The following is a 922,746-nucleotide window of genomic DNA, read 5'->3' as shown; positions in this document are numbered from 1 at the left end:
ATTTTCGGACCCTTTTACGCGTCCGGGAATGGAGCCAAAGTTCAAAGTCAATAGTGGCTTGCAAAGTGTTTTGGACTCTGTCGGAAAGACCGATTACCTCGTTGAAAGAATTGAGGCTATGAAGGGGATAAGCCGACAGAGCATGCCTAAGCAATTCGGCGACTTAGATAATTACTTGCAGTCTTGTGAGAGGGAGGTTGCAGACTTCTTAGATAGGCAAAATATTGATTACAAGAAACTGAGTCCAACTCCACCTCCACCAAAGTATGAATTTACGCCACTTGCCAAGGGATCGGAACCAAATGTGGAGGAACCCATCACTTTCGAGTCGCAAACTGAAACAGGGAATATCGGAACCCCACAGTGGTTCAAAGATGTTGAGGTAAGCCAATCAGTTGATGCATGGGTCAAGAGACTTTTAGGTGTTCGTCGTCTGGTCGAGGATCAAAAAAGAAAGTCGCGTGTAGAATGGTATACGCCGGACGGCTTATTGACAAAGCTATTTGCAGCTAACGATTTGTGCGCGAAGGCTTTTCGACTGAGCAATTTTAAGAATACTGATGTTATAGCTGGGGCACTTGTCAAGTCAATCGGAGAATACATCACGCTTCTCGTTCAGGTACGCATTCTCTATGATCAATATCAGAGAGCTCGCCAATTGCTGAACAACGAAATGGCTCGGCTTGATGCAGTTAGAAAATATGCTGATCACGAACTGGGAAAATATAGTAGTGCAAATACGGACGGCGCACCCATAGTTGTGGCCAATTTAGATGACATATTGGACAGAGTGCGTACTGTGAGTTGGCTTGAACTCGCGTATGAGCAATTTGAGGCAAAAGATACACGGGGATTTAAGAACGTCATACTCGATGGCGTTGTTGGATTGACGGAAAAAGGATTGCAGGCAGTTTTGGGATTGGGAGCACGAGCAACAACCAACCTCATCCAAACTGAGCTCATGCAGTGTGGGAATATGAGGGATCCAAATGGTAATCCCTTGCAGGCACTCTATTTCAGTGGCCGAGATCCGATTAATGAAGCCAAAGCAGCTCTTTTCTATCGGTTGTTACCAAAACTTGAATTAGGATATAAATTGGATGAGCCGTCGGGTAGCATTATCAGTTATAAGTTCCCTCCGGTCGGGGTCCTTGGTTTACGGATTCTAGCATTGGAGGGGGTCGCGATTGCTAAGCCGCGCGATTTGATCACCACCCATGCCTGGCTGATAAAACCATTTGCGGCCATCGTAAAGGAAAAGCTCAAAGATGCCTCATGGAAAAATCCCGCAAGAGGCGATGACAGTTCGCGCTTGGAGATAGCAACGCTTGCCGTGATTGGCGATCCACTTTCATCGGAGGTCTTGAAGGCTGCCGGATTGAACACCGACGAAATCAAGGAGTTAAGTGAGTTGCTTTACGTTCGCACATTTTCAAAAGATATTATGAAGCAAGCCGCGGCTGTCACTCCCCCTAGAACAAAAAGCCGCCCTTGAGAAACTACACCTGCCAAATAGCCACCAATCAGTAATGCTTCGAAGGATTTCCAAATGAACTTACTCGACAGGCTACCTCATTTTTCGCGCCGCACATCGATGCGCGTCGTTAACACCGCTACAATCCTTTTGGCTTGTGTTCTTCTTGTATGGAAGGGGCTTGATTATTTTCCCAATAATGCGGATCCTGCCTTGTATAAAGCTATTCTCTACACTCTTACAGCCGCAAGTGGGATTTTAGCATTATGGGTAACGTACAAATCGGGAGCAAATAATCTTCTCACCGCGGTCTTCAAGATGCTGGCTGTAGGCGTCATTGTTATGGGTGGAACTTGGGTTGCTGGCGCAGTGCTGACTGTGGTGAAGCCAGTTGAGACGGGTCAATGCCCACAATTATTTGAGCTAGCTGACAGTCTTCAGAAAGAGGGAAACCTAGCCGGAGCCGAATCCTTATTGAACGATTGTATTATGTCTCCCGACACTCCTCCTCGATATATCGAGGAAGGCAATATTCGGCTAGCACAGATATACATTGCTCAGACCAATGAGTATTTAGATCAAAATGTTTGCCAAGAAGAGTTTTTTCAGGAACGATTGAGCCGTGCTCTCAACATTGCTCAAAAATACAACCAAGCTTTCCTTGAACAATTGATTGAAGAAAAACGGGAAGAGGCTTCACTTGTTTGTAACAGACCACTTCCCATCTCGACCCCATTACCAGATACATATGCAGTAGATGTGCTTCGCGCTCAACAACGTGGTAATGCCGCTGTAATTGACTTGCAGGTAATCAGGAACCACACAGACAAGGTAAGCGACTTGGGGGAAGCAAACTTTCAACTGTTAATCAACAATAGCCCGGTGCCGATTACGAACTTCTCCGCCCGAAATACGGATGATCCGGTCTGTCTGATAGCGGTTGTAGATAATTCGGGTTCCATTAACTCAGTCAACCCGAACGGTGTCGATCGAATTCGTAATGCTCTTCGCACTCTCAATCAACTCCAGAAACCAAATGACGAAATTGGGCTTGTAATCTTCGGCGAACCGGATCATGTACGTACAATCCGGCAACCCGCAAATGGAAATCTTTCCGAGTCCGATATAAACCTTGTTGATGCATCAGATGAACTTACAGCTCTTTGGGCTGGCGTAGAACAGGGGTTGAACGCAGTGCGCCAATGCATATCACAAAATAGATACATGATTGTTCTAACGGATGGCGGAAACAATGTGTCCTATCCCTATGCGGGCAATGATGCTGCTCGCTATCTCGCGAACCAAGCGAAAGCCGATAACATCAACATATGTACAGTTGGGATTAAGTCAAAGGACTTGGAAGAAACACCGCTTGTATACTTGGCGCAGGCTGGTTGCGACTATTTCTCTGCAGAGGCTCTGGACAAAAAAGGTGGGGAGGATAACCTGGCATCTCTATTACGCAGCATCATCGGTTACGTGAGAGAATTCTACCGAATCGAATTACCAGCCAGCCAAATTCTGGGAGGCCAGCCTTTACTCCTGAAAGTAACGATCAACGGGCAATTTGCGTCTCAGGCGCAGATAACATTCGGAAAATAAGAACAATCAGGTGATCTATGGATGATACTAAGGGTCAGGTATATGTCAAACCGAGTGTAGTGCTCTTTCTTGGTCAACTTGATCTCAGCCTGACCACAATACTGGAAGCAGGCGTCGAGAGACGCATCCGGGCTACTTTGGAACTACCTGTACCGGTAACAGCTTGGGGGCATATTTCGGACTTTGACCCAAATAGCCAGCCGACTGGGAACAGCCAGGACCAGATTCGATTGTTGTTGTCATCGTATCTTTCGATTTCCTACTGGGATAAATTGGAAAGCCTAAGCCACATTGAGATGGACGGCAAGCCAGGCGCTAAGAATCAATTGCCAGAACTACAACTAGTCATTATTGCACAAGCCTCCGACCACCCACTTTGTCTCGGTCTTGCAGATTGGTTTCGGCAAGAATACAAAGACAAAGCCGTTATCAAGTTAATTTTGGTGATTTTGGGTATAGGTGCTGGTGTACGTCCGGAATTCGATTGGCCACACGGTCCGCGGTTTTGGGTCAGCCAGATTGCGCTGGGAAACCTCCAAGTGGAGGACGCCGATCTTTTCGAGGTCTCACAGACTCTTGTCATCCTCCTGGTTACGAGTCAGTTGCTTGATAATTTGGCGAAGTCGGTGGCACCAGAACTCACATCCTTGTCAGGACGATGGATCGTGATTGGTAACTCAACCGTTCTCGCTGATCTAACATCCATGGAAGAATATTTTGTGAGCAGATTTAAGAAGGATTGTCTTGAACCACTCATGGGCACAACGCTTAATGCGGCTCAGGCCTCCGAAGTGGATCGCATCGTGCAAAATCTCGCTGAGAGCTACTATGTCAAAATGCTTCAACATGCAGCTACGGCCGTCAAGTCAGCATGGAAGATAGAGGCACACGATATCACAGTGGATCGCGTCGCACTGGAGAAGAATACATCTGTGTGGAAAGCCATAAGAAAGACTGACTTGGAGCAATCTGATCAACTTTCCGGTGATTTTCTCCAACATCTTGGGGAGATGGAAAACAGGATCAAAACTGAATTGACGATTGAAGCCAATGGGCACCTGAAACGAATACTGCGAATGTTGGGATATATGTTGAATCGCAGCACGAGCAAGGAAACCACATCTGATTTGCCCATTACCTTAGAGCCAACTTGGCCCAAGGGAATCCCACCGGTTGACTACGCTTTGCAAAGACTGGTTGATATATTTAGATCCCCCGATCTTTTCACAAGTGGCAACCGCATAAAGCCCAATGTGCTTTTCGGTAAAGACCACAATCAACATGTCGCTCACCAGATAATGAGGGAGCAGGTACGCGGCTATCAATCTATCTATCGCACGCGCCGAATGCTGGCAAATTTAGGAGGATTTTTGATCTACCTAACCCCAGCCTGGCCTTTGTTGTATGCTCTGTTTCTCCGATTCTTCAATATTGAAAAGATACTTGCACTCTTGATTTCGACGGTGATCATTGTCGGTGCAGGTCTTATCGAGTTTTTCCGTTGGCGCAGTATTTTGCAGGCGAAAATCCATGCTCATCAAGATTCTATCGAATTGCGACTTCGAGAGACCCTGCTAGGTATTATCAGCCGATTGTTGCGAGATCACCGCATCCTCCTTCGCGAAGGTCTCCGCCTTCGAAGCATTGCAATGAGTCGGGTAAGGCATGATGTGGAAAGTGAATTTTCACAGGCTGATCTGGAGCTTCTTGAGATCGAATTGAATCCGGGCAGCGACAATACCAATGCTCGGACTATCAATGAGTTGGCGGATTTCAAGCAGGCGCATAGCTTTGCGCAAAGTGCGGCTCAGGAGATCGATGCCGACGCACTCGCCAATGAGATTGTCCATGATGGCGTCCTCCCGCTCATCTTTGATCCCGGTCGCCATGTCGACGTGACTGGGCAGTTTACATCTCAGTTGGACGTGTTGGTCAAAAAATATTTCAAGCCTCAGGACTTGTTGGTCAATGAGTTAGCCTCAAAACAGGCACATCTACAAAAAGGCAAGATCTGGCGGTGGTTGTTTGATAGGGCGCACCCGCTCGGGATCGCCAGTCCACATGACAAGCCGGTTGAGAAGACTTTCATTGTATTGGGAAAACGAGCCATACTACGAGGCGGATTTGGGGAAGGTACTAACAACTGGCCCACTGGAGCACTTGTTGTCGACTCGATGTTGGGCAATGAAATCGTCTGCCTTCGGGCAATCGTTATGATGGATAAGGGTGCAGTATGACACGTCTGAGTTTTGCTATTGTCGTCTTGATCTTCTTTAACCCGGTAATAGAGGTCTGGCGGCGGCTGATCGAAGAGCCGCCTGCTTTGCAAGCCTTCGGCTTTGCGATCCGGGTGGAATCCCCATATGTGGGCACGTTATACCTCATTGTGCTTGCCTTCGTGACCTGGGTCCTAATTACACTCTTGCTTATAGGCTTGGAGGCCTACTTTAAACGCGATGTGGGAGGTGCCAATAGTGCTACTCGTCGAGAAAGCATGGAATTAATCTGGCGCCGTCAAGGTTTTAGAGATGGTGTCATTTTAATTTCAGCACCATCCCTGATTTACTATCCCGAAGTTTTGGCCAAATGGGTATTTTGGATTGTGCTCATCAAGTTGCTCATCGTGTCGTTGGTTGATTTTCTTCTGAAGATACCAACGATTGTGGGTTTATTCAGTCCTGAGCTGCTCGGCAAAGTGACAACTGTGTTAAATGCCTTGCGGGGAACTTTGAATGGACAAGTACTTGAGCTAATGATGCTGGCGCTCTGTTTTCTCATTTTAATCTTGATGCGTTACTTCTACCTTGAAAAGGATTATGTATTTTTTAATGCCCTGAAGGAAATGCAACGAAATCTTTTTGAGCGAGAAAAGTTTGATCCAGGTGCTCGACATATAATGTGAGGAGAAAAAAATGACTCAACCACAAGCTACTACTGGAGGTTATTCAGGCGCCGATACGGATGGGGTACTACGAATTGAGTGTGAACTTTTTTTCCTTGACAAATTTTTAGCTCTTGACCCCCCGGGTAAGCTTCGAAAGAAACGCCCAGTACTCCCATCATGGCCCGTCCGTCTGCAGATAGATATAGGGAATTGGGGCTTAGTCACGTTAGGCAGATCGCTCCTTGATAGGGATAGTTTACTGGAGGTGTACCATGAGGGTGACATGGTTATTGTGGACGAATATGACCTGACAAGCGGCCTCGAAATTTCCCAATTACGCGTATATCCTGGCATTGTTCGCGCCTTTTACAATCTCCACTTACCAGGCCTGACATGCAACACAATTGAAGAAACTGCGTCTGTTGAGATGGGTTTTGATGTCAAGCTCGCTAAACCAAAAATGTTTTACTCCCAGATACGTTCCTTTGTTGCTGACCCGCATGATGAAAATACCAACGATATTCTCAAACAGAAGTTTTGCGAAATGATAAGTGCCAAGTTGAATGAGACAATTGATTCAAATATTGATCTTTGGTCTCATCCAGATCCACGAGAGCGCTCTGGAAATATTAGAGCGGGACTTGAAAGTCTGTTGAGCAAATACGGTTTGGATGTATCAGTGATATTCACCTCGAGGAAACTCCCGCCCTCACTTCCCGATTTAGTAATCGAATACAGGATTGCTGAGCAAGAGCTTTTGGATCAGATCCAGAAAAGCCCAACCGCACCAAATCCAATCGGCCTCAACGCGGCTCAGATCACCGACATTCGTACTACTTCGACACGGCTTGGAGACGGTGCAGGTCTATTCGAGTTATCCAAAGATATCAACATTGTCGATGCTTGCTTGGCTTGGTTTGAGGATCTGCAACCCCTTCCGGCGGCTGGCATCTGTTTTCTTAAGTTGCTCAAGGATGGTAAGATCTCGCCACGCCAACTTGAATTGACTTCAAAAATTGTCCTTTCGTCGTTTAGAAATCCCATGCTGGGCCTCGGCGAGTGGGCAAATCCGGAAAAAGATGTGGAGAGTGCCGAGATTTTCCAAATCAGCAGTCAAATGATGGCGTCTGGCGTGGCAGGACAAGGTGGGGGATTCTCCACGGGAGGCGCGCCGTGAGAAAAAGCCAACTTTCAAGAAAATACCTCATTTTCCTGCTATCCCTTTGCTTTGCCACTTCAGGCTGTAGTGGTGGTAAATTGAGTGCCATGTTTCCTGGCACACCGGAATACACTGTAAATCGGTTTGCGAATACCATGAAAGATGGCAATTCGGACAAGGCCATTGATTATATTTGCAGAACAGGCACTTTTCTCACCGTTCTGCCAACATTGAAGTACAGTTGGTCAAGGGACAAGTACACACTTATCGAAAATGACGATAGCTTGGCAACAGTCCAAATGATCGGTGACTCCAAGATAACAGAAAGGGACTGGAAATCGTGGAGCGAAGATCTACAAATACAAATTCCCCAACTATTTAGTGCTAGGATAACCATTGATTATACTTGGATACTTGCCAGAGAAGAAAATTCCTGGTGCATTCCAAGGGATGAAATTGACAGGTTTGTAAAATATTTCATTGACGAGATTTTGATTGAAATTAACTAAGTTTAAAATGCTTCCTTTAGAGAAGTTTGTTAGATTATTGTTAATTAATTGGAAGGAAGATATGAATAATCCCTAAACAGGCCTGGACCGGATTAATTCGATAGGTAGTCCCAAGAAGATTGTATTAAGGTGCATAATCTGACTTAGAATGTCGCACAACATTTATTTTGCGACGTACCTTCCAGAGGAAAATCGATTGGGGTCTTCAATAACTCTTCCTCACCAGGCTAGATCACCTGCACGAGCGTCCCATAGCGCTAACATGACGGCTCGAATTTTTACATTGTAAAAACTTGAAAATTACCTGCGTTTGCGTCAAAATGCAAATGTGGCAAACCACTGCCTACCTATGGCATCTGCGGATATAGAACAATATTACTTCGATTTCGACACCATCGTTGAGGATGCGAAGAAAAAGGTGGTCCAGGAGGGACAACATCCTCCCAGGGCTTTCGTTGAAGGCAACAAGGGGCCATTTGAAACCGAATTACCAGAATTTCCTGAGACTCATGAAGATAAACTGGAGTACATGGCTGCTCTCGGTCAATTGGCGGCGGAGAGTGGTCGTATTGGAGAATTACTCCAGATATTCATTGTTTCAAGCGGTTTGCTCTGGGAGGTGGAGGACGCAATTCATCTAGAGTTCTCACAACCTTATCACCCCGAGGCAAAGCCAGTTTTGATTATCAGTGGAGTTCAACTTGAAGAAAAAAGGAAGTCCCTTGTCATCTTTGAGGTTTTACGCGGGCAAGAACACCAAGTTGTTGGTTTTCTTGACCTACTGATCGAGACAGATATTGGAATTCCGCTTGAAACACCATTGGAGGACGCATTCATTGCCGGGTTTCGAGGACTTGATACTTAAAAATTCCTTTTACTCTGCTTACTGGGGCGATTTACAAAATAACTCAGTCCCACAAAGAACGCTAATGCGGCCAGCACGGATAAACCAATTGGAATTAATCTTTCGTCTGCGATCATACTCTCATCACCCCCTTCATAAGCTGATTTGCCACAATGTAGGCTCCAGCAAAGCCACAAATACCTAAAAGAAACATTCCCCATCGGATCGGGGAAGTTCCCGGCACGATCTGTCCAATGACAAACCCAACGAATACCAAATTACCCCAATCCATGATTTTACCGGCGAGCAATTCAGCCCGCTTTCCTTGGACACGTCTTGCCATATAGGGATGATAGCATCCGGGACTCCTAAAGGCAATTTTCAGGCTATTTCGAGATATAATCTGAGCGGCAGCGTTTGGGTGCCCCCCTCACCCAAGCGTTGCCATTTTTTTGTGGATCGCCTGTATAATTCCTTATAGAAAGTAATGCACCTAAACAATTCCAATATTGTTGCACTCTGATGCTCCATGTCTGGCAGTAAACAAGGGATCAGTTACCAGCCACGTCTGGATGAATTGATCTCCCTTAACGAAGCTGCCAAAATCAGCGGGCTGTCCCCAGACCATCTTAGGAGGATTGTAAGAGATGGGGAGTTGTGGGGAATACGTATTGGCCGGAACTGGGCCACTACAGTTGAGGCAGTCAGAGAATATTTAGCCCGCGACCGGAAACCAGGGCCGAAACCGAAGAAAGCCCCAGGCAAGAAAAGTTAAATCCTAATTATGCCCGTTATCGGGTATAATTACCCTTGCTTTCAACCATTCCCGCCACACTTAGCGCTCCCCTTTCCCGAACTTATTCCCAGCGGCCGCACATCACTTGCGAAAGGAGAATATGCCATGGGCGGCGGATCCGGTTAGAGCGACGAAGCGACAGGAACCGCGAGCCTGTCGCTTTAGGTTTTTAGGGTAAAATGGTCAAACTCGTTTGGGGATAGATTCCCCCAGAGACCCAACAATCAGAATGTTTCAGCCCAATTTTTCATAGGAGGCAAAGATGATTTCCGGTGTTCAGGTAGATGCCTGGGGTGCATTTGTGCCTAGTCAGGGCAAGTTAATTGAAAAGCTTCGCGATGGCGTGATCGCCGAAGTTGAGAAAAGAGGATTGGCCAATCTCCAAATCAGTAGTGGTGAGATGGCAATTTCCGACAGCATGTTTGGGGGTCTGATTGGTGAAAAGCGGGAATATATATTCTTCCAACAAAAGCTCGGATCGTCCGCAAATACAACATTAGCACTTCGGATTGCTCCTCGCGGAACAGAGGATTTGGAAATATCTTGGCGTCTTCTGGAAAGTAACCCAGCCAAAAGCATTGCATTGGGTCTTTCCCAAACAACTCTTGTTTACTTGGGTGGGACACTGGCAGTTACTGGCCTCTTCTTAATTCCGTTTGGCATGGGGCTATGTGTATTGCCATTTGGTGTTTGGATGATGGGGATGGGGCTTGGCTGGTGGAAAGCTTCATCTAACAAAAGCCGTTTGACGGCCGATCAAATGCTTGATGCCCGCGTACTGGCGCAAACAGTAGATTATTGTTTAATGAAACAGATGGAAAAACTTGGTGTTTCTGCAACCGAACTCAAGATCCTTCAAGCGGCACAGATGGAAGGAATTGGCAGGCTCGGCACGGAATAGTTACCAATCCCACCGCAGGATGTAGTGCTCATATAACCGGGGTCTGTCCGTCAACCAGGCAACTTGCCAACTACCATTCGGCAATTGTTTTATCGAGTCGTGCCCCAAGATGGTCGCTTTCTGGATATTACTCTCGACAAGGCGGATATTGTGAGGCGGACGATCTTTGGGGAAAATGACGTTGACACTTATCGATTTCGTGCGACTGCTTACATCTGTTTCCCAAAAACCGTCCGTTTTCAAAAAACCGTTCCTGATCTTCCACTGGATGTGGAATTCATCCACGTCTCCCCTGTTCTTAACCTCCCGTAACGAGAGCAGGATGTAGGTTTTGTACCCGATTTTGTAACGATCAACCGGGACGCCGGGCTTGGCTTGGTAATCTCGAAAATGCTCCCCATCCCCCCAACCATAGTCCTGGTAGGCAATGATGTTATCTTGCAGGTAGCGCACTTTTTTGCGCTTTTTGAAGATCGCCCGCTTGCCCTCCACATCCAGAATTTCCAGCGTAGACTCATACTCCAATACCTCGTACATACCTTCATCTGACAGCCCTCGGAAGACTTTCTTTCCGATTTTCCAAACCTCCGCAATGACCTCGATCCAGGGAATGCCTAACAAGAGGGCGGCGATTTTACTAATCGTGCCAGTCGGGACGTTATCTATATCATTCTTCATGGTTTTGCCAGACGACGGTTTGACCTCCGGGGGAGCGAATAATAATTCCATTGGGCAGAAAAACTTGTTCGCCGATCTCAAAACCCAGGTCGAAGGGGTGTAGTATTTTCAATCGCTCGTCGAGGGCTTCGACCTCCAACCGGGTCAATAGGTTTGCAATCCAAAAAAAGCCCGCCGAGTCGTTCAATGGCTCGGGGTCGAAACAGCAGATCAAATCGAATTTAGTTCCCTCTTGTTTTGAATCTGGGAATGCTACGATTTTCTCGATCCGCTTGTCCCACCTTGCCAAATAAACTGCTAACTCTTTGAGTTTCTCAAGTTTCTCGCTTTGTATAATTTCCCCGCCCATGCTCCTAGCATAGCATTTGGTCGCAACACCTACCACCAATCAGGTTGGCTACATCTCATCCGGCAGAATTGTGTCGCTATCATCTAGTTCGATGATTTCTTGAATTGGCACACCCGGAAAAATATGATACCGGGCGAGAATTTCCGGCGGAATGTTCATCATTACATTGGCATAATCCACACCTCTCTCCACCAGCTTTTCTTGTTTCAAATACGCCTTCCCGCCATCTGTTTGCAACCATTCCTTTGCCGCGGCATCGATATTATCGTCGATCTCTTCGGCTGGGACATCAGTCAGAACACACCACCCCATCAACGCACCGTGATAGGTTTTGAATAGCAGAAAATGAGTTTCCAGATTGTTGAGAATTAATTCCTCCGGCGCTTCCAAAGACATATTATCTTTCCCTCCTGTGTAAATCTGCTAATTCTTCAAGGGGTTTAGGCTCGAAATGCAAATCTCGCTCGACCGGCAAACCCAGCGGACCTCGTATGTCCTCAAGTTCAGAAAGCGCAAAATAGCCAAACTCGACTTCCAACCCTGAGACCAACCCAAAGAAAATGTCTTCACCGTCGAATTCACTGGCGTACCACGTCCAATTCGCATCTGGTGTAAAGAACTTGACCAAGGCTAAGGCTGCCAATCCTATCTCTTCATTGGCATACAGACGTGGAAGACGCTCCCGTGTTGCTTGGTCTAATAATTGATGACCTCTGAGTCTATCCCCTTCGGACAATGCCATAACGCTATGATAGCAAATTGGTCAACTATGTTCCAGAGCCAGCCACAACCGGGCGGGGGCAGACAGCCCTGCGACCAACCCAGCCGCCTCTAGTGGGGCAAGTCACTAAAGGCAACACTTCCCATATGCCAGCAGGATCGCGCCTGACTGGCCCTGGTTGCGATTGCCTCAGATTGCTTATAATCCGAAGCACAACTTATTGTATAGAAAAATTGGGATCGCACACGCCAGATAGCATATGCCAAGAGACCGGTAGTTTCGTCTCTTGCTAGATTCTTGAAGATTTGACAAATGTAGGGCTCTTTATCAATTCCCTGATTCATTATTGTTGCTTGTGATAGGCAATCCTCAATACAGTTGATTGGCAGTTTAGGTTTATTTTTCACTCCCCTCCCCTTTCCTCGTCTTTTCGTAAAGTTCGAGCGCGTCGCTGATGATCTTCCACTTGGGTAAGGGATGTCCTGTATCGAGACGGTAACGGCTTTGCCATTCTTGAATGATGGATAATGATTTCAGCGTAATCTCAAGCGTCATGCGCACACGCCGCTCTCCAGTCGAGGTGGGAGGCGGGATTTCCAGTCGGCTCTTCTGTTCTTTGGAAGTCGCTTTCTCAGGCGGTAAGAACAGAGACTTCTTCCCGATCACTTCCGGCTTACCTAACCCGACTGCCTTGATTGTGTTCATAGCCTTAACTCCGCCTGTAATTGCTGGTATGCCAAGGCCCCTTTACTGGCAGGAGCAACTTCAAAGACACTCCGAGCCCGCCCAATCGCCTTTTGGAGGTCGTTATTCTTGGGAACGGTGGTATAGAGCAGGAGCCCCGGATATTTGGATTGGATACGGTCTTGCGTGTCTTTGGTGATGGAATATGGGTCAGCCAGGGTCAGCAAGATACCCGTCACGTTCGGCTCTTTGGCTTTTAGAAGGACTTCATCCCGCACAAGGTCAACATTTTCAAACATCCTGTCGATGGCGTCCAACTCCAGTTTTCCGGGCGCAACCATGACGATGACCTCATGAGCAGCCGCGAGCGCATTGATTGCAAGTGGATCGAGACCTTTGCCTGTATCAATCAGAATGACGTCAAAGGTATTTTCCGGCAATTCGTCGAGAATACTGCGTAAACGTGTTGGGCGTTGGGATAGTTTTAGAGCGGCGTCCGCAAGGTCTGAATTGGACGGGATGACGAATAGATTTTCGTAACGTGGAGCCGGGAGCATGACCTGCTCCAGAGTATAGTGACCAGTTAACAAGGCGTGGATCGCGGGTGGAATGTACCCCTGCCCTGCTTCAGGAGCGCGTTGCGCAAGAAGCGCATAGGTCACATCTGCTTGGGGATCCATGTCAATGACCAGGGTTTTCTTCCCCTGCCTTGCAAGACCCACAGCTAGATTCGCTACCGTGGTCGTCTTCCCGACTCCCCCTTTGTCATTTGTAAATACGATCCTTCTCATATCTCCTTTTATGTTTTTGTGAGTTTATGACTTTATGTTTGTATGTGTTTATGCTTTACCGCTTTTGTGTATTTATGGTTTTGCACAATCGCAACATTATGGCTTTATGGTTTTATGCGTTTATGTTATTGTGCAATGATGCTTTTGCAGTATTGTGATTTTATGATCTCATGAATAGAGAAGGATTGTCAAGAAACTTCTGTCTCAGTCTAAAAACACCAGTGGGACAGATTCTTTTCGGTCAATGCGTCGCCAGATAGGGGAGTGAAGCAAGGTTTTAGGGTTGACCTTGTCAAAGGTCGTAAAGTAGAACAAGCCGTTGACCTTTGCAAGGCTGGCTTGACTGAGCATATTTGATAGCCTGCGCTCTCCGGTAGTGACCACGAGCCAGCGACCGCTTCGATGCCCAAAACGTTTTTCGTATGACTCACTTTTTTGATATGCCAGACCTGGCAAAATTTTCTCCCTGAGGAAACGCGGATTGTCCTCTGTACTGCGGTCAATTTCCAGTAAGTAGCGGATGCGATGATCGCCGGTATTGAGCATGAAGAATCCGTCCGGGCGGAGGTGTCGTTTGACGGACTTGCCTTGGAAGTTGTAAGTTATTTCGTCTGGGTATGCCCAGAACTCACTTTCGGGAATCCAGGATTCGATCCGAATCGAGGCGTCCGTCTGGCAGGCTTGAAGCAGGTCAAGGCGAAAGTCGGTTACTTTGAGATCATGTTCGAGTTGAAACCAGCGCGGTTCTTTGCGCCAATAGAACTCGGGGAGGGGAGTGCCATTCAGGTTGGCAACGATCTCTGCGCCTTTTTTATCCAGCCAGTAGATCATTTCAGGCGTTTGCCTGCGTTGATCTTCGTTTGGGCGGGCCAGGTAGCCGTTTTGGTAGAGGAGCCTGAGGCGTAGTTCGGTCTGGCTTTTGCCGGTGAAAAAAAGGCGTTGGAGTTGGGAAAAGCTCAAAACCCCATCGTAGGTGTGAAGGGCTTCCAAAATGCACCTGTCGCGCTCTGTGAGCCGCATGGAGGGCGGATTTGGGGCTCTGCCGTACCGAGGTAGCCTTTGCTTCTTTTCTGCCATAGGGACAGTATAGGGAAGCTTGAAGGGATTGTCAGTAGGGGAGTTAGGTTGGAGTTAGCATGTATCTATAAGTACATTGTTTTTTATCAGGATAAGATATTTTCGGGTAAAATTGATTTCGGCAACATTGATTGTATTAGCAATATCACTAAAGTCAATTTTGTATATAAAAGTGGGCTGATAACCAACGCCATTTCCTGACCAGTGTCAAGTTTACTTCACCCAACTAATCGAGTCCTCTAGCTACATAAAGTAAATATCCTAAAATGAAAAGTAAAAACGATTGGTCTTTTGCCAACTTGAAAAGGTTCGATACGCTTTGGGGTCCTCATGGATATCATAGGTATCCGGCAAAGTTCATTCCCCAATTAGTTCGTCGCATTATTGAGACTTATTCAAACGCAAATGACTCCGTTGCTGATCCATTTTTGGGATCTGCAACTACTGGCATAGAAGCATTACGTGCTGGGCGCCGTTTTTGGGGATCCGATGTAAGTCCTGTTGCTTTGTTGATTAGTCAAGCAAAATGTGCTCCAATAGCCCCGACCAAGCTTGAAAAGACATGGAATAATTTAGATAAACAAATAGGGAAACTTACTTTTATTGGCCGCCGCTCATTAACAACGAACGAAAAAAGAATTATCAAAGATATTGATAATGTACATGCAAGTAATGAAGAACGGCTATCATATTGGTTTCCAGCATCCCATATAGCAGTATTAGATAGTATTATTCATGAAGTTTTGAATATACCAGAAAAACAAATAAGGACTTTCTTTTTATGTTCATTCTCGAATATTCTAAAGCGGACTTCGATTTGGCTAAGTGGTAGCACAAAATCACAAAAAGATCTTGAGAAAGTTTTAAGTGACCCTAGAGAAGCTTTTCGATTACAAGCAAAAGACATGATACGTCGAAACTCATTATATTGGGCGGATTTGAAAGGATCCGGAATACCGCCTGAGCATTTATCACGTAAATACAAACTTGCTCTTGAGGATGCTCGCCACTTATCTATAGAATCTAGTTCTATAGACCTTCTTGTAAGTAGCCCACCATATGCGACATGCTACGAATATTCAGAAATACACCAACTTACTCAACTCTGGTTAGAAAAATATCAGGTTATTTCAAACAAGCAATGGCGGCAAATTTGCATTGGCTCCAAAAATATTTCCACCCGTCAAAGCAAAACTATCAAAAAAGCCAACGAGACTGGCTCTTTAATCGCAGATAAATCATTAACTAAATTAGAAAATCTTGGTTCCCTTTATGGCCACTCAACAAGACGGGAAACATCTGCATTGCGTTATTATTTTCAGGATATGCGACTTGTTTTAGAAGAATTCGCACGAATTGTTAAACCAGGGAAAAATATGGTATTAGTAGTTGGAGATTCGCGGAAGCGTGGTATTGATATCCCAACTTCAGCCGCCTTACGTGAGTTAGCAAACTTAGTTGGTTTTGAACTACAAAAAAGAATCGTCAGAAAAATTCCAGGCAGGGTACTTGTTATCAATCGTAACAAAACTACGGGGCGTTTCTCCTCAAGTGTCGAAAGCGATGGCAAAGCTTATCCGGAAGAAGATATTCTCGTTTTCAAGAGGAATTTCTAAACCCTGCGGGTGGTGTGACAATGGATAACAGTGTTTTTAATCAACCAACTCCAGAACAACTGAATGCGTTTGTGGTGGGTGATCCTATTGCAATCAATGAGGTTGTAGAATTGCTATTGCCTCAAATTGTTCGTTGGTCCATTAAGCAATATCGCAATTTGCCTCAAGATGAGGTTGAGAGCATGACACATCAAGTATTTGCGGAAGTATGCATTAATCATGCTCGTTACGAACCACATAAGGCAAAACTTACTACCTTTGTGATAAGGTTACTAAAGCTTCGTCTTGCAGACCTCTATCAAGATGTAACAGAGATTTCGAGGGCTGAGGATTCCTCCCTAGATATTTCCGAAAAGCTGCTAAAAAAACCGTATAACACTACAGACACTTTAGACTCTGAAACTCACCTAGTACGTGAGGCTTTTTTCCGAGAAGCGGTACTTTTTCTCGACCCGCACGAACAGGATTTTCTTGAGATGATGCTAAAAGGAGAAAAACGCCAAGAGATTTTTGTCGATATATTGACGCGCCATGGATATCAGATGCCCGATCCTGATCGTGTTGTTAAAAATGTAAAAGAACGTTTAATCCGAAGACTTAGGTCTCTTGCAGATGATGCAGGATATAGCCTACAAGACTTATTAGGCTAAACAGGAAATAAATGATATGAAAAATGATTTGACCGATGATTTGCTCCTGAATAAGTGGTATCAATATGCTGCAAAACAAAAAGGATTCGTAGGAATTTGGCTTAGAAGGCTGCGCGAACAGCAGAAAATTACACTTGGTCAACAACGAAATGACTTTGGAGCCAATGAAGACGACTTTGCCAAGCTTCAAGGAATGCCTTTGCCGCGGCCGAATCAATTCACAAAAGATGCAAGGCGAATTGCTGAGAGTTGTCACCTTGCCAATCCATCTGCCTTTGTTAAAGCCATGCTTCTTGCACGAAGTGTTGAGCGTAATTCATCATCTGAAACTAATACGTCACCGTTACTTATGAATGGTTCATATCAAGCAGCTTATGATGCTGATGATGATTTAGATAAACCGCTAGACGAGGATGACGAATGAGAAATGCACAATACTTCGTTATTTCAAAATGTTAAATTAGTTACCAAAGCTATCTATGACTTGGTTCTTACCAACATTAAGGAGGCTAGTCTCCTAGAACAATTTCCTCGCGATATTGAAATGTTCATATTATATGGGTTGGAGATTCCAATTGTTCGCCTACCAGTTCTCTCTCTGCAAACCACAGCGCATTATTTATGTACTTTAGCTAAAAATGAAGCTCTCTCCGGGGAAGAAGAAGTAGATAATCGTCCCTTATATGGATTGCTTCATGTGGGTCCTCCTTCGAACGTTATTTTTGTACAAGATGGTCTGTCAACACCTATTGTCAACTATGTCCTAGCACACGAAATTGGACATTTTATAGCAGATATTTTTTTGGTGCGCCAATTATGGATGGCAACCATGCCGGAAAAAATGGCATCAATTCAAAGAGCGTTTGCTTGGGAGAACCTTGATGGCGAATTGGAATTGGCAGCAGCCGTAAAAGGGCTACCAGGTCGTCCAAAAACTATCACTGGAAGAGGCAAGGCGATTGTCCAGGGTACCTCCCAAAGAGAAATTCGAGCAGACTTGATTGCAAGAGAGATATTAGCACCTTGGGATATAGTTTCAAAGCTTTTCGATTCCAATAAGCAGGTAATGAGTTCGTTATTGAAACAACGGTTTGGATTGCCTAAGAAAATCGCAGGTCAATATGCTGACGACCTAAGCCAATGTTTGACAAAGCACCCTGATACCATAGATCGACTTTTTGGCACTCTTTTCCGAGGGACAAACCAGAATTTGCCCGAAAATTGATGGGTTCCTCATACGAAAACTCCTCCGCAATACCGTATAACTCCACATGACACAAAAGGACAAATTTCGAAGCAACTTTTGATGAGAATCGTTGGAAGGAAGTTAGGATGACAATTAATGAGGATGAGTACTCAAGCAATGCGCATATTGACGAGGCATTCGAAAACGAATTGGATTTTGATAGCCTAATTGACTCGACAAGTTGGCAACCTCCGGGCAAGTATTATCAAGTCATGCCCAAATCAATACGTTCAGCTGTAGAAACTACGGTTGGGTCAAATGAGCGATTACGTCAGGAATTACGAGAGGAATATTTGCCAGCATTGTTGAAAGGTGGCACTCTCAAATGCTGGTCAAAAGCAAACCCTCGTTACATTGAACTGTTACAACAAAAACAGCTTTATGCGGGTCATGTCGCCGCTGCAGATGGGACCTTGGCAAAATATGAAACTCTTGGATTGGTTGGGGCCCAAATTGCCATCACTCGTGTCACATATCAAGGGAATACTGGGCAACTAGCTACAAACATTATGTACTGGGGAAAAGAAATACCTCGCAAAACAACAGCTGCTGACATCGCTGAAGCAATACGATCACGTGGTAAAGAATTAACGGACAAACTTCCAAACCTGTTCTTGTATGCTTTGATGCTTTACAAAGAGCGCCAAATGCTTTTGGATGCCCCAGCTAATACTTTCAAAATATTACATGGCCCAATTTTCCCGCATGAAATGCTCAGTGGCTCTGGCAAGCATTACACTATGAAGAGATGTCTAGAGTTGATTCAGAATATTATTGATGATGGTATGTATGTCTCTATTGTAAGCAAAGAAAGACAATACCCCGAACTTCTTACTCTAGGGATGGCGTTAGATGCGGGTGAATATATTATTGTGAATTCTGGGATAGAAATCTTAGATGATTTTTATGGGGACGGAGAAAGGGCCCATTATACAGACACCCGGATTCCTGAATATGGGAATAAGTCTCAAAAGGAATTATTTTCTGATTTCCAAAAAGGCTATGGTCCCAAAGTGGTTCAAGGTGTTTTCCGTGCTCACCCAATGAGCCCTCCTTATGTCTTTTACTGCAACGCTGAGAACCTAGATATAGCGGTTCATATGTTATTGGCGGATGCAGCCAACACCGGGGCTCGTGGCTTTCCCTTACTGGTCGATTTAGCAGATCAATATAGTTCAGGGACATTCAAGGCAGGAGAATATACCGAGCATATGAATGCAGAGTTTGTTCGTGCATCGCATGGAAGTGGTATGTACCAATCAGAGCGATCAACTCGCGACTGACAAAGGAGAAATATTATGGATAATTCGAATGACATTCGCGGAAATGGAAAAATCAAAGCTGGGCCCACACAGGCCAATGTTGAATCAGAAATCCCCAAACTAGAGGCAATAGAAGACAACCCCGAGATTTTACGTCGTGCGGCACAATCAGCAGGTGCAGTAGCATTTGTTCATTTTGACCCAAATGCAGCTAAAAGTAATATGGTGGAAGGCCTCGTGCATAACGACGATTTGACAAAAATTCACCGTGGCCTCTATGTGCATATACTTAGCTTGAAAGATGGCCGTCACTATACGGGTAGAGTCGTAGAAGGACCATTCTACGATCCTGATGCTCTCAAACGCGACTCAACACCAGTGAAATTTATCATCTTGAATCAGGGAGAGGGTAAAGCACTTGCTTTGCCAGAGTATCATGCAAGAGTTCAAATAGAAATTCTTGGTGAAGAGCGAAGCAATGTGTTACACGGTGCAACGAGACGTCCGCACCCCGCGTCTCCAATCTTTCCGTACGATTCGACTCTCATGAGTGACATGTTACATATGCAGGGCAACTTAATTTTGGGGCTGTTAGATAATTACGATGACGTTTTAGTACGAGTGGACGAGAATGATAAAGGGGTAGTGCCTCGCAATTGGTTAACTGTAGGAACGATTGGGAGCGGCAAGTCTAATACTAATCAAGTATTTATTGAAGAAACCTTGGCAGCTAATTATGCACAAATAGTTGTGGATCCTGAGGGCGAGTATATTTTTATGGATCAGCAGTCCGAAATGCCAGGTATCGAGGCAGATCTAAAGCCATATCACCGTGAACCAGCAGGAGTAAAAGGTATTACTGTCTATCATCCACCTTTATCGAAGTCAAAGAGGGATGGTGCGATTGAATTTTCTGTTCCATTTGATTCGCTCAGTCCTGACATCGTTGTTGAATTAGCAGAGATGAACGCTGCCCAACAAACTCGGTTTACTTTCCTATATGAGCAAGCGATCAAGTGTATTCAGAAGGAGAAAGAGCAGCAAGGTAAGAAAAACAGCAAGCCTGAAGAAGACCTAGATATATCGAGGGGGTACCCTGGCATTACTTTAAAAAGGCTTATTGATATGCTTTGGGAGGAACTCCGATATTACGATTGGAAACGGGCTCACAAATCAGATAAGAAAGAAGGCAAAAAAAAGTCAGGTAAGAAAGGAGAGGAGGAGGAAGCTCTCTCCACAGAAGAGGTCAACTTACGTCAAATGGAAATTTATTGTCATCGCTATAACTTGGAGCCTCTGATTCAAGAACAGTATGATGCAAGTTCTTATGGTGCATTATCCAAGAAACTTCGCGAACTGGATATGGCCCGTATATTTGACCGGCAAAATACCCCACCGCTCGATATAAAGAAACTTTGTAAACCAGGACATCTCTCGGTTATTGATATGTCAGATGCCGACAGCCAACAGGTCATAAATATTGTAATTGCCGATCTGCTGGCTAGAACTTACCATTACAAAATGAGTTTGAGTGAAGAGGAGAATGTGGAAAACAAAGTTTTTCTCACGATCGAAGAGGCGCATGGTTTCGTATCTCGTGAAAAGCAAGATAAGATGGAGCAAACTCTTGACCAACTCCGTCGCATTGCACGTCGAGGTCGTAAACGCTGGCTGGCATTGCATTTTGTTACCCAATCTCCCCAACATTTACCATCTGAACTTTTCGAGCTAGCAAACAACAAGATTATTCATCAGACCACAGGCTCAGAGAATCTTCGCGTATTGAAAGCTGCTGCAGGCAACGTAAATCAAGCTATATGGGAAGACGTTCCAAGTTTAGGACGTGGGCGAGCAATTGTGGTTTCTAGCCAATACCCACATCCGATTATTACTCGGATTAGGCCCGCCTCATCTCGGCGTAATTTCACATCCTAAACCCCATACGTGATTTGTAATCACACTGAGATGCTTGCACATGAATAAAAATTAGATCACCCATCACTGTGCGGAGTGGTGTAATTGAATACTGTCAATAACAGTAAATCAAAATCCTGGTGAAAAGAAGGGAATTCAGAGAATGCCGAAGAAATCACCGTGGCACTCGATTAAGCAACCCGTGCATCACAACAACACCAATTGCAACACGGGTAACAATATCGAGAAAGAAAACTTGCGGGAAGGCACTGGCGGAAAACCGCTGTGTGCCGAGTGTGAAAAACTCAACCAGCAAGGAAAGTAGTTAGGACTCACGAAGGGTGTGAAATCTTCGTCAATAACGCGCCAAATTCATTTCCGTCCGCAAACTGGAAAGTTGTTATGGAATGCTATTGATAAAGACCGCCGTCACGCTCTCCGTGAAATCACATTGAAGGCTCTGGGCATGCACACCAGAGCCTTCTTCATTCGATTCGGACGTCCCTGCTCGTGTTTCATTCAATACCAGAGCCACACGGTATATGCCAGTATTAAGGGGAGGGTCATAATCCTTCCCCGTTATTACAATATTTAACAAGGGCTTGCATTAGATTATTTCACTAATCTAGTGAAAAGGCCTAATAGTTTTTAATATCTGTTTTCCGTCGAGTGAAATTTATACATCAAGTATGCAAATACAATATTATTTCAGCCTTTCACTAGTACCTATCGAGCTTTGATCAAAAATTTCCCCAAACGACCTTCTAGCAATATCCTGTTCGACTTCCTTCTTGGTCTTGGCAAGGCTTCTTGAATTCTCCCGAATTTGCTTTGCAATTTTTGTATCTCTGTCCTTATCGCCAAGATTTTCCGTCAGGATATGCCTTTCAACAAGTTGCGGACGTCCCTTTTTCGGAACGTGGATCAACCTACACCATGCCTCATAATTTGGGGAGATGGATAGCTTATTCGCCCGTTCCCCCTCCATGTCAGAGTATGTCCGTCGAATCCGCTCTACCTCGTGATAGAGACTTCCCACGCCTGTTGTAGATTTTGGTTGGATGTATAAAGTTTCCCCGTCGCTGGCATTGTCATATTTGCGATACACCGGTTCCATCGTTTTCTCAGGCGGTGGCGGGGTGTTATCGAATTAGGAGGCAAGTTCATAACTGTCCCGCCCCGTGGCGCGAAATACCACCATATTCCCAACATTCAAGGTCGAGCCGCGGCTAAGGTCATCCAGAAGTTGGTCACGGTATTGGTGCGCCACAACAACATCCACCGCATATTTTCTAGCTTCGCTTTGTAAGATAGCAAAACTCTCTGTCGCCATATTCTGAAATTCGTCTACAACCAAATGGAAAGGGCGGCGAATATGTGCAGGGGTGGAGCGTCTCTGCAAGGACGAGATCAACACAAGATTGACGATCACAGAACCAAGCAGGGCAGAGCTTTCCTCGCCCAAATCGCCTTTAGAGAGGTTCACAAACAAGATTTTGCCCTCATCCATCACTTTGCGAAGGTCAACCGTATTTTGGGGCTGCCCAATGATGTTGCGCATACTTTGGTCAGTGATAAAGGGACTGATCTTGTTCAAGGTAGAGCTTATCAGGTCGTAGCGCTCCCGCTCACTTCGAGGGAATGAGTTCCAAAACTCTTTGATGATCGGGTCTTTGACCTGCTCCACGATCCGCTTACGGTAATTTTCGTTGGAGAGGAGAAGGGTAAGTTCAATGAACGTTGAATCGGGTAACAACATCGCTGTCAAAAGGGAATGCCGCAACACATGCTCAAGCCGCGGACCCCATGAGTAGGAATACAGCCTCCGCAGTGTCCCCATGATGGTTGATACCACCCAGCGGACTTGATGCGGATCGTTCCGGTCACAAGCCAGGAGATTTAACCCGAATGGTCTCTCCAAATCCGTCGGGTCATAAAGGATCACATCTTTTACTCGGTTCTTGGGGACTAACTCAAGGAGTTCGTCGATCAAGTCACCGTGCGGGTCAAGCACACAAATCCCATGCTCGGTGTCGTCGCGCATGTCCTGGTAGATGATGTTTTTAAGCAGGGTGGATTTGCCGGTTCCGGTTGTCCCAATGATATAGGTTCCCTGGCGTCGCTCGTCGAGGGACAATTCAACCGGCTCATTACCGTCAACTGTCTTTCCAAGTCTCAGCATGGCGCTTCTCCCTTGCGGGCAATTATAGCGGTATATCGGCAAAATTAATATGTTTCCAGGCGGGGATTTGGAGTAAACTAATCGTAAGCAGGTTCCCAACCGTTGCTTGCACCTTAACATTACAGAAACATTTATGCCGGAAGGGGGGTGATAGTTATGTTGAATTTGCTAAGTTACTCTTTATTACTAGCCAATCCTTTGGGTTTGGCTGTAGCGGAGTTTCTCGTCTGGGAAGTTTTCTCAGATGGTCGTTGGAAACAACGACAGGAGCAACCCAATCCTGCCAACTACTGGCAGGGTCAAGCTCTCGCGGCAACACGTGAGCTTCGTGAGTTAGAAATAACGTCACGGCGTCAAATGGACGATATGGAGTCTAGGTTCCGTAAGGAACTAAACAAAAGGAGCGCGAGATAGTTCTATCTCAACGCTCCTGAGCTTCAAGGTGTAGTGCGGTTTGGGAACTTGCTACACCTTTTTTATTTTAACAAACTCGTCAAACTGTTGGTAGAGAAAGGGAGGGGAACGATTAACCGGTGGGCTTCAATAACGTACCCGCCAACTCTTTCACCGCTTGCCTAAAATCCACGTCCTGCCATTTCATCCAGAAGTCAATAATGCTGCCACCACCACAGCCCGCGAAACAGTGCCAGTAATTCTTTTCCGCATTCACCGAAAAGCTAAAGTGATGGTCGTCGTGAAAAGGGCATAGACCGCGCCCAGCCGGGGAGAGTTCAACGTACCGCCCGACAAAATCCAAGACGGTCACACTGCGCTTGATCTGCACGGACAGCGGTTCTCCATCCGCCTCCCCCTTGGTTTGGGTCGGTTTGGGAATGATAGCCTTGTACTGGCTGATGAATTCATCAAGCGCAGTCTTATCGACCGTCCTTGGATTTGCCAACATGCGGATTTGCTCCGCAAAGGTCTTGGCAAGTGGTTCGCCTCGCGGTGTCACGAACCCATATCGTTGACCGTCTTTTCGGTGAATGCCAAAAGGCAAGCGGATCAATGAGCCTGGACCCTCCCAAAGCTTGTCCTGCTTTGGAAATAATTCAATTTTATCCAAACCATTCGAGGCGAGAATCTTCTTCCCAAATGCCCGCGCCACTTGACCGGAGATAGTCTGGTGAAAGAAAATCCACAAGTGCCCACCTCTTCGACTCGCCTCGAGGTAGGAGGGCGTCCCAACTTTTTCCAGGCTCATTGATATATTCGCCAGGCGCGCCAACTGGAGGTCGTCATCGGCATCGATGACGGCAAACCGCGCCTTGTTGTCTTCTCCAAGCACGTACGTACCCAGGGTCAAATCGCCGTTTAAATGAGCAATGATATGTTTCTCCTCAAGCGGTTTGCGGACGCAACAATAGCGTCCATCCTCCAGTTGGCGCGCATACAAATCTTTGCGCCGAATGAATGTGCCGGATAACATCCCAGCCAGGACATGAATTTCGGGGCTTCGTTCGAATTCTTTTTTCATCTTGCACCTCCACGCTCAACTTAACATGGAGGGGAGAAAAAGTCTCCGGCTGAGTTAGCGGCAAATAAGCCAAGACCAAAACTGAGGTGCAAGATGAAAGATAAAGCGCCGCAGGCGCAACCGCTTCCGAGGCCGCCGGAGAGGTCCAGGAGAATCCGGCGGCCGCACGTGTCGGCGTCGAGGACGCCGACTGCCAACGCGCTAGCGAGCGCAAGAGTCTCACGAAGTGAGTCTCTTGCCGAGCGTGGCACCGAGGTGTGGACGAGCGAAGCGAGATCACACAACGAGGGCACCCCGGCCGACCAGAGGGAGAGCCGGGGTGCAGCGTTGGCAGTCGGGGTACGACCGCAACGCGGCGACCCCGACACGTTGACCCGACGAGTGGGGGTCTGGCCAAACAGTCTGTTTTCCGGCGGCACCAGCCTGCGTAGTGCCAGAGGAAAATCAGTCTGTTGGACACGGCCTCCACGAGGAGGGGCAAATCTCCTGGCTCAATCCGAGCGGCTCGATGCCCGAAGGATTGAGGAAAAACCCCGTGTGGGCTACACGGGGGTATGCACGGGGGTCTGCCTTGGGTCTTTATGTTCTGAGTAAAATGGTTGTTCATTTATACAATCCATCCCAATTGGATTGATACAGCGGCGAAAGCCGACAGATGTCCCCTCCAAAAAGGATTTATACTTAAACTGTATCTTAGTTTCCTGATTGATAATCACTGCATAGTATTAGTGTCAAATATTTGGACTTCAAGAAGTGTAAAGATTTGACATCAAGATGTAAAAAATTTTGACATCAGCCAGGCGTTCAGCGAGATCTTTTCCAGAAGGAAGCTTTGATGTGAATGGTGTAGAGGTTGGGTCGACCTTGCCCGCGGCGTTGAACGGTGATCAGCCCTACGTCGCTCAACTCCTTGATGTAGGTGTTGACACTCTGCCGGGAAGTGCCCATGTCAGCGGCAAGGCGGTCCTGGCCGGGAAAGCATTCGTCGAGTTCACGGGCGTATTTGAGTAGCATGGCGTAGGTGAGTTTGGCACCAATGGAAATCTTTTCACTCTCGAGGATGAAATTTGGAACGCCGGTCCAACCGCGCTGGGTAGCAATATCTGCACCTCTCAAGCGAAGGTTCCGATCTTTGAATGCGGCGATTTCTCCTAAACGTTGCATGATGTCCCCATTTATGGCTATCACATCAAATCTCGAATAGATTGTCAAATCAACCTATAACGATATGCCCCACGCCTTAACTCCCCGCCAACGTGAATACCTGGATTTTCTGCGAGAATACATTCGGGTTAACGAAGCCTCTCCGCGTTTGGATGAGGTGGCAGATCATTTCGCTGTAAAGCCGCCTACGGCTCATAAAACCTTGGAAGCGCTCCACAACAAGGGTTACATCTATTTCGCCCGCGATAGCGTCTCAGGCTTCTTTATACGGCTTCTTGAACGCGGTGGCACTGCGGAAGCCATTGTTGAAGTGGTAATCGCGGGAAAAGTCAATCGTTACGGGGAATTGCTGGAATTTCCCGAAAAACACGGGCATTTTTCCAGTGTTTTGCTGGGCGCAAACCCGGAAGATGTGTTTGCATTGGTTGTATCTGAAAATATTCCTGAGGCATCCATAGTAGCAGGGGACTTATTGATCTGTGACCGCGGCAAACGCCCTCAGCCAGGCGATATTGCCATCTTACCTTTTGGAAAGAGCGGCAAGCGATTTTTGCTTTGCCGTATCAGTAGCCTAACTGCTGATAGGGACTTGGAAAGCCTGGAAGTATCCAACCCGTACCCGATTCCGGAAAAACTCATTGATGCCTCACTTGGGCAACGGTTGAATTGGCTTCCTTTGGCGTTTGGAAAAGAAACTGAGGATTTCTTTACACAAGAAGCGGAAAAAGAAAACGTACCCATGCGGGCTATTCCGCCTGAGCTTATTTTAGGGACCGTGCTCCGCCTCACCAGACACCTTGCGTTCTAATGCAAATTCTTTAGGGGGTGAACTTAAGGCTAATTTACCCAATTACATTCCAACCTGCATATCTTAGGATAGGGGACAGACAGGTGATCGCAACCAACTGCAAAGGTCATACTTGGCTCAGTAGTCAATCACCGCTAAGACAAGAAAATGGTCCAAGTTAATCTTCCTCCTCTTGATCTAGAAGCCGAAAAGCGCAAGGCGCTGGCGAAGGTGTACAGCCTTTTAATCAAGCTGGCGGAAGAAAAAGAAATCACCTCTGCGGAAATTGATTCAGTCGAAGAAGTCCTCGAACCTTTAAAAACGAATAACCCAACACAGGGCAGAGTATAATTTGCTATAGAGAATGATCTATGGCAACGAATGGTGACTGGTTGAGTGTTAGTGAAGCCGCTGAACTAAGTGGTTATCATCCCGAATACATTAGGCGCTTGATCCGGGACGGGGAAATAGAAGCGAGAAAATTCAGCATAGTTTGGCAAGTCAAACGCATATCCCTCCTGGACTACATCAAGAATGCCAAATCCAAAACCGACAAAAGATACTCCCCAAAATCGAAAAAGGGAGTATAATTAGTTTGTAGGTTACAACCTATTTTCCCTTGAGACGGGCGTGAGAAGTGCAGCAACACTTGACACGCCCTGACCCAACCCACCGATGACGCGGCGGATGGGCTATATGTAATTATAGCCGCCCTGGTGGGATTCACCGGGGCGTTTTGCTTTCTTGCCGGGGGAGAGCAAAATGCTCCAAAGGAGCTAAGAATGACCCTGCAACCCCCGTTAGATGGTCTGATGGACTACCAACCAAGCGAAAGAACTCGTTTGATACTCGCGCTTGCCGAGCTTCGTGAAGAATGGCAAGTGATGGCACAAGGAGCTACGCTCCTCGATGTCGAGATTCCTGTGGGCTTGCTTTTGAACGACATTGCCACCAGGCTTCAATTATCCCCCCAAGAACGCTATGTGCTTCTGGGCGGTGAATTGATCAACGACGTTAACAACTTCTTGGACACTCGCATAGCGAAGAAGTTGCCAAATTAACGATGCGAACTGCTCCCGGCGCAGTTCCCGCCCAAGAGGCAAAATGAAATTAGCAGCCATATACTCACGTGTAAGCACCGACGAGCAATCAAAAGGGTACAGTTTACAAACCCAAATAGATGCTTGCCATACTTACGCTTTAGAACGCGGATACACGGTCGTCGAAGTATTCACAGATGACTACACGGGAGCCGCAATAGATCGTCCTGCATTAAATAATTTACGCGACTATATGGCGCGTAATCCTCTAGATGTGGTTATTGTGTACGATATTGATCGCCTTGCCAGGAAGAGCGCATATCAAGTTCTGATCGAGGAAGAATTTAATAGGGCAGGGGTTGCCATTGAATTTGTGATGGCACAATATGAGGATAATGACGAAGGTCGGCTTCAAAAACAAATTAGAGGTGTAATTGCCGAATACGAAAAAGCCAAAATCATGGAGCGCAGTAAGAGGGGTAAGCGAGGCAAAGCCAAAAGCGGCTTCGTCGTAGCTGGCTCGCGTCCTCCTTATGGGTACAGGGTCCTGTCAGAACCACACAAAGCGTGGTTTGAAATTGACGAGGACGAAGCCGCGGTTGTGCGGATGATCTTTGACTGGTATATAAACGGAGACGAAAGGGGAGTTCGGCTTTCCGCTAATGGTATTGCCAAGAAGCTTACCCGAATGAGAGTTCCCACTAGAGGCGACAGGGAAGAGCATGTCGCAAAGAAACACGGTAGAGGGGTTTGGCAAAGGGCTATGGTTATACATGTCCTCACAAACGAGACCTACACAGGTACCTGGTATTTCGGTAAAACAAAGATGATTGACGATGGTAAAAAGAGAAAGCCAAGGACTAAGTGTGGCTTCGGAAAGCAGGTTCCTCGGTCACGTGACGAATGGATACCTGTGGATGTTCCACAAATAATCGACCCAGATACATTTGCAAGGGCAACTAAACGCAAAGAGGAGTTGCATGTTCAGCGGGGTGGACATGCTGTTAAAGAATATCTCATGAAAAGCCGACTGACTTGTTCTAAATGCGGCTATGCTATGCGTGGGCAGTTTGTACGCCAAAAGCACCAATACTACCTTTGTAATGGCAGAAGACAGGTTGTAAGCCTATGTGACATGCCTAGTATACGCGGAGATTGGGTTGATGCCGTGGTTTGGGAATGGGCGAAAATGATAATCGAAAGCCCCGAGAACTTGCGGGTAGGACTGGATGACGTTCAAAAGGAGTTAGAACAGGAAAATCAGTCTCTATTTAATCGCCTTGGCATTCTCGAAGAGCAAATGTCGCAATATCAAAGTCAGTTAGATAAGCTTCTCGATCTATATCTCGACGGGAATTTTCCTAAAGAAGTATTGACGGAAAGAAAATCCCGACTTGAAGAACTGCTTTTTAACTTAGGCAAAGAAAAGAATGACCTAATGTCTCATGTACGGCACGTTACAATGACGGATGACCAGTTGAACTACATTGAAGCATTTTGCGCTAAAATCAGGAAAGGCTTAGATCGTGTTGACTTCAATACGAAAAGGCAAATCATTGAACTTCTTGATATACGTGGAAAGGTCGCCTTTGAAAATGGGCAGAAGGTTTTATATCTAAAATGTCTGATCGATCCGATAGATTCAGAGGAACAACAACAGCGATTGCCAATGCAAATATCGCCTTCATTAAATACTGGGGAAATCGTGACAACGAACTCCGTCTTCCCGTCAACGGATCCATTTCCATGAACCTGGATGGATTGTTCTCGCGCACCACGGTCAGTTTTCAGCCGTCTCTGCCGTTCGATGAATTGATCATCAACGGACGCGAAGTGGTGGGGAAAGGCTTGGAGCGTGTTTCGTACATTCTCGATCTCGTGCGGGAAAAAGCCGGGATAAAGATGAACGCGGAGGTGATGAGCGAGAATAATTTTCCCTCAGGCGCGGGAATTGCCTCTTCCGCCGCGGCGTTTGCGGCGTTGGCATTGGCGGGAAGCAAGGCGGCGGGACTGGACTTGAGCGAACGCGAACTCTCCGTCCTTGCCCGGCGCGGATCGGGCTCGGCTTCACGCTCCATCCCCGGCGGATTTGTCGAATGGCAGATGGGTGAGGGAGATGAAAATTCTTTTGCTTATTCCATTGCCCCGCCAGATCATTGGAACCTGGTCGATTGTGTTGCCATCGTGAGCTCGGTGCATAAAAAGACGGGCTCGACCGAAGGTCATGCCATTGCAGGGACGAGTCCTCTGCAGAATGCGCGGGTGGCAGACGCGCCGCGTCGGTTGGAAATTTGCCGAAACGCTATTTTGAAAAGTGACTTTGAAGCCTTTGCGAACATTATCGAACACGACTCGGATATGATGCATTCGGTGATGATGACTTCGAACCCGCCGTTGATGTACTGGCAATCCGCTACAGTGGAAATTTTCCATCAAGTGCGTGAATGGCGCGCGGGCGGACTCCCGGTGGGCTACACGGTGGATGCGGGAGCGAATGTTCACGTTCTGTGTTTGGGGGAATACAAAACCGAGGTGGAGAAACGTCTGCGGGAAATTCCGGGCGTGAAGGATGTTTTGGTTGCAGGCGTTGGCGGAGCGGCGAAGATAGTGTAGTCTGCTTTCACGAAGAAAAGCCTGCAGAAAACCGAATCAAGCCCGGGCGGGGAAAGAGGCGGGGGAATCCGTCTTAGAAAAGATTAACGCATGCAAGATATAATCGAATTACCGCGTCTTATCGCGTGAAAGGAATCACAAAAAATGGAATTTGGAATTTTGACGCTGGTCATCTTTTTTCTGGCGCTCGGCGGGATGATCTTCGTTCACGAACTGGGGCATTTCATCGCCGCACGCTGGGCAAAGATCGAAGTGGAGGAGTTTGGCTTCGGCCTGCCGTCTTATAAACTTGCCACTCTTTTCAGGTGGCAGGGGACGGAATTTACGGTTCATGCCCTGCCCCTGGGCGGATTTGTGCGCCCAAAAGGCGAAAACGACCCGAATGTTCCGGGCGGTTACGGCGCCGCGAGCCCATGGAAACGTTTGATGGTGCTTATCGCAGGTCCTCTGATGAATTTGATAACGGCGGTGATCGTCTTTACCATCTTGATCGCTTCCGAGGGCATTCCTATGCCGGGAAGCGTGAAGATCGACACGGTGGCGGAGAATTCTCCCGCCCAACAGGCGGATATTCAGCCGGGCGATATCCTCGTTTCGATCAACGGTGTGGATGTGACCGACATCCAACCCGCGATCGAAATCATTCGCGAAAATCTCGATCAACCGGTGGAACTGGTGATAAACCGCGGCGGCGAACTGATCACAATGACTGCAACGCCGCTATCGAGCCGGACGGCTCAGGAGGGCGCGCTGGGAATCGGATTGACTTATCCCACCCGGCCCGCAACTTTGATCGAAAGCCTTGCAGGCGGTGCGACGATTACCGGCTTGCAAGCCGCGACCATTATCTATCTACCGATCGCGCTGATTCAAGGCGTCATCGCTCCTGACCAGGCGCGGTTGATCGGTTTCAAAGGCATTTATGACCTCTTCAATTATTCCGTGCAGGAGGATGTGACCAGCAGGCAGGAAGTGGCTGTGCAGCCCACCGGCGGAGGAAGCGCGCCCAAACCCACGAACTTCACGCTCAACCTGGTCGGGTTGCTGAGCGTTTCGCTGGGCGTGTTCAATCTCTTTCCCATCCCCGCGCTCGACGGCGGACGAATCCTTTTCACGCTGCCCGAGATCCTTTTCAAGAAACGCATCCCCACCGAATGGGAAAACATGGTCAACGGGATCGCCATGCTTCTGCTCATCGGCTTGATGTTGTTCGTAAACATCATGGACTTTGTGAATCCCGCGCAACTTATCCCATAACACATGGCTGAGACCACTTTCCAATCCGTGCTCGCCGCCCTGCTCGATTCCAAGAAGGATATCCCGCAGGCCCATCTTTCCTATTATTCCGACCTCGACCCGAAATCCCTGCGTCTCTTTCTGGATGCGTGGAAGAACGTGCCCATAAAACGCAAAACCCTTTTGCTGGACGGCCTGACTTCCTATTTGGATGAAGACACCATCGTTTCCTTCGAGGAGATCGGGAAAGCGCTTCTGGACGACCCGGACTCTGAAGTCCGCGCCCGGGCTTTGGGACTCCTCGCCGAATCAGACGACCCCAGGCTTGTGGATGCGTTATTGAACATTTTCCAGGGTGATCCCGATCTCGCTCCGCGTTTGAAGGCGGCGATGTTGCTGGGCGAATTCGTCCTGCTGGGCGAGTTGGAAGAACTCGATGAAAAACGTCTCCACAAAATCGAAGATGCGTTGATCTCGGTCATCCGCAGCGACGAGAATCCGGCGTTGCGCAGACAGGCTTTGGAAGCCTTCGGTTATTCGGGCAGGGAGGATGCGGTTGGGATTCTCGAATCTGCGTACGAGCGGGAAGATCCGCTCTGGGTGGCAAGCGCCCTGCGCGCGATGGGACGTTCTCACGATAACCGTTGGAGCGACAGCGTGGTCTCCAAACTGTTGGACTCCGACCCGCGGGTCCGGTATGTGGCGGCGGAAGCGGCGGGGGAACTCGCCATCGAAGAAGCCGGACCGATCATGTTGAAGATGCTCGAAGACGAGGAAGAGGACGATAACGTCACCATGGCGGCGATCTGGGCGTTGAGCCAGATTGGCGGGGAAGATGCGCGGACCTACATCCTTAATATGCTCGATAATTCAGACGATGAGGATGTAACAGAATTCCTCGAAGACGCGCTCGAGAACCTGGATTTCAACGAACAGTTGGACCGGTTCGATATGATGTCGCTGGATGAAGACGAAGACTTGAGCGAGTTCGATGAAGATGAAGAAGAACGCTAGCTAGAAGGAGAGCAAGAAGGAGTCCAAAGTCTCCAGACTTTGGACTCGGAAGTTATTCGAAAGTCTCGAGACTTTCGAGTCCGGTCATTCCCCAAACACAAACAAATCGCCGATGGATTCACGGTTGAAGTTATGACCGATGGAATCGGCGAAGATATTAGCCACAGATAATACCGTCAATTTGGGATGGCGTTTCCTTTTGGGGATGTGAACCGTATCGGTGGTTACGATCTCTTTGATTTGGGGGATGGCGGCGAGTTTTTCCAATCCGCCGCGGGTGAAGACCCCGTGCGTACACATCACCAAAATTTCCCTCACGCCTTCCTTGATGAGCACGCGGGTCAATTCCGTGATGGAGCCGCCTGTGGCGATCTCGTCGTCGTAGATCAACGCGCGTTTGTGTCCCTTCACTTGATTTCCCACCAATCCGCTGATGATGACCTTCGTATCCGAGACGCGTTCCTTGTTTCCGGCGGCGACCGGCAGGCTCAGGCTTTTTGCAAACCGCGCCGCAGATTTTGCCTGACCCATATCCGGCGCGACGATGATCGTGCCGTTCATGTCGCGGTCCTCGAGATATTTTTGAAAGACGGGACGGCTGCTCAACGGGTCGGTGGGGATGTGGAAGAACCCATGCACCTGCGGTGAGTGGAACATCATGCTCATGACGTGGGTCGCGCCTGCAGTCTTCAACAGGTCTGCCACGAGACGGGCAGTAATCGAAATGCGCGGCGCATCCTTTTTATCCGACCGCCCGAAGGAGTAATACGGGATGATGGCGTGGACTTCGGAAGCGGCAGCGTCGCGGGCGATGTCGATCATCATCAGCAGTTCCATCAAATTATCGTTGACCGGCGGCGTCAACGATTGCACGATGTAAACCCGGCGATACCGCACGCTCGCGCCGAGTTGAATGTACATGTTGTCGTTGCTGAATTTTTTATGGTGCGTCTTTTCGAGCGGGACTCCCAGTTCGGCGGCGATGCTTTGGGCGAGGGGTTTGTTCGACCTGCCGCTGAACACGCGGACTTCGTCGGCGGGGATCGGGCGTTGGGTCATGCTTTCCTCCATTCACGGAATGCGCTTCGATTATCGCACAGAGCGGGGATTTATGCGCTAGCGGACGCAGGGGAACGCCCGTTCCGCGTTAATGCTATACTGCCCGCATGATGTCGAATCAAGTAATTCTGAATTGGGATCCGGTGGACTTCTTTACGGTTCGGGATGCATCCGGGCATCGAATCAACGTAAACATGGGGCGCGGATTCGGTTCGTCGGACCTATTGTCTGCGGCGTTGATCGGATGTTCCGCCTATGATGTCGTTGAAATCCTGAGGAAACAGCGTCAGGAACTGAAGCAGCTCCAGGTCCGCGCTGAGGCGGTGCAGGATGAGACTCCGCCCTGGAGGTTTCGAAAAATCCACATCCATTATCAGGTCATCGGCAGGGGACTCGATCCAAAGAAGGTAAGAAGGGCTGTTCAATTGAGCGAAGAAAAGTATTGCTCGGTGTACGCCACCCTAAGGGATGTCATTGAGATCACGCATGATATCGAAGTGATTGACGAATAGAACGACCCGTCCACGCACGGGATAATTGTCGGTTCCTACCGCGCATTCCAGATTGCGTCCGCCACGATCATGCCGATGAACATGGATATAAATTGAAGGATCCCGCCTGCGATCAAGCCTGCAAGCACGGAGACCGCCACGGCGATGACGGTATTCCAGTCGAATTTGTTAACAAGCCAGCGCGGCAGCCTCCATGCCAATATCGCGGCAAGGATGATGCTGATGATGTTGCAGACCAAACTTGCGAGCAGGGCGGGACCGCCCGAACTGTCGTTGAATCCGTTCAGCATGATCAGCAGTCCGAACATGACGACCGATCCGCCAAGCAATAGTAGAACAATGGTAATGATAAGGGACACGATGGCTGGTGTTTTAGTGGGCATGGTAAATATCTCCTCGAAGATTATACCTTTTGGGATGTCAGACTTTCATTAACCTCTCCCTTTGTCCAGTTGACCAAACTCATCTGCGAAGGCAAAATAGAAGACATGTAAATTGTAGGGACACGATACCCAGCACCTGCGGTCTGGGCAGGTGTATCGTGTCCCTACGATCAAGGAGACAACTTTATGCACGGATACGGCTGGTTCATGGCAATGCGCCAGGGCGACGAAAAGCCCAAGGTCACCCGCGAGCTTTTATTGCGCGTTCTCAATTATGCCAAACCTTATTGGGGACATATCGCGGGCATGCTTGTCACGATTTTGCTCAGCACGGGCATTTCCCTGCTGACCCCGCTCATCTTCCGTAACATGATCGACGTGGTGTTGCCCGCCAAGGATACACAGCGGCTCATCTGGCTCGGACTGGCGCTGCTCTTCATCCCCGCGCTCAACGGCGCGATCAGCGTCGTTCAGCGGCGGCTCAATTCCACCGTTGGTGAAGGCGTGATCTTCGATCTGCGTTCCGCGCTCTTCTCGCGCCTGCAACGGATGTCATTACGTTTCTTCACGAACACCAAAACCGGCGAACTCATGTCGCGCCTCAACAGCGACGTGGTCGGCGCGCAGAACGCCATCAGTAACACCATCGTCAACATCGTGACCAATCTTATCGAAGCCATCGCTTTGCTTGCGGTGATGCTTACCTTGGAATGGCGGCTCACGCTGGTCAGTGTGCTCATCCTGCCGCTGTTCATCGTCGTCGCTCAAAGGCTTGGAACCGTTTTACGCGACATCGCCCGTCAAGCCATGGACACGAACGCGCAGATGAACGCGCACATGAACGAGACCCTCAACATCGGCGGCGCGCTGCTCGTCAAACTTTTCGGGCGCACCCGCGAAGAGGAGAAACGCTTCCGCGAACGCGCGGCGAATGTCCGCGATATCGGAATCAGACGGGCGGTGATCGGTTCGACATTCTTTGTCATATTCGGTCTGGTCACGGCAGTGGGCACGGCGCTCGTGTACGGGCTGGGCGGATACTTCGTCATCACCGACGTGTTCACTGTCGGTACCATCGTCGCATTCGGTTCGTATCTCGGTCAACTGTATGGAACCTTGCAAGGTCTCGCCAGCGCGCCTGTGGATTTCTCCACATCGATGGTAAGTTTCGAGCGCGTCTTCGAGATCGTGGATTTACCTCAAGACATTGCCGAAAAAGAGAATGCCATCGAACTCAAAGAAGTCAAAGGTGAATTGCAATTCGATAACGTCACTTTCAATTACAAGGTCGACGAATCGATCCTTTTGAAAGATGTAAAACGCTACGGGAGGATGGAGGATGTAAAAGCCGTTTTCAGCGGAGGGAATGGAAATGACCGCGGACCGAAGACTGCAGATGGTCCGTCGTCCATTGTCCGTCGTCGGGATGGAAGCGCCTCAGACCCCCCCGAGCCTGATTCAATCTCTCAAGCCAGAGACGTCGCCCTGGAAGGAATCTCCTTTACCGCCCGGCCCGGACAGTTGATCGCTTTGGTTGGTCCCTCCGGCGCAGGCAAAACCACTGTGACCTATCTCATCCCGCGCCTTTACGACCCAAGCGATGGCTTGATCCGCATTGACGGGCATAACCTCAAAGATGTCACGCTTGAATCGTTATCCCATTCCATCGGCATGGTCACGCAGGAGACCTATCTCTTCCACGACACCATCCGCACCAACCTGACCTACGCCAAACCGGATGCGACACAAGAAGAGATCGAGTCCGCCGCAAAAGCCGCCAATATCCACAACTTCATCATGGATTTGCCCGAAGGGTACGACACCATCGTCGGCGAGCGGGGATATCGACTGAGCGGCGGCGAAAAGCAACGCATTGCCTTGGCGCGCGTGATCTTGAAAAATCCGCGCATTCTTGTTTTGGATGAAGCGACCAGTTCGCTCGACAGCGAATCCGAAGCGTTGATTCAAGAGGCGTTGAAGCGGGTAATGGCTGGGCGCACGAGCATCGTAATTGCCCACCGCCTTTCTACGATCCTTGCCGCCGATTTGATTCTGGTCATGGATCGGGGAAGAATCGTCGAGAGAGGCACGCATGCAGAACTGCTTTCCCTCAACGGTTTATATTCCCAGTTGTACGAGACGCAGTTCCGTGCCGAGAAAGTTTGAACGATGATAAATGGGCGATTGGAAAGATCATCCATTTATCGGCGCTGATCCCAAAGTTGACGCGTGATCTGCAAATGACCAAGATGCAGGTGGGAATGTTCGAGCGCGTGCAACAGGGACCAGCCGATGGTGAACGTCCCGCGCGATGACGTGCGGAGCGTTTCGAGGTCTTGCAGGGTGAGTTGTTCCAGTTTGGCTGTTGCATATGCAAAACTGTCAACGAGCCGCCTGCGCAGGAATTCATCGCCCAGATTTTTTACTCTGAACTCCGCATCGCGGTCGCGGTTCGACGGTTCCTGGGCGGCGACATCCCCGATCCAGAACCGTTCCGCGCCGGTGATGTGATAGACCAGCACGCAGATCGAATTCATGTTCGCGCCGGGGGTCCAGTCGAGCGCTTCGGGCGGGAGTCCGTCCATGGTCTTGCGTATGTCATCGTGACATTTTCTGAGCAGGTTCAGATAATCAGCAAAAAAGGATTGCATCGTTTCCGTCACTTTCCAGTCAATTTGTAATTCGGGTTCATGAGTTTAAGTGAAGCCACATATCCCGCATTACCTGGATATGACCCAGATGGGTTGCGGTGTGCTTCAGGGAATGACCGATCACCCAGCCGACGGTCACTTCGCGCGTGCGGAACATGCATTTGCGGTCAAGGTCGGCGGGAGTCAATCCTTCCATCACGCTTTTGATAAATTCGAGGCTCCCGGTAAGGCGTTGGGTCAACTGGCTGGAAGTCAGTCCCTTCGCGCGGAATTCTGCGTCGCGGTCGCGATGCACGTCCTGTCCTTGAATGACCTCCCCAAACAGGAACTTTTGAGAACCTGTCAGGTGGACGACCAGGACCGAGATCGGGTTCACGCCGGGCTTTGGCGACCAATCCAGCGCTTCAAGCGAGAGTCCCTCGAGCGCATTTCCGATGTCGCTGTGCAGTTCTTGCATATTGTTCAGGCAGTCGGCGAAAAACGTTTCCATCGTCATTCCTTTCTATGTCCTTCGATTGCTTAAACACAACCGATAAAATTGAGATGCGATACCAATTCCTATCCACAACCGGGCAGAGGACGAGATCCATGCGAAATATCGTTTTTGTCCATTCTGCCTCTGACCGATTTCGATATCAAAGGCGGTTCTCCCGTCTGGCAGCCGTAAGTGGCAGATCCATCCCAAATGGCCGTTGATTGTATTTCATCGAATAACGGTTTATACTGCCGTGTACCATTCCATCTCGACGGACAAACCCCATGCAACCTCTCAACGGCATTCGCATTCTCGATATCACCCGCGCGCTGGCGGGACCATACTGCACGATGATGCTTGGAGACCTTGGCGCGGACGTGATCAAAGTGGAACGTCCCGGGGTCGGCGATGAGACGCGCGGCTGGGGACCGCCGTTCGTGGGCGAGCCGTATGGGAATTATCCCGGCGAGTCGGCGTATTTCATTGCCGCGAACCGGAACAAACGCAGTATCACCGTCAACATTCAAAGCAGGGAAGGGCAGGATATCCTTCGCAAACTCGCGGGCGTGTGCGATGTGCTCGTCGAAAATTATCGTACAGGCGATCTGGATAAACTCGGTTTGGGCTACGCGGAGATGCATGCTTTAAATCCCAGGCTGATCTACTGCTCGGTGAGCGGATACGGCCGCACGGGTCCGTATGCAGACCGCCCGGGGTACGATGCGGTTCTTCAAGCCGAGGGAGGAATGATGAGCATTACGGGTTCCGTTGAAGGTCCGCAATCCCGTGTGGGGATTCCGATCATTGATATAACTTCCGGAATGTTCGCCTCCACGGCAATTCTGGCTGCGCTGCGCGCAAGGGATGTAACGGGCGAAGGCCAATTGGTGGATATTTCCCTTTTTGATTCGCATCTTGCCCTGCTCACGAACGTCGCTTCGAATTATCTGGTTGGCGGCAAACCGCCCAAACGCCTGGGCAATGCCCATCCCAACCTTGTTCCGTATGATTCGTTCCAGGCGCGCGACAGTTGGTTTGTGTTGGGCGTCGCCAACGAAAAACAGTGGGGCATTTTGTGCGATGTGTTGAACCGGCCGGAATGGAAGACCGATTCGCGTTTCGAGACCAACCGCAGGCGCGTCGAGAATCGTTCCATCCTCGCTGAAGAATTAAATAAGATCTTTTCCCGGCAAAACGCCGACCATTGGCTGGAACAATTGGTGAAAGCGGGTTTGCCATGCGGACGAATCAATACCGTGCCGGAGGTGTTCGACCTGCCGCATGCCCGCGCGCGTGACATGATCCTTGAATCCGAACACGCCTCAGCCGGGACCTTGAAACTGCCCGGTTTTCCCTATAAATTTTCCTCCACCCCGGCAGCGATCCAAAAACCGCCCCCGATGCTGGGTGAGCACACGGAGGAAGTTCTCAAAGGTCTGTTGAATTTTTCCGCAGAGGACGTGGCTGCATTGAAGGATAAGGGAGCGATATAACGCCCACGCCGAATGCAGCCCTGATGGATTTGTCGTTTTATTTTCCGATTCGACCGGCAAAAGATTCGAGTGATCTCGGCTCGCGCTTCAGGAGCCACTTCAACACATTTGGATTCCCCGCCAGTCCCCATTGATCGTAATACTCGAACATCCGCACGAGATTCTCCCGCGCATATTCGTTCAATCCCTTCGCGCGCAATCTCCAGTCTCGAATCTCTTCTTTCTCGGCTCGAACAGGGCGATTCAATACGCGGCTGAAAATCTCCGCCACCTCCGCATGGGACGTGGGACTCGTCCCTGCCAACTCATAGATCGCATTGATGTGACCCGGCTCGGTCAGCACGATCCGTGCGGCTTCGGCAAGGTCTTCCAAATCGAGAAAACTGAACTTCGCTTCGACCGAATACGGAACGCGCAGCGCTCCCTCCTCGACGATGTTCTTCCAGCCCGTCAGCAGATTCTGCATGTACGGTGCAGGCTGAAGAACGGTGAACGGAATCCCAGACTCTAAGAGCATTTCCTCCACACGCATCTTTTGCCAGTGATGATTCATCACTTCAATTTGCGGGTGCAATACCGAGTGATAGACAAAATGCTCCACGCCCGCCTTCTTTGCTTCCCCAACTACCAACCTGCCAATTACATCTTCCTCCGGGCTCATGTTGGGACAAATGTGATAGACCGCCCTCACCGCTTCCATCGCCGAGCGGATGGCGGACTCATCGCGCAAATCCCCGACGATGATTTTCTCCGCGCCGGACAATTTTATCTCTGCGACCTGATCCTGGCGATGCACGAACGCGTAGATGTCCTCCTGGTTGTTCGAGAGCGACTTGATGATGGCTTTGCCCGTCTTACCACCCGCGCCTGTTACGAGTATCATAAGGAACATTATCCCACGAACGGAGCGGGCATGACCTCTATTCGAAGAATTCCAATTCCAGCGTATTCAATGATGGACACATATACGACAATGACCGGTGCATACACCGATTGCTATGTGACCGAGATTCAGTTCGCAATTTCCATCCCCGAATTCGTTTATGCCTTCTACACAACGCCGCTCTTCAAACTGGAAAGGCTGATTCTACAGTTCACGGTTTCGAAACCCTCGACGGATTTACAGGCGAGACAGGCGGCGGAGGGAAAAATCGGTGAATTCGCCGCATGGACGGTGGAAGCGCGCGGAGGAAACGAACTGTTGATGTGCGACTTTCTCAGCCGCACACGCTCGTGGTTCATGACGATTCCCGTGGGGAAATCACGAACGCGGTTGTATTTCGGCACAGCGGTTGTTCCGAAAACAGGAAGAACAGAGCTTGGGTTTGGGTTTCGTGCCATGCTGGGGTTTCACCAAATCTATTCGGTGTCCCTGTTGTACTCGGCGAAAAGAAAATTGGAGCGCGGGGGCTGACCGCCTTGTCAAATCGATCTTCACACCCTACAATCGGTCTCAACGTTTCCCTCCCACTTTAGAAAGGATATGCACCCATGTTGAACCTTAATTCAGTGATGATCGGCACGAAACAGCCCAAAGATATGGTCGCTTTTTATGAAAAGTGCTGGGCAAGCCCGCGGATATGGTCGACCCCGAAAATGGATTTTGGGGCTGGCAGCTCGGCGGATCGTTCCTCGGAATCCTCAATCATTCCGAAATGGGCGGCAAGACCAAGGACCCGGGGCGGATCATGTTCAATTTTGAGACCGGGCAGGTCAAGGAGGAATTCGAGCGCATCAAATCCCTTGGCGGGATGAGCATCCACGAACCGTACGAGATGGGACAGGGCTGGATCGCCACGCTCGCCGACCCCGACGGCAATTACTTCCAATTGATGAATCCCATGAGTTAAAAATGAGCGAAAATATTCTCGCAAGATTATTCGAGCACAACAACTGGGCGAATCAAAAGATCCTCGAGGTTTGTTCCGCTCTGAGTGACGGGCAGCTCGACGCCCCGCCTCAATCCGCCACGGAGGGAACGATTCGCAGCACATTGCTTCATCTCGCGGATGCCCAACTCGGATACCTGCGGATTTTGACCCTGCCGCTCGAACGGAGACAGGAACCCGTCAGCGTGGAATTTGCCCAGGCGGGGGAATCGATCAAACAGACGGGAGAGGCGCTGTTGAATCTCGTCAGGGAGGAAAAATATCCAAGGGAAAGGCTTGTCACAAGAGACGGCCATTACGTCGAGCCGTGGGTGATTTTGGTCCAGATCATCAACCACGCCACCGAACACCGCGAGCAGGTCAAAAGCATGCTCACCGCGATGGGAATCGAACCGCCTTCGATCGACGGCTGGGATTACGGCGACATGATGAAGGCGCTTGTGCCGATATCAAAATGAACCAGCGTCGCGGAGAGGATAATGAAAGCGGTCATCCATAAAAAATACGGACCACCCGATGTTCTTCAATTCACAGAGGTCGTAAAGCCGGTCCCGACCGATGACCAAATACTGATCAAGATCCACGCGGTGTCCATCAACGGCTCTGACCGCGAAGGAATGATCGGCAAGCCGTTGTATGCCCGCATCGGAAGATTGCCCCACAACAACATCCTCGGTTCGGACATCGCGGGAGTGGTGGAGGCAGTGGGCGGCAACAACACCGAATTTAAAGTCGGCGATGAAGTCTTCGGCGAAATACCGGGCTACCATGGAGGCTTTGCCGAATATGTCTGCACGCACGGAAGAACCATGATGCTGAAACCGAAGGCGATGACGTTCGAAGAGGCGTCCGCCATTCCTCAGGGCGGGATCATCGCGCTGAACGGGATCGCCAAAAAAGGACGGGTCCGAGCCGGGCAAAATGTGCTCATCAACGGGGCGGGCGGAAGCGCAGGGATATTCGCGTTACAGCTTGCCAAACTCCACGGCGCGGAAGTGACATGCGTGGACAATCCGTACAAACTGGATTTCCTCCGCTCGCTTGGCGCGGACCATGTGATCGATCACACACGCGAAGACTTTACCAGGAGTGGAAAACGGTTCGACCTCATCCTTGACCTGATCGCCCATCGTTCCATCTTTGACTACGCCCGGACCTTAAAACCCAACGGAAGAAGTCTGTTTGTCGGCGGTTCGGTCTCGACGTTGTTTCAGATATTGTTCCTGGGACCAGCGATCAGAAAAATGACGGGCAAGGATGTGGGCATGCTGATGGTTCCACAGAACCGTGAAGACCTGGTTGTCATCACAGAACTTATCGAGGCTGGCAGGATCCGCACCGTGATCGATAAAACCTATCCGTTCGATGAGATTCGCGAAGCGATGCGCCACGTCAGCGAAGGACGCGCCAAAGGGAAGGTCGTCATAAAGGTTGCCTGAAACGTTATGTCCAAAAGACCGACGGACATCACCTATGAGGAAGCCGCTGCCGTCCCATTTGGCGGACTCGAAGCCTTACATTCCCTCGATAGGGCAAACATCCAACGCGGACAAAAGGTCTTGATCGTCGGCGCGGGCGGGAGCATCGGCACGTATTCTGTCCAACTAGCCAAACATTACGGCGCGGAAGTGACCGGTGTGGACAGCGGCGGAAAGCTCGAAATGCTGCGCTCCATCGGCGCAGACCACGTGATCGATTACACGCGGGAGGATTACACAAAGAACGGACAAAATTACGATGTGATCATAGATACGATCGGCGGGAGCCCGTTTGCAGGGAGTGTCAGGTCGCTAACCGAGAATGGAACTTATCTAAACGTGAATCCCAGGTGGCATCACAGACTTCAAATGGGATGGAGTAAAGGGAAAAGCGATAAGAAGTTACTCTTCTGGGAGGGAAGTTATACGACCAGGAATCTGCTCAGGCTGAAGGAATTGGTCGAGGCAGGAGCAATAAAACCTGTCATCGATAGAGTCTATCCCCTGGAGCAGATCGCCGAAGCGCACCGATATGTCGAAACCGATCAGAAAAAGGGAAATGTGGTGATAACGATGAGGAGTGAAGGCTAGTGATTGGAGACTGGAGACGGCTGAGAATTGGAGGAGTGGAGAATTGGTGTTGATTTCAAGAGGGCAAACAGACACCCCGATTGCTCAAGCCAATCAGGCGCCGCGCTGAATGGCGCAGCCGTGCCGAAGTGGTGAGGTTCGATTTCATTTATTCATAACGCTTCTTCAGTGGGAATTTGTCCCTTGCGCCTGTGTACACTTGTGCATATAATGGAGCCGTATGAGCTACGAATGGGATCCCGATAAAGAATAGCTAAATTACAAGAAGAATCGCATCAAATTTGCGGATGCTGTCGGCGTCTTCGAAGATGAAAAAGCCATCACGATTCAAGACGAGCATAAAGGCGAAGACCGTTTTATAACAATCGGTAGAGACTTCCTTAGTCGCATCCTGGTAGTAGTGTACACGTTTCGAGATATTGTTATTCGGATCATTTCCGCGCGGAAAGCCACTGCGCGTGAGAAAAAGATGTATGAGGAACAAGATGAAGAAAGAATATAACTTCAGCAAAGGCAAGCGTGGAGCGGTTCGCCCTGCGCCGAAGGGCAAAACGCGGATCACCATTCGCATCGACGACGATATTTTGGATTGGTTTCGCGGTGAAGTGGACGCCGCAGGTGGCGGTAATTATCAGACATTGATTAATAATGCTTTGCGCGAATATATTACCCACCAGCAGGAGCCCATCGAGGTAATTCTTCGGCGGGTTGTGCGCGAGGAACTGCACAACGTTTCGCACTGAGCGGACTCCCCTCTCCCGTGGGACGTGTGCCCCGAAGGGGTAGAGGGGGATAGGTGCCGCGCTGAGCGTGCCGAAGCGTCCCAACCCACACCCCGATTGCTCAAGCCGATCAGACGCCGTGCTGACGACAAGTCAAATCAATCGTCACAATCGGGGAGTTTCTGAGCAATTTGGCTTGAATTCAATTCAAACCCCTCTCCTGTCTACCACTCCGCTTCGCTTCGGGTATGCTTCGCGATCCCCCAAGGGGGAGAAGCCTTTGCTCATCAAACCAATCACTGACTTGGAAACCCAACTCCCCGCTTGTATAGAAAAGAAGTCAACTCCATACCCTCTCCCTTGGGAGCCCCACAGGGGTGCTACGCAAAGGGGCAAACGGACATGCCGATCACTCAAGCTCATCAGGGTGAGGTCCAACCCACACGCCGATTGCTCAAGCCAATCAAGGTGAGGTCCGATTTCATTTATTCATCAGTGCGAGTTAATAGAACATTGCCTTTTGAAATTTCTCGAGCCCAGCCAACTCTGCCCGACTCAGTTTTTACTTTCCACCAAGTTCCATCATGCGAGCATGTCGGCCCATCGATAACTTGTACTTTATCTCCTTTCCGAAGTACAAGAATCACATTTGCATCGCTAACTTGCGGAACTATTGGTTGCTCGCGAAGATTGACATCTAATTTTACTATTTCAGCAAAAGCACCTACTTGCAAATTTATCCTATTTCTATCGGGACATTTATAGTCTGCTGGAATAGGTTGGAGGTTAATTTGTGTTGAGATGGGTTTAGTTGTCGGGAGTGATGTAGGCCTAGTGGTAGCAGTAGAAAATTTCCGTAGAGTAGGTGTAGATATGGTTGTATTTTTGGTAGGAATTTGCTGAGCAGGAGTTATTGGCTTGATGTTGCTTAAGACCATAGCACACATACCAAATGCAAAAATAAAACAAATGATTAATGCCAATCGAACGCGTGGCTGTTTTAGCACTTGGCTAATTTTGAGTTGTATTATGCTCGATTGTGTACTATTTACCGCCGTTCCGCAGACGGGACAAAAACTTACATCGGATGGAAGATTTGCTCCGCAATTTGCACAGACATCGGGCTGTTTTAGTGTCTTGCCAGTCTTGGGGCAAAAACTTGCTTGATCAGGATGTTGATCGCCACAATGAGGACATTTCATGAAAACCTCCTTGTCAGAGTACAAGGCTCATTAGGGTAAAATCACAGATTAATACAAGGGTTTGTTGAGGCTTATGCCTCAGAGTACCCGAAAAGTGCCGCTCAACTCTTATCGTACTTTTTGAAATGAAAAAGAAAAGGTTCTTGAGAAGGTAGTCCAATTATTGCTTTTCCAATTGACAGGCTGTTTATATCCCAATCTTCCACAACATTAGCCTCCCGAACTTGTTCTACTAATCCGCGTGAAGCAACTGTAGCCATGTAGGTCTCTCGCTTACGGTTCTTTCCAAATAGTTGCTGCACAAATGTGCGGGTTGCTGAATCATTTACACGAAAAGCAACAGTTGTCATAAACCCTGATAACATGCTGCGGGCCAGTGCTTCTCCGTAGGCATGAAATACCTGTTCAACGCTTTGGACTCCTATGATGAACTTAGCTCCAAGGCTTCTCCCAAAATTAACACCATCATCAACATGTTGTAAATTTGGCACTAATCTAAACTCATCAATAATGAACCAAACATTACCTTCACTTTTTTTTCGGCAAAGTGCTTCCTTAATAGCAAGGTCTAGTATAAGACGATAGATTGGTGTCAGTATATTTCCCAGACCTAAATCGTACTCAACGAAAATAACCCGCCCTCCTTTATTGCGAATTGCCTCTCGGATGGAAAGATTTCCTGCTTTTCGGAAATTTCCTATTAATATTTCACGCGCTAATTGTTGAAGCTCAGAGATAACGCCTTGCGTCTGAGGGGAACGATCATCGGATATATAGCTGATCATGGCGCGTAAATCCAAATGAGACTCTAGCATCGCCCGAATTTCCGATGAAGGAGATTGATCCAAGAAAGTGCGTATCTGTGCATTATTTGTTTTCGACGGCCCATTTGAACGGAAGAAGTGCAATAAGATTGCCGAGAAAATATCTTTTGCAGCATTGGGAAAGAAAGGCTGTGTAGAATGCTCAATTTTCTCGTAAAATAAGGCGCGTGTAATCTCGAAGATGCTCTCTTCAATAGATTCTTCCAAGCCGACCTCTTTGAAGATATTCCAGTAATCTTCACCGCCTGCGCCTGTTGCTTTCTCATCGTTGCTGAAAACTATATCCCCTTTTCGATAGAATTCGTTGTAATAATCTCCTTTGGTATCAAAAACGAGCATGACATCATTTTGTGTCATATTTTTGCGTAGCTGTTCCATTATTTGGAAGATGGCATTTGTCTTTCCAGTTCCTATTCCCCCAAGAAAAAGAATATGCTTACTAAACAACTCATCGTTTAACGATATTTTAGTTTCTTGATTATTAGCCCCATTCCCAATTAATAAACAACGAGGATACTCACTAGAGAACTCTGGTGGATTGTCTCTTAATTCATGCCCCTCGAAAACTTCAATATTCTTCTTCGCCATAGCTAATGACCATACCCATAATATTGCTCATCACCCTCCGTAGCATCATTAGCTGGGGACTCTTTAGCAATTTCCTTACTTGCTTTTATTGGCTCTTCTGTTGATTGTCCCGCTTGTTCGTCCATCTCAGTTTTTGCTTCATTTGCTACTTCGCCTGCCACCTTGCCTGCCTCTGCGCCCGCTGGCCCGCCAGCCGCATCTCCAATGACCTCGCCTGTCGCGATAGTTGCTTCTTCAGCAAGTTTTTCATCTGCTAATTGATCTTCTGAGTCATTGCCTTGCATATTGGTGGCTACTTTCCCATGACTGGTTTCATAGATATTTTCCGCTATTTTGCCAATATCGTGTGAGTTATATTGACCATCAGTTATAGGTTGGACATGATCATTGACAAGGTTTTTTGCTCGGGTTTCAAGGTCCGCGTTAGCGGTATCATTATTTATCCCATAATCAGTTGGCGAGTTCAAAACTCTGTTGTAGAGATCGTCCCTGACAGGATTTACTTGATCATATGGTATCTGTAAAATAGAATTATCTGCCATGGCGCGAGACATTTCTTCTAGAGTTTTAGCATTTGCAAGTTGATACGGTAACTGCTCCGTTAATTTAGTATTGTCTTTTCCAGCATTCAACATATCCTGAGCGGCTCGTTGATTTGCCTTTGAATCTGGGTTGACGACATCTCGAAAATATTTGTTGTAATCTGCAAACCTTGGTTCACCTTGTTCTGTTAATCCCTTGACTTTGACAGATGATATACAATCTTTTGAAACTAAGTCGTAGTTCGCAAAATTAGACTTGCCTGTTAGGTCATTTAGATTAGCACCATTGATGCTTTCTTGAGATAACTCTTCTCCAATACGCCCTCGCAATTTATAAAGTTCAACTTCCCTGCCATCATGAGTTGGCTGATGAAATGCAACGTGTTCTCTTGCTCGTTGGGCCGCAAGCTCTACGATATCAACATTTCGCATTTGGTTTTTGACGGCTGTAGCCATTATTTCTCGCCTCGCAATTCTCTGGCTAATTTGTTAACCGCTGTTTGCCCATTTTTTGATACCTAAATCTCCGAGTTGTCGAATATCGATTAAGAGGGCTCCTAGTTCTCGGGTTACCTGTTCTGCGTCTTTTGCAGGACTGGCGCCAAGAGTATCTGGGGCTGTTGTGTCACGAGTAAGTATAGTCAGAAATGATGTTCCAGGGATAAATATTCCTGAACCCTTCATCGTCTTTGAACCAATGGTCAAACTAAAGGTACGTTGTTGCCCAAACAAATAAAGATAAATACCCAAATAGATAGCCAATAGGACAAGATAATTGAGGGGAGAGAATCGTTGAAAGAGTTCTGAGAATGCAATATTCCAGCCTAAGATTGCGCACCCAACGATGAAAGGGGCCCTCATTAAAGGTGCGAGAACGGGTAGTATTTCAGATGTTCTAACTTTATTCTGTAGCGCTTCGTCAACGGAGTTGAAAATTTGGTTTTTGGTCTTTTCATTGAGAATGTTAGTGGTAAATACCCAAATCGTTGAAAATGGCAGCATTAAGAGTATGGCAAAAATAGGATGAATTAGGAAAGGTACTCGAAAGGATAGAAAAGTCATTATAGCGAACACAATCGCAAATAAAATCGCAAAGTAAAGCCAGTTGATGGTTACTTCCAAATATGCCCTCACCCCCGCAGTATCTTCGAGCGGCATTTCATTAATCAGGAGACTTTTTCCTATTAGAGATCTTCCGCTGCTATGAAAAATTACCCGTTTATTGGTAATGGTAAGAAACCCAGTCGTGACAGGTGCCAGAAACCTGCGCAATCGAGTGCATTCGTAGGTGCGTACCACCTTCTCGTCTGCTTCGCCTAATTGAAAAATTGAGTCTTCCTGCTTCATGGCTTAATCTCCTCGTTTATCATTGGAAAGATTCGATTCGATTATTTTGCGCGCCATTGGTTAACGCCTAAATCGCCAAGCGTTTGAATATCCATGACCATAGCGCCTAACTCCTTTACCAAGGCTTCTGCATCTTCAGCAGGTTCTGCCGATAATGCTTTGGATGCCGCTGTGTTGTAAATGCCAAAACTGGAGATACCAGATATAGCGATAGGAGTACTTGAACCACCTTTGGAACCAACAGCTAACGACATGGTCGGGCGTCTAGAATACCAAAAGAAACAAACCAGCGCATAGATGACCACAAACATCGCAAGAACAAGAACGAAACCAGAACCTCCCGTACTTTGTTCGCTGTTGAGATAGTCCTGAATTTCATTTGAAATGTAACTTAAGCTGCCCAACACAGTTAGGGTAAAAGCCGCCAATGTTGCAAATGCAGAACGGAATATACTCTGTTTTGAGAGAAAGAAAGAAATTACTAGTGAAGCGAAAGCAAGAATCCACAGCAAAACTTGCAACGCTAAATACAAAACTTTCGCGGTAGTTTCCAACGACTCAACATCAAGATTGATGAGAGATTGATCTTGAAGGAAGAAGCGTGCCAAAGCTAATATTATGCTGGCTAATATAGTGATTACAACGTTGCCAAAAAAGATGGACAAGAAGAAAGCCCCCAAAAGATGTGTCAAGCTAAAATATGATCCTTTATATATACTGATACCCGATACGTCTTCAATGGGAACCTCGCTTTGAAGAATACTTTTACCTGCAAATGAAGTACCGAATGCATGAAAAACGACACGCTTGTTGGTAACTACAAGATAACCCTCAGCATTTAGGCTGAGAAGTAACGATTTGAAACTTGTACAATGATAGGTTCGAACTTCTAGTTCACTATCGGCAGGTGCAAGATTTTCTTCTAGAAGTTTGAATCTGGCACCTCCCTGATTTTTGATTGGCTGACTATCGCTTGGTTGTGAGGGAAGTGTTGTTTGAGCAGATGATATTGAACGTAAATCTGCGCCACATTTAATGCAAAAATCATACCCATCTGCATTTTCGTGTCCACAATTTTGACATTTTTTCATTTTGCGCTCCCTTTATGACTCAGCGGACTAAAAAGGTGTTTTGACCTTACTTGAAAATATTTTAGCACACTTCTGCTCGTAGTATTACATCAATCTATCATCAGCGTCTTGGGCAACCTCTCAGGAAATCCCCGTAATTTCAATCTTTCATGATTTTGGTTTCCACTTCTTCAATTCCCAACGGCGACAAATAAACTATCTCATTTGCTTTGTCGTACTCAATTAATCGTTCCCCATGAAGTTTTACTAACACATCGCTTTTGAATTCCCTTATGCGTGGATGTTCGACCCACTCGCATAGATCTTCTGTAAGCACACCTGTATCAGGCTCTGTGTAAAGGAGAACCAATGCTTGTTGTTTATAAGAAAGCCCTAATTTCAAAACTCGTTTTTTACCCGCAATGTGCCAGATAAATGGCAATTCCCTTTGAGAAAGAGCATCTACAATTGCTTGGGCTTCTTCAAGAGATAGTTTATGATAAATGCGAATCAGTTCACAGATAATCCAATCGCAAGCACGAACAATTGTCGCCATATCGATTTGATTAGCTTCAACATCACCGCCCACATGCCCTATCCCTCGCTTGCCACGCAAGGTATATAAATAAATAAGCGCGCGGGGAATAATTATCCTCGTCGATTCGTTCCCGCTTGTTATAGGAAGTTTAGTTAGTTTCCCACACTCATCAGCAAAATTTGGAATGTGCTTGCCGAAGGGGATAAAAGTTCCTGTAAGTTCATTTTGTAAAAACCGCAATACGCCTTCACAGAACTTTCCCGCGCTTAATCCTGCCGCATCCCATGACGAATCGCGGCTTGCGCCAGAATATCGCTTTTTCAGTTCCAAATATGCAGTTATTATTTTTTGTTTGAATTTATTTGGAACATTAGAAAGTGCGGTTTCTAAATCAATGTTACTAAGTGAAGTACTCGAATTGCCCATCTGCGTTCTTTTCCCTTTTTAGCCGTCCGTCACGAACAAACCTGGCAAGAGGACCAGATATTTGGTTGGGCTTCAAAATGGTTGCTTTCTTGTTTCTTGCTTGTTCAATAATGCTATTAAGAGTTTGGCGTTTGGAAAAGAAACTCTCATCAATCAACAATGATAAAACCGTTGCGGGTCCAGTCGTTTTTGATTTGGATTTCTTATTTTCAGTCTTGGATGTACTATCAGATTTCGATTTCCTCTTTGTTGACGACTTCTTCCTATCCCTAGAATCTGTTGTTGGGTCTTCTTGGCGATGGGTAGAGCTAACACCAAGAAACTCACTCAGAACAATCTCCACAACTCTCAATTGCACCGCTTCAGAATTAAAAGCGTTTACAACTTTTGCTAATTCAGTAAGTTGTGTTTTGAGTTCATCAAAATCACGAATAGTTGCCATATCTGCTCTCCCTGTCAACAAATTTGGACGAAACACGTTGGATGTTATTATAACATTTTCCTGAATTATCTCGGTCTTATTTTGTTCAACCCATTGTCAGCGTCTTGAGGTGAAAGAAAAAGCCGATGGTCAGTATCAACTATCGGCTGAGAGTGAGGCGGTTCTTCATCCACCACCAAATTCTCCCATCCACTAATTCTCAGGTCTCGATACGCCCCTCTTAAAGCGTTCGGGGCTACTCGACCATCAGTCTCTAATCTCCAATTACTACTTACCACTTACTAATTCCCAAAGTCGATTCGAATTCAACGGAATCTCCAGCACCTCAAAATCCACATCATACAACGCATCCTCCAACGCCTGCGCAAACAGCGGACCGACAGGTATCGCACCTGCTTCGCCCGCGCCTTTCACGCCCATCGGGTTGAGCGGCGAGAGCGTTTCGCCGTGTCCCGTTTCGATGCGCGGCACATCCAGGCTGGTGGGCAGGTGATAATCCATGAACGTGCCGTTGAGCAGCTGCCCGTTCTCGTCGTACGCCAGCCGCTCGTAAAACGCATTGCCGATGCCCTGCGCCACGCCGCCGTGAATCTGTCCATCGAGAATCAGCGGATTGATGACCTTGCCGCAATCATGCACGACGAGATATTTTTGGATTTGGATCTGCATCGTCTCGGGATTCACTTCCACGATCATGGCGTGGATGCCGCTGGCAGTGGCGCCTCGTTCTGGACCGAAATAGTTGGTCGCCTCCAACCCAGGCTCTGTCCCAGGCTTGACCGCGCCGCGCGTCGGGTTGGCTTTGTTCGCCAACTCACCCAGCGAAATGGATTGGCGCGGCATATCTGCCACGCGCACTTCACCGTCGGCGAGTTCGAGTTCATCCTCGGGCGCGTTGAAGTGTTCGGAAGCGAGTTTGAGAATTTTCTTGCGCACCACTTTCGCGGCTTCGTTGATGGCATTGCCCGCCACCACCGCGCCGCGGCTGGCGAACGTGCCTGCGCCCCAATAGAACTGGTCGGTGTCGCCTGTCACCACGTCGATCTTGTCCACGCTCACGCCGATCTGCTCGGCGACGATCTGCGCGTAACTCGTGAAGTGACCCTGTCCCTGCGTGCCCACGCCCGTGACGACCGACACGCGCCCGCTTCCCATCACCTGTACTTTTGCCCCCTCGTAGGGACCGATGCCCGTCCCTTCGACATATGCCACAATGCCGATGCCAACGTGTTTGCCTTCGGCGCGTAACTTCGGTTGAATTTCGTTGACGAACTTGTGATAGTCCATGCGTTTGAGCGTCTCGTCGAGCAGTGGTTCGTAATTGCCGCTGTCGTACACCAGCGGCGCAAAATCCTGATAGATGATCTCGTTGTTATACGGGAACTGATTCGGCTGGATGAAATTGCGCCTGCGAATTTCAGCGCGGTCGATCTTCAACTCTTTTGCGGCAATGTCCAACGCGCGTTCGATCACAAACACGCCATGCTGCCTGCCCGCGCCGCGATACGGCGTGACGATGGTCTTGTTGGTGAACACCGCCGTGAATTCGCTGTAATAATTCTTGATGTCGTACAACCCCAGCACGTTGGCTTGTGAGTTGAGCGCCACGGTCAGACCATACGGCGCATACGCGCCCGTGTCGTGCAGAAAGACATCATGCACGCCGAGAATGTGACCGTCCTTATCGAATGCGATCTCCGCATCGTGTATCTGTCCGCGCTCGTGGGTGGTGGCGACAAAATTTTCGGCGCGGTCTTCGATCCATTTGACGGGGCGGTTCAACTTCATCGCCGCCCACGGGACGAGCACTTCCTCCTGGTAGAACATCATGATCTTCGGACCGAATCCGCCGCCGATGAACGGCGCGATGACTCGGACTTGCCGCTCCGACAACCCCAGCATCCCAGCCAATCCGTTTCGAATCACGACGGGAGCCTGAGTCGTATCCCAGACAGTTAGCCTACCCGCGCGCTTATCCCACTCCGCGACGATGCCGCGATTCTCCATCGCAGCGGCACAGCCATGCTCGTAACTGAATCGCCGCTTGATGACCAGCGCCGCCTCTTTCTTCGCCGATTCATAATCCCCCTTCGTCTGCACAACATGTGCGGCAATGTTTGAGCCGATCACTTCGTGGATCATGGGACTGTCCGCTTGCAGGGCTTTCTCCAAATCCACGACCGCCTCGAGTGGTTCGTAGTTCACTTGAATATCAGCCAGTGCATCTTCAGCGATGTAACGACTCTCCGCCAGCACCATCACGATCGGCTCGCCCGCAAACTTGACCTTATCCTTCGCAAGCGGAACCTGCGTCTTCTCATTGAAGACGATGTCCTTGACAGGCGGCGGCGAAACCAACAACGGACCAGGCTTCCAGTAATCGCCCAGGTCGTTCGCGGTGTAAACGGCAATCACGCCCTTGCGCTGTAAGGCTTGCGAAACATCAATGTTGTTGATCCGCGCATGCGCATACGGACTCCGCACGAAAGCCGCGTGGAGCATGTTCGGTAAATCCACGTCGTCCACGTACAATCCCTGCCCCGTAAGCAGACGCGGGTCTTCGTTGCGTTTGATCCGTTCGCCGAAGTATCGTGTTGCCATAATTCTCCAGTTCTCCGTCATTGCGAGGGCGGTGCCTTTCCGCCCGAAGCAATCTCCAACCGCGTGACGGGGATTGCTTCGTCGGGCTATCGCCCTCCTCGCAATGACGATGTCATTGTTATGCCCACGCCACCGCCCTACAAAACGCTGCCTCTCCACCTTTGAACTTCCACGGGAAGACGCCGAGGGTGATGCGCTTGTTGTGCAGTTCCTTCAAACCGATGTCGCCGCCGAGATTCTCCACGTGGATGCAATCGTGCGGGAAGAGGGCGTTGTGGGTCAATTGATATGCCGAATCGGGGAACAGCTCATCCATCTTGTCCGCGCCGTAGATCGCTTCGGTCTTCGCGCGGACCTTCTGCCAATGTTCCAATCCGCCTTTGCCGAGGAAGCGACCGATGGGCAGGTTCATCGGGTGATCGGTGGAGATCATGTCCACGCCCCAGATGTGGATCTTTTTCTTCAACAGCCAGTCGCAGATGCTGTAATGCGGACCCGGGTGTCTTTGAATATATCGTTCTTCATCACCCGTTGGGCTGAAGAATGAATATTTGTGCCAGCCGGTGTGAATGAAGAGGATATCGCCGTCTTTGACTTCAACACGTTTTTCAATGTCTTCGGGTGTAAACAAGCCCAGGTCATCGAGCATGTCGCTCAAATCCACGATCACTCCCGGACCGTAGCACCACTCGATCGGGATCTGGTCAATCGTCTTGCCGTGAGTCACGAAATGTTTGGGCGCATCCAAATGCGTGCCCATGTGATTCGACGTCATAATGTACTGGGCATTCACTCCCTGCTCCGCTTTGCGTTTGATGTATTTCACTTCAAACGGCGGGTAGAAGGGCCAGAACGAAGCGTCGGCGTTCAGGTCTTGGGAAAGGTCGTAGATTTTCATGAGGTTCTCCTTTAGTTTGGTTGGTTGATTAAGAGAATTGGAGGATTAGAGAATTGAGAGTGTGGGCGGTGATTCCAGCCAGGCGATGTCGGTTTCGTCAAAAAGGATGTCTGGAAAATCGTCTGGCGAGCGTGATTTAAGATATTCGACGGGACTTTCTTTTACGGTTTTAGCAACGGTAATTTCACCAGAGCGTTGACCTTTGAGGCTGGAGATGTACAAATTGAGTTGACGGGCTATGTCGGTTAGACGGGTGACGTAATTTTGAGAATCAGCAGAAGACATCAGTTCACGAGCAGAGGCTCGATTGAGCCAGTACTTGGTCTCGAATACACTTCCACGAGCATAATACAGAAACTGGATTTTCTCCCCAAAATGATACCGCCCAAATGACTCGGCGATATTCGCTCCAACAGAATCAGCGGCGCGAGCAATTTGCTTGCCCACAACATCTTTGGCGAAATCGTTCCATCCATGAGCAACTTTGTAGATCGCGTCAGCCACTTGCTCAGCGCTCTTCAAGACTCTGACATCCTCTAAAGAAGTCGGCATACGAAATTCTCCAATTCACTAATTCTCAGATTTTGTATTTCTCTGCAAACGCCACCAACGCCTCCTCAAAAATAGCCAGCGGCGGTCTCACCAACCCCGCTCCCACCTGACCCACACCTGCATTCTTGTGCGCAATGCCTGTGTTGATGCGCGGTGTGATTCCAAGCTCAACAACTTTGCGAATATCAATGCCCGTCGGTGTGCCGCGGAAATCAAGTGATGGCATCGTAAAGTATTTGCTTTCGGCAAATGTGATCTCATACATTTCAAGCGTCGCATTCATCGCATCTTTCGGCGTGCCACCGACGAACGTGACAATCGCGGGCGCAGTCGCCATGGCGAATCCACCGATGCCTGCGGTTTCAGTGATGGCGCTGTCGCCGATGTCGGGATTGGCGTCCGCTTGGGAAAAGCCCGAGAAGAACAGACCCACTGGAATTTCGGCGGGAGCCGTGAACCATTGCTTCTCGCCGAGTCCGCTGACTCTGATTCCAAAGTCCGTGCCGTTGCGCGCCATTGTGGTGACAATCGTCGAGCCCTCCACGCCATGTGCCGCGTCGGTCATCGCTTTGCACGCCGCCATCACGGGGTTCAACACGCTCAACGCGTTGTCGCCGATGAACTGCAACACCTCAGACATCGCCGCGCTATCCTTCATCGTCTTTGCGATCAACGGTGAGATCAACTTCAAATACAACAGCGACCCCGCCTTGTTGCGGTTATGTCCTTCGTCGCCCATGTGCAGAGCCTCACTCATCAGCGCGCGCATATCAACGCCATTCGACGCCGCCAGCGCATCCGCCAGCGCGACGCCCAGCACATCGTTCATCCAATACAGTTTCTTCAACACCTCATCGCTGTACGCGCCGTAGCGCAAAACTTTTCCGTAGCCTTCATTCAAATTCGAAAACGACTTGTTGCCATGCTCGGCATTTTCCACCACGTAGACTTTCATCGAAGCGGAGGTGACCCCCGCCATCGGACCGACCGCGCCATGATGATGACACGAATCAAATTCGACTTCGCCTCTTTCCACCATTGCAGTTGCCTCTGCTTCGGACGCCGCTACGCCCTCGAACAGCATCGCGCCGATGATCGCGCCTTTCAACGGACCCGACATCCGCGCCCACTCAATCGGCGGACCCGCATGCAGGAACAGGTTATCCTTCATCCCAGGGATGACATCGCGCGCGGTTGCGACTGCTTTGAGAATTGGTCGCGCTTCCATGAGGCGATTTACTGCGGTGGTATTGGCTTGGTCTATGTCCATGTTTATCTCCATTGATTTGAGAATTAGAGGATTGGAGAAATCTCTATTCCTCTAATTCCCTTTCTTGCCCTTCATCTTCGCCAGCAACGCCGCCATTTTTTCATTGCCACTGGCAGGCGGTTTCCACTCCACATGCACGGCTTGCGCACCTTGTGAGATCAGGCTGTCGTAAAACGACTCAAGCCCAACGTTGATCGCGGCGAGGGGTTGTTTGAGTTGATCCAAATTTACAGGCGTGAAATCATCCTTCTTGCTGGTACTGAGTCTAAGACTGATGTGTTCAACGGCTTCGGCAGCGGTGCGAAAGACCGTAACGCCTGCAGCCTGTAATTGCGAGACTTGAGACTGGAGGTTTTGTGGGTCATCATCCGTGCCAATGACCATCGCTACAAACTCCAATTCTCCAATTCTTGTCTTTCGAATCTCATTAATTACAGGAACTAATTCTCCCGCCGGATCCATATGTGAACCTTCACCTAAAACCACGTCAAAAAGAATCATCCCCACTTCGGCATCAGCCGCTTCCTGCTTCATGCGTCGGATGCGCAGGTCGTTGTCGATCATCGGGTGCAGACGACCAACCATGAAGAACTCATCGCCGAGGTCTATGATTGTGTGGGCTTTGCTGCGGAGCGGGTCGGAGAGTATCTGAGAATTAGTAATTGGAGAATTGGAGTAGATGGGAGATAAAAACGATTGCAAACCCAGGAGAGTCTCGTAGGCGAGCGTTCCGCCTGAGAACAAACCACGAACAAAACGAGAATTTGAGGAGTGGAGAATTTCTGCATCTTCAATTCTCAAAGTCTCCAATTTTCTAACAGCGATTTCCGCCGCTTCACTCAAACTGATCGCAAACTGCAAATTGCCGATCTTTCTTGCAGGCGGGGGGTAGCCAATGAAAAAGACGACAACTGGTTTGCCAGTTCCCTGCGCGGCGGAGATGATGCTTGTGGCAACATCGGGCGATGGCGGTTTGGAGATCAACACAATGACTTTCGTTTCGTCATCCCGCGCCAAGGCATCAAGTGCCAAGTGTGCAGTTATCGCGCCGACTTCGGATTTCAAATCCCGCCCGCCCGTGCCGATGGCGTGCGAAATCCCCGCGCCGAGATTGTGGATTTGCGCCGTCACGGCTTGTGTGCCTGTCCCCGATGCGCCGACGACACCGATAGAACCGCGCCGGACGCGATTTGCGAATCCCAGCCCGATGCCGTTGATGATGGCGGTGCCACAATCGGGTCCCATCACGAGCAGTCCCTTTTCACCTGCGGATCCTTTTAACGCGATCTCATCTTCAAGCGAGACGTTGTCGCTGTAGAGAAAAACGTGCTTCCCAAGATCAAGCGCTTCTCGCGCAACACCAGCCGCAAAGCGACCGGGGACCGAGATCAGCACCCAATTTGCCTCAGGCAATTGCTTGACCGCGCCGCTCAAACTACGCGGGCGGAAGTCGAGAGAATTTGGAGAATTGGAGGATTTGCGACGTAGGAGCAGTTCATCAACCTGACCGATTGCATCGTTCGCAGCTTGATCGTTTTCGGCTTTGACGACGATGAGCAAATCGTCGGGGTTGGCGGTGATGGATTCTGGCAGGAGATTATTTGCCGCGAGCAATTCACGGTTGGCGGGGGTTGCCATCACCACACCCGCATCCACGACGCCGCTCAAGCCGAGCAAGCCGCGTTGCAGTTGCATCAACACGACCGAGTCGTAATACGCTCCCGCGCGGACGTTCCACTTGACGACGGTCATATCGCCCTCACTGCTTCCTCGATCTCTTTCGCCCATGAGAACAAAGACTCGTCCGCATTCCACTTGCCGACCAGTTGCAAGCCCATCGGCAGATTGTCTTCACTCTTCGTGGTTGGGATGTTGATCGCAGGGAAGCCGACCTGTGTCCACGGGAGGCACATGACGGGGTCGCCAGTGGAGTCGAGTCCTTTCGGAGCGGGTCCGATGGCGGGAGGGCAGATCCAGAGGTCGATGTTGTTTTCGGTCATGGTTTGGGTGATTTGGTTGCGGAAGGCGTCACGGGCAGAGATTAGAGATTGGAGATTGGAGATTTTTTGTCCGCGTTTGATGAGGTCGGAGAATTTGGAGGAGTAGAGGATTTCATGTTTGGCGAACCAGTCTTTGTGGACTTGGGATGCGTCAAATGACATGATGGCGTCGTGGCGATCACGGATGTCTTGGAAGTTGTCCATGATTTGCACACGGCGGATGTTATAGCCTGCTTGGGCTAGGATATTACATAGGTCGTTGAAGCAGGCTAAAGCGTAGTCTGAAGCGCAGGAGAGGTAGGGACCTTCGGGGATACCAAGAGTCGGCTTACGAGTCGTAGTCTCCAATTCTCCAATTCTCCAATTCTCTACCAACACGCTTGCAACCTGTTTTACAGTATCAACATTTGAGGCAAAGAGTCCAATATGATCAAATGTTGGCGATAGCGGAATGACGCCTGCGCGAGAAATTCTTTCGTAGGTCGGTTTGAAACCGACCGCGCCACAAAACGCGGCGGGACGAATGACCGAACCGATTGTTTGGGTGCCGAGCGTGAGGTTGCACATGCCCGCACCGATGGCGGCCGCGGAACCACTGCTCGACCCGCCTGGCGTATGACCTGGATTATGCGGGTTGCGCGTGGGACCGGGAGTGAAGTAGGCGAACTCGGTGGTGACGGTCTTGCCCATGACGAGCGCTCCAGCATTTTTGATTTGCGTCACACTGGTTGCTTCTTTACCTTGGATATCTTCAGCGGGTAATTTACTTCCTGCCTGCGTGACGAAACCATCCACATGAAAAATATCCTTCACGCCCAAGGTCATTCCAAAAAGCGCAGGGCGACTGTTTACATCGGGATATTTTTTTATGAGTTCTTCGGCGTCATTGAGCAATCGTTCGAAGCGATTCGGTTCGGGAATAAATGCCAAAACTTCAGGCTCACGGGAATCATAAAGCGACTGGAGACTGGAGATCAAATCTCGCGGAGAGAGATCGTTATTTCGAAAGGAAACTGTGAGGATGTCTGCATTCATAGTCTCAAATCTCTAATCTCAATTCTCCGATCCACTAATTCTCCGCTTCTCGCATCTTATCTGCCGCCAACTTCACCGCATCCACGATATGCTGATAACCTGTACAACGACAAAGATTGCCCGAAATCGCGTGACGTATCTCGTCTTCGGTGGGATTCGGATTTTGTTTGAGGAAGGGAACCAGCGTCATCAAAATACCGGGGGTGCAATATCCGCATTGCAGACCGTGCGCTTCCCAAAACGATTGTTGCAACGGATGCAGGTTGTCTTTGTCAGGCGCGAGTCCTTCGACGGTTGTGACGGAATGGCCATCTGCCTGTACGGCGAAGATCAGGCACGAGCGCATCGATTCGCCGTCGAAAAGGATCGTGCAGGCGCCGCACACGCCGTGTTCACAGCCAACGTGCGTACCTGTCAGCCCGAGTTCATGGCGCAGGAAATCGCTGAGCAAGAGGCGCGGCTCCACATCGCGAGTGTATTGTGTTTCGTTGACTGTCAAAGTAACCTGGGTCATTGCGATTCTCCCGCGCGCTGCGCAGCCTGCTTCAATGCTTTTTGTGTCAGCACTTTTGCCAGATGACGTTGAAAATCTGTTGAGGCATGGATGTTTCCGAACGGATTGATCTCATTTTCACTGGCATGAACTGCAGCAGACTCGATCGATTTGTCGCTGAGACTCTCCCCCGCCAACATCTGTGCGGACGCAACTGCATCCACGGGTCCATCGCCAGCGTTGAGATACACGAGTGTTGCAGACTTGCACTTTCCATCTTTGTCCAGCGTCACCAGCGCGGCGACGCCCATCATCGCATAATCGCCCGAACGCGGCGCAACCTCCATGAACGACCAGCCCGTGCGCGGCGGCATGAACGGAATTTCGATCTCCGCCAGGATCTCATCGGGTTCGAGCGCGGTCGTGAACATCCCCGCAAAAAAACCTTTGGCGTCGATCCAGCGCTCGGCGGATTTATTTTTCCCCTTCAACCTTGCATTCAAAGCGACCATCAACATCGGCAATTCGGCGGCGGGGTCGGCATGGACAATACTCCCGCCGATCGTGCCGCGGTTGCGGATCTGCGGATGCGCAATGTTCGGTACGGCTTCATGCAAAAGCGGAATCCGCTTTTCGATGGATGCATCGAATTCAAGGTGGCGTTCACGCGCCATCGCGCCGACGCGAATCGCGTTTCCCTCTTCGCGGATAAAACTCAACTCCACCACGCGGTTCAAATCGATCAACAGGCTGGGTTGTACCACGCGGAAATTCATCGCAGGCACAAGGCTTTGGCCGCCTGCCAGGATCTTTGCCTCTCCCGCATGCTGGCTCATCAAATCCAATGCTTGCTCGAGCGATGTCGGGGCATGATATTCAAATGGAGCAGGTTTCATAAGACTTCATGTCATTGCGAGGACGTTAGTCCGAAGCAATCTCCTTTTAATGAGAATTGGAGAAGTAGTGACTAGAGACTGGAGACTGGCTCCGCTTCGTTCTTAACCGATACTTGATTCTCTTTCCTATAACTTTTCACCACCTCAGACATAATGGCAAGCGCGATCTCCTCTGGCGTGGAGGCTCCAATATCGAGCCCAATGGGAGCGTGCAACCGCGCAAGTTGATCCTCGGTCATGCCGTAGTTCATCAAACGAACGCGGCGTTTTTCATTTGTGGTCTTGCTCCCCAATGCGCCGATGTAAAACGCAGGGCTGGTCAATGCGATCTTCAACACGGGATCGTCCAGTTTCGGGTCGTGCGTGAGCGATGCGACCGCGGTGGAGCCTGTGACCTTGATCTGCCTGAACGCGTCATCGATCCATGATTGGATCAAAACATCCACGTTCGGGAATCGCTCTGCATTCCCCCACGCCTTGCGCGGGTCGATGAGAACAGTTCGGTAGCCGAGCGTCTTCGCCAACGACACCAACGCGACCGCGATATGCACTCCGCCCATCACTATGATGGTTGGCGAGGGAAGAAACACATCGAGAAAAACTTCCAATGTGTCACTCAACTGCACACGGCATGATGTGCCCTGGTAAAGTGCATCTATGCCAATCTTTAACACCGCATCGTTCCATTCGTTGCCGAGCGAGCCGGCGATGAGTCCGCTTTCGGATATCAACAACTCATGTCCGACCAAATCATCCGCGCCGCGGATGACCGTGATATGAACAACAGGCATTTCATCTATTAATGATGATCGTAGAGTTTGGAATAATTCAAGATCAAGGGGTTGAACAAAGATATCTATGCTTCCCCCGCAGGCGAGTCCCACCTCCCAGGCAGTCTCGTCCGCGACGCCAAAGTGAAGCAATCGGGGTCGCTTGGATTTGAGGGATTCAAGTCCCGCTTCGATGACCGCATTTTCCACGCATCCGCCGCTGACCGAGCCGACGATCTTTCCGCTGGCAGTGAGCGCCATGCACGAACCCGCCTTGCGCGGCGAGGAACCCCAGGTTTGGATCACGGTGGCAAGCGCGATGGTTTCCCCTGAGGCTAACCATTTTTCGACATCCGTTAAAATATCGCGCATCCTAAGGTTGCTTTCGGCGCCGTCTTCGCCGCCGGGGACGGCGGCTTGCGCGCGTTGTTATTCCTTCTCTATCCTCTTCTTCACTTCATCGTAAAACACCCCTGCCAGTTTCTGTGAGACGGGAACCATCAACCGTGAAACGAGGCTCGCCAGTTGACCGGACACATTGACATCCGCCGTCCAGTTGACGAGGGTTGAGTTTTCCGGTCCATCGCTGAGGGTCATTTCACAGACCGCGTCTGCCGCGCTGCCTGTTGCCGTGCCATGCGCCTTGAGTTTGGCGCGGTTGGGTTCGTCTAATTCGAGAATATCCACATCGCCGGAGAAACGCGCTTTCACGGAGCCCAGTCCCACCGAGATCACGCCGCGGTATTTTTTGAGATGTTCGATGGTTTCGATCTTTTCCACACCGGGCGCACATTGCCCGAGTTGATTCGGGTCGGTGAGGAAATCCCAGACCCTTTTGCGCGGGGCTTTGACGGTCACGTTACCTTTGAGTTGCATGATGCATTCTCCTCAAAACGGACGTAGGCGAACATCCGCTGCACGTCTGTGTGTAGTCCTGCCAGGCAGGCTTGGAGTGTAGCACAATGAGGAGACGAGAGTCAACGGGGTGGAAACGCGCGGGAAACAGGGGCAGCCCAAGGGGTGGGGTGAAGCGGATTTTCATCTGGAAATGGCTTGAATCCGCGTATCCCGGTCCGAATTCGAGGGTTATGTACAATTAAGATGAGACCAATCAGAGTGCAGGGATTTGATTCTGCGTTGAACATGCTCATTGCCCGTGAGCCTGTCTGCCATTTATTCTGTCGCCGTGCGTAAGATGCTGGCGACTTTTTATTTGGAGGTGCGAACACAACTTGATACATACACTCGCAACCGTCGGAAAGGAGAATGGACCAGATGGCAACAAAGAAGAAAACCAGTAAGGCAAAACCCGGCAAGGCAAAGGCAAGCCTGGCAAGACCAACCCAAATCGTCAAAGGAGAGAATGCAATGGCTAAGAACAACATAATGGGGTATATGCCCAACGATACCCCTCCAATGGGACAGACCATCCTGTTGGGCTTCCAACACGTGCTGACGATGTTTCCTGCAACCGTGTTCGTTGCGGCTTTCTGCGGTTTCCACGTGGGAACCGTGCTGCTGGCTTCAGGCGTTTCAACGATCGTTGCGCTCATTCTTTCACGCCGGAGCATCGGGACCTTCATCCCGTTGTTCTACGGCTCGAGCTTCAGTTACATTGCGGCATATCAAGGCATTTCAGCGGCGGCAACCGGCTCGCCGTATGTGCCGTTTAGCGGACCTCTACCCAACGATGTGATCAGCCTGATGCAGGCAGGGATCGTCGTCACCGGTTTGATCAACATCGCCGTTGGATTCCTCATTCGGGCAATGGGGAAAGCCAGTGTGGATCGGTTCCTCCCGCCGGTCGTGACGGGTTCCGTTGCTGCGATCATCGGCTTCGGTCTGGCAAAAGCCGCCGTGGTGGACCTCGCCAGCAACAATTTTCTGGTTGCGTTTATTACGTTGATTCTCACCATCCTGTTCTCGGTCTATTTGCAGAACAGGGGTTTCATCGGGATGCTGCCCGTGCTATTGGGCGGCATTGCAGGCTATATCGCTTCCATGCTGTTCGCTCCGGGTTCGGTGAACTTCCAGCCGGTTTTGGAGGCGAATCTCATTCAAATGCCCAACATCACCCTGCCCTCATTTGGAGGAGAGCTGCTCATCACCGCGATCGTCAGCATCTCGATCATGGCAATTGCCACAATCCCTGAATCGACCGCTCATCTGTATCAAATGAGTCTTTACATCGATCGATTCGCCGGGGAAACCGGACGCGAAAAACTGAACCTCGATAAAAACGTGGGTTACAACCTTGTGTTCGACGGTATCGGTGATTTTCTCAACGGCTTGCTTGGCGCAACTGCGGGGACGAACTACGGTGAGAACAATTCATTGATGGCGATCACCCGGAACTATTCGGGTCCCGCATTGATCTCTGCCGGTGTGATTTCCATTATCCTGGCTTTCAACGGGAACCTGGCGGCGTTGGTAAATTCGATCCCGCTGGCAGTGAGCGGCGGTCTTGCAATCTACCTCTTCGGCGTGATCGGCATGCAGGGCATTGCTTTGATGCAGGAGCATAATGTCAGCATGTTCAATCCGCGGAATCTTGCGATCGGTGCCGTGATCATGGTCGTGGGCATCGGCGGGAATATCGCTTATCCGAATGGATTACTCCCGCTCGTTATTCCGGGAATTTTCCCCAGCGGCTTGCCTGCCATTGCCACCGCGGCCGTGTTGGGAATCTTGCTCAATGCGGTTTTCCTGATCTTCAAACCGCCCATGGTCGAGACCGAGGCGCTCGACAAAGCGATGTCGGCTGCCGATTAAATTTACCGGAAAGAACAAGTAAGATTACGGGACAACCATTCGGTTGTCCCGTTTTGTTTGATCGTTCTCATCCGGCAGAGACTGGGTCATTGCCAGTCCGATTCCATTATTTGCGCCGGTGAAAATGATCGTCCGTTTCATGCGGATGATTTTGCCTCGCTTCCCATCAAACCCGCGGCGACAACTCCGGTGAGGAAATTCTGAAGGAAGATTTCCACCGCGCTGGCAGCGAGCAGGAGCAACGGCAGGGAGCCGATTTGCAGGACGAGCGGGACGATTCCGCCGATGGCGAATAACAGCCAGCCGGTTTTGAGCGTCAACTGGCGTTTTGTCCCGCGCGCGGAGAGGAGATAGAACAGAACCGAAAGCACGATCAACGGCGCACGGATGCTTTCAGCCATGAGCACAACCATCGGCGCGGGCACGTTCAAGCCACCCGCGTGAGCTTCGTAATAAGGCGCAGTTACAAGCGAGTAATTTAACGCGCCGAAGAAAAAATAGAACAACAGATAACTTATCGAACTGACGACGAACCGCCACAACCACGAATACCATGGGCGCGCGCGAAGCGCATCTGCCCAGGAGACGGCGGGCTTGCCAATGGATGAAAACAACAATACGATGGCCAGCGCCGCGCCTGCCGAAGCCAGCAATTGCTGCGCAAACAACACAGGCAATGGAATTGTCACCAACTCTGGCGCAAAGTATGCACCTTCAATGGCGACCGAACCGAGGTTGAAGAAGATCAGGCTGCCCCACAGAATGAAATGTTGAAGGCGGGTCAGCGTTAGGTGTGAAGCAAGCGGTCCCAGGATTACGCCGAGAAGAATGCTGGCGATGAGCAGCCAGGCGAATGTGGAGCTATTGCGGGTGCTTGATGCCATCTGCGCGCCCAACATTGCGCCAATCATTCCCGCCAGAATCAGACCTGTGACATATCCGATCGCAACCAACAGGCTGCGCCAGAAAACTTTCCAGACCGCTTTCATTAAGTCCATCTCGACCTCCGTTCTATCTTCCAATCGATCCTTCGGCGCGTGCCTTGATGCCCAGCATCATGCCGCGCACCATGATGAATTCACCGGGGCGGATCACGTCCCACATCCAGCCTACTTTTGCATCCCGTGAGCGCAGGATAAAGCGTGTCGAGCCGTCGCTTTGAGGTGCAAGGATGAACTGCCAGACATCGCTCCAGACGCCATCTGTCTGATGTCCCATCACGATCACGCGGTTCGGTTCTATGACCGCCACTTCGTAACCGGGCGGCATGTTGTTTTTACACATCAAGACCTTGTCGCCCACTTTCAATCCCTGCCATTCCTCGTGAATTCGGTTTGCGTTGACCTGGGAGCATTGCAGGAGCGCTTCGATCCACGTGTAACTGTACATGCCGCCTTTATCCGCGCCAAGTTGGACGATCCACGGATAGATATCTTCAGGGGGCGCGTGGATGGTAATGGCTCGGGTGTAGGCGATGCGCGGAGATGGGACCAACTCATCCCCTGCGAATGAAGCGGCAATCTCTTCGTCAGTCGCGCCCCACCTGTCCATCCATGGCAGGAGGGCAAACATCACGATCAAGGCAAGGAGTCCGATTCCAGCCGGAATTCCAATGATTTTGAGAAATTTTTTCATGGTAATCTCCATGCTGCGATAATAGCCAGCCGGGAAATAAAACTCCCCAGCCGATGGAGGAGTTTTCATACTGGTCGGGTGGATAGGTCATGTTTGAAATTACATTGTGTCTGCATCGCCTCTGGGCTAAAGATTAGGACTCACTGACTGCCCGTCGTATTGCATCCGCGCTGTCCATTTCAAGCGCGCGGCGAGCCAATTCCTGCGCATCTGTCAGCGACCAGTTTCTCACGACCTGTTTCACCAAGGGAACCTGGCGCGGCGACATGCTGAGTTCGTCCATGCCCGCCGAGTCTTTTGTCGCGTTGCGGACTGTAAGTTTGCACTTGAACTGCGCCGCCCTGACAAACTCCGCCGCGGGGCGGGCGTGCAAGCCGGCTTCATTGATGACTTTCAATCAGATATTCTGCATTTCGCGCCTTTCAAGCCAGCGTTTTGTGAATGAGCGCGAGCGCTTCGGCGGAATCTTTTGCCTGTGCCAGGTCTTCGAGCAGGCTGCCTGTTTGAATCAATTTGACCAATTGCCCGATCATCTCCACCTGTTTTTCGCGTTCCTTGACCGCGAGCAGAAAGATCAAACGCGCATCGAGCGACGTCGAACCGTCCGTGCCCATTTGCGCGAAAAGAACCGGCGCGTTCAACACGCCAATGCAAACCGCCGATTTGTTAACGTGGTCCGGGTCGGCGTGAGGGATGGCAACTGCCAGCGGCTGGGTGGGCAAACCCGTCGGGAACGTCTGCTCGCGCTTCCAAACATCTTCCGCAAAACCGGGCGAGACGTGCCCCGTCTCCACCAGCGCCGCCGTCAACGTCTGGATCGCCTCCTGCGCGTTCTTCACATTCATATTGACTAAAATATGATCCGTCCTGAGCAAATCCGTCAAAGTATTTTGCATTCCATTTCCGATCAAGCCGCCGCGCGCAGGGCAGCCATATTTTCAGTGATCTTGCCTTCCTTGAAAACCGTCCGACCCACGACGATAGTATCCGCACCGGCTTTCTGGATTTGGGATAAGTTCTCCGCCGAGACGCCGCCATCCACAACCCATTCGCATCTTCTCTGACCCGCAGCCTGTTTGCCCTCCCGGACCTTTTCCAACACTTCAGGCAGGAACGGGCAATCGGGCATCTCAGGTTCGGTCGTCAGCACAACAATGAAGGAAAGATACGGCACAAGGTAACTCAAATCCGGGATGGGCGTGGCGGGGTTGAACGCCAGGCCAGCCTGCGCGCCCAGCGAGACAATTTGCCGCAGCACACGGCGCGGGTAGGGACAGGCTTCGTAATGTACTGAAATGCGGTTCGCCCCGTACGCCGCCAGGTCGGGCAGAATCCATTCCGGGTTGACCATCATCAGATGAACGTCGAACGGCAGGCGCGTGAGCGGGCGCAAATCTGCAATGATCTTTGTCCCCAAGGTCATGACGGGCGTGAACGACCCGTCTTCCACGTCGAAGTGAATATAGTCCGCGCCGGCAGACTCGAGGTCCGCGATGACCCGGCTGAGATGAAGCATGGGAGCAGAGGCAAGCGAAGGGGCGATGCGAAGCGGCATGACTATTTCTTCCGTTCCAAGCGAAGACCCATCTCCCCAAGGCGGCGGGCACAGCGCTGGATCAATTCTCGTTCTGTGATCAGTGTGCGGATGTTTTCTGGGCTGGCGCGATGAATTAGTATATCGGTTTGTTTTGCTACAAAGGGAAACCTGCTGACGGAAATGGCTTCCTCCCACGACAAGTCGAAGTCACTGAGGCGAATACTCTTTGGTTTTTTGGTCTTAGAGCTGGCTTTGATTTTTCTGCCCGCCTGCTCCAGGATTTGCCCAGCCAGTGCATCACCAATCCGGGCGAGGTTTTGCCAGGAAAGCAGCAGCAACAATCCATACGCCACCAGCAAGGTGTTCACCCATCCTGCGTTGCGGAAGTAAATATCCAATAAAGCCGGTCCCCACACTCCGGTCTGACTCTTTACCCATTCAAAAATACCCATTAAACCTCAGCGCATCCTGATCATATGGGGGAGCCTTGAGCGCAAGGCTCCCCACAAGAACATTAAACTACTCGCCCATGCCGAAAATATTTTCGAGCTTGACGCGGCGTTTTAGGAAGTACAAGCCGACCACCGCCAACAGACTGACGACGATTGCCAATCCGGCCGGGGTTTGGAAAAGGAAATACAATCCGTAAGAGGTGGGAATGGCGGCGTCGCTCATGACGGTATAGGTGGCGTATCCTGCCGGGATGTCCAAACCAAGCGAACTTGTATTCACCAATTCGGTCACGCCCGGCGCGAGCAGTGTGGTAAAGATCAAACCGATCCCCATCACAATCGCGCCCAGCAGGGTGGTGAGAATGACATCTCCTGCCACCAAAGGAGCGAGCATGGCTGCTACAAACACGCCATCTGCCAAATCAATGAAGGGCAGGGTGCGGTTACCCAGCGGGGAAAGCGCCAGAGCCAGCAGGATTTCGATGGGTACGAGGAGCAATCCTGTGGCAATGACCGTCGAGTTTCCAGCCAGAACCGCAGAGTCGAGCCCAATGTAGAATTCCCGTCCCTTGAAACGGTTGGTCATGAAATTATTCGCCGCCTCGGCGACAGGGGTCAATGCTTCCACAAGAATGGAAACCATGCGCGGGATGAGCAGCATGACTGCGGCAGTGTTCACAGCAGTGAGGATCGAATCCTTAAACGATTGCCCGCCCAGGAGTCCCAGCAGGAAGCCGATAATGAAACCCAGGACCATCGGTTCGCCGAGCAGGCCGAGTCGTTTGCGGATCGCATCGGGATTGGCTTTGAGATTCTTTAGAAACGCCAATCGGTTGAACAACCACGCAAAGGGAACTGCCAACAGCATATATCCAGCCGATTGCAGGTGAGGGATGGACACGCCCGGCATCTTGAAGTGCTTTTGAATCAACGGCGCGGACCAGTCCGCCAGGAATAAGGCAATAACCAGCGTCAGGAGCGCGGCGAACAAGCCAAGTGCAAAACTGCCTGTCACAAACTGCACCAGCGCGCCGACGAACGCCATGTGCCAGAAATTCCAGATATCCACATCCAGGGTCTGCGTCAAGCCGAAGATGAGCAGGAGGACGTTGAGCAGAATCCCCAGCGGAATGATCAGGTTACCGACCGGCGTGGCAAATGCCAGGGCAGATGCGGCGGGCCAGCCGATGTCAATGATATCCAGATTGGTGCCGGTATTCTGGGCAAAATTTTGTCCGATGGTGCTGACGGTGTTTCCCAGCAATCCGACCGTCAGAAAGATGCCGACAAACGCGACAGCGGTCATCAAGCCACTTCGGATGGCACTGTCCCACTTCTGACCAAGGAAGATGCCCAAAAGGGCAATTACAACCGGCAGCGCGATCAATGGACCAAGCCCATTAAGGAACTCTCCAATTGAGGCAAGAATACTTTCCATCATCATTCTCCTTTAGGTCTTTGCAAAGCGTGCGCGAGACTTTGGAGGGTCTCGCCTTGACCGATGCCGGTGATGAGCGAAATTCCATTTATGACGGCGGCAACCTCTTCAAATTCCGGGGGGATTTCGGTTGTCGCAAGAATGACGTCCGCTTCACAGCGATCAGGGGAAATTTCAGTAACCCGGTATTGCAAAACCCGGGCTTCGATGCCCTGCTCTTCAAGGTATTTTTCCACCTTCAAACGAAGCATGGTGGAAGTGGCAATCCCCGTTGCGCAAACGACATATACTGTTTTCATCGCATTTCTCCGGTCTGGTCAATATCACAACAAGCAGCATGTTGTTTTTGTTCAATAACAACCTCCTTGCCCGGCAGGATTATCGAAATTCCTAATTCGATGCCGGCACTCCTGCTCTTAACTGGCGGACTCGGTCCATGAGCGCTTTAACGCGCTGGCCGTCCACCGGATTCCATGTATTGCCATTCTGTTTGAAAGTGGTGCCGATCACGGCTCCATCCGCCGCCTTCAATTGTTCCTCGACGTTATCCAGCCTGACACCCGTGTTGGCAAAAACAGGCGTATCCGGCACAACATCCTTGACCAGTTTCAAGGTCTGGGCGGATGTTTCTGCGCCCGCTGTCAGCCCCGAGACGCATAACGCATCCGGTCGGTTGTTGAATACGGTCGAGCGCGCGATGTCTGTGACCGGGCGATCCCCGAGGTACGTAGCCGCTTCCGGCACAATATTGAAGAACAACCGGACGTGCTGCGCGCCAATGGCGTATTGGTGGCGAATCACTTCACCGGCATTCGTATTCCACAAACCGAAGTCGCTTGCGTACACGCCGGTGAAAATCTCGCGTACGAAGCGGGCGCCTGTCGCCATCGCCAGATCAATGGACGCGCGCGGGTCCCACAAAACGTTCACCCCATAGGGGATTTTGACCTCCCGTTTGAGTTCGCCGATCACCGAACCCATGCACGCGACTGTGATGGTCTCCACTTTTGTCAGGTACGGCAGGCTGAATTCATTCGAAAAGAGGATGGCGTCCACGCCCCCTTCCTGCAGGGCGAGCATGTCGGCGCGCGCCTGCTCGTACACCCAATCCATGCCTTTGACTGCATCGTACTGCGGATCGCCCGGCATGGCTCGCATGTGGCACATGCCGATGACGGGTTTTTCGACTCCAAAAAGATCTTTTACCCAGGTTTGCATAGAACCTCTTTTATGATGTTTACCCCCGACTCAAGTCCAATTCGGGAGTGAAGGATCGGGCTGCGGCTTCCACAAGTTGGATCATCTGAAGAATGTCCGTCTCGTGGCACATTTGAATGGATGCGTGGCTGTATCGGTGCGGAATGGACAGCCCGGCGATCACATAACCTTTGTCGTCCAGATACAACTGGAATGCCGGGTCGGTGATCACGCCCACGATGACTTCGCGCTGCAGGGGGAGGTTTTCCTGTCTGGCAATCCTTTCGATAAACCGGCGCAGTTTCGGCGAAGAGAACAACCCGCCCAGCGTGCCGCGCCCGTGAAAGTCCATCATTTTGATCGCCGGTCCCTTGCGCATGGCCACCGGATGCAGGGGTTTGTCGATCGGGGTGTCAGCGGCGATCGTAATATCCAGCGAGAGAATCGCATGAGGTTTGGTGGCAGTTACCGTCGGCAGCGAGCCGCGGATGCTGAATTCCTCCAAGACCGTGAACGAGAAGACAATCGTGGAGGGCGGCCTTTGCACGGCGAAGGATTTCAGAACCTCCAAAAGGATGAAAACGCTGACGCGGTTATCCAGCGCCTTGGAGCAGATCATCCCATCGCCGAAGCGGTGATAGTTTGGGTGATACGTCACCGGGTCGCCCACCTGGACCCCCGCCTGTTCCACCGCTTCCCGACTGGTCAGCCCAATGTCAATGAACATGTCATGCACAGTGGGGACCTTGAACTTCTCGTCGGACGACGTGATATGGTGCGATTTCGTCCCCACATAACCGGGAACCAGCCGATTGTCGTCCGTCAGCACGTCCACTCGCTGGCCTAACAGGGATTTCTCCGGTACGCCGCCCACACGTTCGATACGCAAAAAGCCATCGTCGGTAATGTATCTGACGATCAATCCCAGTTCATCCATGTGCGCCTGCAGCATCAGGCGATGATCGGGATGTTTCGTGCCTTTCAAAATCCCCACCACGTTGCCGAGGTTATCGACGCTGACTTCATCCACCAGCGGACGAATCGTATCCCGGACCAACGCCGTCATTGCGTCTTCGCGCCCGGAGACGGCATGGACGGCGCACAACCGTTCGAGCATACCCCAGTCATGTTGGTTCATGAGAACTCTCGAATCTTTCTAAAAAGCGATCGAATAATGCCGAATGGAGAAGGGAATTGGATCCCTTCTCCATTTAGACGAGCGGTTACGACTAGCCTCCAAACAATCCGCTTATGGTTGTAAGGATCCAGGCGATCCAGTTCCCGCCAGAGAGGCCGGTAATCTGAACCGCGCCTTCCGGAATGGCATAGCCAATATCCGAGGCGATCTGGGTCAGCAGTGGAGCAAACGCGCTGGAGATGTACAGCACCATGACCATGATGATGGTGCCGTACAGGATCGAGCGGAAGAAGTTCCCTCTGGTCAGGGGCGGAACCATACAAATGAAGAAGGCGGTCGCAGCCAGGTCAGCGGCGGGCAGGGTGTTGTTCCCCGGCAGGATGGCGGCGAGAAGCAGCGTGATCGGGATGAGCAGGATACCGGCGGCGATGGTGATCGGATGCCCGATTAGGATGGCGGAATCCAGGCCGATGTAGAATTCGCGCCCTGCAAAGCGCTTCTGCATAAACTCACGCGCGGCTTCCGAGAGCGGGGTCAAGCCTTCCATGAAGATGGCGATGATGCGCGGGATCAACAACATGACGGCTGCCATCTGCACCGCAACGGTCAGGACCTTGGTCGAGAACCCATAGGCGATCAACCCGAACAGCAAACCCAGGGTCGCGCCCATGATGATCGGCTGTCCGAATACGCCGAGTTTCTTCTGCATCCCTTCCGAGTCCCAGTAGATGTCGCGCAGACCGGGGATCTTTTCCACGATCCAATTCAGTCCCTTGATGATCGGCACACTGGTGACCGCCCAGCCCTGCGGAATGGACACGCCCGGAATCTTGAAGAATTCCTGCACGTCTTTCGCGGTCCAGTCGGCGATGAGCAGCGACACGATCGCATGGATCGCCGCGGCGATCAAACCCAGCACCAGGTTGCCTCCCGTGACCAAATAGACCAATGAGCCTGTAAAGGCATAATGCCAATAGTTCCACATATCGACATTGAGGGTTTTGGTCCAGCGGAAGACGAGCATGATCAGATTAACGCCGAGGGCAACAATGAATACGAGCGAACCGACGACTGTGCCGAAAGCGATGGCAGCCGCCACACCCCAGCCGACATCCAACGCGTTAAGTTGAATCCCGGTCGCTTCGACCAATGCGGCAGTGGCTGGTCCAAGCGCGTCGAACAACAGCGTGATGACCAGTCCAAGACCGATGAAGCCAACGCCGACTGTAATGGCGGAAATGAAGGCGCGGCTGATTTTTTGTCCCAGGATGAGCCCCAGGATAAAGATGATGATCGGCAACATGACCGGCGAACCAAGCCCGGTCAGGAAGTCGAAGATCGACTTGATGGTTTCCATATGCATTCTCCTTTTGTGATTGGGTACACGTCATTCCTTCTTCAAAAGCATCTCTATCTTTTCGATGACCTCCTTTATGCCGATTCCGGTCAGGAATGGAATCCCATCCACGACAGGAACGTCAATATCATAGGGCACTTGCGCGGTGGCGACCACCAGGTCGGCATCGGGCGCAAGCGAAGGCACCTCTGGGACACGACATTGAATGGTGTGGATCCTCAAACCGCGCTCTTCCAGCAGTTCCTTGATCTTGATGGCGACATGCGTGGAAGTCGCGATGGCTGTGCCGCATGCAACAACGATCTTGTAAACCTTTCCGGCGGAACCATTGCCCGGCATAAGTCAGTTCCCTTCGAACAGGTTTCTAAACGTGGTTTCGAACATCCAGATATCGTATTCGTAAACGTCGTCGAACGGCGGCGGCACGACAGCCAGGAGGTGGAATTTCTTCGAGGCAAGTTGAACTTTGAATTTGTCCATCACGTTCCCCGGCTTGCCGTACTGCGAATGGACGACAACCGCGTCCACCCCTTCGACATCCTTCAAGAGGTCCAGGATATCCTCCGTTTCGGGCGTGACTGATTCCGGCTCGCAAATGGACAGCGTGTATTTGCCCGCCGACCCCGCCGCCACATCCACGCGGACGGTTTTTCCCGCCACATTCAATTGCGGCAGCACGTAAATATCCTGCTCGCCGCGCTTTTGCATGGCACGCGTCATGTAAAAACGGAGTATGTGCCGGAGATGGGCTTCTTCGTTCGAGGGTTTTGGAATCGCGCTTCGAAACGCCATGTACGTTTCGGTTTGTCCGGGGTTTACTTTGGCTTGGGCATCGAACTTAAGGTCCATCGGCATTCTCCTTTTCAGAAATCAATCCGCCAGGATGACTTCAACTCCCCGCTCGCGCACCTTATCGAGGACTTCGGGCGGGGCGGATCCATCCGTGACGATCTTGTCCACGGCGGTCAACGGCGCGACCGATGTAAAAGTCGTCACGCCGAACTTCGCGCCGTCTGCAACCACGATTTTTTCCTGTGCGCTGCGTATCAGCATTCGTTTGATCTGGGTGTCTTCGATGTTATATTCCGTCAAGCCGTCTTCGAGGCTGACTCCCCCGATACCGATAAATGCCTTGTCCACATGCAGGTCTTGATAGACCTGCTCCGGGATGTGACCCACCATGGATAACTCCCGCGGGCGCACGATCCCGCCTGTGATGATCAGCCGGGCATCCACCTCGAGAGAAATTTGATCGACGATCTTCGCCGCGATTTGCAGACAGGAGGTGACGATTGTAAGGTTACGTTTCCCCTTTAGCCCCTGTACGATTTCAAGGGTCGTGGTGCCCACATCCAGGGCGATGCTGTCCCCGTCGTAAATCAATTCCGCCGCCTTCCGCCCGATGGCGGCTTTTGCTTCCTTATTCTTGACCGCCCGCGTCTGGAAGGAAGGTTCATAACTGCGCCCCAGGTTGGCAATTGCCCCGCCATGAACACGGCGAAGCAATCCCTGGCGGTCCAATTCATTGAGATCGCGGCGGGCGGTCATATCTGAGATATTGAACCGCGAGCATATATCGGCAATGGAAATATTTCCCCGCCCCATCACCATCTCCACGATTTGGCTCTTGCGATCAATCGATTTCAACGCATCTCATCCGATGGGCAAATCAATGTTTGATTTTGTTTACATGCTATAAAAATAATGTTTGAATGTCATGTGACATTAAGCATTTTTACGCATGAAGAAAGTCACATCCGAAGAGACCTCTTCATCTATTCCCCTTTGAGCCGGGGGAATCTGAAGCGCAGTGAAATGCAAACAATATGACGGGGACTTGGCATCTTGCACGTTGGGAAAAGGTAGTGTAGTGTTCCCTGCATCTCCCGCCTGTGTTTGAATAGAACTCTTGCATAAGTGCTCCCGCCACAGTCCTCGGCGGTAGGGACGCCGCCTTAAGCAAGGTAAAAATTTGACTTTTGCAAGAAGTCTAATGGTAACCCCACTAAACAAAGCCGTAACTGTTTTACCTCATCACATTGTGGTGTGCATCAACTTCGGGCGGTATTGCAGCGCCTCTGCCAGATGCGGTGACTGGATCGCTTCACTCCCTGCCAGGTCCGCGATGGTGCGGGATAATTTGAGGATGCGGTGATAAGCGCGCGCCGACAAATTGAGTTGACTCATCGCCGCTCGCATCAAACTCTGACCTTCGGGCTGCAACTTGCAAAACTGCCGCACCTCTCCGATGCGCATGTCCGCGTTGCAAAGAACATCGGTACTTGAGGAACCGGAATTCGTAAATCGGGTGTGTTGAACATCCCTCGCGGTTTGAACGCGCTTGCGGATCGACTCGCTTGATTCACCGAGACGGCCTCTGCTGAGTTTCTCGTAATCCACACGCGGGACTTCGATGTGGATGTCGATGCGGTCGAGCAAGGGACCGGAGATGCGCTTCTGGTATTTGGTCACGACGGCGGGAGCGCAGGTACAAGCTTTTTGAGTATCGCCCCAATAGCCGCATGGACAGGGATTCATGGCGGCGATCAATTGAAAATTGGCTGAGAAGGTCAACGAGCCCTTGGCGCGGCTGATGGTGACAACTTTGTCTTCCATCGGCTGGCGCATCACTTCGAGGACGCGCGTCCCGAATTCGGGGAATTCATCGAGAAATAAAACGCCGCGATGCGCCAACGAGATTTCGCCGGGTTTGGGAATGTTCCCGCCACCGACCAGTCCGGCATGTGAGATGGTATGATGCGGCGCGCGGAAGGGACGTTGTTTGATGAGCGGCGTGCCCGGCGGGAGTTGGTCTGCGACTGAAAAGATGCGCGTGACATCCAATGATTCTTCGATGGACATTTCGGGCAATATTCCAGGCATGGCTCTTGCAAGCAATGTCTTCCCTGCGCCCGGAGATCCGACCATCAATACGTTATGCCCGCCTGCCGCAGCGACTTCGAGCGCGCGCTTGACGTGTTCCTGTCCCTTGATCTCGGCGAAATCGGTGGGGGTGAAGAGCGGGTCGGGGGAATCCGCTTCGGAGGGTTGATAAGGCTGGATGGGTTCGCGATTGGTCAAATGTCCGTAGAGATGCGCAAGCGATTTGACCGGGTACACTTCCAGGTCGGGGATCAAAGCTGCTTCGCCAGCATCCGCTTCGGGGACGAACATCCGCTTGAATCCATTGGCTCTTGCAGCGGCAGCCATCGGCAAAACTCCGCGCGTGTGACGGACGACTCCATCGAGCGAAAGTTCGCCGACGACCATCGCACCTTCGATGGTCTCTTGTGGAAGAAACCCGGCGAGGATGACGACGCCCAACGCGATGGGAAGATCGTATGCAGGACCTTCCTTGCGAATGGCGGCGGGGGATAGATTGACGACGATACGATGACGGGGGAAATGCAAGCCCGCGTTCTTGACAGCGGTTTGCACGCGCTCTCGGCTCTCCTGCACAGCGGCATCGGGCAGACCGACGATGACGACGGCGGGCAGGCCGTTGGTGTAATCCACTTCCACTTCGACGATCACACCTTCCAGCCCCACTACGGCGCAGGAGTACACTCGCGAGAGCATAACGCATTTTATCAGACTTATTTGTCCGTCGTTTGCTCCATTGGGTCTTTGAGTGCAAATAAAAAGAGCCGGGTGTTGTCCCGACTCTTTCCTTTTTTCTTATTTCTTCTGCTAGTCCAGCAAATTTTGCGGGATGTTTCCGCCGTTGGCGGCGATGCGGCGCAGGACTTCCTTGTGGAGCCAGGTGTTCATGCGCGCAGAGTCGCTCATCTGATCGGCGGGGCAGTTGAGTTCCTTGGCGAGTTCCTCGCGGGCTTCGCGGCTCGAGTCGAGGTCGAGCAGTTTCAACAGGTCGACGATGGAGACCTTCCAGTTGAGGTCCTTGCCCTTGGCTTTGGTTTCGAGTTGGGCAACCACATCCACAACTTCGATGGCTTTCGGTGCGGACTCGACGGAGGAACTTGCCTTGCTCGGCATCGAGCGCATCCCCGCTCCGGCGACCGAGGCTTTCGGTGCAGATTTTCCGGAAGCGGCTGGTTTTGCGCCTGATGCAGCGGCAGCCGGTTTTGTCTCCTCTTCCTCTTTCTTTTTAATTCCGAGCTTTTCGAGTATCTTACTGAATAGTCCCATGACAGAATTCCTTTCAATAATTTGGATTTGAAGGCATTCGACTGCCTCGTGAATTTATTATATCAACTTCCATTGTTCATCGTATTAATGTTTCGTTATATTTTCGCGCATTAGAATTTGTTTCATGATAACTTGGATATTTACAATCCGATATAATTCGCGCATGGAAAAAAAGAACCATCCATTTTGGACTCGCGATTCATCCATCCTGCTCGGTGGATTCTTCGTCACCATCATCCTGATCGTTTACATCTGGTGGCCCCTTGCCGAAGAAGTGCTTGCGCTCATCGATTGGGATGGCGCCTGGTGGCTGTATATGGATTGGCTGCTGCTCGGCATCTTCCTTTTCATGTCGGTCACCATCGTGGCGCGCGCGAATCTCAAGACCGATGTACTGATCGTCTTCGTCGGCGTGTGCGGCGGGCTCGCAATCGAAAGCTGGGGTACGCAAACAAATCTCTGGCATTATTACACGGCAGAACGCCCGCCTTTGTGGATCATTCCCGCCTGGCCGATTGCAAGCCTCTCCATCGACCGAATCACCCGGTTTATGGATTGGTTCATCAAACGGATGGAAAATCTTGCAGGCGAACCCATTCATCATTCCCTTTTCCGTGCCCTTTATTGGATCATCTTCGCCTCTTTCCTGATCCTGATGCTGGTCTTTGTTTCCCCGACCTTCGGCAAATCCTACACCTTGCTCTCTATCCTGTTGTGCGCTCTTCTCATCCTCACGCCAACCGATCATCGCTTTGCCTTGTTGACCTTCATCGCCGGTTCGGGGTTGGGATATTATCTCGAGTTGTGGGGCACGACCCGTCAGTGTTGGACGTATTACACGCTGGAGACTCCGCCTTTGTTCGCTGTGCTGGCTCACGGCATGGCGGCGGTCGCTTTTTGGCGGGCGGGATTGTTGGTGAAGATGGTGTTAGAGAAGGCGGGGTGGGATCGAAAGCTTATTGTGAATAGCGAATAGTGAGATGTCCGCAGGGCGATGGTTCCTGCGGACTTTTTGTTCACTCAAAGGGAGCAAAACGCCGGGGGAAGCCGCCTCAGGCAAAGGTCAAGAAAGAGGCGAAAGTGACATCCGATCCCTTGACAGGCGGGGAAATTACCCTATAATGTGACCGGTCGGTCATATGACCAGGTAGTCACATGACCTGGAGGTCACTCCTTGCCCAAACAGACATTCCTCAACCTTCCCGAAGAAAAGCGAAACGCCATTGTGAATGCCGCCATCGATGAGTTTGCGGAGTACGGCTTTGAATCCGCTTCCATCAACCGGATTGTTGCAAACAGCGGCATTTCGAAGGGCAGTTTTTATCAATACTTCGAGGACAAGCGCGATGTATTCATGTACCTGCTCACGCTGCTCGAACAGGAGAAAATTTCCTACTTCAAGGATAAGCGCCCGCCGGGCAATAACATGGATACCTTCCAGTATTTCCGCTGGATGATCAAGACGGGCATGGAGTTCAACTCGGCGTATCCGCGCATCACACAGGCGATCAGCCGCGTGCTGTTGGTGGAAGGATTGTATTACGGAAAACTATTCGGCGACTACCATCAGAAAGCCCTTGACGCGCTGCGGATGATGATCAAGGGAGCCATGGCGCGCGGCGAAGTGGATCCCAGTGTGGACGTGGACCTGGCGGTGATGGTCATGGATACCTGGAGCAACGCCATCAGCACCTACATCCTGAACGAAGGCATGAAACACAAGGACATGATGAAATGGGTGCGCTCGTCCAGGACACAGGAGAAGATCGACAAATTGCTTTATGTGATGGAATACGGCTTGCGGAAGACCGAATCGGAATTCGAAGCGAGCCGGTAGAAAGGAATCAATCATGTCACTTTATCTGCGCATTGCATGGCGCAATGTGTGGCGGCATCGCCGCCGGACTTTTTTGATCGCGATCGGTATGGGCGTCACGATGGCGATGCTTGTGTTATACGACGGGCTGATCGGCGGCTTTGAGCAGGCGATCTACGGCAACGCCATCCAATTGCTTGGCGGAAATATCCAGGTCCATGCGCCGGGATACAGCGAAAAAGCCGGGCGCAAACCGCTTTTGCCTTTGGACGATCCCGAGGCGCTCGTGCGTGCGGCGGAATCGCAGCCCAATGTGGTTGTCGCATCGAAGCGCATCGTCACGGGCGGCCTTGTCACCAACCGCGAAGGCGCTTTTGCGATCACCATCGTCGGTGTGGAGACGGATAAGGAAGGCAGGATCACGCCGGTCTCGGAAAACATATCGAGCGGGCGTTATCTCCTGCCGGATGACGGCGATGTGATCGTCATCGGTCAGGGATTGGCAACGGCGATGGAGATCGAAGTGGGCGACCGCATCACAATGGTCGGCAACACAACTCACGAGCAGACCCGCCAGCGGACCATGACCGTGATCGGGATCTATGATGTCGGCGTGCCTTCGGTGGAAAAGGGAACGATCTATATCTCGCTTGCCGAGGCGCAAAGCCTCTTTGGCTTGGAAGGTCAGGTGACCGAGATCGTAATTTCGTTGAAGCAGATCGGGCAGGAGCCGGGTGTCATGGACGCCCTCAACACTTCCGTGCCGGGTTATGAGGTGGAGAGTTGGGTGACGAGCATCCCCGACCTGAAAAAGACAATGGACATGAAGACCGGCGTGATGAGCGTGTTCGGTGTGTTCATGCTCGGCATCGCAGCCATCGGCATATTGAATCTCCTGATGATGGCGGTCTTCGAACGCACGCGCGAGATCGGCATTGTCGGCGCATTGGGACTCAAACCGCGCGAGATCACCTTCCTGTTTTTGCTCGAAGGGATTCTCATCGGCTTGATGGGTGCGGCGATCGGCGCGATTCTGGGTACCGCGATCAACGGCATCCTCGGCATCTACGGCTTGGATTATTCGCAATTCGCAAACCTGACCGAGTACACCGCCCTGATCAGCGGAAGCATCTATCCCCAGCTCGTGCCGTTGAAGGTGTTGAAACATGCCTTTACTGTTGCGATCATTGCTGCGCTGGCGGCTTTGTATCCCGCCATCGAAGCGTCACGCCGCGAACCGGCGGAAGCGCTGCATTACGTGTAATTGGGAGGCTGCGTAACAGGCATTCTCAAACGCCGTCATCGCGCGTTGGAGAACGCGCTTCTGCGCAAATCTTCCAACAAGAGGAAATCCTATGAACTACTTCAAAATGGCATATCGCAACCTGGGCAGGCATCGCAGGCGTTCGCTCCTTTCGGGGTTGGCGCTCGCTCTCGGCACAGCCCTGTTGATGTTCATCGCCGCATTCTTTCAGGGTGAGATGCGCAGTTCGATGGAAACCACGCTGAAACTCAACACCGGTCATCTGCAAGTGCGGGATGAAGACTACGACCCGGACAAGCTCTCCGTCGCTTGGGAATACCTGATCGAGAATCCGGATCAAGCCGCGGCGCAGATCGAAGCGCTGGACCCTGTCCGGGTGGCCACGCCGAGACTGGTCGCAAGCGGAATCGTCTCCGTCCGCGATGAGTCGGCCGGGGTGCAGATCATGGGCATCGTCCCGGAGTCTGAGGCGAATGCGCCCTATCGCGATGGAATCATTTCCGGTGAATTCATCACCGCCGACGACCGCGAAGGAATCTTGATCGGGCTTCCGCTTGCCGAAAGCCTGGGTTTGAAGGCAGGCGATCAAATCAGCCTGCTGGTGAATACCTCCGACGGCGATGTTGACGAACAGCAGTTCACCATTCGTGGAATCTTCACCACCGGCACAAGCGCGTGGGATAAGGGTATTGTTTTCCTTCCGCTTGCCAAGGCGCAGGCGTTCTCCCGCGCAGAGAACCACGCCAGCATGATCTTCATATTGCTGAAAGACCGTGAAAAAGCGGAAGAAGTTGCCGGAGCGATCCAGGGTGAAGGGATTGTGGTGAAGACCTGGACGCAGATGAACGAACTGCTGGTGTTGGTGGAGGATTTTTCGAACGCGTATCTTGCCATCATCAACCTGATCGTGCTGGGTGTGACGGCGACGGTTATCGTTAATACCTTGTTGATGTCTGTTTTCGAACGCACGCGCGAGATTGGAGTTTTATCCGCCATCGGCATGAAGGGCAGGCAGGTCATCGCCCTGTTCCTTTCCGAAGCAACCCTGCTGGCGTTCGGCGGAATCGGAGTCGGCGCATTGGCGGGCTGGGCGCTCTCGGCATACTTTGGCAAGGTCGGCGTGTACTTCGGCGACCTGGGCATTAGCGGTGATATGTTGTTGGAAGACCGCATCTACACCTACCTCACGCTCGATTCCGCCGTCAATCTCATCATCACCGCATTTTTGATCACCATCCTCGCTTCGCTCTACCCGGCGCGCATGGCATCCCGCATGGAGCCTGTCGAAGCCCTGCGCGGCGCACAATAAAAAATTGCGTAGCGGATGTTCACTGACATCCGTCTCAAGGAGAAAAAATGGAAGTCGCAAAATTAACGAACGTAACTCGCATCTATAAGATCGGCGAAGTGGAGACACGCGCGTTGAACGGCGTCAGCATGACGATCGGAGATGGAGAATTTACGTCGCTGGTCGGTCCCTCTGGCTCCGGCAAGACGACGCTTCTGCAATTGATCGGCTGTCTCGATAAACCCACTTCAGGCAGCGTGGTCATCAACGGGCATGAAACTACCAACCTCAACCGCAACCAGCGCGCGGACCTGAGAAAAGGCACGATCGGATTCGTGTTCCAGTTCTTCGCGCTCATCCCGACCCTGACAGCCTACGAAAACGTGGAAATGCCGCTTCTTCTCAATGGCAAGTCTCCCGCGCAGCGCAAACAGCGCGTGATGGAACTGCTCGAAGCCGTGGACTTGAAAGACCGCGCGCATCACCGCCCCGATCAACTCAGCGGCGGCCAACAGCAGCGGGTTGCTGTCGCTCGGGCACTATCGACGAATCCCACGATGATCCTTGCCGATGAACCCACCGCCAACCTTGACACGACCAACGGCGAGCAGGTGATGGAGATCATGAAGAAACTCAACAAGGAAACCGGCGTGACCTTCGTCTTCGCCACGCACGACCCGCGCGTGATTAAACATGCCGCGCGCGTCGTCACCCTGCGGGACGGCGTCATCGAGAGCGATAACAACCCGCCGAAAAAATAACATTGGAGTATTTGAATGAAAAAAGCTTATTGGATCATCCTCGTCGCCGCGTTTGCGGTATCTGCCTGCGGTGGGACGAATACACCGGAAGCCATCCCAACTGTAATGGTGGAATCAGGGGATGCGTCTCCTTCCCAACCGCAGTCCTCGAGCGGTGATACTGTCACCGCCTCTGCAGTCGTCGTGCCAGCGCAGTCCGCGCGTTTATCTTTCACGAACATCGCGCGTGTAACGAAAGTCAATGCACAGGCCGGGGACAAGGTCAACGCCGGGGATGTGCTGGTGGAGGTCGACACCTCCATATTGGATGCGAAGGTCCGCGAGGCGGAGGCGAATCTTGCCTTTGCGGAGGTTCAACTCAGTTACCTGGTCCGCAATGTCGGATGCCGGGGTGAAGGCTGCGCGCCATCCTGGAAACATGTGGAAGTGGCGCAGATCGATGTCGCCCGCGCCCAGGCTTTGTTGGATTCTGCCAAAGCGACTCTCGCTTCCCAGTCGGCTCTGACCGCGCCTTTTGCCAGTACCGTTATATCGGTCGATATCTCCCCGTATGAGACCGTCGCTCCGGGCCAGGTTGTGATGGTCGTCGGCGATCTATCGAAGTATCGCATCGAAACCACAGACCTGAGCGAACGCGACGTGCCTGATGTGAAAGTGGGGCAATCTGCCAGCGTTTTCATCGAAGCGTTGGGCGGTGAATATGCCGGGAAGGTCGTGGACATTGCCCGCATCTCCTCCGAGTTGGGCGGCGATGTGGTCTTCAAGGTGACCATCGAACTCGACGAACAACCTGCCGGTTTACTGTGGGGCATGAGCGCGGATGTCGAGATCGGTGTCGGCGAGTGAGGCGGGAATGAATAGAATCTTTTTTATCGGCTTGCTGGTGTTGACCGCCTGCGCAAGCCCTGCGCCCGTCCTACCTGAAGCGACGAACGCCCCCATCGAAAACGTCTCTCCAGAATCGCCCGATTCTGTCGTTGCATCGGCGAGGGTGGAACCTGCGCAAGTCTCGCAGTTGAGCTTCACCACGTCCGCGCTCGTGAAGGAAATTCCGGTAAACGAAGGCGACGCGGTGAAGGCAGGTGATGTGCTGATGGTTCTTAATACACCCGGACTTGAATATGACGTTATCGCGGCGGAAGCAGATTACAAGGCAAAGAGTCAAGCCGCCGAACTTCAAAAAGCGGAAAAAGTTCTTTATGTGGACCCGGATACCGGCAGAAAAGAATGGTATTCATTGCCGCGCGAGGTTTATCTCAAAGCCGTCGCAGAAGCGGACGTGGCAAAAGCTCAATGGGATTCCGCGTTAGCGAATCTCGCCCAAGCCGCTTTGACCGCGCCTTTCGATGGAACGATCGTTGATGTTAACGTCGTCACCGGCGAGCTGGTTCAGGTGAATCAAGTTGTAATGACGATCGCGGATTTGAACCGTCTTGAGATCGTCACCACCGACTTGAGCGAGCGAGACATCACCCGCGTGAAGATCGGTCAGAACGTGAAGGTGACCATCGAAGCAATGGATGTGACGATTTCGGGAAAGGTGATTCGAATCTCCCCTCGGGCAGTCACCCTGGGAGGCGACGTGGTCTTTCCCGTCACGATCGATTTGGATGAACAACCAAAAGGATTGTTGTGGGGCATGAGCGCGGAAGTCGAGATCGCAACGGGCGAAGACTAGGGATCGTGCAGGCGCGTGTTTCGGTACAATTGGGGTCTTATGATCAGTAAAATATTTTCCGTTCTGTTGATTGCGGTCTTCCTCACCTCTTGCATCAGTGTGGAAGTAAACAGGCAGGAAACGCCCGCCCCGTCAAATTTTGTCACCGCGACTCTTGTCCCTACGAAACAGGCGTACGTGCCGCCCACGCTGACTGCCACGCCTGCAATAACATCCACGCCGACATTTGCCGTCACCATCGACCCAAACTGCAAAGACAGCGCGATTCTCCTCCGGGATGTGACCATCCCCGATGGGACTCAAATGAAGCCGGGTGAAAAATTCACAAAGACCTGGGAATTCATCAATAACGGGACCTGCCCCTGGTATGGATACACCCTCAAATTCGCCGCGGGCGACCAAATGAACGCGCCTCTTTCCGCTCCCGTTCCTGAAACGTTGTTAAAGGAAACGGTCCAGGTCTCGGTGGACTTGACCGCGCCCACCTTGAACGGTTCGTATACCGGCTACTTCACGTTGAATGACCCGAACGGAAAAGATGTGCCCATCGGTACGGAAAAGACATTTTGGGTGAAGATCAATGTAGGGAGCGGCGGCACATCTTCGCAGGCGACGGTGCCTGCGGCCACGCAAGCATCTTCCCCTACTGGCGGGAATTGTAATTACACTCAAAGTGCCGCCTATGTGAATCAGATCGCTTCGATGATCAATCAGGAACGTACGAATGCCGGATTAGGAACGCTGACGATTAACTCCATCTTAAGCAGCGCCGCCCAAGCCCATGCCGCGGATATGGCATGCAGCGGGCGCATCAGCCACACCGGGTCAGACGGTTCATCCGCCTATGCGCGGATTCTCTCCTTTGGTTATTCACCGTCCTATTCGGAAGAGATCATTTACGGCGGAGGCGGTCCGCAGGCGGCTATGACTTGGTGGATGAGCGACCAAGTCCATCGCGATGCGATTCTTAATCCAAGATCCACAGAGATGGGCGTCGGGTATGCCTATCTGGCTAGCGGTTCGTATGGAGATTATTTTGTTGTGGAGTTGGGGAGTCCGTAAAAAATTTAATTTACATTGTAGGGGCGGGATTACCCCGCTCCTACAATGTTATTTCATAATATTTCTTATTACAGGCCGATATTCGGGGAAAACATCGCTCGTAGCTTGATTATTCAATCGCTTAACTAAAACTTCGGAAAGCACATCACGGTAATCTGTCGTGACGGCCAAATCACCGGGACCGATGAGTTGACCATCTTCCAACCCGGGCCATTGCCCGTGGACCTTGCCGCCATCTACATTGCCGCCCAAGACCATCATCATGCTGCCGTGTCCGTGATCGGTGCCGAGGCTGCCGTTCTCATAAGCCCGTCGCCCAAACTCAGACATGGTGACGGTGGTCAGTTTGCTCATGTGGTCTGCCATATCGGCATGGAAGGCGGCAAGCCCTTCGCCGAGGTCTTTCATCAGGTTCGGCATGATGCCGTTGAGCGAGCCTTGGGTGAAGTGCGTGTCCCAGCCGCCAAGGTCAATGGCAGAGACTTCGAGCCCCACTTCCGCTTTGATGAGCATGGCGGTTTGTTTGAGAGCAAGACCGAATTCGGTGTCAGGGTAATTGGTAATTGGTGACTGGTAATTGAGCGGGTCGAGTTTTTGGAGGGTATCCATAATAGACAAGGTATCTTGACCGAGTTCATCATTTTGATAAACGTAACTTAGCGCGGCTCGCATTTGTTGCAGGGCGCGTACATCGCCGCCAAGGTGGAAGTCTGCGATGGAACGCAGGGCAGAGACGGGGACACTTCCGCTCAGGCTGCGCTGCGGACGAGTGCCCATACCCACGGCTCGCAAAGGCGATGAGTTGCCTGTGTTCAACGTGGCGAGGTGACGTCCGATCCAACCTGAGGCGGGACCACGCTCATCATCCACGCCGCGTTCCATCAGTTCCATCGCTTTGAAGTGACTGCGCGATTCATCTGGCGCACCGCAAGCATGGATGATGGCGAGTTGTCCGCTTTGCCAGGCTTCGAGTAAAGAACTCATGTTTGGATGAAATCCGAAGAAACCATCCAGATTTACAACTCTTTCATCTTTCATCTTTCTTCCATTATCAGGTCTTGCAATTCCCAATGTTGGGCGTAACGCATAATAAGCGTCTTCGCCATGCGGCACGACCATGTTCAACACATCTGCGGCGCCGCGCAGGAAGACGACGACGAGAGTATCTCCGCGTGGGGCGGTGTTCTTGGGCGCAAAGGATAGACGCGGCATCCAGGTCTTGGTTGGGATTTGTTGAAGCATGGGTAAGGTTTCTAACATAACTACTCCTAAATATTTTCGTCATTGCGAGGGCGGTGTTCGTCCGCCCGAAGCAATCTAATGAGACGATGCGCGAGATTGCTTCGGGCATAGAACAAGAGCGCCCTCGCAATGACGGAGGGCTAACGCCACTGAAAGGCAGGCGACGCAATCAAACTCGCGGCGATGATTTGCAGAGTCTCTTCCTCGGTGGCACCAGCCGAATGGACGGTATCAATCATCCCGTCGCGGGTGAGGCGATCTAACGGCGTGCCTAAAAGCAATGAGGTGAGGGAATCTACATCGGTGTGTAAACTGCCCGTAGAGGCGACATCCAATAAAGCATTGAGGTTGTGTTTCGTCTTGGGAAGTTCGTTGCGAATTAATTCAAACGCAAATTGCCAGCGCGGCATGAGGTTGCCTTGCCATGCGTCGCTCGTGTCGGGGTAGCCGTCGGGCGTCGTCCAGTTGAAATACATTTGCCCCATTTGCATGAGCGGGTCGTGCATGGCAACGCCATCGGTTTCAACGTTGAGCATGCGCAACGCAGAAAGCACAAAGTTGAGCGGACGTTTGTATTTGGGTTGCACGAAGGCGAGACCTTCAAGCAGGATAACGCGCAGAACCGATTTGATATCGCCTTTGGTGGCGAGAAATGTTTGCGCGGCTTTCTCGATAATTTCCTGTGGCGGCTCATCGGCGATGAAGCGACGCGCGAGTTTTGTTGAAATAAATTTTGCAGTGGATGGATGAAGCGCGAGATGTTCGATGACTTGCTCCGCCTCACTCTGACCCGCTTCCTGAATCGCGAGACCCAAAACATTTTTCTCACCGGGTTCGTGCTGGTCTTGCTTGAAGACGAAATCGCCAAGCCAAAAATGTTCTTTGACCGACCAACCCGTGAGACAACGCGCCAGTTGCATGACGTCGTTTTGAGAGTAGCCGCCTTCCACGCCGAGGGTGTGAAGTTCCATCAGTTCGCGGGCGTAGTTCTCGTTGGGCGTGCCTTTGACATTGGCTTGGTTATCGAGATAGGTGAGCATGGCAGGCGAATGCGCGGACGCCCACACCAGATCACGGAAGTTGCCGAGGGCGTGTTTGCGAATCACATCGCGGTCGTCAACGGTCTTGAGATAGAAGCATGGTTCTTTCTCGATGAAGATGTTGAAGTGGTCACTCCAGAAATCGACCATCACTTCGTAGAGTTGACGTTTGCTATAAAGTTGACGCAGAAATGTAGCTTGACGCAGTTCATTGATGGGACGCTCGCGATCATAGCCATCGAAGAGTTGATTGGTGACGGCTTCGATCTCGTTGGCTGACATGGTTAAAGTGTTGAAGGTTGAAAGTTGCAGGTCTAACGTCAGGTCGTTGATGGCTTCGTAATCGAGTTGTTCTTCGATGTAATTCGCCAAGCCGATCTCTGCCAGGCGGGCGCGTTCTTCCACTCTCGCGCCGAAGGTGATGCGGTTGAGCGCGGTGAAGTCTGCCATGCTGAGCGGACTCCACGGGACGGCGGGTAGGTCGTCTGTCAGTCGTCGCAGGGCGGGGGCGCAGGCATTGAGTGCGGCAGATGCAGAGAGGAGGGTGGCGAGTTTGAGGAAGTCTCTTCGAGATAGGGTCATGGTGAATAGTGAATAGGTGAACCGCTAAGCACGCGAGGATCGCAAAGAAAATCTTTTTATCTTGGCGTCCTTAGCGCTCTTCGTGGTTAACTTAAGCCTGAGTTGGTAATGGGCTTGCGGAAGGTTGGGTCTTCTCGCGGGGTGACCAGTTGAGCAGGGCAAAGCCTGTGGCACCGAAGGAGATCAGGATGATGGGAATCCACACGAAGAGCCAGCCGATGAGGGGGAAGAAGGCGGCGAGTTCGAGGATGACGGCGCCGCGAATGAATCCGTTGAGCGGAGTCATGTTGCTGTGTTTGGAGAGTCTCGCGCCGAGATGGGAGGCGATGCCAGCCGAGCCGATGGTGGAGATGGCGAACGCTGCGCCGAGGGTAATCCAGCCGATGAATTTGGCGGGTCCGAAGGGAAGCGCAAGCAGGATGACGATGGGAATGGTCACGGCAATGACGAGGATGAGTCCCAGCCAGAAGGTGCCCCAGGGAGTTTTTTCCACACGTGAATGAGCGCGTGCAATAAGAGATGGGAATAATAGCCACCATGCGGTGAGCATGGCAGGGAAGGCGATTCCGATAATGAGCAGGATGAAAAAGAAGGCAGAAATGTCAGCCATGGATGAAGTCCTTTCGTTTTTGGTTGATGTAAGGGATACAGGGATGGGGTGGGGAAAGTTGCAGGGATTTCAAACCACGAAGGGTCACAAAGGAGCACAAAGGTTTAAACCAAAAAGACGCGGGGTGAGCGCGTCCTTTGATGGAGTATTCGGTGGTTGAGTAGCCTCGCATGTTCTTTGCGAGGCGTATCGAAACCACTAGTAATTGAAGGTTGCTTTGTTAACGGGTGGTTTCGATACGCCACTCGCTGTCGCTCGTGGCTACTCAACCACCGAAGTGGACTTTAACTTTTTTGGAAGAATCCTAAGATCGTTGCACCGATGCCAGTGAAGGTGACATAGGGCAATAGCAGGAACCAGCCGACAAAGGGCAAGGCGCAGGCGATGCAGAGGATGATGGAACCCCAGAGATTGCGCTTCCATGCGGATATGTCGGGGAAGAGGCGTTCGGCGAGGTGTTGGACGGTGGCGGTGAGTCCTATGCTCAAAAGAACGGAAAGAAATGCGAGGATGAGCAAGGCGGGAATGGTGAGAATCCCTTTGACGAAGGAACCTGCGTTCTCGGCAAGCGAGAGCATGACGAAGGCGATCAAACCGAAGAAGAAAAAGTTGACCATGCCCAAGCCGAAGGATCGCCCGGGTGTGAGGTTGAGACTGGTTTGGGTCTTGGCAACGCGGGCGGTGAAGAGTGCGCCGATGACGAGGAAGTAGGCGCTGAGGGTGATGGTCAGCAAGAGGATGATGAGGGTAAGGCGAAGGATGTCGGTCATGAAAGGCTCCTAAGGTTGTCACCCTGAGCGAAAGCGAAGGGTCTCTGGTACGGGGTAGAGATTTTTCGCTTCGCTCAGAATGGCACGGTTAACGATTCTGATTTCTCAATAACAGCCCATTCCCAAAGATCCAAAAGATGGAGACGATGGCGAGGGCGATGAAGAGGGTGGAGAGTTCAGTTACAGGCAAAGGTAATGGTTCGATTTGTGGAAAGTGGAAAGTGGAAAGCATATCCAGAAATGTAATCCATTTAGATTGAACTTCAATGAATAATGATGTAAAGGATGGCATTTCCACTTGGGGCAACATGATGGAGAAGAATGGGATGGCGACGATGAGCGCAACCAGTGCGGCAGCGGCTTGCAGAGATGCTGTCAGCGTGAGCCAGCGTGGGAGTGACGGAGTCAGGCTGGGGCGGGGTGCGAAGCGGGCGGCGATGTCCGTAGATAATTCCACTTCGGGCAGAGAGTCTAAATCTGCGAATAAAGCTTGGAGGGCAGAGAGTCGCGCCGCGCATTCGTCACATGAGTCGAGATGCGTTTCGATCTCTGCGCGGTTGGCAGATTCGTTGTCCAAATATTCGTTGAGTTCTTGGTCAGTCAGGTGCATGGAGTTTCTCCGCGAGAAGTTTGCGGGCGCGGAAGAGATGGCTCTTCACGTCGCTGAGGGGGATGTCCAGTTCGCTTGCGATCTCGTCGTAGGATAGGTCTTGATAATGCCGCAACTCGACAACGACGCGATAATGCAGCGGCAGGGACGCGAGCGCGCTGCGGATCTGCTCGCTTCTCTCTTTGACCTCAACCTGCCTGGCCGGACCTTGAGTTTTATCTTCGTCCCGTTCCTCGTCGAGCGGAGCGGACGGTTTCTGCGCCTCGAGATGGTTCAGGCACAGGTTGGCTGCCACACGGCGAATCCACGGGCTGAATTCGCGTTCGAGGTCAAAGGTGTGCAGACGGTCGAGGGCGCGGATGAAGGTCTCCTGGGCGAGGTCTTCGGCGTCGGCGCGGTTGTGCAGAATGCGGTAGCAGACGTTGAACACGCTCGTTTGGTGGCGCGAGACGAGATCGCCGAAGGCTTCAGCGTCGCCGCGACGAGCTCGCAGGATCAGGTCGCGGTCGGTGGGCGCATTCATGGCTAGAGTTTAATACAGGCGGGAAGGGGAAATAGTTGCAAGGGAAGATCGGTAAATTGGTGATTGGTTGGTGGAAAGTGGTTTACCTCCCGTTTTCTGCTTTCGGCAGGAATTCCGCAAACTCGGCGGGGATTTCGATCCCGAACTTCTCGCACAGTAATTTCACATCGTAGTAATCGTTCTCATCGAGTTTATATCCAGTGTGGAATTTGACCATCCATTCAGGCGTGATGCACTTGACGGGATAACCTGCTATGGAGCCGGTTCCCTTGAGCGAGTCGAAGGGATACTCGACGCCAAAGATCACTTTGCCTTCTTCATCGAACGTGTATGAGTGGATATCGATCAGCCGTCCTTTATCATCCCCCATGACGAAATTGCACTCACGCGTATCGTCGCGCAGAACTTCCTTGTAACCCCGCCCTTCCAGCAAGGCGCGGATATTCGGCACGTCCGCACGTTCCACAGCGATATCGAGGTCGCTGTGCGTGCGGGTCTGTTTTCCCAGCAAGGCGTCCACGCCCCAGCCGCCGTCGATGACCACGCCGATGCCGTGTGCATCGAGCAGATTTACGAGTTCGATCACATCCGCGGCGGTGGTTTGGGAAGTGGGATCATTCATGGACGATCATGGGAATCCGATTTTGTTTCTGCCCGGCACACCAATGAGGAATGGTAGACGAAGAATTTCGTCGCCAGGCGCGGGAAAATCTTCAATAAAAGTTCCTTGATGTAATAATTGACCGTCCCTTTCCAGCCGTACCTGTATCGATGCACGGCGTTTGAGGGATTCGTCACCGTCTGTTTCAAGACCTCCAGGCTGCAGGTCTGGACCAGCCTTCTGAACGTGACGGGCGAATAAAAATTGATATGACCCACCTTATCGAAAACGAAATTGGGTTTCAGACGCAGGGTATCCTCGAGCGGCACTTCCACAAAAACATGCCGGGCGACCCTGGCGGCTTCGTAAAGGAGTTTCCGCGGATATTCGACATGCTCGATGACATGGCTGAGAACCGCAAGGTCGAACTTGAAATCGTTGTAGGGGAGTTCATACCCGTCGAAGAGCAGGCATTCAACCAGGTTGGGTATCCCTTTGTTCTTTATCGCCTCCACGCCGGAGGGTGAGATTTCGAGCGCATGTAGTTTTTCGCCAAATCCCAATTCGGATAATCGCTTTAATATCGCTCCATCGCCAGCGCCGATCTCGAGAATGGTTTCGTGAGGCAGATCACGGCAAAGGGAGACGATGTTGGCGCACTTGTCCACCGCGCCTAATCTCCGCCATTCCGGGTCTCCACTCTCGTAATAATCCTCGTAGTTGGTCTTCAAGCGACTGCTTGTGGCAATGTTCTTCATGATGATTTACCTTGTACAGAAACAATACGCTTTAGTGAGCCTTGCATTTTAACTGTGTCTTGGTCACCAGGGCGGGCAGGGCTGTCTCTCGATTGGAAGAAGGAAAGGATCGATTCTGCGCAGATTTGGTAATAAACTCTTCCCTAGCTAGCCATCGCCGCTTCTCTCGGCTCTGATTTCATAATGCTGGGATCGTTCATCGAAGCGCGCAAGTACCGCTCTCGCCTTCTGCGGGACCACAGCAACTTCATAATCTTCGCCAGCAAACTGGCGGACAGCATCCAGGGAATCGAACTTCATGATCGTGATGAATTCCACCTCTTCTTTGAGTTCGCGGCGAAGCAATTGAATGCCCTTAAAGCCGGGGATGTGGCGGTTTTGAATGCCGACGAAGATCTCTTCCTTGAGTAAATTCTCATAGATGTCTGCGTTGGACGGCGATGTCCAGCCATGCCAGATACGGATGATCATGATTCGTGCCTCTCTCCTGTGGGTGTTGATTTTATTTCCATTTGAATTGGAACGGAGCATTTATAACATGCTTATTCGCCTCACAACAGGCATATCCTGAGGCTGATATATTTGATTAACGCTGAGATGCAGATATAGCTTTGGTTCTCTGCGCTGAAAAAAATATCCACCTATTGTTGACAGGCGCAGATTCGCCGCCTGCCGGGTGTCACATATGTCGCATCCGCTGTGGTTGGCTGCTCGTCCCAATATCCATAAAAATTCCCGCTGGTGGTTTGGATCGCAAAACATCCGAGCCCGCCTTGAGCCGTTTCAAAGAAATCGTCTTGCGCAATGTTCAAGGCTGTTATGATATTTTTGCAATTGCCCGGGGAACCATCCGAGCCTGCATACGTTCTGGTCGCTTCGTTATACCCTCCGTGGGAGGAGCATACATCGCTGCATGAAAGATTTTCACTGCCAAAATACCAACAATACCCTCCCGCTTCCGTGCCGCTGCAGGTGGATGCCGGTGCATCCGTTACATCCTCAGGCGGATTCTCGGCGGGCGGAGCATAGGTGGGTGGAGGAGGAAATAGCTTGTCCCAATTATTTATGATTGCCGCTCCTAAAACCCCGCAAAGACTAATTAATGCGACAATAATAGCGATGCCGGACTCTTTTTTCATATCAGCCTCCTTGCAGCAAATTCGCGAAATTACATCTCCACCTGCTTGTTTTCATTCTACAACTCCCGCGTGCCAAAATCAACTCCCCACTTTCCAATTTCCAATCTATAATCCGCCCCATGGCAAGCATCACCCTCCCCGCGCGGAGCGACACGCAGGCACACCCCAACATCCGCCCCCTCAGCGTCCTGCGGGATCTGCCCCCCGTCGCGGACCTGATCGAGTCCTGCTTCTCGTCCACCATGGATGGCGACGGCAAACGCTACGTGCAGGACATGCGCCGCGCCGGGAGCGACAACTCCTTTTTGCAATGGGCAAAACGCGCCGCCGATTCCACCTCCCTGCCGCTCACCGGCTATGTGTGGGAGGAAGACCGTCGCATCGTCGGCAACGTCAGCCTCGTGCCCTTCCGACGGGACAAACACCGCCTCTACCTCATCGCCAATGTTGCCGTCCACCCTGAATACCGCCGCCGTGGAATCGCCCGCGCCCTCACCTTGCGCGCCATGCAGCACGCCCGCGAACGTAAGATTCACGACATCTGGCTCAACGTCCGCGCCGACAACCCCGAAGCCGTGCATCTTTATGAATCCCTCGGTTTTCTGGAACGCGCGCGACGCACAACCTGGCAAGCCGTCACTGATTCGCGAGTGGAGGGGAACCGAACGGACATTGCCGTCACGAACCGTCATCCGCGCTTTTGGATTCAGCAGCTCGAGTGGCTCTCGCGCCTCTATCCCTCCGACCTTGCCTGGCACAGCAAATGGAACTTTTCTTTGCTCAAGCCCGGATTCCTCAACTGGCTCTACCTGTTCTTCATCGACATCAACGTCCGTCAATGGGCGGCGGTGCGCGGAGAGTCCCTGCTCGCCACGCTTGCGTGGATTCCCACCGGGCGGGGTGAAAGCCTCTTTGCCGCGGCAGGCGAGAGGTCCGACCCCGAGGCATTGACCGTCCTCCTTCAACAGGCGCGGCATGACCTGTATCGTTATTATTCCAACGTCTCGCTCGAATTCCCCGTCAGCCGCTTCGACGACGCCATTCAAGCCGCGGGCTTCAAACCCCAGCGCACCCTGATCTGGATGCAGGCGCCAACTCCCTGAGCGCGCCGGAAAATTATTGCAACCTACTCAAATGCCTCAGCGTACATATTAACAAAAGGAGTCCAAATGACCAAATTCATCATCCGCTGGGCGATCAACGCCGTCGGTTTGTATGCGGCGGTGTGGCTCGTGCCCGGCATCGAATATCTCGGTGATTGGACGGGCATCCTCTGGCTCGCCCTTATCATCGGCTTGTTGAACGCGCTTGTGCGCCCGCTGCTCAAGTTCCTTACCTGCCCGCTTATCATCCTCACCCTGGGCTTGTTCACCATCGTCATCAACACCGTCATGCTTTTGCTCACCCGCACCATCGGGCAATCGTTCGGCATCGGCCTTTCGGTGGACGGGTTCTGGTCCGCGCTGCTGGGCAGCCTTGTGATGAGCGCGGTCAGCATCATCATGAGCCTCATCTTCCGCGACGAGTTGAAAGGCAGGAAGGGTTAATCGTCCAGTGTGATCGCACAGCCGCCTTGCAAGGCGGCTGTTTTTATTTATCGAGCAGGACGTGCTCTCTTGCGCATGTGTGTTCGAATGAACAAAGGATATAATCGCGCGAAAGGAGTCGCTACAGAAAATAAATGACAACACAGCATCATCGATCACGCGGGTTCATCATCGCACTTGTCGCCACGGTCCTTTGGTCCACCACCGGACCGTTCATCAGTCATCTTGTCAAAACCTATTCGCTGCCATCCCTCGTCCTCGCCTTCTGGCGGGACCTTTTTGTCGCGTTTGGGATGCTGGTCGGTTTGACGATATTCAGCCACAAATTATTTGCCCTGGAACGAAAACATTGGGTCTTCATGCTCGTGTATGGATTGACCCTTGCCGTATTCAATTCGTTATGGACCTTTTCGGTTCAATACAACGGGGCGGCGGTCGCCACCGTTCTGGCTTTTTCCTCTCCGGCAATGACGGCGCTCCTGAGCCGCATCATTTTCAAGGAGACCTTCAACTGGGTCAAAGTCGTTTCGATCGCTTTGAGCTTTCTCGGTACGATACTTGTCTCAGGCGCCGCCGATCCCGCCGCGTGGAAGTTGAATCCGCTCGGTATCGTATTTGGATTGCTGACCGGTTTGATGTTCGCCTTTTACAACCTGTACGGCAAGGCCGCCGGTGACCGTCATATCGATTCGTGGACGGCTTTGCTTTATAGTTTTGCCTCGGCCACGTTCTTTCTCTTCTTCTTCAACATCGCCAGCGACCTGTTCATCACAAGACAGCCCGCGCTCTCGAACATGCTCTGGCTCGGTGATTCTCTTCCGGGTTGGGGCATATTGTTCTTTCTTGGGGTTGTTCCCACCCTCGGCGGGTTTGGTTTATACACACTGAGCATCCGCTATCTTTCACCGACGATCTCCAATCTCGTGGCCACGCTCGAACCGGTTTTTACCGCAGTATGGTCTTATCTTTTCCTAAGCGAGATTCTGACCGGTATTCAATTGGGCGGAAGTTTTCTGCTGTTACTCGGGTTAATTCTTTTGAGGGCAGGAGATCACAGTTAAACAAGGTGACGATCTCTTTCGAAGCGACTGTCACCTTGTTTGCGTCCGTTGGATTATGGCCGTCCACCTGCGGGCACGCAAGCCAATTGAGTTGAGTTGGGTGGTATCTGACAAGTCCCGGTCGTCGGACCGACCGAGCAGCTTGCGCCTTGGGATAACCCCATGCAAGCGTTGATGGCTTCCTGCGGAGGTTGACTTCCCTGCCCCTGACCGCCTCCAGTTGGACCTGTAGGCTGATTCTCACCAGAGGGTTGATCCTGTCCCTGTGGACCGCCACCCTGGCCTTCACCTGACGAGACCGCGCGCACCGACGGAGTCCCGTGGAAACACCCGACCGTATAGGGGAATTCATGAGTGGCGTGATAGTGATACATCTCCACCATCTGGCCGTCCCATTCGATCACATGCGTGTGGCCGTGACAATCATCGAGGTCTTCATTGGTCACTTCGCCGCCGTCCTCGCTGTAGTAACCGTAGATGCCGTACCCGTCGAAGGCGTAACCGACAAGTGAGGAATGTCCGCTTGTGGATATATCCTCGATGCAATCGCTCAGGCTGTGATAATGATAGAAGCCGGATTGCTGCGGATGCCCATCACAGCCATCCTGCACTTCATGAGCCACAGCATCGCGTCCTTCTGCGTCGAAGGCGTTGAAGATGACGACACCCGAGAGCATGATACCTACTTCGCCACCGACGCAATTCGGTTGGGCCGCCGCGCTGGGGTTCGCAGGCACGCTGAAGCTGACTGTTTGCTCACGGATCGAATTCGGGTTTCGGTCCACCGCATAGGCGTCATCGCTCGGCGAGACGGGGAAGTTCCCGGTGGGATGATCGGGCAGGTCGTTGCCGGTGAAGATGCGTTGATCGCCCTGCAGTGTGATGGTGAACGAATGCGGCCAGGTGACAGAGCCATTCACAACCGCTTTCCTGGTCGCATCCCAGGTTCCGTCCCCGTTCATCCACGAGCCGGTGCCGGTTGCTCCACCGCCGTTGAATTGCGTCTGACAGGTAAACACGTACCCAGCTTGCGGGCTTGTGGAGTACTTGCCGTCGCCCAATTCAAGACGGGTCAAGTCCACGTCGGAATGATGGAGATGGTCCGCATCCGCTCCGCCTTCGGGAGCGGGATCTTCTGTCAGGACAGGTTCGGACGAATCCGCTTCAGGCTGGGAATCGCCCGATGCGCCGAGTCCGCCCGAGGTCGGGGCGGGAGGCGCGCACGCCGTAATGGCGATACAAACGCTCACAAATACAACCAATAATTTATTTCGGTTCATCTCATTCTCCTTTGGTGAGTTGATTTTCGATATTATATGGATGTGAACCGTAGGTGAAGAGTGTGTAAAATCATCTTCCGCTGGGTTATCCCGTGAAAAAAAGAAAAAGACCCATGACGCCTGTCATGGGTCGCAGAAATTAGACGAGGATGTTTACTGGTTTAAATCCCAGATCAAGCGCAATCCTTCGAGGGTCAGCCAGGGGGCGATGATATCGATAACCTGCGTCTCTTTTGCAACCACTTCTGCAAGTCCTCCTGTTGCGACAACTTTCATATCCTTCCCCAACTCCGCGCGGAAGCGGGCGACCATTCCCTCGACCATGCTGACGTAACCGAACAACAGACCCGACTGCATGGCATGGACGGTGTTTCTTCCGATGACCGAAGGCGGCAGTTGCAGGTCGATGCGCGGAAGTTTGGCGGCGCGGGTGTAGAGCGCTTCGGCGGCGAGGTTGATTCCTGCTGTGATCGCCCCTCCGAGGTATTCTCCATCTTTTGTGATGGCGTTGAAAGTGGTCGCAGTGCCGAAATCGACCACACAAGCCGGACCGCCGTAAAGTTTCATCACCGCCACAGCGTCGCAGATGCGATCCGCGCCAACGGCTTTCGGGTCTTCATAGCGGACCTTGATGCCGGTCTTGACTCCCGCATCCACCACGAGCGGTTCCTGTTTGAGATATTCGCGGCAGGCCTGAATCACGCGTCCGGTGAGCGGCGGGACGACGGAAGCCAGCGATATGCCTTCGATATCTTTGATAGTCTTACCCGCGTTTTGAAGCAAGCCCAAAAACTGCAGGCCGTATTCATCGGGCATGCGGTTATGGTCGGTGGCGAGGCGCCAGTGCGCGCCGAGCTTTCCGCCTTCGTACAAGCCAAGTGTCAGGTTGGTATTGCCGATGTCTATCGTGAGGAGCATAGGTTAATCCATAAGGCGGGAGAGAATTTCCTGCGGGACTTTGGATCGCAAGTTTGGATAAGATTCCAGAATGCGTGCGATATCCGCGAGGTCCTTTTGTCGTTTGCTCCCACGGCGCTCGGTATCCGAAACCGCCCAGACTTTTCCCTGCAAAATATCCTCCACGTTTGCGACGGGCAATTCCATCCCCAACACCGTGCGTGTCGAAGCACGTTCAAGAAACGATGCATAACGCGCATCGGTATGGACCTGCACGCGTACATCCGAGCCTGGCATGGAGATGTTCAAACTGTGAGGGAAACGTTTTACTGTAAATTGTTTTTCGAGCAGGGATTCCACTCTCTCGATCTGGTGAACTGCCACCACCAAATCAAGGTCGAGACTGACCAGCGGTTCGACGTATGCGTTGACAGCCTGCCCGCCGATGACGCAAAACTGAATATCCCGATCTCGTAATAACGCGATCAGGTTCTCAAGCAGATTTGAATGGTCCATGGTGACTGTTTTCCAGAATTGCAAAACTTGCATGGGCGCTCACTTAAAATCATTCTACCATCAGGAAAGCTCCTCGGGCGATTCCAACCAGAGGAAAAACCATAGAAGCGCCAGTGGAAAAAGGTGGAGATAAAGCCTGTCCAGCGAAGTGCTCAAATGCCAGGAAAGGTCATGCGGCGTGAGAAGATAGGTTCCGAAGTAGACTGCAAGTTGTATACCGATAATGGCGGGAATACTCCACAAACTGGAGACCTGCTGATTTGACCTGCCGATGAGGATCGCCGTCAAAATTATAATTCCGAACAGAGGGAGGGGCGCGTCGCCGAGGTTCCATAAAGTAGTGAGCGCCTGTTTGATGATGATCGCGTATCGTTCCGGGTCAAAAAGTTTGTCGATCAGGTTCCCCCGCGCGGAAAGCAAATCATTCGATGGGGCAAGGAAGAGTTTGAAAAGGATGACCACGACAAGCGGAAAAGCCAAGCCAGGCATGTATTCCTTGAACGCCTGCCGATTCGTTTTCCAGATGACCAGCACCCAAATGATTGTGAATCCAAATATTGCCGCGAGCCCTTCGTTCTTTGCCCAGCCAGCCAGCCCGATGAAGAGCCCCGAGAGCAGGGCGAGGTGTTTTTCTTTCGTTTGAAGATACAACAGAGTCAGTCCTCCCGCCGCAAGGATGAGATGTGCTAGGAGCATGTCCGCGTACTGGCGCATCCCCTGCCCGATTGTGAACGGAAGCGAGATAAAGATGACTGTTGCCAGCACCGCTTGTTTGAAACCCCGGAAACGGTTTATGAAAGAAAATAAAAGCCCCGCCGTGAAAAAGGTGTTGACGAAGTGAAAGGCAATAGGTCCCCAGGTGGACGGTTCGCCGATGAGCGACCATGTAATGGCGATTGTCATCGCCAGAAACAACGGATAATCGGGATGATCCAGTTGACGCAGGAAGGTATTTTGCCAGTCCGTGCCGCCGAGGTAAATGAAGCGGGCGACCACGTTCCAATTGATCCACGCATCGGAGAGTCCGTGCGGATGTTGGCGGGAAAGCATGAAGAGATTAAGCGCGAAGAGCAAAACGCAAAACGCGAGGAGCAAAGCCCAGATGGCGTTTGATTTGTCAGAAGTATTTTTAATAGTGAAAAGTGGGCGGTTGTAGAAAAACACCATCACTGCGAGAGCGATGGCAATGAGGCTTTCAAGAATTGCATAAATCGACAGAGGCAAACCAGCCCAGATCCATAAGAAGGCGAAGAGGGAGGAGAGCCCGAAACCGAGTCCCGCTGAAAGGAAAATCTTGATGAAAAAAGAATTTCCATCGTTCTTTTTCCAGAGAAAATGGGCGACGCAAAATCCCAATGCGATGCGAGGGAGAAGCGCGGAGAAGGAGAACAGCAACGTCATCTATTCGTCCAGGTCGTGGATGAGGTACAAGCCAAAACCGAAGCTTTGGGTTTCATGCGCTCCGAATGTTTCATCCAGCCATGCTTCGATGTTTTCGTTGTCGTTGAAATTCCCGATGACCCACTCTTGGTCGACGCCGATCTGCAAGGCGGCGGGAGCAAGCGAGTATTGCATCAAAAAAAATTCGTTTAGGTCGAACAACGCTTGATCTCCGCTGACCGTTGAATCGTCGACATATCCAAACTGATCCACGCCGGAAGGCAGAGCCTCGCGTAAAGCCCGGGCATGTTCCTCCCATTTGGTGACCATCTCGTCTGACGGATTCCTCCACTCGCCTGAAGAATATGTCTTGGAAAATTGGTAGACCGCAAGGACAAGGGATAGGACTGCCAAAAGGAATGGAGTCGATTTCCGTACGAATCTCATGCGCATATTTTATCGCCTTTGGGAAGGGGAATGAAAGAGGAAAGATGAAGAGAAGAGCAAAATGTAGAAAGTGGGAAGCGGGTAATTTAGGGAGAGGCGGAATAGAAGGGGGCAAGGGCACGGAAGATGGAAGAGACAAAGAAAAAATTGTTAACCATGACCAGCAACACGAAGACGCTTAGTCCCCATTGCATCCACGCTTTTTCAGCCAAATCGGAGTATGCCAGAGCGGCGAACAAAACCAGGGCGTACACCCAGTACGAAGTGTAAAGAAACAGTTCCGTGCCGTAGAACAGGTGCATGAGGAAGTTGAATCCCAGCGCGCCGAGGAGACCGAGCATCAGCGGTGTGTGTTTCGATGTGTGGACATTTTTTATGAACATCATAAATGCGCAGAGAAGCAGGACCAGCCAAATCGCAAGCGGCAGGTTGGAGAATCCCTTGTAGGAGGCGAGAGTCCTTTCACGGACGTCGAAGGTCTTGAGGTCGATGGTGGGGAAGGGCGGCTTTTCCGAAACAGATTCGATGACATCCGGCGCGACGATGCCGTATAGCAGTATGGAACGCGAGACGACGTTGAACTTTCGGATAACGGATGAAGGTTCGGATAAACGGATGGGGTCGGATAGGACGCCTTCGCTTTCGGGGCTGACAAAACTGAACTCGAAAGCAATATCTTCAGGGACAAAAAAGAAGGTAATGTGTTTGGGATAAATGATGTTCGTGATCAATGTGAGCAAAACGCCAAGAGCCAATATGCAAAATATATATTGGATAAGGCGTTTGAGATCGAATTTATTGAAGAAGAGGGCGATGATTCCCTGCGCAATGTTGGTGATGGTGATGCCGAAGAGGAGCAGTCCGGCTGGGATGAGAAGGGAGAAACGAGTCTCTTTGGCTTGCAAAAGGAGAAAAAAGAAGATCAACGATGCCGCGCCGAAGATGTAGTTTTCTACCAATGAACCAAAGAGCAGGTGAGTTGCGGTCGAGCCAAGAAGGATGGCGAAAAGGAAGGCGTGGGTTTTGGAATCCGTGGCGCGTTTGACGAAGAACCAGGTCATGAAGACGCAGGCGGCGGCAACCGCAGAGACGACGAGCATCCCGCCGAGGGCGTAGTGTTCGCCCATCATGCCGGAAACGAAACGCACCAGCGGGCGGATGAGGATGAGACTCAACGGATGGACGGAGCGATTGATCGTCGTGCTTTCAGGGCTGGCGAGGATGGTCATCCAAGGACCGGCGTCGGATTCGAAGAGGACAGTGTTGTGGTCAAGCGCGGGATGATTGAGGGATCGGGAGATGACAAGCTCGATTAGGAAGACCATTCCTGCGGCGTAGAGTCCGGGGAGGTGCTGGATGAAAGAAGGAAGTGAAAAGTGGCTGGTGATGAGTGACGAGTGACGAGTGATGATAATGAAAGACGGGAGGGCGGAAGCGAGGACGGTGAGGAGGAAGAGCGGCATCCATTCGCGGTAGATGCGGAAGTAGTCCACTACGGACATGGAGGGGAATTGGGAGGTAGAGATGATGAGAGCGATCCAAAGAACGGGAAGGGATAAGGCAAGGATGAAGTTGAGCGGCTTGCCGAGGAATCCGTCGCGAAATGATCGTGTGGCGTGTTGAATGAGGAAATAGCCGATGGTCGTTCCGATGGTCATGCACACAGCGGTAAAGAGAAACATCCCAAACGGGGTGCGCAGGACATCACGCATGAAGCCGACAGCGCCGTAGGTCAGGTTGAGAGTGAGGAGAAATGAGAGCAGGTAATAGGGAATAGTGAATTGGATTTGGGGATTTCGCGTCCACGCAGATAGGTGGGGAAAGGCTTGGTGGAAGAAGATTCCAATGGCGAGAGTCGGGACGAGGATGAGAAAGAGGCGGTCTATAGGCGAGGAAAAACTCGAATAATGGAAGAAGGTCACAGCCAGGAAAATACTGGTGAGGAGACCTGTCAAAAAACTGAAGAGGATGCGGAGGAATTTCATGGGATGAAATACCCGTCGCCGAGGACGGCGACGGGAGCAACATTTATTCCTTCACCGCCACGATGATCTCGGATGCCTGGTCGTAACGATGGAATTGGGGCATCATGTAAATGCCGCCCGCCCAGGGTTTGATCTTTTGAATCAACTCGACGGCCAGTTCCGCGCCGACCTTCGCCGAGTTGTCTTTTGCCGACTCGATGCGCGCGCGCGATTCGTCAGGGATGAAAATGCCGGGGACTTCGTTATGCAGGAAGTTGGCATGCTTTGCGCTGACAAGCGGCAGGATGCCTGCGAGGATGGGCTGATGAAGTTTTCCATGCTTCGCCTCATAGGCTTCGAGAAGTTTGGGTCCGTCGTTCGGGTCGTAGATGGGTTGCGTCAGGAAGAAATCGGTTCCGGCTTTGACTTTGCGGTGGAGATTCTTGACCTCGGTGTCGACATCCTGAGGGCAGAGGTTAAGCGCGGCGCCAACGAAAAAGTTCGTGGGTTGACCGATGCTCGTGCCGGAATGATCGACGCCCATGTTGAATCCCTGCTTGATGAGTTTGATAAGACCGGATGGGACGAGGTCGTAATTATCCATCGCCTCGGGATAATCGCCAATGGAAGTTGGGTCACCCATGACGACGAAAACATTCCGCAGACCAATAGCATGAGCCGCAAGCAGGTCGCCTTGCACGCGCAGAAGATTCCGACCGCGTGTGGGGAAGTGCAGGGTTGTTTCAACGCCCAACGTTCTTTGCACAACATCACACACCGCCCAGGCAGACATGCGCATTCGCGCCAAAGGGCTGTCGGCAACATTGATAATATCTGCGCCGGAGTCGTGAAGCAATGACGCGCCTGCCAAAAGTTTATGGGTGGAAAGCCCGCGCGGCGGGTCCATTTCCACGCAGATGGTGAATTTGTTTTCCGAAAGCCGTTGCGCGAGATGGGTCGGTTGTTCGGCGGGTTCGGCGAAGATCTCGTCTTCGGGTTGTGTGGAAATTTCCGTCAGGATAATCGAAGGCGAAGCATCGAGTGATTTCTTCATCGCGGCAATATGCTGGGGAGTCGTGCCGCAGCAACCGCCCACGATGTTTGCACCGGCTTCGCGAAACAACAAAGCGTAATCGCCGAAATATTCCGCATCGGCTGGATACATGATCCGCCCGCTGACCTGTTCGGGCCAGCCTGCGTTCGGCTTGACCCAAAACTTCGCATTCGGTTCCGCCTGCCGCATTTGTTTGAGAATGCGCAGTAATTGCGAAGGTCCGCCCGAGCAATTGACACCGATCACGTCCGCGCCAGCCGCAACGAGACGATGCGCGACCTTTGCCGGGTCATCGCCCAATAAGGTTCGGTCGTCGCGGGTGAACGTCACAGACGCAATGATGGGCAGGGTTGAATTTTCCTTCGCGGCAGTGATCGCTTCCTTGATCTCGTACAAGTCGGACATGGTTTCGATGATGATCAAGTCCGCGCCGGATTCCGCCAAGGCTTTGACCTGTTCTGCGAACGCCTCACGCGCCTCCTCGAGCTTGACTCGTCCATACGGGGCGATCCTCACCCCAAGCGGACCGATGTCCCCTGCAATCAACACATCCTTGAACGATGCGGCGACGACTCGCTTCGCCAGTTCCACTCCTGCGCGGTTGATCCCGGCGACATCCTCCTGCAATCCGTGCTTGGTCAACTTATATCGGTTCGCGCCAAAGGTGTTTGTGATAATGAGTTCCGCGCCAGCCTCGATATATTCGCGGTGAATCTCGGCGACTGCGGCAGGATTGGTCAGATTCAACTCGTCGAAGCATTTGTCGAATCCGATACCGCGCGCGTGGAGCATGGTCCCCATCGCGCCATCGGCAAGAATTGTTTTTTTTGTAAGAGTTTCAAGCAGGTTCATGGTTTTCTCTTTCAATAAATGTAAATCACAATTCTATTCAAGGTTTTCTGATCACAGCCAGTACGGCATCGCCGCGCATTATTCTATGAACGATTACTGCGCCCGGTTGAGCGGTTTCATTGTCCATAAAGCGCGAGGATGCTACCACATATTCGTATCCGCTCACCGGTTGATAGGAACTCCACGAATTGACGTTGAGGTCCGGGCGCGAGAAGGGGAAGAACACATTTCCAGGTCCCTCGACCCAGACTCCGGCGGAGGGAGAGGCGTTCTCGTTGATGTATTCCGCCGCCTCACGATAGGACGTCAGCCAGTAGTCCGTCTCGAAGCGCCCGCTTGCGCCGTGGACACCTCCAATGAATTGGTTGTAATACGAATACTCATAAGGATACAGCGAGACAACGCCGAAAAGACTCGGAAGAAGGCAGACAGCGATTACAACGGTCCGCCATATAGGTTTGGTAATTCTCTCGAAAAGAACTCCAACCATGAGAAAGACTGGAGGAAAGATGAAAAGAATCTGCCTGAAGTTATCATATAAAGAAGCGCCGCGAAGCATGAGGATCGCCACGGGAAACAGGAACCATAAAAGAAACAATATCGGCAGGCCCGTTTTTTTTGCCGAACCAAACAAGGATAGGTACAAACCTGCAAGTGCCAGGATCCAAACAGGCTCGGTGAGTTGGATGGAAAATAATAGTGGTAGATAAGAAAGAGGCAATGCCGTCGAGGGAAATTTCGCGCCGTTGAAAAGCACATCTCCCTGCCAGGGATAGGATGACATGGTGGTGAAACTTTCCCAAAAATGACCGACGGGATCTAGCCACAGGTAGGGCCATGTCAGGTAGGCGGCGGTGATGGCAATGAAAGCATACATGATGAGGGCGGGGATCGAGGACTTTCCCGAAGTGCGTAATAGGTAATATGCAACGATCAAACCGGCGAAGGGGCCGAGAACGCGGGTGGAAGTAGTGAGTCCTAACAAGATTGCTGGAATGAGAATAATCACAAGGAGTTTCAACAATACAGGTTGATGACGCCGCCAGTAATAAAGGAGGGCGGTTGTTGAAACCAGAAAATAAAAGGCACGCGCCTGCATAAATAACGTGAAGTACCGCCGGATATAAGCTCCCGCCGGGGCCTCGTTTAGTTTGGTGGCGATGAACGAGATGATATTTGTTTCACCCGCTTTCGCGGACATAACCAAAGCAATGATGATGTTGTGAATGACCTCAGTGGAAGCGAAAAGCAAAATGATGGATAACAACCAGAAAAGTGAGATAATAATCGTTTTCCTTCCAATCGATTGATGAAATTCTTCTAGCGAAAGTCGTTGAATCACATCGACCATTTTGAATCCGGCGGCGACGCTCAACAAAAAGAGGGAGAGGAAAGGAGTGTCCTTTGGATTAATGAAGGCATGACCCCAGAACAATGGCTGTGTTGCAAAGAATAAAGTTGTACCGGCAGCGGAAAGCGGATCCAGCCAGCGACGGGCGAGCGAATGAAAGGCTATGAGACCCGCAAAATAGGTAAGGAAATAAACAAGATGCCGCAAGTCCGTGGCGGGAAGATTTAGTAATTGATCGAGAAATCCGGTTGAGACATACACGAATATCACATAGGCTGGACCGTAATGACGGAGATTTTCGTGTTCGAACTCCACTTCGCCTTTTTCCATCCATGTGGAATGGGATTTGATGGATTGCTCCGCATAAATCTGGAGCAGGTTCTCGTCCCAACTTTCGCCGTAATTTTCGAAGGTCAATAATCCGAACAGGAGGATCAAGGCAAAGATTATCAAAACCGGGAGGTTTTGCTGAAAGAATGTTGAACGTTTTGTGATTACAGATTCCACTGTCAAGGTTTCTTTATCACAGCCAGATCCGCGCCGCCGCGTGAAATGGTGTGGATGGTCTCGGCTTGGGGATAAACGGTTTTATCAAAGTCATATCGTGTGGTGACGACGATGTAGTCTATCGGTTCGGACGGTTCGAGGCGGCTCCAGGAATAGACGTTCTCTTCCTCTTTTGCAAAGATCGAATATAGATGACCCGGACCTTCGACCCAGATTATGGAATCGGGCGGGGCGTTCTCGTTGAGATATTCCGCAGCCTCGCGGTAGGACGTGAGCCAGTAGTCAGTCTCGAAACGTCCTTGCACGCTACCGACTCCGCCTACAAAGGAGTTGTAATAGATGTATTGATAGGGATGAAGGTTGATGAGAGCGGTCAGACCGGGAATCAGGGTAAGCCCGATTGTAACGATCTGCCATTGAATCCCTTTGATCCGATCGAAAGACAATCCGGCAAGAAGGAATATTGGAGGCAATACGAACAGTATTTGGCGGAAGTTGTCGTAAAGGGAGATATGCAGGAAAATGAACAATAGGGTTGGAAGTAAAAACCAAAGGAAGAAGAGGATCAATAGATCTTTTTTTTGAGCAAACTCTTTAACGATAAAAATGAAACCAATGGCAGCAAGGATCCAGGCAGGTTCAGTCAATTGAATGCTAAAGAGGATGGGCAAGTAGGAAAAAGGTAGGTCATCTGCCAGGTATTTCCCACCGTTGAATAACACCTCTCCATACCAGGGATAGGATGCCATTTCTCTGAAACTGCCGAAAAAATGCCCAATGGGATTCATCCACAGGTAGGGCCAGGTGAGGTAGGTCGCGATCATGGCGACGATGGCGTACATGGTGAGTGGAGTCAGCGCGGATTTGCCGCGAAAACGCAAAGCGTAAAGCATAACGAGCAAACCGGCGTAAGGTCCGAGAATGCGGGTGGAGGCGGTGAGTCCCAAAATGGTTGCCGAGGGGAGGATTGTGATTAAAGTAGTTGGTAATTGGTAATTGAGTTTGCGCCAGGCGAGCAGAAGGGCGAGTGTGGAAAGAAGAAAGTAAAAAGTTCGGAGTTGGAGAAAGAGGACAAAGTAACGCTGGGTGTACGTCTCTGCAGAGATGCCGGTGATGTTCTTCGCGATGAGGGAGAGAATATTCGTGTTACCAGATTGGGCGGAGAGGACGAGGGTCTGGACGTAGGTATGAATGTTTTCGGTGAAGATGAAAAGCGAGAAGACAGAGACCAGCCATACCATGTTCAGAAGCGCGAGGATTCGTTTGGAGCGAGGGGAAAGGTCGATGGGTGGATTCGGTTCTAGCTTGTCGAAGGCATTCATCCCCAATGACAAAGAAAGAAGAAAGAGAGAAAGGAAGGGCGTGTCTTTGGGATTGATGAAGGCGTGACCCCAGATCAGGGGTTGGGTTGCGAAAAGCAGAGTTGCGCCGAGTGCCGGGATGCGACTCGCAAACCGTTTGGCGATTGAATAAAATGCGGCGATGCCTGCAAACCACGTGAGGAAGTAAATGAGATGTCGAAGGTTTGCGATGTGAATTGGGAGAAATGCACTTAGGAAGTTGGAGGTTACGGCGGTGAAAGAAATGAAGAAAGGACCATAGAACGCGAGGTTCTGCGGGTCAGCTTCCACGAAGCCCTGCCGAGGCCAGGTGGCGTAGGCTTGCATCGAAAGCTCGGCATATTTTTGAAGGGAGCGGTCGTCCCAGCTTTCGCCATATTGATCGAAGGTAAAAAGACCTGCGAGCAGGATGAGGGCAAATACGATTGTTGACAGGTGTTTCATCATGAAATCAGCCCGCAAGTTTTGCAAGCCACTGGTTTGCGGATGTGATGAAGGGAGACGGCTCGTTTTCCTTGCGCGTGGCAAACACCAGCCAGAGGACGATCATCGGCGCGAGCAGGCGCCCGTATGACCATGGGAAGAAATCAAAGGACGGCTGGATGAATTCAAAGAAGTAGGCGCCGAATAACCAAATCCATTGCGCGGGGGAATGGATGCGTTTAAGCAGGAGCAGGAAGGGAAGCGTGACGAATAATCCGTGATGATCCCAGACGATGGGCGAGCCAAGGGTCATGAAGATGAACAATGCCGGCGCGGCATTGAGGAGACGATTCTCTTGGGAGAAGGATCGTTCGCGGATGTTCCGTGCCATGGAGTAAAGCGTGGCAATCAGCAGGATGATTTTTGCCACGAGCGCCATGATGCGGGTGGTTTCAATCTGAATCCCGAAGAAAGGATTGAGAAAACGCAGGAAGGAATCGAAGGATGTGTCGTGGAAGTTCGTGTCTGGAATCTGTGTGAGGAGGACGGCATTATTGACGTATTGGAAGTATGGGTCAAAACCGTTAATCGCTGCAGGGATTAGACCGATGACAAGAAAACTGAGCATGAACCAAGCCAGCCAGCGCCAGTTGAATTCGAGCAGGAATGCCAGCACAATGACCGCAGGGGAGGTCTTGAGATGAATCGCAAGCGCGAGCGTAAGCGCGGAGAGGAGGGTGTTTTTGGGGTAAGCAAGAAGGCTAAGAAAAATCAAATCCATCGTCAATAGGTTCACTTGAATGAAGCCGAGCGTCCGCATGAGCGGGGTGTTGACGAGGATGAAGATGACGGTGATGAAGATGGAGAGGTGTTGGGAGAAGTTGTAGTGTTGGAGGATTTTGATGAGTAGAAAGTAAAAAGCGGAAAGTGCGATGATATTGACGACCCAGAGGACGATCATGAATCCCTGATCACCTATGGGGACGAGAAATCGAAGCAGGGTTGCCCAAAGGGGAAGGTAAAGATATGTATCGGGCAGGGGCTGTCCGTTCGCGAGGGCGTTTGCAGCTTCGAGGTAGTAGTGGTAGTCGCCGTAGCGGAAACGTTCGCGCAGGATTCCCAGATAAACGAACATCACAAGAAAGAATCCAGCAGTCAGCCAGAGGTTGGATTTGTTAATCTTCTCATTTGCGAGCAAATATACCAATGCGCCGATCAGCAGCCACGAGGCGGCCGTGGATGCCAATGTCACCGCGAGGTTCGAAAGCGGCCATTCCTGAATGAAGAGATCCAGCCCCATCATGCCATTGCGAAGGTAGATGACGGCGAGGCTGGCGGCAACAAGGAAGGTAACAGCATACCAGGCATTCATCGCGGTTTTGAAATATTTGCTCATGCGTTTATCTTACCAGCAGTTTTATTTACAGCGCCCTTCCGGACCCAGTTTTTTGATGAACGTGAATACCGCTTCGCCTCGACCGACCGTATGAACGGTTTCCGATTTTTTGCAGCGCCCTTCGTTGACGTTTTTCCGCGTCAGGATCAAGACGTAGTCATAAAGTTTCTCCTCCGAGTAATCCGTCTCTTCGGTGACAACTTCCATATCTGGGCGGGCGTAACTGCTGGCAATGTCATTGGGACCGGCAAGGATGAGGATGCGCGCTCCCTCCGGTGCGACCGAGTTGACGTATCCCATCGCCTCTTTAAAAGATATTCCCCAATAATCCGTCTCGAAGCGGCGGACCGCGCCGTCCACGCCGCCGATCAGGGAGTTGTAATATACGTATTCATAAGGATGGAGCCTAACGAAGGCGATCAGTCCCGGCAGGACGGTAAACAACAGGAAAATACTTCGATGTATGGGACGGGTAACGCGGTTGAATACCCAATCGATTGCGAATCCAGCCGCGAGAAACATGGGAGGGAAGAGAAAATACAACTGTCGGGCGTTGTCGTATAGATTACTTCTCAATAAAACGATCGCGGATGCAGGCAGAAGAAACCACCCGGCGAAGATCGTTATCGGTTCGAGGACTTCCTTTTTCCGAAAAGACAAAACCAAAAGCGTAAAACCAAACCCAAAGAGCAGAAGCAGGGATTCGGTCAGTTGAAGCGCGAACATCACAGGGAAATAAAATCGCGGGGTGCGGTCCGGGGGTAGGAGCGTCCCGTTGAATAGAACCATCGCATCGAAAGGGAATTTCGACATCAAGCTGAGACTCTCGAGATAATTCGGGATGGGCGCTCCCCATAGAAAGGGCCAGGTGAGATACGCAGTCGTGCCCGCGATCAACAGATAGGGAACGCAAATCGTAAGCGCGTTTTTCCAATCCTTGATCGCCGCGTTTGTCAGCGCGATAATTCCAGCAAGCGGACCCAGCACCCGAAATGAAATCGTCATTCCCAGAAGAATCCCGGCAAGAATGAGCCAGATCAGTTTACCCGAAGAACGAGGCGTGGCATCCGTCATACGTAATCCGAGGTATATGCTTGCCATGAAGAAAACCATGAAAGGCGTATCCTTCGGGTTGATGAAGGCGTGTCCCCATAGCAATGGCTGGGTCAAAAACAAAATCGCGACCCCGAACGATGCCCATTCGCTCATCCAGCGTTTTGCCAAAAGGTAGAGGGTGTAAACACCAATGAGGAAGGTTGCAAAGTAAACGAGATGCCAGGCGTCAACATCCGACCATGAAGGGATCAGAGCCGTGAGCCCGCGCGATAAGATTGCTGCGATCATAAAAAAGGCTGGACCATAAAAATCGAGATTCGTGTCGAAGTTCGGCATGTCTTTCGGATGCCAGAAATATCGATAGACCTCGAGTGTGTAATCGCCGTAGCGGTAAATATCCGGCTCGTCCCAGCTCTGGCCGTATCCTCGGAGGATGAAAATCCCTGAGAGCAAACTGATCGTTAGAAGAACGAAAATGGGGCGCTTGAAAAAGGTCATTGCTTCGTATTATCCCGCAGAAACGCAAATTGCAAAACCAAGGCGAGCACGATCAACGCAGGCGGAAGGAAAGACCAACTGTAGCGCGGGAAATATCCGATGGGTTTCAAGACCGCATAGACCGGCAGCATGCTCAACAAAAAGAGACTCAGGCGCAGGTCCAACTTTTCAAGAATCCCCTTGCGATAGACCAGCGAAACCAGCGCAGTCGACAATCCAAACAAAATCGGGAATGCGATCAAGACCAGATCGAGCGGATGAGTACGGATCTGGAAGGCAAAATACTCCCGGTCGCTGCCAGCGATGACACTTGCAATGCTTTCCGCTATGGAGGCAAGGGACGATTGGTCGTTCATTTCATGCGTCAAAGTATAGCCTGGATGAAATTGGGTATAGATGTAGGCGATCAACAGGGATGGAAAGGGGATCGCGATAAGATAGACAAAAACACGCCTCCAACTTAACCGAAGCCAGTGGACGAAAGAATCCCAGGCTTGCGCCAACCCGCCAGTGAAGGAAGGCGCAAGGAGGGTGATCGATGTGAAGATGGCTCCTGCATAGTTCAGGCGCAGCATCCCTGTGATCAGTCCGAGAACAAACATCGCGCCAAATTTGTGTTCTTTAGCATAATACACGGTCAACAGCAAGGTGAGGATGGCAACCGGTTCGATCAACCCGAAACGAAAAAAATAAGTGAAACTCAACGGCAGGAGCAGCAGGATAAAGAAGACACTTGAAGCAATAAAGGAAGCAGGTTTGGCCAGGCCAAAGAACAACCCCATCTTGTTCATGAAAGCGGCGCTCAAGAGCGCGCACCATGCATTCAGGAAGAATTGCGCCGACAGGGACTGCCCGAAGAGGATGTGCAGAAACCCGACGACGTAGGGAAACAGCACTTTGTAAGCCCAGGGCGGTGATTGGATCAGGAACGTATCCCCGCCGACATAAATGTTCCGTGCCAGAATCTGGTATTCCATCGCATCCTGATATTGGGGGATGGGGATCACAGCGGCAATGTTGTGCATGTCCAGCGGCAGAAACATAAGGAGCACGGGAAATCCGATCGCGAACATATACCCCGTTCCTGAATAGGCTTGGAATCCCCAGAAGTATTCGTATGCCTTTGCCAAGGTAAAGGCAAGAACGATGATCAGAAAAAAGAAGTCGATGCCGGGCTTGTCCGCAACATCCACTACGTAATAAAGGACGAATCCGGTGAGCGCAAGATAAAAGTCGGGAAGGGAGATAGCTCCCGTTCTGTATGAAAAATGGATTCCATCCAATAAAGCGAACGCGATAACCCCAAAAAACACCAGCGCGATCAGGTTTTGGACGAGCTGAAAACCGCGCATTGGGAAGCTGGGATTGGAAGGATGAAGTGAGATTTTTGTTAATGCAGAGGCGACCGAACCGTCCGACCTTAGGATGACAGGTTCGAACCGCCCATTTCCGTAGTTCGGGAAGACCAAAAGGCCTTTGATTACTGCATTACCGATATAAGGCAAATCGGTGAAAAAATCTACATCCAGGTCTTGCACGGATTTGGTGGTCTCGACGGGAATATATTCACCGGTCGAGAGGTCCACGAGTTCGATCTCGCGTTCCACCGCACCTTGAAGAAGAATGACCAGTCGTTCGTCTTCATTCATGGAAATCACACCGTTGATTTCCACTGTCATCCGGAAGCTTTCCTTGTCGAAACCGTGACGGTTGATGGATTCAATAGGAAATTCGAAGAACGTCCGGTATGGTTTCTGCATCACCTGGCTGTAGGAGGGATCGAGAGATGATTCGTACGTCCTCTCGAAAAAGCCGGAGGCGCGATCTTGCTCTGAAAGGTATATCCGTATACCCAACCCGGATTGGGGAAGGAAAAAACTCAGGGATATTTTGGCCGCAAGTAACAGGGCGAGAAGAAGCGTTACTATTTTTTTCGAGAGGAATCTTTTCCCAAAGAAAAAGGCATAAGGCAACAACATTGTCGCAGTGATGAATTCCCACGATGTATTCCATGGTACGCCATCGAAAATCGAAGGAACGCGCGAGGGGATGACAAGGATTCCATACCCCAATGCCAGGGCAAAAAACAAATAACGATTTGACGCGACGTTTTCCCGGCTTGATTTGCCCGGGATAGGAGAGAAGTAAAGGACTTCGATTCCGATCAGCCAGACGCAAACGGGAATCGCGGCGATTATTTTCAGGGAATCGATATTCGGCATGCGGAGAAAAAGGAAGGCCGAAAGCAGAATGGGAATCGCAAGCGCGCCAAGACGCGTGAGTCTGTTTTCCAAAACTGAAATGATAACGGGCGCCCTGTTCTTCAAGATGGCTGGCGCAATTAGGCAAGCCATGCCAGCTATCATCGTCGCAAGTGCAAGCAGAGTTGTGGTGCGCAGAGTTTGAGAAAGCGCAATGGCAAGCGTCCAGATCCCTGCAAGTGTCAGTTCAAAACCGGCAAGTTGGAAGAAGCGCATAAAGCGGCGTGGATCGGTCTTGCTTGAATTGCTCATATCATTTCATCAACTGCTCGACTCTTGATTCACCGACCGAGTAATATTTCGCGACCTTGTGATGGACAATAATCGCCGCGGTGGATTGTTCGGGGATCAGCTGATATGACGGGCTGAGGGTCATGCCCAATTCCTGTGTGACCGCGGGCAGCAGTTCGAAGATCTTCTGATGATCCTCCAACTCAGGGATGGCGGGGTAGCCCCACGAGTAGCGTTTGCCTTGATTCTCAGGGATGCCCATCTCGCGGCGCAGATGCTCGTGCAGGTAATTCGCGGTCGCTTCGGCAGTCTGGACGCCCAGTCCATGCGTGAAGTAGGCTTCGGTGTAGTTGTTGGCAGATTGCAGTCGTTCGAAGCGTTCGGTTGCCTCCTGCCCGACAGTGACTACCTGGAAGGCGACCACGTCCATTTGACCGGATTCGACGGAGGCATAGTAATCCGCAAGGCAGAGATGTTCGTCATACGGCTGGCGCGGAAAGGAGAGTCGCGTCAACACCTGGTCGAGATTTTCTGGGTTGTAGACGATCAGATCGTCGCCCTCCGACTGGGCGGGAAAGAGTCCGTACACGCCCTGGGGATTGAGCCACTTCTCGCGCAACGCCTCTTTCTTCATCCGGAGCAGGCGCGCGTCGAATTCAGTCTTTAGCTTGTCCCACTCCGCACCGTGGGTGTTCTTGGCGCCCCACGAGAGGCGATACAGTTCGTTGATATTAAGATGCGTGAAGACGATCTCCAGCGGCATGTTCTTGACCACGCGCATGCCGAATTTGGAGGGAGGCAGGGTGAGAGGAGCGGGCTGAATGTTTGAACGTTGTAAGGTTGGCACGTTGGCAGGTTTGGCGTTAGCGCGCCCGAGTTCCATCTCAGCTTCCTTGACCGTTTTGGCGAGAAGTTCGGGACGTTTCTCGTCGTTGATGAGGATGTCCATCGTTTCAAGACCTTCGAAGGCGTCCTTGCAGTAGAAGACGCCGGGCTCGTAGAAATCTCCGCTTTCGGTTTGGAGGATGCGACGCCCAAAGCGACGGTTGATCGCCGCGCCGCCGATGAGTACGGGGACTTTGTGTCCACGGCGGTGCAGTTCGTTGACAATGAGCGGCATTTGTTTTGATGTAGAAACCAATAATGCCGAGAGCCCGATAGCGGTAGCATTGACTTCCACAGCTTTGGTAATGATCGTCTCTGCTGGGACTTGCTTGCCGAGGTCAATGACGGTGTAGCCGTTGTTGGCGAGAATCGTTTTGACGAGGTTCTTGCCGATGTCGTGCACATCACCGTAGACCGTGGCGATGACGACTGTGCCTTTGGTGACGCCTTCCATCTTCTCCAAATAATTTTCAAGATGGGCGACGGTCTTCTTCATCACTTCCGCGGATTGCAGAACGAACGGCAGGATCAACTCGCCCGCACCGAATTTGTCGCCGACTTCTTTCATGGCGGGGAGCAGGACGTTGTTGAGGGTGTGGACGGCTACTTCGTGTTTCGTTCGTAAGACCTCCGAGGTCTTGGAGACCTCGGAGATCTCTCTGGTAATGATCTCATCAATATCCGCTTCGACGCCGTCTTTCTTGCGATGGACGATCTTCCAGTGCAGGCGCTGTTCAGGGGTCATGCCTTCGGTGGGATCGGTGAGAGTCGCTTCGGATGTGGGCGTGACCTTTTCGTAGTATTCGATGTATCGTTGCAGGGCATCCTTGCGGCGGTTGAAGAGCAGGTCTTCGCAAAGTTCCTTTTCTTCGGCAGGGATGTCGGCGTAGGCGGTGACGTGGGCGGGATTGATGATCGCCATGTCCATGCCAGCCTGGACGCAGTGATAGAGCATGACCGAGTTCAAAGGCGGACGAGCATGCGGCGCGAAACCAAACGAGAGATTGCTCACGCCGAGCGATGCCATTACACCAGGCAATTCTTGTTTGATGAGACGAATGCCTTCGATGGTTTCGATGGCGGAGTTGACGAATTCTTCGTCGCCAGTGGCGAGGGTGAAGGTGAGAGCATCGTAGACCAAATCTGCGGGCTTGAGTCCATGGTCGTTGACGGCGATGTCGTAGATGCGTTTGGCGACTTCCAGTTTTTTCTCACGGGTCTTTGCCATGCCGTTCTCGTCAATGGTCAACACGATGACTGCAGCGTTGTGGTCTTTGGCGAGTTTGAAGATCTTATCGGCTTTATCGCGACCTGACTCGAGATGTGTTGAGTTAATTAAACATCGTCCAGGCGCGGTCTTGAGTGCGATTTCGAGAACGTCGAGTTCGGTTGAGTCGATCACCAACGGAACGTCCACGCCCATCTCGAGTTTCTTGACAACCTTGCGCATGAGTTCGGCTTCGTCGGGGCGTTCGGTGACGGCACAAGAGATGTCGAGGGCGTGCGCGCCGAAGTCCACTTGTTCGCGGGCAATTTCGAGGATCGAGTCATAATCCTCCTCGAGCAGGAGCCGCTTGAACTTGCGCGAACCCTGGGCGTTGAGTCGCTCGCCGAGCAGGGTGGGAGGTGGGTCCTGTCGCATGGCGATGGCTGACATGGCAGAGGCAAGCTGAGGCGTAGATTGATCCGGTCGCTTGGGATGTGGATGCGCATCCAGTTTTTGAATCAGCTGTTTAAGGTGTTCAGGCGTCGTGCCACAACATCCACCAACAATTGAAATATTATGTTTGGTCACAAATTCGTAGAGGTCGTTCGCAAATGGTTCGGGCTCGAGCGGATATACGGCTTGACCGTCGACGTTGAGAGGAAGTCCTGCATTTGGAATACAGGACACAGGCAGTGTGGAATTTTCGCCGAGGATGCGGATGGGCTCGCGCATGTGTTCGGGTCCGGTGGAACAATTGAGACCGATGGCATCGATGCCCATGCCTTCGAGGATGGCGAGCGAGGCGTTGATGTCGGTGCCAAGCAACATGCGACCTGTCGTATCAAGCGTGACCTGAGCCTGGATCGGCAAATAGACCTGAGTCTCGTCCATGGCTTTGTGCAGACCGATGATGGTGGCTTTGACTTCGAGAATGTCCTGCGAGGTTTCGATGAGGAGGACATCTACGCCGCCTCGAATCAGACCGACAGCCTGCTCGCGGAACGTATCCACGAGTTCATCGAAGCTGACGTTGGATAGCTCGGGGTCGTTGGTGGAGGGAAGTTTGCCTGAGGGTCCGATGGAACCCGCGACGAATCTCGGTTGGGTCGTGCGTACTGCGTATTCATCGGCTAATCGTCTTGCCAGAGATGCCGCTGTTTCATTGAGTTCGATAACTCGATCCTGCAATCCGTATTCCTGCATCGTGATGCGATTGGAACGGAAGGTGTCCGTTTCGAGGACATCCACGCCGACCTCAAGGAACGAGCGATGGACTTTTTCCACGGCTTCGGGATACGAGATGACGAGGTAGTCGTTGCAGCCGTTGTATTGCTCGCCGCCGAAGTGTTCGGCAGTGAGGTTTTGCAGTTGCAGACTCGTTCCCATTGCGCCATCGAAGACAAGGACTTTCTTTTCGAGGGCGTCGAGGTAACGGCGGTTAGTGTATTTGCGTTGGGTCATTAATTAAGCACCTATTCTTCCCAAAATGGGCGTAAAAATTTGGCGGGGTTTGCAATAAATGCAAAAAAAGCGAGGACACCAAGTAAAGAAATGTCATCAGAAATGTTGCCGCTATTGGTAATAAGATATTTATTCGTGGAGTATCCATGTGCAGAATTTCTTATTTGGCGGACTACCTCACGAACATACTCATCAAATGAAATATTTTCCCCAGTAGGCAAGTTGACTGTTTCGGTCTTGTAATTCTTAAGGTCACTTAACACAACCGAGTCGATCACCTTGATTTTCAAGTCTTGTCTAACCCTCTCAAGCTCACTGATAAGATATTTACTAAAAATTCCATGATAGCTTTGAAGTCCATCTTTGATAATATCAGTTTTTGTTTTAGGAATTATGAAATCTTTGAACACTTCTACTTGTTCGCGATTTGTTTTTTCTTTTAATGAAGCAAGTTGATCCAAGATTCGAAACAACGACATTTTTCGCAGAAACTGATTTTCTTCTGTAATCAAGAACACAACCTCGTCGCATATTCTTTCAAAATTCAACCAAACGAAATATTGTGTCAAATTTGACCAATATCCATCACCTCTCAAGAAATTTACGGGGTCTGTAATATAAAACAAAAAATTATTTAAACGATTAACATATTGATTGAAGAAATTCCACCACTCTTGTTGCGAAAATTCTTTATTTATCATTGAAAAATGATCAACTTTTGCCCCTACAAGAATTTCAGAAGCGGATAGTCCTTCTCTGCTTTCATGTAAAAGCAAGGATGCTTCCGATTGAAAATATTCAATTCCACTTCTCGGAAATACTCCCCTGACATTTTCAATCCTTTCTCCAAACATGAAAATAAATGTATCAACAAGCCTCGGAGACAAAAAGCCAATAGGCATAGGAAGCGACAGAGCAATAGGAATTGATAGATATTTTGATGGTCGTACAATATGTGATGGTTGTGCATCTGCAAGACCAATATATTTTAAATATTTTTCTTTATCCTTAACATCTCGGTTCCCAATCTTTTCAATTGCACCTAATAGGCGCAAAACAGATAGTTTGGAGTTTAGCGTTACATCCATAGAAGAAATATATACAGAGCCATTTGGGTGCCATTTGAAAAAGTTTGGAGCCAGATGATCACAAAAGACATTAAATAATTGATTTTTAGACGAGTAGAATATGTATTGTGATAACAGCTTGAATCTGTGAAAATCTTTTTCGTTTTCTAAATCCTTATCAATACTTGGTAAAACATCATCCGCCAGAGAAAACGGCGTCACATCTTTGTAAAATGGAGACGTGTAGTTTAGTAAACGAAAGTTTGCTTGGTCTTTGTAGTTCTTTTTGTTTATTCTCTTCGAAAGCTGAATTAATTTTGTAGTTGTCCTTACATCGTAACTTGTCTTAAAGTATATATTTCCGTTTTTCGCGGCAACTTGATATGGGCTCATCTTGAGCATGTGTTTAGCAAACTCAGAAAAACCATCACCTTGTTTCCCTATCAGCGCCCATCTAGCTTTCATAAATATTCTCCAATAAATCCTTGCATATCTTCAAGATGGGCTAAAGCCCTTCCCTAGTTCGTGGAAGCACTTCGGGGCTAGGCAATTCTTTTCCTCAACACCAGATCATACTCTTCATAGCCAAGTTTTTTATATAGCGCCAGAGCAGACAGATTATCGTCACCGGTTTGCACGAGAATACTCCGTGCGCCTTTTTGGACTGCGATTTGCTCGGCGAAGGCAATAAGTCCGCTTGCAATGCCGCGCTGACGATATTCTTCCATTACGTATAACTCGGTCAACTCAGCGTGGGGAGTGGAATATAAAACACTTGGCACCACATGCACAAGGGCGAAACCAACAACTTTATTCGCTATTTTTGCAAGGATGGCCGTCTCCACACAGTTTGGGTCGCTTATGCGGGCGGCGATGGCTTCGGGAGATTCGTCCACTTCATTAAAGAGCAGATTCAATTTTGCGACGGCGGGAGCATCGTTCGCAGAAGCAAGAAGGATGTTTACTTCTGTTTTCATGTCATTTCGCGCCGGAATGAATGGATGATTTGCCGTCATTCCAATAAACTTTTTGCGTGATGCCGCTGATCTTCCACTCACCATTCTGTTGCAGAAGCTGGAAGATATAGAAGCAATGCGAAGCGAATTCTTCCGTCTCAGACCTGCGCCACACCATCATGGATGCGCGGCAGGTCGCGTCGCCGGAATTGGGGAAGTCAATTTCGTAGTTGCTGACCAAGTGATGCAGTTTCAAATGATCGAGCGACTCGCGGCGCGATTTGACATAATCCGCAGCGGAAACGGTTTGCGATGGCATTCCGCGCAGGTCGGAATAATCCGTATAAATGGATTCGGTGAAGCAGGATTGCAATCCAGACCAATCTTTCAGGTCGAAGCTGTTCGCGAATTTGGCTATCAATTCTTGAATTAACACTCTATTATTGACCGACATACATCTCCTTATACAACAAAAAAACCTCTCATGAAGAGAGGCGCTTTATAAGGCATATTTCCTCTCTCATCTCCCAGACAGTTGTCTGCCGAAATTGGCACCGCTTGAACGGTTGCCGAGGCTTCATCGGGTCGGTCCCTCAGCCTCTCTGGATGAGTCTATCCGTTTCTTGTCTGCGTTTTATAACACGGAGGGAAGATAAATGTCAAATAAAAATCATGCTTGACTCACATTCCTTTAACCGGTAGACTCACGACTAAGATTTCCCTTACCTGTATAGATGAAGACCGTCAGCCCCATCAAATCGTTCGACATGATAAAGCTGCTTGCGGATTCGCGCCGCATGGATATTCTGCGCCTGTTGATGGCGGCTCCCGCCACGCTCACGCTTCTTGCACGGACCTTGAAACAGTCGCCCGCCTGGGTGCGTCATCACATCCTTGCGCTTGAGTCTGCCGGGCTGATCGAGATCAGCGAGATCCGTAAGACAGGCAAGGTAACGGAAAAGTTCTACCGGGCAAAAGCAGATGCATTGCTACTACAAGAGATCGTTCTGCCCAAGAGCCGAAAACCCTCGCTCATCTTTTCCGGCAGCCATGATATTGCGCTTGAGAATGTAACCGACCATCTCACCAGACATTTCAACCTGCTGAGCCTGCCCGTCGGCTCGCTGGATGGGTTGGTTAATTTGCGCCAAGGGCTATGCCAGATCAGCGGCTCGCATTTGCTGGATGAAAGCGGCGAATACAACACGCCTTTTGTAAAACACCTCTTCCCAGACCGCGACGTGGAAGTCATCACGCTTGCGTACCGCATGCAAGGATTGATGCTGGCAGGCGGAAATCCCAAAGGCATCAAAAAGGTAGCGGATATCGCCAAACCGAATGTCCGGTTTGTGAATCGCAATCGCGGATCGGGGACACGCCTGTGGCTGGATGCTGAATTGCGCAGGCTAAGAATCCCAGTGGAGAAAATATCCGGGTACGAGAACCAGGTCAAAACACATAGTGAGGCGGCAATTTTAATTTCCCAAAACAAGGCGGATGTATCTCTCGGTTTGCAGGCGGCGGCCCATCAGAAAGGATTGGACTTTATCCCGCTCTTTGAGGAACGTTACGATCTTGTCCTGCCGCGTGAACAGGAAAGGAATCTCAATCCGCTATTCGATTACATCCAGACCGCCGACTTTCGCGCGTTGCTGTCGTCATTGACAGGCTATGACACCCGCCACAGCGGGGAAGTGGTGCCGATCTAGTTTTTTTATTTTGCATTTACGATTAGGTTTTTCCTTAATCGTTCAATGATCGCTCTCAAACCGAAAGGAAGAAAAGAATGAAACACACCCACCGCAACACCCTTTTATCCCTCTTGCTGCTGCCTGCCGTTTTCCTTGCGGCTTGCGCGCCCCCCGCTCCTGCCAACCCGAATCTCATCCTCGCCACCACCACATCCACACAAGACTCAGGTTTGCTGGATGAACTTATCCCGTTGTTCGAAGAACAGACCGGCTATACCGTACAGACTGTGGCGGTCGGTTCGGGCGAAGCGATGAAGATGGGCGAAGAAGGCAACGCCGATGTCCTGCTCGTTCATGCGCCGTCCTCCGAAGTGGCCTTCATGGAAGGCGGTTTCGGCAAGGACCGTTTCCTCGTCATGCATAACGATTTCATCATCGTTGGTCCGTCGTCCGACCCGGCGGGAATCAAAGGCATGGCGACTGCCGCCGAAGCCTTCACAACGATCTTCAATGCGGGCGCATCGTTCATCACCCGCGGTGATGATTCAGGCACACACAAGAAGGAACTGGCCTTGTGGAAAGCCGCAGGTCTCGATCCGGCCGGACAAACCTGGTACATCGAAACCGGCCAGGGCATGGGTGCGTCCATGACCGTGGCTTCTGAAAAACAAGCCTACATTCTCACCGACCGGGCGACGTATCTTGCCAACAAGGACAACTATCAGCTTGAAGTTCTTGTCGAAGGCGAGCCTGGTCTGTTGAATGTATATCATGTCATCACAGTCAACCCGGAAAAATGGACGGAGATGAATTACGAAGGCGCGCTTGCCTTTGCCAATTTCATGGTGGCTTCCGAAACCCAGGCTGTCATCAGTGAATTCGGCAAGGACAAATTCGGTCAGCCGCTTTTCTTCCCGGATGCCGGACGCGACCCAGCCGAACTCGGTCTCGATAATTAGGTTTCACGGGGGCGGTTCATGTGAGTCGCCCCCATTTCTGTATAATCAACCCCGTGAAAAAGATTTCTTTGTCGTTTCTCTTGCTTGCCTTGTTGTCTGGCGCCTGCCAATCTGCATCCCAACCTCAAACGCTGACCGTTTATGCCGCCGCCTCTTTGTCCGACGCCTTCACGGAAATGGGAGCAGCCTTTGAAGCCGCCCACCCGAATGTCATTCTCAGATTTAATTTCGGCGGCTCGCAAAACCTGCGAACCCAGATCGAACAAGGCGCACCGGCCGATATTTTCGCCTCTGCCAATCGCAAAGAGATGGATGCGTTGATCTTGCAGTCGTTGATCGCTGATGGTGTTTCGCAAATCTTTCTTACCAATCAACTGGCTGTCATCCTGCCGCAGAACAACCCGGGAAACATCGTGTCGCTTGAAGACCTTGGCAAACCTGGCATTAAACTGGTTCTTGCCGCAGAAGAAGTCCCTGCCGGGAAGTATGCGCGTCAAGTTTTGGAGAATCTCAATGCGCAGTTCGGAGGTGATTTCAGCGCGCGGGCCCTCGCGAACCTCGTTTCCAATGAAGACAATATCAGGCAGGCATTGGCCAAGGTTCAGTTGGGCGAAGCGGATGCGAGCATCGTCTATGTCTCGGACGCCATGATCGCGCCTGAATTAAAGGTCATCGAAATCCCTGCCGGTTTCAACATAACTGCGGAATATCCCATCGCGCCTCTGGCGAACTCGACCAATGCAGAATCCGCGCAGGCGTTCATTGACTTTGTGCTATCACACGAAGGACAGGCCATTCTCGAAAGATGGGGCTTTACACCGGTGAATCCATGATATAAAACCACTCACTTCATGTGAGTGTCATGGCATCTCCGCGTAAAACGACCCTCTTTTTCAAGTACGCTGAATGGCTGTTCCTGGCGCCAAGTCTTCTTTTGATCGTACTGCTCGCATTGCCGGTTTTTTCCCTGCTCTGGCGCGCCGGCATGGACGGCATGTTCCATTTTGTGACCGAACCCAGGGCGCTCTCTGCACTACGGTTGAGTTTGTTGACCAGCTCGATCAGCACCTTGACCGCTGTAATTACTGGAACTCCGCTGGCTTTCGTTCTGGCGCGCGGAAAATTCAAAAACAAAACCCTCCTGGAACTCGCGATCGATTTGCCCGTCGTCCTTCCGCCTTCGGTGGCGGGCATTGCACTGTTGATCGCTTTTGGCAGGCAGGGATTGTTCGGAGAATGGTTCGGGATGTTTGGGATCACCATTCCATTTACGACCACGGCGGTCATTCTTGCGCAAACTTTCGTCTCTGCGCCATTATTCGTCCGCTCTGCGCGAATCGGGTTTGCCGAGGTGGACCCGCAGATCCTCGAAGCCGCATATGTGGAGGGAAGTAACAACTGGCAGGTCTTTCGCCATATCATGATCCCGCTCTCCGGGAGAGCGATATTAAGTGGATCCATCCTTACATGGACGCGCGCCATCGGCGAATTCGGAGCGACGATCCTCTTTGCAGGAAATCTGGAAGGCGTCACTCAAACCATGCCTCTCGCCATCTACCTCGGCCTGGAACGCAGTTTGGGAATTGCCATTGCGCTCTCGTCTCTTCTAGTCATTGTCTCGATCCTGCTTCTGCTCCTCACACGCAGATTGGAAAGCCATAAGGAAGAAACGCGTGACTATTGATCATGTCCTTCAATCCTGAAATCTTTGAAATCACAACCCTGTCTTTACAGGTTTCACTGCTTGCCACAACGATCAGTCTTATCATAGGCCTCCCGTTTGGAACCTGGCTCGCTCTGGGAAGATTCCCAGGCCGTTCAGTGTTGCTAAGCATTGTGAACACAGGCATGGCGCTTCCGCCTGTCGTGGTCGGACTCGTCGTGGCAATGACTCTCTGGCGCAGCGGTCCGCTCGGGGATTTGCGCCTCATTTACACACCCTGGGCGATCGTCATTGCGCAAACGGTCATCTCTGCGCCTGTGGTGATGGGGCTCACAGCCGCCGCGCTCGAAGCGCTCGACCCGCGTCTGCAGCAACAACTATTGGGACTCGGCGCCTCGCGTCCGCAAATGATCTTACACTTATGGCGGGAAGCGCGGCTTCCATTATTGGCGGCGCTCATGGCAGGCTTCGGCTCGGTCATCTCTGAAGTGGGCGCGTCCATGATGGTGGGTGGAAACATCCGCGGGCAGACGCGCGTGCTGACCACTGCCATTGTGCTCGAAACCTCCAAGGGCGAGTTCGATCAGGCGCTCGCGCTCAGTGCGTTGTTGCTGATCATCACCTATCTCATCAATCTCGCATTGACGTGGATCCAGCAAAAAGGGGCGCGCAAATGATTGCGATAAAAAATCTGCTCGTCCAACGCAATGGGCGCGATGCGCTCAAGATCGAATCGCTCGACATCCGCAAAGGCGAGACGCTTGCCGTGGTGGGTCCGAACGGGGCGGGGAAAAGCACGTTTCTGCTGGTGCTGGCCCGCTTGCTCAAATCATCCAGGGGAGATATTTCCATGCATGGTAAACCGCAAAGGGAATGGAAAGACCTCGACTACCGCAGGCGAATCGCTTTCGTTTTTCAAGATCCGTTGCTGATGGATATGTCGGTCTGTGAGAATATTGCGCTGGGGTTGAAATTCCGCAGCGTGGATAAAAAGGAAAGGCACGAGCGAGTCCATAGGTGGGCAAAAGCCATGGGCGTGGAAAAACTTTTGGAGCGCAGAGCCGGTCAACTCTCCGGGGGTGAGGCTCAGCGCGTCAGCCTGGCGCGGGCGTTCGTTCTCGATCCCGAATTACTTTTGATGGATGAGCCATTCTCCGCGGTCGATCCGCAGACGCGCGAAAAACTGCTCGAAGATCTTTCGCGCGTCCTGGGCGATGATCACCGCACGACCATTTTTGTAACCCACAACCTGAAAGAAGCGTCCCAATTCGGCGACCGGGTTGCTGTCATCATCAATCATGAATTGAAGCAGGTTGGAAAGCCGAAAGAGATAAAAAACGGTCCCGCTGATGCAAGCGTGCGGGACTTTGTGCGCGGACTTTAACGGCATACGCCGCGCAGTGCGCGGCGCAGCCTTTAGACCAACTCAGAGGGAGGAGAGAGAGTTTGGATGAACAGCGTTTTGCTGCTGTTCTATTCAACAGGGTCAATGTCAGGGTTCGTTCCGCTCAATGAACAGGCGGGATGTTCGACACAATTGCACTCCAATGCTTTCGAACAGCGCCTTGCACGGATGCGCGGGGCTTGCTCAGGCAGATGCTCAGCCGGGTAGACAACCTCGACTTCGATGGCAATGACTTCCTGCACGTGCTCGCAGTATTTGGTTTTTTCAACCTGCCAAACCTTCTTTGCCATACTGCCTCCTGACTCTGCACTGTTAGTTTAAATGGAAAACGCCTGCCTTACCAGTGACAGGCGTCATAAACTCGAATGACAAACCGCTTATTTTGGATATGATAAGTCTTTATTTTCTTGCAAGGATGTAAACACTTCCGTTATCGCTGGAGAAATACAACTCGCCGGATTCATCCTCGCCGAAGGAGGTGATTGTCGCCACCGCCTCGAACATGACTTGTGACTGCCACTGCCCATCGACTGGAATCAGCCCCCAGATCGTTCCCGAGCAATAATCGCCGTAGACATAGACACCGTACCACTCAGGCATCGAGCCGCGATAGACATATCCGCCTGTAACGGAACAACCAAAGTCGTGGCTGTATTCCGCGGCGGGGAGAAGCAAGCCGGGTTGAGGGACGATCGTGTCGTAGCCATGGTTGCCTTCCATCAGGCTCCAGCCGAAATTCGCGCCTCCAGGCGAACCAGCCGGGAGATAATCTATCTCCTCATATTGGTTCTGTCCCACATCGCCGATCCACAGGTCGCCCGTGACTCTGTCGAAAGATAGGCGCCAGGGGTTGCGAAGCCCATACGCCCAGACCTCATTGCCGAAAGGGTTATCAGCCGGGATGGAATACGTGTCGCCGTTATTCACATCGATGCGAAGGATTTTTCCCAATAGAGAACCCTTGTTCTGCCCGTTTTTCATCGGGTCGCCACCCGATCCGCCGTCGCCAAGTCCTATGTAGAGGAAGCCGTCGGGTCCGAAGGCGAGCGCACCGCCGTTATGATTCCGGTAGGGCTGTTCCACTACCATCATTACCAGTTCACTGGCCGGGTCGGCGGTATCGCCGCTGGCTTGAAAGCGCGAGATGCGCGTATGCCCGCCAGCGCCGGTGTAGTTGACGTAGAAATACCCGTTTTTTTCGTACTGTGGATGAAACGCCAGCCCCAGCAAGCCCATCTCGTTACCTTCGTCATTGACGCGATCGTCGATGTTCAAGAAGGGCTGGGGATTGAGTTGACCGTCTTTATAGATGCGGATGGCGCCGTATTTCTCGATGACGAACAATCGTCCTGAACCGTCGAATGCGGATTGCACATCCACGGGGCGGTCCAACCCGCTGAGGATGGGGATCCAGCTAAATCCACTCGGGTCGGGGAAGCTGTTTGCCTGCGTGATCGGCGTTTCGCTGGCTTGGGGTGTGTTGGTAACCGGCTGAGGCAGGGTTTCGGTTTGTGGAATCGAATCACCGGTACTTACAGGGAAGGGAGTACTGGTTGGCGCAACAAAGAGTGCATTCCATCTGCAGGCGAGCAACGGGAGGATTAATAGAATTATTATTCTTTTCATTCGTCTTTATTCTTTTACTTCAGTCGTCTCGCCGTCCACAACGTCGTCGTTGACGTCGTTCGGTTTCATGTTTCCAGCCAGCGCCTTCATATGTTCATCGACAACCTCCGGTGGGCAGAGTTCGGTGAAAATGTAAGAACTAAGCCAGAGGATTGCCGCATCATCCACCATGCCGATCACTGGCAGGACGACGTTTGGCGCCAGGTCAGCCGGGAGGAGCAGGTATGCAAACGCTCCCAGTGGAACGAGTTTTGCGAAGAAGCTGACCCGCCGGTCGCCGATGAGGCGGAAGATCAGTTTGAGCTGGTTCATCAGGTTGCGAATCACACCGCCCTGCTGGGGGACGATGATGTCGGAGGATTTTTTCTCTGTCATTTTTTCTCCTTTGAGTTGTGAGTTCATTATATTCGGATTTTGGGTTCGGGATGTTCGTCATGGGTTAATCTACGAATTCGGACTGAAACCGATGCATTTGCCGGATGATGACAAACGTCACATCAAATCCACGATGAATGTTCGTAACAGGTAAACGGGTTATGCGTCAAAAATATGCAAATCAAAATTGGAGAATTCCAGATGGACATGATCATTGATTTCCCCGGCGGGCAAAAAGTGGACGCGCACTTCCGCGGACATACGATAAAAACCGACCAGCCGAACGACGACACCGCGCCGATGCCGTTCGAGTTATTCCTGGCTTCCATCGGCACTTGCGCCGGCATCTATGTGCTGGGGTTTTGCCGCCAGCGAAACCTGCCCACCGAGGGCATCCGTATCATTCAGCATCATCACCCGAACCCGGCGACCGGTCTGATGGATCACATCGAATTGGAGATCCAGGTCCCGCCCACATTCCCCGAACAGTATCATGCGGCGCTGATCCGTTCGGCGGAGTTGTGCAAGGTCAAGAAAACGCTCGAGCACCCGCCGACCTTCGATGTGATGACCAAAGTGGTGGAAACAACATAATCCACATGTGACTGTCACCCCGCAGGTGACAGTCACTTTTTAAAGTACAATGCCTTGATGCCCTACTTGATTGACGGTCATAACCTGATTCCCAAACTCGGATTGCGCCTCGATGAGCCGGACGATGAACTGGAACTTGTACGCCTCTTGCAGGACTTTGCGCGGATCACGCGCCATCCGGTTGAAGTCTACTTTGACGGCGCTCCCGCGGGCCAGGCGGGGATGCGGAAGATCGGTATGATCAAGGCTCACTTTGTAAGGCTCGGTCAGACGGCAGATACTGCAATTCGTAAACGATTGGAGTCCATGGGGAAATCCGCAAGGAACTGGTCTGTGGTCTCCTCCGACCGCGAAGTGCAGGCGATTGTAAAGGCGAACAAAGCAGTGACGATTCGATCTGAAGAGTTTGTCGATCAATTAAGAGCCTCCCTGTCAGCCGGACAAAAATCAAGCCAGGAGGAAACGCAATTATCCAAACAGGAAGTGGAGGAGTGGCTGAGAATCTTCAAGCAGGGGAGATAGCGTACACGATAGTACCTTTTTCTCATATTTTTCTATTGCAATACGGATAAAAAAGGTGTATATTATCTTCATCGACACCTGCCCTCCCTTTTACTGGTATTCTGGTGTCATCCGCCGCTCTGCCCAGCATGTCCCCCCCATGCTGGCAGGCGGCGGTATCTTTTGAAGAATTAAAGATCGATTCGTATTGGGGTTATTCGGCAATAGCAATATGGGGGCTATAATTTGTCCATGACCACGATGTATACATTCGTCCCTTCGCGGGAGCACGAATTCCCGGATCATCCCGAACAGCCGGCGAGGCTGGAGATCTTGGAGTCTTTACTCCCGACTTTTGGCGCGGAAAAGATCGAAGCCGTTTCGGCAAATGAAGAAGACTTGACACTGGTTCATCCACCGCGGATGATCGAAGCGATAAAAGAAGTCTGCAAGGAGGGACCGGGCATCATCGATTATGCTCCGACCTTTGTAACTCGAACTTCTTATGAAGACGCCATGCTCGCCGCGGGCGGAGTGTTAACCTGCTCCCGCGCTGTGATGAACGGCGACGCGAACAACGCATTTGCCATTGTCCGCCCGCCGGGGCATCACGCCGAACCGGATCGTGCGATGGGTTTTTGCATTTTCAGCAATATCGCCATTGCCGCAAAAGACCTGCTGGCGAAAGGGATGAAACGCGTGATGGTCATCGACTATGACGCGCATCACGGCAATGGAACTCAAGCCTCTTTGCTGAACGAAGACCGCGCGGGATTTATCTCCACGCATCAATGGGGAATCTACCCCGGCACCGGCTGGCTGGACGATGCGCCTGACGCCAGGAATCGACTCGTCAACATACCTCTCCCGCCTCATGCGGGGGATGAAACCTTTTCCCAAATCGCAGACTTAATTTTTAAGCCGATGGTTAAGTCGTTCAAGCCGCAAATGCTGCTTGTATCTGCGGGCTTTGATTCGCATTGGAACGACCCGATTACTTCATTGGGGCTTTCGACGCGCGGGTTTTATGAGGTCTCGAGGAAGCTTGTTCAAATGGCGGATGAAGTCTGCAGCGGGAAGATCATCTTTGTGCTGGAGGGAGGATACGACCCGCATAATGTCGCCAACGGGGCAGCGGCAGTCTTCGACGCGCTGATCAAACGTCCCTTAAGGGATGAAGCGAATGACAGGTCTCCGTACAAGGAACCGGACTTCGAGCCGCGTTTGAATGAGATCAGGAAACGACACGGGATTTGAAATTTTCGCGGAGTCATTTTCATAATAGACTCCGTGTCATATCAACAGGAGTTCGCGATGCAAAGAAGAACAAAAGGTGTTGTGCAACTTGAATGGGTCTGCCCGAACTGTGATGGGCGCAATCCGGGTCCGGTGAAGACGTGCGAGAATTGTGGCGCGCCGCAGCCTGAGAACGTTCAATTCCAGCGTGCTGTGGATGAGAAGCTCATCACAGATGAAAAAGTGGTCCAAGCCGCGAAAGCCGGGGCAGATATCCATTGCGGATTCTGCGGCACGCGCAACCCGGCAACCGCATTGACCTGCTCGCAATGCGGCGCGGATTTAAAGGAAGGCAAGTCGCGTCAGGCGGGACAGGTGATGCAGGCGGCTCCATCCGCGCCGAAGGTGATCATCTGCTCGAATTGCGGGAGCGAGAACCCGGGAGCGGCGAAGAAGTGTGTCAACTGCGGTGCGCCGATAAAGGCCACCCAGCCTGCTCCGGCAAAACCTGCGCAGCCCAAGGCTGGTGCGATGCCGGTTCCACAGCAAAAGCCGAAAAAATTCAACTGGATGATCGTGGCGGGAATCGGCGCCTTTCTGTTGTTATGCTGCGGCGCAATTCTGTTTCTATTCGTTTTACCGAGCCGCACCGTGGAAGGGACGGTAACCAGCGTGTATTGGAAGACATCGGTCCCCGTTCAGGAAGTCCGTGCGGTTGACCATAACAACGAGCGCGGCAGTCCGCCTTCGGACGCGTACAACGTCTCATGCCGAACAGAGAGCCAGGAGATCTGCGAGGACAAAACGATCGACAGGGGCAACGGATACGCCGAGGTTGTCACCGAATGCCGCACCGAAACCGAACAGTATTGCAGTTATACCGTGGATGAATGGACGACCATCCAGACTTATGAGTTGGATGGGGACGACCTTTACCCGGTGTATGCGGAGCCGTCCGTTTTCAGCGGACAACGCATCGGTGAGAGCACCGAATCCTTCCAGGTTACCTTCAGCTCGAGCGACGGACAGATCGGCTATTCCCCCGGTTCGGTTACAGAGTTTCAACAATTTCAACCCGGCAGTACGTGGACTCTCCGTTTGAATGCTGTGGGTGGGATTGTGAACGTGGAGAGATAGTTTTATTTACCAAGTGGTCGGTCGAAATAAATTTTACAAAAATACGTTCCCGGCGACAGGGACGCGGGGAACTGCCTCTCAGGGTAACAATTTGTAAGGTGAATTGTTTTACTCTGGACAGACAAAAAGGACACAGCGAAGCAAAACGCTGCGTCCTTTTTGGCATATAGGCTATCGTGAAGGAAATGTTTCTTCCGTGCCATCGAAGATGACCAAGCCATCCCTGACCTGCGTCAGGCCGTTGGTGCCTTTGTCGAGCACATTGCCGCCTTGCAGGACTTCGTAATCGTAGACGACCGTCCCGTCAGTGTTGCGGAAGTTGCTCAGGTTGAAGGTGATGCCGTCTTTGACCAAGCCTTCGAGCGATTCGCGGATCGCATCCGCGCCTTCGTAGGTGCCTGTGGGATTGATGAAGACCGCATCGCTGGCGACGAACCCCATTGCTGAGTCAATGTTCCCGGCGTTGAGCGCTTCGTAATATTCCTGCACGACCCAGATCTGCTCGGCGTTTTCCAGCCCGTCATAGACGATCTTTCCATCCACTACATGAGTCACGTTGCCGCACCCCTTGTCTATTGAAGTGCCGTTCTCGAAGACTTCGTAGCACGAGGTCACGCGACCGTTGCCGGTGTGGACGAAGTTGGTCTGGTTGAAGGTCAAACCCGCATCGAAGACAGCCTGCCACTGAATTTCGGCATCTGCGCGGTTGTATGTGCCGAAGGGATCGTTCATTACATAGTCCTCGGCGGTCAGGCTCATCGCCTTTTCAATATCGCCTTCATTGAATGCGTCGTAAAAGGCTTTGACAATGAGGGTGGGGTCGTCGCCTTGGGCGGCGGGGGAGCAAGCGCCGAGAATGAGGGCGGCAAAGGTGACGACGGAAAACAAAACGGAGAGATTTTTTATGTTCATGAGATTTTCCTTTCGAGAAATGAGTTTTGGATTGGGGATTTACGGATAAAGTCAATTCGTCTTTTCTGGCGGATCAGCCTCCTTTGGAATTGCATCGGGTGGAGCGGTTTCAGGCGAAGATTCGACTGGAAACGCCGGGTCCGCTTCGGGCGGCGCGGGCGGCGGATCTTCCTGCCAGGAGATTGTCCAGGTGGTGGTGGTCACAACGGTCACTTTGCGTTCGATGATCCTGCGCATATAACTCCTTGTTCGATGTTGCCAGTGTAGCAAGAACCGGGTTTCCATTTATGACATTTCTTGTCAACTTGGAGGTACACTTGAAAACAATATGTCAGGTGAATCTGCCATCCCCCTTGATTCATTTGTCACCTTTGGCGACCTGTTGAAGTATCTGCGCCGCCGCGCGCGGCTGACTCAGCGCGAAATTGCCATCGCGGTGAATTACAGCGAGGCGCATATCAGCCGCCTAGAACAAAACCAGCGTCCGCCGGACCTTGCCGCCCTGACCGCGTTGTTCATTCCCGCTTTGTATCTTGAGGATGAACCGGAGATTGTGGCGCGGCTCCTCGAGCTTGCGGCACAAGCGCGCGGCGAGGAAGCGCCACGGGGGGGCATCCTCACTTTTTCAGGCTCCGCTCGAAAGGAGGTCATTGAATCGCTGCAAACGGAAGAGGGTGTGAAAACCAACCTTCCGCTTCATCTCACCAGTTTCATCGGACGCGAGCGTGAGATTACAGAGATCAAAAAACTTCTTGACCCTGCCCACGGAAAAGCCAGGCTGGTCACTCTGACAGGCAGCGGAGGCTGCGGTAAGACGCGGCTGGCGCTCGAGACGGCAGGGCGTCTGACGCAAGCCTATGAAGATGGAATTTGGTTGATCGAGTTGGCTCCCATTCTCGATCCCGTTCTTGTACTGCAAGTTGCAGCCACGACTCTTCACATCCCTGAGTCGCAGGACAGCGCGCTGCCCGGCGCGATCATTAAATACCTGCGGACAAAACATGTTTTGTTGATTCTCGATAACTGCGAACAAGTCGTTTCGGCCGCGGCGCAGCTCGCGGAGGACATCCTGCGCGCCTGCCCGCACGCGCAAATTCTCGCGACGAGCCGCGAGATCCTCAACATCCCCGGCGAAATACGCTTCCGCGTTCCTTCCCTTTCGCTGCCGCAGGATGAAACTTTGCTGCCAGACAACTTCTCAAGTATTGAGTCGGTGCGTTTATTCGTCGAACGCGCCCAGGCGGCTTTTCCGCCTTTTGAATTCACCAAGGATAACGCTCCTTCCGTCGCGCAGATATGCCGCCGACTTGACGGAATCCCGCTTGCAATCGAACTTGCCGCGGCACGGATGACGGCGTTATCGATTCAACAGATCGCGGCGCGCCTGGAAGACAGTTTTCAAATATTGAGCGGGGGAAGCGTCACCGTGGCGCGCCATCAAACCTTGCGAGCGACCATCGAATGGAGTTATGGGTTACTCTCGGAACCTGAGCGGACATTATTTGAAAGGCTTTCTGTATTTTCAGGCGGATGGACACTGGCTGCGGCGGAATCAGTGGTCGGCGATGCATCTGGATTGGCCAAGGGTAGCCTGCTCGATCTACTAGCCCAATTGGTGAACAAATCCCTCGTGACCGTGGAATGGCAGTCAAAAGTGGAAACGCGTTACAAAATGCTCCAAACGATCCATGATTTTGCGCGCGAAAGACTCGATGCCACAGGCGAGACGGAGAAATTACGCGCCTCCCACTTTGCTTATTTCCTGAAATCGGCAGAACTGGCGGAGCCGAGGTTATTTGCGGTCGAGAGTTCGCTGGACTGGGCGGAGGCGGAAATTGACAATCTGCGCGCGGCGCTCACATGGGCGCTCGATGAAGGAAACGCCGACTTTCCCTCCGAAGAGCGCACGCGGCAGGGATTGGAATTGATGGCATACGTGTGGCCGCTGTGGTTGTACCGCGGGTATCTTACCGAGGGCCGTGAATGGATGAAACAGCTTCTGGCGGCGCACCCTTTCCCGACCCTGGCGCGGGCAAGGGCATTGTTAATCAGGGGAGATTTTGCGCGCGCAGACGGCGATTATACGGGACAGATGACGTTCATCCAGGAGTCGTTGACGCTAGCCAAAAAACACGGCGACAAGAAGCGGATTGCCTGGGCGTTGATGGAACTGGCGGCAATCGATCTCGATCACCATCGTTATTCCGAAGCGGTTCCATTGCAGCTCGAAAGCCTGCAACTGTTTCAAGAGTTGCAAGAGGAACTATGGGTTTGCAGGCTTTGCTTTTTCCTGGCTGAGACTTATGTGGCGAACGGGGATCCGGAATCAGCCAGGCCTTACTTGATGCAGGGATTGGAAATTTCTCGCGCCTTGAACGACAACTGGCACACCGCCATTGGGCTGGAAGGATTGGGCAATTTGGAACGCCTGGAAGGGCGCTTTCGTCAAGCCCGCGAATTCTATCTGGAGAGCTTGAATCTCAGGCGGGGGGTCATGGACCGGGTGGGTATCACCTATTTGTTGAAAGCCATCGCGCAACTTGCTGCAAGTCAGGGACAATTCGACCGCGCGGCAATGTTGTGGGGCGCCGCGGAGAAGTTGCATCAGAGCCTGGGTTTCCTGCCCACCCCCTTGCGGGAACGGTTTTACACCACTTTGATCCCAACGGCGCGCGAACGACTGGGAAAGAAATTCGCAGAAGCATGGGATACGGGGAGAGCCATGAAATTGGACGAGGCAATACAGTATGCATTGACACCGCCTGATGAAAAAGATTCCGTTCTGTTTAACTGATCGGGGATCTGATTGAATTCGGGGAATTCGTTGTGACGCTAAATGCGGGCAGGAACCGGATCACAAGCATTGCGAATGCCTATTGTGAAAGAAAGCGCTCACATCGGCTTGGATGTTAGGGAATTGTAATGACAGTGAAAGCGCGGGGGGGTTATATTTATGATGCTTTCCTTTTATCCCCGGGGGGAAATTTACCGAAATGTTGCGAGGCATCAATGAACGCGAGATCGAAGATCAAGACCAGCGTAAAACCGGCGAGAAGCTTTAAAAAGGATTTGGCATCTCACGGAGACCATTCAACTTTTATTGTTAATATGGCACACCACATCCCCGATGCGATGATCGCCTTGAACAACCGTTTTACCATCATTGGCTGGAATGCGGCGGCTGAGCATACCTTTGGCTGGAAGGCGGAAGAGGCGGTTGGGAAGAACTTCAACAGACTCCTTAAGACCAAACCAACCGTAAATGGAAAAAGCAATCCATTGACCATAGCGCGGCGGATGGGAAAATGGTCGGGCGAAGTGACAAGGGTCCGCAAAGACGGGGTGCGCATCTGGGTCTGGTCTTCGGTTTCGGTGGTCCGAAACGAGGAGGGGAACCCCATCGGGTTCATCTGCATCAGCCGCGATGTCACTGAACGCAAGCGGATGGATGAAAAACTGCGTGAGAGTCAGGCAAAACTTGCCAGTGTGGTGAACTCAGCGATGGACGCCATGATTTCGCTGGATGAAGACCAGCGCATCATCCTCTTCAACCCGGCTGCTGAGTCGATGTTCGGCTGCCCGGCGGCTGAGGCGATGGGTCAGCCGCTGGACCGGTTCATTCCGGAAAGATTCCGCGAGGCGCATCGCAGGCATATCCATGCCTTTGGGCGAACCAATCAGACCCGGCGTGCGATGGGGAAGCTTGGACAGCTTACCTGCATGCGATCCGACGGCGTGGAATTTCCTGCGGAAATATCCATCTCTCAGGCGGAGGTTGGCGGCAGGAAAATCTACACCGCCATATTGCGCGATATCACCGAGCGGTTGGAAGTGAATAAATCCCTGCGGACGAGCGAGACGCGTTTCCGTGCCCTGTTCGAGGATGTCCCGATCGCCATTTGGGAGGAGGATTTTTCGGAGGTGAAGGAGTATCTGGATTCTTTGATGGAACAAGGCGTCGCCGACCTGCGCGCGTATTTTGCCTCCCACCCCGAGGAATTACTACGCTGCGAAAATATGATCCGCGTAATGGACTTGAACAACACCGCTGTAAAAATGTTTGAAGCAAACAGCAAGGAGGAATTGCTCGCCGTTACGCGGCAGACCAACAGCAAGGGGGAATTGGACAACAGCCTGGAAGACATTATCGCCATTGCAGAGGGCAGGACCAACCGCAGCTGGGAAGGCGGCGATGAGACCCTGACCGGCAGACCGATAGAGATCAGCCTAACCTGGTCAGTCGTGCCCGGTCATGAAGCGGATTATTCCAAGGTCATCGTGACGACCAGGGATATCACCGAACAGTTGAGAGTGAATGAATCTCTGCGCGAAAGCGAGGAACGCTTCCGTTTGCTCTTCGAAAATTCGCCGGTCGCGATCTGGGATGAGGATTTTTCGCGGGTGAAAGCCCGCCTTGAAGAGCTCAAAGAACAAGGCGCGGTAGACCTGGACGCATATCTCGATGCGCATAAGGAGGTTGTCGAAGAGTGCTTGCGGCTGGTCGAAGTTCGCGACGTCAACCGCGCCGCGCTGGGCTTGTACGAAACCGACAGGAAATCCGAACTGCTGGGTGGATTGCAGAAAACCTTCCCAGAGGAATCGCTCAGGAATTTCAAGAACGAACTGCTGACGATCGCCAGCGGCGGGCTTGTTTATCGATCCGAGAGCAGGGTACAAACATTCCAGGACCGGGAGCGGAACGTCCTGATCGATTGGGTGGTCGCTCCGGGGCACGAACGCGATTATTCGAAAGTGCTGGTTTCCCTGACCGACATCACCGAACGCAAACTTGCGGAGGAGGCGCTGCGTACAAGCGAGAAAACCTTCCGAGGACTCTTCAACAGCGTGGCAGAGGCGATTTATATCCAGGATGCCGATGGGCGGTTCCTTGATGTCAATGAAGGCGCAACGAAGATGTACGGCCACCCAAGGGAATTTTTTATCGGCAACACGCCCGAGCCATTGAGCGCGCCGGGCAGGAACGATCTGAATGAGGTCGCCAAAGCAGTGGAAGCCGCATTCAAGGGGCAGCCTCAGCAGTTCGAGTTCTGGGGCATACGCAGCAACGGAGAGGTCTTTCCCAAGGATGTCAGACTCTACAAGGGTACTTACTTTGGGCAGGATGTGGTGGTTGCTCTAGCGCAGGACATCACCGAACGCAAACAGGCGGAGGAGGAGATACGGACGTTGGCGCGTTTCCCGTCCGAGAATCCCAATCCTGTAATGCGCTTCGACTCAGGCGGGCAACTGCTCTACGCTAACCCTGCCAGCGACCCGCTCCTTTCATTCTGGAACTGCGAAGTCGGCGGGTATCCGCCCCCGGAATGGAGGGAACGCATCGAAAATCGGCAGGCGGGAAATCTCGATATGGATTGCGGCGAACAAATCTTTTCGGTGATTGTTGCGCCGGTCGAAGGCGAGAATTACGTAAACCTTTACGCCAGGGATATCACTGAGCGCAAAAAGGCGGAGATGGCGCGCGAACGTCTCTTGAACGTGCTGGAAGCCAGCCTGAACGAAATTTACATCTTCGACCCCGACAGTCTCAAGTTCGAATATGCCAACCGCGGAGCGCTCCGCAACCTGGGATATTCGCTGGAGGAATTGAAGACGATGTCCCCGGTCGACCTGAAGCCGGAGTTCACCGAGGAGTCTTTCCGCGAGTCGATCGCGCCGCTGCTTCAGGGCGTGAAGCCGATCCTCAACTTTGAGACCGTCCATCGCCGCGCCGACGGCAGTTTATATCCCGTGGACGTCCATTTGCAATTGGTCGAAACCGGGAACGAACGCGCCTTCCTCGCGGTGATCAACGACATCACCCAACGCAAACAAGCCGAGGAGCAACTGCGCGATTCGGAGGAACGCTTCCGCCTGTTTGCGGAAAACGTCGAAGAGGGATTCTGGATCACCAACGCGGACGACGAGAGGGAAGTCTACCTCAGCCCCGCCATCGAACGGATCTGGGGACGCCCCCTTGAAGAACTAATACAGCCAAGCGCTTTCCTCGAAAACATCCTGCCCGAAGATCATCCCATCGTATTGTACAGCCTGGAAAGACAGAAGGAAGGCAAACAAACCGACATGGAATACCGCATCCGCCGCCCGGACGGTTCGACGCGCTGGATCTGGGACCGCGCCTTCCCCATTCTGAGCGAGGATGGGAAGGTCAGGCTCGTGACAGGGCTGGTGACCGACATCACCGAACGCAAGGAAGCGGAGAGGAAGATTCGGGTTCACCTTCAGCGCATCACAGCCTTGAACGAGATCGACCGCGCCATCGGCTCGGGCTTCGACATGCGCCTCTCGCTGGAGGTCTTGTTGAAGGAAGCCGTCTCGCAATTGGGCGTGGACGCCGCCGACGTGCTCTTGATGAATCCGGTCGACCTCTCCCTGGAATATGTCGCGGGGAAGGGCTTCCGTTCGACAAAAATCCGTCAATCGCGCCTGCCGTTGGGGCAGGGGCTTGCCTGGAAAGCCGGCTTGGATCAAAAAGTTTTGCATATCCCCGACCTGCAGGCGGCGGGCGGCGATTTTACCCGATCGTCCTCTCTTGAAGGGGAAGATTTCGTGGAATATTTCGGCGTGCCCCTGCTTGCCAAGGGAGCGTTGAAAGGCGTGCTGGAGATTTTCAACCGCGCGCCTCTGAACCCCGACCCGGACTGGATGAGCTATCTGGCAACCCTCGGCGGGCAGGCCGCCATCGCCGTGGACAACGCGCAGTTATTCGAAAGTATGCAGCGTTCGAACCAGGAACTTGCCATGGCGTACGACGCCACCATTTCCGGTTGGTCGCGCGCCATGGATTTGCGCGACAAGGAAACCGAGGGTCACACCCTGCGCGTGACCGAATTGACCGAAAAGCTGGCAAGGCGGATGCGCATCGGTCAACAGGAATTGCTCCACATCCACCGCGGCGCGTTGTTGCACGACATCGGCAAGCTGGGCGTCCCCGACAGCATCCTTCTCAAACCCGGCAAGTTAACCGACGAGGAATGGGAGCTCATGCGCCAGCATCCGCGATACGCCTTCGAGATGCTGCTGCCCATCAAGTATCTGCATCCGGCGCTGGATATTCCCTACGCTCATCACGAAAAATGGGATGGAAGCGGATACCCGCGCGGGTTGAAGGGCGAACAGATTCCGCTTGCCGCCCGCGTCTTCGCCGTGGTGGACGTCTGGGACGCCCTCCGTTCGGATCGTCCCTACCGGGACAAATGGTCGGCGGAACGCGCGCGCGAATACATCCTTGAACAATCGGGCAAGCACTTCGACCCGCAGGTGGTGGAGGAATTCATGCGCATGTTGGATGAGGTGCCGGAACCAAGTCTGTGATCAGCCTTCAGAAAACAAACGCGGAAAATAAGGCGGTTTGAAGCGGGACTTGTTTTATTCATCCCAGCCTGCCCACCGTCTTTTCCACTTCACTTAGAATTTCCCCTCGTTTTACCAATTCTTTCATCGCGTTGTGGTCGTTATACAGCGGACGATCTACTTCGAGATGTTCTACATATTTACGAATCACTTCGCGCGCTTTGATCGAACCTTTGCCCGGCGTGAACTCTCTAAAATCCAGCGCTTGCGCGGCTGCCATGAATTCGATGCCGAGGACGCCGTAAGCGTTATCTAATATCTGTCCGTTCTTGATGGCGGTGTTCATGCCCATCGAGACGAAGTCCTCTTGATCGGCGGCGGCAGGGATGGATTGAATGCTCGCAGGCGTGGATAAAATCCGTTGTTCGACGATCAAGTGGTCGGCAGTGTATTGGCTGAGCATCATCCCAGAGTAGAAACCAGGCTCATGGGCGAGGAAATCAGGCAGTCCCTGAGAGAGAGCCGGGTTCGTCAGTCGGTTCATGCGTCGCTCCGACATTACACACACCATCGTGATGGCGGCGCCCGCCATATCCATCGGCAATGAAACGGGAGTACCCTGAAAGTTTGCACCCGTAAGAGTCAACTTATCTTCGGGGATAAAGATCGGGTTATCGCCAACGCCGTTGAGTTCGATCTCGACCTGTGTGCGTGCATACGCAATTGCATCCCGTGCCGCACCGATGACCTGCGGCGTGGAGCGCATCGAATAGGCGTCCTGCACTTTGGTTTTCATTTTGCCCGTGGTGAGGTCGGAGCCTTCGATGACCTTCATGATGTTCTTCGCAGACGTGACCGCACCGCCAAAGCCACGTAGTTCATGCAACTTTGTGTTGTACGGTTTCATGTTGCCGAGCAATGCCTCAATGGACATCGCCGCCGCAATCTCTGCCTGCCTGAGCAGGCGTTCCATATCATAGATGTGGAGGGCGGACATGGCTGTGAGGAGGTTGGAGCCGTTGATGGCGGCAAGACCATCACGTGCCTGCAAACCTGGGGCTTCGATACCAGCCCGCCGCATCGCTTCTTGACCTGGGAGTCGGTCGCCGTTAAAGAAGGCTTCACCTTCGCCCATGAGCAGTAAAGCCGCTTGCGCCATCGGAGCGAGGTCGCCGCTCGCGCCCACCGACCCCTTCTGACAAACAACAGGCGTGACGCCTTTGTTCAGCATCTCCACCAGTGTCAGGGTGATCTCGGGTCTGCAACCGGAATTCCCATGCGCATGGACGTTGATGCGCCCCGCCAGCGCCGCACGGACATACTCGATGGGCGCAGGTTCGCCGATGCCAGCGGCATGATTGTAGATAAGATACTTCTGAAATTCCTTCACCTGCTCATCGTTGAGCATCGTCTCTGAAAACTCACCGATGCCCGTGTTCGTGCCATACATGACTTCTTTTTTGGCAAGTTTCTCCTCCAGCATGGCGCGGCAGACTTTGATCCGCTCCAGGGCTTCGGGGGCAAGTTCTACTTTCTCGTTATCTCGTGCAATCGCAACAAGTTTTTCTATCGTGAGGGAGGTTCCGTTCAGGGTGATGGTCATGGGCTACTCCTGGAATCTTTCTCGGTATGATTTCAAATCCTCAAGAGACAAATCCTTCGACTTAACCAATTTATAGTGTTTTTCAGAAACAATCTTGATTTCATCTTCCCCATATTCAAATTCAAAAAGAGCAATCAAATCATCAGTCAACGACTGAGCAGCAATTGGGCGGCAAATCAAGTTTTGGAATTTAGATTCACATACTCGAATGTCTTGTTCTATTTGCACAATACCAATTTTGTCTTTTCTACCTTTGGCTTGGATTGGCAACACATAGTGAATACCGCGCTTATCGATGCCTATGTAAATTTCATCAGTTTCCACTTGTCCCATTTCGGACACGGCAGTTCGCAAATGATTTTGGAGGGAATAACAAGTTAAACCAGTGAATATATCAATGAGTCTGTTGTATCGAATTTTTGCCAGTACAGCCTGCTCATCATTCAAGGCGTATCGGGAAATAATTCCTGGGGTTGCGTCAGGTATTTTCGTCTCTGCCATCATGTTGGATGGCACAACAATGGACTGCTGAACAAGAGCCAGTTTGTATTTCGAACGTCCCGCAGGGCGAATTATCCATTCAAAGCCATCGGGAGCAGTTGATGTAATACTCTCGGGCAACGATGACCTATACCTAAAAGTATAGAGGACATCACCAAGATTCTTGGGTAAAACAATTTTGAGTTCTTTTGCCGCCTGCTCAATTTCATCACGCGCAAAAGTAATTTCGTTCATTCCCTCTTGAAAATATTTAGAAAAGATAGATTCTATCAAGCGAGAATAACGATTTGGTTCTTTGTTCTTAGCCATGGCTACTCCTTTTTATTCCACCGCAAAATGACTACTTCTTCGCGAAGTTGTTCCTTCGTGGCAGTTGCAAGTCTTGTTCGAAAAAGATCAGTTCGAACATGTTCATACCCCAAAGCCACTGCAATTTTCGCAAGAAGTTCCCCTGTTCGTATCATAACCCGCAAATAAGATGCTTGATCACCAACAACATAAGCCAGTTGAGCGCCTGGACGAAGCAATTGCCGTAAATCTGCCAAATGACGAGCCATGCCGCCAAAATAAAGTTTTGTTACCCGAGCATATAGTCTCTCAAAACCGGAGTCTTTTTCAAGGGCAATCCTGCGTTCTTCGATTTCGTCAGCAATTTTCTGGATTTCAGGATAATCTTGAATCCATTTGTCGTCATCATCCGCTTTATAGACTCCACGAGTATTGGAACGGACAAGAGTTTTCTTCAACGCCCTTAATTCTTCTTTTGAATTAACAAATCCAAGCAAAACTGATTCCAAGCGGGTTGTACGCGTGTAGTCCTTTTCGTTTGGATATGGAGGAGAAGTGATAACTGCATCGATCGACTCGGGAGAGATAAAACTGGCAATCTCTCGTGAATCACCTAGATAAATTTGAGATTGCGGAAACTCCTTGCCTTCAACTGTTTTGAGATCTGAAGCGATCTTTTCAACTTCCTCAAGCCAACACCCTATAACATACACATCAGCCTTAGGGTTACGGACACCAACTTCTGGTCCAAAATGCAAATTGCTGATTTTATAAACTAAAGCATTTCCTAATGCCAAAAGCGCGTGATTATAAATTTTTTCTTTTTCAATTTCTTTCAGACAATCAAGCAATACAAGTATTTTATGAAGAGGCAATGGGCTGATTGAATTCGAAAGTATAAGCTTTTCCGTATCATCATCCAAGGTACGAAGTTTGAGCTTCTTTGGTTTTTCTCCAAAAGGCTTAGCATCATCAAGCCCTTGAAGCTTCAACATTTCAAGGGCAGTGTGGGCAATATCTCTGGATTTTGCGAGCAATTGATCTGCATCAACATCCCAATCCAATTTTGTAGAAGCGGCAAAATGAGCAAATGAATTAGCTTCCAGACCAACAGATTTGAGTCCTAAAAGCCTTGCCTCAACAAGAGTTGTTCCAGTACCGCAAAATGGATCAAGCACAACACTATTCTTGGTAAGCCCAAAATCCTTGATGTAATCTCTTGCCAAATGCGGCGGAAAGGAAAGGACAAATCTATACCAATCATGAAATGCACGGTCTTCGGACGCCAATTTATTAGCATTTCCGTTCTTTCTAGTTTTGGCGGATGTATTCAAATTCAAGGCAACTGCGGATTCACTCAACTTCATAAAGTTATTTTATCATCCCCTAAAATTCTTTGTCGGTGACTTCTTTGATACAATCCGCCTAACACAAACATTCAAACACAGGAAAGCATCCATGATCTCCACAGCCACCGAAGCGGACGAAGCACAAATCACCGACATCACTGCCTGGGCTGGCATCTCTTTGAAATTCTTTGCCAGCCTTTCCACCCCGGCATAGACGGCTTCGGAAGCGGTCACGCCATCATTGTATCCGCTTCACCGGACGGTTATCGCCTCATTCCGTCGAATTCCTTTGACAATTCAAACGACCTGATATAGAATCGCGCTCATGCAGGGAGGATACGGATGTCCTCCCGCGAAACGTTTGCCGGTCAAAGGAGGTATCCATGGCAAAGTTACTTCAAGCGATCACACAATATGGACCGCGCGTGGAACTCAAGCCCACCGCCCAGCTGGAGAAGGTGGCGGAGTGGATGTCCATGCGCACCGGGCTGAACAAGTCCGAGATCATGATGGTCCTGCAGGAGCAGAGCGAAGCCATCCTGTACTTCAACAAGGACGGCACGCCCGTGAAACTGCCCGGCGTCGGCACGTTCACGCCCAGCGTGGACGGGGCAGGCGCGTTCAACATCGGCTTCCGCGCCGATTCCGCCTTGAAGAGCGGGATTAACACCCCCAACGCCTACCAGGGCGCAATCCGCAACCGCGAGCGCATCGGCTGGACCCAACAGCAGTATAAGGAGTTGTGGGACAGCGAGCACCCCGACGACCCCTTGGAAGTCAGCGATTGACCGTAAAACCGAGCCGCTTGGAATCGAATCCGGGCGGCTCGGATGCTTAATCGGAGCGGCTCGAATCCAGATCCGAGCGGCTCGGATTCCAAAGACCTGACAGGTTGCCCAAAACCTGTCAGGCTTTACCAGTCGTTTTTAGGGCGCAATGTTCCTGCATCCTCCTTTGCAACCCCCCTATGCTATACTTTTCTTCCAGGAAAGCCTTCATCGCTGTTTTTCCGATTTAATACAGGAAGCGACCCATGGCACAAGGAAACAAATCCAAATCCAGGACGGAGCGGGGGAAAGCCAAACCCGCCAAGATCGGCGCGGATAAGACGAAACGAAAAGGCGCAAAACAAATCGAACCGCCCATCCGGAAGGAAACCGACCTGCTCGAGCGGGTCAGCGACGGGTTCATCGCCTGCGACGCGGAGATGAACTACGTCTACGTCAACCGGCGGGGCGCGGAATTACTTGGGCGGAAACCCGAAGACATGATTGGCAGGAATTTCTTCACGGAATTTCCGGAAGCGAAAGGCTCGCCCTTCGCAAATGCTTATGCAGAGGCATTGAAGACACAGAAGCCCATCGTCTTCGAGGACTATTACGCCCCCTGGGGACGCTGGTTCGAGAACCGCATCTATCCGTCGAAAGAAGGGCTTTCGATCTTCTTCACGGAAGTGACCGAACGAAAGCGCGCCGAGCATGTGCTAAGGGAGAGTGAGGAAAAGTTCAGAGATGTCTTCGAGGCCGCCAATGTCGGCAAATCCATCACACTTCCCACTGGGGAAATCTCGGTCAACAGAGCGTTTGCCGACCTGCTGGGATACAGCCGTGACGAGCTGGCAGGCAAAACCTGGCAAGAGTTGACGCCTCCCGATGACGTCGAGTCGACAAGTAAGATCATCGCTACGCTCTTGAACGGCGAGAAGGATTCAGTGCGATTCAACAAGAGATACATCCACAAGGACGGTTCGATCATCTGGGCGGATGTCAGCACGGTAATGCGCCGCGGCGAGGACGGCAAGCCGCTGTATTTCATCTCGACCATCGTTGATGTCACCGCGCGCAAACAGGCGGAGAACGACCTCATCGAAAGAGAGGCCCAGTTAAAGTTCTCACAGCGCATAGCGCATGTGGGCCATTGGACATGGGACATCAGGGAAAACCGCGTCATGTGGTCCGACGAAATGAAACGCATCTTTGGGCTCGACCCAGACATGGTCGAAGGAGACCTCAATGAGGTCATTGCCCGATCCATCCACCCCGATGACCAGGAAAAAGTGAACGCGGCCAATATCTCTGTCATCGCAGATGGCAAACCGACGCCTTTGGAATATCGCGTCATTCGTTCTGATGGGTCTGTCCGAATGGTTTGGGCGGAGGCGGGGGAAGCGATCACCGATAACGATGGAAAGGTGGTCAAGCTAAGCGGAATCGTGCAAGATATCACCGACCGCAAGCGGGTAGAGGAAGAATTGCGCGAAAGCGAAGCCAAGTTACGCAGACTGATCGAACAGTCAGCAGATGGAATCATGTTGACGGATGAACAAGGTCGGCTCGTAGAATGGAATCGAGGTCAGGAAGAGATGACCGGACTGGGACGCTCTACCATCCAGGGCAAGCCTCTGTGGGAGGTTCAATACGAAAACATGCCGGAAGAGCGGAGGACTCAACAGTCGGTTGAGCAACTGCGCACTATCCAGCTTAAATTCTTCGAGAATGGACACCTCCCGGAGGAGTTCAGGATACAAGAGCAGGTCATTAATCGTCCGGATGGAACCCAACGCATCGTACAGACCCATGTATTCCCGATTCGTACTGATAAAGGCTTCAAGATTGGTGCTATCACACGCGATATCACCGAGCGCAAGCAGGTGGAGGACAAGGTTCAAAGGCAGCTCGCACACTTGAGCGCGCTCCGGGAAATAGATCAAGCCATCGCTTCGACCGGCGATATGCATGTGAGCCTGAATATTTTGTTATCGCAAACCATGAAACTTCTGAAAGTGGATGCCGCCGCAGTCCTGCTTGTCAATGAATCGATGTTCACGCTGGAATACGAGGCGGGAACCGGTTTTCGGACGAAGGCCTTACGAACCGCCTCCCTGAAACTGGGCGAGAGTTATGCCGGGAAAGCCGCGTTGAAACGGCAACTCATGCAAATTCCCAACCTCGCATATGAGCCGGATAACATCTTCCTCACCGGATTCTTGAAAGGAGAGGATTTCGTCAGTTATTACGGCGCGCCATTGATCGTGAAAGGAAAAGTGGTCGGCGTGTTCGAGATCTTCAACCGTTCCATCGTGGAGCGCGATGCAGAATGGCTGGATTTCTTCGTTACATTGGCGGAACAAGCTGCCCTTGCGATAGACAATGCCAGGGCATTCGAAAACATGCAGCGTTCCAATATGGAGCTCATGATGGCTTACGACGCGACCATTGCCGGATGGTCTCACGCCATGGACCTGCGCGACAAGGAAACCGAGGGTCATACCCAGCGCGTGACCGACCTGACCCTGAGGCTTGCGGAACGCATCGGAATTAGTCAATCGGAGAGGTTGCACATGCGCCGTGGCGCTCTCCTGCACGACATCGGCAAATTGGGGGTGCCCGATTCGATCCTGGTCAAACCGGGCAAACTAACGGATGAGGAATGGGTCATCATGAAACACCATCCAACTTATGCCTTCGAGATGCTGATGCCCATTTCGTATTTACGTCCCGCCATCGATATTCCTTATTCCCATCACGAGAAGTGGGATGGGACGGGATATCCACGCGGATTGAAGGGTGAGGATATTCCTTTATCTGCGCGTATTTTTGCGGTTGTCGATGTTTGGGATGCCGTCACCAACGACCGACCGTACCGTCCGGCGTGGACGCGCGAGAAAACCATCGAATACATCAAGGAACAATCGGGCAGGCACTTCGACCCGAAGGTTGTGGAGGAGTTTTTGAAGATGATTGAACAGGAGTGATCTATGAACCTTATAAGGCAAATTCGATCTGAGCGTTCGCATCGATTCGTGAAAAATCCTCCCGTCTAAGACTGTAAGCGGTCTGTTAGGTCGCCTGGCGCGAAACTGGCGTAGAATAGGTTTGCACGCAAATTTGGGGAACGGCTAATTCAATAACATTATCAAGACATCGATAATGGCAAACCCGCCGAAAGGCGGGGACGCAAAGCTATGGGTCTAAAGGCAGGCAAATGCCTACGATCGCCAAGCCGCCGAACGTCACCGAATCTCCCGGGCAGGTGCATCCTGTCGCATGATTCGAACCGTCTCTCAACGGAGAACTTAAGGCTTGGCATAGTGTCCAAGCCTTTTATTGTTAACCGCACCTTACAAAGAGACACACGATAACGGCAAACCTGCTGAAAGGCAGGGACGCAAAGCCATGGGTCTAAAGGCATGAAACATGCCAATGATTGCCAGGTTACCGAAAGTCAAATGAACGGATTGCGCAAACCACGATTCTCTTCGCGCATCTGGCATTCCGAACAGAAGTACCTGGCGACCCGCCGTCAAACGCTTTTGTTGCTGAAAGAGGAATGCCATGAAAATTCTATCAATTTTGGCTGTTTTACTGGGCCTGCTCCTGGGATCGTTCGATCTAGTTACGACCCGGACGAGTAACTCCACCTTAACGGATGAAGCCGTTTTAGCCGACAGGCAGGGGATCCGTACGGTTTCGGAAACACCCATTTCCAATCCTGTGGAGGAAAATTCTTTCGCCTCGTTCCCTGAAGACGAAGCCGAATTACCCGCCCATGCTTTCGGAAACCCGGCAGGATGTTCCCTTTCTGCGCCCAACCCGACCCCTGAAGAAATGCTAACAAATGTCCAGGTAGACCTTGGCAATGAGATCACCCTGAAAGACCTTCGTGAAAACTATATCTGGAACGGTCCGCTTGGCACAATGTTGAACGTAACAGACGACCCGTTCGTTTACGAATTCAGGATCGAAATGTACCAGTATCCGCTCACTTACCGGGCGGACCGGCTTGTCACCACATTCCTGACAAACGGCTTTGCGGTCTGGCTCAGAAAGAATGGAAACGGTTTGCGCCTGCTTGCGGTCCCCATGGTGCCGGGAGCGCTCGAGTCTTCATGGGCTGAGTATGTAACCGCCTACTGGCAAAAAGACGGCGCCCCTGAGGATGAAACGATCGTTCCCATTCTCAAAAAACTACCCTGTCATTGGATGATCGAACAGGGATATGTCAGCAATGAAACCCTTCAGGAGATGTTCGACTTTGACTGGCGTTTCCCCGATTACCTCTCCGCCGGGCGGCAATATCTCGCCTCCAATTGCCGGGAAGCGAATCGGATCTCTCAGGAAAAGATCGGATTCTGGGATGCCTCTTCCATGTGTGGACCTCTCGCATGGACGATCATGAAGGATGCGAACGGCTTCCCGTACCGCATCGGGGACTGGTACGCAGACGCCTCGATCTTTACCGCCGCGAACCCAAAGTGGAACGGACGCCCCTGGCTTGGCTTTGACCCTGAAACCTACGACGTCTTCCACACCGATACGCCCATGCCCGGCTATGATTTCGCCAGCAATGGAAACCTGTACACGGGAGATATCATTTATTCGTATTCATCACTCTACCAGAGCGGAGATGAACGCTTCGACCACATCTTCCTGGTGGCAGGCGTGGATGAGAACAATGCCCGGATCAGCATAAGCAATATGATCCAGAACCTGCCCACTTACGATTGTTTTATCAGCGAAATCAACCTGTATACTCCCGGCGATCTCGTCAATGGTGTGATCAACAAGGAATGGAATAGTTACGAAAACGGGCGCACGGGCGTGATGGGCTTTGACATCTTCCGGTGGAAATGGCAAACCTATCATCTTGAAGGGCAAGCCCGTGAATATATGGTGCGGGCGGGCGAAACCATCGAAACCGTCGCATTCGACTGGAAAATATCCCCCGAGAGTCTCGCGGCAGCAAATCATTTGATTTTGACCGACCAACTCGCGCCGGGACAGATCATCCTCCTGCCTGCGGCCGATCCATCGTCATTGGATTATTTGGGAGGCTGAATTTCTGGTGAACGGATGAGCCCGGCAAAATAGTCCGATCGAAAAGTGGTTATGCAGTTCTCGCCACTCGTCACAAAAGAGAAAGGAAAAGGCTATCATAAAACTCAACGGCGGCAGATGTGACATCGCCGCCGTTTCCGTTTACCGAACGTCTTCTACCGCGCCAGTACCTTCACCATATGGTAGTACTCCATATTCACGTTCCGTTTGTTGCTGATCACATCCTCCAGCGGGATGAAATCGATGCCTTTGCCTTTAAGCCCGGTCATCACGCCGTGCGTGCCTTCGACCAGCGCCTCCACGGCTTTGACTCCCATGCGCGAAGCGAGCAGCCGGTCATATGCCGACGGCGAGCCGCCGCGCTGGATGTGACCTAAAATGGTCATGCGGGTCTTGAAACCGAGGTCCATGTCGTCGATCATCTGCGCCAGGTCCATGGTGCGGATGCCCGATCCCTCGGCGTTGATAATGATGGCATGCGTCTTACCGCGTTTGTAGGCTTCCTCCACAGTCACCGCGACCTCATCCCGCAAGACCGGCGTTTCGGGAATCAGGACGATCTCCGCGCCGCAGATGATGCCCGCCATCACAGCGAGATAACCGCTGTTGCGTCCCATCGTCTCGATGAGGAACGCGCGCTGATGCGACGAAGCCGTGTCGCGCAGTTTGTCCACCGCATCCATGATGGTGTTCATGGCGGTATCCGTGCCGATGGCGATGTTCGTTCCCCAAATATCGTTGTCGATGCTGGCGGGGATGCCGATCACCTTTATGCCTTGTTTCGTGAGAGCGTTCGCTCCGTTCATCGACCCTTCGCCACCGATGACGATGAGCGCATCCATGCCCGCTTCGTTCATCTTGCGGATCGCGTCGCGTTGACCGGTGGGTTCCTGAAAGCGTTTGCTGCGGCTTGTCAGCAATACCGTCCCGCCGCGCTGAAGAATCCCGCCGACGTCGCGCACACCCAGCGGACGATACTCACCATTGACCAGACCTTCATAGCCGTGCATCACACCGAGCACGTTCATATTGTTCGCTTGCGCTGTCCGCACCACAGCGCGGATCGTCGCGTTCATACCGGGGGCATCGCCTCCGGAAGTGAGCACCCCTATCGTAGATATATCAGACATTCTAAATTTCTTTCTTTATCACATAAGTATCGAAATCGCGCGCCACCGCGGTGTTTTGGAAGATCGTCTGCGCTTCAGCGAGTACGTCTTTCCCGCGATACCGCCGTGAAATATGCGTAAGGATTAGCCTCTTAACCCCTGCGTTTTTGGCGAGTTCCGCGCCCATTTTGGCGGTGAGATGCGAGAACTGCTCCGCCATCTCTTCCTCTTCATCAAGATAGGTCGATTCGATCACCACCATGTCTGCGTCTTTGCAGATTTCGATCAGGTTATCGATGCGTCCCGTATCCCCTACGATGACGAGTTTCGCTCCCTTTTCCAAATCCCCAAGCACATCGTCCGGTGTGACGCGTTTGCCGTCAGGCAATTGGATCGTTTCGCCTGTGACCAATGCCTTCCGTTCGGGACCGAACGGCACACCCAGCGCATCCGCCTTTTCGGCAAGGAAGGGGCGCCTTGCTTTTTCTTCGAAAACATAACCAAGACTGTCTGCGCCGCGGTGAGTGACCGGGAAAGCTGTCACCGTGAAGTCCTCCGCTTCGAAGATGACCCCGGGCTGAATCTCCACCAGACGGAGCGGCATCGGCGTTTTCTTTCCGCGCAGGACGACATCATATAGAAGAGTTCGCACGCGCTCCAATGTGCCGCGGCTGGCATAGATCTCGAATTCTTCGATGGCTTCCCAGCGCATGAAGGTGGAAAGAAGCCCGCCCAAGCCGAGGATGTGATCGAGATGCCCGTGCGTGATGAGCGCGCGCGTCAGCCGTTTGAAGCCCTTGCCCGATTGCAGGATTTGTCTCTGCGTCCCTTCGCCGCAATCCACCAAAAAACGGTATTCGTTATGAGAGACGATATGAGAGGAAAGCCCGCGATTCGCCGACGGCGCGGAGGCCGATGTGCCGAGAAATAATATTTCGAACAAATTGAAGTCCTATCCAACTGCGGAGATTTTGCCTGCCCCGCGACTCAATCGTAAGTTAAGCCTTGCAATTTTACCTTAACTTATGCTATGTCACCCTGAACGATAGAGAAGGGCTTCTAAGATGGCATTCGAGATTTTTCGCTTCGCTCACCTGTGCCTGCGGCAATGGCGCAGGCACAGGTGACAATGAAGAGGATGAACAAAAAAGATAAACAGACCATTTGTGCTATAATGACTCAGACGATACTTTATTACCAATTTCGTATACGCTTTACATCTTACCCAACTCACTGGATCTCCGATCTCCAATCGAAATGCCCCTGCTAAAACCAACCGCGCCGCAGAAGAAAAGCGGAAAACCTTTGGGCAAAACCCTCTCGCAAAAAAAGGGAGGCGCGATTCCGCACACCAGGGGTGGAGTGAAACACAAAGCGCCGCCTCCGCCGCCGCAGCGCGAGCCATCATGGTGGGAAAAACTTTCCCCCGAGCGCAAACTGGATGTCGTCGGCATCATTCTCGCGTTTCTCGGCCTTATCATTCTATTGGGATTGATCTCGGCGAATCGTTCCATCATCATTGGCGGCGCAATCCTTTTTCTTGCGCAGTTATTCGGCTGGGGCGTGTACGTCCTTCCCGTCGGCCTGTTGGTCTTTGGCTTGTGGCTGGTCTTTCGCAAGATCGAGCGCATCCCGCCGCTCACTCTCGAGCGCGCCATCGGGAGCGCCATCCTTTTCCTCTGGCTTCTCACCGTTTTGCATTCCATCATCACCGATGTTGAGAACGCGGAAGCAGTTGCGTTGACGGGACAGGGCGGCGGAGCGTTGGGCGGTCTCTTTCAACGAATGCTTTGGGCTGGATTCGGCGGAGGCGGCTCGGTCATCGCCCTGATCGCGTGGCTGATCATCGGCATCGCTGTCACGCTGGACAAACCCGTCACCGAACTCTTCTTCTGGCTCAGACCGTTGAATCAAAAGATAAGGGAAATCCTTCACCGTCCCGTTGCGCCTCCAACCCCGCTCAACCCTGATTCATCCCCTTCGAACGGACTCACCCCGATCGATTCATCCGCCATGCCCGCCGTGGAAACGGTGCCTGTGCCGGCACAGCCCATCCAAACCCGCAGCGGTCAGCGAGTCATCGAATGGAAACTTCCCGACCTGGCCGATATTCTCGATGAGGGCGGCGAAACGACGGTCAACGATGAATTCATCCAGCAGCGCGCAAGACTCATCGAAGACACGCTTGCCTCCTTCGGCGCGCCAGCGCAGGTGGTGGCGATCAGCCGCGGACCGACGATCACGCAATTTGGGGTCGAGCCGCTTTTTCTTGAGTCCCGAGGCGGGGTGCGGACGAGGGTCAGAGTCAGCAAGATCGCATCCCTCGCAGACGACCTTGCGCTCGCATTGGCTGCGCCGCGCATCCGTATCCAGGCTCCGGTGCCGGGGCATAGTTATGTCGGCATCGAAGTGCCGAACGACGAGATGGCGCGCGTTGCCCTGCGCGATATTTTGGAAGGTGAAGTCTTCAAGAATTTTAAAAAGCCGCTTGCCTTTGCGCTTGGGCGCGATGTGGCGGGACTGCCCTCGATCGCCAGCATCGAGAACATGCCGCATTTGTTGATCGCAGGGACGACCGGCTCCGGCAAGTCGGTTTGTGTCAATTCCATTCTGACCTGCATGCTGTTGTATCACACGCCCGACGACCTGCGCGTGGTGCTTGTCGATCCGAAGCGCGTGGAGTTGACCGGCTACAACGGCGTTCCGCATCTGCTCGGTCCCGTCGTCGTCGAAATGGAGCGGGTCATCGGCGCGCTGCAATGGATCACGCGCGAGATGGACAAGCGCTATCATCTCTTCGCGCAGGCCGGGTCGCGCAACATCGTGGACTACAACGCCAAGATGAAGCTGCAGGGACAGAAAAAACTGCCCTTCCTGATGGTTGTGATCGACGAACTGGCGGATTTGATGATGATCGCGCCGGACGAAACTGAACGAACGATCACGCGCCTTGCGCAACTCGCGCGTGCGACGGGCATCCACATGATCCTTGCCACCCAGCGCCCGTCGGTGGATGTGGTGACCGGTTTGATCAAAGCCAATTTCCCAGCGCGCATCGCCTTCGCTGTTGCTTCGAACACGGACAGCCGCGTCATCCTCGACCAGCCCGGCGCGGAGAGATTGCTCGGGCGCGGCGACATGCTCTATCAAGCGCCCGATGCGCCTGCGCCCGTCCGCTTGCAGGGTGTCTTTGTTTCAGACGGTGAGATTCACAAACTGGTGGATTACTGGCGCGACCAGGCGGGGAATACCAATCCGTATGTCGCTGCGGGAGGCGCACCGCACGAGACCATCCCCGATAATGTGCCGCTCAAACAAGCGCCTTTATGGGAAGAGACAAAAAAAATCAACGGCGATCCGCTTTTCGATGAAGCTGTTGCGATTGTCCGCAAAGAAGGCAAAGGTTCCGTTTCGATGCTTCAACGCCGATTGAGAATCGGTTACACCCGCGCCTCGCGCTTGATGGATACGATGGAAGATAAGAAGATCGTCGGTCCGCCCGAAGGAGCGACTCAGATGCGGCAAGTGTTGGATTATGGAAACGTCCCGCCGCCGCAAAGTGAGGCGGAAAAGTAATTTGTTTGATAAAAAAATCCGCCGAATTGTCCGGCGGATTTTCATTTCTACGGATTCTTCTTGAACTTCACCAGCGCAAGATTCTTGCCGCAATCAGCATAGGTGTTGATCGGAATATTGTCCGAAAGCGGCAGCCCCGCCTGGTCGAGGATTTGAATGGAGAGCTGACCGTTCGAAGAAACGGGCACAGTGCCCAGGACAAACTCAAAGCCGGATTTTCCATAAGAAGGCGCGATGCCGCTCACAGTTAATTCATTTTTGGTCTTGCCGTTGTAGAAGCCTGTCAATCGCACCGCAATGCCGAGCATATCCGCATTGTTCGCGTCGATGATCGTCCCCGCAACACCCTGCCAGTTGCAGGCCGCCTCCGGGTGGATGATCGTGCTGTCGATGTAGGTAATGGTGGCGGTGAACGGCGCTTTGGGCGTGCGGGTCGGTGTGGGGGTAACGGAGGGCGTGATCAACGAGACCAATGTCGGCGTGGCGGGAAGCGTGATCGTCGGAAGCAGGGTGAGGGTCGGCGTTTCAGAGGGACCGGGAAGGGTCGGCGTCCATGTGGAGGGCGGCTGGATCTGGGTGATGGTTGGCGTGGGTGGGTCGTTGCGACCGGGTTTCAATAAATTGAACGCTGCACTTGGGTTTGCGAACACTGCAACGAAGTACGCCCCAATGCACAACGTCAGCAGAAGGGTGAGAATGCTCAGCATGTCCCAGAGGTCGATCCGCGCAGGTTCGCGCTCCGGCGGGGCATCGTCGTAATCGAATTTGCTTTTGCTCATGAATTCACTCCAACATCACTCGAAGAAGATTACGGCGCGATCACGATCTCGCTTTTTTCGCGCTGCACTGAGATCCATTCCTTCAACGCAAGTTCCTGCACGGCAAGCAGGGCATCGGGGGAGAGTTGGTGTTCGCCGCGTTCGATGGCTTTGAAAATATGAAACCCGGCTTCAGTGGCGATGATGCCGCTCACTTCCCCGGCTTGCAAGGCAAAGACGGCTTCGTCCGCAGTCGCATCCAACAGGTAGCCTTTCGGCACCCAGCCGAGTTCACCGTTCGTCACCGGGTCGTATTGGCTTGCCAGTTCGTCGAAATCGGCACCCGCGTTCAACTCCTGCAAAGCCGATTGAGCGTCCGCCTCATTATAGGTCAGAATCTGGCGCAGGTGGATTTGCTCCATGGATGCCGGTACAGCCGCAATGATATTGTCACGCATCCAGGCCGCTTCGATGGAACGCTTCAACGCGATTCGGAAGGATGCATCGTCATACCCTTGCGCGGACTGCCATTGACTCAACGCATCAGCGCCCCCAAGTTGACTTGCCAGCGCATCGATCCTGGACTGGAGGTCTGAGTCGCTGACTTCGAAGTTTTCCTCCCTTGCGGCTTGACTCAACAAGAACTGGGCGATCATGTCTTCCAGGACGATCTTGCTCGCATCGTCTTCGGTGAATGAAATTCCCAGCGCGGTTTGCGCGGCTTTAAATCGCGCGAGCTCCGCTTCGAACTCGGCGATTGTAATGTATTCTCCATTGACAGACGCCGCCGAAGGCGGCGGGGTGGGGGTGGGCGGCGCGGGAGTTTGAGTCGGTTCGGAAGGGGTGGGCGTGCCTCGAACCCCGAAGGAAGCGCAGGCGGTTATCCCCAACGTGAGGAGCATTGTCAGGACGATCCGTTTGAAAACCATCCCCAAAATTATACCGAAAAAGCAAAACAGCCTGCCCCACTTTCGGAGCAGGCTTGAAAGATTTGCCTATCTCTTTTGTAAGAATAGGAGGATTAGAACAGTGATATTGGTTGCCGTGCCGATGGGCAGATACCACAACCCAAAGAAAGCGGCGGTCATTAGCGCGCCTCGCCCCCAGGGCTGATTTGTCAGATATGCGCCGAGTGCGATCGATGCAGCCAGGCCGTATACGACAAAGATGGATTTTATGAATGCGGAACGCGGGTCGAAACCAAGGTAGGAAACCAGCCCCGCCCACGGTCCCAATTGACCGGCATACTCTCCGCTCCCTGGTGTGATGTAATCACCGACCGTCAATGCGCGCATGCCGTCGAAAAGCATGTACCCGGCGGTAAGAATGACAAGGATGGCTACGATCCACTTCATATGATTATCCTGACTTTCGCCATTCTTCTGTAATTACCCTGGGGTTAAAGGAGATCATAAGGTCGCCTCAACTTTACAAGATGCATAACGCCTGGCGGATCTCGCCGAGATGATACGCGCTATGCACCACAATGGACAGTGCTCCGCCGATGCTGTCTTCGCTCCAGGCGGGATTTTCGCTGAAGAGTTTCATCATGCGTTCGTAAGCGCCACGCAGTTTTGATCTGTACTCTTCCCATTCCTGCGGTGTGACCTTTTCCACAGTGCGCCAGATCAAATCCCAATCGCGCGGGCTGTCGTCGCCCTGCAGGGCAAATCGCTCGAAGGATTCGATGAAAAAAGTCACATGCGCAACCTGGGCTGCGAGCGAGGCGCACTTCCCGCCTACGGGAATCGATGCTTCTTCGGCGGAAACAGTATCGAGCGTTTGGAAAAGCGACGTCTTCGGATCGAGATAGATTCCCATCGGCGTCTCGAAGGTCTCGGTCATTACTTGAAGAAGGTTATTTTTAAAAGCCTGTTCAACCGACATGAAAGCCTCTGAAGATGATTCGGTTTATAGTTGTTGCAAGCCGATGATGTTGCCATCCGGCGCGTTGATGAAGGCGAATGCGCCGCTGCCCATCATGGTTTTTGTCACTGCCACACGCCCGCCGAGTTCCTGCGCCTTGACGAGGACGGCGTCGATATTCTCGACGCGGATGGACACGTTCGGCGAACCGCCGGGGCTCATCTGCGTGGATGCGTTGATTCCCACACTCACGCCTCCGCCTTCGGGCAGGTACATCAGATACCCCGGGGCAAAGGCCTGGAATTTCCATCCGAACAATTGCGAGAGGAATCTCTCAAGCACGGCGGGGTCGGACGAGCCCCACTCTACATGACAAACAAACGGCTGCGACATTTGATCTCCTTTGATAAAAGAATTTATCCAGCTTCCTCATACGCGGATTTGATCCAAGCGACCAGTTCCGCATCGACTTCCTCTGCGGCTGCCAGCGCCACGATGTAATTGCACATACTCCCTTTGGGCTGCGCCATAAGCCGCGGATTCTTATTCAGTCCCTTCGAATTGATGCCCACCTCGAAACGCGTATTCGTTTTCGGTCCGATCATGGCAAATTGCCTCTTGCGTCTCAGGCTGACGTATCCCTTTTTCGGCGCGATCTCGAATTCGCCGAACTTGTTGATTTGCTTCATCAACGCCTCATGGATGGGACGCTGGGCGGCTTTGGCTCCGGAATAGATTTCATCCAATACCGCGTCCATCGCCTTGCCTGCCGCGGCGCTTGTGCCATCGGACCTGAGCACATGGTGGACGAGGGTATTTGCATCGCCATGACCCAGCCCGAATTTTTCCTTGAACATGTCGCGCAATTCGCCGTGTTTGGTCAATCCGCTCTTTTTTGCGATCACGGCCAACTCCGCCAGCGATTTGCCGGTCTTTTTCTGGATGTTTTCCAGTTGGGTTTGGGTGGCTTTATCGAGAGTGCTCATTTTATTTCTCCTCTATCGCCAGATACCGAGGATGAAACCGATCAGGGTAAAGTATACGGTGATGAATCCGCCGTTGATGAAGATATATCTCCACGAGCGTTGTTCGAAGAGGGCAATCATGGTTATCGACAATGCCGCCCAGCCGAACCCGGCCAGGAAGCCCGCAGTTGCGCCCCACGCCGGTGTTGTGGCGGAACCTCCCAAAAAGAATGCGAGATTGTAGGACATGACCCACGAGAAAAGGAAGGCCAGCCCGTAGGTCTTGGCGGGATTCTGTTTAGCAAGCTGTTCGTCCGTCAGACCGGCTTCTTTTTGCCATGCCTTGCCGAAAAGTACGGGCGAATACCACAATGCGCCTATCGCGAGGTTGGCAATTGCGCAAACGAATACAGCCAGATGGTTGATAAGTAGGTTTTCCATGGTTTTATCTCCTTTGGATGTGAAATGGCGTGAATATAATCTTATCGGAGACGACACTGCGCGTATTGGAAAATATTTACCTACAGGACCGGCACGTAATTCAGGGTGTCCGCTTTCGAGCGCAGATACTCGGCGGGTGTAAATCCGGAGAAGTTCCGGAAGTCGTTGATAAAATGCGCCTGGTCATAGAATCCGGTTCGGAGGGCGAACCCGGTCCAATCGGGGGGCGAGGCGTGAACTTCCAATTTCTGAATCGCGTGCTGAAAACGGAGAATCCGCAGGTAGCGTTTGGGAGTCATGCCTACCTGCTTCTTGAAAAGATCGATGAAATGTTTTTGCGAATAACCGATCTGGTCTGAAAGGCTCAGCAGGCGGATTTCGTGCGGCTCGCTGACGAGATTCTTTACGGCGAACTCCACACAACGCGAAGGGGATTCGAGATGGATACGATCCCCGGCTTGTTCGAGCAGGAATTTTTCGACCAGATGGAACATGACCTCGACGGATTTTGAGGCGAGCAATTGCTCCCGCAGGGAAAGGATGTTGTTGCCAAAGACAAGGTCGGCGTTCACAACCGTATCCATGATCTCATGCATGGGGAAGGGATAGAAGGGATAAGCCGCGCCTTTGCGGAATGCCACCACCAGCATGCGGCTGTTCCTGCCGGAAGGAATGGTGATGGGTTGTGTGCGCACTCCGCTGACCCATGACCGATGGCAGGATTGAACGACTTTCAAAGTAACATTATCATGGATGTGCTGGGGCTCTCCCGAAAGGCTGAAGATCAATTCCGTGTTGCCGTCCGGCAGGAAACGTTCCAGCGAATGGGCAGGGTCGAGCCCCTCGAAATACACCAGGGATTCGACAAATCTTCCCAAAGGAAATGAAGGCTGATGAAACCGGAGCATGGCAGGAGATAAGATATAATAGTATAGAACATATTTTCTATTTCCGCAATACCGATTTTCCGAGGACTTGTCGTCTGTAGTAATATGGATATTTGAAAAAGGAGGAAAAATGAATCGCCTTGCCCTGCTTGCGGGATTTTCAATCGTGCTGGTGGGATGCGTGAACCGGGTCGCACCGCCTCCCTCCACGCCGACAGTTGTTCCCGCACTCCAAACTGATCCCACTCAGCCGCCCGTCACACCCACACCCATGCCTGTTGAAATTGCTGTGCAGGTGATCGTGGAACTCGCCAATTGCAGGTTTGGTCCCGGAACGGTTTATTTAAGCCTGAACGAGATTCGCCAGGGTCGAACGCTTGTGGCTGTGGGACGGAACGACGATTCAACCTGGTGGCAGGTCGAAGATCCCATCAACCCAGGCGGAGTTTGCTGGGTCTCTTCCGAAGTAACGGAAGAAAGCGGCGATGCTTCTCTCCTGCCTGTTGTTCCCGCTCCCTTCGTAAGCGTGACGAAAGTGGATCTGCGGGTCGAGCCGAACCGAATCGTTGTCGGTTGCGATCAGTTCCCGCAGACAGTCTTCTTCGAGGCGGAGATCACCACGAATGGTCCCACCCTGCTCACATGGCAGTGGGAGGCGAGCACGGGCGTCGTCTCGGATGTGGGCACTTTGATCTATGAACAATCGGGCATGCAGGTCATCAACGAGTTCTACCGCATCAACGCGCCGAACGAATACTGGGTGAAACTGAAGATTCTGTCGCCGAATGAAATAACGGAACAGGTCTCTTTCCCTGTAAGTTGTACGCCATAGAAAAAAGACCTGACAGGTTTCGAAAACCTGTCAGGTCTCATTAATTGGAATCAGAATCAATCCTGAGGGAAGATGACCGTGTCATACCCAAGCGCGCTGAAGAATCTCAACAAGTATGCTTCGGCATTCTGTTCCGCCTGTAGGAGGATCCCATCATCCAGCGCAACGCTCAGGATCTTGTCCTGCCCGCCCTGAATGGTCTGCAAAACCAGAGTCGGGTCCACATCTGCCAGCAGTCCTTCCTGAAGCGTGTACACTTCGACCTTCTCCGTATCCAACGTGACAGCAAGGATTTCAGCCGGTGGAAGGTTCACATACAAAATCCCATTCTCGAGACGCATATCTCCTGGCTGGATCTTCTCCATATCGATTCCAGCGATCACGGAGCCATGCACGACAACAAGGATCTTTGTACCAAAGGCAAAGCCGAGAGTCCCCTGCCGATCCTCGCCCGTCATCACCTGAGAAACGCTGTACTGGATCGTTTCCAACCGGGCGAGCGCGCGAATCTCATTGATATACGTCACGGGGTCCGGGATGATCGTGGGCGTGGGATTCATCAATTGCGCCATCTGAGTCTGCAGGGCATAATTGGCTTGATTCACCTGCTCGATCGGTTGCGATGCCGCCGCGGCGGTCTCGCGCACGGTCTCTACGATAAAATAGACACCGGCGGCAAGCACCACCAAAATCAGGATGGACATGATCGTGTTAAACGTGTTTTTCATTTTCGTCCTTTCGAAACCTGCATTATTATAGCAAGGTCATGATGCTCGAAACAAAAAAAGTCCTGCTTACGATAACACTATTCTTTACGCTTGGATGTTCATTTCCGTTGCAGGTGACGTTGGGGACTCCCACAGCGATTCCTACCAGCACGCTGACTCCCGGTCCCACACAGGCGCCTCAGACTCCGCCCGAGCCTGGCACTGAAAACAATCCCTTGATCCTCGCCCTCGCTCCAAACCCGCGTCCGACCGATCCTGTCATTTCTGCGGGCGACAGGCTTGCCGCTTATCTCGAAGAACGAACCGGGTACCGCATCGTGACAGTGATTCCCGCCTCGGAAGATGAATTGGTCGAGTCGCTTGCAAATGGGAATGCCCACATCGCTTCGCTTTCGCCGTATGCATTCGTGCTTGCGCGCGAGAATAATTCGGTCACGGCATTGCTGGCGCGAGTCCGCAACGGGGGGATGTTCTATGGGGCGCAGATCATCATCAACCGAGACGGCGAATTCACCGCCTACTTCGATGAGACTCGCGGAGAGAATATCACAGACGCCGTCACCGCCCTGAAACAATTCGCCGATAAAAAACCCTGCTGGAGCGACGAGACTTCGCCATCGGGGTATGTGGTGCCGCTCGGGCTGCTGAGTCAGTCCCAGGTCCAGACGAGAGCCGGGGCATTTCTCGCAGGTCAGCCCAATGTGGTGCGCGGAGTCTACGCTGATGACATCTGTGATTTCGGCGCGACCTTTGTCGATGCCCGCGAATCGCCCGTCCTCGAAGCGGATTATCCCGACGTGATGGATAGAATCCTTGTGGCGTGGCGCATCCCGGATATCATTCCGTATGAAAATATTTCCATGTCTGCAGCGCTGCCTTTTGAAATGCGGCGCGGCATCCAACGCGGGCTCATCGATTTCATGACGACACCCGAAGGCAAAGCCGCCATGCAGACGATCTATGGCTTTGATGAAATGTCGCCGGTGGATGATGCCGCATACGCGGAGTTCATTGTCTATGTGACCGCATCGGGGCTGGACCTGCTGGATTTGATAGAATAGCGCGATGTTCGGTAAGTTCTTGAAATTTTTTTGGCGGGCTTTGCTCGCGGCCGCCGTTGGTTTGTTGTTGCCAAGAATTGTCATGGGGCTGTACGCGATCCCAAGAACGTTTACAGCGGACGACGTGCCCAAAACACGAATCGCGATCGTTTTCGGCGCTGGCTTGCTGCGCGACGGCTCGGCTGGACCGGTGCTGAGCGACCGCATGTTGACCGCCGTCAATCTTTATCAATCCGGAAAGATCGAAAAAATTCTGATCAGCGGCGATAACCGCTTTATCGAATACAATGAGCCGGAAGCCGGGCGGCAGTTCGCGCTCGAACACGGGGTGCCCGATGAAGACGTCGTACTCGACTACGCGGGCAGGCGCACGTACGATACCTGTTACCGCGCAAAGGACATCTTCGGCGTGGACGAGGCGATCTTGATCACGCAGGAGTTTCACATGCCGAGGGCGCTGGCGCTTTGCAACTGGTTCGGCATCGAATCGACGGGAGTCGAGGCGGCGAACCGTTATTTCCTCAAACGCGCGCGCCTGTGGTGGAACCTCCGCGAGACATTTGCCGCCTTCCAAGCCGCATGGGACATGCTGGTCGCGAAGCCCCTGCCTGTTTTGGGCGAGCCAGAGCCGATACAATAGTGCCACTGCGAGCGCCGCTGGTCGAGCAGGGCGAAGCCCATATCGAGACCCGGCACGAAGCAGTCTCATTGTTCTATGGTTAGATTGCTTCGGACTATCGTCTTCGCATTGACATTCAAACTGGAGAATCGAAATGACTCGTGAAGAAGCCCTTGCCCTTGTCCGCGAATACGTCAAGAACGAAGGATTGGTGCGGCACATGCTGTCTGTCGAAGCCGCGATGCGTTTCTACGCCGAAAAATTCGGCGAGGATGCGGAAGCCTGGGGCTTGATCGGTCTTCTGCACGATTTTGATTGGGAGATCCACCCATCCCTGGAACATCATCCGCAGGACGGCGCACCCATCCTGCGCGAACGCGGCGTGCCAGAAGATATTGTTCAGGATATCCTGAGTCACGCCGACCATCTCAACCTGCCTCGCGACACGATACGACGCAAAGCCATCTGCGCCTGCGACGAAGTGACCGGACTCATCACCGCTGTTGCGCTTGTGCGCCCGTCGCGCTCGTTGTACGATCTCGAGGCGAGTTCGGTCAAAAAGAAGTGGAGGGATAAAGCCTTCGCCGCCGGGACGGACCGCGGGGAGATGGAACGCGCCGCAAAGGAATTCGGCGTGGACTTGTGGGAACACGTCGGCAATGTAATTCAAGCCATGCGAAGGATCGCGCCGGAGTTGGACCTGGTTGGGAATTTGGGATGAAACGAATCCTGCTCGTTGCATGTGCACTCCTGCTTTCCGCCTGCGTCACAGAAGAACTGCCCCCGCCATACAACCCTCCCACGCCCGTCATCGATCATGCGCCTACGATCTTCGATATCGACATCCCATCTCCCGCCTCGCCGGAGAGATTTAACGACCCGCGCCCGAACATCATTCTCATCGTCACCGACGACCAGCCCTATCACACCGTCGATTACATGCCTTTCGTCAAAACCGAATTGATGGAGAACGGCGTCGTCTTCGAGAACGGTTTTGCCACCACGCCATTGTGCTGCCCGAGCCGCGCGAGCATTTTATCCGGCCAGTATGCGCACAACCATCAGGTGTTGACGAACAACCTGCCCATGGGCGGCGCGCCAAAGTTCGATGCGGAAACCAGCTTCTCGATCCAATTGAAGGAGTGCGGTTACCAAACGGCTTATCTCGGCAAATACATGAACGGTTACGATGACCTGGCGCCTCTCGGTGTCGTACAGCCAGGCTGGGATGTGTGGAATGTTTTTCTCGGCAGGAACATCGTGGAAAGGGAAGAGGCGGGCAACCTTCAGTATTATTACAACTTCAGCCTTTCACAGAATGGCGAGATCGTCGAATACAAACGCAACGATTTCAACTTCAGCGCCGACGTTATTACGAATCTGGCATTGGCTTTCATTCGCGATTCGAAAGACACGCCGTTCTTCATGACGGTCAATTACTACAACCCGCATTCCCCCTACATCCGCGCGCCCCGCCACAAGGATTCCTTCCGCGCCAGCACCGGCTGGGACTGGGTGCAATACCGCCCGCCCAGTTTCAACGAGGAGAACATCCGCGACAAGCCGGATTACATCGGGGACCTCTCGCCTCTTTCCGAGTCCGAGTTGGATACCATCCATTTGCAGATTCTGCGCTCGCTCCTCTCCGTGGATGACGGCGTCGCTTCCATTGCCGCCGCTTTGAAGAAAGCCGGGCTGGATGAGAACACCATCATCATCTTTACCTCAGACAACGGCCTGACCATCGGCGATCACCGCTTCGGCGCGACGAAGAACTGTCCCTACGAAGCCTGCGTCAAAGTCCCGTTCATCGTGTATGGACCGGGCTACTTCGAACCGCGAATCGATCCCAGTCTTGTCGCCAACATCGACCTCTATGCCACAATTGCAGAATGGGCAGGGTTCCACGTTCCCGCTACTGTGGACGGCTTGAGCATGAGTCCTTTGCTTGAAGACCCAAATGCGCCGTGGAGGGACGCCCTTTTACTCGAACACTGGCCCACCGAAGAGGGAGTTGGCTCGATGATTCCCGAGTTCCATTCCATTCGCACGCCTGAATGGAAATATACCGAATACTCCACGGGGGAAACGGAATTGTACGATCTGGTCAACGACCCGCATGAGATGCTGAACGTGGCGGGGAAGTCAGCCTACCGCGAGATACAAACGGAATTGGCGGAACGATTGCAATCCTTGAAGAAGGAATGATCTACAGCCATCCTTCGTCATTGCTCAGAGCAGCGGTTTGTAATCACAATTCCAAAAGTGGTTTTCACGACGCGGAGAACAGCCGAACGGGAAGGATTATGGATTGGTCAGCCAGATAAATGCCTCGTCCATGTCGCTGAAGATGCGATAGGGAAGCCCGCGATTTTGAGCGGTGTTCTCGAAAAACTGCATCTCCTTCTTGAACTCCTGGTCGTCCAGCGTTAAGACCGCCGCCACCTTCCATACGGTCTGTTTGGCGCTTTGATGTTCATCCCATAATTCCTTGACCCGTTCGTATATCTGAATGATGGACGCGCGGATTTCCACCTTCCGCATATCCACCAGGACAAGCCGTAAATGGGTCGCATCCACCGTCTCGGCGATCTCGCGGCTCATGGCGCGACCGAATTCCAGGTCCCATTTGCCTGTTGCCCTTACTTTTATGATCTTGTCCTTATCGTCGGGCTGGATGACATATTCCATGGCTGTAAAATTGGCTTTTTACTGGCGACCCAGCAGCGATAAAGCCGCAGGGATTGCCGGATCGGTTTCAAAGATGAACTCATCCCAATCGGCGGTCACTGCGAGGTCCGGGATGATGCCTGTCTTTTCCCAATCCGTATCCGAGAACGCGGAGTCGAAGGTCTCTGCCGCGATCCATAGGCGGGACCCGTCGTCGAAATCATAGCCGTGGAGAATCTCCACGTTCCCCAAACTGGTCTGACCGACGATCTGCGCGCGCCCTGAATCCCTCAATACGCCGGAGAAGATCTCGCCGAAACTGACGGTTTCCTCGCTGACCAGAATTACGAGTGGAACGTCCTGAGAATTTTCGATGGGATTCGCCGTGATCGTCAGCGGTCGTTTTCCGTCGCGGCTCACGAATTCACCCATCGTGCCGGAGGCGAAAAAAGCAAGGATGGGCTCGACGACTTCACTGCTCCCGCCGCCGTTCAAACGATTGTCGATGATCAACCCGTCGAGCGGACCGAAACTCCGCAGCGCTTCCTCCACCTGACCGGGAATGGTCTGGTCGAAAAACGTCGGGAGGAACATGTATCCGACGCGCGACCCGTCCGAGGTCGGGATGAGGCGCGAGTCGATCAGCAGCGGGCTTTGAATCCGCTGTCGGACGATCATCACATCGCGCGGTTCCCCGCCCGGCGAGCGCACCGTCAATACGATGCTGGAACATTCCGGTCCGCGCGCGAGAAACAGAAAACTTTCTCCATTCGCAACGATAGGCAGGCCGTCCACGGCGAGGATGGTGTCGTGTGGTTTTAATCCGCTCAACTCGGCGGGCGAACCGGGAAAGACAAAGATGACCGCCGCCTGATCCTTTTCCAACTGCGGCAGGATGTAAATGCCCACGCCGACGTAATCGTTGTTCCCGGAAAGGTCCGCCTCGGACTGCGCCACGTCGGCTGGCGACTCGAAACCGGAATGTTCGTCGCCCAGTTCCACGATCATGGCTTGCATCGCGTCATAAAACTGTTCGGTGGAAAGACCCGCCTCGATCCGGGCGCGATAATTCGCGGCGATGGCGTTCCAATCCTTCCCGTTGAAATCGGGATAGACATAGACATCGCCGATGATCGGGACCATTTCATCGAAAATTTCGAGCTGGGTGTCCTTCGAGATTTCGGGATTGATTTGCAGTTCAGGCGTGGGCTGAGCCAGCGCCGTGGCGGGAGGAACCGTTGCCAGCGGAATATTTTGGCAGTTCGGCGGGATGTAGGCAGGCGCAAGCGGTGTCGTTGTGGAGGTGGGAACGGGCGTCGCGATTGGGGGCGTGATAATGTCGGCGATAAAATTGCACGCCAGCATGGATGAGATCAGGAGGATGTAAGCAATACGTTTGGAGTTCATGGGAATACCTGTAAATTGATTTTTGAATTTTCAGCCGGTTCAAATCAGTATACAGCAATTTTTGGGGATAAAATAAGGATAGCAGGAGGATTCCCCATGCCTGACGCCTCGAAAACCTATATCGTCAACGACCAACCCACTGACAAGGATGCGCTCGATTTCACGCCCTACGTCGAAACGCTGGCGAATCATCAAATCATAATGAACAAAGGTTATTTGAGTAGCTGCAATAAAGTCTTATATCGTCGCTAAAGAGGTATAGTTCATTAAACTCACCAGGTCGAACCTTCCCCACCCTCTAATTCTTACAGTTTGAATACTGCCCGCTCTAATTGCCGTGACAAGATCATCAATGTTTGCCTTATTTTGGATGCCAAGAATTCTTTTTAATTTATCAAAATATTCTTTTTGTTGAGCTCTTGCAAATACTTCGAAAGGCCTACTTCTGTATTCAGCATAAACAAGTGTCATAGGCCACCACTCGCTAAAATCCTTATCGTTTTCTTTTTGATTTAATCTTCCTAATAAATCGCAAACATAAATAATAAAGTCAGCTTGCATAATGTCAGCGAAGTTTATTCCCAAAACCCCATACGCACGGTCCTTGATAACATCAGCATGCAGCGACAATCTATTTAACTTCAACCTGTTGTTTCGATACTCAAGCGATTTTATGTAGGGACTAAAAATTGTCATTCGCCTCATTCGGTTATCATCACGACTGAGATCGTCGAAGAAATACCTCTGGTTAAGCATATATCTAGCCCCGTTCACATAGTCCTTTTTTATAAAAGCAGCAATGCAATATAAAAACAATTCATGGACAATTATTCTAAAATTATCGAAATCCCAATCGTTCCACTTTGTTACATGCTCGCGTTTAGTCAAGTACGGAATAAGTTTTTCAAAAAAACTGTGCGTTTGATTAATAGCACCTTCCATAGAGTTATATTGAGCTATTGTCAGAAAAACTTCTACTACTTGATCTCTATATGGCAAAAAGCTTTTTATGTTCTCTAAAACAAGTTCATCATACTCCCCTTCGACCTTGTCAATCCGGAAATTTTCCAGGTTGGCGGCAAATAAATCATAAAACTCGTCAAGGGCGCCCCTTGCATGTTCTTCACCATTCTTAATGGCATTAATTAATCTTCTAAATGCTGTTGTGGTATTTAATGACGGTGATTTCGTTTCATCTAAGAACGATGGTGTCTTTCCTACATCAGGCTTTTGGTAAAGCGGCTTATCAAAAACCCATCGTAGTAGCTGGTCAAAATTTTTTGTATACAAGTTACGATCACTCAAATCAATGTAAATTCTAGAACGGTAATAAGTAGGTAAATAAGCCTTATCATTATCGTCTTTTTCGGCAACAACCGCAACAAATTTGTTTTGATCTGTACGTTCGTAAATTTTACGAGAGATTATTTGGGCTTCTGTACCAACACCGCCTTCTCTTTTATCTGCTTTTGTCGCATACGTCTTGTCACATATCATTGCCACCTTCTTTACACCTTCATCGGTAACCATTTTTTCCATAAACGCATCTGAATCTTGCCCCTCTTTCAAATCCCACTTGTCAAGAATGACATCAACACCATTTTCCCGCAACTCGGTTGCCAGATTTAGAACCCATTGTTCATGTTCTGGGGATGACCAGCTATAAGAAATAAAAAGTTTGGGGTTTTCCATTCTTGCCTCCTACATCAAAAAGAACCTATGACAACATACTTCGTCATCCCAGAGTCCGCCTCATTTCCTTTTCTTCTTCATCGAATTCGCTGACTTCTTTGCCGCTTTCGCCCTCGATTTCATAAGCATCTTTTCAACGCCGCATTTCTGAAAGAATTTCCACCGCGCTTTTCTTGTTCTTAGATCCCTTGCCCATTTTTCTACCAATTTCAATCAGTCGTTCCCAAGCCACTTCACTCCGATAAGCCAGAACAGCCTCCACCGCTTCCCTGCTCAACTGGGGATATGCGGAGAGAATTTCGTCAACGGTCATGCCGTCTTCTCTACTTTGAATGATCGTCGAAACAGGGATGCGCGTACCAGCCATGCACGGCTCTCCATGATGGATTTCAGGGTCAACCATGATAAATTTATGCCAGTCTATTCTCATAAGAAACTCCTTGAGCCAACTCGATTATACTGCCGAGTCATTACTTCCTTTTCTTCTTTGGCGCAGGTTTTTTCTTCGCCTTCACTGGCTTGGACGCCTTCTTCGCTGGTTTCGCCTTGGTCTTCTTAGCGGGTTTAGCGGTCCTTTTTGCAGGAGACTTTACAGCCTTCTGCTTCCTTTCTTTCTTCTTCGGCTCTTCCACCTTGACATAACTCTCCAGCATCCACCCAACCGCCAGCGCAGTAACCGTCTCGCCCGGCTTGACCTCGACCACCACATCTCCCTTTGAGGAGGCGCGTTTTCTCAAACCAGCCGCATCCAATCTTGTGGATTTCGGCGCGCCCTTGCTCATGTGAATCGTCGCGACGTGGTTTGGTTTACCAGAGGCAACCGCCGCCAATGTGGATTTACCCGGCAAGTCCCATGCGACCACACCTTTGCCGTAGCGACCTTGAACAGGGAAGTCTTTTTGGTCCACGCGCTTGGCTTTGCCGTCGTTGGTGAGCAGGAAGATATCGCCTTCCGCGGGCAGGATTTCCGCGCCGACGACTTCGTCCTTATCTTCGAGTTTCATTCCGTTCACGCCAGCCGCGACGAGTCCCATCGGGCGCACGTCGTCCTCCTTGAAACGGATCGCCATGCCCATCGCGGTCACGAGCAGGATTTCCTTTTTCCCATCCGTGATGGCAACCGTGTTGAGTTTGTCGCCTTCGTTGACCTTCACCAGCGCAAAGGTCTGCGATGATGGACCAGGCAACTCAGTGACGAGGCTCTTCTTGATCATGCCGAAGCGCGTGGCAGTGAGAACGCAGATCTCTTCGCCTAACGTAGATTTATTCGCTGGCAAAGCAAAGACTGCTGATAATGTATCTGTGTCACTCAAGGGCGAGACACGATGCCATGGCACACCCTGTCCCAGTTTGCTTGCTTCGGGGATCAAATGCGCGGCGACCGCGGCGGCTTTGCCGAGTTTGCTTACGAAGTAGATCGTATCTGTTGTTGAAGCCTTCACCAGGAATCGCGGCGCATCGTTGCCGGAGTGACGCGGCTGTTTTTCGTCCGCGGTGCGTGAGACGAGTCCATCATCGGTTACGCCGATCCACACGGATGCGTGCGGCAGTTGACTGGCTGTGATCGCAGAACCCGCCTTCGCGCCTTCTTTCACGCTGACAACCTGCGTGCGCCGCCGGTCACCGTAAGCCGTTTTCACTTTCAAGAGTTCTTCGGCAACCATATCGCGCATCAACCTGGGCGTCTTCAAAAGTTTGGTCAACTGCGCAATGGTCGCTGTCACTTCCTTGTATTCGGTTTCGATCTTCTTACGCTCGAGCGCGGCGAGACGGCGCAACTGCATATCGAGAATCGCGTTCGCCTGAATCTCCGTCAGCTTGTAACGCTTCATCAGTTTGGCGCGAGCCGTCTCCACGTCCGATGCGGAGCGAATCAGTTCGATGATCTCGTTCAGATTCTTCAACGCGACCAGATACCCCTCCAGGACGTGCTGCCTCGCCTTTGCCTTTTCCAGATCGAATTGCGCCCGCCTCTTTATGACCGTGAGCCTGTGCTCCAAATAGACGCGGAGTGCCTGTTTGAGAGTTAAGGTGCGCGGTTCACCGTCCACCAATGCCAGCAGGTTGATGCTGAAAGTGGTCTGCATCGGAGTGCGTTTGTAGAGATCGCGCAGGACAAAATTGGGGTCGGCGTTCTTGGTCAGTTCGAGAACGATGCGCATGCCCTGACGGTCGGATTCATCGCGCAAGTCCGAAAGCCCTTCGAGATGACCATCACGCGCCAGTTCGGCGATGCGCTCGATCAGGCTGGATTTGTTGACCATGTACGGTAACTCAGAGACGATGATGCGGCTCTTGCCGCGCTCCATCTCCTCGATGTGCGCCTTCGCCTGCACGGTGATGCGTCCACGCCCCGAGCCATACGCGGATTCGATTCCTTCGTCGCCTTTTTCTTCGATGATGAGACCGCCAGTGGGGAAGTCCGGCCCCTTGACGAACTTCATCAACTGCTCCACGTCAATGTCGTCGAGCTTCTCCCAGCGTTCGAGCATGAACACGAGGGCATCCACAACTTCACTCAGGTTATGAGGCGGGATCGACGTCGCCATGCCCACGGCGATACCCGTCGCGCCGTTCACAAGCAGATTCGGAATCGCGGAAGGAAGTACGCTCGGTTCTTCGAGGGTATCGTCGAAGTTCGGGGTGAAGTCAACCGTATTTTTATTGAGATCGTTCAAAATATCGAGCGCGGCGGAAGTGAGTCGCGCCTCGGTGTAACGCATCGCAGCGGGCGGGTCGCCATCCACCGAACCGAAGTTTCCCTGACCATCCACCAGCATGGTGCGCATGGAAAAATCCTGCGCGAGGCGAGCCATCGCCTCATACACCGACGAGTCACCGTGCGGGTGATATTTGCCCAGCACCTCACCCACGATCCTCGCGGACTTCTTATACGGCGAGTCGCTACGGATGCCCATGTCGTACATCGCATACAAGATGCGTCTCTGCACTGGCTTCATGCCGTCGCGGGCATCGGGCAGCGCGCGAGACACGATGACGGACATGGCGTAGTCGAGATACGCCTGCTGCATTTCGCTGTCGATGTCTATTTTTCGTACGATACCAAGTTCCATAAGGAAATCCTTTTTGAACCGCAAAGAGCGCTAAGGTCGCAAAGAAAAAAATGTACTTCTTCGCGCGCTTGGCATGCTTCGCGGTAAAAATTTTGTGGTGAATTAATGTTCTATTGCGGGGTTTATCTTACGGGCAAACAAACGATGCGTCAAGTCCCGCACTTTTGGGTGATACTCTGGTTGTAAAGTGTCTGTATAATTTGTTCAATAGAGGTGAACCATGAAACTTAATACATCAAAAGAAGTTTGGATCGGACGCATCATCGCCTGGGTCTTGCTCTGTCTCGTATCCAGCGGCATTCTCTTCGTCACCACCTTCATGCTGGGACCCACCCTGTTCGTCATCCCCAATTTTAGCGAGCGCATCGCCGTTGCCATGTACTGCCCCGGCGCAGAAAGCACGTCACTGCAAGAGGGCGCGTCCACACCCACCACATCGAGTCCATCCGGCACACGCGGTCACACCGTTGAGATCACCTGTTATTTTTCAGATGGAAGTACGGACACGATCGATAATGCCGAGTATGCCGTCGCATCCATTGGCGGCGTGTTCGGCATCGGCGGTTTGACCGGCTTGCTGATTTCCATTCCGCTTCTGCTCCTGCCCTTCTTCTTGATTCGACGAAAAAGAGAATAGTCTGCTTACGGTGTCAGCGGGATTTCCTTCGTTGTGCAGGCACCCTGCTGACCGTCTTTGGTGCAGACCGTGACACTGGCGCGCATCAAATTTCCCTTGAAGTTGTAATTGAACTTCGCGCTGCTGATGAGAACGGCAGTGTCGTTCGGGATCTTATCGTTGACGCTCAACCCGTCACAGCCGATGGCGGCGACAAAATTGTCCGTGGCGAGTGTACGGGTGATATTCCTATCCGTATCCAGCAGGCTGACAAGCACGGATTCGAACACGTACTGGCTCTCACTGGTGATCTCGAGGTTCATCCAGAATGCGCCACTGCACGATTGGAATCCGCTTCCCTTCAATTTGAAGTTCAGCGTCGGGGGAAGGGTCGCTGTGGAGGTTGGCGTGGGGGGCGGCGTAAAAGCGGGAAGCAGTATGGGATCACCCTCGAACTCCGCATACTCTCCCCATACCCAGCAATAATCTGTGAAAACGTAGGGATTGTCGATGTAGAAATACTGGCTTGTCGGGTCACGCGCAATCACGGGGGCTTTCATGCCGACCAGCAGCGAGCCGACGATCTCGAACGATCTTCCCGGTCCGGTGCGGCAGTGCGTGGGGCGCGTCACACTGATCGTGACAGTGCCAGGCGTCAACGTGCTCGTGAGCTCATTTGTGGGCTGAAAGGATGGCGTTCCGGTTTGTGGTGTGAAGGTAATGGTGGGGGTTTCGCTGGGAAAACGAGCGGTCGGGTATATCAGTGTCGGCGTGAAGGTGCGGGTGAGGGTCGGAGCGGACGTGGGCGTAAGGGTGTCGGTCACATTCTGGGTCAGCCCCGCAATGACGGTTTCCGCCGCCGAAGTGCTGACTGCATCAGAATTTGACAGTTCAATGCCGGGCAATGCACATGCGAACATCGCAAGCACGATGACGGGATAAAACGGCTTCCAGGATCGGGGCATAATGGTTTCCTTGCGCTTATTATATAGGCTATGGGGTAAATTTTAAATTTCGCTTCACGCAATCTCCCTTCTGGCTTGGCTGACTGCATAAAGTCAAATGAACGGCCATTTCGTTACCAGTTGGATCATAGGGAAATACTGGTGAACTGATGACAAACTCATCGCCGGGAACGAGGACATCCTTTGTGGTTATTGCCGAACAGCCGTCGACATTGGCGAAACCGTCGCTGAGGGCGATTAACTTTTGACCTGCGACCAAATCACGGATATCGAACTTCATAGATCGAAAGGTTACCGAACTTGAATTCCTTACACGTACCTCCATCCACCAACCTGAACAGGAATCGCTGCCCTGATAGGCGAGGGTGAAATTCGGTTGAAGCGTGGGTGTAATAGTGGCAGTGGGCGTGAAGGTGGGAGTTGGCGTGGGCGGTGGTGTGAAAACCGGTAAGTAAAGATAAGCCCCGGTCAATATGGCATATTCACCCCAGACCCAGCAATATCCGCCGGCCTGGTCGGGATTGCGAATATACCAATACCTGCCTGTCGGGTCTCGCCCGTACACTTCAGCGATCTCACCCACCAACAAGGCTCCCACTCGTGGATACACCCGCCCGGGTCCTATCCGGCAATTTGTATCAACAGAAACGGTGATCTGGGGAATGAGCGCTGTAGGAGTGAAAACAGGGGTGGCGGTCAGTGTGATGGTAGGGGTGAGAGATGGTGTCCACGTGGGAGAGACCACCTCAGCAGTTGAGGTTGAGGCAGGTTGGGCGGAAACCTCCGGTTCGGAAATGGCTTGAGTAAGCTCCGCGATAACAGTTTGCGCGGCGGCGGTCCGAATCGGGTCGGTCCCCGGCATCATCACGTCTGGGATGATACAGGCAAAACCCCCTAACAAAAAGAGTAAAAACACATAGCGACGGTCGTAAAGCAGGCGCATACAATTCCTTTCGCTTTGCCAAAGACGCTCTTTTTCAAATGAATGTTCCCTATCGATACCAGATCAAATACCCCTTGCTGAGCCATTTTTTATGAAGGTCGAGTTCGAATCCTTTTTGCGCCAATGCCTCAGCTGAGGCTGTGAACCATTGTTTCAATCCAAACGTCCTTGCGGATGCCGCCTCCAATGCGGAGCGTTTCCATGCTTCGAAGAAATCATAAATCGGCTCGCCTCTCACCACGCGATGGATGTAATTCTTCGGTAGGATGGTTTGGAACTCTTCGACGTCGAATCCGGAGTGGAAATTCGTGGAGAAGATCAACGCCTCGAAGGTCCATTCATTTGTCACCCTGAGGGCTCCAACAAATGGCCGAAGGGTCTTTTTCAACTGGGACGGAGATTCTTCGTGGCGCAAGACGCCACTCAGAATAACATCCCTACGGCGAGCCAGGTTGGCGGACCAAACATTTCCAAACGGCGTGGATGTCCCTTCGATCATCAAGCCGTCGGGGAGGACATGTTCCGCGAGACGTTCATAAGCCGGGACGAAATCTTTCTCTTCGTATTGTCTCAACACGTTGAACGCGCGGATGAGCCGCACCGTCTCGCCAGATAGCAAAGGCAGATTGAAGCCGCCAAGTCGAAAGAATGTTTTTTCATCTGCAAAGGGATGCGCCGCTTCCACCCGTTCCTTGTCTATTTCCACGCCGAGGATTCTTAGATTTGGATTCGATCTTCTGAAACGCAATGCGCTTTCGAGCGTGGTTCGCGGATCAAAGCCATAACCGAGGTCCACGAACAGGGACTCGGCAAACAGGCCATCGTTCCGTGAGAGAAGCGAAGGTTCATAAAGAAGGATAAAGTTGTCGACTCGCCGAAGCCGGTTATCGGCGGTCTTTCCACGAGTGGGCTGTCCTTCCGGTTTTTTACTGACTCGTTTCATAAATATTCGAATTGTTCTACGACGCCGGTGACGAAAAACGCCTCGGATGAAATTCCGAGGCGTTTTTTTTGATTTAGTCTGCCGCTGTGGTGGGCGGAATTTCTTCGGCCGAGTCTGAAGCGGGTTGTTCCTCGCCGGGCTGAGTGAAACGCCCGTGGATGAAGCCCGTCCCTGCCGGGATGAGTTTGCCGATGATGACGTTCTCCTTCAAGCCGAAGAGCGGGTCGGTGGTGGAACCGATGGCGGCGCCAGCCAGCACTTTGATGGTGTGCTGGAAGGAAGAAGCCGAGAGGAAGGAGTCGGTGGAGAGGGAGGCCTTGGTCACGCCGAGCAGGACTTCGCTGAAGCGAGCCGCCTGTTTTCCTTCCGCGATCAACGCTTCATTCTGTTTGCGGATCTCGAGGCGGTCGACCACATCGCCGGGCAGGTACTTGGTGTCGCCAGGGCGGGTGACCTGCACCTTGCTCAACATCTTGCGGATGATGACCTCGAAATGTTTGTCGTGGATGTTTTGACCCTGCGAGCGATACACTTTCTGCACTTCGGTCATGAGATACATCTGGCAGGCATCGCGTCCCTGGATCTTGAGGATGCGGTGCGGATTGAGCGAGCCTTCGGTCAGCGGCTGCCCGGCTTCGACGTGCGCGCCGTCGCGGACGAGGATACGCGAGGTGTTGGGGATGTCCATGACAACTTCTTCGCGCTGCTCATAGGATACGATCACCTTGCGGTCTTTCTTCTCCACGGCAACACGACCGCCGTGCTGGGAGACGATGGTTGCTTTATCCTTCGTTGCGAGAATGTCGCCAGCCTGAACCTCCGATTCGTCCTTTGCCATGATCTTCCAGTCTTCGGGGATGGCGTATTCGTCATGCACCATTTCGGCATGTTCGATGTGGACTTCGCGCATGTCTGCGTATTTCTCGGACTGTTGGACTCGCACCACGCCGTTGATCTCGGCGACCGCGGCTTCGCCCTTCGGCTGCTTGCGCGCTTCGAAGATTTCCTCGACGCGTGGGAGACCGGTCGTGATGTCTGCGGCGCCCGTAGACGCCACACCGCCGGTGTGGAAGGTGCGGAGCGTAAGTTGTGTGCCCGGTTCGCCAATGGACTGGGCGGCGACGATGCCGACTGCCGAGCCGAGTTCAACCATCACACCACGACCGAGGTCGATGCCGTAACATTTGGCGCAAATGCCGTGATCCAGCTCGCAGGTCAGCGGCGAGCGGACCTTGACTTCCGTCACGCCGGCAAATGTAATGACGCGGGCCATTTCATGGGTGATCACATCGTCCGGTTCTGCCAGTACTTCGCCGGTCTTCGGGTCGAGGATGCGGTCGACGGCGAGGCGGCTGTACATACGTACCTGCATCGATTGGCCCGCAACATCGTCCGCCTTGCGGATCCATACGCCATCGCGTGTGCCGCAATCGTGCTCATTGATGATAATGTCCTGCGCAATGTCCACGAGACGGCGCGTGAGGTAACCGGCGTCCGCGGTGCGGAGCGCGGTGTCGGCGAGACCCTTGCGCGCGCCGTGAGTTGAGATGAAGTATTCCTGCGCGGTAAGCCCTTCGCGGAAGTTCGAGCGGATCGGCATGGGGATGATGCGCCCGGAGGGGTCAGCCATCAAACCGCGCATGCCCGCCAACTGCGAAATGGTGGAGAAACCACCCTTTGTCGCGCCGGAGGTCGCCATGGTGGATAGATTCCCGTCGGGATCCATGTGCTTCTTTACGGCGTCGCCGACCTTGTCGGTCGTTTCCTGCCAGATCTGGATCTCGCGTTCGTTCTTTTCCTGTTCGGTCAACAGACCGCGGCGGAAGTCGCGCTGGACCACTTCGACCTGTTTAAGCGCTTCGTCAATGATCGGCTTGCGTTCCGGCGGGATGGAAATATCGGCGACTGCCAGTGTGGTGCCTGATTTCATGGCAAATTCGAAACCGATGCTCTTGACCTGGTCAGCCACATTGGTGGTGACTTCCTGCCCGCACAGTTCGTAGACTTCAGCGATCAAGTCCTTCACGCCGCCCTTGTCCAGTTTCTTGTTAACGAACTGGACTTCCTCGGGCAGGATGCGGTTCAATAATACGCGACCGACGGTTGTGTCGATGACGCGGGTCTGCGGCTCCGCCATGCGTTTGCCTTTTTCGTCGTACCAGGTATTGGCGCGCAGTTTGATCTCGGAATGCACTTCGACCTGGTCGAGCGCGTAGGCGAGTTCCACTTCGTCCATATCGGCAAAGGCGCGCCCATCCCCGCGGTGCTTGGCTTTCTGTTCCATCGAGAGATAGTACACACCCAACACCATGTCCTTGGACGGCGAGATGATCGGCTCACCGTCTGCCGGTTTGAGCAGGTTCTTGGAAGCGAGCATCAAGTCGCGCGCTTCCTGAACCGCCTTCTGGGAAAGCGGAACGTGAACCGCCATCTGGTCGCCGTCGAAGTCTGCGTTGAAGGCGGTGGTGACGAGCGGGTGAAGTTGAATGGCGGAGCCTTCGATGAGAATCGGCTCGAATGCCTGAATACCGAGACGGTGAAGCGTAGGAGCGCGGTTCAACAATACGGGACGATCGCCGATCACGCCTTCGAGCGCTTCCCACACTTCGGGGCGGTTGCGTTCGATCAGGCGGCGGGCGCCTTTCACGTTGGCGGCATATCCATTCTGCACGAGTCGCGCGATCACGAACGGACGATAAAGTTCGAGCGCCATGCTCTTGGGAAGACCGCATTGATTCAATTTGAGCTGCGGACCCACCACGATCACGGAGCGCCCGGAGTAGTCCACGCGCTTGCCGAGCAGATTGCGGCGGAAGCGGCCCTTCTTGCCTTTGAGCATATCGCTCAGAGACTTGAGTTCGCGGCGTCCGCGGCGGGAGAGCGCCTTACCGCGCTGGCTGTTATCGATCAGGGAGTCGACCGCTTCCTGCAACATGCGCTTCTCGTTGCGGATGATGACATCCGGCGCGCCGAGTTCGAGCAACCTCTTCAAGCGGTTGTTGCGATTGATCACGCGGCGATACAGGTCGTTTAAGTCGGACGTGGCAAAGCGACCGCCATCGAGCTGAACCATCGGGCGCAGGTCGGGCGGGATGACAGGAAGCACGGTCAGGATCATCCACTCGGGGCGGTTGCCGGAACGTTTGAAAGCTTCTACAACCTTGAGGCGGGTGGTGGCTTTCTTGCGCTTCTGCTTGCTCTTGGTGGTTTTCACTTCGTGCCAGAGTTCTTCAGAAAGTTTGTCAAGGTCGAGGCGGTCGAGCACATCGTAGAAGGCTTCGGCACCCATGTCGGCGCGGAAGACCTGACCCCAGCGCTGTTTCAACTCGCGGTAGCGAATCTCGCTCAGGAAGGTGAAGGGACGCAGTTCGAGCAATTCATCGCGCAGGCGCGAAGACTGGTTCGAGGAAACCGTGGTCTGCGAATCCAATTGATTGCGCAGGGCCTCCATTTCGGTGTCGGCTTGCGCTTTGATCGTGGCGGCTTTGGCCTTCAGTTCTTCGATCTCAGCCTGGCGCTTGTCCTTCAACTCGTTTTCGAGAGACTCGAGCTGTTTCTGCACGGTCTTCTGGATCAGGGTGATGTGCTTGCTGGCGATCTTGTCGCCGGCATCCACGATCTTTTCGCCGGTCTTATCGAAGACAATGGCTTTCTTGGCAAACTCGCCCATCTGATCCTGGAGCATGCGTTCCAGTTTCTGACCTTCTTTGATGATCGGGTCGAGCTGTTCGGCAATGCCTTCATCGTAGCCCTGCTCGAGCGTGGCCTGCTTCTGCTTCAACTCGGCGATGCTGGCGTCGCGTTTGGTCTTGATCTCGACGATGTTGTTATTGATCTCCGAAGCCTGCTCGCGTTCGGATACGGTGATCTCATCTTCTAGTCGCTGGAGGGCTTTCTTGCGGGCCTCTTCGTCCACGTAGGTGACGATATATTGGGCGAAGTAAAGTACCCGGTCCAGGTTGCGGCGGGAAATATCCAGCAGCATGCCCATCTGCGACGGGATACGGCGGGTGTACCAGATGTGCGCCACAGGGGAGGCAAGTGCGATGTGACCCATGCGCTCGCGGCGCACGGAGGAGCGGGTCACTTCGACGCCGCATTTTTCGCAGGTGATGCCTTTGTATCGGGGGTTCTTATATTTGCCGCAGTAGCACTGCCAGTCGCGGGTGGGTCCAAAAATCGCTTCACAGAACAGGCCGTCTTTTTCGGGGCGCAGGCGGCGGTAGTTAATGGTTTCGGGTTTCAGCACCTCACCGTACGACCAGGACATGATCGTTTGGGGGGAGGCAAGGCTGATACGGAGTGCAGTCAATCCCTTGGTTTCCACTGGATCCTCTCCTAAGAAGATAAACTCGTTCGCGCGAAAGAGCGTGTAGGTGACACGCTCCAGAGACAAACAAATGCAAGCGCTTTGAGTATTTTTCTCAAGCGCTTGCTGGTGTTATCTCGTTTTTTACATCCAACAGTACTATTATATGGATTCAGGGAGTTTGAGTCAAGGTCTTGATCAATGAAGAATCTGCGCCTCGTCCCGGACCTGGATCTGGTTCTGCCGCCCAAACATTTTCTTCATCCAATTCTCATGCTATGGCGTCGGTGTTTCAGTTGGGGTATCGGTCGGAAATGGCGTCAGTGTTGGCGTGTCGGTGGGCGGAATGATGACCTGCGTCGGGGTTTCTGTGGGAGTCATTGTCGGTGTGGAAGTAGGCAAGGTGGGAACCGGCAGGCTGAGGTTGAGTCGGACGCGCCTGTCCACCTCGGCGTGTTCACCGATGAGGGTCAAATGCAGAACGATGATCCCGTTTGGTGTGCCGGTCAGATTCCAAACGGTGAAGACTCCATCCTCCACGGGTTTATCGCTTTCGGCAAGCAGGTTCCAGTTACCGGGATTCTCACCGATGCCAAATTCCAACCTCCAGCCTTTGAAGCCTTCATCAGAGCTCGCAGTGCCTTTCACTTCCAAAACCGGATTGGAGATGACCTGCCCGTCGTTGAAAACCAGTTCGATCTCTGGCTGGGGGTCGCCTTCCTGACATTCACGTTCGGGCGCGTAATAGGGGTCTTCGGGAAGATCGTTGCTTGCGAGCCACCTCTTCCCATCTCCGGTTTCGAACCATTTGCGCGCCCAGGGATCTTTTACATTCAGGACCACTTGTTCGTCCGAAGGACCATCGCACGCCTCGGACGCTTCAAAACCGGTCCATAGATCGATGCGGACGCGGCGGGCAAGGTCCTGCCCGTGTGGAAGCGGCAATTGATTAGAAGCGAAGATTTCCGTGTATTCGGATTGACATAAATTGGAAGGCTCTGTCCCGCCGAGGCGGCAGACAACTTTATCGACGATGCCGGCAGGGCGGCTGAACGGGGTTGGGGAGCCGTTGGTGAGATAGGGCACGGCAAATTCCATGAACTGGGACCAGATGGGCGCCGCGCCGCTTAAGCCGGATGAACTGACCATTGGAGTGTAATCCGCATTGCCGATCCACACGCCAGTGACGAGGTCGGGGGTGTAGCCTAGAGTCCAGTTATCGCGGATGTCGTTGGTTGTGCCGGTTTTGGCGGCGACCTGGAAGGAAAGGTTCAATGCAGAGTTCGGCCCGAACATGAGCGAACGCGCCTGATTATCGGAAAGGATGGATGAAATCAGATAGGCGTGTTCGGCGCTGATGACCTGCTCACCTTCCGGCGTTTTATGTTCATAAACAACTTCGCCGTCGAAAGTCGTGATCTTGAGGATCGCAACAGGGGAAATCTTTTTGCCGCTGTTCGCAAAAACGGAATACGCGCTTGTCATGTCGATCAAGCTGACATCGCCCCCGCCCAGCGTAAGCGACAATCCGTAATCATCCCGCGTGAAGGAAGTGATGCCGAGGCGTTCGGCCATGGCGATCATGCCGTCCTTTTCGGGCGTGTTGGGATCGTCGTAAATGCCGACGAACTCAAGCGTCTTGACCGCAGGGATATTGAAGGAATTCGCAAGCGCGATCCTTACTGTCATACCGCCGTGAAATTTTCCATCGTAGTTCCGCGGTTCATAGGGTGGATTGGCTCCATCGGGAAATTGAGAGGGAACATCCCAGATCCAGGTGGAGGGCGTCCAGCCCTTTTCGAACGCGGCAACGTACGTGATCGGTTTGATGGAAGACCCCGGCTGGCGTGTGGGGCTGATTGCCATGTTGATCTGGCCGGAGATGGCGGCGTTGGTGAAATCGGGCGAACCGACCATGGCGAAGATCTGGCCGGTCGAAGGCTGCATGGAGACCAGTGCGCCGTTCTTTGCGTTACTCTCCACCATCTTTGCGACTTGACCCGTCACCAATTGCTGAGCTTGATCTTGAAGCACGGGATCGAGCGTGGTGTAAACAACGAAACCGGAGCGATAAATGGTCTGCGCGTCGTATAGTTTCTCCAGCTCGGCGCGGACGAAATTGACCCAATGAGGATACTTCGCATCACCAAAGACCGGCGGAATGAACGGGTAGTTCTTTATTTGATTGGCGGCTTCGGTCGCAGCGATCGGGTCCACGCACACGCGCTCTTCGCTGTTGCTGACCTCGATGCAGCCTTGTACCTGACTCAATTCGAACATCAGGACGAGGACCTGCTGCTGGCGAGTCAGCGTCGTTTCGGGATCGGTGTAAATGTCGTAAACGGCGGGGGATTGCGGTAAACCGGCGAGGAAGGCGGATTCGCCGAGAGTCAAGTCCTTGGCGGATTTGTTAAAGTAGGTGTTTGCCGCGGCTTCGATTCCGTAGGCGAGGTTGCCGTAATAGATTTCGTTCAGATACAGTTCGAGGATTTCATCCTTGGAATAACGGCGGGTGATTTCCGCGGCGAGAATGATCTCACGCGTCTTGCGTTCGACGGTGCGCTGGGCGCGTTCTTCGGGAGAGAGCAGGAGCGCGCGCGCCAATTGTTGCGTGATCGTGGAAGCGCCGCCGCCCTCGCCCTGGGTGACGTAGTTCACCCACAAGGCGCGGGTGATCGCGATGGGATCGAAACCGGGATTGTCGTAGAAGTCCTTGTCTTCTGTGGCGATGGTCGCCGCGACCAGGTTCGGGGAAATTTCACTGAGCGGGATGTAATTGCGCCGCCCGGCATTCGGGTCGAGAAGCTCGAACAGCACCTGTCCATTGCGGTCGAGGATGCGCGTGGTCTGGAATTGCGATGTGCGGTTCTTCAGATCGCTGACGTCGGGTAAAGTGCTGGCGATCCGGGCGTATTGGTAGACCAGGATCGAGCCGGCACATAGGCCGAGAATCACAATTGCGAAGAAGGAAACGACCAATACACGGACCAGACATCCCTTGTTGCCGCGCAGGGAAGAGCCGATCGAGCCGAAGAATAGCGCCATACGGTCGGCAAATGTGGGACTCAGCGGAGCCCTTTGATATTGATTTTGATGCGCGCGGGGCGGGCTTTGATTTTCCGGCAGTCGATAGGCAGGGCGTTGATTCTGGACCTGTGCCTTCCTGGGCGGTTTTGTTTCTTTTGCAGATTCGTAGGCGGCATTCGTGACGCGCGTGCCTTCCACATCCACTTCATCCACCCGCTTTGGGAGCGGCATGTTGTTTTCGTCGAGATCGGGAAGATTCAGAATCGGTGTGGTATTCCCCGTCTTTTTGCGTGAAGCGGTCGTCCCGCCGGGGGGAGGCGCGGGATCCAAATCCTTCCGGGTTTCATCTTCCGAACGCAGTAATCGTTTAAGTTTGTCGTTATCGTCTTCAGTCATATCAGGTTTATTTTGTCATTGCGAAGGCTGTTGGTTGATTTACGGCTCGTGATTGATGCACCGCGTATCGAAACCCGGCCCGAAGCGGATTCGCAATCACATTCCTATTTCGGTTTGCTCAGCATCAATAAATTCAACGTACCTTTTTGGAGCACTTCTTCACTTTGATTGCGGACTTCCACATTCGCGATCAACGCGCCGCCGCCGATGCGTGGCAGGGCTTTGGTCTCGTTGACGGTCAACACGGCGTGGATGGTATCTCCGATGAATATCGGTTTGACGAACTTCCATTCCTGAATTTCGCGGAAGGCGAGCACGGTCCCTTCGAGCAGGCCGGTTCGCATGATCAGGCCGGTCGCGATGGACAAGCCCAAAAGTCCGTGCGCGACGCGCTGACCGAAGGGCGATGTCCTGGCAAATTCGGCGTCGGTGTGAATCTGATTGTAGTCGCCTGTCAGACCGGCAAAATTAAAAATGGCATCTTCACTCACAGTGCGTGAAGCGGTCTTCACCGTCTGCCCGACCGAAAATTCCTCGAAATAAAGTCCAGACATGTTCGTCTCCTGGTTGGTTGGTCTGTTAGTCTAATAGTCTTTGACCATTCGACGACAAGGCCACGCGACTATAAGACTAAATTATACCTGTTTGACCACCCGCCCATCTGCCCGTACAATTGGCGACATGCGCGACTGGTCCCTCCGCCTCGGCGACCCGCTTTACCTCACCCTTGCGGCGGATGCCCGACTATGCAAACCGGATTACGCCAATGACCACATCTGGGAGGTGGAAATCGGCAGCAACGACCCCGAACGGTCGGCGGTCGGCATCGTCACCACCTACGGCTCACGGGCGCGTTCGATGCGCCTCTTTTTACGCTTTACCGAAGGCGCCAACACGGTTACAGACCCTAACACTTTTGCCGCGAAACCGTCGCTGCGGCGCTTCTATCCAAACTTCCTAACCCTCGATTTTGTTCCCTTCGAAAACCTTCAAACCAACGCGGATTTCTGGGTCCCCGAATCTCACGCCGTTGCCGGGCGCGTGACCATCGCCAATAAAACAACGGCGGTGCGCAATATACAACTCGAAGTTTGCGCCGTGCTTGCGCCGCTCAATGGGCAATCCATCATCCCCACCCAACAACAATTAGTAAACATCTTAGCTGGACAAACCAGCGGAATCGCCCCCGTGATCTTCATGACGGGCGGACCCAAACACGGACCCGGTCCGCACGCCTCGCTCATTCTGGACCTGGAGCTGGGTCCCGGCGCCGCCCGGACCATATCCTTCGCGGTAGCCGCGCTCGATACGATCCCTGAAGGCTTCGACCTCGCGCGCAAGACCGCCGCCCGCCCATGGCAGGCTGAACTTGCCCGCATCGAAATGTTGGATGAAAACCAGATCCTCGACATCCGCACCGGGGATGTGGAATGGGATGCCGCTCTTGCCTTCAGTCAAAAAGCCGCTCATGCCCTGTTCATGCAAAGCGACCATTTGCCGCATCCATCCTTCGTGCAAGCCCGCCACCCCGATCATGGACATTCCAACAAAGGCGATGGCACGGATTATCCACCCGCATGGAGCGGTCAATTCGCGCTCGATGCATATTACCTTTCCAGCATCCTGAACGTCACGCCACAGGTGGGGAGAAATCTCCTGCTCAATTTTTTTTCGACCCAAAACGAAGATGGCGAAGTGGATGGGAAACCCGGCATCGCCGGTCAACGCGGGCGATTCCTTGCCATGCCCATCCTCGCCAGCATGGCTTGGAAATATTATCAGGCAACAAACGACGAAGAATTTCTTGCGGATGTATTCCCCAAGTTGATCAAATTCTTCTGGTCCTGGTTCTCCGGCGCGCATGACCGCAACCGTGACGGATCGCCCGAATGGGATCATATTCTCCAAACAGGCTTGGAGGATAACCCCTTATTCGACGTTTGGAATCCCTGGTCGCAGGGGCTGGATGTTTCCTTCGTCCACAGCCCGTCGCTCGAAGCCATGCTCCATCGCGAAGCGCAAACGCTGTTGAAAATGGGGAGGAAACTCGGCAAGCCGGATGAAGAAGTATCTTTGATCCTTGCTCAAGCGGAAAAACTCAAAGATTCACTCGATGCAGGCTGGAATCCGCGCGTCAGTTTCTATTCCTACCGTGACCGCGGAACCGGGGTCATGACCGAGAGCAAGGTCATCGCCAAACGCAAAGGCGACGGTTCGATGCGTCCCAGGTTTGATTCCGAGTCGCCGGTCAGGTTGCTGGTTGAGATCCAAACCAAAAGTCCGGCTGCGAAGCGACCGGAAGTGGAGATCAGCGAATACTTCACCAAATCCAAAGGCGAGAGCGAAATCATCGCCGGGCATCAATTCCAATGGCGCACGGGCGGGCTTGTCGCCACCACACAAACGACGTTTTCGAAGATCGGACGAATCAACGTAACGGGATTGGAAGAAGACGATAAACTAATCATTAAAGTGGTTGATACGACCGGTGAAGATATCACTCTTGGACTGCCGTTGTGGGCGGGCGCGCTTGAAAAGCAACGCGCGTACGCGATGATCGGTCGCAACCTCATGACCGCGGATCGGTTCGACCGCCCGTTCGGAATGCCCTCCCTGCCGAATGTGCCGGATAAAGAGGCGGAGACCGTTTCGTTGAGTGTGAGCCTGCCGTGGAATCTCTTGCTCGGCGAAGGCTTGCTGCATTACGGCTTCCGCGCCGAAGCGACTCGCCTGACTGCGCATGTGATGAATGCTGTCATTCTGAACTTAAAACAAAACCGCGCTTTTTATCAACGTTATCACGCTGAAAAAGGCACAGGCATAGGCGAACGCAATTCGTTGACCGGTTTCGCGCCGGTCGGTTTGTTCATGCAAGCCCTGGGCGTTACGGTTCTATCCGGCACGCGGATTAGACTGGAAGGGCGGAATCTCTTCCCGTTCGCAGTGACCATCAAATACAAAGGCATGTCCATTGTGCGAGGGCAGGAACAAACGACGGTCACATTCGCGAACGGCGAAAGTGTGATCGTCAAAGATGAAGCGCCTTGTATTGTCGAGATGTAATCACCATCAAATCGAGCGGCAGTCACTTTTATGGTGACTGCCGCTTTTTTTTAAAAGGGAATTAATCCAAAAGCCTCAATTCATGGTATAAAAATTTCGGCATACCTCATGCAAATTCATATTTCTCACGAGGCAGATGACTGAAAAGCTCTTGGACCTGCTCAAATTTCTTTACGGGGGAAGCATCTCTGCGCGTCTGCTTGAACGAACCCGGCAATTATTGGAAGAATATCGACCGCGCATCAAGCCGCAATTCAGTCGTTTGACCGAACGCGATGCGATTCTTATCACGTATGGCGATCAGGTACAGGCACAAAATGAAAGACCGTTGCAATCGCTCAAGAAGTTTTGCGACCTGCATTTAACTGGTGTTTTAAACGGGATCCACATCCTGCCGTTCTACCCGTGGACATCCGATGACGGTTTTTCGGTGGTGGATTATCGAAGGGTCGATCCCGCCCTCGGCGATTGGGACGACGTTTCTGCGATGCAAAATTTCCGTCTGATGTTCGATGGCGTCATCAATCACATCTCGTCGCAGAGCGGATGGTTTCAAAATTTCCTGCACGACGATCTGCGTTACAGGGATTACTTCATCACCATTGAAGGCGAACCCGACCTTTCACAAGTTGTCCGTCCGCGGACATTGCCGTTGCTGACTTCCTATCAAACTCCATCGGGCGAGAAAAAAGTGTGGACGACCTTCAGCGCAGATCAGATCGACCTCAATTTCAAAAACCCTGATGTCTTGTTGGAGATTCTCGACACCCTGCTTTTTTATGCCGAACGCGGAGCGACCTTCATCCGTCTTGACGCGATTGCCTATCTTTGGAAAGAGATCGGCACCACGTGCATCCACCTTCCGCAAACGCACGCGGTTATTCAATTTCTGCGCGCCGCGTTGAATGAAGCCGCGCCGCATGTGCAGCTCATCACCGAAACCAACGTCCCGCACAGCGATAACATTTCCTATTTCGGCGACGGCACGAATGAAGCGCAACTCGTTTATAACTTCGCCCTGCCGCCGCTCACGCTTCACGCCTTTCATACTGGTGATGCTCGTGTTTTATCGGATTGGGCAAAGACTCTGATGTTACCATCCGATAAAACCACCTTCTTCAACTTCCTCGCCTCACACGACGGGATCGGGCTGAATCCTGCCCGGGGAATCTTATCCAACGCGGACATCGACTCGCTGGTCAATAAAGTCATCGAGCATAGCGGCTTGATCTCCTACAAACAGGACGCGGACGGGGCGCAAAGTCCCTACGAGCTAAATATCAACTATTTCGACGCGCTATCAAGCCCGAGCGGGAATGAGCCGATAGAGTTGCAAGTCCAGCGCTTTATCGCCGCACAAGCCATCATGCTATCCATCATTGGCGTGCCAGGCATTTACTTCCACAGTCTCTTCGGTTCACGCGGCTGGATCGAAGGCGTGAAGCAGACCGGGCGCAACCGCACTATCAACCGACAGAAATTGCAGTTCGATGAATTGCAACTTCAACTTGAAGATGAAAATTCTTTGCGACACAAAGTTTTCGCAAAATATAGTGAGTTACTGAAAACACGCAGCAGTTCATCCGCATTCGATCCGCATGGAACACAGATCATCCACAACCTTCACCCCGCTGTCTTCGCAGTGGAACGTATTTCAACCGATGGTAAAGAGCGCATCTTTTGTTTGCACAACGTCAGCCAAAAATCCGTTTCGTTTTCTGTGAATGAAAAGCTGATTAAGTTGGAGCCGTATCAGGTGCTCTGGATAAAAGATACTCCGGTGGTCGAGTAGGCGTGCTCGTCCGCCGTATCGAGACCACACATTTACAAAGCAACTCTCCATTAACTGGTGGTCTCGATACGTGGCACAAAAACCACGCGCCACTACTCGACCACCGGATAAACAATTTAGAGGCAACCCATGAATCCTTCTTCTCACAATATTGGTTTTATCTCCACCCGTTTCGCAGGCACAGACGGGGTCTCGCTTGAAACCCAAAAATGGGTGACGGTGCTGGAGCGGCTTGGACATAAGTGTTTTTACTTCGCAGGCGAATGCGACCGCAGCGCGGACCGATCCTACGTCGTGCCCGAGGCGTATTATCGACATTCTGAGATCGATGAGATCAACCGCATGGCCTATTCCGGCAGTTGGACAGTCACGAAAGAAGCGCGGGCGTCGCATCCTGAAATGGAGGACCTGCACAAGGACTTTTTCTCCATCTACGTCCGTCCATCTAAGATGACAAAGCGCATCAACGAATTGAAGGAACATTTCAAAGGGGAGTTGTACCAATTCGCGCGCCGCTTCGACCTCGAGATTCTTGTCGTTGAGAACGCGCTTACCATCCCGCTTAACATTCCGTTGGGGCTGGCCATCACTGAATTCATCGCGGAGACGGGTTATCCCGCCATCGCGCATCACCACGACTTTCATTGGGAACGGCAACGCTTTCAGGTCAATTGTGTGGGCGATTATCTTGCCGCGGCGTTCCCGCCCAACCTGCCTTCCATCCGGCATGTTGTCATCAACTCGATTCAGTCCCAGCAAATTGCGTCGCGATATGGAGTTTCCGCGCGTGTGATACCCAACGTGATGGACTTTGACTCTCCTCCGCCGCCACCCGATGAATATACCCAGTCGGTTCGCGCGGACTTTGGGATTGGTCCCGGTGAATATTTTTTCCTTCAGCCGACACGAGTCATCCAACGCAAAGGCATCGAACATGCCATTGAGTTGATGCGCCGCCTCGAGCTGCCAGCAAAACTTATCATCTCGCACGCCAGCGGCGACGAAGGCTCGGACTATGAACATCGCGTCCAAGAATATGCCCATTTGCTGGATGTTACCGTCCGTTTTGAGTCGGATCAGGTGCAAGACCGGCGCGGAACCACGAAAGACGGGCAAAAAATCTATACGCTGGGCGACGTATATCCGCATGCAGACCTGGTTACTTATCCATCGAATATCGAAGGCTTTGGCAACGCCTTCCTGGAAGCGGTGTATTACAAACGGCTGATCCTGGTCAACAACTATTCGATCTATGAAGTGGATATCAAACCGAAGGGCTTTCACACGCTCTGGTTCGACGGTTTCATCAGCACCAGCACCCTGACCGCAACCCGGCATGCATTGAAACATCCCGGACAATCACAGGAATGGGCGGAGACGAATTACCAGCTCGCCAAACGTTATTTTTCCTACACGGTTCTGGAACGAAGACTCGAATCCATCGTTGCGGATTGTCTGGGGTATCAGGTATGAAGATCGCGATCCTGCATTATTCCGTTCCACCCATCGTCGGCGGCGTCGAAAGCGTCATCGCCCATCATGCGCGGCTGATGTCCGCGGATGGACATTCCGTCCGCTTGATCGCAGCGCGGGGCGATTCCATGAACGATGACATCCCGCTGGTTCGCATTCCGTTGGCGGATTCGCGCCATGAACGCGTGGTCCGAATGAAAGAGGAACTGGATCGCGGCGAAGTGACGGAAAAATTCGAGACCTTGCGCGACGAATTGATGACTGCTTTACAAGCCGCCTTCGCAAGCGCGGAAATATTGATCGCACACAACGTCTGCTCGTTGAACAAGAACCTTGCTCTCACCGCCGCGCTTCATCAATTGCATGCAGCGGAAAAAATGCCGCGCCTCATCCTTTGGCATCACGACCTTGCATGGACCACCCCGCGCTATTTGACGGAATTACACGAAGGCTATCCGTGGAATTTGCTAAAGATGGATTGGGGCAAAACCACTCATGTCGTTGTTTCTGATCTGCGGCGCGATGAACTCTCAGGCTTGATGAAACTCCAACCAGGCGCCATTCATGTCATCTCAAACGGCGTGGATATGGAGCGCTTCTATAAGCTGGAGGCATGGACGCGCACCCTGCTCGAAAAAACCCATTTGCTCGATTCGTTGCCCATTCTGCTTTTGCCCGTCCGTGTAACGCCGCGCAAGAATATCGAACTTGCCTTATGGGCGCTGGTTGGCTTGAAAAAAGATTTTCCTCACGCCGCGCTGGTCGTGACGGGACCGTTGGGACCACACAACGCGAACAATATCAAATATTTCGAGATGCTCGTCGATCTCCGCAAACGTTTGGGTTTGGAAGGTTCGGTTCATTTTCTCGCCGAATTGAGCGATGGCTTCCTGCCCGATGAAGTCATTGCGGATTTTTACCGCATTGCCGATGCGCTTTTCCTTCCGAGCCGCGAAGAGGGTTTTGGCATCCCGCTGATCGAAGCGGCGTTCAGTCACCTGCCTGTATTTTGTGCTGATATTCCGCCGCTTAGAAAACTGGGGTCGGGCGATGCCCAATTTTTCACTCCCGATGAAGACCCCGCCCGCGTTGCAAAAATGATCGCAGACCATTTTCAAACATCCATGCCTGCGCGGCTCGCCATGCGGGCGAGGGTTTCGTTCCGCTGGGAAACGATCTATCGTGAAAAGATCGCGCCGCTGCTCGCCGAAAAAGGATAAACCAAAATGATACAGCTCCGTTCAAAATTCGCACCCATTCACACCATCCTTGTGCCGTTCGTCCACAACGGTCCCGGCTTGCACGCCCTCGATGCCGCGCGTCAATTCGATGGGGAGATCGTCCTCGTCGGCGTGGTGGTGGTTTCAGAGGAACACTCCCTTAGCACAGGCGCTGCCGCGGCACGCGCATTGCGGCGTACTTTGCGCATCTTCGGCAAGGATAAACGGATCACGAGCAGGAACCGGGTGATCGTCTCGCACCAGCCCTGGGAGGAGCTTTCGAACCTGATACAGGATGAAAACCCGGATCTGCTCTGTCTTGAGTTTGATTCACACCTCAAAGCTTTGAGCGTCACCGCAAGCGACGTGTTGACTCGTCCGCCCTGTGATGTGGCTCTGGTGCGCGGAAAAATCACCGGCAAACCGAAGCAGGTCCTCGTTCCCATGAGAGGCGGTCCGCATGCCGAGTTGGCTTTCAAGGTTGGGCTGGGATTGCAGCCCAAGGGCGTGACTGCGCTTCACATCCGCAAGCCGAATGATCCCGAAGTCAGGGCGGATGCGGCTTTTATCGGGTTGGAGCGGGTGTTGAATCAAATGCCTGAAGTGCAGAAAAAGTTCGAGGTCACGGATTATGCGGCGCAGGTCATTTTGGACAACGCAAAAAGATCGGATGTCATCATTTTGGGTACGACGGCTCAACCCATCACCAGTTCTGCATCGCTCGGAGCAGTCGCGGATCGAATCCTGCACGAAGCGCCGTGTGCGGTGATCGCCGTCAAAAATGGCAGACCGATACCGCAGATCAAATTCGATGAAAGCGCGGGGTTCGAGGCGATCTCGATCCTTGTGGATAAATGGTTTGCGGAAAACACGTTTCATGCCGATGAGTTCAATAACCTGCGCGAGCTTGTAAAACTGAAGGAACAACAGGGCGTGAGCATCAGCCTTGCTTTGCCTGCATTGAACGAAGAAGAAACGGTGGGAAAAGTCATCCGCACGATGAAGAAAGAATTGATGCAGCGAAACCCGCTTTTGGATGAGATCGTGTTGATCGATTCGAATTCGACGGACCGTACGCGCGAGATCGCCATCAAGGAGGGCATACCCGTTTATATTCATCAGGAACTATTGCCGGATTTGGAACCCCGCCGCGGAAAGGGCGAAGCCCTGTGGAAAAGCTTGCTGGTGACCAAAGGCGATATCATCGTTTGGATCGATACCGACATCGTCAACATCCACCCGCGCTTTGTATACGGCATCATCGGTCCGTTGCTGATAAACCCGCAAGTGCAGTTGGTAAAGGGTTTTTACCGCAGGCCGTTGAAGGTCGGGCAGAGATTGCAGGCGGGCGGGGGAGGGCGCGTGACCGAGTTGACGGCGCGCCCGTTGTTGAATCTGTTTTACCCTGAACTTTCCGGGGTCATCCAGCCGCTTTCAGGCGAGTATGCTGGCAGGCGCAGCGCCTTGGAACAGACCGCTTTTTATTCGGGTTACGGCGTGGAGACGGGTTTGCTGATCGGCATCTATGAAAAGTTCCATTTGGAATCCATCGCCCAGGTGGACCTGCTTGAGCGCATCCATCACAACCAGCATTTGGAGGCGCTGGGCAAGATGTCCTTCGCCATCATCCAGACCGTCATCCGCAAGCTGGAGAAACGCTTCGGACGCGCCGTGCTGGAGGATGTGAACCGCTCGATGAAATTGATCCGCCACGACGGCAAGGGCTACCTGCTGGACGTGGAGCAGATCGCCGAATACGAACGCCCGCCGATGATCGAAGTGCCGGAGTATTTAAATAGGAAAAGATAAACGATATACGATGAGGGACGGTCACTTTCGAAAGTGACCGTCCCTGTATGGTTTAAGGGGAATTAATCTTAAATCCAAAAGTTCATGGTAAAAAATTTTGCAGGTTGCCCATCTCCACTGTGGAAAAACAATATCGAAAGGACCATCCATGAAATTAACCAAACTCTTCAAAGAGTTCTTTGATAGTGAGCAGGCTTCGGGGATTGTTCTGATTTTATGCACAGCCGCCTCCATTGCGGCTGCCAATTCGTTTTTTGGGAGCGGTTATTACGATTTCTGGCATACCAAGCTGGGTTTCGACGCGGGCGGGTTTGTCCTGAAACAAAGTTTGGAGCATTGGATCAACGATGGTTTGATGGCGATATTTTTCCTTTTGATCGGGCTTGAAATAGAAAGAGAGCTGTATGCGGGAGAACTGTCCAGTCTCAAAAATGCATCCCTGCCCCTATTTGCGGCGGCTGGCGGAATGGCCTTCCCTGCGCTGATCCATTTTCTCTTCAATCGCGGGACGATTTTTCAGGATGGCATCGGCATTCCGATGGCAACCGATATCGCATTTGCGCTCGGCGTCCTGGCATTGCTGGGCAGGCGGATTCCCTCTTCGCTGAAAGTATTCCTTGCGGCGCTGGCGATCGTGGATGATCTCGGCGCGATTGCCGTCATCGCCCTGTTCTACACAAACGATCTCTCGATCTTATATCTCTCGCTGGCGCTGGGTGTATTTGCAGGATTGCTTCTACTGAATCGTCTAAAGGTGCATAACCTGTGGGTGTATTTGATTCCCGGGTTGTTCATGTGGTATTTCATGCTGAAATCGGGAGTCCATGCCACGGTGGCGGGAGTCCTGCTTGCGTTTGCGCTTCCGTTCGGCGATGGCGGCGAGAAATCCCCGTCTTATAAACTTCAACATGTGTTACATAAACCCGTCGCTTTCGTCATTGTGCCGTTGTTTGCCCTGGCGAACACGAGCATTGTTCTCAACGAAGGATGGGTCGCCGGGCTGGCTTCGTCCAATAGTGTCGGTATTTTCCTGGGTTTGTTCCTTGGCAAACCGTTGGGCATTGTCCTTTTCAGTCTGATGGCGGTCTGGCTGGGGATATCACGGTTACCGGCATTTATCTCCTGGGTTCATGTGCTTGGCGCTGGTTTTTTGGGCGGCATCGGATTTACCATGTCAATCTTTATCACGCTACTGGCGTTCAACGACCCTGAAATCGTTCAAAGTTCCAAGATTGCCATCTTGCTCACCTCTCTCCTTGCAGGAATCACGGGTTTTGTCATCCTGCACAGAAGGGGACAAGCCAGGCAGACTACTTCGGTAAAATAACAAAATTGTATTAATAGACCTCTTTCATAAGTGCCACGCCGTAGTCGCTTGCAAAGCATCCCAGTGGGACGACAGTGGGGAAGCCTTGAGGAGGGTAATGATTTGATTTTTGCAAGAAATCTGATAAATGGTGATGGGATACAAAATGGCTTCAACCTTCATTTCTTTCCTTGCCGGATTATTGATTCTTATCCTCGGCGCAGACCTGCTGGTACGCGGCGCATCGCGTCTCGCCGCGGCGTTCGGCGTCTCGCCGCTTGCCATCGGGTTGACGGTTGTCGCGATTGGAACAGCATCGCCTGAGATCGCTGTTTCACTGCATGCCGCCGCCAGCGGACAAGGCGATCTGATGCTGGGCAATGTGCTCGGCTCGAACATTTTCAACATCCTGTTCATTCTCGGCATTACTGCATTGGTCGCGCCGATCGTGATCGCCGAACAACTCATCCGCCAGGACGCGCCCATCATGCTGGGAATCTCCCTGCTGGTTTTTGCGTTCGCCCTCGATGGCCGCTTTGGGCATTTGGATGGCGCGGTCCTGATAATTGGGTTGATCGTTTATACGATCTTCGCCCTTCGTCAAAGCAGGAGGGAAAGCCGGGCCGTGCAGAGGGAATATGCCCAGGAGTTCGCAGCAAAGGAACCGCGTACAGCACGCAACATCATCGTCAACCTCCTTTTCATTTCGGTTGGTTTGGGATTGCTCATCCAGGGCTCGGTCTGGCTGGTGAACTCCGCCACCCAGATCGCGAGCGCTCTGGGCGTAAGCGAGCTCATCATCGGTTTGACCATCGTCGCAGCCGGAACCTCCCTGCCCGAAGTGGCGACCTCGGTCATCGCCGCGTTCAAAGGGGAAAGTGACATCGCTGTCGGGAACGCGGTGGGAAGTAATATCTTCAACCTGCTCGGGGTTCTGGGAATTGGATCGATCGTCGCCCCGGATGGAATTGCGGTTACAGGACGTGCGCTTGCGTTCGATTTTCCTGCCATGGTCTTTGTGGCAATGGTCACACTTCCCGTCTTCTATATTGACAACCACATCTCGCGTCTCGAGGGCGGACTGTTATTTGCTTATTTCCTTCTATATATGACTTACATCGTCACGGATGCGATGAACAGCCCGGTGTTTCCGGGTGTTGCGTTGTTTGCGGCATTATTTATTCCACTGACGTTTATCGTACTGGTTGCGTTCGCGGTCAGGTCCGCCCGTTCCAAACGGGCATAGCGCAAAGACGCCAGGTCGCCAGAAATTAAATGAACCTTTGCGCCTTTGCGTTTGCGCGCAGCATCCAACACGGAAAATTTTTACCGATGCTTTCGCGCTAAATCCGTTCTGACTGGAAGGCGATCTCGGAAAGGATATTTCCGTTATAATCGAAAAGATGGCGATGGAGTCCGCCTTTAACCGCCGAGCGCTGATGACTCCTGCCAAATATTCTTTGGTCAGGAGAAGGAATGAACAAATTCATCATCATTGGGTTCGGCGGATTTATCGGCTCCATCCTGCGGTATGTCCTCAGCGGATATGTGCAGGGGATGTCGAATAGCATTGCTTTTCCTTACGGCACGCTCGCAGTCAACCTTGCGGGTTGTTTGATCATAGGCTTTCTTTCGCAGATCGCCGAATCTCAAGGGGCGTTTACGCCTGAAATGCGCGGCTTTTTGTTCGTTGGACTGCTGGGCGGATTCACCACCTTTTCAACGTTTGGGAATGAAACTTTTAATCTGATGCGCGACAGTGAATATATGTCGGCGCTTTTCAACCTGGCTGTGCATATCATGCTCGGCTTGGGGGCGGTCTGGCTGGGCCACGCACTCGCTTATTCGATCTGGAGGTAACCGATGACTTTACCTGAAGAGGGTTTTTTGCTTCGCATTTTCATAGGCGAGAGCGACAGAATCGATGGAAAGCCGCTTTATGAGTGGCTGGTTGCGGAAGCGAAATCGCAGGGTCTCGCAGGGGCGACTGTTCTGCGAGGGATGATGGGATTTGGCGCGCACTCCAGGGTGATTCACACATTTAAGATCGAACGCCTCTCGGAAGACCTTCCCATGGTGGTCGAAATCGTAGACAGCAGCGAAAATATCGAAAGGTTTTTATCCTTTGCCGAGAGACGGATCAAACGCGGGATGCTTGCCACTGTTGAAAAGGTGCAAATACGCGTCTATCGAAGCGGGGAGACTGGCAGTTGATCCGTACCCGGCGCCACAGGATATAAATAGGGTAATATCGTCTTCATCCATCTGACTCCCGGAGTGTCCCATGAACGTGTCCTCTTGTATGAAGCGCAATGTGATATCCGTTTCCGCGTCCACGACTGTGCGTGAAGCCGCGGCGATTTTCGTCAAGAAACATATCGGTTTGCTGCCCGTCGTGGATAAAAACCATAAACCCATCGGCGTGATCGGCATCCGTGACCTGCTCAAGCTGGAAATGCCCGACTTCGTCAACTTCGTGATGGACGTGGATTTCGTCCACGACTTTGGCGCGGTGGAGGATACCCGTCCGCCCGCTGCGACATTGAAAAAAACGGTCAGGTCGATGATGCGTCCGGTCATTACTGTGGATGAAGACTCCGGGCTTCTGCGCGCCTACGCATTGATGCTCCAGCAGAACCTGCACGATATTCCCGTCGTTGCCAGGGATGGAAAATTGATCGGCATCGCCTCGCGCGTGGATATCGGTGTGACGATCCTCAAAACATGGGAAAAGGTGGAATGATGGAAGTCTTTTCCGTCATTCTCACCTTTACGATCTTCTTCGGGAGCCTGGTTCTTATTTTTTGGGAGAAGATCAATCGTTCCATCGTCGCCATCGCGGGGTCGGTGTTGATGATCGGCGCGGGCAAGATCATCGGCTTTTACAATGAAGACCTTGCCATCGAAGCCATCGACTTCAATACGCTGGGACTGCTATTGGGAATGATGATTCTCGTCGCCCTGCTCGAGCCGACCGGATTCTTCGAATACCTCGCTGTGCTCGCCGCGCGCGCCTCGCAGGGCAATCCCATCCGTTTGTTCGTGCTGCTCGGAATTATTACCACGATCCTTTCGATGTTCCTCGATAACGTGACGACCGTCGTGTTGATCGCGCCCGTCACCATCCTTATCAGCGAAATCCTTGGCATCAGTCCGCTGCCGTACCTGATGACCGAAGCCCTGCTTTCGAACGTGGGGGGTGTGGCAACGCTCGTGGGTGATCCGCCCAATGTGCTGATCGGCTCGGCGGCGGGATTGTCTTTCAACGATTTCCTGCTGTATTCCATGCCCATCGTGCTGGTTTCGTGGGCGGGCGCGCTCTATTTGCTGCAGATTCTTTTCAGGAAGGAACTATCCAAACGCCCGCGCAGGAGCAAGGCAGTGATGAAACTCGATCCTTCCGAGACGCTGAACCACCCGCAAACGGCGCGACGCATCCTGATCGTGCTTGGCGCAGCGATCCTCTTGTTCTTTTTCCATCACGTCTTGCATGTCGAACCATCGCTGGTCGCGCTCGGCGCGGCGGCGGTTTCCCTGCTCTGGGTTCAGCCTGACCTTCAGGAAGTATTGAAAAAAGTGGAATGGAGCGTCCTATTGTTCTTTGGAGCTCTCTTTGTGATGGTCGGCGGACTGGAACACTCGGGTGCCCTGGAGTTGATCGTGAAAGTGTTCGAAGACGCAGCGGGCATGGACCCGGTTCTATTTGGCATCATTCTTATCTGGATCGTCGCCGGGCTCTCCGCCGTCGTGGATAACGTACCGATCACGATCGCATTGATTCCGGTCATCCAGGGGCTTGGTGAATTGGGCATGGATATCGCTCCGCTTTGGTGGGCACTGGCGTTCGGAGCAGGATTTGGCGGCACCGGCACGATCATCGGTTCCAGCGCGAACATCATCGTTGCCACGCTATCCGAGAAAACGCGCACGCCCATCACCTCGGCGATATGGATCAAGCGCGGTCTGCCGGTCATGATCGCCACCTGCGCGATCGCGAGCATCCTTTATGCCCTGGCATTCCCTTTATTTTGAAACGGCACTTCAAGGTTGAATCATCGCGGGAGTGATGATAATATCGAAGCGGGAAACGCCTGCTGAAATAGAATCAAACCCAGGCGCGGAAAGAGGCGCTGCCTGGGTGTTGGGTCCAACCCGGAAGGCGAATCGTCCCAGGAGAAGAGCATGGATCATCCAAAGTTCTTATTGTTAATGGCGGTGGTGCAGGAACAGGACCTTGATTCCGCAACCAACGCCCTGCAAAAGATCGGCGCGTCATCGACGTATCTCGCAAGCGCGGGGGGATTTCTGGGCAGGCGCAACGCCACCATTTTGGTTGGCCTGCCTGCAGACCGTTTACAGGATTCGTTGAAAATTCTGCATGAAGCCTGCCGTCAGCGCATCGAATATATGACTCTGCCGTTGGAAGGCTCGCCCATGCCGATGCCCGCGCCGGTGCCTGTCACCGTTGGCGGCGCGACGGTGTTTGCTTTACCGGTGGAACGATTCGAACAGATCTAACAGTAAGACCTGACAGGTGTTAAAAACCTGTCAGGTCGCCTTGAGGAGAAACCGCCATGAAACTGATCATTGTCATCGTAAAGGGCGATGACGCCGAAACCCTGACACAGGCATTCACCGCCGCAAATTTCCGCGTGACGCGCGTCGCATCCACGGGCGGCTTTTTGCGCCGCGGCGTGGCGACCATGCTATTGGGCGTGGATGAATCGCAAGTCGATAAGGTCATTCAAACCGTGCGTGATGCGCTCCCTCCCAGGGGCGATGAAAAACGCGCCACACTTTTCGTCCTGCCCATCAGCCATTACGAACAAGTATGATTTTTTTGTATTCACTCGAACAAAGACGTCTTCGCGCGTCTTTGTTTGCTTAATGAAGAGGTGATAATGAAGAACAAAAACTGGATGATCGGGTTTTCTGCGTTGATCCTTTTTGCTTTGGCATGCGCCAACCCGTTGGGGACTCCCGCGCCCCAGGAAGGACCCGCCAATGTGGAAACGGTCGTCGCTGCGACGTTTGCCGCGATGACAGCCCCGGCTCCCTCCGCGCCCGCGCCTGTCGACTCAGCCCCAAGCCTTTTACCCCGCTCGATGTATTACCTCGCCAACGACGCCGCACAGATATTGCAGGTCTTCCGGCTCGAGAAGGACGGCAGGACGGTGACTCAATTGACCTTCGAGCCTTCCAAAGTAACGGATTTTGACGTGTCCATTGCTGATGGCAGTGTCGTCTTTACCTCCAATAATCAGATGTTCCTGATCGACGCCGACGGCTCGGACCGCCGCATGATCTTCGACGGCGGCGCGGTGGACGAAAACAACCCGTTCCTGACGCGCATCAACAGCCCGGTCTTTTCGCCGAACGGGGGGACGATCGCCTTCGGTCACAAGGGGTTGAATTTTTACTCTGTTGCAAGCGGACAAACCAACCGCGTGCTGGATGATTCCCTCGACGACGTCGGCGGCGGGCTCGTCATCCCCCGCGAGTTGTACTGGCCCGAGATGTACTCCTCCGATGGGAGCCGCCTCATCGTTACGCTTGGCTATTATGAAGGAGCATCCTCGGCGATCTATTACCCCAACGGCGGCGGACTTGTGCGTTTGGTCAACGAACAACGTGGAATCATCTGCTGCGGCGATTATTCCATGAGCAGCGACGGTTCTGCTTTATTTGCCGCCAGTCCCACTTTCGGTATGTTTGCCGCCGGGTTGTGGCGCGTGGATACGAACTCCGGGAATGTGACGACCCTTCTGCTCGGAGATTTCGATACAAATCCCGCCGAGGTGGCGGACAATCCCTTCGCTGCGCCGGATGGACATTTGTATTATTTTTTTGGCAGCATCCCAAATCCGAACGACATCCCCAATCGTACGCCATTGCAACTCGTACGATCCGCGGCGGATGGCGTGACCGGAAGAACGGCTTTGCGCCCCGAAACCTTCACCACCATGAACGAAGCGCTCTGGGCTCCCGATGCTAGTTTCGTCATCGTTGCCAACGCGCAGAACGAGCAGATCTATTTCGGCGGCGCGGCGCAGTTGTTTTACACCGACGGTCAAAAGGCGATGATTCCCCTTGTGCCTTACGCCGAATCCATGAAGTGGGGACCGTAGTTCGCGGACCTTACCATGCATTAAATGTCTTCACCTAAAATCAAACATGACTCACCCCGAAATAAAGGTTTCGCGGGTGAGTTTGTTTATAAGAACAAATGGGACGCTGATAAACGCTGAAAACGCGGATTTCTAATACCTTTTCCGCGTAAATCTGCGCTCGTCCGCGTCCCAAATTATATTCGGGGTTAATTATGTTTTCATTCTTTAGACCGTAAAATTACGGCGCATCTTTTCTGATCGCCACCAGGACACTGCATGTCAGCATGATCAAAGCGACCGGCGCCCAAATGGCTCGTTCGCTTGCGCTCGGGGTGATGGCATTAAGAACGAGGCTGATCGCTGAAAATGCGACGACGACCCAGATCAACCAGCGCGATGTTCGCGACCATTTCTGCAGTGTGATGCCTGCGCGCGCCAGTACAACCAAAGCCAGCAAAGCCAGAATTATGGCTTGAATGACTGCTGCGACGCGCAATTCAGGCGGGAACTGGCCGGGGTATGCGCCGCCCATGGCGAATTCCCCCCATGGCGCGCCAGCGGCGAGCGCGAACTGAAACAGAATGACAACGATGGAAACAATGACGTAGACGGACGCGGCAATACGATGAATTTTCATTATTCAAGACTCTCTATTTATCATGGGTTCATTTTGATAGCCCGAAAAAAATTTGCGGTTAAACGCCATTGAATGCTGGGTGGTATCGTACCACTCCCGTTTTGCCGCCTAGCGCGCCGTCTTTTAACTCCGCGACCATGAAAACGTCTTCAGGCACGCTGATCTCCCATTGAATCCCAAGCGGTTTGGAAGGTTTAAAGCCAAAACGGGGATAGTACTCCGGATGACCGAGGACGATAACAACGAAATGCCCGGCTCTGATCAATTCCGCGAACGCCGCCCGTATCAACTGTGACCCTACGCCTTGCTTCTGATAAGACGGTAGAACCGCCATGGGACCAAGCGCAACCGCACTCCATTGCGAACCCTCCGAATCGATCGTTACGGGTGAGATCAGGATATGTCCCACAACCTGACCGTCATCCATCGCAACAAGGGAAAGAGTGATCGCATGATCGAGGCGAAGTTTATCCACAAGTTCGGCTTCGTTGACCCGCCCAAAGGCTGAGCAATTGACTTCGAATATTCCAGGTATGTCTTCGTCTGTTTCACGACGGATTACGATTTGCATTTGAGAAACCAATTTACGTCTCTCTTGAATAGAGGTTATTATTGAAATTGCTTTGCTGACATAATAATGCATCAATCATCGGAATTATTCTAACTCTTCATCCTTATTACATTGAATCCCGGTTTCAATCATTTGCCAATGCTCGGATGATCTCTTCAGCATGTTTCTTGAATAAAGACAAATGTCCTTCGGCTGGATGGAACTTCGCCTCGCACTTCGGGATGACTGTCGCGGCAAAACGAGCCATCTCCACAGGGATGTTCTGATCCGCCTCCCCATGCCAGAGCAGGACCGGAGCGTTGATATCCTGCAATCGGAATCCCCAATCGGTGACCGTTAACAATGATTCATGAAATGCGCCTCCAATTCCCTGCCTTGTCGCCTCGCGCACCATCTTGATAAATCCCTTCTGGAAATCCGGATCATCAATGACGATGGGCCGGTCCGGCGCGGGCAATAAGGTATTCGCTTGCGCGACGAACCGCTTAGGAGCGATGCGCGGCATGACGCTCAACGCCGTCCACATGAATAACCGAGCGAGCCAGGGCTTTTCACGCGGCAAGGTCAGGAACTTGCGCGTCCCTTCGTTGACATTCTTTACCAGATCGGGCTCGGTGAACAGCGCCGCGCCGCTAAGGATTCCCACTTTCGTCAGCCGCTGCGGAATCTCAAAAGCGCAAGCCAATCCATAAGGACCGCCGAGCGAATAAGCCAGAATGGCAAATCGTTCGATCTGCAAATGATCCGCCAGCACAACGACATCCTGCGCCCAATCTGTCATGCGGAGATTCGGCTGGGGATCGGACAACCCCATTCCTGGGCGGTCCGCGGCGATCAAACGGACATTAAGTCTTTGCAGGAGTTCTTCATTTACATATAATGCGCATTCGAGACGCGAACTGGGCGAGCCGTGAAAATAAAATATCGGCTTCCCATTTGGAACGCCGTATTCATCGTATCCGAGTTTGCGCCCATCGGGCAGTTGGAATTGTTGATTCAGTTTTGGCATGCGATATCAGCGCTCGACAGGATTTATGCGGGGTTGCCGGCAGACTGGGTGGATTATACGATACCAACCCCTTTTTATCGTCGTTTAAATTCCGGCACTTCCATGTCGTCCAGGATAACAAGCGTGCTTTCATCCAACTCGCATCCATCCAAATTAATCTTTCGGTAACGCATCCCAGGCGGCAATGCCAGCCACGCTTCGGTGACAGTAACCAACGGCAAAATCAGCACAGAGTTCGCGCGTCCCCTCTCGCGGTTCAAAGCGCGCCTACCAAGCTCCGTTGACTTGCAGCAAGCAAATTCCTGCAAAACTCCGCATCGAGAAGATTCACCCGGTATGTGCGGTGAACCCGCATCGTGGAAAATCCTCGGGCGTACCGGTTTTCTGTCCGCACAGGATTATCCTCAACGACAAAACCCATTGGCTCCACCGCATAATGACTCCGCTTTAATTCTGTACCCATCGTTTCTTCGAACTCTTCCGCTAATTCGCGATCAGGCGCGGATTCCAGCTCAGAGTCGTTTGGATTCCACCCACTTAACAAAATCCTGTTCGTCTCTGTGAAGATGGTCTTGAGTTGGCTTTGTCGTTCTTCTCCTGCGCCAGTTGAATGACTTGCTGATATTCAGGCGGCAGGGATGTGAAATCAGCGGTCAGTTCGGGCATTGGCGAATTATACGCGCTACATCCAAAATTGAATCAAAAACGGGACCATGATTTAACCGTAGTCCCGTTTTTCTATAGACCTCTTGCATAAGTGCTCCCGCTGCAGTCCCCGGCGGCGGGGACGCCGCCTTGAGCAAGATAAAATTGTGACTTTTGCAAGAAGTCTAATAAAGGATTCGTCATCCGCCAGTGACTTGATAAATCTGTATCAGATTCCCGCACGTATCATTGAGTATTGCGGCGGTCGTCGTTCCCATATTTGTTGGTTCCATGGTGAATTCCACGCCGAGATTCCTCATCCGCTCATATTCTTTCTGAATGTCGTTGACCTCGAACGCTGTGAACGGAATACCATCCTTTACGAGCGATTCTTTGAGCGCTTTCATTGCGGGGTAACTCGCATTGGGTTCGAGAAGTAATTCAGTACCGTTGGGTTCCTCCTGCGAGACGACAGTGATCCAGCGGGCGCCTCCTCCCAAAGGAATATCCCGTTTGAGTTGGAAGCCCATCATCTCGGTGTAAAACTTCAGAGCCTTATCGTAATCGTCTATCGAAACACTTGACAGTTTGATCTTCATTTTTCGATTCCTCTCGTTAAAAGTTGTGTGGCTAGGCTGCAGCTCAACCGGCGGAATTCACTGGGACTTAGACCGAACTGTGCCTTGAACGCCTTACCGAATGCCGCATGTGACTCGTATCCCGCCGCCCGCGCAACCTCGGTGATGTTCACTGCTCCCATGCGGAGTTTGCGTCCGGCGCGTTCGAGCCGCATCCGTCGTAAATAACCGACCGCGCTCTCGCCTGTAGTGGCGGTGAAAACACGATGAAAGTGCGGCACAGAAAAACCTGCCACTTCTGCCAGGGTTTCGCGGCTCAGCGGTTCGTTGATATGCTCACGGATATATTGGGTGACGTTTCGGATCTGTTGGGAATGGTCCAGCATTCTCTGAATGTAGACAGCCATGCGGCTGAATATATTTTACACGAGGGCTTGCCCGCTACTCCAAAAGTATCAACTAGAAGATGTCACCTTGGGAGTATTTGCTGAGATCAAAGAGCCCTTTAATCTGGCAGATGACAACCAAAGGCTGTCACTTCCAAATATGCCCATACCCATATTCCCCTTCCAGCAACTTCCCTTCCACGAAGCGACTGAATCGAAATGGCGTGATATCCACCGTCTGCGGTGTTCCATCCAGGATCAACTCCGCCATGCTCGCGCCCGCCGCCGGTGACGTTTTGAATCCGGTCCCGCTCAAACCGCAGGCAAGGTAGAAACCATTCAAGTCTGTGCCGCTGTAGATGGCGCGCTGGTCGGGCGTAATGCCGTCGCGCCCGACGTGGATGGAGTGCAAGCCGCTCTCTTCGATCTTCGGGATGCGCTTCACCATCTGGTCGATCAATTTTTCGAGGAAGGTGGGCGTAGGGGTCTGGTCTTCCTCATCGGGCGCTTCGCCGCGCAGAGACTCATCTTCTCCCGCGGCAAGGATGAGCGCACTGCCCTCGGGGCGATAATAGCAATTGATCACGTCATCGATGCAGGCAGGGATTCTTCCAAGTGCGGGCGGACGATGCAGGAAGGCGACATCGTGAGTCCATGTCACCAAAGGGACATCGATATTTGCCAGTGCAGCGACATGCTTCGCCCACGGTCCCGCCGCGTTGACGACGATCGGGCTTGAGAAGTCGCCTTTGGTCGTGCTTACGCCGGTCACTTTTCCGCCACTTGCATGGATGGCGGTCACTTCACAATTTTGAATCAACACAGCGCCGTTGCGCTTCGCGGCTTCGATGAACGAGTTGGTCGTGAGCGTTGCATCGGCATAGCCTGAATCCGGTTCATAGGCGGCGTAATCGAAATATTCGGTGACGAGGTCGGGGAAGAGTTTCCGCACTTCGTCCACGCTGATGACCGATGTGTTGATGCCGATCTTCTGCTGGTTCGCGACGTTGCCGCGCAGTTTGTCCTCATGCTCGCGTTTGGCGATCTGCAAGAAGCCGGTGTTCTGGAAACCGCACTCACCACCGACCCTTTCTTTCCAATTACTGAAATAAATTTGATAACTCTTGAACGTCAATTCGGATTCGGCGGCGAGGTCGTAGTGCATGCGGACGAGTCCGCTCGAGTGACCGGTCGCGCCGGAGGCGGTCACCCTGCGTTCGAGGATGGCAACTTTCAATCCGCGCTCAGCGAGGTGAAATGAAATACTGGCGCCCATCACGCCTGCGCCGATCACAATGGCATCGTAAGTTTGGGTCATGTTGAATTCCTTCTTGACCACGAAGGGTCACAAAGTAAAACAAGGAAAAAATCCATACAATTCCTGCATTTTTCGGCTGACAGTTTCGTCCTTGGAATTGTAGCAGGTCGGGCTGGGTTTGTGTCGAATAATTATCGTGGGGTCACACCGGGGCAGCCGCCCTGCCGCAGCGGATCGACAGGCAAGCCGAAGGCTTCATAGACAGGCACACCGTCCCAATCTGCTTGGATGGGCAAACCAAGAGCAAATGCGACGGTGGGGGCGGTGTCATAGATATAAACCTGGGTTTGCAATTCACCGGGGACGATCTGCGGTCCGCTGACGACCCAGGGAATGGTCATATCTTCGGGGATGTTCAATCCATGATCGGAGTTGTGCCCGCCGTGGTCGGAGGTGACGATGATGAGCGTGCCGTCGTAGAAGCCGCTGTCTTTCATTACTCTTAGAAATAGCCCAAGCGATTCGTCTTTTTTGTGAAAGGCGCTGAGCTGTTGTTTCGACATCCAGTCGTATTGATGCCCGGCAACGTCGCCGTCTGGGAAGTGGACCATCAAAAGCCCGAAACCCGCGCGGATCTGCTCGATGGTCATGGATTCGATTGTGGTTTCGTCAAATTCCTCGTCGGTGTTATCCACAAAGCCGAAGAAGTCGGTGCTGCCCGGCTCGGTGATGTGACGGAGTTTTTCTTTTCCCACCACGAGTGCGGTGCGCAAGCCGACGGCGTGGGTCAGATCGAAGATGTCGGTGCCGAGGGCGTATCCGTTTTGCGGGACGTATTCGTTCCAGCGCGCGATGTGTTTGGCGGGGCATGTGCCTGTCACCAGCGATGCATGCGCCGGTAATGTGATGCTTGGTATGATGGTCTGCGCTTTCATCGTATAAGCGCCGGTCTGCATCAATGCTTTGACGTTGTCCATCTCCGCGGCTTCGATGGCGTCGGGGCGGAGGCCGTCGAAGGTGACGATGAAGACTCGCGAAATGGGCTGGGGCGGAATCAGCACAGGCGTGGCTGTCGCTTCATCAGGGACGGAGGGTTGAATCGGTGTGAGGGTTGCTGTAGGAATGGGAGGAACAGGGGATGCTGTCGGCGTGAGGGAAGAGGCGGAAGCAGAAACACAGCCTTGTATAAAGATCGAGAGCAGGACCAGGTATCGGAGTTTATAAAGCATGGAGGGGGATGTATTCGTCAGGTCTTGCAGGGATATTTCTCGTGGAATCGAATTTGGTCTTCGCCGAAGATTTTATAGACGGGGATGCCGTCCCAATCGGGCTGGATGGGCAACCCAAGCGCGTATGCCACGGTGGCGGCTGTATCGAAGGTGTAAATCTGTAAATCGAGAATTTGCGGAACGACGCCTGGACCGTAGGTGATCCAGGGAATGCGGTAATCTTCGATGATGAGGCCGATGTGATTCGAGCCGTGCCCGCCGTGGTCGGATGTGATGAGGAAGAAGGTTGTGTCGAACAGATTCTTTTCTTTCAAGGTCTTGATCATCTCGCCCAGCACCGCGTCTCCTTCGCGCAGGACTTTCATATATTCGCCGGACATCCAATCGTATTTATGGCCGCGGTTATCCGCGCCCGCAAAGTGGACGAACATCAAGCCGAAGTCCTGTTCGATCTGCGGCAGGACAGCTTTCTGGATGGCGGGTTCGCCGTAGGCAACTTCGAACACATCGGTGGTTTCGGGTTCCGCCATCTGGCGCATCTTGTCTTTACTGACGATCATGACGGTGCGCATGCCCGCTTCGTGCGCGAGTTGGAAGACATCTGTTCCCTTGGCATAGCCCATGTACATGAAAAATTTATTGTAGATGACGCCGTGGTCTTCCATGCAATAACCGGTGAGCATGGAGGCGTGGCTGGGCGACGTGGCGGGATAGTCGATGGTGCGCGCGGTGAGCGGGGCGTAAGCGCCGCCGTTCATTAACTCCATCAGGTTGGGCATGGGCGCCTGATCGATGGCGTCGGGGCGCAAGCCGTCGAAGCTGATGATGATGGCGCGTTCGATATTCGCTTTGGACGGTAAAGGCGTGATGCTGGGCGTGAGAGTTGCCGCCGGCGTTAAAGTCGCCGTAAATGTCGGCGTGATCGTCGGAGTGGAGGTTGCCGGGGATGTTGGCGTGATGGTGGGCGTATCGGTGGGAATGCCGGTGGGCGATGGGATGGGCGGCAGGGAACTGCCCCAAATGTTGGGAATGCCCGTGCAGGCGACGAGAAGGAAAGCAAGAGCTAAAACTATAGGGCGTTTCAGAGAAAGTTCTCCAAAGTATGCTGTGACTGGAAAGTACTTTTAACGCAAAGGCGCAAGGTCGCAACGAAAAATCCTTGGAAGCTTTGCGTCATGGCGTCTTTGTGTTAAGAATCCTGCTCAATCATTTTCAGAAACAAAAAAGGTGCTTGTTCCGTTTATCAAAGAAGCTATTTCAGCATCGGCATTTTGATGCCATGACGTTTTGCGGCTGCGATGGCGATGTCATACCCGGCATCCGCGTGTCGGACCACGCCCATGCCTGGGTCGGTCGTCAGGACCCGTTCCAACCGTTTGGCGGCTTCGGGAGTCCCATCCGCGACGATGACCTGCCCCGCGTGCTGACTATACCCCATTCCGACCCCGCCTCCATGATGGAAGGATACCCAGGTCGCGCCGCCGACCGCGTTGATGAGCGCGTTGAGCACCGCCCAGTCGCTGACGGCGTCCGAGCCGTCTTTCATGGATTCCGTTTCACGGTTCGGCGAGGCGACCGACCCTGAATCAAGATGGTCGCGTCCGATGACGATGGGCGCTTTGACCTTACCGCTCGCGACGAGTTCATTGAATTTCAAACCGGCTTTGACACGCTCGCCGTAACCGAGCCAGCAGATGCGCGCGGGCAACCCTTGAAACGGAACTTTCTCCTTTGCCATCTTCAACCAGCGATGCAGGTGTTCGTCTTCTGGGAAGAGTTCCATGATGGCTTCATCGGTGACGTAAATATCTTCCTTGTCGCCGGATAACGCCACCCAGCGAAACGGTCCCTTGCCCTCGCAAAACAGCGGACGAATATAAGCGGGCACGAAACCCGGAAATTCAAATGCATCGGTCACACCGTTGTTGTATGCCTGCTGGCGCAAGTTGTTGCCGTAGTCGAACACTTCCGCGCCCGCGCGTTGGAAGGCAAGCATGGCGCGCACGTGAGTGGACATCGAATCCATCGCCATCTTTTTATATTTTTCAGGATCACTGACTCGCAGTTGATTTGCGGCGGTGATGCTCAAGCCTGATGGAACATAAAACAACGCCTCATGCGCCGACGTTTGGTCTGTCACCACATCCGGAACGATCCCTCGCTTTGATAGTTCGTCGTAAACATCTGCCGCGTTTCCGATCAGCCCGATGGACTTCGGCGTTTTGGATTTGACGTTATCCTCCACCAGAGTCATCGCCTCTTCGAGATTATCCACCACCATATCCACATAACCAATGGCGCGGCGGCGTTCGGCGCGTTCGGGATCCACTTCGACGATCAGACCGACACCTTCGTTCATTGTAATGGAGAGCGGCTGCGCGCCGCCCATCCCGCCGAGACCTGCCGTGAGGACAAATTTCCCTTTGAGCGAACCCCAGCCTTTGAGTTTGGCTAATGCGCCGAAGGTCTCGTACGTTCCCTGGAGAATCCCCTGCGTGCCGATGTAGATCCACGAACCGGCGGTCATCTGCCCGTACATGATGAGTCCCTTTTTGGCTAACTCATCGAAGTATTCCCACGTCGCCCAATGCGGCACGATGTTGGAGTTGGCGATCAAAACTTTTGGCGCGTCTTGGTGCGACTTGAAAACAACCACCGGTTTACCGGATTGCACAAGTAAGGTCTCATCTTCTTCTAGATTCTTCAGCGATTCCAGAATCGCATCGAAGGCTTCCCACGAACGCGCGGCTTTGCCTCGTCCGCCATAGACGACGAGATCTTCGGGTTTCTCCGCCACTTCGGGGTCGAGGTTGTTCTGGATCATGCGGTAGGCGGCTTCGCTCAGCCAATTCTTGCAGGTCAGTTCGGTTCCGCGCGGCGCGCGGATCACGCGGGGATCAGGCATGAAAGACGGCTCCTATTTCAACAGGATGAAAGATTCGATGATCTCGTCGAACGAAGGCTCGACGGTGGTCTGCCATTTTTCAGTAGTCGAGAGCGTAATGGACAATGTTCCAATGGGCAGGTCGAGGAAGACCAGTTTCTGAATCACCACGATCTGGACCCCCTCCTGCGTAAGCGCGGGGGTTTTAGCCATGATCACGCCGTAAGGGATTTCGTTCTTTGTGGCTTTGAGCTCAGTGCCGGTGACTTCCGCGTCTTTTAGCGAACCGGGCAGGGTTTCGGCAAGCGCCTTCAAATCTGTATCCGTAATAAGGGAGATTTCCATCTGCCGGTCCCATACTAGGTTTATGTTAGTGACAAAACCGCTGTCCAGGTGTTCTTCAGCGATATCGAGCATAAACAAACGGAATACGTTCGGATCCTGGTTCTTAATGGTAGAGAGGGAACGTTGAATGGCGGGGATCGAGGCTTCAGGCAGTAGACCAGCCTGATCATATTCCGGCGCGTTGATCCGCAAGGCAAGCCACTGCATGGGAATGGTGATCTGATATTTTCCGTTCAAGTCGATGAATGAACTTGTGCCGTCAGTGTTTTTATCCAGCACGCTTTCAGCGGATTGAGTTGGAACGGCAGGAATCGGCGTATTGGTCGCTGTCGGAGCGGGCGTGGCAGATGGAACTTCAGTGGCGAAGGGAACAGCTTGTTGGGTCAATAACAACGCTGCGGACACAGTCTCAGCGACCATGCGCTCCAATCGTGTATCAGGCGTCGGGGAGGAGGAAGCGATGGGAAGTCCCGGCATGGCGCATGCCAGGATTGCAATCCCCAGGAGGACAAGAGTCGAATATCCGCGATTTTGTTTCATGGTCCAATCCTTGCAGTTGAAAATAAAAAAGCCTCCCGGCTATTATAGCCGAGAGGCTTTGATTTCCAGCATCAAGCAGGTACGCGACCCTTTGCAAGCATATCAGCAAAGTTCGTTCCTTTGAGGCGGCCCACCAGTTCCTCCTGTGCCTCGCACCACACCGGGCGCAGGGGACAGTTTGCATCGAAGGTGCATACCCCGGTTTCGCCCACACATTCGTTGAGTTGGATGGGACCGTCGATGGCTTCGATCACTTCGAGCAGGGTGATCTCCCTCGGATCTCGCGCCAACGTTACGCCGCCACGCGCGCCGCGAGAGGTGTGCAGCAATCCCGCAATGGATAACTGGGAGATGATCTTGGCAAGGAAGGATGGGGGAATCTTCTGTTCTTCGGCGATGACGCTGGTGGCAGTGCGCGTCTCCCCGTTGCGCGCCAGATGGAGCACCGCGCGAACGGCATAGTCGGCTTGGCGAGTAATTTGCATAATGACCTCACATTGTAGGCAAAAATTACCTACAATCACGATTTTATTGTGATTGCTGTTACAAGGCAAGTGATAGAGGTCATGGATGAATTATGACCTTTCGCGCTGAATCAAAAAGACCTGACAGGTTTTCGAACCCTGTCAGGTTTCGATTTATCTCGCGAGCGTAAGGTTTCCCGCACCCATTTCGATGACGAAGGTCAGAGTGGGACCTTCTCCTTTTTGGACGTAGTCATCCCCGCTTCTTTCCCAGCCGGTGGTTGCGTTCACATTCGACAACCCTCCCTGCACTGAGACCACCGCGTCCACCCCTTCGGGGACGATGATGATGAGGTTGCTGAACCCGGTCTCGATCTTGATCGAAGCGTCGCGCCGCAGGTCGCCGGAGAAGTCGAGGGTGTAATCGCCCGCGCCGGATGAGAAATCGAACAGAGTGAAATTCGCGTTTCCCAATCCAAGGATCTTCACATCCGAAGCGCCGGTGTTGTAGGTGAAGGTGCTCATCTCCACAGGGTTCGGTTCGGAGAAGGAGAGTTCCACGTTCGAAGCGCCATCTTTAATATCAAGGCGCGTGAGCGAGAGACCGCCAAATTCGAAGATGCCGTCATATGCGCCGGAATCAATGGACAGGTTCATCGGCTGGTCGCCGAGCTTCAGATCCCATTCGTTCTTGAGGTTGTTGAGGTTCGGAAAGATGTTGAAATCCCCATCCCCAACGCGGACCTCGACATCTCCGCCATTGGTGATGACCTCGGGCTTGAGTTCATCATAATTGTAGGTGGCGGTGCCGTCTACGAGCGCATCTGCGCCGGGATTAAGCGTCAGGTTGCCAGCGCCAAATTTAAGCGCCAGGTCGATCTCTTCCGAATCGGGATATTCGACATTGATCTCTTCCGTCACCTCGGGGCTGGGAGTCGGCGCTTCGGGAACGCTGATCCCACACGCCATTGCCGCCAGCGCAAGGACTGCGATAAAGATGATAAGTTTATGGTTCATAAAGAAAAACCTCCTCAGGTTAATGCCTGAAGAGGTATACGGTTGAGAATGGAAAATGGTTGCGAGGTTAGCGAGTCCACCCGCCGGGAAGGCGCATGACGCCGATGTAGACCAATAGAAGAGCTCCGAGGATGCAGAAAAGCGCATTGCGGAAGCGGATATTATCTGCGGCGTTCTTCCAGCGTGACGGCAGGTGGCCGAGAACCGCGGCCAGGATCATGGTAACAGCGTGCTCGATTCGGTAGGCTGGAAATCCGCCGCCGGAGTCGGAAAAACCAAGCCAGAGAATCAGGATGACTCCCAGCGTGGCTTGCAGGTCCATCAGGCCGCTGAACCCGGCAGCGAGGCCGCGGTCCATGCCTTTGAAGGCGCCGCCTCTCAGCCAGCCGACGGCAAATTTGACCACGGCAATGACGGCGATCAGAAGCACGAGCCACCTGAGGTGCGAATGGGCGATCAGAAGAAGGGTCATTTCGAAATCTCCGTGTTTGGATATGGGTTGCTTTACAGGATAAATGGAAAGATCGCTTTGCGTTCTATCGGAAAATCCTTGAATCGTTCGCGATACCAGGCCAGCGTGCGAATGGCGCGCGCGGAAAGATAGTCGAAGACGAAGAGCAGGATCAACCACGCCGCAAGATGACGGGAAAGCAGAGCGATGCCCAGCCAGGTAATTATCTCGAACAGGTAGTGCGGACAGATGACATGTTTGAACAATCCGCCTCTTGGTATGAAATAATCGAGCGAATCCATTCGCAAATCTGCCAGCAGTTTGTGATGATAAAAATTCCCGGCAATGCCGACGAGAAAAACAAGGATCCCAAGCACAAACCATGCATCGACGACGGGGATTGGGTTTTGATTCAGCCAGCCGATCAGATATGCGGCAAAGGAGTAGAATGATCCGACCAGAAGGGCGGTCAGGATGCCGGCCGTGCCGGAATATTTATGCAGAAAAAGGGATTCCAACACCCGTTTGAGGAAGTGTATGAATACCGCACCTCCCACGATCCATTGAACAAGATTCGCATTCGGCAGATAACCCCGCACGGAAAAGAACAATGCCACGATGGGCGCAGAGTAAATGAAAAACATGTAAAGACGTGAGGGTATGCCCCCCACCCGGCGAAACTTGCTGTAGTACATCATGGTCTGCCCGTAATATTCACCGGGGGCAACGCCTACCCCCAGAACGGCGAGAGCGATGTAAAGGATAGTATTGCCGGTTGTCCATTCGGGGAATATCATTGCGGGCTCCTTGGTGCGCGAATTATACAACAAGGGGTTCATCCTTTATAATTTCGATGATCTCTACGACAATTGGTTTCGATATGGAGGAACCCATGACCTACGACACGATTCTGACGGAAACCCGCGGACGGGTGGGTATCGTAACATTGAACCGCCCGAAAGCGATGAATGCCTTCAACCTCGTCATGCTCGGTGAGGTTTTTGATGCGCTGGAATCCCTCGACAAAGATGAAAACATCAACGCGATCATCGTCACAGGCAACGAAAAAGCCTTTGCCGCCGGGGCAGATATCAAAGAAATGGCGGAGGCGTCGTACGTGCAAATGCTGACCGAAGAACGCGTCCAGGTCTGGGACCGCATCCGCGGGATTCGCAAACCGGTTATCGCCGCAGTCTCAGGTTGGGCATTGGGTGGTGGATGCGAGTTTGCACTTTCCTGCGACATGATCATCGCGAGCGAATCCGCCAAGTTTGGACAACCTGAAATCACCATCGGCGTCATCCCCGGCGCGGGCGGCACGCAGCGTTTGGCTCGTCTTGTTGGCAAACATCTCGCCATGGAAATGGTCATCAATAACCGCACACTCACCGCACAGGAGGCGCTTCAATTCGGTATCGCAAATCGGCTTGTGCCTGTCGAAGGATATCTCGATGCCGCCGTCGCCTTTGCGGATGAGATCGCCTCGCGCGCGCCGCTCGCGGTCCGCATGGCAAAAGATTCGGTCAACGCCGCATTCGAGACCACGCTCACCGAAGGGCTTGCCGTCGAGAAACGAAATTTCTATCCGCTGTTCGCCACCGAAGATCAAAAAGAAGGCATGCGCGCCTTCGTCGAAAAACGCAAAGCGGATTGGAGGGGGAAGTAGTTTTGCAGTTCGTTGGACGAGTGGTCACATAATCGCATGGCTGATTTGGATTACTCGACCATTCGACCATTTGACCATAATGCCCGCCTCTCCTTCTGCGCTCAAATCTGCCTTCTCCGACCTTGGCTTGGGAAAACGCCTTGTCCTTGTCCACGCCTCCGACACCGTGGACGCGGACGAGTTGCTTGCGACTCTGCTCGAGACCACCCGCGGATTTATCACCCCGGCCTTTACGCCCAAAGCCTTGCTGCCTCTCGATTTTCATCCATCCAATTACAAAGCGGATATGAGATCAGCGGCTGAATCATTTCATCACTCCATGCCTGCGGATGATGTCTTCGGCCCTTTCCCGGAAATCGTCCGAAAGCATTCTCTTTCAAAACGTTCCTTGCATCCGGTGCTCTCTTTTACCGGCCTCCACGCAGATATGCTCATCCAATCTCAAACCCTACAAGATGCATACGCCCCCATCGCCGCACTTGCAGAAAAAGATGGCGTCATCCTTCTCGTCGGCGCCGACCAGCGTTTGAATTTCAGCATTCATTACGGAGAAAAACTTGCCGGACGCATGCAGTTTATCCGTTGGGCGCTGACGGCATATGGTGTGGTCGAATGTCCGCATTTTCCCGGCGACTCGGAAGGCTTCAACGCGATTTCCCAATCCATCAAATCGTTCACTCGTCATATCGAATTGGATGGGCTGGCTATCCAAGCCATGCCCGTCAAGGATCTATTGCGAACAGTGGTGAACACCATCCACGAAGACCCCTATTCGCTTCTGTGCGGCAGACCCGACTGCGAACGATGCGAAGCTGTTCGTTGGGGGTAAATGAACAAAAAACTCCTCGAAAGAGGAGTTTGTGAGCGCGGAGGGGATCGAACCCTCAACAAACGGCTTAAAAGGCCGCTGCTCTACCATTGAGCTACGCGCCCAGCTTGAAAGCGGATTGCATTCTATCACGGGCATATAGAGGCGTCAACGAATTATTACTTCTCTTCGTCAGTATCGATATGACCGGGCTTCTCCTTGCCCAACTCCAATGACCTCTGATACGCCGCCCACACCGCGCGTGAAATCGCCGTGCGGAAGCCAGCCTTTTCCAAATAATACAACGCCTCTGCAGATGTTCCGCCCGGCGAAGTGACCTGATTCCGCAGCGTGGCAGGATGTCTCGCCGCGCCTTGATAATACGACGCCGAGCCTTTGATGGTTTGCAGTACAAGTTGTTCCGCAATGCGGCGCGGAAAACCCATGTGGACTCCAGCATCGATCAGTGCTTCGGTAAAAAGAAAGACATAAGAGGGACCCGAACCGGAGAGCGCGGTCGCCATGTCGAGATAGCTTTCATCCTCAACGAAAACTTCTTCTCCCAAAGCGCCAAGAATGGCGCGGGTCATTTCCTGTTGTTCCTCGGTCACTTCTTTTGATGCTGTCCAGACCGTGATTCCCTCACCGATCTGGCCGGGCGTATTCGGCATCGAACGGACGACGGCTTTGTGCTTCAAGCCTGTGCTGATCTTCTTGATCGTCGCGCCCGCAATTATGGATAAGGCCAGCGCATCGCTTCGAACACCTTTGAGCCCCTTCATCACTTCGGTCAGCCGCTGCGGTTTGACGGAAAGAACCACCACGTCCGCTTCGTGACTGGCGGTGGAGTTATCCATGGTGAACTTCATCCCGTATTTTTTTTGCAATTCTTCCCCGCGCGCCTCCCGCGGCCCGGAAACAATGATATTCCTGGCGTCCGCCAGTTTTTTACGAAGCAAGCCCGCGATCATTGCCTCTGCCATCACACCAGGACCGATGAATGCGATTTTCTTTTTTAACATGAAAGGATCTCCATAAATTTTCATGTATTTTACCCCAGCGGACTTTGCAAACACGACTCGCAGAAAAAAGAAAGGGATGCGTTCGCATCCCTTTCATAATAAACTTGCTTTCTCCTACTCTTTCACTTCACCGTCCACCACATTACCGTCATGCGGGGAAGATGGACCGCCTTCGGGTTGAGGCTGCCCGCCCTGTCCCTGGGCGTACATCTGCTGGCTGAGAGCGTGGAAGGTGTGCTGCAGGTCCTCGGTCAATTTCTTGATGCGCTCCACATCCTCGCCTTGCGCGGCTTGCTTCAACTCGTTGACCTTGGTCTCGATGGAAGCCTTCTCAGCGGATGGGACCTTGTCGCCAAGTTCGCGCAACGCTTTCTCGATCTGATACGTGAGATTGTCCGCATCGTTCTTGACCTGGATCACTTCCCGGCGCTTCTTATCGGCGGCTTCGTTTTGGCGTGCCTCCTGAACCATGCGGTCGATGTCGTTCTTGTTCAGGTTGGTCGAAGCGGTGATGGTCACCTTTTGTTCCTTGCCTGTGGCTTTATCTTTCGCGGTCACATGCAGGATTCCGTTCGCGTCGATGTCAAATGTCACTTCGATCTGCGGAACACCGCGCGGTGCCGGTGGGATTCCGTCGAGGCGGAAGCGTCCGAGGCTCATATTGTCCTGCGCCATCGGACGTTCACCCTGCAGCACGTGGATGTCTACAGCAGTTTGATTATCCGCGGCGGTGGAATACACTTCGGTCTTGCGGACCGGGATGGTCGTGTTGCGTTCGATCATCACCGTCATCACGCTGCCCATTGTTTCGACGCCGAGCGAGAGCGGAGTCACATCCAGCAGGAGGATGTCTTTTACCTCGCCGCCTAACACACCGCCTTGAATTGCCGCCCCTACTGCAACGACTTCATCAGGATTGACGCCTTTATTCGGATCTTTTTGAGTTAACTTACGGACAAGGTCCGCGACCATCGGCATGCGGGTCGAGCCGCCGACCAAGACCACCTCATCGAGTTTATCGGGAGACAATCCGGCGTCTTTCAACGCTGCTTCGAACGGATGGCGGCAGCGCTGAAGCAGGTCTTCCGTCATTTGCTCGAACTTGGATCGGGATAGTTTCAACTGCAGGTGCTTCGGTCCGGTGGCATCGGCGGTGATGTACGGCAGGTTGATCTCCGTTTCCATCACGGTCGAGAGTTCGATCTTTGCCTTTTCCGCCGCTTCGCGCAAACGCTGTAACGCCTGGCGGTCGTTACGCAGGTCGATGCCCTGATCCTTCTTGAATTCATCCGCCGCCCAGTTGGTGATACGCTGGTCCCAGTCGTCGCCGCCTAGATGAGTGTCACCGTTGGTGGCTTTAACTTCGATCACACCTTCGCCTACTTCAAGGATCGAGACGTCGAACGTGCCGCCGCCGAGGTCGAAGACGAGAATCGTTTCATTTTTCTTTTTATCGAGTCCATACGCAAGGGCGGATGCTGTCGGCTCGTTGATGATGCGCAGGACTTCCAAGCCTGCGATCTTGCCTGCATCTTTGGTGGCTTGACGTTGGCTATCGTTGAAGTATGCAGGGACGGTGATGACCGCCTGTGTGACAGGTTCGCCCAGATACGCCTCAGCATCCGCCTTGAGCTTGCCCAACACCATCGCGCTTATTTCCTGCGGGGAATATTCCCTGCCATTGACGGGGACCTTCACACGCACATCGTCCGACGATCCCTTGATGACTTGAAATGGAACCATGCTGCGTTCATTAGCGGTCTCTTCGTAATGCCGTCCGATAAAACGCTTGATGGAATAGATAGTATTATCCGGGTTGACGACCGCCTGGCGTTTGGCGGTCTGCCCGACCATGCGCTCGCCGTTCTTATTGAACGCCACAACCGACGGGCATAGTCGTCCGCCCTCAGCAGTGGTGATGACAGTGGGGGAGCCGCCTTCCATGACAGCCACAACACTGTTGGTCGTGCCGAGATCGATGCCTATGATTTTACCCATGTGAAATCTCCTTACATTCCTTTATTGATGTGAAAATATTAAGCGATTTTTGCAAGAATTCTGTTAACACTCCATTGGTTTTGAATAAAAAGAGCCGCCTGAAAAAGACGGCTCTTACCTTCACGGGTCGGACCTGATCAGGGCTGTGCAATGTCGAAGGATTTTACATTGACCGTGATTGGCAGAACATTAAGGGAGGAAATATTGAAACCCACCTTGCCGTCCTTAAAGTTGTACACTCGATCGGGGAAGGATTTTAACTTGTCACCGTTGACATACATGGTAATTGTATTTCCGCTGCATTCCAACCCGTATTCATTGATTGCATTTCCCTGTTTCAGACCAGCAGCTCCGCCGTAATCGAGGGTATGGTATCCATCGTCGAACGCGTAGAGATACCAAACTCCGCCGCTTTCGACGCTGAATTCATACCATTTCCCGTTATTGTAGTCCAGGCGGCAGACCATGCTGACGTTGTTGTTATTGCGTCCAAGGTTCTCAGCAACCATTGTAATTTTCACATCGCCATATGTCTTTTTGTCATAGATGAAGTAAAAATACATATCAAGCTCACCGAGGTCGATCGTCAGTCCATCGCCTTTTTGCTCCATCGAGAGCTTGTCTTCCTCTTCAGAATTGGGACCGGTGAGAAAATGAACCCATTCGTCGAAGAACCGCTCATCCTCGAATTCTTCTGTGAAAAATTCTTTGTCGGCAAGGGTAGGCGTTGCAGTGGGCAGGGGTACCTCGGTGGCTGTTGCGGCAGGAGCGTCGGTGGCGGTGCTGGCTTTTATCGGAGCCGGAGGAATTGTGGCAGCCAGTGTAGGTTCGCCTCCAATGCCCAAAGCGGCGCAGGCCATACTCCAAACGATCATAAACGCGACCATGATCACGACCGGTGAATTTGATTGTTTCATTATCCGCTCTCCTTTTGTCACCCAAATTTGCTTAAATCAGTGTAGCAAATTTCCGATTCGAATACAAGCCGTTTTATAAGAAGATCTAAAATGGTGTGAAGACAGGATTACTTATCTTTGATTGAAATCCACTCGAGGGTTGCCGTCATGGGAATTTCTGTGAAGGAAGCGGCGGCAAAGCCGACATTGCCGCTGGTCAGTCCGTAATTTGTCGCGTCGAAGTGACGGATGGCGGAACCGTCCAGGTACAAATGAAGAAATCCATCTTCGCAGAACAACCCGAGTTCGATGCCGGGATCTAGGATCGAAAATTTATGTCCATCTCTTACAAGGGGGATATATTTAACGACCCCCGGCGATAGCCATTGCCCGAGAAGGAGGCTGTATGTTCCGTCGCTGGCAACGTTGAATTCATACCATCCGCTGCTTTCGTTGTATCGGCAGATCAAACCTACCGAGCCACCCGGCTTGACCGATGCCTTTGCGCGGATGAATACATTTGAATAGGAATGAACGACTTGAATTCCTATCATCCAGGCGTCAGGAGAAGATTGGTCGATGCGGAGCGATCCGTTGCCCGTGGAAATGGACGGCGCTTGCCCGCCCGCGGCTTGGAGAAATTTCCAGTATGGGGATGGTATGTCGAACTCTTCGGTGAAGTACGGTGGAGGCGGTACAGGTGTGGAGGGAGCGGATTCAGTGGAAAAAAAAGCCGGGGTTGACGATTCAAGTTCGGGGGGCGCGAGAGGCGTACCTGTCTGGGCAGATTCGTTCCCAGGCGTGGGGACGCCAAGATTGCAGGCAACGGTCAGGGTAAGACATCCAGTAAGAGCAAGGAAGAGTATTTTCATAGTTGTCGATCGCGGTTAATGATAATTGTCCAGCATCATGCTGGACAATTATAAGGTGGAGATGGCGGGAATTGAACCCGCGTCCGAAAGATTCGACCCTCGGAACTCTACGAGCGTAGCCTGCCGTTATTCGTCATCGCATGCATCCCGGCCGGCTGGTAAGCCTGCGACCATCCGCTGGTCTTTCGCGTGTTTAGCGGAGTCACACGCGGCACCCTACCTTTGTCTCGCCCGGTCCGTCACCGGGTGGGGAACGGGGACGGTGGACGTGACGCCCTTAGGCGCCAACCGTTACGATCTCGTCGCACTAGGCGGCGAGGGGCATAGCGGCGTAAGTGCGGTTGTTGGCACTTAAAGTTTGCGCTGATTTTACGAGGTCGGCGCGCGCTCGGCTCGCATTCCGGAACCAGCCTCTCCCGTCGAAGCCTGTCATCCCCGTGGAACGGCTTTCCGGTGTTTGGAAATTCCGGGCTGTTATTATTATAGCATTATATTCGGACGAAAGTTGCGCACTTGTCCGTTATAATTGGTATATCAGGTCGGCACTTGTTTGCAGGAGTGCGGGACCTGTGTATGAGGCTTTCAATGTCTGAAAAAATCCTGGTGATAGATGATGACGTAGATACCCTGCGGCTGGTGGGGCTGATGCTCCAGCGACAGCAGTATCAGGTCAGCGCTGCTTCGAACGGTACGCAGGGGCTGGAGAAAGCGCTTGATGAAAGGCCGGATTTAATTCTCCTTGATGTGATGATGCCGGATATGGACGGATTCGAAGTCACCCGCCGCTTGCGAAAAAATCCCGCCACTGCTTCCATCCCGATTCTCATGTTCACTGCGAAGACCCAGTTGGACGATAAAGTAACAGGATTCGAGGTTGGCGCGGACGACTACCTGACCAAACCCACGCACCCCACTGAACTCCTCTCCCATGTGAAAGCCCTGCTGTCGCGCGCCACGCCGAAGGGTGCCGATGAGGTTGAACCTCCCACCAGGGAAAAGGATGGATACCTGATCGGTGTCATTTCTGCCCGCGCTGGGTTGGGAGTTTCCACTGTTGCGATCAACATCGCTGCAGGTCTTCAGAGGCATTCCAAGTCGGAAGTAATCGTTGCTGAATTGACGCCGGGGCAGGGAACGCTGGGCATGGATTTGGGGCTTCCGCCTCAAAACGGATTGTCGGAGATTCTGCGGGGTACGGCAGCGGAGGTGACCCGCGAGAAAGTGAAAAGCTCACTAGTGGAGCACAGTTCGGGCGTGAAGTTACTTGTCGCTTCTGAAAATCCGCGCGAAGTGGACCTGGTTGCAAAGGTCGAAAACCTCAATACGCTTGCCCTGCGTTTGTCGACGCTTGCCCGCTTCGTTGTTTTGGATTTGGGCTCGGGATTGCCGTCATCCGCTCAGAAGCTGCTGACATTGTGCGCGGAACGGATTATCGTCATGGAGGGAACCCCCAATTCCATCCGTCACACAAAACTGCTGCTGGATGAATTCAGCGTCATAAATGTGAATCCAAAAACCGTGTCGGTCATTTTGAACAATCGTCAACGATCGGAGGCGCAAATTCCTTTAAAACGGTCCCAGGAGCAATTGGGTCATCCCATCCTGGCGGGACTCACTCCAATGCCGGAACTATTTCTTCAGTCCTTGCGCACCCAAACGCCGGCCGTGATCGCGCAACCGACGAACATGGTCTCACAGGAATTCATCAAGATCGCGGACGGGATTCTCCAGCGCGAAAAGGCGCGATGACCCCGCTTTCTCCCCAGACCCGGACGAACATCGATTATGCCGCGGATCTTATTCGCCAATCCAAACACGCTGTCATCCTGACCGGAGCGGGGATATCCACACCGTCGGGGATTCCCGATTTTCGCTCCACGGGGACAGGTTTATGGTCGCGCGATGAACCGCTGGAAGTGGCATCCCTCAGCGCGTTTCGCACAAAGCCGGGTCAGTTCTTTGAATGGTTCCGTCCGCTGGCACGTCAAATGTTCGATGCCAAACCGAATTCAGCGCACACAGCCCTGGCAGAACTTGAGACGCGCGGATATATCAAAGCCATCATCACCCAAAATATCGACACCCTTCATCAAAAATCCGGTTCGAAAATTGTCATTGAAATGCACGGCACCATGGAAACACTGACATGCACACAGTGTTATCATCGAGTGCAGGCAGAATCATACATCGGGCGTTTCGTGGAATGTGGCGAGATTCCCCGCTGCCCGAAATGCGCGCAAGTGCTCAAACCGGACGTGATCCTGTTCGGTGAACAGCTGCCGCAGGCTGCGTGGTTCATGGCGCAGCGCGAGGCGCGTGCCTGCGACCTGATGCTGGTGGCGGGCTCCTCACTCGAGGTGCTCCCGGTGGCGGGTTTGCCCATGCAGGCGCTCGACCGCGGAGCCCATTTGATCGTCATCAATAACATGTCCACGTATATCAACGTCCGCGCGGATGTTGTCATCCTCGATGATGTCGCCACGATCCTGCCAGCGATCGCAGAAAGAGTCTTGAATGGCTGAAATCAAAACGGAAAGATTGGATAGTTACCGCCGCCTGATCGACATCTCGCGCGATCTCGCTTCGACCCTCGACCTGGACATCCTGCTCAGCCGGATCGTTCATGCCGCAGCTGAGATCAGCGGCGCGGAGGCGGCTTCGATCCTGTTGTACGATGATGCTTCGCGGCAACTGTATTTCCAGGTTTCCACCAACATGGATGAATCCACGCGGCGCGGAATCACCGTCCCGCTCGATGGGAGCATTGCCGGGTGGATCGTGACCAACCGCAAACCGGTGCGCATCACCGACGCTCACGAAGACAAACGTTTTTATTCGAATGTGGAAGCGATCACGGGGTTGTCCACGCAGTCCCTGCTTGGCATTCCGCTGATCACCAAGAACAAGATCGTCGGCGTGCTGGAGGCATTGAACAAGCACCGGGGGAAGTTCACCGAGACGGATGAGTCCCTGCTTTTGGTGTTGGGTGCGCAGGCGGCCGTGGCGATAGAAAACACGCGCCTCTTCCAGCAATCCGACTTGATCTCCGAGTTCGTGCATGAACTACGCACGCCGCTTTCTTCTCTCAGCACCGCCACATATTTATTGCTGCGCCCGGAGATGTCGCAAGACCAGCGCGATCAGATCATCCAGAACATCCATAACGAGACCATGCGGCTAAACGCGCTGGCTTCTTCCTTCCTCGACCTGGCGCGCTTGGAGTCGGGTCGCGTGCAATACCGCAAAACCGTATTCAGCCTGGCGGACCTGATGTACGAGTGCAAGGACATCATGGCGACCAAGGCAGTGGAAGACAACATCCACCTGCGGGTCGAATCGCCGGAGGGTTTGCCGCTTGTGGATGCCGACCGCGACAAGATTAAACAGGTCTTCCTGAATCTGTTGAGCAATTCCATCAAGTACAACCGCCCCAACGGGAGCGTCCTTTTGCGCGCCGAGATGCGTGAGAACGAGATCATGATCGTGATCCAGGATACCGGTATCGGCATCCCGGACGAAGCGCTCCCGCATCTTTTCCAAAAGTTCTACCGCGTGCGTGAACACGAAACCCGCGCCTCGGGTACAGGCCTGGGGTTATCCATCTGTAAACAGATCGTGCAGGGACATGGCGGACGGATCGAGGTCAAAAGCAAAATGGGAGTCGGAACCGTTTTTATGCTCTATCTACCCCGCTCGACCAAAACCATTCCACGCGATCTCGTCGCAGAGTCGTCGCTCAGGAAAGTGAAGAAATAGGGAGCGCCGTTCGTGTGGGAAATAAGTACGGTTTGACTTTTTTGATTGAAGGGAATAAACTAGGCACGAGCAATTGATATTATTTTCGGAGGAAGAAGATGGCACAATTTCAATTCGTCATGCGTTCGGGACCCACGCCGGGAGTCACCTTTCCGCTGGATGGAGACCAGCTCACCATTGGGCGCGATTCGACCAACGGTGTCGCGATCAACGATGCGGAAATTTCCCGCAAACATGCGCGCCTCATGTTCCAGGGCGGTAAATATGTGCTGGAAGATCTCGGCTCGACCAACGGCACGTTCGTCAATGGGCAGCGCCTTGCGGGCCCGGTCGTGCTCAAGCCAGGTGATGTTGTTTCACTCGGTGAACAGATCGTCCTGATGTATGATGCCATCGCCGGTGATGCTGGAGCGACGGTGGCCGTCTCTCGCAAAGCAGTCCAACCTTCGCCCCCGGCATATTCCGCTCCCCAGCAATCATACTCAGCACCTCCTCCTGCCTATTCTGCGCCCCCCGCAGCCAAGAAGACCAACATGATGCCGATTTTCATTGGCGTCGGCGTGTTGTTGTTCCTCTGTGTATGCGGCGGCTTTTTCTGGTGGGTGGACGCAACCTACCGTTGGTGCACCTTCTTCCCCTTCATTTCGGGTTGTTAGTAACGAAATTTACGCCCCGCGAGTAATTACTCGCGGGGCGTTTTATTTTATGGACAGCCGGTTGTAAAATGCAACATCTTTGATAGAATCGAAGAAAAGATCGTCGATATCCGATCATTTCACCGGGATCACCGCCTATGGAACCGACCTCCAAACCGACTTCGCCTGTCTGGGGCACAAACACCAAACTCGTCATCGCGCTGACCATCGTGGTCGTAATCGGCGCGTTACTGGTCAAATTCCAGTTCATCATCACACCACTGGTGATGGCATTCCTTCTTTCCTATCTTTTCCACCCCGTTGCGGACCTTTTACAGCGCAAACTGCGCTTTTCGTGGAACGCCTCGGTGGGCGTAATCTTCCTGTTTATCATCATCCTTTTGCTGGGTCTGCTCACGCTGGGCGGTGTGGGATTGGTGCAACAAATCCAAAGTCTTGTAGTCATCGTGCAGGATGCGCTGCGTACCCTGCCGCAATTGATCGAAAAAATCTCTGGCCAGGTGTATCAATTCGGTCCCTTCAGATTTGATTTCAGCGCCCTGGACTTGAGCGACCTGAGCCAGCAGGTTTTCGGCATGATACAGCCCCTGCTCAGCCGTACGGGCACCTTGCTTGGCACAGTGGCGGGAAGCGCCGCAAATTTTCTCGGCTGGACGTTATTCGTCCTGCTTGTTTCCTACTTTACACTCATCGAAAGCCGCGGTTTGCGCGACCAGATCATTACGGTTGAAATCCCCGGATACAACCAGGATTTTGCCCGCCTCAGCCGCGAACTGGGCCGCATTTGGAACGCCTTCCTTCGCGGGCAGATCATCATCTTCTTTATGGCGGTGGCCATTTATTCGATCGTCCTTAGCGTGCTTGGTGTAAGCTATGCCATTGGTCTTGCATTCCTTGCCGGGCTGGCGCGCTTCGTTCCTTATGTAGGCCCGGCGGTCAACTGGACATTACTTGTCATCGTCGCTTATTTTCAACAATATTCCCTCTTTCATCTTCCGGACCTGACATATACCTTCATCGTCCTTATCGTCGCGCTGATCATAGATCAGATATTCGATAACATCGTCAATCCGCGCATCATGTCGAGCGCATTGAAGGTGCATCCCGCTGCCGTGCTCGTGGCCGCCATCATTGCCGCGAACCTTTTCGGCATCCTTGGGGTCGTCGTTGCCGCGCCCATTCTTGCCACGGCTGCGCTGCTTTGGAATTATGTCATGCGCAAGATGTTCGACCTGGATCCATTCCCGGAAAAAGAAGCAACTCAACCGGCGCCGCCTCCCGGCTCGCGGATCATGGTCGCAATCCGCCGCTTCTTCCGGGACCGGAAATTTGGCGCAAAAAAATAAGCCGATCGCTCCGCGTAATGTGCGTTCACTATCGCGCTTTTGGCGCAAGAGGGCGCCGCCTACACATTGTTATGTTTTTAGGAGACATCATGAATAATACCCAGGATCTTAATACCGAAACCATCGCCGAAACCGAAAACTTCAGCGCACTGCGGGCGGACGAACCCGACGGCGAGACGGTGTACTATCTGCAATTGGGACGCGCCACTTTGAACTTCTTCACCGAGGAATGGGAGGAACTGATGGCGGCGATCCCTGAATTGATTCAAACCCGACCCGACGATGACGGGATGTATGCCGTCTCATTCGATAATGTCGACATCTGGCTGGATAAAGAAGACTGGGCGGAGTTCGTAAACCTGATGCGCGGTTTGGAAAAATAAGACGGTATGCGCAGGGCGTGTTATAAAACGCGCCGATCGATCTCAATCGATGAAAAAACTCCGCAATTCAATCACAGACGTGCCCGGCATCGAAGTGGGACATGCGCAGAATAAAAGGGCGCTGACCGGCTGCACCGTGATCCTGTGCCGCAAGGGGGCTGTCGCCGGTGTGGATGTGCGCGGCGGCGCGCCCGGTACACGTGAAACGGATTTGTTGAGTCCGGGCAATCTGGTTCAACAGGTTCATGCTGTATTATTGTCAGGCGGTTCCGCGTTTGGGCTGGATGCGGCATCGGGGGTGATGCGCTATCTCGAGGAGAATCAGATCGGGTTCCAGACTCGCGAGGCGTTCGTTCCCATCGTGCCATCCGCGATTTTGTACGATCTTGATCTGGGCGATTCCAAAATCCGCCCGGATGCGAAGATGGGATATCAGGCGTGCCTGAATGCGTCGCGGGATGAAACGACCGAGGGTGTGGCGGGGGCGGGAACGGGTGCGAGCGTTGGCAAAATGCTTGGAAAGAGTCAAGCGATGAAGTCGGGGATTGGAGGCGCGAGCGTTCACATCGGCAGGGGGGTTGTTGTGGGCGCGCTTGCCGCGGTCAATGCGTTGGGAGATGTGTACGATCCGAAGACGGGTGAAATTGCAGCCGGAATACGCGGTGAAAAAAAGACGATGGAGTTGATGAGGCTGCTTTCATTCAATCGTGCGCCGAAACAAAACACCGTGATCGGCGTCGTTGCGGTGAACGCAGGTTTTACAAAGGCTGATATGACGCGCATTGCGCAAATGGCGCATGATGGAATGGCGCGGGCGATCCGACCCGTGCATACGCAATATGACGGCGATACGATCTTTGCGCTTGCCACAGGCGGTAAAAAAGCCGATCTTTCCGTCGTTGGCGCATTTGCCGCGGAGGTTTTTGCGGAGGCGATCGTCCGCGCAGTGCGGGCATCGGTTTCGACAGGGGGCTTGCCAGGGCTGGCTGGCAAAGAGAAAAATCAATGACGGACCGGAAACTGGTGATTTTTTTGCGTGTGCTTGTCAGCGCCGTGACTGGCATGGTGATCTCATTTGCGGCGGCGCAGTCCTTTTTTGACCTCGACTCGCGCGCTTTTCTTGACCAATTATTTTTGGTTTTGATCCCGGCCCTTGCAATATTTGCATGTTGTTTGTATCTGTTTCCCATTCTTGAAAAATCTCTCGAGCGCACGTTCTTCCCCGCCCGCTTCTTTATCATCCTTTGGGCGATTCTCTCCACCCTTCTCCTGCTGTTTGTTTCCAGCCTTTCGCCGCTTTCGTTCCTCTCTCTTTTTATAATTTTTTTTCTCCTCTCCCTTCCTGCCGCGCCTTCCATCCAGAATCTGATCGAAGCAGGCGGACGCCGCCGGGTATTTGGCGCGTGGTTGTTCGCGTTCTTTGCAAGTTCGCTGCTCGTCGGTTTTTTGGATGATTTCTATTCCAGCCCGGTCGAGATCGTTCTGCTGACATTGATGTCGCAGGCGGTTTTCGGCGTTGGCGGTTATTTCATGATGGGCAGGGTGCGGCGTGTTGCGGGCGAACGCTGGTTCGATGCCCTCATTCACAGTTCTTTGTTCCTGCTGCTGATCGGCTTCATCATCTGGCTGTTCCAATCCAGCCGAGTCGTTTCTCTCTTCCCGATCGGTTACTTCATTTTGAACCACGGAACGAGCGATGTATTTTTATACACCAGCCTGCTTGCCCTGCCGTGGCAGGCATGGCTGCACATCAAACTCAAGTTCGCCGGTTTTTATAACCGGTTCAAGTCGACGAAAATCTATGCCTATGTCAGCGCCAACCTGGCGGGATTTTCGCTTTCTTTTGCCTTTTTCGTTCTGTATCTTGTTTTTGCTTCCGTCATCAACGACCCGCGTTTCGACGTCGATGATATCTTCTTCGACGCCGACGGGATGAATTGGCGCGTCCGGCTCACGACCGATAATTGGAGCGATTTCTATGAGCGTTCAGTGCATCCCTTTGTGCTGCTTCTCTTCAAGCCGCCTGTTGACCTGCTCGGCTTCCTGCTCAAGGGGAACAAACTCTGGGGCGCGTACCTCTTCACTGCTTTGGGCGGCGCGGCGTGTGTGTACCTTGTTTGGCTCTTCATCAAATCCGCAACAGGGAGTTCAGCCTACGCTTCGTTGATTGCTTCGCTGTTGGGATTCACCGCCTCGCACCTGGTCTTTGGCTCGCTGATCGAATCGTACATTTTTCTCGCCGCGAGTTTGATCCTGTTCTTTGTCCTGCTCATCAAGGATAGACCGCTCCCGGCATTGCTCGCCGCGAGTCTGACGACCATCGGCATCACGCATACGAACTTTGCCCAGAATGTGATCGCGCTTTTCACGGTCAAACCGAACATCAGGCAGATGATCCGCTTTGGTGTCACAGTGTTTGTATTTTTGATTTTGCTAACCCTGTTGAACAACCTGCTCTTCCCCGATGCGCACCCTTTCTTCTTCGTGCCGTCCACTTTGCAGGCGGAACAGCAGAATTTATTCCCGTTGAATTCCCTGCGGATTCAAGCATTGACCCGCGCCTTCCTCTTCCACAACATCGCGGCGCCTTCGCCCATCTTCTACGACAAGGACATTCCCTTCATTCAATTCCGGTTTTTCAAACCGGAGATCGACGAACTCAGCCGGTATGACTTGCCGATACAGGACGCCGCTTCATGGTTCTGGCTGGCGTTGCTTCTCCTTGGCGGTGTTTTGTTCTTGATGAACCTGAAGAAAAACCCTCACCTGCGATTTTCCTTTGCCTTGATCGGATGTATGCTCCTCAACCTGGGACTCCACTTGCGCTACGGCAAGGAGTTGTTCCTTTATACGCCCAATTGGACTTACGCGTTGATTCTGTTGCTGGGGCTTTCGTGGAATGGAATCCACGACCGCAAATGGTTCCAGGCGGTCTTGCTGATATTTCTATTTCTGCTGGCTTGGAATAACGGGGTTTTGCTTTCGACGATATTAAATGTGCTGGGGATGCAGGTGTAATCTTGCGTAGGGCGCGTACTCTTACGCGCTTCGGTATCGGTCGGCGTTTGAGAACGCCGTCTATGCGTCATTTTGGCAGATGCACCACGAACTTGACGAATTTCTTTTCCTTGTATCCGATACCGGGGTTGGGCGGGGATTCCCTTAGGGTGAGGATGTAGGCCGCCTTGGGGTCGCTCAGGCAGGCTTCCGGCGTAAAGCGGAAATTTTTCAGCGCGACCAACTTCCGCGCAGGGTCGGCGGGATCGGCGGGATCGATCCATTCCAGGTCGGTCACATATTCAGACGGATGATATTTTTGTGCCAGCAGCACATAGATGTAAAGTGAATAATGTTCGTCGGTGAGACAGATGAGGGAGTCACTTTTATCGGCGGCGTAATCTATGGCGGGAACGATGCCTTCGTTAAATAACGCGCTTGTAACCTTGCGATAATCTTCACTGTGATAGGCACGGTTGAAGTATAGGAAAGCGATGGAAAACAGGACAACAGCGGCGGGAATGATCCTGGGCAGGCGCGGTTCGAGGTCCAGAAAAAGAAGCGCGATGCATAACAGGATGGGAGTGAAGATGATGTTGAGTCGCGTCAGGTTGACGGGATGGACCAGCCCAATAATGATCGAGGCGAGCATCCATGCGGCGATCAGCCAGCGCCCGGGACGATTCTCCTTGATGAAGAAAGCGAGGAACAGACCGATGAGGACGAGAGGGAATGTAACTTTGTAGAAATATCCGAACGGCTCGACGAAGTTCCAGGGGAAGGCATCGGACTGAGTCCATAACAGGTCGAACATGATCCTTGCATTTCCTGCTATCGCCGCAAAGGGGGTTTCGCCAAAAACCGCCGCCATCGTTTCGTATCGGGCTTCGACAGGCAGGCGCGGAATGGTGATGACGCCCAAATGCATGGTCTCGAGTTTGAAGGTGTTGACGGCGATGAACAGCCCAATGGGGAAGGCGAGCAAAATGAAAACGACCGCGCCGATGATGACCTGAGTGACCGTCAATCGGTTGAGTTTGAGCAGGTAGGGGACGGTCAGCAAAAGAAAAACCGGCACGCCGACATATGCCGTGCCGTACGCGTAAAGACAAAGTGCAAAGAAAAATATCGAAACGTAAACCCACAAGTTTTTTTTGTCCGCCAGTGTGAGTGTGGTAAAGCCCGCCAGAAAAAGAAACGGCATGATGTTCGACTCGACCGCCCATCTTGAATTGACGATGTGCCAGGGCGAGACCGCCATGAAGAACATCGCCAGCAGCGCGAATTTCTCATTGAATAATTTTTTCCCGGCGATGAAAACCAGCGGCAGGGAGAGGATTCCCGCCAGCATCATCGGCAGGCGCACTGCAAAGGCGTCGATCCCCTTCAATGCCACGAAGGGCATCAGCAAATACGCATACAGCGAATTTTGTCCGCTGCCCCATGAAATGAAATGGACGGGATAGGAAAGTCCGAACCGATCCATGCCGAATTTATAAAGGTAGTACGCTTCCACGCCGATGGAGGCTTCGTCCACGTTCAAGCCGGGGGGCAGGGAGGCGAACTCCCAGACGCGGGCGAAGATGCCAATCAGCAGGATGGCGGTGAAGAGCATGTGGGTTTTCCAGCGGGAGACGAAAGGCTCGAGCGTATTCATCCGCAGGAAAATATACCAGAACGTGAAACCGGAGTCCAACGTCTCCTGACGTTGGCGGTCGGAAGTCTCCCGACTTTTGAGTCCGGTTGCGTGTGGTAAACTCCAAACGCTCTGAGAAAAATGTTGAACAAACGACTCCTCTCCGCATGGGCGTTGGGAATCCCCGCAAGTTATATCGCAATCGGTTTTTTGGATGCCTATTACAAAATTTTGATCGAGACTGCCCTGGTTTCGGTTGTTCTCCATGCGGTTGTTACCTTGTTTGCGTATTTCGCCCTCGGCAGGCTGGCGGATAAATTCCGGACATATCCAATGGATGCTTCCATCCTGCTTGCGCTGGCGAGTTCGAGCATTGTTTTCTTTGCGGGTCTTGTGAACATGGCAAGCCGTTTTCCGCGCCAGTTCGATGTTTCGGCGTATGCCCATGCCCCTGAAACGCTGACCGGTTTCCTCGTCGGGATTGCGGCGGCTCTTCCCCTTTCGATGTGGTTCGTTGCCCGGGCGCATCGCAGGGATTTTCGCCGGAGTCGTTTTTATCGCTTCGTGGATTCCAACCTCGGCGGCTTGGTCGTCGCCGCGCTTTTTTTCTCGGTCTATTTCCTTCTCGCCTCCATCTTCAACCAGCCCATCTTCCGCTTCGACGATATTTTTTTCGACACCGACAGCAAACTATACCGCATGCGATTCGGGACGGAGCATTACCAGGATTATTACGAACGGACCGTCCACCCGTATGTGTTGATCATCGTCCGCCCGTGGGTCTGGATGATCTCATTGTTCCTGAAAGGGGATATGTTATACGGTGCGTTCATCGTCACGGCATTGACCGGCGCTTTGTGCGTTTTCCTCGTCTGGTTTTTTGTAAAGGAAACGACTCGCAATCCGCTTTATGCCTCGCTGATCGCCGCCCTCTTCGGCGCTTCGACCTCGCAACTCGCATTCGGTTCGTTGATCGAGAACTACATCTTCCTCGGCGCGGCAGCGTTGATCTTCATCGTTTTGCTGTTGAAAGATAAGCCGCTTCATATGCTGGTGGTTGCCGGGCTGGTTTCGTTTGGCATCACCATCTCGAACATTGCGCAGACGGTCATCGCGCATTTCATGGTGAAGCGCAGCATCCCCCAGTTGATCAAATACGGAATGATCGTTGGTGCGCTGGTCATCCCGTTGAACCTGCTCAATAACTTCATTTACCCCAAAGCCCATCCGTATCTCTGGGAGGTTTCCACCCTGCAATACGAGGAAAAGAATGTCTTCGAGCCGACCCTCCAGCGCGCCAACTACCTGGGACGGGTGATGCTCCTGCATAGTTTCGTCTCGCCGGACCCGCTGCTATTGAAGGAAGATATTCCCTTTCTCAAGGTGTGGATGTTCCGCGCCGCGTTGAAAAAGGTGCCGTTGCAGATCGCAAGGTACGAAACGTCTCTTGGAAATGCGGTTGTCACTGCCTGGCTCGGCTTTGTCGCCGTCGGCGGATTTCTCTTCCTGAAGAATGTTCTCAGGCAGGATAACCGCTTTCCCTTTGCGTTCATCCTGACCTGTCTGTTCTTCTTCGCGCTTCATATGCGCTACGGCAGGGATGTCTTCCTCTACTCCGTCAACTGGACGTATGCCATCACGCTCTTTCTCGCGCTGGCGTGGCGCGAACTTTCCGGCAAACGCTGGTTTCAATTTTCCCTGTTGGGTTTCATCTTCCTTTTGATGCTCAACAACTCGAGATTGATCCTCATCATGCTCTGGGCATCGTACATGCATCTCCGCTGATCAAAGGAAAAGAAACGTGAAGACCTTCGATAAACGCCTCCCGCTGGCATGGTTGTTGGGCATCCCGGCAACTTATTTGGCGGTTTCCTTCCTGGAAAATTTCCACAAGACCGCGCTTCAAGTTGCGTTGTGGACGATCCTGGTCCACAGCCTCGTCAACATCTTTGGATATTACCTCCTCGATCGGATCAAAAGGGAAATCGTTTCAAATCGAATCGACGCATCGCTCAAGGTGGTTCTCTTTACGGCTCTGATCGTCGTCCTGCCCGCCTCGTACAACCTCGCAAAACCATTCACGAACCTCTTCGACCCCCTGACCTTTCATCTCGACGCCTCCGTCCGCGTTTCGTTCGCCAACGCGCTCATTCCCGCTTTTTTCATCGCCATGATCGCGGTCGGCACTGCCCACAGGAAGAACTGGAGAGAATCGCGCATCTACCTGTTCCTCGAAGAAAATCTCGGCGGCCTGCTGATCGCCTTTCTGTTCTTTTGCGTGTACCTCCTTTTCGCTTCGATCTTCAACCGTCCCCACTACGACGCGGACGATGTATTCTTCGACGCCGACTCCAATCTCTACCGTTATCGCTTCACCATGCCGACCTACGAGGATTACTACTGGCGTCCCGCGCACCCGTTCATCCTGCTCATCATCCGCCCGTTCGTTGCGCTTCTCGGTTTTCTCTTCAACGGGAATAAACTCTTCGCCGCCTTCACCCTCAACGCAATGGTCGGCGGATTATGCGTTTATCTCGTCTGGTATTTTGTCAAACACAAGCTGGGGAATCCGCTTTACGCGCTTTTGATCGCCGCTCTCTTCGGCGCCTCTTCGGCTCAACTGGTGTTTGGTTCCGTCATCGAGAGTTATATCTACCTTGCGGCTGTGGCTCTCGCGTTCCTGGTCATTCTTCTCACGGACAAGCCGCTCTACATGCAGGTCATCGCCGGGCTGACCGCCTTCGGCATCACCATCTCGAATGTGGCGCAGACGTTCATCGCTCATTTCTTCGTCAAGCGGAATATCAAGCAGCTCGTCATTTATGGGCTCATAATCGGCGCGCTGGTGATTCCGTTATCGCTCCTGCATAATTATATTTATCCCGATTCCCAGCCATATTTCTGGGACTTTGCCACCCTCGAAGCCGAGGGACACAACCAATTTCCCGCCACCTTCCAACGGGCGGATTATCTTGCCCGGGTGATGACCCTGCACAGTTTCGTCGCGCCTGAGCCGCTCGTCGTCCGCGATGGATTGCCCTTCCCCAAGGTGTGGATGTTCCGCGCCTCCATCAAAAAAGACCCGATGCTTTTGGCGAACTATGAAACGCTGTTGGGTGATGCGTTGGCTATCGTCTGGGCGGGATTGCTCGTCCTCGGCGGGGTCCTCTTCCTGAAAAACATCCGCAGGCAGGACAACGGCTTCTCATTTGCGTTTATCGCCACCCTTCTTTTTTACTTTGTCCTTCATCTCCGCTACGGCAAGGACGTGTTCCTTTACTCAGTGAACTGGACCTATGCCATCCTGCTCTTTCTCGCCCTCGCATGGCAGGATCTTGCGGAGAAGCGCTGGTTCCGGATCCTCCTGCTTGCTTTTGTCCTGCTGCTTATCGTCAACAACCTTGGAATGTTCGAAACCATGATGCGGATCACCGCGCCGACGGTAAAATTTCCCATCTGGAAATAGACGGGAGTTTTCAACTACTCATCCGGGGTCCGTCAGCGCATCAGACAGGTGTCAGCAATATCCCCGTCCGGTTCGACAGAGCCGCACCAAAAGGTATCGCTTTCCGCATCGATGACGACGACCCGCTGATTCCCTTCATCTGTGGCGGGATAGATCACCATTTTCCAACCGCCGCTGCGAAAGCAGTACTCTCCATTCGAACCCGCGCTCGCATCCGCCCGCCACTCCTCGGTGGCCGGGATGGATACAAGATGTATGGAGTTCATATGCTCCAGAACGCTCATCTGCGTAAACTTTATCAGTTCCGGAGTGGAATTTTTCGCCTCCGCATCGAGATCAGATATTTGCCCGTTGGTGAGGCAACCTGTGAAGACAGGAACAACAAACGCAAAAAGCGCGAACAGACGAATCGACTTCGGGTTCATGCCGCACCTCCTTTAAACTGAGCTGTTCCTTGACTTCATCATAGCACGGTGGAAAGCAAAATACACCCCTATTTCCTGCTCATAAATAACTGCATGCAGCTAATAAGAAACACACCCCGGCTTTTTTACCGGGGTGTGTTTCTTATAATTAGGTACTAGTTACGGCTGGTAGGTGACGCTGACTGTGATGTAGTCGAGATAGAAATCGCGCGAGTTGTTGCTCGCCACGTCCGTCACGCGCAGGCGGAAGTTCGTGTTGCTGAAATCGCCAAGCGCCCACGTGCGTCCCCAAGTGTCGGAGGAACTGCCGAGGTTGTAGGTCGCTTCGGTGGTGCTGAGAGTCGAAGTCTGCTTTACCGCCGTCCAGTTTGCTCCGTTGTTGTATGACAGCTCGACGCAGATCTTTGGCGAGCCGCTGGTTGAATCTGCGCGCGCATCGAGCCTCACTTGAATACCCTGGACCGTCCCGGCAAGACCGGCGATGTTGAAGTTGTAGAACTGGTGCTTGTCCTTGCCGGTGTTGGAGCAGGAGGTGTTCTTGTTCGAGCCGGAGTTCAGGTCAATGGCGAACACGGAATCGTTGGTAAAGGCGTTGGCGGGATTGGATTCGTACCCGTTGTTATCGCCCGCGCTGGAGGTCACAGCGGCTTGCGCCGAGGGAGCAAATGGACCCGCTGTCTGCGGAGCGGGAGCGGCGCTGATCGTGCCGCCGTCCACCACGAGCGCGAATTTCTGGGGGCCGTTCGGGATGTTGAAGGCGTTCACGGTCACGGTGTAAGTGCCGCTCGGAGACTGGATGTAAATGTTCTCGACGTTGTTGACGTTATCTGCCGAGCCGCCGGTCGTGCTCCAGCCGCCGGAGAAGACGTTGCCGCGATAGGTGTTCGCGCCGCTGACGGCTGTCAGGTTCAGGTTGTTGACCAGGTTTGTCGTCGCGGTATCGGTGGAGGGGTAGTCCGACCAGACCAAGGTGATCTTGAGCGGACCACCGGTGGGCGTGACGGTGAAGACGGTGGAACCGCCGGTGCTTAAGCCTGTTGGGGCTTCATCCACGAACGCGACGGTGCCGTCGGTGGCGGCGTCGAGGTTGATCAAGCCCCAGCCTTCATGCACGTTCGGGATCGGGAAATCGTTATCGTTGAAGCCGTCGTTGTTCTCGTCTGCCAGGTCCACGGCGGTGTTGATGAGTGTGGCTTTGACGAGCGCCGCGCTGGCATTGATGCTGAAGGCTTTGGTGTAATAATCCTTCACGACCGTCGCGCCGCCCGCGGCGATGGGATTCGACATGGAGGTTCCGCCCATGTATTTGTATTCGCTGTTATAGGGCATGCCCCAGCCGTCCCATTGATACGCGCCGTTGCGGGGATTGACCGGATCGCCGTAGCCTTCCTGATACATGGTCGAAGAGGCGGAAAGGATCCACGTGCCGGGAGCGACAACGTCCGGTTTGATGCGCCCGTCATCCGTCGGACCGCGGCTCGAGAAGGGAGCCATCTGCTGGGAATTTCCGGCTGACACATCCGAATTGAGCGGCTCGGTCGTGAAGCCCCAGCGCTGTCCGGCGGTGCCGAGGAAGTTCTGCTGTGTGCCGCCCATGCTGTTGCAGGTCTGCCCGGTCTGATAAACGTCATACGAGCCGTAGGTCAGGCTGGTATCGCAGGGCCAATTGTCGGGGCGCAGGTTCTCGCTGGCGCCGATCGTGATGACGTTCTTAGACGTGCCGGGCGCGCCGATGGAGTCGTTATCCACCACGCCGTTGTTGTTGGCATCAACGCCTTCATTGCCCGCTGAGAAGGTAATGACCATGTCGCGGTTGGTCCACACGAACGAGTCGGTGTTGACGCTGTCCACGGTGTAATCGCCCGAGACCGCCGCGCCCCACGAGTTGGAGTGGATGCGCGCGCCCGCGTTATACGCCTGCTGGTACATGGTCTTCAAGTCATCCGGCAAGCCCGTCAGGAAATATCCGTTCGCGGGCCATCCGCCGAACATCTGGCAGAAGTTCGAGATGTTCGCCCAGTTTTCGGTCGCTTGGAAGACCAACCTCGCGGCCGGAGCGACGCCGCGGCCCTGGCCGCCCGGTTCGCCTCCGCTCAAGACCGAGCCGGAGGTGTGCGTCCCATGACCCGAATCCACATCCACGGCTCCATCGTCAATGATGGATTGGAAGCAGGTGTCCGTCGCGCCGGGCCAGTTATAGATCGCCACGATGCGGCTGGACGGAATATCGGGGTGCGCCCCCGCCGCCGTGCCGTCTCCCAAGCCTGTATCCGAAACCGCGGCAATGACCGTCGAGCCGTCATACCCGCGGCCGTTGGCGACATCAGCGTTCACAATATCTCCAGCGGATTCGTTTTGGGCTGGTGCGCCCGAGGCGCTGTGCAATTCGTGCATGACGTAATTGTTGATCGAAGCGACGTCATCCACGTCGGCAATGGCGTCCACGAAGGAGCCGTTCGCCGCAACCACCATCAAGTCTTCTTCGAAGCTGAGGATCTCCGCCCCGGTCTGGGCGACGGCTGCGCGGGTCAAGCCGAAGTCCGAGCCGCGTTCGATGCGGACGAGATAGAGATTCTGCTCCCCATCGCGCTTCAAGTCCGCGCCGAATTTGAATTCCGGCTGGAAGGGCGTGACCGAACTGACGAATCCCATCCCCGCCACCCGGTTTGCAATGCCGGGATTCATGCGGACTTTAAACGCAAAATCCGGGATGTAATCCAGGATCTCCGCGCCCTCTGCTGTGACTTCGTTCTTCCAAGATTCTTCGATGGGACCGGCGAACTGGACGACGAAATATTTTTGACTGCCCGCCTGTTGAGCGGGAGTCATTGCCATTGAGCCGAGGGTCAGGACTACAATGACAAGAGCTGAAACAAAATACCTGACTGCCTTTTTCATACACGTCTCTCCTCTTGAACGGTTGAAATTTGGAAACGCCGACCCGTAGGCGGGACCGGCGTTGGACACAGGGTCAAGCTGTATTCAATTTTCGATAGATTAAATTGGATGGATTTTATGCCTTTTCTTCGTACTGTCAATGATTTTCGATGGAGTAGTTCTCTAGTATTGTGCGCGTAGGTTTTTCAGTTGATAAACCCAACACCGGTCGAATCGCGTGGAAAAGGTGATGTTTGGATGGATTGAAGCGTTGCTTTAATTGCGTGAAGAATTAAAATGAAGGCATGACAGTAAATCCCCTCCTGCAACTCGCCCGCGCAAACGGAAATCCCGTCATCGAAGGCAGTCGCGTTACCTTTGTATGGAAGGGCAGGTCCGCGCCGTATTTCATTGATGACATTCATATGTGGGAGAACAACCCACAAAAGATGAAGCGCATCGCCCCCGATCTGTGGACCATCACCCTCGAACTGGATTCAGACGCCTATCTCGAATACAGTTTCTATGATCCGAGCACGAAGAAACGCATCAAAGACCCGTTGAACAAGAAGACGGTCTTCAACGGCATCGAGCATTACAACCATTACTTCTACATGCCAGAGGCGGGTCCCACACCGTATGCGACCAAACGCCGCGGCATTCCGAGCGGACGGGTCACCCATCACCTCGTGGATGCGTGGATGATCCAGGAAAACGGCAAGCGTGAGCTGCATCTTTATCAGCCGCCAGTTAAGCATCCTGTCCCATTGCTGCTCGTCTATGATGGCACGGATTATCTCAAACGCGCCAGCCTCAACATCATTGTGGATAACCTGATCCACGAGAAGCGCATCCAACCGATCGCGATGGCATTCCTGCAAAACGGCGGTGACCGCCGCGCCGTGGAATACGCCTGCTCCGATGCGACTCTGATGACGCTTCAACACGCCGTCCTGCCGTTTGCGGCGAAGAAGTTGAACCTGATCGATGTCCAAAAGAAACGAGGCGGATACGGCGTACTGGGCGCCTCGTTCAGCGGATTGATGTCCGTGTATACGGGGTTGCGCATGCCGGAGGTCTTCGGCAGGGTCATTGCGCAATCGTCGGTGTTCGAGGCGGAAGGGCGGGACTTTGTCGCCGTGGATCTGATCCGCGCGAAGATGTCACGCGAAATAAAGATCTGGATGGATATCGGGCACTTCGATTGGCTGCTGGAGGATAATCGCCGCATCCAACCGCTGCTGCAGCAGAACGGATACGACGTCACCTATCACGAAGCGCCAGCCGGTCACAATTACACCTTCTGGCGGGATGAACTTCCGCAGGCGTTGATGGAGATGTTCGGTTAGAAAAAATTCGGTTCCACCGATTATTACGCCCATCGGTTGCTCACTCATTTCAATGCGATGTGAATTGCCTTCCAGTCCTGCTCATCAACACCATTCTGTTTAGGATGATTTGTGGTTTGCTCCGAAACGGGTTTGCGGGTTGAGCAGCAGGTAGAACATCGCCAACCCTCCGCTATATACCAGCACAACAATATACACTACAAGATTGAGCATACGATCTGGCGGGACTGTGTTTATCAAGCCAATAAAAGGAACGATGAGTACGAGGTCGTACGCGAGAAAACTAAGCAGTTGACCCAGCGCGTTATGCCATTGCGGACGGAACATGCCATAGAGGAAGTAGAACGCATCGCCGAGGAAGATACAGCCAAAGATCACGGACGAATCGGGGTTCAATGCCCACGGGAAGATGGGAGCCCTCAGGATCAGCGCTCCACCCGCGAGGAAGAGGGAGGCGATGAATATTCCGAATGAGATCCTGACCAGCCCGGGCATGGGGCGTTCATCCGTGAGTGGAATCCGCAAGCTCCAGAAAAATGCGATCAGGCTGATAACGGCTGACAGCGCAGAGAGTGAGCCATAGAGGGTCATGTTCGCGCGGCCTTGTGAGGCGAGTTGGAAAAAGTAGATGGAAGTGGTTAGTGCGATCACAAAGACATTCAGCGCGCCAGCCGGCAAAGCGCCAAACTCACCCGTCCAGCCGACCCAAAGTGCGGCTGCGCTGATGGCGGCAAGGATGGAGCCAATAAACAAATAGGAGTAGCGACCATCTTCCCAGGGCCAGATGGCAATTGCAAGAGGGACTCGAAAGATGAATCCAAACGCGAAGAGAAGGATGACCAGCCCGCCAAGGAATGTAAATCCACGAAGAATTTTCATTTGTGTTTGCTACCAATTCGTTTTTTATAATAACCCCATATCAATGATTGGGTGTTGAATAGATTTGATCATCAGGTTCATCAGGGTGAGGTCGCGCGGACTTGTTCCATCCCCACTCCAAGCAGGGACAGTCCCTATTATGCGCCGAAAATCAACCTCTCCCCCGCCTCCCCTAAAGGGGAGGAGCTTAAACCACCCCTCCACCAAACATTGACTTGGAACCTCAGCCCATCCACAGAACAAAAATTAAAACAATACCCTCTCCTTCAGGAGAGGGACAAACGGAGGAATTTGATTATGACGCCAATCAGGGTGAGGTCCCAATGACTTGTTCCATCCCCACTCCCAGCAGGGGCAATTCCTAAAGCACTGATTCCTATGCAATGCGGGCGGAATTCTACAACAGTTGAGTTGACAAACAACTCAACTGTTGATATAATACTCAACAGGAGATTGAAATGAGTAAAACTTTTGGTGAGGCGTTAAGAGATTTTCGACGTGCAGCTGGTATGAGCCAACGTGAATTAGCAAAAAAAGCTAATTTGGACTTTTCTTACATCAGTAAAATGGAAAATGATCGTATCCCTCCTCCAGCCGCTGACACCATAGTTGTCATTTGTGCAATTCTGAGCATCCAACCAGAAGAACTACTGGCAATTACAGGAAAAATACCATCTGATATAAAGGCAGATATAAGTACAAGTAAAGCAGGTCAAGAATTTCTTCGTGTTGTGAATGAAATGAAACTCTCCGAGTCCGAATGGTCTAAAATTATCAAATCGCTCAAGGAATTGCGAAAGTAATAAACGATGAAAAAACACTCTAATAGTGGGCAACTTCCTCTATTTCCGGAAGACCAAATCCCAATCAAGAATGATGAAAAAAATAAGCGGATTAATTGGTCTTTTAGTAAACGTTCGACATTGGAACAATGTTCAAGAAAATACTATTATGAGTATTATGGCGCAAGCAAAAGAAACGCAAAACAAGAAGAAAATAAAAGTGAACTATTTCTTCTCAAATATTTACAAAATCGCTACGAAAGAACTGGTGCAATTTTGCATCTAGTCATTAGCCATTATTTGAAGAAAGCACAACAAGGTGAGGTGATAACACTAAATAGGCTTGAAGATTGGGCGAGAATATTATTCAATAAAGACTTGGAAATCTCCACTAATTACAATGAACCTACTCCGCCAGAAGGTCAATACCCGCCTGTAATTCTTCAAGAATTGTATTACAAAATTCCTGATGCATTAAAGTTATGCAACGAGGCGCTTGACAATGTAATTCAAGCTTTCCGAAATTTTTATACGTCTTCCCGTTACGCTAATTTTCGTGAAATAAGCCAAAAACCTGAAAGTTTAGTAGAACATCCATTTAAGATCAAAAAACGGTTTTTCAGGATTGACGGAAGAATCGATTTTTCATATAAAGATGCGGACAAATTGGTAATAATTGATTGGAAATCGGGTAGCTTTGATGGAGGAGGGGAAGATAGTTTACAGCTATCAACATATGCATTATGGGGTGTAGAACATTACTCTTGTCTACCTGAAGATATTCAAGTTATCAAGGCATTTCTACGTGAAAACGAACTAGTAGAATATTCTGTTGACAAAAAACTACTGACAATCGCAGAAGCAAGGATTTCTCAAGACGCAGAACGAATGGTGAGTTTGGAGAAATTTGGTGAAGAAGCATTAGTGGATGCTTTTACACCTTGTAGTCAGTATGCTATATGCAAATTATGTGCTTATCGCCGTTTATGTCCTGAAGGAAGAAAGGTTATTTATGCTTGAAACAAATATTCGTATCGTTTCCCCTGGTAGCAGTCTTTTCATCTGGACAAGAAAAGTTACTGTGTCTGGATCCCTATTATCTGTTGAAATTCTAGAGAAAGCATGCAATAAATTACGCAGAAAATATGGAATTGCCGCAATTAGAAATCTCGAAGAACAAAACACATTACTTGTCGCTGCCAAAAATCCAGTACGAAATTTACATCTTGAAGATAACGAATGGGAATTGGATATTAATGATTCAGGAGAAGAAAGCCAAAAAGTAGTATTTACAAGTGAACTTGGGCACAGAATCATTCCTCAATTAATTGAAAGGGTAATTTTATCGGCAATTCCTCAACGGAATGATTTTTGGACAATTGATAGTCCTAGAATTTTCTACGAAAGACAACCTTTTGTTGAAAAAGATAATATATCTGTTTTTCGGAGATATGAAATCAGCACATTACCCATTGAAAGTATAGGTGTTGGATTTTCTGTTGATGTAGGAACAGCATTTTTTACAACAACTAATATGGATTATTTTATTGAGCAGAACATAAGTGATGAAGAAAAAAAAGCAAGAAAGGAACAGTTTGAAAAAATAACTGGACGACAATACGGACAAAAAGGGACTCTGCTATACGACACTGGGCACTCAAAAGTAAAGTGTTATTTTGAAAAATATATTCAAGGAGAAACCTGTTCAACTACCGGAGCTATAAAAATTGCAAATAAAAGATATGGATCGGTTTTTGAATATTACAAAGAGACAAACCCTAACTTACCTATCAGTGAAGACACACCTGTCGTACGCGTTTCGTTTCCAGGTCTAGACAAAGGTCTTCCAGTAGCAGCAACTAGGGTGAAAATTCGGGTAATGAACGATGATGTTCCAGAAAGTTTAAGTTCAATAGACAAAATTTCCCCTTTGGATCGTCGAAATTTACTGGAGTTATTTTGGAAAAAAGTTGAACCGAATTGTTTACGTGGAATTGCACCAGGCATTAATCCAGGATATTGGCGTCCGAATGGTAATCATGTCTTAAGTGTAGAAGTTCCAGATTTGATTTTTGGAAACGGGAAAATATTGAATTCTCCTAATCCCCAGACACCAGAGTCTTATAAAAATAACTTTCGACAACGCTTAAGATACTTAAATCAATTCGGCTGCAATTCTGTCCCTCCTACCATGTCGAGGACTATTTACTGTGTCTATCCAACTTATATAGGAGAGGAAATACCAAAATCCTTTGCTGTGAGCCTTGTAGAGCAAATACGTAAATGGACAAACATTAATGTCAATGCTGAAATTGTTTCGTACTCTAATGTGGCAGACGCTGCTGAAAAGTTACGAGATATTGATAACGCTGGAGTTTCGGTATTTATACTTGATAACGAGCCAGTGACTTATTACGATGTTTCGTTTATGTTACCTGGGTGGCGAATCAAAAGAGTAACAGATCGTACTGTTCAATCTCAATACTCTTACCTCACTAAGGGTAAAAAAGATAGAACCACTAGAACATTTAACTTAGAAAAGGGTAAAAAGCAATGGGATAGCTTTGTCGAGATGAACGCTTTAGCGTTACTCTACCTATTAGATGTTGTTCCCTTCAAGGCAAATAGTTTAGGTAAACATGATGCACATTTGGCAATTGATGTAGGACATGACAGAAGGTTTTCAGCAATGTCCCTTCTCATTATGCGAGACTCCAACGAACAACCGTCTTTTTTATCTAGGTCAGAAGTATATGACAAGCCAGACACACAACACGAAATGATAAATCCGATATTACTTGAAGATCACATTATTAAGCTTTTCGGAAATATCTATCAGAAAAACTATTCCCCCTTAAAATCACTTTTGATATTAAGGGATGGACAAATGTTTGAAAAAGAATATAGTGGACTTGCAAAAGCTATCGAAAAATTAAAATCAAAAGGTTTCATAACACAAGATGCAACCGTCGACTTAATAGATGTGCATAAAGACACACTGAAAGCAATACGCTTATGGGATGTCTCCACAGACGGCATCATTACTAATCCACTTGAAGGAACCGTCGTCAAACTGAATCAAGATTTTGCTGTGATAACAACAACAGGTTCCGCCACCTTACATCAAGGTACTGCTGATCCAATTTTAATCAGGTCAAATGGACACTGCTCGAACCTAGAAGAAGCAGCTAAATCTGTTTTCTTTGGAGCTCAGCTAAACTGGTTTAGTCTTGGAGTAGCTCAAAAACTACCACTTGCTCTGAAAATAACAGATGATGAATTAACCTCTAGATATGCTCAAGAAATAAGGCGAGTTAGATAGGAGATGTTGTTATGAAAAGTGACTGGATGACCGCATCAAGTTTTAGCAGAACTAGGGAAGTTATGTCAGCTATAAACACTATATCAATTTACGCAAAAATAGTTGCAACAAATGGAGCATATCCTCACAACCTCGACGAATTAGAACATGCTCGCACTAAACTTTGCTCATTTTTATATGACTTTGGAAACCTAGTAGAAAAAGGAATATCTGAACAAGATGGCATAATCATAGGCTCAGATCCAAGGCTAGGGGAACTCGCAAAAATCTTCATAGAAGAAAAAAGGCATTTACCTCAAAAATCAACTCTATTTAAACTTCCAACCGACAAACTCATTAAACTTGTCAAATCAAATAATACAGAAGAAATGCCAGAATTAATTGCTTGTTTAAGGGATTTACGAAATATCCTTGATCAACACTCCCATTCGGATACTGTAGGGATTTTAGGCGAAATATGATTTTAGATGTCCTAAGAAAACGAAATCATGAGCTTCATGAAGATGCAAAAACTTTACTAACACTGATTAGCAAAGTAAGTATTCCTCCGGAATTAGAAGCTTATCGGGCTTTAATTGTAAGCTTATGCCATCACGTTACAGAAAAAATTTCGACCAACATTGAAAATATTAATCTTAATCGTGAGGATATCCTCGAGGATATATTGAGTGATATTCAAGAAACGATGTTTTGGATAAGACTAATAAGTGATAGATTTTCAATCCCTATTATTCGCGCCATGCCGTCAGATAGACTATGTCTTTCAGTATTGAGTTGGGTACATAGCGCGCATAAAAAAACAAGAAATTTCCCTCCAGCTATTAGTGATGGATCTGTTTCTGTTATGCCTATGTATCCGCAAGTATATATGTTCCCCCAACTTGAAAAGCGGAGTTTGCTGTATCAATCATTATTGTTTCATGAATTTGGTCATGTCTTGTATGCTTGCCATAAGCAAGAATTAGATAGCTTGGTTATGGATTTACAAAGTGATATTACGGAAATTATTCTGCCTAGATCTCAAAGAAACGATCGACATTCGGAAATACATTCATCCCGTCGCCAAACAATAGCAGACACATGGTATAGCTGGATACAAGAACTCTACTGTGATGCTGTTGGTTTTCACATTGGTGGACCGAGTTTCCTTTACGCATTCTCATCTTTTTTAGGTGCTGTAAATAGGAATCATTTTTACCGGACACCTAGAGATTTAGCGCTTAGCGACCATCCTGTAACCTGGCTTAGAGTTCATTTCCTTGCCGATTTAGCACGAAATGAAAACCAAGAAAGTTTAGCAAATGATATTGATACTGAATGGTCTATTTTTGCAAAAGCAATGGGAGTTCGTGAGGACTATCATGGCTATTACGATAAATCTTTAAATAGAGTAGTTAAAAACACCATACAAGATATGATAGTAGAAACTAATCCACAAAAAAGCACAAAACATGAGCTTTCTGGTGGAGGTTGGGAAGCTGGCGAAAGTCCTGTTCGGCTTCTTAATTGGGCATGGCAAATAAAATTAAATAAAAAATTATCGTATAAAGAATGGGAAAAAAAACAAGTAGATAGATATCTTAAGCTAAGTAAGTTTCAAATAAATATAAATAGTTATGATGAAGAAAGAAGTTTTTCCATGGCAAATAACATGTTCCGATAAAACAATAAAAGGATAGCAAAAGCTATCCTTTATTGTTTTATTAAAATTTCCACTTATTACAACTTCGCGAAGCGACTCACCACCTTCGCCAACCCAGCCGGACGGTCCACATTCCCGCCCTGATTGACGCCGATCACTGTGCCTTCCTTCGCATACGCCAACTCCACGAAGGCTTGACCGGTAATGAAGCGCGCGCTGTCGATGGCGCAGGAGGTCACAAAGCCGATGCGTTGACCTTCGGCATTGACCACCGGGTCGCCGTTGTGCGCCATGCGCGTGCGCTGTTCGTCGAAGGTGAAGCGCACGACCACGCCCTTGCGTTCCTTCTCACGCGCCACAAAGGCATCGCGACCGATGAACCACGGCTTGTAGGTCTTCACATACGAACCAAATCCGCCTTCGGCAACGCCCAAATCGCGTATTGGGATCGTAGGGGCGAGGTCCCCTCGCCCAAGTGCATTCGCAATAGAACCCAATCCCATCTCATGCCCATATAACGGCAAACCCGCTTCGGTACGCAGCGAGTCACGCGCACCCAAACCGATCGGCTTCACACCGAATGACTCACCCGCTTTCAGCACGCCGTTCCAAAATGCCACAGCGCTATCGGGGTGCACGAACAATTCGAACGCCATCTTCTCACCGGTATAGCCCGTGCGCGAAACGATCAGGTCAAAGCCGCCCACGTTCGCATCACATAATTCAGTGCGCTTCAACTTCATAATGCGAGCGCGTGTCTCATCGTCCACGCCCATCGCCAACAAAATATCGCGAGACTTCGGTCCCTGCAGGGCAATGTCCACGCGCATGTCGTTGCCAGATTTCGGGTCGCGCAAATTGCGGATCTCCGCGTTATAGCCATACGCGCGCGCCCACGGACGAGCGTTATCAATTTTCACCTTGCCATCACGCACACTCTCCAACCATGTGCGGTCTTTGTCATCGTTCGACGCGTTGACCACCACCAGGAAGTTATCAAATCCGCGGCGGTACACCAACGTATCGTCGATCACATCGCCATCGGGCGTGAGGAAGTGAGTGTACAAACTCTCACCGGGCATCAAACCTCCGCAGTCATTGCCGCAGACCGTGTCGAGGAAAGAGGCGGCATCCGCGCCGCGCACGTCATAGGCGCCCATGTGGCTCACGTCAAACAAACCCGCTGCCTGCCGCGTCGCCAAATGTTCCTCAAAAATAGACGTGTACACCACCGGCATTTCCCAACCTGCAAAGGGGACCATTCTGCCGCCGAGGTCTCTATGAGTTTGATTCAACGCTGTTTTCTTCAACTCCCCTTCGACCTCATTCCACACGAAGGGCGGCAGCGCCTCTTCCTTAACGTTTGAGTTGACGCCTACAAACCACGGCTTGACTTCACTCTGAAGCGGCGGATTCGTAGCGGCGAGTTTCGCCTTCACTTCACTCACCACGAACGGACCTGGCACACGCTTGGTGCTGAAATCTTTCGAGCCATCCAAATTGAACGAAGTGTAGCCATCCGAAAGATCGCGCAGCCATGTACCGACCACCGCAGCATCTTTCACCGGCACAGATAACTGATAGGTGGTGTTATCCACGTTCTTCAACAAACCTTTGATAACACCCCTAGGCGTGGCAATCGAAGTGACCTGCGTCTTGCCCTTCTTCAAAGCAGAGAGGTCAGACGATGCAACATAATCCAACACCTGGCGAATGCGTTGACCGCTGAGTTCATACACGCCGGAGGTGGCTTTATCGTCGATGTAATAGAAGTGCGGGTACCCGGTCTTGGTCGGCTTGAAGTCAATGCCTGCGCTCATCGCCAGCTTGCGGATTTTCAACTTGGCATCATTGAATACTTTGAAGTCCACTTTCGCGCGGCGCTGCTTGCCCTTGCGGACAGTATCCACCGCGTGCGGCGCACAAGCCAACAAGACATCGGCAATGATGTCTGCCAATTGGCGTGACTGCTTCTCGTTGAATCCGCGCTGGGTGATCCACGGCGTACCGAGGCGAATGCCCGAAGGCGCCGCCGCGCTCTTATCACCGGGGATGGTGTTGCGATTAACGACCACACCGATGATATCGAGAATGCGAGCCGCTTGATCTCCGCTGAGTTTGGTTCCGTCCTCACCGATGACAGATGAACAATCCACATTCAGCATGTGGCAGTTCGTGCCGCCGAACGGCACGCGCAGTCCGCGCTTGGTGAATTGATCTGCCATCGCCACCGCGTTCTTGATGGTCTGGTCTTGCAGTTTCTTGAACTGCTTGGTCTGCGCCAACTTGAAGGTCAGCGCCAAACCTGCAAAGACGTTCACATGCGGTCCGCCCTGTTCGCCGGGGAAGACGGCTTTGTCGATCTTCTTGGCAACGTCGGCACGGGTGGTCATCAACACCGCCCCGCGTGGACCGTCGAGACTCTTGTGCGTGGTAGACATGACGATGTCGGCAATACCGATCGGTGAAGGCACCACACCCGCCGCCACCAACCCACCGATGTGCGAAATATCCGCGAGGAAGTACGCGCCCACTTCATTGGCGATCTCACGGAACTTCTTCCAATCGGGCACCCATGAATAGGAGGAGTAACCAGCAATTAAAAGCTTCGGTTTGTTTTCAAGCGCCAACTGACGAATGGCTTCGTAATCAAGCTTTTCATCCGCGCCTACGGAATAATGCACCGCCTTGAACCACTTGCCGCTGCGGTTGACGGGGGAACCGTGCGAGAGATGACCGCCATGCAGCAGGTCGAGTCCCATCACGGTATCGCCGATCTCCAACAAGGCTTGATACACGGCGTTGTTGGCGGGTCCGCCCGAAAGCGCCTGCACGTTGACGTAGATCTGGTCCGCGCTGAAGCCGTTGGCGGCGAAGGCTTCGGCAGCGCGTCGGCGGGCAAGGGCTTCCACGGCGTCGGCATATTCCACGCCTTTGTAATAGCGTGGGTCGCCGTTGCGGCGATAGTCCGCGAGTCTCATCGGGTGATCGAGAATTTCCTCTTCGGTCATCCAGCGCGATTCTTCGCTGGGGTAGCCTTCGGCGTAAATGTTCTGAAAGGCAGACATCAACGCTTCACGCACCGCCATCGGCGCAGTCGATTCGCTGGGGATCATAATGAGCTTGCGATATTGGCGTTCGGCTTCGAGTTGGGTCAGGTCGTAAACTTCTTTGTCCAGTTTTTCGAGCGAACCGCGGAATAGAAAGTCGGGCATGAGAAAATCTCCTTGAAAACGGAAACAGGTTCCGGATTAGTTGGGATGCGTGCCGTCAAATTGTAGAACTTTCCAAGGGAAGGGTCAAGTCAAAAACGAAACAGCCTTCTTGTTGTATTTGTCATCTCTTTTTGCTATGATGATGCAGGAGGTGTGATCCATGGTATTTCTTCGGGGAGGTGCATAGGGATAAATTATCTTCACCACCTGTATATATGAGTTCAGGCGGCTATGATCTGGTAACTTAATTTGGACGCTCATGGGTTATCAGGGAGCCAATAGCGAAACCGGCCTTTGCGGCCGGTTATTTTTTTCATTGTGGAGAATCAATATGAAAAAAAGAATGTTTTTTGTTTTGCTTGTCCTTGCGCTGATCTCAGCCGCGACATCCTCGCCTGTCACAGCCGCGGGAAAACCGCCTCCTGTTCAGGTGCAGATTCTTGCTCTCAACGATTTCCACGGGGCGCTCGATCCGGCGTTGACGAAACCTACGGATCCCGCCACAGGTAAGCCGACTACAGACCAGACCCAGTGGTACTACCGCGGCGGCGCGGAATATCTCACCAAGTTCGTGCAAGCGGCCGAAGCGACCAATCCCAACACCATCAAGATCTCTGCGGGTGACATGATCGGCGCCACGCCCCTGCTCTCCGCCCTGTTCCATGATGAGCCAACGATCATGGCATTCAACCTGATGGGCTTCGATCTCAGTAACACAGGCAACCATGAGTTCGATGAAGGCTGGCAGGAATTGCTCCGCATGCAGTCTGGCGGCTGTCATCCAACCGATGGGTGCTTCCCCGGGGTGCCGGAATTTCCGGGCGCGTCGTTCGAATATCTATCTGCCAATGTCTTCCGCCTGGATACCGGGCAGACCCTCTTCGCAGCGACCAGCGTAAAGGAAGTGGATGGAGTGAAGATCGGCTTCATCGGCATTGCCCTCGAATCCACGCCGACCATTGTTGTGGCTTCAGCTGTGGAAGGTTTGATGTTCGAGGCGGAAGTGGAGACCATCAACCACTACGTCAAGTATCTCAAGGATACGGAAGGGCTCAAAGCCATTGTCGTCATTCTGCATAATGGCGCAGGCGCGGCGTCCAACCATAATGCGTGCAATTATGCGGACCCGTTCTTTACCAATGTGATCATGCAGATCGACCCCGAAGTGGATGCCGTGATCACCGGGCATACGCACAATGCATATAACTGTCAGGTCAAGGTCAAGAAGAACTACGACCCGATGCTTGTGACAGGCGCAGCCTACAACGGTCGCTACCTGACCGACATCGACCTCACCATTGCCGGCACGAATGGACAGGTGATCGGCCGGACCGCGAACAACATCCCAGTGGAAACGCCTTATCTGGGCGCCGTAGCAGACCCGACCATGAAGGCGCTTCTCGATCAATATCGCACAGCATCTGCACCGCTGGCGAATCGCATAGTCGGCTCGATCACTGCGGATATCAAACGCGGCGGCAATATGGATGAGTCCGCATTGGGTGATGTGATCGCCGATGCTCAACTTGCTGCCACGAAAGATGTTGGTTATGGCGAAGCCGTGATCGCAATGACGAATCCGGGCGGGATTCGCACCGACCTGCTTTACAGTCAGATCAGCGGCGGTGAAGCACTCGGTGAGGTGACTTACGCTGAAGCTTTTGCAGTCCAGCCATTCAGCAATAGCTTGGTGACCCTCACACTAACCGGCGCCCAACTCAAGGCTGTGCTGGAACAGCAGGCAACCGCCGGCTCAGACGGGACCGGAAGAATGCTGCAGATATCCTACAGCCTGACCTACACGTGGAGTTTGTCCGCGCCGGTGGGCAGCAAAGTGAGCGATATCAAGATCAATGACGTGCCCGTTGACCCGGCTGCCAGTTACCGCGTAACAGTTAATAACTTCCTGGCAGGCGGCGGCGATGGCTTCACTGCATTGACCGCCGGGACCGATTTGTTGACCGGCATGATCGACTTGGATGCGTTTGTGGCATATCTGACAGCAAACTCACCGGTCGATCCCGGACCTCAAAATCGCATCACAAAAGTGCCTTAGGGCAACCTTCTCCATAAGATATCTGTGCTGATCCAAAAGCATCCCGGCGGGCAGTTCCTGCCGGGATGCTTTTAACAACATCACTTGAAATTCGGTCAAAGAACGCTTGCCGGCGATACTGCCTGTCGGACCGCTAAATTGCAGGGCGGTCACGGGCATGGTCAAGTGAAAAAAGCACATTGGACGACGTCCCCCCTTTGGCTTGACTCTCCAGTCGCTGGAGGGTGTATAAAACTCACTGGAGGCTTCCAGATGATCCGGATCGGAGACTTTTCAAAACTCAGCCGTGTGCCTGTAAAGACCCTGCGTTATTACGATGAAATGGGTTTGCTCAACCCTGTAAGTGTGGATCCCGTCACAGGGTATCGCCTCTACGAGTACAGTCAGCTTTCGATCATCAATCGTATTCTGGCGCTCAAAGACCTGGGCTTTTCGCTCGAGGAGATCGGCCGTCTTCTCGACGACGACCTTTCGGCGGAGCAGATTCGGGGGATGCTCAAGCTCAGGGAAACGGAAACCCGGCAGCGGGTCCGGGAGGAGGCGGAGCTTTTGCAGCGGGTCGAGGCGCGGCTGAGACAAATCGAACAGGAGAATACCATGTCCAGGTATGATGTCGTTATCAAACGTGTGGATGCGATGAAGGTCGCCTCTGTACGCGATGTAGTGCCGACGCCTCCCGATCAGGGACGGTTGTGGCGCGAATTGGAAGGCTGCCTTGCCATGAACCATGTCCGCGCCTCCGCGCCCTGCCTCAGTCTGTATCACGATGACGAATACAAGGAGCGCGATTGGGATATCGAAGTCTGCGAGCCGATCACAACGGATGTGAAGGAATCCGCCCGCGTGAAGGTGCGCGAACTTCCAGCCGAAGAAACGATGGCTTCCGTCATTCATCACGGCCCGTTCACGGCCATCGGAGAAGCGTATGACGCGGTCATGAAATGGATTGCAGGCAATGGATACCAGATCGCGGGACCCGCGCGCGAAGTCTATGTGCGCGAGGCGAAGAATGGCAGCCAGACCGACCCGAACACAGTGACAGAGGTTCAGTTTCCGGTGAAGAAAGCCTAGCGAGATCGAATACGGGAGACGGCAGGCGCCGCCTCCCGTACTTTCACGGGTTGGCGTTTGTCGCGGGTGTATCGCAAAACTATCGGTAAAAATTTCTCAAGGTCTTTAAAGCAAGGGCGCAAAAGACGCAAAGGATTAAATTCTTGGCGACCTGGCGGCTTTGCGTTAAAAACTCCCCACGGTTTTATGCTACGCTCGTTTGTCACCTTCGTCTCCTTGTTCGGCGCTTCCATGGTAAGCAGGCGATTGAAAAGGCTGGCGGCTGTCTGCACAGGGGGGAAAGGTCGTTGCCCGCATTGTAAAGATCGCATATATGGGTGCGGAAGGATCGAAACACAACACGATACCGATCTATCGTTTCGACCTCGGAGTGGATGACGAAGGCGAAACCTTCCGCGCGGGCACCGAAATGAGATCGAGAAATTTGGACGAATCGCGAGATTCCCACCCGGCACGAAGGTCAGCGCGGTGTATGATCATTCCACAGGCGCGATCGCAATGTTGGACAAAGACGGCCGCGTCGTGGGGTATTTCTGATCCTCAGCGGGAGCGGACCCAGGCGGAGCGTATCATCCGATTAATGTGATGACCCGCTTTCTTTGCTATGATATTGATGATGGTTGTTTGTTTCATTCGAAGAAAGAGAATGGCATGAACACAAATCCCTTCGATTTTCAGGCAGGCCGGGAGGATTTTGAAAACCTCCCCGAGTTGACCGTTGAATTCGACCCGGACTATATTCTGTCTCTCGCGGCGAAACAACGCACGGAAAAGGCGAAGAAGAAACAGCGTTCCTGGCTGGCGGCGGTCGGCTCGTGGTTCGTCAGGGTGGGGCGCAGAATTCAATACCGGGCGTATCCCCACTTCGCCGGGAGGCGAATGGCGCCCAGACCGGTTAATATCCACCGTCATCGCCGCCGCAAGTGAATCCGACAGTTATTTGACTTGAAATCCGCTTTAAAAAACTGTACACTGTATCCATGCCATCCTTAGCGACCACGGGCGCGTTGAAACATCTCGAGGGCAAGGAGAAACTTCTCCTGCGCCTCGTGGATTTAAGCATCCAATTGAATTCCACGCTCGACCTGGATGAACTGCTTCAACTGATCACAGCCACCGCGACCGAGACGCTGAATTGCGAAGCCGCCTCCATCCTGCTTTACGATGAAAAAAATCCGCGCCTGTTCTTTGCCGCCGCCACCGGTTCCGACCCCGCAAAGCTCGCGGAGATTCCCGTCCCCATAGATAACAGCCTGGCGGGCACCATCTTCCGCACCAACCAGCCGCTCATCCTGAACAATGTGGAGCAGGATCCGCGCCATTATTCCCTTGTCTCCGAACATATCAAATTCAAGACCCGGTCCCTGCTCGGCGTGCCGATGCCGATCAAGGATCAAACCATGGGCGTTTTGGAGGCGGTCAATAAACGGGACGGTGGTTTCAAGGAAAGCGACGCCACAGTATTATCAGTTATTGCCGCGCATGCCGCGATCGCGATCAACAACGCCCGCCTCTTCCGCGCCCGCCAGCAGGCGCTGGAAAAGGTTCGCGTCACAAACGAGATCAAGAGTAATTTCCTTTCGCTCGCATCTCATGAACTCCGCACACCGTTGGGGATCATCATCGGCTATGCCAGTTTTCTTCAGGACAGTTCAAAGGGCGAATCCATGGATCACGCCGGGCAGGTGCTTGCCGCCGCAACCCAGATGCGCGCACTTCTCGATGAAATGAGCAACCTCACCCTCCTGCAATCGGATGAGATGGTTTTGAAAAAAATAAAAATTCCCTTGCAGGATGTTTTGAATTTTGCGCTGGATGAGATCAAATACTCCGCGGCTCGGCGGGACCTTTCGCTTGTACTGGCGTTTCGAGAGGAACCCATCCCCGTAAATGTGGACCCCGAAAAGACCACCCTTGCCATTGTGAATTTGCTGAACAACGCCATCCGCTTCTCGCCAGAAAAAAGCGAGGTCACGCTCGGCGCTGTGGAGCAGGGCAAAGAAGCCATGATCTGGGTGCAGGACCGCGGCATCGGCATCCCGGTGGATAAACTGCAAAAGGTGTTCGAAGAGTTCTATCAGATCGAGCCGCCGAACACGCGCCAATACGGCGGGCTGGGAATTGGGTTGACCATCGCAAAGGGAATCATCGAAGCGCAGGGCGGGACGATCTGGGCTGAGTCAGAGGGGAAGGGGAGAGGTTCGACCTTTAAAGTACTTCTGCCCCTCGCATAGACCCATTATTTGCCTTACCCCACTTTTTATTTGACATTCCCCAACCCCTCAGGTAGAATACCCTTCGCTTTGAAGATGGGCCTGTAGCGCAGTTGGGAGCGCGTCTCAATCGCACTGAGAAGGTCAGGGGTTCGAATCCCCTCAGGTCCACCTGTTCAGTAACTGCTTGCTGAACAATTAACAACTGATCACTGACATCCGGGCCCATAGCGCAGTTGGGAGCGCGTCTCAATGGCATTGAGAAGGCCGGGGGTTCGAATCCCCCTGGGTCCACAAAAATGTTGGGGCGGAGTTTCTCCGCCCGATAAAAGTCACGGCAGGAGTAGTAGGTCATTCCGTCAGCGAGAAGGGAGAGTGAGGTGAGAGCCCTTCAACGGCATCAAACGGAAATGCCGGAGGTCAAGACCGAACTCGCCTGTTTCTCGCAAGAGGACTTGGATGGTGAAGCGATGTAGTCATCCGCGGGTCAGCCCGTTATAGCAAAAGAGAGCGTTTGAAAGTTGGAAGGTCGAATGTTCAAGGTGAAAACCTGCAACTTGTGACCTTCAAACCTTCAACCGAATTCGGGTGGTACCGCGGAGCAATGCCTTCGTCCCTGATGTGGATGAAGGCATTTTTATTTTTTGACGATGGATTCCAGTAGAACTTTCGATTGGCAAAAGTTCACCGCCCGTCGTCCGATCCTTAAAGGAGGCACGCATGAACATCGAACGAAATTTCTGGAAGCAGGGTCCCTTACCCTTCGACGAGGCTCAGGACAGGCTTGCGGGTCTTCTTTGTGATTCCCTGATGATAAAGGGTGAACATCACCTGACACTGCAACCCCAACCATGCACTTATTAAATGAGGTAAGAATGGCAACCAGAAAAAAGAAAACAGTAAAAAAGACGATAAAAAAGATTGTCAAACCGAAGAAGACAAAGGTTGTTAAGAAGAGATCCGCCGTCGCGAATAAAGCGGTCAAGAACGTAAAGAAGACAGGTTCTCCGAAGGCAAAGAAAACTTCCGTTCCCAAGGCGATCATCCCTGCGCCGGGCGGAGCCATCATACCCGTGACTGAAAGGCCGAAAGCGATCATGCCTGTTGAGAAACCGGCAAAAGGGCAGAAACAGGTGAAGGATATTTCCTTCAACCCCGGCGTATATGAGCCGAACTGGCAGGCGAAATGGGAGGCGGACAAATTGTATCGCTCGGTAATGGATGAGAGCAAGCCCAAGCATTATGCGCTGACCATGCTGCCCTATCCCAGCGGCGACCTGCACATCGGTCACTGGTTTTCGATGACTCCACCCGACGCGCGCGCGCGCTTCAAGCGGATGCAGGGATATAACGTGCTGTTCCCAATGGGCTTCGATGCGTTCGGTCTGAATGCGGAAAACGCGGCGATCAAACATAACATCCACCCGAAGAAGTGGACGTACGCAAATATCGAACGGATGCGCAAACAAATGCGAACGATGGGCGCGATGTTCGATTGGGAACGCGAAGCGGTCTCGTCCGAGCCTGAGTATTACAGGTGGACCGAATGGTTCTTCATCCAGTTGTACAAACACGGCCTGGCATACCGAAAGAAAGCCACCGTGGATTGGTGCCCGAAGGACAATACGACCCTGGCGCGCGAACAGGTCAAAGGTGATGAACGGGTTTGTGAACGCTGCGGAACACCTGTGATTAAAAAGGAATTGGAGCAATGGTTCTTCAAAGCCACGAAATACGCCGATGAATTACTGCGCTTCGACGGCATCGACTGGCCCGAGTTCATCAAGGTCTCGCAGACGAACTGGATCGGCCGCAGTGAAGGCGCCTCGGTCATCTTCAAGACGGAGGCGGGCGACCCCATAGAGATCTTCACCACCCGGCCGGATACCCTGTGGGGCGCGACCTTCATGGTCATGTCGCCCGAGCACCCGCTGGTGGATAAGGTCACCACGCCGGAGAATCAACAAACCGTCAGCGAGTACAAGGCTCAAGCCGAGAAACAGACCGACATCCAGCGCGAGGCGAAGGATAAGGAGAAGACGGGAGTTTTCACCGGCGGTTATGCGATCAATCCCGTTAATGATGAGCGCATTCCGATCTGGGTTGCGGATTATGTGTTGATGTCATACGGCACGGGAGCGATCATGGCGGTCCCTGCGCACGATGAGCGTGACTTTAAATTTGCGCGCAAGTTTGGTCTGAAGGTGATCCCCGTGATTCAACCCGAAGGCGTCGAGTTGAACGGCGATACGATGGAAGCCGCGCACGAACACGAAGGCGTAATGATCAATTCGGGTCCGTTCAACGGAACGCGCGCGACGAACGACAAGGGCATGGCGAACCCCGCCATCAAAGCGGTGACCGAATGGCTGGAACAAAAAGGAATCGGCAAACGCGATGTGAATTATCGTTACCGCGACTGGCTGATCTCGCGCCAGCGATTTTGGGGCGCGCCGATTCCAATGGTGCATTGCGAAACGCACGGATGGAATCCCGTGCCCGACGATCAACTGCCCGTGCTGTTGCCCGAAGATATCGACGAGTGGAAACCTACGGGCGAATCGCCATTGAAGTTCCATCCGACATGGAAGGACACCACCTGTCCCGTGTGCGGTGAATATGCGGTGCGCGAAACGGATACGATGGATACGTTCATGTGCTCGTCGTGGTATCACATGCGCTACCTGAGCCCGCACAACGACCAGGCGCCGTTCGACGAGGCTGAATATAACTACTGGATGCCGGTTGACACATACACGGGTGGGAGCGAGCACGCCAACATGCACCTGTTATATTTCCGCTTCTTCCACAAGGCGTTGCGTGACTTGGGCATCACCGAAGGGAATGAGCCTGTGATGCAATTGCGAAACCAGGGCATGGTGCTGGCGGAGGACAACCGCAAAATGTCCAAGAGCCGCGGCAACGTGGTCGCGCCGGATGTGTTGGTTCAGCGCTATGGCGCAGACACGGTGCGCGCGTACTTGATGTTCTTCGCCCGCTGGCAGCAAGGCGCGCCGTGGGATTCGAACGGCATCGAGGGTATCGCGCGCTGGATGCGCCGCGTGTGGACCCTGTTCACGGACCCATATGGCGCGTCAGACTCAGCCGGGGCTGCCTCTGACCAGGCGAAAAAGAATCTACGCCGAAAGGTTCACCAGACCTTGAAACGTGTGACGCATGACTTCGAGAATTTTGAGTTCAACACGGTCATCTCATCGTTGATGGAACTGTCGAACGAAATGTACAAGGCGCGCGAGGCAGGTGCGGCCGGAACGCCGGAGTGGGAGGAGGCGAAGGAATATTATCTGAAAATGATGGCTCCGGTTGCGCCGCACATCACTGAAGAACTGTGGACGAATCATCTGGGCAAGCCGTATTCGATCCATCAGCAGAAGTGGCCTAATGTGGATGAGTCCGCCGCAAAGGAGGATACGATCGAGATCCCTGTCCAGGTCAATGGCAAGGTGCGGGACCGAATCACGGTCGCGTCTGATGCGGGCGAGGAGGAGATCAAGTCCGCAGCGCTGGCTTCAGAGGGAGTCCGGCGGTATCTGGAAGGGAAGGAGCCGCGGAAAGTCATCGTGGCGAAAGGCAGGCTGGTGAGCGTGGTCGTTTAACCAATCTTCAAAATGACTTAACCGCACAGTAGCATGACTCACCCCGAAATTAAGGTTTCGCGGGTGAGTTCGTTTTTAAGAACAAATGGGACGCTGATAAACGCTGAAAACGCGGATTTTTATACCTTTTCCGCGTAAATCTGCGCTCGTCCGCGTCCCAAATTAAATTCGGGGTTGATTATGTTTATTTCCAATGCTTATTTGAAAATTAGGCTTTTGCAGGAAGTCTTATTTTGGACGACAACGAGAGTCTTCGTTTTAAGCGCGCCTTTGGGTGGATGGTCCGCGAAATGCTAATTGGCATTGACCAGGATTTTTATTTTCCCGTCCCTTTTGCAGCATTGAGGAACCTCTATTGGCTTTATAATCCGACCGTGCCCTCTGTCCAACTCTTCATCACATGCCTGACCGATTCGTTCTTCCCGCAGACTGGTGAAGCCGTTGTCGAGATTCTGAACCGTCTCGGCGTGGACGTGGATTTCACACCCGAACAAACCTGCTGCGGTCAGCCGCAATTCAACGCCGGTCTGCGCAACGATGCGCGCATGATCGCGGAACATACCATCAAGGTCTTTGAAAAAACCCGCGACGAGATCGTCATCCCCTCCGGTTCCTGCGCACATCATTTCCGGCATAATCTCCTTGAGTTATTTGCCGATGATGCGGCATGGTATCCGCGCGCGGAGATGCTTGGCAGGCGCGTCTTTGAATTTACCGAATATCTGGTGGATAAACTCGGTATCACCGATGTTGGCGCGAAATGGGAGGGATTGCTCACGTATCATCCTTCCTGCCATACCCTGCGCGGACTCAACGTGGATAAACAGCCTAGGACCCTGCTTCAAAACGTCGAAGGCGCGACTCTCGTGGAACTGCCCAATGAGCATGAATGCTGCGGGTTCGGCGGGATCATGTCTGTGGAGCACCCGGAACTCTCGGCGGAATGGTTGAAGCGCAAAATATCCAATCTTGAAAAGACCCAGGCTCCCACGCTCGTCGTCACCGATGCGGGCTGCCTGATGCACATCCTGGGCGGCTTGAAACGGTTGAAGAAGGATCAAAAAGTGATCCATATTGCAGAAGTTTTGAATTCACGTTGACCGGGTGATCTCATGTTCGCAAAATCGGAAAAATACTACGACGTTCTCTATGAAGCCTTGGGCAAGGATTATGCCGCGGAGGCTGAAGCGGCGCATATAGTCATCCAGAAATACAAACGGACGATCAAAAATTCCTTGCTCGATGTCGCCTGCGGAACCGGCGCTCATGCCGAGGTTTTGAGGAAGTATTACAAATATGAAGGCTTGGATATCGACCCGGCGATGTCGAAGATCGCCCGCGCGAAATTTCCAAAATTGAAATTCCACCGCGGGAACATGGTCGATTTCGAGCTCGGCAAACGATTCGATGCCGTTGTCTGCCTTTTTAGTTCCATTGGTTATGTGAAGACCAGACCTGGAATGACGAAGGCAATCAAGACCATGGCAAGGCATCTCCTCCCCGGCGGAGTATTGCTTGTCGAGCCATGGTTTTCGCCGGTCGATTGGAAACAAGGCAGTGTCCGTTCATTGCATGCTGAAACCCCGGATTTCAAGGTCGCCCGGATCAGTTATTCCAGCAGGAAGGGAAATACCTCTCTCCTCGAATTCCATTACATGGTTGGCGATATAAAAGGCGTCAGGTACTTCATGGAAAATCACATCATGGGGTTGTTTACTCATGAGGAGTATATGGGGGCTTTCGAGTCCGCAGGCTTGAAAACTGTCTATAACAAGAAGGGGCTGAGCGGACGCGGTCTGTACATTGGGGTTAATAAATGAGTAACACATCTTTCCGCGCGCGCATCCGCGAATCGATTGAAAACGAAACCCTCCAAGTCGCGTTGGATAATAACTCCGAGCGTCGACTCAATGGTAAAGCCGCTGCCTTTGAGTCGATCCCCGATTGGCGCGAAAGGCGCCAGCGTGCGCATCGTGTCCGTGCTGACGCGATCGAACGCCTGCCGGAATACCTGGATCGATTCGTTGTCAACGCCCAAGCCAACGGCATCATCGTCCACACGGCAAAAGATGCAAATGAAGCAATCGATATTGTTTTGAAAATTACCAAATCAATTACCAATCAGCAATTGCCAGAAATTCTTGTCGCCAAATCCAAGAGCATGGTCAGCGAGGAGATCGGGCTGAACCACGCGCTTGAAAAAGAAGGCATTCGTGTCGTCGAAACCGATCTCGGCGAATATATCGTGCAGCTGCGTCATGAACGACCCAGTCACATTATCACACCGGCGGTGCATCTAAAAAAAGAGCAGGTCGCGCAGCTCTTCCACGAAAAGATCGGCATCCCATACAGCGAGGACATTCCCACTCTCACCGCCACCGCCCGGAAGGTCTTGCGTGAAGTTTTTCTCACTGCCGATATCGGTGTCAGCGGGGTCAACTTCGGAGTGGTTGAATCGGGCGGCATTTGTATCGTCACCAATGAGGGCAACGGACGAATGGTCACGACCCTTCCCAAGACTCATATCGCGTTGATGGGCATGGAACGCCTTGTTCCCAATCTCAACGATCTCGCGCTCATGCTTTCGCTCCTGCCGCGCTCGGCGACCGGGCAAAAGATCACCGTCTATACCCAATTGATTCACAAACCGCTTCCGGGTCAAACCCGTCACCTCATCATCCTCGATAACGGGCGAAACAAGGTTCGCAATTCGCCGCTAAAAGAATCGCTTTACTGCATTCGCTGCGGTGCATGTCTCAATGCCTGCCCGGTCTTCCGCGAGTTGAGCGGCCATGCCTACATTGGCAGGGATAAAACCATAGCGCCATATCCCGGTCCGATCGGTTCGGTCGTCTCACCGGGTTTGTTCGGCGAAAATTATTTCCATCTTGCCCAGGCCTCATCCCTTTGCGGCGCTTGCAAGGACGCCTGCCCCGTGGATATTGACCTGCCGAAATTGTTGACAAGAGTAAGGGCGGGCCAGGCTGATAACAAGAAAAAAGAAGGGGTCGGCTTGAACTGGTTGACAAAGATATCCTTGAAGATGTACGCCCGCCTCGCGACACAGCCGAAGCTGTTTGCCCTCTCGCAAAAGTTGGCTTCGGTCGGAACCCATCTGCTCTCCCCCCGTTCCGAATGGGTTCATCTGCCTGCGTTCACCGGTTGGGGGTTCAGCAAGGATTTGCCGCGCTTTGCGGACAAGACGTTTCGGGGGAGATATAGGAAAACGGAATTGGTGGATAGGGAGGTCAGGTCACAGATCAATATTGCCAAAGAATCTGTGATTGTCCAAGCCACCCAACCTCCGAATTTACTCGTTCAATTTACTACCGAACTTAACACCCTTTCCGGCAATGTGTACCAAACAAAGAATCCAACTCAATCGATCCTCGAATATCTAAAATCGAAAGGTGTCCAAAAATTCTATCTTCAACCAAACGTGTTGGACGAAACCCTTTTGCGCCGCTCAGGAATCGACTTTACTCCCAAGCCCGACCCGTCCCTCACTGTTGGCGTGACGAAGGCTTGGGCTGGGCTGGCAGATACCGGGTCCGTTTTGGCGGCGGACGAGGAATTGTATGGATCGCTCTTGCCCGAAATCCATATTGCAGTTCTGAGGTCGAGCGACATCGTCCCATCCCTGCTGGATGCGATTGAAATGACTAAAGGCAAAAACGCCGTCTTCATTACCGGACCATCGCGCACGGCGGACATCGAAATGACGCTCACCATCGGCGTGCATGGACCGAGGGAAATTCACGTCTTCGTTGACGATTCAAAATCGGGATGATACAATCTCGCCCGCTCTCGCCCCCATCGTCTAGTGGCCCAGGACGAAGCCCTCTCAAGGCTTAAACGGGGATTCGAATTCCCCTGGGGGCACACCACCGCTTCATTATTATTATGATGATGAGGCGGTTTTTTTATTTTCGTAAGCCCTGCTCATACCATCGAGGTACGCGAGGCTTAAACGGGGATTCGAATTCCCCTGGGGGCACACCACCGCTTCATTATTATGATGATGAGGCGGTTTTTTTATTTCCGTAAGCCCTGCTCATACCATCGAGGTACGTGAGGCTCAGCCGGGGATTCGAATTCCCCTGTGGCACATCTGAAACCGTTTCGTTAAAGACGTTTTTTTGTAATATATCCATTTAATGTGATTCTGAGCGAAGCGAAGAATCGCCACGCTGGTTTTGCCGTGTATCTTGTTTAGTCCCCAACCTCTTACTTCGACCATCTGGCAAACACAGCCTGCGACAATAATCGGTTTGCGCTTTTCTCGCGTGTGACCAATTCGCCACTGTCGAGCGTGCCTTTGTATTTATTCATCATCTCGCCCAGGGCTTGCGCAATATGAATCGCCGATGCGCGGACGGCATAAACAGTGACGATCACAAAGAGCGGATGATCACTCAGACATTTACGGATTTCATTCAAAAGATTCGGCAGGGATCTATAAACTTCCCACACTTCGCCCTTCGGTCCCCGCCCGAACTTGGGTGGGTCGAGGATGACGCCATCGTATTTGACCCCGCGTTTGGCTTCGCGTTGGACGTATTTCAACGCGTCTTCCACGATCCAGCGGATGGGCCTGTTGCTCAGCCCGGAGAGTTCCTGATTTTCGCGCGCCCACGACACGGACTTTTTCGACGCATCCACATGAGTCACGGAAGCCCCTGCGGCAGCGGCGGCGAGGGTGGCAAGACCGGTGTAGCCGAACAGGTTGAGTATGTTAGGGTGTGAACCAGCTTTCTGGATTGATTCAGCCATAAAGTCCCAGTGAGGCGCGACTTCGGGGAAAACGCCGAGGTGACGACCGGGAGTCGTCACCACGTTGAATCTTAAATCCCTCACCCCTTGCTCCTCTCCCATCAGGAGAGGGGCTGGGGTGAGGGGATAACTCATGACCCATTGCTCTTCCACTTTCTTCCTTAACTTCCAATGACCACCGCTTTCCTCTCCGGTGGGAATGAAGACCCCGTCAGCATTCTCCCACTCAGACTGGGGCAGGGCGCGGCTCCACATGGCCTGGGATTCGGGACGTGCAAAGGTGTATTTGCCGAAACGTTCGAGTTTAAGACCGTCTCCGGAGTCGATTAGTTCATAGTCTTTCCAGCGAGCGGCTTCTAAAAAAGTGAAAGATTGCACAGTATCCTTTTTTGCAAGGTTAATGGTCACTTAAACTACTTGATTTTTACCCTCCAAAGGGTATAATGTGGTAGAAAGTGGTAGAAAATGGTAAGAGCGCCGGGTTTCCCGGCGTTCACATCATTAAAAGGAATAGTAGCACAAATGTTCTTAGGCCAGTTCCAGCACAATCTCGATGATAAGGGTCGCCTGATGATCCCGGCGCGCTTTCGTGAGTTGCTGGAATGCGGCGCCTTTATCACGCAGGGTTTCGACAAATGCCTGATGGTGATGACCGAGGCATATTTCAAACAGGTCTATGAGCGCATCGAAGCCATGAACCTTGCCGACCCGACCGCCCGTATGCTGCGACGCTTGATCCTCGCCAACGCCTATCCCATCGACGTAGACAAAATTGGGCGCATCCTTGTCCCGCAGAACTTACGCACTTTCCTTGGCATTGCCAACGGCGAGTTGGTGGTGGCGGGGCAGGGCGAGTACTTCGAAGTGTGGACTCCCGCAGCCTGGGGCGAGCAGATGGCTCTGCTTCAAGATGTGGAAGCCAACAACGCACGCTTCTCTACGCTCGATCTTTCTAAAACGAACTCCGCGTCTTCATAACGGTTGTTATGACTGCGCACAAACCTGTACTTTACCAAGAGATTATACACGCTCTGCAACCCCGCAACAGCGGGCGGTATGTGGATGGCACCCTGGGCGCGGGCGGGCACGCTCGCGGCATCCTGGAGGCTTGCGCGCCGGATGGGCAACTGCTCGGTCTCGATGTGGACCCGCAGGCGCTGGCGATCTCTCGTGAGACCTTGGCTCCTTACGAAGGTCGCTTTCACCTCGTGCAAGCCTCCCATATCACTCTCAGTGAACAGCTCGCTTCATTGAGTTGGGATGCCATCGACGGCATTGTACTCGACCTGGGCGCGTCGTCCATGCAGTTCGATAACTCCGAGCGAGGTTTTTCCTTCATGCAGGATGGTCCGCTAGACATGCGCTTCGGTATCAATGCCGTGATGAGCGCCGCGGACATCGTCAACACATTCGACGAACGCGAACTTGCCGACATCATCTTCAAGTATGGCGAAGATCGGGATGCCCGCAAGATCGCGCGAGCCATCGTCCAAGCCCGACCGCTTCACACGACGGGTGAGCTGGTCGCCACCATTGAAAAGGCATCTCCCCGACGCGGCGACAAGACTCACCCCGCCACGCAGACGTTTCAAGCCCTGCGCATCGCCGTCAACGACGAATTGGCGGCAGTGGAGAAAACGCTTCCGCAAGCTGTGACGGTTCTCAAGTCCGGAGGGCGATGCGCAGTGATCTCCTTCCACTCGTTGGAAGACCGCATCGTCAAAGAGTATTTTCGAGAGCAGAGCAAAGATCTCATCAATCCGCCTTATGAAAGAATTTATGAAGTGGAACGTAAGGCTGTAGTAAAGCTAGTGAATAAGAAGCCGATCCTGCCGGGCGAGGAAGAGCTACGAGAAAACCCTCGCGCGCGCAGTGCAAAACTTAGAGTTGTCGAGAAGCTGTAGGAACGGACTTCATGTCCGCCATTTGAGAGAAGTACTGTGAACATCCCGAACCATCTCCCGAACGTCACCCATCTGATCCATGCATATCGGGTCGCGCCCTGGCGCGTCCAGCGTCAGTGGATCGGCAACGCCTTGCTGTTGGTTGTGGTTTTCGCGATGGTGGCGGCTTTGTATCTTAATGTAACCTCCCGCACGGCGATTGCCGGGCGCGAGATACAGGATCTGACCGACGCCATTGCCATAAGCCGGCAGGTAAGCAGTGACATGCAGACTCAACTTGCGGGTTTAACCTCCGCCGCTTCGATGGAGGCGCGCGCGAGGGAGATGGGTTACCGTCCGGTCGAGCCTGATGAATTGGAATACCTCGTGGTGCCCGGTTACGTTGCTCCCAAGGCGGTCGATCTTTCTTCGTCGGCGGAGACGCAGTTGAACGTTCTGACCATTCCGCCTGAATACAACCAGTCGTTGTTGGACTGGATGGATGAACGTCTTGTTTCTGCGCGGAGATTCCAATGAGACAGCAATATGGCAGGCGAAGCCAGGTGTTGGCGGGCGCACTCGCGCTCTTCGCGCTTGCCATCATCGTGCAGATGACACGCATTCAGAACAGCCCCGAGGCGGATATCTTTCGTCAACAGTCTGAAGCCTACGCCTACGAATACCGCACCTTCTATCCGAACCGGGGTGAGATCTACGACCGCAAGGGACGGCTACTCGCCGGCGAGCAGATCGTTTATGAGATCGGTTTGGACCTGAATATCATGACCGATCCGCACGCCATCTCTTTTGCCGTTGCGGATACCCTCGGCATGGATTACGACAGTCTGATGGATGTCATCCAGAATCCTCCAGAGGGACTTTCCTACATCATCCTCGCTGATTATGTGGATGCGCAACAGGCACTTTATCTTCAGGAATTAAAGAAAGCATTGAACGAGGAGGCTCCCGAAGGTTCGGTGGGTGGATTGACCGGACTCCAGTTCAAATCGCATCCCCAGCGCAGTTATCCGGAAAACGCCCTCGCTTCGAACGTCCTCGGATTTGTCAGCCGTGAAGGCGTGGGTTATTTTGGCGTGGAGGAAAAGTACGACTCTTTGCTTGCGGGGAACCCGGTTACGGTGCTTGTGCCGACAGACCCGAACAAAGCCTTTGAAATTCCGCGCGCGCCGGACGGGACTACATTGATCCTGACTATCGATCGCGACCTGCAAGCCGCCGCAGAGGATATTCTGGATTCATCGTTAGGGGAATATGGCGCACAGGATGGGCTCATTGCCATTATGAATCCTCGCAGCGGCGAGATTTACGCGCTTGCCGTCTCGCACCGCATGAACCTGAACAAGTTCTGGAATTACGGCGCGATCTATCCCAACTCCACCTACTTCAACCCGGCCATATCCATGTCGTATGAACCGGGCTCGGTCTTTAAAGTTCTCACCATGGCAGCCGCTTTGGATAGCGGAACGGTCACACCGGAAACCACTTATCTGGATACCGGTTCGATCCTGGTGGGCGGCGTTACCGTCCAGAACTGGGACCGCAATCCATGGGGCGTGCAAAACATGATCGGTTGTTTGCAGCATTCCCTTAATGTTTGCATGGTAACTCTTTCCACGCAAATGGGAACCGGGACTTTTTACGATTACATGGATGCATTTGGCATGGGTCATCTCACCGGCGTGGATATGGCTTGGGAAGCGCCGGGCAGGCTCAAGGTCCCGGGAGATGCGGATTGGTATCCCGTCGATCTTGGCACAAATGCCTTCGGTCAGGGCGTTGCGGTCACACCAATTCAAATGATGGCGGCTGTCTCCGCAGTTGCGAACAACGGACGCATGGTCATCCCGCATGTATTATATGCAATGGTGCGCGATGGACGGCAGCATGAGGTCCCCGAACAATTCGGGGCGACTCCCATCTCCGAACAGACGGCGGCGACCTTGAACGAGATGCTTGCCATCTCGCTCGAGCAGGAATCGTCGCTCGCGCTTGTCCCCGGTTATCGCGTGGCGGGCAAGACCGGCACCGCGCAAATCCCCGTCAACGGCATTTATGATGGAAGTCAGACGAACGCCTCTTTCATCGGTTGGGGACCGGTGGACGATCCGCAGTTTATGATCTACGTTTGGCTCGAACGCCCGACCACATCGCCCTGGAGTTCTGAAACCGCCGCGCCTGTTTTTTCTGAAATGGCCCAACGCGCTGTCATCCTATTGGATATTCCGCCTGACTCGATTCGTCATCAACTTGCCTCAAGATAATATGTTGACCCTTGCAGATGTCCTCGAAGCCCTGACCTCGGTTCGCCCGCCGAACGCATCCGCCGTGATCACGGAAGGCGCCATCGATTCGCGACAGGCGATTCCCGGGTCCCTTTTTGTGGCGATTCCTGGCGAGAACGCAGATGGACATGATTTCCTCCCAGATGCATTTCGCAGGGGGGCATCTTTTGCTTTAATTCAACGGGACGCGGACGCTTCCTATCGGACCCTCGACCTGCGAGGCGGTTTGGTGGTTGATCCTGCACTGACATTTGAACCGCCCCTCCTTCTCCGCGTGGATAACACACTTTCAGCTTTGCAGCAGATCGCTCGTTTCTGGCGCCGCAGATTGCCGGATTTGCGCGTGGTTGGAATCACCGGCAGTGTCGGCAAATCCACGACGAAAGAGATGGTGGCGGAAGTGTTGAGCGTCCGTTACCGGACCTTGAAAAGCCCCGGCAACCTGAACAATGAGATCGGACTGCCGCTCACTTTATTGCGGCTTGGCTCAGGGTACGAACGAGCCGTGCTCGAAATGGGATTCTACGTCCCGGGTGAGATTCAATTTCTGTGCGACATTGCCCAGCCCCAGATCGGTGTTGTCTCGAATGTGGGAACTGTCCATGCCGAGCGCGCCGGTTCGCAGGAAGCCATCTTTCGCGGGAAGAGTGAATTACCCGCTGCGCTGCCGCCGGATGGGGTCGCCATCCTCAACTTCGACGATCCCTGGGTTCGCAAAATGGAAGAGAAGACCAAGGCGCGAGTCTTCTTCTACGGGCTTTCTCCCGAAGCGCATCTATGGGCGGATCAGATTGAAGGCTTGGGACTGGACGGAATCCGTTTCCGGCTGCATTACAAGAAAGAAACCCTGCACATGCGCATCCCGATGATCGGACGCCACTCGATCCATACCGCCTTGCGCGCCTCTGCGGTTGGTTTGAATGATGGTTTATCCTGGCAGGAGATTTTGGAGGGTCTCTCACAAGGACATGCCGAGTTGCGCCTGGTTGCAGCGCGCAGCAATAACGGCGCGTTGATCCTCGACGATACCTATAATGCCGCGCCTGAATCGATGCTGGCGGCGTTGAACCTGCTCGACGAACTCGACGGCCGCAAGATCGCCGTGCTCGGCGACATGCTCGAACTTGGTCCTTACGAGCGCCAGGGACATGAAATGGTAGGTATGCGTGCCGCGCAGGTCGCAAAGATTCTCATTACGCTTGGCACTCGCGGACATATGATCGCAGATGCCGCGCGCCGCGCAGGGATGAAACCGGCTTCGATCCTGGAATACGAGGAGATCGCTCCCGTTGTGGATTGGCTGACAAAAAACCTGTCTGCGAACGATGCGGTTCTTATCAAAGGTTCGCATGGCTTGCGCATGGATCGCATCACAGCCGCGCTGGAGGTGCGCTCGTGAGAGACATCGCCCTCTCCCTCAGCATGGCGGGGCTGGCTTTCATCATGACGGCCATTTGGGGAACGCCGTTGCTGCGCATCCTGCGGCATTTCAAGATCGGGAAGATCATCCGCGTGGAGGAGCCGGATGCGCATCGCGTCAAGATGGGCACGCCAACCATGGGCGGCGTGATGTTCATCCTGCCGGTTTTGTTATTGAGCGGCTTACTGAATGCTGTGGCATTGATCGGCGTGACCACAAGCGGGATCGGGCGCTCCGTCCTTTTGCCGATGGCGGTCATGGTCGGGTTCGCCATCCTTGGCGCGGTGGATGATTGGGAAGGCATTCACGGAAAACGCAAAGGTGACGGGATGCGCGCCCGCACCAAGTTCATATTCCAGGTGGCCCTTGCGCTGGCAACGGCTTACGCTTTGAAATACGTCATCGATGCGCCCGACCTGTACCTACCTGGTTACTTCTTCGAGATCGAGATCGGCTGGATTTACGTGCCAATCGCCGCCTTTATCATCGTCGCTGAATCGAACGCCGTTAATTTCACGGACGGCCTCGACGGTCTCGCGGGTCTGATCGCTGCCACCGCCATTGCCGCATTTGGCGGCATTGCCCTGATGCAGGAACAGACCTTTCTCGCGCGCTTTTGTTTCATCCTTGTTGGCGCTTTGTTCGGGTATCTGTGGTTCAATGTGCATCCCGCGCAATTGATCATGGGTGACACCGGCTCGATGGCGCTCGGCTCGGTGTTGGCGGTCATCGCGTTGATGACGGGTCAGTGGCCCATGCTGTTGATCATCGGTATTATTCCTCTCGCTGAGATGCTCAGCGTCGTGATCCAGATTCTTTATTTCCGCTGGACGGGCGGAAAACGTTTCTTCAAGATGGCGCCGCTCCATTTGCATTTCGAATTGCTCGGTTGGAGCGAGACTCAGGTCGTCCAGCGATTCTGGCTCATCGGTTTGATGGCCGGGCTGATTGGAATAGGATTATCGCAGGTGTAGTTGTGTGAACAATGATAAGTGAAACGTGATTTGCACATCACGCTTCATTTCCTTACTTTTTACGAATCATGAAAAATTGGACAAACACCCACGTTCTCATCCTCGGTGCCGCAAGACAGGGAATCGCCCTTGCGCGCTGGCTATCCCGTCACGGCGCAATCGTGACCTTGAATGATTCGCGCCCCGAGGCGGAACTTGCCCCGGCGAAGCAATCGCTTGCAGATATGAACGTGAAGCTCGTCGCTGGCGGTCATCCGCTTGAATTGCTTGATAGTTGCGATGTGTTGTGTCCCTCCGGCGGCGTGCCGTTGACATTGCCAATCGTCGAAGAAGCCGTCAAACGCGGCATCCCGCTCTCGAACGATTCGCAGATCTTCATGGAGGTCGTTCCGTGCAGGACGATTGGCATTACAGGTTCGGCGGGCAAGACAACGACGACGACTCTTGTTGGCAACATGGCTAGTCTTTCGATCGCAAATCGCTCTTACACAGGCGGCAACATCGGCGACCCGCTCATCAACTACGTGGACGATATGACAACCGACGACATCGCTGTCATGGAATTATCCTCGTTCCAACTCGAGCAGATGAATATATCCCCGAACATCGCGGCGATTCTGAATATCACGCCGAATCATTTGGACCGACATGGAACAATGGAAGCCTATACAACCGCCAAGGCGCGGATTTTGGAATTCCAGAGTGAAAAGGACACTGCCGTACTTGGCCGCGATGACATCGGCGCGTGGGGCTTGAAGAATAAAGTTAAAGGGAACTTGCTGGCGTTCTCCCTTCACGACCTGGATGAAGGCTTGAACGGCGCTTATTTGCACGATGGCTTGCTCAGCCTGCGGGACGGATTTGCCTACGTTCCGCTATTGATGCGCGAAAGAGTTCAACTGCACGGCGACCATAATGTGGCGAACGTGCTCGCGGCTTTTGCCGTCGGTCATGCGGCGGATTTCAAACTGGATGACATGCTTGAAGCCGTGGAGGAATTCCGCGGCGTGCCGCACCGGTTGGAATTGGTCCGCGAATTACGCGGTGTGCGCTGGTACAACGATTCGATCGCAACAGCGCCCGAACGGAGCATGGCGGCGATCCATTCATTCACTGAACCGATCGTGTTGATGCTTGGCGGGCGAGATAAGAATCTTCCCTGGGGAGACCTGGCGAAATTGGTCCATGAACGCGTGGATCATGTGGTGGTTTTTGGTGAGGCGGGGGAGATGATTCAGAAAACAATAACAGGCTTCAGCGGAGTCGGAGCCGTGGACATCCGCCGGGCGAAGACGCTCGAGGAGGCAGTTTCGGCCGCGGCGGAAATTGCATCCAGAGGCGATGTCGTTCTCTTATCGCCGGGCGGCACGAGCTTCGATGAGTTCAAGGATTTTTCAGAGAGAGGAGAGGCGTTTCGGAAATGGGTATCGGAACTGTCGTAAAGGAAACACCCACGCAGGCTGCCACGCGCACGATACGCGGGTTCGACATGCCCCTGCTTGTGATCGTGGTGGCGTTGATCGTGTTTGGTCTGGTTATGTTGTATTCCGCATCGTGGGATTTCTCTCGTGCGGCGAACGACGGCGACGCCATGTATATGTTCAACCGCCAGGTCATGTGGCTCGGACTGGGACTCCTCGGCGCAACGATCCTTGCGTTTATCGATTATCACCGCTGGCGGCAATTGATCGTGCCCGCCATGGCGCTCACCATTCTTTTGTTGGTCGCAGTGTTGGTGATGAGCGAAGCACGGTTCAACGCCAACCGTGCCATCCTGAACGGCTCGATCCAGCCTTCGGAATTGGCAAAGTTGGTTTCGATTCTATATCTTGGCGTATGGTTGTACGCCAAACGAGACATGCTCAAAGACGTAACCTTCGGCCTGATACCGCTCGGCGTAATTCTCGGATTCGTGGGCGGCTTGATCTACTTGCAGCCGGATCTGAGCGCCGCCGCCACCGTGCTCATGCTCGGCGGCTTGCTCTTCTTCCTTGCAGGCGGCGATATGAAACAGATCGGCGGCTTGCTGGTTGTTGCTGGGCTTGTCGCTTATATGGTCGTATCGGTCAGCCTCACCGGGCAGCAGCGTGTGCAGGATTTCGTCACCGGAATCAAGGATCCCTTGCAGGCTTCATATCATGTGCGCCGTTCGTTCGAAGCCATCGTCAACGGCGGCTGGTTCGGTGTTGGCATCGGCAAGTCGCTTTCCAAAGTGACCGGCTTGCCGGTACCTCCGACCGACAGCATCTATGCGGTCGTTGTGGAAGAACTTGGCTGGGTCGGCGGTGTCGGTTTGATCTGTCTCTTCGGCGCCTTGATCTGGCGTGGATTGGTCATCGCCCGTCGCGCGCCCGACATGCTCGGCACGCTCATCGCTTCGGGTCTGGTCATCTGGATCGGGTTGGAGGCTCTGATCAACATGGCAGTGATGGTTGGGCTTTTGCCTTTCGCGGGAAACGCCCTTCCCTTTGTGAGCGCGGGCGGCTCGAACCTAGTCACCACGCTTGCGGCGCTTGGAATTTTGTTCAATATTTCCCGCCAGGGAAGCACTTCGAATGTATCGGATGATTGGAGGTCGTACGGTGCGGTTGCTAATCTGCGCTGGTGGAACGGGCGGGGGAGTGTATCCCGCGCTGGCCGTTTACGAAGCGCTAAGAAGTGAACATGCCAGCGTCGAAACCTTGTGGGTCGGCGGTGAAGGCGGCATGGAAGAGGACCTAGTGAAACGCGCAGGCATCCCTTATCGCGCCATCCCGGCCGCAGGCGTTCACGGCGTTGGTCTGCGCGCATTGCCGGGTAACATCGGCAAACTGACGCGCGGAATCATGCAATCGCGCGGAATCTTAAAGGTGTTCAAACCAAACGTCTTGTTCTTTACCGGTGGTTATATCGCCGCGCCGATGGCTGTCGCCGGACGCGATTATCCGATCGTGCTGTACGTACCTGATATCGAACCGGGACTCGCGCTTAAATTCCTCGGTTATTTTTCGGATGTCGTTGCTGTGACCGCACCGGACTCAAGAAAATTTTTCCCCAGCCCCGAGCGGTTGGTCCACACCGGGTATCCGCTTCGCCCCGGACTTTCGAACTGGTCCCGCGAAAAAGCCTTGTCTCACTTCGGCTTGGATTCACAGATTCCCACACTGCTAGTGACCGGCGGAAGCAAAGGCGCGCGCTCGATCAACATGGCAATCTTGAATCACATTAATGGATTACTTGGCATGGCGCAAATCGTTCACATCACCGGCGCGCTGGATTACCAAACATTGAAAGACGCGGCGGAAAAACTTCCCTCCGAAAAAAAAGCCCGTTATCACGTCATATCCTATTTGCATGACATGGGCGCGGCGCTCTCCGCAGCAGACCTTGTCCTTTCGCGGGCAGGCGCGTCCACCCTCGGCGAATATCCATATTTTGGACTGCCCGCCGTGCTCGTTCCATATCCATACGCCTGGCGATACCAGAAAGTGAATGCGGATTATCTTGCCGAACGCAACGCCGCGGTGATTTTGCAGGATGAATTGTTGAATGATAATCTTTTGCCTGTCATCAAAGACCTTTTGCATAACGAACACAAACGAATTGCCATGCGGACGGCGATGAAAAATCTTTCCATGCCGCGCGCGGCAGAGGCAATAGCCAGCCAGTTGGTGAAACTGGCAGGAGAAGAAATCTCATGATGAGCGTTATCTATCTTTTTTGGATGTATGTATTTCTCTTTGGCGTGATAGGCGCCATGCGCGGATGGGCGAAGGAGTTGATGGTCATCTTCAGCGTGGTCACCTCGCTGGCGGTCAACCTCCTGCTGGAGAAATATATCCCGCTGGTGCGCGACCTCGACAAGACCACCACCTCTGTGTTCTGGATCCGGGTCATCATCTTGATCGCGCTGGTGTACTTCGGCTACCAGACCGTGAACATCTCGCGCTTTGCGGGTAAGGCTTTGCGCGAACACCTTCAGGATTCACTCTTCGGGGCGGTGTTGGGCGGCGTAAATGGGTACCTGGTCGCGGGCTCGATCCTTTATTACAACCACATGGCGAACTATCCCTACCCCAAAGTCATCAGCCGCGCCACCGACCCGGCGATTGCAGACGCCATCGAAAGGATGATGGCAGTCATGCCACCGCGTTTCCTCGGCGAACCATCGATCTACTTTGCCGTCATCGTCATCCTCATCTTCATCATCGTGGTATATATCTAATGACTTGCTCCAGGCGGCTTAGGCAGAGATAACCATGACACGCGTTCATTTCATCGGCATTGGAGGTTCAGGGCTTTCTGCCATCGCGCGCCTGCTCACGGAGAGCGGGTACGAGGTGACCGGTTCGGATCAGGCGCTCTCTCCGTTTGCCGCTGATTTACAGAACATTGGCGTGCAGATCTATGTCGGTCATCACCCGCGCAATGTTTCCGGAGCGGAAGTGGTGATTCGTTCTTCGGCCATCAAGGATGACAATCCCGAAGTCGAGGCGGCGAAGCGGGCGGGCATCCCCGTTTACAAGCGCGCCGATTTTCTCGGCCAATTGATGGAGAAGAAGACGGGCATCGCCATCGCTGGAACCCATGGCAAGACCACGACCACCGCCATGGTCGCCTGGATCTTGATCGCGCTCGACCGCGACCCGTCTTTCATTGCAGGCGGGACGCTGAACAACCTGCAAGCCAACGCCCGCGCAGGAAAAGGCGAGACATTTGTCATCGAAGCCGACGAATACGACCACATGTTCCTGGGATTAAAACCGCAGATCGAGGTGGTCACGAATCTGGAACACGATCACCCGGATTGTTTCCCGACCTTCAATGACATGTATGCCGCCTTCGAAAGTTTTGTGAATCTCCTTCCGCCTGACGGTACCTTGATCGCCTGCGCGGAAGATGAAGGCGCCGTCATGCTGATCAACCACGCCCGGCGCAGCGGATTGACCGTGGTCTCCTATTCTGTGCAGGGCGAAATGACCATCAACAGCCCGCAATGGGTGCAGGCGCGCACCATGAAGAAGAACGAGCGCGGCGGTTTCGACTTTTCTGTCATGACCAACATGGGCAGTATGACGAACGCGTTCAATGTCTCGTTGCAGGTGCCGGGCGAACATAACGTCCGCAATGCGCTTGCCGCGCTTTCTGTTGCAGCAGTCATGGGACTTCCGATGCAAAAAGCGGCTGAAGCATTGGGTCACTTTACTGGAACCGGACGCCGCTTTGAAATTCGCGGCGAGCCAAAAGGCATTCTCCTGGTCGATGATTATGCCCATCATCCCACCGAAATTCGCGCAACGCTGGCTGCGGCAAGGGCGCGTTATCCGAAGCGGAGGATTTGGGCAGTGTGGCAGCCGCACACGTTCTCGAGGACGCAGACCTTGCTATACGATTTCTCCCGGGCATTTAGCGAAGCCGATGAAGTTCTCGTGACGGAAATCTACGCTTCACGCGAACCGGAACAGGATTTCTCCTCCGCTGAAGTGGTTGGGGCAATGCCTCATGCCTCTGCCAGGTACAGCGGCTCGCTTGCAGAGACGAGTAAATATTTGTTGGAACATTTGAGATTCAATGATGTGGTCATTGTCCTTTCCGCCGGGGACGCAGACCAGATCACCGCAGATCTGTTGAAGGATTTGTAGTCAGGATGTTCATGGTTAACGCCGCCCCTTCCGTTGAGATCTTGCGAGAGAAATTTGGCGATGCTGTGCAGGAGCATGTCGCCCTTGCGCCGTATACGTCTGCGCGCATCGGCGGACCGGCGGATGCGATGCTGACGGTCAGATCGGCGGATGAACTTGCAGACGCGATGCAACGGATATGGGAACACGATCTCCCGTATTACATACTTGGCGGCGGGTCGAATGTGCTCGTCAGCGATAAAGGCTTTCGTGGAGTCGTGGTTTTGAACAGGGCGAAGGGAATCCGCTTTGAGATGGGCGACCAGCCTCAAGTCTGGTGCGAGGCGGGAGTCGTGATCGGCAATCTCGCCAAGCGCTGCGCATCCAAAGGCTTGGGCGGACTGGAATGGTCGGCAACGGTCCCCGGCACAGTCGGTGGCGCGGTGTATGGAAACGCGGGAGCGTTCGGCGGCGATATGACTCATAACCTAATGTGGGCTGAACTGCTGACGAAAAAAGGGCGGGAACGATTCGCTCTCGAACAAATGGGATACGGCTACCGCACCAGTATTTTAAAACGTGGTGAATTGAAAGCCGTTGTTTTGAGCGCGATGTTGAAATTAAAAAATTCATCGAAAGAGGAAGTGTCTGTTAAAATCGAACAATTCAGCGAACGCCGAAAAGCCACGCAACCGCCTGGCGCAAGCATGGGTTCGATGTTCAAGAATCCGCAGGGCGACCATGCGGGACGTTTGATTGAAGCCGCGGGTTTGAAGGGGACGCGCATCGGCAACGCTGAGATCAGCACGCTGCACGGAAATTTCTTTATAAACCACGGCAGGACCAGAGCCGAAGATATTCGCGCTTTGATTCTCCTGGCTCAAAGAACGGTGAAGGAAAGATTCAACGTGGATTTGGAATTGGAAATCGAGTTGGTAGGCGAGTGGAACGAGTGACCATGACGAAGAAACTTCGAGTTGCAGTTATCTTTGGCGGACGTTCTGGCGAGCATGATGTTTCGCTGATGTCTGCGCGCTCGGTGATCTCCGTTTTGGACCCGGAACGTTATGAGGTTGTGCAAGTGGGCATTACGCTCGATGGCAACTGGCTGACTGGAAGCGATGCGCTCGGTGCGTTTGAAAATGGCGATGTCAGGAATCTCGACCGCGTCATCCCGCCCACCGACCCGTCGGCGCGGCAGAGTTTGTTCGTGCTTCGTTCGACGAAAACCGGAGACAAATTCGAAACGCTCAACGCCATCGACGTCTTCTTCCCCGTCCTGCACGGACCGTTCGGAGAGGACGGAACGATCCAGGGTCTGTTCGAAATGGCGGATGTGGCATACGTGGGCGCAGGCGTAGCCGGGTCAGCCGTTGGCATGGATAAAGCCATTTTCAAAGATGTAATGCGCGCTCATGGGATCCCTCTCGTGAAATCGGCTTTGATCCTGCGCGGCGAGATCGAGAATGATGTGGATTCCGTCATTGCGAAAGCCGAAGCGCTGGGTTCGTATCCGCTCTTCACCAAACCTGCCAATCTCGGTTCATCGGTTGGGATCAGCAAATGCACCAGCCGTTCAGACCTTGCGGAAGGTTTGATGGATGCCGCGCGTTATGACCGCCGCATCATCATCGAGGGCGGTGTGAAAAATGTGCGTGAGATCGAAGTCAGCGTGCTTGGCAATGAAGACCCACAGGCATCGGTCTGCGGAGAGATCCTGCCGAGCCGCGAGTTCTACTCGTATGAGTCGAAATATATCGATGGCACATCGGGGTTGATCATCCCGGCGCCGCTGCCGGAAGATACAGCAGACCAGATCCGCGATTATGCCGTGCGCGCCTACAAAGCCATCGATTGCGCGGGCATGGCGCGGGCTGACTTTTTTGTCGAAAAAGACACGAATAGGATTTATCTAAACGAATTGAACACGATACCCGGCTTTACTTCCATCAGCATGTACCCGAAATTATGGCAGGCAAGCGGCATGACGTATGCCGAACTGGTCGACCGCCTGATTCAACTCGCGCTCGACCGCAAAGCCCAACGCGACCGCACCGAGCATCGGAGGACGGCATGAGCGACAAACGCCAGCCTACCCGTGCCGAGATCGTCCGCCGTCGCCGCGCCGAGCATGCTGCGAAAGAACTTCAACGGGCGGCGAAACAGGCCACCAAACCCATGGTCAAGGTTTCTGCGCGCACACCCACACTTCCGCTATGGGCATCGCCCAAGCCGACTGAAAAGCGAAAGTTCAAGATCGCGTTGGGTTTGCCGGAATTTCATCTCAATAAACCGAAGATTGCCCTGCCGCGGCTTCCGCAACTGCCGCGCGCGCATACCAACTGGCGAATCGCGTCGGTCTTATTTGCGCTTGCTTTTGGGACCATGCTCGTGCTGGCGTTTCGATTGCAGTATTTCTATGTCCCCTCTGCGTATGTACTTGGCAACACACGCATCCTTAGCGAAGAGATCAACGGCATCATCGGCGTGAACGGGCAGAACATCTTTACCGTCCAGCCGGATGAACTTGAACGACGGCTGCGATTGAATTACCCCGAGCTTCTCTCCGCACAGGTGGATGTGTACCTTCCCAATTTCGTCTACGTTACTGTCCTTGAACGCCAGCCCGTCATCCTTTGGAATCAAAACGGAGGATACACCTGGGTCGACGAATCAGGCATCGCGTTCAGGCCCCGAGGCGAGGCGGCGGGGTTGATCGTGGTCAATGCGTTGGATGCGCCCCCGGCGGGGATTCAAACCTCGGATGACCCGTACAGCCCGCCGCCCTTCATCCAAAAAGATCTTGTGGATTCCGCTCTCGGTCTCGCCCCGCTCGTGCCTGCTGGCGCCACCCTGACCTTTTCCTCCGTTGATGGTTTCAGCTGGGTCGACCCGCGCGGTTGGACGGTCGCATTCGGTACTTCATCGAGCGACCTGCCGTTGAAGATCACCGTATATCGGACGCTGGTCGAATCGCTTTTACAACGCGGCAAGACTCCCATTTACATCAACGTGGAGCATCCCGACGGCCCGTATTACCGCATGGCAGAAGTTGATGCAGAAGAAACACAGGAAATCTTTGTAGAGAGCCCGTAACATGGATGAAATTGTTGTTGGCATTGACGTAGGAACGACCAAGGTCTGCACCCTTGTTGGGCGGGTGGAGGACGATAAATCCATCCGCATTCTCGGTGTGGGCATCGAACCTTCCGAGGGCATCCGCAAGGGGATCGTGGTCGATCTCCCCGCTGCGTCGCGCGCCATCAAACGTTCGGTCGAAAAAGCGGAGAGCACTTCCGGTCTCGAGATCACTTCCGCGTTCGTGAGTCTTGCGGGCGCGCATGTGGCTTCGGTGAACAGCCGCGGCGCGGCGGGAATCCCCGGCGGGATCATCGAAGTCCATGATCTGGCGCGTGCGCTCGAACAGGCTCAGGCGATCGCCATCCCTCACGACCGCGAGATCATTCACGTCATCCAGCGCGGCATCACCGTGGACGGGCAGGAAGGCGTGAAGACCCCGGTCGGGATGCACGGTTATAAACTCGAAGTGGAAACGCACATCATCACCGCCGCGAGCGCGACCGTCGATAATTTGCGTCAATGTGTGGGCGCGGCGGGGGTCGAGATTCAACAATTCGTTTTGAATCCGCTTGCCTCTGCTGAAATTGTGTTGACCGAACAGGAACGCGAAATGGGCGTGGCGGTTTGCGACATCGGCGGCGGGACGACCGACCTTGCGATCTACGTCGATGGCGATGTATGGCACACGATGGTCCTGGCAGTCGGCGGGAATCACGTCACTCAGGACATCGCACACGGACTGCGACTATCGCTGACGCAAGCCGAAGAAGTAAAAAAGCAGCAGGGACATGCTGTGAAGTCCGATGTCGGCGCGGATGAATATTTCCTCATGCGTCCCTTCGGCGAGGATAAGGATATTCGCATCAGCCGCCACGATCTGGCGATGATCATCGAAGCGCGCGTGGAAGAGACATTCAATTTAATTCTTCAAGAGATCAAGCGCTCAGGGTATGACGGATTGTTACCGGCAGGCATGGTACTGACAGGCGGCACGTCTGCTTTGCCCGGAATCAATCGTGTGGCGGCGGGTTTGTTGGGCATGCCGGTCCGCACAGCCCAGCCGCAAAATCTGAAAGGACTTGTGGATAAGCTCAATTCGCCCATGTATTCCACGAGTTTCGGATTGCTGCAATGGGCGATCAGCATGCACGATCATCAGGTCGCGGTCTCGACCGGTGGCAAACGCCGCAAGCCGCGCGGTGATAGGAGTTCAAATATGGATTCAGTGAAGAGTTGGTTGAAGAGGTTGCTGCCATGAATGAAAAGAGAAAAGATTCACAAGTGGTGAAATTTGGGCAGTTTTAACCCTGTTAAAAAATCGTATTGTCGTTTAAGATTAGGCAAATTCCTTGCCAGGAGGAACAAATGGACTCGAACAAAAGATCATTGCAAACCGAAACCTTCGCCCGCATCAAAGTGGTCGGCGTGGGTGGAGGCGGACAAAATGCCGTCAACCGCATGATGGAAGAAGGCATCCAGGGCGTTGAATTCATCGCCGCCAACACGGATGCGCAGGCATTGACCTTGTCGCGCGCGCCGATGCGTGTTCGCCTCGGCGATAAGATCACGCGCGGGCTCGGTGCGGGCGGCGATCCCGAGATCGGCCGGAAAGCCGCGGAAGAATCTTCCGACGAACTGTATAACGTGCTCAAAGGCGCGGATATGGTCTTCGTCACAGCAGGCATGGGCGGCGGCACCGGAACCGGCGCGGCTCCCGTCGTTTCGCAGATCGCAAAGGAATGCGGCGCATTGACCATCGGCGTAGTGACGCGACCATTCACATTCGAAGGCGGCAAGCGCTCGCAGTCTGCCGAGGCGGGCGTGGCGAAGATGAAGGAACACGCGCATACGCTCATCTCGATTCCCAACGACCGATTGCTCCAACTGGCGGATAAAAAATCGTCGCTGCAAGATTCCTTCCGCATGGCGGATGAAGTATTGCACCAGGGCATTCAGGGCATCTCCGAATTGATCACCATCCCCGGCTTGATCAACCTCGACTTTGCCGATGTGCGCGCCATCATGTCCGAAGGCGGCGCGGCTCTTATGGCTGTCGGCCGCGGCTCCGGCGATGACCGCGCAAAGACCGCCGCCGAGCAGGCCATCTCCAGTCAGTTGCTCGACATTACAATTGACGGCGCGCGCGGTGTGCTCTTTAACGTCACTGGCGGACCGAACATGACCCTCTTCGAGGTAAACCAAGCCGCTGCCATCATCCGCGAGACGGCTCATCCGGATGTCAACATGATCTTCGGCGCGGTCATCGACCCGAACCTGGGCGATGAGATTCGCTGTACCGTGATTGCCACGGGCTTCGAACGAAGCGGAGTCACACGCCGCGTGCTCGAACGACTGCCGCGCACCACTGAGAAGCCTCTTTCAGCAGCAAACACCCCCTTCACTCCGCGCCCGGTTGAATCGGTGACCGCCAATACGGAAACCCGCTCATCTGCAGACGTAAAGTCCCAGCCTGCGCCGAGCATCAATAACGACGATCTCGACGTTCCGACGTTTTTGCGGAATCGAAGATAGGAAACGAAATTAGACCCTAAGGGTTTTCAAAACCTTTAGGGTCTTTTATTTTGGTAAAATACGTTCGATGGCTTCCCAACTCCCCAAACTCGCTGAACGACTCAAGACCCCGCCCGCGCATTACTCCTACCTCAAACACCGCAGGCAGGTGATGTGGAAGATCATCCTGCCTGTCGCGCTCAGCGCCTTGGCATTGATCGGCATGGTCGTATGGATCAGCATTGCCACTTTTCAACAGGGCGGCGACGTGGGCCGCTGGGCGGCGATCTCGACCATCTGGGTCATCATCCCGATGCTCCTCGGCGGGCTGGTCGTGCTTGCTATTCTCATCGGACTGATCTATCTTATGGCGCGTTTCCTCAAGGCGGTTCCATATTACACGGGTCTTGGGCAGGATTACATCTTCATCGCGCGCGGGTACATCATCCGCGGGGCGGATATGGCGGTCAAACCCATCCTCGTCCTGAACGGATGGCTTCAAACAGCAAAAACCTTTTTTGAAAGGATGACACCATGAATAGAAGCAGGGTACTTCTCGGCGGCGCGGTCATCGGCGCAGTCACGGGTCTGATCGCCGCCATGCTTCTCAATCGCCGCGCCGCAAGGAGCGAGCGCGAAACCGCCATCACCACAGGCGAGGGGTTGAAACTTGGCGTGCTGATCTTCGGTCTTCTGCGCGCGATCGCTTCATTGGCTGACGATTGATTTGCCGCCGTGACCGATGGACCGAGGCGCAATGCCTCGGTTTTTTTAATCTCAACTTCAACGCTTCGACAACGCTCAGCGCAAGCCTCTAACGTAAACCTTCAGCATGGATACAATCTCCAAACAAGCCTATCGACGCTTCCTGCTCGGCTCGCAGGGACTTTGGCCTGGCCGCCGCTTCCGTGGTTTGACCGGCGCCGAATCCGCCTTGAAACAAATGCAGGCGCTGCAACTTGATCCGCTCGTCATGGTCGCCCGCAGCCAGGACATCGCCATGTATGGGCGCGTCCTCGACTACAAACCCGAACTGCTCTACAAGATGGCATACGACAAACGCAAAGCCTTCGATTACGGCGGTTGGCTGATGATGTACCCGATGCATGAGTTCCCGTATTGGCGATTGCATATGAAGCATCGCGAAGAGAGAGGATTGCGTTACGAATCCTTCACCCATCCGCCGAAGGAAGTCATTAAATTCGTGTTGGACGAACTGCGCGAGAAAGGTCCGTTGGGGAACCGCGACATCGAAGGCGACGCTGTGAGAGTATGGAGTTACCGCGGGCGCAAGGAAACCTCGGTCACTTTGTTCTATCTCTGGCTGATCGGCGAGGTGATGATCTCGAACCGCAAGGGCTTCGACCGCATCTACGACCTGCGCGAGCGAGTCCTGCCGAGTGAATATGATTATGCCGCGCCCAAGGCGGAAGCCGAGGACTTTCTAGGCAAAAAAATCATCGCTTTTTACGGCATGGCGCGCGAGCCTTCCTGGAAGACCGCGTTCGGTGAGTATATTCATCGTAAAGTGCCTGCTCAGGATGCGAAGGAACACATCGAACGGCTCATCGAAAAGAAGGAAATCTCGCGGGTGAGAGTCGAAGGCTTCAGCGAGAACTTCCTCATCTGTAACAGTGACAAAGCCCATCTGGCGGAGTTGGAGGCGGGGCGCGTCCCGAAGGCGTGGAAGCCCAAAGGGCCATCCACGCTCGAAGAGGTCACGCTTCTCGCTCCGTTGGAAATCGTCAGCGCCCGCGGGCGCGCGAAAAAAGTTTTCGATTTTGATTACGTGTGGGAGGTGTACAAGCCTTTACATCAGCGCAAGTGGGGTTATTACACATTGCCGATTCTATACGGCGATGATCTGGTGGCGCGGCTCGACCCGAAACTCGACCGCGCGACGAACACGCTGCACATCCTCGGCTTCTGGTTGGAGGACGACGCGCCGAAGGATTCTGCATTTGCTGATGCACTCGCAGAGGGACTGAAACGATTTGCAGATATGATCGGCGCGGAAAAGATCGATCTTGGCGGTGTCAAACGTGCTACACTACGAATGGATTTGAAAACGAGATTGAAGCGGCTTGGGTTTTGAATTTCACGAGGCGAGCATGAAGTCAATTCACATCGCAGGGGCGCTTGCCGTACTGCTTGCGGCATGTTCCCCGACTCCGCCAGTCGAAGAGAGTGAGGTCGCAATGGATAATTTGACCCTGACCAGCGCCGCCTTTTCCGAAGGCGGGACGATCCCGGACAGTTACACCTACAACCTGCGCGGACAATGCACCGGCGGGAATTTTTCGCCTCCGCTTGCATGGACAGGTGCGCCCGACGGCACGCAGAGTTTTGCCATCCTCATGAGCGATCCCGATGGCGGGAACTGGCTGCATTGGCTGCAATTCAACATCCCGGCAAATGCAAGCGGACTAAACGAAGCCATCGGCGGACCGGATGCAGGCGTCAAAGGCATGAACGATTTCGGCGAACTTGGCTATGGCGGTCCCTGCCCGCCGAGCGGCACACACCGTTATATCTTTACATTGTATGCGTTAGATACGACCTTGTCCCTTGCAGAAGGTGCAAGCCGCGGGCAGTTTGAATCTGCGATCAAGGGACATGTAGTGGGCACAACTCAATTGATCGGACTGCGTTCCCGCAGGTAAGCGGGCAGGAATAGGGATCGGCATTCCGGCCTGCTCTCAAGGAACAGCCAAAGTGAAAAACTCCTCGCATGGTATGATGACGCTCTAATAGGAGTGTCATGATCAAACCTGTTCGCTGGAATACCTTTATCCGTGATTTTCTCGTCATTCAAATCGGCTTTGCACTCTTTGGTTTATCCATTGCGTTGACCATCCGCGCAAACCTCGGCACGGGGACCTGGTCGGTCTTCGAGGTGGCGCTTTCACAAATAACCGGACTTACGGTTGGAACGATCACCGTGATCGTCGGCTTTACGGTCCTGATTGGCGCGCTGGCATTGCGTGAAAAGGTCGGCTGGGGCACGCTGGGGAACATCCTTTCCATCGGTCCATGGCTGGATCTTGCCTTGTGGCTGATTCCATCCGTCGAAAAGAATTTGATATTGCAAAGCGCGATGCTCTTGGGTGGGGTATTGGCGCAAGGCATCGCCAGCGCGGTGTACATTGGCGTGGATGCGGGAGCGGGTCCGCGCGATAGTTTGATGCTGGCATTGCATCGCACGACGAAGTTAAGTCTGCGGGTGGCGCGCGGATCCGTGGAGATCACGGTCTTCATCCTTGGATGGTTCCTGGGCGGACCGGCGGGAATCGGCACAGCGGTCTTTGCATTGCTCATCGGCCCGTCCGTTCAATGGGCGTTCAAGATATTCAATGTCCATCCGCACAGGGAGGAGGCCGAACCGCAGACAAGTATTGAAGTTGTAAAACAAGGAGACACACAATGACGGAATCCGAAAATACCCCGGTCTATGAAGAGAAAAACCGGAGCGGCGGCGCGCTGGCGTTGTTCCTGATGTTCGTCCTGCCGATGCCGTTGTGTTTGTTCATCTATCATTTCATCCTGTGGACGACGGAACAAAGCGCAATCGTTTCATCTAGTTTGCAGCAACTCGCACGGGCAGGCGCCATCGGTCTGGCGTCACAGGCGGTCCTCATGAGCCTGCTTTTCGGTCTTTTGTGGTATTTCACAACGGACGATCGCTTCAAAGGCTGGTATGCAGGGATGTTCGGCGCTTCGCTGTTTGGATTCCCCGCTTTGGCACTGCGATTCCTCGGTGCGAACAACGATCAGGTTGGCTTGATTGCACAGACCCTGCTTGCCTTCGTCGCCGCATTAATAGTCATTCGTTTTGGTAAAAATAAACCGGCATGGCTCCCGCAGTCTGCGCCGTTTGGTTTATTGATCGCCGCCCTGGGGATCTTTCCGCTGGCGATCTTCGGCTCATTGGGCTCGTTTGCAGACGGATTCCTAAGTCTACTGGCTGGCTTGTCCTTCGGCCTGCTCGCCGCGGTTTGGATGGCAGACTCCGAAAATGTTTTTCTTGATGGCGTCGGTGCGGGCGCCCTGTTGGCTTTACTCGCCTCTGCATTCGGGTACGACGGCGGGCAATTAATTCTTGTTGTTTTAATTCCCGCTTTTGCGTTCGGGGTCGCGGCATTATTGCCTTCACGCACTGCCGCGGCTCTCGGAACGGGTCTTCTCGCGTTTGCGGGTTTGGCATTTTTCGACCCCACCGAGTTGACATTCGTTCTCGGCGATATTGCCGAGCTTGCGAGCAAAGCAGTTGGCATTGCCTTGCTCATCGGCTGGAGCGTAAGCGTCGTCGCGTTGATTTTGTTCCATGTTGCCGGATCAGGCTCGGGCGCGGGGGTGAAGCGCATCATCGGATGGACGGGAGCGGCTCTCGCGTGGATCAGTCTTGTTGCCGTCTTCTTCATCTTTGGCAATCCCGGAAATTACGGCGACCGATTGTTCGTCATCTTCAAGAATCAGGCAGACCTTTCAAACCTGGACTCAATGACGGACCTCGACGCGCGGCGGACGGCGGCATATGAAACGCTCGTCAAAACGGCGAACATCGAACAGGCAGGTCTGCGAAGCGCCTTCGATACGATGGGCGTGGAATATACGCCATACTATTTGCAAAACTCGATGGAGGTTCAGGGCGGGACTTTGGTGCGGCTTTTCCTGTTGACCCGCCCCGAAGTGGACCGCGTCATCCCCAGCCCGCGCCTGCGTGCCGCTCCCGAAGATTTACCTTCGCCGGGATTTGAGTCCGCGCCTCCTTCTGATTACATTGGATGGAATATCTCATTAATCGGCGCGGATCGCGTATGGGATGAGTTCAATGTACGCGGCGAAGGGATCGTTGTCGGTCAATCCGATTCGGGCGTGGACGGGAATCATCCCGCGCTGGCGGAACAATATCGCGGTTATAACGGCAGCGACGATTACAACTGGTTCGACCCGTGGGATGGAACCACATCGCCGAACGACGAAGGCGGGCACGGCACGCATACGATGGGTACGATCCTCGGAAGCGGCGGCATCGGCGTGGCTCCCGAAGCGCAGTGGATCGGCTGCGCCAATCTCGACCGCAATCTCGCCAACCCGGCTTTGTATCTCGATTGCATGCAGTTCATGCTCGCGCCGTTCCCTATCGGCGGCGATCCATTCACCGACGGCGACCCGACCCAAGCCGCGCACGTGATGAACAACTCCTGGGGCTGCCCCGAGATCGAAGGCTGCGATCCGAATGCGCTGCTTGTTGCGTCGGATAACCTGCGCCATGCCGGAATCTTCGTTGTCGTCTCCACCGGCAACGACGGACCGAATTGCGAGACGGTCTATGCCCCGCTATCTTTATATGATTCTGTTTTCTCTGTCGGCGCGATCGATCGGTTCGGAAACCTTGCCGATTTCTCCAGCCGCGGACCTGTCACCTCCGACGGTTCGGGAAGGGTCAAACCCGATATCGTCGCGCCAGGTGTGGATGTTTTTTCTTCGCTTCCTGAAAATTCATACGGCTCGAACAGCGGCACATCCATGGCGGGACCGCACCTCGTCGGCGTGGTGGCGTTGATCTGGTCCGCCCAACCTGAATTGATCGGCGATATCGAAGCGACCGAGAATTTAATTATCACAACAGCCGAGCCTTACACGGGCAATACGTCGCTTGGCTGTTTCACCGGAGATCGTCCCAGCAATGCGTATGGCTTTGGCATGGTGAACGTCTATGAAGCGGTGAAAGAAGCGTTGGGAAAATAGGAGGATACAATGACAAAGATCACCCGCCCGAAATTTCCAAAAGGATATGTTGATAACCCCATTTCCGAAGTGCCTTGGGAATATGTCGAAGAAAAATTGACTAACGCCAAACATTATTGGATGTGCTCCGTTCGTCCAAATGGGCGTCCGCATGTCGTGCCGCGTTGGGCAGTATATCTCGATGGCAGGCTTTACTACGACGGCAGTCCTGAAACGCGCCATGCCCGCAACATCTTTGAGAATCCAAATGTAACTGTAAATCTTGAAGATGGACAGAAGGCGATCATCCTTGAAGGAATAACCGTCCCTGCGCCCAAGCCGACGCCTGAATTCGCACAACGTTTGGTCGCTGCTTTTCATAAATACGCAGAAGACGGTTACACTCCTGAAGCCACACAATGGGACGAAGGCGGTTTGTTCGTTTTCACCCCGCGCCAGTGCATCGCATGGACGGTTTTCTTCGAGAACCCGACCAAATTCATTTTCGATTGATCCTACGCTCTGCAGCAACCATGTGGATTTATCTTCTTCAAGGGATAGGATTCGGCTTCGCCGCGGCCTCCCAACCCGGACCATTCCAGGCATTTCTCATTTCCCAAGCCCTCACCCGCGGCTGGAAGCGCGCCCTGCCCGGCGCATTGGCTCCATTCCTGAGCGACGGTCCCATCATATTGTTGAGCGTGCTTGTCCTCAGCCAACTACCGGATTGGGTTCAGCGAATCTTATACATCCTAGGCGGGCTCTTCATTTTATATCTCGCCTTTGGCGCGTACAGATCCTGGCGGGATTATGACAAGTTAATCGCGCCCTCCAAACCTGCAAATCATCAGACCATCTTCAAAGCGGCGATGACCAATGTTCTCAGCCCGGGCGCTTATATCTTTTGGATGGTTGCGACGGGCCCCATTTTGGTGCAAGGCTGGCGCGAGATCCCCGTTTATGGGATCGGGTTTCTCTCAGGTTTCTATCTTGCCATGATCTCCACCCTTGCCCTGATCATTTTTATCTTCGGCAGTGCCTCGGCATTGGGACCGAAATTGAATCGCACCATGCTTCTCATCTCTGCATTCGCTTTAGCGGGATTTGGCTTGTATCAATTGTGGCAGGGATTTATCGGTTAGAGAGATTTCATGCAATAGTCACTGATTTGATTTGCTCAAGGCGGCGTACCCATTCTGGGCACTTTCCCCGCCGCGGGGACTGCGGCGGGAGCACGTATGCAAGAAGTCTAATAAAAGAACCTGCTTCACTAAGAGGCAGGTTCTTTTATATTTTCACAACTACTTCCTGAATTTCTCACTAACTTCCATCACGATAAACACGACCAACCCGGAAGCTGCCGAGATGGCAAGGTCAGCGAGACTGAGCGGGACGACTTCGAAGAAATTCGCCATTGCCGGGATGTAGATCACCATCATCTGTAAGGCAAAAACCAATAGCGCCATGCCCGCAAGAACAGGATTGCTCCATATACCGATCTCGAATAAAGATTCTTTATCCGACCGTGCGGCGAATGCCTGAAAGATCTGCATGAATGCCAGCGAGGTGAAGATCATCGTCTGCCATTCGGGGCGACCAGTGAAGAAGTACCATGCTCCCAGCCCGAGCGCGAGCCCGCCGATCATCATGCCGACCCAGATCGTTTGAAACCCTGCGCCGCGCGAGAATACGCCCTCGGTGGGGGAGTAGGGTTTGCGCTTCATCGTATCCGTTTCAGGGTTTTCCACTCCCATGCCCAAACCGAGCAAGCCGTCGGTCAATAGATTCAGCCATAACAACTGCAATGGAAGCAACGGCAACGGCTTTCCTAAAAACGGAGCGAGCAGCATGACCAAAACCTTGCCGATGTTGCCTGCCACGCTGAAGCGCACGAACTTGCGGATGTTGTCGTAGATCGTGCGCCCTTCTTTGACTGCCGCAACGATGGTCGCAAAGTTATCGTCGAGCAATACGAGGTCAGACGCTTCTTTCGACACATCCGTGCCGGTGATGCCCATCGCCACGCCGATATCCGCTTTGCGCAGGGCAGGCGCATCGTTGACTCCGTCGCCGGTCATCGAAACGATGTGACCCTTCTCCTGCAAGGCTTGCACGATCCGTAATTTATGTTCGGGGGCAACACGCGCAAACACGCTCACTTCATCGACGACATTTTTCAATTCATCGGGCGTCAGGTTTTCGAGTTCGACCCCGGTCAATGCCTTAATACTCCCGGCGGAGTCCCCGCCGCCGGGGACGGCGGCGGGAGCGGAAACGATGCCCAATTGCCGCGCAATTTCGATGGCGGTCAACGGATGGTCGCCGGTGATCATGATTGGGCGGATTCCCGCGGCCTTTGCAACCGCCACCGCAGCCTGCACTTCGGAGCGCGGCGGATCGATCATGCCGAACAGACCGACGAAGGTGATATTCTGTTCCAGGTCGGTTTGAATGATCTCAGGGATGGAATTCATCAAACGGAATCCAACGCCGAGGACGCGCATCCCTTTCCTGGCGAGACGCTCATTTGCCGCTTCGATCCTGGACTTCCAGTTATCATCCAACGGAAGAGATTCGCCGTTCGCCCAGACGTGGCTCGTGATATCGAGCAGGCCGTCCACGCCGCCTTTGATGAACGCGATGTAACGCTTGTCGCCGATGTCCAGTCCGGAGAGCACGGTGGGGTCGTATTGACCGAGATGATGAACGGTGGTCATGCGCTTGCGTTCCGAGTCGAAGGGAAGTTCCGCCGCGCGCGGGAAGGAAGAATCAAGCGAGGATTTCCAATATCCCATCTTTGCCGCAGCAACAACGAGTGCGCCTTCGGTCGGGTCGCCCATGGTGCGAAAGCGGTCATCGCCTTCGTCGATCAATCTGGCGTCGTTGCACAATGCGCCGCCGATCATCGTCAGCGAGAGGGAGGATTGGACCGGCGAACCCAGCCTGCGGGTGGCGTGAAGCGAACCGTCGCGGGCCACATCCCCGGTCAGATCGATGGCATGTTCCGCAACATCCAACACGACCACGGTCATTCGATTCTCCGTCAGCGTGCCGGTTTTATCGGAACAAATGACCGTGACCGAGCCGAGCGTTTCGACGGCGGGAAGCCTGCGAATCAATGCCTGCCTTGTAAGCATCCGTTGTGCGCCGAGCGCGAGGGTGATGGTTACGACAGCGGGCAGGCCTTCGGGTACGATGGCGACCGCAACGCTGACAGCGGTGAGCAGCATGTGGCGCAGTTCGTCGCCGCGCAGGATGCCGAGGATGAAGATCAAAACTGCGATACCCAACCCGATGAGGGCAAGGGTTTTACCAAGCGCGTCGAGCCGGCGTTGAAGCGGCGTTTGCTCCTGCTTTACAGATTGGATCATGTCCGCGATCTTGCCGAGTTCGGTTTTCATCCCCGTTGCAACGACGAGCGCCAGCCCGCGCCCTTGTGTGATGATGGTGCCCATATATGCCATGTTGCGACGGTCGCCGAGAGGAAGGTCTTCCGCGGAGATGGCGGCGGTATGTTTTTCGATCGCCTCCGATTCGCCTGTCAGCGCGGCTTCCTGGATGCGCAGATTGACCGCTTCGAGCAGGCGCAGATCGGCTGGAATGATGTTGCCGGTCTCGAGTTGAATCACGTCGCCGGACACAAGGTCGCGCGCCGAAAGTTCGTTTAATTTGCCGTCCCGCAGCACGCGCACATTCGGCACGGACATTTTCTTGAGCGCGGCGATGGCCTGCTCGGCGCGGTATTCCTGGATAAAACCGAGCAAGGCGTATAACGCGACGATCGAAATGATGGCGATGGTATTTTTCGTGTCGCCGAGCATACCTGCCGCGACCGCCGCCGCGATGAGGATCAGGACCATCGTGGCGGTGATTTGCTCCCAGAGGATTTTCAGGGGTGTCCGCCCGCCGCGCTCGATGAGTTCATTCGCGCCGTATTGGGAGAAGCGTCTCTGCGCCTCTTCCACGGTCAAGCCTGAGTCCCGGGAAGAGCCGGTTTCGTTTAATGCCTGTTCGATTTCTATTGTGTGCCAGTTCATTGGTTGAATTTCACGTTCCTGAGTATTGCGAACCATCTCAACGATTTTATCCTATTGCGGAAGTGATATGCCAGAAAGGCAAGCATGGCAAGGATGCCGAGGGAAAAGACCAGCGGGAGGTGTGTCTTGATGTAATGGCTGATCAGCATCCACTCGTGCCCGAGGATGTAGCCCGCCCCTATGAATAGTGTACACCAAACATACGCGCCGATGAAAGTGGCAGCGAAGAATTTGACGAACGGGATCTTCGCCAGCCCGGCGGGGATGCTGATCAATGTGCGAATGCCCGGTATGCAGCGTCCGATCAATACCAACCCCGGACCCCAGCGGTGCATCTGATCTTCCGATTTATTTATGAGTTCGGGTTCGATGTTCAGATAGCGGGCGAAGCGGTCCACGACCGGCCTGCCGCCGAGGCGCGCCACCCAATAAGCGATGGAGGCTCCCAGGGCGCTGCCCAACCCGGCGTAAATTCCAGCGATAGGGATGAACGTTGGCGAAATACCGTGCCGTTCGATCAACATCCACCCCGCAAAGGCGAGGATGATCTCGCTGGGAGTGATGCCGGTGGCGTTCTCGAACGTCATCAACGCGAAAACGCCCGCCCAGCCGAACTGGTCGAAGATGGTTTGCAAGGTGGAAAGTATCGTCGATTCGATTGTGTCTGACATTCGTTACCTCGATTGATAAATAAAAAGACCATCGTCAAGACATTGACGATGGTCTTGCCTTTTCAGAACAGCCGGAGGCGCATCGCGCCACGTATTGACGACTGTGCTACCCATATTTGGGCGGCTACTCCCCATCGGAGTGCTGAGAGTATACAGAAAAATATTATTTCGTGGTTTAGAAACCTCTTATCTAAACCGTCTGGTGCGATCAGGGTGTGACGGGGATCCGCGAGGATTGCAAAGCGGTTCGGATCATCAAATATTCGGTGATGTTCTCGGCAGTAACGATGCCCACCAACTGGCCTGAGTGGGTGACAGGCAGGGATGGAAAGCCCGATTCCTGGATCTTCATCAATGCCATTTCGACCATGTCGTAAGAGTCCACTTCCGGTGGATTGCTTCGCATCACCGCCGAGACGGCAATGTTTTGCCCGTGTTGGGTGAGGGCAGCCAGGAAATCATCGCGTGTGACCACACCCAGGATGCGTCCGTCATCGTCAATGACTGGGAAGTCGTGCTGGGAACCCGCCAGGATCAACTGCGCCATGCGTGATAATGAGTCGCGCGGCGAGAGACTCTTGTAATCGGTCAGCATGGCTCGCCCCACAGGGATGCCGCTTATGACGTTCTTCATCTGGACCGCGCTGGCTTCCTGCGATGCGCCGATCCATACGAAGAAAGCGATAAAGAGCAGGAAGGGGTTCGAAAATAAACCGACGAACCCAAATACGAGAGCCAATCCCTGCCCGATGGAGGCCGCCACCTGCGTTGCGCGGACGTAATCCATGCGCATGGCAAGCAAAGCCCGCAGCACGCGTCCGCCGTCCATGGGGAAGGCGGGAATGAGATTGAACAGAACAAGTGAAATATTCACCACCATCACCCGTTCAAGAAAACTTCCCGAGGCCACCCCAAGCTCGGTCAGCGGCACCAAGCCGCCGGTCAGGAAAAGAAGCGCGAACAATCCCGCCGCTATGACCACATTCACCGCCGGTCCCATCAGGGCAACCCACAATTCCTCGATCGGTTTTTCGGGCATTCGTTCCAAACGCGCCACGCCGCCTATGGGATAGAGGGTAATGTCGCGTGTTTTGATTCCATATTTACGGGCGGTGAGTGCGTGCCCATACTCGTGCAATAGCACACAAAGAAAGAGCACGAGTATAAACCCGATGCCGCTCAATACATCCAGCCAATTGTTATTTTCCAGCCAATGACTAAATCCAACCCAACCGATCAACAAAAGAAAGGTCGCATGGATGAATACATCAATACCTGCGAAGGTTCCCAACTTCCATTGCCATTTCATGATATTACTCCTTATGCATCAGGACGGCATTGTAAACGGGCTTTATTAGAAAATCGTTTTAAATTTGCTTTCAATCTCTATCAGGATGCCCTTCGATAAGCGCCTCCAACCCCGCTCAAACCTGCCTCGCCGCCCAGACAATGCCCATCGCACCAGGCCCCGCTGGCAATCTCCACCCGAAACCAGATACTGAACCCGCCTGCCTGGTGAGTCTGTATTTCGCCGAAAAAAATCGCCCATTTCCATCAATGAGCGATTTTCAATCTCTAATTCATCAAACTCTCTTATTTCACCATCCCCATCTCTTTGCCCGCCTGATAGATCACTTCCATCGCGTGTTCAATGTCGGCGGGATCGTGCGCGGCAGTGACTGTCGCCCGTAAGCGCGACATGCCTTCCTGCACGGCTGGCGAGACGACGGGAAGGACGAAAATGTCGTTTTCCTGACAGCGCTTGGTCAGTTCGAATGCTTTTTCGTCCGTGCCGCACAGCACGGGGACAATGGCGGTCTCGGTCAGCAGGGTGTTGAACCCCATGCTTTTCAACCCGCCGATGAATTGTTTGGTGTTGGCGTTCAGGCGTTCGATCCGTTCGGGTTCGTCGAGGATGACTTTAAAGGCTTCGTTTGCGGCGGCGGCTTGAGCCGGGGGCAGAGCCGCAGAGAAGATGTAGGCGCGGCTTCCGTGGCGCAGGAAGTCGATCAATTCCTTTTTTCCGGCCACGTATCCGCCCACCGAAGGGATGGTCTTGCTGAGCGTGCCCATCTTGATATCGATGACTTCGTCCATGCCGAAGTGCTCTTCGATGCCGCGCCCGGTCTTGCCGAGCACCCCGATGGAGTGCGCTTCGTCGATCATCAGCCATGCGTTGTATTTGCGGCTGAGTTCCACGATCCTGGGCAGGTCGATGATGTCGCCGTCCATGCTGAAGACCGAATCAGCGATGATGAGTTTGGACACTTCGGGCGGCGCGTTCTTGAGCAATCCCTCCAGGTGAACCATGTCGTTGTGTTTGAAACGGCGGAATTCCGCGCCGGACATCAAACACCCGTCGACGATGGAGGCGTGATTGATCTTGTCCGAGAAGACGTAATCGCCGCGCCCCAGCATGGTGGAGATGGTTGTCAGGTTGGTCACATAACCGGAGGAATAAGTAACGGCGGCTTCCGCATGTTTGAAATCGGCAATGGTCTCTTCTAGTTCGTTATGGATGGTGAGCGTGCCTGCCAGCGTGCGGACCCCGTTCGTGCCTGTGCCGAATTTGTCCACGGCGCGTTTGGCGGCTTCGTTGATGCGCGGGTGACCGACCAGCCCCAAATAAGAGTAGGAGGCGTACATCCCCATGATTCGGCCATTTACGCGCACCTTCGCGTTGGGCAGCATATCCTCCACCGCCTGGTTGTAGAAGTAGTAACCGTGTTTCCTGACCTCGTCCACGCGTTGTTTGAGGGCGGCAATGCGGCGGGTGCTGTTGTTCTCTACGCTGTGAAAATCCATGAAAATGCCTCCGAAAAAGATGGCGCAAGTTTAGCCGAGGGGGTGGTTTCTGTCTAGTTTGGTGTGCTGCGCGGACTCGAACGTCACCCAACGCTCCATCGAACGTCGGGTGACATCTCATTCCTTTTTCCCTTTATCCCGCCAGCCGCTTCAATTCGGCTTCATCGATGACCTTTACGCCCAGCGATTTCGCCTTTTCGAACTTCGAGCCGGGATTCTCTCCCAATACCAGATAACTGGTCTTCTTGCTTACGCTATCGGTCACCTTGCCGCCGTTATTTTCGATGAATTCCTTGGCATCGTCGCGCGAAAAATTTGGCAGCGTGCCGGTTACAACGAATGTCAATCCTGTGAACGCGCCCTCCTTCTTCCTTTCATCCTTCTTCATTTGAGGATCGACGCCAGCCGCTTTCAACTTTTTCAACAATTTCTGATTCGCGGATCTCGAAAACCAATCTGCAATGGATTCAGCGATGTTCGGTCCCACGCCTTCGATCTGTTGAAGTTCATCTATTGTGGCTTTCGATAAGGCGGATAGATTTCCGTACGTCCGTGCCAGATCGCCTGCCATCACTTCTCCCACGCCATGGATACCCAATGCCGCGATCAAGCGGTTCAAACTCTGATCTTTCGCCTGCTCGATGGACCCAAGCAGATTCTCCGCCTTTTTCTCGGCGAAGCCTTCCAGTTCAAGCAGGTCTTTCTTATTAAGTGTGAACAGGTCTGCAACATCCTTGACCAGCCCCGCTTCGATCAATTGTTCCACGATCTTGATCCCAAGCCCGACGATGTCCATTGCGCCGCGCGAGACGAAATGCTCCACGTTGCGGACCAACTGAGCCGGGCACGCGGCATTGACGCAATACCAAGCCACTTCGCCTTCGAAATGCTCCACGTCCTGCCCGCATGCCGGGCATTTTGCGGGGGGCTTGTATTTCTTTTCTTTGCCGGTGCGAGCATCCAGCACGGGACCGATAACATACGGAATCACCTCCCCCGCGCGTTTGACCAACACCCGGTCGCCGATGCGGATGTCCTTCTCTTCGATGTAATCGAAGTTGTGCAAGGTCGCATTGCGGACAATGACGCCGCCGATCTCCACGGCGTCCAATTGCGCGCGCGGAGTCAATACGCCGGTGCGGCCCACTTCCACGTCGATGCCGAGCAGGGTCGTGGTCACTTCACGGGCGGGGAATTTGAAAGCGATCGCTCCGCGCGGGTCCTTGCCCACGAAACTCAAATCTGCGGCGAGGGATAAATCGTCGATCTTGATGACCATGCCGTCGGCTTCGTAGGGAAGCGCGTCTCGTCCTTTTTCAAAGGTTTGAGTGTATGCAACGGCTGAATCCAGATCATTGAATCGTTTGGGGATATCCGAAACAGGAAAACCAAGGGATTTAAGATATTCGAGAATCTCCCATTGCGATGTCGGCACCCTGCCGCCTTCAGAGTGGACGATCTGATAAACCAGCATGGTAATGGGGCGTGAAGCGGTTAATTGCGGGTCGAGCTGGCGGAGCGATCCCGCCGCTGTGTTGCGCGGGTTGAGGTAAGTCTTCTCGCCCGCTTCTTCGAGTTTTTTATTCAACGCTTCGAAGTCCTTTATGGGAATGAAAGCCTCGCCGCGCACGACAAGATGTTTCGGCACACTGACCGCTTTCGACTTTCCACTTTCCACCGGAATTCGCAAAGGGATGGCTTTAACTGTACGTAAATTGCTCGTGATGTCCTCTCCAATTTCGCCGTCGCCCCGTGTTGCACCCTGCGTGAACTGACCCTCTCGATAATGCAATACCACCGATAACCCGTCGATCTTTGGCTCGACGACGAATCTTGCCTTTTCCACACGGTCGTCCAATTTCTTGATGCGCTCGAACCAGGCCCGGGCATCGTCTGCGCCGAAGGCATTGGCAAGCGAAAGGATCGGCGCGGGGTGGCGAACCTTCTCGAACTTTTCCGAGACTTTTGCCCCGGCACGCTGTGTGGGGGAGTCAGACGCGATCCAGTCTGGATGATCCGCTTCGATCTTCTTTAACTCGTTGAGGAGGCGGTCATATTCGAGATCGCTGATCACTGGCGCATCCAGAACGTGATACCGGTAATTATGGAAGTTGATCTGCGCCTTGAGTTCTTCGTAACGGGAGAGGAGTTTATCTGCCATGTTTCGATTATAGCAAAACAAAACCCGCCTGCAGAATGCAGGCGGGCGATGTTCAATCTATCTTTTTCCAGATATCCGAAGGCGGGCGGGTGAGCGGACGCGTCATCGCGGAAAGGCGGGCTTCATAATAAGGCTCTTCTTCGGTGGCGAAACGGGATAGGTCGAAAAGATGGCGTTTGATCAGCAAGTCCGCAATCCGCTTGACTTCTTCCCTTGTAAAGTCCGGCAGTTTCTCGTGGAATTCGGTCAGGCTGAAGCGCTTTAGCCGTACGACAAAGTTCACAGCAGAACGCAACGGCTCGGAGAAAAGAACGACATCCGATGGGCGGATATCCTCCTGCCGTTCCTCCAATTCCTTGATCGCGTTTTCGAATAGCGGGTGCGTCACAAAGCCTTCTTTCAGGTGGACATCAACCGGCTTTCAGCTGTTCCACCAGATTGCGCAAACCCTTGGTCACAGTGTGTTCCGGGAATTGAATGGTAAAAAGCCCGGAACTTGCGAGCATCATCATTTCATCCGAGTGCGGCAGGATCGCTCCAACTTTCGCTTCATAGGTCTGTTCCACGCGGTTGCGCACTTCCTCGAAATCGAGGTTGCTGGGGGTCTTGTTCACGAGGATCAGCAATTTTGGGACATCCAGTTTTTTGGCGACGTCCACGGTCACAGCGGTGCCCTGGTAATCCTGCTGATCGGGGCGCATGATGATGATCAACGTGTTCGAGATGGCGATGGAGAGCAGTGTCTCTTCGTTCAGACCGGGATGCGTGTCGATCAACAAATAGTCCAGTTTCAACTTTTCGATCACATCGCGGAAGCCATCGTTCAACAACCCCACATCATATCCTTCGCGCAGGATACGGGCGATCTCGCCCGCTTTGATGCTGGCGGGGATCAGGAAAATCTGCCCTTTGACCTCCGCTCCGATATGTCCGGACACGTCTTGAGCCGCCTCTTCGATGGTGCACTTGCCCCACAGGTAGTCGTTCAGAGAGTGTTCCATGTCCGCTTCGTCGAGGTTGAACAGAACGTGGATGCCGGGGGAGGCGATATCGGTATCCACCACGCCAACGCGCGCGCCGTCCATTGCCAGAAGCGCTGCAATGTTCGCGGTTGTGTTCGATTTACCCGTCCCTCCGCGAAAGGAATGAACTGAAATGATTTTGGACATGTGCCATCTCCAAATTTATGATAGTCTTGTCAAACCTAAAGTTGCCAGCGGTTATTATAGCCTAACTGCATTGAAAATAAAATCCCGCAATTCCGCCTTGATTATGTTATAGTAATTGCTGAAAATGCAGAACTGGGCGACCCATTTTTGACGTCCGTGACGACTGAATATATGCAAAATAACAAGACTCCCCCCCATGACCTCAGCGACGAGTTTCTCATCCAAAACTTTAGGGATGGAAACACTGAGGCGTTCGATGTCCTTTACCTCCGCCACCTCCCCCGGGTCTACAACCGGGTGCGATACGTGGTCCCGGAAAACGACGTGGAGGACGTCACTCAGGAGATATTTCTCGCCGCAATGAAATCCCTTGCCTCCTTCCGTGGGGATGCCAAATTTGGAACCTGGCTTCGCACGTTGACCAACCATAAAGTGGCTGAGTACTACCGCAGGCGCGCCCGCAAACAGGAACCCCGGCTCGCGCCGCTTACGGAAGCCATCGCTCAGACGACGGGAAGCACTTCGCAATCCCTGGAGGAGCGGATCTTCCTCCAAAGAGCGCTTCAGAACCTGCCTGAAAGCTATCGCGAGGTCCTGTTGCTCCGATTTGCCGAAGAAATGCAGTTCAATGAAATTGCCGACCACACCGGGCAGAATCTTGAAGCGGTCAAATCCCTTTTTCGGCGGGCAGTTTCCGCTCTTCGCACTCATCTGGAGACTTAACCATGGATCAAGAGACTCAATACACCGAAAAAGACTCCAAGCTTGCAGATTTTACCGACCGCCTGCTCGGTGGCAAAACAGCCCCCATAGCCTCCGCTTCTGACGAGGAATTGCTGCACCTTGAGCAGACAGTGCTCCGTTTAACTCATGCTTTTCCCCCTGATTCACAGAGAGACGCGAAAGCAAAGCAGATGCTGGTGCGCTTTAAAAACCGTGTGAGCAGGGAAGAGACACAAGCAGTAAAGCCGTCCTTTTGGAAGCGGATTTTTGATTTTCATGCCAATCCCCAAGCCGGATTGCTCCTGGCAGTCGTCTCTGTGTTGATATTGGCTGTTGTCGCTCTGCCTTTCATTCAAATTCCCGGTTCTTCCGTTTCGGGATCGGCGATAACCAGCAGCAACTTCTATATCGCGGCAGGTCTGGTTTTGGTGCTTCTTGCTGTGTACTGGATCTCGCGCAATAAGTAGGATTAGAAGGGGGTAGTAATGCTGAGGAAGTTCGACCCAAACTACCTGTATTGAACAACATAATATTTTAAGAAGCATCGGCTTTTCCTGAATCCGCAGGCGTTGGCGCTTTGCGCAAAACGTATGCAAATTGAAAGGTTACCAGCGGATTTAATTGGTATAAAAGAACGACAGTTAATTTTAAAAAGGAGATGATCATGAACGCGATACGTAACAAACGACGAGAGAAGGGGCTGTTTACCCTGGTGGCAATGCTGACAATATTGTCATTGCTATTTTCTGCGTGCGCCCCTTCACAAGGTCTTGAAGGTGGAGCAGGCGGGGGCGGCAATGACGGTAACAACGGCCAAGGCGGTGGTAATTCTGGCGGCGGCGGAGGTGGGGGGGGCGGTGGAAATTCCGGAGGTGGAGGCGGTGATAACTCCGGTGGCGGAGGTGGCGGTGGAAATTCCGGAGGCGGGGGCGGTGGTAACTCCGGTGGCGGAGGTGGGGGTGGCGGTGGTAACTCCGGTGGCGGGGGCGGAGGTAGTAGTAACTCTGGTGGTGGGGGCGGTGGAAACTCTGGCGGCGGTAACCAAGGTAGTCAGGGTGGGGGTAACTCCGGTGGTGGCGGCGGTCAAAATCAAGGCGGCGGACCGAGCGACCCGGGAACCGGCGATCCATCAGTCCAGAATCCTGACGGTGTGGTTGTTCGCGGCTCCAAACAAGATTCTTCAGATCCTTGTTTGGATGCAGGACAACTTCCCTGCGGGCAAGGCGATCATGGCAAAGGCAACCCGGTAAATGGAAGCCTTCATGCAAATTGTCGCGCAGCTCAAGGCGAGGTGGATCCGGTTTGTACGCCAAAGGATGTGCTCGGCTCTGGTGGAAACAGGCCTCCCAACTCAGGTAATCCTGGTAATCCTAGCAACCCGGGTAACCCTGGCGCACCTGGAGGAACTGGTAACCCAGGCGGCACGAACAATCCACCTGTGGTTCTTGACCCGATCCTTCCTGTTCCCCCGATCGTGGAAGTGAAAGCAGCCCCCGAGGTGAAAGTGGATGAAAACGGCATCGCCGCCTGCCCGAACTGGATTTTGTTCCATTCGTTCCGCACGGGAAATCTGGATGTTTTCCGTCTGGATGGCATTGAAGGACCCGATGGTCTGGAAGCGATCAATTTGAGCAACGGAGGCACGATGGACTCGCGCCCGAGCCGTTCGCCCAACGATGAATGGGTGGTATTCCAGAGCGACCGTGATGGGAATGTCGAACTATACCTGGTGGACAGCAATGGACAATCTGCCAGTCGACTGACGAATACGAATTCCGATAACATCAACGCGATGTTCGGACCGAACAGCCAAACCGTGGTGTATCAAAGCAATCGCACCGGGAATTGGGATATATTCCTTTTGAACAAGGATACCGGCGAGGAAGTGCAGTTGACGGATGATACCGGCAATGATGTCAATCCATTCTACTCTCCGGACGAGAATTGGATCACTTTCCAGTCGAACCGCACCGGGTCGTGGAATGTCTACATCTACGATATTTCGACCGGGCAGGAGTACCAGGTGACCTCGTTCTCTACGGACGTTCTTTTCCCGAGTTGGTCGCCAAATGGAAAACAACTGGCGTTCTTCATCAATGTCAGCGGCACATGGGACCTGTACGTCTCGGACATAAAAGGCGAAAACTTCAAACAGATCTCGATAGGCGGGGATGCCGGGAATGCCACCTGGTCTCCTGAAGGCAACCGCATCGCTTATCAGGTGACGGTTGGAGATAATACGGACATCTTTACCTTCGACCTGACGACGAATAAGGAATATCAGTTGACAACCTTCGGCGGTGTGGACTCTGCCCCAACATGGAACTGCGGCGGAACGGATGTATCGTTCACATCGAACCGGGAAGGCGACCCGAACATCTACTCGACATGGTGGCAGGGCGGAGGTGACATCTACGGCATCACCCTGCATCCCTCGACCGACAAGTGGTCGCAGTGGTCGCCCTCCAAGGAACCCGGCTCGCGCGGCTACTAATACGAAGACTGCGCATCAAGCGCTGAAATGAATACAAATGAACGCGGCTGCAAATCCTTGCAGCCGCGTTTCCGTCCTTGCAGGGCATATGCAGATAAGGTAAGATTTCCGCATGACTCTGGCAATTTCGATCGTCATCGCTCTGATCGGGCCGGTCGTTTTTCTTTACCTTCTTCGCGGATTCGATCTGCATAAAACCGCAAAATTCAGCAGGAACATCGTCACGTTGATATGCGGTATTGTCGCCTACCTGTTTGCATTTTGGATCAATCGATCAATCATTGATGCGGGTCTTGCGACACGCACCCAGATCATCCGGGTGGTGGCTCCGGTCGCGGAGGAAATTCTCAAGTCGGCGATCCTGATATATCTGGTCACGCGGGCGAATTTCAATTATGTCGTCGATGGCGCATTGTATGGATTTGGAGCCGGAGTCGGGTTCGCCCTGATTGAGAATGTGGAGTACGTGACCGGACGACCCGAACTTGCCCTTACGATCGCCGTGGCGCGCGTATTTTCCACCAACCTGGTACATGCCACCGGCAGCGGCGTGATCGGCACTGCGCTGGCGTACTCGCGCGGTCAGCGAGGTAAAGCCAGGGGCGCGGCCGTGATCCTGGGCGGATATGCGCTGGCGATCTTATTCCATGCCTTGTTCAATACGATGGTCAATGCCGGGACGTTCCTGGCATTTGCCATTGGCTACGGCGTTGTCGGCATGGCCTTGATCTGGTACATCATCAAGCGGGGCATGGACGTGCAAAAGGTATGGGTGGCGGAAAAACTCGGCATGGGGGACCGCGTCACACAGGAAGAGACGCGCGTGGTCAGCAATATTGAGATGGTCAACGAAGTTCTGAAACCCATCGAAGCGCGTTTCGGAGCGGAAAAGACGTCATTGGTTCGTAATTTGATCTATAAACAAGCCGAGATCGGCATCAAACGCAAATTGATCGAAACGGCGCAGAGCGAGGCCCGCAGGCAGGAGATCGAAGCGATCATCCAGGAGCTTGTGAAGGACATCAACGACATAAGAAAGCAGATCGGCGCATATTGCATGATGATGGTGCGGGAGGTGTACCTGGGCCAGGACTTGCAGATCTGGAATTTGCTCAATGCCCGTATCGCCGCGGCGGGCCCGGGTCAAAAGGGAGGCGGGTTGTGGGACCGCGTATCGGAGCGGATGCGCGATTCATCCACTACCCAGGAGGAGTCAAAATCGTGATCGATGCGGTTTTGGAAAAGATCCGCGAGGCGGATTTTTTCAAGGAACTTTCGGACGACGCGCTTGCGGCAGTGGCTGCAAAAGCCACCCTGCGCAAATACGCTACTGGTGATGCCCTGATGCGCAAGGGCGATCCGGCTGATTCGTTCCATCTCATTCTGGAGGGTCATCTAAAGATCGTCACCACCGACGCGCGCGGAGACGAGATCATTATCAACAGGGTGGGTCCGGGCGAGACCATCGGCGAGCTTGCGCTGGTGGATGAACGTCCGCGGTCGGCGGGCGCGATTGCGCTCGATAAAGTGGAGGCGCTCGAACTGACCAAGGAAGCATTTTTCGACCTGCTCGATCACCGCCTGGATGTGTCCTTGGGAATCCTGCGCGGATTTTCCAACCGACTGCGCTTTTCGACGACTTACATCGAAAAAGTGATCGATTGGTCGCAAAAAACGGCGGAGGGCGATTATTCGTTTTTGGAGCATACCCAACCGATCACCAACCGCCCCGGAACGGACGATGACAAGGCGGCGCAATTGCTTTCGGCATTCTATTCCATGGTGAGAAGGGTGAAGGCGCGTGAAGAAGGTTTGAAGCAGCAGGTGGAACAATTGACGTTCGAGATCGACCAGGAACGCCGCAAGAAGGAGTTCGAAGAGATCACCGGCACCGAGTTCTATGCCAGGCTGAAGGAACAGGCGCAGACCATCCGCAAGAAGCGGCAGGGTTTGTAAATCGAAGATTCATGGAGGCATGATGAGCGAAGGCAAGATCGTATCCATTCACTCGTTCCGCGGTGGGACGGGTAAATCGAACACCACCGCCAACCTCGCGGCGCAAATCGCCATGATGGGCAGGCGAGTGGGCGTGGTGGACACGGATATCCAATCTCCCGGCATCCATGTCCTGTTCGGGTTGGATGACCAAAAGATGGGAAAGACCCTGAACGATTTTCTGCACGGCGCCGCAACCATCCGTGAGGTTGGTTATTCTGTGGGGGAACATCCCGGCGAGGGCCAGGGGCGCGCCCAATTGAAAGGCAAACAGATTTTCCTGTTCCCGTCCAGCATCAAGGGAGGCGAGATCAGCAAGATCCTCAAAGAAGGAATCGACTTCAACGTATTGAACGAAGGCTTGCAGACCGCCATCAGCGAATTCGACCTCGATTATCTATTCATCGATACGCATCCGGGCCTGAATGAAGAAACACTGCTCTCCATCGCCACATCGGATGTGCTCATCGTCATCCTGCGGCCCGATAACCAGGACTTGCAGGGAACCGCGGTGACGGTGGACATTGCGCGGAGTTTGGATGTGCCAAACCTATTATTGCTGGTGAACAAAGCCCTGCCCAAACACGATGCGTCTGCGATCAAAGCCGAGATCGAATCTCAGTTCGATGCGCCTGTCACCAGCGTCATGCCGCTCTCGTTCGACATGGCTGAAAATGCCAGCCGGGATCTGTTCTCCTTGAGTTATCCCGGCCACGAATGGTCGCAGGCGCTGAAAAACGTCGTGCCTTACATTTTGAATGCGAAATAACGGGAGAGGTTTCCCATGAAATGCTGGCATTGTGAAGAAGAACCACGCGCCTCCTGCGCCTTTTGTGGACGTTTCGTCTGCAAGGAACATGCCGCCACCATGTCCACCTTCATCACCATGTTCGTCGGCGCGAACAACACCCCCAAGGGGCTGGCGGTCGCCAACGTGATCTGGTGCGGCGAATGCGAGCCGCAGCCCGAACCGATCAGCATGCCTGAACTTTATTGAGGGAGGTTCCCATGCCCGGACTGTTCGACAGGCTCGACAAGGAAATCAAAGACAGGCAGAAAGAAGGCGGTATTTCGCCGCTCGATCTCGCCGCCCTGCCGCCCGCCCTGCGCAAGATCATGCGCGTGATGCTGCGCGAATTGAGCGCGAGTTACCCGCGCCTGTGCGAGGTCATGGATGCCATGCCGGATAAGGACCGCCTCTCCCGTATCGAGTTGGATTCCGCCCTCTCAGACCTGACCGAACAATTCTGGCTGATTCGCGTCGGCGAGAAGGAAAAAGCGATCTACAAGGTCAACCTGCGGCGCAAGGAGGGCAGTAAATTGGCGGCTGGAATATGGTCCGCGTTGGATAATAAGTTGAAAGGCAAATCGCCGGGCTCTGATTAATTGGTCGTATCCCCGCTTCAAAATAAAAAACTCACCCGCGAAAAAGAAATTTCGGGGTGAGCATTTTATTAATTCTCTTCCTTCGATTTTCTCCCCGTCAATTCATACAAACTCAAGGGCTTGCTCTTACCTTTGAGGGATATCTCTCCCAGGGGAGTACAGTCATATTTTTCCTCGATGGCGTTCTTGACCGCCTCCGAGACGACGATTTGATTCTTTTGTGCGCGATTCATCAGGCGCGCCGCCGTGTTGACCGTATCGCCAAGCACATTGAACTCACGCCTCCCGCGCGGATCGCCGATCTCCGCAACGAAGGCGGGACCCATGTTGATGCCGATCTGACAATACACATCCGGCTTGATGCCGCCGATGGTGGGGGCTTTTGCATTGATGGCTTCCACGATCTCGAGGATGGCAATCGCAGCCGAAGCGGCACGCATTTCGTTATTCGTATGCGCGTTCGGGACGCCGAAGTAGATCACAATGTCCGAGCCGGAGAGGTGATAGGTCACCTTCTTCAATACGCCGCCACGGGCGTCGACCGAGGCATTGATCAATGAAAATGCCTTCGAGAAACTCATCGCCAGTTTGCGCTCCTCGCCGGGAAGCGCGCGGTCTGCTGATTCAGGCAGGCCGATGAAGTTAACGAACATGATGGTGGGAGTGGGGAAGTCCGGGCGGATCTTGCGGTCCGCCGCGCTTTCCACAAGCATCGATAGGACAGGATCGGGGATGTAACTGGCGAGCGGTTCGATGGAATTGAGCAGTTCGACGATATTGTTCAGGACTTCCTTTTTGTCCTTCCTGTCGAAAAGAACACTACTGGCGCTGCGCCGCCCCACCGGTGTGATTTCGTAATCCCCGAGCGAATCTGCGGTGAGGTCATCCACGACCAGGTGATAATCCGGGTTGCCCTCTTCGAAGCGAAAATCGTCCTTTGCAAGCTGATAGGCCGTGCTCGAAACGTTCACGCGCTCGTTGCGGCCGTTGCTTTCGGTCAATTTCGCTTTCTGCACATCCTTGCCGAGCAGGACATGCTCCATGCGGCGCGGCGTTCCGATCTCTGCCGTGAGGAACCTGCCGCTGTGAATCCCGATGCGCATTTGCAGGTTGACGACCCCCGACGGGGTTTGGATTTCCGCGAAATCCTTCATCGCGCGCTGCATCCGCAGACCGGCGCGGATGGCGCGCTGGGCATCGTCGGCTTTTTCCTTTTTTTTCGCGAAGACCACCAGCATTGCGTCGCCGGTGAACTCGACCAGTTCGCCCCCCGATTTGCTGATAACGGAGATCATGGTCGAAAAATATTTCGTCAGCTCTCTCAGCAGATTTTCCGCGCCTTCGCGACCTTTCGAGGCGTTGGCTTCCATCAGTTTCGTGAAACCCGCCAGGTCTGTGAACATCATCGTGCCGTACTGCCATTCGGTCCTGACATCTCCCGGCTTCAACTGGGCAATGTCGATCTGCCTCGAAGTGTAATCATGGAGGATGCGTTGCAGGGTCCGCAGGTGGTTATGCACCTGGATCATGATCTCCACAGAAGGGTTTCCCCACATTTCCGCATACATCTCCGAGGGAATCAAATAGCGTAATCGGCTTTCAATAATGGCAAGCGGGGATTCTGGAAGCATGGGCAAAATTATACTTGAAACGACTATAATCACTACGCAGTGTCTCGAATGGATGCATTCGAGCGCCGCCGATGAACTGCCCCAATGCCCATCCCTGCTGGGTGACTGTAATGGATTTTAGTCCATGGTGAGAGGGCAGTAATTATTATACGTTCGAGGAGAAAAAAATGATTCAAAAACGACCACTTATCCCTTTCCTGCTTCTTATAACAGGTATGTTACTGGCGGCATGTGGAAGTGATCAGGATTCCGGCGCATCCGGGACTCCAGCCCCCGAAGCGGCTCCAACTTCTGAAGAAGCGCCTCCCGGCGTGGACCTGAATCTTGACCCGGCAAACCTGGAGAACGAGAACTCCCGGACAGTCTCGTTGTACCTTTACGAGACACTGGTCCGCGAACAAGACGGAGTTATCGTTGGTGCCCTGGCTGAATCGTTCACGGTTTCAGAAGACGGGCTGGATTATATATTCAACCTGCGTGGAGATGTTGTCTTTCATGACGGGTCATCCTTGAATGCAGACGTGGTTATGTTGAACTTCAACCGCTGGTTTGACAAGGAAGACCCAAATCGCGGAAGCGGCGAATATGCTGCATGGCTCGCGAATTTCGAAGGCTTCAAAGGCGATACCAAAGACGATGGCAAGCCCAAATCGCCGGTGGATGGTATGGAAAAAGTCGATGAAAGTAGTGTCATTATTCACCTGAATACCCCGGACCCCGATTTCCTCAGGAAAATGACCGATATCGCATTCGCGATCGGAAGCCCAGCCTCCTTTGCTGGACGAGATGGGGGCAGCGGTCCCTACCGTGCAGAATCCAACGACGGAACGACGCTGGTCCTTGCGCCATTTGATGAGTATTGGGATTCCGCTGCCATCCCGGGCGAAAAGATGGAAATCCCCGCTCCCTGAGCGAACAAAAAATTCACGATAGATCAAAAACAGCCCCGGCATTTACGCCGCGGGCTGTTTTTTCAAGATATTTCTTTCCGCAACTTACCTGGCAATCCAGACTGGTTTTCCATCGACCCCGGGAAGGGAAGTGACCTGCATGAACTCGTTCGTACGAACGAGGACTTGAAAGAGTTCCATGTTCCCATTGGCGAATGCTTGAAAAGCCAGCCTCAAACCATCCGGCGACCATGCCGGGATGCCATGCGGCTCGATTCCCGCCTGCGAAATTACGATGTCCTGACCATCCCTGATATTGAAGATATGAATGCTTGCGCCTTCGGTGGAGGCGATCCAATTTCCATCCGGCGACCAGGTCGGCGTGTCGAAATCAGAGGGGTATTCGTTCAAACAGCGTTTGTTCAGCCCGTCCCTCCCGATCAGGCAGATGTTCGAGAGTTCGCCGGAAAATTCTAAATACGCAATTGCGCTTCCGTCCGGCGACCATGCCGGGTTGTTATCGGGACCAGGATTCGTCGTCAGCGTGGAAGGCGACCCATTTGGACTGAGCAGGAACAGGTCCGAGTTGCCGAAGCGGGAACTGGAGAAAAGGATCTCATTCGTTGTCGGCGACCAGAGAGGGTTGCTATCACCGACCGAGTCATTCGTCAGGCGGGTCGGGTTGGAGCCGTCGGCATTGACGGTGTAAATTTCGAGATTCCCATCGCGGAAGGATTCAAAAACGATCCGCCCCCCATCCGGAGACCAGGAGGGGGAAGAGTCTCTTCCCTGCGCGTCGGTGATACGGCTGATGGCATTCGATGCGATATCGACCACGTAGATGTCGGTGTTGTTGCCGATTGTTGCAGCGAAAGCGACCCGGGTCCCGTCGGGGGAAAGTTGGGGAGTGCCGCTTTCATCCACAGATGCGCCGGCTGTGAGGCGGGTGGTTTCGCCGCCATCGGGTGTGACCATGTACAGGTCATTCTGTCCGTCGCGGTCGGATGTGAAAATGATGTGACCGGATGCTGCGGGGATGGGAGTTGCAGTTGCGGGGGGAATTTCCGGGGGGGTATCGGTCGGAATCGTTGATTGCGCTTCCTCGGTACCAAGACCGGCAGCGCCTCCAAGATCAATTTCCGCCGTATCACCGCAAGCGCCCGGGATGATAGCAAAAAGAGCAAGAGTTGCGCCGAACAAAATATTCTTTTGTTTAATTGTGAGAGGGTTCATGAATTTCCCTGCCCTTGAAGGGCAATGACGAGGCTTTTTCGATTTCTCTTGATGTTTCAATACCTTAGTGGTCGGTCATCCCCCAAAAGGGTCATCGAATTAAAACCCGGAAAATAACAATTGTGCAAACCGGGAAATCAGCCCGGATGCCCAAGCGATCATTTTTTGGTTTTCGTTCGCATTTCTTCCGCACGGGATTTGAGGTCGCGGAAAAAGTTCGTGTCTGTGATCTCCTCCACTTGTTTGTCTCTCCGCGACTTATCGATCTCGATCTTCAATTGGGCGATCTCGCGCCGCAGGGCAGCCTCGCGGATGTAGCCGTCCAACGCGGCGGTGGCGAGCAGGACCAGCGCTTCCAGTACATCATCGTCTTTGAACGGTACGATCTCCCCCGTTTTGGGGTCCTTTGCGTTTATCAATTGCAGAACCCCGATCACCAAACCTTCCTTATTGGTGAGCGGTATGGTGAGGAAGGACTTGGAGCGGTATTTGGTCTTTTCATCGAAAGCCTTCGTGCCGGAGAAATCGAATCCCTCGGCCTCGTAGGCGTCGGCAATATTGATGCGTTGGTGCGTGAGCGCGGCGTAGGAAACCACGTTCGCGCGGTTCTCCGAGCCGTCTTCGTTGTGCAGGCGAACCGGGTAGAAGGAGATCGGCGTGCCGCTTGTGCCGCCCATTGTCATGTCCAAGGAGGTGTTGCGCAGGATCACAAAACGCAGCTTATCCTCCTCGACGAGATAGAGCGAACCGGCATCTGCGTTCGTAAAAGACTGCGCCTCCACTACCAGCGACTCGAGCAGGCGGTTGAAATCCTTCTCCGCCGAGAGCGAAACGCCGATCGGAATCACCTTGCTCAATAACATCAATTGCGTATTTCTCTGGTGGATGGTGTTTGCCACAGTATCCAATAACTGGGCGAGCTGACCCAGCTCCCCGGACTCTTTCAGGAAATCGCGCAGAAGCGACGAATCGTAGTCTCCGCGTTCGATGGCGCGCACCGCATGCATGATGCGCTTTAACGGCGAGGAAGAGCTGATGATCGTTGCCTGGGATTGAGACATATCCGGTCAGTATACCGCAAGAATCCCGGCGGTCGGATTGGGATATACTACCTTGCATGCTGCAACGAATCGGAGTCTTCGGCGGAACTTTCGACCCGCCGCACATCGGCCACCTCATCCTCGCAGGGGAGGCCGTCCATCAATTCAAGCTCGACCGCCTGCTTTGGGTGCTCACCCCCGAACCTCCGCATAAGCTGGACGCTCCCATCACGCCTTTGGATCATCGCCTGTCCATGCTTCGCGAGATGATCGCGCATAATCCCATCTTCGAACTTTCCACCCTCGAGATCGACCGTCCCGGACCTCACTACACCGTGGATACGATCCGCCTGCTTGCGGGTCAGGCGCCGGATGCGGAGATCGTTCTGTTGATCGGCGGCGATTCGCTTGCGGACCTTCCAACCTGGCGCTTCGCCGCGGACCTCGTGTCTGCGGTTTCCAAACTCGGCGTGATGCGCCGCCCGGGCGGTTCCATCGACCCCGCTGTGCTCGAAGCGAAACTTCCCGGCATCACCGATAAACTTTATTTTATCGATGCGCTGCTCCAACCTGTTTCATCCAGAGAACTTCGCAGGCGGGTTTCAGTCGGAGAGATGTACCGCTATTACGTCACTCCCGATGTGTACGACTACATCGAAGCGAATGGGTTATATCGATAATTCAAAATCTAAAATCGAGAACGGTATATCGTAAATCGAATGTCCCTCTTCTTTGATTCCATTTTCTCCTACGTCGCCCTCTCCCACTTCATGGTGGATGTCTTCAACGCGAGCCGCCCCGTGCTGCTTACCTATCTCGGTCTGAGCGAATCGCGGATTGCCCTGTTCTCCACGATCTACATTTGGGCGTCGGCATTGACCCAGCCCCTTTTCGGTTGGGCTTCAGACCGTATCGGTCCGCGCTGGCTGGCGGCGGGCGGCGTGCTGTGGATGACGGTCTTCTTTTCGCTGACGTTGGCATTACCCGGCGATCTCGGGCTCGGTTGTCTCATCATCGCTGCATTTGGTTCGTCGGCATTCCATCCGGTTGGGGCCGTCCAAGCCGCCCTGCGCGGACGCGAGCTCATGAAAGGGCGCGAGACCACTTCCACATCGCTTTTCTTCACTGCCGGGCAGATGGGTCATTTTATCGGTCCCATCTTGGCGGGCTTGATTCTCGCGTATTTGAAGATTCCCGGCATGTACATCCTGCCGCTGGTCTCCATTCCCATCGGGTTGGCATTGATGAGCCAGCTAAAGCATAATCACCCGCACCCGCAAACGGCGAAGGCGGAGTCGGCGAATCGCGCCAGGGCGGGGCTTGCCTTTATCCTTGTTTTGGCGACGGTTGCCGCCCTGCAATCGTGGGCGCAGGCAAACATGGTGAATCTGCTTCCCAAGTACATCAAAGACCTGGGGCAGGGAGCCACTGTGTACGGGAGCATGGCCGGATTGTTCATGGGCGGCTCTGCGCTGGGAAATGTGGTGGGTGGTCACTTTGCAGACCGTTACCCCAAGCGCATTGTGACTTCGATTGTTTTTCTCCTTGCGGCGGTTCCCATTTTCATCACCAGCCGGATCGGTTGGTCGCTCTGGTTGTATGCGCTCATCCCTCTGGCAGGCGCATTTACGGGAGCGGTGTTGAGCATTTTGGTGGTGCTTGCCCAGCGCATCATCCCCGGCGGGATGGCTCTGGCTTCAGGTTTGATTCTCGGCTTTATCTTTTCATCCGGCGCATTGGGATTGTTATACACGGGTCATCTTGCCGAGTTACATGGCTTCCCTTATGTGTTGACGTTGACCACGTGGATGGTGCTTGTCGCTTCACCGCTGGCGTTGTTCTTGAAGGAGTGATTTACGCGCGCTGTTGGCGCAAGAGAGCGCCAAGTGGGCGGGATGAAAAATCCGCCCCGGTGTGGACCGAGGCGGATGGTTGGGATCAAGCACAAGTCAAATTATGAAGCGGGGGGAATTTCATCCGGGACGACGGGCGGGATGTATCCGGGCGGATTACGAGTCCCGAACCAGGTCATGGCTGTGGCGCCGATGCCCATCAAAGCAACCAGCGTGGAGGGAATCCAACCGATGCAGGGGATGAGTTCGATGAATCCGATCACGAGCATGAGCAGGAAGACGCCGAAGCCTGTGGAAAGAACAGGCGCCCAAACCTGATTGACGGCTTTTGCAAAACGTTCACCCACCTCCTGGCCGATGGCGATTACGCCGAATAACCATGCCAGCGGGACGAGGACGACCACGACCGCCGCCACGGGAATCAGGATGATCGTCAAAGCCATAACGATCAGAATAATCGGCAGGACGACAAAGATGATCAAGCCATATCCGCCGGATATCAACGGCTGACGGACGATCGTATTGGCTGTGCGGTCCAACTGCGGTTGCAGGAAGAGGGAAAGCAGCATGCCAACCGCCGCAACGACAACAGCCTGGGCAAGTTTGCTGAAGATATTCCAGAACGGGTTGACGTTTACACGTACATCCGGCGGGTTCGGAATGCCGGGCACCTCGGGCGGATTCGGGACATCGGGGACTTCAGGCACATCGATGCTGGGAGGCGCGTTATGTACAATATCTCCTCCGACTTCCGCGCCCGGTTCTTGAGTGACCTGCCCGCCGAACGTCGCAATATCTCCGGTGACGATCGAATCGGATTCCAACAACGCCTGCCCGCCGAAGATGACGATATCTCCTTTAACTTCGCCGGAGACGATCAAGTTTCCGCCGAAGACGGCCAGATCGCCGTCGATGACGACACCTTCGGCGATTTCGAAGTTTCCGCCGAAGATCGCGGCGGAACCGTTCACCTCGGCATCCTTTTCGATACTGATATTGCCTCCGAAAACGGCAATGCTGCCGTTGAGGGTTTCGCCTTCACCAAGGGTGTAGTTCTGACCGAAACGGACGACATCTCCGTTATGGACGGGGTCCTGCGCCAGCACCGAACTTGCGGGTAGGATCAGCAATGCCAGCAGGAGCAGGCTGATTGTGGGTTTTAATTTCATGCAGTAACTCCTTGAGGGTTGCGCGCAAAGCGCCAAATGGATACGACCCAGAGCAAGCCCATGCCCAATAATGCCGAGAGGACCACCATCCAGGCGTAGGGCGGTAGGAACGCGGGAAGCATCCGTGCGAGGACGCTCAGGAACTCGCCAAAAGCTTGCAGGGACGAGAAAAGAAATAGAAAATAACTTGCGGCTGTGATCAACCATTCGATGGGGTTGGAGGCGAAGGTAAGGGCATACGGCGCGATGGACCAGGCGAACAATCCCGCGCCGCTGAAGAGGAGGGCGAGCAATCCCCAAAGCCTGCGGCGCCGTTCGGTCACCTTTTGCGCGGCGAGCCTGTTCTGGAAGCGCATGGCAAACCCTGGCGCGGGCGAAACCACGCGCGCAGAGCGCAATGCCAGACCCGTTTCGGCAAGAGCCGCGCAGGATTTGCATTCTCTCAGGTGCGCGTTGAGATCGCGTTTTTCCGCAGAGTTGAGGACTTTATCTTCCAAAAGCCAGGCTTCAAAAGGCTGGTGATTCATTATGTCTCCTTTCCATTTCGGCAAGCAGGTCGTCTTCCTGTTCGACCCATACGCCTGCCAATTCCTTGCGTGCGCGGTGCAGGCGACTTTTCACCGCGCTCACCGTCAAATTCAATGATTCAGCAATTTCCTTTTCTGAATAATCATACCAATAGCGCATGATGATCGCCGCGCGGTCGGTCGTATCCAGCTCCTGCAGCATCGCGTGGACGCGTTCATTCGTCTGCCCGGTGATGGCTTCATGTTCCGGGTTGGGCGCGTCCATGTCGGGGAGCTCGAATGAGTTCCCCTCTTCGTCCTCTGCATCCATCGAAAACATCGAGAACTTGCGGCGGCGAAGGCGGTCGATGCAGTAGTGTGCCGCGATCGACAAAAGCCACGTCGCAAAGGGGCGTTTACGGTCATACCGGTGCAGGTGCTGGTAGGCGCGTAAAAACGTCTCCTGCGCGGCGTCTTCCGCGAGTTCGGGTTCGCCCAACATGCGATAACACAGGTTAAAAACGGGGGTCTGGTAGGTTTCGACCAATCGGGTGAAGGACTCGTCATCACCTTGCTGCGCCTGGGCTACCCAGGTCTGTTCTTCGTTCACGTTTCTCCTCGGGAAGGCTTTCCACCTTCTCTTACGCATTCACTGGAGGAAAAGTTTCGCAAATTTGACTAAACAATTTCAGTGCGGAATGCTGACACCAACTCTTGGACACACCTAGAATACTCCAAACTGACGGTGTTTCATACTGGCTTGATGACCGGTTTCACCCCTTCTTAGTGACCATGGCTGTGCCCGCTTCCCTCTGGACCGAGAACCCGTTCCCACTTCCCGAGCGAATCCACCCTCTGAGAGAAGAAAATGGCAATTGTCGTGGTGATCGGCACCGCCGCGATCAATCCCAGCGAGCCGACCAGCGTCCGCACGATTTCTTCGGCAATGAAGGAAAAATTGACGATATAGCCATAATCTCCGCGCCCAAGAGAGAACATCAACAGCATGGGGAGCGAGGCTCCAGCGTAGGCTAAGACCAATGTGTTCACGGTGGCAGCCACATGGTCCTGACCGATGCGCATGGCGGAGGAGTACAGTCCGCGAAACCCGAGGCTGGGATTCGCGTGGTGAAGTTCAAAAACGGCCGAGGCTTGAGTCGTCACCAGATCATCCAATACACCGAGCGCGCCGATGATCAACCCGCCGAGGAAAAGCCCGCGCAGGCTGATGGGCGTTTCACTTAACTGCATCAGGAACATCACATTCTCGTCGCCTGAGCCGTTGAGTTTGGCGAAGACCACAAAAAGGCCCGCCAGCGCGCCGGTAATTAGCAGAACCAAAACCATGCTGATGACCGCCGCGTGCGTTTTGAGAGTCCAGCCATAAGTGAGATACAAGCTGACGCCCAGTAAAATGATCGAACCGATGATGCTGACGGTGAGCGGATCATCGCCAGCAAGAATATGCGGAATGATGTAGCCGATGATGATATACAAACTGAACGCCATGCTGAGCATCGCGCGAACGCCCTTCCATTGACTGATGAGAACAATGGCAATGGCAAAGATGAGAGTCAACCAGAGGATCGGCGTGGTGCGGACGTAATCCACAAAGTAGGCATTGACCACGTTATCCGGCGTTTTCGAAATCGTGACGATGATTCTATCGCCGGGTTTGAGCAAATAATCATCCGACCGCACCTGGCGCCTGCCGTAGTCGATCTCCATTGGAATGTCTTCGTACGTGCCTTCCAAAATGGTGATGCGCGCCACCTGATATTTTTGCGTAAAGCCGCCCAAGTCCACTTCGCCTTCTTCGATGATCTGCGTCACCTCCGCGCGGACGGTATCCGCGCCGAAGGTGGCAAATCCGTCACCGGGGAGTTGGACTCGGGCAAATAATGTGTAAGTTGTGACACCAATGAGCAAAAGAAAAGGAAAGAGCCATGAAGATTTTTTCATGGCGAAGATTATATATCATGTAGGTCCGGCTTTCAGCCGGACAAGTGAAGGCTGCAATTGCAGGTCACGCTTTAGCATGACTTGCGAGACATTATAATTTCACTATGAACTTCAGGCGGTATTACATTCCCGGGTCAGCTGTATTTCTGACACAAGTCGTTGAAGGACGTGAGCCGGTTTTTGGAAATGAAGCTTTGATCGAATTGCTTCTTGAAACGTTACGCAATGTAAAGCAATTCCATCCATTCACCATGCTGGGATATGTATTTCCACCCGATCATTTTCATATTTTTATACTGGTGGCTGGCGGGAACTTCAGCGAGATAATGCATTCCTTGAAACCTAATTTTACGAAAGTATATAAGCGGAAACTTGGATTGTCTTCTGAAGATTCAATGAAATTCTGGCAAAAACGCTTTTGGGATCATGTCATCCGCGATGACCGTGATTTCGAAAACCATCTGCATTGCATCCACTTCAACCCGGTCAAACATGGATATGTTACCGATCCGCGCGCATGGAAATATAGCAGCTATATCGAGTGGAAAAAACGTGGATTGTATCCGCCTGCATTCGAGTGGGATGAACCAATAGATGTAGATTGGGGAGAATGATTTTGTAGGTCACGCTTTTAGCGTGACATGTACCGAATGAACACGAACGTCACGCTGCAAGCGTGACCTACGAAACTATCTCCCATACGGATACCAATACTCCTTATCCTCCATATTGAAATCCCAATGGACGTGCTTGGTTTCGCGGAATTCGTCGAGCCCCTCCTCGCCGAGTTCGCGCGCGCCGCCGGAGTATTTCATCCCGCCAAAGGGACCGGCGTAATGATCGGTGAGCGGGTCGTTGATCCAGATCGTCCCGGCTTTGACGTCGTCGAAGAACTGCTTGATCTTCTTCGCATCGTTCGAGATGAGCACGGCGCCCAATCCATATTGGCAATCATTGGTTAGCTTGATGGCTTCATCGAAGGTCGTATATTCCATCAATGGCACGGCGGGACCGAAGGTCTCATCGCGCATGATGACCATGGAATGATCCACGCCGGAGAGCACGGTCGGTTCGTGGAAGAAGCCCTTGGTCAAATTCTTTGGTCGTCCGCCGCCAGCAAGTATTTTTGCGCCGTGAGATTTTGCATCAGCAATTTGACTCTCGAATTTGGCTCGGTAGGTTTTACCGATCATCGGTCCCATATCGGTTGCGGATTCCAAACCGGAACCCAGGCGTAAGGACCTGACATGCTCCACGATGGCTTCGGTGAATTTCGCCGCACCCCGCCTCGGGATGTAGACCCGTTCCGTCGATGTGCAAACCTGCCCGGCGTTGATCAGAGCCGCATAGGCAACGGCTTTGGCGGCAATCTCCGGATCAGCATCCTCGGCGATGACAGTCGCATCCTTGCCGCCCAATTCCAAATGAAGTTTCTTCATCATCGGCGCGGCGATGGAGGCGATCTTTTGTCCGGTCGCGAGACTGCCTGTAAACGCAATGACCGGCACATCGGGATGTTTGACCAGCGGCTCGCCGGTTTCCGATCCATAACCGGTCACTACATTGACCACACCTGCGGGTAGATGGTCGAAACAATGCTCGGCAAGATATAGCGCCGTGAGCGGAGTCATCTCCGAAGGTTTGATAACGACCGTATTTCCCGCCGCAAGCGCAGGCGCGACCTTCCACGCCATCAGCAACAACGGATAATTCCACGGCACGATGCATCCCACCACGCCGTATGGTTCCTTGACGATGAAATTGAACTGCGAGGATGAGCCTGCCGCCAAGACACTCCCGCGATGATGGCGCCCCAACTCGGCATAATAACGGAAAGTGTTCAGCACCCAATCCACTTCCTCTTCGTTTTCGGAAATCGGCTTACCCTCTTCCAAAGTCAACAAGCGGGCAATTTCCCCGCGATGCGCATGGACTTTCTCCGCGACTTCATGCAGGAGATTCGCCCTTTCATTTGCTCCCAACTTTCGCCACGCATCAAACGCGGATTTCGCCGCCCCCACCGCCGCTTCGATATCTTCCGGCGTCCCGCGCGGGACGCTGTCCAGAATTTCTTCAGTGGCGGGATTCTGTACTTCGATGGCTTCCTTCGAGTTTCCGTTCGTAAACTTGCCGTTGATGTACATTGGGCGCATGATAATCTCCTCTGTGATTGCTACGGGCTCTGCTCACAATGACTACTTAATCTTTCGGCAGTTGCGACTCCTCGATCAAATCCTTCGGCGTCGCTGCGCCGCAGCTGGGACAGACAAATTTATGTTCGACAGGGACGTAGGATCGCGAACAGAAGGGACAAGTGACCGGCAACGGCTCCTTCGGCACTTCCTTGATGACCTCTTTCGTTACTTCGCGAGTCTCCACGCGCGTCCGACCGCCCCCGATAATGACGGGATCGCTGGTATGGTGGTACGTTCCGCCCGATGACGATGAACCTCCTGATGGACCGGATGATTTCTTCGACATGCCACCCGCAAGCGCACCGCCGAAAAGTCCCTCGGCAGACGAATTGCTTTTCGATGAACTCGATCTTGCCCGTGAAGAAGATTTGCCGGAAGACCTCGATCCGCCGCCTTTCATATTTCCCAGCACGAAGAACAGCACAGCCACGATGACGACCGCCGCCAGTGTGACGAAGACAATGATCGCAGTCAGGCGGATCGCGCGCGGAATGTTGAAGAGTTCATACCCGTAACTGAAAAGGAAAACCCCGCCCACGTAAAATGGCGCAAGGATCAGACATAAGAACGTGCCTGTTGATTCTGAGAGACTGCCCTCGAACCAGGTCAGGTAGGCGATGAAGACGATCAACGCCAGGGTTGCCAGTGCGATCAGCCCGCCGGGAATGAGGATATGCAAGGGTTTTCCCGGCTGGGAATCGTCATGATCATATTCATAAACTTCGTGCGTTTTATCGCGCACCTGTCTTGCCTTGTAATCGGATGTTGCCATTCTCTCTCCTTGCTCAAGTCCTTCACCCCATGCCCCTCTCCCGCAAAGAGAGGAGAAACTCCCCCTCCCCAGTTGGGAAGGGGTTGGGGGTGGGGTCAATTATTTACTCAAATCCTTCGCTGTCGATTCCATCTGCGCGAGGATCGCCGCCACCTGCCCGCTCGAAACGTTCACGCGGTACATGTGTTCGAACCCATCGCCGAGCATTATTTTAACTGTACGCCACGAATCGAGTTGAGGTTGCAATTCGCCGCGCGGGATCAAACCCACAGCCTGCCGCCAATGGGGATGGGTCAACTCGTAGTCGCCGAGCAGGCTCACGGTCGAGTCGCGAAGCGGGAAGTTATGAGTCGCCTCCACCCAGCGGGCATCCTGTTCGTTTTCCAAAAGCCAGCGCGCGAATAGCCACGCTGCAAGCTGCTCCTCTTCCGTCGATCTCAGAATTGCATACGACGAGCCATAGGCCGCGATGATCCCGCCGTTCTCATTCGGGAACGGAAGCACAGACCACTCGTCGCGGTTGTTCTCGCCGACGAAGGCGCGCGCCACAGCGGGCAGGTCGCTTAAACTCACTGTGATGAACAACGCCTCGCGTTTTGCAAACGATAGTATCGGATCGGCATTGCTTTGCCACGAACAATTTGCTTCTGCGAGTTCGCGCAAGAATTTGAATGCATTGATATTTTCGGGAGCGAGAAAACGATAATTGCCCTCCTCCAACACGCCGCCCTCGAATGCGAGCATCCACGAATAAACCGTCATCGGTTCGGTGTCCACGATCCAGCCGCCCATCAGATCATTTTCCGCGAAGTCATCCTTCTTCATCGAGTCGTGCGCGCGGCAGGCTTGCTCTCGAAATCCTTCGACAGATTCGGGTTCCGCAGCGAAATTCAATTCCTCCGCCCAGGTCTGGTTCCACAACATCACCTGCGCCGTTCGCTGTGCAGGAATTGCAACTCGCGCATTTCCCGCCAGGTCCTGAGTCCAGAACGCATAAGGGATGTCGTCCGCGGTAATTCCATACAATGGGTCTTCCGCATATTCCGTCAGATCGCTTGTCACGCCTTCTATAAACCATTCCTGCGCATGTTCGGGCAGGACGATCACAAGGTCCGGTTTGTTCTCTGTCGGCAGGGACGCCGTCGTCTCTTCGTATAAATTCGTGAAATTGATGTGGCTTTCCGCTGCAACCTTGATGCCCCACTCGTTGCTTTCATTGAATTCCTTGACGAACGACTCGAACAGACTTTGCTCCAGGCCGTACCACGGCGTCCAGACTTGAATCTCCAACCCGTTCAGCGCCTCCGCATCGACCTCGAGCCGGGTCGCGGGTTTGGGAGTTGAGTCCTCGCTTTGAGCGGACCCGGTCGCCGGTGCCGCCTCGGGCGTTTCGGTTTCTTCCACAACGGAGGGGATTGTCCCCGCGCCGCAAGCCGATAAAAAGATGGATACGGTAAGAAGGAAGGAAAATATTTTCTGCATTGATCTAGGCAGCCAGCAGCATGAACGGCACGGGGGTGAATACCAGGATAAACACTGCGATCATGGCATAAGCGACTGCTTTGCGCTTCGGATCGAGTTCGGTGATCTGGTCCATCGGCTGGGCATTGACGCGGCCGAGCCAGAAGAGCAGAGCCGCCCACAACCACCATCCGCTCCAAAAGACGCCAAGGACGATGAGCAATCCGACAATAAAAGGAAAGGCTTTCTTTGCCTTCTCGCCGAACAGCGAATAGATGATGTGTCCGCCGTCGAGCGTCCCGGCGGGGATAAGGTTGAGGGCGGTGACGAGGATCCCCGCCCAGCCTGCAAATGCAACCGGGTGAATGAAGACGTCGAGTCCGCCAAAGGGAACGGGACGGCCCGTAAAGAAATATTGAAGCCAGTAAATGAGTCCCTGCGGCGCGGCGGGAGCGGGGAGCAACTGCCCAAAGACGATGAACTTCGCAAGGAAATAAAGGATCGAGTTGCCCTCCAAAAACCCATTCGGGTTCGGTTCGATGGGACCGAGCGAGGAAAGCGATAATCCATACAGCAAAACGGGGATTGCGATCACCAATCCGGCGATCGGTCCCGCCACGCCGATATCGAAGAGAATCCGTTTATTCTTCGGTATGCCGCGCATCAGGATCGCCGCGCCCATCGTTCCAAGCGGACTGAACGGTAACGGAATGAAATAAGGCAGGGTGGCGGGAGTCTTGTGATAACGGCTCATGAAATAATGACCGAGTTCATGCGCCAGCAAAATCCCGAGCAGGCTGAGCGCGAAGGGCCAGCCGGTAAAGATGTTCTTGACGATCAAAAGGATCTGACCCAAAAAATCCTCCGGAACGGGTCCTTCGATCTGCACTCCAGCCATCATCACACTGAAGATGGTTAAAATAAAAAGGATGATGTTGGTGGAGACCTTTTCCCGCGCGGGTTCGGGCTGCCTGGGGGCAAGGTAGATGACATGCCTGCCGTCTTCGTGGCGGAAATGAGGGGAGAGTCCGTGCGGGGCGAGCGAATCAGCTAACCGGTCGTAGGCGGAGGCGGAATCCTCATTCAATAATCGACCGCGATAGCGCATCAAAAATCCGGGCTGACCTCCCTCTTGCGTACCCAGGCTGGTCACGTCTTCGATGCGGAAGACACGCGCGACAAGTTGATTCAAAACTTCAGGTTCGGGAAAGGACATGCTTTACTCCATATTTCAAGTACGATGGGCGACCCGTCCATCCACGCCCGACAAAACCTTATTGCGCAAAGGAAGGGTCGCCCGAATGTATCATAGGCGGGAGTGGATGGGAGTCGAACCCACCGCGACCCGCAACGCGACCCGCCACAGGTTTTGAAGACCAGGAAGCCCACCGGGACCTAACCACTCCCATTGGCAAGCATAACCGAGAGGGATGGGTTTTGCAAGTTTGAGGTTAAGAGGGGCTAAATTAAACGGATTGCAGTCTTACAAGGAGGCTGTAATAATATTTAACGCAAAGTCGCAGAGTCGCAAAGAAAAATCCCGGCGTCCTGGCGGCTTTGCGTTAAGAAATCTTGATTGGCCCGGTACAAAAAAGAATCGTGACAGAAAATTTAATGGAGGGTAAAGAATTGGATTGGATCTATATTTGCCGACCCGGTAATATCGACGGGATGGTATCGGGCGCGAAGAAGAATAAAGAGACGATTGCGGCCAGCATGAGCACCATGCAAAGGAAAACAAACCCGCCTGTCAGGATCCCCGTCCATGCCATTGTTTTCCCGCCTTCATTATTCCTGCGAATTGTCTTCAACGAGATTGCGCCGTAGATCAAGGCGAGTAGTCCGAGAAGGAAGCTGATCGGAAAACAAACGAAGCCGGTTAACGGGACCGGGACCATCCCGCCGCATAAAGCCAGCAGTGTGAGAATTCCAAGGATGAGACTGACAATGGAGTGTGAATTCGTTTTTGGAGAACTGTAGATCGGTTCGTTCGATTCCATGAGATTTCTCGTAGGGAATAATAATCTTATTAGACCTCTTGCATAAGCAGTCCCCGGCGGCGGGGACTGCCACCTTGAGCAAGATAAGATTGTAACTTTTGCAAGAAGTCTAATTAATTACAGATGCATACGGACGAGTGATGCGAGTTGCAGTCTTGTGTAAATGGGTCAGAGTTTAACGCAAAGACGCAAGGCCGCAGGAATAATAATTTACGATCTTTGCGACTTGGCGTCCTTGCGATAAGAAAGTAATAAGTGCGAGGATACTTTGTTTGCCTGTGGTTTAAAAACAAAACCGTCCCCGGCAGGACGGTTTCTTTCACAATCTGTCGGGGCGAGAGGATTTGCGCCAGTCCCTCGATGGGGAACGTCCGACCACAAATCTTCCCACTCCGTCAATCTGTCGGGGCGAGAGGATTTGAACCTCCGACCCCTTGCACCCCATGCAAGTGCGCTAGCCGGGCTGCGCCACGCCCCGATTGAGCGACGCGGATTATAGTCTCGATTCCCCATTAACGCAAATGGAATCTAAGTCTCAGACGATGGACGATGGACCGTAGATTGTGAATGTTTCCATCGTCTATCGTCAATGGTCCACGGTCAGACACAATATATATCTTCCTCTTATCTTAATCTTCGGCGCAGCCCACATCCTTTATGCTACAATAAGCGCATCGGAGTTCCCCCTATGTCTGGAATGATAGAGGTCATGATCGACAGCATTCGCGTGCATTTAATGGCACCCCAGCGCGTGGTGGTGTTGAAGCAGGTCGATGCCGAACGGTATCTCACCATCTGGGTCGGACCGTACGAAGCGGAAGCGATCACGGTCGCATTGCAGGAAGTCGAAATGGTCCGCCCGTTGACCCATGACCTGCTCAAAAACGTCTTCAAGGCGTTCAATGCGCGCATCATCCGCGTCGAGATCGTCAAACTGCAGGACGACATCTACTACGGTAACATCGTCGCCGAGGCCGACGGGCGCGAGATCCACATCGACTCGCGATCCTCCGACGCCATCGCCATTGCCGCGCGCGCGCACGTCCCGATCCTCGTTCATCCCAGCGTGATGGAAACGGCGGCGGTCGAGCCGGATCAGGATATGCCGGAGAGCAGCGCCCCCGCCCAAAGAACCGCCCCGCCTCCTTTAAGTGAAGAAGCGAGCGATCGGCTCTCCGTCTTCAAGGATTTCATCGAGAAACTGGATATCGACGACCCCAATAAGGATAACCCCGACTCGCCACCCGCCAAAACCTGAATCTGCCCAAATGACAGAAACCTACCCCGAAGAATCCACCGTCCCCTCAAGCCCAGGTATACCGCACAGCCGGGAAGCCGAAGAAGCAGTAGTAGGGGCGGTGTTGATTAACCCCGAAGTCTATTACGACATCGCCCAATTCCTCTCGCCGGACGATTTCTACATCCATCGCAACCGCTGGATCTGGGAAGCCTTCATCCGTTTGCATGAAGCCCGCACGCCCATTGACCTATTAACCCTCTCCGAAGATTTGGAGCGAACCGGTCAATTGAACGAGATCGGCGGCTCAGCCTACCTGACCTCGCTCATTAACCAGGTCCCGACCTCTCTCAACGCCGAATCTTATGGTCGCATCGTCGAAGAGAACTCGCTGCGACGCAGAATGATACAAGCCGCAAATCAAATTGCGTCATTGGCGTATAAGGGCGATGCGATCGACAATGTAATGGGCGAGGCGGAGAAAGCAGTCTTTGGGGTCAGCGAACGGCGCAACAAGCACGACCTCCTGCCGATTCGCGCGGTCCTATCCACTTATTACGACCGCATCGACGACCTCTCGAAACGCCCCGAAGATTTTCACGGGGTTCCGACCGGTTTTTACGACCTCGATAAACTGCTCAACGGGTTGCAGCCTTCCGATTTGCTCATCATCGCGGGCAGACCGGGGCAGGGCAAGACAGGCTTCCTGCTTTCGGTTGCCAAGAACGCCGGGCTGACCCACAAGAAGCATGTCGCCATCTTCTCTCTGGAAATGTCGAACGAACAGGTGGTTCAACGCCTGATCGCGCAAGAGACAGGAATTGACTCACAGCGCCTGCGCACGGGCAAACTGCTCGAAAACGAATGGCCCCTTTTTACCCACGCCATCGAAGTCTTTTCAGACACGCACATCTTTCTCGACGACACGCCCGCCATCACCCCCTTGCAATTGCGGACGAAATGCCGCCGCCTGCATATGGAGTACGGACTCGATCTGGTCATCGTGGATTACCTCCAGTTAATGAGCGGCGATACGCGCAACGATAACCGCGTGCAGGAAGTCTCGCAGATCTCGCGCAACCTCAAAGTGCTTGCGCGCGAATTGAACGTCCCTGTCCTTGCCGCTGCGCAGTTGAGCCGCGCCGTCGAGCAGCGCACCGATAAACGTCCCGTCCTTTCGGACCTGCGGGAATCGGGGAGTCTCGAACAAGATTCGGATATCGTCATGTTCATCTACCGCCCCGACCAGTATGAAAAGGACACCGACAAGCAGAACATTGCGCAGATCATTGTAGCGAAGCATCGCAACGGTCCTGTTGGAGACATCGAGTTGATCTTCCGCGGCGCGCTGGCGAAGTTCGAGAATGCGGCGACGAAGGTGTTCAAACCGAATGAATGACCATGTAGGGGCGGGATTACCTAGCCCCTACGGAAATGATATGAACTCCTTTCCCGGCTTCACCTCCTCCGAAACGTTCACGCAGATCCCCGATTCATTCCTGCAAATGATGAACGGGATCGACGACATTGCCGAGTTGAAAGTGACGTTGTATGCCATTTGGCGCATCGAGCACATGGAGGGGAATTTTCGCGCGATGGACGAGGGTGATTTCGAGGAAGGGGCTTTGGGCTTGGGAATAATGGAGATTCAGCTCGGGCTGGGGAAAGCCGTCGAGAGGGGAACCCTGCTTCGAGCGGAGAAAGAGGCGCAAGTTTTTTATTTCCTCAACTCCCCGCGCGGACGATTATCCGCTGAAGCGCTTGCGAAAGGACAAGTTAAACCGTCCGCTTCGTATGTGCCGAATAAGTCGAACCTGTTCAGGTTGTATGAAGAGAACATCGGTCCGCTGACGCCTTTGCTGTCGGACATGTTGAAGGAAGCGGAGAAGGTTTACCCGGCGTCATGGTTCGAGGAGGCGTTCGAGATCGCCGTGAGCCGTAACGTGCGGAATTGGAAATATATCGAGGCGATTTTGCGGCGCTGGAAGGAAAACGGAAAAGATGAAAGAAGAGATTCAAAAGACTCTGTCACGGATGCCAAACGATACACCGAAGGCGAGTTCTCCGAATTCTTCAAACGCGATTAACGTGACCAAGCCGCTCGGCGACCCGAACTGTCCGCATTGCGGCGGCGCGGGCTATGTGCGTTACGACGTGCCGGTGGGTCACGAAAAGTTTGGAAGGCTGGAGACCTGCATCTGCCGCGCCAGGGATGTGGCGGAGGCGGCGCGCGCGCGTTTATTTACGTTGAGCAATTTGAACCGGCTGAGTCATTTAACCTTCGGAAACTTCAGCCCAATGGGGAACGATAAAGCCAAATTCATGTCCGCGCAGGAGCGGGAAAATTTACGCGCCGCATTCGACGCCAGTGAGGAATTTGCCCGCGCCCCGAAGGGATGGCTTTTGATCGAAGGCGGATATGGCTGCGGCAAGACGCATCTTGCGGCGGCGATTGCGAACTTTGCAGTCAATCAGGGAACACCCACATTATTTATTACCGTGCCCGATTTGCTCGACTCGTTGCGCTTTGCCTATGACGACCCTGAAACGACGTTCGAAGCGCGTTTCGAAGAAATTCGCAATGCGGGTTTATTGATCCTCGACGATTTCGGCACACAGAACGCCACCCCCTGGGCGCAGGAAAAATTATTCCAGATCATCAATTATCGTTACATCAACAAACTGCCTTCGGTCATTACGACGAATTTGATGCTGGATGAGATCGAAGGACGGATCCGTTCGCGTTTGCAGGATGAAGGCTTTGTCAAATATCTCAAAATCCTCGCGCCCGATTACCGCCGCCCCGAGGAGACGAGCAACCCGGGAATCTCGATGCTGGCTTTGCCCGAGATGAAGGCGATGACCTTCAAGACATTCCAGCCGCGCGATGATGAAGTGGGGACGGAAGCTGTGACCACCACCACCACGGAAAAGACCGATAAATTCGGAAACAAGGTCAAGGATAAAGAGATCACGCGCATCAAAATATCGAAAGACGATGTGAAGACGTTGCACGACGCGCATAATGCGGCGGTCGAGTTTGCAGAGAAGCCTGAAAGTTGGCTGGTTTTGCTCGGAGGTTCCTTCAGTGGAAAAACCCATCTCGCCGCTGCGATCGGCAATTACCGCATCGGCTTGGGCGGGCAGGCTCTGCTCGTCGAAGTGACCTCCCTGCTCGATTACCTCCGCCAGACCTTTCGCCCCAGTTCGGATGTTTCTTTCGACCGGCGTTTTCACGAAATCCGCACGACGCCGTTGTTGATCCTCGATGATCTAAAGGAAAGCGGCGCTGGTTCCGCCTGGGCGGAGGATAAGCTTTACAGCGTGTTGAACTATCGCTACAACGCGCACCTGCCGACGGTCATCACGTCCACGTTGCGGCCGGAATCCTTTGCACTCAGTTACCCGAACTTGTGGAACAAACTGCTTGATCCGGAAAAATGCCGCGTCGTGGCGATCAACATGCCGCCGTATCGAAGGAACGTAAAAGGCAGCAAGGCTCAGAAAAAGAAGTAATTGAAATCTTAACAACATGACTCACCCGGAAATTAAGGTTTCGTGGGTGAGTTCGTTGTTAAGTGCAAATGGAACGAGGATGACAGCTGAAAACGCGGATTTTTTTATCCTTATCCGTGTTTATCTGTGCTCGTCCGCGTCCCAAACTAAATCCTGGGTTAATTATGTTTTCGATACAACTTGCGCGCAAGGGTATACTTGATGTATGAACGGACTTCCCGTCCCCGAATTTTTCGACCCAAACCACGTGGGTGAAGTTTGGAAAGTGGATTACGCCGCCCGGGCAGAAGATGCCCGCCGATTCGCGGCTCGACACAATCTCAAGCCTGCTTCTGCTTCGACGGAGCGCATCTCCCTTTTGCTGATCGACGTGCAGAACACCTTCTGTATCCCCGGCTTTGAGTTGTTCGTGGGCGGGCGCAGCGGAAACGGCGCGGTGGAGGATAACGTCCGCTTGTGCGAATTCATCTACCGCAACATCGGGAATATCACCCACATCATCGCCACGATGGATACGCACATATCCCAGCAGATCTTTCACCCCATCTTCTTTGTCGATGCGGATGGGAATAACCCTGCGCCTTACACCGATATTCATTCGGATGAGTTGCAGTCCGGCAAATGGAAGTTCAACCCTGCGCTCGCTCCGCAGTTCGGCATTGCGCCGGAATACGGTCAGCAGATGATGATCCATTACGCCGAATCGCTCAAAAAGACGGGTAAATACGCGTTGACGGTCTGGCCCTATCATGCCATGCTGGGCGGTATCGGCCATGCGCTCGTCCCTGCTGTGGAGGAAGCCATCTTCTTCCATTCTCACACCCGCATCGACCAGCCGCATTTAGCCGTCAAAGGCGATAAGCCCTTTACCGAAAATTATTCTGTGGTGGGTCCCGAGGTGCTGACGGGTCCGATGGGCGAAATATTGGGCGAACATGATCCGCAATTCATTCAACATCTTCAAGAGGTGGATAAGCTCTACATTGCGGGACAGGCGAAAAGTCACTGCGTGGCGTGGACCGTCCAGGATTTGCTCGACGACATCCTGAAAACGGACACTGAACTCGCCAAAAAGGTCTATCTGCTCGACGACTGTTCATCGGCGGTGGTGGTGCCCGGGGTGGTGGATCACACCGAGGCGGCGAACGATGCGTATGAATGGTTTGCAAAAGCGGGGATGCATGTCGTCAAATCCACAGACGCACTCTAATCCATTTATATTAATAAGGTTTCTTTATGTCCATTTTTGACGGTAAGCGACTTACAAACGAGACGTTCAAACTCGATATCGAACGCATGCGCCGCGGCTGGTATTCGGATAAATATTTCGAGAACATCAACCGCATGTTGACGGCTTTATCGAAGGAGGACTATACCTATTCAGGGGAGCACCATAATTTGCCGGAAGGCATGTCGCCCGAGAAGATCGCGGTGGGGGATATCGAAGTGGAAATGCAGTGGTTTACGCGGCGGATGGGCAAGACCACGGTGGTCGGCGTGGATAAATCGCTGGCAATGCTGCGTCATTGCACCGGTTATTTCGACGGCGAAACATTTGTGGACACATCGGACAAGCTCGAAGTTTGGGCGGTCCACGACGGGACGACGGTGAAGTACGATGACGATCCGACCCGGATTCAACCGGTCATCAAAGTGCGGGGACGCTATCGTGATTTTGCATTGCTTGAAACGCCGACTTTGGGAATTCTGACACGCTCAAGTCGCGTAGCCACGAACGTTTATGAGACTCTGGTGGCGGCGAAAGGCAAACCGGTTCTTTTCTTCCCGGCGCGCTTTGATGTTCATGAAGTCCAAGCCGCGGATGGATATGCTTATAACATTGCGTTGCAGCGGTTCAACAAAGACCATGCCCGCGAGTTGGGCGCATTCGTCTCGACCGATGCGCAGGGCGACTGGTGGGGAGGCGCGGGAGGCGGAACGGTGGCTCACGCCGCGATCGCCTCCTTCCTGGGCGATACTGCCGAGGCGATGATGCAGTTCTCACACATCCTGCCTGCGCGCATTCCACGCATTGCGCTGGTGGATTTCAACAATGACTCCATTCAGGATACCCTGCGTGTGCTGGATGCGATGTTTGCCAAATACCGCGAGCTGACCGATGCGGGGAACAAGGAGGAAGCGGAGAAATACAAGTTGTACGGCGTGCGCCTCGATACGAGCGGGAGTTTGCGCGATGTATCCGTCACCCCGCTGGGAGACCCGCCTTTGGATCTGGGCGTCAACCCGCGCCTGGTGTTCAACGTCCGCTCGGCATTGGATTCAGCCTGGGAACGCTGGGACCTGCCCGCGTCCTGGATAGAGGCGGCGAGGCGATTCTGTCACAACGTAAAGATCGTGGTGTCTGGGGGGTTCAATCCCGATAAGATCCGCAAGTTCGAGAAGTTGAGCGTCCCGGCGGATATTTACGCGGTGGGATCGTATCTTTTCAACAATAACGGATCGACGGTCACAGACTTCACTGCGGATGTGGTGCGCGTGAAAGTCCACGGCGAGTGGATCGACATGGCAAAGGTGGGACGCAAGGTGGGTGGGAACGAAAACCTGGAACGGGTCTGGTAGTTTGAACGTAACGACCAAATGAGCGAGTGGATGAGAATAACCTCATCCACTCGTTTGCATTCAAAAGCAATTGCATAAGTGCTCCCGCGCAGTCCTCCGCGGCGCGGACGTCGCTTTGAGCAGGGCTCATTATGACTATTGCAGGAAGTCTTTATTAATTATCGGATGGCTTCCGGCTCTTCCAGAACTCATCGTCGCTTTGTTTGACCTCTTCGAACGAGCCATGGACGATGTACATGGTCCGTTCGCAGATGTTGGTGACGCGATCGGCGAAGCGCTCGAGATTGTGAGCCACCCAGAGCAGCCAGTTGGCGCGTTCGATGTTCTTCGGATCTTCGATGATGAAGACCATCAGCTCGCGGTAGATCTGGTTGTAGAGCGCATCCACTTCGTCGTCTTCAACCGGAATGCCCGCGGCGGTTTCGGCGTCGTTGCTGGCGTAGGCGGTCAGGGCGCGGTGGAGCATGTCCACGCCTTTGTTTGCCATGCGCGGGATGTCGATGAGCGGTTTGAGTAATTTTTCGTCGCCCATACGCACATTGATGTTGGCGATGCCCTTGGCGTAGTCGCCCATGCGCTCGAGTTCCGAAACGATCTCAAGCGTGGAGGCGAGCAGGCGCAGGTCCTGCGCCATGGGTTGCTGGCGGGCGATCAGGGTCACAAGCTGGTCTTCAAGGTCGAAGCGTTTTCTATTGATGGCTTTATCTTCGACGATGATGGCTTCCGAAGCTTTGATATCGCGTTTCTTCAGGGCTTCCACCGAGCCGAGCAGGGCATGTTCCACCATGCTGCCGAGCAGGATGACTTCGTCCTTGATTTTTTGAATTTCGGTATCGAATGCTTTTCTTGTCATGAATCCTCTGTTGCCTAGATTGTACTTCCGAAGCCCACTACCCGAAGCGCCCGGTCACATAATCTTCGGTACGCTTGTCGCTCGGACGCATGAAGATGGTCTTGGTATCGTCGAACTCGATCACGCTCCCCGCGCGCTTGTCGTCGATCATCATCATGGCGGTGTAGTCGGAGGCTCGTGCCGCCTGCTGCATGTTGTGGGTGACGATGATGATGGTGTAGTTCTTCTTCAACTCCTGCATCAACTCTTCGATGCGCAGGGTGGAGATCGGGTCGAGCGCCGAGGCGGGTTCGTCCATCAAGATGATCTCAGGCTGGATGGCGATGGTACGGGCGATGCACAAGCGCTGCTGTTGTCCGCCGGAGAGGGCGTAGGCGCTTTCTTGCAGTTTGTCTTTCACTTCGTCCCACAGGGCTGCGGCGCGCAAAGATTGTTCTACGAGGTCGTCCATTTTGCCTTTGAAGCCGTTGATGCGCGCTCCCCAGGCGATATTCTCATAAATGGATTTGGGAAATGGGTTCGGTTTTTGAAAGACCATGCCGATCTTGCGGCGTACTTCCACAGGGTCGATTGTTTTGCCATAGAGGTTCTGTTTGTCCAGGAGCAGTTCACCGGTGACATAGCAGCCCGGCACGAAGTCGTTCATGCGGTTGAATGCGCGTAACAGCGTGGATTTTCCGCAGCCGGAAGGTCCGATGATGGCGGTGATCTTCTGGCGTTCCACTTTCATGTTCACACCTTTTACAGCGGTGAAATTCCCGTAGTGGATGGAGAGGTCGTTCGTTTCGATTGCGTAGTTATTGTTTTCCATATTCACTTCCAAAAGTGATTATTTACCATCTGCGTTGATAACGGTTTCGCAGGAAAATGGCTGTAGCGTTCAATGATAGCAACAGGACGAGCAGGACGATGATCGCTGAGGCGGCGATCGAGTGAAACTCCGTCTGTGGGCGGGTTGTCCAGTTGTAGATTTGAATAGGCAGGGCGGTAAATTTTGAAAACACGCCTTCCGGGTCCACGGTGATGAAAGTGGAAGCGCCCACGACGATCAACGGGGCGGTCTCACCCAAAGCGCGCGAGATGGCAAGGATGCTGCCGGTGAGAATACCGGGCAAGGCGTTCGGCAAAACGTGATGCCAGACCGTCTGCCAGCGCGTCGCGCCGACGCCGAAAGCGGCTTGCCGTAACGAGTCGGGCACGGCTTTGATGGCTTCCTGCGCGTTGATGATGATGAGCGGCAGGACGAGGATGCCCATCGTCAGCCCGGCAGAAAGCACGGTGCGCCCGTTCGAGTCTGTGATGCCAAAGGCTGCGCCGCTCGTCAACGCTTCAAAGGTACGGACGAAGACCGCCAGCCCCAACATTCCATACACGATGCTGGGCACGCCCGCCAGATTATTTATATTGGTCTGAATGATATTGGTAAACCAGTTGTGCGGGGCATATTCCTGCAAGTAAATGGAAGCCCCCACTCCTATTGGTAATGCGAAGAGAAGCGCAATGCCCACCAGCCAGAGCGATCCCAGGATGGCGGTACGTACGCCTGCAAATTCTGCCTTGGAAGACATGGGGGTGGAGAGAAATTGCGGCGTGAGCCACAAGCGGAATTCCAATTCGGCGTCGGGGTATTTCTCGGCAACCCTGGCGCGAATTTCATCACTTTTCAAAAGCGAGTCGGTCAGGCTCCAGGTTTCTTTCGTGTCAATCTGAACGAGCCTTTCAAGGAACAGGATGTACAGGTCTGCCTGTGAGCGCGTTTCCATTTTTTGCTCGTTATCCAGTTTTTTATACGCGCCGGAGGAAAGATTCTCCTGCAAAACGACCAGGAGTTCTTCCCGGGTCAATTGAGAAACCGGGGTGGAAGTGAATTCAGAGGGCGGATTTTTATACTCAAATGCCACATATCCAAACCCGCCATTAATAATGTCATAGATCAATGCCCCCAAGCTGATCATGGCGATCAGCAAGGCGGAAAGGAATACCGTTTGCCAGACCGAGCCAACCAGATAACGTTTTCGTAACGCCGCGTAGAAGGCTTCACCCTGGGCATAATGTTCATTATATTGGCTCATTCGTATTGCTCCCGGAATTTATTGACCACCCACTGGCTTATAAGGTTTAAAACAAGCGTGACGAGGAACAACATCAGCGCAATGGCGAACAGGCTGGTGTAGTCAATGGTGTTATAGGAAAGGTCGCCGCCGCTGATGCGGGCGATATGCCCGGTCATGGTTTCGGCGGCATCGAGCGGATTGAATGAGAAATTTGGTCCCGCTCCCGCAGCAACCGCTACGATCATGGTTTCACCGACCGCACGCGAAATTCCAATAATGACGGCAGCCCCAATGCCTGAGAGAGCGGCAGGTAAAACTACCTGCGTGCTGGTTTCTAGTTTCGTTGCGCCCATGGCGTATGCGCCTTCCCGTAAGGCGCGCGGCACGGCGCTGAGCGAGTCTTCGCTCATGGATGCAATCAGCGGCAGGATCATAATGCCCATCACCAACCCGGCAGACAGCATGTTGTACGTTTGAAGTTGGTTGCCGCTAAAAAACAATTTGAGAATTGGCGTTACAAAAAGCAGGGCGAAGTAACCATACACCACGGTGGGAATACCCGCCAGAATTTCCAAAACCGGCTTGAGAATTCCCCGTGCTTTCGGGGAGGCGTATTCACTCAAATAGATGGCGGATGCCAGCCCAAGTGGAAGCGAGATCAGAATGGCAATGAAACTGGTCGTCAGGGTGGCGGAGACCAATGCCACAATCCCATATTGCCCAATTCCAGGCTGCCAGCGGGTTGTTGTAAAAAACTTCACCAGGGTGACATCGGGATCAACAAAGAATAACAGGGCTTCCTTGCCAAGTTCGTACACGATGGCGAGCGTGACGAAGATGGAAAGGATGCCGGTTAAGAACAGACTGCCCTGAATAAGAAACTCTCCGATCCTGAACTTCTTTTTCAGATCGAATTGACGAAAAATCTGCGGCTCCATGGGTTGTGATTTGATGTTTTCTTCCATAGAAAATGCTCTTTTCATATTTTATAGGGTCGGGCACAGAAAATAAGCTGTTTTTTCAAATGAGGACTGGGGGGATAATACCAAAAAAACTCCGACCGTACATGAGAAACGGGCTGGTCCCCAGTTGTAGAGACCAGCCCATCTTTTATGCTGACTTACAAATTATTTTCCGACACCGAGTTCCCAGTTCTTCAACGCCTGTTCGAATTCAGCGGCGGGAGCGGGGAAGTAACCCACGTCAATGATGTTATCTTCAAGGTTGGTGAGGTAGAAGTAGATGAAAGCGGCAACCTGCGGTTTTTCCTGCATGATGGCAGCCGTGGAGTAGATGTAGAGCGGGCGGGCGAGTGGGTAGGTGCCGTTGTCCACATCTTCCTGATTGGGTTCCACACCTTCAACATTGAGAGCCTTGAGTGTATCGGTGTTCTCGACATAGTAAGCATAACCGAAGTAACCGATGGCATAGGGGCTGCCGACCACACCCTGAACGAGGACGTTGTCATCTTCGGAGTACTGCGCGCCTTCACGGGCGAGCAGGGCTTCTTCGCCGCCATGATCTTCCATGACCGCTTCGACGAAGTAGTCGAAGGTGCCGGAGTCAGAGCCGGGGGAATAGATCTGGATGGTCTCGGCAGGGAAGGAGGGATCAACCTGATCCCAGGTGGTGATTTCGCCGGAGTAGATCTGACCGATTTGTTCGATGGTGAGGTTGGTGACGAAATCGTTCTCGGCGCTCACAACCACAGCGAGGGCATCGGTGGCAACGCGGAACTCGAGCGGTTCACGGCCGATGGCCTGGCACTGTTCCACTTCGCTGTCTTTTATGGGGCGGGAGGCATTGGATATATCGGACTCGCCCGCCACGCAGAAACGTTCGAACCCAGCGCCGGTGCCGATGCTATCCACAGTTACGGAACCAGCAAAACCTTCCTGTTGGAAGAGCTCCGCCATGCGTTCGGTGACGGGGAAGACAGTGGAGGAACCGGCAGTGATCACATCGCCTTCAACAGCATCCGGGGCATACATCGCCATCGGGTCTTCCGGGGCGGCTTCTGCGGCGGCCTCGGTGACAGGTGCCGCTTCGGTAGCGGGAGCGGCTTCTGTGGCGGGAGCGCCACAAGCAGCAAGCGCAACGCTCAACGCAACGAAGAGGAACATAGACGTACGAAAAATCTTGGACATTTCTCTTTTTCTCCTATTTTGTTTGACTACGGCACAAATGATAACCAGAGGCGCTTAAGGTCAATGGAAGGACAAGTTAACATCGTGTTAAATCTGTTAATATAAAAAGACCGCAAAGATAGTTACAATTGCTCCATGGACAAAACCCCGTTTTTCCTTGCCCCTGAATACCGGGATTATGTCTGGGGTGGATCGAGACTCCGCCCGGATGTCGTTCCCACGGCCGAGGCGTGGATCATCTTTGCGGGCAACCGCATCGCTTCCGGACCGTATGCCGGGCGTGCCCTCTCAGACCTTTCTCTTGAATTTGGCGCTGACCTGCTCGGTTCAAAAGCCGTCGCCCAGACGGGGAATCGTTTTCCTGTATTAGTGAAAGTTTTGGATTGCGCTCAATGGCTTTCTTTGCAGGTTCACCCGAACGATGAGCAGGCAAAACACCTGGAAGGCGAAGGTTTCTTTGGCAAGACCGAAGCCTGGCATATCCTCGAAGCCGAACCGAATGCCGAGTTGATCGCGGGCATCAGGCTGAATGTTTCTGCCGAACAGGTAACCGCCGCCATTCAAAGCAAAAGTGGAAAGATATTGGAATTGGTAGAGAAAGTGAAAGTGGTTCCAGGCGATACGCTGTTCATGAATCCCGGCACCATCCATGCGCTTGGACCGGGACTGCTCATTTACGAGATCCAGCAAACATCCGACCTGACCTATCGCGTTTACGATTGGGGACGCCCCGAAACTGAAACACGCAAACTGCATGTCGAGAAGGCAATCGCAGTTGCAAGACCAAATGCCGCGTCGTTGCCCGTCAAACCTCCGCAAATGGACGATGGCGAGGTAATCACGTTGACCCAATGCCAATATTTTCAATTGGATGCGGTTCAGATCGAGAAGAAAAATGTCCGCATGGAGACGGGGGGAGAATCCTTTCACGGGTTGACCGTGATCGAGGGGCGGGTCCAGGTGTCGGCGGAAGGAGAGGCGTTTATCCTCAATAAGTTCGAGACCTTATTAATCCCCGCTTGTTGCGGCGTCTATCAAATCCAGCCGTTTCAGAAAAGCCGTATTTTGAAAGCCAGCGTCTAGCCCCGAAGGGGTCGTTTTACTTCCATTCCCATGTACTGACAACTGATAAGGCGCGATAAGCGGTGAGATCGAGCTGCAATGGCGAAACGGAGATGAAACCTTCCGCCAATGCGCCGACGTCGGTACCTGACTCGGGGACGCCGGTGGGCGCGTCGCCGCCGATCCAATAATAGGGACGGTTGCGCGGGTCGATGCGTTCGTCGAGGCGGCTGTGATACACGCGTAACCCCTGGCGTGTCACACGAAATCCTTTGATCTCTTCCCTTTTCAAGAAAGGAATATTGACATTGAGCAGCGTGTCTTCGGGCAGCCCATGTGAGAGGACGTTTCCGACAGTCACGCGCGCGGCGTAGGTGGAAGCGGAATAGTCGATGGGACCGAGCGTGCCTTCGGGAATTTCGAGCGAGACCGCCACGCCCGGCACGCCCATGATGACGGCTTCCATTGCGGCGGTGACGGTTCCGGAATAAGTGACATCGTGCCCAAGGTTTGCGCCTGCGTTGATGCCGGAAACCACCAGATCGAACTTCTCTTTGAAGTAACCAAGCAGGGCAAGCGCCACGCAGTCGCTGGGAGCGCCGTCGCTGGCAAAGGCTTGCGATCCGTCTTCGAGGCGGAATTCGCGCACGCGCAGGGCGCGGTCGAGGGTTTTGACATGACCGCTGCCGGACCAGTTGCGTTCCGGCGCGAGAATGGTGACTTCACCGAGGTTGCGCATTTCTTGAGCGAGGGCAAGCAAGCCCGGCGCAAGCACGCCGTCATCGTTGGTGACAAGGATCCGTTTGGTCATTGGATGCCGCCTTTCAATAGATTTCCCCTATTGTAATGATGAAAGAGAAAAGAAGAAAGAAGGATTATGCGCGCGCCATGACCAGGCGGGTGAATGCGCTTTCCAGGTATCGAAATCCCCAACTGCTCATCACGCGCAAGGGGCTCCATTCATTCAACTTGCGCACACGGGTGGTTCGTTCTTGGAGGGCAATGAGCAGGTCTGAGGCGGTGGTGCCGGGGAATTCCGTTGCGCCGAAGCCGATCGTATCGATGACATGCGCATCGCTGTTTGCAGTGTGGGCAAGGTTGATGGTATTGGCGAAAATGCGCGCATAGTGATTGCTGATCCGGTCTATGGCGGTTCCGTTGTACGTTTCGATGCCGATCAAGGCTTTTCCGGCGAGGGGGTGTCTCAATGCTTTCGAAATGGATGCGGGGGTCAGGCTTTTCATGCCCATGCCGCCCGCCATCGGGTGCGCGGCAATTGCAACGCCGCCCTGGTCTTTTACTTTTAGAAGGGTTTCGATCAACGAAAGCCCGGGTTGGATCTTCTCATTGATGAATAACGCCAGAAGATCGCCCTCGGCTGTAGTGATCTCGCTCCCGACGATCACCTCGACTCCATAATGGCAGGCAAGTTTTTCCGCTTCCAACGCCCCTGCGATCTCATCGTGATCGGTGATCGCGATGACGTTCAAACCGAGTTGGCGTGCGCGTTGCAAAACAGCCCGGACGGTGGCTGTGCCGTCGTAACTGTAGATGGTATGCAAATGCAGGTCGGCAAGTCCCATTTTTTTTCCTGTTCTTCCTTAACGGTTAGACCGTGTTCCTTTTCATAAGTTTCAGTCATCCTCCGCCCTCCAGTCTATCGTGTGGATGTTAATGAGACTTTACCTGCCGGTATCGGTCTTGTTAACGTTTCCACCCGCCTGACGCTGACAGGCGGGTGGATGAAGGAAGGAGGAGAAGTATGAAAAGGAACTACGCGCGATGTTGCTTTTGAAGGTATTCGCGGCGTTTCAACGACGCATCCACCGAGAAGATGGTCAGCAGAGCGATGAAAAGGAACAAAGCGAAGATCGTTTCCATGCCCGTATCTTACACCCGCCTCATTGAGGGGGACTTAAGAACCAGTTAACAAATGGTAAAAACTTGCAGGTTTGAAAACCGGCGTTGAATCGACGCATGTCAAACCATAACCTGTTGTTAACAACCATTCCCGCCATCATTCATATAATGAGCCATCTCAATGCGACAGGTGACCTGAATGGAATTTACGGCAACCGAATTGATGAAAGGCATCATCCTGCTTGAATTGCAGGGCAGGATGGACATCACAGGGGTGAACAAGATAGAGACAAGCTTTACCGGATATTGCGCCGGTGAAAAACCCAAGATCATCGTGGATCTCGCAGGCGTGGATTTCCTCACCTCGATCGGGATCCGATTGCTCGTCACCAACGCCAAATCGATGATATCGCGCGGCGGGAAGATGGTCATCCTTAATCCCACGCCCGAAGTAATGGGCGTGCTCGAGATCACAGACATTCCCGCCATAATCCCCGTTTACTCGCAGATCGAATCTGCCGAAGCCGTTTTGCTTGGCTCCTGAACTTGTTATTTGCAGGGGATTTCAAAAAGAATCGTGCTGCCGCGGGCTCCGTCGCTTTCCGCCCAAATTTTTCCGCCGTGCGCTTCGACGATGTGTTTCGAAATGGACAACCCCAACCCTGTGCCGGACCCGGTGCGGGACGAATCGACCCGATAGAATCTTTCGAAGATGCGGGAAAGACTCTCCGAAGGGATTCCGATCCCCGTATCCCGCACCGCGAATCGTACCCCGCCAGAAATGGGTTCTGCGCCCAATGTAATTCTTCCCCCTGGCTTTGTGAACTTGACCGAATTATGAATGAGGTTCACCAATACCTGCTCCAACCGGCTTTTGTCCGCGTCGATATTTGGCAGGCCGGTCTCGCATTCAACTTCCAAAATCAAATTCGCGCGTTCCATTTGTGCTTTCATCCGCTCCGCCGCCGAGTCGATCAACGTTCGCGGCGGGATGGGTTCGAAATTAAGCTGCACCTGCCCCGATTCGATGCGCGACAGGTCGAGCAGTTCCTGCGCCATTTGAGTCAGCGCATCGACTTCAGTGTGGATTCGGTCCAGGAATCGCGGACCAGCTTCCGGGTCCGCTAATGCGCCGTTTTGCAGGGTTTCAGTCAGGGCTTTGAGAGAGGCGAGCGGAGTCCTCAGTTCATGCGAGACATTGGAGATGAAGTCGCGCCGCACGTTTTCAAGTTTGCGGATCCGGGTCAGGTCCTGTGCCAGGATCAAACTTCCACCTTCGTGTTCGTCAGGTATGACAATGATCTGCAAATATTGCTTTCGGATGGGGATCTCCACAGTTTCGATCTGAAGCAGGCGGGTCTGCTGGCAGCGCTTCCAGGCCTCGATCACTTGATGGCTTCTTACCACCTGTGCCACACTTTGTTGGGCTGGAAAACTTGTTTCGAACAATTTGCCCGCCGCCGGGTTGGCGAACTGCACGCGGCCGTCTGAATCCGCGATGAGGACGCCGTCGGTGAGTTGTTCGAGCACGGTGGCGAGTCGCTCGTTCTCTTTGCGAAGGGAGTTAAGTTCAGATTCGAAAAATGCCCGGCGCGATTCGATCGCGCTGACGAGCTTGTCGATTCGATCCGATTGGGGAAACGGAATCTTGGTGTCGCGCAGGGATCGAACCGTGTGGGCGATGTCCCGCCGCAGTTGAAAGTAGCGCCACGCAAACCACAATGCAAGCAGGAGGAAAAAAAGCGCGAGAAGGAAGGGGGTTTGTGTCATGCGTAACCTGCAACACCTGCGCTTGCGCACGGTGCAAGCGTGAGTGTAACGTAAATTAGGAATTACGCGTCACGTTCCGCGACATTATCCCTCGAACCGATATCCGCCGCCTCTCACCGTGACGATGCGTTTGGGTTCGCTGGAATTCTCCTCTATCTTCTGCCTCAGCCACCTGATATGGACGTCCACCGTGCGGCTGTCGCCGATGAAGTCCCAGCCCCAGACGCGTTCCAGAATGAACTCGCGCGAAAGCATCTGCCTGCGGTGTTCGGCAAGGAAAAGCAACAGTTCATACTCTTTTGGTTTGAGTTGGATCGGAGTCTCGTTCAACAGTACTTCGCGGCGGGTGAGGTTGATGGTCAGGTTATCGAAGGTGAGGGTCTCGTGCCGCGCCTCTTCGACGGATTTGCCCATTTCCTCTCGCAGGAGGCGTGCGCGGCGCAACTGCGCCTTCACCCGGGCGATCAATTCGCGCATCGAGAAGGGCTTGGTCAGATAATCGTCTGCGCCGACTTCGAGACCCACCACCCGGTCGATTTCATCGTCGCGGGCGGTCAGCATCAGGATGGCTGTGGACATTTCCTTGCGAAGGATGCGCGCGACCTCAAAGCCGTCCATATGAGGGAGCATGATATCGAGAACGATCAAGTCAGGGTTGAACTTGCGGGCAGCCTCGAGCGCTGAGAGCCCGTCGCCCGATGTCTCGATGATATATCCCTCCTTTTTCAGATTATAGGCAAGCGCGTCCTGAAGCGCGATCTCGTCTTCGACAATCAAAATCTTTTCCGGCATGGACGGCACTATACCATATGGGTCAGCCCTGTCTGTTAAATCGATGTTAATGACTTCAAAGCCGTTTGCCGCCCCTTCATTTCCTCTTCCTAAAGAACAAAGGCAGGGTGACGATCAAAACAATGACCACTCCCATCACCAGGATTCCATCCGTCGAACCGATCTCGGAGTCATCCCCGACTTGAGAAGCCGGGATGAATGATTGAATCTCCGCCCGACCGGCATGGGCATCCTTGGCGAAAACAGCAGGGGGGTTGAAATTGGCCAGCGCAAGCAGGATGACCAGTAAAACCAACAGCAAGGCGGTCAGACCAAGAAAATGATTTGCCTTCATTGTGCGTTCATTATAATTGAATCATGTTCGAACCTCCGCCTTCGATCCCGCCAGGGTGGGCGAAGTACTCAAGATAAAAAAGATACAACTTGTACCATTTTACACTTTCGATGTATAATCCGCCCGTTGCGCGTCGGCTGGGCTGACGCGCAAAATGATGTAGAATACCGGAATTGGCGCGGCTGGACAAACGTAGGGGGTGGTCCTTTTATTGGTGGATCAGCGGCGCTTCAGGACCTTTACGAAAACAAAGGCAATCGGCTAACGCTGCCGTTCCAAGCAGGCGGCGTTACGCTTAATTTATTTCAGGAGCATCCATGATCAAAAAGTTTTTCGACTGGCTGAAACAGCCTCTTGGACTGATCGCGGCGGGGATCGTGTTCCTGGCGGTGTTCAGCGTGTTTGCATACTGGCTCTATACGACCCAGCAGGCGCCCGCCCAACCCGTTCCGGGATTTCCACATAAGACCCATGTGGCGTTCGGCATTCAATGCCTGTATTGTCATCCGGGGGCATCCAAAGGACCCGCGGCCGGGATTCCCTCGCAATCGAAATGTTGGGGGTGTCACAACCAGATCGTCAAGACGCGCGACAGCGCCCTGCTTGCCCCGCTCAAGGATGCCGTATTGAATGGGGAGTCGCTGGTCTGGGTCCCTGTTGCCATCGTCCCGGACTTTGTCCAGTTTAATCATCGCGCGCACATCGCCGCTGGAAAGAACTGCGAAGACTGTCACGGCGATGTAAGCCAGATGGGAATTTACGAGAACCCGCAGGTGTTTAACATGGGTTGGTGTCTGAACTGTCACGTCGAAACCGCTGGCGAGGATCAGGAATTGTTGATCAAACTCTCAGACTGCGGCACGTGTCACTATTAATCCGGGTGAAAGGAATCCAACATGAGTGAACAATTTTCCCGGCGTGATTTTCTAAAACTGGCTGGTGTGGGCGCGGCGACCACGGCGATCCTCACGGGTTGCGGTCCCGCGTCTCGTTATGTCAAACGCGAACCCTACCAGCAGATGCCCGAATACAATTCGGTCGGGCAGAGCACATATTACGCCACTACATGCCGCGAATGCGCGGCTGGATGCGGTCTCGTCGTTCGCACGTATCAAGGGCGGGCCCTCAAGGTTGAAGGCAATGCCAGCCATCCCCTCAACCTCGGAAAGACCTGCGCGCGGGGGCAAGCCACCCTGCAGGGTTTGTACAACCCAAATCGCATACAGGGTCCCATCAAACATGCGCGCGGAGATCGCCTGTACGACTCGTTTTCGAATCCTTTTCTGGACGATATCAATAATGCGCCTGCCAACATGACCTGGGATGAAGCCATCCAGGTGGTGGCGGATGCGCTGAAAAATTACAAACCGAATGAGATCGCCTTCCTGATGGGAATGGCTCCCGATCATCTCTTCGATCTTGTAACCGATCTTGCAAAAGCCACCGGCATGAATGCGCCCCTCCGTTTTGGAGCGTTGAGCATGTTCGAAGCCCGCGCCACCTTGAGCAAGGCGGTCGAAAATCTTTTCGGTCAACCCGGCCTGCCCTTCTTCGATGTCGGCGGCGCGCAAACGGTCTTCTCCTTCGGCGCGAATTTCCTGGAGACGTGGCTTTCGCCGGTTTCATACACGCGCGGTTTTGCCGGTTTGCGTGAGGCGGAAACCAAGCTGCGCGGAAAATTCGTTCAATTCGAGACGCGGATGTCTTCCACCGGAGCCAAAGCGGACCATTGGGTCCCGCTTCGCCCCGGGACCGAAGGCTTGGTTGCGCTTGCAATCGGTAAACTCGTCTCGGAGATTCGCGGCGGTGCAATTCCGCGCGCATTTTCCGGCGTGAACCCGGCTGAAGCCGCTGAAACAGCCGGCGTCGAGTTGGAAGCGCTTGAAAACCTCGCAGGGATGTTTGCTACATCCAATGTGCTTGCCATCCCCGGCGGCGCGGCTCTCGGTCAATCGAATGGTTTGGAGATCGCCGAAGCGATCCTCGCCTTGAACGCACTCTCTGATAATTTTGGCCAGCCCGGCGGCGTGTATCTTTCGCCGCTTGCCCCCGATCAGACCGGGTACAACCGACCGGCATCGGCTGAAGAAATGAAAACCTTTGTGGAGAAAATGGCTGGCGGCGCGATCAAGGTATTGTTCGTTCACGGGGTCAATCCTGTCTTCGAGTTGCCCAAATCCCTTGGTTTTGAAGACGCGCTTACTAGTGTGGAACAGGTCATTTCATTTGCGACATTCCCAGATGACACTGCCACCGGCGCGGATTACGTCTTTCCCGATCATCACTCGCTCGAATCCTGGGGTTACCAGCGAATCGCCACCGGCACATCGCAACCGGTGCTTTCCGGCGCGCAGCCCGTTGTGACCCCGTTCTTCGATACGCGCTCCACAGCCGATGTGTTGATCGCCGCAGCGAATCTGGCTGGAGGGAAGTTTGCCTCCGCGCTGCCGTTTGCTGATGAGGTTGAATTTCTCCAGACAAAGGTCGGTGCATTGCTCAGCCAGGCGGGCGGTTCCTTCGACGCGCCGGATGCGGCCACATTCATGGCTTATTTCCAGCAGTATGGCGGCTGGTTCAGGAATGCCGATGCGCGTATTGTGCCGGATGGTTCAGGTGTTCTCAACAGCAACCTCAGCGGTTCTGTGGCAGAATTTTCGGGCGAGGGCGAATTCTTCCTAGTCCCGTTCGTTTCGCCAACCCTTGCCGAGGCGGGCGCGAATAAACCCTGGCTCCAGGAACTGCCGGACCCGACCACAACCGTGATGTGGAATACATGGATCGAGATCAATCCCGAGACCGCACATGAACTGGGTATCGAGAACGACGATGTGGTCAAGATTGTCGGCGAACTGGGAGAAGTGCAGGCGTACGCTTATTTGTATCCGGCGATCCGTCCCGATGCGGTTGCAATACCTTTCGGGCAGGGTCATAAAGCCTATGGTCGTTACGCCGAGGGCCGCGGAGCGAATCCTGCCGATTTGTTGGCCGCGCACTTCAACAAAGCCGGTGACCTGGCGTTCGGCGGCATGAAAGTCAAATTGGAAAAAGTCTCCAGCGCAGAGAGAGGCGTCGGTCTTTCCCGAATGGAAAGCCGCATGGGTGTGTACGGTGAATCGATGGGAGAGGAGCATTAGTCATGATCAGACCCGAAGAGATCAAAATGAGCGAGGAAGAAACCGGCAAGTGGGGCATGGTCATCAATCAGGACCTATGCACGGGATGCCAGGCTTGTGTGGCTGCCTGTGCCATGGAAAACAATATTTCCTTCGTAGGCGAGGTCGATTCAGGTTATGGGCGATCCATGCACTGGATCCGAATCGAGCGATTTTGGGAGGGCGAATACCCTGAAGTAAAGATGACCCCGCAACAGCCCATGCTTTGCCAGCAATGCGGCCACGCCAACTGCGAACCGGTTTGTCCGGCATACGCCACGGTGCATTCGCAGGCTGAGAAGTTGAATTTACAGGTTTACAATCGCTGCGTCGGTACGCGTTACTGCGCGAATAACTGCCCATATCAGGTGCGCGCGTTCAACTGGCGCGATTACAAACGTCCCGAACCGCTTCCGAATCAATTGAACCCCGATGTCACCGTGCGCCGCATGGGTGTGATGGAGAAATGCACTTTCTGCATCCAACGCATTCATAAAGCGCAGGACAAGGCAAAATCGGAAGACCGCGAAGTTTATGATGGCGAATTCACCACCGCCTGTGCGCAAGCCTGTCCGGCCAACGCCATTGTTTTCGGACGTGTCGATCACCCCGAGTCGCTGGTCTCACAACTGGCGCATAAGGGGCATGGCGTCAAACATCTTGAAGAGCTTGGCACGTTCCCGAACGTGACCTACTTCAAGGGAGGGTAATCATGGCAGATCAGAAACAACACAAGGATGCCGCGCGATCGCACGAAGAGCATCTTCGCGAAAAGCACCTGATGCTCGACCCGCTCCCACGCGGGAAGATGAACGAGATGGTCATGGAGGCAATGATGGCGCCTCCCACCTGGAAGTGGTGGCTGGTCTTCACCTTTCTGGCTGGATTCGTCGTCTGGGGCTTGTTCTATAACTGGAGTGTCCTGATCACAAAAGGTCAGGGTGAGGCGGGCGTAATGCGCCCGGATTATTGGGGTATTTTCCTCGTGAACACTGTGTTCTGGATCGGCATCAGCCATGCAGGGACGTTCATTTCCGCGATTCTGCGTGTCTTCCGGTCCGAATTCCGCCGCCCGTTCACCCGCGCGGCGGAATTGATGACGACTTTCGGCCTCGTGCAGGCTGGTTTCAGTGTCTTCATGCACATGGGACGTGTGTGGCTTGCCTACTGGCTCATGCCTTACCCCAACCAGCGCATGTTGTGGCCCAACCTGCATTCCCCGCTGACATGGGACCTGCTGGCGATCACGACCTATGTTTTGGGCAGTACGATGTATCTCTTCCTGCCTCTCATCCCCGATATGGCGATGGCGCGCGACCGTTCCACCGGCTGGCGAAAGACATTTTATAAAATCCTTGCCCTGGGTTTCCGCGGAACCGAAGGCGAGTGGACCCACCTGCGCAACGCGATGAATATCTTTGCGTTCGCGATCATCCCGGTGATGTTCTCGGTCCATACCATCGTGTCCTGGGACTTTGCGGCGGCCACCCGTCCCGGTTGGAACTCGACCATATTTGGTCCGTACTTCGTGATCGGAGCACTTCATTCCGGAATGGGCGCGGCGATCGCAGTGCTGGCGGTTATTCGCGGCACCATGAAGAATATGAAGTACTTCATCCGTCCGGAACATTTCGACGCGGTCGGCAAACTCATGCTCATTATCTCGATGGGCTGGACGTATTTCTTCTTCAATGATTACATGGTGCAGTGGTACGGCGGCGATAAGTGGACCCGCCAACTGCTTCACTTCCACGAAGCCGGTCCGTTGGGATGGTTATGGTTCGTCATGCTCATCTCCAACATCGCCATTCCCTGGGCGATCTTGTGGAATCAGAAATGGCGCTCCACCCCATGGCTTGTCGCCACGGTCGGCATCATCATTAACGTCGGCATGTGGATCGAGCGTTACGTGATCATCCCGATTTCGGTCACAATCAACCGCATGCCGTTTACCTGGCGTATGTACACGCCCGGCATCGAAATCCCGATGGGATTGGGTACGGTTGCGCTCTTTATCCTTCTGTATATGATCGCATCCAAGTTGATCCCGCTCATTCCTGTATGGGAAGTCCAGGAGGGGCAGATGGCGCATGCATTCAAGAAATTCGGCCGTGAGACGGTTGTCACCGTCAGCGAGCTGGAGTAGGAGGACGAGATGACTGACACAAAAACAGATACCAAGATCGTCGACCTGCTTGCGGTCTTCCCGGACCTCGAACCTGCGGCGAACGCCATCGAGCAATTGCGCACGTTGGGCGTTCACGACGATTGCATGAATGTCATCTCCGGCATCCCGGTTACTGAGGCGATGCTTGGTCGGCCCCATCAATGGACGAACGTTCCCCGGATCGCAATGGGCGGCGCCATCCTTGGCTTCCTTGGCGCGGTATTCCTTGCCTACATTGCGCCGTTCCTCTATCCTTATCCCATCCAGGTGAGTACACAATCCTTCATCCCTGGTCCGCCCACGGCTGTCGTCCTGTTCGAATTGACCATGCTGGGCATGTTACTTTCAACCTTCCTCGGTGTGTTCCTCGATAGCCTATTCCCCAACTATCGCCCGATGAAGTACGTCCCCGAGATCAGCGACGGCAAGATCGCCATCCTGGTCGAATGCCCGCATGCGGACGAAAACAAAATCATGGACGCCCTGAAGAAAATGGGCGCTGAATCTGTGAGGCCTGCGGAGGCGCAACACCTATGAGACTTTTCAAACAACTCCTTGTTGTATTTGCCGTTCTGGCGGCGCTGCTTGGCCTATTGATGGTCTTCGCCTACGACGTCATAAAATATGATTGGATCGTGTTCATGGAGATCCAATCTGCGTTCGACGATCAGGAAGCGCCGCTTCCAGTCCCCGCAAGCTCCATTCCCGTGGAAGGAGCTGCATATTTGCCCGGGATGGGTGAACCGCTTAATCCGGTCCCTGCCGATGAAATATCCATTGCCCGAGGCGCGGAGCTCTATCAGATCCACTGTCAGATGTGTCATGGCGAATCCGGGCAGGGGAATGGCACGGTTGCGGCTTTCCTTGTCAAAAAGAAACCAGCCGATCTCTCAAGCGAAATCGTGCAAGCCAAGTCTGACGGCAGCATGTTCCTGACCATCACCAACGGCATTTGGAACCCGACGAATACTCTCTTCCCGGAGGTGCAGTTCTCCGGACAAATGCCGCCGCTAAATGAGAACCTTTCCGTACGCGAACGCTGGGATGTGGTGAATTTCATCCGCACGCTCAAAGCCAGCCAGTAAAAAGGGAGATGCCTGTAATGAACGACGATGTTCGAAGATATATCTATGGCGCGTTGACGGTATTCCTGGTGGGCGTGCTTGCCTGGGTGGGTTTTATTTATGTGAATGCCTGCGGGTTTACGCTCACCTGTCATCGCGGCGATTTGACAGCGGCGCGTACCCCCGTCCCGACATTGATTCCTGCCACGCTTCCGGCAATGCAGGCTGATTCAAACTCCGCCTCAACCCCGGACGAATGTTATGTCGCTGCGGCGGACCTGGTCGGAGCGTGGGTCGAAGCGGGGGCATCCAACACCGAAGCTTTCCAGTTCGAGGATGTCAATGCGCAGACTTGCGAATCGACCTTCGAAGAGATCGAACCTCTCTTCGTCAATTCCAATTTGTGGTATTCCGGCTCACTTGCCTGTAGTTCCTGTCATTCGGTGGATTTGGCGGTTTCCCCCGCCCAATTGGACCTGAGCAGTTATGAAGGCATTCTTGCCGGTTCACGCCGCGCCGACGATGCGCCCAAAGGCACCGACATCCTCGGCGGCGGAAATTGGAAATCGTCCCTGTTGTATCAATTCATAGCCGAGACGATGGCGGATGTTCCCGGGCACGACGAGGCGCTTGATTCCGGTCTGATGATATACGCCGGAACGCCTCTTTCCGAGGATGCGGGTCCGTAGCAAAATAAAGTGGAAGTTTTAACATTGGTGTGAAATGAAAACATGACTCACCCCGAAATAAAGGTTTCGCGGGTGAGTTCGTTTTAAGAACAAATGGGACGCTGATAAACGCTGAAAACGCGGATTTATAATAGACTTCCTGCAAAAGTCACAATTTTATCTTGCTCAAGGCGGCGTCCCCGCCGCCGGGGACTGCGGCGGGAGCACTTATGCAAGAGGTCTAATACCTTTTCCAAGTAAATCTGCGCTCGTCCGCGTCCCAAATTAAATTCGGGGTTAATTATGTTTTAGATGATTTTCGATAAGCCATCGCTATCGGTTGAATCATCGCGGCGGAGAGGGCGGGATTCGAATGTCATTTCCTCAATGGGGGCGGGTGAACCTATTATGAAAACATCCCTTGCGGGATGTTTTCACTGGCGGAGAGGGCGGGATTCGAATGTCATCCCCTCAATGGGGGCGGGCGAACCCATTATGAAAACATCCCTTGCGGGATGTTTTCACTGGCGGAGAGGGCGGGATTCGAACCCGCGAACCTTTGTGGGTTACACGCTTTCCAAGCGTGCGCGCTAAGCCAGACTACGCGACCTCTCCGAATCGAAAGCGACCGGGATTATACCATGTGTTTTCGAATGGCAACCTTTATGGCGACCCCGCGGAAATGACCTCTTCTGCGTTGAAGAAAACGTATGGCGTCCCGGGAGGTTCGACCCAGTCTCCGCATAAATGGATCAGCGAACCGGATTTCGGCAATTGACTGGTCGGCAGGATGACGATCGCTTCCCTGTTGGTCTGGAGGTTGAGCGCATAATAAAGGGTATTCTCAGGGTCGATGGAACCCATCGCTGAGATCAGGTATGAATCGGGCAGGCTGTGAATATTCCGGCGAAAGACGCTGATGTGAAAATCGGGCATCCAATCTATGAATGCGCGGTTCTCGCGATGAAGATTGATCGCCGTGCCTTCATCGAATCGTGTAAAGAAACCCTCCAGTTCATCGGGGCAGGCGGTTTGCGGCGCGGGTGGAATAATACCGTTCGTTTTTATTAGAATCGGGGCAGCGATCATCACCAGTATCAAGGCAATGGAAAATATTGCAACTGGGGATTGATTTTGCGAAGATTCAGGCTGCGGCTTGAAAAATTGGGCAGGAATTTTATCAATTAGATAAGCCAACCCCATTCCCGGCAGCAGGACGAAGAACGGAATCGTGGCGGCGTATAGGCGGACACGGTAAGCGTCTGTGGGCGGCACGAAGGGAACCGATGCCAGCACGCCCAAAGCGGTCAACAGGGCAAGGCTTGTGTATGGGTTCTTGCGGTCCATGAACCATTTATAGATACCCAATCCGTTCAAGAGATACATTCCCCAGCGCGCTGCAAGGTTTACCCAGTAATTATCTCCTGCCACAAAGGCATAAGCGTTGTACCAGGTGTTCGAAAAGAACATGCGCCAGTAAAAGAGAGCGCCTTTGACGATGAGTTCCGGCTGGGTACGGATAAGTTCAAAAGCCAGTTTGTAAATGGCTGGTGTGACTTCCTTGTCGTTGAGCAGCGCCAATTGGGGATTCGCATCGAAGACGTACGTCCAGGAATTGCCGCCGGAAGCCAACCCGTAGAACGCCCACGCGAAATTTTCGAAGGCGACACCGCCCGAGTTGGATACAAAGTCGATCATGCGGCTGTTTGCATAAAAGACGATCAGAATGACTGCAGCGCCCAGCCCAAAGAGTTTAAATGAAAGTTTTCCCTGACCACGAAACGCCAATCCGCCCCATAAAAGCAGGGCTGGCAGGACGAACATCGCGCCCGGACGGATGTTCAATGCAAGAGCGATCATTGCGATCCCGAATACAACAGCGCGTTCCTTGTTCGCCGAAATTCCGCGCCACAACAAGGCGGTTCCAAGAAGACTGACAGGCAGACTCAGCGATTCGGACATGGTCGTGCCGCTGTGATGGCGATAGTACAGGAACATGAGCATGAGAAAGAAGACCGCGACCTCCGCGCCGTGAGTCCGCTGAATTTCTCGGCTGGCAAAGTAACAAGAGAAACCTGCCATCGCGGTGAAGATTCCCACAGCAGACATCAAGTTCCTTTCGGTGAGCCATAGGAAGAATGAAAGCAGCCCGGCGAAGAACGGACGCATCGCCGTGAAATTGGAGACGTCGATCCCGTACTGGAGGCGTGTTGCGTCGGTATAGTACCCAGCGGCATCGGTGAGCGGAATAAGACCGTTCAATACAACGGATTGCGTATCTCCGGATGCCCATAAACCCGCCAGCCCCAAAGCGAATAGGGACATGGTGGCAGCCCATGAGAGCAATTCGCCGATCCGGCCTGGGACGCGGAATGCCGCATAGACGACCAGCGCTGCGAGCGGAATGACGATCCCAAAGCCGGTCCTCAACGCCATGCTGATGGGTCGCAGAAGATTCGGAGAACGGTTATTCAGGATCAGGATGAAGATCAGAAGGGAGATTCCAAGGCAGACCGCCTGCCATGCCAGCGGATGAATTCTTTTTTCGATTTGTCGATTCATTGCTGACAATTATAAAATGGTTTCACTGCAACGGGCGGAATTGTCCATTAACGCAACAGGTCACGCGCGAACGTGACCTGTGCTTGGAAAACGGCACTTCTTGGAGGAGATAGTGTTCCGTTTTTTACGAGATTTGCGCCTGCCTTGACGCGTCAGGATTTGTATTCACTTCAGCCCGGGTTTCCTTATGATTCTCTTCGATGTTGATGAGAGCGGGAACGAGGAAACCGCCAAGTCCGATCAACAGGTTCAGGATGCCCGCCACCCAGAACCAGGTTTGATAGCTGGTCGCATCGGTCACGGGACCTGCGATCAGGAAGCCGAGCGGCATCATCGCTTGCGCCACACTGCTGACCAGCGACATGACCCGTCCCTGCATACCCGGTTCGACCACTGATTGGAAGAGCGCGTGGAGGGGTCCGTTCGCCATCGGCATCATGAAACCGATGAAGAACATCGAGACGATCATGATCCAGAATTTATCGGCGGGAGCGGCGGCAATGGCGAGAATGGCGAAGCTGAACAGGACAATGCCCGTGAGCGAGGTGACGATCTTTTTCTTGAAGCCGCCCCACACACTGAGCGTGATTCCGCCCGCGATCATTCCGACGCCGAAGAAGGAATCAAGGCTGCCCAACTCCAGCGCGCCCTTGCCGAAGTATTTTGTCACCAGCAGGGGAGTCAATGCCGATGTGGGGGCAAGCAGGAAGTTCAGCATCGCCGCCATCAAGCCGAGCATCAACAGACCTGGCCAGGATGCCATATATTTGAACCCTGCGCCCAGGTCCTGAAGAAATCCCGCCTTCGGTGCGGAGGGATGCACATCTTTACGTTCAGGCTGGGGGATGGAATAGAATAACAGCGGGGTGACTCCCAAAATGGCGGTAAGCACGTCGATCATCAACACGTTTTGAGTGGGCATAACCGCCACCAGCAGCGCACCCACCGGAGGCGCGACGATGCTTACGAGTCCCTGCAGGGTCTGGTTTGCGCCCGAAACGCGCGCAAGGTGTTCCTTCGGCACCATCAATGTTGTGGAAGCCGACATGGCGGGATGATGGAACGCTCCGCCCGCAGATCGGACGGTCAAAGCCAGGTAGACATGCCAGACCTCCGCAGCGCCGGACCAGAATAAATAGGCGAGAAGAAGCGTCGAGACCGCGATCAGCGAATCCGAAACGATCATGATGATCCTCCGGTTGCCGCGATCCACGATCGTTCCAGCGATAGGTCCCAGGAGAATCTGCGGCAGCATCCCGAAGAGGGAGGCGGTGGCAAGCACCGTCGCCGAACCGGTCTTCTGGGTGAGGTGCCAGATGAGCGCAAATTGAACGAGCGACGAGCCGAAAAGTGAAAGCGCCTGCCCGGTGAAGATGGTGAAAAAGCGCCTTGCCCAATTTTTCCCGATTGTTTCGCTCGTCATAGCAGTTTTCCTGAATTCTGGAGAGCGGTTTTTACTTTGTCGCTCGCCTGAAAGATTCCATACACTTTGATGGAATCGACCACTTCCTCCACAAGCGGAACCGGGACATCGTTCGGGATCTGGTACAAGCCGATGATGCTGATCTTGATCTTTTCCCCCTTTGCCTTGTAGCGTTCGAAATCGGCAAGGCTGTGATAGAACGCGCCCACACCGTACGAATGACGCGTTACGGATTGCTGGACCTCGAGGGTGTGCTTTTCCAACTGCGAACGGATGGCAGTGCGGATGAAATCGGTGCGGTTGGAGTAATGCCCCTGCTCCACCAGCAGGTCGATCTTTCCGAGGTCCACCGCCCCAAGATTAATTGTGATTTTCTCTGTATCGGTCATTTCTCCTCTGAAAACCATCCATATAGATGGTACATGGATGTATTTTACTAATTTATTGAGATTTGTCAAGGAAAAACCATCTATGTGGATGGTTTGGGGATGGTCTTTTTCTCAAATTAATGTCGCCAGTGAATTTTCAAGCTCTCGAAGAGATGTTCAAAGATTTTCGAAGAATATTCCTTGAAGTCCGCACAAAAATTAATCCCGGGCTGGTCGATTGACTTCCTGATAGGTTTTGAACGGTTTTTCCCATAAAATCCCGGCATCAACGATAGGAGTTTCCATGAAAGCATTTAAACGCATCATTCTTCGACTTTTAGCTGGTCTGGCGATTCTGATTCTGTTCATCCCCCTGAGCATTTTCGTGGATGGGCTGATCGGCGGGGACCGGGTTGAAAAGTTGACGAACACCACCATCCCTGGCACCAATGGCGGACCGATCGTCCGCGCATATGTGGCGGAGCCCGAAGGGGAGGGTCCATTTCCAACGGTGATCATGATCCATGAGTTCTTTGGCTTGAACGAGAGCATGATCTCCAAGGCGGATTTACTTGCGGAGGAAGGCTATCTGGTGGTTGCTCCCGATACCTTCCGCGGCGAGACCACCTCGTGGATACCGCGAGCCATTTATTTGGTCTCAACAACCGACCAGGCTGACGTAAACGCAGACTTGGATTCGGTTTACGCCTGGCTAAAGACGCAACCCAACGTGGCTTCCAACCGCATCGGCATCGCAGGCTTTTGTTATGGAGGGCGCGTTTCGATGCTGTACAGCCTTCACAACAGCGGCATGGCAGTGACGGTGATTTTCTACGGTTCGTCTGAAACAGATCCGGAAATTTTGAAGAACCTCTCCGGTCCCGTTTTGGGGATTTTCGGCGGGGCGGACCAGTCGATTCCCCTCGAAGAAGTGAACGCGCTCGATAAGGGATTGGAAACCGCGGGCGTTCCGCACCAGGTCACTATCTATGACGGTCAGCCCCACGCCTTTGTGACGGGCGCCGAGGGTATTCAAACCGACCCGGTCCAAGCCGAAGCGTGGAACGAGATGCTGACATTCTTGGACGTAAACCTGAAATCCAAATCCGGTTCCGGACAGGATGGAAACAGCTTTTCTCACGAAGCGCCCTTCCCCTGGCATTACTACATGATGCTTGTGTATGAACATGCCTTGGGTCCATTGGGACATCAGCACTAAGACCAGCCCGCTCCCGCGTGAAAAATGACCGGGGGCGGGTTTGCTTATAATGGGTGCATGTCCTTCATACCTCCGCCCACTAAAATCCCGTTCTTCCTAAAACTTGGAATTCTGGTTTCGGAACGAATAACCGGCAGGACGATGCTCCCGCCGCGCATCCTCGCCTGGTATCCAAAAGCCGCCGTGGGCTCGGGCATCATGGAAGCCTTGGTTGCCCACGAAGACGGGCGCATGGATAAGCGCATGTTAAAGTTGATTCGCATGGCGGCTTCCTACGCGGTCGCCTGTCCCTTTTGCGTGGATATGAACTCGCACGAGTATCGCAAATACGGCATCACGGACGAGGAAGCCCAGTCTCTGCGCGGGGATTTCGAGAACCTCGCTTCTTTTTCTGAACGGGAGAAACTGGCAATCACCTATACCCGCCTGATATCATCCACACCCCTAAAATTTCACCCGGATGTTGTGGAAAAAGTAAAAACCGCCTTTACCGAACGGGAATTTGTGATTCTCGTCAGCACAGCGGCTCAAGTTAATTTTTGGGCAAGGCTCATTCAGGGACTTGGCATCCCGCCTGCTGGGTTTGGGGAATAGAAATAAAAACCTCCGAAGCCATATCAACCTCGGAGGTTTGCGAATTACCCATTACTCGTTACTCACTCTCACTTCCCCAACTTCTTCTTCATCGCTTCCGTCAACGCCGGGATAATGGCGAACAGGTCGCCGACCACGCCATAGCGGGCTTGTTTGAAGATGGGCGCATCGGCGTCCTTGTTGATCGCGACGATGACTTTGGCGTTTCTCATGCCGACCAGATGTTGAATCGCGCCGGAGATTCCGCAGGCAATGTACAGGTCAGGTGCGACGACTTTCCCTGTCTGCCCGACCTGGTGGGCATATGTAATGTAACCGCCGTCCACAGCCGCGCGCGATGCGCCGACGGCGCCGCCTAGCAATTGCGCTAGATCTGTGATGAGCGCGAAGCCTTGCTGGGCACGCCAGACTTCTGCTTGTTTTTCGTCCATGCCTGCGGGCGGAGTCAAAACCGGATTGTTCGAGACGCCGCGTCCGCCGGAGACGATGACGCTTGCATCGCCGAGATTGACCGCGCTTTCGGAAGCGGAGTAGCCTTCGACGGTGGATTTCGCCTCGCCTTTTGCTTCGACTTTTGTGATCTTACCGCTTTTTCCGGCCTCGCGATCAGGTTTTGGAAAGGCGCGTCCGCGGATGGTTGCCATAACCGGCTTGGCGGAACAAGTGGTTTTTTCCAATACCTTGCCTTCGTAAATGGGACGAGTTGCGATGAAGGAATCGCCGCTTGCTTCAAGTTGGATGAGATCGGTCAACACGCCGGTATTCAAATCCACGGCTGCCATTGCCGACATTTCACGTGTGCGGGCGGTGGTGGGGAACAGGATCAGGTCGGGGCTGTGAGAAGAGGCGAGCGCGGAGAGAGTGGAAGCATACGTCTCAGCGCGATAATCTGCGAGCGAAGAATCATCCGCGACGAGGATTTCATCCGCGCCAAATTCAGCGGCGGCTTTCGCAACTTCATCCACACCCGAACCAAAGACGACTGCCACAGCCGTCCCAAAACTTTTTGCAAGACCGAGCGCCTCCCACGAAGCGGGCTGGACATCGCCCTTGAAGTGGTCGATATAAACCAGTGTTTTCATAGCACCTTCTCCGCGATGATTTTATCGGCGAGTTTTTCGGCGATCTCGGCGGGAGTTTCGCCGGTGATCATTTCGATGGCGGTTTCCTGCACAGGCGGGTTTATCAATTCGCTGCGCGTCACAACTGCCGCCGGGGCAGGGATGCCCAAATCGCTCAATGACCATACTGGAATGTTCGCTTTTGACGCTTTGCGAATTCCCATGAACGACGGATAACGCGGCTCGCCAATGCTTTGCACCACGCTGAGCACGGCGGGCAGGTTCGCCTTGACGATCTGCCTGCCTTCTTCGAGGACACGTTCAACCGTCACGCTTCCCCCGTCGACTTTGATATTGCCCACCCACCCAAGCATGGGCCACGCGAGGACTCTGGCTGTCTGCGCCGGGGTGAGCCCTGCGCCATTGTCGAGGGTCTGCCGCCCGAACGTGACCATATCCGCGCCGCCGATCTTTTGGATCGCCGCCGCCAGAACCTTCGCCGCGCCAACGGTATCGATGTTTTCGAGCGCCGGGTCCGAAACGAGGACGGCTTCATCCGCGCCCATGGCGAGGGCATGCTTGAGCGCCTCTTTCGCGGATTCGGGTCCGATGCACAGGGCTGTGACCGTTCCATTATGGGCTTCCTTCTGCTGAAGCGCGCCTTCAACCGCATATTCGTCGAACGGGTTGATGACCAGCGGCGCGTCCCCCCATGAGACCTGCCCGCCCTCGGCTTTAACTTTCGCTTCCGAGTCGGGGACTTGCTTGATACATGCGATGATTTTCAAAGTGGGCTCCTTGTAAAAATTCTTTTTTCACCACGAAGTTTCACGAAAGGTAACAAAGGTTATGCCTTTTCCTCTGTATTCCTTGGTGCCCCTTTGTGGTTTAAATTTTCATCCCAAATACGCCAGCATCACCAACACATCCATGGACACAACCGCCGCGATCCCAAGCAGACTAAACGCCTTTTGCCAAAACAACCAATTCTGCTTATTTTCCAACCGCTTTAAAAAGAAGTTCTTGAACGGATAGGGTGTCTTTTCATTCGTAAGGCTGTTGTACAGGTCTTTGTAATACTCCTCGGTCTTGAACCACAGTTTGTAGCTGTTCGAAAGAAAGATGAAACTGAATAAAAGGAAGACAAGAACGAAACCGAAAGGGGGTTTCTCCATGAGTTATTTCTTTTCGAGTAAAAATTCTTTCGAGCCAGCCAGGACCAGGGTCTGAGCAACGCCGAGGATCATGGTCATGCCGCGGCTGACCTCTTTTTCGGCAACTTCGCGAGTTGTCGCAGTAATCCCTACCGCCACGTTCGCTTTTTTACATACGGCAATCGCCCGTTCGATCATGGACTGAACTTCGGGGTGAGCGGGTCCGTCTTTGAAGCCCATATTCAACGAAAGGTCACGCGGACCGACGATGACGGCATCCAAGCCGGGCTGGGAGATCATCTCGTCGAAGCGGTCGATCAAAGTCGGGTCTTCGAATTGAGTGATGACCATCGTCTGTTCATTGGCAAAATCGATGTATTCGACCGCCTTATCCCCGGTCGCGACATAACCTGATGCGCGAGTGATTCCAAGCCCGCGCTTCCCGATGGGCGGGTACTTCACAGCGTCGATCAGCATTTTCACATCGCTGGCGGATTCAAGTCCCGGCATCATAATGCCCATCATGCCTGCATCGAGATATTGCAGCACGAGTTTGGGATCCGGGGAGCCGATCCGCACCATGGGGGTCATGTTCACAGATTCGCAGGCGCGGATCACATTCACGACTTGGGCGGGGTCCAATAGTCCGTGCTCGGCGTCGAGCATGTAGTAATCAAAACCGGCAAGACCGAATAACTCGGCAAGTTGCGGATCGTCAGTCGTGGAGATCACGCCATAGACTGGCCGACCGGCTTTCAATTTCTTTTTTGTTTGATTTTCTTTGATGAACATGCGATTAAAGATACTTTTCCATGCGGATGTCCGTCCACATTTTGCCTTGCCAGTATGTGAACCCGGGAAGCCTGCCGATCTCGGAGTATCCCATTTTCGTGTATAACTTTTGGGCGGGTTGATTGAATTCGAACACGCCCAATTCAATGCGTTTGAAGCCTGCTTTCTGAATTTCCTCTTCGAGGAACTGTATGGCGTGGGTACCAATTCCTTTTCCACGGGCGGACGCTTCGCCGATGGTGATACCGATCCAGGCGGTGGGGGAGTCTTGTCTGTAAAGGTGCGGCGGGTCTTGCTGGTAGCTCATCTCTCCGACAAGTTGACTCTCAAGATGGATCAGGTAGGTCGTCTGATGTTTTATCCGTTCACCGAGTTCGTTCACGTCCAGGACGGTTTGTTTATCCAGGTCTGCTTGACTTTGGTTGGGACGCGTCAGGTGAACAAGCGCCGGATCGTTTTCCCATTTGGTAAAGGCGGCGGCGATCTCCGGGGTGGGTTGGGTAAGCTGGATAAAACGAGGTTCCATATGGGTGTTATCGAAAGTTCGAACTGCTGATGATTTTGCCGGTTTCGGTGTCCAAATCACAAAATTGAGCGTCGCTGGTGAAGGTGGATATGCTCGAATCTTCGTTGAGTTTGACCTTGGTGAAAAGAGTGTTCGGCTTGGGCTTTTCCGCCTTCCAGAGAGTGTCTCCGTTCGCGGCAAGCATGTAGATGTTCGATTCCCCGACAGGGAACCCTTCGGGGCTCTCCATCACAACCGTCCCCTTTCGGAGTTCGATGCGTACCGCGATCTTGGTGTAAAGCGGGCTAATCTCAATCGGCATCCTGGCATCCTCTCGATTGTGTATTATATCCCAATCCACGCCTCCCTACCGAACGGTAGGGATAATTGGCAATAAAAAAGCCCGGCGCGTCTTCTCTGATGCGTCGGGCTAGGGGGTGGGGTGGTCATCTGTCATTGTTCTTGAACTCCCATGTTGCTGAGTTCATCGGGGCTGTATTGCGCTACGAACAGGTCGGAACCTGCCAGGGCGAGCAAGAGCACAGTGACCACGGCGGCGAAAACGAACATGGCATAACTCCTTTCTTTGTACTACATAAAATATAACTTTTTTGTTCAAGGAAAGATACTCCCCTTTCAGTACTGTAATGGTTCGACAATACATTTTTGAAAGGGCTGATATCATTAACGCATTTCGGCGGGGATTCGTTCCCATACCTGAGTGGGGTTTTTCAGCAAAAGCCATCAAGGGATTCGTTTGACGAGCGTTGTCCACCCTTGATCTTCGAAGGCGCTCATTGACATTCCACCCGAATGGGATAAAATACAAGCCGCCAACCAAAAGAATTTGCCGAAGTGGCGGAATTGGCAGACGCGCTACGTTCAGGGCGTAGTGAGCTTACGCTCATGAGGGTTCAAGTCCCTCCTTCGGCACAGGGTATTTGAACCAGACTCGCGGACGCGGGTCTTTTTTGATGGACGGAACCCGCCTCGGGCGGGGGAGGAAGCGGAGATTCCCCTCTGAGCTTAAGATTCCGCCCGGAGTTGGTCAATCCGAAAGGCAAAAACCGGATAGGGGTGGTATAATTGCACTATAAAATTTCGCTTCCTTCATCTAATGGGACACGAGGTTTTCCCCCGGCTTCGTGTCTTTTTATGCCGGTTTTTCGTCAAATATCGCCATTTTTAAGCTGAAACGAGCCTGTTGCAGGGGCATAACCACCACCCTCGAAATTCCAAAAGGATTTATATGGCTGAAGAGAATCTGATCGCAGGAAACATCGAATCGGTTGACATCGACGAACAGATGCGCTCGGCGTACCTCGATTACGCCATGAGCGTGATCGTGGCGCGCGCCCTTCCGGACGCACGCGACGGGATGAAGCCGGTGCATCGGCGCATTCTATATGCGATGCATGAGTTGGGTTTGCGCTCGAACTCGTCTTTTAAAAAGTCGGCGCGTATCGTCGGTGAAGTGTTGGGTAAATACCACCCGCACGGCGACTCGGCGGTGTATGAGTCGATGGCACGCATGGCGCAGGATTTCTCGATGCGCTATATGCTTGTGGACGGTCAGGGGAATTTTGGTTCGGTGGACGGCGACGCGCCCGCCGCGATGCGTTATACCGAAGCACGCCTGCAAAAGATGGCGGAGGAAATGCTGGCGGATCTCGACAAGGAGACTGTGGATTTTGGTCCCAACTTCGATGATTCTCTTCAGGAACCGCTCGTTCTCCCGGCTCGACTCCCGAACCTGTTGTTGAACGGCGCTTCGGGCATTGCCGTCGGGATGGCGACAAACATCCCGCCGCAAAACCTGCGGGAACTGGCGGGGGCGATCACTCACTTGATCGACAACTACGACAAGATCGAAGATGTTACCGTGGAAGACTTGATGAAATATGTGCAGGGACCGGATTTCCCGACCGGCGGCATGATCGTCGGCACGGAAGGAATCAACTCGGCGTACAGCACCGGGCGGGGACGAATCGTCATGCGCGGCATCGCCCACATCGAGGAAGAGAAGGGCGGTAAGTATCAGATCAATATCACGGAAATCCCGTATCAGGTCAACAAATCCAGCCTGATCGAACGCATCGCAGAACTCGTCCGCGAGGGCAAGATCGACCAGATCTCCGACCTGCGCGATGAGTCGGATAAGCGCGGCATGAGCATCGTGATCGAGCTTAAACGCGGCGCGCAGCCGAAGAAGGTTTTGAACCAGCTTTATAAATACACAGCACTACAGTCCACATTTGGTGTACAAATGCTGGCTCTGGTGGACGGCGAACCGCGTACTTTGCCATTGAAGCGCCTTCTGCAGATCTTCATCGACCACCGCCAGACCGTCATCACTCGCCGCTCCAGGTTCGAATTGGACAAAGCGAAGGCGAGACTCCATATTTTGGATGGTTACCTCATTGCTTTGAACAACATCGACGCCATCATCAAGACCATCCGTAACGCGGAGGATGCCGATAAAGCCAAAACCGCGTTGATGACGAAATTCAAATTGAGCGAGCTGCAAGCGCAGGCGATCCTCGATATGCAGCTGCGCCGCCTTGCCGCGCTCGAACGCTGGAAGATCGAAGAGGAGCACAAGCAGGTCCGCTCGACGATCGATTACCTTGAAGACCTGCTTGCCAATCCGAAGAAGATCCTTGCATTGATCAAGGGTGATATGAACGAGGTCGCGGAAAAATACGGCGACGACCGGCGCACGCGAATCTCTGCTGAAGCCAAAGAGGACATTCATGACGAAGACCTCGTGCCGGATGAATCCGTGCTGATCAGTCTGACTGAGCGCGGATACGTCAAACGCGTTGCGGCATCGGCATTCCGCCAACAGAGCAGAGGCGGGCGTGGTGTGAAAGGCCACACGACGAAAGAAGAAGATGAAGTCGTGATGCTGATCCCGGCGCGCAGCCTCGACACGATGCTGTTCTTTACCGATAAGGGCAAAGTCTATTCCGAAAAGGTCTATCAAATCCCTGACCTTGACCGCGCAACGAAGGGAATCCCGTTGGTGAATATCCTGGCGCTGGGAGCGAACGAGAAAGTGACCGCCGCGATGTCCATCCGCGATTTCTCGCCCAAACAATTTTGCATGATGATGACCGCGAGGGGACGAGTCAAGCGCGTCTCGATGGAGGAATTCGAGTCGGTGCGCCCATCAGGATTAATTGCAGTAAATCTCGATGAGGGCGACACTTTGGGTTGGGCGCGGCTGACATCCGGCAAGGACGAGATCATCATCGTCACCGAGAACGGGCAGGCTTTGAGATTCAGCGAGGAAAAAGTCCGCGCGATGGGCCGGCAGGCGGCGGGCGTGCAGGGTATCCGGCTGAAAAAAGGCGACGTGGTGACAAGCATGGATGTGGTGAACAAGGATGGCGCATTGCTTGTGGTCACGACAGGCGGTTTCGGCAAACAAACTCCATTGAAGGAATATGCCCCGAAGGGCCGCGCTACTGGGGGCATTGCGACGATCGATCAGAAAGCGCTGAAGGAGATCGGTAAGATCGCCGCGGCGCGTGTCGTACAAAAGGAAGACGACCTGACGATCATGACCGCCAATGGCGTGGTGATTCGGTTGAAAGTGAAGGATGTGAAGCAGTCGGGGCGGGCCACCAAGGGCGTGCATCTCATCAAGCCGCAGGATGGCGACAGCGTGGCTTCTGTGGCGCGCATCTCGGCGGATGACCTGAAGAAGGCGGGCGCTCCGATGGAAGATAAAGAAGCAGAGCCTCAACCCAAGCTGGTATAAACGGAAGCGGGCGAAGGATTTTCCTTCGCCCGCTTTTATTGTTCGATCCTTTAGAAGCCGATCCGCCCGGTGGCGAACAGGCAAAGGAAGCCGAGCCCGCAAGTTGCAAACATGAGCATGAACAAGATGACGAAACGCTGGAAGGACGTCATGCCCAAAATCCGTTTCGAGCGTCTGCGGGAAGCCAGCGTATTCGCCGCAGGCTTATAAAGCGCCTGCGACTCTTCCTCATATTGTTTTGCGGCATCATTTCGAAGATCGTCTAACATGGGGACCTCGGCTTTTTGCGTAGTATATCACGCGGAGGGGCGCAGGCTGACATCCCCGAATCGGATGCTTACGATTTTGTCATGTTCGTCCCGCAACCTTAAACTTCCATCAGATTCCAAGCCTTCCAGGATGCCGGGAACGATTTCTTCGTTTCCCGAATGGATTTGAACCGTCTCGCCGCGAAATGCAAGCCGATCCTCCCAGGCTGTAATGAATTCCCCGGTCTCGATTTTTTTGCGCCATCGAATCATGGGATCCAGTACGAGCGAGATCACTTCTTCGCGTTTTGGCATCACGGCCAGGTGATCTTCCAGACTTGTTGCGGGGAATTGGAGTGAATCCGCAGGCGGTACGGATTCCCTGTTGACATTGATTCCCATGCCGATCACCAGCGAATCCGCCTCTTCGCCGGACCACACGGTTTCGACCAGAATCCCCGCAACTTTTTTTCCATCCAGAAGAATATCGTTGGGCCATTTGATTGCGGGTGAAAGTCCCAGCGCAAGGCAGGCATCCGATAACGAGAGGGCTGCCAGACCCACGGTCCGCGAGAGATGCGGGCGCATGGGCTCGTCCGGGCGCAGGATCAAACTCATCGCAATGGCGCTGCCCAAGGGTGTATGCCATTTGCGATTCAACCGCCCCCGCCCCTGCGTTTGTTCGTCGGCGATCACCAGCGATAAATCCTTTGCCCCTTTCGCAGCCCAAGCCAGGGCTTCATCGTTCGTCGAGCCGATGGAATCGAGCCAGCGTAAGCCGCCGAGATCGAATTTTGAAAGATGTTTTTTGAGGGAGGATTCGTTCATTGAGTAAAACCCTGACAGGTTTCGAAGACCCGCCAGGGTTTATTTCTATTGAACAATATCGTACGGGTTGATGTTCGAACCGCCGACGCGAATCTCGAAATGCAAATGTGCGCCGAAGGAATTCCCCGTGTTGCCTGAAAGGCCGATGACGGCGCCCTGCCCGACGGTCTGGCATTGAGTGACAAGAATTGTGCTCAAGTGGGCATAAACTGTTACATAATTATTGCCGTGGTCGATCTGGATCACGTTGCCGTACCCGTAATTCCACCCGCCCGCCGCCATGGTGACAACGCCCGTGCCAGCCGCATACACATTCGAACCTTCGGGCGCGCTGATATCGATGCCGAGATGGCCCGGCCCATATGCGTTGCCCGACACGGTGTGATCATCCGCGGGCCAGCCGAAGCCGGTCCCGACCGGACCGCCACCGCAAACGTTCGCGGCGTTCGTTCCGCCTGTTCCGGTATTCGCGCCCCGCGCCGCAGTCGCAAGGTCAGCAGCCCAGTTGCGAAGTTCCCGCGAACCGCCGGGGATCAGAATGGTCGCCCCCGGTTCGATCTTTGGATCGGTCAGGTCGATCTGATTGCCTGGAAAGTCAATAATATCCTCGGGTTCGGCAAAATATTTTTTCGCCACCTGCTCGAATGTGTCACCTTCTTTCCATTCGTAATACAGCCCATCCATCGGCGGGATGGTCAACTCCATGCCGGGGCGCAGGCTGTGCGGATTGTCATCCAACTGCGGGTTGACGTATAAAATCGTTTCGGATTTCAGTTTGAACAGTTCCGCAATGCGGTACATCGAATCGCCGCGGACCACGCGATAGATCTCAGGCTCATAACGCGGACGTTCGGGGATGTTGGTCTTCACCTGCAATTTGCGAAAGATGGAGGGGAAGAGTCCGGCTCCATCCCCGCCCGCACCGGGTTGCACCACCAGGGGCGATGTCCCCGCTGAAGACTCTTCCGTCGCTGCAGGGACGTTGACGATGACCGGCGGCAGGGTGCTTTTGTAATACAGTGTCCCTCCAAGCAGACCAACGACCAGCGCAAGGGTCGCCGCCCAACTGACAATAGTAAAACGGTCCAGCCTTTTTTTATCCTTGCGCGGAGCCGTACCGGGTTCGTTCACTGCGGACAAAGGCTGGGATTGTTCGCCAGATTCTTCCTTCTGTTTTCGCGCAGGGATTAACGATTTGAGTTTATCGAGAAAGGGTTTCATTTAAAATAAAAACGAAGTGACCGTCACGCTGCACGTGACCTGCATTTACGCATCTTTGGTGAGGTTTTCCAAAAATTCAATATTGTTCTTTGATCTTTCCAATCGCGTCAAAATGGCTTCGGTGGCAACGGACGGGTCCATGCCTGCGCCGGTGGGTTGCGGGGAAGTCATTTGCACGAACATGCGTCGCAATAACCAAACGCGCTGCAGCAGGTCGGGACCGAGCAGCAAATCCTCGCGGCGGGTGGACGAACGTTCGATATCCACGGCGGGGAAGGTGCGGCGTTCCTGCAGTTTTCGCGAGAGGTGCAATTCCATATTGCCGGTGCCTTTGAATTCTTCGTAAACCACATCGTCGAGGCGGGAACCGGTGTCGACGAGGCAGGTGGCGATGATGGTCAGCGAGCCGCCTTCTTCCACGTTGCGAGCCGCGCCGAAGAATCGCTTGGGCGGGTAGAGCGCGGAGGGATCCATACCGCCGGAGAGGGTCCGCCCGGACGGGTTGACCACCAGGTTATAGGCTCGGGCGAGGCGTGTGATCGAATCCATCAAGATGACCACGTGACGTCCGATCTCCACGAGCCGTTTGGCTCGGTCGAGGGCAAGCTCTGCTGTGCGGACGTGAGAGGTGACCGGTTCATCGAAGGTGGAGGCGACCACTTCGGCTTCCACCGAGCGGTCCATGTCGGTGACTTCCTCGGGCCGCTCGCCGATAAGGGCAATGATCAGATGAACGTCTGGATATTTCGTTGAAATCGAATTTGCTATTTGTTTAAGAATTGTGGTTTTCCCCGTCTTGGGCGGCGAAACGATCAAGCCGCGTTGTCCCCTGCCGATGGGTGCAATCAGATTGATCAAACGAGGCGCTAAAGTCTTGGAGTCGGCTTCAAGGTCGAAACGTTTATCAGGAAAAATGGGGGTGAGGTTTTCGAATACCACTCTTCGGGAGGCTTCGTCGGGATCCAGCCCGTTGATGGATTCGACTTTTAGAAGACCAAAATGCCGTTCGCTTTCGCGCGGCGGGCGGACCTGCCCGATGACCAGATCCCCGGCGCGAAGTTCATACCGCCTTAATTGCGCCTGCGAAACGTAAACATCCTGGTCGCTGATCCGATAGTTTGTAGCCCGCAGAAAGCCGATGCCCTCGCTCATTATTTCCAGGATGCCGCCGCGAAGCTCTATGCCCTCCTTCTGCGCCTCCGCCTCGCGAATCATCATGGCGAGGGTCTCTTTTTTCAAGCGATTGGCATTGGGGATATTGAGATCCTTCCCCATGATGCGCAGTTTTGAGAGAGGTTCGTTCTCAAGTTCGAGTATTTTCATGTTGTTCTCTTTTGAAAGGATTGGAATGGAATGCGAAAAGACCAGTCCCCGCTTTGGGCTGGTGGTTTCCTCAGGATGTTGCCGGTGAAGTTGGGGTTTCGATCAAGGGTTTCGGTTTCAACGGACAGACGCAACTAAACCGTTACTTTTATTGAACGATTCGATTTTAAAGCGTCTGGGGAGATGACAGGATTATAGCACTTATATAGGGGGGGCGCAAGCGGTGGAAATATTAAAATTCTTCTTCGAGTATACGGTTTTGTAAATCGAGCAGACGGCGATAAAACGTGTCCTTGCCCGAAAGTCCGGCATGGGTGCCGCGCTCGATGACCTGTCCGTGATTCATGACGAGAATTTCATCCACATTCTCCAAGCCGATCAAGCGATGTGTGATCAATAACGAGGTCTTTTGGTTCATCACCTTGAACAAGGTTTTCAAAACCTGCTGTTCGGTGAGTGGGTCGAGGTTGGCGGTCGGTTCATCCAGGATCAAGACCGGCGCATCTTTGATCAGCGCGCGCGCAATCGCCAATCGTTGGCGTTCGCCGCCGGAGAGTCGCAGCCCCTGCTCGCCGATCAGCGTGTCGTAGCCTTTGGGCAGGCTCATGATGAAGTCGTGGATTTGGGCAGACTTACATGCCGCTTCCACTTCTTCGCGTGCGACTTTCTTGCGGGCGAAGCGCAGATTTTCATAAATGGATGTGTTGAAGAAGTAAGTGTTCTGCGATACGTACCCGCATCTCGCGCGGACCTCGTCCTGATTCAGTGCTTTGAGCGATTCTCCGCCGAGAGTGATTTCTCCTACTTGGTAATCCCAGAAGCGGAGGAGCAGGTTGGCAATGGTGCTCTTGCCCGCACCGCTCGGTCCGACAATGGCGAGGGAAGTTAAAGGTCGCAGGTCGAAGGTTAGGTTGTGGAGGGCAGGGGTGATTTGGGATGGGTAAGTGAATGAGAGATTGGTAATTTGTAATTGCTGATTGTTAATTGATGACTGCTCACTGGTCACTGATAACTGATCACTGATCTCTGGCTCTGTATCCACCACCTCAAACAATCTTCTTGCTGCTTCACGGGCGGAGTTCCACATTTGGGCGGCGAGGGGCAGGGGAGTCACGGCTTCGAACGAAGCGAAGGTGAGCAGGGTCAGCGAAGCTAGCATGGGACCGGCGATCTCGCCGTTGATGATCTGTGGAATGGTCAGGAAGAGAATTGTCCACATGCCGAGGTTGGTGAGCAGGGTTCCAATGGCAGAGTGGATGCCCGTCACACGCGCCATGCGGCGTTGGGCGTTGCCGTACTCGTCTGCATTGGCTGCAATTTGCTTAAGGCGTTCATCGGCGCGACTGTAAGCGATGAGGTCTGCCATGCCTTGAATGCCATCTACGAGTTTCGTTTGCAAGTCGGCTCGAAGGGAGATGGTCTGCTCAGCGGATGTGCGGCTGGTCGTTTGCGCGAGGATGGGCAGGATCAAGCCGAGGCTGAGATAAAAGGTCAAATAGACAGGAGCAAGCAGCGGGTAGAAAGAAGCGAGGAAGATGGCAGTGAAGAGTCCAACGACGATGGCGGTCAACGGCGGCGAAACGACGCGGACGTAGAAATTTTCCAAGGTTTCCACATCGCCGATGACGCAGGCAAGCAAGTCACCCGAGCGGAAGTTCATCAGGCGGGCGGGGGCGAGGGGTTCGAGTTTTTCGTAGAACCACACGCGCAGTTTGGCGAGCAGACGGAAGGCGACGTCGTGCGAGACGAGGCGTTCGAGGTAGCGGAAGACGGCGCGGGTGATGCCGAAGAAGCGCGTGCCGACGGTGGAGACGCCGAGGTCCGCGACAGAGACGGCGATGGCGGCGGTGGAGATCAGCCATGCGGAGGTGCCCATGAGCGCGACGCTGGCGAGGATGGTGATGGAACTAAGCAGGACGGAGAGCGCGACACGATGCCAGTTGCCGCGGAGGAATTGGAGGAGGCGGGGAAGGATTTTTGATTTTGGATTTACGATTTGCGATTGACGATTGAGCGTTGAAGGTTGCAGGTTTAAGGTTGCAGGTTGTTGAGTAGATTCTGAAGGTAATGGCTCTTCAACTTGCAACTTGTAACCTGTAACTTGTAACTCGTACATTCTAACCATGCTCGCATACATGCCGTTCTTTGCAACGAGTTCTTTGTGTGTGCCTTGTTCGATGATCCTGCCTTCGTCGAGGACGATGATCTGGTCGGCTTGGAAGATGGTGTTGAGACGATGGGCAATCGTGATGACGGTGCGTCCATGCATGAGTTCGCGGGTGGATTCTTCGAGCAGGGATTCGGTTTCGGGGTCGAGCGCGGAGGTGGGTTCGTCGAGGATAAGGATGGGCGCGTCTTTGAGGAAGGCGCGGGCGAGGGCGAGACGTTGGGCTTGTCCGCTGGAGAGGCGTGCGCCGCTTTCGCCAATGATGGTTTCATATTTTTCAGGCAGCGATTCAATGAAGTCATGCAGGCGCGCGGCTTTGGCGGCTTGAATCACTTCTGCGTGGGTCGCGTCCGCTTTGCCGAGGCGGATGTTTTCGGCGATGCTGGTGTGAAAGAGGTGCGGGCGTTGGGGAACCCAAGAGATCAGGGATTGGGGATGGGTGATAAGTAATGAGTGAAACGTGATACTGCCTTGTGTTGGTTGGATAAAGCCGAGTAATAATTGGGCGAGGGTGGATTTGCCTGCGCCGGTTTTGCCGACGAGGGCGATGTGTTGTCCCTGTTTGATTGTAAGGTTTATGTCCTGCAAGGCAGATGATGTTTCATTGGGATAGGTAAATGAAACATTTTTTATTTCGATACCGTTGAACTCACTAACCTGATCACTAGTCACTGATACCTGGTCACTAGTTACTGGCGTATCCAAAATCTCATAAATCCGCTTCGCTGCCGTGGTGCCATTCATACCGGCGTGGAATCTTGCTCCGAGGGCGCGCAGGGGCATGTAGAACTCGGGGGCGAGCACGAGCAGGAAGAGTGCGGGTAGAAAGTCCATGCGGTCGTAGAGCAGGCGGAAGCCGATCTCCACAGCGACGAGGGCGGTGCTGATGGTGGCGAGCATTTCCAGCGCGAGCGCGGAGAGGAAGGTGATGCGCAGCACGCCGAGCGTCCTGTCGCGGTATTGCTCGGAGACTTTGGCAATGTTCTTCGCCTGTCCCTTCGATTGACCGAAGAGTTTGAGCGTGGTCAGCCCTTGCAGGCTGTCGAGGAAGTGGGCGCTGAGCAGGCGCAGGGTTTCGTACTGGCGTTTGGTAACCGCCTCCGCGCCTTTGCCAATGATGATCATGAAAAATGGAATCAATGGCGCGGTAATGAGAAAAACAAAGCCAGTGAGCAGGTCAATAGGAAAGACGAAGACGAGAATGGAAAGGGGGACAAGAGCCGTGATGACTAGTTGCGGCAGGTACTGGCTGAAATAGGCATCCAAGGTTTCAATGCCTTCGATGGCGGCGGTGGTCAGCTCGCCAGTGCGTTGTCCACGCGAGTAGGCGGGACCCAGTTTGAGGATGTGGGCGAAGAGCCGTTCGCGCAGGTCGGTTTTGATTCTGACGGCAACCGCATTGGCGGCGACTTCGTTGACCCAAGTCAGCAAGGCACGTCCGCTGATGGCGATGAGGATGAAGATGAGGGGTGTGGTGACTTGTGTGAGAGTCTGCTTTTGGAGGAAGACTCCGTCGATCACAGTGCTGAGTAGCCATGCCTGCCAAATGGTCAGGAATCCGGCTAAAAGTGCAGCAAGAACCGTTAAAGTCAGAGAGATGCGAGTATCGCGGGTGAGAGATAGAAGTCGGCGATGCATGATTCGGTTGAAGGTTTCAGATAGAAAGATTCAGGTTAATAAAACTGGCAGGTCGAGGTCAGTATACCCTTCGATGACCTCAGGGTGAGACCTTCAACCTGCCAACATTCAACTTACAACCGAATTAGTAAACGAGACTTTTCTTGTCGGTGCTGACACGTTTGCGGAACTGGTAGTACGTCCAGCCTTGGTAGGCGAGCACGATCGGGACAAAGACCAACGCCACAATGGACATGACCGTCAGCGTGTATTGCGAAGACGAGGCGTTGTAGATGGTCAACGAGTAGGCGGGGTTGGTGCTGGAGATCATCACGCGCGGGAACATCAACGTGAAGAACGCGACCTGTGTCAGCACGATGTGAAGCGCGACTGTGACGAACGCCCAGCCTTCCATCTTGCGGTTGATAAAGAAGATGACCACGAGCATCGCAACCACAGACGCAACGGGGATGAAGCCCGGGTCAACGCCGATCTTGGTGGTGATGTCCGTTTCGATGTAGGTGAAGACCGCCAGCAGGATGACCACGACTGCCGAGGCAATATAAAGTTTTTTCGAAAGTTCGCGGGCGCGTTCGCACATTTCGCCTTCGAGTTTGAGGGTGAGGAAGGTCGCGCCGTAAAGCAGGAAGACCGTCACCATCGTCAGCCCGCCGAGCAGACCGAACGGATTGAGCAGGGTGAAGAGATTGCCCGTGTACATCATGTCTGCATTGATGGGCACGCCGCGCGCGAGGTTTGCAAATGCGGTGCCGAGCAAAAGCGAAGCGAGGAACGAGCCAACGGCGATCATCCAGTCGAAACGATTGCGCCACTTCGGGTTGGCGTCCTTCGAGCGATACTCGAAGGAAATGCCGCGGATGATCAACCCGACCAGCAGCAGGAAGAGCGCGAGATAGAAGCCGCTGAACATGGTGGCGTACCAGTGAGGGAATGCCGCGAACATCGCGCCGCCAGCCGTCAACAGCCAGACTTCGTTGCCATCCCAGGTGGGACCAATCGCGTTGATGATGGCGCGTCGCTCTTCGTCCTTTTTGCCGAGGAAGGGCAGCAGCATACCCACGCCGAAATCGAAACCTTCGAGGAAGAAGAAGCCGATCCACAACACGGCGATCAAGATAAACCAAAGGATTTGAAGAAATTCGTAAGACATGTTTTAACTCCTAGTCATCCGCGCCGACGAGGGCAGGCGCGACGTCCACCGATTCGTGCATGGCGGCTTCAGGTCCGGCAGTGGCGTATTTTTTCATCAGGTACACCATGGCGACCGCCAGAGTCCCGTACACAACGGTGTAACCGATCAATGAGATGAGCAGGTCAACAGTGGTCAGGTTGGGTGAAACTGCATCTTCCACCTTCAGCAAGCCTTGCACGATCCACGGCTGGCGTCCCATTTCGGTCAACACCCAGCCGCTCATGTTGGCAATGTAGGGCAGGGCAATCGTCCAGGGCACCCACTTCATCCATTTTGTGTTTTCATACTTGCCGCGCGTTGCGAGCAGGAAGAGGAACGCGAGAATCATCATCAATAAACCGATGGTCATCATGAAGCGGAACGTCCAATAAGTAACGACCATGAGCGGGATGTAATCTCCGGGACCGTACAACGCTTCATACTCTGCCTGGATATCATTCACGCCTCGCACTTCGCACTCGAAGTTGTTACAAGCCAGGAAGCTTAAGACTCCGGGCATGCCGATCTGACTGGTGCGAAACGACCACACCTCGCGCTTTCCACTCAAGTCGCCGATGGTGAGGATGGAGAAATCGGCTGGCGCGGAGGTTTCCCAGTGCGCTTCGATGGCGGAGAATTTCATCGGCTGGGTCTCGAACATGAACTGACCGTTGGTATGACCGCCGAAGAAGACCAGCGTGCTGGAAATCAAACCGACAATGGCTGCGGGAAGGAATGAGCGCTTGAACAAGTCCACGTTTTGCCTGCGGGCGATGTGATATGCGCTGATGCCGATGATGAAGAAACTGGCGGTGGCAAGTCCTGCGGCGATAGTGTGCCAAAAGAACAACCAGCCTTTGGGATTCGCGACCAGCGCAAAGAAGTTCACCAGTTCGGCGCGTCCTGTGACTTCGTTGATCACATAACCGACGGGATGCTGCATCCAGCCGTTGGCGAGCAGTATCCAGAGGGCAGAAAGGTTCGAGCCGATGGCGACAAGCCAGATCGAGGCAAGATGCGCCTTCTCCGAGACTTTTCGCTCACCGAAGATCCACACACCGAGGAAAGTCGATTCGAGGAAGAATGCCAACAAGGCTTCGATGGCGAGCGGAGCGCCGAAGATATCGCCGACGTAGCGGGAATATTCAGACCAGTTCATACCGAACTGAAATTCCTGCACGATGCCGGTGACAACACCAATGGCGAAGTTGATGAGGAATAGTTTTCCCCAGAATTTCGCCATTTTTCGGAAAGCCTCATCCCTGGTCTGGTAGTAGCGGGTTTGGAAGTAGGCTACGAACCAGGAAAGCCCGAGGGTAAGGGGGACGAATAGGAAGTGGTATACGGTCGTGAGACCGAACTGCCACCGTGAGAGAGTGATTGGATCCATGTATGTATTCTCCAAAAAATAACCGGCTAACCTTATCCAATTGGTCTAAACCTTGATGATTTTGATAATCGATTGCTGGTATTGTAAACATTCCGATTCTCGTAAAGATGTGAATAATGTCACGGCTTGTTATGCAGATTGTAATCTATATATTTCAATGCGTAATTTTTTTATTTCATTATGCGACAAGGGATCATAAAAGCATCGAACCGTTCCCCGATGCTTTTTGGTGCGTGTTTCCCGTCTTACTTCGAATTTGGGTACGCCGATTCGATCCCCGGTCCTTCCACACCATCAATAAACCGTTCGCCGTATAACTCGCCATTGATGGTGACGGTGTAGACCCCATGGCCCGAGAGATATTGATCGGTGCCGGAGATGCTGCGCCATGTGAACGTGAGTTGGTTGCCTGCGAGGGTCCCTTCGCCTTCCTGAATATCGCCGGAGACCAGCCATTGCAATTTGAACTCGCCCGGAGCATCACCCGCGAAGACCGTCAGCGTCCCGCCGTATCGTTCGCCCATGTTGTCGGTGGCGTTCAAGGCAAATGAACCGGTGATGTCCGGCACGTTGTCGGCGGGAGCATCCGCGCCGAGGGGGGCGGGCTTGCGGCGCGGAAAGCAGGCTGTAAGTGTCAACGCAATGACTAAAGCGATTAGGTAAATTCGTTTCATGATTCCTCTTTTGATTCTTATTCTTCCTTCAACGTCATCAGGAAGGCGATCAAATCCTGGATCTGCTCCCCGGTCAGGATATCGCCAAAGTTTTGGATCATCTGCCCTTCGGGATAACCCGGTACGACGAAAGCATTCGGCTCGAGGATGGACTGACGCAAATATTCCTCGGCGGTCATGCCGGGGACGCGTTCCGCGGCGCGGTCTGCGATGCCATAAAACGACGGGCCGATGATGCGTTCATTTTCAACGAGAGAATGACAGATGCGGCATCCTGCATTCACGCCTGAGGCAGTTTCTTGATAGATCTGTTCGCCCGCCGCCGGGTCGGGGATGTGCATATCTCGGAAATTGATGGTCAATGCCTGGCGCGGATCCAAATAGATCGCATCATCGAAAAGAGTCTGCTCAAATGCAGCATTGGGGCGGTCGTACATTTTTATCGTAACGTGATGCTTTCCAGGAGAGAGAAAGACCTGCTCAAAGATGCGCGCGCCCTGGTTGATGTGATTGTCGCTCGCGGTATAAGTTTCGTCGAAGAGCAAATTGCCATCCACCTCCAGCGTAAGCCGGATTGGCTGGGCAAGATCAGGCTCGATGGTCGGGGGAGGCGGGACGTCTTGAATGGCATATCCGCTGTGATGAGTCATCTGAATCGCGAGAGAAGCAGAATCCTCGTCGTAAAAATTTACCGGGCGGTCACTCAGCCAGATTTGAATCGCGGTGACAACCGCCATCACGCCAAGCAGGGGCAGGATGAATTTCAAGTGGCTTTGATTCGGTTTGAACCTGAACGTATCCGCTTCAGACTTGACCTGTGACTTGATCGCGCGACCGAAATCTGTGGGCGCCGCCCAGGCTGTGTAGACGAGCGGAATCAAATTGGGTTTGAGCTTGGGGAGACGTTCGCCATTGACGCGGTCATTGAGCCAGGTGTTGCCTTCGCGGTTGGCGCAATCTTCGGGCGGACAGCCGATGAACTGCACAATGCCTGCGCCCGCTTCGAGCGCCTGAGCGGCGAGGTTTGGGTTTGCCATGGCGATGCAGGTTAGTGGAACAATATGAACATTCAGGTCGTTGAATTGATCGCCGACGCCGTGCATGGCGTGACGTTCGCAGGTGAACACGACTTTGATTTTGTGATTGCTCCCGCTGCCGTCCTCGGCGGCGGGGACGCCGCTTTGAGCAATATGGCTAAGGGTTGTCTTCCACATTGGGTCGAGCGGAATGTCGCCAAATGCCAGCGCGTTATCGGGGCAGCTGCCGATGCACACGCCGCATGCAACGCAGAGATTCGGGTCAATGTCGGCTTGAAATTTCGGGCGCGCCCCATCAGTGCGCGGAATCATTTTGATGGCGAGGTAGGGGCAATCGCGTTCGCAGAGCGTGCAGCCGTCGCAGTTGGCTAAATCCACGCGGACGGGTTGAAGCGCTTTCGATTGCGGCATGATCCACGGCAGGGCTGTGACAATGCCAACGATGAAAAACAGGACACTCCAAAACAGGGCTTGCGGTCCGCGCAGGAAGGTTGGGAGATAGAATAGATAGAAAAGGTCAATGGGGGCTTGTGCAGTCAGTTGCGCGTCATTGAGGGCGGGCAGCATGCCAAGCGGGAAGAGAACGGATGCAATAAGCAGGACAAAAATGGAGATCGCCATCCAGTAACGCGGCGGCATCCATTTGGCACGGCTCATGCGTTTGAGATGCAGCCAAAGGAAGTATGCCGTCAACGCGGAGAGACCGAGGTGCAGTACGACCACGATCATCATGAAAACCCAGCCCGTGCCGGCCGCATCACCGACGAGATAATCCACAATGAAGGTTTGACCGGACTTGAATCCACCGAGGACTTTGAACAGACTCTGGTTCAGCAGCGCGGCTCGCTGGTCCCAGATCAGCCAATATCCGGTGATGCCGATGAACCAGACCACGACCGCCGTACCCACGCCTGTCACCCACGCCAGCCAGCGCGGACCGCGAAAACGGTCTTGAAAGAATGTGCGCCACCCATGAAGTAAGGCAAAGATGACGGCGGCATCTGAGGCGTAGCGGTGCATGGCGCGGATGATACGGCTGATGGCGTTCGCTTCCATGCTTGCAACAGCTTTGTAGGAAATGGTAAACCCGAATGGATAGAACATGGTCAGGTAAATGCCGGTGAGCAGGATTACAACGAGTAAAAAGATGGTGATCGTCCCGGTGTGATAGAGGGGATTGAAGCGCGGATCGCGGATCAACCGGCTGAGGGGAGACTCAAGGCGAAGTGAAATGCCTTCGAGAAACCGAATCAATTTCCGGCTTGGAGAATCGAGGCGGGTTTTCCAATCCACGCTGGGATTGCGTTCGGAAAGGATGTCGGTCAGTTGTTTTTTGTTGGGGGGAGTGGTCATTTGTTGCGACAAGCAAAGTGACAGCCACCTTCAAGGTGACTGTCACTTGATTTACCTGCTACCAAACCCGGAAGCCGGGGGAGGTGAGCGCCATGGTTCGGATCATTTCGAACAACACAGGTCCGTACATGAGGACGATGAGCGCGAGCGCGCCATAGATCCACGGAGCCCAACGATCGAGCCAGGCGGGACCAAGGGCGGGGTCTTGCATGGGTTCGGCAATGGGAACTTCCACTTCGCTTTCGACTCTCTCTTTATTGGTGGCGGTCTTGTATATGACGACAAGATAGATCAGGCCGCTGACGAAGAGGATCGCGCCTCCCAAACCGACCTGGAAGAGGCGGCCGCTCCATTCAGCGGGCACATATGGAGCCAACCCGAGCGGAACGCGGCGGGGAGCGCCGAGCAGACCGAGTACATGCATCGAATTGGAGAAGATGATCATGCCGACGAACCACACCCATGCCTGGATGGTCGCCCATTTCGGCTGCCAGAGTTTGCGCCCGGTGAGATACGGCACAAGCCAGTAGGAGATGCCGATGAAGCTCAATGTGACCGCGGTTGCAACGGTGAGATGGAAGTGACCGGGGATGAAGGCGGTGTTATGCAGCACAAGGTTGACGTTGTAGGAGGCATTTGCCAGACCGCCAATGCCGCCAAAGAAGAACAGGAGACCGGCGAGCAACTGTGAAGCCACGGAGGGGTCGCTCCAGTTCAGTTTGCCGATCCAGCCCAGTGCGCCTTTGCCGCCATTCTTGCGTGCGCCGTGTTCGAGCGAGGCAATGACCGTGAAGGCGGTCATCATTGAGGGGAAGAAAACTCCGAAGGTGAACATCGAGTGCAGGAACTTCCAGGTGGGGGGCACGCCGGGATCCACATATTGGTGGTGGATGCCAATGGGAGTGGAGAGCACGAGGAAGAGCCAGAAAGAGAGGCGGGCGAGCGAGTCGCTGAACATCTTGCCGTTACCAGCCTGTTTGGGGAGCATGGCATACCATGAGATGTAGGCGGGTAAAAGCCAGAAGTAGACGAGCGGATGGCCTGTGAACCAGAAATAGGTGCGCGCCAGTTGCGGGTCCACGCCGTCGATCAAGCCGAGCGACCAGGGCAGCAGCATGGTCAGAATTTCGATGGCGACGCCGAGTGTGCAGATCTGCCACAGCAGGGCGGTGACGAGCGAACCGAAGGCGACGAAAGGGGTGCGTTCGTTCTTGTTCTCTTTGCGCCAGTCGCTGTAGGTCATGAACAGACCCCAGCCTTCGACCCAACTGCCGACCACGACGAGGGTCAGACCGACATAAAAGAACGGATTGGCTTTGAGCGGCGGGTAGAAGGTGAACAACACGGTGGCTTGGTTGGCAAGGATCGGAATCGCCGCGGCGACAACGCCCACAACCATCATCCAGAAACCGACTTTGTTGAGGACGATGTTCTTGAGCGGGCGTTTGAGACCGAATACCACATTGAAGGTCAGGAAGCCCATGATAAAGAAGGTCGTCCACACCAGGGCATTCAAAACGCCGTGAACGGTGAGACCTTGATAGTAAGACTTGATGAGCGGCTTGAGATAAGTGTAGAAATCCCAGCCCGCATGTTCGAAGGCTTGCAATGGACCAAACAGACTGCCCACCGCAAGCGCGAGGATGGCGACCAGGATATGCGAGCCGATGAATTTCTTCTCGGCAACGGGTACTTGATATTGTGTCATGATGTCTCTCCTTGCGTTACGGCGTCACAATGATCGCGCCATACATTACGCCGTGTCCTGCGCCGCAGAATTCCGTGCAGATGAAGTTGTAGGTGCCTTCGTTTTTAAAGGTCACGGTCAGTTTCGAGACCTGCCCGGGAAGCACCATGAAATTGGCGTTGGTATTCTGGATCATGAAGCCGTGCTGGACATCGGGCGAGGTGACGTAGAAGGTCACCCTGGAACCGGCGGGAACTGTGATTTCCCTGGGCAGGTATTCCCATTGGGGAACCGCACGCGCAAGAATGTAGGCATCGTATTTTCCAGGCGCGATCTCGCGCAAACCGGGGTTCGACCACGGGCTGTTCGGATCGGTCGCCACGGTGCGCGGGTCCACGCGCTCTTCGGGAGCGGGCACTTGAATTCCCATCCCGAACGCTGCTACAGCGACGGCGGAGGCGAATAAGACCAGCAGGATGAAACTGAAGATCATCCAATTCCGCTCGTAGGAATCGATGTGCATTTTTTGAGCGCTCATAGCGTGCCTCCACGCCCCACAAGGATCATATAGATCGTTGCCCAGATCGCGATGAGTGTGATTACAAAGATCACAAGAACCGTAATGGTGCCGGTCGGGCGAAACTCATCGTCTTCCTTATCTTTTTTCGCCATGGTACATTCTCCTTTTGAATAATGAAATCAAGATGACTGCCGCTTCTGACGGCGCCGCAACCTGCGGAATGGAAATGGGCTTTTATCTTCGCTGGTACAGATTCCACCTCCCTATTGACGCAGCATGTACTTCAGATCATCGGCGATCTCCTTTGCGGTCACGCCGAATGGAAATACCATTTTCAAAAAACCCTCGCGGTCGAGGACGAGCAGGGTGGCTGTGTGGTCGATCAGATAGCCGGTTGCATTGCTGCCTTCCGTCTTTTGGTAATAGATACCGTATAACGAGGCGACTTCGTCCAATTGTTCCTTCGGGCCGGTCACACCGATAAATGACGGATGGAAGTGCTTCATATATTCCGCCAGTTTTTCGGGCGTGTCGCGTTCGGGGTCGAGCGAAACCATGATGAGCTGCACCTCATCGGCTTTTGCGCCCATATCGCGCAGTGCCTGCGCCACATTGCCGAGGGTCCCCGGGCAGATATCGGGGCAGAAGGTGTAACCGAAATAAAGAAGAACGATCTTGCCGCGGAAGTCGCTTGGGGACACATCGCCTTGCGCGCCGGTCAAAGTGAAATCGAACGACCTCTCCGGCGATTGGATAACCGTGCCATGAAAGGTATGCGGGCGGAAGAAATAGAATCCCGCCGCAAGACCCAATACAATAACTAAAACTGAAAGAAAAACTTTTACTCTCATATGATCTACTTGATTACCTTCTGATTCACCTTTTACCGTCACAGGGCGACCCTCCCTGGCACAAGGATGTATTGCAAGTTGTGTGCCGGGTCGCCCCTACGCATCCTTACGGCGCATAACAAAGGAACAAATGCGCGGCTTCATATGCCAGTTTGGAAGAGCCAGTGCTGTTCCGCACTTCTTCTGCCAGTACGCCAAGGTGGCGGAGGATGCGATCCGCGTCGGAGACTTCGGTGGTATAGCGATATTCCGAGCGGATGATGCCCCAGCCATCCACAAGAACATAACCGGGATCGAAGGTGATGTTCCCGCCGCCCTTGTCCTCGTAATACGTTTCAAACCCAGCGCCGACGACGGTCTTCAATAAGTCTTTATTCGTTGTGGTCGCAAACGTCCAATGATCGAAATCAGCGCCGATCGATTCACCGTACGCTCTCAAGACTTCGGGCGTGTCGCGGTCGGGGTCGATGGAAATGGTGACGAACGAAACGGGAATGCCGCCCAGGTCCACTTCGTCGAGGCGGGCTTGAATCTCCCGGATTGTTTCTGTCATGTTGTAGCAGGGTTCGGGGCAATGTGTGTAGGTGAAGGAGTAAAGCACGAACTGTCCGCGCAGGGTTTCGCTGGTGAGGGGTTGATTGTCCTGGTCGATAAAGTTGTAGGCGGGTGAGAGCCGCATCCGCGGCAGGACCTGGATGGGTTGGAATACCTTGAATGCAAAGGCGGAAATCACAAGAAATGCAGCGAAGGCGTAGATGCCGTTGAAATAATGCTTGCTCATGCGGGAACGTGATCGGTGGAGGAATGTGTCCCGGTTGGTGAAACAACATCCAGCGGGATCGAGGCGGTGTGCATCAATGTGGATTCGATTTGAATGCCGTCTTCCACCAGCTGCTGAAAGGTGACGCGGCTCATTTCATCCCGAAGCAGGTCGTTGAGGCGTTTCCACTGGCAGCTCACCGGGCATTTGTTCTCGAAAGGGCAATCGCCCTCTTTGAGAACGCAGGCGGATATGACAAGATCGCCTTCAAAGTGCTCCACGATCTGCAGGAGGGTGATCTGGCGGGGAAGGTGTGCCAGGCTGATGCCGCCGTCGCGCCCTGGTTGGGTTTTGATGAAACCGCCGTTGGCCAATCCCGCAACGATGCGTTGCAGCAGGGCGGGGGGAATCAACATTTCCCGGCCAATTCCTGCGGTGGAGATGCGCGTACCCTCCGGCTTTTTGGAGAGAGCCAGCACCACACGGACGGCATAATCGGTTTGTCGGTTTACGCGGAACATATTCTTGAGTCGAACGTTGACTCCAAGTGTCAACGTTTACAGGGATTGTAAGGATTTCCCCCATTCTATTGATGTGTTATTCATCACGTAGTTCTGTGACAAATTTCCTTTTTATTATTCGAATGAAGCAATCGGGTAAAGAAATCGAATACCCTTCCGGTCTCATGATATGCCTGGTTGAATCCTTCGTCTGCCATTGAAAAATCGCCATGCCCGTTGCTTTGTACATCGGTAAATAACATCCTGAAATAAACTATGAGGATTTGAAAGATTATTTCGACTGGATATGATCCCGCATCTTTACTAGTCTATGGCACAGGCGTGATAGTGAATGTAACTGCAAGCGGGGACACCGGAATCACAGTTACCATGGGCGCCGGGACTTCTGTGGAGGAGGGAGCAGGCTCTGGACCCCCCAGGATACGTGGATTTATCCAAGCTGCCCTGTTTTCATTAGATATGTTAAGGGTATCCATCTGTAAAACAAGCGAGCCCGTTCTCCCGGCGATGGAAGAAAGGGAAAAATCAATCTCTGTGATCCTGCCGTCGAAGAATTCACCTATTACCCATAACTCGATGATTTCGTTATCCTCCCCTGCAAAGTAGATTCTAAACAGGATTGAACATCCGTGTGCATTTCCCAGACAGCCTGCATATCCTTCGAGCGTGTCGTAGGCGGAAAATTTGATTGCGGATGTCCGAAGGACAACTCTCGAAATCAGCCTGTCTTCTGAAAGCCGGATAGAAATGATCTTCCCAAAGAACGTACCTGTTTCGAAAAGTCCGATTTCTTCCCGCGCGATGATATCATTGTCTTGGCATGTGATTTGATCTCCGTCGATTCTGATCTCGAGATTGCAGTAATTATCAAAAAAATCGAAGATCACCGTCTTCTCGGGAACCACTGTCACAGCGGGGATCGATGATTCTATTTGGTTCGCTGACTGAGTGAAACTTGGATTGGGGGAGGGGCTGGTTGGTGATATGGCAGCCGTACGAGCAGGTTCAATGCTTGCGATCTCCGTTTTGGTTGGAGTCTGCATGGACGTGTTGGAAGGCATGACCGTTGAGGTTTGATCCCCAATCGCATATAACATCCCCTCTTCCGAAGCAACGTACAACTGTCCGGGAATTAACGCCACACCGGAAATACCGACGGATCCTTCGAGCGGCAGGGACCATTTCGATTCGCGCGCCCCTTTTTCCACCGCCGAGCATTCGGCATGATCGCCCCGCGTTCCGCAAATGTAAAAGACAAAGTTCTCGTCCATGCCGCCGATCACACTCGGGCGGTACGGGAATTGAGCGCGGTTGAGCATGTTCCCCTTTTTATCGAGCCAGAGCAGGCTGCTGTCCTCCGTTCCTTCGCCGGAGTAATGAAGCCACATGCCGCCGTCGACAAAAACACCCGCCATGCCGGGGAAACCAAAGAATGCCGTGCGCGACCATTCCATGTAACTGCGCTGTTCGGCTTTCCCGTCGATATATTCCCAGCCGGTCATTTTGTTCTCTATCCTGGCATAAAGCAAACCGCTCTGCCCAACCAGAAACTGCTCGGTGGGCGGCAGGCTCTCGAATTCGAGGATCTCGCCCGATGTTGCATCGATCACTGCATTTCGCAAAAAGATGAACATTTCATCGGGGCTGAGGATGGGTGTAAAAGTGACTCGGCGGGAAAAAGCGGCAGTATCCCAAAGAAGGGTCCCGGTCGAAGAGGCCGCGCGGATGTTGCCGGTTACCATGTAATATGCCACTTTATTGTTACCGATCACAGGTCCGGATGTGGCTTCGAAACTATCTGGAATCTCAAGATACCAGCGCTCTTCGCCGGTTGACGTGAAGGAGGTCAGCCCGCCGCGCATGTCTGTGACATAGATATTGCCTTCGGCGTCCAATCCGGGCGCGCCGACTCCGCCAGCACGGATGGAGGATGTCCACTTGAGCGAGCCATCCGGATTCAGAGCATGCAGGGAGCCGTTCATGGTGAGGACATACACGCTTCCATCCGCGGCGACGGCGGGTCCGCCTGAGAAGCCTTGGGCATCGCTGAAAGCCCACATTACTTTCGGTGACTCGATCCCCGGCGCATTGACAAATAGCGTGGCTGACGGCGACCCGTACTGACTCGACCATAAATGCCCGCCCGGTGATTGCGCCGGTTTCACCTGAGTTTCAGTCAAAGTCTTTACCTGATTGAATATTCCAATAAAGACGGCCAATAAACCAATGACCAGTACGGTAAAAGCAAACGGAGATGCCTTCGCCGATTTCTTAATCGGTGATATCAACCATTCTTCCAATCCCCAACGCAAACGAAGGAATAAGTCAAAGAAACGCGGCGAAGGCGAGCCGGAACTGGCAACACGGCGCAAGCCTTCACCCAATAAATTGAATCCAAGCACGGTGATGAAGACGAAAGTTCCCGACGCGAACAACTTCCACGGGCTGACGTAAATATCCTCATTCACGCCCGAAAGCAATTGCCCGAGTTCCGGCATCCCGCGCAGGCGTGTGGCGGTGGTATCGCTGATCCAAACCCACACTTCGCCGCCCACGTAATAACCCAGGAATCCCAGCCCGGCGGTGAGCAGAATCGTGGAACTGATCTCCAGCGCAAGCAACATCCAAACATAGGGGAGCACGAGCCGTAAAATATGATTGAAAACAATCGCCCAATTGCTTTGTCCCAATGATCGGCTGGCTTCGATGAACGATTGTTCCCGCGCCACGCGGGTCTGTTCGCGGACGAGCCGGGCCGAATCCGCCCAGCCGGTGATCGATAACCCGAGGACGAATCCCCAAGGCTGCCATACATCTCCCGTCAGGGCAACGACCGCCAACGCAACCAGCAAAGTTGGAATGGAGAGGGCGGCGCCGATGAGTCCGTTCAAGAACGACCCGAACGCATTCTTGTTCCATCCGGCCAGTAGTCCGATCACCGTCCCAATCAGCAGGCGAAGAGCGGCTACATAACCAGTCAGGATCAACGTCGGGCGTAACGCCCAGAGCACCTGACTCAGCACGTCGCGCCCCCAACCGTCTGTGCCCAATGGATAATCGGGATACGTGAAAGGCGGGAATGGCGCAGAGACGAATTTGCCGTCCACCTGCATGACGCGGGTTTCTTCGAGGGGATTGCGCGGAGCAAGGCTGGGTCCGGCAAAGGCAAGGGTGAGGGAAAAACCCACGATGAACAAACCCAAAACCAATGGAAGGTTGAGGCGGGGTTTAGTCCGCATTTACACCTCCATGCGGATGGGTCCTCAATCGCGGGTCGGAGAAATATGTCAGAATTCCAGCGGCTGTATTCGAGATGATCAAGATCGCGCCCAATACGGTGACCACCGTCGCGACGGTTGGCGCGTGCAGATATGCTGAAGGTAGAACACCGCCCGCAATGGTGACCGTTTGCGGCGGCTGGATGGAAAGCGCCAACTGCCTGCCAAGCCCGGGCCAGCCGAACAGCCATTCGACAAGGATGAGCTCGCCGATCATCAGACTCATTGAAGAAGCGATGACCTGGAACATCGGCACATAAATATTCCGCAGGGCTGTTTTTATCTTTACCAACCGCCACGAGTGACCGAGCCCGCGCGCGACCGTGACGTAGGTTTTGTGGAATTCGTCGCTCAATAACGAAGCGGTCATTTGCGCAATCTGCAAAGTGGGGCGGAAGGAAAGGGCGATGACCGGGAATACAAGATGTGAATCCCAGCCGAATCCACCAAGCGGGAAGGGAAGGTCGCCTTTACTGGATGGCGTCAGAAACAAATAAAGGACGGAGAGGGTGATCAAGACAGCCCCCACATAAAAACCCGGCATCGCCAGGCTCATCGTGGAGATGGGAATCAACCAGCGGCTGACGCGCGGCGGATTCGTCTTCGCGGCTCGCATGCCGAGAAACACCCCAAAAAGAAGACTGGCTGAGAAGGCGATGCCCAGCAAGCCAAAACTGGCATCTGCAGCCGATTCCACGACATCGAGAACGGTCAGGCCTGCGGCATTGGGCACAGGCGGAGGCTCGCCATTACGAAAGGCGTTTATGTATTCCAGATAGAAGGGGAGGACGGGGGGAGTTTCTTCCTGCCGCGCAAAGATGGGATTGTTTTCCATCTGCGCATATCGTCCGTAATGTGCGTAGGAGAATGCCAGGAAATTCACCCCGGCAAGGAGAATCGCCATTCCAGCGATTCGTTTTGCGATGAAAGCAAGCATGTCGGTGGGATAATAACATGAATCCGGCGGACTTCCTTCGTTCAAGTCTTCGACGTGTGCGGGTGATATAATCTTCGAAAATCAACTCTGAGGTAACGATGATAGACCCTGTCATTTTCAGTTTCAAGCTATTCAATTTGCAAATCGACCTGACCTGGTACGGTTTGATCGTCATGTCGAGCGTCCTGATCGGCGGCTGGCTTGCCGAACGCGAGGTACGCCGTCGCGGCGAGAACAGCGAAGCCCTGATCGATGCGATGGTCTGGGCGGTGGTGGCCGGCATCCTCGGCGCGCGTTTATGGTACGTGATGAATGCGATCATCGGAGGCAATCGTTCCTATATTGAAGACCCCGTGTCCATCATCCGCCCGCCGATCGCAGGATTGCACATCTTCGGCGGCCTGCTCTTCGGCGCGATCGTGCTGATCATCTACCTAAGGAAGAACGGATACGACACCTGGCTCTTCCTAGACTCTGTCGCCCCGGTGGCTTTGATCGGTCAGGCGATCGGTCGTTTGGGTAATTTCATCAACCAGGAACTTTACGGCCCGCCGACGACCCTGCCCTGGGGCATTTCCATCCCCGCAGATCACCGTCTGGTTCAATTCGCGGACCTGGCGAAATATCCCGTCGAGACCACGCGCTTCCATCCCACATTCGCCTACGAAATGATCCTGAACGTACTCGCGTATCTTTTCATCATCTGGTATTCCCGCCAAAATGAAGAGGAGCTCAAACCCGGCGCGGTCTTCAGTCTTTGGCTGATCTTTGCAGGGTTCAACCGAACGGTCATCGAATTCTTCCGCCCCGATCAGCCCAGACTCGGCGATACATTCATCACCACCTCGATGCTGATTGCATTTTTGATGGGTGTTACGGGCGTGGTCATGTTCCTTGTGCGGAACGGAAGACTTCAACTCTCTTTTGCGGAAGGCTGGGAGGAAGAATACTTCATCAAAAAAGTGGAGAAGAAACCCGCCTCCCTCCGCGCCCGGAGCGGAAGCACCGGTGCGGGCCTCGTTTCCGCCGGGAGCGAGGAGGACCAGAAAGAGCCGGTCGTAAAACGCAAACTCCCTGCGCGGACGAAGACCCCGGTTAAGAAGACAGCGGTGAGGAAAACGACTTCCACAAGAAGGAAGCCGTCGAAATAGCATGAAAACATAATTAACCCCGAAATTAATTTGGGTCGCGGACGAGCGCAGATTTACGCGGAAAAGGTATTAGAAATCCGCGTTTTCAGCGTTTATCAGCGTCCCATTTGTTCTTAAAAACGAACTCACCCGCGAAACCTTAATTTCGGGGTGAGCCATGTTTCTTCAGTGTTCCAATTCCAGCCGTTTGACGGGGATCATTTCTTCGCGGGTTTCGAATTTGAACCGCTCGAAGATGTCTTTGTATTGCTCAACAATTCCCTCGCGGGTAAAGCCCATCTCCTCATATGAATAGGTGTGATCGCTGTTGTACGAAAGTGTTTCTTTCACAGCCTGGTCGATGATGATCGGCAAGCCGGGTTTATCCGGATAGCCGAACTGCTCGTAGAATCCGCGAATGACCGCTTCGGGGCGCTGGATCAGGTCTTCGTAATTGACGATCAGGTGGCGGGGGGAGGGATGCGAGTCCAGATATTGAAGCGGATGGCGGTACCAGTGCTGGGTCAGCTCAAGGATCTCATCTGTGTAGAGATATCCGTCATGAGGTCCTGTGAACTGCCCGCGGGCGTAGTTGATCCAAGAGACGGTGGAGGGGAGCATGTCGAGCGGATTGCGGGCAAGATAAAGGATGCGCGCATCAGGGAAGAATTCCACCAGCGTTTCGATCTTGGCGCTGAACGCCGGGTTCTTCGCCACGAAATGTTTATTGCCGTTCGCATACAAATGCCGCTGCAGCATCGAACGGTAGAAGGTCATGATGCGTTTTTTGCGTTCGGGGCTGAGCGCTTCGTCGAAGTGGATGTAATCGGGAAACTCGTCCATGAAGGGGAAGAGGAAGGTGACGAAGAAACCGTCCCAGATATGCATGTGGATGTTCTCGTCCTCTTCAGGCTGGAAGAAGGAGATGGGGTGGATCTTGATCTTGCCGAGCGTGGCGCGGTCGAAGGCGAACAATGCGCGGTGCAGGCTACGTCCAAAGAACTTGTTATCGAGGCGCGCGATGAATTGAGTGATCTTTTTTTGCGTCACCGATGGCGTAAGGTAAATATCCCAGGTTGTGAGGCTGGTAAAGGTTTCTGAATCGCGCGAGAGCAGGCGGTGAAGAAAGGTCGAACCGCTGCGGAAGTTGCCAAGGATGAACAGCGGTTTTTCGATGGGATGGTTTTTATAATTGGGGAAGAGGATGTCGTCGAGAGCGAAACACATCCAGTGGACCAGGCTGCCGAGGGGCCAGACAAGATAGAAAAGGATGAGGAAAATAAAGCGTTTTTTGGTGAGGCGGGCGGGTGTGTTTTTAAAGGCAAAGAACGAGCGGTAGAAGGTTCGCCAGAAAAGGCGGAAATTATATTTCATTCAAGCCGGGATCCTTGAGGATTGCATATGGGGTCATGCCCCAACGGTCAATTCTATCAGCAATTGAGATTTCGGGCTGAGCCGTTTTGTATTTTCCGCCGATTTCGAAAGGATGTACAATTTGCAGGACTTTGGAGGCATCCATGAGCGATGATTTACTGACCTACTCCGCCGCGCAGGATTACGTGAATTCGCTGGTCCCGCCGCGTGAAGCGGAATTGATGGAGATGGAGGATTACGCCGAAGCGAACGGTTTTCCCATCATCGGTCCCGCCTGCGGGTACTACTGTTACCAGCTGGCGCGGATGATAAAGGCGAAGTCCGTTTTTGAATTGGGGTCGGGGTATGGGTATTCGACGGCGTGGTTTGCCAAAGCGGTGCGTGAAAATGGGGGCGGGGTCGTGCATCACACCGTCTGGGATGAGAAACTGTCTGAAAGGGCGCGCGGGCATCTCGTCAAGTTGGGAAGCTCGGATTCGGTGAAGTTCCATGTCTCGGAGGCGGTCGAGGCGTTGAAGAAAACGGATGGTCCCTTCGATATCATCTTCAACGACATCGACAAGGAGGCGTATCCCGCATCCCTGCCGGTTATCAAGGAAAAATTGAGGAGCGGCGGCTTGCTCATCATTGACAACATGCTCTGGCATGGACGCATCTTCGATCCAAATGACAAGACTCCGGCAACTCTGGGTGTGAAGGAATTTACTAGGCAGATCGCCAGCGACTCCGACTGGATCATCTCGCTTGCGCCGATGCGCGACGGGATGATCGTGGCGTATAAAAAATAGAATATGAACAATTTCAACATCATCCCCGACCGCCGCAGCACCCTCAATCTTTCCAAGTGGACGGCGTACCCAAAGGACATCCTGCCGCTGTGGCTGGCAGACACGGATTTCCCCACGCCGAGAGTTATTCGTGATGCTCTTCATAAGCAAGTGGAACATGGTGTTCTCGGTTATGAACTGCCAAGCCGCGCTTTCTTCGAGATCATTTCCAGCCGCATGCAAGCATTATATGGCTGGAAAGTGGACCCCGACTGGATCGTTTACACCAGCGGAGTCAACAACGGATATTACATTGCCGCGAGGGTATTATGTTCGCCCCGAAAGGGATATGCCATTCAAACTCCGGTCTATAACCATTTTCACGAAATGGAGGAGAGCGTGCGTTTCTCCAAACGCGTCGCTCCGCTTGCGAAGTCGGTGATAGGGAACAAACTCCGGTACGATGTCGATTACGATGCGTTGAAGAAGGCGGTCAGCCGCGCAGGCATGTTCCTGCTATGCCATCCTCATAACCCGGTCGGGAAGATCTATTCGCGCAATGAACTGATGCAGATGGCGAAGATCTGCATCGATAATAAAGTGACGATTGTATCCGATGAGATTCATGCCGAGATCTTACTGGGTGGGTCGAAGTACAAACCTTTGGCGAGCCTTTCAAAGGAAATTGCGGACCATACGATCACGCTCGTATCGGCCTCGAAAGCCTGCAATGTACCGGGACTCTCCGCTGCATTTGCGATCATCTCCAATGAAAATTTGAGAAAGAAATATTACGCGGCGGCGCTGGGAATGTCTTACGAAGTTTCAATACTTGGTCTTACCGCCGCCCGGGTGGCTTTTTCCGGCAAAGTGGATCCCTGGTTGAGGGAACTACGCCGTTATCTCACTGCCAACCGCGATTTTCTGGTGGATTACGTCACCAGGCATATGCCGAATGTACGCACAACGATTCCCGATGCAACCTACCTTGGCTGGCTGGATTTCACCCAAACCAATATTGAAGGTTCGCCTTTCGAATTTTTCAAATCAAAGGCGAAAGTTGCCCTGAGTGATGGAATGATTTTTGGCAGGGACGGGGCTGGTCATCTGCGTATCAATTTCGGCACTTCACGGGCGATCTTGAAGGAATGTTTGGATCGGATGCGAAACGCAATGGATACTTGGTAAATTAATTAAAAAGACGGATGGGGGATACCCATCCGTCAAACGAACAAACCATGCTATGTCGGGGAAGGAAGCGAATTAAGCAGCTTTCCTATCGTAAGGGGAACGTCTGGTACTAAAGCGGGGCTTCGACCAGCTTATGGCGAATCGCCCTTCCCTTCATCGAACGTTTTAGGTGGTGAATCTATCGCAACCTCCTTTCTTGTTCTTGCCCACATGATACAACAAACGAAACGGATTTACATTAAAAATACTTTGTAATTTTGAAATTGGTTGTCAGTCATATTGTTTGCGTGTAATCGAAAACATCAGTTCTTTATGGATGGGATACAAAGGCAGCATCCATGCCATATACCAAAAGCCTGCAAACTTTGTCATCAATCGTTGCGCGTGTCTGAGAGTCGCGCGTTCGTAACTCAATGGGAGGGCGAGCAATTCCTCCAATTCCGGTTTGAGAGTTTTCCCCGTCAGTTTTTTGTATAGACGAAATTCGTATTGCCAAGCTTCCAACTCGCCATAAATGGACATGGCTGTAAGAATTCCCTGCTGCAAGTGACGCACTTCATGCACGAAGAGGGTAATGGCGCGCGGATTTTCAAGCGCGGACTCCATCGTGTAGTGGACCTTGTTCAGATAAAAGGACCTTTCCAGCGTCCAGAACGCCCCTACGCTCTTCCGCGCCCGCTTCATCCCGACCCGAATCCGATTCTCCCTTACAAAGCGCACCGCCTCCGCGCCTTCATCCGAGGACTCGCTCACTATTTGAAAATATCGTTCCAGCCACTCAGCCTGGTTCATGGTCGCTTCAATGCGGCATCCATCAAGCCGCGCAGGAATTCCACCAGGTCCCCAACACCTGAATCTTTCAATGACATATCGTCGACGCTGAAGAGCAATTTCCGGCTGCCACTCACGATCTCCACATCATAGTTAAAGCAATCCGCGCAGACACTGGGAATTTTAGGAGCGGTGAATTCGACCGTGGATATCATCCCTTCCAATTGCTTCAGTTGATTTTCGGCTAGCGTGCCATTGATTGTGTGATTTACCTTTTCATCCGCCACCGTGTAGTTTCCATCCGAATATACACGGATATTTCGTCGCAGCCCGGCAAAGCCGCCCGATAAGGTCATTTTGACCGACCAGTCTTCTTCCAGCGGCGGAGGCGTATATGTCACTATCGATTCTTTCGCGCACCCTGTGAGCAATACAACCAGGGTCAAAAAAACGAGATATTTATGCTCGACCATAGGGTCTCCTTTGCGGATTAAGGATAGCAAGAAACGCGCGAACTCGCAATCGTTTTATTGGCATGGGAAGGGACTTGTCTCCCGTGGTGGGCGCCTGGCACACCGTTTTGAATTTTGATTCTTGATTGTTCCTGAGAGAGGGATGAGATAGAATCAGATCCGAGGCGATATGAGAAAAGTAGCGATACTTGGAATTGGTCAAACGAAAGTTGATGAACATTGGGAGAAATCCCTGCGCGAGGTCGGCGGGGAGGCGGCATTTCTCGCCATGCAAGACGCGGGAGTGGACAACGTCGAGGCGCTCTTTGTGGGCAATATGTTGTCACCCCTGATCAGCAGGCAGAATCAATTGGGGACCTTCTTCAGCGATTGGGTCGGGTTGTGGAAACAGGAAGCGGTCAAGATCGAGGCGGCGTGCGGCTCCGGCGCGGCGGCATTTCGATCCGCGCTGATGGCGGTTGCATCAGGGGATGTCGACTCAGCACTGGTGCTCGGCGTGGAAAAGATGACTGATAAACCGGGCGGCGAGGTAACGGCGGCGCTGGCGACAGCGGCGGACGCAGATTATGAAGTAGAGCAGGGCGTTTCGTTCGTGGGTATCAATGCGTTGGTGATGCGGCGCTACATGCATGAGTACGGTTGGAAGCACGCGGATTTCGCCCCGTTCTCGATCAATGCGCACGCCAACGCGATGCATAATCCGTTTGCGCGCCTGCATGATACAGTAACGGTTGAAAAATATGAGAAGTCGTCGATGGTGGCGACGCCCATCAACCTGATGGACGCATCTCCTGTGGGGGACGGCGCGGCGGCGGCTGTGATCGTTCCCGCTGAGAAGGTGCTGCGCCAGCCCAGAGTGGTTGTGGCAGCCTCCGCTGCTGCGACAGATACGATCTCCGTCCACTCGCGCAAAGACCCTTTGTTTCTCAATGCCGCCTATCTTTCTTCGAAACAGGCGTATCAAATGGCGGGTGTTAAGCCGGATGAAGTTTCCGTATTCGAGTTGCACGATGCATTCACCATCATGGCGGCGCTTTCGCTTGAAGCAACCGGCTTTGCGGAGCGCGGTGAGGGGGTGAGGCTTGGGCTGGAGAATCAAATTGGGATTGAGGGAAGGATTCCCGTCTGCACAAGAGGCGGGTTAAAGGCGAGAGGTCACCCTGTGGGAGCGACTGGCATGTATCAAATCGTCGAAGTCGTCCAACAGTTGAGAGGCGAATGCGGCGCGACCCAGGTCGAGGATGCCACCATCGGTATGACTCAGAATATTGGCGGTTCCGGGGCGACGATCTTGACTCATATTCTGAGGCGCGAGTAAGCATTACAATTTCATGATAATCATTCCTCCGGTTCTTCGCCGGGATTGGATTGCACTAGAATCAAACCGCCTGTCCTTTAGTGTAAGGAGGTTGGTATGGCAAACAATAAGCGAAAACTACCGCGCAGGAACTTCTCCTATTACATGCGGGTGTTGGACAAACACACCGGTGACTTGATCGGCCAGATCTCGGATATGAGCACAGGTGGTTTTAAACTCGAATCGAGCACGCCGGTCGCCGTCGGCTTGACGATGGAATTGTGCATCGACCAACTCAGCGAGATTTCCGGTAAAAGTTTCATCATCTTTACCGCGCGCACACGCTGGTGCGAACGCGACCCCTACGATCCAACGATCTATAACGTCGGATTCCAGCTCGTGGATATGACCCCCGCGGATTACGATATCTTTGTAAAGATGTTCAATTCTTACGGAGAGCAAAAGCAGGCTCATCATAAGAGCAATACGGATTACATCTGGGGCTGAGAAACCTTCGAACCCTGCCCGCTCCGTCTGAATGGACGGGGCGCTTTTTTTTTGTGAAAGAGCTATTCGCCTGAATATGGGGGAAAGTTGGTAACGCTGCCGCGTAAATAAAACCGTGTAAAATTGCCGACATGAAGAAATTCATCGTCACGCTGATTCGGATCATCATCAGACTCATTGCGAAAGTGGAAACCAAAGGATACGAAAATCTACCGGATGGGGGCGGATTTGTCATCGCAGTAAACCATCTCGGTTTTCTGGATGCGCCCATGGCATATTACGCGCTCGACAACTGGAACTTGTTCATTCCCGTCGCTGAAAAATGGGAGGAGATTCCCATCCTGCGCTGGTTCGGCAAACATCTCAACGCCATTTTCGTCGACCGGTTCAATCCGGACCTGAAAGCCATGCGTGAAATGATCCATCGTATGGAGCAGGGGCAGACTCTCGTCATCGCGCCCGAAGGCACGCGCGCCCGCGACGAAAAGATGGCACAGGGAAAACCCGGCGTGGCCTATCTCGCCTCGAAGATGAGCTGGATCATCGTGCCGGTTGCCATCAGCGGCTCGGAAGACCGCATCGTGCTTGGTAATCTCAAACGGTTCAAACGCTCGACCATCCGGCTCACTGCGGGAAAGGCTTTTACGCTGCCGCCTTTTCCCAAAGAGAATCGCGATGAAAGATTACAGGAATACACCGATGAGATCATGTGCCGCATCGCAGCGCTGCTCCCCGAACGTAACCGCGGATATTATGCGGATCATCCGCGTTTGAAGGAACTGCTTGCCGAGAATTCATGAGCGCATTTCTCCGTTTTTGTGCAAGAAGAATTTTACCCCTTATCGCGGACATTGAAGTCCGCGGTGATCTGAGCAGGCTTCCCAAAGGCGGGTATATGTTCGCCTCGAACCATCTTGGCAGGTTGGATTCGCTCGTTGTATATTACGTCATCGATAACGACGACCTCATCCACCCGCTGACGGATAAATATAAAAAATACTGGTGGGGAAGGCTGGCGGGGAAAATCTTCAATGTCACCTGGCTGACGCGCGGCGAAGCGGACTTGAGCGCGATGAAGGAATTCATTTTACGGCTGAAGGGCGACGCGATCATGATCATCGCTCCCGAAGGCACACGTTCCAAGACAGCGAGTTTGTTGAAAGCCGAGCCCGGCGCGATCTATATCGCGAGTTCGGCGAATGTAGGCATCATTCCCGTTGCTTTGACAGGCACCGAAGATGCCGATGTGGCGGCGCGCTTAAGATCGTTCAGGCGTTTGAAGATTACCATCACGGCGGCTGATGAAATGTACACCCCGCCGAACATCAGGTCGGTCAAAGGAGCGGAGCGGGACACCCTGTTGCAGGAATCCATCGATGAATTGTTCTGCCGTATCGCGGCGATGTTGCCCGAAAGTTACCGCGGCTATTACAAGGATTTTCCGCGCACGAAAGAATTGCTGGCTCAATGTCACCCGCAAAACTGACACCCCCGCCTCTCCGCCTCGGCGATGGCCTGGTCGCTTGACCAGAAAAAATTTTCTTCGCCGACGGATTGTACGAGTCCGCCTCGTGCGAGCATTTGTTTTGCGTTATCGTGGATGCCCGCGAACATCAACGCCCCGCCCTGTTCGTGGAGCTTTTCATGAAGTTTGTGAAGCGCTTCGACCCCGGCGGTGTCTATCAATGAAACGCCGCGCATGGAGAGGATCAGGGCGTGAGTCTCCTTCAAATTCGCAAACGCCTCATTGAATTGACCTGTCGCCGCGAAGAACAATGGACCGGTCAAAAATGCCACGCGGACGTGTGTGCAATTCCCTTCGGTTTCGATTCCCCTTTGCTTTAGCCGCTCGATATCCACTTCCTGAACGGTGATGTCGATGCTTGCGATCTTGTTAAGGAAGACCGCGCCTGCAAGGAACGAACCGATCAAAATGGCTTGAGTCAAATCGAGGACAATAGTGGCGAGCATGGTCACGGTGAAGGCGATCATGTCGGTCTTGAAGACTTTGCCGAAGATGAACTTGATCGAGTCCCATTCGCTCATTCTTGCCGCGGTGACCATCAGCACGCCCGCCAAAGCCGCGAGCGGAATCTTCTCCATCAACGGCGTGAGCAGGAACATTGAAAGCAATAATCCGACCGCATGAATGATGCTGACCATGCGAGTCTGCCCGCCGGATTTGATCCCCACGCTGGACCGGGCAATGGCGGCAGTCGCAGGGACTCCGCCGAAGAACGGAATTATCATGTTGCCGAGTCCCTGCGCGATTAATTCTTGGTTCGCCTGCATCCGGACACCGGTCATATTTGAACCGACAGCGCCGCATAGCAATGATTCAACTGCGCCAAGCGCGGTAATGGTCAGTGTCGGCGCGATGAAATCGGAGAGATTCGCCCAGGGGACGTTGCCCAGGCTCAGGCGGTCACCCAGGATCAAGGTTTGAGGGATGTCCCCGATCACTTGGATGGACCAATTCAAAGTCGAAGGGAGAAGCGTGGCGAGGATGAGACCAAGAAGAGATGCCGGGAAGCGCAAATTCCATTTGGGGGGCCAAAGGATCATTGTCAAGATGACGACCGAGCCGATGACTATCGCATGCCAATCCGGGGTGAATCCGCCTTTGAAGTAGCCGATGAATTTCAGCGCGGCGGTTTCGGCGGCTTCGGTTTTTACGCCGAGGAAGTTGTCGATCTGACCGATGAAGATAATGAGCGCGATGCCGGAGGTAAAGCCGCTGATGACGGCGGAGGGGATGAAAGCGATAAAGCGGCCGAGCCGCATGATGCCGATGATGAGCAAAAGCAAGCCTGAAAGCAAACCCGCGACCCATATGCCTTCAAGACCATAACGTTGCACGAGCACAATCAACACGGCGGACATCGCACCGGTGGGACCGCTGATCTGATATGGCGCGCCACCAAGCATGCCGATGAGCACTCCGGCGAGAATGGCAGTGACCAATCCTGCCGCGGCCGTCGCGCCGGAAGCGACGCCGAACGCCAACGCAAGCGGCAATGCCACTGCGGCGACGGTTAGACCTGCCAGCAAGTCCTGTTGGAACCTGGCAAGTGAATAGGTTGAGAACTCGTCCTTGTAAAGACGAGCCAGGGAACGTCTTGGCATTTTGTTTCTCCGATAATGGTTTTACACCAAAGGCTCGCACCGGGGCAACCGCCCGGCACACGTGCTCCCCCAGGGCGTCCTTTGGTTATGACGGGCGATATTTTAGCACAAAAGAACATGAAGGTCTGCCAGACCTCCAAGTTCTTCGTTTAGAACATAATCCCGCAATCGTACGGCACGAGATTTTCCCCTGGCGAATCGATGATCTCATGCGGGAAGCTACGGTCGATGGTGTACGTCTTTCGGTAAAAGCCGCCCCATTTGGTGAAGGTGACGATCTCCACGATGGCGGTCGTATCGGTCAATTTGACCAGCGGCTCGATGTTCGTCATTGCGCGGATTTTCGCTTTTTGCTCCGTGTCGAATTCCAACCCAAAACCGCCGGAGTTGATTTGCTCTGAAATTTCATCCACATCATCACGGTTGCAGACGATTTCCGTGTCGTTGTAGTTGGCGTGCCAGACGAGATAGAACTGGTTTGCCATGATGTAGAGGGAAATGAATTCGAAGTATCCCTGCTCATTGTCTTCGATCTCGACATAATCGAGGTATTCGGTCAAGCCTGAATCGGAGGGGAGGTCTTCCGGAGACACATAAGGCGGCAGGTCGACGGGACGTGCGGCAAGGATCGGGAACGAGCCGAGAAAATCAACGGGATAGATGTAGTCGAGGATGTATCCTTCCCGCATGGAGAGATTCGTCAGTACTGTGAAATACTCATTCACGTCGAACTCGCCTCCCTGCTTGACGCCCGTATCAGTGAGTTCCTCCGGGAAGTCCACAGGCTGGATGCCCCGAACTGCTTTGACAAGATCCGGGCAGGTCGTGACGACAATCCCATCGCGAGGCGGCGGCGTGGCGGGAAAAAGAGTCTGGCAGGAGAGGGAAAGGGTCAGGACTGCGATCAAAGCGGGAACAGCCTGAATCTTCATGTGTGCCTCCGACGGTTTTCACGAAATGGGTTCGAACGTCCCGTCCAGGTGCAGGTAAAAGGTTTCGACTTTGAGATGGGGGAAGAGTGCCTGGATTTTCTTTTGCGCATCGATCAAGTCGTGCTTATGGCGTTTATAAGTGCCTTCGCGCCCGTAAGCGCGGCAATCTTCGTGATTGATCAGGCAGGCGGTCTCGATGGTGTGAATTTGCACTGCAAGCTGCACATACTTCAAGACCATCTCGTAATCATGCACGCTCCCGGCAAGCGAAATGATGTCGAAGTTGTCGTAGCCGAAGCGGACCGTGATCCACGGTTGGATGAATTTTTGCAGGCGATAATCCATGCAGTGAACGACGAGCGCGTCGCAGTGGATGACGGGTTTTTTGGGCGGCATGTGTGACCTCTAAGGATTTCTATAGGTCGGGCTTGCAGCCCGACAAATATCATGAAAGATTGCATGGCGGGCTTTTAGCCCGCCCTACGAGTTGCTACAATACTTGCCCTTCACTTCTCTTCAAAAACTTTCCACCCCCGCTTTTTCCCTTCCATTCATCGCCGTCCACGATCAATTTGCCGCGCAGGAAGACCTTTTCGGGGTAACCGGTCAACTCCCAGCCTTCATAAAGATTGTAATCGGTGCGTTGATGCGAATGGGCGACGCCATATTTGACCTGTTTCTCCGGGTCCCAGATCACGATGTCCGCGTCTGCGCCGGGGACGAGCGCTCCCTTGCGCGGATACAAGCCGAAGATTTTCGCCGGGTTCGTGGACATATACGCAACGAACTGATTCGGTGTGATGTACCCGGCGTTGACTCCGTATGTCCAAAGAATCGGCATTCGATCCTGTATGCCTGGCAAACCGTTGGGGATTTTGGTGAAGTCGTCGCGTCCCAGTTCCTTGCCGGGGATGGCGATTTCGCTTCCTTCGTAGAGGATGGGCTTGGTACCGTTATAGAAAAATGGGCAATGATCCGTGCCGACGGTTTGCAAAATGTTCTGGTTCAATCCTTCCCATAATCGGGCATTGTCTGCTTCGGTTCGCATGGGAGGAGAGCAGATCCATTTTGCGCCGTCGGGTCGGGCGAGATGATCCATGGTGAAGAAGAGATACTGTGGACAGGTCTCTCCCATCACCTTCACGCCGCGTTCGCGCGCATATTTCAGCATATCCACCTCGCCGCCTGCGTTCATGTGGACGATATAGACGGGCGAATCGGCTTGTTCCGCCATTGCTGCCATTCGGAGAGTCGCCTCCACCGCGCCCCAGGCGGGGCGAGTCAATGCGTGCCAGATGGGAGAAGTCCGTTTTTCAGCGAGGGCTTGATTTGTGAGTGTCTCAATGATGTCGCCGTTTTCGCAATGCGCCATGACCAGCATCCCATTATCCCGCGCGATTTGCAGGGCTTTGAAAATGCTTCCATCGTCGATGCGCAGGCGTCCGTTATAGGCGGTGAAGACTTTCAAAGTCTGGATTCCCATCTTCATCAAGGAAGGGATTTCCCTGGAGATCTTCTCGTCGAACTTCGTCAAATTCATGTGGAAGGAATAGTCAATGGCGGCTTTTTCTGCCATCTTCATCCATTTGTCCACAGAATAGTGAAAGTCGACTTCCCTCACCACCGCCCTCGCTCCCTCAGGGAGAGGGGAGTCAAGGACGACAAAATCCATCACCGTCGTCGTCCCGCCGAAAGCCGCAGCTTTGTGACCGGTGTAATGGTCGTCTGAAGAGACGGTATCGAACATGGGAAGATCGAGATGGACATGGGGGTCGATTCCGCCGGGCAGGACCAACTTTCCTGTGACGTCGATTTGCTGGTCAGGATCAACTTCGAGATTAAGTCCGATGCGGGTGATCTTTTCGTCCTCGATCAGGATGTCGGAGGGAAAGGTATCCGATGCGGTCACCAACGTCCCGTTCTTTATCAATGTCTTCATGGCGTCTCTTTTCACCCTTATTTTATACCAAATTGAATCTGTTATAATTTTTCCCGATGAATCCGAAGCGGTTTTTTATTTTACTGACTCTCGTTTGTCTGCTCTTATTCGGGTTGTGGCTGCCTGCGGGAGCATCGCCTGAAGCGCAGCAATATGTCACACCCACCCCCGGCACGGACGGGCGCATCATATACGTGGTTCAGCCTGGCGATAATTGCTTTCGCGTGGCGGCCTTGCATGGGATCACGGTGGATCAATTGCGTCAATTGAATTCAAGGTTGGATGAGAATTGCACATTGGTGGAGGGACAGGAACTGTTGATCGGCGTTTCCGCGGCGGCTACTTCCACGCCTCCCGCGGACCAGGCTCCCGGAACGCCGACCGTCACGCCCACCCCGCTCTCAGGTTTGACAGAGGTGTGCGTGTTGTTGTTCAACGATATAAACGGGAATGCCATGCGCGAAGAGACTGAACCTGCCGTCGAAGGCGGTGCGGTGAGCGTGACGGAGATCAACGGGGAATATTCCGGCTCATTGGATACGGTCATCCCTCCGGACCCGGAAGCGTATCAGGGCGTTTGTTTTATCGACATTCCCGAAGGGACGTATAACATTACGATGGCAATCCCCGACAGCTATAACCCGACCATGGCGTTGAGCTATACATTGAAAGTGAACGCGGGCGACAGGGCGTTCGTCGATTTTGGCGCACAGTCGCAGGATGTGGTGGTGGATCCAGGCGTGGAGGAAAATGGAAACGAAGGCGGCGGCTCGACGGCGCTGGGTATTTTTGGAGCGTTATTATTGCTCGGCGGTGCGGGACTTGGCTATTATGCCTGGCGTTCGGGAAGGCCGGAGAGCAGACTTTCCGGCGGCGGGATTCTAAAAAGATAAATACACGTGACAGTCCCTTCAAAAAAGAGACCGTCACTTTTTTAGTTTGAATGTTTTTCGATGGATGGGGGAGTGACCGAGTGCCCCGATCATGTTTCGATGCAGGGATGTGCCGTACCCTTTGTTACTGGAGAAATCATATTCAGGATACTCGCTGCTCAATCCACACATCCACTCGTCGCGGGCGGTCTTGGCGAGGACCGAGGCGCAGGCAATGGTTAACGAAATTGCGTCCCCCTTGACGATGGCGGTTTGGTGGATGTCCACTTCGGGGAGTTCGAGTCGGAAATCGGTCAATAGATAATCCGGGAAAATATGGAGCGACTCAAGAGCGCGGCTCGCGGCGAGACGGGTGGCTGGGACGATTCCCATTCGGTCTATTTCTTCAGCGGAGGCGAATCCGATGCCGCTGGCGAGGGCGGCTTCTCTGATTTGAGGAACAAGCGCGGATCGCCGACGGGGAGTCAACTGCTTGGAATCGCGCACCCCGCTCAATGTCCGTGCAAGATGCGGATGATCATGGGGGAGGATCACCGTCCCGACGCAAACGGGTCCGGCAAGCGCGCCGCGTCCAGCTTCGTCCAATCCTGCGATGAATCGATACGCAGACCAGAGTTCATTTTCGAATGTCAGGTCAGGGTTTTGATTCATATGCGCCGCGCAGTGCATTGAGATGAATCCGAAAGATGTCGCCGATCATGCGCAGGGCATCGCGCACCGCGCTGACTTTGCTGTCGGGATCGAAATACCAGCGGATGGGGATTTCACGGATGCGGAGTTTTTTTCGGCGGGCAAGATAAAGCAGTTCGATGTCGAATGACCAGCCGGTGAGCGTCTGGAGGCGGAAAAGATCTTCCGTGGCTGAGGCGCGGAAGCATTTGAATCCGCATTGGGTGTCGTTCAAACCCGGCAGGATCAGACTGCGGATGGCGAGGTTGATGGCGCGCCCGCCAATGTGACGATAAGGCGGTTCGTTGTAGCGGATTGAACCCGGCGCTTCGCGCGAGCCGATGGCAATGTCGAAATCGATTATATCGGGCGGTAGGAAATGCGGCAGGTCTTCGATGGGCATGGACAGGTCGGCGTCGCAGATGAAGCGGTATTCGCCGCGTGCTTCCAGCATGCCGCGCCGCACGGCGTTTCCCTTGCCGTTGCGGTCTTCGTGGATGACGACCAGACCGGGATGTTCTTTTGCAAAGTCGTTTGCAATTGACAGGGTTTCATCGGTGCTGCCGTTTTCCACGACGATCACTTCGCTCGGGTAGCTTTGTCCTTTTAGGAATGAAAAAATCTCTTCCAGCGTGCGCGGCAGACGGTTTTCCTCGTTATGAGCGGGGATGATGATGGAGAGGAAGAATTTGTTCAATGCTGTCTATCAACTGAGGAAGAAAAGATAATAGGCAAGCCCGCCGATGATGCAGCAACCCAGCAAACCCATCCCCGCCAGAATGAGGATTTGCACGACCGACAGTCCGGCTCGTTTGCGCGGAGCGGGCTGCACAGCCGGTTTTGGCGGGTTGGCTTTGGGGAGTGATTGAAGAGTCGGAGGTTGGTTGGCTTTTTCCGCCGCTTTGAAGATCGCCTGCGCACGGGAGATGGGCCGCTCCACCTGCGGCGGAAGGGACTCTGCCTGATTTTTTTCAGAGTGCAGATGGGGTTCGAGGATCAAGTCTGCCAGAACCAGCACCTGTTCGGCGCGGAGGGTCGGAGCCGATGTGTTGAGCGTCTTCGCAAATGTTGAGATGGCATCGCTGCGCACGATTCTCACGGCAGGTTCCGCTGATTCGATATTCGCCCCCGGATCGCTGGCGATCAACACCGGCTCGATCTTCATCGGCACGTTGATATTGTGGATCTGCAGGTATTTTTGGACAGCCCGCGAGAGTTTCACGAGCAGGTCTATCGGATTTCTCCTGGCGGGAGAGATATTGCCCTTATTGTCGACCGTGTTCCACTCCATGCCCTTTGCCTGGAAGTGTCCCTTCAGCGGGGTGACGAAGATGACATTGAAGGAACCGGGCCCGATCAGGATGATAGGGATCGTGATCTCGCTTTCCGGCAGGAGGAAGTTTTGGATCAAAACATAACCCTTATCCAAAAGGCGGTTAAACTGGGCAATGACCTTCTTCTGAGCATCCAATTCCGGCGCCCAGTCCAGCCCATGGGTGAGAGTACCTTGAACGCGGGAGATAAGGGTAATGTTGCCTTGCCGGTCCCGGTGGGGGGTTCTATCGATAACCTTCATGCCGGCCGCCTAGAATAGCGGAACTCCTTCCAATTCATCTCGTGCGGCATTTTCATGCGTTGCGATGAACTCATGTCTATCCGATTTGACGAGCAGGATGGGCCTGGAAAGTGTGAATGTGCTGGCCATCAATTCCTCGCGAGAGCCGGAGACGAATTTCATCCCCTTTTGCATACGTTCAAGAAGGGTCTTACGGTCGAGCAGGAGCCGGTCCGAGAACGTAGCGCCGCGCCGTTCGTAAGCGCGGACGGCTGCGATCTGCCCGTTCTTGTAGCGCACTGATTCAATGACGCCGTCGATCCTTTTTGTCATGGGAATTCCTTTGAAATTAATTTTAACACACCTTAAATCAAGAGAGGCACGCATCACACACTTGTAATGGATGTGACTCCGTGCCTCTGAGGATGTGTCGGGGCGCCGGGATTCGAACCCGGGACCTCTTGCTCCCAAAGCAAGCGCGCTAGCCGGACTGCGCCACGCCCCGATGCGATAAGCCTGCCGAGTATAATGCGAAGGATGAATCCCCGTCAAGCGAACTACATTCTGGTAATTTTCACGCTTCTTCTCGGACTTTCAGCCTGTTCCTCCACTACAACCGATATCCCAACTGTCACACCTACCTTCCCTTCGCCTACCGAGACTTCGACTCCAACCCCGATCCTTTCCACCGCAACACCAACACCGTTGACATGCCTCACTCAACCGGGCAGGGTCGAGGAGGGCGTGGTGAATGCCACTATCCCGCCGCAGGAATACCTTATCTATTTGCCGCCATGTTATTACGAACAGACCGGTAAGCGTTATCCCGTTCTTTACCTGCTTCATGGACAGACCTTCACCGAAGATCAATGGGTGAGGCTTGGCGTGCCGCAGATCGCCGATGGGATGATTATTGCCGGAGAGAGCGTTCCCTTTATTGTCGTCTTTCCCGATGACCGCTTTTGGAATACCAAGTACGGCCCCGGCTTTGGCGACCGCCTGATCGGCGCGCTCATTCCGCATATCGATGCCAACTATCGAACCATTCCAAACCGCGAACATCGCGCACTGGGCGGTCTCTCGCGCGGAGGAGGCTGGACAGCCGAACTCGGTTTCAAAAACCCGAACCTGTTCGGTTCACTCGGTTTCCATTCGCCAGCCATCTTCACCGGGGATGGATTCGTCGTGGAGCAATTGGTGGTGGGGATTCCCGAGAATTTGCGACCCCGCATCTGGGTGGATGCCGGCGACAATGACCGCGAATTGAAAAGCATCATCGAGTTCGAGAGGATGCTTACCCGTAACGGCATACAGCATGAATATCATTTCTTTTCAGGCGACCATTCCGAGGTCTATTGGGGGGCACATGCCTCTTATTACCTGCGCTGGTATGCAAAAGCATGGAAGGAAAAACCGCCGGGTGAATAAGATATAATCTTCGCCCGATCAAATATTTCAGGAGCATCGATGAAAATTTTTGTCACAGGCGGGGCGGGATATATCGGTTCAGCGACGGCGGATGCGCTGATCCGCGCGGGGCACGAAGTTACAGTCTACGACTCCCTTGTCACCGGGCATCGTGCGGCGGTCCCGGCGGAGGCGAAATTCATCCATGCTTCGCTGGATGACAGTCACGCGCTCGCCGAAGCCTTGACATCGAACCAATTCGACGCGGTCATGCATTTTGCCGCCTTCATCGAAGCCGGTGAAAGCATGAAAGACCCCGGTAGATTCTTCCGCAACAACTTTACGAACTCGCTTGCCTTGATGGAAACCGCTGTCAAGACCGGCGTGAAACGATTTGTTTTTTCTTCGACGGCGGCCGTGTACCAATCCAGCGAGGAACCTCTCACGGAAGAATCGCCGCTCGGACCGACCAATGTTTATGGTCATACAAAACTGATGACCGAGCAGGCGCTCGAATGGTATCGATCCATTTTCGGATTGCATTTTGCGGCGTTGCGTTATTTCAATGCATGCGGCGCGCTTCCCGGCCGCGGCGAGGCGCACCAGCCTGAGTCGCATTTGATCCCCCGCGTACTTCAAATCGCCCTCGGTCAGACGGAAAAAGCGATGATCTTTGGCGACGATTATCCAACGCCGGACGGCACCTGCATCCGCGATTACATTCACATAGCAGACCTTGTATCTGCTCACATCCTTGCGTTGGACGCGTTGGATTCCCGCGACCGGTTGATCTATAACGTGGGAAGCGGCAATGGTTTTTCGGTCAAAGAGGTGATCGAAACGGCGCGCAAGGTCACCGGGCATCCCATTCCCGCAGATGTCATGCCGCGCCGGACAGGCGACTCAGCGAGATTGGTTGCTTCGCCGGATAAGATAAAAAATGAGTTAGGTTGGGCTCCAAAACATACCAACATGCGGGATATTCTTTCCAGCGCATGGGAATGGCATAAGTCTCATCCACAGGGATATGTAAAATGACCCCTTCTTCTGGGCACAAGGTTCGAATGTAAATTGTGCAATCTCATTTGCATTCGAGCCTTTCGAGACAGGACCTGCGCGGTATTTATAAATTACAAACCGGTTTCGATGTGATCGATCACGCCTTTGGCCTCCGCCAGACCGGCATTGGTCATTTCACGATACAGTTTGATCGCTCCGATTTTGTTTCCACTCCGGATCAAATCGATGATGCGCGGGTCTTTATTAGCGGGATTCTGGTTGTACGATAAACCGAAATGTGTATAGATGTAATTCAGACGATCTTCCAATTCGGCAACGCGGGCTTTCAACGAGTTGTAATCATGTTCGTCCATGGTTTCTCCTGGAGATATTGGTAATCGATGGGAAGAGGCACGCCTAATCTCCACAAGTAAAGCGGGCAAGCGCTTCATCGAACAATGGGCGCGGAGTTTCAGCCTGAGGGGTGTACACCTTCCATGCAAAAGCGCGGTCTCCGCAGGTCCATGCGCCTGCGCCGCCGAAGGGCAGGGTTGGGGCGGCGGTAGTTGTGATGTTTTCATAAACGACGTTCATGCCGCGGATCAGGAATACGTCGGGATTGGTAGCGGGGATATCGAGCGCGTCGTCTAGCAGGGTATCGAGAAGGAATTTCGGGTCGGATGTGCCTGGCGCTATCTGCCAAATCACCTGGATGAACAGGCTGGTGTTGAACGCAGCGAGCAATCCCTGGCTGTATGTTGATGGTGCGGTTGGATTCTGCTGTGCGATCACGTCGACGAAGGATACATCCACGGGATGGCCGATGCAGAAACGGTATTCACAAAACAGGCCGGCGAGGCTAAAGGGCGTGGGTGAAGGATATGGTGTGGGAGGCGGAGCCTGGGTGGTAGTGGGAATTGCGGCTAGAGTGGCTGCTACAGCTTGTTGAATGACAATATTCGGATTGGGGATGACAGGTTTGGGCGAGCAGGCAACTGCCAGAAACAGAACCAGGATCAAAGTCCGGAAAAGAGGCGCGGTTTTATTCATCCCGAAGATTATAAAGTATAACAAGTACACAGACTTGTAACACATCAAAAAGCCCCGTCCATTTCTGAACGGGGCTTTGGCAATGCTGGCATTTAAGAGCGCGGGTCTTCCGCAGGAGTTAGTAAATATCGTGGACGGTGTTGAATACGTTGAACTTGCCGGTCGGTGTGACGAGGTCTTTGATGCGCGCGATCTCTTCGAGCGTTTCGTCGTTGTAGATGACGATCTCGCCTGTCTTGCCGGGTTGATCGGCAGCGCCCCAAACGCTGACCCAGACTTCGGTGCCGTCCTGGTTGTATTCGAAGTGGACAGCGCGTCCGTAGTCGGCGACTTCCCAGCATTTGTGGATTTTGGTCGGGTCTTCCTTGGCGATCACGCAAACTGTGCGCTGAAGTTTTTCGTCTGAGTTCAACACAAAATCCACCCAGACCCATTTGCTCTTGGGATGAGTCTTGATAAAAAGACTGCCTGCGCCGGGGAGTTCGATGTCCCGGACGACTTTCCATGCGCTGTCGGGGTTGCCATCAGGGTCAGTACCGATGGCGATCAGGGATGGCGCACTCAGGTGAGGTGTGCTCCACACGGGACCGAATTCGGGATCGATCCAGTTTGCGCCGCGTCCAGGATGCGGGACTTCGGGCGTGTCCACCATGGCCTCGAGATCGCCTTCGAGGGCGTCGATGACCACGATCTTATTCGATTGATTCGCGGCAACGAGGAAGTAGCGTTGAGTCGATTCCCATCCGCCGTCGTGCAGGTAGAGCGCAGAGTTGATCGTTTTGATAGTGAGATTGATCGGGTCTTGATAATTGACGAGCCAGACCTGGCCGGTCTCTTTCACGTTGACGATCCATTCGGGTTTGTATTCCGAGGCGATGATGGCCGCCACGCGCGGGTCGCCGACATAGGTGTTCGTGTCGGCGGTATAACCGCGCACACTGGTGACCTTGAGCGGTTCGAGGGTCAGGCCATCGAGGATGGTGAAGTGCGAGGGCCAGTAACAGCCGACGATCGCGTATTTATCGGTGAAGTCGCCGAGCTCGCCTTCGTATTTGCTCACTTCAACCGAGCGGGCGTCGTAACAAGTTTGCACTTCGGCGACCTTATCGGGGATCTCCATCCACAGGTCGACCAGGGCGAGTTTGCCGTCGCGCCCGATGACGTAGACGTAACGCCCGGTGGCGGAAAATCGAGAGATATGAACGGCGTAGCCGGTATCCACCTTGGTGACGACTTCGTAAGTGTCGCCGTCAATGATGGCGATCTGGCCCGCGTCTCGCAGGGTGACGGAGAAGTAATTTTCCCAGTTGCGTGTCGTTTGCGGTTCAGTGGGACGGTCGTCCGGGGCGACGAAAACCTTCCACGTGGCTTTCATCTGCTCCATGGACATTTCAGGCGGGGCGGGCGGCTCGTTTTGCAGGTACTTTGCCATGATGTCGGTCTGTTCCTGCGTAAAGAAGCCTTGTTTACCCCAGTCGGGCATGCCTTTGAGCGTCCCGTTGTAAATGATCGAGGAGAGAGCCAATGTTCCCTTCTGCAGGGTCAGGTCCGGGGTAAGGGCGGGACCCGTCGCGCCGAGACGCATGGTTCCATGACAGCCCGCACAACGTTCGAAAAAGGTCTGCTTCGCCCAGGCGAAATCTTCATCGGATAGTGAGATGTCGGCTGCGGAAGCGTCAACTGCGACATCCGTGCCCTCCATCAATGACGCGCCATCGGGCAGGGTTGCAAGATAGCCGACGATGGTGCGAATTTCATTCCCGGTCAGTAGATCTGCGAGATTGGCGGGCATGAGACCGGGCTGGCACATGCCGGTGGGGCAGTCACTGGTAACGAATGCTTCCGGATCAATGACTGATTCAAGGATATAGTCTTCTGCGGTTTTCGCCTTGCCGGTGTAGGCGCTGTCCGCGATATGTGTTTCAGCCACGGTGGGAATTTCGGAAAGATCGGGTCCGATGACGCCGACCGCTCCGGGGATGCCGGGGATGGCATGACAGGCGCCGCATCCGCCTTTGGTGAAGGCATCTGCCACCGCCTGCGGCTCAAGTGTGACCTGTTGGGCGGATTGCTGTTCCTCAGCCGGGGCGCACGCCCAGGCAAGAACTGCCAGCCCTAATACAATTAGGGCAACGGGTATTCTGGATTTCATGAGATTCTCCTAGTGAGTTGGTAAAGCAATATCATGATAAGTGAAAAAAAAGACAAATTCCGTGATAAAAGTCACATGTTGTCACTTACAAAACTCATAGGCAATAAAGGTTCGGAGTGTTCCTTCCCCTGAAATAGAAACAAAAAGCCCCATCCAAATTGGATGGGGCTGCTTCGAGGGCCTGCGATTAATGTCCGCTTCCTTCAGATGGAGTTCCGTTGATAATTTCCGGGTTCAGATCGCCTTCCACCACGAGGTAACCCGCGAGGCCGCGTTGTAACCTGGAGAGGGCATGGTCTACAAGGATGAAGTTACCGGGTACTTCGAGATCGAATTCGACCATGGTTGCGCCGCCGGGGGGGACGAGCGTGGTTTGCACATCGGTGAGCGGAGCGCCGGTGAGCGAGGCCTGGTCGTATACGCGATCGAAGATCTCGCCGATAACGTGGAAGGACGAAGTGAAATTCGGTCCGCCGACGCCGAAAAAGATGCGCACACTTTCGCCGACATTGGCTTTGAGCGGTTTTTTATCCACCAGGGCGTTGACCGCGCCGTTGAATACGAAGTATTCGGGATTCTCGTCAAGAAGTTTCGTGATATCGGACATTTGATGACCGGGCTCGCCGAATGCGCCTGCTGTATATAACTCGCCTTGCATTACATAGAACTCGCGGTCCACGGGGGATAGTCCGCCTTCGGGCTCGACCAGGATCAATCCATACATGCCGTTTGCAATGTGGTCGGCGACCATTGGTGTTGCACAGTGGTAAACATACAAGCCTGGATTAAGCGCCTTGGCGGTGAACATGGTCTCTTCGCCGGGTTTGGTCTGGGTCATCACCGCGCCTCCGCCCGGACCTGTGACTGCGTGGAAGTCAACCGAGTGATTCATCGTGCTTGAGCCGCTGTTCTTCATATGGACTTCGATGGTATCTCCCACGCGCACCCGGAAGAATGGACCGGGAACCTGGTCGTTGAAGGTCCAGTACGTGTAAGTGGTGCCGTCGGTGAGTTGACCGATAACTTCTGTCGCCTCAAGGTCGATGCGGACAATCTCCGGTTCACGGTTACCGACCGGTCCCGGCAGGTCGGTGGGGTCGCGCACGATGTCGATGCCGCTGTTATCCGGTTCTTGAGGCGGGGCGGCTGATTCGCCCGTTGTGGTCGATTCGGCGTATGCGCCATCGGGCAATCCACTCAGGTAGTCGACAATGGCGTTGATCTCATCGGTCGTCAAAGTTTCCGAGAGATTCGCTGGCATTACGTTCGGGGCGCAAGCTCCGGTTGGGCAAGAGGGCGAGATGAATAGGTTTGGGTCGACAAGTGATTCGTGCAGATAGTCTTCAATATTTGTTGCCGCGCCGGAATAACCTTCGCTGAGCATGTGTTCTTCCGCCAACATGCTCGCATCAGAGAGATCAGGACCCACCACGCCAACAGCGTTTGGAATTCCGGCGATTTTGTGGCAACTACCGCACGCCCCCTTTTGGAAGGCGGCAATCACTGCGGGGTCGCCGTTACTGGTGGTCGTGGTCATCGGCATCGAGATTTCGCCCGATTCGGTCACCACTAATTTTCCGCGCATGCCAAGTTCTGCATGGTTGCCAACACTGTCATAATATTCCATTTCGCCATGCACATTCGGGACGGTAAATGTGACAGAGGCGGTCTCGCCTTTTTTCGTCACCACCTCGGTGCTGGCTTTTACTTCAGGGAACGAAATATCGTGTGAGCCTTCACCGCCGTTGATCAGCGTGACGGTGATTCGTTCTCCGGGTTTGGCGCTGAGGGTTGGGTTCTCCTGTCCGTTGATCTCATCGCTGACGCCGAGAAAGACCAGGCTGCCATTGCGCAGGTCGGTCGTCAGCACGTATTCCTTGTCAACGGGTTGAAAATTTCCGCCTGCGCATGCGACGAGCAGGATGCCCAGCAGGATCAGCAATACTGGAAGTTTAAAGTTTGGTTTCATTCAAAACTCCTTTTAAATTTGAACGACTAAGTCTTTTGCTTCTTGCAGGAACTTCTTTTCGTCAAGCTGATATGCATTGACGACATCTCCCAACGTACAAAACCGCGCAAACCCGCAGCCCGCGCAAGCCGTGTGCCAGTCCAAAAAGAAGCGAAAGGCTTTGGGGGCGGATTTCAAAACAGTTTCGACTTGGGTATTGGAAATCTCAGAATCATCGTTCAGCATGAGCATAGAATATCGCAATCCTCCCAAACCGTCTTTGCGCTGGCGCAAATTATCACAAATGCAAGTCGACCCATTGCATCCAACGCCCTATGCAAATCCCTCCGCTACTCGCACCAGGTCGTGAGGTTTCAGAACGATGATCTTTTCCCTGCCGGTCTTGATAATGCCCTTCCGTTCCCAATCGCTGAGGAGACGGCTGACCGTGTACAGCGTGGTGCCGGTCATCTCCGCCAGGTCCTGCCGGGAGAAGAATAATTCGACCCCCGCCTCTTTTCCGGGCTTCGTGCCTGATTGCCCTGCCAGGCGGATCAATGCGTTGGCAACTCTTTGCTCGACCTTTTCTGTGGCAAGTTCGCGGTAACGAGCCTGCATTTCCTGAATGTAAGAGGTCATCAATTTCATTAATTCGAATGAGAGATAGGGACGAGTTTCCATCATGGAGCGCATGAACAGGCTGGGGACGGCAAGAGCCGTGCTGTCCTCGAGGGCTTGGGCTGATGCAGGGTAGGTGGCCCCGTCGGTTCTGACAGCTCCCAATGCGCCGAACATCTGCCACGGGTAGATCGTCCGCAAGTTGACCTGCTGTCCGCTGGGGTTTGACTGGGTCAATTTGACCTGTCCGCCGGTGAGGATGTACAGGTAAGTCGCTTCGTCTCCTTGTAAAAAGAAATATCCGCCCTCTTCCATCGAACGGGTAATCCCGTTTTTCAAGAAAAGTACAAGGTCGTCGTTGGTGGCGTTCTCAAAAATGACGACCTGTTTGAGGTCTTTGGGTGAAATTTCCATCCCGTCATTTTACACCCCAATCCGATGACAATTGTCTACTTGACAGGTGGAAGGGGTTTCCTTTATAGTGGAGATACCCCTACCCCCCTGGGGGGGGGTAAGAGAAATACTGAATTCTGTATCTGGAATATAGAGGTAACCATGGATAATGAAAGCACACTCAGGCGATTGAAGACAGTGGAAGGGCACCTGCGCGGAGTCATCCGCATGGTGGAAGAGGACGCATACTGCATCGACGTTATTCGGCAGATACAGGCGGTCGAAGCGGCGTTAAATAAGGTCAGCACACAGATCCTGGAGGGGCACCTGAACTCCTGTGTCACGACTGCCATTCAGGGCAGCGATAAGAAGGAACGTGAACGGGTTCTGAAGGAAATCACTGAAGTGTTCGAAATGTCCACGAAAGTTTAAATCCCTCTAGGAGTTGATAGAAATGGCGATCAAGAAAGTATTACCCGTTTTTCTGGCGGTTCTTCTTTCCGCGTGTGCGGGAGGGCAGTCTGTCTCCAAGGTCACCGTGACCATGAGCGAATTTGCCTTTGAACCAGCCAGCATCACGGTAACGGCGGGGCAGCCCGTGGAGATCACCCTCGTCAACGATGGCGCGATCGAGCACGACTTTGCGATCGAAGTCATTCCAGCGAAAGATGTTTCAACGGAAGGCTCGATGAGCGGGCATGATATGTCTGACCAGCATGCAGAGTTCGACCTGCATACCGCCACCGGATCTGGTGAAACGAGTGTGCTGCGCTTTACACCCACCCAGCCTGGTACGTATAAAATTATTTGCTCCGTTCCCGGTCATCTCGATGCCGGTATGACGGGCGAATTAATTGTCAAATAAAAACCAAATTCAAGGAGAAAACTCATGACCACAGTAACTTATTCCGTTCCCGCGATCCATTGCGGACATTGCACCCACACCATCGAAATGGAAGTCGGCGAATTGCAGGGCGTCCAATCCGTGAAGGCAGAAGAAGCCACCAAGAAAGTGACCATCACCTTCGATGCCCCTGCTGATGAAGCGAAGATCAAGGCGCTGCTCGCCGAGATCAATTACCCCGCCGAAGGTTTGATCACTTTGTAAGTTACTAAGACCTGACAGGTTTTGAAAACCTGTCAGGTCTATAAGGAAGTTTCAATGACTGAAACAAAGCAACTCACACTCCCCATCACCGGCATGACTTGCGCCAACTGCGTTGCCACCGTGGAGCGCAATCTGAAGAAACTCGACGGCGTGGATAATGCCGTGGTGAATCTCTCCTCCGAACGCGCTACCGTGGACTTTGACGCATCCAAACTGGGATTAGGCGATTTCATCGCCCGCGTCAACCGCGCCGGGTACGGGGTCGCCACTGGTGAAGCGGATCTCGTCATCAAGCGTTTGTCTGATGACAACGATGCCCGCCGTCTTGAAAAAGCTCTCACCAAACTCGATGGTGTTCTTGAAGCGCAAGTAACTTTTACAACTGAAAAGGCACGCGTCAAGTACGTGCCGACGATTATTTCGCAAGCTGAATTACGCCGGGCAGTCTCCGCCGCTGGATTCGAAGCGATGGAACTGGGCGGTGCGGCAGAAGATGCCGAAGCGATGGCGCGCGAACATGAGATCAACGAACAACGCCGTCTGCTCATCATTGGTTTGATATTTACAGTCCCGCTCTTTGTTCTTTCCATGAGCAAAGACTTCGGGCTGCTTCCCGATTTTGTTTACACCAATACCACCATGGCAGGCATGCGTGACACCCTTCCGTGGTTTGGCTGGCTGATGCTGTTATTGGCATTGCCGGTTCAGTTCTATGTCGGCTGGCAATATTATGTTGGCGCTTTCAAAGCGATCCGCAATAAGTCTGCCAACATGGATGTGCTTATCGCAATGGGAACATCCGCCGCGTTCTTTTACTCCCTGCCGATCACCTTTGGCTGGCTGATGGGACATGTCTACTACGAGACGGCGGCGGTCATCATCACGCTCATCAAGTTGGGCAAGTTCCTCGAAGCCCGTGCCAAGGGACGCACCTCTGAAGCCATCAAGAAGTTGATGGGTCTGCGTGCCAAGACCGCCCGCGTTGTTCGTGAGGGCGTGGAAACTGAAATCCCCGTGGACGATGTCCGCGTGGGCGATGTGGTGATGGTGAAGCCGGGCGAGAAAGTGCCGGTCGATGGGGTGGTGGTGGAAGGTCGCAGCACCCTCGATGAATCCATGTTGACGGGTGAGTCGCTGCCGGTTGAAAAGAAGCCCGGTGACCCGGTCATTGGTGCAACGCTCAACAAGTTGGGCATGCTCAAATTCGAAGCCACCAAAGTTGGAAAAGAAACCGCGCTGGCGCAGATCATCAAGTTAGTGGAAGATGCGCAAGGCAGCAAAGCGCCCATTCAAAAAATGGCGGATCAAGTCTCAGCCGTATTTGTTCCCATCGTCATCGTCATTGCCTTGCTGACGTTTTTCGGTTGGTACTTCTTTGGTCCCACCTTGCCGATCAATTCGGATATCGATAACTTCACCCGCGCGCTCATTTACATGGTGGCTGTGCTGGTCATTGCCTGTCCGTGTGCGATGGGACTCGCTACCCCGACCGCCATCATGGTTGGAACGGGCAAAGGCGCCGAAGCGGGCATCCTCTTTAGAAATAGTGAAGCGCTCGAGCGCGCTGGCAAAGTTAGTGTCGTTGTGTTGGATAAGACCGGGACGATCACGAAGGGTCAGCCAGCAGTGACAGATATTGTAGTGGAAAGTGGAAAGTGGAAAGAAGATGAATTGCTGCGCCTGGCTGCCTCTGTGGAAAAAGGTTCTGAGCATCCGCTTGGGGAAGCGATCTGGGCGGAAGCGACCACTCGCGGGTTGAGTTTGGTCGAACCGGCTGGGTTCAAGGCTGAGGCTGGGCATGGCGTTCAAGCCGAGGTCGAAGGAAGAAGCGTGATGGTTGGGAACAAGAGAATGTTCGAGGCGAGAGGAATCTCGTTAGGCAATCTTGAATCCGAAGTGACGCGCCTCCAATCTGAAGCTAAGACAGCCATGTTGGTTGCGATTGATAACACTGCGGCAGGAGTCATTGCCGTGGCAGATACCATCAAGGATAGCTCGAAAGATGCGATCGCCGATCTGCACAAGATGGGCTTGAAAGTTGCGATGATCACCGGCGATAACCAAAAAACTGCTGAAGCGATTGCAAAGCAGGTTGGTGTCGATACGGTTCTTGCCGAAGTTCTTCCTGAAGGTAAATCAGCTGAGGTCAAGAAATTACAAGGTGCAATCGAAAATCAAAAATCGAAAACCGTAAATGTAGTAGCTATGGTGGGTGACGGTGTGAATGATGCTCCGGCTCTTGCGCAAGCGGATGTCGGACTCGCGATCGGCACTGGCACCGATGTTGCCATGGCGGCTGCCCCTGTGACCTTGATGAGCGGTGACCTGCGCGGTGTTTCACGTGCCATCAGTTTGTCTCGCAAGACGGTCACGACCATCAAACAGAATCTGTTCTGGGCGTTCATTTACAACGTGATCTTGATCCCTGCCGCGATGCTCGGATATTTGAACCCGATGCTCGCCGCCGCCGCAATGGCGTTCAGCAGTGTCTTCGTGGTGACGAATAGTTTGCGGTTGCGCGGTGTGAAAATTTAGTGAATAGAGAATAGTGAATGGTGAATAGCGAGCAATGAACAATGAACAGTGAATCTCCAATTACCAATCACCAATTCCCCATAACCAAATCTGCTTGCGGCGGAACCCTGAAAGACCCATCGGCTTACCCAAGCGCGATGTTCAATGGAGAGAGAGTCTATTTTTGTAACCAAGCCTGCTTGAAAGCGTTTTTGAGTGCACCAGAAGCGTTCATGGCGGGTGAGGTGGAACATCCACTTGAGGATGAAACACCCGAATCAAAATAGACCCATTGAAAAGGAAACCTTTAACATGAAAAAAATATCTGTTCTTCTTCTCGCAGTCGTACTCCTCACATTGACTGCCTGCGCCCCGCAGACCGCTGAAATGCCTAAAGCGGAATTGCCCGCCGGGAAAGCCTGGGCAGACGGCAAAGAGATCTACTTCGTCCATACTGAAACTTCCGACCCTGGTGTGGCGCAAACCCTCACCGACATGATGAAGTCACCGGTCATTTTGGTGCCGTCGCTGGCAAATGTGCCCGATGAATCCCTGGCGAACGTGTACGTCTTCACCAATGGCATCGCTGGCGATGGCCCTTTCGGTTTCCAGGCAGATGTTTTTGATAACCCGCCCGGAAGCGACGGATACACTCCACTTCGCCGCCTCAACGTCATTACCTGGACGGATGAATCCAAAGCCCGTGAATTGACTCATGTCGATGATGTCCTTGCCGCCGAAGCCGCCGGTGAATTGACCATCGAACAGCCCGGTGTTGTCATCAACATGCCGTTCGTCGTTTGGGATGGTGGACAACGATAAGAATATGATCAGAGGTGCGAGGCAGTCGCTTCGCACCTCTAAATTTCTCACAACTTGCTAATCATTTGATTTTATGATTTGAACTTATCGAGGTTGCATGAGCCAAAAACAGAACAAACCATCCGTCGACCCGGTCATCATCGTGATGATCGGTGTTGTATTTCTGGCAGTTTCGATTGCCATGATCGTCTTTCAATCAAACACGAATTCCGTTAACATCGCCGCCGACTCTGGCTTAATGAGCCAGTTGACGGTTGCATTCATTACCGGTCTCACCACGGGCGGGCTGAGTTGTCTTGCCGTGCAGGGTGGTCTGCTTGCCAGCTCGCTTGCCCACCAGATCGAGCAGGATTATGCCGGGCAGGTCGGGCATAAAAAATCAAAACAGCCCGCACCACGCACCAACTCCGCACTTCCCATTTCACTTTTCCTCGTTTCCAAATTGGTTGCATATACATTGCTCGGCGCTTTATTGGGCTGGGTCGGTTCGTATCTGACCTTCAGCCCCATGACCCGTGCCTTGCTTTTGCTCGCCATTGGCATATTTATGGTGGGTAATGCACTGCGCATGTTCAACGTCCACCCGATTTTTCGTTACTTTTCCATCGAGCCGCCCAAGTTCATCACGCGTTATATCCGCAGAACAGCCAAAGGGGCGGACACAGCAACGCCTTTATTTCTTGGCTTGCTCACCGTCTTCATCCCCTGCGGCGTGACCCAAGCCATGATGGCAACCGCCCTCGGCACGGGCAGCGCACTCGTGGGCGCGGCGCTCATGTTCGCCTTCACGCTCGGCACCAGCCCGGTCTTCTTCATCGTTGCCTACCTCACCACCGAACTCGGCGCAAAGCTCGAAAAATTCTTCATGCGATTTGTTGCGGCTGTGGTTTTGGTTTTGGGGATTTATACCCTCGATAGCGGACTCAACCTGATGGGTTCCCCCTTCTCGCTTCAAAACATGACCCGGAACTGGTTCGCCCCACAAGCCGAAGTTGCCGCTCCAGCCGTCCCTGCCAAAGATGGCGAAATCGTCCTCAACGTGCAAAATAACGGATATTCTCCCGGCATCCTCCGCGCACCCGCAGGCAAAGACCTCACCTTGAATCTCGTCACGAACAATACCTACTCCTGTGCCCGTGACTTCGTCATCCCTGATTTGAACTTCTATCAACTCCTGCCCGATACTGGCACTGTACAAGTGAGCATCCCTGCGCAAGAAGCAGGCTCCACTCTGTTCTTCACCTGTTCCATGGGCATGTACACTGGGCAGATCGTTTTTGAAAATCAATAAGCTTTCTTTCTTCTTTCCTCTTTCATCATTGAGGAAAGAAGAAAGAGGAAAGAACTCCCTATGATCAAAAAAACCTTCAAGATCCCAGATATGAGCTGTACCAATTGCGCGATGAAGATCGAGTCGTTGGAAGACGACCTCGACGGCGTGAAAGAGATCAACGCCAGCTATCACAAGCTGGAGATGGCCATCGAATACGACGAATCAAAATTGAACGATGATGAGATTGTTGCGGCGGTAAAGAGGAAGGGATACACGGCAATCCCGGCATAAAGCGAGAGCGCGACAACGGACATGTAACAAGGACACGAGTGTTGCAGGACAGCCCGGGTCCTTGTTTACTTTTTGACCTGTTTACGTGTATACTGCCAGCCATGCCAAAGTATTACACCCCCAAAGAAGCCAATAATCTGCTGGAGATCGTGAGACCGATGGTGGATGAGTTGATGAAGATCGGGGAGCGGATTCGTTCGCATCAGCCCGAGATCTGGTCGGTGGTGGAAAAATCTGCGGGGAACGGGGGTAATCCTGAATTGAGCAAAATATTGCCTGATTTCGACCGGCTCGATGCCATCCTGCACCGTCTTCAGGATATGGGAATCGAGGTCAAGGACCTTGCCAGTGGATTGATCGATTTCCCGGCGATGAAGGATGGCAGACTCATTTATCTGTGTTGGAAATACAACGAGGACAGTATCCAGTTCTGGCACGAGGTCGAGGCGGGGTTTGCGGGTCGTCAGCCCATCGACTGGGAATGACTCCAACGCCAAACATTTATCAAAGAACCCCCGGAGAGCAGAGATGAACGTAACCAAGATTGGACGGTATGAGGTCGAATCTGAACTGGCGACAGGCGGGATGGGCGTGATCATTCTTGCGAAAGATCCTTATATTCAGAGGCAGGTTGTGGTCAAAGTCCTGATGTACAGCCGGACATTGGACGAGGTGTATCGAGACTTTTTCCAGAACGAAGCGGAGATCATCGCGGCTTTGGAACATCCCTGCATCGTGCCCATTTATGATTTTGGCTGGCATGGGCAGCAGCCGTACATCGTCATGCGTTACATGTCTGGCGGGAGTCTGCAGGATAAGATCCAAAAGGGCGAACTGAAAATGACGGAGATGGCGCATATTCTCAAGCGCGTTTCCGATGCGCTGGATGCGGCGCACGCAAAAGGGATCATCCACCGCGATATCAAGCCGTCCAACATCCTCTTCGATTCATCGGGCGAAGCCTTCCTCTCCGATTTTGGGATCGCGACCTCCAAATCCTTCAAGGATGAGGAAGGCGAGTGGCTGGTGGGCACGCCTGCTTATATGAGTCCCGAACAGGTTCAGGGGAGGCAACTGACCGGCCGTTCGGATGTATATGCCCTGGGCGTGACCCTCTACCGTTTGTTGACCGGGCAGTTGCCCTACTCCGGCAGTTCGACCACTGCATTGATCAACGCCCATGTCGAGCTTCCCATACCCGACATCCGCACGATCAAGGGGAATATTCCCGCCGTGTGGCAGGAGGTGGTGGCAAAGGCGATGGCGAAGGACCCCGGCGACCGTTACGCTACCGCGGGCGATTTTGCGCGCGATATAAACGAAGTTGTCTCGGGAAAATGGTTTTTGAGAAAGTTATGAAACTGGAGGAAAATGAATAAAGGTATTTGGTACGGCGTCGCGGCATACGCGATGTGGGGGTTCTTTCCGATTTACTGGAAGTTGCTGCATGAGGTTCCCGCCATCCAATTGCTTGGGCATCGCATCGCCTGGTCGTTTCTTCTCTTGATAGCGTTCATATTCGTAACTCGTCAATGGCATGAATTCCGTTCTGTGGCGTTCAAGCGCAAGACGCTTGGTATTTATGCGATTGCGGGCGTGCTGCTTTCATTGAACTGGTTGATCTATGTCTGGGGTGTGAACGCTGGCTTCATCGTAGAGACCAGCCTTGGCTATTTCATCAATCCATTATTGAGCGTTTTGTTCGGCGTCATCTTCCTGCACGAGAAATTACGCCCGATGCAATGGCTTCCCGTCATCATCGCCGCGGTCGGCGTGGGTTACCTTGCGTTCACATACGGGCAACTGCCGTGGATCGCATTATCATTGGCGGTCACATTTGGCTTGTACGGTTTGGTCAAAAAACTTTCGCCGCTCGGTTCGGTCTTCGGGCTGACGCTCGAGACAGGCATTGTCTTTCCCATCGCCTTGATCTATCTCATCGCCGCGCAGGCAGGCGGCTCAGGCGAATTCCTGCATGACGGTCTTACCGTGGACCTGCTGCTCGTTGGCGCGGGTGTGGTCACAACCATTCCATTGCTCATGTTCGCTTCTGCTGCCAGGGAGATACCCCTCAATATGATCGGCGTGCTGCAATATTTTGCGCCAACCATTCAATTTCTCATCGGCGTTTTTATATACAAAGAACCGTTCGATACCGCCCGCCTGACCGGCTTTGGCATCGTCTGGATCGCGCTCATCATCTTCTGGGTCGAGAATCTCGCCGCGCATCGCAACCCGGTCGAACCGGTTCCTGAATTGGGAGAGTAAATGAAACTACTTTTTATCGGCGGCACGGGTCTAATCAGTTCGGCATGTTCCGACCTTGCCGTAAAGCACGGTCACGAACTCTTCCTTTTGAACCGCTCCACCTCGGGGAAGTATCATGCGCCGAAAGGTTCGATGACCCTGCAAGCTGATGTCCACGCCGATTCAACGCATCTTTCCGCCCTGTTGGCTGGTCAGCGCTTCGATGCGGTCGTTGACTTCATTGCTTTTACTCCCGAAGACATCGAGCGGGACCTTGCGCTTTTCCGTGACAGGACCGGCCAGTTCGTGTTCATTTCCTCCGCCAGCGCATATCAAAAACCGGTGCAGAATTATCTCATCACGGAAGAGACACCGCTGGAGAATCCCTTTTGGGAGTATTCAAGAAACAAGATCGGCTGCGAGATCTTGCTGATGGACGAATACCGCAATAACGGATTCCCGGTCACCATCGTCCGCCCGTCGCACACATACGGACGGACGCAAATCCCTTTCATCTACGGGAGTTGGACCCACCCCTGGACGTTGATCTCACGCATGAAAGAAGGCAAACCTGTCATCGTACCCGGAGACGGGACCTCGCTGTGGGTTTTGACCTGGAACGAAGATTTTGCCAAAGGCTTTCTCGGCCTGCTTGGGAACGAGAACGCCATCGGCGAAGCCTTTCAGATCACATCGGATGAAGTCCTCAGCTGGGATCAGATCTACCTCGAAGCGTATCAAGCCCTGGGCGCGGAGCCGAGGCTGGTCCACATCCCTTCGGATTTCATCGTCCGCCACGATGAATCGTCCCTGGGAACGCTCATCGGCGATAAATCAAACAGCGTGGTCTTCGATAACAGTAAGATAAAACGCTTCGTGCCGGACTATAATTGTAAGGTGAAATGGAGCGAAGGCCTGCGACGGGCATTGGCATGGTTCGAAGCGCACCCCGAATTTCAAACCATTGACCGGGCGGCAATCGACAAATGGGATTTGATTCTCGCCAGATATGAGCGGGCGTTCGCTTAAAAAAATCGAAATGTGAGGCGTCTATGTCGAATATAAAAAAAGGCGTGATCGGAATTTTGACGGGGGGCGGGGATGTGCCCGGATTGAATCCCGCCATTCGCGCAGTGACCATCCGTGCTTTGCGCGAGGGATGGCAGGTGATCGGGTTTCGGCGGGGCTGGGGCGGTCTGGTGGATACCGTCCGCGATAAAAATGCGGACAACAGTAAGAATTTCCAATATCTTTCCGAGGAGATCGTTAATCGCGCCGGGCGCACAGGCGGGACGTTTTTACACACCTCTCGCACGAATCCGAGTTCGATGAGAAGGTCGAACGTCCCATCTCATCTGGCGGATAAATTCTCCGCGGAGAAAAATGACCTGACGCCGGAGGTTCTCAAGAACCTCGAATTCCTCGGCGTGGATTATTTGATCCCCATCGGAGGCGACGATACATTGAGTTACGGCGTGCGGATGTACAAGGAAGGCGTCAAGGTGATTGCCATCCCCAAGACGATGGATAACGACGTCCCCGGCACGGATTATTGCATCGGTTTCAGCACCTGCGTCACCCGAACCATCGCGCTGACCAACAGCCTGCGCACCATCGCCGGATCGCATGAGCGCATTCTTGTCCTCGAAGTGTTCGGGCGTTACGCTGGTTTCACCGCGATGCTTCCGACCATGGCGGGCGCGGCGAACCGCTGTGTGATTCCTGAATATAAGTTCAAGATCGAGCATCTGACCGAACTGTTGATCAAAGACCGTCAGATGAACCCGAGCAATTATTCGGTGCTCCTGATCTCGGAGGGCGCAATGTATGAAGGCGGGGAGATGGTCTTCAAGGACCTGTCGACCGACGCCTTCGGCCACGCAAAATTGGGAGGCATCGGCGATCTTGTCTCAGCCGAGATAAAGGAGTTATCGGCGCAATTCAACAAGGGCAAACCCGTGGATGTGGTCAATCAGAAACTGGGTTACATGGTGCGCGGCGGCGACCCGGATGCCATCGACTCGATTGTCCCGATGGCGTTCGGCAACCTTGCGCTCGACCTGATCTTGAAGGGCATTCACGGCCGGTTGGTGGTTTTGAAAAACGGTCGATATGACAACGTGCCTCTGGATGTGGTCACTGCTACCAAGAAGGTTGTCAACGTTGCCCAATTCTACGATACCGAGCGTTATCGTCCGCGCTACGAGAACTTCGAGATGAAACCGCTCTTCATCATGACCAGCGAATTGTAAAAGCCCCCTTTTGAATTCAAAGGTTAATCTGAGTTTGTTCACGAAATTGAGTGACAATCGTCGGTGAGGAAAGGAGACCAACTTGGTTATAATTGCGAAAAATTCAAGGAGCGAAAAATGAATTTTACAATGTGGAAGAAGGCCTTGCAGGTCATTCCATCTGTCTCGAAGGATGAATGGGATGCCCTCGATGTCATTTCCAGGTGGCTGATCTCCACCCGGGCTGCGGTTCTTATCATGACTTTCATTTCCGCCGCGCTGGCAGGCTTGTTCGCCTGGCGGGACGGATCCTTCGATTTTCTGCCGTGGCTTGCCCTGGTTTTCGGCCTCATCATGGCTCATGCCAGCAATAACATCTTCAACGATTACACCGATTTCGTCCGCGGCGTGGACAAGGACAATTACTATCGCAACATCTACGGAGCTCAGCCCATTGCCAGCGGATTGATGACACCGCGCCAGCACCTTACTTACTTCGCGGTGACGGGCGGTCTGGCATTCCTGGCGGGTCTGTATTTGATCTTTGTCAATTCGAACGACCCTGTAGTGTGGGTCTTGCTCGGACTCGGCGCATTTTTCGTCCTCTTCTATACCTGGCCCCTCAAGTACATTGCTCTTGGCGAAGTGGCCGTGCTTTTGGTCTGGGGTCCGTTGATGATCGGCGGCGGATACTACGTCCTTGCCCACCGCTGGGATTGGAACGTGGTGCTCGCCTGTCTCCCTTATGCCCTTGGCGTAACAACCGTCATCTTTGGGAAACACATCGACAAACTCGAAAAAGATAAAGAGAAGAATATCCACACCCTGCCGGTGGTGATCGGTGAAAAAGCCTCTCGTTACACGGTATTGGCGATGATGGTCTTTCCATATTTCCTGACGGCTTATTTGATCGCGATCAAGTTCTTCACCCCGGTCATGGCGATCGTCTTGTTGGCGATCCCGACATTCCTGCGCATGTACCCGGTCTTTCTGAAACCAAAACCGGAGACCAAACCCGAAGGTCCCGAAGGCAGGGGCTGGCCCCTCTATTTTGTGGGTTTTGGTTTTTATAACAACCGCGCCTTCGGAATGTACTTTATGCTCGGCTTGATCCTGGATATTGTGCTTCGCATCCTGCCTGCCACGCAGAATTTCTGGCGGTAGAAACCGCTCGATTGTCAGAATCCAGACTCCCGTCGCTTGAAACGGCGGGAGTTTTGTTTTCTTTAATCGGGATATATGTCACATTCAGTTTTATGAATATAAATCTATAATGTATTCAGGTTTTTGAATATGAAGAAACGCCACATCCTCGAATTTTCCGAAAAAATCGCTGCGCCTCTCTCGGTCATCGCCTCGCCGCAGCGTATCGCCATTCTGCTTGCGATTGGGAAAGGCGAAGCCTGCGTCTGTCATCTCGAGGCGGCACTTGGCTGGCGGCAGGCGTACATCTCCCAGCATTTGATGGCGTTGCGCAAAGCGGATATTTTGCAGGACCGGCGCGAGGGGCGCTATGTCTATTACCGGATCAAGAACGCTTCTCTGCTGGACCTGATCACAGTTTCTGCCTCTCAAAGTGGACTCTCAGCCGATGCAGTTTCTGTGCTCATTAACACTCAGGTCTATCCATCGTGTGAATGTCCGCATTGTGCGCCTGCGTTGATCCCGCTAAATGCCTTGAACGTGAAAACACCATGAACCTTCTTCCGGACTTGATTTATGGCGGTTTAAGCAACCTTGCCTCCTATCTCGCCGCCCATGTTCTCCTCTGTTTGTTGCCAGCTTTTTACATTGCGGGCGCGATGACTGCGTTAATTCCGAAAGAAACGATTACTCGTTTTCTAGGGAGGAACACCCCGAGATTTATATCCTATCCCGCCGCTGCAATGGCTGGTTCGGTATTGGCGGTTTGTTCCTGCACCATTGTGCCTTTATTTGCGGGGATTTACAAAAAAGGCGCGGGGCTGGGTCCTGCCATCACGTTCCTGTTCTTTGCCCCCGCCGCAAACATCCTCGCCTTGATCTACACAGGCGGCATCATCGGTGTGGATCTGGCATTCGCGCGGTTCTTCCTTTCCCTGGCGTTTGGCATCGGCATCGGCATCATCATGGCGCTCATCTTCCGTCACGAGGATATGGAACATGACAAAGCCACCGACACCATGTTTGCGGCCCAGGGGAAGATGCGAAGAATTGCGCTGGTATTCCTGCTGGTGTTAATCTCTCTGCTGCTTTCCGGCACTCTTAAAGTCGGTCTGCTGACGAATACCTATGCCACCCTGACCGTCCCAATTTCGGGCATGGACCAGGTACAGGATTTCCTCTACAACCTCATCCCATTCGATACGGCGAAGGGTGAAGAGGGCGTAACAGCTCAGGGCGCCATTCTGATCGGATTGCTTATCCTGATTGGTATTACATCGTGGAAGGGCATGGAAAATATCTTCGATGGCTTCAACAAATGGACTTGGATCTCGCTTGGCGTTGTGGGTCTCACCCTGTTGGTCGCTGCTGTTGGCATGAATCCTCAAACCGGTGGATTGGATATCCTGATCAATGGCAAGTTCTTTGGGGTGTTGATTGCACTAGGCATATCCGGCTGGATCATCAAAACCAGACTGACCGAAGATGAAACCCGCGACTTCTTATGGGAGTCTTGGAAATTCGTTAAACAGATTTTTCCGTTGCTGGTAGCAGGCGTGTTTGCTGTGGGTGTCATCCGCGTCCTCATCAAACCGGAATGGATTGAAACGCTGGCTGGACAGAACACCCTGATTGGTAATCTAGCAGGCGTGATATTCGGCGTGTTCATGTATTTCCCCACGCTGGTCGAAGTTCCCATTGCAAACATGTTTCTCAGCCTTGGCATGCACCGTGGACCTTTGCTTGCCTATCTCATGGCGGATCCCGAACTCAGCCTGCAAAGCATCCTCATTATTTCCACCATCATAGGTCGCGTCAAATCATGGACCTATGTCGCCTGGGTCGCGTTGTTTAGCACGCTCGCCGGTCTCATCTATGGAACATGGGTGGATGGCACAAGCATCGGGTTTGTTGCGCTATACCTTGTAATCTTCCTTGCCCTGCTTTCTGGACTGTTGTGGTTCGTCAATCGCCGCAATGTCCAGAAATTGGCGCCAGTTCACTAATTCGATTTCAAAAGGAGTTTATTATGCTTACTATCAAAGTTCTTGGTTCCGGCTGTGCAAATTGCAAACGTCTGGAACAGATCGCGCGCAAGGTCATTGCCGATATGAGCATCGAGGCGGAAGTTGTCAAGGTGACCGATTACAACGACATCACTACCTACAACATCCTTTCCACACCGGGGCTGGTCATCAATGAAAAAGTCGTTTCGTATGGACGCATCCCTTCGCCCGCGGAGGTGACCACCTGGGTTACCGATGCTTTAGAGCCAACGAATCCTTAACCGGATGATAACAATCTTAACTCTTTATCGTGGTAAAAGAGCAGACATCATGAACAAGGAGAGCGATGTATGAAAAAAGTTCTATTCCTCTGCACCGGGAATTCCTGCCGCTCGCAAATGGCGGAAGCCATTGTCAATGCGCGGATGGACGGGGAGTGGCAGGCTGTCAGCGCGGGGACGAAGCCTGCCGGATACATTCACCCAAAAGCTTTGGCGGCGCTGGCTGAAATTGGGATCCAACATGAAGGGCGCTCGAAACTGGCGGATGAATTCAAAGGTCAGGAGTTCGACCTTGTCGTCACTGTCTGCGATTCGGCGGCGGAGGAATGTCCCGTCTGGCTTGGGAAAGGGAGGAAGGTTCATCATAGTTTCCCCGACCCGGCATTGACCGATGACATGAACGACTTTCGAGCCGTGCGGGATGAAATTGGAATTGTGATGCTGGAATTGCTCAAGGAGGCAAAATGACAAACGAAAAACGCAAGGAACTTTCATTTCTCGACCGCTATTTAACGCTTTGGATCTTCCTTGCCATGGCAGTGGGAGTTGGCATTGGCTTCCTTTTCCCGAAAGCCGTGGCAGATTTCAACACCGCCGTTTCGGTGGGAACAACCAATATTCCGATCGCCATCGGCTTGATCTTGATGATGTACCCGCCCCTGGCAAAGGTCCATTACGATGAGCTGGGCGACGTATTCCGCAACTGGAAGGTGCTTGGGCTTTCTCTTCTTCAGAATTGGGTCATCGGCCCCGTTTTGATGTTTGTGCTGGCGATCATCTTTTTGCGCGGCTATCCCGAATATATGACCGGCTTGATCCTCATCGGTTTGGCGCGCTGCATCGCGATGGTCATTGTATGGAACGAGCTTGCCAGGGGCGACAACGAATACGCGGCGGGGTTGGTCGCCTTCAACAGCATCTTTCAGGTATTGTTCTACAGCGTGTATGCCTATGTCTTCATCACACTCCTGCCGACCTGGTTCGGCATGACCGGCAGCATCGTGGATATAACCATCGGCGAGATCGCGGAGAGTGTATTTATCTATTTGGGCATTCCGTTTTTGGCGGGTTTTTTCACGCGCCTGATCCTCGTCCGCATGAAAGGGAAGGATTGGTACCACAAGGTCTTCGTGCCGAAGATCAGCCCGCTGACTCTGATCGCTCTTCTTTTTACCATTGTCGTAATGTTCTCGCTCAAGGGAGATGTCATCGTGCAGTTGCCTTTGGATGTGGTGCGCATTGCCGTTCCGCTTCTGATTTATTTTGTGGTCATGTTCCTTGTCTCGTTCTTCATGGGGCATGCCATCGGCGCGGACTATTCGAAGACCACCACACTTTCGTTCACGGCGGCCAGCAATAACTTTGAACTGGCAATTGCCGTGGCGGTGGCTGTGTTCGGTATCAATTCGGGTGCGGCGTTTGCGGCAGTCATCGGTCCATTGATCGAAGTGCCGGTGATGATCGGATTGGTCAATGTGGCGATCTCCTTCCAGAAGAAATATTTTGCAGGCGATATCCGCCATGCGCCTGCGGGCTAAACCGTCGACATAGAAAAAATACCGGTCGGAATCAAGCCTCCCGTTGGAACGAAGCGGGAGGCTTTTCCGTCATGTGGGGCGGTACTAACCTCCTATTGTGAGAATATTTACAAATAGGACTGATTTGGTTATAATTATGGTGATAAATTTCACAAAAAGATTGTGAACCAGACTTCCAACTTAGAGGAAACCATGAACACCAGTCAAAAACCCCATGTCGTCGTCATCGGTGCCGGGTTTGCCGGGCTCGAAACCGCCCGCGGACTTGCCAAAGCGCCTGTGCGTGTCACCCTTATCGATAAGAACAATCATCACCTCTTCCAGCCTTTGCTCTATCAGGTTGCCATTGCGGGCTTGCTGCCGTCGCAGATCGCCCAGCCTGTGCGAACCATATTTCGCAGGCAGAAAAACCTGGCATTCCAAATGGGCGAAGTGACCGAGATCAACCTCGAGCAGAAATTCGTCAAACTGAACGGATCGGTCATCGGCTATGACTATATTGTCATCGCGGCGGGCGCGCGCACGAACTTCTTTGGATTCGACACACTCGAGAAACATGGATTGCAGTTGAAAGACATCGAGACGGCCGTGCGAACCCGCAATCACCTGCTATCCATGTTCGAACAAGCCAGCTTTGAGGGCGACGTTGAAAAGCGCAAAGCCATGCTGACCTTCGTCATCGTCGGCGGGGGACCGACCGGATTGGAGACCGCAGGCGCGCTGGCAGAACTGATCATGCATGTGATGCGAAAGGACTATCCCCGGCTCGACCTGAAGGAGGCGCGGGTCATCCTGCTCGAAGCGGCGGCGAGTCTCATTGCATCATATCCCGACGAGTTGCGTCAGGCCGCTCTGAGACTTTTGAAATCCAAGAACGTGGACGTCCGTTTGAACACAAAGATGGTCGATTTCAACGGGCAGCGCGCCATCCTCGGAGATGGTTCGGTGATCGAAACACAAACCTTGATATGGACTGCGGGGGCGAAAACCGCCGAGATCGTCGACTCGCTGCCTGCGGAGAGGGGGAATATGGGACGAATCCGGGTCAACCCTTCTTTGAACCTGCCCCGGTTTCCTGAAGCTTTTGTCATCGGGGATGCCGCTTTCGTGACAGACGAGCACGATCAACCCCTGCCGATGCTTTCGACGGTCGCGATCCAACAGGGACAAGCCGCCGCGAAAAATATCCGATTGAAGGTCAATGGGAAAGAGCCGATGGCATTTCATTACAAAGACCCCGGTCTGCTCGCCACGGTCGGACGCAATGCCGCCGTAGCCAGGATCTTCGGCATTTCCTTCAGCGGATTCATCGCCTGGGTGATCTGGGTCTTCCTGCACATCTACCGCATCATCGGCTTTCGCAACCGTTTGATCGTGATGTTCAATTGGGCGTGGGATTATTTCTTCTACGACAACCAGGTGAGGTTGATCACACGTGAGTAAATGATTTTTTTATACACCGGTCAAGTCGTGATCCGCAACGCCTGGGAATAAGCAGGTTAAATGAATCCATAATGACTTGCCGTCAGCAGGACGCAAATTCCCATTGAGTTGACGACAAAGTGCAGGATCATGCCGGGCAGGACCGACTCGGTGCGCTGGTACATGTAGGCAAATAGCGCACCCAGCAGGAAGGTGGGGATTAATGTCGCCAACTGCCCATGAAAAAGCGCGAAGATGATGGAGCTGAACATCAGGGCGTTGATCCAGCCGTACTTTTGGCGCAGCCCTTTGAAGAGGAACCCGCGGAAGAAAAGTTCCTCGGTGATGGGCGCGACGATGGCGGTGACAAACGCGAGCAGAAAGGGCGAATCGATCTCGCCGAGCACTTCGGTGATGACATCTGCCTGGGTGACGACTCCCAACGCCATCATGACCAGGTTGTTGATGATGACGATAAAGTACACGGCAGCAAGCAGCCCGCAGCCCAGGGCAAGGGCGTTGCGTTCGAAACCCCGCAGACCCAATTCGATCCATGAGACTTTGCGCAGGAAAAATATCAAGGCAATGGGAATGAGCAGGATGAACTCGAAAGTGGCGACGACGAGTATGCCGAGGTTTTGAGATTCTTCAAAGCGGTAAACGACAAGAAAATATGCCGCCACCAGCAGGATGAGGATTCCCAGCCCGAGCCAGGAATCGTTTGCGGTCCACGCGGCAGGTTTGAGCGCGGAAGGAGGCGTTCCCTCCGATTGCGGGGGCGGCGTTTCGATCGGGTTATTATCCAGCGGTTGTTGATTCATTTGGTATTTCCAATTCCCGGTAGAGAAACCATTGACCTTTGCGATCGTCCACATTTTTCATGGCGCGGTCGTAATAAATATCGAAGACCCGTCCGGCCTCCACTTGCACACGGAAGTAATACCGGCCGACATTTAAAGAGCCGCGAGTTGCGGCTGTCGCAGCGTGTGCGGGACGCATATTCCTTCCCATTTTGCCCCGCCGCGTGAAATCCGTCCATTCTGAAAGGGCTTCTTGAACGTGATAGATCTTTCCGTTCCATGTGAATCCATCCGGGCAGTGCGGCGCTTTCTCGCGGACCGGCGGCTGACTAAAGATGACCTCGATGGGTTCATCGAAAAAATGAACGGGGATAAATTCGTTCATTGGATCGTCTTGTGAGGCATGATGACGATAAAGGGAGATTGAAGGATCATCCATTCATTGTACCTTGCTCTGGTCGTATAAACCAAGAAGTCAATTCGTCACTGGTCGTCCTGCAGGCTGAGCCCCTGCCATTCTTTATACCTGCGGAGTCGTTCCTTGTATCCCAGCCAGGCGCGAAGCAGGGAGAGGTTCCCAAGCACGGAAGCAATCGGGACGAAGATGAAAATAAATTCGGGGTAAAACCAGACCTCTTCCCATGAATTGATGCGGGCAATGGAGGGGTCGGCAGGATCATACACAACCCCGACCTGTGACCCAGTGGGGTAATCCTCCTTATTTCCGGGGGGAGGATCACTCGAAATAGTATAAGTTTGCGTGCCGACCCTGTATTCGATGATTGGATAATACCGGATAATATGCGGTCTGATATCCCTGGCTTCCCTGTATCCCACAACATTTCCTGTGGCGACCCGCCCTGTGAATTGCAACCGCCAGGCTGTATAACCCGAGAATGCCCCGCGGGCGAGCAGGTAGATGAAAAATAAGTTACCGATTACGAACAGGGAGAGGATCGCAGACCGTCTGAGGTTCAGATGTTCTTCGGTTTCGATGACGCGCCTCGCGGGGGTCATGCGTTGATTATAATGGGGAGTAATGGTGAAAAGTAATCAATTATCAGTGAGGTATGCGGTGATTAAACTTTATCGGGAAGAGGTGAGCGCGGAGGCGGATGCCATCGAAGCGGAATTCAAGGAGTTGATTTTAGGCTATGACCGCGTGATCCTCGGGCCGTTGAAGGCAGAGGAGATGTTCGGGGGCCGTGCCATGCCTGTTATTACCGATAACGAGCGCGTTGTGAGCGGAGACGAGATCGGCCCGTATATCAGGGAATTGGAGGCGTTGATGAAAAGCTGGCAATTATTTCAGGGCGATTCCTGTTATGTGGATGACGACGGAGAAATTTGTTGAGCAGGGTTGGTCAGGGTTCCGCGATCTTTAGAAATACATCCGCCACCTGCGGGTCAAAATGTTTGCCGGTTTGATCCTTGATATAACGAAGGACTTTTTCCACATTCCAGCTTCTTCGGTAGGGGCGGTCGTTGCGCAGGGCATCCCAAACATCTGCCACGGCAAAGATGCGCGCAGAGAGGGGAATCTCTTCTCCCTTTAATCCGCGAGGGTATCCTGTTCCGTCCCATTTTTCATGGTGACAATAGGGGATCTCGAGCGCCTGGTGCAGGAACGAGATCGAACGTAGCATTTCATGGGCAAACTCGGGATGCTTGCGCATGATGGTCCATTCCTCTTCGTCCAAGTCGCCTTTTTTGAGGAGGATGCTGTCGGGGATTGCCATTTTACCCATGTCGTGCAGGAGCGCTCCGCGGCGCATGTGCATGAGTTCCGTGTCGGTCAGCCCCATGGACTGTGCGATGGCGAGCGCCATCTGGGTGACCCGCTGCGTATGACCTTCCGTCTCCCTGTCGCGGAAATCCATTGCGCGCGACCACCCTTCCAACGTCTCCTCGTAGGCTTGAGCCAGGTCCGAAATGTTACGGAAAAAGATCGCCGCCAGGTTCCCGCCAAGCGGGACCGCATGCAGTTCGAATATCCCGTTTATGTTTTCATCCGAATACCGGAATTGGTCGATATTGAACTTTGTACCCGAGAGGATCACTTCACGCATCTGGACGGGGATTTCCGTGCGGCGAAGCGCGGGAAATGTCTCTTCGATATTGATGCCCAATAAAGTCTCTCTATCCATGCCCATGACCTGGGAGGCGGTATCGTTCGAATTGGTGAGCCTGATCCTTCCATTTTCCAGTTTATAGATCAGTGCGCCAAAAGGGGCGGCGTTGATGATGTTGTTCAGGCTCTCCTCGCTGGCAAGCAGAACTTCTTCCATCTTTTTTCTTTCGGTGATATCGGTCCAGCTGCCGACCGCCTCGAGCGGATTCCCATCCTTGTCGCGAATGAGCCGCATTTCGTCATAGACCCAGATCACCGAGCCGTCTTTGCGCAGGAAACGGTACACGCGAATAAGAGAATCCTTTTCATAAAGTTCGTTCGAGCGCGCAGACGCAGCTTCAAGGTCGTCGGGATGGACGGTGGTCTCCCACCATGTACTGCCGAGCGACTCTTCCACGGTGTAGCCGAGGATGCGGGAGATGTTTTCGCTTTTCCACTTCGGGACCCAGGTGCGGTTTTTCACGCATAAGGCGTAGGTGATGGTCGGGCTTTTCGTCAGGTAGTGTTGCAGCTGATCCGTGAGGTTCTGGATCGCCATTGAGCTGAGTTCCCTCTCTGTGACGTCGCGCATCGCCCCTTGAAAACCGGTGACATGTCCCGTTTCATCGAGCAGGGGGACCACCTGGTCCTCGATACAATGGTATTCACCGGTCTTGAAATTGAGGAGGCGATAAAGACGCAGTTTTTTCTGTTTTGACTTTAAGATCTCCTGGGTGACGCTCATGGTATTGGCAAGGTCTTCGGGGTGTATGGCTTTGATCCATAGGTTGGGATCGTCCATGAACCTTTCCGGGGGATGCCCCATGAACTGCTCGACTTGAGGACTGGCATACACCACGTTCCACGCCTTGAGTTTGTTTGCAAATCTGATCTGATAAAAGACGTCGGAGGCATTCTCCACCAACAGACGGTATTTTTCCTCGCTGTCACGCAGTGCGTTCTCCATTTCCACATGACGCCGGATATCGTGAATTACCGCCATGACGCAGGTTCGTTTATCGACCACCAGGGGGCTCAAGCTGATATCCACCGGCAGGACCGAACCATCCTTGTGCAACGCCGGCAATTTTCGCATCTCGCTCATCGTCCGGGTTTTGGGTTTGGCAAGGAATGCCTTGAAATGCCCCCGATGCCGGTCACGGAATTGGATTGGAATCAAAATCTCCAGGGGTTTTCCCAGGAGGTCGTGTAAGGCATAACCCAAAAGTTCCTGCACCCTGACATTGGCTTCCAGGATGCGTGCCTGTTCATCCACGACGATCACCGCGTCGGGGATTGTTTCGATTATCTGTTTTAGGAATTGCTCGGAGGATTCCAAACCTATTCTGCTTTCTTTTGTCGAAAAATGGCGAATTTATGCGCCATCATTAAATGATGCCACAATCAAGATGCTTCGTCTTGATTTAATTATACAGCCGGAGCATGAGGGATTTGTAATAATACGATTGCGGAAGTATTTATATCAAATTCGTTTTGTTAACAGCAACAACTGTACTGGAACTCGTTTTTACTTCAACGCATATACCGCATATCCGCGCGCAGGGGCGAAGAATTGACCGCGCCCGTCGGCGGTGGTGGCTTGGTCGGCGGGGCGGGAACGGTCGCTTTTGCCCCACCAGGCAGCGGGGAAGAAAGAGGCGTTTGCCCATTTGGTATCCACCCAGGCGCCGCGCCAGTCGTCGCCGCGGTTGTTGAGGACGTAGATCAAGCCGCGTTGATCGCCGTATCCGCCGCGCTGCATGATGTAGAGATCGTCGGAAAGGTAGAGAATGGACGTCTCGCCGCCTGCGTATCTTTCGTGCGCAGTCACGAGCGCGTCGATGCCGTTGGGCGTATCGCGCAGGGCGAGGTTATAGTTGAAGTAATCCTTCCAGAAGACGCAGGGATAGCCTTCATGGGTGAGGATGTAGGAGTAGGCGAGCAGTTTGTCGTTGGTGATGGGGCGACCTTCGTCGCGCAGATCGTGATTTTCCACGAAGGTCACAGTGGTTTGAGGTTGCGCCTTCAAAATCGTTTCGCCGTGGACGAGACTCTTCAAACTAAAACCGTAGGTGTCGCATAACCCTTTGAGCAGTTCGCGCAATGGGAAATCGAAGGCGTCGACCGGATTGTAATTGGCTTCGTTCGTCTCATTGACCCAGTGCAGGGTGTTGGTGGCGTTATCCCAGTACTCCGCCACGCCGAAAGGTTTGTGATATGCGCCGTTCTTCATGTAGCGGTATTCCTGAATTGCGGTGATGGTGTTGGCGGCAAAGCCTTTGACGAAGTCGTATCGAAAGCCGTCGAAGCCGACCTCTTCGATCAGCCAGCGTGCAAGTTTGAGCAGTTCGCCGTAAACATACGGGTTGCGATGCGAGAGGTCGGGCATGTCGCCGAAGGTCATTTCGTCCCATGATTCATACATGCTGGGATGGAACGATTCCCAATTGCGGATGAACCGTCCACTCTTGGGGTTGAAGACTGTCCAACGCGATTGCCCCGTGATGGGATTCACTTCCTGCGCATCTGCCCCGGAGTTGTGGTTGAGGACCATATCCGCGATCACACTCAGCCCGTGCTTGTGTGCCGTTTCAATGAGTTGATCCAATTCCTGACGGGTCCCAAACCAGGTCGGGACGCTTCCCCTCTGGTCGAACTCGCCCAAGTCATAATAATCGTACGGGTCGTAGCCCATGGAGGGACCAAACAGATTCGCCGCCTTGTGAACAGGCGGAAGCCAAAGGGATGTGAATCCGACTTTTGCCAGACCCGGTATCTCGCGGTTGATATAGTTCCACCATTGAAATTCTTTTCCGTCTTCCCTGGGACAGTCCCAGTGGAAGGTTTGCAACATGACGCCCATTTGTCCTTGCTCCTTGTGTGTTGATGAGGGGTATTGTAATGGGGAATAGCGAATAAAGAGTAGTGAATAGTGAATGGGAAGACGGGATTGAGGTAAACTCTTATTGCTATGACGGAAGCCCCCCAACCCAACAACCCCCTGCACGGCATCACCCTCGAAATGATCGTCACCCAGCTTGTAAAACAATACGGCTGGGCGGATCTGGGCAGGCGCATCCCGATCAAGTGTTTTACGAACGACCCCAGCATCAAATCGAGCCTCAAGCTCCTGCGTCAGACTCCGTGGGCGCGCAAGAAAGTGGAAGAGTTGTATTTACAGTCTGTTGAGAAATAATGAGCGCGTTTTGCGCCGTTATCATTAAGGCGAGTGTGGAGCGTTTCACACCATAACTATTCAAGGAGCATAAAATGGCATACACAATGGATACCACCGTAGGCGACATTCTGGACGATACCGGCGCAGTGAAAATTCTGGAAAAGCACGTTCCGGGCATTTCGAAGAACCCCATGATCGGAATGGCAAAAGGATTTACCCTCAAGCAGATCCTCGCCATGCCGCAAGCCAAAGACGCCGGTCTGACCGAAGACATGGTCAAGAAGGTGTTGGCAGAGATCAATGCATTGAAGAAGTAAAAAGGTAAACAAGTAGACAAGTAAAAAAGGAGACAATCATTGGTGATCGACTCCTTTTTTCTATCCTGTCCACTTACGGGCAGGTGAGCGAAGCTGAAGCCTGAGATGTCCCGTCACCGGAAGTAACAGTAAACGAGTAGGTCGCTCCAGCTGGTTGTATATCAGTGAGTTCTCTATGCGATTGAGCGAGGCTGGTTGTCCCCCCGCTTCCTTTTAGTTGATTCCCATTTTGATCGAACCATTTCGTACTGCGCGTATAACGGCGGCCGTCATTCGGGGCGCTGGTGGTATCCGTCCAGTCAATGATGATTTGGAATTGGAAAGTGCCGTCCAGTTGATCGGTGCAAGTCACGGATGAATTCAATATCACCACATTCGGCGGTTTCTGGTAGACGCACGAGCCGTCATCGCTGTTGGCTTTTGAATTGTAGTTTGTCGCTGCGGGGTCGGTGCAGCCTGTAATTGTCACCTGCGCCGTATAAATACAGGAGCCGTCGTTCACGGTGGCGGCGGAATTGTAATTGCTTGCGGCTGGGTCGGTACAACCTGCCACCGCCGGGGCGCCAGCTGACGTTGTGCTGGTGGCTGTTGCGCTCGCACTGGGGGTGTTGGTTGCAGTCGGTTTTTGTGTTGCCGCAGAGGTGGGGGTGACCACATCTTTCAAATTGGCAGAATCGCCGCTGATGGTCGCATATTGTCCCCATAGCCAACAGGTCTGCCCATTCTGCCCGGGAATCTCAATAATCCAATAGCCCGAGTAGGAATTTTTTGCAACCACCTTTGCCACCTGTCCAACAGGCATGCCGTAGACGCTGGCAAAATTTTGCCCGGGTCCTAAACGGCAGTTGGTCGCCACGCTCACGGTAACGGTCACATCTCCGGTCGCGGGCGGAAGGACTTGAGCCGGAATCACCACCTCATCGGCGGGCGGAGCCACATCGCCCTCCAGCGGCAAGGGCTCCTCCGTCCCGGGCTGTCCCGCCGCTTCGAGGATGGCGGCATTGGCAGTGATGGTCAATAGAATGTCTGCGCCTTCCTGGCTTTCCACCAGCTCAAGGTTACAGGCTGTTAATGTCAACATCAATATCAAAGAGAGGGAAAATTGCCCGAATCGTTTTTTCATTTTAGACCTTATTTGAAGCGTACTAAAGAATCAAAGTCCCTGCGATAAATTCAGAGGGACTTTGATTCGGAAAATTATGGGCAGCCAGCGCCGGTCACTTTGATGGTAACAATATTTCCACAACTTCCTGCTGTGTTATCGCTGCAGGCATAGACGAAGACTGTAAATTGCTGGTTCGGCGTAGCGTTAATGAGGTTGGCATTCTCCATAACCACGCTGAAACTGTCACTGGTCGAATTGGCTGCCAATGTTTTCGAGGAAACTCCGTCAACACTAGCGACAAAAACTAGCTCGTTGTTGGAGTTATCCGCCCACGACATATTCCCGTTGACTGTCCACTGGGTGGGTCCAGGTCCAGCGGCGCAACTAATACTGGCTGTTAATCCTGAAGGCGCCGCAGGGAAGGCTGGCCCTGTGGTCGCTGTAGGTGTTAGGGTAGGCTTGGGCGTGTTGGTAATGGTCGGAGCCGGAGAGGTCGGCGTGACCACTTCCTTCAACGTGGACGTATCTCCATTGATCACGGCATATTGACCCCACAGCCAGCAGGTCTGCCCGGCTTGACCGGGAATCTCGATGATCCAGTAGCCCGAATACGAATTCTTGGCAACGACCTTTGCTACCTGCCCCACCGGCATTCCGTAAACGATCTTGAAATTCTGACCCGGTCCCAAACGACAATTCGTCGCCGTGGTAACGGTGACGGTCACCGCGCCCGAGGCGGGCGGCAGGACCTGAGCCGGATTCACCTGTTCATTCGAAGGAGGCGCAGCGGCTCCGCCTTCGCCTGTGGCGGTTACAACCACGATGACCTGTTCTTGAACCGGAGCGGGGGGTTGCCCATTTTGTTGAAGGATCAATGCCTGTGCGGTAATGGTCGCTTCGAGATTCGGCGATTCCACGACCTGAATGTTTTCAAGCCCGCATGCCAGGGTGAAAAGAATAAGAATCGTTATGTGAAGGATGGAGCGCGATCTTGGTTTCATGATGATTTTCCTTGGCGATTACGGGCACTGAAATACACCCGTCCCAACCGGTTGAGATTCTCCCTTTTCATTGGCGGCAGCCAGCGTGACGGAGAGGTTCGTTCCGCCCGGGAGGTTCTCTTCAAAACTGAACTGGGTCTTGTTGGGTGGTGTGGTGAACACGCTCCCGTTCGAGGAACGGATCGTGAACTTGTTCTCATTGGAGGAATTATCCGCCCATTTGAGAATGACCTTATATTGATAATCCCCGCCGCTGAGGGAGGAGCATTTCAATTGCGCATCCAGCAGGGTCGGCGGATTGGGCGCGCCGCTCGGACCGGCTGTTGTGGGTGTTGGCACGTTTGCAACCTGGGATGTATCTCCATTCACTGTGGCGTACTGCCCCCATAACCAGCAGGTGATCGCAGGGTTACCCGGAAGTTTGATGATCCAGTAATTATTGAAGGTGTCCTTGCCGACCACTTCCGCGACCTGCCCGGGAGTCAGTGCGCCGACATCATTGAATTCCTGGCTCGGACCTTCCCGGCAATTGGTATTCTGGCTGACCGTTACAGTCACACCGCTGGTTGGGTTTGCAGGCGCGGGATTAACGGCAGGGTCAACGGTTGCGGCAGGCAGGTTGGGGTCGGGGGTGGCTGTCACCACAATGATGATGGGCTGGGCAAGGGCAGTTTGCGTCAACCCCTGGATCTGAACCGCCTGGGCAGTCGCCGTCAACTCGATGCCGGGAGGCGGAGGGGGAGGGGGATTTCTTCTCGGCATGCACGCCCCTGATACCAGACCGAACAGGAACAAAATAGCGATGGAAAGAATTAATGACCTGGTGCTTGATTTCATCTTACTTCTCCTTGTTTAATAAAGTGCATTCTTCATGGATAGAAAAGAAGGTTCATTCTAAATCGACAATTTCCCTTTCCACTCTGTTGTGTCTGAAAGACTTTGCATGCGCTCAGAGCAGGCGCTGGGATAGTAAATAAGGATGAACAACAAATACACAACCCCATCTGGATAATTCCGCCCATTTTACTTGACTTTTCAATTTTGATAGGTATTCTGGAGACTGTAATTATTTGGTAATTCGGATACTGATGGCATATTTAGGATGGAATAAACTTCACGACTAACGTGGTCCTCGCCCACTTGCTGGGACCTCTTCCTTCCCATTCGTTATATTTGACCGCCATCTTCATCCGCACATTGTCTTCGACCATCTTATCGTTCAATAAACTTGCGAGTGCAGGGAAAATCTGCCCTGCGATGCGGATAGAGACGTTGGGCTCCTTCATCAAATTCTTCACCCAATCCGACTTATCCATGCCGCCGGACATGAGATACATCGAATCTTCATGGACGACGAACCAAATTTCGATCTCATGCGGCTTGCCGGTCACCCGTCCGCGGGTGGTAAGGTAGCAGTATTCTTCCTTCTCGAATTGGGATAAATCGATGACAGTCATAAAGCTCTCATTCCTTCAAAAGAAATTCACCCCCATCAAGGATGCCTTCCAGAATCACCTTGATCGAAGGGTCATTCAAAAGATCATCCAGCCGGAATGTCTTCAACCTTGTCTGAGTCACGCGAACGGAAGGTTCAAGGAAGTCTCCCAGTGGCAGGGAGGTGCGGTACAACTGATAATATAAGAACCGCCGCGCATTGCGTTTGAATTCGGCGGGAACCTCAATGCGTTCCGCCGCCAAAAACTCTTTCATCTTTCGTCTTACTTCATCCACCGCTTGCGGGAAGAACACGGTGGGGTATTGGGTAAATCTGGCTTTGCCCGCGCACAGCACCGCAGCTCCCATAATGGACGCTTCCAAACCGATGGTCGAGTTATAGACCATGACGAATTTGGATTTCGCGATCAACTCATACGAACTAAGGGTTTCATTCGGCGGGACATAAACGACATTGGGCAGGCTGGTTACCTGACGCGCCTCGACCCATCCGCCAACGGTTTCGCGGCTGGCTTTGCGGACGCGCAACTCGTCCGGGTGAGCGCGGATGATGAACAAGGTCTCCGGATGCTCATTGATGACTTCCAGCGTCATGTCAAGCCAATCGAACATGTCTTCGAACACAGTGTTGGAATGCGGCTGGCTTGTATCGAAGATGACGTTGGTAAAAATGGGCACGATCTGCATGAATTCCGCCGCCTTTTTCAGGAAGGCTTCGTCCAGTCCTTTCATCTCTGCCCAGAATTTGACGCCTGCCATCGTAAAATCGCCTTTGGATCGTTTGGATAGATACGCGTCGAGTTTGGCGTTTTGCGCCTCGTTCAATTCGAAATCATCGGGGATGTGAATCGGATATGCCGTCGCTTCGCCTTCCGTGAAGTAAGCAGTCGCAGGCTCCAAGCCCACTTCATGCGTGATGACGCGCAGTCCGCGCCTTAGGGCGAGGTAACGCGCTGTCGCTTCGGGGAAGAACTGCCCGTTGAAGACCACCACCAAACGCGGATTGGTCTCATCGAGAAATTTCGAGAACTTCTGCGCCACATTCCACGCGGACAAAATATATTCACGCAAAAGATAGCGCGTGTTTTCATCGTCGTTCAAGTGGTGGATGCGGAGTATCCAGCGCAAACCGGGCAGGCACAAGGGACCAAGCGGTATGTCTTGAAAGTGGAAATTGGAAAGTTGGGCGATGGAGAGAGATGCGATACGGGAATCGAGTTCAGGGTCGCGCTGAAAATTGAACCAGTTGACGGCTGTCTTTCCAACATTCCGATCTTCAAACTTTTCAACGCCGGTATACAACGCCTTCGACTGCGTCACACAGGACTTGCAGGGCATTTCCTGCTGCGGTTTATCACGCCTGGTGCCAAGCACGCATTTACTCATGCCCGCATTGCAGGCAAAATACGCCACAGGGATCCCCTGCAAACGCAAAGCCCAGGTGGTTAACAAATGAAACCCGCTGTTCCACGAGAGATCGTCGATGCCGGTGGAGGCTTTGAAAAAAACAACAGGCGCGCCGCTTGGTTTGGGTTCTTTGCGAGCGACTTCCCGCGCAACGGATGCGACTTTAAGATTATTGTGTCTGCGGATCAGTCCGCGTTTGATGCGCTGGGTGAAAAATTCTTTCATCCAATGTTACCAATCATTATTATTCTCATACCCCAATTTCACCAACAGGTCGCCCGCCACATCCTTGAACAACTTTTTGTGTTCCTTGTTGAAATGTTCTTTCCACCCACCGGTCTTCCCTGAGCGGAAGGTGTGACTTTTCCTTGGCTGTATGGCATCAACGAGAATCTGCAACGCCTTCTCACGTGGAGTGGGTATCTTATAACCGGTCTTTTCCACTTCATCGAGCATCGCCAGCAGAGTTGCATCGCGGTTGTTGATGAGGTCTTCAAAACGCAGGCTCATCACGTTTTTCTGTTCGAGCCACTGGAAGACGCCTTCGTATCTCTGCTTCACACTGACCATTTTCAAACCGCCTTTTTCAATCCCCGTAATTGCCACATTGAGTCTCGCGTTGAAATCAGGTAGAGAGTTGTAGTATTCATGCATCCCGTGTTCTTCGTGCATATCCGTCGCGAAGAAGACCTGCGAGACGAGCATATCTCTTGGGTCGCGGTAAATGAAAAAGTTGACGCGCCCGCTCGCGGTCAGGAAAGAGGCGTTTTTGGGTGTGGCATCCACATAGCCCCAGCCGATCACTCCACGCGGGATGCGGATCAATTCATCCAATATTTCTTCTTCCGTCTTTCTTCTTCCATCTTTCGTAATGGTCCTCACCGGCTCCGCTTCGACGTATTTGTACGGCATGATGCGCGTAAATCCGTTGAGGATCTGCAACAACAGGTGCGAGCCGCTCTTCGGTTTGGAATTGCCGAAGATGGGTGGCGCTTCATCGAAGGAAAATCGCCTCCAACGCATCATCGCCTGGAGGGTTTTACCCATGGGTCGAATGGCGCGGCGGACCGATTTGAGCGGAGTCATCGAATTACCAATTACGCTACTAATCTTCCCCATCGACCCGGCGCAATTTCTTCAACGACGACTGTTCGCTTGCATAGACCTTCTTCACGCCGTCGCCGAGCGAAGCCTCGGTCACACGGATGTATTTGACCAAACGCTCGAAGCCGCCGGGTTCCACCGAGGCAGCCTGGTCGCTGCCCCACATGGCGCGGTCCAGCGTGATGTGGCGTTCCACCGAACAGGCTCCATAAGCGACAGCGATCGCGGAAGGTACAAGCCCCACCTCATGGCCGGAGTAACCGATTGGGTTCTTTGGGAATTCTTTGCGCAGGGTTTCGATCATTTTGAGGTTCAATTCTTCCGGCTCGCACGGATAGGTGCTGGTGCAATGCATGATGACGAGGTTGTCTTCGCCGACGGCATTGACGCCCTTGTGAATCTGTTTCATGGTGGACATGCCCGTCGAGATGATGACAGGTTTGCCGGTCTTGCGCACATACTTCAATAGATTATGGTCGGTCAGCGAAGCAGACGGGACTTTATACGCGGGCGTTTCGAACTTCTCCATGAAATCCACGGAAGGTTCATCCCAAACCGACACCATCCAATCGATTTTCTTTTCCTTGCAGTAGCGGGCGATCTCGCGGTATTGTTCTTCGTTGAATTCGACCTTGTATCGGTAGTCAAGATAGGTAATGTAACCCCACGGCGTTTCGCGCATCTGTTTCTGCTGTTCGGACGGTGTGCTGACCTCCGGTGTGCGCTTCTGGAACTTGACTGCATCCGCGCCGGCATGCACCGCGGCATCGATGATCTTCTTTGCGATCTCCAGATCGCCGTTATGGTTGATGCCGATCTCGGCAATGATGTATGCAGGGTGCCCGTCGCCGATCATTCGATTCCCAAATTTTATTTCACGAGTCATTTGTTCTCCTGTTATTGCGTAGTGTCCGTTCGCTCACGTCCGATGTGCGCAAGAGAGCGCACACTATGCCGGTAGATTCTTCAATACCATCTCGCACAATTCCCGTACCGCGCCGCGCCCGCCCGGTTTTGTCAACACATGATCCGCCGCGCGGAGGACTTCCGGATACGCATCCGCAACCGCCACCGACCATCCTGCGATTTCGAAGCAGGGCAGATCGTTGAGATCGTTACCGATGTAGATGACTTCCCCGGCTCGAACCTTTTTCTGCTCAAGGACTTCGCGCATCACGCGCCCTTTGTCCTGCATCCCGATCCCATGGATCGCCTCCACTCCCATCTTTTTCGCGCGCGCCAGCACCACCGGATTCGGTTCCGAGGAGAGGATCATCACCTCCACGCCCTTTTCGCGCAGGGTCTTGATGTGCATGCTGTCGCTCCTCGAAGCGGAAACGGTTTCCTTTCCATTTTCATCCGTAAGAACCAAATTGTCCGTAACCACGCCGTCGAAGTCGCACAGGATCATCTTTACACGTTCGGGCATTCTGCGACGCGGATTCCCCGGCGAAACGACCTCCAACCCGCCATAGATGACGGCTTCGTACTTCGCCCAATCCGCAAGCGTGTCGATATCCACTGTAAATTTTGGGTCGATCACCAACGGGTAAACGATATCGCCGGTCAAAGACTTTTTGTTTACAATCGTCGAGGCGCGGATGGCGTCGATGTGCCCCGTCTGCCAATACACAGGCGGCAGGACCTGGCGCGGCGCGTTGTAAGGCTCGGCGATTCCGGGAACCTCGAGTAATTTGCTGAGCGGTTTCTCTTCGCCGTTGAAACGCCACATCTTGAACGGATTTTGTGCCGCAGGCACCACGCCGCGCACACAATCGGCATCTTCATGATTCAACAAAACATTGACCGCTTCATCCACCATTGTCCTCGGGCGGATGGGCGATGTGGGGCGCAGTTGCACAACCACATCGGGATGATAACCTTCGATCTCTTCCAGCCATTTGAGTGCGTGTTCGAACACGGGCAGGTCTGTTGTTTTATCTTGCGCCAATTCGGCGGGACGAAGGAAAGGCGTCTCCGCGCCCCATTCGCGGGCAACTGAGGCGATTTCCTCGTCATCCGTCGAGACGATGATGCGTGTCACCAGGCTTGATTGTTTTGCTGCAGCGATGCTCCATGCGATGAGCGGATAGCCCGCAAAAGGGCGGATATTCTTGCGCGGAATTCCTTTCGAGCCGCCGCGAGCGGGGATGATGGCAAGGATGTGGGTCATAATTGATCCAGGGCGTCAAACGTCTCAAGACTTTTGACAACGTCAGGAGACTTTGGAGTCCTTCTCACCACGCCGTCCAACCGCCATCGACGATGACGTTGTTGCCGGTCATATAGGAAGATGCATCCGAGGCGAGGAACAACAGCGCGCCGTTCATTTCGTCCTTTTTTGCCATGCGTCCGAGGATGGTTTTGGCGGAGTAGTTCTTGACGAAATATTCTTCATGGTTGTTGTACACACCGCCGGGTGTCAGTGCATTGACGCGGATCTCCGTTTCGGCATAATACGCGGCAAGATATTTTGTAAAACCCAGCACTCCCGCTTTCGTGGTGGTGTAGTAGACGGGTTTGAATGCCACGCGCTTTCCATCCTTGATGTAGATGCGCTGGTCAGGTCCGTTGAGTCCATAAGTGGAGCAGATGTTGATGACGCTGCCTTTCTTCCCCTGCGCGATCATTTGCTTGACGCAGGCCTGCGTACTGAGGAACATGCCGGTCAAATTTACGTTAAGGGCGGCGTTCCAATCACTAAGCGGATAATCCTCGAAGGCGCCGGGAGCGATTCCTTTAGCAGAGGCATCCGGATCGAATTTTGGATCAAGCGCTGCGGAGTTGACGAGAATATCAAGACAGCCGTATTTCTTCACGGTTTCAGCGACCAGGTCGCGGGTCGATTCGATGCGGGTCACATCGAGGGGAAACGCCGTCGCCTCATACCCGGACTCTTTGAGTCGAGTCGCAGTCTTTGTGGCAAGTTCCATATTCAAATCCGCAGCGACGACTGACGCACCCGCTTCAGCAAGGGTCTTGCAAAATTCAAAACCAAGTTGACCCCCGCCCCCGGTGACAATAGCCACGCGGTCTTTCAAATTGAATTTATCGAAGATGGTCATAAAGTCTCCTTGCAGCGTGGTGGCGCATTCTCTTACGCGCCTGTTGGCGTTAGAGAACGCCAATTACTATGGGTATGCGGTATAGATTTTATCGCCTTGTTTGTCGAACGCAAGATACAAGCCATCGGCAAGGCTCAAATGGATCGATTGCACATTCTCATCCTGCGTGCCGAAATCGAACAGCGCCAGCGCGGCATCACCGGAAAGGACATCGGCTTGGAGCATGGCGATTCCTTCGTCAGTGTTTCCGCGGGGCAACCCGGTGACGGGGTCGACGAGGTCTGGCAGAACGTAACCGGGACGCCCGGTGTAAAGATAGACAGGCGGGACCTGGTTGGAATAGATGCGCGTGCCTTCCGGTAGTTGACTCAGGAAGTCCATCGCTTCCGAGTCGAACCATTGGAAGGATGCGTATCCCTGTCCGCCTTTGCGAAGTTGGGTGAGGGTATTGTAATAATTCAGGGCGGAGGTTGTGAAACCGTAAATCAGGAAGATAATAAATGTTGTTCGTAATGCATAAAAGGTAAAACGCGAAGAGGATGTGGCGGAGTGCCAAAGCCGCCAGCCGAAATAAACCGCCATGATGAGCAGGTTGACATAAACCGGCGCAAGGATGCGCAACTGGAATTTGGTGCTGGCATCGAACCAGGTCATCGAGGAGAGAATGGATGCGAGGTAACCAAAGATATACAGCGTGCTGATGAAGGGAAGGACTTCAGGTGTTTCAAGTGAAGGATTGGAAAGTTTCTTGAAGGCTTTCGCCACGACCCAAATGAGCAGGACAAGGACGATAAGTGCAAATATGATGGAGAACAGATTGGGGACTTTGATAAGTTCGCGCCTCCATTCCTCTACGGGCAGAACGAAAGCGGCAAAGTTGGAAATACCCAGTTGGACGTTTTCGAGGGTGATGGGATGATATACAAGGGTGCGATTGGTGGTATTGTCGGTCAGCAGCCGGTTGCGGATTCCCCAGGCAAAGGCGAAGGGAACAAAACCGGCGAAGAAGATGCCTGCGCCTATAAAGCGTTTCTTCAGGGTTTCGTGAAGAATGAAAAGCGAAACGAGGAAGGTGGCGAGAAGGGCAAGACCCGCGTAACGGGTCAGGTAGGCGAAGGCGGTGAGGATGGCTGAAAGAAAAAGAAAGCCCGCGCTCCTGTCTTTGCCCATGTTCTCGGCGGGAGGTGTGAAGTATTTCCAGAAAGATAAAAACGCGGCGAGAGTGAAGAAGATATAAAGCGGCTCGCTCATGGCGGTGGTATGGACTCGGAAGAGTTGTCCATTCAGAAAAAATAAAATTGCCAAAAGCATCCCCGCAACTTTTGATTTGGTCATCCGCCAGCCGATGAGACCCAGCAGGAAAATATTCGCGCCAAATAGGATGGAGTTGACCAGGCGCGTGCCTCGCAGGGGGTCGAGTCCGCTGATGCCTACCAAAGCCAATACAGAGGAAAAGCCGGGAGGAAAGTGTGTAACGGGTTGGTTGGATGCCAGCCACGCTTCGCGATAGCCCTGCCCATCCAAAATGCTTCTCGCCCCGGCAATGTACGCAATCGAATCATCCGAAAGCCCCATGCCTTGCGGAGTCGCATAAAGGATGAGAAAGGTCCCTGAAAGAGCGAGCAGACCGAGGATTAAGGATGAAGCGAGAAGGGGCTTGGTCATACTGAGCGGTGACAGTCACTTCAAAGGTGACTGTCACCTGAATTGCAGTTACTTCACCGGCAGCAGGAATCCCTGTTCTTCAAGATATTTGATGATGATGCGGGCGTTTTCCTCCGGTGTGGCGCCGTAGCCTTTGAGCGTGATCTCCGGCTTGATGGGCGGCTCGTATGGATCGTCGACGCCGGTGAAGCCCATTGGTTTCCCATCCGCGACAGCCTGGCGGGCTTTGGCGTAGAGACCTTTCACGTCGCGTTGTTCACAGACTTCAACGGGCGTATCCATGTAAACTTCGATGAAATTTTCGCCGACCATTTTGCGGGCTTCTTCGCGAGTGGCGCGGTACGGGCTGATCGCGGCGCAGATGACGATGCCGCCGGCATGCGCGATTTCTCCGGCAACGAATCCGATGCGAAGGATGTTCGTGTCGCGGTCTTCCTTGCTGAAGCCGAGACCCTTGGAGAGATGGGTGCGGACGACATCGCCATCGAGGATGGCGGTCTCACGTCCGCGTTCGAGCATGAGGGTGGTGAGGACCTGGGTGGTGGCGGATTTACCCGAACCACTCAAGCCGGTAAACCAGATGCAAAATCCCTGCTTGTGGCGCGGAGGATACATCTCGCGAAGAATTTCTGCGGTCTCGGGGCGCGTGAACCATTCGGGGAGAAGTCTGCCCTTGGCGAGAAATTCATCACGAACCTGCGTGCCGGAGATGTTGGCGGTCTTTGCGCCCTTCGGCACGTCCTTCTCTTCAACATAGCGATCTTCGTCAGGGAGATAAACGAGCATTTCAAACGGGACCATCTTGACGCCGATCTCATGCTCGTACTGCTTCATCAATTCCTGCGCATCATACGGACCGTAGAACGGTTTGCCCGCGGAGTCATTTCCCGGCCCCGCATGATCGCGACCGACAATGAAATGATTCGCGCCGTGGTTGCGGCGGATGATGGCATGAAGGATGGCTTCCTTCGGTCCAGCCATGCGCATTGCCAGCGGAAGCAGGCTGAGCATGGTCGTGTTCCTGTCATAGTGATTATCGACCAATGCCTTGTATGTGCGGACGCGGGTATAGTGGTCCACGTCACCGGGCTTGGTCAACCCCACTGTGGGATGAACGATCAACGAACCATTAACCTGTGCCGCGGCACGCTTGGTCAATTCTTCGTGAATGCGGTGCAATGGATTGCGGGTTTGGAATGCTACGACATTGTCATTGCCCATCTTTTCGAGCCGTTCACGCACTTGAGCCGGGGTGAGGCGCAGGTCCACAAAATCATAATATTTGGGCAGGTTCACCACTTTCAACGGTCCGGAAATGCAGACCTTGTTCCAGCGCCCCATTTCCGAAACCATGGGGTGTTTGGAGTCGGTCGAACCGTATGCGAGAGCGGCTTCGGTCTCGGCATCCCAATGATAGACCTCGTCGAGGGTCATCACAGCGATCAGTTCGAAATTTGCGTTGCGAAGCGCAAGCTCCTCACCGACAGTCGGCAGTTCTTTTGGGTCAGCTGTCAAGGTGATGGGGAGGGGGAAGAAGGTTCCGTCCGAGAGTCTCATTTCCTTGAGCACGCGTTCGTAATCCGCTTTCCCCATGAATGTGGTCAGGGGTGAAAACCCGCCCGTGGCGATCAATTCCAGGTCGCACAGATTGCGCATGGTGATCTTGATGGACGGCAGGTGGCCCGCGCGCGCGATCAATTCATCGCGCTCGGCGCCTGTCACGACCAGATCGACCAGCTTTCCACCGTAGGGATTAATAAGATTGGCTTTCTTCATAGTTTCTCCATTCAAGTTAAGACTTCGGAAGCCGGGAAGACTTCCGAAGTCTGAGTGTGCTTGCCCCGATTATACTCCAAAATTCAGTGAATGAATTTTGGATGACTTATTCGGCATTTGCCATCGCCCCTTTGAAATTGACGAACGCATTTTCCTCTGAAGGATCGGCCCCATACGCCATCGCGAGATAGTATGCCATGTAATCGCCGAAGAGGATCAGGGTCCAATAATGAGCGATGACGGATACGCCTCGCGCGTCGATCACGTCCGTGTTCAGCGCTTCGAGCATGAACGCCTGCCGCATCATGTCCGACCCCATTCTGTTGCGTGGATGGTCGCTTGGTGCTCGCATGAACAGGGTCATGGTGTGCGCGTTGAGGGTCGCGTTGGGATTGAGCGTGGCGATCAGCGTGTTATGGGTGGCTTCTGGGATGATTTCGAAGTTTGCGCCCGCTTTGGCGAACTGATTGATCTGTGTCTTCCAGCGGCGCGCGACGGGGGCAAGGTTTTCGGTGGCGACGAATGTAACCCACCGTCCCACCAATTGGCCGGCGTAACGCTTGGCGGGATTCTTTGCGGCGATCACTTCGGGAACGATGTGTTGTTGCGAGCGTTTCATCATGGCAACGGCTTCAGCAACATCTTCCGACGGATCGGGGATTAGGTCGAGGCGGGTAAAAAGAGCAAGCAGCAGGGCAAAGGGATAAGCAATGGCAGTCGTGTCCAGGCCTTTATGGTCGTAATTCCATAAAGGGATGTTCTTTTCTTTTGCGCGTTTGGACAGTTCCCCACCGGTTGATATCGCAAGGAGAACGCAGTTCTTGTTCATTGCGGACTCGAAGGCATCCAACACTTCTTCGGAATTGCCGGAATGTGAAATGCAGACGACAAGGGTGTGCAAGTCCGCAAAGGCGGGTAATCCGTAATTCCGGTGAACGGTTACGGGGAGCGCGAGGTTCGAGAAAATGGAAGCAACTGCGAGTTCGGAGGCGGTGGCGGAATCTCCCATCGCGCAGAGGATGATGCTGCGGATGTCATCCAATTTCGGAAGGGGATGTGTCTGACCCAAATCCCACGCGGATTGCAGTTGATCCGGAAGATCGTTAATCTCCTGGATCATGTTTCGTTTGTCAATCTTTTTGAAGAGGTCGAGGTCGTCTAGGTTCATGGATTATATAGAATGAGACCTGTCAGGTTTTAAAACCTGACAGGTCTTTTTAATTAACTCGCATCCTTGATGAACTTGCTCAAATCCTTCTTCATCTGCTTGAGAGAAGGCATGTGGATGTACATCATGTGGCCGGCTTCATAATAGCCCATGCTGACGTTTTTGCGAAGCGACTCGTCGAGGGCGAGATGGTCGAATGTGTATTCGGTGGCGAAGTAGGGTGTGCCGAGGTCGTAATACCCGTTCGCAACGAAGACCTTGAGATATTTATTGAAGGTCATTGCGGCGCGCAGGGTTTCGGCGACATTGACGTATTGATTCTCGAAATAGGAGTACGACCATTGCCGCCAGACTTTATCGCTCAGGATTTCGTACGGCGTGTCGGTCTCGAACTTGAGTTCCGAGCGGATGTAATCGTTGAATGCCGCGGTGTACGGACCATTGACCTGCGCAAAGAGCGGGTCGTATTCGAAGGTTTCGGTCACGCCGAGGCGGTCGGTACCGGTGAAGCGGCTGTCGAGGCGGCCGACGGTTTTTCCTTTATCGCGCAGGAGTTCCTTGAAGAAGTGGAAGGTGTGGATGCGCAGGTTGCCGCGTTCGATGAATTCGACGGAGATTCCGGTGAGGCGGGAGAGTTTTTCTGCGATCTTTCTTCTTTCCTCTTTGGAGAGCGAGGCATCCTTCAACAATGCCGTTGCATATTCACCGATGGCGAACTCTTCCGATTCTTTGAGCCAGGTCTTGAGGGGGATCTTTTTATCAAGTTTGCCGTGATACCACGCTGTTGCGGTGTAGCCCGGCACGAAAAGAATATAGGGTAAATCGTTATTGTGATTGAAGTCGAGCGTGGTGAAATCGAGCACGGCGGAAACAAGCATGAGCCCGTTCAACAACATGCCGTGACGGTCTGCCAGATATCCGGAAAGTCCCGCCGCCCGGGTCGTGCCGTAGGATTCACCCGCGAGAAATTTTGGCGAGAGCCAGCGGTTGTATCGCGTGGTGTACAAGCGGATGAAATCTCCGACCGAGGCGATATCCTTCGAGAAGGTATGCCATTCGCGCGATTTCTCGCCTTCGACCGGTCGGCTAAAGCCGGTGCTCATCGGGTCAATGAAAACCAGATCGGTCTCGTCGAGGATGGAATATTCGTTATCGGTCAATTGGAAGGGCGGCTTGGGCATTTCACCGTCGTCGGTCAACACCACGCGGCGCGGACCGAGCACACCAAGATGCAGCCAGACGGAGGAGGAGCCGGGTCCGCCGTTGAAGGAAAAGGTGATGGGACGCTTCGATTTATCTCTCACATCGTCGCGGGTGTAGGCGGTGAAGAAGATCTGCGCGCGCGGCTTTTCGACCTCGGCATCCTTCTCCTTGTCGTTGACCTCCTCCTTCAAGACCATCGTCCCGGCAGTGACAGTGTACTTGACAGTCCTGCCGCCGATCCGCGCTGTGTGTTTGGTGGTTACTATGTTGTCTTTCGGGCTGGGTTTTTCGTCTTTCTTTTCTTCCTTTTTGTCGTCGGGTTTTTCGGGCATGAGAGTCTCCTTGTTGTTTTACTTCCGAAAAAGGATGAGATGTATTTCAGCAACCAGGAAGGTTATTTTAGTCCAAAGTCACGGGTGGGAGGTGGCAATTGTAGAATTTACTTGAGCATCCCCGTATCGCGAGTTTGCAGGTTGCGCCCGCCGACCCACGCGCCGACAGCCGTGGCAAGGCAGGAAAGCAAAAAACTTACCAGGATTGCGGCTTCGAACCGTCCCTGCATAATGACGTTCAATATGAGGATATCCAAAGACAGCACACTCAAACGAAAAGATTCGGGGATGAAAATGCCGAGGATCAAACCCAAAAAGGCACCAAATGCCATCCCGGTGTACGCGCCGACGCTCACACCGCCTGTCACTCCCGCCGTGCGGACGGCAAGCATTCCAGTCAACGCGCCGGTTGCTGTTCCCGCCATACCGCCGATCAGGGATGTAACGATCACGCCAGACCAAGATCCGGTCAATGCGCCGGTGGCTCCTCCGAGTATAAGACCAAACACAAGTCCCAGCCCGGCGCCTAAAATGCCGCTTTTCATGTATGGATCATTGTTCAAGGGTAAATTGCTCCTGATGGATAATTTAACCGGTATTTTACCGCCGAGGCGTTGGACTGCACCGAACATCTTTCAAAGTTCCGTTGATCCCGTAAATCAGATACAATCGGAAAATCCGAGCAGAAACTGGAGCCGAAATGACAGACCCGGAAACAAGCGCAGATTTCGACGAGCGCCCAACTTATAACGAAGAGATCGATACGGACACCATCGAAGAGTCCGTGCGCGCCATGCTGACCGCTTTTGGCGAAGACCCCGACCGCGAAGGGCTGGTGAATACGCCCAAGAGAGTCGCGCGAATGTTCCCCGAGCTTCTGAGCGGCTACCGCGCGGACCCGGAAAAACTCGTCAACGGCGCGATTTTCAATGTTTCATACGACGACATGGTCATTGTGCGCGACATCGAATACTTCAGCCTGTGCGAGCATCACTTGCTCCCGTTCATGGGACGCGCCCACGTCGCATATATTCCCGACGGGCAGGTGATCGGACTTTCGAAGATTCCGCGCATCGTCGACATGTTCGCCCGCCGATTGCAGGTTCAGGAACGCATGACACGTCAGATTGCAGATTTTATCCATGATCTGTTAAATCCGCAGGGCGTGGCGGTTGTCGTGGAAGGATTGCATTTATGCGCAATGATGCGCGGCGTGAAGAAGGTCGATGCCCGCATGACCACCTCGACCATGTTGGGAAGTTTCCGCAAGAGCATCAACACCCGTCAGGAATTTCTGGACCACCTCAGCCGCGGCGCGGAGCCGCTCAGGATATAACGACATCCTCCCGCTTTCGCATCCAGACCTGACCTCGAACCTGTTCTGCCACCCCGGCGATCGCTTCACCTGAGGCGGGATGCGGAAACTCCGGAATCAATTCCGCCAGCGGAACGATCACAAAGGCATATTCCCAATAATCTGTATTGAGCGGCTTACCGTCGCATAGTTCGACGTCGATGTCGATCGGCCGAGGCGCATTCTTCTCAGGACTGCGCACCCGTCCCAATTTCGATTCTATCGGGCGGATGACCCTTTCCTTGAACTCGATGTGCCCAAGCGGGGACAGGATCGTAATGCAGGCATTCAGAAAATTCGGTCCATCGAAGCCGACCGACTCCGATTCCCAGACCGAAGAGACGGCTCCCACTTCCCCTGCTTCCCGCAGCAATTGAACCGCTTTTGGTAAATTTGCCTCCGCCTCGATATTCGAGCCGAGGCTGAGGATCAGGCGATGCAGTTCATCCATCGCGTTTGCGTTCGACCTCCACGCCAACGGACCTTGCGAAACGCACCGCGCCGGGTTTTTCCACGCGCACGATCACTTTTTTAACCAAAGGAATATCGAGACAGATCTTCGCCAGGTCGTTCGCCAGCGCTTCGACCGTCAACCGCGCCGAAGTTTCGGCGTGCGATTGCATCTTCTTTGCGAGCGCGCTGTAATCCACGCTGTCGTTGATGTCGTCCGTTTCACCTGCGCGCGTCGTATCGGTGAAGACCGTGACGTTGATCAAAATATCCTGCGGTTTCTTGCGCTCCCACTCGCGAATGCCGATGATCCCGCGCACAAGCAGATCCTTGATGAAGACTTTGTCCATAAATTCTCCTATGATGTCATTGCGAACGAGCTGGGCGAATGAAGCAATCCCATATTAAATCAAATGTCTGCCCCCATCCAGGTGAATGATCTCACCGGTGATGTAGGCGGGACCGGATAACAAAAACAGCAGCGCCTCTTCGGCTTCCCCCGCCTCGCTCCAACGTTTGGCAGGCACAGCCTCGATGATGCTTTCACCCGCTGATGAATGATCCGCCGGAGGCAGTATCGCTCCCAGCGCCAACCCATTGACGGTGATGTTCGGAGCGAAAGCAATCGCCATCGATTTGGTCATTGCTGCCAGGGCGGATTTGGTGATTGTGTAGGGAAAATGGTCTGCGCCGGGACGCAGGGCGCGCCAGTCGAGGATGTTGACGATGCGGCCTTTTACGTCGCCGGGGACGGCGGCTTGAGCATTGAGTTGATTTGCAAACGCCTGACTCAACAGGAACGGCGCGGTGAGGTTGATCTTCAAATGCCGATTCCAATCATCGAGCGTTGTGTCGTGAACGGACAAAGACTCAAAGATGGATGCGCTGTTGACCAATCCATAAAGCGGACTCAATTCGTTGGCTCGTTCGATTAATTGAGAAATGCCTTCAGGGTTGGAAAAGTCCGAAGCGAGCACCCAGTCGCGGCGTCCGAGTGAAGCGATTTCATCTCGAAGCGAATCGGCTTCGTCGGGAGAATGTCCATGATGGATGATGATATCCGCCCCGGCGCGAGCGCACGCCAATGCAAAGGAGCGTCCCAAACGGCGGGCTGCTCCGGTAATAAGGATTGTCTTATCGGATAAATCATTCACCCTTTGATTTTATCATTTCCAATTCCGGTAGAGTTTATCCCATTCTTGACGCCTTTTTTCGACGGTGATAACATGCCTTGAACGTACGTGACAGCGATTGCCGATGCTTTGCGTTCTTTATCTCCACTTCGAAAGGTGCAAATCATGACCAGGAATCAAACCGTACCAGCCTATACAGGGGATATCGCCGCTCAGCAGATCGACCCGAACCGGGAATATTCAAGAGAAAATCAAGAGATCGTATTTTCTGCGGAACAACACGCCATCTGGGCTGACCTGTTCGCGGGAATCCATCAGCCTTACCTGACCGAGCACATCTGCGCTGAGTGGAAGATCGGCATGGAACTTTTGAAGCTCGATCCGAGAGGAATCCCCACCGTAAAACACCTCATCGATCACATCACGCTGCGCAGTGGTTGGACCATCGAGCGGACGGTGGTGCGATACACGCTTGCGGACGATTGGTATAAAAAATTCGCCCAGCGTGTTTTCCTGATCACTGATTACCTGCGCACGCGTGACCAGATGGAGTTCACGCCTGAACCGGACATGTTCCATGATATCTTTGGGCATCTTCCCTTCCTTACTCAAAAATTCTACGCCGATATCGAAGACAAGTTCGCGCCCGCATACATGAAAGCGACGCAGGAGGAACGTGAGGTCATCAAACGCCTCGCCTGGTACAGCACGGAGTTCGGACTGGTCGTGCAGGAGAATCGTATCAAGGTTTTCGGCGCGGGGATCATCTCGGGCCGCAAGGAGTTGACGCGCACGATCATGGAGTTCTACCGCCTCGGGCGGGACAATGTGATCGATTACACCAAACCGGTCTTTCCCCAGCTGGAAGCGCATTTTCTTGCCAACAAAACCAACCTGCACCGGATCATCGATGGCGTCAATGCGCTCCACCAAAAGGGCCAGATGTCTTCAGCGGACGAAGGCTGGAACGTCGTCCTGGGTTTATATAAAAGCCTGGGCATCAAACCGGAAAGTATGTTCGGTGGTGAAGTGATCATTGCGCCATTCGATGTCGAGACTATTGCAAGGATTCCCAAGACGGTCTACGCCTTCAACCCGATGCTCTTTGTATGCGAGTCACTGGAAAAGATGGATGTGCTGCTCGACTCGTACCTGAAACCGATCGCGATGCGGTAAATCCGCTTCATTGAACAAGGCAGGGCACGAAGGGGCACGAAGGAATTATTGAATCTTCGCGCGTTTCGTGCCTTTTGTGTTTTAATTGGCAGACCGTCACCTCCATTCAACGACAAGGAGCGCTTTCATGGCTGGACAATATCACTTCCAATGGCAGAACCCGGTCCTGCTCAAGGACATCTACCCGATGCGCCTGCAAAAATTGCGTGACTTTCTCGTTTTGTACAAGGAAGCCGATCTTTGGGTCGAGTATAAAAACAAGGATATGTCTGCGCTTTCGGCGGATGTGGCGGAATATGAAAAGGGGATGGATACCGCCCGCGCGACTGAGTTTAAAAAATATTCAACGCTCAAGAACTATTTCCTGACGAAGGACGTAAGTGGATACTTTGTCAAGTACAAACCGGTCGAGCCGGAGGCGATGGCGTTGATCCAAAAGAATCACGACCTTTTTATTGCCTCCTGGCCCAAGGACATCCGCGGCGAACGGACGTTCATACAGAGCCGGATCGAGTCGTTCAAAACGCAGCTGGAATTTCTGCGCGACCGTGTGCGTTATTTACAGCGTCAACTCGAAGGGATGCCCGCCGATCATCCAAACAGGGCGAAAGTGGAGGCTGAATACAAACTCAAGAACGATTCCGCCATGCCGATGGTTTTGGAAGAGATGGAAAAATTGCGTCAGTTCGATGCGACCTATGACAAGGTCGAGGCGCCGAAGTTGGAATGGTACAAACTCAAGAAGGCGGATCCCAACTATGCTCTCACCGAGGAGGAATTCCTCGTAAATTATGACCCGAAGACCCCGGTGTCCGTGAAAGATATTGTGCGCTTGAAGGTGGAGCAGTACGTCAAGACGCTTGAAGGGAAGGATCAGTATCAATTGCTGGCGGAGATCCGCGCGAGGTTCGAGAAGGAGCCCAAGCGCTTCCCGCTCTGGCTGCAATATATGGTCGTCCATTTTTCGGGGATGAGATATAAATCCGCACATGGCTCATGGGCGGACCCAAAGGATTTGCTCGTGCGTTTGCGGATCGCCGAGGTGAAAAAGGCGCAAGCCGCGTTGACGGATGCGGAAGTTGCGGCGAAATGCCAGGAAAAGATCGCCCAATACGAAGGGGGAGGCGCGAACAAACCGGCTCTTGCCGGGGCGACGGAAAAGGTCTGGAAGGACAAAATCGCCATGCACATGCAGGGAGTCAAAGCCAACGGACCGAAGTCGAAACGGATCGGTCTGGATGGGCTTGTGGAGGAAGAGGTCAAGTACGAGTTCATGACGATGACGACCGGCCAGGCTCTGGCGAAGTTGGAGGCGATGAAGTCCCAGTTCCCGGCCTGGGCATGGAAGATGATCGTGATGCTGACGCAATTGCGGACCAATCACGTCACCGCTGATGGTTGGGAAACATTCACCCCCGAAGAGGACAAGACCCGCTTTGCTGATATGAGTCTTTACCCCATCCTCAGCAAGTGGGCGAGCGATAATATTGGCATGTGGCGACCCGAGCATGGGCGGTCACAGGAATTGATCGTCACGCGCGCGGTATGCAACGAGACGGCGGAGCACATCCAGCATGTGCGCGGGCATTTGCCTCCCGGCGGCCTGACCGATAATGCCGCGCGTTACGTCAAACTCGCCGCCGAAAAAACGCCGAACGCTTATTTCATTCACCCCACCGGCGCGGAGAATTACACTCAAGGCGCGAATATTTATTGGCTGAGATATGTCAACAATCAGCCGAGTGAATGGCAGATTCCCAAACCGACTCAAGATCTAAAAGGGGTTGGTTTGGTGCCCGGTGAATTCCTCGGGAAGCGCGCGCAGCCCAAAGCCGGAAAGAATGCGCCCGCTCCCGCAGCGCCTTGGGAATACAAAGGCGGCGGCATGACCCGCTCACGGACCACCATCGGCGCCGATAAAAAGAAATCCACCCAGACCCAATGGCTGAGGTGGATTCATGAGGCGACTGTGATCGAAGTTGTTGATACAGCCGACGGCACATATGTTTACACATTCGAAACATCCCTGCCGGATGATTTCCGCGGCACGTCGTGCCTCGGCGTCTTCCGCAACACCTTGCGCTGGAATCTCGACGACGGCTCGGAAGATAATTACAACCGCTCGTTTGTCGGTTATGCGCCCGAAGGGCAGGTCCCGGTTGGGAACGTCAGGCCGATGATGGATTGGAACAGGATCATCCTCAAATAAAGCCGGCTTGCGCCAGTGAGCGCAAGTTACACCTTAGGCAACGATGAAACTCCTCCACTTTGCAGACGCTCACATCGATATGGCGAATTACGGACGGCATGACCCGGCTTCAGGCTTGCCGCTTCGGGTTTTGGATTTTCTCAAATCGCTCGATACCATCGTGGATGCAGCCATCGACCGCAAAGTGGATTTGGTCATCTTTGCGGGCGATGCCTATAAGGACCGTTCCCCGGCTCCGACATTCCAACGCGAGTGGGGGAGGCGCATCATGCGGCTCTCTCAGGCGAAGATTCCAACCCTGCTGCTTGTCGGCAACCATGACATTTCCCCCGCCGTCGGGCGCGCTCATGCCTTGCAGGAATTCAAGACCCTGCAAGTGCCGTACGTGAAGGTGCTGGATACACCCTCGCTCCTCAAACCCGGAGACCTATGGGAGTTGCCATTGCAGGTCGTCGCCATTCCATGGATTTCCCGCTCCGGGTTGATGGCATCCCTTGAAATGAGCGCGGAAAAGCCGGAGGAAATCTTCTCGAATATCGAATCCCGCATATCGGAAATCCTGGAAGACATGCTTTCACAAACGGACGAGTCTCTTCCCGTGGTTCTCACCGCTCACGCTTCCATCGAAGGCGCAAAATATGGCGGCGAGAGGCTCGTCATGCTCGGCAATGACCTGGTTTTATCAGGCAGTTTGGTCAAGAACCCGAGATTCAATTATGTGGCGATGGGTCATATCCACAAGCCGCAGGATGTGAACGAAGGAAACCAGCCGCCCGTTATTTATCCCGGCTCGATAGAGAGAATCGATTTCGGCGAGGCAAAGGAAGACCGTTATTTTGTTATTGCAGATATTGAAAAAGGACGGGATACGGAAATCGAGTGGGTTCAGCTCACCGGAGTGAGAAAGTTCATCGATCGCCGCACGCTTCTCGAATCCAGCGAAAACGTGACGGAAATTCTCAAAGACAAATTACCCAAACCAAAGGAAATGTCCGGGGCGATCCTCCGCCTGGTGGTCGAATATCCGCGCGAATGGGACTCCCTCATCGACGAATCGGCTCTGAGAAAATACGCTGCTGATGCCTTCGAATTCCACTTCGTCAAACGCCCGCAGATCGTTTCCCGTTCGCGCATCGACGAGGGGCAGGTGGTGAGCAGTTTGAGCCCGCTCGATTTATTGGACCAATATTTCAACTCGGCGAAAGTCACAAATCCAGAGGACCTGAAGAAACTGGCGCAGGAGATTATTTCCGAGGACGGGTAAAATTGGGGATGGTGCAGGCGTGTTGTGGTGATCCCATGGCACAAACGCCAACACACAATCTAAAATCGCAAGCCGGGGAGGGCTTTTATGTCAGTAGGTCATTCGCGTTACCGCTGGTTCGTGGTCGTTGTATTCTTCTTCTTCATGCTCCTGCACCAGACCGACAAATTGATGATCGGTTCGCTCCAGGTGCAGATCAGCAATGATTTCAAGATAAGCAACACGGAGTGGGGCTTGGTAAATTCGGGAGCCCTGATCGTCGCAACGGTCCTGTACCCGATCTGGGGATATCTATACGACCGCTTTTCGCGAACGAGACTGCTCTCGCTGGCTTCGTTCATCTGGGGCTCCACCACTTGGTTGAACGCCATCGTAAAAACGTTCGGCGGATTTCTCGTCACACGCGCGTCGACCGGAATCGATGATTCGTCCTACCCCGGCTTGTACACGCTCATCGCAGACTATTTCGGTCCGAACATTCGCGGCAAGGTGTACGGAGTTTTGCAACTCGCCCAACCCATCGGCTATCTCGTTGGGATGATCCTTGCCCTGATGGTCGCGCCAGCCATCGGCGGGTGGCGAAGCGTGTTCTACATCACCGGCTCGCTCGGATTGGTGATCGCCTTGCTGATCTTCTTCGGCGTGAAGGAAATGCCGCGCGGTAAAGCCGAACCCGAATTCGAGAACATGACCGAGATGCAGACCTTCAAATTCTCGTGGACCGAAGCGAGGGACATCTTCAAGAAAAAAACCATGTGGTTCGTCTTTTTGCAGGGCTTTGCGGGCGTCTTCCCCTGGAACGTCATCACTTATTTCTTCTTTGCTTATCTTGAAAGGGAACGCGGTTACGACGCGAACGGCATCCTGTTCACAATGGCGCCAGTCATCCTCATCCTGGCAGGCGGATATTTCCTCGGCGGCGCGCTCGGCGATGCGGCATTCAAACGTACGAACAAGGGACGCATCCTGGTATCCATTATCGGCGTGTTGCTGGGCGCGGTCTTCATATTCCTTGCGCTCAACACTCCCACCGAAAACCGAAATCAATTCTTTGTCTTCATGTGTCTGACCGCGATCTTCATGCCGCTTTCCTCCGCAAACGTCATCGCCACTGTCTATGATGTGACCGTACCCGAGGTCCGCTCGACGGCGCAGGCGGTGGAATATTTCATCGAAAACGCGGGCGCGGCATTTGCCCCGATCCTCACCGGTCTCATCGCCGATGCGATCGATCTCAAGACGGCGATCCTTCTCATCTGTACCGTCGCGTGGGGATTGTGTTTCCTCTTCTACATCGGCGCGATCTTTACCATCGACGGGGATTCACACAACTTGCGCGAACAAATGACGGAACGCGCCAAATCAATGAACGCAAATTAAATTTGCGCGGCGAGTCATGCGCATTGTCCGGGTCGAAATCGATCACAAACCCCATCTGGAGGATTTCCTCGCCCTGCCCTTTTCCATCTATCGGGACATTCCCCAGTGGGTGCCGCCCCTGCAAATCGACGAACGCCTCAGGCTTAACCCGAAGCGGTTCCCGTTCCATAAACATTCACATGCCGGTTTCTTTATCGCCTACCAGAAAACCCGCCCCATCGGACGGCTTGCCGTATTGGATAACCGCCCTTACAACGAGTTCAATAAAGAATCGACCGCCTTCTTCTATCTATTCGAATGTGAGAACAACCCCGAAGCCGCGCAGGGACTTTTCACCGCGGGTTTTGAGTGGGCACGCTCTCGCGGCTTGACCAGAATTCTCGGTCCCAAAGGCTTTACGCCCATGGACGGGTTCGGCCTGCTCGTGAAGGGATTCCAACACCGCCCAGCCTTCGGGCTTCCCTACAATCCTTCCTATTACGTTGATCTGATCGAGGCGCAGGGATTTGTAAAACTTGGTGAAACGGTTTCCGGTTATATCGGCACGGATGTTCAATTCCCAGAACGCATTCATGAACTTGCAGGAAGGATCAGGGACCGCCGCGGGCTTCGCATCGCCCGCTACGAGAAACGATCCGATCTGCGTTCCCTTGTTCCAAAGTTGAAAGACCTCTACAACGGAGCGTTGCGCGGAACCGCAGGCAATGCCCCAATCTCAGATGACGAAGCAAACGCATTGGCAGACCAACTGCTTTGGTTTGCAGACCCGAAATTGATCAAGATCGTGATGAAGGGGGATGAGCCGGTTGGATTCTTGCTGGCATACCCGGATATCTCCGCCGCATTGCAAAAGACCCGTGGAAGACTTTTCCCCTTCGGCTGGGTGGCGATGCTGCGCGAACTCAAGCGCACCGACTGGCTGAATATCAACGGCGCGGGTTTGACCCCCGAATACCGCGGCTCTGGCGGGATGGCGATTCTTTACAGTGAGATGTTCAAATCAGTGCGAGGATCAGGACGGTTCAAACACGCCGAGGTAGTTCAGATCGGCGTGGAGAACGAAGCCATGCAAAGGGATATGGAGAACTTCGGCATCGATTTCTACAAGACCCACCGAACATACCAACGCTGCCTGCAAGGCGCGGTTATCCATGCAGCTTCCGCAAAATGAAAAGCGAAGTTCCCTGCACCGCCAATGCGGTCAGCGCCGCCAAACCGAATGAAACGGCGAGGCTGGTCCGTTCGATCAGCAGGCTGAGGACGATAAAAAAGCCCGTAAATGCGAACAAGCCAAAGAGCAGCCCGCGCATGACGTTTCCTGCGGCGGCAGGTCCGTGACTCCGGTGGGCAAAAATGACCAGGATGGTGCTGTACAGGGGGATGGTCGTCAACAAGCCGGTCAATCGCGGACCGATGAAGGGGGCGATGCCGGTGATCAGCAAAATAATGCCTGTCCCGATCAATATCCGTAACGGAATATCCCATTTACTCAATGTGGCATTGCCTGTTTCGACTTTTTCATCCGGCATCCGGGACAATCCGCCCGTGATCAAAAGGAGGACTGCGGGCGAGACCAGCCAGAACGGGAGTTCGACGTTCTGAAAGAACAACGTGCTCAGCAGGAACGCGAACAAGCTTCCCGTGATCGATACCTGCCAGGGAAAACGCACCGCAAGCCGCGGATAGACGACCGCGTAGATCACAACAGAGATACCGCCGCTCAACACTCCGAGCGCGGACCTTGCCGCAAACGAAATGCCTTCACTGACCGCCACGAAGAAAATGATCGGTCCTGAAGTAAGCGGCAGAGCAACCAGCCATCCGCTGACGGCGGGACCCCAGCGGCGGCCCGCGAGGCTGGCTGAGCCGATGATGAGCGGGGCGAGGATCAATTTCAGAGCGAGGATATTCATCGATCAATTTACTATAAAGAATACAGCCAGCAGAATCGAAAGATCTGCGACTGCATGACCAAGCACTGGGGTAAGCAGACTGTCATCAAGACGGTAAATCTGCCGCCAAAGCCAACCCATGCAGGTCAATGAGAAGATCGTTAGTCCCATCGAAAAAAATGAAGTTTTATTCCAAAGCACCATGGCGTGATAACCGGCATAAACGAAATCGATGGAATGAAATGTTCTTATGTCGCTTCCCAATGCGCCGCGCCAAAAATATTCCTCGATGATGGGATTGACCACCGAAAAATATAGAATAAATCCAACCCAAACGTCCCCGCTTAAACCAAGTTCTGCAAGTTGCATGCGGAGATTCGCTGAAATTCCAAGCACGTTCCTTAGCAGATATAAACCGGGTCCGCTTAAAGCGCAAAGCGCTAAAGTAAATATAAGCAGGCGTTTATCCGCATTTCTTAAGAAGGTACTTAACGGCAAATGAGGTCTTAAAATGAACAAGACAATAAGAATTGCAAGATGAAAACCGATCAAGGCTGCCCAGGAGTTTTTGAAAAGAAACAGCCCTATCCAAATGGCGAGATAAGGCGGGATCGGCGCGAACCATTTCGATTTCATGTGTGAATTACTTGACTTCGGTAATGATCGTCTGCTTCGCGCCTGTGGAGATTAACGCCTCCGCCACAGACTCCGCTGAGGCTCGCTCGACCAACGCGATCATATTTCCGCCGCGGCCGCCGCCGCTGAGTTTGGCTCCGAGCGCGCCCGCTTGCTTTGCGGTATCGACCAGGTTGTCCAGTTCCGGGGAGGAGACGGTCATTTGTCGTAGCAATTCGTGATTGTGATTCATCAACTCGCCCAGCAGTTCGGGCTTGCCGCTTTCGATGGAACGGCGCGCGATGAGGGAGATCTGGGCGATCTCATTGAATATCTCTTCGAAACGAATCGTTTCCCTCAACCACAGCCGCCTCACGTCGCCGACCGATTCTTTGGTCGGCGCAGGGACGCCGGTATCACCGATGACGAGGGTGAAGGGTTTGCCGCACTTGAACGTCTCGATGGGCTGGCCTTTGATGTAATAAACCGGCATGTTGTAGGTGATGACGGTATTGTCGATGCCGGAGGGTGTGCCGTGATGGAGTTTTTCGATCTCGAACACGAGGGTGTTGATCTCCGCATCCGGGAGCGGATGATCGAGGAAGGAAGAAAGCGCGCGGACCAAGGCAACCGAAACCGCCGCGCCGGAGCCAAGCCCTGCAGCGACGGGGATGGTTGAATGAATTTGGATGGAGAGGTTTGTGAGGGGGGAAACGCCAAGGTGTCGAATCGTTTTCAGTATCACCGACCCAATTGGATGGTCGGAAGGAAGCGAGGCAAGGTCTGAGGTGAGTCCGATTATCGGGGCTTGGATTCGGATGCCGGGTTGACCCGACTCCGAGACTTCGACTTCCACTTGAACCTGATTCACGGGCACGGCAAGGGCGGGACGATTGTAAACAACTGCATGTTCGCCGAAGAGTATGACCTTGCCGGGGGCGGAGGCTTTCATGAAAAATAGAAGATGGCGAGAACGGCGAAGGCCCACAGGAACATGGAAATTTGAAACGGGCGGTCGGAGAGCAGGATCTCCTCCGGTGTGCCGCCCGCATGTTTGACTTCGATCAGATAGAGATAGCGGAAGATGGCGTAGACCACGAACGGAATGGTGAGCATCATCGAATGGTTGTCCGGGACGTTGGGGGCATTGAAGGTGTAGAGCGAATATGCGACGATGGTTGTGCCAGAGACGATCATGATATATTGGTCGAGCAGTGGCAGCGTATAACCGTCGAATACCTTGCGGTGCGAGCCCGCGCCGTGCGCCAACAATGCCATTTCGGCGCGGCGTTTTCCGAAACCGAGGAAAAGCGAGAGCAGGGTCATGACCACGTAGAGCCAGGGGGAGAAACGTTCGACGGCGATGAGCGTCACACCTGCATGAACGCGCAGCACGAATCCCGCCGCGATGATGAGCACATCCAGTATGGCGATGTGTTTGAGCCATTTGGTGTATGCCATGTTGAGAAGGAAATAACAAACGACGACATACTCGAAACCGGGGGCGAGGAGCCACGCAAGCGCAAACGTAATGAGGACGATGATAATTCCCGCAGTCCATGCAGCGCCCACCGGAAGCTTGCCCGCGGCGATCGGGCGGTTCTTTTTATCGGGATGCTGGCGGTCGGCTTCCACGTCGGCGAGGTCGTTGAAGATGTAGACGCTGGAGGATATCAGACAGAACAACACAAAGCCCGCGAGCGTGCGCAGGAAGGAATCGAGGTTAAAAAGTTGTTTGTCGAAGACCAGCGCGGCGAAGATAAAAACGTTCTTCGTCCATTGGCGCGGACGCATGGTTTTGAACAGTGCGGTTAACATGCGGCTATTTTACCTGATAGAATATTTTCATGCCGAAAGTTCGGTTGGATATCCTGCTCGTGGAAAAAGGCCTGGCGGATTCGCGCGCCAAAGCCCAGGCGCTCATCATGGCGGGACAGGTGCGGGTCGCGGATCAGGTCGCGCTCAAGCCTGCCACTCCGGTCGAGCCCGATTCTGCGCTGACGGTCGATACGGGTCCCACATTCGTCTCGCGCGGCGGCGAGAAACTCGAAGGCGCGTTGAAGGCGTTTTCCATCGATGTGACCGGGTTGGTGTGCGCCGATGTCGGTGCCTCCACGGGCGGGTTTACGGATTGTCTCTTGCAACGCGGCGCGGCAAAAGTATACGCCATCGACGTAGGCAAGGGGATTTTGCATTGGAAGCTGCGCAACGATTCCCGCGTGATGGTGATGGAGGAGACGAATGCGCGTTTTGTGGAATCCCTGCCGGAGAAGATCGATTTCGTGACGGTGGATGCGTCATTTATTTCGTTGAAGGTGTTATTGCCTGCTATCAAGAAATGGTTTGCCCACTTTCCACTTTCCGCCTTGGAGGGTAATGGAAAGTGGAAAGTGGAAAACTACATCCTTGCCCTTATCAAGCCCCAATTCGAGGCTGGCAAGAAAGAAGTCTCACGCGGCGATGGCGTGATCCGCGACCCGGAAATCCACAAGCGAGTTTTGATCGATGTGCTGACATTTGCGAAGAACGAAGGTTTCGGTTTGCGCGGACTGGTGAGATCTTCCCTGTTGGGTCCCAAGGGGAATGCCGAGTTTTTGGTCTGGCTGGATTTGAAACAGAATGAGGCTGTGGTGGAGGATTTGGTCGAGCTCGTCATGAAAGAGGAGACTGCTTCGGGCTAGCGCCTTCGCAATGACATTAATCATGAATTGCCCCAAGTGCAAATCTGAATTGATCAAGAAATATTACAAGGGGATGTTCGAAGTGGATTCCTGCCCGAACTGCCGCGGTATGTGGCTGGATTTCGATGAATTGGACAAACTCGAAGATGTGGTGTTCGACGAGGATGAACGCAAGGGCTCCCTGGTTCATTACCAAACTCGAACAGACCTTTCATGTCCGCAGTGTAAGGCGATGTTGGATGAATTTCAGTACCGCTTATACGACCTGCGGCTAGATGCATGCACTGCTAACGACCACGGTTTCTGGCTGGATGCCGGCGAAGACGAACGCGTGATGGAGATCATGCAAAAGCGGGCGGGGGAAATGGAGAGGAAGATCAATGCTGAGGCGGAGTGGAGGCAAATACTCGAGAGGTTGCATGCGTTTTTGACGAGAAAGAAGTAGGTCGCGCTTCAAGCGCGACCTACAAGGCGTTATTCGTGAAATTCAGGGTGATGGGGGGTATTATTGTTTCTCGCGGGTTCCAAAATCTCATCGATGGTCATATTCGCGTGTTCATTCTCGGCGGGATGGTAATGGACATGGACACGCCGCACATTCGGCATGGAGGCAAGCAAGGTCTCTTCCACGCGGCTGGCGATGCTGTCGCCCTCGTAAACGGTCAATGCGCCGTTGATGCCAATGGTCAGATTCAGCACAATGTGAGGTCCGAAGCGGTGGGCTTGCAGTTCCTCGAGTTGAGTAACGCCGTCGATCGTCTTGAGCAGATCCGAGATGCGCTCTGCCAGGTCGCGGCTCGGGATGACGGCCATCAGATCGGTGGAGGATTCGCGCAGGATGAATAGTCCCGTGCGGAAGATAAGCACCGCCACCAACGCGCCCGCGAGCGGATCCACCCATGGCAGACCGCGCTGGCCGAGGAAAATGCCGACCGTCGCCGCGCTTGCAGAGAAGAGGTCGTTGCGGTGATCATACGCCAGAGCATCCACGACAGGATTGCCGGTCTCGCGGCCCAGTTTGCGAATGTACCATGTGAGGAAAATCTTTATCATCACAGTGGCAAACGCGACATAAAGAGCGAAGGGATGCGATGTGGTGAACTCTGCCACGCCGTCCACAAAATCCCAGACCTTGTCCACCGCATCCCAAAACACGGCGAGGGCGGTGGCGATGACGAAGGAGCCGATCAGAAGCGAGCCGATGCTCTCGAATTGGCGATGCCCGTATGGATGGTCGCTGTCGGCGGGTTTGTTTGCCATGCGCACCAGAATGCTGGCGGCGATGTAATAGGCGACATCGGAAGTGGAGTTGATCCCTTCCGCGAGTAGGGCGGGACTGTGACCCAAAATGCCGAATGTCGTTTTGACGATGGCGAGCAGGATGTTCGTGCCCAGTCCCAGGTTGATGGCACGCAGGCTTTTTAGGTCGCGTTCGTGGGTCATGATCGGATTTTATTTATATTTCCGCCGGGCACAATTGACAAACGTCTTAAATAACTGATGTTTCGCAGTTAACCCTTTTCGTCGCCGCGGGGCAGAGAACGCCGGGAAAATAGTAAAGGGCATACAATCCGTGCAATAGGCTGCCTGGCGGTTTACTGCGTAAGGCGAATCGAATAATAAATCCCGCATACGCGGGGAAATAGAATTACCCGCCGGTCTTGCGGAGGAAGAACTTGGTGATCTCTTCCGCGATCGCTGGGGTAAGAGCCAGCCCAACCACCAAACTCCATTCACGCCCGGTCAGGAAATGCGTGTTGAAGATGGGCTGCAGGAACGGAACGGCGCATACCAATAGCAGAAGCGCAATGGAAAGCCCCACGGCATATTGCATGTACCTGTTCGAGAAGATTCCGATCTTGAAGACCGAGGCGCGTTCCGAACGGACGGTATACGCGCGGAACAACTCGCAGAGGGATAACGTCACGAATGCCATTGTCTCCGCGGTCTGCACATCCAGGCCCCGCCAGTCGTGAGCGAGAACGTACGATAACACGTTGGCACCTGAAGGGATGGTGGCGCCTGCTTCGATATGCCACGCCAATCCCATCACAAATGCGATCAGCACGGCAGATGTCTGCATGATGGTTTGCACGATGATACCGATGCCCATCGAACGGTTGATGATCGGCTCGCTCTTGGCGCGCGGCTTCTGATCCATGATGTCTGGATCGCCTTTTTCCATGGCGAGAGCCAAAGCCGGCGCCCCATCGGTGATGAGGTTCAGCCATAAAAGTTGAATCGCAGTCAACGGCGCGGGCAGTCCCGCCAGCGTGGCGAGGAAGATGATCATGATCTCGGCGACATTCGAAGATAGGAGGAAAAAGACGAATTTACGGATGTTCGAATAGATGATGCGTCCCTGCTCCACGGCCGAGACGATGCTGGCGTAGTTATCATCGGTCAATACCATGTCGGCGGTGCCTTTGGCAACGTCCGTGCCGGTGATGCCCATTGCCACGCCGATATCTGCGCGTTTGATTGCGGGAGCGTCATTCACACCGTCCCCGGTCATTGCCACGACTTCATCGTTGGCTTGAAGCGCGTCCACGATTCGCATTTTGTGCTCGGGTGAAACGCGTGCAAAGACGTCTGTCTCTTCAATGATGTTCTTCAATTCCTCGTCGTTGAGATCGTCCAGCACGGCCCCTGACAGCACCTTCTTGCCCGGGCGAAGCAAACCGATGGAATCAGCAATTGCTCTTGCTGTATTTGGAAAATCCCCGGTGATCATCACCGTGCGGATGCCCGCATGTCGCGCCTTTTCAAGGGCGGGCTTAACCTCGATACGCGGCGGATCGATCATGCCCATCAGACCCACAAAGACCAGGTCCCGTTCGAGGTCTTCGGTGGCCACCTCTTCGATGTTATTGGGCACATCCTTTTCCACGCGATACGCGAAACCGAGCACTCGCAGCGCATCCTTGGTCATTGCGTCGTTGGCGTCGAGAATCTTCCTGCGCATGTCTTCTGTCAGTTCGCGGGGCTGATCGTCCATACCCAGGTATTTGGAACACAATGTGAGAACGATGTCCGGCGCGCCTTTGACAGCAATGACATCCCAGCCTTTGAGTTTTTCATTGGTGAACGGGGAGGGGTCGTAGGGACTCGGCTTGTTCACATCGTGGATGGTGATCATGCGTTTGCGTTCCGAGTCGAAAGGAACCTCGTTCTCGCGCGGATAAGCCCGGTCGATCTCCACATGGATCGCACCTGCCTTTGCAGCGGCAACCAGGAGCGCCCCTTCGGTCGGGTCCCCAACGATGCGATAGGTCTGCTGGGAATCGGATTCGCCGGTGATCTCGATCTCTGAGTCGTTGTTCAGAACGCCGAGCCAAAGGGTGGAGAGGATGGCAGGATACTGTTTTGCATCGACAACCGTACCGCCATCCGTAAAATCACCCTTGGGCGTGTACCCGGCTCCTGAAATGCTCAGCAGTTGACCGTCCGCCCAGATGCGCGTGACTGTCATCTCGTTCTGGGTCAAAGTCCCGGTCTTATCGGAGCAGATCGTCGTGGCGGAACCGAGCGTTTCCACAGAGGATAACTTGCGAATGAGCGCATGACGCTGGATCATTTCACGCATCCCCAGCGCGAGTGAAATGGTTACAACAGCAGGCAAACCTTCGGGCACAGCGGCAATGGCGAGGCTGATGGCGATGATGAACACTTCTGTGATCTCGCCTGCAAATTCCTTGAAATATTCGATGGGCGTCGAGAATAATCCCCCGATATCCGTATATTTGATCAACGCGACCAAGAAGACGACGAACACCAGGATCAACGAGCCGATGCTCAAAGACTTGCCGAGATTATCCAGGCGGCGTTGGAGCGGAGTCTCTTCGGCTTCCACGTTTTGAAGCATGGAGGCAATGAGACCCAGTTGGGTATTCATCCCGGTGCTGGTCACCACGCCGCGCCCGCGTCCGTAGGAAACGACCGTTCCCATAAAGGCGGTATTTTTCCGGTCACCGAGCGGAACGTTCTTTTCGAGCACGGTCGCCGCATTCTTTTGAACCGGCAGCGACTCGCCGGTAAGCGAGGCTTCCTCCACTCGCAGGTTGACCGCTTCGAGCAATCGCAGATCGGCCGGGATGAAATTTCCCGCTTCAAGAAAAACAATATCGCCCGGCACAAGATTGTAGGCGGGGATGGATTTGCGCGAGCCGTCGCGCAGCACCTGCGCTTCGGGCGCGGCTAATTTCTTCAGCGCCGCCAGTGCCTGCTCCGCCCGCTGTTCCTGGATGATTCCAAGGATGGCGTTTAATACCACGATCGCCATGATGGCGATGGCTTCGACATAATCGCCAAGCAGTGCAGAGATGACGGAGGCAACGATCAGCAGGATCACCACAAAATTGTTCAATTGATCCCACAGCATCGCAAGGAATCCGGGACGCGGCGCCTCGCTCAACTGGTTCAGACCGTGCTGCGCCAGTCGTTTTTCAGCTTCGACGCTGGTTAAACCCTCCTCATGCACTTCGAGATGTTTGAGCGTTTCCTCTGCTGTGACGGCGTGGAATTCCTGCGGCGTTGTTTCTGCGTTCGTCATTTATTGCTCCTGGGCTGAATTTCTTCCTGCGCGCAAAAAAGACGAGAACACTCCGTCGAATGGAATGTCTCGCCTCCATTTGGAATGGTCGTCTTTAAGGTTTCCTGCAAACGCGAATGAGTCTATTCCCAGACCTGATGCTTGTCAAGCAATGCGCTCGAGAAAACTGTTGGGTGGGTTACAATTCGGTCCATGCATATCTTCAAATCGAGATTACCCCAACTTCTCATTGTGGTTTTATTGATCGCCATTCTCGCTCTGTTCGGTCCCGAGGAACAATCACTGGGATCGAACGTCCGGCTCGTATATCTGCACGGAGCCTGGGTGCTCACCGCCGAGATCGTCTTCCTCGCAGCGGCTCTGGCCGGACTTTTGGGCTTGATCCTGCGCCGCGGCATGTTTCACGCGTGGAGCGCCGCGCTCGGGCGAACGGGAATCATCTTTTGGATCACCTACCTGCCGCTATCCCTGCTCGCCATGCAAGCCAACTGGAACGGTCTTTTCCTCGCCGAGCCGCGTTTCCGGCTTGCGATGATCTTCGCCGTCACCGGCGTTCTGCTGCAAGCGGGGTTGTGGATTTTCAACCTGCCGTGGCTGACTTCTCTTGCGAACATTGTTTTCATCGTTGTTCTCCGCGCCATCTTCGCCACAGCGGAAAACATCATGCATCCGCCCCCATCGCCGATCTTCAATTCGGGGAATATTGTCATCATCGCTTTCTTCGTTGCGTTGAACCTGTTGGCTTGGCTTGCCGCCTACCTCCTCACGCGCCTCCTGCTCGATACCAGACCCGCTTCCTAAACCCCAACCTTAAATGTCCCGAATTCGCCTTATCACCTACACTGCCATCCGTGTGGTTCTTAATACCGCACATCGCATGGTCTATCCCTTTCTTCCCGTTTTCGCGCGCGGACTTGGTGTCGACATCCAAACGATCTCGGCACTGGTTGCCAACCGGGCGGTTGTCGGATCGTTCAGTCCGTTTCTCGTCCCATTCATCGAACCGCGCGGACGCAGGTTCGGCATGATGCTCGGTTTGGTATTTTTTACAGGCGGCGTGGGAATAGTAGCCTTTGCCCCTTCTGTCTCATCGTTGGGAATCGCTCTCATCCTTTCCCTGCTCGGAAAAGCATTCTTTGACCCTTCGCTTACGGCATATGTTTCGGATCATACGCCATACTCGGAGCGCGGGAGTGCGGTCGCCGCCCTTGAGTTTGCCTGGTCGTTGTCCTTCATTGCGGGCATCCCCGCCGTGGGCTGGTTGCTTTCGCGCTCCACCTGGTCGACACCTTTCATGGTATTGGGGATTCTGGGCGTCGCCGCATTCGTCTACATCGCATTGACCCTGAAGGATTCTGTCATGCCATCCCACCATGAGGACGGCATATTCGGAAACGCAAAACAGATCATTACTTCGCCGGTGACGCTGGCGGCAATTTCCATCGGCCTGCTGGTTTCTGCGGCGAATGAAGTCGTCAATATCGTCTTTGGTTTGTGGCTGGAGGATTCTTTCAATTTGCAGATCGCCGCTTTGGGAGCGGCATCCGCAGTCATCGGCTTGTCGGAGTTGGGAGGCGAGGGACTGGTATTCGGTCTCGTGGACCGGCTGGGAAAAGTCCGCGCTTCGGGTCTGGGGGTTATTGCAAACTGTTTTGCAGCAATATTGCTTCCCATCATTGGGCGGACGCAGGCAGGCGCATTGGCGGGCTTATTCCTGTTTTACATCACTTTCGAATTCACCATTGTGAGTATCATCCCCCTGATCACCGAAGTCATGCCTGCCGCTCGGGTGACCATGCTGTCATTTGCAGGCGCGGCGCATTCCGTGGGCCGCGCATTGGGCGCGTGGCTGGCTCCGCCGTTATATGCGGTCGGATTTTCCCATATTATGGGAGCGGCAATCGTTTTCAACCTGCTTGGACTGGCGGCGGTCTGGTACGTTTCGAGGCACCACGAATGATTGGGAACACCGGGATGGCAGGGTCATTTATGGATGCGGGGTGGTGAGGCGGGTGAATGGTCAAAAAATAAAATAAATCCCATCTCGCGAGATGGGATTTATTTTTTGTAACTAAACTGCTGGCTTCGATTAGAAGCTGCTGAGGCTGTCGTTGATGGTGCTGAATACGTTGCCGATGATTGGACCGAGGACCATGAGCACTGCGATAACAACAATGGCAACCAAAACGAGAATCAACGCGTATTCGACCAGACCTTGGCCTTTTTCCTTGGGTGAGAACAACATGAGTATTTTCTCCTTTCTTTGGGATTTCCCAGGTTCCGCCTGAGATAAGGTTATTTTACACGGAGCACCGATTTTTGCAAGCCTGCAGGGGAGAAGCTCCCTAACAGTATTGTTAGCCTTTCAAATGTGACCGGGCTCCACTACACATTGCTGAGACTGTCGTTAAGCGAACTGAACACGTTGCCGATGATAGGGCCGAGGATGTAGAGGACTGCGATAACAAGAATGGCAACCAGAACAAGAATAAACGCGTATTCGACCAATCCCTGGCCTTTTTCCATGGGCGTAAACAACATGGCATTTCACCTCCTTTCCTAAAATCTAGGATTTAATCAGGGAGTAACTAAATTCGAGGTGATGCAGCAATATCTCGCTTGTCATTCTGAGGAGCGCAGCGACGAAGAATCTCTAGTTTTCTAATAAACTTGATTTTGGCAGGGGAGAGACCCTCCGCTATCGCTCAGGGTGACATGCATCGTTTTGATTTTAGGCACTCTCTTTAATCATTATAAACGAAACCATCAGGGGGAAATATTGTAAACTTCTTGCAAAGGTCAAATTTTTACATAGTTTGGCGACGTCACCGCATTCCACGGGCTGCGGCGCAAACATTAATGCCTAGAAAAAAAGCCCCGTCGTGAAACGGGGCTTTTGCTGGACTTTCCGATCAGGATTACACGCCGCTGAGGCTGTCGTTGATGGTGCTGAACACGTTGCCGATGATGGGGCCGAGGATCATGAGGACGGCGATAACGACGATGGCCACCAAAACGAGGATCAGCGCATATTCCACCAAACCCTGGCCTTTTTCTTTGGGTGAGAACAACATGATGTATAACTCCTTTCGTTTATGAATGGTCGGAAGACGCCTTCCGTATTTACGTTTCTATTCTACAGCAACGGGTCGAAAAGTCAATGATTTTTATTTTACAATCTTGTTAGGGAAGAGGGAGGTCTCCGGCCGCATTTTGAATCGCCCGCACACACGGACGTTTCTGTGGTTAAATTATTTCATCATCAATTCTCGACGGTGAATCCCATGCTCATTCATTCAACCTCCCAACTCCTGACACTTGCAGGCGGTCCCCAGCGCGGAAATGCGCTCGGTTCGCTCGGCATCATCGATAATGGCGCTGTCGTCATGCGAGACGAAAAGATCGTCGCAGTCGGTGGGACGGACGAACTCCGCGCCGCGTACCCCGATGAACCGACACTTGACGCGGGTCGCTGCGTGCTCATGCCGGGTTTCGTGGACCCGCACACGCACCTCATCTGGGCGGGCGATCGCGCCAATGAATTCGAAATGAAGATGGCGGGAACGCCTTATCTCGATATCCTTGCGGCTGGGGGCGGTATTCTCTCCACCGTCAAAGCGACCCGCACAGCCAGCATCGAAACGCTGATGGCGGAAACCCGCCCGCGCATGCTGAGGATGTTCAGGAACGGCACGACAACTGCTGAAGCAAAGACGGGTTATGGGCTGCAAACCGCCACGGAACTGCGTTTATTGAAAGCCCTGCTTGCCTTGAACGATGAAAGCCCGCTCGACCTTGTCATCACATTTCTTGGCGCGCACGCCATTGCACCGGAATTTAAAGATGACCCCCAGGGATATACGGATGAAGTCGTCAATACCATGCTGCCCATGCTGAAAGGCTGGTGGGAGACTCACGCCCCGCGCCTACCCCTGCCCTTTGTGGATGTGTTTTGCGAGACGAAAGCCTTCACTCTCGAACAATCGCGTCAGATCCTGACCCGGGCGCAGTCGCTGGGATTCCCGCTTAAGATTCACGCCGACGAATTCGACAATCTCGGCGGCGCGTCGCTCGCGGCCGAGTTGAAGGCCGCGTCGGCCGACCATCTCGTGGTCACGTCCGATGCGGATATCGAAGCGCTGGGCAGGTCCGACACAGTGGCGGTCGCCCTCCCTTGCACTCCCTTCGGGCTGGCGGAATCCCATTACACACCCGCGAAAAAATTGCTGGATGCGAACGCGATCCTTGCCATCGCCACGGACTGCAATCCCGGCACATCGTGGAATGAGTCGATGCAATTTGCAATCGCGCTCGCCTGCCGTTATATGAAATTGACTCCCGCCCAAGCCATCGCTTCCGCGACGATCAATGCCGCGCATGCCATCCGCCGCGCGGATTCGGTCGGCTCCATCGAGGTCGGCAAACAGGCGGACATGCTCATCCTGTCTGTGAACGATTACCGCCAGGTCGGTTATCGTTACGGAACGAATCTCGTCAAGCACATCATCAAACGCGGACAGGTCTATTCAGTGGATGTGGGATATTACAGGACGGCATGAATTCGAAGGACTCCAGGAAGAAACCGATCGATATCATTCCCATCGCCCGGGACCGGGTGATGGAGCACGTCCCCGAGATGGTCATCGTGCTGGATGAAAAGGAACGCATCGTCGATGCGAATGCCATGGCGCAAAAGTGGCTCGATAAACCGTTGGAAGAGATCATCGGCGGCGATCCGATGGAAGTCTTCAAGCAATGGCCTCAATTATTACAACGTTTCTTCTTTCTGGAATATCACCGCGAAGAGGTTGAAATTCCAGGCGACCCGCCCCGCGTTCTGGAGACCATCATCACGCCGGTTTATAACGAGTCGAAACGGCTTGAAGGGAGGATCGTTCTCGCCTACGATATTACCGATAGGAAAAAACTCGAAGGGGAATTAAAGGCCGCCAACCAGGCTCTTCAAACTCAATTGGAGGAGAACGAACGCCTGCGCCTCCGATTGCAGGAGCAGGCCATCCGCGACCCGCTGACCGGGGTGTTCAACCGCCGTTATTTTGCGGAAGCGCTCGATAATGTAACCGCCCGCGCCGTTCGCGAAAATTCCCCCTTTTCCATCATTATTCTGGATGTGGACCATTTCAAACGGATCAACGATTCGTACGGACACAAATGCGGTGACTTTGTCCTGCAGGCTCTTGCGAGATATCTGGCTCAAAACACAAGGCGCAGTGACATCGTCTGCCGTTTTGGCGGGGAGGAGTTCGTTATTCTAATGCCCGACGCCTCCGCAGACTCTGCCCAGGAACGCGCCGAACTTTTTCGAAAAGAATTCCAAGCCATGGTGAACCTCTGTGAAGGCAATTCGATCCAAGTCACATTCTCGGTGGGTGTGGCATCCTTCCCCGTTCACGCGGGTTCGGGGGAAAGCCTGCTGGGCTGCGCAGACCAGGCGTTGTATCGGTCCAAGGCGGAAGGGCGGAACCGGGTTACTGTTTTTGAACGGTGAGACGCGATACAATCCGACATCAAATATCCAATCAGGAGACTTTAAATGCATATAGACATCATTGGCGTGCCCATCGATCTCGGCGCGGACCGCCGCGGCGTGGACATGGGACCGAGCGCGATCCGCTATGCCCATTTACAGAAAAAACTCGAAGACCTCGGTTATACAGTGCAGGATGAAGGCAACGTGGAAGTGCCCATCGCGGAAATGTGCAGCATCAACAACCCGAAACTGAAATACATCGATTGCATCATTCCGATGGCAAGACGAGTCTCAGGCGCGGTATCCACTTCGGTGGGAGCGGGCAACTTTCCGCTGGTGTTGGGAGGCGACCATTCCCTTTCCATCGGTTCGGTGCGCGGAGCGGCTCGCGGACGAAAGATCGGGGTCATCTGGCTCGATGCGCATGGCGATTTCAACACGGCTGAAACGACTCCGTCGGGAAATATCCACGGCATGTCGCTTGCCATCCTTGCAGGCTTGGGTGACGGGAGTTTGATTCAATTATGGGATGAACCCGTGCCCGTCATCGACCCAAAAAAGATCGCAGTCATTGGCGCGCGCGATCTAGATGAAGGCGAAAAGGTCAATTTGCAAAACGCGGGCGCGATGGTGATGAGCATGGAACAGATCGACCGCTACGGCATGGTCACTGCGCTCGAAAAAGCCATCGAGCGGGTCAGCCGCGATGTGGATGGAATCTTTCTTTCGCTCGATCTCGACTCGCTCGATCCCGAACATGCTCCCGGTGTTGGAACGCCCGTCCCCGCCGGGCTTTCACAGCGCGAGGCGCATCTCGCCTGCGAGATGATCGCCGAGACCGGCAAACTCATCGGCATGGATCTGGTCGAAGTCAATCCCATCCTCGATGTGCAAAACCGAACCGCCTCGCTCGCCGTCGATTTTGCACTCTCCGCGCTGGGGCGCCGCATCTGGAACGGGCTTTCATGAAACCGACTCTCTCTGATCTGGAAAAACTTGCGCTTGAAGCCGGAGCCATCCTGCGTGACGGATACAACAAGGAGCACACGGTTCATTACAAAGGGACAATTGATCTTGTAACCGAAGCCGATCATGCCTCTGAAGCCTTTTTGCTCCGCGAGATCAAAGCGAAATTCCCCGGCGGGCACATCCTTGCCGAAGAGAGCGGAAATATCCAGGGGACCAACGAAGACATCTGGTACATCGACCCGCTCGACGGAACGGTCAATTACGCGCATCACATTCCCATATTTTGCGTCTCGATCGGATATTCAACGAACGGACAAATGACTCTCGGCGTCGTCTATGACCCCATGCGCGACGAACTCTTCGCTGCCGAACGCGGCAAAGGCGCATTTCTCAATGGCAAAAGGATTCAAGTATCGGGCGTAACCGAACTGGAAAAGTCCCTGCTTGTGACCGGCTTCCCCTACGATACATGGGACACTGAACTTGATAATTTCAAATACTTTGAGCGACTTGCCAAAAAGACACAAGGCGTGCGTCGTCTCGGCTCCGCCGCCCTCGATGCCTGCTACGTCGCCGCCGGGCGCTTCGACGGCTTCTGGGAATTCAAACTCAAACCCTGGGACGTCGCCGCCGGGGGATTGATCGCAATGGAAGCGGGGGCTAAAGTCACTGCCATTGATGGAAGGGAAGATTTCCTCTCCGCGCCGTTGTCCATCCTCGCATCCGCGCCGGGGATTTATGAGGCGGTGATGGGGCAGTTGAAGTAAAAAAACCGGATGGCTATGAACCAATCGGTTTTCGAAAATCAAAAATCGTAAATCGAAAGATGGGCCCGGTAGGATTCGAACCTACGACCAAGCGATTATGAATTGTATGCGTTTACGGCAAGCCGAATATAATCTGCCCAAATTTACTCGTTCTGCAGTCTCGCGATAAACTCATGCGCTGGAATGATTGGAATTTCATGGTATGTTTCAAGTTCCAACAGGTGCCCATCACCGCTGACGATTAGATTTGCTTTTCCGGCAACTGCGGCTTCAAGAAATTTATTGTCGGATGGGTCAGCGGGAACAGCGTTGATTTTTGCCAAAGGAATGACGAATTCGGACTTGTCGAGAAGGAGCGCAGAGAAATCCTCTATTTCAGCGCGTTCGATCTTAAACTTGGGACGATTTAGAACCGCCAGATACTCCGCAGCAATGGCATCGGTGACGATAAGGGTAAACTTGCCTGACTTCCATGCAACGATGACCGCTTCCAGTGAACCCCCGAGATACCCCGATACAATGATATTCGTGTCAACGACAACCCGCATTACTTCCCCTCACGCACTGCGCGAATTTCTGCTTCGATATCCGCTTGAGTAATATTCAATTCCTTTGCGCGTGCGCGGACTCGCTCCCACGAAGCGTCGAAGCGCTTTTCGATTTCCCCACTGTCCAATTGGCTGAATTTCAGAAAGCGGACGTATTTCAAAACGTCGGCAAGTTGACCCTCGGGCATTGTCGAAAGTTCCAACATGATAGTTTTTTCCATATCAGTCATGGTTCACCTCATCATTCAACATAAGGCTTTTCGCAGCCCAACTTCCATAATCTCCTTGAACGCTAATACGAAGTGGGCCCGGTAGGATTCGAACCTACGACCAAGCGATTATGAGTCGCCTGCGCTAACCGCTGCGCCACGAGCCCGTGGTTAAAGTTTCAGGTGTCAAGTGCGGGAGTGTCACGTGACACTTGGAACCTGACACTTGACACCTTATACCGAGAGCGGGAGATGGGATTCGAACCCACGAATATCAGCTTGGAAGGCTGATGCCTTACCACTTGGCGACTCCCGCAAAGCGACGACGATTTTACATGCAGGAGGGCGGAGCGTCAAGCGCCTTGACCGGTAAAGGGCATTAAAGTACAATCAGCGCGCTTAATAAAAGCCCTCGTAGCTCAGTGGATTAGAGCGCTTGCTTGCGGAGCAATAGGTCGGCGGTTCGAGTCCGTCCGAGGGCGCCAGTGAAACCGTCCAAACAGACGGTTTTTTGTTGTAGGTCGGCAGTCCCCATCGAGGGATAATATCCCACAAGGGGACGATGTCGAGTCCGTCCGAGAGCGCTCCAGCAAAACCGTCTTGTCGTGAGGCGGTTCTTTTCTTGCGGGAGGATGAGTTGTTGATTAAGTGCCAAAGGGTAACGCAAAGGCGCAAGGTCGCGAAGGAAGGAATTTAAACATTTGCGTCTTTGCGTCTTCGCATCAAGAATTCCGATTCAAAGCAGACTTCTGCGCTTTTTGTTTATAATCCCCCATCATGACAAAACGAAAACCGCACATCCTCCTCACCAACGACGACGGCATCCGCTCGCCCGGCTTATGGGCGGCCGCGGGCGAACTCTCGAAGATCGGCTACGTCACCGTTGCCGCGCCGCGCGAACAATCCAGCGGAATGGGACGCAGTCTGCCCAACACATCCAGTGGAATCATCAAAAAGGAACAGGTCAAGGTCAACGGGCAGACGTGGGACGTATACGCAGTGGGAGGCACCCCGGCGCAAGCCGTCCTGCATGGAGTCCTCGAGATCGTCCCGCATGAACCGGATTTGATCGTCTCCGGGATCAACTACGGGGAAAATGTCGGGTTGGGAGTCACAATTTCCGGCACGGTCGGAGCCGCGATGGAAGCCGCCGGGCTTGGGTATCGCGCCCTGGCGGTTTCGCTCGAAACCGATCCGCACCTTCATCTCAGTCATTCAGAAGATGTGGACTTCAGCGCCGCCGCATATTTCACTTCCTACTTTGCCCGTATCCTCCTGGAAAGGAAAACATTCGATGGCGTGGATTTACTGAAAGTGGAAGTGCCGCGTCATGCCACACCTGAAACGGAGTGGCGACTCTCAAGGCTTTCCCTCCTCCGATATTACAAGCCGACACCGACCAAGCGTAAATCGTGGGATGAACCTGGTCCCATCGGCTACGAACATGACAACAACCTTCCCCATGAAGAGGAAGGCACGGACGTGGAAGTGCTGCGTATAAAGAAAATGGTCGCCGTGACGCCGATCTGCCTGGACATGACCGCCCGCGTGGATTTCAAAAAGTACGAGCAGTATCTGCGGGATTGAAACGCGCGCCAAAGGAGAGCAATCATGCCCACCATCGTCTTCAACGGCAAGACCTACGATTCCAGCGAAGACATGCCCGCCTATGAAAGGCTGGCATATGAACAGGTCTCGCAGATTCTTGTGGATAAGGACGGCAACGGCATTCCCGATCTGCTCGAAGGTGACCTGGTCCAGAACGTGCTCGCTGCGCGCTCCTCAGGGATGCAAGTCAATGTGAACGGCAAGGTCTATCACACCCTCGAGGACCTCCCGCCCGATCTTCGTCAGAGCGTTGATGGAGCTTTCAGGATGTTGTCAAAAATGGGTATGCTTGCAAATCCGCCTGCAATGGAGGACCCGCCGTCAAACCGCCCCCAACAGGTTGAAACAAGACCCTTCCTTTCTACTCAAGCTTCCTCTGTCATCGAAGAAGACAAAGGTTCCGGAGTCTTTTTTTATGCGATCGTCTCGGTCGTACTGTGTTTCGCGATCGCCGTCACCACATTTGCCATCGTCTATTTTATGAACCGGTAGATGAAATTCGTACTCGTATACACGCTCATCGCAGGCGCGATCTCCGCGCTGACTGCGCCGATCCCCGGCACCTCCTTGCTATTGACCGCCCTGGAAGTGTACATGATCGTGCATCTTTCCAAGATCCAGGAAGCAAAGTTGGAGTTGAAAGAGATCGGGTACTCCGCCGTCGCATTGTACGGTCTTTCCACCGTGCTGAAAGATGCCGCGCTCGAAGTCCTTACCTTTATTCCCGTCATCGGCTGGCTCGCTGAAGTGATCGTGGCGATGCTTTTCGTATTTTTTCTGGGAATGCTGGCAAACCTCTACTTCAGCAGACCCTCACGGAAGGGGCGGGACCTTCAATAGAACCCCGACCAAATATCCTGCCAGCGCGCTGATCGTACCGATCAACATCATTTCCGTGCCGCTGCGCATGGGTCTGCCCACGGTAACCCGCGCTTTGTAAAAACCGATTCCGAACAAAACAAGCGCGGTCACCAATACGGACATCCACATGCTCGTTGAGATGGGGAGGAACAAAAATGGAGCGATCGGCACAAGCGAGCCGATGATCGCCGAAAGCCCAACCACCCAGGCGGCCTTCATCGCCTTGGAGCGATCCACCGGCGAGAGTTGGTGTTCCTCCGCCATCATCACCGCCACCCACACATCCTTGTTCGCCGTGATCGTATTCACAATGCGGTCAAGCAAATCCCCTCTAAACCCCTTGCTTTCATAGATATCGCGGATCTCCTTCGTTTCCAAAACGGGCGCTTCGATGATATGCCGGTATTCACGCTCGCGTTCGCTCTGGTACAAATCCGCATCGGCGAGCGTGGTTGTAAACGCGACCGCGCCCATTGAGATGGATTCGGCAAAGGTAGTGGCAAGCCCAGCCACCAATACTACGCGCGTGTCGCTCGTCGCCGCCGCGATTCCCAGAACCACGCCGAGGACGTTGACCAGCCCGTCTTGCGCGCCCAGGATGAAGTCCGAAAGACCCGAGCCGCGCTTGTGCGGGTCAGTATAGTTATGGTGAAAAAGTTCCTCGTGAAGCGATTTTTTGAGTTGTGTTTCCATGACCACATCATACTACGCCCCGAATTATTTATAATGGACGAATGTCACGCGCCCACCTGATCCTTGCTCTTTGTCTCGCCTCGCTTGCCTGTTCGTCACAGATCATACCGATCCCAACGGAAACGCCGACTGCGACTCCCTCGCCGACTCAAACTCCCACAACGACACCGACTCTCGAACCGACTCTGACAACGACCCCCGCGCCTCCCGCCCGCCGCGTCTTGATCCTCTCCATCGACGGTTTCCGCCCCGATGCCATGCCTCTTGCCCCCATGTCTTATCTGATGTCGTTATTGAATGAATCTGCCTATTCGCTCACCGCACAGACGGTTTACCCAAGCGTCACTCTCGTGTCGCATACCTCCATGCTAAGCGGACAATGCCCCGCCAAACATAAAGTGGATTGGAACGATTACATCCCCGATAACGGATATGCCCAGGTTACCGACCTGTTCGATATTGCCCATCAAGCCGGGATGCAAACGGCGATGTATGTTGGCAAGGAAAAATTGCGCCAGATCACCGAGCCGCAAAGCACCGACATATTCAAATTCATCAATGACCGTGACCTGGTCATCACAGAGGACCTCATCCAAAACTTCCCCGCCGATTTTCGCCTGATGTTCGTTCACTTCCCCACCACCGACTGGATGGGGCACGAATACGGCTGGCTTTCCCCCGAGCAACTCAGCGTGCTATTCCGCGCCGACCAGGCGATCGAACGGCTTGTGACCGAATTAAACAACCGCGGCTTGCATGATGAGACATTATTCATCGTTACTGCCGACCACGGCGGGCACGACACTACGCATGGCTCAAGCCTGCCCGAGGATATGACCATTCCCTGGATCGCATCCGGCGCGGGCGTTCAACCTGCGCCGTTGAATTCACCCATAACAACTGTGGATACAGCTTCCACGGCCGCCTTTGCCTTGGGCTTGCCGATCCCACCTGAATGGGACGGTGTACCCGTCTATGAAGCCTTCGGTCTGCCTATTGAAAAGGTTTCAGTAGGTTGCAGCCGATAATCCATTCAATTTATTGTGGATATCTTCCCCGGGCGTAAGACTCAAGGTATCCGCAATCCTCGCAGCGATAATGCAACACCATCAGCGGCCCGTCCTTATTAAGCATTACGAATTTCCCGTCCGGCATTTGTTCAAGCGCGTACCACAACTCGCCGGAGGTCAACCGCTCGAACGGGTACCGGTCAGGGATCATATAACCCTCCCTCGTGGTTTTGAGGGTTCCGGTTTGCATGGTCCCGCTGCAAATTCGGCAGGTTTCTGGAGGATTGAATAAATCGGTCATGTTCTTCTCCTTTAGTCTAATTGGGCGCAGCCTTGCTCCTCTGTCTATAGGGATTTCTATGCTGGAGCGAATGATTCCAAATATCCGCAATCGGAACAACGGAAGGTCACGATCGCCAGTTTCGGGCCGACACGACGCTTGCCTGCATATTCACGCCCCAGGAATTTACCGGTTGCATTTTCGGTTTTTTGCCAGCGTTCACGTACCAACTCACTGTTTTCGATGACATAGTCGTCTGAAAGTTCGCCAAGCTTATAATCGAAGTTCAAGCCTTCTTCCATCGATCCGCCGCACTTCGGGCAGTCTGTTGGAGCAATAAATTTACCGGTCATTGAAATCTCCTTTTTTGGGTATTTGGGAATTTTCATCCCATGTTGACGATTCACCAACCCCCCGTATGACCCATCCTCTTCGTTGCGAATCCAAATGAATTGGGTTTTAACTTTGTAAGGTCATCCTCAATCCACGGAGAATCATCATGGCGGAACAGGTTTCCAGGCGCACCAAATGGTTTTACGGCTTTGGCGATATCGGCTTCAGCCTGACAAATACCATCTTAAGTGTTTACTTTGCCCTGTTTCTTACGGATGTGGTCGGGGTAAAGCCCTCAGTGGCGGCGCTTGCCATTTTCATTGGCGGCACCTGGGATTACATCAACGACCCGCTGGTGGGTTACCTTTCGGATCGGACGCATTCGCGCTGGGGCAGGCGGCGTCCGTTTCTGCTATTCGGCGCATTGCCGTTCGCGATGGCGTTCGTGCTTTTGTGGTGGAAACCTCCATTTGAAGACACAACTGCGCTCGCCATTTATTATTCGATTGCTTTTGCTTTATACGATACCGCGGCGACTTTCGTCTATATGCCTTTCTATGCATTGACTCCTGAACTCACCAGCGATTACGACGAGCGCACCAGCCTGACCTCGGTGCGAATGTTCTTCTCCATCCTCGGCAGTCTGCTCGCTTTCACGCTTCCGCTCTGGCTCGTTGGCGGATTCAACCCCGGCAATGCAAACCGCGTCCTGCTGATGGGAACCATCTTTGGCTTATTCTCCGCTTTCCCGCTTTTGCTCGTTTTTGCCAACACCCGCGAACGGACTGAATTCGCTAAACTCGAACCGCATTTGAGCGTCGGAGATTCCATCAAAACTACCTGGCAGAACCGTCCCTTCGTCTTCGGCTTGACCATGTTCCTGTTCAACGGCGTGACGATGAGCATCATCCAGGTCATTTTGCTGTACTATATTAAGTATGTGGTCGAGCGCGAACCTCAAAGCGATATGATCATGGCGACCATCTTTGTCGTTGCAATGCTGACCTTACCATTGTGGAATTGGGTATCCACCCGACTCAATAAACGCTGGGCATACATCAGCGGAATTTCTTTTCTTGCAGTTGTCCTGCTCATCCTCTCTGCGCTCACACCGCAGACGGACATTACATTCATTATGGTCCTTTGCGTCATGGCTGGAATCGGCGTCTCTGCCATGCACTCCCTTCCGTGGGCGATATTACCGGACGCCATCGAATATGGCGAATGGAAGACCGGGGAACGGCAGGAGGGTATGTATTACAGTCTCATCACATTGGCGCAGAAAGTCGCTTCATCCATCGCTGTCCCGGCGGCGTTGTTGATCTTGGAATATTCCGGATATGTTGCCAATAGCGCGACTCAACCCGCGAGCGCCATCAACGGAATCCGCTTCGTAGCCGGACCGTTGCCGGCCATCACACTTGGATTGGGAATCTTGTTCACGCTTCTCTATCCATTGGGAAGGGAGCGTCATCATGAGATCACGCGCGAACTTGAGTTGAGACGTAATAGTGCGAAATTTGAGGCGGCGGAATGATTCAAGTACGCAGGGTGAAGGATAAACGCGAAAAGGAGATTTTCATTCGTTTTCCGTGGTGGATCTACAGCCGGGATCCGCTCTGGGTACCGCCGATCCTGCCTGAGCGGCGAAAAGAAGCGGATCCGTCCACTGGAATGTTCTTCAAATCCGGCTATGCGGATTTTTTCATTGCATGGGAGGATGGCAATCCTGTCGGCACGATCCTGTGTTCCCATGATAACGGCGGGGACCCCAATGAATGTTCGATCGGTTTTTTTGAATGCATCCGTGATTATGCCGTAGCGGATGCTTTGTTCAGGGAGGCTGAATCCTGGGCGCGTGAACACGATTTGAGGATGATCTGCGGCACATATAATCTCGACCGTGAGAACGGACGGGGGATCCTCATCGAAGGCTGGGATCGACCGCCGGTGATCCTGTGTGGACATAACCCGCCATATTATGCAGGCTTCTTCGAGCAATATGGATTCGTGAAACGGCACGACGATGGTCTTGCGTATGCCTATGATCTGAACCCGAACGACCCAAAGCTTCAACGAGTATTTCGCCTGGCGGGGGGCGTCCAAAAGCGCAAGGGATTTACGATTCGCAACGTGGATATGGGGGATGTTGAAGGCGAGATCGGGCGGATATTGGTTCTGCAAAATCGCGCCATGGAACATCTGCCGGGATTCGTCCCATACTCGCGTGAAGCCATCGAGGGGATACTGCTTCCGCTAAAAGAATTGGCGGACCCGGATTTGATTTTGTTTGCGGAAGATCAGGGCGAAGCGGTGGGCTGGTTCCCGGCGATTCCTAATTTCAACGAGGCTGTGATTCACCTCAACGGTCTGCGTCATCCCTGGGATTATCTGCGCGCGTTGAAGTACAAGAACCTGAAACCGAAATGTTTATCCGTAAAAAGTGTTGCAGTTTTGCCCGAGTATTGGGATACAGGCGCGGCGATCCTGTTATTTGCCGAAATGGCCAAACGCGCGATGGCAAAGGGATACCAATGGGCGGATCTATCCCTTACCGGCGAAGACAACCCCGATACCTGGGACCTGGCTCATCACATGGGTGCGAGAATCTATAAACGTTACCGGTTCTATCAGAAGGAGATTAATAGTTAAACGGCCTTCGTGGACAAACGAACCTTTTCCCATACAGGTATCTCCAAACTGCGAGTCGTGCGGGAATGTGAAGTTGGAAGGCTTGATAAAATAAATTGGAACATATCCATGTGATGTGCGTATGTAGATTGGAAAGACGGTTCGCAAGGAGACGCCGCCATGAAGCTCTGGATTTTCTTCGCTCTCTTCGATATCTTCATTCTCTTATCCTATCCCATTGCCTATATCATCCATCGCCTAAGGAGGATGAAGGGTGTAAAATAGTCCCAGTGCTCGAGATCCCGATATCCTTCCAGGAGGATTTCCATGTCGTCATACAATGAGGTCCTGGCGGTCATCCTAGGGGGCGGACGCGGGGCGCGGCTCTACCCGCTCACGCAAATGCGATCCAAACCGGCTGTGCCGATCGCCGGGAAATACCGCCTGATCGACATCCCCATCAGCAATTGTATTAACTCGGAAATATTCCGTATAGCGATCCTGACCCAGTTCAACTCGGTATCGCTGCATCGGCATATCACGCGCACGTACAATTTTGATTCCTTTCACCAGGGCTGGGTGCAGATCTGGGCGGCTGAGCAGACAATGGAAAGTGCAGACTGGTATCAGGGCACAGCGGATGCCGTCCGCAAGCAGATGCTGGAGATACAATCCACAGGCGCGAAATATGTGTTGATCCTCGCTGGGGATCATCTGTATCGCATGGATTACAAAGCCATGGCGGAATTTCATTGGGAAAACGGAGCGGATATCACTGTTGCCGTCCAGCCGGTCGCAAAGGAAGAGGTGAGCCGCTTCGGGGTTTTGAAGCGCGAGTCCGATGCCCGAATCAGCAATTTTGTGGAAAAGCCAAAAGACCCGGCGGTTCAGAATCAATTCATCAGCCGGGATGACCCGGTGCGGCCTTTCCTCGGCTCGATGGGAATTTACATGTTCAATACGAAGATCCTGCTGGATTTCCTGCGGAATTTCCCCGATTACGACGATTTCGGTGGAGACATCATTCCGCATGCCATCAAAACCAATAAGGTGTTCGGCTTCGATTTCGATGGGTATTGGCAGGATATCGGAACGATCCGCTCGTTCTACGAGACAAACCTGATGCTGACCACACCGAATTCGCCGTTCGATTTCTACGATGCAAAATTGCCGATCTATACCGACACGCGTTATCTGCCTGCTTCGATCGTGGAAGACTGCCAGATGAAGGAAGTTTTGATCGCCGAGGGGAGCCGGGTGCTGCGGTCTGAGATAACCCATTCCATCATCGGCATCCGCAGCCAGATCGCCGCGGGCTGTGTCATCAAGGACAGTATTGTGATGGGTTCTGATTATTATGAGCGCGACTGGGGTGGGTTGCCCATCGGTATCGGCGCGAACTGTCACATCGAAGGCGCGATCCTGGATAAGAACGCCCGCATCGGCGAAGGCGTGGTCATTCGGCCGTTTCCGCGCAACGCGGATGTCGACGACGAAAATTGGTTCGTGCGCGATGGCATAGTGATCATCCCAAAGGATGTCGAGATTCAACCCGGCACGGTCATCGCGCCATAAAAGCCCTCTTTGCTTGGATTAGCGGAGATGACCTTGTAATAAACACTCGTGACATTTCAAAAACTGCGTGAAATGCGGGGGTCTATCACCATGTTGCAACTTTTCCAAGCGCGCGAGCAGAGGGTCAAGATTGAAATTATGCTATACTCCAATTAACTATGAATTCACGAGAATTCTGGCAACGCTGGGCTGAATCCTTGCGCCGTTTTCAACTTCAAGATCTGGTCGCCTCGTTCCTTGAAGCAGGGAGTCCGTTCGCCCTGCTTGGGGCGCAGGCGATTTATTTTGGAGGCGCATTCATCAAGAACGACCACCTCGACGCGCTTGCTTCGATGCTCGAGGATGAATCCGAATTGCGCGCATTTACAGCCTATTTGAACGGAGGGGAAACAGTTTTATGATTCCCCTTTCCGCTCTCATCCTTGCCGTTTTCCTGCTGGGCGTCATCACGATATGGAAGCGCCGCTCGCCCGGAACACTGAGGCAGATCCCCGCATTTACCAGGCTTGCCCGCACCATCGGTTTAAGCATCGAAGACGGGAAACGACTGCATATCGCGCTGGGACACGGTGGATTGTTCGACGCGCGCGGCGGGTCGGCATTGGCGGGATTGGCCTTGCTGCGAAAGATCGCCGAACGGACCTCCGTGAGCGACATGCCTTCTGTTGCAACTGCCGGGGATCCGACGCTGGGCCTATTGACTCAAGATACCCTGCAAGCGGGTTACCAGGCGGCGGAAGTTGGTGAGGCTTACGTCCATACGATGGGGCGCATTACAGGCTTGACCCCATTTAGTTATTCCGCTGGGGCGATGCACATTCCGCAGAATGAAAACGTTTCGACGAATATCCTGCTCGGTCATCTCGGTCCTGAAACTGCCTTGTTGGTCGAAGCGTCTGACCGCGCTGGCACCACATTGATCGGTGCAACGGATGATCTTGCCGGGCAATCCATTTTATTTGCCGGTTCACAGGAACCATTGATCGGTGAGGAACTGTTTGCCGCGGGCGCCTACCTCAATGCCGAGCCGGCGCATCTCGCCAGTTTAACCGTGCAGGATCTGTTCCGGTGGTTGATCATCCTTGCCCTGCTGGCTGGATCGGCGGCAAAATTCCTGGGGGTTTTCTAATGCGAGTTCTGACCGCCATCATAGCCATCGCAGTGGGTATCCTCATACTGCTTGGATACTTCTTCACGCAAGCGGGGATCGTACAGGCTGTCCTGCTGGACTGGGCGATCATCCTTGCCGGCACGGCGGCACTGATTGGCATTTTCAACCTGATCACCGTCCACGCCGATAAAATCCGACGGCGCGAAAAGGATGGTGTCTATTCCGCAATACTTATCATTGGCTTGGTGGGCGCGTTCTTCTTTGGGGTCGTCCTCAAACCGCAGAGTTATTTCCTGCAATCTGTCCTGTTGGAGGGGATCATCATCCCTGTCGAAGCCTCACTGATGGGATTGTTGGCGGTATCCCTGCTCTATGCAGCAGTTCGTTTAATGCGCCGCCGGGCAGACATGATGAGCATTATTTTCATCCTGACGGCTGCATTGATCTTTCTCGGTTCGATCACCCTGCCGTTCGGTGAAATGCCGCTGATCGGCACCTTGATCCGTCCGTGGGTTTCGCAGATATGGGCGGTGGGCGGTGCGCGGGGAATATTGATCGGAGTTGGGCTTGGCGCGCTCATGACCGGCTTGCGGGTGTTATTCGGTATCGACCGGCCGTATGGGGGCAAATGACATGATGGACATGGTGAAATGCCCCCTGTGTGGGACGATGAACCCGCCCACACAGAAAATCTGCCAGGGATGCCAGACCCCGTTATCTGGGGAATCTTTTCAACCCGGTCAGGCTCCGGTAAAGAAGGATACTGGAGAGCTGGAACCCATCCTGCCGCAATGGTTGAGGGATGCGCGCGAAACCGCAAAAGAATCGGGATTGGGTGAACGTTACCAGCAGTCAGAACCAAACCAATCCGCCGCTTCAAGTTCGGACCTGTTGGCGGGCCTGCAATCCCAGGCAAGATCTGACGACGAAGAGGAAGTGCCGGACTGGCTTGCCAACATCACCGGCGCACCAAAACAAAAACAAAAACCGGAAGAGCCTGAGGAATTTACCGGCGTCCGCTGGGTGGAGACGGGACACAGGGACGATTTTGAACAGGAAGATGAAGTCCCCAGTTGGCTGGCCGGGATGCAAACCCCTTCAACCGGTGCAGATGAAAAAGACGAACTCACTGAATGGTTCCAGGAATCAGGCCCGGGCAAAGATACATTCAAAAGCCCTTTTCAACAGATCGGCAACTCAGGTCCTTCGTCTTCGCAACCCAAACCCGACGATACAACGCCGGAGTGGTTGAAGCAAATGGCTGCTGAAGCCGGTGAAAAGAAAACCGAGTCCGAATCCATGGACTGGTTCAGCCAAATCCCGGCAGAATCTCCCGCTGGCTCAAAAGACCAATCTCAGGAACCCAGCGTCCCCGCTTTAGGTTCTGATTCTTCGGATTGGTTGAGTAAATTGCAAGCCGATGTAAATACAGACGCACAAGCGAAAGCGCCGGAGTCCTCCGAGTTTCCGGCTGATACACCGGATTGGTTGAGGAATCTGGGCGGAGTCTCCGGCGGCGAACCGTCTCCATTTATTGAATCAACACCGGATGAGCCTGAGCCGCTCATCCCGGAACCGGGCATTCCCTCATGGCTGGCATCGGAGGAAAGCAAAAAGTCGGACTCCACGCCGGTGTGGCTGCAGGAAAAAGGGGGAACCGAATCAGACGCGCCTGCCTGGGTGTCTCAAGATTCTGCTTCTACCGCAGACTCACAAGCCCAACAGGACAATTTGGAATCGCCCGTTGAAGATATCTTCAGCGACCTTCCGGAATGGTTGAAATCCGCTGCACCTGAATCTTCGATCTTCGATGAACCTGCCAAGCCCGTTGAGACTCAGGGTATTGGTGCGGCTGAACCGACTGCCCAACCAGCTTTCGAAACGACGCCTGCCTTTACAGATGCAGGAATACCCAGCGACGCTGACGGACTCTTTACCGAAATGCCGGACTGGCTTTCCAACGCGCTGGAGACCCCGGTTACACCGGGCGCATCCGAACCAGGCACCGGCTCCGATGCACTTGCATCGAACGTCCTGCCTTCATGGGTTGAAGCCATGCGTCCGATGGATCAGGCCATCCCCGGCTCATCTTCCTTGATGAGCGATCAAACCTTCGAACAGCGCGGCGCTCTTGCAGGGTTACAGGGAGTCCTCCCCGCAGGTTTGGGCTTTGCGCCCACCAGCAAACCCAAAACCTATTCGAACAAACTCAGTGTCAACGATGAACAACTGAAACATGCCGAGATCTTCGAACAGGTCCTTGCAGCAGAGACCGCTCCCGAAATGCTTGTCACGGAAAGGCAGATCGGTGCATCACGCGGATTGCGCTGGGCGATTTCTGCAATTCTTATCGGCGTGATCTTGACCGTAACGTTCCTGGGAACCCGGTTCCTTTCCGTACCCATCGGCGTTCCCAACGAACTGCGCTTTTCCATGGCGGTTGCGCAAGCAATCCCTGAGAACGCGCCCGTCCTGGTCGTCATGGATTATGACGCCTCCCGCGCCGGTGAAATGGAAGCCGCCTCTGCTCCCTTGTTCGATAATTTGATGCTGCTTAAGCATCCGCGGCTGACTTTTATCGCCAGCAATGAACCCGGAGCGATCCTTTCCGAACGCTTCATTACCGGACCGTTGGCTGTTCACAACTATCAGAGCGGAGTCACCTACCTTAACCTCGGCTATCTTGCCGGAGCACAAGTGGGCATTCGCGCCTTTGCGGAAAATCCGATGTTAGCCGCGCCGATGGAGATCACAGGCCAGCCTGCATGGGCTTTGCCGCCGCTTCAGGATGTGAAGTCGCTTGACCAATTCGCACTCATTGTCCTTATCACCGATGATGCCGATGCCGCCCGGTCCTGGATCGAACAGACGGAGACCGCGCGCGGCGTCGTTCCGATCGTTGCCATATCGAGCGCCCAGGCCGCGCCCATGATCCAGCCGTATTACGACTCGGGGCAGGTGGCGGGCATAATATCCGGATTATACGGAGGCGCGATCGTCGAACGCCAATACAACAATGGACGCCCCGGCCTGGCGCGCAATTATTGGGATGCCTACAGCCTTGGTATGTTGCTTGCGCTGGTCTTCACACTCGGCGGAGGGTTCGTCCAATTGGGACTGGGTTTGCGCGATCGTACCGCATCCAGGGGTGAAAAGTAACATGGCATTCTCCCTTGATCTCGTCACAGGCGCGCTCGGTTTCCTCTTCACTGTTTTGATCCTGAGTTATTTGATCGGCGATAACCCCCTGTTCAAGATTGCCGTCTATCTTTTTGTGGGTGTCGCTTCCGGCTATACAGCCGCTGTGGTGTTCTGGCAGGTCCTGTATCCGAAACTTTTTTTGCCAACCGTACTCATTTTGCAGACCGGTGACTTAATGCGCGGCATTCTGCTGGTGGTGCCCTGGCTGGGTTTCGCCTTTATCCTGATGAAAATCTCTCCGCGGCTGGCGGGAATTGCCCGCATTACCATGGCGTTTCTCGTGGGCGCCGGTGCCGCTGTGACGATCGCGGGCGCATTGACCGGAACGATCATTCCCCAAATGATCGCCACGATCGACTTTTTCGACCCAGGTCTCGCGGCAGCAAGGAATATCAGCGCATTCGAAGTGTTGGGGAATGGAACGATTCTGTTGGTGGGTGTTGTCACGACTCTGGCTTACTTCCATTTCGGTGCGCGACAAAAACCGGATGGCTCACCGAAACGTTTTGCCCCGATCGACCTGCTTTCATGGATCGGACGCATCTTCATTGGAATCACCCTTGGCGTTATCTTCGCAGGTGTGTATGCCGCAGCCCTCTCTGCCATGATCGAACGAATAAACTTTCTCATTAACTTCCTCACTTCACTGTTGGGGATGTCCTAGGGTCCCATGCCTACTTCCATAGTTACAGGTAACTCCCTGCTTGCCATCGACGTCGGAGCCGCAAACACTCGCGCGGTTCTTTTCGATGTGATCGAAGGCGAATACCGCTTTGTGGCATCTGGAGTTGCACCCAGCACCGCTGAATCTCCGGTGAGGGACGTATCGGAGGGCGCACGCCATGCCATTCAATCATTGCAGGGCATTCTAAAGAAGAACCTGCTTGATATGTCACGCGGTCTTATCCTGCCCAGCCAGCCCGACGGCTCGGGCGTGGATTCACTTGTCGTCACCGTTTCCGCAGGCTCAGCCGTGCGGACCCTTGTTGTTGGGCTTCTAAAAGACGTCTCACTTGACAGCGCCCGGCGTCTGACCGAATCCACCTATACCCGCGTTGTGGATTTCATCAGCCTCGGTGATCATCGCAAACCTGAACAGCAGATCGACAGCATTCTGCGCACCCGCCCGGATATGGTTGTCATCGCAGGCGGCACGGATGGAGGCGCTTCCCGTTCCGTTCAAAAATTGCTCGATCCGATCGGCCTCGCCAGCTACTTTTTGCCTGAGGAAAAGCGCCCTGCCGTTTTATACGCGGGCAACGGCAAACTTGCGGAGGAAGTGAAATCGCTGGTCGGTTCGCTTTCATCTTATTTGCATTTCAGTTCGAATATCCGCCCCTCGCTCGATACCGAAGACATCCCGCCAGCCGAGAGTGAACTGGCGCAGATGTTCATCAAAATCCGCAAGAAGCAGCTCAAGGGGTTGGACGTACTCGATAATTGGGCGGGCGGTCACACCCTGCCGACGGCATACGCAACTGGGCGCATGGTGCGTTTTCTGTCCAATGTTTATGGCTCGCAAAAAGGGCTGCTGAGCGTGGACCTTGGCGCTTCTTCTACGGTGATCGCTGCGGGTTTCAAGAACAAATCTGTTTTGAAGGTGTATCCCCAGTTTGGCCAGGGCGAAAACCTGCCCGGCTTGCTTAACCACACCTCCACCGAGGATATCCTGCGCTGGTCAACTCTCGACATCCCGCCTGCAACTCTCGTGGATTATCTGCATCAAAAAGCGCTTTATCCTGCCACGATCCCCGCCACCAAGGAAGATCTTGTGCTCGCGCAGTCGGTGGCGAAACAGGCTTTATTCCTTGCCATGCAGTCCGCGAAGCGCGATTTTCCAAGAGACGCCGCCATCATCAAGCCGACTCTCGCCCCGCTCTTCGATCCGATCATCGCCGGGGGTGCCACCTTGAGCGACGCATCGCGGCCGGGTCAGAGCCTGCTCCTTCTATTGGACTCTGTCCAACCTGTCGGCATTGCCACCGTCATCCTAGATCAGAACAACCTCATGCCGCTCCTGGGCGCGGCGGGTTCTGTCAATAACCTTCTTCCGGTCCAGGTCCTTGAATCCGGGGCGTTTCTGAGTATAGGTACGATCATCTGCCCGGTGGTTTCAGCAAAATATGGCGCGTCCATCTTGAAAGCCAGAATCGCGTATGAAAATGGCGCTGAAGCGGGCGTGGACCTGAAGTATGGTTTTCTGGAGATTCTTCCCTTGAAAAGCGGCGAGACAGGCCGGCTTACCATCCAGGTCGGGCGCGGAGTGGATATCGGCTTCGGCTTGGGGAGAGGCGTAAAAGGTCTTCCGATCAGCGGTGGTGCATTGGGTGTCGTCTTCGATGGCAGGGGTCGTCCATTGGACATGCCGTCTGACCCTGTCCGGAGGCGCGAACTCATCAAAAAATGGAACTGGTCTTTGGGAGGCGGATAAAGAATGATTGCACCTGTTCATCATGTCACTGGCCTGACCACAATCGTCCGCGAACGGCTGTTGCCCGTTTCAGGGAACGTCATTGCCAGAATCCAGCAGAAAGTAACAACTGGCGAAGTGGTTGCCGAGACTCGCTGGGCGCGCGAACATGTCCTGTTGGATGTGGCGCGTTCGTTGGGGGTTTCCCCCGCCACGGCAGACCGCCTGATCAAATGCCAGGTGGACGATCAACTTCCCGCTTCGGCAGAGATTGCCATGGGAAAAGGATTGTTCCCACGTTCCGTACGCGCACCGCGCGAAGGGCGAGTGGTGGCGGTGGGGGGCGGGCAGGTCCTCCTGGAAGTCGGCGAATCGAAATTTGAATTGCGCGCAGGCATGCCCGGCACAGTGGTTCAGGTGATTCCAAACCGGGGAGTAGTGATTCAAAGTTCCGGAGGTCTTGTTCAGGGGGTTTGGGGCAATGGGCGGATCGATTCAGGATTGATGGTCAACTTGATGCAAAGCCCCGATTCGGTATTGACTCCCTACAGAGCGGACGTAAGCCTGCGCGGTTCGATTCTTCTGGGCGGCATGATTCAACATGCCGAATCCTTGCAGGCATTGGCGGAACTACCCGCACGCGGGCTGATCGCTTCCAGCATCGTGCCCTCCTTATTGGCGAAAGCGCGCGAGATGCGTTACCCCATTGTCGTAACCGATGGTTTCGGATCCGTGCCAATGAATTCGGCGGCGTATAAGCTGCTCAGCACAAGCGCCAAACGCGAAGTTGCCCTGAATGCGGAATCCACCGACCGCTATTCCGGTTCACGCCCTGAAATCATCATTCCTTTGCCAACAACCTCCGAGCCGCCCATTCCCAGCGAAACCGAAAGTTTTGCGCCCGGATCCCAGGTGCGCATGCGCTGCGCTCCCGCAATGGGAAGAATCGGTTCCATCCTATCGATCAAACCCGGCTTGACAACCCTTCCCAGCGGGCTGCGCGCCCAGTCCGCGGAAGTCAAGCTTGACAACAACGAAATCGTGATCGTCCCGCTCGTAAACATGGAAGTTGTGGGATAATTGCGCAAAGATGTTCAAATAAGGTTCAGGAGAGTGCTTCATGTCCTTTGAAGAAACCAATTTCGACGATAACCCCGAGGACGGTCAACTGCCGGAAGAGTCCAATAATAACCGTACCTTCCTGATCGCGGCTGCCATTTTGGGCGGGATCATCCTGATTTCGTTCGCGTGCATAGTCGGAGTTTACCTCTTTACACAGAACTCCGCTGCGCAGGCGGAACAGCAGGCAGCAGCATTGACTCAAACTGAGGCGGTCAATGCCAATTTCATCAACCAGGCGCTGACCTCCACGCATGAGGCATCCCTGATTCCCACCGCCACCCTGCCGCCGACCGCGACATTGGTCGTGAACGTACCCACTGCGACGAATACACCCGATCCGAATGCAGTCGCCCAAGCGGGCACTCCCGGGGCTGCAACTGCAACCGTCGGGGCTGCGTTGACCCAGGCTGCCATCGCACAGCTGACCATCGTCCCAACGACCACTGCTTTGCCCAAAACGGGTTTCGTGGATGACGTGGGCATTCCTGGACTTGTCGTCATGTCGCTTGCTTTCATCATCGTGATCCTTGTTGCGCGCAGACTCCGCTTCGCCCCCAGCCGATAATTGCCCCCTCTCCCAAACTTCAACTCACCCCGATGCCGGGGTGAGTTTTTATTTCATGCAAATTGTTTCCCCCGCTATCGAAGTTTTATATAAAGCCTCTTGTTCCTCCTGCCTTTGTTCTCAGTGCGAAAGATGCTGAAGCGGCCAAGGTCAAGAGTCGACCCGACATGTGTTCCCCCACAAGCCTGGATGTCGAAGCCGCGGATCTCAACCACGCGCACATGACCGTCGACAATGGGAGGTTTGACATTCAACGTACGAAGAAGTTCTGGTCGGTTTCGATACTCACCCTCGGTCATCAAATAGGATGTAATGGGATGCCCTTCCAGTAAAACGGCATTTACTTTTGCTTCCAACTCGGCGCAAAGCTCCGTTGAAAGGATTTCCAGGTTGAAGTCGATCCTGGAATATTCTTCGCCGATCTGCACACCTGTGATCCAACCCTTGTAATCGCGTAGGGTAATGGTATTTACGATATGCAGGACTGTGTGATAGCGGGATAAAGACAACCTGCGGTCGGAATTTATAGTCACCGATATTTTCCGCCCAACCAGTTCGGGTTTCAATTCTGAGTTACAAACGTGCCAGATGATCTGTTCTTCGTCGATAAACGCAGAGTCGATTTCGATGCAGGAACCATCCGGGAGCGTGGCGAATCCGTTATCGGAAGGTTGTCCGCCCCCGCCGGGGTAGAAACAGGTTTGGTCGAGTGCGAAGCGCGAGTCCTGAATCGCAATGACCATTGCCCCGGTCTCGAAGCAATGGTCATCTTGTGAATAAAGTCGTTTTGTCGCTTGCAGGGGCATAGAAACTATACGACGCTTTCCGCCACCTGTTTGCCATAACCCAACAGCGCTTTCACCATGAGCTGTGTGCGGCCCTCTGCGTAAACGCGCAGGACAGGTTCGGTGCCGGAAGGGCGGATCAGCAGCCATGAATCATCTGCCATGATGTATTTCACGCCGTCACGCTGGTTGATTTCACCCACCTTTTGTCCGCCGATCTCTGCCGGAGCCTTCTGGGTGAGGAACTCGGTCATCTCGGCTTTGGCAACGGGGCGGCTCAAGCGCAAGTCCGCGCGCTCATAAAAGGCGGGACCGACGTCCGCAAGCAGATCATCGACCAATTCGCCAAGCGATTTGTTATACGCGGCAAGCATTTCCACAATGAGCAAACCCATGATGGGACCGTCGCCTTCGGGGATGTGCCCTTTGAAGGAAATGCCGCCGGATTCCTCGCCGCCGATGAGCACATCTTCGCTCATCATGATATCCGCGATATGGTTGAAGCCGACCGGTGTTTCATGGATCTTGAATCCGTAGCGCTTGGCAAGCCTGTCCAGCATGCGCGTCGTTGAAACCGTGCGTACCACAGAGCCGCTCATGCCGCGCTTCTCGACGAGATATTTCAGCGAGAGCGCCATGATCTTATGCGGGTCCACGAAGTTGCCGCGCTCGTCCATCGCGCCGATGCGGTCGGCGTCGCCGTCGGTGACCACGCCAAAATTGCCCAGCCCCGAACTGACCGCGCTCGATAACGCGCCCAGGTATTTTGAGATCGGTTCGGGATGAATGCCGCCGAAGCCGGGATTCATCTCGCCGCGGATCTCATAGACTTCACAGCCTGTGCCCTGTAAAAAGGATTTGATCACGCCCCGCCCCGATCCGTACATCGCATCGGCAACGAAGCGCTGGGGATTCTCAGCGATGATGTCTGTGTTGATCAGTTTGCGCATGTGATCGAAATAGGCAGGCAGGGGGTTGAACTTCTGGATCAGACCCGCTTCGCGCGCCTTCTTGAAGTCCATCAAATTGGGACCGCGCGCCTGTTGTTCGTTATCGTTGATGTAAACTTCCACGCGGCGGCACTGTTCCGGCAGCGCCGAGCCGCCGAACGCGCCCTTCACTTTCACTCCGTTGTAACGCGGCGCATTATGCGAAGCGGTGATCATCACGCCTGCGATGGCGTTGTTGTTCTTGACCGCGTAGGAAATGGCGGGTGTGGGCGAATCGGATTGAGCCAGCAAAACGTTGAATCCGTTCGCGGCAAGGACACGCGCCACCTCTCCTGCGAAACGGTCTGAAAGGAAACGGGTATCGAAACCGATGACGATCTTTTTCTCATCCACCGAGTCGGATTTGTCCCAATGGTCCGATGCCACAGCATCGGCGATGGCTTGGGAGACCATGCGTAGGTTGCTGAAGGTGAAGCTATCCGAGATGACGGCGCGCCAGCCGTCGGTGCCGAAATGAATGGGCATTGTTGCTCCTTGAAAGTTGGGTAGAGCGCGTTCTCCAACGCGCGGCTTCGATCAGTGGCGTGAGAGAACGCCGATAACGCGATGATTTATGGATTAGGGGTGACTGTCGGTGTGGACGATGGGCTGAAATTCGGGGCGGGCGTGGCATATGCGATCACCGACTCCAATAGCCAGCCTTCGATGCGCTGCCCATTGATGAGGGCGTACACCTTCACCCAGGTGCTTCCGTTCACGATCTGGAATTCCGAATAGGTTTCGACGATGGTGCCGTTGAGAAGTGTCATGACGTAGTTTCCGCCCGGCGCATCGCGCAGGTTCGCGCCTCCACCTTCACTCGCGGCAACCTTTCCATATGTCGGGGTGGGCTGGATGGTGAGTGTGATGGTCGGTGTTTCCGTGGGAGGAAGGGTGATCTCAAGGGTTAACGGAACGGGACTGGGAGTGACATCCTCAGAGGCGATTTCATTCGGTGTCGGCGTCCGTGTGGCGGGACCTCTTGTAGGCGTTTGATTCGATTTGGACGTGGGAGTCAGGCTCGGGCTCAAGGAAGGAGCCGACGAAATCTGATTCGTGGGGGTGGATTGAGAAATCGCCGGTTCTGCCCTGAACGGGGTGCCGGATGCAGCGAGGACGGCAAGGGTTCCGGCAAAGAGGACGAGCATGAGTCCGCTCAAGATAAATCCGCCTACCGAGGGGCGTAATCGAAGCACGAAGAGAGTGATGAGACCAAGAATTCCTGTGAGCGCAAAATGTGCGGCAAAGACCAACAGTCCTTGAATCCAAACGTCGGGCAAGCCGGAACCGATGCCGAATGCCGCGGCGCTGACAGGCAGGTAGAACGCATAAGCGACGATCACACTTGGCAGAAAGGGACGGTCTTCGGAACGCGCAAATGAAATGACGAGAGTGATTGCCCCGAGAGCAAAGACAACCAGTTCGGGGATCCACAGCCGGGAGTGAAGAAAAACGTTATCGAAAGTCTGCGGCATAAAGGGAAGGGCGGCAAAGCCGGTGAGCAGGCCCCCGATAAAAACGAATAGAATGCTGATGAATAACGCCATCAGTGTTTCGAACATGAATCGCAGCGAACCGGTGAGGAGAGCGAGTAAAAATCCCACCCAGGGTGTCATGAGCGGCGCAACAAGGATCCCGAACAACAAAACCGCCTGCGAATCGAGCAGGTAGCCAAGCCCCAGGATCGCCCCGCATATCAATGAAAATATGAACAACTCCCAGGACGGGTATGCCCGTCGAGCCAGCGATGCGATCAATTCCGCCTGGCCTTCGGCATCCGTCGGTATATGCGATCTTCGTGTTGTGCGCCTTCTGCGCGGCGGCTGCGGAATCGTTGATTCTTCTTTCGGAGGCAGGGGCAGGACCGGCTCGTCGTTCATGGACATAGTTCAATTATACAGGGTCTGGGGCTGTAAAGGGGAAGAAGGAGGCATATCGTTTCTTTCCCTGATGTCGTATATTTACCCTGTGTCGAATCTTTAATCTGTGGTAACGAGGAGCCCATATGAAGGAACCACGCGTGTATAGAACTTCTCCCGCCTTGATCGTCATTGTTATTCTTATGATCGTTATTTTGTTTGGCGGAATTTGGTTTGCGTTGGGTTCTGAAGCGATCGCATTCGCTGCGCCTTATGCGTTGATAGGGCTCGTCCTCTTTGCGGGCATCTTTGCCACACAAATATTAAAGATCACCCTTTCTGATGATGAGATCACGGTTCAGAACCTACTTGGCGCGAAATCCCTGCGTTGGACGGAGATCAGCCGCGCTTCGGGCAGAGGATATACGCTCAAACTTCACAACCAGGACGAAGATGTAACCCTGGCTGTCAGACCGCAGGTGCCGGGATACGAAGAAATCGTGGAGTTCATCGGCACGAAACGTCCTGACCTGTTCAACCCAAACGAATACGACGAGATGAAGCGCGGGCTCGGCGCTTTTGTGATGATGTTCCTGGTTGTAGGGGTTATTTTGGGAGTCTCCGTAATTTTCGTTGTTGCAACGATGGATTCGCCCGATGTTTCCGCAATCGAATATTTGCCCCTGCTCGTATTTGTGGTCGTGGCCTTTATTCTCGGCGGAACAGTCTTATCTGTGCCGCGTTCCTTGATCCTCGAAGGGAACGTGATGAATCTGAAATATCTCTTCCGTGAAAGAAACCTCCGCGCGGATGAGATTTCCCAGGTCCAATTGAGTTATACCCAGAGCCGGAACGGGAAACATTACTTCATCGCCTTGCACCTTTCGGATCGAAGGAACATCCGCCTCTCGGGGCTGGGAATCAGCCTGCCGGTTGCGTATCTGGTTCTGAGAAACTGGCATCGAAATCATACACAAGGACAACATGCAAATCCGCGCCAACCCTCAACAGACATCGCGCCCAACTGGTCGGATAGTTCCGGCAGATAACCTGTTGTTTTATTCAATGGCGGATGCGGGCTCTGGGCTACCTCACAAAATAAATGATCGCTACAATGACGCCGATCGTCACCACCGTCCACCGCAGTGTGGACGGTTTGATCTTGCCAGCCAGTCGTCCGCCCAGGTTGCCGCCGATGAGAGCGCCTACTGCCATCACCAGGGCGACCGTCCACAATACGTGACCAGAGAATAAAAAGAAAATCGCTGCTGCGATATTTACAGCAAAGGCAACCGCTTGTTTCAAAGCGTTGAGCCGAGTGAGAGAATCTTCGAGGGTGAGTCCCAAAGCCGAAAGGACGATCACGCTCAAACCTGCACCGAAATACCCGCCGTAGATGGAGGCGAGTCCCACCGGGAGCCAGGACATTTCCTCCAGTTTCGCGCCCTGTCCCTCCGCCATGCGCCGGGTCAGCCACGCTCGGACGGGGTCTTGAATTGCAAGCAAAGCACAAGCCAGAAGGATTAAATAGGGGACGAGTTCTGTGAATAATTTTTCGCCCGTTTGCAAAAGTAAGAATCCGCCAACCACGCCGCCGATGACACTGCCAGGCATCAAAAGCCACAATCGGTTTTTCTGATCGCGCAAATCGTTCGCCTGCGCCATCGTCCCGCCGAAATAGCCGGGACAGAGAGCCACCGTGTTCGTGACATTAGCAGAGACTGCGGGCACGCCCAGAAAGGTCAGCACAGGGAAAGTGATGAGCGTCCCGCCGCCAGCGAGGGCATTGACCGCTCCAGCCGCAAGCGCGGCAATGGCAGCGAAGATATAGTCAAGAGGTGTGAGCATGATGTGGAAAATCCTTGTGTTGGGATGGAGCAAGTATAGCATCGTGAATGTATCGCAACGTCACGTCATATGTTACTTTTCCTTATTCTTGACGTTTCCCGCCCTCCTGCATATAATCTCAGCCATTCAGAAGTAGTATGCGTAAGGTTTCCTGATAGAGAAGGAGATGCAAGGTGGAAGTCTCCACAGGCAAACAGCGCCGAAGTCGTCTGAGTTGACTTGCCGAAGAAATCAGCGCGAAAGTAGACCGGCACGGGGTTGCCCGTTACAGCAAAGACCGATGATTGTCGGTAAATGAGTGTCTCATCCTTGATGGGAAACCGAGGTGGTACCGCGGAGCACAGATGCTTCGTCCTCATAATGGACGAAGCGTTTTTGTTTAAGGATAGAGTATGAAGGTCAAACCGATCCTACAATCCCAATATCTTGCCGCGCTTGCCATGTTCAAGCAGGCAGTCGTTCAATGCCCGCCCGCGGTATGGGACGCTAAACGCGACAAGGATAAGTTCTGGTATGTTGCCTATCACACCTTGCGGTTCGCTCACCAATACCTGAAAGCCAAAGAGAAAGGTTATCCTCGCTGGGAACAGCGTCCCCACTCGAACACCGGTGTTCCATTCACGAAGGTTGAGATCCTCGAAAAACTTGCACAAGTTGAGCGGGATGTCCTCGAACAGATTCCGCTCATGGATTTGGAAGAAAAAACAGGAGCCGCCGGTGCTCTTGCAAACAAACTGGAGTTACAGATTTACAACATCCGCCACATTCAACACCATACAGGCGAACTATATCAAAGACTGAGCGCGACAGACGCAAAATTGAACTGGGCGTCCAAACGTGCCAAGGAGAAGATATGACCAAGGAATTACCGAAAGCCTACGACTTCAAATCGACCGAGTCGCGCATCTATGCCATGTGGGAGGCGGGCGGATATTTCAAGCCGTGGAATGATCCGAATAAACCGGGCTTCGACCCAAACGTTGAGCCGTTCGTCATCTCCATCCCGCCGCCGAACGTGACCGGTGAACTACATCTCGGTCATGCCATGTTCGTCAGCGTGGAAGACCTGATGATCCGCTATCACCGCATGAAGGGCTACTCCACGCTTTGGGTTCCCGGCACGGATCACGCAGGCATCGCCACGCAGTTGATGGTGGAACAAAACCTGTTGAGAACCGAGGAGGTGACTCGCGAAGAACTTGGGCGTGAGGAATTCCTCAAACGCACCTGGGAGTGGAAAAAGAAATACGGAAGCATCATCACCACCCAGATTCGACGCCTCGGCGCATCCTGTGACTGGGACCGTGAACGCTTCACCCTGGACGATGGGCTAAGCCGTGCCGTCCGCGAGGCGTTCGTGCGCCTGTTTGAGAAAGGACTTATCTACCGCGGACCGCGCCTCATCAACTGGTCGCCTGGACTCAAAACGGCCGTTTCTGACCTCGAAGTGGAATACTCCGAGGAGGATGCCACGTTGTATTATTTCAAATACATGGTGAAGGAGACCTCTGAGGTCTATATCCCTGTAGCAACGATTCGCCCTGAAACCATCTTGGGCGATACGGCGGTGGCTGTTCACCCTGAAGACAAACGCTACAAGAAGTTCATCGGCAAGACCGCCATCGTGCCCATGCTCGGACGTGAAATCCCCATCATCGGCGACGAATACGTGAGCATGGAATTCGGAACCGGCGCGTTGAAGATCACGCCTGGTCACGACCCGAACGATTACGCGATAGCGCACAAACACAACCTGCCAATCATTTCCATTTTGGATGAAGAAGCCAAAGTGAACGAGAATGGCGGGAAATATCACGGCTTGGACCGCTTCGAAGCGCGGAAACAACTCTGGGCGGATATGAACGAGGCGGGGCTTGTCATCAAGACAGAACCGTACCGCACGACCATCCCAAGGTCACAACGCGGAGGCGAGATCGTCGAACCGATGATCTCCGAGCAGTGGTTCGTGCAGATCGAACCGCTGGCGAAAGCCGCGCTCGAAGCCGTAAAGGACGGGCGCATCAAGATCGTGCCGGAACGCTTCGAGAAGATCTATTTCAATTGGCTCGAGAATATCAAGGATTGGTGCATCAGCCGCCAGTTGTGGTGGGGACATCGCATCCCTGTGTGGTATTGCCCCGAGGGACACATGACTTGTACACGTGAAGACCCGACGCAGTGCGGCACCTGCAGCTCGAAGGATATCCATCAAGACGAGGACGTGCTTGACACGTGGTTCTCATCTGGCTTGTGGCCCTTCTCCACGCTCGGCTGGCCCGATGAAACGCCAGACCTAAAATACTTCTACCCTACTTCCTATATGGAAACGGGCTACGACATTTTGTTCTTCTGGGTGGCGCGCATGATCATGAGCGGTTTGGAATATACCGGCGTGGCTCCCTTCCACACCGTGTACCTGCATGGTTTGATCCGCGACGAACACGGACGCAAAATGTCCAAGACGTACGGCAATGTGATCGATCCGCTTGTTGTCATGGATGAACTCGGCACAGACGCGCTTCGCTTCACCCTGTTGGTGGGCGCGACACCCGGCAACGACATGAATCTTTCTGTCAAGAAAGTGGAATCGAACCGCAACTTCGCCAACAAGGTTTGGAACGCGGGACGGTTCGTGATCAACGCGATCAACACGCTTCAACCCGGTGCCGAGCCTGGTGACTACACCCTGGCAGACTCCTGGATTTGGGCGCGCCTGCAAAACCTCATTCGTGATGTGGAGCGGCAGTTCCAGAATTTCCAATACGGGCAGGCTGGTCAGCAAATTTACGATTTCCTTTGGTCCGATTTTGCCGACTGGTATGTGGAAGTGGCGAAAGGCCAATTACAGGATGATGCGACGAAGCACCAAACCACGATCACGCTTGCGCGCGTGTTCGATATGACGCTGCGTCTCTTGCATCCCTTCACTCCGTTCGTGACTGAAGAGATTTGGGGACACCTTCGGTCTGCGTTGCGCGATTCACCCCTGCATGATTTGCACAAGTCCCAGCCGGAGGCGTTGATCGTCGCAAGATGGCCCACGCCGCGTCAGGCCGAAGGCTGGGAAGCGGAAAAGATCGCAGACTTCGAACTCATTCAAGAGATCGTGCGCTCCATCCGCAACCTGCGCGCCGAAAAGAACGTGGCGCCCTCCAGGAAGATCGCTGCGTCTATTTCCGCCGGAGCCAAAGCAAACTTGCTCGATGAGCAATCCAAAGTCATCGCCTCGCTTGCGGGACTCGACCATAAACTCTTCACTATTAACTCTTCATTGAAGGACAAGCCTGCCGACTCCGCTGCCCTCGTGGTTGGCTCAGTGGAGATCTACCTCCCTCTCGCAGGCATGGTCGACCTCGCCAGTGAAAAGACCCGCCTCGAAAAAGAACTCAAGGAAGCCGGGTCTCACATTCAACGCTTGGAGAATCTGCTCAACGGTGACTTCGCCCAAAAGGCTCCGCCCGCCTTGGTGCAAAAAGAACGCGACAAGTTAAACGCATACAAAGAGACTGCCGAGAAGATCAAAGCGCAGTTGAAATAGGTTTTTGTAGGGGCGACACACACCTGCCCAGACCGCAGGTACTGGGTGTGTCGCCCCTACATTATTTTGGAGGTTGTCATGGACAAACCCGCCATCACTGTCCGCCGCGCCGAAGCATCGGACGCCGAAGCGTTCCAAAGAATCTTTACCGGACCCAAAGCGATCTGGGGCACGCTTCAACTTCCATTTCCATCTTCAGACCGATGGCAAAAACGACTTGCCGACCCGCCGGAAGGATCATTCAATCTCGTCGCTTGCCTCGATGCCGAGGTCGTGGGGCAGATTGGTCTATTCACGTTCCCGAACCATCCGCGCCGCAGGCATGTTGGTCAGATCGGCATGGCAGTCCGCGACGATTGGCAGGGCAGGGGAGTCGGTTCCGCGTTGATGCAGGCTGTGATCGACCTTGCCGATAACTGGCTCAATCTCTCCCGCCTCGAGCTGGAAGTGTTTACCGATAATCCGCCCGCGATAGCCTTATACAATAAATTCGGTTTCGTCACGGAAGGGATGTTCAAAAACTTCGCCTACCGTGATGGTCAATATGTGGATGTGTATGCAATGGCGAGGTTAAGATAAAGATCCGGGAGCAGGAGAAATAAAAAGGACGAGCCGCAAACTCGTCCTTTTTACTATTTCATCAGCTCATCCATCTTTTTGATGAAATGGTTCGCATCCCGGAAAAAATTCGCCACATGCACCCTGCCTGTGCGGATCAAAGCCAGGGCTTTCGAATCGGTGCCAATTCCCAGACTGGTACTCGCGATCACATCCGCCGTGCGCCCGCTTCCCTCGGCGATCAGCACCGGGCGCCCATATTGGACGTTATTTCGCGCATCCTCCCATGTGATCTGCCCGCCGTTGATCAATACCGCCACTGTCGGCAGGGAATCGCACAAGGCGCTGGCTGCCGCCGCGATCCATTCCGATTCGTCGCCCCATTTCGATCCGGGACAAAAGATGAAATGCGAATGATGCGGCTCCAGCATGGTTTCCACATTCTCGATATCGCGCGCGGTCACACCGATCATTGGGAAATCCTCCACGCCTCCAGCCTCGCACGCGCGCCCCAATGCAGCCATCACGCCTGTATCCGTGCCGCCGTCGAGGATGACTGCATTTTTGATCAGCGCAAACGGCAGAAGATGTTTCTCGAAGAAAGTCTGCACCGCGGCGACATCCCCATCGCTCATCCCGCCCGCCCCGCCGACGATCACAATGGTCGGTTGCGACTCGGGAAAGCCAAGCAGTCTCCATGCTTCCTTCAACTCATCCAACGCATCAGGGTAAACGACCGGTCTGGCTCTGCCTTGCACAGGGAGCGATTCCATTCGCATGGCTTCATTATACGATGGATGAACAGCGTAAAAATTACAGAATTTAATTTTCAAAAAGAAACCGTTTCTTGAATTGACAGACATACCGCGGGTGGCTATAATGACATTCACAAATTTAAATAACCTTCGGGGCAGGGTGACACGCACCGCAAAAAGCGTGAATTCCCGATCGGTGGTAGAGCCCACGAGTGCTTAGGCACATGATCCGGCGCAACTCCGGAGCCGACAGTTATAGTCTGGATGAGAGAAGGTATCGACACAAGCCTGTACGGGATTTGTGTGGATTCGCGCCCCGAAAACGATTGTTGTTTTCGGGATTTTGATTCTGCGGATTTGCGCGCCTCATTCCCAGACTTGAGCCTGTTCCCACGCCCCGGAGATTTATCTACTCTGAGGCGTTTTTGCTTAAGACCTGACAGGTTTTCCAATACCTGTCAGGTTTCCAGGAAATCATGAAAACCAAAACCCTGCACTCCCTCTCACGCTGGCTTGGATTCGCTTCCATCCTGCTTGCGATTCCGCTCTGGGCATGGATCGTTCGAGCGAGTCGATTACCCAAATTCATCCTGCCGTCGCCCGCAGATGTGTGGAATCGATTTCTTAAAGCCTTGAATGACGGCAGCCTGCTCTATCACACCGGAATTACGCTTTCAGAGGTACTACTTGGCCTTCTGGTCGGTGTTTGTTTTGCCACCATCGTCGGATACGCCCTTGCCAAATCGCGATCGCTCGAGCGGATTCTTTCACCGTACCTTGTGGCAAGCCAGGCGATTCCCATTGTGGCGATCGCGCCGTTGCTCGTCATCTGGCTCGGGGACGGGATTCTTTCGAAGGTCATCATCTGCGCATTGATCGTATTTTTCCCGGTGCTGGTCAATACCATCGTCGGCGTCCGTGCGGTTTCGGCATCCCTGCACGATCTGATGGTCTCCCTCCGCGCCACGCGCTGGCAGATTTTGTGGAAGCTCGAATTACCCGCATCCCTGCCCATCCTGCTGGGTGGACTTCGCATCGGCGCGACGTTGTCGGTCATCGGCGCCATCGTCGGTGAGCTGGTGGACGCCGACCAGGGGCTTGGCTTTTTACTGCAACTGGGTGATTTTCAGTACGACACGTCCATGGTCTTTGTGGCGGTGTTTATGTTGATCACGCTGGCTTTGAGTTTGTACGGCGTTGTTACGCTTTTGGAGAGAAGGTTCTTGAAGTGGCAGAAATAAATGATCGAGACCTGACAGGTTTCTAAAACCTGTCAGGTCTGAAAGCAAAGGAGACTCTGTAATGAAGAAAATGGTTTTGCTCATGCTCGGGCTGGCGCTCGGCCTGATGGGATGCGCCAACTCAAATTCCGCGAATGAGGCTGGGGAACTTCGTCGCATCAAATTGCCGATGGGCTACATCCCAAACGTCCAGTATGCGCCTTTCTATGTCGCGGTGGATAAGGGATATTTTGTGGAAGAAGGCATCGAACTCCAATTTGATTATTCGTTCGAGACCGACGGCGTGGCGTTGACGGGCGCGGGCGAGATTCCGTTCACGGTGGCTTCGGGGGAGCAGGTCTTGCTGGCGCGCTCGCAGGGACTGCCCGTGGTGTATGCATTTGCGTGGTATCAGAAATTCCCGATCTCGGTGGTAACAAAACCCGGACTTGGAATCGAATCGCCCGAAGACTTGCGGGGAAAAGAGATCGGGTTGCCGGGCTTGTTCGGCGCGAATTACATCGGGGTGGAAGCTTTATTATTTACGGCAGGTGTTGGTTCATCCGAAGTAACATACGACGCGATCGGGTTCAATCAGGTCGAATCATTTGCGACAGATGCGAGCGATGTGGTGGTGGTTTACACCGCCAATGAACCCATTGTCCTGCGCGCGCAGGGGTTTGAGTTCACCGAATTGCGTGTTTCGGATTATGCCCAATTGACCTCCAATGGTCTGGTCACAAGCGAAATGACCATTGCGAACGAACCGGAGTTGATCCGCGCCATGACGCGCGCGCTGGCTCGCGGCATCGAGGATGCGATCGCGGATCCCGATGAGGCGTACGCGATCAGCGCGAAGTATGTGGAGAATCTCGATGACCAGAACAAAGATGTTCAGATGCAGGTTTTGAACACCTCCATCGAGTTTTGGCAGGCGGAGCGCATCGGTCTTTCGGACCCGCAGGCATGGGAGAACATGAACAAATTGCTGGTGAAGATGGGTATGATCCCCGGACCCGTTGATTTGAGCAAGGCGTTCACGAACGAGTTCGTGCCGTAAATTGTTGTAGGGGCGACCCGTCAAGATTAAACAAAACCCATACCCCAAAGAAAGGGTCGCCCTGTCGATGGATCATATTAGGCGCGGTCATTAATTGCGGTTTTCTTTTGACGCAAAGTCGCCAAGCCGCAAAGATTCAATAGGTTTTCCTTCGCGCCTCTGCGCCTTTGCGTTAAGAACTCGAACTTGAAAAAGCGCAATTTGTTCCCGTAGTCAGTATACATTCAACAGCAGGGCGACCCTGCGATTACAATTCATTATGATGACCAATATCAACCAACTTGCCCTGCAAATCCATAAAACCCTTCTCGAAGCCTTCGGCGAACCGATCTGGCGGAATCCCCTGCCTGCCATTGACGAACTGGTCTCGACCATCCTTTCGCAGAACACCAACGACGTCAATCGTGACCGGGCATTCGACGCCCTGCGCGCGAAATTCCCAACCTGGGAATCTGTGCGGGACGCGAAGGAAAAGGATGTTATCGAAGCCATCAAACCGGCAGGGCTGGCAAACCAAAAAGGTCCGCGCATTCAACAGGTTTTGAAAGAAATTACAAGGGAGCGCGGCTCGCTCGATCTGAGTTTTCTCAAAGAACTTTCAGTTGAAGATGCCCGAAACTGGCTGACCAAGTTCAACGGTGTGGGACCAAAGACCGCCGCGATTGTTTTATGTTTCTCTTTAGGTAAGCCCGCCTTCCCTGTGGATACGCATGTTTATCGCGTCACCGGTCGTATCGGCTTGTGCCCCGAAAAGATGACCGTCGAGCAGGCGCATCCGCATCTTGAGTCGGTCTTCCCGCCCGAGACGTATTACGCGGCGCACTTAAACATCATCCGTTTGGGACGGGAGGTGTGCAATGCAAGGAAGCCGCTGTGTCCCAAGTGCCCGGTCAGGGAGTTGTGCGGGTATAAAGATAAGACGGGCTGATACAAACCTGCCGTAGGCGGCTGTGATCCCACTTCTCAAAAATGGTAAAATGATTTTATGAAGGCAGCGCTTTTCGGCGCGCACACCCAGGAAGGTTTTCGTTCTATGCATATGGGAAGAGAAAACAAGCGCGAAGTCCAATTGTATATCGAGAATGCGCATGAAGCGTTGGATTCAGGGAAGGTGAATCTCGATAACAAGTTTTTCATGTCCAGCGTCAACCGCTCCTATTACGCGGTTTTCTATGCCGCAAACGCCCTGTTATCGACTCTTGGCGAAGCGCGCAGTAAACACAGCGGCGTCATCAGCGTTTTTCGCCAGCGGTTCATAAAAACCGGCGAACTTCCCGCCGGGTTGAGCGAAATTTATGAGGATTTGATCAACTCGCGGCAGCGGGGCGATTACGATTTGAATACCGATATCGATCACGAAACGGCTTTGGAACTTCTGCAAAAAGCAGGACAATTTGTAGAGGAGGTGGAAAAATGGTTGCAGCGAAACCGCTGGCTTTAAGCCAGATGACGCCCAAAGAAAATGAAGCCCTGCAAACATTCATCCAGCGATTGCTGGCTGGGCAGGAACGGCAAATTGTCGAGGTAATCTTATTTGGCTCGAAAGCGCGGGGGAACAGCACACCGGACTCGGATGTGGATGTGCTTATATTGGCGAAGACCGAGGACCGCCAGTTGCAGAAAGCGATCAGTAAAATTTCCTCCCAGATCGATCTCGATTACGACATCCTGCTGAACTCGCTCCTGATCGCGGACAAGAGGTGGAAACAAATGTCGAAGGAGAGATTCTCCCTATGCCGCAATATAGAGCGGGACGGCATCCTGCTATATCGATTGAATTGAATTCATTGGCGGGTGATGGAATGCCCGATGGAATTCGTTTATTCGTGGTTTCCATTCGTGGATGGTTTGTTATCAGGGAGAACCTCATGAAAAGATCTGCGATTTTCTTTCTCATCATTATCCTTACAGCCTGCGCGACCCCGACCCCGCAGGTGACCATCACCTCCGAGGTGACGGTTACCTTGACGCCTACGCCTACCCAAACCCCCACCCCAGAACCAGCCCTGCCTGCTGAGGTGGTGGAGAAGGACAGCGAACTCAACAAAATGGGAATTCCCGAAGGGGCAAGATTGGGACAGGATGAAAATGGAAAACCTATTTACTATGTTACAAACCCAGCAGGGGAACAAGTAACTGTTGGATAGCAAAATGAAGAGGGAAAATGGGAACTGGCTGACTCTTTAAAATATAAACTTTATGCAACTGTTGAAGAAGCAGAAGCCAGTGGGATAGTTATGGATACAGAATATGTCCTGCGTGGCGGACCAGGGCAGGCAGCCAAACTAAAGGGCGAACCATTTCCAGAAGATGTTCTAACTGGGTTAAATGTTGAAGTGGTTAAACCAAATGTGAAAGACCCCTACAATGATCAATTAAATTTTGACGGTGAAGGCCTTTACCTTATTGAGAAAAATCCAGACAAAGCACCATTTCGCCTTGCTGGTTGTTTTTTATATAAAAATATCGTAAATGGGGTTGAACGACCTGGTTATGGTTATGTTTGGGAATGGATAAATCCAGACAGATCAATCGTTCGTATTACTACTATAGCCTCTGCGAAGCCAAACGCAGCATTAGTTTGGAGACCATTTGCAAGTTTTAACTTTACTAAGGATGTAAATTCTCCATTTCTTAACGAAATAGCGCACGATGAAGAAATGAACCAGCTTATGCTTCAATGGGCTGAAACAAATATTGTGCCAGCAGAACTTCAAGACCGAGCACTTGTGATAGCTTTCCGATTCAAAGAATAGTTTACAAATTTACCAATTTGCATAAATCAATTATTTAATCTAGTATTAGATAATGGTTAAAGTTATCAAATATTTTCTCCTATTTTTATTGCTTTTAATTATTGTTGGTACTTCATATTTCATATTTGAATCTCTGAGTGTAAGAAAGAGTATTAATTACCAAAATCTTGAAAAAATCCCTAAAGTCAGTTGGCTAAATATCAGGTCGGGTATTTTTGGTTTAGTCATAAAGACAACATCTAAAAGAACATTGGACTACTACGATGAAACAAAATATTTATCAGTCATTGCACCCAAAGAAGATATCTATAAAGAATATCCTGAGGCGTCGTTATATTAATTAATAAGTGGTGTAATACCTAATGAAGATACTAATACTAAACTTTTTTTATATATCCAGCAGTTTTTAGAACAAAATTTAGAAGAAATGATTATCTACTTTTCTTGCAAGAAAATATTCAAAAGAATGGAAAGATTGGATATATACTTATTGCATATCCTGTAAATCTCATACAAACTAAAACTATGGGTGAGTTTATTAGTATGATTACAAACAAGTCCTTATTCGCTCCACTATTTTCGCCAATTTATAAATTTGATTCGGTAGAAATATGTAGTCAAAAGTTTAATAATAAAAACTACTGCAAATGGCTACTATCCCATCAAATTTCATTATGATCCTGAAAACACAGACGGTATAATCCCCCGTCATGGAAATTCCTCCCGTCAGCCTAGCATTGGAAAAATTGAACATCCCTCATCGAATCTTCCGCCACGAAACGCCGGTGGATTCGCTGGAGAATGCGGCGCGTGACCGCGGTCAGCGACCGTCCCAGGTGGTGCGGACCATCCTCTTCCGCGTGACGGAGGATGAGTTCGCTCTCGTCCTCGTGGCGGGACCGGCGCAAATCTCGTGGAAGAAACTGCGGAAGATCCTCGGGCGTTCGCGCATCACGATGGCGACGGATGAAGACGTGTTCTCAGTGACGGGGTACAAGGTCGGGACGGTGGGTCCGTTTGGGTTGGCGAAACAGGTCAAAATCATGATCGAGGCGGGAGTCCTCAAAGAGGAGGAAATTTCCATCGGTTCGGGGATGCGCGATACCGCGGTCATCCTCAAGAGCGCGGATTTGCATCTGGCGTTAAACGGCGCGGAGGTTGTATCATTGATGGAAACAGAGGAGCCAAACCAGCCATGATGGATCACACCGTATATCTTGCCCTCGGAAGCAATATGGGGAACCGACTCGCGAACTTGAAGAACGCCATTTCGAACCTGCCGCCTCAAATGGACGTAAAGAAGAGATCGCCGGTGTACGAGACTCCGCCCTGGGGATATGCCGACCAGCCGCCGTTCTTGAACCAATGCGTGATGGCGGAAACGTACCTCGAGCCGGAGGGTCTGCTCGGACATTTGAAGCGCCTCGAAACCGCGCTCGGGCGTGAGAAGTCGTTCGAGAATGGTCCGCGCCTGATCGATATCGACATATTGTTTTACGACGAGTTGATCCTGAACACGCCGCCTCTGGTCATTCCACATCCGCGCATGCATACCCGCGGATTTGTGCTCGTGCCGTTGAACGACATTGCTCCCGACCTTGTTCATCCCGTGTTGGGAAAACCCGTCGGCGAATTGCTGCTGGATGCTGAACGGGTGAACATCCATGAATATAAAGGAAAGTAATAATGCGCATCATCCGTTATCAAACCCCCGAAGGGACATCCACCTACGGCTGGATCCTCGAGGATAAGGTCGGCGAAGTGCAGGGAAATCTATTCGGCGAATACCGCCGCCGCGAGGCGCGGACCCCGCTCAAGGAATTGAAACTCCTTGCTCCCTGCGAACCGAGCAAGATCATCTGCGTTGGGCGGAATTATGTTGAGCATGCCAAAGAGTTGGGAAATGAAGTGCCGAAAATCCCGCTCATCTTTTTGAAGCCGCCTTCTTCCATCATTGCGACGGGAGAAAACATCATCCTGCCGTCGCAGTCGAAGCAGGTGGAGCATGAAGGGGAGCTGGTCGTGGTGATCGGCAAACGCGCCAGGAACGTCACCGCCGAGAACGCCAAGGAATATATCTTCGGCTATACCGTCGGCAACGACGTCACTGCCCGCGACCTGCAAAAAACGGACGGTCAATGGACGCGCGCAAAAGGCTTCGATACGTTCTGTTCCTTCGGTCCGTGGATCGACACCGACTTCGACCCGTCTGATGCGGTGGTGACCTGCCGTGTCAACGGGCAGATGCGGCAGATGGCTTCGACGCGCGATATGGTATTCAATGTGGGGACGTTGGTCGCCTATATCTCGTCGGTCATGACTCTCGAACCCGGAGATTTGATCTTCACCGGAACCCCCGCGGGTGTGGGCGAGTTGAGAAATGGCGATGTTGTGGACGTGGAGATCGAAGGGTTGGGGAAGTTAAGCAACCCGGTAAAAGCGTAAGACGTGATGCGTAAGTGGAAAACGTAAAACGCAAAGAGGTTGTGAATTCCCTTTGCGGCCTTGCGTCTTTGCGTCAAGCTCTTATTCTGTTGTGTTTTCAGTAGAAATAATTTCTTTTTCAGCCGGGCGGGAAAGTTGCAAATAGGCAATATCAATCGCGAAAGTAGTGAAAGCGCCGACGATACCCGAGTAAAGGGCGAGGGCGGGGAAGAATAAACAAACGAATACAGCCATGACGATCCAAAACATCTGCTCGCCAAATTCCATCGCAACCGGAGCAAACACGACGGGGATCATCGCGGGGACGACAAAAATACTCGAGAGAAACGAAGCGCCAAAATAAACGATCAGCGTCAGAATGATAAATTTCCATACATGTTCGCGCACGATCTGTAATGCTCTTTTTACAGCATCCCATGCGCCGAGGTCTTCCTCGATGACCGAGACGATTCCCCCGTTCATTACGGCGGCAACGAGAAAGGACAGGGGAGTGATAAGGATCATCACCGGTTGGAGGCAGAAAGATGCAATGCCCATAGTGACTGCGATAAGCGCGGCAGCGCAAAGAAAAAACGCGGTGAAGATCAGACCGATCGTCAAATTTACGATCAACATCACGCCGAGAGCGCGGGCGAAATATTGAAACCCATCGCGGAACAGGTCCATGAAAGAGGTCGAGCCGGTTCCCCGTTCGACGCGCAGAATTCCGAGAGTCAACGAGGTCAACCCGGCGGCGCTGGCAAGGAAACTGGCGATCATGCCGAGCGCGATCACCCCGACCCATAGCGCGATGACCAATCCCATCATGTCTTCGTTCCCCTCCAAAAGGAAGAGGGGGGCGGCAATGACAAGAAAGATGACCGAGGCGATTAACATCGGAAACATCATGAAAAGCACGAAAGACTTGTATTTCCACGTCAACTTGAATGCGCGGGTGAGGGTGTTACCATAATCGAAGTTCATATCAATCTCCCGATGCTCAATCGAATTACTCCCATTCTATCGTCGCGGGCGGTTTGCTCGTTATATCATAAACGACTCGGTTGATTCCCTGCACTTCATTCACAATGCGGCTCGAAATCTTTGCCAACAACTCATGCGGCAGGCGTGCCCAATCGGCTGTCATGAAGTCATCCGTGGTCACAGCGCGGATCGCCGCCGCTTCCTGATACGTGCGCTGGTCGCCCATCACGCCAACGGAACGCACGGGCAATAAAACCATAAACGCTTGTGATGTCTGCGCTCCTTTGCCAAGATAACCTGCTTTGGATAATTCTTCGAGAAGGATCGAGTCCGCCGCCCGCAGACGGGACAGGCGCTCAGGCGTACACTCTCCAAGACAACGCACGGTCAAGCCCGGACCCGGAAACGGTTGCCGCCACACCAAGCCTGGATTCAAGCCGAGAGCTTCGCCCACCAATCGCACTTCGTCCTTGAATAAATATCTCAACGGCTCGACGAGTTCGAACTGCATATCTTCGGGAAGTCCCCCAACGTTGTGATGTGACTTGATCTTCTCCGCCTTGCTTCGATCCGGACCTGAAGATTCAACGACATCGGGGTAGATCGTCCCTTGTACCAAAAATCTTGGCTGGCCAATGTTTTGCGCCTCACGCTCGAAGATGCGGATGAATTTTTCCCCAACGACTTTTCGTTTTTGCTCAGGCTCGGTGACTCCCTTCAATGCGCCTAGAAAGTCATCGGCGGCATCCACAGTGATGAGTTCCGCGCCCAAACCCTCCCGAAATGCCGATGCCACTTGCGCGCCTTCGTTTGCGCGCAAGAGTCCGGTATTCACAAACACGCAGACGAGTTGGTCGCCAATGGCTTTGTGAACCAACGCCGCCGCGACTGACGAATCCACTCCGCCCGAAACCGCAGCAAGGACTCTTTCTCTTCCAACCTGGCTGCGAATTTTATCCACCGCATCGTCGATGATGGAGGCGGGGGTCCAATCCGGTTTCGCACCGCATATGTCGATGGCGAAGTGCTTGAGGAGTTCGCTTCCATTCGGGGTGTGATTTACTTCCAGGTGGAATTGCACGCCGAAGTATTTGCGTTTCATGTCGCCCATTGCCGCGTAGGGACTATTGCCCGATTTTGCCAGCGCGATAAATCCCGGCGGTAGTTGCGCGACTTTATCTCCGTGCGACATCCAGACTTTGGATAAAACATCCAGCATCGTGCCTGGAACCAACGGCGTAATCTCTGCCTGCCCATACTCACGTTCCGTTGATGGGTTTACCTTGCCGCCGAGGGCGTGGGCGAGCGCTTGCATCCCATAGCAGATGCCGAGGATGGGCAATCCGCTTTCGAGAATGAATTTTTGGATGTATGGCGCGTTCTCTTCATAAACGGATTTGGGTCCGCCGGACAAAATAAATCCTTTCGGGTGAATCGAAAATATTTTTTCCTGCGGCGCATCCCAGGGGAAGAGTTCACAATAGACTTGCCCCTCTCGCACGCGCCGGGCGATGATCTGTGCGTACTGGGAACCGAAGTCGAGAATGGCGATTGAGTTCATGTATCAATTCCGTAGGGGCGAGGTTGCCTCGCCCCTACAAATTCGAAATCAAATGAAAATGTAAATGCGGAAAATCCTGATACTCTCCGCCGTTGACGATGAGTCTGTAGGCTTTCAATTCGAATTCCTTCACGAGACTTTGCACGGTGGAATACAAGTCCGTGAGGAAGGCGGTGTCGTGCGGGTCGAGATCTGCCAGCGATTGAATCTGCCGCTTGGGGACGATCAGTAAATGAAACTTATGGCCAGGAGAAGGGTGCTGAAACGCGACCAGGTTCGGGGTCTCGCGGAGACGTTTGACAGGGATGGCAAAGCTCATGTAGGTGAATATCCAACCGATGAGGAAGGCGGTAAATCGATGATGGAGAAATCTGCGCAGCAAGGTTTTTACGAATTGCGCATCACATATTCTGTAATGCGTAATGTGTATCTAAACGAATTCGATCCTGCCATCATCCAATGACTTGATGCAGGCGATGGATTCGATGGGAACGCCGAGCGAAGCCAGCGCATCCCGCCCGCCTTCGAAGATCTTTTCGATCAACGCGCCGATGCCAACGATATGCGAGCCGGAGGCTTCTGCCAGACGCGCGAGCCCGAGGATGGTCTGCCCGCTGGCGAGGAAGTCGTCGATGATGAGCACCTTTTCATCGTTGGCGAGATATTCCGGCGAGACGATCAACTCGACCATGCGGCCTTTCGTGTGCGACGGCGCGAGCGTGAGATAGACCTGGTCTGGCATGGTGATGGGTTTGGTCTTGCGAGCATAGACGACCGGAAGATTCATATGAATAGCAGTTGTCAATGCCGGGGCGATGCCGGAGATTTCTGCCGTGAGGATCTTCGTTGCTCCCACCTTTGTAAATCGTTTTGCGAAATCCCGCCCGCATTCATCCATGAGTTTCGGGTCCACTTGATGGTTGACGAAGCTATCCACTTTCAAAATCCCGCCGCCAAGGACCTGCCCCTCCTTCAATATTCGTTCCTGCAATGAGTTCATTCAGCCTCCGATTGTCTGGACAGATTATGAAATGATTTTACATCCGGATTTGAAAAGAGGAAAGATGAGATAAGCAGGGGAAAATTATTGCCGAACGAATCGAGCGTCGCGTTTCATGCCTCCTTATCTTCAATTAATCCCTCAAAATTGACTGTGTTAGAATCCTGCGGGTCATGGACAAAATCAAGTTTGTGCTGGCATCCAACTCTCCGCGCAGGAAACAATTATTCTCGTTGGGCAGATGGGAATTCGACGTCATCGCTGCGGATGTGGATGAGACTCCCTTCGAAGGCGAGCCTCCACGGGAGTACGTTATCAGACTGGCAAAAGCCAAGGCGACAGCGATTCGATCCCGGGCGGGGTCTGATGCGGTCATCGTCGGGTCGGATACAACAGTCGTGGATGAAAACGAAATCCTCGGTAAGCCTCTCAATGGAGATGACGCGCGGCGAATGTTAAAACAATTGCGGGGGAGGGTCCATCAGGTTTATACCGGCATCACGATCCTGCAAAATGAAAAAATGGTGGTTGACCTGTGCATTACCGATGTGCCAATGCGCGATTATTCCGATCAAGAGGTCGAAAGTTATATCCAAACGGGCGACCCGATGGACAAGGCGGGCGCATATGCGATACAACATCCGGAATTCAATCCTGTGACCGGTCTGGAAGGCTGTTACGCCAGTGTGATGGGACTGCCCATGTGCCATATCCTGCGCGCGTTGACCCATTTTGAGATTGCGACTCCTGCCGATGTGCCTTCGTCTTGCCAGACTCTTTTGAAGTATGATTGCAAAGTTTCGCCCGCCATCCTGAGCGGCGAGCTCGTCCAATAAGAACCGAAAGGATAGAATGAAGTCAACACGCTGGATTCAAATACCCCTCATCGCACTTATCCTTGCCGGGTGCAGTTCCTCGCAAGGCGGGGTTGGCTCGATCTTCGCAACCGATACGCCTCTGCCCACGCCGAAAGTCGGTGTGACCCCCGCTCCGAATGTGGAGGCGGCGGTGACGGGGTTCTTCGATGCGCTGAAAAGCGATGACTACGAAGTGATGTATTCGATGCTTTCGCTGTCCAGCCGCGAGAAACTCACGCTGGAGGATTTTTCAAAGCGATGGAACGATGCGTTGAACACCATGAGCGCCTCGGACTTGGACGTTTCAATTTTGTCGTCCTCCGTCAGCCCGTTCAATGCCGAAGTGACATATGCCATCACATACAAGACCGTTTTGGCGGGGGATATTTCCCGCGAGATCGTGATGCGGATGGTCAACGAAGAGAATGGCTGGAAGATCAACTGGGACGACGCGTTGATTTTGCCGGAACTGGCGGGCGGCAATCAACTGGTCATGGAGTACAACATCCCGGCGCGCGGCGATATCTACGACCGCGAAGGGCTGCCCATTGCAACCCAGGCGGATGCGTTTGCCTTCGGCATTCAGACCGATCAGATCGATAACGAAATGGTCGGCGCTTTGACCTCCGAATTGGGGCGCTTGTGTGGTTTCGACCCGCTCGGCATTCAAGGTCTGATCGACTCATCCGGACCCGGCTGGTACCTGCCCATGTGCGAAGGGACTCGCGCCGAAGCCCAGCGATTGCTCTCGATCAACCCGGGCGGGCTGGTGGTTCAGGAATATTCGTCGCGGTATTATTTCCGCGGCGGGTTGGCACCGCAGGCGGTCGGATACACCCTTGCCATTTCACCCGAGCAATTGAATCAATACAAGCGGCTTGGCTACAGCGGGAGTGAACGCATCGGTCAGACCGGGGTGGAGCAGTGGGCGGAGGATTATCTTGCCGGGAAGCACGGCGGCACGTTGCGCGTTGTCAGCCCGACCGGGCAGATCATTTCCACGCTCGGGCAAAGCGCGCCTGAACCCGCTGATTCGGTCTATCTCACCATCGACAGCAATCTTCAATTTCATGCTCAGGCGGCGGTGGAATTCTTCCGCGGCGCGATCGTCATCATGGAAGTAAATACGGGCCGTATCCTTGCCATGGCATCCGGTCCCGATTACGACCCGAATGTTTTCGATTCCAACAACCCGAACAACATTGCACTGAACAGCCTGCTGAACGATGCAAGGACTCCGCTGCTCAACCGCGCCGCGCAGGGGCAGCTCCCGCTCGGCTCGGTTTTCAAGATCATCACCTTCTCCGCCGCCCTTGAAAGCGGGCTATATTTGAAGGATACCGAATACGATTGCCAGTACGAATTCACCGAATTAACCGACCAGATCCGCTATGACTGGACGTGGCAGCACTGCCAGGACCGCATTGCCGCCGGCCAGTTTTGCAATACCTCCGACAGCACGCCTTCCGGCTTGATCACCTTGCAGGAAGGTCTGATGCGATCATGCAACCCATATTTCTGGCATATCGGCAACGATCTTTATACGAACTGGGATCGCGGCAACGACATTGCAAACATGGCGCGCGGGTTTGGGCTCGGATCGCCAACCGGCATCGGGCAAATCCCCGAAGAAGCCGGGCAGATCACAGACCCAGCCACCCAGATCGATGCAGTCAATCAGGCTATCGGGCAGGGCGAAGTGCTCGTCACGCCGCTGCAAGTTGCGCGCTTCATGGCGGCGATCGCCAACGGCGGCACGTTGTACCGTCCGCAGATCGTCGAGAAGATTCAACCTGTCGAAGGCGACCCTGTGGTGACGTTCAAGCCGGAGGCGCAGGGGACCCTTCCGCTTCGGTCGGAGAATCTCGAAATCCTGCAGGAAGCGCTCCGAATGGTGGTGGATAATCCGCGCGGGACCGCACGTTTCAATCTCCTTGGTCTGCAATTCAGAGTGGCCGGCAAGACCGGCACGGCCGAATCCGGCAGCGGGAAACCACACGGTTGGTTCGCAGGGTATACGCTGAACGAAGCCAACACCGATCTGCCCGATATTGCCATCGTTGCGGTCGGCGAGAACGTCGGTGAAGGCTCCGAATATGCCGTGCCATTCTTCCGCGCGATGGTTGAAGCTTATTATTATGGAAGCCCGCAGCGCCAGTATTATGATTTCGGTCAGATCGGGTATCCGCCCTACACGCCCACACCGCCGTCGGGCGGGGTGTTCCCGTAACATAGGTGACAGTCACCTCCGAGGTGACTGTCACCTGAGGTTATCAGGTGGCAAACGCAAGTGGTCTGATCGTCAAAGCCCAATCCGGTTTCTTCTGGGTCGAAACTGGATTGGGTGTTATTGTTTGTCAACTGCGCGGCAAACTCAAGCAGGGCAAAGCCAAAGGTGACATCGCCGCGTTGGGGGATAAAGTGGATATCACGATTTTGGATGACGGCTCCGGGACAATCGATTCCGTCCATGAGCGGACTCAGCAAATTTCACGCCTCGACCCCCGCCCGGGCGGAGTCTACCGCCAGGTGCTTTTAGCCAACCCGGATCAGGCTGTCTTCGTCTTCGCCTGCGCGCATCCCAGTCCGCGTTTGAAAATGCTCGACCGGTTTCTCGTCATCGCCGAAAAACAACGCATCCCCGCGCTGATTGCGGCAAACAAAACCGACCTCGTCGAAGAGCCTCGCACCATTTTCGGGATGTATGAATCCATCGGTTATCGCGTCCTTTATACATCCGCCAAAACCGGAAGCGGACTCGAAGATTTGAGATCGCACCTGCAAAACAAGATCAGCGCCTTTGCCGGACCGAGCGGAGTCGGCAAATCGAGCCTGCTCAACGCGCTTCAACCCGGTCTGGGACTCGCCGTCAACGAAGTCAGCGAAGCCGTGAACAAGGGACGTCACACCACCGTGGCGCGTCAATTGTTCCCGCTCGACGGCGGCGGATACGTTGCCGACACCCCCGGCTGGAAATCGCTTGGATTGTGGGATACCGAACCGGAGGAGATCGATGCGTACTTCCCCGAACTGCGCGGGCTGGTGGAAAAATGCCAGTTCAGCGACTGCTCCCATCAACACGAACCGGGCTGCGCCGTTCTTGCAGCCTTGAAAGAGGGGAAGATTCATCAAGAACGTTATGAGTCGTTTGTAAGGCTGAGGTCGGGGAGAGAGTAGCGAGATGCAGGTTACAAGGTGCGACTTAGGTTTCGCGGTCTGCACTTGACACCTGATACCTGACACCTGATACTTGAAACCGAATGGACAACTGGAACTTACTCGGGCACGAATGGGCTGTGGATATGCTTCGCCGTCACGTTGCGCGCGGCGAGACTCGGCATGCCTATCTTTTCTCTGGTCCCCCCGGCATTGGTCGTCGGACATTGGCATTAAGATTCGCTCAAGCGTTGAATTGCGAGAAACCTGATGCCCCGGGAGAGCCCTGTTTTTCCTGTCGTACCTGCAAACAGATCGAAGAGATGAAACATCCCGACTTGGCGATCATCCAGTCGGTGGATGACGACGGCGATGCCAGAGAAGGCGGGACACTCCGAGTGGACCAGATCCGCGAAATGCAAAGGACTTTAAATCTCAAGCCGTATCAATCCCAGTATCGTGTGGCTCTCTTCCTCCGCTTTCACGAAGCCAACGACAACGCTTCCAATGCCCTGCTCAAAACACTGGAGGAAGCGCCCGCTCATGCGATTTTGCTGTTGACCGCTGATAACCCCGAAGGACTCCTTCCCACCATCGTCTCCCGTTGCGAAATTCTGCGTCTGCGTCCTATACCCCTCGAAGCCGTCAGCGCGGATTTGATCGAACGCGGGGTTCAAAAAGACCAGGCGCACTTGCTCGCCCATATCTCCGGCGGCCGCCCCGGTTTTGCGCGCAGGCTTGTAGATGACGCATCCCTGCTCGAAAAACGTGAAGAACGCTTGAACGACTTGCAATCCCTTCTGCCTGCCGCCCGCGTGGAGAAATTCAACTACGCCGATAAACTCGCCAAGGATAAAGACTCCATGCGCCAGACCATCCTCGTCTGGCTCTCCTACTGGCGCGACGTGTTACTGCGCGTAACCGGCGCGGAGACTCCCCTCATAAATTTGGACCGAAACATGGAGATCGAGTTCCTGGCTGGCAGGCTGGATTTATCTTCTGCCAGAAAAGTGGTCAGCGACCATGAATCCGCGCTGGAGAAGATGGAGCGGAATGTCAACTCGAGATTGCTGGCGGAAGTTCTGCTATTGGATTTGCCAAAGGTGTAACAATAAAGACCTCCGAGGTCTGGGTTTGCTATTCGCCTAGAATGAACTCGATCAGCACAACTTCTTCGCCGACGGCCAGGTCAACTTCTTTGATAACCCCCACGCCGCTGGCGTAAAATTTGTTTTCTTTCAAGTCGGGGTCAAGTGCGGAGAAATCATACGTCTTGACTACGTTTTCGAACGAGCCGAAGTGGACGCTCACGGACTCGCTCACACTTAAGACCTGTCCCTTATCCTCCGCTTCTCCCGGGTAATATTCCTTATAATACTCCTCATTCAAATGCGCGGAGGGATCTGCCCACATGATGATGCCCGGCAATGCGCCGTCTTTGCCCCATTCCCAGGACCCGGCATGATCCACGAGCACCCCGTTTTCGTAGTTATCCACTTCCTCACCCAAGTACCAGACGTTGCCGTCCTTGTCCTGCGCATACCAGTCGAAGGTCTCTTCCACGATTTGATCGCCCGCATAAACGAGGTCATGCACGACGGTCGCGGCGACGCCGTTCACATCCCGTATCTCGTGCAGGACTTCGATCTCGTTGCGCTCCACCGTTCCGTCTTCGAGCATGGCTTCGTAGACCCACTTCGAGCCGGGGCTGTAGGGAAGGTAGGGGTTGTCAATTCCGATCACGAAATCGGCGGGGGTCAGGTTGACGGTGTAAGAGGCATCCTCGAGCCGGCTGGCGCAGGCGGTCAGGAAGATAAGAAATAACAGAAATGTTTTTCTCATGGCTCGACTCCTTCCGTATTAAGCCTTCGAATCTTAAGTCGAAAAACCGCTGGTAAAAGTTATTCGATTGCCCCTCTTAATTTCTTCGCCAATCTCCCAAAGTGACTGGTATACCGGATATCGTCCGTTCTTGGGCGTGGAAGGTCGACTTCCACGTCCATTTTTATTTTGCCGGGGCGTTGCGTGAGCACCAGAACGCGGTCTGCAAGAAAAAGCGATTCGTTTATGGAGTGCGTCACCATAATCACTGTCTTTTGTTTCGCTTCCCAGATATTGGAGAGTTCCATCCACATGCGCTCGCGGGTGAGAGCATCCAGCGAAGCAAAAGGCTCGTCGAGCAGGAGCAGGTCCGGGTCATGAATGAGCGCGCGGGCAATTGCCACCCGCTGCGCCATCCCGCCGGAAAGGTCGCGGGGGAGCGAATCTTCGAATCCCTTCAACCCAACAAGTTTGATCATCTCCCGCGCTCTGTTCTGCGCCTTGACCTTTCCCATTCCCTCCAGTTCGAGCGGAAGCATGATGTTTTCCATGACTGTCCGCCACGGCATCAGGTTCGAACTTTGAAAGACCATGCCAATACGCGGCTGGTGGCGATACATGAAATTCACCGAGCCGGAGGTGGGCGGTAAAATGCCCGCCAATACGCGTAAAAACGTTGTCTTGCCCGAGCCGGATGGACCGAGAAAACAGACGAACTCACGCGAGTGGATGAGAAACGAGATTTTGTCAAGCGCATCCAGACCGCCGTTATTATCGGGGAAGGTGATCGAGAGATCGCGGACGGTGAGTATCGGTTTTATGGTCATGCTGTCATGATTTTATAGGGTGAAAACGGGATGCATCCTGCCGGTGACGAGACCGGCGTAGTTCTTGATGACTTTTTCAGGACCAAAACCTACAAGCGATTCGAGTTGGCTTTTATTCAGCGCACCGAGCTGGCGGAGAATCTCCAATGCCACCGGCGGGCGGACGCGGGTATGTGTGTGGAGAGCATCGTCCATCGAGGACTTGTCGCCGTCTTCGACCTTGAAGGCAATACCAACGCCTCTTTCATGAATGATGCCGGGCAAAACACCGATGATCTGATATCCCTCCGCGCCGCGTTTGGTGACGATCTTACCATTACCGGTCTTCATCAGTTCGCAATCGAACTCGCCGAAATTGCTCACCATTTCAGGATGGGTTGTCATTGCGCTCGTGATCTTTTTGCATGCAACCGCACGTTTCGATTCGAGATCCTGCGGGTCGCACAACCTTGCCATACCATGTGCGGCACGGAAAAGAGGCAGGGCGAAGTTGGGAGCGGAACAACCGTCTATGCCGGATTGAATATCGTCATCGGGTATTCCGCACATCTCAACAAGCGTCCTGCGGATATCGCGCTGGATGGGATGGTCGAAGTCGAGATAATTTTCGAGCGAATCCCCGCGCATCTTTGCAAACGCCAGCATTGTGGTGTGCTTGCCCGAACAGTTGTTGAAATTCGGCGTGGGGGCGATATTCTTCTGAACGACTTCCCGTAATTTATTCGCGTCGCCCGGAAGGTGCGGACCACATTGCAATTGGTGTTCAACAATGCCGGTTTTTTGCTGCAAGGCATGCACGGCATCCAGGTGCATTTGCGAGGTCTCATGCGAGGCGCAGGAAAGCGCGAGTTCCGCCGAAGTATAACGATAATGCTCGATGCCACCGTTTTCCACGAAGGGCAAAACCTGGAAAGGTTTGGCCGAGGAACGCAAAAAGGCGACCTTGTAAGGGTCGCCGTAAGAACGAAGGAGGGAACCGTCGGATGCGACAACCGCGATCGACCCGCGATGCGTCGCTTCGACGACCTCTCCCCTCGTCAGCTCGAGGATGGGAAGAGGCGCGTCCATCAATCTTCGAAATTGTGGCTGGGTGTATGATACTGACGCGCGTTGTAGTGAAGCAAACCGTAACGCAAACGCTGGGCGAATTGCTTCTGCCGCGCGGCGGGCGCTTTGTACCAGGTCAGCAATGAGGTGACCATTTTTTCCACGGTGGCGGGGTTGGGTTTTTTCGAGGTCAGCCTGTTCAACTTGTCGTGGACGTGTTTGAGGAAATCATATTGGGCTTTGACCGCGCTCGTGGTGACGACCCCGCCGCGGCTGCTAATAAAGGTATAGCCTTTATTTTCTGAGCCAAGCAGCAGGTTTAGCGATTCAAGCCAGGCTTTGAGGTTCGACCCGGCAAGGAAGGGCGGCTGGTTTTTCATGACCGTATCGCCTATGAAGATGATTTTCTCCAGGGGCAGGCGCACCCAAATGGAACCGTTCGAGGGACCTGGATGATGTTCCAATGAAACGGGCGACGCGCCCCAATGCAGGGTCATCTGGTCGACGAAAGAGATTTCGGGCGGAGCCCAGCGCACGCTTCCCAAGCCCGGAATGGATTCCCAATCTGCGCCGGTCTCCTCTCCCTGCGCCTTGAATGTACTGGGGCGAGTGCGAAAGATGAAAGCGGTCTTCTCGTGCGCGATGACAGTGCAGTCCATGGCGCGTGCGCCGAGAGTGCGGTCGGGATGGGCATCCATGTTGATCAAAATCCGGTCGATGCCCCCGCCAAGGTTCATGAGCGAAGCGCGCCATGAGCGGGCGTCTTCGGGGGAGGGAGGCGCGTCGATCTGGATCAAGCCGCGCGGGGTGACGATCACACCCAGGGTTACACCGGGAAACTGGTCTTCGATGAAGATGTTGTTTGTAATTTCCTGCATAAGATATCCGGGAAGTTGTCCTTTCCTTTGTTTCCGCCGCTTTTCGGTGGCCGTCCAAGCGTCGGGGCGAAAGGCGTGAATGTGTTATCGATATATTTTATTAAGTTTCGAACGCAAGCGTATCTTCCGTCCGAATTATGGTTTTCTTACGTTAATTAACCATTCTTTTTTGTTTCATCGGTGGGCTGATCTTTATCCGGTTTGAAGGTGAGGCGACCGGTCTGGCGTTTGAGGGTCCCGGTGGCTTTGCGGGTGGCAACCGGCAGGGCAACCCAAAATGTTGCACCTTTATCCACTTCGCTTTCGATCCAAATTTTTCCGCCGTGGCCATTCACAGCCAGGCGGCAGAATGCCAGGCCGACGCCCAATCCGCCCGGTTTGTTTTTTCCACGCAGACGGGTGAACTTTTCGAAGATGCGTTCCTGCTCGGAAAGCGGAATGCCGGGGCCATTATCGCGCACCCAGAAATTGACGAACATGCCATCCGGGGCGGTTTGTGCTCCGATATCGATGCGTCTGCCCACAGGCGTGAACTTGATCGCATTTTCAAGCAGGTTGATCAACACGCGGTAGATCATATCCACGTCCACCCATACCAATGGCAGGACGCTTGTGGCGCGGTTGGTCAGGATTTGTTGGCGGGCGGCAACGGAAGGCTCCACGTCCCGGATTGCTTCGCGCACCAGCGCCACCGGGTCGATGGAGTTCTGATCCACGATCTGCTGACCGGCTTCGAGGCGGTTGATATCCAGCAGGGAGTTCACCAGGCGGTGGATCCGCCCGGTTGAATTCTTGGCGATGTTGAGCATCGAATTCAGCGTTTCATCCTGGGGAAGAAGCGCGCTCATCATCTCCAGGCTCGAAACGATATTTCCCAGCGGGGAGCGCAGGTCGTGGAAGATCATGGAGATCATGTCGTCGCGCAGGGCATCGAGATCCTTGCGCGAGGTAATATCCCGCATGATCCATTGGATCGCTTCGGTATTGTTGAATTCCACGCGCCGCGCATAGACCTCGATCGACACCATGCCGCCGTCTTTGCGCAAAAGACTGGACTCATACCCGCAGGTATTGCCGTTCTTAAGCATTTCGAAGTTCAAACCGGCTTTTGCCCAATTGACCTCATGCAATTGCTCAATGCTCATGGCATGAAGTTCTGCGGAGGAATACCCGCTCACCTCAACGGCGCCGCGGTTCACTTCAAAAATCCGCCCTTCCCAGTCGGTGATCAAAATGGGGTCCACACTGTCTTCGAAAAGTTCGCGGTAGTGCCTGTGGGCGTGTTGCAATTGCTCGAATAGCTGCGAATTTTCAATGGTGCTTCCGGCGATATTCCCCAGGCCGGTCATCACAACCATAGCATCGGGGTCGAAGGAACCGGCGATAGGATTGACTGCCTCGAGCACACCGATGACTTTTCCGTGGGATTGGATCGGGGCGATCGCAAGCGCACGCATCTCGAGTCCGTTCAGCCTGTCCGTTTCGTTGATGCCAGATTCCTGGCTGATGGAGGATAAGATGATCCCATGCTTCTGAGCGACAACTTTGCCTGTCAATCCCTGCCCTGCGGGGATGCGAAATCCTGGAATGCCGCCGGAGTTGCTCCCGGCAGCTGCTTTGACAACAAGTTCCCGGGTCGCCGGGTCGATCAACGCCAGTGCCACGGTCTCCACTTGAAGCGCTTGCATGGTCTGGTTAAGGATGCGCCGGAGCACATCCTGCATTTCAAGGGAGGAATTGATCGCTGCCGCCCCCTCCGCCAGCGCAGACATGATCCGGGCTGTGCGCTGGGTTTCGGTGTACAAACGCGCATTTAGGACGGCCACACTCGCCTGGTCGGAAATGGCTTGGACCAATTCAAGGTGTTCCTCATTGAAGGTATTGGGCACAGAGTGGACAAGGGTCAGCACCCCCACAAAACGTTCGCGCGCCATCAACGGTACACAGATCGCCGATTTGGGTCCGGTTTTCTCCGCGGCATCGTCTGCGCGGCGGAGCCAGCGTTCGTCCTTGCTGGTATCGGGCACAAGAGCGGCTTTGCGGTTTTGCACCACCCATCCAGCCAGCCCTCGTTCCACGGTGTCGCGTAATTGCTGGGTGGTATGGTCGTGGAAATGTTTGCCATACACGATCGTGGCGTCCACAGGTTTGCCGAGATCGTCCATGACTACAACGCTCCCGCGCTCCCCGCCCACGTACTGGATGCAGGCGTAAAGAACCCGCTGCAGGACCGTCCGCAAGTCCAGTGCGGTCGCCACTTCACGGCTGACTTTTACCAGTAATTCGAGGAGCGAGCGCGAATGTTCTTCTTTCATGTTATACCCATGTCAAGTATAGTCCGTTTGGTACAATTAATCCATGCCCCTTAAGGTACCAGAGATAAAAGCCTTGTGCTTCGATGTGGACGGGACACTCAGTAATACAGATGACCTTTACGCTCAAAAAGTGTCGAAATTCTTTCCCCGGCTCCTCTTCAAGGACCCGGCCCATGCTGCGCGCCGCTTTGTCATGTGGATCGAATCCCCCGGCAATGCCCTGCTGGGATTGGCAGATTCGCTTCATCTCGACGATGAGATGGTCGCTTTCATAAACTGGCTTTCGCGCCACCGGAGGCTTTCTTCGAGAAAATTCCTTCTCGTCCCCGGCGTGGACGAAATGCTCAAACAACTCCATGGACGTTACCCAATGGCCATCGTTAGTGCGCGCGATGAAATGGGGACGATGCGTTTCCTCGAGAAATTCGATCTCGTCAGATATTTCGATGCCATCGTTACCGGGCTTTCCGCCAAATACACCAAACCATACCCCGACCCGGTCCTTCTGGCGGCTCAAAAGATGAATGTACCGCCTGAAAATTGTTTGATGATCGGCGATACCACCGTCGACATACGCGCGGGGAAATCTGCAGGGGCACAAACCCTGGGCGTGCTTTGCGGTTTTGGCGAAGAAGCTGAGCTAAGGCGATTTGGAGCGGATGAGATCGTGGAAGATACGACGAAATTGCTGGAAATTTTGACTGCGGACGGTCGACCGTAGACCATTGTCACGGTCGAGTGTCATTCTCACAAATGATTGTCTGTCTGATATATTCCAGTACAAAAATCTCGCGCTTCAACCATGCAGGGAGGGTATTATGAGAAAGTAATGACTTGTTGGCATCAATTGCGTCTTTTATATCGATCCAGACCGCTTGGAAGCCGAGATCGTGTTCATACTCATCCAGCGTCTGCCTGACAAACCCATCCCCAACCTGGCAAAAATAATATGAGGAAGCCATCTTGAAAACATCGAAGTCAGCCTCTTTGGCATGGTCGTATTCGATGATTGCCCCCAATTCGCCATCCACGCCAATGAGGGTTGCGCCACATTCCTCCAGCAGCTCGCGAGCAAGTGCATGTTCATGAGACTCACCCGCATTTACCCCGCCTCCGGGAAATTTATAATCGCCGACCTTGGATGAATAGACCATGAGCAATTCATGCCCGCGGATGATGACAGCGCGTACCGCGGTGCGATGGATGGTGCTGCCATGAACATCGACGCCATCCGATCGGTGAATTTCTGCAAGGATCTTCATGGGCTGCAATTAATGCTTGATCACCCTTGGTGCAAATAAAAACAACGCCAACAAAATTACCCCGCCCGCCAAAAACGGAATCGGCGCGCCGAGCCATTGGAAGAGCGAGCCATAGAATAAGGGCGCAATCGCATTTGCTGCGCTGTAAGCCGCCGCCGAAAGACCCAAATTGCCGCCCACCTCTGATTTATCAGATGCTTTTGAGACCAGACTGTTGATCGCTGGATGAAGCGTCCCGCCGCCGATGGCAGCCGGAATACTCGCCATCACGAGCCAGCCAATGCCCAGCCAGCCGTTCGCCGATTCATCCGGCAGTTCGATATTAATATCCTGCATCGATACGCGGAATTCGCCTTCGCCTGCCATGCTTTCGAGTACGCGGGCTTTTTCATACCAAGGCACAGGCACAGCGGGAGTCAGACCCGTTCCGATCAAGCCGATGGCGAGTGTGCCAATGCCCATCAATGCCAGCCAGCGATCGCCGTATTTTTTCGACCATCGTCCCACCAACCCAGCCTGCACCACAATGATCATTATTCCTGCCAGCATGAACAGACCGGATGTATCGCGCGCATCCATGCCGAGGCGGACAAGGGTGAATAAAGAGAAGAGTTGTTCGTACCCGCCAAATGCCACCTGATAAAAGAACATGATGACCACCAGCAAAAGGATCGCCGGGTTGCTGACGGCTTTGCGAAGCGCCTCAAACGAGAACGGACGGCGCTTGCGCGAAGCGACAGGGTCGGCGGCATTTTGAATGGTTTCCTTGAACCAAAATGTGGTCAACATAATGGAGATGAACGAAAACAAGGCTGCAGTCCACGCCACGGCTTGGTAGTTCTGACCCGTTGCCGCAAGGACGATGAAAGCGAGAACAGGCCCGAGCACGAAGCCCACGCCGAATGCCGCGCCGATCAGACCCAGCCCCTGTGTGCGGGTCTTTTCATTGGTGCTGTCTGCGATGGCGGCTTGGGCGGTGGCGATGTTCGCGCCGGAGAGACCATCTATGATGCGCGAGATAAAAAGAAGGAAGAGCGTGTTCGCAAATCCGAGCAGGATGAATCCGCTTAGGGTGCCTATCTGGCTGGCGATGAGTACCGGCTTGCGTCCGAAACGGTCAGAAAGACGACCAAGGATCGGCGCGCCGACGAACTGCATCAGCGGATAAGAGGCTTGCAGAACACCGACCGTGAGCGGATCCGCGCCGAAGCGGGCGGCGTAGAGCGGCAACAATGGAATGATGATGGAAAGTCCCATCAAGTCTACAAAGACGATGACGAGGATGGGCAGGATGCGTTTGAAATCGAGTTTATCTTCGGGGAGTGTCTGAGTTGTTTCGGTCATAGGTTGTGAGTTTACCACTTGCGAGACGATGGACGACAGATCATTGACCCTAGGGTCACGTCTATCATCCATCGTCTATTGTCCATCGTCCGTTATGCAATTATCGTTTCGTCTTCCATTTTCTTGAACTGACTCATATACAACTCGTAATAGAAACCATATTTCGCCAGCAATTCCTTGTGGGTGCCTTGCTCCACGATGTCGCCATGATTCATCACGAGGATCAAGTCCGCATCACGGATGGTGGAGAGACGGTGCGCGATGACGAATGAGGTGCGGTTCTTCATCAGGTTGGTCATCGCGCGTTGGATGAGCACTTCGGTGCGGGTATCGACCGAACTTGTCGCTTCATCAAGAATCAGAATCTTCGGGTCGGCGAGGAAGGCGCGCGCGATGGTCAGCAACTGCATCTGTCCCTGTGAGATGTTCGAGGTCTCTTCGTTCAAGACCATGTTGTAGCCATCTGGCAACGTGTGGACGAAATGATCCACATGCGCCATCTGCGCGGCGGCGATCACTTCATCATCGGTTGCGTCGGGTCGCCCATAGCGGATGTTTTCCATAATCGTGCCGTTATAAAGCCAGGTATCTTGCAGCACCATGCCGAACATCTTGCGCAGGTCTTTGCGCGTAAAGTCGCGGATGTCGTGCCCGTCGATCATGATTTTGCCGCTGTCGATATCATAGAAGCGCATCAGCAGTTTGACCATGGTGGTCTTTCCGGCTCCGGTCGGACCGACGATTGCGATCTTGTGCCCGGGCTCTGCCTCCGCTGAGAAGTTGTTGATGACCGGCTTCGCCAGATCGTAGCCGAAGTGGACATCCTTGAATTCCACATGTCCGTTCACGCTGTCGAGCTTGATGGGGGAGGTGGTATCTTCCACTTCTTCTTTTTCATCGAGGAATTCAAAGACACGCTCCGCGGCGGCGGCAGTTTGCTGGAGCACGTTCGAGATGTTCGCCAGCTGTGTGATGGGCTGGGTGAACGAGCGCATGTATTGAATGAAGGCTTGAATGTCGCCGACGGTGATGGCATTGCGGATGGCGAGATACCCGCCGAGGATGGCAACTGCCACATAACCAAGGTTGCCGATGAACATCATGATCGGCATCATCAAGCCGGAGAGGAATTGAGACTTCCACGCCGAGTCGTAGAGCGTGTTATTCGACTGGTCGAACTTGGAGATGCTTTCGGCTTCGCCATTGAAGGCTTTCATCACGATGTGACCGCCGTACATCTCTTCCACATGCCCGTTGACGTGACCGAGATATTCCTGCTGCTGTTTGAAGAACTTCTGTGACTGTCGCACGATCAGCATCACGGTCACCATCGAAAGCGGAATGACTACCAGCGCCACCAGCGTCATCTGCCAGCTGATGGAGAGCATCATGATCAGCACACCGACCACCGTCACCAGCGAGGTGATGATCTGGGTCAGGCTTTGGCTGAGGGTCTGGTTGAGCGTATCGACATCGTTGGTGATGCGCGAGAGCACTTCGCCGTGAGTCGTGCCGTCGAAATAGCGCAGTGGCATGCGGTTCATTTTCTCGGAGAGGTCGCGGCGGAAACGGTAGGCGATATCCGTCGAGACGTTTGCCATGATCCAGCCTTGGATATAGGCAAAAAGCGCGGAGACGAGATACAAGCCCAACGTTATGAGAGCGATGCGTCCGATGTAGGCGAAGTCGATCTCGCCCGTACCGTTCAGTTCCGCCATCACGCCTTCAAAAAGTTTCGTCGTGGCATTGCCGAGAATTTTCGGACCGGCAATGCTGGCGGCGGTGGAGAAGACGGCGAAGATGAAGACGACGATGATCAGACCGCGATAGGCACCTAGATACTCGATGAGTTTCTTCATCGTGCCTTTGAAGTCGCGGGCTTTGGCGACGGGACCACCCATCATGTGTCCGCCCATCGGACCGCCCATGCGTGGACCTTGCTGTTGTTGACCAGGACGCTGCATCATGCTAATTCCTCCATGTTCAACTGTGACAAGGCGATTTCTTTATAGGTTTCACAGGTTTCCATAAGCTCGTTATGCGTTCCTTTGCCGACGATCTTGCCATCATCCAGCACGATGATCTGTTCGGCATTCTTGATGGTCGAGACGCGCTGGGTGACGATCAACAGCGTGCTGTCTTTTGATTTTTCTTTGAAAGCGCGGCGCAGAGCCGAGTCGGTTTTGAAGTCGAGTGCCGAGAAGCTGTCGTCGAGGATGTAGATCGGCGGCTTCTTGACGATGGCACGCGCGATCGAAAGGCGCTGCTTCTGCCCGCCAGAGACGTTGGTGCCGCCTTGGGCAATTTCGGTTGCCATGCCTTCGGGTTTCTCGTTCACGAATTCTTTGGCTTGGGCAATTTCAATTGCCGAGTCGAGCATGTCTTTTGTGGCATTCTTGTCAGCGTACAACATATTGCTTTCAATGGTGCCCGAGAACAGCGCGGACTTTTGCGGCACGTAGCCGATCTTTTCGCGCAAGTCGTGCTGGGTCACATCGCGGATGTCGATGCCGTCGATGAAGATCGAGCCATCTGAAACTTCGTAGAAGCGCGGAATGAGATTGACGATGGTGGACTTTCCGGCTCCGGTCGACCCGATAAATGCGGTGGTCTGCCCAGGCTTGGCTACAAAGCTGATGTTTTGCACCGCGTCAATGTCACCGCCCGGGTAGCGGAAGGAGACATTGCGGAATTCGATCTCGCCCTTGAAGGGTTCGGCGAATTTCCTGGCTTCCTTCGGGTCGTGGATGTGCGGCACAGTGCTCAACACCTCGTGGATGCGGTCTGCGGAGACCGAGGCACGCGGAATCATGATGAACATCATCGAGAGCATCAGGAACGCCATCACGATCTGCATGGCGTACTGCATGAATGCCATCATGTCCCCGACTTGCATGTTCGAGGCGGCAACTTCGTTCGCGCCGAACCAGATCACGCCCAGCAGCATCACGTTCATGATGAGCATCATCAGCGGCATCATCACCACCATCACGCGGTTGATGAACAGGCTGACGGCGGTCAGATCTTTGTTGGCTACATCGAAGCGTTTCTCTTCAAAGCCTTCCATCGTAAAGGCGCGGACGACCATCATACCGGTCAGGTTTTCGCGCGCCACGAGGTTGATGCGGTCGGTCAGCGATTGGATGATCTTGAACTTGGGCAGCGAGAGCGAGAAGACGATGGCGATCAAACTCACCAGCATCAGAACCGCCACGCCGATGATCCACGCCAGCGGTGAGTCATTGGAGATGACCTTGATGATGCCGCCCACGCCCATCAGCGGCGCGTAGAACATCATGCGGATCATCATCATGCTGACCATTTGGATCTGGGTCACGTCGTTGGTGGTGCGGGTGATGAGTGATGCGGTCGAGAACTTGTCGAACTCGGTGCTGGAGAAACTTTCTACATGCTGAAAAACATCACGGCGAATATCACGCGCCATGCCTGCGGCGATTTTCGCAGAAAGATAGCCAACGATGATGGTCGCAATGCCGGAGAGAAGGGTCAAACCCAGCATCCACGCACCAGAGGTGAGGATGTAATTGCTCTGGAGTTTTTCGGTATCCATGCCGAGCGCTTCGTATTCATTGCGGACGACGTTCACACCCGCCTGCACGATCATCGGTTCGCCCAGCGCGGAGAATTTTTCATCGACTGAATCGGTGATCTGTGAAAGTTGTGCAGCGGGTAATTTTGCCAACACATCGAACACGTCCATGCCGGGGGGCAGTTGGCTTGGGTCGAAGCCGCCGAAGGCTCCGCTCATTTGGGCGGCTGCTGCGGGGTCTGTCAAGGCTTGCTCGATGCCGGAAACCGTCAGCAGGGCTTTTGCCATGATTGGGTTGAGACGATCCACTTCACTCTGCGCGATGTCGTTCATTACATAAATGGGTTCATCCGCGAGAGTGGGATACTTCTCAAGGTAGGACTCGTAATCGGGAGAAGAATCAGTGACGAGCGAGTAAGAGGCGAGAATGTCCTCTTTATCTTCCGCGCTCAAAAAGATGACGACCTTATCCATCTCACTGGCGCGGATGGCTTCGGGCAGGGAATCTTGCACGCCGCCTTGTTGAATGCCGGTGTTGACGATGCGCGAAAGATAATCAGGCAGGGCGAGGTCGAGGTTTGCCTGTGCGAAGATCAACGTGATGGAAAGCAGCAGCATCCATCGATAGGGTTTTACGAACTTCATTAATTTCATCATACGAAGTAAAGCTCCTTAATATCGAAATGGCACGATATGTGTAACAAAAGATTATGGAGGGATTTTGTAGAAGGGGGAGAGACTTTATGCAGTTTCGTCGAGTTGACGTGCCGCCTCAGTCAGGACTTTGAGCGCCTCAACCACTTTGGGTTTATCCTCCGCTGAAAGCTTGGAGACGAGTTCATCCATCCAGCGATAACGCTCGGTCATACCGGCTTCCACCAACTCTTTGCCTTTTGGCGTCAGTTGAATGGACTTGGCGCGGCGGTCATTGGGATCTTCAGCGCGTTCGATGTAACCGCCCTGTACGAGTTTGTCCGTGAGTTGACTCGCTGCTGCGGCGGTGATGTCGAACCGTTCGCTGATCTCAGACATGCCGCATGGCCCGCGATGATGCAGCTGCATCAGGATGCTGAACTGCGGCATCGAAAGCCCGGTGGACTTTGCGAAGGTCATCCAGCCGCGCATGGAGCGGTGCATGAAAACGTCCATCCATTCGCGCAGGGAGTGTTTTATTTGGAGGGTAGAGGTCATAGTTAAGCCTTCTTTTTAGTTAAGCGGGCTTAACTTTATGCCTGAGTTAAGTTTTGGTCAAGGGGAGGAAAATAAGAGAAGTGTTAGAGAATTAAAACGACGAGGTCGCCCTCTGAAGGCGACCTCGTCAACTCTCTCCTACCGATAAAATACCAATAAGATATAAAAATTCTACATGAGGAGCGCTTGACCTTCAATTGGACAAAAGTACTGGCACGGTATAATCGCGCACTATGTTATCGATTCTATTGGGTCTTGCATCCGCGCTCAGTTGGGGCGCGGGTGATTTTACGGGCGGGCTTGCAGCGCGCAAGGTTGGGGCATACCGTTCGGTCTTCTACGCAGAAGTGATCGGTGTTGTCTTTTTATTTCTCGTATTGGCATTTGTGAACGAACCGCTCCCGGATCGGCGGGCGCAAATCTTTGCGCTCCTTGCAGGGGCACTCGGCACGATCGGTTTGATGCTGTTATATCACTCGATGACCCTGGGGTTGATGAGCGTCGCCGCGCCTGTATCCGCTTTGCTGGCAGCGGTCCTACCGGTGCTGGTGGGCATCTTCACTGAAGGCATTCCGGGTATCCCCACTTTGATCGGATTTGGCTTTGCCCTTTTTGCGGTATGGATGGTCTCACAAAGCGAAGGTGGCGTGAAAGACATCCTCTCGCATCTCTCCGACTTGAAACTGCCTCTGCTTGCAGGCATTGGATTTGGCTTTTACTTTGTCCTCATGCACCAGGCGGCACGCGATGGCGGTGCGGTCTGGCATATGGTCTTCTCGCGCACCGGCGGTATGGCGCTGATCGTCACATATTTATCGGTCACCCGCTCATCATGGAAGATCGAACCTTCCTCATTGCCCATCATCTCTTTGAACGGCATTCTCGATCTTGGCGGCAATTTCTTCTTTATCCTGGCAGGGCAAGCCGGGCGGCTGGATGTGGCTTCTGTACTTAGTTCCCTCTTTCCCGGCGCAACGGTCATCCTCGCATGGATCTTCCTGAAGGAACGGCTCAGCCGGAATCAATGGGTCGGCGTATTTTGCGCGCTGATCGCCATCGTATTGCTGACCTTATAAGGAGTTAACTTTATGGATTCGATGGATACTCATAACGCCGCTTTATTCCAAGCCGGATATTTCAACGCCTCAGATCTCGAAGCAAACCGCAGAGGGCAGTTCTCTCAAATTCAGGTGGATCGTTTCAGGAATGAACGGGATTTCATTCAGCAGACATCCGGCAAATACGAGAACAAGGCATTTGTCGTTTCCCTGATCTTTGGCGCAGGGGCTCTCTTCTTTTGTCTTGTTCTCTATTTCGTTGGCGTTTTCGAAGCGCTTCAAACCATGCTCGGCGGTTTATTCCTGCCGGCAATGGCCGGGCTCGCCTTACTCGCCGCCTTGTTCGTCTTTGTCATTGCGCCGCGCCAGTACCGATCCTCTGTGGATATGTACAGGTCGATGGGCACGCCGCTGGCGGAGATTCCGCTTGGAGCGATCCAGACCGTCGAAGCCCGGGCGAAGGCATATGAATCGCGCGCGGGGCTGGACTGGAATCTGCACAGCGTATCGAGCCGGATGTCTTCTGTGCTCGAGATGGACAGCATCAAATTCCTTATTACCGAGTCGCTCATGTCCGTCATACAAGACAACCGGCTTTACCGGGTCCATTGCATCAATGACGGGGGCGCCTGGAGGCTTCTCAGCATGGAAACGTTGGAATGACAGCGGATGGAAAAACCTTAATCCTCAAAATACTTGTGTTATAATCCCGCCGCTCTCAAACAAAGAGATGAGAGCACAATCTGCCTGGGACGGGCACAAGCGTCCCTGAGCGGGTCAATATCCCCGCTAAACTCACTCCGTTCCGCACGGGCGTTCCTGCGCCGCGTGTCGGAGAACGGAACTTTAGGAGAACCATGGCAAATATTTCCATGAAAGCCCTGCTTGAGAGCGGCGTCCATTTCGGGCACCGCACCAACAAGTGGGACCCCCGTATGAAGCCGTATATCTTCACGGAACGCAACGGCATTCATATCCTCGACCTTCAGCAGACCGTCAAGCTGGCGAACACTGCTTATGGGATCATTCGCGATACCGTCTCCAACGGCGGGACCGTGCTCTTCGTCGGCACCAAGCGGCAGGCGCAGGAAACCATTGCCGAAGAAGCGACCCGGGCCGGAATGCCCTACGTCACCGAACGCTGGATGGGCGGTATGCTTACCAACTGGTCCACCATGCATCAGCGCATCCAGGAACTCGAGCGGCTCGAAAAACTGCGCGATGGCGGCGACATCAACCGCCTCACCAAGAAGGAAGGTTTGTTGATCGAACGTGAGATCACCCGCCTCCAGACCCGCCTGAGCGGTGTCCGCTCCATGAAGCGACTGCCAAACCTGCTCTTCATCATCGATGTGGGACGAGAGGACGCGGCGGTCAATGAAGCCAACCTGCTTGGCATTCCGATCGTTGCGCTGGTCGATACGAATTGCAATCCGCAGAACATCGATTACGTGATCCCCTCCAACGATGACGCCATCCGCGCCATCAAACTGCTGGTCTCCAAGATGGCAGACGCCGTTCTCGAGGGCAAAGCCATGCGCAAGGAGGAACAGCCCGAGGGTGAGGTCGAAGCGAAAACCGATTCCAAAGCCTCCAAATCCCGCCCGGCTCGCAAAGTCGTCGAGACCGATGAAGAGGTGAATGACGACGCCCTGCTCGGTAAATCTACGCTTGCCAAGTTGACCCCGAAGCCGGAAGAAACCGCGGAAGCCTCTCCGGAAGAAGCCAAGTGACCGAAAGAGACCAAGGACTGATACGATGGAAATAACGACAGAAATGATCAAGCAATTGCGCGCTGCAACCAACGCCCCGATGTTGGACTGCCGCAAAGCGTTGCAGGAAGCGGACGGCGACTTCGACAAAGCGGTGGATTGGCTTCGTGAAAAAGGCATGGCAACCGCCGCCAAGCGCGCCGACCGCGACGCCTCCAACGGGACCGTGGAGTTGTATTCCCACGGCGGCGGACGCGTGGGTGTGATGGTCGAGATCAATTGCGAGACCGACTTCGTCGCCCGCAACGAACAATTCCGCCACCTCGCACATGAGATCGCCTTACAGATCGCAGCGAGCGCGCCCAAATACATTACTGCGGATGAAATTCCCGCGGCTGAGCTCGAGCATGAATCCGAGATCGCCCGCGCCCGTGCCCGGGAGGAAGGCAAGCCCGACAACGTCCTGCCGAAGATCGTGGAAGGACGCATCGAAAAATTCAAGGACGAAGTCTGCCTTCTGCGCCAAGTTTACATCCGCGATGAATCGATCACCATCGAAAAGCTCATTTTGCAAAACGTTGCCGCCATTGGCGAGAACATCATCGTGCGCCGCTTCCAACGATGGGAACTCGGTGAAAGTTTAAAGAATTAGATTGAAAAGCCAGCCTTCGGGTTGGCTTTTTTTATAGCCGCGCCGGGTAGCTCAGGCGCGCCAATGCATAAGGTATCATTAGAATTCGGAGGCAGTCATGGCTGAACTGAAATATAAAAGGATCCTGCTCAAGTTAAGCGGCGAAGCGCTCGGCGGGCAGATGGGCTTCGGCATCGACGTCAACGAGGCGGAGGCGATCGCGAACCGCATCAAGGAGGTCCGCAATATGGGCGTGGATGTGGCGGTCGTCATCGGCGCGGGGAATCTCTGGCGCGGCAAACAGGGACTCGAACGCGGCATGGACCGTTCTACGGCGGATTACATGGGCATGCTCGCCACCGTTATGAACGCCATGGCGTTGATGGACGCTCTCGAGCGGCAGGGAGTTTATACGCGCGTCATGTCCGCTATCGAGATGCGCTCAATTGCCGAGCCTTATATTCGCAGGCGCGCCATCCGTCACCTCGAAAAAGGCCGCGTGGTCATTTTCGGCGCAGGGACGGGCAATCCATTTTTCTCGACGGACACCGCTGCCGCCTTGCGCGCCACCGAGATCGATGCGCAGGTGCTGATCAAAGCGACGAAGGTGGACGGTGTGTATGACTCCGACCCGAAGAAAAATCAAGACGCGAAGAAGTTCGAAAAACTGGGTTATATCGATGTTCTCAACCGCCGCCTCGAGGTGATGGATGGCACCGCCATCACGCTCTGCATGGAGAACAACCTGCCCATCCTTGTCCTAAATCTTTGGGATTCCAAGGCATTGACAGGGGCTCTTTACGGAGAAACCGTCGGGACTTTGGTGACCGGCTGATCCCTGACTGAATCGACGCCTCTCTCCATCGGATGACAGGGGAGAGGTATTTATGTTTGAGAGACTCTCCAAATTCATCATAAACCATCAAAAAATTCCCATCCCATAGCCTATTTTTATGTTTTGGGGTATCCTTGGTTCGTAAATTTTTTTTCGGAGGAAGATCGTGAGCACAGACGAGATCAAGAGCCTGATGAAAGACGCCGAAACCCGAATGCACGGCGCGATCCAATCCCTTGTCGACGATTTAAACGGCATCCGCACCGGGCGCGCCAGCCCGGCATTGGTGGAAAAGCTTCCCGTGGAATATTACGGCACCCCCACGCCTCTCCAGAACCTTGCGTCCATCTCGGTGCCCGAGCCGCGCACATTGACGATCAAGCCTTTCGATGGCGGCTCTTTGAAGGATATCGAGAAAGCGATTCGCGTTTCGGACCTCGGATTGAATCCCAACTCTGACGGAAAGGTCATCCACCTGAACCTGCCTCCCCTTACGGAAGAGCGCCGACGCGACCTTGTCAAACACATGAACCACCGGCTCGAAGAAGCGCGCATCGCCATCCGCAACGTGCGCCGCGACCTGCACAACGACATCCGCGAATACGAAAAGGAAAAACTCATCACCGAAGACGATCTCAAACGCGGCGAGGAGGACCTGCAAAAGCTCACCGACAAATACGTCGAAGAGATCGCCAAATTGGGACAGAATAAAGAAAAAGAAATCATGGAAGTCTGAACCGCTTCACGGACAACCGCGAACGGTCGGTCAACCCTATGGCAGACACACCTTTAAATATTCCGCCTGAAAAGATTCCCCGGCACGTTGCCATGATCATGGACGGCAACGGACGTTGGGCGCTTCAACGCGGACTTCCGCGGCTTGCCGGTCACAAAGCCGGGACGGAAAACCTGCGCCGCGTCATCCGCGCCACGGTGGAATTCGGCGTGAAGTATCTTACGATCTACGCTTTTTCAACGGAAAATTGGGGACGCCCGCCTGAAGAGGTGCAGGGACTGATGTTCATCCTGCAGGATGTCATCGACCGCGAACTGGGCGAGTTGAATTCCCAGGGTGTGCAGCTTCGCCATATCGGCCGTCTCGAGCGGCTCGATCCCAAAATTCAAAAAAAGGTTTTGGATGCCATCGAGTTGACGAAAAATAATAACAAGCTTGTCCTCAACGTAGCGTTCAACTACGGCGGACGGGACGAGATCGTCTACGCAATCCAGCGAATCATCAAGGACGGGATTCCCGCCGATGCGGTGACGGACGAACTCGTGAACCAATATCTTTTTACGGCCGGCGTCCCCGACCCGGATTTGATCATCCGCACATCGGGCGAATTGCGCGTCAGCAACTTCCTGATCTGGCAGGCGGCGTATTCCGAATGGTATATCACGCCGACCTTCTGGCCCGACTTCGATAAAGAAGAATATCGCCGCGCGCTGGAGGATTTTGCCCACCGCGACCGGCGTTATGGAAAGGTATCTTCGGGGGAACTCCAGGAATCCAATGCGTAGACGATTGTTCACGGCGCTTGGGCTGGCTTTGCTCGGCGTTCCTGCCATTGTCATTGGCGGCATCTTTTATTACCTCCTCATGGGGACGTTTCTAATTGGCGCAGCATGGGAATATGTGCATCTTTTCCGCGCGGTGAAATTCGAGCCAAACATGGTTGTAACTACAGGCGGGGTGGCCGTGGTAACCTTTGCCCGCATGTTCTTCCCGGATTATGCGCAGCCCGTTTTTGCCGCCGCCATTCTCATCGCAATGGCGGTTCATTTAATCAAATACGAGCGCGGACGTGACCAGTCCGCGCTTGATTTTGGAGTCACGGTCGGCGGGATCGTGTATGTCGGCTGGGTCGGCTCCTATCTCCTCGACTTACGCAACCTTCCCGAAGGCGGCTGGTGGTTCATGCTCGTGATGTTCTGTGTTTGGGCGGGAGACTCGGGCGCATATTCCATCGGGCGCGCGTATGGCAAACATAAATTGGCGCCGCGCCTCAGCCCCAAAAAAAGTTGGGAGGGCTACGCGGCCAGTGTTTTCACCGGCGCGCACACCGGCGCATTGTACGTCTGGGTATTCAAAACCTTCGGAAATTTGCAAAGCGATATTACGATCTGGCAGGGCGCGATCCTCGGTTTGCTGCTCGGGGCGCTGCCCACCCTGGGCGACCTCGGCGAAAGTATGATCAAACGCCAGTCCGGCATCAAGGACTCGAGCGATATCATCCCGGGTCACGGCGGTTTCTTCGACCGCATCGATTCGTGGATCTGGGGGGCGCCCATCGGATTTTATTTTCTCACCTGGTTCATTCTTAATTAGGAGGATCTCATGGAAGTTCTCGGCGCAACACCCACACGGAATCTCGCGCTCGAACTGGCGCGCGTCACCGAAGCGGCGGCGATGATGGCGGGTCGCTTCATGGGGAGGGGAGATAAGGAAGGGGCAGACCAGGCCGCGGTGAATGCGATGCGCCTCATCCTCGGCACAGTGGATATGAGCGGAGTCATTGTCATTGGGGAAGGCGAAAAGGATCAGGCTCCGATGTTGTATAACGGGGAGAAAGTCGGCAACGGCTCCAAACCGGACGTGGATGTTGCGGTGGACCCCATTGACGGGACTCGCCCTTTAGCCTTTGGTCGTTCCAACTCGCTTGCCACAGTGGCATTGGCTCCGCGCGGGACGATGTTCGACCCGGGACCTTTTGTTTACATGGACAAGATCGCGGTGGGACCGGAAGGCAAGGGCAGGATCAACATCGAAAAATCGATTACTGAGAATTTGCAGGCGATCGCAAAGGCGAAAGGCAGAGCCATTGAAGATCTGACAACGATCATCCTCGACCGTCCGCGCCATGCGGAGATGATCGCCGAAATCCGCAAGGCCGGCGCGCGCATCCGCCAAATCCCCGATGGCGACGTGGCGGCGGCATTAATGACCGCCTGGCCCGATGCAGGCGTTGATGTATTGCTCGGCATTGGCGGCACCCCTGAAGGAGTCATCGCGGCGTGCGCGTTGCGCGCCATGGGCGGTGAGATTCAAGGGAAACTTTATGCGCGCGACGAAGCCGAGTTGAATCGCGGACGCGAAGCCGGATACGATTTCGATAAAGTATTGACGATGAACGACCTGGTCTCTTCAGAAGATGTCTTCTTCGCCGCCACCGGCATCACCGACGGCGAATTGCTCAAAGGCGTGCGCTATCTCGGCGACCGGATCACCACCGACACCCTCGTCGTGCGCGGGCTGACCGGCACCATCCGCGAGATCATCGCCACGCACACGACGGATAAGCTGGATAATCTAAGTTCGGTGCGTTATTGATAATGATGTGAAAACTGCTTGACATTCCAACTCCACCTACATATAATATCGCTCGCGTTCCTGGCTAGCTCAATCGGCGGAGCGAGCGGCTGTTAACCGCTAGGTTAGAGGTTCAAGTCCTCTGCCAGGAGCCATACAAAAACCGTCCTCGATTTTGAGGACGGTTCTTTATTTCAAGTTGAATTTCGAACGGCTGTACAAAGTAATTCCCGCCGAGGCGGATACATTGAGCGACTCGACGCGGGCGTTGATCGGGATGCGCGCCTTGAGAGCGGCAGCACCTTCGATCTCAGGGGAGCAGCCTTCCTTTTCGCTGCCGAACGCGATCAACAGCCGGTTCTCTATGGTGGAAATATCGTCGATGGTTCTGTCCGCATCCATGTCCATGACAAGCAGGGTTTCATTGTTCTTATTGCAGTAATCGAGAAAATCTTTTGTCAAGGCTGTGATCATCGGCAGGGAGAAGAGGTAGCCCCGGCTCGCGCGGATGAGGCGACGGTCGTACAGGTCGACCGGGTCCATGTTGAGGAGCAGGATGCCGCCAATGCCCAGCGCAAGCGACGTGCGGGTGATATTGCCAATATTGCCCGAGATGCTGAGGTCCTCGAGAACCACGATGTCTTTTTTGATGGACTTGAAAACATCCAACCCAAGTGGTTTGGGAGTGGTTGCAATGGCAAAGATGCGTGAGATTTTGTCGTTCTCGAAGAGTTTCTTGGTGGTACGTTTTGCAACCTCGTGGATCGTCGCCCCGGCAGTGAGTTTCTTGCGAAGTTCGTCTGAAATGGTCTCATCACCGGCATAATAGACTGAATCGATTTCGATTCCGGCTTCGAGCGCCTGCAGGATGTTTTCCTCGTCGTCGATGATGATCTGGTTTAGCTCGCGCCGTCCCTCCCGGGTGAGTAGTTTGCGAATGGGACCGGCAAGGGGATGGTTGAGAGAATCTATGAGAAAGGGATTGTTGGTTGATTGTTCTTCCATAAAGGGATTTTACTGCATTGTATTGAAGTGACTGAGGTTGTACCCGGCGGCAAGATCGGATTCGTGTGCCCGGTTTGCAAGTGAGTTTTGCCATTGTTCCTGATTGAGTCGTTCTTGAATCCGTTCGAGCTCGGCTTTGCGCCGTTTTTCGAGCCAGTCGTGAAGGTTTTGCTTCACTTGGCGGAGAATTGATAGGTTCATGACTCCTCTATATTCAAGCAATCAAATACGCTGGTTTTCCTGCAAGATCGGGAGATTTTACAGTTGCGGGAATTCAACTACGAAAGGGTAAAATTGACCAGAGGCAAAAGTATGGAATCCCCACTGAATGGGCTTCATCAAAGAGTCAGATGAAAAACATGCAAATCCTGCATCGTGATTCATCCCTGTTGGTAATTAACAAGCCTGCGGATTTGTCCGTTCTTTCGGAGGGATGGAGTCAGGAAACACCCTATCTCGCCAAAATCCTGGAAGAGCAGTTCGGGAGGATATGGGTGGTCCATCGCCTGGATAAAGGCACGAGCGGAATTATCGTCTTTGCCCTGACGGCGGAAGCGCATCGTTCGTTGAACATCCAATTCGAGAAACATGAGGTGGAAAAGATTTATCATGCCATCGTGAACGGAGTCCCAAAGTGGGATGAGAAGGTGACCAAATTTCCGCTGCGGGTCAATGTGGGGCACAAACATCGTACCGTGGTGGATGGCCGGAACGGAGTCAAAGCCGAGACGAGGTTCAGGATTCTGGAACGCTGGCAGGATTCGGCGTTGGTGGAGGCGTCGCCCGTTACGGGTAGAACGCATCAGATTCGCGTCCATGCGTACGCGATGGGCCATCCGCTTCTGGGAGATATCCTATACAGCGCGCCAGAATCCCCAATCATCACAAGACCGGCTTTGCATGCCTGGTCGTTGACTTTTGCACACCCTGTTACGAACGCAGTTTCGACTTTTCGCGCGGCTTATCCCGATGATCTTCAACGGGCAGTGCGTATATTGCAGGACAGATGAGCCTGTGAATTTATGGTATATTTTTGCAAAGGAGCAATGCCATGAACGAGCGAATCCTCATCATCGAAGACGACCAGGCGATCTTGAAAATGTTGCAGCGGGGTCTGGCATACGAAGGTTATACGGTGGATACCGCCACGGATGGACGCATGGGTCTGATCGCGGCTCGCGACCATACCCCCGACCTCGTGATTTTGGACTGGATGCTGCCCGGCATGGATGGCTTGGAGGTTTGTCACCGGTTGCGGCAGGGCGGCTCGATCCCGATATTGATGCTGACGGCGAAGGATACCGTTCAGGACCGCATTCAGGGTTTGGATGCCGGTGCGGACGATTACATGGTCAAGCCGTTCAATCTGGATGAGTTGCTGGCTCGTGTGCGCGCGCTTCTGCGCCGGACGCAACCGGAGCGGATTCCGGTTCTGAAATTTGCCGACCTTTCACTGGATACCGGCTCCCGTCAGGCAACACGCGGCAACCGCACTGTAGCATTGACCGCAAAAGAGTATGAACTGTTGGAACTTTTTCTGCGCCATCCCAAGCAGGTGTTGACCCGTGAAGTGATCTTCGACCGCGTATGGGGTTATGATTTCGGCGGCGAGAGCAATGTGTTGGAAGTGTATATCCGTTATTTGCGGCAGAAGCTTGAGGCGGAAAATGAGCCTCGACTGATTCATACCGTCCGCGGCGTAGGATATGTCTTGAGGGAAAACCCGTAGTCAAGAGACCAACTCCAAAATTAGATTTATATTGAGCTTGCCCAAAGTATTTAATGTCCTTGCGCCTCCGCCTTACCCTGCTTTATTCCATCTTCATGGGCGGAATCCTACTCGTCTTCGGGGCGGCGGTATACATTCTGGTCAATGTCATCCTTCTTAACCAGGTGGATACGATGCTGGCGGGCGTGGCGCGCGAGATCGCGCGGGCGACGACTGTCGATTCGACGGGCGGGTTGAATATGGTCAGCCTGCCGCAGTTGGATATGACTGCGAATGCCTATGTGCAGGTCTGGAACACGGATGGGGAATTGATCTCCACTTCTCCGAGCATCGGTGCGTTGAACAAGCCGCTCGACCCCGTGGGATTGCAATTGGGGAAAACGATGTATGAAGATTCCTACCTCGATGGGGTGCATCTGCGTGTGTTGACCGTCCCCCTCAAATTGAGGAACCGCATCATCGGCACCTTGCAGGTCGGCGCGAGCCTGGCGGTGGTGGATGCCACCCGTTCGAACCTGCTTTCGATCATGATCCTGATAGCCGTGGTCGCTGTTGCATTGGTGATGTGGGGTTCTTGGGTGGTGCTTGGCCGCGCGCTTGCTCCGCTGCAGACCATTGCTGACACGGTGGATCAGATCAACCGCGCAGACGACCTGTCGCGCCGCATACCGATGCACGGCGGAATACGGGATGATGTTGCAGACATGGTCATTTCGGTCAACCAAACTTTGGAACGCCTGGAATCATTGTTCACGTCCCAGCAGCGCTTCCTTGCGGATGTAAGCCATGAGTTGCGCACGCCTCTGACGGTCATCAAGGGCAATGTAGACCTGATGCGCAAATTGAAGGAAGCTGACGAAGACCTTCTAAATAGCATCGACCAGGAGGCGGGCAGGTTGAATCGGCTGGTCAGCGGCCTGCTCATGCTGGCTCAGGCGGAATCTGGCAAGTTGCCGCTGAATTTTTCAAGAGTCGAACTCGACCTTTTACTGACTGAAGTATTCACTGAAACGCGCGTGCTGGCTGGAAATAAAGTGAGACTGCACCTCAATCAAATCGACGAGGCCGTTGTCAACGGCGACCGCGACCGGTTGAAACAGGTCATTCTGAACCTGGTGGCGAATGCGATTCAATACACACCGCACGGCGGCGAAATATTCCTGAGTCTTTCGCGAATTGGCGAACAGGCGCGGCTCATTGTCCGGGACACGGGACCGGGAATCCCTGCCGAGGATTTACCCTACATCTTCGACCGATTCTATCGCGCTGAGAAATCACGCACGCGGTCCAAGGCGGGCGGATTTGGTTTGGGGTTATCCATCACGAAATGGATCGTGGAACAGCACGGCGGGCAGATCAAGGTGGAATCGAAGGAAGGGGATGGGACGACGTTCGTGATTTGGTTGAATGTGTTGAAGTAGGCGGGACGCCTAAGGCAGGCCAAGGCGTTGAGCGGCTTGATGGCAGAGGCTGGCTCCGTACCTTGAGTACCATTCGTTCAGAGCATTGCTGGGATTGACCCCACTGATCGCATCAATATAGATGGGCAGGCCGTATTGCACATACCGCTTCGTTTGAGCCGACCAGGTCGATTCGGCGCGTGGGATGACGCCGATCCCGCCGTTGTAGCCTGCCATGGCGAGGCGGGCGTCTCCGTTCGCTGCGGCGAGGGAGCGGGCGAGGTAGCTGAGTCCGCGCAGGGCATTGGTCTCGGGGTCGTAGGGATTCTCATTGGCATGGAAATGAAAAGGCATAACCTGGAAAAGTCCCATTGCGCCTGCGCTGGATGTGGCGCGTGGATCTCCACAGGATTCGATCTGCATGATGGTGGCGACCAGGTTCGGGTCCAGGTTCGAGGCGGATGCCCATCTGGCGATGGAATCGGACCAATGGAGAACTTCCTGCCGGAATATCGGGGAAAGGTTTGAAGGGATGGAATCAGGCATCGTTCCCATTTGATTTAGGTTGGTCTGTAAAACCATGGAGGCGAGAAGGAAACTGGTGAAGACGACGACAAGTGGAATGATCGTAAAGCCAGAAAAACAGCCGCTCCCGATTTCTTGAGGGATGACAGCTGTTTCCCGGTGCATTTTTGTGGAACGAGCGCGGGGCATGTCTGTGGCTCTTTTCTGGGTCAAAAGGACCCGGCTCGAAAAGTTTATATTCGATTGTTTGATTGCAGGGAACGCCCTGCGGATTTTATTCAGGCATCGTAACGCCGGTCGTTGCCTTCAGAGTTCCTTGCTTCAAATGAAACGGGATGATAGGTCGGTTCGGGCGGGATGAAGGAAGTCTGCTGTGACGAAATGGGCTTTGGCGCCGGGCGGAAATTGCTCTGCGATGGAACCGGATTGACTGGGCGGTTGATCTGCGAAGCAGGACGCAGGACAGGCTGGTTGACGGGTTGATTGTATTGATTGGGGCGCGGAGCCTGATTCTGATAAACCGGCCGCGGTTGCGGTTGGGGTCTCGGCGGGTTGTTGTATGTGCTTCGATACTCGTTTGCATTTGCAGTCGTGAAGAGACGGTCGCCTGCCAGCGAGAACGTGCCGATGATTAGAAGCCGCACCAGCCAGACCATGAAAGCGACGAAGATGGGCACGGCTTTGGTGAGAGTTTCCGAGCTCATCGCTGCGGTTCCCTGAATGTTGCCGTTGCTGGCAATTGCCACGGAAACGCCCCACCAGGTGAGGGTGGCGTTAAAACCGGCGGCAAGAAACCACGCGCCGAAGAGGTACCAGACCTCGGCGGGCTCATCCCGTCCCTGTTCGGGCGTGAAGATGCGGGCAATCCCCGCGAAGTCGATCCCGCAGAACGCGATGGCGAGAATGGTGGACCACTTCATGCCAGCGAAGGTCAGATCGCCGAGCATGTCGTGGAGGGCATACTGGGTTGTGCTGAAATTGAAAATCTCGAATGCCAGCAGGGCGCCGATGATCATCGCGCCCCACGCCGCGCCGCGGTTGAACTGCCGGTTATAGACGATGCCATTCCAAAGTCGCCTCAAACCATCTCCAAGCGGATTACGTCGGTAGTTGCTCATTTCGACCTCCTTGTCGAAAGTGACTGAACAAATGTTCTATTTACGACATGGATTTTAGAACAAATATTCTGCCGTGTCAAGGGGGAAAATAACTCTGTTAGTCCAAAGTAGAAATGTCCCTTTTCGCCAAAGTTAAAATGTCCCCTTTCTGGAGGACGCGAAATGGAGATATTGCAGATGAGCAGCAAGGAAATCAGCCGTTTGGAAGTGATGCAAAAGTTGCAGGAGAAACGCCTGAGCCAGAAAGAAGCCAGTACCATACTAGGCGTGAGTGTGCGTCAGATCAAACGCTTGTTGAAGTCATATCGTCGTGAAGGAACCAAAGGACTGGTCTGCAAACATCGCGGGCGAAGGGGGAACAATCGTCTGGATGAAAAAGTGTTGAGAAAAACACTGGATTTGTTGACAGGGAAGTACAAGGGGTTCGGACCAACCTTGGCATGGGAGAAGTTGGTGGAGAAGGAGAAGCTCAAGATCTCGGTGGAAAGCGTGCGTCAGCTCATGATCGCAGAGGGTTTGTGGAAAGCCCGCCGAGCGAAGAAAGCTGTGGTCCACCAACTGCGAGAACGGCGCGCCTGTGTGGGTGAACTGGTGCAAATCGATGGCTCGCCACATGCTTGGTTCGAAGGGCGAGCAGAAGCCTGTGTCTTGTTGGTGTTTATCGATGACGCGAGCGGGAAACTGCAACAATTGCATTTTGCCGTGAACGAGAGTTTTTTCAGTTACAGCGAAGCCGCCGAGGGCTATTTCAGGCAGCATGGCAAGCCCGTCGCCTTCTACAACGACAAACACGGCATTTTTCGGGTCAATCAAGCTTCCGTTGGGCAGGGAGAGGCTCTGACGCAGTTTGGACGTGCCATGCAGGATCTGGGCATCCAGGTCATTTGCGCCAATACACCGCAAGCCAAGGGACGCGTGGAACGGGTTATTCAAACCCTGCAAGACCGCTTGGTGAAAGAGTTGCGTTTGCGCGGTATTTCAAACATGACGGCTGGCAATGCTTACCTGTCTGAGTTTATCTCGGATTTCAATCAACGCTTTGCGGTGGAACCGCGTAGTTCCGTCAATGCCCATCGCGCCTTAACTCCAAAAGATGACCTGGCTGCCATTCTGACCTGGCAGGAGGTCCGCACGATTTCAAAGAACCTGACTGTGCAGTTTGAAAAAGTTGTGTATCAGATCCAGACCGACCGCCCTGCCTACGCATTGCGTAACGCTTCTGTCACGGTGTGTGTTAACGCTCAGCAACAGATCACTATTTTGTACAAGGGGAAACCCCTGCCTTATGAAATCTACCATCAACAGACCAGGCAGTCCAAAGTCGTGACGGCAAAAGATGTGGACGCTGAGATCAAAGCTCGCATCCCTTTCAAACCTGCTCCCGACCACCCGTGGCGCAAGGGATTTCCTTTCAAAAATCGCGCCAATGTCCCCGCCCCGCGGGGCGGGGACATTTCTATCTTGGACAATGGGTGACATTTCTACTTTGGGCTAACAGGGGGAAAATAACTCCCTCCTGCAGGAGGGCATCCCCGGCGGGCTTTGAGCCTATAATGCTTCAAACCGAACGAAGGAGAGATCATGCTGCCCCGGATGAAGGATTACCCCAGACTGAAGCCGTCCGATGTACGCCTGCTCGGCGAAAAGGCTGAAAACGGCTATTCCAAAAACCTGCTTGTCTTTCAATCCCCGTTTGGTTATCGCCGCATGGCGGGATTATTCGTGCCTGAAAAAGGCGGCCCGCATCCGTTGATCCTCTTCCTCCATTGGTACGAACCGGAAGCGCCAGATTCCAACCGCAGCCAGTTCGTTGAAGAAGCCATCGAAATGGCAAAGGCTGGCGCGATCTGCCTGACCGTTGAAACGCTTTGGTCCGACCCGGATTTCTTCCTGAAACGGACGCAATCCGACGACATGCAAAACTCGATGGAGGAAATCATCAACGAACGGCGCTTCATGGATTTTCTGACCTCACAGCCAAACGCCGACCCTTCGCGCTTCGCCCTTGTCGGTCATGATTTTGGCGGCATGTACGGGATTCTCGCCGGGAGTTTGGACAAACGCCCCAGCCATTACGTCATCATGGCAGCCACGCCTCGCTTCCCGGACTGGTATCTGTATATGCCGAAATTGGAGGGGGCGGCTCGGGAAGTTTTTCTTACTGAGATGTCTCTCATCGATCCGATCAACCATATCGCGGACCTTGCACCTTCTCCGATCTTATTTCAATTCGGTAACGATGACTTCCATGTTCCGCTCGACCGTGCGGACGAATTCTTCTCAGCGGCTAAGGAACCGAAGGAGAAGAAGATTTATAAAGCCGGACATGGATTGAATGAAGAGTCGACCGTGGATCGAAAGACATGGCTGAGAAATAAATTATCCTTGTGAGAAGAAAGAGATGGAGCCTGAGCTCCATCTCTTTTCATTCTGTTATCTTCCTTGCTTCCATATAGAAGCGTTTTTCCTTCGCTTCACCCATCGAGAACGTCTTGCGTGGCAGGGCGCCGTCGAGGATGACGGTTTTGAACAATTCGTTCTTGTGCATGCCCGCCAGATAAAAGCCGACATTCCCGCTTTGCAGCGACAAGCGTTCGACCACATCTTCGCCGTGGACGTAATCTATCTTTTCCGCGCCGCCGTTCTTCACGAATGGGTCGAGGAAGGCTTGCAGCGTTCCAACCGCCAGATTGGTGGACGGATTGGCTATCTCGATCACGCCGAACTGCTGTCCGCCTCCGACCACGCCGATGAGTTGATTTCCGCCAGAGGCAGCATCCACACGTTGAGTCATCTCCGCGCCATTGGCAACGGCAGTGTACTTGTAATTCGCGCCGAAGAAGGACTGCATCTCGGCAAAGACATCTTTCTTCAAACCGAACAACACGCGGTGAATTGGCTCAAATTCCAACGCCTCATCGTGGACGTTTTCAATTTCAACCAGGGCATAACGAGCGGGGTGATCCATGCTGACTTCACCCTTGATCTTTTCCCAAATGGCTTTGGCAGTGGCGAGTGAGTGATTGCCGTCGCCCATGGCAAAAAGCAAAATGGGCTGATTCGAGTCAAGATCATATTTTGAGGCGAAGGTTTCGGGTTTGGCAAGTCCGCGCAGGGCTTCGACGATTTTATTTTCAAAATCCGCGTTCACTGCATACCCGGCGAGGTGACCGCTGCCAAGCATTAGATCAAAATCATACAACTTCTGGAACTTGGACTTTGCCTCGGTCAACGGTTCGATGACGGTTTTGTTCGGATCGTCGATTAACACAAGGATGTGCGGGAATTCGAGCATCGCGCCTTCGCGGATCTTAATGCGCGGCGGGAGGCGGTCAATGATCGTCCCTTCGGTGGCGCGGATAAGGCTGGAGGAGCCTTTGTTGTAATCATAGCGTTCGAGGTCGAGGCAAAGCATCAGTCCCTTGCGGGTCTTGCCGCGCAGGGTCTTGCGCTCCACATACACAAATCCATCATGCGGCTGGAGGATGCCTTCATCCATGTATTTCTTCATCGCCGCTTGAATATTTTTGATGCGTTCATCGCCGCCTTCGCCTTCGAGATACACTTCAGGGAAGGTCAGGCGCAAGGTCGATGGCGCATCACCGACGATCTTCTCGACGTCATTCCAATACTCCGGCTCGGAGGTGAACTGGTCGCAGGCGATCACCGCCCATTTTTGCAGGACGGTGCCGGGTTTGGGCAAATACACGGTGGGGATTTGAATACCAATATCGCTGATGATTTTCATAATAAGGTTTCCTCGTATGCTTGGTGGTCGAGTAGCCCCGTTGTTCTTTGCGGGGCGTATCGAGACCACAAACTAAAAGTAAATTTGAAATTGGTGGTCTCGATACAGTTTCGGCTATTGCCTCGACTTACTCGACCACCAGAATTTATTATCTTCCGTTCTTCGAGAAGGCGATCAACTTCTCAGCCACTTCCGCGCCGACGCGAGCCTGGGCTTCCTTTGTCGCTGCGCCAATATGCGGGGATGCGATGACGTTGTCGAGTTTGGCGAGCTTCCAGTCGGTGGGGGGCTCTTCGTTGAAGACGTCCAGCGCGGCTCCGGCGACCTTACCGCTGGTCAGCGCTTCGTGGAGCGCCTCTTCGTTGACAATTCCGCCGCGCGCGCAGTTGACGATGCGGACCCCGTTCTTCATCTTGGCAAATTGTTCCTTGCTGATCATGTTGGCGGATTCTTTGGTCTTGGGCAGGTGTAGGCTGATGTAGTCAGCTTGAGCGAGCAATTCGTCGAGCGAGACGAGTTTGATGCCCTTATCTGTTTCCTTGACATAAGGGTCGTAAGCCACCACACTCATTTCCATGGCGATGGCGCGCTTGGCAACCTCCCTGCCGATGTTGCCGATGCCGATCAGACCGAGAGTCTTGCCGCCGATCTCATCTCCGTTGAAGGTTTTCTTTTCCCATTTTTCGGCTTTCATGGTGGCGGATGCGGTAAAGAGCGAGCGCGCCAGCATTAACATATATCCGATGGCGAGTTCTGCAACGGATTTGGAGTTGGCGAGCGGGGTGTTCATTACCACAATGCCTTTTTGCTTGGCATATTCGTGGTCGATGGTATCAAGTCCGGCGCCGCCGCGGACGATAACCTTGAGATTGGGGCAGGCATCGATCAGGTCTTTGCGGACCTTGGTGCGCGAGCGGACGACCATGCCGTCGTAATTTGGCAATTCGACCATGAGTTGTTCGGGTGTGATGTCGTCGCGGACATCCACGGTCAACCCGGCGGCGCGCATCTGTTCGATGTATTCCTTTTCCGTTTTGTCGCAGATAATGATTTTCATTGGTTGTCTCCTGATGCAAAGGCTTGAAATTAATAACAGGAACCGAACCGCCGAAGCGGCGAAGTTCCTGTTTGTGAATTCATGCGCAACACATCGGTCATTCTAACAATGGGAATTTTCTTTGTCAACGATATTAATCAGGCGGGAGTAGTGCTTATTGTTCTTGTAGATTTGTCTGACAAAATTTATAATGATTTGGATGGCGTTGTCTGATTTCCAAGAAAATGGATCGGTTTAGACAACTGCCTTTCGAAGGAGAATCAGGCCCAAGCCTTTGGGTGAGGCGCTTTTTGTTCAATTCATTCAATAACAGGAGTTTGAATCAATGTCCGAGCTAAAACGAGTCCATAATTTCAATCCGGGTCCGGGTGCGCTTCCTTTGGAGGTTCTGCAGGAGGCGCAGGCGGAGTTGCTCAATTTCAACGGTACGGGAATGTCTGTAATGGAGATCAGCCACCGCTCGAAGGAATTCGAAGCGGTCATCCAAACTGCGGAAGCGGACCTGCGGGAACTGCTGGGCATCCCGTCGAATTACAAGGTGATGTTTCTGCAGGGAGGCGCGACCCTGCAATTTGCGATGGCGCCGATGAACCTGCGCGCGTCTGGCGCGTCGGCCGATTACATCGTGACTGGGTCGTGGAGCAAGATCGCGTTGAAGGAAGCGAAAAAACTCGGCGCAGCCCGCGCCGCCGCGGATATGGAGTCGGAAAACTTCAACAGCCTGCCTGCAAAACTCGACCTCGACCCAAAAGCTGCGTATCTGCATTTCACATCGAATGAGACCATTCACGGCGTGGAATTCTTCAATGAGCCGGTCCCGCCCGACGGTGTGCCTTTGCTCTGCGACGTTTCATCCGATTTCATCAGCCGGCCGATCGATGTTTCAAAGTATGCGTTGATGTACGCGGGCGCGCAGAAGAATGCGGGTCCCTCCGGCGTGACGGTGGTGGTCATCCGTGACGATATGCTGGCGCGCACGCCAGCGAACCTGCCTGTGATGCTCGATTACAAGATTCTCGCCGAGAGCGGGTCGCTCCATAATACACCGCCTTCGTTCGCAATCTATATGGTAGGGCTGGTCTTCAAGTGGGCGAAGAAGATCGGCGGTCTGGCGGCTGTCGAAAAACGCAACCGCGAAAAAGCGGGCGTGGTATACGAAGCCATCGATAAAAGCGGCGGGTTCTATCGCGGACACGTCAAACCCGAAGCCCGCTCCCTGATGAACATTACTTTCCGGCTGCCCAGCGAAGCCCTTGAAGACTCGTTTGCCAAAGAAGCCAAGAAGGAAGGGATGATCGGCTTGAAGGGACATCGCTCCGTGGGCGGGATGCGCGCTTCAGTCTATAACGCGATGACGGTTGAAGGCGCACAGGAACTCTCGAAGTTTATGAAGGAATTTCAGCGGAAGAATGGTTAGACGGTAAATTTGTGAAAGACCTCCGAAATCCGGAGGTCTTTTTGTTTGTTAGTTCATCTCAAGGTTTTCGTACTTCGATGAGAATATTGTCAATGACCCTTAAATATTTCGAAACACCCAACGATGGTTGGACGGTGAACGGCTCGTCGGGGTATCGGTCTGCATAGTTGACGGTGATGATTCCGTTTTCGATGCTGGTTGTTTGCGGTGCGATGCGATCACCCAGGGAGACAGCGTTTGTGCCCAAATACGCCGTTTCGGTTTGTTCAGCGGCGACCACATAAAAAAAAGTCCCGCTTCCGCCGGAGGACTGAGTGAGGAGAAAGGCGACATCTTCCATGCCGTCGCCGTTCAAGTCGCCGAAGGCTTCGTTTCCAAAATAGCGGGTGGTGATCCTTGTCGCAGAACCCGGCGCAGATTCGATTTCGAAAAAACCATCTACAAGCGGCACGAATTGACCTTCGATCAAGTAGGTTGTATTCTTATAACCGCCCTTGCGGACCTGGGCTGCAGTCGCTTCGAGTCCCTGAATCGGCATTTCCGTAGAGGTTGACATGCAAGCGGCAAGAAGTATAGGCAGGATACAGGAAAAGGAAAATCGCTTCAATGCTTCTCCTAATGATAAGAATGGACAGCCATTCCGCATGGCAGCCCATCGTCTTTGATGACCTTATGGCAAGGCCGTGATCGTAAAATAATCGAACTGCGCTGGACCAGGTTCGGTGTCGGTCGCCTGCGCGGCGGTCAACCCGACGAAACCCGCCGTCATCGGCGATTGATGCGTGCCGATCACCTGCCAGTTTGTTCCGTCCAGGCTGGCGTAACCGGTGTAGGAGCTTCCTTCGCGGCGGAGTCTCAGTGAAACGGTATCGGTCTCGGTGATGGGAGTGGCGAAATTCTCCCCGCCGAATTTGCCGTCAACAAAGAGGTCGAAGTAGAAACCGTCTTTGGCAGGACATGGACCACAAAAGGCGCGTCCGAACTGAACGAAGTTCGGTCCGCTTTCGTAGATCACAAGCGCAGCGATCTGGAAGTTGCCTTCGGGCGTGAAGTTCACCTTCGTTTCCAGTTCGTAATTTCCCTCCGGTGCAGGGCGAAGTAGAAGGTTCTTTACTGTTCCGCCGATGTAGCCGGGTTGGGCGCTCATCTCCAGCCAACCGGGATTGTTCGTAAAGCTGTAATACCGGTCGTCTTTGTTCGTCCACGACCAGCCTTCTGCAAGTTTGCCGTCGAAATCGTCGCGGAAGAGGAGCGGGTCGGGCGTGGCCGTCGGCTCAAGTGTGGCGGTGGGTGGGGGCGGGACGGGTGTATCCGTCGGCGGCGGGGGAGGCGGTTCGGTGGGCGTGGGGGCGGGCGAGTTACAAGCTGTCAAAACCAGAATGATGCACGTGACAATTGCGACAATCAGGATTCTTTTCATGGACATTTCCTTTTTGGAGTGATTGCATATGCAGGCAAACGCCCGCATCGCCAGATCAATGCATATCCATTATAGAGAATCGAAAACGCATCACGAAAGTGACAAACTTCCGTATTTTGTTTTTTCACCCCTTGACGTACGATAGCTTTTCGCTGATCAGTTTGTCCTGAATCTTGAAGATGTCCACGCCGCGCACGTGACCGTCGCCCCACGAATATTTCCAGCGCATCACGCAGTGATTCCCCAAGCCGAAGATTTCCTCGATCTCTATGTGCGCCTGTGGAGACTCGCGGAAGAACTCCTCCCAAAAACGAGTCACGGCGGCTTTGCCGGAAAATCTCGTCCCATCCGGCGCGGGATGCGTATTCTCGAAGACGCAGTCCTCCGCCATCAACTCCATCATGCCGGGAACATCGTGGCGATTGAACGCATCATTGAATTCGATCACGATCCTCACCCCTGCTTCGACCTTCGACAAACGCGCTGGGCTCATGATGTGTCTCCTTTTTACTACGGAGAGCACGGAGAAATCCAAAAACTTTTCTCCGTGCTCTCTGTGTCCTATAAGGTTAAATCTTTCCGCCTGCCAGCGCCGCCTCGATGATCTGCTGCACGCGCGGCGCCATGCTCGACGGGTCGGGATGCAGACCTTCCACCAGCAACGCGCTGTCGAAGATCTGCTCGATCACGATGGTTTGCAAGTTCGAGCCTGCTTCAAGTTTGAGCAGGTTCTTCAAAATCTCGTGCGAAGGATTCAACTCCAATACCTTTTTCGGAATCTCGTACTCTTTACCGAGATATTTATACACCCGCTGCAGGTCGGGATTTGAACTGGCATCCGCATCCACCAGCCGCGCCACGGATTGAACTAGCCGCTTGCTCGCGCGCACGTCTGTGACCCGCTCGCCCAATACCTGCTTGAACTTCTCGATGAGCGAATTGAACTCGCCTTCCGGGATTTTCTCCGCCTCAGACTCCGCCCTGGGCTGGTCAGCCCCATCAACTTCCGCCCCGGCGACGTTTTTCAACTCAAAGTCCTTGAACTTGCGCAGACCCATCAACATGAACGAATCCATTGGCTCGGTCAGAAGCAGGACTTCCGTCTTGTTCGCTTGGAACGCATCCAGGTGCGGGCTCTGCAGTACGGATTTGGGGTCTTCGCCCACAATGTAGTAAATGACCTTCTGCCCATCCTTCATGCGCGAAGCGTATTCTTCCAGCGAGGACCAGGCTTCGGGCTGGAGATTTGTCTTGAACCGCAAAAGAGGCGTGATCGTCTCGGCATCCGCCGGGCTGGCGGCGATGCCCTGTTTGAGATAAACGCCGAACTCATTCCAGAAGTTGTTATATTTCTCAGCGTCCTTCTTTGCCAGTGACTCCAACTCCTTGATGACCTGATTGGTCAACACCTTTTTCAGTTTCGGTATCAAGCCGCTCGATTGCACGGTCTCGCGAGACACATTCAGCGGCAAATCCTCCGAATCCACCACGCCTTGAACGAAGCGCAGATACTCGGGCAATAAATCCTTGTTGTACTCGTCGATCAGGATGTTGCGCGAGTACAACTTCAAGCCGTCATCCTTGCGAAGCGAGAACATATTCCGCTCGGCTTTGGCAGGAATATATAACAACGCATACAACTGCACCGGCGCATCCGTGACCATGTGGATGTGCAGGAGCGGGTCTTCGAAATCCAGCGTCGTCTGACGGTAGAAATCCTTGTATTCCTCCTCCTTGATTTCATTGCGAGCCGTGCGCCACAGCGACGTCTGTTTGTTTACCGGCTTTTCCTCGCTCCCAACATAAATGGGAAAGCCGATGTAATCGGAATGTTTGTGGATGATGTTCTTGACGCGATATTCCTCGGCAAATTCCGCCGCGTCCTCTTTGAGTTTGATCTCGACCTGCGTTCCTCGTTCGGTCATTTCAGCCGGACCCACTTCATATGAGTCATCTCCGGTTGCATACCAACTCACCGCCGGTGCATCCGGGTGGAAGGAACGCGACGTGACCCGTACCCACTCCGCGACCATGAATACCGAATAAAATCCCACGCCGAACTGACCGATCATCCCGGAAGCATCGAGGCTTTTTTCCTTTGCCGTTTCCAGAAACCTCCGCGCGCTGGATTGGGCAATCGTGCCGAGATGGTCGATGATCTCCTCGCGCGTCATGCCGATTCCCGTATCCGTGATCGTGAGCGTGCGATTGTCTTTGTCGGCTTTGATATGGATCTTTAGTTCCGCTTTGGGATCGACCACATCCTGTGTCGTCAGCATCTCGAATCGCAGGCGGTTGATCGCATCCGAGGCGTTCGAGATCAGTTCGCGCAAAAAGACCTCGCGGTCCTTATACAGCGAATGGATGAGGATATGCAGCAGCTGCCTGGTCTCTGCCTTGAAGTTGAATTGCTGGGGGGCGGTATCCGTCATGTCTGCCTCCTGGAGGACGAAGTTGTTACCTTGTTATATCCGGCTTGCGTAAAAATTTCGTAAGAGAATCCGCCCATCCTGGTGACCTTTGTCACTTTGGCGGGAGGGTCGTAAAGCCTATAATTTTTAAAGAAAACGAACTAGGCGCGCAGAAGACGTTCTATATCGTCTGCTGCGCATGGATAAAGGAGAATACGAATGTCGAAGCTCGATGGAATGGTTCAAGATTTTCTCGCCCAAAAACGGATCGCCGTTGTGGGTGTTTCGGACAAACGCGAAACGGGCTGTAATATGGCCTATCAAAGATTCAAGGATGCGGGTTACGAAGTCTTCGCGGTCAACCCGCGCATCGCCTCCTTCCAGGGCGACGCCTGTTACCCCGACCTGAAATCGATTCCGTCCAAGCCGGACGCTGTCTTCATTCTCACCAGCCCCAAAGTGACCGACCAGGTTGTGAATCAATGCGTGGATTTGGGAATTAAGCACGTCTGGATGCACTGCATGATGGGCACCAAGCCCGGCTTGGTTCAAAGCATGACCAGCGTCTCCCAATCCGCAGTGGATGTGTGCAAAGCCAACGGCATCGCCGTCATCCCCGGCTCGTGCCCCAACCAGTATTTGAATCCCGACGGCGGTCACAAATTGATGCGCGGGCTTTGGAAATTGTTCGGCTTTATGAGCGTGAATTAGGAATACTCCTCTTTCATCATTCTTTCGAACCCCCGCTTCGTGAGTTGACTTAACTCCTCGAACAGTTCCCTCTCGACCTTTTTGAAGTTGAAGCAGGACTTGCCCTGCATGTGCTTCTTGAGTTCGGGAGAGATACTATTTAACAGGTCGGGATACATGTAAACCGGCATGAGATAGAAGGAAACGTAATTCTTTTTGATATGCGTTGAAGCGAAATACAGTTCCTTCTTCCATTTTTCACTGTATGGACCGTCGAGATAGTACGCGCTCTTCGTGTCGTTCTTGACGGTCAGCTTTTTGGCGTACGGCTTGAGGATGGCTTTGAGGTTTTCAAAGACGGCGGGGAGTTCATTTTGAGCGGGCATGATTATATAACTCCTTTTATAAAGGCCAAAACACCAGAATCAAGGTAATCGAAACCAATAGAACGATGGCTTCCAACGACAATCCCATTCGCCAGTAATCACCGAACTTATATCCACCGGGTCCCATCACCAACGTATTGGATTGATGTCCAATCGGCGTGAGGAACGCGCATGACGCACCGATCGCGATCGCCATCAAAAATGGATCAACCGAAGCGGACATTCCCTGCGCGATGCCAATGGCAATTGGCGCCATCAGCACGACCGCAACCGCATTATTCACCAGATCCGAAAGGAACATGGTGACCACTAAAACAATGATCAAAGCTGCCGCAGGAGGCAGTCCCGCCGATACTTGCAGGATCGACTCAGCGATCAATTTCGCACCACCGGTCGTTTCCAGCGCTGTACCGACAGGGATCATCGCACCGAGCAGGATAATAATTGACCAGTCCACGCTTTCATAGGCTTCTCGCAGGTTGACGATCCTGGTCAAAACCATCAGGAGCACGGCAGCAGTGAATGCCATTTGCACAGGGAGCAGCCCAATGGCAGAAATGATCAAGGCGGAAATAAAAATACCGAGGGCAAGATACAGCTGTCCCTTTGGAGTAACGAGGCGCAGATCGCGTTGGGCAAGCGGCAGGCATCCAAGCCGATCCATGACTTCTTTAAGAGTATCCACATGGCTTTGCAAAAGCAATACATCCCCATTTTGGAAACGGGTGCTATCGAGCCTGGCACGTAAAAGTTTTCCCTGGCGAGAGATCGCCAGCAGATTGACACCATAACTTCCGCGCAGATTGAGCGTACGCGGCGTGCCGCCAATCATGATCGAGTTTGGCATCACCACACCTTCGAAGAGGGTGACGTCATCGGAATCGAGCTCTGACGGCGGGATCTCCTTGTCACCAACGAGTTCCAGTCCTGAAGTTTCAATCAGTTTTTTGATGTTCTCAGCATCGGCGCTGACAATGAGGATGTCCCCCGAAAGCAGCTTGGTCTGTGCGGACGGCTCCATACGGCGCTCGCTGCCGCGAATCAACCCGATCACGATCACTTCGGATTTGGAAAAATCTGCGATTTCGTGCAACCTTTTACCGTCCACACTTGATTTCTTGGGGATTTTTACTTCGGTGATGTAGTTTTCGATATCGAACAAGCCCTCGACATCCGATCTGCTTTTACGGGCGGGGATGAGCCGCCAGCCGATGAGAATAATGAACAGAATGCCTGCAACCGCTACACCCGTACCGACAGGCGTGAAATCGAACATGGCAAAAGGTGGCGCGCCTGTGCTCTCGCGGAAGGATGAAACAATGATATTCGGCGGTGTTCCGATCAGAGTGGTCATGCCGCCAAGCAGGGATGCGAAAGCCAGCGGCATCAACAGCGTTGAGGCGGGGATCTTTTTCGTTTTCGATATCTGCAGCACAACCGGCAGCATTAAAGCCAAGGCACCTACATTATTCATGAATGCCGATAAAAATGCCACAATGGCTGTCAAGGCTGCAAGTTGAATAATTACACCCCCCTTAAGACTGGAAAGCCAGTATCCGATCATGCCAACAATGCCCGAATTCTGCAAGCCGCGACTGAGGACAAGTACAGCCGCTACCGTCACAACGGCGGGGTTGCCAAAGCCAATAAAAGCCTGTTCGATTGGAATCAGCCCGGTCAATGTGACGATAAGCAGCGCCAGCAAGGCAACCACGTCATACCGCCAGCGCCCGGTGACGAAAAGGACGAGGGTGAGTAAAAGCGTGCCAAAGACAAGCCACTGTTCCAAGGTCATCAGATATCCGATTAAGGCGTTACAATAATTTCCATGTATACAGTATCGCCAAATATATTCCCATCCGGGTCGAGAGCCTGCCAGACGGTTTGATACGTCCCCGGTTCGGTGGGAGCGGTGAAAACGATGCGCAATGTGACTTGCACCCCGGATCGGGCGGGGAATAACGGCTGTTCTTCGCTGACGCCCAATGTATAACCGCCGACCCATTTCAGTTTGTAGGTTGAGTCCCAATCGCAGGTGCCGTCGTTTTGGACGAGCCATTGTTTATCAATGGCTGCGCCCGGGGTGAAGGTTGTGCCGTCTTCGACGGTCAGGTCGTCGAGGAAGGTCAATTCATTTGTGCAGGGACCGAGGTCTGGAGTCAGAGTCGGCGGGAGGGTGGGTGTGGGCGTGGATGTTGGCGTTGGAGGAATCGCCGTCGGTTGTATCGCTGTCGGCGGGCGGAAAGGCGTCGGCGTGGGTTGAGGGGAACAAGCAGCAGCGAAACAAAGGATGGAGGGGAGAATCAGGAATCGGCTAAGAACGAAGCGGGACGACATCATAAGAAAAAGTGGACACGTTTCCGTGTCCACTGTATTTTACGCTTCTTCTTCATTCCCGGCTGGGACTTCTTCGCCTCCGCCGTCGCCCATGTCTAGCGGAAGGGCGATCTCGCCGCTCAACGATTTCTGGCGGATGACGCTCTCGATCTCGTTCATCAGGTCGGGGTTGGAGCGCAGGTAATCCTTGGCGTTTTCGCGCCCCTGACCGATGCGGATGTCGCCGTAGGAGAAGAACGCGCCGCGCTTCTGGATGACCTCGAACTTGGTCGCCAGGTCGAGCACATCGCCGCTCTTCGAGATGCCTTCGTTGAACATGATGTCAAACTCGGCGGTGCGGAACGGCGGTGCGACTTTGTTCTTGACGACCTTGACGCGGGTGCGGTTGCCGATGACTTCCTCGCCCAGTTTGATGGACTGGATGCGGCGCACGTCGAGACGGAGCGAGGCGTAGAACTTGAGAGCCTGACCGCCGGTGGTGGTTTCGGGGTTGCCGAACATGACGCCGATCTTCTGGCGGAGTTGATTTGTAAAGATGACGGAGGTCTTGGTCTGGTTGATCGCGCCGGAGAGTTTGCGCAAAGCCTGAGACATGAGCCGCGCCTGAACACCCATTGTGGCGTCGCCCATATCGCCTTCGATCTCGGAACGCGGGACGAGCGCGGCGACGGAGTCAACGACGACAACGTCAACCGCGCCCGAACGGACAAGGGTCTCGGCAATTTCGAGCGCCTGTTCGCCAGTATCGGGTTGCGAGACGAGCAGGTTGTCAATATCCACACCGAGGCGCGCGGCATAGACGGGGTCGAGCGCATGTTCCATATCTATGAAAGCGGCCGTGCCGCCCGCCTTTTGCGCTTCGGCGACGATGTGCAGACAAAGCGTGGTCTTGCCGGAAGATTCAGGCCCGTAGATTTCGATCACACGCCCGCGCGGAACGCCGCCGACGCCGAGGGCAATGTCGAGGGAGAGCGAGCCGGTGGGGATGATCTCGGTCACCATGCCTTGCGCTTCGCCGAGGCGCATAATGGAACCGTCGCCGTAGCGTTTGAGGATGTCGCCGACTGCTTTATCTAAAACGGCGCGTTTTGCGTTATCGATGTTTTGAGAGGGTGCAGACTCTGCGGCTGCGGCGCGTTTTCTGGCCATGTGTTTTTCTCCATTTTTTCTTAACCACAAAGGATACAGGTTCGACAGGGGTCGGGTGGGTTAAGGTACGGCGAGTATAGCACAGTTGTTCTAAACGTCAAGAGGTCGAAAAGAGGTTCCAAGTTTCAGGTTCCAAGTGTTAGGTTCAGGCGCTAAAGGGTCTGATAGGAAGGTTTTTTAACGCAAAGTCGCAAGGATGCAAAGTTTAAGTGGTTTTTTAGCGCCTTCGCGTCTTTGCGATTATGGTTTGGGAGTTGGTGTGGGCGGCAAAACCTCCGGCAAAAACTCCAGCGTCGGCGCGGGGGGACGGGCGACGGTAAAACCTTCTTCGTTCTTATACGTGAAGTACGTGACCTGACCGGGGAAGATCTCCACCCAGGTCTGCACGCGCTCATCGTCATATTTGAACGAGACTTTATAAATGCCTGCAGGCAGGTCGCCCAGGACTAAATTCTCCTGATAGTACGGGTCCGGGTTGACCGCGCCGCCCTTGCCGTAAGTGCGGACCGTGAACGTGCGCGAGGCGCGTTCGGGCGCGACCAAAACTTCCATCTGCTGAATCAGTTCATCCTTTTCGTTGACGATGCGTCCCGCCAATACGCCCCATCCCTGCGGGGGAGCGATCCAAAGTTCTGGATTATATGTATAGAAGAAGGAATTATTCGGGAAGCGCACTTCAAAATGCAGATGCGGACCCGTCGTCGCGCCGGTCGAACCGACGAAGCCGATGACTTCGCCCGTTTCCACATGCTGGCTGACGATCACGTTCATCAGGCTCATGTGGGCATAGATCGTATATAACTGCTGGTCGTTATAACCGAAGTCATGCCGGATCGCCACAGCCAAACCATACGGGTCGGTCGTATCGCCGGGCGTTTCAAGAAACAAACCCCAACCAGCCCAAACCACCGTCCCGGGTCCTGCCGCCAAAATCGGTGTGCCTTCGGGCGAAGGAATGTCCACACCGGTATGCACGATATTGCGCCCAAAGAACACGCCGCCATAACGATAATCCGCAACGGGCCAGTTGGTCTGGTTTGCGGCAATGGGACGTGTGAAAAAGAAATGATCGTAGGGAGAGATCGCCCACGGCACCGGGTAAAGAGGCGGACGCCAGTTCGTGATCGGTTCCGCGCCGGGTGTGGGAAGGCTGAACTGAAACGGCTGGGGCGATGGAGTGATCACCGCCTCGAACGGGACCTCGGACTGACTCAGCGCTTCGGGCTGGATCACCGGCGTGGGCGTGGATGAACCGATCTCGTAAGTGCAGGAGACGAGGAAAAGAGGAAACAAGATAGAGGAAAGAAGGCGTTTGAGAGTCATTTTTTCTTCGTCATTGCGAGCGGGTGAAACGGGCGGAGCAATCTTGATAGCCATTTGATGAGATTGCTTCGGGCGAAGAGCAAAAGCGCCCTCGCAATGACAGAGTTAGCTATGGAATCACCGTCGGCGGGGTCGGCGTGGATGTAGGCGGAGGCGGTGTGGTTGTGATCGTGGGAGTCAACGACGGCGTGAAGGTCATGCGCGGAGTGCGGGTGGGACGTTTCGTCGGTGTGAGAGTTGCAGTGTTCGTGGGAGTTAACGTCGGAGCCAAAACTTTGGTCGGTGTGACGAGCGCTTCGACCGGATACAACTCCTGCATGGCTTGGTACCAATTCAATCCGCCGGTCATTGCATAGGTGGTGAAGCGCGCGCCTTTGTAATAAGTGCGCCAGGTCGGTAATGAAGGCAATCGTTCCCAGCCGTAGGCTTGCGCGAGGGATGTGACATCCACCCAATACCCGGCGGGGACGGGCGCATAATCGCCTCCCTGTTCGTACGTGCGCGGGTCAAGGTCGTAACGCGCATTGAGATTCCACGGCGCATTGTGGATCGGCTCGCCGAGAGAACCGTCCTGCACGGCGCAGCGGATGTAAACACGCCAATAGGTCAATGCGCCAACATCTTCGCGTAGTGTGACCATCCAACCGGCGTTTGACATTAACGAGTTGATCGCAAACGCGCGACCGGTATAAAGCCAGTCATCGTCCAAGCCCGGTTCGAGGGAGGTCGTCAAGGGGACGAATGCGTTCTCCAGACTTGCAAGCGCATCCCAGCCTGCCTCTTGAGAAACGCGCTGGCGCAGGGCGTTGAACGATTCATCGACGAGATCGTGCAATTGAGGGAAGGGCGCCTGCACATCGTTGATGGGCACAACAGTGAAGCGTTGATTCGGAACATCGCCGCCCGGGGTGACGATGGGAGACCAAAGCGCTCCCGGCGTTTGCTCCGCGGCCTGGGTCCACGAATCAGGCAGAGGCTGGGGAAGAGCCGCGCTTCCCCAGGTCATGCCGCGCACGCGTCCGCTGAGGGGAATCGATGAGATGAGAATGTCCCCTTGAAGATTGTACAAGGTCAGGAAGGTTTGGTTCGGAGCGCTGACTGCCGCGAGCACGCGGTCTTCGGCTTCGTTCCATGTGCCGATGCTTCCGTCGCCGACCCAATGCGCAGAGCGATTCGGTTCAGCGGCATTCCAGATATACAGGCCGCTAAAACCGACCGTTTGCGAAATGGACGACCACAACAATTGCGAGCCGTCGCGATTCCAAAATGGGAAGTTCTCGGATGCGAACGGCGTGTTGCTCAGGTTTTGATAGCGGTCGTCGCCGGCGAGGTCGAGGTCTGCAAGCCAGACGTCGCTGTCGCCGCCGCGCGTGGAGATGAAAGCCACATGCCGCCCGTCCGGCGCCCAGGCGGGGGAATGATCCGACGCGGGATGCTGGGTGAGCGGGACGATCTCGCCTGAGTCGACATTGACAACCGCGATCTCGAGGTTATCGTTTTGATATGTTTCGAATGCCAGCCATTGCCCATCCGGCGACCACGATGGAGCCGAATCATATTGCAGCGAATTGGTGACCTGCTTGATCTCGCCGGTATCGAGCGCCATCACGTACAGGTCCCAATCGCCGTCGCGATCTGACGCGAATGCAATTTTGGTCCCATCCGCGTTGAACGCCGGAGTGATGTCGTTTGAATCCCCGGATGTGATGCGCGCAAACGTCAGGTCGTGCGAGCGGAAAAGAAAGAGATGGGCGAACCCGTTCTCTTCGATGGAAAGGAAGGCGGCTTCACTGGCAGGATCGATGACCCGTACTGGAGTCTCTTCGACGATCTGCGGCTCTTCCGTCGGGACGCCTGTCGCTTGCGCTTCAGGCTGGACGCACGCTCCGAGCAGGAGACTTATGAATATAACGATCCATGTCACTCTGAGCGAAGCGACCGAAGAATGACAGATGCCATGTAGAATCATGTCAATTTGTATCCGCCTGGGGATGTACTTCAAAAGTGAATTGACGCGGCTCATCAGAGGGACCGTCATCCGGATAATACAACCGCGCATGGAGCGTGTATGGGTTCCGCAACTCGCCGCGGATGTGCATGGTGAATTCCAGTTTCCAGCTCAACGGCTCGACGATGCTTGTCGAAGCCACTTCTTCGCCGTCAGCATCGTTCAATGTCACTTCGATGTAGGGTCGTTTTTGGAACGGCGTGATCTCCAAATTGACCCGCAGCCGCCGACCATCGGGCCAGGCTTCGGCGGTCAGCGACGTGATGCGCGTCTCTTCGGGCACTGCGCGCGTGAGATTGTCCTCGGGAAAGAAAAAATCCATGCGGGCGATTATACCCGTTGGGGTTGAGTGGGGTTCGTGAGGTTGGATTACAGATTCATTAGGGAGGGGGAGAAATTAGAGAATTGGAGAATTAGAGATTGGTTATTGTTTGGCGAAATGGCTGGCGTATAATCGGTAAATCGTTTGGTTAAACAGCAATTCCGAAAAACCATATTTGGTTTTCCATAATGTACGGTCATTAACTTCAATGAACCAAAATAACCATACTGTGAAGATGGAACCCATCGCGATTCCACTCAAACGCTTCCTGCTCGTCGAGCAATGCCCGGCGGAATGGAGTCACTTCGACCTTTACATGTTTCGCGATGACGAGGTCGCATTCTACGTCGGGCAATCCCAGCTTGCGTTTGCCCGTGTCTGGGAGCATTTGCTGGGTGGTTTTCACGGACACTCCATCGTCGGGCGGTTCATCTGGTGCAACTGGCCCAAATCCATGAGTTTCACTATAGAATTGCTGAGTTCCAAGTCGCCGCATTTCGACGAAGCCGGAAACGATTTGGACGCTTCTGAAAGATTACTCATCCAGCGTTGGTCGCCGTGTTTCAATGTATCGCTAAACGTAGAGCCGACGCCATTGCCCGCTTCCTACCTGCCGCCGAATGCGCCGTTCAGGCGCAGACGAAGTTTGAACGCGCTCATCCATGAAGCCGAGCGGGCGGTCAAAGCGGAGGATGCGAAACTTTGGTTGCAGAATTTATCGCAGGAGTCTTGAATGCAAATCCCCCAATCTCTCATTGACCTGATCGCCTCCGGCGCGCATGCGCATCTTGTGACGATGAACAAGGACGGCACTCCGCATGTGACCGTGGTGTGGGTCGGCGTCGAAGATGATGAGATCGTCGCTGCGCATTTGCCGCGCAACCAAAAGGTCCGCAACATCGAGCGGGATGGGCGTGTCGTTCTCTCGCTCGAAGCGAGCACGTTAAGCAGCTTCGGGCTGAGGGAATATGCCGTGGTGTACGGCACAGCCCGCATCACAGAAGGAGGCGCGGCGGCGTTGCTGCAAAAACTTGCCTACGTGTACATGGGTCCCGGCGTGAAATTCCCGCCGATGGAGAATCCTCCGCCCGGCTATATCACCCGCATCCGCGTGGAGCGGGTCGAAGGCGTCGGTCCGTGGGTATCGAAAGCGGATTGAGTTTTATCGGTGGAAAAGAGGAACAATGGCAGAAGCAAAAATTTGTCCAAAATGCAAAGGCTCGATGAAACAGGGGCGCATCATGAAATTCAACGAATATACGCTCAAATCGAAATATGTGTATGTCTTTGCGCCGGATGAAGAATCGGCTCCAGATCTATCGAAGGCATTTTCCGGCAAGCCGCTCTCGAAGGAACGCAAGCCTCTCGCGGCGTATTGCTGTGATGAATGCGGATTTGTGGAGTTCTACGGTTTGCCCGCGTGAACATACAAGACGCTTACAACGAATGGTCGGATATCTACGACTCGAACACGAATCCCACCCGTGACCTCGACGCCCAGGTGACGCGCCTCCTCCTTACGGGACAGCGCTTCCCATCCATTTTGGAGATCGGCTGCGGGACGGGGAAGAACACCGAGTTCCTTGCCACGCTGGGCGATTCTGTCCTGGCAATCGATTTCTCCGAAAAGATGCTTGCCAGAGCCCGCCAAAAAGTGACGGCAGACCATGTCCGATTTGCTTTGGCAGACATCACCCAGCCCTGGAATTGCGCGGATAATTCCTTCGACCTTATCACTTGCAATCTGGTTTTGGAACACATCAAGGACTTGAATCACATCTTCACCCAAGCCGCGCGGACATTGCGCAGCGGGGGGCAGTTTCTCGTCAATGAGCTGCATCCTTTCAAACAATACGGTGGGACAAAGGCTCGTTTCGAGCGCGGCGCGCAGATCGTCGAAGTGGGTGTCTTCATCCATCACATCTCAGAGTTCATCCTCACTGCCGAGAGGAATGGGTTGGAATTATTCAAGTTCGATGAGGTCTGGCACGCGGACGATGTAGGCAAGCCGCCGAGGCTGGTGTCGTTTATATTCCAAAAAGCATAAATCAGCATAAACATGATTAACCCCGAATTTAATTTGGGACGCGGACGAGCGCAGATTTACGCGGAAAAGGGATTACAAATCCGCGTTTTCAGCGTTTATCAGCGTCCCATCTGTTCTTAAAAACGAACTCACCCACGAAACCTTAATTTCGGGATGAGTCATGTTTCATTTACTCACACGTAAACGAGAAATTCATCGAATTGCTCTTCAGTCCGGCTTCATCATAAAGGGTCGCACGCAGGGTCACGTCCTGCGAGCCTTCGCACCAGATATAGAGTTGAAACACTCCTGAGTAATAATCGCCTGCAATGAGATAGGGTCTTGGGTTGTAGTCCGCGCCGCCGAAGTTGGTGGCAGACACAACGTCAAGAGTGAGGCGGTTCACATCCCCATCTCCATCGCGGAAGTAGAGATTCCCATAATTCGTTTTTCCATCGCCGATGATCGTGCTGAGAAATTCAATGGTAATGATGACCGGGGGAACCGGCGGCGGGGCGGTGGCGCTGAGGAAAGCCACGTACGTGGCGGCTTCACTGGTGTATCTGGCGTTGTTGTAATCCGCCCACTCTGTCTTTTCCGCGATTTCCAATTCGTAATCTATCTGTATTTGAGTCAATTCCCTGGCGATGGCGGTGTACGTCCCTGAGTAAACGTCTTTTGAGATATCGTACCCGACCAGGTCCCACACGATGCAGCCGAGGGAAAGGAAGATCATCAACACCAAAGTGAGACTCCACATATAGATTTGTTTATCGGGTTTCATGGGTCATCTCCTTACGGGCCGCATGCCCACTCGACGGGCACGCTGATGGACTCCACCTCCGTTGAAGTGAGCAGGTACAAACATTCGGGCCGGTTGAACACACCGGCAACTTTGTCCACTCGCCATTGGCTGGTCCCTCCGTTTGTAATGTAGGTGGAGCGGAATTGCTCTTCCCAGTCCTGCCCGGGCACGAGCAGGTCGGAGTACCAGTAACTGCTGTCTGAATTCGTTTGGTTGCTATGCACGCTGACGTTCGTGCGGCGGGCGATCCATATCCCTTCGCCCGGGTTGATGTTTCTCCCCGTCAATTTGTAATCACATTCCCGGTAATAAGGTTCTTGAATATCTTTGACGATTTCGATTGATGTTTGGATGTAAAGCGTCGCGTTGCAATCCTGTGCAGGAGCGTTCATGGGCGGGATGTATTCTTCCGTGCCTTCTGTGGGTGGATTCTCCCCCGCCTCGTTCCCGGCTGGATCTGTCTCCCCCGCATCGGGCGTTGCCTTCGGATTGGGTTTGGCTTTCTCGCACCAGGCGTCTTCATCCAACGTGGACGGATGCCATGTCCCGCCGTTCATCTCACAGAAGTAATCGGGCAGGGTATCCGCAATGGTGCAAGCCAATTGGAGAATCAATATCAAAATCGCCCCAATCCACCCCGGGTATGCTCTCTTCTTCATGACAGCCCTCCCGTCATGTCAAGGACGCTTCTCGTATTAAATTGTACGGCGGGGGGAAGTGGAATTCAAGCGGGGGAATCGTTTTCGATGCTCCATGCTGCGATGAAATATAAAACGAGGCAGTCACATGTTGATGATTGCCTCGTTCTGACTGGCTTGACTATATGTTCAATCACCTGGGCGATTCCCCTGTGACGTCATTTCGCCGCCTGAGCAATCTGAAACACCATCGGGCTGAAGTAGGGGATCAACCACACCAGCCACACGAAAATGCTGAACTTGTGGAAGTTGACGATCATCTTTTCGTCCTTCTTCATCAGGACAACCGTCGCCCAGACGGCATGGATGAACATCAGGATGATCGCCAGCAAACCTGATATTCCATGAACATCGAAAGCCATGCCGCCCACATACTCGAACATCATGCCGGTGCCCCAGGTGTCGCAAACCAATCCCAGATAAAAGAAAACGGTATGCCAGACTTTGAGCCTTCCCTGAAGCCTTTCGCTCCACACACCAATAGAGTAGAACACCAGGGCAAGGTTGATAATGATCACAGCAAGTGGATTCATGGGTATTGCCTCCAAATGTAGTTTTTATGCCAGAAGAAATTATAAGCATCTTCCTGAAAAGCAGACCGTGTCAAACGTCACTGAAAGCCGGTTCAATTGCATTCCCCCAGTCTTTCGCGAAGGCAGACTTGTCAGGTTTGTATGAAGTAGAAAAAGTGACAGTCACCTCTTAGGTGACTGTCACTTTGGATGCATCCTATTTTTTGGGTGGTGCCTGCTAGGATGGACGGGGCAGCACTCACCCTCTTTCTACACCTTCCCTATAGTTATTTTTATTAGGATAATTGTTTGACTGTTACAAGATTGAATAAATTTCCAGAAAATTTTTCATTATCCAAAAATAATTTCAACTCTTCGGGCGTAATTATTCTTGGAGTTTCATAATCAATCCAATAAAAATTGTTTAAGCTAGGAATTTATTCTACAAAAGGAGATATTACTATAGGCAATATCTCGCTAAAATTACGTATATCATAATTTGTTCCCAATGGGTTATTTGCTAGCCATTGCGCCTTCTCGTCGACCTCATTTAATGCATCAGTAAATTTATTATTTCTGAATTGAATTGAACTAGGGTCACCTTTGTCAAAAGCGACTGATTTATTGATTGCTTTACATTCAACAATTACCAATCGGCTTCCGACTTTAAATGATGCATCTATTTGTTTAAATTGCCCTGAAGTTGATTTGCATGGTTTTGTTGGTAATATTGATTGTCTAAAATTAACAACTTTTTCAAGAATATCACCCTTGAATTTTTGATCGTCGGGTGAAACACCAATGAAGAGATTGTAAAGTAGACTGTTAAGCCATGCATAATCAATAAACCAACGATCTTCTGCGTAAGGTAGGAATACCATATGCGGACCAGGATATTGTAAATTTAGATCAACTTGTTTGCTTTTTGATAGCTCTAAGAAACCAATAGCGCTTAAAATCTTTTCTTGAGATATTTGTTCTTCGGGAATATTAAGAGTTCTAGCTGCTATTGGTAGATATTTAAATATTTCTTCAATTACCAATGATTTTTTACTTGGACCCTCATAAGCTCTTTGATAGTATCTATGAATTGCATGTAACGAGTCGTTTTTCATATTGAGAAGTACCCGATTGCATAGCGCGGTTATTGTTAGTAAAACTGAGTCTAATTCCACATTGTGGATTTCTAAGAACTTTTCTGAATATGGGATGTGAGATTTTCTGTATTTACCAATTTCAAACGGCGCCCACAAAAAATTAAAAACCATTGAGTTCTGAATGTTGAGATTAAAAACCCCTCTGAATAATTCATTGAATTTTTCGGATGGTAAGTGCCCCATATTATATGTTGGGATAATGATTTTTCCAGAGTCCTCTAGGTTGGAGAGGTTGCTGAATGAAGTTCCTGTCAATGATGTAGACGATATACCATGATGTCTGCTGTCATATATTTGGACAAGTTTATCAAGTTCGTCGTTTCGATTGTCGAAAATATAGGGCTCTGACTGACTTATCGTAAAAGAAGCCCCTTTTCCAGCAATTCTTAAGCTTGCTGTGCTCCTCCAAAGTTCATATGCTAATTTTTCTGCATTATATATTTCAAGCAAATTTAGGGAATTAAAATCGGTTAAGACCATTTGTTTTGATGCTTCATTGATGAGATTTCTCTCTAATTCGAATTCCTCTGACATTAATAGTCCAGATAAAATATTTTCAATTGGAGTTTCTTTGCTTATGCCTATTGAATGGCATGGGGCAAAGTTAGCATACTTCAAAAAAGCCATTTCGAATGCTGCTCGCACCAATCCAATTGTTATTGGTTGTTCATCTATCCCTGCTGAGTAGGGTCCAATTCTTCTGTATACGTGCAACCAGTATGCCAATGAGCGTTTGCTAATAATTTCTTTCAGATTGTCTTCTATAGAATTGATATAATGTTTTAGTAATGGGCTTATTTCGAGAGATGCATACGTTCGATCGGGGAGTAAACTCCAAAACCTTTTTCTAATTTCATGCGGCTTTCTATTGTCATATCCAAAACGTGTAATTTCATCCCCGAGTAACAAAAAAGGTCTCGAATAGTATTCAAATGCAATAAACTCATTTCTAGAGTTCCCATTTCTCCGGCGTCTTCTCTTTTTCTTATCTGACATCTTTTGCTGCCTTGTATTTTAGGAATGACAGGTGGGGGCGGTCTAAAACCCTTCCGCCACATACTCACCCCACACCCCTCTCAGCGTATTACAAATCTCGCCGAGGGTCATGTCATGTTCCACACATTCAATAAACAGCGGCATCAGGTTCTCCGTCCCTTTCGCGGCTGTGACCAACCTTCCGCGCAACTCGTTCACTCGTCCCTCGTCTCTTGTCTCGCGTAAATGCTTTAACTCCGCTCGTTGAACTGCCTCGATGGCGGGATCAACCACCAGTCTTTCCAAACTTCTTTCTTCTTTCACTTCAAACGCGTTGACGCCGACAATAATTTGTTCTTTCTTTTCAATGGCTTGCTGGGCGGCATACGCTGCATTTTGGATTTCGTTCTGCATGAATCCGCGCTCGATGGCGGGCAAGGCTCCGCCCATTTCGTCAATTTTAGCGATGTAATCGAGCGCGCCTTTTTCGATCTCGTCGGTGAGATGCTCGATGAGATACGAACCCGCGAGCGGATCAACCGAGTCCGCGACACCGGATTCGTGCGCGAGGATTTGCTGGGTCCGCAGCGCCACACGGACGGATTTTTCGGTCGGCAGCCACAAGGCTTCGTCCATGCTGTTGGTGTGCAAACTTTGCGTCCCGCCGAGGACGGCAGAAAGCGCTTGCAAGGTCACACGCACCACGTTATTTTCCGGCTGTTGTGCGGTGAGAGTCGAACCGGCGGTTTGAGTGTGGAAGCGCAACTGCCAAGAAGACGGCTTCTGCGCTTTGAAACGTTCGCGCATGATGCGTGCCCACATGCGTCTTGCCGCGCGAAATTTGGCAACTTCTTCGAGCAGGTTGTTGTGCGCATTGAAGAAGAACGAAAGCTGACCCGCGAAATCGTCTATATTGAGACCGACCTTCAATGCCGCTTCGACGTAGGCGATTCCGTTCGCAAGGGTGAAGGCTACTTCCTGCACGGCGGTCGAACCGGCTTCGCGGATGTGATAGCCCGAGATCGAGATCGTGTTCCAATACGGCACTTCCTTCGAGCAGAACTGGAAGATGTCCGTAATCAGCCGCATCGACGGCGCAGGCGGGAAGATATACGTTCCGCGCGCCACGTATTCCTTGAGAATGTCGTTCTGGATCGTGCCGCGCAGTTGCTTCATGTCCGCGCCCTGGCGCTTGGCAACGGCGATGTACATCGCGAGCAAAACCCCCGCGGGCGCGTTGATTGTCATGGATGTGGAAACTTTGTCGAGCGGTATCTGGTCGAACAACTGTTGCATGTCAACAATGGAAGAAATGGACACGCCGACTTTGCCGACTTCTCCCTGCGCGATGGGGTCATCCGCATCGTAGCCGATCTGAGTGGGGAGGTCAAACGCGACGCTCAAACCTGTCTGTCCATTTGCGAGCAGGTATCGGTAGCGTTTGTTCGTTTCTTCAGCAGTTGCAAAACCTGCGTATTGGCGCATCGTCCAGAAGCGTGAACGGTACATCGTCGGCTGGACTCCGCGGGTGAAGGGATATTCTCCGGGGTAGCCCAACTTCTCCTCGTAGGCCGAATCAGGCCCGGGCGGGGTCGCGAGGCGCGGTATTTCGATTCCGGAGGTCGTCTCGAAGCGGTCCCTCCGCTCCTTGAATTTATCGAGTGATTTTTTTAGGGTGGTTTCCTGCCATGTTTGGTAATGATCGCTTTTTGTCATGTCTCACCTGAAGGTTGGGGATTGGTTTCAATTGTAATGCCAATCAACCGGCTGCCATACGGATGAAGATAATGTTTTGTCGCATATCAAATCACACCGAATCGGTATTATTTAAGACGAATGTCAATTGTGTCACACCAGCCAAAATGCTAGACTTGATATATATTCCTTCAGGAGATTGACATGGGAAGCAAAACACTACTTTATATCGGCGCGGGGATTCTATTCTTGATCGGATTGTGTCTGTTCGGATACGGCGTATTGAGTGTTGTTGGCTCGACCTCCGCCCAGGGTGATTCCAACTGGCTGACCTTTGGACTAGGTTTTGGCTGTGCAGGCGTGTTGTTCCTCGGCGGCGGGGCATGGATGGTCTACGCCGCGCAGCGCGGGTCGAAAACCGAAATCGTCCAGCAGGTGACCATGAAAGTGGACCTGCCCGGCGAGACGAAGATCGAGCAGATGAAGTGCCAGTCCTGCGGCGGGGTGTTGAAGTCGGAGAATATCAAGCTCGTTGCCGGTGCGCCGACTGTGGAATGCCCGTACTGCGGCACGACATATCAACTGACCGAAGAACCGAAGTGGTAGGGAAAGTTTCAGGTGCGGAGTGTCAGGTGTCAGGTTTTTCCTGATAGTTGACACCTGACACCTGATACCACTTGATACCGATAAAAGGAATGCCATGAAACGAAAACTTCTTTTTGCCTTTCTTGTGTTATTCGCGCTTCCATCTTTTACGTTGAACGCTTTCGCGCAGGACTTGCCGTATCTCTTCGAGGTAAATAAGGAAGTTGTGCATGCCTATTGGAACGAAGATGGCACATTGGACCTCGATTACACATGGACCTTTACAAACCTGCCCGGCTCTCATCCGATCGATTATGTGGATGTGGGCACGGTCAACTCGACGTTCGAGCTATCCGATGTCCGCGCGGATGTGGATGGGACGCCTGTTTCCGTTTCTTGGAGCGATTACGCTGGGAGCGGCTCGGGGTTTGCGATCGTAATGGGGAACCAGACCATCCCTGCGGGGGGGAGAGGAACCGTGCATGTTTTCATCCCGGGCATTCGCAGCGTTCTTTATCCCGATCAAGATGATGCCTACGCCAGCGCTTCGTTTGCTCCCACGTGGTTCGGCTCTGAATACGTCAGCGGTACAACCGATTTCACCATGACCTTCCACCTGCCGCCGAACATGGATCCCGAAGAGCCGCGCTGGCACGAAGCGCCGGAGGGATTTCCCGCAGAGCCGCAAACCGGATTCGATGAAGAAGGACGCATCACCTATACATGGTATTCACCCGTTGCGAACGCTTCCAAATTCCATAACTTCGGCGCATCCTTTCCGCGCACGTATGTTCCGGCGGAATCCATTTACACTCCGCCGCCGCGGCCCCTGATCGACCCGGAAACGTTCTTCATTTTGCTTTGCCTAGGCGGATTTGGCTTCCTCTTTGTCGGTCTTCCCATCCTCGGTGTCCGCGCTGCGAACCGCAGAAAATTGCAATACCTGCCGCCCAAGATCTCCATCGAAGGTCACGGGATCAAACGCGGGCTGACTGCTGTCGAAGCGGCCCTGTTGATGGAACAGCCGCTCGATAAGGTCATGACGATGATCCTGTTCGGCGCGGTCAAGAAGAACGCCGCGTCCGTGACGACGCGCGATCCGTTGGAGTTGAAGGCTGCTTCGCCGTTGCCGGAAAAACTGCACGAATACGAAATCAATTTTCTCAAGGCTTTTGGCGAGAACGATAAAAAAGCCCGCCGCAAGTTGTTGCAGGACATGACTGTTGCGCTTGTAAAAAGCGTCTCTGAAAAAATGAAGGGCTTCAGCCGCCGCGAAACGATCGAGTATTACAAAAACATCATGGAGAGAGCCTGGGCGCAGGTCGAAGCTGCCGATACGCCCGAAGTGAAAAGCCAGAAATTCGACGAAGCCCTCGAATGGACGATGCTCGACAAGGATTACGACGACCGCACGCGACGCACGTTCACCGGTCCGATCATCGTGCCGAATTGGTGGGGGCGGTATGACCCAGCCTGGAGAGGAGGCGGCGGCTCTTCATCTACGCCCGTATCTCTGCCTTCATCCTCAGGCAGAGGCCCATCTTCAACCGGGCTCCCCGGAGCAGACTTTGCCGCGTCCATGGTCAATGGTGTGCAGGGCTTCGCTGCGGGAGTCATCGGAAACGTTCAGGAGTTCACAGGTAAGATCACGAATGTGACCAACCCGCCTCCGCCTCCGCCCAAGAGCAGCGGTGGTCGCTCCCGCGGCGGTGGAGGACGTTCCTGTGCCTGTGCATGTGCCTGCGCCGGCTGCGCCTGCGCCTGTGCGGGCGGGGGAAGATAGTTATTGGTAATTGGTAAATGAGGAAAAACGGCTTTGTTAACTGATCTGTTCAATCGGCAATCTAAGATCGAATATCCAAAATCCGGTCTTCATCATTACACCCGCGAGAACGGACCCGAGAAATCGCGCATCCACCTGCGCATCGACCCGGGCGGGGATGGCACTTTGATCGTCAATGCCAACAGTGTCATGCATCTGAATCCAACTGCAGCTTTCATGGCATGGTTGATTCTTGAAGGAAAGACGAAAGAGGAAAGAATCTTCGCTTTATGTTCGCGTTATTCGGTTTCGAAAAAGCAGGCAGAGAACGACCTTTCAAACTTCAACATTCAACTCGATGAGCTGATTCGCCCCGACGGCGCATGCGCCATCCACGATCTCGAACTTGAAATGGACATGCCGTTCAGCGCCCGTCCCACCGCGCCTTACCGCATGGATTTGGCTGTCACCTACCGCTGTAATAATGACTGCGCTCATTGCTACAACGCCCGCGAGCGGAACTTCCCCGAGCTGACAACCGGGCAATGGTTCAAGATCCTCGATCAACTCTGGGCGTTGGGCGTGCCGCACGTCGTCTTCACCGGCGGTGAAGCGACTTTGCGAAACGACCTCCCAGAGTTGATCCGCCATGCCGAATCGAACGGACAGATCACCGGACTCAACACCAACGCCCGCCGATTGATGGACATGGATTACGTCAAAGAACTGGTAGATGCCGGTCTCGACCATGTGCAGATCACGGTTGAGTCCTGCGTGCCCGAGATCCACGACGAGATGATGCGCGCCAAAGGCGCATTCCGCCAGACGATCGCAGGGTTGAACAACGTCCTGCGTTCGCCGCTTTATGTGATGACCAATACCACCATGCTGAGGACGAATGTCCACAGCATCCCCGCCACGCTCGATTTTCTGGCAGACCTCGGCGTGCCGACCGTCGGTTTGAATGCGCTTATTTATTCAGGTAGCGGGATCACAGTGGGAACGGGGCTCAAAGAGAGCGAACTCCAACCCATCCTCGATATCGCCACGCAGAAGACCAGCCAACGCGGGCAACGCCTCATCTGGTATACGCCGACGCAGTATTGTCAATTCGACCCGACCGCCAATAACCTGGGAGTCAAAGGTTGTACTGCCGCGTTATACAGCATGTGCATTGAGTCGAATGGAAACGTTTTACCCTGCCAATCCTATTATCATCCCCTCGGCAATATGCTGGCTGACTCCTGGGACTCGATCTGGAATCACAAACTTTCTGTCCAGCTGCGCGAGCGGCAGAACCTGCCTGCCAAATGCGCAGGCTGTCCTGTCGTCGCTGAATGCGGCGGCGGCTGTCCGCTCACGGCGGAGGGTTACCGGAAATCGAATCTTGTGGACCTTCCTGTCATCCATTTGGAGGCATCATGAATATCTTCAATCGTCTTGCAGACCGTTTCGCAAAGGTCACGCCCCTGCCCGAAGGAATGCATCACCTGCAATCTGAATCGGCGGATAAAAAACCGTACCGCGTCCATCTCCGCCTGCGCGGGGATGGTTCCGGCGTGTTCATCGTCAACGCCGCCACGGTATTGCACCTCAACCCGACTGCCGCGGAATATGCCTATCACTTCATCAAAGGCACCGAGCCTGCCGAAGCCGCAAAACAGATCGCCTCCCGCTATCGTGTCAGGAAAAACATCGCGCTCGAAGATTACCAGGATTTTCTCGACCGCATCGAAACTCTTGTCACATCGCAGGATGTCGACCCCGTTTCCTATCTGGGATTCGAAAGAGTTTCTCCCCATTCAGCAGACTTGCCCGCCCCGCTCCGCCTGGACTGTGCGTTGACGTATAGACTCCCGGAAGACACTCAAGCGGAATATGCGCCTGTCAAACGCGTTGACCGCGAATTGACCACCGATGAATGGAAATCCATTCTAGATACCGCCTGGCGCATGGGAGTCCCGCATGTCACTTTCACGGGCGGCGAACCCACCTTGCGCGAAGACCTGCCCGAACTCATCGCCCATGCCGAAAAGAACGGTCAAGTCTGCGGCTTGCTCAGCGACGGCTTGAAACTCGCCGACAAGGATTATCGTCAATTGCTTTTGCAAACCGGGCTTGACCATTTGCTCTTCCTGCTCCAACCTGAAAATGAAAGGTCATGGCAGGCGCTTGAAGCCATCATGCCCGATGACCTTTTCGTCACCGTTCATATCACCATCAATAAACAAATTGCCGCCAATATCACCGCAACGCTCGAGAAACTTGCCGCGCTTCAGGTCAAAAGCATTTCATTCAGCCTTGCAGACCTTTCTTTGAAAAATGAACTCGATGCGGTCACCCAAAAAGCCGCCGACCTCAATATCAAGGTCAATTTCGATCTGCCCGTCCCGTACTCGGCTCAGAATCCTGTCGCGCTCGAAACTGAGGAGGATGGAGTTCCCACCGGTGCGGGCAAAGCCTGGTTATATGTCGAACCCGACGGCGATGTCCTTCCCGCGCAGGGCATGGCGGAAAACGTCCTTGGCAATCTGCTCGAAGACAATTGGGAAAGCATCTATCGTTGATTTTCTCCCGCCGCAGGCCCCGGCGGCGGGGACGCCGCCTGAGCAATTTATGAACTGGCACGCTCGATACCTCCAGCAAGCCGCATGGACTCGTGACCTGTCTGCTTATCTTTTTGACAAGGCGGGACTAAAGAAAGCGAAACACGTGCTTGAAGTTGGATGCGGCACGGGCGCCATCCTGTGCGGACTCGAAACCCCCGCCCCGCCTCACGGCTTGGACCTGAATCCTATCGCGTTGACCCAGGCTTCGGTCAACGCTCCAGCGGCTTCATTGACTTGCGGAAACGGGCTTTCCCTTCCATATCATTCCAACTTATTCGATATTGTCTTTTGCCATTACTACTTGTTGTGGGTGAAAGACCCGTTGCAAGCTGTGCTCGAAATGAAGCGTGTGACGAAACGCGGCGGTCACATCCTTGCATTGGCAGAACCGGATTATTATGCGCGAGTGGACAAGCCTGACGCATTACGTCCACTGGGGGAGTGGCAGAGAGACGCGTTAAAACGTCAGGGCGCGGATCCGGGATTCGGCGCAAAACTTGCGGAGACTTTCTTTCAGGCCGGGATCCAACTCAAAGAAGCGGGAACCATTCAAGGCGGAGTCAATGAGCCGTCTGCCCGGGAGCGGGAGATGGAATGGGCGGTGATCAACGCCGATTTGGGCGAAGTCGTTTCCGGGGAGGAAATCCAAAAAATGAAAGCATTGGATGATGAAGCCTGGGCGAAGGGAGGGCGTGTGTTGTATGTGCCGACGTATTTTGCATGGGGGCAAAAGTAGAATTTTCCATGCTACACTTACGGGATGGAAATTTGTTATCTCATCGCTTTTCCCGACACTGAAACCAAAGTTGCGCCCTTAAAAGAGTCCATCAAGGGGTTGAAGGACGCGCCATACTTTCAGCCGGTGGATATCGACGTGGTCAGCCTTGGCGATGAGACGGTGTTGATCGAAGGATACGCCATTTCTGTGATGCGCCATCAATACGACGAACAAGCGCAGATGGTGGAGGCGCGTTTTTCATTGAAGGACCCGTTCGATTCTGCGGCATTGCAGGAGAGGATAAAGATCGAAGATACTTTGAAGAGTAAATATATACCGGTGGAATATCGCCAGAGCGGGTTGTTCGAGGAATATACGATCCTGTTGGTGGACGCGATCAAGCAGACACCAGACAAATGGATCGACCGAAATGCGCTCGAGATCTCACGGTTTATCCGTTCACAGAGGGATACTTTCGACAAGAACGAAATCGACGAGATCGTGATGTCACGCACCCGGTATTCCGCCACCGAACTCACGTTGGTGGATTGGGAGGGTGCCGTCATCATCGCCCCGAATGCGGATTATGAATCCGATATTGTCCTGTTGAAGATCGGCAACTATCAATTGCTGCGTTACCGCATGCTCGACAATTCCATCGAACAGCTGCTCGATAAGATCAATGAATCGTTCTTTCAAAACCGGCGCCGTCCGCGCGCCACCCGCGGGTTGATCCGACAGATCGCGGAGCACAAGCTCGAGGTGATGCTGGATTTCGAGCGCACCGAGCAGACCCTGCTGCTGATCGGTGATTGGTATACCGCAAAACTTTACGAAGCCATCCAATCCGAACTTTACTTGAAGGATTGGAAGGACAGCGTCCGCGCCAAGCTGGATAACCTGGAAAGCATCGTCCAGACCATCAAGGACAATCTTTCCATCTCGTGGGAGAACCTGATGGACCAGATCCAACTGGCGTTGTGGATGATCCTGTTGTTCGGATATCTTTACCTGTATTTTTTGGATGCGGGCTGGATCACCTTCCCTGTGAATTGATGCGCGTACTCTTAGAGTCGATATGTATAAAAATCCCAACTTTCTGATCGCCCTGGTTGTTCTGGTCGTCTTTCTGGCGCTGGGAATATATCTCGGCAGGCAGTACACTCCCGTCTTGGGGGTCGAATTTTATTCCGTTTGCGCGCGATCCATGGAACGGATCATTGCAGGCGGGCAGGGGGATGTCTATGACTTTGCTGGCGTCGAGGAGTTCGAGGAACCCGATGTTTACAATCTGGCATTGTATCGAGTCGAAGGGAATGTCATCACAGACCCGGTGTTCGAATCCGTTCCAGCGGATTTGAAGGATGAACAGAATGACCTCTCCCTGCAAAATCACGCCTGGGAAGTGTTCACCGAATTGATTCCCCCCGGGAATCGCCAGATGGTGGCGCAGTTCAACGTTTTTACCGATGGGGTGGATAACACGCTCGCCGCTGTGGATGTGATTCAGGACGATATCTCGTCCTGGAAACTCGAAGTCGATATCGCCGATCTCGAAAACAAGGATGCCTTCATCTTTACGTTGATCCACGAATATGCCCACCTGCTGACCCTAGATTCTTCGCAGGTTACACCGGATCAAGACCTGGCGAACGACCCGTACAGCCTGGTGCTGCAAACCGAGAAAGCGGTTCTCTGCCCCAGTTACTTCACCGGTATGGGATGCAGCCACCCCGATTCGTACATTCATGCATTCTATAAACGCTTCTGGACAGGCATCAATGACGAGTGGGAGGATGTCGACGCCATTCAATACCAGTCGGACGCAAATGTGAATTATTACAATGCCTTGTATGATTTCTATCGAACTCATCGCGACCAATTCGTGGGCGATTACGCCGTCACGCATCCCACCGAGGATATTGCCGAGTCGTTCACTTATTTTGTTTTCAGCCCGAAACCGATGGGGAATTCCATTCGGGAGCAGAAGATCCGCTTCTTTTACGAATACCCGGAACTGGTCCGGATCCGGAGCGAGATCCTGAAGGGGACATGTTCGTCAAATAACTAAGAAGTGCGCTCGAGCGCCAATTCCCTGTGTTATCCTTGGAAAAATCTTATGAGGAGTTTTTGATGACCCGGTTAGAGTTGTTGTTGGTTTTATCCGCGGCGTTTTTATTCGTTCTTGGTTGCGGGGTTGATACAGGCGCCGAATTCGATGATTACGAAGGGGAGGAATTTTTCTCGGAAGAATCCGCGGAGGTCACGGAAGAAGCCCCGGCTCAGGACCTTGAACCGGCTGCAGGGGAAGGCGGCTCATGCCCGGCGGTCGCCGAGGAAATACTCAAGATCGCCACAGCACCCCTTGAAGGGGAAGGATCCGAAGCAACCGATGACGAAGTGACCCTGGTCAACTATATCGTGAACGGGGATGAAATTTCCGAGCCTGCTTTTGAGGATGTTCCTTCTGAATTGCAGGATAAACAGGAGGATGAAGCCGCGCATCTTGAGATCTGGAATTATTTCATCGCGCTCATCCCTGCCGAGAACCGCGGCATGATCGGCGAATTCGCCATCACCACCGACGGTGCGGACAACACGCTTGCCTCCGTTGTGCAGACCGAATCGGACCCGGCTGTGTGGAAATTGAATGTGGATATTGCCGATATCGCAAACCGCGCAAACCTGACCTATACACTCGTTCATGAGTTTGCTCACCTGCTCACTCTGGGACCTGATCAGGTCACACCTAGTCTTGCCGTTTTCAACAACCCGGAAGATAACAATATCTACCTTCAGGAGGTATCGGCCTGCCCCAATTACTTCCCCGGCGAGGGCTGCGCGGATGCCGATTCCTATGTTGACGATTTTTACCATCAATTCTGGGATGAACTCCGCGAAGAGTGGAACGAGATCAACCTCGAAGAGGATGAGGATACCCGTCTCGAAAAACAGGACGCGTTCTATCAAAAATATCAGGATCGGTTCCTGACCGACTACGCCGCCACGAACTCCGAAGAGGATATCGCTGAAAGTTGGGCGTTCTTCATCTTCAGCCCGAAACCCGCAGGCGACACGATCGCCGAACAGAAGATTCTGTTTTTCTATAAATATCCGGAACTCGTAGCGCTGCGTTCGGAGATCCTTTCCAACTTGTGCGCGAACTTCCCGCAATAAGGCTCATGGCAAAAATCCCCATCATCGAATCCTACTGGGTGGAGGAAAACCTCTTCCTGGCTGGTGAATATCCCGGCAGCTTTAATCCGGACGAGGCGCGAAAGAAGATCGACTCGTTTTTGGAAAGCGGAATCCGCACCTTCATCGATCTGACCCAGCCGCACGAACTTGTCCCGTATGAGTCGATCCTGAAGGAAGAAGCGCGGATTTACGAGTGTAAGACTGAATATCACCGCATCAGCATCCGCGATGGGAGCATCCCTTCGGCGCAGACCATGGGACTTATTCTGGATACGATCGATTCTGCGATCGAAGACAACAGCCCGGTTTACGTCCATTGTTGGGGCGGAGTGGGGCGGACGGGCACGGTGGTGGGGTGTTATTTTGTACGCAGAGGGATGTCTGCAAAGCAGGCCCTGGAACGCCTGGATGTGTTGTATAAAACCCGTCCGCGCGATATTTTCCTGCGTACTTCCCCCGAAACACAAGAGCAATTCGATTTTGTGCGGAATTGGCGCGAATCACCTGCACCCTGACAAAGGGGGCTGGAGGTTGAAACTTCGTTGCAGGTGGAAGCGCAATGCGCAGAACAGGGTTAACATCGGGCAGAGATAAGGTATGGGGAACTGGATCAGACCCGGGTCTGGAATGAGGCGGGTAGTCGTTAACAGGACATAAGTTGGGGGAGGCTGCCTTGAAATTGGAAGTATAATTTTCACAGCAGTTGGAGGTATTTTGGAAACATTGGAACAAGTCACGACGGAGGAAGCCGCCCAAACACAGGAAGGGACGCATTGGAAACGATTTGTCCGCGATATGCTTGAGACGCTCCTGTTGGCGGTCGTCCTGTTTGTCGGGATCAATGCGGTCTCAGCGCGTGTCCGCGTGGATGGCTACAGCATGCGGCCCACCCTCGAAGACGGCGAGTTCGTGCTGGTAAGTAAACTGAGTTACAGGTTCGGTGAGTATGAACGCGGCGACATTATCGTTTTTCATTTTCCGCTCAACCCGAAAGAGGAATTGATCAAACGCGTGATAGGCCTGCCCGGCGATCAGGTAAAAGTGGAGGGGAATCAAGTGTATGTCAACGGGCAAGTATTGAACGAAGAATACATATTCGAAGCCCCGCTCTATTCCGGTGAATGGACGGTGACGGATGGCTTTCTCTTTGTGCTTGGCGATAACCGCAACAACTCGAACGACTCGAAGGATTGGGGGCTCCTGCCCCAGGAAAATGTTGTGGGCAGGGCTGTGTTGATCTATTGGCCCCCGCCCATGTGGTCGGTCCTTGAACACACGGCCGCATCCGCATCTCAATAAGGTGCATCATAATGAACAATCCCGGCGACGAACTGATTCCCTGTAACGAATGCCATGCGGGCGTATTTCGACCGCGGCATGTCACCTACTTTACCTGGCTGGGCGGAGAATTGATCACGGTGCCCCATTTCCCAGCCTGGGTCTGCGATGTTTGCGGCCGCTGCGAATATGATGAACGCGCGATCCAGTGGTTGAACATTTTGCTCGATCCGAACGCGGGGAAACCCACCTCTCAGAATCGACGCACCCCGCCTCGTCCCCTGCCTCAAAGCGGGATTCGCCCGCCCATGCCCAAATCCTAGCGGAATGTTGATCCCATGTCTCTTGACACTTCACCGCGCACGTACCGTTTTGTCCTCGCCGATATCCTGACATCGGGCTATCGTGTGGCGGGCAAGATCGCTGTAACGTCCAATGGGGCGATGGGGTTCCTGAATGATCCGACTCATTCCATCCTCGAAATTCACGACGCGCGCATGGCGCGTCTGCACATGCCGACCAAGCTGATCGATCACTTCGAGATCGTGCGCACCACAAAGAAACAGATTCATGCGATTTGTCTTGCGCGGCGCGAAGACCTGGGTCCGCAGGCGATGGTGCGCGGGGGGTTCACCAATGTGAATGACTACACGGTCCGCGTGACGACTTCCATGTTCGAAGTCGATGGGACGATGGAACTGCCGGGCCGCTTCGATTTCAACGGCCTGGTCGCTGAAGGGACGCGCGAATTTCTTCCCGTACTGAACGCAACTTTATCCGCCATCCTGATTCCCAGCCTGCGGGTTCAAACTGCTGGGATCCTGGTCAACCGGCGTCTGATCGATTTGGTGGCGGTGCTGACCCAGCGGGTCAAACCTGAAATCCATCCTTGAATTTTCTTGACCGGGGGTGAAGTGGATGATAAAATCCGCCCGCTTAAGAAATGCCCCCATCGTCTAGTGGACTAGGACGCGGCCCTTTCAAGGCCACGACCGGGGTTCGAATCCCCGTGGGGGCACTTTAATAAAGACAAGCGCAAAGACAAGTAATTCAGCAACGGTTCAGAGAGTCGCCGGTCAGTGCGAGGCGACCCGCCAGAGGATGAAATCCACTTTGCCAAGTCGCTCCTGGAGAGACTGTCGTCATAAAGGAGCCGGGCAGTACCCGTTATAGTACAACCCAAGGTCATTCGGAATTGAATGACGAAAGCAGGTGGCACCACGAGACGCCCCTCGTCCTGCAAACGGACCGGGGCGTATTTTGTTTAATGCACGCGGAGGTGCAACATGCTCGACATCAATTTGCTTCGTGAAACCCCGGAGATCGTCCGCAAAGCGCTAACTGACCGGCAGGACGACCCGGCGCGGGTGGATTCCATTTTGCAATTGGATGAGAAGCGCCGGTCACTGCTCTCACAGGTGGAGCAACTCAAAGCGGAGCGCAACACCGTCTCGAAAGAGATCGGCAAGATGAAAGACGAAGCAGAACGCCAGTCGAAGATCGAGGCGATGCGCCTGGTGGGCGATAAGATCGCAGAGTTGGATAAGGATGTGACAGGAGTCGAATCCGAACTGAATTATTTGATGTCCACCCTGCCGAACATCCCCGATCCCCGCACGCCCATTGGCAAGGATGACAGCGAGAATCCCGTGATCAAAACAGTCGGTGAGCCGCGCAGATTCGATTTCAAACCGCTTCCGCACTGGGACCTCGGGCCTGCGCTCGGCATCATCGACTTTGAGCGCGGCACCAAGCTAACCGGCTCGCGATTCTACATTCTGCAGAAAGCGGGCGCGAGATTACAGCGCGCTCTCATTGCGTGGATGCTCGACCTGCATGTCCGCCAGGGATATCAGGAAGAGTATCTGCCGTTCATGGTCAAGACGGCGACGGTCTACGGCGCGGGTCAATTGCCCAAGTTTGCCGATAATCTCTACAAAGACCATGAAGAGGATTATTACTTCGTGCCGACGGCGGAAATTCCGCTCACCGGTCTGCACATGGACGAAATCCTCAACGAAGCTGAGCTGCCAAAACTTTACACGGCATATACTCCTTGTTTCCGCCGCGAAAAGATGAGCGCCGGGCGCGACGTGCGCGGCATCAAGCGCGGACATCAGTTCGACAAGGTCGAGATGTATGTCTATTGCAAACCGGAAGAGTCCGAAGCCATGCACCAGAAAATGCTGAAGGATGCCGAGGAGACTTGCGCCCGGTTGGAAATCCCTTATCGCGTTAAACAGTTATGTACCGGTGATATCGGCTTTGGCGCGACGATCACCTATGACCTCGAATTATGGGCGCCCGGCTGTGACGAATGGCTCGAGGTTTCATCGGTCTCGAACGATACGGATTTTCAGGCGCGCCGTTCGAACATCAAATACCGCCCGGCAGATGGCGGCAAAGTCCGCTTCCCGCATACTTTGAACGGCTCTGGCTTGGGTTTGCCGCGCACGATGATCGCCGTCATGGAAAATTATCAGCAGGCCGACGGTTCTATTGTAGTGCCGGATGTCCTGCGCCCGTGGATGGGCGGTATCGACGTTATCACGCCGTGACGGCAAAACGAAAATGGGTTAATATTCGTAAATAAGGCATCGGGAGTTGTGTGATTTCCGGTGCCTTTTCATCTGGCAAGGAGAGGACTAGTGGATCCAAAAACATTGGAACTGTTTTTGCAGGTTTTCTTTGAAGTGATTACCTTTGCCGTGCTTGTTTTCGGTTTGCTCGGCTTGTTGATTCCCGTTTTTCCCGGTCTGACCGTGATGTGGCTAGCCATCCTGGTTTATGCCATTATTCAGGCTTCCCTCGATAATATGACCTGGGTGGGCTGGCTGCTCTTCGTGCTCATTACCCTATTGATGATCGGTGGGAATGTGGCGGATAACTTCATCATTGCCAAGCACATGCGCGACAAGGACATCCCTTGGAGTTCGATCCTCTGGTCTTTCGCGGCGGGCATCGTCGTCAGTTTGTTCTTCACGCCGATCATGGGGATCATCGCCTCGCCCGTGGCATTATTCCTTGCAGAATGGCGCAGGCTCAAAGTAAGGGATACGGCGCTCGCCAACACCAAAGCCTGGATGACCGGTTGGGGTTGGGCGATTGCCGCGAGGATGGGAATTGGCGTGGTCATGATCATTTTCTGGGGCTTGTGGGCTTGGACGACTGCGTAGGGACCGGATGATTGTCATATAATGTAAAAAGGAGAAAACAATGGATACCTTTGAAGAAGTCTTGAACATCATTGGTTTTATGATCCGCGCCATCGGTTTCCTCGTGCTCGGATTCGGAACCGCCCGCTTCTTTTTGGATGCTTATTACAAGGCCGTCTGGCAGGTACAGGTCGCCCTCTCGGTTGGATTCATCCTCCTGCTCATCGGGTTGACGCGTTTTTCCAGCCCAGCCTCAATGGGCATGTTCGCCCTCGGTGCAGGCACAGCATTGGTGATGCAGTTCATGAGGAAGAAGGAAGAGGAAGAATCCAAAGAGGCGAAGAAGAAATAGTAAAACGGGCTTGACCTTCGAAGGTCAAGCCCGTTTTACAACCATGTCGTGCTGAGCGATAGCGAAGCATCTTTACGACAGAGGGAGAGGCTCTTCGCTGTGCTTAGGTTGACATTATTACTTATTTCTTCGCTTCCTGCGCCGCATCCATCAACGCGGATTTGAATTTTTCTCCTGCTGTATCCTTTCCCAACGGCAGGAAGATTGTCCCCAAATCACTCGCATCTGTAAATTGACCGCTGATGTTCATCCCGGTATCGGGGATCATGGCATGGAATGAACTTTTCTCATAATCCTCCACCGTAATATCCCGCAGCTGCATCGACTTCATATACAGCGCGTTTTGGTCCACGTTATCGGCGAGGATCAGCCAGCGGTCGGTGAGGATGGCGGTTTGGATCAACAACTTCGGGCCCGGTCCGCCGCCGAAGAGTCCCTTTTTGATTTTTTCGGACGTGGAGACGACGCACATCACAGGGTTGGCAAGGATATCGCCCAGCGTATGCTTCTCGATATAAGCGCGGATGCTATTAATCACATTCGCAGGAATGTCGTTGAAAACGATCTCTTTGGTGGAACGGTTGTAATCGCCCATGTCGTTTCGCTCAGAAGGACATTAGAACCTTACCGGCTTGCTCAACATCGCCGTCAGTAATTTCACCGAATTCTTCAAATCATCCAAATCCACCATCTCTGATGCGGAATGGACGTAACGGCATGGGATCGACAAAGCGCCCGCCATTACGCCTGCGCGTGTGAGCTGGATCGCGCGCGCGTCGGTGCTGCCCATGAGCAGGACTTCGCGCTGGTAGGGGATCTTCGCCTTCTCCGCTGTGTTGATCATCCATTCGACGATGCGCGGGTCCGAGAGCATGCCCGGGTCACGGACTTTTACGCACGGACCCTTGCCCAATTCCATGTTTACTTTCGACGAAGCGGGCGTGTCGCCTGTCGCGGTCACATCGACAGCAAGACCGATCTGCGGGTCGATGCTGTAGGCGGCTGTCCCTGCACCTCGCACGCCGACCTCCTCCTGCGTGGTAAAAACAAAATACAGTTCATGCGGCGTGGACTTGATGGCTTTCAATGTCTCGATCAAAACCACCACCCCCGCGCGGTCATCCATCGACTTGGCGACGAGACGGTTTCCCATTTCCATATAATTACGCTCGAACGCGCCGAAATCGCCAACCTTCACCGGGCAGTCGCTTCGGCTGGTCGCGCCCACGTCGATGTACATCTTATTCATGGCGGGAGCCTGGTCAACATTTTCGAATTTATCGAACCCGATCACGCCGGTGGCGCCGTTCATGAAACGGATGCGCGCGCCGAGGGCGTAGCGCCCGAACACGCCCCCGTTGCTTGCAAAGCGTACAAAACCGTTCTTGTCGATGTGGCTGGCGATCACGCCGATCTCATCCATATGAGCCGCGAGCATGATGCGTTTGGAGTCCTCCACGTCCACGGTCGGCGCTTTGCGGACGATCAGACTGCCCATCGCATCCACGCGCGTTTCATCGGCGAACGGTTTTACTTCCTTCTGGATCAACTTGCGGACGGTGTCTTCGTGGCCTGAAGGTCCAAATGTTTCGGTCAATGTTTTGAGTAATGATTTCATTTTATTTTCCCAAAGTGAATGTCTCGCCTGCGGCATAACTCTTGGTGTCATTTCTTGTAAACACGTGCGCTTTTGCCTCGCCCATCACCGTCCAAGGTTCGTCTGCTTTTCCAACGATGGCGGTATTCTCGTCGATGCCCACCATCACTTCATTTTCGTGAAGGCGTTTGCGCGACATGGTCACCAACGGTTTGAAGAATATCGGAATGGCATCAAAATGGGGCATGATAAATGCCGCGGGCACAAGACCAAAGACCGGGATCGTCCGCGAGCCGAGCATTCGAAAGTCCGGCACCTCGCGCGCGAGGATCATCGCGCCCGCCGAACATCCTGCATAAGCCCCGCCGCGTTCCCATACTTTCTGAGCCGCCCGCCAGACCAGGCTGTCTTTCATGGTCTGATACAGATAAACCGGATCGCCGCCGGAAAAATAGACGAGATCCGCCTCGTTCACCGCCTCGGCATGATTCACATCATTGGCGGTTTCCTTGTCTGTGACCGGAACGCCCTGAACCTCCGCGCCAAGCGATGTGAAGTGGTCCACGCCCATTTTCATCCAACGATTAACGCTCGCATCGCCCTCCTGACCGGCCGCTGTAGGCAGACAAACCACGCGCGGTGTGTGTCCGTCCGCGCCGCAATGGGCGAGCAGATATTTGTCCACATCGTTCATCACAGGCAGGTATTCGCCGGAACCAAGTAAAGCGATCAGTCCATTCATAAATTTATCTTTTCAATATGATCGGGGTCATTTCCTGTAAAGCAGCGTGCAATAAATTCAACGTATTCTTCCAATCGTCCAGGCGCGAAATACTGATGGGGCTGTGTGTATACCGATGCGGCACCGAAACCGAGACCACCGGCACGCCTGAACGCGCCTGCTGGATCGCGCCAGCGTCCGTTCCACCGCCGCCGGGCTGGCGAAGTTGATAGGGAATCTTCCGTTTCGCAGCCACATCCTGAAGGAATTTAACGAGCCGCGGATCGCTGATAACGGGCGAGTGCGCCGGATAAATGGCAGGACCCAGCCCGAGTTTTGTGTTGTACGAATAATTTTCCCTGCCTTCGTAATCAGGCAGGTCGCGCGCGGGGGTTGAATCCACTGCGATGGCAAGGTCGGGGTCGAAGAAATATCCCGCCACCTTCGCGCCGCGCAGACCGATCTCTTCCTGAACGCTAAAGGCGAGACAAAGCTCCACATCGTAAGGCGCGTTTTTCAACAATTCGATCAGGATTGCGACACCGATCCGGTTGTCGATGGATTTGGACATGATGGACGGACCGACCCGCTTGAACTTTGTCGCAAACGTGGCGCGGTCGCCCACTTTGGCTTTGCCGTCGGGACCCAGGTCGATGCGCATGGATTCGACGCTGACGGTATGACTGCGCTCGCCCGCATCGGTTAAGTGAATGGGTTTTGCGCCGATGACGCCCGGTGTGTGGTCTTTGCCGACGATGACTTGCTTGCCAACCAGATGCCGCTCGTCGATCCCGCCGACGGTGCGGAACTCATAAAATCCGTCGCCGTCGTCCTTTACGATCATGAAACCAACTTCGTCCATGTGAGCGTCGAACAAAACGCGCAGCGTTTTTTTTGATTTTGCCTTTTTTCGTACTAATACACTGCCGAGCGCGTCCACCTTTACTTCATCGGCGAAGGGTTTGACCTCTTCAAGGACAATGCGGCGCACCTCGCCTTCATCGCCGGAGACGGACATGGCGTTGCAGAGTTTTTCGAGCAATTTGAGTTGAGGTGAGCCGATGGTTAGCATAGAAGAGTTTTATGTCATTGCTTCGGGCGGCGTACTTCCGCCCGAAGCAATCTTTGTATCCGCGGGGGATTCCTTCGTCGCAAAAATCAAGTGCGCTCCTCGCAATGACATTTAATCCCAGGAAATTTTTTCCATGAAATCCGCTTCGAGTGAGGCGATAAATTCAGCAAGTAATCTGCCCGCCCGCTGTACGTCTTTAACTGCGATCAATTCCACGGCAGTGTGCATATACCGTTGTGGGATGCTAATCACCATGGTGGGAATCCCTTCGGCGGTGAGCTGCAATGTATCGGCGTCGGTGGAGGTTTCTTCGGGCATGAGATCGTCTGAAACGGGGATCTCAATGCGCTCGGCGACTTCCTTGAAACGCTTGTACAAGAAAGGATGCACAACCGGGCTGATGCCGAGCGTGACGCCCTTGCCTATGGCGAATGTTTGGTATCCGTTCGCGCCCGCGCCTTTCCCGAAGGTCATATCTACGACGACTGCAATGGTTGGGCGAAGTTGAAATGCGCTGGTTGGCGCCCCGCCAAGATTGACTTCCTCCTGCGCGGATGCCACTGCCCAAACATCCCACACATGTGATTTGGACCGAAGTTCTTCGAGACAAACGGTAAGCGCGGCAACGGATGCGCGGTTATCCAATGTGTGACCGCTCACGGTTCCCCCGGACAATTCGATGGGTTCCGTGCCAAAGGAGACTCTGTCGCCGACGCGAACCCGCCTCAAGACTTCACCGGGAGCTAGTCCTGTATCGACAAAAAGATACTTCATCGCGACAACTCCGCTCCCTTCGCCGTCGGGCAGCAGGTTTGCGGGTGGCATGGCAATCACGCCGTAAAGTTCTTCCTTCGTCCCCGAAGCGTGGACGGTGACCGGTGTGCCCGGTAAGACTCTTGCGTCGATGCCGCCGACGTTGGTGATGTAAATGAACCCGTCCACGATGCGGACGACCATCATGCCGATGGCGTCCATGTGGGTGGCGATCATCACAGAGGGGCGGCGGCTTTTCTTTAGCGTACCCCGCTTCAGTCCATGGACCGAGGCGAGAGCGGATTGAGAAATCTCGTCCACCAGCGGAGTCCACTGCTTTTTGATGAGATCCGCCGCGGGAGTTTCATCCCCTGAAAGACCTGAAACAGAAATTAGGGATTTGAGAAAAGGGAGAATATCGCTCATGGACCACCGAACGCGGTTGGGGATGCTGTGAGAGTACTGGTCGGTGTGGCGGTGGGTGTGCTGGTGGGCGTGGAGGTTGGAGTCGACGTATTGGTGGCGGTATTCGTCGGCGTCGATGTCGGCGTGGAGGTTGGAGTATTGGTGGATGTGCTCGTAGGTGTGCTCGTTTTTGTCGGCGTCGATGAAGGCGTATGAGTTGGAGTGTTTGACGGCGGCTGGAACGGTGTGACCGAGATCGTGGGACTCGGGGTTATGCTCGGTGTAAGAGAAATGGTTGGAGTGATGACCTGTGGCGTGCCGCTGACCGTGGCGGTGGCGGGCGTGATGGTTCCCGTGACGGTGATTGTAAAAGTCGGGGTGGGAGTGGCATCGCGCGGATTTGGAGCGAATGAAAGGCAGACAAACCCGGCGCAATAACAAGGAATGGTGGCGATAATGGCAACCAGAAGCCTCAGGCGGCGTCGGGCTTGGGGGGTGTCGGCTTCCAGCATAATGCGTAGATTATAATCCATAGAAATTGTTCATTGGCTCGCGCCGCCGTCCCCGGCGGCGTTTTCGAGAAACTATGATTCCTCTTCATTTACGCATTGCCGGTTTTCTTTCATACCGCGATCCGGTCGAGCTTGGTTTTGATTCGATCCAACTTGCCTGCATCTCGGGTCAGAACGGGGCTGGCAAGTCCTCCCTATTGGATGCCTTCACGTGGTCCTTGTTCGGTGAGGCGCGCGGCAAAGGGACCGAAATCATCAATCTCAACCAGGATGTGAAAGCCGCGGAAGTCGCATTGACATTCGAATACGAAGGGAATGTGTATCGCGTTCAACGAACTCTGCCGCGCAATAAGAGCACGGTACTGGAGTTTCAGGTGCAGGACGGCGATCTATGGCGTCCGTTGACGGAGAAAACGACGCGCGAGACACAATCGCGTATCGAACAGACTTTGCGGCTCGATTACGAAACATTCATCAATGCTTCGTTCTTTTTGCAGGGTAAAGCCGACCAGTTCACGCAGAAGAAAGCCAGCGACCGCAAAGCGGTCCTGAGTTCGATCCTTGGGCTGGAGATCTGGGATACCTATAAGGATCGCGCGGCAGAACGTCGACGGACATTGGAATTGGAGATCAATGAGATCGACGGGCGGGTTGCTGAAATTGACGCTGAACTTTCTGAAGAGGACGAACGCCGGCGCAGGCTGGGGGAGTTGGAGGAATCGCTGAAACAGTTGACAAGGGCGCGAGAGGCGCAGGAATCTGCCCTGGAAAACATCCGTCGAAATGCGGCGCTTCTCAATGAACAGAGGAAGAATGTCGCTTCGGCTGAGTCGCAATTATATCGCGCGCGGGATGCGCTCGCGTCCATCGAATCGCGTATCGCAGGCAAGGAAGTGGAACGCGCCGAATATTCGGACCTGCTGGAACGCGCGAAAGAAATCGAATCCACGCATAAGGCTTTGCAGAAGGCGCGTAGGGAACTGGAGGACTTCGAAAATAACGCGGCACAATTCCGCGGGCATGATGAGAAACGCCAGCCCTTGCTGCGAGAGATCGAGGTGGAAAGAGCGAAATTGGAGCAGGAGAGGGAAGAACTTGGTAAGCGGCATGTAGTGATCAGTGACCAGTTATCGTTGGTGGATGATCTAGAAAAACAATTAACCGCGGCGCAAAAAACTTTGAAAGAAACGGAAGCCAGGCTCAAAGAGCGAACCGAGTTGGAAACTCAGCACAATTCGGCGCGTGAGCGGCAAGCCGCTTTAAAAGCGGAGAATGAGTCTCTGCGGCGGGAGATGGATGAACTCAAAAGCCGCATCGATGCCTTGAAAGTCGCCGAAGGCGCTGAGTGTCCGTTGTGTGGCCAACCCTTGAGCGAAAGTCACCGAAAGTCGACGCTCAAGGAATTGGAGAAGACCGGCAGGGAGAAAGGCGATACATTCCGCGCCAATAAGAAGGTCATCGATGACAGCGAGAAGGAAATCGCGGATTACGCGACACGCATTACCCAATTCGCCAATGCCGAAAATGAGCGCCTGCGCTTCTCTAATTCCATTTCGCAACTCACTTTGCAAATGGAGTCGATCCAGCAACAAGGTAAGGAATGGGAAAAGACCGGCGCGAAACGTTTAAAGGAAATGGAAAAGATATTAGAAAGTGGAAAGTACGCGAGCGAGGCGCATAAAGCGCTTGCAAAATTGAACAAGGAACTTTCCAACCTTGGCTACGATGTTTCTGCGCATGAAGCCAAACGCAGGGAGGAGAACGAATTGCGCGGCGCGGAAGAGGAAGCCCGTAAGTTGGAGTCAGCGCGCGAGTTGAGCAGGATGATCGGCAGGGAGATAGAAGATCTAGCGGAGGAAAGAGGAAAGAGGAAAGGGGAAGTTATCGAAGCGGAAAAATCCTTTGCGGAGGCAGAGAGGGTTCTGGCTGAATCCGAGTCCGGCGCGCCGAATTTACAGGAAGCCGAGAGCAAACTCTTCGAATTGCGCGAAGACGAGAACCGTATCCGCGATGAAGCCGGGGCGGCGCGTCAGCGAGTGGATGTTTTGTCCACGCTGCGTTCCCGCCGCGCAGAGTATGAACGTCAGCGTGAGGAGATCAATCAAAATATTATGCGTCATCGTTCGCTGGAGCGTGCCTTTGGCAGGGATGGCGTTCCCGCTCTGCTGATCGAGCAGGCGCTTCCGCAAATTCAGCAGAAAGCCAATGACATCCTCGAACGCCTCAGTGACGGTGCGATGACGATTCAATTCGTTACTCAAGCGGAATATAAAGACAAGAAACGCGATGACCTGAAGGAGACTCTCGATATTCACATCAGCGATTCGTCGGGCATGCGCGATTATGAAATGTATTCCGGCGGCGAAGCCTTCCGGGTCAACTTTGCGATCCGGCTGGCGCTTTCTGAAATCCTTGCTCAGAGAAAAGGCGCGCGCCTGCAGACCCTGGTCATCGACGAAGGCTTTGGCTCGCAGGATGCTCTCGGCCGTCAGCGCCTTGTCGAAGCCATCAATACGGTCAGAAATGATTTTGCCAAGATCTTCATCATCACCCATCTCGATGAGCTAAAGGATGCATTTCCGAATCGCATCGAGGTCGAAAAGACGGAGCGGGGGAGTTCGGTGCGGGTGGTGTAAAAAGATCAGGTTGCAAGTTGAAGGTTGAAAGTCAGGATCGAACTTATAACCGTCAACTTCGAACCTTCAACATGCTTTATCTCATCATCTCCACTATTCTGTTCGTCCTCGCCATCATCATCATTTATTGGATTCACAACCAATATCATCTTGAAATTGTCGTCACACCCGCGCCGCCGCCCGGGTCCGCGCCGATGGTTTCGGTGTGCATCCCAGCCCGGAACGAAGAGAACAACATCCGGCGCTGCGTCGAGGCGGTTCTTCGTCAGGATTACCCGAACTTCGAACTCATCGTTCTGGATGATCGCTCCACCGATTCGACATCCGAGATTCTTCGCCAACTTGCAGCTCAGAATGACGGACTTAAAATCCTCAGCGGCTCGGACCTGCCCGATGGCTGGGCGGGCAAACCCCATGCCTTATACCAAGCCTCGGCTTTTGCGAAAGGCGAGTGGCTCTGTTTCGTGGATTCCGATACCTTCCTCGAGCCGAACGCGCTTTCATCAGTGTATGCAAAAGCCGTCGAGACGAACGCGGACCTGTTCACTGTGATGACCAAACAAATCCTCGGCACATTTTGGGAGCGGACCGTCATGCCGTTGGTAATGACAGCGCTCTCCGTGGGATTCTCTCCACGGAAAGTGAACGATCCCAACCGCCGGGATGCGATCGCGAACGGACAATTTATCTTCATTAGGCGAAGTGCTTATGATGCGGTGGGCGGACATGAAAGAATCAGGGATCAGATCGTGGAAGATAAGGCGCTTTCTGAAAATATAAAATGGAGCGGTTACCGGCTGATCGTTGCGGGCGGGGCGCAAGTGGTCGGCACGCGTATGTATACATCCCTGCCGGAAATGTGGGAGGGCTGGACGAAGAATATTTATCTCGGCTTGCGGGATCAGCCTTATCTATTGCTCTTGGGCGCTTTTGGCGCAACGCTGGCATTGATGGCAGCCTTGTTCCTCCCGGTGTGGCCTCTGCTCGGCCTGATTTGGCATCTGCATGGCGGTGGTTGGATGGCTTTTGGGGTGATCCTTGAGGCGTTGCTTGTATGGGGATATTTGATCGTCATCCGCGCCAGAATTGCACAGGGAATGGAAATTCCACGATGGTATGCGTTGACCACCCCGTTGGGAGCGGGGGTGTTCGCCGCGATGATGTTGACCTCTGCCTGGAAGGTAATTTCGGGGCAAGGGGTCACTTGGCGGGGAAGAAAGTACCAACCGGGATTGTGATAAAAGTCCTTGATTAATTAAGGTCAAGTTCGTTATATTTCGTCATCTCTTGTTAAAGATAACAAAATATAACATATGACTGTCTCACTCGACCGCGAAAAACAAATCCTTGAATATTTGCAAAATAAAGGGAGCGCCTCCATTCAACAATTGGCGGATGCGTTTGGCGTTTCCAATATGACGATCCATCGGGACCTGAACAAACTTGCCCAAGCGGGTCGTATCCTCAAGAAACACGGTGGAGCTACTCTGCCCAGCAAAGGCAATAAGCTGCAGGAAGAAATTTCTTTATGCGCGATGTGCGGAAAACTGGTATCCCAACGGACGGTGTTCATCGTCAAATACGAGAATGGGGAGGAGAAGCGCGCATGTTGTGCCCATTGCGGATTGATGATGGTAAGCCGCGGGAAAAATATCTGGCAGTCACTGACGGCGGATTATCTGTTTGGACACATGATCAGCGCAGGGCAGGCCACCTATGTTAGCGGAAGCGACGTGAATATTTGTTGCGTGCCGAGCGTACTGGCATTCGGCTCGAACCAGGACGCCGAAAAATTCCAAAAAGGATTCGGGGGACGAGTGTCTGATATGGAAGAAACGGTCAGGTATTTACACGGAATGATGCACGTGCAAACGGGTATGTGATTCAGAAACCAATGATTTGAGAGGAAAAATGAAGAAAATAGTTGCAATATTTGTGGCAGGGATGATTTTGTTGAACGCATGCGGGGGCGGGGAAGGCGTGGAAGCGAACGAGCCCTGGGTGCGCTCCGGTTTGAAGGACGGCAACAGCGCAGCGTATATGATGTTGACCAATTTCACCGACTCGGAAGTGGCATTGATCGGCGCTTCGTCCGATGTGGCGGCTGCGGTGGAGGTTCACTTAAGCTCGATGAGCGCAGACGGGACCATGCAAATGGTCAAACAGGATTCGGTTGCGATACCTGCCGGGGAGGAATTGGAATTGAAGCCGGGCAGTTATCACATCATGTTCATCGGCTTGACCAGGGACTTGGACGTCGGCGATGAGATCACGTTGACCTTGCATTTCGATGGGTATGAGGATGTAACTATGACTGTCCCTGTGATGGATGCTGCCAATATGGGCGGCTCGGGCATGGATGGACATAATATGCCGTAGGTTCTGCGCTTCGCTGGCGCATTCTCCTTTTGCCCCGCCGTCTTTCTCGGTGGGGCGTTTTTTAAATGATTGGCGCAGGCTTGCAACGCCAGGTCAGTTGTCCCGAAGGGGGAGGCGGGGTTGTGTCATCTTCAACTCAGGACGTATGTCAATTCCGAAACTTGGATAGTTTTTGTAGAATTTATTCATGTCTGATGACTTCATTTGTCACAAACAGGCATGAGGATTGTCACTCATCGCTTCCTTTGTGATATAAGTCACAAGAAATATTGGCAAGTTTCGGTATATTTTACAAAAGCCATTAATGCGAGGTTAATCCATGTCCAAACTCCCTTTAATTGCCATTGTGATCGCGGTGCTGGCGCTCGGGTATTTTGCGCTGGTTTCGGATGCGGCGGCGTACGGTGGGGACGCGCCCGAGACATGCGCGAACTGCCATTCGATGGACTCGCAGTATGAAAATTGGGCGCACGGGGGTCATGCCAAAGTGGCGAAATGCACCGATTGCCACCTGCCTCACGACAACTTTGTTTCGTACTACATGGAAAAAGGAAGGCAAGGCGCGAAAGATACATTTGCCTTTGTGACGGGAAATATTCCGGCCATGATTCGCGCCGAAGAGAAGACGAAGGAGATCGTGCAGGAGAATTGCATCCATTGCCACGAAGATACTGTGGAATCCATGCTGGCGGGCGCACAGCCTTTGGACCGCTACTGCTGGGAGTGTCATCGTAGTGTTGCGCATGGGGAGCGCGGCGCGACAGGGGCTCCGTATCAAGATTCGTTAATTTATCCGACCAAGTAAGGAGAATGCAAATGAAAAACTATATCACCCTCATTCTTGCTGGATTGGTAGTAGTGCTCGCCGCGGTGTTGATTGGCGTGATGGTATACATCCAGAACCAGCCTGCAGAAGCGCGCGCTGTGCAGCCGTTGGTGGAGATCGCGGCGATGGAGCCGGATTCTGCCAGGTGGGGTATTAACTATCCCAATCAATACGATACGTTCATGAAGACTGAGACGAATAACATCGATACGACCTACGGCGGCTCTTCGGCATTCTCTTGGCTGGAACGCGATCCGCGCCAGGTGATCTTGTTTGGAGGATATCCCTTCAGCAAGGATTACAACGATGACCGCGGTCATGCCAATGCGCTGGAAGATGTCCGCGCGACCAAGCGTTTGAATTTGAACGATGAAGACCCCAAACATACGCCAGGAACTTGTTATTCCTGCAAATCATCCGATAACCCCGGCTTGTGGGACAGGCTCGGAATGGAAGCCTACGATGCATTGTCCTTTAATGAGTTGACCCCTGAGATCAGTAACCCGATCGGCTGCGCCAACTGCCATGAGGCTGAAACCATGCGGCTCATCGTCACCAACCCCGCACTCGCAGAGGCTCTCGAACGGCAGGGCAAGGACTGGACGACCTTCACCCGCCAGGAAATGCGCACAGTCGTTTGCGCCAACTGCCATGTGGAATACTATTTCAAAGGGGATGGAAAGTATCTGACCTTCCCCTGGGACAACGGCACCAAGGTCGAAGAGATCATCGCTTATTATGAAGAAGCCGGCTTCAAGGATTGGGCGTATCCCGAAACGGACAGCCCCATGCTCAAGGCACAGCATCCCGAATTCGAATTCTTTACCGCGGGAAGCACGCACTACGAGGCGGGCGTCTCCTGCGCCGACTGCCACATGCCTTACGTGCGTGATGGGGCAGCCAAGTATTCTACGCATGATGTCCACAGTCCGCTGCTTAACCCCGAAGTAGCCTGCGGACAATGCCATACCAACACTGAATATGTCGTCGAACGCGTTGCCATCATTCAACAGCAGGTGGCGGATACAAAGATCAGCGCTGAAGATGCCATCATCGATGCGATGAACGCCATCAAGGCGGCCGTCGCTGCGGGGGATGCCGATCCGGCTCTGCTCGATGAAGCGCGCAAACTGCACCGAGAAGCGCAGTTCATGTGGGATTTCATCTCTGCCGAGAATTCGACCGGTTTCCACAATCCCGAGTATGCGCTTGAGGTGCTTGCCAAGTCCACGAATTTGGCGCGGCAATCGCAGATGCTTGCGGCGCAATCAGTGAATGACCCGTCCCTGCTTGCAACGGGCACTTTCTACGAGAATAAATAATTCACCCGAAAGTACTCCCCGCCTGAAGAGACGGGGAGTTTTTATTTGGGAACAATTCATGGGAAAATTCGTTTACATAGAAAAGGAGAACATCATGAGAAAATTTATCTTAGTCGTTTTGGCGCTTATTCTGTCTGCCTGTTCTGCCGGTTCAGAGTACGAGCAAAATCTCAATAAATGGGGGGAGGCTGGGGTATCTCACTATCGTTACGACCTTGTGATCGGCTGCTTTTGCCCGTTCTATCAAGATATGCCCCTGACCATCGAAGTTGAAAACGGGGAAGTGGTCTCCATCACCCGCGTGGATGGAACCCCGGTCGATGCTTCAGACCCCAATTACGAATATTACGTCAGATACGCAACCATCGATGGTCTTTTTGACGAACTAAATTCGGAGATGATGGAAGCCGAAGAAGCCATCGTAACCTACGACGAACAATACGGCTTCCCTGCCGAAGTTTCAATTGACGTCATCAAACTTGCGATGGATGATGAGTTATCATGGCGGGTGACGAACTTCGAAATCCTGCAGTAGATTTCTTGGCTCAAGGCGGCGTTCCTGTTTCCGGCGGCGGGAGCGCGTATGCAGGATACTTAAAAAAACATGACTCACTCTGAAATTTAGGTTTCGTGGGTGAGTCCGTTTTAAGAGCAAATGGAACACGGATGAACGCTGAAAACGAGGATTTTGTAGTCCTTTTCCGCGTTCATCAGCGCTCATCCGTTTCTCAAATTAGATTCTGGGTTAATTGGTTTGCTTTTAATTCGGCATGACCCACTGGTCGAAGATCTCGCGGTCGACGATCTGAATGCGGCGGTCTTCCAGTTTGATGGCTCCGCTGCGTTCCATTTCTTTGAGGGAACGCGCCACCACCTCACGCACGGTTCCCAATCGCGCCGCCAGTTGTTCCTGAGTCCAGTGCTGGGACTTATCCTGCGGCAGTTCTGCATCGATCAGGCGGGCGAGGCGATGAGTCACCTGGTAGAACGCCATCTCGCTCACCATGCGTACCATGCCACGCAGCATCGTGCCGAAGTTGGCAAGCACTTTTTGGGCGAACATCGGGTGTTCCATCACCAACGCGTGCAGTTTGTTCTTGTCGATGATCCACACCCGGCAGGTTTCCAGGGCTTCGACATTGACGGGGCTGGCGCCCTCATCGAATGCGGGCACCTCCGCAAAAGTGTCGCCTTCTTGAAGAATGCGGACGATGTACTGCCGTCCCTGCGCCGAGATGCGGAAGATCTTGGCGCTGCCATGTTCGAGGATGAACAAACCCTCGCAGGGATCGCCCTCCCAAAAGAGGACATCTCCGCGCTGGTATTCCCTGAGCTGCATGTGCCCGGCAATGTCCTTCAGCATGGATTCTTTCAGATCGTCGAAGTATGGATTTCCCCGCAGCGCTTCGATCTTTTGTTTAAGATTGGATTCGATGGTTTTCATTGGATGTCATACTTCGCCGAGCAAAACATGGTCAGGTCCGCGGTCGATTTCCCATGGATAAACGATGAAGGCATCCGTTATCGCGGCATAATAATCCGGGCGGACGCTCCCAAACAGGTTACGGTATGGATTGAAATGCAGGACGCACGTTTCCGGAAATCCACCCGCTGCCGACACGCGGTTCTTTACCGCGGTGATGGTGCGCCCCGACCCCCAGACATCGTCCACGATCAGGGTGGGGCGTCCGCGCAGTTTATCCTCGGCAGGGAATTGAATGAACTCGGGCCATACCATCAGGGGGGAACTACGCTCACTTTCCGTCTGAGCCGGGAAGTCCACAGCGGCGGTAAGGATGTGGGTAATATCCATCGCGTCTGCCAGCAAACCGCCGGGGATGATTCCGCCGCGTGTGATCATCACCATCGCCGTAAACTCACGTTTGAATTGGGGAATCAAGTGATCGATCAATCTATCCACTTCCTCCCACGAGATGGCTTCCTGACGACGCGGTTCGGGTTTCATATGGGGTATTGTATCAAAAGTCCCTCTTGAAGGTTTGCCTTCAAGAGGGACTTTCATTATTTATACCAAAACCGCCGCCAATGGCGCGGGAGCCTGCACTTGCGCAGGAGCCCTGCCTTCCGCAGTCGCCTTCTCCACTTCCTTTGCCCATAGATACAAACAGGTGTGATACGCCGTGTTGGTGTAGGAACTGAAGACACTTGCCAGCATTACAAAGGCGAAGAAGATCAACCCGCCGAGCACAACGCCGATTACAGTAAGGGTCATTTCGCCGCCGGAGGCGAACGCCAAACCCCCGCCGATGACGAATGCGATGATCAAACCAATGACTCCAAAGATAAACCCGATCAGCCCGGTCACGAAACGCACGCCGACGGTGCTGATGCCGATCAGGAGAAGATTCTCTTTCGTGATCTTCCAGACCCGCTGCAAGCCGTTCTTGAGATTCATGTCATCGATGATCATCACCGGCAGGACGAGCGCCGCGGCTTCCGTCCACAGGGTTTCAAGCAGGCCCGTTGCCTGGCGCGCGATGCTTGCTCCCATGCCTCCCCGGCGGTTGCGCTGCGCCGCATTGCGGATCAGCCCCACAACCGTTGACGCAGCCGCAAGGGTCAGGATGTCGAAGAAATCCCGCTTGACGATCGCCCAGGCATGATCCATTCGCCCGTCGCCCTTGGTGAGATACCCGTAGATCAAATACACCGTCATCCCGGAAAAAACATACGTCACCACGAATTGTACGAACATCAAAACAGCCCCCATGCCGATAAGAACGATGTTGCCGATATCCGAATCGCCCAAAAAGATCGCCGCAATCGCGATCGGGATGATCCCGATCACGGAAATTATGCCGCCCACCAATAAAGCATAGAAAGACGGTTTCAAAAGGTCCTTATCCTTGAACGCCATACTCCAGGCTTGTTTCAGGAAAGACCAGCCGCGCGAAAAACTTTGCATGATACATTCTCCTTTCGAGGATATGGCTCGATTATAGCAAATCGATCGGGTCGGCTTCGATCCGCCACTCATTGAATCTCGCCCCCTTTAAGACGGCTGTCGGATCAGGTCCGCGTAAAACGATCTGCCAGCGATGCTCGCCGTTTTCCTTTGCAAAGAAACATGGAACGGGACCGACCATCTCCGTTTGACGAAACCCTTCCGCCTCCAACTTGACCTTGAGTTTGTCCGCCATCTTCACGGCTTCCTCCTTCGCCTTGTCATTGTTCACATTTCGATATTCCAACCGGACCAGTTTTGCGAAAGGCGGGTATCCAAGTTTACGGCGATATTCCAGCTCGCGCGCATAGAATCCGTTCACGTCGTGGTCTGCGGCGAATTGAAGGGAATAATGATCGGGGTTGAATGTCTGCATGATCACCCTGCCTCCGCGCGATGACCGTCCCGCCCGCCCGGCGACTTGAGTCAGAGTTTGGAACACTTTTTCATTGGCAAACGGATCCGGCAGGTTCAAGCCGACGTCCGCCAGAACGACCCCGACCAAAGTGACCAGCGGCAGGTCAAGCCCTTTCGCCAGCATTTGCGTGCCGACCAGGACATCTGCCTGGTGATTCGCAAAGTGGGTCAGGATGATCTCATGCGCATCCTTCTGGCGGGTCGTATCCCAATCCCAACGTAATGTGCGCGCCCCGGGGTACATGGTTTTGACCTCCGCCTCGACGCGTTCGCTTCCCAATCCATATTCACGGATCTGGCTGCTTTTGCAGTTTGGGCAGGTCTTGGGTGTCTGTCGGGTGTAACCGCAGCGATGGCACAACAAGTTTTGACCGTTCGAACGATTCAACGTTTCAACATGCATCGTCAACGGCGTTTCGCAGTTGGGACATTTCAACACATAACCACAATCGCGGCAGAAAATATAAGTCGCTGATCCGCGCCGATTGAGATAGAGGATTGCCTGTTCGCCGCGTTCGATCACCTCCGCCAGCGACTCGCTCAAGGCGCGGGAGAAGATCCCGCGGTTGCCATTCTTCAACTCGTCGCGCATATCGACGATCTGCACAGGAGGGAGTGTCGAGTCGGTCACCCGGTTGGGAAGTTCGATGACTTGAATTCGTCCCTGCTCTCCCATGTATCGCTGCTCGACCTTTGGCGTCGCTGAACCCAGCACGCAGACTGCGCCGCAAAGCTTCGCATATTCCTGTGCGGCGGTCACTGCGTTGTAGCAGGGAGGCTCGGATTGATGATACGAACTGTCGTGGCATTCATCCACCACGATCAAACCGATATTTTGCAGTGGCGAAAAAAGCGCTGAACGCGGCCCGATGATGATATTGAGCTTTCCATCCCGGGCACGCCGCCAGGTATCGTAGCGTTCGCCTTCGGAGAGTTTCGAATGGACAAGCCCCACCTGTCCCGGAAAGCGCGAGATGAATCTCCGGACAGTTTGAGGCGTCAATGCGATTTCAGGAACGAGGATCAAAACCTGTTTGCCATGTCGGATCGCTTCCTCCGCCGCGCGCAGGTATATTTCCGTTTTGCCGGAACCCGTCACACCGTATAACAGATATTGGAGATCGGAGATCGGATGGTTCGTGATCGAGCCGATAATTCGATCTAATGCGAAACTCTGTTCATTGGAAAGGACCAGCGGCTCCCTATTCTCCAATTCTCCATTCTTTATTTTTATCAGCGGATCGCGAAAGATCTCGTTCTCGAACAGGCGGATCAATCCGCGCTCTTCGAGTTCCTGCAAATCGGCGAGGTTGCACCCGGTTTGAGCATAAACCCAGGATAGATTGATCGGCTCAGGTTGTTGGATTAGAAATCGCAGGGCAGATTCTCTTCGCACCTGGGTTTGTTTTGTGGACCCGAGCGAATCGATTTCCTTCCCTGCAGCTTCCGGCGTGACTGCGAGCTGGGCAACACGAATGTGCTTTGGTCTCACCCGCGGCGGGGGCAGGATGTTCCTTGAAGAAAGCACGCCCTTTTTCACAAGCAGGCCCGCAGTCTTACGCCAATCGACTTTGGCGAAGTGAGAGTCGATCTGCCGTCCGCGGAGTGATCCGCGCTCGCGGAGCAAATCGATGAGGCGGGTTGTGATCCTGGAGGATCGTTCTTCGTAATTGATAATCCGTAATTCGTAAAGAACGTCCGCTTGTTGTGATAACCCCACCGGAATCATCATGCCGATGATGGCGGACAAAGGATTCAGCGTAGAATCAGTCAGCCGCATGGCAAGATTCAACAACGGAGGAGTCAGAAGCGGGGCAGGGTGGAGCAGGTCGAGGAGTAGTTTGGGATTCTCTATGGAGGAAGATTCGGTCAACTCGACGACGATGCCCTGCACGGTTTGATTCCCGAACGGGGCTGTGACAAGACATCCCGCCCGAATTTGCGGGACGAGTTTCGATGGAATGGTGTAATCGAATATTCCGGAAATTGCGGGGATGTTTACGGCAAGGCGGGCGAACATGCCTTGATTATATCTTTTTCAAAATGGCGGCCGCGCCATAACCGACAACGGAGGAATGATCGCCGGTGACATCGCCCGATGTGGCATAGTTGAGTATTTGGACTTCGTTTGCGCCGAGCTTGATCGCCGCCCATTGCACCGCAGCGACGGCGGCGTGACCGCAGGCAAATCCTTTTTCCTGACGTTCCGCTTCGAAGATCGTTTCGGGTTCGAGGGACGCGAAGCGCTTGAGCATTTCCCGATCGAGCTGGTTTGCAATTTTTTGATCGTAAAAGTGTGAAAGATCCGTGGAAGCGACCAGGACGGCGTTTTTATTTTGAAGGGTTTTCCACAACGCGTCGCCGAGTTTTTCAGCCACCTCCTTTTCCTGCGCTCGGATCATGACCGGCAGGAGTTTGAATCCCTGCTCGAAGACGCGTTGCAGGAAGGGCAGTTCGATCTCCAATGAATGTTCCGGGTCGTTGGCGATGGGCGTGATGGGGATATTTATATGGGATTGAAGTTCTTCAACCGCTGTGAAATCAACTTCGATATTACCAAGCGGCGTGGAATATGCCCGGTGTTTTGTGGTTAGGAGCGGGCGCGGGTCGTAGTTGTGATATGGCGAGATGACCGCGATGAGTTCGGGATTTGATCCTTGCAGGGCGGCAAAAGCATGCGCGGCGACCGCGCCGGAATAGCGATGCCCGGCATGGGGGGCAATGACGGCAATTACCTGTCCGTCAAGTTCAGGAAGTTCTGCGCCGTCGAGAAATTCGTCGATGCTGGCGGCAAGCGTTTTGGAATTGGCGGAGTACCACGTCCCGGCAATCGGGGAGGGGCGAAGGTCGAGCGCGTTCATGTGTTCATTGTAGCACTTTTGAAATGAAAAATCCCCGCGAACGCTTCGCGGGGATTTGGATTAATTATTTCTTACGGGATGTAGTAGGTCGCAATGGCGTTATCGATGATGTCGAGCACGGACTGGTCGGCGCCGTTCGACCACCAGGCCGTCCACATCAGCCAGGTGCGTTTGTCGTCTCCGCGCACCTCGAAGAAGGAAACCCCGGAGTAATTGCCGCCTCGGGATGTCCATTCGAAGCGTTCAGAACCGTCCTGCATGATCTGGTCGCTCGAAATGCGGATGTCGCCGTTGTTGGTTCCGGTGCTGCTGTAGTAGGTGTTCAAAATATCCAGGGCGACGGCCTGGCTGGTGGAATTGTTCACTGTCACGCCTGCATCCGCGAACATGACCAGGCTTTCGATCTTTGCTGATTCATCGGGGGAGGTGAAGGTGTCAGTGTATGCCTGTGTATCGGAGTAGATCGAATTGCCGTGATCGGTATGTTCATATGTCCAATCACCGGGCAGATCGAATCCCAGAAGGTTATTCTGGTCGACGAAGGTGACGATACCATTTGTGGATTGTTGCACTTCCTCTGTTGGCTGGGGTTCAGGTTCAGTTTCGACGGGCGGGTTGGTTGGAACCGGGGGCAGGGTGGGATTGGCCGTGGGTTGCGTGGAACCTCCGCACGCCAGGCTCACCGCCAACAACAAGGCGGCAAAGCCGATTAAAGTTCGAAATGATTTCATGGTGGTAATCTCCTGTTCACAAAAGTTGGTCAAAACGACGTTTGAAACCATATTTTACCCGCTAGATTATGGGATGCATAGGGAATGGTTAATGAGCACTTCAATTTCGGAGCTTTTTAGCCAAATAACACAACCTCTAAAACAAGAACAACCGCGCTTGGGCGGTTGTTCTGGCGTGGATAAAACTTATTTCGATGGTTTGCGGGGTCGTTTGATCTTTTCCGGCTGGGCAGGCTCTTGATGAACTGCTTCCACTTTGGGTTCTGGGAGAGGCGCAGGCTCGGGTTCGTTGATAAGAGGCGTTGCAGGGGAGGGACGGGGGTTGGATCCGCTATTCAACGCGGCGAAATATTCCTTGACGGCCAGGTCGTTATAGAAGATCAATGCCAGGATGCCGGCCACCATCGAAAAAATATTGCCCATCAAAAAGGTGAGGATCTCGAAAACCGCAATGGATGTGGATGGTTGAACCGGTTGAGGTTGTGCGCTCAATAACTTTGCGGCATACACGATTTCAAACACCCCAAGAATCGTTGGGAGGATCGTGATGGGCAGGCAGACCACGCCGATGATCGTGCCGAGCGCCGTTGCGGATGCGACGAAGCCCCAGAAAAGGTTGATGATTCCGCTTGTAAGGGTCATCAGGGCGATGGCGGTGACCAGCCCGGGTTTTTGTACTGTTTGGTTTGTGTTCATTCATTACTCCTTGAAATTGACCTGCAGGATATAACGATTGGACACTAATTTGGTTGCAGGAGATCAAGGCTGTTGGAAGGTGAGCAATATCGCGCCGGGATATTCCACGCCATTGGGGTCTGTGCAGACAGGCGGGCTGATATCGGGGACGAATGCACCGCCGGTAACGATGCGGATGTTATACACTGCATCCGCCTCCATGACGAAGTCCGCGTATCCGTTTCCCAACTCCGGTTTGAAGCCTGTGAAGAATCGGTCTTCTCCCTCGTTCCAGGTGACGACGATCTCGACACCGGGAACCTGATCGCGGCGTGAATCCATGAAGATGAATTGCATCAGTTTCGATATGCCCGGGTCACAAACGGTTTCCTGGGACGCAAGAGCGAAAGGAGTGCCCGGTCCCGGTGTGGGTGTGAACGTGGGACGCGGGGTGAGAGTGTCCTGCGCAAGCGGAGTCAACGGGGTTTGTTCGAAGAGAATGGTTGGAAGCGGCGTGAAGGTAATTTCGTCTTCATCCACTTGTTGTGCATTTGTTGCAGTCGGCGTGTTTTGAGGTGAGTCGGGAGTATTAAATGATGGAATAGGAGTGGAAGTGAACGGCTCGCTCACAAATCCCTGTTGGAGGTCGGTGGCTAACTGAGCAAGCGGGCGGACTTTCTCAAAAGGTTCTCCCTGTGCGAGCATGCGCTGTGCCTGCGCGCTGAGTTCGGCAACCGGGTCTGCATCACCGAGAAGACTCAATCGCGCCTGCGCCCGCGCAAGATCCTGGTTTGCGGCGTAGGATGCAGCGATGACGGTTCGGTATTGGTCTTTGAAATCTGCGCGGAGTAACGCGGGAGTGGCGTCCACATAGGTGACGGGTGAAAGAAACCACGAGTATGCCAGACCAAGCCCAAATCCGGCAAGAAGCGCGAGGATGGTCTGCAGGATTGTATTCCGGGGAAGATGGGTCATGGCGCTTTAATTGAGCCGGGTTGATAGGTTTGCATGGCGGTTAAAAGATTTTGCAGAGCCTGGATCTCATCCTGTGTAAAAGCATTCCGGCTCGCGTATTCCAGGGCAGAAGCAACGAACGATGCGGGTGAATCGCTTCCCAACAATGCGAGCCGCCGCGCAGCAGCATCGGGATCGAAATCGTTTTGATAGGCTTCCGCCGTCATCAATACATAATCGACGCGATAATCTTCTCGAAGAAGGTCCGGAGTAACGTCGGTGAATTGAACCGGATCGATGACCCAGCCATAGACAATACCTAGCGCTATGCCGATAACGAGAACGACGAAAATCGTTATTAATTTCGAGGAGGACATGAATGGATTATACCTTTCGGATATATTTTCCCTCACGAGCATATATAAAAAAATATCCGGGCAGGAGACCGGCGGCACCCGAAGACTCTTCCTTACCGTTGCTATCTTTCGATCCTGGCGGAGTTCGAAAGGTTTCGCCGCGCCGGGCCTGCCCGGACGGTGCAAGCATACCCGATGAGGTGGAAGAGTGTCAAATTACAGCCTATTGGTCTCGACGAACCTGAGAAATAGATCCACCAGTTCAGGGTCGAAAAGAAGGTTTGAGTTTTCCCGCAGGTAATCGATCACCTGATCGCGCGGCAGTTTTTTGCGGTACGGTCTGTCGCTTCGCAGCGCGTCCCAGACGTCGACGATCGCAAAGAGCCGCGCCGAAAGCGGGATCTTTTTCCCGGAGAGCCCGTGCGGGTACCCTGAGCCGTTCCAGCGTTCATGATGATAGAAGGGGATTTCAAGGGCGGGACGAAGGTACTCGATGGGTGAGAGCATCTCGTAGGCATAAATGGGATGGCGGCGCATGGTCTCCCATTCCGCTTCATTGAGAGGTCCGGGTTTTTGAAGAATCTCATCCGGGATTGCGATCTTGCCCATATCATGCAGGAGTGCGCCGCGCCGGATGTGGGAGAGTTCCTCCTCACTGAATCCGAGCTGGCGCGCGACTTTGAGTGTGATCTCTGTGACCCGCTGAGTATGTCCCTCGGTTTCGCGGTCGCGCAGGTCGAGCGCGCGGACCCAGCCTTCGATTGTCCTCTCGTAGGCTTCGCTCAGTTGATTGTGGGCGGATTGCAGCGCCTCTTCAGCGTGTTTCCGTTCTGTGATGTCGCGGGAGGCGGATTGAATCTCCACTGCCCGTTTTGTGACGGGATCGAGAATCGCGCGGGCAGAGGTCTCGAGCCACACGAAGGTGCCTTTTTTGTGTCGTGCGCGAAAAGCTACCGTGTAAGGAGAATCTCCGGGGTTTTGTTCGAACAATTCCCTGATCGATGCGTGGTCTTCTTCATGGATCAGGTCGAAGATTTTCATCCCCTTGAGTTCGTTGGGAAGGTAACCCAGAATGGTTTTACAGGCTGGAGAAACATAGAACAGTTCGCCGATGGTGGTGAGTCGTGCGATCATATCGGTGGCGTTCTCAGCGAGGAGACGGAACTGCGCTTCGCTTTCGGTCAGGGCGTTTTGTATCCGTATGCGGTCTGCCCGCGCCTTCCAATGGGCGATCGCGTTTCTTGCGGCGTGGGGCATGTCCAGCATGGATTCGGGGGATTTCACCACATAATCCAGCGCGCCGGACTTCAGCGCTTCCACAGCGATGCGTTCATTGCCGTAACTGGTCATCAGGATGATGGGTGTGGCGAGGGGATCGCGCGTGTTCGGAAGCAGTTCCATGCTTTCCCCGTCCGGGAGCCGCCAGTCCGCAATGATCAGATTCGGTTGATGAACGCGTAGATATTCCCTCGCCTCCGAAAGGGAACGGACGCGATGGATTTGAAACTCGGAAGTTTGGTCTTCGAAGGCGCGTTGGATCAGTTCGGCATGCGGGTCTTCGTCTTCAACCAGGAGGATTTGCAGTGTCTCGTTCGCCATGACAATGGGACTATCGCATCCGTTTATTCCAGCCCAGCCAATAACCGCCCAGATCGTTCATCAGATTGCTGAATTCTTCATATCCCACAGGTTTGACGAGGTAACTGTTGACATAGTTATCGTAGGCTTGCATGACATCTTTTTCCGCCTCGGAAGTGGTCAGAATGACCACGGGAATGTTGCGGAGTTCTTCCCCTTCCTTGATCACGCGCAGGACTTCCAGTCCGTCCACCCGGGGGAGGCGCAGGTCCAGGAGAATGATATACGGGCGGGGGCTGTTATCGGGGTCGCTGTAGGATTTGCGGCGCAGGAGGTAATCGAGGGCGGATTCCCCGTCGGAGATATGAAGAATCTTGGTCGGGATGGGATGATTCTCCATCGTCCGAATCACAAGCTCCGCGTGATCCGCGTTGTCTTCGACCAGCATGACCAAAATCGGCTCACCAATCATACTCTCTCCTGTTACTCGACATATTGTAAACGATTTGACAATTTAGAAGGCGGGTTCAAACGGTAATTTTATTCGCTCTCCGAAGAATCGTTCGTTTCAGTTTCCGATAAGAATGAACACAACCACGCATGGTCGGTTTTATTCAAGGGATCGCATCCTTCCATTGGTTTCGTCGCAGGATCTCTGTCCGGCGTTTTCGATGAACCTGATTGCGGGACGTGATATAATTTCGCCGTTCACCAATAGACAATCCCCCGCCGGAGGAGACATTTATGGAAATCACCACTCAGGAATTCAAGCATTGTGATCTATTTGTTGTCAAAGGACGGGTTGACAGCGCAACAGCGCCCCAATTCGCCAAAGCACTCGAGAAAGCCACTGACAATGGCCGCTTTAAGATCGCCCTCGATATGAAAGAGTTGGAGTATATGTCCAGCGCCGGTTTCCGTGCTCTGCTCGCCACCCAGAGAAATTGCAAACGATACAACCGCGGTGAAGTGGTGCTCGTCCGCGTCCCTGACCGCATCCGTGAAGCGTTGGAACTGGCGGGATTCACTGAACTCTTCAAAACCTTCGATGATCCCGTGACCGCTGTGGGAAGTTTCTGATACAGGGGCGCACTGAACCATGCGATGCCGTCTCGTACGATTCAGAGGCGGCATGTCATTTCTTTATGCCAGCATCCATATTCCCGGCCAGGTTCGAATTTCTGGATGAGATCCGCGACATGGTCGCCGAGGTCGCACGCGGTGGAGGATTCTCGGAGAAGTCCATTTACTCCCTGCAGCTTGCCGCCGATGAAGCTGCATCTAACATCATCGAACATGCCTATGAAGGCGAATCCGACGCCTCGCTATTCATGACCTGCGATATGAAGGGCGATCAAATCGTCATTACAATGCGCGACACAGGCAAATCCTTCAATCCCTCTTCGGTGAAAGAACCCAATCTCAAGGCCGACCTGTCTGAACGCCAGATCGGCGGGCTGGGGGTATATTTGATGCGGAAATTGATGGACACCGTTTATTACGAATCTTCGAGGTCTGGCAATCTGTTGACCATGACCAAACGAAGGGAGTGATGCGTGTGGGCCGCAACCCGATCTTCATGGGATTGGCTTCAACTCGCCAACCTCGGCGGACAGCTACGCAGCGGGACCTCCCTCGGCGCACAATGCGACCGGATCGTCGAGATGGCGGGTCGTTTGATCGCAGGCCAGGTGAATGTCTGGATCCGGGAGGAGATCTTTCGCCTTCCTGACTGGCAGGAGGGTCGATTGTTCCCGTCCCAGCCCTCGCTCGAGGGGATGAAGCGGGCGATCAAAACCGGAAAGCTGGTCAAAAAAAACGGGGGAGGAAAATCCGCCGCCGCACGCCAGACTTTTGCCTCGGTCCCGCTCGGGGATCAGGGGGTTACGCTGGGAGCGCTTCAGATCACCCGCCCCAAGGGACCTGAATTTTCAAAAGACGAATTAAACCTGCTGCAAGGTTTGGGACAGATCGTCTCAGTGAATCTTTTCGCTTCGCACCGCGCTGAAGTGGAACAGTTTCGCCTGCGTCAATTGAATCTTGTCCGCGAGGTCAGCGCAAAGATCGCCAACGTGCTCGATGTGGATGAACTTTCCGCCCAGGTGACCAAGTTGATCCAGGAAACCTTCAATTTTTATTACGTCGCCTTCTTCACTCTCAAACCGAACGATACAAAATTGAAATTCCGCGCCAGCGCCGTCGCTCCGCGCAAGGGCAGGCGCAAAGCGTCGATCGCCCTCGAAGTGGAGGTAGGTCAGGGGCTCATCGGCGAAGCCGCGCGCACAGGGACTGAGATCGTCTGCGATAACGTCCAGGCCGACAGGCGTTTCCGCTTCATCGACAGCCTGCCGGAAACAAAATCCGAGGTCGTCATTCCGCTCAAGATCGAAGACCGTGTGCTTGGCGCTCTGGATGTGCAAAGCAACCAGCTCAATGCATTCCATCCCATCGATCTGCTCATTCTGCGTACCCTGGCGGATAACATCGCCCGCGCCGTGGACGGCGCAAAGCTATACAGCGACCTGCGCCGCCGCGCCAATCAATTGACTCTCGTTTCCGAAGTCAGTAAGAGCGTCACTTCCACTCTTGAACTTTCGCAATTGATGCGCGATGCGGCAAATCTTATCCACGAAAAATTCGGCTATCCTCATGTTTCACTTTTCACCGTCCACCCGAACCGCCGTTTGATCATGTATGAAGCCGGGAGCGGCAAACGGAGCAAACATCTCGAAGGTTTTACCATTCCGCTCGATGGTGAAATAGGCATCATGCCCTGGGTGGGGCGGAATGGAAAGACCGCCCTTGCCAACGACGTATCCAAGGACGAGCGTTATGTGCACTCGCCGCTGCCGCCGAGGAATACAAAATCCGAACTGTGCGTCCCTTTGATTTTCAACGATCAGGTGATGGGCTTGCTCGATATTCAATCGGATAAGCTGAATGCGTTCACCGAAGACGACCGCGTGATGTTCGAAGCCGTGGCGGATACGATGGCAGCCGCGATCCGCAACGCGGACCTCTACCGTTCCGAGCAATGGCGGCGGCAGGTGGCAGATAGTCTGCGCGAAGTGGCGGGGCTTGTTTCCAGCAATGCCGGTTTGGACGAAGTACTCGGAATGATCCTTGTTGAATTGGACCGCAACCTGCCTGTGGATATTTCGTCCATCTGGCTTTTGCAGGAAGGGGAGTTATGTCTTTCTGCCGTGCACGGCATCGACGGAAACCAGCTTGAACGCATGTGCATTGCCAATCCCGAATCGGCTTTTGCGATGGTGGAGGCTATTGAATCTGACCTTCCGTTGATCCGCCGCCCGGAAGACCCAATGGGATTGACCGGTCTAACCGCCGGCTTCGACACGGATTACTCCTCCATTGTGGCGCCGCTTCGGGTGGGCGACCGCCCGCTTGGCGTGTTGACTCTGGCGCATCACACATCGGGACGTTACGGACATGAAGCGCGCGCCATTGCCAGCACCTTTGCGAATTATGCGGCGGTTGCCATCGAGAATACCCGTCTGTTCGATTCGGCGCAGGAGCAGGCGTACGCCTCGGCGGCATTGCTGCAAGTGGCGCAGGCGGTCGTCAGCCCCGGCGAATTGGATGAGATCCTCAGTTCGATCATCCGTATCATGCCGATCCTTGTCGGTGTCAAGCGCGTCGTGTTGTACCGCATCGATATGGAATATCAGACTTTACAGGCTTCGCAGGAATATGGTCTCTCTGAAGAGGAAGAGACTTTACTTACGGAAAAAAGGCTTCCGCTTGCGGAGTTTCCCTTTGTGGTCTGGGCATTGGAACGGAACTCCCTGGTTACGCATCCGCTCGAGCCTGGGGCGGAGCCGAAGGATTGGCTGGAGATTCAACCCGCGGCGGGGCGCGAGGCGGATACGGTCAATGCAGACCGGTTGTTGATCGCCGTCCCGCTGACCATCAAGAACGATATCTTCGGCGTGATGTTGATCGAAGAGGACGAGAATGCGCGCCGGTTCCGTTTGCGGCGGCTCGAGATCATCAACGGGATCGCGCAGCAGGCTGCGCTTGCGATTCAAAATGATTTGCTTCAGCAGGAAATGGTGGTGCGCGAACGGCTCGAAACGGAAGTGCAGCTGGCCCGCCAGATCCAGCAGACATTCATCCCAAGCGTTTTGCCGACCCATCCAAATTGGCAGATCGCGGCACGCTGGCGCACTGCGCGGCAGGTGGGCGGCGATTTCTACGATGTGATCGACCTGCCGAATGACAAACTTGGAATCTTCATTGCGGATGTGGCGGATAAGGGCATGCCTGCCGCCTTGTTCATGGCGTTGACGCGCACCCTCATCCGCGCAGCGGTGACGGAGACATCATCGCCTGCGGAAGCCTTGCGCCGCGTGAATGATTCTCTTCTGCCCGATACGCATCAAGGCATGTTCATCACTGCCGTGTACGGTGAATTGGATCTGAAAGCCGGGACCTTTACCTATGTGAATGCAGGGCACAATCCTCCATTCTGGGTGAAGACCGACGGGGGATTGGAAAAATTGACCCGCACCTCGATTGCTCTCGGCGTAGTGGAACAGCCGGTGATCGAGGAAAAAACCCTGGCGTTTTCTGCAGGCGATATTTTGTTGTTGTATACCGATGGACTCACCGAGGCGTTTTCTCCAGGCGGCGACTTATTTGGTGAAGTACGCCTGTTGGACGTGATCGCGTCGCTAACGGTTGACACCGCCGAGGAGGTCATTCGATCCATCGAAGAATGCCTCAATGAATTTGTCGACCCGCTTCCGTTGAGTGATGATTTGACAATGATGGCGATTCGGATGGTTGCGTAAATCATTTAGATCAGATCATCTTTATAATCGAGCGTAATTGTCATAGCATTAATTCGGATATCGAGGGAATTTTCATGCTTATCGGCAGGTATAATCCCAACTCATGATATATAAGTTTCAGAAAGCAGGCTCCGAATGACCGGTATTTTTATTTCCTATTCGCGAAAAGACTCTAAGGTCGCGCATACGTTGATGAACTCCTTCAGATCGATCGAGTTGGACGTCTGGGTGGATTGGGAGGATATCCCGCCTGCTGTGGGGTGGTTGGACCAGATCCTGCAGGGCATCGAACAGGCTGACGCATTCATTTTTCTCGTCAGCCCGGATTCGGTCGCTTCGGAAGTCTGCAACGTGGAATTGGAACATGCGCACAAGAATGCAAAACGCATCATCCCGATCGTGGTACGGGATGTGGACCCAAAGTCCACCCGTGATGTCATTCGCAACCTGAACTGGATCTTCATGCGGGAGAACGAGGATTTTGCCGCCGGTTTGGAAAAAGTGAAGGTGGCGATCAATCTCGATCTGGATTGGCTCCAGGAACACCGCCGTCTGCAAGTCCGCGCTCTGGAATGGGATCGTAAAAAAGATCCCAGCCTGCTTTTACGCGGCGGCGATCTGCGCAATACCTCGCGGATGATCTTTACGAAAGAGGGCAAAGACCCGGCTCCGTCCGAATTGCAAAGGCAATATGTCCAGTTTAGCCGGAGGAGCGAACGGGTACGTACGGTTACCTGGATCTCAGCTGCGCTGGCCATTTTAATCATGCTTGTTCTTTCCCTGTTTGCTTTGAACCAGCGGCAGGTTGCGCTGGCAAACGCCGACGAAGCTCAAAATCAACGCGCAATTGCCGAAAGCAATCAGAAGACCGCCGAGAGCAATGCGCGCGCCGCCCTGATCGCAAAAGCCGCTGCGGACAAGAACGCGGCGATCGCCAATGCACAACGAAGCGCCGCGCGCGCCCAGATCTATCAATCGAGAACCGGGGGATTGTTCACCAGCACCCTGCTTGCCGTCGATTCATTTCAGAGGATTCCGTCTTTTGAGGCGGAGGAAATTCTCCGTGAAAACATCAGTCTGCTGCCGGTGCCTGTGAAAGACATAAGGCATGAGGGTTCGATCCTTGCGATTAAAGTCAGCCCCGGAGGGGATACGTTTGTTACCGCCAGCGATGACGGCACAGCCTGTCTGGTGCGCTTCGAGAGCGGGGAAAGCCTCTTTTGCTCGACCAGTTCCGGGTCCGTTTTGGATGCGGCATTCGGTCCCGATGGGAAGGTTCTGGTCACAAGCGCATCCTCAGGGCAAGTTCTGGTCCTGGATGCAGAATCGGGTGAGGTGCTTAAGGAACTTAATTATGGCGTCCCGGTCTTCAGCGTGAATATCAGCCCGGATGGCGAATTGCTTGCCCTTGCCCGTGACGATGCGCGCATCTCCCTGGTCAAAATGTCATCCTATGAATTTGCAGGTGAATTCTCAGTCTTTGGCAGTTTGAGCGTGACGGCGTTCAGCCCCGATGGAAATCTCTTTGCGGCAGGGTCAGACGCGGGCGCGGTCACATTTTGGGATCTGAAGTCGAGAGAGATAATTACCGGTGGGGCGCATTCCGGCGAAGTGCGCGACCTCACGTTCAGCCCGGATGGTTTTGCGTTGCTATCGGGCGGCACGGATAATTGCGCCGTGCTGACCAGCCCGTCCACAGGCGAACAGATGTTGAAAGTCCTTGCCGAGGATTGGGTAGAGGATGTGGAATTCAGCCCGGATGGCAGCTGGTTCGTCACAGCATCGAACGATTTCCGCATCCGCGTTTGGGATGCGGAAACGGGCGAGGAGCGATTGCGACTACTACAAGACAGCATCGTCAACGATGTCAAAATAAGCCCGGACGGATTGTGGATCGCCTCCACCGGATCGGATCGCACCGTGCGGGTCTGGAGCGCGGCGGACGGCGCTGAGATGTTCCAAATTCCCCTCGTAGGGGAGGGAATTGTTTTGGAGTTCAGCGGTGACGGTTCGTATCTTGTCGCCGGGGACGAGCTCGGTCATGTATCCTTGTGGGATATTTCCACCATCAAATCGAATACACGTTATGTGAGATTCGATGAATTTATCGAAAGAGTGGAAATGAGCCCGCAAGGGGATTGGTTCTCCGCTTCGACCGGGGGCCAGGTCTGGTTGCTCGACCCCGAAAATTTCCCCCAGCCGACGGATCCGCCCACCGACCCGCTGATCGATTTCTTCGACGACGATGTTTGGGAAATGGTGATGGACCCGGCGGGGAAAATGTTGGCTGTCTCGACCGCGGAGGGACACGTCGTCACGATCGCGATTCCTTCAGGCAGGGCGGGAACTCTTATCGATAATGGTCCCTCTCAGAGCCTGGCTTTTTCCCCGGATGGCTCCTCCTTGTACCTGGGCAGTGAGGAAGGGCTTATCCAGACTCGCAGCATCGTATCAGGGAAGGATGGGCTCCTCTGGGAAGCTGATCAGCCTGTCTATGCCATTGCTGTTTCTTCCGCTAACCTTCTCGCCATCGGCATGGAGGATGTCATCGTGCTCTTCGACCCGGCTGCAAAATCTGTGATCGGCGAATTGGAATCGCCCGGCCTGAATCACTTGCTGGCGTTTCATCCCGACGGGAATCTTCTGGTTTCAAGTTCCTTATCGGGGACTATATCCTTTTGGCGTATGGAAGGGAACGAATTCAAGTTGCAAAATTCTGTGACGGGTCATCCCGCCGTTTCGATCTCGTTCACCCCCGATGGGCAGCGCCTGTTCCTTGGCGGGACCGACCGCGTTTTGATTTTCGATCCGCAGTCAGGCATGGAGGTTCATCGCATCCGTCAGAACGGTGATACAGTGGACATAGCCTTCTCCGCCGATGGAAAAACCCTGTACGCCGCTTCCATGCGAACATTGCGGTTTTTCGATATTTCTTCATTGACGGAGATCTCGGAAGCGAATATTGTAACTGTGGCTTGCAGCCGCCTTCTTCAAAACTTCAGCGCCGCGGAGTGGGCATCTTTCTTCGACGACGAGGAATACAGGCTGCTGTGTCCCTCTTTGCCTGTGCCGTAAGGAATGGATAATCCCCCTTTTCAATCGTTTCCGAATGAATCCGTAAACATTAATCCGTCAGTTTTGTCCGGATTTTCACCAAGCCGATGTATGCCATGACCTCGGGGGGACTTGTAATCGGAGGGTGAATGCTATAGTATTTTGAAATATAGAAAGTCCAAGGAATTGATTTATCGGTTGGAATTCCGCTCTTGCATATCGCCCCACCATCTGTCGCTAAAACTTATCTATCGGTTCCGGACGAGACTCGGTTGATGACGAGTCTAAATGTTCTATTTCAGGCGCGCTTCATTCGATTAAGAATGATTCGGTTTGAATTTCCTAAAAGGAGACGGTTATGAAAAATCGTTCTTCACGCTGGGGATGTTTGCTGGGCGGACTTGGAATCCTGCTTCTGCTCCTCCTGCTCGGGGGAGCGTGGTGGCTGGTTGGCTCCCGATCCGCCGGGCTGGATCATGCTATTTCCTCTCCCATTATCTCGGTCATCACATCCCCGGCGGATGGCGATGAAGTGAGCGTTGGGGATTTCGTATCTGTGACGGTTCAATCCACCGCGCCGGATGCGCTGCAAAGCGTGGAACTTTTTCTCGACGGGCAATCCCTCGGCAAAGTCACGGACGCGCCCTCCACCGCCTCATGGACGTGGCAAGCCTGGCCTCTTGGAATCCATTCTTTCTACGCGCAGGCGATGGATGTCAAGGGTCAGGTCGGTTTTTCGCAGGTGGTGGTTCTCAACGTGCTGGCGGGCGATGGGTTGCTGAAGACCAATGCAAACGAGGGCCAAACATTGGGGCAGATCGGCGCGGGATACGGCGTCCCGCCGGATCAAATGGCGGCGGCGAATCCGGGTCTGGATCCAAACCAGCCTTTGCCGGGCGGGGATCCGGTGCAGATTCCGGTCGGGGGCGCGGGATCAGGGAACGGGTCCGGGAATGGAAGCGGACAGGGGGGACAGGTCTTCGACCCGATCTACACCGTCATCACATGGACCTTCAAACCCAAGGAACCGGTGGATAAATCATATTGCTACACGTCCACCGGGAACGGCGTTTGGATAAAGATGCCCAAACCCCCGTTCAGTTTTCTCGATGAATTCATTCCCTATATCCAGACCAAAGTGTCGTTCCCGATCAAAAAAAGCGTTATTCAAGCGCAATGTTGGGGTTGGATCGGTTCCGTGCTGAAATACCTGGGGCAGGGCGAGTCTCAATTCGATGTCTTGAAGCCTCCCAACGAAGTGAAGATAGACGGCGGCGGATTCATATTGACGGGCATCCCGAAAGTCCCGCCGATCAAGGAAGACCAGTTCCTCGAAGACGAGATCAAAGCCGTCCCGCCGCCTTTTCTGCTGCGCGAGCCGAAGGACAGCCAGGATTGCGAATCGCACGGCAACCTGATCATCACGCCTTATCTTTGCAATAATTTGCTGAATGCCAAGGTGAAGCAATACCTGATCCTCGAATGGGAGTGGGCGCCGAAGGTCTGCTGGCCCGGCTATTGCATTTGGTACGACAAAGTGGACGGTTATCGCGTCTATGAATACGACACGGCGACGTTCAGTAGAAAACTTCTGCGCGACATCGGTCCGCAGGGAAATAGAGTGGCGGCGGTGCCCCTGCCCTGGGGCGGGGGGAAGTGCTATCAGGTCGAAGCCTATGTGAACAAGCCCAGCGTCCTGCCTTCGGTCGCGGCCTGGTATTGCCCCGGCGATAATAAATATGCGACCAAGCTCACCCTGACCCAGGTCACCGATTGGCTGACGACTGAGGATGTGCTTCGCGACGGCTCGGATGAAGGCTGCGGGTATACCCAGGAACACATGCTGCACAGCGGCGGACCGGGGAGTCTGCCCGGCTTTGGGAGTCAGATTGGGGAGGTCTTCGTCGGCGCGGGAATCCACAAACAGGACGGCTCGATCGGCGTCTCTTACTGTTATATGGATGAGTATTATCAGGGCGGAATCAAATTCGCCAGCCCAACGCAGATCCCGTCCGGGTCGGTCATTCAAAAGGCAGTCTTGCGCTTCACGCCGGTCTGGCAGGCTTATCATCCCGGCGCGTCTGCCAGCCCCAAACCGAGTTCCTGTGTCATTTCTGTCGCCGGGGTGAATCAAAGCTGGAGCGGGATGGTGGATGCCGATCATTGGGTGAAAGGCGTTTTGCCCTATCAAGGCGTTAGCGTTTCGGTCAATCAATATACGTCTCCCCAGGCGGATGTCACTGCGATCGTGGAAAAATGGTTGAAGAATCCCTCCGGCAATCACGGGTTTGTCCTGCGCGGCTGGTTCCCCTCCCTTCCAGACACATCTTCGAACAAGACGAATAGTTCGTGGTGCGTCTCTGCATTGAGTAATTTTCAACTCGACATCTACTATTTTGCCCCTCCATAAGAAAGGAGGAGACCATGAGAGCAAAAAACATTTTCCTCACGATGGCGATCCTGATGCTGGGACTCGGTGGTTGTTCCCCGTCCGCTGATTCCTCCGATTTCATCGGACCCGATTCGCCCCAAGCCTGGTTCGATGCGCCCCTGCCCGGCACGGTCTTCTGGCCCCCCAACCCCTGCGCCATCGTCGCTCATGGCGCGTCGCCGAATGGCATCGCGGTTTTCGAACTGTTCATCAACGGGAATGCGGCATCCGTTCCCAGCCCAGAGACTTCGGCATCGCTTGTCACACTCACCCGCGACTGCGCCGTCACCGAACCTGGCACATACGCGCTTCAATTACGCGCGCAGGATAACTCTGGAGATTGGAGCGGATACGCCGAGACTTATTTCATCATCCCCGGCGCGGATGGGGAAGTTGCCCCGCCTCAACCCGTGGACCCGGTCCTGACTCTGACTCCCAGACCGACCCTTACACCCGTGCCTTCCGTGCCAGACGAACTCACCGTCACCGAAGTTTCGACTTGGGTGGTGTATGTCGGCGATTCATCGTGCGGACCGCAGGAGACAGTCGTCACCGCGCGCGCCACCGCCTCGAAGGGAATCGCAGCTGTGACGCTGTTCTACCAATTCAACGGCAGTGAGTTTCAAAGTGTCGGCATGAGCCCAATCGGTAATGACTTGTATCGCGGCACGATCAGCATGCCCGCGCTGTTTGGAAACTCGATCCCATTCGATTCTGCCATCATCGGCTATCAGGTCGTCGTTCAACAAAGCGACGGAGATACATCGCTGCGCACGCCGGTCAACCCGGATATCGAAGCGAAGGCTTGTGGCTCGTCCTCGGGCGGCAGTCCCGGCGGTCAAACCGATGCCTGTAACGCGTTCACCGACCAGCGGACTTGCACCGCCAATAATTGCAACTGGTGGCAGATCAACGACACCACGTTTGTATGCGTGAGCAAACCGTGACTATGCGATTCGTCGAGAAACTTGCGATTCCGGTAATAGTCATTGCGGGAGGGATGGCGTATCTTTCCGAACAGTTCGATATGCCGATCCTCATTCCGCTTGCCATCGGAATCTTCGGCGTCTTCGCCCTCCTGCTCGGCGGGGATACCCTCATCCAGGGACGGATTCAACTCTTCGACCGCCTGTACAGCCGCCGCGAATCCTATTCGGGACTCTCCGCCCGCCTATTGGGAGTCATCATCTTCCTCTTCGGCGCAGGCTTGATCGTCTTCGCCGTATGGGATTGGTTCACACCAGATAACGCGGGCGAACTTCTCGGCGAATTCGTGAAGAGCAAACGCGGCTTGGGCGTCTTCCTGATGGTCTTCGGATTCTTCACCCTGCTTTTCGGGCTGATCCGTTTAATAACCGGGAGCGCGCACAGCCCCGAAGAACGAAACGCTTGGACGGATCTTGGCTTTCGTTTACGCGGTCTGATCATTACGGTTGTTGGCATCCTCCTGTTGATTGCAGGCGGATGGCTGTTCGTTCAATAAGGAGAAAAATGAAAATCAAATCCCTTCTTTCGCTCGCTGTATTACTTGCATCCACCCTCGCGTGCGGATTGCCTTCCGCCGCTACTACCGAGCCAACGGTAATTGCCCTGCCACCGACACCTGATATTCCTTTCGCAGCGGCCCCGACTTCTCAACCTTCTCCTGCGCAATCAGATACGCCGCAATCGGTTTTCAATGTGAGTCTCCCTGCCTCAGACTGCTGGGTGGGGCCGAATGTTACCTTAACTGCCGGGCAGGTGATTAATATCACCGCTTCAGGAACGATTAACACATGGAATGAAAACCCGATCAGTTTCAACGACCCGAACGGACAGGCTCAGAATATCTGTGTCGAAGCGAATTGCCCCCTGCCGGGATCGGGATACGGTACCTTGGTTGGAAGGCTGGGAGATTTACAGCCATTCCGCGTGGGAACCGCGGTGGAGTTTACAGCCCAAAAAGACGGCGAGTTGTTCTTTACCGTAAACGATTGGGAATGCTCCGATAACAGCGGGACATTCGAACTGGTAGTTACAATCAAGTAATCCCTAAAATGAACAAGGAGAACTGAACAAAATGAAATCCCGAATTTCTATTTCAGTGGTCGTCCTTTTATTGTCTGCTCTGGCATGCGGCTTGCCCTCTGCGGCGCCCGCCGAACCGACTGTCAACGCCTTGCCGCCCACGCCGGATATCCCCTTCGCCGCCAGCCCGGCGGCGCAGAACCCGACTCAACTGGCAGGTTCTACTCAATTTTCGAACACCATCCGCGAGGAGTTCGACGGCAAACTTTCGCCCGGTATCGGCTGGACCTGGCTGAGGCAGGACGATGCCAACTGGTCGCTGACCGCGGCGCCTGGCTGGCTGAGAATCAATGTATCCACGAGCAGTTATCTAAGCGGGTTACCCGCCAATGTGTTGACGACATCCGCGCCGCAGGGTGATTTCGATATCCGTACCTCGTTGAAATTTTCGCCGTCGCAGAACTTTGAATTTGCCGGGTTGATCGTTTTATTCGATGAGAAGTCCCTTGTGCAAGCCGGGCGCGCTTTTTGCAATTTGGGAAACTGCCCCGGGGGTGGGTTTTACTTCGATAACTTGCAAAACAGCCTGCCCGTCGGCAGTAATTTTGGCGCGGCAAATTCCAGCGCTCAGAGCGTTCTACGGATCGCCCGTCAGGGAAATACTTACACAGCATACTATCAAACTGACGGTGTCAACTGGGTCCTGATCGGCAGTCATACTGTGGACCGCCAGCCCGTCTCGATCGGGTTGATTGCCGCCCAGGCACAAACCGCAGGGGCATACGCCGAGTTTGATTATTTGGAGATACAAACCCCTTGACAATAAATGAATTGAGATTTACCGGTAAGCTCACTGGTCAAACTATCCCGCAGGCAAAAAAACAGGTCACGTCTCAGACGTGACCTTCTCGTTTTTAGATCATTATCCTCATAGTGCCGTAGGGTTACTTAACAGGTCTTGCCAATATTATTTGACCACTGACGGTAGCGCATAGCTTGTCGTCGGTGGTCGAATTCCAATCTTTATGCCGGGGGGATTTTAGAACGATTTTGTTACATTCCAACCATCCTTCGCGGGGATAAGATAAATATGCGGAAGATAAGGGGTTAATTCCGCATGTGTGAAGGAGAAAGGCATGACCCCAAGAATTAGACGGCATATTGGGAGGAACGCGGGAATATTCCTCCTGATTTTGTTGACGGTTTTTCCAGCGAATCTATCGATTGCCCAGGGGGCGGGACCGTACACACGGGTATCCGTCAATTCGGGCGGCGAGGGGGCGAATGAGTTTTCAGGCCGCGGCGCGATCTCTGCCAATGGACGCTTTGTTGCCTTCGACTCGTCGGCGACGAATTTAACAGCCACCGACACGAACGGTTTTGGCGATGTCTTCCTAAGGGATTTGCAACTTGGCACGACGGTTCTCGTTTCCACAGCAGCGACCGGAGCGCAGGGGAATGAGGGCTCAGGTACGCCGGTCATTTCAGCAGACGGGCGCTTTGTGGCGTTTGAATCAGGCGCGACCAACCTGACATCATTGCCGGACACCAATGGTTTCACCGATATTTACGTCAAGGATATGCAGACAGGGATTGTGACTCGCGCATCGCTTTCTTCAACAGGTGCGGAGCCGAATAACGAATCGATGGTCCTTTCCATCTCGGGCGATGGGCGTTATGTGGTCTTTGATTCAGAGGCTGATAATCTTGTCCCTAACGATATGAACGGGCGCGGCGACATCTTCGTCCGCGATATGCAAACGAACACGACGATCGGCGTAACGGTGAGCGGGAATTCAGGCGGATACGATGGGAGCATTTCACTGGACGGCAATCATGTTGTGTTCAATTCCGGTTCCACCAACTTTGTCACAGACGATACCAACGACAGGGCGGATGTCTTCGTCTACTCGATGCTAACCGGGGAGATCGTACGCGCCTCGGTCAATTCGAGCGGCGTTCAGGGGGACTGGCCCTCGATCGAGCCTTCGATCTCCGGTGATGGACGGTATGTGGCTTTTTCCACAAGGTCGAATTATTTCACCACGGTCGATACATACGGTTATATCCAACTCTACATCCGCGATATGCAGGCTGGCGTCACAACATTGGCAACTTTTCAAGACGGCTATGCAATGGTGGGTGAAGCGGACGCTTCGGTAATCTCCGCCGACGGGAGGTATATCGCCTACAGTTTCGACGACAAAGGCGACGGAATGCCCAGACGCTGGATATACCTGCATGACCGCCTTACAGCCACAAATAAAGTGGTGGTGTCACCAGGAGCAGATGAAATGAATCCTGCGCTTCCGTCCATTTCTGGGGATGGGCGATACCTTGTCTTCGTTTCCAGTTCATCCAATCTTGTGCCGGGCGATACGAACAACACACGCGATGTATTTCTAAAAGACCTTCAATCTGCGCCCGATCCAAACCCGACGGTGATCTCGACCATGCACGGATGCCCGAACGGATGCATCAACGCGGCGGACCAGTTTGTTGATTTTCTTGTCGCCTTCTCCGAGCCGGTGACCGGGGTGGATGTCACCGATTTTGCGCTTTCCATCGGCGGCGGGATAATCGGGGCAGGGGTGACAACTGTCAGCGGGGCGGGAAGCGATTACATCGTGAGGGTGGATACAGGAACGGGCGACGGTACGATCCGGTTGGATGTCGTCGACGATGACAGCATCAAGGATTCTTCGATGAATCCGTTGAATGGCGGTTTCACTTCGGGTGCGGTGTATGTGGTGGATAAAAGCATCGTCGTAGCCATAAGTATTCAAAAACTCGATGCCAGCCCGACGGCGAACAATAGCATCCGGTATGCGGTCAATTTTTCAGAACCTGTTACCGGCGTGGATGCGTCCGATTTTATTTTCACAGCAACCGGCTCGCTTGCGGGCTTTTCGATCAGCGAAGTAAGCGGCGCTGAAGCCTCATACATTGTGACTGCGAATCCGGGCACAGGCGAGGGTACCCTGCGGCTCGACCTCGTGGATGATGATTCCATATTGGATGCATTTTCGATTCCGCTTGGAGGCTTGGGCGCGGGAAATGGGAATTTCACAACCGGGGATACTTACATCGTGGATCGGACTCCACCGACCGCGATCGCCATCCTGAAATTGGACCCGGATCCGACTGCGGCGGAAGCTGTTCACTTCAGCGTGATCTTTTCCGAACCTGTGAGATATATCGACGTCAGCCAATTTGCCATCAAAGCCAACGGACCGACCGGTGTTACGATCCCCGAGTTATCCATCAACGCCAGCACCGCGATAGTGACCGTCGGCACGGGGACGGGAAACGGCACCATTCAACTCGACGTCGTTGATAACGACAGCCTTTTCGATGCGGTTGGGAATCCGCTTGGCGGGGCGGGAGCAGGTAACGGGAATTTCGCCGGACCTTTTTATTCGATCAGCAAAAAGACCGCCGAGACGAAGACCGAGCGCCTTCGCTCGAACGGCAGGAATGACGGCTGGATTCTTGAATCAAATGAGACTAGCAATGTGGGAGGCACGAAGAATTCGAATGCGGATACTTTCAGGGTCGGCGACGACGGGCAGGATCGGCAGTATCGTTCCATTTTGCATTTCCCCACGCATCACCTTCCGGACAACGCCGTCATCACTCAAGCCATCCTCATGATAAAAGTGCAGGGTGTTGCGGGTACGGATCCGTTTCTCACGCACGGAAATTTGCTCGTCGATGTATGTTCCGGTCCTTATGGCTCCTGGGGTCCGTTCGGGGTCAACGCCTTGCAGGCATCCGACTTTCAGGATCCCGCCGGGTTGAGTTCGGCGGCGATCATTCAAAACAACCCGGTCGGAGGCTGGTATTGGGCGGTGATGAATCCGGCTGCGTTCTTATATATAAATAAGACCGGGGTGACCCAGATTCGCCTCGCCTTTCAATTGGACGATAACGATGACCTGGGTGTGGATTACCTGACGTTCTTCAGCGGCGATGCCGAAGACCAGGCGATCCGCCCGCATTTGCTGATCGATTATTACGTGCCGTGATCGATAAAAAATCGCCGAGTTTGGGAGACCTCGGCGATTTTTATTATCGTGCGCAATCCAACATCGCCCGCCAGGCGATCTCCACATCCTTGTCTTCGGTGCGCCAATTGCTGATTGCCGCGCGGACGCCGGGTGAGCCAAGGTACGTGGTGGGCGTCATGAAGACGCGCCCATCGTCACGTAGTTTGGCTAAAAAGATTTTGACCTTTTCCGCATCCACATTTCCATTCAACGTAAAACAAACGACGTTCATCCGTACCGGAGCAAGCAGACGGAACTCTTTACTGCCTGAAATCTTTGCGCCAAGTTTTTCAGCCATCGCGCAATTTCTTTCAACGATATCCTGATAACCCTCTTTGCCATACGCCATCAGGCTAAACCATGTAGGCAGGGCACGCATACGGCGGGAGTTTTCAGGCGCGAGGTGGATAAAGTCCACGGGTTCGGCGATCGCGCCGAGATAGGCTCCGCTATTTTGGAAGACAGCGATTTGCAGGTCACGATGCTGTGTGAAAATCATCGCCGCATCGTATGGCACATTCAGCCATTTGTGCGCATCGATGGTGATGCTGTCCGCGTGTTCGATGCCGTTGAGCAAATGCTTGAACTTCGGCGAACAAGCAGCAAACCCGCCGAACGCCGCATCCACATGCAGCCAGAATTTGAATTCCGATTTCAAGGCAGCAATCGCCCGGATATCGTCAAAGTCCACGGTGTTGACAGTCCCTGCGTTGGCGATCACGATGCAGGGCTCGCCGTTCATTTCCTCCAATGCTTTTCGCAACTCGACGACGTTCACCGCCTCTCTATTTTCGGGAAGTCTGGGGATGACTATCAGGGAGTTTCTTCCCAGCCCAAGCATTCCCAACGACTTGAACGAACTGGCATGGGCTTCTGCGCTCAAGATTTTCACGGGAGGAACTGCATGCAGTCCATCCTGCGAAACAGACCTGCCGTGTTGACGTCCGATCCATTCGCGGGCGATGGCAAGACCGGCAAAGTTGGACATCGTTGCACCGGTTACAAATGTTCCAGAGAAAGAGGCGGGTAATCCAAATAATTCTCGCAGCATGGAAACCGCTTCCATTTCGATATCCGGTGCGACGGAGTTCCCGGCGTGGCTCAAATTCAGGTCGTAGGCAGAGGTCAGCCAATCGCCGAGCAGGGAGGCGGGAGTCGTCCCGCCCGTGACCAGGCCCCAGAAGCGCGGTCCATTGCTGGCAGGCATTTGATTCCCGTAGCGGTCGAGAAAAAGGTCGAGCGTTTTCTCCGCGCCAAGCCCTTGTTCGGAGATTTTGAGATTTCCCTTTTTTATATATGCAGTTGCTGGCGGACGTTGATCGATCTCGGAAAGATATTGATCGGATACTTGCTTTGTTCGTTCCAACAGAATAGATAAATTGTTCAAGTCATTTTCTAAGTGATTGTTCATGGTTGCCTCAATAAAAAAGGAGAGTGTCTAAAACAGTGGGCTAACGAAGTCCATCACATGAGAGACGTAGTTTGGAAAGCGTTGCTTGTGCAGTTGCCTGCTGTTGAAACAATAGACAAATAAGCGCAAAGCACACTCCAGCGCATATGGACAGCGTGAGAAACAACGGGATTTGCGAGCCAGACGAGCCAGATAGTGACGCAGCTCGGCATTGTCAGCTTCCACTGAATATGTGTCCGTCTTGCCTTGCGAAACTTCGTACCTGCCGAAATGATACCAAAGCCATTTGCAAGCATCAAACCCATCACTGTAGTACCACTTGGCTTTCGGCGCTTGATCCACGACTTGCTGGATGGCTTCCTGAGTGCGGATCCAGACCACCGCCCAGCCCAAAATGCAACGAGTCTTGCGATCTACCACAGTGATAATGTAGATTCTGTTTTTTTATCGCCGATAAAGGTGAAGATTTCATCCATTTCGGCTTCTTTGACCTCTTCGGGCACGGGTGCGTTCGGTAAAGCCTCAGCTACATCGGTCACCCAATACGCCACCGTTTGTGGCGCAACTTTCAAATGACGAGCTATCCGCCGCAGATTACCTCCATCCACGTACATTTCCATGGCTCGCTTGCGGAGACTGTCCGGATACCCCTGCTTTTTCGGTTCCGGCGTGTATTTGCGGTGGCAGTGCATACAGCGATACCTTTGCGACCCGGCGTTTGTTCTTCCTGCTTTGTTTTGGCGGGTTGTTTCTTGGCAGTATGGGCATCTTCTCATGTCTCTATTTTAGCCCATTCCTTTGGACACTCCCTAAAAAAGTAGGTCACGCTTCAAGCGTGACCTACAGGATTTTACACCAACATTCTGACGGGGTTTTCGAGAAACTCCGCCAGTTTCTGCATGAACTGCGCAGCTTCGGCTCCATCGCTGACCCGGTGGTCAACGGAGATGGTGGATTTCATCCGCCAGCCGGGTTTGATCTGACTGCCCTCGACAACAGGCACTTCTCTTGCTGATGAAATCGCCAATATCGCGGCTTCGGGCGGATTGATGATGGCGATGAAGTCTTCCACGTCATACATCCCCAGATTGGAAGTGGAGAAGGTCGAGCCGTCTACATCGTCCGGTTTGACTTTGCCTTCGCGGGCGCGTCCTGCCATCGCTTTGACTTCGGCAGAGATCTGGCGCATGGTCTTCTGGTCGGTGTCTTTGACGACAACGGTCATGAGTCCGCCGGGGACGGTGACTGCCACACCTACGTTGACATGCCCGAACTGGATGATCTCATTGCCCTTGATGGTGGCATTGAGATTGGGGAACTGACGCAGAGTGAGTGCCACCGCTTTGAGAATGAAATCGTTGACGGAAAGTTTTTCACCGTCGGGCAAGTAGGCGTTGGCTTGATTGCGCATGTCCATTAGCGCGTCCATCTTGTATTCGTGCGTCACGTAGAAGTGGGGGATGGTCTGCTTCGATTCGACCAGTCTGCGCCCAATGGCTTGGCGGAGTTTGGTGGTTTGGACAGTTGTGTCTTCGAGAGAGATTGGTAATTGGTAAGAAGTAATTGGTTGAGTAGACGGTTTACTGCTTACTGACGACTGATTACTTGCCAACGCGGCTTCCACATCTTTGCGCACCACGCGTCCGCCGGGACCAGTGCCTTGAACGGATGCGAGGTTGACGCCGTTATCTTTGGCAACTTTGCGAGCGAGCGGGCTGGCTTTGACGGGACCGGTATCAGCGGGAGAAGAGGCTTGTGCAACGGGGGCAGATGTAGGCTGAGTCGGAGGCGCAGGTTTTTCCTCCGCCTTAACTTCTGCTTTCTGCTTTCCACTGTCTGCAACCGGCGCGTCCACTTTTTCCCCTGCCTGTCCCACCACCGCAATGGGAGCGTTCACCGGAACGATCGTGCCCTGATCAACGATGTGTTGCAGAACCACACCGCTTGCAGACGATTCCACTTCCACCGTCGCCTTGTCGGTCTCGATCTCGGCGAGCACGTCGCCTTTGTTGATGTTTTCGCCAACCTGCTTGACCCAGCGGACCAGCAGACCCTCCGCCATGTCGAAGCCGAGTTTGGGCATGTTGATGGTTTCAGCCATTAGCGCAAAACCTCCTTTGCCGCGGCGACGATGTCGGGCACTTGCGGGAGCGCGGCTTGTTCGAGCGTGCGGTTGTAGGGGAGCGGCACTTCTTTTTGCGCAACGCGGAGGATGGGCGCGTCGACGTAATCGAAGGCTTCCTCGTAAATGCGGCTGACGATCTCCGAGCCGACGCCGTACGACTTCCAGCCTTCTTCGACGACGATGGCGCGATTAGTTTTCTTGAACGACTCGAGCACGGGCTCCATGTCGAGCGGACGGAGCGTGCGCAGGTCGACGATCTCAGCCTGGATGCCTTCCTTGGCGAGTTCGTCGGCGGCTTTCATCGAGAGTTCGAGACCTTTGCAGTACGTGACGATGGTCAGGTCACTGCCCTCGCGTTGTACCTTGGATTTACCAATCGGGATGAGATATTCGCCCTCCGGAACTTCGCCGCGCACCTGATACATGGTCGCGTGTTCGATGAACAGGATCGGGTCATTCGACCGGATGGCTGATTTCAGCAATCCTTTGGCATCTTCCGGCGTCCCGGGGCTGACGACCTTCAGACCGGGGAAGTGTGCAAAGATGGCGTCCGGAGTCTGCGAGTGCGTCGCGCCGAGTTGACGTCCACCGCCGCCGACGGCGCGAATCACCATCGGGAGCATGAACTGTCCGCCGAACATGTAGCGCAACTTTGCCGCCTGATTGACGATGTAATCCATCGCCGAGAAGGCGAAGTTGATGGTCATGAGTTCTGCAATAGGGCGTTGACCGACCATCGCGGCACCGATCGCACCGCCGATGATGGCGTTTTCTGCGATGGGGGTGTCCTTGATGCGGTCAGGTCCGTACTTGTCATAAAAACCTTTGGTGACGGCGTAGGTACCGCCCCAAACACCGACTTCCTCGCCCATGATAAAGACGGCGGGATCGCGGTCCATTTCTTCCATAAGAGCTTGCGAGATCGCCTCGCGCATTGTAATTTTTGCCATAGTGTATTCCTCATGTCATTGCGAGGAGGCGTAGCCCGACAAAGCAATCTCCTCGCTACATAAGGGGATTGCTTCGGGCTGTCGCCCTCGCAATGACATCTAGTTATCCGCGTAAATATCCTCGAAGAGGGCTTCCATCGCGGGCTCGGGAGAAGTCTCGGCGAATTCAACCGCCTTGGCAACCTCTTCTTCCACGCGCGATTCGATCTCATCCAACGCCTTGCGGGTGGCGACCTTCTTGTCCAACAAATATTTGTTGAAGATGCCGATTGGATCGTTCTCCTGCCATTGTTTCACTTCTTCGGCTTTGCGATACCGTTCAGGGTCACCCATTGAGTGACCGCGGAAGCGATAGGTATCCACCTCAAGGAAGAACGGCTGGCCTTCTTTGCGGATGAAGCCCATCGCCTCTTTCGCCGCCTCGTAGACCGCCATCACATCCATGCCGTTGACCTCGGCGTTCTTCATGCCATAGCCTTCCGCCTTCTGGCGGATCTCATCCACCGCGGAGGCGCGTTCTACGGAAGTGCCCATGCCGTATTGATTATTCTCACAGACCCAAAGCACGCGCAGGCCCCAGGTCTTGGCAAGGTTCAGCGCTTCGTGGAAATAACCGATGTTGGTCGCGCCGTCGCCGAACATGCAAATCGTAATGTTATCGTTCTTGGCGTATTGGTCGCCGACAGCAAACCCCGCCGCGATGGGGAGGTGCCCGCCCACGATGGCGTGTCCGCCCCACATATTGTTGGAAACGTCCGCCATGTGCATCGAGCCGCCCTTGCCCTTGGACATGCCTGTAGCCTTGCCCAGCAACTCCGCCATCACTTCATTGGCAGAGATGCCGCAATTCAACGCCACACCATGGTCGCGGTAGGCGGTGATGACACGGTCACGCGGTTCACGCGCCGCGATCAAACCCGTCGAGACGGCTTCCTGCCCGATGTACAGGTGCATGAAACCGCCAATTTTGCCAGCCTGGTACAGCTCCGCGCCGCGTTCTTCCACACGGCGGATCAGCGCCATCTGGTGATATAGATCGAGCAGTTGTTCTTTCTTCATTAGAGGGAACTCCGATAAGGTCATACGCACGCAGGCGTAATATTGAATTGAGAATATCTAAGAAAAAAACACCAAACTCCTTCTGGCGTTATGTTTCCCGACACACAAGTCCGGGATTATATCAGAGAAAAAACACGGGACTCCTGTATCCTGATAGATTTTGAAAGCAGATAAAGTTCCGAAACGCTCGAATTTTATAGTTGACATATCCCCTGCCTGTGCTATAAATTAAGCGTCCGCCGGACGCGTTGATCTTTTTTTTCATACAAAGGAGAATGAAATGAAACTATCGCCTCCCAAAGCAGTCACGTATTGGGTTACCGTAGCCGTTGCGGTGCTCGGCTTCCTGGCTCAGTTCGGCATGTTGACGTTCCTCCCCATCTCCGGCTTCTGGCTCGTGGCTATCGCTTTCATCGTCCTTGCCCTGAGCCTTTTGATCAAGGGTCTCTAATTTTATCCACCGGCGGATAAAAAGACTTCCCGCGCTGCCGCGGGAAGTCTTTCTTTTTTAGACCTCTTGCATAAATGCTCCCGCTGCAGTCCTCGGCGGCGGGGACGCCGTCTTGAGCAAGGAATATATTTGACTTTGCTTGAAGTCTATTATGGAAATAAGTTGCTATTTGCAAGGCGGCACGAACTGGATCGCTCTCTCAGACGTTCCGTTTGCATTCACCGATTCGATCTCATAAGTGACGTTCTTGTTATACGGCGCGGCGGGGTCTTTGTACGTGAATTTCGTCGGCTTGAGTTCGATCACCTGCTTGCCGTCGCGGAAGACGCGGAAAGCCGTCTCACCGCCGCCGCTCGACCAGCTCAACGTCACCGAGAATTTTTTCTGCGCTGAAAGACACTGCTGGTCTACGACGAAGAAGTTCAACGGAATGCCGGGCAGGGGTGGGGCTTCGCCGATGGAGAGCGAACTGAAATCCTGGTTGGGTGTGGCGTTATCGAAAAAGATCCAGCATTCGCGGCCCGTATCGTTCACGACCTGCCACCACTCATTGTCTTCACTGCGGCCGATCACAGGCAATTCCTTCCCCGATGCGATCTGGTCCACGATGTTGTAGAAGGTGCTGGGACCCAGGCGGCAATTGGAGTTTTTCGAAAGGGTGAGCTCCGGCGGGATGGATTGGGTGGCTGTCGGCGGAATGGGCGTATCGGTCGGGGCGGTTGTCGGCGTATTCTCAACCACGACCACAAAGGTCACGCCCGGGCTGGGTTGAGCCGGGTTTTCTCCTCCGCCTGTACTCCCCGGAACATTGCAGGCAAGGATCGAAAGAATCAAAATGACGCCGATGGCAAATTCTCTTCTCGTTTTCATGCGCATCTCCTCAAGTCGGCTGAACGATATTTCCGCCAATTATACTCTCGCGTTCAGTTCGATTTCAAATTCATGTAAAATATTCTCATGGACTGGTTCATCAACCCGAAACAGAATGAAGCGAAAAAATTGGTCGCATTGCTTGCGGATTCCGGGAAACGCGAACGTGCCGCGCAGGACCTGATTCGACTCGGCGCTGATGCCGTCCCGGTGTTGATGGATGCGCTTCAAACCCAGGACCCCGGTTTGCCCGCCATCTATCAGCAGATCCTTGCCCGAATCCCATCCGCCTCTCCAGAACTGGCAAAAGCATTGACTTCCGCACATCCGTTGATTCGCGGACGAGTGGCGGAGATATTTGCGATCAGCAGGGATAAATCTGCTGTTCCGGTTTTGATCGAAGCCCTGCACGGAGAGTTTTTCACGGTAAAGTCGCGGGCGGCGATCGCGCTTGGAAACATTGGCGACGCGCGCGTTCTGCCCGAATTGCTTCCCTTGTTGAAAGACGAGGAGAACGAAGTGCGTATTGCGGCTTGTATCGCGATTGGAAAGTTCCGCGACCCATCCACGTTCGATGAACTCGCCAATGTGACCCTCGATGATCCGGTCATCGAGGTGCGCGAGGCGGCGGTGAAAGCGCTTGGCGATTCGCGCCACCCAGCGGCGATTCCGTTTCTCATGGAAGCCCTGCGAGATTCATTCTGGTGGTTCGAGCGCGAGCAATCCACCCGGGATCTGTTTGCCGCGATCGAGAACATGGGCGGGGACGTCGTCGAACCGTTGATCGAAGCGCTGAGAGACCGCGAAGGCACCGTCCGCAGGTTCGCCGCGATGATCTTGGGGAAACTACGCGACCCGCGCGCCATCGAAGAACTTGGGATGACATTGTATGATCTGCATCATGATGTGAGTCAGGCTGCGGCCGAGGCATTGGCTCAATTTGGCGCAGATGCTGTCGGCGTGTTAAGCGAAGCGTTATCTCATCCCGAAGCGGGGGTAAGGGAGAGGGCGATCCACGGCTTGGGATTGATCCGGGACGAGCGCGTTGTTCCTTTGTTGATCGAAAGGCTGAACGATCCCGACCGGGTTGTGAGGAAACAAGCCATCCAGTCTCTTGGCGACTTGCAGGCTAAACGCGCCGTTCCCGCGCTTCAGCAAATTGCCGCTGACCGGAGCGATCGTGAACTGGCTGTGCTTGCAAAGGCGGCGATCGGGAAAATAAGTTAATCGGCAAGTCTTTGGATCTGGGACGTCTTTATTTTAGAAGTAAGGAGTTCGCATGAAACGCATCCATATCCTGCTTGGTGTCCAATCCTTTCTCGCTGTATTTGTGTCTTTCAACAGGCTGACGGATTGGTTCACCGATTATGTACTCCCCAATCAATTCCTGCGATGGGTGGATTTGAACAATATCCTCGTCTCGTTGATCAGCCTCGTGGCGGGGTATCTTCTGAAAAAAACCATAGAATACAATTCACCCGCGCGGGAAGGGCGCGCGCACACGCTTTGGAATCTTGTGTTCTTCGTCGGCGTGTACCTGAGCGCTTTGAGTTACGGCTTCCATGAGATGACAAATTACCTGCACATCCGATTTTGTGAGCCTGACCCGGGAAGCGACCTGTGCCGCATCATCATCTTCAACGACGACGTGTTCAGCCATTGGCTTTTCTTTGCCGGGTTCACGATGGTCAACGGGGCGATTTTGTTTTTGCAGGATGTTTTCCCGCATCCTAAGCCGGTTTCCGGCAGCGATATCGGCTTCCTTCTCGTGAACTCCCTGTTTTTGGGCGCGGGCGTCTTCGCCAATCTTGGATTCGAAGAGATTGGATTCGATTTGTTTGTGGTGGGATTTCTAGCACTCGTTTCAGCCTCACTGCTTTGGAAGCGGGGCAGGCAGCCGATGTTCGTCTATTACACTGCGGCATACTGGCTGGGCTTGGCTGGAAGTCTATTGGCGCAGGCAATCCGCTGACCTGGCAGGAAACCAGTATTTGATTGGGGGGTTCTAACTTCAAAATAACATCGAAGATCGGAGCAACGCGGAGGAACCCATGAAAGATAACATTGCGAATGTCCTGGAAGATTTCGAGAAACTCGCCTACAAGATCCTGATGTGGGTCATCCTTGTCCCGAAGACGGTTATCAAGGTCGTCGTGGACCCGGGTTTCGTGCCTGAATATGTACGCGGGGAATTGAAAGCTGAGAAAGGCAAGCAGTTCGACGAGTATATTTCACCGATGCTGTTATATCTGGGCGTGACGCTCCTGCCTGCCATCGCAATCTATCTTCTGCCTGCGTTTGGGATGAAGGTTTTATCACCGTATGATGACCCGAGTTTATATTACGATGCGTTTGTGGAGACAGAGCAAGGTCAATTCAGTGTGAGCGATCCTGCTGTGAGCGGGGTGGTTTCCCCAGTCGCGGACGTTGTGCAACAGGAAGTCCCCATCGAGCAAAGAACATTCCTGGGGCATTCGATCGACTTCCGCGTGGAATTAAAGACAAGGGCGGATACAAGTCAACAATGGCATCGTTTCAGGTGGGATGTCCGGGAATGCGGAAACCGCGACCCCGACTCGGGAACCTGCAAATTCGACGTCTATTACTACGGTGAAATCCACGATGAGCAATTAGGCACAGCCTGCATCTATGGAACAGCGTTTGAAGGGGCTGAGTATCCAAACTGTCTTGCTTCTCCGGATGACAACCCGACAGACCAGCAATGGTCATCCTTTGCCTATACCATTTCATTCCCAGAGAAAAGTTTCCAGGGAAATAAAAATAACAGAAACCTGGTTTCTGATTACTTCTCCTGGTTTTATCGTCCGAATGAGGATGGACAGGGAACCAATCAAATTAAAATAACCGCCATCACAAGAAGTTTGAGCGACCCTGCTATTAAAGTCGAAACCGATGAAGTCACTCTCGACCTGATTACGTATGCATTCAGTTCCGAATTCAGTATAAACCCCTATTCGGGATATTCATCCCCTGATGATTCCGATAGGCGATATACCATTATTAATTTCTTTGGATTCAATTTCAATCCTGAAAAGGATGGTGAAGGGGAATCGCGTAGTCTGGCGGACCGGCTGGAGAGCGGCGAGACTATCGCATTCGGTCTTGGTTTATTGCTCCCTCCTTTGTTGCTGGCCGGGGCGATCGGTATTTTCAAAGGCTCGATCTCGTTCGTCGACGAAGGCGGGTCTGTGATTCATAGATCCTCCATCGGTGAAGAGGCGCTGAAAGAGAACTTTTACGCGCAGTGTTACTACTTTGTACCGGTCGGGCTTGCTTTCTGGGCTTGGTATTACTCGTTGAACTACCATACCAACGACATTCAATACCGTGCGGAGTGGCTTTGGGTCCCCCTGGCACTTGCCCTGATATGGTTCTTTATCGTCGAGGTCATTTCGATAGCAGATGAACTGTTGTCGAAAAGCAGACCAAAGGCATTTTTCATCCTGTTCGGTTGCATCGTTATTATGTTCCTGATCGTTCGCCTGGGACAGGCATTCGCGTACAACTTTGACTGGTTGAGGAAATCAGCCATTTGGTCATATCCCGGCGTTACGTTACTGCTCACGCTCGGTGTAATATACATGCAATACTTTATGAAAAGAAAAGGCAAGAAAGGCGCTGGACTGAAAATGCAGGATGGCTCAATTCAAGACCAATAGTTTTCCAATGACTGGCGCTACCCCTGTCAGATCCGAGGCGTCTGCAAAGGCGTCTCGATTTGTTTTATCTCCAAATAATAACAGCGGCACCTGTGCGGATGTGTGTTTGCGCGTGGAAAGGTCTTCCATGTTGCCATGGTCGGAGGTAAGCAGAATGAGATCGTTTGTCCTGTCCCAACTTGCAATCAAACCTTTCAACACACCATCGAAGACTTCGAGTTGTTTGACAGCCCAGGGCATATCCTGTTTGTGCCCGGCATAGTCACTTGCCCAATATTCGAAGAAAGAGAAATCATATCCGCGGGCGAGTTGGGAGAGTCTGTCTCCAGCCGTTTCCGGGTCGAATGACGGGGCATCGGGAAAGCCGAGGAAACTGCGCCAGCCTTCGCCGGTAAAGTCGGCGGAGAGGGCATTGCCAGCATGGTAATCTTTGTCAGTGAATAGGGATATTCCTGCATTGGTCAAAGCAAGGGGGATGGACGAAAATAAGCGCTTGCCGGAATCGATCCCATCGAAGTAACGCGGGGGATACGCATTGAGAAGCGCCGTTTTTTTGCCTGCCTGAACAACACGAGAAAAAACAGTTTTGCCATCGAGATATTGTGCAACTTCAGGATTCGGTTTGGGACCGTAATGGTAGCCGAGTTCGGCAGGGATATTGATGCCTGTGAGCAAAACGGCTTGTCCAGTTGCGGATTGGGGAAGTCCCTTTACTCCGAGATTGGGGTCAATGGCTTTGAGAGTGAGGATGTCGCTCTCGAACGGCGCGGCGGATTTGGTGAATTTTTTTCCGCCGAGCAACGATTTGAGATAGGGCATTTCCGCTCGGGCAAAAGGGTTGATCTCAGGATTATCTTCGCCGAGACCGATGCCGTCGAGAAAAAGAAAGAGGATTTTCATTGGAATACTATGAATGATGGATTAGGAATGGTGAAGAATTTGTTACCTGCAACCTTCAACCCAACTGCCATAAAAACCATGCCGAAGGCCGCTCGCGTTTATCCCAGCCGTCTTTGCGGGAAACGAGAGTCAGCTTGTATTGTTGGATAAGGTCGAGATCGGCGTCCACAAGTCCGGGACCGGAAAGATGCGGCGCGGATTTGAAGAATCCATACATAAGCCAGAATCCGTTCGGGGCGAGGACGCGGGTCAATTGGGTCAGATAATCCGCCTTGTTCTTTATTCCATGGAAACATCCGAGATCGAGCGCGAGGTCGAATGCGTCAGAGACGTATTGCATTCGGGTTGCATCATCCGTGAAGACGGATGCCTGTACATTCGCTTTTTTGATTTTGCGTTTGGCGGTTTTGATCGCGCGCGGTGAGAAATCGAAACCCGTCACCTGCCAGCCTGCATTTGCGAGCGTGATGATGTTCGTCCCCGTCCCGCATCCGATGTCGAGCGCGCGCCCGGCGGAATGTGCGGCGATGAAATCGTAAAGTTCAGGGGGCGAGATTCCGCCGTCCCACGGCGCGTTGCCGAAAAGGTAGGCAAGATCGAATTTGATTCGGCGAAATGGATCACTCATCGGCAAGCGTATCGCGGACGCGCTGGGGATCGAACTCGCCCACCATGCGCCAGACCTCGTTCCCTTCCGCGTCGAAATAGATGAATGTGGGTGTGAATTCGAAATCATATAGCGGCGCGAGTTCCATGCCCACACTTTCCTGTATGTTGAGGCGGATGATATGAATCTGATCGCCAATTTCCAGTTCGAGCTCGTCCACGACGGGCTTTATCGAGACGCAGCGTATTCAGTAGGGGGATTGGAATTCGAGCAGGACCGGCTCTCCCGCGCCGATCATTGCCTGCACTTCCTTTGCATCGTCCATGAGCAGGGTCTGGCGCGGATGCAAAGTCACCCATGCGGCGACCAGGGCGCCCACGATCACCGCGAATGCGAGATAATCGTTCCAGCGCGGGCGGTTGGTCAGAAGGATCAACCCGGCGATGAAAGCAAACCCGGCGGCGACGAAGACGTAGGAATATTGGGTAAAAAGCGTTTCCATGGGGTGTGAATTGGTTCAAAATGTCATAATGAAGGCGTGACTCTCCGCACTTTGACAATTCATTTGAGTTCTTTTACAATCGTCCAACCTGCTTGACATTCCATAACGACAGGAAGGTAATTCACGATGAAAGAGTATACCACCGAGTTCATTCGCAACGTTGCGTTGGTGTCGCACGGCGGGGCGGGTAAGACCATGCTCGCAGAATCCTTTTTGCATGCCACGGGGGCGACGACCCGTCTTGGGAAGGTGGAAGACGGTACGACAGTTTCCGATTACGACGACGAGGAACATAGAAAGAAGATATCGATCTACACGAGCGTCATCCCGGTCGAGCACAGGAATTACAAGATAAATTTTCTTGATGCGCCGGGCTACACCGATTTTGTGGGCGAGATGGTTTCCGCCCTGAGTGTGGCTGATGGCGCAATTATTTTGGTGGATGCCGTCGCGGGCATCGAGGTCGGGACCGAACTTGCCTGGCGTTACTGCGATCAATTCAACCTGCCGCGTTTCATCGTCATCAATAAGATGGATCGCGAGAATGCTGACTTTGAAAAAGCGTTCGCGCAAGTGGAAGAGTTGGTGAAACGTCACGACAAGCGGGCCATCAAAGTACACCTGCCCATCGGCGCCAAGCACGAATTCAAAGGCGTGGTCGATATCATCGGGATGAAGTCCTACATGGGGGATGGAAAAACCACCGCCGAGATCCCCGCTGAATTGAAGGAAGCGGCGGACAAAGCCCATTTCGACCTTGTCGAAGCCGCGGCTGAAGGCGAAGACGAATTGATGGAGAAATACCTCGAGAACGGCTCTCTCTCCGACGAGGAGATGGTGCGCGGTCTGGAAGATGTGGTCTACGCCGGGAGTTTTGTCCCGGTCTTTTGCGCGGCGGGCGGACATGAAGTCGGCGCAATCGCATTGCTCAACGACATCATCGACCTGCTGCCTTCCCCGATACATGCCGTCAAACGGTCGGCGCAGGGAAAAGACGGACCCGAAGAATTGAATCCTTCAGATCAATCGCCTCTGGCCGCTTATGTGTGGAAGACCACGGCCGATCCTTTCGTCGGCAAGATGACCTACTTTCGCGTGTTCAGCGGATCGATCCAGGCTGATGCCCATGTGTGGAACCAATCCAAGGGCGCGGACGAGCGCATGTCCGGATTGCACTTCCAGCGCGGAAAGGAGGCGATCCCAGCCAAAACAATCCACGCTGGCGATATCGCCGTCGTTTCCAAGTTGACTGTTTCCTCCACCGGCGATACGTTTTGTGATAAGGGACATCCGTTGACAATTGCAAAACCGGTCTATCCGGCGGCGTTATATCGTGTGGCGGTTTCGCCCAAGACCCAGGCAGACGCGGCGAAGATTTCGACCGTGCTCACCCGACTAAGCGAAGAGGATATGACCCTCACCTGGCAGAACGATCAGGTGACTCACGAGACCGTTTTACAGGGTATGGGCGACCAGCATATCGAAGTGGCGGTCAACCGGGCGCAGACCAAGTTCCAGGTCGGGATCGTGACCCGCGAGCCGAAGATTGCCTATCGCGAAGGCATTACGAAGAAAGCCCAGGCGCAATACCGCCACAAGAAACAATCCGGCGGGGCGGGGCAGTTCGGAGAAGTGCATCTTCGGATCGAACCATACATGGAAGGCGACTTTGATTTTGTCGACGCGCTTGTAGGAATGAACCTTTCGCGTTCCTATCTGCCGCCGATTGAAAAGAGCATCCGCGCGACGATGGAAAAAGGCGCGTTCGCCGGTTACCCGATGAGCAATGTGCGCGTGACTGTTTACGACGGCAAGGAACATGAAGTGGACTCGAAACCGGTCGCGTTCGAGATCGCCGGGCGCGAAGCCTTCAAACTCGCCGTGGCGGATGCGGGTCCCGTGTTATTCGAGCCGATCATGCTTGTGCGCGTCACCTGCCCGGACGGGAACATGGGCGACGTGATGAGCGATCTCAACACCCGGCGCGGACGCGTGCAGGGAACGGAGTCCGAACGCGGAACGACCACCATCATCGCCCACGTGCCGATGGCGGAAATGTTGAAGTACACAACGCAAGTGCGTTCCATCACCGGCGGGCGCGGCTACTTTACGATGGAATTCGATCACTACGAAACCGTTCCGAACCATATCGCCGGTTCGATCATCGAGGCGCATAAGAAGGAAATGGAAGCAAAGAAGGAAGAGTAAAGCTGTAATCAGTGAGGTAGTCATCGGTAATCAGTCCCGGAGTAAAAAGACCCCGGGACTTTTTTCATGGCGTGGCCGCCAGCCGCATCATGCGCGAGCCGAGTTGATTTCCGGTTATATGACCTTCGGCAAAATCCCAAACATCACTCCATGCAATGTGTATGACCCCGTCTCGCGTCATCCGGTCGAATGATATGACTTCGAGAGTCTCCACCGTTGAGGGGATTTGGTCCTGAACCCGCCCCATAACCTTGTCGTTTACCGTAAATGCATACATCAATGCAACGAATGTGGTCTCGGGTGTGCAGGCATCATTGTATATCCAATCACAATCCACATGAATTTGCAGGAGCAAAGCCTGGCGGGTTGTGCTGTCGAGTATCACTTGTGCATCGAGGACTATGTATTTCGCCACGATGGTTTCGCCCAAGGGATTTGCGCCCGCAATGGCATTATTCAGGATACCCACGATCTTCCCGGTGTTCGGCTGGGGCGTGGCGGATGGTGTGACAGGGGTCGGCGTCCAGACTGTTGCAGTGAGCGAGTTGATCACCGCCGCTTGAATCTGCGGATCCGATACATCAGGCGAACAGGCAATAAGAAGGAACAAGGGAATAAATGGAAAAGCGCGCTTCATTGTGGAACCTCCTTTGGGCGAGTTTTAACCGATTATCGATTTCCCAGTCAAATTCTTTTCCCATACGAAGTCCGTACGCATCCCCGGTGATGTTCTCATATATATAATCGCTTATAAATGTAGAGACCGATATGATCGCTTTGAACTCACGAATTCGTGTAGAATAGCTGTATGCCGACCGTGAAATTCCCCTCCATGATGAAATTCTATGTTGGTAACCAGAGCGAGTTCCAGGTGGATGGCGGGACCGTTTCAGCATTGCTGGAAAATGTATTGATGCGCCACCCCGCTCTCAAACCCCACCTCTTCGACTCAAAGGGAAATCTCCACCGCCATTTCAACATCTTCGTAAACGGACATCACATCCGCGATTTGGATGGATTGGAGACGAATTTGGCTTCGGATGATAAGGTCATCCTCATGGCATCCGCGGCGGGCGGATGAAAACCATCCCCAGGAAGCCTCGAGTTTGACGCGCCTGCGGGCTGTCTTCATCCATAAGAATAAATTAATTTGGTTGGGGGATTTTTTATCTTGACAAAACCAGTAAGATTCATAAAATTGGCGCAATCTATGAATAAAACCATGAAAACATTCGACCATTGCTTGTGTCTTGGGCGGGGCTCGTAGCCGCCTGAGAGAAACCCCTTCCGCAGTCAACGGACTCAGACGGTAAGCGACCCCCGCGTGCAAAATCTGCATCGTGAGTGGCGTTCGTTCGCCGTCTTTTTGTTTGTCCGTTGACTGTTTTTGTTTAATGCGTATCAGGCGCTCTCCACCGCTGACGGCCAGCAGAGAGTCGTCTCCGTAGAGGTAAAAATGACATTACTGGACTTTCGAATTACTGAATCAAATACCATCCCATTGGACAGCCTTGCCTATCACGTCGGCGATACGCCGCTCCTACCGCTTCGCAGAATCAGCCAGGGCTTGGCTCCCCGTGCCCAGGTCTTTGCCAAAGCCGAATGGTTCAACCCCGGCGGCTCCGTCAAGGATAGGCCTGCGCTCAATATCATTCAGACCGCGCTGGCGAACGGCGATCTTGGGAACGGCAAACGGTTGCTGGATTCAACCTCCGGCAACATGGGCATTTCGTATGCGACCTTCGGCGCGGCGTTGGGAATCCCGGTTACTTTGGCAGTGCCTGCCAGCGCAAGCGCGGAGCGGATCTCGATCCTCAAAGCCCTCGGCGCGGAAGTCATCCTGACCGATCCGCTCGAAGGCTCGGATGGCGCTATCCTCAAAGCGCGCGAACTTGCATCGGAGCATCCTGAAAGATACTGGTACGCGAATCAATATAACAACGAAGCCAACTGGCATGCGCATTACAGGTCAACCGGGCCTGAAATCCTTTCGCAAACCGGCGGCGGAGTGACCCATTTTGTTGCAGGGCTTGGGACGTCTGGCACGTTGACCGGTGTCGGGCGATTTTTGAAGGAGCAGAAGCCCAATGTAAAGATCGTATCGTTCCAACCGGATGCGTCCTTTCACGGACTCGAAGGTCTCAAGCACATGCCCACCGCGATCAAGCCGGGGATCTATGATGAGTCTCTGGCGGATGAACAACTCGAAGTCCGGACCGAGGCGGCGCATGAGATGGTCAAGAGATTGGCGCGGGAGGAAGGCCTTTTTGTGGGAATCTCATCCGGGGCGGCTGTCGTTGCTGCGCTCGAGGTCGCAAGCCGGTTGGATGAAGGTGTGGTGGTCACAGTCCTGCCGGATGCCGGGTACAAATATCTGAGCGACAAAAAACTTTGGGAGTAAACGGCGTGTTGAAGATTTCAAAAGAATTGACAAGGCTCATGGAAGCGCATTTGGAAAAAGCCTATCCGGGTGAAGGCGCCGGCTTTTTGCTTGGCGTCGATGGCGATGTGAGCCAGGTCCTGCCGTTGGATAATGCCCGTGAAGAATCGACGAGGCGCAATCGTTATTTGATCTTGCCCGAAGATTATCTCAAAGCCGAAACGAAAGCGATGGAACTGGGCGTGGATCTGATCGGCGTCTTTCATTCGCATCCCGACTGCCCGAATGAACCGTCCGAGTATGACCGGGAGTGGGCGCAGCCGTTTTTCTCATACATCATCACCCGCGTGGATAATGGAAGCGTCGTCGGTCATCGTTCGTGGAAGTTGAGGGAAGATCGCGTAAAGTATGAAGAAGAAGAATTGCAGATCATTTGACCTTAGGAGATGAAACGATGAACGGAATTGATGTGATCAAGGAAGATATCCTGCTGGATTGCTCGGGACTGCTTTGTCCGATGCCAATTGTTAAAACCGCCAAGGCGATAAAAGAAATGCAAACCGGTCAGATATTGAAAGTGATCTCAACCGATGCAGGTTCGCCGCCCGACATCGCCGCATGGAGCAGGCAGACCGGGAATGAACTACTGCTCTCCACCGAAGATGGCGGGAAGTTCGTTTTCTTTTTGAAAAAGAGTTAGGTCTCGATACGGCGGCGGTGGTCGAGTAGGACGCAGTCAGTATCGAGACCCCGCCGCCTACCCGACCATCCGTTGTTAACATAGGAGAAACCACCATGTCTAAATCAAACCCTAACGCCTCAAAACGCCTCGCTCTCATTGCCAGCAAAGGGACCCTGGACTGGGCATACCCGCCTTTCATCCTTGCCAGTGCGGCGGGCGCAATGGGCTGGGAGGTTGGCGTCTTTTTTACCTTTTACGGGTTGACCCTGCTCAAACCTGAATTGACAGCGGCAGTCTCGCCGCTTGGCAACCCTGCCATGCCGATGAAGATGCCGTTCGGTCCGGAAGGCTTTCAGAATATCAATTGGAACATGCCGAACCTGCTTATGGCGAACGTCCCCGGGTTCGAAAGCCTGGCGACCACCTTGATGAAGCAAACCTTCAAGAACAAAGGTGTGGCGTCCATCGAAGAACTGCGCGAAATGTGCGTGGACATGGATGTGCGCCTGATCGGTTGCCAGATGACCATGGATGTTTTCGGCTTCAAGCGCGAAGATTTCATCCCGCAAGCCGAGATCGGCGGAGCGGCCACATTCCTTGAATATGCCGCGGATGCGGATGTACAATTATTTATATAGAGAAATTTCGTAGGTCACGCTTTTAGCGTGACGTCGCGTTGCAAACGTGACCTATGGAAAATAAAACGAGAGAAAAACCAGGACCTATGACCACATTGAGAATTCCAACCCCCTTGCGCGCCTACACCGGCGGCAAAAGCGAAGTGACTGTTGCGGGCGCGAAAATTTCCGAAGCGCTGGCAGACCTGACGACGCAATACCCTGCCATCAAACCGCACCTCTTCAACGAAAACGGCGATTTACGCCCGTTCGTGAATCTGTTCATTGGCGAAAGCAATATCAAAGACCTGCAAGGCGTCGAGACTCCCATCAAGGATGGCGACCGGGTGATGTTAATTCCATCCATTGCGGGAGGATGTCATTGCGAAGGCGGCGATCTTTCGCCTGAAGCAATCTCCCGCTGCGATGAGGTTGCTTCGTCGTCGCTTCGCTCCTCCTCACAATGACATGGAGCGCAATATGATCGAAGAACTCACTCACGAACAGATCCTGCGCTACTCGCGGCACCTGCTCATGCCCGAAGTCGGCTTGCAGGGACAGATCAAACTTAAGAACTCGTCCGCGCTCGTCATCGGCACGGGCGGACTCGGCTCGCCCGTCGCGCTCTACCTCGCCGCGGCGGGGATCGGGCGCATCGGCTTGGTGGATTACGACGTTGTCGATTCGTCCAACCTGCAAAGGCAGGTCATACACGGAACATCCACAGTTGGAAAGTTGAAAGTGGAAAGCGGGCGCGACCGCCTGCAAGACCTCAATCCCGATATACAGATCGATATTTTCAACGAGCCGTATACGTCGGAAAATGCGCTTCGCATTGCGAAGGATTACGACATCATCATCGACGGCACGGATAACTTCCCGACCCGTTACCTTACCAACGATGTGGCGGTCTTTCTCGGCAAGCCGAACGTCTATGGTTCCATCTTTCGCTTCGACGGGCAGGTGAGCGTTTTTTACGCGAAGGAAGGTCCGTGCTATCGTTGTCTCTTCCCCGAACCGCCGCCGCCCGGTCTCGTCCCTTCGTGCGCGGAGGGTGGTGTGCTAGGCGTTCTACCCGGCACGGTCGGCACACTGCAAGCCACCGAAGCCATCAAGGTTTTGCTCGGAATCGGGACGCCGCTCATCGGCAAATTGCTTCTTTATAACGCGCTCGATATGAGTTTCGATTTCGTCAAACTCAAGAAGAATCCCAAGTGCCGCGTGTGCGGACCGGACGCCGACATCAAGGAGTTGATCGATTACGAAGCGTTCTGCGGAGTCCCCGGTCATCACGCAGACGATACATCTGCAGGCGCGGATTGGGATATCACGCCGCAGGATATGAAAACCCGCCTCGAACGTGACCCGGGCTTGATCCTGCTCGATGTGCGTGAGCCTCACGAGTTGGAGATCTCCTCCATCGAAGGCGCGAAGAATATTCCACTCGGCGAAGTTGCCCAGCGCATGTCAGAATTGGATTCAGCCAAAGAGATGATCGTCTTCTGCAAACGCGGATCACGCTCCGCGCGGGCGATTGAAATCCTTTCGTCCGCCGGGTTCAAGAAAATGAAGAATCTTAAAGGTGGAATCAACGCCTGGGCGGAAGAAGTGGATAAGAGTTTGCCGTTGTATTAGGTTGCAGGTTGAATAGTTATCTTCGGTGGTTGAGTAGCCTGAGGCGATAACAGAAGGCGTACCGAAACCACGAGTTAAAATTAAACCCTTTCGCCGGATACCTGGCGGGAGGGTTTAATTTTTCGGCGGATTCGGGATAAACTCAAACCGTTGTCCACCCTCGATGGTCTGAATCAAACTCGAGGGCGGATGAAGCGGGGCAACCCGTCCATAAGCATTTTGGCGACTAAGTTGGTAACATCAAATTTATAAATACACAACCAAGGAGAATGATCATGAAACGATATTTATTACTGCTGTCGATCGTCGCTTTATTTGCCCTTCAGGCTTGCGGATCGGACAATCCGTCCGTCGAAGAGGATGGCTCGGGTTACCTGGTCCCTGCCGTGACTTCGGGTGAAGGCGCTGTTTCCCTCGAAGGAGCGGCGGGAGCTGAAAGCCCGGCTCAGGTTGCCGCCCCGGCGGGATGCGCCGCGAGCGATGCCAATGCCGCCCAACTCGCAAACGAAGTGCTCGCACTGGTGAATCAGGAACGCGCTGCGAACGGTTTGGCGGCGGTGACTCTCAATACGCAATTGAACCAGGCCGCTCAGAGACATACCTTCGACATGGGTTGTAAGTTCTTCCTCTCGCATACCGGCTCGGACGGGTCCGACCCCGGCGCGCGCATCGACGCCACCGGCTATTACTGGTTGACCTGGGGCGAAAATGTGGCGGCGGGATACAGCACCGCGGCGACGGTCATGAACGGTTGGATGAACAGCCCGGGTCATCGCGCGAACATCCTCAACGGCAGTTTCACCGAAATGGGGATCGGGTACGTGTACAACTCCGCCGATACGGTTAAATCGTACTATCACTACTGGACGATGGTGCTGGCAGATCGGTAATGGAAAGTTCGGCTGGTCGAGTAATGGGCGACGATCACGCGCCACGTATCGAGACCACCGATTGAAGGTAAAAGAAGAAGAAAGAAGAAAGAACCCTCCTGCTGATTTTTCGGTAGGAGGGTTTATAATTTGTACGGAAGGTGAAAATGGATATTCAAAGTATCGAACCCCATGTTTCCCGTTTAAGCCGTGCTGAAAAAGCGGAGTTGTTGCAGCGTCTCGCGCTGGAGGTCGGGAACACCTGGGCAGGTATCGAGAAAACGGAAGGGGTTGCTGGCGGTGTAGCTTGTATTGTCCGCACCCGCATCCCTGTGTGGACTTTGGAGAATTATCGCCGCCTCGGCTGGGCGGAAGTCACAATCCTTGAAAACTTTCCTTCTTTGCGCGCGGCGGATTTGGTCAATGCATGGGCTTATGCTGACGCTCATGTCGAAGAAATGGATGAGGCGATTAACACGAACCAGGGGGCATAATGGCTTCTTTTTACACCAACGAAAATTTCCCAATCAAAGTCGCTTTATATTTGCGTGAAATGGGACATGATGTGTTGACGTCCCATGAGGCGGGGAAAGCCAATCAGCGTGTTCCCGATGAAGAGGTCTTGGCTTTTGCTGCCGGGCTGGGGCGAATCTTATTGACCCTCAACCGCCGGGATTTTATTGGTTTGCACAACAAGTCAAGCCAACATGCAGGGATCGTTGTTTGCACGCAAAACTCTGATTTGATCCAACAAGCCGAACAAGTCCATAAAGCGGTTACCGAAACTGGAAATATGACAGGAGTTCTGATTCGCATCAATCGTGAGTAATCTCTTTAGACTCAGAACAAGCCTTCATTTTTATTTATGACCCGTCTACTCCGCGTTTTTCTCTGCCATGCCTCGCAGGACAAGCCCATCGTCAGGGAATTGTACCAGCGACTCAAAGCGGAAAACTGGATCGACCCCTGGCTGGACAAGGCAAAAATCCTGCCGGGACAGGATTGGGAATTGGTGATCGAGAAGGCGGTGGACGACTCGGATGTCGTCATCGTTTGCCTTTCGAGTCAATCTGTATCAAAAGAGGGGTTTGTTCAAAGGGAAATTCGTTATGCGTACGATCTTGCATTGGAAAAGCCGGAAGATACGATTTTTCTGATTCCGCTGCGGCTGGATGACTGCGCGATGCCTCGCAAGTTGCGGTCGTTTCATTGGGTGGATTATTTCGGGAAGGAAAAGAAAAACTCATATTCGGATTTGTTGCAGGCATTGAAACTGCGTTACGACCAAAAGCTGAAAATGGAAGAGGCGCAAACTCAGGTGGAACCAAAGGTGGAAGCCCCTGAGAAACGATTTACCCAAAGGAAACCTTACACCAAAATCCTCGACCCTTCATCTCTCAATCCATCATCCATTCGGAAAAATCGGTCACAGCCTGATTATCGTCGGTATGGAATTGCGGGAATTATTTTGCTGCTCATAATATTGGGCGGACTTGGCTTGAATTCGCTTTTCAATAAAAAGCCGGAAGTGACACCTTTACCCACATTAGAGAATATTATTGAAACGCCAAAGTCTCCTACGAAAACATTAATCCCGTTCACGTCAACCTTGACCAATGCCCCATCTCCCAGCCCAACACCAACATTAGGAATTGGCTCTACTATGATTTCCGAAAAGGATGGTATGGTGATGGTATATGTCCCGGCTGGGGAATTTACGATGGGTAGCACTGACTATAGTGATGCATCACCAATTCATTCTATTTTTCTAGATGCATATTTTATAGATCAAACCGAAGTTACTAATGCTGCTTATAGAAAATGTGTTGATTTAGGAGGGTGTAATCCCCCGAAACAATTTTCTTCGTATTCTCGTATTGATTATTACGAAAACCCTAAATATGATAATTATCCGGTGATTTATGTAGACTGGAATATGGCAAAAAATTATTGTGAATGGCGTGATACACGGTTACCTATTGAAGCTGAATGGGAAAAGGCTGCTCGCGGAGAGAGTCAAAGAACTTATCCATGGGGAGAAGGGCGTGATTGTAATCGAGTCAACTACACTTATATAGATGCAAAAACTTACTTCGCCAGAAATTGTTACGGCGATACGATACAAGTTGGGCGGTTAGTAAATGGTGTCAGTCCTTATGGTGCATATGATTTGGCAGGTAATGTTATGGAGTGGGTAAGCAGTTTGTATTATCCATATCCTTATATTGAGGACGATGGACGTGAAAACTTGACTACAATTGGTCCTCGGGTGTTACGTGGCGGAGCATGGACATATCCTGAAAGTGATGTTCGGTCTGCTAATCGTAGTAGGGGAGACCCAACATCCGCTAATTACAATCTTGGTTTTCGGTGCGCAATGGACGCAGTCCCATAAAACCAAAACTCCCGCCCACATGGACGGGAGTTCCCCTATTCACTATCAACTATTCACTCTTCACTATTCACTTATCACGAAAGAATCACCTGCCCGCAATACTCGCATTTATCCATTCCGAGTTCGAGCGTCCCGCCGCAGTTGGGACAGGCGAATGTTTCAGTTTTGATGGGGAAGCCCGCGGTCTTGAAGGCGGTTTCGTTCTCGGCGAGATCGCCGCGCAGGCGTTTGAGGCGCGAAAGATAGGCTTCGTTGGACATTTCACCGGCTTTACGCAGGCGCTCCACGTCTGCGATGTGTTCCTTCAACATGCGCCGCTCGGCTTCGAGGCTTTCGCGGCTCTTGTCTTGAAGCGACAACTTCATCTCCGGTTTGGGCGGGATGGATGCAAGAATAGCGGCGATGATCAGGATCACAGCCGAAACGATCAGGCCCACGACCAATGGCGTGTATTGAAAACCGGGGATCGAACTGAACGTCACTTTATTGGTCTGCACATCGTTGTAATCCGCGACGACTACGTAGCGTTCATTGCCAAGTTTGCCGATGTCGATGCGCGTGATTCCCGACGAATGGTCCGGCAGATTATTGCGCGTGCCGTTCTCGGTGAAGATCGCCACCTTGCCCGCGTCATCACCAATGACCGCTTCCTGCTTGCCGTCTTCGTTGATGTCCAAGCCCGCGATCTCGGTCACTTTGTCGGATAAAGACCCGCTCCACATTTGATTTGCCGTTGCGCCGTTGAACGAGAACGCCCACACGCCGCCGTCCTTTCCGCCCGCGACGATCTCGCGCGACGACGGCTCGCCGTTCAATTCCACTTCGCGGACTTCGCTCACCGCCTGCCCAAGCGATTTCTCGAAGATGACCTGCCCATTTTCGGCGTTGTAAATTCTGAACGCGCCGTATTCGCCGCCGGTGATGACTTCACTGTTCCCGTCCGCATTGAGATCGAACGCCCGCATCCTTCTCAGTTGTTCCTGGTTCACCGTCCAGACCGTGCTTCCATCTGACGCAAATATCTTCACCATCCCATCGTTCGATGCAATGGCGACGTGAATTTGTCCGCCGATTCTTGCATCATCCATGCCGCGGATCTCCGTCGAGCCGACGCTTGATTGCCAGAGTTGGGTTCCGTCCAAGCCGAGGGCGAGGACTCTTCCAGAGTTATCGCCGAGCACGATTTGAGGTCCGGTAGAGAAGCGAATAAGTGCCACGCGCGAAGGGGTTCCAATGCTGAGTCCGCTTGCCAGCGGGGTTGCCTGTCCATTGGTGATGACATCCACGCCGCTCGCATGAAAGACGATGATGTCTTCCGTGCCGTCGCCGTTGTAATCGCCGAGGGTCGTTTTGGCAAGCGAATAATTGAATGACCAGAGGGGGCTTCCATCGCCGTTGAAGACGGATATGTTGCTTTGATTTTGGATGAAGAGTTCATCCTGTCCGTCGCCGGTCAGGTCGATGACCTTCATGCTTTCGGCGGTGGAATACGGTTGCGACCATGCCACTGCGTTGTTGAATTTTTCCGCCGCGGCGAGCCCGCTGAACGAGAACACGCCCGCGACGACCATGACCAGACAGATCAGAACGAACGCAACGATAAAGGGAATGATTTTCCGACTCATTTATGCAGCCTTTCTTTCCAAAAGTGAATATGCAGATTTCAGGAAGCCGAGGATGTGATCGTGCTCCACTTCCTCGAAGGGGGAAACGGCGAGGATGTTGATCATGCCGCCCTCGGTATTCAGTTGTTCGATCTTGTATTTGCCGACGTCCCTGCCCTGCGAGAATTGGTTATTGGGCTTGATCTTGTACGCCTCGGGGTTGACCACGATGCGCACTTTCAATTCCTGTTGGGAACCTTTGAACTTTTCGGGCTTGAGTTTGTTCTTGCCGCTGATGCGGCTGCGCTTCCAATAGGATTTGCGTTTCTTGGTCTTTTGAACCGCGGTCACGCGCAGGACGTTGCCGTCGTAAAGTTTTGCCTTGAGCGAAAGCCAGGGGTCGTTGAAAAGTTGGGTGGTACGTTTTTGGGCGTCCTGTGTTTCGCGCGCCACTTTGGTTTGGAGCATGGCACCCGTCAGGTCGAGATGGCCGAGGAAGGTGGAACCGGGCTTGAGGTCGTCGCGAAGCGTGTGCAGGATTTCCCTTGTACCGTTGTAGCGGGGTGAAAAATCCATAAGGTCGCTTCGGCGCAGGTTGCGCGCCATGATGAAGGCGGCGATCCAGAGCAGGACTCCGCCCGCGATGAACACGAAAGAGGATGAATACCCGATCAGGAGGATGAAGACGTCGATGAGCGCCAGCCCGATGCCCGCAAAAAAGATCAGCATGGGAATCCAGCGCCATTTGTCCCCCGCTGATTCGGTCTTTTGCGCCTCGGCGACGAATTTGTTCATGCCGCGGATGATGGAGTCGGGCCTGTCTGCGATGGAAACATAGACCGGCGCGAATTCCTTTTTGCCGAACTGATTTTTATCGACATTCCCTTTTTTACGCGCTGTGTTGAGCAGGTAAAAGAAGAACACCAGGACGACGAAGCCTGCAATGACGCTGCCGCAAATAAATCCTTCCATCCATGCCTCCGAGTTATAATCTCTTTTAGAACCGCCAAACACGCGAAGAATGCCAAGATAAAGTTTTTCTTTGCGCCCTTAGCGGGCTTCGCGGTAAAGATCAAAATGCCCAACATCCTCTACACTGCCTTCGACATCGTGCCAAGCCCCAAGGGGGCAAGTACCCATATTCTCCACAATTTGCGCGGGTTGGTCAATGGCGGGCACAGCGTCCATCTTATCACGCCCAACGACGGTCTGCTCCCCCCCGAAGATACTATCGAAGGCGCGCGCGTCACGCGCATCCCGCAGGATCTGTCGGATAATTTTCTCGCTCGCGCAGTGCATTTCGGTAAATCTGTCGCAGCGCATCTGGCGATCCATCCCGGCTATGAAATCGTCCACTTCCGCAACATCTGGGACGGTTTTCAAATCGCTCAGAACAAAAGAAAGATCGGATACAAAACTCTTTTTGAAGTCAACGGCCTTCCTTCCATCGAACTCAAATATCATTACCCCGGCATGGATTCGGAATTGCTCGCCAAAATAAAAGAACAGGAAATTGCAACGCTTCACCTAGCGGATGCGATCATTTGCCCGTCGAACGTGACCCGCGAATACATCGCCTCGTTCGGCCTGGACCGGAAGCGGGTGACCGTCATCCCAAACGGAGTCAGTCCCTCGGACTTTTCCATCACACCGCTGCCCAGCCGTGAAGGACGCGAGCCTGTCCTACTTTACATTGGCACCCTCGCCGATTGGCAGGGTTTGGACATCGTCATCAAGGCACTGCCGAAAATCATCGAAAGTCGACCGGTGAAATTACACATCGTCGGACGCGGACGATCGCGCCAGAGAAAAATGCTTGCCAAGCAAATCCGCAAGCTTGGCTTGGAGGATCATGTCATCGTCCAACCCGCCGTGCCGCATCACGAAATCCCTGAGTTGATCGCCAAAGCGGATATTTGCCTCGCCCCGCTCGGTTTGAACGACCGCAATGTGACCCAGGGCGCCTGCCCGATCAAAGTCCTTGAATACATGGCGGCGGGGCGTCCCTTGCTTGCATCGAACATGCCCATTGTCCGTGAACTCGTCCGTGACGATGTGGACGGTTTGCTGTTTTCCCCGAATGACCCGGAAGATCTGGCGCGTCAGGCAAATCTGTTATTAAGGGATATGGAATTATCGCAGCGGCTGGCGGATTCCGCGGCGGCGCATGTGCGGGAAAAATTCACCTGGCATGAGTCGCAGAAGAAGTTGTTGAAGGTCTACGAGAGATTGCGAATTGGAGATTGATTCTCCAATTACGTATTACCAAATACAGCTTCCACCTCTCCCGGAATCGCCTTCGGACTGCCCGTCTTAACATCCACGAACACCCAATCGGTTTCGCCTTTGACCAAAACCTTTCCATCGCTTTTTCTTAAAAATTCGTATTTTCGCAACGACCTCACCTTGCGGATATTCTCCACCCAGGTGCGGATCTCGATCTCTTCGCCAGCGAAAGCGGGCAGGAGATATTCGATGCTATGCTGACGGACGACCCATGTCGAGTCCAATCCTTGCGCTTCGATGCCGCCGATCGAAGCGTAATGCTCGACAGCGATGTCCTGCATCCACTGCACATAAACCACGTTGTTGACGTGTCCGTTTTCGTCAATGGCGTCCATTGGGACGGTGATGGTTTTAGAGTAGTTGGGTGAGATGGTCATGGGTAAATTATAAAATAAAGGTGACCGTCACTTCTATAGTGACAGTCACCTGATGAATGAAATAATAAATCCGGCTAATGCGCCGCCTGAGATCAGCCAGGTGGAATTGATTTTGAAACGCAAGAGCAGGATCAATGAAACGACGGCGATGAGGGCGGTCGGAAAATCTGTCAGCGAGGAGAAAGATAACTGGACGGTCACTGCCGCCATCAGTCCGAGAGATGAGGCGTTGACTCCGTCGAGCAGACTGCCAGCCCAGGTCGAGTTCCGGATTTTGGGAATCAGCGGGTTGGATATCGCCACAAAGAGGAACGAAGGTAAAAAGATTCCGAGGGTGGCGAGCAATGCGCCGCTTGTGCCGCCGAGGATGTAGCCGATGAAGGTCGCCGCCGTAAATAGCGGACCCGGCGTAACCTGCCCGATGGCGACCGCGTCGATGAGCTGCTGGTCGGTGAGCCAGCCGAGGCGCAGGACGAAATCGTTGCGCAGGAAGGCGAGCAGGACATAGCCGCTGCCGTAGAGGACGGAGCCGATCTTTAGAAACGTGAGAAACAGGGTGGAAAGGTTAAACGGGATGGATTGCATCAACGCCGCGCCGCCGAGCGGGAGAAGAAATGCGGGTTGAACTTTTCGCAGTCGTTGGATATTTGCAAAAATTAGAAAGGCAAAACCGCCTGCAAAGAGAAGGGCAATTTCGTTGAAGCCAAAAAAATACAGCGTGAAAACAGTTAATCCGATAAGGGCAAGCCAATTGCTTTTGAAGGCTTTGCTCCCAAGTGTCCACAAGGCTTGGGCGATGATGGCAATGACGACGGGCTTGATGCCGTACATCAACCATTCGGCTTCGGGCGTGGTTCCGTATTGGACGTAAAGCCAGGATAAACCAAGCACGATGAATGTGGCAGGCAGGATAAAGCACAAACCGCCTGCAATCAACCCCATCCAGCCTGCGCGGAGGTAGCCGATGTGAATCGTCATTTCGGTGGAGTTTGGTCCGGGGATGAGGTTGGTCGCGCCGAGCAGGTCTAGGAATTCTTCGTCGGTGAGCCACTTACGGCGTTTGACAACTTCATCGTGCATGATTCCGATGTGCGCGGCGGGTCCGCCAAAGGCAGTGAAACCAAGTTTTAGAAAAAGTTGAGCGACTTCGATCAGGTTGGACATATCGCAGGGAGAACGGAGGTGTCACCTGTTTCGAATATTAAGGCGTGTTCGTCACTGCGGGAGTCGTGATATCTCCGACGAGGATTTGGACGAAAAGCGTATCGCCGAAAAAGATTCCGTTCTCGTCCGCCATCTGCCAGGCGCTTTCGATCACACCGTTGATTCCGCCCGGCACGACCAGTTCAATCGAAATCTCGCGTTTCGCGCCTGTGGGAATCGCTTCTGTGAGCGTGACGGTGTTCCCGCGCATCGGATCCCCGCCGACGTGGCGGAAGGTGAACCCTGGTCTCCACGCGCACCCGCCGATGTTTTGCACGAGCCAGGTCTTGGTGAATGTTTCGCCGGGCTTCAAGCGCGTTCCATCAGGGATGGTCACATCCGAGATGTACAGCAAATTGAAACAGGGATTCGAAGTGGGCGAAGGTTCCGGGGTCGTCGAGAGAGCGGTTTCAGTCGCGGATGGGGAAGCCGTCCGCGTAGGGAAAGGCGTGAATGGAACAGCTGGCAGAGTCCCGGTCAGGGAGGAGGCGTAGGTCGCGACCGCTTCCGTACGGATGGCATCCGTGTCCACTGCGGTGGTTTGATCGGCCCGATTGTCTGCGCACGAAAAGAGGAAGACTCCCAGCATCAGCGCAAGACCGATGAAGATGGGTTTGTATTTCATGTTATGTTTTGGAATTATACCCGCAACGCTTTCGCGTGTTAGAATTGCCGAACCATGGCGAAGCATCTTGTGTTGGTGGCTGGGAATATCGGCGCGGGCAAGACCACGCTGACGGAACGCATCGGCGCGCGTCTCGGGTGGTGGACCGGATACGAATCGGTCGCAGATAACCCCTACCTTTCCGATTTTTACGGGGACATGCGCTCATGGTCGTTCCATTTGCAGATATTCTTCCTGGGGCATCGCGCCGATCAATACCTCGTTGCGGCGCGTGATGCGCGTTCGGCGATCCTGGATCGAAGCATTTACGAGGATGCGCACATCTTTGCGCGCGCGTTATATCAATTGGGAAATCTGAACGAGCGCGATTATCTCGCTTATCGAAAATTGTTCGACCTGGTGGTGAACGGGTTGCCGCGCCCCGACCTGTTGATCTATCTCAAAGCGCCGGTGACTGTGTTGATGGAACGCATCCGCCGCCGCGCCCGCAACATGGAGACGGGTATCACGACCGAGTATCTTTCCCTGCTGGATTCCTTTTACGAGGAATGGCTCAGTTCCTTCGACCTTTGTCCCGTGCTTGCCATCCACACCGACGATCTCGATTACGTCAATTACCCGAGTCACCTCGACCTTGTGGCTCAACGCATCCAGGACAAACTGGCTGGCAGGGAAGTGATGGACCTGCGCGGAGATTCGAAGCCATGACCGTTCCATCGGATACCTCCCTCTTTCTGCGGATCCCGCTTTTTCAAGACCTCTCAAAAGAGGATCTGTTCGGTTTGATCAACGAATTGCCCGTCGAAGCCCTCGAAGCGGGGAAATACCTGTTTCATGAAGGCGAACCGGGCAACAGTCTTTACGTCGTCAAAAGCGGGAAGATCGAAGTGGTGCTTGCGGGCGGCACAAGCGATGAAATGCATTTACGCTTCTGCGGTCCCGGGGAATATGTGGGCGAAATGAGTCTCATCCTCAAACAGGGCAGGCGCACCGCGTCCGTGCGTACGACCGAGGACAGTCAATTGTGGATGATGACCCGCGACAAGTTCAACGATTGCATCAAACGCTGGCCCCATCTGGCTTATTCCATGGTCGGCATCATGAGCGAGCGGCTCGAGTCGTCCAATGAAGCGGCTTTCAACGATGTGGTGACCAAGAACCAGATGCTTCAAAAAGCCTACGATGAATTGAAGGCGGCACAGGCGCAGTTGATCGAAAAAGAACGCCTCGAACGTGAACTGCAAGTGGCGGCGGACATCCAGTTGAGCATTCTCCCCGACGTCCTGCCCGATGCCGATGAATTCGGGTTCGGTGCGCGCATCCTCCCGGCACGACAGGTGGGTGGCGATTTTTACGATGTGTTCGAGCTCAAGGACCACCGCATCGGCGTTCTCATCGGCGATGTGGCCGATAAGGGCGTACCGTCGGCATTGTTCATGGCTCGCGCTCATGCGCTCATCATGGCAGAGGCGGATATCGGCATGACCCCCGCCGAAGTAATGACCCTCGTCAACACCCACATCACGCGCCTGCAAAAATCGACCCAATTCGTAACGGTCTTATACGGCATACTCGACCTGAAGACGCGCGATTTTTCTTACGCGCGCGCGGGGCATGAACCGCCGCTCATCGTCCATGCCGATGGCAGCGTGGAGCGTCTTCCACACGATCCCGGCATGGCGATCGGTTTGTGGGAGCCGGTGACACTGGACGAGAAGACCGTAAAACTTGTTTCCGGCGATATGCTATTGTTATATACCGACGGCATGACCGATTGCCGCGACCCAAAAGGCGAGCCGTTCGGGCTGGAGCGGATAAAGAAACTGCTCGTTGAATCTTCAAAACTCGGCGCGCAGCAGGCATGCAATACTTTGCTCGAAACCCTGCAAACCTACCAGGACGGCGCAAAGCAGGACGACGACGTCACACTGGTGGCAGTGAAAGCGAAATGAAATGTCGTTGCGAGGGTGATCCACCCGAAGCAACGACATTGTTTACATCAACGCCTGCTCAAGGTCTGCGATCAGATCGTCCGCGTTTTCCAATCCCACTGAAAGCCGCACGAGACCCTCGTCCACTTCGAGAGACGATCCCTGAGTGGAGAGATGCGTCATCGCCGCGGGGACTTCGATCAGCGACTCAACTCCACCCAACGATTCTGCCAATGTAAATAATTTTGTGGACTCGGCGACTTTGACTGCCGCATCGCGCCCATCTTTCATGATGAACGATATCATCCCTCCGCCATTCTTCATCTGCCGCTTCGCCACTTTGACCTGGGGGTGACTCTCGTGAAACGGGTGGATCAGCCGTTTGACATTTTTCTGCTTCTCCAAAAATGCGACAATTTTTTCAGCATTCTCGGCGTGACGATCCATGCGGACGGGTAATGTTTTGATTCCGCGCAGCACGAGGAACGAGTCCATCGGTCCCAGCACGCCGCCGATTGCGTTTTGCAGATAGGCGAGTTTTTCCCCAAGTTCCTTGTCTTTGCCAATGATCGCGCCGCCGACCACATCCGAGTGACCGCCGAGATATTTTGTCATCGAGTGGACGACCAGATCCGCGCCGAGTTCGAGTGGACGCTGCAAGTATGGTGTAGCGAAGGTGTTATCCACGACCAATAAAGGTCTGTTTGGATGATTCTTTGCCACTTCAGCAACGGCGCGGATATCCGAGACTGCCAGTAAGGGATTTGTCGGTGTCTCCAGCCAGACGATACGGGTTTGCGGGGTCAAGGCTTCGGCGAGGTTTTCCGGGTCAGTGGTGTCGGCAAAGGTAAAGTCCAGCCCGAAGCGGCGCAGGATTTTGTCAAAGAGGCGGAACGTCCCGCCGTACACGTCATTGCCCGCCACAACATGATCGCCTTGAGAAAGCAAGCGCAGAACTGTATCCGTCGCCGCCATGCCGGATGCGAATGCCAGTCCCCACTTTCCACTTTCCAATTCGGCTAAGCAATCCTGCAACGCTTTACGCGTTGGGTTCAGTGTTCTCGAATACTCATATCTCTGCCGCGGCTTGCCGATCCCATCCTGCTTGTACGTGGATGTGAGATAGACGGGCGTCATCACCGCGCCGTTGTTCGGGTCCGGCTCCTGTCCTGCGTGGATGGCGAGGGTTTCAAATTTCATTCATGCTCCTTGGGCGAAACCATTGCGAGATCGCCTCGCAATGACATAAAATTTTCCCCGATTATAAACTTATTGCGCTTTTTTCATCTTGATGCAAGTGACCGGGTAGCCGTTATTCTGGCCGTTGAAACGAGAGAACTCGCGAAAGCCTTCGCTTTCATAGAGTTTAATGGCGGCTTTATTTCCATCGAGGACGATGGTCCATACGCCTTCGCCGATCTCGCGGACTCCGATGCGCAGTAGTTCACGCCCGATGCCTTTGCCGTAATGCGAAGGGTCGACATAAAGCCAGGCGAGATAGTCCTCGTCCACGCCGACAAAACCGACCACGGTCTCGTCGTCACAGGCGACGAATTTTTTACTGCGTTTCAAATCTTCCACTTCTTTATCCTGCTCAATTGGAATGAAGCCACGCGGGTCGCAGGAACCTTTAAGCTCGTCGGGTCGTGCCCGGTCGTGGATTCTGCAAATGGCCTGCCAATCTTTGTCTTCGTAAGGTCGATATGTGATCATTATTAAGTCTCCGATGATAATTTTATGGCATTGCCCCGCTGCCGGGGACGGCAGCGAGAGCAAGCCAGAGCGCACTATTTATTAATCTTCCCATCCTTTGCCTGCCAGACATCGGTGGCGAAGCGCTCGATAAAGCTGCGGTCATGTACCACGGCAAGGATCGTGCCGTTGAAATTCTCCAGCGCTTCTTCGAACCGTTCGCGCGAAGGGATGTCAAGATGATTGATGGGTTCATCCAGAATCAGGAAAGTACATCCCTGCGCGACGAGCAATGCCAGTTGCAGGCGGGCGCGTTCACCGAAAGAGAGTTCTCCAGCCGGGCGCAGCGCGGCATCGCCTTTGAACAGAAAGTAATGCAGGAAGTTGCGTGTCTCGGTTTCGTTAATGGCGGAAACACTTTGAATGGTCTGCACGGCGTTGATTGCCGGGTTGATCAATTCCTGTTCCTGTGCCATGTAGCCGAGTTTGGTCGCGCCGCCCAAGCGGAAAGAACCTGCCAGCGGGGGAAGTTTGCCGACGATGGTGCGGATGAACGTTGTTTTGCCCGCGCCGTTGGGACCCGTCAACACAATGCGTCGACCGGCACGGATGAACAGGTTGATGCCAGTCAGCAAGGGATTTTCTGGCGTGTAGCCAATTGAAAGAGAATCGGTCACCAACACATCTTTCGATTGATGTTTAGGTGTGCCGAAATCCAGCTTGAGTTTCCATGAACCGCGCGGCTTTTCGAGTTTTTCTTCGGTGAGAATGTGGTCGATGCGCGCTTCGATGTTCTTTGCTTTGCCTGCCACATTTTTTGTGGCGCGATTACCGAAGAAGCCTTTTGCGAATTTATCGCCGCTATCCGCTTTGCCGCCAACTTTCATCACCGTCAAACTGCGGATGTGTTTCGCAGCACGACGCAGTTGAGCAAGTTCATCCTGCTGGTCTTGGTAGGCTTGTACCTGCTTGTCGTATTCGAGCAATTTCTGTTCAAGATAATCGCTGTAATTGCCATCGTAAGTTTTGATGGTGTGTGATGTCGAATCCAGCTCAAAGATGGAAGTTACCGTGTTATCGAGAAATGTCCGATCATGCGAGACGATCAGCGCCGCACCTTTGAATCCGTTCAGCCAGCCTTCCAGCCATTCGAGCATTTCGATGTCGAGATGATTGGTGGGTTCGTCCAGCAACAGCAGGTGCGGATCGTCCAACAAAACTTTGGCGAGCATGAGTCGGGTCTTCTGTCCGCCGGAGAGGTGGGCGATAGGGGTGTCGGCGGAGAGATGCGCGAGTCCGAGCGGGGTGAGGATGGATTCCGGCGGAAAGTGGGGAGTGGAAAGTTTTTCAAGCGCAACGGTGTATTTGTTTTGGAGGTCGGAGTCGTGTGGATTTTGAGATAACGCCAGAGCAAGCGACTCCACTGCCAGCGCTGTGTCGGTTTGTGAATCTGAGTCAAGCCCGAGCGCGGAGTGAAGCGTCTGCTGCGGGTCGAATTCCATCCCTTGGGCGAGGTAGCCGAGGCGTAGATTCGGGCGCGTCGAAGCGACATCCCCGGAATCTGGATGTTCGAGACCGGCGAGGATGCGCATGAGGGTGGTCTTGCCGGAACCGTTCGCGCCGATCAGACCGATGCGCTCGCCTGCGCTGATATTGAAGTTGATGTTTTTGAGTATGGGCTGGATGCCGAAATTTTTATCGAGGTTATGGATACTAAGCATGTTGACACCTGTAGTTAAAAAGAAAACCGAGGGCATGCCTCGGCAGTTTGAAACGCCAATGGAGAGTGCCCTGAAAGATTTGTTTAACTACCTGCTGTCTGTCATTCGCCGGGTATCCTTTTCGAGCAGGATTTTATCACATGTTTCACTTTCAAAGCAGCTGTTACCCTTACGCTTCGCCGAGCGCAACTTCCGGGTGATGCAGGTAGTCCTGAACCTTTTCATAAAACCTGCCCATGTGGATGCGCTGCCTGAATTCCGGGATCGCATTCGAAGCCCGTGCGATGACGTATACCATGGCTGCGATGAGCGATTATCCATTGCGCTTCACAAAAGGATGGAACGTGGTCACATCCACATTTGCGCACATACTGAAGTGCGGGTGATTGACGGTACTATAAAATTTGAAATGATCCCGCCGGGACCAGGTCTGCATATCGATATAACGCATGGTTCACCTCTTATTCAGTAAACGCGGTCTGCCCGGTTTCCATAAGGAATTATTTCTTATAATGTAAGGCAACAACGCCTGAACGAAATGTTTTCGCCCCGAGAAGTTTTAGTGTAAGGTTCCTGCCCGGTTCGAACAAGCGGGGACCTTTTCCCGCCATGACCGGGTGAACGACAAAGTGATACTCGTCGATGAGATCCCATTTCTCAACTTGCGCTGCGATGTTCAGCCCGCCAATGGAGATGTTTTTTCCCGGCTGTCCTTTTAACTTCATGATCTCTTCTCGAAGATTGGAGTGGAGAAGCGTCGTGTTGGTCCACTCCACGCTCTTCAACGTCGTTGAAAAGACGATCTTCGGCATGGAATCGAATGCGCGCGCGAATTCGTTGGTCGCTGGCGTCTCCGATTGATTCACAGCGACTTCGTGCCAGTATGGATACATCAAGTGATACGTGTTGCGTCCGAAAATTTCAACGTCTGAATCGCGCAGGAGCCCGGTGAAGTACTCGTGCAATTCGTCGTCGGCGGCGATCACTGCTTCATGTCCGCAGAATCCGTCAATCGTAATGTTGATTGCAAAAACAACTTTTCTCATTTGTCCTTCTTCTGCCTGTTTAAATTCAGTCTTTACTTTGCCCATTGCTGGTATTGTGTGCCAGAGCGAACAACCTCCATTGTACATCCACTTTCCGTTGGAACGTTGAGTGAGGCGAAGCATGGACATGAGGTAAACTTCTCCCCTGACCTCGCATCTATACCCTCAAAGGAAAATCCATGACCAAAAAAATCCTGGCAGTTTTGGCGCATCCCGACGACGAGTCATTTGGCTTGGGCGGGACACTGGCTCTGTACGCTCAAAAAGGGTATGACACGTATTATGTCTGTGCCACACGCGGAGAGGCTGGCTCAGCCGACCCGGAATTCTTGAACGGATTCAAGGATACTGCCGAAATGCGCACCGATGAACTGATGCGCGCTGCGAAGGAATTGGGTTTGAAGGAAGTCCACTTTTTGGGCTACCGGGATTCGGGCATGCCGGGTACGGAGGCGAATCATCATCCAGACGCACAGATCAACCATCCGATCGAGGAAGTTGCCGGAAAGGTGGTGAAACACATCCGCGATATCAAACCGGATGTGGTCATCACCTTCGACCCGATTGGCGGATATAAACATCCCGATCATATTCACATTCAGAAAGCCACTGTATTGGCATTTGCCAATGCCGACGATGAGACCTTTTACCCGGAACACGGCGAAGGCTTCAAACCACAGGCATTGTATTTTCAGGTGTTTCCGCGCTGGTTCTTGCGCGTCATGACCCGCCTCATGCCGTTGATCGGCAAGGACCCGGCTAGATGGGGGCGCAATGGGGATATCAATTTGAAGGAGCTGGCGGAGGTGGAATTCCCCGTACATGTGCGCATCGATACCCGCCCTGTGTCTGAAGCGAAGATGCGAGCCAGCGCCCAGCATGCTTCCCAGGGCGGCATGCAGATGCGCCGCGGGTTGATGGGGTTCGTAAGCCGGGTATTTGGAGATCGCGAGGATTTTATGCAAGCCTATCCGCCGGTCACAGATGGTTTCAAGCGCAGGAACGATTTGTTCGATATTTAGCCGGAGAAAACAGTACAAAAGACACATATCCCGCGCGTTTGCATCGTGTTAGCATTGGGCTTGCAACCTCGGAGATTTCCTTATAAAAGGAGATGACAATGCCCGAAAAACGCACCGTTCCGCGCAAGAAATTCAACATGTACCTGCGCGTCCTGGACGACGATACGGGAGAAACTTTTGGCCATATGGTGGAGGTAAGCATGATGGGCTTCCGCCTGGAGACTGAAACTCCGCATGAGGCGGGAAAGGATTTCTACCTTCGCATCGTATTGACGCCTGATATTGGACCCATGCCTTATATCGTTTTCATCGCCCAAAGCAGGTGGTGCAAAATGGACCTGATCCAGCCGAACCTTTTCCAGGTGGGGTTTGAGTTGGTCGAGATCCATCCAGATGACAGGCAGGCATTCATGCGCATCATGGAAAAATACGGGAAGTAAGAGAAACCTTATATCCCTGCCGGCCTCATCAAGAATCCGAGCCGCTGAAAATGGCGGCTTGATATTTAAGGTTGCGGAGCGGCATAGCTCAATTTGAACAAGCCACGGATGGTGGAAACATAGGCGATCCCGTTCTCCACATCGAGCGCAAGCGTGCGGATCCATGGACCGATGTAGTAGGATTCGATGACTTGATATGTGCTTAGGTCCACGACCCGCACGCGGTTATCGATGAAGTTCCCCGTAAGTAATAAATTTCGTTGAGGATCGAATGCCAGCGTCCGGTCTCCGGGGCTGGTCCAGATTTTTCCCCTGTACTCAAGCGTCTCCGCATCGTACCGCAGGACGGCGCCTTCCACCATCGAAGCGACGAGTACTTCATTGTGGCTGGTGTCGAAGACCATTCTTTCCGTGCGGGGGCTGGTCTCGGTTTGCAGGACGATTCGGGATTCCCGCATATCCCATGTGGAAAGGTCGGTATCCCGTAAGGAATTGAAGTAAAGCCATGGTTTTTGAGGATGAAAAACGACATACGTGGCGGGGGTATTCGTGAGCGGGTCGCCGGGCAGAAACTCACCGCTTTCGCGGTCGATGTGATAAAAAGAGATTCCGTCATCCTTGTCCGTTTCATTTGCGATGGTGATCGAATCTGTGACGGGATTCCAATTGATCCACACATCTCCGGTTGCCATGCCGGGAACGGGAATGGTGCGGATGAGTTTCAACTCGGTGGTGTCAAAGTACAGCAGTTCCCTGGTGACGATGTTGTAGCTATAGATTTCCTGCCGGTCGGGGTTGAAGGCAAAGCTTTGGGTCTTGTCGATGGGTGTCTTTGATCTTCGTGGCGGGGAATCCAGATGATTCACATCATAGGCGAGGATAAAATTTGTATCGAGTCCCACCACGTACAATTCCTGCCGGGAGGCGTTGAACTCGATCCAATTGAAATCTCCTTCGGCGAATTCTTCCACGGCAGGCTCGGGGTGAAGTTTTTCGCCGAGGGTGATGATGCGTTGATTGTCGAACGGCGTGAGCAGGAATACCCAGAATAACGGGGCAATGAGTACGCCCGCGAGAGGGGAAAACTTCTCCCATGCAATTTTGGACTTTTCATTGCGAACCCGGTCTGCAATCCAGTGAAGATACACTTGCGGGATCAGCGCCTCTACCAGACCCACTCCTGCAAGCAAAAGGGCGCTCAGGATTTTCGAGGCGGTGATCCGTTTCGAAAAACATTCCGTTGGAAGCGTGTTGATGGCAAAAAGCGCCCCGACTGCCAGAGCCCGCGCAAATGCGTTTGGCACAAGAAATAAGAACGTAAAGGAAATGAACACGAGGATAAAAGCGCCCGCAACGGCAAGGAGATACTTTGCTTTCCAGGTATTACCCGCTTTACGAGCCAGCCAGATAACCGCCCCCAAGGCTGCCGCCCCAAAGAGATAAAGGATCGCTCTCGTGGATGCAGTGCTCAAAAAATACACCATATATGCCACCGTATGTTCCAAGCCGATGGCTTTTTCCCACATTTCGAGCAATTGATATCGTAGTATGTAAACAGCCAGCGCCAGCATGGGCAGGCGCAGGACCGCCCATGCGATCAGGGTTGCCCTTTTCATTCATTCACCTTCGATAAAAAATCTCGATTGGCACAATGTATCGCATGCGCCTTTCGAGTCGAAAGTATAACGTAAAGCGGGCTTGCGCCCGCGCAACCGGAATTAAGCCGGGCGATCCGCCGTTACTGAGGCAATGACCGGTTTCGTTTTGTGCCACTCCGTCGCCGATTGATAGGCGAATCCCATTCTCAGCGCACCGGATTCGTTCCATGCGCGGCAGACGATCTGCAGCCCCATGGGTAATCCTTCCGCCGTAAAACCGCAGGGGATGGAAAGCGCGGGCAGCCCTGTCAGGTTGAAGGGCGATGTGAAGCGGGTCAATAATCGAGCGCGTTCGATGGCGTTTTCCCCTTCGAGAACGGGAGCCGCAATCGGTGTGGTGGGAAGGATGAGCGCATCGAACTCTTCGAAAAGATTATCGCATCGCCGCCGGACCTCAGCCTGGGTGCGCCGGGCAAGCGCATACTCGCTGGAGGTGAATCCTGCACCCGTTTCCAGCCGTTGACGGACATCCGCCCCGAACCAATCAGGATGTTCCTGTAAACGTTCCCGATGGAACGCCGCTGCATCCGCCTGAGTCATGACAGCGTTGGCGAGAGCCGCCTCGCGCAGGAAATCCATGTTGACTTCTGTGATCGCAGCGCCCTGGTCTGAATACAAATCCGCCGCTTTGCGAACTGCGCCCGAAATTTCGGGTTCAGTAACCTCATCCACGAATTGGCCAACGGCAAACGCCACTTTGCGGTCACGGATGGTGTCGCGCATATGACTCGAAAAATCGCCCGGCAGGGTTTTGAACGATGTAGGATCGCCGCTGTCGTATCCACCCATGACCTGTAACATCAATGCCGCATCTTCGACGCGATTGGTGATCGGACCGGCATGATCGAGATTCCACGATAGCGGTAGGACGCCCCTCAGGCTGATTCTTCCATAAGTGGGTTTGAGACCGACAACCCCGCACAATGAAGCAGGGATGCGAATCGAGCCGCCGGTATCGGTGCCTATCGCGGCGGATGCCATGCCTGTGGCGACTGCGACCGCGCTCCCGCCGGATGAGCCGCCGGGCGTTCGGGTAGTGTCCCATGGATTTCTGCATGCGCCAAAATGCGGATTGTTATTGGTGACACCCAATGCGATTTCATGCGTATTGGTCTTGCCGATAATATACCCTCCCGCATTCTTGATCTTTTCCACGACGAAGGCATCTTCTGTGGGGATATTATCTTCAAAGAATTTCGATCCGCCAGTGGTGCGAATGCCCTTTGTGTCGAAGAGGTCTTTCACGGCAATGGGGATGCCCGTCAAATGACCCTTTCCATGCGGCTCTTCATTGTTCGGCGGGACGACCGTGATGAAGGCATTCAGAGTCGGGTTGAGCCGCTCGATCTGACGGTAACAAGCCGCGGCTAAGTCCGAGGCGCTGAGTTGCCGGCTTCTGATCGAATCTCTTTGTTCAGATAAAGTGAGGGAGTCCAAGTTCATGGCGTTATTATAGTCAGGTGATACGGTTTCTCCCATAGCCTATGGGTACTGAAACAGTAGGTCACGCGATTCGCGTGACCTACAGAAATATCGGGACGTGATATCGATTTAGAACAGGCCGACGACCTTGCCGGTTTTCAAATCCACATCCACATCATAGAAGACCGGACGGGTGGGAAGGCCCGGCATGGTGCGCATCGTACCAAGGAGCGGATAGAGGAAGCCTGCGCCCACGCTTGCGCGGATATCGCTGATCGTGATGCGGAAGCCGCGCGGCGCGCCTTTCATCTCCGCTTTGTCGGTGAAGGAAAGGTGGGTCTTTGCCATGCACAACGGAAGGTCGCCAAAGCCGAGTTTGGTGAATTGCTCAATCTTGGCTTCCGCTTCAGGAGTGTAATCCACCCCGTCGGCGCGATAGATCTCGCGGGCGATGGTTTCGATCTTTTCCTTGACGGAGATGTCGAGCGGATAGAGGAATTTGAACTTGCTGGGTTTTTCGCACGCTTTGACGACCGCCTCGGCTAATGCGATCGCTCCCTTGCCGCCTTCCATCCAGTGGCGGGAAACGACCGCATCCATCGCGCCGGCTTTAAGCGCGGATTCGCGGACGAGTTCCACTTCAGCCTGCGTATCGGTGGCGAACGAATTGACCGCGACGACGACGTTCACGCCATATTTGAGCGCGTTCTCGATGTGCTGGACCATGTTGGGCAAGCCCTTCTTCAGCAGGTCGAGATTTTCATCGGTGTATTCGGGCGCGAGTGGTTTGCCAGCGACGACTTTCGGTCCGCCGCCGTGCATCTTGAGCGCGCGTACTGTCGCGACCAGCACGACCACATGCGGTGTGAGTCCGGAATAACGGCACTTGATATCCATGAATTTTTCCATGCCGATGTCCGCGCCGAAACCGGATTCAGTGATCACGTAATCAGCCATCTTCAACGCGATCTTGTCCGCAATGATCGAAGATTGTCCATGCGCGATGTTGGCGAACGGTCCCGCATGGACGATGGCGGGCGTCCCTTCTAGTGTCTGCATTAGGTTCGGTTTGATCGCATCCTTCATCAGGACGGTCAGCGCGCCAGCGACGCCAAGGTCTTCCGCGGTGACAGCTTCGCCCTTCTTGTTCACAGCGACAACCATGCGGCCGAGTCGGTCGCGCATATCTTCGAGGCTGGTGGTTAATGCAAGTATCGCCATAATCTCGGAGGCGACTGTGATGTCGTAACCGGAGCGATGCTCGTGCCCCGCTTCATCCTTGCCGAGTCCAACCTGAATTTCACGCAGGAAGCGGTCGTTCACGTCAATCACGCGGCGCCATTGAATCCCGTTCGGGTCAATATCGAGGCGGGCAAAGCGGGAGCGTTCTTCGGGCGTCAGATCGTTGGGATTGGTTTTGTTGATGCCGAGTTTCTTCAAACGGCGCAGCATGGAGGGGGAGAACCTGCGATTGCCCTTTTTATCGGGCGGGCAGAGCGCGTTGAAGAGTTTCTCATCGTCGGGAGTTTCTTTTTCGTGCAACATGCGCGCATCCAAAGCTGCGGCGCACAGGTTATGCGCGGCGGTGATGGCATGGATGTCGCCGGTGAGATGCAGGTTGAAATCCTCCATCGGAATGATCTGGGAGTACCCGCCGCCTGCCGCGCCGCCTTTGATGCCGAAGGTCGGTCCCTGCGAAGGCTGGCGGATGACGGTCATTACCTTTTTGCCAAGATGGGCACCGAGCGCCTGCGACACGCCCACCGTCGTCGTGGTCTTGCCTTCGCCGAGCGGGGTCGGCGTGATCGCGGTCACATCGATGTATTTGCCGTTCTTGCGTTTGGCGAGGCGGTCGAGAATTTCCAACTTGATCTTTGCCTTGTAAGGACCAAAAAGCTCCAGTTCATTCTCTTTGATCCCCAATTCCTGCGCGATCTGCAGGATCGGTTTGAGTTTCCCCGCCTGCGCAATCTCAATATCGGAAGGCACGGGGCGCAGCAGTTTCAGCTTTGTCGGCTGGAATGCGCCGGTTTTCGGAAGTGTCTTTTTAACGGCCTTTTTGGGTTTGGCTTTCGCTTTTGCACCCTTTTTAGCGGACTTGACTTTGGTTGCCATAGAATCTCCTTGAAGATTATATATAATTTGTCTTTCTCAATTATCCGGTAATTTTATAAAAATGCAAGAGCAATCCGTCATTTTTTTGTCACATTATGACGAGAGAAGCGTACCCACATTTTCACCCCGTAGGGCGCGGGTGAGCTGGCCGGGTTCCTCGGCGGCAAAGATCTGGGCGGTCAGCCCTTTGTGTTTTTGGATCAGGGCGAACATTTCCTCCACTTTGGCTTTCATCCCACCGGTGACGTCGGTGCTGGCTGAGCCTTGGATGCCACCCCGCATCGCTTCGTAATCTGCGAGTCGAATCTGTTTCACCAGCCTTGTCCTCGCCGGGAAGTCCTCCCATACGCCTGCTTCCAGCCCTGCCAAAAGAATTCGGGATGCGGAAAATTCAGCGACAAGGAAGGCAAAGACGTCCTCGGTGGAAAGGATTGTCCCGCCCAGTGAATCGTCGAACGCGACATCTCCCTGCACCACAGGCAGGAGCCCGGCTTTCAAAGCGCGGCGGATCGTTTCGACGTTGTGGTGAATCACCTTGCGGCCATCGGAGATCATCGAAGCAGACGGCGGGAAGGGCAGGGCGGGAATCCCTGCTTCGAGCAGGGATTGCAGGACGTACCGATTCAGTTCCGCCGCCTGATAACGGACTTCGGCAAAACCCAGCCATTGTTCTTTTGTATGGACTCCGTTTCGGGTTCCGTGCTTTTTCGCGGCGACGTGGCCGAACGAGCCTGACCCATGCCCGAGGATCAGAGACAAGCCGGGAGCGGAGTCCTGAGCCGCTTTGATCTCCAGCGAGAGTTCCTTCAGTTTGTCCAATCTCGGGGTGTAATCTTTATCTTTATCGGTGATGAGCGATCCGCCCAGTTTGAGAAGAATGAGTTCGTTCGTCATGGTGCTTGTTTTACCACACTCTCGACTATAATTTAAACATGGATATTCGCGCGGGAGTCATCGTTCTTGCCTTGTTTGCGGTCGTTGGAGCGTTTCTTTCCTTTCGGGGGGCGATCCGCAGCATGCAAGCCGCGCGCAGGATCTCCTTCTATAGTTTGCGCAAACGGTACAACGCCGCGGCATGGAGACTTGTGATTTTCGCATTGATACTCATCGGGCTGGCGTTCTGGTTTCCGACCGGAGGGGAACAGGTCATTTATCGGGTTTTTCCGCCCACCGCCACGCCCACGTTGACTCCGACCATCACGCTTACGCCGACGATCACGCTATCGCCCACCATAACCCTTACACCAACGTTGACCGTCACGCCTCTGGTTTCCGATACGCCCACGGCGACCACCACGCCGTTTTTGCCCGTTGCCATCGAAGCGCTGTTCGCCGGACCCGTCACCCCAAACCCGGATGCGGTTTTCACGGCAATCCAATTTTCCACCGAGTTCGACGGCGTCAACCCTGTGAATCCGAAAACCGTGTTTGAACTTCCGATCCAGACGATATACGGCGGTTTCGATTACAACAACACCCTGCCCGGCGTGCAGTGGACCGCGCTCTGGTATCGCAACGGGGAAATTGTTTGTTATGAGACCGAACCCTGGCGGTTGGAATGGGGCACCGGCGGCATCGGCGGTTATACCGAATGTTCGAATCCCATTGGCGGCTGGCAGGCGGGGCAATACGAAGTACAGATCTTCATGGGTTATGAATGGAAGGTTGTAGGGCGCTTCGTTGTATTGGAGAGTCTGACGCCCCAGGTTACCCCTAGTGGGACTCCGGACCTGACGATCACCATTCCCCCGACTGGTACGCCCTGATCCAAAACCAGGGTTGAGAAAAAATAGCGTAGTCCTTCAATTGAGGAACTCATGACCACTCTCGCTTTTCAAGATTATTACCCCGAACATCTCGCCCATTGTTATGGATGCGGCAAATTGAACGATCTCGGTCACCAGATCAAAAGTTACTGGGATGGGGACGAATCCGTTTGCCATTTTCAACCAAAGCCATATCACACCGCCATTCCCGGTTATGTTTATGGCGGATTGCTTGCGTCATTGATCGACTGTCACGGCACGGGCACAGCCGCGGCAGCGGGTTATCGCGCCGAAAACCGCGCCATGGATACCGAGCCCCCGCTTCGTTACCTCACCGCATCTTTGCGTGTGGATTACCTCAAGCCCACGCCGATGGGACCGACTCTCGAAGTCCGCGCGCGGGTGAAGGAAGTAAAGGGACGAAAGGTGGTGGTCGAAGAATGGATTCAAGCGAACGGGGTTATCACAGTTAAAGGGGAAGTGGTCGCTGTGCAGGTGCCCGAGGAGATGGTCAAGGAATTATTGGAGAATGGCGTAGAATAAGAAACAGATAATTTATGAGTGGAAGACGTAAAAGGTTTAGATGATGAGCACTGATAAGAATTCGAATAATACTTTGGATCTGAGCGGCATTCCTTTATTCCGCTCCCTGCCGCAAAAGACCATCGCCCAAATCAGAAAGACATACAAAACATGGGATGCCCAAGCCGGTTCGCATGTGCTGGAGGAGGGGAATCTCGGCGACGAGTTTTACGTCATCTTGAAAGGGCGGGTCGAGATCGTGCGCGCATTGGGGACGCCCGAAGAATCGTTTTTGGGAATGCGCTATCCGGGCGAATTCATCGGTGAGGTGGGATTGTTGAACCAGGGCTCGCCGCGCACCGCAACGGCAAGAGTGGTGGAAGACGCCCGCCTGATGACCGTGAAGTATTCCGAATTCAATGAACTTCTCAAGGTCCACCCCGAGTTGGCGTATGAAATGGCAAGCGCGTTGGGAGCGCGGCTGACCGAATCTCTGAACGAGACCATCCAATACCTGCGGGGCAAAAACGAGGAATTGCAAAAAGCATACGACGATCTGCGCGCCGCCCAGGCTCAGATCATCGAAAAAGAAAAACTGGAACACAGCCTGCGGGTCGCGCGCACGATCCAGTATAGCATTTTGCCGACAAGGATTCCCCAGATGGAAGGCTACGACATCGGGGCGTTGATGATCCCCGCCCAGGCAGTGGGAGGCGATTTCTACGGGGTGTATCCGCTCGATGACGAGAACATGGCGTTGATCGTCGGTGATGTCTCGGATAAGGGCGTTCCATCCGCCATCTTCATGGCGCAATGTCACGCGCTGTTACGATCCTCAATCGGGAGGGATGTGAGCGTAAAGAATGTGGTCGAAAGGGTCAATAGTTTGTTATGTGAGATGAACGCCAGCGGGTTGTTCGTCACGGTCATCTACGGGATATTGAACAAACCTACAGGGGAGTTCCGATATACGCGCGCGGGGCATGAACTTCCCATGGTCCTCGATGCGCAAGGCAAAGCCTTTTTTCCCGAAATGGGCAAAAGCATGGTGCTTGGCCTTTTCGATCGGCCGATGCTCGAGGAACAAGTGGTAACGATTCCCCGGGGTGGTTTGCTGTTGTTGTATACCGACGGCGCCGCCGATGCCAGATACGAGGATGATTTGCCTTTCGGCTTGGATGGAGTCGTCCAAACCATGCAGCGCCTCGGGACTCAAATCCCCGCGCAGAAAATTTGCCAGGGAATCTTTGACTCCGCGGTGGAGTTCCAGCAGGGCGCGCCTCAATTCGATGACATCACCCTGCTGGCGGTGCGGAGAACGGGGTGAATCATGGACACCCCGCGATTCGAAGAAGCCTGGGCGTACGCCTTGCATCGACTGGAGAACGGGCTTTCACCGAAACTTTTATATCACAGCGTTTCTCATACGCGCGATGACGTCGTCCCCGGCGTATCGCGGCTGGCGGCGATGGAAGGAATTGATGGGACCGAATTATCATTGCTCATCACCGCGGCATGGTTTCATGATCTTGGTTTCGTCAAACAACCCCAATATCACGAATTGATCAGCGTCCGCATCGCGACGGAGGTTTTGCCGGATTATGGTTTCGCCTACGATCAGGTGGAAACCGTGAAATGGGCGATCCTGGCAACAGCCCTTCCACAAAAGCCGCAAAACCTGCTTGAAGCGATCCTCACCGACGCCGACCTCGATGTGCTCGGGCGCGAGGATTACAGGGCGGGCAACAGCAACCTGCGAAGAGAACTCGCTTTGTACGGCACGGAATATACCGACGCGGAATGGTACAGCCGTCAACTGGCTTTTCTCGAATCGCATACTTACTTCACCGCCTCGGCGCGCATGTTGAGGGAGGGCGGAGAGAAAAAGAACCGTCAGGATCTGATAACACTTCTCGAAAAATTTGTAAGTTGAATTGATCTCGCCATGCAACTCCGTGCCGTATCCATAGGGGAGGCTGTCCCGCGCGAAACCTTTCAGGCGCAAGTCCGATCCGTGTACGAATCAGCGGTTAATCTGCGGCTTGCGGATGAAGACCGGCTCCTCACGGTCTTTCTTTCGGATGAAAACGAATTACCGCAGGGGATTCGGATTTCAGAGGAGATTCCGCTTCGATCGCTACGGGTGGGTTTGGCTGTTTTTACAAAGGGCGGGATATTACGTTTCGACTCGTCCCCTCATTCCATTGACCTGCGCGGCGCCGCCGTGTGGAATTGTCCCATCCCTGAACTCTCGGCGGAAATGTCAACCGTTTTCGCCATGCGCTCATGGTCATCTGCGTGGGCTTTGCTCAACGAAGAACAACGCCGAAGAAGAACCGAGATCATCGCCGGGGAAATATTTCAATCGAACTCTGGGACTCCATTGAACCGGAAAATCGGTCCGCCCATCATGCGGCTACTCGATGCGGCTGTGCAATTCGACAACGAGGGGGCATTTCGCGCCGCGGAAGAAATGATCGGTCTCGGTCCCGGAGTCACTCCATCCGGCGACGACATTTTGTTAGGTTTCCTGGCAGGGTTGTGGAGCACGGCTGGCGAAGATCAAAAGAAATTATCTTTCATCCGATCGTTTGGCAATATGATCATGCGGCTCGCTGATCGAACAAGCGAGATCAGCCGCACCTATTTGCATCATGCGACCCGGGGGCAGTTTTCCAGCAGCCTATCGAATCTTGCGCAGGCGATTGCGGCAGGCGAAGATATAAAATCGACCGCGGAATCCGCCTTGCGAGTCGGTCATTCCTCCGGCACGGATTCGGTCACCGGCTTGCTGATCGGGTTGGGCGTTCAAAACGCTGGGATACGGGAACGTATTTTTGAGTCTGGAAATTCCCGGTAGATCACGAAAACTTTGCGTAATTTACGCTCTCCAGCGCAAATACAGCGTTGGATAACGCCAAATACGCGCTACAGGTACTCCCGCATCGGCTTGAAATAAAAATCCTCCCAGCCTTGTTTATAACTTTCTGACTGACCGACGGGGATGTTTGTGTGTACCAGCGTAAGTTTCGTCTTTCCATCCTGTTCTTCCAATAGGATTTCCACTTGAGAGTCCTCGGCGTCTTCGGGGAACTCACTCGTGCGCCACGATTGCAGGATGCGTTGGTTCTCGTCCAGTTCCAGGAACGTACCCCAGATGTAACCGTCCCAGGCGGTGAAATCGCCGCCTGCGCGCCCGTCTACTTTGGCGGGACTGCCCGTCATGAGCGTATGCCCCTGCGTGGATATCCAGGCTTTATAGATCGTTTCCGTGTTGGTATTGAATTCAGCAGTAAGGGTAAATTCGTTTTTCATGTTTTTCCTCGTCGCATCCCCTTGAAAGACTAAATCGCCCAATCGTTTTTCCTTGCATACATCTCTTTCGAGATCTCACCTGCAAGGCGGGCATTATTCAACAAAAGGGCAAGATTTGCTTTGAGCGACCTTCCCTCCGTCAATTCGTTGATGCGGGATAACAGGAAGGGAGTCAATTCCTGGCCATGGATGCCCTTCTCCATGGCTTCCTTCGAGGCTTTGGCGATGACCGGCTCCATCCCCGACTTTGGTATGGATTCTGTTTCAGGGACCGGGTTCGTCACGAGGACAGCGCTTCGGAGTCCCAAACTCCAATGCGCCTTTGCAAACTCAGCGACCTCTTTTGGTGAGTCAAGCCTTGCGCTGACTTTCAATCCGCTTTCGCGAGAGTAAAAGGCCGGGAATTCATCGGTCTGATAACCGACCACGGGAACGCCCATCGTTTCGAGATATTCCAAAGTGGCGGGCAGATCCAGTATCGCTTTTGCCCCGGCGCAGACGACGATCATCGGCGTTTCGGCTAATGCTTTCAAGTCCGTCGAAATATCGAAGGGGGATTCTTTGTGAACGCCGCCGATGCCGCCGGTGGCGAAGACCTTGATCCCGGCCATGTGCGCGGCGAGCATCGTCCCGGCGACGGTGGTGCCGCCGTCCATTTTTTTGACGATGGCTGTGGCGAAGTCGCGGTGACTGACTTTCGCGAAGCGTCCTGTGGGCAGCGAGGCATCACTTTCAGAAAGCCGGACCAGTTCCCCGTCCGAGAGACCGAGGCGGATCTTCCCGTCGAGCAAGGCAACCGTGGCGGGAATCGCCCCGACGCCGCGGACCTGTTTTTCCATATCCCGCGCGAGGTCAAGGTTTTGCGGATGGGGTAAACCGTGTGTGATGACGGTGGATTCAAGCGCGACAATGGGCGAACCCAATTTGAGCGCCCGCGCAATTTCGACGGAGAGTTGAACGTGTGGATGTTTCATGGTGATGGAGGTTTGACGTAATGGAAGACGTGGAAGTCGATATCGCCAAGGGCTTTGTTTATTTTGGCGATCTCGGCCTGTTTATCGATGGAGGAACGGTTTTCCTTTTCGATCAGTTCGCGCGCGGCGATCAGTTCCCTGCGGAAGGCTTTGAGGATGTCGTGAGCCGTGGACTGCGCATCGCGTTTGCTGGAAACGTTTTGCGAAAAACGCTGCTGGAACATGGGACTGTACGCGATCTCGGGATTCCCCTCGAGGATCTTCGCCAGTTCGAGGTAGTCCTTTTCGGAGAGTTTGCGGTTCGACCCCGAACCGCCGGAGCGGCTGTAACTGGCGATGATGACATTGTTGACGAGTTCCATCAATTCCTTCATTTCGTGCTGTTTCGCCGACCGTTCGACCCCGGCACGGCGCCTCGCGTTATCGCCCATCAACTTCCATGCGGCTTTCAATTCCTCGAGGATGATCTCGCTAGGCAATTGCCATGTGCCGATGTCGATCCAATGAACGGCGACGCCGAGTTTTGCGGCTTGGGCTTTGAATTCCTCGCTGAAGAAATGCGCGGTGATCTTGGAGCGCGAAAGGAATTCCGGCGCATGGGCCGCGCCCGGCTGGCTGGCAAGAGTTTGCTCGCTGGTCATTTCGATGCGGATTTGTTTGTTGGTGGCTTCGTTCAGGCTCAGTTCGTCCAGTTCCCTGCGGCTGATGCTGGCAAGGATCTCGCTCAGGTTGCGCGATGTGATCAGGTTTTCCAATTCTCCGGTGACGAGCGGCAGGACGGTGGTATCCCATGGAAAGGAAACGCCGGAGATTTTTGCAGGCGCAGGGGAGATGATGGTCTGGTCGTATACAAGGGAATAGACCGCGGTTTCGTCGTAGTGATACGGATCGTTTTCAGGCGCTGATTCCTTTGGTTTGCGCAGGATGCTGAACATGACCTTGACGTCCTGCGCCTCGATCGGGATGCCGTCCTTGGTGCGCGATTTAACGGATAGTCCGCGAACGAACTGGTCGCGCAGGTTGATGATGGCATATTCACGCTTGCCGACCTCGTCGTTTTTGCCGATCTCGCGGATGCGTTCGAAGCGCCCCAATTTCCACGCCTCCTGGCGCGGCTCGATGATCTCCGGGATTCCATCCACGCGCTCGAGCAAGGCGACGCTGTCGAGGTTGACTTGCACATATCCCGGTCCGCCGATGCGGATGATCGGTGAACCTTCGTCCTCTTCGGAGATCTTCCCTTCGTTGATGGTGATGAGTTCATGACCCTGTCCGAATGCCATATTCTCGATGAAATCGTAGGCGACAGTCTCATCTTCCAATTCGAATATGTCTGCGAGATAGGCGGCGGCTTTGGTCTTTGCCAGCGCATAGATCACGGCAAGCAGGGGCAGGTATTTGACGGCGCTCATCGCGGCGACAGCCATGCGTTGAAGGTTGTCTACGGAAAGGAAGATAAATGCCGCCAGCGTCAAACCGCTCAGGACGGCCCATGCTGCAAACCCGGCGTAGGTGCGGACCCGGTTGCGATACTCGACGCTCTCTTCGTTCAGGTCGAAGAGGCGCGGAATGACCTGGTCGCGTTGGAAACGGATGCGCTTCATGATCCGCCCTCTTCACGGTGCATGGAGGCGTCCAGTTTATTGACGAGCAGCCACTTCCAGATCTCATCCAATTTCTTGATCTCGGATTCCATCTGGTTGTTCGCGCGGCTTTCGATCAGGATGGTTTCCCGCACTGGCTCGATCAGGTTCTGAAGGGTGGAAAAGATATCCTCCGGCGGGGAAATGGGATTGTCGAATTTCTGCGAGGCGAGCCGCGCAAAGTTCTTGACGGCTTCGCTGTGCGCGGCGGTCTCGATCAATTTTTCGTGTTCGTTCAACAGGTCTGCGTCGCGTTGGGCGACCTTCATCCATTCTGCGTTCCAGTTCTTGATCGTCTGTTCCTCGATGACGGGATCGAACAGGACGTTATGGATTCGAACGTCCATGATCTCGAGACCGCGCGCTTCGAGTTGTTCGTATTCGAGGCTGGGGATGGCTTCACCGGTCGTCTCGGGGAGACCCGTATCGTCCAATGCCACTACAAACGGGCGTTTCAACCGCCGGTTGAGCATCTCTTCGATGGTCTGCAAGCCGCTGATGCCGTCCGCTTTGAACAGGTCTTCCAGTTTGAACTTGCGGACATATTCCCGCCACAAGTTCACAACAAGATGGGCGGGGAGCCGATACCATTCCATTCGGCTGCGTCTGTTTTCCGCCGTGACAAGTTCGATCACTTCGCGCGTGACAGCGTTCAAGACAGCCTGCGCGTTATAGCCGTATTGCGAAACGACGCCGCTTTCCGACGCGACCTTTTCTTCAGGCCTTTTGATGCGGAATTTTATGCTGATGGTGGGGGAGATCTCGAACCCGTCACGGGTGAGGCCGGCAGTCTGCTGGCGGCGGGCTTGTAACTCGTTGTATTTTTTCGGGTCAGAGATCGGAACCGGGTTGAGGAATGGCTGGTCGCTCGCGAGCGGACCGATGAACTGCCATTGCGCACGCAGGTCCACGCCTTCTTCGCGGGTGATTCTTTCCTTTCCTCTTGTAAAGCGGATTCCAGGTCCTGCCGCGCCTATGATCTCCGTCTCAGTTTGCAGCACGACGGCGCTGGCGGTATCCAATACGATCACGCCGGGACCTTGTTTTTTCGTCTCGCCTGCGTGGGTGATCAACCGCCCGTTCTTGACGAAGAGGGTCGGACCGCGTTTGCCGTCGAAAGCGCTGACGCGTGCGTAGATCTCCTGCCGGTCTTTGGGGGTCTGGACGGGCAGGACGAATTGCGAGAAAAAGTAGACCAGTTTGTCGAGGATGAAATTCGTGGCGATGATGTCCACAAGAAGGATGAACCCGGCCACGCCGAGGACGGCAACATTGGTGTAGTCCACCCCCAGAAAAAAGAGGACGCCGTGAAAGACGACGACGGTCACGAAAAGGACACCGAAAGGCGTCTGCAAAAAAGAACCAATGCCATCGAACAGCCTTCGAACCATGATGGGAATGATTTTAAATCAAAAAACCGGATTTCGCGAAACCAGTTGGTAGAATTGCACCATGCCAATACTCGAATTCCACTGCCATACGAACGCGTCGAAAGATTCCCTGACGACCCCGGCCTATCTGATCCATGCGGCGCGGAGGAAGGGATTGGACCGGGTCGTGGTCACCGACCATAACTCGATTGCTGGGGCGAGGGCGGCTCAGTCTATGGACCCGGAGTTGATCATTATCGGTGAAGAGATCATGACAACCAAAGGGGAGATTCTCGCCGCATTTGTGACGGAGGAAATCCCCGCCGGGTTGACCCCGATGGAGACGATTCGGAGATTGAAGGAGCAAGGGGCGTTCATCAGCGTGTCGCATCCGTTCGATGCGTGGAGAAAGGGGGGATGGAAAGAAGCGGACCTTCTCGAGATCGTTCCGTTCGTGGATGCCATTGAAATCTTCAATTCGCGGTGCATGGACCCGGGCTTCAACCATAAAGCGAAGACGTTTGCTGAGAAATACAATCTCGCCGGAACGGTCGGCTCGGATGCGCATGGGATCATCGAGCTTGGGAAATCCGTCATGGTGCTGGACCCGTTCACGGGTCCGGATGGGATGCGAGAGGTCATCCGGCAGGCGAAGTTCAAAACGAAGTTATCCCCCTGGTGGGTGCACTTTATTTCGCGTTATGCTTCGAGTAAAAAGAAATTTGCTTAATCGATGACGATTCCGAGCACGGAGGTGAAACCGTGCAGGAAGAAACTGGTTCCCACGACCATGACAGTGTTCTTCGGGTCGCCGCTGACGATGGACCAGTGAATCCCATAGGCGACGATGGAGACACCGGCGATGACGAGCAATAGGCCGTAGAGAATCATCCTGCATTGCGCGACGGGCTGGGCGCTGTCTTTGAAGGTCAGGATGCCGAACGCCACGCCCATGAATCCCAAAGCGGTCTTCCATGCGACCCAGGCGAATGTTTCGTTCGACGAGATGCAGGAGAGGATGAGTAAAACCCCCGCGAGGAAGTTGATCAGTGCCAGCAGGATCGAAACGATTTTCATGCGCGTCTCCTTGTGATGTTTTCAGGATACAGGGACGCGGCTGGCAAAGACTATTGAGAGTCTGTCAAAGGCTGTAAATGTTTATCTGGCTTTGAATCCCCTTTTGCGCCCTTCGTTCAATGCCTGGTGCCGGACGGCGTAAAACTCGGAATAACCGCATGCGCCGCACACATGTGCCGTGAATTGACTTTGTTCGTTTTTCGGCATCCAAACGAAGGGACGATTGGGCGGCTCGGGCTCGCTGATGCTGATGTAAGGGGGGATGCTGTCACTGCCTTGCAGGAGCGCTTCCTTGATGATCTCATTCGAGCCGCATTTGGGACAGGTTCCGGTTTTCATGTTTGACTCCTTTTGGAAAATCCTATCCCTTCGTGCAAGTTTCCCCAATCACCCAATGGGTTCAATTTAAAAACTTTCATCCCGAATTGACATCCTCCCCTTCTTCTGCTACACTAGAATTTGTCAGACAAATTTAGTCTAGTCATCAGGCAACTATCCAACCACCCGACGAACGGACCAAACGACTAAACCGCATGACAACCCTCCTCGTCAAAAACGCGCACATCGTCACCATGGACAATAACCAACGGGAAATTCCCGAGGGCGGCATTTTCATCCGCGACGGCTTCATCGAGCAGGTCGGATCAACGAGCGAACTCCCCGCCACCGCCGACGAAGTGCTCGACCTCAAAGGGCACGTCGTCCTGCCCGGCTTGGTCAACACGCATCATCACTTCTACCAAACCCTCACGCGCGCTGTCCCTGCCGCACAGGATGCAAATCTCTTCAACTGGCTCAAGACTCTCTATCCCATTTGGGCGCGTTTGCAACCCGACGATATTTTTGTTTCGACTCAGACTGCGCTTGCGGAACTCGCCCTCTCGGGCTGTACCACCGCCTCGGACCATCTCTATCTCTACCCGAACGGCTCAAAACTTGATAATGAGATTGCCGCCGCCCTCGAACTTGGATTACGCCTTCACGCTTCCCGCGGCTCGATGTCGCTCGGCGAATCCAAAGGCGGACTTCCCCCCGACAGCGTGGTGGACACCGAAGAGAACATCCTCAAAGACTCGCAACGCCTCATAGAAAAATATCACGATGCCAAACCCGGCTCGATGACTCAAATTGTGCTTGCGCCATGTTCGCCGTTTAGCGTCACTTCTGACCTGATGAAACAATCCGCCAAACTCGCGCGACAACACGGTGTGCATCTGCATACTCATCTCGCTGAGACCGAAGACGAAGAACAGTTCTGTATGAAAATGTTCGGTCATCGTCCTGTCGGCTACATGCAGGAAGTGGACTGGGTCGGTAACGACGTCTGGTTTGCGCACGCGGTTTGGGTCAACGATGAAGAGATACAAGTCTTCGCCAAACATAACTGCGGCGTGGCGCACTGTCCCACCTCGAACATGCGTCTCGCTTCCGGCATTGCGCCGGTCAAGGAATATCGCAAGGCAGGCGTGAATGTCGGCTTGGGCGTGGACGGCTCCGCTTCCAACGACGGCTCGCATCTCCTTGCAGAAGTGCGAAATGCCATGCTCGTCTCCCGTGTCAAAGAAGGACTGACGGGCTATTCCCTGTCTAATGATCCCAACCGAAAATTGATGACAGCTAGAGAAGCCTTGTATCTTGGCACTCGCGGCGGCGCAGCCGTACTCGGAAGAAACGATATCGGAAGTTTGGAAGCTGGCAAATGTGCCGACTTCTTCGCCATCAAATTGAACAAACTCGGGTACGCCGGAATGCACGACCCGGTTTCTGCAATTGTCTTTGGTCAATCCTTCAATGTCGATTTCACCTTCGTGGGCGGCAAAGCCGTCGTCAGGGAAGGTCAACTTGTGACCTTGGATCAGGGCAAATTGATCGAGAAACATAACAAAGCCGCCAAACGATTGCTGGCTGGATGATGGGTATTTTGATCCCCTTATTGTTTTGGCTGTCCATCCCGCTCTCGTTGATCTTATCGGTAATTGGCATATTGAAGGATAACTTCTGGTTTGTGTTGTTGGGAGCCGTTCTTTTTATTCCGGTAGCCTATTATATGAACGGCTCGCCGTCTTTGAACGGACTTGCCATTTTCCTTCCCCTTTTTCCGATTGCCTCTGCGGCGGCGCTGCGGGAGGGAAATAAAACCTGGGCATGGATATTGTTGTTGCCCGCGTTTTTGACCGTGATCTGGTTTGTGTTTGCGATCATGTCTTATCATCTATCCTGACGGAGTTTTTATGTCATCATCCACCAAATTGACCACCGCCCTCGTCGATGTTGCCATGGGGCGCGCTCATGCCGATCTCGTTGTCAAAAACGGGAAATGGGTGAGCGTGCAGTCCGGCGAGATCATCCCGAATATCGACATTGCCGTTGTACACGGGCATATCGCTTATGTAGGGCGCGATGCGGGTCACACCATCGGCAAAAAAACCAAGGTCATCGACGCAAAAGGCAAATATCTCGTCCCCGGTCTGCTCGATGGTCATATGCACGTCGAATCGGGCATGGTCACTGTGACAGAGTTCGTCCGCGCGGTGGCTGTGCGCGGTACCACTGGAATGTTCATCGACCCGCATGAGATCGCAAACGTCTTCGGTCTCAAAGGCGTCAAGTTGATGGTGGATGAAGCGCAGAAGCAGCCAATTCATGTCTGGGTGCAGATGCCATCCTGTGTTCCGTCCGCGCCGGGACTTGAGACCCCCGGTTCTTCCATCGGTCCCAAAGAGGTCGCAGTTGCGATGAAGTGGAAAGGCATCATCGGCTTGGGCGAAATGATGAACTTCCCCGGCGTCTTCATGAGCGACAAGAAGATGCTCGATGAAATGTCCGCGACCCACGCGGCGGGGAAAACCATCGGCGGGCACTACGCTTCGCCCGATCTCGGCCTGCCCTTCCATGGCTACGTCGCGGGCGGCGCGGAGGATGACCACGAAGGCACACGCATGGAAGACGCCATTGCGCGCGTCCGCCAGGGGATGAAGGCGATGCTTCGCTACGGTTCTGCATGGTTCGATGTCGCGGCGCAGGTCAAGGCTATCACCGAGAAGAAACTGGATTCACGACACTTCCTGCTTGTTACGGATGACTCACACGCCGCCACCCTGACCGAAGAGGGCCACATGGACCGGGTCCTTCGCCACGCTGTCAGTGAGGGATTGAATCCAATGACGGCGATCCAAATGATGACCATCAACACCGCCGAGCATTTCGGCCTGGGCAAAGAGATGGGTATGATCGCTCCCGGCAGGTGGGCCGATATTGTGCTTGTCGAAGATGTGATGAACTTCAAAGCCGATATGGTCATTGCGAAAGGTCAGGTCATTGCCGAGAACGGCGAATGGCAGGTCAAGCTGCCGGTGACGAAATATCCCAAAACGGTCACCAACTCGGTTCATCTCAAGCGAAAACTCACAGCGGCAGATTTTGTCCTTTGGACAAGAGCCGCTCACGGCACGGAGGTCGAGGCGCATGTCATCGGGGTGATCGAGAACCAGGCGCCGACCCGTCACCTGAAGATGAAAGTCAAAGCTGTGGATGGCGAAGTCAAAGCGGATTTGAGAAATGACCTTGCGAAGATCGCATTGGTGGAAAGACATCGCGGCACGGGCAAGGTTGTCGTGGGCCTGACCAGCGGTTTTGGTTTTACAAGAAAGTGTGCCATCGGTTCGACGGTTGCGCATGACAGCCATCACATGATCGTCGTCGGTACGGATGATGAAAGCATGGCGATCGCCGCAAATGAACTGGCAAAATGCGGCGGCGGGCAGATCGTGGTGTTGGACGGCAAGGTGATCGGGAGGGTTGAATTCCCCATCGTTGGCTTGATGTCAAACGAGCGCGCGGATATTGTCGCGAAAAAGGCCGCCAGCGTGCTCGATGGCTTCAAGATGTGCGGCAGTGAGTTGAACAACCCGAACATGCAATTAAGTTTGCTGGGATTGGTCGTCATCCCTGAGTTGAGAATTTCCGACAAAGGGCTTGTGGATGTTACCCGCTTCGATTTCGTGCCGGTGCTGGAAGATTGATGGCGATCCGCAGATTTCATATTTTGAGTTATGGATTTTTTTCTGCGAATATCTGCGCCACGTGCGGATCAGAAATGAGAATTTTTCATGGCTAATTTTCCATTTCAACGCTTGCAGGCAGATCTTGCAACGTTGATTCACAAAACCCCGGCGGGTCAACGCCTGCCCTCCGAGCCGGACCTTGCAAAACAACTCGGCGTTTCGCGCGCGACCTTGCGCGAGGCGATGCGTTCGTTCGAAACACAGGGATTGATTCGCCGCAGGCAGGGCTCGGGCACATTTGTGGTCGGCAAAGTCCAGGCGCTCGACAGCGGGTTGGAAGTGCTGGAGAGTCTCGATACGATGGCGCAGCGCAAGAATTTGCAGACGACGATCAGCGATCTGCATGTGGATCAAGCGGATGCGGATGGAGAATCCGCCGCCGGGCTTGGGATTCCTGAAGGGAGCCGCCTCACCCGCATCCGACGCGTGATTCGCGCGGAAAACCGCCCGGTCGCTTATTTGATCGACACGCTCCCGGCAGACCTGCTCAAGCCAAGCGATCTTCCGGGTGGATTCAACGGTTCGGTTCTCGACTTCATGCTGGAGCGTGGCGATAAGTTGACCGTTTCCCGCGCCGCCATCACCGCAACCAACGCCACGGCCGAGGTGGCAAAAGCTCTTGAGATCCAGCGCGGTGATGTGTTGCTGCATTTCATCTCGCAACTTTACCTGGACAGCGGGAGGATCGTGGACCACACGCTGAGCTATTTCATACCCGGTTATTTCAATTTTCATGTGGTCAGAAAAATCGGCGGTAATTAATTCCGCAAACGAAAAATTCGGAGGATTGGCATGTCGGATGTTGTAAAGGAAATTCAAAAGAAGGTCGAGGGGCAGCGGGAAAAAATCGTGAATTTTATGCGCGAGATCGTTGCCATCCCTTCGATGGAGTGCAAGATCGGCCCGGTCGGCGAACGCATTCAGTCGGAGATGAGGAAACTCGGCTATGACGAGGTTCGTTTTGACAGGATGGGGAATACGATCGGCAGGATCGGGCACGGCTCCAAGGTGATCGTCTACGACTCGCACATCGATACCGTTGGTGTGGGCAACCCGGATGAATGGGATTGGGACCCGTTCCATGGCAAGGTGGAGAATGGATATTTGTATGCGCGCGGCGCGTGCGACGAAAAAGGCTCCACGCCGGGGATGGTCTATGGACTTGCCATGGCGCGCGATCTCGGCCTGCTCGACGGCTACACCGTGTACTACTTTGGGAATATGGAGGAGGAATGTGACGGCATAGCCCCGAACACCTTCGTCGAAGTAGACCCGAAGGTGCGTCCCGATTTCGTCGTGATCGGCGAACCGACCAAAATGCGCATCTATCGCGGGCATAAGGGTCGCATCGAACTGAAGATCACTGCGCACGGCAAATCGGCGCATGCGGCTTCACATTATCTCGGTGATAACGCCGTGTACAAAATGATGGCGACCATCATGGATATCCGCGAACTTGACCGCCGCCTGCGCCTCGGCATGGGGCACCATCCCGTTCAAGGGGTTCCCTCGATCGCCGTCACCGATGTATCCGCACGGACAGCATCGCTGAATGCGGTGCCGGATCAATTCACGATCTATCTCGACCGCCGCATCACATCGAACGAGCCGCGCGATGAAGTCATCGAGCAGATCAAGGGACTGATCCCCGAATACCTGCGGGAGGAAATCCACGTCGAAGAGTTGTTTTACGATACGCCGTCCTATACCGGTTTCGTTTTTCCGGTGTCGAAATACTATCCGGCATGGATTTTGGAGGACGCTCATCCCCTTGTGCATGCTGGCTCAGACACCATCGAGGCGTTGTGGGGCGAGAAGCGTCCGCTCGGAACGTGGGATTTTTCGACGAACGGCACATACTGGGCCGGCAAGGCGGGCATCCCATCCATCGGTTTCGGTCCCGGCGATGAGAAGACCGCCCACATGCGCGACGAGAACGTGCCGCTCGATGAGGTGGTCGCAGCGACGGCGTTCTATGCGTTATTGCCGAAGATGTTGAAAGAGAAGATGATCTAGATTTCTGCGAGATGGGAAGAAACCGCCAAAGAAGGAGATTCCATGAAGCAAAGGAGAAACTGCAACCGCCCTAAATCTTTCCCTAATTGAATAGGAGGCTCAAATGCGTAGTTTTGCCGGTCGAGATGTTCTTTCACTCAAGGAATTCGAACGGAATGAATTCTTCCACGTGTTCGAAGTGGCTCAAAAGATGGAACCCATCGCCAGGTCGAGGAAGAACGTGGATTTGCTCAAGGAAAAAACCCTGGTAACCGCCTTTTACCAGCCCTCGACGCGGACCCGTCTGGCACACGAAGCCGCCATGCACCGCCTCGGCGGCCACGTGACGGGATTTTCCGACGCCAAGATGACCCGCGCCGGTGACTTCTATCAGGAGTCGATCAAGGATACGGTGAAGATGCTGGAGTTCTACGGCGATGTGATCGTGATGCGTCACTTCCAGCAGGGTGCGCCCCACGAAGCCGCGAAGTGGGCAAGCGTGCCGATCATCAACGGCGGCGACGGCTGGGGTGAACATCCCACGCAAATCCTCACCGACTTGTACACCGTCCTGCGGGAGAAGGGCCGCATCGATGGATTGAAGTGGCTGGCCGTCGGCGATATGCGCATGCGAACGATGCACTCGCTCGGTTACGCATTGAGCCAGTTCGATTGTCCGATCACATTCGTTGCCCCGCCGGATATGAATCTTACGGATGAGTTCAAATCCGAGCTCAAGCAGTACAGCGTAAACTTCAAGGAAGCGGACCACGTTGAAAAGGCGATCGGCGAAGCGGATGTGATTCTGGTAGAACCTGTGGTCCAGCCTGATTACACAAAGTCACGTGATGAGCGCACCGGTGAACTCAACCTGACACCGGCCAATTACAAGATCACACGCGAACTGCTCGAGAAGAAGGCAAAGCCAGATGCCATCCTGCTTCACTCCCTGCCCCGAATGGACGAAATTCCCACCGACGTGGATATCACGCGCTGGTCGCGTTACTGGCAGGAAGCCTTCAACGGAGTGGTCATGCGCATGACTTTGCTGGCGCTCGTCCTGGGTGCCTTGGAATAACCGATCTGACAGACGAACAGAGATGTTTGGAATACAAGCCGCATCAGGCTTGAGATGAAAATTACTTTTAAAGGTTGATCATTTATCGTATGAAAATCATCGAAATTCGCCGTCACTCGATCCGTTCGTCTGGCGGGGACCATTTAAACCGGCAGGGGGTTGTGTTGGCGCGCACAGTCGGTAATGGTATCGGTCCCTTTGATTTTGTGGCGACTTCTGCACTTCCGCGTGCCTTCGAAACCGCCATCGCTATGGGCTTTGCTGTGGACGAGCAGAACGAACTGATGAATAGCTACGGAGGCGCGGTGGAACGGGAAGCGCCCTGGCCCTTGCCGTTCTTCAACTACGCTGAAATCGTCAAACAGGACGGCGCAGCGGGCGATTATGCCTATCGGTTAATGGACTATTACAACGCCATCCTTGACCGCCTCCCGCAGACCGGATCGGCTCTCATCGTCAATCACGGCGGCGTGGTGGAATTGGGCGTGGTGGCCTGCCTGCCCGAAGCGGATTTTCGCGCCTGGGGCGATTCGGTGGATTACTGCGAAGGTGCGCGCCTCTTTTGGGAGGACGGTCGTTTCGTGCGCGGAGAGGTTTTGCGCGTAACTAAGAAATAAGCATGTCGTTGACTCGTTCAATGAATGCATAACGAAAGAAAAAAACAAGGAGATATAGTATGCAAACTAATTTTCGCGGTCGTGATTTCATCGGCGACCTCGACTTCACGAAAGAGGAAGTCGAAACCGTTCTGGACGTGGCCTGGGACCTGAAACGAAAACGCGCCCTCGGCGAACCCCATGCCTATCTGCGCGACAAGGTGCTGGCGATGTTGTTCTTCTTTTCGTCCACACGCACACGCGGCTCGTTCGAAGCGGGCATGGCTCAATTGGGCGGGCACGGCGCCTTCATTGATTCGAATACGACCCAGATCTCTCATGGCGATACGCCCGTCGAGATCGGCGAGATATTCGGCCGTTATTTCGACGGCATTGCCATCCGCCACTGCGATTTCGGCGATGGGAACAAATACTTGAACGATGTCGCCAAATCCAGCCGCGCTCCGGTCCTCAATATGCAGTGCGATATCTATCACCCCTTCCAATGCCTGGCCGATCTGATGACCATCATGGAAAAGAAGGGCCGCGACCTGCGCAAGAAAAAGATCGTTGTTTCGTGGGCGTACGCCGCTTCATATCTAAAGCCGATTTCCGTACCCCAATCGCTCATCCTTCAAATGCCGCGCTTCGGCATGGATGTAACTCTCGCCTACCCGCCCGGATTCCAACTCATGCCCGATATCGTCGAACAGGCAAGGGAACAGGCAAAGATCGCCGGTACCGGTTTCGAAATCATCGACGATGCGGACGGTATGGCCAAAGCCTGCAAGGATGCGGACGTGATCTATGCCAAGTCCTGGGGTCCTCTGTTGACAACCAATGACAAGACGGAAGGCAAGAAGCTTCAGGATTCCTTCAAGAACTGGATCATGGATGACGCGAAGCTCAAGGTCGCTCACAAGGATGCCATTTACATGCATCCGCTTCCCGCTGACCGCGATATCGAAGTGACCAGTGCCGTGCTGGATGGCCCGAATTCCGTCGTGTTCGACGAAGCCGAAAACCGACTGCATGCTCAAAAAGCGGTCATGGCTTTGACGATGAGTTAGTGGATGGCCGCCCAGGTTGGTCGACCATCACACCTAAAGACCAGGAGACTCCATGACTACTTCTAAAATCGCCGTCGTCGCCGTGGGCGGGAATGCTCTGATCAAAGACGATAAAAATGTCACAGTCGAGGATCAAGTGCTTGCATTGCGCGAGACGTCTGTACATCTTACCGACATGATCGAAGCGGGCTGGAATCTGGCCATCGGCCATGGCAACGGACCACAGGTGGGTTTCGTCCTGCGCCGCTCGGAGATCGCCGCCAAGTTCGAGGGAATGCACGAAGTCCCGCTGGATGTCTGCGGGGCGGATACACAGGGCGCGATCGGCTATGAATTCCAACAGGCGCTTCGCAATGAATTTTTCAAACGCGGGATCGACCGCAAGGCTGCCACCATCGTCACTCAAATGCTGGTGGATAAGGACGACCCGGCGTTTAAGAAACCCACCAAGCCCATCGGCTCCTTCATGGATGAGGCGGACGCAAAACGCCGGGAGAAGGAAATGAAATGGACCGTTGTGGAGGATGCCGGCCGCGGTTGGAGGCGGGTGGTCGCATCGCCAATGCCGAAAGAGATCGTGGAATTCGCTTCGGTCAAGACCCTGGTCGACGCGGGCCACATCGTCATCACCGTGGGAGGAGGCGGGATTCCTGTCATCGATCGCGGCGATGGCGAACTCATCGGGACGGCGGCGGTCATCGACAAGGATTATGCTTCCTCGCTCCTCGCTCAGGCTCTGAAAGCGGATCTGTTCCTGATCGCGACGGCGGTCGAGAAGGTTGCGATCCACTTCGGCAAGCCCGAACAGAAATGGCTGGATAAAATGACCGTCCCCGAAGCCAAAGCTTATCTGGATGAAGGCATCCACTTTGCGAAAGGTTCGATGGCGCCAAAGATCCAGGCTGCCATTTGGTATCTTGAAAACGGCGGCAAAGAAGCGCTCATTACCAATCCCGAAAGCATCGGGCGCGCCCTGAAAGGCGAAACCGGGACGCGGATCGTTCCGTAATCAAGCAGGTCACGCTTCGATCCCGTTCCGGGTACAAAGCGTGACCTGCAAATAAATTGATGAAAAAGATCGCCGACCGTTTCAACACCATCACTTTAACGCCGCGTAGTACGGTCTGGTTCCTGTTTTTAATCGCCGCGCTGACCTACGGACTCTTCTTCTGGCAGCGCGGTTTCTATTGGGATGAGTTTCCCTGGGCATGGATCTATTATCGCCTCGGTCCCGCCATGCTCACAAAAACATTCACCACCAGCCGCCCGTTCTGGGGGATGATCTATCAACTGACCCTGCCGGTCATCGGACCCAATCCCTGGATATGGCAGCTGTTCGCCATCCTCCTGCGTTGGGTGACGGCAGTATTGCTCTGGAAAATTCTGCGCGCTCTTTATCCTGCCCATCCCAGACCTGCCTTGTGGGCAAGTCTTTTCTTTTTAGTCTACCCCGGCATGGGACAGCATTTCATCGCCATGATGTACAGCCATTTTTACATCGTGCTGGCTGCATTCCTGCTCTCGCTTTATCTATCCATTCTTGCGATACGAGACGCAGGCCGTCGCTGGTTTTATTTTATTGTGTCGTATGCGCTTGCCGCTGTCAATCTGTTGACGATGGAATATTTTTATTTCATGGAATTTGCGCGGCTGTTCATATTCCTGCAACTGCTTTCGGGCGGATTCAAGGAACGCGCGAAAAGGACCATTTTTTATTACCTGCCTTACCTTGCCATCTTTCTAGGGATCACGCTCTGGCGCGCATTCTTTTTTGAATTTCAGAACGCAAGTTACCCCTACGTCCTCCTGGATGAATTTAAGGAAAATTTTTTCACCGGGATGCGTTACTTTCTGAATCAAATCCTGGTCAGTTTCTGGCGCACGGTGTTTGAATCATGGTTGATGCCCTTCCTCACCATCGGCACCAGCGGATTGGGTCCGCTCACGCTTTCTTTGATGCTGGTCCTGTTATTCTCGAGTATCCTCATCGCCGGGATTTATCTCTTCGCATTCACGGCAGAGGGTTCAGACGGGATCGAGTTCGCTAAGCAGGCTGGCTGGATCGGTTTAATATTCTGGGGCTTTTCAGGCGGTTCGGTCTGGTTGATCGGCAATCTTCCGCAGTTCAATTTTTCGCTCGACCGTTTCATGCTACCGTTTATGCTGGGTTCCAGCATATTGCTTTCCTGCCTGATTGCATTGATAAAGAACGCGCGAACCCAGATGATAATCGTCGCTCTGCTCGTCGGTTTTGCGGGGAGCCGTCATTTCAGGCTGGAGGAAATCTATCGCAGCGACTGGTTGACCCAGCAGGAATTGTTCACACAAATGAGCGAGCGCATTCCCGGCTTGAAGAAGGGGACCATCATCCTTGCCAATGACATTCCAGTAACGTATTACTCTGACAATTCGTTGACGGGTCCGCTGAACTGGATCTACAGTCCGCCCGGCGAGATGTATGCGATGCTGTATTTTGCATCCATCCGTGTGGGGAAGACTTTGCCGAGCGTCGAGCCGGGACAGCCGCACGAGTTGTATTACATCGGACCCACATTCAATGGGAACACCGATAACATCCTTGTCGTGAATTTCGAGCCGCCGGGCTGTTTCCGTGTGATCGACCCAGAGGTGGAGGCGAACAACCGTTTGCTTCCGCCCGCGGTCCGCGACGTTGCGCGTTATTCGAATCAGAGTGTGATTCTGTTCGAGAAATCGAACCAGCTTCCCCGTCAGTTTTACCGAGGCGTTGAATCCGATTGGTGCATCTATTTTGCCCGGGCGGAGTTGGCGCGCCAGAAAGGGGATTGGAGGGAGGTTGTCCGGATCGCGGAACTGGCATTTGCCTTGAACGACACCCCCAATGACCCGGTCGAGCGTTTTGTTTATATCGAGGGGTATGCCCATACGGGCGATTGGAAAAAGGCGGTAGAATCATCGAAGGATTCCTACAGGATATCGAAGAGTTTTGTCGGTCCCTTATTGTGCAACCTCTGGGATCGCATCGGGAGGGAGACGGCGAATAGCCCGGAGCGGGCAACCGCTTTGGACGATGCGCGAAACGAGTTTGAATGTCCACATTAGAGGTAGATTGTTATTTTCTTCACTGTTTGAATGGTTTGGTAAAATCGTCACATATGAAAGGAGGTTCTCCGCCAACTTTCTCTATCCGTGTCCTCGATAATTAACTTTCAAAAATAGGAGAAGAAGTATGCGTACATATCTCGCACGCCTCGCCATGCTGGCGATGGCACTCATGCTCGTCCTGTCTGCCTGTGGCGGACAGCCTGCGGCGACCGAAGAAGCGCCTGCCGCGACCGAAGAAGCCCCCGCCGCCACTGAAGAAGCGCCTGCGGCCACGGAAGAAGCCCCTGCTGAACCGTTCGTTTTCGGCATGCTCCTTGTGGGTCCGTACAACGACAACGGCTGGAGCCAGGCTCACTATGAAGCCGGCCTTTACGTTGAAGAAAAATTCAACGCCAAGATGATCTATCTCGACAAGGTCAACCCCGCCGACCGACCCGGCACCACCCCCGACCAACTGGCCGAGGAATTGGTGGCGCAGGGCGCGAAATTGGTCATCTTCAACTCAGATGACATGAAAGATGCTTCCACAACCTTCGCGAAGGCCAACCCCGATGTCTACGTCATCATGGCATCCGGTGATCAGGTATGGGAAGACGGCAAGGTCTACGAGCCGATCCCCAACCTAACGAATATCATGGGACGCATGGAATATGGCAAGATGATGGGTGGCTGTGCTGCCGCGCTCTCTACCGAGACCGGTAAGATCGGTTACCTTGGACCGTTGATCAACGATGAAACCCGCCGCCTTGCCGCTTCGGCTTATCTCGGTGCGAAGCATTGTTGGGAACAGGCTGGCAACGATCCCGCCGCCCTCGAATTCAAAGTGACCTGGATCGGCTTCTGGTTCCACATCCCCGGTTTCACCACCGACCCTGTGGATGTTTCCAAGGATTTTTACTCCACCGGCTTTGACGTCGTCATCTCAGGCATCGACAACCCTGTCAACCTTGCGGAAGCGCAGAAGTTCACTGCTGAGGGAACCCCCTCGACTGGCGTCGCTTATGACTACGTGGCTGCCTGCAGCGCCGCCCCGGATGTCTGCCTTGGTGTGCCGTACTTCAACTGGGGTCCCGATTATCTCACCGCCATCATGTCCGCTGCGGATGGCACGTGGGAATCGCAGTTCATCTTCTCCGGTCCCGATTGGAGCGATATCAACAACCACGATACCTCCGCGATCGGGTTCGTGAAAGGTGATGCATTGAGCGATGAAAATGCCGCCGCGCTGGATGCCTTCATCGCCGATCTCGCCGGCGGACTCAACTTGTGGACGGGTCCGATCAACCTGCAGGATGGCACTGCCTATCTCGCCGACGGCGAAGAAGCAACCGATCAGCAGGTTTGGTACCTGCCGCAATTGCTTGAGGGCATGCAGGGCTTGAGCGCCTCCGAATAAACTGATTTCACCTCTAAAAAGGGGCGCAGAATTTTCTGCGCCCCTTTCCTCAACCTGTACGCCTCATGGAGACAAAACGTCCATGAACGTAGAACTTAAGAATATTCACAAACACTTTGGCAGTGTTCATGCCAATAAAGGCATAAATCTTAACATTCCCACAGGGACGATTCAGGGGATTTTGGGGGAAAACGGTGCCGGGAAAAGCACCTTGATGAAGATCCTTTCAGGGTTTATTCAACCTGATTCTGGCAGTGAAGTTTTTTTGGACGGCAAACCGGTTGTGATGCATTCCCCCGCCGATGCGATCCAGTACGGGGTCGGCATGCTTCATCAGGATCCCTTGGATTTTCCGCCCATGAAGTTGCTCGATAATTTTTTGCTCGGGTTGCCGGGCGGGATATTCCCCAACCGCAAGGAAGCCACGCAGGATTTCAGCCTGCTTGCCCGGGAATATGGCTTTACCTTCGACCCCGAGAATTATGTGGATTCTCTCACAGTGGGCGAACGCCAGCAGTTGGAGATTATGCGTCTGTTGTTTTTGGGCGCTCGCGTTTTCATTTTGGATGAACCAACCACAGGCATCAGCGCCGGGCAGAAGGAAAAATTATTCGCCACCCTCAAAAAGTTCCCTGAGCAGGCGATGACGGTGATTTTCGTTTCCCATAAATTGGAGGATGTGGAAAGTTTATGTGACCGGGTTGCGGTCTTGCGCGGGGGAGAGCTGGTCGGCGAGACCCAGCCGCCTTATATCACTTCCAAACTGGTTGAGATGATGTTCGGCAAGGAGATTACACTCGGCGAACGCCAGCCTGCCCAAACAGGCGGGGTTGTTCTTTCCATGAAGAACGTTTCACTTGAAGATGTGCGTATGAAGGTCAAAAATGTCAGCCTGGACGTCCGCGCAGGCGAGGTGATCGGCTTGGCGGGCATGGAAGGCTCCGGGCAGGGAATGTTCATCCGTGCTTGTTCAGGGTTGATGAGACCCGTCGGCGGCAGGATCGAGCTCAAAGATAAGGATTTGACCGGCAAGTCCTATCATATCTTCAAGCGCGCAGGTGTGAATTTTCTTCCCGCCGCAAGACTGGAAGAGGGCTTGGTGCCCGGTCTTAATCTCACCGAGCATTTTATTCTGGCGGAAGAGCCGAAGGGTCTTTTCATCGACCGCATGATGGGGCAGCAGCTTGCGGAAGAGCGTATCAAATCCTTTAACATTCGCGGCAAACCGCACAGCACAGTAGAGTCGCTTTCGGGTGGGAATCAACAGCGCGCCGAACTCGCGTTATTGCAATCTCCGCTTTCGCTGGTTCTATTGGAACACCCCACCCGCGGACTGGATATTGAGTCTGTTATTTATATTTGGAGCAAACTCAAAGACCGCTGCAAGACCGATGGCGCGGCGATCATTTTCATTTCATCGGACCTTGAGGAAATTTTGCAGTACAGTGACCGGGTTCTGGTGTTCTTCAACGGCAAGGTGTCTGCGCCGCTGGATGCGGGGAAAACCACGGTTGAGGAACTGGGTCAATTGATCGGTGGCAAGGGGTGGGCAGATAAAGGAGAAGCGCATGATTAAGGATCGTTTTGGCAATCTGGCGTATCAACTAGCGGCTCTTTTGCTTGCGTTCGGGGTTGTTTCGCTCATTTTGATCTCAGTGGACGCTTCACCCTCGGAAACCTATAAAAATATATTCAAAGGTTCGTTTGGCGAAATGCGGAAGTTTGCCGAAGTGCTGGTTGCTTTTGTTCCGCTGCTTCTTGTAACAGCGGGCCTGTTGGTAACCTTTTCCTCCGGCTTGTGGAACATTGGGGTGGAGGGCCAGGTGGTGTTGGGAGCGATAGCGACCACGTGGGTATATCGTTTATTACTCGAAAGCAGCCTGCCGCCTGCGGTGATCATCGCGCTCGCCATCCTTGGTGGAATGGTTGGCGGCGCAATTTGGGCGGCGCTGGCGGGCATCCTCAAAGTGTTTGGCGGTGTGAACGAGATTTTCGGCGGGTTGGGTTTGAATTTTGTCTCAACCGCGCTGACGATCTACCTCATCTTCGGTCCGTGGAAACGCCCTGGCGTTGCCTCCATGAGCGGGACGGTGCCATTCCCGGATGAGTTTTCCCTGCCCCTCCTGGCAAACCTGCGCATCAGCCCATGGGCTTTGGTGATTGCGTTTGTTGGGATCGTGGTGATCTATTTTATGTTGCAAGGCACGTATTTCGGTCTGCGCCTAAAAGCAGTGGGGAAGAACTTCCGCGCGGCGTATTTGTTGGGCATTCCAACCTGGCAATACGCTATGTACTCCTTCCTTATCTGCGGCGCATTGGCGGGTGCGGCCGGCGCCGTACAGGTGGCGGCGGTTTACCACCGTCTTATCCCCTCCATTTCCAGTGGATACGGATATTTAGGGCTCATGGTTGCCATGTTGATCAATTATCAGGCGCTATGGGCGGTGCCGGTGGCGCTTTTCTTTGCCGCGTTGAATATCGGCAGCATTCAACTTCCCATCGTCATGAAACTCGATTCGTCGCTCTCCGGGGTATTACAAGGCGTGCTGGTCCTGTTCGTGTTGCTTGCGGCGGGCGTACGCCAGAAATTTGGGAGGAAGGCTCAATAATGTCACAGGAAACGATGCTTATCGGCTTGGCAGGCGTGCTTGCCTCTGCCTCTCCCTTGATCTTTGCCGTTATCGGCGAAACGCTCTCCGAACGCGCGGGCGTCATCAATCTCTCCATGAACGGAACGATTTTGCTCGCCGCCATGGGCGGGTTTGCTGTTGCCTATACCACGGATAATATTGTGCTTGGTTTTTTGGGGGGCATGTTGATCGGCGCGCTTGTGGCGTTGGTCGTAGCTTTTGCAAGCATCACACTTCAACAATCACAAGTGGCGGTTGGCTTCGTCCTGGCGCTCACCTGCCGTGACCTGTCCTACTTCCTTGGCAACCCCTACATGGGACTGCCCGGTCCCCGATTGCAGGCCTTGCCGATTCCCGTGCTTAGCGATATTCCAGTCATTGGGCAATTGTTCTTTCGCCATGATGTCATAACCTACATCAGCTTTATCGCCATTTTCCTTGCATGGCTGTGGATTTTCCGAACCCGCCCGGGGTTGATGTTGCAAGGCATAGGCGAGAAACCAGCCGCGGCGTACATCCGAGGTGCTAACGTCAACGTGATGCGCTACGTCTATACCATTATTGGCGGGGCATTGATTGGGTTGGCGGGTCCTGCTTTCTCGCTAGCGACCCGCGCCGGCTGGATGGGAACCATTTCTGGACTGGATGGCTTTGGCTGGATTGCGCTCTCCATTACCATCTTTGGCGGTTGGAACCCGGTGCGTGGCGCGCTGGGCGCGTACCTTTTTGCCTTCCTGCAATGGTTGGGTTTGGTGCTGCAACCCGTCTTGACCCAGGTACCATCCCAGGTATTACAGGTTGCGCCGTTCCCTTTGATGATCCTAACGCTTCTGCTCGTCAACATCGGCAATGCCGAATGGGTCGAGCGGACTCTGGCTGCCATGCCTGAATCTGCCCGGAAGATATTTGCCAAAATCCTGCGTGCCATGCGGACATCTCCGCCCGCGGCCTTGGGCGTGCCATTCGAACGGGATTAAGAACCCCAGCCTCTTTCGACATTTTGCCTATACAACACCCCAAATGCTCCCACCTTTTGGGGTGTTTTTCTGAAATCATACATGTAGGTGATGAATGTCACTTGAAGGCGTTTGTATAATATTGTACAAAAAAGGTCAGACGACTATCCTCCTACCAATGAACCTCATTCAAACGCGGTCAGTTTCCAATGCAGTCGATGAGATCCTTCTGGAACGTATTCGGGATGGATCGTACACGCCCGGGAGTCGAATCCCATCGGAGAGTGAATTGTCTGATGAACTGGGGGTGAGCCGCGCCACGGTGCGGACGGCGCTTGCAAAACTTGCAGCGAATGGTTTGATCCTGCGAATCTAGGGTAATGGCACCTTCGTCAATGCCCGCATAAAGCAGGCGAGCGTCCAACCCGGCAATTTATGGGACCTGGTCCAATTGATTGAAGGCAATGGATACAAGTCTTCCATACGCCTGTTAGCCATGAAGCGAAAGCCCGCCAGCGAAAAGGAGGCACACGTGCTTGCCTTGGAGCCCGGCGACGAAGTGATCCATTTTCAACGGGTCTTCCATGCGGATGAGTGTCCCGTCATTCTGGCAGATAATGCCGTGCCAGCCGCTCTGCTGCGTGAACCGCTGGAAAATATGGATGGGGGAATTCATATTCGCGATATATTCAAAAATTACTTCCATCAAAAGATTGCCTTTGCCATAACAGATATTCATTCTGTTTTGATCGCGGAGGAAACCCGCGACGTTCTGGGCGGCGATGCGGGCAGGGCGATCTTGCAGTTGAATGTGACGTTTTACGGGAGGAATAATCTTCCGCTTGCTTGCGGTGTGAACTATTTCGACGATTCCGTCCTTCGTTTGACCCTTGTTCAAACCTGGAGTTGATTTTTCCATGACGGTTTTATTTTCCGATATCGGCGCCTGAGAGGAATCATCCTGATGCGACAACGACTTGAGACCCTGTTCGACGCGTTGCTTCCCGTGATTGCCACCCTTGCCGCCTTGGCGGTCGGTGCATTGATGTTGCTGATCTTGAAGGTCAATCCCATCACCGCCTATGCCGCATTGTGGGACGGCGCGTTCGGTAGCGCCAATTCCTTTGCGGAGACCCTGGTCAAAGCCACGCCGTTGCTTTTGGTGGCACTCGGGATTTGTATCTCGTTCCGCGGCGATGTGATCAACATCGGCGGGGAAGGACAAATGATCATCGGCGCAGTGCTGGCAACGTGGATCGGGTTGACCTTCACGGGCGCGCCCGGGTGGCTGGTCATCACATTAGCATTGATTGCAGGTTTTCTCGGCGGTGCGATCTGGGGCGGGATCCCCGGTTCTCTTAAGGCATATTTCAATGTTAATGAGATCCTAAGCACGGTGATGATGAACGCGATTGCCGTGCAATTGATGAACTTCCTACTTCGCGGACCGATGATCGATCCTTCGCAAGCACTGCTTGCCTCCAAAATCCCGCAAACGGCGAGACTCGAAGACGCCTTTCATCTTGCGCGATTGGCTCCCACACGACTGCATTTGGGGGCTTTGATCGCAATCATCCTTGCGATTCTTGTTTATATCCTCCTTTGGCGCACCGTACTTGGATATCGGATTCGCGCGGTGGGACAAAGCCCCTTCGCCTCGCGATATGCGGGAATCAAAGTTCCTCGTTATGTGGTGCTTTCCCTTCTGTTGAGCGGCGCATTCGCAGGGTTGGCGGGAGCGATTCAAGTTTACGGGGTCAACTATCGCATGATCACCGACGGCTCGGCTTCAGGGTTTACAGGATCAGCGGGTTTCAATGGTATTGTGGCTGCCCTGTTCGGGCAGTTGCATCCGTTGTGGTCCATCCCGGCTTCGATTCTATTTGGGGCGCTGCTGGTGGGTGCGAATAAAATGCAGCGTGTAATGCAAGTCCCCTCTGCATTGATCACGGTTATGAACGGCCTTGTCGTTGTTTTCGTGGTCAGTAGTGAGATCTGGAGGCGTCGCAGACAAAGACGCAGGCTGGCGGCAGCCCCGGACGTGGAAATATCGACGAAACAGCAACAGCCAGAGGTCCGGAATGAGGCGAAGCAATGATCTCTGATCTTTTATCCACCACGGTCCTTATCGGCATCCTAGCATCAGGGATCCGTCTTGCGACTCCATATTTGTATGCCGCCATCGGTGAAACATTCGGCCAGAAGAGCGGTGTGTTGAATTTAGGCGTCGAAGGGCAGATGCTGCTCGGTTGTTTTGCTGCATTCTATGTGGCTTTCAATACGGGGAACTTGTGGCTTGGTTTGCTGGCGGCGGTCATAGTGGGGGCGTTAATGGGTCTGGCAATGGCGTATGTGACCGTGAACCTGCATGCACAGCAGGGCATCAGCGGAATCGGCTTTTATCTTTTTGGTTTGGGCATGAGCGAACTGCTGTTCCAGACCTTGATGGGAACGGTTGAAACGGTGCAGGGTTTTCCCAGGATTTACTTTCCCGGCATGAGCGATATTCCCGGTATCGGCGAGATCTTATTCAATCAAAACATTCTTGTATATGGCGCCTTCCTGCTTGTGCCGCTTGCCTGGTTCGTCTTGAACAAGACCACGCTTGGTTTGAAGATTCGCGCGGTGGGCGAAAACCCGGATGCGGCTGATTCGCTTGGAGTAAATGTGGCTCGCATCCGTTATTTCACCATCATCCTCGGTGGAATTCTTTCAGGGATTGCAGGAGCTTCGCTCTCGATTGCGTTGCTGAACGTCTTTCAACAGAACATGACCAGCGGGCTGGGTTTCATAGCGGTTGCCTTGGTTTATTTCGGAGGCTGGAAACCAACGGGTGTTTTGTGGGGCGCGTTGTTGTTCAGTATGGTGAACTCTCTGCAGTTATGGATTCAAGTATTGGGTATCCCAGTCCCGTCGGATATTGCGGTGATGATGCCTTATGTGCTGACCATTCTGGTTTTGGTTGCAAGTGTTTCCAGGGTCAGGTCACCGTCTGCTTTGTCGAAACCCTTTGAGCGGGAGAACTAGTTCCCGGTTAGGAGGCAGAATAGAAAGAAGAAATAGAAAGCCGATTTGAGTTGTACCAATATCCCATTCAAAATCTACTAGGAGAAGATGATGAAAAAAATAGCATGGTTTTTGACCCTACTTGTTGCGCTCTCGCTTGTTTTGAGCGCGTGCGGCGCTCCCGCAGAAACACCGGCGGAGGAACCTGCCGCGACGGAAGCAATGACTGAAGCCCCCACTGAAGCTGCAACTGAAGAAGTCCCTGCCGAACCCTTCCGGGTGGCGGTCGTAATGCCGAGTGCGATCAATGACCTGGCGTTCAGCCAGAGCATGTACGATGCCCTCATGCGCATTCAAGAGGAAATGGGCGGACCTGAAATGTTCGAGGTCGTGTATTCCGAAGGTATGTTCGTGGTGGATGATGCTGCTGCGGCGATCCGCGACTATGCCTCGCAGGGTTTCGACCTTGTGATCGCACACGGCTCGCAGTATGGTTCCTCTCTGCAGGAAATCGCCCCCGATTTCCCTGAAACCAGTTTTGCCTGGGGCACCACATTGGATACGTTCGACCAGCCCAATATTTTTGCCTATGAAGCAGCCTCTCACGAAGGCGGTTATGTCAACGGTGTGATGGCGGCCACATTGAGCACCTCCAAGGTGATCGGCGTTGTGGGTCCCATCGAGACCGGTGATGCAAAACTGTATGTGGACGGGTTCAAAGCTGGCGTTGCTGCGACCGATCCCACCGTTCAGGTGAACGTGAACTACATCGGTTCGTTCTCCGACGTTGCGCTTGCCTCTGAAGCCGCGACGACTCACATCTCCGCTGGAGCCGATGCGTTGACCGGGACCGCCCAGATGGTCGTGGGTGCGATTGGCAAAGCCGAAGAAGCCGGAGCCCTCTGGTTTGGGACGCAGTCCAATCAGTCCTCCCTGGCGCCGGGTATTGTGGTCGCCAGCCAGGTCTATCACTGGGAAGTGGCTCTCAAAGAAATGATCGCCTTGATCAAGGAAGGCACGTTGGGCGGCCAGTCCTTCACCGCCAATCTTGAGAATGGAGGCGAAGTGATTGAATTCAACCCCGAGTACGATCTTCCTGCCGATGCCAAAGCCCTGGCGGAACAGACCATCCAGGGAATCGTCGACGGAACAATCACGATCACTCTTCCGTAAACTGCAATAACGATCAGGCTTCGGGAGTCTGGAAAGGCTCCCGAAGCCATCCGAACAGGATGCTCCCATGACCGACCGAGAGAACAAGCTTCCATCAGGACGAGCCCGCATCGACAGCCTCGAAATGCGCGGAATCACCAAACGATTCCCTGGTGTGCTTGCCAGCGACCATGTTGACTTCGACGTGAAATCCGGTGAGGTGCATGCCTTGCTTGGTGAGAACGGCGCGGGCAAAAGCACGTTGATGAAGATTCTCTACGGCTTGTATCACCCGGATGAAGGCGAAATCCTGTTGAATGGCAAGCCTGTCAGCATTGCATCCCCCAACGATTCGATCGGACTTGGCATCGGCATGATCCATCAGCATTTCATGCTTGTACCCACGCTGACGGTTGCTGAAAATGTCGCTCTCGGGTTGCCATCCACCCGCGGATTCATGACCGACCTCGACCAGGTTTCAAAACGCATTCTTGAATTGGCAAAGATATACGGCTTGAAGATCGATCCGGAGGCCTACATTTGGCAGTTGTCGGTGGGGCAGCAGCAGCGTGTGGAGATCATCAAAGCCCTGTATCGCGGCGCGGCGTTGCTCATCCTCGACGAGCCGACGGCTGTCCTCACCCCGCAGGAAGTGGACGAGTTGTTCGTCATCATGCGGCAAATGGTGAAGGACGGGCATGGACTTATTTTCATTTCTCATAAACTGCACGAAGTGGTCGAGATCAGCAACCGCGTCACCGTGCTGCGCGACGGACGAAAGATCGGCACGCGGCCAACATCCGAAGTCACCAAACAGGACCTTGCCAACTGGATGGTCGGGCGCGAGGTGGGGTTAATTCCCGACCGCGGCGTTGTCGATCGCGGCGAAGCGCGCCTCGAACTCAATAACATTTCCTGCAGTAGTGACCGCGGCACCCCCGGCTTGCGGGGCGTCACCCTGGAAGTTTGCTCCGGCGAGATTTTGGGAATCGCGGGTGTATCGGGCAACGGTCAACGCGAGCTCGCCGAAGTCATCGCCGGTTTGCGGAAAGCCGCCAGCGGGCAGGTTATTCTTGAAGGGCAGGATGTTACAGGTCTGCCTCCTGCCGCGCGCACAGACCGGATGCTATCCTACATTCCGGAGGAGCGGATGCGCGACGGCGTGATCAGGGAATTCACCGTCGCCGAAAATATGGTCCTGCGCGAACATGAAAAACGACCTTACTCGCGCGTGGGATTTCTCAATCTTGGCGAAATTTCCCGTCATACTGATGAATTGATAAAAAGATTTCAGGTCAAGACACCCTCACGCGACACGCTCGCGAAGAATCTATCGGGCGGAAACATCCAAAAAGTGGTGTTGGCACGCGAGATCAGCCGCGCGCCGCGCGTCGTTATCGCCGCCCAGCCCACACGCGGACTTGACATTGGCGCAACGGAATACGTCCGCGAACAATTGCTCGAACAACGCCGCAACGGTGTTGCCATCATGCTCATCTCGGAAGACCTCGATGAGATCCTCGCACTCTCTGACCGCATCGCAGTGTTATACGAAGGACGAGTAATGGATATCGTTCCGCGCGAACACGCCACGCCCGAAAAACTCGGCTTGTTGATGGCGGGCGTCCATCTTGAAGAGAGTGCTTCTGTTGTAAAATAACGAAACAATTTATCCATTGGTTCGGTGGTCGTGGCAAGGTAGTCGAAGATCCCGCACAGCAGGACCCACGGCGTTGGGCGTTCAAACCCATCGAAAAGCGCCGCCGTTCATTTTGAAAGGACACCACCCATGAACCTTTGGCAGGAATACAAACGTCCTGTCTCCGTCACGGAGGCAGTCCAGGCGCTTGCATCGGCGGCCGGTCCCGCGTTGCCTCTTGCGGGCGGCACGGATTTGTTGCTCGATCTGAAACAGGGACGTCACACCCCCGTTCATACTTTAGTCGACCTTACTTTCATTCCCGAGATGTCTGCGCTCGAGGTAAGAGGGGATTTGCTTTTTATCGGCGCCGCCGTTCCGGTCAATCGCGTCGCACTGGACCCGCTGACTGCGGCGCACGCCCAGGCATTGGTCGAAGCCTGTAACTTGATCGCCGGTCCGCAAGTACGCAATACCGCCACCCTGGGCGGAAATGTCGCGCATGCCCTCCCCGCCGCAGACGGGACCATCGCGCTTACAGCATTGAACGCCAAAGCCGAAATTGCAAGCGTTACCGGCACAAAGCGAATGCCCCTCACTTCACTTTTTGCCGGACCCGGAAAATCCGCCATCGACAAAACAAAGGAAATAATCGTTGGCTTCTACCTGCCGCTTTCCACTCCCCATAGTGCTTCATGTTTCAAACGTATCATGCGTCCGCAGGGAGTTGCCCTTCCCATTTTGAATTGCGCCGTCTGGCTCGAACGGGATGGCGATATCGTTAGCGACATCCGCATCGCGATTGGTCCGGGCGGTTCCACTCCCTTCCGCGCCAACGAGGCCGAGGGTCTCTTAAAAGGTAAAACCCTTACCGAAGAGACATTCGATCTTACATTGGATGCCCTGCTCGCCCAAGCCAAATTCCGTGACTCTGCCCGCCGCGCCAGCGCCGAATACCGCCGTCACATCGTCGGCGGCTTGTTCAAGGATGTACTTTACACCGCGTGGAGCAGAGCATAATTATTCGTAGGGCGGGTTTTCAACCCGCCATATCTGGATGTGCAAAAATGTCAGGCTGAAAGCCTGACCTACAGAACGACACAGGATATATAAACAATGACCAATCAATTTTCCCTTACTGTTAATGGCAAATCCTACACTGTAGATGCCGTCCCCAGCGAGACATTATCCACGCTCCTGCGCGAGCGGCTGAGGCTGACCGGCACCAAGATCGGCTGTAATGAAGCGGAATGCGGCGCCTGCACTGTCCTCGTGGACGGCGAGCCGATGATGTCCTGTGTCTATCCCGCCGAGCGCGCGAGTGGGAAAACCATCGTGACCATCGAAGGGCTTGCGGATCTCAGCCCCAGCCCTTCTCCTGAAAGGAGAGGGGGGCAGTTGCATCCTTTGCAGGAAGCCTTCGTAGAGCACGGCGCTGTCCAATGCGGATTCTGCATTCCCGGGCAGATCATGACGGCATATGCCCTGCTCAAGCGCAACTCCAATCCAACAAATGCAGACATCCGCTTTGCATTGAAGGATACGCTTTGCCGATGCGCGGGTTATCCATCCATTGAAAGTGCCATCCTTGCCGCTGCTGAATCTTTGCGGACTGGCCAACCCGTAAAACCGCCAGCTCATATCCCCGATTCGATTCACGAGCACAAGACCGTCGGGCATAAACATCTGCGTCCCGAAGCCGTGGAAAAAGTGACCGGCGAAGCCATCTACACCGACGACCTGAAATTCGACGGCATGTTGTATGCCAAGGTAAAACGCGCCATGAATCCGCACGGCTTTTTGAAGAATCTCGATATCGCCAAAGCCAAAGCCCTGCCCGGTGTGGCGGCGGTTTTAACCGCGCAAGACGTCCCGGCCGAAAAGAATCACGGACTGGTCATCTACGACTGGCCCGTCATGGTGGGAGTCGGCGAACGTGTGCGATACGTTGGTGATGCACTTGCCATCGTGGCCGCAGAAAGCCAGGAGATCGCCGAACAGGCCGCGGCGTTGATCGAGGCGGAGTTCGACCTCCAGCCCGTCATCACGAATCCTGTCATGGCTCGTCAGGTGGATGTTCCACAGATCCATGAAAAGGGGAATCTGTTGAAACATATCAAAGTCCGTAAAGGTGATATGGAGAAGGGCTTTGCCTCGGCGGATGTGATCCTTGAACACACATTCCATACGCAAACGACCGACCACGCTTTCATCGAACCGGAGTGCAGTATCGCCGTGCCTCTCGCGGACGGCCGCATGGAAATTTACGTCGGTTCGCAGATTCCATATCAAGACCGCACGCAGGTCGCGCGGGTGATGGGGTGGGAAGAGGAACGCGTAAGGATTGTCGGTCAGTTGATGGGTGGCGGTTTTGGCGGCAAGGAAGATGTGATGGGGCAGATCCATGTTGCCATGCTTGCGGCGGCAACAAAACGTCCGGTGAAGCTGCTCTTTGACAGGCATGAAAGTTTGCTTGTCCATCCGAAACGGCACGCCACGCAGATTCGAGTCAAGATCGGCGCGAAGAAAGATGGAAGACTCGTCGCCTGCGAAACGGAACTGTACGGCGATACCGGCGCGTATGCCTCTCTTGGCGAAAAAGTGATGACTCGCGCCACGACTCATTCAGCAGGACCGTACGATATCGAACACGTCCGCGCGGATTGTTTTGCCATGTACACCAACAACCCGCCTTCAGGCGCGTTCCGCGGTTTCGGTGTGACCCAATCCGCTTTTGCGGTCGAGTCCATGATGGATAAACTTGCTGAATCTTTGAACATCGATCCGGTTGAATTGCGTCGTATCAATGCCTTGCATGTCGGGAGCATCACCAATACCGGGCAGGAATTGAAAGAGTCTGTCGGCTTGATGGAATGCATCGATCGCGTGGATGCCGAGATGCGAAAACATGACCCGCATCCATTCGCGCCGAAAGTTGACCCTTCCAATCCGGACATTGTCCGCGCCTGGGGTTTTGCCGCCGCTTATAAGAACACAGGTTTGGGCGGAGGTGCACCCGATATTTCGGGCGCGGATGTTGAACTCTATGCAGACGGAACGTTTCAGGTCCGCAGTTCAGCCGCCGAGTTGGGACAGGGACTCGTCACCGTCATGCGCCTGACCGTTGCCGAAGAAATGGGCGTCGAGCCGGATCAAGTCCGCGTGCTGGTGATGGATACGGATTTGACTCCCAATGGCGGCCCCACAACCGCGTCCCGCCAGACCTTCGTGACAGGCAACGCCTCGCGCTATGCGGCAAAAACCCTGCGTGACGAGATCGCCGCTTCCATGGCGGAGAAATTCGACATCCGTCCTGAAAAGATTCGCTTTGAAGGGGGCGTGGTTCATGTCAACGGACACTCGATGACCTATGCCGAGGTCTATAAAGAAATGACCGCAATGGGACAGCATCCGCGCGTGCGCTATGAATACGAAGCGCCCAAAACACAACCCCTCGGCACGGGCGGAGATATGCACTTTGCATTTTCCTTCGGCGTTCAAGCCGCTGAAGTGGAGGTGAATAAACTTACCGGCGAAGTGAGCGTCTTGAAAGTCATCTCCGCGAATGACGTGGGCATGGCGATCAATCCGCTCGGCTTGCAGGGGCAGGTCGAAGGCGGCGTGATGATGGGACTCGGCAACTGCATCACGGAAGAATTCATTGTGGAAAACGGAAATGTCGTCACTGACCGTTTAGCCCGCTACCGTATGCCGGGAATCATGCTTACCCCGGAGATCACATCCATCATCGTCGAGCACCCGATTGCCTCGGGACCTTACGGCGCAAAAGGCGTCGGCGAGATCTCGTCGATTCCCACCACGCCTGCGATCACGAATGCGATTTACAACGCAGTCGGAGTCCGTGTGGATAAATTGCCCGTAGACCAGGAGATGATCGCAAGGGAACTGTGGATGCGCGAGAGTGCGGCGAGTTCGTGAATTGTATAAGCGGAATGACCATTAATACGAAAGTTGGATGGTTCTTTCATCCCCCGGCAAGGATTACCTTATCTTTGCCCGTCTGTTTCCCTTTTTTCAAAGCGCCTTCCGCAATCTCAACCAGCGCATCGGCGCTCGTTCCGTGAATTGGATATGAAGCGATCCCAATGGTGATGCTCGTCGGGTATTGCCAGGTTTTCGAAGCCTCCCGTATCGCCCCGCAGACGCGATTACCCACAACCTCGGCTGCCGCAATGGGTGTACCGGGCAAGATCGCCAGGAACTCATCCCCTGTGCGCCAGCGGGCGACGAAGTCGCCGGGTCGTAATTTCTCGCTCAGGATCGCGCTGATTCTTTGGATCATTTCGTCTCCCGCCGCATAACTTATGTTGTTATAGCGGGTCAGACCGTCACCATCCATGAGCATGATGGAAAAAAGGGTTTTCTCTGAGAGTTGTTGTTCGATCTTTAACAGGGCGGCGCGCATATTCGGCAGACCGGAGATCGGATCAAGGTAGGATGCCTTCTGCCAGACATCGATAACCTGTCCCATCTGGATCACGCGGTAGATCGCCTGGTTCGCGATGTGCCGGAGGACGCTTACCGAACGACGGGCTTTTTCCTGGCTCTGTTCTTTTAATTGCCCCGTGGCTCTGATCAAATTTCCCGCCGAAAAGATATTGATCGTTCTGTCCTTGCTGCTTTTCACATCCAGAATGGCTTCCCAAAGATGGAACATGACATCGTTTGGGGTCAACTCTCTGGCCGAGTCGAAATGGATCAGCGCCATACCGGCGGGCGGCGAAGGGATTCCAAGTTGTTCGCCCTCGCGGTTCAGGCGGTTGAACAACCTGTTGAGCTGTCGTTCGTATTCTGTATGTGTGCCTCCGGTTAGAATCACTGCAAAGTCATCGCCGCCGGTCCGGAAGACGGGTGAGGCGCATTCTTCGCGCAGGGCAATCCCCGCCCAATGAATGACAGTGTCGCCATAGGCGTGTCCTTTTTGCTCGTTCAGAAGAGCCAGATAGTTCAGGTCCACATACAGGATTGAAAAAGGCTGACGCCCCTTTTGTGTCGATAATTGGTCGAGGGTTTCTATAAAGCTAAGGAAATTATGACACCCGGTTAGGGGATCTAGGCGATATATATCAGAGGTGAATGTCGTCATTGGCTTACTCCCATTACATGCATCTTTACAAAGTATAGCGGTTTTTCTTCGAAATTCAACCCGGGTTATCAAAATTGAAATCGACATTCGCGCAAAGATGGCTCGAACGATATGAAAGCGTCCCCATCGCCCACATCGGGTAAAATAACGCAACAAAGAGGAATATCATGAGCAAATTCAACGGTTATCGCTGCTCGATCTGTGGCGCCGAGTACCTTCCCGGCCAGGTCACCTATACCTGCCCGAAGGATGGCGGCAATCTGGATGTCGTTCTCGACACAGAATCCATCCGCAAAAAATTCCAGCCCGAAGATATCACCTCCCGGACGGAAGCCTCGCTTTGGAGGTACCTGCCCCTTCTGCCGGTCAATGAACCCGCAGGGGATTCCACGCCCTTGCACGCCTCCGGCTGGACCCCGGTCTTTGCCCTGCCGCGATTGGCTGAAAAACTTCACCTCAAACATCTCTGGCTCAAGGACGAATCTCGTAACCCAACCGCATCCTTCAAGGATAGGGCAAGCGCTGTGGTTGTGACCCGCGCTCAGGAGATCAAATCCGAGGTTGTCGTCACGGCTTCGACGGGAAACGCGGGCGCGGCCCTGGCAGGCATGGCGGCTGCGGTGGGACAGAAAGCGGTCATTTTTGCTCCCAAGAACGCTCCGCAAGCAAAGGTGGCGCAATTGCTTGTCTTTGGCGCAAAGGTCATTCTCGTGGACGGGACCTATGACGATGCCTTTGATCTCACGATAAAAGCCGCAAATGAGTTTGGCTGGTATTGTCGCAACACCGGCTATAACCCGTTCACCCTCGAAGGGAAAAAGACCGCCGCCTTCGAGATCTGGGAATGGTGGATCGCAGCCCATCGCGACTGGCACAAGAAAGACAGCGCCTTGGACAATCACCCGCCTTTGACTGTCCTGGTCTCGGTGGGTGATGGAAACATCATCTCGGGCATCCATAAGGGATTTAAAGATCTGCTCGCGCTGGGATGGATTCCCAACATGCCGCGCATCATCGGCGTGCAGGCGGAAGGTTCCGCGGCGATTGCCAACGCCTTTAAAGCCGGGACCGAGACCATCACACCGGTTTCCGCCAATACGCTTGCCGACAGCATTTCAGTAGACCTGCCGAGGGATGGTGTGCGCGCGGTACGCGCTGCTCAACACACGAATGGGACGTACGTCACTGTCCCGGACGATGAGATCATCAAAGCCATCGCGGAACTCGGTACGATGGGGGTCTTTGCCGAACCGGCTGGGGCGACAGCATATGCCGGATTGGTGAAGGCGACAAGCCAGGGCGTGGTCGGAGGCGACGATCCCGTCGTGGTGATGAACACCGGCAGTGGCTTGAAAGACGTCCGCGCGGCATTGCAGGCGGTGACATCCGCTCCCGTGATCGAGCCAACCCTTGAAGCGGTGAAAAAATTACTATGAGGAAACGAACCGATCAATGGAGCATGCCCTTCCGTTATACGATGGGGGTCATTATTTTCATATGTATTGCGGCGTTCCTGATCTATGCGGGGGAGGCGGTAAAGATGTTTGTGATCGCCGCTTTCGCCGCGTATTTGATCAGCCCGGCGGTGACCTTCTTGATGGAACGCACCCGGCTCTCCCGCACAGCCGCGGTCAACATTGTTTATTTTTCCGCGTTGATCCTGCTGGTCGGCATCCCAGCCACGCTGACCCCGATCTTCTTCGACGAGATTCAACTTGTCGCGCAGGACGTACTCGAACTTTCAGCAGAACTTAGCGGATTCCTCTCCAGTCCGATCCAGATGGGCGGGCTCGTTTTGCATCTCGAACAGGTGGGCGAAAGTCTGGCGCATATCAAGGACAATATCCTGACGCCGATCCCCGAAGAAGCGCTCAAACTCCTTGAAACCACTTCCATCAATGTATTGTGGTTTTTGATCATTCTCGTCACCGTGCATCTTTTGATGTCGGAATGGCCCCGCATTCGCAACTGGCTTATCCAACTCGCGCCCGAAGAGTACCAGGATGAGATGGGTGAGTTGTACGGCCGCTTGCGCTATGTTTGGATGGCCTACCTGCGAGGACAGATCGTGTTGATGGTGGTGGTGGGTGTTGTCTTTACGATCGCCTGGGCGGCGATCGGTATTCCCGGCGCGTTGGTGCTCGGTGTGATCGCCGGGCTTTTTACCCTGGTTCCGGATGTCGGTCCGACCTTGGCGGCGGCAATTGCCATCGGCGTTGCCCTTCTGGAAGGTTCGACCTGGATTCATATCTCTCCCGACCCGACGGTGAATAAACTTTTTGTGGGCGGCATTACCTTCGTGACGTATCTTATCCTGATCAACGCCAAAAATTTCTTTGTGCGTCCCATCATTTACGGGCGCAGTCTGCACATGAACGAAGCGTTGATCTTCGTCGCGATTCTTTCCGCCACCATTTTGTGGGGCATCATGGGAGCGCTATTGATCGTTCCGCTTATGGCGTCGATAGCGGTGATCATGGAATATTTGCGCCGCCGCATTCTAGGGATACCGCCGTTCGTCGATTCCGGGGAAACGCAGTTTCAGGCTCCGCCGGAGAAATTGCAAAAAAAGGCTCTCTTCCCGCGTAAAGGCAGACAGAAAAAAGATAACCCATGAATATCACCTATTCGATCATCGCACCTATCTTCAATGAGATCGACAACCTTCCCGAACTATACCGCCGGGTAAAAGAAGTGATGGATTCCAACGGGGAGCCCTGGGAATTCATTCTTGTGGATGATGGTTCGAGCGACGGCTCCACCGATAAGATTCGCCAACTGGCGGCGAAGGACAAAACGATCCGCCCGGTCATCTTCGCGCGCAACTTCGGTCATCAGGTGGCCATCACAGCCGGGTGGGATTATGCGCGTGGCGACGCCATAATCATCATCGATGCGGACCTGCAGGACCCGCCGGAGGTCATCCTTGACCTTGCGAAGAAATGGAAGGAGGGATACGAGGTTGTCTATGCGGTGCGAGGCGAACGCGAAGGTGAATCCATCTTCAAGCTGTGGACCGCATCCATCTTTTACCGTTTGATTTACCGCATCACCGATGTGAAGATTCCCGTCGACACCGGCGACTTCCGCCTGATGGACAGGAAAGTGGTCAATGTGCTGAAAAAGATGAAAGAGCGCCACCGCTTCCCGCGTGGTATGTCGGCATGGGTTGGCTTCAAACAGATCGGTGTCAATTACAAACGCGCCGCCCGCCACGCCGGTGTGACGAAATATCCTTTCCGCAAGATGCTCAAACTTGCGGTCAATGCAATCACGGGATTTTCCTATTTACCCCTGCAAGTGGCGACGTTCTTCGGTTTCATTTCGGCAGGCCTCGCCATCCTGGCCATCCCCATCGTGGTTTACATGCGTATTGCCGGTTCCCAGGCGTTCTTCGGTCAGGCCACAACCCTTATCGCAGTCCTTTTCCTCGGCGGCGTACAGTTGATCTCGCTCGGCATCCTGGGTGAATACATCGGGCGACTTTACGATGAAGCGAAGGGAAGACCGCTTTATATCGTCCGCGAGGCACCGGAGGATTAATTGAGTCGTTTGTGACCCAGGATCGGTCGTTGGACGTTCTGTTTGCGTTCAACGACTTTTTTATCCCGCCAATATAAACCTTCGATCCATAACCTTCAACCATCCCCATGTCCCTTTCCTTTCTCAAAGACCGCGCCTTTCTGCGCGAGATGCTCACGATTGCATTGCCCATATCATTCCAACAATTGATCAACGCATCGCTCAACATGATCGATGTCATCATGGTGGGGCAGTTGGGTGAAACGTCCATCGCCGCCCTCGGACTTTCCAACCAGGTCTTTTTCGTTTTCATCCTGTTGCTTTTCGGTCTCACCAGTGGCATGGCGATCTTTACCGCCCAATTTTGGGGGAAACAGGAGGTCGAACCGATCCGCAAAGTCCTGGGGATGAGCGTTCTCGCCGCCTCGATAATCGGGATATTCTTTACGCTTGCCGCGGTCCTTGCCCCGCACTTTGTGCTTGGTTTATATACGAACGACGCTGAAGTTATTGAGATCGGTGCATCCTATCTCCGCATCGTCGGGCTTTCCTACATCCCCGTCGCCATCGCCACTTCGTATATCGCCGTATTGCGCAGCATCCAGCTTGTGAAACTGGCTGTCATTGCCACCATCTCGGCTTTGATATTCAAAACGATCCTCGGATACCTCCTGATCTTCGGGATAGGTGGATTGCCCGCCCTCGGCGTGCGCGGAGCCGCAATCGGCACCGCCTCCGGCTGGACCTTGGAACTGATTCTCCTAATCGTACTTATCTACACTCAAAAGACCCCCCTCGCCGCCAACCCGCTTGCGTTTTTCACCTTCGACCTTTCTTTCTTTGCCCGCGTTCTCAAGACGACCCTGCCTGCCCTCGCCAACGAAATGTTCTGGTCACTCGGCATCACCACATACAACGCCATCTATGCCCATATCGGTACGGATTCCATCGCCGCGATCAACATAAACGCCACGATAGAAGAACTTGCCTTTGTCGTATTCATGGGGCTTGGCAATGCCTGCGCCGTCATGGTCGGCAACCGCATCGGTGCGGGAAAAATGGATGACGCCTATGAAACTGTTCGGCGCGTCGTCATTCTCAGCGTCCTTTCCGCCTGGATGGTCGGCCTGGCTGTCATCTTGATCCGAAGCCTTGTCGTTGGGTTATATGATCTCTCCCCAAGCGGCGAGTATAACGTCCGCATGTTGATGCTGGTAATGGGTCTGGCGCTGTGGGTTCGTATATTCAATTTTGTCACTTTCATTGGCGCATTGCGCGCGGGGGGCGATACCCGCTTCGCCTTGATCATGGAAATCTGCTCGATCTGGCTTATTGGTGTGCCTGCTGCATATACCGGCGCATTTGTCCTGAAACTACCTGTTTATTACGTTTACCTAATGGTGGTTTTGGAGGAACTCGTAAAGGTTTTCGTCAGCGCATGGCGGATCCGGTCGCGCAAATGGATTCACGACCTGGTAAATGGATAGTTCAAATAGTCGAATATGCGAAAGAAATCCGACCTTTGTTTTCAAATCGTTGTTTCATATCGGGGAAAATGTAAATGAACTAGGATTTCTCGTAACTGATTTATAGAACATTCCTGCTAAGTTTATAAAGTCACTGATTTTTCCAAAAAGGCGGAATAAGGATCTGGAAATTCCGGCGAACCCATACACTCCTACACTTGGCCATCGCCCCTCAATAGTTTGTGGCACAATCACTTCTTCGATTTGGCAGGTAACCTCGTTTGTGTTATTATTCGACCGCATCGCGGAATTATTTCTCTCGGAGGAATCTGTTGGGAAAAGTTGTATTATTGATCGATGATGACCCAGATGTGGGGCGGCTTGTGGAACTCATCTTAAGCCCGATGGACCTTACAGTCTACCAAGCTTTTACCGGTTTGGATGGTTTACGAAGATCGTACGAGTTGCACCCCGACCTTGTGATCTTGGATGTCATGATGCCGGACTTGAATGGGTTTGAAGTCGGTATTCGACTCCGCGAAATGTCCAGCGTTCCCATCTTGATGTTGACAGCATACTCAAATGAGAAGGAAATGTTACGCGGGTTCAGCGTAGGAGTGGATGACTTTGTAAGGAAACCCTTCAATAAAAACGAACTGGAAGCTCGTGTCCGCGCCTTAATTCGTCGATCCGCACCTCGTAAAGCTTCATCCTCAATTCCGTATGTTCGTGCCTACGAAGATCCAATTTTGATGGTTGATTTGTCATCGCAGACCGTAAAGATTAAAGGCAAAGTGGTCGACTTGACACCACGAGAATACAGTCTGCTTGCATATTTGGTCCGCCAGCAGGGGAAACTCGTCTCGAAGCGTGAGTTGGCGAGAGAAGTATGGGGTGACCAGACACCATCGGGTATTTCCAACACTGCCTTATATGTGTTTTATTTGAGGAAAAAAATCCAGGATGGGGAGCACGGGCACAGATATATCCAGACCCAATGGGGTAGGGGGTACTGGTTCGAACCGAGGGAAGGGAACTAGACGGCTTAAGCGGGGGTTAATAAAAATCAAATGAAAATCAAAAAATTATAAAAAATTATACCATTACCATATGGAAGTCATATGGATGACTGAGAGGTTATTCGCAGCTATCCATAGATATGAGACTACTATATGGACCTTCAACACTATTTCAACGTACTCTGGCGACGAAAATGGATAATTTTGTTAGTCACCGCAATTGTCCTCATCGTTACCGTAGTTGGACAGAGGCAGATAACGCCTCTTTATACCTCTACGGCTGTCATTCGTCTCGCATTGTCGCAAAGCCTTACACAAAATTCCCAAATCTATAACTATAACACTCAACTGATGAATACTTTCGTCGCGTTAGCCACAAGCCGCCCGGTTCTTTTGGAGCTTGCGGATCGATTGGATCTGAGACCTCTCCCTCTTATCGAAGTAACGGTTGTTTCCAATACCGAACTAGTCAGAATTACTACAACTGACTCTGATCCCGAAATTGCGCAATTGACGAGCAATACCCTAGTTGAGTTATTGATCGAAAAGAACAGCCAACTATTTGCGGGAAATGGGGTGCTTCCTTCTTCGATACTTTCGGAACAAGTCAAAAACGCGCGGATCGAATTGGAGAAAGTTCGTAGCCAGTATGCTACCCTTGCTGCAATCACTCCCACTGCCACCGGCCAACCTTCGAGTATTGAAAATCAGTTAACGACGACGAATGCGCTCGTACAAGAAAAACAAAGAACCTATGAAATCCTGTTGCGGGAATACGAGGAAGCCCAATTGCGTGAGACCTTGGCACAGGGCATAGTGACATTGGTGGAGGAAGCACCTTTGCCAAGGATTCCGTCCCAACCGAGAACCTCCCTTAATTACACCATCGCATTGTTGGCGGGGCTATTAGGTGGTGTGATGCTTGCGTTTATTTTCGAAAATACAGACAGACGCCTTTATAAAGTCGAAAATATCAAAGCTCTAGTACCTCAAATTCCTGTAATTGCAACACTGCCTCATGCAAACCGTAAACAATTATCGTTTTCCACCCGTCAAACTTCCGCGTATGCAGAGGCTATTCGCTTGTTAGCGGCGCATATGCATTTGGGAAGCCAAGGGACGAAACAAGGTGTGGTTGTACTAGCCGGTGCGGAATCCGGACAGGGGACTTCCCTGGTTGTTGCGCATCTCGGCTTTGCTCTTGCAGAGCAAGGGCGAAATGTTGTAATTGTCGATGGGAATGGACGAAATCCTTCCATGCACAATTTCTTCGGCCTTTCGAATGATAAGGGGGTGATGGATTTAGTTACTGGAAAAGCGGAAATGAAGGATGCAATCCAAAAGACTGGAAAAAAGAACCTCTCTTTTATCGCATTTGGCCCTCGACCCGACGAGCCTTTCTTCATTCAAGATACCTCGGCTGGATTAATGATTAAGTTCCTAAGGCAGAAATTTGATTATGTGTTGATGGAAGTTCCTCCTCTTAATTTTGCAGACATGGCTTCTATAGCGCCATCTGCTGACGAAATTGTCATGGTCGCGCGTTGTGCTCATATCAGGCGCGATACCCTCAAATCGGCTGGCGACTTCCTCTCCCGGTTTACAGACAAGCAGCTGGGGTTGATTATTAATGAAGCTGATACACGGAATTTTTCCTATTAACCAGGCTTGTCGAAAGGATTAATAAGATGCAAAATCAACTCGAATTAGAACAGGTTCGAAAACCAGGAGTAAGTTTGGGATTACTCCTGCGTGATGGGCATTTTCCTTACTATTTTTTCAAGCGCATTGTAGACATGCTGATTGCTGGAAGTTTGTTGATTCTCTTATCGCCTGTTATGGCGTTGATATCGATCCTGATCTATGTGTATTCCCCCGGCCCGGTTTTCTTTAAACAAGTGCGTGTTGGAGCAAAAAGGGTTCGCCGTGGCAATACTTACCATTGGGAACGGGAAAATTTCACATTATATAAGTTTCGTACCATGAAGGTTAATGTAAATGAAGCCGTGCATAAAGCATATGTACAGGCTCTAATCCAAAATGACCGTCAAAAAATCAGGGAAATCCAGGGTGAAAAAGCTCAGGTTCGAAAACTTACGAACGATCCACGGATAATCTTGCCTGGCAGATTTCTCAGAAAATTCAGCCTTGATGAGCTTCCTCAATTTTGGAACGTTTTACGCGGTGATATGAGTCTAATTGGTCCCCGTCCGGCTCTGCCATATGAAGTGGAAGTCTACATGCCCTGGCACTTGCAACGGTTGGAAGCACAGCCTGGCATTTCCGGGCTTCAGCAGGTGACTGCACGTTGCACAGCAGATTTCGACGAACAGGTAAGACTTGATTTGGAATATATCAAAAATCGATCACTCTGGCAGGATTTCAAGATCGCGTTTAAAACCCCTTTTATGATTTTATCTACCAAAGGGGCGGGATAAATGCTTGTAAAAGGAGAAAACGCTATGAAGACTATCAAGGTGGGTCTTATCGGATATGGATATTGGGGGCCAAACCTGGCAAGAAACTTTTTTGACCTGCCATCCGCCGAGTTGATCGCGATCGCTGATCTAAGGGAAGATCGGTTGCTACGGGCACGCTCCTTTTACCCGGAGATTCGAACGACAACGGATTATAACGAATTGTTCACTATGGATTTGGATGCGGTCATTGTATCTGTTCCGCCAATTCTGCACTACTCTGTTGCAAAGAAATGTCTGGAGAACGGTTTGCATGTTCTGATCGAAAAACCAATGACGCAGAATAGCGAACAGGCCGAAGAGTTGATACAACTGGCTGAGACCAGGGGGCTGACATTGATGGTTGGACATACATTTATATATAACTCCGCGGTCATCGCCTTGAAAAAATATATCGACAGCGGGGAACTTGGAGATATTTACTATATCGACACGGCAAGGTTGAACCTAGGTCTGTTTCAGCGCGAATCCAATGTTCTTTGGGATCTCGCCCCGCATGATATTTCCATTATGTTGTATCTTCTCGGTCAAGACCCTGTATCGATAAGCGCATATGGGACGTCATGTGTTTTGGATAATGTATTTGACGTTGCATACATAAACCTGAAATTTCCAAATCAAGTCCCTGCCCACATTCATGTCTCGTGGCTAGACCCCTGTAAAGTACGTCGCATTACCGTCGTTGGTAGCAAGAAGATGATCGTGTTCAACGATATTGAGAATGAACAAAAACTTAAGATCTATGATAAAGGTGTGGATACCCCTGAATATACTGATGGTTATGGGGAATTTCACTATAACTATCGATCTGGCGATATTCTCATACCTAAAGTTCGTGCTGCTGAGCCATTGCGGCAGGAATGCCAGCATTTTCTTGATAGCATCAATAATAATACCCGGCCGGATAGCGATGGTTACAATGGTCTGAAGGTTGTGAAAATCATAGAAGCTGCGGAAAATTCGCTTAAGAATCATTCGAACAAGGAGACCTTTGCATGGGAGCCCCGGAATATGCCCGCATTGCGTCAGATGTAAAACTTGGACGTGACGTTAAGATATATGCATTTGTCAATCTTTATGGTTGCGAAATTGGAGATGACAGTCGCATAGGTACATTTGTCGAGATTCAAAAGGGTGCCAAAATTGGAAAACGTGTGAAGATCTCCAGTCATTCCTTTATCTGTGAAGGTGTGACTATAGCGGACGAGGTATTTATCGGGCATGGTGTAATGTTTATTAACGATAAATATCCGCGATCAACAACCGATACAGGCGAGTTGCAGACCGAAACCGACTGGGAATGTATAGCGACATTGGTGCAAAATCGTGTTTCGATAGGAAGTAATGCCACTATCATGTGTGGTGTTACCATTGGAGAGGGGGCAATGGTAGGGGCTGGAAGCGTTGTTACGCGAGATGTCCCTGCCGGAACAGTCGTGGCGGGAAATCCTGCACGTGTAATCAAGAAAACGAAAAGCGAGGAACGATGAATTCCATTCCATTGATCGACTTATCCATTCAACATAAACATCTCCGTAATGAGATCTCCAGCACTATCTTAAGTGTATTGGACCGGGGCGATTTTATCCTCGGGCAGGATGTGGCTAAGTTCGAAGAAGAATTTGCAGCATACTGCGGAGTGAAGTACGCAATAGGTGTGGATAACGGACTCTCCGCTCTTGAGTTGAGCCTTCGGGCGCTTGGGGTTGGGACCGGACATGAAGTGATTTTGCCGGCTCATACCTTTACAGCGACCGCGGCTGCCATCACGTTTGCGGGAGCAACGCCTGTTTTCGTGGATGTAAATCCTGAGACCTTGACCATTGACGTTGATAAGATTGAGGAAGCAATTACCCCTCGAACTAAAGCTATACTTCCCGTTCATCTTTACGGCCTGCCAGCGGATATGAATGTTGTATTAGGAATTGCTGAAAAATATAACCTGGTTGTGGTTGAGGATGCATGCCAGGCCCATGGTGCGATGTATAAAGGGAATCGCGTTGGCGGACTCGGAAACGCCGCTGGGTTCAGCTTTTACCCTACCAAAAATCTTGGCGCCTGTGGCGATGCGGGGATGGTAACGACGAACGATGCAAAGGTTGCTGAAAAAATTCGTGCTTTGCGCAATTGTGGACAGCGAGTAAAAAATGTTCATGAGGAACATCCGTTTAATCATCGCCTCGACAATCTTCAAGCCGCCATCCTGAGAATAAAGTTGAGATACCTTGATGAATGGATCGCATCGCGCCGGAAACTCGCTGCAGTCTACAATTCGTTATTTGAGGATATCTCTGTGGGAAAACCTGCCGATTTACCAGGATATCAGCATGTATACCACCTCTATGTGATTCGAGTCAAAAATCGCGATTCGTTGCAGGAAGTATTGAAAGATCGCGGAATTGGCACAGCGGTACATTACCCAACTCCAGTCCATCTCCAGCCATACTATTTGAATAACGGAAAATCCAAATTCTCCTGCCCTGTTACTGAAAAACTGGTAGGGGAAATATTATCCCTTCCGATGTATCCGGAACTGACTGAGGAGCAGGTTTCGACGGTTGTTTCAGTGATCAGATCCCTCGAAGTCAAATCAGTGTAGGATTTTCCTTAATCCATGGTTCGAGGATGGATTATTCGACTTAGTGGTAAGCCATCAACGATGTTTTCCAATTTGTGAAAAAAAACCTTTGGGAAAACTGGTTTGATCTTCCAACTTACCAGGATGATTTAGAGAGGATTAAATCGTAAGCAACATCCTCTCCCTCCGCAGTGGCGATGTCTTGGAGAGAAGAAAATCAAGATCGCAATGTGCGTCCAAATCAATTATGAGAAACCCATTAGTTAATACCCGTCAGTATGCGAGGTCCGTAGCACTAAATCTCCAGAAAAAAATTGGATTGTTTCCTCGTGAATTCTGTCTGATTACCGGATCCCCTCGATCAGGTACTTCAGCATTGGTGAGATGGCTGGGTATGCAAAGACAGATTTCCGCCTTTCCAGAATCGCGTATTCTAATCAGCGCTCATCGTTTTTTGGAAGAAGCTTGTCGATTCCAAAACCTTGAAAAGGAGATCTGGCGAATCGAAGCATTGGCGCGGAAATTGGTATTTGAATATTACATCGATTCGCGCCTGAGCGTGGGGAAGCGTCTAATAGTAGATAAAGAGCCGTTGGAGCCCATTGCTTTTCCAATGCGCGACTATGAAAAATTCATAATTAATGTTGGAAAAATCATTCCTGGCGCAAAAATCCTTTTTGCAATTCGGGACCCCTTAGCGACCATCTGGTCTATGTCTCGGCGAACATGGGGCGAATCTTTGACCGAACCTCAACGGCGTCGATTTACACTGGATGAATATATCGAAGATTGGAATATGTGCGCCGAACTGGTTCTAGAAAATTACTTTGCTCCGAATATTTATGTTGTTCAATTTGGTCGGTTGATAAACGACTCGGTAAATGAATCAAGGCGGATTTTTGATTTTCTTGGTATTCGTGATGGTGTTCCGTTCGAGCCACGTGAAACAAATGAAATCAATTTTAATAATGAAGAGCGCGAAAAAATATTGACAGCTGTTGCTAAACAGGTTGAAAGACTCAAGACTAAGGGTATTAATGATTTATCCTGAATGCTGCCATGAATTTTCTGTTCGAACTCTCATTGAAGGTTACCTTGAAACCTCAACCTAATACAGAGTCGAAAACCAGAATGAATTTGTGCTCCCTGTGTGCCCTTTGGTCAATTTGATCATCATAAATGGCTAGATTTGGATACTTGTTGTAACTGCCCCAACGAAAGCGAATCGGATGTTTGGACAAAAAATTTCCCAATATGTTCCATCTATGCAAGTCATAATGCAATTATTGGCTGCCATTCTTATTGGGCTTGCCATAGGATATGGATCTCTGGAATTTACTCCTACAGTTGTATTTGGTCTGTTGGTGGTGTTCCTGCTGTTATTTATCGTGCTTAAACGGCCTGAAATTGCATTGGTTGGGATTTTAATTTTAACGTCCAGTATCCTGTTTGAAGACCAAATGCCGAGAATTTCATTTGGTATTAGCATCCACCTTTCTGATATCCTCCTGTTTGGGATGCTTGGGTTGACGGTAATTCGTTACTTGGTGGAGAGGAAATTTGCCCCTTTTAGAACACCGCTCGATGTCCCACTCCTGATCTTCATTGGGGTTACGATAGTATCCACATTGATAGCCATTTTTCAATTGTCAGTGGAACCCGAATTGGCAAGAAGATCCATTCGTGTGTTTTCATATTACTTGACATTCTTTATTGTTACTCAACTTGTGCGCGAGACGCATCAATTAAAATTATTACTGACCTGCATATTATTGATAGCAGTTGTGGTTTCGTTGGCCATGGTGGCACAGTTTATTTTGGGAAGTTCGATCCAGATTTTACCTGGGCGTGTGGAAGCGCTGGTCACCCAAGATACTACCTTTGATGATATTACTCGAATACTTCCCCCGGGCTGGTCTACAATTATGGTCTCGTTTATGGTGATAGTTTGCCTTCTTGCGGAAGATAAACCGCAATTGCGGGTAGCGTATTATCTGTTTCTATTGCTAATATTTGGACTTGCACTAGTATTGACATTTCTTCGCAGTTATTGGGGTGCAATAACAGGGGTCATCGTCCTTTGGATGGTCATGTTGAAAGGCGACGAACGCAGCCGGTTTTTTTCCGGTGTGTTGTCTTTAATATTCATTGGGACAATTATCTTGTTGCTTGTGTTTGTCGATCCTGAATCGCGGGCAGCACGTTTAGTGTACGCTTCCATGGATCGCTTTGCCACTTTGGGTGAAGTGGATACATTTCAAGGCGCCGATAGTTCATTAAATTGGCGAATTATCGAAAATCAATATGCCTATGTTGCTATTTCCGAGCATCCTCTGATCGGATTGGGAATGGGGACCCCCTATCGCCCGTTGGATTATCGCCTGGATTACAGGAATGCGGATGGCACAATAACAAGTGGAAGCAGTTTTATTCATAACGGGCATTTACGGATTCTGATTCAATCCGGAATCCTTGGCTATTTTAGTTTTGTATGGTTAACTGGGTTGTTCATGTATCGGGGATTTAAGTTTTGGCGTATCATATATCACGACCAAATGAGAGCAGTCGTCATGGGAAACCTGCTTGTTTATCTGGCAATCCTGATCTCCGCCGTAGCCAATTCCACATTCATGCAATGGCGTTGGACACCGCTGCTGGGCATGATGTTCGGGATCAACGAGGTCATTTATCGGTTTTATTTGCCGGCTTTCGAATCGCTCGCGACGGAAAATGCGAATTAAAATAATCGTATAAGAGATAAAATGATTGATATCGCAAATAAAATCCGAAAATTTCGCCAAAAATTACCGTTCCAGGCTCAAAAGGGGTTTCGGTGGATTAAGTTTGCATTTTCGAAGCATCCTCTTTGGGATCATCCCGAGTTCATCCGATATTTGGATTGGCTGGAGCAGACCCAATGGTGGACCGAACAACAATTTGAAGAATATCAAATCGAGCGACTGACCGCGCTGGTTCATCAAGCGTATGAGAATGTCCCTTATTACAAACGTACTTTTGATCAGCATCACCTCAGACCCGGGGATATTAAGACTCTTTCCGACTTGCAAAAACTACCAATCTTGACCAAAGACGACGTACGAAAAAATCTTGAAGATTTGGTAGCGCGGAATGTTGACCGCTCAACACTCGCCTACCGCACGACGAGCGGATCCACCGGAGTTCCCCTAGGCGTATATCAGGATAAGGAAACTTCTTATTTGCACGAATTGGCCTATGTATACAGGCAAAGACGCTGGGCTGGCTGGAAATTTGGAGACCCGTACCTGGTCTTGCGCGGCAATGCGCCTCCAGAAGAGGGATCCGATGGCAAACCCTGCCTGCATTCATATAACCTTCAAAATAACGCGCTTTTTTTATCGTCCTATGAAATGACGGAAGAGAATATGTTTCTGTATCAGAAATTGATCGAGGGGTTCAAACCAAAATTTGTTCATGGCGACTCCTCCTCAATGGAAATTTTCTCTCGGTTCATGAAGCGGAACGCAATTAAAAATGTAACGATCAGGGCGATCTTTTTAGGATCGCAGACCATCCTGCCTCACCAGCGCAAATTCATTACCGAGACATTTGAATGTCCGGTATATTGTAGGTATGGCATGACTGAAAAAACTACGGATGCCGTCGATTGTGAAAAACACCGAGGATATCATGTCGGCATGGAATATGGAGTCTTTCAACTTCTTGACCAGGAAAATAACCCCATCTCCCGACCTGGAATTCCAGGGCGTGTGGTGGGAACTGGTTTCGATACATTTTGTATGCCCTTGATACGATATGCAACCGAGGATGTCGCTGAGTTTGAGGATGAGCCGTGTTATTGTGGCCGGCAATCGACTCTTGTGACGGATTTCAAGGGCAGGTTGGGCGAACTAATTTTCTCGAAGAGTGGTTACATTGTTCCTCTTTCACCGGTCTATGCCAGTATTCATGGAGGCGTAGTGACCAAACTCAGAGAAATTAAATTCATCCAGGAAACTCCGGGTGAATTGATTGTCTGCCTTATCCTTGCTCCGGGATATTCACGACAGGAAGTGGAAAAAGAATTGATTGCCGATATTTACACAAAACTGGACGCGCGGGAATTCAAAATAAAGACCGATTTTGTGAAAGAAATACCACGAGGCGGGCGTGGAAAGCTTGGATTACTCGACCAGCGATTACCTGTCAAACTGGAACATCTCGAGACTTTTGGCAGTAATTACGAAAACCGCCCTTCTGCGCTATAAAGTCGTCATGATGAGACGAAATCAATCTTTATAGCAAATCGATGAATAATCACAGGTTTAATAATAAATGATCAAATCTTTTCTCCGGGATATGCTGATTTACCTGCCGACCAAAGTGTTGCCTGCACTGACCGGATTGATTACGACTCCTATTCTGACCCGTATTTTTCTTCCTGATGAATATGGTGATTGGGCATTGGCATTAGGAGCGACGGATTTTCTTTTTGCCATTGCCATGTCGGGAATTGGCACCGCTGCCTTGCGTTTTTTTCCTGCGTATAAGGTAAAAGACAACCTCAATGGATTCTTTTCCAATGTCCTTGCCATGACCGCAGCGGTAGCCGGGAGCATGAGCATGCTTTCGGCAGCGGGACTTGTCTTGTTTCACGGACAGATCGACAGCGTGCTTTTTCCTCTATTGTGGATCAGTATTCTTATTTTTGCTGTCAACAGTTTCTATACCATATTTATGGAGGTCTTGCGAGTACAACAAAAGAGCGGGCTTTTTACAAAACTTAATCTTACCAACTATTACGGCGGACTTATTTTGGGGTTGATATTTGTGCTCGCCTTTGGTCTGCGCATTGAGGGGTTGATGTATGGAACGGTCCTTGTGCAGATTCTTGCGATTCCCCTGTTGATTCGAGCAACCATGCAGGGAGTGCAGGTTAGCCCGAACCTTCTAGATTCTTCTTCTATGGCGGCGATATGGTCTTTCGCCTGGCCGCTTGCGTTTGGAAATACCGCTTTCTGGGGGCTTCGGCTTTCGGACCGTTTCGTGATTGAATTTTTCCGGCCGGGTATCGAGGTTGGGTTATATTCCGCTGTGTATAATATTTCCGACCGCACGATCAACTTGGCAGTTACTCTTTTTTTAATGAGCCTCGGACCCGCGGTGGCTAATTCATGGGAGGCTCAGGGGCGCGAAAATACGGAACGCTTGATCACCCGTCTTACTCGTTTGTTTCTAATTATTTGCCTGCCGGTTACGGTGGGACTAACTTGCCTTGCCTTGCCTTTCATTACGCTGCTGACAGGCGAAGCTTACCATGAAGGATATCGTATCGTCGGTTTTGTCGCATTCTCCACATTTGCCTGGGGACTTTCTCGCATTGCTTGTTGGGGTCTTATCCTCAATAATAAAACCTTCCGATTTGCCGTGAACCAATTACTGGCCGGGGCACTTAATATCGGGCTTAACATCTTGCTTGTGCCAGTTTATGGTTACGTTGTCGCGGCTGTCACAACCCTGATAGGATATTCCCTTTTACTGGTTTTGCAAGCTTATGCTTCGCGCAAATACCTGACGTGGAGATTACCGGTTGGAACCTTGTTCCGGGTTGGAGGAGCCGCGTTACTAATGGGGGCGACAGTCTATGGGGCAAATGCATTGGATGCTGGGAATTCCGAATTGATCCCGACCTTGGGCAAAATAATCTTAGGCGCATCCGTTTACACCGCCACGCTTTGGGCGTTAGGTGAAATCACAGCCGAAGAAAAAGGTATGGCAAAGCAGTTATTGCTGAAATTGATTCGGGTGGAAAAATGAAATCTCCTTCTTACTACCTGAGACGAATGACAGAGATTGGGATTGGAGGCGTTTTATCGAATGCCTTCCATTCGCTTCGACACAAGACCCGGGTTGGGTCGCAATCCATTTGGTGGGGAATACGCTCCAGGCGTTCATTGGGTGATATTGAATTCCTTTCGAAGACGGCGGGAAAATGGGACTCTGTTCAATCACTACTGCGCCATCTTGCAAGCCGGTCTGGTAGCTCCTTTATCTTTCCCCACGACGCGCACGTTGCATCCGTTGCCCTCTTCAAGGAAAAAAATCCTGAATACGTTGCCGATGTGATTTCAACTGCCGACGCAATTTGTAGAAATGAAATTCACCTCCTTGGCCGGGTATACCACTTCCCACAGGGCGTGGATTGGCATACCGACCCTGTAACGGGATTCCGCTGGCCTTTTTGGCATCGCAGTCGGTACTCTTCATATCTCTATTCTGCCCGTCGCCCCGCGGACCTCATCGTCTATTGGGAACTCAACAGGCATCATTTTTTAATTACTCTTGGAATCGCCTATTGGCTTACCAACGAGCGGCGGTACATTGACGCATTCTGCGGACTAGTGGAAAGCTGGGTCGAGAAAAATCCGCTGCAGCATGGGATGAACTGGTACTATCCACTTGAGGTATCCATCCGCCTGCTGGCATGGACGGCAGCATTTCAATTTTTCCGCGCGTCTCCCGTATTTATGGAAAGATGTGGGTCCGCTTTTATTAAAAGCCTTTGGCAGCAGACCGATTTTCTAAGCGGATATTTGCAGAACACGCGCACCAAAAAAGACGTGCCAAACAATCATCTGATTGCCGAATTGTCCGGCCTTTTTCTGGTGGCATCATCCTTCCCTGAATTTGGCAACTCACAAACCTGGCAGGAGACTGCTTTGCATTTCATTCTTCAGCAAGCAGGGGAACAAATGCACGAAGATGGGATGCACAAGGAGCAGGCCATTGGGTACCACCGCTTTGTGCTTGAATTATTATTGCTGGTATTTATTCGTACTAAAAGAGACTCCTTGCCTATTCAGTTCGATCTCGCTCCTGTGCTGGAAAAAATGTTCGATTATTTATTGTTCAGCATAACCCCCGCCGGCACGGTCCCCGCTTGGGGCGACTCAGATTATGGCAAAGCGTTGGGGCTGGGACTCGAAAAAGACTTTTGGGATGTCCGCCCGCTTCTTTCGACTGGCGCTTTGTTATTCAACAGGGCAGATATGAAATATGTCGCGCAAAACCTCGACCCTGAAACGTTATGGATTCTCGGACCAAACGCTTCTAATGAGTGGGACTCCCTCCATGCACGCGCGCCTATGGCCGCTTCGGGGCATTTTCCGCATGGCGGCATGTATATCATCCGCGACTCGTGGTCTCGCGATACCGATGTGGCATATTTCCGCTGTGGACCCTTTGGTTTGGGCGGCGCGGGATATAGCGCTCATGCCCATTGCGACATGCTCAGCCTTGTGCTATGGATTAGCGGCGAACCCTTGCTTGTCGATTCTGGAACTTACATGTATTCCGGGGAATGGCGTGGTCATTTCCGCCTGACCCATTCCCACAATACGGTGATGGTGGATGGTGTTCAACAAGGCGACCCAAAACGATTTTTTGGCTGGACGCGCGTCATCGATGCGAAATGCGACAGTTGGGATGGTAACACCGTATCCGGCAGTATGATTCCTGTCAGCGGCGTGAAACTGAGCCGGAGAATTTCCCACCCCCAACTACGGGTTTGGGAATTGATGGATAAGGCCAACTGCAAGGAAAGAGGTGTACATCGTCTTGAATGGTTCTTTCATTTCGCACCCGGATTGGAAGTCGTGCCGAAAGAAAATAATTTCTCCATTGTTAAGAATTCGATGCCGATTGGTACGATCTTGGCTCCTGATAGGGGAGTGCGGCTCGTAATAAAGAACGCCTGGTTTTCATATAATTATGGAGTGAAATTGCCTAACACGCAAGTATATGCCGTCTGGGAAGGCGAATTGACCGGGACCGACACTGAATTTCACTGGCGCTTCGACTTTACCCCTGTCGGTGTGGCTGGCAAAGGAGAATCCAATGCAGAACCAGCGTGAAGATGCGATGAAAAAAGTTCTGATAATCAGCCGCGCTTTTCCGCCGTTCTTTCCAGTGGGCTATTCCATACGCGCTGCGAAATTCATCAAATACCTGCCTTCATTGGGGTGGTTGCCTTCCGTTCTAACTGTGGATGAAGATAAAGAATATGAGACCCTGCGGCGGGTGGGTAGCGAGGCGCTGCTTTCCGAGATTCCCGAGGGCGTGGCCATTCATCGTACCTATCCCGGCGAACCGTCGGTTGAGTATTTGGAAAAAGAAAGAAGATTTGGAAAGAGGAACCGGATTGCCGGGCTTGTCGCTAAAATATTGGGAAGTGCACGCCGCTGGATGTTCCGCTCGCTTCTGCCGGACCGACAGTTGACCTGGCTTCCGTTTGCTGTTCGCGCTGGACGGAGAATTATTAAAAAAGACAGGATTGATCTCATCTTTGCCACATGCCCGCCATTTTCCGACGCGCTGATCGGCGCCTGTCTGCGAGTTTTGACCGGCAAGCGGCTTGTTCTCGACTTCCGCGACGATTGGATCGAAACACCTTGGTATTTCTCGAAACCGTACCCGATTCGCGCCATCGAAAGTCTTATGGAACGCTGGGTTGTGAGCCTCGCGGATAAGGTGATCCTGGTAACGGAATGGAGCCGAAAAGCGTTTGTCGCGCGTTATCCCTCCCAGCCGACCGAGAAATTTATCTTCATTCCAAACGGCTGTGACTTGAAGGATTTCGAAGTTGTACAAGCGATGGAAGCGCCGGTGAATCCGAAATTTCGCATCGTTCATGCTGGTTCATTGAACGACTCGAAGCTTTGGGCAAGAAATCCCCGCGGTTTTTTTGAGGCTATATGCCATGTACTAGAGAAACAACCGCGGCTGGCAGATCGCATTTCGCTCGAATTTGCAGGCGATTTTACGGTCAATCACCGCGAAATGGCAAAGAAAATGGGGCTTGCCAATGTGATTAAAGAGCACGGGCACCTAAAGCACGCCGACGTTCTCCGGCTGATGAAATCGGCGGATCTTTTGATGGCGATGAATTACGAAGACTTTGCCACGTTGATCCCCGGAAAGATATATGAATATTGGGCGGTAGGGAATGCGCCTATTCTCCTCCTAAGTTGCAACGGCGCCGGGCAGGAACTGCTCGAAGCCAGAAAGTTGGGTGTAACGGTTGCTCCGGACGATGTGGATGGAATCGAACGCGCGATTCAAACTATGTTCGACCAATATGAGCAGGGCAAACCCGTAAAGATCTCCCCATCCGGCATCGAGGAATATGATCGCAAGGCACTTGCAGAGAAACTGGCACGGATTTTTTCTGGTATGTTTTCGCCAAACTAAACTTTGGAGAAATGGATAACAAAAACAGGATGAACGACAGGAAAACAGATATCCTCCCCAATTTTTTGGTAATCGGAGCGTTCAAGTCAGGAACGAATTCCTTGTATCACTATTTGGAAGCACATCCGCAGGTTTTTATGTGCCCCGCCAATGAACCGAGTTTCTTTGCTTTCGAAGGGAAGAAAATGAGCGGCGGCCGCTGGGCAGAGGGTGTGGTGACGAATTTCGAAGATTATAAAAGGCTTTTCGCCGGAGCTCGGGATGAGATTGCCATTGGCGAAGTTTCTCCCACCTACCTTGTTAGTTTGGAAGCACCCGGGCGAATTAAACATTATTTGCCTGGTGTCAAGTTGATTGCCATCCTGCGCCACCCTGTCGACCGAGCGTACTCTCAATGGCAGATGGAATACCGTCAAGGTAATGAAAAAATAACCGATTTTACCGAGGCGATCAAAGTGACTAAAGTTCTTTCAGACGGCACCAGCCGCCGACGCTTTGTGGCGGGCAGTTTGTATTATCAACTTTTGAAGAAATATTATGCCATGTTCGACCCTTCGCAGATATGCGTGTTATTGTTCGACCGCCTTTCCACCGACCGGGAGGGTTTGGTGAGGAAACTGTATGGTTTCTTGAACGTCGATTCTTTGTTCGTTCCCTCAAATCTCGACGTCCGTTTCAACGAAGGCGGTGGCTTGCCACGCAGCAAGGCTGGCAGATTTTTTCTCCAAAAGATTTTTCCCGCTCTTTCGGGACTCAAGTTTTTGGCGCCGAAGGGATTGCGCGAAAGATTCGTTGCCCAGACGCGGCGACAGCTATTGGCGAAACCGCCGGAACTTGCTCCCGAACTCCGAGCTGAGTTATCGGTGTTTTTCAAAGATGATATCTTGCTTCTTCAGGATCTGATAAACGAAGATCTCTCTATGTGGCTGAACTGATGTAAATTCATATTCGACGGCTTGCCCACAAACCCAATATGCGCATTTTGCTAATTTCTAACAACCTTCCCTACCCGCCAAATTCCGGCTTTCCATTGCGGGTGTATAACCTTCTTTACCGGATAGCCGGGGAGCATGACGTTTGGCTTGCCGCGTTTACCACCGGTCAAGAAGATCCAGCCGATATTGAACACTTGCGTGATATTTGCCGCGAGGTTGTTACAGTTCCCATTTCGCGTCAGGCTGCGCTGACAAATCCGCTACAGGTAGCGCGCTATTTTTTCAAGGGCATTCCGCCCACCTTGATAGCCTATGAGTCGAAGCAATTCGTGGATAAAATTTTGGATATGATTTCCCGTGTCGATTTTGACGTCATCCAGATCGAAGACTCGCACATGAGTTTTTACCTGGATTATCTGCCCGAGGCGGTTCGCGCAAAGACCTTTCTGACCTTTCACGATGTGAACTTTATCAAGCACGAGAAGATGAGCCAGGTAGAACCAAGGCGTGCTCGAAAATTACGGACCTGGCTTCACAGCCGCATGATGCGTGATTGGGAACCTTTCCAGGCTCAGCGATTTACCCATTGCATCACCATGTCCCAATCCGACAAGGATTTGTTGTTGGCGTCCAATCCTGGATTGAAAATAACCGTTTTACCGAACGGCGTGGATACGCAGCGGTACGCTCCCCTGCCTTTTCCTGAGACCACGAACCGCTTGATTTTTGTCGGGAATATGGCTTATCGTCCCAACATTGACGCTGTAACAAATTTTTGCCGCAAGATCTATCCGATCATCAAAGGGCATTATCCAAAAATCGAATTTTGGATTGTAGGCAAAGATCCAACTTCAGAAGTGACACGCTTTGTCGGAAATGGAGTCCATGTTACTGGGCGGGTTGATGATCTGCTCCCGTATTATAAAGATAGTATCATTTGTGTTGTCCCATTGCGGGCCGGAGGGGGTACGCGCCTCAAAATCCTTGAAGCGATGGCGCTTGGACGACCTGTGGTAACTACTGCCATCGGCTGCGAGGGGCTTGACGTCAGAAACGGCGAGCATCTCTTCATTGCGGACACACCTGGATTGTTTGCCGAGCATATCCTTAATCTTCTTAAGAACAAACGACAATGGGTGGAGATAACTCGTCGGGCGCGCGAGTTGGTGGTGGAACGTTATGACTGGGATCTAATCGCGCAAAAACACATCCAACTCTATGATACAACTTGCAATCGAAACTTGAGGACAATAGCGTAATGAACAGCCCAATTCATAAATTGTTATGGGTGGCGCCCGGCAATCCTGAAAAAAGCCTGGACTCGGCAACAATGCTCGATACCAGCAGGGAATTGAATCGTTCCGGTTGGGAAGTGACTCTAATTGTCGTGGGGGACGGTAAAACAAAGATGTTGAAGGGTGTTCAACTTTACTGTATACACAGACCCGAGATCTACCTCCTGCGTCAGCTTGTTTTTCACATTCGTGCCCTTTCTTTCATTTATAGCCGACTGAATTCAGTTGATGTTGTCCTTTTCCATTCCATGTCCGCCCCTTGGATGCTTCCGCTGGCAATATTGTTGCGCCTTCAGAAACGCCATCTGCCTGCCCTCGTAATGGATACCCGGACGGTGGATATGGCTCCTGCATCTCGCGGACGATGGAAAGATACCATCCGTCGCAACTATCACTCTTTCATAGAAAAAAGTGTGAATTTTTGGGTGGATGGCCGTCTAGCCATTACTCCCCGCATGGCGGAATACGTCGGGATTCCTTGTGAAAAACTTTGGGGCGTTTGGCCTTCCGGCGTGGACGCAGAATTATTCCACCCAGCACGATCCTCGAGAACCTGGCCAGATGGTGATAAGACAGTCCAATTGATATATGTAGGGATATTGAACTACGAGCGTAACCTTATGAACTTGAGTAGTGCTGTAGTGAAGGCAAACACTGAAGGCATGTCAATGGTTCTTTCTCTGGTGGGAGATGGCAACCAAAAAGAAGAACTTGAAAAATATGCCAGTGAAACGAATGGTTGTGTGCGTGTATTGCCACGCGTGGATCATGCTCAGGTTCCCGGCGTGTTGAGCAGGGCTCATATCGGTGTGCTTCCCTTCCCGGATGAAGAAAAATTTCAAGTTAGCAGCCCTATCAAACTTTTTGAATACATGGCATCTGGATTGCCAATTCTTGCAACTCGGATCGCCTGTCACACCGATGTCATCGGCAATGGCGATTATGTGATTTGGATGGAAGGCTCGGACGAGGATAATTTATTAGCGGCTCTTCGCAAGGTATGGAAGAAATCAGGCGAGTTGAACGAGATGGGCAGACGCGCTGCTCTTGCCTCTTCTGCTTGGACATGGAGCGAGTCTGCTCGTAAGCTGAGAACGGCACTGGAGAATGGACTTACAGCCCTTGGAATCACAAGTCTTGAGAGAATTAAAGATGGATAATAAGGGTTATTTTCTTTTTTCGCTCGATACGGAACTTGCTTGGGGATATTTCGATCAATATCTTTTAGGCAGATTTTCCGAGGATGGCGTTTGGGAACGCAAAGCCATCCGCCGTCTGTTGGATATTTTCGACGAGTTCGATATTTCAGCCACTTGGGCAGTGGTGGGACATATGTTTTACGCCTCCTGCGAAAAATGCGAAATTTGTCCCGTCTTGGAATGGAAGGGAAAATACTCCAGTTTCGAACATATCTACGATACCGGTAACCAACTTTGGTACGGCGCGGATGTCATTGACCTGCTGCGAGGGCGAGGCGCGAGGCATGAAATCGGCTTTCACGGTTACACTCACAAAGTCTTTGATGAGCGCATAATGACTGAAGAAGAGGCAAAAACGGAGATCTCAGAATGGCAGCGGCTTGCTGCGCGAAAGAACATTACGCCATATTCTGTGGCATTTCCGCGCAACCGGGCGGGGCACTTGAAATCCTTCAAGGATGCCGGGTATATTTGCTACCGCGGAGATGAATTACATCCGGAAGGGTCGCGTTTTACACTTCTTCGAAAAGCCATGAACGTATTCGATTTGATCTTTCAAACGCGGACTCCGCTAGTATATGATCCTATTCTTGACGAAAGCGGGTTGATCAACCTTCCCGCCTCACGCTGGTTATTTGGCATGAATCGCCGGGTGGAGGCGGTGCTCGATGCGGTCGGTCTTGCAAGCCTTCGCATCCGCCCGATGATCCAAGCTGTAAAACGGGCCGCGCGGGAAGGCAAAATCGTTCACATTTGGGCGCATCCTGAAGAGTTCAAAACGGACAGGGATTTTGAGAAGTTACGATTCCTTCTCGGCCAAGTTGCCGGTGAGATAAAAAAGGGCACGATGCAATCCATTACGATGATCGACTTGGCGCGCAAGGCTTATGCTGCTGGCGGTGCGGCGTGAAGCGGACGGCTCATACAGCGAAAGAGACCGTATTGGTTGTGGGACCCGGCCTGGGTCAGGTTGGAGGCGTGGCTACATTTATCGAAATTCTCGCTACCTCTCCCGTCATCGCTGAAAAATATCGCATCCTTCGATTGGATACGACCAGATCCATGCAGGATTTGGGGTTGGAAAACCGTCTCTCGCTGATGAATATAAATTATCTTGTACGGCAGGTCTTTCAATTCCTCGTTGTTAACCTGCGAGAGAAGCCGAGTTTGATTCACGTACAGGTGACGTCGGGGCTGGCGTTTTGGAAGGCTGCAATTTTTATTTTGCTCGGAAAAATCTTCGGTGTGGGAACGGTGGCGCATTTGCATGGCGGCATGTTCGATAAGTATTACGCTTCTTGCAAGCCGTGGACGAAGAAATGGATTGGGCTCGTCTTTGCCTCGTCCGATATTGTGGTTGCCCTGTCTGAAAAATGGCGCCAATTTTTACTTGCGGAAGTAAGCGGCGATTTGCGGATTGAAATCGCCTCGAACCCGGTGGATCGCCAGTTTGCTGAAGCATTGGAGGCGGGACGATCTGCGGCTGCCAATGGCAAAAAAGATATACTTTTTCTTGGCAGCTTGGGTAAACGGAAGGGCGTATTCGATATTTTGCAAGCCGCACCTTGGATTTTCGAGAAGCATCCCGATGCCCGTATCGTCTTTGCCGGGTCAGAGGAAAGCCGGGGCGAAAAACTTCGCATTGATGAACTGTGCCGTGACAAACAGCTTGATAAAAAGGTTGCCTTCGTAGGCGTTGTGACCGGGAAAGAAAAAGTGAGCTTGTTTCAAAACGCCATGATTTATGTTTTACCATCCTATGGCGAAAATCTTCCCTTTTCCTTGTTGGAGGCCATGTCGTTAGGATTGCCTGTTGTGACCACCCCGGTGGGCGCGATTCCCGAAATTGTAAAAGACGGCGAGAACGGGTTTCTCGTCGAACCCGGAGATATTCGTGCACTTGCCTCAAGTTTGGATCGCCTGCTTAGCGACGAGCCATTGAGGCGTGTCATGGCGGCTGCCAACCAGGCGAGGATCAAAGCGGATTTCATGCCGGATGATTCCATGATGCAGATGGACAGAGTCTATAGCCGGGTGTTGCGCGGCGACCCCGCGGTTGACCCACATGTTTGACTATCAGGAGATGAGCCATGAATTTATCGTATAACAACCGGAATTTGCTCAACCTTTATTATCGCCTTCCAAAATTTATGCGGGAGATATTTGCCGCGTTGTATTCATTGAAGGTTCGTAATCGGCGTTTTGGAAAGGCTTTTCAAGATCAAATGCGCTTGCTGCGGGAAAACGAAGGCTTATCCCGCGTGGAAAGAGACAAGCGGCAGGTTTCAGATTTGAGGGAAACCCTGCGTTATGCGTATGAGAATGTGCCGTACTATCGGTCCCTTTTTGATCAAGTCGGGTTCCGACACGATGATTTGCAGTCCATTGCCGATCTGAGAAGCCTCCCTTTGCTGGAAAGGGACGTTATTCGCACGAAAAATGCAGAACTCCATTCCACAGTGTTTGCAGGATCGGTATTTACCCACCACACAAGCGGAACGACAGGAACGTCTTTGGACTTTACCCTAAGCGAAGAGGCCAACCAGCGGCATTACGGCTGTGTCTGGCATCATTACGGCTGGGTTGGAGTGCGGCGCGGTGACCGGGTCGCCACCTTTGGCGGGCATCCGCTGACCCATCCCGACCGCCGAAAACCGCCTTTTTGGCTTTATGACGCCGCGGAAAACGAAATGTATTTTTCCCTCCAGCATATATCTCCCGCAACTTTGCCTCACTACGTCAGGGAATTGCTTCGTTTCAGACCTGTCATGATCAAGGGTATTCCTTCCTTTATGAACCTAGTCGCGCAATATATGATCGAAAACGACATTACTTACACGTCGCGAGGAGTTTTCACCTATAGCGAAACCCTGCTTGACCATCAACGCAAGGCGCTGGAGCAGGCTTTTAATTGCGTGGTGTATAATTTTTACAGCAACGGGGAACGCTCCGGGCATATTCTTCAATGTCAGCACGGAAAACTTCATGTTCTCGCGGAAACGGGTTTGATCGAAATTATTCGCGCCGACGGCTCTCCTGCAGAAGCGGGCGAAGTAGGCGAGTTGGTGATAACTAATTTTATCAACCGCGCCATGCCATTGATTCGTTATCGGATCGGCGACACGGGGGTTTGGTCTCAGGAAGCGTCTTGTGCCTGCGGCCGGGATACGCCTATCATTGAAAAACTTACCGGCAGGACCAATGACTTCATCGTTACGGGAGACGGTTTGCGAATTCGGCCGGTTGGCGCTTTTGTTGGCACGCCTTTTGTGAAAGCCGCTCAGTTTGTACAGGAAGAGGCGGGGTCGGTCGTTGTAAAAATTCTTCCCCGCGAAGGGTTCGGTCCCGATGAGGAAAAGCATGTTGTCGAGGAACTGAAAGCCGAGCTTGGCTCTGCAACCCGTTATCAGATCGAGATTGTGGACGAACTTCCGTTTGGCACGAACGGCAAGCTGCAGCATATCGTTTCAAAAGTACCCTCATAGAGGATGGAGAGGATTATGACAAACCGACCCAAACGGGTCTTGATGCTTGTGGAAAACAATCCCTTCTGGCGGGACGTGCGAGTGCGTCAGGAGGCGCAGGCGTTGCAAGAAGCCGGGTATGTCGTTTCAGTCATTTGCCCGGGCATGAACGGGCGAAAATTTCACGAAGAGATGGACGGCATTCATATTTTCGCGTATCCGCCCCCGTTTCAGGGACGTGGATTTATCGGTTATGCCTACGAATACGGCTATTCCCTGCTGGCGATGTTTCTGGTCTCTCTGCATGTGTTTGCGCGACGCGGATTTGACATCATCCACGCAGCCAATCCGCCGGATACGGCTGTGCTGATCGCCATTTTCTACAAGCTTTTCAGGAGGCAGTTTGTTTATGATCATCACGATCTATCGCCCGAAGTTTTCAGCCTGCGATTTGGTGCTGAAAAATGGTTTGCCCGCCTGGTGTACGAAATATTGGTCTTTTTGGAGCGGCTTTCCTGCCGCGTTGCGGATCATGTCATTACGACCAATCAATCTTATATGAACATAGAACTGCATCGCAGTAAAATCCCGGAAAGCAGCATCACTATCGTTCGCAACGGACCAGACTTGGAGCGATTGCGTCGCGTGGAGTTTCCGCCCGAACTTCGCCGGGAGGGAAAAACGACCATTGGCTATCTCGGCATCATCGGTTATCAGGACGGCGTGAACCATCTGTTGAACATTCTCCATGTGCTGGCATATGAATTAAATCGCCGCGACTTTTTCTGCGTCATCGCCGGAGGCGGGGATGCGCTGGAAGACCTCAAAAAACAGGCCACTATTCTTAACCTAGATGAGTTTGTGATGTTTACCGGATATGTTCCGCATGAAGAGGTTGCCAAATATATTTCCGCGGCGGATTTGTGCGTTGCGCCTGAAAAACCGAATCCTTTTAACCATTATTCCACGATCATAAAAGTCATGGAGTACATGGCGCTTGGCAAACCTGTCGTGGCGTTCGATCTTATCGAGCATCGTTATTCCGCCCATGACGCCGCCCTATATGCAGTGAACGGCGAAGAACTCGATTTTGCCCGGAAGATTGCCTTGCTCATGGACAACACTGAACAGCGTGAAGAAATGGGAAAACTGGGCAAGGCGCGTGTAGAGGATGTCCTTGCCTGGCGACACCAGGCAAAAGCGCTCGTTGCGGCCTATGAAAAAATCAGAGCTGGAAAATGAATTATTTCGCGGCAGTCTGCATTTGTTGAATATATCATGATTATGATGAGAGAGGTGAATTATGCTTTTGGATGAGGAGATCGTTGAATACCACCCTGTCATTGGGAAGCGCCTACGCCCGAATATCAAACGCGTTCTCACGCATCCCGAATGGGGCGATTATGTGTTGCAATCCAACAATTTTGGCTTCCGCTCCTCGCATGATTATATTCCGAAAAAACAGAGCGGCGTAAGGCGTGTATTAATGTTTGGCGATTCGAATGTATTTGGCAATGGTGTTTCCAACGACCAGCGCTTTCCCGATATTCTGGAAACCATTTTACCCGGCGTGGAAGTCTATAATTTTGCGATGGAAGGCTTTGCGGTGGATCAACAGTATTTCTGTTACCAGGAATTTGGAACCCAAATTGAACACGACTTGGTGATTGTTGCTCCTGCCATCGAGACGATTCGCAAACTTAGAACGTATTACGAGCAGACCCTGGATGAAAACAACGTGCAAAGATGTTATGCCCGCCCATTTTTTGACTTGGTAGATGGGAAACTGGTCCGCGGCAATATCCCCGTGCCGGAGGGATACATCAACCCTGACGACCTGCCGGAAAACGAAAAGGAGAAGATTCATCGCGGAGGAACGTTCGCAAAGATCGGCGACATGCTGCAAAAGGTAAATCTCAAAGATGTGGTTTTGCGAAATATCCGTTACCAGCCATTTCCAGAATATGACAACCCCGATAACCCTGCCTGGCAGGTTATGAAAGCCATCTTTCTCGAATGGGCGGCGCGCAGCATCGCGCCTTTGATGATCGTTCCATTACCGCGTTTCATTTATGTCAAGGAACAGACCAGCCCTGAATTTTATCGCTTGCGATTCCGTGAAGCTGCTGCCGAAGCCAAATGCCGTTTGTATGATCCGCTCACCGACCTGCTGACGATGCCAATGGAAGAACGTAGAAGAATGTATTTTTTGGAAGGGCATCTCACACCGCTAGGACAAAAATACATGGCTGAATTCATAGCTCCTCACGTGCAAAAAGCCCTGGAAGGCTGAAAATCCACATCTTCTAAGTAGAGGTATCATGTTTGAAGTAGAAAACAAGATCCGCAAGTTTTTGGCTGAGAACTTCATCCTCAGCGAACAGGCCGACCAGTTGGGCGTCTCCGATTCGTTTCTCGAAAAAGGCATCATCGACTCGACCGGGATTCTTGAATTGGTCTTTTTTGTCGAGGATCAATTCAGCGTTCAAATCGACACGTCCGAAGTCCTGCCTGAAAATTTCGATTCGATCCAAAACCTGGCTTCTTACATCCGCCGAAAACAGGGCGTGGTTTGACCCGAGTCCCGAGAGGTAATATATGTGTGGTATTGCCGGTACGTTGAATCTGACGTCGGGGCCGCCTGTCGATCCGGAGATGGTCTATTCTATGCTTGAGGCAATTCGTCATCGCGGCCCTGATGAAAATGGCGTATTTGCCAATGACCACGTCGGGCTTGGAAGCGCGCGCCTTTCCATCATCGACTTGGCGGGTGGGAGGCAGCCCATTCATAACGAAGACAGCACAGTCTGGGTGGTCTTCAACGGTGAAATATATAACTACGTCGAATTGCGCCGCGAATTGGAATCCGTCGGGCATGTTTTTTCCACTCAAAGTGACACGGAAGTCCTTGTGCATTTGTACGAAGAGGATGAACAGGGCTGGCTTCTCAAGCTCAACGGCCAGTTTGCCATTGCCTTGTGGGACCAGAAAAATCAAACCCTGATTCTTGCTCGAGATCGTCTGGGTGTGCGCCCCATCTTTTACACCCTCAGGGAAAGCGCGTTCTATTTCGCGTCTGAAATGAAATCGCTCTTTACCCAACCTGGCATCCGAACCGAATTCGACCCGATTGCCCTGTCTCAAATTTTCACCTTTTGGACCACACTCGGAAAACGCACCTGTTATCGAAATATTTCAAGCGTACTGCCGGGTCATTATCTCAAAATTCGCGGCGGACAGATGACGGAGCATCCATACTGGACACTGAACATGCACCCCGCCTCCGACTCGCCCCAACCATCCCTCGACGAAGCGGCTGAGCATCTCCTTTGGCTTTTGAAGGACGCCGTCCGTTTGAGACTGCGCTCCGATGTGCCGGTTGGAACCTACCTGAGCGGCGGCTTGGATTCCTCCAGTATCACGGCGCTTGCCCGCCACCATTCGGAAACGCGCCTGAAGACCTTCAGTATCGCTTTTGGCGATCAGGCTTTTGACGAGTCTGCCTATCAACAACGCACCAACGAATTTCTGGGTGTGGATAACGACGCGATTCATTGTTCTCATGTCGATATAGCTGCAGCCTTCCCTGAAGCGATTCGTCATGCTGAAATGCCCCTGTTGCGAACCGCTCCCGTTCCCATGCTTCTTCTTTCCCGGTTGGTTCATGAACATAATTTCAAAGTCGTTTTGACCGGCGAAGGTGCCGATGAAATTCTGGGAGGCTACGATATTTTCAAGGAAGCAAAGATCCGCCGCTTTTGGGCGCGCCAGCCTGATTCTGCGTTCCGTCCACTCCTGTTGCGGAGGCTGTATCCCTACATCAGCGCCCTTTCCTATGGCGGCGATGCTTACCTCAGGATGTTTTTCGGGAGAAACCTTTCCAACACGGACGATTCCTTTTACGCTCATCGCTTGCGCTGGCAGAACACAGCCAGGTGTCTTCGATTTTTCTCGCCTGCTTATCAGAATGAGATCAAGGGGTACGACCCGCTGGCTGAGTTGGCGGAGTCCCTGCCCGCTGAATTCAAGCTCTGGAATCCTTTTTCGCAGGCTCAATACTTGGAAATCATCATATTTCTTTCCGGCTATTTACTCGCTTCGCAGGGAGATCGTATGGGGATGGCAAATTCCGTGGAGGGACGTTTCCCGTTCCTCGATCCGCGCGTTGTGGACTTTTCCGTTCGCCTGCCTGCTGAACATAAAATGTACGGCCTTCGCGAAAAAGCTGTTTTGAAACGCGCCATGAAGGACCAGCTTCCTCAGGAGACTTTGCGCCGTTCCAAACAGCCTTATCGGGCTCCCATACGCTCTGTCTTTTTTGGCGGAGACAGCCTGGATTATGTCAGTGAAAACCTTTCCCCTGAAAAAATAAGGCAAACCGGTTATTTTGCGCCGGAGTCCGTCGCGGCCTTGATTGCGAAATGCCAGCGTGGCGCAAATGTGAGCGAAACTGAGGAAATGGCGCTCACCGGAATTCTCTCTGTTCAATTACTTCATTATATGTGGAGGTAGTAATGTCGATACTTTCGAGTGTAATACAGGTCTCTGTTGATGAGGAAGTCACCAGGGTTTCTGAATGGATCAAGCGGTATGTAGTTCACGAATTCAAACGCCGGGGCGGCGTGGTGGGGGTGAGCGGTGGCATCGATTCTTCGCTTGTTCTGGCTTTGGCGGTTCGCGCTCTTGGGAGCGAAAATGTGGTTGCTTTCTCTCTACCGGAGAAAGATTCGAGCCCTGAAAGCTTGGCATTGGCAACTGAGTTGGTGAATCATTTCGGGGTCAAATTGATTGTGGACGACATAACACCCGCCCTCGAAGGTCTTGGATGTTATACCCATCTGACCGAGTCGATCCGCGAAGCGTTTCCTGATTACGATCCCGCCATCGACAAAGTCAAATTGGTTCTGCCCGATAATTTGCTCGATAAACCGGGTTTGAATGTGTTCTCCCTTGCTTTGCTGCGCCCCGGGCAGCCCGAAAGGAAAAAAATCCTTCCGCCTCATGCATATTTGGGAATCGTTGCCGCCACGAATATGAAACAGCGCACGCGGATGATGCGCCTCTATTTTCAAGCAGAACGGCGAAACTACGCAGTGATCGGCACGTCGAACCGGAATGAGCATGACCAGGGATTTTTTGTAAAATATGGCGACGGTGGGGTGGATATCCAACCCATCCGACACCTGCTCAAGACGCAGGTCTATCAATTGGCTCGGTACGCCGGTGTACCCGGCGGTATCATAGAACGCACGCCTACCACGGATACTTACAGCGCGGGTAGCACCCAGGAGGAGTTTTACTTCCGGGTGCCTTTCGACCTGCTGGATAGAATCTGGGTGGGCATGGACCGCGGCATGGAGAATTCCGCTATTGCCAACGATCTAGGCTTGCAAAAAGAACAGGTGGATAGGGTGACGGCCGATATCCTGCAAAAAAAACGGACAACCGAATATTTGCGCACGCCCCCAGTGTATTTGGATTGAAGTCAGGATCAAAGATGAATGTCGCGTTGCTTACGAATATGCGACAATTTTTTTCGGTGAACTTTTTCAATCGCCCCGGGGATTGTCTCTTGTAGACTCTATTTACCACAGGGCGTATATAAAGCGCACAGGTAAAAAAAGCCTTTAATCTTGTGTATATTGTGTACTCTGTGGCTAGCCACCCTCGATTCGGACTTAAGAAACGTACTTTCATGAAAAAAAATTGGGGAGGTTGTTCTCTGGAAAGTTGGGAAATCCGTCTTCATCGTAGAGGCGGTTGAAACCGAAAATCTCAAGAATTTCGAGAGACCGGGTTATTTCCGCTAGTGAAAAATCCTTCTTCCAACCTTGTATGAGGGTTTCGGGTGCAACAGAGAAATTCTTCTTATGATAATTCGTTTTCGATGGAATGCGGATTTTTTGGCGCAGCTCCGAAAAATCAAACGGTTTTTTCAGGTGCGTAAATACTTTGACTAGCTCTTCTTCCGGTTTCAGTACAAGATTTTCGTAATATACAAACTGGCAGTCTTCCGGGGTTAATTGCATGAGCGGCACATAATGAAGGATGCCCCACAGAAAGATCGACTTTTCGAAATAGTCTGATGGGTCGATGCGGGCAAGACCGTGTGCAATAAGCGGATGATCTGCAAGTAATTCAGCCTGGTTTATAACCTGCTCGAAATCCCCGCTTTTGGGGGCTGTGCCGCGCCCCCAACCCAGTTTTTTCCAGGACGAATGAATCGAAAGAGGATGACGTATCAGAAAAAGAGTTGGCATTTTCGGGCGGAGTCTCAAAAGCCACTTTAGCATAAGATTGGCACGCACATCCTTGATGATCCGGCGTGTGCTGATGAATTTGCGGTTTCCCCAATCACTCCAGCGGCTCCTGAAATTACCGGAAAGGATTTTTTTTGCATTTTGAATAAGAACCCTATCGTGTTTGTTTGGGTTCAGGTATTGATTAGTCTTGAAAACCTGCGCGGTTTTGACTTTGGTAGGCAGAAAAGGTTCGAGAATGTCGCGATGGGAATTGTCGTGGTTGAGGATTTCAGCGAGCCAGGTTGTTCCGCTGCGCGCCATGCCTGAAATGAAAATCGTTGAATCCGGGCTCAGATCCAGGTTGATGAAAGCGTAGCGCGCCAGTTTTCTCCAATTAGAGTTCATACTTTTGTCTATTTTCTGAATTCCCGTCAAGTGGATTGGGGTTGAGATGATTTCCAAAGATTGTAATAATGATTTAAGAGCGGTACGAATTCTCCCGTCGCCTTTTGATTGCCCGTCTTGTTGGCGTGGTCATCCATTGTGGGATAAGCCAGGTGATTGGACTGTAACTCGATTTGATGTTGTACGCGCCCCTCCCAAAGCCTGTGATGGTTGCCTCGCGCCTGACCCAGGTCGCTTGCGTTGGGCGATCCCGCATTGCTGGTCAACACATTGTAAAAATCGAAAACCGCTACATTCTTCAATGGGTAATCCATCAACCATTCGTTCGCCAGCCAGGAGTTGAACACGCGCGTATTCCCTGCTACGGAGGAAAACCGCAGGGGCGGCGCAGTGACCACGATAAAAAGTCTATTCGGGTATTTTTGGAAAACTTTTAGTAATTCGATGTACATGCCCTTGGCATTGGCAACCGTATATGCCGCTTCATTTTTATTCCTGCCCAGTAATTGTTTAACACCGGACTTTACCTGATACGTCAAGTAGCGTCGGATATTAGTGGCGGGCGGCGGAACTGTAGGCGCTTTCTGTCCGCGAATGGGATTGCGTTCGAAACTAGGAACAGGATCTGTTAGGTCGCCGCGCAATGTCGAATTTGGATAGCAGGATTTGAAGAGAATGACTTCGTTTTCACCTGCGGGTGGAGTTTGCATCCTGGAATAAGAGCCGCATTGCCCGCTATCATTGAAGAGCGCGTTCATATATTCCTGGCTGCGTTGATGGGAACAGAACCATTCCCACCAATGACCAATGTCGGTTCGGTCTCCGATGCGGTTCGGACCCCAGCCGTAGTTAGTATCGCTTACGAAATAATTATTCTCCATCAAGGCTTTTCCCAGCCCACCATTTTGGTCAGCGAGCCAGTTTGCCCCACTGGAGTGGTGAATGAAAATCAGGCGGACGGATTGCCGCGGCGCCGATTCGGATTTTGCGGTCATGCTATGCTTCCTTTCTCAATTCGGATTTAATAATTTTTCCATGTTGGTTGGTGGGCAGGGCTTGAACAAATACGATTTCCTTTGGCACCATGTAACGTGCCAACCGCCTCATACAGTGCTGGATGATCTCCTCATCGGTCAGGGTTGATTTTGCTTTCCGCACGGCAAACACGCGGATCGCTTCGCCTCGCAGGGGGTCCGGCACGCCGATTGCTGCCGCAGAGACGATATCTTTCATTTCGAGGACACATGCTTCAACTTCCTGACTGCTGACCCGGTTGCCATAGGATTTTATAAAATCATTCTTGCGGTCAACTATGTAGATAAAACCATCGTCATCCACCGTGGCCATATCGCCCGTTCGCAGGGAGCCGTTCACGAATTTTTCGGCGTTTGCTTCTGGCTCGTTCACATATCCGGGTGATATATTCCCGCCCCATGCCAAGATTTCGCCCACCTCACCGGGTTTTACATCCGCTCCAGCCTCGTTCACAACCCTTAATTTCACGCCGGGGATGCCACGCCCGATCGATCCGAGTTTTGAATTCAGAAGGTCGGGTGGAAGGTACGAGAGACGAGCCGTGGCTTCTGTCTGTCCATACATGACATAGACTTTGGCTCGCGCATGGCTTTGAACGAGTTCTTCGATCAAGGCGGGCATTAGTTTTCCGCCGGCTTGTTGTATCTTTTGCAAGGCAGGCAATTTGCGCTGGGGGAATGTGGAATTTCGCAGATACATTTGAAAAGTAGTTGGGACTCCTGCGAAACCCGTACAGGCAGTCTCTTCCATCAAATCCAATACCTTTTCTGGAAAGCCCACGGAATCCGCAAGCGCGAGCGACCCGCCAACTCGTAGGTGGGTATGTAATAGCGAAGTACCATAGCAATAATAGAACGGTAAAATGGAAAGAATTCGATCTGAGCGGGTTAACTCCAGATAATTGATGATCGAATCAGTATTGGTCTGGATATTCCGGTGTGTTATCCTGGTGATGCGGGGTTTTGCTGTCGTTCCCGACGTTAACATCCAAGCGGCATCCTCGTTTTCATCCACATCTGGGAGCGGAGCAGACGAATAAATTGCATGGGTTTGTTCCAAAATCGCTTCGCCGATGATGTCGATACCTTTTGGAAAAAACGGCGAGTATTTAGCCAATAATGTATTTTCCACACATACGACGCGACATCCGGTTTGTTCGACTTGCCCTGCAAGTTCGGGCGGAGGTAATTTTGTGGCGAATGGCACGGCTATCGCGCCCGCCTTCATGATCGCAAGGTAACATGCCGCCCAAAAAAGAGAATTCCTTCCAAGAATTCCCACCCGATCACCCTTTTCTATTCCTTTGGATAATAATCCTTGAGCTGCCACATTAATGATCTGTTTTAATTCCTTGTAATTATATTTCGCATTAAATGCGATGATGACGAAGTCGTCATCTGCGGCATATTGAAGGAGATAATCAGCTGTGTTCACGTTATTTTATCTACTGGGTTGAATTGTTAATAATAATATTGCTTTCCACAGAGACGGGGTGCATTACCCAATCTATTTCAAAGCCAATAAATGTATTTCCGATGATCTGGTTGTTTTTGGAGTGACAATCATGAGGATAGTAATATTTATATTCTGGATGCGCAGGATTATCAGGCGGTGAGATCGAATCCGGCTCATTGCAGGGCCAGCCGGTTCGGTCGTCGTAAGAGGCGATGACGATCCCGGCACGGGCGTTTGAAACTGCCGCCTCGAAATAATTGTTTCGAATGATGTTTGCATCCCCACCCTGAATCGAAATTGCTACAGGTATATCGAGGAATGTGTTGTTTTCGATCAGGTTTACGTCGGCAAGATCCCACTCGAACATAAGTCCAAGACAATTGGCGTCGCTCCCCATTCGGCTGAAGGTATTTTCGCGCACGATGTTGTTATTTCCGAGCAGGTTTAGTAACTGACAGCCGAATGGGGTGTCGAGTCTGTCGCTTACCTTGTAGATCTCGTTGTTTTCGATAATGTTGTAACTTCCGTTGAATTGCATTCCGGATTCGCGGTAATAATTATATACCCGGTTGTCGTGAACATACCAATGATCGGGGCTGTGTTCTTCCATGGTGCGCCAATTGTTCTTTTTGGTTGAGATTCCATATGCAACTTCGATGAAGTCCACTCCGGCGACCTCCCAATGATCGCAGTCAGTGGCAAATATGGCTGGCGATTGCTGACCTTCCAATCCCTGCATTACAATGCCTTTGCGGCTTTTAACACCATTGGATAAAGTTTGGGGAGAAACGTCGGTGCCGATGATGCGAATGTAATCTGCTTTTGTTGTTTGCCACGAGGCGGGCGTAACCGGGTTGACCGAGCACCTGAAAATATAGCGGTCGTCGAATTCGGCGGTGGGCATTTGGAAAATCACCTGCTCTCCCGGCTGGTTTGTAATGGTAATGGGTCGGTCCTCCGTTCCAGAACTGTCGAAACTCCAACCGGTGTGGACGCCTATGTACGACCCTCCGCGTACTACGAGCGTATCGCCAGGTTGTAACGATTCCACGGCTTTTTTCATGGTCTGCCAGGGGAGGGCCTGGGTGCCAGGATTTAAATCATGTCCCGTTGTGCTTACATAAAGGGCATTATCGAGCGAAAGAGGTATGGGTGTTACGGGATCATGTGTTATTGTGGTGGAGATGGGTGTGGGTCCTGTTATCGTTGGATGGGATGTAGGAGTCATTTGTGGACTTGATGGTGCAGAACACCCGAGCGTCACAGTACAAATAAGGAATAAAGCAATTATCCTGTAATTAATATCGCACATATCAAAATTCTCGATCTTTTCTCAACCAGGATATTTTAATCCATTTTCACGGTGAAACTAAATGCCGAGTCCATTTTGAGACAATCGTAAATCCCTTTATTTCACGGTCCCACGCCTTTTGTAATGAATTTAACCTGCGGTTGTATAGGATTTGATCCCTGGGAATAACCTTGCTGAATTTCCCAGAATCCCTAGATCGGGGATGGATTGCAGCGCCGCCGCCAGCATGGGCGGAAGGAAACCGAATGCCGCCAGCGCCAAGCCGACGATATTATACGCTGCTGTGAAACCGAGATTGCCTTTTACAACACGCATGGTTCGTTGCGCGGCAGCGATGACTTGCGGAATCAGAGTCCAGTCTTCGCGCAGGAGGGTGATGTGGGCGGCTTCGATGGCGATGTCGGTTCCGGCTTTCATCGCAATGCCGACGTTGGCTTGTGCGAGCGCGGGCGCGTCGTTGATGCCGTCGCCAGCCATGACGACGATATGCCCTTGCGCTTGATATTCCTTCACGATGCGGATTTTATCTTCGGGCATTAAACCAGCGCGATAAGAGATATTCAACGCACCAGCCACAGAGGACGCAGTCCGTTCGTTATCGCCGGTAAGCAGTTCGATCCTTTTGATGCCAAGCCGTTTTGCTTCTCGCAACACGTCTGGTACTTCGTTGCGCAAGGTATCAGAGACGGCGATAAAGCCTGCCAAAGAGTCGTCAATCGAAACATACAAAACCGTTTTACCTTGTGCTTCAAATTCTTTGGCTTGTTCTGGAGTTGCATTCGTCGATTTTCCAACAAAAACTTTTTTACCATCCACATTCGCTTGCACGCCTTTGCCCGTGTGAGATTCGAAATCCGTGATCTCGCTGAGCACAAGTCCGCGTTCGTGTGCGGAGCGGCGCAAGGCGTCGGCGAGGGGATGCTCGGAGTAACGGTCAGCAGATGCGGCACGGGAAAGAAGCGTGTGTTCATTCATGCCATTCAGCGCGATGATATCCGTCACGACCGGCTTGCCCAATGTCAACGTGCCGGTCTTGTCGATCAGCAGCACATCGGCGCGCGCGAGCGTCTCGATATATTTGCCGCCTTTGATGAGCACGCCATGTTTCGCGTTCATGCCGATGGTGGCGAGCATGGCAATGGGCGTGGCGAGCGCGATGGTGCATGAACATGCCACGAGCAGAACCGCCGCGGTTGCAAGCGGATCGCGGCTGAATAAAAATGTGAGCGCGGCGATGCTTGCGACAACGGGTAGATAATACGCGCTGAATTTATCGGCGAATTGTTGCACGTCGGCGCGGTGGGCTTCGGCTTCTTCGACCATCTTGATGACACGCCCGAACATGGACTGTGCTCCCACGGCTTGGGTGCGCACTTTGAGCGTGCCCTGCTTAAGGATGGTCGCGCCTCGAACCTGGGACCCGATGCCTGCTTCCACCGGCATAGCCTCGCCTGTCACTGATGATTGATCCACTGCCGCGTGACCGGCGATGACCTCGCCATCCACGGGAATCTTTTCGCCGGGGCGCACGATGACGATGTCATCGAGTTGAACTTCTGCGATGGGGATTTCTTTTTCTGCTCCGTCTTTTTCGATGCGGGCGGTTTGCGGAGCCATTGCGGTGAGATCTTTCACAGCACGGCGCGCACCTTCTGCGGTGAGACGTTCGGTATAGCCGCCGATGTGCATGAAGAAGATGACGACCATGGCGGTGGTCCATTCGCCGACGACGAGCGCGGCGATCGCGCCAATGCTCATCAATGTGTGGGCGATGATCTGTCTATTGAGTGTAGCGCGGATGACGTTTAGAAAGATCGGCGCACCGCCGAGCAGAACGAGCGCCACACCAACCGGGAAGGGGATGAGTTGAGTCAGACCATCGAGCAGCCCCAGCCATTCACCGAGGACGACGATAATGATGACCGCGCCAAAGGCGAGACCGAAAGCGGTGAACATGCGGCGCGAAAAATCCGCCAGAGCAGCGTTGGGCGTTTTGGTTTCTTCTTCCTTTGAAGCGACAGAATACCCGGCATTTTTTACGGCGATGCGGATACTGTCCATCTTTGCCACGGCTGGGTTCAACTGCACGATGGCTTTTTCAGACGAGAGGAAGACATCGACCTTTTTGACACCGTCCACGCCGGAGATGGCGTGCTGTACGTGTTGGGTGCATTCGGTACAGTCCATGCCTGCGATGGGGATTTCGATGGTTTGAATTTGTTCCATTAGAAGCCTTACACGTGCTCGTGGTGATTTTCGCGGATCTCACAGTAGAGCAACCCGTTGCTGCAGCAATCACATTCCATTTGCAGGGTGGCGTGCTGTATATTGTAGGTATGAGCGAGTAGTTCATTTATATTTTGTTGAATCGAAACGCCTTCGCCGATGGACATATTATCTATCACAACGTGTGCTGTGAGCATTCGTAGATTTTCACTGATGCTCCAGACGTGCAAATCGTGGATGTCATGCACGCCATCCAGCTTGCGAATATCTGTAACCATCTCGATCATATCAATGTTTTCGGGGGTGCTTTCGAGCAGGATGTGAATGGTCTGCTTGAGGATGCCCCAGGCGTTGTACAGGATGAATGTGCCAATCAACACGCTGACGAATGGGTCGAGCCAGTTCCATTTTGTGAAGGCGATGATAATGCCTGCAATGACCGCCCCAAGTGTGGACATGACGTCTCCCATCAGGTGAAGGAAGGCGCTGCGCAAGTTGAGATCATGTTCGCTGCCTTCTTTGACCATCAGGGCGGTGACGAGGTTGATGATAAACGCCACAGCGCCGACTCCGATCAGGAGGGTCGAGTCAACTTCAGGCGGGGTAATGAAGCGTTTGTAGGCTTCGAAGAAAATCCCGAACGCAATCAGAATCAAAGTTGTGGAATTAATCAGGGCGACGAGAATCCCAACGCGGTGATAGCCGAAGGTCTTGCCTGCGTGGGCGGGTTTTGTGGCGAGATGCAGTGCGTACCAGCTTAATCCCAACGCGATCACATCGGTGAAGTTGTGGGCGGCATCGGTGAGCAGCGCAAGGCTGTTGCCGAAAATGCCCGCGACGACTTCAATGACCACGAACGCCGCAGTCAGGATCAACGAAAGGGTGAGGCGTTTGGTGGTTTGTGTTGCAAGGTCGCTAATATGGGAATGGGTATGAAAATTAGAATGCATCGATTTATCCGTGCTGAACGTGATCGAGCCCAAGCGTGAACAGCCGTGAGACATGATCATCGTCGATCGAATAAAAGACCTGCCTGCCCGCTTTGCGCGCGCGGACGAGGTGCATCTGGCGCAGTCCGCGCAGTTGGTGGGAGACGGCGGATTCGGTCATGCCGAGTCTATCCGCAAGGGCGCGGACGCTCATTTCACCGTCCATGAGCAGGGCAATGAGGCGGATACGGCTCGCGTCGCTGAGTGCGCTGAAGAGCTCAGCAAGTTTGATGGCTTTGAGTTCAGTTAATTTCATGGTTGAATATATGAACAAGTATTCATATATTAATGGCAAATATAAGACCTGTCAATATGATTTTTGACAGGTCTTATGCGTGATCGAGGTTAGTTGCTGAATTCCTGATTTGCCCGTCTTAATCCGCTTTCTGTGAGGGTAAGTACTCCGTTCTTCTGGGTCACCAGGTCGTTGCGTTCGGCAATGCCGACCACTTCCATGGCGAATTGCGGAGTCCATTTGAGATGTTCGTTGAGGTGGATGACCTCGTTCTCGATCTCAGCTTCCTGCGCAGCGGTGTGATTGGCGATATGCATCGTCAGCATGGTTAGTGCGAACTCGATGCGCTGGTTTTGGCGGCGCCGGGCCTGGGCTAAGAGTCCGCGATCGGGGGCAAACAGGTACGAGATTAAGAAAGAAGCGCCGGTCATCGTCGCCATCGAGCCTGCGATGGAAGCATCCAAAATGTAGGCGAGCCAGTATCCACTAATGGCGGAGAAGACTCCGATGAGCGCGGAATAGACCAACATACGTGAGAGGCGGTCGGTCAATAAATATGCGGCGGCGGGCGGCGCGATCATGAAAGCGACCACGAGCACCGAGCCGACGGCGTCGAACGAACCGACGGCGGTGAGTGAAACGAGGGTCATCAACGCGTAGTGAATGACGGTGGGCAGAAAACCAAGCGCGGCGGCGAGGGCGGGGTCGAAGGTGGCGAGTTTGAGTTCTTTGTAAAAGACGATCACGAAGATCAAGTTGAGCACGAGGATGCCGCCGGTGGTGTAAAGCGCTTCGGGGCCAAGGTCGAGCCCAAACAACTTAATGCGGTTGAACGGTGCGAAGGCAAGCTCGCCAAGTAATACGGCGTCGGTGTCGAGATGTACGTCGCCTGCGAAGCGCGAAATGAGAATAACCGCAACGCTGAAGATGGCGGGAAAGACCAAGCCAATGGCAGCGTCTTCGCGCACAAGTTGTGTGCGGTTGAGCAACTCCACCAGGCTGACGGTGATGACACCCATCAGCGCCGCGCCCACAAGCAACAACGGCGATGTGAGGCTTTTGGTGATGAAGAACGCGATGACGATGCCAAGCAGCACGGTATGGCTGATGGCGTCGCTCATCATTGCCATGCGGCGCAACACAAGGAAGACGCCAAGCAGTGAGCATGTGACGGCGACGATGGATGCGATTAACATGATTTCAATTTGTGCGGACATGCTACGCCTCCTTCTCTTGAGATTTGCCTGCTTCATCCAACCCGGACTGGGTCAATGCCCAGGCATCTTTGCTAAGTTCCTGCGCAAAGCCTTGTTCCTTGAGTTGACTCAACGCCAGCGAAACGCCTTCGGGGTTGGTGCTCATGGCGCGCAGCACCGCGGAGGAATGTCCGCGCTCTTCGTTGGGATGTTGCATGGCCAGCGTGTTGAGGTCAGCCAGCACGGCTTGTGCACGCAGTTGACGGCGGTTCTGCAAATTGCGGAACCAGTTCCAGACCAATCCGCGATTGGTGGCGAACAGCATCGAGAACAAGACGATGACGCTCATGCATAGAACGATCACCGGACCCGTGGGCAGTTTCTCCGCCGAACCGCTGATAAGTGTTCCACTTACGCCAGCAATTGCACCAAACAATCCGCCAAGGATGATCATGTTTTTGAGTTTGTCCGTCCACTGACGCGCCGCCGCGGCGGGCGCGACGATCATCGCGGACATTAATACCACGCCCACGGTCTGCAAGCCGATGACGATGGCGATGACCAACAAAGTGGTGAGTAACACGTCAAGGAAACGAACAGGGTAGCCAAGGCTTGCCGCGTACTCAGGGTCGAAGGTGATGAGCTTGAATTCTTTCCAGAAAACTATGAGCAGGGTGATTGCCAATGCACCAATAACTGCCATCGTGATCACGTCACTTTGCAGGAGGGTGGCGGCTTGCCCGAACAGGAATTTATCCAAACCGGCTTGGGTGGCATCGGGTAGTTTTTGGGTAAAGGTCAGCAGCATCAGCCCCATGCCGAAGAAGACCGAGAGCACCAAGCCTAGGGCACTATCGTCCTTAATGCGCGTGGTGCGAATGACGTTCAACATGAAGAGCGTCGCCAGCCAGCCTGCGATCAACGCACCCAGCATTAGCACGGCAGGTTCACGGCTGCGGGTGATGAGAAAGGCGATCACAATGCCAGGCAGAGCCGCATGGGAGATGGCATCTCCGAGCAGGCTTTGTTTGCGCAGCACCGCGAACGACCCAAGCGCCCCGCTGACAATTCCCAAAATCGCAGAGCCAAGCGCCACTGTCCGCAGGGTGTAGTCAAAGAAGAGGTCGTAAAAGAGTTGAGAAATATCCATAAGATTTTTATCCACAGATTTCGCCGATTAGGCAGATTAAGAAAAATCGGTGAAATCTGCGCCATCTGCGGATGGCATTAATGCTTTCCATTCTCCGCGCTTAGAAAGGCAACCTTGCCGCCGTATGCTTTGCGCAGATTCTGATCTGTGAATACTTCGCCCACCGGTCCACAGGCGATGCGGCGCACGTTGAGCATGGTGACCCAGTCGAAATATTCGGGCACGGTCTGCAAATCGTGATGAACGACGACGACGGTCTTGCCTGCCGAACGCAATTCTTGCAGCAAGGTCACAATGGCTCGTTCGGTGGTGGCATCCACACCCTGAAAAGGTTCGTCCATAAAATAAAGTTGTGCATCCTGTACGAGCGCGCGCGCCAGGAAGACACGCTGCTGCTGCCCGCCGGAGAGCTGGCTGATCTGCCGCTCAGCAAAAGACTTCATCCCAACTTTATCGAGGGCATCCAACGCCGCTGCGCGTTCTGAAGCACCGGGGCGTTTCATCCAGCCGAGTGCACCGTAGCGTCCCATCATCACCACATCCAGCACACTGGTGGGGAAGTCCCAATCCACGCTGCCGCGCTGGGGCACATAACCAACGAGGTGACGCTGCTCTGCATACGGCTTGCCATAAACGAGCACCTGTCCCGCCGCGGGTTTGATCAACCCCAAAATGGATTTGATCATGGTGGTCTTGCCCGCGCCATTCGGACCAACGATCGCCATCAACGTGCCCGAGGGCACTTCCATGTCCACGTCCCACAACACGGGTTTGTCTTTGTAGGCAATGGTCAAGTCAGTTACGTCAATCGCATTGACTGCCATGTTATTCACCTTTCAACGCAGAAACGATGGTATCGATGTTGTGTCGCACCATGCCGATATACGTCCCTTCAGGCGTGCCTGGGTTGCCCATTGCATCTGAGAACAGCGAGCCGCCAATTTGCACATCGAAGCTTTGCGCTTGCACCGCCGCCTGAACTGCTTCGACATTACGTTGCGGCACGGATGACTCCACAAAGATGGCGGGGATCTGTCGCTCCACGATGAAGTTAGTCAGATCTTGCACGTCTGCAGTTCCCGCCTGCGCTTCGGTGCTGATGCCCTGCAAGCCACGCACTTCAAAGCCGTACGCTTTGCCAAAATAATTGAAGGCATCATGAGCGGTGATGATGACACGCTTATCGGCAGGAACAGTTTCTGCTTGACTCAAAACATACTGATGCAATTCCTCAAGCTGGGTGAGATACGCTGTCGCGTTCACCTCATACTCAGACTTGTGGCTGGGGTCAATTTCAGACAGAGTTTCCCGCACCTGTTCCACTGCCTTCATCCACATCGTCACATCGAACCAAACATGCGGGTCGTATTGATCGGGATACTGTGGATTTGCCAATAAAGTGGCACGGTCGATCTTGTCTGTCACTGCGACGGTCTTAATGCCGAAGTCGTTCATTTTCTCCAGCACTTCGCCCATCTGCGCTTCGAGATGCAGACCGCTGTAAAGGATCAGGTCAGCCTCTTGCAGGCGGCGCACATCGCCTTCGCTGGCTTTATACAGGTGCGGATCCACACCTGCGCCCATCAGGGCGATTACCTCCACGTATTCCCCGCCGACATTTTTAGTAATGTCCGCGATCATGCCGGTGGTGGTGACAATGTTCAATTTGCCGTCGGTATTTCCACCTGTCTCCTGAGTTGCGCAAGCGCTCAGGAGCAGGGATAGGGTTAGTACAACTAAAATTATTTTCTTCATTTGTCTCTCTCCGGTTATCCGATTTTCGGAAGCAGGCTTCCTGAATGTTTCATATAGTTTTGGTATTGTTCGCCGAATTGTTCGATGAGAAGTCTCTCTTCTTCCGGCACGCGGATGGCGATGACCGAAATAATGATGGCGAGTCCGCTAAAGCCGATGAGCCAGTTCGAGGTCAGGAAAAGAACCGCGGTTTGCATCAAAAGGAAGGCAAGGTAGATCGGGTGTCGCATCCTTGCGTAGGGACCTTCTGTCACCAATGCCGGAACCTTCAGCAAACGCATGGCGGGGTCAAATTCTGCGCCGAGTTTGTTGCTGACGGTCTTGTGGCTCCATGCATTCAACCAGATCGCAAATATGCCCAGCCCAAGCCCGGCCCAGCGCACCCAGGCGGGGAAAGGGATGGCAGACCATGCCATGAATTTTGGTGCGAACGTCCACACGAGGATGCCGAGATAAAAAGGGATGCCAAAGATGGTGCGAAGTTTCAATAAAAGCGGAACTTCATTTTCGTTGTGCATTTTCATGCGGGTGGTTTTGTCTTCTTTGCCAGCCTTGGCTTTTTTTGAGTAAGCGGTCATGACATAAGCAAAGCTAAAAAAGATGACAAAGAATGCGATCTTGAAAAATATTTCGAGGAACATTATTTTCTCCTGAAGGTGACAGTCACTCTTTAAGTGACCGTCACCACTGATAGTTAGAATAATTTTGGCAGGAATCTGCCCGTCCGCTTCATGTACTCGCGGTATTCATCGCCGAATTTTTCTATGAGATTGGCTTCCTCTTTCGGTGTACGGATCGCCACAGCAATGAATGCAAGAATTCCAAGCAGGGCGATGAACCAGTTATCCGCCATCATGCCGAAGGAGATGAACAGGGATGATCCAAAGGTGTAAAGCGGGTGACGGATGTACTTGTAGATCCCATGAGTAACAAGTTTATGTTCCCTGCGTGTGGCGCTGGTTGGTGTAATGCCGCTGCCGATGCTGCTGAACAGCCAGTAGACTCCAAATGCGCAAATGGCTCCAAACCCGACGCCAAGCCAGCGCACCCAATCGGGCAAACCGATCTTCGCCCATGCCATCCATTGGGGATTGATCAGGTAAACCAGCGGGCTGAGCCAGATGATCAACCCGCCGACTACAAGGAGAAGCATCATGGGCGTGCCGTCCACCTTGCGGGAAACGGTTTCACCTGAATTCTTATCCGCCTGGCGGCGGAAGTAGGTTGAAATGCCGATCGCTGTGAAAAAGATCACGGCAGCTAAAATACGGAAAACATTTTCGTTCATTTTGAATTACCTTTCTATTTATAAAGTTATTTTCCTGCTAAATCGAAAGTCACAATGCGAGCAGCCTTGCCCGATCGTGCCTGTCCGTTTCAGGTCTATGCCCATGCCGGGGAAGAGGATGGTATCCACATAGCACATGTAAGGGGTGAATTCATCCGCGCCCTGCTGGTGAAAGAATTTTGCGATGGCGCATTCAAGATAATTGATGCCCCATTCGTATTCGCCCTGCCTTCCCGGCACAACTTCGAAAACAAAATTTCCGGGATATTTTTTCTGCTGCGAGATCGAAGCTTTTTTCACCGTGCGCTGGCGCCACAGTCTTGACATGTATATCCTGCCCAACAAACTTCGCAAAAAGCGCGGCATCGACTCCACTTTCTTATCCGCGATGCGATGAACCAACTCGCCGATCTCCTCTGTGGATTTGCCGTCTTCCTTCAAGACGAAATACAACGCCAACATACTGCCGACCTGGGTCAACGTGTCGGTCAGGGAATTGTCCCAGCCGCCGATGTATGGCATCTCCGCCAGCAGCGCCTCATAGCGGACCTCAGACCTGCGGATGACATCCCTTGCCTTTTCCACGCCGAAACGGGACTCCATGAGTCCGCGTCCGAGCCGCATGATCTTGCGATGTTGTTTGATGAAAGTTGTCTTATTTCTAAAGTAAAAGTCGTTCAGCATTTTCATTACCTGATATCTACAAAGATCTTGGTCGTGATGTTCAGCCCAAGTACATTGACCTTCTGCCCAACCTTCACGGTGAGATTGTTGTCAAATGAGGAATACTCCATGATTTCGATCTGAACGCCCGGGGTGAGTCCCAACTTGTCGAGATGGCGAAGCAGGTTTGGGTCTTGGGACACGACGCGTTGTATCATCGCAGTCTGATTTGGCCGCAGAGCCGAGAGCGGCGTCGAGTCATCCACTGGCATTTTCAAATCTGCGGTGGGGATGAGCTCGCCGTGCGGGTCGCGGGTCGGGTTGCCAAGCGCGGCGGCGATGCGTCGCTCGAAATCCTCCGAGATCACATGCTCCAACCGTTCTGCTTCTTCGTGAACTTCATCCCAGGAATAACCAAGGGTTTGCACCAGCCAGACTTCCAGCAGGCGGTGATGGCGAATCACTTCCAATGCTGCCTTTTTGCCAGTCGGCGTCAACGTCACTCCCTGATGTTTCTGGTATTCGACCAAGGCAGGTTTCTCCGCTGCAAGTTTTTGGATCATGCCTGTCACGGATGGCGCGCTGACGTTCAGTTCTCGCGCAAGGTCATTGGTGCTGGCCGGCGAGCCGTCTTCAGTCAACTCGTAGATACGCTTGAGATAATCCTGAATGGAAGTGGATTGTTTCATTCGATTATTTCCAGAGCGAAATGGTTGTGCAGGCAAAGAACGTCATGTACGCAATGTTGAATCCTGCACCTTCAGTGGCGTCGCGGATGAATTGCGGCAGGATGCGCTTGACGGACAGCCATGCGATCGTCATGGTCAGCGGCGTAATACCTGTCATCCAGAGCGGGAAGGCGGTCCTGCCTGATGCCACAAAAATCGAAAACAAAATGGAGGCGATGATGACAAGAATCAGCAGTGGGGCATAGGTGATGATCAATATCTTCCTGTGCCGCTGGATCATACCGGCGATGATCTGCTGAGACTCGTCTGCGACCATGTTCAACGCTTTGACGTATTCGCCCATGTAGAAAAAAGTTCCATGCACGAACGCGCCGAAGATGGAAGCAATTGCAAACATCAGGAAAACGACAAGTCTGAGAGTTTGATTTGCGCCTGCCAATCCCTGATAAACCTGCCAGAAACCGGCGAGCACCAGTGGAGTGGCAAACACGCCGAGCAGTGCGCCCCACAATATCCTTTGGGAAGAGTGGGTGACCATTCTCTCTGCATTGGAGAGCAGTTTTTGGAATGGCTTCAGGCGGGGATAATCGTCCAGGTTGACTTTGCCTGCCAGCAGGAGAACGTCGCCAATTGCATAAATAAATGCGCCTGACACGGCAAGCAAACCGGTAATTTGAAGAATGTTCACGATCTGAAAACCTCGCAACCCATAAAATTTAGTTAAGGCTAAATGTATTTTAGCCTAGCCTAAAAAATATGTCAAGAGGCAAAATGCCTTACAATCGACTCATGTCCCTCTTTTCCGAGATTTCCGAACAGCCGGAGCGAATCAAATATCTGCTTACCTCCCAACGGAAAAATGTCGGGCGCATAGCTGGTGAGATCCAAAAGCAAAACATTGAATATATTTTTCTCGCTGCGCGCGGCACATCGGATAATGCTGGGCGGTATGCCAATTATCTGCTCGGCGCAATGAACGGACTCCCGCTGGCGCTGGCGACGCCTTCATTATTTACGTATTACAAAAAGCCGCCCAAATTAATAAATGCGCTGGTCGTCGGAATTTCGCAATCGGGCAAGTCACCGGATATTGTCAGCGTATTGGAGGAGGGGAAACGCCAGGGATGCATGACTCTGGCAATTACCAACGAGGACAAATCGCCGCTTGCGAGAACATCGGATTTTGTTCTCGATATTTATGCCGGGGAGGAAAAAGCGGTTGCCGCGACGAAAACATATACAACCGAATTGACTGCGATTGCGATGCTCTCTGCGGCATTGAATGAAGATAAAATGGCATGGAGCGAGCTGGAGAAAATCCCCGTTTGGATGAAAGAAGCCTTGAAGCAAAGCGGTTTCATCGCAGAAGCCGTCCAACGTTACCGCTACATCGATCAGACCGTCGTGCTGGGACGGGGCTTCAATTACGCTACTGCGTTCGAATGGGCGTTGAAACTGAAGGAACTTACTTACATCATCGCCGAGCCCTATTCCTCCGCCGATTTTGCGCACGGACCCATCGCCATGGTCGAGAGCGGATACCCGGTGTGCGCTGTCGCGGCGAGGGGCAAAGTTTTTAATTCCATGTTGGATATGCTCAAGCGCCTCCATTCCGATATCTCCGCCGAGTTGATCGTCATATCGAACGATAAGAGGGCGCTCTCACTGGCTCAAGTCCCGTTGAGAATTCCTGTTGAGACGCCGGAATGGCTTTCTCCCCTGGTCGGTATTTTGCCGGCGCAATTGTTTGCATATCACCTGACAATTGCAAAAGGCTATGACACAGAACAGCCGCGGAGTATCCGAAAAGTTACCGAGACAAAGTAGGGATAAGATCGGTTTATTTTCTTAAAGATTATTCAACAAGGGGGGAAATGAAGCATAATGCATGAAACACCACCCCAGGAGCCGCAACATGCGCATTTGCGTTCTATCCGATGAAGAGATCAATTATTTCGACCCCTCGCCTTATCTGACCGGGTACGATTGGAAGATGGTGACATTGACCGCGCCGGTCTTCGAAAAGATCCGCGCCCTCGCTGATTCGGGCGAATATGATGTTTACATGAATGTCTGCGAAGGATATGAATTCGAGGATCTCCAGGATGACGCTTTGGGATATCACGGCATCGAAGTCGTCCAGGCGCTCGAGACGCTCAACCTTCCCTTCACCGGCGCGGACTCGCATTGCTTCGACCCGACGCGCGAAGAGATGCAAGCCGTCGCCGACGCGAACGGAATCGGTTTTGCGAAAGGGTACCGGGTCCATAATGAGGCGGAAGCGGAAAAACTGGTCGGGAACCTGCGCTATCCCGTCATGGTCAAGCATCCCAAGAGTTATGGAAGCACGGGCATGTTCAAGGAATCGCGCGCGGAGAATATTGCCGAGGTGCTTGCTCAAGTGAAAAGAGTTTGCGTGGAATTCGGTGCGGCGCGCATGGAGGAGTTCATCGTTGGGACGGAATACAACGTGCTTGTGGTCGATAACCCGGGGGACATGGCGAATCCTTTTGTTTACCCGCCTGCGCAATTGATCTTCCCCGACGGCGAAGAATTCTGGCATACCGACATCAAGTGGGATTACAACGTGCCTTTCGATTTCAAAGAAGTGACCGATTCCGGATTGAAAGCCCGGCTCCAGGACATGGGGAGGCGGATGTTCCTCGCCATGGGGATCGCCGGGTACGGCCGATGCGACATCCGTATGAATGATGCGGGGGAGTTGTTCATCCTGGAGATCAACCCCAATCCCGCCATCATGCTTCCCCCTAAAGAGTACGGCCCCGCAGATTATATGATCTTGTATGACCGGGATGGATACAAGGGTTTCTTCGACCGGATCATCGAGACGGCGTTCATCCGTCAAAAGATGCGGTCGGCAAAATAAATCAAAAAGGATTCGCATCTGCGAATCCTTTTTTGTTTCATTATGTATTTACGGCTGACTGACCACAAGATTGTCGAAATGCGCCTCAGCATAAGGCTCCGCTGTTTCGAATGAGATCGCGGCAAAGGCGATCGCGCCGGACGTCGAGCCGCCGGGGATGGTGGAGGCGGTTGCAACGACAGTGCCATTCACTTCGAGGATCAGTTCGCTGCCATTGCAAGTGGCGCGAATTTGATTGGCGGCATTGCCCTGTTTGACGGCGCCCGAAGAAGTCCAATCCACAAGCGCGGTCATATTGCTGTCGGTTATGCTGCGGATGGTGTAGTACCCATCACCGCTGATGGCAAGCATGTAACCGTCCACCGAAGTATCTTCGGCTTCGACGAGTCGGCAGGCTACGCCGAACCCGGCATTGTCATTCGAGGGACCCGCGATCATGGTTACATCCACATCAACGACCGTGTCGGCAAACTCGGAATTGCTCCTGCCCCATTGCCAGACATCGCCGGAAGACCGCACCACATAGACGCCGTTTTCGGTACCCGCGCTCCCGTCATCGCTGGAATACTCTTCCATCTCTGCGCTGGCTGAACTGAAATCGTCGCTAAACAAAACGTTAGCCGGGATTTGAGGGATTTCGATCTGCGGCTCCTCGGTGGCGGGCACAAAGGGCAGACCCGGTGTGGGCGATTCTTCCCCGCCGCCGGGAATCAAACCCGAAACCGGGCAGGCACATGCCAGCAAGACGATCGCAGCGATCAGACCAAGGGTTAATTGATTTCTTTTGCTCATCTTTTCTCCTGTTTTATTGCGATTATAGCCATGTCATGCTTCATACCAAGAACCCTTTGGTACTAGAATGGTCCATATTGAATGGCGACGCCGATGGCAAGGAACACAAGCGAAGCAAGGATGACCCAGACCCACAGACCCATGACCCATCTCAGCCATTTTGGATAGGTCACAGCTGTCAGACCGAGACAGATCAAAAGCACAGCGCTGGTGGGATAGGCGAGGTTCGAAAAGCCGTCACCGAAGACGTAAGCAAGGACGGCCGTCTGACGCGTGACTCCGACCAGGTCCGCGAGAGGGACGAGGATGGGCATCAACAAAAAGGCTTTTGCCGAGCCGCTCGAGACGAAGAACTCAATGACGAGCGTGAGCCCGTAGATCAGGATCGCCGCTGTGAAAGGGTTCGAGCCTTCGAATGCATTCGCTGCGTTATAAAGGATCGTATCGAGGATTCCGCCCGACGCAATGATGTACTTGACGCTTGCCGCCATGAGGATCAACGGGATGGCGGGAGCGATTCCCGCCAAGCCTTCGCCTGCCGCCCTCCATGCGGCTTTTCCCACGCCGGAAATGAGTCCCGAGCCGATGCCCGCGATCAGAAAAAGCAAACCGACAATCGGCAATGCCAGGTCGCTGATGACCGGGATGAATGGACCTGCAAATAGCGTCACGAAGATCAGCGCAACACACACCAACAGGAAAATGATCGCAGGTGTGGTGCGGGAGTTTTCATGTGAAATAGCGTCAGCCGCAAAATGAGTGTACTTTGCGCGGGTGGCTTGTTCCTCTTCGTATACAGGGGAGGCTTTGGCATTCGCCTCCACCTTGCGGGCGTGGCGGGTGAGGAAGACAGCCAGCATTGCATAGAAGAATATAAAGATGACAATCCGATATCCCGACCCCGAAAAGGCTGGCAGTTTGGCGATTCCCTGCGCCACGCCGATGGTGAACGGGTTGGTGATGGCGGCGGAGAATCCCATGTTCGTCGCAAGAATGGACATCCCCAGCCCCGTCAGTGTATCCCATCCGAGCGAGTACGCGAGCGCGATCATCAATGGAACGAGCGGCACGACCTCCTCGAAGATGCCGAAGAATGCGCCGAGCGCCATAAAGAAAAAAGTAATGACCAGCAACAACAAATACTTCTGATTTTCGAACCGGCGCACGATGCGCGCCAGCGCCGCCTTGAGGATTCCGCTTTTATCCATGACGGCGAAGGCAATGCCGACCATCAGAATGAAAACCGTGATGACGATCACGGTCAAACCGTCCGGCCCGGTCACCAATTCGAGCGGGGCGATGAACCAGCGCCAGATGGGATAATCCGGTTTCTCCGTAAATTCGAACGAGTCCGGGACGATGATTTCGCGCCCGTCCGCTTCCATCCGCTGAAATTGACCGGCGGGGATGACAAGCGTAAGCACCCCGGCGGCGATCATCAACGCTAGGAGGATGACCACCGATTGAATGAACGCCTTGCGGCTGATCTGCGCGCCTGATTTTTCTTCCATAATCGATTCTCCTTTCATCCCGTCATGCAAGTGAGTTTAAATAATCCAGCACAGACTTCGCTTCGTCGCCGCCCGCCTCGGCATGGGCGATGAGAGAGATTCCGTGTGGTCCCGGGGTTTTGACCGCGTCAGGATAAGCAGTGAGAGCAGCTTTGACCACTTCCCGCCACGTGTGCGGACTTTGGCTAAACCATCCAGCCAAGAATTTACCCAACAAGCGGAGCCTATCCCAAATCGGATGCGCTCGTTGTTGGCACACTGCGCCTGGATAAAAAACGCCAGACAAGCCAGAAAATAAAGCCCTCGATTGCTCCCAACACGCCCATGATGAGGATGGGTCCGACAGCTACCAGGATTTTTTCTGCGACAGGATAATCCAAACCATACGGTGAGTTGAATGGGAGAGCGAACAGCCAGGGTAGGCTGCCAACGAGACACCCGGCAAGAATACTTGAGCGCGGCGTGATCCTTCCGAGGCGCCATCCCACGAGGGCGGTGGGAATGCCGAAGACGACAAACTGTATGCTCAAGCAGAGGGTCAACGCAATGCCAAAATAAGAAGTTGCGTACAATGTTGCGGTCATTACAAAATTCATATCTGTCAGTAACCATTGAGGTGCAGCATTTTCGATGATTGAAAACAACACCAATACAACCGGCAAAGTGCATAAGCAAACAAGAAAGGGCGCCATGGTAGCCGACATGATGGCACTGACCAGGATTGCGAGCGTTTTCCAGACTGGTACGTGTGCCCGATCTTCCGAAGTTTCAGGGGTGATGGGAGTTTCTGACATATTCCGTCTCTGGTATTTTATACTCTAGGTTGTCGGGTCTATGTTTATCAGTTGATCGTTATGTTTCTTCGATGTGGGCATAAGCGTGGACGGAGATTACTGCGATTATAGCAGCCAGAAAACTCCTACCGCTGCCCGATGGCTTGACCTTGACCTGCTCTCTTGCGCGGACATTGACGAAGCCGTCAAGCTAGCCTATCCTGAGCGCAGCGATGGATCGGACTGTTCGCCCCGCGAAGGTTGCGGAGACGGGGTGCATGCCTTGTTTGGCGTTTTTTTGTTGTGCAAGACTCGTTGACCGAATTAGAAGTCACTGCCATTAGACAGATATTACCTGCTGTCAAGCCATTTTATAAATTCACTTGCAGTCTCGTTATTCAGTTCAAGTACGGTATCTGCAATCGCGCCAAAACCTTTCGCTGCTGCGATTGCAGAAAGAGCGCATGCAAGGAAGTTTTCGTCCCATTCTTTTTCAGAAGCAGAGGCGACAAGAAGTGGCAGCTGTCTTAAGGCTAAATAGTAATCTTCTTCTAACTCCATTGGAATTTCAACTGCTTTTTTCTGACGGCAAATTTCAACCCATGCAGGAAATTGGAAAAAGGAAAAATCAGCTTTTAATGGATCCTGCGAAAGAATACGAATGACATGCGGAACGGCGGCAAACGATGCTGAATAAACATCACCTTGATGCGCTAAAGAACTCCAAATTGAAAACCAAGGCTCATCATTTCCAGCCGACGAAGGCATTTCTTCAAGTTGACGTAAAAGGTTCGGAATATCTGACGCATTTCCGTAAGCGTGACTCAACTCTGACCATTTTGAACTATCGAGATTTATCATATTGACTCTTGATTGAAAAACGCCCAACGGCTTGTGTCTCGCCTCCGAGCCCGTTCGCCCCGCGAAGCGGAGACGGGATGCACGCTGTGTTGGGCGGCGTTGGATCTTTCAGGCAAGTATTTTTTCGCAACGTGCCCATTCTGCAACCTTCTTGAATCCCATTTTCTGGTAGACAGGCTCATACTGTCGATGTTCGTTGATCAGATCAGCAATTACATTCGTCACACCGAAATCAACGCACTTATTGACAACTTTTGTTAGCATGGGCTTCAAGCTGTCTTCCTCGGGAGAATAGATATAAAATATTGCTGCTGTCGATGGGCGTACATCGTTTGGAGCAGCCAAACAAGCGGCAATCAGTTCTCCATCTTTTCGCACACCCAAGTGAGTGATGACACCTTCTTCATGCCATTCGGTGAGAAGAGAATGACACCAGCCTGACGGGCGGTTATACCATTTGGATGCGATATTAGCACATTCCTCTAGATCTTTTATAGGATCAATATCCTGAGCTACCTGATCAGGAAAAGCGAGCTTACCCCATTGCATCTCATACGAGTAATAGACTTTATATCCCCAATCCCGGATGGAAAATCCGGATTTTTCAGCCAACCGAATATCACCCGGACACATTGTGGTTAGCCTGCCTTCAATATGAGAAACACGCTTTTGCTGGAGTGTTTCAAAAGCCTTTTCCAGTAGTAATTCGGCGGCTTCTTCATGCCCTGGCATCATGCGAGGAAAATCCAGGTTGGCATTGGGAGGTGTATCTTCCCCTGACTGCATGACAAGCGAGAACATATAGCCCACCATGTGATCGTCTAGAAAACAATAATGTCGTGTTGTCGGATCAAAGTCAGGCTGCGAATGAATTTTCAAGAGCCCATCCAAATGATATGCATACGGCCAGATCCAATTCTGGGCGACCTCAAGACCGATCCGAACTTGATCTCGCTCAAACCCCTTTTGATAGTTCCTGATTTCGTACTTTTTCATTCGGCACCCTGTGTAGAAAACGAATTCAGACCGTTGATTACGAGCCGCCCAACTAGGGTTTATATAGCATGTCGTATAAACCCCCAATTTGGGGGGTTATACAGCATATGCGCTGTAAAGTCCCCTTGCGGGATAATACCTTATATCCTTCACTAATTTTCATTATAACCACCCTGTCAAGTAGGGGTCAGGGGCGTCGCCTCGGTCTCAGCCACCTGCCACCCAGGACAAGCGAGATCAAAACAAATGCGACCGCCGCCCAGGAGAAGATGGTGTTGTCGCTGACGAAGCCGATGACAAGGAAGACCATCCCGAGGATCAGCAGATAGCCGGATACTTTGCGTTTATTGATGTTCATTCCGATCCAATTCCTTGATAATTCCTTTATCGATAAACCTTCACTTCGGGGTACGGGCTTGAGGCATCAAATAAGCCCGAAGCGTTATCTCTCAACGTCATCTCGAAGAAATCAAGCAGGTAACCGTTTACGATCTCGGTCACGCGCTTTCCGTTCAACGGACCCTTCAACCCCAACTGCGGCGCGATGGGGGAGAAGAGCGGCAGGTCGCTGAAATCGTAGTGCCTCGTGCCTTCGATGACGATGGCGCCGAGATTGTTTTGGTTGCGCGGATTGAACCCGAGAAAGAGGCGGTTATTTTTGCTGTCGGTAATATCCGCCCAGGCTTGCGAGAACATAAAGAACGACGGCATGGGCAACCCGCTTTCGATGACTTCGGCGGAGACGGGTCTCATGAACGGGTCCATCCCCAGAACGGATTTGCACCTCAAGTCGACTCCGCAGAACTGGATCGCCGCGCCTCCGCCCGTCGAATGGCCATATACGCCGACCCGCGCCGAATCCACGCTGGGGGCGAAGGGATTGCCCGCATCAGCCGATGAAATGAAATCCAATGTATGGCTCATATCGTCCGCCCATTGATCCGCAAGGATGCGCGCGACTTCCTCGTAATTTGGGTCGTCCGCATCGGCTGGTAAAGCGTTCGGGTTGTTCGGCGCGACCGTCCCATCCGGAAAGACCGTGACAACTGCGCCGTAAGTATGTTGAATTCCGATCACGATGAAGCCGTGACTGGCGAGTTCCAATGCCTGACCGGCGTTCTGCGCGTTGAATCCGTTCCAGCCGTGTGAGAACAATATGACAGGAAATTTTTCGCCGGAAGCGGCAATATCCGCGTTCTTGTATGTGGGGATTTGCGCCAGCGCGAGATGGTCGAGAAAGAAGGAGGGTAGATCGATGTAGGTGGCAATCGCGGGAGCAAAGATATCGGCGCGTTCCATCCAGGGGGCGCGTTCATCCGTCTCTTTCACATCGGCGGGATACCAGGCCTGGATCATATATCGCCGCGGCTCGTCTTTGCCGGAGTAAAGTTCTCTGCGCGACTCGTCGATCATTTCGATGATTCGCGTGCCGACCTGGAACGGTCCGCTCGGGGCGGGGATGCGGGGAACCGGCAGCAGGATGGGTAAAGCCGTCGAAACAGCGACCACGATCAACGTCAGGTAAGAGGCGGTGGATTTCCAATCGCTTGTTCCGAAAATTTTTGTCAACGCGCTGATGGCAAGCAGGGATGCCAGCGCATAGAGCGGAATCATCTGCCAGCGGTAGCCTTCGACGGCGAAATGGATCAGCGTGGCGAGAAGAGCCAGCGCGGGCAGGAGTCGAACCGCGAGGGGGCGCGGATGACCCCATGCAAGATAAACGGTCAGCAAGACCGGGATGATGATTTCAAATGGTCTCATAGCATGGTTGGCGTCCTCCCTGGACTGTCCGTCCAGGACAGGCTTACGCCGACAGAGATTTAATAAATTGCCACGCCCATCACGGCAATGAAATGCGCCAGCGCGGCGAGCAAAACAAAAATGTGCCAGACTTCATGGAAGCCGAAGACGCCGGGTTTGAAGTTGAAGATCTTGGTGATGTACACAACCGCGCCCAGGGTGTAGGTGACGCCGCCGATGAGCATCCAGACCAGCACCCAGGCGGGAAGCGCGTTCAACATCTCGCCGATGGCCGTCATGCTCAACCAGCCCATCACGATGTAGATGCCCGCGTTGAGCCAGCGCGGCGCGCGGATGATGAATATTTTGACGACGATACCGATGACGGCGAGGGTCCAGATGATGCCCAGCATGCCCCACTTCCAGAAACCGTCGAAAGCGTTGACACAAAAGGGAGTATAGGTTCCGGCGATCAAAACGTAAATGGCGGCGTGGTCCACCTTGCGGAAGATCTCCAACGCCTTGTCCTTGACTTGCACCATGTGATAGGTGGCGCTGGCGGAGAACAAAAAGACCAAACTGACTCCATAGATGGCGAGTGAAATGATCTTGGCGGGCGTGCTCCACCCGACGATGAGCAGGGCGATCAGCCCGATGAGGGCGAGGACCGCTCCCGCCCAATGCGTAAGGCTGTTGACGGGTTCGCGTAATTTCTTGAGCATGATATTTTCCTTTGGAAATGTATTGTACCAAAGGAAAATATATTGCCGCGAAGCGGTGGGTGGAGTTAAAAGGTGCAATTGCTCCCTTCGCAGTCCTTCGGCCGGCTCAGGACAAGCCCCGGCGAAGGAATTCCCTGATCGAGTTATTTTGGCTCACGTTTGGACCAAGCGCAAGAACAGAACGCGAATTCCGCTAATCATGCGAGTATTTCGCGAAATTCGTCGCATTCACGCCATTCTTGTTAAGATTTTCTCCGCCTTGACAGGCGGCGGCAGATTTCTTGCACAAGAGTAGCCGTCAAATTTTAGGCTCTGTTGCAAAGAAGTCACAGAGCAATTTTCAAATTGATATCAACTCCCCCACCATTGTAACAAGCCGAAGGAGAATTCACCTTCCTCCTCGTTCATACCCCGTTCCACTCGTCCTGTTTGGACGCTGGCGGCAAGTTGTGACAGTATCTGTGGCGAGGCAAAACCATAGATCAACGCATCCTTGGCTGATTCTGCGCTCAGGATCCAGGCGGTCAACCCGCCTACACCTACAAGCAGAAGTGTCCCTAGCCAGAAATTCAACTTTCTCAGATAATTTGGAAGACGAATCTTGCGCCTGTTTCGGATGATGCGCAGGACATCCGGGAGCAGACCGCCCAGACAGCCAAACAGGAAAAGGGGTAAATCAAATGCAGGCATGTTTCCTCCGTGAATCGTCGATTAATATCCGCTCAATACGAGGATGGGTAGGTTTGTTGCCTCCAGTTCGGCAAAAACAGCCTCTGCGTTGTCCGGGTTGAACGGTTGCATATTGACGATAAATATCCCACTCCCTATTAAATCATCCGTCATCGCGGAGGTAAGATTCGCCAAGCCCGGAATGCTATCGTCAAAAACAAGGACTATTTCCAATCCGTCCGGATAACCGGCTTCGGCCATAAGCCTCCTCGCATTTTCCGTATCATAAGGGATCGAGCGTAAATCCAGAATCTGCCCCTGGGCTTCAAAAACACGAGGTGTGGGAATATCCGGAAAGGTTTCCGCCAAACTCACCCAATTAACAGAATTCGCCACCGCTTCTGTGATTCGAAAATCTTCGGGTTGCGCTGTTAGCCAGCGAAGACCCAACACAATGGGTTCAGGCAATGGGACCATCGGCAATCCCTGGCTGCGCAAAATCAGGTTGGCACTCTGGATTTGCCGCACCTGGTCCATTGATTCGATGGGACCAATCATCTGTTCAAAATCAACTTCCACGCCCGGAGGAAAACCAAAGAAACCTTCTGCTTGTTCGCGGAACTCGTTTGTCACTGCATAAGCGGCCAGGCCGGGATGGACTTCGAACACCTGGTCGGGCTGGTCTGTGGGTGTCACCTCTGCCACTCCTTCAGAACTGAGAACGATGACCACTTCCAATTCACGATACTCAATGATCGTAACCATGGTTCCCTTGAAGACGATGCTGGCCGGCAAGGTCACAGCCCGAATACCGCAGTTGTTCAATAGCCAGGTGGAAGCGTTTGTGCAACTTGTTCCCGTTGTTCCCCTTGGGCAGGTCGTGATCGCTTCGCTTAGAACGCCTGCGGAACTTCGTTGAAATACATAAACGGTGCAGGTATTGCTGGGATAATCCTTCCTCATCTTGCCCTGACCATTTGAATCAGTAGTGACATAACCATTGACCACAATCTTTTTCCAAGTATTGGTCAAAAGATCCGCCTGAGATGTAGAAATCGTCGAGCCCCACACTTTGTTGTACAAACCGTATCGCTGCGCCTCCCATCCTGTTTTGGTGACTTGCACACCGGGCTGGGGGGCTGGACCGCACCCGCCCGTCAGAGCAAAGATGACGATCAACATCAGCCAGAGAATTGCTCGGTGTAAATCGAAATCGCGTCGTTGAATTTGATTTTTCATAATTGGGACTCCTTTCTCAATCCTTTTCTTACGAAAACACACGCTTCAAAATCCGCCTCAGCCTGCCAGCCCCAAACGGGTCATCAACTTTCTCCACGCCGCTCCCAATTCTGTTTGTGGGAAGTGGAGTCCCACTGTGATTCCCACAACCAGCACGACCCCAACCAGCGCGGCGTCAAGGATGCTCCACCATTGTTCGAAGCAATTGACGAACAAACCTGCCGAGGCGGACCCATCAAAACAGGCTTTGCCGGTTTCAATGGGAATGTTTTGATCGAAGGCGGCTCGCAAAGCGGGATACAGGCTGTATTTGTTGCTGATGGCCTCACCTGGTTCGATGACGGAGGAAGCCAGCCACTGCGCATTATCCAAAATGTAAGTTCCATCCGGTCCGGTCATCGCCTCGACCAGCACCGGAGCCTGAATCAGCGCCAACAAAACCGACGTCAATATCAATCGCTTTCCCCAATTTAATTTGCCCAGCCTCCAACCCGCCTGTGGTTGATCCATCAGACCGAGATTTAATCCCAGTCCGGCAAGAAATGCCGCTGCAAGGAATCGCAGAAAGGTGCCAGCGCTCAAGCCAATTCCATTCAGCCAGGCTACGAATCCATTGGCGAGGCAAAAGCCAAGCGCGCCAAGCAAAATGGAAAGCCCTCTGGATGGGTGGATTGAAGCGGCGGAGGGTTCCTGAAAATCCATCAGGCGCAAAGGAACAGCCAAAACCATGCCAAACAGCAATCCCAGCCCGATGATGAATCCCCAATACGAATTGATCGCAAACTCTGTTCCCATTGGCTGGGCGTTGAAGATGGCAAGAAATGCACGGTAAATCGCCAAAGACAGGCCTGCTCCAATTGCCCCACCAAAGACCCATCGGTTGATCTGTGCACGATTGCGATGAATATGCTTCCGCGCCCGCCACCACCAGACCCCCGCCCGATCCGGGTATTGATCCAGTTTCTGTGGCAGGTGATTCGCAAACTCTGCATCTGCTTCTGCCAACGCTCCCAATAGCATGGCTCGGCGCTGGCGGCGGAAGGCATTGTTTTTGAGTTCGAGAAGCGCCTCTTGAATTTTCGAAAAGACGATATCCGGATGCACCGCGAGTAATGCTAATGCGGCTGTCTGACTCGTCGACGAATTCGAATGGCCTGCTGCTATCCACGCCAGAGGGCTGATTTCATTCTTCGGCGATGGGTTGTCGGATAAAAAATCCAACCCCAATGATTTTTCCGCCAGCCCGATCTCCTCATCAGGTTCAAGGAATGACATTTTCTGAATCGATTCCAGCCATTTCAAACCCACCCTGCGAAGTTGCCGCACCCAATGCGCAGTCTCCTGATCTGTTTCGATGGCGGAATGGAGCAGTAGAACGGCATCCAGCGGGCCAAGGCTCAAAGAATCACCACCCAGTTTCAAAGTCTGTAATTGAAGCGGGTTGGCCGGGGCTTTCATCTGTACCCATCGCATCAAAACTTCGCTCAAGGCGGTATCCCTTTCGGATATTTTTTCCGCTTCCAGCCGCGCCTGTTCATCGGTTACTGGCGGGAAAATATTTCCGCCCGAATTCCGCAGGTAAAGCACTGGCGCGCCCCAATCCCGTTGCCTTGGGTCTTCGCGGTGGATAGCCTTGCGAGCCTGAGTGACTGCTTCGTCAATGGTAAGCCCCGCGACGAGATATTCGTACAGTTTGGTGGCGAACAATTTTGTGAGATCGTCATAAATCGAATATTGCATTGCAACAACGGCAGGAATTCCACCTCGTAACAAAGCCATTGCAACACTGCTCCATTGCAGGAAGCGATCGCGTTCGCCGGATTCGCAGGCATCCAGCACGACCAAACGAATGTGACCCTCTGCCAGCAATCCGCTTAGGATTTCCGCTTGAACTTCCTCCGCCTTGTTATTCTCATCGGCAAGGATTAATGCTCCGTGCCCCTGTCCCTGGTTGCCGCCGTCCCTGAAAATTCCGTGACCGCTGAAATGGAATATATCTGCAGAATCTCGCAAGGCTTTCTGAATGGTATCCTGCGTGACTCCCAGTTCATCGTTTTCCAGATCAAAATCGGGGTGATACTCGGCTTTGACGCCATTGATCTCGCGCAGTTTCCCCTTAATGGCAGTTTGCTCATTTTCCAGGTCGAGTCTGGGGTATTTCTCGTAAGGTTCCGGGCTGGCCATAGCGATAATCACTCGTCGATTGGGGCTGGCACGAAAAGACGCGGCAGGAACCGAGATTGCTTCATGCCGGACGATGGAGATGCGAAAATCCAATGCCCAATGGTCCTCAGGGACGATTTCGCCATCATGTAGTTTTACCAGGGCATATTCCCAAGGCAGGAAAGCAAGTTCCTGCAAGAGCCGCAGGCGTATTCGAAGTCCATCACCTTCCTGCAACCGGGCAAGACTGCTTTGATACAACTGGCGCGCATAGGGAGGCAGGATGATTTCTCCCAACCGCTGGGTGAGTTTCTCGAAATCTTTGCGGGTGATTTGCCTGTCTGCTAGATTCTTTCGCCACTTTTCGAGTTGATCCCAATCCCCGACGGCAACTTCCTCATCGTGTTCCCCTTCTCCCACTGGCGAGTCGAAAATCCGCAAAGAGAATTTACCCGGCCTTCCCTTTGTGTCTGGTTTGCTGTCGTTGATGGAGTCGGTGTAGATGACGAAGTCGCGATGGTTGCGGATGGACATTTGGGCGCGATCCTGCTCTGCGCTGTAGCGATCAAGAACGACCGTTTGAATGGGAGATTTGCGGCTTAACTCTAAAATCCGACTGACCGTTTTCCCTGTATGTACTATACATCAAGTTAAAAGACATTTCAATACTGTATCCTCAAGGCTTTCTTAAAGTCCAAAAACCTCAACGCGAAAAACACGAATTTGGCGAATTTGCGCGAATGAAAAATGATTTCGCGTTCTTTCGCCCTATTTGCGCCATTCGCGTTCAAGAATTGCCAACTATAAGAAAGCCGTGGCTGTTCCCGGACATGTCGGTAACATAAAGGTTTGGTCGATTTATTTTCCCACTTTGGGGCGTATTTTTATGCTTTATTTGCACGTTTTCTCTCACTGGGACCCTGCGGTCGATACAGAAAACATGCTGAATATCATGGTTTTCTCCCACTATTTAAAAAACCCACTACCTATATTACAGAGTCTCAATATGGGATTTCAACCTGCCGGGACGTGCAAAATCCCAACCGCCGCCATCACGCCCAAAATTGAAAAGAACACGATGAGGAAGAAAAAGATTCCCAGCACCCAGTTCAGCCATTTCTTCTCGGGGTGGTTGACCCAGTAGTAGAGCAAGCCTGCGAATAGAAATGCCTGCGGGACGATCTCGACGTAGCTCAAAATGCTGGTCGGATAATTGGTGTAGAGGATGCCTTCGATCGAGCCGGGAGCCGCGCCAAACGTGGAGAGGATTCCCAGCGCCGTGAGCACCCAGAACAGGATCAGCCAGCCGTTCTTCCTGCCGAAGAAGATCTCCCTCAGCGGATAGAACGCCAGCGCAAAGACGATGCCGCGGATCCATTGCAGACCGGGTCCCGCCGCCACCCAGGGACTGTCCGTCGGACGCATGTAATTTTCCAGCGCGCCGGTGACGAAAACATCTTCATAGTTCAGGAAGTTGTAGGCGAGGATGCCCATCAGGAAATACGTTAGTGTGTGCGCCACGCTGGTTTTAAGGATGAGGCTCCACAGAGTCGGTTGAGAGGTTGTATTCATATCGTTTGCCCTTTCCCTTTTATCGTATAGAATTTGACGGGTGGAGACAAGTGAGGTTTGTCCTAATTATTCGACCTGACAGGTTTCGAAAACCTGTCAGGTCGAATACCCAATCCTCAGACCTGACAGGTCTCATCGGAACCTCGTCCGACCAACGCCGCTCGGAGACCTGTCAGGTCTTTTAGCTTAATCTTCTTCATCAAACCCTGTCAGCGGTTCGATCTCTTGATGGATTCGAATAAAATCCTCCCGGCTGCCAAAGAGTTGCAGAACCCTTTCCCTTTGTAACCGGGTTGGAATATCAGAAATAAGTTGATGGTACGAAGAATAATTCCAATTTCGGAAGTCGCTTTCAATGCCATGTTTCTGTGGATTCTGATGGATATAAACGATCAGTCTCATAAGATAGGCTTCGTTATCCACTGGAATTCTCTTGAAGGGACGCTGAAACAATGCGCCCGTTCGTTGTATTGAAATGTTGAGGCCGCGTGCATATGCGTTGAAGAAATTTGAGAAGGATTGGCTGGGGTTCCTAAGACCTGACAGGTCTTCATGGGAGTCTGATGGATGGATTCCTTTATCCGCGCCAGTGTTACGGTTGTCATTCTTACTCGTGAGACCTGTCAGGTCTTCTTTATATTTTATAAAAACAGCCGCATGGAAATGATTTCTCAACAGACCATACGCCCACGTCTCGGCAATGGGACTGACATGTTTCCACCATAGTTCCATAAAGTAGGCATAGTTTCTTTCCTGAACAAATATATTTTCGCGGTTATTGCCGCGATTGTAGATGTGATAGAACGTTCCGTAGGTTATAGGTGGGATTTCGGTGGGCATATTTCCTCCTGTTTTTATAAATTTCTTTCTCAAACCTGACAGGTCTCCAAAGACCTGTCAGGTTTTTTTACCGGTCCTTTACTATTTCTTGCTTCTCTCCAAATTCAACGCCAACAACCTCTCCAATATCTCCTCATCGGACAGAGTGTTCTCCCAGCCATAGGCGGCGAAGACGGCGTCGTCGAGCTTTTTATGCGCCAGTTCCAGCCAGGTGGGACGTTGGTTGTATAGGTTCGTGAGCGTGCGCTTTTTCGACCCCTCCCCAGCCCTCCCCGAGCGGGGAGGGAGCAAGCTCCCCTCTCCTTTTGGAGAGGGGCTGGGGGTGAGGTCCGCATTCAGCCAGCGATCTCTCTGCTCGACCAGTTCCTTGGCGGCTTGCGCGATGGCTTTCACTTTCGGGTCATTTTGCTTTTCTTTCCCCGGCGGATAGGGTAAGGGGAAGGTTTCAAAGGTGGATGTTGGCGTATAACGAAAGCCACTTTCAGCTTCTCGTAATTGTGTGCCTGTTGATCTTGCCCAGAGTTCGTGAAGTTTGGAATGCAAGACACCAAAGAAATAGTCATCTTGACGTGGAAAGATATAAACTCCATCATCAGGGGTTGTTACAGAATCAACCCAAATAAATACTCGATGTTTTGAAACTCTAGGTGTAGCAATATATCTTTTGAAACCTTTGATGGAATTGCGTAATCCAATTGCTACTTCTGAATGTTGCCACCAATAATCGCGCCTGCGTGCTCGATTATTTTTCTGTCTTTCAGGAAATACATGCTTCTTAATATATTCAAAAGGTGCTTCGTACTGACTTGCCTCTGATAAATCCATATTGCCAAAGTCAATTATCCAAGTATTTTTTGTAGGTGTCCCAACTATCGCTTGCCCGTTTAGCCAAGGTTTTATTACATCGCTATTAGATTTACCACTAGGATTACCTGCAGCTAATAAAAATTCTTTAGCTAATACTTCTGGAATATCAAATGCACCACCTTTTTTCGTGCCACTAAAAGCTAAATCTGAATTTTCAGAAAGCCTATTTGCTTTTGTTGTATCGCTTGTGCTTGTAAGATTTGAGTTGATTGAAGTTACGTTTTTATTGTCAAGAATTCGATGCTTTTCTTTTCCATCATCGAACCCAATCATAGAAACATGGACAGTTGCACCATCTAAAATCCAATCTCTATCAGATTGCGCCCAAAAGATTTCCCCAGTTTCTTTAATTCTTTCCAAGACTTTTCGATTTGCCCCACCGCGAATAGCTTGTGTTGCTAGTAATCCGGCACGTTTAGCTTTACCTTCTTCAATCATCGCGCGTGCTTTTTCAAACCAATAACAAACCAAATCACAAGCCGGTAATCTGTCTCCATAAAAATTAAATAATGCTTTGGTGTATTCTTCGCCAAGTTCTCCGCGCATTTTGCTTGCGCCCAAAAACGGCGGATTGCCGATGATGACATCCACGGCGGGCCACTCGGGTTCACCTACAAGACCTGACAGGTCTCCAGAAGACCTGTCAGGTCTGGATTTAGGTAACGCAGGACCTTCCTGCTGAGACCTGTCAGGTCTGACGACGGACATAATCGCATCCATCTGCACAATATTCTTCGTCTTTTGCAGGATTGGCTCGTTGGGGTGCCCGTAGCCGTTATCCCTCAGCCATTGGATGTAGCCGATCTGGATCGTCATCTGCGCCAGTTCGTGGGCGTATTCGTTGGTCTCGATGCCGTACAACTGCGCCGGGGTCACGGTCACGAACGGGCGGTTGATTCCCATTTCTTCCGTGAATGCCGCCACCTCGTTCTGCAAATCCAGCAGGAGGCGCAAGGCAACATACAAAAAGTTCCCGCTTCCGCAAGCCGGGTCGAGCACCTTCACCGAGTCCACCTTGTTCATAAACCCGAACAACGCGCTCTGAATCTTCTTGCGCAACCCCTCTTTCTTCTTTCCTCTTTCTTTTTCTTCCTCAACCTTCAACTTTCTACATTCAACCTGCAACGCTTTCCACTCACGACGCAACGGAGCCATCAACACCGGCTCCACGATCAACAGAATATCGTCTTCACCCGTGTAATGCGCGCCAAGTTGTGAACGTTTGCCGGGATCCAGCCCGCGCTCAAAGAGAGTGCCAAAGATGGAGGGTTTGATTGCGCCCCAATCCAAGCCGTCGATGTCGGCGATGATGTCCATATCCGCGCCGTCCATTTTCAGCACGCGGTCATCGTCGAACAAACCGCCGTTGAAATGCAGGATCTTGTCCGAGCCGAAATATCCGCCCGTATTCATGGCGCGGAAGAGTTGGCGTAATACTTCTTGAAAATCGCGCGCATTGCGGCGCGTCTGTTCGAGCAGGCGCGGGAAGAGTTTCTCAGGCAATAAACCGATATCTTCTGCGAACAAACAGAACAACAGACGGATCAGAAAATGCGCCACATCCTGCGGCGTCTCGCCGTAATCGCGCAGGTTCTTGGCAAGTTTGGCAAACTTCTCCGCCGCCTCGCGCGTTACGCTTTCGATCGTCTCTTTCGGTTTCAGGTCCTCGGGGCTGGTAAAAACTTTTTTGAGCAGGTCAATACTTTCAGGCTTGAGCAGGTCCTCGAGCCCGAGAGTATACGTCCGCGTGGGCAGGTTGGTGTAATTGGTTCGGATGACGATAAAGTTGATGTCGGAGACCACAAGCACGGGCGGATTCTGAAGCGCGTCACGATAACGGAGGAGCTGTTCATACGCTTTATCCAGGTCTGCATCCTTGCCCTTGTACTCCCAACCGAAAAAGCCGAGTTTCGCCACATCCGCCCAGCCTTGTCCGCCGCTGGTCTTTGCCGCGCCCATTTCAAAGGCAAAACGCGTGCCGGTCGGGTCGTATTCGTTCGGGGTTTGATGCCCCACCAATTGGCAAATATCGAGGAAATGTTCCTGATACGTTTGCTTCTCGCGCGCCGTTACGCGCTGCCATTTACTGATAAATTCCTGCGGAGTGATCGGCATGATAAGAGTCCCTTTTCGTAATTATACACGCTAGACCTGACAGGTTTCCCAAACCTGTCAGGTCTTTTACCCAACCCTATCTCTCCGCCTTCGTAACATTCCCTGCCAGATCATGGACCGCGATCACAGCCCCGCCGGTGTGTTGCGAAAGGAACCTCCACCACTCCGGGGTATTTTCTTCCTGCGCGGCATCACCCTCTTCGAGGATCGTTCCATCGTCCCCAAAGACGGTCACATGCACTTGTGTAACCATCACATTATCGCTCGCCCTAATTCTCAATAAGGACCCATCCCGCTTCACTTCATGGATCACAGGCGCATGGAAAAAATCCGCGATAGCCATGTTGTAGGCATTCCTCGTGGTCCCTGCCGCCAGCTGGGCATAGATTGGATGTACCTTCGAAGCGACCTTGGCGTACGCGCTGGCTGCTTTCACCTTGGAATGGTGCTCCTTCTGCGCCTCGCTCAACACCCGCTGGCTGAAATCTGGCACCGCCGCCAGGATCGTCCGCCCGTCGCGCAAATGCCGAAAGACAACCTGCCCTGCAAATTTTCCGCTCACGCCTTCCAAAATGATGTTTTTTCGTACTTTTGCCATGTTTACCCTTCTTGACCGTTCCGTTCACCCTTCGATATATCTGTATCTTATCTGTATCCTGCCTGTATCCAAACTATATCCTTCTCCCATTATACAGTTAATATAACCCCTTTTCGCCATTTCGATTCAAAGGGATGCGTCTATAGGTTTACAGCGCAAAGTCCGACGCTAGAGAGCGTCTAATACGCTTCAGCGTAGCAGACGTTCTCTAACGTCTGCCAACCTTGCGCTGTAATGTTAGATCTTCCTATTTTTTCCTGGATTGGGGTGCATTTCTGTTTTTTCGCTGAATTAAAGTGATCGAGGTCGCGAGACGATGTATGACATTTCCAAAACCTGTCGGGTCAAAATGTTGGTTGCTCTCAGCCCTCCCCAAAATCGCGCCTGACCTGTATAATCGCGCCCAATGAATCCTAACCTCACGTCCGCCGCCGCTCAAGCCGCCGCCGCTACATGCGACGCCTGCCAACCTGCCACGGCTTGAGACGGAACCGAAAGGAAACCCAGTCCCGAAACCAACAGGTTCGGGATTTTTTATTTCAACCTGCAACCTGTAACCTTCAACCTGCAACCTGCAACCTTCAACCTGTAACCTTCAACCTGTAACCTTCAACCTTCAACCCCACTTGGTATAATTCGCCCGCCATTTCAACACTTCGGAGTATTTCATGACCAAAAAACTGACCGGCAACCAGATCCGCCAGGACTTCATCGACTTCTTCGTCGAACACGGCCACACCGCCGTGCCTTCGATGTCGCTCGTCCCAGGCGGGGACTCCACGCTGCTCTTCACCAACTCCGGCATGGTGCAGTTCAAAGACGTTTTCCTCGGCACCGACAAACGCCCCTACACCCGCGTAGTCGACTCGCAGAAGTGCATGCGCGTGGCGGGCAAACACAATGACCTTGAAGATGTCGGCCGCGACGACACGCATCACACCTTTTTCGAGATGCTCGGTAACTGGTCATTCGGCGATTACTACAAAAAGGAAGCCATCGCCTGGTCATGGCAGTTGCTCACCGAAGTCTGGGGCATCCCCAAGGATAAACTTTACGCGACCTGCTTCGAAGATGACAAGGGCGACATCCCGCGCGACGACGAAGCCGCAGACGCGTGGAAGGCACAGCCCGGAATGAATCCCGATCACGTCCTCTTCTTCGGGCGCAAGGAAAACTTCTGGCAGATGGCGGAGACGGGTCCCTGCGGTCCGTGCTCCGAGATTCACATCGACCTCGGCGAAGAACGCGATAATTTGCGCGGCACGGATCATGTCTGCGGCGTGAACGGCGAATGCAATCGCTTTCTCGAACTGTGGAATAACGTTTTCATTCAATACAATCTCTTCGACGATGGCCGCCTCGAACTGCTCCCTGCCAAACATGTCGATACCGGCATGGGATTTGAACGTATCGTTGCCGTTTTACAGGGCGTCGATTCCAATTACAAGACCGATCTCTTCACTTCTTCGCTTGAAGTGTTGCGCTCGCTCACGGGTCACAGCGAAAAAGAAATGCTGGCAGATTTCACGCCCTATCGCGTCATCTGCGACCACGCCCGCTCGGCGGCGTTTCTCATAGCGGATGGAGTCGTTCCGGGCAACGCGGGTCGCAACTACGTGGCGCGCATGATCGTCCGCCGCGCGGCTCGCTTCGGATCGAAGCTCGGACTCACTGAGCCTTTCCTTGCAAAAGTTGCCGAAGCCGTCATAGAACAATACGGCGATTTTTACCCGGAATTGAAAAAAGCCCAGCCTGCGATCATGGATAATTTGACCCGGGAAGAGATCCGCTTCGCCCGGACGGTCGAGGCGGGTACTAACCATTTGCAGAATCTACTCTCGGAGCTCCGATCCTCTAATTCTCTGCTCTTGGATGGTCACAAAGCCTTCGACCTGTATGCCACCTACGGTTTGCCCTTCGAGATCTCCCGCGACATCGCCCGCGAACAGGGACTGGACGTGGACGAAGCCGGTTTCAACGACGCAAAGGAACATCACGCCAAGGCTTCCGGCGGCGGCAAGGCCATGGGTAAACTCGGCGGCGAAGACGCCGAATTCTTCGCTGGCATTTTGAAAGACTTGCAAGCCAAGGGAAAACTCGGCAAGGACGGTGTGGAGTATGACCCATACAACGGCACGGATATTTCCCGCTTTTCGAACCTTGAGGTATTGGCTCTCGTTGTAAATGGGCAGTTGGTAAATTCTGCCGAACTTGACGATCAAGTCGAAGTCATTCTCCCAAAGACCGGTTTCTACATCGAAGCGGGCGGTCAGGTGGATGATACGGGTTACATCCGTTCCGTAGGGGCGGGGTCCTCCCGCCCGGATTCTGCCGGGTGGGAGATCGAAGTCACCGGCATGCGCCGCGCATCTGCAGGTGTGATCGTACATATTGGCACGGTCATCTCCGGCCAGCCAAAGGTGGGTGACAAAGCCACCGCCGAAGTGGACATCGTCCGCCGCCACGACGTGATGCGCAACCACACTGCGACTCACTTGTTGCACAAGGCATTGCATGAGGTTTTGAGCGATCAAGCCAAACAGGCGGGTTCGCTTGTGGCGCCGACGCATCTGCGATTCGACTTCAACCACCCCGAAGCGATGACGCCCGAACAGGTCGAACGGGTGGAGCGCATGGTCAACGAAGCGATTGCGGCGGATATGCCCGTGGTCAAGGTGACCAAGTCGCTGGACGAAGCCAAAAAGGAAGGCGCGATGGCGCTCTTCGGAGAAAAGTACGGTGAGACCGTCCGCACGATCTCCATCATGGAAGATGAGAAAGATAAATACTCCTACGAGTTGTGCGGCGGGACTCACCTTGAACGCACATCTGATGTCGGCACATTTCTCATCGTCAGTGAAGGCTCGGCAGCGGCAGGTGTGCGTCGCATCGAGGCGGTCACCGGGCGCGGCGCGTATGACTTGATCCATAAACGCTTCAAGACCTTGAAGCAAGCAGCTGGTTCCCTCAAGACTTCGCCGGATGAAGTGCCCGCGCGCGTGGACGCATTGCAGGATGAAATCTCTGAGTTGAAGAAGGAACTTGCCAACTTACGCTCGCAATCCGCGCTTTCCACTTTCAACTTGCTGCTCTCCGGCGTCCAAACCGTCAAAGACATCAACGTCCTCGGCGCTGAGATTCCGAATGCCGATGTGGATACGCTCCGTTCCTTGGCAGATAAATTCCGCGAAAAACATCCGAAGAACGGCGCGGCATTGTTCGTCTCAGGCAGCACTGTCATCGCCACCGTGACCGAGGACGTGGTCAAACGGGGAGTCAAAGCCGGGGACCTGATCACAGGCATCGGCGGGAAGGGAGGCGGACGTCCCAATCTTGCGCAGGGTAGCCTGAACGGAGATGTCAAGCAGGCGCTGGAGAAACTTCCGAAGGTCGTCGAAGAAAAAACAAGGTAGGGGCGACCCGTCAATATCTCGCGTGACTCATTGCGCGAGAAAGGGTCGCCCTTCTGTGAGCTACGCTAGAATCATCCCGCCAAAGCCGTTCAAACGAACGGCTTTATCTTTTATATCCTCGCCGCCCGTCAACTTGAAAGGACATTCGGATGCCTCGAACTCGAATTCTTTTTCCCGCGCATCGAAATTCAACAATGCAACGCGTTTTTCTCTTTGTGTTTTTCGCGCGTAACCCAGCACATTTCCCGGCAATCCGCCCAACATCTCCAGCGTCCCCTCCTGCATCGCGATGTTTTCCCGGCGAAATTTCAGCAAACGTTTGAACGTGTTCAGGAGCGAAGTTTCATCCGCGTTTTCCCGCTTCACATTGACCGTTGGATAATTCGGATGCACCGGCAGCCAGGTCTTTTTTGCCGCAGAAAATCCGGCGTTCTGTGACTCGTCCCATTGCATCGGCGTGCGGACCTCATCGCGGTTCACGGTCACATCAAACCAATCGAAAATGAATCGCGGGATCGCGGTGTATTTGCGCGGAATCGGATCGAGCGCCGTCGCGAATGGAAGTTTGAGATTCGTCATGCCGATCTCTTCGCCGTAATACGTGCAGGTCACGCCTCGAAGCGTGAACTGAAGCATGGCAAGCAGTTTCGCCTTGCGGAAGTCGTCTCCCAGCCGGTGAATGCTTCTTCTTTTATCGAGATTGCTGAAGACATATACCGGCATGAATGGCGGCGGGAAATGTTTTTCGATATCTCGAATCAATTTCCGGAAATATTCCGCCGTGAATTTGAATTGCAGCATCTCGAAATCGAAGACGAGGGTCAGCCCATCGTTTGTTTCTTCCCCGGCATATTTGCGCACGACATCCCGCGCAGCAGCGACTTCGCCGACGGTGAGGATTTCGCCGAACTCGTCGGTCAAAGTTCGAAATTCTCCTGCCAGGTCGAAGGATTCAGGCTGGTCCTGCGAATATTTTGCTTTTTGCAGAAACCCGGAAGGATCGTTCGGCGTTGGCGCAAACTTGAATGCGAAGGGATTGTCGCGGAATTCCTCATCCTTGTAAATGGTATTGAAGATGTCGAGGCGGTAACCGTCCGCGCCTTTGTCGAGCCAAAAGCGGGCGATGTCGAACATCGTCTTTTTAACTTCGGAGTTGCGCCAGTTCAGATCCGGTTGGAAGGGGAGAAAACTCGCCCAATAATATTGTCCGCGTTCCCCGGCGTAATGCCAGCCGGAGCCGCCGGTCATGCTCTGCCAGTTGTTAGTCTTGTCGCGCCACAAATACCAATCCGCCTTGGGATTATCCCGCGAAGACCTCGACTCCAAAAACCAGGGATGCTGGTCGGAGGTGTGATTGAGGACCAGATCGAAGACGATCTTCATGCCGCGCCGATGCGTCTCTTCGATCAGCTGCAAGGCATCCTCCATCGAGCCGAACTCCGGGGCGATCGAGAGATAATCCGCGACGTCGTAACCGAAGTCCCGTTGGGGTGAGGCGAAGAAAGGGGAGACCCAGATCGTCTCGAAACCGATATCCTTCAGGTAATCCAGTTTTTGGATGATGCCCTGCAGGTCGCCAATGCCGTCGCCGTTCGAATCCATGAACGAACGCGGATAGATTTGATAGATCGTCGTTTTGTGATACCAGGGGATGCCCATTGGTGATAAAACAATTCTCCAGTATGGTGAAATCGCTTCCGCATTATGGCAGAATGATTTAGATCGTCCGAGTGGGGGAACAATCCCCGCAGGCGATACGTCCATTATAAAAACAATTCGTGAGTAGAGGACGTTCTCTAACATCCAAAGCGGCTAATTCCCGCAAAAGGAGGTCCCATGACCTGACATCACCCCGCCCCATGAAGAACAGCCGGACGCCGCCTGCTGGTCTTCCATTCGTCCGCGCAGTTTGCGCTCTCATGCGCAAACCCAAGACAATATTTTCCAAATTAGGAGAAGAGAAAATGAACACCTTACGCAAAGCCTTTGGCTATTGTGCGGTTTTCCTGTTGGTGTTTCTCGCCGCATGCGGCGGGTCGCCAGCGACCGAAGCCCCCGCAACAGAGGCCGAATACTACGATTACGCTCCCGCCGCCACGGAAGCCGCTCCCATGGAGGAACAACCCGCTTCCATCATTCCGCAAGGCGGCAATTACCCGGCCCCCACTGCAAACGCAAACAACGAACCGTACGACATGTTCTTCGAAGACTATGGAGTCAACCCGTCCATTGATACCGAAGACGACAACCTCTCCACGTTCGCATTGGATGTGGATACCGGCTCGTACACCGTCATGCGGAATTATCTCAACGACGGTTTCCTTCCGCCGTCCGAATCTGTGCGCGTGGAGGAATACATCAATTATTTCGATCAGGGGTATGAACTTCCATCCGAGCATCAGACCTTCAACATTTACATCGACGGCGGACCTTCGCCCTTCACCCAAACCGAACGCTACGACATGCTCCGCATCGGGATTCAGGGATACGAGGTCCCGGACGAGGAGCGGAAAGATGCGTCTCTGACCTTCGTAATAGATGTCTCCGGCTCCATGGACATGGACAACCGCCTGGGCTTGGTCAAACAATCGCTCGAAATGCTCGTCGAGCAGCTTCATCGCGATGATACGGTCAGCATCGTTGTTTATGGATCGGAGGCGCGCATCGTTCTGGACCCGACACCCGGTTCGCAATCCGGACGGATTCTCTCCGCCATCTATTCGCTCCGCCCTGAAGGCGCGACCAACGCCGAAGCCGGTCTGCGCCTCGGCTATCGCATGGCAATGGAAGGCTACAATCCGGATGGAATCAACAGAGTGATCCTCTGCTCGGACGGGGTGGCAAACGTCGGCGAGACCGGACCCGATGCCATCCTCGAAGAGATCGACCATTTTGTCGAAGAGGGCATCACGCTCACCACCATCGGCTTCGGCATGGACAATTTCAACGACACGCTGATGGAGCAACTCGCAGACAACGGCGACGGCTTCTATGCCTACGTGGACGACCGCGATGAAGCCCGCAAACTATTCGTCGATGAGATCACAGGAACATTACAGACCATTGCACTGGACGCCAAGGTGCAGGTGGAGTTCAATCCTGATGTGGTGAGGAACTATCGGCTCGTCGGTTACGAAAACCGCGATGTGGCAGATGAAGACTTCCGCGACAATGATGTGGACGCGGGCGAGATCGGGGCGGGTCATTCTGTGACGGCGCTGTACGAGGTCAAGTTGTATCCCGATGCCTACGGAAAGATCGCCACCGTCTACATGCGTTGGGAAGACCCCGATACGCATCAGGTCGTGGAGATTTCACAGGATTACTACGCTGACCAACTCGAACGCGACTTCCGCAAAACCGATCCGAATTTTCAGCGTGCTGTGGTGGTCGCTGAATTTGCCGAGATATTGAAAGGCAGTTACTGGGCGGAGGACAGCTCGCTTGACGACGTGTACGACGAAGCCCGCCGTATAGAAGATGATCTGCGCCGCGACGACGACATGGAGGAATTTGTGGATTTGGTGAAGATGGCTCGTCGGTTGTGGTAAATATTGTAGGGGCGACCCGTCCGCATCTGAAATAACATCGTTGCGCCCGAAAGGGTCGCCCCGTATCGGATATCAAATCGTCTTGACAAAGGGCGACCCTTCCATTGCGCCCCAAGGTCTTATCGGACTTTGCCGGGTCGCCCCTACGTTGTTATAAACGAAATCAGCACAAACGCGGTAATGATGACCAACTGTGCCATCGGGTAGAAACTGGCGTTATCGAAGAGTTTAGCCGCCATGCGTCCTTCGGTCTGCCGGCGGTAAAGATCATAGCCGGGTTTGAGCAGTAAAAAGGCTCCGGCAGCGGCTGTGGCTAGGCTGTAGAACCAGCCCAAATTAAGGGGAGAGGCGAGGGGGAGGAAAAGGCTGAGGAGGACGGTTAATCCAAGTGTGATCAGGACGATGACTCCCGCTGTTTGGGTCCCAAGTTGAAGCGGGATGGTTTTAGCGTTGACGCGCCTGTCCTCGGCCGTATCGTTCCAATCAGCGGGGACGTTTTGCCCGCCGATCTCCCAGACGAAGACCCAAGCGAGGACGAGCAAAACCATTGGGAGCGCGGGGTTATTGTCCACGACGTAGATGGCGGCGATCGGTCCGCTCGATTTGACCAGTCCGCTGACGAAGGTGCGCAGGTAGGTCACTTTGAGCAACAGGACGTAGATGACCTCGAGTATCGCGGCGCTGATGAGGATGACCACGATGAACGGATTCAAATAATAAGAACCTGCAAGCGCGAGCGCCAACCAGACCGCGAACCACAGGATGCCGCTTCGGTATGGCAGGATATCCCGCGCGAGCGGATAACGCAAGTCGGAGGCTTCGACGGAATACCCGGCGTTTATTCCCTGCGCGTATTTTTCCTTATCCACAAGGACGCCGACGAGGTCGTTGAGGGCGTAGATGGCGGTGTATGCCGCGAACGCGGTGAAGAGCGATACGGCGATGGTCAGGATTGGGGGAAACGCGCCGAGCCATAACAATGCGACAAAGCCGGGCAGGGCGATATCCAATACGCCGTGTGTGGTGCGGGATAGCGCGAAGAAACGTTTCATTGATTGTCTCCACAAATCATGTCATTGCAAACCGGGGGCGATGCGATCTCTTGAAAGGACCGCATCGTGGAGCCACAGACCCCGTTGCAGTGACATATAAATTATTTCTTTTTGAAATGCGCCATGTAGTTCACGTCTTCTTTATCTGGGGCGACCTTCCAACTGCGGGCGAGGGGATTGTACATCAGACTGGCGAGACGCACGAACTCCAAACCGGCTTCGCGATTCCAGGCTTTCAATTCAACCGGGCGGATCAATTTCGAGTACGTGTGTGTGCCGCGGGGTAAAAGGCGCAAAATATATTCGCCGCCGACTATCGCAAACAAAAATGCCTTGGGTGTGCGGTTGATGGTCGAAAAGAAGGCGAATCCGCCCGGCTTCAACGCTTGGGCGCAAGCCGCCACCACTTTGCCGGGTTCCGGCACATGCTCCAGCATTTCCATGCAGGCAACCGCGTCGAACACGCCCGCATGGTTTGCGGCGAATTCTTCGGTGCTTTCGTAACGATAGTCGATGTTCAATCCCTGTTGTTGAGCGTGTCTTCGAGCGACTTGAAGCGACGCCTCGGACAGGTCCAGGCCTGTCACTTGCGCCCCGGCTTTAGCCAGCGCCTCAGAGAGGATTCCGCCCCCGCATCCCACGTCCAGGATTTTTGGGTTCGGAGTCGCAATCCCCTCCATGATGAACTTCGTCCGCAAAGGGTTGATGGTATGGAGCGTTCCCATCTCGCCTTTGGGATCCCACCAGATTTGCGAGACCCGGTCGAACTTGTCGATTTCCCTGTTGTCGGCGTTATCAAACGTGGTCATAGTTTATGGCGATCCAATCCTCTAAATTCTTTGCTGCGAACTCGATCTCGTCCGCTTTGATATCGTTCAGGAAGACGCAATCCCCGATTCCGCGCGGCATTGGGACGCGCTGGAGTCCGTTTCGGTGGTAGGTGCGCTCCGTCAGCGAAGCCCATAGCAGATCCGGGTCCAGAAGCGAGGCGTCGAGTTCGTATCCCAACGAAACGACCAGGCGGAAGATGCGCTCCGTCTCTTCGTCCGATAATAGATTCCTGCCGCTCGCGATCACTGCCGAGAGGAGGATGTCGAATAATACCGCCTCGCCGTGGAATAGATGGGCTTCGTGGCGGGTTTCGAGGCCGTAACTGAACGTGTGCCCGAAATCCACTTTGCGCGCCAATTCCTCTTCGAATAGGTTGGGCTGTAATTCATCGATCATTCCATCGATTGCACGGTCAAGGATGACGCCGCCTATCTCGTCCTGGAAATGCGCATCGACGCTTCGCGCCCCGTGAATCTCGAGCAGGTCGAACAATCCCGCATCTTTGATGACCGCCAGTTTGATGATCTCGCATACCCCGTTCAGGATGTGACGGCGCGGCAGGGTCTTCAGGAAGGATTTATCGAGCAGGACTTTTTGCGGGGGATGAAACGCTCCGAGGCGGTTCTTGCTCCCGTTGAAATTGATCCCGGTCTTGATGCCGATCGATGCGTCGACATATCCCATTAACGTGGTCGGCACTTTGATATGCGGGACGCCGCGCCGGTAATTTGCCGCCACAAAGCCGGCCACATCGGTCAGCACGCCGCCACCGATGGCGATGATCGGTTCGTCCCTGCGGTGGATCGGGAAGGAATCCAATTCACGCAAAAAATAAAGATGGTGTTCCAGGGTCTTGTTCTCTTCGCCGCCGGGAAAGGTGACGATCTTCGCCTCGATGTGATGGTGTGAAAAATAGTTTCGAATTTCGGCGGAGAAGTGCCTCTCCACATTTTCGTCCACCACCACGAATCGGCGGGCGTCTTCTTTTCGGCCCACCGAGAGAAGCGCCCAATTCTGCGGATGGAACAGGTTCGAGGTATTGATGACCTCGTATTCGATCGTGTGTTGATATGTGACTCGTCTTTTGCTCATTCTTACTCTAAATGACCTGTCTCCAATTGGATTTCGCTTCCAAAACACGCCTGGCAAGCGCCTGCGCCAGTTCAAGGCTGTGGTTCTTGTAATTGCCGCATTGCGCGATGTTGGCGTAGGGCACTTCACTTGCGGCGAGAACATCGTTCAATATTTTTTCATACACGTCATGGACAGCTTGCATACGCCCTTCGTTGAAAAGGATGAGATAAAATCCTGTTTGGCATCCCATCAGGCCGACGGAGATGAAATTTTTCGGCATGTATTTTTGAAAGCCCCATAAAAGAAAATGCTCGAAGGAGTGCATTTCGGTGGACGAAAGAAAAACGGAATTCGGCTCATTGATGCGCAGGTCGACGGAATACACCACGTCGCCGGAGGGTCCCGGCGTTGCGGCGCGTAATTTGACGTGCGGAGCCTTCAGCAGGCGGTGGTCCAATTCCCCGACCGTCCCAGCCTCCCAGCCGAGTTGGGCAAAATCCATCATGACTCTCTCCTATATATTCACGCGCGTAGGGCGCGATCATGGTTTACACAAATTGCGACAAATGTTTGTAACTATCGTTCAAAGCCTTTTCCCAGGAGGCGACGTGATGATACAGTTCGACGGACGCATACCCTGAAAAGCCATTGTCGGTCAGCGCCTTGAAACTTGCGGCGAAATCCATCGTCCCTTCGCCGGGAATCTCATGAAAGTGGACGATGCCTGTCAGGGTGTTCGCGACCATTTTATCCATCAAGAGTTTACCGTTCCTGTCTTTGGTGCTTCGTAGGTAAATGATGATCGGACGGGCGCGTTCCAGCACGTCGTAGGTCAAACCGGGGACGGAGATGAGATAAACGAAAATCTCGCTCTCGAATGGGGATTGACCCGCGTAAAGGTTTTTAAAGTCCACGAAGGCGGGGTCGGTGGTAATGTTTACCGAGCCAAGAATCGATTCGATGCGTTTCTTTTGTCTTGCATCTGGCAGTTCGTCGTGGAAGTAAATCGGGTGGTCGCAGTCTACCAAAAGGTAATCTGCCGATTCGGGGAAGTAGATCAGATACCTGGCGAAGTTCAAATCCATTTTGAGGCCGTCCGCCCATTTGACCAATTTCAAGTTGTAGCCTTCCTGTGAATCGGATACGTGCAGGAATTTGGCGCGTTTCGCGGCCCTGCCCAGGGCTTCGAGGTAATTCGTCTCGGAACAGTAATTGTGATTCAGGTCAAGGTGCAGTTGAAAGCGGTTGGAGCCGACTTCGTCCACCAAGCTCATGCCCTGTTCCAGCGTTTCGATGTACATGCCGGGTTCGGGTTCGATCAGAAGCGTGATGTCTTCGTCATCGCGCAATTCGTTCAAACATTGATGGACGCTGTCCACGAGCAATTCGCGCGGATCGACCGACGGATTACTGACGTGCTCATCGCGGATGAAGCCGCTTCCGAACGTGACGAGGGGCACATCCAACGCCCGGGCAACGTGGATCCCGCGCTTCACAAGGTCGATGCGGCGTTTCCTCCCGGCGAGGTCGGGACTCATGAGCGAAGGTTCATGCGGACGCTGTGGAGTGAAAAAATGCGATGCGGTCGAAACACAGGCGGCAGTCACTTCCAATGATTCCAGTTTCTTTTTGATCGCGGCAAGATATTCATTTGTGATATCGAAGGGGTTGAACTGGTCGCGGTGGAAGGAAAGTTCTACGCCGGGGTAGCCTGCCTTGTCCACTTCTTCGATGGATCGCAGGAAATCGAGGTTGGTCAAGCCAAATGTGCTGTAACTGAGTTTGATCATTCAAAACGCTCCAAACAGAAAACCTGTCCGGTTGGGGGCAGGCAGAGGTCTTTCGCCTCCGGCTGGCAATTCGCGATTTTACCATCGCTTGTGAAGTATTGGACTTTCCTATTTGCAAAGATTCATACACAACGCTCCTTCCATGGGGATCGGTGAAGACATTCGCCACAAAACGACATGGTGGAGTTCTTATCTGTTGGCGATGGCTGTCGCTTGGGTTAAGAAACGGAGTCCGAAGTCTCCAGACTTCGGACTCTCTGTTTGGAACTCCCGAGCTTGAAACTTCCGGGAATATTTTACTGCTTAAACTTCCAATTCTGCACGCCCCAGCTCATGCTGCCCCAGGTGTTGAGCGTATACCCTTCAAGGCTGTCGGCGATGCCGTAATTATCCTGAAAGAGATAGAGATAGACCTGCGGCAGGTCGTCGATCACCGCCTGACCGATTTCGCAGTACGCGGTTTTGCGGGTTTCGATGTCGAAGCTTGTACCGGCGGTTTCGAGCGCCGCATCCACATCCTCGTTCACCCAGCGGAAGTAGTTACCGCCGGTGGGGTTCTCTGCACCGGGGATGCGCGAGGAATGATAGGCGTCGAAGTTGTAACTCTGCGGCTCGGTGGTGAAGCCGCGGTCGAAGATCAGCATGTCGTAATCGCCGATCATGCGCGGAGAGTTATCTTCGAATGTGCCGAAGATGATCGAGAAATCATAGTTCTGGATGCGCGCCTCGATGCCGACGGCTTTCAGGTTCTCGACGATGAACTCCTCGGTAAGTTGCAGCGGGTCGAAGGCCGTATATCCTTGAAGTTCAAGAGAGAGGCGGGTTCCATCCTCTGCGTACATCGCGCCTTTTGCAACACGGATGCCGTCAGTGCCCATCTCCCATCCGGCCTCGTCCAGCAATTTGTTCGCGGCTTCCACATCGAAACCGTACTTACGCGGAAGATCGCACTTGTACCAGCCGTAAGCGAACGGGTTGGTCGAATCGCCGACGCTTCCCTGCAAGACATCCTGTTGCAGCGAGTCATAATTGATGGCATGAGCGATCGCCTGTCGCACGCGGATATCGCCCAGGATCGGGTGCGGCGCAGCGGCGGACGGATTGCCGTCGAAAGGCGCGCTCAAGTTGAAATCGATCGCCATATTCCAGATGCCGGGGATGAGATATTGCTGGGCGACTCCCTTCAATAATTCATCGTAATCGACTTTGAATTCGCCGGGCCACAAATGAACATGACCATCCCCATTCAACATCATCGCAGTTTGCGCAGCAGGTTCGGGTACGATCTCGAATACGATACTGTCGAGATAGGGTTTTCCCTCTTCGAAGTAATTCGGGTTGCGAGTCATCGTGATGCGTTTGCCTGATTCCCAATTGCTGACGATGAACGGTCCAGCCGTTACAGGCGCGCGGTTCCATTCCCAATTTGCCATTTCCTCCGGGGCGCCAGTGGCATGGCGCGGGAATAAACCGTAGGCAAATTGATCGAGATAACCGGGATAGGGTTCGGAGTAGGTGAGGATGGTTGTCAGATCGTCGGGTGTTTCGACGTTTGCGATCAAATCGAATCCGCTCGTGCCGACCAATGCGCCGGAGTTCGGGTTCGAAAGCACCTCGATTGTGAAGCGCACATCATCCGAAGTCAGCGGCTCGCCGTCGGACCATTTCAGGTCAGCCATCAGTTTCCATGTCACGGTGAGGTGGTCATCCGAGATCGTGGGCAATCCCTCCGCCAGCACCGGCACAAAATTTCCGGTCTCATCGATGGTGACCAGGCCCGTCATCGAAGTGGCGTCCGCCGCCTGCCGAACGATTGCCGCATCTGCAAGATAGAAATTCAATGTAGTCGGTTCTTCGGGCAGGATGAGGACGGCCGTCCCGCCTCCGCCTCCGCCGGATGCCGGTTCTTCACCCCCGCCTCCGCATCCGCTGAGGACGAGCCCCAAAATAACGAACAGTTTGAACAGTTTGAGTTTCATCTCTTCTCCTTTTTGTAGTGCGGGTTTGTAACCCGCCGGACTTTCCTGCATTGTAATCGTCAGGCTGAAAGCCCGACCCACTCACTCCGTATGAATCACATACGGATCGAACGCGTCGCGCAAACCATCTCCGATGTAGTTGATCGACATGACGGTGATGAAGATCATCAAGCCGGGATAGAATGCCAGCCAGGGCGCGCGGAAAACCTGGTTTTGCGCTGTCGACAGGATGCTTCCCCAGGTTGGCGTGGGCGGCTGGACGCCGAAGCCCAAATAACTCAAGCCCGATTCCGTGATGATCGCGGAAGCCATTTGCAAAGTCCCGCTCACGAGAATGGGTCCGATACAATTCGGCAGGATATGGCGCAGGATGATGCGGGCGCTGCTTCCACCCAGTGCGCGCGAAGCAGAGACGAATTCCTTTTCGCGCAGGACGAGAAAAAGTCCGCGCACGAGGCGGGCAGGCCACATCCATGATAGGGCGGCGATGATAATGATCACCACGAACACGCTGTTTTGCAAAATGTACAACTGTTGTTCGCGTAAAAACGCGCCGAGGAGGATCAGCACGAATATGGTGGGGAAGGTCAGAAAGGCGTCTGTGATGCGCATCAGCGCGGAATCGATCCAACCGCCGAAATATCCGCTCAATGCGCCCACGAGGACTCCCAGCGAAATGGATAAAAACGTTGATATCAAACCGACGGAAAGAGAGACTCGACCGCCATACAGGATTCTCGTGAAAACGTCGCGTCCGAGTTCATCCGTGCCGAACCAATGTTGGGGGCTGGATTTTTGAAACATCTGGGTCGGATTCTGATCGGTCGGCCTGTATGGAGTAAGGTCGGCAAGAACCGAGAACAGAACGAGCAGCGCGAGAACCGCTATCGCAACGCCAGCCAGTTTATGTTTGAAGAAACGGCGCGTGATCAGGGCTGCCATGCTTTGCTCGCGAATGGTGAGAGTGGATTCGATCTCACTCATATTTCACCTGCGGATTGAGCCATCCGTATGCGAGGTCTGCAATGATATTGCAGACGATGATCAGAATGGCGGTCAGCATGACAACGCCGAGCAGCACCGGGTAATCGCGTCCTTTCGCCGCATCCCAGAAGAGTCGTCCCATACCGGGCCAGGAAAAGATGGTTTCCACAAAAAGCGCGCCTGCGAACAAACTCGGCAGGTCGAGCGCGATCAATGTCACCAGGGGCAGGATCGCATTACGAAGCGCGTGTTTGTAATACACCCAGCGGTCCGCGAGCCCCTTCGCCCGCGCGGTGCGGATGTAATCCTCATGCAGTACATCCAGCATGCTTGACCGCAGAAAACGCGAATACCAGGCGATCCATCCCAGGCTCAATGCGGTGACCGGCAGGATGAGATGCCAGAGTGTATCCAACAAATCGCCTTCCCGCCCGCGCGAGTTCATCCCGCCGACGGGGAAAAGCGGATCGCCTGTAAACGGATTTTTTATCGTGACGTAAAAAATGACGATCAGTCCCAGCCCCAGCCAGTAGACCGGAATTGCCTGACCGACAAACGTGACGGTCGTCATCGTGTAATCGAAGGGCGAATACGGCTTGCGCGCGGAAAGAATACCGATGGGGATGGCGAACAGCAATGTTACAAGGAACGATGCGCCGACCAAAATCAATGTGTTCGGTACGCGTTCACTGATCATCTCCGAAACCGGACGGCGGAATTTGATCGACTCGCCGAGGTCTCCGTTCAACATTCCCCCAAGCCACCTGCCGTACTGGACGGGCAGGGGATCGTTCAACCCGAGCTGTTCCTCGATGGCTTCGAGCTGTTCCTTGGAAATATTCGGGTTGCGCCGCGCGGCGGTCAACGGACCGCCCGGCGCGGCGCGCACCATCAGGAACAACAAAATGCTGATGATGAAGAGGATGGGAATGGTTTGTAATAACCTGCGCAGGGCGTAGGTTCTCATTTACGCCTCGAATGCGATTTTGCCGTTCACCATGGTCATGGCCGGTTTTGCTTCCATGATGTTCTTCGGGTCTAGCGCGAACAGGTCGTGCGAGAACAACACGAGATCGGCAAGATAACCTTCCCTGAGCTGTCCCTTTTCGTTTTCCATGAATTCTGCATACGCCGCGTCGCGGGTGTAACCTATGATCAGTTCTTCGAGCGTCAGGTTTTGAGATGGATTGCTGTCATCCCATTTTTCGCGGTTCAACCCTACATGCAAGTTGATCATCGGATCGAACGGCGCAACAGGCCAATCGCTCCCAAAGGCGATCTGGTTGCCTGCATTTAGAATTTCGCGCCATGCGAACGACAAGTGCCAGCGTCCTGTCCCGACTCGTGTGGGCCACACATCCCCTTCCTTGAGGCTGAAGGGCGAATGACTGGTCTGCATCGACGGCAGGACCCCCAATTGCTTGAAACGGGGGATATCATCCGGATGAATCACTTCGATATGCTCGACGCGATGGCGGCTGTCGCGCTTCCCGTTGGACTTTTGAACCGCTTCGTACCCGTCGAGTGTTCGTCTCACCGCGCCGTCGCCGCAGCAGTGAACGAAGATCTGCAATCCCATTTTGTCGCACAGCGCCGCCATGCGGGTGAAATGCTCGAGCGAATAAATGCCTTCGGGCTTGGCGTCCGGATTATCGTCATACGGCTCGACGGTGAGAGCGGTGTACGATTCCCAGACACCATCCATGAAGAATTTTGCCGCGCCGCCGCGCACGAATTCGCCCTTGACCCTTGCCATTTCGGCGGCTTCCTTTAGCATATCTTCGGTCGTCTCCGGCTTGACGTGATAAGGTTCATAAACCCGCACCGTCATCTCGCCCGCATCTTCGACGGCGGCATAGGTCATCAGTTCTTCCATGTCGCCGTTCATGTTATGGACGCTGGTGACACCGCAGGCGTTCATGCGCGCCATCGTCATTTTTAGTAGTTCGCGTTTTCGGGCTTCGCCCGGCTCGGGAATCAGATCCGAAACCAGCCCCATCGCGGTTTCGCGCAGTTCGCCGGTGGCGATTCCATTCTCGTCGCGGACGATGACCCCGTTGCCTTCCGCTTCTTTCCCCGGCTGGAGGATGCCTGCCAGTTCCAAGGCTTTTGTATTCGCCCACGATGTGTGACCGTCGTAGGCGTTGATGTAGATGGGCTTATCCACGATGATGGAGTCCAATTCGTGGCGGTCATGGATGATGTCGTACTTTACACCGCGCCCATCCACCCAGTCAGCGGTCTTATTTTCCGATTCGAATGTCAGCAGGACTTTTCTTACATCATCCAGATTCTTTACATCGTACAGCTGCGCCCCGCCCATCGAAATGGACCCCCACAACAGATGAAAATGCGAGTCGATGAAACCGGGCGTGACGGTGCGCCCCTTTCCATCAATAACCCGCGTGTTTTTATCTTTAAAAACGTTTGCGCCTTCATTCATCCCCACAAAGACGATGCGATTACCCCTGACAGCCACTGCCTCGGCCTGCGGCATGTCCTTGTTGCTTGTAAATACCTTCGCGTTCTCGACGATGAAATCTGCCGGGGTAACCATGTCTCAGCTCCTTGTGATGTATGGCTTGATAATACATTATCTAAGACGTGCGGGCAAGAGAAACATCCTGTCTGGTATATAATTTCGCCCATGACCGAGAACCGGAAAGTGGTCGTTGCCATGTCTGGCGGCGTGGATTCGTCTGTCGCGGCGGCAATGTTGAAGGAACAGGGTTACGATGTGACCGGTATGATGCTGCGTTTGTGGAGCGAGCCTGGCAAAGAGGACTCGAACCGCTGTTGTACACCCGACTCGATGGCACAGGCGCGGCGCGTGGCCGGGATTTTGGACATTCCGTTTTATGTGGTGGATGCGAAGGATGTCTTCCGGGAAACGGTGGTGCAATATTTCCTGGATGGGTATGCGGAGGGCGGGACACCAAATCCGTGCCTGATCTGCAACCGCCAGATCCGCTGGACGTTTTTATTGAATCATGCTCTGGCGTTGGGGGCGGAGTTTATGGCGACGGGTCATTATGTTCGGATAAAGAAATATGAAAGAGGAAAGAGTGAATTATTTAGAGCGGTGGATCACTTGAAAGATCAGTCGTATGTGTTGCATGTGTTGGGACAGGAAAAGTTGAAGCATGCGCTCTTTCCAGTGGGGGATCATCCCAAATCCGAGATTCGGGCAATTGCCGAGCGATTTGGCTTGCCGACAGCTTCGCGTAAAGACTCGCAGGACTTGTGCTTTTTGGCTGGGGAGGATTACCGGAACTTTCTTCAGCGTAATGCGCCGGAGATGTTGAAGCCTGGGGCAATTGAAACGCTCGATGGAAACGTGATAGGCAGGCATAATGGGTTGGCGAATTACACCATCGGTCAGCGCAAGGGATTGGGAGTTGCTACGCCTGTACCGCTTTATGTGATTACAAAACACGCGTCACGCAACACGTTAATCGTTGGCACACAGGAGCAGATGGGTACGACAGAGTTGATCGCACATAATGTCAACTGGGTGAGCGGGGAGATTCCACCCGGGCCGTTTCGGGCGGAAGTGAAAACTCGCTACACGGCGAAGGAGGTTCCGGCGTGGGTAATGCCCATGGACGGTGACCAGACAAAGGTCACGTTCGATGCGCCTGTGCGGGATGCGACGAAGGGTCAGGCGGCGGTATTTTACGTGGAGGAGAAAATGCTCGGCGGTGGTATCATCCAATAAAGGATTCTGCGCGTAGCCAGAATAATGTGGTTGAATAATTTATCGTGAAAATGAAGTTGATGGTTACTTTGAATACAAGGAGAATTGTATGAACTATCGAATTGAGTCATTGATGTCGGCCCGGTTGTTCGTTGCGCCGCAATATGCCGACGACCGGGTGTATTTTTTGAGCAACCTCTCGGGGCATTTGAGTTTATACGCCATGTATCACAGCGGGAGCGTGCCGGAACCGCTGCTTCCACCCGATATTGCCCTTCAAAATCCGGAGTTGATCGGCGGGCATTCGTTCTATGGTTTTCCGGAATTCAATAAGATCCTGGTGATGATCGACCGCAACGGAGACGAAAACTACCAGCCGATGTTGATCGGCATGGACGGCGGTTTTCCCGAGCCAGCCTTCGATAATTATTTCGAGAAGTATCGCGTGCATTTGGGCGAGTGCGACAGGAAAAAGGGAATTGTGTATCTCGCGGCGGAACGGCGCGACAAGCCCTGGAACGAACTGTATCGCGGCGATTTGAAGACCAATAAACTGACCTTGGTCGCCGAGAACGAATTCGGTTTCGGCGTGGCGGACCACTCTTCGGATCATAACCGCCTGCTGCTTGGCACGGGCTATTCAGCGGGCGACGGTGTTTTGTGTTTGTGGAATAAGGGGCAAATGGGCGTGTTGTATGGCAAACTGATGGAGGACCGCAAGCCCGGCGAGGAGGTCCCATTGAACGGCTTGGGTGGCGCGGTCTTCTCGCCGAGCGGCAAAGGCACGATCGTTACATCTTCCGTATTCGATGATGCCTACAGCCTCAGTTTCATCGAATTTAAAAAACCCGGCGTAATGACGCCAGTCAAGTTGAAAGGCGTTGTGCATAAGGGCATCGGCGAAATGGAAAACATTACCCACGCCTTAGGCGACCGCTATATTATCACCTACAATATCGACGGCTGCTCGTGGGCGTACGAAGGCGTCTTCGATGAATCCAAATTGACAATGAACCTCAAGCATGTCCTGGTCGGGAGGGAACCTTTCGAGAGCGGCGTGCTCGAACATATCGACCACGACAAGGTGGAGGATATTTACACAGTCTCGTTTTCCACGGCGGTTTCTCCCACGCAGATCTACACCATCGAAGGCGCAAGGCGTAAGGACCTGTTCCGCCACACCAACGAGAAGATTTTGGGAATCCCCGAAGAATTGCTTTCGAAAGGAGAGGACGCTTCTTTCTCGACCCATGACGGATTGCGCGTCTCTGCGCGACTTTATCTTCCCGCGAAATCGCTCGGGTACAAAGGTCCGCGCCCGGTGGTGTATTACATCCACGGCGGTCCGCAAAGCCAGGAACGCCCGAACTTCGCATGGTTCTCGATGCCGCTGATCCAATTCCTCACCCTGCGCGGATTTGCGGTCTTCGTGCCGAACGTCCGCGGCTCGTCGGGTTACGGCCTCTCTTACATGAAACGCGTCGACCGCGACTGGGGCGGGCAGGACCGCCTTGATCATGTCCACGCAATGACGAAGGTTTTACCGGAGGATAAAAGACTCGACGTGAATCGCGCCGCAGTGGTCGGACGTTCCTACGGCGGTTACATGACGCTGATGCAGGCGGCTTTACACCCCGATTTGTGGAAAGCCTCCTGCGACATGTTCGGTCCGTACGACCTGGTCACTTTCTCCGAGCGCATCCCCGAAACATGGAAGCCGTATTTCAAACTTGCCATCGGCGACCCGGAGAAACCCGAAGAACGAAAAGACCTGCTGGAGCGCTCGCCGAAGACCCACCTGCACAATATGACTGCTCCGATGCTCGTCATTCAGGGACGCAACGATCCGCGTGTGGTGGCGGCAGAGTCGGAGGATTTGGTCCGCGAGTTGAAGTCAAGGGGCAAGCCAATCGAACTGCTCGTCTTCGAGAACGAAGGCCACGATGTATTGAAATACGAGAACCGTGTCGCCTGCTACAACGCCATCACCGATTTCTTCGCGAAACTTCTTAATCCATGACTCTCCCTGTGATAGTGCTCGGGTTGACGATGGCGTTTTTGCTCGGCTCCCTTTTTCATGCCTTGCGTGGAGGAGGGGGCTGGCGTTTCCTATTCTCGCTCTTCTTGAGCGTGCTGGGATTTGGCTTCGGACAATTTGCAGGCTGGTGGTTCGGCTTTGTGCTTTACGCCGTCGGCTCGCTGGATGTCGGCGCCGGAGCGATCGGCAGCATCGCCTTTCTCATCCTCGGCGACTGGTTGAGTCGCATCAAACCGCAGGAGAAAAGCGGGGTATAATCCCCGCCCGTTGTCAATCCGGCTTGAAAGCGAGCAAAACATAAATGGAATTCATCAACAACGTGATCGACCTTTTCCTTCATCTCGATGAATATCTTCAGGAGATCATCGTCAATTACGGCGCGTGGACGTACGGCATCCTGTTCGTTGTTATCTTTATAGAAACGGGTTTGGTGATCATGCCGTTCCTCCCCGGTGACTCCCTGCTCTTTGCCGCTGGGACGTTTGCGGCACTCGGCTCGTTCAATGTCTGGGGTTTGATAGGCCTGCTGATTGTTGCGGCCGTCCTCGGCGACGCGGTCAATTACTTCATCGGTCATTATCTAGGCGAGCGGGCTTACAACATCAAGTGGATCAAAAAGGAATATCTTGACAAGACCCATGCCTTCTTCGACAAACACGGCGGGAAAGCCATCTTCCTAGCCCGTTTCGTTCCCATCGTGCGCACCTTCGCTCCGTTTGTCGCGGGCATCGGGCGTATGTCCTATGCCTATTTCGCCACATATAACGTCGTTGGCGGTGTGACCTGGGTGGTCGTCTTTACCCTCCTTGGTTATTTCTTCGGCAATATCCCTTTCGTCAAAAAGAACTTTGAACTGGTCATCATCTTCATTATCTTGGTCTCCGTCCTGCCGATGGTCCTCGAATGGTCGAAGCACCGCAATGAGAAAAAAGCGGCATTATAAGAATTGAAGACCAGCAGGCAAAAGAGGTATTTATAACTTGGACCATATTGAACTGACGAACGCAGAAGAGGCTCTGCTCGAGCAAGAGACCCTGGCGGAAAAAATGGAACTGGTCATTCAAAAACTCCCACCCGATGAAGTGACCCTGGTGGAAATTATGGATATTGTCGGAACTGACAGCCTGATGTTGTTGACAATTTTCATGTCCCTGATTTTCCTTGTGCCGGTTTCGATACCGGGTGTCAGCACCGTCTTTGGCACCGGGATTTTACTGATCGGTATCACACATCTCTTTGCCCGTCATCTCTGGTTGCCGAAATTCATCGCTCACCGCAGGCTCTCTTCTTCCAAGCTGGCAGACGGGTTTCGCCGCGCCATTATCTGGCTGCATCGGGTGGAAAAACTCAGCAAGCCGCACCGTTTGAGCAGGCTTACAGCCGAAGGCAAAATGACCACCTTTAATAACCTGGCTTTCATCCTTGCCGCCCTTTTACTCATGGCGCCATTTGGTTTCATTCCATTCAGCAATACCCTGCCTGCTTTGGCGCTTATCTTTCTTTCGCTTGGCATGATGGAGCGCGACGGCGGCGCAGTCGTTTTGGGGCATTTCTCGAACATTGCCACCATCGCCTACTTCGGCTTTCTCATCGCGGGCGGCGGTTGGTCCATCAGTTATTTGCTTGGTTAAATGACGGCAGGTCAGGCAAACCCTGACCTGTTTTTCATGAAATACCTCGCCGTTCTTTTTACTCTTTTTATCATCGCTGTCGTCGTCCTCGCAGACCTTGATGCGTTTCCGCCCTGCGTCCGCAAGCTGTATGATTTTCCTAATGGAGACAAGGTCGGGCACCTCATCCTCTTTGGACTGCTCAACTTTTTCCTCACCTCAGCCTTTCTCTTTCGCTTCCCTCTTAGCCGGGGGCGGGTTGCCCTTTCCGTGAGTCTGATCCTCATCCTGGCCATCGCCGCTGAAGAATTCTCGCAGCAGTATTTTGCAGCACGGACGTTTGACCTGGTGGATCTATCAGCAAGTTATATTGGTGCGTTTGTTGGGGGTTGGATTGCATGGAGGTTTATAAAATAAAAATCTTCCCTCTTTCTTTTTGTGATGGAAGAAAGAGGGAAGACGAAAGAAGCGGGGATTTGTCAGTGGAAACTAACGGATGACCCCCAGCATTCTCGGATACCAATACCACAACACGTTCGCAGCGGGTTTGCTGTTTATGGATGTGGATTTATCCTGCAGGGCGACCGGCATGAAGTATCCCCTGCTGACGAACCCCGAAACCCAGGGACGCGCATTGACAGCGCTTAGCAAGGCTTCGTAAATATCCGCCTGCGCTTGCAGGCTCAAAGGCACCGATGGTATGTCCGCGTTCGGCCTCGACAACGCGTTGAAATCGAGGCATCCGCCTGCCCCGTTTGCGACACAGCCGCTTGCCGCGTCGCCTGCGGCCGGATACGATGCAGCAATGATGACCGGCTTGTTACCCAGCAGTGAGACCAGCGGGGCGATCTCGTTATCGAGCAGCCTCCCGGCTTCGTTGACATAATCGGTTTTCGTCGCAGTGGAACTGGTGGCAATGGGAACGGACCACAACAGATAGATACCATCCACGTCTCGCAGGAAATTCACAGGGGACATGATGGTGGATTTATCATACGGCAGCGCCCAAAGAACCTGTCCTTTGAAGTGATTGCGCACTTCTGCGATGATGCCGCGCCATTGCGCCTCTGCATCTGCCGGGACGTTTGAAGGAGTGCCATCGGGGAGAAGTCCACCCGGCAGGGACGGTGTTACCCATTCCCCGCCGAGGATGATGGACTGCGCGCCGGATTGGGCGGCAAGGTCTGCATAATTGACGAGAAAGGCGCGATATCTTGTGAACCAACTTTGCCACCAGGAGGCATCGCGGGGGGCGTTCCTCCAGAATTGCGTGCTTGCAGAGACGCTTGTATCCGTGGAGGGCGGGAAATGCGGCGTGGGGAAGAGAACGGGATTCAGACCATTATCCCTTGCCTGCGATACCATGATGGCGGTGTCGATCCAAAGGGGGTCCTGACCCGGCTGTGTTGCAAAACGCAATGGAGAAATGCTCGATACACTCCACGAAGGGGTGAGGACTGCGAGGTTTGCCCCGATGGCCTTGGTATTGGCGAAGGTCTGCCAGGCGTAATAACTGAAATTCGGACGGAATGTCGACTGATATTCGACGCCTGCAACGAAACCGACAGCGCGCGGCGTGATGGCGCTCCCGACCAGAGGCAGGGTTTCTGGATTCTCGAACCACTTCCAGGAATTCACGCTGTCAACAAGGTCCTGCCCAAGCAGGCTGGTTGTCGTCTGTCTTCCCGCCGGGGAAATGCCAACGGTCTGGTTGTCGTCCGCGCTGCCGCATTGGCCGTTGCGGCAATAGCGGTAGGAGAATGAGCCGTAGAAATTCAACGGGCTGTAAAGCTGATAAGCCCAGCGCGTGCTTCCGCTGACAATGCCGAGGGGCCACATTGGAATCGGCTCGGTCCAGCCGAATATGTTGAATTGTATATAAATGATATCCGCTGCCGGGGTGACAGCGGGAATGCTGACCTCGAATAGGATCGGGCCCGATTCCTTCGAAACCAGCCATGTCTGGACGTGGTCGTCGAGAGTGACATCCTCTGCGGGGACGATGAAATCGCGGAGCACCCATTTCCCCTGGGCGTCATGCTCCGCATTCCAATAACCATCGCCGAGCGTGTACTTGTACTGGATATGCGCGCCCACCGGCAGGCCGAGCGTGTAGGTGTAACGTCCATCGGATTGAAGCGCCATGATCGGCATGCGGTCGGTCACAACGTTCACGCCTCCCTGCAGGTCTGCGAAGGTATTCCCCAATTGAAGGATATTGCCGGCAATGCGGACCGGAACGCCGGGAACGGTATCCTCTGGAACGGAAACTCGAAAGGTCACGTTTACGAGACGTGTCGGTGTCATGTACAGATCCACGAGGGTGGCTTTGCCCTCTTCGACGCGCGCGCCCTGCTGGAACGGCAGGTAGAGCCCATCCATGCTGTAGGCAACAAGTTGATGCACCCCGATGGGAAGACCGGTCAATTCGAACCGCCCCTGCGAATCGGTGATGAATTGGATTCCCCCGGCTGTGACAAGGATATTGGGAATCGGCGACCTTGAGTCAGCGTTATAGATCTGCCCGAGGATCGAACTGGCAGGTCGTCCTGTGATCTTATCGGTCCAATCAGCGACAATATCCTGCACTTCGGTGGAGGTCGCCACATTATGCAAACGATAGCGGATGGCTCCACCGTATGTGGTGTCTTCCGCGATTTGTGTGCTGCCAATAACGCGCACGTAACGATATTTAATGACAGAATTGACCATCACAGGGATCGCCCCAGAATATGTGGTGGCATCGCGCGGACTTAATGTATATTGCGTCGGTTGGAGGGGTAATCCCGTGACCTCATCCAAAACGAGCACAGCGATTGTCTCCCCCGGCTGGAGCGCCTCGGGGATGGTCACGACAAAAGTAACTTGAGCCGCAGGGTAGGGCGTATTGGTTGCAATGATCCGCTCGGGTGTGGCTGTGGCAGGATTGCCGGGAGGATTGAACAGGGAGATTGTGCAAGCCTGCCCGGCAATGACGAGAATCAATGCCGCATATAACCAGCGTCGCGCCGGAATGGATGAATTAACCATATTCTTCTCCTCTATGGACTTGCGCTTCGTTCGTGCCCTAGCCTGCGCCTGTCCCTTCAACAGGGTCCTGAGCCTCGGCCTGGTTCTTCCTCCGCCCTGCGTAGGCGATATAACTCAAGCCGATGCTGATGAAGTATAACAAAATCATGGGAATCATCACCAGACCCATATTGACCGGATCGACGGTGGGCGTGATCGCCGCTGCAAGCACGGCGATGATGACCACTGCCAACCGCCACTGCTCGGCAAGGAATTTTGGTCTGACGAAGCCGATGGACGTCAGCACATAGACCACGAGAGGGAATTCGAAGAAAAGCCCGATCCAGAGCATCAGCCCCGTGACGAAGGCAAAGTATTCCCGCGCCGCCCAGAACTCGGCGATGGTTGTGAATCCCCCAAGGAAGGGCAGTGCCGCAGGGAGCAGGACGTAGAACGTAAAAGCCATCCCTGCCAGAAAAAGCATGTAAGCGAGGGGAATGCCCGCCAGCCCCATCTTCTTTTCTCGGGACCATAAGCCCGGCGCGACAAAGAGCCAGAGTTCGAAGGATATGTAAGGGAAGGCTGCCGCAATTCCCACCATCATTGCCACGCGCATGAAAACGCCAATCTCTTCCGTTACCTGGATGGCTTGTAGCTTTTCGAGTCCGCCGATGGGGATCGCCAGAAATTCCATGACGGGCACCGCCGCCCAAAATGCAGCGATGACCGTGACCGTCAGGACACCGACCGAACGCAGGAGATGTTTGCGGAACACATCGATGTGGTCGAGCAGGCTGTTGCGCGAATCGGATTGACTTGCAACCCTGGCAAATATCTCACCGATGGGAGTATCGACAGGGTCGGAATTGAGGAAGTCGATGAATCGCCGCGCCGCCCGGAACGGAGACGCAATGATATTGAAGACCAGGCGGAAGGGGAAGGCGATCGCTCGCCAGACTCCCGTAAAAAACTTACGCATCGTTCTTTGTTTCGCCTTCTGATTCCCTGCCCGGTTTCAAGTTTTCACTTTCCGTTTGCTTGTTGCCGATCATTTGATTGGAGCGGTCGTCAAAGTCTGGAGCGACGAATTTGGAATAATGATTGTGCTGCTTCAGTTCCCTTCGAATTTCTTCGTCCGTCTTCTGCATTTCCAAATTGGCTTCTTTCATCAGATTGCCAGGTAGATTCCTGATCTCGTTCGTGGTGCTTCGCATCACGCGCCAGATATCGGATTTTATGAATTTGTTCAACCAACGCCCGACCGTTTTACCCGCCTTCTGCATGTCCTTCGGACCGAGGATGAGCAGGGCAATGATAAAAATAAAGACAAGTTCGGGCATGCCGATGCCGAGGATTTCCATTTATTGCGATTCCAATTTTGTTTCCTGGGGAAGTTCCCTGTTCAAGATCTGCCGGATTTCCTGCTCATGATCCACGAGCGTTCCAAGCACTCCGTTGACGAACCGCGCGGTTGAATCCGAGCCGAAGAGTTTTGCAAGTTCCACTGCCTCGTTGATGGCAACCTTGACCGGCGTTTCACCCGAGACGGCGAATTCCCAGCATGCCATGCGCAGGATGTTTCTATCGATGGCGGCGACCTGATCCATGGGCCATTCCGGCGCGTATTTTGCGATCACCTTGTCGAGCGGCTCTCGCAGGGGCATGACCCCGAAGACGATACCCCTGGCAAACTCGGCGAGTTCCGGCGGCAGTGTGGTTTCTTCAAGACGCGTCCTTAATACTTCTCCGGGTTGATGTGTGGAAAGATCGATCTCGTATAACACCTGCAAGGCAAGCGAGCGCGCCCGGGTTCGAGGTTTCATGCAATCATGCCTCGTCCCCTTCGAAATCGATATCTTCGACATGGACGTTCACTTCCCCGGCTTCCATGCCGACCATCTCCTGAATCGACCGCGCCACGTTCTGTTGGACGTTTCGCCCCACCTCGCGGATGTTGACGCCATCCTTGAGAATCAGAAACAGGTCCACATAAACGACATTATCCTTCGCTTCGATCCGGACCCCGTCGCTTTGCCCCCGGCGAAAGAGCCGGTTTACGCCTCCGCTGACGGGTGCCAGGCGGCTGACGCCGGTCACCTCCAACGCGGCAAGACTGGCAATGGTCGTCAGAACTTCCGGCGAGACCGTTGTTTTTCCTTGCATATCTTCAGTCATTCTTGCTCCTGTTTTTTATATCGGCGACCATAGGCGTTCGGGAACGCTGGTTGGACGGATCCGGTTTACATCATTGCCATGCCGCCGTCCACGCCGAGGACTTGACCGGTGATGAATGCGGCTCCATCCGATGCAAGGAAGGACGCGGCGTATGCGACTTCATCGACGGTGCCTTTGCGGGCGAGCGGCACGAGTTTCAGCGCGGCTTCGAGCGTCTCAGGCGACATCGCGTCGAGGATTTCCGTGTCGATGAATCCCGGCGCAATGGCATTGACGGTAATATTGCGCGCTGCAATTTCACGCGCCAGGGCTTTGGTGAATGCGATCTGCCCGCCTTTCGATGCGGAGTAATTCGTCTGCCCGGGGTTGCCCATCTGTCCGGCGACCGAAGCCATGTTGATGATCCTTCCCACCCGTTTTCGCATCATGTGTTTGACGGCGGCTTTCGAACAGTTGAATGTGCTCTTCAGGTTTGTGCTGATCACCGCATCCCAATCGGTTTCGGGCATCATCATGATGAGTTGATCGCGGGTGATTCCCGCATTATTAACGAGGATGCTCAGATCGCCGAAGGTTTCGATGGCAAATTTGATCAATGCCTCGGCTTGTTTGAAATCGGAGACATCTGCCTGGAAGGCGGTAGCTTTCCCGCCCTTCTCTTGAATTTTTTTAACCACTTCCTCTGCGGCTTCGGGCGACTTGTTGTAATTGACCACCACCGACGCGCCGCGCTCTGCGAATTCGAGCGCAATGGCGCGGCCGATTCCCCGCGACCCGCCTGTGACGACGGCGACCTTGTTTTCCAGTGAAAGGTTGAATGCCATTAAGATTCTCCTGCTATAAAATTATACTTCATATAGAAAGTGACGGTCGCCTCCAGGGTGACCGTCACTTTTACCGGGTTTTCAATCCAACCGCCAGCGCTGCTCCGCCTCCGAGCGCGATGACCGCCATGCAAATGACCGCGTCCTGCCAGAAGCGGATGGGGAAGAGCCGGATGAGCGTGTCGGAATAATAGAAGAGCCATGAGTCGCCTTTGAAGAAAAGGGAATGGAACCAGGCGAAGAATGCCCAGAATATATCCGGGTTGAGCAGGATGCCCGCCGCGGCGATGAGCGCCAATATAGCAGCAAACCCGATCATCCAAAGTCCGCCGCGGCGGAGGGCGTTGAAATATTCGGGAAGGGCGTTGATTCTCCAAAAGAGAAATATGAAAATTAGGAGAATTCCAAGCGAGACGTACCAGGTTTTCAATGCACCTTGCACAACGCTTTTGACATCCTCCATGTGGCTGAGCTCGCGGTAATCGTAGATGGGCATTCCGTCGTCGAATTTCAATTCAGCCAGATAGGAGATGTCCGCGTCGTTGACGAGATATTCCACCGAAGGCTTCGCCCATTTCAGGCGGTCTTCTTTTGTAAAGCCATATTCATCTTTCGGGAAGTACGGCATATTGTATTCGACGGTGTAATACAAAGGGGTGAGCATGACCCGCAGGGCGAACCCAATGAGCGCGAAAGGTACAGCGAGAGAAACGAGATAGGAGAGGGATTTCACTGCAGGAATTCCAACCCGCCCTGCAAAACGAACTTTACGACCATATCGTTGACGATCCACTCGATGGGGGCGAGATCGTCTGTAAAGACAGTCGTCCTTTCGTAGCCGGGTTTCAGGTGGGTATACGTGGAGGACATGGTCGCGACGAGCAAAGGATTCAGGCTGGCATCCTGGGCAAGGTGTTGAAGGTTGGCGAGAAAAGCGTCGGGAGTTGTCGGTTGTTTGGTCGCGAAGAGCATCGTGTTCAAGGTGCCGGGGATGTCCATGATGTGAATGGAGGGGAAGACCTGCGACATGGTCGTGGCGAGTCCGTCGATGAGGCGGCGATCTCCCGGCGTGGAACCGACATTGAGGGTCAGGACTCCGTCATCGGTCAGGCGGGAGGCGCAGATGGTGAAAAATTCCAGTGTCGTCATGTGGGGCGGGATGTACGGCGGGCGGTACGCGTCCACGCCGATGATATCGTACTTTTCGGGGGACCTCTCGAGGTTCAACCTTCCGTCGCCGATGAAGACATTCAAGTTCGGGGAACCCATGTCGAAATATTCATAACCAACTTCCACGATCCTTGGGTCGAGTTCATAGCCATCGATCTGCAGATCCTCGCCGTAAACGATCGTCGCCTGGCGGGCTGCCGTCCCTGCGGCAAGCCCGATGATCGCCATTTTGTGAACGTCGCCGGGTGAACGGTTTTCGTAGAAATACGGTCCGACCAAAAATTGCTCCCAGGGTCCGTTGTAGTAAAGAACATCGGGGTGATAGATGGAGTGAACCCCCTGCCCGTCGTTGAGCCGCAGGAGGGTGTACCCGTTCTGCTCCTGCACCTGGATGTAGTTGTATTCAGACTCGGTCTCGTAGACCTGACCGGTGTTGTTCTTAAGCGATTGGTTCGCGAAGATGACCGCGATGATCGCAAGTAAAACGGGCATCCACATCAGTTTGAACATTTCCTTTCTGCCCGCAAATATTCCCAAGCCCGCCAAAGCAACGAACAGCAGGAAGCAACCAAAGAATAAAAATGTTTTTGTCGTGCCGATGGTGGGAATGAAAACAAGCGTGGGAAGAAACGTCCCGATGAAAGAACCGAGAGTGGAGATCGCATAAATCTGCCCGGAGATCTGCCCGGCTTTGCTCGTATCGTCCACCGAGAGGCGGATGGCGTAGGGCGAGATCATCCCGAGCAGGGTGATGGGAACGATGAAGAGAATCAATACGACGATGAACGACCCTGCAAGGATGCCGACGCTCAAGGCTTCGAACGCATCCGCCGCGGACCGGAGGACGGGCACAGCGGCATAGGGGACCAATCCCACTGTGAATGCCGCCCATGCAAGAATGCGATACATTGCGAGCGGAGTCGGGTCTTTGTCCGCCCATTTTCCGCCGAGGAAGTACCCCAGCGTGAGATAGATGAGAATCAAGCCGATGATGCTCGCCCAGACGAGATTGCTCGTGCCGAAGACGTTGCCGATGAGGCGCCCCGCCGCGAGTTCGACCCCAAGCGTGGTCATGCCGGAGATGAAGACAGTGAAGAGTAGATAACGTTTCATGGCGGGGGATTATATCCTTTGTGCCGGGCATCATCTGTCTTCCGGACCTCCGGCTGTTTTTTCTTTTGACGTTTGGAAACCTGCCGTTGGATGACCTTCTGCCCATACGCGAGTTTTTGAAATCGTTTTCCGATGGGACTGATTTCAAGAGGTTCGAAGGATGGAGGCGGCGGGGTGTGGGGAAGCCGGGCTGTGGTAAGCGCGCTCTGCCCCTTGAATATAGGGAGGAGGGGATAAAGCGGATTTTTCATTTTTCTTTCGCGCTCGAGGCGGGTATATTCCTCACGCGCCAATTGCATAAAAAGAAGAGCCATGCAATTGGCATTGGTGAGAGGGATATCGGGGGCAAGCGAGATGGACTGGGAAGGTGTGGTGGTGAAGTCGCCCTGCTCGTAACAGGCGTAAAGATCGACACCCTGCTCGATGCGGAGATGGTTGTAGAGGGCGAGGAGGATGGTGTAAAGACGGCCGCTCAAGAAGAGGCGGCGATAGTATTTGCGGCAGAGGCGCATAGGGGGGAATTCATCGGGAAGGGCGTCCCAGCCGTGGCCTGTGGCAAGCTTCCAAAGAATGGCATCGAGCATGGCACGCGGGGAGAGCCGGTTCTTTGGGCGTCCGCGCTTTCGCGTTTGGAGGGAAGCGGATCGGGACGCCTGCAAGGCAGGGAAGCGGGAGGCGATGCGGTCATGTTCCAGCAGGACCGTGAAATCATTGAAATCGCTGCCGGGCTGGTAGCGGGAGAAGCCCCAACGGTTGGCGGCTATGATGAGGGGCGGCTGGCCTTGCAACCAGTCCAGAGGGGGATCGGGCGGGATGAGGGGGGCAAGGAGCGCCCACTGGTCGTCGGTGAGGTTGGTGGCATAGGATGGATGACCGGGCGGGAGGGGGTCGAAAGCGGCTGATGCGGGGGAATTTCGTGCACTCTTTTTCGAAACGGGAAAAAACGAATCGGCGTCGCGTTCGATGCCATTCGCCCTGAAGGTGGATTCGATATATGCCCACGCATGAACTGCGATGGACTGCATACCCCTGCGCAAAAGGATGAGGGGGGTATTCATGAAGGATCGGGTCGATAACACCTTTATCAACTTGATATCCAATCGGATCGATGTGAGGGAGGATTCCTTCCCGAGCTGTTCAAGAAGGGGGGCAGCGGTCTGGCGCGATTGATCCAAGGTGATTCGACCTGCGTAAATGTCCGATTGCAGATTTTCGATCTGATTGCGAACCAAAGCAAGGGGACCCGGATGATGCCCGGAATAAGCGCCTGTTTTGCGCGCGTTTTGATTACCGGGCTGACCGCCGCGTTTACGCGAGGCGGCGAGAGAGGGACGGGATACCGTGCGGGGGCGAGGAGAGGGAAGCGCCATGGGCTGAATTTTGTGTTTATAGCACAAAAGTTCGGAATAAGAAAGAAGGTAGTGATAAATGATGCCGCCCCTGTGTTTTGCAGGGGCGGCCTATATTACGAGCTGATGCGTGGGCGGGTGAGCGAGACACCTACGATCAAACCAATGATAAACGCCACCAGAACCAGGATCAGTATGCCTTCAAATGTCAGGTTAATCATGTCAGCCTCCATTTGCTGTCATTGCTTCGAACTCTGTCCTTGAAGAAGGACGAACTGTAACGCGCCAAACAGAACATCCAGAATCATCCTGCGGGTTTCCTCTGAAAGAGACGATCCCAGAGCGATTAGAATCGCACCCAACAAAACCAGCAGAACCCAGAGCGTACGCCGACGCACCGCCATTTTGAGGGCGAAATGAACGATGCCGTTTTTTTCTTCGAGCATTAGATCAATCTCCTTCTTACCGGTCATGGGTCTCTCCTTTCTTTGAAAGCCGGTCATTTGAAATTAGAGGAAGGCATTCTTATTTGCATGAGCGCCGCCTTTCTCTTTTGTCCTTATAATAATTAGACCGGAGCATTCCCACATCCCTCATAATGGGGTTGCGCCCAAAGACAAAAGGAGCAGTTCCACACTGCTCCTTTTGGATGAAAATAAGTCAACCTGTTCGCGGTTAGTTCAAAATACCCATTTCGCGAGCATTGGAAACCGCGTGGGTTCTATTCTTTGCATCAAGCTTTTCGATGATCTTCTTGACGTGGTTTTTGGCGGTGGGCAAAGCGATACCAAGCAGTTTAGCGATTTCCTTATCCGAGTGACCTTCCCCCAACAATTGAATCACCTGCATTTCACGCCTCGTTAGAATTTCACCATGCCGTATTTCCAGAAGAGGTGAAGGCTCAAATTTTTTTACGGGGCGTGCATATTGTTCGCGAATCTCGTTCAGCAACTCTTCACGAGTGAATGTCTTCAGCAATGCGGAATCTGCTCCGACTCGACGAGCATCCCGTATGAGATTTTCGTACGCCGTGACAGCAATTATCCTCAGCTTGTGCTTTTTCTTGATCTCATTTATCGCCATCCAACCAGCAGAATCATCACCAAACCATTGCAAGTCCATGAGGAGGATATCAGGCTTCAATTCCCGAACGCGACGTTCCGTTTCAGAGGCGGTCCTGGCCTCTCCAACCACTTCCATATCACCCGCGGTCTCAAGTATGCGTTTCCAGCCTTCCCTCGCGATCAAGGTGTCATCCGCTAACAAAACCCTTATCTTTTTGATCATTGCAGTCTCCTATCCGATTCGATTCCTTTTCCGGGAATTGGGAGAAGAGTCAGAACGATCTGTGTCCCCCGCCCGACCCTGGAGTCGATCTTCAAATCCGATTTTGCCACCCCCCAATTATTAATTTTTTCATTTAATTGTTTCATACGCTCCAGACCAAAGCCCGGACGCAAGTTTTCCAGATCCATCCCGCGACCATTATCCATTACAGACAGAATAATGCGCCGCCCGCTTTTTTTAACCTGCACACGAATTAAAACCGCAGGATCGTCAAGGATACCGGAGTGCTGGATGGCGTTCGAAAAAGCCAATGACGCAATGCGAATCAGGGTATTTCTCAATTTTACGGGTATATCCAAGTCCAAGGGGCAATTTAAATCAATATTCATCCTGCCCTTGTGTTTTGGCATCGCCCGAGTTTTCCAAACGGTCATGACCTCCTCAAGCGCCTGTTTCAGCGTAGAGGCTTCAAAAGATTTGTTGAGAAATATAGTGTGTAATGTCTTCAGTTCATTCACAGTTGTGTGGGAGTGCTGGAGGAGGTCCGGAAGGAGTTCCCGAGTCTTTTCATAATCCCCCTTATTGAACCAATCGCCGAGGGCTTCGATCCACAATACCACACCAGAATGATACCAGTTGATCAGGTCATGGATATCATCGGCCAAACCAGAGCGTTCCCATTCCCGCATTTCATCATACAGCCCGATCACTTCCAGCGCCATTGCGAATTCAGCTGCGAGACGCTGAAGGCGCATTACATCCTCATCATCAAAATCCTTAAGACCACCAACCGCCCGCTTGTTTTCGAGCGTCAACACACCTATAACCTTACCTTCCTTGTCCTTAACAGGGGCAAGTAAAACCGAACGACACGATCTGCTGGGAAGGTATTCCAAGTGATCCTGCTCGCCAGCCCAAGCCGGATGCTTCGTGTATCTTCCGTTGTTAAGACAAAGAATCTCCCCGCGCGCCGCCACCCAGCCTGTCAAGCCGGACCCCGGCTGATCGGTAATCGGCTTGCGGCGTTTGATATAACCGGCCTTGTTCAGGTAATTGGAGTGCGCGAGTTCAATGTAATCGCCATGTACCAAATAGATGGAGCAACCTTCAGCACTTAATAATTTTGCGCCTGCCTGCACGACCACTTCGCTGATGGCAGGGACGTCGCGACAGTCCGCAAGCTCCCTGCTGATGGTGTCAATAAACGACTCGGTGCGAGATTTTTGTTCCTTGAGCCTTTGATGAGTGCGGCTTAATTCAATCACCCAACTGGCGGAATTGGCAAACACCCCGATCAATTCCAAGACCTGTTTGCTCGGCTCGGTGCCCGTACCGGGAACGTCGAGGGTGAGGATTCCCAATAACATTCCGGAAGAATCCTGCAAGGGTGTAATAAGAGCGTCGTAGACGTCCCAGCGGCTTTTCCTGTTTCTGCCGGAAGGGGGTTTGTATAAATACCGGTCAACGAACTCCTGCCAGGCCGGGGTCGTTCGTTTAATCAGATAGGAACTTTCGGCGCGAACGTCATCGATGAGAAATGGTTTCAATTCGCTGTATGGAAAATGCGTTCCGAGCAGTTTCTTCTTCTTTGCAGAGGAAACGCCCGTCACAGCGACCGTGGTCAAGGTCTCTCCATCCTTATCCAATTTTCGAATTACGGCCACCTTGAAGCCTAACAGACGCGCTCCCTCCTCGGCGATCTGTCCGCAAAGATCATTTTCAGAGGCATCCGGATTGAAGGCGCCAATTTTTTCAAGAATTTGCCGGAGAGCACCTCCCTGTTTGCGCCATGATTCAAAATCCCTCATCCTGGCAATGACCCGGGACGCCTGCGACGATAGCGATGTGAGCCTGGTTTCATCCTCGAGGCTGAAGGCCGAAACCTTCGAACTTTCCAGGCTGATGGTGCCGTAATAATCCACGCCATCCGGATCCAGCAAGGGAGCAACCAGCAGGGAATTTATATCCTCTTTCTCATCCAAGCGCACAAACCAAGGATGATGCTGGGTGTTGTTTACCAGGATGGTCTCCCTTTGTTCCAGGGCGTGCCCCGCGAGGCCATAGCCGAGGCGCATATCCGGTTTGAGGCCCCGGGTCTTTTGCCCAGACCACGGAAAATATTGGGAGGTCGTCTCGGGTGTGATGGAATGGAGGGGCAAAAGTTCCTCATTGTTGGGCAGGAATTGGTGCAGGGTTATCTTTTCGGAGTGCGGAATCAGCAGGCGTGCCTCCTGAATGAGAATTTGGATGACTTGGTCTTCGCTATCCGCCGATACAAATTTTTCCCCGGTTTCGCGGCTCTTTGCCTCGCTGAGCTGGACCCTGCGATGCTCGAAACAATTTTCGATGGCATTGCCGATGAGATAGGCGAATTCCCTCAACTGATGTTTCGAAATCCTGTCAAAGGTCCCGGCATCGTCATGGGCGACATTGATCACTCCCATGACCTGACCGGTGCGATTGTAAATCGGGCGGGCCGCCAAAGAACGAGGCTGTGCCGCAAAAAAATCCCTGTATATGCTTTTGTTGAAGGCAGCCTGCATATCGTCGCTCTCAAAGGGCTCCCCGTTTTTGATGACACGGCATTTAAGCGCCAAGTCTTCGATGGACCTGTGTTCCACAAGGGTGAAATTCTTGAGCGCGTGCCCGACGTAACGCTTGTTCTCCGGATTGACAACAATAATCAAACCGCGTTGAGCCTGTGTGATCTCCAAGGCGCGGTCGAGAATCTCTATCATGAGTTGTTGAAGATCGAGGGTCTTGTGCAGTTCCCGGGCAACCTCCGTGAGATTGCTGGGCGAGCTATAAACGCGCCTGCGAAATACCTCAAAACCGATTGCGAGAGCAGCCAAGATAAAAATGGACGATATCAGTTCGGCGGTGATCAGGAATGCGCCGGGGGAAAGAATCTGACCAATAATCAGCCCGACCAGCACCAGGGCGGCGACGAAAATCTGAACCCATATCTTCCCGGTGAAGTAGGCAATGGCGGCAATGATTGGAAGTGTGTAGGCAAATACGAAGATGTACCTTTCGGCGGGGGCAACTGCACCGAGGATGGTGACCGCCACCAAGTTGAAGCCGATTCGAAAACTTCTAAATCTATTGCTGTCGTAGTATTCCGTTCCCCGCCTGCGGACCCACTCCAGGATGAGCAGGTAGAGCGCGTAGCCAATTAGCCAAAACAGAACATTTGTCTTCGCGCGGGCATCCAAACTGCCGAACATGGTGATGTAGCCGATCAAAGTCAACATGACCCAGCCTGAAATGCGCACGAACGCCCCGGCTGGTTCGACCAAGCGGCGGTCGAGACGGCCGAGGAGAACCTTTGCGATTTTACTGGCTCCCATCTCGGGGTTTCTAATGTTCACGGTTTTCTCGTTCATCAGGTCCCTTTCCTGGATATCTACGCCCCTATTGTGCGCCAGCCGGGGCTTTTTTCCAAGGCGCATAATCCCTAGTTCGAAAAAATGATAAAGAACTATGTAAAATAGTCCTTTTGCATCATGCGGAAACCAATTCCACTTGAGATGTGTTCATCCCCTTAGACAGGCAGGGACGGCGTCAGCCGCTCGACCGCTCACTGGCGGACAGGTAGTGGGCTACGAGACGCTCGGCACAGGCAAATAGTTTTTTGTTCATTGCGCGTCTACATAGGTGACAGTCACCCGGCTCCTCCTGCTCCACCAACTCCCCGCGGAACCCCTTAGACAGGCAGGGACGGCGTCAGCCGCGCGACCCGCTTCCTATTCATTCAGTCTTCCAATATCTGCCAGAGGAATAGATAGCGCCGTTCGGGTGACTTGATTTATGAAACGGTGGTGCGGGTGGGGTGATGAAATCTTTTGCTTTGCTGTCTTCGGCATATCTGCGAAATCCATTCAGGCGTAATTGCCTTTTTGCCTCAGCAACATTATCAAATTCGATTTGGTCAAAAACGCCGGAAGTGTCGCCGACAAAATAGACGATACAACCAGTCTGAGCCGCTTCGATAAGCGCCCAGTTTTGTTGAAGCATATCTATAACTTTGAACCAGTAATCATTATTTGTAATTGCAATTTCATCCTTCATAATTCATCCTTACTCTTGACTCACCAACTCCCCGCGGAACGCCTTCGCCAGCCCTTCGACAAGCTCAGGACAGGCAGGGACGGCGTCAGCCGCTCGACATGCTCGGACGTGGACGTGTAGCGCGCTTCCCATTCGTTCATTCGTGACGTATTCGTGGATGGTCTCATGGCGCATCCTGCCCTGTGAGTTCTTTGTATTTGGCAAAATCAGCTTTAGCATCTGAAAATTGACCAAGATGTTCGTAAGCTTTTCCGCGGTTGTAATAAGCCATTGAAAACAGATTGTCAATTTGAATTGCTTTATTGCAATCTTGAATTGCCCTATCATATTGTCCTCGCTCTATAAAAGCTCCACAGCGATTACTGTAAGCTCCTTGCATGCCAGGATCAAGCTCAAGAGCTTTATCATAGTCTTTTATTGCATTTTCGTATTGTTTCAATCCTAAATAAGCATTTCCCCGATTATTGAAAGCAAGAGCATAGCTAGAATCTATTTGAATTGCCATATTAAGATCTTGAATGGCAAGGTCGTATTTACCCATATTTGCATAGAGCGATCCACGATTGTAATAAAAGCCTGCTTTCTTAGAGTCAATCAGAATTGCTCGGTTTAAGTCTTCTATTGCTAATTCATCTTTTCCTAATTCAATATACGCAAGCGCCCGATTTCTATATGACAATGCGTGCTGTGGGTTTATCTGAATTGCTTGATCGAAATCATGCAAAGCTTTTTCATAATGTTCTGTATCAAAATAGGCGTTTCCACGATTATTTAACGTTGTAATATCTTGAGGATTGATTTGGATTGACATATCATAATCTGCAATGGCAAGCTGGTATTGTTTTAAGCGGTGGTATGATGCACCACGATTGGTATAAGCTTTTGCATTTTGAGGATCAAATAGAAAGACATTGCTATATTCTTGAATTGCGCGTTCGTAGTCACCTAATCCGTAGCTACAATAACCAATATAATAATAAAGTTCGGCATTATTTATTAATTCATCGATGTTATTCTCTTGCTTCACTTTTTCAAATCGGTAAATTGCAGATTGATAGTCATTTGCTTTATATTTCAACAAGCCCGTAATAAAAGTAATTAGAGTACTTGTTTTCGAGCCAATCTTGCGTTGAGCTTCAAAAGACTGAAGTTCAGTTAAAGTTGCTTGTGGTTGAATAATTTCCGATTCGCCCAACGCACTAATATCTTTTGTAGACAAATTCTCAATGTGTATTGTTATGTTTGGATCATCAGTTGGCTTGTACCAAGCCCAAATTACTAAATCTGCTTGAAAATCCCCCCCCTAACCCTCTAGCGTACTCACTTCCTTGAGCAGCAGTGACCATCTCCTCTGCTGCGATAATTTCAGTGTCCTCATAGCCTTTAGTAGCCTCCCTTAATTGCTCAATCATCTCATCTCGTATTCCGTATTCATCTTCGGGACCGTCAAACTTTGCAATCAAAACAATTACTTTATCTTCCTTCGCCTGTGTTTGACCCTGCCATCCTACCCAACCAGCAACTCCACCAACAATGGTTAAAGCTAAGAGAGTATAAGCATAGGTCTTTTGTCTCTGAAACATTTGCCAGAGGACAATGAGCCAGATCGCTCCACCTAAGAACAAAAGCCAATTAAACCCATCAATGTCATCGCGGAAGGTTTTGATGAATCCATAGATTGCCATAACCGAACCGATGATACCCCCAATAAATCCAAGAATTTCCTGAACGAGAGCCAGAGTGGACTTTCCGCTTTTCTTTGCTTTGTTCTTATTTTTATTGGACATGGCAACCTTCTACTTTCTCACTTACTTCCCTTCCTCCCGCGCGGACCCGCCTTCTGCGGCTGGACATCTTCCCGCCCTGCCTTGACCCTCTCCAACAATTTCTCTGCCGGTTCATCATTCGGGTCCTGCTCCACCAATTCCCCGCGAAACCCCTTCCCCAACATTGACGGCGTAAGCCGCGCGACCCGCTCACTAGCGGACAGATAGCGGGCTTCGAGACGCTCGGCATACGCAAACAGACTTTCGACCCGCCGCACGATTTCGGCTTGTTCTTCAAGGGATGGAATTAAAACTGGCAACTCTCGTAAAATACCAAGATTCAAAATATCCATTGTTCCGCCATGACTTTTAGATTCAAAGAAATGGCGTGCCAACGGGCTTTGCAAGTAAAGGCTTATGTATTTTCGATTTATCGATTTGTACAAAGACAACTTTACCAAACGAGGATTTATGATTCCTGGTTTGGAATTATCGCTAAGCACTAATACTTTTCCAATCGTTCCAACTAAACTAATCAAAATATCACCTGGCTTTACTGCGCAGGTAATTAGTTCTTGATATTTCGCTTCATCAATAAAATAATCGCCAAAATTTTCATCCCCAGCAATTACTTGTTCTTGACCGTAAATTTTATAACCATGAGGGACGTACATATTCTTTTTGAGCGTTGAGCCAAATGGACCCGCTTTTAACGCATTGGCTTCAGGCGCAGCAAGGAAATCAAATCCTGCTACAACCCATCCTTGAGGTAAATCGACTTCATCGGGTAAATCACCTAAACTTGGCTCAATTGCTCCACCACGAACTTTTATACTTGCTTCGTTTTGTGCATTAGCAATAGCCTGAAGCAACTCAGTCGCTGAATTATCTACTCCCTTTTCCTCTCTCCAATCCTCCGTCAATCTCCCTGATGTAGCCGCGGCCAGCACGGACTGGCGGAAGCGTTTGAGTATCTGCGGGACGCGCTCCAGGTGGCGCTCGCACGAGTCCACGCGGGTGAGCAGGGAATCGAGTTTTTCGGCAATGCGTTTTTGTTCGCCCAGTGGGGCAAGGGGAATTTCAAATTTGCGAATGTCTCTTGGGCGAACTGCTGGATATAAAGCGCCCTGCACCAAGTCTGACATTGCAGTAACAAAGTCATTGGTTCTGACAAGGTAATAAAGCCAACGAGAGTCAACACCTTTAGCCCTCAACACATCGAAACCCGTTGAAGCAATTTGCTTATCTAAATCATCCGAAACCATAGCAACGGCATTCAAGTTTGGGCGGGTCATTGAAACCAACACGTCGCCACTGGCAACAACTTGACGCGCCCTGCTTGGGGCATCTTTGCCAGACAACTTTTGTGGGTTTACGATTTTCTTGGCTGTTCTATCAATGGATGAAATATCAATGTAATAGAAGTGTTCATTTTCCAAAGGTGTACGTTGTTCCACCTTTGGTTCTACTACATCACCAATCGTAGTTTCTACCCAGCCAGCAGGCAAATCACTCACTGCCCACCTCATCGCCCATATATGTCATTGCGAGCCGCGCACTTGCTCTTGGCGGCGAAGCAATCTCCTGCTGTCGGGGAGACTGCTTCGCGAAAAAACCGCTCGCAGTGACACTGGCTATTTATTGAAATATTCTTCATACAAATCCTTCCATGCAGGATTAATGCCATTTATCAATTCAACCTTCTTCTTGCGCGAGCCTGCCTTGATTTGCTTCTCTCGAAAGATGGCGGTATTCACATCACTGCCGCATTCAAAGTAGACCAACTTGTGAACATTGTACTTCTTTGTAAATTTACTGCCCGAACCTTCCCTGTGTTCCAGCACACGGCGTTGCAGATTATTGGTCACGCCTGTGTATAAGACCGTATTGTGCGCATTGGTCATGATGTAAACACAATATTGTCGATCAGACATATAACCTCATTTGTCATTGCGAGCCGCGCACTTGCTCTTCGCGGCGAAGCAATCTCCTGATTATGTGGAGACTGCTTCGCCAAAGAACGGCTCGCAGCGACATTGCAATAAGGGGGATTGCTTCGGGCGGGAGAGCGCCGCCCTCGCAATGACATCAAACATTTTCATCACCCAATTCAACCAAGATACTTCTCAACTCAGCCATGGCGGCTTCAAGTTCGCCCAGGGCTTCTTCTGCCAGCGCTTCGGGTTCGGGCAAATCTTCGGCGGCGGTTTCCGAGTCATCTTTCAGCCAGGCAATATCCAAATTGTCGCCGCGCTCCGCCACCCAGTCCCGTGTGAAGCGGCGGAATCTTTCTGTCTCTTTCCTCTTTCCACTTTCTACTTTCCACTCTGGCTCATCCCCATAACAATCCTCAAACTCCTTGAAATGCCCTCGCGTGAGAACCGTCTTCTTGCCAAAATTCGGCATGTTGGCGCGCAGGTCATACACCCACACTTCCTTGGTATTGCCCTTGTCCGTTTCGCCGCGCGTAAAGAACAGCACGTTGGTCTTCACGCCCTGCGCGTAAAAAATACCCGTGGGCAGGCGCAGGATGGTATGCAGGTTGCACTTGTCCATCAAGTCCGCGCGGATTTGCCTGCCCATGTTGGCTTCGAACAGCACGTTATCGGGCAGCACCACCGCGGCGCGTCCGCCAGGCTTGAGTCCGCGATAGATGTGCTGTAAAAACGCAAACTGCTTGTTGCTGGTGGGGAAGGTGAAATCCGTCCGCGTGGGCAAGCCGCCGCCCTTCTTCGTCCCAAACGGCGGGTTGGTGAGGATGAGCGTGGCTTTGGGCAGCGCTTCACCTTCAGGCGAGAGTGTGTCGCCATAACGGATACCCGCCGCGGCGGGGTCTGAATCGAGTCCGTGCAGCATCAGGTTCATCAACGCCAGACGGTGCGTATCCTGCACGAACTCCATGCCATAGAACGTATTGCGACGATATTTGCGCTGTTGGGATTCTTTCCACGAATCGGGATCGCTGTGTTCGCGGATATAGCGATTGGCAGCGATCAGGAATCCGCCCGTGCCTGCCGCAGGGTCTTGAACAGTATCCTCCACTGACGGCTTCATCACTTCGACCATGCTGTCGATCAGCGGGCGCGGCGTGAAATATTGTCCCGCCCCCGATTTCTTCTCGTTGGCGTTCTTCTCCAGCAAGCCTTCGTACAGGTCGCCCATGCCTTCGCGGCGGGCGTTGTACCAATCCAGTTTATCGATCTCCGTCACCAAAATCGAAAGCGTGGTGGGTTTCTTGATGAACGAACTGGCGTTGGCGAAAATCTCGCGCACCAACAGCGAACCGTGATCTCCCAAATGGATCAACAGCAGTTTATAAAACGCCAGCCGATCAGGCGCGCTCTTCGTCTCCAGATCATCCCAGCGATAGCCCGCGGGCAAATCCTTCTCGGTGTTGGTCTCCTTCGCCATTTTCAGGAATAGCAAATAGGTCAATTCCGTGACGTATTGATGGTACGTCACGCCGTCGTCTTTCAACACGTTGCACAAATTCCACAATTTGGCGACGATGTCGGCCGTGACCGTTCCTGTTTTGACCGTAGTCAAAGCCTGCGGGATATCCTCATCACTCGCCTTTATTTTTTGGATGGCTTTCGCTTCTTTCTTACCTTCAGTCTGCTGCTTCTTCTGTGGCATTATCCTGAATTATCCTTGTTCTGTTCCATTTGCCTGCCAAATATGGCAGTGATTTGACTTTTGCCGTCAATCTGAGTATTATTAAAGCGTAAAAGCCGCAAGGCTCACCCCACCCCGCGAAAAGTGGCCAACTGCGGCCGCCTGCCCCCATCTATGTTGATGGACTTGGGCTAGCGGGGTGGGTTGCTTTAATCCTTGTACTCGTAATTGTAAATGCTCTGCATCTTATCCGAGATCAGGTCAAACTGTTCGCTGTCTTTCCGCGCATCGCGCCGCAATATGCTTCCCGCCACCAGATCAGCGACCTGAATCAAATCTTCACTGCGCGAGCGGCGGATAAAAATACGGCTGAACTCATGCCGAATGCCGTGCATTTTGAAGGTCCGTTTTAATTTCACCAACTCCGCGCTTGCCGACCCGATCTCATCCAAAATCAATGTGCCTTTATTTCTGTATTCTACAGGTATGCGATTCACCAGATCGACCAAAAAGTAAAAATACAAACCTGTGCCCCAAATATCCTGCGCGATCTTCGGCAGGGTGGTCTTGTCCACCACCAGCGCCCATGCCATAAATTCTGCCGATTGAAGTGCGCTCATTGCTTTCCCCAGAAGCTTGGAAGAAGCCAGGTTGTTGAAGCGAAATTCGAAATTTTCAGCCAGCCCCTCCCGCTTGCGAAGCCTGCTTAATACAGAACGAAGTCCATCTGCATCCTGCGTTGCCACCAAGGTCAACACCAGATACCGTGAGGCGCCTTTGCCAAAATTCAAACTGGCATCGCCTGCTTCATCGCCTGCAAAAGTAAAAGTCAGCATGTATAGGTTATTCCTTCTTCCAAATCCAATCGTTGAACGTTTCCAACGTATCTGTTAACTGTCCATCGAACATTTTATCAAGTCGTGCAAAACCACCGCCCTCCCGCGTGAAGATTAAATCGGGGTCATCCAACGCATCCCGATCCACAATCACGTTGGCTTTTGTCTGCGCGGCAATTTTCATTAACCAATCCCGTTGAGGCCGTCTCCATTGACGAGTCACCAGCATTTGGCTCAGCGCCCAATCCACGCGCTGTTCATACGGCACCAACGGGTCACCCGTTGCCAGGTGACGGATAAACCCAATGATATGCGCCGCAATATCCTGGTTGGTCATCTCGCGCCAGGCAGTGGTGATGTTCGCTTCACTGAACCCTGCCCGATCCAACTCCATCGCCAATTCGCGCAACTGCTTGCGGGTCAACTCGCGCGGGCGTGTCAGCACCGTAAGCAAGGCGGGAATTTCATCACGATGACTCTTGATAAACTCACCGAACGCCTTCAAATAATCTTCGGGCTTCTCCGCACTCCCATAGCCGCGCTCCACGCCCTTGAATTCATCAACATGTTCCGAGATCAGCATCGGTTTCTGGTCGGGATTTATGCGGTCCAGGATTTCGCCCAACTGGGGATTTTCCGCAAACCAAGCCGCCACCTCATCGAGAGACATCTGACTCAATCTCTGACCAAACGCCTCTGGACTCACGCCTGCGACGGTTTCAAAATCTCGGGCATTCTCCTCGCTCAGGCGGCGCTTTTTTCTCTGAAACTTGGCAAGGAATTGCTCCCGCAGCAATTGTTGCGCCTTTTCATCACTCACGCTGGTCAGTTCTGCCATCAATTTGCTGAATGACAAATTCGGATCTACAACCACGGGCTTCATGGCGGTCACGTCTTCCAATGCTTCATACAGTCGCACTGCATCGAAGACACGGAAGGTTTCCTTTTCGACCTCGGGGCAGGGGCGTGTGGCACGTCCCAACATTTGTTCAAAGAGAATACGGCTGTTCACACGGCGGATGAAAACCAGATTGCAGATTTCTGGCACATCAATGCCCGTTGTCAATAAATCCACTGTCACTACAATAGACGGATTGCGTTCATTTTTGTAGCGGCGAATCAATTCTAATGGTTTATCCGCTGTGCCTGTGATCTTGACCACCGCATCATCATCCACACTCCCATATTGTTCTTGAAAGGCTTTCTTTAGCAGATCTACTACCAAATCTGCATGTGAATCCTTTACACAGAAAATCAGCGTCTTCTGCTTCGAGAATGGATCAAGCTCCTGCGCCAGATATTTGCACACCACCGTATTGAACGGCTTGGTGATGACCTTGCGGTTGAACTCATCCACTTCCAAATGCACTTCATCGGGCAGGGTGTGCAGGTCAATCTGCTGGGTGTGCGGGTCAAAGACCTTCACCTCTTCACCCGCCTGCCAGGTGATTCCATCTTCCAGCAACTTGGTCCTGATCTGAATCGGAGGCTCATGGTCGATCAGATATCCGTCGATCACCGCCTCGCGGTAGGTGTAGGTATAAATCGGCGCACCGAAAATCTGGGTGGTGTGCAGGGCAGGCGTTGCCGTCAAACCGACTTTCACCGCATCAAAATACTCGATCACCCGCCGATACTTCGAGACATAATCCTCATAACTGCGGAAGGTCATTTCTGTGTCCGAGAGTTCGCGGTCGAGCAAATATCCGCGATGGCATTCGTCCACCACAATACAATCATATGTATCCACGGTGGGTGGCGTCGCATTTTCAGAGGGATACAACACCCGCTTGACCATGCCCTGCACCGTGGCGATGTGAACTGCTGTGTCGCCATCCGGCGTGGTCTCGTCCAGTTCCTTGATCCCGAAAATATCTGCAAAACTTTGAATGCTGTCCATGCGGGTATCTTTGAAGGCGTTGGCAGCCTGCTCGCCCAGCGCTTCGCGATCCACCAGGAACAATATCCGTTTGAAACGCTGTACTTTCAACAGACGATAGATCAACGCAATACAGGTCTTGGTTTTGCCGGTGCCAGTCGCCATTGCCAACAACATCTCGCGGCGTCCGTTGGCAATTCCTTCTTCCACCTTGCGAATGGCATCCTTCTGGTAATAACGCAGGGTAAAGCCATACTCGAACGGTTCCACCTGCAAATGCCGGTGAGCGATTGCTTCATCTCGTTTGAGTAATTCCTTCAAACCTTCGGGCGTGTACCAGCCATCCAGCGCGTGGCTCAAATTCGTCGAGCGCCGCAGATCCACAAACCAGATTCCACTCTGAGTTTCCAACTGCTTCAAGAACGGGCGTCCATTGGATGAAAAGGCGAATGGGATATGATAGCCACCCCACGCTCCGCCTGGCGATTGCATATCATCGGTTAGGGAGATATCATGGCTGTACCGTTTCGCCTGTACCAACGCCGCCGAAACATCCACATTCTTGCGCTTGGCTTCCACTACTGCGATTGGCATCAAGCCAATAAACAATACATAATCGGCGGGTCCGCTGGCAGTAGGGTATTCCGCAATCGCTAAATTCCTGCCGCGTTCAGGGCGCGTCCCATTGGTATATCTCAGGCGAACCGTATCTGCTTCCCATCCAGCCGCACGCAATTGTCCATCAATGATCTGACGAGTCTGCGCCTCATCCAAAAACACCATTTGACTGGCAGCAATCGCCGCTCGACGATATTTCTCAAACGTGGCAGAACGCTTCCGCTCTGCATTGGCTTGCTGCTTCTGGAGCAAAGATTCCACTTTGGCGTTCGCCGCTTCCACCTGCGCTGCAAGTTTTTCACGCTCTTCGCGTAATACTTCTGTTTCACTGATGGTGGGGGGCAAGAGGAACTCGCCGGACTTGAAATCAGACTTGATAAACGTGCGCTGAAACCAAACGCCCAGCTGCCATCCCATTTTCAGAATATTGAGCGCCGTCGGTTGATCTCCCAGATTATGGTGACTTGCCGCGTTCCCCGCCCTGCGGATCTCACCAAATAATAGATAGAGTTCGTGAGTCAACACGCCATCATCACGCAATCGACGCAACAATTCGTACTGGCTTTCCTCTTTTTCAGTTTGATATAGCCCAATCTGTGTGGCAACATGCCTCCCCAGCAATTCCCCGAACTGACGCATCTTTATCAGGCTGGTATTGGGATCGTCCGTCAGATATTTCTCCGCAAGCGAGCCCAACCGTACAAGCTGTTCGTCAACAGCCTGTAGGTGGGAAAAGTTTGAGAGAATTTTTGCAACCTTCTTCATCTGTCCGATATGGGATAACCCCATATTATTATTATTTTACCCGACGTCCAGCGGGTATGCGAAAGACCCGCTATTTCAGCGTGCCGACATCATACCCATAATGCTCAAGATAACCCACGATCTCTTGGCGGACTTGATCTTCCGGCGGGAGCAGGGATGGGTCGCAGGGCGCGGTGTGACCTGTAACCTCGCCGGTCTTCCATGTGAGATCCTGCACGTTCAGGACGTACCATTTCTGGCAGACGATGACCTGCACGCTTTTGATCTGGTAGAAGGGCGGCTTGATCTTCTTTGGCGACCCGGCAGTAATGCTGATGATCTCCCTCAGCGGAGGCGGCTCTTCGTTTAGCAGGGACACACCCGTCATCCATTCGGGCTGTTTTACGCCGAGATAATCGAGAAGCGTAACAGGCAGGTCGATGATCTGGGCGTTGTTCCTGCGGGAACCGGCGTGTGCCCCGTTCGGGAAGCGGATGATGAGCGGGATGCGCGAGTTGACAACATAACGATAGCCGTGGTCGGTGTAGATGACCAGGATGGTATCGTCCAATTTACCGGAATCTTCGAGGTAGGTATAAATCTCGCGAACGTGATCGTCGAAATTCCGAATCGACTGCTTATATAGTTCCACATCCCATTCTTCCCCTCCATTCAGGGATTCGGTTGTGGAACTTTCATCGTCCGAGCCGAAATGCGGACCGTGCGTGTTCATGAAGTGGGAGAAGATGAACAGCGGTCTGTCCGATTCTGCCAGCAGGGCGATGATCTCATCCTTGCGTTCGGCATCGGTGAGGCGGGCGGATGGGTTGTTAACCTGCTTGAAGGGATTCTCCATCTCTTTAATATAGAAGATGTGGAGAAGCCGCTGGCTGACCCTTTCCACGACGATCTGGATGAAGTAGGCGGAGGGGGTATTTCCCAAAACAGGTTCGATGGAATCCAACAGGGGATTTTCAGTGGAATTACCGTTTACGATCTCGAAGCCGCCCGCGATGTTCACCTTCCTCGCATCCACATAAGATGGGGCGCCGATCTCAACTGTTTTATAGCCAGCGTTTTTCAAGATTCCGGGCAGGTGCTTGAACGAGTCTTCATCGGAGAGAATATCCGGGTAGCGATAGATCTTGACTTCGGCGGGCTCCCTGCCGGTCAAGACGGAGGTCGTAGACCCGGTGGTGCTGGAGGAATTCGGGTAGGCGTTCTCAGCAACGAGAGATGTTTTCATTAATTCGGCAAGGAAGGGTGTGGTGTCCTCCTCGAATCCATAAGCGGAGAGATACCTTACGCTCAAACCGTCTGCGCCGATGATGATGATGTTCGGATGGTTGGAGGATGAAGCAAGCGGGTCGAGATCGAATCCCTTCGCGGAGGCGTTTCGGGAGAAATGGATCGAGAGAATCGCAACACTCGAAACGGCGAGCAGGCTCAAGGTCAGGAGAGAGGCGCGACTCCAGGGTCTTTGCCGCCTGACGATTTTATACATCCAATAAAAGATGAGGGTGAGCAATACGGCGTAGAGGATGCGCCAGAAGCCGGAGGCGGTTACGATGCCGATCTCGAAAAGAGTGTAGGTGAAATTGTCGAGCATGACCAGCACGGTGATCGAAAGCATGAGCGCGGCAGGGACATAACCGAGCGCTTTCCATCTTCGGGCGGGATAGGCGAGGAGCAGCAGGAAAGCGATGAGGATAAATGAAATTACGCCGCCGGTGACGAATAAGACCTTGAGCTTCTCGTATAACGAAAGGATGGACAGGGAGGAGGATTGCGTGACGAAGAACAGCCATTCCATGAGCGCGTGGAAATAGGCGGCGAGGACGGCGAGGTTGAAGAATAAAGGCAAGCCGATCGCAGATTTGGAACTGTTTGATCTCATAAGGTCGGCATATTTTACCCCCTTGTGTATCCGGCAGACCCTGGAAATTTTACGCCTTTTCCCCGATCACCATCACCAGCGTGCTTGAGTTCAATTCCATTGTTTTAACTTCGACCTGGAAGCCTGATCTGCTGAACGGCTCCGCCATCCTTTTCATCAGCGCTTCATTCAGGCTTTCGGGAGTTTCCCTGGTCACTTTGTATAGCCATTTGAGAAATCCATTGGAGGGAAATGCCGCAGGCAGGACGACCAGTTTGCCCGGATTTGCAAGCACGCGGTGAATCTCTTTGAGCGTACTCAGATCGAAGATGTATTCGCTCGGGAATGTGGAAACGACGGTATCGAACGAGTCCTTGTCAAATGGCAGGGACTGGGCGAGCCCGCGAGCGAGTTTGTGATTCGCGCCGAGGCGGCGGCTGGCGAGATTCCCCATCTGGGTGGATTCATCCAACCCGGCAGGATCCAGCCCCCGGTCACGCAGGAAGCGCTGCAAGTGTCCGGGTCCATGACCCAGCTCGAGGATGCGAGTCCCTTCGATGTATGGGAAGACGCTGAAGACCCAGTCCTTCCACTGCCCGAAGGAGACGATCCATGCCACGAGGTCATAGGTGAAAGCAAAGGGATGATAGAGTAAAAAATAAAAAAAGCGCATGAAGCGGCGCATGGCATGGGAGCGCAACGACCCTTGTCGTTGCAGGGGTCAAAAGCCTTCTGACCCTTGAGGCTGAAATCTTAACGAAACAAAACGAGGGTTTGACTCATCGTCAAACCCTCGCAGGTCATATGAATTACACGGGTGTGGGCTCGTCGCCCTTCTTGGTCTTGCGCACGGCATCGAGGGCGCTTTTGCCGCGTTCTTTGACCTCGGCGGCAAGTTGTTCGGCTCGCACCCTGGCTTCGTGGGCGAGTTCCTCGGCGCGGGCGCGGGCTTCCTTGGCGGCGGCTTCGGCGCGGGCGTAAGCTTCTTCGGCGGACATCTTCGCCTTGTCGCGCAATTCGATGGATTTATCCTTGATCAATGCGCGGGTCTCTTCGCCTGATTGCGGGGCAAAGAGCAGCGCGACGACGGCGCCAGTCAGCCCGCCGACGATAAATCCTACAAGAAAGGCTCCAAATTCATCACGGTCAGACATGGTATTTCTCCTTTTGAGTCAGATGGTAATCAATTTTATTTAGGTTTTATACCTAACAATTCTAACATACGCTTCAAGCCGGCCAGATAACCATTCAGCTTGATAACCGGTTCAACGACATTCTCGCCCAAAAACTCGGCCGTGCCCCGTAACGTGTTCACTGTTTCGCTGGTGGCGTGCAGGATCGGGCGGACTTCATTTTGCAGGAGGTTGATCAGGCTGGCGAGTTGGACGATCAGCACGATGAGCGCAACCCCGATGACGAGGGTTTCGAGCGCGACAACGATGATAAAGACATCGCGAATCCTGTCGGTGGGGGTGGCTGGCTGGAGCAGGAAATAGATCGCCACGCCGAGCAAGGCAACCAGCAGGACAACGACGGCGATGATGCCCGCCATCATCATTTTTTGTTTGCGTTCCTGCTCGCGCAGCTCCGCCAATTGTTCAGGGGTCAACGAGGGGGAAGGTTCGGAAGCGGTTTCAGTGGGGAGGGGCGTTGCCATGAATTCATTATAGCAGATTCAGGATTCAGAAAAAAGTTGGAGTGAATGAAATCCGGCGCCTCGTCCCCGTGCCGGATTCGATTCCGTCCATTGGGTTACGGCTTCATCCCCGGCAATTCCATCTCATGTCTGACGGTCTCCGCAAACCCTCCGAGGCAGCGACTTCATGCCCCGTTGAGCGAAGTTGTTTTGCCGGAACGCCGCCGACAAATTCGGTTGCACCTGTAATGAATATCTCGTTTTGCTTACTGCTGAATTGTGGACAAGTTTACTCCCCATTTCATCGTGATCCCCTTGACTCCCCCTACCGACGGTAGTACACTGATCCTACCTACCGTTCGGTAGGGAAGGAGTTCCATGACCAGAGACGACGTTCTCGATGCCGCCGCCCAGGTGTTCAGACAGAAGGGATTCCACGGCGCGTCCATGTCCGATATCGCTGCCGCAGTGAACGTTCAAAAGGCGAGCCTCTATCATCATGTCTCATCCAAACAGGAGATCTTGCTCGAACTATTGGAGCGGGCGTTGCAGATCCTGACCGTCCGAATCTCCACAGTCGCCGAGCAGAACGACCCTGCAGATAAAAAATTACGTCAAATGATCAGGGTATACCTGCAATTGCTGGCCGAGAACGCGGACCTTTCCTCCGTCCTTCTGTTCGAACACCGATCGCTCGATAAAAAATCGCACACCCGCCACGTCCCTCAACGCGACAAGTTCGAGGCGCTCTGGCGGGATGTTCTTAATGAAGGCGTGCGGGCGAAGGTCTTCGACATGAAGGACATCGGCCTGACCGTTCGCGCTTTGATGGGAGTGATGAACTGGACTCTCACCTGGTATCACCCCGGCGGCGGGAAAACAATCGACCAGATCGCCGATGAATATGCCGACCTTATCCTGAACGGGTTGTTGAAGTAGACGATTTCCGGATCGATATTTGAAAGGAGAAAAGAAGAATGTATTCCTTTGAACCAAACGAAGAACAACAAATGCTGATCGATGCGGTGGGGAAGTATGCTGCGAACGACCTGCGCGCCGCGGCGCACGACGCCGAAGAAAGCCGCGAACTGCCCAGGAAGCTCATCGGCAAAGGCTGGGAGCTCGGCTTGCTGCAAGCCTCCACACCCGAGGCGTACGGCGGCTTCGGTGAGCGCTCCGCGGTCACCGGCGCGCTGGCGGTCGAAGAAATGGCGTCCGGCGATCTCGCAGGCGCTCTCGCTGTGATGACCCCTTCCTTGTTTGCAACTCCCATTTTGATTGGCGGCAGTGAAGAGCAAAAACAGGAACATCTTCCGAACATTGTCGGCGGAGAGTGGGCTCCGTACACAGCCGCGCTGATCGAATATAGTTTCGACTTCGACCCGAATGCGCTTCGCACAACCGCAAAAGTCGAGGGTGCCGACTATGTTCTCCACGGCGAAAAAGCATTCGTCCCGTTCGCCAAAGATGCAGAGGCGATGATCGTGTACGCAAATCTCAACGGTGTCACGCAAGGATTTATCGTCCCGAAAGATGCGGCGGGATTATCCATCGGCGAACGCGAGAAGTTGATGGGATTGAATGCGCTGCCGCTCCATCGTGTCAAACTGGATAATGTGAAGGTACCCGCGACGAATCGACTCGGCGGCGCCTCGGGTCACGACTTCGGCTTGGTCCTGTCTGCGATGCGCGTTGCCTCGGCCTCAGCCGCTTTGGGGGTTGCGAAAGCCTCTTTCGAATATTCAAAGAACTACGCAAAAGAACGCGAAGCCTTCGGCGTTAAGATCGCGCAAAAACAGGCGGTCGCTTTTATGCTGGCGGAGATGGTGACCGAGATCGAGTCCATCCGGCTGCTGACCTGGGAAGCCGCCTGGAAACTCGATACCAACAAGGAAGACTCCTGTGTCGCGGCTTATCTCGCCTTCACCGGCGCGTGCGACATGGCGATGATGGTCACCGACCGCGGCGTGCAAATTCTCGGAGGCCACGGCTACATCCGCGAGCACCCCGTCGAGTTGTTCATGCGGAACGGACGCGGTTTCCCAATGCTGTTGGGATTGGCGATTGTATAGAGTTACTGGTTGCAGGTTGAAAGTTCCAGGTTCCAACGTTCTTCCTTAATCCTTCGACCTTCAACCAAAAGGATAAATCATGACCATTGAATTTGAAGCACCCAAACCGATCGTCCAAATGCAAACGATGCTGCAGACCGTCGCAGAAAATATGATGAGGTCCGTTTCGCGCGAATTCGACGAAAACGAACATGCGATCCCCTGGGATTACGTTGAATTCATGCACACTGCCATGAAAGCGGCAGGCGGCGGCGGAGGCTTGACTGTCACGGAAGGTAAGCCGAAAGAAGGCGCGGAAAAGCGTCCGCCCATTGGTTATCAGCGACTGGCGGCGCAGATCGAAATGCTTTCCTGGGGCGATGTGGGTTTTTATCTTGTCACACCGGGCGGCGGATTGGGGGCTGCGGCTGTTGTTGCGGCTGGCTCCCCGGAGCAAAAAGCCAAGTTCCTCACCCGTTTCAATGAAGAGAAGCCGACCTTCGCCGCGATGTGCATGACCGAGCCGGGAGCGGGTTCCGATACTTCCGCCATTCGCGCGCGCGCCGTGCTGGATGAAAAGACCAACGAATGGGTGATCAACGGAGAGAAGATCTTCGTCACGGCGGGAGATAAATCCTTCAACGAGTATGAAAAATTCGGCAAGGGATTCATCGTGGTTTGGGCGAGCATCGATCCTTCAGCTGGACGGGCGGGGATGCGCGCGTTCGTCGTCGAAGCGGGAACGCCCGGCGTGAAGGTAACCAAGCTTGAGCATAAACTCGGTATCCGCGCAAGCGATACGACTTCGATCTCGCTTGTAGATGCGCGGGTTCCATTCGAAAACCTGCTCGGCAAACCGACCGTTGAAAAGACGACGACCGGATTCAAAGGGGCAATGGCAACCTTCGATGCGACCCGGCCCCTCGTGGCGGCATCCGGTTTGGGCGTGGCAAGAGCCGCGCTCGAATTCCTCAAAGAGAAATTGATGGAGAACGGAGTGCAGATCCGCTATGGAATGCCGCGGAACAAGCTGACCTCGGTCGAAAAAGATGTGATCGACATGGAGATCCAATTGCGCTCAGCCTGGTTATTGGTCCTGAAGGCGGTCTGGATGGCGGATAACAATAAACCCAACGCGCTGGAATCTTCCATGAGCAAGGTGCGCGCGGGCGATGTGGTGACAAAGATCACGCAGAAGGCCGTGGAGATCATGGGACCTCTCGGATACAGCCGCGAATTCCTGTTGGAGAAATGGTTCCGCGACGCGAAGATCACGGATATCTATGAAGGCACGGGACAGATCAACCGGCTGGTGGTGGCGCGGCAGATTTTGGGTTACAGCGGAAGCGAATTACGATAGCAGTTGAAGGTTGAATGTTCAAGGCTGAAGGTTTTCTTGGTTATCAAACCTTCAACAAGAAACTTTAAACCTGCAACTAAAGGAGAACCATGAAATACCACATTCACAAAGCCGTCGTCATCGGCTCGGGGACAATGGGCGCGGCGATTGCGGCTCACCTGGCGAATATCGGCGTGCCTGTGACGCTGTTGGATATCGTCCCGAACGACTCGACCGATAAGAACAAGATCGTAAAGGAAGGCTGGGATCGCTGCCTTAAAGCGCGTCCTGCCAACTTGATGTCCTCGGAGTTGCAGACTTTGGTCAAGCTCGGCAATCTCGAAGACGATTTCGACTCGGTCTCCGATGCGGATTGGATCTGCGAAGCGATCATCGAGAATTTGAAGATCAAGCAGGATCTGATGATGCGCATCGACGAAGTCCGCAAGCCGAACGCGATCGTCACAACGAACACGTCGGGCATCCCCGTCCATTCGATTGCGGAAGGGCGCTCGAAGGGATTCAAACAGCATTTCCTCGGCACGCACTTCTTCAATCCGCCGCGCTATTTGAAACTGCTGGAGATCATTCCGACTGCCGACACATCCAAAGAAGTGGTTGAATTCTTCACCCGCTTTGGAGAGTATCGTCTTGGCAAGGGGATCGTGCTGTGCAAAGATACCCCGAATTTCATAGGCAACCGGGTCGCTTTTGGGACGGGCGCATTCGCGATGGATTTCATCCTCGAAAATGGATACACCGTGGATGAAGTGGATGCGCTTACAGGGCCTTTGATGGGCCGCCCAAAGACGGCAACCTTCCGGCTCATCGACCTGGTGGGTGTGGACGTCTGGCATCACGTCGGGGCGAATCTTGCGCCGTTGATCCCGCATGACGCGCTCGGGCAGAAGTATCTCGCCGCCGAAAAGCCGAAGAAATTGATGGACACGCTGCTCGAGCGTAAGTGGCTGGGCAATAAAACCAAAGTCGGATTTTACAAGGAGGTGCGCGGCGAGGACGGGAAGAAGGAATTTTATTCCCTCGATCTCAAAACAATGGAACACGTCCCGCCGACCAAGCCGCGTTTCGATTCGGTCAAGGCGGCGAAAGATGTCGAGGAATTGGGCGACAGGCTCAAGGTCATGCTCGAGGCGGATGATAAAGCAGGGAAACTTGTCAGGGCATTGACCTATCAAAGTTTCCAATATGTTTCTTCGATCATCCCCGAAGTCGCAGACAACCCGAAGCCGATCGATGACGCCGTCCGCTGGGGATTCATGCACGAAGCGGGTCCATTCGAGACATGGGATATGCTCGGCGTAAAAGAGACCGTCAAGCGTATGAAAGCGGAGGGCTATCCCACCGCGAAATGGGTAGAGGAGATGTTGAAAGCGGGCGTCGAGACCTTCTATCAATACAAGGGAGAAAACAAGGTCGGCGTATATGACGTTGCCAAAAAGAAATATGCGAAATTGAAACAACCCGAAGGTTTTGTGTTGTTGAAAGAGTTGCGCGGCACGAAGAAGGAAGTGAGCAAGAACGCCGGCGCGACATTGTTCGATATTGGTGACGGCGTGGGGCTGGTGGAATTCCACACGAAGATGAACGCGCTCGACGATGATATTTTTGCGATTGCGACGGAAGCGATCGACCGCCTTGATAGCGACTTCGACGGGCTGGTGATCGGCAATGAAGGCGAGCACTTCAGCGCAGGCGCGAACCTGTTCATGGTCGTGGTTGCGGCGCAGCAGGGAATGTGGGATCAATTGGAACTGGCGGTCCGCAAATTGCAGGATATGAATATGCGGATGCGGTATTCGCCGAAACCGATCGTGGTGGCTCCGGTTGGATATGCATTTGGGGGCGGTTGCGAGATCACCATGCATGCTTCACGCATTGTCGCGGCATCCGAGACTTATATCGGGTTGGTCGAACTCGGCGCCGGGGTCATCCCGGCAGGCGCAGGGACGAAAGAGATCATGCGGCGCATCATCAACCCGGCGATGAAGACCGAAAATGCCGAAGCGTTCCCGTTCATTCAACGTGCGTTCCTGCAAATTGGGCAGGCGAAGGTCGCCACTTCCGCTGAAGAGGCGCGGACGATGGGAATCCTTGGTCCGCAGGACCGGGTCGTGATTAACCGCGATCATCTGCTGACCGAAGCCAAGAATGAAGTCCTGCACATGATCTCGTCCGGCTATAAACCGCCCGCGCCTGAATTGATCTATGCGCCGGGGCGCGACATGTACGGCGCGATGAAGATCGGCGCGTGGAGTTTCAGGGAAGGCAAATACATCAGCGACTACGACGCGCACATCGCCTCCAAACTTGCGTACGTGATGGCTGGCGGATGTCTTTCGAAGCCGACCTGGGTGAGCGAAGGATATATCCTGGATCTGGAACGGGAAGCGTTCCTGTCGCTTTGCGGTGAAGAAAAGACGCAGGCGAGGATGTGGTCGCTGCTGCAGACCGGGAAGCCGCTGAGGAACTAAAGAATCAGAGAATTGGAGAATTCTGCAATTCTCTTTCATGGAAGGAGTAAACAATGAAAGAAGCAGTCATCGTCAGCGCCGTGCGCACCCCGGTTGGTAAGGCAAAACGGGGCGGGCTTGCAACCGTCCGTCCTGACGAAATGGGCGCAACGGTCATCAAAGAATTATTGAATCGGACACCGAACCTTGATCCTGCCCAGATCGAAGATGTGGTTTTGGGATGCGCGTTCCCTGAAGGCGAGCAGGGAATGAATTTCGCACGCACGATTTCGATCAGAGCAGGGCTTCCCGACAGCGTGCCTGCCGAAACCATCAACCGCTATTGTTCGTCGGGTGTACAGTCCATAGCGCATGTGGCGAACGCGATACAAGCCGGGCAGATCGAGATCGGGATCGGCGGCGGCGTGGAGTCGATGTCCATGGTGCCGATGATGGGCTACAAATTCTCGCCCAACCCGCAGTTCGCAATGGAACTGCCGCATTACTACACCAACATGGGACTCACTGCCGAGAATGTCGCTGTGAAGTATGGAATCACCCGCGAGCAGCAGGATGAATTTGCGCTTCATTCCAACCTGAAAGCTGCCCGGGCGGTGGACGGCGGAGTCTTCGACCCCGAACTGATCCCGATCGATGTCGAAGTCAACGAATATGTGGACGGCAAATCGGTCAAACGCACGTTCACGGTCAAACGCGATGAAGGTCCGCGCGGCGATTCGACCCTTGATGGGCTTGCCAAGCTCAAGCCTGCATTCAAGGACGGAGGCACGGTCACTGCGGGAAATGCATCGCAGATGTCCGACGGCGCGGCGGCAGTGATGGTCATGTCTGCGGAGAAAGCCTCGGAGTTGGGATTGAGTCCGCTTGTAAGATTCGTCTCGTTTGCCGTAGGAGGCGTCCCACCCGAGTTGATGGGGATCGGTCCGGTCGTGGCGATTCCGAAAGCGTTGAAACTCGCGGGATTATCGCTCAATGATATCGACCTGATCGAATTGAACGAAGCCTTTGCCGCGCAGGGACTCGCGGTGATGCAGACTCTCGAAATGGATCCCGAGAAAGTTAACGTAAATGGCGGCGCGATTGCCTTGGGACATCCGCTCGGTTGCACCGGCTCAAAACTCACCACACAGTTGATCTCTGAAATGGGACGCCGAAAATCGAAATACGGCATGGTCACAATGTGTATTGGCGGCGGCATGGGCGCGGCGGCGGTGTTTGAAAATTTGCAGTAAACGTTACAAGTTGCAGGTTGAAAGTTCAAAGTTCCATCCTGCAACCTTCAACTTTCAACCTAGGAGAAAAGATGGCTCTTACAATCGAAACCCTCATGTCCAAAATGCCCGGCGCATTCATACCCGAAAAAGCAGCGGGGCTGGATGCCGTGATCCAGTTCAAGTTCACCGGCGCCGAAGCGGGAGAATGGTATGCGACCATCAAGGACGGCAAGTGCGAAGTCGCCAAAGGAATGCACGCATCACCCAAGATGACCCTCACCGCCGATTCCGCCGATTACATCAAGATATTCACCGGCGAGATCGACGGGATGAAAGCGTTCATGGAAGGCAAGCTCAAATTGGCAGGCGACCTGAACCTGGCAATGAAATTGACGCAGATGTTCAAGATCAGGTAAGAAGCGTGTAAAATTCAACCCGTCATCCCGGCGATGACGGGTTGATTGTTTTAAGAGGAGATAATTATGGATTTACCGGTATTTCAGAATTGGTTTTCTACAGCGCTTGCAGTAATATGTTTCATAGGAGTGCCGGCACTGGGTTTTTTGGGGTGGATCGTCTCCGGGATGCTGGACAACAAACGGCAGGAAAAGAAAAGGGCGGAGATTGAAGCGCTCCGGCAGCGCGGAGTTATGGCGCCCGCCATTGTCATATCCGCCCGCGACGGGATGGAACGAAATATTCATGGCAGAAAAGAACGGCAGATCAAATATGAAGTGGATGTGCTGCCGGAGGGTCGCGCTTCATTCCGTCAAGCCTTTGACCATTGGACAGAAAAGAGGGGTTTCACCGCCGTGATGGGTCAATTGGTTGGGGAGGCGGGGCGAAGGATATGGGTGACATACGATCCGAATGACCCGGGTCGGATGTTGTTCGAGCATTATGACGAGGAGAATGGGAAGATCGTTGGCGAGCAGGAATTGGATGCGCGGCGGATGGAATTTAATAAATTAACAGAAGGCAACGATGATCTGAAACGTCGCGGCGAACAGGCTGAGGCGGTCATTGTCAAGGTGGATGATTTGAACCTTCCCTATCCGCGGAAAAAATCACGGGCGGTGCATATTCATTTTGACGTCATGCAGAGGAATGGACCTGCTTTCCGCGCGGAAGGCGATGTTTTGATCGCGGACTCTGCGCTGGAAAAATATTCCGCCGGAAAAACCGTCTACGTCCGCTTTGACCCGCAGAACCCAAAATGGGCGATATTGGATTCAGAGCGGAACAGGTCTTTGAAATAAGCTCACAGAAGAATAGATGATAACCATTCTCAGGACAAATTCTGATAACCCGGATTTTGTCGAACTCGTCCGGCATCTCGATGCGGAACTTGCCGAACGAGACGGGAAGGAGCATTCCTTCTATGCCCAATTCAACAAGATCGCAATGATCAGGCATGTGGTCGTTGCCTATAAGGACGGTCAACCTGTGGCTTGCGGCGCGATCAAGGAATACGAGCCGGGGACGATGGAGGTGAAGTGAATGTTCACTTTCCCTGCAAATCGGGGAATGGGAATCGCTGCAAGCGTACTTGCCGATTTGGAAGCATGGGCGGCGGAAATGAATTATTCGAGATGCATACTCGAAACCGGAAAGAAACAGCCGGAGGCAATCCGGCTTTATGAAAAGAGCGGATATAAGCGCATCCCGAACTACGGCCAATACGCAGGTGTGGAAAACAGCGTGTGTTTTGAGAAATATCTCGAAAAATAAACCGTGAGCCGTCTTCCAATTTTCGTCATTTACCCCCAAAGATCTTTCGCAACATCCTCCAAGCCCAACTCCGCCAATTTCTCTTTTGTCGGTCTGCCTGTCTCCTGGTCCCAGCCGCGCGCTTCGTAATAAGCGAATAACATGCCTTCGAGATCGGGGACGAATCCTTCCGAGCCGCCATCCGGGAAGGGAGTCAACAACGCTTTGGGGAGTTTGTCGTTCTCGCAGGTCAATCCCATCCGGTTGTTGATCGCGCGTTTGAGGTTCCAGCCGCGTTCGCCGAACTTCATCATTTCCCCGACGGTCCAATTCGTACCGCAAGCGGCATTGACGAGGGCGGCTTTTTCGCCCGCTTCGACATTTGCGAAGATGCACCATACAACGGAATTGTCCACCGTGCGCCAATTCTGGTGGCGCGCCACATTGGCGGCTTTTTCCGCCTGCGCATGCCGGTCGAAGAATTCGATCCCGAGCTCTTCTTGAGAGTGTCCCCAGTCAACGAAGAAATAATCGGATTGGTTATGGCATGCGCCGCGCGGCGAGGTCGCGTAGGAAAGCGCCATGCCCGAAACCCCGCGCGGATCGTGATACGCAACTTCGAGACCATTGACCTGAACCGCTTCCTCTTCCACGCCGAAATGCGCGGCGAACCGCCTCGATCCCTGCGCAAGCAAGTCCCCGATTCCTTCGCGCGAGCCAATCAAACGCACCAAGGATTCAATCGCATCCACATTGCCCCACTTCAACTCGATGCCGCCTGTATCTTCTTTTGTAATTATTCCCTGTTCATACAGATGAAACGCCAAACCGATCGTGTTACTCGCGCTGATCGTGTCCATGCCGTAGCGGTCGCACAACTCACCCAGATCGACGATCGCCTCGAGATTGTCGTTCAGCAGGTTCGCCCCGAAGCCGACCATGGTCTCATGTTCAGGTCCCTTACGCTTCGTTGAATCCTTTGGAAGTTTCACAACCCGCCCGCAGGCGATCACGCATCCCTGGCATGCGCTTCGACCGGTGAGAATCGTGTCGGTCATCTTTGCGCCGGAGACATCATCGATATTCGGGAACACGCCGCTCGAATAGTATTTCACCGGCAATGCGCCGAGATATTCAGCGTAGTTCGCCGCGCCAGCCGTGCCCACTTCGCGAATCACCTTCGCTTCGTTATCATCGCGAAGTTTCCGATTCGCCTCAGAGCGCAGAGATTTATATTTTGGCAGATCGAAGACCGGGATTTCATTCGTCCCATGCACGGCAACAGCTTTGAGATTTTTCGACCCCATGACCGCGCCCAATCCCGTCCGTCCTGCCATGCGTCCATGATCGCACATGATCGAAGCGAACAGAACTTGTTTTTCCCCTGCAGGTCCAATGACGCAAACCCTCGCAGATTTGATCCCGACCTCCTGTTTGATCTTGTCCTGCGTTGAATAGGTGTTCGACCCCCAAAGATGCGCCGCCTTCTTGACCTCCAGCCTGTTTCCGTTTAAATAAAGATAGATCGGCTCCGATGCTTTGCCCGTGACCCACAGCCCATCGTAACCTGCCGCGCGCAACTCGGGTCCCCAAAAGCCGCCAATGTTGGATTCCGCCCAAAGCCCTGTGGCGGGACTCTTTCCGCAGATGACGAATCGCCCCGTTGTCGGTCCGGAAGTGCCGGTCAGGGGTCCGGTCATGAACAGAAGAGGCGAATCAGGTTCGAGCGGATTGAGAGCCGCGGTTAGGGAGTCGTATAGGATCCGGGCGGCAAGGGTGGCGCCGCCGAGAAAATCCCGCTGCCATTTTTGGGGAACATGAAATTCTTCCGTCGCGCCGGTGGTCAGATCGATCTTGAGTATGGGCTGCATAACGACTTCACATGATCTCTTTTGTAACTTCCTGGGCACACCGGACAAAATCCAATACGGTGGGCACATTTCGCATCATGTAACCCATGCTTCCCTTGACCTTCAATTTACTTGTCATCATTGCCGTCATCGGGTTCATTTTTCCTGAAAGGATGGCGGTGATATTGTCGTAGGAAGCGGTCAGGATAAAGGTCGGGTTTGGGTATGTTTCGGGCTGGGGCTTGTAATCCACCTTGCGGCACTTGCCATGCCACAGTTCAAGGTAGAACGTGAGTTGTTCCTTTAAATTCCCCTCAGGTTCGATGAAGAAGAATAGATCCCCCTCCCAGTTTTTGGCGATCTCGCCATAGCGTTCGTCTGAATTCAGTTTGTCCTCCAATCCCTTCAACCATTCCGCGCTCGGAAATATTGCTGCCATTGGTTGCACCTCCGGGGTAATGACACGTTCATTTTACCATTACGAAAATCGAGACTAAAATCCTTGCATAATTGAAAAAAATAGTCTATGCTTAACCCGCGGTAGGAAATCCTTCCGCGGCAGCGATTTCGCTGCCCAATCTTTTTATTTCTCTCTGGAGGAGAAAATGAAAAAACTTTTAACCCTTGCCAGCCTGCTCGTGGCGGTCTCCCTCGTTCTCACCGCATGCGGGGGAGGAGGCTCTTCGGCCTCTGACCTGCTTGGCGCGATCGAAGAGCGGGGCTACATCCTTGTCTCGACCGACCCGAACTATGCACCCCAATCCTTTCTGAATACCGAAGGCTCGCGCCCATCGGACACCAAATGCCCGGGAGATGCCCTCACTACTGCTGAAATGCAGGGCTTCGATGTGGATGTTGCGAAAGCCGTCGGCGAGTACCTCGGTGTGGAAACCTGCTTCGCCACCCCCTCATGGGATGCCATTACCGCCGGTAACTGGGCAGACAAATGGGATGTCAGCGTCGGTTCGATGACCATCACCACCGCCCGTCAGCAGATCCTCGATTTCAGTGTGCCGTATTATTACACCCCCGCAGTTGTGGCTGTTGCGGCTGATTCCGGCATCGCCTCGTTGGATGGATTGTCCGGGCAGGCGGTTTGCGCGGGCGCTTCCACCACCTATGAGTTCTGGCTGAACAACGATATGGAAGGGCTTGGCCTGCCCGAATCCTCCATCTATGCCGAGGTTCCCGCTGACGTTACAGTTGTCCCGTTGGAAACCGACCAGGAATGCGCCCAGGCCATCGCCGCAGGACGCACCGATTTCGTGGCCTACGTGACTTCTGAAACCGTCGTGGATGCGAACCTTGCCGCCGGCATGCCGGTCGTGAAACTGGACGGCGCCGTGTACTCCGAGGACCTTGCTGCTGCGTTCGACAAGGGTTCCACGCTCGATACGACCTCCCTGCGCGCCAAGGTGGATGAACTCTTCACTGCCATGCACAGCGACGGTCGGCTCTCCGCGCTTTCGAACCAGTGGTTCGAAGTCGACCTGACCCAAGCCCCCAACCAATAAGCAAAGAGAGTTTATAATAGGGAAGCGGTGATTCTCCGCCGCTTCCCTTTTCTTTTGAACTCCGCTCTTGGAGGCAGAGATGGCAACCACAACTCAGCAGGGCCAGGCGCCGCTTTCGCAGGCGGAACGTCTCTATCAGGCACAGCTTCGCAAGGAGCGCCAGTTCCGCGCGAATGTAGGTGTTTCATGGGCGATCCTGTTCTTTTTCCTGATCTTTCTTTTCAGCGGGCAAAGCATCGAGGTGGGCTCCTTCAACTTCCAGACCATCGAACTGGATTCCGCCTTCATCCTTAAGAACATAGCCTTCATCGCCGAAGGATTGTGGCAGACCCTTCTAATTTCAGTCCTTTCGATCCTGTTCGCCATGATCCTGGCGTTACTTGCCGCGCTCGGCCGGCTTTCCACATTCCCGCCGATCTATGCAATCAGTACTTTTTACGTCTCTTTGATCAGGGGAACGCCTCTTTATCTTCAGATATTTTTCTTCTTCCTTGCTCTGCCTCAATTGGGAATCATTCTTTCCGGGATCGTAGCCGGTGTGATGGCGCTCGGCTTGAACTACGGCGCGTACATGTCCGAGGTCTTTCGGGCGGGGCTGAGTTCCGTCGGCAAGGGTCAGAGAGAAGCTGCCATGGCGCTGGGAATGACTCCCGGTCAGACCATGAGGCGGATCGTGCTTCCACAGGCGTTACGGTTTGCCATTCCGCCCATGGGCAATGATTTCATCTCCATGACGAAGGACTCGGCTCTGGTCTCCGCCACCGGCTTCGTGCATGAATTGATGTGGAGAGCCACCAAGGTCGGGCGGGCGCAATTCAACAACCTCGAAGCGCTCATCATGGCAGCCATGTTCTATTGGACGTTGACCCTCATCCTGACTTATTTCCAGGGAAAACTCGAAACGCGCCTCGCGAGGGGAGACCGGTGACATGTCTCTGCCCATCGTAAAAATTTCCAACCTCGACAAGTATTTTGGCCGCTTGCATGTCCTGAGGAATATCGACCTCGAAGTGCCTGAACGCCAGGTGGTATGTCTCATTGGGCGCAGCGGATCCGGGAAGAGCACTCTTCTGCGCTGCATCAACTTTCTCGAAGATCCTTCACATGGGATCGTCGAAGTGGACGGCATCCGGGTGCCTGTTGAAGTAAAAGGCAAGGAGAGGCGGCAATTGGTCCATGACGTGCGCCTGAAGACCGGCATGGTGTTCCAGGAATTCAACCTTTTCCCGCATATGAGCGTTTTGGAAAATGTGATCGAAGGACCGATCACCGTCAAAGGCATGGATAGAAAATTGGCTGTCGAACTCGCAGAGCAAAGCCTGGATAGCGTGGGCATGCTCTGGAAAAAGGACGAATTTCCCCTGCGCCTTTCGGGCGGACAAAAACAACGCGTCGCCATCGCGCGCGCGCTCACCATGGAACCGCGCGTCATGCTATTCGACGAGCCCACCTCGGCGCTCGACCCTGAACTCATCGGTGAGGTCTTGAACGTGATGAAGAAGGTCGCCAGCGAAGGCATGACCATGATCGTCGTTACTCACGAAATGGGGTTTGCCCGCGAAGTGGCGGACCGTGTGCTCGTCATGTCTGAGGGTGAGTTGATCGAAGATGCCACGCCCGAAGATCTGTTCAACCAGCCGAAGGACCCGCGCACCAAGGCGTTGATCGACCGGTATCGCACAGGCGAACAATAAGAGAAGGGAATCACCATGCCGAAAATCGATTTTAAACTGAAGAGCGAGCAGATCCAACGCGAAGGAAAGGACCCTGTCACGGTCATCACCGTGCAGGGCTGGCTGGATGGGCAGAGCGACGAAAAATTTGTATCTGCCGCGCAGGAGGCGCACTCTCAGGGTTCGCGATTGCTGATCGTCAACCTTGAAGATGTGAGCACCCTTACAAGCGCGGGCATTCGCGCCTTGCAACGAACTTATCTGCTTTTCAATCCCTCAGAGCATACCGTCCATAACGGACGTATGCGGTTGTGCAACGCGCCGCCGCAGGTTTATCACGTTTTATCCCTCACCGGTTTTCTCCAATCCTGCCCAAATTACGAAACCCTGCAAGCCGCTTTGAACTCCCTCCCAGCATAACCCTTCGTCATAATGACCGTCGCCATCACACGCCAGGTCAGCCCGCGATTCAATGAGTGCGAGCTCACCCACATCGATCGGGCCCCCATCGATGTCAACATTGCCCGGCAACAACACGACGATTATGTTCGTTTGCTCGCGGGGCTTGGCTGCAAAGTGATCGAACTTCCCGAGGAGCCAAGCCTGCCCGATTCTGTTTTCGTCGAAGACACGGCATTCATCCTCCCCGAAGTCGCCGTTATCACAAGACCCGGCGCGGATTCGCGTAAGCCTGAGATCGATTCGATCATCCCGGTCCTTGCACCATACCGCCCGCTTCTGCACGTCGCGTCTCCCGCCTCATTGGATGGGGGAGATGTACTCGTGGCCGGGAAACAGATCTTCATCGGCCTCTCAACCCGCAGCAACCGGGAGGCTGTCTCACAGTTGAATGCCCTGCTCGACGATTACGGTTATAAAGCCTGGGGTGTCGAACTGAAAGATTGCCTGCATTTGAAATCCGCAGTCACCCGCGTGGATGATTCCGCCCTGCTCATCAACAATGCATGGGTGGACCCTTCCAACTTTCCCGGCTTCGAGCTCATCGAAGTGGACGCCTCGGAGCCCTTCGCCGCTAATTGTTTGCCCGTCCGCGGCAGAATTATGTACCCGATTACGTTCCCCAAAACACGAAAGCGGCTCGAAGAACGCGGATTCAATATCGCGTCTGTGGACCTGAGCGAACTCGCCAAAGCGGAGGGCGCGGTCACCTGCTGCAGTTTGATCGTCGATGGTTGATATTAATTTTCTTGAGAGATTGAATACTTCGTTAAAAAATGAACTCCCTTATCGGGAGTTTGTTTTTGTGCGCTGGAGAGGACTTGAACCTCCACGCCTTGCGGCACATGGCCCTCAACCATGCCTGTCTGCCAGTTCCAGCACCAGCGCATAAGCAGGCGTATTATAATCGCGTTACTTTTTCTGTCAAGCAAACCATCTTGAGGAGATGATTATGGCACGCATTGTAGTGGACGCAATGGGAAGCGACGAACATCCCATACCGGATGTGGAGGGCGGCGTGCAAGCCGCGCGTGAATTCGGAGTTGAAATCATTTTCGTCGGGGATGAGGCGAAGATTCGACCCATTCTTGAAAAACAGAATACAGAAGGATTGAACATCCGGGTTGTGCATGCCCCTGAAATGCTGACAATGGAGGATAAGGGCGAGGCGCTGGTGTTGAAGGCGCGTTCGAAGGAACCGAAGGATTCCATGGCGGTGGGCATGGATCTAGTCAAGAATGGAGAGGCGGATGCTTTCGTGACGGCGGGCAATACGGGAGCAGGCATGGTCACCGCTCTCTTCCGCCTCGGACGCATCCGCGGCGTGGATCGACCTGCCCTGGCGCCCATCTTCCCGACAGCGACCGGCTCCTGCATCGTGCTCGATATCGGCGCCAACCCCGATTGCAAACCCGAGAACTTGATTCAATTCGGAATCCTTGGGAGCATTTATGCCGAGAAGGTGCGCGGCGTGAAGAATCCCAAAGTCGGTCTGGTATCGAATGGGGAAGAGGAAGGCAAGGGCAATGAATTGGTCAAAGGCGCGACGCCTTTATTTAAGGCGTCGAAGTTGAATTATTTCGGTAATGTCGAGGGCAAGGAGGTCATCGGCGGGGCGGTGGATGTGGCTGTCACCGACGGTTTTACCGGAAATGTCATGTTGAAGACCGCCGAAGCGGTCGGAAAGTTAATTGTTGATTTTGTCCGCACCACGATAAAAAATGGGAATCTCGCAACGAAGATCGGCGGCTTGCTGGTAAGACCGGCACTGAGTTCCTTGAAAAAGTTAATGGACCCCGGCGAACAGGGTGCGGCGCCAATGCTGGGTGTGAACGGGCTGGTATTCATCGGTCACGGCCGATCAGATGCCTTCGCCATCAAGAACGCCGTGCGCGTGGCGAAGGAAGCCGTGGATGTAAAAGTATTGGACGCAATGAAGAACGCCATCGAGGAAAGTTTAAAGAAATAGCCATGAAGATCATCAAAAACGAAACCCTTATAAAAAGAAACGGAAAGATCGGGAATTGGGTGAGCCTGGGCGCGCTGTTGGTGCTGGGCGGCGGGATGTACATCTCCTTTACAAGACTCGACCTGTTCACCTACTCGCTGATCGCGCTTGTCCTCGGCTTTACCATGACGCAGGTGGGCATGTACATGGGCAACCGCTGGGGCCGCTCGCCGCGCAGGGATGAAAAACTCGATGCCGGATTGAAAGGCATGCACAGCGATTTCACCATTTACCATTATTCGACTCCAGCTTCGCATTTGCTCGTCGGTCCGGCCGGGGCCTGGGTCGTCCTGCCGTATCAACAAGCCGGGACGATCCATTTCGAAAAGAACCGCTGGAAGCTTCGCGGCGGGGGTTTCATGCAGACGTACATGCGCATCTTCGGGCAGGAAGGACTGGGGCGTCCCGAACTCGATGCGGAGCACGAGACAGCGGCGCTGAAAAAATTCCTGCTTAAGAAAATGGATGAAAACGCCGTCCCGGAGATCAAACCCATACTTGTGTTCACCAACGAAAACGTCGAGGTCGAGGCGGGCGACTCGCCCATCCCGGCCGTGAAGTTGAAACAACTCAAGGGGTTTATGCGCGAGGAGTCGAAGAACCGCAAACTGTCCGCGCTTCAAATCCAGGAACTCAACCGGGTTTTGGAACCTTCGTAAATGGCGAATATGTTCGCATCCCTGCGCGGACGCCGGGAATGGATGGTCTCTGCTGCCGTTCTGATAATCATCATCCTCTTATCGTTCCTGCGCGTAAAATTTTACGGCGATCCCGCCCTGTCCATCGCAGGCAACGACACGATCTCATATGTGGAGGCGTCGCAGGTCCCGCTTTTCTCGGCGGAGATCTTCACAGGGCGGAGATTGCTGACAACGAACCTCGTTTACAAAATGCTCGAGCCGGAGACCGGATATGAAATTCTGATCAACGGCTCGATCGAGACAACCCGGCGCGGATTTCAACCCGGGTTCGACCGCATCGTTATCTTCCAACTCGCTTTATCGCTGATCGGGTGGGGCATCCTTGCTTGGCTCGTTTCGCGGACTCTGCGTAATTCGTGGATGAAGATCACAAGCGCAGTTGTCATACTCGCGTTCGCCTTCACCCCGCACATGGCGGATTGGGACAGCATCCTCATGTCCGAGTCGCTGACCTTTTCACTCTTTGCGCTTCAATTAGCCATTCTGATAAAGATGGTATTCGACTTATACCGCGACCCGGATGCAAAGATCACAGGCTGGCTGATCGTTTGGGGAGTTGTATCCTTCTTTTGGGTCTTTTTGCGCGACACGAATGTCTTCACCGCCTTGATGACCCTCGGCATGATCGCCGTCTTGTTGATCTCGCCGAAATACCGAAAGAAGAAAACATTGATCGGTACGATGATCTTCCTCGCATTGATGGTCGTCCTTGGCCTGGTCACGGCGCGAGCCAGTGTGCGGACGGTCGTCCAAATAAGGAATATCTACAAGGACGATATTTTTCCGAACCCGGGCGTGGTGGCGGTCTTTCAAGGGATGGGCATGCCGGTGGACAGTTTTTTTGCGCCTGAATTCGAGCCCTGGCTCCAGACGGACGGCGCTTCGACCCTGTTCCGCTTCATGCTGACGCACCCCGGATATGTTGCCACAAAATTATGGAATGATTTCCCCGACTCTTTTACCGAGATTAAGCAGACGTATTTCAACGCGCGCGATCTCAACCCGGCGCGCGACATCCTCTTTGAGATCGGCAACGCTTTGCATCCCGAGAATACCACTCCCTTCCTCGGGAGCATTTTGACCTTGTTGGGAATCCTTCTACTCGCCGGAAAAAACATCGGGGACAGTCGTCCCTGGGCATGGTTGGGACTCTGGCTTTTCTTCACAGCGACACTGACTCTCGTCCCGACCATCCTCGGCGATACCTGGGCGTTGAACCGTCATGCGCTATATTCGACGATGATCTTCCGCCTGACGATGTGGCTCTTTCCCATCATCATTATCGATGTCGCGCTTCGAAGGGAACCGGCGCTGGTCGACACCCCATCATGAAATTCCTCAAGACCCATTACGCCAGCCTGATCATCCTGCTCGTCTTCACGGTTGGAATCTCCATCCGCGCCTCCTGGTATGGAGACCTGCGGCTTTCCATCGCCAACGCCGAAACGGATAGTTACATCTCCGCCTCGCGCGCATCGATTTTTTCCTGGAAGATATTCGCAGGTCAGCGCCTATTCACCACCAACCTCATCTATAAAATTGCGAATGATTCAACAAACTGCCCGATCACCTCGTTTGGGAAACCCGGCTTGGGCGAAGAGGACGATAGGGAAATTCAACCCTGCTTCGACAGGATCGCCTTATTGCAAAATTTCCTTTCGATATTCGGCTGGTGTTTTCTCGGCTGGATGCTCGCGCGCTGGTTGAAAAATCCGGCCGTCAAAATATTCGGCGCGACCTCGGTCATGCTGTTCGGCTTTACGCCCCAGATCGCCGAATGGGACAGCGTGCTCAGCCCCGAGTCGCTTTCGCTTTCGATGTTCGCGATCCTGCTCGGGCTTGCGCTCGAAGTCGTCTTTCGCGCAGCCTCGACTGATGAACCGTTCAAATCTATTACGGACAAAGTCCTTTTAGGATTGCTGACGGTCTGGTACCTGTTGTGGATTTTTATTCGGGATGTTCACCTTTACGCCATCCCCATCACTCTTGTTTTGCTTCTTCCCCTGTTTTTCCTGAAAAAATTTAGAACTACAAAACCTTTGTATTCTGTATCTGCTGTTCTTTTTGTCTTTTTCATCGTCGGCTATGTATCCGCAAGGGACAGCCTGCGCGCGACCCGCTTCCCGTTGATGAACTCACTCGACGAATATATCCTGCCCTATCCCGCCCGCGTGGATTTCTTCAAGCAATACGGCATGCCGGAGAAAGAAGCGCCGGATTACAAGGATGCCCCGGTCTACCAAGCCTGGGCGGACGAGAACGCCTCCAAAGCCTACGCCATTTTCCTGCTCACGCATCCGGGATTCGTCGTCACCACCCTTTGGTACAACCTGGACATGCTCAGCGACGAATACACCCAGCCATATTTCTTTACGAAAGAAATACAGAATCGCGAGTCTCTTTTGACCCTGGGCGAGATGGTCAACCCGCAGACCGGGGCGATCTACCTGCTGACATTTGCCATCGTTCTTGTCTTCATCTTTCAATCATTACAACACCGCGCGCCGCGGCTCTCCGCCTGGGCTTGGCTGGCGGTCTGCGTCTATGGAGTTGCCGCCGCAACCTTGTTCATCAGTTACTTCGGCGACACTGCCGGGATCCGCCGTCACATCATGCCGTCGGTGGAAATGTTCCGGCTGTATCTGTGGGTGTTCCTGCTGCCGTTTTTGGATTTGTCGCTGGGCGAAAAAACGTAATGGGTGATTCGTAACAGTTCGTGTGTCGTGTTTCACTTTTTACGCATCACGAATTACGCAGCCCTTATTAACCAGCTACGCCTGACCACCTCATTATGGTACACTTGTTCTAATATGACGGCAATCGTATCACTCGACATCGAAACCACAGGCTTGGACGAAGACCGCGACGCAATTATCGAAATTGCCGCGGTTCGTTTCAACGGCAAACGCAAGGAAGATGAGTTCAACACTCTCATCAACCCCGGCAAACACATCCCCGACTTCATCACAGGATTAACCGGCATCGATGATGCCATGGTGCGCCAGGCGCCGCGCCTGCGCGATGTCATGCACGAACTCACCGCCTTCGTCGGCGATGCGCCCATCCTCGGTCATAACGTCAAGTTCGATGTCGGTTTCTTGCGCAAGGCGGGTCTCTTCGAGTATCAGCAGACGATCGACACGCTCGAACTCGCTTCCGTGCTTCTTCCCACCGCCAGCCGTTACAACCTCGGCGCGCTCGGCAAACAGCTCGGCATTCCGCTCCCCGCCACGCACCGCGCCCTCGACGACGCGCTTGTCACTCACGCCTGTTATCTAAAACTTTTCGAACTCGCCCAGGACCTTCCGCTCGAAACGCTGGAAGAGATCGCCGACCTTGGGAATTTTGCGCCCTGGGATGCAAATTGGGTATTCGAACAAGCCTTGCGCGCGAAGACGAAGGAAGGCATCCAGCCGAAGCAGATAAAACACCGCGCCTCGCATCCAAAGCCGATTCTTGATTCTGCATCCGGGCGGGATGCTCCGCCGATTCAACGGGCAGAAGAACCGATTCCGCTCGATGCGGAAGAAGCCGCTTCGATATTGGAATACGGCGGTCCGTTCTCGCAATATTTTGATTCTTACGAACATCGCATCGAGCAGGTGGAGATGCTCAAGGCGGTGGCAAACGCCCTTTCGACGGGCAACCATCTCATGGTCGAAGCGGGAACCGGCGTTGGTAAAAGTTTTGCTTATCTCGTCCCGGCCGCGTTGTTCGCTTATCAGAACAACACGCGGGTCATCGTCTCGACGAATACGATCAATTTGCAAGACCAGCTCATAAAGAAAGACATCCCCGACCTGCAAGCCGCGTTGAATTTGGATGTGCGCGCGGCTGTGTTGAAGGGACGTTCCAATTATCTTTGCCCGCGCCGCCTGCAATATCTCCGCTCTCATGGACCGGGCAACACCGTCGAGATGCGCGTGGTGGCGAAGATCATCGTCTGGCAATTGGAGAATGTCACCGGCGACCGCAACGATCTGAATTTGCAGGGTCCGCTCGAACGCGAGGTGTGGGCGAGACTCTCGGCGGAGGACGATAACTGCACCACGGAAACATGCCTCGGACGGATGGGAGGCGCGTGTCCTTTTTATCGCGCAAAACAAGCGGCGCAGAATTCGCATCTGCTGATCGTCAATCATGCATTGCTGCTTTCCGATGTTTCAACGGGAAGCAAGGTATTGCCTGAATACGATTACCTGGTCATCGATGAAGCGCATCACATGGAAACAGCGGTGACCAACGCGTTATCGTTTCGCATGACGCAGGGCGACCTCGACCGCATGTTGAAGGAATTGGGCGGTTCGTCGGCGGGATTGCTCGGCACGATCCTGACCGATACGCATGACTCTTTGCGCCCATCCGATTTTGGTTTATTGCAGCAGAAGTCGAAACGCGCCACCGACCAGGCATTTCGGGTCGAACAACTATCGAAGGAATTTTTCGTTTATCTCGGCGAGTTCATCGCCGCCCAGCGCGAGGGGCAGCCGCAAAGCAATTACTCCTGGCAGATGCGCATCACGCCATCTGCGCGCACCTTGCACGGCTGGGATGACCTAGAAATGCTGTGGGGGCAGATCAGCGAATCGATGATGAACCTGCTGAAAACGCTGGATGAAATTTACAAGAATCTCGGCGAGTTGTACAACGACGGCCACGACCAGTTGGAAGACGTGATGGGCAGTTTGAGCACATTGATCCGCCGCCTGACCGAAGCCGAAGCTGCCGCCTCCGGTTTGATGCACAACCCCACCAACGACCTGATCTATTGGATCGAAGTCAACCCGCGCGGGGAAAAACTCTCGCTCAACGCCGCGCCTTTGCGGGTGGGACCGCTCGTCCAAAAATACCTTTGGTATGAAAAAGCCAGCGTGGTGCTTGCGTCAGCCACGTTGACGACTCACGGCGAGTTCAACTACATCCGCAACACGCTCGACGCCTCCGAAGTGGATGTGCTCGCGCTTGGCTCGCCCTTTGATTATGAATCCAGCACCCTGCTCTTCGTCGCCAACGACATGCCCGAGCCGAACGCCTTCAACTACCAGCAGATGCTGGATCGCGCCATCGTCTCCACCGCCAAAGCCACCGGCGGGCGGATGCTGGTATTGTTCACCTCGTATGCCGCGTTGAGGAAAACTTCGCAAGCCATCACGGGTCCGCTTGCGCGCGAGGATATCTTCGTCTATGAACAAGGCGAAGGGACATCGCCAACGGCGTTGCTTGAATCGTTCAAGACCACAGACCGGGCTGTTCTGCTCGGCACGCGTTCCTTCTGGGAAGGCGTGGATGTGCCCGGCGATTCGCTTTCGGTTGTCGTGATCACAAAGTTGCCTTTCGATGTGCCGTCCGATCCCATCATCTCTGCGCGCTCGGAACTCTACGAAGATTCGTTCAATGAATATTACCTGCCCGAAGCCATTCTCAAATTCCGTCAGGGATTTGGGCGCCTGATCCGCACCGCATCCGATCGCGGCGTGGTCGCCATTTTAGATCGGCGCGTGCTGACCAAGCAATACGGAAGGCTATTCCTGGAGTCGCTTCCGCAATGCACAGCCCGCCAGGGTCCGATCGCGAATCTGCCGAAGATGGCGGGTCAGTGGCTGGGGATGTAGCTAAGCAGACCCTACGATTACGTCATGCTGGGCGATGGCGAAGGATCTTCATGACCATCCAGAAACCCTTCGCTTGCTCCTTCACTCCGCTCAAGACGAGGCTCAGGGTGACTTTTTAATACATGCCCAACATTTACTTCATCCTCTTCGAACTCATCATCTACATTCAATTTGCCATCTGTTTGAGTCACGCCCTCAAACAGAGCACAGCAAACCTGCTCAAACTTGGCTTCGGCATCCTATTCGGCGTGATGCTCGAACTGGCGACCATCCGTCAACTCAATGCTTATGAGTATGGGCAGTTCCTGCTGATGGTGTTGGACGTTCCGCTTTGCATCGGTGTAGCGTGGAGCTGCATCATCTACGCCGCCATGGAATTTTCGGATGCGACCAGTCTGCCTTATTTCCTCCGCCCCGTGTTGGATGGACTGCTTGCCCTCAACATCGACCTTGCCCTCGATGCCGTTGCCATCCGCTTCGGGTTTTGGGATTGGGGGCAGGGATTGGAATTTCAATATTTCGGCGTGCCGTATGCGAACTTCTGGGCATGGTTTTGGGTGGTGTTCTTCTTCTCGCTCGGTTATCGCTGGCTTGCGCGGCGAACGGATTGGACCGGCAGGTGGCTCTCCGCGCCGTTCGCGTTCATCATTGGGTTGGCAGGCGTGCTCGGGACGAATGCCTTTATCGTCTTTGTCGTTCCGAGGAATTTTGTAATTACGGTTGTCTTCGTCACTCTTTCGCTTGCCCTGATCCTCATCCTGCTCCGCCGTCCAAAGTTCAATTTGCGACCCGTTCACCCGATCGCGTTTTGGATTCCCTTCCTTACCCATGCTTATGTATTGATCGCAGGGGCGGTTTCGGGAATCATTTTTCATCCCATCGCGCTCCTGGCTGTCGGCGTCGTCATGCTAGGAATCTCACTCCTCCTGCATGGCAGGACAACACTACGTTTTCTCTGAATGCCAGATAAGAACGTTGATCGATATATCATCCTGTAAAAACATATAAGATTCGTGAAATGGAGAATTTCTGTGGGAAATGTGATGTCTCTCTCCCGCTCAAAATCCGACATTTTTGTCATGTTATACTGGGTGAAACTTCTCAAACCCGGCGGTGTTATATGGAACAAGTCCGCCGGTAAGGTTTCTCATTTGTCGGATCAGGATTACAACGAAGAGGATGTGCTTGCCCGCGCGTCGCATGGCGACCGCGAAGCGTTCGGTCGATTGTACGAACGCTATGCGGAACGAATCTTCAACTATGTGTACTATCGCACCGGGAACCAGCACGACGCCGAAGATCTGACGGCGCGAGTCTTCCAGCGGGCGATGAACCACATCCGCAATTACACCGACCGGGGCGTGCCGTTTTCGGCGTGGTTATACCGCATTGCGCACAATCTCGTGGCGAACTGGCACCGGGACCGCTCGCGCAAGCAGGAAATCCCCATCGACGACCTGCCCATCCTGCCGACCAAGGGCGACCATCCCGAAAGGAACCTCGTCCGCTCGCAGGAACAGGATTCGTTGTTGAAGATGATCCGCAAACTCCCGCCGGAGAGGCAGAATCTGCTGATCCTGAAATTCGTCGAGGATATGTCCAACGCCGAGATCGGCAGGATCATGGGTAGAAGCGAAGGCGCCGTGAAGAGCCTTTATCACCGCACATTGCTGGCGCTTCGAGATCAATTGGAAGATCAAAACCTAAACCTTGAAGGAGAGTGAATCATGGCAGTACGAATCGTGACCGACGGCGCAGTGGACATCCCCGCGGAATGGTACAAGGAGTACGACCTGCAGCGGATTCCGATCAATGTGCACTTCGGGGAGGAAAAGACCTATATTCAGGACGTGGAACTGAGCCAGGACGAATTCTACAACCTCGTGGCGGGCGGGACGCTTCCCCATCCCAAGACATCGCAGCCCTCCCCGCATCAATTCGTGGAATTCTACAAGAAGATCGCCCAACCCGGCGATACGATCCTTTCGATCCATATCACCAGCAAACTTTCCGGGACGTACGCTTCGTCCGTGTCGGCGGCGGAGGAATTGAAAGGCACGTATAACATCGTGCCGGTGGATACCTTATGCGGCTCGATGGGGACCGCCTTCATGTGCCGTTCCGCGCGCAAGATGGAACGCGCGGGTAAAAGCGTGGATGAGATCGTGAAGTTCATCGAAGGCGTGCGCGGCAAAACGCATGTCATCCTGACTCTCGATACGCTCGATTATGCCAAACGCAGCGGGCGCGTCGGGACGCTTTCGGCGGCGGTGGCTTCGCTTCTCAACGTCAAACCGATCGCCATGTTGAAAGACGGCGTTGTGGACATGGTGGACCGCGTCCGCGCGCGCAAGGTCGCGATCGAGCGCGTGATCGAACTCGGAAAGGAAGCCGTAGGCAATGCGCCGGTTTCGATGGGCGTCGTGCATGCGCGCGACGAAGCCTCCTGCAAGATGCTGCTGGAAGAGGCGAAAAAGAATTTCAACGTCAAGGAAACCTTCATGGCGGACCTCGCCATATCGCTTGCCATCAACTTCGGACCCGGCACGGTGGGATTGGTGTTGTATCCTGCTGAGTAATCGCATTATCGGCGTCCTCTTGCGCGCGAAACGTCCCGAAGGTTTTCGAATATCGGGATTATCGTTCCCTCAATCCTTCGGGACGGTGCTGTCAGATAAAAATCTTTGCAAATAAAATTTCCATGAACGAAGACCCGACATTCTCCTCCCAAGACTCCGACCTGCAATCCCTCGAAACGCATCTCTCGCGGACCCTGAAGCGGGTGACGCCTCCGAGCGGCATGGCCGAACGCCTGAGAAGCCGCATTCAGATGCCGAGCCGCTCCGAGATCACGCTGCGGCTTTCGGACTGGAGCAGGTTGTTCCTCGTCTTCGGCGGAGTGATGTCTGGGATGCTGATCATTGTCACCCTGGCGCGAGCGTTGTATTACTTTGCCGGACGCAGAACGTAACGTAAGTCGAAAAGAATGAAAGAAGCCCCCAGAATTTTCTGGGGGCTTCTTGTTTTTTTCAATTTGTCATCAGCCAATCGCATAATAATTTTGATTCTGCGATCAAGTCCGCCTCGATGGGGAGTTTGAACTCTTCGGTGACGCGCAAGGTCAAATGATCGGCGACCAGTTTCAGGTCGGGGGGGAGAGGCGCCTGTTCCTTGATGAGATTCAGCAAATCGTGGGCGGAGCGGCTTGGGGGACGTATCCCCTTGCGGACGAGATAATCCCGAATCGCAATTCCCGCCGCGCGCCGCGCGCAAACCCGCGCCTGCCCCTCGTTGCCGTTCACTCTCGCTTTTTCAGCTTGTTCGAATTCGCGTTTTATCTCATTCGATGTGTCATCCATGCCGCGATTATATAACACGCGCAGGGTATAATGCTGGATAATTTAAAGGAGGCTGTAGGATGAACAACAAACGGCTTGTTTTGTTTACAGGGGTTGTTATCCTGAGTTTGATGATTTCTGCTTGCGGGGGAGTGAAGCCAGTCGAAGGGACGGATGAACCGGCGGCGACCGAACCGGGCGCTGAACTTGTAATGGAAGACGGAACCGGACCGACGGTCGTGACCGGCAAGGTCGAATATACCAACCTGTTCTTTACAATGGGAGTCGCCGAGCCTGTGATCATCTTGGAAGATCAGGGCGGTTTTGTCACGCGCGAACGCGACTTCCTGATGCCGCTTGAATCGCAGACGCTCGCCCAGATCACTTCGGATTTTTATACTTCGCCATTCACTTACTCGCTCACGCTTCCCACCGAGCCGAAAGGGACGCTTAATGACGTCGACCATGACGGCGCGAAGGATACCGGCGTGATGATCTTCGCGGTGGCGTATTGGACGAATACCTGGGGCGATCCGTACCTCGAACAACGCGACCTGTACGGAGGCGGCTGGTCTAGCGCGTATGCCTCGACCCGGGTGAGCGGTCAGAGCGATAATTATTTGGAGGTATTTGGCGGGCAGTATCTGGTCTTTGCCCCCGATGGGAACCAGCAATTCCCCTCCGATTTCGGCGCGGACGAAAAGTTATTCACCGATGACGACCCGCTCATGGACCTGCCTGCGGGCTGGTCTGTGATCGATATGGATCAATCTCCGTTCGTCATCGACCGTTCGGAAAGCCCGACTCTCGACCTGTACGAACCCGAAGAGTCTGCGCTGGATGATTTCACGCAAATGTCATATACAGAGGCGTTCGACGCGATGCTGGATAAATTCCGCAGGGAATACGCTTTTACCGAATTCAAGGACATCGATTGGGACGAACGCGAGAGTGAATTCCGCCCGCGGTTCGAGGAGGCGGAAAAGGCAAAGGACGCGCATATGTTTGCGCTGGCGCTGCGCGATTTCCTCTGGTCGATCCCCGATACGCACGTCGGCATGGATACGACGGCGATCAACGAAGATTTTGCCGCGGATACTGCGGGCGGCATCGGCCTGGCATTGGGCGAAACCAGCGACGGGATGATCTTTGCCCGGTTTGTGACGCCGAACAGCCCGGCGGACGATGCGGGGATCGAATTCGGCGCGGAGATCGTTTCTTTGGATGGAACACCCGTCGGTGAATTTGTTTCGGCTGTTGTGCCATGGTCTTCGCCATTCAGCAATCCCGAGATCAAAAGATTGCAGCAATTGCGTTATGCCACGCGCTTCCGGCTCGAAAAGGGCGAGGTGGAAATCACGTTTGTGAACCCGGGCGGGACGGGGAAAACCGCAACTCTTGCCGTGGTTTCGGAACGCGATAGCTTCAGTGTGACTTCGTTTGCATACGGTCAGCCGCTGGTGTCCCTGCCTGTCGAGTTCGAAATCCTGCCGAGCGGATACGGCTATATCAAGATCAGCAGTTTTTCCGACAACGCGATTTTGACCATCCAGGCATGGGAATATGCCATGCAGACCTTCAACGAGAATGAAATCCCCGGCGTGATCATCGATATGCGCCATAACGGCGGCGGGGACGGATGGCTGGCAGACCAGATGGCGGCATATTTCTTCGACGAAGAGATCAAGACCGGCACCGGCGCGTCATACGATGAAGCGACGGGCGAATTCTTTACCGACCCGGAATACGAAGCGTTGATGTATCCCCCGCGTGAAGAACTGCAATACAACGGTCCGGTTGTGGTGATGGTGGGACCCGCGTGCGTCAGCGCCTGCGAGTTTTTCTCTTACGACATGACCATCAACGACCGCGCCATTATCGTGGGGCAGTACCCAACCTCGGGCGGAGGCGGAGGCGTGGAGGCCTTCCTGATGCCGGAAGATACCTATGTTCAGTTGACAGTCTCGCGTCAGATGGATGCGGACGGGAACATTCATATCGAGGGCGGTGGCGTGGCTCCCGATGTGCGCGTGCCTGTGACGGTTGAATCGGTTCAGCGCGAACTGGCGGGCGAGGATGTGATCCTCGAAGCGGCGGTGAAAGTCATCAGCCAGCCGAAGGGCGCAGGTGTGACTCCTTCGGCGCCGCCGAAGATCGCGTCGCAGGACGAGGCGGAGAATGCATTTTCGTCAGCCGCCGCCTTCCTTGAGGACAAGGCGCGTGAGCAATATTCCCCCGAGGAAGTTTCCCAGCCTGGTGTGTTTGCGTATACGATTCCACTGGCGAAGTCCGAAACCCTGATCTGGGGCTACTTCTGGTGTACGACCACACAGGAAATTCTCGATCAGAATTTCGGTCAGATCGAAGTAAATTTCGAGTTGAATGACGAGTCGGTTCCACTCGATAAGTTTGTCATCGCCGACCTGCCCTCCGGCGCGACTCAATGCCGCGTGATCTATACCGCGCTCTCCGATTGGAAATCCGGCGAGCATCACTTGACCACCTCCGCCACCTTCAAGACTCCCATCAACGACGGGATGAGCGAGTACCCGGCGGGGGATTACGTTTCGGAGTATTCGGTCTTCGTGCCGTAGGATTACAGAGAACATGACTCACCCCGAAATTAAGGTTTCGCGGGTGAGTTCGTTTTTAAGAACAAATGGGACGCTGATAGACGCTGAAAACGCGGATTTTTAATACCTTTTCCGCGTAAATCTGCGCTCGTCCGCGTCTCAAATTAACTTCGGGGTTAATTATGTTTCAATCCACAAACCGATACTTGAGCAGCGCCCAAACCGCCTCGAAGGCGTCGTGTAATTTGATCTTCTTCCCTTGCGAGTAATCGCGCGGGTTAAAGGTGATCGGTACTTCGAAGATGCGGTATTTGCGTTTGAGAATTTTCGCGGTGAATTCCGGCTCGAAGTTGAAACTATTTGCGCGGATGACCATTCCCTGAATGACTTCGCGGCGGAAGACCTTGTAACCCGTTTCCATGTCGGTCAGGATCGTGTCGTAGAGAATGTTCGTCATCAACGTGAGTAATTTATTCGCCATCAAATGCCAGAACATGGTCACGCGGTGGGCTTTGCCCAGAAAGCGCGAACCATAGACCACATCCGCCAGACCTTCTTCGATGGGTCGGAGCAATTCGGGGTAATCGCGCGGGTCATATTCAAGGTCGGCGTCTTGAATCAAAAGCACATCGCCCTTCGCCGCAGACATGCCCGTGCGGACCGCGGCTCCCTTGCCCTGGTTCTTTTCATGCAGGATCACGCGCAGCCCCTTCCTGCCCTCCAATTTTTTCAGGATGTCGCGCGTGCCGTCCTTCGAACCGTCGTCCACGAGAATGATCTCGTGAGCTTTTTTGGTCGCCTGGACGCGCTTCAGGATCGTCTCGATGCTTTCGGCTTCGTTGTAAACTGGGATTATGATGGATAGTTTCATAGCGGCTGGATTATAAACGAAAAGAGGTATAATCCCGCCCGTTCGTGTTCTGGAAATTGCGATTAAAGCCCTGAATGCTCGTCGAACCCACTTTCGGATGGACGGTAAACATCAACGAATGAATAGCGAACCACTATTGCAGGTGAAATGCTTTTTGCTGGATATGGACGGAACGTTCAACCTGGGGGAGGGGATCATCGACGGGTCCCTGTATTTTATCGACACCCTCAACGAACTGAACATCGACTATTTGTTCCTGACCAATAATTCCTCGAAGCACCGCGGGATTTATGCGGAGAAGATCACGCGCCTCGGGCTTCCCATTTCGGAAGAGAAGGTGTTTACAGCCGGGGAAGCGACCGCCCTGTATCTCGCCAGGGAGCATCCCGCTGCGTCCGTGTACGTCGTCGGGACGCCCGCGCTCGAAGAAGAGTTCAGTCATCACGGCTTCCTCCTCGAAGAGAAGGACCCTCAAATGGTCGTGCTCGGATTCGACACCACGCTGACCTACCAAAAACTTTGGAAGCTGTGCGACTTCGTCCGCGCCGGGCTGCCTTATATCGCAACCCACCCCGATTTCAACTGTCCGACTGAAACAGGGTACATGCCGGATATTGGCGCCATGATCGCCTTTGTCCGTGCCGCCACGGGGCGCGACCCGGATCTTGTCGTCGGAAAGCCCAACCGTATGATCGTGGATGCCGTGACACAGAAATACGGTTATGAAATCCCTGAAATGTCGATGGTGGGCGACCGCCTTTACACCGATATCGCCCTCGGGCAGACGTCCGGAATCACCACCTGCCTGGTATTGAGCGGTGAAACAAGCCGGGATGACCTCGCGGATTCCCCGTTCCAGCCAACATACACCTTCGCAAACCTGAGAGCGATCGCAGACTGGCTCAAAGCGCATGGAAGGCGAAGAGCGGGTCGATGATTCGATGAAATTTATGATTCCAAGACTGGAACCTTGGGCTATAATTTTTTTAATGACATGACTCAGATTCCTTTCCCATTCGATAGAGGATAAAAATGTTCAATGAACTGATCGCAGCAATGCAGGAAGCCATCCAAGTGCTTCGCCGCGAGCCGCAGAAGACCGTACAGCTCTTCCATCACAACGACGCGGATGGCTTGACCTCGGGCGCCATCCTTGCCCGCGCCCTTGAAAGGCAGGGATATACCGTCAAACGCTACTGTTTGGAGAAACCATATCCCGCCGTGTTGAAAAAAGTGTACGAACAGGAGGGTGGCATCATCATCTTTGCCGATTTCGCGGGTCGGATCGCTCCCATGCTTTCGGATCTGAACCGGGGCAGGAATCTCACCCTGATTCTCGACCACCACGTCGCTGAAGAATCGACCGATGAACGGGTTATCAACCTCGACCCTGACCTCTTCGGGCTGAAGGGTGATCGCGATATATCCGCCTCGACCACCTGTTATCTTTTTGCGCTGACCCTGGACCCGATCAACCGGGACATGGCTCATATCGCAGCAGTCGGCGCAGTCGGCGACGGCTTCTTCGTCGACGGTGAATTGGTCAGCCAGAACCGCGATGTCGCGCTCGAAGCCGTCCACCAGGGGCGGATGGAAATACGAAAGCATGACAAAGGGGAAGAATATTTCCTCATCGGTGAAAAAGGCCGCATCCCCGTCCTTGATTTCAGCGATACCCTCGATATTTTAGGCGGGGTGGGCTACTACCAGGGCGGACCGGATATGGGAGTCCATGTGTGTCTCGAAGGTGTCTCGCCCAAGTCGGACCGTATGGTCGAAGAGCTGAAAGCCGTCCGCACGAAAATATTCGAGGATGAAATTACCCGGCTCAAGTCCGGTGGGATGCGGCAATCGCCGCGCATCCAATGGTTCAACGTCGAGAAGCGCTTCTTCCCAATGGGGGTCAAAATGATCGGTGCGTTCTGCGATGTGATCCGGTTCACCGATTTGATCGATCCTCATAAATATCTTGCGGGCTTTCAAGTGATTCCCGATGAGATACCCGGATTCGGTGAGATCAAGTTCAACGAGGTGAAAATCTCCATGCGGGTGTCCCCAATCATGGAGGAGGAGATCCGCGCGGGGAAGGCAATGGGACTCAACATCTTCCTCCCCGAAGCGACAGGCAGGTTGGGAGGCTTTTCCGACGCCTGTCACACCCTGACGGCTGCGACCACGGTCGCCATCGGCTTGGAAGAACCGCTGATTTCAGAGATGGAAAAAATTCTAAAAGGAGATTCGTAATGTCTCAAGGAACTGGTTTTGGCAAGACGATCCTCATCGGGGATCAATTCGTTTTGGATGAAGTGCCCGCGATCGTTTCGGCGATTCCCTTCGAAACGATAACGACGGTCGAAAGGACGAGCGGCAAAGGCTGGACGCTGGAAGATAACCGCATCGAAGCGCCCGGCTACAAGGAAAAGAAAAAAGAACAGCAGGTCGGGTCGATCAACAAGATTCTCGAGGTCATGAACATCGATGTCGAGAAGAATCCGATCAAGATCACGGTTGCCGGAAACCTTCTGGCAGGCAGCGGCGTGGGCGCCAGCGCCGCGAGCTGCGTTTCGCTCGCCCGCGCATTGAACGAAGAGTTCGAATTGGGTTATACCGTCGAAGAGATCAACCGCGTCGCCTGGCAAGGTGAGTTTCCTTATCACGGCGTGGCGAGCGGCGTGGATAACACCGCCTCCACCTACGGCGGCCTTCTCCGGTTTTGGCTGAAGGATGGAAAACAGAATTTCGAGCGGATCAAGACTCCCAAGTCCTTCGAGATCGTGTTGTGCAATAGCGGCATCACGGCCAACACCGCCGCACTGGATGAATTCATCGAAGTGCAAAAGCAGGATAATCCCAAACTTTTCCGCTCGCGGCTGGATACGATCATCGCTCAGGGCGCGGATTTGAAAAAGGCTCTCGAAGCGGGCGACCTCATCAAAGCGGGCGGGATCATGACCGAGAACCACAAGCTACTGATCGATATGGATATGTCCCATGAGATTCTCGACGTATTGTGCAAAATGGCTCTCGAGAACGGCGCGTTAGGCGCGAAAGTCACAGGCGGGGGCAGGGGCGGATATATGATCGCTCTGACTCCCGGCAGGGACCTTCAGGATAAAGTTGCCTCTGCCTTCGAAAAGGCTGGGTACAACCTGATCATCAAGACCGCGATCGGCGGCTAACCTGTTTGGCGCCCGCATCACAGGGCATCTCAGGTTCACAAGACGGGATACACCCGCGGAAGGAGATTTCGCGGGTGTAGTCTTGCCCTGGTGGTTGAGAGTAAACCAGACCTCCGCCTTTCGGCCCTGCAAGGTCGTGAAAGATTCATGACAATCGTTTGGCGGAAACAGAGCTGAAAACGAAACGAAGTATAATCGGCTGTGCATTACGCAATTTTTCATTTTTAGGAAACGGTGAAAAAAATGGTCGTCAAACAACCGGGAACCGGACAAATCCCCCCTGCGCCTTCCGGCGGCTTTACCCCGCCTCAGATCAACACTCTGGAAGATACGGGACTTTCTCCCCTCTGGCTTCAGGATTTGATTCTAAAAGTATTGTACTTCCGCGGTTATCTCACCGGCAGCAAGGTATCGGATGAGATCACGCTCCCGTTCGCCGGGGTGACCGATCAACTTCTCACAACGCTCAAGCAGGAAAAACTCATCGAAATCAAATCGTCGCAGGGCGGCTTGGGCGAAGGCTCCTATACCTACGGCATCACAAGCGCGGGCATCGTCCGGGCGCGCGAGGCGTTGGAACGCAGTCAATATGCGGGACCCGCTCCCGTCCCCTTCGAGGTTTATAACGAATCCATCCGCCGACAAAAGAGCGGGCGCGTCGCCGTGACCACCCGCACCATGCGGCAAATCCTTTCGCAATTGGTCATCTCCGAAGCGACCTTTCAGCGGCTTGGACCCGCGCTCAACTCGGGCACTTCTATCTTCATGTACGGACCTCCCGGCAACGGCAAGACAAGCATCGCGCGCGCCTTCGGCAACCTCGTCCTCAGCCAAACGATGTATATCCCGTATGCGTTGTATTTGGATGGTCAGGTTATCAAAGTGTACGATGCGGTCAGTCACAGCCTTGCGCCGGATACCGATCCCAATTCGAACCCGACCGGGACCTTGCGTGGTTCCAGTCGCCGCGACCCGCGCTGGATAAAGATTCGCCGCCCCTTCATCGTCGTCGGTGGTGAGTTGACCCTCGAAGGGCTCGACCTCGTATTCGACGACACAACAAAATTCTACGAAGCACCCTTCCAGGTGAAAGCCAACGGCGGAATCCTTTTGATCGATGACTTCGGCCGCCAGCAAGTCCGACCGCGCGACCTGCTCAACCGCTGGATCGTGCCGCTCGAAAACCGCGTGGATTTTCTCCGCCTCCACACCGGGCGAAAAGTGGAAGTGCCCTTCGATGTGTTGATCGTCTTCTCGACCAACCTCCCGCCGAAAGACCTCGTGGATGAAGCCTTCCTCCGCCGCCTGCGTCACAAGATCGAGATCGGCGATCCTTCGTTCGAAGAATACCGCGAAATTTTCAAGCGCGTCTCGCAGGACAAGCACATCGAATACAACGACCAGGGTCTTGCGTACCTCCTGCAGGAGTGGTACATCAAACGCAACCGTAAACTGCGTGCCTCGCATCCGCGCGACCTCTGCGACCAGATTCTCGACATCGCCTCGTACATGGCAGTGCCTCCTTCGATGAACCGGGAGATGATCGACCGCGCCGCCCTCGCTTATTTCGTGGATATTTAACCCGCTTCGGACTGCGCCTCAGCCTGAATCTTCATGCTTGACAAATTCCCACGCCCCATCCTTCTCGCGCATCGCGGCGACTCGTCCCATGCGCCGGAGAATACCCTCCCCGCATTTGCTTCGGCTCTCGAAAAGGGCGCCGATGGCGTCGAACTCGATGCGCAGCTCACCGCTGACGGTCATGTGGTGGTGATTCATGACCCCGATGTCAAACGCACCACAGACGGCGAAGGACGAATCTCTTCTCTTTCAATTGAAACCGTCCGCACATTGGATGCGGGCTCATGGTTCAGCCCGGCCTTCAGCGGCACAAAAGTGCCGTTGCTTGAGGATGTGTTCGAAGCCATGGGCAGGGATAAATTGATCAACATCGAATTGAAGAACTATTCCACCCCCTTCAACGGGCTGGCTTTGAAGGTATGCGAGTTGATCAAGCGCCATAATAATGGCAGCCAGATCATCCTTTCATCGTTTTTCGCTTTCAATTTGAAAATAGCCGCACGGGAATTGCCCGGAATTCAGCTCGGTTTGCTTGCATTGCCAAGCTGGCGCGGATCATGGGCGCGTTCCTTCAGCTTTATGTTCGGAAACTATCAGGCATTGCACCTGCATCATTCGGATACGACGCGGGAACAAATCCAACGCGCACATCGCATAAAACGCCGCGTCCATGTCTGGACGGTGAATTCTCCAGAGGAGATTCGACGTCTGAGCGATTGGGATGTGGACGGCATAATCACGGCCGATCCGGGCGCGGCAGTGCGGGCGCTTGGACGGGCGAAGTGAAACTCCCAGAATGCCGGAAGCAAACCCGGGCGGAGTCGGATGCGGAATCTCATTGGCGTCGTTTGAACAACGGCGTCGATTTTTCTTTGTGTGTTGATGAAAACCATGGAGATTTTTCATTCCTTTATGTTATAAGAGTGGGTGAATGCGGCTGATTCGAATCCTTTTCCTGTTTTTGGTTGTGCTTTCCATTATGCCAATTTCCGCAGAGGCGCAAACTCCAACTCCGCCTGCCGCGGTCCGGTTGTTGTTGGATTCGATGTCGCCTGAGGAGCGTGTTGGGCAATTGTTCCTGGTCGCGTTCACAGGGACGGATACCGGGACCGATTCCCAGATATACGAACTGATCGCGCGCCGTCATGTTGGCGGCGTGGTCTTGATGAGGGAGAATGAAAATTTTGTCGATGGCGATACACTGGCGGAGGCGAGACGCCTGGTTGAATCGCTGCAGCGGATCGAATGGGATGCCGCCACCAAATCAGCGACCGACCCTGTCACCGGAAACATCCTGCGGTTTGCCTACGTGCCTTTATTCATCGGTATTTCGCAGGAGGGTGACGGATATCCTGCCGACCAGATCCTCAACGGGCTGACTCCCCTGCCCAGCGAGATGGCGATCGGAGCAACCTGGGACACGGAATATGCAAAGGATGTGGGCGAAACGCGCGGGGAGGAGATCTCCAGACTGGGTTTCAATTTATTCTTCGGTCCTTCTTTGGATACGCTTGAATCCCCGGCTGAAGCGGGGGGCGATCTGGGGACGCGAGTCTTTGGGGGCGATCCTTTCTGGGTGGGGGAAATGGGGCGGGCTTATATCCGCGGGCTTCACCGCGGCTCGAACGGGAACCTGCTGGTGATCGCCAAACATTTTCCCGGCGCGGGGGGAGCGGACCGCCTTCCGCAAGAGGAAGTTTCCACAGTGCGAAAATCTCTCGAGCAGTTGAAACAGGTGGAACTCGCGCCCTTCTTTGCAGTAACCGGGAAAGCCGAACTGCCGGAAGAAGTCGTGGATGGCTTGCTCGTTTCTCACATCCGCTACCAGGGCTTTCAAGGGAATATCCGCGCCACCACCCGCCCGATCAGTTTCGACCAGCAGGCACTGGGTCAGATTCTGGCATTGCCTGAATTTGCGGAATGGTACGCGAACGGGGGGTTATTGGTCAGCGATAATCTCGGCACAAAAGCCGTTCGCGAATTTTACGCCACCGGCGGGGGATTATTCCAGGGGCGCATCGCCGCGCGCGATTCATTTCTCGCCGGCAACGACCTGTTGTATCTTGGCAATATCAAAGGCGATGATTCCCCTGACAGTTATACGTCTGTCATCCGCACGCTCGAATTTTTTGCGCAGAAATACCGCGAAGACCCTGCATTTGCCCAGCGGGTGGATGCTTCGGTAACGCGCATCCTCATGGCAAAACTGCGGTTGTACGATAACTTTACGCTCAACAATGTGATCGTTGATTCCGGTGACAATCCGTCCCTGCCGGAGACGGAATCTGCAAGTCCCGAACCTGGAACGGACATCACCTTTCAAATCGCGCGGAGCGCAGCCACACTAGTCAGCCCGAGTCAGCAGGACCTCGCTTCGATCCTGCCGTCTCCGCCCCAGCCCAATGACCGATTGGTATTCATCACGGATTCAGTCAGCGCGGCGCAATGCTCGGGTTGTTCGTCCCAGCCTCAACTGGCGGTCGATGCGCTGCAAAAGGCGGCTTTGCGGCTTTACGGTCCGCAGGGTGGGAATCAAGTGGAGGAGTTCCGCCTCAAATCGTATTCCTTCGAGAATTTGACGGCATTATTGGATGCGCCCGATGAGAATCAATTTGTGGCGGACGATCTCGATGCCGCTGATTGGGTCCTGCTCGCGGTGACCGATTCATCGCAAGGCGAGGCTGTTCTCATCGGCCGTCTTCTGCGCGAACGCCCCGACCTATTGTTGAATAAACAATTGATCCTGTTCTCGTTTGGCGCGCCTTATTACTTCGATACCACCACACTTTCCCGTTTCACCGCTTATTACGCGCTCTACAGTAAACAAGCCCAGTTCGTGGATGTTGCGGTTCGCCTACTTTATCAGGAACTGACTCCATCGGGCGCTTCGCCGGTATCGATCCCTGCTGTTGGATACGATCTGATCACGGTCATGTCGCCGAATCCGGTCCAGATCATCCCGCTCTTTCTGGACCTGCCGATTGCCTCTGCCACCCCAGATGCACTCAACACACCCGAGCCAACCCTCGCGCCTCTTTTCCGCATCGGAGATACGATCTCGATTCGCACTGGTGTGATTATGGATCACAACGGCAACCGCGTCCCCGATGGGACGGTGGTGCGCTTCGCCATGTTGTTGACCGGTGAAGGCGGGGGAATCCTACAGCAAGTGGAAGCGGTGACGACAGACGGCGTGGCGCGGGCGGCATTCGGATTGGACAAGCCCGGCTTGCTGGAGATTCGCGTTTCCAGCGAACCGGCTGTAATTTCCGAGGTACTTCAGCTCGATGTTTCCCAATCCGGCGCAGTGGCAGTGACCCTGGTCGTACCGGAACTCACACAATCAGCCCAGCCGACGCCTCTCCCGACTGCCCCGGAGGAACCCGACGACTTCATAACCCAGGAAGGTTACCCGAGAATATCGGCTTGGTCGTTATCCATGCTGTTCGTACTGTTGGGCTCGGGGGCATTCTTTGTCATTGCCTCGCGATTCGCCAAGCGGACTTCCGCTTTGCGTTGGGCGCTCGGTATGTTGCTGGGCGGCCTGTTTGCATATAACCTCCTGGCGCTCGGGTTTTTCAACCTTCCTGAATGGCTTGCCGAAGCGGGTGTTTCAGGGGTGATCTCCGTCACGTTGGCGGGTCAGGTGCTGGGGCTGGCGGGCGGCTGGATCTGGTCACGCGCCGGAAAATAGTACTTTTAATTCATATTCACCCGCAAAAAGAGTGATATTATCCTGATGGGGATGTCATTCCTATCACGACGAGGTCAGGAGAAATTCGATTTATGGAATCAAACAGTAAAACTGCGAAAACCGGAAAACCACCCAAGGCAAAACAACCGCCCATTCTATTCGATAAGACCCAGGCGATCATCCACGACCTGACGAAAAAACTCGGCGGCACCCTGGTCACCTATTTCAACAACCCGCGCGGAAGCGTCTGTCATGACGATGTACTGGCACTGTTCGAACTTTTGGAAAAGATCGGCCACCAGAAGACCATTTATCTCTTCATCAAATCCAGCGGCGGCAATGGACAATCCTCCCTGAGAATCGTGAACCTATTGCGGCAGTATTGCGACGACATCGTTGCGGTCATTCCGTTGGAATGCGCCTCCGCTGCGACCATGATCACGCTTGGGGCGAACGAAATCCATATGGGCCCCATGGCCTATCTTACCTCCGTGGACACTTCGCTCACACATTCGCTTTCACCCATCGACCGCGACAACGACCGCGTCAGCGTCAGTCTGGATGAACTGAACCGCGTTGTGAGACTCTGGCAGGCTCAAAAATCCGATTCGAACGAAAATCCATACCAGCAGCTCTTCCAGCATGTGCATCCGCTTGTCATCGGCGCGGTGGATCGCGCAGAATCCCTTTCCATCATGTTGTGCAAGGAATTGCTCGCCTATCACATAAAAGAGGAATCCGTTGCGGAACAGATCGCGTCCACCCTCAATTCGAAATATCCATCGCACGGGTACCCGATTCTATTCGAGGAGGCGCGGCGCATCGGCTTGAAGGTCAATCATCTCAAGCCGGAGATCAATTCGAAACTGCTCGAACTCAACGAACTCTATAGCGAAATGGGCCAGCGCGCCACCACGGATTTCGACGACACTCACGCCCACGGGAACGAAATCCTGAACATTTGGGAATCGACCGATGTGCTTGTTTATTACCAGCAGGATAAGGATTGGTTTTATCGGACTGAGGAACGGCGCTGGATATCACTCAATGACAATAGCAGTTGGAGGCGGGTGGAGAGGAAGGGGAACCGGGTGGAGAAATCCATCATCCACATTGCATGAGACCGCGAGACACAGCCCCGGCTGTGTCTTTTTTTCGCTAGAATTGATATTAACAAAACCTTTGCAAAACCTTTGCACTGTGGTATAATCTAATTATGTCGAATACTACTCAACTCAAATTCAACGACCCGGCTCCAGACCTCACCCTTCTGGATAAGAACGGGAAGCCAATCCGGCTCTCTTCACTTTGGAAGAAGAAGGTACTCGTCCTTGCCTTCACACGTCATTTTGGATGTCCGCAATGCAAGGAGATGATCGACCAATTGATAGACGCGCATCAGACCCTGACCGAGCGCGGACTCCAGCTTGCAATCGTTTCTCACGCCTCAGCCGAATCTGCCAAAGCCTTCTGCGACCAGCGCGCGCCGGATGCGATCTGTCTCGCCGACGTGGACCGTTCCGCCTATCACGCTTATGGCTTGTATCGCGGCACCTTCTGGCAGACTCTTCTCTCACCCCGCATCTGGCTTTCGAACCGCAGGCTTGCGCGTGAAAAAGGATTCACACCCGGGATTCCATATCCGGGTCAGGATGCCTATCAAATGTCCGGCACCTTCGTCATCGGCATGGATGGACGCATCCGCCTGCCTTATTACTACGAAGACATCGCCGATCATCCGCCTGTGGATTTGCTTCTGCACGGCATCATGGGCGTGGATTGGAAGAACCCCTTCGACACGAAGTCGTTGGTCTAGGAAGAAATGATATGAATAGTTTATTTATTGCCGCCTATCTTGCCCTCAAGGAAGTGATTCGCAACCGTGGTAGGTTCCTGATGGTGGCTTTGGTCATTGCGCTGATCACCGTGTTGGTCCTCTTCATTGCCGCGCTGGGGGAGGGGTTGTCGGATGCAAACCGGCAGTATGTCGCCAATCTCGACGCGCAGTTGATCGTCTTTCTTGAAAAATCCGATTACAGCATCACCGCCAGCCGCCTCGAGACGAACACAATCAAAGCCGTGAGGCGTGTGGAGGGGGTGGCGGATGCCGGTCCCATTTACACGTCCAATTCCGAAATTGTCTCACTTCCTGAGCCATTGAAGATCTCCATGTTGGGCGTGGAAGCGGAGCGACCCGGCATGCCGCCTCTGCTGGGCGGACGTTATTTCCGCGGAGGCGAGGCGCGCGAAGCCGTCATGGATATGAGCGTGGCACAGCGTACCAACCTGCAGATCGGCGATGTGATCGAGATTCGCTCCACGCAGGGTACCGAAGACGAGTTCTTCACATTGACCATCGTGGGACTTGTGGATAAACAAGCGTACTTTTTTCAACCAACCATTTTTGTCCCCCCGTCCACGTGGGAACTGATCCGTCCGCAACCTGAAGCAGACCTGAGCAGTGACACGCCCTATCCGAATATCGTTGCCGTCAAGTTGCAGGATCCATCCCAGATCGAGGAAATGAAAATGCGCTTGCAGGAACGGGTTCCCAATATCGAAGTTGCCGATATTGAAACCACCATCAATAACATTCCCGGTTATTCGGCGCAGCAAGGGACGGTCCAAACCCAGGGCGCCTTTACACTGCTGATCGGTATTTTGGTCATTGGAGGATTTTTCCAGATCCAGGTACTTCAAAAAGTGCCGCAGATCGGCGTCTTGAAAGCCATTGGGTCCTCGAATTTTGTGGTCGGACTCTCCGCCGTGATCCAGATCATCTTTGTGACCGCCATGGGAGTTGGGATCGGTGCCACGTTGAACTATCTTTTTTCGCTAGGTTTGCCTCCCACCATTCCGCTGGCGTTCAATGGCACGCGTTCCCTGATTGCCATCGCATTGCTTCTGTTCATCGGTCCATTGGGAGGGCTGGTGTCCATCATCTATGCAGTTCGTATCGAGCCGCTCAAGGCTCTAAGGTTAGGTTAGAAAATGTCTGATGTTGCATTGGAAGTCCGCGACCTGGTCAAGACGTTCACACTGGACGGCGCAGCCATAAACGCGGTGAATCAGGTATCGTTTCAGGTGAAATTCGGTGAGTTTGTGGCGTTGGTCGGGCCCAGCGGTTCCGGCAAGACAACCCTGCTTTCCATCCTTGCCGCGCTTTTGACTCCCACCAGCGGGCAGGTCGTAATCGATGGGCAAAATCTTGCTCTAATGAGCGAGAAAGAACGCGTAAAGCTGCGTCGCGAAAGGATCGGTTTTACGTTTCAAGCGAATAACCTGATCCCTTATCTATCTGCCCGGGAGAACGTGGAATTCATGCTGCGCCTGAACGGAAAAATCGACCATGGCAGCCGCATCCGATCAGATGAACTGCTCGCCCGCCTCGGCCTGGCTGAACGATTACACAATCTCCCCGCCCAAATGTCCGGCGGTCAACAGCAGAGAGTGGCAATCGCCCGGGCTTTGATCCACAACCCGGCGCTCGTCCTGGCGGATGAACCCACCGCCTCCCTCGATACTGAACGCGCATTTCAAGTGGTGGAGACTTTTGCCAATCTGATCCATGAAAATGGGCGGGCGGGAATTATCGTCACGCATGATTTGCGCATGTGCCAATTCGTCGACCGCGTCCTGCAAATGCAGGACGGCAATCTTGTGCGGGTGTACGAATCGAAAAAGGAAATCCGTGAACTTGTAAGCGCAACTGTTCACTGATCAAAGAAATTTCAGATATATCAAAAAGGCATCCGATATCTCCGGATGCCTTTTTGATTGCCGGGTACAAACCGGTGATACCTGACTACGCCGTTTCGAGATATCGTTCGATCTCGTAATCCGTAACGCGTAAACGGAACTCGTCCCACTCTTCCCACTTCGCGCGCAGGTAGGCTTCGGTGAGGTAATCGCCGAGGGAGTTCTTGATCACATCGTCCTTCGACAGTTCAGTCAGGGATTCAGCCAGAGAGCCGGGCAGTTCGGTCACACCCAGCTTGGCGCGTTCTTCCCTGTCAAGGTGGTACAGGTTGATGTTGTTCAACGGCTTGGACGGCTTCGCACCCTTATCGATGCCGTCAAGCGCGGCGGCAAGCATGGAAGCAAATGCCAGATACGGATTGCAGGACGGATCGGGGAAGCGCAGTTCGGCGCGGACGGATTTATCGCGCCCTTCCGTATAGCGCGGAATGCGGATCAGCGCGGAGCGGTTTTGCTGCGCCCAGCCGATGTAAACGGGAGCCTCATAACCGGGGACCAAGCGTTTGTACGAGTTCACCGTCGGCGCAACCACACCGGCGAGTGCGCGGGCATGTTCGAGCTGACCGGCGATGAAGGAGTATGCCAGCGGGGAAAGGTGGGCTTCGTCCTTGGCGTCGAAGAACAGGTTTTTTCCGCTCTTGGCATCGAAGAGACTCTGGTGACAGTGCATGCCGGAACCATTGATGCCGAAGACAGGCTTGGGCATGAATGAGGCGGTGAGTCCGTGCTGGGCGGCGATGGCTTTGACGGTGTATTTTAAGGTCAGGACGTTATCGGCGGTCTTCAGCGCATCCGCAAAGCGGAAGTCGATCTCGTGCTGGCCGAGCGCCACTTCATGGTGTCCCACTTCCACATCGAGCCCCATCGCATCGAGTGCATCCATCAACGCCGTGCGTACGACAACCGCTTCATCGAACGAAGAGAAATCGAAATAACCGCCGGTATCGTGGGGGACAGGGTGAACGCCATTGCTGCCGTTCGGTCCTTTGAAGAGAAAGAACTCCGGTTCGGGACCGATGTTGAACTTCCAGCCCCGCTCGTCGATCTTTTTGAGGATGCGCTTTAATGCGCCGCGTGGATCGCCTTCGAAGGGTTCCCCGGCGGGGGTGAAAATATCGCAGAACACGCGCGCACGGCGGGACTCTGCCGAAGACCACGGCAGGACCGCGTAAGTATCGGGATCGATCTTGAGGCGCATATCGCTTTCCTGAATGCGCGCAAAGCCTTCCACCGACGAACCGTCGAACCATGCGCCGTCATTCAGCACATCCTCGAGGTGGCGGATCGGCATATCCACGCTCTTGACCGCGCCGAGCACATCCGTGAACTGGAGCGAAAGGAACTTGACATTATCTTCCTTTACTTTTTTGATTAGATCTTTTACGTCCATTTTTTATCTCCTTTTTGATTTGAAATTTTCATTATGCCTTCCATTACCGATGGATTCCAAACTTGTCACTTTCCACTTGAGAAACCTCCTCCGCCTCTTTCTGGACCCGAGGCCTGCCCCTGCTGTTGATGAATATGACTGCGCCGATAATGATCGCGGTCGCCAGCCAGATGCGCGGCTCCAGCGCTTCGTTTCCAAATAGATATCCAAGGATCACGGCCACGATCGGATTGACATATGCATACGTGGCGACGAGTGAGATCGGCGCGTTTTGCAGCAGCCAGATGTACGATCCGAACCCAATGATCGACCCGATGGTGATGAGATAAACCAGCCCGATCAACGACCGCGTCGACGTCTCAGCCGGGTTCCATCCGTTCAATTCGCCCGTCAACAACGAGACGACGATCAAGCCGATACTGCCCATGAGCATTTCCGCGCCTGTCGTCATAAAAGACGATTTCGGCAAATCCGCAGACTTGCTGTAAATCGAGCCGATCGCCCACAAAATACATGCGGTAAGCAGGGCGATCACGCCGAAGGGATCCAGCTTCATCCCGCCGCCTGAGAATTCGGCGGGTCCAACCAGGATAAATATGCCAAGAAAACCGATCGCCAGGCCGGTGATTGCCTGCCACGTAGGTTTGATTCCCCCCGGGCGCATCGCCTCGAGGATAACCAGCCAGAGAGGAACCGTGGCAATGGTCAAGGCCGCAATGCCCGATGGGATGAATTGTTCCGCCCAGGAGACAAGCCCATTTCCGCCCAACAACAACAGGTTGCCGATGATGAATGTGGAGCCCCACTGCCTGCGGGTGGGCATTTCCTGCCCAGCGGCTTTCTGCCAGAGCAGGATGAGCACACCCGAAATGAGGAATCGTATCGCCGCATGAAAGAAGGGCGGAATGGTCTCGATGGCGACTTTGATTCCGAAATACGTCGAACCCCAAACGATATAAAGTGTGATTAACGCGACCCAGATTTTTGATTTCATTCGATTCCCTTTTGTTTAGTCGAAGACCTGACAGGTCTTCAGGACCAGCCAGGTCTTTCTGCTTACTCCAATACTGCTAATTCTCTTGCTAAAATCGCCTTCTTGCGGACCGATCCATACAGATAATTCCCGAATTCGCCGCTTTTGCGGATCACCCGATGGCACGGGATGAGATATGCGATCGGATTGTCTCCCACCGCGCTTCCCACTGCGCGGACAGCACGCGGATTGCCAATATGAGTAGCGATCTGCTCATAAGTGGTCAGCGCGCCGGATGGGACACTGAGAAGCGCCTCCCAGACCTTGATCTGGAAATTCGTCCCGCGAAGGTGGAGCTTGAGAGGAGCATCAGGCTTCCCGTCCAGGAAGATGCGGTTGACGAGCGGAACGGTACTGGCGTAATCCTCGGTCATGCTTGCGTGCTTCCAATGGCTCACCAGGTTATCGACCGCCCTGCCTTCGCTTCCATCGATAAACCCGAGGTGGCAGATTCCGCGCTCGGTTGTGGCGATCAGGCATTTCCCGAACGGCGTAATGTGGATCCCATACCGGATGGTCACGCCTTCCCCGCGCGACTTGTACTCGCCAGGGGTCACGGCTTCGGTGTTGACGAAAAGGTCATGGAGCCGACCCAGGCTCGATAGTCCGACCTGATGCGTGGTATCCAGCAGATTCTCCGACCGGTCGAGGATTTCCTTCGCTTGTTCCTTCGTCAGGAATTGCATGAAGCGTTTGGGGCTGATGCCCGCCCAGCGGGTGAACAGGCGTTGAAAGTGATACTCGCTCAGCCCCACAGCCGAGGCAATCTCCGCCAGTTCGGGCTGATTCTGCACATTGGCTTCGATGTACTCAATGGCTTGTTCGATCAGCCGATAGTGTTGTAAAGGTTCGAGTTCTTTTTCCATATCAATCTCCTTTTCTTGCACGAGATTGTATTTGGCGTTCCCGATGCTTGCGACCCGATTCTTGCTCATTTTCACTTTCCCCCTCTCTTTCCTGGGAGAGGGAAGGGGTGAGGGCAAAATAAAACAGACACGCCTGGGCATGTCTGTTTTATCCGCTTCGGTATTTAAAACAAATGCCCTTCCAAACAAACAGGCAAAACTGCCCGCTCACTACGCTCACTTGTCCCGCCTGTTGCCATGCGGTTTTCGTGGATACGCTTGCTTTGGAAGGGAGAAGGAAGCCGGTGAACCGACTCCAGAGGCATCCGCTGATCTATCCGATTTTCTCGCTCTTTCCCTCTCCCCTCGGAAGAGGGGTGGGGTGAGGGCGATTAGCGTCCCGTTCGCACGGGAGAACCTCTACCTCGTGATCCCGTTGTTGGTTGATCGACCCGAAGGGCGTATCGAAACCAAAAGCGGGACCCAGCCGCTAAATCTCCGTTTATTCGATTGTGATCCCAACCAGACAATGGCGGCGATTTTACACGCAGGCAGGGAGTTCGTCAAGTGGCGGATCGGTGAACGTTTCTCGATTGGCGGGTCTTGCGGCAGTCCATTGGTCTTGATAAAAAAGACCCGACAGGTACTGAACCTGTCGGATCTTCGATACTCGGTACCCCGCACATGCCGTGTATTGCCGGGTTTTGAACCTGCTTGCGCAGGTGGGTCCTGACCGGGAAACGCCGCCTTGGCTCAGGCCTATCGCGTTATTTCCGTTGAGATAAGGACCCTTTTATGAGGTGTTGGCTCAAAACGTAAGTGCAATATCACGCACATCGCAGGGCACAGTTCTTATACCATAATCCAAAGCACAAGGAAAGAAATTGACGGATTAATCCTTCTCATGAAACAATTGCCCTGAGAGGAATTCTGTGCTATAGAAAGAGGGATGTCCCCGCCTCTATATTCGACGGGGAGATTTGATCCGGTTTTCCGGTTACGGATACACCCTTTTGATCGTCCTTGGGAAGGGAATCGCCTCGCGGATGTGCTCGATGCCGCACAGCCAGGCGACGACCCTTTCCACGCCCATGCCGAATCCCGAGTGGGGAACCGAACCGTATTTCCTTAATTCCAAATACCACTTGAACGCTTCCTCAGGCAGACCCTCCTTTTTGATTCGCACCAGCAGCGCGTCATGGTCAGACATGCGCTCTGAGCCGCCGCAAATTTCGCCGTAGCCTTCAGGCGCGAGCAAATCCACAGATTTGCAAACTTCGGGGCGACCGGGCCAGGGCTCCATGTAAAAGGCTTTGACCGCGCTCGGGTAGCCGTAAACGAACAGCGGTTTGTCGTTTAATTTCGTCAACTCCACCTCGTGCGGGGCGCCGAAATCCATGCCCCATTCGAATTTGAGCAATTCCTTCTTATCGGGATCGGTCTCTTTTTCGTAGAGTTCGATCAGATATTTTGCAGCATCATCGTAGGACATGCGAGGGAAGGGCGCGGAGATATTCTCCAATTTTGTCACATCCCTGCCTAGCGATTTTAACTCGGCGGCGCAATCCCTTAACACAGACTGGACGATGTAGGAAATCATCCCTTCTTCCACTTCCATCAAACCGTCCAGGTCGCAAAAGGCGATCTCGGGTTCGAGCATCCAGAACTCGGTCAGGTGGCGGCGTGTTTTTGATTTCTCCGCGCGGAAGGTGGGACCGAAGCAATAAACTTTTCCAAAAGCGAAGATGTTGGCTTCGTTGTAGAGTTGCCCGGTTTGTGCAAGAAAAGCCGATCCTTCATCGAAATATTCGGTCTCGAAAAGAGTCGTCGTCCCTTCGGCAGCGGCGGGGGTCAGGATGGGCGTGTCGAGATTGAAGAAGCCCTGTCCATCCAAATACTCGCGCACCGCGGACATGACCCGCACGCGGACGCGCAGGATCGCCCATTGACTTTGCATCCGAATCCACAAATGACGATGGTCGAGCGCGAAATCGGGACCGTGGTCTTTGAGCGCCATCGGATAATCAACGTCCGCGGCTTGGACGACCTGCAAGTCCTTGATGCCGACCTCGAACCCGCCAGGAATGCCGGGCGCGCGCTTATCTTCGCGCACGGAGCCGGTAATGACCACCGACGATTCCTGCGGCAGTTTGGAGACCGTCTCGAATAGTTCGGGCGTCAGATCGCCTTTGAAGGCGACGCATTGTATGAAGCCCGAACCATCGCGCACGAGCAAAAAGACCAGTTTGCCCTTATCCGTGCGATTGTAGACCCAGCCCTTGAGGACGACATCCTGCCCGATGTAGTTTGATATTTTTGAAACGCTGACGTATTCAGCCATGAAAAATCCTTTAGAATTATTTTTTTTTCAATTATAGCAGATGAGATTTAATAAAATGTGGCGATGGAAAGATCGGGTGAAATCTAATAAGTATGTCACCCTGAGCCGATAGGCGATAGATCTCTGCGACAGCCGGATTCATGCTTCGCCGCAAAGCGGCTCAACATGACAAGACCCTGGTACTTCACGATTAAACCTTTCGTGGTATTCACAATATGGACGATAGGTTAGAACTCGTGAATTATCTTTTCAACTTCTTCGTCGCCTTCACGGAGTCAACGATGATCTCTTTGAGCACTTTCTTATCCACGTCTGCCAGCTTTTTGATGTACAAACATACCTTTGCCGTGGAATGTTTGCCGAGTTTTTTGAGGTGGCTTTCATAGGTGTCAGAGGCGGGGTCGACGTAAAGGGTGATATATTGCTTGCGGGGCGAAAAGGCGATCAGGGGCCAGGGCAGTTGGCTTCCATTGGCGTAGGTCAGCATGTATTCCCCAAAACCCACAATGCTGCCGCCCCACATGGCAGGCTCCGCTTTGGTGGCTTGCTTCATCATCTTCACAATTTCGAAGCAATCGGCGCGGGTCCCTTCGTTGGGGATGCTCTCCAGAAACGCCTTGACACTTGCCTTTGTTTTTTGAGTTTTTGGCTCTGCCATCGGGTCAACTCCTTATACTAAAAGGTGGCGTGATTTTAGCATATCCGTTCTATTTTTCGCAGGTCAAATTACTCCTCTTTGAGGACTTCGCAATCCGACTATTGTTATTTCTTTCGCCCCGCCAGCCCATTCACCATCAACTCTTTCGCAACGGGGGCAGGGTGGCGTAATTAGCATAGATTGAGTATCATTCAGAAAGATTGGATGGGCTTGTCTCTTCACACGGACAACTTTACCCAATTTTTTTCAAAGCACCATATTAAAGGAACATGGGATTAATATATGATTTCAAAACCAGCAAAAACCATTAGACCCTCAAGTTTAAACTTTATCGTGCCGCCAATTGTGCTGTTATTATATTGCGTTATTTTTTTATTTTTTTCCTCCCGCTTTTCCCTCCAGGGCGTAAATTATTTTTTCGTTACCGGTCTTCAAGAATTTACATTACTGCTGACAATAGCCATTTGGCTGTTGTCTGGATTAATTTCGAGATCCGACAACAGGGATGGAGCTCGGTTCAGGCATTTGACTAGAAAGTTTTATCTTGAGGATCTGTTTCTCCTTTTACTTCCATTGACACCTGTTATTCAATATATCCTGAACAACAAGGAGATTCTGTCCTCAACGGATTCCCTTTACCTGGCGGTTTTCTCCGCTCTTTTTGCGGGGATTTTTATACTAGCCATCCCTGCTTTGTTTGGAATTTTGATGCCGAATAGGATACTGATAGCCCTGGGGTTGGCATTTACTATTACCATAACCAATATGGCTTCCATCAGTAATTACTATAACTGGTTTGAAAAAGGGGTCCTTTGGATTCAATTATTATTCTTTAGTGTTGTCTTTCTGATGGCTTGGATATTATTATTGAATGCAAAATGGTTGTTGCACGCATTTATCATTATTAATTTTGTGGTTAATAGTTCGATTCAGTTTCAATCGCAGTCCGTCGTGGCGGCTAGCCAATCCCCTCTTTTTGAAGGGAACAAATTATTGCCCCTTGTGGAGGGTAAAAATCCTGAATTTTCGCCGAATATTTATTTGCTTATCTATGATGCTTACGTACCTAATGAGACAATGTTGGGCTATGGTATTGATAATAGTGCTCAGGAGGAATTCCTGACCACACAGGGGTTTATTCTCTATCCACATACGTATTCTGTTGGTGCCGCGACTATTCCAACCATGAATAGCGTTCTAAACGCGACGGCGGAATATTATGGCAACGAAAGAAGGGCGGTCTCTGGGGATGGCGTAACACAAAAGTTATTACGAGACATTGGTTACGAGACATATGGCGCATTCTGGTCCGATTACTTTTTTAGCGGATATGAAGAAAATTATGATTATTCATTTCCAGGTGACGTTACCCCGCCACTCGCCAGGCTTTCCAAGGCGATTTTTCTTGGGGAGTTCAGGTTTGATATTGAGAATGTTGGATATCAAGAAGTGACCAGGGATCAATTTATTGAAGCGAAGCGGGATTTTTTCAAAGAGGTTGCGAGTACACAGGGATTTATTTATATGCATACTGACGTCCCCACTCACAGTCAGAATTCAGGGGCCTGCCTGCCAAATGAGACCGAATTATTTGAAGAAAGGTTGGAAACCGCCAACATCGAAATGAGACAGGATGTTGATCTGATACTTAAGGAGGACCCTCAGGCAATTGTGATTATCGCAGGTGATCATGGTCCCTATCTAACCAAGAATTGCTATGAGACCACAGACGATATTTCAGAGATAACCCGCCTTGATATTCAGGACAGGCATGGCACCTTTTTGGCTGTCAGGTGGCCGACGGGGGATTATGTGGCATATGACGATATAACCGTTTTGCAGGATGTTTTTCCGGCAGTATTTGCTTATCTTTATAAAGATGTAACAATCCTGGAGGCAAAGATTGAACCATTAATAACGGCTCCCTATGCTACCAGTGGAGCCGCAGTAGACGATGGAATAATCGTGGGAGGCATGGACGACGGCGAGCCATTATTTTTGTCGGATGAATAATCGCGGGTTTTTTGTAGTGATTTACGATTTCTTTCGCTCTTCCAACCCCTTCACCATCAATTCCTTCGCCACGTTCGGGTCGGCTTTGCCTTTTGTGGCTCTCGCCACCTGACCCATGAACCATTGGAACAGCGTCTCTTTGCCCGCGTTGTAGTCGTCCACTTCTTTGGGGTTGTCGTTCAAAATCTTCGTCACGATCTCTTGAATGGCGTTCACATCCGTCATCTGCAAGAGATTTTTTTCTTTCACGATCTGTGCTGGGTCGCCGCCATTTTTGAAGAGTTCGGTCAGCACGGTTTTGCCTGCGCTCGCGCCAATGGTTTTATCCGTCACCATGTCAATTAACTTTGCGAGCGTTTCGGGCACGAGAGTCACATCATCAATGCTCAAGCCTGAGTCATTCAAGTAGCGCATGAACTCACCCGAGATCCACGAGTGGATGGTCTTGGCGGGGCTTTTTGAATTTGAGACCACGCTCTCGAAGTAGTCCGCGAGAGTCCGCTCGGAGGTGAGAAAACGCGCCTCGGACGGAGTCAGCCCAAAGTCTGAAATGAAGCGCGATGTTTTTGCTTCCGGCAGTTCGGGCAAGCGGGATTTAATTTCCGCGATCCACGCATCCGATAACTGAAGCGGAGGCAGGTCAGGCTCGGGGAAGTAGCGATAATCGTGCGCCTCTTCCTTCGACCGTTGGCTGGTCGTCACACCCCGAACATCGTCCCAGCCGAGAGTTTCTTGCACGACCGTGCCGCCTGCCTCGTAAATTTTGATCTGGCGTTCGATCTCATATTGCGAAGCGCGGACGAGCGCGCGGAAGCTGTTGAGATTTTTTATTTCGGTGCGCGTGCGGAACTCGTCACTGCCGACGGGACGCACAGAAATATTTGCCTCAAAACGCAGCACGCCTTTTTCCATGTCGCCCGAGTTGACGCCGAGGTAACGCAAAATGGCGCGGACCTTCGTGGCGTAATCGAGCGCGGCTTCGACGGTGCGAATATCGGGCTCGGAGACGATCTCAAGCAAAGGCACGCCTGCACGATTGAAATCAACCAGCGCGTAATTTTTTTCGTGAGAAAGTTTGGCAGTGTCTTCTTCGATGTGAACCCGCCTCACGCGGACCTTGAGTTGATTCTCGCTGCCATCATTGACTTCGAGCCAACCTTTTTCTGCGATTGGTAATTCATATTGCGAAATTTGATAACCCTTGGGCAGGTCGGGGTAGTAATAATTTTTGCGCGCAAAGGTGTTGTGCTTGTTGATGGAGCAGTTCAACGCGAGACCGACCAACGCGGCAAGTTCCGTCGCCTTTTTGTTGACGACCGGCATGGCGCCCGGCAACCCCGTGCAGACCGGGCAGATGTTCGAGTTCGGTTCCGGCGCGGAGCCATAATCCGCAGAGCAACTGCAGAACATTTTGGAGTTGGTGAGTAACTCGCCGTGAATTTCAAGTCCGATGACAGGTTCGTAGGTTGGTTTCATAGTTGAGTGGTCTCGTTAGTTAGTGAATTGACGATGGACGATAGACGACTGACGATGGAAAATCGCAGGTCAAAAGTCGAAGGTCTATCGTCCGTGGTCTGTGGTCAATGGTCTATTTCCGTTTGCTATAATAACTTTACTTGTGAAAAGGAGCCTTACTTATGAATGCAGATGCCTTTTGCCATTTTTACAACTATCACTTTGCCGAGAACCGCAAGATCTTGGAACATGTCGCTGCGTTGACCTTTGAGCAATTTACTCAGAAAATGGATTACTCTCGCGGCTCAATTCGGGAGCAACTCGTCCACCTTGTTGATGTGGAGGATGTTTGGATCAGCGAGTTGCGCGGCGTTCAGCCGTCTGAGCCGTTGCCAGAAACAACTGAGGTCGATGACCGTGATGCCATCCGCTCGTTGTGGGATGTGGTCGAGCAGAACACTCGTGCCTATCTGGCAAACTTACAGGATGACCAGTTGTTCTCCAAGCCGATCACCGATCCCGAAGAGGACAAGGACTTGATCGTCTGGCAGGTCTTGCTTCATATTGTTAATCACGCCACCGATCATCGCGCTCAACTTCTGCGTGCCTTGCACGATCTGGGCGTGGATACGAAATATCAGGATTATATTTTTTACGTGTACGAACATCCGTGACCATGGACGATTGACGGTGGACGATGGGTAAGGTAAAAAGTCGAAGGCGTATGGTCTATCGTTCTTCATCTATCGCCGTAAAGTCCGTTGTGCTTGCTCCAATTCGTTTTATAAACCTGTAACCACGATTCCGACAACTGCCGTGGCTACGCCAATTCCTTGTGTTTTGGTGATTCTTTCCTTAAGGAAAATGATCGCCAATAAGATTGTAACTATCGATAGAGCGGATGCGATGGGAGTGATCAGGATCGCGTCTCCGATAGTCAAACCGTAGTTGACAACTGCAACCGATCCCGCTTCAATCACACCCATGACGAAGATGGCAGATATGGTTTTTCCGGCGGTGCCCGCCAGACCCATCCCGCGCTTTGAAATTGCGAAAAAGAGCAGCATAAAAACAACGATGCCCAATTTGATCAACGCCGTGCTGACCAGCCAACCGACTTCTTCCACGATGGTCTCGCTGACATTCCAGTAAATGCCGAAGAAGAAGGCTCCAGCAATGGCTTCCCTGACCCCTGTAGAAAGTTGAAACTTTCGCTGTTGGATCTCGCTCCAGTTCAGGGATGCGAGTGTCACACCCGTAAGGATCATCAGGACGCCGACGGTTTGGGTGACAGTAAGACGTTGTCCCATGAAGGTGAAGGCGAACAACATGGTGAACACCGCCCACAAGTTCATGGTGGCGGCAACAATGGACATGTTGCCAACCTCAAAGCCTTTGAAGAAGAACAAATAGCCTGCCGAGTAAAGAAGCGCCGCGACGGGGAAAAGGAAAATCACAACTGAAGGGATGTCCATGCTGGGGGATATTAAAATGGCGAGTAAAAGCATGGATGCCAGCCCAGCCAGTTGTGACCAGAAAAACGATTTGTAAGGTCCGATCTGTTTGGCGAAAACGCCGCCCAGAAAATCATACAATCCCCACCCAAACATGCCTGTTATTCCAGATAAGATGCTGAGTAGTGTAATGCTCATAAGTTGGGACTTTGCTTATGCCAATCGGTGACTTGTTGATACGCATAAGCGACTTGGAATAACGTTTGCTCATCCAAGTGCTTACCGATGAGTTGCATGCCAACGGGCATGTCCTTGGAGAAGCCAGCGGGGAGCGCAAGGGCAGGGACGCCAGCGGGATTCGTCGCAACGACATAAATATCCGAGAGGTACATTTCGAGCGGGTCGCTGGTCTTTTCGCCGAGTTTGAAGGCGGTGGTGGGACAGGTCGGGGCGAGGAGAATGTCCACTTTGGAAAAAGCAGTTTCAAAGTCCCGACGAAGAAGCGTGCGCACTTTTTGCGCCTTCAAGTAATACGCGTCATAATATCCCGCTGAGAGGGCATACGCGCCAAGCATGATCCTGCGCTTGACCTCATCGCCAAAACCTTCGTGGCGAGTCTTGAGATAGATGTCGATGACATCCTTCGCACCTTCCGAAATGGAGAGACCAAAACGTGTGCCGTCCATGCGGGCGAGGTTGGAACTGGCTTCGGCGAAGAGCAGAAGATAGTAAACAGGCAAGCCGTATTTGGTATGGGGGAGCGAGACTTCGTGAATCTCCATGCCGAGTTTTTCGTAGGTTCGAATGGCTTCCTGCATGGCGGACTCAACGCCCGCTTCCATGCCAGCTACGAAATATTCTTTCGGGATCCCAAGTTTCATTCCCTTGACGGGCTTGTTGATGTGTTGAGTGTAAATAGGAACTGGTGAATGATACGTGGTGCTGTCGTGCGGGTCGTGACCGGCGATGTGTTCAAGGACAGTCGCGCAGTCGTAAGCATCGCGGGCCATGGGACCGATGGAATCGAAGGAAGAAACGAGAGCGATAAGTCCGTAGCGAGAGACACGACCATAAGTTGGTTTGATTCCAGTGACATTACAAAATCCCGCGGGCATACGGACCGATCCCCCCGTGTCTTCGCCGATGGTGAAGGTAGCGAGGCTTGCCGACATTGCCGCCGCCGCGCCGCCGCTCGAACCACCAGGGACGCGTTCGAGATCCCACGGGTTGTGCGTGGGGAATAGCGCAGAGTTTTCACACGAAGACCCCATGCCGAACTCGTCCATGTTGGTCTTGCCGACGAGGACAGCGCCAGAGTCTGCGAGTTTGTTCGTGACGGTGGCGTTGTACTGCGGAACGTAGTTCTCAAGAATCTTGGAGGAGCATGTCGTGCGGACGTCACGCGTGGAGATGCAGTCCTTCATTGAAAAAGGAATGCCCGTCAGCGGCGTGACGTTCTCGCCTTTGGCAATGCGCTCATCGGCTTTCCTGGCTTGCTCCAGCGCGAGATCATCCGTGACGGTGACGTAGGACTTGACCTTCTTGTCCACGTCGTGGATGCGGTCAAGCATGGCTTGGGTCAGTTCGACGGAGGAGATTTTCTTGGTGGTGAGAAGTTCGTGAGCTTCTCGGATGGTGAGGTTGGTTAGTTGCATAGGCTACACCGAAAGTTGCGAGCGTAATTGCTTGAATTGATTTTGGATTTTATTGGTCAAAGCTTGTTTTTGCTCAAGAGATAATAGGCTGGCGTTCAGAGCATTGAAGGTTAATTTTTCGATGAGATTCATGTCCCAATGATGGAGTCCCTGTAATTGAAGGAATTCATTCGTGAGGGTCGTGTTGAACATGGGCGGGTCATCGCTGTTGATGGTTATAAATAGATCTTCGTTCAACAACTGGGTAAGGCTATGCTCTTCAAGAGACGGATAAACTTTGAGGCAAATGTTGCTGGTCGGACAGACCTCCAGCGGGATTTGCTTTTCTCGCAAGTGCTCAACAAGGTTTGGGTCCTCGATAGCACGCACACCATGACCGATCCGCAAACTGTCTGCAAATAGGAATGCCTGCCAGATGCTTTCAGGTCCCATTGTCTCGCCAGCATGAAGAATGCAGGGAATCCCCTTTGCGCGAACCTTATCAAATGCCGTCTTGAATTTTTCGGGCGGGTTTCCGATCTCTGGTCCGCCCAAGCCAAGGGCGATCAATAATCCGTCTCCATATCGTTCGATAACCCAATCCGCAACTACGTCGCCTTCCTTGGCAGGGATCATTCGAGGAATATCAACAATGATTCCCAAATCCACGCCGAGCTCTTCATTCGCCCACAAACGCGCCCGTTCTACAGCGTCCATTTGCTCGTGAAAACCCAGTCCGCTGGCGGCAAATTGGCTGTATGGTGTAAAGGTCACTTCACTGTAAAGGATATTTTGTTTTGCCTGTCCAATCAAGAATTCTCGCGCGATTAATTCAATATCATCCGCATGGCGAAAACAACCAGCGATGATGCTGTAAATTTCAATGAAGTGATCGAAGTCCTTGAAGATATACCATTCCCTCAGTTCATCCAGATTATTAGCAGGAAGTGCAATGTTATTTTTTTGGGCGAGTATCAATAATGTTTCTGGAACAACCGAACCTTCAAGGTGAACATGAAGTTCCACCTTGGGCATTTGCTCAATGAAATCCTTGATCTGGATTCCCATGTTTATTGCTCGTCGCCTAAGACGGTCGGGACCTTGACATACCCGCGCTCTGAATTTGGCGCGTTCTTGAGGAATTCTTCGCGGCTCATGGACGGTTTGACTTCGTCTTCGCGCAGCACGTTTTCGGCGTTGGCGATATCCGAAACGGGCAGGACATTGGATGTGTCGACTTCATTGAGCATATTGAAATAGTCAATGATGGAGGAAAACTGTCCGCTGAATTTTTGCGCTTCCTCTTCGGAGATTCCGAGGCGAACGAGGAATGCGACGTGCTTGACGGTTTTGGTATCGATGGTCTGGGTCATATATCCTCTTTACCACGAAGTGTCACAAGGGAACACGGAGGAAAAGATTTTAAAGCCTTCGTGCATCTTCGTGACCCTTTGTTGTGAATTGCTTTCTACATCTCAAAGTGCAACACGCTATCCAATCCGCGGCGCAGACCGACAAACGAACTGACTTTGCGGATTGCCAATAAAGAACCATCCACATAAGGCTGGGCGCTGGTACCTGAATCGTGACGGAGGGTCAGCCGTTGGTCGGGCATGCCGAAGATGACTTCAGCCGAAATGGTGTAACTGGGCAATCGCAGAGAGTGTACCTGCGAACCGCTCATCCGTGCGCCGCGCGTCTCTTTGACGCCCTGTATTTCTTCCAAGGGCACGGTCAGCTCCGAAGAGCGGACCTTTGACAGCCGATTCGCCAACTCACGCACCGTTCCGCTGGGGGAGTCCTTTTTGCCATCGCTGGCGAAGTCGATGATCTCCCATTGCGGAATGAAGCGCGCCGCAATCTCGGCGAACTTTTGAAGCAGGACAACGGTCAAGGCAAAGTTGCCGACAGCCAGAACACCACGCTGAGATTTGTCGGCAAAAAATGCAATTTCGGTGTAGTCTTCGTCCGTCAATCCCGATGTGCCAACCACGACGTGCGCTCCGTGCTGCAAGGCGCTCAGCACGTTTAATTTCGCCACATCCGGCTTTGTGAATTCAAAGAACACATCACACGGTCGAGCTGCCAATGCTTCCTGTGCCGTTGCATAAATGGGGCAAGCCAAACTTGACTCGTTCAACGCCTCGCCAAGCGTCTTGCCAGCATGGGTGCGTGAAACCGCAGAGACCAGCACAATGTCATCTAATTTAGCAATTGTTCTGGCAACCGCAGACCCCGCCCAACCTGTAGCGCCAGCAAGACAAACTCGAATGGTCATAAATATGCTTCCTTCTCGTAGTGTTGGATCATGAACTGTAAAAAACGCATACCAGCCAGCACTTGATGAATCCTTTGCTCAGTCAATGTCCCGATATATTCACCTAATTGCATTTCGTCCACTGTATTGACTTGTGACGCAACGATGACACTTTGTTTTGGAAGACCAGCTTCACCTTCATCGAGCAGTACATTGCCAGGGTCCTTGGCGCGCTTTAGGTTTGTGGTCAAAGCACAAACGGCCACTTTATTTTGTACGTGTACCTGAATGACAACATGCGGATGAATGTGATCGGATCCGATCCCGTTTGTTTTATTTGGTGTGATCCAAAACACATCACCTTGTTTGGCGCCCATCGACACATTACCTGACTTTTGATTGTGCCTTCCGTTGCTCATCGTTCTCTTCCAACTGTTTGCGTATCCAGCGCATCAGGTTGATCGCTTTATGTTCGGGCTTGAAATAAGCACCAACTGTTTCTTCGAATGGAACAGGAAAACGAAAACCATCGACGTCATACCACAGCGCTCCGTCGGTGCAGTATACAAACTTCGCTGTTTTATTGACGATCAATTCTTTTATGTTCATGGTTTCCTTTTCTTTCCTGTTTTATCCTAACTAAATTTGATATGTAGTTCTTTCAACTGCTTCGGCTCCACCTCAGACGGAGCATCCGCCATCACATCGCGTCCGTTCTGGTTCTTCGGGAAGGCGATCACTTCGCGGATGTTCGGTTCGTCCGCCAGCAGCATCACGAGACGGTCAATGCCCGGAGCCATGCCGCCGTGCGGGGGAGCGCCATACTCGAACGCCTCCAGCATGTGACCGAATTTCTTCTGAATATCCTCGTCACTCAAGCCGAGCAACTGGAACATCTTCATCTGAATATCGCGGCGGTGAATACGGATCGAGCCTGAGGCGGTCTCATATCCGTTACACACCATGTCATACGCATCCGAAAGCACCGCGCCAGGATCGGTATCGAACTTCGGCAGGTCTTCCATCTTCGGCATCGTGAACGGATGATGTTCCGACTCCCATGTTTGCGTTTCTTCATTGAACGCAAAGAACGGGAAGTCCACAACCCACGCGAATGCCATCATATTTTTATCTGCCAAATCCAACCTATCGCGGAACCAGAGGCGCAGCCCGCCCAGCGTTTTGTTGACCACCGCGCGGGCATCAGAAGCGAAGACGATCAGATCGCCGACTCCTGCTCCCGTTTTTTCTTTCAACGCTGCCAGTTCTTCCTCCTTAAAGAACTTTGCCGCGCTTCCTTTCACGCCCTCGGCTGTTACCGCCAAATAGGGCATTCCCTTCGCCCCAAACGACTTCGCCACTCCGGTGAGCGCGTCGAGTTCCTTGCGTGACATCTCCGCAGACTTGGGAGCGACGATGCACTTGATCACACCGCCCGCCTCCAACGCAGACTGGAAGACCTTGAACTCACTCTTCGCTAAAATATCGGTGACGTCGATCAACTCCATGCCGAAGCGCAGGTCGGGTTTGTCTGTGCCGAAGCGCTCGAGCACTTCCTTATAAGAGAACTTGGGCCACGGCGAAGAAAACAACTTCTTGTAAGGCGCCACTTCAGGCAGCATCGCCGTGAACAGGCCTTCGACCAGATCCAACACATCGTCGCGTTGCACGAAAGACATCTCAAGGTCTAGCTGTGTGAATTCGGGCTGACGGTCGCCGCGCAGGTCTTCATCGCGGAAGCAGCGCGCGATCTGGAAATATTTGTCCATGCCTGCCACCATCAGCAATTGTTTCAACTGCTGGGGCGACTGGGGCAATGCGTAGAACTGACCCGGGTAAATGCGGGAAGGAACGAGGTAATCGCGCGCGCCTTCCGGAGTCGCTTTGAACATGATCGGCGTTTCGATCTCGATAAAGCCTTCTTTATCGAGATAGTCGCGCATGAACTTGACGATCTTATGCCGCAGCACCATATTCCTGGTCAGGCGTTCGCGGCGCAGGTCAATGTAACGGTATTTCAAACGCATGTTCTCGTCGGGCAGGTCGTTATCGGTGTTGACCATGAACGGCGGAGTCCTGGACGGGTTGAGTACGGTCACATTTTTGGCAATGACCTCTACTTCGCCCGTTTCCATTTTGGGATTTTCCATCCCTTCAGGGCGTTTTTGTGCCACGCCTTCGATCTGTAAAACCCACTCATTGCGCACATCTGCAACGAGATCAAGCATTTCTTTGGGCAAGTCGGGATTGATGGTGACCTGAACAATGCCTGCGCGGTCACGCAGGTCAAAGAATGCCACCCCGCCGTGATCGCGGCGTCGATTTACCCAGCCTGCGAGTGTGACGGTCTGCCCGGCATGACTGGCTCTTAATTCTCCACAAAGATGAGTTCTGTACATTCTTGCGCCTCCGAAAGGATTATGTCATTGCGGGGAGATTGCTTCGAGCGGAATTGTGCCGCTCTCGCAAATGACATGGAATAGATAAAATAAATCGCCCTGCGCTTCTGCGTCGGGCGATTGGCTTGACTTGATTTGCGTTGTCAACTAGCAAGGCTTCGCCCAACGATAGGGGAGATCGTCATTATCATTATTATTATCGTTGTTGGCAAAGTGGATCGGGTGCTTCATCGTGGCGGGATTATAGCATGAGAAGCCGCGATTGTTCGAGGCAAGTTGCTAAACGCTCGGATTCTCGTCTGCGCGTAGCCAGTTCATCGGAAGAGCTAGTCTGAAACCGAATCAGCCCAATAGTGAACATTTTTTGGCAGGATTCAAGTAAAGGGAGGATAAATGCAACCAATGGGCTACCCGGATACAGGTCCGTCATGAGGCGGGGACCTTGATCCATTAATGAGATTCCAATACTCATCCGTTATCATGTGGTTTCGCATCATGAATCGAACGGCAGTTTTGCCGAAGTAAGGAGGTTCCAATGGTTACCACAATATTCATTACCGGTATCGCTCTTTTCGTATTGTACGGCTTGATTTCATCGACCGAAAAAGTATTGAGCGACCGCAAGAAATATGTTGTGATCGACGAACGCATAGTGGATCATCGTTCGCGGTTGTGAGGCATGCGTACATGTATTGAAGAGGAGGGCGCCCGACCGGCGCTCTCCTCGTTTAATGGGATGTCTGGAAAGAATTCTTTTATTGCACGCAGCACCGGGAAGAATCTTTTCAGGTCCTTCGGTGATCCCTTCTGTATAACAATAACAGGTTCGCAGGGAGGCTAATCAAATAATGAGATAAACTGTACGAACAAGCGGTGGCGGTCATCCTGAACATTCGGCAACTCCCCCTGCTATAATTTCCCTGGCATGAAGATTTTACTCATCAACCAGGTCTTTGTCTCACCCGAGGAGCCGGGGCATACCCGTCATTTTGAGATGGGTAAATTCCTCAAAGAACGCGGGCACGAACTTATCATCGTCGCCAGCGATCTGAATTATCAGACCGGGCAACGTACTGTGGAGCGCAGCGGACTTTACACCGAGCAGAACATAGACGGTATCCGTGTTTTCCGTTCATACATGTACCCCGCCATTCATCGCAGTTATTTCTGGAGGGTGATCGCCTTCTTCAGTTTCATGTTCTCATCCATACTCACTGCCCTGCACCTCAAAAATGTGGACCTCGTGCTGGGCACCACGCCCCCGATCTTTCAAGCCGTTTCAGCCTGGGTGGTGGCGGCACTGCGCCGCAAACCTTTCCTGCTCGAAGTGCGCGACCTGTGGCCCGAGTTTGGCATCAGCATGGGCGTGTTGAAGAATCCCATCATCATTGCGCTTTCACGCTGGCTCGAAAACTTCTTATACAAACGCGCCGATCACATCTTGGTTAACTCGCCTGCATATCGTGAGTACATGCTTGCAAAAGGTGTGCCTGCCAACAAAGTCACCTACATTCCATACGGCACCGATGTGGACATGTTCAACCCGTCTATTGATGGTTCGTCCATTCGCAAAGAACTCAACCTCGAAGACAAATTCGTGGTCTTGTATGCGGGGGCGCTGGGACAGGCAAACGATATTGATACGCTGCTTCGTGCGGCAGAAAGATTGAAGAAAGAAGAACGAATTAATTTTTTATTATTCGGCGACGGCAAAGAAAAAACACGCCTCGAAGCCGAAGCGCAAAATAAAAATCTCACCAACGTCATCTTCGCGGGCACGCGCCCTAAAAAGGACATGCCTCGCATCGTTGCCTCCGCCGATGTTTGTCTCGCCATTTTGCAAGACATTCCCGCCTTCCGCACCACCTACCCAAACAAAGTCTTCGACTATATGGCAGCCGGTCGCGCCAGCATCATCGTCATCGACGGCATCACCCGCGATTTGATCGAGTCGTCGAATGGCGGCGTCTACGTCCACCCGGCGGATGATGCCATGCTTGCACAGAAAATTCTCGAACTCTCGCAGAACCCCGCGCAGGTGAAAGAGATGGGTGCGAACGCCCGCGAGTATCTCGTGAAGAATTTAGATCGCCGCGATAGGTTGAATGAAACCCTCAACTTGCTAAAATCATTAACCACAAAGGAGCACTAAGGGTCACAAAGGATTTCCTTCGTGGTTGAATCTTTCATGAAAATACTCGTCACAGGCGGCACTGGATTCACCGGCTCTCGCCTCATCCCGCTCCTCCTCAAAAGCGGATTCCAAGTCCGCGCCTTTGTGCGCCCCACAAGCGACCGGTCGCCTCTTTCTACGCTGACAGTGGAGTGGGCGACAGGAGACTTCGCCAACCCTGAAACATTCACCGCCGCCCTGCGCGGCGTGGACGTGCTCGTCAACATCGCATCACTCGGGTTCGGGCACGCAGAATCAATTCTAAGGTCCATGAAAGAGGCGGGCGTGAAGCGCGGAATTTTCATCAGCACCACCGCTATCTTCACGCAGTTGAACGCAGGCAGCAAATCCGTGCGTCTTGCCGCCGAAGAAGTCATTCATGCCAGCGGGCTGGACTACACCATCCTGCGCCCGACCATGATCTACGGTTCTCCGCGTGACCGCAATATGTGGCGGCTGATTCGTCTGCTCAGAGTGACACCCATCCTGCCCATCTTCGGTGACGGCGAGTCGTTGCAGCAGCCCATCTTCGTGGACGATGTCGCTCAAGCCGTGCTGCTTGCCCTGCAAAACGACGTGACCATCCGCAAGAGTTACAACATCGCAGGCAAAGCCCCGCTGACGTATAACCAGGTCATCGACACGGTGGCATCTGCGCTCGGCAAACGCGTGTGGAAGTTGCACCTACCCTACATGCCCATCGTCCGCGCCTTGCAATTCACCGAGCGGATTGGACTTCGTTTGCCCATCAAAGCAGAACAGGTGCTGAGACTCAATGAGGATAAGGCGTTCTCGTACGAAGAAGCACGACGAGATTTTGGATTCAGTCCGCGCAGTTTTGAAGAGGGGATTGGAATTGAAACCCGTATTGACAACGTAAATACAAAAAGGTAAACTGAAACCGATGAAGACAACTTACAAACTTGAAGATATTGACTTTGAATGGGACAGTGAAAAGGCAGAGACAAATGTCCAAAAGCATGAAGTGTCTTTCATGGAAGCCTGCGAGATATTCTTTGATCCATTCATCCGCTCCGTGGAACCGCAAGAAGAAAAAGGCGAGACGAGGGATGCGGCGATCGGTTTGACTCGTAAATGGCGTCTGTTATATGTTGCCTATGTCTGGCGTCGGCTGGCGATAAGAATAATTTCAGCAAGAAAAGCGACAAAAGCGGAAAGAAAAAAATATGAAAATCAATAAACTGAAAAAGCGACTGAGCGAGAAACGCTCGATGACATCCATCACGATTCGCATGCCCGATGACGTAATCGCCGACCTCAAGCGCATCGCCCCGCATAAGGGATTTACAGGTTATCAGCCCTTGATCCGCGCCTATATCGGGCAGGGACTTCGCGAAGACCTCGCCGCATTGGACGCAAAACCTGAAGTCACAAAATTAATTGCCAGCCTGAAAAAACAAGGCGTGACCGAATCTGCTCTGACCAAAGCAATGGTCGAAGCAGGTGTGATGGTGCAAAATCAATAATTTCGATGTACACCTTGCACAGAAGAGAAAAGGGAAATGGACGAATATCAGATTAAACAAGTCGAAAAGATCGAAGACCCGATCTGGGAAGCCATCGGTGGGGGCATCAACGCTTTCAACGAAGAGCAGGCGGGACCGGAAAATTCCAAACGCATCTGCTTTGTTGTGTACGACTCAGAAGAAAGAGTCGCGGGCGGAGTCATCGCCCTCGCCTACTGGAACTGGCTCTACATCGACCTGATGTGGCTGCGACCGGACTTGCGCCGCAAAGGCTACGGGGCGCGCCTGCTGGCACTCGCCGAAGAAGAAGCCCGCAAACGCGGAGCACAGCACGTCTATCTCGACACCTTCAGTTTTCAAGCGCCAGAATTTTATAAAAAGCAAGGCTATCGAGTCTATGGCGAACTCAAAGACTTCCCCCACGGACATCAACGTTATTTTATGACGAAGGAGTTGGATTAGTCAGCCCAGGGAATTGCGGCTAAGGTTGGTATAATCCAACAAACATGATAAAAGAATTTGATAGCATCGTGCTTGCTAAAGATTTGAAAGAATATCACCTTGAGCGTGGAGACGTGGGTGCTGTAGTGCATGTGTACGAGGACGGCAAAACCTACGAAGTGGAATTTGTGACTGGCGAAGGGGAAACTATCGCCGTAGCGACGCTTCCCGTCAGTGATATTCGCCCCATGCAGCGTGCGGATATTTTGCACGTTCGGTCGTATGCGTAAATAATTAGAATCTGGGAAATTTTCACAATCTCCCAGATTTATAAATACTAGGATGCCGAACCCAACGGCGAGACGAATCTAGGCGTCGCCTATTCTGATTTGCAGGTGAGAGAGGTTGTGAAATAGTCTCCATTACCTTGAGAGGGATTTACTTGGAGTTAAGAATGTAATTGGAGGATTAAACTACTATGGATAACTCAATAATTTTAGATGCCATAAATCAGCGAAGAAGTTACCCTCTCTTAGGAACATATCAAGACTCTGAAATAAAATATGCTAGAACTCATCTCAAAAATAGGTTCTGACAAAAATAACAATGCAAGCCAGATGAACGAAAGCGAGGTAATTCTCAAGAAAACGATCATAGCGAACCAGAATGCGGCGGTAGTTTTGCAGCCAAGCAAACAAACGTTCCACTTTCCATCGCCTTCGATAGCGGCGTAACTCACGACCATCTTGGGTCTTTGGCTTCTTGCGATTGGATTTGTGCGGTGCAATCAACAAGACGCCCTGTTCAGCTAACTTCTCATCCAAAGGGTCACTATCGTACGCTCGATCTCCAATCAATCGTTCAGGGTTCTCATCCACCAATCGGTCATTCAAGGTCTTCTCGACTAGCTTGACCTCATGCGGCGAAGCACTTCCAACGGATATGGCGACAGGAAAACCAGCGCCATCTGCCACTGCCATGAGCTTTGTACCCTTGCCCCGCTTGGTTTTTCCCACCCCTGAGCCCCTTTTTTAGCCATGACAAAGGTGCCATCGATGAAACATTCTGTCAGATCTAAGTCGCCTCGTTCTTTCACATCCTGTACCAGTTTCCTGAGAATAGTCTCAAATGTGCCTGTTTTGACCCATTCCTGGAACCGTCTGTGGCAGGTTTGGTACGGTGGGTACCGATTGGGCATATCGTGCCAAGGAGCACCAGTTCGCATGACCCAAAGGACACCGTTCAAGATAGCACGGTTATCTACCCTTGGTCTGCCTTTTCCATCTGCCCGTTTTACAGGTTTGGGTAACAAAGGTTCTACAACTTCCCATTGCTCATCTGTAAGGTCCATTGGCTCGCTCCCAACTCGGGTTTGAGCGCCAGTTTACCATTTTTGAGATAACTTCTAAAGAGGTTTTAAAAAAGTCAGAAAATTTTGCTTTATTGGTTTTTCCTGCTGGAATACTTCTTAGTTTGTCTCGGCAAGCCCAAGAATTACGAAAAATTATGTTTGATAAATGGAATGTTGGGGGTATTTTTGATATAGGCTCACTTTTCGAACCAGCTACAGCTATAAGATTTTCTTTGGTCTTGCTGATAAAACAATCACGATCTCGAATATATTTTGGCTCGTTCTCAGGGAAGTTGTTTTCCTCTATTGTTAAACAGAATATTAAGAGTGGCGAGTTTGGCGAAATGCCTAGGATGTCGCCCGAGTTTGAATCTTATTTGAAATCTATTGAATTAATTTTGGCGGAAGGTCAAACTCCCGATGCAACTGACTTTTGTCGTTTCTTTTCTGTTGAATCAAAAATATTTAATAAGGATCACCTCAATATTGAATACTACGACCCTGAATTAATTGAAAACGAAGAATTAATCAAGAGCGAGAAATGGGTGTCATTGAGTTCTGTAGCAGAGGTCTTTTTACCGCGTTCTACACAAAACTCTGGGCACAATTTGTATTCAAAGTATTTTAGTTACCCGCTGCCTAATAATATACCCATGTCAGATAAGATTACAAATATTGTTCTACAAAAAGGAGACATCCTTATTGCGTCAATTGGTTTTCAAAAAGCTTACCTTATACATGATGTGCCTCCATATAAAGAATTGCATCCTTCTCCAACTTTCTTTGTAATTCGACCAAAATCTGATGCCGTAACGCCTTATTATCTATTTTTATATCTTCAAAGTGATACTGCACGTAAATATGCGGAGAGATATAAAAAGGGTGTAATTTTTCAAAGAATAAATTTGTCGGATTTACGGGATTTCCCGATAGTCCTTCCAGATTTGGCTACACAAGAGTATTCCCAAGTTATTTTTGAAAAGATGTTCTTGAATAGCGGTAAAAATCAACTAGATTTATTTAATGATTTGCTTTTCTCGAAAATAGAAATTTCAGAGAAACAGGTGCAACGAGAGTTTGTTTTAGAAGAGCTAGAGACAGTACGGTTGCATAAAAGAGATTTAATCTCAAGTCTTCTGAAAGATGATTTTACAGAAATCAATCAGTGTTTAAATGTAAATGCTTATAAATCTGTTTTGATATTGTGCGGTTCAATCTTAGAAGCAATTTTATTAGATTGGCTTTCCGAGATAGAACAACGTAATTATTTTGAAGAAGAGAAAGATCCAAATCTTAGCGAAGTTATTAAGAGGTTGCAAGCTCAATTAGGTGAAGCAAAAGATGAAGCTGTTAGAATTAAAGACAAACGAAACTTAGTCCACCCTCGAAGGTTACTAAGGAACTTGGAGAAGATTGATAAAAAATTGTGTGCGAATGTTATAAGTGACTTAAGGGTGGTATTACATCGAAGAGGTGTTGAGACTTCTTGATATTTGCAGTCCGCTTTAGCGGGCTTCGTAGGAATAGCCCGACGGTTAACCGTCGGGCGGGACAACAGGGGAGAAAATGACCATCGAAACAGAATCAACTCCAAGTTAAGTCTGAATCGATTTCTCGTTTAGAATCACCCCCGTGACCTCCATCCTCATCTTCGCACTCCTCACCATCCTCTCCGCCCTCGGCGTGTGGATTATCCGTCAATACGCCGAACGCCGCCGCATTATGGACCATCCCAACGAGCGCAGTTCCCATTCTGCGCCCACTCCGCGCGGCGGGGGTGTGGCTATTGTCATCGTCGTCCTCGTGGCGGGATGTGTTGCAGCGATAAACTCAAATCTCACCCATAGCCTCATCTACCTTATCTGCGGCGCGGTCATTGCCTACCTCGGCTGGCGAGACGACATACATTCACTCAGCCCGCGAGTCCGCTTTGCAGTGCAAGGCTTGGTCGCGCTCGTGTCCGTGTTGGGCATGGGCTATTTCAAATCGGTCACCATTCCGCTCTTGGGGCAACTTCCGCTCGGCATCGTCGGCTTCATCATCACCATCCTGTGGATCGTCGGTCTCACCAATGCCTACAACTTCATGGACGGCATCGACGGCATTGCAGGCGGGGTCGCGCTTTCTGCCGCCCTCGGTTGGATGTTCCTCGCCACGCGCACGAGTCACAACTTTGTCTTTTGGGTCGCGCTCGCCATCGCCGCGGGCAGTTTGGGCTTTCTCTTTCACAACTGGTCACCCGCCAAAATTTTCATGGGCGACGCAGGCAGCACCTTCCTCGGTTACACCTTCGCCGTCCTCCCACTCCTCTCTGCCAGCGAAGGCGGCGACGCCCTCATGCTCGGCACCCTCCTGATGTGGACCTTCATCATGGACGCGGGCATCACCTTCATCCGCCGCGCCCTCAAACGCGAGAACGTCTTCGCCGCGCATCGTACCCACCTCTATCAACGTCTCGTCATCGGCGGCTACAAACATGCCCAAGTCAGCGCCCTCTACATTCTGCTCACCCTCCTCGCCGCCGCCCTCGCCTACGCCTGGTCCTGGGGACAACCCTACGCCCCGCCCGTAATTATTATTGGACTTCCGCTTATCTGGATTCTTCTCTCTCGATATGTGAGAAAATTAAACTCGAAGGGCACGAATTAAACCTTTGTGACACTGCGCCTGCACTGTGCGCAAGCACACGTGTGACCCTTTGTGGTGAAAATGCTCAATCGGATTAAAACCCTCACTTCACTCTTCCTCGAACTGGGTCCACGTTGGTCAGCCTTTCGCCTCGCCTACGCCTTCCGCCTCCGCACCGGACTCATCCGCCTGCAAACCCCGCAATACGCATGGGCAGACCGTCCGCTCAAGCATTGGCTCCACCCCTCCATCCCCTCCTATCCCGATTCCTATGTTACATGGCGCAAAACAAATGCCCCTAAATTCTTTGCATCCGTAGGGGCGGTCGCGAAGCATCCCCGCCCTAATGATTACGGCAACACCGCCATTGAAGAAGCAAATCGTCTTTTAAGTGGCGAACTCAAATTCTTTTCACACACATACCATCAAACAGGCTTCCCACCCAATTGGCATCAAATTCCATCCACGCTCAAGCCGCCGTCCTCGGCGGCGGGTTTGGCATATACATCCAACGCCGAGGACGGCGTTGGGAGCAGGACTAAACACTGGTCCCAAATCTCCGACGACTCAACGGCAGACATCAAATTCATCTGGGAACCGAACCGCTTTGCCTTCGTCTACACCCTCGTCCGCGCCTACGCTGCGACACAAGACGAAACGTACTCACAAGCCTTCTGGCAACTGATCCAAGACTGGGCAGACCACAATCCCCCCAACACCGGCGCCAACTGGAAAGACGGACAAGAGATCGCCCTCGGTCTTATGGCATGGACCTTCGGTTTCTACGCCTTCATCCACTCGCCATCCACAACCAATCTACAAATTTCCCAATTTACCCAATACCTCGCATCCCAAACCGAACGCATCTACAAAAACATCGGCTACGCCATCTCCACCCGCAGCAACCACACCATCAGCGAAGCCTTCGGTCTATGGATGGTCGGGCTATTATTCCCCGAACTCAAAGAAGCAAAAAACTATTTCACACTCGGAAAACGCCTGCTCGAAGAAGAAGCAACCAAACAAATCTTCTCCGATGGCAGTTATTCCATGTATTCCCTCAACTACCATCGCTTCATTCTTCATCTTTGTCTTTACGCAATTCGCCTTGCTGAACTCAACAACATCCAATTCTCCAATTCTCTATACTCCTCCATCTCTTCCTCCATCCAATACCTCTCCCACCTCATCGACCCCGCCACCGGACAAATGCCCGTCTACGGCTCCAACGACGGCGCATTAGTGTTGCCGCTCAACAACTGCGACTTCACAGATTATCGTCCACTCTTGCAATTGGGCTCAGTCATCACCACCGGTCAACCCATGTTCGAACCCGGCGATTGGGACGAAGATGTCTTCTGGATTTGCGGAGAACAGTCAACCGTGAAGAGCGCAAAGGACGCAAAGAAAAACAAAGGTTTTCTTCGCGATCTTAGCGAGCTTGGCGGTAAAAGTTTTTCCGATGGCGGCACCTACATCCTCCGCAACACGGACTCCCGCGCCATCATCCGCTGCACCGACTTCACCTCCCGCCCCTCGCACGCCGACCAACTCCACATGGACTTGTGGATGGGCAGTCACAACATCGCTGTTGATGCTGGAACCTATCTCTACTCCGGCGAAGGCATCTGGCGCAATGGACTAGCGAGAACTTCCGCACACAACACCGTGACCGTAGACGGTAAAGACCAAATGACCCTCGTCAGCCGCTTTACATGGACGAATTGGGCAAAAGGCAAAGTTCTCAAGCAATCCGAAAAACTCTGGCAAGGCGAACATGACGGCTACAAGCCCGTCCGCCACAAACGCACGGTCATGGCATTGGAAGGGGACAGGTGGCTGGTCACCGACGATCTCTCTGCGAAAGGACCGCATCACTACACCCTGCATTGGCTCCTGAACGATGTCCCCTTCACACAAAACAAGAACTCGCTTCACCTAAAATATGAAGCGAGTACATATAAAATCCAAACTGGCTTATTGAACGGCGAAGGGAAATTCTCCATTCTTCGCGCTGATCCCAACTCCACCCGCGGATGGCGCTCACGCTATTACGGGCAGAAAGAACCGGCGATCTCCCTCCTGTTTGAAGCCGATCAACCCACCGTCCGCTTTTGGACATTCTTTGGGTTTGAAAATGATGTCGTTGAAATGTCGGGAAACGAAATTCTTATCAATTCAAAGCCTGTTTCCATCGGGGAATAAACCAGTCTGCTGGAGGGGTGACATCTCAATAGGATTTCGTTATATTGATTCCTATGAAAAAACATTCCGTTCTTCACTGGGTCGTTCTGTTCATGCTTACCCTTCAGGCATGCGGCAGTCCTGCTTCACCACCAGAGCCGACGCCTGCGCAAGACCTCGTTGTCACACCCGTCGAGTCCGCATTTGCGCCTATGGATCCGACCGCTGCGCCCCTGCAAGAGATCATCGAAAGCCACTCGATCTCATTTGATACTCCGGATGGCGTGACGATAAATGGTGAGCTTTACGGCTCAGGTGATACCGCCGTCATTTTTTCTGTGATGGGAAATTGTGACCCGGGCTGGCGGGAATTTGCCCAACTCACCGCTGCGCAGGGATTGACTGCCCTCACTTACCTTTGGCGCGGATGCAGGGAGAATGGCTCTGTAGATGAAGCCAAGATCCAAAAATTTGTGGATGATCTGCGAGGTGCGATTGCGTTCATACGCGCTCGAGGCGCACAGAAGATCATCCTGGTCGGCGCAAGCCTGGGCGGATGCGCCTCTGCCAAATTAACTGTCGAATCGCAAGCTGATGGGTTGGTGGTCGTAGCCTCTCCGCCAGAGATCGAGCAATGGGGCTTTGCCATCGAAACGGGTGATATGGATTCAGATATCCCCAAATTATTTATCACAGCCAAGGAAGATGATACCGTCCCGGTGGAAGCGACGCAGGAGTTATTTAACCTGGCATCAGAACCCAAGGAATGGAAGACCTACCCCGGTACGGCGCACGGCACGGAACTATTTGACACGCAGCATAAGGATGAATTCCAGAAAACGATCCTGGAGTTTATTTTGTCGGTCGTTGCCAACCAATAAAGGTTGGAACAGCTGATCATATCCGGCTGAAGAGAACTTCTGACAAGCAGGAACAACTCAAACGTCGAACCGATGCGCGTAGGCAGATTAGAGTTCGATGATTTTTTCTGAAGTCATCCACCCTACAAACACCATACGGTTTCATGACGAATTCGAACTTGTTATTGACTCGCACTTTGAAAAGTACTATACTGACGGTCAAGAGGTAACGCCGCCATGCGCTCTTTTCATGAACATACACAGGTTGTCGATAAAGACACGCGAATGTAACCGCGTGTCTTTTTTATTTCAAATTCACTAAAGGAGGCTTCTGCCATGGACTACGGACTGATCGGCAAGCTTGAAAAGGCAAAACGCTACGCGGAGGACCGCAAACGGTTCCGCTTCAACAAGTTCGACCTTACGTTTCACGGGGATAATAATGAGCATCGCGTAAGTTACGATAACGGTGTGTTTCAATGTGACTGCGAATTCTTTCTGACCCACAAACGCTGCGGGCATTCCATGGCTCTCGAGATCCTGCTCAAGGATATGATCACCGAGACCGTGGGGGCATAAATAATCACAATCGAATATACCGAAACGCCTCCGCATTGCGGAGGCGTTTTTTGCATGCTGAATTTTCAATTATGATTGCTTGTATACCGTTTGCCAGCTGCGTTTGCCGCAGTTCGGACAGACGCGGTATAGTTTTTTATTCCCGGCCGCCTTGTAACGGATGCCGCCCATTTCCCAGATCGAAATTACGTGATTGCAATCCGAGCACTTAGCCTTCCATGACCGGGATTCCTCCTCCATGGCGGCGAATGTTTTTTCTGAGACGAACATCTTGATGAATTTTTGTGTGCTTGAAAGTCCGTTCATGCGCCTTTACCGCCATAATCCCGAATTCGTTCTGTCACTTCATCGAGCCGGGCAACTTCCTCATCGCTCATACGCCAGCCTGCGCCGCCGGCGTTTTCCTCCGCTTGTTCCGCATCCTTCGCGCCGGGAATGGGCATTGCCCCCTTGCAAATTACCCAGTTCAATGCCGCCTGCGCGACGGTCTTTCCATGGTTTTGCGCTACCTCCCGAAGGGCCTGGATGACCGGCGGAAGTTTTGGAAGCATTTCGATGTAATTTGCAGCGCGCACGCCCGGCGGCGGATTATCCACTGAATACTTCCCGGTCAGCAATCCTTTTTCAAGCGGCGAATAGGCGATGAATCGGATTCCCAATTCCTTGCATCGTGCCAGAATCCCGTTCTTTTCCGCATCGCGCTTGAGAAGACTGAATGGAAGTTGATTCGACGCCAGAGGAACCCCGTGTTGTGCAAGCGCGGAGTAGGCTCTCAGCATGCGCTTTTCCCAAAAGTTCGAGACGCCGACCGTGCGCGTTAGTCCCAGCCTTACGCATTCCACCATGCCCTCCATCATCCTTTCAGGAGGCACCAGCGGTGAAGGCCAGTGGATTTGATAAAGGTCCACAGCGTCCACGCCGATTCGTTCCAGGCTTCCCTTCAACGCGCGCGACATGGACCCTTTCGTAAACCGCCAGGGCCACGGGAAGAATTTGGTAGCAATCAGGACGGGTCGATCTGTTTCCCTTAGAAATTGCCCCAAAAATCGTTCCGAGCGGCCGTTCCCATATAGCTCGGCGGTATCGATAAAACGAATACCCTTTTTCAATGAGATCTCGAACGCTTCGTGAATGTCTTTATCCGACTTTCCCGGCTGGTAGCCCCACACGGTGCGATCCCCCCATTGCCACGCGCCCAATCCCATTTCCAGCGCGTGCAGAAAGCGTGTTTCGTTGCTGATTTCGTTCATGACGGCTCCTTCGGGAAACTGCCCGATTTTATCTTAAAAAACCGCTTCGTTAAAAGATTCGGGTTAAAATTCAACCTGCTAAAAATCAATAAGGAACTAAAGGAACGAGATCCCCTCACTTTAGGAGGTAAGTGGATATCGCTCCCGGAGTTCCGGGAGGTTCCCGTGACACAACAATCGAATAAGCGGGAAGTGGAAACCGCCTCCAGCCTGAACGAGAGGCTGAGTCTGTCCTTTTCCAACTTTTCCCTGCTGACGGCGGCTCTGACCCACCGTTCCTACGCCAACGAGCACCTGGATGGGACGGAGGATAACGAGCGGCTCGAATACCTCGGCGACGCCGTGCTGGACTTCATTGTGGCGGAGTGGTCGTATCGTCATTTCCCCGAACTGCCTGAAGGGATATTGACGAAGATCCGCGCGCACCTTGTCCAGAACGACCACCTAGCCAATTTTGCGCGGAAGATCGAACTCGGCAGGGCGCTGCGGCTTGGGCGCGGAGAGAAGAGCAACGGCGGGGGTCGTCGTGACAGCGTTCTCGGCTCTGCGTTCGAGGCTTTGCTGGGCGCCATTTTCCTCGACTCGAACTACGAAAAGGCAAAAAATTTCATCCTGCCGTTCATCGAGCCTTCACGGGAAACCATCCTCGACGAGATCAGCGACCCGAAAAGCCAACTTCAGGAGAAAGTCCAGGCGGAAAAACTTGGCACGCTCAAATACCGCGTTGTCAACGTCTCAGGACCCGACCACGCCCGCATCTATGAAGTGGAAGTCGAAATCAATGGAGTAGTGTTGGGGCGGGGCACGGGCTCGAGCAAGGCAGCCGCCGAACGCGAAGCCGCCCGGGATGCGTTGAAGAAAATTTGAAAACCTAGTAAATAGAGAATAGGTAACAGTAAAGAGGAAAATCACCATCTACTACTCACCATTCACTATTCACTTCAATCAAAAATCTAAAATCTAAAATCGTAAATCATCAATCGTAAATCGCCACATGCCTCTTCGCCTAAAATCACTCGAACTGCAAGGATACAAAACATTCGCCTCGCGCACAACCTTTGAGTTTGCCGCAGGCGTCACTGCCATTGTCGGACCGAACGGTTCGGGCAAATCCAACATCGCCGACTCGCTGCGCTGGGTCTTGGGTGAACAATCTTATACGCTTCTCCGCGGCAAAAAGACCGAAGACATGATCTTCTCCGGCTCCGAGCATCGCGCCCGCGCTGGTATGGCGCAAGCCACCATCAACTTCGACAATACCGACCAGTGGCTGCCGCTCGACTTCACCGAAGTCTCGATGGGGCGCGTCGCCCACCGTGACGGTCACAACGAATACATCATCAACAACCAGCAAGTCCGCTTGCGTGAGATGAACGAATTGCTCGCCCAGGCCGGTTTGAGCGAACGCACCTACACCATTCTCGGTCAAGGCTTGGTGGATGCCTCGCTCGCGCTAAAAGCCGAGGACCGCCGCCGCCTCTTTGAGGAAGCCGCCGGTGTCGGCTTGTACCGCGCCCGCCGTGAAGATGCTCTCAAACGCCTCGACAACACCGAGCGGAATCTCGAGCGTGTGCTCGACATCATGTCTGAGCTTGAGCCGCGCATCCGCAGTTTGGAACGGCAGGCGAAACGCGCCATCGAATTTGCCCGCGCCCAGGCGGACTTGAAGGTGATCCTGCGCGAGTGGTACGGCTATCACTGGCACCGCTCGCAACGTGACCTGACCGACGCGAAGGAGTCAGTCCGTGTACAGGAAGCGCGCATGATCGAGGCGCGAAAGATTTACGAAAAGGCTCAAGAGGAATACAACAACTTCCGCGAGAGGCTTTCGGGTTTGCGCGCCCACTTAAATGAATGGCACCGCAAAGCTGCCGAGTTGCACACGCAGCGCGAGTCTCTCAGCCGTGACCTCGCCGTGCTCGAAGAACGTCGCCGTTCGTTGACCGCGCAACAGGCATCAATCCTTTCCGACCAGGAAAATGCAATGAATGAATTGCATTTGGCGCGCGAGCGTTATCAAGCCGCCGAAGCGGACGTTGCCCGTGTGCAAAGTGAATTTGACGAAGCCAAGGCGCAGAACGAAAACGCACAGAATGCGCTCTCCACGCGCCAGTCTGAACGCTCTGGCATTGAAGAGCAAATTCAGTCCATTCGCAACCGCATTGAAGAACTGACCCAGCAACGTGCTGAGAACAATGCCCGCCTCGATGAACTCAAGTCTCGCATTGAAGCGCAGACTCAGAAGATCGCTCAAACACAAAGCGCGATTACCAACGCCGAAACGCAAACCGAAAAAGCCAAAGCGCAATACGAATATGCCCGCAAGACCCGCGAAGGCATTACCGAAACCCTACAACGCGCCGAAGACAAAGCCCTCGCCAAACGCGCCGAGGTGGATCGCCTCGATGGCGAACGCCGCGCCGCGCTGGAACGCCGCACCAAAGAAGAATCGGAACATTCGCGTTTGAAGGCGCAGCTCGAAGTGCTCGAACAGTCCGAGCAGTCGCTGGCGGGTTATGCCGAAGGCGCGCGCTTCCTGCTCGATGCCGCGCGTCAGTCGCGCCTCAATGGGGCGCGGGGTGCGCTTTCGTCCGCGCTCGATGTGCCTGCCGAACTCGAAACCGCCATTGCCGCCGCGCTTGGCGATACGCTCGATGCGGTGTTGATCGACTCAGATGAACTCGAAAACGCGCTGCAATTGCTCGAAGCCGATGAAGCCGGTCGCGCTGCTTTGTTGCCTGTCAATCAAACCTCCGAGGTTTTTAAAACCTCGGAGGTTTCGGACGACATTCTCGGCATTGCCTCCGAACTCGTCAACGCGCCCGAAGAACTGCGCAGTGCGGTGCGACTCACACTCGGTCAGACTCTCATCGTCCGTGACCGTGCCACTGCCCGCCGCTTACAACCTGACCTTCCGACTCACGCTCGCGCCGTGACTTTGCGCGGAGAAGTCTTCCGTGGTGATGGTTTGGTCATCGCCGGGAAAACCGCCTCTTCCTCGACCTTGAGCCGGGGACGCCAAAAACGAGAATTCGTCTCCGCCTTGAGCGGACTCGTCGCCCGCCTTGCCGAGTCGAATGACTTGGTGGAACGTCTGTCGAACGAATATGCCGAAGCGCAACGTGACCTGCTGCAAGCGGAGTCTGATGCGCGCGAAACCCGCGTCAGACTAGGTGAAGCCCAGGAGACCGAGCAACAAGCCGGTCTTGAGTCTGAGGCGAATGCCCGGCAGTTGGAATGGCAGAAGAGTCAGTTAAGTCAACTGCAGGCAGAGGCTGAAGAGTCGAAATCCCAGCAAGAAAAGATTAGTCAGTCATCCGTTGAGGTTGAAGAGCAATCTTCGCAAGCTCATGCTGAATTGAAAGTGGTTGCGGCGAAACTCGCGGAACTCGAAGCGGGTGAGTTGCAGGAGCAGGTCTCGTATTGGACGACGCGCGCGGCAGTGGCAGAGGGCAGCCTGAGCGCGGCGCAAAATAAATTGAAGGAACGCGGCGACGATATTTCCCGTTTGGATTCGCGCCGTGTGGAATTGGCGAATCGCTTGACCGAGTTGGATGGCGGCTTGCACAGTTTGGATGCCGAGAAGGCGGCGTTGCGTGAACGTGAGTCGGCGTTGAATGTGCAGATCGAAGACCAACGCATTCAGATCGAACCAGCGGAGAAAGAACTTGCCGCCGCCGAGCAGGAAGAAGCCCGTTTGCAGGAATTGGAAAACAGCGCCCAACGCGGATTCGCAAATGCGGAACGTTTGTTGGGGCAGGTGCAGTTGGAGCAAACCCGCAAGCAGGAAGCACTCGATAATTTACAGCAAAAGATCACCGACGATTTTGGTCTGGTGATGTTCGAATATGCCGCCGATGTTTCGGGACCCGTGCCGCTGCCGATCGAAGGCATGGTGGAGCAGTTGCCTATCGTCACCGAACTCGCGCCGGATCTGGAAGAACAATTGACTCACAACCGCGCCCAGTTGCGCCGCATGGGAGCGATCAACCCGGATGCGAAGGCGGAGTATGAGCAGGAAAAAGAACGCTATGAGTTTATGAAGACTCAGGTGGAAGACCTGCACAAAGCCCAAGCGGATTTGAAGCAGGTGGTGGCTGAACTCGATGAGTTGACCAAACAGGAATTCGTGAAGACCTTCGACGCCGTGGATAAGCAATTCCGTGAGACCTTCGTGCGTTTGTTCGGCGGCGGCTCGGCGCGTTTGGCGTTGACCGACCCCGAGAATTTGGTCGAGACCGGTATCGAGATCGAAGCCCGCCTGCCGGGTCGACGTGAGCAAGGCTTGGCGTTGCTCTCCGGCGGGGAACGCAGTCTGACCGCGATTGCGCTGGTCTTTGCGCTGCTCAAAGTGTCGCCTACGCCTGTCTGCGTGATGGACGAAGTGGACGCCATGCTCGACGAAGCCAACGTGGGGCGCTTCCGAGATCTGCTGGTGGATTTGAGCAAGGATACGCAGTTCATCGTCATTACCCACAACCGTAATACTGTTCAAGCGGCTGACGTCATCTACGGTGTGACGATGGGGCGCGACTCGGCGAGTCAGGTGATTAGTTTGAGGTTGGATCAGGTGACGGATGATATGTTGAAGAGGGGGTAGGTGGAAAGTGGAAAGTGAAACGATCCTTAACGCGAAGACGCTAAGTCGCAAGGAAAATCTTAAACCTTTGCGCCCTTGCGTCTTTGCGTTAAATGAGATTTTGTTCGGATGATAGACGATGGAAAGTCCCGCTCCCAGTTTTGGGGCGGGGCTTTTTTGTTTGGAGAGAGGATTATAATGAGGGATATTGCATTATGGAAACATTTTCGTGCCCGTTGTTTGATTGATGGAAAAAATAATATGGCAGAAAAGTTAACCTTCAAATATGATCGCGAGGCGGATATTTTATACGTCAATACCGTGCCGCCGTATGCGGAGCAGGAGTCAGAGGAACTTGAAGACGAGATTATTGTCCGCTTGAACCCGAAGACGGGCAAGGTGGAGAATTTCGAGGTGTTGTTCTTTACCAGCCGTTTGCTGCGGAGCGAGTTGTTTTCCCTGCCTGTGATAGCGGATTTGCGGCAGGCGACTGCAGAATAGGACGGCTGACCGCGGACGTTAGACAATGGAAAGTCCCGCTCCCAGTTTTGGGGCGGGGCTTTTTTGATGACGATTGGGTATAATTCGAAAAAGTTGGATGGATATAGATTTTTGTGGTTGGATGGAAATCCAGATTTCGGTAACGTCGTCGGAGTGACAATGAAAACACAAAAAATACTCACGGTCTTTTTTCTTGCAGTACTTACGGGATGTTCTCCTGTATCGCCGCAGTATACGCCAACCCCTGAAATAATGAGCACCGCCACTATAACTGTAACTCCATCGCCAACGCCTGTTCCGGAAATTAAGGCGGTGATCATAAATAAGACTGTCCTGTTCCCATGCTCCCAAGAAGACGGGTTGTCTCCCACCACGCTGGTTGAAGGGAAAGAGATCATATTGCGGGGCAAATATGAAGAGTTGGGAGTTGTTTCAGAATTTGACGGGGAAAAGATAAACTGCGGTTTTATCCCTCTGAGAGATTTGGAAACCGAATCGACTCAGTTGACGGAAGTTAATGCAGATGCCTTTCCAAATGTTGATTACGGAGATGCTTTAACAGAAATCGATTCTAAAAATGCCCAGCATTTAAAAGAAATACTGAACTATGGAAATGGAACAATTGAAAAACTGGCTTTCTCGCCCGATGGTAAATACCTAGTGGTTGCTTCGCCTTTTCGAGTCCACCTCTACGATGGAAATACATACGAGTTTGTTCGTGTTATCGAAACCACCCCCAAGTTTCTTGATTTTTCAAAAGATGGGAACTCGCTCTACACCGTGGAAAGCGTTTCAGAAGATAATCCATCTGTATACGTATGGGAGTTATCAAGCGGGGAATTGAAAGACACGATTAGGTTGTCAGCGCCTGCGCTTCGCAGCTTTTCCGTGTCGACCGACGGCAGTAAATTTCTAACGACTGGAAATGGCGGCGTTATTCTTTGGGATGCGTCAACCGGGCGAAAGGTGAAGCAAATTACAAGTGATGCGGATTCTCGCGTTGCAATCTACTCGCCCGATGGGGCATATATCGTCGTCGGTTCACTGGGAACGCTAACTTTGTTTAATTCGAACGGTCAAACTCAATGGGAATCTCAGTTTACAGATAAACGAGGAAACCCCGACCGATCTTCCACAACTGTTCCTGCGAACATCAATCATATAGCCTTTTCTCCCGACCTTTCAACTGTCATCGTCCATGGAGGATTAAGTGAAAATGACGTATCGCATCACATCAGCTATTTGGTCGCTGATGGTAGTCAAGCAAAAGGACATATATACTATCCATTTGCTTATTTTTCAAATACCCTAAGCGCGTCGAATTTGTGCAGTGTTGTTTGTGTCAGAGTTTTTGATCTTGAGCAGCAAAAAGTAGTCGCAAGTTTTGGCACATTAGACGATATTTGGGACGAGGATGTGACATGGGAAAAACCCACCGGGGAAATTATTGACTTGATATTCTCCCCGGACGGAAAATTCGTTGTTACTGCGACCGCGGACGGCTCCGTTCAGGTTTGGGAATTGGAAACAATTAAAATCAAAACCATAATTTACGATTTTTCCAGAAGGGTCGTAGATGTCGATATTTCCTCGGATGGAAATACTGTATCTTATTCAGACACTGATTGGACTGATCGTAGTGGATATGATAACGGAATTAGGATTTCATTGCAAGAAGTGTGGGGCGGAACCATAAAGATATTGCCTGAAGATGTATATGGGTGGGTATTTGACATTAAGTTCTTTCCAAATCAACCCATTTTGGCTACATCAGTATATGACGAAAATTGGAAAAAACAAAAAGTTCATGTTTACACTTGGGATACGGGAACTGCCGAAATACTTGAAACCTATACCCGATCATCATTATCTGGAGGAGAAGTCCACATATCTTTAGATGCAAGCGCATTAGTAGCCAATATGGGTCCTGAAACTAACCGTGTGTATGTCTGGGAAGTTGGAGAGCCGGAAAATCCTATCATGGAAAGGAAGGTAAGTTTTCCATCCACTTCGTTGAACAGCGCTATATCTTCCGATGGTTCGATTTTGGTATTTGAAGACATTATAACAACTGGTGAATGGCATACAGAAATTATGGCAGCTAATGTTGTAGAAAGAATGAAACTAGACACAAATATTCCAAATTATCGCGCTGCTAGTTTTGATTTTATACCTCAGAATGACAATTTGGCAATTTTGGCTTTCGATAATAATTGGCAGGCAGAAATTCAGGTTTGGAACACTGAAGAATGGAAAAAAATCAAGTCAAAAAGGGTTCCTGGAGCTTCGGTATTCGCAGATATTGCCTTATCCCCTAACGGACAACTACTTGCATTGACAACATGGGATAATGTAATTCAGATTTATCGGATTGATGGTGATATTAATCTGATGACTACTTTGTCTGGTCATGTGAAAAAGATAACGGCGATTTCATTTTCTGGAGATGGGCGATTCTTGATCTCGGGTAGCGATGATGGAACAATTAAAATTTGGGGTGTTGCCCCATAGTGGAAATACATATGCTGGGAACAAGAGGGTGATTTTCTCTGCCTCTGCGCGACTTGTCCGCATAGGTTTTGTTCCTCTTTAAGGGAAACTTTAGATGACAATATCTTCCCGATCTTTCCAGCACGAACAAGACAAGCAATTAATGATCGACCTCGCTTGTCGATTCCAAAAGAGTCACCTGCATATGGTGAACTTGCCGTCTCGGCTGAGTTCGTGGGCGTTGGACGCGAGCGAAAATGTCTACTGGGGTGGGTTATTTCCCCAAAAAGTTTTGAGATATATCTATTGTATACTTTCAAGTTGACAGCCTATTTTTAGAGTTAGGAGCCCCCATGGCAATCCCGGAAGAAGCAGTCATCATCAACTCGCTGGTGCGGCAGGCATTGATCTCGATGCAGGAAGTGATGGGGGAGAACGGTTTGAACGCGGTATTGAAGTCCTGCGGGCTGGAGAGGTTCGCTGGGAATTTCCCGCCGAACGACCTTGAACCGTCCATCAAGGCTTCGCAATATGCGCAATTGAACCAGGCGATCGAGGATTTTTACGGGCGCGGCGGGAAAGGTATGTTACAGCGGATCGGCAGGGCATCCTTCCAGTATGGTGTGCGCGAACAGGCGGCGTTATTGGGCATTGCCGGTGTTGCGCTCAAATTACTGCCGGAAAAACAGCGCATCAAGTTCATCCTCAACGGCATGGCGGACGCGCTGAAGAAGACAAATCCGCAGGTCAATATCTGGCTGGATGAAGGCGGGGAGAGGATCGCTTACGTGGAATCCACCTGCGGAGTTTGCAACTCCCGCCACAGCGACCATCCCATTTGCTATCTTTACATCGGGTCTATTTCCGAGGCGGTCAAGTGGGCGACCGGGAAAGAGTATGAAATCATCGAAACCCATTGCATTGCCAAAGGGGATGAGTTTTGCAGGTTTGAAGTGGGAGATGTGAAGGAATAAAGAACAAAAACCCGCCCCTATAATCCGGAGCGGGTTTTTGATTTATCTGTCATTGCGAGGAGGCGCAGGTCGAGTAGAGCGGATGTTCTCCCAGCACTTGCACTCTGGGCAGGCGTCACGCTCGTATCGAGACCAAGCCGACAAAGCAATCTTTGCATTGCAAGTGGAGATTGCTTCGCACCTTCGGCGCTCGCAATGACATATGAAATTACGGCGTCGGCGTTACGTTTTCCGCTTCGAGCGTGGAGAGCCGTTCCGCCTGCTGGGTTTGCTGGGCTTGCGCGGCTTCGGTGGCGGCGGTGATGAAGTTCGGCTCATTCGGGACGCGCGCCTGCCAGATATCGAACGTTTCCACGCCGTACTCTTCGCGGGCGGTGGTCAGCCATTGCTGGAAGGCGACGTCCTTTGCCTGCTGCAAGGCATCGCCTGTGAGCGGGATCTCCCGTTTGCCCATCAATTGGATGATGTGAAAACCGAACGTGGATTGGACCGGTTCAAGGGTGAAATCGCCGGGATTTTCGAGCGCAAATACAGCCGCTTCGAACTCGGGGATCATCGCATTCTTTCCAAACCAGCCAAGGTCGCCGCCTTGTGCGCCTGAGCCTGTGTCGGTGGAGAATTCGCGGGCAAGTTCGGCAAAGTCTGCGCCGTTCTTAAGTCTTTCGATCATGTTCTCCGCGGTCACGCTGTCCACGACGAGGATGTGGCGCGCGCGCACTTGCGTTTCGCCCGACGGCAGGTCTGCGGTGATGACCTCTTCGAGTTTCTCGCGCAGGATCAGGTTCTCGAAGAAGGTGCGTATGTATGTTTTATCGAGACCGAACTTTTCGATGTTGGCATACGTTTCATCGAGCTGACCTTCGAATCCTTCACGCGTATAGGGCGTGGCGGTCGGCAGCGGCGTGGAGGTTGGTCCCGTTGTGGGGGTGACGGTCGGCGTGAGGGTCGCGGTTGACGTTGCGGTGGGTTCGAGGGTCGCGGTCGGCTCGGCGGTCGCGCCTTCGGCTGTCGGCTGGGACGAAGTTGTCGCTGTGGAATCAGGCGTGGGCGGGATAAGAGGCGTGGCGGTCACATCCTGGGTTGGAGTGATGAATTCGGAGAGGTCCGGTTCCGTCGGCAATTCGAATGGGGTCGGTGTCAGCGATGGTGTGGGCGTCCCGTTCGGGTAGAAATTGAATCCCGCCTCGACCCGCGCGTTGAGTTCTTCTTCGCTGACGGTGATGCCGCGTTTTTCGGCTTCAAGCCGGATGAGCTGTTCGCCGATCATTTCTTCCAACACCGTTTGCCCGACCGTCTCCGGCGAGTTGAGTTGGGATTCGACGCTCTGCAATTGGCTGCTCATGTCCATTCCAAAGAACTGCTGGTATTGCAGGTATTGGGTGTAGTCATCGAGCAGCTGCCTTCTCTTCAGGCGCACGCGCGGCTCGAAATCCTTGAGGAGGATCTCGGTTTCGCCGACCTTCGCCACGGGGCGGTTGAGCTGGAAATAATTGATGTCGAGCCAGCCGTAAAGGAGCAGCAGGATAACCGCGCCGAGGATGCCGAATAAGGCGTAGAGGATGAGGCGGGTTTGTTGTTTTTCCCGTTCGAGACGCGCGACATGCTTTTTATGGATAACGGGTTTTTTACCCGGTTCTTTGCTCATGGGTCAAACTCCCTTGAATAGACCTGACAGGTTTCAAAAACCTGTCAGGTCTAGATTTGGTATGGGATAAATCCGGGGCATGGATCTGTGCCCATGCCCCGATGCGTTGATGGGAGGGTCAGTCGATGCCGCGGTTGGAGAAGGGCAGGAGCGCGACATGGCGCGCCTGTTTCACCGCCGCTGCAACGAGCCGTTGGTGTTTGGCGCAGGCGCCGGTCTGCCGGCGCGGGCGCAGGTTGCCTTCCTCCGTCACGTACTTGCGGAGCAGGTCGACTTTCTTGTAATCGATGGTCAGGGTCTTGTCGGCGCAGAACTGGCAGAACTTGGGCTTGGCAAAGAATTTGCGTTCGCCGCGTTCGCCTCCGCCCTCGCCGCCTGAACTGGATCGTTCGGGTCGTTCTTCACTCATTATTTACTCCATGGGTATGCCGCTCCGAGCGCAGCTATACTTACCTGCGCGCAAGCGCGGGTGAGAATCTCCTTGGTGTCCTCGGAGATTTTCGGCAGCCCGTTGATTTCAATCAGGGCTTCGGCTCAGGATGACATTGTAAAAAAAACTAAAACGGGAATTCTTCTTCCGCCGCGCCGTTTGCGGGCTCGGCGGCGGTTCCTTCCGCTTCGTGCGATTGGTTGTTCGCTTCGCGCCGGTCACCAAGCATCATCATTTCATTGGCAACGACTTCCACGCTGGTGTGCTTGACGCCTTCCTTGTCATCCCAGCGGCGGGTTTGCAGCCGCCCCTCCACATAGACCTGCTGACCCTTGACGAGATACTGTTTGCAGATCTCCGCCAGGGTGCCCCACGCCACCACATTAAACCATTCGGTCTCGTTGTGACGCTCGCCGTCCGCGCTGTTCCATGTGCGGCTGACAGCCACCGTGAAGGTCGTCACGGGTTTGCCGCTGGGGGTATAGCGCATTTCGGGGTCCTTGCCCAAATGCCCAATGATCTGTACTTTGTTAAGTCCTCGGCTCATGGTGTGCTCCTGTAAAATGACCGGTAAATCCGATTAACCAACCGTGGAAAGCATATGCCGCATGATCGACTCTTGATAGCGCAGATTGCGTTCGAGGTTCGACGTGGCAGCGGGGTTCATGGTCACGTTCAACAGAACGTACTGACCTTCGCGTTGCTTGTTGATGGAGTACGCCATGCGGCGGCGGCCCCATACCTCAGCCTTGTCCACGCTTCCGCCGGACTCGGCGATCCAGCCTTTGACCTTTTCGAGCACACCGTTCATGGCGGTCTCGTCCAGGTCGGGCTGGATGATACACATCAGTTCGTAATTTCGCATTTGGGAAAACCTCCTTTCCATGGGTTTGTTCCTGTTCAGGTCGTGGACCCGCCGGGAACGGAAAGGCACGTATATTTATAACGTACCTACAGCGAACGTGAGTTTACCACAGGATTTGAGATCATGAGCGGGGGAAACCGCGGCTCTTTCCCGGATTTGGAACCGGTTCTGTCCATTCACATTTCTCCGCGTAGACGCACTGCCATTCCAGATTCACTGCCACTACCTCACATAGATCGGATTGCTATAGATCCACCCTCGTTTCCTGCCCAAATATCTCCTATACGCTTCTATTCGATAAGCACCCGGCTCTGTCGTGATGTACGTACAGGCAGGTTGGTTCATCCAGGTTTGTACGACCTGTCCATCCTTCACGAGGCGGATTTCTGCATCGAAGGGGAGTTTGGCTTGCAGGGTTACGCCGTTTTTGGCGGAGAGCTCGTCGCCCATGATGGCGGAGGCTTCCTTGCCCTGCGCTGAGAAACGGAATCCTTTCGTGGGGGCGGGCAGATCGTAACCGACGAAACAATGTCCGGCGGCGAAAGCCTTGTAGATAAGTGAACGGTCCGTGTTCACATCGCCTGTCAAGGGTTCAGGGAGAAGCGCATGAGTGTTGACCCCGCGGAAGTGAAATTCGTAGGGAAAGATCACGCGATGGAGCGGTCCCAGATGCATGTGCAGGGCGTGAGCGTCCGAGCCGCCAATGGCGACCACTTTTTGACCGGTTGAAAGCAGTTCATCCCATTTGGCGAGCGTATTCGGGATGGGTCGATGCGCGACGAAGGAAGGGAAGTAGGCGTAGAAAGCGCCGTGAAGTTTTGTCGGCACAACGGTCTTCAATTCGCTCAGCGCATTCCATAACTCGATGCCGGTATAGTTTTGCACGCTCCAATCCACCCAGGAGATGTCGGTTTCGTTGAAAGCTTTTGCTTCGGGGTCGTCGGGATGGGCGAGGAAACAGATCCCGCCCGCCTCATGGACCTGGTCGATCAGGTTTTGGGGATTGTCCGCAAAGGTTGCCAGCTCGCGGTTCGCGCCGAAGACAAGCAAATGATTCTTCTGCGGGTCGCGCGCCTGGTCGTGGACCTCCTCCCCGAGAAGCATCAGGACTCTTTTGTTCCTGTCCTTGTAATAACCTTCGAAGCCCTGCACGAGGATGTTGTGGTCGGTGACGATGACCGCATCCACGCCGGCTTTGAGCGCGGCGGCGGCGATATCTTTGTGGAGGCCGCTCCCATCGGAATAGCGGGTATGCATGTGCAGGTTGACGACGACTTCGTGCATAAGTTCCTCGAATAAATGTCATTGCAAGGGCGGACGGTCGAGTAACGCATAGCGTGTTTCGAGATCCAGCCCGAAGCAATGACATTTCTGAACGTTTGACTAATATCCTTTTCCACAGGTATAATTTGCCCGCTAAATTTTAGGAGGCACTTTCGCATGACGAATCTTTTGGAAATTGCGTTGATTATAACCTCGGTGGGATTGATCCTCAGCGTCATCCTGCAGAGCAAAGGCGCAGGCCTGGGCGGACTCACCGGCGCCGACACCGGCGGCGTATTCACCGCGCGGCGCGGCATCGAGCGCGTTCTGTTTTGGGTGACGATCACATTGAGCGTGGTCTTTTTCGCGCTGGTCATTACCATCATTATCATTGGAAAATAAGCAAGGTATTTCCGGAGGGTCCGCCGTGATGAAATGCCCGCACATCGGGCAGGGCGGTCCTTTCTTTTTTATTCCCCTCATCCCGCCTTCGGGCTCGAGGTGAGGGCTGGTTACCCCCAACTCTTACTCATGAAACGATTACGCTGGCAGATCCTCGTCGTGGCGGTCACACTTGTGATCGTGGCGTTGCTTTTGCTCAGCCAGCAGCCTGTGACCGTCATCACCCTGCCCGAAGCGGCGCCCGGCGGAATCTATACCGAGGCGCTGATCGGCTCGATGGGACGCCTCAATCCTGTTTTGGATTGGAACAACTCCGCGGATCGCGACGTTAACCGGCTCATCTTCAGCGGTCTGGTCAGGTTCGATTCGCGCGGCCTTCCCCAGCCCGACCTTGCCGAATCCTGGGGTGTCTCAGCGGATGGCAAAGTCTACAATTTTTCGCTCCGCCCGGGCGCGGTCTGGCATGATGGGCAGCCCGTCACCAGCGACGATGTGATCTTCACCATCGAAGCCATCAAGAGTCCCGCTTCGCTTTTCCCGCAGGATATCAAGGACTTGTGGTCGCAGATTCAGGTCAAGCGCCTCGACGACAAGACGTTTCAGTTTACCCTGCCCGAGCCTTTTTCCCCCTTTTTGGATTACGCGTCGTTCGGCATCCTGCCGAAACATTTGCTGGAATCCGTCCCGGCCGACCAGCTCCCGACCGCTGAATTCAATTTGAAGCCGGTCGGAACCGGTCCTTATAAATTCGAAGAGTTGTTGATCAGCGGCGGTCAGATCACAGGCGTGGTCCTCACAGCCAATCAGGATTACTTCCTCGGTCCGCCATTCATCGAACAGGTCGTCTTCCGTTACTTCCCGAATTCCACCGCCGCCTTGGATGCCTACCGTCAGGGCGAGGTGCTCGGTATCAGCCAATTGACACAGGATGTGCTCGACGCTGCGCTGATGGAACCGGCTCTTTCTGTATACACAAGCCGGTTGCCGCAGATGGGACTGGTCTTCCTCAACAACAACAATCCCGCTGTCGGTTTTTTACAAAATGCCAGCGTCCGCCGCGCTTTGATGCTTGGCGTCAACCGCACGGTGATCGTCTCGCATATCCTTAAAGGCCAGGCCATCGTCGCAGACAGCCCCATCCTTCCCGGCTCGTGGGCGTATTACGATGCGATCGAAAAATTTTCATACGATCCCGAAGCGGCGATTCAGTTGCTTAACAAGGAAGGGTATGTCTTTACAGCCGGAAGCACGGTCCGCTCGAAGGACGGCCAGCCGCTGACGTTCACTTTGGTGCATCCCGACGATGCGCTTCATGCCCAGATCGCCCAGGCGATTCAAGCGGATTGGGCACTGATCGGTGTGCAATTGAATCTACAGTCAGTGTCTTATGATTCGCTGGTGAACGATTTCCTGACGACCCGCGGTTATGAAGCCGCACTTGCCGACCTGAACACGTCGCGCACGCCCGATCCCGACCCGTACCTTTTCTGGCATCAATCGGAGGCGACCGGCGGGCAGAATTATTCACAGTGGGATAACCGTACCGCAAGCGAGTATCTCGAAACCGCCCGCACTGCCGCCGATTTCAACGAACGCATTCGGCTGTATAAAAATTTCCAGGTCATCTTCGCCAAGGAAATGCCGTCCCTGCCGTTATATTATCCCGTTTATTCATACGGGGTGGATGCTCAAGTACAGGGCGTGCAGGTTGCGCCGATGTACGATGTCAGTGACAGACTGGCATTGATCGATGAATGGTATCTCATCACCCGCCGCTCGTTGGAGGAAGAAACCCAACCTGCGCCGTGAGAATAACCGCGTAAGGTGCGTTCTCATACGCGCCTGTTGGCGTTGGAGAACGCCAACTACGCAAACGTGAAATAAAAGGAACCCTAATGACTTCAACACAGAAAGCCATCGAGTACGTCCGCTCGAACCGCGAGCGGTTTCTGAACGAATTAAAGGAATTCATAGGCATCCCCTCGATCTCGACGCTGGACGAACACAAAGCGGATGTTCAGCGGGCGGCGGAATGGGTCGCGAGCCAACTTCGTTCCATCGGTATGGAAAATGTTCGAATCATGCCGACCGCGCTGCATCCCGTCGTTTACGGCGAATGGATGAAGGCGGGCAAGTCCGCGCCGACAGTGATGATCTACGGTCACTACGATGTGCAACCCGTCGACCCGCTCGAACTGTGGACATCCGACCCGTTCCAGGCGGAGGTCCGGGGCGATTACCTCTTCGGCCGCGGCGGTTCGGATATGAAGGGTCAGGTCATCGCGTCCATCAAGGCTGTGGAAGCGGTCATGAGATCCGACGGCAAACTACCTGTCAATGTCAAGTGGCTCGTCGAAGGCGAGGAAGAGATCGGGTCGGAACATCTCGGCGATTTCATAAAGGATAACAAGGAAATGCTTGCCTGCGATTATTGCCTGAATCCCGATGCCGGCATGATCGCTGCGGATAAACCCACCATCACCACCGGCTTGCGCGGACTTGCCTATTTCGAACTGCGCGTGTTCGGTCCGGATAAGGATCTACATTCCGGCCTTTTTGGCGGGACGGTTCACAACCCGGCTCAGGCGCTGATCGAGCTTGTCGCTGGCATGCACGATAAAAATGGAAGAATCACGCTTCCAGGCTATTACGATAAGGTCCGCAAGTTAAGCAAAAAGGAACGGGAAGATTTCAAACGACTGCCTGTGAAAGACAAAGACCTCATTAAAATGACCGGTGTGCCCGCCCTGTGGGGCGAACCGGGATTCATCCCTGCCGAGCGCGTGGGCGCACGCCCGACCCTTGAAGTCAACGGATTGCTTTCCGGTTTTACCGGTCAGGGATCGAAGACGGTCCTGCCTGCGTGGGCGATGGCAAAGATCTCCTGCCGCCTCGTCCCGGATCAAACCCCCGAACAGACCGAAAAACAACTGCGCGCCTATCTCAAGAAGAACGCACCGAAGACCATCAGATGGGAATTAAAGAACCTGCACAACGCGGGCGCGGCATTGACGCAATCCGACTCGCCTGGCGTGAAAGCGCTGGCGAAGGCGCTCGAGACCGTGTGGGGGAAACGCCCTTATTTCAAACGCGAAGGCGGCTCGATCGGGTCGGTCGTGCTTTTGCAGAAATATGTCGGCGCGGATTCGCTCCTCACCGGCTTCGGCCTGCCCGATGATAACGTCCACTCGCCAAATGAGCGCATGCACCTGCCCACATGGCATAAAGGCATCGAGGCATTCACGCATTTCTTTTTCAATTTCTAGCCATTATCGCGTTCCCGGCGTTCTCCAACGCCGTCGAAACACCAACCATACAGGCACGATAGAGAACGTGCGCTGCACAAGGATTTTATGGAAGATCGAATCATCACCTACGGCGGTCAAGCCGTTATCGAAGGCGTCATGATGCGCGGGCAAAAAGCCTATGCCGTCGCCATGCGCGCGCCGGATGGGAAGATCGTCACCCATACCGAGCCCCTAGCGAATGTTTACCGTTCGGGCATTACAAAGATTCCGTTTTTGCGCGGCGTCATTCTATTGTGGGATGCGCTTGGCTTGGGGATGCGCGCATTGACCCTTTCTGCGAACACGCAAACAGGCGAGGATGAAAAGCTGGAAGGACCGGCTCTTTACCTGACGTTGGGCTTGTCGCTCGCATTTGGCATCGGCCTCTTCTTTTTGCTTCCCGCCGGGATCGGCGGCTGGGCGGAACACTGGCTTGCCCAAACCACATCTGCCGTTTGGATCGGGAACCTACTAGAAGGCGTTTTGCGCCTTCTGATTCTTGTCGGCTATATCTGGGCGATCGGCTTCATGCCCGACATCAGGCGCGTCTTTCAATACCATGGCGCGGAGCATAAGACCATCAACGCTTATGAAGCCGGCGCGGAATTAACTCCCGAGATCGTGGACCAGTATCCCATCGAACATCCGCGCTGCGGCACGGCGTTTTTGCTCACGCTCGTTTTGTTGTCCATTCTCGTCTTCACCGCATTGGGACCCATGCCCATCTTATGGCGGCTGGTCACCCGCATTTTATTCATTCCCATCCTGGCGGGGATTGCCGTCGAATACATCCGCTGGACAGCGAACAATCTGAACAACCCCATCGTCAAGTTCCTGATCAAACCCAACCTCGCCCTGCAGGCGCTGACCACGCGCCCGCCCGACCATGCCATGCTCGAAGTGGCGATCCAGTCCTTTCAATCCATGCGCAAGGCCGAGTCGGAAATCGTCATTTAACCTCACTGCATTTATCTTCACTGGTTGATCCATATTCTTGAGAAGATAGGCAGTTCCGTCTCTTCCTCGTTGTTTTATGCAGGGGAATTTCGATCATGTAATTCCCTTCTGTGCAGGTCACGATTTCATGGATCGTGAGCCCTTGATCAAAATTGAAAAGCATCTCTAAGGTGACCCGCCGCAAGTCGATTCAAAGCCTGAAGGCAATAGGTGGAATATAATCGGGTCATTCGTGAACGTATTCGAAAATTGCCACGTGTGGGAACGGAACCCCCCAACTGGAGACTCCAATGAAAAAACTTTCGATCATTACCCTCCTAATAACTTTTTTCCTTGTTCTACCTGTTCAGGCACAGTCTGCTGAATCCATATGGATCAGCGCGAATCTGATCGATTTCAAGACTGGCGAGACCGTTATTGCCACAGTGAACGGTACCTCAACCACGCCGATTCAGGGAATGACCTTTCAAATCCGGTATGACCCCGCCTGCCTTCAAGCGCTGAATGCTGCCAGCCCTATTCCCGGCATGAATGGACTTTTACTTCCCCAGGCCGCCGGTCTGGTGGATGCATCCTTTGCCAGTACAACTCCGGTGGTCGTGAATGGAATATTGGCTGAAATACGCTTTACGACCCTTGGCGCATGCCAGACGAATTTGACCCTCGAAAGTGCCGCGCTCGTCATTAAAAATGAATCCGGCTTCGCAGCGCCCCTGCCGGGCGTGACCATCGGGGCAAAGACGATCCCGCTGGCGGTCAGCGCGGAGCAGGGTTCTCCGAACGATACGCCGCTATTGGGTACTCCGCTTCCACTTGAAGTCGAGCCAAATGGTTCTTCTCCGCTCTGGTTATCAACCGGCACTGTGATCGTTCTCGCCATGGTCGGCGTTCTTCTCCTCGTTGGGGTCTTCGTCCTGTTTCGAATCCTGAGATAAATCGATTTCGTAAAAGTACCTCCTGTGTCCACGCTCACAGGAGGTACTTTTTATTCCAGTTGTTAGGTGATCTCGCGATCCTTCCTTCAATTTGATTATAAGTTTATTTGACCTCTTGCATTGGCGTTCCCGCCGCAATCCTCGGCGGCGGAGACACCGCCTTGAGCAAGGTAAGAATTTGACTTTTGCAAGAAGTCCATTGAATACTTGCCCTACGTTTCCGGATGCGTTTCACCTGTCTGCATCGGTGTTAATTCATGCCTTCTTTGTGCTGCCTTACCAGTTCGCGCCGCAGGATCTTGCCGACCGTCGTCTTGGGCAATTCGCTGCGGAACTCGTAGTGGGTGGGCACCTTGTACGGTGCAAGATGTTCCTTGCAGAACGCTTTGAGTTCTTCTTCCGTCAAGGTCTCGCCGGGTTTGGCGACGATCCACGCTTTGACCGTCTCGCCGCGATGCGGATCGGGAATGCCGCCCACGCCCACTTCCAAGACTTTCGGATGCGCGGCAATGGCTTCCTCCACCTCGCGCGGCCACACCTGGAATCCGCCCGGCTTGATGAGTTCCTTCTTGCGGTCGACAATGTAGAAGTAGCCGTCTTCGTCCATGCGGGCAATATCGCCGGTAAAGAGCCAGGTCCTGCCGTCCTTCAACTGGCGCAGGGAGTTTGCGGTTTCGGTCGGCATGTTGTGATAGCCTTTCATCACCTGCGGACCGTTAATGACAACTTCACCTATCTCGCCCAGCGGCATCTCTGTTTCACCGTCGTCGAGGCTGATGATCTTCACGTCCACATCCGGTAACGGCATGCCAATGGAGCCGGTCTTGTTCACGCCGTTGAGCGGATTGCAGTGCGTGGCTGTCGGCGCCTCGGACATGCCGTAGCCTTCGAACACTTTGCCGCCCGTCAATCGCTCGAATTCTTCCTTGGTCTCGCGCATCAATGCCGCAGAGCCGGAGACGCAGGCTTTAATCGAAGAAAGGTTGTATTTCCCTGCTTTCACGTCCGGATGATTGTTAATGGCGTTATACAGGAGCGGTACACCGGGGAAGATGGTTGCCTTGTATTTGCTGATGTTCTCCAATACATCTTTCAAGTCGCGGGCGTTTGGCACCATCACCATCGTCGCGCCGGAAGACATCGCAAAATTCATGCCAGCCACCATGCCGTAAACATGGAAGAGCGGGATGCCCATCAAGACCACCTCATTCCCTTCCTCCAGTCCTGTCATCCAGGATTTGATCTGGAGCGTATTCGCCACAATGTTGCGGTGCATGGCGACCGCGCCTTTGGGCACGCCGGTGGTCCCGCCTGAGTATTGGAAAAGGGCTGTATCGTCCGGTTGAATATCCATGGCGGGTTTGCCGGAACCGCCGTGTTTTGCCAACAGGTCCTTCATCCATGTGTCGCCGCTTTCCAGCGAATCGACCCGGTCGCCCTCCTTTTTCTCTTTTGCCAGCGTGAACAACACACGCAGAACCGGCGGCAGGGCTTCCTTGATATTGGAGACGATGATCTTCTTCAACCCCGATCTCGCCCGCACTTCCTTCAATTTTCCATAGAAGCGGCTCATGCAGAACATGACCTCGATGCCCGCATCGTTCACCGGTGTGAGGATCTCCTCGACCGGGTAGGTGGGGTTCACCGCCACCACCACGCCGCCAGCCTTCAAGATGCCGAAATAAGCGGGAACGAATTGCGGGATATTCGGCATGAAGATACCCACCCGGTCGCCTTTCTTCACGCCCATCTCCGCCAGTGCGGCGGCAATGCTGTCCGCCATTTTGTTCATGTCGCGATACGAAACGACCGCACCTTTGAATACCGTACAGGCGCGGTCGGGATATTTGCGCGCGGCTTCTTCCAGGAAATGAAACAGCGGCACTTTCGGATATTCGATTGTTTGCGGCACCCCCTTGTCGTAATGTGCTAGCCAGGGTTTATTGCTCATGCTTCCTCCTCCATTGAATTCGGAATACTGACAATGACTTCGACTTATGAATGTAGTATATACGTGAAGATATTAAAAGTCAATTACAACACTTTGTTTTTCATCGAGTTACGGATGAATTCTTCGATCTCGGCCGGAGAGTCCATCCGTTCGGCATGGAACCACTGGATATGCGGATCGGATTCCTTGAACCAATTTGCCTGCCTGCGGACGAAGATACGCGTCTTTCGCTTCATTTCGACTTTGGCTTGGTCCAGCGTCATCGAACCTCGGATTACGCTGACGCATTCCCCATATCCGATAGCGGACATGCTCGGCAGGGAAGGGGAGTAGCCGCGTTCGACCAGACCTTTTACTTCCTCGAGCAAGCCCTTGGCGAACATTTCCTCGATCCGTTCATCCACGCGGCGGTAGAGTTCCTCGCGCGGGCGGGTCAGACCGATTGTGATGAGTTGATATGGCGAATCGCTCTGGGTGCGTTGCTCCGAAAATTTCCTCCCGGTCGTGAAGATCACCTCCAATGCGCGGATCGTCCGCCGTGCATTCCGCAGGTCTATGGCGCTTGCTGCTTCAGGGTCGAGAGTTTGAAGTTTGGCGTGTAGCCACTCTTTTCCTCTTTTCTCCTTCAACTGTTCAAGAACTTTCCTCAATCTATTAATCGGTTGTACTTCTGGCGGATTCCATCCCTGAGTTACCGAGCGGATGTACTGCCCCGTGCCACCCACCAGGAAGGGTAAGCGGCCGCGTTCATGAATGTCCGCAATCACACCCCTTGCCATTTTTTGAAAGATAGCCAGGCTGAGCGTCTCATCGGGATCAACAATATCGACCAAATGATGAGGTGCCCGTGCCATTTCCTCCTTTGAAGGTTTTGCCGTGCCAATATCCATTCCGCGGTAAAAAAGGCGCGAATCGACTGAAACGATCTCGCCGTTCATCCGTTCTGCGAGTTGAATGGCAAGTTCGGTTTTGCCGACAGCGGTGGGACCGACGATGAGTACGACGGGAGGTTTGGTCGGCATTGGATTTATTTTCTTCGCCGAGGTAAGGGAGCGTCGGCTGCGCAGATGGACGGAAATGAATCAGCGCAGGGATAGGCGTTGGGTGCAGCAAGCGGACTCAGATACGGAAAAAGAGGCGCGGCAAGTCCAAAATCGAGGATCAGGGTTGGGAGTCCGATCGCTGACTTACAGGATAAAGCCCCGGGGCGGGTCATATTAATTGAGTATCCGTTCTAGTCCTTCTGGATGTTTCTGGTAAACTTCCGGCACCGTCCAATTTTAGCACTTAGGAACTTCCAATGATCAACTGGCAGGAATTGACCATCGATATGTTCGTGGAGCAATTGCGCAAGGCATATCACCGCTCATATGGCGACATCAAGGGGGATTACGGGAATATCGCCTGCTGGGTGGGCAGGCTTTCGCTCGAAAACATCTCGAACTCGGACGCGCTCTATCACGACATCGACCATACGATCTTGGTTTCGCTGGCGGGGCTGGCGATCATCGAGGGGAAACATTTGCGCGAGGGCGGCGTTTCGCCGCGGGATTGGATGAGGTACATGATCGCCGTGCTGTGTCACGACATCGGTTATGTGAAGGGTGTGTTGAGGAACGATACGGCGCAGAGATTTTCGACCGGCGTGGATGGGAATCTCGTCGAGATTTCACCCGATGGAACGGATGTGGCTTTGACGCCTTATCATGTGGATCGGAGCAAACAATTTGTGCGCGAAAGATTCGGCGCGGGTTTGCTGGATGAAATGGACGGACAGGTGGATGCGGAGAAGATCGCGGAATATATCGAAATGACGCGCTTTCCTTCGCCGAAAGATCCGAAATATCAGGATACAAAAGGCTTGGGAGGGCTGGTGCGCGCCGCGGATTTCATCGGTCAATTGGGCGATCCCGATTACTTCCGCAAAACCCCGGCGCTGTTCTATGAGTTCGAAGAGTTGGGGGTCAATTCGAAACTCGGTTATAAATCCCCGCACGATATGCGCAAGAACTATGCCAAATTCTATTGGGAACAGGTCAATCCGTATTTGCAGGATGCGCTTGTGTACCTGCGCCTGACGGAGGACGGCAAACAATGGGTGGCGAACATGCATTCGCACGTCTTCGATTCCGAGCATGTTTACAAATAATCGCTGTAATAATTTGCGTGAATTCGCTTGATCCGCAACTGGTTTTTCCATAAGAACAGTTGAACTGAAAATCTTCGCAAGGATAAAGCTATCACGTTTCGAAATTGCATTGCCATTTGGCGGGAAATCGGTTAAATTAACTCCTAGCACGAACGTTCTAAGCCTTCGATATTCCCGACGAACAGAAACGAAATCCTCGTTTTGTCTGTTCATTATGATGAAATGAGTGACAGGAGCTACATACATGACCGACCTGACCTTCTACCTCGGCCGCCTCTTCGACCCCAAAGCCGCCAAACTGACCAATAAAGACCTCAATTATGATTCCGCCGACCTGACCACCCACGCCGTAGTCACCGGCATGACCGGTTCCGGCAAAACCGGCTTGTGTATCGCGTTGCTCGAAGAAGCCGCGCTCAACGGAGTCCCTGCAGTCATCATCGATCCCAAAGGCGACCTGACCAACCTGCTTTTGCATTTTCCCGAACTCCTTCCAGAAGACTTCCAACCATGGATCGACCCCGAAGTCGTGCGCCGCGCAAACATGACGCCCGAAAAAGCCGCGGAAGAAGCCGCAGATGCCTGGCAGAAAGGTCTCAAGGAATGGGGGATGAAACAGGATCGGATCATGGACCTGAAGAACTCGGTCAAATTTTCGATCTTTACCCCCGGCTCCAACTCGGGTATTCCCGTCAGCGTTTTATCTTCGCTTGATGCACCCGACCTGGATTGGGAGGAAAACCGCGAAGTCCTGCGCGAAAGAATCACCAGCACCGTCACTGCCCTGTTGGGCTTGGTCGGCTTGAACGACCTCGATCCGATCCGCTCGCGCGAGCATATTTTGCTTTCCAATATCTTTGAAGAACATTGGAGTCAGGGTCGCGGGCTCGAACTTGACGAATTGATCCTGCAAACGCAAAACCCGCCTTTCGATAAACTCGGCGCCTTTCCTGTGGATACTTTCTTCCCGCCCAAAGACCGCACCGAACTGGCAATGACCCTCAACAATATCCTTGCCGCGCCCGCCTTCGAAGCCTGGCGCGAAGGTCAGTCTCTCGACGTGCAATCCCTGCTCTTCACCGAGGATGGTCAGCCGCGCCACAGCATTTTCTATCTCGCTCACCTTTCCGACGGCGAGCGCATGTTCTTTACCACGCTTCTTCTCTCAGCCGTCGAAACCTGGATGCGCACACAAAAAGGCTCCACATCCCTGCGAGCGCTTCTCTACATGGATGAGATCTACGGCTATCTTCCGCCCACCGCCAATCCGCCGTCCAAACAGCCGTTGTTGCGTATGTTGAAGCAAGCGCGTGCATTCGGCTTGGGCATTTTGCTAGCCACACAAAACCCGGTCGATCTCGATTACAAGGCGCTATCGAACACGGGTACATGGTTCATCGGCAAACTTCAGACAGAGCGCGATAAGAACCGTCTGCTCGACGGGCTCGAAAGTCTGGCGGGCGGCATTTCCCGCGCACAGATGGATAAACTCATCTCATCGCTGGGGAAACGCGTCTTCGTGATGAACAATGTCCATAACAAGGAGCCGCTCCTCTTCCAAACCCGCTGGGTGATGAATTTCCTTGCAGGACCGATGACCCGCAACCAGATTCCCGCGCTTAACGAACTGGCTGGCTCAGGAGAAGAACCTGCGCCTCGCGCCAGAACGAAACCTGATTCTGCTTCCAAAGCAAAATCTACGCCTCCGCCTGTGGATCACGTCCAGCCGGTCGCTGTTCCAGCAGCTGCGTCTGCCCAACCCAAAGCGCCGACTCCCCCGCGCAGCAATGGCAGTTCATCGAACGGCACTTCGACCAAACCGAATCTCCCGAACGGAATCCGCGAATACTACCTGCCGCAAAACTACAGCCTGCCCGAAGCCTTGAATGCGGCCGGCAAGACTCAATCTTATGGCGCGAACATCCAGGGTATGATCTATCGCCCTGTTCTGCTCGCTTCCGCTCAGGTCCGCGTTCTCGACCGCAAATATGGCGTGGACACGGAGATGACCAAGACCGCGCTCGTCACCGATCTTGACCGTCGCGGCATCGTGCGCTGGGAGGAATTCCCTTATGCTGGTCCATCCCTCGACAAACTCGAAAGCGGACCCGCGCCTTCCTCGAAATATGGCTCCATCGAAGCGCTCTTGAACGATACGAAGTTAATGACCGCCCTGCAAAAAGATTTCACCGACTGGGTCTTCCGAAATTCATCTGTAACCGCCCGCGCCAACGCCGCGCTAAAAGTCTTTGCCGGACCGGATGTCTCCCAGGCCGATTTCATGAAAGCCTGCGCGGATACGGCAAGGGAGGCGCGCGACGCTGAGATCGAAAAGAAAACCACCGCCCTCGAGCGGAAGATCCGAACCCTCGAAGATAAACTCGGCCGCGAACACCGCGAACTGCGCGAGGATGAGGCTGAGTTGCAAAACCGCAACATTGAATCCGGCGCGAACCTGCTGGAATTGGGCGCGAGCGTGTTCGGTCTGACAAGAAAGAAGAGCATCACCACTCAATTCACCAAGCACCGCCTTGCCCAAAACGCAAAAGCCGAAGTGCAGGAATCTCAGGAAGCCATCGCCAAAATGACCAAGGATCTCAACGACCTCATGCGCGAGCGGGAGGACATTGTGCGTGAGATCGGTGATAAGTGGGGGAAGGTCGTCAGCGATATCAGCGAGGTGACGATCAACCCGAAGAAGACCGATGTCTACGTCAACATCTTCGGCGTGGCGTGGATGCCTTATTACGTCGTTCAGGCGGGCGGCGACACTGTGGAAATGGCGGCGTTCGGTGGCGAGTAATTCAGCAGATTGAAAAATTGGAAGTTTAGAAAGCGGGCGGCGGTGAGCCGTCCGCTTTATCGTTGGCATCTCGTAACGATTCTGCGGCTGGAGTTGTCAAAAGGACATGAATATATTTCTTATCCTTCTCTCCCTCGCCCTGTGGGGTGTTGTTCATTCGATCCTTGCCTCCCACTTCGCAAAAGACATGGTTCAAGGCTTCCTCGGCAAAGGCGGGATGCGCCTTTATCGGTTCGGTTATAACGTATTTTCGGTGATTAGTTTTGCTCTGATCCTTTACCTCCTCGTCATTCTGGAGGATCAAGCGCTGTATAAAGTCTCCGCACCATGGAATTTCATCATGCTGGGCGGGCAGGCGGTTTCAGTAATGCTTCTGCTCGTAGCCGTCCTCCAAACCGACACTCTTTCGTTCATCGGTCTGCGCCAGTTGTTCGAGGATGAAAAACCAGGTCAACTCGTGACGCGGGGTATGTATATGCTGGTACGACATCCGTTATACCTGTTCAGCCTGTCCTTCCTGTGGTTGGGTCCGACCATGAGCGTCAACTCGCTGGTGTTCAACATCGGCGTGACCGCCTATTTCATCATCGGCGCGTATTTCGAGGAACGCAAACTTCTCCGGGATTTCGGAGAGGCGTACTCAGTGTACAAACGAAATACGCCCTTCCTGATTCCGGGGTTGAAGTAGTAAATATTCCCGACGGGCCGTGAATTTATAGTTTTTCTCTCCGATTCGGGGGTTATTTTCCGCTTAAATCCACATGAAGGTCGGCAACTGGACAATCCCTCCCCTTTCAGGTATCATTGCCCCACTTGTGACCGAACTCACGAAGTCATAAGAAATAAAATCATCATCCCGGATAAGCCCTTATCCGGGTTGTTGTGCGTAAAAGGATTTTTTTGGCGGAGGCGACCGAATGTCAGATTTGATCAAGCAGATCACAAGCGATTTGCAGAAACAAATAGAAGGGTTTAAACCCGAATTCAACGTCAGCGATGCAGGCGTGGTGCTCGAGGCAGGCGATGGCATCGCCCGCGTGCAGGGACTGGCGAAAGTCCGCGCGCAGGAACTTGTCCAATTCGCGAACGGCGTGATCGGAGTCGCGTTCAACCTTGAGAAGGAAAATGTCGGCGTGATCATCATGGGTGATTACGAAGGCATCACCGAGGGCATGTCCGTGCGGGGATTGGGGCGCATCGCCTCCGTCCCGGTGGGGGATGCGATGATCGGGCGCGTGGTCAACGCCTTGGGCGAGCCGATCGACGGCAAGGGTCCCATAGCGACGACCGGATATCGCCCCATCGAGCGCATCGCACCGGGCGTGATCGAACGGCAGGATGTGGATACTCCGGTTCAAACCGGCATCAAATCCATCGACTCGATGATCCCCATCGGGCGCGGCCAGCGTGAATTGATCATCGGCGACAGACAGACCGGCAAGACCGCCGTCGCCATCGATGCGATCATCAATCAGAAGGGAAAGGGGATGGTTTGCATCTACGTGGCGATCGGGCAGAAGAAGGCCGCCATCGCCCGCACACTCGGCACGCTCGAAAAATTCGGCGCGATGGAACATACCATCATCGTGGTCGCTTCCGCGGATGAATCAGCCGCGCTTCAATACATCGCCCCGTATGCGGGTACAGCCATCGGCGAAGAGTTCATGGAGACGGGACGCGACGCTCTCATTATTTACGATGACCTTTCCAAACATGCCTGGGCATACCGTCAGGTATCCCTTCTATTGCGCCGCCCTCCCGGACGCGAAGCCTACCCCGGCGATGTCTTTTATCTCCACTCCCGCCTTTTGGAACGCTCCGCGCGCCTCGCCACCCAGTATGTGATCGTCAAGGACAATTTCAGCGGCGATCTCGCCGAAGCAAAGGACGGCCTGGACGGCAAAGTGTACGGCGGTCCGCTTTCCAAACATGAAGCCGAGGAAGCCGCCAAGAAACTGGGCGACGGACACAAGATCGTAAAAGTTAAAGGGACCGGCGGCTCGCTCACGTCTTTGCCCATCATCGAAACATTGCTTGGCGATGTGTCTGCCTATATCCCCACGAACGTCATCTCGATCACCGACGGACAAATCTATCTCGAAGGCAACCTGTTCAATGCCGGCATCCGCCCGGCGGTGAACGTGGGTATCTCCGTTTCGCGTGTGGGCGGCGACGCCCAAACCAAAGCCATGAAACAGGTCGCAGGTCGTTTGCGCCTTGACATGGCGGCCTATCGCGAACTCGCGGCGTTTGCGTTGATGGCATCCGACCTGGATAAATCCACCCAGCAGCAATTAAACCGCGGTCAGCGCATGCAGGAGATCCTCAAACAGCCCCAGTATTCTCCAATGGAATTCGAGGACCAGGTCATGGTCATCTTTGCAGGGACGAACGGCTATGCCGATAACGTCCCGCTCGACAAAATGGCGCAATGGCAGGTGGACCTGATCCGATACCTCGAATCCTCCTACCCCGAGATCGGCAAGGATATCGTGGCGAAGAGGACCATCACCGAAGATAACCGCAACGCTTTGCTTAAAGCCCTCGACGGTTTCCAGGCGGGATGGGTGGCATAGTCGCACGGTCAGGTTACTTGACACTGCGACTAACCGGCTAACCCACTATCAGACTAAAGGACGAAACAAATGGCTTCCGCCCGCGAGATGCGGCTTCGCATCAAAAGCGTAAAGAACATTTCACAGGTCACGCGCGCGCTGGAAACGGTGAGCGCCAGCAAGGTCCGCAAGGCGATCAATGCGGTCATGGCGACCCGCTCCTACGCAACAAAAGCGTGGCAGGTCTTGCGTCATGTTGCCGAACAGCCGGGGCGCGACAGCCTGCATCCCCTGCTTACCCGGCGCGCTACGGTAAATAACACCTTGGCTGTGGTCATCACAGGCGACCGGGGATTGGCCGGCGCATATAACTCCAATGTGATCCGTTTTACCGCCCAGAAGTTCGATCGTTACCATGTCCCGGTCAAATACATTGCGGTCGGGCGCAAAGGCAGGGACCTGCTGTTCCGCCGCCGGAAGGATGTCATTGCGGACTTCAGCAATCTGCCCGCCGCACCGAACTTCGACGATGTCTCCGCCATCGGGCGGCTGGTCGTGGACGAATACAACAAAGGCGGCGTGGACGAAGTCTTTCTCGTCTACACCGACTTCGTCAACATGGGGCGGCAGGTCGCCACGGTGAAGAGACTTCTTCCACTTGAGCTCGAAGGCGAAGGGCTGGTGGAGGATTTCGGTCACAAAACGAACAATAGCACATCCGCGGCGTATGAATATGAACCGGACGGACGGGAGCTCCTGGATACGATCATCCCGCGATTCACTGCATTGCAGGTCTATCAGGCGATCCTCGAATCGCAGGCGAGCGAACATGCCGCCCGCATGATCGCCATGCGCAATGCGACCGATAACGCCAAGGAACTTGTCGGCGCGCTTCAACTGGTATACAACAAGGTTCGTCAGCAGACGATCACGAACGATATTTTGGATATTGTCGGCGGCGCGGAAGCGCTTGCCGCGAGCTAACTGGAGGCAGCAATCATGGCAAATGCAAACGGCCGTGTGGTACAAATCTTGGGCGGTGTCGTGGATGTCGAATTCCCGGATGGGGGGATCCCCGAACTCTTCGAAGCAATTACAGTCGACCGCGAAAACAAGGAACCGCTTGTTCTCGAAGTGCAGAAACATCTCGGCGAGAACTGGGTGCGAACCGTGGCGATGGACTCAACCGACGGCTTACAGCGCGGAGTCTCCGCTCGCTCGACAGGCGCCCCGATCACGGTCCCGGTGGGACCCGCGACCCTCGGCCGCATCTTCAATGTGCTTGGCAACGCCATCGATAAACGGGGCGATGTCAGCGCTTCGATGTATTATCCAATTCACCGCTCCGCGCCTGCGTTCGAAGAACAATCCACCCGCGTGGAAGTCTTCGAAACCGGCATCAAGGTCATCGACCTCATCGCTCCCTTTACCAAGGGCGGCAAGACCGGCATCTTCGGCGGCGCCGGAACCGGCAAGACCGTTATTATCATGGAACTCATCCGCTCGGTGGCTTCGGTTCATCAAGGCAACTCTGTGTTCGCCGGCGTGGGGGAACGCACCCGCGAAGGGACCGGCTTGTACCGCGAAATGATCGAATACGGCGTGATGAAAGATACCGTGATGGTATACGGTCAGATGAACGAGCCTTCCGGTGTGCGCCTGCGCGTTGCGCTGACCGCGCTCTCGATGGCGGAATATTTCCGCGATCAGGGCAAGGACGTGCTGCTCTTCATCGACAACATCTTCCGCTTCTCGATGTCAGGCTCCGAAGTGTCCGCGCTTCTTGGCCGTATGCCTTCCGCGGTGGGGTATCAGCCCACGCTTGCCACTGAAATGGGTGAATTGCAGGAGCGCATCACTTCGACGCGCACCGGCTCGATCACGTCCATGCAGGCGGTGTACGTGCCTGCTGACGATTACTCCGACCCCGCGCCAGTGGCGACTTTTACCCACCTGGACGCGACCATCGCGCTCGAACGCTCCATCGTTGAAAAGGGTATTTATCCCGCTGTGGACCCACTCGCCTCGACCTCCCGAATTCTTGATCCAAACATCGTTGGCGAAGAGCACTACCGGACGGCGCGTGAAGTACAGCGTGTTCTCCAGCGTTACAAGGATTTGCAGGACATCATCGCCATTCTCGGCATCGACGAACTCTCCGAAGACGACAAACTTGTCGTCTCCCGCGCCCGCAAGATCGAACGCTTCTTCTCACAGCCGTTCTTCGTGGCGGAACGCTTCACGGGTATCTCCGGTCGCTATGTCGCCATCAAGGATACTGTCCGCGGTTTCCGCGAGATCCTCGACGGTAAATGCGACGACCTGCCCGAACAGGCTTTCATGATGGCGGGCACCATCGAAGATGTGCGCGAACGCGCGGAGATCCTGGCGAAGGCTTAATCTGTGTCAAGTGTTCCATTGTCAGGCGTCACGACCTGACACCTGAGACCTGACACAGGAGAACTTTTATGACCATCCGTTGTGAGATCGTTTCGCAAGACCGCACTGTGTTCACCGGCGACGTGGACATTGTTGTGATTCCCGGCGCGGCGGGGGAGATGGGCATCCTGCCCAAACATGCCCCCGTCCTGACCACGCTCAAGTACGGAGTGATAAAGGTCCGCAAGGGCGGGCGGGAGGATATCTTCACGGTCGCGGGCGGAGTCGCCGAGATCCAGCCGGATATCGTCACCATTCTGGCAGACCGGGGTTCGGAAAATATCGAAGAGATCGACATCGACCGCGCGGAAGCCGCCAGGAAACGCGCCGAGGAATACCTGGCCAAGGGCCTGCCCGCCGAACTGGACCGTTACGAGGTCATGGAAGCCGCCCTGCGCCGCGCGAACCTGCGTCTCGATGCTGTGCGCCGTTACCGCAAGCCCGGCGCTCCGCGATTGCCGGAGATTTAATCCACTTGTTTGCGATGTTCTCAAAAGACCTGGGCATCGACCTGGGTACCATGTTCACCCGCATTGCCGACAACAACAATGTGTTGCTGGAGGAGCCTACCATCGTCGCCATCGCGATCGAAGAGCAGAAGATGGTGGCGGCGGGAGTCGAAGCGCGTGACATGCTCGGCAAGGTGCCGACCGAAACCATCGAGGTGGCGCGTCCGCTCCGCAACGGTGTGATCGCGGATTACGAAATCACCGAGACCCTGCTTGCCTACCTGCTCCAGCGCGCCAGTGGGGCGATGCGAATCTTCCGCCCGCGCGTGATGGTCACTGTCCCATACGGCGTGACCAGTGTGGAGCGCAGGGCGGTTTACGAAGCAGTCATGGAAGCGGGGAGTCGCGAGGCGTTTCTCATCCAGCAGCCGCTTGCCGCCGCGATCGGGATCGACCTGCCCATCAACTCGCCTTCGGGAAATATGATCATCTCCCTTGGGGGCGGATGCACGGAAGCCGCGGTGATGGCGATGTACGGAATCGTCTCGGCAGATACTTTGCGGTTGGGTGGAATCGACCTGGACGAAGCCATTGTCAATTATGTGCGCCGAAAATACGGCGTGGTGATCGGTCAGCCCACCGCCGAACAGTTGAAGCTGCGCATCGGGGCGGCTGTTCCTCAAGACACAGAGAACAGCATGGAAGTGCAGGGACAGGACCAGGTCACTGGTTTGCCGCGCCCGGTCACGTTGACCACCGGCGAGATGGTGGAAGCCCTGCAGGAGCCGTTGAAGCAGATCGTCGAATCGGGGCGCAAAGTGCTGGAAAAGACCCCGCCTGAACTGGTTTCGGATATCATCGACCGCGGAGTCGCGTTATGCGGCGGGGGGGCGCTTCTGCGCGGGATCGACAAGCTGCTCACAAAATCCCTCGGCATTCCCGCCTATCTCGTCGATAATCCTTTGACCTGCGTCGTGCAGGGAGCCTCGAAGGCGTTTGGGATGTTGAACGTCATTCGCAGAAATTTACCGCAGGTATAGTGGGAATTGGTTGGCGGGGGCATTCGATGATTGGCTCCATTTAAGGTAAGACATAATAAAAATGTGCGGAGTTTGAACCGCCAAACTGTTTCCTGATTCCAGCCTTTCCTCCCCTCCATTATCCCTCATCCTCCGGCGATGGTTTCATCCGGTCTGCCTGACATTCCCGAGCAGGATGATCACCAGCACCAGGTTCAAGATGGTGATCACTAGAAAGGGGATCATGATCCCAAGGCTATCCGGTACACCCACACGCGCCATATTGATTGCCATCGCGCTGACGCCCAACCCCAATGTGACGCCTTTTGTCAGCATGATGGAGCTTAATAGGTAACCCCAGGCGCTGCGACGAAGCAGGAGAAATCCGCCGAGAAATGCCAGAGGCACGATCAATCCCAAATCCATGAACTGTATGACCAGGGTGGTTGTATTATCCAAAACCGGGGTTTGATCTTGAATCAGCGGAGGCACGATGCGACCCAGCCAGGCGAGCAATAGAAAACTTCCGACCACGAACATTAACCCCACGATCCATTTGTACGGTAATTTCCCGGAAAAAGCCTGTGGGAGTGTATTTAGGTCAAAAGACATCATGCACAGGATGAATGCATAAAGGCTCAATGCAAATATGGCTGTGTATGCCAAAAACAATGAATTGTAGGATGCCAAAGTGGCCATTGACATGTAGGTATAAAGAAGGAAGCCAAGAGTGCCTGTCAAGAGCAATTGCCCGCGCAGGGAGCCCCGAAAGGCAAAAAAGGCGGAGATCGCCAATAACGGCAGGCCCACCACCAGCGTTACCAGATCGTTCCCCTGCATTTGGGCAGCCGAACTTACAGTGTCGTAGTAATACAAACCCTGTCCGTTGATAGTCACCGTCTCTTCACGATGGTTCGTATATGAAAACGCCTCGCCCGGGCTTTGATGGAAAAGACCCGCGCCTGCAGCGACCAGGGAAAGAATGAAAATCGGCGGGAGAAGCCATACGAGCGCAGATTGGTGTTTCATCTTTTTTTTATCCTTGATCAATTTGATGGGACTGGATCGTCCAGCCATATTATACATAAAGTGAGAGTCGCAGCGGAGACGGAATGCAGGCTGTGCTTATAGTTTACATTGATACAATATAACTTCTCCATCTTCATGAATGACCGGTTTGATAAACTCCCAGCCTAGCCGTTCCAGGATACCCGCTGCTGAAACGGTTGTTGCAGAGACCGCTGCATATCCCTGCTCACGAGCTAATTTCATGCCCGCTCGAACCAATTCTGTGCCAATGCCACGACCTCGAAAAGGCTCCACGGCATATAAACCGCCTAATTCAGGCTGGCGCCCTGCAATGTTTCCGTTCCGCTTTCCCGTAGGATAATCGTACCAACAAGCTCATTGGACTCAAATGCAACAAGCCGGGAGGGGAGACTGTTGCGGGAAAGACCTTCAAGAAAGTCCTGCATCATCTCTTCGTCTGACCAGTTCGCATAATAATCCGGCCATTGGTCACGGAACCATTTTGTCAATGTGGGTATGGTATCGAGATGGTCTGCAAGAAAACCGATTGCGATCATATGTATACTGAGTTTAGAAGGCAAATGCCCAACGGATTTGTGTCGTTTATGCCCAGAATGGGTACGAAGGGATATTGCGTTCGCGAAGCATCGCAGAGTCCGTTCGCCCCGCGGAGTGGAGACGGGGTACATGCTTTGTTAGGCGCGTTCACTGAGAACGCATATAAAGTAAGGCGAAAATACCTATTCTTCAGCCTTCCATAATATTCGGTTGATATGCCCATCCTGCGATTTTATATTCTCATATGACTTTTTCAAGATTTTCTCAAGGATTGGCAGTTCCACATCGCCAAGTTGCTTGATATAAACACAGTACCCAGTAGTAGTGTGCTTACCTAACTTAGCCAGCAATCCGGAGTAGCGCGCTGTGCCGTCCATCAGGTAGACGGTTATCCTACCTTTTCTTGGATAAAAGCCAATAATAAAATTGTCACCTTCACGCCCGCTGTCGTATCTGTAATGGTATGTGTCAAATCCGATTGTGCCGACATTCCACAACTTGGGCTTACTCCCACTGATTTTCTGCATAATTTCAATTAACGCTTTGCTATCTTTTAGGGTTTGCTCATCAAGTGAAGCAACAAACTCTTTTACCGAAGTGGCGTTTTGCATGGATTTGCTTTTAGATGAAACAATCGTTTTTGTCATGAGTATTCTCCTTTATGAAAGTATAGAACTTACGTTCTATATCGTCAAGAAGGAAATTAACTAGATTCTGGACCTGCGTGTGGACAAGGCTTGCCTGCACCTTGCCGCAGGCACAGGTGGGAGCAGGAAAAATCTGAAGCCAGAAAATGCATGTAAATCGCGCAGAATCCCGCCAATCCACTGCACGATTTGTTGAGCGGCTATTTTATCCCTATACAGATATCAGGATTTCGTGTCCAGCACATCACCATCGTGGTCAAGCCATTGTTCAAAACGCGTAGAGCAAATTCGCGCGTTATCGGTGGGTAATAATGTCAGTTCATCCAATTTTGCTCCAAAGTATCGTGCATATGGGTCAGTTGTCACTTCTCGTGGATCTTGGATAGAAGCTAAGTATCGTTGTATTAATTCATCGAGGCGGAAACGTTCAGGACCAGCAAGTTCAATGATGTTGTTCGCTGGTGGACTGACGGCAATGTCAGCCAATGCTTCAGCAACATCAACTGCTGCAACTGGCTGAACGAAGGCTGGCGGCAAGCGCACCATGTCTTGATTGGTACTGGCGTTTGCGATAACTCCGAGGAATTCAAAGAACTGAGTTGCGCGCAAGATGGCAAAGGGCTTGGCAGAGGAACGTACCAGATTTTCTTGAGCAACCTTCGCACGCATATAGCCGCTATCTGGCATGCGGTTGGCGCCAGCAACCGATAGGATGACATGATGTTTAACATTAGCGGCTGCTTCGGCGGTCAGGAGATTACGGGTCGATGTCTCGAAAAAATTCATTATCGCTGTATCCCCAAATGACCGCGAGTTTGTAACATCAATGACAACCTCAATATCCATCAATACTTTGTCTAATCCTGCTCCAGTGATTGTGTTGACACCCGAAGAAGGAGAGGCGGCGATCGTTTCATGACCGCGCATGTGTAGTTTCTGTACGAGCTTTGTTCCGATAAGCCCGCTTCCACCAATAACGACGATCTTCATACTTTTTACCTCCAAATTCCCGACAAAAATATTGAAAACTTCAGAGCCGCCCAACGAGACTGTCGAAAAACCGAACTGGGGAGGGCGAAAGCGGACAAGCGCCCGGGTTTTCTTCGCTTATTCGACAGTATCAACGAGACTGTCGAAAAACCGAAATGGGGAGGGCGAAAGCGGACAAGCGCTCGGTTTTTTCCCGCGGATCGCGGTGGAACGGGGTGACTGGGCTCA

877 protein-coding genes, 15 tRNA genes, 3 other RNA genes, 4 pseudogenes and 5 riboswitches (1 of these 904 only partly in view) are annotated in these 922,746 nt (G+C 53.1%); of the genes and pseudogenes, 459 read left to right on the top strand and 440 right to left on the bottom strand.

Translation table 11 applies throughout. From position 1 onward, the window contains the following. The 7 genes from HS100_04495 to HS100_04465 form a co-directional block, all read left to right on the top strand. Positions 1 to 1,495, top strand: partial view of a hypothetical protein gene (locus HS100_04495; GenBank protein ID MBE7433151.1) — the 3' portion only. The gene continues 947 nt to the left of window position 1, outside the view; only the last 1,495 of its 2,442 coding nucleotides appear in the window; its start codon lies off the left edge, out of view; the stop codon is at positions 1,493 to 1,495. 54 nt (positions 1,496 to 1,549) lie between these two features. Continuing rightward, positions 1,550 to 3,076, top strand: a complete 1,527-nt coding sequence (locus HS100_04490) for a VWA domain-containing protein (protein ID MBE7433150.1) — start codon at positions 1,550 to 1,552, stop codon at positions 3,074 to 3,076. 17 nt (positions 3,077 to 3,093) lie between these two features. Then, complete coding sequence (locus tag HS100_04485) at positions 3,094 to 5,313, top strand: hypothetical protein (GenBank protein MBE7433149.1); 2,220 nt, start codon at positions 3,094 to 3,096, stop codon at positions 5,311 to 5,313. Then, positions 5,310 to 5,978: a hypothetical protein gene (locus tag HS100_04480; protein MBE7433148.1), complete on the top strand. Its 669-nt coding sequence runs from the start codon at positions 5,310 to 5,312 to the stop codon at positions 5,976 to 5,978. Before HS100_04485 ends, HS100_04480 begins: the two co-directional genes overlap by 4 nt. A gap of 10 nt (positions 5,979 to 5,988) precedes the next feature. Further along, positions 5,989 to 7,137: a hypothetical protein gene (locus HS100_04475; GenBank protein MBE7433147.1), complete on the top strand. Its 1,149-nt coding sequence runs from the start codon at positions 5,989 to 5,991 to the stop codon at positions 7,135 to 7,137. Next, complete coding sequence (locus tag HS100_04470) at positions 7,134 to 7,628, top strand: hypothetical protein (protein ID MBE7433146.1); 495 nt, start codon at positions 7,134 to 7,136, stop codon at positions 7,626 to 7,628. Before HS100_04475 ends, HS100_04470 begins: the two co-directional genes overlap by 4 nt. A gap of 349 nt (positions 7,629 to 7,977) precedes the next feature. Beyond that, positions 7,978 to 8,493, top strand: a complete 516-nt coding sequence (locus HS100_04465; GenBank protein ID MBE7433145.1) for a hypothetical protein — start codon at positions 7,978 to 7,980, stop codon at positions 8,491 to 8,493. Between the two features lie 112 nt (positions 8,494 to 8,605). On the opposite strand, the gene HS100_04460 is transcribed toward HS100_04465, so the two are convergent. Beyond that, on the bottom strand, positions 8,606 to 8,815 hold the full coding sequence (locus HS100_04460) for a hypothetical protein (GenBank protein ID MBE7433144.1): 210 nt from the start codon (positions 8,813 to 8,815) through the stop codon (positions 8,606 to 8,608). A 186-nt stretch (positions 8,816 to 9,001) separates the two neighbouring features. Between HS100_04460 and HS100_04455 the strand changes: the two genes are divergently transcribed. Together HS100_04455 and HS100_04450 are read left to right on the top strand one after the other, a co-directional pair. Then, positions 9,002 to 9,247, top strand: a complete 246-nt coding sequence (locus HS100_04455; GenBank protein ID MBE7433143.1) for a helix-turn-helix domain-containing protein — start codon at positions 9,002 to 9,004, stop codon at positions 9,245 to 9,247. Positions 9,248 to 9,530: 283 nt separating this feature from the next. Continuing rightward, a complete protein-coding gene (locus HS100_04450) occupies positions 9,531 to 10,169 on the top strand; it encodes a hypothetical protein (GenBank protein MBE7433142.1) in 639 nt (212 codons plus the stop codon). Here HS100_04450 and HS100_04445 read toward each other — a convergent pair whose 3' ends face one another. The 7 genes from HS100_04445 to HS100_04415 form a co-directional block, all read right to left on the bottom strand. Further along, positions 10,170 to 10,847 carry a hypothetical protein gene (locus HS100_04445; GenBank protein MBE7433141.1) on the bottom strand — a complete coding sequence of 226 codons (678 nt, stop codon included), beginning with the start codon at positions 10,845 to 10,847 and terminating at the stop codon, positions 10,170 to 10,172. After that, positions 10,837 to 11,196, bottom strand: coding sequence for a hypothetical protein (locus tag HS100_04440; GenBank protein MBE7433140.1), 360 nt, complete (start codon positions 11,194 to 11,196; stop codon positions 10,837 to 10,839). The genes HS100_04445 and HS100_04440 overlap by 11 nt, the downstream gene beginning before the upstream one ends. Before the next feature lie 48 nt (positions 11,197 to 11,244). Further along, on the bottom strand, positions 11,245 to 11,592 hold the full coding sequence (locus HS100_04435) for a hypothetical protein (protein MBE7433139.1): 348 nt from the start codon (positions 11,590 to 11,592) through the stop codon (positions 11,245 to 11,247). 1 nt (position 11,593) lies between these two features. After that, positions 11,594 to 11,938, bottom strand: a complete 345-nt coding sequence (locus tag HS100_04430; GenBank protein ID MBE7433138.1) for a DUF2958 domain-containing protein — start codon at positions 11,936 to 11,938, stop codon at positions 11,594 to 11,596. A 375-nt stretch (positions 11,939 to 12,313) separates the two neighbouring features. Beyond that, positions 12,314 to 12,622, bottom strand: a complete 309-nt coding sequence (locus HS100_04425) for a hypothetical protein (protein MBE7433137.1) — start codon at positions 12,620 to 12,622, stop codon at positions 12,314 to 12,316. Further along, a complete protein-coding gene (locus HS100_04420) occupies positions 12,619 to 13,392 on the bottom strand; it encodes a ParA family protein (GenBank protein ID MBE7433136.1) in 774 nt (257 codons plus the stop codon). Before HS100_04420 ends, HS100_04425 begins: the two co-directional genes overlap by 4 nt. A gap of 204 nt (positions 13,393 to 13,596) precedes the next feature. Further along, entirely contained in the window at positions 13,597 to 14,412 is an 816-nt protein-coding gene (locus HS100_04415) for a replication-relaxation family protein (protein ID MBE7433135.1), read from the bottom strand. Positions 14,413 to 14,735: 323 nt separating this feature from the next. Between HS100_04415 and HS100_04410 the strand changes: the two genes are divergently transcribed. The 7 genes from HS100_04410 (at position 14,736) to HS100_04380 (ending at position 21,482) form a co-directional block, all read left to right on the top strand. Next, complete coding sequence (locus tag HS100_04410) at positions 14,736 to 16,085, top strand: hypothetical protein (GenBank protein MBE7433134.1); 1,350 nt, start codon at positions 14,736 to 14,738, stop codon at positions 16,083 to 16,085. Positions 16,086 to 16,105: 20 nt separating this feature from the next. Continuing rightward, entirely contained in the window at positions 16,106 to 16,735 is a 630-nt protein-coding gene (locus HS100_04405) for a hypothetical protein (protein ID MBE7433133.1), read from the top strand. Between the two features lie 16 nt (positions 16,736 to 16,751). Then, positions 16,752 to 17,159, top strand: coding sequence for a hypothetical protein (locus tag HS100_04400; protein ID MBE7433132.1), 408 nt, complete (start codon positions 16,752 to 16,754; stop codon positions 17,157 to 17,159). A gap of 3 nt (positions 17,160 to 17,162) precedes the next feature. Further along, on the top strand, positions 17,163 to 17,960 hold the full coding sequence (locus HS100_04395; GenBank protein MBE7433131.1) for a hypothetical protein: 798 nt from the start codon (positions 17,163 to 17,165) through the stop codon (positions 17,958 to 17,960). 107 nt (positions 17,961 to 18,067) lie between these two features. Next, entirely contained in the window at positions 18,068 to 19,264 is a 1,197-nt protein-coding gene (locus tag HS100_04390) for a hypothetical protein (GenBank protein ID MBE7433130.1), read from the top strand. Positions 19,265 to 19,279: 15 nt separating this feature from the next. Then, positions 19,280 to 21,178 (top strand): ATP-binding protein, encoded by a 1,899-nt coding sequence (locus HS100_04385; GenBank protein MBE7433129.1) that lies wholly within the window; start codon positions 19,280 to 19,282, stop codon positions 21,176 to 21,178. A gap of 142 nt (positions 21,179 to 21,320) precedes the next feature. Next, complete coding sequence (locus tag HS100_04380; protein ID MBE7433128.1) at positions 21,321 to 21,482, top strand: hypothetical protein; 162 nt, start codon at positions 21,321 to 21,323, stop codon at positions 21,480 to 21,482. A gap of 378 nt (positions 21,483 to 21,860) precedes the next feature. Here HS100_04380 and HS100_04375 read toward each other — a convergent pair whose 3' ends face one another. The 4 genes from HS100_04375 to HS100_04360 form a co-directional block, all read right to left on the bottom strand. Next, the gene (locus HS100_04375) at positions 21,861 to 22,274 is read right to left on the bottom strand and encodes a hypothetical protein (protein MBE7433127.1); all 414 of its coding nucleotides are present in this window, start codon (positions 22,272 to 22,274) and stop codon (positions 21,861 to 21,863) included. 33 nt (positions 22,275 to 22,307) lie between these two features. Further along, positions 22,308 to 23,339: a type IV secretion system DNA-binding domain-containing protein gene (locus HS100_04370; protein MBE7433126.1), complete on the bottom strand. Its 1,032-nt coding sequence runs from the start codon at positions 23,337 to 23,339 to the stop codon at positions 22,308 to 22,310. 526 nt (positions 23,340 to 23,865) lie between these two features. Beyond that, positions 23,866 to 24,816, bottom strand: coding sequence for a hypothetical protein (locus tag HS100_04365; GenBank protein ID MBE7433125.1), 951 nt, complete (start codon positions 24,814 to 24,816; stop codon positions 23,866 to 23,868). An 804-nt stretch (positions 24,817 to 25,620) separates the two neighbouring features. Next, positions 25,621 to 25,980, bottom strand: a complete 360-nt coding sequence (locus HS100_04360) for a helix-turn-helix domain-containing protein (protein ID MBE7433124.1) — start codon at positions 25,978 to 25,980, stop codon at positions 25,621 to 25,623. A gap of 64 nt (positions 25,981 to 26,044) precedes the next feature. Here HS100_04360 and HS100_04355 point away from each other — a divergent pair, with 64 nt between their 5' ends. From HS100_04355 to HS100_04320, 8 genes are all read left to right on the top strand, one after another. After that, positions 26,045 to 26,788, top strand: a complete 744-nt coding sequence (locus tag HS100_04355) for a hypothetical protein (GenBank protein ID MBE7433123.1) — start codon at positions 26,045 to 26,047, stop codon at positions 26,786 to 26,788. Between the two features lie 147 nt (positions 26,789 to 26,935). Beyond that, complete coding sequence (locus HS100_04350) at positions 26,936 to 27,118, top strand: hypothetical protein (GenBank protein MBE7433122.1); 183 nt, start codon at positions 26,936 to 26,938, stop codon at positions 27,116 to 27,118. A gap of 20 nt (positions 27,119 to 27,138) precedes the next feature. Further along, positions 27,139 to 27,357, top strand: a complete 219-nt coding sequence (locus HS100_04345) for a helix-turn-helix domain-containing protein (GenBank protein MBE7433121.1) — start codon at positions 27,139 to 27,141, stop codon at positions 27,355 to 27,357. A 192-nt stretch (positions 27,358 to 27,549) separates the two neighbouring features. Then, the gene (locus HS100_04340; GenBank protein MBE7433120.1) at positions 27,550 to 27,828 is read left to right on the top strand and encodes a hypothetical protein; all 279 of its coding nucleotides are present in this window, start codon (positions 27,550 to 27,552) and stop codon (positions 27,826 to 27,828) included. Positions 27,829 to 27,871: 43 nt separating this feature from the next. Next, positions 27,872 to 29,557 carry a recombinase family protein gene (locus HS100_04335; GenBank protein MBE7433119.1) on the top strand — a complete coding sequence of 562 codons (1,686 nt, stop codon included), beginning with the start codon at positions 27,872 to 27,874 and terminating at the stop codon, positions 29,555 to 29,557. Next, entirely contained in the window at positions 29,554 to 30,420 is an 867-nt protein-coding gene (gene mvaD / locus HS100_04330; protein MBE7433118.1) for a diphosphomevalonate decarboxylase, read from the top strand. Before HS100_04335 ends, mvaD begins: the two co-directional genes overlap by 4 nt. 144 nt (positions 30,421 to 30,564) lie before the next feature. Continuing rightward, entirely contained in the window at positions 30,565 to 31,677 is a 1,113-nt protein-coding gene (locus HS100_04325; protein ID MBE7433117.1) for a site-2 protease family protein, read from the top strand. 3 nt (positions 31,678 to 31,680) lie between these two features. Then, a complete protein-coding gene (locus tag HS100_04320; GenBank protein ID MBE7433116.1) occupies positions 31,681 to 32,670 on the top strand; it encodes a HEAT repeat domain-containing protein in 990 nt (329 codons plus the stop codon). A gap of 84 nt (positions 32,671 to 32,754) precedes the next feature. Here HS100_04320 and HS100_04315 read toward each other — a convergent pair whose 3' ends face one another. Then, entirely contained in the window at positions 32,755 to 33,729 is a 975-nt protein-coding gene (locus HS100_04315) for a ribose-phosphate pyrophosphokinase (protein MBE7433115.1), read from the bottom strand. 107 nt (positions 33,730 to 33,836) lie between these two features. Here HS100_04315 and HS100_04310 point away from each other — a divergent pair, with 107 nt between their 5' ends. Beyond that, complete coding sequence (locus HS100_04310; protein MBE7433114.1) at positions 33,837 to 34,241, top strand: OsmC family protein; 405 nt, start codon at positions 33,837 to 33,839, stop codon at positions 34,239 to 34,241. Between the two features lie 35 nt (positions 34,242 to 34,276). Here the strand turns inward: HS100_04310 and HS100_04305 are convergent, their stop codons facing one another. Further along, positions 34,277 to 34,624, bottom strand: coding sequence for a hypothetical protein (locus tag HS100_04305; GenBank protein MBE7433113.1), 348 nt, complete (start codon positions 34,622 to 34,624; stop codon positions 34,277 to 34,279). A gap of 186 nt (positions 34,625 to 34,810) precedes the next feature. Here HS100_04305 and HS100_04300 point away from each other — a divergent pair, with 186 nt between their 5' ends. Then, on the top strand, positions 34,811 to 36,790 hold the full coding sequence (locus HS100_04300; protein MBE7433112.1) for an ABC transporter ATP-binding protein: 1,980 nt from the start codon (positions 34,811 to 34,813) through the stop codon (positions 36,788 to 36,790). Positions 36,791 to 36,825: 35 nt separating this feature from the next. On the opposite strand, the gene HS100_04295 is transcribed toward HS100_04300, so the two are convergent. Together HS100_04295 and HS100_04290 are read right to left on the bottom strand one after the other, a co-directional pair. Next, positions 36,826 to 37,275 carry a DinB family protein gene (locus tag HS100_04295; GenBank protein MBE7433111.1) on the bottom strand — a complete coding sequence of 150 codons (450 nt, stop codon included), beginning with the start codon at positions 37,273 to 37,275 and terminating at the stop codon, positions 36,826 to 36,828. 37 nt (positions 37,276 to 37,312) lie between these two features. After that, the gene (locus HS100_04290) at positions 37,313 to 37,765 is read right to left on the bottom strand and encodes a DinB family protein (protein ID MBE7433110.1); all 453 of its coding nucleotides are present in this window, start codon (positions 37,763 to 37,765) and stop codon (positions 37,313 to 37,315) included. A gap of 269 nt (positions 37,766 to 38,034) precedes the next feature. Here HS100_04290 and HS100_04285 point away from each other — a divergent pair, with 269 nt between their 5' ends. Further along, positions 38,035 to 39,243: a CoA transferase gene (locus tag HS100_04285; GenBank protein MBE7433109.1), complete on the top strand. Its 1,209-nt coding sequence runs from the start codon at positions 38,035 to 38,037 to the stop codon at positions 39,241 to 39,243. A gap of 37 nt (positions 39,244 to 39,280) precedes the next feature. Here the strand turns inward: HS100_04285 and HS100_04280 are convergent, their stop codons facing one another. Beyond that, entirely contained in the window at positions 39,281 to 40,126 is an 846-nt protein-coding gene (locus HS100_04280) for an NmrA family NAD(P)-binding protein (protein ID MBE7433108.1), read from the bottom strand. Positions 40,127 to 40,198: 72 nt separating this feature from the next. On the opposite strand from HS100_04280, the gene HS100_04275 reads away from it, so the two are divergent. The 7 genes and pseudogenes from HS100_04275 (at position 40,199) to HS100_04245 (ending at position 43,944) form a co-directional block, all read left to right on the top strand. Beyond that, entirely contained in the window at positions 40,199 to 40,657 is a 459-nt protein-coding gene (locus tag HS100_04275) for a hypothetical protein (GenBank protein MBE7433107.1), read from the top strand. 145 nt (positions 40,658 to 40,802) lie between these two features. Next, positions 40,803 to 41,093, top strand: a complete 291-nt coding sequence (locus HS100_04270; GenBank protein ID MBE7433106.1) for a hypothetical protein — start codon at positions 40,803 to 40,805, stop codon at positions 41,091 to 41,093. 2 nt (positions 41,094 to 41,095) lie between these two features. Next, positions 41,096 to 41,590, top strand: a complete 495-nt coding sequence (locus HS100_04265) for a hypothetical protein (protein MBE7433105.1) — start codon at positions 41,096 to 41,098, stop codon at positions 41,588 to 41,590. Positions 41,591 to 41,611: 21 nt separating this feature from the next. Then, a complete protein-coding gene (locus tag HS100_04260; protein ID MBE7433104.1) occupies positions 41,612 to 42,571 on the top strand; it encodes an NAD(P)-dependent alcohol dehydrogenase in 960 nt (319 codons plus the stop codon). Between the two features lie 6 nt (positions 42,572 to 42,577). Continuing rightward, complete coding sequence (locus HS100_04255) at positions 42,578 to 43,201, top strand: NAD(P)-dependent alcohol dehydrogenase (GenBank protein MBE7433103.1); 624 nt, start codon at positions 42,578 to 42,580, stop codon at positions 43,199 to 43,201. 220 nt (positions 43,202 to 43,421) lie between these two features. Then, a pseudogene (locus HS100_04250) lies at positions 43,422 to 43,703 on the top strand (BrnT family toxin). Then, complete coding sequence (locus tag HS100_04245) at positions 43,687 to 43,944, top strand: BrnA antitoxin family protein (protein ID MBE7433102.1); 258 nt, start codon at positions 43,687 to 43,689, stop codon at positions 43,942 to 43,944. Before HS100_04250 ends, HS100_04245 begins: the two are co-directional and overlap by 17 nt. Positions 43,945 to 44,408: 464 nt before the next feature. Here the strand turns inward: HS100_04245 and HS100_04240 are convergent, their stop codons facing one another. The 17 genes from HS100_04240 to HS100_04160 all read right to left on the bottom strand — a co-directional run bounded on the left by HS100_04240 (position 44,409) and on the right by HS100_04160 (position 62,293). Beyond that, entirely contained in the window at positions 44,409 to 45,125 is a 717-nt protein-coding gene (locus HS100_04240; GenBank protein MBE7433101.1) for a zinc-ribbon domain-containing protein, read from the bottom strand. 101 nt (positions 45,126 to 45,226) lie between these two features. Next, on the bottom strand, positions 45,227 to 46,537 hold the full coding sequence (locus HS100_04235; protein MBE7433100.1) for a type IV secretion system DNA-binding domain-containing protein: 1,311 nt from the start codon (positions 46,535 to 46,537) through the stop codon (positions 45,227 to 45,229). Between the two features lie 2 nt (positions 46,538 to 46,539). Beyond that, complete coding sequence (locus HS100_04230) at positions 46,540 to 47,535, bottom strand: hypothetical protein (protein MBE7433099.1); 996 nt, start codon at positions 47,533 to 47,535, stop codon at positions 46,540 to 46,542. 33 nt (positions 47,536 to 47,568) lie between these two features. Beyond that, positions 47,569 to 48,426, bottom strand: coding sequence for a hypothetical protein (locus tag HS100_04225; protein ID MBE7433098.1), 858 nt, complete (start codon positions 48,424 to 48,426; stop codon positions 47,569 to 47,571). A 41-nt stretch (positions 48,427 to 48,467) separates the two neighbouring features. After that, positions 48,468 to 49,517, bottom strand: a complete 1,050-nt coding sequence (locus HS100_04220) for a zinc-ribbon domain-containing protein (GenBank protein MBE7433097.1) — start codon at positions 49,515 to 49,517, stop codon at positions 48,468 to 48,470. 139 nt (positions 49,518 to 49,656) lie between these two features. Beyond that, positions 49,657 to 50,460 (bottom strand): hypothetical protein, encoded by an 804-nt coding sequence (locus tag HS100_04215; GenBank protein ID MBE7433096.1) that lies wholly within the window; start codon positions 50,458 to 50,460, stop codon positions 49,657 to 49,659. Continuing rightward, positions 50,435 to 50,902, bottom strand: coding sequence for a hypothetical protein (locus HS100_04210; GenBank protein MBE7433095.1), 468 nt, complete (start codon positions 50,900 to 50,902; stop codon positions 50,435 to 50,437). Before HS100_04210 ends, HS100_04215 begins: the two co-directional genes overlap by 26 nt. A gap of 267 nt (positions 50,903 to 51,169) precedes the next feature. After that, positions 51,170 to 53,503, bottom strand: a complete 2,334-nt coding sequence (locus HS100_04205; GenBank protein MBE7433094.1) for a xanthine dehydrogenase family protein molybdopterin-binding subunit — start codon at positions 53,501 to 53,503, stop codon at positions 51,170 to 51,172. 118 nt (positions 53,504 to 53,621) lie between these two features. Then, positions 53,622 to 54,401: a cyclase family protein gene (locus tag HS100_04200; protein ID MBE7433093.1), complete on the bottom strand. Its 780-nt coding sequence runs from the start codon at positions 54,399 to 54,401 to the stop codon at positions 53,622 to 53,624. A gap of 45 nt (positions 54,402 to 54,446) precedes the next feature. Continuing rightward, positions 54,447 to 54,953, bottom strand: coding sequence for a four helix bundle protein (locus tag HS100_04195; GenBank protein ID MBE7433092.1), 507 nt, complete (start codon positions 54,951 to 54,953; stop codon positions 54,447 to 54,449). Positions 54,954 to 54,978: 25 nt separating this feature from the next. Next, positions 54,979 to 56,223, bottom strand: a complete 1,245-nt coding sequence (locus tag HS100_04190) for a DUF1116 domain-containing protein (protein MBE7433091.1) — start codon at positions 56,221 to 56,223, stop codon at positions 54,979 to 54,981. 51 nt (positions 56,224 to 56,274) lie between these two features. Then, the gene (gene fdrA / locus HS100_04185; protein ID MBE7433090.1) at positions 56,275 to 57,975 is read right to left on the bottom strand and encodes an acyl-CoA synthetase FdrA; all 1,701 of its coding nucleotides are present in this window, start codon (positions 57,973 to 57,975) and stop codon (positions 56,275 to 56,277) included. Continuing rightward, positions 57,972 to 59,258, bottom strand: a complete 1,287-nt coding sequence (locus tag HS100_04180; protein ID MBE7433089.1) for an amidase — start codon at positions 59,256 to 59,258, stop codon at positions 57,972 to 57,974. Before HS100_04180 ends, fdrA begins: the two co-directional genes overlap by 4 nt. 34 nt (positions 59,259 to 59,292) lie before the next feature. After that, entirely contained in the window at positions 59,293 to 59,772 is a 480-nt protein-coding gene (locus tag HS100_04175) for a (2Fe-2S)-binding protein (protein MBE7433088.1), read from the bottom strand. After that, complete coding sequence (locus HS100_04170) at positions 59,769 to 60,647, bottom strand: xanthine dehydrogenase family protein subunit M (GenBank protein ID MBE7433087.1); 879 nt, start codon at positions 60,645 to 60,647, stop codon at positions 59,769 to 59,771. Before HS100_04170 ends, HS100_04175 begins: the two co-directional genes overlap by 4 nt. 71 nt (positions 60,648 to 60,718) lie before the next feature. After that, positions 60,719 to 61,789 (bottom strand): XdhC family protein, encoded by a 1,071-nt coding sequence (locus tag HS100_04165; GenBank protein MBE7433086.1) that lies wholly within the window; start codon positions 61,787 to 61,789, stop codon positions 60,719 to 60,721. A 57-nt stretch (positions 61,790 to 61,846) separates the two neighbouring features. Continuing rightward, the gene (locus HS100_04160) at positions 61,847 to 62,293 is read right to left on the bottom strand and encodes a carbon monoxide dehydrogenase subunit G (protein ID MBE7433085.1); all 447 of its coding nucleotides are present in this window, start codon (positions 62,291 to 62,293) and stop codon (positions 61,847 to 61,849) included. A gap of 399 nt (positions 62,294 to 62,692) precedes the next feature. Here HS100_04160 and HS100_04155 point away from each other — a divergent pair, with 399 nt between their 5' ends. Then, positions 62,693 to 64,189, top strand: coding sequence for a xanthine permease (locus tag HS100_04155; GenBank protein ID MBE7433084.1), 1,497 nt, complete (start codon positions 62,693 to 62,695; stop codon positions 64,187 to 64,189). 137 nt (positions 64,190 to 64,326) lie between these two features. On the opposite strand, the gene HS100_04150 is transcribed toward HS100_04155, so the two are convergent. From HS100_04150 to HS100_04075, 16 genes are all read right to left on the bottom strand, one after another. Next, entirely contained in the window at positions 64,327 to 65,187 is an 861-nt protein-coding gene (locus tag HS100_04150) for a hypothetical protein (GenBank protein ID MBE7433083.1), read from the bottom strand. Between the two features lie 13 nt (positions 65,188 to 65,200). After that, the gene (locus HS100_04145) at positions 65,201 to 65,824 is read right to left on the bottom strand and encodes an SRPBCC family protein (protein MBE7433082.1); all 624 of its coding nucleotides are present in this window, start codon (positions 65,822 to 65,824) and stop codon (positions 65,201 to 65,203) included. A gap of 133 nt (positions 65,825 to 65,957) precedes the next feature. Next, the gene (locus HS100_04140; protein MBE7433081.1) at positions 65,958 to 66,221 is read right to left on the bottom strand and encodes an HPr family phosphocarrier protein; all 264 of its coding nucleotides are present in this window, start codon (positions 66,219 to 66,221) and stop codon (positions 65,958 to 65,960) included. A gap of 25 nt (positions 66,222 to 66,246) precedes the next feature. Further along, complete coding sequence (locus HS100_04135) at positions 66,247 to 66,720, bottom strand: PTS sugar transporter subunit IIA (GenBank protein MBE7433080.1); 474 nt, start codon at positions 66,718 to 66,720, stop codon at positions 66,247 to 66,249. 11 nt (positions 66,721 to 66,731) lie between these two features. Next, positions 66,732 to 67,379, bottom strand: coding sequence for a ribulose-phosphate 3-epimerase (locus tag HS100_04130; protein ID MBE7433079.1), 648 nt, complete (start codon positions 67,377 to 67,379; stop codon positions 66,732 to 66,734). Positions 67,380 to 67,381: 2 nt separating this feature from the next. After that, positions 67,382 to 67,813 (bottom strand): hypothetical protein, encoded by a 432-nt coding sequence (locus tag HS100_04125; GenBank protein MBE7433078.1) that lies wholly within the window; start codon positions 67,811 to 67,813, stop codon positions 67,382 to 67,384. Between the two features lie 67 nt (positions 67,814 to 67,880). Then, positions 67,881 to 69,251, bottom strand: a complete 1,371-nt coding sequence (locus HS100_04120) for a hypothetical protein (protein ID MBE7433077.1) — start codon at positions 69,249 to 69,251, stop codon at positions 67,881 to 67,883. A 2-nt stretch (positions 69,252 to 69,253) separates the two neighbouring features. Beyond that, positions 69,254 to 69,550 carry a hypothetical protein gene (locus HS100_04115; protein MBE7433076.1) on the bottom strand — a complete coding sequence of 99 codons (297 nt, stop codon included), beginning with the start codon at positions 69,548 to 69,550 and terminating at the stop codon, positions 69,254 to 69,256. A gap of 91 nt (positions 69,551 to 69,641) precedes the next feature. Next, the gene (locus HS100_04110; GenBank protein ID MBE7433075.1) at positions 69,642 to 70,469 is read right to left on the bottom strand and encodes a BtpA/SgcQ family protein; all 828 of its coding nucleotides are present in this window, start codon (positions 70,467 to 70,469) and stop codon (positions 69,642 to 69,644) included. A gap of 19 nt (positions 70,470 to 70,488) precedes the next feature. Beyond that, a complete protein-coding gene (locus HS100_04105; GenBank protein MBE7433074.1) occupies positions 70,489 to 71,586 on the bottom strand; it encodes a hypothetical protein in 1,098 nt (365 codons plus the stop codon). Positions 71,587 to 71,677: 91 nt separating this feature from the next. Then, positions 71,678 to 72,943, bottom strand: a complete 1,266-nt coding sequence (locus HS100_04100) for a PTS galactitol transporter subunit IIC (protein ID MBE7433073.1) — start codon at positions 72,941 to 72,943, stop codon at positions 71,678 to 71,680. Positions 72,944 to 72,973: 30 nt separating this feature from the next. After that, the gene (locus tag HS100_04095) at positions 72,974 to 73,282 is read right to left on the bottom strand and encodes a PTS sugar transporter subunit IIB (GenBank protein ID MBE7433072.1); all 309 of its coding nucleotides are present in this window, start codon (positions 73,280 to 73,282) and stop codon (positions 72,974 to 72,976) included. Between the two features lie 3 nt (positions 73,283 to 73,285). After that, entirely contained in the window at positions 73,286 to 73,792 is a 507-nt protein-coding gene (locus HS100_04090; protein MBE7433071.1) for a hypothetical protein, read from the bottom strand. Between the two features lie 21 nt (positions 73,793 to 73,813). After that, the gene (locus HS100_04085) at positions 73,814 to 74,554 is read right to left on the bottom strand and encodes a DeoR/GlpR transcriptional regulator (protein MBE7433070.1); all 741 of its coding nucleotides are present in this window, start codon (positions 74,552 to 74,554) and stop codon (positions 73,814 to 73,816) included. Between the two features lie 423 nt (positions 74,555 to 74,977). Continuing rightward, positions 74,978 to 76,522 (bottom strand): YifB family Mg chelatase-like AAA ATPase, encoded by a 1,545-nt coding sequence (locus HS100_04080; protein ID MBE7433069.1) that lies wholly within the window; start codon positions 76,520 to 76,522, stop codon positions 74,978 to 74,980. 111 nt (positions 76,523 to 76,633) lie between these two features. Next, a complete protein-coding gene (locus HS100_04075; protein ID MBE7433068.1) occupies positions 76,634 to 77,092 on the bottom strand; it encodes a DUF3597 family protein in 459 nt (152 codons plus the stop codon). Positions 77,093 to 77,255: 163 nt separating this feature from the next. Here HS100_04075 and HS100_04070 point away from each other — a divergent pair, with 163 nt between their 5' ends. The 8 genes from HS100_04070 (at position 77,256) to HS100_04035 (ending at position 84,961) form a co-directional block, all read left to right on the top strand. Continuing rightward, positions 77,256 to 78,068, top strand: a complete 813-nt coding sequence (locus HS100_04070; protein MBE7433067.1) for a hypothetical protein — start codon at positions 77,256 to 77,258, stop codon at positions 78,066 to 78,068. A 198-nt stretch (positions 78,069 to 78,266) separates the two neighbouring features. Beyond that, entirely contained in the window at positions 78,267 to 78,929 is a 663-nt protein-coding gene (locus tag HS100_04065) for a TetR/AcrR family transcriptional regulator (protein ID MBE7433066.1), read from the top strand. A 13-nt stretch (positions 78,930 to 78,942) separates the two neighbouring features. Beyond that, positions 78,943 to 80,172: an ABC transporter permease gene (locus HS100_04060; protein MBE7433065.1), complete on the top strand. Its 1,230-nt coding sequence runs from the start codon at positions 78,943 to 78,945 to the stop codon at positions 80,170 to 80,172. A 91-nt stretch (positions 80,173 to 80,263) separates the two neighbouring features. Beyond that, complete coding sequence (locus tag HS100_04055) at positions 80,264 to 81,481, top strand: ABC transporter permease (GenBank protein ID MBE7433064.1); 1,218 nt, start codon at positions 80,264 to 80,266, stop codon at positions 81,479 to 81,481. A gap of 47 nt (positions 81,482 to 81,528) precedes the next feature. Further along, complete coding sequence (locus tag HS100_04050; protein ID MBE7433063.1) at positions 81,529 to 82,221, top strand: ABC transporter ATP-binding protein; 693 nt, start codon at positions 81,529 to 81,531, stop codon at positions 82,219 to 82,221. Between the two features lie 15 nt (positions 82,222 to 82,236). After that, the gene (locus tag HS100_04045) at positions 82,237 to 83,067 is read left to right on the top strand and encodes an HlyD family efflux transporter periplasmic adaptor subunit (protein ID MBE7433062.1); all 831 of its coding nucleotides are present in this window, start codon (positions 82,237 to 82,239) and stop codon (positions 83,065 to 83,067) included. A gap of 7 nt (positions 83,068 to 83,074) precedes the next feature. After that, entirely contained in the window at positions 83,075 to 83,899 is an 825-nt protein-coding gene (locus HS100_04040) for an efflux RND transporter periplasmic adaptor subunit (GenBank protein ID MBE7433061.1), read from the top strand. Positions 83,900 to 83,938: 39 nt separating this feature from the next. Beyond that, positions 83,939 to 84,961, top strand: coding sequence for a hypothetical protein (locus HS100_04035; GenBank protein ID MBE7433060.1), 1,023 nt, complete (start codon positions 83,939 to 83,941; stop codon positions 84,959 to 84,961). Between the two features lie 48 nt (positions 84,962 to 85,009). Here HS100_04035 and HS100_04030 read toward each other — a convergent pair whose 3' ends face one another. The 10 genes from HS100_04030 to HS100_03985 form a co-directional block, all read right to left on the bottom strand. Beyond that, positions 85,010 to 86,221 (bottom strand): DUF1501 domain-containing protein, encoded by a 1,212-nt coding sequence (locus tag HS100_04030; protein ID MBE7433059.1) that lies wholly within the window; start codon positions 86,219 to 86,221, stop codon positions 85,010 to 85,012. A gap of 122 nt (positions 86,222 to 86,343) precedes the next feature. Then, entirely contained in the window at positions 86,344 to 87,825 is a 1,482-nt protein-coding gene (locus tag HS100_04025) for a DUF1800 family protein (GenBank protein ID MBE7433058.1), read from the bottom strand. Between the two features lie 91 nt (positions 87,826 to 87,916). After that, on the bottom strand, positions 87,917 to 88,435 hold the full coding sequence (locus HS100_04020) for a hypothetical protein (protein MBE7433057.1): 519 nt from the start codon (positions 88,433 to 88,435) through the stop codon (positions 87,917 to 87,919). A 284-nt stretch (positions 88,436 to 88,719) separates the two neighbouring features. Beyond that, on the bottom strand, positions 88,720 to 89,205 hold the full coding sequence (locus tag HS100_04015) for a hypothetical protein (protein ID MBE7433056.1): 486 nt from the start codon (positions 89,203 to 89,205) through the stop codon (positions 88,720 to 88,722). Positions 89,206 to 89,293: 88 nt separating this feature from the next. Beyond that, complete coding sequence (locus tag HS100_04010) at positions 89,294 to 89,815, bottom strand: hypothetical protein (GenBank protein ID MBE7433055.1); 522 nt, start codon at positions 89,813 to 89,815, stop codon at positions 89,294 to 89,296. Then, a complete protein-coding gene (locus tag HS100_04005; protein ID MBE7433054.1) occupies positions 89,802 to 90,338 on the bottom strand; it encodes a sigma-70 family RNA polymerase sigma factor in 537 nt (178 codons plus the stop codon). Before HS100_04005 ends, HS100_04010 begins: the two co-directional genes overlap by 14 nt. Positions 90,339 to 90,420: 82 nt before the next feature. Then, a complete protein-coding gene (locus tag HS100_04000; GenBank protein MBE7433053.1) occupies positions 90,421 to 90,960 on the bottom strand; it encodes a nucleotidyltransferase family protein in 540 nt (179 codons plus the stop codon). Further along, positions 90,957 to 91,697: a class I SAM-dependent methyltransferase gene (locus tag HS100_03995; GenBank protein MBE7433052.1), complete on the bottom strand. Its 741-nt coding sequence runs from the start codon at positions 91,695 to 91,697 to the stop codon at positions 90,957 to 90,959. Before HS100_03995 ends, HS100_04000 begins: the two co-directional genes overlap by 4 nt. Before the next feature lie 147 nt (positions 91,698 to 91,844). Beyond that, entirely contained in the window at positions 91,845 to 92,168 is a 324-nt protein-coding gene (locus HS100_03990) for an antibiotic biosynthesis monooxygenase (protein ID MBE7433051.1), read from the bottom strand. A gap of 170 nt (positions 92,169 to 92,338) precedes the next feature. Further along, positions 92,339 to 92,836 carry a hypothetical protein gene (locus HS100_03985; GenBank protein ID MBE7433050.1) on the bottom strand — a complete coding sequence of 166 codons (498 nt, stop codon included), beginning with the start codon at positions 92,834 to 92,836 and terminating at the stop codon, positions 92,339 to 92,341. 119 nt (positions 92,837 to 92,955) lie between these two features. On the opposite strand from HS100_03985, the gene HS100_03980 reads away from it, so the two are divergent. The 3 genes from HS100_03980 to HS100_03970 all read left to right on the top strand — a co-directional run bounded on the left by HS100_03980 (position 92,956) and on the right by HS100_03970 (position 95,444). Then, on the top strand, positions 92,956 to 93,939 hold the full coding sequence (locus HS100_03980; protein MBE7433049.1) for a GNAT family N-acetyltransferase: 984 nt from the start codon (positions 92,956 to 92,958) through the stop codon (positions 93,937 to 93,939). A 66-nt stretch (positions 93,940 to 94,005) separates the two neighbouring features. After that, a complete protein-coding gene (locus HS100_03975) occupies positions 94,006 to 94,383 on the top strand; it encodes a phage holin family protein (GenBank protein MBE7433048.1) in 378 nt (125 codons plus the stop codon). Positions 94,384 to 94,517: 134 nt separating this feature from the next. Then, the gene (locus HS100_03970) at positions 94,518 to 95,444 is read left to right on the top strand and encodes an EamA family transporter (protein ID MBE7433047.1); all 927 of its coding nucleotides are present in this window, start codon (positions 94,518 to 94,520) and stop codon (positions 95,442 to 95,444) included. A 53-nt stretch (positions 95,445 to 95,497) separates the two neighbouring features. On the opposite strand, the gene HS100_03965 is transcribed toward HS100_03970, so the two are convergent. The 16 genes from HS100_03965 to HS100_03890 all read right to left on the bottom strand — a co-directional run bounded on the left by HS100_03965 (position 95,498) and on the right by HS100_03890 (position 118,927). Next, positions 95,498 to 96,724, bottom strand: a complete 1,227-nt coding sequence (locus tag HS100_03965; GenBank protein ID MBE7433046.1) for a YHYH protein — start codon at positions 96,722 to 96,724, stop codon at positions 95,498 to 95,500. Positions 96,725 to 96,877: 153 nt separating this feature from the next. Beyond that, the gene (locus HS100_03960) at positions 96,878 to 97,642 is read right to left on the bottom strand and encodes a type III pantothenate kinase (GenBank protein ID MBE7433045.1); all 765 of its coding nucleotides are present in this window, start codon (positions 97,640 to 97,642) and stop codon (positions 96,878 to 96,880) included. 3 nt (positions 97,643 to 97,645) lie between these two features. After that, entirely contained in the window at positions 97,646 to 98,137 is a 492-nt protein-coding gene (locus HS100_03955) for a nucleotidyl transferase AbiEii/AbiGii toxin family protein (protein MBE7433044.1), read from the bottom strand. 60 nt (positions 98,138 to 98,197) lie between these two features. Next, the gene (locus tag HS100_03950; GenBank protein MBE7433043.1) at positions 98,198 to 99,538 is read right to left on the bottom strand and encodes a glycosyltransferase family 39 protein; all 1,341 of its coding nucleotides are present in this window, start codon (positions 99,536 to 99,538) and stop codon (positions 98,198 to 98,200) included. Next, positions 99,539 to 99,964, bottom strand: a complete 426-nt coding sequence (locus tag HS100_03945) for a hypothetical protein (GenBank protein ID MBE7433042.1) — start codon at positions 99,962 to 99,964, stop codon at positions 99,539 to 99,541. It abuts the gene before it with no gap. Between the two features lie 86 nt (positions 99,965 to 100,050). Further along, entirely contained in the window at positions 100,051 to 101,949 is a 1,899-nt protein-coding gene (locus tag HS100_03940; protein ID MBE7433041.1) for a hypothetical protein, read from the bottom strand. Positions 101,950 to 101,992: 43 nt separating this feature from the next. Further along, a complete protein-coding gene (locus HS100_03935) occupies positions 101,993 to 103,834 on the bottom strand; it encodes a bifunctional homocysteine S-methyltransferase/methylenetetrahydrofolate reductase (protein ID MBE7433040.1) in 1,842 nt (613 codons plus the stop codon). Positions 103,835 to 103,871: 37 nt separating this feature from the next. After that, positions 103,872 to 105,692: a hypothetical protein gene (locus tag HS100_03930; protein MBE7433039.1), complete on the bottom strand. Its 1,821-nt coding sequence runs from the start codon at positions 105,690 to 105,692 to the stop codon at positions 103,872 to 103,874. A gap of 2 nt (positions 105,693 to 105,694) precedes the next feature. Continuing rightward, positions 105,695 to 107,476, bottom strand: coding sequence for a hypothetical protein (locus HS100_03925; GenBank protein MBE7433038.1), 1,782 nt, complete (start codon positions 107,474 to 107,476; stop codon positions 105,695 to 105,697). A gap of 7 nt (positions 107,477 to 107,483) precedes the next feature. Then, positions 107,484 to 108,851 (bottom strand): DUF2029 domain-containing protein, encoded by a 1,368-nt coding sequence (locus HS100_03920; GenBank protein ID MBE7433037.1) that lies wholly within the window; start codon positions 108,849 to 108,851, stop codon positions 107,484 to 107,486. 21 nt (positions 108,852 to 108,872) lie between these two features. Beyond that, positions 108,873 to 110,405, bottom strand: coding sequence for a phospholipid carrier-dependent glycosyltransferase (locus HS100_03915; GenBank protein MBE7433036.1), 1,533 nt, complete (start codon positions 110,403 to 110,405; stop codon positions 108,873 to 108,875). Beyond that, on the bottom strand, positions 110,402 to 112,918 hold the full coding sequence (locus HS100_03910) for a hypothetical protein (GenBank protein MBE7433035.1): 2,517 nt from the start codon (positions 112,916 to 112,918) through the stop codon (positions 110,402 to 110,404). The genes HS100_03915 and HS100_03910 overlap by 4 nt, the downstream gene beginning before the upstream one ends. Before the next feature lies 1 nt (position 112,919). Further along, positions 112,920 to 116,450: a methionine synthase gene (metH, locus tag HS100_03905; GenBank protein ID MBE7433034.1), complete on the bottom strand. Its 3,531-nt coding sequence runs from the start codon at positions 116,448 to 116,450 to the stop codon at positions 112,920 to 112,922. A gap of 11 nt (positions 116,451 to 116,461) precedes the next feature. After that, positions 116,462 to 117,982, bottom strand: coding sequence for a hypothetical protein (locus HS100_03900; GenBank protein MBE7433033.1), 1,521 nt, complete (start codon positions 117,980 to 117,982; stop codon positions 116,462 to 116,464). A gap of 77 nt (positions 117,983 to 118,059) precedes the next feature. Continuing rightward, positions 118,060 to 118,494, bottom strand: coding sequence for a GNAT family N-acetyltransferase (locus tag HS100_03895; GenBank protein ID MBE7433032.1), 435 nt, complete (start codon positions 118,492 to 118,494; stop codon positions 118,060 to 118,062). Position 118,495: 1 nt separating this feature from the next. Beyond that, on the bottom strand, positions 118,496 to 118,927 hold the full coding sequence (locus HS100_03890) for a nuclear transport factor 2 family protein (protein ID MBE7433031.1): 432 nt from the start codon (positions 118,925 to 118,927) through the stop codon (positions 118,496 to 118,498). A 63-nt stretch (positions 118,928 to 118,990) separates the two neighbouring features. Then, a riboswitch (SAM riboswitch) is annotated at positions 118,991 to 119,086 on the bottom strand. Positions 119,087 to 119,207: 121 nt separating this feature from the next. Between HS100_03890 and HS100_03885 the strand changes: the two genes are divergently transcribed. The 6 genes from HS100_03885 to HS100_03860 all read left to right on the top strand — a co-directional run bounded on the left by HS100_03885 (position 119,208) and on the right by HS100_03860 (position 124,170). After that, entirely contained in the window at positions 119,208 to 120,182 is a 975-nt protein-coding gene (locus HS100_03885) for a helix-turn-helix domain-containing protein (GenBank protein ID MBE7433030.1), read from the top strand. Positions 120,183 to 120,259: 77 nt separating this feature from the next. After that, positions 120,260 to 121,123 carry a substrate-binding domain-containing protein gene (locus HS100_03880; GenBank protein ID MBE7433029.1) on the top strand — a complete coding sequence of 288 codons (864 nt, stop codon included), beginning with the start codon at positions 120,260 to 120,262 and terminating at the stop codon, positions 121,121 to 121,123. Positions 121,124 to 121,191: 68 nt separating this feature from the next. After that, on the top strand, positions 121,192 to 121,956 hold the full coding sequence (gene modA, locus HS100_03875) for a molybdate ABC transporter substrate-binding protein (protein ID MBE7433028.1): 765 nt from the start codon (positions 121,192 to 121,194) through the stop codon (positions 121,954 to 121,956). A gap of 29 nt (positions 121,957 to 121,985) precedes the next feature. Beyond that, entirely contained in the window at positions 121,986 to 122,807 is an 822-nt protein-coding gene (gene modB, locus HS100_03870) for a molybdate ABC transporter permease subunit (GenBank protein MBE7433027.1), read from the top strand. Between the two features lie 2 nt (positions 122,808 to 122,809). Beyond that, positions 122,810 to 123,463 (top strand): ABC transporter permease, encoded by a 654-nt coding sequence (locus HS100_03865; protein MBE7433026.1) that lies wholly within the window; start codon positions 122,810 to 122,812, stop codon positions 123,461 to 123,463. Beyond that, entirely contained in the window at positions 123,460 to 124,170 is a 711-nt protein-coding gene (locus tag HS100_03860) for an ATP-binding cassette domain-containing protein (protein ID MBE7433025.1), read from the top strand. The genes HS100_03865 and HS100_03860 overlap by 4 nt, the downstream gene beginning before the upstream one ends. Before the next feature lie 89 nt (positions 124,171 to 124,259). Here HS100_03860 and HS100_03855 read toward each other — a convergent pair whose 3' ends face one another. From HS100_03855 to HS100_03845, 3 genes are all read right to left on the bottom strand, one after another. Next, positions 124,260 to 124,481, bottom strand: a complete 222-nt coding sequence (locus tag HS100_03855) for a hypothetical protein (GenBank protein MBE7433024.1) — start codon at positions 124,479 to 124,481, stop codon at positions 124,260 to 124,262. 109 nt (positions 124,482 to 124,590) lie between these two features. Then, positions 124,591 to 125,817: a PQQ-dependent sugar dehydrogenase gene (locus tag HS100_03850; GenBank protein ID MBE7433023.1), complete on the bottom strand. Its 1,227-nt coding sequence runs from the start codon at positions 125,815 to 125,817 to the stop codon at positions 124,591 to 124,593. Between the two features lie 6 nt (positions 125,818 to 125,823). Next, positions 125,824 to 126,192 carry a DUF1232 domain-containing protein gene (locus tag HS100_03845; protein MBE7433022.1) on the bottom strand — a complete coding sequence of 123 codons (369 nt, stop codon included), beginning with the start codon at positions 126,190 to 126,192 and terminating at the stop codon, positions 125,824 to 125,826. Positions 126,193 to 126,393: 201 nt separating this feature from the next. Here HS100_03845 and HS100_03840 point away from each other — a divergent pair, with 201 nt between their 5' ends. The 4 genes from HS100_03840 (at position 126,394) to HS100_03825 (ending at position 129,660) form a co-directional block, all read left to right on the top strand. Continuing rightward, complete coding sequence (locus HS100_03840; protein ID MBE7433021.1) at positions 126,394 to 126,786, top strand: OsmC family protein; 393 nt, start codon at positions 126,394 to 126,396, stop codon at positions 126,784 to 126,786. Positions 126,787 to 126,843: 57 nt separating this feature from the next. Continuing rightward, positions 126,844 to 127,308: an NYN domain-containing protein gene (locus tag HS100_03835; protein ID MBE7433020.1), complete on the top strand. Its 465-nt coding sequence runs from the start codon at positions 126,844 to 126,846 to the stop codon at positions 127,306 to 127,308. A gap of 231 nt (positions 127,309 to 127,539) precedes the next feature. Continuing rightward, positions 127,540 to 128,544: a histone deacetylase gene (locus tag HS100_03830; protein ID MBE7433019.1), complete on the top strand. Its 1,005-nt coding sequence runs from the start codon at positions 127,540 to 127,542 to the stop codon at positions 128,542 to 128,544. A gap of 57 nt (positions 128,545 to 128,601) precedes the next feature. Beyond that, entirely contained in the window at positions 128,602 to 129,660 is a 1,059-nt protein-coding gene (locus HS100_03825; protein MBE7433018.1) for a zinc ribbon domain-containing protein, read from the top strand. 171 nt (positions 129,661 to 129,831) lie between these two features. Here the strand turns inward: HS100_03825 and HS100_03820 are convergent, their stop codons facing one another. After that, positions 129,832 to 130,572: a nuclear transport factor 2 family protein gene (locus HS100_03820; GenBank protein ID MBE7433017.1), complete on the bottom strand. Its 741-nt coding sequence runs from the start codon at positions 130,570 to 130,572 to the stop codon at positions 129,832 to 129,834. A 51-nt stretch (positions 130,573 to 130,623) separates the two neighbouring features. Further along, positions 130,624 to 130,809 carry a hypothetical protein gene (locus tag HS100_03815; GenBank protein ID MBE7433016.1) on the bottom strand — a complete coding sequence of 62 codons (186 nt, stop codon included), beginning with the start codon at positions 130,807 to 130,809 and terminating at the stop codon, positions 130,624 to 130,626. A gap of 91 nt (positions 130,810 to 130,900) precedes the next feature. Here HS100_03815 and HS100_03810 point away from each other — a divergent pair, with 91 nt between their 5' ends. Together HS100_03810 and HS100_03805 are read left to right on the top strand one after the other, a co-directional pair. Beyond that, on the top strand, positions 130,901 to 133,366 hold the full coding sequence (locus tag HS100_03810; protein MBE7433015.1) for a tetratricopeptide repeat protein: 2,466 nt from the start codon (positions 130,901 to 130,903) through the stop codon (positions 133,364 to 133,366). Positions 133,367 to 133,680: 314 nt separating this feature from the next. After that, positions 133,681 to 137,904, top strand: coding sequence for a PAS domain S-box protein (locus HS100_03805; protein ID MBE7433014.1), 4,224 nt, complete (start codon positions 133,681 to 133,683; stop codon positions 137,902 to 137,904). Positions 137,905 to 137,962: 58 nt separating this feature from the next. On the opposite strand, the gene HS100_03800 is transcribed toward HS100_03805, so the two are convergent. The 3 genes from HS100_03800 to HS100_03790 are packed head-to-tail and all read right to left on the bottom strand — an operon-like array spanning position 137,963 to position 141,642. After that, positions 137,963 to 139,486, bottom strand: coding sequence for an aromatic amino acid lyase (locus HS100_03800; protein MBE7433013.1), 1,524 nt, complete (start codon positions 139,484 to 139,486; stop codon positions 137,963 to 137,965). Between the two features lie 3 nt (positions 139,487 to 139,489). Then, positions 139,490 to 140,296: an endonuclease gene (locus tag HS100_03795; protein ID MBE7433012.1), complete on the bottom strand. Its 807-nt coding sequence runs from the start codon at positions 140,294 to 140,296 to the stop codon at positions 139,490 to 139,492. A gap of 2 nt (positions 140,297 to 140,298) precedes the next feature. Next, the gene (locus HS100_03790) at positions 140,299 to 141,642 is read right to left on the bottom strand and encodes a DNA methyltransferase (protein MBE7433011.1); all 1,344 of its coding nucleotides are present in this window, start codon (positions 141,640 to 141,642) and stop codon (positions 140,299 to 140,301) included. Between the two features lie 365 nt (positions 141,643 to 142,007). Between HS100_03790 and HS100_03785 the strand changes: the two genes are divergently transcribed. From HS100_03785 to HS100_03775, 3 genes are all read left to right on the top strand, one after another. Next, positions 142,008 to 142,412, top strand: a complete 405-nt coding sequence (locus HS100_03785) for a hypothetical protein (protein ID MBE7433010.1) — start codon at positions 142,008 to 142,010, stop codon at positions 142,410 to 142,412. A gap of 245 nt (positions 142,413 to 142,657) precedes the next feature. Next, a complete protein-coding gene (locus HS100_03780; protein MBE7433009.1) occupies positions 142,658 to 145,378 on the top strand; it encodes a PAS domain S-box protein in 2,721 nt (906 codons plus the stop codon). A 167-nt stretch (positions 145,379 to 145,545) separates the two neighbouring features. Then, positions 145,546 to 145,634: riboswitch (cyclic di-GMP riboswitch) on the top strand. Positions 145,635 to 145,756: 122 nt separating this feature from the next. Beyond that, positions 145,757 to 145,846, top strand: a riboswitch (cyclic di-GMP riboswitch). A 112-nt stretch (positions 145,847 to 145,958) separates the two neighbouring features. Then, entirely contained in the window at positions 145,959 to 147,461 is a 1,503-nt protein-coding gene (locus HS100_03775) for a LysM peptidoglycan-binding domain-containing protein (GenBank protein ID MBE7433008.1), read from the top strand. 155 nt (positions 147,462 to 147,616) lie between these two features. Here HS100_03775 and pfkA read toward each other — a convergent pair whose 3' ends face one another. Continuing rightward, positions 147,617 to 148,591, bottom strand: a complete 975-nt coding sequence (gene pfkA, locus HS100_03770; GenBank protein MBE7433007.1) for a 6-phosphofructokinase — start codon at positions 148,589 to 148,591, stop codon at positions 147,617 to 147,619. Between the two features lies 1 nt (position 148,592). After that, positions 148,593 to 149,513 carry a ribonuclease Z gene (locus tag HS100_03765; protein MBE7433006.1) on the bottom strand — a complete coding sequence of 307 codons (921 nt, stop codon included), beginning with the start codon at positions 149,511 to 149,513 and terminating at the stop codon, positions 148,593 to 148,595. Between the two features lie 314 nt (positions 149,514 to 149,827). Here HS100_03765 and HS100_03760 point away from each other — a divergent pair, with 314 nt between their 5' ends. Then, positions 149,828 to 152,146 (top strand): DNA translocase FtsK 4TM domain-containing protein, encoded by a 2,319-nt coding sequence (locus HS100_03760; protein MBE7433005.1) that lies wholly within the window; start codon positions 149,828 to 149,830, stop codon positions 152,144 to 152,146. A 47-nt stretch (positions 152,147 to 152,193) separates the two neighbouring features. Here HS100_03760 and HS100_03755 read toward each other — a convergent pair whose 3' ends face one another. From HS100_03755 to HS100_03720, 8 genes are all read right to left on the bottom strand, one after another. Continuing rightward, a complete protein-coding gene (locus HS100_03755; GenBank protein MBE7433004.1) occupies positions 152,194 to 152,925 on the bottom strand; it encodes a hypothetical protein in 732 nt (243 codons plus the stop codon). Positions 152,926 to 152,954: 29 nt separating this feature from the next. After that, complete coding sequence (locus HS100_03750) at positions 152,955 to 153,833, bottom strand: SurA N-terminal domain-containing protein (GenBank protein ID MBE7433003.1); 879 nt, start codon at positions 153,831 to 153,833, stop codon at positions 152,955 to 152,957. A gap of 66 nt (positions 153,834 to 153,899) precedes the next feature. Beyond that, on the bottom strand, positions 153,900 to 154,259 hold the full coding sequence (locus tag HS100_03745) for a hypothetical protein (GenBank protein MBE7433002.1): 360 nt from the start codon (positions 154,257 to 154,259) through the stop codon (positions 153,900 to 153,902). A gap of 73 nt (positions 154,260 to 154,332) precedes the next feature. Next, complete coding sequence (locus HS100_03740; GenBank protein MBE7433001.1) at positions 154,333 to 154,791, bottom strand: DinB family protein; 459 nt, start codon at positions 154,789 to 154,791, stop codon at positions 154,333 to 154,335. A gap of 24 nt (positions 154,792 to 154,815) precedes the next feature. Then, a complete protein-coding gene (locus HS100_03735) occupies positions 154,816 to 155,163 on the bottom strand; it encodes a hypothetical protein (GenBank protein ID MBE7433000.1) in 348 nt (115 codons plus the stop codon). A 23-nt stretch (positions 155,164 to 155,186) separates the two neighbouring features. Next, positions 155,187 to 155,756 (bottom strand): DUF4287 domain-containing protein, encoded by a 570-nt coding sequence (locus HS100_03730; GenBank protein ID MBE7432999.1) that lies wholly within the window; start codon positions 155,754 to 155,756, stop codon positions 155,187 to 155,189. 12 nt (positions 155,757 to 155,768) lie between these two features. Then, positions 155,769 to 156,176: a DUF1761 domain-containing protein gene (locus HS100_03725; GenBank protein MBE7432998.1), complete on the bottom strand. Its 408-nt coding sequence runs from the start codon at positions 156,174 to 156,176 to the stop codon at positions 155,769 to 155,771. A gap of 80 nt (positions 156,177 to 156,256) precedes the next feature. Then, positions 156,257 to 157,084, bottom strand: a complete 828-nt coding sequence (locus tag HS100_03720; GenBank protein ID MBE7432997.1) for an AraC family transcriptional regulator — start codon at positions 157,082 to 157,084, stop codon at positions 156,257 to 156,259. 109 nt (positions 157,085 to 157,193) lie between these two features. On the opposite strand from HS100_03720, the gene HS100_03715 reads away from it, so the two are divergent. Then, the gene (locus tag HS100_03715; protein ID MBE7432996.1) at positions 157,194 to 157,895 is read left to right on the top strand and encodes a hypothetical protein; all 702 of its coding nucleotides are present in this window, start codon (positions 157,194 to 157,196) and stop codon (positions 157,893 to 157,895) included. Positions 157,896 to 157,951: 56 nt separating this feature from the next. Here the strand turns inward: HS100_03715 and HS100_03710 are convergent, their stop codons facing one another. After that, positions 157,952 to 158,623: a DUF4230 domain-containing protein gene (locus HS100_03710; protein MBE7432995.1), complete on the bottom strand. Its 672-nt coding sequence runs from the start codon at positions 158,621 to 158,623 to the stop codon at positions 157,952 to 157,954. 41 nt (positions 158,624 to 158,664) lie between these two features. On the opposite strand from HS100_03710, the gene HS100_03705 reads away from it, so the two are divergent. From HS100_03705 to HS100_03690, 4 genes are all read left to right on the top strand, one after another. Next, positions 158,665 to 159,684, top strand: a complete 1,020-nt coding sequence (locus tag HS100_03705; GenBank protein MBE7432994.1) for a phosphate/phosphite/phosphonate ABC transporter substrate-binding protein — start codon at positions 158,665 to 158,667, stop codon at positions 159,682 to 159,684. Positions 159,685 to 159,688: 4 nt separating this feature from the next. Next, positions 159,689 to 160,324, top strand: coding sequence for a YdcF family protein (locus HS100_03700; GenBank protein ID MBE7432993.1), 636 nt, complete (start codon positions 159,689 to 159,691; stop codon positions 160,322 to 160,324). Positions 160,325 to 160,457: 133 nt separating this feature from the next. After that, positions 160,458 to 161,024 carry an HDIG domain-containing protein gene (locus HS100_03695; GenBank protein ID MBE7432992.1) on the top strand — a complete coding sequence of 189 codons (567 nt, stop codon included), beginning with the start codon at positions 160,458 to 160,460 and terminating at the stop codon, positions 161,022 to 161,024. Further along, the gene (locus HS100_03690; protein ID MBE7432991.1) at positions 161,021 to 162,511 is read left to right on the top strand and encodes a sulfatase; all 1,491 of its coding nucleotides are present in this window, start codon (positions 161,021 to 161,023) and stop codon (positions 162,509 to 162,511) included. The genes HS100_03695 and HS100_03690 overlap by 4 nt, the downstream gene beginning before the upstream one ends. A 96-nt stretch (positions 162,512 to 162,607) precedes the next feature. On the opposite strand, the gene HS100_03685 is transcribed toward HS100_03690, so the two are convergent. Together HS100_03685 and HS100_03680 are read right to left on the bottom strand one after the other, a co-directional pair. Continuing rightward, on the bottom strand, positions 162,608 to 162,994 hold the full coding sequence (locus HS100_03685) for a hypothetical protein (GenBank protein ID MBE7432990.1): 387 nt from the start codon (positions 162,992 to 162,994) through the stop codon (positions 162,608 to 162,610). An 18-nt stretch (positions 162,995 to 163,012) separates the two neighbouring features. Next, positions 163,013 to 164,380 carry a hypothetical protein gene (locus HS100_03680; protein ID MBE7432989.1) on the bottom strand — a complete coding sequence of 456 codons (1,368 nt, stop codon included), beginning with the start codon at positions 164,378 to 164,380 and terminating at the stop codon, positions 163,013 to 163,015. 96 nt (positions 164,381 to 164,476) lie between these two features. Here HS100_03680 and HS100_03675 point away from each other — a divergent pair, with 96 nt between their 5' ends. After that, entirely contained in the window at positions 164,477 to 164,632 is a 156-nt protein-coding gene (locus tag HS100_03675; protein ID MBE7432988.1) for a hypothetical protein, read from the top strand. Here HS100_03675 and HS100_03670 read toward each other — a convergent pair. The 3 genes from HS100_03670 to gyrA (HS100_03660) form a co-directional block, all read right to left on the bottom strand. Further along, positions 164,618 to 166,072, bottom strand: a complete 1,455-nt coding sequence (locus HS100_03670; GenBank protein MBE7432987.1) for a TIR domain-containing protein — start codon at positions 166,070 to 166,072, stop codon at positions 164,618 to 164,620. The two genes, HS100_03675 and HS100_03670, sit on opposite strands and share 15 nt — an antisense overlap. Positions 166,073 to 166,205: 133 nt before the next feature. Next, positions 166,206 to 166,502 (bottom strand): DUF433 domain-containing protein, encoded by a 297-nt coding sequence (locus tag HS100_03665; protein MBE7432986.1) that lies wholly within the window; start codon positions 166,500 to 166,502, stop codon positions 166,206 to 166,208. A 40-nt stretch (positions 166,503 to 166,542) separates the two neighbouring features. Then, the gene (gyrA, locus tag HS100_03660) at positions 166,543 to 169,146 is read right to left on the bottom strand and encodes a DNA gyrase subunit A (protein ID MBE7432985.1); all 2,604 of its coding nucleotides are present in this window, start codon (positions 169,144 to 169,146) and stop codon (positions 166,543 to 166,545) included. Between the two features lie 220 nt (positions 169,147 to 169,366). Between gyrA (HS100_03660) and HS100_03655 the strand changes: the two genes are divergently transcribed. Beyond that, positions 169,367 to 169,783 (top strand): hypothetical protein, encoded by a 417-nt coding sequence (locus HS100_03655; GenBank protein ID MBE7432984.1) that lies wholly within the window; start codon positions 169,367 to 169,369, stop codon positions 169,781 to 169,783. A gap of 5 nt (positions 169,784 to 169,788) precedes the next feature. Here the strand turns inward: HS100_03655 and HS100_03650 are convergent, their stop codons facing one another. From HS100_03650 to HS100_03625, 6 genes are all read right to left on the bottom strand, one after another. Further along, positions 169,789 to 170,727, bottom strand: coding sequence for a hypothetical protein (locus tag HS100_03650; GenBank protein ID MBE7432983.1), 939 nt, complete (start codon positions 170,725 to 170,727; stop codon positions 169,789 to 169,791). Between the two features lie 28 nt (positions 170,728 to 170,755). Further along, entirely contained in the window at positions 170,756 to 171,670 is a 915-nt protein-coding gene (locus HS100_03645; protein ID MBE7432982.1) for an SH3 domain-containing protein, read from the bottom strand. Between the two features lie 49 nt (positions 171,671 to 171,719). Further along, entirely contained in the window at positions 171,720 to 172,613 is an 894-nt protein-coding gene (locus tag HS100_03640) for a hypothetical protein (GenBank protein MBE7432981.1), read from the bottom strand. Between the two features lie 73 nt (positions 172,614 to 172,686). Then, the gene (gene rpoC / locus HS100_03635) at positions 172,687 to 176,940 is read right to left on the bottom strand and encodes a DNA-directed RNA polymerase subunit beta' (GenBank protein MBE7432980.1); all 4,254 of its coding nucleotides are present in this window, start codon (positions 176,938 to 176,940) and stop codon (positions 172,687 to 172,689) included. Positions 176,941 to 177,198: 258 nt separating this feature from the next. Then, the gene (locus tag HS100_03630) at positions 177,199 to 180,345 is read right to left on the bottom strand and encodes a penicillin-binding protein (protein MBE7432979.1); all 3,147 of its coding nucleotides are present in this window, start codon (positions 180,343 to 180,345) and stop codon (positions 177,199 to 177,201) included. A 104-nt stretch (positions 180,346 to 180,449) separates the two neighbouring features. Next, a complete protein-coding gene (locus HS100_03625) occupies positions 180,450 to 180,899 on the bottom strand; it encodes a dehydratase (protein ID MBE7432978.1) in 450 nt (149 codons plus the stop codon). 127 nt (positions 180,900 to 181,026) lie between these two features. On the opposite strand from HS100_03625, the gene HS100_03620 reads away from it, so the two are divergent. The 14 genes from HS100_03620 to HS100_03555 all read left to right on the top strand — a co-directional run bounded on the left by HS100_03620 (position 181,027) and on the right by HS100_03555 (position 197,136). Beyond that, the gene (locus HS100_03620; GenBank protein MBE7432977.1) at positions 181,027 to 183,408 is read left to right on the top strand and encodes a hypothetical protein; all 2,382 of its coding nucleotides are present in this window, start codon (positions 181,027 to 181,029) and stop codon (positions 183,406 to 183,408) included. Between the two features lie 136 nt (positions 183,409 to 183,544). Beyond that, positions 183,545 to 185,200 carry a sugar phosphorylase gene (locus tag HS100_03615; GenBank protein MBE7432976.1) on the top strand — a complete coding sequence of 552 codons (1,656 nt, stop codon included), beginning with the start codon at positions 183,545 to 183,547 and terminating at the stop codon, positions 185,198 to 185,200. Between the two features lie 129 nt (positions 185,201 to 185,329). Then, positions 185,330 to 186,673, top strand: coding sequence for a glycosyltransferase family 4 protein (locus tag HS100_03610; protein MBE7432975.1), 1,344 nt, complete (start codon positions 185,330 to 185,332; stop codon positions 186,671 to 186,673). Continuing rightward, a complete protein-coding gene (locus HS100_03605; protein MBE7432974.1) occupies positions 186,670 to 187,893 on the top strand; it encodes a glycosyltransferase family 4 protein in 1,224 nt (407 codons plus the stop codon). The genes HS100_03610 and HS100_03605 overlap by 4 nt, the downstream gene beginning before the upstream one ends. Before the next feature lie 6 nt (positions 187,894 to 187,899). Beyond that, on the top strand, positions 187,900 to 189,702 hold the full coding sequence (locus tag HS100_03600; protein MBE7432973.1) for a glucosyl-3-phosphoglycerate synthase: 1,803 nt from the start codon (positions 187,900 to 187,902) through the stop codon (positions 189,700 to 189,702). 148 nt (positions 189,703 to 189,850) lie between these two features. Then, positions 189,851 to 191,029 (top strand): Na+/H+ antiporter NhaA, encoded by a 1,179-nt coding sequence (gene nhaA, locus HS100_03595; GenBank protein MBE7432972.1) that lies wholly within the window; start codon positions 189,851 to 189,853, stop codon positions 191,027 to 191,029. A gap of 145 nt (positions 191,030 to 191,174) precedes the next feature. Then, positions 191,175 to 192,254 (top strand): calcium/sodium antiporter, encoded by a 1,080-nt coding sequence (locus HS100_03590; protein ID MBE7432971.1) that lies wholly within the window; start codon positions 191,175 to 191,177, stop codon positions 192,252 to 192,254. Positions 192,255 to 192,484: 230 nt separating this feature from the next. Continuing rightward, complete coding sequence (crcB, locus tag HS100_03585) at positions 192,485 to 192,868, top strand: fluoride efflux transporter CrcB (protein MBE7432970.1); 384 nt, start codon at positions 192,485 to 192,487, stop codon at positions 192,866 to 192,868. Between the two features lie 3 nt (positions 192,869 to 192,871). Continuing rightward, on the top strand, positions 192,872 to 193,222 hold the full coding sequence (locus HS100_03580; GenBank protein MBE7432969.1) for a DUF190 domain-containing protein: 351 nt from the start codon (positions 192,872 to 192,874) through the stop codon (positions 193,220 to 193,222). Between the two features lie 70 nt (positions 193,223 to 193,292). Then, positions 193,293 to 193,751 carry a CBS domain-containing protein gene (locus tag HS100_03575; GenBank protein ID MBE7432968.1) on the top strand — a complete coding sequence of 153 codons (459 nt, stop codon included), beginning with the start codon at positions 193,293 to 193,295 and terminating at the stop codon, positions 193,749 to 193,751. Beyond that, positions 193,751 to 195,040: an ArsB/NhaD family transporter gene (locus tag HS100_03570; GenBank protein MBE7432967.1), complete on the top strand. Its 1,290-nt coding sequence runs from the start codon at positions 193,751 to 193,753 to the stop codon at positions 195,038 to 195,040. The genes HS100_03575 and HS100_03570 overlap by 1 nt, the downstream gene beginning before the upstream one ends. A gap of 150 nt (positions 195,041 to 195,190) precedes the next feature. After that, positions 195,191 to 195,526 carry a cyclic-di-AMP receptor gene (locus HS100_03565; GenBank protein MBE7432966.1) on the top strand — a complete coding sequence of 112 codons (336 nt, stop codon included), beginning with the start codon at positions 195,191 to 195,193 and terminating at the stop codon, positions 195,524 to 195,526. Between the two features lie 56 nt (positions 195,527 to 195,582). Then, positions 195,583 to 195,843: a cyclic-di-AMP receptor gene (locus tag HS100_03560; protein MBE7432965.1), complete on the top strand. Its 261-nt coding sequence runs from the start codon at positions 195,583 to 195,585 to the stop codon at positions 195,841 to 195,843. A gap of 66 nt (positions 195,844 to 195,909) precedes the next feature. Then, positions 195,910 to 197,136 (top strand): hypothetical protein, encoded by a 1,227-nt coding sequence (locus tag HS100_03555; protein ID MBE7432964.1) that lies wholly within the window; start codon positions 195,910 to 195,912, stop codon positions 197,134 to 197,136. Between the two features lie 220 nt (positions 197,137 to 197,356). On the opposite strand, the gene HS100_03550 is transcribed toward HS100_03555, so the two are convergent. The 9 genes from HS100_03550 to HS100_03510 form a co-directional block, all read right to left on the bottom strand. Further along, positions 197,357 to 197,755, bottom strand: a complete 399-nt coding sequence (locus HS100_03550) for a hypothetical protein (GenBank protein MBE7432963.1) — start codon at positions 197,753 to 197,755, stop codon at positions 197,357 to 197,359. A gap of 58 nt (positions 197,756 to 197,813) precedes the next feature. Further along, positions 197,814 to 198,326, bottom strand: coding sequence for an N-acetyltransferase (locus HS100_03545; GenBank protein ID MBE7432962.1), 513 nt, complete (start codon positions 198,324 to 198,326; stop codon positions 197,814 to 197,816). 124 nt (positions 198,327 to 198,450) lie between these two features. After that, on the bottom strand, positions 198,451 to 199,335 hold the full coding sequence (locus HS100_03540; GenBank protein ID MBE7432961.1) for an alpha/beta hydrolase: 885 nt from the start codon (positions 199,333 to 199,335) through the stop codon (positions 198,451 to 198,453). A gap of 74 nt (positions 199,336 to 199,409) precedes the next feature. Then, positions 199,410 to 199,595 (bottom strand): hypothetical protein, encoded by a 186-nt coding sequence (locus tag HS100_03535; protein ID MBE7432960.1) that lies wholly within the window; start codon positions 199,593 to 199,595, stop codon positions 199,410 to 199,412. A gap of 585 nt (positions 199,596 to 200,180) precedes the next feature. Next, a complete protein-coding gene (locus tag HS100_03530) occupies positions 200,181 to 200,579 on the bottom strand; it encodes a VOC family protein (protein ID MBE7432959.1) in 399 nt (132 codons plus the stop codon). After that, positions 200,576 to 200,965: a helix-turn-helix transcriptional regulator gene (locus tag HS100_03525; GenBank protein ID MBE7432958.1), complete on the bottom strand. Its 390-nt coding sequence runs from the start codon at positions 200,963 to 200,965 to the stop codon at positions 200,576 to 200,578. Before HS100_03525 ends, HS100_03530 begins: the two co-directional genes overlap by 4 nt. A 127-nt stretch (positions 200,966 to 201,092) precedes the next feature. Beyond that, entirely contained in the window at positions 201,093 to 202,262 is a 1,170-nt protein-coding gene (locus HS100_03520) for an FAD-binding oxidoreductase (GenBank protein MBE7432957.1), read from the bottom strand. Between the two features lie 131 nt (positions 202,263 to 202,393). Beyond that, positions 202,394 to 203,431: an alkaline phosphatase family protein gene (locus HS100_03515; GenBank protein ID MBE7432956.1), complete on the bottom strand. Its 1,038-nt coding sequence runs from the start codon at positions 203,429 to 203,431 to the stop codon at positions 202,394 to 202,396. A gap of 17 nt (positions 203,432 to 203,448) precedes the next feature. Beyond that, positions 203,449 to 204,240 (bottom strand): alkaline phosphatase family protein, encoded by a 792-nt coding sequence (locus tag HS100_03510; protein ID MBE7432955.1) that lies wholly within the window; start codon positions 204,238 to 204,240, stop codon positions 203,449 to 203,451. Between HS100_03510 and HS100_03505 the strand changes: the two genes are divergently transcribed. After that, complete coding sequence (locus HS100_03505) at positions 204,224 to 204,559, top strand: hypothetical protein (protein ID MBE7432954.1); 336 nt, start codon at positions 204,224 to 204,226, stop codon at positions 204,557 to 204,559. The genes HS100_03510 and HS100_03505 overlap by 17 nt on opposite strands. Positions 204,560 to 204,683: 124 nt before the next feature. On the opposite strand, the gene hutU is transcribed toward HS100_03505, so the two are convergent. The 6 genes from hutU to HS100_03475 form a co-directional block, all read right to left on the bottom strand. Beyond that, positions 204,684 to 206,336, bottom strand: coding sequence for a urocanate hydratase (gene hutU / locus HS100_03500; protein MBE7432953.1), 1,653 nt, complete (start codon positions 206,334 to 206,336; stop codon positions 204,684 to 204,686). 12 nt (positions 206,337 to 206,348) lie between these two features. Then, on the bottom strand, positions 206,349 to 207,200 hold the full coding sequence (locus tag HS100_03495; protein ID MBE7432952.1) for a hypothetical protein: 852 nt from the start codon (positions 207,198 to 207,200) through the stop codon (positions 206,349 to 206,351). A 71-nt stretch (positions 207,201 to 207,271) separates the two neighbouring features. Beyond that, the gene (locus HS100_03490) at positions 207,272 to 207,685 is read right to left on the bottom strand and encodes an Rrf2 family transcriptional regulator (protein MBE7432951.1); all 414 of its coding nucleotides are present in this window, start codon (positions 207,683 to 207,685) and stop codon (positions 207,272 to 207,274) included. A 153-nt stretch (positions 207,686 to 207,838) separates the two neighbouring features. Then, on the bottom strand, positions 207,839 to 208,681 hold the full coding sequence (locus HS100_03485; protein ID MBE7432950.1) for a hypothetical protein: 843 nt from the start codon (positions 208,679 to 208,681) through the stop codon (positions 207,839 to 207,841). Between the two features lie 67 nt (positions 208,682 to 208,748). Next, positions 208,749 to 209,153: a hypothetical protein gene (locus HS100_03480; protein MBE7432949.1), complete on the bottom strand. Its 405-nt coding sequence runs from the start codon at positions 209,151 to 209,153 to the stop codon at positions 208,749 to 208,751. A gap of 32 nt (positions 209,154 to 209,185) precedes the next feature. Next, a complete protein-coding gene (locus HS100_03475) occupies positions 209,186 to 209,929 on the bottom strand; it encodes a DUF1295 domain-containing protein (protein ID MBE7432948.1) in 744 nt (247 codons plus the stop codon). A gap of 95 nt (positions 209,930 to 210,024) precedes the next feature. On the opposite strand from HS100_03475, the gene HS100_03470 reads away from it, so the two are divergent. Both HS100_03470 and HS100_03465 read left to right on the top strand, forming a co-directional pair. Continuing rightward, complete coding sequence (locus HS100_03470; protein MBE7432947.1) at positions 210,025 to 210,798, top strand: enoyl-CoA hydratase/isomerase family protein; 774 nt, start codon at positions 210,025 to 210,027, stop codon at positions 210,796 to 210,798. Between the two features lie 79 nt (positions 210,799 to 210,877). Continuing rightward, a complete protein-coding gene (locus tag HS100_03465) occupies positions 210,878 to 211,627 on the top strand; it encodes an AAC(3) family N-acetyltransferase (GenBank protein MBE7432946.1) in 750 nt (249 codons plus the stop codon). 32 nt (positions 211,628 to 211,659) lie between these two features. On the opposite strand, the gene HS100_03460 is transcribed toward HS100_03465, so the two are convergent. The 6 genes from HS100_03460 to ssrA all read right to left on the bottom strand — a co-directional run bounded on the left by HS100_03460 (position 211,660) and on the right by ssrA (position 216,831). Beyond that, positions 211,660 to 211,731: transfer RNA gene (locus HS100_03460), tRNA-Lys, on the bottom strand. A 54-nt stretch (positions 211,732 to 211,785) separates the two neighbouring features. Continuing rightward, on the bottom strand, positions 211,786 to 212,628 hold the full coding sequence (locus HS100_03455; GenBank protein MBE7432945.1) for a pyrroline-5-carboxylate reductase: 843 nt from the start codon (positions 212,626 to 212,628) through the stop codon (positions 211,786 to 211,788). Between the two features lie 114 nt (positions 212,629 to 212,742). Further along, positions 212,743 to 214,626 (bottom strand): molecular chaperone DnaK, encoded by a 1,884-nt coding sequence (dnaK, locus tag HS100_03450; protein MBE7432944.1) that lies wholly within the window; start codon positions 214,624 to 214,626, stop codon positions 212,743 to 212,745. Positions 214,627 to 214,763: 137 nt separating this feature from the next. Next, positions 214,764 to 215,543, bottom strand: a complete 780-nt coding sequence (locus HS100_03445; protein ID MBE7432943.1) for a hypothetical protein — start codon at positions 215,541 to 215,543, stop codon at positions 214,764 to 214,766. Between the two features lie 107 nt (positions 215,544 to 215,650). Beyond that, on the bottom strand, positions 215,651 to 216,394 hold the full coding sequence (locus HS100_03440; protein MBE7432942.1) for a hypothetical protein: 744 nt from the start codon (positions 216,392 to 216,394) through the stop codon (positions 215,651 to 215,653). Positions 216,395 to 216,447: 53 nt separating this feature from the next. After that, positions 216,448 to 216,831: a transfer-messenger RNA gene (ssrA, locus tag HS100_03435) on the bottom strand. 148 nt (positions 216,832 to 216,979) lie between these two features. On the opposite strand from ssrA, the gene HS100_03430 reads away from it, so the two are divergent. The 8 genes from HS100_03430 (at position 216,980) to HS100_03395 (ending at position 225,553) form a co-directional block, all read left to right on the top strand. Beyond that, positions 216,980 to 218,143, top strand: a complete 1,164-nt coding sequence (locus HS100_03430; GenBank protein MBE7432941.1) for a response regulator — start codon at positions 216,980 to 216,982, stop codon at positions 218,141 to 218,143. Then, positions 218,140 to 218,916 carry an NAD-dependent deacylase gene (locus HS100_03425; GenBank protein MBE7432940.1) on the top strand — a complete coding sequence of 259 codons (777 nt, stop codon included), beginning with the start codon at positions 218,140 to 218,142 and terminating at the stop codon, positions 218,914 to 218,916. The genes HS100_03430 and HS100_03425 overlap by 4 nt, the downstream gene beginning before the upstream one ends. After that, a complete protein-coding gene (locus HS100_03420) occupies positions 218,909 to 220,150 on the top strand; it encodes a GAF domain-containing protein (protein ID MBE7432939.1) in 1,242 nt (413 codons plus the stop codon). The genes HS100_03425 and HS100_03420 overlap by 8 nt, the downstream gene beginning before the upstream one ends. 98 nt (positions 220,151 to 220,248) lie before the next feature. Beyond that, entirely contained in the window at positions 220,249 to 220,806 is a 558-nt protein-coding gene (locus HS100_03415) for an FHA domain-containing protein (GenBank protein ID MBE7432938.1), read from the top strand. Positions 220,807 to 220,943: 137 nt separating this feature from the next. After that, complete coding sequence (locus tag HS100_03410) at positions 220,944 to 222,152, top strand: AI-2E family transporter (GenBank protein MBE7432937.1); 1,209 nt, start codon at positions 220,944 to 220,946, stop codon at positions 222,150 to 222,152. Positions 222,153 to 222,241: 89 nt separating this feature from the next. After that, a complete protein-coding gene (locus tag HS100_03405) occupies positions 222,242 to 222,535 on the top strand; it encodes a hypothetical protein (GenBank protein MBE7432936.1) in 294 nt (97 codons plus the stop codon). A 49-nt stretch (positions 222,536 to 222,584) separates the two neighbouring features. Then, positions 222,585 to 223,544 carry a P1 family peptidase gene (locus tag HS100_03400; GenBank protein ID MBE7432935.1) on the top strand — a complete coding sequence of 320 codons (960 nt, stop codon included), beginning with the start codon at positions 222,585 to 222,587 and terminating at the stop codon, positions 223,542 to 223,544. Further along, positions 223,541 to 225,553 carry a hypothetical protein gene (locus HS100_03395; GenBank protein ID MBE7432934.1) on the top strand — a complete coding sequence of 671 codons (2,013 nt, stop codon included), beginning with the start codon at positions 223,541 to 223,543 and terminating at the stop codon, positions 225,551 to 225,553. The genes HS100_03400 and HS100_03395 overlap by 4 nt, the downstream gene beginning before the upstream one ends. Positions 225,554 to 225,620: 67 nt before the next feature. Here the strand turns inward: HS100_03395 and HS100_03390 are convergent, their stop codons facing one another. Continuing rightward, a complete protein-coding gene (locus tag HS100_03390) occupies positions 225,621 to 227,228 on the bottom strand; it encodes a glycosyltransferase family 39 protein (protein MBE7432933.1) in 1,608 nt (535 codons plus the stop codon). Between the two features lie 81 nt (positions 227,229 to 227,309). Here HS100_03390 and HS100_03385 point away from each other — a divergent pair, with 81 nt between their 5' ends. Further along, positions 227,310 to 228,953 carry a hypothetical protein gene (locus HS100_03385; protein ID MBE7432932.1) on the top strand — a complete coding sequence of 548 codons (1,644 nt, stop codon included), beginning with the start codon at positions 227,310 to 227,312 and terminating at the stop codon, positions 228,951 to 228,953. Between the two features lie 16 nt (positions 228,954 to 228,969). Beyond that, the gene (locus HS100_03380) at positions 228,970 to 230,634 is read left to right on the top strand and encodes a hypothetical protein (GenBank protein ID MBE7432931.1); all 1,665 of its coding nucleotides are present in this window, start codon (positions 228,970 to 228,972) and stop codon (positions 230,632 to 230,634) included. A 32-nt stretch (positions 230,635 to 230,666) separates the two neighbouring features. Here the strand turns inward: HS100_03380 and HS100_03375 are convergent, their stop codons facing one another. Next, the gene (locus tag HS100_03375) at positions 230,667 to 231,059 is read right to left on the bottom strand and encodes a hypothetical protein (protein MBE7432930.1); all 393 of its coding nucleotides are present in this window, start codon (positions 231,057 to 231,059) and stop codon (positions 230,667 to 230,669) included. Between the two features lie 159 nt (positions 231,060 to 231,218). Then, a complete protein-coding gene (locus tag HS100_03370; protein ID MBE7432929.1) occupies positions 231,219 to 233,957 on the bottom strand; it encodes a S8 family serine peptidase in 2,739 nt (912 codons plus the stop codon). Between the two features lie 284 nt (positions 233,958 to 234,241). Between HS100_03370 and HS100_03365 the strand changes: the two genes are divergently transcribed. Continuing rightward, complete coding sequence (locus HS100_03365) at positions 234,242 to 235,285, top strand: esterase family protein (protein ID MBE7432928.1); 1,044 nt, start codon at positions 234,242 to 234,244, stop codon at positions 235,283 to 235,285. A 99-nt stretch (positions 235,286 to 235,384) separates the two neighbouring features. Here HS100_03365 and HS100_03360 read toward each other — a convergent pair whose 3' ends face one another. Beyond that, positions 235,385 to 236,164, bottom strand: coding sequence for a hypothetical protein (locus HS100_03360; GenBank protein MBE7432927.1), 780 nt, complete (start codon positions 236,162 to 236,164; stop codon positions 235,385 to 235,387). A gap of 458 nt (positions 236,165 to 236,622) precedes the next feature. Here HS100_03360 and HS100_03355 point away from each other — a divergent pair, with 458 nt between their 5' ends. Genes HS100_03355 through HS100_03335 form a run of 5 tightly spaced genes read left to right on the top strand, consistent with a single transcriptional unit; the run spans position 236,623 to position 241,931 of the window. Further along, positions 236,623 to 236,967 carry a helix-turn-helix domain-containing protein gene (locus HS100_03355; GenBank protein ID MBE7432926.1) on the top strand — a complete coding sequence of 115 codons (345 nt, stop codon included), beginning with the start codon at positions 236,623 to 236,625 and terminating at the stop codon, positions 236,965 to 236,967. A gap of 6 nt (positions 236,968 to 236,973) precedes the next feature. Continuing rightward, positions 236,974 to 237,966 (top strand): PD-(D/E)XK nuclease family protein, encoded by a 993-nt coding sequence (locus HS100_03350; protein ID MBE7432925.1) that lies wholly within the window; start codon positions 236,974 to 236,976, stop codon positions 237,964 to 237,966. Continuing rightward, positions 237,959 to 240,268, top strand: a complete 2,310-nt coding sequence (locus HS100_03345; protein ID MBE7432924.1) for a hypothetical protein — start codon at positions 237,959 to 237,961, stop codon at positions 240,266 to 240,268. The genes HS100_03350 and HS100_03345 overlap by 8 nt, the downstream gene beginning before the upstream one ends. Before the next feature lie 11 nt (positions 240,269 to 240,279). Beyond that, entirely contained in the window at positions 240,280 to 240,729 is a 450-nt protein-coding gene (locus HS100_03340) for a hypothetical protein (GenBank protein ID MBE7432923.1), read from the top strand. Then, entirely contained in the window at positions 240,726 to 241,931 is a 1,206-nt protein-coding gene (locus HS100_03335; protein ID MBE7432922.1) for a hypothetical protein, read from the top strand. The genes HS100_03340 and HS100_03335 overlap by 4 nt, the downstream gene beginning before the upstream one ends. Positions 241,932 to 241,987: 56 nt before the next feature. Here the strand turns inward: HS100_03335 and gcvT are convergent, their stop codons facing one another. Beyond that, on the bottom strand, positions 241,988 to 245,125 hold the full coding sequence (gene gcvT, locus HS100_03330; protein ID MBE7432921.1) for a glycine cleavage system aminomethyltransferase GcvT: 3,138 nt from the start codon (positions 245,123 to 245,125) through the stop codon (positions 241,988 to 241,990). Between the two features lie 215 nt (positions 245,126 to 245,340). Then, positions 245,341 to 245,425: riboswitch (cyclic di-GMP riboswitch) on the top strand. Between the two features lie 31 nt (positions 245,426 to 245,456). Between gcvT and HS100_03325 the strand changes: the two genes are divergently transcribed. From HS100_03325 to HS100_03270, 12 genes are all read left to right on the top strand, one after another. Beyond that, positions 245,457 to 247,181 (top strand): bifunctional metallophosphatase/5'-nucleotidase, encoded by a 1,725-nt coding sequence (locus HS100_03325; protein ID MBE7432920.1) that lies wholly within the window; start codon positions 245,457 to 245,459, stop codon positions 247,179 to 247,181. A 252-nt stretch (positions 247,182 to 247,433) separates the two neighbouring features. After that, positions 247,434 to 248,252: a MerR family transcriptional regulator gene (locus tag HS100_03320; GenBank protein MBE7432919.1), complete on the top strand. Its 819-nt coding sequence runs from the start codon at positions 247,434 to 247,436 to the stop codon at positions 248,250 to 248,252. A gap of 651 nt (positions 248,253 to 248,903) precedes the next feature. Further along, positions 248,904 to 249,179, top strand: a complete 276-nt coding sequence (locus HS100_03315; GenBank protein ID MBE7432918.1) for a hypothetical protein — start codon at positions 248,904 to 248,906, stop codon at positions 249,177 to 249,179. A gap of 53 nt (positions 249,180 to 249,232) precedes the next feature. After that, the gene (locus HS100_03310) at positions 249,233 to 250,486 is read left to right on the top strand and encodes a GAF domain-containing sensor histidine kinase (protein MBE7432917.1); all 1,254 of its coding nucleotides are present in this window, start codon (positions 249,233 to 249,235) and stop codon (positions 250,484 to 250,486) included. A 77-nt stretch (positions 250,487 to 250,563) separates the two neighbouring features. Further along, a tRNA-Ala gene (locus tag HS100_03305) sits at positions 250,564 to 250,636 on the top strand. Positions 250,637 to 250,686: 50 nt separating this feature from the next. Then, positions 250,687 to 250,759 (top strand) — tRNA-Ala (locus HS100_03300). 426 nt (positions 250,760 to 251,185) lie between these two features. Then, complete coding sequence (locus HS100_03295) at positions 251,186 to 251,329, top strand: hypothetical protein (GenBank protein ID MBE7432916.1); 144 nt, start codon at positions 251,186 to 251,188, stop codon at positions 251,327 to 251,329. A 233-nt stretch (positions 251,330 to 251,562) separates the two neighbouring features. Continuing rightward, complete coding sequence (locus HS100_03290) at positions 251,563 to 254,082, top strand: leucine--tRNA ligase (protein ID MBE7432915.1); 2,520 nt, start codon at positions 251,563 to 251,565, stop codon at positions 254,080 to 254,082. Between the two features lie 290 nt (positions 254,083 to 254,372). Further along, the gene (locus HS100_03285; GenBank protein ID MBE7432914.1) at positions 254,373 to 255,182 is read left to right on the top strand and encodes a (Fe-S)-binding protein; all 810 of its coding nucleotides are present in this window, start codon (positions 254,373 to 254,375) and stop codon (positions 255,180 to 255,182) included. A gap of 12 nt (positions 255,183 to 255,194) precedes the next feature. Further along, positions 255,195 to 255,902: a class I SAM-dependent methyltransferase gene (locus tag HS100_03280; GenBank protein MBE7432913.1), complete on the top strand. Its 708-nt coding sequence runs from the start codon at positions 255,195 to 255,197 to the stop codon at positions 255,900 to 255,902. After that, positions 255,899 to 257,872 (top strand): LUD domain-containing protein, encoded by a 1,974-nt coding sequence (locus HS100_03275; GenBank protein MBE7432912.1) that lies wholly within the window; start codon positions 255,899 to 255,901, stop codon positions 257,870 to 257,872. Before HS100_03280 ends, HS100_03275 begins: the two co-directional genes overlap by 4 nt. Before the next feature lie 19 nt (positions 257,873 to 257,891). Then, positions 257,892 to 257,964, top strand: a tRNA-Glu gene (locus HS100_03270). A 345-nt stretch (positions 257,965 to 258,309) separates the two neighbouring features. On the opposite strand, the gene HS100_03265 is transcribed toward HS100_03270, so the two are convergent. Then, on the bottom strand, positions 258,310 to 259,263 hold the full coding sequence (locus tag HS100_03265) for a class I SAM-dependent methyltransferase (protein MBE7432911.1): 954 nt from the start codon (positions 259,261 to 259,263) through the stop codon (positions 258,310 to 258,312). Positions 259,264 to 259,377: 114 nt separating this feature from the next. Between HS100_03265 and mraZ the strand changes: the two genes are divergently transcribed. From mraZ to HS100_03145, 24 genes are all read left to right on the top strand, one after another. Then, positions 259,378 to 259,833, top strand: a complete 456-nt coding sequence (gene mraZ, locus HS100_03260) for a division/cell wall cluster transcriptional repressor MraZ (GenBank protein ID MBE7432910.1) — start codon at positions 259,378 to 259,380, stop codon at positions 259,831 to 259,833. A gap of 8 nt (positions 259,834 to 259,841) precedes the next feature. Beyond that, positions 259,842 to 260,759 (top strand): 16S rRNA (cytosine(1402)-N(4))-methyltransferase RsmH, encoded by a 918-nt coding sequence (gene rsmH / locus HS100_03255; protein ID MBE7432909.1) that lies wholly within the window; start codon positions 259,842 to 259,844, stop codon positions 260,757 to 260,759. Positions 260,760 to 260,795: 36 nt separating this feature from the next. Continuing rightward, positions 260,796 to 261,275, top strand: a complete 480-nt coding sequence (locus HS100_03250) for a hypothetical protein (protein MBE7432908.1) — start codon at positions 260,796 to 260,798, stop codon at positions 261,273 to 261,275. Beyond that, positions 261,272 to 263,020 carry a penicillin-binding protein 2 gene (locus HS100_03245; protein ID MBE7432907.1) on the top strand — a complete coding sequence of 583 codons (1,749 nt, stop codon included), beginning with the start codon at positions 261,272 to 261,274 and terminating at the stop codon, positions 263,018 to 263,020. The genes HS100_03250 and HS100_03245 overlap by 4 nt, the downstream gene beginning before the upstream one ends. A 1-nt stretch (position 263,021) precedes the next feature. Further along, positions 263,022 to 264,440 carry a UDP-N-acetylmuramoyl-tripeptide--D-alanyl-D-alanine ligase gene (gene murF / locus HS100_03240; protein MBE7432906.1) on the top strand — a complete coding sequence of 473 codons (1,419 nt, stop codon included), beginning with the start codon at positions 263,022 to 263,024 and terminating at the stop codon, positions 264,438 to 264,440. Then, the gene (locus HS100_03235; protein ID MBE7432905.1) at positions 264,437 to 265,435 is read left to right on the top strand and encodes a phospho-N-acetylmuramoyl-pentapeptide-transferase; all 999 of its coding nucleotides are present in this window, start codon (positions 264,437 to 264,439) and stop codon (positions 265,433 to 265,435) included. Before murF ends, HS100_03235 begins: the two co-directional genes overlap by 4 nt. 68 nt (positions 265,436 to 265,503) lie before the next feature. Continuing rightward, positions 265,504 to 266,877, top strand: a complete 1,374-nt coding sequence (murD, locus tag HS100_03230) for a UDP-N-acetylmuramoyl-L-alanine--D-glutamate ligase (protein MBE7432904.1) — start codon at positions 265,504 to 265,506, stop codon at positions 266,875 to 266,877. Next, entirely contained in the window at positions 266,856 to 268,097 is a 1,242-nt protein-coding gene (locus HS100_03225) for a cell division protein FtsW (GenBank protein ID MBE7432903.1), read from the top strand. Before murD ends, HS100_03225 begins: the two co-directional genes overlap by 22 nt. Then, positions 268,018 to 269,115 (top strand): UDP-N-acetylglucosamine--N-acetylmuramyl-(pentapeptide) pyrophosphoryl-undecaprenol N-acetylglucosamine transferase, encoded by a 1,098-nt coding sequence (locus HS100_03220; protein ID MBE7432902.1) that lies wholly within the window; start codon positions 268,018 to 268,020, stop codon positions 269,113 to 269,115. Before HS100_03225 ends, HS100_03220 begins: the two co-directional genes overlap by 80 nt. Continuing rightward, entirely contained in the window at positions 269,112 to 269,639 is a 528-nt protein-coding gene (locus HS100_03215) for a CvpA family protein (GenBank protein ID MBE7432901.1), read from the top strand. Before HS100_03220 ends, HS100_03215 begins: the two co-directional genes overlap by 4 nt. 34 nt (positions 269,640 to 269,673) lie before the next feature. Further along, entirely contained in the window at positions 269,674 to 271,056 is a 1,383-nt protein-coding gene (gene murC / locus HS100_03210) for a UDP-N-acetylmuramate--L-alanine ligase (GenBank protein ID MBE7432900.1), read from the top strand. A gap of 11 nt (positions 271,057 to 271,067) precedes the next feature. Continuing rightward, positions 271,068 to 271,991 carry a UDP-N-acetylmuramate dehydrogenase gene (gene murB / locus HS100_03205; GenBank protein MBE7432899.1) on the top strand — a complete coding sequence of 308 codons (924 nt, stop codon included), beginning with the start codon at positions 271,068 to 271,070 and terminating at the stop codon, positions 271,989 to 271,991. A 2-nt stretch (positions 271,992 to 271,993) separates the two neighbouring features. Further along, complete coding sequence (locus tag HS100_03200; GenBank protein ID MBE7432898.1) at positions 271,994 to 273,112, top strand: D-alanine--D-alanine ligase; 1,119 nt, start codon at positions 271,994 to 271,996, stop codon at positions 273,110 to 273,112. Further along, entirely contained in the window at positions 273,109 to 274,131 is a 1,023-nt protein-coding gene (locus tag HS100_03195; protein MBE7432897.1) for an FtsQ-type POTRA domain-containing protein, read from the top strand. The genes HS100_03200 and HS100_03195 overlap by 4 nt, the downstream gene beginning before the upstream one ends. A 1-nt stretch (position 274,132) precedes the next feature. Beyond that, positions 274,133 to 275,374 carry a cell division protein FtsA gene (gene ftsA, locus HS100_03190; protein MBE7432896.1) on the top strand — a complete coding sequence of 414 codons (1,242 nt, stop codon included), beginning with the start codon at positions 274,133 to 274,135 and terminating at the stop codon, positions 275,372 to 275,374. A gap of 107 nt (positions 275,375 to 275,481) precedes the next feature. Beyond that, positions 275,482 to 276,648: a cell division protein FtsZ gene (ftsZ, locus tag HS100_03185; protein ID MBE7432895.1), complete on the top strand. Its 1,167-nt coding sequence runs from the start codon at positions 275,482 to 275,484 to the stop codon at positions 276,646 to 276,648. Positions 276,649 to 276,715: 67 nt separating this feature from the next. After that, entirely contained in the window at positions 276,716 to 277,165 is a 450-nt protein-coding gene (locus tag HS100_03180) for a hypothetical protein (GenBank protein ID MBE7432894.1), read from the top strand. Then, entirely contained in the window at positions 277,162 to 277,353 is a 192-nt protein-coding gene (locus tag HS100_03175) for a hypothetical protein (GenBank protein ID MBE7432893.1), read from the top strand. Before HS100_03180 ends, HS100_03175 begins: the two co-directional genes overlap by 4 nt. A 106-nt stretch (positions 277,354 to 277,459) precedes the next feature. Beyond that, a complete protein-coding gene (locus HS100_03170; protein MBE7432892.1) occupies positions 277,460 to 278,722 on the top strand; it encodes a winged helix-turn-helix domain-containing protein in 1,263 nt (420 codons plus the stop codon). Between the two features lie 112 nt (positions 278,723 to 278,834). Beyond that, entirely contained in the window at positions 278,835 to 279,290 is a 456-nt protein-coding gene (locus HS100_03165; GenBank protein ID MBE7432891.1) for a YbhB/YbcL family Raf kinase inhibitor-like protein, read from the top strand. 98 nt (positions 279,291 to 279,388) lie between these two features. Further along, the gene (locus HS100_03160; protein ID MBE7432890.1) at positions 279,389 to 280,054 is read left to right on the top strand and encodes a hypothetical protein; all 666 of its coding nucleotides are present in this window, start codon (positions 279,389 to 279,391) and stop codon (positions 280,052 to 280,054) included. Beyond that, positions 280,051 to 282,378, top strand: coding sequence for a S8 family serine peptidase (locus tag HS100_03155; protein ID MBE7432889.1), 2,328 nt, complete (start codon positions 280,051 to 280,053; stop codon positions 282,376 to 282,378). Before HS100_03160 ends, HS100_03155 begins: the two co-directional genes overlap by 4 nt. A 9-nt stretch (positions 282,379 to 282,387) precedes the next feature. After that, positions 282,388 to 282,870 carry a pyridoxamine 5'-phosphate oxidase family protein gene (locus HS100_03150; protein MBE7432888.1) on the top strand — a complete coding sequence of 161 codons (483 nt, stop codon included), beginning with the start codon at positions 282,388 to 282,390 and terminating at the stop codon, positions 282,868 to 282,870. Positions 282,871 to 282,890: 20 nt separating this feature from the next. Then, positions 282,891 to 283,499, top strand: coding sequence for a LysE family transporter (locus HS100_03145; GenBank protein ID MBE7432887.1), 609 nt, complete (start codon positions 282,891 to 282,893; stop codon positions 283,497 to 283,499). Positions 283,500 to 283,658: 159 nt separating this feature from the next. Here HS100_03145 and HS100_03140 read toward each other — a convergent pair whose 3' ends face one another. The 7 genes from HS100_03140 to HS100_03110 form a co-directional block, all read right to left on the bottom strand. Continuing rightward, positions 283,659 to 286,394: a cation-translocating P-type ATPase gene (locus HS100_03140; GenBank protein ID MBE7432886.1), complete on the bottom strand. Its 2,736-nt coding sequence runs from the start codon at positions 286,392 to 286,394 to the stop codon at positions 283,659 to 283,661. Further along, complete coding sequence (locus tag HS100_03135) at positions 286,391 to 287,065, bottom strand: DedA family protein (GenBank protein ID MBE7432885.1); 675 nt, start codon at positions 287,063 to 287,065, stop codon at positions 286,391 to 286,393. Before HS100_03135 ends, HS100_03140 begins: the two co-directional genes overlap by 4 nt. Positions 287,066 to 287,273: 208 nt before the next feature. Further along, entirely contained in the window at positions 287,274 to 288,374 is a 1,101-nt protein-coding gene (locus tag HS100_03130; GenBank protein MBE7432884.1) for a site-2 protease family protein, read from the bottom strand. A gap of 284 nt (positions 288,375 to 288,658) precedes the next feature. Continuing rightward, entirely contained in the window at positions 288,659 to 289,870 is a 1,212-nt protein-coding gene (locus HS100_03125) for an aminotransferase class I/II-fold pyridoxal phosphate-dependent enzyme (protein MBE7432883.1), read from the bottom strand. Positions 289,871 to 290,003: 133 nt separating this feature from the next. Then, positions 290,004 to 292,031, bottom strand: coding sequence for an NAD-dependent DNA ligase LigA (ligA, locus tag HS100_03120; GenBank protein ID MBE7432882.1), 2,028 nt, complete (start codon positions 292,029 to 292,031; stop codon positions 290,004 to 290,006). Positions 292,032 to 292,083: 52 nt separating this feature from the next. Continuing rightward, positions 292,084 to 292,419, bottom strand: coding sequence for a hypothetical protein (locus tag HS100_03115; GenBank protein ID MBE7432881.1), 336 nt, complete (start codon positions 292,417 to 292,419; stop codon positions 292,084 to 292,086). A gap of 22 nt (positions 292,420 to 292,441) precedes the next feature. Further along, the gene (locus tag HS100_03110) at positions 292,442 to 293,200 is read right to left on the bottom strand and encodes a MinD/ParA family protein (protein ID MBE7432880.1); all 759 of its coding nucleotides are present in this window, start codon (positions 293,198 to 293,200) and stop codon (positions 292,442 to 292,444) included. Between the two features lie 171 nt (positions 293,201 to 293,371). On the opposite strand from HS100_03110, the gene HS100_03105 reads away from it, so the two are divergent. From HS100_03105 to HS100_03065, 9 genes are all read left to right on the top strand, one after another. Next, positions 293,372 to 293,923 (top strand): RNA polymerase sigma factor, encoded by a 552-nt coding sequence (locus tag HS100_03105; GenBank protein ID MBE7432879.1) that lies wholly within the window; start codon positions 293,372 to 293,374, stop codon positions 293,921 to 293,923. A 2-nt stretch (positions 293,924 to 293,925) separates the two neighbouring features. Continuing rightward, a complete protein-coding gene (locus HS100_03100; GenBank protein ID MBE7432878.1) occupies positions 293,926 to 294,390 on the top strand; it encodes a hypothetical protein in 465 nt (154 codons plus the stop codon). A 390-nt stretch (positions 294,391 to 294,780) separates the two neighbouring features. Further along, positions 294,781 to 295,173: a hypothetical protein gene (locus tag HS100_03095; GenBank protein MBE7432877.1), complete on the top strand. Its 393-nt coding sequence runs from the start codon at positions 294,781 to 294,783 to the stop codon at positions 295,171 to 295,173. Positions 295,174 to 295,361: 188 nt separating this feature from the next. Further along, complete coding sequence (locus tag HS100_03090; protein MBE7432876.1) at positions 295,362 to 296,417, top strand: PD40 domain-containing protein; 1,056 nt, start codon at positions 295,362 to 295,364, stop codon at positions 296,415 to 296,417. 112 nt (positions 296,418 to 296,529) lie between these two features. After that, entirely contained in the window at positions 296,530 to 297,642 is a 1,113-nt protein-coding gene (locus HS100_03085; protein MBE7432875.1) for a PrsW family intramembrane metalloprotease, read from the top strand. Continuing rightward, positions 297,639 to 298,373: a cyclic nucleotide-binding domain-containing protein gene (locus tag HS100_03080; protein ID MBE7432874.1), complete on the top strand. Its 735-nt coding sequence runs from the start codon at positions 297,639 to 297,641 to the stop codon at positions 298,371 to 298,373. Before HS100_03085 ends, HS100_03080 begins: the two co-directional genes overlap by 4 nt. Positions 298,374 to 298,395: 22 nt before the next feature. Beyond that, positions 298,396 to 299,181, top strand: a complete 786-nt coding sequence (locus HS100_03075; GenBank protein ID MBE7432873.1) for a MinD/ParA family protein — start codon at positions 298,396 to 298,398, stop codon at positions 299,179 to 299,181. A gap of 15 nt (positions 299,182 to 299,196) precedes the next feature. Further along, a complete protein-coding gene (locus HS100_03070; GenBank protein MBE7432872.1) occupies positions 299,197 to 299,409 on the top strand; it encodes a hypothetical protein in 213 nt (70 codons plus the stop codon). Between the two features lie 11 nt (positions 299,410 to 299,420). Next, the gene (locus tag HS100_03065) at positions 299,421 to 299,798 is read left to right on the top strand and encodes a hypothetical protein (GenBank protein MBE7432871.1); all 378 of its coding nucleotides are present in this window, start codon (positions 299,421 to 299,423) and stop codon (positions 299,796 to 299,798) included. 68 nt (positions 299,799 to 299,866) lie between these two features. On the opposite strand, the gene HS100_03060 is transcribed toward HS100_03065, so the two are convergent. After that, a complete protein-coding gene (locus HS100_03060; protein ID MBE7432870.1) occupies positions 299,867 to 301,429 on the bottom strand; it encodes an adenylate/guanylate cyclase domain-containing protein in 1,563 nt (520 codons plus the stop codon). A gap of 167 nt (positions 301,430 to 301,596) precedes the next feature. Between HS100_03060 and HS100_03055 the strand changes: the two genes are divergently transcribed. Continuing rightward, the gene (locus HS100_03055) at positions 301,597 to 302,340 is read left to right on the top strand and encodes a hypothetical protein (GenBank protein MBE7432869.1); all 744 of its coding nucleotides are present in this window, start codon (positions 301,597 to 301,599) and stop codon (positions 302,338 to 302,340) included. An 84-nt stretch (positions 302,341 to 302,424) separates the two neighbouring features. Here HS100_03055 and HS100_03050 read toward each other — a convergent pair whose 3' ends face one another. Further along, positions 302,425 to 303,552: a PD40 domain-containing protein gene (locus HS100_03050; protein ID MBE7432868.1), complete on the bottom strand. Its 1,128-nt coding sequence runs from the start codon at positions 303,550 to 303,552 to the stop codon at positions 302,425 to 302,427. 158 nt (positions 303,553 to 303,710) lie between these two features. Beyond that, positions 303,711 to 304,613: a GAF domain-containing protein gene (locus tag HS100_03045; GenBank protein MBE7432867.1), complete on the bottom strand. Its 903-nt coding sequence runs from the start codon at positions 304,611 to 304,613 to the stop codon at positions 303,711 to 303,713. A gap of 56 nt (positions 304,614 to 304,669) precedes the next feature. Between HS100_03045 and nadD the strand changes: the two genes are divergently transcribed. Both nadD and HS100_03035 read left to right on the top strand, forming a co-directional pair. Then, entirely contained in the window at positions 304,670 to 305,272 is a 603-nt protein-coding gene (gene nadD, locus HS100_03040) for a nicotinate (nicotinamide) nucleotide adenylyltransferase (protein MBE7432866.1), read from the top strand. Between the two features lie 39 nt (positions 305,273 to 305,311). Further along, positions 305,312 to 306,445 (top strand): MFS transporter, encoded by a 1,134-nt coding sequence (locus tag HS100_03035; protein ID MBE7432865.1) that lies wholly within the window; start codon positions 305,312 to 305,314, stop codon positions 306,443 to 306,445. A gap of 101 nt (positions 306,446 to 306,546) precedes the next feature. Here the strand turns inward: HS100_03035 and HS100_03030 are convergent, their stop codons facing one another. From HS100_03030 to HS100_03015, 4 genes are all read right to left on the bottom strand, one after another. Further along, complete coding sequence (locus tag HS100_03030; protein ID MBE7432864.1) at positions 306,547 to 307,614, bottom strand: polymer-forming cytoskeletal protein; 1,068 nt, start codon at positions 307,612 to 307,614, stop codon at positions 306,547 to 306,549. Beyond that, complete coding sequence (locus HS100_03025) at positions 307,611 to 308,141, bottom strand: hypothetical protein (GenBank protein ID MBE7432863.1); 531 nt, start codon at positions 308,139 to 308,141, stop codon at positions 307,611 to 307,613. The genes HS100_03030 and HS100_03025 overlap by 4 nt, the downstream gene beginning before the upstream one ends. Next, positions 308,122 to 308,730, bottom strand: coding sequence for a sigma-70 family RNA polymerase sigma factor (locus HS100_03020; protein MBE7432862.1), 609 nt, complete (start codon positions 308,728 to 308,730; stop codon positions 308,122 to 308,124). Before HS100_03020 ends, HS100_03025 begins: the two co-directional genes overlap by 20 nt. A 173-nt stretch (positions 308,731 to 308,903) precedes the next feature. Further along, on the bottom strand, positions 308,904 to 310,082 hold the full coding sequence (locus HS100_03015; GenBank protein MBE7432861.1) for a YibE/F family protein: 1,179 nt from the start codon (positions 310,080 to 310,082) through the stop codon (positions 308,904 to 308,906). 104 nt (positions 310,083 to 310,186) lie between these two features. Between HS100_03015 and HS100_03010 the strand changes: the two genes are divergently transcribed. Beyond that, the gene (locus HS100_03010; GenBank protein MBE7432860.1) at positions 310,187 to 310,696 is read left to right on the top strand and encodes a transposase; all 510 of its coding nucleotides are present in this window, start codon (positions 310,187 to 310,189) and stop codon (positions 310,694 to 310,696) included. A gap of 75 nt (positions 310,697 to 310,771) precedes the next feature. On the opposite strand, the gene HS100_03005 is transcribed toward HS100_03010, so the two are convergent. The 7 genes from HS100_03005 to HS100_02975 form a co-directional block, all read right to left on the bottom strand. Then, the gene (locus tag HS100_03005; protein MBE7432859.1) at positions 310,772 to 312,226 is read right to left on the bottom strand and encodes an aldehyde dehydrogenase; all 1,455 of its coding nucleotides are present in this window, start codon (positions 312,224 to 312,226) and stop codon (positions 310,772 to 310,774) included. 55 nt (positions 312,227 to 312,281) lie between these two features. Beyond that, the gene (locus tag HS100_03000) at positions 312,282 to 313,049 is read right to left on the bottom strand and encodes a hypothetical protein (protein ID MBE7432858.1); all 768 of its coding nucleotides are present in this window, start codon (positions 313,047 to 313,049) and stop codon (positions 312,282 to 312,284) included. Between the two features lie 99 nt (positions 313,050 to 313,148). After that, the gene (locus HS100_02995; GenBank protein ID MBE7432857.1) at positions 313,149 to 314,531 is read right to left on the bottom strand and encodes an extracellular solute-binding protein; all 1,383 of its coding nucleotides are present in this window, start codon (positions 314,529 to 314,531) and stop codon (positions 313,149 to 313,151) included. Between the two features lie 4 nt (positions 314,532 to 314,535). Further along, positions 314,536 to 315,726, bottom strand: a complete 1,191-nt coding sequence (locus tag HS100_02990) for a site-2 protease family protein (protein MBE7432856.1) — start codon at positions 315,724 to 315,726, stop codon at positions 314,536 to 314,538. 97 nt (positions 315,727 to 315,823) lie between these two features. After that, positions 315,824 to 315,917 (bottom strand) — tRNA-Sec (locus tag HS100_02985). Positions 315,918 to 316,150: 233 nt separating this feature from the next. Then, entirely contained in the window at positions 316,151 to 316,510 is a 360-nt protein-coding gene (locus HS100_02980; protein ID MBE7432855.1) for a DUF4190 domain-containing protein, read from the bottom strand. 403 nt (positions 316,511 to 316,913) lie between these two features. Next, positions 316,914 to 316,988: transfer RNA gene (locus tag HS100_02975), tRNA-Pro, on the bottom strand. A gap of 210 nt (positions 316,989 to 317,198) precedes the next feature. On the opposite strand from HS100_02975, the gene HS100_02970 reads away from it, so the two are divergent. The 6 genes from HS100_02970 (at position 317,199) to HS100_02945 (ending at position 323,843) form a co-directional block, all read left to right on the top strand. Beyond that, complete coding sequence (locus tag HS100_02970; protein ID MBE7432854.1) at positions 317,199 to 317,768, top strand: bifunctional nuclease family protein; 570 nt, start codon at positions 317,199 to 317,201, stop codon at positions 317,766 to 317,768. 10 nt (positions 317,769 to 317,778) lie between these two features. Next, entirely contained in the window at positions 317,779 to 319,146 is a 1,368-nt protein-coding gene (dnaB, locus tag HS100_02965; protein MBE7432853.1) for a replicative DNA helicase, read from the top strand. Continuing rightward, on the top strand, positions 319,139 to 319,834 hold the full coding sequence (locus HS100_02960) for a DnaD domain protein (GenBank protein ID MBE7432852.1): 696 nt from the start codon (positions 319,139 to 319,141) through the stop codon (positions 319,832 to 319,834). Before dnaB ends, HS100_02960 begins: the two co-directional genes overlap by 8 nt. A 1-nt stretch (position 319,835) precedes the next feature. Next, positions 319,836 to 321,263, top strand: coding sequence for an ATP-binding protein (locus HS100_02955; GenBank protein ID MBE7432851.1), 1,428 nt, complete (start codon positions 319,836 to 319,838; stop codon positions 321,261 to 321,263). A gap of 205 nt (positions 321,264 to 321,468) precedes the next feature. After that, positions 321,469 to 322,473, top strand: coding sequence for an isochorismatase (locus tag HS100_02950; GenBank protein MBE7432850.1), 1,005 nt, complete (start codon positions 321,469 to 321,471; stop codon positions 322,471 to 322,473). Between the two features lie 26 nt (positions 322,474 to 322,499). After that, positions 322,500 to 323,843 carry a nicotinate phosphoribosyltransferase gene (locus tag HS100_02945; protein MBE7432849.1) on the top strand — a complete coding sequence of 448 codons (1,344 nt, stop codon included), beginning with the start codon at positions 322,500 to 322,502 and terminating at the stop codon, positions 323,841 to 323,843. A 154-nt stretch (positions 323,844 to 323,997) separates the two neighbouring features. Here the strand turns inward: HS100_02945 and phoU are convergent, their stop codons facing one another. The 5 genes from phoU to HS100_02920 all read right to left on the bottom strand — a co-directional run bounded on the left by phoU (position 323,998) and on the right by HS100_02920 (position 328,897). Then, positions 323,998 to 324,696 carry a phosphate signaling complex protein PhoU gene (gene phoU / locus HS100_02940; protein MBE7432848.1) on the bottom strand — a complete coding sequence of 233 codons (699 nt, stop codon included), beginning with the start codon at positions 324,694 to 324,696 and terminating at the stop codon, positions 323,998 to 324,000. Positions 324,697 to 324,733: 37 nt separating this feature from the next. Then, a complete protein-coding gene (gene pstB / locus HS100_02935) occupies positions 324,734 to 325,507 on the bottom strand; it encodes a phosphate ABC transporter ATP-binding protein (protein ID MBE7432847.1) in 774 nt (257 codons plus the stop codon). A 22-nt stretch (positions 325,508 to 325,529) separates the two neighbouring features. After that, a complete protein-coding gene (pstA, locus tag HS100_02930; GenBank protein MBE7432846.1) occupies positions 325,530 to 326,651 on the bottom strand; it encodes a phosphate ABC transporter permease PstA in 1,122 nt (373 codons plus the stop codon). Between the two features lie 113 nt (positions 326,652 to 326,764). Continuing rightward, positions 326,765 to 327,715 (bottom strand): phosphate ABC transporter permease subunit PstC, encoded by a 951-nt coding sequence (gene pstC, locus HS100_02925; protein MBE7432845.1) that lies wholly within the window; start codon positions 327,713 to 327,715, stop codon positions 326,765 to 326,767. Positions 327,716 to 327,877: 162 nt separating this feature from the next. After that, on the bottom strand, positions 327,878 to 328,897 hold the full coding sequence (locus HS100_02920) for a PstS family phosphate ABC transporter substrate-binding protein (GenBank protein ID MBE7432844.1): 1,020 nt from the start codon (positions 328,895 to 328,897) through the stop codon (positions 327,878 to 327,880). Between the two features lie 135 nt (positions 328,898 to 329,032). Between HS100_02920 and HS100_02915 the strand changes: the two genes are divergently transcribed. Further along, the gene (locus HS100_02915) at positions 329,033 to 329,980 is read left to right on the top strand and encodes a class I mannose-6-phosphate isomerase (GenBank protein ID MBE7432843.1); all 948 of its coding nucleotides are present in this window, start codon (positions 329,033 to 329,035) and stop codon (positions 329,978 to 329,980) included. Between the two features lie 16 nt (positions 329,981 to 329,996). On the opposite strand, the gene surE (HS100_02910) is transcribed toward HS100_02915, so the two are convergent. Next, on the bottom strand, positions 329,997 to 330,770 hold the full coding sequence (gene surE / locus HS100_02910; GenBank protein ID MBE7432842.1) for a 5'/3'-nucleotidase SurE: 774 nt from the start codon (positions 330,768 to 330,770) through the stop codon (positions 329,997 to 329,999). Positions 330,771 to 330,834: 64 nt separating this feature from the next. Beyond that, a complete protein-coding gene (locus HS100_02905; protein ID MBE7432841.1) occupies positions 330,835 to 331,542 on the bottom strand; it encodes a PHP domain-containing protein in 708 nt (235 codons plus the stop codon). Positions 331,543 to 332,018: 476 nt separating this feature from the next. On the opposite strand from HS100_02905, the gene HS100_02900 reads away from it, so the two are divergent. Further along, positions 332,019 to 332,363 (top strand): STAS domain-containing protein, encoded by a 345-nt coding sequence (locus tag HS100_02900; GenBank protein ID MBE7432840.1) that lies wholly within the window; start codon positions 332,019 to 332,021, stop codon positions 332,361 to 332,363. Positions 332,364 to 332,368: 5 nt separating this feature from the next. Here HS100_02900 and HS100_02895 read toward each other — a convergent pair whose 3' ends face one another. The 3 genes from HS100_02895 to HS100_02885 form a co-directional block, all read right to left on the bottom strand. Next, positions 332,369 to 333,589, bottom strand: coding sequence for a PAS domain-containing protein (locus HS100_02895; GenBank protein MBE7432839.1), 1,221 nt, complete (start codon positions 333,587 to 333,589; stop codon positions 332,369 to 332,371). Positions 333,590 to 333,673: 84 nt separating this feature from the next. Beyond that, positions 333,674 to 334,381, bottom strand: coding sequence for a response regulator transcription factor (locus HS100_02890; GenBank protein MBE7432838.1), 708 nt, complete (start codon positions 334,379 to 334,381; stop codon positions 333,674 to 333,676). Positions 334,382 to 334,457: 76 nt separating this feature from the next. After that, positions 334,458 to 334,715: a hypothetical protein gene (locus HS100_02885; GenBank protein MBE7432837.1), complete on the bottom strand. Its 258-nt coding sequence runs from the start codon at positions 334,713 to 334,715 to the stop codon at positions 334,458 to 334,460. A gap of 317 nt (positions 334,716 to 335,032) precedes the next feature. Between HS100_02885 and HS100_02880 the strand changes: the two genes are divergently transcribed. From HS100_02880 to HS100_02850, 7 genes are read left to right on the top strand one after another with little or no spacing between them, the layout of a single operon-like run. After that, positions 335,033 to 335,590: a cytochrome c3 family protein gene (locus HS100_02880; protein MBE7432836.1), complete on the top strand. Its 558-nt coding sequence runs from the start codon at positions 335,033 to 335,035 to the stop codon at positions 335,588 to 335,590. Positions 335,591 to 335,611: 21 nt separating this feature from the next. Further along, a complete protein-coding gene (locus HS100_02875; protein MBE7432835.1) occupies positions 335,612 to 337,849 on the top strand; it encodes a molybdopterin-dependent oxidoreductase in 2,238 nt (745 codons plus the stop codon). A 26-nt stretch (positions 337,850 to 337,875) separates the two neighbouring features. Next, a complete protein-coding gene (locus HS100_02870) occupies positions 337,876 to 338,577 on the top strand; it encodes a 4Fe-4S dicluster domain-containing protein (protein ID MBE7432834.1) in 702 nt (233 codons plus the stop codon). Between the two features lie 2 nt (positions 338,578 to 338,579). Continuing rightward, positions 338,580 to 340,013, top strand: a complete 1,434-nt coding sequence (gene nrfD, locus HS100_02865) for a polysulfide reductase NrfD (protein ID MBE7432833.1) — start codon at positions 338,580 to 338,582, stop codon at positions 340,011 to 340,013. 9 nt (positions 340,014 to 340,022) lie between these two features. Next, positions 340,023 to 340,571: a DUF3341 domain-containing protein gene (locus HS100_02860; protein MBE7432832.1), complete on the top strand. Its 549-nt coding sequence runs from the start codon at positions 340,023 to 340,025 to the stop codon at positions 340,569 to 340,571. Further along, positions 340,568 to 341,119, top strand: a complete 552-nt coding sequence (locus HS100_02855; protein ID MBE7432831.1) for a cytochrome c — start codon at positions 340,568 to 340,570, stop codon at positions 341,117 to 341,119. Before HS100_02860 ends, HS100_02855 begins: the two co-directional genes overlap by 4 nt. 17 nt (positions 341,120 to 341,136) lie before the next feature. Continuing rightward, positions 341,137 to 341,787: a hypothetical protein gene (locus HS100_02850; GenBank protein ID MBE7432830.1), complete on the top strand. Its 651-nt coding sequence runs from the start codon at positions 341,137 to 341,139 to the stop codon at positions 341,785 to 341,787. Between the two features lie 504 nt (positions 341,788 to 342,291). Here the strand turns inward: HS100_02850 and HS100_02845 are convergent. The 4 genes from HS100_02845 to HS100_02830 form a co-directional block, all read right to left on the bottom strand. Beyond that, positions 342,292 to 342,381 (bottom strand) — tRNA-Ser (locus tag HS100_02845). 48 nt (positions 342,382 to 342,429) lie between these two features. Then, a complete protein-coding gene (locus tag HS100_02840) occupies positions 342,430 to 344,328 on the bottom strand; it encodes a hypothetical protein (GenBank protein MBE7432829.1) in 1,899 nt (632 codons plus the stop codon). A 124-nt stretch (positions 344,329 to 344,452) separates the two neighbouring features. Further along, positions 344,453 to 345,751 (bottom strand): MFS transporter, encoded by a 1,299-nt coding sequence (locus HS100_02835; GenBank protein MBE7432828.1) that lies wholly within the window; start codon positions 345,749 to 345,751, stop codon positions 344,453 to 344,455. Next, positions 345,748 to 346,158, bottom strand: coding sequence for a CopG family transcriptional regulator (locus tag HS100_02830; GenBank protein ID MBE7432827.1), 411 nt, complete (start codon positions 346,156 to 346,158; stop codon positions 345,748 to 345,750). The genes HS100_02835 and HS100_02830 overlap by 4 nt, the downstream gene beginning before the upstream one ends. A gap of 265 nt (positions 346,159 to 346,423) precedes the next feature. On the opposite strand from HS100_02830, the gene HS100_02825 reads away from it, so the two are divergent. Continuing rightward, positions 346,424 to 347,338 (top strand): dienelactone hydrolase family protein, encoded by a 915-nt coding sequence (locus HS100_02825; protein ID MBE7432826.1) that lies wholly within the window; start codon positions 346,424 to 346,426, stop codon positions 347,336 to 347,338. Positions 347,339 to 347,395: 57 nt separating this feature from the next. After that, complete coding sequence (locus tag HS100_02820; GenBank protein ID MBE7432825.1) at positions 347,396 to 347,932, top strand: carboxymuconolactone decarboxylase family protein; 537 nt, start codon at positions 347,396 to 347,398, stop codon at positions 347,930 to 347,932. Positions 347,933 to 348,000: 68 nt separating this feature from the next. Here HS100_02820 and HS100_02815 read toward each other — a convergent pair whose 3' ends face one another. From HS100_02815 to HS100_02790, 6 genes are all read right to left on the bottom strand, one after another. Further along, positions 348,001 to 349,014 (bottom strand): electron transfer flavoprotein subunit alpha/FixB family protein, encoded by a 1,014-nt coding sequence (locus tag HS100_02815; protein ID MBE7432824.1) that lies wholly within the window; start codon positions 349,012 to 349,014, stop codon positions 348,001 to 348,003. Then, positions 349,011 to 349,781 (bottom strand): electron transfer flavoprotein subunit beta/FixA family protein, encoded by a 771-nt coding sequence (locus HS100_02810; protein MBE7432823.1) that lies wholly within the window; start codon positions 349,779 to 349,781, stop codon positions 349,011 to 349,013. Before HS100_02810 ends, HS100_02815 begins: the two co-directional genes overlap by 4 nt. A gap of 108 nt (positions 349,782 to 349,889) precedes the next feature. Then, a complete protein-coding gene (locus HS100_02805) occupies positions 349,890 to 350,168 on the bottom strand; it encodes a hypothetical protein (GenBank protein ID MBE7432822.1) in 279 nt (92 codons plus the stop codon). Between the two features lie 3 nt (positions 350,169 to 350,171). Further along, positions 350,172 to 350,939 carry a host specificity protein gene (locus HS100_02800; GenBank protein ID MBE7432821.1) on the bottom strand — a complete coding sequence of 256 codons (768 nt, stop codon included), beginning with the start codon at positions 350,937 to 350,939 and terminating at the stop codon, positions 350,172 to 350,174. 4 nt (positions 350,940 to 350,943) lie between these two features. Next, on the bottom strand, positions 350,944 to 351,465 hold the full coding sequence (locus tag HS100_02795; protein MBE7432820.1) for a GNAT family N-acetyltransferase: 522 nt from the start codon (positions 351,463 to 351,465) through the stop codon (positions 350,944 to 350,946). Positions 351,466 to 351,472: 7 nt separating this feature from the next. Continuing rightward, positions 351,473 to 351,766: a hypothetical protein gene (locus HS100_02790; protein ID MBE7432819.1), complete on the bottom strand. Its 294-nt coding sequence runs from the start codon at positions 351,764 to 351,766 to the stop codon at positions 351,473 to 351,475. 527 nt (positions 351,767 to 352,293) lie between these two features. Here HS100_02790 and HS100_02785 point away from each other — a divergent pair. Together HS100_02785 and gyrA (HS100_02780) are read left to right on the top strand one after the other, a co-directional pair. Next, a tRNA-Leu gene (locus HS100_02785) sits at positions 352,294 to 352,377 on the top strand. 316 nt (positions 352,378 to 352,693) lie between these two features. Then, positions 352,694 to 355,210 (top strand): DNA gyrase subunit A, encoded by a 2,517-nt coding sequence (gyrA, locus tag HS100_02780; protein MBE7432818.1) that lies wholly within the window; start codon positions 352,694 to 352,696, stop codon positions 355,208 to 355,210. Positions 355,211 to 355,260: 50 nt separating this feature from the next. Here the strand turns inward: gyrA (HS100_02780) and HS100_02775 are convergent, their stop codons facing one another. The 17 genes from HS100_02775 to HS100_02695 all read right to left on the bottom strand — a co-directional run bounded on the left by HS100_02775 (position 355,261) and on the right by HS100_02695 (position 376,859). After that, complete coding sequence (locus HS100_02775; GenBank protein ID MBE7432817.1) at positions 355,261 to 355,479, bottom strand: hypothetical protein; 219 nt, start codon at positions 355,477 to 355,479, stop codon at positions 355,261 to 355,263. Positions 355,480 to 355,506: 27 nt separating this feature from the next. Next, positions 355,507 to 356,286 carry a biotin--[acetyl-CoA-carboxylase] ligase gene (locus tag HS100_02770; protein ID MBE7432816.1) on the bottom strand — a complete coding sequence of 260 codons (780 nt, stop codon included), beginning with the start codon at positions 356,284 to 356,286 and terminating at the stop codon, positions 355,507 to 355,509. Positions 356,287 to 356,331: 45 nt separating this feature from the next. Further along, entirely contained in the window at positions 356,332 to 357,507 is a 1,176-nt protein-coding gene (locus HS100_02765; protein ID MBE7432815.1) for a peptidoglycan DD-metalloendopeptidase family protein, read from the bottom strand. A 45-nt stretch (positions 357,508 to 357,552) separates the two neighbouring features. Next, the gene (rho, locus tag HS100_02760) at positions 357,553 to 358,830 is read right to left on the bottom strand and encodes a transcription termination factor Rho (GenBank protein MBE7432814.1); all 1,278 of its coding nucleotides are present in this window, start codon (positions 358,828 to 358,830) and stop codon (positions 357,553 to 357,555) included. A 232-nt stretch (positions 358,831 to 359,062) separates the two neighbouring features. Continuing rightward, positions 359,063 to 362,635, bottom strand: coding sequence for a thiol reductant ABC exporter subunit CydD (gene cydD, locus HS100_02755; protein ID MBE7432813.1), 3,573 nt, complete (start codon positions 362,633 to 362,635; stop codon positions 359,063 to 359,065). A gap of 124 nt (positions 362,636 to 362,759) precedes the next feature. Then, positions 362,760 to 363,785 carry a cytochrome d ubiquinol oxidase subunit II gene (gene cydB, locus HS100_02750; protein MBE7432812.1) on the bottom strand — a complete coding sequence of 342 codons (1,026 nt, stop codon included), beginning with the start codon at positions 363,783 to 363,785 and terminating at the stop codon, positions 362,760 to 362,762. Between the two features lie 10 nt (positions 363,786 to 363,795). Next, positions 363,796 to 365,196, bottom strand: coding sequence for a cytochrome ubiquinol oxidase subunit I (locus HS100_02745; protein ID MBE7432811.1), 1,401 nt, complete (start codon positions 365,194 to 365,196; stop codon positions 363,796 to 363,798). 245 nt (positions 365,197 to 365,441) lie between these two features. Next, a complete protein-coding gene (locus tag HS100_02740; protein ID MBE7432810.1) occupies positions 365,442 to 365,870 on the bottom strand; it encodes a hypothetical protein in 429 nt (142 codons plus the stop codon). Positions 365,871 to 365,887: 17 nt separating this feature from the next. Next, the gene (locus HS100_02735) at positions 365,888 to 368,260 is read right to left on the bottom strand and encodes a cytochrome b N-terminal domain-containing protein (GenBank protein ID MBE7432809.1); all 2,373 of its coding nucleotides are present in this window, start codon (positions 368,258 to 368,260) and stop codon (positions 365,888 to 365,890) included. 58 nt (positions 368,261 to 368,318) lie between these two features. Next, a complete protein-coding gene (locus HS100_02730) occupies positions 368,319 to 369,968 on the bottom strand; it encodes a b(o/a)3-type cytochrome-c oxidase subunit 1 (protein MBE7432808.1) in 1,650 nt (549 codons plus the stop codon). 16 nt (positions 369,969 to 369,984) lie between these two features. After that, positions 369,985 to 370,485, bottom strand: coding sequence for a cupredoxin domain-containing protein (locus tag HS100_02725; protein ID MBE7432807.1), 501 nt, complete (start codon positions 370,483 to 370,485; stop codon positions 369,985 to 369,987). Further along, positions 370,482 to 370,619, bottom strand: coding sequence for a cytochrome c oxidase subunit 2A (locus tag HS100_02720; protein MBE7432806.1), 138 nt, complete (start codon positions 370,617 to 370,619; stop codon positions 370,482 to 370,484). Before HS100_02720 ends, HS100_02725 begins: the two co-directional genes overlap by 4 nt. 111 nt (positions 370,620 to 370,730) lie before the next feature. Further along, positions 370,731 to 371,318, bottom strand: coding sequence for an SCO family protein (locus tag HS100_02715; GenBank protein MBE7432805.1), 588 nt, complete (start codon positions 371,316 to 371,318; stop codon positions 370,731 to 370,733). Between the two features lie 106 nt (positions 371,319 to 371,424). Beyond that, positions 371,425 to 372,099 (bottom strand): SCO family protein, encoded by a 675-nt coding sequence (locus tag HS100_02710; GenBank protein ID MBE7432804.1) that lies wholly within the window; start codon positions 372,097 to 372,099, stop codon positions 371,425 to 371,427. After that, positions 372,096 to 372,599: an Rrf2 family transcriptional regulator gene (locus tag HS100_02705; protein MBE7432803.1), complete on the bottom strand. Its 504-nt coding sequence runs from the start codon at positions 372,597 to 372,599 to the stop codon at positions 372,096 to 372,098. The genes HS100_02710 and HS100_02705 overlap by 4 nt, the downstream gene beginning before the upstream one ends. A 308-nt stretch (positions 372,600 to 372,907) precedes the next feature. After that, positions 372,908 to 375,838, bottom strand: coding sequence for an ABC transporter permease subunit (locus HS100_02700; protein ID MBE7432802.1), 2,931 nt, complete (start codon positions 375,836 to 375,838; stop codon positions 372,908 to 372,910). Then, positions 375,828 to 376,859 (bottom strand): ABC transporter permease, encoded by a 1,032-nt coding sequence (locus HS100_02695; GenBank protein MBE7432801.1) that lies wholly within the window; start codon positions 376,857 to 376,859, stop codon positions 375,828 to 375,830. Before HS100_02695 ends, HS100_02700 begins: the two co-directional genes overlap by 11 nt. Positions 376,860 to 376,912: 53 nt before the next feature. Here HS100_02695 and lgt point away from each other — a divergent pair, with 53 nt between their 5' ends. Then, positions 376,913 to 377,965, top strand: a complete 1,053-nt coding sequence (gene lgt / locus HS100_02690; protein MBE7432800.1) for a prolipoprotein diacylglyceryl transferase — start codon at positions 376,913 to 376,915, stop codon at positions 377,963 to 377,965. A gap of 165 nt (positions 377,966 to 378,130) precedes the next feature. Here the strand turns inward: lgt and HS100_02685 are convergent, their stop codons facing one another. Continuing rightward, positions 378,131 to 379,318, bottom strand: a complete 1,188-nt coding sequence (locus HS100_02685; GenBank protein MBE7432799.1) for a sulfotransferase — start codon at positions 379,316 to 379,318, stop codon at positions 378,131 to 378,133. A gap of 143 nt (positions 379,319 to 379,461) precedes the next feature. On the opposite strand from HS100_02685, the gene HS100_02680 reads away from it, so the two are divergent. Further along, positions 379,462 to 380,106 (top strand): O-methyltransferase, encoded by a 645-nt coding sequence (locus HS100_02680; GenBank protein ID MBE7432798.1) that lies wholly within the window; start codon positions 379,462 to 379,464, stop codon positions 380,104 to 380,106. Between the two features lie 3 nt (positions 380,107 to 380,109). Further along, positions 380,110 to 381,273 carry a putative C-S lyase gene (locus HS100_02675; protein MBE7432797.1) on the top strand — a complete coding sequence of 388 codons (1,164 nt, stop codon included), beginning with the start codon at positions 380,110 to 380,112 and terminating at the stop codon, positions 381,271 to 381,273. A 273-nt stretch (positions 381,274 to 381,546) separates the two neighbouring features. Here the strand turns inward: HS100_02675 and HS100_02670 are convergent, their stop codons facing one another. Both HS100_02670 and HS100_02665 read right to left on the bottom strand, forming a co-directional pair. Next, positions 381,547 to 382,068 carry a hypothetical protein gene (locus tag HS100_02670; GenBank protein MBE7432796.1) on the bottom strand — a complete coding sequence of 174 codons (522 nt, stop codon included), beginning with the start codon at positions 382,066 to 382,068 and terminating at the stop codon, positions 381,547 to 381,549. Continuing rightward, positions 382,065 to 382,520, bottom strand: a complete 456-nt coding sequence (locus HS100_02665; GenBank protein ID MBE7432795.1) for a hypothetical protein — start codon at positions 382,518 to 382,520, stop codon at positions 382,065 to 382,067. The genes HS100_02670 and HS100_02665 overlap by 4 nt, the downstream gene beginning before the upstream one ends. Before the next feature lie 169 nt (positions 382,521 to 382,689). On the opposite strand from HS100_02665, the gene HS100_02660 reads away from it, so the two are divergent. The 4 genes from HS100_02660 to HS100_02645 all read left to right on the top strand — a co-directional run bounded on the left by HS100_02660 (position 382,690) and on the right by HS100_02645 (position 385,810). Continuing rightward, on the top strand, positions 382,690 to 383,838 hold the full coding sequence (locus tag HS100_02660; GenBank protein ID MBE7432794.1) for a thiolase domain-containing protein: 1,149 nt from the start codon (positions 382,690 to 382,692) through the stop codon (positions 383,836 to 383,838). A gap of 96 nt (positions 383,839 to 383,934) precedes the next feature. After that, positions 383,935 to 384,324, top strand: a complete 390-nt coding sequence (locus HS100_02655; protein MBE7432793.1) for a PilZ domain-containing protein — start codon at positions 383,935 to 383,937, stop codon at positions 384,322 to 384,324. Between the two features lie 131 nt (positions 384,325 to 384,455). Beyond that, complete coding sequence (locus HS100_02650; GenBank protein ID MBE7432792.1) at positions 384,456 to 385,124, top strand: 1-acyl-sn-glycerol-3-phosphate acyltransferase; 669 nt, start codon at positions 384,456 to 384,458, stop codon at positions 385,122 to 385,124. Beyond that, a complete protein-coding gene (locus HS100_02645; GenBank protein MBE7432791.1) occupies positions 385,121 to 385,810 on the top strand; it encodes a 1-acyl-sn-glycerol-3-phosphate acyltransferase in 690 nt (229 codons plus the stop codon). The genes HS100_02650 and HS100_02645 overlap by 4 nt, the downstream gene beginning before the upstream one ends. On the opposite strand, the gene HS100_02640 is transcribed toward HS100_02645, so the two are convergent. From HS100_02640 to hydA, 4 genes are all read right to left on the bottom strand, one after another. Then, positions 385,795 to 387,450: a SulP family inorganic anion transporter gene (locus tag HS100_02640; protein MBE7432790.1), complete on the bottom strand. Its 1,656-nt coding sequence runs from the start codon at positions 387,448 to 387,450 to the stop codon at positions 385,795 to 385,797. The two genes, HS100_02645 and HS100_02640, sit on opposite strands and share 16 nt — an antisense overlap. A 149-nt stretch (positions 387,451 to 387,599) precedes the next feature. Continuing rightward, positions 387,600 to 388,382, bottom strand: a complete 783-nt coding sequence (locus HS100_02635; protein MBE7432789.1) for a hypothetical protein — start codon at positions 388,380 to 388,382, stop codon at positions 387,600 to 387,602. Positions 388,383 to 388,400: 18 nt separating this feature from the next. Continuing rightward, positions 388,401 to 388,778 carry a hypothetical protein gene (locus HS100_02630; protein MBE7432788.1) on the bottom strand — a complete coding sequence of 126 codons (378 nt, stop codon included), beginning with the start codon at positions 388,776 to 388,778 and terminating at the stop codon, positions 388,401 to 388,403. 94 nt (positions 388,779 to 388,872) lie between these two features. Then, positions 388,873 to 390,321: a dihydropyrimidinase gene (gene hydA, locus HS100_02625; protein ID MBE7432787.1), complete on the bottom strand. Its 1,449-nt coding sequence runs from the start codon at positions 390,319 to 390,321 to the stop codon at positions 388,873 to 388,875. Positions 390,322 to 390,377: 56 nt separating this feature from the next. On the opposite strand from hydA, the gene HS100_02620 reads away from it, so the two are divergent. After that, the gene (locus tag HS100_02620) at positions 390,378 to 391,214 is read left to right on the top strand and encodes a LysM peptidoglycan-binding domain-containing protein (protein MBE7432786.1); all 837 of its coding nucleotides are present in this window, start codon (positions 390,378 to 390,380) and stop codon (positions 391,212 to 391,214) included. Positions 391,215 to 391,247: 33 nt separating this feature from the next. On the opposite strand, the gene HS100_02615 is transcribed toward HS100_02620, so the two are convergent. From HS100_02615 to HS100_02595, 5 genes are all read right to left on the bottom strand, one after another. Beyond that, positions 391,248 to 391,865: a ribonuclease HII gene (locus HS100_02615; GenBank protein MBE7432785.1), complete on the bottom strand. Its 618-nt coding sequence runs from the start codon at positions 391,863 to 391,865 to the stop codon at positions 391,248 to 391,250. Further along, positions 391,849 to 392,580: a glycosyltransferase family 2 protein gene (locus tag HS100_02610; GenBank protein ID MBE7432784.1), complete on the bottom strand. Its 732-nt coding sequence runs from the start codon at positions 392,578 to 392,580 to the stop codon at positions 391,849 to 391,851. The genes HS100_02615 and HS100_02610 overlap by 17 nt, the downstream gene beginning before the upstream one ends. Positions 392,581 to 392,589: 9 nt before the next feature. Beyond that, on the bottom strand, positions 392,590 to 393,459 hold the full coding sequence (locus HS100_02605; GenBank protein ID MBE7432783.1) for a hypothetical protein: 870 nt from the start codon (positions 393,457 to 393,459) through the stop codon (positions 392,590 to 392,592). A 9-nt stretch (positions 393,460 to 393,468) separates the two neighbouring features. Next, positions 393,469 to 393,771 (bottom strand): hypothetical protein, encoded by a 303-nt coding sequence (locus HS100_02600; protein MBE7432782.1) that lies wholly within the window; start codon positions 393,769 to 393,771, stop codon positions 393,469 to 393,471. A gap of 97 nt (positions 393,772 to 393,868) precedes the next feature. Then, positions 393,869 to 393,943: transfer RNA gene (locus tag HS100_02595), tRNA-Pro, on the bottom strand. A 32-nt stretch (positions 393,944 to 393,975) separates the two neighbouring features. On the opposite strand from HS100_02595, the gene HS100_02590 reads away from it, so the two are divergent. Continuing rightward, complete coding sequence (locus HS100_02590; protein MBE7432781.1) at positions 393,976 to 394,866, top strand: hypothetical protein; 891 nt, start codon at positions 393,976 to 393,978, stop codon at positions 394,864 to 394,866. 39 nt (positions 394,867 to 394,905) lie between these two features. Further along, positions 394,906 to 395,883 carry a UDP-glucose 4-epimerase GalE gene (gene galE, locus HS100_02585; protein ID MBE7432780.1) on the top strand — a complete coding sequence of 326 codons (978 nt, stop codon included), beginning with the start codon at positions 394,906 to 394,908 and terminating at the stop codon, positions 395,881 to 395,883. A 92-nt stretch (positions 395,884 to 395,975) separates the two neighbouring features. Here galE and HS100_02580 read toward each other — a convergent pair whose 3' ends face one another. From HS100_02580 to HS100_02555, 6 genes are all read right to left on the bottom strand, one after another. Further along, the gene (locus HS100_02580; GenBank protein ID MBE7432779.1) at positions 395,976 to 396,218 is read right to left on the bottom strand and encodes a hypothetical protein; all 243 of its coding nucleotides are present in this window, start codon (positions 396,216 to 396,218) and stop codon (positions 395,976 to 395,978) included. Between the two features lie 43 nt (positions 396,219 to 396,261). Continuing rightward, positions 396,262 to 396,894: a hypothetical protein gene (locus tag HS100_02575; protein MBE7432778.1), complete on the bottom strand. Its 633-nt coding sequence runs from the start codon at positions 396,892 to 396,894 to the stop codon at positions 396,262 to 396,264. A 118-nt stretch (positions 396,895 to 397,012) separates the two neighbouring features. Beyond that, a complete protein-coding gene (locus HS100_02570) occupies positions 397,013 to 399,046 on the bottom strand; it encodes a c-type cytochrome (GenBank protein MBE7432777.1) in 2,034 nt (677 codons plus the stop codon). 187 nt (positions 399,047 to 399,233) lie between these two features. Further along, positions 399,234 to 400,589 carry a nitrite reductase, copper-containing gene (nirK, locus tag HS100_02565; GenBank protein ID MBE7432776.1) on the bottom strand — a complete coding sequence of 452 codons (1,356 nt, stop codon included), beginning with the start codon at positions 400,587 to 400,589 and terminating at the stop codon, positions 399,234 to 399,236. 438 nt (positions 400,590 to 401,027) lie between these two features. Next, positions 401,028 to 401,246 (bottom strand): hypothetical protein, encoded by a 219-nt coding sequence (locus HS100_02560; protein MBE7432775.1) that lies wholly within the window; start codon positions 401,244 to 401,246, stop codon positions 401,028 to 401,030. Positions 401,247 to 401,327: 81 nt separating this feature from the next. Then, positions 401,328 to 402,026 (bottom strand): Crp/Fnr family transcriptional regulator, encoded by a 699-nt coding sequence (locus HS100_02555; protein MBE7432774.1) that lies wholly within the window; start codon positions 402,024 to 402,026, stop codon positions 401,328 to 401,330. A 141-nt stretch (positions 402,027 to 402,167) separates the two neighbouring features. On the opposite strand from HS100_02555, the gene HS100_02550 reads away from it, so the two are divergent. The 20 genes from HS100_02550 (at position 402,168) to HS100_02455 (ending at position 418,902) form a co-directional block, all read left to right on the top strand. Continuing rightward, a complete protein-coding gene (locus tag HS100_02550; protein ID MBE7432773.1) occupies positions 402,168 to 402,437 on the top strand; it encodes a metal-sensitive transcriptional regulator in 270 nt (89 codons plus the stop codon). A gap of 22 nt (positions 402,438 to 402,459) precedes the next feature. Beyond that, positions 402,460 to 402,870 carry a cupredoxin domain-containing protein gene (locus HS100_02545; protein MBE7432772.1) on the top strand — a complete coding sequence of 137 codons (411 nt, stop codon included), beginning with the start codon at positions 402,460 to 402,462 and terminating at the stop codon, positions 402,868 to 402,870. A gap of 24 nt (positions 402,871 to 402,894) precedes the next feature. After that, complete coding sequence (locus tag HS100_02540; protein ID MBE7432771.1) at positions 402,895 to 403,113, top strand: heavy-metal-associated domain-containing protein; 219 nt, start codon at positions 402,895 to 402,897, stop codon at positions 403,111 to 403,113. Between the two features lie 54 nt (positions 403,114 to 403,167). Further along, a complete protein-coding gene (locus HS100_02535) occupies positions 403,168 to 405,648 on the top strand; it encodes a copper-translocating P-type ATPase (GenBank protein MBE7432770.1) in 2,481 nt (826 codons plus the stop codon). A 41-nt stretch (positions 405,649 to 405,689) separates the two neighbouring features. After that, the gene (locus HS100_02530) at positions 405,690 to 405,914 is read left to right on the top strand and encodes a hypothetical protein (GenBank protein MBE7432769.1); all 225 of its coding nucleotides are present in this window, start codon (positions 405,690 to 405,692) and stop codon (positions 405,912 to 405,914) included. Between the two features lie 25 nt (positions 405,915 to 405,939). Beyond that, positions 405,940 to 406,449, top strand: a complete 510-nt coding sequence (locus HS100_02525; protein ID MBE7432768.1) for a hypothetical protein — start codon at positions 405,940 to 405,942, stop codon at positions 406,447 to 406,449. A gap of 97 nt (positions 406,450 to 406,546) precedes the next feature. Then, positions 406,547 to 407,740 carry a sulfite exporter TauE/SafE family protein gene (locus tag HS100_02520; protein ID MBE7432767.1) on the top strand — a complete coding sequence of 398 codons (1,194 nt, stop codon included), beginning with the start codon at positions 406,547 to 406,549 and terminating at the stop codon, positions 407,738 to 407,740. Between the two features lie 60 nt (positions 407,741 to 407,800). Next, positions 407,801 to 408,013 carry a cation transporter gene (locus HS100_02515; protein ID MBE7432766.1) on the top strand — a complete coding sequence of 71 codons (213 nt, stop codon included), beginning with the start codon at positions 407,801 to 407,803 and terminating at the stop codon, positions 408,011 to 408,013. A 101-nt stretch (positions 408,014 to 408,114) separates the two neighbouring features. Then, positions 408,115 to 408,498 (top strand): DUF2203 domain-containing protein, encoded by a 384-nt coding sequence (locus tag HS100_02510; protein ID MBE7432765.1) that lies wholly within the window; start codon positions 408,115 to 408,117, stop codon positions 408,496 to 408,498. 43 nt (positions 408,499 to 408,541) lie between these two features. Beyond that, positions 408,542 to 409,372, top strand: a complete 831-nt coding sequence (locus HS100_02505) for a serine/threonine protein kinase (GenBank protein MBE7432764.1) — start codon at positions 408,542 to 408,544, stop codon at positions 409,370 to 409,372. A 12-nt stretch (positions 409,373 to 409,384) separates the two neighbouring features. Then, complete coding sequence (rarD, locus tag HS100_02500) at positions 409,385 to 410,281, top strand: EamA family transporter RarD (protein ID MBE7432763.1); 897 nt, start codon at positions 409,385 to 409,387, stop codon at positions 410,279 to 410,281. Further along, positions 410,282 to 411,289: an SDR family oxidoreductase gene (locus HS100_02495; protein ID MBE7432762.1), complete on the top strand. Its 1,008-nt coding sequence runs from the start codon at positions 410,282 to 410,284 to the stop codon at positions 411,287 to 411,289. Positions 411,290 to 411,312: 23 nt separating this feature from the next. Then, positions 411,313 to 412,512, top strand: a complete 1,200-nt coding sequence (locus HS100_02490) for an ATP-dependent 6-phosphofructokinase (GenBank protein ID MBE7432761.1) — start codon at positions 411,313 to 411,315, stop codon at positions 412,510 to 412,512. Between the two features lie 117 nt (positions 412,513 to 412,629). Then, positions 412,630 to 413,655, top strand: a complete 1,026-nt coding sequence (locus tag HS100_02485; protein ID MBE7432760.1) for a prenyltransferase — start codon at positions 412,630 to 412,632, stop codon at positions 413,653 to 413,655. Positions 413,656 to 413,784: 129 nt separating this feature from the next. Next, positions 413,785 to 414,189: a winged helix-turn-helix transcriptional regulator gene (locus HS100_02480; GenBank protein ID MBE7432759.1), complete on the top strand. Its 405-nt coding sequence runs from the start codon at positions 413,785 to 413,787 to the stop codon at positions 414,187 to 414,189. After that, the gene (locus HS100_02475; GenBank protein ID MBE7432758.1) at positions 414,186 to 415,640 is read left to right on the top strand and encodes a permease; all 1,455 of its coding nucleotides are present in this window, start codon (positions 414,186 to 414,188) and stop codon (positions 415,638 to 415,640) included. The genes HS100_02480 and HS100_02475 overlap by 4 nt, the downstream gene beginning before the upstream one ends. Positions 415,641 to 415,663: 23 nt before the next feature. Next, positions 415,664 to 415,921 (top strand): TM0996/MTH895 family glutaredoxin-like protein, encoded by a 258-nt coding sequence (locus HS100_02470; GenBank protein MBE7432757.1) that lies wholly within the window; start codon positions 415,664 to 415,666, stop codon positions 415,919 to 415,921. A 69-nt stretch (positions 415,922 to 415,990) separates the two neighbouring features. Continuing rightward, entirely contained in the window at positions 415,991 to 416,389 is a 399-nt protein-coding gene (locus HS100_02465; protein MBE7432756.1) for an arsenate reductase ArsC, read from the top strand. Further along, positions 416,386 to 417,459: an ACR3 family arsenite efflux transporter gene (gene arsB / locus HS100_02460; GenBank protein MBE7432755.1), complete on the top strand. Its 1,074-nt coding sequence runs from the start codon at positions 416,386 to 416,388 to the stop codon at positions 417,457 to 417,459. Before HS100_02465 ends, arsB begins: the two co-directional genes overlap by 4 nt. Before the next feature lie 192 nt (positions 417,460 to 417,651). Then, positions 417,652 to 418,902 carry an NAD(P)/FAD-dependent oxidoreductase gene (locus HS100_02455; GenBank protein MBE7432754.1) on the top strand — a complete coding sequence of 417 codons (1,251 nt, stop codon included), beginning with the start codon at positions 417,652 to 417,654 and terminating at the stop codon, positions 418,900 to 418,902. Positions 418,903 to 418,958: 56 nt separating this feature from the next. Here HS100_02455 and HS100_02450 read toward each other — a convergent pair whose 3' ends face one another. From HS100_02450 to HS100_02440, 3 genes are all read right to left on the bottom strand, one after another. Beyond that, a complete protein-coding gene (locus tag HS100_02450; protein MBE7432753.1) occupies positions 418,959 to 419,702 on the bottom strand; it encodes a CPBP family intramembrane metalloprotease in 744 nt (247 codons plus the stop codon). Then, positions 419,680 to 420,066 carry a hypothetical protein gene (locus tag HS100_02445; protein MBE7432752.1) on the bottom strand — a complete coding sequence of 129 codons (387 nt, stop codon included), beginning with the start codon at positions 420,064 to 420,066 and terminating at the stop codon, positions 419,680 to 419,682. Before HS100_02445 ends, HS100_02450 begins: the two co-directional genes overlap by 23 nt. Positions 420,067 to 420,164: 98 nt before the next feature. Next, complete coding sequence (locus tag HS100_02440; protein ID MBE7432751.1) at positions 420,165 to 420,698, bottom strand: DUF3592 domain-containing protein; 534 nt, start codon at positions 420,696 to 420,698, stop codon at positions 420,165 to 420,167. A 58-nt stretch (positions 420,699 to 420,756) separates the two neighbouring features. On the opposite strand from HS100_02440, the gene HS100_02435 reads away from it, so the two are divergent. Continuing rightward, entirely contained in the window at positions 420,757 to 421,035 is a 279-nt protein-coding gene (locus HS100_02435; GenBank protein MBE7432750.1) for a hypothetical protein, read from the top strand. 10 nt (positions 421,036 to 421,045) lie between these two features. On the opposite strand, the gene HS100_02430 is transcribed toward HS100_02435, so the two are convergent. Both HS100_02430 and HS100_02425 read right to left on the bottom strand, forming a co-directional pair. Further along, entirely contained in the window at positions 421,046 to 423,130 is a 2,085-nt protein-coding gene (locus HS100_02430; protein MBE7432749.1) for a PAS domain S-box protein, read from the bottom strand. A gap of 189 nt (positions 423,131 to 423,319) precedes the next feature. Further along, a complete protein-coding gene (locus HS100_02425) occupies positions 423,320 to 424,654 on the bottom strand; it encodes a DUF1939 domain-containing protein (protein ID MBE7432748.1) in 1,335 nt (444 codons plus the stop codon). 108 nt (positions 424,655 to 424,762) lie between these two features. Between HS100_02425 and HS100_02420 the strand changes: the two genes are divergently transcribed. Then, entirely contained in the window at positions 424,763 to 424,987 is a 225-nt protein-coding gene (locus HS100_02420; GenBank protein MBE7432747.1) for a DUF2132 domain-containing protein, read from the top strand. Between the two features lie 74 nt (positions 424,988 to 425,061). Beyond that, positions 425,062 to 425,286, top strand: coding sequence for a hypothetical protein (locus HS100_02415; GenBank protein ID MBE7432746.1), 225 nt, complete (start codon positions 425,062 to 425,064; stop codon positions 425,284 to 425,286). 73 nt (positions 425,287 to 425,359) lie between these two features. Here the strand turns inward: HS100_02415 and HS100_02410 are convergent, their stop codons facing one another. The 14 genes from HS100_02410 to HS100_02345 all read right to left on the bottom strand — a co-directional run bounded on the left by HS100_02410 (position 425,360) and on the right by HS100_02345 (position 441,130). Beyond that, complete coding sequence (locus tag HS100_02410; protein MBE7432745.1) at positions 425,360 to 426,409, bottom strand: hypothetical protein; 1,050 nt, start codon at positions 426,407 to 426,409, stop codon at positions 425,360 to 425,362. A 74-nt stretch (positions 426,410 to 426,483) separates the two neighbouring features. After that, positions 426,484 to 427,392, bottom strand: a complete 909-nt coding sequence (locus HS100_02405; GenBank protein ID MBE7432744.1) for a hypothetical protein — start codon at positions 427,390 to 427,392, stop codon at positions 426,484 to 426,486. A gap of 18 nt (positions 427,393 to 427,410) precedes the next feature. Beyond that, positions 427,411 to 428,229, bottom strand: a complete 819-nt coding sequence (locus HS100_02400; GenBank protein MBE7432743.1) for a hypothetical protein — start codon at positions 428,227 to 428,229, stop codon at positions 427,411 to 427,413. A gap of 260 nt (positions 428,230 to 428,489) precedes the next feature. Then, complete coding sequence (locus tag HS100_02395; protein MBE7432742.1) at positions 428,490 to 428,849, bottom strand: nitroreductase family deazaflavin-dependent oxidoreductase; 360 nt, start codon at positions 428,847 to 428,849, stop codon at positions 428,490 to 428,492. 7 nt (positions 428,850 to 428,856) lie between these two features. After that, positions 428,857 to 430,479: a hypothetical protein gene (locus tag HS100_02390; protein MBE7432741.1), complete on the bottom strand. Its 1,623-nt coding sequence runs from the start codon at positions 430,477 to 430,479 to the stop codon at positions 428,857 to 428,859. Between the two features lie 6 nt (positions 430,480 to 430,485). Next, positions 430,486 to 431,340: a sulfotransferase domain-containing protein gene (locus HS100_02385; protein MBE7432740.1), complete on the bottom strand. Its 855-nt coding sequence runs from the start codon at positions 431,338 to 431,340 to the stop codon at positions 430,486 to 430,488. Between the two features lie 19 nt (positions 431,341 to 431,359). Then, complete coding sequence (locus HS100_02380) at positions 431,360 to 432,244, bottom strand: N-acetylneuraminate synthase family protein (protein MBE7432739.1); 885 nt, start codon at positions 432,242 to 432,244, stop codon at positions 431,360 to 431,362. Between the two features lie 63 nt (positions 432,245 to 432,307). Continuing rightward, a complete protein-coding gene (locus tag HS100_02375; GenBank protein MBE7432738.1) occupies positions 432,308 to 433,531 on the bottom strand; it encodes an acylneuraminate cytidylyltransferase in 1,224 nt (407 codons plus the stop codon). A gap of 64 nt (positions 433,532 to 433,595) precedes the next feature. Beyond that, the gene (locus HS100_02370) at positions 433,596 to 434,423 is read right to left on the bottom strand and encodes an SDR family oxidoreductase (GenBank protein ID MBE7432737.1); all 828 of its coding nucleotides are present in this window, start codon (positions 434,421 to 434,423) and stop codon (positions 433,596 to 433,598) included. Between the two features lie 66 nt (positions 434,424 to 434,489). Next, complete coding sequence (locus HS100_02365; protein MBE7432736.1) at positions 434,490 to 436,088, bottom strand: phospholipid carrier-dependent glycosyltransferase; 1,599 nt, start codon at positions 436,086 to 436,088, stop codon at positions 434,490 to 434,492. Positions 436,089 to 436,136: 48 nt separating this feature from the next. Further along, positions 436,137 to 437,864 (bottom strand): bifunctional sulfate adenylyltransferase/adenylylsulfate kinase, encoded by a 1,728-nt coding sequence (locus HS100_02360; GenBank protein ID MBE7432735.1) that lies wholly within the window; start codon positions 437,862 to 437,864, stop codon positions 436,137 to 436,139. 106 nt (positions 437,865 to 437,970) lie between these two features. After that, positions 437,971 to 439,032, bottom strand: coding sequence for a hypothetical protein (locus HS100_02355; protein MBE7432734.1), 1,062 nt, complete (start codon positions 439,030 to 439,032; stop codon positions 437,971 to 437,973). Positions 439,033 to 439,085: 53 nt separating this feature from the next. After that, positions 439,086 to 440,567 carry a peptidase S10 gene (locus HS100_02350; GenBank protein MBE7432733.1) on the bottom strand — a complete coding sequence of 494 codons (1,482 nt, stop codon included), beginning with the start codon at positions 440,565 to 440,567 and terminating at the stop codon, positions 439,086 to 439,088. Positions 440,568 to 440,674: 107 nt separating this feature from the next. Continuing rightward, positions 440,675 to 441,130 (bottom strand): hypothetical protein, encoded by a 456-nt coding sequence (locus HS100_02345; protein MBE7432732.1) that lies wholly within the window; start codon positions 441,128 to 441,130, stop codon positions 440,675 to 440,677. 137 nt (positions 441,131 to 441,267) lie between these two features. Between HS100_02345 and folE the strand changes: the two genes are divergently transcribed. Continuing rightward, complete coding sequence (gene folE, locus HS100_02340; GenBank protein ID MBE7432731.1) at positions 441,268 to 441,903, top strand: GTP cyclohydrolase I FolE; 636 nt, start codon at positions 441,268 to 441,270, stop codon at positions 441,901 to 441,903. On the opposite strand, the gene folK (HS100_02335) is transcribed toward folE, so the two are convergent. Genes folK (HS100_02335) through HS100_02325 form a run of 3 tightly spaced genes read right to left on the bottom strand, consistent with a single transcriptional unit; the run spans position 441,893 to position 443,525 of the window. Next, positions 441,893 to 442,372, bottom strand: coding sequence for a 2-amino-4-hydroxy-6-hydroxymethyldihydropteridine diphosphokinase (gene folK, locus HS100_02335; protein MBE7432730.1), 480 nt, complete (start codon positions 442,370 to 442,372; stop codon positions 441,893 to 441,895). The genes folE and folK (HS100_02335) overlap by 11 nt on opposite strands. Continuing rightward, positions 442,365 to 442,721, bottom strand: coding sequence for a dihydroneopterin aldolase (folB, locus tag HS100_02330; GenBank protein MBE7432729.1), 357 nt, complete (start codon positions 442,719 to 442,721; stop codon positions 442,365 to 442,367). The genes folK (HS100_02335) and folB overlap by 8 nt, the downstream gene beginning before the upstream one ends. A 54-nt stretch (positions 442,722 to 442,775) precedes the next feature. Further along, the gene (locus tag HS100_02325) at positions 442,776 to 443,525 is read right to left on the bottom strand and encodes an SDR family oxidoreductase (GenBank protein MBE7432728.1); all 750 of its coding nucleotides are present in this window, start codon (positions 443,523 to 443,525) and stop codon (positions 442,776 to 442,778) included. Between the two features lie 144 nt (positions 443,526 to 443,669). Here HS100_02325 and HS100_02320 point away from each other — a divergent pair, with 144 nt between their 5' ends. The 5 genes from HS100_02320 to HS100_02300 all read left to right on the top strand — a co-directional run bounded on the left by HS100_02320 (position 443,670) and on the right by HS100_02300 (position 450,704). Continuing rightward, complete coding sequence (locus HS100_02320; protein ID MBE7432727.1) at positions 443,670 to 444,680, top strand: hypothetical protein; 1,011 nt, start codon at positions 443,670 to 443,672, stop codon at positions 444,678 to 444,680. A 127-nt stretch (positions 444,681 to 444,807) separates the two neighbouring features. After that, positions 444,808 to 446,889 carry a hypothetical protein gene (locus HS100_02315; protein ID MBE7432726.1) on the top strand — a complete coding sequence of 694 codons (2,082 nt, stop codon included), beginning with the start codon at positions 444,808 to 444,810 and terminating at the stop codon, positions 446,887 to 446,889. A 43-nt stretch (positions 446,890 to 446,932) separates the two neighbouring features. Beyond that, positions 446,933 to 448,153 (top strand): exonuclease SbcCD subunit D, encoded by a 1,221-nt coding sequence (locus HS100_02310; protein MBE7432725.1) that lies wholly within the window; start codon positions 446,933 to 446,935, stop codon positions 448,151 to 448,153. Between the two features lie 87 nt (positions 448,154 to 448,240). Next, positions 448,241 to 449,533 carry an MFS transporter gene (locus tag HS100_02305; protein ID MBE7432724.1) on the top strand — a complete coding sequence of 431 codons (1,293 nt, stop codon included), beginning with the start codon at positions 448,241 to 448,243 and terminating at the stop codon, positions 449,531 to 449,533. 16 nt (positions 449,534 to 449,549) lie between these two features. Then, positions 449,550 to 450,704, top strand: a complete 1,155-nt coding sequence (locus HS100_02300) for a hypothetical protein (protein ID MBE7432723.1) — start codon at positions 449,550 to 449,552, stop codon at positions 450,702 to 450,704. Here HS100_02300 and HS100_02295 read toward each other — a convergent pair. From HS100_02295 to HS100_02280, 4 genes are read right to left on the bottom strand one after another with little or no spacing between them, the layout of a single operon-like run. Beyond that, complete coding sequence (locus HS100_02295) at positions 450,679 to 451,446, bottom strand: hypothetical protein (protein MBE7432722.1); 768 nt, start codon at positions 451,444 to 451,446, stop codon at positions 450,679 to 450,681. The genes HS100_02300 and HS100_02295 overlap by 26 nt on opposite strands. Positions 451,447 to 451,449: 3 nt before the next feature. Continuing rightward, positions 451,450 to 452,061: a CPBP family intramembrane metalloprotease gene (locus tag HS100_02290; protein ID MBE7432721.1), complete on the bottom strand. Its 612-nt coding sequence runs from the start codon at positions 452,059 to 452,061 to the stop codon at positions 451,450 to 451,452. A 7-nt stretch (positions 452,062 to 452,068) separates the two neighbouring features. Beyond that, complete coding sequence (gene mvk / locus HS100_02285) at positions 452,069 to 452,992, bottom strand: mevalonate kinase (GenBank protein MBE7432720.1); 924 nt, start codon at positions 452,990 to 452,992, stop codon at positions 452,069 to 452,071. Beyond that, positions 452,989 to 453,858, bottom strand: coding sequence for a decaprenyl-phosphate phosphoribosyltransferase (locus HS100_02280; GenBank protein MBE7432719.1), 870 nt, complete (start codon positions 453,856 to 453,858; stop codon positions 452,989 to 452,991). The genes mvk (HS100_02285) and HS100_02280 overlap by 4 nt, the downstream gene beginning before the upstream one ends. Before the next feature lie 29 nt (positions 453,859 to 453,887). Here HS100_02280 and HS100_02275 point away from each other — a divergent pair, with 29 nt between their 5' ends. After that, complete coding sequence (locus HS100_02275; GenBank protein ID MBE7432718.1) at positions 453,888 to 454,721, top strand: TlyA family RNA methyltransferase; 834 nt, start codon at positions 453,888 to 453,890, stop codon at positions 454,719 to 454,721. 22 nt (positions 454,722 to 454,743) lie between these two features. Then, positions 454,744 to 455,166: a zf-TFIIB domain-containing protein gene (locus tag HS100_02270; protein ID MBE7432717.1), complete on the top strand. Its 423-nt coding sequence runs from the start codon at positions 454,744 to 454,746 to the stop codon at positions 455,164 to 455,166. 29 nt (positions 455,167 to 455,195) lie between these two features. On the opposite strand, the gene HS100_02265 is transcribed toward HS100_02270, so the two are convergent. Continuing rightward, positions 455,196 to 456,164, bottom strand: coding sequence for a cation transporter (locus HS100_02265; GenBank protein ID MBE7432716.1), 969 nt, complete (start codon positions 456,162 to 456,164; stop codon positions 455,196 to 455,198). Positions 456,165 to 456,369: 205 nt separating this feature from the next. Continuing rightward, positions 456,370 to 459,273 (bottom strand): cation-translocating P-type ATPase, encoded by a 2,904-nt coding sequence (locus tag HS100_02260; protein MBE7432715.1) that lies wholly within the window; start codon positions 459,271 to 459,273, stop codon positions 456,370 to 456,372. A 192-nt stretch (positions 459,274 to 459,465) separates the two neighbouring features. On the opposite strand from HS100_02260, the gene HS100_02255 reads away from it, so the two are divergent. Both HS100_02255 and HS100_02250 read left to right on the top strand, forming a co-directional pair. Further along, on the top strand, positions 459,466 to 460,074 hold the full coding sequence (locus HS100_02255; protein MBE7432714.1) for a hypothetical protein: 609 nt from the start codon (positions 459,466 to 459,468) through the stop codon (positions 460,072 to 460,074). A 13-nt stretch (positions 460,075 to 460,087) separates the two neighbouring features. Then, positions 460,088 to 461,233 (top strand): MFS transporter, encoded by a 1,146-nt coding sequence (locus HS100_02250; protein ID MBE7432713.1) that lies wholly within the window; start codon positions 460,088 to 460,090, stop codon positions 461,231 to 461,233. Positions 461,234 to 461,362: 129 nt separating this feature from the next. On the opposite strand, the gene HS100_02245 is transcribed toward HS100_02250, so the two are convergent. From HS100_02245 to HS100_02235, 3 genes are all read right to left on the bottom strand, one after another. Then, positions 461,363 to 461,518, bottom strand: coding sequence for a Flp family type IVb pilin (locus HS100_02245; GenBank protein ID MBE7432712.1), 156 nt, complete (start codon positions 461,516 to 461,518; stop codon positions 461,363 to 461,365). Between the two features lie 140 nt (positions 461,519 to 461,658). Continuing rightward, complete coding sequence (locus HS100_02240) at positions 461,659 to 461,814, bottom strand: pilus assembly protein (GenBank protein ID MBE7432711.1); 156 nt, start codon at positions 461,812 to 461,814, stop codon at positions 461,659 to 461,661. 377 nt (positions 461,815 to 462,191) lie between these two features. Beyond that, a complete protein-coding gene (locus tag HS100_02235; protein ID MBE7432710.1) occupies positions 462,192 to 462,347 on the bottom strand; it encodes a pilus assembly protein in 156 nt (51 codons plus the stop codon). A 210-nt stretch (positions 462,348 to 462,557) separates the two neighbouring features. Here HS100_02235 and HS100_02230 point away from each other — a divergent pair, with 210 nt between their 5' ends. Genes HS100_02230 through HS100_02215 form a run of 4 tightly spaced genes read left to right on the top strand, consistent with a single transcriptional unit; the run spans position 462,558 to position 466,500 of the window. Then, complete coding sequence (locus HS100_02230) at positions 462,558 to 463,832, top strand: imidazolonepropionase (GenBank protein ID MBE7432709.1); 1,275 nt, start codon at positions 462,558 to 462,560, stop codon at positions 463,830 to 463,832. After that, on the top strand, positions 463,829 to 464,782 hold the full coding sequence (locus tag HS100_02225) for a GGDEF domain-containing protein (GenBank protein ID MBE7432708.1): 954 nt from the start codon (positions 463,829 to 463,831) through the stop codon (positions 464,780 to 464,782). The genes HS100_02230 and HS100_02225 overlap by 4 nt, the downstream gene beginning before the upstream one ends. Positions 464,783 to 464,827: 45 nt before the next feature. Further along, entirely contained in the window at positions 464,828 to 465,733 is a 906-nt protein-coding gene (gene rocF, locus HS100_02220; protein ID MBE7432707.1) for an arginase, read from the top strand. Continuing rightward, a complete protein-coding gene (locus HS100_02215) occupies positions 465,730 to 466,500 on the top strand; it encodes an inositol monophosphatase (protein ID MBE7432706.1) in 771 nt (256 codons plus the stop codon). Before rocF ends, HS100_02215 begins: the two co-directional genes overlap by 4 nt. Positions 466,501 to 466,643: 143 nt before the next feature. Here HS100_02215 and HS100_02210 read toward each other — a convergent pair whose 3' ends face one another. From HS100_02210 to HS100_02195, 4 genes are all read right to left on the bottom strand, one after another. Continuing rightward, on the bottom strand, positions 466,644 to 467,048 hold the full coding sequence (locus HS100_02210) for a putative toxin-antitoxin system toxin component, PIN family (GenBank protein ID MBE7432705.1): 405 nt from the start codon (positions 467,046 to 467,048) through the stop codon (positions 466,644 to 466,646). Further along, positions 467,048 to 467,278 carry a hypothetical protein gene (locus tag HS100_02205; protein MBE7432704.1) on the bottom strand — a complete coding sequence of 77 codons (231 nt, stop codon included), beginning with the start codon at positions 467,276 to 467,278 and terminating at the stop codon, positions 467,048 to 467,050. The genes HS100_02210 and HS100_02205 overlap by 1 nt, the downstream gene beginning before the upstream one ends. A 73-nt stretch (positions 467,279 to 467,351) precedes the next feature. Then, positions 467,352 to 467,424 (bottom strand) — tRNA-Ile (locus HS100_02200). 77 nt (positions 467,425 to 467,501) lie between these two features. Further along, positions 467,502 to 467,573: transfer RNA gene (locus tag HS100_02195), tRNA-Gly, on the bottom strand. A 92-nt stretch (positions 467,574 to 467,665) separates the two neighbouring features. Here HS100_02195 and HS100_02190 point away from each other — a divergent pair. From HS100_02190 to HS100_02175, 4 genes are all read left to right on the top strand, one after another. Continuing rightward, positions 467,666 to 467,742 (top strand) — tRNA-Arg (locus HS100_02190). A 292-nt stretch (positions 467,743 to 468,034) separates the two neighbouring features. Then, entirely contained in the window at positions 468,035 to 468,844 is an 810-nt protein-coding gene (gene surE / locus HS100_02185) for a 5'/3'-nucleotidase SurE (protein ID MBE7432703.1), read from the top strand. A 24-nt stretch (positions 468,845 to 468,868) separates the two neighbouring features. Further along, a complete protein-coding gene (locus HS100_02180; GenBank protein MBE7432702.1) occupies positions 468,869 to 469,357 on the top strand; it encodes a hypothetical protein in 489 nt (162 codons plus the stop codon). After that, entirely contained in the window at positions 469,358 to 469,705 is a 348-nt protein-coding gene (locus tag HS100_02175) for a hypothetical protein (protein ID MBE7432701.1), read from the top strand. Here HS100_02175 and HS100_02170 read toward each other — a convergent pair. After that, positions 469,679 to 470,419, bottom strand: a complete 741-nt coding sequence (locus HS100_02170; GenBank protein ID MBE7432700.1) for a VIT1/CCC1 transporter family protein — start codon at positions 470,417 to 470,419, stop codon at positions 469,679 to 469,681. The genes HS100_02175 and HS100_02170 overlap by 27 nt on opposite strands. A gap of 41 nt (positions 470,420 to 470,460) precedes the next feature. Here HS100_02170 and HS100_02165 point away from each other — a divergent pair, with 41 nt between their 5' ends. After that, positions 470,461 to 471,447, top strand: coding sequence for an alkaline phosphatase family protein (locus tag HS100_02165; protein MBE7432699.1), 987 nt, complete (start codon positions 470,461 to 470,463; stop codon positions 471,445 to 471,447). A gap of 10 nt (positions 471,448 to 471,457) precedes the next feature. Here HS100_02165 and HS100_02160 read toward each other — a convergent pair whose 3' ends face one another. Continuing rightward, positions 471,458 to 471,730 (bottom strand): hypothetical protein, encoded by a 273-nt coding sequence (locus HS100_02160; GenBank protein ID MBE7432698.1) that lies wholly within the window; start codon positions 471,728 to 471,730, stop codon positions 471,458 to 471,460. Between the two features lie 56 nt (positions 471,731 to 471,786). Next, a complete protein-coding gene (locus HS100_02155; GenBank protein MBE7432697.1) occupies positions 471,787 to 472,062 on the bottom strand; it encodes a hypothetical protein in 276 nt (91 codons plus the stop codon). A 146-nt stretch (positions 472,063 to 472,208) separates the two neighbouring features. Between HS100_02155 and HS100_02150 the strand changes: the two genes are divergently transcribed. From HS100_02150 to HS100_02100, 11 genes are all read left to right on the top strand, one after another. Further along, a complete protein-coding gene (locus HS100_02150) occupies positions 472,209 to 473,579 on the top strand; it encodes an MFS transporter (GenBank protein ID MBE7432696.1) in 1,371 nt (456 codons plus the stop codon). Then, entirely contained in the window at positions 473,576 to 474,694 is a 1,119-nt protein-coding gene (locus HS100_02145) for a GNAT family N-acetyltransferase (protein ID MBE7432695.1), read from the top strand. The genes HS100_02150 and HS100_02145 overlap by 4 nt, the downstream gene beginning before the upstream one ends. Before the next feature lie 306 nt (positions 474,695 to 475,000). After that, the gene (locus HS100_02140) at positions 475,001 to 476,248 is read left to right on the top strand and encodes a glucose-1-phosphate adenylyltransferase (GenBank protein ID MBE7432694.1); all 1,248 of its coding nucleotides are present in this window, start codon (positions 475,001 to 475,003) and stop codon (positions 476,246 to 476,248) included. A gap of 158 nt (positions 476,249 to 476,406) precedes the next feature. Then, positions 476,407 to 476,649, top strand: a complete 243-nt coding sequence (locus HS100_02135) for a hypothetical protein (protein MBE7432693.1) — start codon at positions 476,407 to 476,409, stop codon at positions 476,647 to 476,649. Continuing rightward, the gene (locus HS100_02130) at positions 476,646 to 477,377 is read left to right on the top strand and encodes a hypothetical protein (GenBank protein MBE7432692.1); all 732 of its coding nucleotides are present in this window, start codon (positions 476,646 to 476,648) and stop codon (positions 477,375 to 477,377) included. The genes HS100_02135 and HS100_02130 overlap by 4 nt, the downstream gene beginning before the upstream one ends. Then, positions 477,377 to 477,991, top strand: coding sequence for a hypothetical protein (locus HS100_02125; GenBank protein MBE7432691.1), 615 nt, complete (start codon positions 477,377 to 477,379; stop codon positions 477,989 to 477,991). The genes HS100_02130 and HS100_02125 overlap by 1 nt, the downstream gene beginning before the upstream one ends. 37 nt (positions 477,992 to 478,028) lie before the next feature. Further along, positions 478,029 to 480,518 carry a hypothetical protein gene (locus HS100_02120; protein ID MBE7432690.1) on the top strand — a complete coding sequence of 830 codons (2,490 nt, stop codon included), beginning with the start codon at positions 478,029 to 478,031 and terminating at the stop codon, positions 480,516 to 480,518. 1 nt (position 480,519) lies between these two features. Further along, the gene (locus HS100_02115; GenBank protein MBE7432689.1) at positions 480,520 to 481,224 is read left to right on the top strand and encodes a hypothetical protein; all 705 of its coding nucleotides are present in this window, start codon (positions 480,520 to 480,522) and stop codon (positions 481,222 to 481,224) included. Between the two features lie 6 nt (positions 481,225 to 481,230). After that, entirely contained in the window at positions 481,231 to 482,991 is a 1,761-nt protein-coding gene (locus tag HS100_02110; protein MBE7432688.1) for a glutamate mutase L, read from the top strand. Positions 482,992 to 482,994: 3 nt separating this feature from the next. Further along, entirely contained in the window at positions 482,995 to 484,050 is a 1,056-nt protein-coding gene (locus tag HS100_02105) for a hypothetical protein (GenBank protein ID MBE7432687.1), read from the top strand. 40 nt (positions 484,051 to 484,090) lie between these two features. After that, on the top strand, positions 484,091 to 484,657 hold the full coding sequence (locus tag HS100_02100; protein ID MBE7432686.1) for a hypothetical protein: 567 nt from the start codon (positions 484,091 to 484,093) through the stop codon (positions 484,655 to 484,657). Positions 484,658 to 484,731: 74 nt separating this feature from the next. On the opposite strand, the gene HS100_02095 is transcribed toward HS100_02100, so the two are convergent. From HS100_02095 to HS100_02085, 3 genes are all read right to left on the bottom strand, one after another. Continuing rightward, positions 484,732 to 485,463: an alanyl-tRNA editing protein gene (locus HS100_02095; protein MBE7432685.1), complete on the bottom strand. Its 732-nt coding sequence runs from the start codon at positions 485,461 to 485,463 to the stop codon at positions 484,732 to 484,734. A 5-nt stretch (positions 485,464 to 485,468) separates the two neighbouring features. After that, complete coding sequence (locus HS100_02090) at positions 485,469 to 486,917, bottom strand: phosphoglucomutase/phosphomannomutase family protein (protein ID MBE7432684.1); 1,449 nt, start codon at positions 486,915 to 486,917, stop codon at positions 485,469 to 485,471. 86 nt (positions 486,918 to 487,003) lie between these two features. Continuing rightward, positions 487,004 to 488,317 carry a DUF389 domain-containing protein gene (locus tag HS100_02085; protein MBE7432683.1) on the bottom strand — a complete coding sequence of 438 codons (1,314 nt, stop codon included), beginning with the start codon at positions 488,315 to 488,317 and terminating at the stop codon, positions 487,004 to 487,006. Between the two features lie 119 nt (positions 488,318 to 488,436). Here HS100_02085 and HS100_02080 point away from each other — a divergent pair, with 119 nt between their 5' ends. After that, complete coding sequence (locus HS100_02080) at positions 488,437 to 489,339, top strand: hypothetical protein (protein ID MBE7432682.1); 903 nt, start codon at positions 488,437 to 488,439, stop codon at positions 489,337 to 489,339. 37 nt (positions 489,340 to 489,376) lie between these two features. Here HS100_02080 and HS100_02075 read toward each other — a convergent pair whose 3' ends face one another. Next, complete coding sequence (locus tag HS100_02075) at positions 489,377 to 490,138, bottom strand: sulfite exporter TauE/SafE family protein (protein ID MBE7432681.1); 762 nt, start codon at positions 490,136 to 490,138, stop codon at positions 489,377 to 489,379. Positions 490,139 to 490,530: 392 nt separating this feature from the next. On the opposite strand from HS100_02075, the gene HS100_02070 reads away from it, so the two are divergent. From HS100_02070 to HS100_02060, 3 genes are all read left to right on the top strand, one after another. After that, positions 490,531 to 490,995, top strand: coding sequence for a DinB family protein (locus tag HS100_02070; GenBank protein ID MBE7432680.1), 465 nt, complete (start codon positions 490,531 to 490,533; stop codon positions 490,993 to 490,995). Then, positions 490,992 to 493,676: a valine--tRNA ligase gene (locus HS100_02065; GenBank protein ID MBE7432679.1), complete on the top strand. Its 2,685-nt coding sequence runs from the start codon at positions 490,992 to 490,994 to the stop codon at positions 493,674 to 493,676. Before HS100_02070 ends, HS100_02065 begins: the two co-directional genes overlap by 4 nt. A gap of 78 nt (positions 493,677 to 493,754) precedes the next feature. Then, positions 493,755 to 494,255 (top strand): GNAT family N-acetyltransferase, encoded by a 501-nt coding sequence (locus HS100_02060; protein MBE7432678.1) that lies wholly within the window; start codon positions 493,755 to 493,757, stop codon positions 494,253 to 494,255. Between the two features lie 53 nt (positions 494,256 to 494,308). Here HS100_02060 and HS100_02055 read toward each other — a convergent pair whose 3' ends face one another. Next, on the bottom strand, positions 494,309 to 495,013 hold the full coding sequence (locus HS100_02055; protein MBE7432677.1) for a hypothetical protein: 705 nt from the start codon (positions 495,011 to 495,013) through the stop codon (positions 494,309 to 494,311). Positions 495,014 to 495,131: 118 nt separating this feature from the next. Beyond that, positions 495,132 to 495,269, top strand: a riboswitch (FMN riboswitch). A gap of 196 nt (positions 495,270 to 495,465) precedes the next feature. On the opposite strand from HS100_02055, the gene HS100_02050 reads away from it, so the two are divergent. From HS100_02050 to HS100_02005, 10 genes are all read left to right on the top strand, one after another. Continuing rightward, positions 495,466 to 496,230: an ABC transporter permease gene (locus HS100_02050; protein MBE7432676.1), complete on the top strand. Its 765-nt coding sequence runs from the start codon at positions 495,466 to 495,468 to the stop codon at positions 496,228 to 496,230. Between the two features lie 61 nt (positions 496,231 to 496,291). Further along, positions 496,292 to 497,269 (top strand): ABC transporter substrate-binding protein, encoded by a 978-nt coding sequence (locus tag HS100_02045; GenBank protein ID MBE7432675.1) that lies wholly within the window; start codon positions 496,292 to 496,294, stop codon positions 497,267 to 497,269. Positions 497,270 to 497,531: 262 nt separating this feature from the next. Further along, positions 497,532 to 498,197 (top strand): endonuclease III, encoded by a 666-nt coding sequence (locus HS100_02040; protein ID MBE7432674.1) that lies wholly within the window; start codon positions 497,532 to 497,534, stop codon positions 498,195 to 498,197. Positions 498,198 to 498,254: 57 nt separating this feature from the next. Further along, the gene (locus HS100_02035; protein MBE7432673.1) at positions 498,255 to 498,710 is read left to right on the top strand and encodes a HEPN domain-containing protein; all 456 of its coding nucleotides are present in this window, start codon (positions 498,255 to 498,257) and stop codon (positions 498,708 to 498,710) included. Continuing rightward, entirely contained in the window at positions 498,683 to 499,051 is a 369-nt protein-coding gene (locus HS100_02030) for a nucleotidyltransferase domain-containing protein (GenBank protein ID MBE7432672.1), read from the top strand. The genes HS100_02035 and HS100_02030 overlap by 28 nt, the downstream gene beginning before the upstream one ends. 86 nt (positions 499,052 to 499,137) lie before the next feature. Continuing rightward, on the top strand, positions 499,138 to 499,416 hold the full coding sequence (locus HS100_02025; protein ID MBE7432671.1) for a hypothetical protein: 279 nt from the start codon (positions 499,138 to 499,140) through the stop codon (positions 499,414 to 499,416). A gap of 90 nt (positions 499,417 to 499,506) precedes the next feature. Beyond that, positions 499,507 to 500,025, top strand: coding sequence for a hypothetical protein (locus tag HS100_02020; protein ID MBE7432670.1), 519 nt, complete (start codon positions 499,507 to 499,509; stop codon positions 500,023 to 500,025). A gap of 710 nt (positions 500,026 to 500,735) precedes the next feature. Then, on the top strand, positions 500,736 to 501,224 hold the full coding sequence (locus tag HS100_02015; GenBank protein MBE7432669.1) for a YbaK/EbsC family protein: 489 nt from the start codon (positions 500,736 to 500,738) through the stop codon (positions 501,222 to 501,224). Further along, a complete protein-coding gene (folK, locus tag HS100_02010) occupies positions 501,221 to 501,709 on the top strand; it encodes a 2-amino-4-hydroxy-6-hydroxymethyldihydropteridine diphosphokinase (GenBank protein MBE7432668.1) in 489 nt (162 codons plus the stop codon). The genes HS100_02015 and folK (HS100_02010) overlap by 4 nt, the downstream gene beginning before the upstream one ends. 2 nt (positions 501,710 to 501,711) lie before the next feature. Further along, positions 501,712 to 502,470, top strand: coding sequence for a fumarylacetoacetate hydrolase family protein (locus HS100_02005; GenBank protein MBE7432667.1), 759 nt, complete (start codon positions 501,712 to 501,714; stop codon positions 502,468 to 502,470). 81 nt (positions 502,471 to 502,551) lie between these two features. Here HS100_02005 and HS100_02000 read toward each other — a convergent pair whose 3' ends face one another. The 4 genes from HS100_02000 to xpt are packed head-to-tail and all read right to left on the bottom strand — an operon-like array spanning position 502,552 to position 505,994. Next, complete coding sequence (locus HS100_02000) at positions 502,552 to 503,433, bottom strand: hypothetical protein (protein ID MBE7432666.1); 882 nt, start codon at positions 503,431 to 503,433, stop codon at positions 502,552 to 502,554. A gap of 25 nt (positions 503,434 to 503,458) precedes the next feature. Continuing rightward, positions 503,459 to 504,994 (bottom strand): glutamine-hydrolyzing GMP synthase, encoded by a 1,536-nt coding sequence (gene guaA / locus HS100_01995; protein ID MBE7432665.1) that lies wholly within the window; start codon positions 504,992 to 504,994, stop codon positions 503,459 to 503,461. Between the two features lie 34 nt (positions 504,995 to 505,028). Continuing rightward, the gene (locus HS100_01990) at positions 505,029 to 505,376 is read right to left on the bottom strand and encodes an HIT domain-containing protein (GenBank protein MBE7432664.1); all 348 of its coding nucleotides are present in this window, start codon (positions 505,374 to 505,376) and stop codon (positions 505,029 to 505,031) included. A 48-nt stretch (positions 505,377 to 505,424) separates the two neighbouring features. Continuing rightward, positions 505,425 to 505,994, bottom strand: coding sequence for a xanthine phosphoribosyltransferase (gene xpt / locus HS100_01985; GenBank protein ID MBE7432663.1), 570 nt, complete (start codon positions 505,992 to 505,994; stop codon positions 505,425 to 505,427). A gap of 173 nt (positions 505,995 to 506,167) precedes the next feature. Here xpt and maf point away from each other — a divergent pair, with 173 nt between their 5' ends. The 4 genes from maf to holB all read left to right on the top strand — a co-directional run bounded on the left by maf (position 506,168) and on the right by holB (position 511,116). Further along, the gene (gene maf, locus HS100_01980; GenBank protein ID MBE7432662.1) at positions 506,168 to 506,830 is read left to right on the top strand and encodes a septum formation protein Maf; all 663 of its coding nucleotides are present in this window, start codon (positions 506,168 to 506,170) and stop codon (positions 506,828 to 506,830) included. Between the two features lie 16 nt (positions 506,831 to 506,846). Further along, positions 506,847 to 509,081: a hypothetical protein gene (locus HS100_01975; GenBank protein MBE7432661.1), complete on the top strand. Its 2,235-nt coding sequence runs from the start codon at positions 506,847 to 506,849 to the stop codon at positions 509,079 to 509,081. A 68-nt stretch (positions 509,082 to 509,149) separates the two neighbouring features. After that, positions 509,150 to 510,028 carry a ribosome small subunit-dependent GTPase A gene (gene rsgA / locus HS100_01970; GenBank protein MBE7432660.1) on the top strand — a complete coding sequence of 293 codons (879 nt, stop codon included), beginning with the start codon at positions 509,150 to 509,152 and terminating at the stop codon, positions 510,026 to 510,028. Positions 510,029 to 510,111: 83 nt separating this feature from the next. Beyond that, positions 510,112 to 511,116: a DNA polymerase III subunit delta' gene (gene holB, locus HS100_01965; protein ID MBE7432659.1), complete on the top strand. Its 1,005-nt coding sequence runs from the start codon at positions 510,112 to 510,114 to the stop codon at positions 511,114 to 511,116. Positions 511,117 to 511,144: 28 nt separating this feature from the next. Here holB and HS100_01960 read toward each other — a convergent pair whose 3' ends face one another. The 5 genes from HS100_01960 to HS100_01940 form a co-directional block, all read right to left on the bottom strand. Beyond that, positions 511,145 to 511,849 carry a hypothetical protein gene (locus HS100_01960; GenBank protein MBE7432658.1) on the bottom strand — a complete coding sequence of 235 codons (705 nt, stop codon included), beginning with the start codon at positions 511,847 to 511,849 and terminating at the stop codon, positions 511,145 to 511,147. A gap of 59 nt (positions 511,850 to 511,908) precedes the next feature. After that, positions 511,909 to 512,655 (bottom strand): ABC transporter ATP-binding protein, encoded by a 747-nt coding sequence (locus HS100_01955; protein ID MBE7432657.1) that lies wholly within the window; start codon positions 512,653 to 512,655, stop codon positions 511,909 to 511,911. A gap of 12 nt (positions 512,656 to 512,667) precedes the next feature. After that, positions 512,668 to 513,723, bottom strand: a complete 1,056-nt coding sequence (locus HS100_01950; GenBank protein ID MBE7432656.1) for an asparaginase — start codon at positions 513,721 to 513,723, stop codon at positions 512,668 to 512,670. Further along, a complete protein-coding gene (locus tag HS100_01945) occupies positions 513,723 to 514,580 on the bottom strand; it encodes a hypothetical protein (GenBank protein ID MBE7432655.1) in 858 nt (285 codons plus the stop codon). The genes HS100_01950 and HS100_01945 overlap by 1 nt, the downstream gene beginning before the upstream one ends. 155 nt (positions 514,581 to 514,735) lie before the next feature. Beyond that, the gene (locus tag HS100_01940; GenBank protein ID MBE7432654.1) at positions 514,736 to 516,895 is read right to left on the bottom strand and encodes a GAF domain-containing protein; all 2,160 of its coding nucleotides are present in this window, start codon (positions 516,893 to 516,895) and stop codon (positions 514,736 to 514,738) included. Between the two features lie 43 nt (positions 516,896 to 516,938). Between HS100_01940 and HS100_01935 the strand changes: the two genes are divergently transcribed. Further along, a complete protein-coding gene (locus tag HS100_01935) occupies positions 516,939 to 517,616 on the top strand; it encodes an HAD family hydrolase (protein ID MBE7432653.1) in 678 nt (225 codons plus the stop codon). A gap of 7 nt (positions 517,617 to 517,623) precedes the next feature. On the opposite strand, the gene HS100_01930 is transcribed toward HS100_01935, so the two are convergent. From HS100_01930 to HS100_01910, 5 genes are all read right to left on the bottom strand, one after another. After that, positions 517,624 to 518,157 (bottom strand): NUDIX domain-containing protein, encoded by a 534-nt coding sequence (locus tag HS100_01930; GenBank protein MBE7432652.1) that lies wholly within the window; start codon positions 518,155 to 518,157, stop codon positions 517,624 to 517,626. Between the two features lie 9 nt (positions 518,158 to 518,166). Continuing rightward, positions 518,167 to 519,501 (bottom strand): MFS transporter, encoded by a 1,335-nt coding sequence (locus HS100_01925; GenBank protein ID MBE7432651.1) that lies wholly within the window; start codon positions 519,499 to 519,501, stop codon positions 518,167 to 518,169. A gap of 92 nt (positions 519,502 to 519,593) precedes the next feature. Beyond that, positions 519,594 to 521,468 (bottom strand): ABC transporter ATP-binding protein, encoded by a 1,875-nt coding sequence (locus HS100_01920; protein MBE7432650.1) that lies wholly within the window; start codon positions 521,466 to 521,468, stop codon positions 519,594 to 519,596. Next, a complete protein-coding gene (locus HS100_01915) occupies positions 521,465 to 523,708 on the bottom strand; it encodes an ABC transporter ATP-binding protein (protein MBE7432649.1) in 2,244 nt (747 codons plus the stop codon). The genes HS100_01920 and HS100_01915 overlap by 4 nt, the downstream gene beginning before the upstream one ends. 84 nt (positions 523,709 to 523,792) lie before the next feature. Further along, positions 523,793 to 524,242: a MarR family transcriptional regulator gene (locus HS100_01910; GenBank protein ID MBE7432648.1), complete on the bottom strand. Its 450-nt coding sequence runs from the start codon at positions 524,240 to 524,242 to the stop codon at positions 523,793 to 523,795. A gap of 233 nt (positions 524,243 to 524,475) precedes the next feature. Between HS100_01910 and HS100_01905 the strand changes: the two genes are divergently transcribed. From HS100_01905 to HS100_01860, 10 genes are all read left to right on the top strand, one after another. Continuing rightward, complete coding sequence (locus tag HS100_01905; GenBank protein MBE7432647.1) at positions 524,476 to 525,318, top strand: EamA family transporter; 843 nt, start codon at positions 524,476 to 524,478, stop codon at positions 525,316 to 525,318. 12 nt (positions 525,319 to 525,330) lie between these two features. Then, a complete protein-coding gene (locus HS100_01900; protein MBE7432646.1) occupies positions 525,331 to 525,963 on the top strand; it encodes a hypothetical protein in 633 nt (210 codons plus the stop codon). 194 nt (positions 525,964 to 526,157) lie between these two features. Next, positions 526,158 to 527,033: a 30S ribosomal protein S2 gene (gene rpsB, locus HS100_01895; GenBank protein MBE7432645.1), complete on the top strand. Its 876-nt coding sequence runs from the start codon at positions 526,158 to 526,160 to the stop codon at positions 527,031 to 527,033. 25 nt (positions 527,034 to 527,058) lie between these two features. After that, positions 527,059 to 527,664: a translation elongation factor Ts gene (gene tsf, locus HS100_01890; GenBank protein MBE7432644.1), complete on the top strand. Its 606-nt coding sequence runs from the start codon at positions 527,059 to 527,061 to the stop codon at positions 527,662 to 527,664. Between the two features lie 97 nt (positions 527,665 to 527,761). Then, on the top strand, positions 527,762 to 528,478 hold the full coding sequence (locus tag HS100_01885; GenBank protein MBE7432643.1) for a UMP kinase: 717 nt from the start codon (positions 527,762 to 527,764) through the stop codon (positions 528,476 to 528,478). A 193-nt stretch (positions 528,479 to 528,671) separates the two neighbouring features. After that, a complete protein-coding gene (frr, locus tag HS100_01880; protein ID MBE7432642.1) occupies positions 528,672 to 529,214 on the top strand; it encodes a ribosome recycling factor in 543 nt (180 codons plus the stop codon). A 38-nt stretch (positions 529,215 to 529,252) separates the two neighbouring features. Beyond that, a complete protein-coding gene (locus tag HS100_01875) occupies positions 529,253 to 529,999 on the top strand; it encodes an isoprenyl transferase (protein ID MBE7432641.1) in 747 nt (248 codons plus the stop codon). Then, entirely contained in the window at positions 529,992 to 530,807 is an 816-nt protein-coding gene (locus HS100_01870) for a phosphatidate cytidylyltransferase (GenBank protein ID MBE7432640.1), read from the top strand. Before HS100_01875 ends, HS100_01870 begins: the two co-directional genes overlap by 8 nt. Positions 530,808 to 530,816: 9 nt before the next feature. Further along, entirely contained in the window at positions 530,817 to 531,809 is a 993-nt protein-coding gene (gene glpX, locus HS100_01865) for a class II fructose-bisphosphatase (protein ID MBE7432639.1), read from the top strand. Positions 531,810 to 531,867: 58 nt separating this feature from the next. After that, a tRNA-Asn gene (locus HS100_01860) sits at positions 531,868 to 531,943 on the top strand. Positions 531,944 to 531,977: 34 nt separating this feature from the next. Here the strand turns inward: HS100_01860 and HS100_01855 are convergent. After that, positions 531,978 to 532,793 carry a hypothetical protein gene (locus HS100_01855; protein MBE7432638.1) on the bottom strand — a complete coding sequence of 272 codons (816 nt, stop codon included), beginning with the start codon at positions 532,791 to 532,793 and terminating at the stop codon, positions 531,978 to 531,980. 9 nt (positions 532,794 to 532,802) lie between these two features. Beyond that, positions 532,803 to 532,994 (bottom strand): hypothetical protein, encoded by a 192-nt coding sequence (locus HS100_01850; GenBank protein MBE7432637.1) that lies wholly within the window; start codon positions 532,992 to 532,994, stop codon positions 532,803 to 532,805. A 149-nt stretch (positions 532,995 to 533,143) separates the two neighbouring features. Between HS100_01850 and HS100_01845 the strand changes: the two genes are divergently transcribed. The 3 genes from HS100_01845 to HS100_01835 are packed head-to-tail and all read left to right on the top strand — an operon-like array spanning position 533,144 to position 535,943. Then, on the top strand, positions 533,144 to 533,803 hold the full coding sequence (locus tag HS100_01845) for an RluA family pseudouridine synthase (GenBank protein ID MBE7432636.1): 660 nt from the start codon (positions 533,144 to 533,146) through the stop codon (positions 533,801 to 533,803). A gap of 41 nt (positions 533,804 to 533,844) precedes the next feature. Next, positions 533,845 to 534,522, top strand: coding sequence for a response regulator transcription factor (locus tag HS100_01840; protein MBE7432635.1), 678 nt, complete (start codon positions 533,845 to 533,847; stop codon positions 534,520 to 534,522). Positions 534,523 to 534,575: 53 nt separating this feature from the next. After that, a complete protein-coding gene (locus HS100_01835) occupies positions 534,576 to 535,943 on the top strand; it encodes a sensor histidine kinase N-terminal domain-containing protein (protein MBE7432634.1) in 1,368 nt (455 codons plus the stop codon). Between the two features lie 9 nt (positions 535,944 to 535,952). Here HS100_01835 and HS100_01830 read toward each other — a convergent pair whose 3' ends face one another. Beyond that, a complete protein-coding gene (locus HS100_01830) occupies positions 535,953 to 536,636 on the bottom strand; it encodes a transglycosylase SLT domain-containing protein (GenBank protein MBE7432633.1) in 684 nt (227 codons plus the stop codon). Between the two features lie 89 nt (positions 536,637 to 536,725). Continuing rightward, positions 536,726 to 537,565, bottom strand: coding sequence for a hypothetical protein (locus tag HS100_01825; GenBank protein MBE7432632.1), 840 nt, complete (start codon positions 537,563 to 537,565; stop codon positions 536,726 to 536,728). Between the two features lie 162 nt (positions 537,566 to 537,727). Between HS100_01825 and HS100_01820 the strand changes: the two are divergent. Both HS100_01820 and HS100_01815 read left to right on the top strand, forming a co-directional pair. After that, positions 537,728 to 538,963, top strand: a pseudogene (locus tag HS100_01820) (ISNCY family transposase). 183 nt (positions 538,964 to 539,146) lie between these two features. Beyond that, complete coding sequence (locus HS100_01815; GenBank protein MBE7432631.1) at positions 539,147 to 539,956, top strand: hypothetical protein; 810 nt, start codon at positions 539,147 to 539,149, stop codon at positions 539,954 to 539,956. A gap of 34 nt (positions 539,957 to 539,990) precedes the next feature. Here the strand turns inward: HS100_01815 and HS100_01810 are convergent, their stop codons facing one another. Both HS100_01810 and HS100_01805 read right to left on the bottom strand, forming a co-directional pair. Beyond that, the gene (locus tag HS100_01810; protein MBE7432630.1) at positions 539,991 to 541,313 is read right to left on the bottom strand and encodes a DUF1015 domain-containing protein; all 1,323 of its coding nucleotides are present in this window, start codon (positions 541,311 to 541,313) and stop codon (positions 539,991 to 539,993) included. A 148-nt stretch (positions 541,314 to 541,461) separates the two neighbouring features. Then, positions 541,462 to 542,370, bottom strand: coding sequence for a hydroxyacid dehydrogenase (locus HS100_01805; GenBank protein ID MBE7432629.1), 909 nt, complete (start codon positions 542,368 to 542,370; stop codon positions 541,462 to 541,464). A gap of 325 nt (positions 542,371 to 542,695) precedes the next feature. On the opposite strand from HS100_01805, the gene serC reads away from it, so the two are divergent. Further along, positions 542,696 to 543,787, top strand: coding sequence for a phosphoserine transaminase (gene serC / locus HS100_01800; protein ID MBE7432628.1), 1,092 nt, complete (start codon positions 542,696 to 542,698; stop codon positions 543,785 to 543,787). Positions 543,788 to 543,845: 58 nt separating this feature from the next. Here serC and HS100_01795 read toward each other — a convergent pair whose 3' ends face one another. From HS100_01795 to htpG, 4 genes are all read right to left on the bottom strand, one after another. Next, entirely contained in the window at positions 543,846 to 544,343 is a 498-nt protein-coding gene (locus tag HS100_01795) for a hypothetical protein (GenBank protein MBE7432627.1), read from the bottom strand. A 114-nt stretch (positions 544,344 to 544,457) separates the two neighbouring features. Then, positions 544,458 to 545,207: a DUF1349 domain-containing protein gene (locus tag HS100_01790; GenBank protein ID MBE7432626.1), complete on the bottom strand. Its 750-nt coding sequence runs from the start codon at positions 545,205 to 545,207 to the stop codon at positions 544,458 to 544,460. A gap of 124 nt (positions 545,208 to 545,331) precedes the next feature. Then, a complete protein-coding gene (locus HS100_01785) occupies positions 545,332 to 545,700 on the bottom strand; it encodes a nuclear transport factor 2 family protein (protein ID MBE7432625.1) in 369 nt (122 codons plus the stop codon). Positions 545,701 to 545,776: 76 nt separating this feature from the next. Further along, positions 545,777 to 547,639 (bottom strand): molecular chaperone HtpG, encoded by a 1,863-nt coding sequence (gene htpG / locus HS100_01780; GenBank protein MBE7432624.1) that lies wholly within the window; start codon positions 547,637 to 547,639, stop codon positions 545,777 to 545,779. Between the two features lie 198 nt (positions 547,640 to 547,837). Here htpG and HS100_01775 point away from each other — a divergent pair, with 198 nt between their 5' ends. Beyond that, positions 547,838 to 548,329: a CoA-binding protein gene (locus HS100_01775; protein MBE7432623.1), complete on the top strand. Its 492-nt coding sequence runs from the start codon at positions 547,838 to 547,840 to the stop codon at positions 548,327 to 548,329. On the opposite strand, the gene HS100_01770 is transcribed toward HS100_01775, so the two are convergent. The 7 genes from HS100_01770 to HS100_01740 form a co-directional block, all read right to left on the bottom strand. Further along, positions 548,326 to 548,694, bottom strand: coding sequence for a hypothetical protein (locus HS100_01770; protein MBE7432622.1), 369 nt, complete (start codon positions 548,692 to 548,694; stop codon positions 548,326 to 548,328). The two genes, HS100_01775 and HS100_01770, sit on opposite strands and share 4 nt — an antisense overlap. A 16-nt stretch (positions 548,695 to 548,710) precedes the next feature. Then, positions 548,711 to 550,489 carry an anion permease gene (locus HS100_01765; protein ID MBE7432621.1) on the bottom strand — a complete coding sequence of 593 codons (1,779 nt, stop codon included), beginning with the start codon at positions 550,487 to 550,489 and terminating at the stop codon, positions 548,711 to 548,713. A gap of 11 nt (positions 550,490 to 550,500) precedes the next feature. Further along, a complete protein-coding gene (locus tag HS100_01760; GenBank protein ID MBE7432620.1) occupies positions 550,501 to 551,031 on the bottom strand; it encodes a hypothetical protein in 531 nt (176 codons plus the stop codon). A gap of 39 nt (positions 551,032 to 551,070) precedes the next feature. Continuing rightward, the gene (gene recA / locus HS100_01755; GenBank protein ID MBE7432619.1) at positions 551,071 to 552,180 is read right to left on the bottom strand and encodes a recombinase RecA; all 1,110 of its coding nucleotides are present in this window, start codon (positions 552,178 to 552,180) and stop codon (positions 551,071 to 551,073) included. Positions 552,181 to 552,420: 240 nt separating this feature from the next. Further along, positions 552,421 to 553,557 (bottom strand): M23 family metallopeptidase, encoded by a 1,137-nt coding sequence (locus tag HS100_01750; GenBank protein ID MBE7432618.1) that lies wholly within the window; start codon positions 553,555 to 553,557, stop codon positions 552,421 to 552,423. Between the two features lie 55 nt (positions 553,558 to 553,612). Further along, the gene (locus HS100_01745) at positions 553,613 to 555,472 is read right to left on the bottom strand and encodes a TolB family protein (protein ID MBE7432617.1); all 1,860 of its coding nucleotides are present in this window, start codon (positions 555,470 to 555,472) and stop codon (positions 553,613 to 553,615) included. A 1-nt stretch (position 555,473) separates the two neighbouring features. After that, a complete protein-coding gene (locus HS100_01740) occupies positions 555,474 to 555,833 on the bottom strand; it encodes a hypothetical protein (protein ID MBE7432616.1) in 360 nt (119 codons plus the stop codon). A 229-nt stretch (positions 555,834 to 556,062) separates the two neighbouring features. Here HS100_01740 and HS100_01735 point away from each other — a divergent pair, with 229 nt between their 5' ends. The 4 genes from HS100_01735 to HS100_01720 are packed head-to-tail and all read left to right on the top strand — an operon-like array spanning position 556,063 to position 557,880. Beyond that, positions 556,063 to 556,566: a hypothetical protein gene (locus HS100_01735; protein MBE7432615.1), complete on the top strand. Its 504-nt coding sequence runs from the start codon at positions 556,063 to 556,065 to the stop codon at positions 556,564 to 556,566. Further along, complete coding sequence (locus HS100_01730; GenBank protein ID MBE7432614.1) at positions 556,567 to 556,992, top strand: TIGR03618 family F420-dependent PPOX class oxidoreductase; 426 nt, start codon at positions 556,567 to 556,569, stop codon at positions 556,990 to 556,992. Positions 556,993 to 557,017: 25 nt separating this feature from the next. Further along, the gene (locus HS100_01725) at positions 557,018 to 557,257 is read left to right on the top strand and encodes a hypothetical protein (GenBank protein ID MBE7432613.1); all 240 of its coding nucleotides are present in this window, start codon (positions 557,018 to 557,020) and stop codon (positions 557,255 to 557,257) included. Then, a complete protein-coding gene (locus HS100_01720; GenBank protein ID MBE7432612.1) occupies positions 557,254 to 557,880 on the top strand; it encodes a class I SAM-dependent methyltransferase in 627 nt (208 codons plus the stop codon). The genes HS100_01725 and HS100_01720 overlap by 4 nt, the downstream gene beginning before the upstream one ends. A 169-nt stretch (positions 557,881 to 558,049) precedes the next feature. Here HS100_01720 and HS100_01715 read toward each other — a convergent pair whose 3' ends face one another. From HS100_01715 to HS100_01695, 5 genes are all read right to left on the bottom strand, one after another. Next, a complete protein-coding gene (locus HS100_01715; GenBank protein ID MBE7432611.1) occupies positions 558,050 to 558,643 on the bottom strand; it encodes a hypothetical protein in 594 nt (197 codons plus the stop codon). A gap of 11 nt (positions 558,644 to 558,654) precedes the next feature. Beyond that, entirely contained in the window at positions 558,655 to 559,323 is a 669-nt protein-coding gene (locus tag HS100_01710; GenBank protein MBE7432610.1) for a hypothetical protein, read from the bottom strand. A gap of 197 nt (positions 559,324 to 559,520) precedes the next feature. Continuing rightward, the gene (locus HS100_01705; protein ID MBE7432609.1) at positions 559,521 to 559,895 is read right to left on the bottom strand and encodes a TIGR03987 family protein; all 375 of its coding nucleotides are present in this window, start codon (positions 559,893 to 559,895) and stop codon (positions 559,521 to 559,523) included. A 416-nt stretch (positions 559,896 to 560,311) separates the two neighbouring features. Further along, positions 560,312 to 562,027 (bottom strand): hypothetical protein, encoded by a 1,716-nt coding sequence (locus HS100_01700; GenBank protein MBE7432608.1) that lies wholly within the window; start codon positions 562,025 to 562,027, stop codon positions 560,312 to 560,314. A 42-nt stretch (positions 562,028 to 562,069) separates the two neighbouring features. Then, positions 562,070 to 563,722 (bottom strand): methylmalonyl-CoA mutase family protein, encoded by a 1,653-nt coding sequence (locus HS100_01695; GenBank protein ID MBE7432607.1) that lies wholly within the window; start codon positions 563,720 to 563,722, stop codon positions 562,070 to 562,072. A gap of 183 nt (positions 563,723 to 563,905) precedes the next feature. Here HS100_01695 and HS100_01690 point away from each other — a divergent pair, with 183 nt between their 5' ends. From HS100_01690 to HS100_01615, 16 genes are all read left to right on the top strand, one after another. After that, the gene (locus HS100_01690; GenBank protein MBE7432606.1) at positions 563,906 to 564,307 is read left to right on the top strand and encodes a hypothetical protein; all 402 of its coding nucleotides are present in this window, start codon (positions 563,906 to 563,908) and stop codon (positions 564,305 to 564,307) included. 94 nt (positions 564,308 to 564,401) lie between these two features. Further along, entirely contained in the window at positions 564,402 to 566,069 is a 1,668-nt protein-coding gene (locus HS100_01685; protein ID MBE7432605.1) for a hypothetical protein, read from the top strand. Between the two features lie 33 nt (positions 566,070 to 566,102). After that, positions 566,103 to 567,473 (top strand): radical SAM protein, encoded by a 1,371-nt coding sequence (locus tag HS100_01680; GenBank protein ID MBE7432604.1) that lies wholly within the window; start codon positions 566,103 to 566,105, stop codon positions 567,471 to 567,473. Then, the gene (locus HS100_01675; GenBank protein MBE7432603.1) at positions 567,470 to 568,615 is read left to right on the top strand and encodes a radical SAM protein; all 1,146 of its coding nucleotides are present in this window, start codon (positions 567,470 to 567,472) and stop codon (positions 568,613 to 568,615) included. The genes HS100_01680 and HS100_01675 overlap by 4 nt, the downstream gene beginning before the upstream one ends. A gap of 49 nt (positions 568,616 to 568,664) precedes the next feature. Further along, positions 568,665 to 569,393, top strand: coding sequence for a class I SAM-dependent methyltransferase (locus HS100_01670; GenBank protein MBE7432602.1), 729 nt, complete (start codon positions 568,665 to 568,667; stop codon positions 569,391 to 569,393). A gap of 24 nt (positions 569,394 to 569,417) precedes the next feature. Continuing rightward, complete coding sequence (locus HS100_01665) at positions 569,418 to 570,431, top strand: hypothetical protein (GenBank protein ID MBE7432601.1); 1,014 nt, start codon at positions 569,418 to 569,420, stop codon at positions 570,429 to 570,431. Between the two features lie 22 nt (positions 570,432 to 570,453). Then, a complete protein-coding gene (locus tag HS100_01660) occupies positions 570,454 to 571,446 on the top strand; it encodes a hypothetical protein (protein MBE7432600.1) in 993 nt (330 codons plus the stop codon). Between the two features lie 62 nt (positions 571,447 to 571,508). After that, positions 571,509 to 572,552, top strand: a complete 1,044-nt coding sequence (locus HS100_01655) for a hypothetical protein (protein ID MBE7432599.1) — start codon at positions 571,509 to 571,511, stop codon at positions 572,550 to 572,552. A 5-nt stretch (positions 572,553 to 572,557) separates the two neighbouring features. Beyond that, complete coding sequence (locus HS100_01650) at positions 572,558 to 573,088, top strand: dual specificity protein phosphatase family protein (protein ID MBE7432598.1); 531 nt, start codon at positions 572,558 to 572,560, stop codon at positions 573,086 to 573,088. A gap of 199 nt (positions 573,089 to 573,287) precedes the next feature. After that, positions 573,288 to 573,872: a signal peptidase I gene (gene lepB, locus HS100_01645; protein ID MBE7432597.1), complete on the top strand. Its 585-nt coding sequence runs from the start codon at positions 573,288 to 573,290 to the stop codon at positions 573,870 to 573,872. An 11-nt stretch (positions 573,873 to 573,883) separates the two neighbouring features. Beyond that, positions 573,884 to 574,174, top strand: coding sequence for a YgiT-type zinc finger protein (locus tag HS100_01640; protein ID MBE7432596.1), 291 nt, complete (start codon positions 573,884 to 573,886; stop codon positions 574,172 to 574,174). 15 nt (positions 574,175 to 574,189) lie between these two features. Then, positions 574,190 to 574,744, top strand: coding sequence for a hypothetical protein (locus tag HS100_01635; GenBank protein MBE7432595.1), 555 nt, complete (start codon positions 574,190 to 574,192; stop codon positions 574,742 to 574,744). A gap of 52 nt (positions 574,745 to 574,796) precedes the next feature. After that, positions 574,797 to 574,869: transfer RNA gene (locus tag HS100_01630), tRNA-Glu, on the top strand. A 268-nt stretch (positions 574,870 to 575,137) separates the two neighbouring features. Continuing rightward, entirely contained in the window at positions 575,138 to 576,409 is a 1,272-nt protein-coding gene (serS, locus tag HS100_01625) for a serine--tRNA ligase (protein ID MBE7432594.1), read from the top strand. A 90-nt stretch (positions 576,410 to 576,499) separates the two neighbouring features. Beyond that, positions 576,500 to 577,027 (top strand): DUF456 domain-containing protein, encoded by a 528-nt coding sequence (locus HS100_01620; protein ID MBE7432593.1) that lies wholly within the window; start codon positions 576,500 to 576,502, stop codon positions 577,025 to 577,027. A gap of 40 nt (positions 577,028 to 577,067) precedes the next feature. Then, a complete protein-coding gene (locus HS100_01615) occupies positions 577,068 to 577,358 on the top strand; it encodes a hypothetical protein (protein MBE7432592.1) in 291 nt (96 codons plus the stop codon). 121 nt (positions 577,359 to 577,479) lie between these two features. Here HS100_01615 and HS100_01610 read toward each other — a convergent pair whose 3' ends face one another. The 5 genes from HS100_01610 to HS100_01590 all read right to left on the bottom strand — a co-directional run bounded on the left by HS100_01610 (position 577,480) and on the right by HS100_01590 (position 581,927). After that, on the bottom strand, positions 577,480 to 577,953 hold the full coding sequence (locus tag HS100_01610) for a hypothetical protein (protein MBE7432591.1): 474 nt from the start codon (positions 577,951 to 577,953) through the stop codon (positions 577,480 to 577,482). A gap of 21 nt (positions 577,954 to 577,974) precedes the next feature. Beyond that, positions 577,975 to 578,976 carry a M42 family metallopeptidase gene (locus HS100_01605; GenBank protein MBE7432590.1) on the bottom strand — a complete coding sequence of 334 codons (1,002 nt, stop codon included), beginning with the start codon at positions 578,974 to 578,976 and terminating at the stop codon, positions 577,975 to 577,977. Between the two features lies 1 nt (position 578,977). After that, complete coding sequence (locus tag HS100_01600; protein ID MBE7432589.1) at positions 578,978 to 579,697, bottom strand: Type 1 glutamine amidotransferase-like domain-containing protein; 720 nt, start codon at positions 579,695 to 579,697, stop codon at positions 578,978 to 578,980. 4 nt (positions 579,698 to 579,701) lie between these two features. Next, a complete protein-coding gene (locus tag HS100_01595; protein ID MBE7432588.1) occupies positions 579,702 to 580,748 on the bottom strand; it encodes a M42 family peptidase in 1,047 nt (348 codons plus the stop codon). Between the two features lie 111 nt (positions 580,749 to 580,859). Next, on the bottom strand, positions 580,860 to 581,927 hold the full coding sequence (locus HS100_01590) for a M42 family peptidase (protein MBE7432587.1): 1,068 nt from the start codon (positions 581,925 to 581,927) through the stop codon (positions 580,860 to 580,862). A gap of 27 nt (positions 581,928 to 581,954) precedes the next feature. On the opposite strand from HS100_01590, the gene HS100_01585 reads away from it, so the two are divergent. From HS100_01585 to HS100_01545, 9 genes are all read left to right on the top strand, one after another. Then, on the top strand, positions 581,955 to 582,122 hold the full coding sequence (locus HS100_01585) for a hypothetical protein (GenBank protein ID MBE7432586.1): 168 nt from the start codon (positions 581,955 to 581,957) through the stop codon (positions 582,120 to 582,122). Positions 582,123 to 582,128: 6 nt separating this feature from the next. Further along, positions 582,129 to 582,344, top strand: a complete 216-nt coding sequence (locus tag HS100_01580; GenBank protein MBE7432585.1) for a hypothetical protein — start codon at positions 582,129 to 582,131, stop codon at positions 582,342 to 582,344. Between the two features lie 148 nt (positions 582,345 to 582,492). Continuing rightward, positions 582,493 to 585,054 carry an SMC family ATPase gene (locus HS100_01575; GenBank protein MBE7432584.1) on the top strand — a complete coding sequence of 854 codons (2,562 nt, stop codon included), beginning with the start codon at positions 582,493 to 582,495 and terminating at the stop codon, positions 585,052 to 585,054. Positions 585,055 to 585,125: 71 nt separating this feature from the next. Then, the gene (locus tag HS100_01570) at positions 585,126 to 586,292 is read left to right on the top strand and encodes a glycosyltransferase (protein ID MBE7432583.1); all 1,167 of its coding nucleotides are present in this window, start codon (positions 585,126 to 585,128) and stop codon (positions 586,290 to 586,292) included. Positions 586,293 to 586,367: 75 nt separating this feature from the next. Next, the gene (locus HS100_01565) at positions 586,368 to 586,937 is read left to right on the top strand and encodes a DeoR family transcriptional regulator (protein MBE7432582.1); all 570 of its coding nucleotides are present in this window, start codon (positions 586,368 to 586,370) and stop codon (positions 586,935 to 586,937) included. A gap of 28 nt (positions 586,938 to 586,965) precedes the next feature. Further along, positions 586,966 to 587,433 (top strand): copper chaperone PCu(A)C, encoded by a 468-nt coding sequence (locus HS100_01560; GenBank protein MBE7432581.1) that lies wholly within the window; start codon positions 586,966 to 586,968, stop codon positions 587,431 to 587,433. 319 nt (positions 587,434 to 587,752) lie between these two features. Next, entirely contained in the window at positions 587,753 to 588,238 is a 486-nt protein-coding gene (gene nrfH / locus HS100_01555) for a cytochrome c nitrite reductase small subunit (GenBank protein MBE7432580.1), read from the top strand. An 11-nt stretch (positions 588,239 to 588,249) separates the two neighbouring features. After that, positions 588,250 to 589,581 (top strand): ammonia-forming cytochrome c nitrite reductase subunit c552, encoded by a 1,332-nt coding sequence (locus HS100_01550; protein ID MBE7432579.1) that lies wholly within the window; start codon positions 588,250 to 588,252, stop codon positions 589,579 to 589,581. A gap of 94 nt (positions 589,582 to 589,675) precedes the next feature. After that, on the top strand, positions 589,676 to 590,116 hold the full coding sequence (locus HS100_01545; GenBank protein ID MBE7432578.1) for a hypothetical protein: 441 nt from the start codon (positions 589,676 to 589,678) through the stop codon (positions 590,114 to 590,116). Between the two features lie 225 nt (positions 590,117 to 590,341). Here the strand turns inward: HS100_01545 and HS100_01540 are convergent, their stop codons facing one another. The 12 genes from HS100_01540 to HS100_01485 form a co-directional block, all read right to left on the bottom strand. Beyond that, complete coding sequence (locus HS100_01540; GenBank protein ID MBE7432577.1) at positions 590,342 to 591,025, bottom strand: Crp/Fnr family transcriptional regulator; 684 nt, start codon at positions 591,023 to 591,025, stop codon at positions 590,342 to 590,344. Positions 591,026 to 591,031: 6 nt separating this feature from the next. Next, positions 591,032 to 591,547: a phosphoribosyltransferase gene (locus HS100_01535; protein ID MBE7432576.1), complete on the bottom strand. Its 516-nt coding sequence runs from the start codon at positions 591,545 to 591,547 to the stop codon at positions 591,032 to 591,034. 60 nt (positions 591,548 to 591,607) lie between these two features. Further along, positions 591,608 to 592,012 (bottom strand): hypothetical protein, encoded by a 405-nt coding sequence (locus HS100_01530; protein ID MBE7432575.1) that lies wholly within the window; start codon positions 592,010 to 592,012, stop codon positions 591,608 to 591,610. 526 nt (positions 592,013 to 592,538) lie between these two features. After that, positions 592,539 to 594,983, bottom strand: a complete 2,445-nt coding sequence (gene priA / locus HS100_01525; protein MBE7432574.1) for a primosomal protein N' — start codon at positions 594,981 to 594,983, stop codon at positions 592,539 to 592,541. 7 nt (positions 594,984 to 594,990) lie between these two features. Beyond that, the gene (gene amrB / locus HS100_01520) at positions 594,991 to 595,824 is read right to left on the bottom strand and encodes an AmmeMemoRadiSam system protein B (protein ID MBE7432573.1); all 834 of its coding nucleotides are present in this window, start codon (positions 595,822 to 595,824) and stop codon (positions 594,991 to 594,993) included. A 71-nt stretch (positions 595,825 to 595,895) separates the two neighbouring features. After that, entirely contained in the window at positions 595,896 to 596,555 is a 660-nt protein-coding gene (locus tag HS100_01515; GenBank protein ID MBE7432572.1) for a hypothetical protein, read from the bottom strand. Positions 596,556 to 596,741: 186 nt separating this feature from the next. Further along, a complete protein-coding gene (locus HS100_01510; GenBank protein ID MBE7432571.1) occupies positions 596,742 to 597,251 on the bottom strand; it encodes a hypothetical protein in 510 nt (169 codons plus the stop codon). Positions 597,252 to 597,314: 63 nt separating this feature from the next. Continuing rightward, complete coding sequence (locus HS100_01505) at positions 597,315 to 598,205, bottom strand: hypothetical protein (GenBank protein MBE7432570.1); 891 nt, start codon at positions 598,203 to 598,205, stop codon at positions 597,315 to 597,317. Next, complete coding sequence (locus HS100_01500) at positions 598,202 to 598,561, bottom strand: hypothetical protein (protein MBE7432569.1); 360 nt, start codon at positions 598,559 to 598,561, stop codon at positions 598,202 to 598,204. The genes HS100_01505 and HS100_01500 overlap by 4 nt, the downstream gene beginning before the upstream one ends. A gap of 55 nt (positions 598,562 to 598,616) precedes the next feature. Then, an RNA gene (ffs, locus tag HS100_01495) (signal recognition particle sRNA small type) lies at positions 598,617 to 598,715 on the bottom strand. A gap of 41 nt (positions 598,716 to 598,756) precedes the next feature. Beyond that, positions 598,757 to 600,139 carry a PAS domain S-box protein gene (locus HS100_01490; protein MBE7432568.1) on the bottom strand — a complete coding sequence of 461 codons (1,383 nt, stop codon included), beginning with the start codon at positions 600,137 to 600,139 and terminating at the stop codon, positions 598,757 to 598,759. A 10-nt stretch (positions 600,140 to 600,149) separates the two neighbouring features. Beyond that, the gene (locus HS100_01485; GenBank protein ID MBE7432567.1) at positions 600,150 to 600,590 is read right to left on the bottom strand and encodes a response regulator; all 441 of its coding nucleotides are present in this window, start codon (positions 600,588 to 600,590) and stop codon (positions 600,150 to 600,152) included. A 272-nt stretch (positions 600,591 to 600,862) separates the two neighbouring features. Here HS100_01485 and HS100_01480 point away from each other — a divergent pair, with 272 nt between their 5' ends. From HS100_01480 to HS100_01435, 10 genes are all read left to right on the top strand, one after another. Next, entirely contained in the window at positions 600,863 to 601,198 is a 336-nt protein-coding gene (locus HS100_01480) for an STAS domain-containing protein (protein MBE7432566.1), read from the top strand. 65 nt (positions 601,199 to 601,263) lie between these two features. Further along, the gene (locus HS100_01475) at positions 601,264 to 601,671 is read left to right on the top strand and encodes an ATP-binding protein (protein MBE7432565.1); all 408 of its coding nucleotides are present in this window, start codon (positions 601,264 to 601,266) and stop codon (positions 601,669 to 601,671) included. A 3-nt stretch (positions 601,672 to 601,674) separates the two neighbouring features. Further along, on the top strand, positions 601,675 to 604,932 hold the full coding sequence (locus HS100_01470; protein ID MBE7432564.1) for a GAF domain-containing protein: 3,258 nt from the start codon (positions 601,675 to 601,677) through the stop codon (positions 604,930 to 604,932). Between the two features lie 135 nt (positions 604,933 to 605,067). Beyond that, positions 605,068 to 608,007, top strand: a complete 2,940-nt coding sequence (locus tag HS100_01465; GenBank protein MBE7432563.1) for a TIR domain-containing protein — start codon at positions 605,068 to 605,070, stop codon at positions 608,005 to 608,007. Positions 608,008 to 608,344: 337 nt separating this feature from the next. Next, positions 608,345 to 610,396, top strand: a complete 2,052-nt coding sequence (locus HS100_01460; protein ID MBE7432562.1) for an Ig-like domain-containing protein — start codon at positions 608,345 to 608,347, stop codon at positions 610,394 to 610,396. Between the two features lie 14 nt (positions 610,397 to 610,410). Further along, positions 610,411 to 611,364 (top strand): hypothetical protein, encoded by a 954-nt coding sequence (locus HS100_01455; GenBank protein ID MBE7432561.1) that lies wholly within the window; start codon positions 610,411 to 610,413, stop codon positions 611,362 to 611,364. Further along, entirely contained in the window at positions 611,361 to 611,900 is a 540-nt protein-coding gene (locus HS100_01450) for a hypothetical protein (GenBank protein MBE7432560.1), read from the top strand. Before HS100_01455 ends, HS100_01450 begins: the two co-directional genes overlap by 4 nt. An 8-nt stretch (positions 611,901 to 611,908) precedes the next feature. Continuing rightward, positions 611,909 to 612,445 (top strand): hypothetical protein, encoded by a 537-nt coding sequence (locus tag HS100_01445; GenBank protein MBE7432559.1) that lies wholly within the window; start codon positions 611,909 to 611,911, stop codon positions 612,443 to 612,445. Between the two features lie 31 nt (positions 612,446 to 612,476). Further along, the gene (locus HS100_01440; GenBank protein ID MBE7432558.1) at positions 612,477 to 613,244 is read left to right on the top strand and encodes a DUF1349 domain-containing protein; all 768 of its coding nucleotides are present in this window, start codon (positions 612,477 to 612,479) and stop codon (positions 613,242 to 613,244) included. Positions 613,245 to 613,560: 316 nt separating this feature from the next. After that, complete coding sequence (locus tag HS100_01435; protein MBE7432557.1) at positions 613,561 to 616,452, top strand: PD40 domain-containing protein; 2,892 nt, start codon at positions 613,561 to 613,563, stop codon at positions 616,450 to 616,452. A gap of 43 nt (positions 616,453 to 616,495) precedes the next feature. Here the strand turns inward: HS100_01435 and HS100_01430 are convergent, their stop codons facing one another. From HS100_01430 to pdhA, 6 genes are all read right to left on the bottom strand, one after another. Then, on the bottom strand, positions 616,496 to 617,884 hold the full coding sequence (locus HS100_01430; GenBank protein ID MBE7432556.1) for an aspartate aminotransferase family protein: 1,389 nt from the start codon (positions 617,882 to 617,884) through the stop codon (positions 616,496 to 616,498). Positions 617,885 to 617,911: 27 nt separating this feature from the next. After that, the gene (locus HS100_01425; GenBank protein ID MBE7432555.1) at positions 617,912 to 618,265 is read right to left on the bottom strand and encodes an IS1 family transposase; all 354 of its coding nucleotides are present in this window, start codon (positions 618,263 to 618,265) and stop codon (positions 617,912 to 617,914) included. Positions 618,266 to 618,297: 32 nt separating this feature from the next. After that, complete coding sequence (locus HS100_01420) at positions 618,298 to 618,576, bottom strand: helix-turn-helix domain-containing protein (GenBank protein MBE7432554.1); 279 nt, start codon at positions 618,574 to 618,576, stop codon at positions 618,298 to 618,300. Between the two features lie 158 nt (positions 618,577 to 618,734). Further along, the gene (locus tag HS100_01415; GenBank protein MBE7432553.1) at positions 618,735 to 619,985 is read right to left on the bottom strand and encodes a 2-oxo acid dehydrogenase subunit E2; all 1,251 of its coding nucleotides are present in this window, start codon (positions 619,983 to 619,985) and stop codon (positions 618,735 to 618,737) included. Then, positions 619,985 to 620,959, bottom strand: coding sequence for an alpha-ketoacid dehydrogenase subunit beta (locus tag HS100_01410; protein ID MBE7432552.1), 975 nt, complete (start codon positions 620,957 to 620,959; stop codon positions 619,985 to 619,987). The genes HS100_01415 and HS100_01410 overlap by 1 nt, the downstream gene beginning before the upstream one ends. A gap of 99 nt (positions 620,960 to 621,058) precedes the next feature. Beyond that, entirely contained in the window at positions 621,059 to 622,018 is a 960-nt protein-coding gene (gene pdhA / locus HS100_01405; protein ID MBE7432551.1) for a pyruvate dehydrogenase (acetyl-transferring) E1 component subunit alpha, read from the bottom strand. Positions 622,019 to 622,298: 280 nt separating this feature from the next. Between pdhA and HS100_01400 the strand changes: the two genes are divergently transcribed. Continuing rightward, positions 622,299 to 622,469 carry a hypothetical protein gene (locus tag HS100_01400; protein ID MBE7432550.1) on the top strand — a complete coding sequence of 57 codons (171 nt, stop codon included), beginning with the start codon at positions 622,299 to 622,301 and terminating at the stop codon, positions 622,467 to 622,469. A 165-nt stretch (positions 622,470 to 622,634) separates the two neighbouring features. On the opposite strand, the gene HS100_01395 is transcribed toward HS100_01400, so the two are convergent. Then, positions 622,635 to 623,339, bottom strand: a complete 705-nt coding sequence (locus tag HS100_01395; GenBank protein ID MBE7432549.1) for an SH3 domain-containing protein — start codon at positions 623,337 to 623,339, stop codon at positions 622,635 to 622,637. Between the two features lie 87 nt (positions 623,340 to 623,426). Here HS100_01395 and HS100_01390 point away from each other — a divergent pair, with 87 nt between their 5' ends. The 3 genes from HS100_01390 to HS100_01380 all read left to right on the top strand — a co-directional run bounded on the left by HS100_01390 (position 623,427) and on the right by HS100_01380 (position 627,019). Further along, complete coding sequence (locus tag HS100_01390; protein MBE7432548.1) at positions 623,427 to 624,566, top strand: HEAT repeat domain-containing protein; 1,140 nt, start codon at positions 623,427 to 623,429, stop codon at positions 624,564 to 624,566. A 52-nt stretch (positions 624,567 to 624,618) separates the two neighbouring features. After that, positions 624,619 to 625,311, top strand: a complete 693-nt coding sequence (locus HS100_01385; GenBank protein ID MBE7432547.1) for a hypothetical protein — start codon at positions 624,619 to 624,621, stop codon at positions 625,309 to 625,311. A gap of 79 nt (positions 625,312 to 625,390) precedes the next feature. Further along, a complete protein-coding gene (locus HS100_01380; GenBank protein MBE7432546.1) occupies positions 625,391 to 627,019 on the top strand; it encodes a hypothetical protein in 1,629 nt (542 codons plus the stop codon). Here the strand turns inward: HS100_01380 and HS100_01375 are convergent. Genes HS100_01375 through HS100_01360 form a run of 4 tightly spaced genes read right to left on the bottom strand, consistent with a single transcriptional unit; the run spans position 627,002 to position 629,028 of the window. Beyond that, the gene (locus HS100_01375; protein MBE7432545.1) at positions 627,002 to 627,919 is read right to left on the bottom strand and encodes a metalloenzyme domain-containing protein; all 918 of its coding nucleotides are present in this window, start codon (positions 627,917 to 627,919) and stop codon (positions 627,002 to 627,004) included. The genes HS100_01380 and HS100_01375 overlap by 18 nt on opposite strands. A 55-nt stretch (positions 627,920 to 627,974) precedes the next feature. Next, the gene (locus HS100_01370) at positions 627,975 to 628,547 is read right to left on the bottom strand and encodes a class I SAM-dependent methyltransferase (GenBank protein ID MBE7432544.1); all 573 of its coding nucleotides are present in this window, start codon (positions 628,545 to 628,547) and stop codon (positions 627,975 to 627,977) included. Continuing rightward, positions 628,540 to 628,746 carry a hypothetical protein gene (locus HS100_01365; protein MBE7432543.1) on the bottom strand — a complete coding sequence of 69 codons (207 nt, stop codon included), beginning with the start codon at positions 628,744 to 628,746 and terminating at the stop codon, positions 628,540 to 628,542. The genes HS100_01370 and HS100_01365 overlap by 8 nt, the downstream gene beginning before the upstream one ends. Before the next feature lie 27 nt (positions 628,747 to 628,773). After that, the gene (locus tag HS100_01360; protein ID MBE7432542.1) at positions 628,774 to 629,028 is read right to left on the bottom strand and encodes a hypothetical protein; all 255 of its coding nucleotides are present in this window, start codon (positions 629,026 to 629,028) and stop codon (positions 628,774 to 628,776) included. 126 nt (positions 629,029 to 629,154) lie between these two features. Here HS100_01360 and HS100_01355 point away from each other — a divergent pair, with 126 nt between their 5' ends. Continuing rightward, positions 629,155 to 631,236, top strand: a complete 2,082-nt coding sequence (locus HS100_01355; protein ID MBE7432541.1) for an elongation factor G — start codon at positions 629,155 to 629,157, stop codon at positions 631,234 to 631,236. A gap of 64 nt (positions 631,237 to 631,300) precedes the next feature. Here the strand turns inward: HS100_01355 and HS100_01350 are convergent, their stop codons facing one another. Beyond that, a complete protein-coding gene (locus HS100_01350) occupies positions 631,301 to 631,873 on the bottom strand; it encodes a hypothetical protein (GenBank protein MBE7432540.1) in 573 nt (190 codons plus the stop codon). A 171-nt stretch (positions 631,874 to 632,044) separates the two neighbouring features. Here HS100_01350 and HS100_01345 point away from each other — a divergent pair, with 171 nt between their 5' ends. From HS100_01345 to HS100_01295, 11 genes are all read left to right on the top strand, one after another. Further along, a complete protein-coding gene (locus tag HS100_01345; protein MBE7432539.1) occupies positions 632,045 to 632,317 on the top strand; it encodes a MoaD/ThiS family protein in 273 nt (90 codons plus the stop codon). Positions 632,318 to 632,692: 375 nt separating this feature from the next. Further along, the gene (locus HS100_01340) at positions 632,693 to 633,637 is read left to right on the top strand and encodes a cysteine synthase family protein (GenBank protein ID MBE7432538.1); all 945 of its coding nucleotides are present in this window, start codon (positions 632,693 to 632,695) and stop codon (positions 633,635 to 633,637) included. A 5-nt stretch (positions 633,638 to 633,642) separates the two neighbouring features. Beyond that, on the top strand, positions 633,643 to 634,053 hold the full coding sequence (locus HS100_01335) for a M67 family metallopeptidase (protein MBE7432537.1): 411 nt from the start codon (positions 633,643 to 633,645) through the stop codon (positions 634,051 to 634,053). A 17-nt stretch (positions 634,054 to 634,070) separates the two neighbouring features. Beyond that, a complete protein-coding gene (locus HS100_01330; protein MBE7432536.1) occupies positions 634,071 to 634,316 on the top strand; it encodes a sulfurtransferase TusA family protein in 246 nt (81 codons plus the stop codon). A 95-nt stretch (positions 634,317 to 634,411) separates the two neighbouring features. Further along, positions 634,412 to 634,936, top strand: coding sequence for a DsrE/DsrF/DrsH-like family protein (locus HS100_01325; protein ID MBE7432535.1), 525 nt, complete (start codon positions 634,412 to 634,414; stop codon positions 634,934 to 634,936). An 86-nt stretch (positions 634,937 to 635,022) separates the two neighbouring features. Further along, positions 635,023 to 635,382 (top strand): MoaD/ThiS family protein, encoded by a 360-nt coding sequence (locus tag HS100_01320; GenBank protein ID MBE7432534.1) that lies wholly within the window; start codon positions 635,023 to 635,025, stop codon positions 635,380 to 635,382. Between the two features lie 13 nt (positions 635,383 to 635,395). Further along, complete coding sequence (gene moeB, locus HS100_01315) at positions 635,396 to 636,550, top strand: molybdopterin-synthase adenylyltransferase MoeB (GenBank protein ID MBE7432533.1); 1,155 nt, start codon at positions 635,396 to 635,398, stop codon at positions 636,548 to 636,550. Positions 636,551 to 636,819: 269 nt separating this feature from the next. Further along, complete coding sequence (locus HS100_01310; GenBank protein MBE7432532.1) at positions 636,820 to 637,440, top strand: CAP domain-containing protein; 621 nt, start codon at positions 636,820 to 636,822, stop codon at positions 637,438 to 637,440. A gap of 146 nt (positions 637,441 to 637,586) precedes the next feature. Continuing rightward, the gene (locus HS100_01305; protein MBE7432531.1) at positions 637,587 to 637,913 is read left to right on the top strand and encodes a DUF433 domain-containing protein; all 327 of its coding nucleotides are present in this window, start codon (positions 637,587 to 637,589) and stop codon (positions 637,911 to 637,913) included. Continuing rightward, positions 637,913 to 638,248 carry a DUF5615 family PIN-like protein gene (locus tag HS100_01300; GenBank protein ID MBE7432530.1) on the top strand — a complete coding sequence of 112 codons (336 nt, stop codon included), beginning with the start codon at positions 637,913 to 637,915 and terminating at the stop codon, positions 638,246 to 638,248. Before HS100_01305 ends, HS100_01300 begins: the two co-directional genes overlap by 1 nt. A 36-nt stretch (positions 638,249 to 638,284) precedes the next feature. Next, entirely contained in the window at positions 638,285 to 639,814 is a 1,530-nt protein-coding gene (locus HS100_01295) for an SUMF1/EgtB/PvdO family nonheme iron enzyme (protein ID MBE7432529.1), read from the top strand. 74 nt (positions 639,815 to 639,888) lie between these two features. Here HS100_01295 and HS100_01290 read toward each other — a convergent pair whose 3' ends face one another. Then, positions 639,889 to 641,439 (bottom strand): PQQ-like beta-propeller repeat protein, encoded by a 1,551-nt coding sequence (locus HS100_01290; GenBank protein ID MBE7432528.1) that lies wholly within the window; start codon positions 641,437 to 641,439, stop codon positions 639,889 to 639,891. Next, a complete protein-coding gene (locus tag HS100_01285) occupies positions 641,440 to 642,390 on the bottom strand; it encodes a hypothetical protein (GenBank protein MBE7432527.1) in 951 nt (316 codons plus the stop codon). 105 nt (positions 642,391 to 642,495) lie between these two features. Between HS100_01285 and HS100_01280 the strand changes: the two genes are divergently transcribed. Beyond that, complete coding sequence (locus HS100_01280) at positions 642,496 to 643,665, top strand: glycosyltransferase family 4 protein (GenBank protein MBE7432526.1); 1,170 nt, start codon at positions 642,496 to 642,498, stop codon at positions 643,663 to 643,665. A gap of 8 nt (positions 643,666 to 643,673) precedes the next feature. On the opposite strand, the gene HS100_01275 is transcribed toward HS100_01280, so the two are convergent. Genes HS100_01275 through HS100_01265 form a run of 3 tightly spaced genes read right to left on the bottom strand, consistent with a single transcriptional unit; the run spans position 643,674 to position 645,909 of the window. After that, entirely contained in the window at positions 643,674 to 644,081 is a 408-nt protein-coding gene (locus HS100_01275) for an acyl-CoA thioesterase (protein ID MBE7432525.1), read from the bottom strand. 45 nt (positions 644,082 to 644,126) lie between these two features. Beyond that, on the bottom strand, positions 644,127 to 645,245 hold the full coding sequence (locus HS100_01270) for a chromate transporter (GenBank protein MBE7432524.1): 1,119 nt from the start codon (positions 645,243 to 645,245) through the stop codon (positions 644,127 to 644,129). Between the two features lie 37 nt (positions 645,246 to 645,282). Continuing rightward, positions 645,283 to 645,909 carry a hypothetical protein gene (locus HS100_01265; protein MBE7432523.1) on the bottom strand — a complete coding sequence of 209 codons (627 nt, stop codon included), beginning with the start codon at positions 645,907 to 645,909 and terminating at the stop codon, positions 645,283 to 645,285. Between the two features lie 54 nt (positions 645,910 to 645,963). On the opposite strand from HS100_01265, the gene HS100_01260 reads away from it, so the two are divergent. Next, the gene (locus tag HS100_01260; protein MBE7432522.1) at positions 645,964 to 646,617 is read left to right on the top strand and encodes a deoxynucleoside kinase; all 654 of its coding nucleotides are present in this window, start codon (positions 645,964 to 645,966) and stop codon (positions 646,615 to 646,617) included. Beyond that, entirely contained in the window at positions 646,614 to 647,861 is a 1,248-nt protein-coding gene (locus HS100_01255; GenBank protein MBE7432521.1) for a SpoIIE family protein phosphatase, read from the top strand. Before HS100_01260 ends, HS100_01255 begins: the two co-directional genes overlap by 4 nt. A gap of 42 nt (positions 647,862 to 647,903) precedes the next feature. Here the strand turns inward: HS100_01255 and HS100_01250 are convergent, their stop codons facing one another. From HS100_01250 to HS100_01230, 5 genes are all read right to left on the bottom strand, one after another. After that, entirely contained in the window at positions 647,904 to 649,040 is a 1,137-nt protein-coding gene (locus HS100_01250; protein MBE7432520.1) for a cystathionine gamma-synthase, read from the bottom strand. 69 nt (positions 649,041 to 649,109) lie between these two features. After that, a complete protein-coding gene (locus HS100_01245) occupies positions 649,110 to 649,553 on the bottom strand; it encodes a GNAT family N-acetyltransferase (protein MBE7432519.1) in 444 nt (147 codons plus the stop codon). 74 nt (positions 649,554 to 649,627) lie between these two features. Continuing rightward, a complete protein-coding gene (locus tag HS100_01240) occupies positions 649,628 to 651,253 on the bottom strand; it encodes an ABC-F family ATP-binding cassette domain-containing protein (protein ID MBE7432518.1) in 1,626 nt (541 codons plus the stop codon). A gap of 313 nt (positions 651,254 to 651,566) precedes the next feature. Further along, positions 651,567 to 651,704: a hypothetical protein gene (locus tag HS100_01235; GenBank protein ID MBE7432517.1), complete on the bottom strand. Its 138-nt coding sequence runs from the start codon at positions 651,702 to 651,704 to the stop codon at positions 651,567 to 651,569. Positions 651,705 to 651,753: 49 nt separating this feature from the next. Then, complete coding sequence (locus tag HS100_01230; GenBank protein ID MBE7432516.1) at positions 651,754 to 652,299, bottom strand: dihydrofolate reductase family protein; 546 nt, start codon at positions 652,297 to 652,299, stop codon at positions 651,754 to 651,756. 179 nt (positions 652,300 to 652,478) lie between these two features. Here HS100_01230 and HS100_01225 point away from each other — a divergent pair, with 179 nt between their 5' ends. Further along, positions 652,479 to 653,321 (top strand): PIG-L family deacetylase, encoded by an 843-nt coding sequence (locus HS100_01225; GenBank protein ID MBE7432515.1) that lies wholly within the window; start codon positions 652,479 to 652,481, stop codon positions 653,319 to 653,321. A 98-nt stretch (positions 653,322 to 653,419) separates the two neighbouring features. After that, positions 653,420 to 653,761 carry a PilZ domain-containing protein gene (locus tag HS100_01220; protein MBE7432514.1) on the top strand — a complete coding sequence of 114 codons (342 nt, stop codon included), beginning with the start codon at positions 653,420 to 653,422 and terminating at the stop codon, positions 653,759 to 653,761. Positions 653,762 to 653,826: 65 nt separating this feature from the next. On the opposite strand, the gene HS100_01215 is transcribed toward HS100_01220, so the two are convergent. From HS100_01215 to HS100_01200, 4 genes are all read right to left on the bottom strand, one after another. Continuing rightward, complete coding sequence (locus HS100_01215; protein MBE7432513.1) at positions 653,827 to 655,377, bottom strand: WD40 repeat domain-containing protein; 1,551 nt, start codon at positions 655,375 to 655,377, stop codon at positions 653,827 to 653,829. 102 nt (positions 655,378 to 655,479) lie between these two features. Next, on the bottom strand, positions 655,480 to 656,862 hold the full coding sequence (gatA, locus tag HS100_01210; GenBank protein ID MBE7432512.1) for an Asp-tRNA(Asn)/Glu-tRNA(Gln) amidotransferase subunit GatA: 1,383 nt from the start codon (positions 656,860 to 656,862) through the stop codon (positions 655,480 to 655,482). Positions 656,863 to 656,970: 108 nt separating this feature from the next. Beyond that, positions 656,971 to 658,956: a formate--tetrahydrofolate ligase gene (locus tag HS100_01205; GenBank protein ID MBE7432511.1), complete on the bottom strand. Its 1,986-nt coding sequence runs from the start codon at positions 658,954 to 658,956 to the stop codon at positions 656,971 to 656,973. 93 nt (positions 658,957 to 659,049) lie between these two features. After that, positions 659,050 to 659,850: an isopentenyl phosphate kinase family protein gene (locus HS100_01200; GenBank protein ID MBE7432510.1), complete on the bottom strand. Its 801-nt coding sequence runs from the start codon at positions 659,848 to 659,850 to the stop codon at positions 659,050 to 659,052. A 38-nt stretch (positions 659,851 to 659,888) separates the two neighbouring features. On the opposite strand from HS100_01200, the gene HS100_01195 reads away from it, so the two are divergent. The 5 genes from HS100_01195 to HS100_01175 are packed head-to-tail and all read left to right on the top strand — an operon-like array spanning position 659,889 to position 664,104. Continuing rightward, complete coding sequence (locus tag HS100_01195) at positions 659,889 to 660,722, top strand: hypothetical protein (GenBank protein ID MBE7432509.1); 834 nt, start codon at positions 659,889 to 659,891, stop codon at positions 660,720 to 660,722. A 51-nt stretch (positions 660,723 to 660,773) separates the two neighbouring features. Next, positions 660,774 to 661,265 carry a PaaI family thioesterase gene (locus tag HS100_01190; GenBank protein MBE7432508.1) on the top strand — a complete coding sequence of 164 codons (492 nt, stop codon included), beginning with the start codon at positions 660,774 to 660,776 and terminating at the stop codon, positions 661,263 to 661,265. Positions 661,266 to 661,308: 43 nt separating this feature from the next. Beyond that, positions 661,309 to 662,571: a SpoIIE family protein phosphatase gene (locus tag HS100_01185; GenBank protein MBE7432507.1), complete on the top strand. Its 1,263-nt coding sequence runs from the start codon at positions 661,309 to 661,311 to the stop codon at positions 662,569 to 662,571. Between the two features lie 3 nt (positions 662,572 to 662,574). Next, entirely contained in the window at positions 662,575 to 663,177 is a 603-nt protein-coding gene (locus tag HS100_01180) for an HD domain-containing protein (protein ID MBE7432506.1), read from the top strand. Positions 663,178 to 663,189: 12 nt separating this feature from the next. Next, positions 663,190 to 664,104, top strand: coding sequence for a DUF2877 domain-containing protein (locus tag HS100_01175; GenBank protein ID MBE7432505.1), 915 nt, complete (start codon positions 663,190 to 663,192; stop codon positions 664,102 to 664,104). Positions 664,105 to 664,172: 68 nt separating this feature from the next. On the opposite strand, the gene HS100_01170 is transcribed toward HS100_01175, so the two are convergent. From HS100_01170 to HS100_01155, 4 genes are read right to left on the bottom strand one after another with little or no spacing between them, the layout of a single operon-like run. After that, a complete protein-coding gene (locus HS100_01170) occupies positions 664,173 to 664,559 on the bottom strand; it encodes an SRPBCC domain-containing protein (protein MBE7432504.1) in 387 nt (128 codons plus the stop codon). Between the two features lie 29 nt (positions 664,560 to 664,588). Further along, complete coding sequence (locus tag HS100_01165) at positions 664,589 to 665,533, bottom strand: pseudouridine-5'-phosphate glycosidase (protein ID MBE7432503.1); 945 nt, start codon at positions 665,531 to 665,533, stop codon at positions 664,589 to 664,591. Further along, positions 665,530 to 667,137, bottom strand: a complete 1,608-nt coding sequence (locus tag HS100_01160) for a hypothetical protein (GenBank protein ID MBE7432502.1) — start codon at positions 667,135 to 667,137, stop codon at positions 665,530 to 665,532. The genes HS100_01165 and HS100_01160 overlap by 4 nt, the downstream gene beginning before the upstream one ends. Beyond that, entirely contained in the window at positions 667,134 to 668,567 is a 1,434-nt protein-coding gene (locus HS100_01155) for a hypothetical protein (protein ID MBE7432501.1), read from the bottom strand. Before HS100_01155 ends, HS100_01160 begins: the two co-directional genes overlap by 4 nt. Positions 668,568 to 668,628: 61 nt before the next feature. Between HS100_01155 and HS100_01150 the strand changes: the two genes are divergently transcribed. After that, a complete protein-coding gene (locus HS100_01150) occupies positions 668,629 to 669,276 on the top strand; it encodes a PHP domain-containing protein (GenBank protein MBE7432500.1) in 648 nt (215 codons plus the stop codon). On the opposite strand, the gene HS100_01145 is transcribed toward HS100_01150, so the two are convergent. Beyond that, the gene (locus HS100_01145; GenBank protein ID MBE7432499.1) at positions 669,273 to 669,623 is read right to left on the bottom strand and encodes a hypothetical protein; all 351 of its coding nucleotides are present in this window, start codon (positions 669,621 to 669,623) and stop codon (positions 669,273 to 669,275) included. The genes HS100_01150 and HS100_01145 overlap by 4 nt on opposite strands. A gap of 81 nt (positions 669,624 to 669,704) precedes the next feature. Next, the gene (locus HS100_01140; protein MBE7432498.1) at positions 669,705 to 669,962 is read right to left on the bottom strand and encodes a hypothetical protein; all 258 of its coding nucleotides are present in this window, start codon (positions 669,960 to 669,962) and stop codon (positions 669,705 to 669,707) included. Between the two features lie 194 nt (positions 669,963 to 670,156). On the opposite strand from HS100_01140, the gene HS100_01135 reads away from it, so the two are divergent. The 22 genes from HS100_01135 to HS100_01030 all read left to right on the top strand — a co-directional run bounded on the left by HS100_01135 (position 670,157) and on the right by HS100_01030 (position 696,228). Continuing rightward, positions 670,157 to 671,536: an 8-oxoguanine deaminase gene (locus HS100_01135; GenBank protein ID MBE7432497.1), complete on the top strand. Its 1,380-nt coding sequence runs from the start codon at positions 670,157 to 670,159 to the stop codon at positions 671,534 to 671,536. Continuing rightward, positions 671,536 to 671,844: a hypothetical protein gene (locus HS100_01130; GenBank protein MBE7432496.1), complete on the top strand. Its 309-nt coding sequence runs from the start codon at positions 671,536 to 671,538 to the stop codon at positions 671,842 to 671,844. The genes HS100_01135 and HS100_01130 overlap by 1 nt, the downstream gene beginning before the upstream one ends. A gap of 10 nt (positions 671,845 to 671,854) precedes the next feature. Further along, a complete protein-coding gene (gene ade / locus HS100_01125) occupies positions 671,855 to 673,645 on the top strand; it encodes an adenine deaminase (protein MBE7432495.1) in 1,791 nt (596 codons plus the stop codon). A gap of 87 nt (positions 673,646 to 673,732) precedes the next feature. Next, positions 673,733 to 674,449, top strand: a complete 717-nt coding sequence (locus tag HS100_01120) for a GntR family transcriptional regulator (GenBank protein ID MBE7432494.1) — start codon at positions 673,733 to 673,735, stop codon at positions 674,447 to 674,449. A gap of 30 nt (positions 674,450 to 674,479) precedes the next feature. Continuing rightward, the gene (locus HS100_01115; GenBank protein MBE7432493.1) at positions 674,480 to 675,703 is read left to right on the top strand and encodes a YgeY family selenium metabolism-linked hydrolase; all 1,224 of its coding nucleotides are present in this window, start codon (positions 674,480 to 674,482) and stop codon (positions 675,701 to 675,703) included. Positions 675,704 to 675,806: 103 nt separating this feature from the next. Then, positions 675,807 to 676,760: an aspartate carbamoyltransferase gene (gene pyrB, locus HS100_01110; protein MBE7432492.1), complete on the top strand. Its 954-nt coding sequence runs from the start codon at positions 675,807 to 675,809 to the stop codon at positions 676,758 to 676,760. A gap of 89 nt (positions 676,761 to 676,849) precedes the next feature. Continuing rightward, positions 676,850 to 677,377: a hypothetical protein gene (locus HS100_01105; protein MBE7432491.1), complete on the top strand. Its 528-nt coding sequence runs from the start codon at positions 676,850 to 676,852 to the stop codon at positions 677,375 to 677,377. A gap of 59 nt (positions 677,378 to 677,436) precedes the next feature. Next, positions 677,437 to 678,426 (top strand): ornithine carbamoyltransferase, encoded by a 990-nt coding sequence (locus tag HS100_01100; GenBank protein ID MBE7432490.1) that lies wholly within the window; start codon positions 677,437 to 677,439, stop codon positions 678,424 to 678,426. Between the two features lie 52 nt (positions 678,427 to 678,478). Further along, positions 678,479 to 679,435 carry a carbamate kinase gene (gene arcC, locus HS100_01095; protein MBE7432489.1) on the top strand — a complete coding sequence of 319 codons (957 nt, stop codon included), beginning with the start codon at positions 678,479 to 678,481 and terminating at the stop codon, positions 679,433 to 679,435. A gap of 59 nt (positions 679,436 to 679,494) precedes the next feature. Next, on the top strand, positions 679,495 to 681,507 hold the full coding sequence (locus HS100_01090) for a hypothetical protein (GenBank protein ID MBE7432488.1): 2,013 nt from the start codon (positions 679,495 to 679,497) through the stop codon (positions 681,505 to 681,507). Positions 681,508 to 681,634: 127 nt separating this feature from the next. After that, a complete protein-coding gene (locus HS100_01085; protein ID MBE7432487.1) occupies positions 681,635 to 682,906 on the top strand; it encodes a BMP family ABC transporter substrate-binding protein in 1,272 nt (423 codons plus the stop codon). A gap of 82 nt (positions 682,907 to 682,988) precedes the next feature. After that, positions 682,989 to 684,482, top strand: coding sequence for an ATP-binding cassette domain-containing protein (locus HS100_01080; protein MBE7432486.1), 1,494 nt, complete (start codon positions 682,989 to 682,991; stop codon positions 684,480 to 684,482). Further along, positions 684,475 to 685,515 (top strand): ABC transporter permease, encoded by a 1,041-nt coding sequence (locus tag HS100_01075; protein MBE7432485.1) that lies wholly within the window; start codon positions 684,475 to 684,477, stop codon positions 685,513 to 685,515. The genes HS100_01080 and HS100_01075 overlap by 8 nt, the downstream gene beginning before the upstream one ends. Further along, positions 685,515 to 686,513 (top strand): ABC transporter permease, encoded by a 999-nt coding sequence (locus HS100_01070; GenBank protein MBE7432484.1) that lies wholly within the window; start codon positions 685,515 to 685,517, stop codon positions 686,511 to 686,513. The genes HS100_01075 and HS100_01070 overlap by 1 nt, the downstream gene beginning before the upstream one ends. A 157-nt stretch (positions 686,514 to 686,670) precedes the next feature. Then, entirely contained in the window at positions 686,671 to 686,868 is a 198-nt protein-coding gene (locus HS100_01065; GenBank protein ID MBE7432483.1) for a winged helix-turn-helix transcriptional regulator, read from the top strand. A 120-nt stretch (positions 686,869 to 686,988) separates the two neighbouring features. Beyond that, positions 686,989 to 687,402 carry a UTRA domain-containing protein gene (locus HS100_01060; GenBank protein ID MBE7432482.1) on the top strand — a complete coding sequence of 138 codons (414 nt, stop codon included), beginning with the start codon at positions 686,989 to 686,991 and terminating at the stop codon, positions 687,400 to 687,402. Positions 687,403 to 687,456: 54 nt separating this feature from the next. Next, positions 687,457 to 688,590, top strand: coding sequence for an ABC transporter permease (locus tag HS100_01055; protein ID MBE7432481.1), 1,134 nt, complete (start codon positions 687,457 to 687,459; stop codon positions 688,588 to 688,590). Further along, on the top strand, positions 688,590 to 689,519 hold the full coding sequence (locus HS100_01050; protein ID MBE7432480.1) for an ABC transporter permease: 930 nt from the start codon (positions 688,590 to 688,592) through the stop codon (positions 689,517 to 689,519). The genes HS100_01055 and HS100_01050 overlap by 1 nt, the downstream gene beginning before the upstream one ends. 201 nt (positions 689,520 to 689,720) lie before the next feature. Then, entirely contained in the window at positions 689,721 to 690,671 is a 951-nt protein-coding gene (locus HS100_01045; protein MBE7432479.1) for a BMP family protein, read from the top strand. 67 nt (positions 690,672 to 690,738) lie between these two features. Further along, complete coding sequence (locus tag HS100_01040; GenBank protein MBE7432478.1) at positions 690,739 to 692,310, top strand: ABC transporter ATP-binding protein; 1,572 nt, start codon at positions 690,739 to 690,741, stop codon at positions 692,308 to 692,310. A 129-nt stretch (positions 692,311 to 692,439) separates the two neighbouring features. Then, positions 692,440 to 693,309, top strand: a complete 870-nt coding sequence (locus HS100_01035; protein MBE7432477.1) for a xanthine dehydrogenase family protein subunit M — start codon at positions 692,440 to 692,442, stop codon at positions 693,307 to 693,309. Positions 693,310 to 693,405: 96 nt separating this feature from the next. Beyond that, positions 693,406 to 696,228 carry a molybdopterin-dependent oxidoreductase gene (locus HS100_01030; protein ID MBE7432476.1) on the top strand — a complete coding sequence of 941 codons (2,823 nt, stop codon included), beginning with the start codon at positions 693,406 to 693,408 and terminating at the stop codon, positions 696,226 to 696,228. A gap of 46 nt (positions 696,229 to 696,274) precedes the next feature. On the opposite strand, the gene HS100_01025 is transcribed toward HS100_01030, so the two are convergent. Continuing rightward, complete coding sequence (locus tag HS100_01025; protein MBE7432475.1) at positions 696,275 to 697,396, bottom strand: GGDEF domain-containing protein; 1,122 nt, start codon at positions 697,394 to 697,396, stop codon at positions 696,275 to 696,277. Positions 697,397 to 697,563: 167 nt separating this feature from the next. Between HS100_01025 and thrC the strand changes: the two genes are divergently transcribed. The 27 genes from thrC to nadE all read left to right on the top strand — a co-directional run bounded on the left by thrC (position 697,564) and on the right by nadE (position 730,062). Continuing rightward, a complete protein-coding gene (gene thrC / locus HS100_01020; protein MBE7432474.1) occupies positions 697,564 to 698,832 on the top strand; it encodes a threonine synthase in 1,269 nt (422 codons plus the stop codon). After that, positions 698,829 to 700,013 carry an AI-2E family transporter gene (locus HS100_01015; GenBank protein ID MBE7432473.1) on the top strand — a complete coding sequence of 395 codons (1,185 nt, stop codon included), beginning with the start codon at positions 698,829 to 698,831 and terminating at the stop codon, positions 700,011 to 700,013. Before thrC ends, HS100_01015 begins: the two co-directional genes overlap by 4 nt. After that, on the top strand, positions 700,010 to 700,939 hold the full coding sequence (locus HS100_01010; protein MBE7432472.1) for a glycosyltransferase family 2 protein: 930 nt from the start codon (positions 700,010 to 700,012) through the stop codon (positions 700,937 to 700,939). Before HS100_01015 ends, HS100_01010 begins: the two co-directional genes overlap by 4 nt. Positions 700,940 to 701,046: 107 nt before the next feature. Then, positions 701,047 to 702,405 (top strand): MATE family efflux transporter, encoded by a 1,359-nt coding sequence (locus HS100_01005; protein MBE7432471.1) that lies wholly within the window; start codon positions 701,047 to 701,049, stop codon positions 702,403 to 702,405. A gap of 311 nt (positions 702,406 to 702,716) precedes the next feature. Then, entirely contained in the window at positions 702,717 to 703,424 is a 708-nt protein-coding gene (locus tag HS100_01000; protein ID MBE7432470.1) for a response regulator transcription factor, read from the top strand. A 132-nt stretch (positions 703,425 to 703,556) separates the two neighbouring features. Further along, positions 703,557 to 705,065, top strand: coding sequence for a hypothetical protein (locus tag HS100_00995; protein MBE7432469.1), 1,509 nt, complete (start codon positions 703,557 to 703,559; stop codon positions 705,063 to 705,065). Between the two features lie 26 nt (positions 705,066 to 705,091). Then, complete coding sequence (locus HS100_00990; GenBank protein MBE7432468.1) at positions 705,092 to 705,841, top strand: sugar transferase; 750 nt, start codon at positions 705,092 to 705,094, stop codon at positions 705,839 to 705,841. Between the two features lie 24 nt (positions 705,842 to 705,865). Beyond that, entirely contained in the window at positions 705,866 to 706,915 is a 1,050-nt protein-coding gene (locus HS100_00985) for a Gfo/Idh/MocA family oxidoreductase (protein MBE7432467.1), read from the top strand. Beyond that, complete coding sequence (locus tag HS100_00980) at positions 706,876 to 707,370, top strand: N-acetyltransferase (GenBank protein ID MBE7432466.1); 495 nt, start codon at positions 706,876 to 706,878, stop codon at positions 707,368 to 707,370. The genes HS100_00985 and HS100_00980 overlap by 40 nt, the downstream gene beginning before the upstream one ends. After that, positions 707,367 to 708,479, top strand: a complete 1,113-nt coding sequence (locus HS100_00975; GenBank protein ID MBE7432465.1) for a DegT/DnrJ/EryC1/StrS family aminotransferase — start codon at positions 707,367 to 707,369, stop codon at positions 708,477 to 708,479. The genes HS100_00980 and HS100_00975 overlap by 4 nt, the downstream gene beginning before the upstream one ends. A 226-nt stretch (positions 708,480 to 708,705) precedes the next feature. Continuing rightward, positions 708,706 to 709,509 (top strand): sulfotransferase, encoded by an 804-nt coding sequence (locus HS100_00970; GenBank protein ID MBE7432464.1) that lies wholly within the window; start codon positions 708,706 to 708,708, stop codon positions 709,507 to 709,509. Between the two features lie 235 nt (positions 709,510 to 709,744). Continuing rightward, entirely contained in the window at positions 709,745 to 711,199 is a 1,455-nt protein-coding gene (locus HS100_00965) for an O-antigen ligase family protein (GenBank protein MBE7432463.1), read from the top strand. A 21-nt stretch (positions 711,200 to 711,220) separates the two neighbouring features. Then, positions 711,221 to 712,705, top strand: a complete 1,485-nt coding sequence (locus tag HS100_00960) for a phenylacetate--CoA ligase family protein (GenBank protein ID MBE7432462.1) — start codon at positions 711,221 to 711,223, stop codon at positions 712,703 to 712,705. A 67-nt stretch (positions 712,706 to 712,772) separates the two neighbouring features. Beyond that, complete coding sequence (locus HS100_00955; GenBank protein ID MBE7432461.1) at positions 712,773 to 714,254, top strand: polysaccharide biosynthesis C-terminal domain-containing protein; 1,482 nt, start codon at positions 712,773 to 712,775, stop codon at positions 714,252 to 714,254. Then, positions 714,251 to 716,350 carry an alginate lyase family protein gene (locus HS100_00950; protein ID MBE7432460.1) on the top strand — a complete coding sequence of 700 codons (2,100 nt, stop codon included), beginning with the start codon at positions 714,251 to 714,253 and terminating at the stop codon, positions 716,348 to 716,350. The genes HS100_00955 and HS100_00950 overlap by 4 nt, the downstream gene beginning before the upstream one ends. Beyond that, entirely contained in the window at positions 716,334 to 717,686 is a 1,353-nt protein-coding gene (locus tag HS100_00945; protein ID MBE7432459.1) for a glycosyltransferase, read from the top strand. The genes HS100_00950 and HS100_00945 overlap by 17 nt, the downstream gene beginning before the upstream one ends. Before the next feature lie 11 nt (positions 717,687 to 717,697). After that, positions 717,698 to 718,621: a sulfotransferase gene (locus HS100_00940; GenBank protein MBE7432458.1), complete on the top strand. Its 924-nt coding sequence runs from the start codon at positions 717,698 to 717,700 to the stop codon at positions 718,619 to 718,621. Between the two features lie 38 nt (positions 718,622 to 718,659). Next, a complete protein-coding gene (locus HS100_00935) occupies positions 718,660 to 719,880 on the top strand; it encodes a glycosyltransferase (protein ID MBE7432457.1) in 1,221 nt (406 codons plus the stop codon). After that, positions 719,880 to 721,076 carry a glycosyltransferase gene (locus tag HS100_00930; GenBank protein ID MBE7432456.1) on the top strand — a complete coding sequence of 399 codons (1,197 nt, stop codon included), beginning with the start codon at positions 719,880 to 719,882 and terminating at the stop codon, positions 721,074 to 721,076. The genes HS100_00935 and HS100_00930 overlap by 1 nt, the downstream gene beginning before the upstream one ends. Continuing rightward, positions 721,069 to 722,025 (top strand): polysaccharide deacetylase family protein, encoded by a 957-nt coding sequence (locus HS100_00925; protein ID MBE7432455.1) that lies wholly within the window; start codon positions 721,069 to 721,071, stop codon positions 722,023 to 722,025. The genes HS100_00930 and HS100_00925 overlap by 8 nt, the downstream gene beginning before the upstream one ends. Beyond that, a complete protein-coding gene (locus HS100_00920; protein ID MBE7432454.1) occupies positions 722,022 to 723,188 on the top strand; it encodes a glycosyltransferase family 4 protein in 1,167 nt (388 codons plus the stop codon). The genes HS100_00925 and HS100_00920 overlap by 4 nt, the downstream gene beginning before the upstream one ends. 17 nt (positions 723,189 to 723,205) lie before the next feature. After that, the gene (locus HS100_00915) at positions 723,206 to 724,600 is read left to right on the top strand and encodes a phenylacetate--CoA ligase family protein (protein MBE7432453.1); all 1,395 of its coding nucleotides are present in this window, start codon (positions 723,206 to 723,208) and stop codon (positions 724,598 to 724,600) included. A gap of 15 nt (positions 724,601 to 724,615) precedes the next feature. Continuing rightward, complete coding sequence (locus HS100_00910) at positions 724,616 to 725,821, top strand: glycosyltransferase family 4 protein (GenBank protein ID MBE7432452.1); 1,206 nt, start codon at positions 724,616 to 724,618, stop codon at positions 725,819 to 725,821. 61 nt (positions 725,822 to 725,882) lie between these two features. After that, entirely contained in the window at positions 725,883 to 726,872 is a 990-nt protein-coding gene (locus tag HS100_00905) for a hypothetical protein (protein MBE7432451.1), read from the top strand. Positions 726,873 to 726,900: 28 nt separating this feature from the next. After that, on the top strand, positions 726,901 to 727,155 hold the full coding sequence (locus HS100_00900; protein ID MBE7432450.1) for an acyl carrier protein: 255 nt from the start codon (positions 726,901 to 726,903) through the stop codon (positions 727,153 to 727,155). Positions 727,156 to 727,177: 22 nt separating this feature from the next. Next, the gene (asnB, locus tag HS100_00895) at positions 727,178 to 729,091 is read left to right on the top strand and encodes an asparagine synthase (glutamine-hydrolyzing) (protein ID MBE7432449.1); all 1,914 of its coding nucleotides are present in this window, start codon (positions 727,178 to 727,180) and stop codon (positions 729,089 to 729,091) included. A gap of 2 nt (positions 729,092 to 729,093) precedes the next feature. Further along, positions 729,094 to 730,062, top strand: a complete 969-nt coding sequence (gene nadE, locus HS100_00890) for an NAD(+) synthase (protein MBE7432448.1) — start codon at positions 729,094 to 729,096, stop codon at positions 730,060 to 730,062. Between the two features lie 210 nt (positions 730,063 to 730,272). On the opposite strand, the gene HS100_00885 is transcribed toward nadE, so the two are convergent. The 16 genes from HS100_00885 to HS100_00810 form a co-directional block, all read right to left on the bottom strand. Next, positions 730,273 to 731,226 carry a sulfotransferase gene (locus HS100_00885; protein MBE7432447.1) on the bottom strand — a complete coding sequence of 318 codons (954 nt, stop codon included), beginning with the start codon at positions 731,224 to 731,226 and terminating at the stop codon, positions 730,273 to 730,275. Between the two features lie 26 nt (positions 731,227 to 731,252). After that, a complete protein-coding gene (locus HS100_00880; GenBank protein ID MBE7432446.1) occupies positions 731,253 to 732,221 on the bottom strand; it encodes a hypothetical protein in 969 nt (322 codons plus the stop codon). Position 732,222: 1 nt separating this feature from the next. Then, positions 732,223 to 733,695: an acyl--CoA ligase gene (locus HS100_00875; GenBank protein ID MBE7432445.1), complete on the bottom strand. Its 1,473-nt coding sequence runs from the start codon at positions 733,693 to 733,695 to the stop codon at positions 732,223 to 732,225. A 10-nt stretch (positions 733,696 to 733,705) separates the two neighbouring features. Continuing rightward, complete coding sequence (locus HS100_00870; GenBank protein MBE7432444.1) at positions 733,706 to 734,779, bottom strand: right-handed parallel beta-helix repeat-containing protein; 1,074 nt, start codon at positions 734,777 to 734,779, stop codon at positions 733,706 to 733,708. Positions 734,780 to 735,157: 378 nt separating this feature from the next. Further along, complete coding sequence (gene cadA / locus HS100_00865; GenBank protein ID MBE7432443.1) at positions 735,158 to 737,254, bottom strand: cadmium-translocating P-type ATPase; 2,097 nt, start codon at positions 737,252 to 737,254, stop codon at positions 735,158 to 735,160. Between the two features lie 8 nt (positions 737,255 to 737,262). After that, complete coding sequence (locus HS100_00860; protein ID MBE7432442.1) at positions 737,263 to 738,204, bottom strand: cation transporter; 942 nt, start codon at positions 738,202 to 738,204, stop codon at positions 737,263 to 737,265. Positions 738,205 to 738,208: 4 nt separating this feature from the next. Next, positions 738,209 to 738,499, bottom strand: coding sequence for a winged helix-turn-helix transcriptional regulator (locus HS100_00855; protein MBE7432441.1), 291 nt, complete (start codon positions 738,497 to 738,499; stop codon positions 738,209 to 738,211). An 89-nt stretch (positions 738,500 to 738,588) separates the two neighbouring features. After that, on the bottom strand, positions 738,589 to 739,695 hold the full coding sequence (locus HS100_00850) for a metal ABC transporter permease (GenBank protein MBE7432440.1): 1,107 nt from the start codon (positions 739,693 to 739,695) through the stop codon (positions 738,589 to 738,591). 1 nt (position 739,696) lies between these two features. Continuing rightward, positions 739,697 to 740,824 carry a metal ABC transporter permease gene (locus HS100_00845; protein MBE7432439.1) on the bottom strand — a complete coding sequence of 376 codons (1,128 nt, stop codon included), beginning with the start codon at positions 740,822 to 740,824 and terminating at the stop codon, positions 739,697 to 739,699. Between the two features lie 77 nt (positions 740,825 to 740,901). Further along, positions 740,902 to 741,648 carry a metal ABC transporter ATP-binding protein gene (locus tag HS100_00840; protein MBE7432438.1) on the bottom strand — a complete coding sequence of 249 codons (747 nt, stop codon included), beginning with the start codon at positions 741,646 to 741,648 and terminating at the stop codon, positions 740,902 to 740,904. A gap of 1 nt (position 741,649) precedes the next feature. Beyond that, positions 741,650 to 742,579, bottom strand: coding sequence for a zinc ABC transporter substrate-binding protein (locus HS100_00835; protein ID MBE7432437.1), 930 nt, complete (start codon positions 742,577 to 742,579; stop codon positions 741,650 to 741,652). A 14-nt stretch (positions 742,580 to 742,593) separates the two neighbouring features. Next, on the bottom strand, positions 742,594 to 743,220 hold the full coding sequence (locus tag HS100_00830) for an isoprenylcysteine carboxylmethyltransferase family protein (protein MBE7432436.1): 627 nt from the start codon (positions 743,218 to 743,220) through the stop codon (positions 742,594 to 742,596). A 53-nt stretch (positions 743,221 to 743,273) separates the two neighbouring features. Continuing rightward, the gene (locus tag HS100_00825) at positions 743,274 to 743,867 is read right to left on the bottom strand and encodes an isoprenylcysteine carboxylmethyltransferase family protein (protein MBE7432435.1); all 594 of its coding nucleotides are present in this window, start codon (positions 743,865 to 743,867) and stop codon (positions 743,274 to 743,276) included. Positions 743,868 to 743,885: 18 nt separating this feature from the next. After that, positions 743,886 to 744,551, bottom strand: a complete 666-nt coding sequence (locus HS100_00820; protein ID MBE7432434.1) for an L-2-amino-thiazoline-4-carboxylic acid hydrolase — start codon at positions 744,549 to 744,551, stop codon at positions 743,886 to 743,888. Between the two features lie 5 nt (positions 744,552 to 744,556). Continuing rightward, a complete protein-coding gene (locus tag HS100_00815) occupies positions 744,557 to 745,219 on the bottom strand; it encodes a metal-dependent transcriptional regulator (GenBank protein MBE7432433.1) in 663 nt (220 codons plus the stop codon). Positions 745,220 to 745,223: 4 nt separating this feature from the next. Then, a complete protein-coding gene (locus HS100_00810) occupies positions 745,224 to 745,907 on the bottom strand; it encodes a hypothetical protein (protein ID MBE7432432.1) in 684 nt (227 codons plus the stop codon). Positions 745,908 to 746,008: 101 nt separating this feature from the next. Between HS100_00810 and HS100_00805 the strand changes: the two genes are divergently transcribed. Both HS100_00805 and HS100_00800 read left to right on the top strand, forming a co-directional pair. Beyond that, positions 746,009 to 747,046 carry an SIS domain-containing protein gene (locus tag HS100_00805; protein ID MBE7432431.1) on the top strand — a complete coding sequence of 346 codons (1,038 nt, stop codon included), beginning with the start codon at positions 746,009 to 746,011 and terminating at the stop codon, positions 747,044 to 747,046. A gap of 61 nt (positions 747,047 to 747,107) precedes the next feature. Then, a complete protein-coding gene (locus HS100_00800; GenBank protein ID MBE7432430.1) occupies positions 747,108 to 748,106 on the top strand; it encodes a hypothetical protein in 999 nt (332 codons plus the stop codon). A 48-nt stretch (positions 748,107 to 748,154) separates the two neighbouring features. Here the strand turns inward: HS100_00800 and HS100_00795 are convergent, their stop codons facing one another. From HS100_00795 to HS100_00720, 16 genes are all read right to left on the bottom strand, one after another. Then, a complete protein-coding gene (locus HS100_00795; GenBank protein MBE7432429.1) occupies positions 748,155 to 748,898 on the bottom strand; it encodes a hypothetical protein in 744 nt (247 codons plus the stop codon). A gap of 62 nt (positions 748,899 to 748,960) precedes the next feature. Next, positions 748,961 to 750,409: a YfcC family protein gene (locus tag HS100_00790; GenBank protein ID MBE7432428.1), complete on the bottom strand. Its 1,449-nt coding sequence runs from the start codon at positions 750,407 to 750,409 to the stop codon at positions 748,961 to 748,963. A 22-nt stretch (positions 750,410 to 750,431) separates the two neighbouring features. Then, positions 750,432 to 750,611 carry a group-specific protein gene (locus HS100_00785; GenBank protein ID MBE7432427.1) on the bottom strand — a complete coding sequence of 60 codons (180 nt, stop codon included), beginning with the start codon at positions 750,609 to 750,611 and terminating at the stop codon, positions 750,432 to 750,434. A gap of 22 nt (positions 750,612 to 750,633) precedes the next feature. Beyond that, positions 750,634 to 750,993 carry a hypothetical protein gene (locus HS100_00780; GenBank protein ID MBE7432426.1) on the bottom strand — a complete coding sequence of 120 codons (360 nt, stop codon included), beginning with the start codon at positions 750,991 to 750,993 and terminating at the stop codon, positions 750,634 to 750,636. A gap of 540 nt (positions 750,994 to 751,533) precedes the next feature. Continuing rightward, complete coding sequence (locus HS100_00775; GenBank protein MBE7432425.1) at positions 751,534 to 752,043, bottom strand: hypothetical protein; 510 nt, start codon at positions 752,041 to 752,043, stop codon at positions 751,534 to 751,536. Positions 752,044 to 752,151: 108 nt separating this feature from the next. After that, positions 752,152 to 753,039 carry a hypothetical protein gene (locus HS100_00770; protein MBE7432424.1) on the bottom strand — a complete coding sequence of 296 codons (888 nt, stop codon included), beginning with the start codon at positions 753,037 to 753,039 and terminating at the stop codon, positions 752,152 to 752,154. Positions 753,040 to 753,226: 187 nt separating this feature from the next. Then, positions 753,227 to 753,397 (bottom strand): hypothetical protein, encoded by a 171-nt coding sequence (locus HS100_00765; protein MBE7432423.1) that lies wholly within the window; start codon positions 753,395 to 753,397, stop codon positions 753,227 to 753,229. Between the two features lie 26 nt (positions 753,398 to 753,423). Beyond that, a complete protein-coding gene (locus HS100_00760; protein ID MBE7432422.1) occupies positions 753,424 to 754,800 on the bottom strand; it encodes a hypothetical protein in 1,377 nt (458 codons plus the stop codon). Between the two features lie 59 nt (positions 754,801 to 754,859). Next, on the bottom strand, positions 754,860 to 755,501 hold the full coding sequence (locus tag HS100_00755) for a hemolysin III family protein (protein MBE7432421.1): 642 nt from the start codon (positions 755,499 to 755,501) through the stop codon (positions 754,860 to 754,862). A 351-nt stretch (positions 755,502 to 755,852) separates the two neighbouring features. Further along, entirely contained in the window at positions 755,853 to 756,191 is a 339-nt protein-coding gene (locus tag HS100_00750; protein MBE7432420.1) for a hypothetical protein, read from the bottom strand. A 21-nt stretch (positions 756,192 to 756,212) separates the two neighbouring features. Further along, positions 756,213 to 757,295 (bottom strand): hypothetical protein, encoded by a 1,083-nt coding sequence (locus HS100_00745; GenBank protein ID MBE7432419.1) that lies wholly within the window; start codon positions 757,293 to 757,295, stop codon positions 756,213 to 756,215. 171 nt (positions 757,296 to 757,466) lie between these two features. After that, the gene (locus HS100_00740) at positions 757,467 to 760,106 is read right to left on the bottom strand and encodes a CHAT domain-containing protein (GenBank protein MBE7432418.1); all 2,640 of its coding nucleotides are present in this window, start codon (positions 760,104 to 760,106) and stop codon (positions 757,467 to 757,469) included. Positions 760,107 to 760,586: 480 nt separating this feature from the next. After that, positions 760,587 to 761,144, bottom strand: a complete 558-nt coding sequence (locus HS100_00735) for a hypothetical protein (protein MBE7432417.1) — start codon at positions 761,142 to 761,144, stop codon at positions 760,587 to 760,589. Between the two features lie 186 nt (positions 761,145 to 761,330). Then, entirely contained in the window at positions 761,331 to 761,984 is a 654-nt protein-coding gene (locus HS100_00730) for a hypothetical protein (GenBank protein ID MBE7432416.1), read from the bottom strand. Between the two features lie 81 nt (positions 761,985 to 762,065). Further along, positions 762,066 to 764,960 (bottom strand): class I SAM-dependent DNA methyltransferase, encoded by a 2,895-nt coding sequence (locus HS100_00725; protein MBE7432415.1) that lies wholly within the window; start codon positions 764,958 to 764,960, stop codon positions 762,066 to 762,068. A gap of 82 nt (positions 764,961 to 765,042) precedes the next feature. Then, entirely contained in the window at positions 765,043 to 765,564 is a 522-nt protein-coding gene (locus HS100_00720; GenBank protein ID MBE7432414.1) for a hypothetical protein, read from the bottom strand. A 668-nt stretch (positions 765,565 to 766,232) separates the two neighbouring features. On the opposite strand from HS100_00720, the gene alaS reads away from it, so the two are divergent. Continuing rightward, positions 766,233 to 768,977 (top strand): alanine--tRNA ligase, encoded by a 2,745-nt coding sequence (alaS, locus tag HS100_00715; protein ID MBE7432413.1) that lies wholly within the window; start codon positions 766,233 to 766,235, stop codon positions 768,975 to 768,977. Between the two features lie 60 nt (positions 768,978 to 769,037). On the opposite strand, the gene HS100_00710 is transcribed toward alaS, so the two are convergent. Beyond that, the gene (locus HS100_00710) at positions 769,038 to 770,636 is read right to left on the bottom strand and encodes an alpha-glucosidase (protein ID MBE7432412.1); all 1,599 of its coding nucleotides are present in this window, start codon (positions 770,634 to 770,636) and stop codon (positions 769,038 to 769,040) included. A gap of 200 nt (positions 770,637 to 770,836) precedes the next feature. Between HS100_00710 and HS100_00705 the strand changes: the two genes are divergently transcribed. After that, entirely contained in the window at positions 770,837 to 772,528 is a 1,692-nt protein-coding gene (locus tag HS100_00705) for a von Willebrand factor type A domain-containing protein (GenBank protein MBE7432411.1), read from the top strand. A 143-nt stretch (positions 772,529 to 772,671) separates the two neighbouring features. Here the strand turns inward: HS100_00705 and HS100_00700 are convergent, their stop codons facing one another. The 9 genes from HS100_00700 to HS100_00660 form a co-directional block, all read right to left on the bottom strand. Continuing rightward, positions 772,672 to 773,580 (bottom strand): UbiA family prenyltransferase, encoded by a 909-nt coding sequence (locus HS100_00700; GenBank protein MBE7432410.1) that lies wholly within the window; start codon positions 773,578 to 773,580, stop codon positions 772,672 to 772,674. Between the two features lie 101 nt (positions 773,581 to 773,681). Further along, positions 773,682 to 774,389 carry a bifunctional 2-polyprenyl-6-hydroxyphenol methylase/3-demethylubiquinol 3-O-methyltransferase UbiG gene (gene ubiG / locus HS100_00695; GenBank protein ID MBE7432409.1) on the bottom strand — a complete coding sequence of 236 codons (708 nt, stop codon included), beginning with the start codon at positions 774,387 to 774,389 and terminating at the stop codon, positions 773,682 to 773,684. Beyond that, a complete protein-coding gene (locus tag HS100_00690; GenBank protein MBE7432408.1) occupies positions 774,376 to 775,503 on the bottom strand; it encodes a sedoheptulose 7-phosphate cyclase in 1,128 nt (375 codons plus the stop codon). The genes ubiG and HS100_00690 overlap by 14 nt, the downstream gene beginning before the upstream one ends. 7 nt (positions 775,504 to 775,510) lie before the next feature. Further along, positions 775,511 to 775,990: an S-ribosylhomocysteine lyase gene (locus HS100_00685; protein MBE7432407.1), complete on the bottom strand. Its 480-nt coding sequence runs from the start codon at positions 775,988 to 775,990 to the stop codon at positions 775,511 to 775,513. A 43-nt stretch (positions 775,991 to 776,033) separates the two neighbouring features. Further along, positions 776,034 to 777,275, bottom strand: a complete 1,242-nt coding sequence (locus HS100_00680) for a sugar phosphate isomerase/epimerase (GenBank protein MBE7432406.1) — start codon at positions 777,273 to 777,275, stop codon at positions 776,034 to 776,036. 296 nt (positions 777,276 to 777,571) lie between these two features. Next, positions 777,572 to 779,254, bottom strand: a complete 1,683-nt coding sequence (locus tag HS100_00675) for a peptide ABC transporter substrate-binding protein (protein ID MBE7432405.1) — start codon at positions 779,252 to 779,254, stop codon at positions 777,572 to 777,574. A gap of 81 nt (positions 779,255 to 779,335) precedes the next feature. Further along, positions 779,336 to 780,238 (bottom strand): ABC transporter permease, encoded by a 903-nt coding sequence (locus HS100_00670; protein MBE7432404.1) that lies wholly within the window; start codon positions 780,236 to 780,238, stop codon positions 779,336 to 779,338. Further along, on the bottom strand, positions 780,231 to 781,205 hold the full coding sequence (locus tag HS100_00665; protein MBE7432403.1) for an ABC transporter permease: 975 nt from the start codon (positions 781,203 to 781,205) through the stop codon (positions 780,231 to 780,233). Before HS100_00665 ends, HS100_00670 begins: the two co-directional genes overlap by 8 nt. After that, positions 781,206 to 782,795 (bottom strand): amidohydrolase, encoded by a 1,590-nt coding sequence (locus HS100_00660; GenBank protein ID MBE7432402.1) that lies wholly within the window; start codon positions 782,793 to 782,795, stop codon positions 781,206 to 781,208. Between the two features lie 90 nt (positions 782,796 to 782,885). Here HS100_00660 and mnmA point away from each other — a divergent pair, with 90 nt between their 5' ends. From mnmA to vanZ, 6 genes are all read left to right on the top strand, one after another. Then, positions 782,886 to 783,956, top strand: coding sequence for a tRNA 2-thiouridine(34) synthase MnmA (gene mnmA, locus HS100_00655; protein MBE7432401.1), 1,071 nt, complete (start codon positions 782,886 to 782,888; stop codon positions 783,954 to 783,956). A gap of 88 nt (positions 783,957 to 784,044) precedes the next feature. Next, a complete protein-coding gene (locus HS100_00650) occupies positions 784,045 to 785,955 on the top strand; it encodes a S9 family peptidase (protein ID MBE7432400.1) in 1,911 nt (636 codons plus the stop codon). Then, complete coding sequence (locus HS100_00645; GenBank protein ID MBE7432399.1) at positions 785,952 to 786,230, top strand: hypothetical protein; 279 nt, start codon at positions 785,952 to 785,954, stop codon at positions 786,228 to 786,230. Before HS100_00650 ends, HS100_00645 begins: the two co-directional genes overlap by 4 nt. A 44-nt stretch (positions 786,231 to 786,274) precedes the next feature. Continuing rightward, a complete protein-coding gene (locus tag HS100_00640) occupies positions 786,275 to 786,916 on the top strand; it encodes a DedA family protein (protein ID MBE7432398.1) in 642 nt (213 codons plus the stop codon). A gap of 103 nt (positions 786,917 to 787,019) precedes the next feature. After that, entirely contained in the window at positions 787,020 to 787,604 is a 585-nt protein-coding gene (locus HS100_00635) for an exopolysaccharide biosynthesis protein (GenBank protein MBE7432397.1), read from the top strand. Next, positions 787,605 to 788,000, top strand: coding sequence for a VanZ family protein (gene vanZ / locus HS100_00630; GenBank protein ID MBE7432396.1), 396 nt, complete (start codon positions 787,605 to 787,607; stop codon positions 787,998 to 788,000). A gap of 72 nt (positions 788,001 to 788,072) precedes the next feature. On the opposite strand, the gene HS100_00625 is transcribed toward vanZ, so the two are convergent. The 25 genes from HS100_00625 to HS100_00505 all read right to left on the bottom strand — a co-directional run bounded on the left by HS100_00625 (position 788,073) and on the right by HS100_00505 (position 815,572). Continuing rightward, positions 788,073 to 790,613 carry a hypothetical protein gene (locus HS100_00625; protein MBE7432395.1) on the bottom strand — a complete coding sequence of 847 codons (2,541 nt, stop codon included), beginning with the start codon at positions 790,611 to 790,613 and terminating at the stop codon, positions 788,073 to 788,075. A gap of 37 nt (positions 790,614 to 790,650) precedes the next feature. Beyond that, on the bottom strand, positions 790,651 to 791,571 hold the full coding sequence (tatC, locus tag HS100_00620) for a twin-arginine translocase subunit TatC (protein MBE7432394.1): 921 nt from the start codon (positions 791,569 to 791,571) through the stop codon (positions 790,651 to 790,653). Next, positions 791,564 to 791,953 (bottom strand): twin-arginine translocase TatA/TatE family subunit, encoded by a 390-nt coding sequence (locus HS100_00615; GenBank protein MBE7432393.1) that lies wholly within the window; start codon positions 791,951 to 791,953, stop codon positions 791,564 to 791,566. Before HS100_00615 ends, tatC begins: the two co-directional genes overlap by 8 nt. Further along, positions 791,954 to 792,415 (bottom strand): transcription antitermination factor NusB, encoded by a 462-nt coding sequence (gene nusB / locus HS100_00610; protein ID MBE7432392.1) that lies wholly within the window; start codon positions 792,413 to 792,415, stop codon positions 791,954 to 791,956. It abuts the gene before it with no gap. A gap of 4 nt (positions 792,416 to 792,419) precedes the next feature. Then, positions 792,420 to 792,767, bottom strand: a complete 348-nt coding sequence (locus HS100_00605) for an Asp23/Gls24 family envelope stress response protein (protein MBE7432391.1) — start codon at positions 792,765 to 792,767, stop codon at positions 792,420 to 792,422. Between the two features lie 65 nt (positions 792,768 to 792,832). After that, on the bottom strand, positions 792,833 to 793,591 hold the full coding sequence (gene fabG, locus HS100_00600; protein ID MBE7432390.1) for a 3-oxoacyl-[acyl-carrier-protein] reductase: 759 nt from the start codon (positions 793,589 to 793,591) through the stop codon (positions 792,833 to 792,835). A gap of 70 nt (positions 793,592 to 793,661) precedes the next feature. Next, positions 793,662 to 794,324 (bottom strand): TIGR01906 family membrane protein, encoded by a 663-nt coding sequence (locus HS100_00595; protein MBE7432389.1) that lies wholly within the window; start codon positions 794,322 to 794,324, stop codon positions 793,662 to 793,664. After that, positions 794,321 to 795,874: a fused MFS/spermidine synthase gene (locus HS100_00590; GenBank protein ID MBE7432388.1), complete on the bottom strand. Its 1,554-nt coding sequence runs from the start codon at positions 795,872 to 795,874 to the stop codon at positions 794,321 to 794,323. Before HS100_00590 ends, HS100_00595 begins: the two co-directional genes overlap by 4 nt. Then, positions 795,871 to 797,244, bottom strand: a complete 1,374-nt coding sequence (locus HS100_00585) for a transposase (GenBank protein ID MBE7432387.1) — start codon at positions 797,242 to 797,244, stop codon at positions 795,871 to 795,873. The genes HS100_00590 and HS100_00585 overlap by 4 nt, the downstream gene beginning before the upstream one ends. A 218-nt stretch (positions 797,245 to 797,462) precedes the next feature. Beyond that, positions 797,463 to 797,696 (bottom strand): hypothetical protein, encoded by a 234-nt coding sequence (locus HS100_00580; GenBank protein MBE7432386.1) that lies wholly within the window; start codon positions 797,694 to 797,696, stop codon positions 797,463 to 797,465. A gap of 202 nt (positions 797,697 to 797,898) precedes the next feature. Continuing rightward, the gene (locus HS100_00575; protein ID MBE7432385.1) at positions 797,899 to 798,510 is read right to left on the bottom strand and encodes a response regulator transcription factor; all 612 of its coding nucleotides are present in this window, start codon (positions 798,508 to 798,510) and stop codon (positions 797,899 to 797,901) included. Next, positions 798,507 to 801,896 carry a GAF domain-containing protein gene (locus HS100_00570; protein ID MBE7432384.1) on the bottom strand — a complete coding sequence of 1,130 codons (3,390 nt, stop codon included), beginning with the start codon at positions 801,894 to 801,896 and terminating at the stop codon, positions 798,507 to 798,509. Before HS100_00570 ends, HS100_00575 begins: the two co-directional genes overlap by 4 nt. A gap of 364 nt (positions 801,897 to 802,260) precedes the next feature. After that, the gene (locus HS100_00565) at positions 802,261 to 802,581 is read right to left on the bottom strand and encodes a hypothetical protein (protein MBE7432383.1); all 321 of its coding nucleotides are present in this window, start codon (positions 802,579 to 802,581) and stop codon (positions 802,261 to 802,263) included. 20 nt (positions 802,582 to 802,601) lie between these two features. Continuing rightward, positions 802,602 to 802,748: a hypothetical protein gene (locus tag HS100_00560; protein MBE7432382.1), complete on the bottom strand. Its 147-nt coding sequence runs from the start codon at positions 802,746 to 802,748 to the stop codon at positions 802,602 to 802,604. After that, positions 802,745 to 803,800 carry a tetratricopeptide repeat protein gene (locus HS100_00555; protein ID MBE7432381.1) on the bottom strand — a complete coding sequence of 352 codons (1,056 nt, stop codon included), beginning with the start codon at positions 803,798 to 803,800 and terminating at the stop codon, positions 802,745 to 802,747. The genes HS100_00560 and HS100_00555 overlap by 4 nt, the downstream gene beginning before the upstream one ends. A gap of 31 nt (positions 803,801 to 803,831) precedes the next feature. Continuing rightward, on the bottom strand, positions 803,832 to 804,368 hold the full coding sequence (locus HS100_00550; protein MBE7432380.1) for a hypothetical protein: 537 nt from the start codon (positions 804,366 to 804,368) through the stop codon (positions 803,832 to 803,834). Between the two features lie 17 nt (positions 804,369 to 804,385). Next, entirely contained in the window at positions 804,386 to 805,876 is a 1,491-nt protein-coding gene (locus HS100_00545; protein ID MBE7432379.1) for a restriction endonuclease subunit S, read from the bottom strand. 105 nt (positions 805,877 to 805,981) lie between these two features. Beyond that, complete coding sequence (locus tag HS100_00540) at positions 805,982 to 806,251, bottom strand: GIY-YIG nuclease family protein (GenBank protein MBE7432378.1); 270 nt, start codon at positions 806,249 to 806,251, stop codon at positions 805,982 to 805,984. Between the two features lie 184 nt (positions 806,252 to 806,435). After that, on the bottom strand, positions 806,436 to 807,983 hold the full coding sequence (locus HS100_00535) for an N-6 DNA methylase (protein MBE7432377.1): 1,548 nt from the start codon (positions 807,981 to 807,983) through the stop codon (positions 806,436 to 806,438). Between the two features lie 188 nt (positions 807,984 to 808,171). Then, entirely contained in the window at positions 808,172 to 808,798 is a 627-nt protein-coding gene (locus tag HS100_00530) for a DUF3800 domain-containing protein (GenBank protein ID MBE7432376.1), read from the bottom strand. Between the two features lie 7 nt (positions 808,799 to 808,805). Beyond that, positions 808,806 to 812,060 carry a type I restriction-modification system endonuclease gene (gene hsdR, locus HS100_00525; protein ID MBE7432375.1) on the bottom strand — a complete coding sequence of 1,085 codons (3,255 nt, stop codon included), beginning with the start codon at positions 812,058 to 812,060 and terminating at the stop codon, positions 808,806 to 808,808. A 70-nt stretch (positions 812,061 to 812,130) separates the two neighbouring features. After that, entirely contained in the window at positions 812,131 to 813,936 is a 1,806-nt protein-coding gene (locus HS100_00520; protein MBE7432374.1) for a sulfatase-like hydrolase/transferase, read from the bottom strand. Positions 813,937 to 813,985: 49 nt separating this feature from the next. Continuing rightward, entirely contained in the window at positions 813,986 to 814,588 is a 603-nt protein-coding gene (locus HS100_00515; GenBank protein ID MBE7432373.1) for a methyltransferase domain-containing protein, read from the bottom strand. Positions 814,589 to 814,724: 136 nt separating this feature from the next. Beyond that, entirely contained in the window at positions 814,725 to 815,069 is a 345-nt protein-coding gene (locus HS100_00510) for a YtxH domain-containing protein (protein MBE7432372.1), read from the bottom strand. 35 nt (positions 815,070 to 815,104) lie between these two features. Further along, the gene (locus HS100_00505; protein ID MBE7432371.1) at positions 815,105 to 815,572 is read right to left on the bottom strand and encodes a hypothetical protein; all 468 of its coding nucleotides are present in this window, start codon (positions 815,570 to 815,572) and stop codon (positions 815,105 to 815,107) included. A 357-nt stretch (positions 815,573 to 815,929) separates the two neighbouring features. Between HS100_00505 and HS100_00500 the strand changes: the two genes are divergently transcribed. From HS100_00500 to HS100_00465, 8 genes and pseudogenes are all read left to right on the top strand, one after another. Next, a complete protein-coding gene (locus HS100_00500; protein ID MBE7432370.1) occupies positions 815,930 to 816,490 on the top strand; it encodes a TetR/AcrR family transcriptional regulator in 561 nt (186 codons plus the stop codon). Between the two features lie 38 nt (positions 816,491 to 816,528). Next, the gene (locus HS100_00495; GenBank protein ID MBE7432369.1) at positions 816,529 to 817,623 is read left to right on the top strand and encodes an acyl-CoA dehydrogenase family protein; all 1,095 of its coding nucleotides are present in this window, start codon (positions 816,529 to 816,531) and stop codon (positions 817,621 to 817,623) included. 79 nt (positions 817,624 to 817,702) lie between these two features. After that, a complete protein-coding gene (locus HS100_00490; protein ID MBE7432368.1) occupies positions 817,703 to 818,962 on the top strand; it encodes an acyl-CoA dehydrogenase family protein in 1,260 nt (419 codons plus the stop codon). A gap of 89 nt (positions 818,963 to 819,051) precedes the next feature. Next, complete coding sequence (locus tag HS100_00485; protein ID MBE7432367.1) at positions 819,052 to 821,433, top strand: enoyl-CoA hydratase/isomerase family protein; 2,382 nt, start codon at positions 819,052 to 819,054, stop codon at positions 821,431 to 821,433. 53 nt (positions 821,434 to 821,486) lie between these two features. Then, the gene (locus tag HS100_00480; protein ID MBE7432366.1) at positions 821,487 to 822,665 is read left to right on the top strand and encodes an acetyl-CoA C-acyltransferase; all 1,179 of its coding nucleotides are present in this window, start codon (positions 821,487 to 821,489) and stop codon (positions 822,663 to 822,665) included. Between the two features lie 71 nt (positions 822,666 to 822,736). Further along, positions 822,737 to 823,063, top strand: coding sequence for an SCP2 sterol-binding domain-containing protein (locus HS100_00475; GenBank protein MBE7432365.1), 327 nt, complete (start codon positions 822,737 to 822,739; stop codon positions 823,061 to 823,063). Between the two features lie 66 nt (positions 823,064 to 823,129). Further along, on the top strand, positions 823,130 to 823,906 hold the full coding sequence (locus HS100_00470) for a hypothetical protein (GenBank protein ID MBE7432364.1): 777 nt from the start codon (positions 823,130 to 823,132) through the stop codon (positions 823,904 to 823,906). Between the two features lie 16 nt (positions 823,907 to 823,922). Beyond that, a pseudogene (locus HS100_00465) lies at positions 823,923 to 824,378 on the top strand (GNAT family N-acetyltransferase). 29 nt (positions 824,379 to 824,407) lie between these two features. Here HS100_00465 and HS100_00460 read toward each other — a convergent pair. Both HS100_00460 and HS100_00455 read right to left on the bottom strand, forming a co-directional pair. Continuing rightward, positions 824,408 to 826,228: an aldehyde ferredoxin oxidoreductase family protein gene (locus HS100_00460; protein MBE7432363.1), complete on the bottom strand. Its 1,821-nt coding sequence runs from the start codon at positions 826,226 to 826,228 to the stop codon at positions 824,408 to 824,410. Between the two features lie 7 nt (positions 826,229 to 826,235). Then, the gene (locus HS100_00455; GenBank protein ID MBE7432362.1) at positions 826,236 to 826,646 is read right to left on the bottom strand and encodes an SCP2 sterol-binding domain-containing protein; all 411 of its coding nucleotides are present in this window, start codon (positions 826,644 to 826,646) and stop codon (positions 826,236 to 826,238) included. 166 nt (positions 826,647 to 826,812) lie between these two features. Here HS100_00455 and HS100_00450 point away from each other — a divergent pair, with 166 nt between their 5' ends. From HS100_00450 to HS100_00430, 5 genes are all read left to right on the top strand, one after another. Then, on the top strand, positions 826,813 to 827,721 hold the full coding sequence (locus HS100_00450; GenBank protein MBE7432361.1) for a transporter substrate-binding domain-containing protein: 909 nt from the start codon (positions 826,813 to 826,815) through the stop codon (positions 827,719 to 827,721). A gap of 79 nt (positions 827,722 to 827,800) precedes the next feature. Beyond that, positions 827,801 to 828,649 (top strand): amino acid ABC transporter permease, encoded by an 849-nt coding sequence (locus tag HS100_00445; protein ID MBE7432360.1) that lies wholly within the window; start codon positions 827,801 to 827,803, stop codon positions 828,647 to 828,649. 13 nt (positions 828,650 to 828,662) lie between these two features. Further along, positions 828,663 to 829,415 (top strand): amino acid ABC transporter ATP-binding protein, encoded by a 753-nt coding sequence (locus HS100_00440; GenBank protein ID MBE7432359.1) that lies wholly within the window; start codon positions 828,663 to 828,665, stop codon positions 829,413 to 829,415. A 15-nt stretch (positions 829,416 to 829,430) separates the two neighbouring features. After that, on the top strand, positions 829,431 to 829,814 hold the full coding sequence (locus tag HS100_00435; protein MBE7432358.1) for an STAS domain-containing protein: 384 nt from the start codon (positions 829,431 to 829,433) through the stop codon (positions 829,812 to 829,814). A gap of 12 nt (positions 829,815 to 829,826) precedes the next feature. Beyond that, entirely contained in the window at positions 829,827 to 830,591 is a 765-nt protein-coding gene (locus tag HS100_00430; protein ID MBE7432357.1) for a dimethylargininase, read from the top strand. 68 nt (positions 830,592 to 830,659) lie between these two features. Here the strand turns inward: HS100_00430 and HS100_00425 are convergent. Continuing rightward, positions 830,660 to 830,741, bottom strand: a tRNA-Leu gene (locus HS100_00425). 61 nt (positions 830,742 to 830,802) lie between these two features. Here HS100_00425 and plsX point away from each other — a divergent pair. The 9 genes from plsX to HS100_00380 all read left to right on the top strand — a co-directional run bounded on the left by plsX (position 830,803) and on the right by HS100_00380 (position 841,145). Next, a complete protein-coding gene (gene plsX, locus HS100_00420; protein MBE7432356.1) occupies positions 830,803 to 831,822 on the top strand; it encodes a phosphate acyltransferase PlsX in 1,020 nt (339 codons plus the stop codon). A gap of 2 nt (positions 831,823 to 831,824) precedes the next feature. Then, a complete protein-coding gene (locus HS100_00415) occupies positions 831,825 to 832,520 on the top strand; it encodes a hypothetical protein (GenBank protein ID MBE7432355.1) in 696 nt (231 codons plus the stop codon). Continuing rightward, positions 832,521 to 833,894 carry a hypothetical protein gene (locus HS100_00410; GenBank protein ID MBE7432354.1) on the top strand — a complete coding sequence of 458 codons (1,374 nt, stop codon included), beginning with the start codon at positions 832,521 to 832,523 and terminating at the stop codon, positions 833,892 to 833,894. Then, positions 833,891 to 835,258, top strand: coding sequence for a hypothetical protein (locus HS100_00405; GenBank protein MBE7432353.1), 1,368 nt, complete (start codon positions 833,891 to 833,893; stop codon positions 835,256 to 835,258). The genes HS100_00410 and HS100_00405 overlap by 4 nt, the downstream gene beginning before the upstream one ends. Positions 835,259 to 835,372: 114 nt before the next feature. Continuing rightward, complete coding sequence (locus HS100_00400) at positions 835,373 to 838,174, top strand: DEAD/DEAH box helicase family protein (GenBank protein MBE7432352.1); 2,802 nt, start codon at positions 835,373 to 835,375, stop codon at positions 838,172 to 838,174. Positions 838,175 to 838,296: 122 nt separating this feature from the next. After that, the gene (locus HS100_00395; protein ID MBE7432351.1) at positions 838,297 to 839,133 is read left to right on the top strand and encodes a carotenoid biosynthesis protein; all 837 of its coding nucleotides are present in this window, start codon (positions 838,297 to 838,299) and stop codon (positions 839,131 to 839,133) included. Between the two features lie 84 nt (positions 839,134 to 839,217). Further along, entirely contained in the window at positions 839,218 to 839,898 is a 681-nt protein-coding gene (locus tag HS100_00390; GenBank protein ID MBE7432350.1) for a sigma-70 family RNA polymerase sigma factor, read from the top strand. A 3-nt stretch (positions 839,899 to 839,901) separates the two neighbouring features. Beyond that, positions 839,902 to 840,753 carry a DegV family protein gene (locus HS100_00385; GenBank protein MBE7432349.1) on the top strand — a complete coding sequence of 284 codons (852 nt, stop codon included), beginning with the start codon at positions 839,902 to 839,904 and terminating at the stop codon, positions 840,751 to 840,753. A gap of 122 nt (positions 840,754 to 840,875) precedes the next feature. Beyond that, complete coding sequence (locus HS100_00380) at positions 840,876 to 841,145, top strand: hypothetical protein (protein ID MBE7432348.1); 270 nt, start codon at positions 840,876 to 840,878, stop codon at positions 841,143 to 841,145. Positions 841,146 to 841,203: 58 nt separating this feature from the next. Here HS100_00380 and HS100_00375 read toward each other — a convergent pair whose 3' ends face one another. Beyond that, positions 841,204 to 841,533: a hypothetical protein gene (locus HS100_00375; protein ID MBE7432347.1), complete on the bottom strand. Its 330-nt coding sequence runs from the start codon at positions 841,531 to 841,533 to the stop codon at positions 841,204 to 841,206. 59 nt (positions 841,534 to 841,592) lie between these two features. On the opposite strand from HS100_00375, the gene HS100_00370 reads away from it, so the two are divergent. Then, positions 841,593 to 844,106, top strand: coding sequence for a hypothetical protein (locus HS100_00370; protein ID MBE7432346.1), 2,514 nt, complete (start codon positions 841,593 to 841,595; stop codon positions 844,104 to 844,106). A 166-nt stretch (positions 844,107 to 844,272) separates the two neighbouring features. On the opposite strand, the gene HS100_00365 is transcribed toward HS100_00370, so the two are convergent. Next, positions 844,273 to 844,956: a glycosyltransferase family 2 protein gene (locus HS100_00365; protein ID MBE7432345.1), complete on the bottom strand. Its 684-nt coding sequence runs from the start codon at positions 844,954 to 844,956 to the stop codon at positions 844,273 to 844,275. Positions 844,957 to 845,074: 118 nt separating this feature from the next. Here HS100_00365 and HS100_00360 point away from each other — a divergent pair, with 118 nt between their 5' ends. The 10 genes from HS100_00360 (at position 845,075) to HS100_00315 (ending at position 857,130) form a co-directional block, all read left to right on the top strand. Further along, positions 845,075 to 845,893, top strand: a complete 819-nt coding sequence (locus HS100_00360) for an HAD-IIA family hydrolase (GenBank protein MBE7432344.1) — start codon at positions 845,075 to 845,077, stop codon at positions 845,891 to 845,893. A 95-nt stretch (positions 845,894 to 845,988) separates the two neighbouring features. Next, on the top strand, positions 845,989 to 847,200 hold the full coding sequence (locus HS100_00355; protein MBE7432343.1) for a DHH family phosphoesterase: 1,212 nt from the start codon (positions 845,989 to 845,991) through the stop codon (positions 847,198 to 847,200). Beyond that, positions 847,200 to 848,135: a mevalonate kinase gene (mvk, locus tag HS100_00350; protein ID MBE7432342.1), complete on the top strand. Its 936-nt coding sequence runs from the start codon at positions 847,200 to 847,202 to the stop codon at positions 848,133 to 848,135. Before HS100_00355 ends, mvk (HS100_00350) begins: the two co-directional genes overlap by 1 nt. 243 nt (positions 848,136 to 848,378) lie before the next feature. Then, positions 848,379 to 849,716 carry an ATP-binding protein gene (locus HS100_00345; protein ID MBE7432341.1) on the top strand — a complete coding sequence of 446 codons (1,338 nt, stop codon included), beginning with the start codon at positions 848,379 to 848,381 and terminating at the stop codon, positions 849,714 to 849,716. 33 nt (positions 849,717 to 849,749) lie between these two features. After that, positions 849,750 to 850,502 carry a glycerophosphodiester phosphodiesterase gene (locus HS100_00340; protein MBE7432340.1) on the top strand — a complete coding sequence of 251 codons (753 nt, stop codon included), beginning with the start codon at positions 849,750 to 849,752 and terminating at the stop codon, positions 850,500 to 850,502. 193 nt (positions 850,503 to 850,695) lie between these two features. Then, on the top strand, positions 850,696 to 853,410 hold the full coding sequence (locus tag HS100_00335; GenBank protein MBE7432339.1) for a hypothetical protein: 2,715 nt from the start codon (positions 850,696 to 850,698) through the stop codon (positions 853,408 to 853,410). Positions 853,411 to 853,502: 92 nt separating this feature from the next. Continuing rightward, complete coding sequence (locus tag HS100_00330) at positions 853,503 to 854,531, top strand: ATP-dependent Clp protease proteolytic subunit (GenBank protein ID MBE7432338.1); 1,029 nt, start codon at positions 853,503 to 853,505, stop codon at positions 854,529 to 854,531. Positions 854,532 to 854,626: 95 nt separating this feature from the next. Then, complete coding sequence (locus tag HS100_00325; protein ID MBE7432337.1) at positions 854,627 to 855,226, top strand: AhpC/TSA family protein; 600 nt, start codon at positions 854,627 to 854,629, stop codon at positions 855,224 to 855,226. Positions 855,227 to 855,237: 11 nt separating this feature from the next. Continuing rightward, positions 855,238 to 856,398 (top strand): ABC transporter permease, encoded by a 1,161-nt coding sequence (locus HS100_00320; GenBank protein ID MBE7432336.1) that lies wholly within the window; start codon positions 855,238 to 855,240, stop codon positions 856,396 to 856,398. 3 nt (positions 856,399 to 856,401) lie between these two features. After that, a complete protein-coding gene (locus HS100_00315; GenBank protein ID MBE7432335.1) occupies positions 856,402 to 857,130 on the top strand; it encodes an ABC transporter ATP-binding protein in 729 nt (242 codons plus the stop codon). A gap of 85 nt (positions 857,131 to 857,215) precedes the next feature. On the opposite strand, the gene HS100_00310 is transcribed toward HS100_00315, so the two are convergent. The 6 genes from HS100_00310 to HS100_00285 all read right to left on the bottom strand — a co-directional run bounded on the left by HS100_00310 (position 857,216) and on the right by HS100_00285 (position 863,436). Then, positions 857,216 to 858,559, bottom strand: coding sequence for a glutamine synthetase (locus HS100_00310; GenBank protein MBE7432334.1), 1,344 nt, complete (start codon positions 858,557 to 858,559; stop codon positions 857,216 to 857,218). A gap of 43 nt (positions 858,560 to 858,602) precedes the next feature. Then, positions 858,603 to 859,553: an EamA family transporter gene (locus HS100_00305; protein ID MBE7432333.1), complete on the bottom strand. Its 951-nt coding sequence runs from the start codon at positions 859,551 to 859,553 to the stop codon at positions 858,603 to 858,605. Positions 859,554 to 859,615: 62 nt separating this feature from the next. Then, positions 859,616 to 860,527 (bottom strand): methylated-DNA--[protein]-cysteine S-methyltransferase, encoded by a 912-nt coding sequence (locus HS100_00300; protein ID MBE7432332.1) that lies wholly within the window; start codon positions 860,525 to 860,527, stop codon positions 859,616 to 859,618. Positions 860,528 to 861,108: 581 nt separating this feature from the next. Then, positions 861,109 to 861,285, bottom strand: a non-coding RNA gene (ssrS, locus tag HS100_00295) — 6S RNA. A gap of 149 nt (positions 861,286 to 861,434) precedes the next feature. Further along, positions 861,435 to 862,778: an asparagine--tRNA ligase gene (gene asnS / locus HS100_00290; GenBank protein ID MBE7432331.1), complete on the bottom strand. Its 1,344-nt coding sequence runs from the start codon at positions 862,776 to 862,778 to the stop codon at positions 861,435 to 861,437. Between the two features lie 241 nt (positions 862,779 to 863,019). After that, positions 863,020 to 863,436, bottom strand: a complete 417-nt coding sequence (locus HS100_00285; GenBank protein ID MBE7432330.1) for a DUF1801 domain-containing protein — start codon at positions 863,434 to 863,436, stop codon at positions 863,020 to 863,022. Between the two features lie 282 nt (positions 863,437 to 863,718). On the opposite strand from HS100_00285, the gene HS100_00280 reads away from it, so the two are divergent. Further along, positions 863,719 to 865,449 (top strand): hypothetical protein, encoded by a 1,731-nt coding sequence (locus HS100_00280; GenBank protein MBE7432329.1) that lies wholly within the window; start codon positions 863,719 to 863,721, stop codon positions 865,447 to 865,449. 21 nt (positions 865,450 to 865,470) lie between these two features. On the opposite strand, the gene gatB is transcribed toward HS100_00280, so the two are convergent. Next, on the bottom strand, positions 865,471 to 866,925 hold the full coding sequence (gene gatB / locus HS100_00275; protein ID MBE7432328.1) for an Asp-tRNA(Asn)/Glu-tRNA(Gln) amidotransferase subunit GatB: 1,455 nt from the start codon (positions 866,923 to 866,925) through the stop codon (positions 865,471 to 865,473). A gap of 161 nt (positions 866,926 to 867,086) precedes the next feature. Here gatB and HS100_00270 point away from each other — a divergent pair, with 161 nt between their 5' ends. Beyond that, entirely contained in the window at positions 867,087 to 867,578 is a 492-nt protein-coding gene (locus HS100_00270; GenBank protein MBE7432327.1) for a DinB family protein, read from the top strand. 108 nt (positions 867,579 to 867,686) lie between these two features. On the opposite strand, the gene HS100_00265 is transcribed toward HS100_00270, so the two are convergent. The 8 genes from HS100_00265 to aspS all read right to left on the bottom strand — a co-directional run bounded on the left by HS100_00265 (position 867,687) and on the right by aspS (position 874,648). Then, positions 867,687 to 868,556 (bottom strand): DMT family transporter, encoded by an 870-nt coding sequence (locus tag HS100_00265; GenBank protein ID MBE7432326.1) that lies wholly within the window; start codon positions 868,554 to 868,556, stop codon positions 867,687 to 867,689. Further along, entirely contained in the window at positions 868,553 to 870,013 is a 1,461-nt protein-coding gene (gatA, locus tag HS100_00260; GenBank protein MBE7432325.1) for an Asp-tRNA(Asn)/Glu-tRNA(Gln) amidotransferase subunit GatA, read from the bottom strand. The genes HS100_00265 and gatA (HS100_00260) overlap by 4 nt, the downstream gene beginning before the upstream one ends. A gap of 3 nt (positions 870,014 to 870,016) precedes the next feature. After that, on the bottom strand, positions 870,017 to 871,060 hold the full coding sequence (gene add / locus HS100_00255) for an adenosine deaminase (GenBank protein ID MBE7432324.1): 1,044 nt from the start codon (positions 871,058 to 871,060) through the stop codon (positions 870,017 to 870,019). Between the two features lie 2 nt (positions 871,061 to 871,062). After that, the gene (gatC, locus tag HS100_00250) at positions 871,063 to 871,365 is read right to left on the bottom strand and encodes an Asp-tRNA(Asn)/Glu-tRNA(Gln) amidotransferase subunit GatC (GenBank protein MBE7432323.1); all 303 of its coding nucleotides are present in this window, start codon (positions 871,363 to 871,365) and stop codon (positions 871,063 to 871,065) included. A gap of 95 nt (positions 871,366 to 871,460) precedes the next feature. Then, the gene (gene dapB, locus HS100_00245) at positions 871,461 to 872,270 is read right to left on the bottom strand and encodes a 4-hydroxy-tetrahydrodipicolinate reductase (protein MBE7432322.1); all 810 of its coding nucleotides are present in this window, start codon (positions 872,268 to 872,270) and stop codon (positions 871,461 to 871,463) included. Next, positions 872,267 to 872,626 carry a type II toxin-antitoxin system PemK/MazF family toxin gene (locus tag HS100_00240; GenBank protein MBE7432321.1) on the bottom strand — a complete coding sequence of 120 codons (360 nt, stop codon included), beginning with the start codon at positions 872,624 to 872,626 and terminating at the stop codon, positions 872,267 to 872,269. Before HS100_00240 ends, dapB begins: the two co-directional genes overlap by 4 nt. 7 nt (positions 872,627 to 872,633) lie before the next feature. After that, positions 872,634 to 872,858 carry a hypothetical protein gene (locus HS100_00235; protein ID MBE7432320.1) on the bottom strand — a complete coding sequence of 75 codons (225 nt, stop codon included), beginning with the start codon at positions 872,856 to 872,858 and terminating at the stop codon, positions 872,634 to 872,636. A 26-nt stretch (positions 872,859 to 872,884) separates the two neighbouring features. Beyond that, on the bottom strand, positions 872,885 to 874,648 hold the full coding sequence (gene aspS, locus HS100_00230; GenBank protein MBE7432319.1) for an aspartate--tRNA ligase: 1,764 nt from the start codon (positions 874,646 to 874,648) through the stop codon (positions 872,885 to 872,887). Positions 874,649 to 875,183: 535 nt separating this feature from the next. On the opposite strand from aspS, the gene HS100_00225 reads away from it, so the two are divergent. The 7 genes from HS100_00225 (at position 875,184) to HS100_00195 (ending at position 879,039) form a co-directional block, all read left to right on the top strand. Then, positions 875,184 to 875,324 (top strand): hypothetical protein, encoded by a 141-nt coding sequence (locus tag HS100_00225; GenBank protein MBE7432318.1) that lies wholly within the window; start codon positions 875,184 to 875,186, stop codon positions 875,322 to 875,324. A gap of 249 nt (positions 875,325 to 875,573) precedes the next feature. After that, on the top strand, positions 875,574 to 876,800 hold the full coding sequence (locus tag HS100_00220) for a glycosyltransferase family 4 protein (GenBank protein ID MBE7432317.1): 1,227 nt from the start codon (positions 875,574 to 875,576) through the stop codon (positions 876,798 to 876,800). Positions 876,801 to 876,836: 36 nt separating this feature from the next. Continuing rightward, on the top strand, positions 876,837 to 877,715 hold the full coding sequence (locus HS100_00215; protein ID MBE7432316.1) for an NAD(P)H-binding protein: 879 nt from the start codon (positions 876,837 to 876,839) through the stop codon (positions 877,713 to 877,715). Positions 877,716 to 877,725: 10 nt separating this feature from the next. After that, a complete protein-coding gene (locus HS100_00210) occupies positions 877,726 to 878,022 on the top strand; it encodes a BrnT family toxin (GenBank protein ID MBE7432315.1) in 297 nt (98 codons plus the stop codon). Further along, on the top strand, positions 878,009 to 878,308 hold the full coding sequence (locus HS100_00205; protein MBE7432314.1) for a hypothetical protein: 300 nt from the start codon (positions 878,009 to 878,011) through the stop codon (positions 878,306 to 878,308). The genes HS100_00210 and HS100_00205 overlap by 14 nt, the downstream gene beginning before the upstream one ends. A 36-nt stretch (positions 878,309 to 878,344) precedes the next feature. Next, positions 878,345 to 878,770, top strand: a complete 426-nt coding sequence (locus HS100_00200; protein ID MBE7432313.1) for a GNAT family N-acetyltransferase — start codon at positions 878,345 to 878,347, stop codon at positions 878,768 to 878,770. A gap of 44 nt (positions 878,771 to 878,814) precedes the next feature. Next, a complete protein-coding gene (locus HS100_00195; protein ID MBE7432312.1) occupies positions 878,815 to 879,039 on the top strand; it encodes a DUF4926 domain-containing protein in 225 nt (74 codons plus the stop codon). Between the two features lie 288 nt (positions 879,040 to 879,327). On the opposite strand, the pseudogene HS100_00190 reads toward HS100_00195, so the two are convergent. After that, positions 879,328 to 880,100 (bottom strand): annotated as a pseudogene (locus tag HS100_00190) (IS5 family transposase). Here HS100_00190 and HS100_00185 point away from each other — a divergent pair. The 5 genes from HS100_00185 to HS100_00165 all read left to right on the top strand — a co-directional run bounded on the left by HS100_00185 (position 880,100) and on the right by HS100_00165 (position 886,351). Further along, on the top strand, positions 880,100 to 881,590 hold the full coding sequence (locus HS100_00185) for a restriction endonuclease subunit S (protein ID MBE7432311.1): 1,491 nt from the start codon (positions 880,100 to 880,102) through the stop codon (positions 881,588 to 881,590). The pseudogene HS100_00190 and the gene HS100_00185 sit on opposite strands and share 1 nt — an antisense overlap. Before the next feature lie 142 nt (positions 881,591 to 881,732). Beyond that, positions 881,733 to 882,749 (top strand): glycosyltransferase family 4 protein, encoded by a 1,017-nt coding sequence (locus tag HS100_00180; GenBank protein MBE7432310.1) that lies wholly within the window; start codon positions 881,733 to 881,735, stop codon positions 882,747 to 882,749. Positions 882,750 to 882,809: 60 nt separating this feature from the next. Further along, on the top strand, positions 882,810 to 884,933 hold the full coding sequence (locus HS100_00175; GenBank protein ID MBE7432309.1) for an alginate lyase family protein: 2,124 nt from the start codon (positions 882,810 to 882,812) through the stop codon (positions 884,931 to 884,933). A gap of 53 nt (positions 884,934 to 884,986) precedes the next feature. Then, entirely contained in the window at positions 884,987 to 885,793 is an 807-nt protein-coding gene (locus HS100_00170) for an alpha/beta hydrolase (protein ID MBE7432308.1), read from the top strand. 315 nt (positions 885,794 to 886,108) lie between these two features. After that, positions 886,109 to 886,351 (top strand): hypothetical protein, encoded by a 243-nt coding sequence (locus tag HS100_00165; protein MBE7432307.1) that lies wholly within the window; start codon positions 886,109 to 886,111, stop codon positions 886,349 to 886,351. 69 nt (positions 886,352 to 886,420) lie between these two features. On the opposite strand, the gene HS100_00160 is transcribed toward HS100_00165, so the two are convergent. Together HS100_00160 and HS100_00155 are read right to left on the bottom strand one after the other, a co-directional pair. Continuing rightward, complete coding sequence (locus tag HS100_00160) at positions 886,421 to 886,657, bottom strand: hypothetical protein (protein MBE7432306.1); 237 nt, start codon at positions 886,655 to 886,657, stop codon at positions 886,421 to 886,423. Next, positions 886,654 to 887,601 carry an aldo/keto reductase gene (locus HS100_00155; protein MBE7432305.1) on the bottom strand — a complete coding sequence of 316 codons (948 nt, stop codon included), beginning with the start codon at positions 887,599 to 887,601 and terminating at the stop codon, positions 886,654 to 886,656. Before HS100_00155 ends, HS100_00160 begins: the two co-directional genes overlap by 4 nt. Positions 887,602 to 887,811: 210 nt before the next feature. Here HS100_00155 and rnc point away from each other — a divergent pair, with 210 nt between their 5' ends. From rnc to HS100_00130, 5 genes are all read left to right on the top strand, one after another. Then, positions 887,812 to 888,468, top strand: coding sequence for a ribonuclease III (rnc, locus tag HS100_00150; GenBank protein MBE7432304.1), 657 nt, complete (start codon positions 887,812 to 887,814; stop codon positions 888,466 to 888,468). A 127-nt stretch (positions 888,469 to 888,595) separates the two neighbouring features. Beyond that, on the top strand, positions 888,596 to 892,201 hold the full coding sequence (smc, locus tag HS100_00145; GenBank protein MBE7432303.1) for a chromosome segregation protein SMC: 3,606 nt from the start codon (positions 888,596 to 888,598) through the stop codon (positions 892,199 to 892,201). Positions 892,202 to 892,441: 240 nt separating this feature from the next. Further along, a complete protein-coding gene (locus HS100_00140; protein ID MBE7432302.1) occupies positions 892,442 to 892,681 on the top strand; it encodes a DUF2283 domain-containing protein in 240 nt (79 codons plus the stop codon). A 159-nt stretch (positions 892,682 to 892,840) separates the two neighbouring features. Beyond that, a complete protein-coding gene (locus tag HS100_00135) occupies positions 892,841 to 895,192 on the top strand; it encodes a hypothetical protein (GenBank protein ID MBE7432301.1) in 2,352 nt (783 codons plus the stop codon). Between the two features lie 332 nt (positions 895,193 to 895,524). Next, the gene (locus HS100_00130) at positions 895,525 to 896,145 is read left to right on the top strand and encodes a hypothetical protein (GenBank protein ID MBE7432300.1); all 621 of its coding nucleotides are present in this window, start codon (positions 895,525 to 895,527) and stop codon (positions 896,143 to 896,145) included. 208 nt (positions 896,146 to 896,353) lie between these two features. Here the strand turns inward: HS100_00130 and HS100_00125 are convergent, their stop codons facing one another. The 5 genes from HS100_00125 to HS100_00105 all read right to left on the bottom strand — a co-directional run bounded on the left by HS100_00125 (position 896,354) and on the right by HS100_00105 (position 900,369). Beyond that, the gene (locus HS100_00125; GenBank protein MBE7432299.1) at positions 896,354 to 897,412 is read right to left on the bottom strand and encodes a peptidylprolyl isomerase; all 1,059 of its coding nucleotides are present in this window, start codon (positions 897,410 to 897,412) and stop codon (positions 896,354 to 896,356) included. Positions 897,413 to 897,908: 496 nt separating this feature from the next. After that, positions 897,909 to 898,199, bottom strand: a complete 291-nt coding sequence (locus tag HS100_00120; protein MBE7432298.1) for a 30S ribosomal protein S18 — start codon at positions 898,197 to 898,199, stop codon at positions 897,909 to 897,911. Positions 898,200 to 898,347: 148 nt separating this feature from the next. Then, complete coding sequence (locus HS100_00115; GenBank protein MBE7432297.1) at positions 898,348 to 898,767, bottom strand: single-stranded DNA-binding protein; 420 nt, start codon at positions 898,765 to 898,767, stop codon at positions 898,348 to 898,350. A 33-nt stretch (positions 898,768 to 898,800) separates the two neighbouring features. Next, a complete protein-coding gene (gene rpsF, locus HS100_00110; protein MBE7432296.1) occupies positions 898,801 to 899,085 on the bottom strand; it encodes a 30S ribosomal protein S6 in 285 nt (94 codons plus the stop codon). Positions 899,086 to 899,307: 222 nt separating this feature from the next. Next, complete coding sequence (locus tag HS100_00105) at positions 899,308 to 900,369, bottom strand: PHP domain-containing protein (GenBank protein ID MBE7432295.1); 1,062 nt, start codon at positions 900,367 to 900,369, stop codon at positions 899,308 to 899,310. A 156-nt stretch (positions 900,370 to 900,525) separates the two neighbouring features. Here HS100_00105 and secG point away from each other — a divergent pair, with 156 nt between their 5' ends. The 5 genes from secG to HS100_00080 all read left to right on the top strand — a co-directional run bounded on the left by secG (position 900,526) and on the right by HS100_00080 (position 905,929). Next, a complete protein-coding gene (gene secG, locus HS100_00100; protein ID MBE7432294.1) occupies positions 900,526 to 900,750 on the top strand; it encodes a preprotein translocase subunit SecG in 225 nt (74 codons plus the stop codon). Between the two features lie 129 nt (positions 900,751 to 900,879). After that, positions 900,880 to 902,559, top strand: coding sequence for a peptide ABC transporter substrate-binding protein (locus HS100_00095; GenBank protein MBE7432293.1), 1,680 nt, complete (start codon positions 900,880 to 900,882; stop codon positions 902,557 to 902,559). An 86-nt stretch (positions 902,560 to 902,645) separates the two neighbouring features. Further along, positions 902,646 to 904,016, top strand: a complete 1,371-nt coding sequence (locus HS100_00090) for a dipeptidase (protein ID MBE7432292.1) — start codon at positions 902,646 to 902,648, stop codon at positions 904,014 to 904,016. Between the two features lie 87 nt (positions 904,017 to 904,103). Continuing rightward, entirely contained in the window at positions 904,104 to 904,994 is an 891-nt protein-coding gene (locus HS100_00085; protein ID MBE7432291.1) for a DUF1385 domain-containing protein, read from the top strand. A gap of 290 nt (positions 904,995 to 905,284) precedes the next feature. Beyond that, complete coding sequence (locus HS100_00080; GenBank protein MBE7432290.1) at positions 905,285 to 905,929, top strand: hypothetical protein; 645 nt, start codon at positions 905,285 to 905,287, stop codon at positions 905,927 to 905,929. 250 nt (positions 905,930 to 906,179) lie between these two features. Here HS100_00080 and HS100_00075 read toward each other — a convergent pair whose 3' ends face one another. Both HS100_00075 and miaA read right to left on the bottom strand, forming a co-directional pair. Further along, positions 906,180 to 907,880, bottom strand: coding sequence for a long-chain fatty acid--CoA ligase (locus HS100_00075; protein ID MBE7432289.1), 1,701 nt, complete (start codon positions 907,878 to 907,880; stop codon positions 906,180 to 906,182). Between the two features lie 83 nt (positions 907,881 to 907,963). Then, entirely contained in the window at positions 907,964 to 908,902 is a 939-nt protein-coding gene (gene miaA, locus HS100_00070; protein ID MBE7432288.1) for a tRNA (adenosine(37)-N6)-dimethylallyltransferase MiaA, read from the bottom strand. 278 nt (positions 908,903 to 909,180) lie between these two features. Here miaA and HS100_00065 point away from each other — a divergent pair, with 278 nt between their 5' ends. From HS100_00065 to HS100_00030, 8 genes are all read left to right on the top strand, one after another. Then, entirely contained in the window at positions 909,181 to 910,029 is an 849-nt protein-coding gene (locus HS100_00065) for a metal-dependent phosphohydrolase (GenBank protein ID MBE7432287.1), read from the top strand. Between the two features lie 244 nt (positions 910,030 to 910,273). Continuing rightward, the gene (locus HS100_00060; GenBank protein MBE7432286.1) at positions 910,274 to 912,832 is read left to right on the top strand and encodes a DUF853 family protein; all 2,559 of its coding nucleotides are present in this window, start codon (positions 910,274 to 910,276) and stop codon (positions 912,830 to 912,832) included. Between the two features lie 106 nt (positions 912,833 to 912,938). Further along, on the top strand, positions 912,939 to 913,520 hold the full coding sequence (locus tag HS100_00055) for an isoprenylcysteine carboxylmethyltransferase family protein (GenBank protein ID MBE7432285.1): 582 nt from the start codon (positions 912,939 to 912,941) through the stop codon (positions 913,518 to 913,520). A gap of 229 nt (positions 913,521 to 913,749) precedes the next feature. Continuing rightward, positions 913,750 to 915,408, top strand: coding sequence for a F0F1 ATP synthase subunit alpha (locus HS100_00050; protein ID MBE7432284.1), 1,659 nt, complete (start codon positions 913,750 to 913,752; stop codon positions 915,406 to 915,408). Between the two features lie 69 nt (positions 915,409 to 915,477). Continuing rightward, a complete protein-coding gene (gene atpG, locus HS100_00045) occupies positions 915,478 to 916,371 on the top strand; it encodes an ATP synthase F1 subunit gamma (GenBank protein ID MBE7432283.1) in 894 nt (297 codons plus the stop codon). A 15-nt stretch (positions 916,372 to 916,386) separates the two neighbouring features. Further along, entirely contained in the window at positions 916,387 to 917,787 is a 1,401-nt protein-coding gene (gene atpD, locus HS100_00040) for a F0F1 ATP synthase subunit beta (GenBank protein ID MBE7432282.1), read from the top strand. Positions 917,788 to 917,855: 68 nt separating this feature from the next. Continuing rightward, positions 917,856 to 918,296 carry an ATP synthase F1 subunit epsilon gene (gene atpC, locus HS100_00035; GenBank protein ID MBE7432281.1) on the top strand — a complete coding sequence of 147 codons (441 nt, stop codon included), beginning with the start codon at positions 917,856 to 917,858 and terminating at the stop codon, positions 918,294 to 918,296. A 14-nt stretch (positions 918,297 to 918,310) separates the two neighbouring features. Continuing rightward, positions 918,311 to 919,315 (top strand): rod shape-determining protein, encoded by a 1,005-nt coding sequence (locus tag HS100_00030; protein ID MBE7432280.1) that lies wholly within the window; start codon positions 918,311 to 918,313, stop codon positions 919,313 to 919,315. 144 nt (positions 919,316 to 919,459) lie between these two features. On the opposite strand, the gene HS100_00025 is transcribed toward HS100_00030, so the two are convergent. From HS100_00025 to HS100_00005, 5 genes are all read right to left on the bottom strand, one after another. Beyond that, complete coding sequence (locus tag HS100_00025; protein MBE7432279.1) at positions 919,460 to 920,323, bottom strand: hypothetical protein; 864 nt, start codon at positions 920,321 to 920,323, stop codon at positions 919,460 to 919,462. Positions 920,324 to 920,419: 96 nt separating this feature from the next. Next, entirely contained in the window at positions 920,420 to 920,617 is a 198-nt protein-coding gene (locus HS100_00020; protein ID MBE7432278.1) for a GNAT family N-acetyltransferase, read from the bottom strand. Between the two features lie 14 nt (positions 920,618 to 920,631). Further along, positions 920,632 to 920,880, bottom strand: coding sequence for a hypothetical protein (locus HS100_00015; GenBank protein MBE7432277.1), 249 nt, complete (start codon positions 920,878 to 920,880; stop codon positions 920,632 to 920,634). A 183-nt stretch (positions 920,881 to 921,063) separates the two neighbouring features. Continuing rightward, on the bottom strand, positions 921,064 to 921,528 hold the full coding sequence (locus HS100_00010; GenBank protein MBE7432276.1) for a DUF1801 domain-containing protein: 465 nt from the start codon (positions 921,526 to 921,528) through the stop codon (positions 921,064 to 921,066). A 222-nt stretch (positions 921,529 to 921,750) separates the two neighbouring features. Next, positions 921,751 to 922,518, bottom strand: coding sequence for an SDR family oxidoreductase (locus HS100_00005; protein ID MBE7432275.1), 768 nt, complete (start codon positions 922,516 to 922,518; stop codon positions 921,751 to 921,753). Between the last annotated feature and the right edge of the window lie 228 nt (positions 922,519 to 922,746).

The sequence above is a fragment of the Anaerolineales bacterium genome, assembly GCA_015075725.1.
In the GTDB taxonomy this organism is placed as follows: domain Bacteria; phylum Chloroflexota; class Anaerolineae; order Anaerolineales; family Villigracilaceae; genus Villigracilis.
This window is presented reverse-complemented; position numbering and strand designations above follow the sequence as displayed.

Excerpts from the sequence above, each read along its gene's own strand:
- HS100_04490 (MBE7433150.1), top strand. The coding sequence starts at position 1,550 with ATGAACTTACTCGACAGGCTACCTCATTTTTCGCGCCGCACATCGATG.
- HS100_04485 (MBE7433149.1), top strand. The coding sequence starts at position 3,094 with ATGGATGATACTAAGGGTCAGGTATATGTCAAACCGAGTGTAGTGCTC.
- HS100_04480 (MBE7433148.1), top strand. The coding sequence starts at position 5,310 with ATGACACGTCTGAGTTTTGCTATTGTCGTCTTGATCTTCTTTAACCCG.
- HS100_04475 (MBE7433147.1), top strand. The coding sequence starts at position 5,989 with ATGACTCAACCACAAGCTACTACTGGAGGTTATTCAGGCGCCGATACG.
- HS100_04465 (MBE7433145.1), top strand. The coding sequence starts at position 7,978 with ATGGCATCTGCGGATATAGAACAATATTACTTCGATTTCGACACCATC.
- HS100_04460 (MBE7433144.1), bottom strand. The coding sequence starts at position 8,815 with ATGGCAAGACGTGTCCAAGGAAAGCGGGCTGAATTGCTCGCCGGTAAA.
- HS100_04455 (MBE7433143.1), top strand. The coding sequence starts at position 9,002 with ATGTCTGGCAGTAAACAAGGGATCAGTTACCAGCCACGTCTGGATGAA.
- HS100_04450 (MBE7433142.1), top strand. The coding sequence starts at position 9,531 with ATGATTTCCGGTGTTCAGGTAGATGCCTGGGGTGCATTTGTGCCTAGT.
- HS100_04445 (MBE7433141.1), bottom strand. The coding sequence starts at position 10,847 with ATGAAGAATGATATAGATAACGTCCCGACTGGCACGATTAGTAAAATC.
- HS100_04440 (MBE7433140.1), bottom strand. The coding sequence starts at position 11,196 with ATGGGCGGGGAAATTATACAAAGCGAGAAACTTGAGAAACTCAAAGAG.
- HS100_04435 (MBE7433139.1), bottom strand. The coding sequence starts at position 11,592 with ATGTCTTTGGAAGCGCCGGAGGAATTAATTCTCAACAATCTGGAAACT.
- HS100_04430 (MBE7433138.1), bottom strand. The coding sequence starts at position 11,938 with ATGGCATTGTCCGAAGGGGATAGACTCAGAGGTCATCAATTATTAGAC.
- HS100_04425 (MBE7433137.1), bottom strand. The coding sequence starts at position 12,622 with ATGAACACAATCAAGGCAGTCGGGTTAGGTAAGCCGGAAGTGATCGGG.
- HS100_04420 (MBE7433136.1), bottom strand. The coding sequence starts at position 13,392 with ATGAGAAGGATCGTATTTACAAATGACAAAGGGGGAGTCGGGAAGACG.
- HS100_04415 (MBE7433135.1), bottom strand. The coding sequence starts at position 14,412 with ATGCGGCTCACAGAGCGCGACAGGTGCATTTTGGAAGCCCTTCACACC.
- HS100_04410 (MBE7433134.1), top strand. The coding sequence starts at position 14,736 with ATGAAAAGTAAAAACGATTGGTCTTTTGCCAACTTGAAAAGGTTCGAT.
- HS100_04405 (MBE7433133.1), top strand. The coding sequence starts at position 16,106 with ATGGATAACAGTGTTTTTAATCAACCAACTCCAGAACAACTGAATGCG.
- HS100_04400 (MBE7433132.1), top strand. The coding sequence starts at position 16,752 with ATGAAAAATGATTTGACCGATGATTTGCTCCTGAATAAGTGGTATCAA.
- HS100_04395 (MBE7433131.1), top strand. The coding sequence starts at position 17,163 with ATGCACAATACTTCGTTATTTCAAAATGTTAAATTAGTTACCAAAGCT.
- HS100_04390 (MBE7433130.1), top strand. The coding sequence starts at position 18,068 with ATGACAATTAATGAGGATGAGTACTCAAGCAATGCGCATATTGACGAG.
- HS100_04385 (MBE7433129.1), top strand. The coding sequence starts at position 19,280 with ATGGATAATTCGAATGACATTCGCGGAAATGGAAAAATCAAAGCTGGG.
- HS100_04380 (MBE7433128.1), top strand. The coding sequence starts at position 21,321 with ATGCCGAAGAAATCACCGTGGCACTCGATTAAGCAACCCGTGCATCAC.
- HS100_04375 (MBE7433127.1), bottom strand. The coding sequence starts at position 22,274 with ATGGAACCGGTGTATCGCAAATATGACAATGCCAGCGACGGGGAAACT.
- HS100_04370 (MBE7433126.1), bottom strand. The coding sequence starts at position 23,339 with ATGCTGAGACTTGGAAAGACAGTTGACGGTAATGAGCCGGTTGAATTG.
- HS100_04365 (MBE7433125.1), bottom strand. The coding sequence starts at position 24,816 with ATGAAAAAAGAATTCGAACGAAGCCCCGAAATTCATGTCCTGGCTGGG.
- HS100_04360 (MBE7433124.1), bottom strand. The coding sequence starts at position 25,980 with ATGCAACGTTTAGGAGAAATCGCCGCATTCAAAGATCGGAACCTTCGC.
- HS100_04355 (MBE7433123.1), top strand. The coding sequence starts at position 26,045 with ATGCCCCACGCCTTAACTCCCCGCCAACGTGAATACCTGGATTTTCTG.
- HS100_04350 (MBE7433122.1), top strand. The coding sequence starts at position 26,936 with ATGGTCCAAGTTAATCTTCCTCCTCTTGATCTAGAAGCCGAAAAGCGC.
- HS100_04345 (MBE7433121.1), top strand. The coding sequence starts at position 27,139 with ATGGCAACGAATGGTGACTGGTTGAGTGTTAGTGAAGCCGCTGAACTA.
- HS100_04340 (MBE7433120.1), top strand. The coding sequence starts at position 27,550 with ATGACCCTGCAACCCCCGTTAGATGGTCTGATGGACTACCAACCAAGC.
- HS100_04335 (MBE7433119.1), top strand. The coding sequence starts at position 27,872 with ATGAAATTAGCAGCCATATACTCACGTGTAAGCACCGACGAGCAATCA.
- mvaD (MBE7433118.1), top strand. The coding sequence starts at position 29,554 with ATGAACCTGGATGGATTGTTCTCGCGCACCACGGTCAGTTTTCAGCCG.
- HS100_04325 (MBE7433117.1), top strand. The coding sequence starts at position 30,565 with ATGGAATTTGGAATTTTGACGCTGGTCATCTTTTTTCTGGCGCTCGGC.
- HS100_04320 (MBE7433116.1), top strand. The coding sequence starts at position 31,681 with ATGGCTGAGACCACTTTCCAATCCGTGCTCGCCGCCCTGCTCGATTCC.
- HS100_04315 (MBE7433115.1), bottom strand. The coding sequence starts at position 33,729 with ATGACCCAACGCCCGATCCCCGCCGACGAAGTCCGCGTGTTCAGCGGC.
- HS100_04310 (MBE7433114.1), top strand. The coding sequence starts at position 33,837 with ATGATGTCGAATCAAGTAATTCTGAATTGGGATCCGGTGGACTTCTTT.
- HS100_04305 (MBE7433113.1), bottom strand. The coding sequence starts at position 34,624 with ATGCCCACTAAAACACCAGCCATCGTGTCCCTTATCATTACCATTGTT.
- HS100_04300 (MBE7433112.1), top strand. The coding sequence starts at position 34,811 with ATGCACGGATACGGCTGGTTCATGGCAATGCGCCAGGGCGACGAAAAG.
- HS100_04295 (MBE7433111.1), bottom strand. The coding sequence starts at position 37,275 with ATGCAATCCTTTTTTGCTGATTATCTGAACCTGCTCAGAAAATGTCAC.
- HS100_04290 (MBE7433110.1), bottom strand. The coding sequence starts at position 37,765 with ATGGAAACGTTTTTCGCCGACTGCCTGAACAATATGCAAGAACTGCAC.
- HS100_04285 (MBE7433109.1), top strand. The coding sequence starts at position 38,035 with ATGCAACCTCTCAACGGCATTCGCATTCTCGATATCACCCGCGCGCTG.
- HS100_04280 (MBE7433108.1), bottom strand. The coding sequence starts at position 40,126 with ATGATACTCGTAACAGGCGCGGGTGGTAAGACGGGCAAAGCCATCATC.
- HS100_04275 (MBE7433107.1), top strand. The coding sequence starts at position 40,199 with ATGGACACATATACGACAATGACCGGTGCATACACCGATTGCTATGTG.
- HS100_04265 (MBE7433105.1), top strand. The coding sequence starts at position 41,096 with ATGAGCGAAAATATTCTCGCAAGATTATTCGAGCACAACAACTGGGCG.
- HS100_04260 (MBE7433104.1), top strand. The coding sequence starts at position 41,612 with ATGAAAGCGGTCATCCATAAAAAATACGGACCACCCGATGTTCTTCAA.
- HS100_04255 (MBE7433103.1), top strand. The coding sequence starts at position 42,578 with ATGTCCAAAAGACCGACGGACATCACCTATGAGGAAGCCGCTGCCGTC.
- HS100_04245 (MBE7433102.1), top strand. The coding sequence starts at position 43,687 with ATGAAGAAAGAATATAACTTCAGCAAAGGCAAGCGTGGAGCGGTTCGC.
- HS100_04240 (MBE7433101.1), bottom strand. The coding sequence starts at position 45,125 with ATGAAATGTCCTCATTGTGGCGATCAACATCCTGATCAAGCAAGTTTT.
- HS100_04235 (MBE7433100.1), bottom strand. The coding sequence starts at position 46,537 with ATGGCGAAGAAGAATATTGAAGTTTTCGAGGGGCATGAATTAAGAGAC.
- HS100_04230 (MBE7433099.1), bottom strand. The coding sequence starts at position 47,535 with ATGGCTACAGCCGTCAAAAACCAAATGCGAAATGTTGATATCGTAGAG.
- HS100_04225 (MBE7433098.1), bottom strand. The coding sequence starts at position 48,426 with ATGAAGCAGGAAGACTCAATTTTTCAATTAGGCGAAGCAGACGAGAAG.
- HS100_04220 (MBE7433097.1), bottom strand. The coding sequence starts at position 49,517 with ATGAAAAAATGTCAAAATTGTGGACACGAAAATGCAGATGGGTATGAT.
- HS100_04215 (MBE7433096.1), bottom strand. The coding sequence starts at position 50,460 with ATGGGCAATTCGAGTACTTCACTTAGTAACATTGATTTAGAAACCGCA.
- HS100_04210 (MBE7433095.1), bottom strand. The coding sequence starts at position 50,902 with ATGGCAACTATTCGTGATTTTGATGAACTCAAAACACAACTTACTGAA.
- HS100_04205 (MBE7433094.1), bottom strand. The coding sequence starts at position 53,503 with ATGGCAACACGATACTTCGGCGAACGGATCAAACGCAACGAAGACCCG.
- HS100_04200 (MBE7433093.1), bottom strand. The coding sequence starts at position 54,401 with ATGAAAATCTACGACCTTTCCCAAGACCTGAACGCCGACGCTTCGTTC.
- HS100_04195 (MBE7433092.1), bottom strand. The coding sequence starts at position 54,953 with ATGCCGACTTCTTTAGAGGATGTCAGAGTCTTGAAGAGCGCTGAGCAA.
- HS100_04190 (MBE7433091.1), bottom strand. The coding sequence starts at position 56,223 with ATGGACATAGACCAAGCCAATACCACCGCAGTAAATCGCCTCATGGAA.
- fdrA (MBE7433090.1), bottom strand. The coding sequence starts at position 57,975 with ATGACCGTCGTCAAGTGGAACGTCCGCGCGGGAGCGTATTACGACTCG.
- HS100_04180 (MBE7433089.1), bottom strand. The coding sequence starts at position 59,258 with ATGAATGCAGACATCCTCACAGTTTCCTTTCGAAATAACGATCTCTCT.
- HS100_04175 (MBE7433088.1), bottom strand. The coding sequence starts at position 59,772 with ATGACCCAGGTTACTTTGACAGTCAACGAAACACAATACACTCGCGAT.
- HS100_04170 (MBE7433087.1), bottom strand. The coding sequence starts at position 60,647 with ATGAAACCTGCTCCATTTGAATATCATGCCCCGACATCGCTCGAGCAA.
- HS100_04165 (MBE7433086.1), bottom strand. The coding sequence starts at position 61,789 with ATGCGCGATATTTTAACGGATGTCGAAAAATGGTTAGCCTCAGGGGAA.
- HS100_04160 (MBE7433085.1), bottom strand. The coding sequence starts at position 62,293 with ATGCAACTCAAAGGTAACGTGACCGTCAAAGCCCCGCGCAAAAGGGTC.
- HS100_04155 (MBE7433084.1), top strand. The coding sequence starts at position 62,693 with ATGGCAACAAAGAAGAAAACCAGTAAGGCAAAACCCGGCAAGGCAAAG.
- HS100_04150 (MBE7433083.1), bottom strand. The coding sequence starts at position 65,187 with ATGGACTTAATGAAAGCGGTCTGGAAAGTTTTCTGGCGCAGCCTGTTG.
- HS100_04145 (MBE7433082.1), bottom strand. The coding sequence starts at position 65,824 with ATGAAAAAATTTCTCAAAATCATTGGAATTCCGGCTGGAATCGGACTC.
- HS100_04135 (MBE7433080.1), bottom strand. The coding sequence starts at position 66,720 with ATGCAAAATACTTTGACGGATTTGCTCAGGACGGATCATATTTTAGTC.
- HS100_04130 (MBE7433079.1), bottom strand. The coding sequence starts at position 67,379 with ATGCCGCTTCGCATCGCCCCTTCGCTTGCCTCTGCTCCCATGCTTCAT.
- HS100_04125 (MBE7433078.1), bottom strand. The coding sequence starts at position 67,813 with ATGGGTATTTTTGAATGGGTAAAGAGTCAGACCGGAGTGTGGGGACCG.
- HS100_04120 (MBE7433077.1), bottom strand. The coding sequence starts at position 69,251 with ATGGAAAGTATTCTTGCCTCAATTGGAGAGTTCCTTAATGGGCTTGGT.
- HS100_04115 (MBE7433076.1), bottom strand. The coding sequence starts at position 69,550 with ATGAAAACAGTATATGTCGTTTGCGCAACGGGGATTGCCACTTCCACC.
- HS100_04110 (MBE7433075.1), bottom strand. The coding sequence starts at position 70,469 with ATGCAAACCTGGGTAAAAGATCTTTTTGGAGTCGAAAAACCCGTCATC.
- HS100_04105 (MBE7433074.1), bottom strand. The coding sequence starts at position 71,586 with ATGAACCAACATGACTGGGGTATGCTCGAACGGTTGTGCGCCGTCCAT.
- HS100_04100 (MBE7433073.1), bottom strand. The coding sequence starts at position 72,943 with ATGGAAACCATCAAGTCGATCTTCGACTTCCTGACCGGGCTTGGTTCG.
- HS100_04095 (MBE7433072.1), bottom strand. The coding sequence starts at position 73,282 with ATGCCGGGCAATGGTTCCGCCGGAAAGGTTTACAAGATCGTTGTTGCA.
- HS100_04090 (MBE7433071.1), bottom strand. The coding sequence starts at position 73,792 with ATGGACCTTAAGTTCGATGCCCAAGCCAAAGTAAACCCCGGACAAACC.
- HS100_04085 (MBE7433070.1), bottom strand. The coding sequence starts at position 74,554 with ATGGTGATGGGGCGGGGAAATATTTCCATTGCCGATATATGCTCGCGG.
- HS100_04080 (MBE7433069.1), bottom strand. The coding sequence starts at position 76,522 with ATGCTCTCGCGAGTGTACTCCTGCGCCGTAGTGGGGCTGGAAGGTGTG.
- HS100_04075 (MBE7433068.1), bottom strand. The coding sequence starts at position 77,092 with ATGGGACTATTCAGTAAGATACTCGAAAAGCTCGGAATTAAAAAGAAA.
- HS100_04070 (MBE7433067.1), top strand. The coding sequence starts at position 77,256 with ATGGAAAAAAAGAACCATCCATTTTGGACTCGCGATTCATCCATCCTG.
- HS100_04060 (MBE7433065.1), top strand. The coding sequence starts at position 78,943 with ATGTCACTTTATCTGCGCATTGCATGGCGCAATGTGTGGCGGCATCGC.
- HS100_04055 (MBE7433064.1), top strand. The coding sequence starts at position 80,264 with ATGAACTACTTCAAAATGGCATATCGCAACCTGGGCAGGCATCGCAGG.
- HS100_04050 (MBE7433063.1), top strand. The coding sequence starts at position 81,529 with ATGGAAGTCGCAAAATTAACGAACGTAACTCGCATCTATAAGATCGGC.
- HS100_04045 (MBE7433062.1), top strand. The coding sequence starts at position 82,237 with ATGAAAAAAGCTTATTGGATCATCCTCGTCGCCGCGTTTGCGGTATCT.
- HS100_04040 (MBE7433061.1), top strand. The coding sequence starts at position 83,075 with ATGAATAGAATCTTTTTTATCGGCTTGCTGGTGTTGACCGCCTGCGCA.
- HS100_04035 (MBE7433060.1), top strand. The coding sequence starts at position 83,939 with ATGATCAGTAAAATATTTTCCGTTCTGTTGATTGCGGTCTTCCTCACC.
- HS100_04030 (MBE7433059.1), bottom strand. The coding sequence starts at position 86,221 with ATGTTAGAAACCTTACCCATGCTTCAACAAATCCCAACCAAGACCTGG.
- HS100_04025 (MBE7433058.1), bottom strand. The coding sequence starts at position 87,825 with ATGACCCTATCTCGAAGAGACTTCCTCAAACTCGCCACCCTCCTCTCT.
- HS100_04020 (MBE7433057.1), bottom strand. The coding sequence starts at position 88,435 with ATGGCTGACATTTCTGCCTTCTTTTTCATCCTGCTCATTATCGGAATC.
- HS100_04015 (MBE7433056.1), bottom strand. The coding sequence starts at position 89,205 with ATGACCGACATCCTTCGCCTTACCCTCATCATCCTCTTGCTGACCATC.
- HS100_04010 (MBE7433055.1), bottom strand. The coding sequence starts at position 89,815 with ATGCACCTGACTGACCAAGAACTCAACGAATATTTGGACAACGAATCT.
- HS100_04005 (MBE7433054.1), bottom strand. The coding sequence starts at position 90,338 with ATGAATGCGCCCACCGACCGCGACCTGATCCTGCGAGCTCGTCGCGGC.
- HS100_04000 (MBE7433053.1), bottom strand. The coding sequence starts at position 90,960 with ATGAATGATCCCACTTCCCAAACCACCGCCGCGGATGTGATCGAACTC.
- HS100_03995 (MBE7433052.1), bottom strand. The coding sequence starts at position 91,697 with ATGAAGAACATTGCCACAAGCAGTCGCTTGAAGACCAACTACGAGGAT.
- HS100_03990 (MBE7433051.1), bottom strand. The coding sequence starts at position 92,168 with ATGATCATCCGTATCTGGCATGGCTGGACATCGCCGTCCAACGCAGAC.
- HS100_03985 (MBE7433050.1), bottom strand. The coding sequence starts at position 92,836 with ATGAAAAAAGAGTCCGGCATCGCTATTATTGTCGCATTAATTAGTCTT.
- HS100_03980 (MBE7433049.1), top strand. The coding sequence starts at position 92,956 with ATGGCAAGCATCACCCTCCCCGCGCGGAGCGACACGCAGGCACACCCC.
- HS100_03975 (MBE7433048.1), top strand. The coding sequence starts at position 94,006 with ATGACCAAATTCATCATCCGCTGGGCGATCAACGCCGTCGGTTTGTAT.
- HS100_03970 (MBE7433047.1), top strand. The coding sequence starts at position 94,518 with ATGACAACACAGCATCATCGATCACGCGGGTTCATCATCGCACTTGTC.
- HS100_03965 (MBE7433046.1), bottom strand. The coding sequence starts at position 96,724 with ATGAACCGAAATAAATTATTGGTTGTATTTGTGAGCGTTTGTATCGCC.
- HS100_03960 (MBE7433045.1), bottom strand. The coding sequence starts at position 97,642 with ATGCTCCTCACGATAGACATCGGCAATACCAACCTGACACTTGGCTTG.
- HS100_03955 (MBE7433044.1), bottom strand. The coding sequence starts at position 98,137 with ATGGACCATTCAAATCTGCTTGAGAACCTGATCGCGTTATTACGAGAT.
- HS100_03950 (MBE7433043.1), bottom strand. The coding sequence starts at position 99,538 with ATGACGTTGCTGTTCTCCTTCTCCGCGCTTCTCCCTCGCATCGCATTG.
- HS100_03945 (MBE7433042.1), bottom strand. The coding sequence starts at position 99,964 with ATGAGATTCGTACGGAAATCGACTCCATTCCTTTTGGCAGTCCTATCC.
- HS100_03940 (MBE7433041.1), bottom strand. The coding sequence starts at position 101,949 with ATGAAATTCCTCCGCATCCTCTTCAGTTTTTTGACAGGTCTCCTCACC.
- HS100_03935 (MBE7433040.1), bottom strand. The coding sequence starts at position 103,834 with ATGAACCTGCTTGAAACTCTTACAAAAAAAACAATTCTTGCCGATGGC.
- HS100_03925 (MBE7433038.1), bottom strand. The coding sequence starts at position 107,476 with ATGAAACACCTGTCAACAATCGTATTTGCCCTCATCCTGCTCGCAGGT.
- HS100_03920 (MBE7433037.1), bottom strand. The coding sequence starts at position 108,851 with ATGAGCAAATATTTCAAAACCGCGATGAATGCCTGGTATGCTGTTACC.
- HS100_03915 (MBE7433036.1), bottom strand. The coding sequence starts at position 110,405 with ATGACCTTTTTCAAGCGCCCCATTTTCGTTCTTCTAACGATCAGTTTG.
- HS100_03910 (MBE7433035.1), bottom strand. The coding sequence starts at position 112,918 with ATGAGCAATTCAAGCAAGACCGATCCACGCCGCTTTATGCGCTTCTTC.
- metH (MBE7433034.1), bottom strand. The coding sequence starts at position 116,450 with ATGACCCAACGCAAATACACTAACCGCCGTTACCTCGACGCCCTCGAA.
- HS100_03900 (MBE7433033.1), bottom strand. The coding sequence starts at position 117,982 with ATGAAAGCTAGATGGGCGCTGATAGGGAAACAAGGTGATGGTTTTTCT.
- HS100_03895 (MBE7433032.1), bottom strand. The coding sequence starts at position 118,494 with ATGAAAACAGAAGTAAACATCCTTCTTGCTTCTGCGAACGATGCTCCC.
- HS100_03890 (MBE7433031.1), bottom strand. The coding sequence starts at position 118,927 with ATGTCGGTCAATAATAGAGTGTTAATTCAAGAATTGATAGCCAAATTC.
- HS100_03885 (MBE7433030.1), top strand. The coding sequence starts at position 119,208 with ATGAAGACCGTCAGCCCCATCAAATCGTTCGACATGATAAAGCTGCTT.
- HS100_03880 (MBE7433029.1), top strand. The coding sequence starts at position 120,260 with ATGAAACACACCCACCGCAACACCCTTTTATCCCTCTTGCTGCTGCCT.
- modB (MBE7433027.1), top strand. The coding sequence starts at position 121,986 with ATGGCATCTCCGCGTAAAACGACCCTCTTTTTCAAGTACGCTGAATGG.
- HS100_03865 (MBE7433026.1), top strand. The coding sequence starts at position 122,810 with ATGTCCTTCAATCCTGAAATCTTTGAAATCACAACCCTGTCTTTACAG.
- HS100_03860 (MBE7433025.1), top strand. The coding sequence starts at position 123,460 with ATGATTGCGATAAAAAATCTGCTCGTCCAACGCAATGGGCGCGATGCG.
- HS100_03855 (MBE7433024.1), bottom strand. The coding sequence starts at position 124,481 with ATGGCAAAGAAGGTTTGGCAGGTTGAAAAAACCAAATACTGCGAGCAC.
- HS100_03850 (MBE7433023.1), bottom strand. The coding sequence starts at position 125,817 with ATGAAAAGAATAATAATTCTATTAATCCTCCCGTTGCTCGCCTGCAGA.
- HS100_03845 (MBE7433022.1), bottom strand. The coding sequence starts at position 126,192 with ATGACAGAGAAAAAATCCTCCGACATCATCGTCCCCCAGCAGGGCGGT.
- HS100_03840 (MBE7433021.1), top strand. The coding sequence starts at position 126,394 with ATGGACATGATCATTGATTTCCCCGGCGGGCAAAAAGTGGACGCGCAC.
- HS100_03835 (MBE7433020.1), top strand. The coding sequence starts at position 126,844 with ATGCCCTACTTGATTGACGGTCATAACCTGATTCCCAAACTCGGATTG.
- HS100_03830 (MBE7433019.1), top strand. The coding sequence starts at position 127,540 with ATGACCACGATGTATACATTCGTCCCTTCGCGGGAGCACGAATTCCCG.
- HS100_03825 (MBE7433018.1), top strand. The coding sequence starts at position 128,602 with ATGCAAAGAAGAACAAAAGGTGTTGTGCAACTTGAATGGGTCTGCCCG.
- HS100_03820 (MBE7433017.1), bottom strand. The coding sequence starts at position 130,572 with ATGAACATAAAAAATCTCTCCGTTTTGTTTTCCGTCGTCACCTTTGCC.
- HS100_03815 (MBE7433016.1), bottom strand. The coding sequence starts at position 130,809 with ATGCGCAGGATCATCGAACGCAAAGTGACCGTTGTGACCACCACCACC.
- HS100_03810 (MBE7433015.1), top strand. The coding sequence starts at position 130,901 with ATGTCAGGTGAATCTGCCATCCCCCTTGATTCATTTGTCACCTTTGGC.
- HS100_03805 (MBE7433014.1), top strand. The coding sequence starts at position 133,681 with ATGGCACACCACATCCCCGATGCGATGATCGCCTTGAACAACCGTTTT.
- HS100_03800 (MBE7433013.1), bottom strand. The coding sequence starts at position 139,486 with ATGACCATCACCCTGAACGGAACCTCCCTCACGATAGAAAAACTTGTT.
- HS100_03795 (MBE7433012.1), bottom strand. The coding sequence starts at position 140,296 with ATGGCTAAGAACAAAGAACCAAATCGTTATTCTCGCTTGATAGAATCT.
- HS100_03790 (MBE7433011.1), bottom strand. The coding sequence starts at position 141,642 with ATGAAGTTGAGTGAATCCGCAGTTGCCTTGAATTTGAATACATCCGCC.
- HS100_03785 (MBE7433010.1), top strand. The coding sequence starts at position 142,008 with ATGGCAAAGTTACTTCAAGCGATCACACAATATGGACCGCGCGTGGAA.
- HS100_03780 (MBE7433009.1), top strand. The coding sequence starts at position 142,658 with ATGGCACAAGGAAACAAATCCAAATCCAGGACGGAGCGGGGGAAAGCC.
- HS100_03775 (MBE7433008.1), top strand. The coding sequence starts at position 145,959 with ATGAAAATTCTATCAATTTTGGCTGTTTTACTGGGCCTGCTCCTGGGA.
- pfkA (MBE7433007.1), bottom strand. The coding sequence starts at position 148,591 with ATGTCTGATATATCTACGATAGGGGTGCTCACTTCCGGAGGCGATGCC.
- HS100_03760 (MBE7433005.1), top strand. The coding sequence starts at position 149,828 with ATGCCCCTGCTAAAACCAACCGCGCCGCAGAAGAAAAGCGGAAAACCT.
- HS100_03755 (MBE7433004.1), bottom strand. The coding sequence starts at position 152,925 with ATGAGCAAAAGCAAATTCGATTACGACGATGCCCCGCCGGAGCGCGAA.
- HS100_03750 (MBE7433003.1), bottom strand. The coding sequence starts at position 153,833 with ATGGTTTTCAAACGGATCGTCCTGACAATGCTCCTCACGTTGGGGATA.
- HS100_03745 (MBE7433002.1), bottom strand. The coding sequence starts at position 154,259 with ATGAAGTGGATCGTAGCCATCCTTGTCATTCTTACCGCCGGGTACATG.
- HS100_03740 (MBE7433001.1), bottom strand. The coding sequence starts at position 154,791 with ATGTCGGTTGAACAGGCTTTTAAAAATAACCTTCTTCAAGTAATGACC.
- HS100_03735 (MBE7433000.1), bottom strand. The coding sequence starts at position 155,163 with ATGTCGCAGCCGTTTGTTTGTCATGTAGAGTGGGGCTCGTCCGACCCC.
- HS100_03730 (MBE7432999.1), bottom strand. The coding sequence starts at position 155,756 with ATGAGCACTCTCGATAAAGCCACCCAAACCCAACTGGAAAACATCCAG.
- HS100_03725 (MBE7432998.1), bottom strand. The coding sequence starts at position 156,176 with ATGGAAAACCTACTTATCAACCATCTGGCTGTATTCGTTTGCGCAATT.
- HS100_03720 (MBE7432997.1), bottom strand. The coding sequence starts at position 157,084 with ATGCTCCGGTTTCATCAGCCTTCATTTCCTTTGGGAAGATTTGTCGAA.
- HS100_03715 (MBE7432996.1), top strand. The coding sequence starts at position 157,194 with ATGAATCGCCTTGCCCTGCTTGCGGGATTTTCAATCGTGCTGGTGGGA.
- HS100_03710 (MBE7432995.1), bottom strand. The coding sequence starts at position 158,623 with ATGAAAAACACGTTTAACACGATCATGTCCATCCTGATTTTGGTGGTG.
- HS100_03705 (MBE7432994.1), top strand. The coding sequence starts at position 158,665 with ATGCTCGAAACAAAAAAAGTCCTGCTTACGATAACACTATTCTTTACG.
- HS100_03700 (MBE7432993.1), top strand. The coding sequence starts at position 159,689 with ATGTTCGGTAAGTTCTTGAAATTTTTTTGGCGGGCTTTGCTCGCGGCC.
- HS100_03695 (MBE7432992.1), top strand. The coding sequence starts at position 160,458 with ATGACTCGTGAAGAAGCCCTTGCCCTTGTCCGCGAATACGTCAAGAAC.
- HS100_03690 (MBE7432991.1), top strand. The coding sequence starts at position 161,021 with ATGAAACGAATCCTGCTCGTTGCATGTGCACTCCTGCTTTCCGCCTGC.
- HS100_03685 (MBE7432990.1), bottom strand. The coding sequence starts at position 162,994 with ATGGAATATGTCATCCAGCCCGACGATAAGGACAAGATCATAAAAGTA.
- HS100_03680 (MBE7432989.1), bottom strand. The coding sequence starts at position 164,380 with ATGAACTCCAAACGTATTGCTTACATCCTCCTGATCTCATCCATGCTG.
- HS100_03675 (MBE7432988.1), top strand. The coding sequence starts at position 164,477 with ATGCCTGACGCCTCGAAAACCTATATCGTCAACGACCAACCCACTGAC.
- HS100_03670 (MBE7432987.1), bottom strand. The coding sequence starts at position 166,072 with ATGGAAAACCCCAAACTTTTTATTTCTTATAGCTGGTCATCCCCAGAA.
- HS100_03665 (MBE7432986.1), bottom strand. The coding sequence starts at position 166,502 with ATGAGAATAGACTGGCATAAATTTATCATGGTTGACCCTGAAATCCAT.
- gyrA (MBE7432985.1), bottom strand. The coding sequence starts at position 169,146 with ATGGAACTTGGTATCGTACGAAAAATAGACATCGACAGCGAAATGCAG.
- HS100_03655 (MBE7432984.1), top strand. The coding sequence starts at position 169,367 with ATGAAACTTAATACATCAAAAGAAGTTTGGATCGGACGCATCATCGCC.
- HS100_03650 (MBE7432983.1), bottom strand. The coding sequence starts at position 170,727 with ATGCCCCGATCCTGGAAGCCGTTTTATCCCGTCATCGTGCTTGCGATG.
- HS100_03645 (MBE7432982.1), bottom strand. The coding sequence starts at position 171,670 with ATGCGCCTGCTTTACGACCGTCGCTATGTGTTTTTACTCTTTTTGTTA.
- HS100_03640 (MBE7432981.1), bottom strand. The coding sequence starts at position 172,613 with ATGAAACGAGTCAGTAAAAAACCGGAAGGACAGCCCACTCGTGGAAAG.
- HS100_03630 (MBE7432979.1), bottom strand. The coding sequence starts at position 180,345 with ATGACTGAAGACGATAACGACAAACTTAAACGATTACTGCGTTCGGAA.
- HS100_03625 (MBE7432978.1), bottom strand. The coding sequence starts at position 180,899 with ATGTCTGGACTTTATTTCGAGGAATTTTCGGTCGGGCAGACGGTGAAG.
- HS100_03620 (MBE7432977.1), top strand. The coding sequence starts at position 181,027 with ATGCGCGACTGGTCCCTCCGCCTCGGCGACCCGCTTTACCTCACCCTT.
- HS100_03615 (MBE7432976.1), top strand. The coding sequence starts at position 183,545 with ATGACTGAAAAGCTCTTGGACCTGCTCAAATTTCTTTACGGGGGAAGC.
- HS100_03610 (MBE7432975.1), top strand. The coding sequence starts at position 185,330 with ATGAATCCTTCTTCTCACAATATTGGTTTTATCTCCACCCGTTTCGCA.
- HS100_03605 (MBE7432974.1), top strand. The coding sequence starts at position 186,670 with ATGAAGATCGCGATCCTGCATTATTCCGTTCCACCCATCGTCGGCGGC.
- HS100_03600 (MBE7432973.1), top strand. The coding sequence starts at position 187,900 with ATGATACAGCTCCGTTCAAAATTCGCACCCATTCACACCATCCTTGTG.
- nhaA (MBE7432972.1), top strand. The coding sequence starts at position 189,851 with ATGAAATTAACCAAACTCTTCAAAGAGTTCTTTGATAGTGAGCAGGCT.
- HS100_03590 (MBE7432971.1), top strand. The coding sequence starts at position 191,175 with ATGGCTTCAACCTTCATTTCTTTCCTTGCCGGATTATTGATTCTTATC.
- crcB (MBE7432970.1), top strand. The coding sequence starts at position 192,485 with ATGAACAAATTCATCATCATTGGGTTCGGCGGATTTATCGGCTCCATC.
- HS100_03580 (MBE7432969.1), top strand. The coding sequence starts at position 192,872 with ATGACTTTACCTGAAGAGGGTTTTTTGCTTCGCATTTTCATAGGCGAG.
- HS100_03575 (MBE7432968.1), top strand. The coding sequence starts at position 193,293 with ATGAACGTGTCCTCTTGTATGAAGCGCAATGTGATATCCGTTTCCGCG.
- HS100_03570 (MBE7432967.1), top strand. The coding sequence starts at position 193,751 with ATGGAAGTCTTTTCCGTCATTCTCACCTTTACGATCTTCTTCGGGAGC.
- HS100_03565 (MBE7432966.1), top strand. The coding sequence starts at position 195,191 with ATGGATCATCCAAAGTTCTTATTGTTAATGGCGGTGGTGCAGGAACAG.
- HS100_03560 (MBE7432965.1), top strand. The coding sequence starts at position 195,583 with ATGAAACTGATCATTGTCATCGTAAAGGGCGATGACGCCGAAACCCTG.
- HS100_03555 (MBE7432964.1), top strand. The coding sequence starts at position 195,910 with ATGAAGAACAAAAACTGGATGATCGGGTTTTCTGCGTTGATCCTTTTT.
- HS100_03550 (MBE7432963.1), bottom strand. The coding sequence starts at position 197,755 with ATGAAAATTCATCGTATTGCCGCGTCCGTCTACGTCATTGTTTCCATC.
- HS100_03545 (MBE7432962.1), bottom strand. The coding sequence starts at position 198,326 with ATGCAAATCGTAATCCGTCGTGAAACAGACGAAGACATACCTGGAATA.
- HS100_03540 (MBE7432961.1), bottom strand. The coding sequence starts at position 199,335 with ATGCCAAAACTGAATCAACAATTCCAACTGCCCGATGGGCGCAAACTC.
- HS100_03530 (MBE7432959.1), bottom strand. The coding sequence starts at position 200,579 with ATGAAGATCAAACTGTCAAGTGTTTCGATAGACGATTACGATAAGGCT.
- HS100_03525 (MBE7432958.1), bottom strand. The coding sequence starts at position 200,965 with ATGGCTGTCTACATTCAGAGAATGCTGGACCATTCCCAACAGATCCGA.
- HS100_03520 (MBE7432957.1), bottom strand. The coding sequence starts at position 202,262 with ATGACCCAAACTTACGATGCCATTGTGATCGGCGCAGGCGTGATGGGC.
- HS100_03515 (MBE7432956.1), bottom strand. The coding sequence starts at position 203,431 with ATGCTTTATAAACTCCGATACCTGGTCCTGCTCTCGATCTTTATACAA.
- HS100_03505 (MBE7432954.1), top strand. The coding sequence starts at position 204,224 with ATGGCGTCGGGGCGCAAGCCGTCGAAGCTGATGATGATGGCGCGTTCG.
- hutU (MBE7432953.1), bottom strand. The coding sequence starts at position 206,336 with ATGCCTGATCCCCGCGTGATCCGCGCGCCGCGCGGAACCGAACTGACC.
- HS100_03495 (MBE7432952.1), bottom strand. The coding sequence starts at position 207,200 with ATGAAACAAAATCGCGGATATTCGACTCTTGTCCTCCTGGGGATTGCA.
- HS100_03490 (MBE7432951.1), bottom strand. The coding sequence starts at position 207,685 with ATGCAAATTACTCGCCAAGCCGACTATGCCGTTCGCGCGGTGCTCCAT.
- HS100_03485 (MBE7432950.1), bottom strand. The coding sequence starts at position 208,681 with ATGAACCATAAACTTATCATCTTTATCGCAGTCCTTGCGCTGGCGGCA.
- HS100_03480 (MBE7432949.1), bottom strand. The coding sequence starts at position 209,153 with ATGACCCTTCTTCTGATCGCCCATTCGCACCTCAGGTGGCTCGTGCTT.
- HS100_03475 (MBE7432948.1), bottom strand. The coding sequence starts at position 209,929 with ATGATATTCCCCGAATGGACAACCGGCAATACTATCCTTTACATCGCT.
- HS100_03470 (MBE7432947.1), top strand. The coding sequence starts at position 210,025 with ATGACCTACGACACGATTCTGACGGAAACCCGCGGACGGGTGGGTATC.
- HS100_03465 (MBE7432946.1), top strand. The coding sequence starts at position 210,878 with ATGCCCGCCTCTCCTTCTGCGCTCAAATCTGCCTTCTCCGACCTTGGC.
- HS100_03455 (MBE7432945.1), bottom strand. The coding sequence starts at position 212,628 with ATGTTAAAAAAGAAAATCGCATTCATCGGTCCTGGTGTGATGGCAGAG.
- dnaK (MBE7432944.1), bottom strand. The coding sequence starts at position 214,626 with ATGGGTAAAATCATAGGCATCGATCTCGGCACGACCAACAGTGTTGTG.
- HS100_03445 (MBE7432943.1), bottom strand. The coding sequence starts at position 215,543 with ATGAAACAATCAAATTCACCGGTCGTGATCATGGTCGCGTTTATGATC.
- HS100_03440 (MBE7432942.1), bottom strand. The coding sequence starts at position 216,394 with ATGAAAATACTCTTCCTTGCTCTTACTGGATGTCTTACCCTGACCGTT.
- HS100_03430 (MBE7432941.1), top strand. The coding sequence starts at position 216,980 with ATGTCTGAAAAAATCCTGGTGATAGATGATGACGTAGATACCCTGCGG.
- HS100_03425 (MBE7432940.1), top strand. The coding sequence starts at position 218,140 with ATGACCCCGCTTTCTCCCCAGACCCGGACGAACATCGATTATGCCGCG.
- HS100_03420 (MBE7432939.1), top strand. The coding sequence starts at position 218,909 with ATGGCTGAAATCAAAACGGAAAGATTGGATAGTTACCGCCGCCTGATC.
- HS100_03415 (MBE7432938.1), top strand. The coding sequence starts at position 220,249 with ATGGCACAATTTCAATTCGTCATGCGTTCGGGACCCACGCCGGGAGTC.
- HS100_03410 (MBE7432937.1), top strand. The coding sequence starts at position 220,944 with ATGGAACCGACCTCCAAACCGACTTCGCCTGTCTGGGGCACAAACACC.
- HS100_03405 (MBE7432936.1), top strand. The coding sequence starts at position 222,242 with ATGAATAATACCCAGGATCTTAATACCGAAACCATCGCCGAAACCGAA.
- HS100_03400 (MBE7432935.1), top strand. The coding sequence starts at position 222,585 with ATGAAAAAACTCCGCAATTCAATCACAGACGTGCCCGGCATCGAAGTG.
- HS100_03395 (MBE7432934.1), top strand. The coding sequence starts at position 223,541 with ATGACGGACCGGAAACTGGTGATTTTTTTGCGTGTGCTTGTCAGCGCC.
- HS100_03385 (MBE7432932.1), top strand. The coding sequence starts at position 227,310 with ATGTTGAACAAACGACTCCTCTCCGCATGGGCGTTGGGAATCCCCGCA.
- HS100_03375 (MBE7432930.1), bottom strand. The coding sequence starts at position 231,059 with ATGAACCCGAAGTCGATTCGTCTGTTCGCGCTTTTTGCGTTTGTTGTT.
- HS100_03370 (MBE7432929.1), bottom strand. The coding sequence starts at position 233,957 with ATGAAAAAGGCAGTCAGGTATTTTGTTTCAGCTCTTGTCATTGTAGTC.
- HS100_03365 (MBE7432928.1), top strand. The coding sequence starts at position 234,242 with ATGACAGTAAATCCCCTCCTGCAACTCGCCCGCGCAAACGGAAATCCC.
- HS100_03360 (MBE7432927.1), bottom strand. The coding sequence starts at position 236,164 with ATGAAAATTCTTCGTGGATTTACATTCCTTGGCGGGCTGGTCATCCTT.
- HS100_03355 (MBE7432926.1), top strand. The coding sequence starts at position 236,623 with ATGAGTAAAACTTTTGGTGAGGCGTTAAGAGATTTTCGACGTGCAGCT.
- HS100_03350 (MBE7432925.1), top strand. The coding sequence starts at position 236,974 with ATGAAAAAACACTCTAATAGTGGGCAACTTCCTCTATTTCCGGAAGAC.
- HS100_03345 (MBE7432924.1), top strand. The coding sequence starts at position 237,959 with ATGCTTGAAACAAATATTCGTATCGTTTCCCCTGGTAGCAGTCTTTTC.
- HS100_03340 (MBE7432923.1), top strand. The coding sequence starts at position 240,280 with ATGAAAAGTGACTGGATGACCGCATCAAGTTTTAGCAGAACTAGGGAA.
- HS100_03335 (MBE7432922.1), top strand. The coding sequence starts at position 240,726 with ATGATTTTAGATGTCCTAAGAAAACGAAATCATGAGCTTCATGAAGAT.
- gcvT (MBE7432921.1), bottom strand. The coding sequence starts at position 245,125 with ATGCCCGACTTTCTATTCCGCGGTTCGCTCGAAAAACTGGACAAAGAA.
- HS100_03325 (MBE7432920.1), top strand. The coding sequence starts at position 245,457 with ATGAAAAAAAGAATGTTTTTTGTTTTGCTTGTCCTTGCGCTGATCTCA.
- HS100_03320 (MBE7432919.1), top strand. The coding sequence starts at position 247,434 with ATGATCCGGATCGGAGACTTTTCAAAACTCAGCCGTGTGCCTGTAAAG.
- HS100_03315 (MBE7432918.1), top strand. The coding sequence starts at position 248,904 with ATGAACACAAATCCCTTCGATTTTCAGGCAGGCCGGGAGGATTTTGAA.
- HS100_03310 (MBE7432917.1), top strand. The coding sequence starts at position 249,233 with ATGCCATCCTTAGCGACCACGGGCGCGTTGAAACATCTCGAGGGCAAG.
- HS100_03295 (MBE7432916.1), top strand. The coding sequence starts at position 251,186 with ATGAACATCGAACGAAATTTCTGGAAGCAGGGTCCCTTACCCTTCGAC.
- HS100_03290 (MBE7432915.1), top strand. The coding sequence starts at position 251,563 with ATGCCTGTTGAGAAACCGGCAAAAGGGCAGAAACAGGTGAAGGATATT.
- HS100_03285 (MBE7432914.1), top strand. The coding sequence starts at position 254,373 with ATGCTAATTGGCATTGACCAGGATTTTTATTTTCCCGTCCCTTTTGCA.
- HS100_03280 (MBE7432913.1), top strand. The coding sequence starts at position 255,195 with ATGTTCGCAAAATCGGAAAAATACTACGACGTTCTCTATGAAGCCTTG.
- HS100_03275 (MBE7432912.1), top strand. The coding sequence starts at position 255,899 with ATGAGTAACACATCTTTCCGCGCGCGCATCCGCGAATCGATTGAAAAC.
- mraZ (MBE7432910.1), top strand. The coding sequence starts at position 259,378 with ATGTTCTTAGGCCAGTTCCAGCACAATCTCGATGATAAGGGTCGCCTG.
- rsmH (MBE7432909.1), top strand. The coding sequence starts at position 259,842 with ATGACTGCGCACAAACCTGTACTTTACCAAGAGATTATACACGCTCTG.
- HS100_03245 (MBE7432907.1), top strand. The coding sequence starts at position 261,272 with ATGAGACAGCAATATGGCAGGCGAAGCCAGGTGTTGGCGGGCGCACTC.
- murF (MBE7432906.1), top strand. The coding sequence starts at position 263,022 with ATGTTGACCCTTGCAGATGTCCTCGAAGCCCTGACCTCGGTTCGCCCG.
- murD (MBE7432904.1), top strand. The coding sequence starts at position 265,504 with ATGAAAAATTGGACAAACACCCACGTTCTCATCCTCGGTGCCGCAAGA.
- HS100_03225 (MBE7432903.1), top strand. The coding sequence starts at position 266,856 with ATGGGTATCGGAACTGTCGTAAAGGAAACACCCACGCAGGCTGCCACG.
- HS100_03215 (MBE7432901.1), top strand. The coding sequence starts at position 269,112 with ATGATGAGCGTTATCTATCTTTTTTGGATGTATGTATTTCTCTTTGGC.
- murC (MBE7432900.1), top strand. The coding sequence starts at position 269,674 with ATGACACGCGTTCATTTCATCGGCATTGGAGGTTCAGGGCTTTCTGCC.
- murB (MBE7432899.1), top strand. The coding sequence starts at position 271,068 with ATGGTTAACGCCGCCCCTTCCGTTGAGATCTTGCGAGAGAAATTTGGC.
- HS100_03200 (MBE7432898.1), top strand. The coding sequence starts at position 271,994 with ATGACGAAGAAACTTCGAGTTGCAGTTATCTTTGGCGGACGTTCTGGC.
- HS100_03195 (MBE7432897.1), top strand. The coding sequence starts at position 273,109 with ATGAGCGACAAACGCCAGCCTACCCGTGCCGAGATCGTCCGCCGTCGC.
- ftsA (MBE7432896.1), top strand. The coding sequence starts at position 274,133 with ATGGATGAAATTGTTGTTGGCATTGACGTAGGAACGACCAAGGTCTGC.
- ftsZ (MBE7432895.1), top strand. The coding sequence starts at position 275,482 with ATGGACTCGAACAAAAGATCATTGCAAACCGAAACCTTCGCCCGCATC.
- HS100_03180 (MBE7432894.1), top strand. The coding sequence starts at position 276,716 with ATGGCTTCCCAACTCCCCAAACTCGCTGAACGACTCAAGACCCCGCCC.
- HS100_03175 (MBE7432893.1), top strand. The coding sequence starts at position 277,162 with ATGAATAGAAGCAGGGTACTTCTCGGCGGCGCGGTCATCGGCGCAGTC.
- HS100_03170 (MBE7432892.1), top strand. The coding sequence starts at position 277,460 with ATGGATACAATCTCCAAACAAGCCTATCGACGCTTCCTGCTCGGCTCG.
- HS100_03160 (MBE7432890.1), top strand. The coding sequence starts at position 279,389 with ATGATCAAACCTGTTCGCTGGAATACCTTTATCCGTGATTTTCTCGTC.
- HS100_03155 (MBE7432889.1), top strand. The coding sequence starts at position 280,051 with ATGACGGAATCCGAAAATACCCCGGTCTATGAAGAGAAAAACCGGAGC.
- HS100_03150 (MBE7432888.1), top strand. The coding sequence starts at position 282,388 with ATGACAAAGATCACCCGCCCGAAATTTCCAAAAGGATATGTTGATAAC.
- HS100_03145 (MBE7432887.1), top strand. The coding sequence starts at position 282,891 with ATGTGGATTTATCTTCTTCAAGGGATAGGATTCGGCTTCGCCGCGGCC.
- HS100_03140 (MBE7432886.1), bottom strand. The coding sequence starts at position 286,394 with ATGAACTGGCACACAATAGAAATCGAACAGGCATTAAACGAAACCGGC.
- HS100_03135 (MBE7432885.1), bottom strand. The coding sequence starts at position 287,065 with ATGTCAGACACAATCGAATCGACGATACTTTCCACCTTGCAAACCATC.
- HS100_03130 (MBE7432884.1), bottom strand. The coding sequence starts at position 288,374 with ATGAAATGGCAATGGAAGTTGGGAACCTTCGCAGGTATTGATGTATTC.
- HS100_03125 (MBE7432883.1), bottom strand. The coding sequence starts at position 289,870 with ATGGATTTTCACAGCGTAGAGAACAACAGCACCCGCCGCATTGCCGCC.
- ligA (MBE7432882.1), bottom strand. The coding sequence starts at position 292,031 with ATGGCAGATAAACTCCTCTCCCGTTACGAAGAACTCAAGGCGCAGATC.
- HS100_03110 (MBE7432880.1), bottom strand. The coding sequence starts at position 293,200 with ATGTCCAAAATCATTTCAGTTCATTCCTTTCGCGGAGGGACGGGTAAA.
- HS100_03105 (MBE7432879.1), top strand. The coding sequence starts at position 293,372 with ATGCAAAATAACAAGACTCCCCCCCATGACCTCAGCGACGAGTTTCTC.
- HS100_03100 (MBE7432878.1), top strand. The coding sequence starts at position 293,926 with ATGGATCAAGAGACTCAATACACCGAAAAAGACTCCAAGCTTGCAGAT.
- HS100_03085 (MBE7432875.1), top strand. The coding sequence starts at position 296,530 with ATGACTCTGGCAATTTCGATCGTCATCGCTCTGATCGGGCCGGTCGTT.
- HS100_03075 (MBE7432873.1), top strand. The coding sequence starts at position 298,396 with ATGAGCGAAGGCAAGATCGTATCCATTCACTCGTTCCGCGGTGGGACG.
- HS100_03070 (MBE7432872.1), top strand. The coding sequence starts at position 299,197 with ATGAAATGCTGGCATTGTGAAGAAGAACCACGCGCCTCCTGCGCCTTT.
- HS100_03065 (MBE7432871.1), top strand. The coding sequence starts at position 299,421 with ATGCCCGGACTGTTCGACAGGCTCGACAAGGAAATCAAAGACAGGCAG.
- HS100_03060 (MBE7432870.1), bottom strand. The coding sequence starts at position 301,429 with ATGCTTCCAGAATCCCCGCTTGCCATTATTGAAAGCCGATTACGCTAT.
- HS100_03055 (MBE7432869.1), top strand. The coding sequence starts at position 301,597 with ATGATTCAAAAACGACCACTTATCCCTTTCCTGCTTCTTATAACAGGT.
- HS100_03050 (MBE7432868.1), bottom strand. The coding sequence starts at position 303,552 with ATGAACCCTCTCACAATTAAACAAAAGAATATTTTGTTCGGCGCAACT.
- HS100_03045 (MBE7432867.1), bottom strand. The coding sequence starts at position 304,613 with ATGTCTCAATCCCAGGCAACGATCATCAGCTCTTCCTCGCCGTTAAAG.
- nadD (MBE7432866.1), top strand. The coding sequence starts at position 304,670 with ATGCTGCAACGAATCGGAGTCTTCGGCGGAACTTTCGACCCGCCGCAC.
- HS100_03035 (MBE7432865.1), top strand. The coding sequence starts at position 305,312 with ATGTCCCTCTTCTTTGATTCCATTTTCTCCTACGTCGCCCTCTCCCAC.
- HS100_03030 (MBE7432864.1), bottom strand. The coding sequence starts at position 307,614 with ATGAAATTAAAACCCACAATCAGCCTGCTCCTGCTGGCATTGCTGATC.
- HS100_03025 (MBE7432863.1), bottom strand. The coding sequence starts at position 308,141 with ATGAATCACCAGCCTTTTGAAGCCTGGCTTTTGGAAGATAAAGTCCTC.
- HS100_03015 (MBE7432861.1), bottom strand. The coding sequence starts at position 310,082 with ATGAAAAAATCTTCATGGCTCTTTCCTTTTCTTTTGCTCATTGGTGTC.
- HS100_03010 (MBE7432860.1), top strand. The coding sequence starts at position 310,187 with ATGAACTTCAGGCGGTATTACATTCCCGGGTCAGCTGTATTTCTGACA.
- HS100_03005 (MBE7432859.1), bottom strand. The coding sequence starts at position 312,226 with ATGTACATCAACGGCAAGTTTACGAACGGAAACTCGAAGGAAGCCATC.
- HS100_03000 (MBE7432858.1), bottom strand. The coding sequence starts at position 313,049 with ATGGCAACATCCGATTACAAGGCAAGACAGGTGCGCGATAAAACGCAC.
- HS100_02995 (MBE7432857.1), bottom strand. The coding sequence starts at position 314,531 with ATGCAGAAAATATTTTCCTTCCTTCTTACCGTATCCATCTTTTTATCG.
- HS100_02990 (MBE7432856.1), bottom strand. The coding sequence starts at position 315,726 with ATGTCCTTTCCCGAACCTGAAGTTTTGAATCAACTTGTCGCGCGTGTC.
- HS100_02980 (MBE7432855.1), bottom strand. The coding sequence starts at position 316,510 with ATGGAATCGAACGAACCGATCTACAGTTCTCCAAAAACGAATTCACAC.
- HS100_02970 (MBE7432854.1), top strand. The coding sequence starts at position 317,199 with ATGTCTGGAATGATAGAGGTCATGATCGACAGCATTCGCGTGCATTTA.
- dnaB (MBE7432853.1), top strand. The coding sequence starts at position 317,779 with ATGACAGAAACCTACCCCGAAGAATCCACCGTCCCCTCAAGCCCAGGT.
- HS100_02960 (MBE7432852.1), top strand. The coding sequence starts at position 319,139 with ATGAATGACCATGTAGGGGCGGGATTACCTAGCCCCTACGGAAATGAT.
- HS100_02950 (MBE7432850.1), top strand. The coding sequence starts at position 321,469 with ATGAACGGACTTCCCGTCCCCGAATTTTTCGACCCAAACCACGTGGGT.
- HS100_02945 (MBE7432849.1), top strand. The coding sequence starts at position 322,500 with ATGTCCATTTTTGACGGTAAGCGACTTACAAACGAGACGTTCAAACTC.
- phoU (MBE7432848.1), bottom strand. The coding sequence starts at position 324,696 with ATGACAAGAAAAGCATTCGATACCGAAATTCAAAAAATCAAGGACGAA.
- pstB (MBE7432847.1), bottom strand. The coding sequence starts at position 325,507 with ATGGAAAACAATAACTACGCAATCGAAACGAACGACCTCTCCATCCAC.
- pstA (MBE7432846.1), bottom strand. The coding sequence starts at position 326,651 with ATGATCAGCTTGGGGGCATTGATCTATGACATTATTAATGGCGGGTTT.
- pstC (MBE7432845.1), bottom strand. The coding sequence starts at position 327,715 with ATGGAAGAAAACATCAAATCACAACCCATGGAGCCGCAGATTTTTCGT.
- HS100_02920 (MBE7432844.1), bottom strand. The coding sequence starts at position 328,897 with ATGTCCAAGATTTTTCGTACGTCTATGTTCCTCTTCGTTGCGTTGAGC.
- HS100_02915 (MBE7432843.1), top strand. The coding sequence starts at position 329,033 with ATGGACAAAACCCCGTTTTTCCTTGCCCCTGAATACCGGGATTATGTC.
- surE (MBE7432842.1), bottom strand. The coding sequence starts at position 330,770 with ATGACCAAACGGATCCTTGTCACCAACGATGACGGCGTGCTTGCGCCG.
- HS100_02905 (MBE7432841.1), bottom strand. The coding sequence starts at position 331,542 with ATGGGACTTGCCGACCTGCATTTGCATACCATCTACAGTTACGACGGC.
- HS100_02900 (MBE7432840.1), top strand. The coding sequence starts at position 332,019 with ATGGAATTTACGGCAACCGAATTGATGAAAGGCATCATCCTGCTTGAA.
- HS100_02895 (MBE7432839.1), bottom strand. The coding sequence starts at position 333,589 with ATGACACAAACCCCCTTCCTTCTCGCGCTTTTTTTCCTCCTGCTTGCA.
- HS100_02890 (MBE7432838.1), bottom strand. The coding sequence starts at position 334,381 with ATGCCGGAAAAGATTTTGATTGTCGAAGACGAGATCGCGCTTCAGGAC.
- HS100_02885 (MBE7432837.1), bottom strand. The coding sequence starts at position 334,715 with ATGAAGGCAAATCATTTTCTTGGTCTGACCGCCTTGCTGTTGGTTTTA.
- HS100_02880 (MBE7432836.1), top strand. The coding sequence starts at position 335,033 with ATGATCAAAAAGTTTTTCGACTGGCTGAAACAGCCTCTTGGACTGATC.
- HS100_02875 (MBE7432835.1), top strand. The coding sequence starts at position 335,612 with ATGAGTGAACAATTTTCCCGGCGTGATTTTCTAAAACTGGCTGGTGTG.
- HS100_02870 (MBE7432834.1), top strand. The coding sequence starts at position 337,876 with ATGAGCGAGGAAGAAACCGGCAAGTGGGGCATGGTCATCAATCAGGAC.
- nrfD (MBE7432833.1), top strand. The coding sequence starts at position 338,580 with ATGGCAGATCAGAAACAACACAAGGATGCCGCGCGATCGCACGAAGAG.
- HS100_02860 (MBE7432832.1), top strand. The coding sequence starts at position 340,023 with ATGACTGACACAAAAACAGATACCAAGATCGTCGACCTGCTTGCGGTC.
- HS100_02855 (MBE7432831.1), top strand. The coding sequence starts at position 340,568 with ATGAGACTTTTCAAACAACTCCTTGTTGTATTTGCCGTTCTGGCGGCG.
- HS100_02850 (MBE7432830.1), top strand. The coding sequence starts at position 341,137 with ATGAACGACGATGTTCGAAGATATATCTATGGCGCGTTGACGGTATTC.
- HS100_02840 (MBE7432829.1), bottom strand. The coding sequence starts at position 344,328 with ATGAATCGACAAATCGAAAAAAGAATTCATCCGCTGGCATGGCAGGCG.
- HS100_02835 (MBE7432828.1), bottom strand. The coding sequence starts at position 345,751 with ATGACGAGCGAAACAATCGGGAAAAATTGGGCAAGGCGCTTTTTCACC.
- HS100_02830 (MBE7432827.1), bottom strand. The coding sequence starts at position 346,158 with ATGGTTTTCAGAGGAGAAATGACCGATACAGAGAAAATCACAATTAAT.
- HS100_02825 (MBE7432826.1), top strand. The coding sequence starts at position 346,424 with ATGAAAGCATTTAAACGCATCATTCTTCGACTTTTAGCTGGTCTGGCG.
- HS100_02820 (MBE7432825.1), top strand. The coding sequence starts at position 347,396 with ATGTCCTTCATACCTCCGCCCACTAAAATCCCGTTCTTCCTAAAACTT.
- HS100_02815 (MBE7432824.1), bottom strand. The coding sequence starts at position 349,014 with ATGAAAACACTGGTTTATATCGACCACTTCAAGGGCGATGTCCAGCCC.
- HS100_02805 (MBE7432822.1), bottom strand. The coding sequence starts at position 350,168 with ATGGAGAAACCCCCTTTCGGTTTCGTTCTTGTCTTCCTTTTATTCAGT.
- HS100_02800 (MBE7432821.1), bottom strand. The coding sequence starts at position 350,939 with ATGTTCATCAAAGAAAATCAAACAAAAAAGAAATTGAAAGCCGGTCGG.
- HS100_02795 (MBE7432820.1), bottom strand. The coding sequence starts at position 351,465 with ATGGAACCTCGTTTTATCCAGCTTACCCAACCCACCCCGGAGATCGCC.
- HS100_02790 (MBE7432819.1), bottom strand. The coding sequence starts at position 351,766 with ATGCCGATTGAGATTAGCCCGCTTTACACCAAGATCGCGGTACGCATC.
- gyrA (MBE7432818.1), top strand. The coding sequence starts at position 352,694 with ATGGCTGAAGAGAATCTGATCGCAGGAAACATCGAATCGGTTGACATC.
- HS100_02775 (MBE7432817.1), bottom strand. The coding sequence starts at position 355,479 with ATGTTAGACGATCTTCGAAATGATGCCGCAAAACAATATGAGGAAGAG.
- HS100_02770 (MBE7432816.1), bottom strand. The coding sequence starts at position 356,286 with ATGAACGAATCCTCCCTCAAAAAACATCTTTCAAAATTCGATCTCGGC.
- HS100_02765 (MBE7432815.1), bottom strand. The coding sequence starts at position 357,507 with ATGAAACCCTTTCTCGATAAACTCAAATCGTTAATCCCTGCGCGAAAA.
- rho (MBE7432814.1), bottom strand. The coding sequence starts at position 358,830 with ATGAAAATACTCGAACTTGAGAACGAACCTCTCTCAAAACTGCGCATC.
- cydD (MBE7432813.1), bottom strand. The coding sequence starts at position 362,635 with ATGCATCGCCGACTTCTATCTCTCACCCGCGATACTCGCATCTCTCTG.
- cydB (MBE7432812.1), bottom strand. The coding sequence starts at position 363,785 with ATGTCTTACGAATTTCTTCAAATCCTTTGGTTTATCTTGATCGCCGTG.
- HS100_02745 (MBE7432811.1), bottom strand. The coding sequence starts at position 365,196 with ATGGATCCAATCACTCTCTCACGGTGGCAGTTCGGTCTCACGACCGTA.
- HS100_02740 (MBE7432810.1), bottom strand. The coding sequence starts at position 365,870 with ATGAAACGAATTTACCTAATCGCTTTAGTCATTGCGTTGACACTTACA.
- HS100_02735 (MBE7432809.1), bottom strand. The coding sequence starts at position 368,260 with ATGACCACTCCCCCCAACAAAAAACAACTGACCGACATCCTTTCCGAA.
- HS100_02730 (MBE7432808.1), bottom strand. The coding sequence starts at position 369,968 with ATGACACAATATCAAGTACCCGTTGCCGAGAAGAAATTCATCGGCTCG.
- HS100_02725 (MBE7432807.1), bottom strand. The coding sequence starts at position 370,485 with ATGAGCGCTCAAAAAATGCACATCGATTCCTACGAGCGGAATTGGATG.
- HS100_02720 (MBE7432806.1), bottom strand. The coding sequence starts at position 370,619 with ATGGCGAAAAAAGATAAGGAAGACGATGAGTTTCGCCCGACCGGCACC.
- HS100_02715 (MBE7432805.1), bottom strand. The coding sequence starts at position 371,318 with ATGAGAGTAAAAGTTTTTCTTTCAGTTTTAGTTATTGTATTGGGTCTT.
- HS100_02710 (MBE7432804.1), bottom strand. The coding sequence starts at position 372,099 with ATGAGCAAGCATTATTTCAACGGCATCTACGCCTTCGCTGCATTTCTT.
- HS100_02705 (MBE7432803.1), bottom strand. The coding sequence starts at position 372,599 with ATGTTCCGCGTAAACCGACAAACCGATTATGCCGTCCGTGTGGTGCTG.
- HS100_02700 (MBE7432802.1), bottom strand. The coding sequence starts at position 375,838 with ATGCGGACTAAACCCCGCCTCAACCTTCCATTGGTTTTGGGTTTGTTC.
- lgt (MBE7432800.1), top strand. The coding sequence starts at position 376,913 with ATGATAGACCCTGTCATTTTCAGTTTCAAGCTATTCAATTTGCAAATC.
- HS100_02685 (MBE7432799.1), bottom strand. The coding sequence starts at position 379,318 with ATGAAATATAATTTCCGCCTTTTCTGGCGAACCTTCTACCGCTCGTTC.
- HS100_02680 (MBE7432798.1), top strand. The coding sequence starts at position 379,462 with ATGAGCGATGATTTACTGACCTACTCCGCCGCGCAGGATTACGTGAAT.
- HS100_02675 (MBE7432797.1), top strand. The coding sequence starts at position 380,110 with ATGAACAATTTCAACATCATCCCCGACCGCCGCAGCACCCTCAATCTT.
- HS100_02670 (MBE7432796.1), bottom strand. The coding sequence starts at position 382,068 with ATGAACCAGGCTGAGTGGCTGGAACGATATTTTCAAATAGTGAGCGAG.
- HS100_02665 (MBE7432795.1), bottom strand. The coding sequence starts at position 382,520 with ATGGTCGAGCATAAATATCTCGTTTTTTTGACCCTGGTTGTATTGCTC.
- HS100_02660 (MBE7432794.1), top strand. The coding sequence starts at position 382,690 with ATGAGAAAAGTAGCGATACTTGGAATTGGTCAAACGAAAGTTGATGAA.
- HS100_02655 (MBE7432793.1), top strand. The coding sequence starts at position 383,935 with ATGGCAAACAATAAGCGAAAACTACCGCGCAGGAACTTCTCCTATTAC.
- HS100_02650 (MBE7432792.1), top strand. The coding sequence starts at position 384,456 with ATGAAGAAATTCATCGTCACGCTGATTCGGATCATCATCAGACTCATT.
- HS100_02645 (MBE7432791.1), top strand. The coding sequence starts at position 385,121 with ATGAGCGCATTTCTCCGTTTTTGTGCAAGAAGAATTTTACCCCTTATC.
- HS100_02640 (MBE7432790.1), bottom strand. The coding sequence starts at position 387,450 with ATGCCAAGACGTTCCCTGGCTCGTCTTTACAAGGACGAGTTCTCAACC.
- HS100_02635 (MBE7432789.1), bottom strand. The coding sequence starts at position 388,382 with ATGAAGATTCAGGCTGTTCCCGCTTTGATCGCAGTCCTGACCCTTTCC.
- HS100_02630 (MBE7432788.1), bottom strand. The coding sequence starts at position 388,778 with ATGCCGCCCAAAAAACCCGTCATCCACTGCGACGCGCTCGTCGTTCAC.
- hydA (MBE7432787.1), bottom strand. The coding sequence starts at position 390,321 with ATGAAGACATTGATAAAGAACGGGACGTTGGTGACCGCATCGGATACC.
- HS100_02620 (MBE7432786.1), top strand. The coding sequence starts at position 390,378 with ATGAATCCGAAGCGGTTTTTTATTTTACTGACTCTCGTTTGTCTGCTC.
- HS100_02615 (MBE7432785.1), bottom strand. The coding sequence starts at position 391,865 with ATGAATCAAAACCCTGACCTGACATTCGAAAATGAACTCTGGTCTGCG.
- HS100_02605 (MBE7432783.1), bottom strand. The coding sequence starts at position 393,459 with ATGAAGGTTATCGATAGAACCCCCCACCGGGACCGGCAAGGCAACATT.
- HS100_02600 (MBE7432782.1), bottom strand. The coding sequence starts at position 393,771 with ATGACAAAAAGGATCGACGGCGTCATTGAATCAGTGCGCTACAAGAAC.
- HS100_02590 (MBE7432781.1), top strand. The coding sequence starts at position 393,976 with ATGAATCCCCGTCAAGCGAACTACATTCTGGTAATTTTCACGCTTCTT.
- galE (MBE7432780.1), top strand. The coding sequence starts at position 394,906 with ATGAAAATTTTTGTCACAGGCGGGGCGGGATATATCGGTTCAGCGACG.
- HS100_02580 (MBE7432779.1), bottom strand. The coding sequence starts at position 396,218 with ATGGACGAACATGATTACAACTCGTTGAAAGCCCGCGTTGCCGAATTG.
- HS100_02575 (MBE7432778.1), bottom strand. The coding sequence starts at position 396,894 with ATGAATAAAACCGCGCCTCTTTTCCGGACTTTGATCCTGGTTCTGTTT.
- HS100_02570 (MBE7432777.1), bottom strand. The coding sequence starts at position 399,046 with ATGAAATCCAGAATACCCGTTGCCCTAATTGTATTAGGGCTGGCAGTT.
- nirK (MBE7432776.1), bottom strand. The coding sequence starts at position 400,589 with ATGCCGATGACCACGACCACCAGTAACGGCGACCCCGCAGTGATTGCC.
- HS100_02560 (MBE7432775.1), bottom strand. The coding sequence starts at position 401,246 with ATGCTCATGCTGAACGATGATTCTGAGATTTCCAATACCCAAGTCGAA.
- HS100_02555 (MBE7432774.1), bottom strand. The coding sequence starts at position 402,026 with ATGGAAATTTCACCCAAAGACCTCAAACAGGTCGTCATTTTTGAGAAC.
- HS100_02550 (MBE7432773.1), top strand. The coding sequence starts at position 402,168 with ATGGATAATGAAAGCACACTCAGGCGATTGAAGACAGTGGAAGGGCAC.
- HS100_02545 (MBE7432772.1), top strand. The coding sequence starts at position 402,460 with ATGGCGATCAAGAAAGTATTACCCGTTTTTCTGGCGGTTCTTCTTTCC.
- HS100_02540 (MBE7432771.1), top strand. The coding sequence starts at position 402,895 with ATGACCACAGTAACTTATTCCGTTCCCGCGATCCATTGCGGACATTGC.
- HS100_02535 (MBE7432770.1), top strand. The coding sequence starts at position 403,168 with ATGACTGAAACAAAGCAACTCACACTCCCCATCACCGGCATGACTTGC.
- HS100_02530 (MBE7432769.1), top strand. The coding sequence starts at position 405,690 with ATGAACAGTGAATCTCCAATTACCAATCACCAATTCCCCATAACCAAA.
- HS100_02525 (MBE7432768.1), top strand. The coding sequence starts at position 405,940 with ATGAAAAAAATATCTGTTCTTCTTCTCGCAGTCGTACTCCTCACATTG.
- HS100_02520 (MBE7432767.1), top strand. The coding sequence starts at position 406,547 with ATGAGCCAAAAACAGAACAAACCATCCGTCGACCCGGTCATCATCGTG.
- HS100_02515 (MBE7432766.1), top strand. The coding sequence starts at position 407,801 with ATGATCAAAAAAACCTTCAAGATCCCAGATATGAGCTGTACCAATTGC.
- HS100_02510 (MBE7432765.1), top strand. The coding sequence starts at position 408,115 with ATGCCAAAGTATTACACCCCCAAAGAAGCCAATAATCTGCTGGAGATC.
- HS100_02505 (MBE7432764.1), top strand. The coding sequence starts at position 408,542 with ATGAACGTAACCAAGATTGGACGGTATGAGGTCGAATCTGAACTGGCG.
- rarD (MBE7432763.1), top strand. The coding sequence starts at position 409,385 with ATGAATAAAGGTATTTGGTACGGCGTCGCGGCATACGCGATGTGGGGG.
- HS100_02495 (MBE7432762.1), top strand. The coding sequence starts at position 410,282 with ATGAAACTACTTTTTATCGGCGGCACGGGTCTAATCAGTTCGGCATGT.
- HS100_02490 (MBE7432761.1), top strand. The coding sequence starts at position 411,313 with ATGTCGAATATAAAAAAAGGCGTGATCGGAATTTTGACGGGGGGCGGG.
- HS100_02485 (MBE7432760.1), top strand. The coding sequence starts at position 412,630 with ATGAATTTTACAATGTGGAAGAAGGCCTTGCAGGTCATTCCATCTGTC.
- HS100_02480 (MBE7432759.1), top strand. The coding sequence starts at position 413,785 with ATGAAGAAACGCCACATCCTCGAATTTTCCGAAAAAATCGCTGCGCCT.
- HS100_02475 (MBE7432758.1), top strand. The coding sequence starts at position 414,186 with ATGAACCTTCTTCCGGACTTGATTTATGGCGGTTTAAGCAACCTTGCC.
- HS100_02470 (MBE7432757.1), top strand. The coding sequence starts at position 415,664 with ATGCTTACTATCAAAGTTCTTGGTTCCGGCTGTGCAAATTGCAAACGT.
- HS100_02465 (MBE7432756.1), top strand. The coding sequence starts at position 415,991 with ATGAAAAAAGTTCTATTCCTCTGCACCGGGAATTCCTGCCGCTCGCAA.
- arsB (MBE7432755.1), top strand. The coding sequence starts at position 416,386 with ATGACAAACGAAAAACGCAAGGAACTTTCATTTCTCGACCGCTATTTA.
- HS100_02455 (MBE7432754.1), top strand. The coding sequence starts at position 417,652 with ATGAACACCAGTCAAAAACCCCATGTCGTCGTCATCGGTGCCGGGTTT.
- HS100_02450 (MBE7432753.1), bottom strand. The coding sequence starts at position 419,702 with ATGAATCAACAACCGCTGGATAATAACCCGATCGAAACGCCGCCCCCG.
- HS100_02445 (MBE7432752.1), bottom strand. The coding sequence starts at position 420,066 with ATGAACGAATTTATCCCCGTTCATTTTTTCGATGAACCCATCGAGGTC.
- HS100_02440 (MBE7432751.1), bottom strand. The coding sequence starts at position 420,698 with ATGACCCCCGCGAGGCGCGTCATCGAAACCGAAGAACATCTGAACCTC.
- HS100_02425 (MBE7432748.1), bottom strand. The coding sequence starts at position 424,654 with ATGGGCGTCATGTTGCAAACCTTCCACTGGGACTGTCCCAGGGAAGAC.
- HS100_02420 (MBE7432747.1), top strand. The coding sequence starts at position 424,763 with ATGACGGAAGCCCCCCAACCCAACAACCCCCTGCACGGCATCACCCTC.
- HS100_02415 (MBE7432746.1), top strand. The coding sequence starts at position 425,062 with ATGGCATACACAATGGATACCACCGTAGGCGACATTCTGGACGATACC.
- HS100_02410 (MBE7432745.1), bottom strand. The coding sequence starts at position 426,409 with ATGAAAAAACGATTCGGGCAATTTTCCCTCTCTTTGATATTGATGTTG.
- HS100_02405 (MBE7432744.1), bottom strand. The coding sequence starts at position 427,392 with ATGAAACCAAGATCGCGCTCCATCCTTCACATAACGATTCTTATTCTT.
- HS100_02400 (MBE7432743.1), bottom strand. The coding sequence starts at position 428,229 with ATGAAATCAAGCACCAGGTCATTAATTCTTTCCATCGCTATTTTGTTC.
- HS100_02395 (MBE7432742.1), bottom strand. The coding sequence starts at position 428,849 with ATGACTGTCATCGATTTATCCCAATTCGAGAAGGAAGAATACTGCTAC.
- HS100_02390 (MBE7432741.1), bottom strand. The coding sequence starts at position 430,479 with ATGAAAGAATTTTTCACCCAGCGCATCAAACGCGGACTGATCCGCAGA.
- HS100_02385 (MBE7432740.1), bottom strand. The coding sequence starts at position 431,340 with ATGACTCCGCTCAAATCGGTCCGCCGCGCCATTCGACCCATGGGTAAA.
- HS100_02380 (MBE7432739.1), bottom strand. The coding sequence starts at position 432,244 with ATGACTCGTGAAATAAAATTTGGGAATCGAATGATCGGCGACGGGCAC.
- HS100_02375 (MBE7432738.1), bottom strand. The coding sequence starts at position 433,531 with ATGACCCACATCCTTGCCATCATCCCCGCTCGCGGCGGCTCGAAAGGA.
- HS100_02370 (MBE7432737.1), bottom strand. The coding sequence starts at position 434,423 with ATGACCATCTTCGATAAATTCAATTTGAAAGACCGCGTGGCTATTGTC.
- HS100_02365 (MBE7432736.1), bottom strand. The coding sequence starts at position 436,088 with ATGACCAAGCCCCTTCTCGCTTCATCCTTAATCCTCGGTCTGCTCGCT.
- HS100_02360 (MBE7432735.1), bottom strand. The coding sequence starts at position 437,864 with ATGAAGAAAGCCAATCTTATTAATCCCTACGGTGGAAAGCTGGTCGAT.
- HS100_02355 (MBE7432734.1), bottom strand. The coding sequence starts at position 439,032 with ATGAACCTAGACGACCTCGACCTCTTCAAAAAGATTGACAAACGAAAC.
- HS100_02350 (MBE7432733.1), bottom strand. The coding sequence starts at position 440,567 with ATGCCCGAAAAACCCGACGACAAAAAGGAAGAAAAGAAAGACGAAAAA.
- folE (MBE7432731.1), top strand. The coding sequence starts at position 441,268 with ATGACAGACCCGGAAACAAGCGCAGATTTCGACGAGCGCCCAACTTAT.
- folK (MBE7432730.1), bottom strand. The coding sequence starts at position 442,372 with ATGGATGAACTGCATCGCCTGATCCTCAGCCTCGGCTCGAATATCGAG.
- folB (MBE7432729.1), bottom strand. The coding sequence starts at position 442,721 with ATGGACAAAGTCTTCATCAAGGATCTGCTTGTGCGCGGGATCATCGGC.
- HS100_02320 (MBE7432727.1), top strand. The coding sequence starts at position 443,670 with ATGACCAGGAATCAAACCGTACCAGCCTATACAGGGGATATCGCCGCT.
- HS100_02315 (MBE7432726.1), top strand. The coding sequence starts at position 444,808 with ATGGCTGGACAATATCACTTCCAATGGCAGAACCCGGTCCTGCTCAAG.
- HS100_02310 (MBE7432725.1), top strand. The coding sequence starts at position 446,933 with ATGAAACTCCTCCACTTTGCAGACGCTCACATCGATATGGCGAATTAC.
- HS100_02305 (MBE7432724.1), top strand. The coding sequence starts at position 448,241 with ATGTCAGTAGGTCATTCGCGTTACCGCTGGTTCGTGGTCGTTGTATTC.
- HS100_02300 (MBE7432723.1), top strand. The coding sequence starts at position 449,550 with ATGCGCATTGTCCGGGTCGAAATCGATCACAAACCCCATCTGGAGGAT.
- HS100_02295 (MBE7432722.1), bottom strand. The coding sequence starts at position 451,446 with ATGAATATCCTCGCTCTGAAATTGATCCTCGCCCCGCTCATCATCGGC.
- HS100_02290 (MBE7432721.1), bottom strand. The coding sequence starts at position 452,061 with ATGAAATCGAAATGGTTCGCGCCGATCCCGCCTTATCTCGCCATTTGG.
- mvk (MBE7432720.1), bottom strand. The coding sequence starts at position 452,992 with ATGAAAGCCTCCGCCCCCGGCAAGGTCATACTCTTCGGCGAACATGCA.
- HS100_02280 (MBE7432719.1), bottom strand. The coding sequence starts at position 453,858 with ATGTTAACCGCACTGTTCAAAACCATGCGTCCGCGCCAATGGACGAAG.
- HS100_02275 (MBE7432718.1), top strand. The coding sequence starts at position 453,888 with ATGCCGAAAGTTCGGTTGGATATCCTGCTCGTGGAAAAAGGCCTGGCG.
- HS100_02270 (MBE7432717.1), top strand. The coding sequence starts at position 454,744 with ATGAATTGCCCCAAGTGCAAATCTGAATTGATCAAGAAATATTACAAG.
- HS100_02265 (MBE7432716.1), bottom strand. The coding sequence starts at position 456,164 with ATGACCCACGAACGCGACCTAAAAAGCCTGCGTGCCATCAACCTGGGA.
- HS100_02260 (MBE7432715.1), bottom strand. The coding sequence starts at position 459,273 with ATGACGAACGCAGAAACAACGCCGCAGGAATTCCACGCCGTCACAGCA.
- HS100_02255 (MBE7432714.1), top strand. The coding sequence starts at position 459,466 with ATGCATATCTTCAAATCGAGATTACCCCAACTTCTCATTGTGGTTTTA.
- HS100_02250 (MBE7432713.1), top strand. The coding sequence starts at position 460,088 with ATGTCCCGAATTCGCCTTATCACCTACACTGCCATCCGTGTGGTTCTT.
- HS100_02245 (MBE7432712.1), bottom strand. The coding sequence starts at position 461,518 with ATGTTGTTCTCACCCAAGGAAAAAGGCCAAGGTCTGGTCGAATACGCG.
- HS100_02240 (MBE7432711.1), bottom strand. The coding sequence starts at position 461,814 with ATGTTGTTTACGCCCATGGAAAAAGGCCAGGGATTGGTCGAATACGCG.
- HS100_02235 (MBE7432710.1), bottom strand. The coding sequence starts at position 462,347 with ATGTTGTTCTCACCCAAAGAAAAAGGCCAGGGTTTGGTGGAATATGCG.
- HS100_02230 (MBE7432709.1), top strand. The coding sequence starts at position 462,558 with ATGCTCATTCATTCAACCTCCCAACTCCTGACACTTGCAGGCGGTCCC.
- HS100_02225 (MBE7432708.1), top strand. The coding sequence starts at position 463,829 with ATGAATTCGAAGGACTCCAGGAAGAAACCGATCGATATCATTCCCATC.
- rocF (MBE7432707.1), top strand. The coding sequence starts at position 464,828 with ATGCATATAGACATCATTGGCGTGCCCATCGATCTCGGCGCGGACCGC.
- HS100_02215 (MBE7432706.1), top strand. The coding sequence starts at position 465,730 with ATGAAACCGACTCTCTCTGATCTGGAAAAACTTGCGCTTGAAGCCGGA.
- HS100_02210 (MBE7432705.1), bottom strand. The coding sequence starts at position 467,048 with ATGCGGGTTGTCGTTGACACGAATATCATTGTATCGGGGTATCTCGGG.
- HS100_02205 (MBE7432704.1), bottom strand. The coding sequence starts at position 467,278 with ATGACTGATATGGAAAAAACTATCATGTTGGAACTTTCGACAATGCCC.
- surE (MBE7432703.1), top strand. The coding sequence starts at position 468,035 with ATGACAAAACGAAAACCGCACATCCTCCTCACCAACGACGACGGCATC.
- HS100_02180 (MBE7432702.1), top strand. The coding sequence starts at position 468,869 with ATGCCCACCATCGTCTTCAACGGCAAGACCTACGATTCCAGCGAAGAC.
- HS100_02175 (MBE7432701.1), top strand. The coding sequence starts at position 469,358 with ATGAAATTCGTACTCGTATACACGCTCATCGCAGGCGCGATCTCCGCG.
- HS100_02170 (MBE7432700.1), bottom strand. The coding sequence starts at position 470,419 with ATGGAAACACAACTCAAAAAATCGCTTCACGAGGAACTTTTTCACCAT.
- HS100_02165 (MBE7432699.1), top strand. The coding sequence starts at position 470,461 with ATGTCACGCGCCCACCTGATCCTTGCTCTTTGTCTCGCCTCGCTTGCC.
- HS100_02160 (MBE7432698.1), bottom strand. The coding sequence starts at position 471,730 with ATGACCGATTTATTCAATCCTCCAGAAACCTGCCGAATTTGCAGCGGG.
- HS100_02155 (MBE7432697.1), bottom strand. The coding sequence starts at position 472,062 with ATGACCGGTAAATTTATTGCTCCAACAGACTGCCCGAAGTGCGGCGGA.
- HS100_02150 (MBE7432696.1), top strand. The coding sequence starts at position 472,209 with ATGGCGGAACAGGTTTCCAGGCGCACCAAATGGTTTTACGGCTTTGGC.
- HS100_02145 (MBE7432695.1), top strand. The coding sequence starts at position 473,576 with ATGATTCAAGTACGCAGGGTGAAGGATAAACGCGAAAAGGAGATTTTC.
- HS100_02140 (MBE7432694.1), top strand. The coding sequence starts at position 475,001 with ATGTCGTCATACAATGAGGTCCTGGCGGTCATCCTAGGGGGCGGACGC.
- HS100_02135 (MBE7432693.1), top strand. The coding sequence starts at position 476,407 with ATGAATTCACGAGAATTCTGGCAACGCTGGGCTGAATCCTTGCGCCGT.
- HS100_02130 (MBE7432692.1), top strand. The coding sequence starts at position 476,646 with ATGATTCCCCTTTCCGCTCTCATCCTTGCCGTTTTCCTGCTGGGCGTC.
- HS100_02125 (MBE7432691.1), top strand. The coding sequence starts at position 477,377 with ATGCGAGTTCTGACCGCCATCATAGCCATCGCAGTGGGTATCCTCATA.
- HS100_02120 (MBE7432690.1), top strand. The coding sequence starts at position 478,029 with ATGAACCCGCCCACACAGAAAATCTGCCAGGGATGCCAGACCCCGTTA.
- HS100_02115 (MBE7432689.1), top strand. The coding sequence starts at position 480,520 with ATGGCATTCTCCCTTGATCTCGTCACAGGCGCGCTCGGTTTCCTCTTC.
- HS100_02110 (MBE7432688.1), top strand. The coding sequence starts at position 481,231 with ATGCCTACTTCCATAGTTACAGGTAACTCCCTGCTTGCCATCGACGTC.
- HS100_02105 (MBE7432687.1), top strand. The coding sequence starts at position 482,995 with ATGATTGCACCTGTTCATCATGTCACTGGCCTGACCACAATCGTCCGC.
- HS100_02100 (MBE7432686.1), top strand. The coding sequence starts at position 484,091 with ATGTCCTTTGAAGAAACCAATTTCGACGATAACCCCGAGGACGGTCAA.
- HS100_02095 (MBE7432685.1), bottom strand. The coding sequence starts at position 485,463 with ATGCCCCTGCAAGCGACAAAACGACTTTATTCACAAGATGACCATTGC.
- HS100_02090 (MBE7432684.1), bottom strand. The coding sequence starts at position 486,917 with ATGCCCATTCATTTCGGCACCGACGGCTGGCGCGCCGTCATCTCGGAT.
- HS100_02085 (MBE7432683.1), bottom strand. The coding sequence starts at position 488,317 with ATGTCCATGAACGACGAGCCGGTCCTGCCCCTGCCTCCGAAAGAAGAA.
- HS100_02080 (MBE7432682.1), top strand. The coding sequence starts at position 488,437 with ATGAAGGAACCACGCGTGTATAGAACTTCTCCCGCCTTGATCGTCATT.
- HS100_02075 (MBE7432681.1), bottom strand. The coding sequence starts at position 490,138 with ATGCTCACACCTCTTGACTATATCTTCGCTGCCATTGCCGCGCTTGCG.
- HS100_02070 (MBE7432680.1), top strand. The coding sequence starts at position 490,531 with ATGAAGGTCAAACCGATCCTACAATCCCAATATCTTGCCGCGCTTGCC.
- HS100_02065 (MBE7432679.1), top strand. The coding sequence starts at position 490,992 with ATGACCAAGGAATTACCGAAAGCCTACGACTTCAAATCGACCGAGTCG.
- HS100_02060 (MBE7432678.1), top strand. The coding sequence starts at position 493,755 with ATGGACAAACCCGCCATCACTGTCCGCCGCGCCGAAGCATCGGACGCC.
- HS100_02055 (MBE7432677.1), bottom strand. The coding sequence starts at position 495,013 with ATGCGAATGGAATCGCTCCCTGTGCAAGGCAGAGCCAGACCGGTCGTT.
- HS100_02050 (MBE7432676.1), top strand. The coding sequence starts at position 495,466 with ATGAAAACCAAAACCCTGCACTCCCTCTCACGCTGGCTTGGATTCGCT.
- HS100_02045 (MBE7432675.1), top strand. The coding sequence starts at position 496,292 with ATGAAGAAAATGGTTTTGCTCATGCTCGGGCTGGCGCTCGGCCTGATG.
- HS100_02040 (MBE7432674.1), top strand. The coding sequence starts at position 497,532 with ATGACCAATATCAACCAACTTGCCCTGCAAATCCATAAAACCCTTCTC.
- HS100_02035 (MBE7432673.1), top strand. The coding sequence starts at position 498,255 with ATGAAGGCAGCGCTTTTCGGCGCGCACACCCAGGAAGGTTTTCGTTCT.
- HS100_02030 (MBE7432672.1), top strand. The coding sequence starts at position 498,683 with ATGGTTGCAGCGAAACCGCTGGCTTTAAGCCAGATGACGCCCAAAGAA.
- HS100_02025 (MBE7432671.1), top strand. The coding sequence starts at position 499,138 with ATGAAAAGATCTGCGATTTTCTTTCTCATCATTATCCTTACAGCCTGC.
- HS100_02020 (MBE7432670.1), top strand. The coding sequence starts at position 499,507 with ATGGATACAGAATATGTCCTGCGTGGCGGACCAGGGCAGGCAGCCAAA.
- HS100_02015 (MBE7432669.1), top strand. The coding sequence starts at position 500,736 with ATGGAAATTCCTCCCGTCAGCCTAGCATTGGAAAAATTGAACATCCCT.
- folK (MBE7432668.1), top strand. The coding sequence starts at position 501,221 with ATGATGGATCACACCGTATATCTTGCCCTCGGAAGCAATATGGGGAAC.
- HS100_02005 (MBE7432667.1), top strand. The coding sequence starts at position 501,712 with ATGCGCATCATCCGTTATCAAACCCCCGAAGGGACATCCACCTACGGC.
- HS100_02000 (MBE7432666.1), bottom strand. The coding sequence starts at position 503,433 with ATGAACTTCGATTATGGTAACACCCTCACCCGCGCATTCAAGTTGACG.
- guaA (MBE7432665.1), bottom strand. The coding sequence starts at position 504,994 with ATGAACTCAATCGCCATTCTCGACTTCGGTTCCCAGTACGCACAGATC.
- xpt (MBE7432663.1), bottom strand. The coding sequence starts at position 505,994 with ATGAACTCATTGCAGGAACGAATATTGAAGGAGGGGCAGGTCCTTGGC.
- maf (MBE7432662.1), top strand. The coding sequence starts at position 506,168 with ATGGACAAAATCAAGTTTGTGCTGGCATCCAACTCTCCGCGCAGGAAA.
- HS100_01975 (MBE7432661.1), top strand. The coding sequence starts at position 506,847 with ATGAAGTCAACACGCTGGATTCAAATACCCCTCATCGCACTTATCCTT.
- holB (MBE7432659.1), top strand. The coding sequence starts at position 510,112 with ATGGACAACTGGAACTTACTCGGGCACGAATGGGCTGTGGATATGCTT.
- HS100_01960 (MBE7432658.1), bottom strand. The coding sequence starts at position 511,849 with ATGAGAAAAACATTTCTGTTATTTCTTATCTTCCTGACCGCCTGCGCC.
- HS100_01955 (MBE7432657.1), bottom strand. The coding sequence starts at position 512,655 with ATGACCATAAAACCGATACTCACCGTCCGCGATCTCTCGATCACCTTC.
- HS100_01950 (MBE7432656.1), bottom strand. The coding sequence starts at position 513,723 with ATGGACGCGCCTCTTCCCATCCTCGAGCTGACGAGGGGAGAGGTCGTC.
- HS100_01945 (MBE7432655.1), bottom strand. The coding sequence starts at position 514,580 with ATGCAGGAAATTACAAACAACATCTTCATCGAAGACCAGTTTCCCGGT.
- HS100_01940 (MBE7432654.1), bottom strand. The coding sequence starts at position 516,895 with ATGAAAGAAGAACATTCGCGCTCGCTCCTCGAATTACTGGTAAAAGTC.
- HS100_01935 (MBE7432653.1), top strand. The coding sequence starts at position 516,939 with ATGCCCCTTAAGGTACCAGAGATAAAAGCCTTGTGCTTCGATGTGGAC.
- HS100_01930 (MBE7432652.1), bottom strand. The coding sequence starts at position 518,157 with ATGAAGATCCTTGCAGAAATTCACCGATCGGATGGCGTCGATGTTCAT.
- HS100_01925 (MBE7432651.1), bottom strand. The coding sequence starts at position 519,501 with ATGACCGAAACAACTCAGACACTCCCCGAAGATAAACTCGATTTCAAA.
- HS100_01920 (MBE7432650.1), bottom strand. The coding sequence starts at position 521,468 with ATGATGCAGCGTCCTGGTCAACAACAGCAAGGTCCACGCATGGGCGGT.
- HS100_01915 (MBE7432649.1), bottom strand. The coding sequence starts at position 523,708 with ATGATGAAATTAATGAAGTTCGTAAAACCCTATCGATGGATGCTGCTG.
- HS100_01910 (MBE7432648.1), bottom strand. The coding sequence starts at position 524,242 with ATGACCTCTACCCTCCAAATAAAACACTCCCTGCGCGAATGGATGGAC.
- HS100_01905 (MBE7432647.1), top strand. The coding sequence starts at position 524,476 with ATGTTATCGATTCTATTGGGTCTTGCATCCGCGCTCAGTTGGGGCGCG.
- HS100_01900 (MBE7432646.1), top strand. The coding sequence starts at position 525,331 with ATGGATTCGATGGATACTCATAACGCCGCTTTATTCCAAGCCGGATAT.
- rpsB (MBE7432645.1), top strand. The coding sequence starts at position 526,158 with ATGGCAAATATTTCCATGAAAGCCCTGCTTGAGAGCGGCGTCCATTTC.
- tsf (MBE7432644.1), top strand. The coding sequence starts at position 527,059 with ATGGAAATAACGACAGAAATGATCAAGCAATTGCGCGCTGCAACCAAC.
- HS100_01885 (MBE7432643.1), top strand. The coding sequence starts at position 527,762 with ATGGCTGAACTGAAATATAAAAGGATCCTGCTCAAGTTAAGCGGCGAA.
- frr (MBE7432642.1), top strand. The coding sequence starts at position 528,672 with ATGAAAGACGCCGAAACCCGAATGCACGGCGCGATCCAATCCCTTGTC.
- HS100_01875 (MBE7432641.1), top strand. The coding sequence starts at position 529,253 with ATGGCAGACACACCTTTAAATATTCCGCCTGAAAAGATTCCCCGGCAC.
- HS100_01870 (MBE7432640.1), top strand. The coding sequence starts at position 529,992 with ATGCGTAGACGATTGTTCACGGCGCTTGGGCTGGCTTTGCTCGGCGTT.
- glpX (MBE7432639.1), top strand. The coding sequence starts at position 530,817 with ATGGAAGTTCTCGGCGCAACACCCACACGGAATCTCGCGCTCGAACTG.
- HS100_01855 (MBE7432638.1), bottom strand. The coding sequence starts at position 532,793 with ATGGAAGAACAATCAACCAACAATCCCTTTCTCATAGATTCTCTCAAC.
- HS100_01850 (MBE7432637.1), bottom strand. The coding sequence starts at position 532,994 with ATGAACCTATCAATTCTCCGCCAAGTGAAGCAAAACCTTCACGACTGG.
- HS100_01845 (MBE7432636.1), top strand. The coding sequence starts at position 533,144 with ATGAAAAACATGCAAATCCTGCATCGTGATTCATCCCTGTTGGTAATT.
- HS100_01840 (MBE7432635.1), top strand. The coding sequence starts at position 533,845 with ATGAACGAGCGAATCCTCATCATCGAAGACGACCAGGCGATCTTGAAA.
- HS100_01835 (MBE7432634.1), top strand. The coding sequence starts at position 534,576 with ATGTCCTTGCGCCTCCGCCTTACCCTGCTTTATTCCATCTTCATGGGC.
- HS100_01830 (MBE7432633.1), bottom strand. The coding sequence starts at position 536,636 with ATGCCCCGCGCTCGTTCCACAAAAATGCACCGGGAAACAGCTGTCATC.
- HS100_01825 (MBE7432632.1), bottom strand. The coding sequence starts at position 537,565 with ATGAGCAACTACCGACGTAATCCGCTTGGAGATGGTTTGAGGCGACTT.
- HS100_01815 (MBE7432631.1), top strand. The coding sequence starts at position 539,147 with ATGCTGCCCCGGATGAAGGATTACCCCAGACTGAAGCCGTCCGATGTA.
- HS100_01810 (MBE7432630.1), bottom strand. The coding sequence starts at position 541,313 with ATGAAAATCATCAGCGATATTGGTATTCAAATCCCCACCGTGTATTTG.
- HS100_01805 (MBE7432629.1), bottom strand. The coding sequence starts at position 542,370 with ATGAAAATCATTATCTGCGACAAAACGGAAAAGGAATACATCGAACAG.
- serC (MBE7432628.1), top strand. The coding sequence starts at position 542,696 with ATGTCCGAGCTAAAACGAGTCCATAATTTCAATCCGGGTCCGGGTGCG.
- HS100_01795 (MBE7432627.1), bottom strand. The coding sequence starts at position 544,343 with ATGTCAACCTCTACGGAAATGCCGATTCAGGGACTCGAAGCGACTGCA.
- HS100_01790 (MBE7432626.1), bottom strand. The coding sequence starts at position 545,207 with ATGAAAAGAATCCTGATTGTCGCAATTGTCACGTGCATCATTCTGGTT.
- HS100_01785 (MBE7432625.1), bottom strand. The coding sequence starts at position 545,700 with ATGAGCCCAGCGCGTTTGTCGAAGGTCGAAGCAGGGGTGAGGATCGTG.
- htpG (MBE7432624.1), bottom strand. The coding sequence starts at position 547,639 with ATGACGGATACCGCCCCCCAGCAATTCAACTTCAAGGCAGAGACCAGG.
- HS100_01775 (MBE7432623.1), top strand. The coding sequence starts at position 547,838 with ATGTCGAAGCTCGATGGAATGGTTCAAGATTTTCTCGCCCAAAAACGG.
- HS100_01770 (MBE7432622.1), bottom strand. The coding sequence starts at position 548,694 with ATGCCCGCTCAAAATGAACTCCCCGCCGTCTTTGAAAACCTCAAAGCC.
- HS100_01765 (MBE7432621.1), bottom strand. The coding sequence starts at position 550,489 with ATGACCTTGGAACAGTGGCTTGTCTTTGGCACGCTTTTACTCACCCTC.
- HS100_01760 (MBE7432620.1), bottom strand. The coding sequence starts at position 551,031 with ATGTCGTCCCGCTTCGTTCTTAGCCGATTCCTGATTCTCCCCTCCATC.
- recA (MBE7432619.1), bottom strand. The coding sequence starts at position 552,180 with ATGGCCAGAAAACGCGCCGCAGCCGCAGAGTCTGCACCCTCTCAAAAC.
- HS100_01750 (MBE7432618.1), bottom strand. The coding sequence starts at position 553,557 with ATGGCTATCAAGATTGCTCCGCCCGTTTCACCCGCTCGCAATGACGAA.
- HS100_01745 (MBE7432617.1), bottom strand. The coding sequence starts at position 555,472 with ATGATTCTACATGGCATCTGTCATTCTTCGGTCGCTTCGCTCAGAGTG.
- HS100_01740 (MBE7432616.1), bottom strand. The coding sequence starts at position 555,833 with ATGGATTTTTTCTTTCCCGAGGACAATCTCACGCGCGCAGTGCCCGAA.
- HS100_01730 (MBE7432614.1), top strand. The coding sequence starts at position 556,567 with ATGCAAATCCCCCAATCTCTCATTGACCTGATCGCCTCCGGCGCGCAT.
- HS100_01725 (MBE7432613.1), top strand. The coding sequence starts at position 557,018 with ATGGCAGAAGCAAAAATTTGTCCAAAATGCAAAGGCTCGATGAAACAG.
- HS100_01715 (MBE7432611.1), bottom strand. The coding sequence starts at position 558,643 with ATGAAACCCGATAAACAAATCTATATGTGGAGTCTCACTTTGGTGTTG.
- HS100_01710 (MBE7432610.1), bottom strand. The coding sequence starts at position 559,323 with ATGAAGAAGAGAGCATACCCGGGGTGGATTGGGGCGATTTTGATATTG.
- HS100_01705 (MBE7432609.1), bottom strand. The coding sequence starts at position 559,895 with ATGAATCCACTTGCTGTGATCATTATCAACCTTGCCCTGGTGTTCTAC.
- HS100_01700 (MBE7432608.1), bottom strand. The coding sequence starts at position 562,027 with ATGTCAGATAAGAAAAAGAGAAGACGCCGGAGAAATGGGAACTCTAGA.
- HS100_01695 (MBE7432607.1), bottom strand. The coding sequence starts at position 563,722 with ATGACAAAAAGCGATCATTACCAAACATGGCAGGAAACCACCCTAAAA.
- HS100_01690 (MBE7432606.1), top strand. The coding sequence starts at position 563,906 with ATGGGAAGCAAAACACTACTTTATATCGGCGCGGGGATTCTATTCTTG.
- HS100_01685 (MBE7432605.1), top strand. The coding sequence starts at position 564,402 with ATGAAACGAAAACTTCTTTTTGCCTTTCTTGTGTTATTCGCGCTTCCA.
- HS100_01675 (MBE7432603.1), top strand. The coding sequence starts at position 567,470 with ATGAATATCTTCAATCGTCTTGCAGACCGTTTCGCAAAGGTCACGCCC.
- HS100_01670 (MBE7432602.1), top strand. The coding sequence starts at position 568,665 with ATGAACTGGCACGCTCGATACCTCCAGCAAGCCGCATGGACTCGTGAC.
- HS100_01665 (MBE7432601.1), top strand. The coding sequence starts at position 569,418 with ATGGAAATTTGTTATCTCATCGCTTTTCCCGACACTGAAACCAAAGTT.
- HS100_01660 (MBE7432600.1), top strand. The coding sequence starts at position 570,454 with ATGTATAAAAATCCCAACTTTCTGATCGCCCTGGTTGTTCTGGTCGTC.
- HS100_01655 (MBE7432599.1), top strand. The coding sequence starts at position 571,509 with ATGACCCGGTTAGAGTTGTTGTTGGTTTTATCCGCGGCGTTTTTATTC.
- HS100_01650 (MBE7432598.1), top strand. The coding sequence starts at position 572,558 with ATGGCAAAAATCCCCATCATCGAATCCTACTGGGTGGAGGAAAACCTC.
- HS100_01640 (MBE7432596.1), top strand. The coding sequence starts at position 573,884 with ATGAACAATCCCGGCGACGAACTGATTCCCTGTAACGAATGCCATGCG.
- HS100_01635 (MBE7432595.1), top strand. The coding sequence starts at position 574,190 with ATGTCTCTTGACACTTCACCGCGCACGTACCGTTTTGTCCTCGCCGAT.
- serS (MBE7432594.1), top strand. The coding sequence starts at position 575,138 with ATGCTCGACATCAATTTGCTTCGTGAAACCCCGGAGATCGTCCGCAAA.
- HS100_01615 (MBE7432592.1), top strand. The coding sequence starts at position 577,068 with ATGGATACCTTTGAAGAAGTCTTGAACATCATTGGTTTTATGATCCGC.
- HS100_01610 (MBE7432591.1), bottom strand. The coding sequence starts at position 577,953 with ATGGGCGATTACAACCGTTCCACCAAAGAGATCGTTTTCAACGACATT.
- HS100_01605 (MBE7432590.1), bottom strand. The coding sequence starts at position 578,976 with ATGAAATCATTACTCAAAACATTGACCGAAACATTTGGACCTTCAGGC.
- HS100_01600 (MBE7432589.1), bottom strand. The coding sequence starts at position 579,697 with ATGAATGGACTGATCGCTTTACTTGGTTCCGGCGAATACCTGCCTGTG.
- HS100_01595 (MBE7432588.1), bottom strand. The coding sequence starts at position 580,748 with ATGCTAACCATCGGCTCACCTCAACTCAAATTGCTCGAAAAACTCTGC.
- HS100_01590 (MBE7432587.1), bottom strand. The coding sequence starts at position 581,927 with ATGAGCGATATTCTCCCTTTTCTCAAATCCCTAATTTCTGTTTCAGGT.
- HS100_01575 (MBE7432584.1), top strand. The coding sequence starts at position 582,493 with ATGATTCCTCTTCATTTACGCATTGCCGGTTTTCTTTCATACCGCGAT.
- HS100_01570 (MBE7432583.1), top strand. The coding sequence starts at position 585,126 with ATGCTTTATCTCATCATCTCCACTATTCTGTTCGTCCTCGCCATCATC.
- HS100_01565 (MBE7432582.1), top strand. The coding sequence starts at position 586,368 with ATGACTGTCTCACTCGACCGCGAAAAACAAATCCTTGAATATTTGCAA.
- HS100_01560 (MBE7432581.1), top strand. The coding sequence starts at position 586,966 with ATGAAGAAAATAGTTGCAATATTTGTGGCAGGGATGATTTTGTTGAAC.
- nrfH (MBE7432580.1), top strand. The coding sequence starts at position 587,753 with ATGTCCAAACTCCCTTTAATTGCCATTGTGATCGCGGTGCTGGCGCTC.
- HS100_01550 (MBE7432579.1), top strand. The coding sequence starts at position 588,250 with ATGAAAAACTATATCACCCTCATTCTTGCTGGATTGGTAGTAGTGCTC.
- HS100_01545 (MBE7432578.1), top strand. The coding sequence starts at position 589,676 with ATGAGAAAATTTATCTTAGTCGTTTTGGCGCTTATTCTGTCTGCCTGT.
- HS100_01540 (MBE7432577.1), bottom strand. The coding sequence starts at position 591,025 with ATGAAAACCATCGAATCCAATCTTAAACAAAAGATCGAAGCGCTGCGG.
- HS100_01535 (MBE7432576.1), bottom strand. The coding sequence starts at position 591,547 with ATGAAACCCGAACCGCGTCGTCAGGAAGCCATCTCGTGGGAGGAAGTG.
- HS100_01530 (MBE7432575.1), bottom strand. The coding sequence starts at position 592,012 with ATGATCATCGATGACATGAATCTCAAGAACGGCTTGCAGCGGGTCTGG.
- priA (MBE7432574.1), bottom strand. The coding sequence starts at position 594,983 with ATGTTCGCCCGCCTTGCCGTAAACATCCCCGCAATTTCCGGAATATTC.
- amrB (MBE7432573.1), bottom strand. The coding sequence starts at position 595,824 with ATGAACGCGCTCGACCTTCGCCCCTCCCCGATTGCCGGGACGTGGTAC.
- HS100_01515 (MBE7432572.1), bottom strand. The coding sequence starts at position 596,555 with ATGAAATCATTTCGAACTTTAATCGGCTTTGCCGCCTTGTTGTTGGCG.
- HS100_01510 (MBE7432571.1), bottom strand. The coding sequence starts at position 597,251 with ATGAACACAAACCAAACAGTACAAAAACCCGGGCTGGTCACCGCCATC.
- HS100_01505 (MBE7432570.1), bottom strand. The coding sequence starts at position 598,205 with ATGACCCATCTTCCCCGGAATACAATCCTGCAGACCATCCTCGCGCTT.
- HS100_01500 (MBE7432569.1), bottom strand. The coding sequence starts at position 598,561 with ATGTCCTCCTCGAAATTAATAACGATTTTCGTCGTTCTCGTTATCGGC.
- HS100_01490 (MBE7432568.1), bottom strand. The coding sequence starts at position 600,139 with ATGGCGAACGAGACACTGCAAATCCTCCTGGTTGAAGACGAAGACCCG.
- HS100_01485 (MBE7432567.1), bottom strand. The coding sequence starts at position 600,590 with ATGATTGGTGAGCCGATTTTGGTCATGCTGGTCGAAGACAACGCGGAT.
- HS100_01480 (MBE7432566.1), top strand. The coding sequence starts at position 600,863 with ATGGAAATCACCACTCAGGAATTCAAGCATTGTGATCTATTTGTTGTC.
- HS100_01475 (MBE7432565.1), top strand. The coding sequence starts at position 601,264 with ATGCCAGCATCCATATTCCCGGCCAGGTTCGAATTTCTGGATGAGATC.
- HS100_01465 (MBE7432563.1), top strand. The coding sequence starts at position 605,068 with ATGACCGGTATTTTTATTTCCTATTCGCGAAAAGACTCTAAGGTCGCG.
- HS100_01460 (MBE7432562.1), top strand. The coding sequence starts at position 608,345 with ATGAAAAATCGTTCTTCACGCTGGGGATGTTTGCTGGGCGGACTTGGA.
- HS100_01455 (MBE7432561.1), top strand. The coding sequence starts at position 610,411 with ATGAGAGCAAAAAACATTTTCCTCACGATGGCGATCCTGATGCTGGGA.
- HS100_01445 (MBE7432559.1), top strand. The coding sequence starts at position 611,909 with ATGAAAATCAAATCCCTTCTTTCGCTCGCTGTATTACTTGCATCCACC.
- HS100_01440 (MBE7432558.1), top strand. The coding sequence starts at position 612,477 with ATGAAATCCCGAATTTCTATTTCAGTGGTCGTCCTTTTATTGTCTGCT.
- HS100_01435 (MBE7432557.1), top strand. The coding sequence starts at position 613,561 with ATGACCCCAAGAATTAGACGGCATATTGGGAGGAACGCGGGAATATTC.
- HS100_01430 (MBE7432556.1), bottom strand. The coding sequence starts at position 617,884 with ATGAACAATCACTTAGAAAATGACTTGAACAATTTATCTATTCTGTTG.
- HS100_01420 (MBE7432554.1), bottom strand. The coding sequence starts at position 618,576 with ATGCACTGCCACCGCAAATACACGCCGGAACCGAAAAAGCAGGGGTAT.
- HS100_01415 (MBE7432553.1), bottom strand. The coding sequence starts at position 619,985 with ATGGCTGAAACCATCAACATGCCCAAACTCGGCTTCGACATGGCGGAG.
- HS100_01410 (MBE7432552.1), bottom strand. The coding sequence starts at position 620,959 with ATGGCAAAAATTACAATGCGCGAGGCGATCTCGCAAGCTCTTATGGAA.
- pdhA (MBE7432551.1), bottom strand. The coding sequence starts at position 622,018 with ATGAAGAAAGAACAACTGCTCGATCTATATCACCAGATGGCGCTGATC.
- HS100_01400 (MBE7432550.1), top strand. The coding sequence starts at position 622,299 with ATGAAACTATCGCCTCCCAAAGCAGTCACGTATTGGGTTACCGTAGCC.
- HS100_01395 (MBE7432549.1), bottom strand. The coding sequence starts at position 623,339 with ATGAAAACGAGAAGAGAATTTGCCATCGGCGTCATTTTGATTCTTTCG.
- HS100_01390 (MBE7432548.1), top strand. The coding sequence starts at position 623,427 with ATGGACTGGTTCATCAACCCGAAACAGAATGAAGCGAAAAAATTGGTC.
- HS100_01385 (MBE7432547.1), top strand. The coding sequence starts at position 624,619 with ATGAAACGCATCCATATCCTGCTTGGTGTCCAATCCTTTCTCGCTGTA.
- HS100_01380 (MBE7432546.1), top strand. The coding sequence starts at position 625,391 with ATGAAAGATAACATTGCGAATGTCCTGGAAGATTTCGAGAAACTCGCC.
- HS100_01375 (MBE7432545.1), bottom strand. The coding sequence starts at position 627,919 with ATGAAAATCCTCTTTCTTTTTCTCGACGGCATCGGTCTCGGCGAAGAT.
- HS100_01370 (MBE7432544.1), bottom strand. The coding sequence starts at position 628,547 with ATGAGTGATCCATTTCGCCGAATCAAATTCGATCTTGCCTACCTTTTC.
- HS100_01360 (MBE7432542.1), bottom strand. The coding sequence starts at position 629,028 with ATGGAAACGCTTTTTACCCAATATTCCTACGTCTTCGTCGCCGCCGGG.
- HS100_01355 (MBE7432541.1), top strand. The coding sequence starts at position 629,155 with ATGAAAGAGTATACCACCGAGTTCATTCGCAACGTTGCGTTGGTGTCG.
- HS100_01350 (MBE7432540.1), bottom strand. The coding sequence starts at position 631,873 with ATGAAGCGCGCTTTTCCATTTATTCCCTTGTTCCTTCTTATTGCCTGT.
- HS100_01345 (MBE7432539.1), top strand. The coding sequence starts at position 632,045 with ATGCCGACCGTGAAATTCCCCTCCATGATGAAATTCTATGTTGGTAAC.
- HS100_01340 (MBE7432538.1), top strand. The coding sequence starts at position 632,693 with ATGACATTACTGGACTTTCGAATTACTGAATCAAATACCATCCCATTG.
- HS100_01330 (MBE7432536.1), top strand. The coding sequence starts at position 634,071 with ATGAACGGAATTGATGTGATCAAGGAAGATATCCTGCTGGATTGCTCG.
- HS100_01325 (MBE7432535.1), top strand. The coding sequence starts at position 634,412 with ATGTCTAAATCAAACCCTAACGCCTCAAAACGCCTCGCTCTCATTGCC.
- HS100_01320 (MBE7432534.1), top strand. The coding sequence starts at position 635,023 with ATGACCACATTGAGAATTCCAACCCCCTTGCGCGCCTACACCGGCGGC.
- moeB (MBE7432533.1), top strand. The coding sequence starts at position 635,396 with ATGATCGAAGAACTCACTCACGAACAGATCCTGCGCTACTCGCGGCAC.
- HS100_01310 (MBE7432532.1), top strand. The coding sequence starts at position 636,820 with ATGATCATGAAACGATATTTATTACTGCTGTCGATCGTCGCTTTATTT.
- HS100_01305 (MBE7432531.1), top strand. The coding sequence starts at position 637,587 with ATGGATATTCAAAGTATCGAACCCCATGTTTCCCGTTTAAGCCGTGCT.
- HS100_01300 (MBE7432530.1), top strand. The coding sequence starts at position 637,913 with ATGGCTTCTTTTTACACCAACGAAAATTTCCCAATCAAAGTCGCTTTA.
- HS100_01295 (MBE7432529.1), top strand. The coding sequence starts at position 638,285 with ATGACCCGTCTACTCCGCGTTTTTCTCTGCCATGCCTCGCAGGACAAG.
- HS100_01290 (MBE7432528.1), bottom strand. The coding sequence starts at position 641,439 with ATGAGTCGGAAAATCATTCCCTTTATCGTTGCGTTCGTTCTGATCTGT.
- HS100_01285 (MBE7432527.1), bottom strand. The coding sequence starts at position 642,390 with ATGGAAGGATTTATTTGCGGCAGCGTCATTGCAGGCTTCGTCGTCCTG.
- HS100_01280 (MBE7432526.1), top strand. The coding sequence starts at position 642,496 with ATGCCCAACATCCTCTACACTGCCTTCGACATCGTGCCAAGCCCCAAG.
- HS100_01275 (MBE7432525.1), bottom strand. The coding sequence starts at position 644,081 with ATGACCATCTCACCCAACTACTCTAAAACCATCACCGTCCCAATGGAC.
- HS100_01270 (MBE7432524.1), bottom strand. The coding sequence starts at position 645,245 with ATGTCCAACCTGATCGAAGTCGCTCAACTTTTTCTAAAACTTGGTTTC.
- HS100_01265 (MBE7432523.1), bottom strand. The coding sequence starts at position 645,909 with ATGAAATACAAACCCATCTTCATCGGTCTTGCGCTGATGCTGGGAGTC.
- HS100_01260 (MBE7432522.1), top strand. The coding sequence starts at position 645,964 with ATGGCGAAGCATCTTGTGTTGGTGGCTGGGAATATCGGCGCGGGCAAG.
- HS100_01255 (MBE7432521.1), top strand. The coding sequence starts at position 646,614 with ATGACCGTTCCATCGGATACCTCCCTCTTTCTGCGGATCCCGCTTTTT.
- HS100_01250 (MBE7432520.1), bottom strand. The coding sequence starts at position 649,040 with ATGAAATTTGAAACCCTCGCCATCCACGCAGGACAGGAGCCGGACCCG.
- HS100_01245 (MBE7432519.1), bottom strand. The coding sequence starts at position 649,553 with ATGATCACATATCGACCTTACGAAGACAAAGATTGGCAGGCCATTTGC.
- HS100_01240 (MBE7432518.1), bottom strand. The coding sequence starts at position 651,253 with ATGCTTAGTATCCATAACCTCGATAAAAATTTCGGCATCCAGCCCATA.
- HS100_01235 (MBE7432517.1), bottom strand. The coding sequence starts at position 651,704 with ATGCGTTATATCGATATGCAGACCTGGTCCCGGCGGGATCATTTCAAA.
- HS100_01230 (MBE7432516.1), bottom strand. The coding sequence starts at position 652,299 with ATGAGAAAAGTTGTTTTTGCAATCAACATTACGATTGACGGATTCTGC.
- HS100_01225 (MBE7432515.1), top strand. The coding sequence starts at position 652,479 with ATGACCAAAAAAATCCTGGCAGTTTTGGCGCATCCCGACGACGAGTCA.
- HS100_01220 (MBE7432514.1), top strand. The coding sequence starts at position 653,420 with ATGCCCGAAAAACGCACCGTTCCGCGCAAGAAATTCAACATGTACCTG.
- HS100_01215 (MBE7432513.1), bottom strand. The coding sequence starts at position 655,377 with ATGAAAAGGGCAACCCTGATCGCATGGGCGGTCCTGCGCCTGCCCATG.
- gatA (MBE7432512.1), bottom strand. The coding sequence starts at position 656,862 with ATGAACTTGGACTCCCTCACTTTATCTGAACAAAGAGATTCGATCAGA.
- HS100_01205 (MBE7432511.1), bottom strand. The coding sequence starts at position 658,956 with ATGGCAACCAAAGTCAAGTCCGCTAAAAAGGGTGCAAAAGCGAAAGCC.
- HS100_01200 (MBE7432510.1), bottom strand. The coding sequence starts at position 659,850 with ATGACGAACGAACTCATTCTTCTCAAACTGGGCGGATCGCTCATCACC.
- HS100_01195 (MBE7432509.1), top strand. The coding sequence starts at position 659,889 with ATGGATATTCGCGCGGGAGTCATCGTTCTTGCCTTGTTTGCGGTCGTT.
- HS100_01190 (MBE7432508.1), top strand. The coding sequence starts at position 660,774 with ATGACCACTCTCGCTTTTCAAGATTATTACCCCGAACATCTCGCCCAT.
- HS100_01185 (MBE7432507.1), top strand. The coding sequence starts at position 661,309 with ATGAGCACTGATAAGAATTCGAATAATACTTTGGATCTGAGCGGCATT.
- HS100_01180 (MBE7432506.1), top strand. The coding sequence starts at position 662,575 with ATGGACACCCCGCGATTCGAAGAAGCCTGGGCGTACGCCTTGCATCGA.
- HS100_01175 (MBE7432505.1), top strand. The coding sequence starts at position 663,190 with ATGCAACTCCGTGCCGTATCCATAGGGGAGGCTGTCCCGCGCGAAACC.
- HS100_01170 (MBE7432504.1), bottom strand. The coding sequence starts at position 664,559 with ATGAAAAACGAATTTACCCTTACTGCTGAATTCAATACCAACACGGAA.
- HS100_01165 (MBE7432503.1), bottom strand. The coding sequence starts at position 665,533 with ATGAAACATCCACACGTTCAACTCTCCGTCGAAATTGCGCGGGCGCTC.
- HS100_01160 (MBE7432502.1), bottom strand. The coding sequence starts at position 667,137 with ATGAAGCGCATCCGTTTCCAACGCGACCAGGTCATTCCGCGCCTCTTC.
- HS100_01155 (MBE7432501.1), bottom strand. The coding sequence starts at position 668,567 with ATGGTTCGAAGGCTGTTCGATGGCATTGGTTCTTTTTTGCAGACGCCT.
- HS100_01150 (MBE7432500.1), top strand. The coding sequence starts at position 668,629 with ATGCCAATACTCGAATTCCACTGCCATACGAACGCGTCGAAAGATTCC.
- HS100_01145 (MBE7432499.1), bottom strand. The coding sequence starts at position 669,623 with ATGAAAATCGTTTCGATCCTGCTGGCACTGATCAACTTCCTCGCGGGG.
- HS100_01140 (MBE7432498.1), bottom strand. The coding sequence starts at position 669,962 with ATGAAAACCGGAACCTGTCCCAAATGCGGCTCGAATGAGATCATCAAG.
- HS100_01135 (MBE7432497.1), top strand. The coding sequence starts at position 670,157 with ATGACAACCCTCCTCGTCAAAAACGCGCACATCGTCACCATGGACAAT.
- HS100_01130 (MBE7432496.1), top strand. The coding sequence starts at position 671,536 with ATGGGTATTTTGATCCCCTTATTGTTTTGGCTGTCCATCCCGCTCTCG.
- ade (MBE7432495.1), top strand. The coding sequence starts at position 671,855 with ATGTCATCATCCACCAAATTGACCACCGCCCTCGTCGATGTTGCCATG.
- HS100_01120 (MBE7432494.1), top strand. The coding sequence starts at position 673,733 with ATGGCTAATTTTCCATTTCAACGCTTGCAGGCAGATCTTGCAACGTTG.
- HS100_01115 (MBE7432493.1), top strand. The coding sequence starts at position 674,480 with ATGTCGGATGTTGTAAAGGAAATTCAAAAGAAGGTCGAGGGGCAGCGG.
- pyrB (MBE7432492.1), top strand. The coding sequence starts at position 675,807 with ATGCGTAGTTTTGCCGGTCGAGATGTTCTTTCACTCAAGGAATTCGAA.
- HS100_01105 (MBE7432491.1), top strand. The coding sequence starts at position 676,850 with ATGAAAATCATCGAAATTCGCCGTCACTCGATCCGTTCGTCTGGCGGG.
- HS100_01100 (MBE7432490.1), top strand. The coding sequence starts at position 677,437 with ATGCAAACTAATTTTCGCGGTCGTGATTTCATCGGCGACCTCGACTTC.
- arcC (MBE7432489.1), top strand. The coding sequence starts at position 678,479 with ATGACTACTTCTAAAATCGCCGTCGTCGCCGTGGGCGGGAATGCTCTG.
- HS100_01090 (MBE7432488.1), top strand. The coding sequence starts at position 679,495 with ATGAAAAAGATCGCCGACCGTTTCAACACCATCACTTTAACGCCGCGT.
- HS100_01085 (MBE7432487.1), top strand. The coding sequence starts at position 681,635 with ATGCGTACATATCTCGCACGCCTCGCCATGCTGGCGATGGCACTCATG.
- HS100_01080 (MBE7432486.1), top strand. The coding sequence starts at position 682,989 with ATGAACGTAGAACTTAAGAATATTCACAAACACTTTGGCAGTGTTCAT.
- HS100_01075 (MBE7432485.1), top strand. The coding sequence starts at position 684,475 with ATGATTAAGGATCGTTTTGGCAATCTGGCGTATCAACTAGCGGCTCTT.
- HS100_01070 (MBE7432484.1), top strand. The coding sequence starts at position 685,515 with ATGTCACAGGAAACGATGCTTATCGGCTTGGCAGGCGTGCTTGCCTCT.
- HS100_01065 (MBE7432483.1), top strand. The coding sequence starts at position 686,671 with ATGAACCTCATTCAAACGCGGTCAGTTTCCAATGCAGTCGATGAGATC.
- HS100_01060 (MBE7432482.1), top strand. The coding sequence starts at position 686,989 with ATGAAGCGAAAGCCCGCCAGCGAAAAGGAGGCACACGTGCTTGCCTTG.
- HS100_01055 (MBE7432481.1), top strand. The coding sequence starts at position 687,457 with ATGCGACAACGACTTGAGACCCTGTTCGACGCGTTGCTTCCCGTGATT.
- HS100_01045 (MBE7432479.1), top strand. The coding sequence starts at position 689,721 with ATGACTGAAGCCCCCACTGAAGCTGCAACTGAAGAAGTCCCTGCCGAA.
- HS100_01040 (MBE7432478.1), top strand. The coding sequence starts at position 690,739 with ATGACCGACCGAGAGAACAAGCTTCCATCAGGACGAGCCCGCATCGAC.
- HS100_01035 (MBE7432477.1), top strand. The coding sequence starts at position 692,440 with ATGAACCTTTGGCAGGAATACAAACGTCCTGTCTCCGTCACGGAGGCA.
- HS100_01030 (MBE7432476.1), top strand. The coding sequence starts at position 693,406 with ATGACCAATCAATTTTCCCTTACTGTTAATGGCAAATCCTACACTGTA.
- HS100_01025 (MBE7432475.1), bottom strand. The coding sequence starts at position 697,396 with ATGACGACATTCACCTCTGATATATATCGCCTAGATCCCCTAACCGGG.
- thrC (MBE7432474.1), top strand. The coding sequence starts at position 697,564 with ATGAGCAAATTCAACGGTTATCGCTGCTCGATCTGTGGCGCCGAGTAC.
- HS100_01015 (MBE7432473.1), top strand. The coding sequence starts at position 698,829 with ATGAGGAAACGAACCGATCAATGGAGCATGCCCTTCCGTTATACGATG.
- HS100_01010 (MBE7432472.1), top strand. The coding sequence starts at position 700,010 with ATGAATATCACCTATTCGATCATCGCACCTATCTTCAATGAGATCGAC.
- HS100_01005 (MBE7432471.1), top strand. The coding sequence starts at position 701,047 with ATGTCCCTTTCCTTTCTCAAAGACCGCGCCTTTCTGCGCGAGATGCTC.
- HS100_00995 (MBE7432469.1), top strand. The coding sequence starts at position 703,557 with ATGGACCTTCAACACTATTTCAACGTACTCTGGCGACGAAAATGGATA.
- HS100_00990 (MBE7432468.1), top strand. The coding sequence starts at position 705,092 with ATGCAAAATCAACTCGAATTAGAACAGGTTCGAAAACCAGGAGTAAGT.
- HS100_00985 (MBE7432467.1), top strand. The coding sequence starts at position 705,866 with ATGAAGACTATCAAGGTGGGTCTTATCGGATATGGATATTGGGGGCCA.
- HS100_00980 (MBE7432466.1), top strand. The coding sequence starts at position 706,876 with ATGGGAGCCCCGGAATATGCCCGCATTGCGTCAGATGTAAAACTTGGA.
- HS100_00975 (MBE7432465.1), top strand. The coding sequence starts at position 707,367 with ATGAATTCCATTCCATTGATCGACTTATCCATTCAACATAAACATCTC.
- HS100_00970 (MBE7432464.1), top strand. The coding sequence starts at position 708,706 with ATGAGAAACCCATTAGTTAATACCCGTCAGTATGCGAGGTCCGTAGCA.
- HS100_00960 (MBE7432462.1), top strand. The coding sequence starts at position 711,221 with ATGATTGATATCGCAAATAAAATCCGAAAATTTCGCCAAAAATTACCG.
- HS100_00955 (MBE7432461.1), top strand. The coding sequence starts at position 712,773 with ATGATCAAATCTTTTCTCCGGGATATGCTGATTTACCTGCCGACCAAA.
- HS100_00950 (MBE7432460.1), top strand. The coding sequence starts at position 714,251 with ATGAAATCTCCTTCTTACTACCTGAGACGAATGACAGAGATTGGGATT.
- HS100_00945 (MBE7432459.1), top strand. The coding sequence starts at position 716,334 with ATGCAGAACCAGCGTGAAGATGCGATGAAAAAAGTTCTGATAATCAGC.
- HS100_00940 (MBE7432458.1), top strand. The coding sequence starts at position 717,698 with ATGGATAACAAAAACAGGATGAACGACAGGAAAACAGATATCCTCCCC.
- HS100_00935 (MBE7432457.1), top strand. The coding sequence starts at position 718,660 with ATGCGCATTTTGCTAATTTCTAACAACCTTCCCTACCCGCCAAATTCC.
- HS100_00930 (MBE7432456.1), top strand. The coding sequence starts at position 719,880 with ATGAACAGCCCAATTCATAAATTGTTATGGGTGGCGCCCGGCAATCCT.
- HS100_00925 (MBE7432455.1), top strand. The coding sequence starts at position 721,069 with ATGGATAATAAGGGTTATTTTCTTTTTTCGCTCGATACGGAACTTGCT.
- HS100_00915 (MBE7432453.1), top strand. The coding sequence starts at position 723,206 with ATGAATTTATCGTATAACAACCGGAATTTGCTCAACCTTTATTATCGC.
- HS100_00910 (MBE7432452.1), top strand. The coding sequence starts at position 724,616 with ATGACAAACCGACCCAAACGGGTCTTGATGCTTGTGGAAAACAATCCC.
- HS100_00905 (MBE7432451.1), top strand. The coding sequence starts at position 725,883 with ATGCTTTTGGATGAGGAGATCGTTGAATACCACCCTGTCATTGGGAAG.
- HS100_00900 (MBE7432450.1), top strand. The coding sequence starts at position 726,901 with ATGTTTGAAGTAGAAAACAAGATCCGCAAGTTTTTGGCTGAGAACTTC.
- asnB (MBE7432449.1), top strand. The coding sequence starts at position 727,178 with ATGTGTGGTATTGCCGGTACGTTGAATCTGACGTCGGGGCCGCCTGTC.
- nadE (MBE7432448.1), top strand. The coding sequence starts at position 729,094 with ATGTCGATACTTTCGAGTGTAATACAGGTCTCTGTTGATGAGGAAGTC.
- HS100_00885 (MBE7432447.1), bottom strand. The coding sequence starts at position 731,226 with ATGAACTCTAATTGGAGAAAACTGGCGCGCTACGCTTTCATCAACCTG.
- HS100_00880 (MBE7432446.1), bottom strand. The coding sequence starts at position 732,221 with ATGACCGCAAAATCCGAATCGGCGCCGCGGCAATCCGTCCGCCTGATT.
- HS100_00870 (MBE7432444.1), bottom strand. The coding sequence starts at position 734,779 with ATGAAAAAAGCCGTGGAATCGTTACAACCTGGCGATACGCTCGTAGTA.
- cadA (MBE7432443.1), bottom strand. The coding sequence starts at position 737,254 with ATGGAACAAATTCAAACCATCGAAATCCCCATCGCAGGCATGGACTGT.
- HS100_00860 (MBE7432442.1), bottom strand. The coding sequence starts at position 738,204 with ATGCATTCTAATTTTCATACCCATTCCCATATTAGCGACCTTGCAACA.
- HS100_00855 (MBE7432441.1), bottom strand. The coding sequence starts at position 738,499 with ATGAAATTAACTGAACTCAAAGCCATCAAACTTGCTGAGCTCTTCAGC.
- HS100_00850 (MBE7432440.1), bottom strand. The coding sequence starts at position 739,695 with ATGTCCGCACAAATTGAAATCATGTTAATCGCATCCATCGTCGCCGTC.
- HS100_00845 (MBE7432439.1), bottom strand. The coding sequence starts at position 740,824 with ATGGATATTTCTCAACTCTTTTACGACCTCTTCTTTGACTACACCCTG.
- HS100_00840 (MBE7432438.1), bottom strand. The coding sequence starts at position 741,648 with ATGGCAGTCAATGCGATTGACGTAACTGACTTGACCATTGCCTACAAA.
- HS100_00835 (MBE7432437.1), bottom strand. The coding sequence starts at position 742,579 with ATGAAGAAAATAATTTTAGTTGTACTAACCCTATCCCTGCTCCTGAGC.
- HS100_00830 (MBE7432436.1), bottom strand. The coding sequence starts at position 743,220 with ATGTTCCTCGAAATATTTTTCAAGATCGCATTCTTTGTCATCTTTTTT.
- HS100_00825 (MBE7432435.1), bottom strand. The coding sequence starts at position 743,867 with ATGAACGAAAATGTTTTCCGTATTTTAGCTGCCGTGATCTTTTTCACA.
- HS100_00820 (MBE7432434.1), bottom strand. The coding sequence starts at position 744,551 with ATGCTGAACGACTTTTACTTTAGAAATAAGACAACTTTCATCAAACAA.
- HS100_00815 (MBE7432433.1), bottom strand. The coding sequence starts at position 745,219 with ATGAAACAATCCACTTCCATTCAGGATTATCTCAAGCGTATCTACGAG.
- HS100_00805 (MBE7432431.1), top strand. The coding sequence starts at position 746,009 with ATGTCCCTCTTTTCCGAGATTTCCGAACAGCCGGAGCGAATCAAATAT.
- HS100_00800 (MBE7432430.1), top strand. The coding sequence starts at position 747,108 with ATGAAACACCACCCCAGGAGCCGCAACATGCGCATTTGCGTTCTATCC.
- HS100_00795 (MBE7432429.1), bottom strand. The coding sequence starts at position 748,898 with ATGAGCAAAAGAAATCAATTAACCCTTGGTCTGATCGCTGCGATCGTC.
- HS100_00790 (MBE7432428.1), bottom strand. The coding sequence starts at position 750,409 with ATGGAAGAAAAATCAGGCGCGCAGATCAGCCGCAAGGCGTTCATTCAA.
- HS100_00780 (MBE7432426.1), bottom strand. The coding sequence starts at position 750,993 with ATGACCGCAACATTGTACGCAACTTCTTATTTTGGCATTGCGTTGACC.
- HS100_00775 (MBE7432425.1), bottom strand. The coding sequence starts at position 752,043 with ATGATAAATCTCGATAGTTCAAAATGGTCAGAGTTGAGTCACGCTTAC.
- HS100_00770 (MBE7432424.1), bottom strand. The coding sequence starts at position 753,039 with ATGAAAAAGTACGAAATCAGGAACTATCAAAAGGGGTTTGAGCGAGAT.
- HS100_00765 (MBE7432423.1), bottom strand. The coding sequence starts at position 753,397 with ATGAACATCAATAAACGCAAAGTATCCGGCTATCTGCTGATCCTCGGG.
- HS100_00760 (MBE7432422.1), bottom strand. The coding sequence starts at position 754,800 with ATGAGACCATTTGAAATCATCATCCCGGTCTTGCTGACCGTTTATCTT.
- HS100_00755 (MBE7432421.1), bottom strand. The coding sequence starts at position 755,501 with ATGCTCAAGAAATTACGCGAACCCGTCAACAGCCTTACGCATTGGGCG.
- HS100_00750 (MBE7432420.1), bottom strand. The coding sequence starts at position 756,191 with ATGCCTGCATTTGATTTACCCCTTTTCCTGTTTGGCTGTCTGGGCGGT.
- HS100_00740 (MBE7432418.1), bottom strand. The coding sequence starts at position 760,106 with ATGTCCATCCGCAACCATCGCGACTTCGTCATCTACACCGACTCCATC.
- HS100_00735 (MBE7432417.1), bottom strand. The coding sequence starts at position 761,144 with ATGAATACAACCTCTCAACCGACTCTGTGGAGCCTCATCCTTAAAACC.
- HS100_00730 (MBE7432416.1), bottom strand. The coding sequence starts at position 761,984 with ATGCCCACCGAAATCCCACCTATAACCTACGGAACGTTCTATCACATC.
- HS100_00720 (MBE7432414.1), bottom strand. The coding sequence starts at position 765,564 with ATGGCAAAAGTACGAAAAAACATCATTTTGGAAGGCGTGAGCGGAAAA.
- alaS (MBE7432413.1), top strand. The coding sequence starts at position 766,233 with ATGACCAAAAAACTGACCGGCAACCAGATCCGCCAGGACTTCATCGAC.
- HS100_00710 (MBE7432412.1), bottom strand. The coding sequence starts at position 770,636 with ATGGGCATCCCCTGGTATCACAAAACGACGATCTATCAAATCTATCCG.
- HS100_00705 (MBE7432411.1), top strand. The coding sequence starts at position 770,837 with ATGAAGAACAGCCGGACGCCGCCTGCTGGTCTTCCATTCGTCCGCGCA.
- HS100_00700 (MBE7432410.1), bottom strand. The coding sequence starts at position 773,580 with ATGAAACGTTTCTTCGCGCTATCCCGCACCACACACGGCGTATTGGAT.
- ubiG (MBE7432409.1), bottom strand. The coding sequence starts at position 774,389 with ATGACCACGTTTGATAACGCCGACAACAGGGAAATCGACAAGTTCGAC.
- HS100_00690 (MBE7432408.1), bottom strand. The coding sequence starts at position 775,503 with ATGAGCAAAAGACGAGTCACATATCAACACACGATCGAATACGAGGTC.
- HS100_00685 (MBE7432407.1), bottom strand. The coding sequence starts at position 775,990 with ATGATGGATTTTGCCCAACTCGGCTGGGAGGCTGGGACGGTCGGGGAA.
- HS100_00680 (MBE7432406.1), bottom strand. The coding sequence starts at position 777,275 with ATGATCAAACTCAGTTACAGCACATTTGGCTTGACCAACCTCGATTTC.
- HS100_00675 (MBE7432405.1), bottom strand. The coding sequence starts at position 779,254 with ATGAAACTCAAACTGTTCAAACTGTTCGTTATTTTGGGGCTCGTCCTC.
- HS100_00670 (MBE7432404.1), bottom strand. The coding sequence starts at position 780,238 with ATGAGTGAGATCGAATCCACTCTCACCATTCGCGAGCAAAGCATGGCA.
- HS100_00665 (MBE7432403.1), bottom strand. The coding sequence starts at position 781,205 with ATGAGAACCTACGCCCTGCGCAGGTTATTACAAACCATTCCCATCCTC.
- HS100_00660 (MBE7432402.1), bottom strand. The coding sequence starts at position 782,795 with ATGGTTACCCCGGCAGATTTCATCGTCGAGAACGCGAAGGTATTTACA.
- mnmA (MBE7432401.1), top strand. The coding sequence starts at position 782,886 with ATGACCGAGAACCGGAAAGTGGTCGTTGCCATGTCTGGCGGCGTGGAT.
- HS100_00650 (MBE7432400.1), top strand. The coding sequence starts at position 784,045 with ATGAACTATCGAATTGAGTCATTGATGTCGGCCCGGTTGTTCGTTGCG.
- HS100_00645 (MBE7432399.1), top strand. The coding sequence starts at position 785,952 with ATGACTCTCCCTGTGATAGTGCTCGGGTTGACGATGGCGTTTTTGCTC.
- HS100_00640 (MBE7432398.1), top strand. The coding sequence starts at position 786,275 with ATGGAATTCATCAACAACGTGATCGACCTTTTCCTTCATCTCGATGAA.
- HS100_00635 (MBE7432397.1), top strand. The coding sequence starts at position 787,020 with ATGGAACTGGTCATTCAAAAACTCCCACCCGATGAAGTGACCCTGGTG.
- vanZ (MBE7432396.1), top strand. The coding sequence starts at position 787,605 with ATGACGGCAGGTCAGGCAAACCCTGACCTGTTTTTCATGAAATACCTC.
- HS100_00625 (MBE7432395.1), bottom strand. The coding sequence starts at position 790,613 with ATGGTTAATTCATCCATTCCGGCGCGACGCTGGTTATATGCGGCATTG.
- tatC (MBE7432394.1), bottom strand. The coding sequence starts at position 791,571 with ATGCGTAAGTTTTTTACGGGAGTCTGGCGAGCGATCGCCTTCCCCTTC.
- HS100_00615 (MBE7432393.1), bottom strand. The coding sequence starts at position 791,953 with ATGGAAATCCTCGGCATCGGCATGCCCGAACTTGTCTTTATTTTTATC.
- nusB (MBE7432392.1), bottom strand. The coding sequence starts at position 792,415 with ATGAAACCTCGAACCCGGGCGCGCTCGCTTGCCTTGCAGGTGTTATAC.
- HS100_00605 (MBE7432391.1), bottom strand. The coding sequence starts at position 792,767 with ATGACTGAAGATATGCAAGGAAAAACAACGGTCTCGCCGGAAGTTCTG.
- fabG (MBE7432390.1), bottom strand. The coding sequence starts at position 793,591 with ATGGCATTCAACCTTTCACTGGAAAACAAGGTCGCCGTCGTCACAGGC.
- HS100_00590 (MBE7432388.1), bottom strand. The coding sequence starts at position 795,874 with ATGAAACGTTATCTACTCTTCACTGTCTTCATCTCCGGCATGACCACG.
- HS100_00585 (MBE7432387.1), bottom strand. The coding sequence starts at position 797,244 with ATGGCGCTTCCCTCTCCTCGCCCCCGCACGGTATCCCGTCCCTCTCTC.
- HS100_00580 (MBE7432386.1), bottom strand. The coding sequence starts at position 797,696 with ATGACCGGTAAGAAGGAGATTGATCTAATGCTCGAAGAAAAAAACGGC.
- HS100_00575 (MBE7432385.1), bottom strand. The coding sequence starts at position 798,510 with ATGATCAAAAAGATAAGGGTTTTGTTAGCGGATGACACCTTGATCGCG.
- HS100_00570 (MBE7432384.1), bottom strand. The coding sequence starts at position 801,896 with ATGAACGAGAAAACCGTGAACATTAGAAACCCCGAGATGGGAGCCAGT.
- HS100_00565 (MBE7432383.1), bottom strand. The coding sequence starts at position 802,581 with ATGAAGGATGAAATTGCAATTACAAATAATGATTACTGGTTCAAAGTT.
- HS100_00560 (MBE7432382.1), bottom strand. The coding sequence starts at position 802,748 with ATGAGACCATCCACGAATACGTCACGAATGAACGAATGGGAAGCGCGC.
- HS100_00550 (MBE7432380.1), bottom strand. The coding sequence starts at position 804,368 with ATGTCCAATAAAAATAAGAACAAAGCAAAGAAAAGCGGAAAGTCCACT.
- HS100_00545 (MBE7432379.1), bottom strand. The coding sequence starts at position 805,876 with ATGAGGTGGGCAGTGAGTGATTTGCCTGCTGGCTGGGTAGAAACTACG.
- HS100_00540 (MBE7432378.1), bottom strand. The coding sequence starts at position 806,251 with ATGACCAATGCGCACAATACGGTCTTATACACAGGCGTGACCAATAAT.
- HS100_00535 (MBE7432377.1), bottom strand. The coding sequence starts at position 807,983 with ATGCCACAGAAGAAGCAGCAGACTGAAGGTAAGAAAGAAGCGAAAGCC.
- HS100_00530 (MBE7432376.1), bottom strand. The coding sequence starts at position 808,798 with ATGCTGACTTTTACTTTTGCAGGCGATGAAGCAGGCGATGCCAGTTTG.
- hsdR (MBE7432375.1), bottom strand. The coding sequence starts at position 812,060 with ATGAAGAAGGTTGCAAAAATTCTCTCAAACTTTTCCCACCTACAGGCT.
- HS100_00520 (MBE7432374.1), bottom strand. The coding sequence starts at position 813,936 with ATGAGATCAAACAGTTCCAAATCTGCGATCGGCTTGCCTTTATTCTTC.
- HS100_00515 (MBE7432373.1), bottom strand. The coding sequence starts at position 814,588 with ATGCGCTTTTTTTATTTTTTACTCTATCATCCCTTTGCTTTCACCTAT.
- HS100_00510 (MBE7432372.1), bottom strand. The coding sequence starts at position 815,069 with ATGTCTGACCGTGATGAATTTGGAGCCTTTCTTGTAGGATTTATCGTC.
- HS100_00505 (MBE7432371.1), bottom strand. The coding sequence starts at position 815,572 with ATGGCAACGCCCCTCCCCACTGAAACCGCTTCCGAACCTTCCCCCTCG.
- HS100_00500 (MBE7432370.1), top strand. The coding sequence starts at position 815,930 with ATGACCAGAGACGACGTTCTCGATGCCGCCGCCCAGGTGTTCAGACAG.
- HS100_00495 (MBE7432369.1), top strand. The coding sequence starts at position 816,529 with ATGTATTCCTTTGAACCAAACGAAGAACAACAAATGCTGATCGATGCG.
- HS100_00490 (MBE7432368.1), top strand. The coding sequence starts at position 817,703 with ATGACCATTGAATTTGAAGCACCCAAACCGATCGTCCAAATGCAAACG.
- HS100_00485 (MBE7432367.1), top strand. The coding sequence starts at position 819,052 with ATGAAATACCACATTCACAAAGCCGTCGTCATCGGCTCGGGGACAATG.
- HS100_00480 (MBE7432366.1), top strand. The coding sequence starts at position 821,487 with ATGAAAGAAGCAGTCATCGTCAGCGCCGTGCGCACCCCGGTTGGTAAG.
- HS100_00475 (MBE7432365.1), top strand. The coding sequence starts at position 822,737 with ATGGCTCTTACAATCGAAACCCTCATGTCCAAAATGCCCGGCGCATTC.
- HS100_00470 (MBE7432364.1), top strand. The coding sequence starts at position 823,130 with ATGGATTTACCGGTATTTCAGAATTGGTTTTCTACAGCGCTTGCAGTA.
- HS100_00460 (MBE7432363.1), bottom strand. The coding sequence starts at position 826,228 with ATGCAGCCCATACTCAAGATCGATCTGACCACCGGCGCGACGGAAGAA.
- HS100_00455 (MBE7432362.1), bottom strand. The coding sequence starts at position 826,646 with ATGGCAGCAATATTTCCGAGCGCGGAATGGTTGAAGGGATTGGAGGAC.
- HS100_00450 (MBE7432361.1), top strand. The coding sequence starts at position 826,813 with ATGAAAAAACTTTTAACCCTTGCCAGCCTGCTCGTGGCGGTCTCCCTC.
- HS100_00445 (MBE7432360.1), top strand. The coding sequence starts at position 827,801 with ATGGCAACCACAACTCAGCAGGGCCAGGCGCCGCTTTCGCAGGCGGAA.
- HS100_00435 (MBE7432358.1), top strand. The coding sequence starts at position 829,431 with ATGCCGAAAATCGATTTTAAACTGAAGAGCGAGCAGATCCAACGCGAA.
- HS100_00430 (MBE7432357.1), top strand. The coding sequence starts at position 829,827 with ATGACCGTCGCCATCACACGCCAGGTCAGCCCGCGATTCAATGAGTGC.
- HS100_00415 (MBE7432355.1), top strand. The coding sequence starts at position 831,825 with ATGAAGATCATCAAAAACGAAACCCTTATAAAAAGAAACGGAAAGATC.
- HS100_00410 (MBE7432354.1), top strand. The coding sequence starts at position 832,521 with ATGGCGAATATGTTCGCATCCCTGCGCGGACGCCGGGAATGGATGGTC.
- HS100_00405 (MBE7432353.1), top strand. The coding sequence starts at position 833,891 with ATGAAATTCCTCAAGACCCATTACGCCAGCCTGATCATCCTGCTCGTC.
- HS100_00400 (MBE7432352.1), top strand. The coding sequence starts at position 835,373 with ATGACGGCAATCGTATCACTCGACATCGAAACCACAGGCTTGGACGAA.
- HS100_00395 (MBE7432351.1), top strand. The coding sequence starts at position 838,297 with ATGCCCAACATTTACTTCATCCTCTTCGAACTCATCATCTACATTCAA.
- HS100_00390 (MBE7432350.1), top strand. The coding sequence starts at position 839,218 with ATGTCTCTCTCCCGCTCAAAATCCGACATTTTTGTCATGTTATACTGG.
- HS100_00385 (MBE7432349.1), top strand. The coding sequence starts at position 839,902 with ATGGCAGTACGAATCGTGACCGACGGCGCAGTGGACATCCCCGCGGAA.
- HS100_00380 (MBE7432348.1), top strand. The coding sequence starts at position 840,876 with ATGAACGAAGACCCGACATTCTCCTCCCAAGACTCCGACCTGCAATCC.
- HS100_00375 (MBE7432347.1), bottom strand. The coding sequence starts at position 841,533 with ATGGATGACACATCGAATGAGATAAAACGCGAATTCGAACAAGCTGAA.
- HS100_00370 (MBE7432346.1), top strand. The coding sequence starts at position 841,593 with ATGAACAACAAACGGCTTGTTTTGTTTACAGGGGTTGTTATCCTGAGT.
- HS100_00365 (MBE7432345.1), bottom strand. The coding sequence starts at position 844,956 with ATGAAACTATCCATCATAATCCCAGTTTACAACGAAGCCGAAAGCATC.
- HS100_00360 (MBE7432344.1), top strand. The coding sequence starts at position 845,075 with ATGAATAGCGAACCACTATTGCAGGTGAAATGCTTTTTGCTGGATATG.
- HS100_00355 (MBE7432343.1), top strand. The coding sequence starts at position 845,989 with ATGTTCAATGAACTGATCGCAGCAATGCAGGAAGCCATCCAAGTGCTT.
- mvk (MBE7432342.1), top strand. The coding sequence starts at position 847,200 with ATGTCTCAAGGAACTGGTTTTGGCAAGACGATCCTCATCGGGGATCAA.
- HS100_00345 (MBE7432341.1), top strand. The coding sequence starts at position 848,379 with ATGGTCGTCAAACAACCGGGAACCGGACAAATCCCCCCTGCGCCTTCC.
- HS100_00340 (MBE7432340.1), top strand. The coding sequence starts at position 849,750 with ATGCTTGACAAATTCCCACGCCCCATCCTTCTCGCGCATCGCGGCGAC.
- HS100_00335 (MBE7432339.1), top strand. The coding sequence starts at position 850,696 with ATGCCAATTTCCGCAGAGGCGCAAACTCCAACTCCGCCTGCCGCGGTC.
- HS100_00330 (MBE7432338.1), top strand. The coding sequence starts at position 853,503 with ATGGAATCAAACAGTAAAACTGCGAAAACCGGAAAACCACCCAAGGCA.
- HS100_00325 (MBE7432337.1), top strand. The coding sequence starts at position 854,627 with ATGTCGAATACTACTCAACTCAAATTCAACGACCCGGCTCCAGACCTC.
- HS100_00320 (MBE7432336.1), top strand. The coding sequence starts at position 855,238 with ATGAATAGTTTATTTATTGCCGCCTATCTTGCCCTCAAGGAAGTGATT.
- HS100_00315 (MBE7432335.1), top strand. The coding sequence starts at position 856,402 with ATGTCTGATGTTGCATTGGAAGTCCGCGACCTGGTCAAGACGTTCACA.
- HS100_00310 (MBE7432334.1), bottom strand. The coding sequence starts at position 858,559 with ATGGACGTAAAAGATCTAATCAAAAAAGTAAAGGAAGATAATGTCAAG.
- HS100_00305 (MBE7432333.1), bottom strand. The coding sequence starts at position 859,553 with ATGAAATCAAAAATCTGGGTCGCGTTAATCACACTTTATATCGTTTGG.
- HS100_00300 (MBE7432332.1), bottom strand. The coding sequence starts at position 860,527 with ATGAGCAAGAATCGGGTCGCAAGCATCGGGAACGCCAAATACAATCTC.
- asnS (MBE7432331.1), bottom strand. The coding sequence starts at position 862,778 with ATGGCTGAATACGTCAGCGTTTCAAAAATATCAAACTACATCGGGCAG.
- HS100_00285 (MBE7432330.1), bottom strand. The coding sequence starts at position 863,436 with ATGGCAGAGCCAAAAACTCAAAAAACAAAGGCAAGTGTCAAGGCGTTT.
- HS100_00280 (MBE7432329.1), top strand. The coding sequence starts at position 863,719 with ATGATTTCAAAACCAGCAAAAACCATTAGACCCTCAAGTTTAAACTTT.
- gatB (MBE7432328.1), bottom strand. The coding sequence starts at position 866,925 with ATGAAACCAACCTACGAACCTGTCATCGGACTTGAAATTCACGGCGAG.
- HS100_00270 (MBE7432327.1), top strand. The coding sequence starts at position 867,087 with ATGAATGCAGATGCCTTTTGCCATTTTTACAACTATCACTTTGCCGAG.
- HS100_00265 (MBE7432326.1), bottom strand. The coding sequence starts at position 868,556 with ATGAGCATTACACTACTCAGCATCTTATCTGGAATAACAGGCATGTTT.
- gatA (MBE7432325.1), bottom strand. The coding sequence starts at position 870,013 with ATGCAACTAACCAACCTCACCATCCGAGAAGCTCACGAACTTCTCACC.
- add (MBE7432324.1), bottom strand. The coding sequence starts at position 871,060 with ATGGGAATCCAGATCAAGGATTTCATTGAGCAAATGCCCAAGGTGGAA.
- gatC (MBE7432323.1), bottom strand. The coding sequence starts at position 871,365 with ATGACCCAGACCATCGATACCAAAACCGTCAAGCACGTCGCATTCCTC.
- dapB (MBE7432322.1), bottom strand. The coding sequence starts at position 872,270 with ATGACCATTCGAGTTTGTCTTGCTGGCGCTACAGGTTGGGCGGGGTCT.
- HS100_00240 (MBE7432321.1), bottom strand. The coding sequence starts at position 872,626 with ATGGGCGCCAAACAAGGTGATGTGTTTTGGATCACACCAAATAAAACA.
- HS100_00235 (MBE7432320.1), bottom strand. The coding sequence starts at position 872,858 with ATGAACATAAAAGAATTGATCGTCAATAAAACAGCGAAGTTTGTATAC.
- aspS (MBE7432319.1), bottom strand. The coding sequence starts at position 874,648 with ATGTACAGAACTCATCTTTGTGGAGAATTAAGAGCCAGTCATGCCGGG.
- HS100_00225 (MBE7432318.1), top strand. The coding sequence starts at position 875,184 with ATGGTTACCACAATATTCATTACCGGTATCGCTCTTTTCGTATTGTAC.
- HS100_00220 (MBE7432317.1), top strand. The coding sequence starts at position 875,574 with ATGAAGATTTTACTCATCAACCAGGTCTTTGTCTCACCCGAGGAGCCG.
- HS100_00215 (MBE7432316.1), top strand. The coding sequence starts at position 876,837 with ATGAAAATACTCGTCACAGGCGGCACTGGATTCACCGGCTCTCGCCTC.
- HS100_00210 (MBE7432315.1), top strand. The coding sequence starts at position 877,726 with ATGAAGACAACTTACAAACTTGAAGATATTGACTTTGAATGGGACAGT.
- HS100_00205 (MBE7432314.1), top strand. The coding sequence starts at position 878,009 with ATGAAAATCAATAAACTGAAAAAGCGACTGAGCGAGAAACGCTCGATG.
- HS100_00200 (MBE7432313.1), top strand. The coding sequence starts at position 878,345 with ATGGACGAATATCAGATTAAACAAGTCGAAAAGATCGAAGACCCGATC.
- HS100_00195 (MBE7432312.1), top strand. The coding sequence starts at position 878,815 with ATGATAAAAGAATTTGATAGCATCGTGCTTGCTAAAGATTTGAAAGAA.
- HS100_00175 (MBE7432309.1), top strand. The coding sequence starts at position 882,810 with ATGCTCAATCGGATTAAAACCCTCACTTCACTCTTCCTCGAACTGGGT.
- HS100_00170 (MBE7432308.1), top strand. The coding sequence starts at position 884,987 with ATGAAAAAACATTCCGTTCTTCACTGGGTCGTTCTGTTCATGCTTACC.
- HS100_00165 (MBE7432307.1), top strand. The coding sequence starts at position 886,109 with ATGGACTACGGACTGATCGGCAAGCTTGAAAAGGCAAAACGCTACGCG.
- HS100_00160 (MBE7432306.1), bottom strand. The coding sequence starts at position 886,657 with ATGAACGGACTTTCAAGCACACAAAAATTCATCAAGATGTTCGTCTCA.
- HS100_00155 (MBE7432305.1), bottom strand. The coding sequence starts at position 887,601 with ATGAACGAAATCAGCAACGAAACACGCTTTCTGCACGCGCTGGAAATG.
- smc (MBE7432303.1), top strand. The coding sequence starts at position 888,596 with ATGCCTCTTCGCCTAAAATCACTCGAACTGCAAGGATACAAAACATTC.
- HS100_00140 (MBE7432302.1), top strand. The coding sequence starts at position 892,442 with ATGGCAGAAAAGTTAACCTTCAAATATGATCGCGAGGCGGATATTTTA.
- HS100_00135 (MBE7432301.1), top strand. The coding sequence starts at position 892,841 with ATGAAAACACAAAAAATACTCACGGTCTTTTTTCTTGCAGTACTTACG.
- HS100_00130 (MBE7432300.1), top strand. The coding sequence starts at position 895,525 with ATGGCAATCCCGGAAGAAGCAGTCATCATCAACTCGCTGGTGCGGCAG.
- HS100_00125 (MBE7432299.1), bottom strand. The coding sequence starts at position 897,412 with ATGATCGGCGAACAGCTCATCCGGCTTGAAGCCGAAAAACGCGGCATC.
- HS100_00120 (MBE7432298.1), bottom strand. The coding sequence starts at position 898,199 with ATGAGTGAAGAACGACCCGAACGATCCAGTTCAGGCGGCGAGGGCGGA.
- HS100_00115 (MBE7432297.1), bottom strand. The coding sequence starts at position 898,767 with ATGAGCCGAGGACTTAACAAAGTACAGATCATTGGGCATTTGGGCAAG.
- rpsF (MBE7432296.1), bottom strand. The coding sequence starts at position 899,085 with ATGCGAAATTACGAACTGATGTGTATCATCCAGCCCGACCTGGACGAG.
- HS100_00105 (MBE7432295.1), bottom strand. The coding sequence starts at position 900,369 with ATGCACGAAGTCGTCGTCAACCTGCACATGCATACCCGCTATTCCGAT.
- secG (MBE7432294.1), top strand. The coding sequence starts at position 900,526 with ATGACGAATCTTTTGGAAATTGCGTTGATTATAACCTCGGTGGGATTG.
- HS100_00095 (MBE7432293.1), top strand. The coding sequence starts at position 900,880 with ATGAAACGATTACGCTGGCAGATCCTCGTCGTGGCGGTCACACTTGTG.
- HS100_00090 (MBE7432292.1), top strand. The coding sequence starts at position 902,646 with ATGACTTCAACACAGAAAGCCATCGAGTACGTCCGCTCGAACCGCGAG.
- HS100_00085 (MBE7432291.1), top strand. The coding sequence starts at position 904,104 with ATGGAAGATCGAATCATCACCTACGGCGGTCAAGCCGTTATCGAAGGC.
- HS100_00080 (MBE7432290.1), top strand. The coding sequence starts at position 905,285 with ATGAAAAAACTTTCGATCATTACCCTCCTAATAACTTTTTTCCTTGTT.
- HS100_00075 (MBE7432289.1), bottom strand. The coding sequence starts at position 907,880 with ATGAGCAATAAACCCTGGCTAGCACATTACGACAAGGGGGTGCCGCAA.
- miaA (MBE7432288.1), bottom strand. The coding sequence starts at position 908,902 with ATGCCGACCAAACCTCCCGTCGTACTCATCGTCGGTCCCACCGCTGTC.
- HS100_00065 (MBE7432287.1), top strand. The coding sequence starts at position 909,181 with ATGATCAACTGGCAGGAATTGACCATCGATATGTTCGTGGAGCAATTG.
- HS100_00060 (MBE7432286.1), top strand. The coding sequence starts at position 910,274 with ATGACCGACCTGACCTTCTACCTCGGCCGCCTCTTCGACCCCAAAGCC.
- HS100_00055 (MBE7432285.1), top strand. The coding sequence starts at position 912,939 with ATGAATATATTTCTTATCCTTCTCTCCCTCGCCCTGTGGGGTGTTGTT.
- HS100_00050 (MBE7432284.1), top strand. The coding sequence starts at position 913,750 with ATGTCAGATTTGATCAAGCAGATCACAAGCGATTTGCAGAAACAAATA.
- atpG (MBE7432283.1), top strand. The coding sequence starts at position 915,478 with ATGGCTTCCGCCCGCGAGATGCGGCTTCGCATCAAAAGCGTAAAGAAC.
- atpD (MBE7432282.1), top strand. The coding sequence starts at position 916,387 with ATGGCAAATGCAAACGGCCGTGTGGTACAAATCTTGGGCGGTGTCGTG.
- atpC (MBE7432281.1), top strand. The coding sequence starts at position 917,856 with ATGACCATCCGTTGTGAGATCGTTTCGCAAGACCGCACTGTGTTCACC.
- HS100_00030 (MBE7432280.1), top strand. The coding sequence starts at position 918,311 with ATGTTCTCAAAAGACCTGGGCATCGACCTGGGTACCATGTTCACCCGC.
- HS100_00025 (MBE7432279.1), bottom strand. The coding sequence starts at position 920,323 with ATGAAACACCAATCTGCGCTCGTATGGCTTCTCCCGCCGATTTTCATT.
- HS100_00015 (MBE7432277.1), bottom strand. The coding sequence starts at position 920,880 with ATGATCGCAATCGGTTTTCTTGCAGACCATCTCGATACCATACCCACA.
- HS100_00010 (MBE7432276.1), bottom strand. The coding sequence starts at position 921,528 with ATGACAAAAACGATTGTTTCATCTAAAAGCAAATCCATGCAAAACGCC.
- HS100_00005 (MBE7432275.1), bottom strand. The coding sequence starts at position 922,518 with ATGAAGATCGTCGTTATTGGTGGAAGCGGGCTTATCGGAACAAAGCTC.